The sequence below is a fragment of the Micromonospora sp. NPDC048907 genome (assembly GCF_055586885.1).
Genome location: NZ_JBVJHI010000002.1, coordinates 113681 through 786677 on the forward strand (window position 1 = coordinate 113681; position 672997 = coordinate 786677).

Here is a 672997-nt window from a genome sequence, read left to right on the forward strand (position 1 = left end):
CCGGGCTGGCTCGCCGCGCACGAACGCGACGAGGTGCGCGGCCGCACCCTCCGCGAGGCGCGCGCGACCGCCCGGCTCAGCCACCCCAACGTGGTCCGGGTCTACGACGTGGTCCGGGTCGACGGCGACCCGTGGCTGGTGATGGAGTACGTCCCGTCCCGGTCGCTGCAGGAGATCATCGACTCGGACGGGCCGGTGGACCCGCGCCGGGCCGCCGGCATCGGGCTGGCGGTGCTGGCCGCGCTGCGCGCCGCGCACGAGGCGGGCGTGCTGCACCGGGACGTTAAGCCCGCCAACGTGCTGCTGGCCCGCGACGGTCGGGTGCTGCTCACCGACTTCGGGCTGGCCGTCTTCGACGGCGGCGACGGGATGATGACCCGTCCCGGCCTGGTCCTCGGCTCACCCCAGTACGTGGCCCCGGAGCGGGCGGCCGAGGGGGTGTCCAGCGTCGAGGCCGACCTCTGGTCGCTGGGCGCCACCCTGCACGCGGCTGTGGAGGGCCGCTCCCCGTACGCCCGCAGCACCGCCATGGCCACGCTGGCCGCGCTGGCCAGCCAGCCACCGGACCCGGCGCCGCACGCCGGCCCGCTGGCGCCGGTGCTGGTCGGTCTGCTGCGCCGCGACCCGCGGCACCGGCTCGGCCACGACGAGGCGGCCCGCCTGCTGGCCGCCGCCACCGCGCCGACCGTCGACGTGCCCGGCTGGCCGGTCACCGGCGCCGCGCCCGCACCACCCGCCACCGGACCGGGCCCGGACGGCGACGGCACGTCACGCACGGCCACCGGGCCGGGCCGGGCCGGCGACGGCACGTCACGCACGGCCGGCGGGCCGGGCCGGGCCGGCGGTGGCCCGGCGGGCGCGGCCGGCGGGCCGGGCTGGGACAGCGGCGGCGCGACCGCCGTGCCACCGCCGGAGCGCGGCTACCCGGACGTGATGCCGCCGGCCGCCGCCGCCCGCGAGTGGAGCCGGGCCGCACGCCGGAGCGAGTGGGCCGCGCCGGCCGGACCGGGCGGCGACGACAGGCTGCCGCCGGCCGCGCGCCGTCCCGGGTCCCCGGACAGCCCCGCACGGCCCGGCACGGGCGCGCCCGGCGAGCCGGCGCACACCGGCGGGGCGGCCGGCACCCCCGCCGCGACCACCGGGTGGGCAGGCGCACCCCGCCCCACCAGCGGGGCGACCGGCGCCACCGACGGGACGACCGGCACGCCCGCCACCCCCGGCGGCGCGGCCGGCACGTCCGGTCCCACCGGCGCGACGGGCGGCACGCCCGCCGGCACGGTGGACGGCGCACCGGCCCCGGGCGGCAGCGCGGAGTGTCCGAGCCGGCGGCGCCGGGCGGCGATGCGACGCGGGGCGCTCGCGGCGGCCGCCGTGGTGCTCGCCGTGGCGGCGGGGATCGGCACCGCGCTCGCGGTCACCGACGACCACGGCGGGCCGCGGACCGGCGACGGCGACCCGCGCGGCGAGGCGCCGGGCGATCCGTGGAAGCACCCTCCCGGCCCGCCGCCGCCCGGCGTTCCCCCGCCGCCGTTCCCGTGCATCCGGCCCGACGCCGCGGGCAGCCCGGTGCGGGCCGGCTCGCCGCCCGCCGACGCGACGCGCACCCTCCCGGCCGGCTGGATCTGGTACGCCGACTCCGCCGGCTTCCGGCTCGCGGTGCCGGCGGGATGGCTGCACCTGCGCTCCGGCAGCACCACCTGCTTCCAGGACCCCACGACCCGCCGGATCCTCGGGGTCGAGCCCTATCCGGCCGGCGGCGACCCGGTGGACCAGTTGCGGGCGGCCGAACGCGAGCTGACCAGCGACGGCCGGCTGCCCGGCTACCAGCAGGTGCGGCTGACCGCCGTGGGCGGCGGCGCGGAGTGGGAGTGCCGGTGGACCGCCCCGTACGGGGAGCGGATGCACGCGCTGCGGGTGCTGCCCGGTGACTCCGGGGAGTGGACGCTGGGCTGGGCCACGTCCGACGCCGACTGGCCCGCCGCGGCCACCCAGCTGGCGCTGATCCGGGACAGCTTCCGGCCGGGCCGCTCCACCCACGCGGCCGGCTGACAACCCCGGCGTCTCATCACCGACAGATGTCCCGGCCCCGCGCGGCCGGAACGAGATACTTCCTGGTGATCCGGCGGCGCCCGCCGGCCGTCCCGGGACCCTCTCCCCAGTGGACCGTCCGGGTGATGCCCCGCGACCCGACGGCTAACTACAGTGGCGTAGTTTTGTCGATCAAGATCTCTGGGGAGGGCGAGCCGAGATGATGGGACCGTCCCACGCGCTGTCCGGCGCGGCGGTGTGGCTGACCGGCTCCTGGGCGCTGGACCAGTTCGCCGACTACCACCAGACGCCGCTCGCACTGGCGGTCGGCACCGCGGTCTGCGCGGGCGGGGCGCTCTTCCCCGACCTCGACCTGTCCGGGAAGGTGACCCGCAACCAGGGTGGCGCCACGGTGGCCCGGACCTTCGGCGTGTTCAGCCTCTTCATCGCCGAGGTGATGGAGAAGATCTCGCTGGGCGTCTACTACGCGACCAAGCTGAGCAGGGACCCGCGCCGCAACAACGGGCACCGGACGCTGACCCACACCATCCCGTTCACCCTGCTGGTCGGCTGGGGCACCACCGCGCTCTGCGCCGCGTACGGCAAGTGGGCGGTGGTCAGCATCCTCTTCTTCATGATCGGTCTGGCGCTGCGCGGGCTCTTCGACGAGTGGGCCGAGCGGGCCGGCTGGGTGGTCGTCACCCTGCTGTCGGCGGCCGCGGCCTGGTTCACCTTCGCCAACCTGCCCGGCGACCGTGGCTATCCGCTGATCGGCACCGCGGTGGGGGTGGGCTGCTTCGTCCACATCCTCGGTGACATGATCACCAAGGCGGGGGTGCCGATCCTCTGGCCCATCCCGATCAGGCGGCGGATGTGGACGATGGTCGGGCTGCCCAACGGCATCGCGCTGCGCACCGGGAGCAAGGCCGAGACCATCGTGCTGCGCGCGGCGCTGACCGTGCTCGCCGTGCTGGCCGCGGTGGGGCTGGTCGCGCCCTCGGTGCTGCACCGCTTCAACATCGAGGTATGACGCATCCGGACGACGCCGGCGCGGGGCCGGCGCGCCACACCCGGCCGCCGGTCGAGGACGCGGCGGTGCCGGAGTTCTGGCGGCGGCTCGGGCTGCCCGGGCTTGCCGACGTGCACACCCACTTCCTGCCGCCCCGGATGCTGCGCAAGGTGTGGGCGTACTTCGACGCGGCCGGGCCGCTGGTCGGCACCGAGTGGCCGATCCGGTACCGGTGGGACGACGAGGCGCGGGTGGCGCACCTGCGCCGGCTCGGCGTGCGAATGTTCAGCGCGCTGGCGTACCCGCACCGGCCCGGCATGGCCGAGGCGCTGAACACCTGGACGCTGGACTTCGCGGCGCGCACCCCGGGCTGCCTGCCCTCGGCGACCTTCTTCCCGGAGCCGGCGGCCGCGCGCTACGTGGCGGACGCCCTCGCGGCCGGCGCCCGGGTGTTCAAGGTGCACGTCCAGGTGGGCGGCTTCGCGCCGACCGACCCGGCGCTGGACGCCGTGTGGGGGCTGCTGGCCGAGGCCGGCGTGCCGGTGGTGGTGCACGCCGGGCACGCCCCGGTCGGCACGGCGCACACCGGTCCGGCGTCGTTCGCCGCGCTGCTGGCCCGGCACCCCGGGCTGCCCGCGGTGGTGGCCCACCTGGGCGCGCCCGACTACCCGGCCTTCCTGGCCCTGGCCGAGCGGTACCGGCACGTGCGGCTGGACACGACGATGGCGTTCACCTCGTTCTTCGACCGGTTCGTGCCGTTCCCGGCGGCGGAGCTGCCGCGGCTGCGCGAGCTGGGGCTGGCGGGCAAGGTGCTGCTCGGCAGCGACTTCCCGAACATCCCCTACCCGTACGCGGAGCAGCTCGACGCGCTGGCCCGGCTCGACCTGGGCGACGACTGGCTGCGGGCGGTCTGCTGGGGCAACGCGGCCACCCTGTTCGAGCTGGCCTGACCCCTCGACGGCGGCGGTCACGCCCCCCGCGCCGACGGCTGCCGGGCCGCCGCCCGCTCGGCGTCGATCACCGCACGGGGCCGCTCGGGTCGGCCCATGCCGCTGAGGCGCAGTACCGCCGGTGTCAGGAGGAACAGCCCGGCCGCGAGGCCCGCGACGGCGGCCATGGCGCCGCGCAGTCCCACCGCGTCGGCCCACAGGCCGACGTACCCGGGACCGACGAGGTACCCGAGGTAGGACACGGTCGTGACGACGGCCGTCGCGCGGCCCCGGTGGGACTCGTCGACGTGGCGCGACACGAGCCCGATGAGGGTCGGGAACAGCACCGCGGTCCCGGCGGCGGCTGACGCCAGCCCCAGCCCGGCGACGACCAGGGTGGGCGCGGCGGCGACGAGCGCGGTGCCGGCCGCGGCGGCCGAGGCGCCGACGAGGAGGACGACGGGAGCGTGGGCGGCCTTGAGGCCGCCGGCGGCGAACCGCGTGATCGCGACCGTGCCGGCGAAGAGGGCGGGTGCGACGGCGCTCAGCCCCACACCTGCCCCGAGTTCGTCGTGGGCGAAGACCGCGCTCCAACTCTGGTGCGCGTTCTCGCTGGCGAACGCGAGCGCGCCCAGCACCCCGATGAGCAGGAACGGCAGCACCCTCCACCGACCGCTCGGGGCGGCTTCCGGCGCCCCGACGGCATCGCGGGCGCCGGCGGTGGCCCCGGCGGGCAGCGTGGCGAACAGGGCGGCGCCGGCCGCCAGCGCGAGCGCGGCGACGGCGAGGAACGGGAGCCCGAGCGGCAGCGACGCGCCGGACGCCAGGCCGGTGGCCAGGCTGGCGAGGACCACCAGGCTGGAGAAGACGCCGTGGGCGCGGGTGATGACGGGCCGGCCCGCGGTCTTCTCGGCCCGACCGGCGACCGCGTTCATCGACACGTCGGCCGCTCCGCTGGTGGCGCCGACGAGGGCCAGCCCGGCGCACAGACTCGTCAGGTTCACCGCGGTCAGGGCCAATCCGGCACCGACACCGCCCAGGGCGCCGATGAGCACGGCCGCGACCCGCAGGCCCCATCGGTCGAGTGCCCTGCCCGCCAGCAGCATGGCCGGGAGGGCTCCGGCGCCCACGAACAGCAGCGCGAAGCCGAGCTGGCCCGCGCCGATGCCGGCCTGCTGCTGGACCCGCGGCACCGAGGCACCCCAGACCCCCCAGAACGAGCCGAAGGCGGCGAACGCCACGTACGCCGAGACGGTGAGACGTCGAGGCGGGGCGGCCGGGGTCCACGTCATGTGTGTAACGATACACGTGGCCGGTTAGGGTGGCATCGTGGAAGCGCCCGGCGGCTCGAAGCGGGTGACCCTCGCGCAGGTGGCCGAACTGGCCGGCGTGTCGGTCATGACCGCCTCCTACACGTACAACCGACCGGAGCGGGTGTCGCAGCGGGCCCGGTCCAAGGTGCTCGCCGCGGCGGACGCGCTCGGATACGCCGGACCCGACCCGAGCGCCCGGTCACTGCGCCGCGGCAGCACCCGCACGCTCGGTGTGGTGATGGGCGAGCACCTGAGTTACGCGTTCGAGGATCCGGAGGCGGCGTCCTTCCTGGCGGGTATCGCCGACGTCTGCGCGGACCGCGGTTACGGCATGACCATCCTGCCGGTCACGGGCGCCGCCGACGATCTTCCCCGCATCACAGACGCCGCCGTCGACGGCTTCATCGTCTGGACCACCGCCGACGACGATCCGATCCTGGCGGCCGTCCGCGCGACGAAGCGCCCCGCGGTGGTCCACGGTGGACCCGCGGTGCGCGGGTTGGGACTGGTGAGCATCGACAACCGCGCGGCCGCGCGTGCGGTGGGCGCTGTCGCGTTCGCGGGCGCGAGGCGTCCGGCGGTGGTGAGCTTCCCGCTGTCCAGGGAGCGGGTCAGCACGATCACCGGTGGTGACGGCATACGCGACGTCCTGTTTCCGGTGACCCGTGAGCGACTGGAAGGCTACCGGCAGGCGGCCGAGGACGCCGGCATCGCCTGGGGCGACGTCGTCGTCGGGGTGTGCGCCCGCAACGACGCGGCCGAGGCCGAGCGGATCGCCGCGAGCCTGCTGGCCTCCCCCGAGCCGCCCGACGCGATCGCGGCGATGAGCGACCAGCAGGCGGCCGGCGTGATCCGGGCGGCCCACGCGGCCGGTCGGGTCGTCCCGGACGAGGTGGCGGTGACCGGGTGGGATGACGCCGCGGTCGCGGCACAACTGCGGCTGACGACTGTCGCCCAGTCGCTGCGCGAGCAGGGCGCGGCGTGCGCGCAGGTGGCGCTCGGGCGGGAACCGGACCCCCGGCGGGCCTCGTGGTCCGTCGTCCGCCGGGACAGCACCCGCCGCTGACGACGCGTGCTCACCGACCGGCTCGGTCCCGAGCGGCCGTCCGGCGGCCGGCCCTAGGCGCGGCCCTCCTTCGCCGGCAGCGTCCCCACGAAGCGGACGCCGCGGTCGACCCACCGGGCCAGCTCGGCGTCGCCCGCGCAGGCCGAGGGGTCGACCGTGATCCAGCCCCGCATCGGCCGCCCCCGCATCACCGTCGCCTGTGCGCCGGGCTCCGCCTCCAGCCGTTCGGACTCCGCCGGGTCGACGCGGACCATGAGGCCGCCGGCACCGCGGACGACCACCGCCATGTTGCCCTTCACCAGCATCGCCAGGCCGCCGAACATGCGCTTCTCGGCGAGCCCGGGCTCCCGCCCGAGCAGTTCCCGTACCCGGTTCGCGAGGTCCTCGTCATACGGCATTCCCGCATCCTGGCACCCGGCGGCGCCTGGGTGGACCACCCGGACGGACAGATCGGGGCGAAGCGCCACCGGTGCACCGACCTGCCCCGGCCGGTCACGGCCGGGGCAGGTCGGCGCAGAGCTTCGGCGGGAAGGCCGGCTCGACCGTACGGACACGTCCGCAGCCGGCCTCCGTCGAGCCGGCGATCGTGGCCCAGCCGCGCGGCCCGGCCCAGCGCAGGAAGTAGCGGCGCACGCTGACCGAGGCGTCGCAGCCCGGCCGCGCCTCGGCGCCGCACGGCACCGGATCGAACGGCACCGTCATGACCAGCCACCTGCCGTCGCAGCGTTCCGGCGAGCCGACGGAGTGCCGGGACACGTCCATCCCCCGGACCACGACGCTGATCCAGGCCGGGTCACAGTGGTCCGTCGGCATCGGATCGCAGCCGAAGGTCGCGTCGCAGCGGCGGTACTCCGCGCCGTCGCGCTTCCACGGCTCCTGGTTCAGCACGACGATCCGGTCGGCGATCGGCCCCGGCGTCGTCAACGTCACCTCGCCCGGCGTGTGCGTGGGGCAGGCACCGACCACCCCCGACAGGCGCGAGTCCTGCACCACGTTGGCGTAGATGCGGTTGTTCTCCTCGGTCAGGTAGGTGATCCGCGGATTCCGGGAGCACCCGTCGGCGTCGGCGAGGAGCGCCACGGTCAGCGCGAGCGAGCGCGGGTCGGCACCGACCCGGACGGCGGTGACGTCAGCCTGGTAGGTGGTCCAGCCGGTGTCGGGGGCGGGGCCGCCGTCGGACGTGGGCAGCTGGCCCGGCCGGGCGCAGCCGATGAGCGCGGCCAGGCACAGCAGGGCGGTGGCGAGTCGACGCATGGCCCCGAGTCTGGTCGCGCCACCCGCGTGGCACATCCGTACGGGTACTCAGCCCACTTCCGACGCGACCCGCTGTTCCGGGATGTTGAGGCCGTAGAGGGCCATCAGTTCCGGGCTGTCGATCCGGCTGCCGTCGGCCACCGAGTCACAGGCGATGTCGACGATCTGGTCCTTGTGCGCCAGCAGGTACGGCCGGGCGCCCACGTCGGCGCTGGCCAGGGTGGCGATGCCGGACCAGTGCCGGCGGCCGAACAGCATGGGATAGCCGCGCAGCCCGTCGTAGGTGGCGCAGACCAGCACGTCCGGGTACGGCAGGGCGGCGACCCGGCGGACCGCCGCGGCCGTGAGCCCGGGCATGTCCACGGGCACCACGACGACGGCCTCGATGGTCTCGTCGGTCAGCGCGGCCAGCCCGGCCCGGATCGAGGAGCCGACCCCGGTCCCCCAGGCCCGGTTGACCACCACGGTGGCCGCGGCCAGGTCTGTGGTCTGCCGCACCTGGTCCGCCGCCGCGCCCAGCACGACGACGACCTCCACGCAGCCCGCCTCGGCCAGCGTGTCGATCATTCGGCTGACCAGAGGCTTCTCCCCCTGGTGCAGCAGCGCCTCGGGTCCGCCGATCCGGCGGCCCCCACCAGCGGCGATGATCATTCCTGCGATCCGGTTCAGCGGTGCCCCCTCGACCTGGGGGACGGACCGGAGGCAGCAGCGCCCGGTCCGTCCCGTCGTACGCACACCGGGCCCAACGAGCACGCCGGGGGCCGGGTAGCGGGGCAAATCGGAAAATTGCGTGACTATGCCGCGTCCGCGTAGCAGTCCACGACGGAGAGGTCGAGCGGGAAGCGGACCGGGGTCTCGCCGAAGAGCAGCCGGGTGGCCCGCGCACCGGCCTCGCTCACCGCCGCGACCACCGCCTCGGCCGTCTCGGCCGGGCAGTGCACGATCACCTCGTCGTGCTGAAAGAAGACCAGCTCGGCCCGGGTGCCGGCCAGCTCGGTGCGGAGCGTGGCCAGCAGCGTGGACGCCCACTCGGCGGCGGTGGCCTGGATGACGAAGTTGCGGGTGAACCGCCCCCGCGAGCGGGCCGCCCGGGCCCGTGGGCTCTGCGGATCCGCCCCGGCGTCGACCACCGCCTCGTCGCCGTCAACGAACCCGACCGACCCCGGCGGGGGGCAGGTGCGCCCCAACCACGACCGGACCAGCCCGCCCGCCTCACCGGTGCGGGCCGCCGCCTCCACGTGGCCGAACGCGGTCGGGTAGTTCTTCTTCAGCACCGCCAGGGCGGGCAGCGCGGCACCGCCGGTCTGCCCGTACATGGCGCCGAGCAGGGCCACCTTGGCCCGGGCCCGGTCGCCGGCGAACGCGTCCCGGGCGAGCGCCGCGTAGAGGTCACCGGCGCCGCCCGCGGCGGCCAGCCGCTCGTCGCCGGAGACCGCGGCGAGCACCCGCGGTTCGAGCTGGCCGGCGTCGGCCACCACGAACGTCCAGCCCGGGTCGGCCACCACGGCACGCCGGATCACCTTCGGGATCTGCAACGCCCCGCCGCCCCGCGTGGCCCAGCGGCCGGAGACCACGCCGCCGGGCACGTACTCCGGGTGGAAGCGGCCGCCGGCGACCCAGGCGTCGCGCCAGGCCCAGCCGTGCGCCGTCCAGATCCGGTAGAGCTCCTTGTATTCGAGGACCAGCGGCACCGCCGGGTGCTCCACCCCGCGCAGCGACCAGGCCCGGGTGTTGGGCAGCTCCACGCCGGCCCGCGCGAACGCCTTCAGCAACTCGGCCGGGGAGTCGGCGTGCAGCTGGCGGACGCCGAACGCCTCGGCGATCCGCGCCGCCAGCTCGGCCAGCCGGCGGGGTGGCCCGCCGACCGGGGACGCCTCGCCGAGCAGGTCGGCCAGGATCGCGTCGTGCACGTCGGCGCGCCAGGGCAGGCCGGCGACACCCATCTCGGCGGCGATCAGCGCGCCCGCCGACTCGGCGGCCACCAGCAGCCGGAACCGGCCGGGGTGCCCGGTCCGCGCGACCCGGTCGAGCTGGTCGGCGTACACCCTGGTCAACGCCGCGATGCCCGGACCGGGCGGGCCGGACGGCGCGTCGAAGAGCGCGCCCTGGCCGTGGCCGGGCGGCTCGGGCGGGCGGGGCGCCGGATCCGGCGGGACCGGCGCCCCGGTGAGCCGGGCCCAGGCCGCGGCGAGCGACCGCGGCTCGCCCCAGCGGCCGGCGTGGCCGAGCAGCAACGCCTCGGTCAGCTCGACGTCGTGGCACCGGTCCAGCCGGACGCCGGCGCGCAGCAGCGCCGGGTAGAGCGTCGCGCCGGTGGCCCAGACCCAGCGGGGCCGGTCGGCGGCCTCCCGGGCGGCCACCGCGGCGGCCAGGTCGGCCACCGGCTCGGCGGGGCCGGTCGGGCGCCCAGCGTCGTCGAGCGGTTGCAGCACGCCGCCGCCCCGCTCGTCCGCCACCACCGCCACCGGCACGGACGCGATTCTGCCCGGCCCCTCCGACAGGCGGCGGAGGGACCGGGCAGCGGGTCGCCGAGCTACTTGCTGACGCCGGCGGTCAGGCCGGACTGCACCTGGCGCTGGAACACGACGTACACGATCAGGACCGGCAGCATGGCCATGGTGACCCCGGCGAAGAGGCCGGACCAGTCGGACTTGTAGCCCTGGTTGACCGACAGCTCGATCAGCCCCTGGGCGATCACCTGGTGCTTCGGCTCGCCGGACACCGACTGCATGAGCAGGGTCGGCAGGTACCACTGGTTCCACTGGCCGAGCACGTTGAAGATGCCGATGCTGATCAGGCCGGGCTTGGCCATCGGCAGCATCACGCTGAAGAACGTCCGGGTGTGCGTGGCGCCGTCGACCATGGCCGCCTCGGCGATCGAATCGGGCAGCGTCCGGAAGAACGAGTGCATGAAGAAGACCGTGAACGACAGCGACCAGGCCACGTAGACCAGGATCAGCGTGAGGTGCTTGTTCGGGCCCAGCAGCGGGAACACCACGTTCATGTTGTAGACGCCCTTGAACAGCGGCACCGCGGCGAGGTAGATCGGCAGGGTCAGCCCCGACAGGAACATCCAGTAGATGAGCCGGTTGCCCCGGAACTCGTAACGGGCCAGCGCGTACGCCGCCATCGAGCCCAGCAGCATCGTCAGGGTCACGCTGAAGACGAGCACGAGCAGCGTGTTCAGGAAGAAGCTGTCGATCCCGGCCGACCAGGCCCGGGCGAAGTTGTCCCACTGCAGCGACTCGGGGATCAGCGACAGCGGCTCGCGGATCACCTCCGAGTCGGTCTTCAGCGCGGACATCACCACCCACAGCAGCGGGTAGATCACCATCACGGCCCACACCACCAGGAACAGGTGTGAGAAGCCGTTGAATATCCGGCCGCCGATGCCGCCCGCGGCTCGCTCCCGGCGGTCCGCCGGCGGGCCGGCCGGCGGCGCCGCGCCGGGTCGCCTCTGGTCGGAGGTGTGGGTCACCGTGCTCATCGTCCAGGCCTCCTCAGAACTCGATCCGCTCACGACGGGTGATCCTCAGCTGGACGGCGGCCAGCAGGATGGTGAAGATGGCCAGCGCCACGGCGATCGCGCAGGCGTAGCCGAACTGGCCCTTCTGGAACGCGTTGAACTGGATCACCGAAGCGAAGATCTCGCTCGCGTGGTTCGGGCCGCCCTGGCTCGGCGTCATGACGAAGACCAGCGCGTACATGTCCAGGGCGATGAAGCCCAGGTAGACCCAGGCCACCGAGATGGTGTCCCGCAGCAGCGGCAGGGTGACCCGGAAGAACGTGTGGAACCGGCCCGCCCCGTCCAGGATCGCGGCCTCGTAGATGTCCTTCGGGATCGACTGCATGGCCGCGGAGAAGAGCACCATGTAGAAGCCGGCGCCGCTCCACACCGCGATGAGCAGCAGCCACCACAGCACCGCGGGGATGCCCAGGAACGGCTCCGGGTCGGCGGTGAAGGCGATCGGGTTGTCGGCGTCGACCAGCCCGATCTTGATGAGCAGGCCGTTGATCAGGCCCTGGCTGTCGGTCCGGTAGATCTGCTGCCACATGACGGCGATGACCACCAGCGACAGCACCTGCGGGAAGAAGAAGATGACCTTGTAGAGGGCGGAGCCGAACACCCCGCGGATGCCGGCCCTGTCCTCGCGTCCGCCCACGTTGAGCAGGAACGCGAGGAACAGGGCCAGCGCGATGGTGAACAGCGGCACGGTGACCAGGAAGAAAACGTTGTGCCAGAACGCCTTCCGGATCAGCTCGTCGGAGAACAGCCGGACGTAGTTGTCCAGCCCGACGAAGCGCTGGGAGTCCGAGTACCCACCCCAGTCGGTCAGCGAATATCCCGCCGCCTGCACGAACGGCCACACCACGTAGAACAGGTACAGCGCGACGGGCAGGGCCAGGAAGCCCGTGACGAAACGCGCGACTCCGTGCCGCATAGGACTCACTCTCTCCGTCGGATCAGGCGGTGCGGGTCTGCTTCTTGATCGACGAGTCCTTGGCGACCTTGTCGGCGGCCGCCTGCATCTTGTCGACGAACTGCTGCGCGGTGAGCCGGCCGGCCATCAGCTCCTCGGAGAGGTTCTGGCTCTCCTTGTCCAGGTCGGCGTAGAAGTCCTGGAACTTGACGGAGATGAGCTCGGTGCCGCCGTTCTTCATCAGGCTGTTGGCGCTGGAGAGCGCCGTGTCCTGCACGTTGTCGCCGGAGCCCTTGGTGGAGGCCAGCGACTTGGTCAGCTCGGCGAACTTGGCCGAACCCGCCTTCGACAGGATCGCCCGCAGGAACTCCTTCGCGGCCTCCTTGTTGGGGGCCTTGCTCGGCACGACGAAGCCCTCACCGGACGCGGCGAACACGTCCTTCGGCGCCTTGTCGTCGGCGTTGTGCCAGTAGTCCGACAGGGTCAGCTCGAAGCCCGGCGGGATGGTCGCCGCCATCTCGTTCTTCAGCCAGGTGCCGACCTGGATGAACGCCGCCTTGCCGTCGAGCCAGGCCTGCTGCGACTGGGTGTGGTCGAGCTTGCCCGGGAGGAGCAGCTTGTCCTTGACCAGCTTCTCCCACGGCTCCAGCGCCTTGACCACGCCGTCGGCCTTCCAGGCGTTCTCCTTCAGGTTGTCGATGTCGACGATGACCTGCTTGCCGCAGGCCTTCCAGATGCTCGCCATGAGGCCCCAGCGCGGGTAGTAGCCGTGGAGCGCGTCGTGCACGTACGGAGCCATGCCCTTGGCCTTGATCTTCGGGGCCAGCGCGAAGAACTCGTCCCAGGTGGTCGGCGCCTGCCAACCCTCCTTCTTGAACAGCGCCGCGTTGTACCAGTTGCCCCACACCGTGTACGCCACGTTCACGACGTAGAACTTGCCGTTCTGGGTGCCGTCGCCGACCGTGCCCGGCAGCAGCGAGTCCGCGACCGTGCCCTCGCTGTCCCACGCGGGCGCGGTGAGCAGGTCGTCGAGCGGCTCGATGGCGCCCTCGTTGATCAGCGTGCTGCGGTCCATCATGTCGGCGCCCGAGTTCATGACCAGGTCACTCGGCTGCGTCGCCATCTTCGGCTGCTCTTCGGTCTTGATCTTCTGCGTCGAAGACATGTTGACCGTGACGTTCGGGTGCTTGGCGCTGAAGATGACCTTGTCTTCCTTGGCCCACTGGTCGCCCAGGCCGCCGTTGAAGATGACCACCTTGACGGCGCTGCCGTCCTTCACACCGAACGGGTTGTCCTTGCTCTTGGCCCCGCCGCCGCCGTTGTCGGACTTGCTCGGCTCGCTGCCGGCGCAGGCGCTGAGCAGGCCCATCGCCGGGGTGGCGAGGAGGCCGGCCGCGGCGGCCCGCTGGAGCAGGGTCCGACGACTGAGGTCACCGAGGTTCTCGGGGGAAACCGACATCTTTGTCTCTCCTTGTGGTGTCGGGTCAGGCGGTCCGCCGGAGGCGCCCGGCGTACCGCGACTCGAGGGCGAGGTTGTGCTCGTCCCCACCGGGGACGTTGGCGGAGAGGTAGATAGGGGGTACCTCCCCGGCCTGGTGGAACCGTCGTACGACCTCGGCGGTCAGCAGCTGCGCCAGCAGCGCCGCGGTGACCGACGAGACCGCACAGACCGCGCCGCCGCCCTCGAGCGGCAGCAGTGCGTCACCGTACGGCGCGCCGTTGTCCAGCACGACGTCGGCGAGGTCGGCGAGCCGTTGGCCGGACGGGTGCCGCGGGGCGACCCGTGCGGTGTGCTCGACCGAGGTGACCGCGATCAGGGGGTGGCCGTGCTCCCGGACCAGCGTCGCCAGCTCGACCACCGAGCCGTTGATGCCGGACTGGGAGGCGACCACGAACACGTCCTCCGGCTGCGGCGCCGCCAGGGCGTAGAGCTGGTGCGCCACGGCCGGGTCGCGTTCCAGCTTGGGGTCGGCGAGCACGTCGCGGGGCGCGTCGCCGTGCAGCACGAGGTCGTGCAGGGAGAGTCGGTTGGTCGGGACCAGGCCGCCGGCCCGGGCCACCAGTTCGGCGGCGAACGCCTCGGAGTGACCGGCGCCGAACGCCTGGAGCACCCCGCCGGCACGCAGGCCGCCGGCGATCACGTCGGCCGCCCGGTCGACCGCCTCCGCCTGGGTGTCGACGAGCCGGTCGAGCACCGGGCGGACGGCGTCCGCGTACCGCTGGGCACTGATCATGAGGTGGCCCCCTTCTCGGCCTTGTGCCCGTCGACGGCCTGGGCGGTACGCCGGAAGGCCGCGTGGGCGCGGTCGTGGGTGCGCTGCGCCACCGCGATGTAGAGCAGGTCGAGCACGACGAGCTGGGGGTGCCGCGCGGAGAGCGCGTCGGGCCGGAAGGTGGTGGCCTGGCTGGCGGTGACCAGCACGATGTCGGCCAGCTCGGCAAGCGGCGAGCGGGGGAAGCCGGTCAGCGCGACAGTGGTCGCCCCCCGGCTGCCCGCCTCGGCGAGCATCTCGATGGTCTCCCGGGTCTGCCCGGTGTGCGAGATGCCGAGCGCGACGTCGCCCACGCCGAGCAGCGCGGCGCTCGCCAGCCCCTCGTGCACGTCGCTCCAGGCCCAGGCGGCCACCCCGATGCGGTGCAGGCTGAACTGCATCTCCTCGCCGACCAGGGCGCTGCCGCTGGCGCCGAAGATGTTCACCCGGCTGGCCCCGGCGATGGCCACGGCCGCCCGCTCCACCTCGCCGAGGTCGAGCAGCGCGGCGGTGTCGTGCATGGCCCGGGTGTCGGCGGCCATGATCTGATCGAGCACCCGGGACAGCGGGTCGCTGGGCTGGATCTCCCGGCCGATGTCGACCGTCCACCCCGCCGAGCGGGCCCGGCCGGTCTCGGCGGCGATGCCGAGCCGCAGGTCGGCGTAACCCTCGAAGCCCATGGCCCGGCAGAACCGGGTGATCGTGGCCGGCGAGGTGCCGCTGCGCTCGGCCAACTCCACGATGGTGGCGCGGGCCGCTGCCTCCGGGTCGCTGAGCACGTGCTCGGCGACCCGGCGCAACGCCCCCGTCAGCTCCCCCGCCCCGGCCCGGACCCGGGCCAGCACGCCGTCGGAGGAGACGGCCACCGCACCCCGCCGGTCGACCGCGTCGGCGTCGACCACCGCGGTCCCCGCGGGGGTGTCCACCTCGTGATCAACCATGGGACGCCTTTCGGAAAAGAGTGTTAACTGTTAGTGGTAAAAGTTCTTACTGAAGGCCCCTCCGTGTCAAGGGCGTGGGCGAAGTTTTCAAACTGTTACCTGGCGCACAGACCGGATCTTGCGCCCGGGAGCCTGGCCGACCAGCATGAAGGGATGTCGGACACCGTCGTGGTCGGCCTCGACGTCGGGGGTACGTCCACCCGCGCCACTGCCCTGACCCTCGACGGGGCACGCCTCGGCGTGGGCCGCGCCGGCGGGGGCAATCCGACCAGCCACGGCGCCGAACGGGCCGCCGCCGAACTCCTCGCCGCGCTGCGCGCCGCGCTCGCCGACGTCGACCCGACCCGGGTCCGTGCCGGCGTCATCGGGCTCGCCGGGGCCGGCCGACTCCTCGCCGACCCGCAGGGCCGGGCCGCCTTCGACCGGGCCTGGGCCGACGCCGGCCTGCTCTGCCCCTACGCGGTCCACGGCGACGCCCTCGTGGCGTACGCCTCGGGCACGGCGGCCCCGGACGGCACCGTGCTCATCGCCGGCACCGGCGCGATCGCCGCCCAGGTACGCGGCCTGCGCCTGGACCGCACCGCCGACGGCCACGGCTGGCTGCTCGGCGACGCCGGCTCCGGGTTCTGGCTGGGCCGCGAGGCGGTCCGCCGCCTGCTCACCGACCTGGACCGGGCCCAGCCGCCCGGCGACCTGGCGCGCCAGGTCCTCGCCGAGCTGACCGGCACCACCGAGGTCGCCACCCGCCCCCGCGCGACCGCGGACGCGGTGGTGCAGGCGGTGACCCGGCGACCGCCGGTCGAGCTGGCCCGGCTCGCGCCGCTGGTCGCCACCGCGGCCAGGGACGGCGAACCGACCGGCCTGGCCCTCGTCACGGAGGCGGCCGCGCTGCTGGCCGAGAGCGTCTCCCGCATCCGGCCGCCCGGCGCGACCGACCCGGTGGTGCTCGGCGGCGGCCTGCTCACCGGCGACACCCCGCTGGCCGCCGCCGTCCGCGCCGAACTGGCCCGCCGGTGGCCCGACGCGCCGCTGCGCAGCGCCGGCGACGGGGCGGCGGCGGCAGCCTGGCTCGCCGCCCGCGACCTGCCCGAGGTCACCGACCCGGCGACCCTGCACGCCCTGCTCGTCCCGCCCACCTGACCCCTGGGCCCACCGCACCTGCCCCCTGGCGCTCCGCCCTGACCCCTTGGGCCGTGCCGCCGTGCCCCCTTGGCCCGCCGCACCTGCCCCCTGGCGCTCCGCCCTGACTCCCTGGGCGTGCCGCCGTGCCCTGGGCCCGACACCTGCACCTGGGCGCGCACCGCACCGGGCCCTGCACCTGCACCTGCTGGCCTGCGCCGCCACGCGGCAGCGGTGACACGCCTGGAGGGAACCCTCCGGCCGTCCCGCCGCGGCCGCGCGAGTGCGACCTGGATGCCGACCCGGCGGCCGGAGATCATTCCGTCGATGGTCCGGCACGAGGAAGGTCCCGCCGGGCGCGCCCGGCCAGCTCACTCGCGTTCCTGCCGATGTCGCCCCAACGGCACGTGGGAGGCACGTGCCGGTCGACCGCCTTCTGCTCAGCGCCTAGCAACTTGATGTCGTGGGTGACTCACCGCAGCGCCCCGTGGGCGAGCCCGGTGGGCGAGCCGGGTGGGCTAGCCCGGTGGGCGAGCCCTGTGCATCGTCCGCGTCATCAGGTCAGGTGAGTCACCCACGTCATCAAGTTCCTAGCGGCTCGTGAGGTATGCCCGACCCGCCTCGGCGCCGTGAATCGCGTGTCGGCGTTGAGGTCCGCCGGATCTTGGCGAGTTGCTGTTCGCTGCTGACGGTGAGTCTCGCGCTCCCCCGCCGTCGGCGATGCAGGCGCCGGCTCGCCGCGGTGGTCGCCGCCACGATCTGGTGGACGGCCGGGCGGGCGCTCCGCCGGCCCGTGTCGCGGCGGCGGCGGGGGCGCCGTCGGACGGGGGCATCACGAAGGACTCAGCTCGTCAGCGCGCGGCGCAGGGATCAGCGGCCGGAAAAGGGTGCGGGGCGCCTGGCCGAGATGAGGGAACGTGAGGCCCGCGACCGCGACGGGAACCTCTGCGAGATGGACGGTCAAAATCGGTCACGCGAGCCGGACCCGCCGACCTGCCCGCACTGGGCGGGAAGCCGGAACGAAACAGCGGGCCGGTCGACGGCGCGTCGACTGACCCGCTGCTGCGGTGCGGGAACTCAGGCGTTCGGGTAGCCCGGCTGCGCCTGGGGCTGGCCGTACTGACCCTGGGGTTGGCCGTACTGACCCTGGGGCTGGCCGTACTGAGCCTGGGGGGCCGGCTGGCCGTACTGACCCTGGGGGGCCGGCTGGCCGTAGGGCGCCTGCGGCGCCGGGTGGCCCGGCTGGTGCGGAGCTTGGCCGTAGTGGCCCTGCGGCGCCTGGCCGTAGGGGGCCGGCTGACCCTGCGGGGCCGGCCAACCCTGGCCCGGCTGGGCCGGGGCCGACGGGGCGAACTGGCCCGGGGCGGACGGGGCGAACTGGCCGGGCTGGGGCGCGCCGGCGAACTGGTGCGCCGCGGCCTGCTCGCGGGCCTCCTTGCGGGCCTTGACGGCGCGCACGATCAGCAGGATCGGCAGGATGAAGACGTAGATGAAGATCCGGTAGGAGCCGCCCTCGAAGAGGAACATCAGGTAGAAGCCGTAGGCGAAGAACGCCAGGCCGACGACCACGTTGAGGATCCGGGCCCCGGTGCCCTGCTCCTTGATGGCGATGCCGATGGCGACCATCGCGATGCCGCCGAGCAGCAGCAGGAGGTCGTAGATGAGGAAGAACATGTGATTCCTGTCGATCGGTGAAGGTGCCGGCCCACGATAGAGGAGCCCTCAGCGGTCGCGCTGCCCCGTTGCCTGTGGCAACGACCTCACTTGAGCTGCCCGGCGGTGAGGCCGGTCTGGATCTGCCGCTGGAACGCGACGTACACCGCCAGCACCGGCAGGGTGGCGATGGTCAGTCCGGCGAACAGGCCGCTGAAGTCGCCCTGGTAGCCCTGGCTGACCGCGAGCGCGGTGAGGCCCTGCGCCAGCACCCACTTGGAGTCGTCGCCCTGCATCAGCACCTGCGGCAGGATGAACTGGTTCCAGTGGCTGAGGAAGTTGAAGATCGCCACGCTGATCAATCCTGGTCGCGCCATCGGCAGCATCACCCGGAAGAAGAGCCGGAAGTGTCCGCAGCCGTCGATGAGCGCCGCCTCGGCGATGGACGTCGGGAGCGTCCGGAAGAAAGCGGTCAGGAAGAAGACCGTGAAGGGCAGCGAGTAGGCGGCGTAGACCAGGATCAGCCCGGTCCAACTGCCGAACAGGCCGGCGTTGCGCACCACGAAGAAGAGCGGCACGAGGGCGAGGAACACTGGGAACATCATCCCGCCGACGAACAGGTAGTAGACGACCTGCCGGCCCCGGAACTCGTACCGGGCGAAGACGTACGCCGCCGTGGCGCCGAGCAGCATGGTGAGGGTGAGCGAGCCGGCCACCACGATGCCGCTGTTCAGGAAGTACCGGCCGATGTGCGCCTCGGTCCAGGCCCGGGACCAGTTCTCGAAGCGCAGCGCCCCCGGCAGCCCCCAGGGGTCGGAGAGGATCTCGCCGTCGCTCTTGAACGAGCTGATGAACATCCACAGCAGCGGCAGCGCGGTCAGCGCCGCCCAGAGCAGCAGGAAACCGTGCGAGAAGAGGTTGGCGACGCCCAGTTCGCGGCGCAGCCGCCGATCCTCGCCGCGGGCGGCCCCGGGCTCCCCCGCCGCCGTCGTGGTGGGCCGATCCAGCGTGGTCACGAGTATTCGATCCGATCGCGACGGGCGGTACGCAGCGCCAGCACCGCGACCGACAGGGTCAGGAACAGCATCACCACGCCGATGGCCGAGGCGTACCCGAACTTGCTCTCGCTGCCGAACGCCGTCTCGTACATCCGCAGGCCGATCACGTCGGACGAGAAGTTGGGTCCGCCGTTGGTCATCTGCTGGACCAGGATGAAGCCGTCCAGCGCGGCGATGGCCAGATAGATCCAGGCGACCTGCACGGTGTCCCAGAGCAGCGGCACGGTGATCCGGCGCAGGGTGGTCCACCGGGACGCCCCGTCGAGCATCACCGCCTCGTAGATGTCCCGCGGGACGGCGGACATGGCGGCCCCGAAGAGCACCACGTAGAACCCGACGTTGCTCCAGACCATCACCGCCAGCACGCACCAGAACGCGGTACGCGGGTCACCCAGCCAGGTCGGCGCCGGCAGGCCCAACGCCCGTAACGCGCCGTTGAGCAGGCCGTTGTTGGGGTGGTAGACCTCCTTCCACAGGAGGGCGATGATCACCACCGAGAGCACCTGCGGGAAGAAGTAGACCATCCGGTAGACGGAGGTGCCCCGGACGCCGGTGACCCCGGCCCGTCCCTTCCGGCCGCCCATGTTGAGCATGGTGGCGAAGAACAGCCCGAGGCCGATGGTGAGCACCGGCACCACGGCGAGCATGATCGCGTTGTTCTTGATCGCGTTCCACACCTGGCCGTCGTGCAGCAGCGTCCGGAAGTTGGCCATCCCCACCGGGTCGGCGTGCGCGGAGTAGCCGAGCCAGTTGGTGGTGGAGATCTGGAACGCCTGCAGGTACGGCGACAGGACGAAGACGCCGTAGAGCAGCAGCGGCGGCACCAGGAACGTGATGATCAGCGGGTACTTGCCATGTTTCACGAGATGGACCTACTCCCCAGCGGCAGGCCGGTGGGGACGGACGGGCCGCCCCCACCGGCCGGATGTCACGCGGCCCGCTTGTACTTCTTGATCGAACTGTCCTGGGCGATCGAGTCGGCGCCCTTCTGGCACTGGTCGAGGAACTCGGCCGGCGTGCTCCGGCCGCTGAAGAACTCGCCGCACGCGGCGTCGACCAGCTCGCGCTCGAGCTTGCGGTAGTAGTTGTTGTAGACCCAGTTGAAGCCGTTGCTGCCGGACGCCTCCAGCGCCTTGACCACGGTGGTCAGGCCGAACGGCAGCTCGACCCCGTCGGTCGCGCCGGCCACCACGGTCAGGCTGGCGACCTTCTTGGTGAAGTCCTGCGCGCCCTTCTTGGAGAGCATCATCCGGAAGTACTCCAGGCCGCCGGCGACGTTCTTCGCCTTCGACGGCACCATGAACGGCTCGCCGGCGGTGCCCCGGATCGCCTCGAACGGCAGCTTGTCCCCGCTGCCCAGGCTCGGGGTCGGCGCGATGGTCATGTTGAAGCCGGCCGGGGTCACCTTCGCCTGCTCGTTCTCCAGCCACGAGCCGCAGGAGATGAAGGCGGCCTTGCCCTGGCACCAGGCGGTCTGCGACTGGATGTGGTCCAGGCCCGGCGAACCGTCCAGGATGTACTTGTCCTTGACGATCTGGTACCAGGCGTCCGCCGCCGCCTTCATGGCGTCGGACTTCCAGGCGTTGGGTTCGAGGTTGTCGATCGCCATCGCCACCGACGGCCCGCCGAGCTTGATCGCCGTGGCGATCAGCGGCCAGCTCATGTAGCGGGGGTGCTTGCCCGCGTACGTCCAGGGGGCGATCCCCGCGGCCTTGATCTGCTTGCAGAGCGCGATGTGCTCGTCCCAGGTCTTCGCGTACTGCCAGTTGCGCTCGGCGAAGGTCTTCGTGGAGTACCAGATGCCGTAGGCGGTGTACGTGTAGTTGAGGACCAGGAACTTGCCGTCGTACGAGCCGACCTCGACAGCGCCGGGGAGCAGCGTGTCCTTCACCGACTTGCCGGGGATGTCCAGGCTGGGCGCGGTGAGCAGGTCACCCAGGTCGGCGATGGCGCTCTGGCTGACCAGACCGTTGAAGTCGATCTGGCCGGCGCCGGAGTTGTTCACGACGTCCGGTGGGGTGCCGTCGACGAAGCGCGGCTGGAGAGTCTTGTTGATCTCCTGCGTGGCCGAGTGGTTGATCTTCGCCTTCGGGTACTTCTCCTTGTACATGGCCTCGTGGGCCTTGGCGTACTCCTCGCCGAAGCCGCCGTTGAAGATCACCACCTCGAGCGGGGCGTCCTCCTTGACGCCGAGCGGGTTCTGCTCGCTCTTGGTGCCCTTGTAGGCGCCGGAGTTGCCCTTGTCGTCGTCACCACCGGAGGTGGCGCAGCCGGCGAGCAGGCCGGCGGCGGGGGTGGCCAGCAGGCCGGCGGCGGCGGTGCGCTGGAGGATCTCACGCCTGTTCATCGCATCTCCTCGGTTCGGGTGCGCGCGGCCCGCCGGAGTCTGGGGGAACGGCGGCCGCGACGTCGAGGCTCTGGGTGTCAGCTGTCGCTTGTCTTCACTTAACTTGATGTTGCTGAAGAATTTCTACGGCAGCGCGGCGCGGATCACAAGACCTCAGGACCGAACCGTTATCCATACCGGTCGGTGGCCACTGGCATAGCCTGGGCCCATGCGCCGCCTGCGGCAGCTCGCCGAGCGCACGCCGGCCACCCGGGAACGCTACGTCGACCTGCTCCGGGCGCTCGCCATCACCATGGTCGTGCTCGGCCACTGGGGCGTGACCGTCATCGGGTACGACCGGGCCGGCCGCCCCACCGGCCACTCCGCCCTCGGTGACCTGCCCTGGGCCTGGCCGCTGACCTGGGTGGCCCAGGTGATGCCGGTGTTCTTCCTGGTCGGCGGCTACGCCAACGCCGCCTCCCTGGCCGCCCGCCGGCAGCGGGCGGGCACCGCCACGGGGTGGCTGGTCGACCGGAGCGCCCGGCTGGTCCGGCCGACCACCGCGCTGCTGGTGGTGCTGGCGGCCGGCGCCGCGGTGGCCACGCTGCGCGGCGCCGACCCCACGCAGGTCCGCACCGTCGTCTGGTTCGCCACCATCCCGCTGTGGTTCCTGGTGGCCTACCTCGTGGTGGTGCCGCTGACCCCGCCCCTGTACGCGCTGCACCGCCGCTTCGGGCTCGCCGTGCCCGTCGTGCTGGCCGGCCTGGTGGCGCTCGGCGACCTGGGCCGGATCTGGGGCCCGGCGGGCCTGGCGACGGGGAACTACCTGTTCGGCTGGCTGGCCGTCCACCAGCTCGGCTTCGCCTGGTACGACACCCGCGCCCGGGGGCGGGCCGGCGCCGGGCCGCGCGGCCTGCGGCGGCGCCGGCTGCCGCTCACCCGCACCGCCGGGACGGCGATGCTCGCCGGCGGGCTGGTCGCGCTGGTCCTGCTGACGGTGGTCGGGCCGTACCCGGTGGCGATGTTGAACGTGCCCGGCGAGCGCCTGGACAACCTGGCGCCCCCGAGCCTCGCGCTGCTGGCCGTGGCCACCGCCCAGCTCGGGCTGATCGTGCTGCTGCGGGAGCCCGCCGGGCGCTGGCTGCGCCGGCCCGGCCCCTGGAAGGCCGTGATCGCGGTGAACGCCGTGGTGCTCACCGTCTTCCTCTGGCACCTGACCGCGGCCGTGCTGCTGGTCGGGCTGCTCGACGCGCTCGGCGCGCTGCCCACTCCCCCGGTCGGCTCGGCCGCCTGGTGGGGCTGGCGGATCCCGTGGCTGCTCGCCCTCGCCGTGGTGCTGGCCGCGCTGGTCGCCGTGTTCGGCCCGGTCGAGGCCCGCACCCGCCGCCCGCCCGCGACCGGTCCGGCCCGGGAGGGCGCCCGCCGGCTCCGCACCGCGCTGGCCGTCCTCGGGTACGCGGGGCTCGTCGCCGGGCTGCTCCTGAACAGCCTCACCCGCAAGACGGCGCCGGAGCCGCTGGGGCTGCCCGCCCCGGCGCTGGTGGCGTACCTGGCCGGGGCGGGGCTGCTGCGGCTGCTCAGGTCTGGGTGGGGAAGCCGAGGTTGACGCCGCCGTGGCGCGGGTCGAGCCAGCGGCTGGTGACCACCTTGCCCCGGGTGAAGAAGGCGACGCCGTCGGCGCCGTGCGCGTGCAGGTCACCGAAGAGGGACGCCTTCCAGCCGCCGAAGGAGTAGTAGGCCATCGGCACCGGGATCGGCACGTTGACGCCGACCATGCCGACCTCCACCTCGTGCTGGTAGCGCCGGGCCGCCCCGCCGTCGTTGGTGAAGATCGCCGTGCCGTTGCCGTACGGGTTGGCGTTGACCAGCTCGACCGCCTCGTCGTACGAGCCGACCCGGACCACGCTGAGCACCGGGCCGAAGATCTCGTCGGTGTAGATCGACATCTCCGGGGTGACGTGGTCGAAGAGGGTCGGGCCCAGCCAGAACCCGTCGGCGTCCCCGTCCGGGGTGACCTCCCGCCCGTCCACCACCGGGACGGCGCCGGCCGCGACACCGGACTCCACGTAGGAGCGGACCCGCTGCGCGTGCGCGGCGGTGACCAGCGGGCCCATGTCGCAGCCGCGCCGGCCGTCCCCGGTGCGCAGCCGGCCCATCCGCTCGGCGATGCGGGCGACCAGGGCGTCGGCCACCGGCTCGACCGCCACCAGGGCGGAGATCGCCATGCACCGCTCCCCCGCCGAGCCGAACCCGGCGTTGACCGCCGCGTCGGCGGCCAGGTCCAGGTCGGCGTCGGGGAGCACCACCATGTGGTTCTTCGCCCCGCCCAGCGCCTGCACCCGCTTGCCGGCCAGCGAGCCGCGCTGGTGCACGTACCGGGCCACCGGGGTGGAGCCGACGAACGACACGGCCTTGACGCCGGGGTGGTCGAGCAGGGCGTCGACCGCCCCCTTGTCGCCGTTGACCACGTTCAACACGCCGTCCGGCAGCCCGGCCTCGGTGAACCACTCGGCCAGCAGCAGCGCCGCGCTCGGGTCCTTCTCGCTGGGCTTGAGCACCACGGCGTTGCCGCAGGCGACGGCGACCGGGACGAACCAGAGCGGCACCATCACCGGGAAGTTGAACGGGGAGATCACCGCCACCACGCCCAGCGGCTGCCGCAGGCTGTACGAGTCGACCTCGGTGGAGACGTTCTCGCTGAAGCCGCCGCGCAGCGCGGAGGGGATGCCGCAGGCGTACTCGATGACCTCCAGGCCGCGCTGCACCTCGCCCGCGGCGTCCGCGAGCACCTTGCCGTGCTCGGCGGTGATCACCTCGGCGAGCCGGTCGCGGCGGGCGTTGACCAGCTCGCGGAAGGCGAACATGACGGCCGTCCGCCTGGCCAGCGAGGCGTCCCGCCAGGTCCGGGCGGCCCGCTCGGCGGCCTCGACGGCGCCGGCCACGTCGGCGGCGGAGGCCAGCGCCACCTGCCCGGTACGCCGCCCGGTGGCCGGGTCGAAGACGTCCCCGCGCCGCGCGGAGTCACCCGTGATCCGCTTCCCGTCGACAAAGTGCCCGATGGTGGTCACTGAGTCTCCCTTCGTTCGCGACTGCGGGGCTCGCAGAACCGGCTCACTCCTCGCGCTCACCGTGCCACCGTCGCGGCGACGGACGAGCGGATGGCCTCGACCAGGATGGCCAGGCCCTCCCGGGCCTCGTCCTCGGTGAGGGTGAGCGGTGGGCCCATCCGCACCACGTTGCCGTGCAGGCCGCCCTTGCCGACGAGCAGGCCGCCCTCCCGGCAGGCCTCGAAGACCCGGGTGGTGAGCGCCGGGTCCGGCTCGGTGGTGCCCGGCCGGACGAACTCGACGCCGAGCATGAGGCCCTTGCCGCGGACCTCGGCGACGGCGTCGAGGTCGGCGGTGGCGGCGCGCAGGCCGTCGCCGAGGATCGCGCCGACCCGCGCCGCGTTGCCCTGGAGGTCGTGGTCGAGCAGGTAGTCGAGGACGGCGTTGCCGGCCGCCGTCGAGACCGGGTTGCCGCCGAAGGTGGAGAAGCTGATCGCCGGCACCGCCTCCAGCACGTCGGCCCGGCCGACCACGCCGGCCAGGGCGAACCCGTTGCCGATGCCCTTGGCGAAGGTGAGCAGGTCCGGGGTGACGCCGTGCGCCTCGTAGCCCCAGAAGTGCTCGCCGGTGCGGCCCCAGCCGGTCTGCACCTCGTCGGAGATGAGCAGGATGCCGTGCTCGTCGAGCACCTTCTTCCAGGCCGCGAAGAGCCCGTCCGGGCCGTGCACGAACCCGCCGACGCCCTGGATCGGCTCGGCGATGAGGCAGGCCACGTCCCCGGCGGTCTGGGTGGCGAGCACCTCGCGAAGGTCCTCCACCGCGGCGTCGATCCGGTCGCCCTCGTCGAGCCGGGCCAGCAGGCCGCGCAGCCGCTCGCCGGAGTGCAGCCAGGCCACCTGGAGCGGGTTGAGCGCGCTGGCCGACCAGGCCCGGTTGCCGGTGATCCCCATGGCCGCGTACGACCGGCCGTGGTAGCTGTTGCGCACGGCGAGGATCTGGTGCGAGCGGCGGTGGTTGGTGGCGACCAGCAGGGCCGCCTCGTTGGCCTCGGTGCCGGAGTTGGTGAAGAAGACCCGGGCGTCGGGGATGCCGGAGAGCCGGGCGACCTTCTCGGCCAGCTCGACCTGCTGCCGGATCAGGTAGAGCGTCGAGCTGTGCACGATGCCGGTGCGCAGCTGCCGTTCGACCGCCTCCCGGATCTCCGGGATGTCGTAGCCGATCATGTTGGTCAGTACGCCGCCGAAGAAGTCCAGGTAGCTGCGGCCGGCCGCGTCGGTCACCCGGCGGCCGGAGCCGGAGACCAGCTCCAGCGGTTCGGCGTAGTAGAGCGGCATCCAGGACGGGAGCACGGCCCGGTGCCGGGCCAGCAGGTCGTCGGAGGTCATCGGCGCACCCTTCAGCGGCGGTTGGTCCCCGCACGCTCTCATCACGCGGAGACAGGGACAACTGTCACTGTGTAGCGCAGCGGGGTTGTCCACCTGACACCACGTCAACCGTTCCGCTGCGGTTTCCGGAGCGAAATGCGGCCGTTGCCCGCCCTTCCGCTGGTCAGGAGGCTCTTCGGCCACTCGATCCGCAGTAGCGCACCCGGGCGGGGCAGGTGCAGGGCGGCGGCGACGAGCGCGAAGGCGGCCCAGCCGGCGGCCAGGGCGAGGGCCGGCGAGGTGTCCTGCAGGTAGTGGTGGGCGGCGAGGAAGCCGACCAGGGCCAGGCTGTTGCGGGCGAAGTGCCGGCTGAACTCGGCGAGCTGCCGGCGGACCTCGACGGCGACCAGCACCCCGGAGTACGGGAAGGTGACCACCATGCCGCGCAGCAGCCCGCCGAGCAGCCCGGTGAGCAGCGCGCCGACGAAGATCACCAGCAGCTTGACCGGCGCGGCGAGAGCGTCCCGCCGGACGTCGGCCGGCTCCGGGTCCGGCGCAACGGCGGCCCGGCGGCGCAGCAGCACCTGGGTCAGCGCCCAGAGCGCCACGGTGCCGGCGAGCGCCGCCTCGAACGGCACCGGCACCGCCAGCACACCGGCGCTGAGCGCCACGTAGACCCCGACGCCGGCCAGGTCGGCCGGGAGGATCGGCCAGCGCAGCCGGCGGTGGGTGACCGCCACCGTGACGAAGAAGAGGTTGAGGCCGACCACGCCGAGTAGCTGCGGCCCGTCCACCCGGTGCCCGGTGGTGACCAGGGCGAGGGTCATCGGCAGCGGCAGGCTGTAGACGAGGGCGCGTAGCCGGACCGAGCGGATCACGCTGACCGCCCAGACCACGGCGGTCACCAGCAGCACCGCGCTCCACGTCACGGCGGTCAGCCCGGGAAGGTGGCGCTGTCGGCGCAGAGCCGGAAGATCCGGGTCAGCCGCTGCACGTCCGCCGGGTGGACGGAGAACTCGTGCTCGCTGATCTCGCCGTGCGCCGTCATCTTCCCCTCCCAGCAGCTCGACCCGTCCCAGACCACGAGGTTGACGTGCAGGTGCGCGCCGACCCCGCCGAGCGGCAGGAGCCCCACCCGTACGCCGGCGCGCCGGTGCGTCTCGACCAGCTCGGACAGCTCGGGGGTGAGGGTGGCGTAGGTGAAGATCCGGGTGATCCGTACGCACCGGGCCAGGGCGGCAAGGTTGGCCTCCCAGTAGCGCCGGCCCACCTCACCGCGCCACCAGCTCAGCTCGCCGCTGACCCGGGGCATCACGTTGGTCAGCGCGACCAGTTCCCGGGCGCAGTCCCGGGTGGCGCCGATCAGGTCCTCGGCGTCGTCGCCGGGCCGGACGATGCGGCCGGCGGCGAGCTGCTCGGCCTCCCGGCGGAACTCTTCGAAGCGGCGCTGCGCCTCGGCCGCCACCCGGGTCCCGGCGTGCCGCTCGGCCGCCTCGCGCAGCGCGCCGGCGAGCTGCGGGGTGGCGCCGACCAGCCAGGGCGGCCCGTCCAGCAGCGTCCGCAGGTGGAACCGGCGCTCGGCCCGGGCCAGCGAGTCGAGCACCAGCGAGATGGTGATGCCCATCAGCCCGGCCAGCAGCGACTCGACCCCGGTGGCCGCGTTGGTCAGGTCGAGCGTCACGGAGAGCAGGATGGAGAGGGCGATGCCGACCAGGGCCACCGGGTCGGCGTGCGTGACCAGCCGCACCAGGTGCTCCGCCGAGCCGGCCCGCCCCCGCGCCCGTCGCGTCGCCTCACCGGCCATCGGCCACCCCCGGTTACTCGGTGCGCTCAGGGTAGCCACGATCCACAACGGTCGGTCGGCGCCCGCTCGCCGCCGGTAGCATCCGCCGGGTGCGGACGACGGAGGTGGCGCTGCCGGCCGGCGCGGCGGGGACGACCCGGGCGGAACTCGCGGCGGGGATCGACGCCTGGGTGGGCTCGCCGCCGATGCGGGCCCTGGTCGGGCACTTCGGCGGCGACTGGCCGGCCGGCGACCTGGGCGCGGTGCTGGCCGCACTGGACGACTTCTCCGCCCGGCACTGGGACTTCCGGGGCGGGCGGGAACGCCCCGACGCCCGGGAGCCGGCCTTCGACCCGGCCACGGTCGGGCTCGTGCACGGGGCGGCGACCGCGCTGGGCCTGGTCCGGTCCCTCCCGCCCACCCGGGCCCGGTACGCGCATCTGCTGGTCCTCGGCGGCCTGGCGCACGCCTGCCTGCGGCGCACCGCGTACGCCGCGCACCTGGCCCGGACGGCCGCCGGGGTGTCCGGCGAGGTGGCGGTGCTGGGCAGCTTCCGGGCCCTCTCCCCGGTCGAGTCGCGGCTGCTCGCCGACGTCGGGGTGCCCGGCTGCGCCACGGAGGTCGACGTGCTGGACGCCGGGGTGCGCCTGGCGTTCGGGGTGGACGCGCCGAGCGAGGAGACCGGCGAGGCCGCGGACCACCCGCACCGGGCCTGGTCCTCGCGCACGTACCGGCCGGTCGGGCTGCCTCCGGTCCGGGTGCTGGCGGCCCCCTCCGGCGAGCCGGACCTCCGCCGGGCGCACACCGCCGACACCCAGCGGTTCTGGGCCGAGCACGTCCGGCTGCGGGTCGGCGACCCGGTGCTCATGGTGACCGCACCGATCTACGTCCCGTTCCAGCACTGCGACGCGCTGCGCACCCTCGCCCTGCCGTTCGGCTGCGGGATCGACACGGTCGGGGTGGACCCGGCGCTCGCCGCGCCGGTCCCGGTGCCGGAGCCCACCCTCACGGCGGGGCGTTACCTCCAGGAGGTCCGCTCGGCGGTCCGGTCGATGCGCGCCCTGCACGCGGCGCTCGCGTCCGGCTGACCGGCGCGCGGCGGGCCGGTGCCCGGCGAACCGCCGCGCACCGGCCCGTGGACGGGTGGTCAGTTGACGTAGACGGCGGGGCTGCCGGTCCGGCTGGTGTCCCGCACCGGCGAGTACGTCGCGGAGAAGTACGCGGTGCCGAAGCAGAGGCTGGGCCCGGAGGACTTGGTCAGCACCTGGTTGGTGAAGGTGATCGAGTTGGTGGCGTTGGCCGCCGTGCCCGTGAGGGTGTTCGTGCCGGTCCGGTAGACGCAGGTGATCGGGCCGAGCAGGCTGTTCAGCACGACAGTGCTCTGGATCGGCGCGGTCGCCGTGCCGGAGATGGTGACCACGCCGCCGCTGGTGACCGACGTGGCGTACGGCAGGTTGTTGACCGTCACGCTCTGCACCCCGGTGGTGCCGAACACGTTGGTGGTGCAGCTCGTGAAGCTCTGCCCGGTGAGGCTCTCGGTGGCGGTGCCCGGGGCGGCCGGGTTGCTCAGCACCTTGGCACTGAAGCTGGACGCGGCGCACCGCACGCCGGTGGTGCCGGTGGCCGAGGAGTAGAAGGTGGCGTTGGTGCCGGTCTTCAGGCTGGCCTGGATGACGTCGTTGACGGCGACGGCGGTGCCGGCGGTGGTCGGGTAGGTGAGCACGGCGCTGGCGAGCGACGACGTGGGGGCGGCGACGGCGGGGGTGGCGCCGACGACACCGGTCAGCAGCGCCAGGGCGGCGAGGCCCGCGCCGATTCGTCCGTACCTGGACATGGTTCTTCCTTCCGGCGGTGGGACGGGGACGGTCGGACCGCACAGGCGGTCCCCACCCGGCGGGGAGGGCCGGGCGACGAGCGCGGCCGTCCGGGCGGGACGGACGCGGTGAAGGGCGCCGGGCGGCCCGTCGAGGGCCGGCGGCGGTGGCCGAGTTGCCGCGACGTCAGCGGCCGGGCCGGCGTGGTGCACTGCGGCGGAGCCGCGTCACCTGCGCCTTTCCGGTCTTGGGAGGGCACGCGCGCTCGGTGATAATGACAGCCATCGAGCCCTCCTTCGACGTGCCGGGTGACCATCCGGGGCGGTCACCAACGGTTACTGGTGCGTCAACTCAGGGTGCAGATAGTTGTAAACCCCGGAGGGTCGTAAAGTCAATGCATCCAGGGAGGTCGATAAGTTGACCACGCAGCACCGCCCGCAACCGGTGCCGGTTCCGCTGCCCGGCGCGCGCCCCGGCCGCGATCCGGACCGCGCCATCAAGCGCGGCCCGCGACAGGTCTCGGCCGAGGTGGTGGCGGCCACCCAGCGCGACCGCCTGTTCGACGGGCTGGTGCAGGAGGTGGCCACGAGGGGCTACGACAACGCCCGGGTCAGCGACATCTGCCACGCCGCCGGGGTGACCCGGCCGGCCTTCTACGCCCTGTTCACGGGCAAGGAGGACGCGTTCCTGGCCGCCTACCGGCACGGCATCGCCGTGGTGTCGCAACTGATGGAGAGCGCCTACCGCGACGCGGGGCCGGCCTGGCCGGACGCCGCCCGCGCCGCGCTGCGCACCCTGCTGGAGGTGCTCGCCAGCGTGCCGGCGTTCGCCCGGATGGCGCTGGTCGAGGTGGACGCGGCCGGCCCGGCCGCCCGCCGGGAGCGGGACGCGCTGCTGGGCAGCTTCCGCCGGTTCTTCGCCGACGCCGGCCCCGGGCCGGTCGCCGTCGGCGTGGACCGGGACGCGCTGGTGTCCACGGTGGTCGGCGGCCTCCACGCGACCATCCGCGCGCGGGTCGCACAGGGCCGGGCCGAGGACCTGCCCCTGCTGCTGCCGGTGCTCACCTACGCGGCCACCGCCCCGTTCCTGGGCACCGAGGGCGCGGCCCGGGCCACCCGGCCGGTGCATCCGGACGACGGCCCCAGCGCGGCCGCACCGTGCGCGCCGACCGTCCACTCCTGACCTGCGGCGGGTCGGAAACCGCAGCGGTTTTTCACTTTGGCCGCAATTCGCACATGCCGCTCAACGAACTGCTACGCGCTGTTGACCCGCTCTTTACCCAGCGGTAACTTCGGCCGTGCGCCCTCGGCGCGACACATTCTGCGAACCAATTCAGATCTCATCCCGCATCGTCGTCGATGAATTGATCTCGAAAAGGAGAGCCGCCATGTCGGAGCAGATCGCACCGCACGAGCCCGAGCAGCCGCGCAGCGGCGTGCGCTGGCGCCGGTTCGCCGTCACCATGGGCACCGTCGTGGCGGGCGCGGCCGGCATGGTCGTGCTGACCGCGCAGGGCGTGCTCGGCGCGCAGTTCGCCATCTCGGGCATGCCCTTCACCGTCACCGCCGACAAGCTCACCGGCACCGGGTTCGAGCAGTTCGCCACGCTCGACCAGATGATCCCGGACAGCCCCAACCAGGGCGACACCGGCGGGCAGGTCGTGGTGATCGTCTCGGCCATCGACAAGGCCGAGCTGACCAACCTCTGCCAGAGCATCAGCCTGGGCGGCATCAACCTGCGGATCACCGCCGGCGGCGCCGGCAAGCCGGTCACCGCCCGGACCCTGGTGGTCGACGGCGACGAGGTCGCCGGCAACGCGTCGTTCAGGAACATCAACGTCGGGCAGGACGCCAGCACCGTCGACCAGGTGCCCGGCGTACGCGGCAACCCGGGCGTCTTCGCCCAACAGGCCGACACGGTGACCATCACCAACCTGCGGCAGAACAACTACGCCACCACGGCCGCCGTCTTCACCCTGCCCAACCTGCACATGGCGTTCAGCTCCGACGGATGCTGAGATGACCGCCGGACGACACGAGGCGCCGGAGGCGGCGGAGGCCGTCCGCCGCCCAGGCGGGCGCTGGCGCCGCTGGCGGCGGGGCCGCCCGTTCACCGCCGGGGTGCTGGTCGCGCTCGGCGGCGCCGAGATGCTGGTGACGCTGCGGGCCCCGCTCGGCGTGCTGCTGCACGTCGGGCCGCAGGGGCTGGCCGCGTACCTGGTGCCGATCGTCCTGGTGCTCTGCGGGGTGCTGCTCATCGCCACCCCGCAGCAGCGGGTCTTCTACGCGCTGGTCACCCTCGTGCTGGGGCTGGTGTCCTGGCTGACCTCGAACCTGGGCGGCTTCCTGATCGGGATGCTGCTCGCCCTGGTCGGCGGGGCGCTCGCCTTCGCGTGGACCCCGGCCAAGCAGCCCCGGGCCGCACGACCGGCGCCGGCGGCGGGCCAGGAGGAGACGCCCGCGCCCGGGCCGGAGCCCGGTCCCCCGGCGCAGACCGGCCCGGCGGAGGCGGAGGCCCGGGTGGGCACGCCGGAGGCGGCGCCGGGCGACCGGCGCTAGGTCAGCGGACGGTGTCGGCGACCGCCTGCGCGAACACCTCGGAGCGGTGCTCGAAGTTGCGGAACCGGCCGTAGCTCGGCGCGGCCGGCGACAGCAGCACCACCCCGCCCGCCGGGGTCAGCTTGCGGGCCAGTCCCACCGCGGCGACCAGGTCCTCGGCGATCTCGGTGCGCACCGCGGGCAGCCCGGCCAGGGCCTCGACGATCCGGGGACCGCTGTCCGGGATGCCGATGACGGTGAGGTCCCGCTCGGCCAGATGGTCGCGCAGCGGGGTGTAGTCCAGCCCTCGGTCCGTCCCGCCGACGATGACGGTCAGCGGCCGCCCCTCGTACGCGTCGATGGCGTGCATGGCCGCGTACGGGCTGGTGGCCAGCGTGTCGTCGACGAAGGTGAGCCCGGACGGGTCGGGGATCTCGGTGAGCCGGTGGGCGAGGCCCTGGAACCCGGCGACCGCGACGGCGAGGCTGTCCTTGCGGGCCGCCACGTCGACGCCGAGCGCGTCGAGCACGGCGAGGGCGACGCAGAGGTTGCCCTCGTTGTGCCGGCCGACCAGGGGCAGCACGGCGCGCGGGAAGAGCGGGGTGTCCCGCAGGTGGAACCAGGGTGCGCCATCCGGGCCGCTGGCCACGTGGGTGGCGTCCGGCGAGCCGGCCCGGACCGCCGCCCGGTCGCCCAGTTCGAGCGCCAGGCGCGGGTCGGCGCCGTTGACCACCACGGTGTGCGGGCCGTGCGCCAGCAGGTTGAGCTTGTCCCGGTAGTACTCCCGCTCGCCGCCGTGCGCGTCGAGGTGCTCGGGGAACAGCGCGGTCACCACGGCCACCCGGGGCGAGTCGGTCAGGTCCGCGCACTGGTAGCTGGAGAGCTCCAGCACGTACAGCTCCGCCTCGGGCAGATCGAGCAGCGGCACCCCGATGTTGCCGCCGAACACGTTCGGCCGGTCCATCGCGGTGAGCAGGTGGCTGATCAGGCTGGAGGTCGTGCTCTTGCCCTTGCTGCCGGTCACCCCGACGGTCCGGTCCGCGTGGTCGGCCATCCAGAGCGCGCTGCCCTGGGTCACCGGCACGGCCCGGCGGCGCAGCTCGACCATCCACGGGTGGGTGTTCGGCACCCCGGGCGAGCGGACCACCACGTCGGCGGCGGCCAGCCGCGCGAAGCCGTCCTCCCCGGTGACCAGCGGCGCGGCCGCGGCGAGCGGGCCCTCCCAGGGCAGGGTGAGGAAGTTCGCGCTGTCGTCGACGGCCACCAGGTCGGCCGGGCCGTGCGCGGCGATCGCGATCACCGCGGCCCGGCCCTCACGGCCGGCGCCCCAGACGGCGACATGACGTCCGCGCAGATCAGACAGGCGCACAAGCTCTCCTCGTTGACGTCCTCCCCCTCACGAAGGATGAGGGCGATTGCAGCCTATACAGGCTGAGGTTCACGGGCGTTCGAACGGCCGGCGGCCGCTGTTGCCCCTCCCGGCACCGGCCGTTCGTCAGGGACAGGGACTTCCGCCCCATCCTGCCGCGACGCTGACTGTTGTGTCGTAGGTCGCAGGCATGCTGTGGGGCTGTGGGGAGGTTTACCGCGTTCCGGTTCACAGCTGACCCGTCACCGTCGCAGGTGGTGGTGTTGGTCCGTCATACGGGGGCGGCTCGGTTCGCGTTCAACCAGTGCCTGGCTCTGGTGAAGGACGCCCTGGATGCGAAGCACCGGGGCGGGTCGGTGGTGGTGCCGTGGTCGGGTTTCGACCTGATCAACGCGTTCAACTCGTGGAAGGTCTCGGCACAGGCGGGCCGCCGCTTCGTGGTCGACTCGGCCGGTTCGGCCGAGATCGCGGCGACGGGATTGTCGTGGCGCGCCCAGGTGTGTCAGCAGGTGTGTGAGGAAGCCGCTGTCGACCTGGGCCGCGCCCTGGCCGCCTGGGCCGACTCGCGACGGGGAAAGCGGCCGGGTCGCCGGGTGGGGTTCCCGACATTCAAACGCAAGAGCCGCACCCAGCCGTCGTTCCGGATCCGCTGCAAGACCAAGGCGGGTCGGGTGAGCATCCGGGTGGGGGATCCGACGGCGGGCCCTCGGAGTATCTGTCTGCCGAGGATCGGAGTCCTGAGGGTACGGGAGGACACCCGCCGACTACGGCGGATGATTCGCATGGGCCGAGCCCACATCCGGTGTGCCACCGTCTCCTGCCGGTCCGGCCGATGGACCGTCACCGTGACAGTGGAGGCGGCCGACCTACATCCCGCCCGGCAGCACCCGCCACGCCCCGACGCTGACAGCAGTGGTTGGGTAGGCATCGACCGCGGCCTCACTGCCCTCGTGGTGGCCGCCGACACCACCGGCCGACAGCGGCTGCGCGTCACTGATCCACCGCGCCCGCTGCGGGCCGCCCTGCCTCGGCTACGGCGGCTATCCCGCCAGGTCACCCGCAAACAGCGAGGCTCGCGCAATCGGGCCGAGGCTGTCACCCGGCTGGCTCGTGCCCACCATCGTGTCGCGCATGTGCGTCGCCACTTTCTGCACAAGGTCGCCAACCGGCTGGTCAAGACCCACGACCGGCTGGCTCTGGAAGACCTGTACACCGCCGGTCTGCTGCGCAACCGGCGTCTGGCCGCCGCCATCTCCGATGCGGGTTGGGCTGAACTGGCACGCATCATCGGCTACAAGCAACGTTGGCGGGGCGGGCAGGTCACCCGGGCACCCCGCTGGTACCCGTCCACCAGAATGTGCAGTGCCTGCCGCATCATCGGCCCCGCCCTACCCCTGTCCGTGCGCGTCTTCCGCTGCGACGAGTGCGGGCATACGGCGGACCGGGACGTCAACGCGGCGGTCAACCTCGCCGTCTGGGCCGAGCAACACCATGCCCAGACCCGGGACCCCGAAGCACGGGGCCCGGTCACCAACGCCTCCCGAGGGAACGGCTCTGGCCAGCGCCCACGCGCCGGTGCAACCAGCCCTGACGACGGAGGAACCCCACCGCCACGGACGCCCGTGACGGCAGGGACGCCCGAGAAGGGCGGTGTCTCATGACCCAACGGACTTTTGAGACACGCTGTAGTATGGCGTGTGCCCAACGAGCAGCTGCGGCGGATGGACGCCTTCACCTTCCCGTCCTACTCGATCGACTTCGCCACGGGCGAGGTGTTGTTCGACTACGCCCTGACCGGCCCCGACGGCGAGCAACGGTTCACCGAGGTGGTCACCCTGCCCCTGCCGGCGGAGCCGGTGTCCGACGAGACGGCGGCCACCCTCGCCCGCGTCCTCGAACTGCTGCACGTGGTCGCCGGGGTGAGCTACTACAAGACCGCCGCGCCGCCCCGGCTGGTGCTGCCGGCGCCGCTGGGCGCGGCCGCCGCCGACCTCGTCACCGCCGTCTACACGAAGGGCCTCGCCGAGTACGCGTACCGCAACCAGCTGCCGCACGTGCTGGAGTTGCGCCCCGAGGTGCCGGCCGGTGAGGTCGCGCCGCCCCGGGTGTACGACGACTCGGACCGCCGGCCGCTGTCGGCCGTCGGCGGCGGCAAGGACTCGATCGTCACGCTGGAGGCGCTGCGCCGGGCCGGTTTCGATCCGGTGCCCTTCTCGGTCAACCCGAACCATGTCATCGTCTCGGTCAACGAGGCGTCCGACCTGGTGCCGCTCGCCGCGCGCCGGCGGATCGACCCGGTGCTGTTCGACCTCAACGCGGCCGGCGCGCGGAACGGGCACATCCCGGTCACCGCGATCAACTCGCTGATCGCGGTCGCCACGGCGGTGCTGCACGGGCTCGGGCCGGTGGTGATGTCCAACGAGCGCTCGGCGTCCGACCCGAACCTCGTCTGGCAGGGCCACGAGATCAACCACCAGTGGTCCAAGGGCGTCGAGGCGGAGGGGCTGCTGCGGGCCGCGCTGGCCGAGCACGCCGGGCTCACCGAGCCGTACTTCTCGCTGCTGCGGTCGTTGTCCGAGCTGCACATCGCCCGGCTCTTCGCCGAGACCGACCGCTACGACGCCGTGGTGACCAGCTGCAACGCCGCGTTCAAGCTGCGGGATGCGAGCGAGCGCTGGTGCCGCGACTGCCCGAAGTGCCGGTTCGTCTTCCTGGCCATGGCCCCGTTCATGTCCCGGGAACGGATCACCGCGATCTTCGGTGGCGACCTGCTGGCCGACGAGTCGCAGATTCCCGGCTACCGGGAGCTGCTCGGCGTCGACGGGCACAAGCCGTTCGAGTGCGTCGGCGAGGTGGAGGAGTCGGTGGTCGCGCTGAGCCTGCTCGCCGAGCAGGAGCAGTGGCGCGACGCCCCGGTGGTCCGCGCGCTGGTCGACGCCGTGCCGCCGACGGCGTGGTCGACGGCCGCCACCTCGGACGTCTTCACCCCCGGCGGCCCGACCTACGTCCCGGCTCCCTACGCGAAGGCACTCACGGCCCTGACCTGAGACCGGCGGCGTCAGGGGGTGCGGACGGCGTCGAGGGCCAGCAGGGCCACGTGGAGCGAGAGGCAGGCCTCCACCGAGTCGAGGTCGACCTCGAGGATGCGGCCGATGCGGGCCAGCCGCTCGTAGAAGGCCGGCCGGGACAGGTGCGCCGCGGCGGCGGCCGCGGACTTGTTGCGGCCCTGTTCCAGGTACGCCCGGAGGGTGCCGAGCAGCTGCTCCCTCGGGTGCTGGGCGTCGTACGCCAGCAGGCCGCCCAGCTCGCGCTCGACGAAGGTCTGCAGGCGCGGCTCGTCCCGGAGCAGGTGCAGCAGGCCGGCCAGCCCGACGTGCGGCAGGCGGAAGTAGGGCAGGTCGCGCCGGTCCCGGCGGGCCGCCTCGGCGAGCTGCCGGGCCTCCACCAGCGAGCGGCGGGCCTCCCGCAGGCTGCCCACCCCGGAACCGGCTGCCACGATCAACGCCGGGCCGGCCGCGCGCGGGCGGGACGCCGGGTCGGCGGCGCGCACGGCGCCGGCGGCCACCGTCCGGGCGGCCGGGTCGCCGGGGCGGGCGGAACGGGGCGCCGGTGGGCGGGGCGGGTCGGCGTCGAGGCGTACCCGGCGCAGCGCGGCGGCGAACGCGGCGAGCGCCTTCTCCTCGGCGGCCGGGTCGGGCAGCGCCAGCAGCGCGCCCACCGCCTGGTCGTCGACGGCGCTGGTCAGCGCGGTGAGCTTGGCCTCGCGCAGCGCCTGGCCGACCGCCTCGGCGAGGTCGCGCAGCCGGGCCTGGCCGGCGTCCGGGCCGGTGTCGGGGCCCGGCCCGCCGCCCTCGCCCGGGTCGTCGGCCCGGTGCCGCACGACCACGCCGACCAGGTGCCGGCGGTCCAGGGTCACCCCGAGCGCCTTGGCGCGCAGGGCCACCTCGTCCACCGGACGGGAGTGGTCGATCAGGGCGGTGAGCAGGGTGCGGTGGATCTGCCGTTCCAGCCCCTCGGCGTCGCGCCGGATCAGCCGGCCCAGGGCCAGGGTGGAGGCGGCCCGCTCGATCAGGATGGTGAGCCGGGTGGGCGGCACGGCCTCGGTCGCGGGACGCTGATGCGGTGCCGGGTCGCCGTCGACGGGGGCGCTGTCGGTGAGGTCGGGCGCTGCGGCTCTCGCCACCGGATCCGGGTGCGCCCCGGCCCGCGCCGGGGCCGGGTCGCGGGTGGTCAGCTCGGCGCCGGCCGGCCAGCGCAGCAGCAGCCGTCCCCAGTCCTGGCCGCGGGCGCCGACGGTGGTCACCAGCCAGCCGCTGTCCGGGTCGTACGCGGTCCGCCCGGCCGGCCGGATCCGCCGGGAGTGCTGCTCCCAGCCGTCCAGCAGCAGCTCGGCGCTCTCCCCCGCCGGGTCGTACGCGAGCACCTGCCGGGACAGGTTCTCCAGCACGACCGGGCAGCCGGCCAGCTCGGCGGCCTGCCGGACCACCTCGGCCGGCTCGGCGCCCTCCACGGAGAGCTCGGTGAACCGCTGGTGGATCTCCTCGGTGGCGCGCAGCTCGGTGAGCTGGGCGTCCACGATCAGCGCGTGCACCGCCTCGGTGATCCGCACGAACGGGGTGGCCCGGCGCAGCTCGACCAGGGGCAGCCCGCGCCGCTCGGCGGCGGCCGCCATCACCCGGGGCACCGCGCTGACGTAGCGGCGGCCCAGCTCCACGACCAGCCCGGAGACGCCGACGTCGGCCAGGTCGCCGATGAACGCGCGCAGGCCGGCGTCGTCGGCGGGCAGCCCGATCCCGGTGGTGAGCACCAGCTCGCCGCCGCGGAGCAGGGTGGCGATGTCCGGCACCTCGGCCACGTGCACCCAGCGCACCGGCCGGTCCAGGCCCGCGTCCCCGGCGACCAGGCGTGGCGCGCCGTGGCGCACCGGCACCAGGGCGAGCACCTCACGGACGGTAGGGAACACGGGCGACACGCTACCCTGCGTCACCGCCGATTCCGAGGGTGCCGGGCGGCCCCCCGCTCCTCGATCGCCTCCAGTAGCGTGCCGATGATCGTGATCAATCGGAAGGGGAGGCATGGACGGGACGACGGTCAGCCGGCGGGCGTTCGCGAAACTGGTCACCGCCGCGGGGGCGGGGGCGCTCGGCGCGGGCGCGGTGACGGCGCCGGCAGCGGCCGCGGTGGACACCTGGACGACCACCGGCACCGCGGTGAGCGCGCTGAGCGCGTTCGACGACACGATGAAGAGCTTCATGCAGGCCCGGCACATCGACGCCGGCCAGCTCGCGGTGACCTACCAGGGCCGGCTCGTGCTGGCCCGGGGCTACGGCAACAACTCGCCGATGCTCATCCAGCCCACCTCGCTGTTCCGGGTGGCCAGCCTCTCCAAGTCGCTGACCGCGGCGGCGCTGGTCCGGCTGGCCCAGGACGGCAAGCTCAGCCTCGGTGACCCGATCACCAAGTTCCTCGACCTGACCCCGCCCGCCGGGCAGACCGCCGACCCCCGGCTCGCCAAGGTCACGCTGTGGCGGCTGCTCCAGCACACCGGCGGCTGGGACCGGGACCTCACCGCGTTCGACCCGGTGTTCAAGGACCGGATCATCGCCGACGCGCTGGGCGTGCCGATGGAGCTGACCCACGCCGACGTCATCCGGTTCATGTCCGGCCAGCCGCTGATGCACGACCCCGGCTCGACCGTGTCCTACAGCAACTACGGGTACCTGCTGGCCGGCCGGATCGTCGAGAAGGTCAGCGGCCTGCCCTACGAGACGTACGTGAAGCAGAAGCTGCTCGCGCCGCTCGGCATCACCCGGATGGGGCTGGGCTGGACGGTCAGCCGGCACCCCGGCGAGGTCGGCTACCGGTCGCAGTACACGGGCCCCACCGTGCTGGACAACTCCGGCGCCGTGGTCGACGCCCCGTACGGCACGTTCAGCATGCGCATCCACGACGCCAACGGCGGCTGGCTCGCCTCGGCGGTCGACCTGGTCCGCTGGGCGACCGCGTTCGACACCGGCAGCCCCGTCCTGAACAGCACCTCCATCGGCCGGGTGTTCGCGGTGCCCAACCCGACCGGGGTCAACGCCGACGGCTGGTACTACGGCCTCGGCTGGGCGGTCCGCCCGGTCACCGGCGGCACCGGCCGCAACACGTGGCACACCGGCAGCTTCGCCGGGACGTACAGCATCCTGGTGCGCACCTACCAGGGGATGAGCTGGGCGGCGGTGTTCAACCAGCGCGACGACGAGTCCGGGCTGAGCTACGCCCCGATCGACTCGGCGCTCTGGACCGCCTCCCGGGCGGTGAGCAGCTGGCCGACCCACAACCTCTGGTCGACGTACTTCGCCTGACCGGGCGCCGGGGGCGGCACGGGCCGCCCCCGGCGGTCACAGCGGGTCGTCGCGGCCCAGCTCCCAGCAGGCCACCGCGGTGGCGGCGGCCACGTTGAGCGAGTCCACCCCGCGCCGCATCGGGATCACCACCCGGACGTCGCTGGCGGCCATGGCGGCCCCGGTCAGGCCGGCGCCCTCGGCCCCCATGAGCAGGGCCGCGCGGGCCCGCTGGCCGGCGTCCAGCCGCTGGATCGGCACCGCGTCCGGGGCGGGCGTCATGGCCAGCACCGTGAAACCCGCCGCCCGGACCTGGTCGAGCGCGTCCGGCCAGGGCTCCAGCTTCGCGTACGGGATAGCGAAGACCTCGCCCATGCTGACCCGGACGCTGCGCCGGTAGAGCGGGTCGGCGCAGGTCGGCGAGAGCAGCACGGCGTCCACCCCGAGCGCCGCCACGGCCCGGAAGATCGCGCCCAGGTTGGTGTGGTTGTTGACGTCCTCCAGGATCACCACCCGGCGGGCGGTGGCCAGCACCTCGGCGGCGGCCGGCAGCGGCCTGCGGCGGAACGAGGCGAGCACGCCCCGGTGCACGTGGAAACCGGTGGCCCGCTGCAGCACCTCCTGGGTGGCCGCGTAGACGGGGGTGTCGCCCGTGTCCAGGTCGGCGAGCTGGTCCACCCGCTTGGCGTCGACCAGGTACGACCGGGCCGGGTAGCCGGCCCGCAGCGCCCGCCGCAGCACCAGCTCCCCCTCGGCGATGAACAGCCCGTGCGGGGGCTCCCAGCGGGTGCGCAGCTCCACGTCGGTCAGCGCGCGGTAGTCGGCGATCCGGTCGTCGTCGGGGTCGGTGATCTCGTGGACGGGCACCGGACGATTCTGCCTGGTCCGCCCGGTCGGTCCGGCACGGCCCGGGTTTCCACCGCCCCGGGCGGGGAACGGAGCCCGGGGAAAGCGGACAGCGACGAAGGGATCACCACGATGAGCGCGGACCCCACCGGCGACGGCCGGTTGCCCCGGGACGCCACGGTCGCCGACTACATCGTGGCCCGGCTGGCCGAGTGGGGCGTGCACCGCTACTACGGCTACCCCGGAGACGGCATCAACGGCATGACCTCGGCGCTGCAACGCGCCGCCGGGCGGGCCGAGTTCATCCAGGTGCGGCACGAGGAGACGGCCGGCTTCGCGGCCAGCGCCCACGTCAAGTACGGCGGCGGTCCGCTCGGGTGCGTGGTGGTGACCAGCGGCCCCGGGGCGATCCACGTGCTCAACGGCCTGTACGACGCCAAGCTCGACCACCAGCCGGTGGTGGCCCTGCTCGGGCACACGGCACTGCCCGCCGAGGGCGGCGGGTACTACCAGGAGGTCGACCTGCTCGCCCTCTACAAGGACGTGGCGTCGGCCTTCCTGGCCCAGCTCGACGACCCGTCGCAGGCGCGGCACCTGGTCGACCGGGCCTGCCGGACCGCCCTGGCCCGGCGCACGGTCACCGCCCTGGTGCTCCCCTCCGACGTGCAGGACGAGCCGGCGGTGCCGGAGCCGCCGCACGCGCACGGCTACTACCACACCAGCGCGGTGCCCAGCAGCATGCCGACCGTGCCGCCGGCGGAGGAGGTGCGCCGGGCGGCCGAGGTGCTGCGCGGCGGCGAGAAGGTCGCCATGCTGGTCGGGCAGGGTGCCCTCGGCGCGGAGGACGAGGTCCGCCGGGTCGCCGACCGGCTCGGCGCCGGGGTGGCCACCGCCCTGCTCGGCTTCGCCGCCGTCGACCACCGGGAGCCGTGGGTGACCGGCGCGATCGGCCTGCTGGGCAGCCGCCCGAGCTGGCAGCTCATGCAGGAGTGCGACCGGCTGCTGATCGTGGGCAGCAACATGCCGTACTCGGAGTTCTATCCGCCGCAGGGCACGGCCCGGGCCGTGCAGATCGACCTGGACGGCAGCCGGATGGGGCTGCGCTACCCGACCGAGGTGAACCTGACCGGGGACGCCGCGCCGACCCTGCGGGCGCTGCTGCGGGAACTGGGCACCGGGCCGGTGCCGACCGCCTGGCGGGCCACCCTGGCCGACGCCACCGCGAAGTGGCGGCAGTCCCAGCGGGAGGTCGCCGAGCAGGCGGCCAACCCGGTGAACCCCCAGCTGCTCTTCGCGACCCTGGACGACGCCCTGCCGGACGACGCCATGCTGGCGGTGGACTGCGGCACGGCGACCGCCTGGTACGCCCGGCACATCCGGGTCCGACCCGGCATGCTGGCCAGCCTCTCCGGCACCCTGCTCTCGATGGGTGGCGCGATGCCGTACGCCATCAGCGCGAAGTTCGCCCACCCGGACCGCCCGCTGGTCGCGCTGATCGGCGACGGCGCCATGCAGATGAACGGGGTCAACGAGCTGATCACCGTGGCGAAGTACTGGCGGGAGTGGGCGGACCCGCGGTTCGTGGTGCTGGTGCTCAACAACCGCGACCTGTCGTTCGTGAGCTGGGAGCAGCGCTCCGGCGAGGGGACGCCGATGTTCCCGGCGAGCCAGGACCTGCCGGACGTGGCGTACCACAGGTGGGCCGAGGTGCTGGGCCTCGACGGCATGCTTGTCGACTCCCCCGACCAGGTGCCCGACCTGTGGCAGCGGGCGCTGAGCGCCGACCGGCCGGTGGTGGTCAACGCGGTCGTCGACCCGGCGGAGCTGATGCTGCCCCCGCACTTCACCGCCGAGCAGGCCCGCAAGACGGCCGCCGCGGTGCTGCGCGGGGACAGCGACCGGACGGAGATCATCCGGCGCGGCCTGCCCTCGGTCCTCGCCACGTACCGTCCCCGCCGCCGGGGGCGGTGAGTCACGCCCGCTCGTAGCGCAGCAGCACCGACCGGCCGTCGAAGCCCCGGGTGCCGGTCAGCCGCAGGTCGAGGCGCTCCTTGCCGGGGAAGACGGGGCTGCCCCCGCCCAGCACGACCGGGTGCACCACCACCTGGTACTCGTCGACCAGGCCCAGCTCGGTCAAGGCCGCCGCCGCGCCGGCCCCGCCGGTGAGCAGCAGGTCCGCACCCGGCTGCGCCTTCAGCTCGGCGACCTCGGCGGCCAGGTCGCGGCCGATCACCCGGGCGCCGTACTCGGCGCTCTCCAGCGTCCGCGAGATGACGATCTTCGGGGTGCGGGCCCAGACCGGGGCGAACCGCAGGTCGTGCGGGTCCTGGGAGATCTGCTCGGCGCGGGGCCAGTACCAGGACATCAACTCCCACACCCTGCGGCCGTAGAGGAAGGCGTCGGCCCGGTCGGTCAGCTCGAAGGAGTACGCCGACAGCTCCGGCCCCATGGCCGGCCAGTCGAACTCCCCGTTCGGCCCCTCGATGAATCCGTCGACCGACTGGTGCACCCAGTAGACGAGCTTGCGCATGGTGTCCTCCGCTCCCGGTGGCGCCCGGCGGGCGCGCTTCACCCGTGGGTCGGAGCCGGCCGGCCGGATCCGACCGGTGGCGGAGAACTTTTTCGGGGAAAGTTGCCGGGGGCGGCTGGCTGCCCGACTTCCCGACGTTCGTGCTCCTCGACGGCTACGCCACCCCCGACGAGGTGGCCACGGCGCTGGACCACGCGGTCGCGCCGCTCCTTGCCGCCGCCGGGGTCGGCCGGGGCCCCCGGCCGTAGGGGGCCCCTCCTTCCCGGTCAGCCGCGGTCGCGGCCCTGGAGCCAGCGGAGCAGGTCCGACGGCAGGTCGCGGTCCTGGTCGCGCCGCTCGGGACGCGGGGTGGGACGCGGCTGCGGGCGCTGCGGGTCCCCGGCCAGCTCGCGGCTCGGCGCGGTGAAGTCCTTGACCGGCTTGCCGTCCACCGCGGTCCGGATCACCCGGGCGACCGCGTCGATGACCCTGGCCTGCACGGCCGACCCGACCAGGTCGGTGGCGTCGTCCGGGTTGGCCGCGATGCCGGCCACGGCCACCTGCGGGGTGAACCCCACGAACGTCTCGGTGGCGTTCTGCTCGGAGCTACCCGTCTTGCCGGCCACCGGGCGGTCGACGATCCCGTTCACCGAGGTGGCGGTGCCGCCGTTGCACTGCCCGTACGCCGACTGCTGGCCGACCGGGCACCGGGCCGCGTCGGTGGCCGCGCGGGCCACGTCGGCGTCGAGGACTCTCCGGCAGGACGGCTGGCCGACGTCGACCTTCTCGCCGTCGGCCGCGGTCACCGAGACCACCGGCAGCGGGGTGCAGTAGGTGCCCTCGGCGGCCACCGTGGCGTACGCGTTGGCCAGGTCGAGCGGAGTCGTGGCGGCGACGCCCAGGGTGAACGCGCCCCAGTTCTCCGCGTCGTCCTTGGCGAAGGCGGCGTCGGAGTCGGCCCGGAAGGTGATGCCGAGCCGCTGCGCCATCTCCACCACCTTGTCCTCGCCGACCTGCTCGGCCAGCCAGACGAAGTAGGTGTTCACGGAGCGGCCGAAGCCGTCCCACATCATCCGGTAGCCGTCCATCCACTCGGGGTTGGCGTTGGCCGGGCACCACGTGCCGGCGCAGTTGCCCTCGGCGTCGGATGCGTACCGGGTGGGCAGCTTGGCCGGGGCGTCGAAGCCGGTGGCCAGCGGCTTGCCGGCCTCCAGGGCGGCGAGCATGGTGAACAGCTTGAACGTCGAGCCGGCCTGGTAGCCGTCGACGCTGGCGCCGCCGGAGATCAGCGGGTTGACGGTGTTCGGGTGGTTGGCCTGCCCGGCCGGGTTGTCGGCGAGGCTGTAGTGCCGGTTGACCGCCATGGCGAGCACCCGGCCGGTGCCCGGCTCCACCGCGGCGATCGGCAGGGCGCGCTTGTTGCCGTAGCCGTAGACGGCGGTGGCCTGCTTCTGGGCGGTCTGCTGGATCTTCGGGTCGAGCGTGGTGACCACGCGGTAGCCGCCCCGGCGCAGCGCCTGCTCGCGCTCCTTGACGGTGTTCCCGAAGGCCGGCTGGGCGAGCCACCACTGGCGCAGGTAGTCGCAGAAGAAACCCCAGTCGTCGTGGCCCGCGGCGGTCGCGGTGCAGCCGTTGGGCTGGGCGGTCGGGTGCAGGGTCAGCGGCTCGGCCTGGGCCGCGGCGGCCTGCTGCGCGGTGATCGCGCCGGTCTCGGCCATCGAGTCGAGGACGTAGCCCCGCCGGGCGAGCGCCTGCTCCTTGTCGCCGTCGATCGGGCTGTACTCGTCGGGCGACTGGACCAGGCCGGCGAGCAGCGCCGCCTCGCCCAGGGTCAGGTCGGCCGGGGCCTTGCCGAAGTAGCGCTGGCTGGCCGCCGCGACGCCGTACGCGCCGGAGCCGAAGTACGCGATGTTGAGGTAGCGGTTGAGGATCTCGTCCTTGCTGAGCGTCTTCTCCAGCGCGTTCGCGTACCGGATCTCCTGGAGCTTGCGCCCGACGGTCTGCTCGGTGGCGGCCTGCCGCTCCTCGGCGGTGCGGGTCGGGTCGGTCTTGAGCACGTTCCGGACGTACTGCATGGTGAGCGTCGAGCCGCCCTGCTCGGTGCCGCCGCCCTTGACGTTGGCCACCAGGGCGCGGGCGATGCCGCGCAGGTCGGCGCCGCCGTGCGAGTAGAAGCGGCGGTCCTCGGCGGCGATGATCGCCTGCCGCATCACCGGGGCGATCTCGGCGAGGGGGACGTCGCTGCGGTTGACGTCGTAGAACGTGGTGATCAGGGTCTTGCCGTCGTTGGCGTAGAGGTAGGAGCGCTGCGGCTGCGCGGGGGTGCGCAGCGCGTCGGGCAGCTCCGCGTACGCGCCCAGGCCGGCCTGGGCCGCGAGCCCGCCGAGCAGCCCGCCGGGAAGTGCGGCGACCGCGAGGACGAGCCCGGCGAGCACGCCGGCGAGGAGCACGGTGAAGAGCCGCGACAGCGGCGACCGGGGAGACGGCATGGACACCAGGATTGCCGCGAATGCCACCAACCGGCCACCCCGCCAGGCAACTGTCAGTTACCTCACGGCTTCCTCCCAGCTCGCCGTGACCCGCTGATCATGAGGTTGACGGCGATGTGGATCTCCTTGAGTGCCGCCAACCTCATGATCGACCGCGCTGGGCGGTGGGCCCCTCAGCCGGCGGCCAGGGGGCCGTTGGGAGGTGGGGCGGGGGTGGCCGCGACGCTGGCCGCGACGGTGTCGCGGGCGATCGTGGCCGGGACGAGGCGGCCGGAACGGTAGCCGATGCCGATCCCGGCGATCAGCACGAAGATCGCGCCGAAGGTCTGCAGCGAGCCGATCAGCGCACCGCCCAGGCCGAGCAGCGGGGCGGCGATCATCAGCATGACGCCGTCGCCGTACGAGAACATCCCGGAGCGGGCGACCGACCAGCCGGTGAGGAACCAGCCCAGGCTGTAGAAGGTGGCGCCCACCAGGACCAGGGTGCGCGCGGTGGTGCCGAAGACCGGCGCCTGCTCGGCCAGCCCGGCGAAGGGCAGCATCAGGACCATCCCGCCGATGCTGGCCAGCAGCCCGACGAGGGCGATCCGCCGGCATCGGGTGGCGGCGAGCAGGCCGGCGAGCGCCAGCAGGGCGAGCAGGCCGAGCCAGACCGCGGCCACCCAGCCCACGAGGTAGAGCGGCTGGCCGTCCGCCGGGTACGGGTCGTTGCCCACCCCGCCGTCGCTGGCCATCGCCACCAGGCCGTAGAGGACCGCGTACGCGGGCAGCAGCCAGACCGCCGCGCGCGCGAACCGGCGGATCGACCACGCCCAGCTCGCGTCGGTGGCGGGGGCGGCCGGCCCGGGCTCGGAGACGAACGGCAGCACCCCGAACCCGCCCCCGGTACGCCGGCTGCCGAGCGGCCCGGCCGGATCGTGCGCGCCCGGGACGGGAGTCCTGGAGAACAGCCGGTTCGCCGGATCCTTCATGCGCCACCTCGCTCACTGTGCGGGCGGCGCGGGACGCGCAACGGCGCCCCGGTCCTGGTCACCACCCGTCCTCAGACCGATGGTGGCAGGCGCCGGGGCGCCGCATGAGGGATTCTCGGATTTGCCGGCGGCCCTCCGTCAGCCCCGTTCGCGCTGATCCGACGGGTCGTCGAGCAGGCTCTGCGGGGAGACCGGCTCGGGCGCCGGGAGCCCCTGCGGGGCGTTGCCGCCGGTGGCCTGAGCCTCGGCGACGCGTACCTCGTCGTGGATCTCCTGGGCCGCCGTGGCGGCGGCGTGCGCGGCCTCGGCGGCCTCGCGCTCCACCTCGCTGGCGCTCTTGGTGGCCTCCGGCGACGGGACGTCGCCGACCATGTTGGCCAGCCCGCCGAGCGCGCCGCCCATGCCCTCCAGGGCCTTGGTCAGCTCGGTCGGGACGATCCAGACCTTGTTGGCCGTGCCGTTGGCGATCTGCGGCAGGGCCTGGAGGTACTGGTAGGCGAGCACCTTCTGGCTCGGGTTGGCCTGGTGGATCGCGTCGAAGACCGTCCGGATCGCCTTGGCCTGGCCCTCCGCCTGGAGGATCCGGGCCTGCCGGTCACCGTCGGCGCGCAGCACGGCAGCCTGCTTCTCACCCTCGGCCGTGAGGATCTGCGACTGCTTGTGACCCTCGGCGTTCAGGATGGCGGCGCGGCGGTCCCGCTCGGCGCGCATCTGCTTCTCCATCGAGTCGCGGATGCTCGGCGGCGGCTCGATCGCCTTGATCTCGACCCGGGTCACCTTGATGCCCCACCGGCCGGTGGTCTCGTCCAGCACCCCGGAGAGGTGCCGGTTGATCTCCTCGCGACTGGTCAGCGCCCGCTCCAGGTCCAGCGAGCCGATCACGTTACGCAGGGTGGTGACGGTGAGCTGTTCGATGGCCTGGAGGAAGTTGGAGATCTCGTAGGTGGCGCGGACCGAGTCGACCACCTTGAAGTAGAGCACCGTGTCGATCGAGACGACGAGGTTGTCCGAGGTGATCACCGGCTGCGGCGGGAAGCTGACCACCTGCTCGCGCATGTCGACCTTGGTGCGCACCGCGTCGATGTACGGCACCAGCAGGTTGAGCCCCGGGTTCAAGGTCCGCTTGTACTTGCCCAGCCGCTCCACCACGTCCTGGCGCTGCTGCGGCACGATCCGCACCGCCTTCACCAGCGTCACCACGACGATCACGGCGACGGCGATCAACAGGATCGCTGCAAACTCCATATCTTCACCTTTTCCCTTCGGGCATTCCGCCCGGGGTGGAAATCTCGTCCTGCCAGACCAGGGCGGTCGCGCCCCGGACCTTTATCACCTGCACCCGCTCGCCCGCCGCGTAGCTGCGCGTCGCGTCGTACGCCCGGGCAGTCCACAGCTCACCGTCGATCTTGACAAGGCCCCGCTCGGCGTCGACCGGCTCCAGCACCACCGCGCTGGACCCCTCGATCGCCTCGACCCCGAACGGCTGGTCGCCGCTCTCCAGCGCCGGCATGGCGTGCCGCTTGATGACCGGCCGGACCAGGGCCACCGACAGCGCGGAGACCACCGCGAAGACCAGCGCCTGGAGCGCGACGGGCGCGCCCAGCGCGGCGGCCCCCGCGGCGGCGAAGGCCCCGGCCGCGAACATGATCAGGAAGAGGGTCGTCGTGAAGATCTCGGCGACCGCCAGCAGCACACCCAGCACGATCCAGAACACGGCGTCCACCCTTAGATCGTGACACGCCGACGCACACCACAACGACCCCGCATGATCACCTAAGCTCGGCAGCGCGCCGACGACCGCCGAGGAGGATCCCATGGCCCTGCTGCCCGAGACCGCCCGACAGGTCGACCTGCTGGTCGCGCGGGCCCAGTCGGAGGGGCGCGGGCCCTCGCTCGCCCTCGGCGTGGTCCGGGACGGCGCCCTGGCGCACGTCGCGCTCGCCGGCGAGCAGCCCCGCCCCGACGCGGACCTCCAGTACCGGATCGGCTCGATCAGCAAGACCATGACCGCCGTGCTGGTGCTGCAGCAGCGCGACGCCGGCCGGCTGGACCTGGACGACCCGCTGGACCGGCACCTGCCCGGCACCCCGGTCGGCGCGCTCACCGTGCGCCAACTGCTCGGGCACGCCAGCGGCCTCCAGCGGGAGCCGGACGGGCAGTGGTGGGAGCGGACCGCGGGCACCGACCTGGCGACCCTGCTCGCCGGGCTCACCCCGGCGAAGATCGCCCACCCGCCGCACCGCGTCTACCACTACTCGAACCTGGCGTACGGGCTGCTCGGCGGGGTGCTGGAGCGGCTCACCGGCACCCCTTGGGCCGACCTGCTGCGCGAGCGGCTGTTCGAACCGCTGGGCATGCGCCGCACCACCTACCACCCGACCGAGCCGTACGCCCGCGGCTACGTGGTCCACCCCTGGCACGACACGCTGCGGGAGGAGCCCCGCACCGACACCGGGGCGATGGCGCCGGCCGGCCAGCTCTGGTCGACCGTCGAGGACCTGGCCCGCTGGGCCGCCTTCCTGGCCGATCCGGCCCCGGACCTGCTCGCCCCGGCGACGCTCACCGAGATGTGCGCGCCGGTCGTGATCAGCGACCTGGACGCCTGGACCGGCGGGCACGGGCTGGGGGTGGAGCTCTACCGGGTCGGCGACCGCGTGTACGTGGGCCACGGCGGCTCGATGCCCGGCTACGTGGCCGGCCTGGCCGTGCACCGCCCCACCCGCACCGCCGTGGTCGACTTCGCCAACTCGTACGGCCTGCGCGCCGGCCACCACGTCGTCGGCCTGGCCCGCGACGTCCTCACCCTGGTGCTGGACGCCGAGCCGGCCGCGCCCGCCCCGTGGCGCCCGGCCGCTGCGCCGGCCGCCGACCTGGTGGAGCTGACCGGCCGCTGGTGGTGGATGGGCAACGAGTACGAGTTCCGCATCGACCCGGCCGGCGACCTCGTGGGCGGCCCGGTCGGTCGCCCGCTGCTCCGCTTCACCCCGGAGGCCCCCGACCGCTGGCGCGGCCGGTCCGGCTCCCAGGACGGCGAGCTCCTCACCGTCCTCCGCAACGACAGCGGCGACCCGGTGGCCCTGGACATCGCCACCTTCGTCTTCACGCGAACCCCCGACCAGGAACCGTGACCGACGCGGCCCACGCGCGACCGGCCGCGGCGACCGCTACTCGGGCGACGTGACGAAGTCGATCAACCGCTCCATCGCGTTGATCAGCGGCGTCTCCACGTCGGCGAAACTGTCCACCCGGGACAGGATGTGCCGCCACATGTCCGCCGGCTCGGCCACGCCGAGCGCCGCGCAGACGCCCTCCTTCCAGGGCCGCCCCGGCGGCACCACGGGCCACGCCGGGATGCCGAGCGCCCGGGGCTTCACCGCCTGCCACACGTCCACGTAGGGGTGCCCGGTGACCAGCACGTGCGGCGAGGTGACCCGCGCGACTATCCGGCTCTCCTTCGAGCCGGGCACCAGGTGGTCGACAAGCACACCGAGCCGGCGACCCGGGCCGGGGTCGAAGGCGCGCACCTCGGCGGCGAGTTCGTCGATGCCGTCGAGGGGTTCCACCACGACGCCCTCGATCCGCAGGTCGTCGCCCCAGATCCGCTCGACCAGCGCCGCGTCGTGCACGCCCTCGACCCAGATCCGGCTGGCCTTGGCGACCTGCGCCCGGACGTTGTCGACCGCGATCGAGCCCGAGGCGGTGCGCCGCCGGGCGGCGGGCACCGGGGCGCGGGCCGGGCGGCGCAGGGTGACCGGCCGGCCGTCGAGCAGGAACGCGGCGGGCAGCAGCGGGAAGTTCCGCCGGCGGCCGTGCCGGTCCTCCAGCACCACCGCGCCGGACTCGAACCCGACCACCGCGCCGCAGAAGCCGGAGTCGGCGTCCTCGACCACCAGGTCCGGTTCCGCGTCGACCTCCGGGATCACCTTCCGCCGCCGCCAGTCGCCCGCCAGCACGTCGCCGTCGTATCGCCCCGCCATGTGGATCACGCTAGCCACCGGCCCGGCGCGTCGCCCGGCGACGCGCCGACCAGGTGCCCCACCGGCGGCACAGAAAGGGGCGAAGGGGGTAGTTGGGGGCAGGTCACGCCGCCGGAGCGGCAGCCGAGACAGCGACGGCGGCGAGCACGTACCCTTTCGGCATGTCCTCCCCCGCAACGGGCGCGGCCACGCTGGCTCCGCGCCGGTCGAGCCGGTTCGTCGCCTGGGTACGCGCCTGGCGCGCCGGCCTGGTGCCCTTCGACGAGGTCGCCGACGAGATCGCCGGCGACGAGGAGCACCTGGTCGCCGACGCCCCCGGCACCTGGACCGACGTGTCCCTGCGGGAGGCGCTGCCCAGCCTGTCCAAGCTCTCCCCGGACGAGATCCGCCTGGTGCTGCCCGCGCCGGGCGACCCGCGCGGGCTGCCCGGCCCCGGTGACTTCGCGGGGGCGGCGCTGCTGGCCGGCGAGGCCGTGGTGGCCAGCGGGCTCGGGTTCGTCCCGGAGGTCCGCACGCACACCTCGGGCTCGGGGATGACCTGGGAGACGGTGCTGTGGCGGGTCTATCCGCTGCCGGCCGACGCGCCGAAGGCGTCCCTCATCACGCCCGGCGCGGCCGAGGCGGAGGCGGAACTGGCCGCGGCGCTGGCCGAGACGACCGCCGCGCTGACCCGGCTCGACGTGGCCCAGTGGCGGCCGGAGCTGGCCGGCGCGCTCGCCGCGTTGCGCCGCCCGGACGGCGGGACCGACCTGCCGCCCGGCTTCGACCCGCGGTCCCGCCGGCTGTTCGCCCGCGCGGCCGTGCTGGACCGGGTGCTGGCTCTGGCCGGGGAGAGCGCCCCGGGCGGGGCCGTGAACACCTTCGAGGCGCAGCAGCGGGACGCGGCGCTACGGCCGTTGACCACCGCCTGCCGGCAGGCACTGGTGGCCGCCTGCAACGCCCCGCTGCGCCCCTGAGCCGGGCTCAGACCTCGTCGATCAGGTCGGCCACCGAGCCGACGACCCGGGACGGCCGGTAGGGGTAGCGCTCGGCCTCGGCCCGGCTGCTGATCCCGGTGAGCACCAGGATCGTCTCCAGCCCGGCCTCCAGGCCGCAGAGGATGTCGGTGTCCATCCGGTCGCCGATCATGGCGGTCGACTCGGAGTGCGCGTCGATGGTGTTCAACGCCGAGCGCATCATCATCGGGTTCGGCTTGCCGACGAAGTACGGCTCCACCCCGGTCGCCTTGGAGATCATCGCAGCCACCGAGCCGGCGGCCGGCAGCGCGCCCTCCACCGACGGGCCGGTCGCGTCGGGGTTGGTGCAGATGAAGCGGGCCCCGTCGTTGATCAGCCGGATCGCCTTGGTGATCGCCTCGAAGCTGTAGGTGCGGGTCTCCCCCAGCACCACGTAGTCGGGGGCGAAGTCGCTGAGCACGTAGCCCACCGCGTGCAGGGCCGTGGTGAGACCGGCCTCGCCGATCACGTACGCGGTGCCGCCCGGCCGCTGGTCGGCCAGGAACTGGGCGGTGGCCAGCGCGGACGACCAGATCGCCTCCTCCGGCACGTCCAGCCCCATCCGGGCCAGCCGGGCCCGCAGGTCCCGCGGCGTGTAGATGGAGTTGTTGGTGAGCACCAGGAACGGCTTGCCGGAGGCGCGCAGCTTCTTGACGAACTCGGGCGCGCCGGGCACCGGCTGGCCCTCGTGCACCAGCACGCCGTCCATGTCGGTGAGCCAGCTCTGCACCGGCTTGCGGTCATGCATGTGTCGTCCCCACGGTTGTCGAAGGTGGCCGGGCTCAGGGCCGGCGGGAGGGAGGCACGCAGCACAGCGCCGGGCAGGTGTCCCAGGTGGGCAGTTCGCCGAGGCGGCGGAAGTACCGCTGGCCGTCCGGGGCGTTCCGTTCCCGCACCAGCTCGCGGACCATCGCCACGAACCGCGGGTCGGTGCCCGGCGTGCCGGCGCGGACGAAGTCCAGGCCGAGCTGCTTGGCCGTGTCGAGGGCCTCGGTGTCCAGGTCCCAGACCACCTCGAGGTGGTCGGAGACGAACCCGATCGGGCTGACCACCACGCCGGTGACGCCCTCGCCGGCCAGCGCGGCCAGGTGGTCGTTGATGTCCGGCTCCAGCCACGGCACCTGCGGCGGCCCGGAGCGGCTCTGCCAGACCAGGTCGTACGGCAGGTCGGGCGCGGCGGCGGCGTGCACCAGCCGGGCGGTCTCGGCGAGCTGGGCGGTGTACCGGCCCCCGTGCGGGCCGGCGGTGGCGGCCGCCGACACCGGCACCGAGTGCGCGGTGAACACGAGCCGGGTGCTGTCCCGCCGGGCGGGGTCGAGCTGCGCGAGCGCGGCCCGCACCGCGTCGGCGTGCGGCTCGACGAAGCCCGGATGGTCCCAGAACTGGCGCAGCTTCTCGATGAGCGGGGCGTCCGGGCCGACCGCGGCCCGGGCCGCGGCGATGTCCTCCTGGTACTGCCGGCAGGACGAGTAGCCGCCGTAGGCGCTGGTGACGAAGGCCAGGGCTCGCTGGACGCCGTCGTCGCGCATCTGCGCCACCGTGTCGGCGAGCATCGGGTCCCAGTTGCGGTTGCCCCAGTAGACCGGCAGGTCGACGCCGTTGGCGGCGAAGTCCTCGCGGATCGCCGCGAGCAGGTCGCGGCACTGCTGGTTGATCGGGGACACCCCGCCGAAGTGCAGGTAGTGCTCGGCGACCTCGGCGAGCCGTTCGGGCGGCACGCCCCGCCCCCGGGTCACGTTCTGCAGGAAGGGCAGCACGTCCTCGGGCCGCTCCGGGCCGCCGAAGGAGACCAGCACCAACGCGTCGTACGCCATGGCCCCATTCTCCCCCGACGGCCGGGACGGTCCGGCGGCTACCCCGGGACGTGCGGTCCGGGTCTCAGGAGCCGATCGCGTGGTAACCGCCGTCGACGTGGACGATCTCGCCGGTGGTGGCCGGGAACCAGTCGGACAGCAGCGCCAGGCAGGCCCGGGCGGCCGGCTCCTGGTCGGTGAGGTCCCAGCCCAGCGGGGCGCGCTCGGCCCAGGCGTCCTCGAACTGGTCGAAGCCGGGGATCGACTTGGCGGCGATGGTGCGCAACGGACCGGCGGCGACCAGGTTGCTGCGGATGCCCTGCTTGCCCAGGTGCAGGGCCAGGTAGCGGGAGGCGGACTCCAGCCCGGCCTTGGCCACGCCCATCCAGTCGTAGACCGGCCACGCCTTGCTGGCGTCGAAGGTGAGGCCCACCACGGCGCCGCCCGCCGACATGAGCGGCAGCGCCGCCATGGCCAGGGACTTGTACGAGTAGGTGGAGACGTGGAGCGCGGTCGCCACGTCCTCCCACGGCGCGTCGAGGAAGCCGCCGCCGAGGCAGCTCTGCGGGGCGAAGCCGATCGAGTGCACCACCCCGTCGAGGCCGTCGACGTGCTCGCGCACCCGGTCGGCCAGGCCGGCCAGGTGCTCGGTGCTGGTGACGTCCAGCTCGATCACCGGCGCGGGTTCGGGCAGCCGCTTGGCGATCCGCTCGACCAGGGAGAGCCGGCCGTAGCCGGTGAGCACGACCTGCGCGCCGTTCTCCTGGGCGAGCTTCGCCACCGAGAAGGCGATCGAGGCGTCGGTGATGACGCCGGTGACCAGCAGCCGCTTACCGGCCAGGAGTCCGGACATTGTGCAGTTCCCTCCGTACGTTCTCAGTGACCCATGCCCAGGCCGCCGTCGACCGGGATGACGGCGCCGGAGATGTACGCGGCCGCGTCCGAGGCGAGCCAGGTGACGGCCGCCGCGACCTCCTCCGGGCTGGCCATCCGGCCCGCCGGGATCGACTTGCGGATCTCCGCCTTGCGCTCCTCGGGGAGGCCGGCGGTCATGTCGGTGTCGATGAAGCCGGGCGCCACCACGTTCGCCGTGATGTTGCGGCTGCCCAGCTCGCGGGTGATCGACCGGGCCACGCCGACCAGGCCGGCCTTGCTGGCCGCGTAGTTGACCTGCCCCGCGCCGCCGGCGAGGCCGACGACCGAGGAGATGAAGATCATCCGGCCCCACCGGGCCCGGAGCATCTTCGTCGAGGCCCGCTTGGCGACCCGGAACGCGCCGGTCAGGTTGGTGTCGAGCACCCGGGTGAACTGTTCCTCGGACATGCGCAGGAGCAGCGTGTCGTCGGTGATGCCGGCGTTGGCCACCAGCACCTCGACCGGGCCGAGTTCGGCCTCGACGGCGGCGAACGCCGCCTCCACCGCCTCGGCGTCGGTCACGTCACACTTCACGCCGAACAGCCCCGCCGGGGCCTCGCCGCCGCGGTGGGTCACCGCCACCCGGTCGCCCTGCTTGGCGAAGGCCTGCGCGATGGCCAAGCCGATTCCCCGGTTTCCGCCGGTCACCAGCACGGTACGGGCCACGGGTTCCCCCTCTGCTCAGCTGATCTCCCAATCGCTGGCGAGCCTAGGGGTTACCGGGGGGTAAGCGCTAACCCGTGCCAGGTCGGCGGCCGGTCCGGCGGCCGGTCGGGGGAGCGCGTTGACCGGTCGGCCGAGTGCGTGCCGCCGGTGCCCCGGGTGTACGATGATCGACGTTTGCGGGCAGTGGATCGCCCGCACCGTCGAGCCCCGCCGACCGCAGGAGGTGATCGCTGTGCGAGATAGCGATCCTCCCAGTCGTGGCCGGGCCGACCGTCAGTCCCGCTGAGCCACGACTCAGTCGGCGCGGCTGACCCGCGCTCCCCCGCCCCGCCGCACCACCCCGTCTCCCCGGCCGTCCGCCGGGGCGCCGTGGCGCGCGGCCGGCGGAGCACCCCGGTCACGACTTCGTGTGCGTACGCCCTGATCCACCCCCGCGGTCCGGCCCGCCGGACCGTCCGTCGCCACGGAGCAGTCCCATGAGCCGTTACGTCGCCCCGCTGGGCTTCACCCTCGCCGCCGTCTGGGTGGCCGTCCTCTTCGTCCTGGCCGGCGGCGGTCACTGACCACCGCCGGCCGGGCACCGGCCGCCCGCCTCAGATCAGGCGGGACGACCAGAGCAGGCTCAGCCCTCCCGCGCAGAGCGCGAGGAGCAGCGCGACCCCCGCGTACCACTGGGTGATCTCCCGCGGCTCGGTCCGGAAACCGATCGAGCTGCCCATGTCCTGGTAGACCTGCTTCAGCTCGCTGACCGAGGCGGCCTCGTAGAAGTAGCCCTGGGTGGTCTCCGCGAGCTGCGACAGCGCCATGCGGTCCACCGGCACCCGCTGGAGCTGGCCGCCGATGTCCACCTGCCCGGAGTCGGTGCCGAACGCGATGGTCGACACCGGCACGTTGGCCGCCTGCGCCGCCGCGGCCGCCTCCTCCACCGAGCGGCCCGAGGTGCGGTAGCCGTCGGACAGCAGCACGATCCGGGCCGGCGGGATGCCGGCCGCGCCGTCCGCCGGCACCGAGCGGATCGCCTCCAGGCAGGTGAAGACGGCCTCGCCCGTGGCGGTCGCCTCGGCCAGCACCAGCCCGTCGATGGCCGTGGTCACCGCGCCCCGGTCCTTCGTGGGCGGCACCAGCACGTTCGCCGACTTGGCGAACGAGACCAGCCCGAGGTTGTAGCTCTCCGGCAGCTCGCCGACGAACTGCTTGGCCGCCTCCTGCGCCGCCTCCAGGCGGTTCGGCGCCACGTCGTCGGCCTGCATGGACAGCGACACGTCGATGGCGAGCATCACGGTCGCCCGTTCGAGGGGCTCCTTGGTGTCGATCGCGGGCCGGGCCAGCCCGGTGGCGAGCACCAGCAGGCAGAGCAGGAACGCGGTGGCGGCCGCGTGCCGCCGCCAGCCCAGCCCCTTGGGCGCCAGGGTGCGCAGCAGGTCCACATTGGTGAACCGCATCGCGTACTGCCGGCGGTGCAGCTGCCGCCAGACGTACGCGGCGGCCAGGGCGAGCACCGGCAGCACGGCCAGCAGCCACCACGGTTGCAGAAAACGGATCATCGAGTCGTCCCTCGGGTACGGGCGTGCCGCTGCGCGGCCACGAAACGCACCATGTCCAGCAGCCAGTCTCGGTCGGTACGCAGGCGCAGGTGGGCCGCGCCGGCACTGCGCAGCTCGGCGGCGATCGCCGCGCGCTGGGCGGCCGCCGACTCGGCGTACCGCCGGCGCAGACCCGGGTCGGCGGTCTGCACCTCGTGCAGCTCCCCGGTCTCCGGGTCGACCACCGGCAGCACCCCCACGTCGGGCAGTTCCAGCTCGCGCGGGTCGACCACCTCGACGGCCAGCACGTCGTGCCGGACCCGCAGCTTACGGACCGGCCGGCCCCACTGCTGGGGCGGCGCGAGGAAGTCGGAGATCACCACGGCGACGCCCCGCCGGCGCGGCGGGCGGTTGAGCATGTCGACGAGGGCGCCGAGATCACTGCGACCGGGCCGGATCTCGGTGTCGGCGATGGCCCGCAGCAGCCCCTGCGCCTCCTTGCGCCCGGCCCGGGCGGGCAGCCGCCGCAGCGTCCCCGGCCCGGCCGGCGGGGAGCCGCCCCGCCACCGGCCCGCCGGCGCCGGCGTGCCCGTGCCGACCACCGCGCCGATCCGGTTGCCGCCCCGGACGGTCAGGTGGGCCAGGGCGGCCGCCGCGACGACCACCACGTCCCGCTTGAGCCACTGCCCGGTGCCGAAGTCCAGGCTGGCCGACAGGTCGACCGCCAGCCAGGTCTCCAGCTCCCGGTCGGCCACCGTACGCCGGACGTGCGGCATGGTGGTGCGGGCGGTGACCGGCCAGTCCATGCGGCGCACGTCGTCGCCGGGGCGGTACTCGCGGGACTCCGCCGCCTCGCTGCCCGGGCCGGGCAGCAGCCCGGCGTAGTCGCCCTGGAGCAGCCCGTCGAGCTTGCGGGTGACCATGAGCTGCAACCGGGCGAGGACGGCGCCGGAACGCTCGCCGCTGGCCGGCAGCCGGGTGGGTGGGGTCACGGCCGCTGCCCGGGCCAGCCGCCGTGCGGGACGGCCGGTGGGGGCGGCGTGGCCTGCTGGCGGGGCGCGACCGCGGGCAGCGGGATGGTCGACATCACCCGGTGCACGATGTGGTCGGCCGGCACGTCGTCGGCGAGCGCGTCGTAGCTGAGCACGAGCCGGTGTCGCAGGATGTCCGGGGCGATGTCCTGCACGTCCTGCGGCAGGGCGTAGTCGCGGCCGCGCAGCAGGGCCAGCGCCCGGGTGGCCCGGACCAGGCCGAGGGAGGCGCGCGGGCTCGCGCCGTACTGGATGAGCTGTGCGACGTCCGGCATGCCGTGCTCGGCGGGGGCCCGGGTGGCCAGGACCAGCCGGACCGCGTAGTCGACAAGCGCGTTGTGCACGAACACCTGGTCGGCCTTGTGCTGGAGCGCGATCAGGTCCGGGGTGTCGAAGACCCGCGCCGGCTCGGGCGGGGCGACGCCCATCCGGTAGACGATCTCCCGCTCCTCGGCGTCGGTCGGGTAGCCCACCACGATCTTCATGAGGAACCGGTCCCGCTGCGCCTCCGGCAGCGGGTAGACGCCCTCCTGCTCGATCGGGTTCTGGGTGGCCATCACCAGGAACGGGTCGGGCACCCGGTGGGTCTCGCCGCCGATGGACACCTGCCGCTCGCTCATCACCTCCAGCAGAGCCGACTGCACCTTGGCCGGAGCGCGGTTGATCTCGTCGGCGAGCAGGAAGTTGACGAAGACGGGGCCCAGCTCGACGTCGAACTTCTCGCTGGACTGCCGGTAGATCCGGGTGCCCATGATGTCGGCCGGCACCAGGTCGGGAGTGAACTGGACCCGGGCGAAGGACCCGCCGACCACCTTGGCCAGGGTCTCCACGGCCAGCGTCTTGGCGACGCCGGGCACCCCCTCCAGCAGGCAGTGGCCCCGGGCGAGCAGGGCCACGAACATCCGCTCGACCATCCGGTCCTGACCGACGATCACCCGCTTGATCTCGAACAGCGCCCGCTCCAGCAGGGTGGCGTCCTGCGCCGGGGTGGTGGTCGCCGGGGGCGGCGCGTCCGGCGCGGCCTCGGTCGGGGTCGGGGCGTCGGGCGTGGTCGGCTGGGCCACCGGTCCTCCACAGCGTGGTCGTCGTCGGGCGTGGTGCGTATCAAGACTGTCATGCCTTGCTGAGAGGCGAGGGTGGGAGAGGGACGATTTTCGCCGCGCCGTCCCCCGGCACGGAAAACCCTGAACACGGGTGGACAACAAGGGGTCCGGCGTGTGTACGATTCACCCCGTCGCCGGGCGGCTCCCCCCGTGGCCGCCCGGCGCTAAAGCTCCCGGCGCGCGGCCCTAGACTCGCCCCGGTGACCACTCCCACTTCCCCCGACGACGCGCCCGTCTGCTCGGCGCGGGGGTGTCGCGCCCCCGCCGTGTGGGAGCTGCGCTGGAACAATCCCCGCCTGCACCCGCCCGAACGGCGCAAGACCTGGCTGGCCTGCCCCGCACATCGCGGGTCGCTGGGCGACTTCCTCGACGCACGCGGCTTCCTCCGCGAGGTCGTACCGGTGCCCGGATCGCCTACGCTCGGATCGTGAGCGAGCGCAGCGGGACCAGCCGGTGAACGGTGACGACCGTGCCGGCCGGCCGCCGGCCCCGACCGGACCTCTGGAGCCCTGGCCGGACACCGTCCGGTGGCAGCCGATCTCCCGCGACCTGATCTGGGTGGAGCTGATCCGGCTCGGCATCGGCCTGGCCGTGGCGCTGGTGGTGCTCGGCGTGGCGTGGGCGGTCGCCGGCCACTGGCTGCTCGGTGCCGCCCTGGGCCTGGCGCTGCTGCTGGCCGCCTGGCGGGCGGTCACGATCGTCCGCGCGGTGCGCGCCTGGGGCTACGCCGAGCGGGCCGACGACCTGCTGGTCCGGCACGGCCTGCTGGTGCGGCGGCTGTCCATCGTGCCGTACTCCCGGATGCAGTTCGTCGACGTGAGCGCGGGGCCGCTGGAGCGCGCCTTTGACCTGGCCACCGTGCAGCTGCACACCGCCGCGGCGGCGAGCGACGCCCGGGTGCCGGGCCTGCGACCGGCCGAGGCGTCCCGGCTGCGGGACCGGCTCACCGCGCTGGGCGAGGACCGGGCGGAGGGGCTGTGAGTGACGGCCCGGCCGAGCCGGAGCCCGGCTCCCCGCCGCACCGGCCCGCCGCCACACCGCCGCCGGCCGCCGCCGAGCCGCCCCGGAACGGACATCCCTGGCCCCCGCAACCGGGGTACGCCCACCCGGCGCCCCCACCCGGCCACGGGCCACCCGCACCGCCGCCCGGGTACGGGCCACCCGCATCGCCACCCGGCCACGGGCCGCCCGCGCCTCCACCCGGCCACGGGCCGCCCGCGCCGCCCTGGCCGGTCGCGGGCCATCCCGCGCCGCCGCCCGGCTACGGGCCGCCCGCGCCGCCCTGGCCGGGCGCGGGGCATCCCGGGCCGCCCGGGGCCGGCCCGTGGGGGCCGCACGCCACGAACCCGCCGGGAGGGCCGGGGGCGCCGCAGCCGACCGGGGAGGAGCCCCGGCAGCGGCTGCACCCGCTGAGCCCGGCGCTGCACGGGGCGAAGTCGCTGGTCGTGGTGATCGCCGGCCTCTCCTGGTCGACGCTGTCCCGGGTCGGCTTCGGCTGGTTCGCCGTGCTGGTCGCGGTCTTCGTCCTCGGGGCCACCGTGCTGTCGGTGATCAGCTGGTGGAACACCGGCTACCACGTGGTGGGGCGGGAGCTGCGGGTGCACGAGGGGCTGCTCTGGCGGCGTACCCGGGCGATCCCGCTGGAGCGGCTGCAGGCCGTGGAGGTGGTCCGGCCACTGCTCGCGCAGCTCACCGGGCTGGCCGAGCTGCGGCTGGAGGTGGTCGGCGGCGGCAAGACCGAGGCGCCGCTGGCGTACCTGAGCGTGGCCGAGGCGAGCGCCCTGCGGCACCGGCTGCTCGCGGTGGCCGGCCGCGCCCCCGAGGCCGCCCCGCCCGCCGCCGGCACGCCGCCCGCGCCCGCCGCCCCGGCCGGGCGGCTGCTGCACCACGTCCGCAACCGCGACCTGCTGGTGAGCCAGCTGCTCACCCCCCAGGCGTTCCTGCTGCCGTTCGGCGTGGCGTTCGTGGTGGCGCAGTTCGTCTCCGAGGGATCCTGGTCGTTCATCGCGGTGGCCAGCACGCTGACCGCCATGGCCGGCGTCCTGCTGCAACCGGTCCGCCGGGTGCTCGACGACTGGAGCTTCCGGCTCGACCGGGACGGCGACACGCTGCGGGTACGCAACGGGCTGCTGGAGACCCGGGTGCAGACCGTGCCGCTGCACCGGGTGCAGACCGTCGGGGTGACCTGGCCGCTGCTCTGGCGGATGAAGGGCTGGCTGCGGCTGCGGCTGGAGGTGGCCGGCTACTCGGGCGCCGAGCCGGACGACCGCAACCGCCCGGACCGGCTGCTGCCGGTCGGCGACGCGCCCACCGGCGAGCTGGTCGTCGCGGAGGTGCTCCCCGGCGTCCGGCTGGGGGCGCTGCCCGCCACGCTGCCGCCCCGGCGGGCCCGCTGGCTGCGCCCGCTGAGCCGGACGAGGGTCGGCGCCGGCCTCGACGAGCGGGTCTTCGTGGCCCGCTCCGGGCTGCTGACCCGCCGGTTGACGCTGGTGCCGTACGCCCGGATCCAGAGCGTGCGGGTGACCCAGGGCCCGGCGCAGCGGCGGCTGCGGCTGGCCACCGTGCACGCGGACACCGCCGGCGGCTCGGGCGCGGCGGCGCTGGACCGGGACGTGGCCGAGGCGTGGGAGCTGGCGGCGGAGCTGACCGCGCGGGCGCACGCCGCCCGGCGGGGCGGCCCGGGCCGGCCGGGCTGAGCCGGCCGCCCAGGGCTGCGCCGGCACCACGGCGCGGGCCGAGCCGGTCCGAGCCGGCGGACGGTCAGCGCTCCGCCGGCACCGTGGTCGGCTCGGCGTCCGCCGGCCGGGTCGGCTCGGCGTCGGCCGGCCGGGCCGGGTCGGCGGTGGGGGCCGCCTGCGTGGCCGGGGCGAGCGCGGCGCGGCGGGCCCGGCGGGCCGCCCACCAGCGCTCGGCCAGGCCGACCACCAGGAAGGTCAGGCCGACGTACGCCCAGCCGACCAGCACGTCGATCAGGTAGTGCTCGCCGCTGTAGATCAGGGTGAAGGTCATCGCCAGCGGATACGCCAGCAGCAGCGGCCACCAGCGCCTGCGGGTCGCGCGCAGGAAGAACAGGACCACGAACAGGGCGAACGCGGTGTGCAGCGACGGCATGGCGGCCACCGGGTTGGAGGCGATCTGGCCGGCGTTGAGCAGGTTGCCCGCGCCGTGCATGCCGATCTCCTTCCAGCCCCGGGTGGAGATCCGCGCGACGTCGGAGAGCAGCCCGTTCTGGGCCGCCCACCACGGCGGGGCGGCCGGGTAGAGGAAGTAGGTCGCCAGCCCGGCCGCGCAGAGGAAGCCCCACCGCCGCATGTACGCGCCCCAGCGCGTCCGGTCGCGCAGCCAGAGCACGGCGGCCGCGGCGAGCGTCGCCACGAAGTGCGAGAAGTAGATCCAGCTGACCGCCACGTCCCACCAGTGCACCTGGTCGGGCCGGTAGAGGTGCTGCTGGAGCCAGATCGTGGGCACCTCCCCGCCGGTGGCCCAGCCGGTCAGGAACCGGTCGGCGACGATCAGCTCCATGGCGTGCGGCGTCGCGCCGTTGTCGGCGAATCCCCGGGAGAGGTTGTACGCGGCCAGCAGCAGCACCACCGGGATCCAGTCCCGGGCGAAGCGCAGGTGGCTGCGCCACGGGCGGGACGAGTGCCAGGCGATGGTGCCCGCCCAGATCCAGAGGAACGCGTACGCCGGGTCGGTCGGCAGGCCGATGGCGAACCAGGCCGCCACGAAGGCGATTCCCCAGATCGCCATCGCCACCACGCGACGGCGCCCGCCGTCGGGGGACGCGGTCGGTCCGGCGGGGGCGGGGGGCGGGGGGTCAGTCAGCACGGCCATCGCGGACAAGGTTAACGGCGTGCGACGGACCCGCCGACGCCGACCGCCCGCCACCGGGGCCGGTCACCCCCGTCCGGGCTCCGGCGAGGGGGCCGGTGCGGCGGTCCGGACGCCGCCCGGGCCCCGGGGCCGCTGCACTAGGCTCGGCCCATGCAGGAGCAGCCGGAGTCGCCCTTCGCCCCGGGCCTGACCGCCCGGGTCGAGCTGACCGTCACGGACACGGACACCGCGCGGGCGGTGGGCTCGGGCGACGTGCCGGTGCTCGGCACGCCCCGGGTGCTCGCGCTGGCCGAGGCGGCCACCGTGGCGGCGGTCGCGACCCGGCTGCCGTCCGGGTCGACGACGGTCGGCACCCGCGTCGAGCTGGAACACCGCGCGGCCACGCCGGTCGGGCGGACGGTGGCCGCCCGGGCGGAGCTGGTCAAGGTCGACGGCCGGCGGCTGGCCTTCGAGGTGATCGTGACCGACGGCAACGAGGTGGTGGCCACCGGGCGGGTCGAGCGGGCCCTGGTCGACCGGCAGCGCTTCGTCGAGCGCGCCCTGCGGGCGTCATGACCGCCCGGTTCGTCGAGGTCGCCGACCGCGTGCACGTGCTGCGCGACCCGCTCCTGCACGTCAACGTGACGTTGGTGGTGGGCGACGGCGCGGCGCTGATCGTGGACACCCTCTCCACCGCCGGGCAGGCCCGGGAGCTGGCGGAGGCGGCCCGGGCGGTCACCCCGCACCCGTGGACGATCGTCAACACCCACCACCACTTCGACCACTGCTTCGGCAACGCCGCCCTGGCCGCCGACCCGCCCCGTCCGGTCTACGCGCACGCCCAAGCCGCCGCGGTGCTCCGCGACCATCCGGACGAGCTGCGCCGGGCCGCGGCCGAGGAGATGCGGGCGGAGCAGCCGGAGCTCGCCGCCGAGCTGGCCCGCACCGAGCTGCTGGCCCCGACCCACCCGGTGCACGGGGAGGCGGTGCTCGACGTGGGCGGCCGGCGGGTGCTGCTGCACCATCCCGGGCACGGTCACACCGACGCCGACCTGGTGGTGCACGTCCCGGACGCGGACGTGCTGGTCGCCGGCGACCTGGTGGAGCAGAGCGGCCCGCCGGCCTTCGAGGAGTCGTACCCGGTGCAGTGGCCGGACGCGGTGGCCGCGCTGCTCCGGCTGACCACGCCGGCCACGCTCGTGGTGCCAGGGCACGGCGAGCCGGTCGACGTGGAGTTCGTCCGGGCCCAGCACGCCGACCTCGCCCGACAGGCGTGGCTGATCCGGGCCGGCCACACCGGGTCTGCCCCGCCCGAGCGGGTGGCCGCCGAGTCGCCGTTCGGCGCCCGGCCGGGCCTCATCGCGGCCCGCCGGGGTTACGCCGAGCTCGACGGCGCCGCCTGACCGCCCGCGACGGGGTCAGGGGCGGGCGCGCAGGGCGCCGAGCAGGGCGTCGAGGTGCGGGGCGGCGGCGAGGATCGCCTCGCGGGCCGGCGGGTCGAGGGTGGCCAGGGCCTCGGTGAGCAGCGCGCTGCGGTGGGCCGCGTAGTCGGCCATCCGGGTGCGGGCGGCCTCGGTGAGGGTGAGCCGCACCACCCGGCGGTCCTCCGGGTCGCGGTCGCGCGCCAGCAGCCCGGCGTCGGTGAGGTCGCGGACCAGGGTGCTGACCGTGTTCGGCGCGGTGCCCAACCGCCGCGCGACCTCCTTGCCGCTGATCCCCGGCTCGGCCCGGACCAGGTGCAGCACCTCCACCTGCGCCTCGGGCAGGGCGTCCCGCTTGGCCCGGGCGACGACCTTGCGGCGGACCAGCCGGTGCAGTTCCCCCAGCACGGCCCCGAAGCGCGCGACGGCCTCGTCGCTCGGCACGGAGTCACCTTCTTCACATCGCAATAGTTCTGGATACAGAGCTAAGGTTACCCGGAATCGTCCATTCCAGGGGGAACCTCCGTGAGCCAGACCGTGCGGACCGTCGCGCGCCCGACCATCGACCCACGGGCCGCACGGGGCGGGGCCAGCCTGCTGGTGCTGCTCGGCACGCTCACCGCGATCGGCCCGCTCTCGCTGGACATGTACCTCCCGGCGTTCCCGGCGATGACCCGCGACCTCGGCGCCGACCAGGCCGGCATCCAACTCTCGCTGACCACCTGCCTGATCGGCCTCGCGGTCGGCCAGTTCGTCACCGGCCCGCTCAGCGACCGGTGGGGGCGGCGCCGCCCGGTGCTGATCGGCGTCGTCGCGTACGCCGTGCTCGCGCTCGTCTGCGCCCTGGCGCCGAATGCGCCGCTGCTGGCCGCCGCGCGGTTCGTCCAGGGCCTGGCCGGCGGCATGGGGGTCGTGGTCGCCCGGGCGGTGGTCCGCGACCTCTACTCCGGCCGCGAGGCCGCGAAGTACTTCTCCCGGCTCACCCTGGTCTTCGGCGTCGCGCCGGTGGCCGCGCCGAGCGTGGGCAGCCTGGTGCTGCGGTGGGGCGACTGGCGGGCGGTCTTCCTCACCCTGGCCGTCATCGGGCTGCTGCTGTCCGTCGCGGTGGCCCTGCGCCTGCCCGAGACGCTGCCGACCGAGCGCCGCAGCACCGGCGGCCTGGCCGCCACCGCCCGTACCATGCGGTCGCTGGTCGCCGACCGGGTCTACCTCGGGTACGCGCTGACCCAGGGCTTCGCCTTCGCCGGGCTGTTCGCGTACATCTCCGGGTCGTCGTTCGTGTTCCAGGACGTCTTCGGCGTCTCCGCCGTGGCGTTCAGCCTGATCTTCGGCCTCAACGCGCTCGCCCTGGTGGCCACCGGCCAGGTGAACGCGCGGCTGCTCGACCGGTTCAGCCCGCGCCGGCTGCTGGTCACCGCGCTCGTGGTCGGCGGGGTGGCCGCGGCCGGCGTGCTCACCGGGGCGCTCGCCGGCAGCGTCGCCGTGGTCGCGGTGGCGCTGTTCGCCTTCGTCGGCTCGCTGGGCATGGTGACGCCGAACAGCACCGCGCTGGCGCTGGACGCGCACGCCCGGCACGCCGGCACCGCCGCCGCGCTGATGGGCGGCGTGCAGTCGGTGATCGGCGCGCTCGCCGCACCCCTGGTCGGTCTGGGCGGCGAGGGCAGCGCCACGCCGATGGCGATCGTGCTGGCCGCCGCGGCCGCCCTCTCCCTCACCGCGGTGCTCGCCCTGGCCCGCCCCCGCTGATCCGCACGGCGGGTCAGCGGAACCGGTTGGCGACCGCCTCCCGGGTGGGCATGGCGGTGGCCCCGCCGGGCGACTCGCAGACCAGACCGGCCACCCGCAGGGCGAAGGCCACCCGGTCCCGCCAGCCGGTCGGGTCCACCGGCTCACCGGCGTGCAGCAGGTCGGCGACGAGCGCGCCCATCACCGAGTCGCCCGCGCCCGTGGCGTCCACCGCGTCGACCTTCGGCGCGGGGACGCGTACCACGTCGTCGGCGGCGGCGACCAGCGCGCCGTCCGCGCCGAGGGTGACCACCACGGTCCCCGCGCCCAGTTCCCGCAGGTACGCGGCGACGCCCTCGACCGGCTCACGCGGGTAGAGGTGGCGCGCGTCGGCGGCGCTCAGCTTGACCAGGTGGGCGCTCGCCGCGAACTCGGCGACCACGGCGCGCAGGTCGTCCAGCGCGCCCGGGCCGGTGAGCAGGCTCGGGCGCACGTTCGGATCGAACACCCGCAGCGCACCGGTCATCGTCCAGGCCCGGCGGGCGGCGGCCAGCACCGGCGGGTCGAGCAGCACGATCGACCCGCAGTAGAGCACCTGCGCGCCCTCGACCAGGGCGACGTCCAGGTCGTCGGCGGTGAGCAGCGCGTACGACCGGGGTTCGCCGTAGAAGCGGAAGTCCGGTTCCGGGCCGGCGAAGGTGGCCACCGCGAGCGCCGTGGGCGCCGGCACGGTGACCGCCCCGTCCAGCCCCACACCGGCGGCGCCCAGGAAGGCGCGGATCCGCCCGGCGAGCGGGTCGTCGCCGAGCGAGCCGACGAACTGGACGTCACCGCCGAGCCGGGCCACCGCCACGGCCACGTTCAACGGCCCCCCGCCGATCGCCTGCCGGAAGACGGGCTCCCCGTCGTGCTCGGCGTCGAGCAGGTCGACCAGCGCCTCGCCGAGCACCACCGCGTACCCCATCCTGGCTCCCTCCGTCGGTGTACCTCCGATCCTGGCGCATGGCGGGGTCCCGGCGCGACGAGACTCCCGCATCGACGGACGGCTATTGCGCGGGATGCCCGGACGTGATGGGATTGCGCGTGCCGGGAGGGCGCGGGGGCTGCCGCGCCGCCGGGTCGAGCCGACGCGAGGGCACTCACGGTCCGTGGCACGGACCGAGGCGGTGCGCGTCCCCCCGACGGCCCCGGCCGCACTCCGGCCGCCGGGCGTGGCACCGCGATCGTCGCATCCGCTCGTCGCAGCGGGGCCGGCCGTGCGGGTCGCGCCCCGCGAGTCAGGAGATCCCGTGCACCGATCCCGTACGGCCGCGCTGCTCACCGCGGCCGCCACCCTGGCCCTTGGCGCGTTCGCCCTGGCCACCGGCTCCGACCCGGCCGCCGCGCACGGCGCGGCGATGACCCCGGGCGCCCGGACCTACCTGTGCTGGAAGGACGGCCTCACCCCGACCGGGGAGATCAGGCCGAGCAACCCCGCCTGTTCGGCGGCGGTGGCCCAGAGCGGCGCCAACTCGCTCTACAACTGGTTCAGCGTGCTGCGCTCCGACGCGGGCGGCCGGACCGTCGGGTTCATCCCCGACGGCAAGCTGTGCAGCGGCGGCAACCCGAACTTCAGCGGCTACGACCTGGCCCGCACCGACTGGCCGGTCACCCACCTGACGGCGGGGCGGAGCATGGAGTTCCGCTACAGCAACTGGGCCCACCACCCGGGCACCTTCTACTTCTACGTCACGAAGGACAGCTGGAGCCCGACCCGGCCGCTGGCCTGGAGCGACCTGGAGGAGCAGCCGTTCCTCCAGGTGACCAACCCGCCGCAGCGCGGCTCGGTGGGCACGAACGACGGGCACTACTACTTCACCGGTTCGCTGCCGGCCAACAAGAGCGGCCGGCACATCATCTACTCCCGCTGGGTCCGCTCGGACAGCCAGGAGAACTTCTTCGGCTGCTCGGACGTGACCTTCGACGGCGGCAACGGCGAGGTGACCGGGATCGGCTCGGGCGGCACGCCGTCGCCGAACCCCACCACGCCGACCCCGGGCCCGACCAGCCCGACGCCCACCCCGACCTCGCCCAGCCCGACCCCGACGAGCCCGACCCCGACCCCGACCATGCCGTCCGGCACCTGCATGGCGGTGTACAAGGTGGTCAGCGCCTGGCAGGGCGGGTTCCAGGGCGAGGTCATGATCATGAACCACAGCACCCGGACCTACGCCGGCTGGACCGCGAACTGGACCTGGCCCAGCGGCCAGAGCATCACCCAGCTCTGGAACGGCACGGTGAGCAGCAGCGGGGCCGCGGTGACGGTCACCAACGCCGCGTACAACGGGAGCGTCCCACCGGAGGGCACCACCACGTTCGGCTTCACCGCGAACTACTCCGGCACGAACACCCTGCCCACGGTCACCTGCACGGGCCGCTGAACCGGAACTGAGAAGGGCCCCCGGGGACGCGTCCCCGGGGGCCCCTCCGTCGGACGAGGGTCAGCGGACCATGCTGCCGACCACCGGCTTGGTGAGCAGGGCGGACTGGTTGCGCTGGATGCCCGGGTCGAGGGTCTTCGCCACGAAGATCGCGTGCCAGATGCAGAAGATCAGCACGGTCCACACCTTGCGGGAGTGGTCCGCCTCCTCCCGCTTGTGCTCCTCCAGCAGCCGCATGGCGTACGACAGGTCGATGAGGTCGCCCGCGCCGGACGTGGCCAGCACGTGCCGGGCCCACTCGTACATCTCGCCGCGCAGCCACACCCGGGTCGGGGTCGGGAAGCCCAGCTTCTTGCGGTTGACGATGGCCGGCGGCACCACGCCCTGCAGGGCCTGGCGCATCGCGTACTTGGTCGCCTCGGAGCGCGGCGGCAGCTTCAGGTCGACCGGGACGCCCGCCGCCACGTTGAACACCTCGCGGTCGAGGAAGGGCACCCGGACCTCCAGCGAGTGCGCCATCGAGATCCGGTCGGCCTTGACCAGGATGTCGCCGCGCAGCCAGGTGTAGAGGTCGACATACTGCATCTTGGTGACGTCGTCCAGCTCGGTGGCCTCGGCGTAGATGGGCGCCGTGACGTCGGTGTAGCGGACCGAGGGGTCGTAGCGGCGCAGCAGGTGCTGCTTCTCCTCCTCGGTGAACATCCGGGCGTTGCCGTAGTAGCGCTCCTCGATCGGGGTGGTGCCCCGCTCCAGGAAGCTCTTGCCCTTCACACCCTGCGGGATGGCCTTGGAGACCGCCCGCAGGCCCTTCTGCACGCCGCCCGGCAGGCTGTTGACCGCGTTGAGCGACAGCGGCTCCCGGTAGATCGTGTAGCCGCCGAAGAACTCGTCCGCGCCCTCGCCGGAGAGCACCACGGTGACGTGCTCGGCGGCCTTCTTCGCCACGAAGTAGAGCGGCACCAGGGCCGGGTCGGCCACCGGGTCGTCCAGGTGCCAGACGATCTTCGGCAGCGCGTCGATCATGTCCTGCGGCCCGATCTTGGTCGGGATCGTGGTCACGTCGAGGTGCCGCGCCGAGTCCTGCGCCACGTCGATCTCCGAGTAGCCCGGCACGTCGTAGCCGACCGTGAAGGTGAGGATGTTCGGGTTGAACTCCCGGGCCAGGGCCACCACGGCGGTCGAGTCGATGCCGCTGGAGAGGAACGAGCCGACCGGCACGTCCGAGCGCATGTGCATCCGGACGCTCTCCCGCAGCGTCTCCCGGATCTCGTGGTAGAGCTTCTGCTCGTCGGAGACCGGGGCCGGCCGGAACACCGGCCGGTACCAGCGGCGTACCTCGATCCGGCCACCCGGCGTCCAGGTCAGGTACTCCCCCGACCCGATCCGGCTGATCCCCTTGTGCAGCGTGCCCGGCTCCGGGACGTACTGCAGGGTCAGGTAGTGGCTCAGGTTGGCGGCGTCGATGCCCGCGTCGCCCTGGTAGGCCGAGTGCGCGAAGGGCAGCAGCGCCTTCTTCTCCGAGGCCAGGTAGAGCCCGTCCTGGGTCTCCAGGTAGTGCAGCGGCTTGATGCCGAAGTAGTCCCGCGCGCCGAAGGCCCGCCGCTCCTGCCGGTCCCAGATCACGAAGGCGAACATGCCGCGCAGCCGGGTGAGCACCTGCTCACCCCAGTAGTGGTAGCCGGCGACGATCACCTCGCCGTCGCCGTTGGTGGCGAACTGCGCGCCGTGGTCGCGGATCAGCTCGTCCCGCAGCTCGATGTAGTTGTAGATCTCGCCGTTGAACGTGAGCAGGTAACGCTCGTTCGCGTAGGGCAGCGGCTCGTGGCTGAGCGCCACGTCGATGATCGCCAGCCGCTTGTGCGCGAACACCCCGTCCGCGTACCTCCCGGAGGCGTCGCCGACCACCTCGACCCCGGTCTCGTCCGGGCCGCGGTGGTGCAGGCACTCCAGTGCTCCGGCGATGTGGTCGCGGTGAGCGGCGGCGTCACCGCGCGCGCTGAAAAAGGCCAGGAGTCCGCACATGGTCGCCATCTTTCCACGCGCCGGAAGCCACCGTCGCGGCACCGCAGGCACTCCTCGTTCCCACCCGCGCGGTACGGTCTGGACCAGCGACGAGGCGCAAGGAGGCGAGCATGGCCGAGGAGCGGGCACAGCAGCAGGGCAAGCCGGCGGACGGCACCGAATCACACGACCCGGACTTCCCGGAGGCGTTCCTGTCCTTCATGCGGCAGGGCTGGCGGGACACGGAGCTGCCGGTCGGTCCCCGGCCGGAGGTGCCCAACCACGCCAAGCGGCGGGCCGCGCTGGCAGAGGCGTTCCCGGGCGAGACGCTCGTCATCCCGACCGGCACCGAGAAGGTACGCGCCAACGACACCGACCACCGGTTCCGGCCGGGCAGCGACTTCGCGTACCTGACCGGCGACCTGGAGCCGGACAGCGTGCTCGTGCTCCGGCCGGGCGGCGAGGCCACCCTGTTCATGCGGCCCCGGTCGTCCCGCGCGACCGACGAGTTCTTCCGCAGCCGGCACGGCGAGCTGTGGGTGGGCCGGCGGCCGACGCTGAAGGAGAAGTCGACCGAGCTGGGCCTGCCGACGGCCGACCTGACCGAGCTGGACGCGGCGCTGGCCGACCTGGCGCCGGGCCGCACCCGGGTGCTGCGCGGCTTCGACGCCCGGGTGGACGCCGCGGTGCGGCCGTACGACGGGGCGCGGGCCGAGGGGCAGCCGGGCCGCGACCGCGAGCTCGCCATCGCGATCTCCGAGCTGAAGCTGGTCAAGGACGAGTGGGAGATCGCCCAGCTCCAGGAGGCGTGCGACGCCACCGTCCGCGGCTTCGAGGACGTGGCCCGGGCGCTCCCGGCCGACCGGGCGGTCTCCGAGCGGCTCCTCGAGGGCGTCTTCGCGCTGCGCGCCCGCCACGACGGCAACGACGTGGGCTACGGCTCGATCGTCGGCGCCGGCGAGCACGCCACGATCCTGCACTGGGTGCACAACCACGGCGCGACCCGCCCCGGCGAGCTGCTGCTCATGGACATGGGCGTGGAGAACCGCAACCTCTACACCGCCGACGTCACCCGGGTGCTCCCGGTCGACGGCCGGTTCACCCCGCTCCAGCGCCAGGTCTACGACGCCGTCTACGCCGCCCAGCAGGCCGGCATCGACGTGATCAAGCCGGGCGTGGCGTTCCGCGAGGTGCACCTCACCGCCATGCGGGTGCTCGCCGAGGCGCTGAAGGACCTCGGCCTGCTGCCGGTGAGCGTCGACGAGGCCATGGACCCGGCGTCGACGGTCTACCGCCGCTGGACGCTGCACGGCACCAGCCACATGCTCGGCATCGACGTGCACGACTGCGCCAACGCCCGCAAGGAGACCTACCGGGACGGGCCGCTCGGCGAGGGCTACGTGCTCACCGTCGAGCCGGGGCTCTACTTCCAGCCCGAGGACGAGCTGGTCCCCGAGGAACTGCGCGGCATCGGCGTACGCATCGAGGACGACATCCTGGTCACCGCCGACGGCCCGGTGAACCTCTCGGCCGGCCTGCCGCGCCGCTCCGACGAGGTGGAGACCTGGCTGGCCGAGCAGCGCGAGGCCGGTCCCCGCCTGCCCGGCTGACCGACAGGCACGACCCCCGGCGGGCCCGCCGCCGGCGTCTGCGAGGTTTCTCGCGGTAACGACGCCGGTGCCGGGCCCGTCGTCGTCTGCGCCGCCCACGGCCGTCAGGTGCCGCTACGCCCCATGCTGACGCCGCCCGGCCGGATGCGAGCCAAATGCGCGATTTCTTCGGATCCGTCCGCGTCGCGAGGATCCTTCTCATACGGTGGCAATCAGAGGCTGCAACCGATTTGTAGCTGGTCGCTCGGCCTGGGGCGAGGCGACCCCTTTAGGTAGACCGAAAGGGCGGAAGGCTCTGATGTCCAACGACGTAACGAACAGCGACGGCGGGGCCCCGATGACCCCGTCGACGAGCAGGCGGCGGGCCCTCCTGGTCGCCACCGGCGTGGCCGGACTGACCGGCGTCGTCGGGCTGGCGGCACTCGGTGGCCTCGCGGCTCGCGACAACGACAAGGCCGGCACCCCGAACCGCGTGGCCGAGAACCGCGCGGCCGCGCCGCAGCACGCCTCCGACGCCGACAAGGGCGACCACGAGGACCGCAAGGACGGGGACAAGGACCGGTCGGACGAGGGCCGGGACCGTGGTGAGTGGGACGCGGACGGCGGGGACCACGGGAAGGTCCGTGAGGTGCGGTGTGACGACGACGAGCTGGTCGAGGCGCTCGACCTGGCGAACCGGGATCACGGCGGCACGTTGAAGCTGGCCGAGAACTGCACCTACGAGCTGGGCGAGAAGGACCGCAAGTTCGGCGCGGCGCTGCCGGAGATCCGGCAGGAGATCACGATCAAGGGCAACGGCTCGACGATCAAGCGCGACGCCGAGGACACCTTCCGGATCTTCCGGGTCGCCGACGGTGGTGACCTGACCCTGAAGGACCTGACGGTCAAGGGCGGCAACGCCACCGCCTTCAAGTACGGCGCCGGCGGCCCGCAGATCCCCGGCGGACCAAGCAACGGCGGACCCAGCAACGGCGGACCGAGCAACGGCGCCCCCGGCAACGGCGCCCCGATGGCACCCGCCGTCATGGGCGCCGCGCCGGTCCAGGCCGCGCCGGTCGCTGTGGGCTCCGGCTCGCAGGGCTCGGGGTCGCAGGGCTCCGGGTCGCAGGTTTCGGACTCGCAGGGCTCCCAGGACTACCAGGGCTCGCAGGGCTCCGGGTCGCAGGGCTCGGGCTCGGAGGGTGACAAGCGGGACGAGAAGAAGGGCGAGGGCGACGGCGGCGCCCTGCTGGTCGAGCGCGGCGGCAGCGCCAACCTGATCAAGGTGAAGCTGACCGACAACAACGCCGAGGAGAACGGCGGCGCCATCGCCAACTTCGGCCGCGTCCACCTCGAAGACAGCAAGGTCACCGACAACCACGCCCGCGAGGACGGCGGCGGCATCTTCAACCGCGGCGTGCTCAAGGTCGTCGAGTCCCACATCGACGACAACACCGCCGGGGGCAACGGCGGCGGCATCGCCAACGGCAACGGCGACAACGACAAGAACAGCCACGACCCGCACAACTACGGGTCGTCCGACAGCTACGGCCAGGACGGCAACGGCCAGAACAGCTACGGGCAGAACGGCTACGGGCAGAACAGCTACGGGCAGAACAGCTACGGGCAGAACAGCTACGACAAGAACGACAAGAACAAGGACTTCAAGCACGACGACGAAGCCGGCACCGTCGAGATCGTCGGCTCCGACCACGGCAAGGACGCCGTCAAGAGCACCCTGTCCAACAACAACGCCGGCAAGAACGGCGGCGGCCTGTTCAGCTCCGGCGGCTTCGTCACCATCACCTTCACCGCCATCACCGGCAACACCGCCTGCGAGAACGGCGGCGGCATCTACGCCGAGAACACCGCCCTCAAGCTGGAGAAGGTCCTCGTCGCCAAGAACCACGCCGACGGCAACGGCGGCGGCATCGTCAACACCGGCGGCAAGGACAAGGACAAGGACAAGGACTGGTCCTCCAACGGCGGCAACAACAAGGAGCGCGACAACAAGGAGCGCGACAACAAGGAGTCGGACGCCACCGCCACCATCTCCGACAGCACCATCGTCGAGAACACCGCCAACCGCTTCGGCGGCGGCATCTTCAACGGCGAATGGCTCGTCAAGGTCGAAGACGGCTTCACCGAACGCCACGACCAGAAGGACGACAACGCCACCCTCACCCTGCGCGACACCGAAATCAAGAAGAACACCGCCCTCAACGGCGGCGGCATCTTCAACAACAAGGGCAAGGTCACCCTGACCAAGACCCACGTCACCAAGAACACCGCCACCGACACCGCCAAGCTCCACCGCGTCGCCGGCGGCATCCTCAACAACGAGGGCAAGGTCAAGCTCGACGACAAGTCCACCGTCACCAACAACGACCCCACCAACTGCGCCAACACCGTCGAAGACTGCTTCAACTGAACCACCACATAACCCGGGGAGTCCCTTTCCGCCGCGCCACGGCGGGGAGGGACTCCCCGCCCCCCGCGTCACCGCCGGCCGGTCCCGCCCCGTTTCGGGTCCTCCGTGGCCACCGACGGCCTTACGCCTCCCCGGGCCCGCTTCGCCGGGCGGACGCCCTCACGCGCCTGTGGTTCCCTCTGCGTCCCGCCGCGCCACCCCACCCCGTATGCGGGTTTTTTTCGTATATGGGCACGAGGCGAAGAACCTTCTCATACGTTGGTCTTCAGCAGCTACAACCGATTTGTAGCGAAGGCCGCCTCGCCGTGGCGAAGCGACCTTGTCAGGTACAAGGAGAGGGCAGAGAGCTCCGATGTCCAACTACCTTCGCAATAACAATGACGCCACCCGTGAGACGATCTCCCCGCTCCGGCGCCGCCGGCTGTGGCTCGCCACCGGCGTCGTGGGCCTGACCGGAGCGGTCAGCCTCGCGGGCGTGGCCTACGCGACCACCGGGGTCACAGGCCCCCACCGGCTCGCCGACGTGAAGTGGTCGACCGCCCAGCTCACCAGTGACGACGCCGAGGGTTCGGACGCCCGGGACGACGAGCACGGCCGGGACGGCAAGGACAAGGACAAGGACGCCCGGGACCGTGGCGAGTGGGACGCGGACGGCGGGGACCACGGGAAGGTCCGTGAGGTGCGGTGTGACGACGACGAGCTGGTCGAGGCGCTCGACCTGGCCAACCGGGATCACGGCGGCACGTTGAAGCTGGCCAAGGACTGCACCTACGAGCTGGGCGAGAAGGACCGCAAGTTCGGCGCGGCGCTGCCGGAGATCCGGCAGGAGATCACGATCAAGGGCAACGGCTCGACGATCAAGCGCGACGCCGAGGACACCTTCCGGATCTTCCGGGTCGCCGACGGTGGTGACCTGACCCTGAAGGACCTGACGGTCAAGGGCGGCAACGCCACCGCCTTCAAGTACGGCGCCGGCGGCCCGCAGATCCCGGGCAACGGCGGACCCAGCAACGGCGGACCCAGCAACGGCGGCCCGAGCAACGGCGGACCGAGCAACGGCGCCCCCGGCAACGGCGCCCCGAGCAACGGCGCCCCCGGCAACGGGGCTCCCGGCAATGGCACGTCGACGGCGCCCGCCGCCCAGACCGCACCGGCCGGGCAGGGCATGCAGGCCGCGCCGGCCGTCATGGGCGCGCAGACCGCCACCACGGTGGCCGCGCCGGTGGCCGTGGGCTCCGGCTCGCAGGGTTCCGGGTCGCAGGTTTCGGACTCGCAGGGCTCCCAGGACTACCAGGGCTCGCAGGGCTCCGGGTCGCAGGGCTCGGGCTCGGAGGGTGACAAGCGGGACGAGAAGAAGGGCGAGGGCGACGGCGGCGCCCTGCTGGTCGAGCGCGGCGGCAGCGCCAACCTGATCAAGGTGAAGCTGACCGACAACAACGCCGAGGAGAACGGCGGCGCCATCGCCAACTTCGGCCGCGTCCACCTCGAAGACAGCAAGGTCACCAACAACCACGCCCGCGAGGACGGCGGCGGCATCTTCAACCGCGGCGTGCTCAAGGTCGTCGAGTCCCACATCGACAACAACACCGCCGGCGGCAACGGCGGCGGCATCGCCAACGGCAAGGGCGACAACACCAAGCACGACCAGTACGGCCCGAACACCATTGAGAACCCCTACGACAAGAACAAGGACGAGCACGACGAGGGCACCGTCGAGATCGTCGGCTCCGACCACGGCAAGGACGCCGTCAAGAGCACCCTGTCCAACAACAACGCCGGCAAGAACGGCGGCGGCCTGTTCAGCTCCGGCGGCTTCGTCACCATCACCTTCACCGCCATCACCGGCAACACCGCCTGCGAGAACGGCGGCGGCATCTACGCCGAGAACACCGCCCTCAAGCTGGAGAAGGTCCTCGTCGCCAAGAACCACGCCGACGGCAACGGCGGCGGCATCGTCAACACCGGCGGCAAGCACTGGGGCTACCAGAACGACAAGGAGGACGCCACCGCCACCATCTCCGACAGCACCATCGTCGAGAACACCGCCAACCGCTTCGGCGGCGGCATCTTCAACGGCGAATGGCTCGTCAAGGTCGAAGACGGCTTCACCGAACGCCACGACCAGAAGGACGACAACGCCACCCTCACCCTGCGCGACACCGAAATCAAGAAGAACACCGCCCTCAACGGCGGCGGCATCTTCAACAACAAGGGCAAGGTCACCCTGACCAAGACCCACGTCACCAAGAACACCGCCACCGACACCGCCAAGCTCCACCGCGTCGCCGGCGGCATCCTCAACAACGAGGGCAAGGTCAAGCTCGACGACAAGTCCACCGTCACCAACAACGACCCCACCAACTGCGCCAACACCGTCGAAGACTGCTTCAACTGAGCAACGGTCGGCGTACGGATCGACGCAACGGGTCCGGCCCCCTGCCACGTCGTGGCAGGGGGCCGGACCGTCGTCGGTGTCAGTTCTGGACGAAGACCGCCACGCTGCGGGCCGGCACGGTGAACGTGCCGCCGGCCCGGTCGAAGGACGCCGTCCGGAGCACCGGGTCGGCGGAGTTCTTCAGCACCGGGTGCAGCGTCACGTCCGCCCCGCGCAGGCCGGTGACGGTCTGCGTGGCCGTGTCCGGGGTGCCGTTGAAGACCACGGTGACCGACTTCCACGTGCCGCCGAGCCCGCGGGCGTCCAGGGTCATGGTGAGCACGCCCGGGGTCTCCTGGTCGCCGGAGAGCGGGAAGGCGACCCGCTTCTGCACCTGGTCGGCGCTGGTCAGCCCGAACACCGGGGAGGAGCGCCGGATGGTCAGCAGTTCCGCGTACCGGGCGTCGGCCAGGTCGATCGCGGCGCAGTCCGGCACCAGCTTCGGGTCGGCCAGCAGCGGCCTGGCGTACGGCCACTTGTCCTTGTTGTCCTGCTCGGTTGGCAGGCCGGCGCCGAAGCCGTTGCCCTGGGCGCAGTCCCAGCGGATCTGGTTGAACCAGTCACCGGAGTTGAACGAGTTGCGGTCCAGCGACTTGGAGCGCAGCCGCTCCGAGCCGGCCGTCACGAACCCGGTCCCCTGGCCCATCACCACGGTGCTCAGGGCGAGCACCTGCATCCGGGCCCGGTCCTGCGCCGAGGTCCCCTGCGGCAGCTTGTACGCCAGCGCGTCGTAGAGGATCTCGTTGTCGTGCGCGTCGACGTAGGTGACCGCCTCGCCCGGCGCCGCCGTGTAGCCGGCCGGCGAGCCGTTGTAGTCGACCTGCGCGCCGGTGACGGGCCGGCCGGACGAGTCGGTGAACCGGTAGCCGCGCAGGTTGCCGGTCAGCCCCACCTTGATCAGGTCCTGCTGGTGCAGCAGCCGGGCCTTCTGCTCGGCGGCCGTACCGTTGACGTCGTCGCCGTTCGGGTCGGTGAAGAGCCCGGACGCGAAGCCCTGGATCCGGGGGTTGCCGTCGAAGGGGCCACCGCCGCGCACGGCGTCGCGGAGCCGGTCGTTGAAGGTGCCGATGCCGGTGCCGGCCATGTTGGCCTGGGTGGCCTGCACGAACCGGGCGTCGTCGGCGACCTCGCCGAAGTTCCAGCCCTCGCCGTAGAGCAGGATCTTCTTGCCGTCCACCCCGTCGCGAGCCAGGGTCAGCCGGTCCAGCGCGGCACGGACGGCCAGGATGTTCGCCTTCGGGTGGTGGCCCATGAGGTCGAAGCGGAACCCGTCCACCTTGTACGCCTTCGCCCAGGTGACCAGGGAGTCCACGACGAGCTTGCCCATCATGGCGTGCTCCGGGGCGGTGTTGGCGCAGCAGGTCGAGTTGGCGACGGTGCCGTCGTCGAGCAGCCGCTGGTAGTAGCCCGGCACCACCTGGTCGAGCACCGACTTCGGGTCGGTGCCGGCGGCCGAGGTGTGGTTGTAGACGACGTCCATCACCACGCGCAGGCCGGCCTTGTTGATGCCGGCGACCATCTGCCGGAACTCGGTGGTCCGCTTCGCCCCGGTCGGGTCGACGGCGTAGCCGCCCTCGGGCACCGTGTAGTGCAGCGGGTCGTACCCCCAGTTGTAGCCGTCCTTCTCGGCCACCGCCGCGACGCACTTCTGCTGCTCGTCCGAGTCCGGTGGCAGCGCGGCCAGGTCGCAGGCGGGCTGCGCCTGGTCGGCCCGCTTCTCGGGGATGGTGGCGAAGTCGAACGCGGGCAGCAGGTGCAGGTAGTTGACCCCGGCGTCGCCGAGCGCCTTCAGGTGCTTCATGCCGGCCGTGTCCGGGTCGGTGAAGGCGAGGTAGGTGCCCCGCCGCTCGGCCGGCACGGTGGCGTCGGCGATGGAGAAGTCCCGGACCGACAGCTCCTGGATCTGCGCCTTGGCCGACGGCACGGCCGCGGGCTTGCGCAGGCCGGCCCAGCCGGCCGGGGCCAGCGCCGGGTCGGCCAGGTCGACGATCTGGCTGTGCGTCGAGTCCGGCGCGAGGGCCAGCGAGTACGGGTCGGTCACCGCGGCGGTGACCACCTTCTGCGCGGCCGGCTGCCACGCCTCGACCTGGTACCGGTAGTACTTCCCGGTCCAGCCCTTCGTGCCCCGGACCGACCAGACGCCGGTGCGGTCGTCGCGGCTCATCGCCACGGCCTTCGGCTCGGCAGTCGGCGAGTCGAAGAGCTGGAGCGACACCTTCCGGGCGGTCGGCGCCCAGACGGCCAGGGTGGGCACCGTGCCGGCGAACGTGGGGCCGAGCTTCGCGCCGGTCGCGGCCCGGTAGACGTCGTCGAGCACGCCGGGGATCTGCACCCCGGTGGCGCCGAGCAGGTGGCCCTCGGCGTCCCGCTCGGTCACCACGAGCTGGCCGCGCAGCGCCGCGGGCACCTTGGCCAGGTCGGCGCGGTCCAGCGTGAAGGCCCGGTGGGCCCAGAGCTGCGGGTACGCCTGCCGTTGGGCCTCGGTCAGCCCGTTGCGCGCCGCCCGCAGCGGCAGCGTGGTGTACGTCCCGGTCAGCTCGCCGTCGGTGACCGCGAGCCCGCCGGCCGGGGCGGCCACCAGGGCGTACCGCTTGCCGTCGGTCGGCCCGGTCTGCCAGGCCACGGTGGACCGGTCGATCCACTGCGCCTTCTGCTTCGTGATGTCGAGATCCTTGGCGACGCCGGACGAGGTCGGCGGCAGCAGCCGGCCCTTGACCCCGGCCAGCAGCCAGATCTCGTGGCCGGTGGTGGTGAGGTCCAGCCGCTGGTCGTCGGGCTGGTCCTTCACGTCGCCGGAGTGCACGATGTAGTTCAGCCCGGTGGCGCCGGCGGCGAGCGGCACCCGGAAGACCGCGCCGTACGCGTCGATCTTCTCCGGCTTCAGCGGGTTGCCCCAGTCGGTGGGGTTGGCGGCGCCGTCCCAGAGGTGCAGGCCCCAGCCGTCGTAGTTCCCGTCCGCCTTGCGCCAGTGGATGACCGCGGTGTTCTGGTCGACCGGCGGGTCGGGCTCGCCCGTGGCGGCCTGCCGGGTCGGGTAGAGGGCCGGGTCGCCCTGCTTGACCCAGACCTCACCGGTCTGCGTCACGTCGATGGTGCGGTCGTTGGCGACGTCCTTGTTCCCGTCCTTGTCGACCACGAGGAACCCGACCGACTTCGCGCCCGGCTTCAGCTTGACCCAGGCGAACCGGCCGTAGGAGTCCTCACCCGCGAACGGCTGCCCCTTGGGCCACTCGGTCTGGTACGCGGGGTCGATGTCGCCCCAGGCGTAGAGGCCCCAGTCGGCGTACCCGCCGGCGGGGCGCTGGTAGTGCACGACCGCCCAGTCCCGGGACGCGCTCTGCGCCGGGGTGCCGACCACGCCGGTGGTGCGCGCGGCGGCCACGCGGCCCTTGCCGTCGCGGACCACGGCCTTGTACTCGACGGTCGTCCCGCCGGCCAGGCCGGTCAGGTCGTGGTGGACGGTGTACGGAGCCTTGTGCGCGCTTCCCAGCAGGGTCCACCTGCCGCCCGGCACCCGGGCCGCGAAGGTGACCGTGGCCAGGGGGTCGCCGGTGACCTGCGCGGTGACGGTGGCCCGGGTGGCGACCGGGGCGTCGCCCGGCTCGGTGAGGGTGATCGTCGGGGCGCTTCCGGCGTGCGGGATCGCCCGGTCGGCCTTGAGCACCACGGCCGACATCGCCGGCACGGTGACGCCCAGCTTGCCGTCGGCGCCGGCCGCCGCCGTGGCCGCGCCGCCGTAGACGCCGGTGAAGGTGGCGCCGGCCGACCAGGTGTCCACGGTGACAGTCTGCGCGGTCGCGGCGTTGTTCACGGCCACGACGTACTCGGTGCGGTCCTTCGGCAGGACGCGGGAGAAGGCGAAGACGCCCGGGCCGTCCGCCGCGTGGCGGGTGACCTGGATGCCGTCCCGCAGCGCGGGGTGGGCCTGCCGCAGCCGGCCCAGCTCGGCGATGGTCCGGTAGAGCGGGTGGGTGGTGTCGTACTGGTCGCTCGCGTGGGTGCGGGTGGTGCCGATCAGGTCGTCGTCGAGGTAGTCCGCCGTCCGACTGGCGAACATGTCCTGCCGGGCGTCCTTGTCCCCGCCGGGGCCGGTGAAGCCCTGCTCGTCGCCGGAGTAGACGACCGGCTGGCCGCGGGTGAGGAACATCAGCTGGTGGGCGAGTTGGTCGCGGCGGAGCTGGCTGGCGTCGTCACCGCCGGCGGCCGCGACGAACGAGCCGATCCGGCCCATGTCGTGGTTGCCCAGGAAGGTGGTCAGCCGGTTGGCGTCGGTGTCCCGCGCGGCGTAGAGGTCGTCCTTGGCGTAGACGTCCGCCAGCGCGCGGGCCGAGCCGTCCGCGGCGGCGTAGCCCCGCGCGGCCTCCTGGAAGGAGAAGTCGAGGGTGGCGGGCAGGCCGCCCTGCCGCACGTAGGTCGACTCGATCTCCTGGTCGGCGCTGTAGACCTCGCCGAACATGAAGAAGTCCGGCTTGCCGGCCCTGGCGGCGGCGGCGTCGATGCCGCGGGTGAACTGCGGCCAGAAGTCGAGGTTGGTGTGCTTGACCGTGTCGAGGCGGAAGCCGTCGACGCCCGCCCTGCCGATCCACTGCGCGTAGATGTCGGTCATGCCGCGGACCACCTCGGGGCGCTCGGTCCAGAGGTCGTCGAGGCCGAAGAAGTCGCCGTACTCGCTGTTCTCACCGGTGAAGGTGGAGTCGCCCCGGTTGTGGTACATGGTCGGGTCGTTCAGCCAGGCCGGCACCTTGGCCCTGGCGTCGGCGGCGGTGGCGAAGGTCGGGGTGTACGGGAACGACGTGCTGTCGACCCGCGGGAACGCCCGGGTGCCGTCGGCGTAGTTGCGGTCCTCGAAGGCGTGGCCCTGCGCGTCGGTGTAGGGGGACGTCTTCTTGTCGACGTAGCCGTACCTGTCCTCGGCGTAGCGGATGACGTCGGCGGTGTGGTTGACGATGATGTCCAGGTAGACCTTGATGCCCCGCTGGTGGGCGAGGCCGACCAGCCTCGTCAGCTCGGCGTTGGTGCCGAAGTGCGGGTCGACCTGGGTGAAGTCGGTGATCCAGTAGCCGTGGTAGCCGGCGGAGGCGTCCGCGCCGGTGCCCTGCACGGGCCGGTTCTTGAAGATCGGGGCGAGCCAGATGGCCGTGGTGCCGAGGCCCTGGATGTAGTCCATCCGGTCGATGACCCCCTTGAGGTCACCGCCGTGGTAGAAGCCCTTGTCCGCCGGGTCGAGGCCGGTGCTGAGCCGGTCACCGGTGAGCCCGCCGGTGTCGTTGCGCTTGTCGCCGTTGGCGAAGCGGTCCGGCAGGACGAAGTAGAACTGCTCGGCCTTCGCGGCGGTGCTGCCGGCCTTGAGCAGCGCCTCGGCGGACGGCTCCCGGCTCCACTGCGCGGCGCCCAGCACGTCGGGGGTGGTGGGCCGCTCGCTGCCGTCGGCACCCACCTGGTGGAGGGCCACCGGCACGCCGACGAGGGTGAGCACGAGGGAGGTGGCCAGGGCGGCCAGTGCCTTGCGGGATATCGGCGGGGGTTTCATCGACGGCCTTTCTCTGGTCGCTGATTCGCCCGCACGCTAGCCCTCGTCGAAACATTCTGCAATACCTTGCAAACCAAGTCGCAACAAAGCAGCCGTCTTGCGAAACACGGCAGAGCAGATGCCGCCGCGCGGGCGGCCCGAGGTGGTGGATCAGACGCCGGAGCAGGCGGCGCCGTCGACCGTGCAGCTCGACGGCCGGGTCGTCTCCGTCCGCTCGACGTGGAACTGCAGCGCCACCGACGCCCCGGGCGCCAGGTCCACGCCGCTGCGGTAGGTGAAGACGCCGTCGCTGGAGCGTCCGCTGCCCTGCTCGGCGCCGCTCACCCAGGCGACCACGAGACGGCCCTGGGGGAAGGCGAGCCGCACCGTCCAGCCCCGCGCCGTGGCGGCGGTGTTGACCAGCCGCACCTCGCCGATGAAGCCGCCGTCGAAGCGGCTCACCACGCCGTACCGGCCGGTGACCGGGGACGGGGCGGGCGGCGGTGGCGCCGGCCGGCTGCTGGTGCCGCCCGCGCTGGGTGCCGGGCGTGGCGTCGGCCGGGCGGGGAGCACGGTGGACCGGGGCGACAGCCCGGGCACCACCGGCCCGGCGGCGGAGGCGGGCGGCCGGGTGGTCCCCACCGTCGCGCTGGGCGTGATGACCGGCGCCTGGGGCAGCGACATCGTCGGGTCCGGCGGCGGGGGCTCGGCGAACGTCCGCCGCCCGCGCACCGCACCCAGCGCCACGACGAGCAGCACCACCATGACGATCACGCCGATCGAGACGACGATCCAGGGCGACGAGGTGATGGCCGCGCCGGGTGACGGCCGTACGCGTCGCGTGCCGGGCATGGCCCCTCCCCCTGTCGGTCCCCGTCGGGGAGCGTAGCGGCAGGTGGAAGCGCCGGAAAGCGCGCGGTCCACAACGGCTGATCATGCCGAGCGGATCCCGCCCGTTGCCACGCCCCGCGCCCGGCGCGTCGCAGCGCGTTGTCGGCTACGCTGTCCGGGCTCGGCGACGGGAACTCCGGCACGGCTCGGATTGGGGCAGGGTCGCGCGACTCCGCCCGCACTGTCCACCATGGAGTGCGCTGGTCGACGGGCACGCCTCGCCGCCCCGGTCGGCGCCCGGCCGCCGCCCGCTCCGTCCCGCCCCGACAACCCCTCCCCCACTCGGAGCAACTCCATGCAGATTGCCAGCGCGCCAACCGGGCTCATCCGCAAGTCCCTCGGCACCGGCGCCCTGTTGGTGTTCAGCGCGACCGCCTCCTCCCCGATGGCCGTGCTCGCCGGGGCGATCGTCGCCACGTACGCCTCGACCGGCGTCACCGGCACCCCGCTCGGCTTCGTCGTCATCGCCGCCGCGTTGCTCTTCTTCTCCGTCGGCTACCTGGCCATGGCCCGGTACGTCTCCGGCGCCGGCGTCTTCTACGCGGCCCTGGCCGCGGGCTTCGGGCGGTTCTGGGGCGTGGTCGCCGCACCCGTCGTGCTGCTCGGCTACAACGCCATCCAGATCTGCCTGTACGGGCTGCTCGGCGCGGTCGTCGGCGACAGCCTCGGCGGCCCGTGGTGGGCCTGGGCGCTGGCCGCCTGGGCCGGAGTCGCCGTGGTGGGCGTGCTGAAGGCGCGGATCAGCGTCGGCCTGCTGGGCGCGGTGCTGGCCGTCGAGGTCGTGGTGATCCTGCTCTTCGTGCTCACCTCGTTCACCCATCCGGCCGGCGGGTCGGTGAGCTTCGCGCCGCTGGACCCCGGCAACCTGCTGGTGCCCGGCATCGGCGGTGTGGTGGCCTTCTGCGCGGCCTCGTTCGTGGGCTACGAGTCGGCCGCCGTCTACTCCGAGGAGGCACGGTCGCCGCGGGCGGTGTCCCGGGCGGCCTACTCGGCGCTGATCCTGCTGGGCGTCCTCTACGCGCTGGCCGCGTGGGCCATGGCCGTGGCCGTCGGGCCGGACCAGGTCGTCGACAGGTCCCGCGACCCGGGCGCGGGGCTGCCGTTCTCGATCCTGGAGGCGCACGTCAGTCCGGTGCTCGGCGGCGTCGCGACGATCATGGTGGTGACCAGCGTGTTCGCCGCGATGGTGAGCTTCCACAACTCGATCGCCCGGTACGCCTTCAGCCTCGGCCGGGAGCGGGTGCTGCCGGCGGTGTTCGAGCGGGTGGGCCGGGGCGGCGCGCCGGTCGCCGGATCGGTGCTCCAGTCGATGATCGCGCTGCCGGCCGTCCTGGTGTTCGCGCTGACCGGAGCCGACCCGGTCGCCACCATGTTCAGCTGGCTGTCCGGCGTCGCCGCCATCGCGGTACTGCTCATGATGGCGGTCACCTCCGTCGCCGCGATCGCCTTCTTCCACCGCGGCGGCGGTGGCACGGAGAGCGCGTGGCAGCGCACGGTCGCGCCGGCCATCGGGGCCGCACTGGTGGGCGCGGCCCTGCTCACCACGCTGGTGAACCTGTCGGCCGTGCTCGGGGCGCCCGCCGACTCCACGACGAAGTGGCTGGTCCCCGGCGCGGTGGCGGCCGCCGTGGCGGTCGGGCTCGTCTGGGCGGCGGTCATCCGGGCCACCCGCCCCGAGGTGCTGGAGAACGTCGGGCAGGGCCAACCGCGCCCGCTCGCGGTGATCGAGCAGGATCTGGTCGGCCGTTCCCTGTAGGACAGCCGGACGCGCCACGGCCCGCCCCGAGGTCCGGGGGCGGGCCGCACGGCGTCTCAGCGGCGGCGCCGGCCCCCGGTGGACGCGACCGCCGCGGCCTTGCGCTCCTGGCCGGCCAGCACCAGCCGGTTGAGGTGCCGCAACGCGCGCCAGGCCGGCTCGACCTGCTGCTCCGGGGTGAGCGGGAGCCAGTTGCGGACCTCCACGCCGCCGCCGCTGAAGTGCGGGCAGGTGGAGTACACCTCGACCTGCTCGTGCGCCCGCGCCGGCCGCTCGACCACCAGCAGGTTGTCGTCGGACATCACCACGAGGCTCCGGCCGGGGATGCCCATCCCACCGGCGCCCGGCGGCGCGGCGCCGGCCCCGCCGCCGTCGAGCAGGGTCGACACCGAGACGCCGACGTAGCGCGCCTCGGCGGGCATCGGCTCGCCGGCCTGGGTCATCTGTGCCACCGGGTCGAAGACCCCGCCCCCGGCCAGGTAGCCCTCGGCGATTTCGCACAGCTCGGCGAGCAGCGCCGGCAGGTCCTGCACCTCGGCGCCGTCCCGGAACAACCGGGAGGCCGCCTTGATCTCGTAGTAGGGCCGGCGCGGGTCGGCGAACCCGGGATCCAGGCTGGTGTAGAGGAAGACCAGTGCGTGCGGCCCGACCGGGCTGGTCCGGCGCAGGTCCCAGTGGTGCGAGGCGTGCAACGCGTTCGCGTACTGCACGCGGTGCACCACCGCCTGCCGGATCTGGTGGTGGACCGCCTGGTTCGCGTAACCGTCGAGGGTCGGCGCTGGCGCGTCGCCAGGGGACCAGCTCGCCGGGGCCGGTCCGGCGTGGGCGTACCTCGCGGTGTCCGGCGCGCGGTAGCCCTCCGACGGCGGGCGGGTCGGCGCGGAGGCGCCGCGGACCGGGGGCGCCGTGGCCCCCAGCCCGGAGATCCGGGCCGTTCCGCCGCGACCCGGGGCCTCCGGCGGGGCGAACCGGGCGGCGCGACCCGCACCGCCGGGACCGCCGGCGGTCGGGGCGGTGAAGCCGTCCGGGGTCGGGGCGCCGTAGCGGTGGGCCGCGGGCGGTCCGAAGCCGCCGGTCGTCGCGGGCGACGGGTGTCCGCTGCCGGGATCACCGGCGCCGCCGTAGCCGCGGAGCGGCGAGGTGGGCGGACCGTAGGCCGGGGGTGTCGGCGCGCCGCGGCCGGGCGCCTCCGGGGCCGCACCACCGGAGAGCCGGCGGCTTCCCCACCGTGCGGGCGGCCGGAGCGGCGGCGTCGGCGGGTACGCCGGCCGGTCGGTCGCGCCGTCGTTCCAGGTGCCCTCGTGGGACGGACGTGGCAGCGGTGACCGGTGATCCTGCGACACGTGGCAGCTCCTGGCTAGCGGGAATTCGCCCGGCCGATGATTTCACTCCGTGCACGGGTTATCAACTGTCCGCGAGCATTTCGGCATCCTGCCGGCTGACCGGTCACTCAGTCAGGAACCTGGTCCACAGTGGCCGCACACGTCGATTGTGGACGACTGGTGGCCGGGACGGTAACGCTTGCCCGCTCTCCGTGACTCATGGTCCACTCTGTGCGCTGTCCATCGGGACGACGAGGGAGCGCCGTGTTGTCAGCCGACCCAGGCCGTGACGGTTGCGTCGCGCGTCCCGAGGAGCTCCTCGCGGAACTCGCCGCGGTCCGCTCGGCCGCGGTCGCCGGGCGGCGGACGCACGTCGGCTTCCCGGTCGCCACCGACATCGACTACAGCCCGCTGGCGCCGCTGTTCGGCTCGTTGCTCAACAACATCGGCGACCCGTGGACCGACCCGGCGGGCGCCAGCCACACCAAGCGGTACGAACGGGAGGTGCTCGACTGGTTCGGCGACCTCTTCCAGGCCCCGCCCGACGACCGCTGGGGCTACCTCACCTCCGGCGGCACCGAGGGCAACCTCTACGGCCTCTACCTGGCCCGGGCCCGGCTGCCCGGGGCCCTGGTCTACCACTCCGCCGACGCCCACTACTCCCTGCCCAAGTGCGTCGACATCCTCGGCCTGGACCCGGTGGTGGTCCGCACCGACGAGCGCGGCGAGATGGACTACGACGACCTGGCCCGGATGGTCGACCGGCACCGGGACCGGCCGGCCATCGTGGTGGCCACCTGCGGCACCACGATGACCGAGGCCGCCGACGACGTGCCGCGGATCCGGCAACTGCTCGCCCGGACGCCCGTCCGCCACCACCTGCACGTCGACGGCGCGCTGGCCGGGGTCCCGCTGGCCCTGGCGGACGGGCGGGCCACGCTGCGGCTGGACACCACCGTCGACAGCATCTCCATCTCCGGCTACAAGTTCCTCGGCACCCCGGTGCCGTGCGGGGTGGTGCTGACCCGCCGCACCCTCCAGCAGCAGCTCGCCCGGTACGCCAACTACACCGGCACGATGGACACCACGATCAGCGGTTCGCGCAGCGGCCACCCGGCGCTGCTGCTCTGGTACGCGATCCGCAGCCTCGGCCACGACGGCCTGCGGGAGCGCGCCGAGCGGGCGCGCGAACTGGCCGCGTACGCGGTGGAGCGGCTCAACGAGGTGGGCTGGCCGGCCTGGCGGCACGAGCACGCCTTCACGGTCGTCTTCCCCACGCCGCCGCCGGCCGTGACGGCGAAGTGGGTGCTGGCGAGCAGCGCCGGCCGCAGCCACCTGATCTGCATGCCCGGCGTCACCCGGGAGGCCGTCGACGACTTCGTGTCCGACGTGGCGGCCGGTGGCACGCGGCTCGACGCGTCGCCCCGCCGCCGGGAGCTGGTCCGCTGAGCCACCCGGCCGGACCCCGGTGTCGTCGCGGGCCGGCCGTGACGGTGTCAGGCGGTGCGGATGACGGTGCAGATGGCCGGGCCGTCGTCGGTGGCCCGCAGCAGGTAGCGGTAGCGCTCGCCGGGCACCGACCGGCCCTGGCTGTCCAGGAACTCCCAGCGCACCGCCACCTCGGTGAGCAGGGCGGAGACCTGCTGAACGTCCTCGATCAGCGCGTGGGCGGCGACCAGTTCGCGCTCCTGGTAGTCGGGGGCCGCGCCGACGAAGCTGAGGGCCACGGCGGCCGGCGAGGTGAACGAGAAGCTGTAGGTGTCGGCGACCACCAGCCCCGGCAGCGCGTAGCAGCCGGCGATGGCGGGCACGTCGGCGGTGGTCAGCGCCACGCCGTACCGGTCGAAGAAGTCGGCGAGCGTGTCGAGGTCCGTGGAAGCCGTCACGCCGCTCTCTTTGCCGGACGGCGGGCCCGGCAAACCTGGTCAGCGGGGTGGGATGCGCACCTCGATCTCGGCCCCGAGCTGGGCGCCGCCGGCGAGGTCGAGGTCGTCGCCGCTCCAGAACCGCCCCGGGTCGTACCAGTTGGGCCGGCGACCGGCGGGCAGCAGGCCCATCGCCTCGTAGGTCACGGCCACCACCTCAGCGCAGTACGCCGTCTCCAGCGCCCGGTCGCGGACCGGCACGCCGCCACCGTCGGCCGTGGAGGGTCGGCTGCGGCGCAGGTTCGGCACCCGGCCGCGGGCCCAGCGCCAGGCGAGCTGCGCGGTGGACGGGAACGGGGTGCCGTCGAGGCGGGCCACGGTCCGCAGCACCGCCTCCTCCATCGCGGTGTCCACCGGCGGTTCGAGCTGGCGCAGCCAGCCCCGCTGGCCGTACCGGTTGGCCCACACGCAGACGGCGTCCCGCAGGTCGTGCAGCTGCACGCCGCGCTGGTGGGCGCCCGTCCACATGTCGGGCAGCGAGCGGCCCAGCTCGGCGTGCCACATCAGCGGCGGCATGTCGTCGAGCACCACGGCCATGCCGACGTGGTTGACTGGGCTGTTGGTAGTGAGCTGGATGGCGCGGTCCGGCACGCTGCGCCCGCGGAAGACCCACAGGTCGCCGGTGCGGGTCAGCTCCACCGCCTCGTCCAGGCTGATGCTCATGGAGGATCACCCTATGCCGAAGCGGCAACGGATGCGGTGGTGGAAGCTGCTCGGCCTGGCCGGCCTCGCCGGCGTGGCGGCGACCGGTGTGGTCGTGGCGCGGGCGGAGCGGCGGCGCCGGGCGTACACCCCGGAGGAGATCCGGGACCGGCTGCGCGAGCGGCACGCGAAGGCCGGCGACCGGGCCTCCTGACCCACCGCGGGCTCACCGGTCGCTGCGGCGCACGGCCTCGTCCAGGGCCTCCGGGGTACGACCGACCAGCGCGCCTCCGTCGTCCAGCAGCAGGATCGGGCGCTGGATCAGCTCGGGGTGCGCGACCATGGCGGCGATCCAGCGCGGCTCCGTCGCGTCGTCACGCGGCCAGTCCGCCATGCCCAGCGCGGTCGCGGCCGGCTCGCCGGTGCGGCAGATGTCCCACGCCCGGGCGTCCAGCCGGCGCAGCACCTCGGTCACCTCCTCCGCGCTCGGCGGCTCGGTGAGGTACGCCCGCAGCCGGTAGGGCACCCGCGCCTCGTCCAGGGAAGCGCGGGCGGCGGCGCACTTCGAGCAGGACGGGTTGTTCCAGATCTCCATGCCCGACATGGTGGCACGACCACTGTGGAACCCGACGAGAACATCGGCGCCCTCCCCTCGACCACCGGCAGGGGCACCTGACGCCGGCCCGGACCTTGACGATGTTCTGTCCGCGAGGCACGGCAAGTCTCCAAGATCCGATCGGGAGTGGAGCTGTGCGGCGCCGGGCCCGAGGCGCGCTTTGTCCGGTTTACGCCCTGCCCGGCACGGCGAGTGGACGTGGTCCGGCCACGGCGTGGCGACGGATTCGGGGCTCCGGGGAGCGGAGGTTGCGCTGGCATTCATGACCTGAGACATGTCCGGTTTGGTGAGGGGCCGGTGGGACCGATGTCCGGTTCATGCCCCGGCTGTCGGGTGGTCGGCGCCACCGTGGCGGCGGAATCATGCCGGGGGTGGGGTCGTTGTACATGGCAGACCGCGCAGCAGCCCGCCCCCCGGGCGACGGCGACCGCCGGTCGGAATGACCGGCCACCACCGGTCGTTACACAACCCGGACCGCGCACCACCGGTCCGCACCGGCCAGCCAGGGAATCATCCCCCGGCGCCGGTCGTTACATCCCCCGGGACATCGGGTCAGGGTCGAGGGAATCGCTTCCCCACCGCCGATGGTTACACCCCCGGACCGCCCGAGCAGGTCTGTGATCGCCGGGCACCTCTCAGACTTTCCCCCCCTTTTACAGCGGCATCCCGCATCCCCCTGCGTGTGCTGCTGACCCCCGAACGGAAGGCGCTGATTCCATCATGCGTACCAACACCATGCTGCGGAACACCGTTCTGACCGCTGCCGGCTTCGCCGCCACCGCCGGTGGGATCGCCGGCCCCGCCATCGCCGCCCACGCCGCCGAGGCCAAGCCCGCCTCGCAGGTGAGCACCGACCGTAAGGGTCACGGCGAGCGGGAGCTGGACGTCCGCTACGAGGCCCAGCCGAACTTCTACTACTGCGGCCCCGCCGCCGCCCGTAACGCCATCAGCGTGCTCGGCAAGAACATCGACGTCGACGCCATGGCCAAGGAGATGGGCACCACCGAGAACGGCACCAACAGCATCAACGACATCACCCCGGTGCTGAACAAGGAGACCGGCAAGCACTACCGGTCCGTGGAGATCCGCGACGGCAAGGCCGACGACAAGCAGACCGACACCCTGCGCGCCGACATCGTGCGCACCGTCGACGACGGCCGCGCCGTGGTCGCCAACATCGCCGGCACCGCCACCGACACCGACGGCAACACCCACTCCTTCGAAGGCGGCCACTACATCAGCGTCGTCGGCTACCAGAACGACGGCCACACCGTGACCATCGCCGACAGCGCCAACCCGAACACCGCCTCCTACCGGATCAGCGTGGACAACCTCGCCGACTGGATCGCCACCCGCGGCTACTCGGCCTCCTGACACACCGCACGCGAGAGGGCCCGACCCCACGAAGGGGCCGGGCCCTTTTCGCGCGTCTGGTGTCAGCGGTCGCCCGCGTGCACCGGCTCGTCGGCCTCGTCGGGTGCCTCGACCTGCTCCAGGTGCCGGGCGCGGCGGCGCAGCCACCAGGTGCTGGCCAGGCCGGCGAGCACCGCGAGGGCCAGGCCGGCCCAGGAGATGTCCTTGAGCCAGTGCTCGGCCGCGCGACCCACGGAGAAGAGCAGGTATGTCGTGCCGAAGGCCCAGACCAGGCCCCCGGCCGCGTTGGCCACCAGGAACCGGCGGTACGGCACGTGCAGCGCCCCGGCGAGGGGGCCGGCGAGGATGCGGAGCAGGGCGACGAACCGCCCGAAGAAGACCGCCCAGACACCGTGCCGGGCGAAGCTCTGCTCGGCGCGGGCGAGCTGCGCCGGGCCGAGGTGTTTCGGGAAGCGCCGGCCCAGCCGTTCGAGCAGCGGCCGCCCGCCGCGGCGGCCCACGGCGTAGCCGATGGAGTCCCCCACGATGGCGCCGACGGCGGCGGCGGTGGCCACCCACTCCGGCTCGACCACCCCGGCGGCGGCCAGCAGCGCGGAGCTGACCAGCACGATCTCGCCGGGAAGCGGGATGCCCATGCTCTCCACGCCGATCACCCCGGCGACGATCAGATAGAGCACGCCCGGGGGCAGCGCGGAGAGCCAGTGCTGGACGTCGACCACCCCCGAACCCTACCCGCGCGGGCTCAGCCGGCGGGCGCCAGGAACTCCAGCCGGTTGCCGTGCGGGTCGTACGTGTGGAACCGCCGCATGCCGGGAATCTCCTCGTCGCCCCAGGTCACGGGGTGGTTCGCGGCGGCGAGGCGGGCGGCGAGCCGGTCCAGGTCGGGGCGGAGCAGTGCCGGGTGCGCCTTGCGGGCGGGGCGGAAGTCGTCCTCGACGCCGAGGTGCAGCTCCACGCCGTACCCGGTGAACCAGCAACCGCCGCGGGCGGCGAGGGCCGGCGGTTTCGCCTTCTCGACCAGGCCGAGCAGGCCGGCGTAGAAGGACCGGGAGATTTCCTCGGAGCCGCGTGGGCAGGCGAGCAGGACGTGGTGGATCATGGTGGCACCTCCTCGTCCCGAACCCTGGCACGAGGTTGCGCGAATAGCAAGACGGACGTACGGTTTTGTTGAGACCGACGCAGGTAAGTGTCGCCTAAGCACGGCGGCGCCCCGGCCGGTGCGACAAACTGCTCAGGACTACTCACGGTCGCTGGTGTGAAGGAGTACGACGTGGCGAGCCTCGACACCTTCGGTGCGAAGACCCAGCTACGCGTCGGAGACGCGAGCTACGAGATTTTCAGGATCGACAAGGTGGAGGGCCACGACCGGCTGCCCTACAGCTTGAAGATCCTGCTGGAGAACCTGCTGCGGACCGAGGACGGCGCGAACATCACCGCCGACCACATCCAGCAGCTCGGCGCGTGGGACCCCACCGCCGACCCGAGCGTGGAGATCCAGTTCACCCCGGCCCGGGTGCTGATGCAGGACTTCACCGGCGTGCCCTGCGTCGTCGACCTGGCCACCATGCGTGAGGCCGTGCGCGACCTGGGCGGCGACGCCACCAAGGTGAACCCGCTCGCCCCGGCCGAGCTGGTCATCGACCACTCGGTCATCGCCGACCTGTTCGGTCGCGAGGACGCCTTCGAGCGCAACGTGGAGCTGGAGTACCAGCGCAACAGGGAGCGCTACCAGTTCCTGCGGTGGGGCCAGACCGCGTTCAACGAGTTCAAGGTCGTCCCGCCGGGCACCGGCATCGTGCACCAGGTGAACATCGAGTACCTGGCCCGCACGGTCATGGAGCGCAACGGCCAGGCGTACCCGGACACCGTGGTCGGCACCGACTCGCACACCACCATGGTCAACGGCCTGGGCGTGCTGGGCTGGGGCGTCGGCGGCATCGAGGCCGAGGCCGCGATGCTCGGCCAGCCGGTCAGCATGCTGATCCCCCGGGTCGTCGGCTTCAAGCTCTCCGGCGAGATGCCGGCCGGCACCACCGCCACCGACCTGGTGCTCACCATCACCGAGATGCTGCGCAAGCACGGCGTGGTCGGCAAGTTCGTCGAGTTCTACGGCCCCGGCGTCAGCGCGGTGCCGCTGGCCAACCGGGCCACCATCGGCAACATGTCCCCGGAGTACGGCTCCACCGTCGCGATCTTCCCGATCGACGGTGAGACCGTCCGCTACCTGGAGCTGACCGGCCGCGACCCGCAGCAGGTCGCGCTCGTCGAGGCGTACGCCAAGGAGCAGGGCCTCTGGCACGACCCGGAGCGCGAGCCGGAGTACTCGGAGCGCCTGGAGCTGGACCTCGGCACCATCGAGCCGTCCCTGGCCGGCCCGAAGCGCCCGCAGGACCGGGTGCCGCTGGGCAGCGCCAAGACGCTGTTCCGCTCCGCGCTGAGCGACTACGTGGCCGCCGACGAGACCGGCGGCGACCCGGGTCGCAAGCCGGGCGTGCCGCAGCTGGAGAAGCCGTTCGGCACCGACGGCCCGGCCGACGAGGCCAGCGCCGAGTCCTTCCCGGCCAGCGACTCCCCGGCCAACGGGGTCAACGACCCGGCCGACGCCCCGCGGGACCTGGAGACCGCCGCGGTGGGCGCGGGTGGCCGGGCCACCAACCCGGTCCGGGTGACCGGCGCGGACGGCGTCGAGTACGAGCTGGACCACGGCGCCGTGGTGATCGCCGCGATCACCTCCTGCACCAACACCTCCAACCCGCAGGTCATGATCGGCGCCGCGCTGCTGGCGCGGAACGCCGTGGAGAAGGGCCTGAACCGCAAGCCGTGGGTGAAGACCACCCTGGCTCCGGGCTCCAAGGTCGTCATGGACTACTACGACCGCGCCGGCCTCACGCCCTACCTGGAGAAGCTCGGCTTCAACCTGGTCGGCTACGGCTGCACCACCTGCATCGGCAACTCCGGCCCGCTGCCGGAGGAGGTCTCCGCCGCCGTCAACGAGGGCGACCTGGCCGTCGTCTCGGTGCTGTCCGGCAACCGCAACTTCGAGGGCCGGATCAACCCGGACGTCAAGATGAACTACCTGGCGTCCCCGCCGCTGGTGGTCGCGTACGCGCTCGCCGGCACCATGGACATCGACCTGGCGAACGAGCCGATCGGCGAGGACGCGCAGGGCAACCCGGTGTTCCTGCGGGAGATCTGGCCGAACAGCGCCGAGATCCAGGACGTCATCGCCTCGGCCATCGGCGCCACCGGCTTCAGCTCCGCGTACGCGGACGTGTTCGCCGGTGACGAGCGCTGGCAGTCGCTGCCCACCCCGACGGGCGACACCTTCGCCTGGGCCGGCGACTCGACCTACGTGCGCAAGCCCCCGTACTTCGAGGGCATGGAGCGCGACCCGCAGCCGGTGCAGGACATCGCCGGCGCCCGGGTGCTGGCCAAGCTGGGCGACTCGGTGACCACCGACCACATCTCCCCCGCCGGCTCGATCAAGGCGGACTCGCCCGCCGGGAAGTACCTCGCCGAGCACGGCGTGGCGCGGCACGAGTTCAACTCGTACGGCTCCCGCCGCGGCAACCACGAGGTGATGATCCGGGGCACCTTCGCCAACATCCGGCTGCGCAACCAGCTGGTGCCGGGTGTCGAGGGCGGCTTCACGGTCAACCACCTGACCGGCGAGCAGACGTCGATCTACGACGCCTCGATGGCGTACCAGGAGGCGGGCGTCCCGCTGGTCATCCTGGCCGGCAAGGAGTACGGCTCCGGCTCGTCCCGCGACTGGGCGGCCAAGGGCACCATGCTGCTCGGGGTCAAGGCCGTCATCGCCGAGTCGTACGAGCGGATCCACCGCTCGAACCTCATCGGCATGGGCGTCCTGCCGCTGCAGTTCCCGGTCGACGCCACCGCCGAGTCGCTGGGCCTGACCGGCACGGAGACCTTCTCGATCAGCGGCGTCACCGCCCTCAACGAGGGCGACACCCCGCGCACCGTGAAGGTCACCACCGACACCGGCGTGGAGTTCGACGCCGTGGTCCGCATCGACACCCCCGGTGAGGCCGACTACTACCGGCACGGCGGCATCCTGCAGTACGTGCTGCGCCGCATGATCGCCAGCTGACGTCGCACCCCGGTAAGGGCCCCTCCCCGCGATCGCGGGGAGGGGCCCTTATTCACGCGTCGGTTGAGCAAATTGCGGTTCGGGGGATTCCCTCGACCACCGATCGCACATCCGACACCGCAATAATCGACGTTCATAATTCATTGACATGCGCCGAGGCCCGTCGATACGTTGCCGATATCGCGATGAACCACGGGGGCGCTCCAGTTTTCGATACGGAAATCGAAACACTGGGAAGGACTTCATGAAAACGTCGATAAGACTTCTGGCGCTGCCGGCGCTGATCATGCCGGTGATCCTCGCCGGCGCTCCGGCGCAGGCCGCCACCGACACCACCTCCGGCACTGCCGCTCCGGCCGCGGTCACGTCGGTCGAGCGCCCGGCGGGGTCGTCGTCCTCGCAGGCCAGGGCCTACTGGACGGCCGCGCGGATGGCCGCGGCAATCCCCGCCGACGAGGTGGAGAAGGCCGCCGGCCCGGTCACCCGCAGCCCCGCGCCGGAGCAGGTGCGGCGCTTCGCGGAGGCAGTCGCGCCGAAGGACGGCAGCGGCTTCGGCGCCCAGCTGAACGAGTCGATCACGGTGGGGAAGATCTTCTACACCAGTTCCACCGACGGTCTCGGCCACTACTGCTCCGCGAGCGTGGTGAACAGCCCGGCACGCAACATGCTCTTCACGGCCGCGCACTGCGTGCACGACGGGCCGGGCCGGGACTGGCACACCGCGAACTGGATGTTCGTGCCGTCGTACCGCAACGGCGCGCAGCCGTACGGCACCTGGGACTGGTCCACCCTCGCGGTGCCGAGCGGCTGGATCAGCACCCGCGAGCGGCAGTACGACGTGGCGATCGCGCTCGTCTACGGCAGCCGGTCGATCGTGGACGCGGTCGGCGCCAACGGGCTGCTCACCGGTGGCGGCCGCGCGTACCACTACGACATCTTCGGCTATCCGAGCAACAAGGACAGCGGCGAGATCCAGTGGGTCTGCTCCGGCACGTCGCGGGACGCCGGCAGCAACCGGATCGAGATGAATTGCGGCTTCGGCGGCGGTTCCAGCGGCGGTCCGTGGTACTACAGCTATGACAACACCACCAGGCGTGGTGACGTGCACGGGGTGATGAGTTACTCGAGCGGCTCGGACACGAACGGCTCGCCGTACTTCTCCGCCGCAGTGGTGGGGACGCTCTACAACACGTACGCGAACGACACCTGGTGAACGACGGTCCGCCTGGTGTGCCGGCCGGCGCACCAGGCGGACCGGCACCCGACCCGCTGGTCCGAAGGAGGCGACATGTCACACCGCGTGCTGCTCGGCGGGGCCGCCGTCGCGGCGCTCGCAGTGGCCGCGGCCGTTGTGGTCGCCGCGGCGCGCGACGGTAGCTCGGCTCGGCCCGCGCCAGGCCCGGTGGTCGCGACTCACAACCCGAGTCCCGGCGCCACCGACCCATCCGAATACTGGACGAGGGAACGAATGCGGGACGCGATCGGCGACTGAATACGGAATTGTGTTCGCCGAATTCGCGCACCGACGCACAGATACTCTTGCCCGCGGCGCAATTCCCATTCGCGTCAGCCGGCCGCAGAGCCGCTGGGCCTGACCGGCACGGCCGCATCCTGCAGTACGTGGTGGCCGCATGATCGCCAGCCGACGTCGTACCCCGGAAAGGGCTCCTCCCCGCGATCGCGGGGAGGGGCCCTCGGCGTCTACCGGTGTCGCGGCGACCGGCCGCGTTCGCCCCGTTCGGGAGCCGGCGGGGTCACCCCCGTCGCCGCAGTCGTTCCGCGAACTTCCGCAGCCGCTGCCGGTTGTCGGGCTTGCCGACCTGCTCACGCGTCTGCCAGGTGAGCCGGTTCCCCTGCGGGTTGTGGAGGAACATGCGGATGCGCTCGGCCATGGTTGCCATGGCTGTTCCCTTCCGAACGTCGATGGTGCTGCCGGCGGCACGGGCGTCCGCCGGAGTCGAACGAGGGCGGGGGTCGGTGCGCGGCGAACCGGCGGTCGACTCCGACCCGGTCGGCTGCTTCCCTCGCTGCTGCCACCACTGTCCCGAATGCACGCGCCCACGATCGCGGACCGGGTCCGCCGGTGGGGTTCGGGGGTGACTGCCGGACATGACATCCCCTTGGGGGTAGGGCCGGTGTGGCTGGCACCTCAGAAGTGGGATGTCGTCGATTCCGGGATGACCCGATCGTACGCTTGTCCGGCCCGGCGCGCTTGGTGCTCGCCGCCGAGGCGGCGGCGGGCATCACCGGCCCGGACCTCGGAGTGCCGGCGGACCAGGGTACGACGAGGGTGAGTCACATGGGCGAGAGCCAGCTGGCGGACGTGTTCGTGGAACTGGCCGACACTCTCGTCGACGACTTCGACGTGATCGAGTTCCTGCACGGGTTGGCCGGGCGATGTGTCGAACTGCTGGGTGTGTCGGCGGCCGGACTGCTCCTGACGGACCAGCGGGACAGGCTGCGGGTGGTCGCCGCCTCCTCCGAACGCACCCGACTGCTGGAGCTGTTCCAGCTCCAGACCGACCAGGGTCCCTCCGTGGACTGCTTCCGTACCGGTCAGCCGGTGTCGGTCGCCGACCTGCCGACCGCCGGCCGCTGGCCGAGGTTCACCGCCGCCGCGGCCGAGGTCGGCTTCGCCGCGGTGCACGCCCTGCCGATGCGCCTGCGCTCCGAGGTCATCGGCACGCTGACCCTCTTCGACGCACAGCGAGAGGCCCTCGACGAGGGCAGGCTCCGCATCGGACAGGCGCTCGCCGACGTGGCCACCATCGGCCTGCTCCAGCACCGCGCCATCCACCGCCGCGACATCCTCACCGACCAGCTGCAGACCGCGCTCACCAGCCGGGTCCTGATCGAGCAGGCCAAGGGGATCCTCGCCGAGCGCCTCCAGGTGGACGTGGGTGAGGCCTTCGCGCTGCTGCGCGACGGTGCGCGCAGCAGCAACCGGCGACTGTCCGAACTGTCCCGGGCGATCGTCGACGGTTCCGAGCGGTTCGCGCCGGGACGGCCGCCGGCCGGCCCGACCGACGGCCCCGCTCCGGCCCGCTGACCAGCCGCTTCCCGGAGTGCCGCCGGCGGAGGTGCCGAGCCGCGGGATGAGGCGTACGGTGGGCATGTCGCCCGGGTCCCCGGTGGCCGCCACATCTCGCCGCCACCAGCCCGTAAGGGGCGTTGAACAATGGTCACCCCCATCGCGACAGCGACGGCAGTTCTCCCTCCTCCGCCTCACCATGCGGCAACCGGCCACAGCGAACAGCTGCTGCGTCGTCGTGCGAGCCTGACTGCCGACGATCCCGACCGCGCGCGACTGCGAGCCCGGATCATCGAGGCCAACCTGCCGCTGGCCGGTCGGCTGGCCCGCCGCTACACCGGTCGCGGAGAGCCCTACGAGGACCTGGCACAGGTGGGCGCGCTCGCCCTGATCAGGGCCGTCGACGGATACGACACCGAGCGCGGTACGCCGTTCGCCAGCTACGCCATCCCGACCATTCTCGGCGCCATGCGGCGGCACTTCCGGGACACCGCCTGGGCGATCCGGGTGCCGCGCGCGGCCCAGGAACTGACGCACCGGGTGCCCGCCGCCCGGAACGAGCTCGGGCAGCGACGCGGTCGCCTACCGACGGAGGGGGAACTCGCCGGCCACCTGAAGGTGACCGTCGCCGAACTCCTGGCCGCCCTCGCCGCCTCGGAGGTCTACCGGCTGCCGTCCCTGAACGAGCCGCAGCCCGGGAGCAACGCCGTCGAGCGCATCACGCTCATCGGCGCCGTCGATCCGGGGTACGCCGCCGTGGACGACCACATGACGCTCCGGCTGGTCCTCGCGGCGCTCCCCGCGCGAGAACGTCAGATCCTGGCCATGCGGTTCCACGGCGACCTGACCCAGGCGCAGATCGCCAGCCGCGTCGGGTTGTCACAGATGCACGTCTCCCGCCTGCTGAAGCGCTCTCTGGCCCAGCTCAGGGCCGAGATGCTCAGCTGACCGGCCATCCTCCCGGCCCGCTCGGGCAGCGGGGGCCGGGTCGTTGCGACCACCAGGAAGGGTGTCATGGCCGTTCGTCCGATCGCCGCGACCGGGCCTTCCGCGCCCGGTGCGGGAGGATCCGCCCTCTCGGCACTCGCCGCGCGGGCGCGGCGGGCCGTCGACGCCCGCGCGCTCCGTGTGCGGGTGTTCCTCCTGGCTACCGTCCTGTTCCTGCCTCTGGTGCTCGTCGCGGTGTTCGCTGACCGCTGACCCGTCCCGGCGGTCGCCTGAGCGACGCCCGGCAGGCCGGGCCGGACCGGCGTAGGCTGGGGTGGTCCGGGACTCGACGACGTTCCGCAGCTGAGGCGCCCGCCACGCCGGCTCCGCCCCTGGGGACACCAGCTCCGTACCGCACGATTCGTCGGTCACAGTGAGAACTCGGAGACCCGCCGCACACCTCGGCGTCCCGGTGATGAGGATCTGCCAGCACCTCCAACCGCTACCTGGTGACCATGACCGTCCGGAACGGCTACACGAGGGAGCAGACCATGAGGATCGCCAGGCACCGGATCGTTGCCGCCCTACGAGAGCGTGGCCAGCGGGCGAGGGCCGACTGGGTGGAGCGCGAGTTGCCGGAGCGGGTGGACTCCGAGAAGCACGTCGGGCTGCTCGCCACCCTGCGTCTTGATCCGAACGACCTCGCCGACGCGACATCCCCGTGAAGGTGGCCCTGCTCGGGCCGGTCGCCTGGCGGACACCCCCCTACCACTACGGTCCCTGGGAGCAGGTGACCGGCCTGCTCGCGGAGGGGCTGACCGCACGTGGCGTCGACGTGACACTCTTCGCGACGCTGGACTCGGTCACCTCCGCCACCCTCGACGGCGTGTGCCCCCGCGGGTACGCCGACGATCCGAGCATGGACGGCCGGGTGTGGGAGGCGCTGCACGTCTCGCACGCGATGGCCCGCTCGGCGCAGTTCGACCTGGTGCACAACCACCTCGACTGGCTGCCGCTGGCCTTCGCCGAGCACTGCGACGCTCCGCTGCTCACCACCGTGCACGGCTTCTCCGGCGCGGGAATCCTTCCCGCCTACACCAGGGCCCGCTCGTCCTACGTGTCGATCTCCGACGCCGACCGGACCGCCGGTCTCGACTACGCCGCCACGGTGCACCACGGCGTCGACCTCACCGGGCTGCCGTTCACCCGGGACGCCGGCCCGGGACTTGTCGCCTTCGGCCGGATCCATCCCGACAAGGGCACCCACACCGCCATCGAGATAGCGCGGCTCGCCGGCCGCCCCCTGACCATCTGCGGCATCGTGCAGGACGAGCGGTACTTCACCGAACAGGTGGCCCCGCACATCGACGGTGAACAGGTCGTCTTCCTCGGCGCGTTGGGTCCCCGCCGACGCGCTGAGATCCTGGGCGCCAGCACCGCGCTGCTGCACCCGATCGCCTTCGACGAGCCGTTCGGCCTGTCGGTGGTGGAGTCGATGGCCTGTGGCACGCCGGCCGTGGCGTACGCCCGGGGGTCCATGCCGGAGGTCGTCGACGAGGGCGTGACGGGATTTCTCGTGCACACCGTCGAGCAGGCCGCCGACGCGGTGACCCGGGCCACCGGCCTCGACCGGGCCGGCTGCCGGGCGCGGGCGCGGCAACGCTTCGGCGCCGACCGGATGGTCACCGACTACCTGGCCGTCTACGACGACCTCATCCACCGCCCGCAACGCCGGACCCGCTGACCATCCGACGAATCCCCCGCGGCCGACAACCGGAAGGCCCAACACCCATGCCCCACTACGGTTTCCTCAGCACCCACCCACCGACCCGGTGCGGGCTGGCCACCTTCAACTCCGCGCTGGCCGCCCACCTGACCGCCGACGGCACCCGCGGTGGCGTCGTGCGGGTCACCGACGGGAGCGACGACCAGCGCGCCCTGCCCGGGGTCGTGCACACCTGGTCGGCGCGCACGCCGACCGGCTGGCGGGACGCCGCCGCCGCCCTGAACGTCTTCGACGTGGCCATCGTCCAGCACGAGTACGGCATCTACCCCGGTAGGGACGGAGAGGACGTGCTTCCCTTGCTGCGCCGGCTCACCGTGCCGAGCATCGTGGTCCTGCACACCGTGCTCCGTCAGCCCTCCGCCCGGCAGAAGTCGCTGCTGGAGCAGATCGTCGCCGCCGCCGGGGCGGTGGTCACGATGACCGGCACGGCCCGCGACCGGCTGCTCGTGGGCTACACCGTGGACCCGGCGAAGGTCACGGTCATCCCGCACGGCGCCGCCGTCCACGCCGGCGCGGCCGTCCCGCGACGTACCCGCCCCCACCTGCTCACCTGGGGGCTGCTCGGCCCCGGCAAGGGCATCGAGTGGTCACTGCGGGCGCTGGCCCTGTTGCAGGACCTCGACCCCACACCCACCTACACCGTGGCCGGCCGGACCCACCCGAAGGTGATCGAGCACCAGGGCGAGACGTACCGGGCGGGTCTGCACCGGCTCGGTGCGCAGCTGGGCGTCGCGCACTCGGTGGACTACCAGGCGGTCTACCACGATCAGTCCGCGCTCGGCGCGCTGATCCGCTCCGCCGACGTGGTCGTGCTGCCGTACGACTCCCGCGAACAGGTCACCTCCGGCGTTCTCATCGAGGCGGTGGCCGCCGGGGTCCCGGTCGTGGCCACGCCGTTCCCGCACGCCGTCGAGCTGCTCACCAACGGCCCCGGTCTGGTCGTACCCCATCAGGATCCGGCGGCCCTGGCCACGGCGATCCGGCGGATCCTGACCGAACCAGGTCTGGCCGCCCGGTTGGCCGGCCATGTCCGGCCGCTGGCCGCGCAGCTGAACTGGCCGGCGGTGGCGGCCCGCTACGACGCCCTCGCGGGGCGGCTCCTCGCCGCTCGCTCGCCCGCGGTCAGTGCGGCCTCGGCGTGACCGCGACCGCCGACGGTTCCACCAGGACGGCCGGCAGCCCCACCAGCGGTCACCGCCGGAACGCCCCGGTGCCGAGTTTCGCCCACCTGGCCCGGTTGAGCGACGACACGGGCCTGTTCGAACACGCCCGGCACGCCATCGTCCGCCGGGAACACGGCTACTGCACCGACGACGTGGCCCGCGGTCTGGTCGTGACGAGCCGGGAACCGGAGCCGACCGAGGGGGTGCTCCGGCTCGCGGAGCGCTACCTCGCCTTCCTGACCCACGCGCAGGACGACCGCGGCGCCTTCCACAACAGGCTCGGCCACGACCGGCGCTGGGCCGACCGGCCCGGGCTCGGTGACTGGTGGGGCCGGGCACTGTGGGGCCTGGGCACCGCCGCCGGCCGCAGTCCCGCGCCCTGGATCCGGGAGGAGGCGCTGGTCGCCTTCGGCGCGGGTGCCGCGCGGCGCTCCCCGGCACCGCACGCGATGGCCTTCGCCGGGCTCGGCGCCGCCGAGGTGCTGCGCCGGCACCCGGGGCACGCCGCCGCGGCCGCGCTGCTCGCCGACGCCGCCGACGCCGTCGGCAGCCCCGATCCGGACCCGCGGTGGACCTGGCCGCACCCGAGCCTGACGTACGCGAGCGGCGCCCTGGCGGAGGTCGTCATAGCCGCCGGTCAGCTGCGTGACGACGGCCCGCTGCTCGGCACCGGTCTGCGGATGCTGGCCTGGCTGCGCCACGTCCAACTCCTCGACGGGCGGCTGTCGGTCATGCCGGCCGCCGGGTGGCGACGTGGCGCGGTGCGGCTGCGCCACGACCAGCAGCCGATCGAGGTGGCCGCCCTCGCCGACGCCTGCGCGACGGCCGCCACCGTGACCGGCGATCCCGTCTGGGACGTCGGGGTGCGTCAGGCGGTCGGGTGGTTCCTCGGCGACAACGACGTCGGTACCCCGATGTGGGATCCGGCGACCGGAGGTGGCTACGACGGCCTGACCCCGCACGGGCCCAACCTCAACCAGGGCGCCGAGTCGACCCTCGCGCTCATCTCCACGCTGCAGCATGCCCGGCGGTGGTCGTGACCCGGACCCTGGCCGTCCGGCAGGACCTCACCCTCGCCCCGGATCCACGCCGGGTCATCGTCAAGCTCTTCGTTCCCGGAGAGGACGCCGCCCTGGTACGCACCCGCGCGCACGCACTCATCGACCGCGTCGCGCACCTCGACGACGAGGAGACCGGCCGGCTGCTGCGGGACACCTTCGACCGCTTCGGTGGCCGGCACCGGGACCTGGACAGCACGTTCCAGCACCACTACGACCTCGTTCGGCACCGGGCGGACCCCGCCCGGGACCTGTCCCCCGTCACCCGTCTCCTGGTCGGCGCCTACTTCAGCCACGAGTACGCGGTCGAGGCCGCCGCGCTGTGCAATCCGTCGATGGTGGCCCACCCCGACCAGGCCGACCTGGAACCCGGGCAGCTGCGCGTCGCGGTCAGCCTGCGCCAGATCGGCGAGGGGCACGTGTCGTCCATCGGCTTCGCCACCGCGGTCCTCGGCCCGGGGCACCAGCTCGCCGTCGCCGACCGGTCCGGCCCCCTGGTGGTCGGTCGTCGGGTCGGCGTCCGGCACCGCCGGGACCTGCTCGCCGCCGGCCTGGCCGAGATCGACTGCGACAACGAGGTCGCCGCCACCGTGCTGGACGCCCTGCCCGAACGGTACGACGAGGCCACCTTCGAGCGGGTGCTCGGCACCCTGCCACCGGACCTGCTCTCCCGCAGCACCGGGTTGAGCACTCTCGAACACCTGCGTCGCACCAACGCCGCCAGCTACGCCACGACCTTCCCCGCCGACAGCGGCCTGCATCAACGGGTGCTCTGGCCGGCCATCCCGGCCGAGAGCAACGGCATGGAGGACGCCCGGTTCGTCCGGTTCGTCGACGAGGCGGGCCCGGTGTACCGGGCCACCTACACCGCCTACGACGGACGGCGCATCGCCACCCGCGCGCTGGCCAGCCGCGACCTGCGCCGCTTCCAGATCACGCCGATGCGCGGGCCGGGCGCCCGCAACAAGGGCGTCGCATTGTTCCCCCGTACCGTCGGCGGGCGCCACCTCGCCCTCTGCCGCTCCGACGGCGAGACGATCGGCCTGACCCGCCTGGACAGCGAGAACCGGTGGCAGGCCCCGGTGCCCCTGCGCACTCCGAGACAGAGCTGGGAACTGGTCCAGGTCGGCAACTGCGGCTCCCCCATCGAGACCGACGCCGGGTGGTTGGTGCTCACCCACGGCGTCGGCCCGATGCGCCGGTACGCCATCGGCGCGCTCCTGCTCGACCTGCACCGCCCGGAGCGGGTCATCGGTGAGCTGCCCGGCGCGCTCCTGGCACCCGACGAGGCCGAACGCGACGGGTACGTGCCGAACGTCGTCTACTCCTGCGGCGGGCTCGTGCACGCCGGCGAGCTGTGGCTGCCGTACGGGGCGAGCGATGCGCGGGTCGGCTTCGCCACCGCACCGGTGAGCGCGCTCATCGCGGCGATGGTCGCACCCGCACCCCCGATCGGCGGCTAGGAGGCGCAGACCTCGTCCCGCCGCTCATCGCAGCCTCAGCGCGACCGCCCTGGCCTCCTCGTCGGTGAGCGGCAGGAACCAGAGGAAGCGGCGGACGATGGCGACCGGGTCGGGGCCGCCGGGCCGGCCGCGCAGGTCCCGGATCGCGCGGCGGGTGATCCGGGAGAACTCCGGGATCAGGGTCGCGCGCCGCGCGGCGTCCGTCGGGATCGCGCGCAGCGCCGGGCAGGGCCAGTCCCGACCGCAGGCGTCGCACCGCCAGGACGGGCCGGTGGCGGTGTGCGCGACGGGCGGGCCGCCGCGGGTCCGCCAGCGCGTCTCGGGAACGACGTTGGTCACCCTGCCGAGGCCACGGTACGGAGAAACGGGCGGCCCGATCCGGCCCGGCATCGTCGGGCGGGGCGGCGGACCACCTGTCGGCTTCGGCTTGTTCTCGGGCATCGTCGTCCCCTCCTCGGCGTCGTCTCCACAGCAGCCTTCCGAGGGTTGCCGGACAATCACACAGCGCTATGTAATCTCCTTCGGACGGTTGTTTTGTTCCTGGGGGGACGGGCATGAACCACGCGTTTGTCGCCGCGCTGGCAGAGGCGGGCCACACGGCCGAGAGTCTGGCTGGTCAGCTCGGTGTGCACCCGAAGACCGTCGCCCGGTGGGCAAACCCTGGCCACATTCCTCAGGGGCGGCACCGCGCCACCGTCGCAAATCTCCTCGGCCGGCCTGTCGACGCACTCTGGCCGGACGTGGTCAAGCGCCGCGAGCCCGTGTGGTTCCGGCCCTGGGTCGACATCGAGCGCGAGGCCGTCGCGCTGCGCGCGTTCCAACTCTCCTGGGTGCCGGGGCTGCTCCAGACCGAGGCGTATGCCCGCGCCACGTTCCTCGGTCAGCCGCTCACGCCGGCCGAGGTCGCCGATCTGGTCGCGGCGCGGCTGGACCGGCAGGCGATCCTGACCCGGGAGCGCGGGCCGCTCTTCGTCGCCGTGATCGACGAGCAGGTCCTGTGCCGACCCGCGGGCGGCGACCGCCGGCTCATGGCCGCACAACTGGCCCATCTCGTCGCCTGCGCCGAGTTGCCCAGCGTCCAACTCCATGTGGTGCCGCGGGACACGCCGACATATCCCGGGCTCGACGGGCCGTTCACCCTCGCGGAGTTGCGGGACGGCACGCGGGTCGCGCACGTGGACAGCCAGGCCCGTGCGCAGATCATCGACCAGGCATCCGAGATTGCTACGCTGGAGCGCCGGTGGGAACGCATCCGGGGCGAGGCTCTTCCCCGCGGGCGGTCCCTGGACCTCCTGAAAGAAGCGGCGACAGCATGGACCTGATCGGTGCCCGGTGGCGCAAGAGCACCAAGAGCGGTGGCAACGGCGGTGACTGCGTCGAGGTCGCGGACAATCTCGCGGGCGTCGTCGGCGTGCGGGACTCCAAGGACCCGGCCGGGCCGGTGCTCACCTTCGACCCGAGCGCCTGGACGCGCTTCGTGGAGACGACCAAGCGCGGCTGAATCCCGTACCTCCTCTGAAGGCCCTCGGCGCTGCACCGGGGGCCTTCGGCCTCTCTTCGACGCTAGGCGAGCCCCACGCGTCGCTCTCCCCGGGGAAACCGCGCGGGGCGGGAACGGAGTGCCACGCGCTGCCGGCGCGGCGCGTCGTGGGGATCGCTGGGTAGCGTGGAGGGGTGGTTGATCAGCGCCAGGTGATGAACTTCCGCGTGCGGGCCCAGCAGCTCGACCGGGCCGAGGGCACGCTTGCAGACACCGCCGTGCTCGACATCGGGGTGCAGGACACCGGCACGGACGGCGGCCGGTGGGCGCTGGCCATCCGCGGGGTCGAGGTGGCCACGCTGTCCGCGGAGGAGCTGATCCTGCTGTGGACCGTGCGAGGTGCTCCCCACCTCTACCGCCGGGCGGACGTGGGGAAGGTGGCGGCCGCGGTCGAGCCCTTCTCCGACGCGGACGCGGGCAAGCGCATCTACGACGCCGCCAGGCCGTTGAAGGCCGCCGGGATCGGCAACCTCGCCGCCCTGGACGAGGTGGCCGCCCGGATGCGGGCCGTCGTCACCGGGCCGACGGTCAAGGGGGACGTCTCCGGCCGCCTGGCCGAGATGATGCCGGAGCCGTACCTGCGGTTCTGCCGGCCGTGCGACGCCACCCACCTCTACGAGATGCCGTTCCGGCTGGCCGCCGTGCGGGCCGGGCTGGAGCTGCAACTCGACACCTCGCCGCCGGTCCTGCACCGCATCCGGGGCTTCAGGAAGGCCGCCGCCGCGGGCGACCGGTTCGACCTCGTCCGCGCGTACCTCCGTCTGCTCGGCCCGGCCACCCCCAAGCACGTGGCGGACTACCTCGACGCCCCGGTCAGGGAGGTGAAGGCACGCTGGCCCGAAGACGTGATCGAGGTGACGGTCGACGGCGAGGCCCGGTCGCTCCTGGCCGCCGACGAGCAGGCGCTGGAATCCGCGGACGTCACGGCAACCCGCCTGCTCGGCCCGTTCGACCTCTTCCTCCAGGCCAAGGACCGGTCGACCCTGGTGCCGGACCCGGCCCGCGCCAAGGAGTTGTGGCCGGTGCTGGGCCGACCCGGCGCGGTCCTGGTCGACGGTCAACTGGTCGGCACCTGGCGTCCCCGCAAGTCCGGCCGGACACTGAAGCTCGCGATCCAGCCGTGGCAGAAGCTGCCCGTCGCCACCCGCGACGCCATCGCCGAACAGGCCGAACGCCTCGCCGCCCACCGCACGGTCTCGCTGGCCGGCGTCGAGTTCGCCGACTGACGGAGACCGGTCAGGAGCGCGTCCGGAACGGGGCGAGGGTGGCGCGGATCTGGTCGCCCGCGCCCCAGTCGTCGTCGAACTGGGCCAGCACGGCGAGGTGTTGCCGCAGTTGGACGATGGGCATGCGGGCCGGCCAGTCGCGGTCGAGGGAGGTCAGCTCCGCGTAGACCGCGAAGAACCGTTGCGCCTCGGGCGGCGGCGCGGTGGACCACACGTGGGCGAGGTCGACCTCGGCCCACATGTAGGACACGGCCGGGTCGATCAGCGCGGGCTGCCCGTCCGGGGTGGCCAGGACGTTCTGTGCCCACAGGTCACCGTGCGTCAGGCAGGCCGGCCGGTCGGGCAGCAGGTCGGGCAGCCGGTCGCACAGCCGCTCCAGGGCCGCCCGGTCTCCGGCGTCGAGTGCCGCCTCGACGCGGGGCTGCCCGAGCCACCGGAGCAGCCGGTGCTGCGCGAAGAAGGCGAATCCGTCGTCGTCCCAGGTGTTGACCTGCCGGCGACGGCCCAGCCAGTTGTCACGGTGCCAGCCGAAACGAGGATGGGTCGTGCTCGTGTGCAGGTGGGCGAGCGTGTGCGCGAACCGCTCCCAGAAGGTCGCGCTGCGCGGCCGGGGTCGCAGCACCGACAGCACGATCAGTTCCTGATCCGCCAGGATCACCTCGGGTGTCGCCACACCGCCGAGCTTCCGCAGGGCGGCCAGCCCCTCGGCCTCCGCGAGGAAGACATCGTCGGCCGGCGCGTCCGCGAAGGCCTTGACGAACACCGGCGGCGCGTCCCGGCGGGTGGCGATGCCCGCGACCGCCGCCAGCCCACCCGTCGCCGGCTCCACGGTGACGACGTCGCGCATCCCGGCCCGGAGCAGACACTCCCGCAGGAACGTCGTCGACCCTGTCACTGCGGCTCCTCGTGTCCGGGCTGCCGGTCCGCAAGATCCTAGATGAACGGTCGGCCACCTCGCGAGGACCGACCGCCGGGCCAGGATCGCGTGGCATGACAACCCGGGTGCGGGCGCCGGCGGACTCGTGTTCACTCTGGCGGTGGATCGTCAACGGCTCAGCAGCATCGCGCACTCGCACCACCCGATCGCGGCGCCGATCTCCGGTGTCAACGTCAACCGGCTCCTGCGCCGGGCGGGCCGCCAACCGGCGGCCCGTGTCCTCGACCTCGGCTGTGGAGAGGGATCCTGGGCGCTGCAGGCCCTCGCGCACTACCCCGACGGGCACGCGGACGGCGTGGACGTCAGCCCGTACGCGCTGGAGCGTGCCGCCGACGCCGCCGCCGAACGCGGCCTCGCCGACCGGCTCACGCTGCACGAGCGCGACGCACGGACGTACGTGCCGGACGGCGACTACGACCTGGTGCTGTGCGTCGGGTCGACACACGCGTTCGGCGGGTTCGGCGAGACGCTGAAGCTGGCCGGCCGGCATGTGAACGCCGACGGCGTGCTGATGGTCGGTGAGGGGTTCTGGCAGGTCCCGCCGACTCCGGAGGCCCTCGCGGCGCTCGACGCGAAGCCGGAGGAGTTCACCGACCTCGCCGGCCTGGTCGACGCCGCCGAGCGGGCCGGCTGGACGCCGGTGTACGCCCATGTCAGCGACGCCGCCGAGTGGGACGACTACGAATGGTCGTGGATCGGCTCGCTCACCGAGTGGGCGCTGGACAATCCCGGCCACCCGGACGCCGCCGAGGCGCTCACCGCCGCCCGGGAGCACCGCGACCAGTGGTTGCGCGGGTACCGCGAGGTGCTGGGCTTCGTGACGCTCGTGCTACGCCGGTGCTGATTCCAGCACCTTCTTGAGCAGGGCCAGGTCACCGCTGACCAGCCCGGCGTCCCGCGCGAACTCGGCGTCGGTCATGCCGGGCGAGCGGCGCAGCGTGAAGACCACCTCGCAGCCGTCGCCGTCGGCGATGGCCCGCAGCGGCACGTACACCGTCTCCCCGGAGGGCGTCACGACCTCGTGGTCGAGCACGCCGTACTCGTTGCGCGGGGCGAAGGTGAGCTGGGCGCGGCCCTCCGGGGTGTCGACGAACCAGACGCCGTCCTCGCGCGCCACGGACCCGCCCAGGCCGGGCGCCCAGCGGGGCAGGTTGCGGGGGTCGGCGGCGAACGCGTAGACCTCGGCGACCGGCCGGTCGATGTGCACGCTCAGGTGCCGGGATTCGGTGGCCATTGCCCCATCATGGCAGCCCGCGCCGCCGGAGCCGGTCAGTCCGCGGCGGCGCGTCGGCGCTCCTCGCGCAGCTTCATGGCGTACTCCAGCAGCGTGATCAGCACCTCCTTGACCGACTCCCGCTCCCGCGCGTCGCAGAGCACCACGGGCACCTCCGGGTCCAGGTCCAGTGCGCCCTGCACCTCGTCCAGCCGGTAGCGCTTGGCTCCCTCGAAGCAGTTCACCGCCACCACGAACGGCGTGCCGCGCCCCTCGAAGTAGTCGATCGACGGGAAGCAGTCGGCCAGCCGCCGGGTGTCGGCCAGCACCACCGCGCCGATCGCGCCCAGCGCCAGCTCGTCCCAGACGAACCAGAACCGGTCCTGCCCGGGGGTGCCGAACAGGTAGAGCACCAGATCGTCGCTGAGCGTGATGCGGCCGAAGTCCATCGCCACGGTGGTGGTGGTCTTCTCCTCCACACCGGACAGGTCGTCGATGCCGATCCCGGTCTCGGTCAGCACCTCCTCCGTCCGCAGCGGCCGGGTCTCGCTGACCGCGCCGACCAGGGTGGTCTTGCCCACGCCGAAACCACCGGCGATCAGGATCTTGATCGCGGTGGGCAGCGGCGCCGCTCCCGCCGGCCGCTCAGAGCGCCCGTAGTCCATTGATTACCGCCTCGAAAACACTGTCGTCGGGAAGGCCGGCGGGGGTCGCCCGCGGCTCACGGACCTGCACCAGGCTGCGGGCCGCCAGGTCACCCAGGAGGACCCGGACGGTGCCCACCGGCAGGTCGAGGTGGGCGGCGATCTCGGCCACGGACTGGATCCGCTGGCAGAGACCGACGATCGCCACGTGTTCCGGGCCGAGCCCGGACTCCGACGCCACCTCCGCCCGGGTCGCCGTGACCAGGGAGATCAGGTCGAACGTGCCGGTCACCGGGCGGGCCCGGCCGCCGGTCACCGCGTACGGGCGCACCACCGGGCCCGCGTGGTCGTCCACCCACTCGTGCTCCGCGGGGTCCCCCTGGCCGGTCATCGCGCCGGGTTCTCGCCGAGGGGCTGTTCCCGTGTCGGTGAGGCGACGAACCGGCCGACCCGGGTGACCAGCATGGCCATCTCGTACGCGATCAGGCCGACGTCGGCGTCCTCGGACGCCAGCACGGCCAGGCAGGCGTTGCGGCCGGCCGCGGTGACGAACAGGAACGACGACTGCATCTCGATGATGGTCTGCTGCACCTGACCACCGCCGAACCGCTTCCCCGCGCCCCGGGCCAGGCTCTGGATGCCCGCCGCCATCGCCGCGAGGTGCTCGCCGTCGTCCCGGCTCAACGCGCGGGACGAGGCCATCAGCAGTCCGTCGGTGGAGAGCGCTACGGCGTGTTCCGCCTGCTTGACCCGGCCGACCAGGTCATCCAGCAACCACGTCAGGTCCGCGCTCGAAGCCGTCTTCTGCGCCACTCGTCGTCCTCTTCTCCCCCGGCTGGTGTGCCGTGCTTCGTCCGGGATCGCCGGTTCGGCGGTCCCTAGGTCGCCTGACCGTCGCCGGTGTCCGGCGCGCCGGCTTCGTGCGCCCCGCCGAGCAGCCGGGCCGCGTCGGTCCGACCGCGTCGGGTGCCGCTCTGGTAGGAGCTCATCATCCGGCGCACCTGCTCGGGCGGGCGCACCGTGTCGTCGTCGTCGCTGCCGCCGTCGTCCACGGCGGACTGGTCGTGCCGCAGTTCCGGCGCCAGGTTGGCCTGGCGGACCCGGACGGGCAGCCCGCCGTCGGTGCGGGCCGCCGGCGAGCTGTCCGCCTCCGCCGCGCCGGCCGGTGCGGCGTCGGCGGGCCGGGGGTCCACCGGGGACAGCGCCGCGGTGGGCTCGGCGAGCGCGGGCTGCCGTTTCCGGGTACGCGCCGGCAGCCCGGACGGGGTGAGCCGAGGCTCGTCCGTGTCGGCCTCCGGCGCCGGGGCGGGTGACTCCGTGTCGTCCGCGACCGGCTCCGCCGGACCGGCGCCCTCGGCCAGCGCCACCGTGGTGGCCGGCCGGTCGCCGGCGGGCTCCGCCGCCGCGCTCTCCACGGCCGGGGAGGCGGGCACCGCCGGGGCGGGCTGCCCGGCGCCGACCGGGAAGCCGCCGGAGGTGCTCGGGTCCGGCCCGTCGTTCGTGACCAGTTCGAGCGGGATCAGCACCACGGCGGTCGTCCCGCCGTACGCCGATTCCTTGAGCTGCACCTTCACCCCGTGCCGCTCGGTGAGCCGGCTGACCACGAAGAGGCCGAGCCGGGCGGCGTTGGCCAGGTTCAGCTCGGACCGGTCCACGATGCGCCGGTTCGCGGCGGCCAGCTCCTCCGCGCCCATGCCGAGGCCGCGGTCCTCGATCTCGATGGCGAAGCCGTTGGACACCATCATGCCGCGCACCTCGACGGTGGTGTGCGGCGGCGAGAAGGAGAGGCCGTTCTCGATCAGCTCGGCCAGCAGGTGGATGACGTCGCCGACGGCCCGGCCGGTCAGCGACACCGGGCCCAGCGGCCGCACCGTGACCCGGGTGTAGTCCTCGACCTCGGCGACCGCGCCGCGCACCACGTCGACCATCGGCACGTTGCGCCGCCACGCCCGGCCCGGAGTGGAGCCGGAGAGGACGATCAGGTTCTCCGCGTTGCGCCGCATCCGGGTGGCCAGGTGGTCGACGCGGAACAGGTCCTCCAGTTCCTCGGCGTCGTGCTCCCGGCGTTCCATCGCGTCGAGCAGGGTGAGCTGGCGGTGCACCAGCGCCTGGGTGCGCCGGGCCAGGCTGAGGAAGACGTCGCGGACGTTGCGGCGCAGCTCGGCCTGCTCGACGGCGGTGCGGATGGCGGTCTCCTGCACGGCGTTGAACGCCTTGCCGACCTGCCCGATCTCGTCGTCACCGGTCTGCAACGGTGGCGCCTCGCGGGCGACGTCGACCTCCTCGCCGTGCCCCAGCCGCTCGACCACGCTGGGCAGCCGCTCGTTGGCCAGCCGGAACGCCGCCTCGCGCAGCCGTTCGAGCTGCCGGACCAGCGCCCGGGCGGTCGTGATGGAGACGACGATGGACGCCACGACCGCGATGAGGCCGAGGCCGGCGGCCAGCACCAGCCGGACGATGACGCCGACGGCGACCGGGGTGGCCCGGGCCACGATGTCGTCGCCGCCGGCGAGGATCACGCCGCGCAGGTCCTCCATCGACCGGCTCACGGCGGCCTGCCAGGCCGTGGCGGTGACCGGCGGGCGCACGTCACTGCCCTTGGCGGCGAGCACCCGGTCCTGGAGGGCGCGGAGCTGCCGGAACGCCTCCCCCTCGGTCATCTGCTGGTAGCGGGCCCGGTCGGTCGGGGCGAGGTCGCGGGCGGTGCGGTCGGAGAGGAACCACTGGGCGCCGACGAGCCGGGCGAAGGCGCTCTGCTCCGCCACGGTCATCCGGTTGGCCGCCACCGCGCCGGTCAGCAGGGCGTCCTGCTGGGAGAGCAGCTCCCGGGCCCGGTTCAGGTCGATGAGCGCGGCGGTGTCCCGGGCGATCTCGTCGTCGTCCAGGCCGCCGAGCGCGTCGAAGACGCCGAAGATGGCGTCGACCGCCTCGTTGTACGCGGCCAGCGTCGCGGTGCGGTCGATGGTCTTGCGGCCCACCTCGGCGCGGACCGCGCCGAGCTGCTCGACCTGGGTCTTCAGGTCGCTGATCCGCTGCTCCAGCTCGTCGCTGGCCGGGATCTCGGTGCGCCAGTCCTGCGCGGAGCGCCACAGCGCGGCGGCGCTGTCGTCGGTGCGCTGCCGCTGGGCGACGAGGTCCTGGAGCTGGTCCGGGTCGGACTGTCCGAGGTACAACAGCGACAGCCGCCGCTCGTTCTGAAGCTGGAGCAGCAGCGGGTCGGCCGGCTCGAAGACCCGCGCGTTGAGCGCCTGCACGCCGAGCAGGTTGAACCCGTCCCGGACCGTCACCCACGCCGCGAAGGCCCAGAGCGCGATCAGGGACGCCAGCAGGGCGATGATCTTCGTACGGAGATTCGTACTGCGGGAACGCATCACACCGTCCTGGCCCGGTATCCGATCAGTCGGAAATCCGATCGACTCCGGCGCACGCTAGCAGTCGTCGTGAACTCCATTCAAGCGATCCTGATCATGGTGTTGCCGGCCCGGTGGGAGTTGGGCCGGCCGACCCCGACGCGGCCAGCACCGCTGCGCGCACGATCAGGGTCGGACGGTAGAGATCCTTGTCGTGCCACAGGGCCGGCCCATCAGCGCGTCCGTCCCACTCGGACAGTCGCCGCCGCCCCCGCACCAGCGCCGCATCGACCCGCGTGTCTTCCGGGTGCCCGGCGCCGGACAGCGCGAGGACCGCGTACGCGGTTTCCTCGGCGGTGCCGCCCCAGCGCCCCCACGACCCGTCCGGCCGCTGGGTGTCCAGCAGCCAGCCGACACCCCGGTCGACGGCGGCCCGCGCCGGGGCGCCGGCGGCGTGGTCGGCGAGCGCGAGCAGCACGCAGTAGGTCGCGTAGTACGCCGACGCGTGCCACCGGTCGTCCCACGAGCCGTCCGGCTCCTGCCGCTCGACCAGCCAGCCGGCGACCCGGTCCACGGTGGCCGCCACCCCCGGGTGGCCGGGGTGCTGCCCGAGGGCGTCGAGGACGTGGGCGTTGGTGGTCACCGACGCCCCGTCCTCCCCCGGCCAGGTGCAGAAGTGCCGTCCGGTGTCGTACGCGTCGAGCCGGGACACGTCGAGCGGCCGGCCCAGCCGGGCGAGCGCGTACAGGGTCACCGAGGTGGTGTCGGCGTCGGCGGGCAGCCCCGGTCCGGTGGCCGCACCGGACACCCCGACGGCGGCCCGCAGCTCCGCCACGAGCGACCCGGGAACGGTCAGCGGCACGCCGGCCCGGGTCAGGATCCCGAGCACCCAGGCCCGCTCGAAGACGGTGATCGGGCTGGCACAGGGCACCGGACCGCGCCCGCCGACCGCCCGGAGGTAGTCCAGGGCGGGGCCCGGCTCGGGGCGGCCGAGCCAGGCGGCCGTCGCGGCGGGCGAGGCGCCGACCGCGCCCGCCCCGGCGGGCCGCACCCCGGCCGCCCGGCGGGCGCCGTCGCCGGCCACCTCCAGCGCGTGCGCCAGCTTCTCCGGCACGGGCCGCCCGGTGGCCAGCAGGCCGCGTACCCGGGTCAGCCGGTCCGGGTCGAGACCGGCCGGCAGCGGCAGGCGGGCCCCGGCCCAGTCGGCCAGCCCGGCCGGGGGTTGCGCGAGGTGCCGCTCGACGGCCTCGCGCAGCGCCGGCACGATCAGGTCGGTGGCGGGCAGGTCGGGCGGGGCGCCGGCGTCGAGGGCGCCGGCCAGGAAGGCCAGGCCCCGGTGGGCGGCGCCGGCCAGCGGCGCGGCCGGACCGTGCTCGCCCCGCCGCAGCACGGTCAGCAGCGCCTCGGTGGCGCTCAGGGTGGGCACCAGGGCGTACCCGCCGGGGCCGCCCCACCCGCCGTCGGCGCGCTGCCGGTCGAGCAGCCAGGAGACGCGGACGTCGTGGCCGGGCAACCACGGTGCCAGGCCCACCAGCCGGCCGGTCTCGTAGACCGACGCGGAGGTCTCCCCGGCCGGGTTGTCCACCATGGCCTCGACGAGTTTTCGGGCCTGCCCGGCGCGGGCGTCGCCGGCACGGGTGACCCGCGCGGGCCCCGCGGTGAGGCTCACCGGGCGCCCCAGAAGTCGGTGAACCGGTAGAACCCGCTGGTGAAGCCGAGCTGCCGGGCCAGGAAGTCGGCCTGCCGGGGGCAGGCCGGCGCCAGGTCGGCCAGCAGCCGCCGGCAGTGGTCGACCTGCTCCGCCAGGCGCCGCTCGATCTCCGCCGGGTCGTCCACCAGCAGGAGCGCGTTGAGGTCGCCCCACTCCCGGTCACGCCGGTGGGTGCCGAGATCGTTGACCAGGCGCAGAGCGCGCTGGACCTCGTCGCTCACCGCGATCAGCCGGGGCAGCTCGCGGTGGGTGGCGGCGTCCCCGGTGTGGATCCAGTGCGCCACGTTGACCACGGTGGCGGCCAGGTTGTCGGCGTTCGCCAGGTACGCGTCGAGGGTCGGATGGTCGGCCTGCTTCCACTCCCACTCGCGGGCCATCGCGTCGAGGGTGCGGGCCATCGCGTCCCGCCACGGCTCGCGCAGCTCGGCGTAGGCCGGGATGGCGGCCAGGTCGTCGCGTAGCTCGGCGAGGAACCGGCCCAGCGGGTCGTCGGGCGCGGCGCCGTCGACCACGGCGAGGCAGGACTTGACGATCCGGTCGACCTCCGACCGGGAGGCCGCCAGGTGGTCGACCTGCCAGTCGACCGCGAAGCCCCAGAGCACGGCGCGGTTGGTCAGCGCCAGCTCCTCGGCGGAACACCAGGGCGCGCTGAACGACATCGCGAGGGCGATGCTGCTGAACAGCGCCGCGTCGAACGGCCGGCCGGGGAACAGCTCGGCGTGCCGGGCCGCGCACCGCTGCAGGTCGCGCTGGCCCTTCGCGGCGTGCGCACAGATCCGCCCCTGCTCCGCCGCGGCGGCGATCGGATCCGGCACCTCCCGGCCGGTCATGCCGGCTCCGCCCGCCGCTCGGCGGCCAGCAGGGTCAGCTCGACCCGCTCGCGCGGCCGCAGCGCCGCGGCCAGCCGCAGGCCGGGTACGCCGGGACGGCGCAGCCGGAACCGGTAGCGGCTCAGCATCGTGGCGAGGATGAGCTGCGCCTCCAGGTAGAACAGATACATCCCCAGGCACTGGTGCGGGCCGCCGCCGAACGGGAAGTGGGCGTACCGGTGCCGGGCGCGGACCCGCTCGGGCCGGAACCGTTCCGGGTCGAACTCGTCCGGCCGGTCCCAGAACTGCCGCATGCGCTGGGTGATCAGCGGGCTGGCCACCATGGTCGCCCCGGCCTCGATCGGCACGCCGTCGATGACGTCGTCGGCCACCGCGCGGCGCGGGATGATCCAGCCGATCGGGTAGAGCCGAAGCAGCTCGTCCAGGACCATCCGGGTGTAGGTGAGGTCGGCGAGGTGCTCGCGGCGCACCGGTTCGTCGCCCACCACCCGGTCGATCTCGGCGTAGAGCCGCTCGGCCACGTCGGGCCGCTGCTCGAGGTGGGGCCAGGCCCAGGTGAGCACGTTGATGGTGGTCTCGGTGGTGGCCGCGAACATGGCCACGGTGTCGTTGCGGACCTGCCGCTCGTCGAGCTGCCGCCCGTCGTCGGTGCGGGCCTTCCAGAGCGTGGAGATGATGTCGTCGCCCTGGTCGGCCACGGCCCGGGTCTCCCGGACGATCGGCACGAGCACCTCGTCGACGATGCGGACCGCGCGGCGGAACGGGCGGTCCCCCGGCATCGGCAGGGAGAGCGGGGCGAACGGCACCACGATCCGGGGGATCACCGCGCTGGCGATGACGTCCTGCGCGTCGATCACCCGCAGCGCGTCCGGCACGGAGATCTTGTCGGCGAAGAGCACCCGCATGATCGCCCGGCTGACGATCCGCGCCTGCTCGGTGCCGATGTCGACGGGGCGCCCGGCCCGGAACGGCTCGTCCAGCTCGTCGACGGCGTCGCGGATGGCGTCGGCCATGCCGTCGATCAGCGCCTCCACCCGCTTCGCGGTGAACATCGGCTGGAGCATGCGGCGGCTGGCCGACCAGATCTGGCCCTCGCCGAGGATGCCCTCGCCGAACAACCGCTTGACCGGGCGCCAGAACAGCCCGTCGCCGGCCCGTTCGTAGTTGTCCGCCCGGTCCCGCAGCACGTGCTGGACGTGCCGGGGGTGGGTGGCCAGGTACGGGCGGAACGATCCCAGGTTGAGCCGGACGAGCGCGCCTCCGGTCCGGTTGCCCACGTCGATCAGCGCGCGGGCCGGGTCCCGGAGCATGCCGGGCAGGATCTGCCGCAGCGGGACGGAGTGGGGCCGGCCGGTGGGCCGGGGCGCGGTCTGCGACTCGTCCACGTGAATGGCTCCCCCAGTCCTACTCAGGGTCGCGACACCGTCATGACCCGTGACGTTGCCCGCGAGCATGCCATCCTGAACGACGGATAAAAAGGCGGACAGGAAAGTATCTCACTCCACAACAATCCCGATGTCGACAATGGAGCCGGTGGGATTTGCGTCACGCCGCAAGCCTTCCGGCCCGCCCGATCATCCACAGTGGAGTTTCCGGCCGGCTTCCGGCGCAGGTCCGCCCGGCCCCGCCCGCCACCCGCCGGCCGCCACCGGCCCGAGCCGTCCGCCGCCCGGCCGGTGGGCCGGGGCGGTCAACTCCTCCCGGCCGACTGGGGAGAACGCGGGCGCGTGCCCGCCCCCTGTGCCAAGCTTCGGGCATGGACGACAAGACCATCCTGAGCCGGATCTCCGAACTCGTCGACGAGGAGCACCGGCTGCGCGCGGCCGCGCAGGAGCACGAGGCCGGCACCGACGACGAGGCACGGGAGCGGCTGCGGGCCCTGGAGGAGTCCCTCGACCAGTGCTGGGACCTGCTCCGCCGGCGCCGGGCGGCGCGCCGGACGCACGGCGACCCGGACGCGCAGGGCCAGCGCCCCGTCGCGGAGGTCGAGCGCTACCTCCAGTGACGCCGGGCCGGCGGCGGACCGCAGCGCCGCGTCCCGGGCGGGCCGCCACCCGCCCGGGACGCGGCGCGCTCAGCGCAGGCCCGCCTCCCGCAACAGCACCTCGGTCAGCGCCTCCGGATCGGTCTCCGAGGCGGGCAGGCCGCGGGCGGTGAACCAGGTGCCCACCACCCGGACGTCCCGGCCCAGGAACTCGGCCCCCTGCGGGTTGGCCACCACGTCGACCACCTGCGGCAGGTCGATCATGACCAGCCGCCCGGCGTGCACCAGCAGGTTGTACGGGGACAGGTCGCCGTGGGCGTATCCGGCGCGGGCCAGCACCACCAGGGCGTCGACCAGTTGCTCCCACAGGTCGCGCAGCTCGGCCCCCTCGGGCCGGAGCTGGGCCAGCCGGGGCGCGGCCAGGCCCGCCTCGGCGTCACCGACGAACTCCAGCATCAGCTCGGTGCCGAGCAGCTGCACCGGGTAGGGCACGGCGATCCGCCCGGAGGCGGCGCCGATCTCCCAGAGCCGGGCGAGCGCGGCGAACTCGGCGGCCGCCCACTGCCCGGCGATCATCTGCCGGCCGAACGAGGTCCGGCCGGCCATGGCCCGCATCTCCCGGGAGCGGCGGACCCGGCGCCCCTCCAGGTAGCCGGCGTCGCGGTGGAAGAGGCGGTGCTGGGGATCCCGGTACCGCTTGGCCGCCAGCAGGCAGGTCCGGTCGGTGTCCGGCACGGCCCGGCGGACCAGGTGGACGTCCGCCTCCTTGCCGGTCTTCAGCACCCCCAGCTCGGTGTCCTTCGCGGCCAGCTCGGTGACCAGCCACTGCGGGTAGGGCTCCGGCCCGTGCACGGCCAGGTCCCAGGAGGACCAGCTGTCCTCCGCGTCCGGCTCGGCGTCGGGGTCGGTGAGGACCGGCTCGGTGTGCCGGCCCCGCTTCAGGAAGGTGGGTTCGTCGTCGTCAAAGCGGCTCTTGCCGCGGCTCCGGCGCTGCGGCGCCGGGAGGTCGTGATCGCGCACGGGTGGATCGGTCCTTCGATCGAGGCTGGTGGAGGCAGGTGGTGGGACCCCGCAAAGACGGCCATGACCGACCTCCTCTCCTCGACCGGGCACCGCCCGGCTGCGCCCTCGCGCCGCACCATGGTCGCGGGCGGCCCGGGGCGGGTCAACCGAATTTCCGCTCAGCCGGCCAGGACGGCGGCCACCGCGGCGATCAGTCCGTCCACCGTGCGGGTGGGCGCGAACCGGGTGTCCGACCAGCGGCGCCCCCGGTGCAGCCAGACGCTGGGCAGCCCGACCGCCGTCGCGCCGCCGATGTCCGCCTCCGGGCTGTCACCGATCACCCAGGCCCCGCGCAGCGGCATCCGGGCCCGCTGGGCGGCCAGCGCGAAGATCCGCGGGTTGGGCTTGCTGACCCCGGCCTCCTCGGAGATCACCCAGTCGGCGATGTAGCGGTCCAGCCCGGTCCGGCGGATCTTCGCGTCCTCCTGGCGGGACGTGCCGTTGGTGACCACCACCGGCACCCAGCCGGCGTCGTCGGCGATCCGCAGCGCGCAGGCCACCAGCGGGTCCAACCGGGTGAACGCCACCACGCCGTCGTGCAGCTCCTCGACCAGGTCGATCGAGGGGATGCGCACGTCGTAGCGGTCGCGGATCGCGTCGGCGACGTCCCAGCGGTCGGTCAGGCCGTCGGCGTCGACGGAGAGCAACCACTCGATGTCGCTGGGCGGAGCGCCGATGCTGTCCAGGAACCGCTCACCCCAGGCGCGGAACGGCCCCTCGCGGTCGAGCAGGGTGTTGTCCAGATCGAGCAGGAGCAACGGCACTCGGGAACCCTACGGGACGGGGTGCGCGACCGACAGGCCCGAGGGCACCACGGCGTCCGTCAGCCGACGAGCGTCGTTCGGGCGAGCCCCGGATCGGGCAGCCGGTCGGTGAGCATCGTGTGCGCGGCGCGGGTGGCGCCGAGGGCGGCCGGGTCGAGGGTCGCCACCAGCACGTCCTCGCCGGTGTCCGCGCCCCGGACCAGGGGCCGGCCCTCCGGCTCGTAGACGGCGGCGCCGCCGTTGAACCGCCACGGGTCCGCGCCGCCCACGGCGTTGGCGAAGACCACGAACATGGTGTTGTCCAGGGCGCGCGCGGCGTAGTAGAGGTCGCGGCGGTGCTCGGAGCCGGCCAGGTACCCGCTCGGGCAGAGGTAGCCGTGCGCGCCGGCGACCGCGGCGGCCCGGCCGTGCTCCGGGAAGCAGCCGTCGTAGCAGATGCCGAGGCCGAGCAGCCAGCCGTCGACCAGGAGCGAGGCGCCCCGCCGGCCGGCGTCGAACAGCTCCCGCTCGCCGCTCCAGAGCTGCTGCTTGTCGTACGCGGCGGTGACGGTGCCGGTCGGGTCGACCAGCAGGGAGGAGATGGTGCGCCGCCGGTCGGGGTGGCGGACGGCCGCGCCGATCACCACGCTGGCCCCGCCGTCGCGGGCGGCCGCGCGCAGCGGGTCCAGCCGCGCGTCGTCGACCCGGCCCTCGGCGTCGGCGGCCACGTCGGTGCCGGCCGGGTCGGCTCCCAGGGTCGGCGGGTGGTACGCGGGCAGGAACAGCTCGGGCAGCACCACGACCCGGGCGCCGGCGGCCCGGCCGACGAGGCGGGCGGCCAGGGCGGCGTTGCCGGCGACGTCACCCGGGACGGGCTCGGCCTGCACGGTGGCCACGGTCAGCGGGCGGGTGGGCAGGGGCACGGCCTCGGTCACCGGAGGATCGTAACCGGCGCGGCCGGCCGGGTCGATCATGCGAAACCGCATCTCAAGCCGTACGTACGGTTTGCATCGACCGGGTCCACCTGGAACGATCGTGACGTGCCCAGAGTAAGCCAGGACCAGCTCGACGCGCGCCGACAGGAGATCCTCGGCGCCGCCCGGGCATGTTTCGCCCGGCACGGCTACGAGGGTGCCACCGTCCGCCGGCTGGAGGAGGCCACCGGGCTCTCCCGGGGCGCGATCTTCCACCACTTCCGGGACAAGGACTCGCTCTTCCTCGCCGTGGCCGAGGACGACGCCGCGATCATGGTGGAGACCGTGGCCCGCAACGGCCTGGTCCAGGTGATGCGGGACCTGCTGGCCCGGGCGGTCTCCCCGGACACCACCGGCTGGCTCGGCAGCCAGCTCGAGGTCTCCCGGCGGCTGCGCACCGACCCCGCGTTCGCCCGGCGCTGGGCGGAACGCTCGGCCGCCATCGCCGAGGCCACCCGGGAGCGCCTGCTCCGCCAGCGGGAGGCCGGGGTGCTCCGCGACGACGTGCCGATCGACGTGCTGGCCCAGTTCCTGGAGCTGGCGTACGACGGGTTGGTGCTGCACCTGGCGATGGGTCGTCCCGCCGGTGACCTGGGGCGGGTGCTCGACCTGGTCGAGGAGGCCGTCCGCCGGCACTGACCGGCCGCGGATATCGGTCCGGTAACTCGGCCGCTCGGGGTGATCACCCCTGGCGGACCTGCTCCACAATGAGCCGCGACCCCTCGCGACAGGAGCAGAGCATGACAGTCCTCGCGGGCGACACCTGGGGCGTCCCCGGCCCCGTCTTCCTCCGCTGGTACCTCGTGGCGGCCGTCGTCCTGGTCGTCGGCGCCGTGGCGTACCGCTGGCGCGCGCTGGCCGGCACCCCGGTCCACGACGGTGGGCCGCTCGGCCCGCAGCAGGTCGCGTACCTCAACGGGGGCGACCAGCTCGCCGTCTGGACCGCGCTCGGCGGGCTGCGCCGCGCCGGCGCGGTCGGCGTACGCCCCGATCGGCGGCTCACCACCGGCGGCCCGCTGCCGGCCGGGGTCACCCCGCTGGACCAGGCCATCCACCACGCGGCCCACCGGGGGCTGCGCTCCCGGGAGCTGGGCCAGGACGAGTGGGTCCGGCGCGCCCTCGACGAGCTGCGCGACGGCCTCGTGCGCCGCGGCCTGGCACTGGACTCGGAACGGCGGGCCACGCTGCGCCGCGGCGCGCTGCTCGTCGGGGCCCTGCTCGCGCTCGGCTTCGTCCGGGCCTTCGTCGGCATGTCCAACAGCCGGCCCGTCGGCTGGCTGATGCTCACCCTGGTGCCGCTGTTCATCGCGTTCTTCCTGCTCAACCGGGTGCCGTGGCGCACCCGCGCGGCCGACCGTGCGCTGCGCGAGCTGCGCCGCCAGCACACCTGGCTGCGTCCCTCCGCCGCGCCCGCGTACGCCACCTACGGCCCGTCCGACGCGGCCATGGGCGTCGCGCTGTTCGGCACCGCCACCCTGTGGACCATGGACCCCGGCTTCTCCGAGCAGGCCGAGATCCAGCGCCAGGCCATGGGGTCCGGCGGCAGCTCGGGCAGTTCGTGCGGGGGCGGCAGCTCCTGCGGGGGCGGCAGCTCGTGCGGCGGGGGCAGCTCCTGCGGGGGCGGTGGCGGCTGCGGCGGCGGTGGCGGGTGCGGCGGATGACGGCCGGACCGTCCGGTGTGGGCATCGGGTGGCGGCCCGAGATCGCCGGCTTCGTGGCCGGCCTGCCCGGGCTGCGCTTCGTCGAGGTGGTCGCCGAGACGGTCGCCCCGGCCGGGCCGCTCCCCGACGGCCTCGCCGAGCTGCGCGGTCGGGGCGTCACGGTCGTACCCCACGGGGTGAAGCTCTCCCTCGGCGGCGCGGAGCCGGTCGACCCGGGCCGGGTGGCGCACCTGGCCGGTGTGGCCGCGGCGCTGGACGCGCCGCTGGTCAGCGAGCACATCGCGTTCGTCCGGGCCGGCGGCCTGGAGGCCGGTCACCTGCTGCCGCTGCCGCGCAGCCGGGAGGCGGTGGCCGCGGTGGTGGCCAACGTGCGCCGGGCGCAGGCGGAGCTGCCGGTGCCGCTCGCCCTGGAGCCAATCGCCGCCCTCTTCGACTGGCCGGACGACGAGCTGGACGAGGCGGACTTCCTCACCGAGATCCTCGACGCCACCGGGGCGCTGCTGCTGCTCGACGTCGCCAACGTGCACGCCAACGCCCGCAACCGGGGCGGCGACCCGGCCGCCCTGCTGGACCGGCTGCCGCTGGAGCGGATCGCCTACGTGCACGTGGCCGGCGGCGCCGAGCGGGGCGGCTTCTACCACGACACGCACACCGACCCCGTCCCCGCCGAGGTGCTCGACCTGGTCCGGGAACTGTGCGACCGCCGCCGACCCCCGGCGCTGCTGCTGGAACGCGACGGCCACTACCCGCCCGCCGCCGAGCTGCGCGGCGAGCTGGACGCCCTGGCCGCCGCCTCCGCGTACCCGGTGGTCACGTGACCGCCGGGAACCTGGCCGGGCCGGGCGGCCACCACGTCCAGGCACCCGGCGGCGAGGTGACCGGCGGGGACCTCGCCGGGCGGCAGGCGGCGCTGGTCGCGGCGCTGGTGGCCGGCGGGCCGCTGCCCCCCGGGTTCGCCGCCGCGCCGGTGGAGGCGGCCCGGCGGGCGCTGCTGCGCAAGCGGGCCGGCGACGTGGCCCGGCACTGGCCGCTGCTGGCCGCCGGCCTCGGCGACACCTGGCCGGCCACCTTCGCCGGCTGGGCGGCCGGCCGCCCGACCAACGGCTCGCTGCGCGACGGCTGGGACCTGGCCCGGGAGCTGCGCGACCGGGGCACGCTGCCGCCGCTGGGCGCGGAGGAGCTGGCCGCCCGCGAGGCGGCGAGCCGCTACGACGGCCGCACCGCGCCCCGGCCCCGCCGGCTGCCGGCCGTCGCCCGGGCCGGCGGCGCCGTCGCGGCCCAGCTCGCCGGCCGGGTACGCCTGCTGCGGCCCGCGCCGCGCTGAGAGCGGGTGGCAGGCGCTCCCGGGGTACGGCAGGATCGGCGGTATGGATCTCGGACTCGCCGACCGGGTGTACGTGCTGACCGGCGCCTCGGGCGGCCTCGGTTTCGCCACCGCCGAGCAGCTCGTGGCCGACGGCGCCCGCGTCGTGATCTCGTCCCGGGCCCCGGAGCGGGTCGCCGCCGCCGTCGAGGCGCTCGGCGGGCCGGAGCGGGCGATCGGGCTGACCGCCGACCTCACCGACCCGGGCACCCCGGAGCGGCTCGTCGCGGCGGCACGCGAGCAGTTCGGCCGCCTCGACGGGGCGCTGATCTCGGTCGGCGGCCCGCCCCGGGGCACCGCCGCCCAGATCACCGACGAGCAGTGGCGGGAGTCCTTCGAGACGGTCTTCCTGGGCAGCGTCCGCACCGCGCGGACGGTGGCCGCCGCCCTCACCGACGGGGGCGCCGTCGGGCTGGTGCTGTCCACCTCGGTCCGCGGCCCGCTGCCCGGGCTCGGCATCTCCAACGGCCTGCGCCCCGGCCTGGCCGGGGTCGCCAAGGACCTCGCCGACGAGCACGGACCCCGCGGCGTCCGCGTGGTCAGCCTGCTGCCGGGGCGGATCATGACCGACCGCAACCGGGAGCTCCTGGCCGCGAGCGGCGACGCGGAGCGGGCCCGCGCCGAGGCCGAGGCGTCGATCCCGCTGGGCCGGATCGGCGACCCCGCCGAGTTCGGCCGGGTGGCCGCCTTCCTGCTCTCCCCCGCCGCCGGCTACGTCACCGGCGTGACCGTGCCGGTCGACGGCGGCGCGCTGCGCGGCCTGTGACGGCGCACCGGTGAGCGACCGACGCCGCCCCGCCGGCGGCCGCCCGGACGCCGCCCCCGGATCATCGGCCCGGCGCTACCCCCGGCCCAGCCGGGAACAGCTCGCCGCGGCCGCCGACCGCACGCTCCCCGACCTGATCGCGCCGGGGCTGGACGTGCTGTTCGTGGGGATCAACCCCGGCCTGTGGTCGGCGGCCACCGGCTGGCACTTCGCCCGTCCGGGCAACCGGTTCTGGCCGGCGCTGCACCGGGGCGGCTTCACCCCGCGCCAGTTGCACCCCAGTGAGCAGGACGAGCTGCCCGGCCTCGGGCTCGGCATCACCAACATGGTGGCCCGGGCCAGCGCCCGCGCCGACGAGCTGACCGCCGAGGAGCTGGTCGAGGGCGCGCGGGAGCTGACCGCCAAGGTGGCGCGCTACCGGCCGCGCTGGGTCGCGGTGGTCGGCGTGACCGCGTACCGGATCGGGTTCGCCCGGCCGAAGGCGGGTTTCGGGCCGCAGCCGGAACCGCTCGCGGCGGCCCGCCTGTGGGTGCTGCCCAACCCGAGCGGCCTGAACGCGCACTTCACCCCGGAGACGCTCGGTGCCGCGTTCGGGGAGCTGCGGGCCGCGGTCGCCGGCTAGGCGCGGTCACTCGGGCCGCTCCGGCAGGCGCTCCAGCCGGTTCCAACCGGTCCAGCCACGGTCGCGCATCAGCTCCATGAGCCGCTCCGCCCGCGGGTCGGTCTCGACGGCCAGTGCGTCCAGCAGGTCGTGCGGCAGATCGTCGTGCGCCTCCTCGCCGCTGATGACCTCACCGGAGCGGTATGCCTGATCCGCCACGGCAGCCAGGATGTCGGCGGCTTCCACCAGGAGCGATTCGTCGCCCGCGTCGCTCTCGAATATCTCGGACAGCACCCGGTAGAGCCGGACGTGTTGCGGATCGTCGAGGTACGCGAGTTTCGCGGGCATCCACTCGCGGACCCGATCCGGCCAGCGGGCCGCGACCAGGATCCAGCCGTTCCGCTCGGCCTCCACCATCCGCTCCGACGCGCCGATCTCCCGGAGCCGATCGAGGTAGGCGACCACCTCCGGTGGGAGCGCCAGGCTGTGCCCGGCGCTGAGCTGCGCGATCTGCGTGCGGCTGGTCTCCAGCCGTTCGATCTCCTGGCACAGGTGGTCGTCGATCCGCCGGACCGCGTCGGCGAAGGCCGCCGGGTCGGCGTCGAGCATCCGGCTGATCCGGGACAGCGGAACGCCGGCGTCGGCGAGGGTACGGATCTTGATGAGCGACACGACCGCCGTCGCCCCGTACCGCCGGTAACCCGACGCGTCCCGCTCCGGCTCGGGCAGCAGCCCGATCTGGTGGTAGTGCCGCACCGCCCGCACCGTGACGCCGGCGTACGCCGCCAGTTGACCAATCGTCAGCATGCCGTGATCCTGCCCTCCGCCGCCCGGCGCCGGCTCAGGAGATCTTGCGCCGGTAGGAGATACCGGCGAACGCGTAGGCCACGACCAGGATGCCGACGCACCAGGCGAGGGCGATCCAGATGTCGCCACCGACCCGCTGCTCGGTGAACAGGTCCCGGATCGCGTTGACGATCGAGGTGACCGGCTGGTGCTCGGCGAACGCGCGCACCGGGCCGGGCATCGACCCGGTGGGCACGAAGGCGGAGCTGATGAACGGCAGGAAGACGAGCGGGTAGGAGAACGCGCTGGCGCCGTCCACCGACTTCGCGGTGAGGCCGGGGATCACGGCGATCCAGGTCAGCGCCAGGGTGAACAGGAGCAGGATGCCGGCGACCGCGAGCCACGCCAGCACGCCCGCCCCGGAGCGGAAGCCGATGAGCAGGGCGACGCCGACCACGACCACGAGCGAGATCAGGTTGGCGACCAGCGAGGTCAGGACGTGCGCCCACAGCACGGCGGACCGCGCGATCGGCATGGACTGGAACCGTTCGAAGATGCCGCCCTGCAGGTCCAGGAACAGCCGGTAGGCGGTGTAGGAGATGCCCGAGGCGATCGTGATGAGCAGGATGCCGGGCAGCAGGTAGTTCACGTACGAGTCGGACCCGGTCTCGATCGCGCCGCCGAAGACGTAGACGAACAGCAGCAGGAAGGCGATCGGCATGATCGCGGTCGTGATGATGGTGTCCGGGCTGCGGGCGATGTGGCGCAGCGAACGGCCCAGGAGGACGGCGGTGTCGCCGAGGAAGTGCTTGTTCATCGCGGTGCCTTGTCCTTTCCGGCGCCCACGAGGGTGAGGAAGACGTCCTCGAGGGTCGGCTGCTTCTCGACGTACTGGATCTCGGCGGGTGGGAGGAGCCGCTTCAGCTCGTCGAGGGTGCCGTTCACGATGATCCGGCCCTCGTGGAGGATGGCGATCCGGTCGGCGAGCTGCTCCGCCTCGTCGAGGTACTGGGTGGTGAGCAGCACGGTCGTGCCGCCCCGGGCCAGCTCCCGGACGGCCTCCCACACCTCGATGCGCGCCTCCGGGTCCAGCCCGGTCGTCGGCTCGTCGAGGAAGATGACCGGCGGGTTCCCGATGAGGCTCATGGCGATGTCCAGCCGGCGGCGCATGCCACCGGAGTACGTCGCCACCCTCCGGGCGCCCGCCTCGGTGAGCGAGAAGCGCCGCAGCAGGTCGTCCGCGATCGCGCCCGGGTCCCGGAGGTGCCTCAGCCGGGCGACCAGGACCAGGTTCTCCCGCCCGGTGAGGATCTGGTCGACCGCCGCGAACTGCCCGGTGAGACTGATGGACTCGCGTACCTCGGCGGGCTGCGTCGCGACGTCGAAGCCGTTGACCCGGGCGGTCCCGGCGTCGGCCTTGAGCAGTGTGGAGAGGATCCTCACCATCGTGGTCTTGCCCGCCCCGTTCGAGCCGAGCAGGGCGAAGATGGTGCCCCGTGCCACGTCGACGTCCACGCCGCGCAGCACCGTGAGCTGCTTGAACGACTTTTCCAGGCCCCGCACCTGTATCGCGGGCGGTTCGACCTGAGGTGTTGTCGGCTTGTTCATGGCAGCCAGCATGGAGGGTTGACGCTGCGTCAGGGTCAAGCCCGCGGCGCGGATTTTCTGGCGACGGTCAGTTGGCGGCTGCCGGCGGCAGCGCCTCCTGCGCCACGTAGGTCCCGACCGGCACGGTGGTGACCACCCGCTCCGGCTGCTCCGGCTCCTGGTAGGGGGCCGGCGAGTCGGTGACCGCGAACTGGGTGCGGTAGAGCTCGGCGTAGAGGCCGCCGACGGCGACCAGCTCGTCGTGCCGGCCGCGCTCGACGATCCGCCCCTCGTCGAGGACGAGGATCTGGTCGGCGTCGCGGACCGTGGAGAGCCGGTGCGCGATGACCAGGGCGGTGCGCCCGGTCAGCGCCACCGACAGCGCCCGCTGCACGGCCGCCTCGCTCTCCGAGTCGAGGTGCGCGGTGGCCTCGTCCAGGATCACGATCGACGGGGCCTTGAGCAGCAGCCGGGCGATGGCGATGCGCTGCTTCTCACCGCCGGAGAAGCGGTAGCCGCGCTCGCCGACCGTGGTGTCCAGCCCGTCGGGCAGGGCGCGGACGAGGTCGGCGACCTGCGCCCCGGCCAGCGCGGCCCAGATCTCGTCGTCGGTCGCGTCCGGCTTGGCGTAGCGCAGGTTCTCCCGGATGGTCTCGTGGAACAGGTGCGAATCCTGCGTGACCACGCCGATCTCGTCGCGGAGCGAGGCGAGCGTGGCGTCCCGCACGTCGACCCCGCCGACGAGCACCTGGCCGTCGCTCACGTCGTAGATCCGGGAGATCAGCATGGACAGCGTCGACTTGCCGGCGCCGGAGGGACCGACCAGGGCCACCATCTGGCCGGGCTCGACGGCGAACGAGACGCCCTTGAGCACCGGCTCGTTGACCGTGCGGTCGAGCGCGGCGACCTCCTCCAGGGAGGCCAGCGAGACCTCGGCGGCGCTCGGGTAGCGGAACCGGACGTCGCGGAACTCGACGCGGCCGTTGCCCCGGGGCACCGGCCGGGCGTCGGGCTTCTCCTCGATGCCGGGGCGCAGGTCGAGCACCTCGAAGACCCGGTCGAAGGAGACCAGCGCGCTCATCACGTCGACCCGGACGTTGGAGAGCGCGGTGAGCGGGCCGTAGAGGCGGGTGAGCAGCAGTGCCAGCTTGACCACCGTGCCGGCGCTGACCGCGCCGGTGACGGCGAGCCAGCCGCCGAGCCCGTAGGTGAGCGCCTGGGCGAGGGAGGCGACGAGGAGCATGGCCACGAAGAAGGTGCGCGAGTACATGGCCGACTGGATGCCGATGTCGCGGACCCGCTCGGCCCGGCCGGCGAACCGGGTCGCCTCCACCTCCGGCGAGCCGAAGAGCTTGACCAGCAGGGCGCCCGAGACGTTGAACCGCTCGGTCATGGTCGCGTTCATCTTGGCGTCGAGGTTGTACGACTCGCGCGTGATCTCGGCCAGCCGCCGGCCGACCCGGCGGGCCGGGATGATGAAGATGGGCAGCAGCACCAGCGCCAGCACGGTGATCTGCCAGGACAGGATGAGCATCGCCCCGGCGGTCAGCACGAGCTGGATGACGTTGCTGACCACGCCGGACAGCGTCGAGGTGAACGCCCGCTGGGCCCCCAGCACGTCGTTGTTGAGCCGGCTGACCAGCGCGCCGGTCTGGGTGCGGGTGAAGAACTGCAGCGGCATCCGCTGCACGTGGTCGTAGACCCGGGTGCGCAGGTCGAGGATGATGCCCTCGCCGATCCGCGCCGAATACCACCGCTGGGCGAGCGAGAAGAGCGCGTCGGCCACGGCCAGCACCGCGATGATCAGCGCGAGCCGGACCACGGTGGCGCCCGCGTCGGGGCCCCGGCCGGCGATCGCGTCGATGACGTCACCGGCGAGCAGCGGGGTGGCCACCCCGATCACCGCCGCGATCACCACGGTGACCAGGAAGACGAGGATGTCGCGCCGGTAGGGCTGGGCGAACGCGACGATCCGCCGCGCCGTGCCGCGCTTGAGCTGGTGGGTGGAGATCTCGTCGCGGCTGCGCATCGACCGGAGCATGCTCCAGCCGCCCATGCCGCCACCGCCCATGGGGTTGGACACTCGTCACCTCCGGGTTGTCGGCAGCCGTGGACCGTCGGAGTCAATTCTCCCGACGACTACGACAACCTCGCGAGTAACCCGGATCTTCCCGAACGGTCCTTACTATTCGCCCCGCCCGGCCAGATCGCGGATCCGCCGGGTCTGCGCCTCCCGCTCGGCTCGCTGCTGCTCGGCGTGGCTCCGCCCGCCCGCGCCGGCGAGCAGCGCCTTGATCTCCACGATCGCGTCGCGGTTGTTGGCCAGCAGGCCGGCCGTCAGGTCGCGCACCGCGCCGTCGAGGTCCCCGGTCGGCACGACGAGGGTGGCCAGGCCGATCCGGTCCGCCTCGGCGGCGTCCATCCGGCGGCCGGTGGCGCAGATCTCCAGCGCGCGGGAATAGCCGACCAGCTCGGCGAGGCGCTTCGTGCCGGCCAGGTCGGGGACCAGGCCGAGGGTCACCTCGGCCATGGAGAGCCGGGCGTCCTCGGCGAGGACCCGCAGGTCGCAGGCGAGGGCGAGCTGGAAGCCGGCACCGATGGCGTGGCCCTGCACGGCGGCGATCGAGATGACGTCGGGCCGGTGCAGCCAGGTGAAGCCGCCCTGGTACTCGGCGATCCGGTCGGCGCACTCCTGCTCGGGCAGGGTGGACAGCTCGGCGAAGGAGCCCGGGCCGGAGGAGCCGGCGACCGAGAGGTCGAGGCCGGCGGAGAAGGCCCGCCCCTCACCACGCACCACCACGACGCGGACGTCGCCGGGCAGCTCCCGGGAGAAGTCGCTCATCGCGCGCCACATGGCCGGGGTCTGGGCGTTGAGCACGTCGGGCCGGCACAACGTCACCGTCGCGACCGGCCCGTCGCAGTCGAGTCGCACTCCGGTCGTCTCGGCGGTCACCGGACCGCCCGGAGCACAGCGCTGATGGACGACGCTGGGGGGCGGGTCACGCCTTCTTGCGGCGCCGGGCGCCGCCACGCTGCCGCAGCTGCACCCCGGACTCGGTGAGCACCCGGTGGATGAACCCGTAGGAACGGCCGGTCGAGGCCGCGAGCGCACGGATGCTCTCACCCGAGGTGTACCGCTTTACCAGGTCCTTGGCGAGCGTCTGCCGCTCGGCCCCGACGATCCGGCGACCCTTCTCAGTGCTGGTGGCTGTGCCGGTGGCTGCCATGCTGATTCCTCACGTCCCAGACTGTGCGGTTCGGATACGGTCCCACCTATTAGACCGCCTCGGACGATCATGCGCCAGATATCAACTATTCGCCAACCGACACGCTATGCAATGTCAGCTTCCCGATAGAGTGATCCTTCTGACCGGCCCAGCCGGAGTCGGCCGGCCGGATCATGAGAGGCCGACCAGCCGGCCGAGCCGTACGCTCCTCGGGTGATCGACCTGCTGGCCGCGGCGGCCGCCGCCGCGGGCGTCTTCGCCGCCACCAACATCGACGACATCGTCGTGCTCACCGTGTTCTTCGTGGCCGCCCGCGGCACCGGGCAGCCCCGCCCCTGGCAGATCGTCGCCGGCCAGTACGCGGGCATCGGCGCGCTCGTCGGGGTCGCCGTGGTGGTCGCCGCCGGCCTACTGGTGGTGCCCGACCCGTGGACCGGCCTGCTCGGGCTGCTGCCGATCGCGCTGGGCGTCCGCGCCCTGCTGGCCCGCCGGGGCGACGGCGACGAGCCGCCGGCCGTGGTCGGCAGCCTGCTCGGCGTTGCCGGGGTGACGGTGGCCAACGGCGCCGACAACATCGCCGTCTACGTGCCGGTGTTCCGCGCGCTCGACCCGGCCACCGGCCTGGTCTGGCTGCTGGTCTTCGCCGCCCTGGTGGCCGTCTGGTGCGCGGCCGCCGCCCTGCTCGGCAACCACCCGCGGGTGGTGTCCCTGGTCGGCCGCGCCGGCCACTGGCTGGTGCCGGCCGTCTTCATCGCCCTCGGCGTGGTCATCCTGGCCACCTCCGGCGTCCTGCCCCACCTGCTCCCCTGACCGGGGCTCAGGCCAGTTCGACCAGTTCCAGGAGGTCGTCGGACCAGGCGTCCTCGTCGCCGTCGGGGAGCAGGATGGCGCGGTCGGGCTTCAGGGCCAGCACCGCGCCCGGGTCGTGGGTGACCAGCACGATGGCACCCGGGTAGCGGGCGATCGCGTCCAGCACCTGCTCGCGGCTGACCGGGTCGAGGTTGTTCGTCGGCTCGTCGAGCAGCAGCACGTTGGCGCCGGAGCAGACCAGGGTGGCCAGGGCCAGCCGGGTCTTCTCACCGCCGGAGAGCACCCCGGCCGGCTTGTCGACGTCCTCGCCGGAGAACAGGAACGCGCCCAGGATCCGGCGCAGGTCCGTGTCGGTCTGCTCCGGCGCGGCGCTGCGCATGTGCTCCAGGATCGTCCGCTCCACGTCCAGCGTCTCGTGCTCCTGCGCGTAGTAGCCGAGCCGCAGCCCGTGCCCCGGGCGCACCTCGCCGGTGTCGGGTTCGAGCAGGCCGCCGAGCATCCGCAGCAGGGTGGTCTTGCCGGCGCCGTTGAGGCCCAGGATCGCCACCCGGGAGCCACGGTCCACGGCCACGTTCACGTCGGTGAAGATCTCCAGCGACCCGTACGACTTGGACAGGCCGGAGGCGGTGAGCGGGGTCTTGCCGCACGGCGCCGGGGTGGGGAAGCGCACCTTCGCCACCTTGTCGGCGACCCGCACGTCCTCCAGGCCGGACAGCAGCTTCTCGGCCCGCCGGGCCATGTTCTGCGCGGCGACGGTCTTGGTGGCCTTGGCCCGCATCTTGTCCGCCTGGGCCATCAGCGCGCCGGCCTTCTTCTCCGCGTTGGCCCGCTCCCGGCGGCGGCGCCGCTCGTCGGTCTCCCGCGCCTCCAGGTACGCCTTCCAGCCCAGGTTGTAGACGTCGACCACGGAGCGGGTGGCGTCCAGGAACCAGACCTTGTTGACCACGGCCTCCAGCAGGGACGCGTCGTGGGAGATCACGATGAGGCCGCCCTTGTGGTTGCCGAGGAACCCGCGCAGCCAGGTGATCGAGTCGGCGTCGAGGTGGTTGGTCGGCTCGTCGAGCAGCAGGATGCCGCCGCCGTTCTCGCCGGCGTCGCGGAACAGGATCCGGGCCAGCTCGATGCGGCGGCGCTGGCCGCCGGAGAGGGTGCCGATGGTCTGCGCCAGGGCGCGGTCGGGCAGGCCGAGGTTCGCGCAGATCCGGGCCGCCTCGGCCTCGGCCGCGTAGCCGCCCAGGGAGGCGAACTGGTCCTCCAGCGCGCCGTAGCGGCGGACCAGCTTCTCGTCGTCGGCGCCCTCGGCGAGCTTCTCCTCCAGCTCCTTCATCTGCGCCATGAGCACGTCCAGCCCGCGGGCGGAGAGCACCCGGTCCCGCCCGGTGACCTCCAGGTCGCCGGTGCGCGGGTCCTGCGGCAGGTAGCCGATGGCGCTGCGCCGGTCGATCTGCCCGGCGTACGGCTGCCCCTCCCCCGCCAGCACCTTGAGGGTGGTGGTCTTGCCGGCTCCGTTGCGGCCGACCAGGCCGATCCGGTCACCCGGCTGCACCCGCAGCGTGGTGTCGGACAGCAGGATCCGGGAACCGGCGCGCAGCTCCAGGCCGGTGGCGTTGATCATGTCGAGGTACTCGCTCTCGGGGTTCGGCGAAGGGCTGACTCAGGGCACGCGAAAGCGCCGGCGGGTCATCAGTTCCCGTCGGCGCGGGGCCGTTCAGCCTTCGCAGCGCAGCACGCGCCAATTGTACCGGGCGCTCCCCGGCCGGCCCGCCGGATTACCGCGCAAGATCATCGGGTACCGAAAACCCCGTCCGGACCCGGTCCGGTACCGCAACCACCACATACGGACTAATCGGTGATCGGGGTCAACATGGAGCTGAACGAGAACGCGCGGGTCGACACCAGCCAGGTGGATGACCGGCGAGGGTCCGGCGGAGGCGGCGGGATGGGCATCCCGATCCCGATCGGCGGTGGCCGGGGCGGGATCGTGGGCATCATCATCGCCGTCCTGGTCGCCCTGGTGGGCGGCGGCTTCGGGCTGAACGCGGCCACCAACGGCGGCGGGTCCGAGCAGGGCGACAACACCTCGCTGGAGCAGAAGTGCTCCGCGGAGGACGCGCTGAAGCAGCTCGACTGCCGCAACACGCTGTATGTCAACTCGATCCAGGCGTACTGGCGGACCGCCCTGCCGGAGGTGTTCGGCGACCAGTACAAGCCGTCGAAGACCGTGTTCTTCAGCCAGAACGTGAACACCGGCTGCGGCGCGGCCGACTCCGGGGTCGGCCCGTTCTACTGCCCGGCCGACGACCTGGTCTACATCGACCTCACCTTCTACCGCCTCCTCGCCGAGCAGCTCGGCGCCGAGGGCGAGTTCGCCCAGCCGTACGTGCTGGCCCACGAGTACGGGCACCACGTGCAGGACCTGCTCGGCACCGAGGCGCAGATGCGCCGCCAGCAGCAGCGCGACCCGCAGAGCGCCAACACGCTGTCGGTGAAGCTGGAACTCCAGGCCGACTGCTACGCCGGCGCCTGGGCGAAGAACGCCACCGGCACCTCCGACGAGCAGGGCCAGAAGATCTTCAAGAGCATCACCGACCAGGACATCCAGCAGGCGATCGACACCGCCGAGAAGATCGGCGACGACGCGATCCAGCAGCGCTCCGGCCGGCCGGTGAACCCGGACGAGTTCACCCACGGCACCTCCGAGCAGCGCAAGCAGTGGTTCACCAGGGGCTTCTCCACCGGTGACCCGAAGGCCTGCGACACCTTCGGCTCCGCGCAGTAAGCCGGAGCGGTACGTCCTCGGGCCGTCGGCCTGCACCGCCGAGACATCCAACGGGGCAGGACGACGGCCCGATGTCGTGTTCCCGGCGGGTCAGGCCGGCAGGGTCACCTGGCCCGGGGTCGGCCGCGGGGTGGTGGTGCCGTCGCCCAGCTGGCCCCCACTGTTGTCGCCCCAGCACCACAGGCCGCCGTCGGTACGGATCGCGCAGCTGTGGTCGGCGACGGCGGGGCCGCCCGTCCAGGTGGTGGCGTCACCGACGCGGGTCGGCGCCGTCCGGTGGGTGGTGGTGCCGTCGCCCACCTGCCCCGTCGTGTTCTTGCCCCAGCACCAGAGGCTGCCGTCCGTGCGGGACGCGCACGTGGTGTCGCCGCTCGCCCCGACCCGGCTCCACGTGGTGGCCGTGCCGACCTGGACCGGCGCGGTCTGGAAGCTGCCGCTCGCGCCCAGTTGCCCGTACCCGTTCTCACCCCAGCACCAGAGGGTGCCGCCCCGGACCCCGCAGGTGTGGGCGTAGCCGGCCGTGACGCCGGTCCAGGTGGTCGCGGTTCCGACCTGTGCGGGCGTCGTCTGCGAGCCCAGGGTGCCGAGACCGAGCTGCCCGTCCGAGCTGTAGCCCCAGCACCACAGCGTGCCGTCGGTGCGGACGCCGCAGGTGTGCGCGAAGCCGGTCGAGACGCTCGCCCAGTTGGTCGCCGTGCCGACCTGCAGCGGGGTCGTCGCGACGTACGGCGAGCTGCCGACGCCCAGCTGCGAGGTCCGGTTGAAACCCCAGCACCACAGCGTGCCGTCGGTCCGCACGGCGCAGGTGTGCGCGGGGCCGGCGTCGACCCTGGCCCAGGAGTCGGCGCTGCCCACCTGGACCGGGGTGCGCCGGCTGGTGGTGGTCCCGTCACCGAGCTGACCCCGGGAGTTGGAGCCCCAGCACCACAGCGTCCCGTCCGTCCGGATCGCGCAGGTGTGCCCGGACCCGGCGTCGACGCCGGTCCAGGTGGCGGTGCCGACCCGTGCCGGAGTGCTCCGGTTGGTGGTGGTCCCGTCACCGAGCTGACCGCTGTAGTTCGAGCCCCAGCACAGCAGTCCCCCGTCGGTACGGATCGCGCACGTGTGTGCGGCGCCCGCGGTGACGCTGGTGACCGCCGGGGCGGCGAGCACGCCACGCTGGGGGGCGGGGCTCGCGGCCGCCGTGCCCGTCGTCAGCGCGGCGGTGAGCACGGCGCTTCCGATGGACATCGCCGCCGCAGCGGCGAGAAACCTTGTCGCACGGCGCCACCGGGCCCGCAGCCGTCCGTCCTGATGTCCGCTCATGGAGTTGTCGTCTCCCAACGATGTCGGTGCCTGATAGCGGAGACGAAGCTGCCCCGGCGGGTCGCCCGGAGACCCGCCACTTCGTGGCACCGACCCTATGCATCGCTCGGTTTCAATGCATCAACGGCGAGCCGGATTGCGCTGTCTTGATGGGATCTTTCCCATTCAGCGGACCAGGATGTGGACCGCCCGGGCCGCCGAGACGGCAGCGACCAGGACCGCCTGCCGAGGCTCGGGCACGTCGAGGAGGCGGCCGGCGCGCAGCGCCGTGAGCGGGGCCAGCCGACGGTCGGCCAGCACCGTGTCCACCGCCCGCCGGTCGCCGCCGCAGACCAGGGCCGTCAGGGTCGACGCCTCCGGCAGCAGCAGGCGTACGGCCAGCTCGGCCGCGTCGCCCAGCGCCGCCTTCGCCTGGTTGTCGCGGCGCCGGGCGAAGCGCTGCTGGGACCAGCCGCCGGCGGCGGTGCGGCCCTGCACGTACCGGGTGTCCACCTTGGAGACGACCAGCTCGGCGCCCTCGGCGACGCCGACCGCCACCGCGCCCTTGCGGGCCAGCAGCAGGCCGAGCCGGCGGGGCGCGCCGGCCGCGGCCACGAACCCGGGCACGTCGGCGGCGACCGGGGCGCCGGGCGGGGTGTGCAGTTCGGCGGTGGCGCCGTCGGGGGCGGTGAGCAGCAGGCCGTACCCCTCCACGGTCGTGGTGGGCGGGCCGTGCCGGTCGGCGAAGCCCTCGACCCAGCGGGCGACGCGGGCCGGGTCGACCTCGACCCACCGGCCGCCCCCGGCTGCGGGTCGGCTGGTCACCGCCCGACCGTACGGCACCAGCGGCTCAGTCGGGCAGCAGGGTGGCGACCGCCAGGGCGGCGATCAGGGCGCTGGAGACCAGGCCGGTGACCAGGCGGCCGCGCGGTCCGGCCAGCGCCCGGCCGACCATGGTGCCGCCACCGGCGACGACCAGTTGCCAGCTCGCCGAGGCCAGGAAGGCGCCGGCCACGAAGAACGCGGCCGTGGCCGCGTCCGGGTCGGCGGTGTCCTGGCGGCCGAGCACCAGCGCGGCGAAGTAGACGACCGTGGCCGGGTTCAGCAGCGTGAGGCCGAGCAGCGCCGCGTACGCGCGCCCGGGGCTGTTCAGCCCCCGCCCCACCGGCGCCTCCGCGACCTCCCGGGTCCGGCGGGCGGACCAGGTCCGCCACAGCCCGTGGCCGGCGAGGCCGAGCAGGACGAGCGCGGCCACCACCCGCAGCGGGCCCGCGACCGGCGCGACGATCCCGGCCAGGCCGGCGCCGCCGAGCGCGGCGGCCGCCGCGTAGAGCCCGTCGGCGGTGGCCACGGCGAGCGCCGCGGCCGCGCCGACCCGGAAGCCGGTGCGGGCGCTGAGCCCGAGGATGAGGATCGCGATCGCGCCGACCGGGACGGCGACGCCGTAGCCGGCCACCAGACCGGCGAGGAACGCCCCGGTCACGACGGCGGGCGGCGGGTCGAGGCGGCCGGCGGCAGGGTGCGCTGTCGGCGCGCGGCGGTGGCCGCACGGACAGGAACCTGCTTCGGGTACGCCTCGATCACGCGCCCATCGTGCCTGCCCCTCCCCCGAGCCGCCACCGGATTACCCACCCCGGTCCGCGTCGGGCGCGGAGGATGTCGTGGCGTGGACACCCGGCGGGTCGGGTGGGCGGCGCTCGACCATACTGGTCCGCCATGGACCTGGACGAGTATCAGCGCGGCGCCCTCCGTACGGCCGCTCCACGGGACAAGCGGAACGAGCTGCTCCACCTGGTGCTCGGGCTGGTCGGCGAGTCGGGTGAGATCGCGGAGAAGTTCAAGAAGTGGGTCCGGGACCTGGACAGCGACGAGTCGCGGCTCGACCGGGCCGACATCGCCCGGGAACTCGGCGACGTGCTCTGGTACCTGGCGGTGCTCGCCGACTACCTCGACCTGTCGCTGGACGACATCGCGGCGGCCAACCTGGCCAAGCTGGCCAGCCGCCGGGACCGTGGCGTGCTGGGCGGCAGCGGCGACGACCGCTGAGCCAGGGGGCGGTCGGGCCGCGTTCGGGGGTGGAACGGGTCGAGCGCGGCACCCGCGGGGGTGTCGCGCTCGACGGTGACCGGGGAACGGTCAGACGTTGAAGCCGAGGGAGCGGAGCTGGTCCCGGCCCTCGTCGGTGATCTTGTCGGGCCCCCACGGCGGCAGCCAGACCCAGTTGATCCGGATGTCGTCGACCAGGCCGCCGCCCGGGCCGGTGGTCAGCGCCTGCCGGGCCTGGTCCTCGATGACGTCGGTCAGCGGGCACGCCGCCGAGGTCAGCGTCATGTCCAGGGTGGCGACGTTCTGATCGTCGACGTGGATGCCGTACACCAGGCCGAGGTCGACCACGTTGATGCCCAGCTCGGGGTCGACGACGTCCTTCATCGCCTCTTCGATGGCGTCGATCGCGGCCTTGCCGCCGGCCGCCGCGCCGTCCGTCGCCACCGCGCCGGTCTCCGGCGTCGGGGCGGTCTCTTCGCTGCTCATGCCTTCACCTCCGGGCTCACGCCCACCCCGGCGCGTGCCGCGGCGTCCTTGAACGCCATCCACGACAGCAGCGCGCATTTCACCCGGGCCGGGTAGCGCGCGACACCCGCGAACGCCACCCCGTCTCCGAGCACGTCCTCGTCCGGCGTGACCTGGCCACGCCCGGACATCAACTCGACGAACGCCTCGTGCACCGCGGCGGCGTCGTCGGCGGCCCGGCCGCGCAGCAGCTCGTGCAGCACGCTGGCCGACGCCTGGCTGATCGAGCAGCCCATCCCGTCGTACGAGATGTCGGTGAACACCTTGCCGTCGGTCGTCACCCGCACGGTGATCTCGTCGCCGCAGGTCGGGTTGACGTGGTGCGCCTCGCCGACCGCGGCGGCCGGGTCGGTCGCGTCCCGCAGGCCGCGGCCGTGCGGATGCTTGTAGTGATCCAGGATGATCTCCTGGTAGAGCTGGTCGAGCCGCATCAGTCGAACACCTTCCGCACCTGCTCGAGACCGGCCACCAGCGCGTCGATCTCCTCGGTCGTGGTGTACAGGTAGAACGACGCCCGGGTCATGGCCGGCACGCCGAACCGGGTGCACACCGGCTTGGCGCAGTGGTGCCCCACCCGGACCTGCACGCCAAGCGAGTCGAGCACCTGCCCGACGTCGTGCGGGTGCACGTCGCCGAGCGCGAACGAGATCGTCCCGCCCCGGCCCACCGGCACGTTCGGGCCGAAGACGCGCAGCCCCGGCACGGTGGCGAGGGCGTCCAGCGCGTACGCCGTCAGCTCCTTCTCGTGCCACTGGATGGCCGGCATCCCGATCCCGGTGAGGTAGTCGACCGCCGCGCCGAGCGCGACCGCCTCGGCGATCGGCGGGGTGCCCGCCTCGAACCGGGCCGGCGGCGCGGCGAACGTGGAGCGGGCCATCGACACGGTCTCGATCATCGAGCCGCCACCGAACACCGGGGGCATCGCGGCGAGCAGCTCGCCCCGGCCCCACAGCACACCGATGCCGGTCGGGCCGCACATCTTGTGGCCGGTGAAGACGATGAAGTCCGCGTCGTAGTCGACCACGTCCATGGGCAGGTGCGGCACCGACTGCGAGCAGTCGAGCAGCAGCAGGGCACCCACCTCACGGACCCGCTGGGTGATCCGCGCGGTGGCGTTGACCGTGCCGAGGATGTTCGACATGTGCACCAGCGAGACGATCTTCGTCCGCTCGGTGACCAGGTCGTCCAGCCCGGACTCGTCGAGCCGGCCGTGGTCGGTCACCGGGAACCAGCGCAGGGTCGCGCCGGTGCGCTCCGCGAGGAGCTGCCACGGGACGATGTTCGAGTGGTGCTCCATCTCGGAGATGACGATCTCGTCACCCGGGCCGATGCGGAACCGCGGGTCGGCGTCCGGGCGCAGCGAGGCGTTCGAGAACGCGTACGCCACCAGGTTGATCGCCTCGGTGGAGTTCTTGGTGAAGACCACCTCGTCCGCGCTGGGCGCGTTGATGAACGCGGCGATCTTCGCCCGCGCCCCCTCGTACGCCTCGGTCGCCTCGGTGCCCAGCGTGTGCACCGAGCGCGACACGTTGGCGTTGTGCATCGCGTAGTGCTCGGCGAGCACGTCGAGCACCTGCCGCGGCTTGTGCGAGGTGTTGGCGCTGTCGAGGTAGACCAGCGGGTGCCCGTTGACCTCCCGGTCCAGGATCGGGAAGTCGGCCCGCACCCGCGCCACGTCGTAGCGGGGCACGTCGTCGTACTGCGGCATGCCCGACGGGATCGCGATGGAGGTCATCGGTGCTCAGGCCCGCGCCGAGCCGGCCCCGGCGACGTACCGCTCGTAGCCCTCTTCCTCGAGCTTGTCGGCCAGCTCCGGGCCGCCCTGCTCGACGATCCGGCCGGCCACGAAGACGTGCACGAAGTCGGGCTTGATGTAGCGCAGGATCCGCGTGTAGTGGGTGATCAGCAGCAGGCCGGTGTCGCCGGTGTCGCGCACCCGGTTGACGCCCTCGCTGACCACGCGCAGCGCGTCCACGTCGAGGCCGGAGTCGGTCTCGTCGAGGATGGCGATCCGCGGCTTGAGCAGCTCCAGCTGCATGATCTCGTGCCGCTTCTTCTCGCCGCCGGAGAAGCCCTCGTTGACGTTGCGCTGGGCGAACGCCGGGTCCATCTGGAGCTTCTCCATGGCGCCGCGCAGCTCGCCGGCCCAGGTGCGCAGCTTCGGCGCCTCGCCGTCGATGGCGGTCTTGGCGGTGCGCAGGAAGTTGGCCACCGAGACGCCGGGGACCTCGACCGGGTACTGCATGGCCAGGAAGAGGCCGGCGCGGGCCCGCTCGTCGACGGACATGGCCAGCACGTCCTCGCCGTCGAGGGTCACCGAGCCGCCGGTGATCTCGTACTTGGGGTGACCGGCGATCGAGTACGCCAGGGTCGACTTGCCGGAGCCGTTCGGGCCCATGATGGCGTGGGTCTCGCCCGACCGCACGGTCAGGTCGACACCGGAAAGGATCGGCTTGAGCTCACCCTCGGGCAGCTTGACCGACACCTTCAGGTCGCGGATCTCCAGGGTGCTCATCAGCGGGTCACTCCATTGCTCGGCGTCAGGCTGACGTAGATGTCGCCGTCGCGGACTTCGACGGGATAGACGGGAACGGGTTCGGTGGCGGGCAGCCCGGTGGGCTCACCCGTCCGTAGGTCGAAACGGGATCCGTGCAGCCAGCATTCCAGCGTGCACCCGTCGACCTCGCCCTCGGACAGGGCCACCGCGGCGTGCGAGCACTCGTCGTACACGGCGTAGAACGCGTCGTCCTCGCCGTGCACGATCGCGATCTGCGTGCCGTCGACGTCGGCGCTGATCGCGGTGCCCTTGGGCACGTCCTCGGTCGAGCAGATCTTGATCATCAGGCGCCGGCCTTGGCGAGGCGGGCCTCGATCGCGTCGCCGAGCCGCTCGCGCAGCTCCTCGACCGGGATCTTGTTGACCAGCTCGGCGAAGAAGCCGCGGACCACCAGGCGGCGGGCCTCGCCCTCCGGGATGCCCCGCGCCATCAGGTAGAAGAGCTGCTCGTCGTCGAAGCGGCCGGTCGCGCTGGCGTGCCCGGCGCCGGCGATCTCGCCGGTCTCGATCTCCAGGTTGGGCACCGAGTCGGCCCGGGCGCCGTCGGTGAGCAGCAGGTTCCGGTTGATCTCGTACGTGTCGGTGCCGGTCGCCTCGGCCCGGATCAGCACGTCACCGACCCAGACGGTGTGCGCGCTGTCGCCCTGCAGGGCGCCCCGGTAGCCGACGTAGCTGCGGCAGTCCGGCACGGTGTGGTCGACCAGCTGCCGGTGCTCCAGGTGCTGGCCGGAGTCGGCGAAGTAGACGCCGTACAGCTCGGCCTCGCCGCCGCGCTGCGTGTACTCCACCGAGGTGTACTGCCGGACCAGGTCGCCGCCGAGGCTCACCTGGACGTGGATCACCTTGGCGTCGCGGCCCAGCTTGACCTTGAGGTGCTGCGCCTGCACCGCGTCCTCGGCCCAGTCGGCGACGGTGACCAGGGTGAGCTTCGCGCCGTCGCCGACCGACACCTCGACGTTGTCGGCAAGGGTGGCCGACCCGACGTGCTCCAGCACCAGGGTCACCTCGGCGAACCGGCCCACCTCGACGAAGGTGTGGCCGAGGGCGAGCGCGTCCGCGCCTCCGCCGACCACCCGCAGGCTCACCGGCGCCTCGACCACGGCGTCCCGGGCGACCTGCACCAGCAGCGCCTCGTCGACCCCGCCGTACGCCAGCGCGCTGATCCGGTCGAACGGGGTGAGCACGCTGCCCACCCGCGGGTCGTCCCTGCCGATCCGGCCGACGGTGACGCCCTCCGGCAGGTCGCCGTGCTCGTGGCGGACCGTGCCGGTCGCGGCCTGCGCCTCGCCGGCGGCCAGCCCGCGCAGGCGCTTGAGCGGGGTGAAGCGCCACTCCTCCTCCAGGCCGGTGAGGGCCGGGAAGTCGGCGACGTCGTACGAGCGGAGCGCCTGCGACTTGGTCGCGGGCGGCGCGGAAGCCTGGGTAGTCATCTCTTCCTTGGTCTGTCTGTTCCGGGACGACGAGATCGGGGCCTGGTGTGGCGGACCGGGGTTGCCGGCCCGCCACGCGGGAGCGGCGGCGTCAGCCGACCGCGCCCTCCATCTGGAGCTCGATCAGGCGGTTGAGCTCCAGGGCGTACTCCATCGGGAGCTCCTTGGCGATCGGCTCGATGAAGCCGCGCACGATCATGGCCATCGCCTCGTCCTCGCTCAGGCCCCGGCTCATCAGGTAGAAGAGCTGGTCGTCGCTGATCTTGGAGACGGTCGCCTCGTGCCCCATCGACACGTCGTCCTCACGGATGTCGACGTAGGGGTAGGTGTCGGAGCGGGAGATGGTGTCGACCAGCAGCGCGTCGCACTTGACCGTGCTCCGGCTGCTGTGCGAGCCCTCCAGCACCTGCACCAGGCCCCGGTACGAGGTGCGGCCGCCGCCCCGGGCGATCGACTTCGACACGATGGTCGAGGAGGTGTGCGGCGCGGCGTGCACCATCTTGGCGCCCGCGTCCTGGTGCTGGCCCTCGCCGGCCATGGCCACCGAGAGCACCTCGCCCTTGGCGTGCTCACCGGTCATGTAGACCGCCGGGTACTTCATGGTGACCTTGGAGCCGATGTTGCCGTCGACCCACTCCATGGTCGCGCCCTCGTGGCAGACGGCGCGCTTGGTCACCAGGTTGTAGACGTTGTTCGACCAGTTCTGGATGGTCGTGTAGCGGCACCGGGCGTTCTTCTTGACGATGATCTCCACGACCGCGCTGTGCAGCGAGTCCGAGGAGTAGAGCGGCGCGGTGCAACCCTCGACGTAGTGCACGTACGCGCCCTCGTCGACGATGATCAGCGTCCGCTCGAACTGGCCCATGTTCTCCGTGTTGATCCGGAAGTAGGCCTGCAGCGGGATCTCCACGTGCACGCCCTTCGGCACGTAGATGAACGAGCCACCGGACCAGACGGAGGTGTTCAAGGCGGCGAACTTGTTGTCGCCGACCGGGATCACCGTGCCGAAGTACTCCTTGAAGATGTCCTCGTGCTCGCGCAGCGCCGTGTCGGTGTCCAGGAAGATGACACCCTGCTCCTCGAGGTCCTCACGGATCTTGTGGTAGACGACCTCGGACTCGTACTGCGCCGCGACGCCGGCGACCAGCCGCTGCTTCTCCGCCTCGGGGATGCCCAGCCGGTCGTAGGTGTTCTTGATGTCCTCGGGCAGGTCCTCCCAGCTGGTGGCCTGCTTCTCGGTGGACCGCACGAAGTACTTGATGTTGTCGAAGTCGATCCCGGTGAGGTCCGCGCCCCACGCCGGCATCGGCTTGCGGCCGAACAGCCGCAGGCCCTTGAGGCGCAGGTCGAGCATCCAGGCCGGCTCGTTCTTCTTGGCCGAGATGTCCCGCACCACCGCCTCGTTCAGGCCGCGCTGGGCAGCCGCCCCCGCGACATCGGGGTCGGCCCAGCCGTACTCGTAGCGACCGAGGGCGGCGAGCTGCTCCTCCTGGGTCAGGGGCTGGACGATCTGCTCGGTCATCTATCTGTCCTCACAGTGGTGACGGTGTTACCGGACTGGGCACGCGGCTGGGCGGGGATGTGCGTGGTGCACACCCCGTCGCCGTGCGCGATGGTGGCCAGGCGCTGCACGTGGGTGCCGACCAGACGGGAGATCACCGCGGTCTCGGCCTCGCACAGCTGGGGGAACTCGGCGGCCACGTGCGCCACCGGGCAGTGGTGCTGGCACAGCTGGCCGCCGGAGGCGATCGTGGACGCGTTGGCAGCGTAACCCTCGGCGGTCAGTGCCCCCGCGAGCGCCTCCGCCCGGGCCAGGGGGTCGTCGCCGGCGTCCTCCATGGCGGCGCGGCAGCGCTCCTCCAGCGCGGTCACCTGCTCGGCGGCGAACGCCTCGACGGCCCGCGAGCCGCCCGTGCGGGCGATCCAGCGCAGGGCGGCCGTGGCGATGTTGTCGTAGTGGTGGGTGCCGCAGCGCACCCGGGCCGCCTCGGTGAGCACGAAGACCCGGGCCGGTCGGCCCCGGCCCCGGCTGCCCCGCACGACCTGCTCGCGGGCCTCCACGTCGCCGTCGGCCAGCATGGCGTCGAGGTGCCGGCGGATCGCGGCCGGGCTGAGCCCGAGCGCCGAGCCGAGCTGGCCGGCGGTCGTCGCGCCCTGCTCCAGCAGCAGCTGGGTGACCCGGTCACGGGTGGAGAGATCGGCGGACGCGGCAGTGCTGGCGACCGGAGCGGTCGCCTGGTGGTGCCCGGAGAGCGCCGCCGCGTTTTTCACAACGCCAACGTTACGTAATTCGCCGGAGCCCCGCAAACCCGGGGTCCGGTGATCCCGACCACCGAGGTGACGGAGTCACCCGATCGAGCTCAACTACGGTGCGTAGGATTCGCTCCGTGAAGGCTTTCGCCCGGTTCCCGGTCTCCCCCACGCTCCTGCGCCGCCTCGCGTACACCTCGATCATCGCGAACGTGGCGATCGTGGTCACCGGCGGGGGGGTCCGGCTCACCCGCTCCGGGCTCGGCTGCCCCACCTGGCCCCGGTGCACCGACGAGTCGTACATCGCCACGCCGGAGATGGGCGTCAACGGGGCGATCGAGTTCGGCAACCGGCTGCTCACCTTCGCCGTGGGCATCATCGCGCTGGCCGTGGTGCTCGCCGTGCTGGCCCAGCGGACCCGGCCGCGCGGGCTGCTGCCGCTGGCGATCGGCGTGCTGTTCGGCATTCCCGCCCAGGCCGTGGTCGGCGGCATCACCGTGCTCACCAACCTCAACCCGTGGGTGGTCGGGCTGCACTTCCTCGCCTCGATGGCGGTGATCGCCGCCGCGTACGCGCTCTGGCGGCGCACCGTCGAGCCGGACGGGCCGGTCCGCCCGACCGTGCCGGCGCCGCTGCGTACCCTCGCCGGGCTCACCACCGTGGTCAGCGCGGCCGTGCTGGTGGTCGGCACCTGGGTGACCGGCAGCGGCCCCCACGCGGGCGACCAGGGCGCGGCCCGCAACGGCCTGGACCCGGAGGCGATCTCGCAGGTGCACGCCGACGCGGTGTTCCTGCTGATCGGCCTCTCGGTGGCGCTGCTCCTCGCGTTCCGCGCGGTGGGCGCCGCCCGGGCCGCCCGGGCCGCCGGGGTGCTGGTCGCGGTCGAGCTGGGCCAGGGCCTGATCGGCTTCGTCCAGTACTTCACCCACCTGCCCGCCGTGCTTGTCGCCGCGCACATGCTCGGCTCCTGCCTGGTGCTGCTGGCGACCCTGGGCGTGCTCTGGGCCACCCGGGAGCGGCGTCCGGCCGCCCCGCCGGCCACGGCCGCCGCCGCGCCGGCCGGCCAGCCGGTCACCGCCGCCGCCTGAGCCACTCCCCCCCGGCGTTACGCCCGGCGGGCAGCGGGAATGCGGTCCGCCACGGATCGTCCGCCCGAGGGGAGCCGCCGGTGTCGCGCAAGGGCCTGTCCACGACCGTCCCGCAGCGGCTGACGCCGGTGGCCGGCGCGCCGCTGTGGTGCGACGCCCTCGACTTCGGGCTCACCGGCGACGGCGTGACCAACGACCAGCCCGCGCTGGCCGCCCTGGTGGAGCGGCTCGGTGACGGGTACGCCGCGGACGGCCGGGCCCGGGTCATCTACTGCCCGCCGGGCATCTACTCGATCCGGGACGCCGGCACCGTGTGGCGCAGCGGGGTGTCGCTGATCGGCGCGGGGTCGGCCGCGACCCGGTTCCTGCTCAGCAACGAGGGCAACCGGAGCGATCCGGTCCCGCTGGCGTTCTGGACCACCGTGCAGCACGGCGCGGACCGGGACCGGCACATCGCCGACTGCACCTTCGCCGACTTCGAGATCGACGGCTCCGGCGTCGGCATGGCCCAGTACAACTACCTGGCCAAGGGCCTCGGGCTCCAGTACGTGGTGCGCGGCGTCTTCCGGAACCTCTACATCCACCACACCGGCGCGACCGGGCTGGGCTGCGACTTCCTCCAGGACAGCCTGATCGACGGCGTGGTCGTGGTGGGCTGCGGCCGGCTGGACAACGGCGAGCAGATGGGCGGCGCGGGCATCGGCGTCGGCATCGGCGGCTGGGGCGACGTGGAGCGGCTCACGATCGCCAACTGCACCACCCTGGGCAACGGGACCAACGGGATCTTCCTGGAGCTGCAGAAGGACTACTGGCCTCCCCCGCGCGGCTACCGCATCGTGGGGTGCCACAGCCAGGCGAACCGGTTCGGCATCTCCGACTGGGGGGCCGACGGGCTGATCGTCTCGGCCTGCACGCTGACGAACAACCTGGAGGCGGGCTTCGACGTGTCGGCCAACGGCACGGCCGGGATCGCCGGCCGCGGCGGGCTGCTGACCGACTGCGTGATCGACCGCAACGTCGGCGACGGGATCAGCATGGGCAACACCCCCGGCCCGTACGCGATCCGGGGCAACCGGATCAGCCGCAACGGCGGCTACGGCTACCACGAGCACGACCTGGGCCACGGCTACCGGGGCGCCGCGGAGGACGTGGTGATCCAGGGCAACCACATCTGGGACAACGCGCTGGACGGGATCCGGATCGACCGGCCGATGATCGACGCCGCGGTGGTGGACAACCGGATCCGGGACAACGGGCGCCGGTCCGCGCCCGCCTGCCGCGGCTCCGGTGCGACGGTGCGCTACGCCCAGCGCCAGGTGACCGACGGGACGGCGGACTGGCCGCCCGGCGGGCACCGGGGCAAGATCGTGCGGGTCGACTCGCGGACCGCGGTCGTCGCCGACAACACCGGCAACGAGCTGTCCCTGGCCGAGGTGCGGCCCGACGGGGCCAGCGGCTGGAACGAGGCCACCCCGGCGCCCGGCACGCCGTACGAGCTGCCCGCCGGCCCGCCGGAGCGCGCCGGGATCGCGATCAACGCCCCGTTCGACTCGGCCACCGTGCGGGGCAACCGGATCTGGCACCGGGACGAGCACACCCAGACCTACGGACTGTGGATCACCGAAGCGGGCAGTTGCGTGTCCTGCCGGGTGGAGGACAACGACGTCACCGGGAACGAGGCGGCGATCCGGCTGGACACCCCGCCGATCGGCGGCCGCTGGGAGCGCAACCACTGCGACGAGCAGTGACGGCCGCCCCGGCCCGCCGGGCGCGGGCCGGGGCGCGCGGTCAGGACCGCCGGTTCAGGTGGGTGGCGATCGCCGCGGCGAGCCGGTCCGGTGCGCCGTCGGCGTGGCCCACGAACAGGCTCGGCTCGGTGAGCTCCAGCTCGACCAGGACGGGCGAGGAGTCCGGGCCGGGGATCAGGTCCACCCGGGCGTAGAGCAGCCGCTCGGTGCCGCCGGGCACGACGGCGAGGGTCTTCTCCGCCGTGTCGAGCTGCTCCGGGGTGGCCGTGCGGGCGTCGATCCGCTCCTCCCGGTACAGCTCGGCCACGCCGCGGTCGGGGCCGGTCAGCATCGGCCCCTTGCGGATCGCGTGGCTGAACGCCAGGCCGTCGGGTCCGGCCAGGAAGAGCAGCGCGGTCTCCCCGGCGGTGTCGACGGCCGTCAGGTACGGCTGAACCATGGTGACCCGGCCGGCGGCGGAGAGCCGCCGCACGTGGGCCACGGCCAGCTCCCGGTGCTCCGGGTCGGCCAGGTCGTACCGGCCGGTGTCCTGGCTGCCGGCGCTGACCGCCGGCTTGATCACGTACTCCCCCGTGTCGGCCGGCGGGGCCCAGTCCGCCCCGGGCTCGACCCAGGCGGTCGGCACGGTGGGCACGCCGGCCGCGGACAGCTCGGCCAGGTAGCGCTTGTCGGTGTTCCAGGCGACCACGTCGGCCGGGTTGACCAGGGCGGGCACCGTGCGCGCCCAGGCGACGAACTCGTCGCGGCGCAGCGCGTAGTCCCAGGGCGAGCGGAGCACGACCAGGTCGTAGCGGGACCAGTCCACGGCCGGGTCGTCCCAGACGACCGCCTCGGCGGCGACGCCGCGGGCGGCGAGCGGGGCGAGCACGAGCCGGTCGTCCGGGTCGAGGTCGGGAAGGGCCGTGCAGGTGACGAGAGCGACCCGGGGTTTCCCCCGGGTCGACTGGTAGTGGTTGGTCAATTTATGTCAACGGGCCATCGTGCGCCGGGCCATCGACCGCCAGAGGTCGTTGCTCGGACGCATCTGGTCCATCAGCTCACGCTCCCAGGCGTTCTCGACGGTCACTCCTGCCTTGGCGCAGGCCTGCCGCGCGACGTCGGTGCCGTCGGCGAACTGGTCTGCCCACGCCCCGTCGGAACCCACGAGGACGATCCGTGCGCCGCGCTTGCCGACGTACTCGATGACCGCCTTCGCCCCGCCGTGTCCGGCGGCGAACGACTTGATGCCCGCGACCAGGCCGTTGGGGGCCTGCTCGGCGGTCTTGTCAGCCGTCAGCGTCGTATCGGAACCATCTGCCATGACGCGAAGCCTAAGCAGACATCCACTCGGATGTGCGAGAACGATGAACTGATTGTGATGCCAATTACCTCCGGGTTTAAGGAAGACCACAGGTAATTCGCCCGCACATGTCGCCTACGCCGGCTCAAAACGGGCGGCGGAGATCGTCCCAGTCTGTCCGGGTTGAGCCCGTCCGACTCACACCGAAAAAAATTCTGATGAAATCCGCGACACGGGGAACCCATCCACTCCGGTGAACGCGGGAAACAGCACTAGAGCAGCGCGTCGAGAGCGACGGCCGCGAACAGGATGGTGAGGTAGGTGGTGGACCAGTGGAACAGCCGCATGGGCTTGACCGCCTCGCCGCGCGCCGCGCGCCGGCAGAGCTTGTGCGCCTCGACGACGAAGATCCCGCCGACCACCAGCGCGGTGACGCCGTAGATCGGGCTCATCCCGAGCGGCCAGACCGCCAGCGAGGAGAGCAGGGTCAGCCAGGAGAAGAGAATGATCTCCACGTTGACCCGGCGGACCGAGGCCACCACCGGCAGCATCGGGATGCCGGCCCGCGCGTAGTCCGCCTTGTACTTGATCGCCAGGGCGTAGAAGTGCGGCATCTGCCAGAAGAACACCACCGCGAACAGGCCCCACGCCGCCGGCGCCAGGGAACCGGTGACCGCGGCCCAACCGATCAGCACCGGCGCCGCCCCGCAGGCGCCGCCCCAGAAGGTGTTGGCGGCCGTGGTGCGCTTCAGCCACAGCGTGTAGACCAGGTCGTAGTAGGCGATCGCCGCGAGGGTCAGCCCGGCGGCCAGCCAGTTCGTGGTGGCGGCCATCAGCGCGACCGAGATCACCGCGAGCACCAGGCCGAAGATCAGCGCGCTGCGCGGCGACACGGTGTGGGCGGGCAGCGGCCGGCGCTTGGTGCGCCGCATCAACTGGTCGATGTCGCGGTCGATGTAGCAGTTGAGCACGCTGGCCGCGCCCGCGGCGAGCGAGCCGCCGACCAGCACCACGGCCACCAGCCAGAGCGCCGGCATGCCGCCGTCGGCCAGCATCATTGCCGGCACGGTGGTGACCAGCAGCAGCTCGACGATCCGCGGCTTGGTGAGCGCCACGTACGCGGCCACCACGGCCCGCACGTCCCGCCGGCCGGTCGCCGGCGCCTCCGCCACCGTGGCCACCGGCGGCTGCCCGGCAGAGTCGCTGACGGGGCGCTCGGTGATCATGCTCACGGATTGCCACCTTCCGGCTTCGGCGGGGGAGGTCGGGATCGGCTCGGACCCCTCCGGGTCCACACACCGCCCCACACACTACGCGGCGTCGTTTTGGCTGCCCCGCAGACCCGGCAACGGTGCGGGCCGTCACATCCCGGGTTGAACGGCGGATCGGGTCGGAGACGTACAGACCAGCATGCAGAGATCCCCGGGCGGACGTTTAGGGCCGCTCGATAGGGTCATCAGTGAGGGTTCCGCCCATCTGCCGAGGAGCACAACCATCGTGGCTGCCAACCGACCCGAGCTTCCCGCTCTCAACTGGTCCGACCTCGACCGCAGGGCCGTCGACACGGTCCGCGTGCTGGCCATGGACGCCGTGGAGAAATCCGGCAACGGCCACCCGGGCACGGCCATGAGCCTCGCCCCGGCGGCGTACCTGCTCTTCAACCGGGTCATGCGGCACAACCCGGCCGACCCGAACTGGCCCGGCCGGGACCGGTTCGTGCTGTCCGCCGGGCACTCCAGCCTGACCCTCTACATCCAGCTCTTCCTCTCCGGCTACCCGCTGGCCCTGGACGACCTCAAGGCGCTGCGCCAGTGGGGTTCGCTCACCCCGGGCCACCCGGAGCACGGCCACACCCCGGGCGTCGAGACCACCACCGGCCCGCTCGGCCAGGGCCTCGGCAACGCGGTCGGCATGGCCATGGCGGCCCGCCGCGAGCGCGGCCTGTTCGACCCCGACCCGGACCGGGCCGACTCCCCGTTCCGCCACGACATCTGGTGCATCGCCTCGGACGGTGACATCGAGGAGGGCATCAGCCACGAGGTGAGCGCCCTCGCCGGCCACCAGCAGCTCGGCAACCTCTGCGTGATCTACGACGACAACGAGATCTCGATCGAGGACGACACCCGGATCGCCAAGAGCGAGGACGTGGCCGCCCGCTACGAGGCGTACGGCTGGCACGTCCAGACGGTCGACTGGCGCCGCGGCGACGCCGACCAGGGCGACTACCACGAGGACGTCGAGGCGCTCCACGAGGCGCTGCTGGCCGCGAAGGCGGAGACCGGCCGGCCCTCCTTCATCGCGCTGCGCACCATCATCGGCTGGCCCGCGCCCAACAAGCAGAACACCGGCAAGATCCACGGCTCGGCGCTGGGCGCCGACGAGGTGAAGGCCACCAAGCGGGTCCTCGGCTTCGACCCGGAGCGCACCTTCGAGGTCGACGAGGAGGTGCTCAAGCACGCCCGCCAGGTGCTGGAGCGGGGCGCCGAGGCGCAGGCCGCGTGGACCACCGAGTTCGACGCCTGGGCCGCGGCCAACCCGGAGCGCAAGGCGCTCTGGGAGCGGATGTCGACCCGTACGCTCCCGCAGGGCTGGGCCGACGCGCTGCCGACCTTCCCGGCCGACGCCAAGGGCGTGGCCACCCGGGCCGCCTCCGGCAAGATCCTGGAGGCCCTCGCCCCGGTGCTGCCCGAGCTGTGGGGCGGCTCCGCCGACCTGGCGGAGAGCAACAACACCACCATGAAGGGCGAGCCGTCCTTCGTCCCGGCCGAGCACGCCACCAAGGACTTCCCGGGCGACGAGTACGGCCGCACCCTGCACTTCGGCATCCGCGAGCACGCCATGGGCGCCATCCTCAACGGCATCGCCCTGCACGGCGGCACCCGCCCGTACGGCGGCACGTTCCTGGTGTTCAGCGACTACATGCGCCCCTCGGTGCGGCTCGCCGCGCTGATGAAGCTGCCGGTGACCTACGTCTGGACGCACGACTCGATCGGCCTCGGCGAGGACGGCCCGACCCACCAGCCGGTGGAGCACCTGACCGCGCTGCGGGCCATCCCGGGCCTCGACGTGGTCCGCCCGGCCGACGCCAACGAGACCGCCTGGGCCTGGCGGCAGGCCCTGGAGCACACCGACCGGCCCACCGCGCTGGCGCTCAGCCGGCAGGCCCTGCCGACCCTCGACCGCACCGAGCTGGGCGGCGCCGAGGGCGTGGCCAAGGGCGGCTACGTGCTGGCCGAGGCCTCCAACGGCAAGCCGCAGGTGATCATCGTGGGCACCGGCTCCGAGGTGCAGCTCTGCCTCACCGCCCGGGAGCGGCTGGAGGCCGACGGCACCCCCACCCGGGTCGTCTCGATGCCCTGCCAGGAATGGTTCTACGCGCAGGACGAGGCCTACCGGGAGTCGGTGCTCCCGCGCGGGGTAAAGGCACGGGTGAGCGTGGAGGCGGGCATCGCCATGTCCTGGCGGGCGATCGTCGGGGACAGCGGCGAGTGCGTGAGCCTGGAGCACTACGGGGCGAGCGCGCCGCACACCGTGCTCTTCGAACAGTTCGGGTTCACCCCCGACCGGATCGTGGCCGCCGCGCACGCGGCGCTGACCCGGGTGGGCGACATCACCGGTTTCACGACCGGCAACTGAGGGAGCGTGGACAGCATGACGGACAGGCTGAGCGAGCTTCAGGCCGCCGGTGTGGCGATCTGGCTCGACGATCTTTCCCGGGTACGACTGAGCTCCGGTGGGCTGGACAAGCTCCGCCGCGAGTCGCACGTGGCCGGGGTGACCACCAACCCGACGATCTTCGCGAAGGCACTCAGCGACGCCGACGAGTACAACTGGCAGCTGCGCGACCTCGCCACCCGCGGCATCGAGGTCGAGGAGGCGGTCCGCATGCTCACCACGTACGACGTGCGGTGGGCCTGCGACGTGATGCGCCCCTCCTACGACAAGAGCGACGGCGTCGACGGCCGGGTGTCGATCGAGGTCGACCCGCGGCTGGCCCACGAGTCCGACCGGACCGTCGCCGAGGCCAAGGCGCTCTGGTGGCTGGTCGACAGGCCGAACCTGTTCATCAAGATCCCGGCCACCGAGGCGGGCCTGCCGGCGATCACCGCGACCCTGGCCGAGGGGATCAGCGTGAACGTCACGCTGATCTTCGGCCTGGACCGGTACTCGCAGGTCATGGAGGCGTTCCTGGCCGGTCTGGAGCAGGCGAAGGCGAACGGTCACGACCTGTCGAAGATCGGGTCGGTCGCCTCGTTCTTCGTCTCCCGGGTCGACACCGAGGTGGACAAGCGGCTGGAGAAGATCGGTTCCGACGAGGCCAAGGCGCTGCGCGGCAAGGCGGCCATCGCCAACGCCCAGCTGGCGTACGAGCGCTACAGCGAGGTCTTCGGCTCCGACCGGTGGCGGAAGCTGGCCGACGCCGGCGCCCACCCGCAGCGCCCGCTGTGGGCCTCCACCTCGACCAAGAACCCCGACTACCGGGACGTCATCTACGTCGAGGAGCTGATCGCGCCCGGCACGGTCAACACCATGCCGGAAGCGGTCATCCACGCCTACGCCGACCACGGCGAGACCCGCGCCGACACCATCACCGGCGCGTACGACGCCGCCCGCACGGTCTTCACCGACCTGGAGGCGGTCGGCGTGGACATGGCCGACGTGATCGACACCCTCGAGCGGGAGGGCGTGGAGAAGTTCGAGACGAGCTGGATGGAACTGCTCGACGGGGTCAAGAAGTCCCTCGCCGAGGCGGCCAAGGGCATCAGCCAGCCGAACCGGGCCGCCAAGGGCAACGCGCGGGCCGCCGAGAAGGCCGGGGGCAACGCGTGACGGACGGCGCCGGACGCGTCCCGGGACCCGGGACGCGCCACGCCACGAGGACGGGGTGGTGAGGTGAGCGACCTGCTGGCCGGCCGGGCGGACATCGCCGCCGGGCTGGCCGTGCACGGCGCGGACGCGGTCGACGGGTCCGCGCCCGCGTCCGTGCGGGCCGCGCTGGTCGCCGCGGACCTCCCCGCCCGGCTCGCCGCCAAGGACCCGACCCTCTGGGGGCCGGCCGCCGAGGCGACGGCCCGGACGGCGCTGGGCTGGCTGGACACCCACGCGCGCGCCCGGGACCTGCTCCCCCAGCTCGCCGAGCTGGCCGAGGAGCTGGCCGACCTGGACCACGTGGTGCTGGCCGGGTCGGGCGGCTCCTCGCTCGCCCCGGAGGTGGTCGCCCGGACCCTCGGGCGGCCGCTGACCGTGCTGGACGGCACCGATCCCGGCGAGATCCGCGCGGCCCTGGCCGACCGGCTCGACCGCACCGTGGTGGTGGTCGCCGGCAGGTCCGGCGCCACGGTGGAGACCGACGGCATCCGGCGGGCGTACTGGCAGGCGTTCCTGGACGCCGGGCTGACCGACGCGGAGGCCGCCCGGCACTTCGTGGTGGTCACCGACCCCGGCTCCCCGCTGGAGGCGGTCGCCGACGAGCTGGGCGTGGTGGTCATCCAGTCCGACCCGGCGGTGGGCGCCCGGTACTCGGCGCTCACCGCGTTCGGGCTGGTCCCCGCGGCGCTGGCCGGGGCGCCGGTCGCCGACCTGCTGGACGACGCCGAGGCCCTCGCCGGCGCGCTCGACCGGGACCGGGACAACCCGGGCCTGGCCCTCGGGGCGGCGCTCGCCGCGGCGGCCACCACCGGCCGGGACACCGTCGCGCTGGTGTCCGACGGCACCGGGCTCGACGGGCTGGGCGACTGGGCCGAGCAACTGCTCGCCGAGTCCACCGGCAAGGCCGGCCAGGGCATCCTCCCGGTCGTGGCGGAATCCCCGGACGCCCCCGGCGCCACCGGGCCGGGCGTGCTGACCGTGGGCTACGGCGGGGCCCTCGGCCCGGGCGTCGCGCCCGGCCCCGCCGACGTGGCGGTCAACGGCCCGCTCGGCGCCCAGTTCCTCACCTGGGAGTACGCCACCGCGCTCGCCGCCGCCGTGCTCGACGTCGACCCGTTCGGCCAGCCGGACGTCGCCGAGAGCACGGAGCACACCGCGCGGCTGCTCGCCGCCGGCCCGCCGGCGGAGTCGCCCGCGGCCACCGAGGGCGCCATCGAGGTGTACGCCCCGGCCGGCGCCCCCGCCGATCTGGCCGGCGCGCTGACCTGGCTGCTCGCCGGGCTGGGCGACGACGGCTACCTGGCGGTGGCCGCCTACCTCGACCGGTGGGGCGACGCGGCGGTGGCCGGGCTGCGCCCGCTGCTGGCGCGGGCGACCGCGCGCCCGGTCACCTTCGGGTGGGGGCCGCGTTGCCTGCACTCCACCGGGCAGTACCACAGGGGCGGCCCGCGGGCCGGCAGTCACCTCCAGGTGACCGGCGCGGTCACCGACGACCTGCCGGTGCCCGGCCGCCCGTACACCTTCGGAGACCTTCAGGCGGCCCAGGCCGCCGGCGACCGGCGGGCCCTCGCCGGTCGCGGGCGGCCGGTGCTGCGCCTGCACCTGACCGAGCGGGCGGCGGGCGTCGCCCAGCTACTGGACGCGGCCGGACGGACATTGACGTGACGATGAATGACGTGACATCGGCGGAGCGAGGAGGCGGCATGAACCCGCTGCGCGATCCTCAGGACCGCCGGCTGCCACGGATCCCGGAGCCGTGCGCTCTGGTGATCTTCGGGGTGACCGGCGACCTGGCCAAGAAGAAGCTCCTGCCGGCGGTCTACGACCTGGCGAACCGGGGGCTGCTGCCGCCCGGTTTCGTGGTCCTGGGCTTCGCCCGGCGCGACTGGGGCGACGGCGACTTCGAGGGGCTGGCCCACGACGCGGCCAAGAAGCACGCCCGCACACCCTGGCGGGAGGAGGTCTGGGCCCGGCTCGCCGGCAACATCAAGTTCGTCGGCGGCTCGTTCGACGACGACGCCGCCTTCGACCACCTCGCCGCCACCCTCGACGAGCTGCGCGACACCCACGGCATCCCGGGCAACGCCGCCTTCTACTTCTCCATCCCCCCGGCGGCCTTCCCCGTGGTGCTCAAGCAGCTCGCCCGCACCGGCATGGCGGACAACGCCAAGTCCGGCGGCTGGCGCCGCGTGGTGGTGGAGAAGCCGTTCGGCAACGACCTGCCCTCGGCGAAGTCGCTCAACGACCTGGTCGACGACGTCTTCACCAGCCAGGACGTCTTCCGGATCGACCACTACCTGGGCAAGGAGACGGTCCAGAACATCCTGGCCCTGCGCTTCGCCAACAACCTGTTCGAGCCGCTCTGGAACTCCAAGTACGTCGACTCGGTGCAGATCACCATGGCCGAGGACGTCGGCATCGGCACCCGGGCGGCGTTCTACGACTCGGTTGGCACCGCCCGGGACGTGCTCCAGAACCACCTGCTCCAGCTGCTCGCCCTGGTGGCCATGGAGGAGCCGACCAGCTTCGACGCCGACGAGATCCGCACCGAGAAGCTCAAGGTGCTCAAGGCCATCACGGTGCCGAAGGACGTCTCCCGGGACACCGTCCGCGGCCAGTACCTGCCCGGCTGGGTGGGCGGCGAACGCGCCGTCGGCTACCTCGACGAGGAGGGCGTCCCGGCGGACTCCACCACCGAGACGTACGTGGCCGTGAAGCTGGGCATCCAGAACCGCCGCTGGGCCGGGGTGCCGTTCTACATCCGGGCCGGCAAGCGGCTGCCCCGGCGGGTCACCGAGGTGGCCATCGTGTTCAAGACGGCGCCGCACCTGCCGTTCAACCCCGCCGACATGGAGTCGCTCGGCCCCAACCAGCTCGTCATCCGGGTCCAGCCCGACGAGGGCGTGGTGCTGAAGTTCGGCTCCAAGGTGCCGGGCACGACCATGGAGGTCCGCGACATCGCGATGGACTTCCAGTACGGCGAGGCGTTCACCGAGTCCAGCCCCGAGGCGTACGAGCGGCTGGTGCTGGACGTGCTCATCGGTGACCGGACGCTGTTCCCGGACGCGGCCGAGGTGGAGCAGAGCTGGCAGGTCGTGGACCCGCTGGAGCACGCCTGGGCGGGCACCAGGCCGGAGCCGTACCGGGCCGGCGAGTGGGGCCCCCGGGCCGCCGACGAGATGCTGGCCCGCGAGGGCCGGTCCTGGCGGAGAGCGTGAGCGAGCACAGCGAGCGAACCAGGAGGTTCCGTTGATCGGCTTGTGGGACACCACCGGGAACGAGGTGGTCAAGGCGCTCGCCGCCGAGCGGCGCAGCGCGGGCGGGGTGGCCAGCGGCATGGCGCTCACGCTGATCGTGGTGGTCGACGAGAAGCGCGTCCGGGAGGCGGAGGCGGCGGCGACCATCGCGGCCGCCGCCCACCCGTGCCGGCTGCTCGTGGTGGTCCGCTCCGACGTCGAGCGGGACCGCAACCGGCTGGACGCGGAGATCGTCGTCGGCGGCCGGCTCGGCCCGTGCGAGGCGGTGGTGACCCGGATGTACGGCCGGCTCGCGCTGCACGCCGAGTCGGTGGTGATGCCGCTGCTGGTGCCGGACGTGCCGGTGGTGACGTGGTGGCACGGCGAGCCGCCGGACGAGATCGCCACCGACTTCCTCGGTGTCGTGGCCGACCGGCGGATCACCGACACGGCGCAGGCCGCCGACCCGATCGCCGCGCTGCGGCAGCGGGCCGCGGACTACGCCCCGGGCGACACCGACCTGGCCTGGACCCGGATCACCCCGTGGCGCACCCTCGTGGCCGGGGCGTTCGACACCACCCAGGCCCGGATCACCGAGGCGACCGTGGTGGCGCCGCGCACCGACCCGACGGCGGCGCTCATGCGCGGCTGGCTGACCGCCCGGCTCGGCATCGACCCGGTCTGGGAGCACACCGACAACTTCCCCCGGATGCGCGAGGTGCAGCTGCGCTGCGCCAACGGCGACGAGCTGATGCTGACCCGCGACGAGAACGTGGCCATCTTCCGGCGGAGCGGCCAGGAGGACCGGACCCTGCCGCTGGTCCGCCGGCCGCTCGGCGACGAGCTGGCCGAGGAACTGCGCCGGCTCGACGCCGACCAGGTCTACGCCGAGGCGCTCGGCGCGACAGCCGGCCTCACCGGGCTCGAGCAGCGGCCCGCCCACCGGGTGCACGTGTGGAAGGATCCGGCGACCGCCCAGCGGGCCGAGGCCGGGGTCACCGCACACGCCGGCGCGACAGCCCACGAGTGAGCGGCACCCACCGGCCGCGCGGCGGCCGGACCGCACAGGTGACCGCCACGGGGCGGTCGGAGGACGAAGGCACGATGGATGAGTGAGGCGAGTGTCGCCGTACACGCCGACCCCGACCTGCTGGCGCAGGCGGTCGCGGCCCGGTTGGTGGTGAAGCTGCTCGACGCGCAGGCCGAGCGCGGTCAGGCGTCGGTGGTGCTGACCGGCGGGCGGATCGCCGCGGCGGTGTACCGGGCGGTGGCGCAGCTGCCGGCCCGGGACGCCGTCGACTGGTCCCGGGTCGACGTCTGGTGGGGCGACGAGCGGTTCCTCCCGGCCGGCGACCCGGAGCGCAACGAGACCCAGGCCCGGGCGGCGCTGCTGGACGTGGTCCCGCTGGACCCGGCCCGCATCCACCCGATGCCGGCCTCGGACGGGCCGGCCGGCAACGACCCGGAGGCGGCCGCCGCCGGGTACGCGGAGGAACTGGCCCGGGCCGCCCGGCCGGGGACCGCCGCCCTCCCCCACTTCGACGTGCTCATGCTCGGCGTCGGCGAGGACGGGCACGTCGCCTCGGTCTTCCCCGAGCACCCGGTGCACCACGACAACCGCCCGGTCAGCGCCGTACGCGGCAGCCCCAAGCCGCCGCCGGTCCGCACCACGCTGACCCTCCCGACGATCAACACGGCCGAGGAGGTCTGGCTGGTGGCCGCCGGGGCGGACAAGGCCCGGGCGGTCGGGATGGCCCTGGCCGGGGCCGGGCCGGTGCAGCTGCCGGCGGCCGGCGTCCGCGGGGTGTCCCGGACGCTGTGGCTGCTGGACCGCTCCGCGGCGGCGAACGTGCCGCCCCGGCTGCGCAGCCTGCGCTGAACGACGGCGGAGCCCCGGCCCGGGCGGGTCGGGGCTCCCGCGTGCTCAGGTCCCGCCGCGCCGCCGGCGCAGCGTCTCCAGGGCCTCGGCGAGCAGCGCCTCACCCTGCTCCGGGGTGCGCCGCTCCTGCACGTACGCCAGGTGGGTCTTGTAGGGCTCGGCCTGGACCGGGCCGGGCGGGTTGCCCCGGTCGGGGCCGGCCGGCTCCCCGCACCGCGGGCAGTCCCAGGTCTCCGGGGCTTCCGCCTCGGCGGCGATGAGGAACCGGACGCGGTGGTCGTTCGCGCACCAGTAGGTGACCGGCCGGCGGGGCGCCGGCTCGATGCGCTGCTCGAACCGCTCGGGGGCGGACCCGATCCGGGTGCCGCGGATGACGTTGCCACTGGACACGGCTGCTCGCTCCTGTCGTCGGAGGGGACCGCCGCCTTCGGGGGTGGGCGGCGGGCGACGCGCGGAGAAACAAACTGCGCGCGGTCCGTAACGGACCGCGCGCAGATTGTACGACTCGGAGCGCTCGCTCAGGCGCCGCTGCCCGTCTGGAGCCGGAGCCAGAGCCCGATTCCGACGATGCACGCGAACCAGATGATCCCCACCAGAACGGTGTAGCGGTCGAGGTTCTTCTCGGCCACCGAGGAACCGGCCAGGCTGGAGCTGACGCCGCCGCCGAACATGCTCGACAACCCGCCGCCCTTACCACGGTGCAGGAGGATCAGCAGGGTGAGCAGGATGCTCGTGATGACCAGCAACACGATCATCGTGTAGGCGAACCAGATCGGCATGGCGGGGGTCAATCCTCTCGTTGCGATCACTGCCCGGTCCTGACGGGCACAGCGGCACCGACCGGTGGGCGGGCAGCGTCAAGGATAGCGAGCGATCAGCGGGCGATGTGCTCCGGGAACCGGCAGATCTGCGCGAATTCCTCGGCGTCCAGGCTGGCGCCCCCGACCAGGGCCCCGTCCACGTCCGGCTGGGCCATGGTCGCCGCCACGTTCGACGACTTCACCGACCCGCCGTAGAGGATCCGGACCTGGTCCGCGGTGTCCTGGCCGAAGGTCTCCACCAGGCGCTTGCGCACCTCCCCGCAGACCTCCTGGGCGTCCTCCGGGGTCGCCGTCTTGCCGGTGCCGATCGCCCAGACCGGCTCGTACGCCACGACGACCTTGGTGACCTGCTCCGCCGTGAGCCCCTTCAGCGCCCCGTCGAGCTGGTCGCAGCAGTGCGGCACGTGCCGGAGCTGCTCGCGGATCTCCAGCCCCTCGCCGATACACAGGATCGGGGTCAGCCCGTTCGCCAGCGCGGCGGCCACCTTGGCGTTGACCAGGGCGTCGTCCTCGTGGTGGTACTGCCGCCGCTCGGAGTGGCCGACCACCACGTAGGTGCAACCCAGCTTGGCGAGCATCGCCCCGGAGATGTCCCCGGTGTACGCGCCCGACTGGAACGGCGACAGGTCCTGCGCGCCGTAGCCGATCAGCAGCTTGTCGCCGTCCACCGCGGTCTGCACGGTGCGCAGGTCGGTGAAGGGCGGCAGGACCACCGTCTCGACCTCGGTGAGCTGCTTCTCGTTGAGGCTCGCGGCCAGCTTCTGCACCAGCAGGTTGGCCTCGAGGTGGTTCAAATTCATCTTCCAGTTGCCGGCCATCAGCGGCCGGCGGGGGGTGCTCGCCATTCAGCTCTCCAGGGCCGCGATGCCGGGGAGGGTCTTGCCCTCGAGGTATTCCAGGGAGGCGCCGCCGCCGGTGGAGATGTGCCCGAACGACGACTCGTCCAGCCCGAGCGCCCGCACCGCCGCGGCCGAGTCGCCGCCGCCGACCACGCTGAACGCGTCGGTCTTGGTGATCGCCTCGGCGATCCCCCGGGTGCCGCTCGCGAACGCGGCCATCTCGAACACACCCATCGGGCCGTTCCAGAAGATCGTCTTCGCCTGGGACAGCGCGGCGGTGAAGCCGGCCACCGTCTCGGGGCCGATGTCCAGCCCCAGCCGGTGGCTCGGGATGCCGTCGGCCGGCACGGTGTCGTGCGCGGCGTCGGGCGCGAACGCGTCCGCGGCCACCACGTCGACCGGAAGCATGATCTTGCCGCCGGACCGCTCCAGCAGGTTGCGGCAGGTCTCGACCATCTCCTCCTCCAGCAGCGAGGTGCCCACCTCGTGGCCCTGGGCCTTGAGGAAGGTGAAGCACATCCCGCCGCCGATGAGCAGCCGGTCGACCGTGGGCAGCAGCGCCTCGATCACCGCCAGCTTGTCGGAGACCTTGGAGCCGCCCAGCACCACCACGTACGGCCGCTCCGGGTCGCCGGTGAGCTTGCTGAGCACCTCCACCTCGCGCAGCACGAGGCGGCCGGCGACGTGCGGCAGCCGGGCCGGCACGTCGAAGACGCTCGCGTGCTTGCGGTGCACCGCGCCGAAGGCGTCGTCCACGTACGCCTCGCCGAAGGCGGCGAGCTGGTCGGCGAAGGCGCCCCGCTCGGCGTCGTCCTTGCTGGTCTCACCCTTGTTGAAACGCAGGTTCTCCAGCAGGGCTACCTGGCCGTCGGCCAGGCCGTCCACCGTGGAACGGGCCGAGTCGCCGACGGTGTCGTCGGCGAAGTGCACCGGCGCGCCGAGCAGCTCACCGAGCCGCCCGGCCACCGGGCGGAGGCTGAACTGCGGGTCCGGCGCGCCCTTCGGGCGGCCCAGGTGCGAGCAGACGACCACCTTGGCGCCGGCCTGGACCAGCGCGCTCAGGGTCGGCAGCACGGCCCGGATCCGGCCGTCGTCGGTGATCTCGCCGCTCTGCTTGTCGAGCGGGACGTTCAGGTCGGCGCGCACCAGCACGCGCCGACCCGACACCCCCTCGTCGAGCAGGTCGTCGAGGTTGCGGATGCTCACAGCGACGAACCCACCAGCTTGACCAGGTCGACCAGGCGGTTCGAGTAGCCCCACTCGTTGTCGTACCAGCCGACGACCTTGACCTGGTTGCCGATCACCTTGGTCAGCGGCGCGTCGAAGATGCACGACGCCGGATCGGTGACGATGTCCGAGGAGACGATCGGGTCCTCGTTGTAGAGCAGGATGCCCTTGAGCGGGCCGTCCGCGGCGGCCTTGAGCGCGGCGTTGACCTCGTCCACCGTGGTCTCCCGGCCGACCGTGACGGTCAGGTCGGTGACGGAGCCGGTCGGGATCGGCACGCGCAGCGCGTAGCCGTCCAGCTTGCCCTTGAGGTCCGGCAGGACCAGGCCGATCGCCTTCGCGGCGCCGGTCGAGGTGGGCACGATGTTGAGCGCGGCGGCCCGGGCGCGGCGCAGGTCCTTGTGCGGCGCGTCCTGCAGGTTCTGGTCCTGCGTGTACGCGTGGATGGTGGTCATCAGACCCTGCTGGATGCCGAACGTGTCGTGCAGCACCTTGGCCATCGGGGCGAGGCAGTTGGTGGTGCAGGAGGCGTTCGAAATGATCGTGTGCTTGGCCGGGTCGTACTGGTCCTGGTTGACGCCCATGACCACGGTGACGTCCTCGTTCTTCGCCGGGGCGGAGATGATGACCTTCTTGGCCCCGCCGTCGACGTGCGCCTTCGCCTTGGTGGCGTCGGTGAAGAAACCGGTGGACTCGATGACGACGTCGGCGCCGACCTCGCCCCACGGCAGCTTGGCCGGGTCCTTCTCGGCGTACGCCTTGATGGTCTTGCCACCCACGGTGATCTCGTCGGCGGTGGCCTTCACCTCGTGCGGGAGGCGACCCAGGATGCTGTCGTACTTGACAAGGTGGGCGAGCGTCGCGTTGTCGGTCAGGTCGTTGACCGCCACGACCTCGATGTCAGCGCCGGACGCCAGCACTGCCCGGAAGAAGTTGCGGCCGATCCGGCCGAAGCCGTTGATGCCAACCCGGATGGTCACAGGCCCATCTCCTCGCGTTCTGGTCCGCCGGCGTCGAACCCCGGCCGGCGGAGATTGTTCGCCGACCGGTGGAGCCGGCCGTTGACGGTTCATCTCGGCCACCCCGCCGCGGTCCCAGGGACCAGACCGCCCGAGGCGGTGAGCACGGTGAGGGGTGCCTTTTGCCGGCCCCCTTGCCGTACGCAGCGACCTTATCCGAGCGCGCGCCGCCGCGCTGCGGCGGGTGGTGACCCCCTCGCAACCCGACGCCTCACCGCTCCTATCAGACCACGAGCATGTCGGGCGTGACGGCCGCTTCGGTATCCGGGATGCCCAGGTCGCGCGCCCGCTTGTCGGCGAGCGCGAGCAGCCGGCGGATCCGGCCGGCGATCGCGTCCTTGGTCAGCGGCGGCTCGGCCAGCGCGCCCAGCTCCTCCAGGGAGGCCTGCCGGTGCTCCAGCCGCAGCCGGCCGGCCGAGGTCAGGTGGTTGGGGGCGTCGTCGGCGAGGATCTCCAGCGCGCGGGTGACCCGGGCGGCGGCGGCCACCGCGGCACGGGCCGAGCGGCGCAGGTTGGCGTCGTCGAAGTTGGCCAGCCGGTTGGCGGTCGCCCGCACCTCGCGGCGCACCCGCCGCTCCTCCCACGCCAGCACGCTGCTGTGGGCGCCGATCCGGGTGAGCAGCGCGGCGATCGCGTCGCCGTCCTTGACCACCACCCGGTCCACCCCGCGCACCTCGCGGTTCTTGGCGGTGATGCCGATCCGGCGGGCGGCGCCGACCAGGGCCAGCGCGGACTCCGGGCCGGGGCAGGTGATCTCCAGTGCGCTGGACCGGCCCGGCTCGGTGAGCGAGCCGTGCGCCATGAACGCGCCCCGCCAGGCGGAGACCGCGCAGCAGACGTTGGCGGCCACCACGTGCGGGGGCAGGCCCCGCACCGGACGGCCGCGGACGTCCAGCAGGCCGGTCTGCCGGGCGAGGGCCTCGCCGTCCTTCACCACCCGCACGATGAAGTGGCTGCCCTTGCGCAGGCCGCCGGAGGCCAGCACGTGGATCTCACTCGGGTAGCCGTAGACCTCGGCGATCTCCCGGCGGAGCCGCCGGGCCACCGCGCCGGTGTCCAGCTCCGCCTCGACCACGACGCGGCCCGACACGATGTGCAGCCCACCGGCGAACCGGAGCAGGGCCGCCATCTCCGCCCGCCGGCAGCAGGGCTTGGGCACGTCGACCCGACTCAGCTCGTCCTTGACCGCAGCCGTCATCGCCATGTTGCGCGCCCCCTCACGGACCGGGTTCCGGCGTGTCGCCGGTGATTACGTACGTGTCTAACGATCGGCGCCCAGGACAGGCACCAACGCGGCGCCCAGGGCGGCCGGATCATGACGGGGCGTGCCGTCGGTGACGGCGACGGGAGCGAGGACCAGCCGGGCACCCAGCGATTCTGCCGCACGTTCGACCGCCACGGGATCACCCACCGCCGTGGAATCGGCAAGCACCATGTCCACCTTCAACTCGGGCAGATAGCGCCGGAGAGTGTCCAGATGGTCGGGCAGGGAGAGGCCGAGGGTCTCCTTCTCGGCCACCAGGTTGAGGGTCACCAGCCGACGGGCCTGGCTGGAGACGATCGCGTCGGCCAGGCCGGGCACCAGCAGGTGCGGCAGCACGCTGGTGTACCAGCTGCCCGGCCCGAAGATCAACCAGTCGGCGGCGCGCACCGCGGTCACCGCCTCGGCGCAGGCGGCCGGCGCGGCCGGCGTCAGCCGCAGCGACTCGACCGTGCCGGAGGTGACCGCCACCTGGTGCTGGCCGCGCACCGTGCGGACCTCGTCGGGGCGGTCCGGGTCGGCGCCGCGCACCCGGGCCTCGATGCCGACCGGCTGCCGGGACATCGGCAGCACCCGGCCGACCGCGCCGAGCATCGCGCCCGCGTGGTCGAGGGCCACCACCGGGTCGCCGAGCAGCTCGGTCAGCCCGTGCAGCAGGAGGTTGCCGACCGCGTGGCCGGCGAGCGGGTCGGCGCCGCCGGGGCCGCCCCCGGCCGCGGCGAAGCGGTGCTGGAACAGCGCCGCGCTGCGCCGGGTGGCCGGGTGGTCGCCGGCCAGGGCCACGAGTGCCTGCCGCAGGTCGCCCGGCGGGAGGCCGCCGCGCTCCGCGCGCAGCCGCCCGCTGGAGCCGCCGTCGTCGCCGACCGTGACCACCGCGGTGATGTCCAGATCCAGTCCGGGTACGCAGTGCCGCAGCGCCCGCAGCGACGCCGACAGCCCGTGCCCGCCGCCGAAGGCGACCACCCTCGTCGGGTTCATTCCCGCCCCAGGTCCCGGTGCTGGGGGTTGGCGGCGATGCCGGAGCGACGCAGCCGGGCGGCCAGCTCCTCGGCGATCGCCACGCTGCGGTGCTTGCCGCCGGTGCAGCCCACGGCCACGGTCAGGTAGCGCTTGCCCTCCCGCTCGAAACCGGCGGTGGTGGCGTTGACCAGGTCCGCGTACCCGGCCACGAAGGCGTCCGCGCCCTCCTGGCCCAGCACGTACGCGCTGACCGCCTCCTCGCGCCCGGTGTGCTCGCGCAGCTCCGGCACCCAGTAGGGGTTCGGCAGGAACCGGGCGTCCATCACGAAGTCGGCGTCCGGCGGCAGGCCGTACTTGAAGCCGAAGGAGAGCACGGTGATCCGCAGCCGGCGCGAGTCCTCCCCGCCGAACAGTTCCTCGACGCGGCGGCGGAGCTGGTTCACGTTCAGGTGGCTGGTGTCGATGATCACGTCGGCCTGGTCCCGGGCCTCCTCCAGCAGCGCCCGCTCGACCGCGATCCCGTCGGCCAGCCGCCCGTCACCCTGGAGCGGGTGCGAGCGGCGGACGCTCTCGAAACGGCGGATCAGCACCTCGTCGTCGGCGTCGACGAAGACCACCCGGGGCTGGAAGCCGCGCTCGCGCAGCTCCCGGATCGCCCCGGCCAGGTCGGTGGAGAAGGCCCGGGAGCGGACGTCCAGCACCATCGCCGTACGCCGGGCCGCGCCGCCGGCCTTGAAGGCCAGCTCGGCCATGTCCAGCATGAGCGCCTGGGGCAGGTTGTCCACCACGTAGTAGCCGACGTTCTCCAACGCCCGGGCCACGGTGCTGCGGCCACCGCCGGACAGGCCGGTCACCACCACCAGGCTCGTGTCCGCCTCGGCCGGCGCCGGCCGCCCGAGGGCTGTCTCCCCGTTGGTCGGCACCAGGTCTCCCGCCGTCCGCGCCTCGCTCACCCGTACCCCCAGCCGTGGCGCCGCGGCCGGTCGGCCGCGCGTGGTCAGTCAGCGACTCTAACGGCTGCGACCCCGCCCGGGATTCCACGGGGTGACGACCGGAACAGGTGCTTGTCCGTTTTGTCAAGGTCCGGCTGCCGCCCGAGATGGGCCCGGTCGCCGCGTCGCGGAGGTCCGGTCGCCGCCGTCGGTTGCCGCCACACGCCCGTTCGGGGCGGGGCGGTGTCGGCGGACGCTCGTAGACTGCGCGGATGGTCTCCCCCACCGATCAGCGGACCGAGGACGCGCTGCGGGTGCTGCGCCGCGTCTTCGGCTACGACGCCTTCCGCGGCTTCCAGCACGAGGTCGTCGAGCACGTGGTGTCCGGCGGCGACGCGCTCGTCCTCATGCCGACCGGGGGCGGCAAGTCGCTCTGCTACCAGATCCCGGCGCTGGTCCGCGACGGCGTGGCGGTGGTCGTCTCGCCGCTGATCGCGCTCATGCAGGACCAGGTGGACGCGCTGACCGCCGTCGGCGTCCGGGCCGGGTTCCTCAACTCGACCCAGGATCTCGCCGAGCGGCGGCGGGTCGAGGCGGCGTTCCTCGCCGGCGAGCTCGACCTGCTCTACCTCGCCCCGGAGGCCCTCGCGACGCGCGCCACGCTCGCCCTGCTGGAGCGCGGGCGGATCGGGCTGTTCGCGATCGACGAGGCGCACTGCGTCTCCCAGTGGGGCCACGACTTCCGCCCCGACTACCTCAACCTGTCGATGCTGCACGAGCGCTGGCCGGGGGTGCCGCGGATCGCGCTGACCGCCACCGCCACCCAGGCCACCCGCGCGGAGATCGCCACCCGGCTCAAGCTCACCGACGCCCGGCACTTCGTGGCCAGCTTCGACCGGCCCAACATCCAGTACCGGATCGTGCCCAAGCGGGAGCCGCGCAAGCAGCTGCTCGCCCTGCTGCGCGACGAGCACCCGGGCGACGCCGGCATCGTCTACTGCCTGTCCCGCGCCTCGGTGGAGAAGACCGCCGAGTTCCTCGTCGCCAACGGGGTCGCGGCGCTGCCCTACCACGCCGGGCTCGACGCGGCGACCCGGGCGGCCAACCAGCAGCGGTTCCTGCGCGAGGACGGCCTCGTCATGGTCGCCACCATCGCCTTCGGCATGGGCATCGACAAGCCCGACGTCCGCTTCGTCGCCCACCTCGACCTGCCCAAGTCGGTGGAGGGCTACTACCAGGAGACCGGCCGCGCCGGGCGCGACGGGCTGCCGTCGACGGCCTGGCTGGCGTACGGGCTCCAGGACGTCGTGCAGCAACGCAAGATGATCGAGACCTCGGAGGGCGACCTGGCCCACCGGCGCAACCTCGCCGCCCACCTCGACGCCATGCTGGCGCTCTGCGAGACGGTGCGCTGCCGCCGCGCGCAACTCCTCGAATACTTCGGCGAGAGCGGCACGCCCAACTGCGGCAACTGCGACACCTGCCTGGAGCCGCCGGAGTCCTGGGACGGCACGGTCGCCGCGCAGAAGCTGCTCTCCACCGTCTACCGGCTCGACCGCGAACGCCACCAGCGGTTCGGCGCCGGCCACTGCGTGGACATCCTCCTCGGCAGGCACACCGACAAGATCGACCAGCACGGCCACGACTCGCTGAGCACCTTCGGCATCGGCACCGACCTGCGCGAGGCCGAGTGGCGGGGCGTGGTGCGGCAACTGCTGGCCGAGGGCCTGCTCGCCGTCGAGGGCGACTACGGCACGCTGGCCCTCACCGAGGCGAGCGCCGAGGTGCTGGGCCGCCGGCGCACGGTCACCATGCGGCGGGAGCCCGAGCGCCCCGCGACCGGCCGGTCCGCCAAGCCCCGGGGCGCGGCCACCGTGGTGGCCGACCTCGCACCGGCCGCCGTCCCGGTGTTCGAGCGACTCCGCGCCTGGCGGGCGGCCACCGCCAAGGAACAGGGCGTCCCGGCGTACGTCATCTTCCACGACGCCACCCTGCGGCAGATCGCCACCGAGGCGCCCACCTCGCTGGCCGAGCTGTCCCGGATCAGCGGCGTCGGCGACAACAAGCTGGCCAAGTACGGCGAGGGGATCCTCGGCGTGCTCGCCGAGTCCTGAGACACGGTCCGCAGGCACGACGAAGGGCCGGCCCCTTGTGGGGGCCGGCCCTCCGTGCTCGCTCCTGTCAGCGGATAGCCGGTCAGGAGGCCGAGTAGCCGCGGGTGGCGATCCAGTCGGCGAGGTTGTCCACGCTGATCCGGTAGGAGGCGGTGTTCGGGTTGGCGCTGTCGGCGATGGTCACGGTGTGGCCGTCGTTCTGGTAGCCGACGACGCTGATGTAGTGGCCGCCTTCGAAGGAGTGGGTGTTGCCGTCGGTGTCGGTGGCGGTGCCGGCGATGTTGGCGACCACGGCGCGGCCGTCGTCCACGGTCCGCACGATGTCAGCCCGCAGGGTGTCGGTCTGCTTGTCGTCGGCCTTGCCGTCGCGGATCTCCACCGACCGGTAGTGCTTGCCGGTCTCCTTGTTCAGCACCGGGGTGATGTCGTTGATGCTGTTGGTGCCGTTCTCGGTGGTGCCCATCTCCTTGGCCATGGCGTCGACGTCGATGTTCTTGCCGAGCACCGAGATGGCGTTACGGGCGGCGGCGGGGCCGCAGTAGTAGAAGTTCGGCTGGGCCTCGTAGCGGACGTCCAGCTCCCGCTCGCCGTGACCCTTACGGTCGGTGCTCACCTGCGAGGCGGGCTTGGCCTCGGCGGCGTGGGCGGCGATCGCGGGGCCGGCGATCCCACCGGCGGTGGCGGCGAAGCCGGCAGCGGTCAGAACGGTCTTACGCAGCAGATCGGTACGCATGATGAGTGCCTCTCTGTCGGGGGTGAGCAGCACACGCAGGGGGTGCGGGTGCCGCTGGAAAAGCTGTGGGTGCCCGGCGATCGGGGGTGACCTGCTCGGGCGGTCCGGGGGTGTAACCATCGGCGGTGGGGAAGCGATTCCCTCGACCCTGACCCGATGTCCCGGGGGGATGTAACCACCGGCGCCGGGGGATGATTCCCTGGCTGGCCGGTGCGGACCGGTGGTGCGCGGTCCGGGTGGTGTAACGACCGGGGGCCGCGGGTGATTCCCTGGCTCGCCGGCTCGGACCGGTGGTGCGGGGTCCGGGTATGTAACGACCGGGGCCGGGAGGTCATTCCCCGCGGCTCGCCGGCTCGGACCTGCGCGGTCCGGGGGATGTAACGACCGGTGGGGGCCGGTCATTCCGACCGGCGGTCGCCGTCGCCCGGGGGCGGGCTGCTGCGCGGTCTGCCATGTACAACGACCCCACCCCCGGCATGATTCCGCCGCCACGGTGGCGCCGACCACCCGACAGCCAGGCATGAACCGGACATCACGGCCCGAAGTCCGCCTCCAGAACCCGACATCCGCCCCAGCCGGCGCAGCCCGACGACCGAGGCGCGCGGGCGACGAGCCACCGCCAGGCCGACGGAAGCCCCCGTACCCGCACACACTCCCCTCCTGGCTCGGCCCCCAGCTTGACCCGGTGGCGCACCCTCCTCCACCGGACGTCCCCCACCTCACCGAACTGGCGCACTCCCTCTCTGAGCTGGCGTGGATCCTCTTGACCGGGCATGCGGGGCGCCCCGTGACTGCCCGGCGCCATTCGGGGCGCCGGTGGCTGCCCGGCGCCGGTCCGTCGGCATAGGCGGAACGGTGCGAGGCCGACATATGCCGCGCACGGTGCTTGGATGGTTGCCCGACTCCACCGACAGGGCATGGCGGGGCACGCCGGACCGCGCTCGCCGTCAGGTCGATCCCGACGTCGGCTCGACAGGCAACCGACCAGGACACGTCACCAAGCCACCGCGCCGATCCGTTCACGCCATCAAGTTCTCAGCCGCCCACACAACCGACGCCGGCCGCCACAGCCACAAGCCGACGCCCCCACACCGGCCCAGAACCTGCGGACGCCTCCGCACCCGGACCGACATCAACCGGACACCCGGATCTTGGCGAGTTACCGTTCGCACCGAACGGCAGGTCGCCAAGATCCGCGCGAGTGCCCCGCACCGGGCACCGCGCAGCGGTCGAACCGCCGAGGGTGGTGCCGGTGGCCCGAGCTGGCACAGAGCGGACCGGCGGGCGCGGACGGAAGGCCGACGGGTGGGGACACCCGCGAGCGGGTCAGGCGGTGGGGGTGTGTTGGGCGCCGTCGTCGAGGGCGGCCAGGATCGCCTCGGCGGTCCGCTTGCCCACCCCCGGCACCTCGGTGATCTCCTCGACCGTCGCCGCGCTGAGCCGCTTCAGCGAGCCGAAGTGCCGCAGCAGGGCCTTGCGGCGGACCTCGCCGAGGCCGGGCACGTTGTCCAGCGCCGACTCGGTCATCCGCTTCGAGCGCCGCTGGCGGTGGAACGTGATGGCGAAGCGGTGCGCCTCGTCGCGGACCCGCTGGAGCAGGTAGAGCGCCTCGGAGGTGCGCGGCAGGATGACCGGGAACTCGTCGTCGGGCAGCCAGACCTCCTCCAGCCGCTTGGCCAGCCCGCAGAGCGCCACGTCGTCGATGCCCAGCTCGGCGAGGGCCTGCGCGGCGGCCGCCACCTGCGGCGGGCCGCCGTCGACCACGACCAGCTGCGGCGGGTAGGCGAACTTGCGCGGCCGCCCGGTGGTCGGGTCGATGCCGGGCCGGTCCGGATCGCCGGCGGTCTCCTCGCCGATCTCCCCGGTCTCGGCGCGGGCGTCGAGGTAGCGGGCGAAGCGCCGCCGCAGCACCTCGGACATGGCGGAGAGGTCGTCGGTGGCCCCGCGCACGATGAACCGGCGGTACTCGCTCTTGCGGGGCAGGCCGTCCTCGAAGACGACCATGCTGGCCACCACGTCGGTGCCCTGGATCTGCGACACGTCGAAGCACTCGATGCGCAGCGGGGAGGTGCGCATGCCGAGCGATTCGGCGATCTCGTCGAGGGCCTGGCTGCGGGTGGTGAGGTCACCGGCCCGCTTGAGCTTGTGCCGGGCGAGCGCGTCCTTGGCGTTGCGCTCGACGGTCTCCAGCAGCGAGCGCTTGTCGCCGCGCTGCGGCACCCGCAGCGACACCCGGCTGCCCCGCCGGGTGGACAGCCAGTCGGCGAGCGCGTCGACGTCGCCGGGCAGCTCGGGGACGAGCAGCTCGCGTGGCACGTCGGCCTCGCCCTGCTCGCCGCCGTAGACCTGCGTGCAGAAGTGGTGCACCAGGTCGCCGGTGGTCAGCTCCTCGGTCTTCTCCACCACCCAGCCGCGCTGGCCGCGGACCCGGCCGTCGCGGACGTGGAAGACCTGGACCGCGGCTTCGAGGGGGTCGTCGGCGAAGGCCACCACGTCGGCGTCGGTGCCGTCGCCGAGCACCACTGTCTGCTTCTCCATGGCCCGGCGCAGCGCCGCCACGTCGTCGCGGAGTCGGGCGGCCCGCTCGAACTCGAGCTGTTCGCTGGCCTCCAGCATCTCCTTCTCCAGCCGCCGCACCATGGTGTCGGTGCGGCCTGCCATGAAGTCGCAGAAGCCGTTGACGATCTCCCGGTGCCCCTCGGCCGTGACGCTGCCGACGCAGGGCGCGGAGCACTTGCCGATGTAGCCGAGCAGGCACGGCCGCCCGACCTGGCCGGCGCGCTTGAACACCCCGGAGGAGCAGGTCCGCGCCGGGAAGACGCGGAGCAGCAGGTCCAGCGTCTCGCGGATGGCCCAGGCGTGCGAGTACGGCCCGAAGTAGCGCACCCCCTTGCGCTTGGCGCCGCGCATCACCTGCAACCGCGGGTATTCCTCGTCGAGGGTCACCGCCAGGTAGGGGTACGACTTGTCGTCGCGGTAGCGGACGTTGAACCGCGGGTCGTACTGCTTGATCCAGGTGTATTCCTGCTGGAGCGCCTCGACCTCGGTGGCCACCGTGATCCAGTCCACCGACTCGGCGGTGAAGACCATCTGCCGTGTGCGCTGGTGCAGGTTGACCGGGTCGGCGAAGTAGGAGTTGAGCCGGCTGCGCAGGTTGCGCGCCTTGCCGACATAGATCACCCGGCCGGTGCCGTCGCGGAAGCGGTAGACCCCTGGCGACTCCGGGATGGTGCCGGGTGCGGGACGGTAGGTCGAGGGGTCAGCCACGCGCCAAGCGTAGTCCGCGCCCCCGACAACCGGCCGTCGCCGCGCGTCCCCCGCCCCCGGTCGGGCGGGCGGGGGACGCGGCGGGACGATCAGGCCAGGGTGATCTGCTCGCCGGTGACCTTGATGTTCTTCGGCGCGAGCGGCTTGGTCGCCGGACCCTGCTTCACCGAGCCGTCGGTGATGGAGAACCGGCTGTTGTGGCAGGTGCAGTTGATGGTGCCGCCGTCGACGCTCGACACCGGGCAGCCCTGGTGGGTGCAGATCGGGTCGAAGGCCTTGAACTGGCCGGCCTCGGGCTGGGTGATCACGACACCCTGGCTGGCGAAGACCGCCCCGCCGCCGACCGGGATGTCGGTGGTCCGGGCGAGCGGGCCCTTGCTGTCCCGGTCGCCGCCCTCGGGGTCGCCGGCGTTGGTGGCGCCGGGAGGGCCGGCGCTGGTGGGGGCCGGGCCGCCGGCCGTGTCGCCGGCGTCGTCACCGCAGGCGGTCAGCACCACGGCCGCCCCGACCGCGCCGGCGCCCGCCAGCAGGGTCCGGCGAGTCTGCCTCCCCGGCCCGGTCAGCACCTCGTCGTCACTCATGTCCGGCCTCTCTCTCGGCTGCCGCCACCCGTCGTGATCCGATGGCCTCACTTCACGACACGGATCACTCTGGCGCACGGTTCATACTGACGCGTCACGAAATGGATATCCGAAACGGGCGGGCCGTGGCCGGCCCGCCCGTCGTACCCGTCACTCAGCGCGCCCCCGCCGGCACCCTGCGGGTGCGGGGCTTCGCCGCGGCGCCGTTGGCCTTGGCCGCCCGGGTGGTGGCCGCCTTGGCGCCCTTGGCCGCGCCGTCGAGCTTGAGGATCGGCCGCAGGAACTGGCCGGTGTGGCTCTCCGGCACCTCGGCGACCTCCTCCGGCGTGCCGGTGGCGAGCACCGTGCCGCCCCGGTGGCCGCCCTCCGGGCCCATGTCGATGATCCAGTCGGCGGACTTGATCACGTCGAGGTTGTGCTCGATCGTGATCACGGTGTTGCCCTTCTCGACCAGGCCCTCCAGCACCATGAGCAGCTTGCGGATGTCCTCGAAGTGCAGGCCGGTGGTGGGCTCGTCGAGCACGTAGACCGTGCGGCCGGTGGAGCGCTTCTGCAGCTCGGAGGCGAGCTTGACGCGCTGCGCCTCGCCGCCGGACAGCGTCGGCGCGGGCTGGCCGAGACGTACGTAGCCGAGGCCCACGTCGACAAGCGTCTTGAGGTGCCGGTGGATGGCCGGGATGGCGGAGAAGAACTCGGCCGCCTCCTCGATCGGCATGTCCAGGACCTCGGCGACCGTCCGGCCCTTGTAGTGCACCTCCAGGGTCTCCCGGTTGTAGCGGGCGCCCTTGCAGACCTCGCAGGGGACGTAGACGTCCGGGAGGAAGTTCATCTCGATCTTGATGGTGCCGTCGCCGGAGCACGCCTCGCAGCGGCCGCCCTTGACGTTGAACGAGAACCGGCCCGGGCCGTACCCCCGGACCTTGGCCTCCGTGGTCTCCGCGAAGAGCTTGCGGATGTGGTCCCAGACCCCGGTGTAGGTGGCCGGGTTGGAGCGCGGGGTGCGGCCGATCGGCGACTGGTCGACGCCGACGACCTTGTCGACGTGCTCCAGGCCGGTGATGCGGGTGTGCCGGCCGGGGACCAGCCGGGCGCCGTTGATCTGGTTGGCCAGCACCGCGTGCAGGATGTCGTTGACCAGCGTCGACTTGCCGGAGCCGCTGACCCCGGTGACCGCGATGAGCTGGCCGAGCGGGAAGCCCACGGTGAGGTTGCGCAGGTTGTGCTCGCGCGCCCCGTGCACCACCAGCTCGCGGCCCGGGGTCTGGGGCCGGCGGACGGCCGGCGTCGGGATCGCCTTGCGCCCCGACAGGTAGGCCCCGGTGATCGACTCCTCGTTCTCCAGCAGGGCCGGCACCGACCCGCTGTGCACGATCTTGCCGCCGTGCTCGCCGGCGCCCGGGCCGATGTCGACGATCCAGTCCGCGACCCGGATGGTGTCCTCGTCGTGCTCGACCACGATCAGCGTGTTGCCCAGCCCGCGCAGCCGCAGCAGCGTCTCGATGAGCCGGTGGTTGTCCCGCTGGTGCAGGCCGATGGAGGGCTCGTCCAGCACGTAGAGCACGCCGACCAGGCCGGAGCCGATCTGGGTGGCGAGCCGGATGCGCTGCGCCTCGCCGCCGGAGAGGGTGCCGGCCGGGCGATCCAGGGAGAGGTAGTCGAGCCCGACGTCGAGCAGGAACTTCAGCCGGGCGTTGATCTCCTTGAGCACCCGCTCGGCGATCATCTTCTGCCGGTCGGTGAGCTCGATGCCGGCGAGCAGGTCGGCGGCCTCGCCGACGGAGAGGTTGCAGACCTCGGCGATGCTCTTGCCGGCCAGGGTGACCGCGAGCACCTCGGGCTTGAGCCGGGTGCCGCCGCAGGCCGCGCAGGGCACGTCGCGCATGTAGCCCTCGTACTTGTCCCGCGACCACTCCGACTCGGTGTCGGTGTGCCGCCGCTCGATCCACTGCACCACGCCCTCGAAGCCGGTGTAGTAGGAGCGCTCGCGGCCGTACTTGTTGCGGTAGCGGACGTGCACCTGGTCGTCGGAGCCGTGCAGGATCGTCTTCTGCGCCCGGGACGGCAGCGCCCGCCACGGGGTGTCGACGTCGAAGTGCTCGGCCTCACCGAGCGCCTCCAGCAGGCGCAGGAAGTATTCCAGGTTGTGCCCGGTCGCCCAGGGCTGGATGGCGCCCTCGCGCAGGGTGCGCTCCGGGTCCGGGATGACCAGCTCCGGGTCGACCTCCTTCTTGGTGCCCAGGCCGGTGCACTCCGGGCAGGCGCCGTAGGGCGCGTTGAAGGAGAAGACCCGGGGCTCCAGGTCCTCGATCGCCAGGGGGTGGTCGTTGGGGCAGGCCAGGTGCTCGGAGTAGCGGCGCTCACGGGCCGGGTCGTCCTCGGCCAGGTCGACGAAGTCGAGCAGCACCAGGCCGCCGGAGAGGCCGAGCGCCGCCTCGACCGAGTCGGTCAGCCGCTGCTTGGCGCTGGGCTTGACGCTGAGCCGGTCGATGACCACCTCGATGGTGTGCTTCTCCTGCTTCTTGAGCTTCGGCGGCTCGGTCAGCGGGTGCACCACGCCGTCGACCCGGGCCCGGGCGTAGCCCTTGGCCTGGAGCTCGGCGAAGAGGTCGACGTATTCGCCCTTGCGGCCGCGCACGACCGGGGCGAGCACCATGAACCGGGTGCCCTCGGCCATGGCCAGCACCCGGTCGACGATCTGCTGCGGGCTCTGCTTGGAGATGCGCTCGCCGCAGATCGGGCAGTGCGGCTCGCCGATGCGGGCGAAGAGCAGGCGGAGGTAGTCGTAGACCTCGGTGATGGTGCCGACGGTGGAGCGCGGGTTGCGCGAGGTGGACTTCTGGTCGATGGAGACCGCGGGGCTGAGGCCCTCGATGAAGTCGACGTCGGGCTTGTCCATCTGGCCGAGGAACTGCCGGGCGTACGACGAGAGCGACTCGACGTAGCGGCGCTGGCCCTCGGCGAAGATGGTGTCGAACGCCAGGCTCGACTTGCCCGAACCGGAGAGCCCGGTGAAGACGATCAGGGCGTCCCGGGGCAGGTCGAGACTGACGTCACGCAGGTTGTGCTCGCGCGCGCCACGGATGATCAGTCGGTCGGCCACGGTGCGTGTGCTCCCGGAAGAAGATTGTGAGGCGGATCTGTCCGCCCGACGCGAGGTCTGGGCGGTTTTCGAGGGTTGTCGAGGCGCAGGGAAGACGCCTCGGCAACTCTAGCCCCGAGGTATGACAACTTCCGTCGCGCGGACATTCCCCCAGCTCAGCGCGGTCGGGCGGACACCGGCGCGGCCCGCCCCGGCCCGCCCCGGCACCCGCTAGAGTCCCCCGGGTCCGGGCGGGGTCGCCGGACGCCCGGTCCGCCGCCGGCCGCCGCGCCAGCCGCCCCGCCGCTCGGAGGCCAGCCGGACCTCCCGGCGCCGGCTCTCGTACGCCACCTCGCGCTGGAGCCGGCGCCAGTTCTCCCACCGCCGGACCGGCAGCTCGCCGGTCTCCAGGGCCGCCCGCACGGCGCAGGCCGGCTCGGCCTCGTGGGCGCAGTCGCCGTACCGGCAGCCGGCGGCCAGCTCGGCGATGTCGGCGAACGCCCGGTCCAGGCCGGCCGAGCCGTCCAGCAGGCCGACGGCCCGCACGCCCGGGGTGTCCAGCACCGCTCCCCCGCCCGGGATCGGCACCAGCGCCCGCCAGGTGGTGGTGTGCCGGCCCTTGCCGTCGGAGCGCCGGATCGCCTGCGTGCGCATGACGTCGGCCCCGGCCAGCGCGTTGACCAGGCTCGACTTGCCCGCGCCGGAGGGCCCGAGCAGGCCGAGCGTGCGCCCCGGCGCCACGTAGGGGCGCAGCGGGTCCAGCCCGGTGCCGCGCTCGGCGCTGACCGGCAGCACCGGCACCCCGGGCGCCAGGGCGGCGAGCTGCCGCGCCACGGCGGCCGGGTCGGGGGCCAGGTCGGCCTTGGTGAGCACGACGAGCGGCTCGGCGCCGGACTCGTGCGCCAGGGAGAGCAGCCGTTCGATGCGGGCGGCGTCCGGCGCCGGGTGCACCGGCTCGACCACCGCGGCGGCGTCGAGGTTGGCGGCCAGCACCTGGCCGCTGGCGTCCTTGCCGGCGGTGCGCCGGATCAGCGCGGTGCGGCGGGGCAGCACCGTCTCCACGGTGACCGGCCCGTCCGGCCAGGTGGCCAGCAGCACCCAGTCGCCGGCGCAGGGCAGCGCGGTCAGGTCGCGGGCCGCCGCGGCCAGCAGGCCGCCGCCCAGGCTGGCCCGGACGGGCCCCTCCGGGCGGAGCACGGTGCAGACGCCGCGGTCGACGCGGGCCACCCGGCCCGGTCGGCGGTCAGTGCGTCGATTCAGGTACGCCGCCCGGTCAGCATCCCAGCCGAGGGCGGTCAGGTCGATGGTCATGCGTCCTCATCGGTGTCGAGGGGGTTCCTGGCGGATCACGCGTGCTACGGCCGGCATGCTCACCACCACCTCCGCTCCGACTCCCGGTGCCGCGCTCTACGGCGACGTCAGCCCGGGCGCGGTCCGAACGCCGCGCCACGACCCGAAGCCGTCGGCCCCGACCGTAGAGGGAGCGGCGGCGCGCCGAAAGCTATTTCCCCGGCGACGCGACGGCGGCCTACCGCTAGGGTCGGTGCGTGAGCGCGACTGGGGTGACGGCATGACGAGCGATCCTCTCCTGCTGACCGGTGAGCTGGACGAGGCGACCGCCCGGCTGCTGCGCACCACGGCCGCGCTGGGCGCCGACGACATGGCCGCGCCGTCGCTGCTGCCGGGCTGGACGCGCGGGCACGTCCTGACCCACCTGGCCCGCAACGCCGACGGCTTCGTCAACCTGCTGACCTCGGCGCGCACCGGCGAGGCGATCCCGATGTACGCCAGTCCCGAGGCCCGGTCGGCCGACATCGAGGCCGGCGCGGGCCGCGGGCCGGCCGACCTCATGGACGACCTGCGCCGCAGCTCGCAGCGGTTCACCGCGGCGGTCGCCGAGATGCCGGTGGAGGCGTGGGGCGCCACCGTGCAGACCCGGCGCGGCCCGTGGCCGGCGGCGATGCTGGTCTGGGGTCGGCTGCGCGAGGTCGAGGTGCACCACGTCGACCTCGGGGCCGGCTACCGCCCGGCCGACTGGCCGGACGCGTTCGCCCAGCGGCTGCTGCACGAGGTGGTGGCCGGGCTCGCCGGCAACCCGGAGGCGCCGGCCATGGTGCTGCGGTTCGACGGCGTCCGCCAGGAACTCGTCGTGGGCGACCCCGAGGGGGCGCCCACCGTCACCGGCCCCGCGCCGGAACTCGCCGCCTGGCTGACCGGCCGCAGCGCGGGCGAGGTGCTCACCGTCACTCCCGCCGGTCCCCTGCCGACTCCACCGGAATGGATCTGAACACCGCCATGACCTACAACGGAGACGTCACGCCCGGCGGTGCGCCGGCCGTGCGCGAGCTCGACCGGCTCACCATCACGAAGCTGTCGGTGGGCCCGATGGACAACAACGCCTACCTGTTGCGCTGCCGGGAGACCGGCGAGCAGGTGCTGATCGACGCCGCGAACGAGGCGCCCCGCCTGCTCGACCTCGTCGGTGCCGGCGGGCTGGCCGCGGTGGTCACCACCCACCGGCACATGGACCACTGGGTCGCCCTGGAGGAGGTGGTCGCCAAGACCGGCGCCCGCCCGCTGGTGCACGCCGACGACGCCGAGGGGCTGCCGATCGACGCCGAGCCGGTGCGCGAGGGCGACACGGTCCCGGTCGGCGACTGCGCGCTGGAGGTGATCCACCTCAAGGGGCACACGCCCGGTTCGATCGCGCTGCTCTACCGCGACCCGTCCGGCGTGCCGCACCTGTTCACCGGGGACTCGCTCTTCCCCGGCGGGGTCGGCAACACCGAGCAGGACCCGGAGCGGTTCGGCCAGCTCATCGACGACGTGGAGCGGAAGCTCTTCAACCGGCTGCCGGACGAGACCTGGTTCTACCCGGGCCACGGCAAGGACAGCACGCTCGGCGCCGAGCGCCCCGCGCTGCCGCAGTGGCGGGCCCGCGGCTGGTGACCGCGGCGGGCCGGCCCGACGGGCCGGCTCAGCCCGCGTCGGCGGCGGTCAGCGCGCGGAGCCGGTGCCGGGTGCCGAGCAGCACCGGCCCGGCGAGCAGCAGGCCGACCGCCATGGTGAGCACTGTCGGGTTCGGCGCGCCGGGCAGCAGCCCGGTCAGCGTCCGCGCCGTGATGCCGAGGGCCACGTAGAGGCCGGCCCAGAGCGTCGCGCCGAGCGCCGCGCTGACCGCGAACCGCCGGTAGGACATGCGCAGGCCGCCGGCGGCGAGGGGCAGCAGCGCGTTGAACACCGGCAGGAACGGCGCCACCAGCACCATCCGCCCGCCGCCCCGGCGCAGCAGCGCCTCCGCGGCCGCCCAGCGCGGCTCGCCGATCCAGTCACCGAGCCGGCTGCGCCGCAGCCGCTCGCCCCAGCGCCGCCCGGCCAGGAAGCTCAACGACCAGCCGGCGAGGCACCCGGCCACCACGGCCACGACGGTCGCCAGGCCGGTCGCCGGCCGGCCCGCGCCGACCGCGGCGAGGACCGCGGCGTCGCCGGGGACCAGCACCCCGAGCAGGGGTACGGCGTCGGCGAGCATCACCATGCCCAGCATCCCCATGAGCAGGGTGGTGGGCAGCTCCCCGACCTGGGCCAGCAGATCCGTCATGCTCCGTACGCTAGGGCCCCGGGGCGACCCGGCACATCGGGTTTGCTCCCCACCGCTCCCCCGAGTCCGGCTCCGGATGATCCCTGAGGGGTCAGCGGGGGCGGAGCACCTGGACCCGGCGGACCGGGGAGTCGACCGAGGGTTCGGTGACCGGCACCGGATAGGCCGCCACCAGCTCCAGCCGGTCCGGCGGCAGGTGTCCCCGGTCGGGGTCGCCGACCAGCACCTGGACGCCGCGGTCGGCGGCCCGTTGCAGGTACGGCAGCATCCGCGCGGCCAGCGCCTCGTCGTAGAGGACGTCCCCGGCCAGCACGAGGTCGGCGGTGGCGGTGGTGTCCAGCAGGTCGTCCCCGGTGGCGGCGACGGTCACCCGGTTGGCCCGGGCGTTGACGGTCACGGCCGCCACCGCCCAGGGGTCGACGTCGTTGGCGACCACCCGGTCGGCGCCGGCGAGCGCCGCGGCGATGGCGACCAGCCCGGATCCGGCGGCCAGGTCGAGCACCCGCCGCCCGGCGGCCAGTTCGGGGTGGTCGAGCAGGTGCCGGGCGAGCGCCTGCCCCCCGGCCCAGACGGAGGCCCAGTAGGGCGGCGGCAGCGACCGGCCGGCCGCGGCCTCCATCCGGGCCCACCAGAGGATGGCGTCCTCGGCGAGGTGCAGGCGCACCTCCGGCACGAACGGCGCCGCGACCAGCCGGAGCCGGTCGAGGCCGTCGCCGGGCGCCGCGATCTCCCGTTCCAGGTCGGCCAGCGGCGTCGGTGTCCTCACCGGGGCAAGCATGCCCCTCGCCGCCCCGGGCCGGGGGGATTTTCGCGCTGGCGGCGTAATCGTGGGCCACGCCGGCACTTCCGCCAGCGGATCGCGGTTCGGGCGGTTACTGTCGGGAAGGTAAAGGGCGATCACCGGCGGCGACCGGTGCTCACCCGCATTGAACAGGGAGAGACGCATGGCAACCGGCACGGTCAAGTGGTTCAACTCGGAAAAGGGCTTCGGCTTCATCGAGCAGGACGGCGGGGGTCCGGACGTGTTCGTCCACTACTCGGCCATCCAATCCAGCGGCTACCGCGAGCTGAACGAGGGCCAGAAGGTCGAGTTCGAGGTGACCCAGGGGCAGAAGGGTCCGCAGGCGGACAACGTCCGTCCGATGTAGCTTCGTGCCGGTGGCGGCGGTCGGTTGTCCGACCGCCGCCGCAGCGCATCCTCAGGCGGGGGCCGCCGGCAGGTCACGGCGCCGCCGCAGCGGCCCGGCGAGCAGGATGAGCGGCGTCAGCGCGAGCCAGGCGGTCATCACGCGGATCGCCCCGGCCGGGCCCCACAGGGCGCCCAGCGTGCCGGCCACGAGGGCGGCGACTGGGATGGTGCCGTAGTTGAGCAGCTGCATGCTCACGGTCACCCGCCCGAGCAGCCCGTGCGGCGTGTACGTCTGCCGGAAGCTGCCCTTCACCACGTTGCCCACGGCGACGCCCAGGCTGACCAGCGCCCCGCCGAGCACCAGCCAGGCCACCCGGCCGCCCGGGCCGGCCAGCGGGATGAGCAGCGCAGGCGGTCCGGTGAGCGCGCCCGCGGCGAGCAGGGCGCGGGCCGAGCCGAGCCGCCGTGCGAGCCCGGTGGCCAGGGCGGCGCCGGCGAGCCCGCCCACACTGGCCAGTCCGATGAGGAGCCCCACCAGCCCGGCGGGCAGCCCGGCGGAGCGGACCAGGAAGACCACGAGCACCGCCTGGTAGCCGCTGAGCCCGATGTTGCTGGCCGCGCCGAAGACCGTCAGCACCCGCAGGTACGGATCGCGAACGACGAAGCGCAACCCGTCGGCCACCTCCCGGCGCAGCGAGGTCGGCCCGGCGGGACGGTCCGGGCGGGGCTCGACGGCCCGGATGCGGCTCAGGCACGCCGCGGAGACCAGGAAGCTGAGCGCGTCGAGCAGGACCGCGGTCACCGCGCCCGCGAGCTGGGCGATGAGGCCGGCCAGTCCCGGCCCGACGAGGTAGCTCGCCGTCTGTGTGGCGTGCAGCCTGGCGTTCCCCTCGGGCACCTGCTCGGGACGCAGCAGGGTGGGCAGGTAGACCTGGTCGGCGGTCTCGAAGAACACCCGGGCCAGGCCGGCGCCGAGGGCGACGACCAGGAGCTGGCCGACGGTGAGCAGGTCGAGCAGGGCGGCCACCGGGACGCTGGCGAACAGCGCCGCCGAGACCAGGTCGGCGGCGATCATCACGGGCCGCCGGCGGACGCGGTCGACCCAGGCGCCGGCGGGCAGGCCGGCCAGCAGCCACGGCAGCCAGGCCGCCGCCGTGAGCACCGCCACCTGGAACGTGGTCGCGTCTAGCACGGCCACCGCGACCAGGGGCAGGGCCACGGCGGTCACGTTGCTGCCCACGGCGCTGACCGTCTGCCCGGCCCAGAGCAGCCGGAAGTCGCGGTGCCGGAGCAGGCCGCCGCGGGGCCGGGGATCGGTGTCGGGTGCGGTCACCCGCGCGGGGGCGGTCACGGCTGGCCCGGCACGCCGTGGGCGAACAGGAAGACCGGCTCGCGTCGTTGCCCGTCGTCGGGGGCGGGGCGGTCGGCCCAGCGGGCGAGCAGCTCGTTGATCTCGTCGCTGAGCTGGGCCAGCTCCGCCGGGGTCAACCGCAGCCACTTGTCGGTGCTGAACGGGCCGTCGCCCCATGCGGCATGGTCCTCGTCGGATGCCGCGTGCCAGGCCCTGACCAGGGCGACGTGCCGGTCCAGGTTCAGTGAGCTGGCCGCGTCGGCCACCGCCCGGGCGGCGGGGTCGGCGTCGAAGTCGGTGTTGGACCACCGCACCCCCCGGTCGCGGAGCCGCCACCAGCGTTCGCGGCGGTCCCGGGCCAGTTCGGGCGCCTCGAGCACGAGGTCGGCGGCGCCGAGCACCTTGAGGTGGTGGCTGACGTTGGCGGGGGCCTGGCCGGTGCGCTCGGCGAGCTGGCCGACGGTGCACGGACCGTACACCTTGAGGACGTCCATGAGGCGGCGCCGCAGCGGGTGGGCGAGCGCGGCGAGGACGCGGGAATCGGTGACGTGCCGGACGGTGGGCTGCTCCATGGGGAAGAGCGTGACATCGGCAAGAGATGTTGCGCAATACCTGTTGCCGAACTTTCCGGTCGACCGGGCCCGAAACCGCGGCGCGGCACTCGCCGCGGGCCGGGCCGATCAGGCGGTCAGTCGCCGGGACAGCTCGTCGGCGACGTCCCGGGCGATCTGCGGCGGGATCGCCTCGGCGATCTTCTCCGGCGGCAGCCCGGCGAGGACCCCGGTGACGATCTGCTGCTCGTCGGTGAAGTCCCGGTTGGACAGCGCGGTGACCTGCGCCACGAGCGCCGGCCAGGCCCGCGCCATGGTCAGCATCTGCTGCAGCGGCGAGTTCGCCTGGGGCGGGGCGACCAGGCCGGTGGTGCCGACCGGGGAGATGAGCCAGTTGCGCAGGTTCTCCAGGTCGGCCAGGACGTTGCCGACGGTGCGGTTGGGGGATCCGGTGTCGTTGATGAGCTTGTCGGTCTGTTCCATGCCGGTCTCCGGTTTCACTGGGGCGATCAGGCCGATCGCGGTCAGGTAGCGACGGAACAGCGGGGTCTGGTCCCGGCCCGCCTTCGTGGAGTCGCGGAAGAAGCTGAAGTGGGTGTGGAACAGGTGGCTGTTGTCCCCGGTGGTGCGCTTGCCCAGCCGGTCCCACCGCTTCACGGTCCTGCCGTCCGGGGAGTAGATGATCTCCCGGATGTCCCGGGCGTCCGCGGCGCCCGCGGCACACTGCGACACGAACCAGGTGGAGAAGGTACGCAGGTTGTGCGTCGCGCCGCCGGACGAGACCGAGAACGCGCCCACGTCCAGCGCGGACGCGTGCAGGGTCAGGCCGGAGGAGTCCCGGGGTGACTCCACCACCGAGTAGTCCCGGACCACCACCCGGTCGGATCCGCAGTGGTATCCGCCCCGGTGGTTGGGGTCGCCCACGATGCCGACCTCGGCCGGCTCCAGGTCCTGACTGCGTACGGCGTGCTTGTCGACGTTGAGATAGGTGAGCAACAGGTTGCGGACGGCCAACAGGTTCGCCGGGGCCGACGTCATGGGATCTCCCCTCCGGATCGATGGCCGGCGGGCACGACGATCACTACGCGTGAACGCGCACGATCCGGGGACGCGCCCCGCCGGTTAACTGCACGGCACCGGGCACTTGCACCGAGGATATCCACACTTGCAGGTGAATGCCCAGCTCAGAGCACCATCTGGAACTATGGGGCGACTGTGGACGCCACCGGCACCATCGGCAGCACCAAGGCCGAAGGATGCTCGGAATCGTGAAACACGTCCCGCCAACCAGCACGAAGAGTGACGGCGGTGCCGAGCGGCTCGCCGGTGCCCGGGTTGCGTGCGTAGCGCGGGTGGGCGCCACCGGAGACCTGGACGCGCAGCCGGTGCCCCGACGCGAAGCGGTGCGCGGCCGGCCAGAGGGTGACCGGCACCCGGACCACACCGGACGCGTCGCGCGGGAAGCGCCCGGGCGCGACCCGGACCAGCCCGTCGCAGACGTTCCAGGACCGCCCCCGCCGGTCGACGTCGCAGAGCCGCACGAAGACGTCCAGGTAGGACAGCTCGCTGCGGACGTGGATCTCGGCGTGCACGGGGCCGACCACCTCGACCGGCCCGTCCAGGGGCGCGCTCGTGTAGGCCAGTACGTCCGGCCGGGCCTCCACCGGCCGGTTGTCCACGGCGCCGGCCCGCTGGGCGACCAGCAGCGGGCCGCCGAGCGACGGCGTGGGGTCGGCCGGGTCGTAGTGGAACCGGTCCGGTGCCGAGTCGGCGGGCGGCGCGGGGGCGAGCGCGCGGCCGGGGTGCAGGTGCCAGCGGGTCGGCTCGGCCGGCGGGGGCCAGTCGGGCAGGTCACGCCAGCCGCCGCCACCGCCGACGTGCACCCGGACGGGCGCACGGACCGGCGCCGGGCGCCCGGCCAGGTGCTCGTCGAGCCAGTCCAGGCCCTCCCGCAGTGCCGCCATCAGCAGGCCCGGGCTGCCGTGGGTCCACGGGCCGATCGTCAGCCGGGGCCGGGCGCCGGCCGCCCGGAGCCGGGCGTAGTCGTCGAGCTGGGCGGGAAGGAAGATGTCCTGCCAGCCGCTGACCATCGCCACGGGCGCCCGGACCTCGGCGATCCGGTCGCCGAAGATCCGGGTCCGCCAGTAGTCGGCGTCCGGCGTGTGGTGGCGCAGCCACTCCTGGAAGAACGGCACGGTCGCCCCGGTCGCGATCCGGTCCGCCTCGGCCAGCGGCAGGTGGGCCAGCGCCCGGGTGAGCCGCGGCTGCCCGCGCTTGAGCTCCCACTGCCGGGCCAGCCAGGGCACGGTCTGCGCCTGGAGCAGCTCCGCCCAGGTGAGCACCGTGTCCAGGGCGAACGACTCCCCCGCGTACGTCGAGTCGCGGGTGGCCGAGGCGGTGACCACGGCGACCATCGCGCGCAGTTCGTCGGCCGCCTCGGCGGCGAGCGCCCACTGCACGAACCCCTGGTAGCTGGCGCCGAACATGCCGAACGCGCCGGTCCACCAGGGCTGCCGGCGCAGCCAGTCGAGGGTGTCCAGGCCGTCGTCGCGCTCGTGCACCAGCGGGGCGAACTCGCCGCCGGAGCCGTACGTGCCCCGGCAGGACTGGATCACGACGTGGTAGCCGCGCTCGGCCAGGAGGCGGCCGAGCAGCCGGACGGGACCGCCCCGCCCGTACGGGGTCCGGATGAGCACGCACGCCACACCGGGCAGGTCCGGGGCGTAGTGGTCGGTGCGGAGCGTCACCCCGTCGCGGACCCGGACGGGGAGGTCCCGGGTGACCGTGATCCGCCGGGTCCGGGCGGCGGGCAGCCGCAGCGCGGCCGCGGCGAGCCGGGTGACGACGCCCTGCACGCTCAGTCCGCGGCGGGTTCCGGCGTGCCGCGCCCCGGCTCGCCCCGGGCCGCGCGCACGGCGTCGCGGTGCTCGCGCATCGAGACCACCATCTCGGCGAGGAACCGGTGCACGACGGCCAGCTCGTCGTCGCTGAACCGGGCCATCACCTCGTCGGTGCGCCGGCCGAGCGGGCCGAAGAAGCTGCGGGCCAGCGTGGCGCCCCGGTCGGCGTAGTGCAGGAGGACCTTGCGCCGGTCGGCGGTGTCGCGGTCGCGCCGGATGTGCCCGCCCCGCTCCAGCCGGTCGATGAGCGCGGTCACCGAGCCGGAGGAGAGGTCGAGCGCCTCACCCAGCCGGCCGGGGGTGATCGGGTCGCCGAGCAGCTCGGCGTCCATCACCGCGATGAGGGCGTGCAGGTCGGTGGCGTTGAGGCCGTGCAGGCCGGCGAACGCGTGCCCGATGTGCCGCGCGTCCACCGAGTAGCGGCGCAGGTCGTTGGTGATGTCGGCGATCATCCGCTCGCGCGGGTCGTCCCGCCGCCGGTACATGCTCTGCGCCACGTCTCGCCGCTACCCCCTGCCCGGACCGTCCGCTTGCAGCATAGGACCTCCGCCGATAATCTCGCCTATCAAGATACTTGGTAAACGAGAGTCGTTGCCGCAAACGATGACAAGAGGGCACCCCGATGTCACTGTTCACCCGCGTCGCCCGGGGCCGGCTGGCCGCCTGGCTCACCGTGGCCGCCGCGCTCGTCGTCGGCGCCGTCGTCTTCGGCCTTCCCCGCCCCGACAACCCCGATCCCGTCTCCGCCACCGGCCTCTCGGCGCAGTGGGAGTCGACCCAGGTCGATTGCCTCCAGGACCAGCTGCCGGACAGCGACGTGCAGCCCGCCGTCGTGGTGGTCAGCCGCGCCGACCGGGCCCCGCTGGCCGCGGCCGACCGGGCCGCGCTCGACGGCGCGTCCGCCGAGCTGGGCCGGCTCGCCGCCGGCGGGAAGGTCGTGCCGGCCCAGTTCTCCCCCGACGGCACCGTGGCGCTGGTCGCCGTGCCGCTGGCCACCGCCGGCGGCCAGGAGGCCGTGGTGGACGAGGTCGCGCAGCTCCGCGCGGCGCTGGCCGACCTGCCCGACGCACTGACCGTCGAGGTGACCGGCGCCCCGGCCTTCACCGCCGACCTCAGCAAGGTCTTCGACGGCGCCGACCTCACCCTGCTGGCGGTCACGGCCGGCGTCGTGGCGCTGCTGCTGCTGGTCACCTACCGCAGCCCGTTCCTGTGGATCGTGCCGCTGCTGGTCGTCGCCGCGACCGAGCAGCTCACCCTGCGCGCCGTCGACACGATCGTGCCCGCGTTCGGCATCCACCTCCAGGAGGGCCAGGTCACCGGCATCGCGAGCGTGCTCGTCTTCGGCGCCGCGACCGACTACGCGCTGCTGCTCATCGCCCGCTACCGGGAGGAACTGCACCGCGAGGAGAACCGGTTCACCGCCATGCGCGCGGCGCTGCGCCGCACCGCCGAGCCGATCCTGGCCAGCGGCTCCACAGTGGTCCTCGGCGTGCTCACCCTGCTGCTGTCCGAGCAGGAGACCAACCGCGCGCTCGCGGTGGCCTGCGCCACCGGCGTGGTCTTCGCCATGCTCTCCGCGCTCCTCGTGCTCCCCGCCACCCTGGTGCTCTTCGGACGGGGTCTGTTCTGGCCGTTCGTACCCCGGGTCGGCGACACGGCCCGGGAGGGCCGGCTCTGGGGCCGGCTCGGCCTCGCCGTCGCCCGTCGCCCGCTCCCGGTCGCCGCGCTGTCCGTCCTGCTCCTCGCCGCCCTCGCCCTCGGCGGCCTGGGCATCCGCACCGGCCTGTCCGAGACCGAGCAGTTCCGAGCGAAGCCGGAGGCGGTCGCCGGCGCCGAGACCCTGGCCCGGGCGTTCCCGGCCGGCGCCACCCAACCGGTCGCCGTGCTCACCAACCCGGGCGCGGCACCGGCCGTGCTGGCCGCCGCCGGCGCGGTCGACGGGGTCGCCTCCGCCCGCCCCGGCGCCGCCGGCGACCGGGTCGCCCAGGTCGACGTGGTGCTGGCGGCCGAACCGGGCACCGCCGCCTCCGACCGGACCGTGGAGGCGCTGCGTGACGCGGTCGCCGCCGTGCCGGACTCCGCGCCGCCCGCGGCCACCGGCGCCGACGCCCCGGACGGCGCGCTGGTCGGCGGCACGGTGGCCGCCACCTACGACTCGGACCGGGCGAACACGAAGGACCTCTGGCTGATCCTGCCGATCATCCTGCTGCTGGTCGGGGCGGTGCTGGTGCTGCTGCTGCGCGGGCTGCTCGCCCCGGTGCTGCTGGTGCTGACGGTCATCGCGTCGTTCTTCGCCAGCCTCGGCGCGGCCTGGCTGCTCTTCGACCGGGTGCTGGACTTCCCGGCGCTGGACAGCGGGGTGCTGCTGCTCGCCTTCGTGTTCCTCGTGGCGCTCGGTGTGGACTACAACATCTTCCTGGTCACCCGGGCCCGCGAGGACGCGCGCCGGACCGGCACCCGGGACGGGATGCGCTCCGCACTGCGGGTCACCGGCGGAGTCATCACCAGCGCGGGCGTGCTGCTGGCGGCGGTGTTCGCCGTGCTCGGCGTGCTGCCGCTGATCACCCTCACCCAGATCGGGATCATCGTCTGCGTCGGCGTCCTGCTGGACACGCTGCTGGTCCGCACCGTGCTGGTGCCGGCGCTGGCCTTCCTGCTCGGCGACCGGTTCTGGTGGCCGGGGCGGATCGCCCGCGAACCCGACGCCCCCGCGCGGGACGCCACGGCGGCGGTCACGCCGGCCGGCGCGCGGGACTGAGAGGGACGGGCCCCGGCGATCCTCCGCCGGGGCCCCGTTCTCGCCGGCTCAGTAGCTGAGGCAGACGCACTCGGTCATGAGCGCCCGCACGTTGTAGACGTACGTCTCGTTGGGAATCGTCAACGGCGGTGGCGGCCCGCACGGCGGGTTCTTGCCGGGCGCACAGTCCGGCGCGACGTTGCCCGGGCCCACGTTGTAGGCGGCGATCACCGCGTTGAGCAGGCAGGACGTCAGCTCGCTGGTGCACCGCGAGGTGTCGAGCCGGTAGTCCGAGCCGAAGTGGGAGTCGCCGATCTTCTTGGTCAGCCAGGCCAGGTAGTTGGCGCCGAGGACCGCGTTGTCCCGGTAGGCGTCGAGGTCGTAGCTCTTCTCGAACCGGTCGTTGACGAACTCCGCGGTCGGCGGCTGGACCTGCATGAGCCCGACGCCGCTGTCGCAGGCGTAGATGTTGGACTGCCAGCCGCTCTCCTGCCAAGCCGTCGCCTTCACCAGGTTGAGCGGCACCTTGATGTCCGGCGCGGACACCGGCCAGTAGGTCTTCGCGGCGGCGTCGGTCAGTGCCTGCTTGACCTGGCTGCGGCTGGCGGCGGTGCCCTTGTAGCTGGGCTTGCAGCCGGCCACCGGGGGCTTCGGGGCGGGCGGCGCCTTCGTCTCGGTCAACGGCTTCACCGTGGGCCGCGGCGCACCGGCCCGGCTGGTGGTCGGCTTCGCCGTCCGGGAGGCGCTCGGGCTCGGCCGGGCACCCATCGCCGCGACCGCCGGCGGTTCGTCGCTCGGCAGATCGGCGGGGCCGTCCGCCGGCGCGTCGACGGGCGCCTCGCTGGGCAGTTCCACCGCCACCTCGCGGGTCGGCCCGTCGCCGTCGCCGCACCCGGTGACCACGGTCGCCGCCAGCACCGCGGCGACCGCCGCCGTGGCCCAGCGGCCCACTCCTCGACGCATCAGACCTCCCCCGTGGTCGTCCGCCGCACCCTAGCAGGGATCAGCGGGCCGGCGGGGTACCCGCGACGCCGCCCCGGGAGGCCCGCGGGCGCGGCGGTCCGTCCCCTGTGGCCGGTCGGTCCGCGTCGGGTGGCGCGTCGTCCCCGCCGGCCGCGTGGTCCCGGGTGGCCCAGGCGACCACGAGCACGGTGACCCAGGCCGCACCGAGCAACACCGACGTCGCGGTGCCGCTGGCCGTGCTCCAGCCCAGGTAGAGCCGGGCGCCGGTGACGGCGACCACGCCGGCCAGCGCGCCCGTCCAGACCGCCACCGCCACCGGCCAGCGGGCGCCCCGGGACAGCAGCCACGCGAGGGTGCCGAAGCTCGCCGTGACCACCGCGTTCTGGGTGGGCAGCAGGTCCGGGGCACCGTCCGGGCCGCCCGGCCCGGTCAGGCCGGCGACCGCTACCAGCACCACCAGCGGCACGAACGCCCCCACCGTGCCGAGGACGCTGAGCAGGTCGGCCCGCCACGGCCGACTCCGCCAGGCCACCACCGCCGCCACGAGGGCCACCGCGGCGATCAGCACCCAGCCGCGCAGCACGGAGACCGCGGCCAGCGCCGTGTCGGCCACCCCGGGGGTACGTCGGGCGGCGAACCAGTCCGCGACGAGCCCGTCGAGCACGCCGAGCCCGCTGTGCCGGACCACGGCCTCCAGCACCGCCGCGACGGCCAGCCCGGCGGCGAACAGCAGCAGGAGGCCGGCCGCCAGGTTGATCAGCAGCGTCCCGGCCGGACCGAACCGCATGGCGAGCAGGAAGAACAGCACCCCGTAGCGGGCGCGCACCCAGCGCAGGGGTGGCAGGGCGGCGGCGCGCGCGGCCAGCGCCCGCGCCGGGTCCGGGTTGCGGCCCAGCCAGCGGCCGGCCAGCACCACCCCGATGAGGCAGACCAGCAGCACGAGCACCGCGCCGGTGGCCCGGCCCAGGAACCTCGACACCCGCTCGTAGGACTCGCCGGCGGCGTAGCCGACCAGCACGGACGCCCCCACCCAGCTCACCACGCCGGCCAGGTTCCACGGCGCGAACCGCCGGTACGGCAGGCCCGCCGCGCCGGCCAGCCGGGGCGCCAGGGTGCGGGCGAAGGCCACCCAGCGGGCCGCCAGCACGCCCCGCCCGCCGAGGCGGTCGAGCAGCGAGTCGGCGCGCCGCCACCGCTCCGGCCCGATCCGGGCACCGAGGCCGGAGGCACGCAGTTTCGGCCCGTACCGCCGGCCGGCCCGGTAGGCGAGTGTGTCTCCGATCACGGCGGCAGCGGTCATGGCCAGCAGCGTGGGGGCGAGGCGCAGCGTCCCCGCGTACGCTAGGAAGCCGACCAGCAGCAGGGTCGCCTCACCCGGCACCAGCAGCCCGAAGATCACCGCGGTCTCGCCCGCGACGATTGACGCGGCGACCAGGTAGATCAGCAGAGGCGGCAGCTCCTGCAGCCAGTTCAGCAGGTCAGGCATCCGGTCCCCCGCACGGGAGCCAGCATGCCAGTCCCTGGAACGGTCGGGACAGCACTTTCGGCAGAGATCCGGGCGATCTCGGGGTGACCCCGAGGCGTGCCCCGGCAACCGCAGACAGGAGTATGGAGGGTATGCAGCTACGCACCGACCTCCGCAACGTCGCCATCATCGCCCACGTCGACCACGGCAAGACGACCCTGGTCGACGCCATGTTGCGGCAGGCCGGCGCCTACGGCGCCCGTGGTGAGGACACCGAGCGGGTCATGGACTCGATGGACCTCGAGCGGGAAAAGGGCATCACCATCCTCGCCAAGAACACCGGCGTGCGCTACCTGCCGGCGGACGGCTCCGAGCCGGTGACGATCAACATCATCGACACCCCGGGGCACGCCGACTTCGGCGGCGAGGTGGAGCGCGGCCTGACCATGGTCGACGGCGTGGTGCTCCTCGTCGACGCCAGCGAGGGCCCGCTGCCGCAGACCCGGTTCGTGCTCCGCAAGGCGCTGCGCGCCCGGCTGCCGATCATCCTGGTGATCAACAAGGTGGACCGCCCCGACGCCCGGATCAAGGAGGTCGTGGACGACACCTACGAGCTCTTCCTCGACCTGGACGCCGACGAGGAGCAGATCGACTTCCCGATCGTCTACGCCTGCGCCCGCGACGGCATCGCCTCGCTGACCCAGCCGGCCGACGGCGCGGTGCCCGACGACAGCCACAGCCTGGAGCCGCTGTTCCGCACCCTGCTGGACACCATCCCGGCCCCCGCCTACGAGGAGGACGCGCCCCTGCAGGCGCACGTCACCAACCTCGACGCCTCGCCGTTCCTCGGCCGGCTGGCGCTGTGCCGGGTCCGCCAGGGCACCATCAGCAAGGGCCAGACGGTCACCTGGTGCCGCACCGACGGCAGCAGCCAGCGGGTCCGCATCTCGGAGCTGCTGATGACCGAGGGCCTGGAGCGCAAGCCGGCCGACAGCGCCGGCCCGGGCGACATCATCGCGGTCGCCGGCATCCCGGAGATCATGATCGGCGAGACCCTGGCCGACGCCGAGAACCCGATCCCGCTGCCGCTGATCACCGTCGACGAGCCGGCCATCTCGATGACCATCGGCACCAACACCTCGCCGCTGGTCGGCCGGGTCAAGGGCGCCAAGGTCACCGCCCGGATGGTCAAGGACCGGCTCGACAAGGAGCTGGTCGGCAACGTGTCGCTGCGGGTGCTGCCCACCGAGCGGCCGGACGCCTGGGAGGTGCAGGGCCGCGGTGAGCTGGCCCTGGCCATCCTGGTCGAGCAGATGCGCCGCGAGTCCTACGAGCTGACCGTCGGCAAGCCGCAGGTGGTCACCAAGGAGATCGACGGGAAGACCTGCGAGCCGGTCGAGCGGCTGACCATCGACGCTCCGGAGGAGTACCTGGGCGCGATCACCCAGCTCCTCGCCACCCGCAAGGGCCGGATGGAGCAGCTGGTCAACCACGGCACCGGCTGGATCCGGATGGAGTGGCTGGTCCCGGCGCGCGGCCTGATCGGCTTCCGCACCGAGTTCCTCACCGAGACCCGCGGCACCGGCATCCTGCACCACGTGTTCGAGTCGTACGAGCCGTGGTTCGGCGAGCTGCGCACCCGCCAGAACGGTTCGCTGGTCGCCGACCGCTCCGGCTCGGTCACCGCGTTCGCCATGACCAACCTGCAGGAGCGCGGCCAGCTCTTCGTCGAGCCGGGCACCGAGGTGTACGAGGGCATGATCGTCGGCGAGAACTCCCGCTCCGACGACATGGACGTCAACATCACCAAGGAGAAGAAGCTCACCAACATGCGGTCGTCGACCGCGGACGAGACCGAGAAGCTGATCCCGCCGCGCAAGCTGTCGCTGGAGCAGGCCCTCGAGTTCTGCCGCGAGGACGAGTGCGTCGAGGTGACCCCGGCCGCGGTGCGGATCCGCAAGGTGGTGCTGGACCAGACCCAGCGCGGCCGGATGGCCGCCCGGCGCAAGCACGCCGGCTGACCACACCTCACCCGGAGCCCGGCCCGCCCTCGGCGGACCGGGCTCCGCCCGTTCCCGCCCGTTCCCGCCCCCTGCCTCCCCCGCCGGCCCCCGCCCCGCCGCCCATCTCCGCCCCCCTCCACCCCGTTGATCATGAAGTTATTGCTGTTCGTCTCGGCGTGTCCTGGCAATAACTTCATGATCAACGGGAGCGGGCGGCCGGCGGGGCGGGGTGGGGTGGGGGTGGGTGGGGGGTCAGGGTTTGGTGGCCTGGAGGGCCAGGATGTCGGGGATCGGGCCGGGGCCGGACTCGCGGACGGCGGTCAGCGTCAGGCCGGCGGCGGTGACCGCGTTGAGCAGGTCGGCCAGGGGCAGGTGCCAGGCGCCGACCCGGGCGCGCACGCCGACGGTGTTCCAGGACCGGAAACTTCGCTCCCGCTCGGCGTACCCGCCGTCGATCACGGCCCGGCCCGGGTCGGAGCGGTCGGCGAACGCCCCGACGAAGCAGGGGTGCACGCCGACGTGGACCAGCCGCCCGCCGGGTGCCAGCACCCGGGCCGCCTCGGCGATCGCCGCCGGGTAGTCGGGCATGTCCGTGTGGGCGAGCACGCAGGCCACCGCCGGCACGGCGCCGGCCGGCAGGGGCAGCGCGGTCGCGTCGGCCCGGGCCACCGGGAGGCGCCCCCGGGCGTGGCGCAGCTGCCCGCCGGACAGGTCCACCCCAACCGGCCGCCACCCCAGCCGGCGCAGCTCGGCGGCGTGCGCCCCGGTGCCGCAGCACAGGTCCAGGCAGCGCCCGGCACCGTGACCGAGCAGCTCGGCCAGCACCGACCGGACCCGGTCGCTGTAGCCGGTGGCGGTGGTCGTGACGTAGTCGTCGTACCAGTCGGCGATGGCGTCGTACGCGGCGGTCGTCATCTGCGCACGCTAGACCCGGGCCGGGCCGGACCGCAGCCCCGCCCGCCGCGATGATCCGCTACGGTCACCGGCATGATCTGGGAGGAACTCGACGCGCACCTGGACAAGGTGCCCGGCACCGTCTCGGCGTACGTGGGGCGGCTCGACGCCCCGCCCACCTGGACCCGGCACGCCGACGCCACCCACTACGCGGCCAGCACCATGAAGGTCGCCGTGCTGGTGGCGCTGCACCGCGCCGCCGAGGCCGGCCGGCTGGATCTCGACCGGCCGGTGCCGGTGCGCAACAGCTTCGACTCCGCCCTGCCCGGCGCGCCCCGCTTCAGCAACGCCCAGCACTACGACAACGACGACGCGGTTTGGGCGCGGGTGGGCGGTGAGGCGCCGCTGCGCTGGCTCGCCGAACGGATGATCGTCCGCTCCAGCAACCTGGCCACCAACGTCTGCATCGGTCAGGTCGGGCTGCCCGCGGTGGCCGAGGCGTGGGCGCTGGCCGGGGCCCGGCACAGCGTCACGGGCCGGGGTATCGAGGACTTCGCGGCCCGCGACTCCGGCATCGACAACCTGGTCACCGCCGCCGACCTGGCCGCGCTGCTCGGGGGCCTGGCGCTCGGCGCCCGCCGGCCCGGCCCGCTGGCCTCGCCGGCCGGCTGCGCGGCCATGCTGGACGTGCTGTTCGCCCAGGAGCACCGCGAGGACCTCGCCGCCGGGCTGCCCGAGGGGACCCGGATCGCGCACAAGAACGGCTGGGTACGCGGCGTCCGGCACGGCGCCGGCGTGGTCTTCCCCGACGACGCCCCGCCGTACGCCGTCGTGGTCTGCACCACCACCGACCTGGCCGACGGCGGGCCGAGCGGCGAGGAGGTCGAGGACGACGCCTGCCGCCTGATCGCGCACGTCTCCGCGCGGGTCTGGGCGGCCCGGCACGACCTGGCCGGGTGACCGCTACTCCAGCAGGTTCGCCCGCAGCGCGGCCAGCGTCGCGTCGGTCAGCCCCAGCCCGTCGCGCAGGTACGCGTCGAACGTGCCGTGCACCCGGCGCACCTCGTCGTATGCGGCGTCCAGGTATTCCGGCCGTACCTCCAGCAGGGGCCGGGCGACGGCCGGGTCCAGGTGCGGCCGGCGGCGGGTCATGGCGGCCAGCAGCACCTCGCGCAGGCTCTCGGTCAGCTCGTTGTGCCGCAGGTAGTCCGCCCGGATCGCCGGCTCGTCCACCCCGAGCGCGGTGAGCAGCACCACCGACAGCCAGCCCGTGCGGTCCTTGCCGGCCGAACAGTGGAACAGCAGCGGCAGGTTCGCCTCGTCGGCGGCCAGCCGCACCGCCGCACCGAACCCCGCCCGGGCCGGCTCGCCGGTGACGAACCAGCGGTAGATGGCCGCCATCGCCCCCGGCATGCCGTCCCGGGCCAGCTCCTCGTACGCGTCGAGGTCGTGGCCGAGCAGCACCGCCGAGACGTAGGTGAACACCGGGTGGGCCGCGTCGTAGACCGGCAGGTGCACCACCCGCGGCTCGCCGGCCAGGCGGTCGGGCGGCGCGACCGCCTGCTCGGTGGCGTGCCGCAGGTCCACCACGCAGGCCGGGGCCAGCTTGCCCAGCACCGGCAGGTCCTCGTCGGTGAGCCGGCCGAGCGCCGCGGTGCGGAGCAGCCGGCCGGCGCGGACCCGCCGCCCGCCCCTGGTGGGCAGCCCGCCCAGGTCACGGGCGTTCGGCGCGCCCACCAGCTCCCAGTCCCGCCTCATCATCGGCCCTCCCCTGTTCGCCACCGGCTCCGTATAGGGTGCCGCACATGACGATCGCCGCGGTACGCACCCACCGGCTCTCGGCCCCCTTACACACCCCGTTCGTCACCGCGCTGCGCCGCACCACCACCGTGGACACCCTGGTCGTCGAGGTGGTGGACACCGACGGCCGGTCGGGTTTCGGCGAGGCGCCGCAGGTCTGGCAGGTGACCGGCGCGTCGATCGCCGGTGCCGAGGCGTGCGTCCGGCAACTGCTCGGGCCGCTGCTGACCGGGCGGGACGCCGACGACCTCCAGGCCCGCTGCGCCGAGGTGCGCCGCGCCGTGGTGGGCAACGAGTCGGCGCGGGCGGCCGTCGACGTCGCCCTGCACGACCTGGCCGCGCGGCGGCTCGGCGTACCCCTGGTGCGGCTGCTCGGCGGCACCACGCTGCGCGTCCCGACGGACGTCACGCTGGCCGCGGGCGACGCGGTGGACCTGGCGGCGGCGGCGACCCGGCGCCGGGCCGAGGGGTTCACCGTGCTGAAGCTGAAGGTCGGCACGGACGCGCGGGGCGACCTGGACCGGGTACGCGCGGTCCGCGCCGCGGTGGGCCCCGACGTGCGGATCCGGCTGGACGCCAACCAGGGCTGGACGCCGCGCGAGGCGGTCCGGGTGATCCGCGGGATCGAGGACGCCGGGCTGGACGTCGAGTTGGTCGAGCAGCCGGTGCACCGGCGGGACCTGGACGGGCTGGCCTGGGTCAGCGACCGGGTGGAGCTGCCGATCCTCGCCGACGAGTCGGTCTTCGACCTGCGCGACCTGGTCGAGGTGATCCGCCGGCGGGCCGCCGACATGGTCAACGTCAAGCTGGCCAAGTGCGGCGGTTTGCACACCGCGCGGACGCTGCTCGACCTGGCCGCCGCGCACGGCATGGGCACCATCGTGGGTTCCATGATGGAGAGCCAGGTGGGCCTCGGCGCGGCGGCGAGCCTGGTCGCCGCCTACGGCACCACGGCCGTGTCGGACCTCGACGCCGCCTGGTGGCTGGCCTGGTCGCCGGTCGCCGGCGGGATCCGCTACGACGGCGCGACGGTCGTGCTGCCGGACGCGCCCGGCCTCGGGATCGCCGACGTGAGTGAAGCAAAGGTTCAATCGCATGGTTGAGCGCCGTTGGAATTTTTCATAAGGTCGTGAGGTGGGGGTGGGCATGGAGCTTCAACCGGGCCGCGAGGCCGTCGTCCGGGTCCCGGTGGCGACCCTCTGGGCCAGCCCCGAGGCGGTCCGCCCCGTCGACCGCCCCGCGCTGGGCGATCCGCCGGACGTCGCCGCCTGGATCGCCGGCATGGACCGCGACCAGCAGGTCGGCGACTGCGTCCTGACCCAGCTGCTGCTCGGCGAGCGGGTGCTGGTCACCGAGCTGCGCGCGGACGGCTGGGCACGCGTCGTCGCCCTGGCCCAACCCGCCGCCAAGCTCGACGTACGCGGCTACCCGGGGTGGCTGCCCGCCGCCCAGCTCACCGCCCCGGCGGAGTCCGGCCCGCCGGCCACCCCGCTGGTCGTGGACGCCGTCCACACCGCGCTGCGCGCCGCGCCCGACGGCCCGCCGGTCCTGGCCGGCGTGGTCCTCGGCACCCGCCTGGCACCGGCCGGGCGGCCCGTGGACGGCTGGCGGCCGGTCCTCGCACCCGGTCGGGCCGACCCGCTCTGGGCCCCGGAGGGCGACCTGGTCCCGCTGCCCGCCGAGCGGCCGGAGGCCAAGGAGGTGCTCGCCCTCGCCGAGCGGCTGCGCGATCTGATCTACATCTGGGGCGGGCTGTCCACCGACGGCATCGACTGCTCGGGCCTGGTGCACCTGGCCTGGCGCCGGCACGGCGTGACCCTGCCCCGGGACGCCGACGACCAGGCCGAGGCGACCACGCCCCTGGCGCTGGGCGAGGAACGCCCCGGCGACCTCTACTTCTTCGCCCGGCCCGGCCGGCGGATCCACCACGTCGGCATCGTCAGCACCGGGCCGCAGGGTGAGGTGCGGCGGATGCTGCACGCCTGCTACGTGAAGCGCCTGGTCGTCGAGGAGCGGCTCCCCCCGGACCGGGAGGCCACCCTGGTCGGGGCGCACCGCGTCTGACCCCGTACGCCGAAAAGGGGCGCCCCCGACCGCGGGGGCGCCCCGTTCCGTGCGGTCCGGTCAGCGACGGGCCCCGGCCAGCTCGCGGCGCCGGTCCCGGGACGACTTGACCAGGCTGGCCACGGTGGCCGCGGCCAGGGTGCCCAGGATGACGGTGAGCGACAGCCAGATCGGGATGTGCGGGGCCCAGCCCACGTGCTCGCCGTCGTTGACGAACGGCAGGTTGTTGTCGGCGAGGGCCTCCAGGACCAGCTTGACCCCGATGAAACCGAGCACCACGGCCAGGCCGTAGCTCAGGTAGATCAGCCGGTCCAGCAGGCCGCCGAGCAGGAAGTAGAGCTGCCGCAGCCCCATCAGCGCGAACACGTTCGCGGTGAAGACCAGGTACGGCTCCTGGGTGATGCCGAAGATCGCCGGGATCGAGTCGAGGGCGAAGATCAGGTCGGTGGTGCCGATCGCGATCATCACGATCAGCATCGGGGTGAACAGCCGCCGCCCGTTCTCGTGGGTGGTCATTCGCGCCCCGTCGAAGTCACGGGACAGTGGCAGCGCCTTGCGGCTCCACCGGATCAGCACGTTCTCGCTGAACTCGTCCTCGTCCGGCTCCCCCTGGCGGGCCAGGTTGACCGCCGTGTAGATCAGGAACGCGCCGAAGATGTAGAACACCCAGGAGAACTGGGAGATCAGGGCCGCGCCGGCGGCGATGAAGCCACCCCGCATGACCAGCGCCAGCAGGATGCCGATGAGCAGCACCTTCTGCTGATACCGCCGGGGCACCCCGAAGCGCGCCATGATGATCACGAAGACGAAGAGGTTGTCCACGGAGAGGCTGTATTCCGTGAGCCACCCGGTGTAGAACTGGCCGGCCACGCTGGGGCCGGAGGTGAGCCACAGGCCCACCCCGAAGAGCAGGGCCAGCGCCACGTAGAAGCCGACCCACAGGCTCGACTCGCGGACGCTGGGCTCGTGCGGGCGGCGACCGATGATGAACAGGTCGACCAGCAGGACCGCGGTCAGCCCGACCAGCGTCCCCGCCCACACCATTCCGGACACGTTCAAATCCATCCTCCGGCAGACACACAGCGTCGGGCACACCGTACGCCGGGTGAGGGGTCGGGGTGCGTCGACGCTGACTCTGGTGACTGTCGGAGGTCTCTTCCGCCACCGGCCCCGAAGGGACGCTGACCGGCGGAGCCGGGTCGTGCCACCGGGGGTCCGGCGCGCTTCCGTGCTGACGACTCCGTCGCGGGGGAATACTCCCCTCCTCGGCCGCCATTGTTCACCATCGGCCCGGGTCGCCGCATCTCCGGGGGTCCCGTTTGCCAGGGTACGGGTCTTCCGGTGTGGGAGAGGTCTCGCCGCGCACGGCGTCCTAGGAGGCTAGGTGCCGGCTGGCCGGGCGCCCGGCGGCGCGGGAAGCAGCGGGTCGCTGAACGACCAGCCGGCGGCCAGCAGGGCGTCGCAGGCGGCCACGGCCGCCGCCAGCCGCTCCTCGTGCGGCCCGCGCAGCTCGACCACCGGCACCCCGCAGCCGACCAGCTCCTCCCGGAACCGCCCGGTCATCCAGGCCCGCAGGTGCTCACCGTCGCGCAGGCCGTCGTCGGCGAAGGGCACCCCCTCGTGGTCGGTCAGCAGGTACAGCGCCGGCCGGCGGGCGGCCGCCCGGACCGCCTCCGACGAGGACCCCAGGTAGCGCTCCTCCCAGACGGCGGTGGCCCGCGCGTCGGTGTCGCAGAACAGCAGCGGGCCGCCGGCGCGGGCCGCCTCGTCCTCGGCGGCCTGCTGCGCGCGGACCACCTCGACGAAGTCGGCCCGGTCCCAGGTGACGTCGAAGATCGTCGCCTCCGGCCGGACGCGCCGCAGCCCGGCGAGCTTGCGCTCGGTCAGCTCGCGGCCGTACTCGGGGACCCAGGCGGTGCCGTAGTGGGCGGCGAGCGCCGCCGCCATCGTCGTGGTGCCGGTCGACTCGGCGCCGACCACCACGACCCGGCGGACCAGCCACGCCCGCACCGGCGGGCTCAGGCGCCGCCAGTGCGCCACCGGGTCCGCGCGCACGGCGGTGCCGGAGACCGGCACCACCCGCCGGTCCAGGTCCACGCACACCGCGACCGCGTCGAAACGACGGGCCAGCTCCGTCCCGTACGCCTCCGAGGAGAAGACCGCGTCCACCGGCTCCCCGCCGAGCGCGTCGGCGAACACCGCGCAGTGCAGGTCCCAGATCGCCGGGTCGGCGTAGTCCACCGGATGGTCGTCGTACCGGCCGACGAACCGCACCCACGGCGTGGCGGCGTGCGCCTCGCGCAGCCAGGCGAGCCGCAGGTCGAGCGGGATCGACTCGCGCCGGGACGGCGCGACCACCACGGTGACCGCCGCGCACCGGGCCGCGGCCGCCTCGACGAGCGCGTGGTGCCCGGCGTGCGGCGGGTAGAACTTGCCCACTACCAGGCCGTGCCGGAACTCCCGACCCGGCCCGCTCCCCGCGCTCACGCGGCCACGGGGGCCGGGCCGGGCGGCACCGGGGTCGCCGCCGACCGCCGGCGCAGGTCCGCCCGCCACTCCCGCAGCCCGACCACGCAGAGCGCCAGGAAGATCAGGTAGAGGCCGCCGGTCAACCAGAGTCCCTTGTACGCGTACAGCGGGATGTAGATCAGATCGGCCGCTATCCACAGCCACCAGCTCTCCACCAGCTTGCGGGTCTGGCCGTAGGTCGCCAGCAGCGAGAGCGCGGTGGTGACCGCGTCGGCCAGCGGCACCGTGGAGTCGGTGGCCCGGTCCAGCAGCGCCCAGAGCCCGGCGGTGAGCAGCACCCCGGCCACCCCGAGCGCCCACCACTCCCGCCGGCCGGTGCGGGCCACGGTCAGCCGGCTGCGCCGCTCCCCGCCGAAGAGCCAGTGCCACCAGCCGTAGAGGCCGAGGACGACGTAGACGATCTGGAGGCCGGCGTCGGCGTACAGGCCGGCGGTCCAGAACAGCAGCATGAGCAGCAGCACGTTGGCGATGCCGATCGGCCAGTTGGCGATGTGCTGCCGGGCCACCAGCCAGACGTTGACCACACCGGTGGCGAAGCCGAGCAGCTCGGCCCAGGTGGTGCCGGCGCCCAGGACCGTGAACGCCGTGGCGGTGAGCCAGTCGAGCATCTGTTCCTCCCCGTTTCCCGAGCGAACACCCTAGAGGGGGTGTGGCGCGGGGAACAGCCCCCGGGGCGCACCCGCGGGCGGCCGGCGTGCGAGGCTTCGGGCATGGTTCTTGAGGTCGCGCTCATCGACGTGACGCCCGGACACGAGGACGACTTCGCCGCCGCGTACGCGACGGCGCGCCCGATCCTCGCCGGCACCGAGGGTTGCCGCTCGGTGCGGATGACCCGCGGCGTCGAGTCGCCGTCCCGGTTCGTGCTGCTGGTCGAGTGGGACTCGGTCGAGGCGCACGACGTCAACTTCCGGCAGAGCGAGCGCTTCGCGCAGTGGCGGGCGCTGATCGGCCCGCACTTCGCCAACCCGCCGCTGGTCGAGCACTTCGTCGACGTGCCCGCCTGACGCTGTCGTACCCCTGGCATAGCCTGCGCGCGACGCGCCGGCCGCCGGTACCGACGGGCATCGGGGGCGCCGGACCCGGCGGCCGCGCGCCCGACGCCGCGCGGGGTCGACCGGCCCGCTCAGTCGGCCTCGTGCGGCTCGCGGGGCCGGGGCACCGGCGCGGGGCCGAGCCGCCGGGTCAGCAGCTCCACCGTCTCGTCCTCCGGCAGCGCCGCCAGCAGCAGCCAGTCGACCAGCTGCTCGTAGCGGGCGACGTCCGCCTCGGTCACCAGCCGCAGGTCGGTGGTGAGCGTCTCCACGAGCACCGTGCGCGGGTCGGCCGGGTCCGGATACGCGTAGTAGGAGAACGGCGCGAGCGGATGCAGGTCGCCGTAGGGTGACACGTCGCGGGGCAGCAGCCGGACGGTCACGTGCGGCCACTCGGCGAGGACGGCCAGATGCCGGAGCTGGTCCCGCCAGACGTCGGCGGGAAGGCTGCCCGGGTCGCAGGCACGTTCGTCGATCAGCGCGGTGTAGTGCGGCGGGTCGGGCCGGCGCAGCACCTCCTGGCGCACCGCGCGGGCCCGGACGTCGGCCTCCACGTCGACGTCCTCGGCGAGCAGCGCGCCGGCCGCCACCCGCCGCCGGGCGTACTCGGGGGTCTGGAGCAGCCCGGGCACCAGCACCGGCTGGTAGTCCACGATGCGGACGGCGCCCGCCTCCAGCTCCGCGTACGCCCGCTGCCGCTCCCCCATCTCGCCCAGCGCCCTGGACCAGCCGCGGCCGGTGGCCGCGTCCCGGGCGATGACGATGAGCTCGTCCCGCTGGTGGGGTGGCACGCCGTAGACGTCGAGCAGGTCGAGCACGTCGGCCAGGTCCGGCCGGCTCTGCCCCAGCTCGATGCGGGACAGCTTCGATGTGGACGCCCAGCCGAGCCGACCGCACACCTGCTCCAGGGTGAGCGACTCCCGGCGGCGCAGCCGGCGCAGCTCAGCGCCGAGCCGCACCCGCCGGACCACAGGACTTGCTGACAACGGCATGTGCGCCTCCCCACCGAGGGAGAGTACGCATGACCGTCACGCAGGGCAATACCTTGCTCGCACAGAGCTATGGCCGGTTGTCAGGGGCGGTAGGTGCCGAAGGACCAGACCAGGCCGGCCAGATCGCGGGCGGCGTAGTCGCGGGAGCCGTAGTCGGTGTCGAACGGCGGCCGGACGATCTCCGCGCCGGCCGCCCGGGCCCGCTCGTGGTGCGCGTCGACGTCGTCGACGGCCACGTAGACGCGGTAGTCGTCGTCGGCCGGCCGGGTCGCCGGGGCGGGCCCCGGGCCGAGCATGACGAGGCTGCCACCGTAGCCGAGCTCGGCGTGCCGCACCTCGCCGTCGGGCCCCTCGTGCAGCTCGTGGACGGTGAGGTCGAACGCGGACCGGAGGAAGTCGACGGCGGCACGGGGGTCGGGATACCGGAGGACCGGATAGATGCTTCGCATGGGACCCAGTGTGCCGCCGGGGGCGTCAGGCCGGATTGGACGAATGTGATCCGGCCAGCGCCGCGGGCGTGCCCCCGGCGAACTCGCGGAACTCCCGGATCAGGTGCGACTGGTCGTAGTAGCCGAACCGCACCGCCAGCTCCGCCCACCCCGGCCCGGGCTCGCCGCCACCGACCGGCGTGGCGCCGACCATCGCGTACGCCCGCTGGAAGCGCAGCAGCCGGGCGACCGTCTTCGGCGGGAGCCCGAACTCCCGCCGGAACCGGACCGCCAGGTGGCGGCGGCTCCACCCGACCTCGTCGGCCAGCGCGCCGACGCCCAGGGCGCCGGCGCTGCCGGCGAGGAGCCGCCAGGCCCCCACCAGGCGCGGGTCGACCGGCCCGGTCACCGCCAGGCGGGCCGCGAACGCGGCGTCGAGCCGGGCGAACCGGGCCGCCCAGTCGGGCAGCTCGGCCAGCTCGTCGCGGAGCCGGGCCAGCCACCCGCCCAGCCGGTCGACCGGGAGGGCGCGGTTGGCCAGCTCGCCCAGCGGCAGCCCGAGCAGCCGGCGGGCGGCCGGGGCGGGCAGCAGCACCTGCACGCCCATGCCCTCACCGGCCGTACGCGTCGCGCACCAGCCGTCGAACGGCCCGGCCAGGAACGCGCTCGTCCCCCGCGCGCCCCGGTCGGCGGCGCGCGGGTCGGTGACGTCCAGCGGGGCGCCCCACCCGAGGATCAGCACCACGAAGGCGCCGGCCGCCTCCCGGCGCACCAGCGGGCCGGCCGCGTGCTCGCGGTAGCCGAGGTAGCGGTCCACGTAGGGCCGGAGCCGGGGGTCGGGAAGCCCCACCACGGCCTCGGTCAACACGGCGGCCTCCCCCGGCCCCGGACCGTCACTTCACCCCGGCGGCGTCCATCCCGCGGAGCTCCTTCTTCAGGTCGGCGACCTCGTCGCGAATCCGGGCGGCCAGCTCGAACTGCAGCTCCCGCGCGGCGGCGAGCATCTGGTCGTTGAGCTCCTGGATGAGGTCGGCCAGGTCGGCCCGGGCCATGCCCTCCCGGGACGGGGTCGCCGCGCCGCCGCGGCCGCGGCTGCGGGTCTCCTTGACCGGCGCCTTGCCCCGCGACAGTTGTCGGACGGCCCCGCCGACCCGGCTGTTCTCGGTGTCCTCCGCCTCGCGGTAGATGTCGTCGAGGATGTCGTGGATCTTCTTCCGCAGCGGCTCGGGGCTGATCCCGTTGGCCTCGTTGTGCGCGATCTGCTTGGCCCGACGCCGGTTCGTCTCCTCGATCGCCTGGGCCATCGACGGGGTGATCTTGTCGGCGTACATGTGGACCTGGCCCGACACGTTACGGGCCGCGCGGCCGATGGTCTGGATCAGCGACCGGCCGCTGCGCAGGAAGCCCTCCTTGTCGGCGTCGAGGATCGCCACCAGGGAGACCTCGGGCAGGTCGAGGCCCTCACGGAGCAGGTTGATGCCCACCAGCACGTCGTAGTCGCCCTTGCGCAGCTCACGCAGCAGCTCGACCCGGCGCAGCGTGTCGACCTCGGAGTGCAGGTAGCGCACCCGGATGCCGTTCTCCAACAGGTAGTCGGAGAGGTCCTCGGCCATCTTCTTGGTCAGCGTGGTGACCAGGACCCGCTCGTCGCGCTCGGTCCGCAGCTTGATCTCGTGCATGAGGTCGTCGATCTGGCCCTTGGTGGGCTTCACGATGACCTCGGGGTCGATCAGGCCGGTGGGGCGGATCACCTGCTCGACGAACTCGCCCTGGGCCTGCTCCAGCTCCCACGGGCCGGGGGTGGCGGAGAGGAAGACCATCTGGCCGACCCGCTCCAGGAACTCGTCGAAGCGCAGCGGCCGGTTGTCGGCCGCGCTGGGCAGCCGGAAGCCGTGGTCGATCAGCATCCGCTTGCGGGAGGCGTCGCCCTCGTACATGCCGCCGATCTGCGGGATGGTCACGTGCGACTCGTCGACCACGGTCAGGAAGTCGTCGGGGAAGTAGTCGAGCAGGCAGTGCGGCGGGCTGCCCGGCAGCCGGCCGTCGATGTGCATCGAGTAGTTCTCGATGCCGGAGCAGAAGCCGACCTGGCGCATCATCTCGATGTCGTAGGTGGTGCGCATCCGCAGCCGCTGCGCCTCCAGCAGCTTGCCCTGCCGCTCCAGCTCGGCCAGCCGCTCGGCCAGCTCGACCTCGATGTCGCGGATCGCCCGCTCCATCCGCTCCGGGCCGGCCGCGTAGTGCGTGGCCGGAAAGATCATCAGGCTGTCGACCTCGCGGACCACGTCGCCGGTCAGCGGGTTGAGGTAGTAGAGCTTCTCGATCTCGTCGCCGAACAGCTCGATCCGGACGGCCAGCTCCTCGTAGGCCGGGATGATCTCCAGCGTGTCGCCACGGACCCGGAAGGTGCCGCGCTGGAAGGCCATGTCGTTGCGCGTGTACTGGATGTCGACCAGCCGGCGCAGCAACTGGTCGCGGTCGAGCTCCTGCCCGACGGCGACCCGCACGGCCCGGTCGAGGTATTCCTCCGGGGTGCCCAGGCCGTAGATCGCCGACACCGTGGCCACCACGATCACGTCGCGGCGGGTGAGCAGCGACATGGTCGCCGAGTGCCGCAGCCGCTCGACCTCCTCGTTGATCGAGGAGTCCTTCTCGATGTAGGTGTCGGTCTGCGGGATGTAGGCCTCGGGCTGGTAGTAGTCGTAGTAGGAGACGAAGTATTCGACCGCGTTCTGCGGCAGCAGCTCGCTGAACTCCTTGGCGAGCTGCGCGGCGAGGGTCTTGTTGGGCGCGAGCACCAGGGTCGGCCGCTGCAGCCGCTCGACCAGCCACGCCGTGGTGGCGCTCTTGCCGGTGCCGGTCGCGCCGAGCAGCACCGTGTTGCGGTCGCCGCGTCGCACACGACGCTCAAGCTCGTCGATGGCTGCCGGCTGGTCACCGGCCGGCTGGAACTCGCTGACGACCTGGAAGCGGCCGTCGAGCCGGGGAATGTCGAGCGCCATGACCTCACGGTACGCCGGACGTCCGACACTTCCGGGCCGGGCGCGCACCGTCCCTCATCGGCTTCGATATTCCCATTGTGTGGCTCATCTCACCGGACTACCCTCGTACCGTAGGCCGCTCGCGGCGGCCGACCGGGCAAGGTGGCCGCCCCTCCGGGGCCCGGCCGTCCCCGGCACCGGGGGTCGCAGCACCCGAGAAACCGGCGTGCGCACCCGAGGTGGTCGCGCTCGACGCGCTGACCGGCCGCCGCGAGCGCCCCTGCGTCGTCACCGGAACCCGGCAGCCGCGTTGTGCACTCGTGGAGACCTCTCGCGGACGCCGGCCGCGACGCGCCCGCAGCCGCGGCGCCGGCCCCACCGGCGACCCCAGCGGCGACCTCAGCCCCGCCCCGCCCGCCGAGGCCACCGGAATCCCCGCGACCGGGCCCGGCGCGCCAGCCGTCCCCCGCGAGCCCGGCCGCGGCCACCGCCGCGCCACCACCGGCCGGCCCGCCGGCTCCCCCGGCGGCGATCCTCCCGCCGCTGCGGCGGTCACCCGACCGCTGCCCGCCGCTGTCGACCCCGGCGACCCGGAGGAGGACGGCAGCGCCGACCCCGCCGAGGAACCCAGCCGCCGCCGCGCCGTCCTGATCGCGCTCGCGGCCACCGCCGCGGCCTCGGCGGCCGCCCTGGTCGCCGGTCTGCTGAGCTGGTCGCCCGAGCCGGCCGGGCCCACCGAGTCGGCCCGCCCGCTCACCGCCGCCGAGGCCGACCGGCTGGCCGCCGTGCGGGTCACCAACCAGCGGGACGTCCGCGCCGGCGTCCGGGTCAGCGTGGGTGCCGGCGGTGGCCGTACCGAGCTGGTCGGCTGGGTCGACTGGGCCCGCCCCCTGGTCTACCTGGACGTCAGCGGCCCCGGCGCCGGCGCCGAACGGGGCCTCGTCCAGGCGACCACGTCGACGCTGCTGGTGCGGCCCGATCCCACCGCGACGCCCGCCCCGGCGCCGCCCCCGCTGGTGCCTCCGGGCGACCGGTGGCGGCTGCGGGAGCTGCCGGACGGGCAGGGCCTGCCGGCGGTGCGGGACCTGCTGCTCGGGCTCGCCGCGGCCCGGGTCGACCCGGCCGAACCCGCGGCCCGCCGGCTGCGCGGGGAGACCCTCGACGGGGTCCCGGTGGACGTCATCCAGGCCCCGCTCGCCCCACTCCGGCCGGCGGGCCGGGGCACCCCGCCACCGGACCGGCAGCCCCGCCTCTGGGTCGACCGGGACGCCCGACTGCACCGGCTGGAGGGCCGGCTGCCGGACGGTACCCCGGTGACCGTCGAGCTGGCCCGGGCCGACCGCCCCACGCTGCGCCCGGTGGACGCGCTCGGCGGGCGTCCCGGGCTGCCCCGGGCCCTCAGCGACGCCGAGGCCGACCGATTGGCCCGGCTGCCCGCCCGGCTGCGCGCGGCCGGCGGGGCCGGCCTGACCCTGGCCGCCCCGTCCGGCGACCTGCGCGGCTCCGGGTGGGTGAGCTGGGCGGGCTCCGCCGCGTACCTCTCGACGGTGGGCGGCGACGACCCGGGACACCGCAGCCTGCTGCGGGCGAGGCCGGGAAGCGTGGCCCGGCTCGTGATGCCGGCGGGCGGCCCGGCGGCCCCGCCGCTGCCGGCCCCGGCCGGGCTGGTCCGGGTGGGCGGGCGACCGCCCCGCGACGACGTGGAGCGGCTGCTCGACACCGCGCTGCGGGGCGGCGGCCCGGCCGCCGCGGCGGTCCGGATCCGCGACGACCGGGTGGCGGGCCGGACGGTGGACGTCATCGAGGTACGCCCCGGGCTGCGCTGGTGGATCGACCGGGGCGGGCTGCCACGCCGCCTGGAACTGCGGACCGGCCGGGGCATCTGGATCTGGCTGGACCTCGCACCCGGGCGGGTGCCGGCGCTGCCCGGCGCCCGGCGGGCGGTCAACCCGCCGGCGAAACGCCGCTGAGCCCTCTCAGGGCCGCCAGCCGGTCTGCGCCGCCCACTCCTCGGCCCGCAGGTGCTCCTCGTCGAACCAGGGATCCTTCAGCGTGCCGTAGGTGGCGCTGTCCGGCGCCGAGGCCGCCAGATCCCGCTTGAGCTGCAGGTACGCGGACCGCTGCCCCGGGTCGGCGCGCAGGTGGTCACGCGTCAGCAGCGCGTACCGCCAGCCGGGCGAGTCGGCCACCCGCAGGTGCAGGTGCACCGGGCGACCCGGGTCGGCGCTGCCGTGCAGCCGCTTCTCCCACCGCCGGCTGCCGGGCGGGCGGGGGTTGTCCCACCAGTCGCCGGGCAACCGGGGAAAGCCGGCGTCGGCGAGCCGGTCGGCGAGCGGTCCGTCCGCCTCCGCCAGCGACGGCACGGTGAGCTGGATGTCGATGACGTCCTTGGCGGCCAGCCCGGGTACGGCGGTGGAGCCGATGTGGTCGATCCGCAGCTCCGCCCCGGCGGCGTGCCGGATGCGGGCGGCCAGCCGGGCGTACTGCTGGGGCCAGGTCGGATCGGGCTCGGCGAGCACCACCTGCTCGGGCCGGACGGCGTGGCGTTCCCGCACGTTGCGCTCGTAGGGCAGCAGCCGCTCCCGCCAGAGGGCGTCCACCGCGGCGTGCAGGTCGGCCAGCGTGCCGTCGTTGCCGAGCAGCACGTCGGCCGCCGCCTGGCGGCGGGCGTCGTCGGCCTGGGCGGCGATCCGCCGCTCGGCCTCCGCACGATCCATGCCGCGGTCACGGGCCAGCCGCTCCAGCCGGGTGGTCACGGCCGCCTGCACGACGAGCACCAGGTGGTACGTGGGCGCGAGCCCCACCTCGACCAGCAGCGGCACGTCGTTGACGACGACGGCGTCGGGGGGCGCCGCGGCGACCAGCGCGGCGGTGCGGGCGCGGACCCGGGGATGGGTGATCGCCTCCAGCCGGCGGCGGGCGGCCTCGTCACCGAAGACCACGGCGCCCAGGGCGGCCCGGTCCAGCGCCCCTTCGGGGTCGAGGACCCGGTCGGAGAAGGTCGCCACGATCTCGGCGAGGCCCTCGCTACCCGGGGCGACGACCTCGCGGGCGATCCGGTCCGCGTCGACGATCACCGCGCCGAGCGCGGCCAGCCGGCTGGACACCGCACTCTTGCCGGACCCGATCCCGCCGGTCAACCCCACCCTCAGCACCGGAACAGTCAACCCGATGGCCGTTTCCGGTGCCAACCGACCCCGGACATGGCGAGGGCCCCGCCCCCGGCGACCCGGTGGAACCGGATCGGCGGGGACGGGGCCCGTCAGCGACTGCGCCGGCCTCGGACGTGCCGAGGCGGTGTCGTCACCGCGTCACTTGCCGCCGGCGAGCTTCTCCCGCAGCGCGGCGAGCGCCTCGTCGGTGGCCAGCGTGCCGGCCGGCTCCTCGGCCTGACGGCTCGGAGCCGAGGTCGAGGTCGAGGTGGTGCCGGTCACGGCCGGGGCCGGGTTGGCAGCGGCCTCGGCGTCGGCGGCACGGGAGGTCTGCACCTGCTTGGTGTGGGCCTCCCAGCGCTGGCGCGCCTCGGCGTACTGCTGCTCCCACGCCTCGCGCTGCTTGTCGTAGCCCTCGAGCCACTCGCCCGTCTCCGGGTCGAAGCCCTCCGGGTAGATGTAGTTGCCCTGCTCGTCGTAGGTCGCGGCCATGCCGTAGAGGGTCGGGTCGAAGTGCTCCTCGCCCTCGACGAAGCCCTCGTTGGCCTGCTTGAGCGACAGCGAGATCCGGCGACGCTCCAGGTCGATGTCGATGACCTTGACCATGACCTCGGAGCCGACCTGCACGACCTGCTCCGGGATCTCCACGTGGCGCTCGGCCAGCTCGGAGATGTGGACCAGGCCCTCGATGCCGTCGTCCACCCGGACGAAGGCGCCGAACGGCACGAGCTTGGTGACCTTACCCGGCACGATCTGCTGGATCGCGTGGGTGCGGGCGAACTGCCGCCACGGGTCCTCCTGGGTCGCCTTCAGCGACAGCGAGACCCGCTCGCGGTCCAGGTCGACGTCCAGGACCTCGACCTCGACCTCCTGGCCCACCTCGACGACCTCGGACGGGTGGTCGATGTGCTTCCAGGAGAGCTCGGAGACGTGCACCAGGCCGTCCACGCCGCCCAGGTCCACGAACGCGCCGAAGTTGACGATCGAGGACACGACGCCCTTGCGGACCTGGCCCTTCTGCAGCTTGTTGAGGAACTCGGTGCGCACCTCGGACTGCGTCTGCTCCAGCCAGGCCCGGCGGGACAGGACCACGTTGTTGCGGTTCTTGTCCAGCTCGATGATCTTGGCTTCGAGTTCGCGGCCGACGTACGGCTGCAGGTCACGGACCCGCCGCATCTCGACGAGCGAGGCGGGCAGGAAGCCGCGCAGGCCGATGTCGAGGATGAGGCCACCCTTGACAACCTCGATGACCGAGCCGCGGACGACGCCGTCCTCGTCCTTGATCTTCTCGATCGTGCCCCAGGCCCGCTCGTACTGCGCCCGCTTCTTGGAGAGGATCAGACGCCCCTCCTTGTCCTCCTTCTGGAGGACAAGGGCCTCGATGTGGTCACCGACCGAGACGACCTCGGCGGGGTCCACGTCGTGCTTGATCGACAACTCCCGAGAGGGGATGACGCCCTCGGTCTTGTAGCCGATGTCGAGCAGGACCTCGTCCCGATCGACCTTGACGACGGTGCCTTCGACAATGTCGCCGTCGTTGAAGTACTTGATGGTCTCGTCGATCGCGGCGAGGAAAGCCTCCTCGGAACCGAGATCGTCGTGCGTGACCTTGTTGGCGCTCGAGGGGGCCTCGATGCTGCTCGTCATGTGGGCGGTTGCTCCGGTCGGATGGGTTGTCACAGCAGGCGTGGCGTCGCAGTGACCTGTCCGCGCCAGCGGATCCGTCGCCGGGCACACCGAACGATCACCATGAGAAGATCATTAGTGGCTCCGGTGACCGCACACCTGCTCCCTGCCGAGGCACACGATCCGCGAGCGCATCGTCTAGCCTACCCGCTGCATTACCACAGCGTGCAAGCCCTCCCGGGTCTCCTCAAGCTCGTCAGCTGCGAAAGCGGAGATTTCGCGCGGTAAGGTGCCACTCTTGTCTCGTCCGTCACATCCGTCCCACCCGCCACGCCGCCGGGAGCGGCCCGCCCGCCCCGCAACGCGCCCCTGGGCCTAGCGTGGGCGGGTGGACGACGACAGGGTGGCCCGGCGCCGGGTGAGCGCCGTCGAGGTACGCCGCGCCAACCGGGGCTGGTGGGACGCCGACGCCGACGCCTACCAGGCCGAGCACGGCGCGTTCCTCGGCGAGGTGGACTTCGTCTGGTGCCCGGAGGGGCTGCGCGAGGCCGACGCCCGGCTGCTCGGCGAGGTGACCGGCCGGCGGATCCTGGAACTCGGCTGCGGCGCGGCCGCCGCCGCCCGCTGGCTCGCCGCGCAGGGCGCCCGGCCGGTCGCCCTGGACCTGTCCGCCGGCATGTTGCGGCACGCCGCCGAGGCCGCCGCCCGGACCGGGGTACGCGTGCCGCTCGTGCAGGCCGACGCCCTCGCCCTGCCGTTCGCCGACGCCGCCTTCGACACGGTCTGCACGGCGTTCGGCGCGATCCCGTTCGTGGACGACTCGGCGGCGGCGATGCGGGAGGTGGCGCGGGTGCTGCGCCCCGGCGGCCGGTGGGTCTTCTCGGTCACCCACCCGATGCGCTGGATCTTCCTGGACGACCCGGGCGAGGGCGGGCTGACCGCCGTGCACTCCTACTTCGACCGCTCCCCCTACGTCGAGCAGGACGAGCACGGCGTGGCCACCTACGTCGAGCAGCACCGCACGCTCGGCGACCGGATCCGGGAGCTGGTCGGCGCCGGCTTCCGCCTGCGGGACCTCGTGGAACCGGAGTGGCCGGCGGGACACGAGGGGATCTGGGGGCAGTGGAGCCCGCTGCGCGGCCGGCTCTTCCCCGGCACCGCCATCTTCGTGGCCGAGAAGCCGGCCGCCGGCTGAGCCGCCGTTTCCGCCCGCCGGCCCCGGGTAACCGGACGCCATGGCCGAGAAGGAGGAGTTCCGCCGGGGCGACCACGTCTCCTGGGCCAGCCACAGCGGCCGGGCGCACGGGGTCGTCAGGGAGAAGCTCACCGACCGCACGCACGTACGCGGGCACGCCGTGAACGCGTCGCCGGAGGAGCCGCAGTACCGGATCCGCAACGACGACTCGGGCCGCGACGTCGCCCACCGACCGGAGGTGCTGCGCCATGAGCCGAGGTGACGACCCGCAGCAGACCTACCGGGAGTTCACCGACGCGGTGAACATGAAGCCGGGCGAGCTCCAGAAGTGGCTGGAGACCGACGAGTCCAAGCACGTCGGCTGGCGGAAGGGCACCCGCGGCGGCGAGTCGGTGGGCCACGAGTCCGGCCGGCGGATCATCGACCTGCTGCGCCGCAAGCGCGACCAGCTCACCGCCGCCGACTACAAGCACATGCGCAAGGTCGTCGGGTACGTCCGGCGCCACATGGCCCAGCGACCCAGCGGCGACGTGCGCCGGACCCGGTGGCGGTACTCCCTCATGAACTGGGGCCACGACCCGGTCAAGGGGCCGCTCCCGCCGCCCGGCGGCCCGTCCCGCAAGGCCCTCGAACGGCACGGCGCCCCACCGAAGGAGCGCCGGGGGCCGGGTCGCTGAGGCCGGCCGCTTGACCCTGCCACTGACGGCAGGGTCGGACGATCGGCGGCATGAACGACGAACAGCAGCGGGTCGTGGTGGTCACCGGCGCGGGCACCGGCATCGGCCGGGCCACCGCCCGCGCCTTCGCCGGCGCGGGCGCCCGCGTCCTCGCCGTCGGCCGGCGCGCCGCGCCACTGACCGAGACGGCCGCCGGCCACCCCCTGATCACCCCGGTCACCGCCGACGTGACCGACGACGACGCGCCGGCCCGGGTGGTCGGCGCCGCCCTCGACCGGTACGGCCGGCTCGACGTGCTGGTCAACAACGCCGGGATCGCCGGCGGTGGCCCGCTCGCCGGGCTGGACGAGCCGGCGGCCCGTCGCCAGCTCGACACGAACCTGCTCGCGCCAGTCCGGCTGGCGCACGCGGCGGTCGAGCCGCTCACCGCGAGCCACGGCGTGATCGTCAACGTCACCACCACCGTCGGCCAACGCGCCTGGCCGGGCAGCTCCGTGTACGCGGCCGGCAAGGCCGCCCTCGACTCCCTGACGCGTAGCTGGGCCGTGGAGCTGGCCCCGCGCGGCGTGCGGGTGGTGGCGGTGGCGCCCGGCGCGATCGACACGCCCATCGGCGAACACCAGGGCCTCTCCCCGGACCAGCGCGCCGCGGTGCGCCGCTGGCAGCTCGACCACACGCCCCTGGGCCGGATCGGGCGGCCCGAGGACGTAGCCTGGGCCATCCTGCGGCTCAGCGAACCGGCGGCGGCCTTCGTCACCGGCGTGGTGCTGCCGGTGGACGGCGGCGCCCTGGTCGCCTGACGGGCGGGTGGGGACCGCTGGCGGCCGCGTGGCCGGAACGGGATCCGCGCCGGCTCGGCGCGGCGGCGGGGATCTCGGCCCAGGGCTTCCCCGGACGAGCGGGGTCGGTACGGGACGGAGGCGGGCGCGTGAGGATCGGCGAGTTGGCGACGGTCACCGGCTGCACCCCGCGGGCCCTGCGGCACTACGAGGAGCAGGGGCTGATCGCCGCGACGCGGGCGGCGAACGGCTACCGCGAGTACGACGACGCGACGGTCATCCGGGTGCGCAACATCCGGCACCTGCTCGGCGCCGGGCTGACCCTGGACGACGTCCGGGTGTTCCTGCCCTGCCTGGACGGGGACGTGGCCGCCGCGCCGCCCTCCCCGGCCGGGCTGCGGGTGGGGCGGGAGCGGCTGGCCGTGCTGGACGCCCGGATCGCCGCCCAGCTCGCGGTGCGGGACCGGCTCGCCGCCGCCCTCCGCGACGCGGCCGCGACCCTCGCCGCCGACGACCCGCCGCCGTGGGCGGTACCGGGGTCGCACCCGACCCTCGTCGACAGCTAGCCCGCACTCCGGGGCGAGCCCGGCCGCTTGCCGTCCGTCCGAACGGCAGCCGGCCGGGTTCCCGGGTCGCGCCGGTCAGTGGTCGGCGCTGTTCCAGTCGCGGCCCTCGCCCACGGAGACCTCCAGCGGCACGGACAGCGGGTACGCCTCGCCCATCTCCCGGCGCACCAGCGTCTCCAGGGTCTCCCGCTCGCCCGGGGCGACCTCGAAGACCAGCTCGTCGTGCACCTGGAGCAGCATCCGGGAGCGCAGCCCGGCGTCGCGCAGCGCGGTGTCGACGCGCAGCATGGCGACCTTGATGATGTCGGCCGCGGAGCCCTGGATGGGGGCGTTGAGCGCCATCCGCTCGGCCATCTCCCGGCGCTGCCGGTTGTCGCTGACCAGGTCCGGCAGGTAGCGGCGGCGGCCCAGGATGGTGGAGGTGTAGCCGTCCTGCCGGGCCCGCGCCACCACCTCCTGGAGGTAGTCGCGCACCCCGCCGAAGCCGGCGAAGTAGTTCTCCATCAGCCCGCGCGCCTCCTCGGCCGTGATCCCGAGCTGCTGGGACAGGCCGAACGCGCTCAACCCGTACGCCAGGCCGTAGTTCATGGCCTTGATCTTGCGGCGCTGGTCGGCGGTCACCTGGTCGACCTCGACGGTGAAGACCGAGGAGGCGGTGGCGGCGTGGAAGTCGTGCCCCGAGTTGAACGCCTCGATCAGCGCGTCGTCGGAGGACAGGTGCGCCATGATCCGCATCTCGATCTGGCTGTAGTCGGCGGTGAGCAGGCACTCGTAGCCCTCGCCGACCACGAAGGCGCGCCGGATCCGCCGCCCCTCCTCGGTGCGGATCGGGATGTTCTGCAGGTTGGGCTCGGTCGAGGAGAGCCGGCCGGTGGCCGCCACCGTCTGGTTGAAGGTGGTGTGGATCCGGCCGTCGTCGGAGACCGACTTGAGCAGCCCGTCGACTGTCATCTTGAGCTTGGCGACGTCGCGGTGGCGCAGCAGGTGCTCGAGCACCGGGTGCGGGTTCTGCGCGTAGAGCCACTGGAGGGCGTCGGCGTCGGTGGTGTAGCCGGTCTTGATCTTCTTGGTCTTGGGCAGGCCCAGCTCACCGAAGAGGATCTCCTGGAGCTGCTTGGGCGAGCCCAGGTTGAACTCCCGCCCGACCGCCGCGTAGGCGCCCTGGGCGGCGGCCTTCACCTCGGCGGCGAAGTGCGCCTCCAGCTCGGAGAGGTAGTGGGTGTCGGCCGCGATGCCGGTGCGCTCCATGGTGGCCAGCACCCGCATGAGCGGCAGCTCGACGCCGGCCATCAGCCGGGCGGACTGCTCGCCGTCGCGGGACAGCTCGGCGTCGATCGCGTCGGCCAGGTCGAGGGTGGCGCGGGCCTGGAGCATCAGGTTCTGCTCGGCCGCCTCGTCGTCGCCGAGCCCGTCGAGGGTGAGCTGGCCGCTCTCCGGCGCGTCGACGCGCAGCTCCCGGTGCAGGTAGCGCAGCGCCAGGTCGGTGAGGTCGTAGGAGCGCTGGTCGGGCCGGGCCAGGTAGGCGGCGATCTGGGTGTCGCGGGAGATGCCCTGCAGGTCCCAGCCGTGCGCGGCGAAGGCCAGCACGGCCGGCTTGCTGTCGTGCAGCACCTTGGGGCGGGCCCCGTCGGCGAGCCAGCCGGCCAGCGCGGCCTCGTCGTCGGCCGCCAGCAGGGCCGGGTCGAACCAGGCGCCCGCGCCGTCGGCGGTGGCCAGCGCCATGCCGGTCACCGCGGCGGTGTGCCGGCGGTTCGGGCCGGTGTCGAGCTTGACCGCCAGGCCGACCGGGGTGCCGGCCGGGGCGTGCGTGGCCAGCCAGCCGGCGAGCGCGCCGGGCTCGGTGAGCACCTGCCCGGCCAGCTCGAAGCCGGCCTCGGCCTCCGGCTCGACGGCCTCCAGGTACTGGTAGAGCCGGTCGCGCAGGATGCGGAACTGGAGGGTGTCGAACACCTGGTGCACGGCCTCCCGGTCCCAGCCCTGCCAGCGGGCGTCCTCCGGGCGCACCGGCAGCTCCAGGTCGGTGACCAGGCAGTTGATCTCGTAGTTGCGGATCACGTCGGCGAGCCGCTCGCGGAGGCTGTCGCCGGCCTTGCCCTTGATCTCGTCGGCCCGGGCCACCACGCCCTCGACCCCGTCGTAGAGGTTGATCCACTTGGCGGCGGTCTTCGGACCGACGCCGGGGACGCCCGGGAGGTTGTCGCTGGTCTCGCCGACCAGGGCGGCCAGGTCGCGGTAGCGGCCGGGGCCGACGCCGTACTTCGCCTCGACCGCGGCCGGGTCCATCCGGGCCAGGTCGGAGACGCCCTTGCGGGGGTAGAGCACGGTGACCCGGTCACCGACGAGCTGGAACGCGTCCCGGTCGCCGGTGGTGATCAGCACGTCCATGCCCTGGTCGCGGGCCTGGCAGGCGAGGGTGGCGATGACGTCGTCGGCCTCGTAGCCCTCCTTCTCCACCACCGGGATGCGCAGCGCCGCGAGGACCTCCTTGACCAGGCTGACCTGGCCCTTGAAGTCGGTCGGGGTCTCGCTGCGGCCGGCCTTGTACTCCGCGTACTTCTCGGTGCGGAAGGAGCGGCGGGAGACGTCGAAGGCGACCACGATGTGGCTGGGCTGCTCGTCGCGGAGCACGTTGATCAGCATCGAGGTGAAGCCGTAGACGGCGTTGGTCGGCTGCCCCGTGGTGGTGGAGAAGTTCTCGACCGGCAGGGCGAAGAAAGCCCGGTATGCCAGGGAGTGTCCGTCGACGAGGAGCAGGCGCGGCGTCGTAGCTGTCACGGCAGCGACTCTAGTCCGTACCGCCGACAACCCGACGTACGGCGCCGCCGCGGAAAAGCGGCGGCCGGCCGCCCCGAACAGGGACGGCCGGCCGCCGGCTTCGTGCGACCTCAGGCGACGCCGAGGTACGCCTCCTTGACCGCCGGGTCGTGCAGCAGGTCCCGGCCGGTGCCCTCCTTGACGATCCGGCCGGTCTCCAGCACGTAGCCCCGGTGGGCCCGGGAGAGCGCCTGCTGGGCGTTCTGCTCCACGAGCAGGATGGTGGTGCCCTGCTCGTTGATCCGGGTGATGATCTCGAAGATCTGCTGGATCAGCATCGGCGCGAGCCCCATCGACGGCTCGTCGAGCAGCAGCAGCTTCGGGCGGGCCATCAGGGCCCGGCCCACCGCCAGCATCTGCTGCTCGCCGCCGGAGAGCGTGCCACCGGCCTGCTTGCGCCGCTCGTGCAGCCGGGGGAAGAGGTCCATGACCATCTTCATGTCCTCGGCGATGCCCGACCGGTCCCGGCGGGTGTACGCGCCCATCTCCAGGTTCTCCACGACGGTCATCCCGGGGAACACGCCCCGGCCCTCGGGCGCCTGCCCGATGCCCCGGACCACCCGCAGGTCGGCCCGCATCCGGGTGACGTCGGTGCCGTCGAAGACGATCGAGCCGGAGGCCGCCGGGCGCAGCCCGGAGATCGCCCGCATGGTGGTGGTCTTGCCGGCGCCGTTCGCGCCGATCAGGGCCACCACCTCACCCTCGTCGACGTGCAGGCTGATCCCGTGCAGTGCCTGGATCCGCCCGTACAGCAGGGTCAGGTCGTTGATCTCAAGCAGCATCGGTCGGCACCCCCAGGTACGCGGCGATCACCTTCGGGTCCTCCCGGACCTCGGCCGGGAGGCCCTCGGCGATCTTCTTGCCGAACTCCAGCACCACGATCCGGTCGGTCACGCCCATGACGAGTCGCATGTCGTGCTCGATCAGCAGGATCGTCGTGCCATTGTCGCGGATCTTCCGGATCAGGCCGAGCAGTTCCTCCTTCTCCGCCGGGGTGAAGCCGGCGGCCGGCTCGTCCAGGCAGAGCAGTTTCGGCTCGGTGGCCAGGGCCCGGGCGATCTCCAGCCGGCGCTGCTCACCGTACGAGAGGTTGCGGGCCAGGTCCCCGGCGCGCCGCTCGATGCCGACGAAGCGCAACAGCTCGAGCGCCCGCTCGCGGCCCTCCCGCTCCTCCCGCCAGTGCCGCGGCAGCCGCAGCATCGCGGCGATCACGCTGGTCTTGTGGTGGGCGTCCGCGCCCACCATCACGTTCTCCAGCGCGGTCATCTCCGGGAAGAGCCGGATGTTCTGGAACGTCCGCGCGATGCCGGCCTTGGTGATCCAGCTCCGGCGCCTGCCGTTGACCCGCTGCCCGGCGAACCGGATCTCGCCCTCGGTGGGCCGGTAGACGCCGGTCATCGCGTTGAAGCAGGTCGTCTTGCCGGCGCCGTTCGGGCCGATCAGGCCGAGGATCTCGCCCTTGTACAGGGTGAAGGCGACGTCGTTGAGGGCCACCACACCGCCGAAGCGGAGGGTGACGTGGTCGACCTCCAGCAGCGGCTCCCGCCCGGCCGAGGGGGTCTCGCCCGGGGTGGGCTCGACCGGCGTGTCCGCGCCCTTCTCCGGCGGGGTGCCGACCGTGCTGCGACCGTCGTCGGCGATGTCCCGCTCGCTGGTCTCGTCGCGCTCGCTGTGCATCTGCGGCTCACTCATTGGGCACCGTCTCCTGGGGAACCGCTTCCTTGCGCCGGTCGGCGAACTCCGCCGCCCGCCGCCGGTTGGGCACGAGACCCTGCGGCCGGAAGATCATCATGACGATGACCACCAGGCCGAAGACCAGGATCCGGTACTCGGCGGCGTCGAACTCCACCCCGAGGAGGTCGCCGACGCCGCGCAGCCACTCCGGCAGGTACCAGGTGACCGCGCCGCCGACGATGGCGCCCTTGATGTTGCCGGCGCCGCCGAGGATCACCGCGGCCAGCACCAGGATGGAGCTCTCCAGCACGAACTGGTCGGAGTTGATGAACGTCTGCTTGCCGGCGAAGACCGCGCCGGTCAGGCCGGCCACGGCCGCGCCGATGGCGAACGCCCACAGCTTGTACTTGAACGTGGGCACGCCCATGATCTCGGCGGCGTCCTCGTCCTCGCGGATGGCCACCCAGGCCCGGCCGACCCGGCTGTTGGCCAGGTTCCGCACCAGCAGCAGCACGATGAGGATCAGCGTCAGCATCAGCCAGTAGTACGGCCGGGCGTCCACCACGCCGAACAGCGGCTTGCCGTCGGTGCCGGTGCCCGGCGGGTGCGGGATCGCCGGGATGCCCCGCTGCCCCTGGAGGATGCCCTCGTTGCGGGCCGCGTACAGGCGGATCATCTCGGCGAAGCCGAGGGTCACGATGGCCAGGTAGTCGCCGCGCAGGCGCAGCGTCGGGCCACCCAGGATCACGCCGGAGACCATCGCCACCATCACCGCCAGCGGCACCGCCGCCAGCCACGGCCAGTTCGTGCCGAACCGGCTCTCCGGCGAGGTGAGCAGCGCGACCGTGTACGCGCCGAGCGCGTAGAAGCCGAAGTAGCCCAGGTCGAGCAGGCCGGCGAAGCCGACCACCACGTTGAGCCCGACGGCCAGCAGGACGAACACCGCGGTGTCGAAGAGCACCCCGGCGAAGTCCGAGCGGGTCGTGTAGAAGGCGAAGTAGTCGCTGCCGATGGGGAAGCCGAGGTACTCGTAGAACCACTTGTTGGGCAGGATGTAGAGCAGGACGACCAGCGCGGCGATCGCCGCCCAGCGCACCTGCTTGGGCATGGCAGCCCAGCGGCTCTTGAAGCCCGCGGTCCGCTTCTTGTCCACGGTGGCGGTCATGCGCGCGCCCTCCCGAGAGATTCGCCGAGCAGACCGGTCGGCCGGAACATCAGCAGCACGATCAGCAGCACGAAGCCGGTGAAGTCCTTCCACTCGCCGCCGAAGAGGCCGGCGGCGTAGTTCTCCGCCACGCCGAGCAGCAGACCGCCGAGCAGCGCGCCGCGCAGGTTGCCGATGCCGCCGAGCACCGCGGCCGCGAAGGCCTTGAGCCCGATCAGGAAGCCGACGTTGAACTTGGTGTAGCCGAACCGGATGTCCCAGAGCAGGGCGCCCACGCCGGCCATCAGGCCGCCGAGCACGAACACCAGCAGGATGACCCGGTTCTTGTTGACACCCATCAGCGCGGCGGTGTCCGCGTCCTGGGCGACCGCCCGGATGCCGCGGCCCAGGCGGCTGCGGTTCACGAACTGGTCCAGCGCGATCATCATGATCAGCGTGACGCCGAGGATGAGCAGCTGGACGTTGGTCACCCCGGCACCGAAGAGGGTGAAGACGGTCTTCTGCGGGATCAGGTCCGGCATGCCGAACGGGGCCCGGCGGGTGCCGATGCCGAACGACTCGGCGAGCACGAACGACGCGCCGATCGCGGTGATGAGGAAGGCCAGCGGCGGCGCGTTGCGGCGGCGCAGCGGCCGGTAGGCGACCAGCTCGACCGTGACCGCCGTGACCGCCGAGGCGGCCATCGCCACCACGAGACCGGCGACCACCGCCAGGATCAGCGGGCCGAGGGCCGGGGCGGCCGAGTTCTGGTCGTAGCCAAGAGCCTGCCAGGTCCACAGGGCGGTGAAGGTACCGACCATGAAGACCTCGGAGTGAGCAAAGTTGATCAGGCGCAGAACGCCGTACACCAGGGTGTAGCCGAGGGCGATCAGCGCGTAGATCGCGCCCTGCTCCAGGCCGGTGATGGTCAGCGCCGGGAAATTCCCGAAGAGCTCATCGAAGTTCAAGTGGGGGCTCCAACTGTGCGGCCAAGCGGTGCGGCCGGGAGAAAGTACTCCCGGCCGCACGCCTGGTGTCCCGTGCCGGGACCGGACGAACCGGTCAGGCCTTGGGGATCTCGATGTCGGGGACGACCTTGCCCGCGTTCACCTTGAACGCCCAGACCTTCACCTGAGCCGGGTCCAGCTCGCCGGTGGACTCGAACTTGTAGGTGACGCCGGTGGCGCCGCCGGTGCCGTTGTAGGAGTTGATGAAGCTCAGCAGGTCGGCACGGGTGCCCTTGCCGGCCTTGATGCCCTCCAGCATGATCTTCGTGATGTCGTACGACACGTCGGCGTAGGTGCCCGGCTCGGCGTTGTCGAAGGCCGCCTTGTAGTCGGTCACGAAGGAGCCCTTGGCCGCGGTGGCCGGGGCGCAGGGGCAGGTCAGGATGGTGCCCTCGGCGACCTGCTCGCCGGCGACCTTGATGAAGTTGGCGTCGTTGACACCGTCACCGGCGATCATCGTGCCCTTCCAGCCCGCGCCCTTGAGCTGCTTGAGCAGCAGGCCGGCCTCGGTGTAGTAGCCACCGAAGAAGAGGACGTTCGCGCCGCTGCTCTGGATCTTGGTGACGACGGCGGAGAAGTTGGTCTGCTTGACCTGGATCTTGTCCTCGCCCGCGGTCGAGCCGATGACCTTCTTCACCTCGTCCACCAGGCCGGCGCCGTACGCCGACTGGTCGTCCACGACGTAGACCTTGTCGGCCTTCAGGACGTTCTTGATGTACCGGCCGGCGGCCGGGCCCTGCGAGGTGTCGTTACCGACGCCCCGGTGGAAGATCTTCCAGTTCTTGGTGCTCAGGCTCGGGCGGGTCGCCGACGGGGTGATGGCCGGCAGACCGGCCTCGTCGAAGATCGGGTTGCCCACCTCGGACTCACCCGAGAACGCCGGGCCGATGATGCCGACGACCTTGGCGTCGCCGACGGCCTGCTGCGCCAGGGCCGGGGCCTTGGCCGGGTCACCCTGCGAGTCGTACTCGGCGAGGTTGACCTTGCAGTCCGCGTTGTCCTTGTTGTACTGGTCGATGGCCAGCTTGGTGCCGTTGCGCATGTGGATGCCGAGACCCGCGGCGTCACCGGTCAGCGGGCCGAAGAAGCCGATCTTCAGGTCGCAGGCGGCCTTGCTGCCACCCGCGTCGCTACCACTGTCAGCCTTGCAGGCCGCGCCACTGAAAACGAGCGCACCGATGGCCACGCCACCCAGCACCCGTGCGAGCTTCTGCCTCACGGCTCGTACCCTCCTCCGTCCGAAGGCCCGGAGACCACCCGCCGCGAATTGGACCTTGCAGGGGGTCGCCGGACCGACCGCGATCCCGGTCTGGGCCGGGACGTTATCCCACCAGCGGGTCGTCAAGGTAGACCTGGGGAGCGGGGTTGACCTAACCGTTACGTTGAGTGGCCGGATTCACAGCAGTGCTGTAACACACCAGCCCGCCTGTCGAGAAAATCGGACATCCGACACCGACCGGAAACACGCTGGTGGGAGGCTCACGCGGGCGCCCACGGCCCCCGCGCCACCCACACCCCGGCCCGCACGCCGTCGTCCACCAGCAGCAGCGCCACCTCACCCGCTGCGGTCACGGCCACCGTCCGCTCGCTCCCCGCCGGCACCGCCACCGGAAGCGCCACGGGCGACCACCGCGCACCGTCCGTCGAGAACCGGCCCGCACGCTCCGCCGACCCGGCCACCACCGCCCACACGCCGTCGCCGCGCGCGGCCACCCCCCACACCCGGCCCGGCCGGTCCGTGCCCGCGCCACCCAGGTCTCCACCCGGCCGCCAGGCGTCCCCCGCACCCAGCCATGCGCCCAGGCCCTCGCCGCGCCGGCCGACCGCCACCATCCGGTCCCCCAGCCGCACCACCCGCTGCAGGTCCTCGTCCGCGCCACCACCCGGCAGCACCGCGCGCCGCCAGGCCGAACCGTCCGCCGAGGTCCACACCGCCGCCCGAGATCCGGTACGCCCCGACGCCCGCACCGAGCCCACCATGAGCCACCCCGACGCCGTCGCCGCGCCGTCGGCCACCCAGGGCCGGCCCGTCGCGTCCGCGGCAAGCCCCGGCACCGCGCTCACCAGCCGGAACTCCGACCCGTCCGGGGACACCCAGGCCGCGGCGCCGGTGGCCCGGTTGCCCGACAGCAGCCAACCGCGCGGCCCGCCGGCGATCCGGCCCACGTTCACCGCGTCCGGGCCACCGAACACCTCGAACTCGGCCGGCACCTCGACCAGCGAACCGTCCGCCACCTGCCGCCAGGTGCTGATCCGCGGATTGCCGTGCACCCCGCCGCTCTTGCCGCCCACCGCGCCCAGCCGGCCCTCCCTGCAGCCCGCCGCCGTCAACAGGTTCTCCACCCCGTACGGGCTGCGGGGCACCGACCGCAGCGGAGCCCAGGTGGCCGCGTCGGCGCTCGACCAGGCGGCCGGATGCGTCACCCCCGCGGCGTCCACCATCGCGCCCACCACGAACCAGCGGCCCGCGCAGGAGGCCACGTCGCGGAGCACCAACCGGACCGACGGGCCGGACGGCACCGGCAGGGTGACCGGCTGCCAGGCCGGCCGCAGCGGCTCGGGCTCGGGCGCGGGCTCAGCCCGGCCAGGCGAACGGCAGGCAGCAAGCAGCAGCACGAGCAGGCCGAGCACCGCGAGCGGACGCCGCATGGCGGCGATCGTATCGACCGGGCCCGAAACCGGGAACCCGGCCAGCGGCGTGCCGCGTGTCCCGGGCCGGGATCAGGAGGCGGGCTGCGCCACCTCGCCGCCGGCGGTCTCGGCCAGGATCCGCTCGGCGACCTCCCTCATGGTCATCCGGTGGTCCATCGCGGTGCGCTGGATCCACTTGAACGCCTGCGGCTCGGTCATCCCGTACGTCGTCATGAGCGCGCCCTTGGCCCGCTCGACGGTCTTGCGGATCTCCAGCCGGTCGGTGAGGCCGGCGACCTCCGCCTCCAGCGCCGCGATCTCCGAGTAGCGCGACAGCGCGATCTCCACGGCCGGCACCAGGTCGCTCTTCTGGAACGGCTTGACCAGGTAGGCCATCGCGCCCGCCGCGCGCGCCCGCTCGACCAGGTCGCGCTGGCTGAACGCGGTCAGGATGATCACCGGGGCGATCCGGGCGCCGGCGATCCGCTCGGCCGCGGCCAGCCCGTCCATGATCGGCATCTTGATGTCGAGGATGACGAGGTCGGGCTTCAGCTCCTCGGCGAGCTTGACGGCGGTCTCGCCGTCACCGGCCTCGCCGACCACCTCGTAGCCCTCTTCCACCAGCATCTCGGCCAGGTCCAGCCGGATGAGCGCCTCGTCCTCGGCGATCAGAACGCGCTTGCGCTCGGCATCCGCCTGCATTTCGGCCACGAGCCACTCCCACCAGTCTGAGCCCGACACCCGACCTGCCGGGTGTCGCCGTCCTTAGCGTAGTGGGTAACCTATGCCACGACGCGAGAGCGTCGGGCGAGCCTGTCCCCGTATTCCAATCGGTAGAGAAACGGAGCTCAAACCTCCGACAGTGTGGGTTCGAATCCCACCGGGGACACCGAAAATGTCGTACGGGCGTTCGAAGATGACACTGTGCACCCACCCGAGATACGCGCCCGAGCACGGCAGGCGTTCCTGTCCGGGGCCACCATCGCCGAGGCGGCCCGCAGCGTGGGCCTCAACTACCGCACCGTGTGGCACTGGTGCCGGGACCGCCCCTCTCCTGCGGTTCAGGGCACCGCGCTGCGATGTTTCCGCTGTCGCAAGGATGTCGATGTTCCGACAGATCCCGCCGCTTACGCCTACCTCCTCGGCCTTTACCTGGGCGACGGCCGTCTGGTGACCACCGCACGGGTGCCGGTGCTCCGCATCTCTTGCAGCAACAGCTGGCCTGGCCTGATCGGCGCCTGCGACGATGCCATGCGGGCGGTGCTGGCAGAGAAGGTGCAGCGCGTCCCGCAACGGGGCTGCGTCAATGTCCAGAGCTACGGCACCCACTGGCCGTGCCTGTTCCCTCAGCACGGGCCGGGCAAGAAGCACGAGCGCCCGATCGTCCTAGCCGACTGGCAACGGACCATCGTCGAGCGACACCCGGGCAACTTCCTGCGCGGTCTGTTCCACTCCGACGGCTGCCGGATCGCCAACCGGGTCGTGGTCCGCGGCAAGGAGTACGTCTACCCGCGCTACCTGTTCACCAACGAGTCGGCCGACATCATGGGCCTCTGCCGGTGGGGCCTCGACCTGCTCCGCATCGCCTGGCGGATGAACCGCCGCAACTCACTGTCGGTCGCCCGGCGGGACGCGGTGGCGGCGCTGGACCGCCACGTCGGCCCGAAGTCCTGACTTCGTCAGATGACGGCCAGCGCCTGCGCCAGGTCGGCGCGCAGGTCCTCCGGGTCCTCGAGCCCGACGGAGAGCCGCAGCAGCCCGCCGCACGGCTTGGCGTCGCCCTCGACCGGCCGGTGGGTGAGCGAGGCCGGGTGCTGGATGAGGGTGTCCACGCCACCGAGCGACACGGCGTGGGTGATGAGCCGGCAGGCGCCGGCGACGGCGGCCGCGGCGGGGGCGCCGCCGCGTACCTCGAAGGCGAGCAGGCTGCCGGGGCCGGCCATCTGCCGGCCGACGAGCCCGGCCGGGTCCGCGACGCTGGGGTGGTGCACCCGGGCGACGGCGGGGTGGTCGGAGAGCCAGGCGGCGAGTTTCTCGGCGCCGGCCTGCTGGGCGCGGACCCGCAGCGGCAGGGTCTGCAGGCCGCGGTGCAGGAGGTAGGCGCCGAGCGGGTGCAGGACGGCGCCGGTGACGGCGCGGACCTGGCGCAGCCGGGCGGCCCAGTCGGGAGCGCAGGCGACGACACCGGCGAGGACGTCGCCGTGGCCGCCGATGCTCTTGGTGGCGCTGTGCAGCACGAGGGCGGCGCCGTGCCGGGCGGGTTGCTGGAGCACCGGGGTGGCGACGGTGTTGTCGACGAGCAGCGGGATGTCGCCGGCGGCGGTGGCGAGGGCGGCGATGTCGACCAGGTCGAGGGTGGGGTTGGCCGGGGTCTCGACGACGACAAGGGCGGTGTCGGGGCGGATCGCGGCGGCGACCTCGTAGGGCCGGGCCCAGGTGACCTCGGTGCCGAGCAGGCCGGTCGCGAGCACGTGGTCGGTGCCGCCGTAGAGGGGGCGGACGGCGACGACGTGCCGTTTCCCGTCGCGGGTGGCGGCGAGCAGGGTGGCGGTGAGTGCGGCCATGCCGCTGGCGAAGGCGACGGCTTCGGCGGTGCCTTCGAGCTGGGCGAGGGCGGTCTCGAAGCGGGCGACGGTGGGGTTCCAGAGGCGCTGGTAGACGGCGCTGCCGCCGGCGGGGAGGGTGCCGCCGGTGGCGAGGGTCTCGTAGGCGTCGCCGCCGTCGGCCACCGAGGGCAGCGGGTTGGTGGTGGAGAAGTCGATGGGCGGTACGTGGACGCCGAGGCCGGCGAGGTCCTCGCGCCCGGCGTGCACGGCTGCGGTGTCCACGGTTGTCATGGCGGAAGCGTCGAACATGAGGCCGCCGCCAGGCAAGAGGAGCGAAGAAGATTCTGCCCTGAGCCTTTCCTCGGGAGAGAAGTTCGGGGAAGGATGTTCACATGCCTGTCGCACCGAATGATGTACGGCCGTTCGCGGCGCTGGACGACACGGACCGCGCCATCCTGGCCGAGCTGGCGGCGGACGGCCGGTTGCCGAACAACGCCCTCGCCGAGCGGGTGGGGGTGGCCCCGTCGACGTGCCTGACGCGGACGCGGGCGTTGCGCGAGTGCGGGGCGATCCGGGGGTTCCACGCCGAGGTGGATCCGGCGGCGGTGGGGTTGCCGTTGCAGGCGCTGGTGTCGGTGCGCCTGGCGGCGCACGAGCGGGCGGCGGTGGACGCGTTCCGGGCCCGGTCGGTGCGGTTGCCGGGGGTGGTGTCGGTGTTCCACGTGGCGGGCGCGGAGGACTACGTGCTGCACGTGCGGGCGGCGTCCGGTGACGCGCTGCGGGACTTCGTGCTGGACCACCTGGCGGTGGACCCGGCGGTGCAGCACACCCAGACCAGCCTGATCTTCGAGCAGGCGCGCGGGATGGGCTGACGCACCCGGGGAACAAATCCGGCGCCCGGCGGGTTGATCACAGGCGTGATCGACGTACCCCTGTCTGTTCTTGATCTTGCTCCGGTGGCCGCCAGCGGCAGCGCCGGTGAGGCCCTGCGGCACACCACCGAGCTGGCCCGCCGCACCGAGGAGCTGGGCTACCGCCGGTTCTGGGTGGCCGAGCACCACAACATGCCGGCGATCGCCAGTTCGGCGCCGGCGGTGCTGCTGGCGCACCTGGCGGCGCACACCTCGACGATCCGGCTGGGCTCCGGCGGGGTGATGCTGCCCAACCACGCGCCGCTGGTGGTGGCGGAGCAGTTCGGCACCCTGGAGGCGTTGCACCCGGGCCGGATCGACCTGGGCATCGGCCGCGCGCCGGGCACCGACCAGGTGACCGCGCTGGCGCTGCGCCGGAGCATGGAGGGGCTGTCGGCGGAGCACTTCCCCCGCGAGCTGGCCGACCTCATGAACTACTTCAGCGGGGCGGAGCCGGGTCCGATCACCGCGACCCCGGGCAAGGGGCAGTCGCCGGAGGTGTGGCTGCTCGGGTCGAGCGGGTTCAGCGCCCAACTGGCCGGGCTGCTCGGGCTGCCGTTCTCCTTCGCGCACCACTTCAGCGCGCAGAACACCATCCCCGCGCTCCAGCTCTACCGGCAGAGCTTCCGGCCGTCGCAGTGGCTGGAGCGGCCGTACGCGATGGTGGCCGTCAACGCGGTCTGCGCGGAGACCGACGAGCGGGCCGAGTGGCTGGCCGGTCCGGCCGGGTTGTCGTTCCTGAAGCTGCGGTCGGGGCGGCCGGAGCCCCTGGTCAGCCCGGAGGAGGCGGCGGCCTACCCGTACTCGGAGTTCGAGCGGGAGTTCGTGGTGCAGCGCCGGGAGGGTCAGGCGACCGGTTCGCCGGAGACGGTGGCCGGGCAGCTCGGCGCGCTGCTGGAGCGCACCGGCGCCGACGAGCTGATGCTGACCACGATGGTCTACGACGTGGCCGACCGGGTGCGCTCGTTCGAGCTGATCGCCGAGAAGGTGGCCGGTGGCCTGCGCCGGAAGGGCTGAAACACGCTCTTCATAGCCACGTCACCCCACCGTCGCGTGGACCGCATAGCTTTGGTGCCGGTGGTGGTACGGCATTCCCGGTCGGGACGGGTCGGGGGTGCTGCGGTGTGGTGCACCGGGTCGCCGGCTCAGCGGGTTCCGCGGCCGGCGGCCCGGTGCCTGCGCGTTCAGCGCAGGTAGATGTTCGGCGCGGGCGGGGCGCCCATGCCGTCGCCGAGGTGGAAGCCGGGGTGCGGCGGCTGGTTGTAGGCGGTGTTCTGCCAGGCGACGGCGACCCGGTACTGCGGGTCGTGCATGAGCGTCGGCAGGCGCAGGCCGGTCGGCGTGGGCGTGCCGTAGATGCGCAGCGCCGTGCTGTCGGCGGTCCGCCAGACCACCTCCTCCCGCCAGTCGCCGAGGATGTCCCCGGACAGCGCCGGGGTGGCCTTGGTGCCGTTGTTCGCCGCGACGCCGCTGCCGGTGAGCAGGCGGGTGTCGCCGCCGGTGCCGTACTTGTCGATCCGGGTGCCGTCGAGCAGTTCGCGCACCGGGTCGCCGTCCCACCAGGCGAGGAAGTTCGCCGAGGACGGCTTGCGGCCGACGTTCCGGCCCCGGGTGTCGAGCAGCCCGTCGACGGCGGAGGACCAGGACTCGGCGCCGGGGCTGCCGGCCCAGACGTCGTCGGAGACGCCGCGGCCGTTGTCGCCGCTCGGGGCGGTCTGCCAGAGCACCTGGCCGGTACGCGCGTCGGCCATCCAGGAGCTGGGCCTGCTGCCGTCCTCGTCGACCTTGAAGACCTCCAGCCCGGCGCGGGCCGGGTCGAGGTCGCCGACGTGCATCGCGTCCCCGTGGCCGTTGCCGGTGGACCAGAGCAGCCGGCCGTTGTCGTCGATGGCGGCCGCGCCGTACACGATCTCCTGGCGGCCGTCGCCGTCCACGTCGGCCACCGACAGGTTGTGGTTGCCCTGGCCGGCGGCGGCGCCGTTGCCGCTGGCGTTCGAGTCGAAGGTCCACCGCCTGCGGAGGGTGCCGTCGCGGAAGTCCCAGGCGGCGATCACCGCGCGGGTGTAGTAGCCGCGGGCCATGACCAGCGAGGGGCGCTGCCCGTCGAGGTAGGCGGTGGCGGCGAGGAACCGGTCCACCCGGTTGCCGTACGAGTCGCCCCAGGAGGAGACGGTGCCGCGCGGCGGGTCGTAGTCGACGGTGGACAGGGCCGCGCCGGTGCGGCCGTCGAACATGGTCAGGTACTCGGGCCCGGCGAGCACGTAGCCGCTGGAGTTGCGGTGGTCGGCCGACGACGAGCCGATCACCTGGCCGGTGCCGGAGCGGGTGCCGTCGGCGGTCTTCGCGGCCACCTCGGCGTCCCCGTCGCCGTCGTAGTCGTACACCTGGAACTGGGTGTAGTGGGCGCCGGCGCGGATGTTGCGGCCCAGGTCGACGCGCCACAGCCGGGCGCCGGCCAGGGTGTACGCGTCGAGGTAGACGGTGCCGGTGTAGCCGGACTGGGAGTTGTCCTTGCTGTTGGACGGGTCCCACTTGAGGACGAACTCGTAGCGGCCGTCGCCGTCGAGGTCGCCGACGCTGGCGTCGTTCGCGGAGTAGGTGTATGCCTCCCCGGTCGGCGTGGTGCCGCCGGGCGGGGCCTGGATCGGCACGTCCAGGTAGCCGTTCGGGAACTGCAGCGCCGGGGCGGAGGCCGCCTGCTCGGCGCCGTTCACCACGGCCCGCACGGTGTACGCCGACCCGGCGGCCGCGCCGCTGTCGAGCCAGCTGGTGGCGCCGGTGATCGGGGTGCCGTTGACCCGGGTGGCGCCCCGGTAGAGGTTGAACGACACCCCGGCGGTCTCGGTGCCGAGCAGCCGCCAGGAGACCAGGTTCCCGCTGCCCGAGCGCACGCTGACCAGCCCCCGGTCGAGCTTCTCCATCTGCTTCGCGCCGGCCGGCGGGGTGGTGGGCGTCGGGGTCGGGCTCGCCGAGGTGGGCGGCGGGCTGGTCGGCGGGGCGCTGGTGGGCGGGGCGCTGGTGGGCGCGGTCGCGCCCGTGCAGGTGGTGCCGTTGAGCGCGAAGGTGGCCGGTGCGGGGTTGCTGGCGTCGTTCCAGGAGCCGTTGAACCCGAAGGTGGCCGTGCCGCCGGTGCCGATCGCGGCGTTCCAGCCGGCGTCGCGGGCGGTGACCTGGGCGCCGGCCTGGCTGACCGTGGCGTTCCAGGCCTGGGTGACCTGCTGGCCGGCGGTGAAGCTCCAGGTGAGCGTCCAGCCGGTCACCGGGTCGCCGAGGTTGGTGACGGTGAGGTCGGCGCCGAAGCCGCCGCCCCACTGGTTGGTGATCCGGTAGTCGACGCGGCAGCCGGTGGCCGCCGCGGCGGCGTTCACCGTGCCGAGTGCGCCGGCCACGACGATGGCGGCCGAGGCCGCGGCGACCAGCGCGGTCCGGCGGCGCGGGATGAAGGGGTGCACGTGGGGATGCCTTTCGCGGAGGTCAGGCACGCGACGGACGCGCCGGCCTGCCCGGACCGGCGGAGTGGGTACGCCCGCGCTTGACGTGACGGGGGGCGTCTTCGATCGACGCCGGTGCTGAGGCTCCGCGCCCCGTCAGGGTAGGACAACGCTTTCCCACGACACAACCACGCGCTCGGGTACGGGTGCCAGGCGGCGCACCGACGCCGGGGGGGGCGTACCCGCGGGTGGGTCAGCCCTCGACGGCGGCGGCGAGCCGGCGGGGCTCCTCCGGCGCGCCGGCGGCGGCCTCGGCCACCGGGGTGACGGCCGGGGCGGGACGGTCGGTGGCCGGGTCGGCGGTCTGCGCGGCGAGGGCCGCCTCGGCGGTGGCCGGGGCCCGGCGGGCGCGGCGCAGCGCCCGCGCGGCCAGCACCAGGGCGACCAGCCAGCCGGCGCCGAGCACCGTGTAGGCCAGGGCGGGCACCGGGCCGCCCAGCTCGCCGGCGCGCAGCAGCGTGCGGGTGTTGGTCAGCACGATCACCCCGCCGATGACGGCACCGAGCAGTTGGGCCGGGACGATGCGGACCAGCCAGGCGGCGATCGGCGCGGCGATCAGGCCGCCGATCAGCAGCGCGGCCACGGTCGGCAGCAGGAAGCCCTCGGAGCCGAGGCCGATGAGGAAGCCGATGCTGGCCGCGCCGGCCACCAGGAACTCGGAGGTGTCGACGGAGCCGATCACCTTGCGCGGCTCCATCCGGCCGGAGACCAGCAGCGCCGGCGTGGCGACCGGGCCCCAGCCGCCCCCGCCGGTGGCGTCGACGAAGCCGGCGACCAGGCCCAGCGGGGCGAGGAAGCGGCTGCGCAGCCGGCCGGCGGCCCGGTTGGCGCGCAGCGGCCGGGAGAAGCGGACCAGCAGGTAGGCGCCGAGGCTGAACAGGATGGCGGCCATCCAGGGCGCGGCGGACTCGGTGGAGATGGAGCTGAGGAAGGTGGCGCCGGCGAACGCGCCGACCGCGCCGGGCAGCGCGATCCGGCCGACCACCCGCCAGTCGACGTTGCCGAACCGCCAGTGCGAGACGCCGGCGGCGAGGGTGGTGCCGATCTCGGCCAGGTGCACCGAGGCGGAGGCCGCGGCCGGGGCCACCCCGGCGAAGAGCAGCAGGGTCGAGGAGGTCAGCCCGTACGCCATGCCGAGCGCGCCGTCGACCAGTTGCGCGGCGAGCCCGACGAGGGCGAGGACCAGCAGCTTGCGCACGAGCGCCCCCTGACTTTTCGGTATCTCCTATCGACTTGGTCGACAATGCGGCACGGGGGCGCTCCGGTCAAGTCCCCCATCCGGTTGGTGGGAACGCGCCGGACGGCGCGGCGGGCGCGCGGGACGGCGGCGCCGGGGGCGCCGAGGGGTCGTCAGCTCCAGGCGCTGGGGTCGGCCGCGAGGTCGTTGATCCGGCCGGGCAGGCTGCCGCTGGCCACGTCGGCGATGGTCACCAGTTCGAGGATCTCCCGCTCGCTGGCCCGCAGGGCGATCCACACGTCCTGCAGGGCGCGCGCCGCGCCCTGGTAGCCGAGCTGTTCCGGGCGCTGGCCGCGGACGTGCGCCAGCGGGCCGTCGATGACCCGGATCACCTCGGCGAGGGAGATCTCCGCCGCCGGCCGGGCCAGCCAGTAGCCGCCCTCGGGGCCGCGCTGGGCGTGCACGATGCCGCTGCGGCGCAACTGGAGCAGGATGCTCTCCAGGAACTTCGGCGGGATGTCCTGGGCGCGGGCGATCTGCTCGGCCGTCACCGGCCGGCTCCGCCCGGCGGCCGCACCGTCGGCGACCGAGGCCAGCTCGGCGGCCGCGCGGAGGGCGTAGTCGACCCGAGCGGAGAGGCGCATGCCGGCAAGGTTAGTCCCCTGGTCAGCCGCCCGGTCTCCCGACCCTCGGCCGAACGGTCACGCTTACCGGTCAGGCGCCGACCCGGCGCAGCAGCCCCTCCTGCACGGCGCTGGCGATGTGCCGGCCGTCGGTGGTGAACATCCGGCCGGTGGCCAGGCCCCGGGCGCCGGACGCCGACGGGCTCCAGCAGTCGTAGAGGAACCACTCGTCGGCGCGGAACGACCTGTGGAACCAGAGCGCGTGGTCGAGGCTCGCGCCCACCACTCCCCCGGGCCCCCACACCTCGCCGTGCACCGACAGCACCGAGTCGAGCAGGGTCAGGTCGGAGGCGTAGGTGAGCGCGCAGGCGTGCAGCAGCGGGTCGTCGGGCAGCTTGCCGTCGAGGCGCATCCAGACCCGCTGGTGGGGTTCGGCGGGGCGGTCGCCGGGGCGTACCCAGCCGGGCTCGCCGACGTAGCGGACGTCGATGGGGCGGGGGATCTGGCCCCAGATGCCGAGCCGCTCCGGGTAGCGGGAGAGCCGGTCGGTCATGGTGGGCACGTCGTCCGGGGCGGGCACGTCGGGCGGGACCGGCGCGTGGTGGTCCAGCCCCTCCTCCTGCCGCTGGAACGAGGCCGACATGAAGAAGATCGGCTTGTCGTGCTGGAGCGCCACGGAGCGGCGCACCGAGAACGAGCGGCCGTCCCGGACGTTCTCCACCTGGTATTCGATCGGCTCGACGGGATCACCGGGGCGGACGAAGTAGCCGTGCAGGGAATGCACGAAACGCTCCGGGTCGACGGTGCGTCCCGCGGCGACCAGGGCCTGACCGGCGACCTGGCCGCCGTAGACCCGCTGCGGGCCCACCGGCGGGCTGATCCCGCGGAAGGTCATCCCGCCGGTCTGGTCGAGGTCCAGCACCTCCAGGAGCTGGTCCACCGCGGCCTGCCCGGTCGCCACCGGACTCCCGCTCATTGCAGAGCCCGGGCCGAGGCCGCGTCGACAAGCGACCCGAGCTGGTGCACGCGCAGCGTGTTGGTGGAGCCGGGGGTGCCGGGCGGGCTGCCCGCCACGATCACCACGTAGTCGCCGGGGTTGGCCCGGTTGAGCCCGAGCAGCGCCTGGTCGACCTGGCGGAACATGTCGTCGGTGTGCTCGACGAACGGCATGAGGAACGTCTCCACGCCCCAGGAGAGCGCGAGCTGGTTGCGCACCTCGGGCACCGGGGTGAAGGCCAGCAGCGGCAGGTCGCAGTGCAGCCGGGCGAGCCGCTTGACGGTGTCGCCGGTCTGCGAGAAGGCGACCATGGCCTTGGCGCCGATGGCCCGGGCGATCGAGGAGGCGGCCACGGTGAGCGCCCCGCCGTGCGTACGCGGGTCGTGCTGCAGCCGCGGCACGCCGATCGAGCCGGCCTCGGTGGTGGTGACGATCTTCGCCATGGTGCTGACCGTGAGCACCGGGTACTTGCCGACGCTGGTCTCGCCGGAGAGCATCACCGCGTCCGCGCCGTCGAGCACCGCGTTGGCCACGTCCGAGGCCTCGGCGCGGGTGGGGCGCGAATTCTCGATCATGGAGTCGAGCATCTGGGTGGCCACGATGACCGGCTTGGCGTTCTCCCGGCAGAGCTGCACGGCGCGCTTCTGCACCAGCGGCACCTGGTCGAGCGGCAGCTCGACGCCGAGGTCGCCGCGGGCCACCATGACGCCGTCGAAGGCGAGCACGATCGCCTCCAGGTGGTCGACCGCCTCGGGCTTCTCGACCTTGGCCAGCACCGGGCGGTGGACGCCCTCCTCGGCCATGATCGAGTGGACGAGCTTGATGTCCTCGGGCGAGCGGACGAAGGAGAGCGCGATCAGGTCGACGCCCAGGCCCAGGGCGAAGCGCAGGTCGTCGGCGTCCTTCTCCGACAGGGCCGGGACGCTGACCGCCACGTTCGGCAGGGAGACGCCCTTGTTGTTGGAGACCGGGCCGCCCTCGGTGACCAGGACGCGGATGTCGTTGCCGGTGACGTCGCTGACCTCGACGGCGACGCGCCCGTCGTCGATCAGCAGCCGGTCGCCCGGCTTCACCTCCTGCGGCAGCTTGCGGTAGGTGCAGGAGACCCGCTCCTTGGTGCCGAGGATCTCGTCGCCGGTGATGACCACCGAGTCGCCGGTGCGCCACTCGTGCGGGCCGTCGGCGAACTTACCCAGGCGGATCTTGGGACCCTGGAGGTCGGCGAGCACCGCGACCGGCTGCCCGGCCGCCTCGGCCGCCTCCCGGACCAGCCGGTAGACGGATTCGTGGTCCTCGTGACTGCCGTGGCTGAAGTTCAGCCTCGCCACGTTCATGCCCGCCTCGACCAGGCCCCGGATGCGCTCGGGGGACGAGGTGGCGGGGCCGAGTGTGCAGACGATTTTCGCGCGGCGTGTCACGCCCATCAGGCTAGTCTCTCCTCCGGGTCGACCTGCCGGCCGGCCCCTTTCGGACTGCGGAACAGTTGTCCAACGACGCGCGATACCCGCGCCGGCGGGCGGTGTGGCACCGCACCGGGACGTCGTGTGTGGCGGGCATCGGCGACCGCGCGGCGGACATCGTACCGCTCGCGTTCATCCCTCGGCGGAGCGCTCCCGGAGATCGACAGGCGCCGTCCCGTCGTCGTCCGGCCCGGCCCGGGGCGCGGGCGGCGCGGCCGGGGGCAGGGTCGGCACGGCGGAGAACGTGCCGCGCGGGTCGTAGCGGCGCTTGGCCCGGCGCAGCCGCTCCCAGTTCGGGCCGTACGCGAGGCGGACCCGGTCGGTCTCCTCGGGGGCCAGCAGGTTCGGGTAGCCGCCGGGCAGCGCGTGCGGGGCGAGCGCGGCGGAGGTCCGCTCGGCCCACGCCCGGTGCGGCGCGGGATCGGCGCCGGGCGCCCACACCGCGATGATCTCGGCGAGCAGGTGGGGGTCGCGGAGGCCGAAGGCCGTCTCCCCGATCCCGACCCGGGTCGCCGCGCCGTGGAAGTGGTGCAGGGCGATCGCCGAGTACGGCGAGGTGACCGCGCGGGCCGCCGCCACCAGCTCGGCCACCACCGCCCCGGACACCTCGGGCAGCCAGCGGGTGCGGAGCAGGTAGTGGTTGCCGTCGGCCATCCCGCCGTCGAACATCCGCAGCACGTCCTCGTAGGGCAGCGGGGCGACCTGGTCGACCAGCGGGGTGCCGAGCGCCCGCAGCCGGTCCACCGCGGCCCGGCCCGCGTCCGGGTCGTCGCCGCTGAAGATCGGGGCGAGGAAGACCACCGGCTCCCCCGCCGGGCCGGGCAGGAAGCCGGCCATCACGGTCAGCTCGTCCGGCGCGTCGCGTACCGCCGCGCCGTAGCCGCGCAGCACCGCCGCCGCCTGGTCGAGCGGGAACAGCAGCATGCCGGCGAGCGCGGCGGGCAGCGGGTGCGTGCGGTAGCGCAGCGCGGTGACCACGCCGAAGTTGCCGCCACCGCCGCGCAGCGCCCAGTACAGCTCGGGCTCGTGCGCCGGGTCGGCCGTGACCCGCCGCCCGTCGGCGAGCACCACCTCCGCACCGAGCAGGTTGTCCAGCGCCAGCCCGTGCCGGCCGCAGAGCGGGCCGTACCCGCCGGCCAGGGTCAGCCCGGCCAGCCCGACCGCGCGCACCACGCCGGTGGCCACCACCCGGTCGTACGGTCGCAGGGCGGCCAGCACGTCGGCGGCCGTCGCCCCGCCGCCCGCGGTGACCACCCCGGTGCCCGGGTCGACGTCGACCCGGCGCAGGGCGGTGAGGTCGACGACCAGCCCGCCGGCGCGCAGCGCCCGGCCGGCCCAGTCGTGGCCGCCGGCGCGGACCGACAGCGGGAGCCGGCAGCGCCCGGCGACGCGGACCGCCAGGGCGACCTCGTCGGCGTCCCGGACGCGCGCGACCAGCGCGGGTGTGCCGGCGGGTGCGCCGTTCCAGAGCCGGACGGCGGCGGGGAACCCGGCGTCGGCCGGGGTGAGCAGGCGGTCGCCCAGCGCCTCGCGGAGCAGGCCGGCGGCAAGGGGCAGGTCGGGGTCGGAGGTCATGGCGACTCCTCGTCGGCCCCGGGCCGGCGGCGCCGGACGCGCCGGGGTCCTCGCTTGCGCGGGACCGTAGCACCGCGCGGGGGGACCGCGCGGTCGCCCGGACGACAGTCAGCTCTGCGCCTTGACGAGGGGGAACTCCAGCGAGCCGGCCGGGCAGAGGAAGGTGAGCACCTCGACCCGGTAGAGCCCGGCCTGCACGGCCGGGTCGGCCTCCATGACGCTGCGCACGTCGTCGACCGAGCCGGTGCGGGCCAGGCCGAAGCCGATCGGCGGGTCCGGCTCGCGGGCCGGGCCGTCCACCGAGCCGTCGACCAGGACGATGCCCCGCCGTTGCAGCGCCTGCATGTGCTGGGTGTGCTCGGCCTGGAGGCGTTGCACGGTCTCGTCCGGCAGCGCCCGGCCCGACGGCCCCGGGTAGAGCACGATGCACTCGTACGTGTCGAGCGCGAAGTCGAGCCGTGGCGTCGCGGCCATGCGCACCTCCAGACCACCGTTGCGCCCAGCGTCGCACGGCGCTCCCCGCTCCCGGGGTCGCTCGGCGCAAACTGCCCGCCCCGCACCGGCGGCCGGCGGAAACACCGCCCCCGGACGTTGGCGACGGCGATTCGCGGGAAACACTCCCGGTCGGGGCGGCGAGCGCCGCCGACGACGACGCGCAGGAGGACCGCCATGGCGACCAGCACCGGGCCCGCGAAGGCCTCGGGCACCTACCGGATCGGTGGCGACCTCCAGGTCGACCGGCTGGGCTACGGGGCCATGCAGCTCACCGGTCCCGGGGTCTGGGGCGACCCGAAGGACCCGGCCGAGGCGGTGCGGGTGCTGCGCCGCGCGTACGAGCTGGGCGTCACCTTCATCGACACGGCCGACTCCTACGGCCCCTTCGTCAGCGAGCTGCTGATCCGGGAGGCGCTGCACCCGTACGCCGAGGACCTGGTCATCGCGACGAAGGCCGGGCTGACCCGGTCGGGTCCGGGCGACTGGCGGCCGGTGGGCCGCCCCGAGTACCTGCGCCAGCAGTGCGAGCTGAGCCTGCGCCACCTGGGCCTGGACTGCATCCCGCTCTACCAGCTGCACCGGATCGACGCGAAGGTGCCGCTGGAGGACCAGCTCGGCGAGCTGGACCTGCTGCGGCAGGAGGGGAAGGTGCGGCACATCGGGCTCTCCGAGGTGACCGTCGAGCAGATCGAGGCGGCCCGGCGGATCACCCCGATCGTGTCGGTCCAGAACCTCTACAACCTGGCCGACCGCAGCGCCGAGGACGTGCTGGACCACTGCGAGCGCAACGACCTGGCGTTCATCCCGTGGTTCCCGATCGCCACCGGCAACCTGGCCCGGCCGGGCGGCCCGCTGGACGCGATCTCCACCGACCACGGCGCGACGCCCGCGCAGCTCGCCCTCGCCTGGCTGTTGCGCCGCTCGCCGGTCATGGTTCCCATTCCGGGTACGTCCTCGGTGGCGCACCTGGAGGAGAACGTGGCCGCGGCCGAGGTGCGGCTCAGCGACGAGGAGTTCGAGGCGCTCGCCAAGGCCGCCTGACCGGCCCCTTTCCGAAGCGTGATCGAACCGCTACCGTCAGAAGGATTCTCACGCCCGGGACGAGCGGGGGTCCGGAGTGGACGGTTTCGACTACGTGATCGTCGGTGCCGGGGCGGCCGGGTGCGTGCTGGCCAACCGGCTCAGCGAGGACCCGGGCACCCGGGTGCTGCTCGTCGAGGCGGGCGGCTGGGACCGCAGCCCCCTCGTGCGCGTACCCAAGGCGTTCGCCCGGCTCATGGACGACAGGCGCACCGCCTGGCACTATCCGGCGGCCGTCGCACCGGGACGGCAGGAGACCTGGCAGCGCGGACGCCTGATCGGCGGCTCGACCGCGATCAACGGCATGGTCTGGAGCCGGGGCGCGGCGGCCGACTGGGACGCGCTGGCCCCTCTCGGCTGGGGTTGGTCGACCATGGAGCCGATCTTCGCGCGGCTGGAGGATCACCCGGCGCGCGACACCGACGGCGCGGTCCGGCTGTCCGTCGCCACCGACACCGACCCGCTCTGCGAGGAGATGCTGGAGACCGGGGCGGAGCTGGGCTGGCGCCGGGTCGACGACCTCGACGCCGGCGACGGCGAGCGGATCGGCTACGTCACGGCCACCATCCACGCCGGCCGCCGGGTCACCGCCGCCGACGCCTTCCTGCACCCGGTGCGGCGGCGGCCGAACCTGACCGTCGCCGTCGACACCGTCGCGCTGCGCGTACTGGTCGAGGGCGGCCGGGCGGTCGGCGTACGGGTCGCGCACCGGGGCCGGGAGGTCGACCACCGGGCGGCCGCCGAGGTGATCCTCGCCGCGGGCGCCCTGGCCACCCCGCAGCTGCTGCAGGTCTCCGGCATCGGGCCGGCCGACACCCTGCGCGCGGCCGGCGTCCCGGTGCTGCTCGACCGGCCCCGGGTGGGGGCGGGCCTGCGCGAGCACCGGCCGATCCCCCTGCAGTACCGGCTCGCCGAGCCCGGCGGCTACAACGCCCGGCTGGGCAGCCCGCTGGGCCAGGCCCGGGCCGCCCTGCGCTGGCTGGTCACCCGCGGTGGGCCGCTCGCCCTGCCGGTGCTGGACGTCGCGGCGCACGTCCGGTCCCGTCCGGAGCTGGACCGCCCCGACGTGCACCTGTTGATGGCGCCCTTCTCGGCCGCGCCACCGCGCCCCGGGCGGGCACTGGAGCTGGAGCGGGAGCCGGGCCTGCTGTGCCTGGCCACGGTGACCCGCCCCGACAGCGAGGGCAGCCTCGCCGTCACCGGCCCCGACCCCCGCACGCCGCCCGCGATCGTGGCGAACTACTTCGCCACCGCGCACGACCGGCGGGTCGCCGTGGACGCGGTGCGCCGGACGCGGGAGCTGTTCGCCACCGGGCCGATCGCCAAGCGGATCGCGGCGGAGACCCTGCCCGGGCCGGCGACCCAGACCGACGAGGAGATCGTCGAGGCCGGCCGGTCGCACGGCTACTGCGGCTACCACGCGATCGGCACGTGCGCCATGGGGACCGGCGACGACCACGTCGTCGACCCCCAGCTCCGGGTGCGCGGGGTGACCGGGCTGCGGGTCGTCGACGCGTCGGTGCTGCCCGTGATGGTGTCCGGCTGGACCAGCGCCCCGGTGACCGCGCTGGCCTGGCGGGCGGCCGACCTCGTCCTCGGCCGGACCACCGGCTGACCGGGGCCCGACGGCCGCCGCAGCGGCGACCGTCGGGCCGGGAACCGGGCTCAGAGCGCGAAACAGTTGGGGCGGATCGCGGCGCCGGCGAGCACCTGCCGCACGACGCTGTACGTGGTGCCGTCGAGGATCAGGCCCAGGTGGCCGACGATCCGCAGCGGACACCACGCCTGCACCAGGACGTTGGTGGCGCCGTCGGCCAGGGAGGCGTTGTCGACCGGCCGTACCAGCTCGTCCTGCCAGGTGCGGACGGTGGTCCAGCGGACCGCGCCCGGAGTGTCGTCGCCGCCGTTGAGGTCGGCCAGGAAGCTGGACCCGATGGACATCTGCTGACAGGCCACGATGCCCGCGCAGCTGCCCAGCCCCAGGAAGTTGATGATGTTGGCGACGTAGGTGCCCTGCTGCGGGCTGCCCAGGCTGATGAACTGGTCGACCTTGGCGGCACCGCCGAGGAACCTGACGTACCAGCGGGAGACCAGTCCGCCCTCGGAGTGGGTGACCAGGTCCACCTTGGCCGCCCCGGTGGCGGAGCGGACCTGGTCGACATAGGACGACAGCGCCCGGGCGGACTCGCGGATGTCGCCGAAGCCCAGGTTCGGCAACTGGTAGATGGAGACCCGGTAGCCGTCGGCGCGCAGCCGGGCGGCGATCGGCTCGTAGGCGATGGAGACGCCGATCAGGCCGCCGACCACGACGACCGGATCGGCGCCGGCGGCAGCGAGACCAGCGGCGTCGGCCTGGGTGGCCCCGGCGCTGCCGGCGGCGGTGGCCTCGGTGGTGGTGGCCGTTTCGGTGGTGGGCTCGGCGTGGGCGGCGGTGGCCGGGACGAGCAGGGCGGTGGCGGCGGCGGTGGCGGCCAGGATCGTTCGGAGCAGCATGGGCTGCACCTCCGGTGGGAGGCCCCGGATTTCCGGGAGGACGGGTGGGGGATCCGATCGATCGTGGAAACGATGATGCGTGTCCGATTTCACACACGTCAATGGAAAGTTACGCGCGGGTAACCCGTTGTTCCGCAGGGGGCACAAACCGGCCTATCCGGCGTCCGGCGGTCCCCCGGCCGGTCGGCCCGGATGGCATGCTGAGCGCCGTGTCCACCCCACCGCCGCCGGAGAAGCCGCTCCGGGTGATGCCGTGGTGGCTGGCGCTGCTCGGGCTGCTGCTGGCCGTCCTGCTCGGCTGGCTCGTCCTGGACTGGCTGCTCGGCGAGGCCGACCGCGCCGCCCAACCGGACACCCGGGCCACGCTGCGCGTCGACGCCATCCGCACCGGCCTCACCGTGGTCGCCGGCACCGGCGGCGGCCTGGCGCTGCTGCTCGCCGCCCGCCGACAGTGGATCAGCGAGCGCGGGCAGCGGCACCAGGAGGCCGTGGCCGCCCGGGACCAGGCGCACCGCGACCGGGTGCAGGCGCACGCCGAGGCGGTCGCCGACGCCGGGCAGCGGCACCAGGAACGGCAGGCCGCCGCCGTCGAACACGACGCCGCCGAGCGGCGGCTCACCGAGCTGTACGTCCGGGCCATCGAGCTGGTCGGCAGCGACAACCCCGCGGTACGCCTCGGCGGCCTGCACGCCCTCGAACGACTCGGTCAGGACAACCCGGAACAGCGGCCGACGATCGTGGCCGTGCTCTGCGCGTACCTCCGCATGCCGGCGCCCGACGACCCGCGCGAGACCGAGGTGCGCCGCACCGCGCAGCGGATGCTCGCCCGGCACCTGCGCGCCGACGGCGACGCCTGGTGGCCCGGCATCGCGCTGGACCTGACCGGCGCCCGGCTGCACGACTTCGACGCCGCCGGCTGCACCCTGGTGGACCTGGACCTCACCGGCGCGGTCTGCACCGGCACCACCACCTTCGCCGGTGCGGTCGTCCGCGGCCGGCTCCGGCTGACCGCGGAGTTCGCCGACGCCGTGTTCGACGACCTCACCGGCGACGCGGACCTCGTGCTGGACGACGCCCGCTTCGCGGGCCGGGTGAGCTTCGACCGGGCCGACCTCGGCGGCGCGCTGTCAGCCCGCGGGACGAGCTTCGGGCCGGCCTCCTTCCGCGGCGCCACGCTGCGGCAGCCCAGCAGCTTCGACCGGGCCCGGTTCGCGGGCAGCGCCACCTTCCGGGAGGCGGTGTTCCTGGCCGGACTGTCCATGGAGCACACCACCTTCGCGGCGTACGCGGGCTTCCGCCGGGCGCGGTTCGCCGACCTGGCGCTGTTCCGCTGGACCGAGTTCGGCGCGGAGGCGTGGTTCGAGGGGGCCCGCTTCGAGGGGGCCGCCAACTTCGGCCGGGCCGTGTTCCACGGCCGGGCCGGCTTCGCGGGAGCGGTATTCGCCCGCCGGCCGCTCGTCGACCAGGCCCGCGCGTCGGCGTCGGTGACCCACGACTGGCCGCCGGACACCACCGTCGGCCGGCGCGACGACGAGTGGCTCGTCCTCACCGACCCCTGACCACCCGGGGGCCGGGCGCGCTCAGCTGCCCAGGGCCTGGACCTTGGCGATCGTCTCCTGCACGTGCTGGCGGGCCGGCTCGCCGCCCTGCGCGGCCTGGCTGAGCGCCTGCCGGTAGGCGTCGATCATGTTGAGCAGCGGCCCGGCCGCCACGCCCTCCAGCGCGCCCGCCACCAGTGCGCGGGCCTCGGCGGCGTCCTGCGCCGCGGCGGCCGTCCGGGCCTTCGCCTCGTCCAGCTTCTGGGCCGCCGCCGCCAGCCTCGCCATGATGTCCGCTGCGCTCACGCGCCCTCCCCTGTCGCCCGCACCGCTCCAACCACCACAGAGGAGCCTACGAGAGCAGGCCGTGATCGTCCTCCGGGCGTCTGCGCGCCGGCTCAGCGGTCAGAGGGCGCATGTCGTGCACGTACCGTCACGAGCGTTCCGGCCCGGCCGGCACTCCGCTTCCGCCTTTGCTCTGCAGCCACGGACGCATCGCTTGCTCAGCGTAGTCATGCCGCTGGACGGCGAGGCGGAGGGCCGCGGCGGAAAGGCAGCTCAAGCCAGCGATGCGTGGATGGCTGCAGAGCAAAGGCGGGACGTCGGTTCCAGGCGCCTCGCCGGGGCCATCACGGTGTGTGAGTCGGCAGCCCCGGCACGGACAGTAATCTCCCCGCGTGCCGGCAGCCTTCGCGCGTCCGGCCCGCCTCCTGATCAGGTCAGCAGCCGGAACACGACCAGGTAGAGGCAGAACAGCGACGGGGCGACCAGCGCGCAGATCACGAAGCCGAGCGGCACGTACCGCCCGGGCGGGGTGTCGCCGCCGAGCACCGGGCGGCCCCAGCGCCCGAGCACGAGTTGTCCGGCCAGGAAGGACAGCAGCGGCACGCCCGCGCACGAGACGGCGGCCACCAGGTCCAGCCCGGTGGCCGGCAGCGGCGAGCCGATCAGCGCCACCAGCATGAGCAGGGAGCCGGCGAGCGCGCAGGCCGCGTACACGGCGACCGCCCGGGCCGGCGCCGACCAGGTGGGCAGCAGCACGGGCCGCCGCGCCAGGGCCTCGGCCTGCTGCCCGTGCCGGTCGGCCTCGTCGGCCAGCCGCGCGGCCGCGGCCAGCTCGGTCGCCGGGTCACCCGACCGCGGACCGGGCACCGTTCCCTCGGGATACGCCCCGACCCCCGGCCGCCCCGGCGCGGCGGCTGCGCCGCCGGTCACCCCACCCCCGGTTCCGGGCACCTCCGCGCCGGGCGGCACCGGCGCGGCCGGGCCCGCCGCGGGCAGGACCGTTCCCGCCGCGGGCCCGGCCGGACCCGCGCCCGGCGGGACGGGTCCCGCCGCACCCGCGGCCGGTGTCGCGGAGGGGTGGGCCGACGCGGCCGTGGACGGGGCGCCGGCCGGGACCGGTGACGCGTCCGGGGCCTCGGCGGGGACCGACCGCATCGGCAGGTTGATGGCCTGGCCGAGCTGGTCGAGGCGCTGCCCCTGGGCGGCGAGCCGCCGGCCGAGCTGGTCGACGGTGGACTGGAGGGCGCGCCGGCGTTCGGCCTCGGCGGCGATCGCCCGCTCGCCGCCGCGCTGCCGGGTGGAGAGTTCGCGGAGCAGGGCCGCGTATTCGTCGAACCCGGTCACGACTCGTCCCCGTCGTCGACGAAGGGCACGACCAGGGCGGTGCGGTGCTCGTGGCGGTCGACCAGCAGAGCCCGGCCGTCGCGCGGGGCGTAGCCGAGGTCGTGCGCGCCCAGGTGCAGCCCCAGGTCGGCGGCGGGCACGTTCAGCGCGACGAGGCAGGCCACGTCGTCGCGGTTCTGGCTGCCGCCGAGGTCCTCGGCGAGCCGGCGCAGCCCGCGCCACCAGCCGAGCAGGTGCACGCCGTGCGCGGGGCCCTGACGCAGCACCGTCCGCAGGTCGTCGTGACCGGAGCGGAACGTCCCCGGATCGGCCGCGGCGAGCGCACCGGCGGCGGCGTCCATCCCGAACACGACCAGGTAGGTCCGGCGGGGCTCGGGGGCGGGCGGGCCGGCCAGCTCGGCCAGGTGGGCGCGCAGCGCCGCCGCGTCGAGGCGGCGGACCGGGTGGCCGACGGCGGCCAGGGTCATGGCCAGGTCGTCGGCGGTGCCGGTGGTGCCGGGCGCCAGGGGGACGAACAGGAAGCGGGCCGTGCCGGGGGCGTGCTGCCGGGCCAGGCCGAGCGTGGCCGAGCGGAGCACGTCCGCGCCGGCGGCGGCGGTGCCGACCACGGCGAGGTGCCGGCCGGGCACCGGGTCGAGGCGGAACGCGGCGGTGCTGCCGGCCACGTCGACGGTGCGGCCGACCAGGGCGAGGGGCGGTTCGGCGCCGGGGGCCAGGCCGGCCCAGGTGGGGTCGTCGGCGAGCCGGGGTGTCTCGTACCCGCGGAAGACGGCGGGTGGGCGCGCGCCGGCCGGCCGGGCGGCGAACAGCTCGTGGCGCAGGGCGGCGAGGTCGGCCGCGGCGGCGTGCGCGTCGGGGAAGTGGACGTCGGTGTCCGCGCCGGCCGTGCCGCCGGCGGTGTTGACCACGGCCGTGCCGAGGGTCAGCGCCTTCGCCGCGTCGTTGAGCGGGTCGAGCACGCCGCCCCCGCCGGGCAGCGCGACCCGGAGCGGGAACTGACCGAAGATCGCCTCGGCCCGGCCGTAGAGCGCCTCGATGCCGGTGGTGCTCTGGCTGGCCAGCACCAGGTGCAGGCCGTACGAGCGGCCCTTGCGGGCGATCTCCTCGACGAGGTCGACGGCCTGCCGGGCGAGCGCATCGTTGCCGGCGAACAGGACCTGGAACTCGTCGACCACGGTCACGATCCGGGGCGGCCGGGCGTTCGGCGGCAGGTCGGCCAGCTTGCTGACGCCGTGCCGCTTGAGCAGGTCGGCCCGGCGGGTCAGCTCGGCGCGCAGCTCGCGGAGCACGGCCACGCCGTACTCGCGGTCGGACTCGATGCCGACCGCGCGGGCGTGCGGCAGCCAGGACGGGTCGCGCTCGGTGGGCACGAACTCGGTGAAGCTGACGCCCTCCTTGAAGTCGAGCAGGAAGAGCTGGAGTTCGGCCGGGGAGTAGCGGGCGGCCAGCCCGTAGAGCACGTCGAGCAGGAACACCGTCTTGCCGGCGCCGGTGCGCCCACCCACCAGCCAGTGCGGGGTGGCGTCGTCGAAGGCCACGGTGACCGGTTCCCGGGCGCGGCCGAGCACGGTACGCAGCCCGGTGGCGGACGACTCGGCCCAGCGACGCTCCGGCAGGAGGTCGGCGAAGGTGACAGTGGTGGCCCGCCGGACGGCCTCGGCGAGCCGCCGGGCCAGCGCGGTCACGGTGGCGTGGGACGGGTCCCCGTCGAGCAGGACCGGGGCGGCAAGGCCGCTGCCGTCGGCGCTGAACGGCCGGCCCGGCGGGTCACCGACCAGGGCGTACCGCTCGTTGAGCCGGAGCTGGGTGGTGGCGCCCAGCGGCGGGGCCTCGGCCGGTCCGGCCGCCGGGTGGCCGGCCAGCAGCACGCAGACCGCCGCGGCGGGCCCGGCGTGGGTGAGCGCGGCGAGCCGGGCCAGCTCGCGCGGCGGCGGGGCGGACGCGACGACGACCAGCAGCAGCTCCCGGTCCTCGGGTGCGGCCCGCTGGGCGGTCCGGGCGTGCCGTTCCGCCGCGTCCAGCAGGGCGGTCGTCTCCGCGACGGTGGTCGCGGCCGGGCCGAGCGCGCCGGCGTCGAGCAGCGGGCGCAGCGGCAGGAATGCGGCGCCGAACGCGGCCGGGTCGATGCCGGCCACCCGGACCGTGCCGGCCGGCGCGGCGGTGAGCAGCCGCACCACCAGGGCCCGCAGCAGCTCACCCACCCGGGGGTCCCGCGCGTCGGTGTCGACCGCGAGGTGGGCGCCCGCGCCCAGCGGCACCAGCACGGGGAAGCCGCCGTCCACGGTGGTCGCCTCGCCGAGGCGTACCGGAACGGGGTGGGTGGCGGCGCGGGCGGTGCCGGGCACGGGGCCGGCCAGCTCGCCGCCGAGCCGGGCCAGGCGGGCGACCAGCTCGGGGCTGCCGACGGGCGCCGGGCCGGCGGCGGCCAGCGCCCGCCGGGCGGTCTCCCAGCGGCGCAGGGCCTGCCGGTGCAGGGCGACCGCCTGCCGGTACGCCGTCGCGAGCCTGCCCACCGTCCGCCCTCCGACGCCGCCGTACCCGATCGGGGGAACCCTAACGGACGCGCGGCGGACCGGCACAGTACGCGGCGCGCACCCGACGTTGGTCGACTGTTCATCCCCCGGTGGCGGTTCCCGCCGGACGCCGTTCCCCCGGCCCGACTTGCCTCTGTTCCGAAGCAACGCTGTGAACAGGAAGGCGACGACGTGACCTCCTCCCCCATCTCCCGCAGGGCCGTGCTGCACGGTGGCGCGGCCGCCGGTCTCGGCATCGTGGTGGCCGGCAGCCTGGACGCCATCGCCGGTCCGGCGGCGGCCCGGGCGGCGTGCCGCCCGGCGGTCGGCTACGGCGACCTCGTGCCGGACCCGGCCGGCCTGCTGGCCCTGCCCCCGGGCTTCTCGTACACCATCGTGGCCCAGGCGGGCACGACCCTGCTGGAGTCCGGGCAGGCCACCCCGAGCGACGCGGACGGCACCGGCTGCTTCCGCGCCCCGAAGGGCTCGGTGCTGGTGAACAACCACGAGATCGGCGGCGACGAGCCCTACCCGGTGCCGGCGCTGGCCGGGCTGACCTACGACCCGGGCGCCCGGGGCGGCACCACCACCATCGAGGTGGACCAGCACGGCCGGCGGCTGCGCGAGTACGTCAGCGTGGCCGGCACCCACAACAACTGCGCCGGCGGCATCACCCCGTGGGGCACCTGGCTGACCTGCGAGGAGACCGAGCAGCGGGCCGGCGGGCAGTACCTGAAGGACCACGGGTACGTGTTCGAGGTGGACCCGCACGACCGGGCCGCCAACCAGAACCCGGTGGCGCTGAAGTTCCTCGGCCGCTACTCGCACGAGGCCGTGGCCGTGGACCCGTACACCCACGCCATCTACCTGACCGAGGACGCGGGCGGCCCCAACGGCCTCTACTTCCGCTGGACCCCGCCGGCCGGCTTCCGGGCCGGCAAGGGCGCGCTGCGCGCGCTCGCCCAGCGCCCGGACGGCGACACCGCCGGCAGCCTCCAGGCGATGAGCTGCTTCCGCGGCAGCAAGCACGTGGCCGACCTGTCCGAGGCCACCACGCCGGGCACCCGCTACAAGGTGCGGTGGGTGGACGTGCCGGACCGGGACGCCAAGACGGTCTCGGTGCGCAAGCAGTTCACCGACGACGAGGTGACCCGCAGCCGCAAGCTGGAGGGCGCCTGGTGGGCCGACGGCGGCGCGTACTTCGTGGCCAGCTTCGCCCGGCACGACGACGGCAGCGTCAACGAGCACGACGGCCAGGTCTGGTTCTACGACCCGCGCACCGAGACGGTGACGCTGAAGACCATCTTCGGCGTCAACACCGACCCGGACGCCGACAACGGCAACTTCGACGGGCCGGACAACATCACCGTCTCCCCGTACGGCGGGGTGATCCTGGCCGAGGACGGCGAGGGCGTGTCGCACCTGGTCGGGGTGACCGAGCAGGGCAAGGCGTACCCGCTGGCCCGCAACGAGCTCAACGACAGCGAGTTCACCGGCCCGACGTTCAGCGCGGACGGGAAGATCCTGTTCGCCAACATCCAGTCGCCGGGCTACGTCTTCGCGATCACCGGCCCGTGGGGCCGGCCGAGCAACGCGAACCACGGGTCCTGACCCGACGGTGACGGCCGGCGGCGCCTGGGGGCCGCCGGCCGTCACGCCGTCAGCCGGGGCGGCAGCCCCGGTCGGGGCCGCCGTCGGCCACCCCGCAGGCGAACACCTCGACCGGCGGCGTGGCCACGTCGGGCACCCGGGCAACGGTGAGCAGCGCCAGCCGCTTGGCGACCGGCTCGCCGGAGTCCGGTGCGTACCGGATCAGCCCGCCCACCCCCGGGTAGCCACCGGCGGCGTTCTGCCGCAGCACCTCGGCGTGCACCCCCACCGGGTTGACGGCGTGGGGGTCCCAGCGCCGGCCGGTGTCTGCGTGCCGCAGCCGGGCCGCGAGGCTCTCCAGGGCCCGCACCACCATCATCGAGGCGTCGTAGGCGAGGCTGACCCGCTCGCCGACGGGCGCGTTGGCGCCGTCGCGGCAGCGCGGCGGGTCGAGCAGGTCGTCCGCGCCGATCCAGGTGAGGAAGCTGCCCCGGGCGTCGTCGCGCCGGGCCTGCGCAGCCCGCAGCGCGGTGCAGGTCGCCAGGGCGGCCTTCGACACGTACGTGACCGGCAGGTTGCCCGGGGCGCTCGCCCGCAGCCCCGGGTTGGCCATGTAGCGGTTCACCGAGTCGTCGGCGACCAGGTGGCGGGGCGGGTCGGCGCCGCACTCCTTGAGCGCCCGCAGGAATCCGTCGAACTCCGACCAGCGCCCGGCGAAGAAGAGCATCCCGCGGTAGCCGCACTCCTGGGTCATCCGCCGCCCGCTGCGCCACTCGTCGAGCCGGGTGAGCCGGGGACCGAACCGCTCCCGCAGCCCGTCGACCAGGGTGGCCACGTAGAGGTCCTCGTCCAGGGAACTGCCCTCGCCGGTGGTCCAGTAGACGTGCGCCTCACCCACCCGCAGCACCTGCCGGGCGTACGTCTCGACCATCCGGGCCTGCTCCCGGTTGGGCGCCGACATGGCCAGGTAGAGGCTGGAGTTGGCGTCCATCCGGTCGGCCGAGAGGGTGGGGGCGAGCACCGGCAGGCCGACCCGGTTGAGTTCCCGCAGCGCCGACGCCGTGCTGGCGCGGCTGTCCACCAGCCCCACCACGCCGAGGACGGTGGGATCGTCCCGGGCCAGCCCCTCCAGCATCCGGACCGCGTCGCCGGCGTGCCGCATCTGCCGGCCGGCGTTGGCCACCACGATGTGCAGCAGCGCCGCGTCGTCCGCCGCCGCCGACTCCTTGAGCAGCGCGTACTGGGCGGTCGCCATGCCCTCCAGCTCCTCGCGCTCGGAGACGTACGACTCCTCGTCGGCCCGGGTGCGGTTGCCGGTGAGGCTGCCCAGGTAGACCAGGGTCAGGTAGGGCCGGCGGTGGTCGCTGCGCCGCCACACCTCCTCGGCGGCCCGGTTCTGCGCGAAGATCCGCCGCTGCACCGCGCGGAGGCGGTCCTGCCCGGGCTCGCTGTTGAAGACCTGGCCGGCGGTGTCGCTGTAGCCGACGCACTCGCCGTCGACCAGCCGCACGCTCACCCGGTCGGTCGGCCACGGGCGGCAGTCCGGCGCCCACCGCCCATCGGCCCACACGGCCATCCCGGCGAGCAGCACGAGGACCACCGCGGCCGGCAGGAACCGCCGCGACCACCAGGGCGGTTCCGGCGCGACCAGCCCGGGCGGGGCCACGCCCACCGGGGCGCCGACGTCGTCGCCGTCGATCCGCAGCACCACGAGCCAGGCGCCCGCGCGGCGCAGCCGCCGGATCTCCGGCAGCGCCTCGGCCCACTCCTCGTACGCCTCCTCGGCCTGGCCCACCGGCCGGGTGGCGGCCGCCTCCGGGGGCGGCCCGGTGGCGACGGCCACCACCAGCAACGGGTCGTTGCGGCCGGTCTCGTTGCGCACCTCGTCGAGCAGCCGGACCAGGGTGTGCCCGACGTTGTCCGGGCTCACCCCGTCGAGCAGCAGGACCGGGTACGCGGTGCGCCGCCAGTCACCCGGCCGCCAGAACCGCCTCCGGTACGCCTGCCGCAGGTCCTCCAGGAAGGCGTGCAGCAGCAGCTTCTGCACCTGCGCCGGGTGTTCGCCGTCGCGCCAGCCGGCGGTGAGCCGCTCGGCGAAGCCGAGGAACGTCACGGACTGCCGGGGCGCCAGGTACTGCTGGCGCATGAACCACCGGTACTGCCGCCCGAACACCGGCACCCGGCCGGAGACGGCGATCCGGAAGAGCACGCTCGGCATCGCCCGGCGCAGCAGCCAGAGCAGCACCTGCAGCGCGGTGCCGACGGCCGACCCGCCGCCCACCTGGGGGTCGTCGCCGGCCCGCCGGCCCCGCCAGTCGCGCAGCCGGTGGACCAGCGCGGCCCGGCCGCCGTCCGCGGCGTCCACGTCGACGGCCAGGGTCTGGTGCATCAGCCAGTCGGCGAGGAGGTAGTGCCGGAACCGCAGCCGGGCCGCGCCGAACGCCTCGACGGAGAGCTGCCGGTGCAGCTCCCGCAGCACTCCCGCGATGGTGTCGTCGGGCCCCGGTCGGGCGGTCAGGTCCAGCACGGCGTGCGGCACGCGGCGCCGGTCGCCCCGGCCGACGAAGCGGCGCAGCAGGGCGCCCACGACGCCGTCCTCCGCCGGGCGGACCAGCCAGAGCAGGGGCAGGCGGCGGTCGCCGCGGCGGGGTCGCCGGAGCAGCCGCGCCAGCAGGGAGAGCAGTTCGAGGCCGCCCGCGGGGAGCTTCTCCCGGGCCGGCCGGGGCCGGGTCGCCGGTTCGCGCATCGCCACCTCCGGGGCCACGACGGGTGTCGCACCATTGTCGACACCCTGCGCAACGCGCGGGAACCCGTGCGTCCCTCGTGGACCGTACGCCTCAGCGGGGCGCGGCGGGGTGGCGCAGGCCGTCCAGGGCGATGGCGAGCACCCGGTCACGCTGCGCCGGCTCCGGGAACTGGTACGCCATGATCCCGCTGACCAGCCGCACCACGTCGTCGAAGGTGGCGTCCGGCCGGGCCACCCCGGCCGCCTGGGCCCGGCGCAGCAGGGGCTCGCCGGCGGCGTAGATCTCGGTGCGGCAGCTGCGGAACACCTCGGAGTCGTGCACCAGCTCGTCGGCGAGGGCCCGCTTGGTGCCGACGTAGGCGACGAACCGGTGCAGCCAGGCGACCAGCGCGTCCCACGGGGGGCGGTCCGCCAGGTCGGCGGCGGAGGCGCTGAGCGCGCGCACCTCCTCGACGTAGACCGCCTCGAACAGGTCGACCCGCTTCGGGAAGTTCCGGTAGAGCGTGCCGATGCCGACCCCGGCCCGCCGGGCGATCTCCTCCAGGGACGCGCCGGCGCCGTACTCGCCGAACACCTCCTGGGCGGCGGCGATCAGGGCCTCGTAGTTCCGCCGGGCGTCGGCCCGCTTCGGGCGGCGGGCGAAGACCTCGCCCAGCTGGTCCGCGCTGGCCATGACGGGCGTCACCCCTCTCCCCTTGCAAACGGAGGCACCCCTCCGCTACGTTAGTGGAGGCACCCCTCCGGAACTGACCGGAGCCTTGCCTCCGGATAGCTTACTCCGGCTTTCCCGCCGATCCCACCCACCGCGACCGGCGAACCAGACGTCGGACCCCGGGAGGTCCCACCATGCCCGCAACCCGCTGAGACACCCCTGGGCCGCCACCGTCGCCCATCCGCGCGAGCGGCCCGCAAGGAACACCCTCGTCCCACGAACGGGAGCCATTTCCGTGATCGACACCGTCCGGCGCGACTCGCGCCGGTTGACCTTCCTCGTCCTCGCCGCCGGCGCCGGCTTCTTCGCGATGCTCCAGTCGCTGATCACCCCGGTGCTGCCCACCATCCAGCACGACCTGCACACCTCGCAGAACACCGTGACCTGGGTGCTGACCGCCTACCTGCTGTCCGCGTCGATCTTCACCCCGGTCCTCGGCCGGGTCGGCGACATGGTCGGCAAGGAGCGGACCCTTGTCGTCTCGCTCGCCGCCCTCGCGCTGGGTTGCCTGCTGGCGGCCGTCGCCCCCAACATCGGCATGCTGATCCTCGCCCGGGTCGTCCAGGGCATCGGTGGCGCGGTGTTCCCGCTCTCCTTCGGGATCATCCGCGACGAGTTCCCGGCCGCCCGGGTCAGCTCGGCCGTCGCGGCGATCTCGGCGATCGTCGCCGCCGGCGGCGGCCTCGGCGTCGTGCTGGCCGGACCGATCGTCGCCACCCTGGGCTACCGGTGGCTGTTCTGGATCCCGATGGTGGTCGTCGGCCTGACCGCGCTCGCGGCGCACCGGTTCGTGCCCGAGTCGCCGGTGCGCACCCCCGGTCGGATCAGCTGGTCGGGCACCCTGCTCCTCTCCGGCTGGCTCGTCGCGCTGCTGCTGCCGGTGAGCAAGGGCGCCGCCTGGGGCTGGACGTCCGGCCGGGTGATCGGCCTGCTGGCGCTCGCCGCCGTGCTCCTGGCCGGCTGGCTGGTGGCCGAGACCCGCGCGGCGAACCCGCTCATCGACATGCGGATGATGCGCCTGCCCGCGGTCTGGACGACCAACCTGGTCGCCCTGCTCTACGGCGCCTCGATGTTCGCCGTCTACGCCTTCCTGCCGCAGTTCGTGCAGATCCCCAGCAGCGCCGGGTACGGCTTCGGCGCGAGCATCACCCAGGCCGGGCTGCTCATGCTGCCGATGCTGGTCGGCATGTTCGTGGCCGGCCTCGTCGCCGGCCGGCTGGCTTCCCGGTTCAGCGCCAAGGCGCAGCTCACCACGGGCGCCGTGTTCAACGTGCTGGCCGCGGCGATGCTGACCGTCGCGCACGACACCCGCTGGGAGATCGGCGTGGCCGGCGGCCTGGTGGGCCTCGGCATCGGGCTGGCCTTCGCCTCGATGGCCAACCTCATCGTGGCCAGCGTGCCGGCCCGCCAGACCGGCGTGGCCACCGGCATGAACGCCAACATCCGCACCATCGGCGGCGCCATCGGCGCCGCGGTCGCCAGCAGCGTGATCACCGCCCACCCGCAGGCGAGCGGGCTGCCCCGCGAGGCCGGCTTCACCATGGGCTTCCTGCTGCTGACCGGCATCTCGCTGGCCGCCGCGCTGGCCGCCCTGGCGGTCCCCTCCGGTCGCCGGGCGATGCGGGGACGGCGCGGCCAGCAGTCGGCGCGGAGCACCGGTCCGGAGCTGACCGGCGAGCTCGTGACGGCGCGCTGAGCGGGCCGGAGACCATCCCGTACACCGGCGGCGGCCGGCGGTCCATCCGGACCGCCGGCCGCCGTCGCGTCGGATCAGCCGATCGCGGCGGTCAGTGCGGCCAGGTAGCCGCGGCGGTAGCCGTCGGCGTCCGGGTGGTACGCCTCGATGAGCCCGGACACGTCGTTGATCCACGGGTCGGCGGCGCAGACGCCGTGGCCGGCGAAGAACGCCCGGGCGTCGACGAACGTGGCCCCGGCCGCCCGGGCCCGGTCGGCGATGACCGTGGCGAGCAGGTCGGCGGCCTGGTTGAGGATGGTCCGCTTGTAGGTGCTCATGGCCAGCAGGCCGCAGTAGCCGGTCTCGAACAGCCGCGGGTAGCCGAGCACCACGAGCCGGGCGTTGGGCGCCCGGTTCCGGATGGCGGCGTAGGTGTTGTCGAGCCGGCCGGGCAGGGTGGTGGTGGCGAAGGCACGGCTGTCGTTGACGGCGCTCTCGCAGCTCGACGTGCTGCCGAAGCGACAGCTCGTGATGACGTCGGCGAAGCCGGCGTCGTTGCCGCCGATGGTCACGGTGACCAGGGTGGTGCCGGTGCTCAGCGAGTTCACCTGGCTGCCGATGACGTCCGCGGTGACCGCGCCGCCGCAGGCCGGGAACCTGAAGCTGGTGACCGCGTGCGCGGCGGCCCAGAGCGGGGCGTACGACTTCTGGCTGCGCAGGCAGGTGGACAGGTCGTACGGGCCGGCCCCGACGCCGGAGGAGTAGGAGTCGCCGAGGGCGACGTAGTTGACGGTGGCCGCCCGGGCGACGCCGGGGACGAGCACGGCGCCGAGGACGGCCGCGAGGAGCGCGGCCAGGGCGGTGCGGGCGCGACGGGACATGACAGGACCTCCACGGGACAGGGGTGGTGGAGCCCGTAGACCGCGCGCGTGGCCAGGGGGTCGGTGCTTGTTACTAGTCGGTAATGCTATCGAAACATCGGCATAAATTGAATAGCGCCGGAGGGCCTTCCGGGGGAGACGCGTTCATCGGCGTCGATTAGGTTGGGCGGTGCGTACACCCCCGACGGAGGGAGTCCACCTCGTGCGACGCGCTCTCACGGCGGCCATCGCCGCCCTGACCGTCACCACCGCCGGCACCATCGTGACCGGCGCCCCCGGCCATGCCGCCCTACCGGGCTGGGGCCGGCCGAAGCCCGCGGCGGCCGCCCCGACCCCGGGCAGCCCCGGGCTGGGCGACAGCTACTTCCCCGACTACGGCAACGGCGGCTACGACGTCGGCCACTACGACATCCGGCTGCGCTACGAACCGGCGACCGACCGGCTCAGCGGCACCACCACGATCCTGGCCACCGCCACCCAGGACCTGTCCCGGTTCAACCTCGACTTCGTCCTCGGCGTCGAGTCGGTCCGGGTCAACGGCTGGTCCGCCGCCTTCACCCGCCAGGGCGCGCACGAGCTGGTCGTCACGACGCCGCGGCCGGTCCTCAAGGGACAGCAACTCACCGTCGTGGTGAAATACGCCGGCATCCCGTCCGAGACGCTGGTCCAGGGCTACACGGGCTGGACCCGGGTCGCCGACGGCGCCCTCGCCGTCAACGAGCCCGAGTCGGCCTGGTGGTGGTTCCCCAGCAACGACCACCCGAAGGACAAGGCCACCTGGGACATCTCCGTCTCCGTGCCCGCCGGCCTCGAGGTGGTCAGCAACGGGGTGCAGCCGCGCGCCCCGCTGCCCGAGGCCGGCAACCGCACCCGGTGGAGCTGGCGCAGCGTGAAACCGGGCGCCACCTACCAGGCGTTCCTCGCCGTCGGGCAGTACGACATCGTCACCGACACCGCGCCGAACGGGCAGCCGGTGTCCAACGCGTACAGCACCACGCTGGGCGATCTCGGGCCGGCCGCCCGGGCCAGCATCGAACGCACCGCCGAGATCGTCGACTGGGAGAGCGGCGTGTTCGGGCCGTACCCGTTCGAGGCGCAGGGCGGTGTGGCCGGGCCGATCGACGGCATCGGCTTCGCCCTGGAGACGCAGAGCCGCCCGGTCTACGGCCCCAGCTTCTGGCGGCGCGGCGCCAACACCTCCGTGGTGGTGCACGAGAACGCCCACCAGTGGTTCGGCGACTCGGTCTCGGTCGCCGAGTGGCGCAACATCTGGCTGAACGAGGGCTTCGCCTCGTACGCCGAGTGGCTCTGGTCGGAGGAGCAGGGCGAGGGCACCGCCCAGGAGCTGTTCGACTTCACCTACGCCAGCTACCCGGCCGACTCGGAGTTCTGGCAGGTCCTTCCCGGTGACCCGGGGGCCGGCGCCATCTTCGACGACGCGGTCTACGACCGGGGCGCCATGGCCCTGCACCAGCTCCGGCTGGCCGTGGGCGACGCGGCGTTCTTCCGGATCCTGCCGGCCTGGACCGCCGAGCACCGCTACGGCAACGGCACCATCGCCCAGTTCCAGGCGCTCGCCGAGCGGATCTCCGGCCGGGACCTCGACGCGGTCTTCACGACCTGGCTGTTCACCGCCGGGCGCCCCGAGCTGGCCACCGCCGCCCGCGGCGCGCTCGCCGCCCCGGCGCAGCCGAAGTCGTGGGCGAAGATCCGGGAGGCCCACCGGCTGCTCAAGCACTGAGCGGCGCGGGGCCCGCTCCGTTGTCTTGAGCGGGCCCCGGCCGGTCAGGCGGGCACGGGCGTGACGGCCGTCGGTGCCGCTGCCTCGACCGCCCGGATGTGCCGGTAGGCGAACCAGAGCGGCGGGAACGCGCCGACCGCGAAGGAGAGGTCGACAAGCGTCCAGAACCAGGGGATGTCCCGCAGCGGCCCGCAGATCAGCGCGAGCGGCACGATCCCGGCGCAGGCGATCATGCCGAGCTGCACCACCCAGACGTTGCGTACCGGATCGCGCAGCGGCCCCCAGAACGCCACCGCGAGCACCAGGTGCGCGAAGGCGAGCCAGTCGGTGCCGTAGAGCAGGAACGGATAACGTTCGCCGGTCTCGACAAGTCCGGTGTGGACCCGCTCGATCCAGGCCACCAGCGCCGGAAACTGCCCGGCGAGCGGGTCCAGCGCCCGCAACAGCCAGCGCACCTCCGGTTCCAGCGGGAACGCGGTCACCCCGCTGAGGAACAGACCCACCACCACGACCCAGAGCCACCGGCGGATTCGCCGCAGGCGCACCTCGACGTCCATACCCGCAGCGTAGTGACGATCTTCGTGCCGCCGGGTCCCGCGCGGCATGACCTCGCTCACCGGACCCGTGCCGCGCCGGGTCAGGCAGCCGGGCAGCCGTCGCGGTGCGCGTACGGCGACCGCAGGTCGGTCCAGCGGGAGCGGCGCCGGCCCCGGTGGGGCGCGCAGGCCGCGCAGTCCTGGATGGCACGGGCGGACCGGCGGGACCGGACCCGGCCGTCGCCGGGACGCGCGCCCGCCGGGGCGCCGGGCAGCGCCACCGGGGAGACGCCGGCCAGCACCGTCGGCCGGGGCAGCGCCACCGCGGGAACGGCGCCCAGCCCCGCGCCGGCCGGGCGGGCCATCCGGGCCGCGGTGGCGGTGGCGGCGGCGAGGCCCGCGCCGGCCGGGCGGACGACCCGGGCGGCGGTGGCGGCGACCCGGCGGACCGGGCGGGCGGCCGGCGCGGCCAGCACCAGGGTGAGCCGGTGCACCAGCCGGCGCTCGCGCAGCCGGTCCAGGGCCACGCCGGCGGCAGCGGTGGCGACCGCCGTGATCGTGCCGGCCAGCACCAGGGTCTGCCGGGGGCCGGCGTGCTCGGCGAGCCAGCCGAGCAGCGGGGCGCCCACGGCCGCGGAGACCGAGCCGGTGACGGCCAGGGCGGCCAGCACCCGGCCGCGCATGGCGTAGTCCGTGTCGAGCTGGGCCCGGGCGCCGACCGTGGTGTCGATGACCACCGCCGCGGCGGCCACCGGCAGGATCACCGCGGCGAAGCTCAGCGTGCCCGGGGCAAGCCCGGCGACGATCTGCAGCCCGCTGGCGAGCAGGCCGGCCCCGACGAGCACCGCGTAGCCGAGGTCGGCGCGGCGCGCCGCGAACAGGGCGCCGAGCACCGTGCCGACGGCGAAGACGGTGGACAGCAGGCCGTAGCCGGACGCGCCGCCGTGCAGCGGCCCGTCGCTCATGGCGGCCATGGTGACCTGGTAGTTGCGGCCCAGGCTGCCGAGCACGAAGGAGAGCGCGAGCGCGACCAGCACGACCGGCTGGCGCCTCAGGTAGCGGAAACCGGCCCGGATGCCGCCGTCGGCCGGGGCCGCGTCGGCCGCTGCCGGCCCGCCCGCGTGCCGGTCGGCCTCGCGTACGGCGAACAGCGCCACGACGACCGCGACGAAGCTGACCGAGTTCGCGGCGAAGAGCAGCGCGGGGCCGACCGCGGCGACCACGACCGCGCCGAGGCTCATGCCGAGGATCCGCCCGGCGGAGTTGGTGAGCGAGCCGAGCGCGAGGGCGTTGCCGAGGCTCTCCCGGTCCACCAGGGTGGAGGCCCAGCGGCCCATCACCGGCCCCTCGATCGCGGACACCGCGCCGGTGGCCAGCGAGATCGCGAAGATCGCCGGGAGACCGCCGGCGCCGGTGACGGCCACCACGGCCAGCCCGGCGGCGAGCAGCGCGTGGGCGGCCTGGGCGCCGATCAGCAGCGGCTTGGCGGGCAGCCGGTCGGCCAGCGCGCCACCCCAGACGCTCAGCACCAGGGTGGGCAGCGCCTGGAGCAGGACGGTGAACCCCATCGACGTGGCCGACCCGGTCTCGGCCAGCACGTACCAGTTGACGCCGAGGACCTGCATCCAGGTGCCGATCACTGACACGAATCCGGCCGCGGCCCAGATCCGGTAGTTGCGGTGGCGCAGCGCGGCGAACGTGGCGCCGAGGGCCATGAGTGTTTCCCCGTCCAGACGGTGACACGACGAAGCCGGACCCCCGCGGGTCCGGCCAGCGCACAAGTCTGGCCGCGGTCAAACCTCCCGACGACAGTTGGTGAGCGGGTTCACCACCGGGGTCGGGCGGTCGGGGCACCCCGGGCACGAACCGGACCCGGACGCCACGACACCCCGGTCCGGGCGGGACCGGGGTGCCGGTGACGCGGCGGGTCAGCGGGCGGCGAGCGGCTGCCGGGCCGGGTCGACCAACGCGGGCAGCGTCCCGGCCCCGCCCAGGTAGGCGTGGATGGCCGCGGCGGCGGCCCGACCCTCGGCGATGGCCCAGACGATCAGCGAGGCGCCCCGGTGCATGTCCCCGGCGACGAACACGCCGTCGGCGCCGGTCTGCCAGTCGGGGCGGGCGTCGACCGCGCCCCGGCCGTTGCGGGTCACCCCGAGCTGGCCCAGCAGCGGCTGCTCCTCGGTGCCCTCGAACCCGATGGCGAGCAGCACCAGGTCGGCCGGGATCTCCCGCTCCGACCCGGGCAGCGCCGTGACGATCCGCCGGCCGTCCACCTTCTCGACGGTCACCTCGGCGATCCGGACCGCCCGGACCTGGCCGGTGCCGTCGTCGACGAACTCCTGCACCGCCACGGCGAAGACCCGCTCGCCGCCCTCCTCGTGCGCCGGGTAGCTGCGCAGCACCCACGGCCAGGTGGGCCACGGGTCGCGGGCGGCGTCCCGGTCGGCCGGGGGCTCCGGGTAGAGGTCGAGCTGGTGCACGCCGGCCGCGCCCTGCCGGTGGGCCACGCCCAGGCAGTCGGCGGCGGTGTCGCCACCACCGATGATCACCACATGCTTGCCGGCGGCGTCGATCGGCGTGCCGTCCGGGAGCGTGGCCGGGGCCGGCCCGCCCTCGCCCGCCGCCGCGACGACGCGGTTCGCCGCCACCAGGTGCGACATGGCCTGGTGTACGCCCCGCAGCGCCCGCCCCGGCGTCTGTGGGGTGTCCCGGCCCTGCAGCGCGCCGCAGGCGAGCAGCACGGCGTCGTGCTCGGCGCGCAACTGCCCGGCGGTGACGTCGACGCCGACGTTCACCCCGGTGCGGAAGCGCACCCCCTCGGCGGCGAGCTGGGCCAGCCGCCGGTCGATGTGCCGCTTCTCCAGCTTGAAGTCGGGGATGCCGTAGCGGAGCAGGCCGCCGAGCGCGTCGTCCCGCTCGTACACGGTGACGGCGTGGCCGGCGCGGGCGAGCTGCTGCGCGGCGGCGAGCCCGGCGGGGCCGGAGCCGACCACGGCGACGGACCTCCCGGTCGGGGCCGGCACCGGCTGCGGGCGCAGACCACCCCGCGCCACCGCGGCGTCGGCGATCTCCACCTCGACCTGCTTGATGGTGACCGGCTGCTGGCCGCCCAGGCCGAGCACGCAGGCCGCCTCGCAGGGCGCCGGGCAGAGCCGGCCGGTGAACTCGGGGAAGTTGTTGGTGGCGTGCAGCGACTCCACCGCGGCGTCCCAGTTGCCGGTGCGGACCAGGTCGTTCCAGTCCGGGATCCGGTTGCCGAGCGGGCAGCCGTCGTGGCAGAACGGGATGCCGCAGTCCATGCAGCGGGTGGCCTGCTCGCGGATCAGCTCCTCGCCGGCCGGCGGGTAGACCTCCCGCCAGTCCATGATCCGCACCGGGACCGGGCGGCGGGCGGGCAGCCGCCGGTCGTAGCGCAGGAAACCGTTCGGGTCAGGCACGAGCCACCTCCTGGGCGACCGTCCGCGGGGCGGGCGGCATGGACGCGGCGGAGGCCGCCGGCGGAGCCGCGGCGGCGGCTGTCGCCGCCAGAGCGCTCATCACCGCGTCGTCGACGTCGCGGCCGGCGGCTTCGGCGGCCCGCATGATCTCCAGCACCCGGCGGTAGTCCCGGGGCACCACGGCGGTGAACTCCTCCACCGCCTCCGGCCAGCGCTTGAGCAGCTCCTCGGCGACCGCCGAGTCGGTCTCGGCGAAGTGCCGCTGGACCAGCTCGTGCAGCCGCTCCCGCTCCTCGACGCCCAGCGGCGACAGGTCGACCAGCTCGGCGTTGACCAGGCGCCGGTCCAGCCGGTGCACGAAGGCCGTGCCGCCGGACATGCCGGCGGCGAAGTTGCGCCCGGTCGGCCCGAGCACCACCACCGTGCCGCCGGTCATGTACTCGCAGCCGTGGTCACCGACGCCCTCGACGACGGCCACCGCGCCGGAGTTGCGCACCGCGAACCGCTCGCCCACCCGGCCGCGCAGGAAGACCTCGCCGCCGGTGGCGCCGTACAGGATGGTGTTGCCGGCGATGATCTGGTCCTCGGCGCGCGCGCCGGGGTCGGCCTCCGCACCGGCGAACGGCGCGGCGGCGTCCGGGCGGACGACGAGCCGCCCGCCGGAGAGGCCCTTGCCGACGTAGTCGTTGGCGTCGCCGTGCAGCCGCAGGGTGACCCCGCGCGGCAGGAACGCGCCGAACGACTGGCCGGCGGTGCCGCGCAGCAGGAACTCGACGGTGTCGTCGGGCAGCCCGGCGCCGCCGAAGCGGCGGGTCACCTCGCCGCCGAGCATGGCGCCCACGCTGCGGTGCTCGTTGCGCACGGCCACCTCGACCCGGACCGGGGTGCCGTCGCGCAGCGCCGGCTCGGCCAGGGCGATGAGCTGGTTGTCCAGCGCCAGCTCCAGGCCGTGGTCCTGGGCCCGGATGCCGCGCCGCGCCACGCCCTCGGGAAGCTCGGGCAGGTGCAGCACCCGGCTCAGGTCGAGCCCGTGACCCTTCCAGTGGTCGATCGCGCCGACCACGTCGAGCAGCTCGGTGTGCCCGATCGCCTCGGCGATGCTGCGGAAGCCCAGCTCGGCCAGGTAGCCACGGACCTCCTCGGCGAGGAACAGGAAGAAGTTCTCGACGAACTCCGGCCGGCCGGTGAAGCGCTCGCGCAGCACCGGGTTCTGGGTGGCGATGCCGACCGGGCAGGTGTCGAGGTGGCAGACCCGCATCATCACGCAGCCCTCGACGATCAGCGGGGCGGTGGCGAAGCCGAACTCCTCGGCGCCCAGCAGCGCCGCGACCAGCACGTCCCGGCCGGTCTTGAGCTGGCCGTCGACCTGCACGGTGACCCGGTCGCGCAGCTTGTTGAGCAGCAGCGTCTGCTGCGCCTCGGCCAGGCCCAGCTCCCAGGGGGTGCCGGCGTGCTTGAGCGAGTTGAGTGGGGAGGCGCCGGTGCCGCCGTCGTGCCCGGAGATCAGGATGACGTCGGCCTTGAGCTTCGCCACACCGGCCGCCACGGTGCCCACCCCGACCTCGCTGACCAGCTTCACGTGCACCCGGGCGGCCGGGTTGACGCACTTCAGGTCGTGGACGAGCTGGGCCAGGTCCTCGATGGAGTAGATGTCGTGGTGCGGCGGCGGGGAGATCAGGCCGACGCCCGGGGTGGCGTGCCGGGTACGCGCGATCCACGGCCAGACCTTGTTGCCGGGCAGCTGGCCACCCTCGCCGGGCTTCGCGCCCTGGGCCATCTTGATCTGGAGGTCGTCGGCGTTGACCAGGTATTCGCTCGTGACGCCGAACCGGCCGCTGGCGATCTGCTTGACGGCCGAGCGGCGCCGCGGGTCGTGCAGCCGCTCGACGTCCTCGCCGCCCTCGCCCGTGTTCGACTTGCCGCCGAGGCGGTTCATGGCGACGGCCAGAGTCTCGTGCGCCTCCGCGGAGATCGACCCGTACGACATGGCGCCGGTGGCGAACCGCTTGACGATCTCGCTCGCCGGCTCGACCTCGTCGAGCGGCACGGGCGGGCGCACCCCGGTGCGCAGCGTGAACAGCCCGCGCAGCGAGCCCGCCCGGGCGGCCAGCTCGTCGACCTTGGCGGTGTACTGCCGGAACACGTCGTACTGGCGGCTGCGGGTGGCGTGCTGCAGCAGGAAGACCGTCTCCGGGTTGAACAGGTGCAGCTCACCCTCGCGGCGCCACTGGTACTCGCCGCCGACGTCCAGCCGGTCGCTGGTCTGGGCGCCCGCGGGCGGCCAGGCCAGCGCGTGCCGGGCGGCCACCTCGGCGTGGATCTCGGCGAGCCCGATGCCGCTGATCGTGCTCGGGGTGCCCCGGAAGTAGCGCTGCACGAGCCGGGTGTCCAGGCCGACCGCCTCGAAGACCTGCGCGCCGCAGTACGACGAGACCGTCGAGATGCCCATCTTCGACATGATCTTCAGGACGCCCTTGCCGAGCGCCTTGACGTAGTTGCGGATCGCCGTGGCCGGCTCCATGCCGACCAGCGCGCCCGTGGCGATCATGTCCTCGACCGACTCGAAGGCCAGGTACGGGTTGACCGCCGCCGCGCCGTAGCCGATCAGCACGGCCGCGTGGTGCACCTCGCGACAGTCGCCCGACTCGACGATCAGCGCCACCTGGGTGCGGGTCTGCTCCCGCACGAGGTGCTGGTGCACCGCCGCGGTGAGCAGCAGCGACGGGATCGGGGCCAGGTCGGCGTTGGAGTCCCGGTCGGAGAGCACCAGGATGCGTACCCCGTCCTCGATGGCCTCGGAGACGTGCCGGCAGATCTCGGTGAGCCGGGCCTTGATGCCGGCGCCGCCGTCGCGGACCCGGTAGAGCCCGGAGACCCGGACCGCCTTGAAGCCGGGCAGGTCGCCGTCCTCGTCGATGGAGAGGATCTTGGCCAGCTCGTCGTTGTCGATCACCGGGTACGGCAGCACGATCTGCCGGCAGCTCGCCGGGCCCGGGTCGAGCAGGTTGCCCTCCGGGCCGATGGTGGACGCCAGGCTGGTCACCAGCTCCTCCCGGATGGCGTCCAGCGGCGGGTTGGTGACCTGGGCGAAGAGCTGGTGGAAGTAGTCGTAGAGCAGCCGCGGCCGGGTGGACAGCGGGGAGATCGGGGTGTCCGTGCCCATCGAGCCGAGCGGCTCCGCGCCGTTGCGGGCCATCGGGCCGAGCAGGATCTTCAGCTCCTCCTCGGTGTAGCCGAAGGTCTGCTGCCGGCGGCGTACCGAGTCGTGGGTGTAGACGATGTGCTCGCGCGGGGGCAGGTCGTCCAGCTCGATGATGCCGGCGTGCAGCCACTCCCCGTACGGTCGGGCGGCGGCCAGCTCGGTCTTGATCTCGTCGTCCTGCACGATCCGGCCGTTGACCGTGTCGACCAGGAACATCCGGCCGGGCTGGAGCCGGCCCTTGGCGACCACGGTGGCCGGGTCGAGGTCGAGCACGCCCGCCTCGCTGCCCAGCACCACGAGGCCGTCGGCGGTCCGCCACCAGCGGCCCGGGCGCAGCCCGTTGCGGTCCAGGACCGCGCCGACGATCTCGCCGTCGGTGAACGCGACCGAGGCGGGGCCGTCCCACGGCTCCATGAGGCTGGCGTGGAACCGGTAGAAGGCGCGCTTGTCGGCGCGCATGTCGGGGTCGTTCTCCCAGGCCTCCGGGATCATCATGAGCACCGCGTGCGGCAGGCTCCGCCCGGCCAGGTGCAGAAGTTCGAGCACCTCGTCGAAGTTGGCCGAGTCGGAGGCCCCCGGGGTGCAGACCGGGAAGACCCGGCGGATGTTGCCGGGCAGGTGCGGGCTGCGCAGCAGCGCCTCCCGGGCCTGCATCCAGTTCCGGTTGCCGCGGATCGTGTTGATCTCGCCGTTGTGCGCGATGAACCGGTACGGGTGGGCCAGCGGCCAGGACGGGAACGTGTTGGTGGAGAACCGCGAGTGCACCAGCGCGATGGCGCTGACCACCCGCTCGTCGGTCAGCTCCGGGTAGAACGCCGGGAGCTGGTCCGGGGTCAGCATCCCCTTCCACACCATGGTCCGCCCGGACAGCGACGGGAAGTACGCCGGCACGCCCCGCTCGGCGGTCTCCCGCTCGACCTGCTTGCGCAGGCAGAACGCCACCCGGTCCAGGTCGAGCCCGCCCAGCGGGGAGCCGGCCGGGCCGGCGGGCCCGTCGGTGAGCCGGTGCGCGGCCAGGAAGAGCTGCCGGACCCGGGGCATCGCCGCCAGGGCGGTCTCGCCGAGGCCGGACGGGTCGGTCGGCACGTCCCGCCAGCCGAGGATGTCGGCGCCCTCGACCAGCGCGTACTTCTCCACCACCTGGCGGGCGCGCGCCTCGGCCGCGTCGTCGTCGGGCAGGAAGACCAGGCCGGTGGCGTACTCGCCGGCGGGCGGCAGCGGGAACTCGACGACCGCGCGCAGGAACGCGTCCGGCACCTGGATCATGATGCCCGCGCCGTCACCGGTGTTGTGCTCCGCGCCCCGGGCGCCCCGGTGGTCCAGCCGGCAGAGTGCCCCGAGACCGTTCGCGACGACCTCGTGCGAGCGCCGCCCGTGCAGGTCGGCCACGAAGGCCACACCGCAGGCGTCGTGCTCGTGCGCGGGGTCGTAGAGCCCCATGCTCGGCCGGGCCGGCTGGGGGCGGAGAGGGTACGGAAAGGCCACCGGGCCTCCTGTCGTCACTCAGGTTCAAACACGGTGGGGACGACGTCGGCCCTCGGGGGTTTTATTGAGTCTACGTTAGGGCGTCCGGCACAAGGCCAGTTCAGATTGATCACACTTCCAGCATCTGGGACATGTAGTCTCGCGCGGTGGATGTCGTACGCACTGACGTGCTCGACCGGTTGGAGCGTTTCTACGACGCGGTGCCCCGCGACGGGGCCCGGACGGAGGAACACGGCGGACTCGTGCTGTTCGTCCGCGACGGCGCCGGTTGGCCGTTCTACGCCCGCCCCCGGCTGGACGCCACCGAGCCGCCCGCGCTCGCCGACGTGACCGCCGTCCGGGCCCGGCAGCGCGAACTGGGCCTGCCGGAGGCGTTCGAGTGGGTGCACGAGGTCACCCCGGACCTGCTGGCGGTGGCCCGCTCGGCGGGGCTCAGCGTGCTCGAGGCGCCGCTCATGGTGCTGGAGCCCGACCGCCTGCCCGACCCGGCGACGTTCAGCGACGTACCGGTGCGGGTGCTCGACCCCCGCGACCCCGGCTTCGCGGCGGACGTGGCGCTGCGCCGGGCCGTCGCCGCGGTCGGCTTCTCGCACGGCGGCACCGCCCGGGGCGAGGCCGGCCCGGCCGAGCGGGACGCCGCGGTCTCCCGGCTGGACGTGGCCGCGCTGGACGAGGAGGCGGTCCGCATCGTCGACGGCCGGCGCATCTCGGTGCTCGCCGGCACGCCGGACGAAGGGGCGCTGGCCAGCGGGATGGCCATGCGGGTCGGCGACGTGGCGGAGATCGCCGGGGTGGCCACCCTGCCGGCGGCCCGCCGGCGCGGCCTGGGCGCGGCGGTGACCGCCACCCTGGCCCACCGGCTGCGCGCCGCCGGCACCGACCTGGTCTTCCTCTCCGCCGGCAGCGAGGAGATCGCCCGGGTCTACCTGCGGGTCGGCTTCCGCCGCGTCGGCACCGCCTGCATCGCCGAGCCGACCGCCGTGGTCGGCTGACGGCCGCTCCACGCGGACCGTTCCGGGCAGGCCCGTGCCGCACCCCGGGGCGTGGCGCGGTCAGGCCGGCGGGTGCCAGGAGGCGGCGGCGGTGGCGGCCGTGTTGCGCAGCCGCGGACTGATCGTGCCCAGCGCGGCGTCGCGGGCGCGCAGCGCCAGCCGGCCCCGGGTCTGGAGCACCGCCGACATGCGCCGGGTCTGCCGCACCATGGTGGCCGCGCGGGGCCGGCGCAGGCGGTCGTAGCCGGCCACCGCGTCGGGGAGCCGGGACTCCCGCAGCAGCGCCGACAGGGTGGCCGCGTCCTCGAAGGCGAGGCAGGCGCCCTGCCCCAGGTGCGGCGGCATGGCGTGCGCCGCGTCGCCGAGCAGCACCACACCGCCCGGCCCGGCCGGGAACCCGTACGCCCGGGGCAGCGGGCGCAGCTCCCGGATCTCCTGCTGCACCAGGTCGGCCGGGTCGGTGGCGTCGAGCAGGGTGGCGATCGGCGCGGGCCAGCCCGCGTACCAGCGCTTGAGCAGGGCGAGCTGCGTCTCCGGCGGCTCGGGGCGGGGCGCACCGGCGGCGGTGGCCACCCAGTAGATGCCGCCGCGGCGGGAGGCGCCCGCGGTGCCCCGGTCGCCGAGCGAGGCGGCCACGAAGCGGTAGCCCGCACCCAGCGTCTCGCCGTGCACCGGCTGGTCGGCGGGGAGCTGCGGAGCCCGGTACCAGGGGATGACGGCCCGCCACGCGGCGCAGCCGGAGCTGACCACGGCCGTCTCCGGGGCGAGCTGCCGGCGGATCTCGCTGTCGGTGCCGTCGGCCGCGACCACCAGGTCCGCCTCGACGGTGTGCCGGCCGTCGCCGACCGCGGGGCGCTCGCCGGGTGCCGCCCGCACCGTCCGCACGTGGACTCCGGTGCGCAGCTCCACCTGGTCGCCCAGGCCGGCGATGAGCGCGTCGTGCAGGTCCTCCCGGTGCACCACCACCGGCATCCGCTCCGCCGGTGTGGGGCGGGGCTGCACCAGCCAGTGCCCGTCGGGGCGGCGCACGCCGCCGTCGGGCAGCGGGGTGGCGATCGCGTCCAGCCCGGCGCCGAGGCCCAGGGCGCGCAGCGCGCGTACCCCGTTGGGCCAGAGCACCACGGCGGTCGTCTCCGGACGGACCCGGTCGGCCCGTTCGAGGAGGGTGACCCGCCAACCGGAGCGGGCCAGCGCACCGGCCGTCGCCAGCCCGCCGAGGCCGGCGCCGACCACCACCGCGCTCCGCATGGCTCCCCCGCTCAGCTGTCCCGCTCGGCGGGGCGGGAGCCGCCGGCGCCGGCCCGGTCCTCGTCGGCCCGGTCCTCGCCGGTCCGGTCCTCGCCGGTCCGGTCCTCGTCGGCCCCGTCCTCGTCGGTCCCGTCCTCGTCGGCCCGCTCGCGCTGCGCGCGCTCCGCGGTGGTGGCGGTCCCGTCGGCCTCGTCCCGGTCGGGCTCGTCCGTCGCCGCCGGCTCCTCGGCGGGGACCGCTCCGGTCTCCCGGTACGCGCGGAACTGCTCCTCGGTCACCACCCGGTAGCCCTCCGGCGCGACCGGCTGCGCCCCGGCCTCCCGCGCGGAGAGGTCGACCTGGGACACGTCGCCGCCCGCGGGCGGGACCGGGGTGGCCGGCGCGCCGACCGGGATCAGGTACTGGCGCGGCCCGCGCACCCGCAGGAAGTACACCAGCGCGCCGAGGAAGACCAGCGCCGCGGTCCACACGTTGAGCCGCACGCCGAGGATGTGGTTGGCCTCGTCGGTGCGCATCAGCTCGATCCAGAACCGGCCCGCCGTGTAGCCCATCACGTAGAGCGCGAAGGCCCGGCCACGGCCCAGCCGCAGCTTGCGGTCGAGGACCACGACCAGCGCGGCGACGCCGATGTTCCAGAGCGCCTCGTAGAGGAAGGCCGGGTGGTAGAGCCCCGGCTGGAGGACCGGGTTGCCGGCGTCGTCGCGCAGCGCGTGCCCCGGGTTGTCCGGGTCCATGACGTGGACCTCCAGACCCCAGGGCAGGCTCGTGCGCCCGCCGTAGAGCTCGTTGTTGAACCAGTTGCCGAACCGGCCGACGGCCTGGGCCAGCGGCATCCCCGGCGCCAGCGCGTCGGCCACCACGGCGAACGGGATGCCCAGCTGCCGGGCCGCGAACCAGGCGCCGACCGCGCCACCGGCCACCGCGCCCCAGATGCCGAGGCCGCCCTCCCAGATGGCGAACGCCTTGAGCGGCTGGCCGTCGGCGCCGAAGTATTTCTCCGGCGAGGTGATCACGTGGTAGATCCGGGCGCCGATGATGCCCGCGGGCACCGCCCAGACGGCGATGTCGAGCACGGCGCCCGGGGCGACGCCGCGGCGGCGCAGCCGGTACTCGGTGACCACGCAGGCCACCACGATGCCGACGATGATGCAGAGCGCGTACGCCCGGATCGGAACCGGACCGAGCTGCCAGACGGCGGTGCTGGGGCTGGGCAGGGCCGCCAGTGGGGTCATCGGGGCGAGGGTCACGGGTGCACACGGTACCGGTGCGGACCGTGCTCGCGGCACCCCGGTGGCCCGGGTTCGCGGGTCGGATGACTTCTGGTTTGCGCGGCCGTAGGCTCTTTGTCCATGAGCGCGCTCACCTGGGCGGTCGCCGCGGTCGTCACCGACCCCTCCGGCCGGGTGCTGCTCTGCCGGCAGTCCGGCGGCGGCCGGCGCTGGGCGCTGCCCGGCGGGCGGCTGCGCCGCGACGAGAGCCCGCCCGCCGCCGCGCGACGCGAGATCCGCGCCGAGACCGGCTGGGAGGTCGAGCTGGTCGACCTGGTCGGCCTCTACCGGCTCGGCGACCCCGCCGCTCCCCCGCCCGCCGCCGGCCACTGCGGCGCCCTGCCCGACGTGCTGGTGCACGTGTTCCGGGCCCGGACGCTCGCGGCGACGCCCGCCGGCGCCCCGGCGGGCGGCTGCCACCTCGACTGGCACCCGCCGGACGCGCTGCCCGAGGCGCTCACCCCGACCACCCGCGCCGCCGTCGCCGACGCCCTGGCCGGCCGCTCCGGCGTCCTCCGCGACGCGGTGCCCGGCCAGGCCGGTCCGGCGGGTGAGTCGGCGGCCCCGCCCGAACAGCGGTCCGGGGGCGAGCTGGGCACCACCCGGCGCGGACCGGGCCCGGGGTGACGGATCGACAGGCCAGGCGGGCCGGCCGTCAGCGGGCCGGGTTGCGGACGCCCTCGGCGAGTTCGGCGCTCAGGGCGCGCAGGGCGGTCAGGCCGGCCGCCTGGTCGGGGGCGTCGAGCACGCAGCGGACCAGGGCGCTGCCCACGATCACCGCGTCGGCGTACCCGGCGACGGTGGCGGCCTGGGCGCCGGTGCCCACGCCCAGCCCGACGCCGACCGGCAGGTCGGTGACCTCGCGCAGCCGGGAGACCAGGACCGGGGCCGCCTCGGACGTCTGCGACCGGGCACCTGTCACGCCCATGATGGCGGTGGCGTAGACGAAGCCGCGGCAGTGGCCGACGGTCATCTTCAGCCGGGCGTCGGTGGAGGACGGGGAGACCAGGAACGTCCGGTCCAGGCCGTGCGCCTCGGAGGCGGCCAGCCACTCGCCGGCCTCCTCGGGGATCAGGTCCGGCGTGATCAGGCCGGTGCCCCCGGCGGCGGCCAGGTCCCGGGCGAACGCGTCGACGCCGTACTGCTCGATCGGGTTCCAGTAGGTCATCGTGACCACCGGCGCGCCGGTCGCGGCCACCGCGTCGATGATGCGCAGCGCGTCGGCGGTGCGCACGCCGCCGGCCAGGGCGATGTCGCTGGCCTTCTGGATGACCGGGCCGTCCATCACCGGGTCGGAGTAGGGGATCTCCACCTCGATGACGTCGACGCCGGCCTCGACCATGGCGGTCATCGCGGCGATGCTGCCCTCGACGGTGGGGAAGCCGGCCGGCATGCAGCCGACCAGCACGGCCCGCCCGTCGGCCCGGGCCTTGTCGAAGGCGACCCCGATCCGGCTCACGCTCTCACTCCTTGTCGAGGATGCCGAAGTATGCGCCGGCGGTGTGCACGTCCTTGTCGCCCCGGCCGGAGAGGTTGACCACGATGACCGGCTCCCGGCCCAGCTCGGCGGCGAGCTGCGGGGCGATCTTCCGGGCGCCGGCGAGCGCGTGCGAGCTCTCGATCGCCGGGATGATGCCCTCGGTGCGGCAGAGCAGCTCGAAGGCGGCCATGGCCTCGTCGTCGTCGACGGGCAGGTAGGTGGCCCGGCCGCTGTCGTGCAGCCAGGCGTGCTCCGGCCCGACGCCCGGGTAGTCCAGGCCGGCCGAGATCGAGTGCGACTCGATCGTCTGGCCGTCGGCGTTCTGCAGGACGTAGGTCCGGGTGCCGTGCAGCACGCCGGCCGAGCCGCCGGTGATGCTGGCGGCGTGCCGGCCGGTCGCCACACCCTCGCCGCCGGCCTCGAAGCCGTAGAGGCGTACGCCGGTGTCGGGCACGAAGGCGTGGAAGATGCCGAGCGCGTTGGAGCCGCCGCCCACGCAGGCCGCGACGGCGTCCGGCAGCGCACCGGTGAGGTCGAGGCACTGCTGGCGGGCCTCGACGCCGATGCCGCGGACGAAGTCCCGGACCATCTCGGGGAACGGGTGCGGGCCCGCGGCGGTGCCGATCAGGTAGTGGGTGCTGTCGACGTTGGCGACCCAGTCCCGCATCGCCTCGTTCATCGCGTCCTTGAGCGTGCGCGAGCCGGTGGTGACCGGGACGACGGTCGCGCCGAGCATCCGCATCCGGGCCACGTTGAGCGCCTGCCGCTCGGTGTCCACCTCGCCCATGTAGACCACGCAGTCGAGGTCGAACAGGGCGGCGGCGGTGGCGGTGGCCACGCCGTGCTGGCCGGCGCCGGTCTCCGCGATCACCCGCCGCTTGCCCATCCGCTTCGTGAGCAGCGCCTGGCCGAGCACGTTGCGGACCTTGTGCGCGCCGGTGTGGTTGAGGTCCTCTCGCTTGAGCAGCACCCGGGCGCCGATCTCGGCGGAGAGCCGCCGGGCCTCGTAGAGCAGCGACGGGGTGCCGGCGTAGTCGCGCAGCAGGGCGTCGAACTCGGCGAGGAAGCTCTCGTCGGTCATCGCCTTCCGGTACGCCGCGTCCAGCTCGTCGAGCGCGGCGACCAGGGCCTCCGGGACGAATCGGCCACCGAACCGGCCGAAGTGACCGGCGGAGTCGGGAAGCTGGCCGGCCGGGGCCGCGGCGTCAGTGCTCATCGCGGGAGTCCTCTCGCTGCGTCTTCGGGCCCGGCGCGGGGGTCAGCGCACCGGGCGGGGCGTGGCCGGGTGGTTGCCGGCGTTGACCAGCTCGGCGACCGCCTCGCGGGGGCTCTTCTGGGTGACCAGGCCCTCGCCGACCAGGACCGCGTCGGCGCCGGCCGAGGCGTACCGGATGAGGTCGTGCGGGCCGCGCACGCCGGACTCGGCGATCTTGACGACCCTGCTCGGCAGGCCGGGCGCGATCCGCTCGAACACCGAGCGGTCGACCTCCAGGGTACGCAGGTCACGGGCGTTGACGCCGATCACCTGCGCGCCGGCCTCCATGGCGCGGTCGGCCTCCTCCTCGTTGTGCACCTCGACGAGCGCGCACATGCCCAGCGACTCGATCCGCTCCAGCAGCCCGACCAGGACGTTCTGCTCCAGCGCGGCGACGATCAGCAGCACCAGGTCGGCGCCGTGCGCGCGGGCCTCGTGCACCTGGTAGCTGGAGACCACGAAGTCCTTGCGCAGCACCGGCACGTTCACCGCGGCACGGACCGCGGCCAGGTCGTCCAGCGACCCGCCGAACCAGCGGCCCTCGGTGAGCACGCTGATCGCCCGGGCGCCACCGGCGGCGTAGTCGCCGGCCAGGTCGGCCGGGTCGGCGATCTCGGCCAGCCGCCCCTTGGACGGCGACGAGCGCTTCACCTCGGCGATCACGGCCACGCCCGGCCGGCGCAGCGCCGCGTACGCGTCCAGCGGTGGCGGCGCGGCGGCGGCCAGCTCGCGGATCCGCTCCAGCGGAACCTGTTCCTGCCGCCGGGCCACGTCCTCGCGCACGCCGGCCAGGATCTCGTCGAGCACGCTTACGGACGCCGCCGGACCGGCCTCGTCCCCCTCCGCGTGCGCATGCTCAGCAGTCACCAACGGACTCCCCTCTCCGGGTGTCATGGGCCGATGCTAGGGGGCGCCACCGGGAAGCAAGTGCCCGGGGGTATGGCGCTCCTCACGAAACGGGCTGTGGCATGATGACCGACTTCGGGTGAACGGGGTGTCACGCAGCGCCACCGGCCCATCGACCGGCGCCACCCGGGCGCGTCCCGCGCCCCGGCCGCCACATCGACCGTCGCCCATGACCCATCTCACCATGGCGGCCCGCGACGTGCAGGGCGGTGACGACCGTCGATGTTGTGAGCAAGCTCAAGGCCGAACGGCCCTGCCCAGGTCGGGCCGGTTGCCGCAGTGTTGACAGGCGTTTCACGGGGCCGAAACGTGAGCCCGGCAGCATCTTCCTCGGGCAGACTCGACGAGGCGGCTGCCGACCGTCGCCAACGATCTCGTGCGGGGTGACCATGAGCGCCAACGGGCCGAGCCAGAGCCTCGGATTCACGACCATCTCCCGGAACGTCGCGGCGCTCGCCGTCGGCGTGGTGCACACGCTCGAAGCCATGGCCGGCGACGGCCGGACGCGCACCGCCCGGGGCAACGCCTGGGAGGCGGTCTGCGCCGACCGGGCCCGGGCCGCGCAGCGCCGGGAACTGGAGCGCCTGGTGGCCGAGCTGGCCGCCGCCCGCGCCGCGGCCCGCGAGCGCCGGGACGCGCGCGACGCCCAGCCGGTGAGCTGACCGCGCGGGCGCCGGGCGGTCAGCGGACCGTCGGGTCCTCGCCCCGGTCCAGCGCGTCCCAGGCGTCCCGGGTGCCCCGCTCGACCGCCGGCCGGTCCTCGCCGGCGGGCTCCGCCGGCCGCGCGGCCCGCCGCTCGTAGCGGGCGCCCATCGCCGGCCAGCCGCCGCCGCGCAGCACCGTGAGCAGACCGCCGGCCACCAGGACCAGCCCGCCCGCCAGCACCAGGGCCGGCCACTGCCGGCTCACCCCGGACCCGGTCAGCCCGTAGCCGCCCCCGGCCGCCACGCCCAGCCCGAGCAGGGCCAGCAGGCCGCCCAGCAGCCGCCGGACCGGCCCCCGGGTGGCCAGCACCGCGCCGCCGCCGGCCAGCCCCACCAGGGCCAGCGCCGACACCCAGGGCAGCAGCTCCGCGCCGGTGCGGGTGTGCCGGGCGGGCGGCAGCGAGCCGCGCGCGGTCAGCTCGACCGACCACGTCCGGGTCACCGCCCAGAACGCCAGGCCCGCGCCGGCCAGGCAGAGCAGCACGGCGTACGTCAGCTCGCGCCGGCCCCGGGCGGCGGGCGCGCCGGTCGACGCGCTCATCGTGCGGCCCGCAGGGTCTCGGCGGCGGCGATCGCGGCGAGCACGGCCGCGGCCTTGTTGCGGGTCTCCTGGTCCTCGGCGGCCGGATCGGAATCGGCCACCACGCCCGCCCCGGCCTGCACGTAGGCCCGGCCCTCGCGGATCAGCGCGGTGCGGATGGCGATGGCCATGTCCAGGTCGCCGCCGAAGCCGAAGTAGCCGACCGTGCCGCCGTACAGGCCGCGCCGGGCCGGCTCCAACTCCTCGATGATCTCCATGGCCCGGACCTTGGGCGCGCCGGACAGGGTGCCGGCGGGGAAGCTCGCGGCGAGCGCGTCGAACGCCGTGCGGTCCTCACGCAGCTCGCCGACGACCGTGGAGACGATGTGCATGACGTGGCTGTACCGCTCGATGGTGGCGAACTCCGGCACCTCGACCGTGCCCGGCCGGCAGACCCGGCCCAGGTCGTTGCGGCCCAGGTCGACCAGCATGACGTGCTCGGCGCGCTCCTTCGGGTCGGCGAGCAGCTCGGCGGCGAGCCGGGCGTCCGCCTCGGGTGAGCCGCCGCGCGGCCGGGTGCCGGCGATCGGGTGCAGCAGCGCCCGGCGCCGCCCGTCCGCGCCGGTGCTCACCTTGAGGTGCGCCTCCGGCGAGGAGCCGACGATGTCGAAGCCGTCGAAGCGCAGCAGGTACATGTACGGGCTCGGGTTGGTGGTGCGCAGCACCCGGTAGACGTCCAGCGGATCGGCGTGGGTGGGCCGCTCGAAGCGCTGGCTCAGCACGATCTGGAAGCACTCGCCGGCCCGGATCGCCTCCTTGGCCGCCTCCACCGCCTTCGGGTAGCCGCCCTCCGGCGTGCGGCTGACCACCTCGCCGACGCCGGGCCGGGCGACCGTCGAGATCATGGGCGGGATCGGTCGGGACAGCGCGGTGGTCATGGCGTCCAGCCGGCCCACCGCGTGGTGGTACGCGGCCGCCACCAGTGACTCGCGGTCGGGCACGCCGAGCGGGGGCAGCACCGCGTTGGCGACCAGGATCGCCGAGCCGTCGTAGTGGTCGAGCACCACGAGGTCGGTGGCCAGCATCATGCCCAGCTCGGGCACGTCGAGTTCGTCCTCGGTCAGCTCGGGCAGCCGCTCGAAGCGGCGGACCAGGTCGTACCCGAGGTAGCCGACCATGCCGCCGGTGAGCGGCGGCATGCCGCTGGACGGATCCCAGGCCGGCCCGGCCAGCGCGGCGACGGTCTCCCGGAGGGCGGCCACCGGGTCGCCGCCGGCCGGCACCCCGGCGGGCGGCTCGCCGGCCCAGACCGCCGCGCCGCCCCGCTCGGTCAGCGTGGCGCTGCTGCGCACGCCGATGAAGGAGTAGCGCGACCAGGCCATCCCGGCCGAGCCGACGCCCTGCTCGGCGGATTCCAGCAGGAACGTGCCGGGGCCACCGGCCAGCTTGCGGTAGACGCCGACCGGGGTCTCCGCGTCGGCGAGCAGCCGCCGGGTGACCGGCACGACCCGCCAGCGGGCCGCCAGCTCGGCGAAGGCGGCCTGGTCCGGGCTGACCGTGCCGTCGGTCATGACGTCGCCTCCGGCGCGCTCACCGGCAGCTCGGTGAAGAAGCAGGTGCGGTGCCCGGTGTGGCAGGCCGCGCCGACCTGCTCGACGCTGACCAGCAGCGCGTCGCCGTCGCAGTCCACGGCGACCGAGCGGACGTACTGGTGGTGGCCGGAGGTGGCGCCCTTGACCCAGTACTCCTGGCGGCTGCGCGACCAGTAGGTGGCGCGGCCGGTGGTCAGGGTGCGGTGCAGCGCCTCGTCGTCCATCCAGGCGACCATCAGCACCTCACCCGAGTCGTGCGCGCGGACCACCGCGGCCACCAGGCCGTCGGGGGTGCGGCGCAGCCGGGCCGCGATGGCCGGGTCGAGCCGGGAGGGCCGGGCCGGGCCGGGGGCCGGGCCGGCACCGGAGCTGGCGGGGGCGCCGGTCACGGGCGCGTCAGAGGCGGGCACGGTTGACCATTCTCCCGCACGGGGCGCCGGCACCGCCGACGTGTCCCGTCGGGCGGTCGCGGGGCGGTCCAGCGCCCGGGTGAGCTGGCCGAGGTAGCGGTCCAGCCGGCCGTCGACCAGGGCCGCGGCCAGGTCCGCGCCGCCGACCGCGGCGATCTCCCCCGCGTACGGGCGGACCAGCGGGACGGTCCCGGTGACCAGCCGGCCGGCGGCGGCGGCCACCTCGGCGGTGCCGCCGGGGCGCAGCCCGAGGCAGAGCAGCATGTCGTCGCGGTAGCCGGCCGGCGCGACCGGCAGGTCCAGCGCGGCGGCCAGGGCGGCCCGGCGGGACACCACCCGGATCGACGGGTTGGCCAGGCGCAGCACCGACGGGCAGAGCCGGGCCAGGTCGGCGGCGGCGAGCCGGACGCCCACCCCGTCGTCGGCCCAGCGGGCGCCGGCCACCTTGCCCAGGGTGGCGATCAGCTCTTCGAGGCGGGGCTCGTCGGCGGGCTGGCAGAGCACCGGCAGGTCGATCCGGCGCCGCCACTCCGGCGCCGCCCAGAGCAACCGGGCCGGCGCGGCGACCGGCAGCCCGAACGCCCAGTCGGCGGGCTGGCCCAGCCGGTCCACCCAGGAGCGGACGTCCCGGGCGGCCACGGAGACGTGCACGAGCCGGCCGTCGAACTCGGCGAGGTACGCCCGGCGGGCCGCGTACGGGGTGGCGTTGAAGGCCGGCCCCGCCGCCACCGTTTCCGCGCCGCCGGCGCCGGGGCGGGCCGGACCCGCCGCCCCGGTCTCCGGGCCGGCGGGTCCCGACCGCTCGTCGTCGGCGGCGACCAGCACGTCGAGGTCGACGTCGCTGTGCTCGGTGGCGGCCCGCCGGGCGTGGCTGCCACGCAGCATGATCCCGACGACGGGACGGTCGGCGGCCTGCCGGAGGCGGGCGGCCCAGTCGTCGAGGAATTCCGGCAACCCCGGCTCGGCGCGTCGGGCGCCGCGCCGCGGCCTGGAGCCGCCACCGGTCACGGGCAACGGAGCGGGACCCACGGCGTCATGGTGCCGGACGCCCGATCTTGGCGCAATGACCGATGGCGGACCCGGTGTCCGCTGCGGGGGGCTAGTGCCCGACGGTTCGCATTCCTGCCGGCGTGTACCTTTCCCCGGCCACGGCGCCGACCGGCACCGCCCCGCCCAGCCGGTCCCGCTGCTCCGGGGTGAGCCGCACGTCGGCCGCGGCCGCGTTCTCCTCCAGGTAGCGGACCCGCTTGGTGCCCGGGATCGGGAGGACGTCCTCTCCCTGGGCGAGCAGCCAGGCCAGCGCCGCCTGGGCGGGTGTGCAGCCCAGCTCGGCGGCCACCGCGCGGACCGCCTCGGCCAGCTTCAGGTTGGCGTCGAGGTTCCCGTCGGCGAACCGGGGCACGGTGCGCCGCCAGTCGTCCTCGGCGAGCTGCTCGCGGCTCGTGATGGCCCCGGTGAGCAGGCCCCGCCCGACCGGCGAGTACGCGACCAGGGACACGCCCAGCTCCCGGCAGGTGGCGAGCATCTCGCCCTCGACGTCCCGGGTGAACAGCGAGTACTCCATCTGGACGGCCGAGATCGGGTGCACGGCGTGCGCCGCCCGCAGGGTGGCCGGGCTGACCTCGGAGAGGCCGATGAGCCGCACCTTGCCCGCCTGGACGAGCTCGGCCAGCGCCCCGACGGTCTCCTCGATCGGGGTGTCCGGGTTGCGCCGGTGCAGGTAGTAGAGGTCGATGGTGTCGATGCCGAGCCGGGCCAGCGACGCGTCGCACGCCTGCTTCGCCCAGGCGGCGCTGCTGTCCACGTAGGCGCCCGGGCTGCCGGTGCCGCCGAAGGTGTCGCCGCTGGTGCGGTTGCCGAACTTGGTGGCCAGGAAGACCTCGTCCCGCCGCGCCCGGACCACCGGGCCGAGCAGCCGCTCGTTCGCCCCGAAGCCGTACATGTCGGCGGTGTCGAGATGGTTGACCCCGAGGTCGAGGGCCCGGTGCAGGGTCCGCGTGGACTCGGCGTCGTCGGCGCCGCCGTAGGCGAAGCTCATGCCCATGCAGCCCAGCCCGATGGCCGAGACCTCGGGGCCGGTGGCGCCCACCCGTCGCTTGATCATGCCAGTTCCTCCTCCGCCCGGCGGTACGCGTCGATCTTGTAGTCGAGGACCTTGAGGTCCTCCTCCAGCTCGGCCATCCGGGCCAGCACCCGGCTCCGGTGCGCCTCGAACAGGGCCCGCCGGGCGCCGAGCGTGCGGTCGCCCTGCCGGGCCAGTTCGGCGTAGCGCCGCATGTCCCGCACCGGCATGCCGGTGCGCCGAAGCCGGGTGAGCAGGAACAGCCAGTTGACGTCGGACTCGGTGTAGCGCCGACGGCCGGCGGAGTCCCGGCCGACCGGGGCGACCAGGCCCTCCTGCTCGTACCAGCGCAGCGTGTAGGTGGTCAGGCCGACCCGTTCCGCCGCCTCACCGACGGTGAGGCTCATCTCCCGCGTGCTGATGTCCACGCACCCAGGCTTCCAGTTCGAGGGCACTCGAAGTCAACCTTGCGCCCGGGTGGATAACTCATCTAGCGTTGAGTTCAACGGTTGATGAGTTTTGGAGGCGGGCATGGACGACGCGGTGTCGGTCCGTGACCTGGTGGTCGAGCGGGGCCGGCGGCGGGTGCTCCAGGGCATCTCCTGCGCGGTGCCCCGGGGCACGGTCACCGGGCTGCTCGGGCCGAGCGGCAGTGGCAAGACCACCCTGATGCGCGCGGTCGTCGGGGTGCAGACGGTCGGCTCGGGCACGGTCACCGTGCTGGGCCGGCCCGCCGGGTCGGCCGAGCTGCGCCGCCGGGTCGGCTACCTGACCCAGGCGCCCAGTGTCTACGCCGACCTGACCGTCCGGGAGAACGCGCGCTACTTCGCCGCGCTCCAGGGGCGGGACCACGCGCACGCCGACCAGACGGTCGCCGACGTCGGGCTGGCCGGTGCGGCCACCCAACTGGTCGGCAACCTCTCCGGCGGCCAGCGCAGCCGCGCCTCGCTGGCCTGCGCCCTGGTCGGCGACCCCGAGCTGGTCATCCTCGACGAGCCCACCGTGGGTCAGGACCCGGTCCTCCGGGCCGACCTGTGGGCCCGGTTCCACGCCATGGCGGCCGCCGGCACCACGCTGCTGGTGTCCAGCCACGTCATGGACGAGGCCGGCCGGTGCGACCGGCTGCTGCTCATCCGGGACGGCCGGCTGGTCGCCGACGACACCCCGGACGCGGTCCGCGCCGCCACCGGGGTGGACGACCTGGAGGAGGCGTTCCTCCGGTTGATCAGGGCGAGCGAGCAGGAGGCCGACTCATGAACCCGCACATCCTGGCCGCCACCACCGGGCGGATCCTGCGCCAGCTCCGGCACGACCGGCGGACCGTGGCGCTGCTCGTCGTGGTCCCCACCGTGCTGCTCGCGCTTGTCTACTTCATGTACGTCGACCAGCCCACCCCGCCGGGGCAGCCCACGGTCTTCGACCGGGTGGCGCTGATCATGCTGGGCTTCTTCCCGTTCATCATCATGTTCCTGGTGACCAGCATCGCGATGCTGCGGGAGCGCACCACCGGCACCCTGGAGCGGCTGCTCACCACCCCGCTGGCCAAGCTCGACCTGCTCTTCGGCTACGGCATCGCGTTCGGCCTGGCCGGCGTGGTCCAGGCCACCGTCGCCTCGGCCGTGGCGTACTGGGTGTTCGACCTGACCACCGCCGGCAGCATCGGGATCGTGATCATGATCGCGGCGATCAACGCCGTGCTCGCGGTCGCGCTCGGCCTGTTCTGCAGCGCCTTCGCCCGCACGGAGTTCCAGGCCGTGCAGTTCATGCCGGTGGTGGTGGCCCCCCAGCTGCTGCTCTGCGGGCTGTTCGTGCCGCGCGGCGAGATGGCCGGCTGGCTCCAGGCGATCAGCGACGTGCTGCCCCTGTCGTACGCCGTCGAGGCGCTCCAGGAGGTCGGCGCGCACGCCGACCCGACCGGGACGATGTGGCGGGACGTGGCGATCGTGGCCGGCGCGGCCGTGGCGGCGCTCGTGCTGGCCGCCGCGACGCTGCGGCGGCGCAGCGGGTGATGGCCCGGCGCACCGGCCGGCGGCCCGGCAACCCGGACACCCGGGAGGCCATCCTCGCGGCGGCCCGGGCGGCGTTCGCCGAGCGCGGCTTCGACGCCGCCTCCATCCGGTCGATCGCCGCCGCCGCGGGGGTCGACCCGGCGCTGGTGCACCACTACTTCGGCACCAAGGAGGAGCTGTTCCGGGCCACCGTGGCGATCCCGGTCGACCCGGCGCAGCTGGTCCCGGCCGTGCTGGCCGGTGACCCGGATCGGGTGGGCGAGCGGCTGGTCCGCACGTTCCTGACCGTCTGGGACTCGCCCGTCGGCGGGGCGGCCGTGGCCCTGCTCCGCTCGGCGGTCAGCAGCGAGTGGACGGCCCGTCTGCTGCGCGAGTTCCTGGCCACCCAGGTGCTGCGGCGTGTCCTCGACCAGCTCGACGTCGACCCGGCGCAGCTGCCGCTGCGGGGCGCGCTGGTGGCGACGCAGGTCGCCGGCCTGGCCATGATGCGGTACGTGATCCGCCTCGAACCGGTCGCGTCCGCCGACCCGGAGACCCTGGTCGCCACGATCGGCCCGACCGTCCAGCGCTACCTCACGGGCGACCTGACCTGACTCAGGCCCGCTCGGCGGCCCGCGGGCAGAGCATCGGGTGCAGCAGCCGGGCCAGCTCGGCCGGGTCGGCGACCGGCCGGGCGAAGGCGAGCCGGGTACGGCGGCGGGCGCCGGGCCGGCCGTGGGAGACCAGCAGCCCGTACCTGTCGATGCGGACCACCCGGGGCGGGCCGCCGGCCTCCGGTCCGGTCAGGCCGAGCCGCCGCCGCAGGTAGGCGCCCACCTGGTCGCCGTGGTGGTCGGCGAGGTCGGCCAGCAGTTCCGCCTCGACCGGGTGCAGCGGGTCGGGCTCGGCCTCGGCGAAGGCGTCGGGGTCGATCCGGCGGGTGGCGCCGGCGCGTTCCCAGCGGGCCTCGACCACCTCGAAGCGGTGCAGGTGGAAGCGGGAGCCCACGTCGAGCAGGTCGCCGGTCGGCTGGACGGTGGCGAAGTCCACGGCGGCACGGCGCGCCTCGTCGCCGTCGAGCCGGGCCGCCCATCCGGAGACCCAGGCCCGGCCGAGCGAGGGCGCTCCGGCGGCCGGCGGGAGATCGAGCACGTCCAGCACGGTGGCCACCTCGGTGTCGCCGTCCGGCGGGACGAGCGCCGCGGCCAGGTCGCTGACCACGGGCACCAGCAGCAGGACCCGCCCGTCCGGGTCGGTGACGTGCCGGACCTGGTGCGGGCCCGGGCGCCGGGCCAGGTGGACGAGCGCGGGCAGCCGGCCCGCGACCAGGGTACGCACGATCTCCGCCGGGCTGGGCCGCATGATCCCGACCTCCGTTTCATAGGTTAGGCTTACCTAAGTAGCAGGCTAGACCATCCGAACGGAGACGTCGACGTGAACCACCCCCGGCCCAAGGCCCGGCTCTCCCGCTCCCTCGGCATCCCGCTGACCCGCAAGTGCGTGCGGTACTTCGAGCGGCGCCCCTACCCGCCGGGCGTGCACGGCCGATCGCGGCGCAGCACCTCCGACTACCAGGTGCGGCTGCTGGAGAAGCAGCGGCTGCGCCACCAGTACAACGTCAGCGAGGGCCAACTCCGCCGGGCGTTCGACGAGGCGGCCCGGGGCGCCGGGAAGACCGGCGACACCCTGGTCGCGCTCCTGGAGCGGCGGCTCGACGCGGTCGTGCTCCGGTCCGGGCTGGCCCGCAGCATCTACCAGGCCCGCCAGCTCGTCGCCCACGGCCACTTCACCGTCGACGGCCGCAAGGTGGACCGGCCCTCCTACCGGCTCCGCCCCGGCCAGGTGGTCGAGGTCCGCGAGCGCAGCCGCACGCTGCCGCCGTTCCAGCTCGCCGCCGCCGGCGCGCACGCCGACGAGAGCCCCCGGCCGTACCTGTCCGTGGAGCTGACCGGGCTGCGCGCCACCCTGCTGCGCGAGCCGGCCCGGCGCGAGGTCCCGGTGATCTGCGACGAGCAGCTCGTGGTCGAGTTCTACTCCCGCTGACCCGGCCGGCTCAGCGGGTCTGCTCCAGCCCCGGTGGACCCGCAGGATCAGCGGGTCTGCTCCAGCCCAGCCGGACCCGCGGGATCAGCGGGTCTGCTCCAGCCAGGAGGCGTAGAGCAGGGCGTAGACCGACTCCGGGTCCCGTACCAGCTCGTCGTGCGGGCCGCGCTGCACGATCCGGCCCCGGTCCACCACGATCACCTCGTCGGCGGCCTGGGCGGTGGACAGCCGGTGGGCGATGGCAAGCGTCGTCCGGCCCCGAGTGACCGCGTCCAGGGTGCGCTGGAGGCGTACCTCGGTGGCCGGGTCGACGGCGCTCGTCGCCTCGTCCAGCACGAGCAGGTCGGGGTCGGCCACGTACGCCCGGGCCAGCGCGACGAGCTGCCGCTCCCCGACGCTCAGCGCCTCGCCGCGCTCGCCCACCGGGGTGTCCAGGCCGGCCGGCAGCCCGTCCAGCCAGTCGGCCAGGCCCAGCTCGGAGAAGGCGGCGGTGAGCTGCCCGTCGGTCAGCTCCGGGCGGGCGAAGCGCACGTTCTCCCCGACGGTGGCGTCGAAGAGGAAGCCGTCCTGCGGCACCATCACCACCCGGGAACGCAGCGACTCGAAGCGCACCTCGCGCAGCGAGACGCCGGAGAGCAGCACGTCACCCTCGGTGGGGTCCATGAGCCGGGTGAGCAGCTTCGCGAAGGTCGTCTTGCCGCTGCCGGTCTCGCCGACCACGGCCACCCGGCTCTTCGCCGGGATCTCCAGCGCCACGTCGTGCAGCACGGGCGGCCCGCCCGGGTAGGCGAAGGTCACCCCGGCGAAGCGGATGTCCAGCGGGCCGTCCGGCAGCTCGCGGCCCTGCGCCCCCGGGTCGGCCACGTCCGGCGCGACGTCCAGCACGTCGAGCACCCGGCGCCAGCCCGCGATCGCGTTCTGCGCCTCGTTGAGCACCTCGGTGGCGATCTGCACCGGCTGGATGAAGAGCGTCACCAGGAACAGGAACGCGGTGAGCTGGCCGACGGACAGGGTGCGGTCGACACCGAGGTTGACACCGACCACCACCACGCCCGCGAGGGCCAGGCCGGCGGCCAGCTCACCGACCGAGCTGCCCACGATGCTGATCCGGATGGCCCGCTGCTGGGCCTGGCGCTGCCCCTCGATGGCCGCGTCCAGCCGCCGGGCGGTGCGCCCGGAGATCCCGTACGCCCGGATCACCGGGGCGCCCACCACGCTCTCGCCGATGGTGCCGAGCAGGGCGCCCATCCGCTGGCGGACCAGCCCGTAGGCGCCCGCGAGCCGGCGCTGGAGCAGCCGGATCACCAGCACGGCCGGCGCGAACGCGAGGAGCACCACCAGGGTCAGCTGCCAGGAGTAGGCCAGCATGACGGCCGTGGTCACCACGAGCTGGCCCAGGTTGACGATCAGGATCACGCCGCCCCACTGGAGGAACTGGGTGATCTGGTCGACGTCGCTGGTGACCCGGGAGACCAGCGAGCCGCGCCGCTCGGACTGCTGGTGCAGCATCGACAGGTCGTGCACGTGCCGGAACGCCCGGGTGCGCACCCCGGCCAGCGCGGTCTCGCTGACCGTGAACAGCCGGCGCATCATCAGGTAGCCGCAGGTGGTGGTGACCACCAGCACGGCCGCGGTGATCACCACGGTCACCGTGACCACGTCCAGGTCGAGGCCGCCGACGATGCCGTGGTCGATGCCGCGCTGCACGGCCACGGGCACGGCGACCCGGCCGACCATGTAGATCAGGGCCAGCGCCACGGTGCCGGCCAGCCCGGTCTTCAGCTCCGGCGAGAGCGCCAACCCGCGCCGCAGCGTCCGCCAGGTCGACTCGGTCCGCTGTTCGGCAGCCACACTGGTCACCGGTCAACCTCGACTTCCAGGCCGGAGGTCAGCGGGGTGACCTCGTCGTACGTGCGGGTCTGCTCGCGTTCGTGCTCGGCCTGTTCGTAGGCCGTGACCAGGTCGGCGTAGCCCGGGACGGTGGCGAGCAGCTCGGTGTGCGTGCCCCGGGCCACCACCCGGCCGTGCTCGACGTAGATCACCTCGTCGGCGAGCGCGATGGTGGCCCGCCGGTAGGCGACCACCAGGATCGAGGCGGGCGCGCCGCCCTCGGCCGGGGCGCGCAGCCCGGCCAGGATGGCGGCCTCCACCCGCGGGTCGACGGCGCTCGTGGCGTCGTCGAGCACCAGCAGGCGGGGCCGACCGGCGATCGCCCGGGCCAGCGTGAGCCGCTGCCGCTGCCCGCCGGAGAGCGAGGTGCCCCGCTCGCCGACCATGGTGTCCAGCCCGTCCGGCAGCGCGGCCACGAAGCCGTCCGCCTCGGCCAGCCGCAGCGCCGCCCAGACCTCGTCGTCCCCGATGCCGGCGCGGTCCAGGGTGATGTTGGCGCGCACGGTGTCGTCGAAGACGAACGGCACCTGGGCGACCAGGGCCACCGTCGAGGCCAGCGAGGCGGCGGTCAGATCCCGCACGTCGACGCCGTCCAGGGTGACCCTGCCTTCGCGCGGGTCGACCAGCCGCACGGCCAGCGAGGTGATGGTGGACTTGCCGGCGCCGGTCGGCCCGACCAGGGCCACCGTCTTCCCGGCCGGCACGGTGAAGGTGACCTCGCCGAGCACCTCGGTGCCGGGCAGGTGGGCCTCGGCCGGCTCGTACCCGAAGTGCACGTCGTGGAAGGCGAGGGTGGCCGGCGCCGGCGTGGCCGGGTCGAGCGTCACGTCGCCGTACGGCATCTCGCCGGTGGCGTCGAGGACCCGGCTGACCCGGTCCCAGCCGGCGACGCTGCGCGGCAGCTCGGCCAGCACCCAGCCGATGGCCCGGACCGGGAAGGCCAGCACCGTGAAGAGGAAGGCCACGCTGACCAGCTCGGTGACGGTGATCCCGCCCTGGCGGAGCCGGACCGCTCCGACCACCAGCACGGCGAGCGTGCCCAGGCTGGGCAGCGTCTCCAGCATCGGGTCGAAGACACCGCGCAGCTTGCCGACGGAGATCAGCGCGTCCCGCAGCTCCCCGGCCCGGGCGGCGAACCGGGCGGTCTCCTGGGCCTCCCGGCCCATCGTCTTGACCACCAGGGCGCCGTCGAAGCTCTCGTGCGCGATGCCGCTGACCTCCGCGCGCAGCCGCTGCGCGCGGGCCTGGCGGGGCGCCATCCGGCGGGAGTAGACCACGTTGAGCGCGAACAGGGCCGGGAAGACGGCGAGGCCGACCAGCGCGAGGGCCCAGTCGGTGAGGAAGAGCGAGACCACCGCGCCGACCAGCATCACCAGGGTGCCGACGGCGAAGGGCAGCGGCGCGATCGGGTACCAGGCGGCCTCGACGTCGGAGTTGGCGTTGGACAGCAGGGTGCCGGTGGCGTTGCGGTGGTGCCAGGCCAGCGGCAGGTCGAGGTAGCGGCGGGTGACCCGGCGACGGTAGGCGGCCTGGAGCCGGTACTGCATGTAGCCGGCGCCGAGCCGGCGGCCGAAGATGCCGACCACCCGCAGCACGCTGATCCCGAACAGCGCGGCGGCGGCGAGCGCCAGGGCGCCGCCGGTGACCGAGCCGCGGGCGACCGCCGGGACCACCACCTTGCCGACCACCGCGCCGACCACGTACGCGCTGGCGATCACCATGAGGCCGAAGAGCACGCTGCCGGCCACCGCGACCGCGAAGATGCGCGGCTGCTCCCGGATGGCCCGGCCGAGTACCCGTAGCCCTCTGCCGAGGACGTCCCGACTTGTCGCGCTCGCCACGCTCTCCCCCGCCGTAAGCCGCAGTTTTCTCCCTCATCCTTACCGGTCGGGGCCCACTCCGCCGACCCGGCCCCGATATGTCGGCCGTCACTCGGTCCCGCCGGACCCCGCCCAGCAGGGCGGACGCCCCCGCGTTGCGCCGCCCGCCCGGCGGGAGACGCCGGCGCCGCGCCGCGCCGGAAGCGCGAACCGGCCCACCGGCCTACGATCGGGCCATGCCGCGGTACGCCCGAACGGAGCGCGAGGCGCTCGCCGACCTGATGCTGGAGCTGGGACCGGACGCGCCGACGGTCAACGAGGGGTGGACCACCCGGGACCTGGCGGCGCACCTGCTGGTCCGGGAGCGCCGGCCGGACGCGGCGGGCGGCATCCTCCTGCCGCCGCTGCGCGGCTACGGCGAGGCGGTCCGCCGGCGGGTGGCCGCCGGGCCCTACGCGGAGCTGGTCGAGCGGTTGCGCCGCCCGCCGCGGTGGAGCCCGCTGAGCAACCCGCTCACCGACGAGCTGGTCAACGGCCTGGAGTTCTTCATCCACCACGAGGACGTGCGCCGGGCCCAGGGGGGCTGGCTCCCCCGCGACCTGCCGGCCCGGCAGCACGCCGCGCTCTGGAAGCGGGCCACCGTACTGGCCCGGATGGCGTTGCGGCGCTTCCCGGCGGACCTGCTGATCCAGGCGCCCGGCTACGGCGAGCGCGCCGTCGGCCGCGGCGGCGAGCGGCTGCGGGTGGTGGGCGCCCCGGGCGAGCTGGTGCTGTTCATCTCCGGCCGGCAGCGGGTGGCCCGGGTCCAGGTGGACGGCCCGACCGCGCCGGCGGAGCGGTTGCGCGCGGCCAACCTGGGCTTCTGACGGAGCGTGCCGGACCGGTCACCGAACCGCGTGGGACCGGCTCCGGCCCAGCGAAGGGGGCCGATCCGCGCTGCCGTACGCTCCTGACCCGCCGCCCAACCCTGGGCCGGCGGGACAAGGGGAGACGGATGCGAGGCTTCGCGCTCTCGGCACTGCACGAACCCCCCTTCCCGGCGCGCCGACACGCCGCCGTCGAGCTGGTCGCCGGGGAGAGCGGCGGATGGGTCGTCGACCTGGGCCTGGTCGACACCCCGGCCGGGTTGCGCCGGCTGGCCGGCGCCCACCCGGTCGAGCTGGCCGGCCGGGCCTGTCCCGACGCGTCGGTCGCCGACCTGCGGCTGCTCGCCGACCTGATCAGCTGGCTGTTCGTCATGGACGACGCGTGCGACGAGGACGGCCTGGGCGCCAGCCCGACCCGGCTCGCGCCGACCGTGGCGGCCCTGCTGGAGGTGCTCGACCGGCACGGCGACCCGGTCGCGCCGGCCCCGACCGGTGCCGGCCCGCTGGCCGTGGCGCTCGACGACCTGTGCCGGCGGGCCCGCGACCGGGGGCGGCCGGCGCTGCTGCTGCGCCTGGTCAGCCAGTTGCGCGAGTACCTGCTGGCCCTGCTCTGGGAGGCGGCCAACCGGGAGCACCACCGGGTGCCCGGGGTGGCCGAGTACGTGCAGATGCGCCGGCACACCGGGGGCGCCCGGCCCAGCTTCACGCTGACCGACCTGGCCCAACCGGACGTGCCCGGTCCGGACCGGCGGGCCGACCCGGCGCTGGCCGCCCTGGACGCGCTCGCCGCCGACCTGGTCTGCTGGTGCAACGACCTCTTCTCCTACGACAAGGAGCGGGCCACCGGCCCGGACGCGCACAACCTCGTCACCACGATCGCCTCCGAGGCCGGGCGGGGCGAGGAGGCGGCGCTGCGCGCGGCGGCCGCCCGGTTCAACGAGAGCCTGGCGGCGTACGCGGAGCGGGACGCGGCGCTGGCCGCGACGGGCGACGAGGGGGTGCGCGCCTTCCTCACCACCCGGCGGAACTGGATCCGGGCCACCTACGACTGGTCGCGCGCCGCCACCCGGTACGCCTGAGCCGCGCGGTCCACCGTCCGGGATGAGGTCGCCGCAGGCCACGGGGGCTAGCCGCTGCCCGGGTCCAGGCAATACTCTTCGGTAACCGCAGACTGGCGTGACCCCCGTCACGTCCCTCCACCCCTGAAGGCGGCTACAGCGATGGCTCTCGATGTACCGTACCGTTCCGTACCCGACATGTTCCTCAAGCGTGTGGCGGACTCCCCCGACCGCCACGCGTTCGCCCATCCCGCCCCGGACGACTCGGGCCCGGTCTGGCTGACGTGGGAGCAGGTCGGGCAGCGCGCCAAGGCCATCGCCGCCGGGTTGCACGGGCTCGGCGTCGGCCTGGAGGACCCGGTGGCGATCCTCGCCAACACGCGGCTGGAGTGGGTGCTCGCCGACTTCGGGATCATGTGTGCCGGTGGGGCCACCACCACGGTCTACCCGACCACCGAGCCGGAGGACGCGACGTACATCGTCGCCGACTCCGGGTCGAAGGTGCTCTTCGCCGAGAACCCGACCCAGGCGGCCAAGATCGCCGGCACCGCGGTCCCGGCCCTGACGCACGTGGTGCTCTTCGACGGGGCGCCCGACCCGGCCGCCACCGTCCCGCAGCTCACCCTGGCCGAGCTGGAGGAGCGGGGGGCCCGGGCGCTGGCCAACGAGCCCGACCTGATCGACATGCTGGTCGCCGGCATCGGTCCGGACCACCTGGCCACCCTCATCTACACCTCGGGCACGACGGGCCGGCCCAAGGGCGTGGAACTGCTGCACGGCGGGTGGTGCTGGGAGGGCGTGGCGCAGGCCGAGCTGGGCCTGCTGCACGTCGACGACCTGCAGTACCTGTGGCTGCCGCTGTCCCACTCGTTCGGCAAGACACTGCTCTGCGGCGCCACCCACGTCGGCCTGCCCACCTACGTGGACGGCCGGGTGGACAAGCTCGTCGACCTGCTCGGGGTGATCCGGCCGACGCTCATGTGCGGCGCGCCCCGGGTCTTCGAGAAGGTCTACAACAAGGCCGTCACCACGGCCCGCAGCGCCGGCGGCGCGAAGGCGAAGATCTTCGCCTGGGGCGTCGCCGTGGGCAAGGAGAAGGTCGCGCTGGAGCAGGCCGGCAAGCCGGTTCCGGCCGGGCTGAAGCTGAGGTACGCGCTGGCCGAGAAGCTGGTGTTCAGCAAGCTCCAGGCCCGGCTCGGCGGCCGGATGCGCGTGCTGGTCTCCGGCGCGGCGCCGCTCAGCAAGGAGATCGCCACCTTCTTCGCCGCGGCCAACCTGCCGATCTCCGAGGGGTACGGGCTCACCGAGACCAGCGCCGGCGCGTTCGTGAACCCGCCCGACGGGCTGAAGATCGGCAGCGTGGGCCGGGCCATGGGCGACCTGGAGTGCCGCATCGACAGCGACGGCGAGATCCTGGTGCGGGGCAAGCCGGTCATGCGCGGCTACCACAACCTCCCCGAGGAGACCGCGGCCGCGTTCACCGAGGACGGCTTCTTCCGCACCGGCGACATCGGCACCCTCGACGACGACGGCTACCTGCGCATCACCGACCGGAAGAAGGACCTGGTCAAGACCTCCGGCGGCAAGTACGTCGCGCCGTCGCACATCGAGGGCATGTTCAAGGCCGTCTGCCCGTACACCTCGCAGGCCGTGGTGATCGGGCAGGCACGCAACTACTGCACGATGCTCGTCACGCTCGACCCGGACGCGATCCAGGGCTGGGCGGCCGGCACGCCGCTGGAGGGCCGCGACTACACCGCGATCGTCACCTCGCCGGAGGCGCAGGCCATGGTCGAGGGCTACGTGGCCGAGCTGAACGGCAAGCTCAACCGCTGGGAGACGATCAAGAAGGTGACGATCCTCCCCCGGGACCTCACCATCGAGGACGGCGAGGTCACCCCGTCACTGAAGATCAAGCGCCGGAGCGTGGAGACCAACTTCGCCGACGAGATCGACAAGATGTACGCGGGCAGCCTCGCCGAGCTGTAGCGGCCCGTTCAGCGCCCGGCGGCCGCGCCCCTCCGTCCCGGGGCACGGCCGCCGCCGCGGTTCCCGCTCAGAGGTGCTCCTGGCGCCAGTGGCTCTGGTCCGCCTCCGCGGCGAGCTGCTCCTCCAGCGCGAGCTGCCGGATCCGGCGCCGCCGGCCGTCCTCCCGGAACGTCTCCACGGCCACCCCGGCGGTGACGAGCACCGCCAGCACGATGAGCGACGCCAGCTCCGGGATCGGGGCGACGACCGGGGCGACGACGACGAGCGCCACGACCGTGATCACCAGTGGCCAGTGCACCTCCCGCAAGGCCACCAGCGCGCAGGCGACGAGACTCAGCAGGTAGAGGCCCACCCCACCGAACAGGATCGTGACCCAGAAGCCGCCCAGCGGCGGGCCCCAGCTCGGGCTCTCCGGGCTGGCCGCGTCGGCCAGCAGGTCCTTGAGGCCCAGGGCGAAGAGGATGGTCCCGGCGATCAGCGGCAGGTGCAGGAACGTGTAGACGTCCCGGCAGAGCCGGAGCCGGGCGGCCGGGTCGCGGGCGTGGTGCAGCGCCTGCTCCAGCGCGTACGCCAGGGTGTCGAAGTACGCCCACCAGAGCACCGCCACCACCAGGACACCGAGCAGCGCGGCCACCGCCACCGGGCCGGTGAGCGGCAGCCCGGTCTTCGGGCCGAGCCCCAGCGCGATGATCGACTCGCCGAGCGCGATCAACACCATGAGCGCGTGCCGCTCCGCCCAGTGGCCGGCGGAGACCACCACCCACCACCGCGAGGCGAGGGTCACCCCACCGACGTACTCGACCAGCAGCGCGACGGTCCAGAGCACCAGTTGCAGCGCCACGGCGAACGGCCGGTCGGCGAGCCGCTGGGGGACCGTGCCCGCGACCACCAGCAGGACGGTGGCCACGGTCGGCAGCGCCGCACGCAGCAACAGCCGCCGGCGCCGGAGCGGATCCGACCGGTCCAGCCAGGCGAAGACCACGAGCTGGGCCATCCGGATCGTGAAGTAGCAGCCCGCGAAGACCAGCGGGCCGTTCAGCCCGCCGGGACGGTCGACGAACGCGCTCGGCACGCTGAGCACCAGCAGGAAGGTGGCGGCCACCGTGAGGATGCCGACCACCGGCAGCAGGCCCTGGTCGGCGCGGACCGCGTTGCCGAGCCGGGCGAAGCCGGTCCACGACCACCAGAGCAGCGCCAGCACCAGCAGACAGCGGTAGAGGTTGGCCGGGCTGAGCAAGCTGGCGGTCAGCGTGGTGACGTTGACGAACGCGAAGACGAAGACCAGGTCGTAGAAGAGTTCGAGGCGGGTGGTCCGGGAGCCGGGCGCGCCCGGCCACACGAGGCGGGACCACCGGGCACCACCGCCGTTCCTCACCCGGGCAGTCTGCGGGGCGCGCGCGGGCCGCAGACGCCGATCGGAGGATCCGTACCGGAACGGGGCCTACCGGCCGGGCACGCCGCCGGCGCCGTGCTCGGCGAGGAACTCGTCGCGCAGCGCGCGGCGGGCCTCCCCGAACAGCAGGGCGACGCAGGCGCTGCCCCCGGGACCGCCCGGCGCGCCGGCCGGATCAGGCGATGACGGAGGGCTCCCGCCACTGCGGGCGCCCGGCCCGGTCCAGGTCGTAGCGGACCGCGGCGAGCCGGCCGACGGCCTCCACCAGGTCCGCGGCGGGCAGGGTGAAGGGCAGCCGCAGGAACCGCTCCAGGGTGCCGTCCAGGCCGAACCGGGGTCCGGGCGCCAGGCGTACGCCGACCTCCTCGGCGGCCCGGGCCAGCGCGCTGGAGATGGGGCCGTCCAGCTCCACCCAGAGCGTCACGCCGCCGCGCGGCACGGTGACCCGCCAGTCGGGCAGTCGGTCGGCCATGGCCTTGACCAGGGCGTCCCGTTGGGCGGCGAGCTGGACCCGCCGGTCGGCCACGATGCCCGGCCCCTGGGCCAGCAGGTGCACCGCGACGAGCTGGTCGAGCACGGGGCTGGCCATGTCCACGCCGACGCGGGCGGCGGCCAGCCGCTGCACCTGCGGCGCGGACGCCCGGACCCAGCCAATCCGCAGGCCACCCCAGTACGGCTTGCTCATGCCGCCGATGCTGATCACCCGGGAGTGCCGGTCGAAGGTGGCCACCGGCGGCGGCAGCGGGGTGCCGTCCAGCGGCAGGTCCACGAAGGACTCGTCCACGATCAGGTCGGTGCCGGCGGCGTGCGCCGCGCCGACCAGCCGCTCCCGCAGGTCGGTAGCCATGAGGTGGCCGGTCGGGTTGTGGAACTCGGGGATCACGTACGCCAGCCGGGGCCGGGTCTGCCGGATGCTGCCCAGCAGCAGGTCGGCGTCCCAGCCGTCCCCGTCGGCGGCGAGCCCGTGGGTGGTGATCCGGGCCCGCCGGGCCGACAGCGCGGCGAGGGCGTTCGGGTAGGTGGGCGACTCCACCAGCACCCCGCCGCCGGGCGAGAGGGCCAGCCGCAGCACGAGGTCCAGCGCGTGCTGGGTGCCGCTGGTCACCATGATCTGTTCCGGGCTGGTCGGCAGCCCCCGCTCGGTGTACCCGCGGGCCACCGCCTCGCGCAACTCGATGATGCCGGTCGGGTGGTAGCCGGCCCCGCCGAGGTAGCGCGGCAGGTCCTCGGCGGCGGCCCGGGCCGCCGGCACGAGCTGCGCCGGGGCGGAGAGGGCGGCCACCCCCAGGTCGATCATGTCCCGGTCGTCCAGCGGGGTCCAGAGCCCGGTGCTGGCCACCCGGTGGGTGCCCGGCAGCATGGTCCAGCTTCCGGCGCCCCGCCGGCTGGCCAGGTGGCCGGTCTCCCGCAGCTCCCGGTAGGCGGCGGTGACCGTGGTGCGGCTGATCCGCAGCGCCTCGGCCAGATCCCGCTCGGCCGGCAGGCGTACCCCGAGGGGGAGCCGGCCGTCGGCGAGCAGCCCGCGGACCGCGGCGGCGAGCGCCGCGTAGTCGGGGCTGCGCCGGCGGCCCGGCAGGGCATGCCACTGCCCGAGGAGCCGCGCCAATTGGACGCCACGCACCTGACTGGTCATGGCCACCCCTCCCGAATTGGCTCTGTCCTGGGTCAGATTGGCCCCTAGGGTGGCATGCATGGCACAGATTGGCAATCTCCGGTACCGGCCGGCCCGGCGGCTCGTCCAGCTCTACGTCGGGCTCGCCCTCTACGGGATCAGCATGGCGCTGATGATCCGGTCCGGCCTCGGGCTCGACCCCTGGGACGTGTTCCACCAGGGGCTCGCCCGGCAGACCCACCTCTCCTTCGGCACGGTCACCATCGCGGTGGGCGCCGTGGTGCTGCTGCTGTGGATCCCGCTGCGGCAGCGCCCGGGCCTCGGCACCGTCAGCAACGTCGTGGTGATCGGGCTGGTCGTCGACGGCACCCTGGCCGTGCTGCCGCCCGGCGAGGGCCTGCCGCTGCGCGCCACCCTGCTGGTCGTCGGGATCGTCGCCAACGGCGCCGCCACCGGCCTCTACCTGGGCGCCGGGCTCGGCCCCGGCCCGCGCGACGGCCTCATGACCGGCTTCACCGCCCGCCGGCCCCGCTACTCCGTCCGGCTGGTCCGCACCGTCATCGAGGTGACCGTGCTGAGTCTCGGCTGGCTGCTCGGCGGCACCGTGGGTCTCGGCACCGTGGCGTACGCGCTGGCCATCGGGCCGCTCGCCCAGCTCTTCATCCCGATCTTCGCGGTGCCGGCCCCGCCGGTCGGCGAGCCGGCCGCCGAGCCGGCGGTCCCCTGCGCGCCGCGCCCGGCCGGCGAGGCCGCCTGACCCCGCCCCGCGATCACGCAGCGTCACCCCCGCCGCGCCGACCGCCACCTCCTGGGACAGCCCGCACGCCGCTGAGCTGCGGCGACGTCCGGCAGCGAAACCGGGTGTTTTCTCCGCCGTCGCGGCCGGGCATCATTCGTCCATGGGGGAGAACGGTTGGCGTTGGAGCGACGCCTGGATCTTCGTCTCACTTGTCATCGCGAGCGGCGCCGGTCGGCACCGCCGGGCCGCCGCCACCCGGCGCCCGGAGGGCGTGCGCCTCGCCGACGTCCTCTCCACCGCCGACCACCTCAACCAGGCCATCCCCGAGCGGCACGAGGTCGAGGGGGCGGTCCGCCGGCTGGTGAGCGCGGGCCTGGTGAGCGTCACCGACGGCTGGTTCCGGGTTACCCCGGACGGCGAGCGGCTCTGGCGCACCCGGCCGAGCGCCGGGCTGGGCACCACCGTGGACACGGTGCAGGGCGTGCTGAGCCGCCGCCCCGCCTCGGACGAGTTCGACTGGCAACTGGACGAGGACGACCACGCCGCCGCGGTGCAGGAGTACGCGGTCCGCTCGATCCCCATGCCGCGCCGCTCCCCCGAGGGCCACCCCGGCCGCCCCTGACCTCCGCGGCCGGCGCCCGGCGGCGCGCGGGGTCAGCGCACCGGGTGGCCGGCGCCGCGCAGGGCGTCCTTGACCTCGCCGACGGTCAGCTCGCCGAAGTGGAAGACGCTGGCCGCGAGCACCGCGTCGGCGCCCGCGCCGATGGCCGGCGGGAAGTCGGCCACCCGGCCCGCTCCGCCGCTGGCGATCACCGGCACGTCGACGACCGCACGGACCGCCTCGATCAGCGGGAGGTCGAAGCCCGCCTTGGTGCCGTCGGCGTCCATCGAGTTGAGCAGGATCTCCCCGGCGCCCAGTTCCGCGCCGCGCGCCGCCCACTCGACCGCGTCGAGGCCGGTGCCCCGCCGCCCGCCGTGGGTGGTCACCTCGAACCCGCTGGGCGTGGTGCCGGCCGGCGCCCGGCGGACGTCGAGGGAGAGCACCAGCACCTGGCGGCCGAACCGGTCGGCGATCTCGGCGATCAACTCGGGGCGGGCGATGGCCGCGGTGTTCACCCCGACCTTGTCCGCGCCGGCGCGCAGCAGGGTGTCGACGTCGGCCACCTGGCGGACGCCCCCGCCGACGGTGAGCGGGATGAAGACCGATTCGGCGGTGCGCCGCACCACGTCGAGCATGGTGCCGCGGTCGCTGCTGGATGCGGTGACGTCGAGAAAGGTCAGCTCGTCGGCGCCGGCCCGGTCGTACGCGGCCGCCAGCTCGACCGGGTCGCCGGCGTCACGCAGGTCGAGGAAGTTGACCCCCTTGACCACCCGCCCGGCGTCCACGTCCAGACACGGGATCACCCGCACCGCCACCGTCATGCCGCGAGCCTATCCAACCGGCACGCCGCGGCGGCCGGCCCGACCGGGCCGGCCGCCGCGAACGAGTGCGGTGTCACACCCGGACGAGCATCTTGCCGAGGTTCTCGCCGCGCAGCAGGCCGAGGAAGGCCTCCGGGGCCCGCTCGATGCCGTCGACCACCGTCTCGTCGTAGGAGATCCGGCCGTCCCGCAGCCAGCCGGCCATCTCCTGGACGAACTGCTCGCGCAGGTGCCCGTGGTCGCCGACCAGGAAGCCGCGCAGGGTGAGCCGCTTGCCGATGAGCAGCGCCAGGTTGCGCGGGGCGGCGGGCGGCTCGGTGGCGTTGTACTGCGCGATCATGCCGCAGATGGCGGCCCGGCCGTGCAGGTTCATCGCCCCGATGGCGGCCTCCAGGTGCTCGCCCCCGACGTTGTCGAAGTAGACGTCGACGCCGTCCGGTGCGGCGGCCCGGAGCTGGTCGCGGACCGGCCCGTCGTGGTAGTCGAACGCGGCGTCGAAGCCGAGCGCCTTCAGCCGCTCGACCTTGGCCGGCGAGCCGGCGCTGCCGACCACCCGGCCCGCGCCGCGCAGCTTGGCGATCTGCCCCACCATGCTGCCGACCGCGCCGGCCGCGCCGGAGACGAAGACCGTCTCGCCCGGCTTCATGGCCGCCACGTCGAGCAGGCCCGCGTACGCGGTCAGCCCGGTCATGCCGAGCACGCCCAGGTAGGCGGTGACCGGGGCCAGGCCCGGGTCGACCTTCCGCGCGCCCTTGGCGTCGACGAGCGCGTACTCCCGCCAGCCCAGCCCGTGGAGCACGACGTCGCCGGGCGCGAAGCCCTCGGCCTCGCTGGCCACCACCTCGCCGACCGCGCCGCCGTCGAGCGGGGCGTCGAGCCGGAACGGCGGCACGTACGACTTGACGTCGTTCATCCGCCCGCGCATGTACGGGTCGACCGACATGAACTGGTTGCGGACCACGAGCTGGCCCGGCCCCGGGGTGGGCACCTCGGTGGTGACCAGCCGGAAGTTGTCGGCGGTCGGCCAGCCCTGCGGCCGGGACGCCAGGTGGATCTCCCGGTTGGCCGTCATGCGGCGTCCCGGACGGTCAGGGTGACGTCGATGTTGCCCCGGGTCGCGTTGGAGTACGGGCAGACCTGGTGGGCGGCCTCGACGAGCTGCTGCGCGGCGGCCCGCTCGACGCCGGGCAGGTCGACGACCAGGGTGACCGCGAGGCCGAAGCCGCCGCTGCCGTTCGGGCCGATGCCGACCTCGGCCTCGACGACCGAGTTCGAGACGTCCGCCCGGGCCTTGCGGGCGACCAGGCGCAGCGCCGAGTGGAAGCAGGCCGCGTAGCCGGCCGCGAAGAGCTGCTCCGGGTTGGTCGCGCCGCCGGCGCCGCCCATCTCCTTCGGGATGGCCAGGTCCAGGTCGAGGCCGCCGTCGGAGGTGCGGACGTGGCCGTCCCGGCCGTCGCCGGTGGCCTGCGCGGACGCGGTGTAGAGCACCTGCATGGTGGTCACTGCTCCTTCTGTCGGTGGATCGTCTCGGTGACCCGGGTGAGGGTGTCGCGCAGGGCGACCAGCTCGGCCTCGGTGAGGCCGGTGGCGCGGGCGACCCGCCGCGGCACCTCGTCCATCCGCTCCCGCAGGGCCCGGCCCTGGGTGGTGAGGCCGACCTCGACCCGGCGCTCGTCGGCCGCCGAACGGGTGCGTACCACCAGCCCGGCCGCCTCCAGCCGCTTGAGCAGCGGGGAGAGCGTGCCGGAGTCGAGCCGGAGGCGCGCGCCGAGTTCGGAGACGGTGGGGGCGTCGTCATCGCGCTCCCAGAGCACCAGCAGCACCAGGTACTGCGGGTAGGTCAGGCCCTGCTCGTCGAGGATGGGCCGGTAGACGTCGGTGAGGGCGCGCGACGCCGCGTAGAGGGCGAAGCACACCTGCCGGCGCAGCACCAGATCATCGGTCACGCACCGAACGGTAGCCCGCAATTAGGTTGTGCACAACCTAATTGCCCGTGTGAACGCCGCCACAGCGGCGTCCGGCCACGCCCGGGTCAGCCCTCGGCGACCCACGCCTCCAGCTCGATCTCCACCAGCAGGTCGGGATCGATCAGGCCGGCCACCACCACCATCGTGGCGACCGGCCGGACCGCACCGAACACGGCGTTGTGCGCGCGCCCCACCTCGTCGGCGTACGTCCGGTCGGTCACGTACATCCGGGTGCGCACCACGTCGGCCGGCCCGGCACCCACCTCGGCGAGCGCGTCCAGGCCGATCCGGATCGCCTGGGCGGTCTGCGCGGCGGCGTCCCCGACGTGCGCCACCCGGCCGTCCACCGTGGAGGTGCAGCCCGCGGTGATCGCCAGCTGCCCGGCCCGGACCACCCGGCAGTAGCCGTACAGCGCCTCCCACGGGCCGCCCGAACCGAGCCGGGTCACGGCCCCGCCAACCGGCGGCTCCGGCGCCGGCCGGGGGCCCTCGCCCGCGACGGCCGTCACGCCCCGCCCCGCAGGGTGGCGAGCGCCTCGGCGACCGTGAACGCACCGGCGTAGAGCGCCTTGCCGGTGATCACACCCTCCACCCCCACCGGCTCCAGCGTGGCCAGCGCGCGCAGGTCGTCCAGCGTGGACACGCCGCCGGAGGCGACCACCGGCGCGTCGGTGCGGGCGCAGACCTCGCGCAGCAGGTCCAGGTTCGGCCCGCGCATGGTGCCGTCCTTGGTGATGTCGGTGACCACGTAACGGGTCGCGCCGGCCTTGTCCAGCCGGGCCAGCACCTCGAAGAGGTCACCGCCGTCGCGGGTCCAGCCCCGCGCCGAGAGGGTACGGCCGCGCACGTCCAGCCCGATGGCCACCCGGTCGCCGTACTCGCCGCAGACCCGGTCGCACCACTCCGGGTCCTCCAGCGCGGCGGTGCCGATGTTGACCCGGGCCGCGCCGGTGCCCAGCGCCGCCTGCAACGACTCGTCGTCCCGGATGCCGCCGGAGAGCTCGACATTCACGTCGAGCCGGCGGACCACCTCGGCGAGCAGGTGGGCGTTGGTGCCCCGCCCGAACGCGGCGTCCAGGTCGACCAGGTGGATCCACTCCGCCCCGTCGGCCTGCCAGGCGAGGGCGGCCTCCAGCGGGTCGCCGTACGTGGTCTCGCTGCCGGCGGCGCCCTGGACGAGCCGGACGGCCTGCCCGTCCGCGACGTCCACGGCGGGCAACAGGGTGAGGCTCAACGAAATTCTCCTCGCATCAGGTACGTCGGTCCAGCGCGATCACCACGACCGCGGGCAGGACCAGCAGCAACAACACGACCAACGCCAGCCGCAGCGCCAGGTCGTCGACGAAACTCCAGATGCCGGCCACGGCCGCGCCGGTGAGCAGCACGATCGCCGCCCGCTCGCCACGACTGTGCCGGCGCAGCCGGCCGGTGCGGCCGCGCCGCACAGCGGGCGTCAACCGGCGCACGACGGCCCGCCGCCGGTCCCGGCGCGCCAGCCGGCGGGCGCGTGCGGCGCGTTCCCGCTCCAACTCGGCCCGCCGCGCCTCCCGCCGCCGCGCCCGCTCCTTACTCAAGCTGCGCCGCCGGTCGTTCGCGACTGCGGGGCTCGCAAAACCGGCTCACTCCTCGCGCTCACAGCGCCGCCGGTCGTTCGCGACTGCGGGGCTCGCAAAACCGGCTCACTCCTCGCGCTCACAGCGCCACCGGTCGTTCGCGACTGCGGGGCTCGCAAAACCGGCTCACTCCTCGCGCTCACAGGGTGCCCAGCCAGTTGCGCAGCAGAGCAGCCCCCGTGTCGGCCGACTTCTCCGGGTGGAACTGGGCCGCCGACAGCGGGCCCCGCTCGATCCCGGCCACGAAGTCCGTGCCGTGGTGGGCGGTGGTGACGGTGGCCCCGGCGGCGGCCAGCGCGGCCGGCGCGAGCACCCCGTAGGAGTGGACGAAGTAGAACCGGGCATCGGCCGGCAGGCCGGCGAAGAGCACCGAGCCGGCCGGTGCCTGCACCGTGTTCCAGCCCATGTGCGGCAGCCGCGGCGCGGGCAGCCGGGTCACCCCACCGGGCAGCAGCCCGAGCCCCTTGGTGACCACGCCGTGCTCGTCACCGTGCTCGAAGAGCACCTGCATCCCCACGCAGATGCCGAGCACCGGGCGGCCGGCGGCGACCCGCTCGGCGATGACCGGGCCGGCGCCCAGCGCCTCGATCCCCGCCATGCACGCGGCGAACGCGCCCACGCCCGGCACCACCAGGCCCTCGGCCTCGGCGGCCGCGGTCAGGTCGGCGGTGACGGTGACGTCCGCCCCGACCCGCGCGAGGGCCCGCTCGGCCGACCGCAGGTTGCCCGACCCGTAGTCGAGCACCACCACCCGCCCGCTCATGACGGCATCCCGCTGCGCTCGCTCATCAGCTCTCCCCCGGCAGCAGCCAGAGCAGCCCGCCGGCCGTGGCCAGCACCGCCAGCAGGCCGGTGATCACCACCGCGCCGCGGGCGGCGCCCTGCTTGTAAAGCGACCAGGTCCCGCCGACCAGCAACCCGGCCAGGATCAACAGCAACGTCGGCAACGCCCGCCCCATCAGAGCCGCCCTTCGTTCGTGGCCGCGGTACTCCGCCGCGCCGCGTTCCTCGCGCTCATCAGAGGGCGCCCTTCGTGCTGGGGATCGCGCCCGCGGCACGCGGGTCGATCGAGGTGGCCTCCCGCAGCGCCCGGGAGACCGCCTTGAACTGGGCCTCGACCACGTGGTGGGCGTCCGGGTTGCCGCCCGGCCGGGCCGCGCGCAGCACGTCCACGTGCAGGGTGACCCGGGCGGCCTGGCCGAACGACTCCCAGATGTGCCGGGTCATGCTGGTCGGGTAGACCGGCCCGATGTACGGCGCGAGCGCCGGCTCGTCGTGCACCACGTACGGCCGGCCGGAGAGGTCGACGGCGGCCCGGACCAGCACCTCGTCCATGGGGACGGTGGCCGACCCGTACCGCCGGATGCCGGCCTTGTCCCCCAGCGCCTGGTCGAACGCGGCGCCCAGGGCGAGCGCGGTGTCCTCCATCGTGTGGTGGGCGTCGATCTCCAGGTCACCGACGGTGTGCACGGTCAGGTCGAAGCCGCCGTGCCGGGCGATCTGGTTGAGCATGTGGTCGTAGAAGCCGACGCCGGTCTCGATGTCGGCCTTGCCGGTGCCGTCGAGGTCGATCTCGACGAGGACCTTGGTCTCCTTGGTGATCCGCTCCACCCGGGCGGTCCGGCTCATTGCTCGCCTTTCGGTCGCGACTGCGGGGCGCGCAAGCTCACTCCTCGCGCTCCCACTACAACTTCTCCATTGCCGACAAAAAGGCGTCGGTCTCGGCGGGGGTGCCGGCGGTGACCCGCAGCCAGCCGGGCAGGCCGACGTCGCGGACCAGCACGCCGGCGGCGAGCAGTGTGCGCCAGGCGGCGGCCTGGTCGACGGCTCCGGGGCGGACCTCGAAGAGCACGAAGTTGGCGTCGCTGTCGGCCACCCGGTGCCCGCGGGCGCGCAGTTCGGCGACGATCCGGTCGCGCTGCCGCATGATCGCGGCCACCGTGCCGAGCAGGGCGTCGCGGTGGGCCAGCGCCGCGCGGGCGGCGGCCTGGGTGAGCGCCGAGAGGTGGTACGGCAACCGGACCAGCTGCACCGCCTGCACCACGGCCGGGTCGGCGGCCAGGTAGCCGAGCCGGCCGCCCGCGAAGCCGAACGCCTTGCTCATGGTGCGGGTGACCACCAGCCGGGGGTGCCCCGGCAGCACGGCGAGCGCGCTGACCGTGCCGGGCCGGGCGAACTCGGCGTACGCCTCGTCCACGACCACCATCCCCGGCGCCGCGGCGAGCACGGCGGCGACCACGGCCGGGTCGAGCGCCGTGCCGGTCGGGTTGTTCGGCGAGCAGAGGAAGACCACGTCGGGCCGGTGCGCCCGCACCTGGGCGACCGCGTCGGCCACGGTCAGCCCGAAGTCCGCGTCGCGGGCCGCCGGGATCCAGCCGGTGCCGGTGCCGAGCGCCAGCAGCGGGTGCATCGAGTACGCCGGGGTGAAGCCGAGCGCGGTGCGCCCGGGGCCGCCGAACGCCTGGAGCAGCTGCTGCTGGATCTCGTTGGAGCCGTTGGCCGCCCACACCTGGTCGGCGGTGAGCCCGTGGCCCAGGTACTCCGCGAGGTCGGCGCGCAGCGCCACGGCGTCCCGGTCCGGGTAGCGGTTGAGGTCGCGCAGCTCGGCGGAGAGGGCCTTGCCGATCGCCTCCACCACCGGCTCGGGCACCGGGTAGGAGTTCTCGTTGGTGTTCAGCCGCACCGGCACGTCGAGCTGCGGCGCCCCGTACGGCTTGAGGCCCCGCAGGTCGTCGCGGATCGGCAGGTCGTCGAGGGTGGTCACGGGGTCTCCCCCGGGAAGCGCGCGGTGACCGCCTGGCCGTGCGCCGGCAGGTCCTCGACGCCGGCCAGGGTGACCACGTGCGGGGCCACGTCGCGCAGCGCGTCCCGGGTGTACTCCACGAGGTGGACGCCGCGCAGGAAGGACTGCACCGACAGGCCGGAGGAGTGCCGGGCGCAGCCGCCGGTGGGCAGCACGTGGTTGGAGCCGGCGCAGTAGTCGCCGAGCGACACCGGCGACCAGGCGCCCACGAAGATCGCGCCGGCGTTGCGCACCCGCAGCGCCCACTCGCGGGCGTCGACGGTCTGGATCTCCAGGTGCTCGGCCGCGTACGCGTCGACCACCCGCAGCCCCGCCTCCAGGTCGTCGACGAGGACGACACCGCTCTGCTCGCCGCGCAGCGCGGTGCCGATCCGCTCGGCGTGCTTGGCGGCCGGCACCTGCCGGGCCAGCTCGGCGTCGACCGCGTCGGCGAGCGACGGCGACGGGGTGACCAGCACGCTGGCCGCGAGGGGGTCGTGCTCGGCCTGGCTGATCAGGTCGGCGGCGACGTGCGCCGGGTCGGCCGTGTCGTCGGCCAGGATGGCGATCTCGGTGGGCCCGGCCTCGGCGTCGATGCCGACCACGCCGCGCAGCAGCCGCTTCGCGGCGGTGACCCAGATGTTGCCCGGGCCGGTGATCATGTCGACCGGGTCGCAGCGCGCGGCGCCCGCCGGGTCGACCGTCGCGCCGTACGCCAGCATGGCCACGGCCTGGGCGCCGCCGACCGCGTAGACCTCGTCGACGCCGAGCAGCGCGCAGGCGGCGAGGACCCGCTGGTCGGGCAGGCCGCCGTTCTCCTTCTGCGGCGGGCTGACCACCACCAGCGAGCGGACCCCGGCCGCCTGGGCGGGGACCACGTTCATGACCACGGTCGACGGGTACATGGCCAGGCCGCCGGGGACGTAGAGCCCCACCCGGTCGACCGGCACCCAGCGCTCGGTGACCGTGCCGCCCGGCACGACCTGGGTGGTGTGGTCGGTGCGGCGCTGGTCGTCGTGGACCTTGCGGGCCCGGGTGATCGACTCCAGCAGCGCGGCCCGGACCTGCGGGTCGAGGGTGCCCTCGGCGGCGCGGATCACGTCGACCGGCACCCGCAGGTGCTCCGGGGAGACGCCGTCGAACCGTTCGCTCGCCTCGCGGATCGCCGGGTACCCATGCTCCCGGACCGCCTCCACGAGGGGGCGGATCCGCTCGACGGCCACGGAGACGTCGAGTTGGGCACGGGGCAGCAGGCGGCGCGGGTCACGGGCCCCGCCGCGCAGGTCGATCCGGTTCAACACCCTTGCGAGTCTAGGCTGCCGCCCCGCGGGCCGACCGGAGCCGCCCGTACGCCGGGACGGTGAGGCGGGACACGCCGCCGGGACGCGATCGGGATACTCTCGATCACGTGACCGCACGGCTGCCGGTTTTCCCGCTCGGGACGGTCCTCTTCCCGGGGCTGGTCCTCCCGCTGCACATCTTCGAGGAGCGTTACCGGGCGCTGGTGCGCCACCTGGTCGGGCTGCCCGAGGGTGCGCCACGCGAGTTCGGGGTGGTGGCGATCCAGAGCGGCTGGGAGGTCGCGGCCGCCGGGCCGCCGGGCCGGCCGGCCCCCACCGGCGGCGAGGTCACCCTGCACGAGGTGGGCTGCACCGCCGAGCTGCGGCAGGTCACCGAGCTGGCCGACGGCGGGTTCGACATCGTCACCGTGGGGCGGCGGCGGTTCCGCGTCGCCGAGGTCGACGACGCCGCGGCGCCCTACCTGACCGCCGAGGTCGAGTGGCTGCCCGAGCCGGCCGGCACGGACGAGGTCGCCGACCTGCTGGCCGCCCGGGTCATCTCGGTCTTCCGGCAGTATCTGGGCCTGGTCCGGCCGGACCCGCAGGAGATCTCCGAGCAGCTGCCCGAGGATCCCACGGTGCTGTCGCACCTGGTCGCCGCGACCGCGGCGCTGACCGTCGACGACCGGCAGCGGCTGCTCGCCATCGACGACACCGCCGGGCGGCTCCGGGCCGAGCTGCGGCTGCTCAACCGGGAGACCACCCTGCTGCGCGAGGTCCGGGCCGTCCCGGTGCCGCTCAGCGAGCTGGCTGGTCCCCCGGCGCCGAACTGATCCCCGGCCCGCCGGGCGCCCAGCCGCCGTCCCACTCCGGCTCCGGCCGCAGTGAGGGCCACCGCGACCAGCCGGCCAGCAGGGTGTACGTCACGGCGGCGCCGAACGCCGCCAGCAGCAGGTTGCCGTGCGGGACGGGCAGCGGCCCGTACCAGTCGACGCCGCCGGCCCGCAGGTCGGCCGGCTTGGTGAAGTCGGTCCCGGGCGGCGCGGTGTCCAGCAGCCGCTGGTAGGTGCCGAGCCCGATCCGGCGGCCGACCTGCCACGCCACGACCGCCGCGCCGAGCCCGCCGAGCGCCCCGGCGACCAGGCCGACCGGGCCACGCCGGCGGTGCAGCACCACCCAGAGGGCGATCGAGGCGAGCACCCCGAAGCCGAGCCCGAGCAGGCTGAACCAGCCGTCCGCGGCGATCGGCTGTTCCGGCTGGGGCGTGGCGTAGACGGCGCCGTCGGCGGTCATCTGCACCGGCGTGCCGGGGGCCACCAGCGCCCAGAGCAGGCCCAGGGGCGCGCCGAGCACGGTGAGCAGCAGCGCCGCGCCGAGGGCGACCGCGACGGCCCGACCCCCCGCCCGGCGGGTGGCGGACGGCGCACCGGGCACGGCTCCGACGACGCCCGGGTAGCCGGCGAGCGGGTCCGCGCCGGGCGCGGTGACCGGGGTGCCCGCGGGCACCGGCAGGCCGCCGGGCCAGGGGGGCGCCTCCCCCTCGACCGGGGCCCGGTCGGGCGCCTCACGCCCGGCCGGGGACGGGCCGGGCGGCGCACCCCCGCCGGAAGGCCCGTCGGGCGGGACGGAGCCGGTCGGCCGGTCGGGGCGCGGGGAGCTGTCCGCGCCGGCGGGCGGGCGGGCGGCGTCGCCGGGCGCGCCGGGACCCTCGGCGGCCCGCTCGGAATCAGGGGTGTCCGGACTCACCCGGTGATCCTCTCAGGCGGCGGGGCGGCGCGGGGCGGCGGTGGCGGTCAGCGGGCGAACGGTTCCAGCATCACCGAGGCCGCCTTGAGCCAGCCCTGCCGCGTCTCCGCCTGGAGCTGGTGATATTCGATCGAGGAGCCGGTCTCCAGCGCCGGGTCGTACGGCACCACGGCCACCGCCCGGGTCCGGGTGGCGAAGTGGCGTTCCAGGTCGTCCTGGAGCGCCGTGCGACCGGGGGTGGGGCAGGAGATGAGGGTGACCGCGTTGTCGGCCAGCTCGCCCATGCCCTCCTCGTGCAGCAGGTCGAGCATCCAGTCCGCGCTGAAGGCGGCGTCCTCCCGCGGCACGGTGGTCACCACGAGCTGGTCGGCGTCCTGCATGACGGTGCGCCAGTTGGGGCTCTCCACGTTGTTGCCGGTGTCCACGCAGACCACCTCGTGGGTGCGGCGCAGCAGCTCCAGCACCCGCTTGACGGTGAACTGGTCCAGCCGCTGGGCGAAGCGCGGGCTCTCCTCGCCGGCCAGCACGTCGTACGAGCCGTCGGAGGCGTGCCGCAGGTAGTCGTCGAGGTGTTCCAGGAGGGTGGCGCCCTCCAGGATCTCGATCTGCGCGAGGTCGTGGATCAGGTGCCGGATGGTGCGGGCGTGCCGGGCGCTGCCGGCGCGCAGGCCGAGGGTGCCCCGCAGCTCGTTGTCGTCCCAGGCGAGCACCCCGCGCCCGCGCACGCTGCCCACGGTGGCCGCGGCGAGCACCGTGGCGGTGGTCTTGTGCACCCCGCCCTTGGGATTGGCGAAGGCGAGCACCCGGGGCCCGCCCAGCTCGCGGCGGAGCACGGCGGCGGCCCGCTCCAGCTCGGCGTCCGGTGCCGGTGCGCGCCACTCCACGCGCGCCGGCTCAATCCGGGCGGGCTCGATCCGGGCCGGGTAACTCTCGGCCCGCGCCGGGTAGGCCTCGGGCTGGGCCGGGTAGGTGGGGGCCGGTGGGGCCGGCTCGGGGGCGGGGTGGATCTCCGGCCGGTAGCGGCCGCGGTCGAGCAGCGCGTAGCGGGACTCCGCCGGGGGCGGGTCGGGCTGGTAGCCGCTGTCGAGCAGGGAGTACCGGGACTCGACCGAGGCGGTGCCCCGGCCGCGCGCCTCCGGCTCGGGATAGCCCGGCTCCGGCGGGCGGACCGGCTCGGCGCGCCAGGACGGCTCGGCGCGCGGCTCGGGCTCGGCGCGGTACGCGGGCTCCGCCCGGTAGGCCGGCTCGCCGCCGTAGTGCGGGTCGGCCCGGTAGGCCGGCTCCACCCGGTAGGTCGCCTCGACGCGGTACGCCGGTTCGGCGCCGTACGACCCGTCGGCGGGGCGGGCGACGGCCTGCGCGCGGCCCGTCCAGCCGGTGCCGGCGGCGCGCCGGGGCAGCGGGTCCGGTGCGGGCGGCGGGGGGTCGTCGGGGTGGTCGTCCGGTTCGGGGTGCTCCGCGCCGCGTCCACCGAGCCGGGCCCGGTCGAGCAGCGCCCGCCACCGTGGTGCCGGCTCAGCCTGCCGACCCCAACCGGTTTCGCTGCCGTCCAAGGCCTCGCCCCTCCCCCAGCCCATCGATCTCCGCCTGACAGGCTACGAACGAAACCCTATTCGGACCACACCCCGGTGCGCACATCCCCCGGTGCCTCTCCTCGGCGCCCCGCCGGGTACGGGGCCGCCCACCTGCACGTCTCAGGAGGTGGGAGCGGGATTCGGCGGCCCCGCCCCGGCGGCGGGCCGGCCGGCGGCCGGTGAGGATCCGGTCACCGTCGGTGCGGATTCCGACGAATCGGCCATACCGGCGCTCGGCACGAGCCCGGTGTCGGCCGGCGGCCGCACCACGTCCCGCTGCTCCGGCAACGGCGGCGTGAACACCGTACGGTCCAGGCGGGTCACCTCCGGGGCCGGGTCGACCGCGCGGACGCCGGACCGGGCGGCCAGCGCCCGCAGGGCGTCCGGGGCGTCCCGGACCACGGCGGCGTAGACGCAGGCGCAGGCCGCCCGGTAGCCGGCCGCCTCCCGCGCCGCCACAACGGCCCCGGTGTCGTACACCCGGCGCAGCTCGGGATCGGCGGTGGCCGCCGGGGCGGCGGCGCGGGCCCGGTAGTCGGCGGCCTCCCGGTCCTTGCGCCCGGCCACCTCGGCCATCCCGGCGACCACGTCGTCCGGGACGCGCATCGCGGCGATCCGCACGATCTCGGTCTGCCGGCCGGGCACCGGCACGCGGGCCAGCACGGCGGAGACCGGGACGCCGCCCAGCGCCGTGGCCACCTGCGCCGGCGTCAGGTACGCGGCGAACGACACGAGGGCGTAGCCGCCGGGCGCCGGAGCCTCGAGCCGGGCGAGTTCGTCCCCGGCGGCCCGCAGGTAGGCCGGGACGGAGTCCCCGTCGGCCACCCCGACCCGGGTCACCTCGCCCACCGTGCGGTCCCCCACGGGCTCGTCCCGCCGCTGCGCGACGGCGACCACCAGCACCACCAGCGCGCAGGCCAGGGCGAGCCAGGTGAGCGTGGCGGAGCGCGACCGCCGCGGCGGCCGGGTGTCGGTGCTCATCGGCGGGTCAGTCGCGGAGGATCTCCAGCGCCCGGGCCAGGTCGTCCGGGTACTCGCTGACGAAGGTGACCTCGTCGCCGGTGCGCGGGTGCGCGAAGCTCAGCGAACGGGCGTGCAGCCACTGCCGGCTCAGCCCGAGCCGGGCGGACAGCGTCGGGTCGGCGCCGTAGGTGAGGTCGCCCACGCAGGGATGCCGCAGCGTGGAGAAGTGCACCCGGATCTGGTGGGTACGCCCGGTCTCCAGCCGCACGTCGAGCAGGCTGGCCGAGGGGAACGCCTCAAGGGTGTCGTAGTGGGTGATGCTGGGCTTGCCGCCGGAGACCACCGCCCAGCGGTAGTCGTGGTGCGGGTGCCTGTCGATCGGCGCGTCGATGGTGCCGCGCAGCGGGTCCGGGTGGCCCTGCACCACGGCGTGGTAGCGCTTCTCCACCTCGCGGTACTTGAACGCCCGCTTCAACGCCGTGTACGCCTGCTCGCTCTTGGCCACCACCATGACGCCGGTCGTGCCCACGTCGAGCCGATGCACCACGCCCTGCCGCTCGGCGGCGCCGCTCGTGGAGATCCGGTGGCCGATCCCGGCCAGCCCGCCGATCACGGTCGGGCCGGTCCAGCCGGGGCTGGGGTGGGCGGCCACCCCGACCGGCTTGTCCACGACCACGATGTCGTCGTCGGCGTAGACCACGGTGAGGCCGGGCACGGCCTGCGGCACCACGGTCGGCGGGGCGGCCGGCGCGGGCAGCGTGACCTCCAGCCAGGAGCCCGCCTTGACCTTGTGCGAGTTGGGCCGGGCGGCACCGTCGACAAGCGCGTCCCCGGCGTCGACCAGCGCGGCCGCGGCCGTCCGGGACAGCCCGAAGAGCCGGGAGACGGCCTGGTCCAGGCGCATGCCGTCGAGCCCGTCCGGGACGGGCAGGGAGCGGTGGTCGCCGCCGGCGGCGAAGGCGGAGGTCACGCGCGCTCCCGCTGCTCGGCGGGGGCCTCGTCGCCGGACCGCGCGGGGGTGGCCCGGGAGCCGTCCCGCTGCCGGCCGGTCAGCTCCAGGAAGACGGCCAGCAGCACGCCGCAGACCAGCGAGCTGTCGGCCAGGTTGAACACCGGCCAGACCTGCCCGTACGGGTCGAAGAGGCTGATCATGTCGACCACGTGGCCGACGAAGTGCCCGGGGGCGCGGAAGACGCGGTCGGTGAGGTTGCCCAGCGCCCCGCCCAGCACCAGCCCGAGCGACACGGCCCAGGGCAGCGACCGCAGCCGCAGCGCCATCCACCCGATCCAGGCGATCACGCCGATGGTGATCAGCGGGAAGACCCAGGTGTGGTCGGAGCCGATGCTCCACGCGGCGCCGCTGTTGCGGGTCAGGCTGAGGTAGACCGCCCCGCCGAGCAGCGACACCGGCCCGCGCCCGGTGAGCTCCGAGAGTGCGAGCTGCTTGGTGACCAGGTCGGCGACGAGGGAGGCCAGGGCCACACCGAGCAGCAGGCCGGTCGCCTTGCGGCGGGGCGTGCCGGCGCCCGACTCGGTGGTGCCGGACCCGGCGGGCGGTGCTGCGGTCATCTGCTCCCCATCGACGCTTGCGACGGTGGCGGTCACCGTCTGCCGTTCGGCCGCCGGGGAACGGACGTCAGCGCCGCTCCTCCAGCTGCTTGCAGCTCACGCAGAGGGTGGCCGACGGGAAGGCGGCGAGCCGCTCCACCGGGATCGGGTTGCCGCACCGCTCACACCAGCCGTAGCCACCCTCGTCGAGACGCTCCAGCGCGCGCTCGACCTGCGTGATCCGTTCCTTGATGCTGTTGGCGAGTGAGATCTCCTGCTCGCGCTCGAACGTCTTGGTGCCCGTGTCGGCCTGGTCGTCCCCGGCCGAGTCGGTCAGCCGGTCGCGCTGCAGCTCGGTGATCTCGCTCAGCGTCTGATCGTACTCGGCGTTGAGCTCGTCCCGCCGTGCCGCCAGGGCGGCCCGGATCTTCTCGGTCTCCGCGGCGCTGCGGGTGGCCTTCGCCACCGGCTTGCGACCGGCGGTCCTGGTGTCGGCTGGCTTCGCCATCGTCAGCTCCCTCAGCCGCGTGCCGCGGCGGTCAGCGTGCGTGGGCGGGGGTCGCCGGCAACGGGCGTCCCCCATGTACAGAACGGGCGCACGGCGACAGAGGCCGCGCACTCCGGAGGGTGGCAAGAATACGGAACGTACAGGCGTCCGACAACGTGCCGCACCGTCGCACCGTGATTCAGCCCCGAACTGCCACCAATCGGGGCAAAGGGAACGCTAGCAGATCAGCCGGTCCGGTCCTCGCCGTACTCGCCAAACCACCGGGCCAGCCGACCTCGCCGGCTCACCGCCCGCAGCCGCCGCTCCGCCTCGTCCCGCACCTCCGCGGTGGCAACGATGAGCAGGCTGTCGCCGACCTTCAAGCGGGTGTCCGGGCCGGGCACGAAGCCCACCCCGTCGCGCAGCACCAGCGTCACCGAGGCGCCCACCGGCAGCCGCAGCTCGTCCACGTGCACCCCGCCCAGCCGGGAGCCCGGCGGCACCTCCAGCTGCAGCAGGTCGGCCCGCATCCGCTCCAGCGGGGCCGTCTCCAGCAGGATCTCGGTGGCCTCGGCGGGCGCGGTCACCCCGAGCCGGCGGGCCGCCGGCGCCAGGGTCCCGGCCTGGAGCAGCGTGAAGATCACCACCAGTACGAAGACCGCGTCGAAGAGCCGGTCGGCGCCCGGCACCCGCAGCGAGAGCGGGATGGTGGCCAGCACGATCGGCACCGCGCCGCGCAGCCCGGCCCAGGAGAGGAAGAGCTGCTCGCGCAGCGCGAACCGGAACGGCAGCGCGGAGACCACCACCGACAGCGGCCGGGCCAGCAGCAGCAGCGCCAGCCCGGTGACCACCGCCGGCAGCACCGCCGCGTCCAGCCGGCTCGGCGACACCAGCAGGCCGAGCAGCACGAACAGCCCGATCTGGGCCAGCCAGGCCAGCCCGTCGGCGAAGCCCAGGATGGCCTGCCGGTGCGGCAGCCGCGCGTTGCCGAGCAGCACACCGGCCACGTAGACGGCCAGGAAGCCCGAGGCGTGCAGCACCGAGCCGGCCGCGTACGCCAGCACCGTGAAGCCGACCACCGCGATCGGGTAGAGACCGGCGGACGGCAGGGCGGCCCGGCGCAGCGCGTACCGGCCGGCGATCCCGGCGGCCACCCCGACCGCCGCGCCGACGCCCAGCTCGTAGCCGACCAGGAACACCTCGTACCACCACGGGTGGGCGGCCTCCACCCCGGCCCGGGACAGCAGCAGCACCAGGATGACGACCGGGGCGTCGTTGATCCCGGACTCGGCCTCCAGCGTGGCCACCAGGCGGGGCGGCAGGCGCAGCCGGCGCAGGGTCGCGAAGACGGCCGCCGCGTCGGTGGAGGAGAGCACCGCGCCGTAGAGCAGCGCCAGCCGCCAGTCCAGGCCGAGCAGCAGGTGCACCACCACGCCGACGACCAGGATGCTGACCGCCACGCCGACCGTGGAGAGCGCGGCGGCCAGGCCGAGCACCGGCCGCAGGGTGCTCCACCGGGCACTCAGGCCACCCTCCGCGATGATCACGATGAGCGCGCAGAAGCCGAGCACCCGGGTCAGCTCGACGTCGTCGAAGCGGATGCCCAGGCCGGCCTCGCCGATGGCCACCCCGAGCGCCAGGTACGCCAGGAGGCTCGGCACGCCGAGCCGGGTCGAGAAGCGCACCGCGCCCACCGCGACCAGCAGGACGGCGGCGCCGACCAGCAGCGCGACGTCGAGCCCCGGCGTCATCCGCGGCCGGTCCGCAGCCGCGTCACCCGGCCGATCCGTCGCGGAGCCGCCGGAGCATGTCGGGCAGCCCGGGGGCCGGGTGCTCGACCAGGAAGAGCTTGTCCCGGCTGGCCGCGCCGGACCGCAGCGAGACCGCCGCCGGCCGGACGCCGAGCGCCTCGGCCAGGGCGCGGCGGGCCGCCTCGGTGGCCCGGCCGTCCACCGCGGGCGCGTTCACCGCGACGACGAGGGCGGGACCGTGCGGCCCGTCGAACCGGCCGCCGACCCGGGCCCGCGAGACACCGGGCTTCACGCGTACGGCGACGGTGAGCGTGTCGTCCATGGTCACCATGATCAGCGCGGCCGGGCCTCGGCCAGCAGCGTGGTGGCCGGCGCGCAACGGCCGCACGGGGTGAAGCCCAGCCCGACCGCCTCGGCGACCGGCAGCGGTTCGTCGGCCCGGCCCACCACCTGGGGGCAGCCGGGCAGGTGGAAGCGGGGGTGGCCGTCGACCACCCGGACCTCGCCGTCGAGCCGGACCAGCCGGGCGACCTCACCGTCGGTGAGGAACTCGGCCGGCGGATCGCTCTCGAACGGGCCGTCCGGAGCCGGCGAGGTGGGCGTTGGCGCGTCGGCGGGCGCCTCGGCGCGGGACGGGCCGCGCGGCGCCGGCGGCGAGTAGGGCTCGGCCGGTGGATCGACCGGGCCGGGCTCGACGGGGCCCGGCTCGAACGGATCGGCCGGCGGGCCGTACGCGGCGGCCGGCGGGTCGCCCACGTCGGCCACCGGCGGCCCGGGTGGTTGCCGCCACCCGGGTCCACCGGCGCCGACCGGCGATGTGAGGTGCGGGACCGCGATCTCCGGCTCGTCCGGGGACGGGCCGGCCGGTGCGGTCCGGCGACGCGGTCCGGTCTCCCGGCCCACCGTGGCCCGGGCGGCGGCCGCCTGGCGGGCGAACGCGACGAGGGCTACGGCGGCCAGCAGGCTGACCGCGATCGAGGTGATCAGCAGCGGGCTGGACCCAGCGGCCAGCCCGGCCACCAGGAGCACGACCGCGACGAGGATGAGAAGGATGCTGGCTGCTATCACGGCTCACCCCCGGCCGCGTCGTGTCGGTCTGTGTCGCCGGTGGCCGCCGCGGGGACGGCCACCGACGCCGGGATCAGCGGCCGGACTCGAGCGAGCCCGTGCGGCCCCCGCCGTAGGAGCCGGCGAGGCCGGCGGTGGCGAGGCCGTTGCTGCCGCCGGCGGCACGGGCGCCCTCGGAGCGGTTCATCTCGACCTCGAGGCCCTGGCCGCGACCGTCGAGGTCACGCAGCTGGCTCTCCAGGTACGCCTTGAGGCGGGTGCGGTACTCGCGCTCGAACTGCTTGAGCTCCTCGATGTGCTTCTGGAGCGCGGTGCGCTTGGCGTCCAGGCCGCCCATGGCCTCCTGGTGCCGCTGGCGGGCGTCCCGCTCCAGCGCGTCGGCCTTGGCGCGGGCCTCGCGGGTGACCTCCTCGGCCTTGGAACGGGCCTCGGAGAGCAGCTGGTCGGCCTCGCGGCGGGCGTCGGACACGTGGTCGTCGGCGGTGCGCTGGGCCATCATGAGCACCCGCAGCGCCTGCTGCTCGCCGTCGGCCGCGGAGGTCGCCGGGCCACCCTGGGCGCGGACCTGCTCCAGCTCGGCCTGCATCGCCCGGGCCGCCTGCTCGGCGGCCGCCTTGTCGCGCTGCACCCGGTCGAGCTGGGCCTTGACGTCGTTGAGCTCCGCCGCGAGCCGGGCGTCGCCGCCGGGGCCGGCGGGAGCCCCGCCCCGACCGCCGCGCTCCACCTGGGCGCGCAGCTCGTTGTTCTCCTCGATCAGACGGGCGAGTTCGCGCTCGACCTCGTCCAGGAAGGCGTCGACCTCCTCCTCGTCATAGCCCCGCTTACCGATCGGCGGCTTTTTGAAGGCGACGTTGTGGACGTCGGCCGGGGTCAGCGGCATCGAAACTCCTCGGGTCAGTTGCGGCCGCGAAAGCGCTCTGGTCAGGCAAAGGCCAGGATCAGACGCCTAAACACGAACTCCATCAGCACGAACAGGATAACCAGGAGCACAAGGGAGGCCAGGTCGATGCTCACGGTACCAATTCGCAGTGGTGGGATCACACGCCTCAACGCGCGCAGGGGCGGATCAGTGACGCTCCACACGACTTCCAGTCCCGCGGATGCTCCACGGCCCGGTTGCCAGCGGCGTCCATAGGCCAGAACGGCGCTGAGGACAAATCGGGCCAACAACACAAGTAGGAAGAAATACAGGAGCAGATAGAGCACCTGGAACAGGATCGACAACACGGCAGGCGACGTCCCTCGGTCGTGCGGGCTAGCTCAGGCTGAAAAAGCCGCCCTCAGCGATCTTGGCCTTGTCCTCCGCGGTGACCTGGACGTTGGCCGGTGAGAGCAGGAACACCCGGTTGGTCACGCGCTCGATCGTACCGCGCAGGCCGAACGCGAGCCCGGCAGCGAAGTCGACCAGCCGGCGGGCATCCGCCTCGTCCATCTCGGTGAGGTTGATGATCACCGGCACGCCGTCGCGGAAGTGCTCACCGATGGTGCGCGCCTCCCGGTAGGTGGTCGGGTGCAGCGTGGTGATCTGGTAGCGCTGCTCGTCCTCGGGCGCCACGGCCCGCTCGCGCGGCTGGGCCTGCGGCGCCAGGGCGAGGTTGTCCCGGGTGTGGTAGGTCAGCGCGCCGGACGTCTCGCCCGCGCCGGAGCGGGTGATCGACCGGACGCTGGACCGCTCGGTCCGCTCCGGCCGCTCCACCTCGGCACGATCGGTGTCGACGGCGCGGCTCGACGCGCGCTCGGTCAGCCGGCCGCGGTCGCCGGACCGGCCCCGGCTCGCCGGCGGCTCCTCGGACTCGTCGTCCTCGTCGTCGGCGAACTCTTCCGCGTAGCGGCTCGACCGGTAGCGCGACTCGCGGTAGCCACCCTTGTCGTAGCCACCGTCCTCGTACGCCCGCTCCTCGTCCTCCTCGACGAGACCGAGCCAGACCCCCGCCTTGCGCAGTGCACCCATCCCCGCGCCCTTCCGTCCGCCGTGCGGCACGCGCCCCCGTGCCGTGTCGCTTGATCACGAGTGGACAACGATGCCCACCGGACCGGATCGGCAATCCCCTGGCGAGCGATTCGCGGTCCGCTCGCCACGGCCCCCGGCTACGGGAACGCCGTTCCTGAACAACACTGCTGTAATTTGCTTCTTTCGCGGTCAGGCTACCGCAGCGTGGGGCGCATTCCGAGCAACGCGCTGCCGACGCGGACATGTGTCGCGCCGTACCCGATCGCAATTTCCAGATCGCCGCTCATGCCCGCCGAGAGCACCGTCGCACCGGGATGGTCGGCGCGGAATCGCGCCGCCACCTCGGCGAGCCGGGCGAACGCCCGGTCCGGCTCCCAGCCGAGCGGAGCGACCGCCATCAGACCGGCGAGCCGCAACCCGCCGGACCCGGCCACCGCGGCGGCCACCGGACCGAGCCCCCGGTCCGGGTCGGCCGCGTCCGGCAGCGCCCCGCCCCGGGCGGGGTCGCCGTCGACGCTCACCTGCACCAGCACGTCCAGTGGCCGGTCCCGGGCGGCGGCCGCGGCGCCGTCCAGGGCGGCGGCGAGCCGCACGCTGTCGACCGACTGGACCACGTCGGCGTAGCGGACCACCGAGCGGGCCTTGTTGCGCTGGAGCTGGCCGATGAAGTGCCAGCGCGGCGCCGCCCCGGCGGCGGCCGCCTCGGCGGCCTTCGGTGCGGCCTCCTGGTCGCGGTTCTCCCCCACGTCGGTCACCCCGAGGCCGGCCAGCGCGACCACGTCGGCGGCCGGGTAGGTCTTGGTCACCGCGACCAGGGTGACCTCGCCCCGGTCCCGCCCGGCCGCCGCGCAGGCGTCGGCGATGCGGGACCGGACCCGGGCGAGGCCGGCCGCGAGCTCGGCACGACGGTCGGGTCGCACCGTGGTCGGTGAGTCGGTCATCGGTGCGGCTCAGGACCCGTTCTTGAGGAAGTCCGGCACGTCCACGTCGTCGAACAGCACCCGGCGCGGCGACTGCTGCGGGGCCGGCATGGTGGCCGGCGGGCTCACCGGCGGGTTCGCCTGGGTCGGCGGGTTCTGGTTGGACTTGCGGGACGGCTCGACCGCCTTGTAGGCCGGCGCGCCCCCGTCGAAGCCCGCCGCGATCACGGTCACCCGCACCTCGTCGCCGAGCGCGTCGTCGATGACCGCGCCGAAGATGATGTTGGCGTCCGGGTGGGCCGCGTCGGTGACCAGCTGGGCCGCGTCGTTGATCTCGAACAGGCCCAGGTCGGAGCCACCGGCGATGGAGAGCAGCACGCCCCGCGCGCCGTCCATGCTCTGCTCCAGCAGGGGGCTGGAGATGGCCGCCTCGGCCGCCTCCACGGCGCGGTTCTCGCCGCGGGCGCTGCCGATGCCCATGAGCGCGCTGCCCGCGCCGCTCATCACGCTCTTCACGTCGGCGAAGTCCAGGTTGATCAGACCCGGCGTGGTGATCAGGTCGGTGATGCCCTGGACACCGGAGAGGAGCACCTGGTCCGCCGTGCGGAACGCGTCCATCATGGAGATGTTGCGGTCACCGAGCGCGAGCAGCCGGTCGTTCGGGATCACGATGAGCGTGTCGCACTGGTTGCGCAGCTCCTCGATGCCGGACTCGGCCTGCACCTGGCGGCGCTTGCCCTCGAAGGAGAACGGCCGGGTGACCACGCCGATGGTGAGCGCGCCGAGCTTGCGGGCGATGTTGGCCACCACCGGCGCCCCGCCGGTGCCGGTGCCGCCGCCCTCACCGCAGGTCACGAAGACCATGTCGGCGCCCTTGAGCACCTCCTCGATCTCGTCGCGGTGGTCCTCGGCGGCGTTCTTGCCGACGTCCGGATTGGCGCCGGCCCCCAGGCCGCGGGTCAACTCCCGGCCGACGTCGAGCTTGACGTCGGCGTCGCTCATGAGCAACGCCTGCGCGTCGGTGTTGATCGCGATGAACTCGACGCCCTTGAGCCCAACCTCGATCATCCGGTTGACGGCGTTCACGCCACCGCCCCCGATGCCGACGACCTTGATGACCGCCAGGTAGTTGTGCGGAGGTGTCATCTCCGGTCCTTTCCCTTCGAGATTGGCATGGGCCGACCCCACACGGCTTGGCCAAGACCAGCGGCAGAGCATTCCCCGGCGATTCCGACGGCTGAAACCCTCACCCTCTACTAGAGGCTTAGAGCTATGTCAACCACTGATCTCTTCGGGGCAACGTATGCGCCGCCGCGCGCTGAGCCAAGGACCTTTCCGGCGTGTCGCCCGGGGAGCGGGCCGGCTCACGTCGGTCGACCGGCGGATCACTGGAAGGTGACCACGTCCGGAGCGCTGACGTCGATCGTGTCGGCCTTCCGACCCAGCAGGGCGGTGGCCACCTTGGACTTGTCCGCGCTGCGGGTCGCGTCACCCCAGACGACCTTGCGGTCCTCGCGCAGCAGCAGGGTGATCCGGGCCAGCCCGGCCACGTCCACCGCGACCAGCTCGGCACGCAGCTTCGGGCTGAGCGCGGCGAGCACGGCCAGCCCGGCGCGGGTGCCGGGATCGTCGGGAGCCGGCCTGCCGACCCTTACGACCGGCAGCCCGGCGGGCGCCTGGTCCAGGTTCTGGAAGACCACGCCGGCCCGGTCCACGACCGCCCAGCGCTCGCCCTGCGGCACCGCGGCCACCGGGGTCCGCTCCACCACCCGGACTACCAGGGCGCCCGGCCAGTCCCGCTCCACCGTGGCCCGCTCCACCGCGGCGAGCGTGCCCACCCGGCGGGCGGTCGCGGCCAGGTCCACCCGGGCCAGCGGAGCGTCGTCCGGCACGGCCGCGGCGTCGCGCACCTCGACCGGGGTGACCAGCGTCGCGCCGACCACCCGCACCTCCCGGACACCGAACAGGCCGGTGCCCAGCACGGTCCAGGCGACCAGCCCGGCGATCGCCAGCACGGCGGCGGCGACCGCCCAGGGCAGCGCCGCGCGCATCCGCCGCTGCCGGGCCCGGGCCATGAAACGCCGGGTGGACGGGGGTACGGCGTCCGCGCTCGCCCGGACCAGCTGCCACCGGCGGGCCGGGCTGCGCCGGCCGCCCCCGCCGTCCTGGCCGGGGGTGCGGCCACGGGCCGGGCCGGGGCTCATCCGGCCGTGGCCGCCGCGCCGTCCGGGTCGACGCCGGTGCCGATCGCCGCGGCGTCACCGCTCCGGGCCAGCAGGGCGTCGAGCAGCTGGTCGCCCATCAGCGAGATCGGCGGCGCGCCCATGGTCACCACCACGTCGCCCGGCCGGGCCCGGCGGGCCACCTCGGCCGGCACGTCGTCCCACGCCTCCACGAAGACCTTCCGGTCCGCCGGCAGCGGCACCACCGACAGCAGCGCGGCCGAGCCCTCTCCGGGCTGGCGCAGCTCGCCCGGGCCGAAGACCTCCAGCAGCACCAGCTCGTCGGCGATGCCGAGAGCGGCGGCGATCTCCGCCTGGAGATCGCGGGTGCGGTACAGCCGGTAGGGCTGGAACACCACGATGAGCCGGCCCTCGCCGGCCACCTCCCGCAGCGTCTGCAGGGCCAGCGTCATCGAGGTCGGGTGGTACGCGTACTCGTCGTAGACCAGCACGCCGTCGGCGACGCCCTTGCGCTCGAACCGCCGCCGCACGCCGGGGAACGCGCCGAGCGCGGCCTCCGCCGCCGTGATCGGCAGCTCCAGCAGGTACGCGGCGAGCACCGCGGAGGCGCTGTTGAGCCCCATGTGCCGGCCCGGCACCGGGAGCCGGATCTCGCCCAGCGAGCGGCCCTCGATCTCGGCCAGGTAGCGCACCCCCTGCGCCGACGAGGCCATCTCGCTGAGCTTCAGGTCGGCGTCGGCGGACTCACCGTACGTCCAGACCCGGCGCCCCTCGGCCCGCAGCGTCTCGGCCAGCCGCCGCCCGCCCGGGTCGTCGGCGCAGGTGACGATGAAGCCCTCCGGGTCGGTGAGCCGGGCGAACTCGGCGAAGGTCGCCTCCAGGTTGGCCAGGTCGCCGTAGGTGTTGAGGTGGTCCGCCTCGATGTTCGTGATGATCGACACGTACGGGCGGTAGATGAGGAACGAGCGGTCGCTCTCGTCCGCCTCGACCACGAAGTACTCACCCGTGCCGTGGTGCGCGCCCGAGCCGACCTCGGAGATCTCGCCACCGATCACGAAGGACGGATCGGCGCCGGCCTGCTGGAGCACCATGGTGACCATCGAGGTCGTGGTGGTCTTGCCGTGGGTGCCGGCGACCGCCACGGTCCGGCGGCCGGTCATCGCGGCGGCCAGGGCCTCGGAGCGGTGCAGCACCCGCAGCCCGCGCCGGCGCGCCTCGACCATCTCCAGGTGGTCCTGCGGGATGGCCGAGGAGTAGACGACCGTGTCCACGCCGTCGAGGTTCGTCGCCTCGTGGCTCATGTGGATGGTGCCGCCCAGCGCCCGCAGGCCGGCCAGGGAGGGCCACTCCCGCAGCTCGCTGCCGGAGACCGGCAGGCCCCGGGTGAGGAAGAGCCGGGCCAGGCCGCTCATGCCGACGCCGCCCACCCCGATGAGGTGGATCCGGCCCAGGTCCTCCGCGGTCATCGTGCCGGCGGGGGTGAACTGCGCGGTGTTCATGCGACGTACCTTCCGGTCGCGGTGGCCATCAGCGGGACACCGCCTCGTAGACGAAGTTCAGCAGGGCCACGTCGCCGTCGCGCCGGCCGTACGCGGCCGCGGCGGAGCCCATCGCGGCGAGCCGCTGCGGGTCCCGGATCAGCGGGATCACCGTGCGCTCCACCCAGGCCGGGGTCACCTCGGCGTCGTCGACGAGCAACCCGCCGCCGGCCTCCACCACGGGCAGGGCGTTGCGCTTCTGCTCCTGGTTGCTGTGCGGGTAGGGCACGTAGATGGTGGGCAGGCCGATGGCGGCCACCTCGGCGCAGGTCATGGCGCCGCCCCGGCCCAGCATCAGGTCGGCGGCCGCGTAGCCCAGCTCCATCTCGGACAGGTAGGGCAGGGTCACGTACGGCACCGGCAGGTCGGTGGGGACGGAGACCGGCTCGTTGCGGGCGCCGATCACGTGCAGCACCTGCACGCCGTTGCGCGCCAGCTCCTTGGCCGCCCCGGAGACCGCCAGGTTGATCGAGCGGGCGCCCTGCGAGCCGCCGGCCACGAAGAGCACCGGCAGGTCGGGGCGGAGCCCGAAGTGGGCGCGGGCGGCGTTGCGCACGGCGGCCCGGTCCAGCCCGGCGATGCCCCGGCGCAGCGGCACCCCGACCACCCGGGCGTCGCGCAGCGACTCGGCCTGCGCCGGCTGGTGCGGGAAGCCGACCGCGACGTTCTTGGTGAACTTCATCCCGAGCCGGTTGGCCACGCCCGGCGGCACGTTCACCTCGTGGATGACGATCGGCAGCTCGCGCCGCCAGGCGGCCAGGTAGCCGGGGACCGAGACGTACCCGCCGAAGCCGATCACGACGTCGGCCCGCACCTCGTCGAGGATCTTGCCCGCCGCGCGGGCCGCCTTCCACATCCGGTCCGGCGTGCGCACCAGGCTCATGTTGACCGAGCGGGGCAGCTGGTAGGCCGGGATCTGGCGCAGGTCGTAGCCGGCCGGCGGGATCAGCTCGTTCTCCAGCCCCTTGGGTGTGCCGAGGCAGGTGATCCGGACGCTCGGGTCGTGTCGGCGCAGGCAGTCGGCGAAGGCGAGCAGCGGGTAGATGTGCCCACCCGTACCGCCCCCGCAGAGCACCACCGAACGCAGCGGACCCATCAGCGTCTCCTCTCGCTCGCCGTGCCGGCGCGCGTCCGGTCGGACCGGACGCCGCGGGCCGCGGCCTGGTCGTCCTGCCGTCGCGGGCGGGAGCGGGGCACGGACCCTCGGTCCGCCGGTGGCGCCGCCGGGCGGCGGCGCCGGCCGGGAAGCGGCGGCAACGGGGCCCACACTAGTCGGACCCACCGGGCCGGCGGACGGGCATGCAGGGCCCGGGCCGCGTCCGGCTCGGCCCGGGCGAAGGAGGCGAGCATCCCGACCGCGGCCAGGGTCACCACGAGGGCGCTGCCGCCGTCGGAGATGAAGGGCAGGGGTACGCCGGTGAGCGGCAGCAGCCCGGTGACCCCGCCGATGTTGATGACGGCCTGGCCGACCAGCCAGGCGGTGACCCCGGCGGCGGCGAGCCGGCGGAACGGGTCCTCCACCCGGCGGGCGATCCGCAGCCCGGAGTACGCCAGCACGGCGAAGAGCACCAGCACCACGGTGCAGCCGACCACGCCCAGCTCCTCGGCGATCACGGCGAAGATGAAGTCGTTGTGCGCCTCGGGCAGCCAGCCGAACTTGGCGCTGCTCTTGCCGAGCCCGACGCCGAACCAGCCGCCGTTCTCCAGCGCGAAGCGGGCCTGGACGAGCTGGTAGCAGTTGGGCAGCTGCTCGTCGAAGCAGGTCTTCGGGTCGGGCGGGTCGAGGAACGAGGTGAGCCGCCCCAGCCGGTAGTTGTCGGCGTCCCGGGACCCGGAGCCGGCGCCGAGCGACGCGGCGGCGACCAGCAGGCCCACGCCGGCCAGGCCGACCGCGGAGAGGGCGGCGAACACCCGCATCCGCACCCCGGCCGCCCAGAGCATCCCGACCACCAGGGCGAGCAGGCAGAGCATGCTGCCCAGGTCGTTGTAGCCGACCAGCACGAAGAGCAGGCCGACCACCGGGAACAGCGGGGTCGCCAGCTCCTTCCACCAGCCGAGCGCGGCGCCCTTGCGGGCCAGCACGTGCGCGCCCCACAGCACCAGCGCGAACTTCGCCACCTCGACCGGCTGCACCGAGATCGGGCCGACGTAGAGCCAGAGCAGCTCGGCCTTGAGCGGGCCGAGCGACGTCACGCGGAACAGCGCCTCCAGCGCGACCAGCAGGTTGAGGACCAGCAGGAGCACCACGGCCACCCCGAGGAAGGGCCGGGCCACCGCCCGGAACGTCCGGCCGGGCAGCCGTTGGCAGGCCCAGAAGGCGACGATCCCGATCACCGCGAAGATCGTCTGCTTGACCAGGGACGCGGTGGCGTTCCCCTCCTCGGCGTAGTCCTTCACGCTTGTCGCCGAGAAGACCATGGTCAGGCCGATGAGCAGCAGCAGGCCGGCGCTGGAGAGCAGCAGGTAGTAGGAGGCCAGCGGCCGGGCCAGCAGGCCGCGCAGCGCGGCCAGCCCGCCGGCCGGATCCAGCCCGAACAGCGGCCCGGGCGGGTCGGCCGGGCGGGCCGCCGCGGGCGGCCGCCGGGCCTGCGTCTCGGTCGCGCCCTCGGTGTTCCTCGCCTCCCCCACCCGCCCATCATGGCGGCTCGACCCGCCCGCCCGTGGCGCAACCGCGCGGTCGGCGTGTCGGAACGCGAAACGGCGGGACCCCTGGTAACGCCCAGGGATCCCGCCGTGACGCAGGGGCAGCGGTCAGCTCATCGCGGCGAGGAACTCGCTGTAGAACAGGCCCAGCGCGATGGCCACGCCGATGCCCGCGATGATCCAGAACCGGACCACGATGTTGACCTCGCTCCAGCCGGCCAGCTCGAAGTGGTGCTGGAGCGGGGACATGCGGAACACCCGCTTGCCGGTGGTGCGGAACGAGATGATCTGGATCACCACCGACATCGTGATGATCACGAAGAGGCCGCCGATGATCGGCAGCAGCAGGATGGTCCGGGTGGACATCGCCATGCCGGCGATCAGCCCGCCCAGGCCCAGCGCGCCGGTGTCGCCCATGAAGATCCGGGCCGGCGAGGTGTTCCACCACAGGAAGCCGACGCAGGCCCCGGCCGCCGCACCCGCGATCAGGGCGATCTCCAGCGGGTCCCGGACGGTGTAGCAGTACGCGCCCGCGGGGTAGTTCGGGTCGGCGCACCAGTGCCGGTACTGCCAGAAGGCGATGAGCGCGTACGCGGCGAGGACCATCACCGAGGCGCCGGTGGCCAGGCCGTCGAGGCCGTCGGTGAGGTTCACCCCGTTGGTCGCCGCCATCACCACCAGGATGATCACGATGACCGCGCCGATCTTGCCGATCTCCAGGGCCGGGATGTCCCGGATGAAGCTCAGCATCGTGCTGCCGACGGTCTCGGTGTTGGTCGCGTTGCCGCGGACGTCGGTCATGCTGCTCGGGAAATAGAGCGCTACCACGCCGAAGATCGCGCCGACCAGGATCTGGCCGGCGAGCTTCCCGCGCTTGTTGAGGCCGCCGCTGTGCCGCTTGCGGACCTTCAGGAAGTCGTCGATGAAGCCGACCGCGCCGGAGAACACCATGAGCCCCAGCAGCACCAGCGCGGTGATGGTCGGCTCGACCTGGGCGATCTGCGCGTCCGGCAGGGTGGTCAGGGCCAGGTGGCCGGCCACGTACGCGATAACCGTGGCCAGGATGAAGACCACGCCGCCCATGGTGGGCGTGCCCTTCTTGCCCTCATTGCTGGCGAGCCCGAGGTTTGATCGGATCGGCTGGCCGGCCTTCAGCCGGGCGAACACCTTGATCGCGATCGGGGTGCAGAAGAGCGAGACCAGGAAGGCGACCCCGATGGCGACGATCACCGCCCTCATGCAGCCGACCCCTTCTCGGCGTCCGCGCGCAGCGCGTCGGCCACCTCCCAGGTGCGGTACCGGGAGCCCTTCACCAGCACCACGTCACCCGGACGTAGCTCGCTCCGCAGCACCTCGACGGCCGCCGCCTGATCGGTGAGCAGCACCGACTCTCCTCCCCAGTTGCTTACCGCTGTCGCGCCTTCGTGGATCGGCGCCGCCGACTCGCCCACCACGAGCAGCCGGTCGACCCCCAGTTCGGCCGCCAGGCGGCCGACCTGCTGATGCCCCTCCCGTTCGAAGTCGCCCAACTCGGCCATGTAGCCGAGCACCGCGACGGTACGCCCCGTACCCCGCATGCTCGCCAGCGCCCGCAGCGCCACGCCGGTGGAGGCCGGGTTGGCGTTGTACGAGTCGTCGATCACGGTCACCCCGTCGGGGCGCTCGAACACGTCCATCCGGCGGGTGGAGACCAGGCCCAGCTCGCCCAGGGCCACCGCCAGCTCGGCCAGCGGCAGGCCCAGCTCGCGGGCGACCGCCGCGGCGGCCAGCGAGTTGGACACCTGGTGCCGGCCGGTCAGCCCGAGCCGCACCGGCGCGCTCCCCTCGGGCGTGACGAGGGTGTACGACGCCCGGCCCCGCCCGTCCAGCGTCACGTCGACCGCCCGCACGTCGGCCCGCTCGGACTCCCCGTAGCGGACCACCCGCGCCGAGGTGCGGGCCGCCATGGCGTCGACCCGGGCGTCGTCGGCGTTGAGCACGGCCAGCCCGTCGGCGGGCAGCGCCTCCACCAGCTCGCCCTTGGCCAGCGCGATGGTCTCCACCGAGCCGAACTCGCCGATGTGCGCGACCCCGACGTTGAGGACCACCGAGATCCGCGGCGGCACCACCTCGCACAGGTAGCGGACGTGCCCCACCCCCCGGGCGCCCTTCTCCATCACGAGGTAGCGCGTCTCCGGGCCGGCCTGCAACGCCGTGTACGGGTGCCCCAGCTCGTTGTTGAACGAGCCGGCCGGCGCCACGGTCGGGCCGAGCCGCACGGTCAGCTGGGCGATCAGGTCCTTGGTGGTGGTCTTGCCGGAGGAACCGGTCAGCCCGATGACGGTCAGGCCGGGCAGCCGGTCGACCACCGCGCGGGCCAGCCGCCCCATGGCGTCGAGCGCGTCGCCGACCAGCACCATCGGCACGCCGGGCACCTCGCGGGTGCCGAGCACGGCCACCGCGCCGGAGGAGACCGCCCCGGCCGCGTAGTCGTGCCCGTCCACCTTCTCGCCCGGGAAGGCGACGAAGAGGCCGCCGGTGGTGACCTTGCGGGAGTCGAACTCCACCGAGCCGGTCACCCGGGCGTCCGGGTCGGCGGCGACGAGCCGGCCGTCGACCGCGGCCGCCACCTCGGCCAGGGTCAGCGGGATCATCGCTGCCCCACCAGGTCGCCGAAGCGGGCGCGCAGCGCCTCCGCCAGCTCCACCCGGTCGTCGAACGGCAGCACCTCGCCGTTGATCTCCTGGCCGCGTTCCTGGCCCTTGCCCAGCAGCGCCACGATGTCCCCCGGTTCCGCCACCCGGACCGCCTCCTCGATCGCGGCCCGCCGGCCGGGCGCCTCGATGATCCGCGCGCCGGTGCCCGCCTCGTACGCGCCGGCCAGCACCTCGGCCCGGATCGCGGCCGGGTCCTCAGTGCGCGGGTTGTCGTCGGTCACCAGCACCACGTCGGCGCCCCGGGCGGCGGTGGCGCCCATCACCGGCCGCTTGCCCCGGTCCCGGTCGCCGCCGGCACCCAGCACGCAGATCAGCCGGCCGCCGGTCAGGTCGCGCAGCGCCACGAGGACCGCCTCGATGGCGTTCGCCTTGTGCGCGTAGTCCACGACCCCCCGTACCGGGGCGTCCCCGCTGACCAGTTCCAGCCGGCCGGGCACCCCGCCGCAGGCGGCCACCCCGCGGGCCGCGGTGGCCGGGTCGACCCCGGCGGCCACCAGCGTGGCGACGGCCAGCAGCGCGTTGGCCACGTTGTGCCGGCCGGGCAGGGCCACGCCGGCGGGCAGGGCCAGCCCGTCCGGGCCGTGCACGGTGAAGTGCTGCGCGTAGCCCTCGCCGCCGACCCCGTCGGCCCACCAGGTGGCGGTGGGGTCGCCGGCCGCCGAGTAGGTCACGGTCGCCGGCTTGCGCAGCGGCCGCAGCGCCGGGTCGTCGTGGTTGAGCACCTCGACCCGGCAGCGCCCGTCGAACAGCTTCGCCTTGGCGGCGAAGTAGTCCGCCTCGTCGGCGTGGAAGTCCAGGTGGTCGGAGCCGAAGTTGGTGTAGCCGCCGACGTCGAACCGGACCCCGCCGACCCGGCCCATGGCCAGGGCGTGGCTGGAGACCTCCATGACCACGGTGTCCACCCCCCGCTCGCGGGCCACCGCCAGCATGGCGTGCAGGTCGGTCGCCTCGGGGGTGGTCCGGACGCTGTCGATCACCAGGTCGCCGAGCCGGGTCTCCACCGTGCCGATCAGGCCGGTGGTGTGCCCGGCGGCGCGCAGCCCGGACTCGATGAGGTAGCTCGTGGAGGTCTTGCCGGCGGTGCCGGTCACGCCGATCATGGTCAGCCCGGCGGTCGGCTCGCCGTAGACGGTGGCGGCGACCTCCCCGAGCACCTCCCGGGGGTCGTCGACGACAAGCACGGGCAGGCCCGCCCCGGCGGCCAGCGCGACGCCGGCCGGGTCGGTCAGCAGAGCCACCGCGCCGGCCCCCGCCGCGGCGGCGGCGAACTCCGCGCCGTGCCGGCGGGCACCGGGCAGGGCCGCGTACAGGTCGCCGGGGCGGACCTCCTGGCTGGCGTGGGTCACCCCGGTGACGGCCACCTCGGCGGCCCCCTCCGGTGGCGCGACGGCCAGCCGGGCGGCGAGGTCGCCGAGCCGGACGGGATTCACGGTGGCGGGTCGTGGATTGCCGGGCACGGCGTCAGACCCTACCCGGTCGTCCGGTTCCGACCGCACAGCCGCCCCGGTGGTTCGTCGCCACTCACCGATCATGTCCCGCCCCGCCGGTTCAGTGCGGAAAGACCTCGAACTTCGGGGACTTGTTGGTCGCCGAGGGCGGCACCCGGTAGTGCCGGAGAGTGAAGGACATCATCTCCCGGAAGGCCGGCGCGGCCACCGCCCCACCCTCGCCGCCCGGGCTCCAGACGAACACCGCCACCACGTACCTCGGCTTCTCGGCCGGGGCCATCCCGATGAACGAGCCCACCTCGCCGGGCTGGAGCTTGCCGTTGTCGTAGCGCAGGCCGGTGCCGGTCTTGCCGGCCACCCGGTAGCCGGGCACCGCGGCGGCCAGGCCGGTGGCCCGCCCGTCCGGGCCGTCGACCGTGGTGACCGCCTCGAGCATCCGGCGCAGCGCGGCGGCGTTGGCCGGGCTGAGCACCGAGCGGGTGACCGGGGCGGCGGCGGGCTTCTTCTTCCCGTCCGGGCCGATCACCTGCTTGATCAGGTGCGGCTGCACGTACGTGCCGTCGTTGGCGATGGCGGCGTACGCGGCGGCCATCTGCAACGGGGTGGCGTCCACGCTGTGCCCGATCGGCACCGATCCCTCCGACGAGTCGCTCCACTGGTCGGCCGGGAGCAGCCGGCCGCTGGCCTCCCCGGGCATGCCCTCACCGGTGGGCTGGCCCAGCCCGAACCGCTTCTGGTAGTCGATCAGCCGGTCCCGGCCCAGCCGGTCGGCGATCTCGATGGTGCCGACGTTCGACGAGAAGGCGAGCATCCCGGGGATGCTCATCGTCTGCCCGTTGGCGGGGTGGGTGTCCCGGAAGGTGGTGTCGCCCTTCCGGATGCTGTTGGCCACCGGGAAGGTGGTGTCCGGCGAGATCACGCCCTCCTGGAGGGCCGCGCCGTAGGTGATCGCCTTGTGGATCGAGCCCGGGTCGACGATGAAGCTGGTCGCCGCGTCCTCGCGGTCGGCCGGGGAGTTGACCTTGGTGGGGTCGGCCGCGTTGTAGGTGGGGTAGCTGGCCTGGGCCAGCACGTCGCCGGTGCCGACCTCGATGGTCACCGCGGCGGCGACGCTGCCCCGGGTCCGGGCCATCGCGTCGGACAGGATCCGCTGGGTCTTGAACTGGAGGTCGCGGTCGACGGTGAGTTCCAGCGAGCTGCCCGGTTGGGCCGGCGTGGTCTGGCTGTAGCCGCCCGGGATGGGCGCGGCCAGGTCGCCCTGCCCCACCTCGTACCGCTTCCGGCCGGGCTTGCCCTCGAGGACGTCGTCGTACTTCGCCTCCAGCCCCTCGAGGCCGGTCATGTCCTGGCTGACGAAGCCGATGAGGTTGGCGGCCAGGTCGCCGCCGGGCACCTCGCGCCGCTCGTCGCGGTGCACGCCGACGCCGGCCAGGTCCAACGCCATGATCTGCTTGGCCCGGTCGATGTCGACACCGCGCGCCAGGTACTCGAACTGCGACCAGCCGCCGCCGGGCAGCTTGCGGGGTTTCATCTTCTCGGCCAGCTCGGAGGCGGGCACGCCGAGCAGCGGGGACAGCAGCCTGGCGGTGGCGACCGGGTTCCTGACCTGGGTGGGGTCGGCGAAGACGTACCGCGCCTCGACGCTGTGCGCCAGCGGGGCGCCGGTGCGGTCGTAGATCGCCCCGCGCGGGGCCGGCAGCTCGACCACGGCGAGACGGCTGTCCAGCCCGCCGTCGGCGTACGCCGGGGTGCTGGCGGCCTGGAGGTAGACCAGCCGGATGCCGATGGTGGTGAAGAGCGCCAGCACGAGCAGCGTGCCGAGCCGCAGCCGGCGGCGCGGGTCGGCGAGCTTCGGCGGGCGGCGCGGCTTGCGGACCGGCCGCCGGGCGGCGGCCGGCCGGGCGGGGCGCCGGGGCCCGGTCCGGCGCCGCGGCGGCGCCGGCTCGTCGTCGTCGTCGAACGGCTCCCGCACCGGCCGGGCGGAGACGGTCCGCACCACCCCGCCCCGGCCGCCGGACGCGGTGTCCCGGCGGCCGGCGCGGGTCGCCCCGGTGCGGCCGCCGTCGAGCACCTGCAACGCGGGGCGGAACGGGTCGCCGGAGCGGCTGCTGCGCGGGGTACGCCGTTGCTCGCCGCCCCCACCGGCGCGGGCCGCGCCGCCGCCCTCCCGGATGGTCCGGCCCCGCGGTGTGTACGCCCGGGCGTCGGAGATCCCGCCCACGCCCGGCTCCCGGCGCTCGTCGCCCTGCGACGAGCCGCGCCGGGAGCCTGTGGCGTCCCGGCGCGGTTCATCCGATCTCGGCGGCACTGCTCAGCCTCCGTTGCCCTGCTGGCTGGTGATCGCCGGCGCGCCCTCCACCGGGTGCGGGACGCCGATCACCTTCCCGTCCGGCAGCCGGATGTAGGCCAGCTCGTCGGAGTCGACCAGGCCCAGCTTGCGGGCGTTGGCGGTCAAATTGCCGGGCGCCTTCTGGTCGGCGATCTCCTTCTCCAGCTGCTGCTGGTCGACGTCGAGCTTCGCCTGCTGCTGCTGGAGCTTCTCCAGCTTGAAGGCGTTCTCGTTGATCTTCGTATTGACCGCCAGGATGCCGAGCACCCCGCCGACCACGAGCACCAGGATCAGCCCGACGAACGGCGCCCGCGGCACGCGGACCGGCGGCGGCGGGGCGACCCGCAGCCGCGGCGAGGTGTCGCCGGTGGTCCGGGCGCGCTCGGCCGGCCGCAGCGCGGCGCTGCCCTGGGTGGGGAACTCGCGCGCCCCCCGGGCGCGAGTCTCCCCCCGGCGGTCCGGCCGGTCGGCCGCCGCCGTCGACGTGGTGCCGCGCGGGGCTCGCTGCGCCGCGGTCCGGCCCCCCGACCGCGGTGCGCGCTGCCCGATGCCGGTGTCCCGGCCGTCGCGCTGGTTGACGTTCATGTCCCCTCCCCCTCTTCGTCCGTCCCGTTCCCGTCCCCCGGCGCCGACCGCGGGTCCGTTCCGGACCCCGGCGACCCCGTCCCCGGTTGGTGCATCGCCCTCACCCGGCGGCGGTACCGTTCGCGGTCGGTACGCCCCTGCCGGGTCGCCTCCGGGTCGAGCCGTTCCGCGGCCCGCAGCCGCACCGAGGCGGCACGCGGGTTCGCCGCGACCTCGGCCTCCCCGGGCAGCTCCGCGCCCCGGCTGAGCAGCCGGAACGTCGGACCCGACCCGGGCAGTTCGACCGGGAGGTCGACCGGGCCCTTACTGCGGACCCGGTCGGCGAGCGCCTGCTTGGTGAGCCGGTCCTCCAGCGAGTGGTAGGACAGGACCACCATGCGGCCGCCCACGGTGAGCTTGTCCAGAGCGGCCGGCAGCGCCGTCTCCAGCGCTGCCAGTTCTCTGTTTACCTCGATCCGTAAAGCCTGAAACGTTCTCTTTGCCGGGTGTCCCCCGGTTCGTCGGGCTGGCGCCGGAATGCTCTCCCGGACCAGCTCGGCCAGTCGCGCCGACGACGTGATCGGCGCGCGCTCGCGCTCGCGGATGATCGCCGAGGCGATCCGGCCGGCGAACTTCTCCTCGCCGTACACCCGGAGCACCCGGGCCAGGTCCGGGTGGGCGTAGGTGTTGACCACCTCCTCGGCGGTCACCCCCCGGGTCTGGTCCATCCGCATGTCCAGCGGCGCGTCCTGCGCGTACGCGAACCCGCGGTCGGGCGCGTCCAGTTGCAGGGACGAGACGCCGAGATCGAACAGGATCCCGTCGATCGCCGGGTAGCCCAGCCGGTCGAGCACCTCGGGCAGCTCGTCGTAGACGGCGTGCTCCAGGTGGATCCGGTCGGCGAACCGGGCCAGCCGGACCCGCGCGTGGGCGAGGGCCTCGGTGTCCCGGTCCAGGCCGACGAGCACCGTGTCCGGGTGCGCCTCGAGCACCGCCTCGGCGTGCCCGGCCAGGCCGAGCGTGGCGTCGACGTGGACGGTGCGGCCGGGCCGGCCCAGCGCGGGGGCCAGCAACTCGAGACACCGCTCGAGCAGCACCGGCACGTGCGTGCCGCGTAGCTCCCCCATCTCGACCCCCACTGGTTGAATCCCGCTTCCGTCCCTGTGTCCGTCGTCGTCACGGCGCCTCGTCATACCGCCAGATCCCCATCCGCTCCCGCCCGCCGGAGGCCGCGGCCCTCCGTATCGGATCGTGCGCCTGGCACCGGGGAAGGGGTGCCAGGAACTCGAAAGCGGCTGGAGATCTCGCAGTACGTCGGGCGCCGTCACGCCCTACAGACCGCCGGGCAGCACCCCCTCCTCGATGTCGGCGAAGTCGTCTTCGCTCTCCGCGAGGTAGGCCTCCCAGGCCGCCCTGTCCCAGATCTCCACCCGGGTGCTCGCCCCGATCACGACCAGCTCGCGGTCGAGCGCGGCGTACGACCGGAGGTGCCCGGGGATGGTGACCCGTCCCTGCTTGTCCGGCACCTCGTCGTGCGCGCTCGCGAAGAAGACCCGGCTGTAGGCCCGGGCCGCCTTGCTCGTCATCGGCTGCGCGCGCAACTGGTCGGCGATGCGCTGGAACTCGGGCATCGGGAAGACGTAGAGGCAGCGCTCCTGCCCTTTGGTGATCACGACACCCCCCGCCAGCTCATCCCGGAACTTCGCCGGAAGGATCAACCGGCCTTTGTCGTCCAGGCGCGGAGTGTGGGTGCCGAGGAACATCGGCCCAACCCCCTCGCCCTGAGCGGCGTTCGCGGCGCCGCTGACCCCCCGGGCCGGTGCGGCCCTCCCGGCCTCACCATCGCGCCCCACTCTACTCCACTTCCCTCCACCCGCAACCAGAAACGCCCGCGTGGCGCGCCGTTTGCGCGCGCAAAACAGCACGTCAACGGGGGTGGGGCGGAGTGGAGGGCCCCGGCGCGCCCCGCGGGCGGTCCGCTTCCCGACATTGATCGACTCCGTCCGGCGGAGCGCGCGGTGGCCGTCCGCCGGAGCGCCCCGGCCGAACGGATCGCCGTCGGCGGCGATCTGGGGGGCCCGGTGGTCCGGTAACCTCGCTCGGGTGACGGACGCGAAGATGCCCCTGCGGGCAAAGGTGGCCAGCTCCGTGTCGCGGACCGCCGCGGCGCTGTCGCGGGCCGCGGGTCGTGGCGACGGCTCGGTCATCGGCGGGTGGATCGGCCTCAAGATCGACCCGGACCTGCTCGCCCACCTCTCGGCCGGGCGGGCCATCGCCCTGGTGTCCGGCACCAACGGCAAGACCACCACCACCCGGCTCACCACCGCCGCCGTCGGCGTGCTCGGCCGGGTCGCCACCAACTCCTTCGGCGCCAACATGCCCACCGGGCACACCTCGGCGCTCGCCAAGGCCGGCAGCACCCCCTACGCGGTGCTGGAGGTGGACGAGCACTACCTCGCCCAGGTGCTGGAGGCCACCGAGCCGCACGTGGTGGCGCTGCTCAACCTCTCCCGCGACCAGCTGGACCGGGCCAAGGAGGTCGCCATGATGGCGCAGCTCTGGCGCGCCGCGCTGGTCCGGCACACCGACGTGCGGGTGGTCGCCAACGCCGACGACCCGATGGTGGTGTGGGCCGCCACCCCGCCGGCCGACCCGGCCCAGGGCCACGTCCCGCCGCACGTCACCTGGTTCAGCGCCGGCCAGCGCTGGCACGACGACTCCTGGGTCTGCCCGGAGTGCGGCTCCACCATCCAGCGCTCCGGCGAGCAGTGGTGGTGCACCGGCTGCCCGCTGCGCCGCCCCCAGCCGCAGTGGACGGTCGAAGACGACGGGGTGCTCGACCCCACCGGCGCCTGGCACAAGGTGCAGCTGCAGCTTCCCGGCAAGGTCAACCTCGGCAACGCGGCCACCGCCCTGGCCGTCGCCGCCGAGTTCGGGGTACGCCCCGTGGACGCGGTCTCCCGGCTCGGCTCGGTCACCTCGGTGGCCGGCCGCTACGCCCAGGTCGACCGGGACGGGCGCAACATCCGGCTGCTGCTGGCCAAGAACCCGGCCAGCTGGCTGGAGGCGTTCGACATGGCCGACGTCGCGCCGACACTGCTCTCCATCAACGCGCGCGACCCCGACGGGATGGACACCTCCTGGCTGTTCGACGTCGACTTCTCCCCGCTGGCCGGCCGGCAGGTGCTGATCACCGGCGACCGGGCGTACGACCTGGCGGTCCGGCTTGACGTCAACGGCGTGCCGTTCCAGCACGTCCGGACCTTCGACGACGCGGTCCGGGCCGTGCCGCCGGGCCGGCTGGAGGTCATCGCCAACTACACCGCCTTCCAGGACATCCGAGCGGAGCTGGACCGTGTCAACTGAGAGCCTGCGCATCGTCTGGATCTATCCCGACCTGCTGTCCACCTACGGCGACCGGGGCAACGCGCTGATCCTGGCCCGCCGGGCCCAGCAGCGCGGCATGCCGGTCGAGGTGCTGGAGGTCCGCTCCGACCAGCGGCTGCCCGCCACCGCCGACATCTACCTGCTCGGCGGCGGCGAGGACGGCCCGCAGGCGCTGGGGGCGCAGCGGCTGATCGCCGACGGCGGCCTGCACCGGGCGGTGGCCCAGGGTTCGGTCGTGTTCGGCGTCTGCGCCGGCTACCAGCTGCTGGGCACCTCCTTCTTCGCCAAGGGCACCCGGTGCACCGGGCTGGAGCTGCTCGACATCTCCTCCGACCGGGGTCAGACCCGGGCGGTCGGCGAGCTGGCCGGCGAGGTCGACCCGCGGCTGGGCATCCCGTACCTGACCGGGTTCGAGAACCACGGCGGACGCACCCACCTCGGGCCCGGCGTGTCGCCGCTGGCCCGGGTGACCGCCGGGGTCGGCAACGACGGCACCACCGAGGGGGCCTGGCGCGGCAAGCTGCTCGGCACCTACTCGCACGGCCCGGCGCTGGCCCGCAACCCCGCCCTGGCCGACCTGCTGCTGCGCTGGGCGACCGGCGTCCACCAGCTCCCCCCGCTCGACGACACCTGGGCCGACCGGCTCCGGTCCGAGCGCCGCGCCGCGGTGGCCGCCGCCGCGAGGGCATGACGCGCACCGCCCGTCCGTGGCGGCGACGACCGACGGTCCGCGGGCTCGTCGGGTTGCTCCGGCAGCCGTCGGCGCGCCGGTTCGCGCTGCTGCTCCTGCTGCTCGCCGGGTGCGGGATCACGCTGCTGCTGGTCCCCCACCCGGACCCGGGCGACCTGCCCAGGCTCGCCCACTCGCTCGGCGCGTTCGCGCCGGTCGCCGCCGTGGTCGGCGGCGCGCTGCTGCTCGTGGCGCTGGTCCCGCGTACCTTCGTCACGCTGGCCGCCGGGGCGATCTTCGGCCCGGTGCAGGGCGCCGCGTACGCCCTCGGCGCGGCGCTGCTCGCGGCGGCCCTCGGCTTCGCGGTCGGCCGCCTGCTGGGACGGCAGTTCGTCGCCGAGCGGGTCCGCGGCCGGCTGGCCCGGCTGGACGGCTGGTTCGCCCGGCAGAGCGTGTTCGGCGTGATGACCGTCCGGCTGCTGCCGATCGCGGGGTTCGGGCTGGTCAGCTACGGCTACGGCACCACCGGGGCGCGGGTGCTGCCGTTCCTGGCCGGCAGCGTGATCGCCGCCGCCCCCACCGCCATCGGCTACGCGGCCATCGGCGCGGCGGTCAGCTCCCCCGACTCGATCAACTGGTACGCCGCCGCCCCGGCCAGCCTCGGCCTCATCGCCAGCGTGCTCATCATCCACCGCTGGTGGCGCGCGGAGCGGCACCGCCGCCTGGGCCCGAGCTGAGGTGGCCGCCGCGGAGGAGCGGCTGCCCGGCGGCTTCGTCACCGAGGTGATCCGGATCGGCGACACCGTACGCCGCTCTCCCCCGGCGCGGGCCGGGTTCGTGACCGCCCTGCTGCGGCACCTGGCCACGACCGTGCCCGGCCTGGCGCCGCGCCACCTCGGGGTGGACGAGCAGGGCCGACAGGTGCTCACCCACCTCGCCGGGCGGGTGCCCTGGCGCGACCGGGAGGATCCCACCTTCTTCGCCGACCCGGCCCTGACCCGGCTGGCCGAGCTGATCCGGGCGCTGCACGACGCCTGCGCCGGAACCCCGCTGGCCGGCGACGCGGAGACGGTCTGCCACCGGGACCTGTCGCCGAAGAACACCGTCTACCGGGACACGCCGGCCGGGCCGCTGCCGGTGGCCTTCCTGGACTGGGACCTGGCCGGGCCGGGCCGACGGATCGAGGACGTGGCCTTCGCCGGCTGGCACTGGGCCGCGCTGGGCGGCGACGCGGACCCGGCCGAGCTGGCCCGGCGCGGCCGGCTGCTGTGCGACGCCTACGAGGCGGCGGCCCCCGGGGTGTCCCTGCCCCGCGGCGAGCTGGTCGCCGTCATGCTCGACCAGCTCGACGGCACCTGGCGGGGCATCGACGCCGGCGCCGACCGGGACGAGCCGGGCATGCGCCGGCTGCGCGCCGCCGGCGCGGTCGATGCGGTACGGGGCTGGCACGAGTGGCTGGGCCGGCACCGCCCGGCGGTCGAGGCCGCCCTCGGCACCCGGTGACCGCTCGCTGGGTCCTCGGGGGCGGCGACCGGTCACAGGCACCGGAGGCGCGCCCGAGCAGGGACGCGCCTCCGACGATCGAAACGGTCAGGCGACGACCGAGACCATCCGGCCCTTCACCACGATGACCTTGCGCGGCTCCTTACCGGCCAGCGGGCCGGCGACCGCCTCCAGGGCGGCCGCGCGGACCACGTCCTCGGACGCGTCGGCGGCCACCTCGACCCGGCCCCGGACCTTGCCGTTGACCTGCACCGGGTAGGTCACCGTCTCGGCGACCAGCAGCGCCGGGTCCGCGGTCGGGAAGTCCGCGTACGCCAGCGAGGTGTCGTGGCCCAGCCGCCGCCACAGCTCCTCGGCGATGTGCGGGGCGAACGGTGCCACCATCAGCACCAGCGGCTCGGCCACCTCGCGCGGGGTCTCGGCCAGCCGGGTCAGCCCGTTGGTCAGCTCGATCAGCTTGGCGATCGCGGTGTTGAACCGGATCGCCTCCATGTCGCCGCGGACCCCGTCGACGACCTTGTGCAGCAGCCGCCGGGTGGCCTCGTCGGCCGGCGCGTCGGTGACCCGCAGCGCGCCGGTCTGCTCGTCGACCACCGCCCGCCAGACCCGCTGCAGGAACCGGTACGAGCCGACCACCGCCCGGGTCTCCCACGGGCGGGACACCTCCAGCGGACCCATCGACATCTCGTAGACCCGGAAGGTGTCCGCGCCGTACGCCGCGCACATCTCGTCCGGGGTGACCACGTTCTTCAGGGACTTGCCCATCTTGCCGTACTCGCGCCTGACCTCCGTCTCGCCGTGGAAGTACCGGCCGTCGACCTCGACGACCTCCTCGGCCGGCACGTAGGCGCCGCGCGGGTCGGTGAACGCGTACGCCTGGATGTAGCCCTGGTTGAACAGCCGGCGGAACGGCTCGAAGGACGAGACGTGGCCCAGGTCGTACAGCACCTTGTGCCAGAAGCGGGCGTACAGCAGGTGCAGCACGGCGTGCTCGGCGCCGCCAACGTACAGGTCGGTGCCCCCGCAGTCGCCCGCACCGCGCGGCCCCATCCAGTACGCCTCGTTCTCCGGCTCGGCGAAGCGCCGCGAGTCGGTCGGGTCCAGGTAGCGCAGCTCGTACCAGCAGGAGCCGGCCCACTGCGGCATCACGTTGGTCTCCCGGGTGTAGCGCTTCGGCCCGTCACCCAGGTCCAGTTCCACCTCCACCCAGTCGCGCCGCCGGGACAGCGGGGTCTCCGGGTTGCTGTCGGCGTCCTCCGGGTCGAACGTCTTCGGCGAGAAGTCGTCCACCTCGGGCAGCTCGACCGGCAGCATCGACTCGGGCAGCGCGATCGGCGCCCCGGTCTCGTCGTAGACGATCGGGAACGGCTCGCCCCAGTAGCGCTGCCGGGAGAACAGCCAGTCCCGCAGCCGCCAGGTCACCGCGCCGGCGCCGTGCCCGTTGGCCTCCAGCCACTCGATGATCCGCGCCTTGGCGTCGGCCACCCCCAGGCCGTTCAGGTCCAGGCCCCGCTCGGGGGCGGCGCTGTTGATCGCCGGGCCCTCGCCGGTCCACGCCTTGCCGTCGAAACCCTCCGCCGGCTGCACGGTGCGCACGATCGGCAGGTCGAAGACCTCGGCGAACTCCCAGTCCCGCTCGTCCTGCGCGGGCACCGCCATGATCGCGCCGGTGCCGTAGCCGGCCAGCACGTAGTCGGCGATGAAGATCGGGATCTGCCCGCCGGTGACCGGGTTGGTCGCCCAGGCACCCACGAAGACACCGGTCTTCTCCTTGGTCTCCGCCTGCCGCTCCACGTCCGTCTTGGCCGCGGCGGCCTTCCGGTACGCCTCGACGGCGGCCCGCGGGCTGGCGTGCCCGCCGGTCCAGGCGTCCCGGGTCCCCTCCGGCCAGGCGGCCGGCACCAGCACGTCGACCAGCTCGTGCTCGGGAGCCAGCACCATGTAGGTGGCGCCGAAGACGGTGTCCGGCCGGGTCGTGAACACCCGGACCGGGCCGCGCTCGGTCGGGAAGTCGATGTGCGCGCCGGTCGACCGGCCGATCCAGTTGCGCTGCTGCAGCTTGATCGGCTCGGGCCAGTCCAGCTTGTCCAGGTCCTCCAGCAGCCGGTCCCCGTACGCGGTGATCCGCATCATCCACTGCTTCAGGTTCCGCTTGAAGACCGGGAAGTTGCCCCGCTCGGAGCGGCCGTCGGCGGTGACCTCCTCGTTGGCCAGCACGGTGCCCAGGCCCGGGCACCAGTTCACCGGCGCCTCGGAGACGTACGCCAGCCGGTGGTCGTCGACGATCTTCCGCCGCTCACCCACGGTCAGCTCGGCCCACGGCCGGCCGTCGGGGGTGGGACGGGTGCCGCCCTCGAACTCGGCGATCAGCTCGGCGACCGGGCGGGCCCTGCGCGCGTCCGCGTCGTACCACGAGTTGAAGACCTGCAGGAAGATCCACTGGGTCCAGCGGTAGAAGTCGGTGTCGATGGTCGCCACGGACCGCCGCTCGTCGTGGCCCAGGCCCAGCCGGCGCAGCTGCTCCCTGTACCGCTCGATGTTGGCCTCGGTGGTCGTGCGGGGGTGGGTGCCGGTCTGCACCGCGTACTGCTCGGCGGGCAGGCCGAACGCGTCGAAGCCCATGGCGTGCAGCACGTTGCGCCCGGCCATCCGCTGGTAGCGGGCGTAGCAGTCGGTGCCGATGTAGCCCAGCGGGTGGCCGACGTGCAGGCCGGCGCCCGAGGGGTAGGGGAACATGTCCAGCACGTACAGCTTCTCGGCGCCCGCGCGCGGGTGGGTCGGGTCGGCCAGCGGACCGGCCGGGTTCGGCGCGTGGAAGGTGCCCTCCCGCTCCCAGGTGTCCTGCCAGCGGTGCTCGATCTCCGCGGCCAGGGCGGCGGTGTACCGGAACGGGGGAATGTCGGTCGCCGGTGCGGCTGCCTCACTCATGGCGTGTCTCCTCGGCGCGGGTCATGTCGGATGTGGGAGGTCTGCTGCGGGCACAAAAAAGCCCCTCGCGCAGGAGGGGCCGCCGTGCTGTCGCGCGCTCAGCGCATCAGCACGGCTCGGTAAGAAGCAGGAAGACTCCGGCCATGACCCGCAGTGTACCCCGTCGGCGGGTCGCGCCTCGCGCCCGTTGCCCGCCGCGTGGGACGGCGTGGCCCGTCGGGGTCCCCCGGCGGGTACGGCCGGTGCCGGGCGACCCACCCGGTGAACAGGAACCGGGACGGGGCTACCCGGGTGCGAGCCGGCCACACGTCCCCCGGTCCGGCGAATATTCCGGGCGTAACCGGCCGACCGCCTGCGGGGGTCGGCGACAACGAGAAACATGGTTAGCCTGAGAGACCAGTGAGATTTCTGCGGCAGAAGAGGCTCGGCGTCGCGAACCCAACGGCGGGTCCAGGTGCTCTATTCAGAGCTGCCGTCCGGCGACGAGGAGGAGGCCCGTGACACAACAGACCTGGGACGAGGTGGGCGGTCTGCTGCCGCACGACGAGTTCCGCGCCGCCAGCGAGGCCATCGTGGCCAACATCGAGCAGGTCATCGAGGGCAAGACGGCAACCGTCCGGCTCGCGCTGGCGGTGCTGCTCGCCGAGGGCCACCTCCTGATCGAGGACGTGCCGGGCGTCGGCAAGACCAAGCTGGCCAAGGCGCTGGCCCGGTCGATCGACTGCTCGGTGCGCCGGATCCAGTTCACCCCCGACCTGCTGCCCAGCGACGTCACCGGCGTCAGCGTCTACAACCAGGAGACGCACGACTTCGAGTTCCGCCCGGGCGCCGTCTTCGCCAACCTGGTCGTCGGCGACGAGATCAACCGGGCCTCGCCGAAGACCCAGTCGGCGCTGCTGGAGTGCATGGAGGAGCGGCAGGTCACCGTCGACGGCGTGACCTACCAGCTGCAGACCCCGTTCATGGTGGTCGCGACGCAGAACCCGATCGAGATGGAGGGGACCTACCCGCTGCCGGAGGCGCAGCGCGACCGGTTCACCGCCCGGATCGCGATGGGCTACCCGGACGCGGGCGCCGAGCTGGCCATGCTCGACGGTCACGGCGGCAACGACCCGCTGCACGAGCTGCGGCCGGTCTCCGACGCGGCGACCGTCCGCCGGCTGATCGGCCACGTCCGGCAGGTGCACGTCGCCGACGCCGTCAAGCAGTACGCCATCGACCTGGTCACCGCCACCCGCGAGGCGCCCGACCTGCGGCTCGGCGCGTCCCCGCGGGCCACCCTCCAGCTGCTGCGCACCGCCCGCGCGGTCGCCGCCCTGGAGGGCCGCGACTACGTCCTGCCCGACGACCTCCAGGCCCTCGCGGTGCCGGTGCTGGCGCACCGGATCATCCCGACCGCCGACGCGCAGCTGGCCCGGCGCACCACCGACGCGATCGTCGCCGAGCTGGTGCACCGCCTCCCGCTCCCGCACGACCGCAAGCGCTCCCCCTACGACACCCGGCCCGGCACCACGGGTCGCGGGCCGTACGAGCCGCGGAGGCCGTGAGGTGCGCGACGGCCTGCGAGGGCTGACCACCCGCGGCCGATCCTTCCTGGCGGCCGCGGTGGCCGCCGCGATCTCCGCCGCCATCCTGGGCGAGAAGGACCTGCTCCGGGTGGCCGTCCTGCTCGCCATCCTGCCGCTGCTCGCAGCGGCCTACGTCGGGCGCAGCCGCTACAAGCTCGCCTGCAACCGGTCCCTGGAGCCGCACCGGGTGCCGGTCGGGGCCAACTCGCGGGTGGTGCTGCGGCTGCAGAACCTGTCCCGGCTGCCCACCGGCACCCTGCTGCTGGAGGACCGGCTGCCCTACGCGCTCGGCAGCCGCCCCCGGGTGGTGCTGGAGCGCCTCGGCGCCCACCAGGCCAGCTCGGTGGCCTACACGGTCCGGGCCGACGTGCGCGGCCGCTACGAGGTCGGGCCGCTGGTGATCCGGCTGACCGACCCGTTCGGGCTCTGCGAGCTGAGCCGGGCCTTCCCCAGCACCGACCACCTCACCGTGATCCCGCAGGTCACCCCGCTGCCACCGGTCCGCCTCCCCGGCGAGTACGCGGGCAGCGGCGACAGCCGGGCCCGCTCGGTGGCCGTGCACGGCGAGGACGACGCGGCCACCCGGGAATACCGGATGGGCGACGACCTGCGCCGCGTGCACTGGAAGTCGACGGCCCGCACCGGCGAGCTGATGGTGCGCCGGGAGGAGCAGCCCTGGGAGAGCCGGGCCACCGTGGTGCTGGACACCCGCGCCGCCGGGCACCGGGGCGAGGGACCCACCGCGAGCTTCGAGTGGGCGGTCTCGACGGCCGCCAGCATCGCGGTGCACCTGCGCCAGGCCGGCTACAAGCTGCGGCTGGTCACCGGTTCCGGCGCGGACGTGGACGCCACCGAGGCCGGCGGCGAGGGCCTGCTCCTCGACCACCTCGCCGAGGTGCACCTGGACAAGCGCGGCGAGCTGACCTCGCTGGTGCAGCAGGTCCGGCAGCGGTCCGACGGCGGTCTGATCATCGCGCTGCTCGGCACGCTGAGCACCGCCGAGGCCGAGCTGCTGGCCGGGCTGCGCGGCAACGGCGCCACCTGTGTGGCGTTCCTGCTCGACAGCAACACGTGGTTGAACCTGCCGCCGAAGGCCCGGGCCGAGGCGGAGCACGCGCACGGCGCCGCCGCGCTCGCCCTGCTGCAGAGCGGCTGGCGGGTCATCGGCGTGGAGCACGGCAACCGGCTGCCGATGCTCTGGCCGCAGGCGGGCCGCGGGTCGCAGGGCTTCGCCCTGCGGGCGGCCCTCGCCGAGACGGTGGCCGGAGGCGTGCGATGACCGGAAGGGTGGACCCGTGACCGCGCACCGCAACCTCGGCTTCGTCGCCGCGGCGGCGACCGTGCTGGCGGCGGCCCCGCTGTCGGCGATCTTCGAGCGCTGGACCTGGCTCATCCAGGCCACCATCGTGGTCGCCGTGGTGGCCGGCTCGGCCGCGCTGAGCCGGCTGGCCCGGGCGCCGCTGTGGGGCCAGGTGCTGGCCATGCTGACCGGTCTCACACTCGGCCTGACCTGGGTCTTCCCGGGCGGCACCGAGTTCTTCGCGTTCGTGCCCACCCCGGCCACCTTCGCCCACTTCGGCGAGCTGCTGAGCGCCTCGCTGTCGGACATGCGCACCTACGGCGTGCAGGTGCCGGACGTGGACTCGCTGCTCTTCCTCGCCGTGCTCGGCATCGGCGCGGTGGCCGTGGTGGTCGACGTGCTCACCGTGGGGCTGCGCCGGCCGGCGCTGGCCGGGCTGCCCATGCTGGCCATCTACTCGGTGCCCGTGGCGGTCTACGTGGACAGCGTCCCCGCCACCCCGTTCGTGGTGGGCGCCTGCGGCTACCTGTGGCTGCTGGTCACCGACAACGTCGACCGGGTGCGCCGGTTCGGCCGCCGGTTCACCGGCGAGGGGCGCGACGTCGACGTCTGGGAGGCGTCGCCGCTGGCCGCGGCGGGCCGCCGGCTGGCCGTGGTCGGGGTCGTCCTGGCGGTGGCCCTGCCGCTGGCCGTGCCCGGGATGACCGGCGGGCTCATGAGCGCGGTCGGCAACGGCACCGGCACCGGCAACGGGCGTCCGGGCCAGGGCGGCAGCCCCGGCCGGATCGACCTCTTCGCCGCGCTCAGCGGCCAGCTCAACCAGAGCGAGGTGACCGAGCTGGTCAAGGTGACCACCAACGAACCGGCCCCGTTCTACCTGCGCTTCGGGGTGGCCGACGAGCTGCGGCCGGACGGCTTCCGGGTGCGGGTGCCCTCCGGGAAGCCGGCCAACCGGAACCTCTCCGACCCGCGCGGCGGCCGGGGCGTGCAGCAGCAGCGCTACCGGGCCAGCGTGGAGGTGACCAAGAACCTCAACATGCCGCTGCTGCCCGTGTACGCCGAGCCGGTGAAGACCGAGGACCTGAGCGGCAACTGGCTCTACGACGCGAATCTCCAGATCATCTTTTCCAACCGGGAGAACTCCCGGGGCAAGCGCTACTCGTTCGACTACGTCCGCTCGACGTTCAGCCCGGCGGCGCTGCGCGCGGCGCCGTCCCTGCCGGCCGACGACCCGGTGCTGGCGCAGCAGACCGTCACGCCGTCCGTCCGTGCGGTCGACCGGCTCGTCGACCAGCTGGTCAAGGGCCGCACGAACGACTACGACAAGGTCCGGGCGATCTACGACTACTTCTCGGTGGAGAACGGGTTCACCTACTCGCTGTCGACCCGCAGCGGCACCAGCGGGGAGGACATCACCGACTTCCTCGCCACCAAGGTGGGCTTCTGCCAGCAGTACGCCGCGGCGATGGCCTGGCTGGTCCGGTCGGCCGGCATCCCGGCCCGGGTGGCGTTCGGCTTCAGCAACGGCAGCAACTCCGGCGACGGCACGTACGTGCTGACCAACAAGAACCTGCACGCGTGGACCGAGGTCTTCCTCGGCGGGAACTGGGTGCCCTTCGACGCCACCCCGGCGGCGAGCGTCCAGGGGTCGGTCCGCTCGGCCTGGGCCCCGGACACCGACGCCCCCGAGGACGTCACGCCGGCGCCGGGCAGCACCACCGCGCCCGGGGGCGTCGACCCGTCGGCCGGCGCGGACGACCCGGATCGCCTCGACAAGGACGCCGACCAGGGCCTGGCCGTCGGCGACGGCGGGCCGACCCGGCAGAGCCCGGTGTGGCCGTGGTGGGTGGCCGGGGCGCTCGCCCTGCTGGTGCTGCTCGCGGTGCCGGCCCTGCGCCGCTCCGCGCTGCGCCGGCGGCGGCGCGCCCGGGCGGTCGTGCCCGCGGCCACCACCCTGGCCGCCGTGCCCGGGCAGCGGGGCGAGGCGCGCGAGATCGTGGTCGGCGTGGACGCCGACCGGGCCCGCGCGGACGCGCACGCCGCCTGGGACGAGCTGCTGGACACGCTTGTCGACTTCCACGTCCGGGTGGACCTCACGGAGACCCCCCGGACGACCGCCGAGCGGCTGGTTCGGGAGACGCTCGTCGAGGACGCCGCCGCGGTGACCGGGGTCCGGCTGCTGGGCCGGGCCGAGGAGCGGGCCCGCTACGCCCGCGACCCGCTGACCGGCGAGAGGCTGCAGCCGGCCCTGCGGTCGGTTCGCGGCGCCCTCGCCGGGCAGGCGGACCGGCGTACCCGGCTGCTGGCGGCCCTGCTGCCGCCGTCGGTGCTGCTGCGCTGGCGGACCGCCCTGACCGAACGCTCGACCCGACTGGTCACCACGACCGGGCAGGTGCGACAGCGGATGCTGCGCTGGGACCCGCGTCGTTTCCTGGCGGGCCGGCCGGCCCGCTGACCCGGTTCCGCCCGCCGGCGCTCCCCCGCCGGCGGGCCGGACCGGGTCCCCACCGCACGGGCACCGGCGCGTGGGTCAACGAGGAGGATCGGGGCGCGCGGAAGCGACAACGCTCGCCGGGCGTGCCGGCGATCCGCTGTCGCGAGGACCCGCCCGGTCAGGGGCGGGGCGTGCTCAGCGGTGGCCCTCCGGGCGCTGCCGCCAGCGGTCCTCCATCCGGTCGAGGAAGGAGCCCCGGCGGCCGCTGCGACCACGGGGGCGACGACGGCTCGTCGTGCCGCCGACCACGTGCAGGTCGGGCGACTGGGATCGGCGGTGCGACTGCACCGCGTAGCCCAACGAGGCCAGCATGACGACAAAGCCCGCCACGGCCAGCGGGGGCGTCTTGATCACGGCACCGTAGATCAACAGGGCCAGACCAGCGATGACCACGCCGGCAGCGACGAGCACGCGACGCCGCGCGTGGAAACGCGGGTCGCTGGCGCGCACGGCCGAGGCGAATTTGGGGTCCTCGGCAAGCGACCGCTCGATCTGCTCGAACAGCCGCTGCTCGTGCTCCGAGAGCGGCACGGCACTCCTCCCCGGTCACGTTGGTCGACCCGGGCGGGCCGACAGACCGTGGCAGCCAACCGGCTGCTTACCCGCAAGTCTACGAGGGGGCTCGCGCGTCGGAAAGCGGGACGACCTACGGCCGGGTCGGTTTTTCGACTCGCCGGGGATCACGCTTCCCGAGAAGACTCGCCGGACCTATGACGGACCGCCCGAATCGGGCGGCCGCGGCGTCGGCCGCCGCCTCCGCCTCCCGCCAGCCACGCTCGGGCGCACCCAGGGTGAGCTGCTGCGGCGTCTCCTCCGCGGCGGCCAGACCCTCCATCCGGACGCCGACGAGGCGGACCGGCTCGCCGGGGGCCAGGGCCGTCCACAGCGCCCAGGCAGTGTCGAACATCTCCCGGGCGGTGTCGGTGGGCACACCGAGCGTGCGGGAGCGGCTGACCGTGCGGAAGTCCGCCAGCCGCACCTTGAGCGACACGGTGCGCCCGACCTGGCCCGCCGCGCGCAGCCGGGCGCCGGCCTTCTCGGCGAGGGCCAGCAGCGCGCGCCGGATCTCCGCCGGGTCGGTGACGTCGGTGTCGAAGGTGACCTCCGCGCCGATCGACTTCTCCACGTGCTCCGGGGAGACCCGGCGCGGGTCGCGCCCCCAGGCCAGCTCGTGCAGGTGGCCGGCGGACGCCTCGCCCACCGCGCGGCGGAGCAGGCCCGGCGGCGCCTCGGCCAGGTCGCGCACGGTGCGCAGGCCGAGCCGGTGCAGCGCCTCGGCGGACCGCTCCCCCACCCCCCACAGCGCGGCCACCGGCAGCGGGTGCAGGAACTCCAGCACCCGGGCGGCGGGCACCACGAGCAGGCCGTCCGGCTTGGCCCGGGTGGAGCCGAGCTTCGCCACGAACTTGCTCGACGCCACACCGACCGAGCAGGTCAGCTCCTGCTCCTCGGACACCCGGCGCCGGATCAGCCGGGCGATCTCGGTGGGGGTGCCGAAGAGCCGCCGGGCGCCGGCCACGTCGAGGAACGCCTCGTCCAGCGAGAGCGGCTCGACCAGCGGGGTGACGTCGCGGAAGATCCGCATGACCGCCCGGGACGCGGCCGAGTAGGCGGCGAAGTCGGGCGGCAGGTAGACCGCCTGCGGGCAGAGCGCCCGGGCCCGCGCGGTGGGCATGGCGCTGCGGACGCCGAAGCGGCGGGCCTCGTAGCTGGCCGAGCTGACCACCCCGCGCGGCCCGATGCCGCCCACCACGACGGGGCGGCCGCGCAGCTCGGGGCGGCGGCGCACCTCGACCGAGGCGAAGAACGCGTCCATGTCGACGTGCAGGATCGGGCAGCCGGTGTCGTCGGCGTCCGGCCCGAAGCGCGGATCACCGCCCCGGGGCAACGACTGGCTGCGGCCCATCCCCGCAGGCTAGCCGCCCGGTCCGACAGTCCCGCCGGCCGATCGGCCCCCGTCGGGTCAGCCGCGGACCACGAGCAGCGGGATGGTCATCTCGGCCGCGGTGTCCGCGCCGTGGTACGCGACCAGCCGGGACTCGATCGGCTTCTCCGAGCGGGTGGCGACCACCGCGTACGTGCCGCGGCAGACCACCACCACGTCGCCGATCCGGCCCAGGTGCGCCTCCGGCACCGGGCCGAACCAGCCGGTGGCCACCGCCTCCGCCCGGGTGAGCACCCGGGCGGCGCCGTCCAGCACCGCCGACCAGGCGGCCACCACGTCGGCCGTGGCGCCCGGCTCGACGTGCAGGTAGCGGACCCGGGGCTCGCCGGCCACCACCCGGACGCCGGCCCGCAGCCGGGGGTCGGTGTCCAGGTCGATCCGGTGCTCGTCGGGCACGTCGAGCTGCCCGTGGTCGGCGGTGACCAGCAGCGCGGCGTCCGGCGGCAGCCCGTCGACCAGCCGGGCGAGCAGCCGGTCCACCTCGGCGGCGGCCAGCCGCCACGGCGCGGAGTCCACGCCGCTGAGGTGCCCGTGCCGGTCCAGGTCGGGGTGGTAGCCGGAGACCAGGGTCGGCCCGGAACCGGCCGACAGCGCGGCGAGCATCCGCTCGGCCACCGCGTCGGCGCCGGCCGCGCCCCGGTAGTCGCCGCCCCGGTTCGCGGCCAGGGTGAGGCCGCTGCCGCCGTACTCGGGGCGGCTCACCACGGTGACCGCCACCCCGGCCGCGCGGGCCCGCTCGTACCAGGTGGCGACGGGCTGCCAGCGCAGCGGCTCCGGGTCGCCGGCCCACTCGATGTGGCTGAGCACCCGGTCGGTGCCGGGCACCCGCACCTTGAAGCCGAGCACCCCGTGCGCGCCGGACGGGGTGCCGGTGCCGAGGCTGACCAGGCTCGTCGGGGTGGTCGAGGGGAAGCCGGCGGTGAGCGGGACGCCGACCGTGGCGGCCAGCCCGGCGAGCGTCAGCGCGTACGGGGCGGCGGTGGGGATCTGGTACCAGCCGAGCCCGTCGACCAGCAGCACGGCGATCCGGCGCACCCCGGCCAGCCGGGGCGCCAGGCCGAGCAGGTCGGCGGCGCCGGGCACACCGAGCAGCGCGAGCGCGCTGGGCAGCACGTCGGCCAGGCTGCCGCCGCCGTAGCGGGGCGCGACCCGGTCGAGCGGATCCACCGCCGGGCCGGTCATGCCGGGCGGCGGGCGAACAGGTGCAGCTGGGCGGCGAGGTCGCGGTACGGCGGTCGGGCCGCCAGGGCCCGTTCCAGCTCGACCAGCGCCGCGGGCTGGCCGTCCGCCACGGCGGCCGGGAGGAGGTCGGCGAACACGCGTACGCCGTGGATCTCCTCGACGGTGAGGCCGGCGGCGGCGAGCAGCGCGGTGGCCTCGTCGGCGTCGTAGCGGCGGCGCAGGGTGTCCCGGGGGCCGGCGGTGCCGGCCGGGTCGGCGGCGAGCGCGGCTGCCACGTCCAGGTGGCCGTTCATGGCCCGGGCCAGCACGGCGGCGGCCCGGCCGGCGACCAGCACGCTGGCCGCGCCACCGGGGCGCAGGGCGGCGGCCAGCGCGGCCACCACCGGGGCGGGGTCGTCCACGACCTCCAGCACCGAGTGGCAGAGCACCAGGTCGGCGGTGGCCGGCTCGACCAGCCCGGCGAGCGCGTCGCCGTCGCCCTGCACGGCGCGTACCCGCTCGGCGACCCCGGCCTCGGCGGCCCGGCGGGTCAGCGCGGCGAGCGCGTCGGGGCTGGCGTCGACGACGGTGACCTGGTGGCCGGCCTCGGCGAGCGGGACGGCGAAGCCGCCGGTCCCGCCGCCGACGTCGAGGACGGTGAGCCGCTCGCCGGCCCGCCGGTCCAGCTCGGCCCGGAGCACCGCCCAGATGACGGCGGTGCGGGGGGTCAGGGTTCGGGTCCGGTCCACGCCGCCGAGCCTAGTCACCCCCGGGCCCCGGGTCAGGACTCGCCACCTCCGGCGGGGTCCTCCTCGGCGCGGGACCGCTGGGCGTTGGCCACCGGCCCGTCGGTCACCTGGTATTCCCGCGGCTCCACCTCGTGGGTGGGCGCCCAGCCGGCGCCGAGCCGGGTCCGCCGGGCGTTCGCCACGCCACCGGGGTACGTGCTGTGAAAGGTCATCGGTTTCATCCCCCATACCCGGGTGGGCCACTCTGCCCACCCGTGCCGGGAGTCTCCCGCCTCGCGGGCCCGGAAACCGTAATGTGGATCACTCCACTCACCGGAAATCCCGGGACGCCGGCGTGACGGGCGGCTCGATCGCGTCCAGCCGGTCCGCGGTGAGGCTGGTGACACCCTCGTGCCGCTGCAACCGGCCCCGCACCACCAGCGCGCCGCTGGTGCGGGCGACTCGACGGTAGCGCTGCCAGAGCCCCGGGGAGCAAGTGACATTGAGCATGCCGGTCTCGTCCTCCAGGTTGAGGAACGTGACCCCGCCGGCGGTCGCCGGTCGCTGCCGGTGGGTGACGATCCCGCCGACCCGGATCCGCTGCCCGGGCTCCACCCGGCCCAGCCGGGCGATCGGCACCGCGCCGAGGGCGTCCAGCCGGTCCCGGATGAACCGGGCCGGGTGGCTCTCCGGGGACAGGCCGGTGGCCCAGACGTCGGCGACCAGGCGGTCCACCGCCTCCATCCCGGGCAGGGTGGGCGGGGCCGTGCCGGTCACCGTGCCGGGCAGCCGGCCCGGCCGGTCCTGCGCCGCCGCGCCGGCGGCCCAGAGGGCCTGCCGCCGGGTCAGCCCGAAACAGGCGAAGGCGTCCGCGGTGGCCAGCGCCTCCAGGTGCGCCGCCGTCAGGCCGACCCGGCGTGCCAGGTCCGGCATGTCCCGGTACGGCCCGTGGGCCGTCCGCTCCGCCTCGATCCGCTCGGCCACGTCGTCGCCGAGGGTACGCACGCCCGACAGCCCCAGCCGGACCGCCGGGCCGCCCAGCCCCCAGGCGTGCGGCGGCTCGCCCGGCTGGCTCCCCCACCGGGTCTCCGGGGTGGACTCCAGGACCGCCTTGGCGCCGCTGGCGTTGATGTCCGGCCGGCGGACCTCGACGCCGTGCCGGCGGGCGTCGTCGACCAGGGTCTGCGGCGAGTAGAAGCCCATCGGCTGGGCGTTGAGCAGCGCGGCCAGGAACGGGCCCGGGTGGTAGCGCTTCAGCCAGGAGCTGGCGTACACCAGGTAGGCGAAGCTCATGGCGTGGCTCTCCGGGAAGCCGTAGCTGGCGAACGCGGTGAGCTTGCGGTAGACGTCGTCGGCCAGCTCGCCGGTGATGCCCCGCTCGGCCATCCCGGCGTAGAGCCGGTCGGCGATCTGCGCCATCCGCTCCACCGAGCGCTTCGCCCCCATGGCCCGGCGCAGCTGGTCGGCCCCGGCCGCGTCGAAGCCGGCCAGGTCGATGGCGAGCTGCATGAGCTGCTCCTGGAACAGCGGGACGCCGAGGGTCTTCTCCAGCGCGTTGCGCATCAGCGGGTGCGCGAAGGTCACCGGCTCCTGGCCGTTCTTGCGCCGGATGAACGGGTGCACCGACCCGCCCTGGATCGGGCCCGGCCGGATCAGCGCCACCTCCACCACCAGGTCGTAGAACTCGCGGGGCTTGAGCCGGGGCAGGGTGGCCATCTGGGCGCGGCTCTCCACCTGGAACACCCCGACCGAGTCGGCCCGGCAGAGCATGTCGTAGACCTCGGGGTCGTCCAGGGTCATGTCGCCCAGGTCCAGGCTCATCCCGATCAGGTCGTAGCCGTAGTGCAGCGCGGAGAGCATGCCGAGGCCGAGCAGGTCGAACTTGACCAGGCCGACGGCGGCGCAGTCGTCCTTGTCCCACTGGAGCACGCTGCGGCCGGGCATCCGGCCCCACTCGACCGGGCATACCTCGATCACCGGCCGGTCGCAGATCACCATGCCGCCGGAGTGGATGCCCAGGTGCCGGGGGAACGTCTGCAGCTCGTTGGCGTACGCCACCACCTGCTCGGGGATGTCCTCCACGTCGACCGCCGCGACCGAGCCCCAGCGGTCGATCTGCTTGCTCCAGGCGTCCTGCTGCCCGGGCGAGAAACCGAACGCCTTGGCCACGTCCCGCACCGCCGACCTCGGCCGGTAGGAGATGACGTTGGCGACCTGGGCGGTGTGCTCCCGGCCGTACCGGGCGTAGACGTGCTGGATCACCTCCTCCCGGCGGTCGGACTCGATGTCCACGTCGATGTCGGGCGGGCCGTCCCGCTCGGGGGCGAGGAACCGCTCGAAGAGCAGCCGGTGCCGCACCGCGTCCACGTTGGTGATCCGCAGGGCGTAGCAGACCGCCGAGTTGGCCGCCGAGCCCCGGCCCTGGCAGTAGATGTCCTGCTCGCGGCAGAACGCGACGATGTCGTAGACCACCAGGAAGTAGCCGGGGAAGCCGAGGTCGTCGATCATCCGCAGCTCGTGCTCCAGCTGCGCGTACGCCTCCGGGTGCGCCTCGGGCGGGCCGTAGCGCTCCCGGGCGCCGGCCATGGTGAGGTGGCGCAGCCAGCTCATCTCGGTGTGCCCTGGCGGCACCGGGTACGCCGGCAGCTGCGGCGCGACCAGTTGCAGGTCGAAGGCGAGTTCCGCGCCGAACTCGGCGGCCCGGGCCACCGCACCCGGGTACGCGGCGAACCGCGCCGCCATCTCCGCGCCGCTGCGCAGGTGGGCGGTGGCGGCGGCGGGCAGCCAGCCGTCGATCTCGTCGAGGCTGCGCCGGGCCCGCACCGCCGCCACGGTGGTGGCCAGCCGGCGCCGCCCCGGGGTGGCGTAGTGCACGTTGTTGGTGGCCACCGTGGGCAGCCCCGCCGCGGCGGCCAGCTCGGCCAGCGCGTCGTTGCGGTCGGCGTCGAGCGGGTGGCCGTGGTCGGTCAGCTCCACCGCCACCGTCTCGGCGCCGAAGAGCGCGGTGAGCCGGTCCAGCTCCCGGGCCGCCGCGTCGACGCCCTCGGCGAGCAGCGCACCGGGCACGTGCCCCTTGCGGCAGCCGGTGAGCACCAGCACGTGGTCGCGCAGCTCGGCGGCGACCTCCTCCAGCTCGCCGTAGACCGGCCGGCCCTTCTCGCCGCCGCGGAGCTGGGCCCGGGCGATGGTGGCGGCGAGCCGGGCGTACCCCTCGTGGCCGTGGGCCAGCGCCAGCAGGTGCGCGCCGTGCGGGTCCGGCTCGCCGTTCTGCGGGCCGGGCAGCCCGAGGGAGAGCTCCGCGCCGAAGACCGTGGGCAGGTGCAGCGCGCGGGCCGCCTCGGCAAAACGCACCACGCCGTAGAAGCCGTCGTGGTCGGTGACGGCGAGCGCGGTGAGCCCCAGCCGGGCGGCCTCCTCGGCCAGTTCCTCGGGGTGGCTGGCGCCGTCGAGGAAGCTGAAGTTGGAGTGCGCGTGCAGCTCCGCGTAGGGCACCGCGTCGTCGGGGCGGGGCAGTTCGGGCGGCGCGTACTCCTGCCGCTTGCGGCTCCACGCCGGGGAGTCGCCGCCGTCGGCGTCGACCGCGAGCGGGTCCACCACGTGCAGGTGTCGCTCGCCCCGGGGCCGCCCCTTGCCGGACCACCCGTCGGACCGCCCGTCGGGCCGCCCGGAGAGCACCTGCTCCAGCTCCGACCAGGGCATCTTCGGGTTGTGGAAGCTCACCGGCCGGCTCCCGAGCGGTCCCGCGTCGACATCGTGACCGGTTGCGGCCTCGGCAGGGGCCGGATTCCTCCGGGATCTGGTGCCGCGGGACCTGGTGCCGCGGGACCTCGTGCCGCGGGATCTGGTGCCGCGGGATCTGGTTCTCTCCCCGCCGGGCAGCAGGTGACTGTTGGTTGACTACGAACTTGATGACGCAGATGAATCACGGAAGCAGGAGCAGGAGCGGGAGCCAATGGCGATCCGTTCACGTCATCAAGTTCGTAGCCTCCGACGGGTAGGAGCCGGCTCGGCACGTCGGCGCGCCACACGGCCGGAGCGCGCCACACGACCGGAGCACGCCGCACAGCCGGAGCACGCCACACAGCCAACACAGCCGGAGCACGCCATACGGCCGGGGCGCGCCGCACGGCCGGAGCACGCCACACGGCCGGAGCACGCCACACGGCCGGAGCGCGCCGCACGGCCGGGGCGCGGCCCGCGACCAAGGCACGCAGCACGGCCGAGGCACGCAGCACGGCCGAGGCACGGCCCGCGACCAAGGCACGCGCAGTCGAGGCACGGCGCTCAGTCATAGATCGCCTCCACCAGCCACTGGCCGCCCTCGACCGCGAGCAGCAGGGCAGCCCCGTCGGCCAGGCAGACCTGGAACCGGGCCCGGCGGCGGGCCTCGGCCGGCGCCCACCAGCGCTCGTCCACCGGCCACGGGCCGGCCCAGCCGGTGATCTCGGCAGGCCGGCCGGTGCCGACGGTCAGCCGGGCGGGCGCGGCGCTGACCGCCAGCCGGGCGCTGACCACCACGGGCTCGCCGTCGGCGTCGTGCACGGCGGCGAGCAGCGGGGTGGGCAGGACAACGGCCGGCGCGGGCGGCGGTATCCGCCCCGGCCACGGCGGCACCGGCGCCGCCCCACCGCTGCGGGCCGGGCGGCCCCCCGAGCGCCCCACCGCACCGGCCCGGTCCGGCCGCGCCACCGCACCCGTCCGGTCCGACCGCGCCATCACACCGGCCCGGGGCCGCCCGGTCGGCACCGCCGGCGCGACGGCCGGGACAGGCGCCGCAGCCGGCGCGGGTCCCGCAGCCGACCCAAGTCCCGCAGCCGACCCAGGCCCCGCAGCCGACCCAAGCCCCGCAGCCGGCGCAGGCCCGGCAGCCGGCGCAGGCCCCGCACTCGGCACAGGGCCGGCACTCGGCACAGGCCCCGCGGCCGGGGAGGGCTCGGCGGCCGGCAGGGGTGGCGGGCCGGGGCGGGCGGGCAGGCGCTCGTCGCCCCACGGGACCAGGCGCACCTGGTCGGCCGGGGAGCGCCCGCCGCCGAGCACGGCGGTGACCACCGCCTCGGGGCCGAGGATGCCCTGCACCCGGCTCAACGCGCGGTGCGCCCGCTCCCGCTCCTCGCCCGTCTCCCCCCACAGGCCGGGTTGCAGGCCGGCCTGCGCGAGAACCCCGGCCGGCACCAGCCGCAGCCGGATGATCCCGGCGGTGGGGCGGGCCGGGCGGGCGCCGCCCCGGCCGTTGCTGCCGGAGAGCCAGCCGTCGAGCTGCCAGCGGACCCGGTCGGCGATGGCCGCGGCGGTGAGCAGGCCGTCGTGCCGCCAGACCCGGTGCAGCTCCTGGCCGTGCGCGGTGACCGCCTCGATGCCGAGCCGGGTGCAGGCCAGCCCGTGCGCGGCCAGCCGCTCGTGCAGTTGTTCGGCCAGCGTCCGGGCGGCGAACGCCGCGGCGTCGACCCGGTCGATCGGCTCGTCGTGGTCGGCGGTGACGGTCAGGTCGGCGGGGGGCTGCCGGACCGCGAGCGGCCGGTGGTCCCGACCGGCGGCGAGCCGGTGGGCCAGCGCCCCGTCGAAGCCGAACCGGGCCAGCACGTCCCCGGCGGGCAGCGCGGCGAAGTCGCCGAGGGTGCGGACGCCCAGCCGACGCAGCAGGTCGGTCAGGGCGGGCCGGCCGAGCGCCTCGACGGGCAGGCCGGCCAGGAACTCCGGGGTCCCGCCGGGAGGCACGATCCGCCCGTCCCGGGCGGCCAGCCCGGCGGCGAAGACCCCGTCGGCGATGCCGACCTGGCTCTCCACCGCGCAGGTCTGGGCGACGTGCTCGACGATCCGTTCGGCCGCCGCCTCCTCGCCGCCCAGGTAGCGGCTGGGCCCCCGGGCGGCCAGCGCGCAGGCCCCGGGACGGATCACCTCGACCCCGGCGACGACCTCCTCGACGGCGGCCACCACCGGCTCGAACGCCCGGGCGTCCCGGGCGGGATCGTGGTCGACGACGGTGAGCTGGGGGCAGCGCCCCTGCGCCTCCCGCCGGCGCAGCCCGCGGCGGACGCCCTCGGCGCGGGCCCGCTCGGAGCAGGCCACCACCCGGTTGGCGTGCAGCACGGCGACCGGGTCGGTGGCGGGCACCCCGTCGACGATCTCGGCGGCGAGGACCGGCCAGTCCGGGCACCAGAGCAGCAGGGTCCGCGCCGGCGCACCGCTCATGCCGACCCGACCACGGTGAGCGGCCGGACGGCGGCAGCGGCGGCCGGGGCCACCACGCGGAACCGCCGGGGCGCGGCGGCGCGGACCGGGCCGCCGCCGGTCGACCGGGGGATCACCCGGGTCAGCTCGTCGCCGGGCAGCCAGACCTTGATCTCCTTGGGGCGGGCGGCCGCGCCCCGGCCGCGGGCCGAGACGGTCACCTCCCGGCGGCGCAGCCGGCCCCGGCCCGGCCCGAGCCCCTCCCAGACCCCGCGGACCACCTGGAGCGTCACGTCCGCGCCGTCCCACCGGCCGTACGGGACGAGGACGCTGCCGCGCTGCCGGGCCCGGGCGGCCAGCCGGTTGGCGACCGAGGAGGAGACCGTGGTCGGCACGGCGGTGACCACCACGTCGACCCCGTCGATGAGCGCGGCGACGACGGTGGGCCACTCCGGCCCGGGGTTCGGCACCAGGGCGAGCCGGTCCAGGGCGATGCCCGCCTCGGCCGCCGCGCCCGCCCCGAAGGTGGGCACGCCGACCACGGCGCACCACGAGCCGGCCCGGGACGCCTCGGCGAGCAGGGCGAGGATCAGGGAGGTGGCGCCGCTGCGTCGGGGCTGGCCGGTGCCGACCGCGATGGTGCTGCCGCGCCGCAGCCCGCGGTTGGGCAGCAGCCCGGTCAGCTCGGGACGGACGGGGAGCACCCGGTGGCCACCCGCCGGGTCGGGCGCGCTGGCCGGGCGTACCAGCTCGGCCAGGGCGGCGGAACCGACCACCATGCGGCCCGCCATCGGACCTACCCCCCGTCATCTGTTCACCACGGGCACCGGCCCGTGGATGGTGCTTGGATCGTGCGGTGCGGGACGCGCGTGCGACCCGGCGCGGCGTGCTCGCCGCCGCCGGGAGCGGCGCCCGGCCACCCGGGGTCCCGCCGGTGGTGGCCGGGCGCCGCGACTCAGGCGGCGGCTGCTCCGGGTCGCGGCAGGGCGTCAGGCACGCCGAGCCGGAGCGGCCGGTGCGGTTCGTCGAGCGCCGGTTGGTGTGCCAGGCCGAGCGCGGTCTCCACCACGGTCACGAACTCCTCGGCGGCGCGGAGCAGGTCGTCGGCCTCCCGGGCGGTGACCACCCGGGGGATGCCGGCCTCGGCGGCGGCCCGCTTGCTGGCCCCGGCGGCGAAGTAGGCGGCCCACTCGTCCAGCTCGGGGGCGACGGCGGCGAGCAGCACCCAGACGCTGGTGATCCGGTTGCGCCGGGTCGGTGCGGGGCGGGCGCGGGCGGCCAGCAGGGCGGCGGCGGCGCGCAGCGCGGCGAGGTGGGCGGCGGCGTACCGGAGGCCGTCGGGGCGGGTCCGGGCGGCCTCGGCCAGCCCGTGGCGGGCCACCACGAGCAGTTGGGCGGGGGTGCGGTGCGGCAGCACGTGCGCGGGCACCGTGGGCGCCTGGGCCGGACTGGTCGACATGGTCTCTCCTCCGCGTGGGCCGGGGCGGGGCGGCCGCGCGACGGGGAACCGTCGCCCGGGACGCCCGGAACGGGCGGTGCGGAGGAAGACGCACCAGGTGGGGGCCGGCCGGGTGTGGACGCTTCCCCACACCACACCCGGCCGGCGTACCGGCGGGTCCGTCGCCCGCCGCCCGGGGGTCGTGGGCGGCGGGCGACGATCCTGCCTTGACGGGTCCGGACTCGCGACTGTCCGGAGCCCGGTGCGGTCCGCGGAACCGCACCTCCCGGGAGCCGGAGCCGCGAAACACCGCTCCCGGACGTTGGAACGAGCGTACGACTGAATCGAACACTCGTTCTAACTGCTCTGACAGTACACCTCCCCTACGACGAAAACGCAACGTGTGGCGCGCCGGGAGACGACCGGATTCTCCGGGCGCGCACCCCGGCGGCTCAGACCCGCGCCGCGTAGTCGGGCAGGTCGGCCTCGGTGGCCAGCGAGTCGGTGCTGCGGACCAGCAGCGACCGGACCGGGCGGGTGGACAGCAGCCGGTCGCGCAGCCACAGCCCCCAGCCGGTGGCCGGGGCGAGGAAGTGGCCGGGGCTGGCGCCGCGCTGCCAGCGGCCGGCGTAGCCCCGCATCCGCCGCTCGTACGCGGGCAGCGCCACCCGGTGGTCACCGCCGGCCAGGGCCAGCTCACCGGCGAGCACGTACGCCCCGACGAGCCCGGTGCCCACCCCCATCCCGCCCAGGGTCACCCCCCAGGCCGCGTCGCCGAGCAGCACCGCCCGGCCGGTGTGCCAGCGGGGCACGCTGACCCGGGCGATCGCGTCGAAGTAGAGCTCGGGCGCGGCGCGCAGGCCGGCCAGCAGCCGGGGCACGTGCCAGCCCAGCCCGGCGAAGGCGTCGGTGATCAACGCCTTCTGCCGGTCGAGGTCGAGCCGGTCGTGGTCCTGCCGGGGCGAGGCGAACACGACGAGGGCGCCCGCCCGGCCCGGGGCGCGCTGGTCGGCGGCCACGCTGGCCATCCGGCCGGGCACGTTGTACTGCCGGGGGACGACGTCGTAGCCGTCGTCGGGCACGTCCCAGCCGGCCAGGTGGTAGCCGAGGTGGCGGACGTACGCCGACTCGGGCCCGAACGCCAGCCGCCGCACCCCGGAGTGCAGCCCGTCCGCCCCGATCACCAGGTCGACGGTGCGCGAGGCGCCCCGGGCGAGGTCGACCCGCACCCCGTCGGGGGTCTCGGTGAGCGCGGTGATCCGGTCGCCGAACACGTACCCGACCCGGTCGGCGCCGTGCTCGTGGAGGATCCGGGACAGGTCCCGGCGGAGGACCTCCAGCTCGCCGCCGGCGAACTCGGCCGGCAGCCGGAAGATCTCCCGGTCGTGCTCGTCCACCCGGCTCATGGCGCCGGCGTGGGTCTGCACCGCGCGCAACTCGTCGAGCACGCCCATGGCGGCGAGCACGCCCAGGTGGGTGGGTCCGCGGAAGTCGACCGCGAAGCCGCTGGTCCGCAGCGCGGGAGCGGCCTCGACGACGGTGACCTCGGCCCCGTGCCGGGTCAGCCACCAGGCCACCGCCGGGCCGGCGACCCCGGCGCCGGAGACGAGCACGCGGAAACCGCGAAGTGAGTTGGGCATGTCATTCCCCGTCCTAAACTGTGTCCCTCGGATACAGAGTACTCTAGACACAGTTTTGGAGCGAGGACAAGAGAGGTGATCGTGGAGACCGGTGGCGTCGACCAGGGCCGGCTGCGGGAGCTGCTGTGGGGGACCCCGACCGGTCCCCGGCGCGGGCCGCGCCCCACCCTCACCCTCGCCGCGATCGCCCGCGCCGGCATCACCATCGCCGACGCCGACGGGCTCGACGGGCTGACCATGCAGCGGGTCGCCGAGTCGCTGGACGTCACCAAGATGGCGCTCTACCGGTACGTGCCCGGCCGCGCCGAACTGGTGGCGCTCATGCTGGAGACGGCGGTCGGCGAGCCGCCCCCGCCCCCGGCCGGGGCCGACTGGCGCGGCCAGCTCGACGACTGGACCCGGCAGCTCTTCGACCGGTTCCGCCGGCACCCGTGGGCCCAGACGGCGACCGCCGGCCCCCGGCTGCCCGGCCCGAACGAGCTGGCCTGGCTGGAACGGGTGGTCGCCGCCCTCGCCGGCACCGGGCTGACCGGCGCCGAGCAGCTCGACGTCGCGGTGCTGCTGGTCGGGCACGCCCGCAACCTGGCCCAGCACGCGGCGCCGGACGACGCGCCCGGCGCGGGCCGGGAGGCCGCCTTCGGTGCCCTCATCCGCGGCCGGGAGGAGCGGTTCCCGGCGCTGGACGCCGCCCTGCGCGACACCGACCCGCAGGCCACCGACGCGGCCCTCGACTTCGGCCTGGCCCGGATCCTCGACGGCATCGAGGCGCTCGTCGCCGCCCGCGCACCCCGTCGATCATGACGTTGTTGTCGCGACACGCCGACGGCCGGCGCAACAACGTCATGATCGACGCGCCCGGGGTGGGACCGGGCGCGGCGGGGCGGGCGCGGTGGGGAGAATGAACGGCATGCAGCCACACCCGAACGTGCAGGCGGTGCAGCGGGCGCTCGACGACGCGGGCGCGCGGGACGGCTCCGGTGGCCCGAGCCAGGTCCGCCTGCTGCCCGAGGCCGTGCACACCGCCGCCGCGGCGGCCGAGGCGCTCGGCGTCGAGGTCGGCGCCATCGCCAACTCGCTCGTCTTCGACGCCGACGACGCGCCCCTGCTGGTGCTCACCTCGGGCGCGCACCGGGTGGACACCGCCGGGCTGGCCGCGTCCCTCGGGGTCACCCACCTGCGCCGGGCCACCCCCGAATTCGTCAAGCGGCACACCGGGCAGGTGATCGGCGGGGTCGCCCCGGTCGGTCACCCGCAGCCGCTGCGCACCATCGTGGACACCGCGCTGGCGGCGTACGACGAGGTGTGGGCGGCCGGTGGCGTGCCGCAGGCGGTCTTCCCCACCACGCACGCGGAGCTGCTGCGACTCACCGCCGGCACCCCGCACGAGGTGGCGTGACTCCCGAGCTCGTCACGCTGCACGTGTGGCGGATCCCCCGCACGGCCGTCCCCCGGGCGCTGGCCCGGATGGCGACCCACCCGGCGCGGCTGCGCCGGATGCCCGGCGTCCGCTTCGCCAAGCTGCTCGGCACCGGGACCGGCACCGGCTTCGGCCCCGGCGACACCGACCTGACCCGGTGGGCCGCCCTGGTGGTGTGGGACTCCCCCGCCGCGGCGGCCGGCTTCGACGCCTCCCCGGTCGGCCGCTCCTGGGCCCGGCTCGCCCGCGCCCGCGTACGGGTGGAGCTGCGCCCGCTGACCAGCCGGGGCGAGTGGTCCGGCCACCGGCCGTTCGGCGAGCCGTCCGGCGGGCGGGTCGCCGGGCCGGTGCTGGCGCTGACCCGGGCCCGGCTGCGGGCCCGCCGGGCGGTCACCTTCTGGCGGGCGATCCCGCCGGTCGCCGCCGCCCTGCACGCCGCGCCCGGGCTGCTCGCCCGGTTCGGCGTCGGCGAGGCCCCGCTCGGCTGGCAGGGCACGGTGAGCGTGTGGCGCGACGCGGCGGACCTCGTCGCGTTCGCGTACCGTCACCCGGAGCACCGGGCCGCGATCACCCGCACCCCCACCGAGGGCTGGTACGCGGAGGAACTGTTCGCGCGGTTCGCGGTGGCCGACGTGGTCGGCGACCGCGCGGTGCTGGGATGGGTCGCCACCGGGAGCGGCCCGGAAGCGGCGAGAGGGAACGCATGAGGTTGGTGCGGTGGACGCCGGACGATCTGGTCCGGCGGCTGGACGACGTGGTGGCCGTCTACGGCGAGGCGATGGGCTACCGCGCCGACCTGCTGGAGGCCCGGCGCGGCTACATCGCCACCCACGTCCGCCGTCCCGGCTTCCGCGCCGTCGCCAGCCTGACCTCCGAAGGCCACCTGGCCGGCTTCGGGTACGGCTACCTGGGCGCCGCCGGCCAGTGGTGGCACGACCAGGTGCACCGGGCGCTGGACGGCGAGGCCCGGCAGCGCTGGCTGACCCACTGCTTCGAGGTGGTCGAGCTGCACGTCCGCCCGCCCGCGCAGGGGCACGGCCTGGGCGCCGGCCAGCTGCGCGCGCTGCTCACCATGGCCGAGGGGAGCACCACCCTGCTCTCCACGCCGGAGGCCGACGAGCAGAAGTCCCGGGCCTGGCGGCTCTACCGCCGGTTCGGTTTCGTCGACATCCTGCGCCACTTCCACTTCCCCGGCGACGAGCGGCCGTTCGGCGTGCTGGGCCGGGACCTGCCGCTGCCCCCGCCCGGCCCGGGCGGCGCCCCCGCACCGGGCACGCCGTGAGCGCGAGGAGCGAACCGGGGTGGCGAGCCCCGCGGTCGCGGAACGAGGACCGTCCGTGATCCGGAACAGGCTGCCCTGGGCGCTGCTGGCCGTCCTGGTCCTGGCCCAGATCTGCTACCCGCTCACCGGCGGCGCGACCCGGGCCGGGCTGACCGTGGCCACCGTCGGGCTCGGCTGGCTGCTCTCCGTCGGGCACGCCCTGCTCACCAGGGGCACGCGCACCGCGCTCGCGCTGGTCGCCGTGGCCACCGGCGGCGGCTTCGCGATCGAGGCGCTCGGCGTGGCCACCGGCTTCCCGTTCGGCAGCTACGACTACTCCGGCGAACTGGGCCCGAAGCTGGCCGGGGTGCCGCTGGTCATCCCGCTGGCCTGGACCTGGATGGCCTGGCCGGCCTGGCTCACCGCGGTCCGGCTCACCCGCTCCCGCCCCGGCCGGATCGCCCTCGCCGCGGTCGGGCTGGCCGCCTGGGACCTCTTCCTCGACCCACAGATGGTGGCCGAGGGCTACTGGCGCTGGCGGGACGCCGTCCCGGCCCTGCCCGGCCTGCCCGGCATCCCGGTCAGCAACTACCTCGGCTGGCTGCTCTTCGCGGTGCTGCTGACGGCCGCGCTGCGCCCGCTCGCCGGGCCGGCCGTCGACCGCACCGACGGGCGGGACGCGCCGATGTTCGCGCTCTACCTGTGGACGTACGCCTCCAGCGTGCTGGCGCACGCGGTCTTCCTCCGGCTGCCCGCCTCGGCGGCCTGGGGCGCGGCCGGGATGGCGGTGGCCGCCGTGCCGCTGGCGGTCACGCTGCTGCGCGCCCGGCGCCGGGCCGGCGCCGGGGTGGCGGAACCAACCCCCCGCGTCGACGCGCCGGCATGATCCCCGCGCTGGTCCTGGCCGCGGCGGTCGCCGTGCTCACCGCGCACACCGTCGTCAACGCCACCGCCTGGCTGCGCCGCCCCGGCGCCGGCCCGGCCGAGGTCACCGAGGCGGTGGCGGTGCTGCTGCCGCTGCGCGACGAGGCCGACCGGGTCACCCCGTGCCTGCGCGCGCTGCTCGCCCAGCGCGGCGTGCCCGAGCTGCGGATCGTGGTGCTCGACGACGGCTCGACCGACGGCACCGCCGACGTGGTCCGCGCGGTGGCCGGCGACGACCCCCGGGTCACCCTGCTCACCGGGGTCGCCCCGCCGCCCGGCTGGCTGGGCAAGCCGCACGCCTGCTGGCAGCTCGCCACCCGCGCCGACCCGGCCCCGACCGTGCTGGCCTTCGTCGACGCCGACGTGGTTCTCACCCCGTACGCCGTCGCGGCGGCGGTGACCGAGTTGCGCGCGGCGGGCGCGACGCTGCTGTCGCCGTACCCCCGGATCGTGGTGCGGACGGCGGCCGATCGGCTCGTGCAGCCGCTGCTGCAGTGGTTGTGGCTGAGCTTCCTGCCGCTGCGCGCGATGGAACGCTCGCCGCGGCCGTCCCTGGCCGCGGCGGGCGGGCAGTTCCTGGTCGTGGACCGGGCCGGCTACCTGCGGGCCGGCGGGCACGCCGCGGTGGCCGACCGGGTCCTGGAGGACATCGAGCTGGCCCGGGCCGTGAAGCGGTCCGGCGGCCGGATCGCCCTGGCCGACGGGTCCCGGCTGGCCGCCTGCCGGATGTACGACAGCTGGCCGCAGCTGCGCGACGGCTACACCAAGTCGCTCTGGGCCTCCTTCGGGCACCCGGCCGCCGCCGCCGTGGTGGTGGCCCTGCTGCTCCTGCTCTACACCGCTCCCCCGCTGGTCGCGCTCGGGCTCGCCGCGACAGCTCCCCTGGTGTCGGTGGTGGCGCTCGTCGCATACCTGCTGGGGGTGATCGGGCGGGCGGTCAGCGCCCGCGCCACCGGCGGGCGGGCCTGGCCCGACGCGCTGGCACACCCCGTGTCGGTCGTGGTCCTCGGTTGGCTGACCCTCCGGTCGTACCATCTGCGGAAGCGACGCCGGCTCACCTGGCGGGGTCGCCCGATCAGCTAGGAGGCGGCGGCATGGCGCGGATCGTGGTCATCGGCGCCGGCGTGGGCGGCCTGGCCGCCGCCGCCCGGCTGGCGGTCACCGGGCACGAGGTCACCGTCCTCGAACGGGCCGGCACGGTCGGCGGCAAGCTCGGCCGGCACCGGCACGACACCCCCGAGGGGTCGTGGCACTTCGACACCGGGCCGAGCCTGGTCACCCTGCCGCAGGTGTTCCACGACCTGTTCGAGGCGACCGGCGCGAAGCTCGACGAATACCTGGACCTGGTGCCGCTGGACCCGATCGTCCGGCACGTCTTCCCCGACGGCGGCCCCACCCTGGACTCCTGCGCCGACCCGGCCGAGTTCACCGCCCGCGTCGGCGCGGCGTTCGGCGACCGCGCCGCCGCCGACTGGCAGCGGCTCTGGCGGCGGGCCGGCCGGGTGTGGGCGGCCTCGCACCGGGACGTGCTGCGCCGCACCGTCGACTCCCCCCGCGACCTGGCCGCGCTGGCCTGGCGGCTGGGTGACCTCGCCGCCATCGGCCCCGGCCGCACCCTGCGCGGGCTGGGCCGCCGGCACCTGGCCGACCCGCGGCTGCGGATGCTCCTGGACCGCTACGCCACCTACACCGGCGCCGACCCGCGCCGCGCCCCGGCCGCGCTGGTCGCCGTCCCCTACGCCGAACTGGCGTACGGCGGCTGGTACCTGCGCGGCGGGCTGGGCACCCTGGCCGACGCGCTGCTGTCGCGCTGCCTGGACCTCGGCGTCGTGGTGCGGACCGGCGCCACGGTCACCCGGATCGACGCGGCCGGCGGCCGGGTCCACGGCGTACGCCTCGCCGGGGTGGCCGCCCCCGTTCCCGCCGACGTCGTGGTGGCCAACGTCGACGCGCTGACCCTCTACCGGGACCTGCTGCCCACCCCGCGCCGGCTGGCCGCGCTCACCGACCGCAGCCTGGCCGGGTTCGTGCTGCTGCTGGGCGTCCGCGGCGACTCCGGGCTGGCCCACCACACCGTCTTCTTCCCCCGCGACCACGACGCCGAGTTCGACGCGGTCTTCGGCGACCCGGGGCGGGGCGTCCGGGCCCGGCCCGCGCCCGACCCCACCGTGTTCGTCACGGTGGCCGACGACCCGGCGGTCCGCCCGGGCGGGCACGAGGCGTGGTTCGTGCTGGTCAACGCGGCCCGCCACGGCACGGCCGCGGGCGCGGTCGACTGGCGGCGGCCGGGGCTGGCCGAGGCGTACGCCGACCGGATCCTCGACGTGCTCGCCGAGCGGGGCGTGGACGTGCGGGACCGGCTGGCGTTCCGGGAGATCCGCACCCCGGCCGACCTGGACGCGGCGACGGGCGCGCCGGGCGGGGCGATCTACGGCACCGCGGGCGGGCTGCTCCGCCCGGCCAACCGGGGCCCGGTGGCCGGGCTCTGGCTGGTCGGCGGCTCCAGCCACCCCGGCGGCGGCCTGCCCATGGTGGCGCTGTCCGCGGAGATCGTCGCCGACGCCGTCGGCCCGGCCTGGTAGGAGCCCGGCCGGGACGCGGGGTCAGTCGGCGTCGATCAGGGCGCGGCGGACGGCGGACAGCAGCTGGCCGAGGCCGAAGCCGGCCAGCAGCACCCAGACCGTGGTGGCCATGGTGATGGTGCCGGCGGTCAGGTCGGTGTCGATCAGCCCGGTGAGCCCCGCGACCACCAGCCCGACCAGGGCCACGCACACCCGGGTGGGCCGCTCCCCGACGGTCACCGCCCCGATCTCCCGCATGCCGGCCGAGACCGCGCGGGCCCGCACGTACTCGTGCAGCCAGGACAGCCCTCCGGCCGCCGCGACCAGCGCCCCGGGCGCGCCGAGCAGCCAGAACGCGGTCAGCCAGGCGGCCTCGCCGAGCCGGTCCGCCACCGAGTCGTAGACGTAGCCGAGCCGGGTGGTGCGGTTGGTCGCCACCGCCACCGCGCCGTCGACGCTGTCCGCCACCGCCGCGAGCAGCACGAACAGCGCGCCCAGGAACGGCCCGTCGCCGGCCCGCCCCACCAGCAGGGGTACGCAGAGGCAGAGCAGCACCCCGACCACGGTCACCGGGGTGGGGCCGACCCGCAGCCGGCCCAGGATGTAGCCCACGTGGTAGGCGAAGCGCAGCCAGGCGCGGACGACCGGCGCGGCCACCCGGGGGTCGAAGCCGCCGTGCAGCCGCGCCCACGCGGTCGCGTACTGGTCCCAGTTCAGCTGTGTGCCCACCACGGATCAACCGTAGAAGGGCGGCGGCGGTGGCGTGGGCCGGGTGCTCACACCCGCGCGTCGGCGCGCAGGCGCTGCCAGACCTCGCGGGTGGCGGTGGACCGGTTGAGGGTGATGAAGTGGATCCCCGGCACGCCCTCGTCCAGCAGCTTCGCGCACATCTCGCCGGCCTGCTCGACGCCGAGCCGGCGGACCGCCTCCGGGTCGTCGGCCACCGCGGCGAACCGCTCGGCGAGGGCGGGCGGGAAGGGCGCGCCGGAGAGCTGCACGGACCGCTCGATGGTGCCCAGCTGGGTCACCGGCATCACCCCGGCCAGGATCGGGGTGTCGCAGCCCGCGGCGGCCACCCGGTCGCGCAGCCGCAGGTAGTCGTCGGCGTCGAAGAACATCTGGGTGATCGCGAACTCGGCCCCGGCCCGGCACTTGCGGACGAAGTGCGCGGTGTCGCTGGCCACGTCGGGCGAGCGGGGGTGCTTGTAGGGGAACGCGGCCACCCCGACGCTGAAGTCGCCGGCGTCCCGCACCAGCCGGACCAGCTCCTCGGCGTACCGCACGCCCTCCGGGTGCTTGACCCACTCGCCGCCCGGGTTGCCGGGCGGGTCGCCGCGCACGGCCAGCACGTTGCGCACCCCCACCGAGGCCAGCCGGCCGATGACGTGCCGCAGCTCGGCGACCGAGTGGTCGACCGCGGTGAGGTGCGCCATCGGCAGCAGGGTGGTCTCGGTGGCGATCCGCTCGGTCACCGCGACCGTGGTGTCCCGGGTCGAACCGCCCGCGCCGTAGGTGATCGAGACGAACGAGGGGCGCAACGACTCCAGCTCGCGGATGGCCTGCCAGAGCAGGCGCTCCCCCTGCGGGGTCTTCGGGGGGAAGAACTCGAAGGAGAAGGTGGGTCGGCCGTGACGGATCAGCTCCCCGATGGCCGGCTGGGGATTGGGAAGGACCGAGGGAAGACCGAGCGCCACGGACCGACTGTAACCGGCGGGTCCGGGCCGACCCAGGATCTTCCCAGCCCGCGAGCACGAGGACGGCGGAGCGTCGTACCCCGGGGGTAGGAAGGGGGCAGCGCGGTGGGGCCGGCCGGTGGCCGGTCCCGGGGGGCCCGCGCGGGGGTCGCCACGATCGGCGACGCGCCGGTCCGGCACCGCCGGGCGTCCGCGCCGCCACCCGCGCCGTCGCCCCGGAGGACCCGATGACCCCGTCCCCGCCACCCGGCCCGCGCCAGCTCGGGCCGCTCCTGGCCGAGCTGCGGGCCGCTCGCGGTTGGAGCCAGCAGCGGGTCGCCGCCGAGCTGTGCGCGGCCTCCGGCGTGCCGACGTTGACCCGGCACGAGGTGTCCCGGTGGGAGCGGCAGCGCCGGCTCCCCGGCGGCTTCTGGTCCGGCTGGCTGGCGGTGGTCCTCGGGGTGCCGGGCGAGTTGCTCGCCGAGGCCGCGGCGCGCAGCCGCCGCCTCGCCCGGCCCGCGGGGGCCGCCGGTCCGGGTGGCCCGGGCCGGCCGGTCGCACGCCGCCGGGCCGGGGCCGGCCGGGGCCGCCCGGACCGGCGCCGCGGACCCGGGTCGCGCACCGCCCCCGCCTCCCGGTCGTCCCGGCGGGCGGTTCCCGGGCGCCGCCGGCACGCCGACCCGGCCCCACGCCGCGCGCGGCACGCCGGGACGGCGGTCCGGCGTCCGGGGCCGGGACCGGCTAGCGTCGTCGGCGTGACCCACGCTGCTCCCGTCTCCCCCGTCGACCGAGCCGGCCTGCGCCAGCGGATCGACAAGGCCCTCACCGAGTTCCTCGCCGGCCAGCGCGGTTGGCTGACCACCCTCGACGAGGGCCTGGTGCCCGTCGCCGAGACGATCGAGGCGTTCGTGCTGGGCGGCGGGAAGCGACTGCGACCGGCCTTCGGCTACTGGGGCTACCGGGGTGCCGGCGGGGTCGACTCCGACCAGGTGGTCGCGGCCCTGGCCGCGCTGGAGTTCGTGCAGGCCAGCGCGCTGATCCACGACGACCTGATGGACCGCTCGGACACCCGCCGGGGCGAGCCGGCGGTGCACCGGCGGTTCGCCGCCCGGCACCGCGCGGCCGGCTGGAGCGGCGACCCGGACGGGTTCGGCGACGCGGCGGCCATCCTGCTGGGCGACCTCTGCCTGGTCTGGTCCGACGAGGTGCTGCACTCCGCCGGGCTGGACCCGCGCACGGTGGCCCGGGCCCGGCCGGTCTTCGACGAGATGCGCACCGAGGTGACCGTCGGGCAGTACCTGGACGTGCTCACCCAGGCCACCGGGGACACCTCGCTGGAGCGGGCCGGCAAGGTGGCCCGCTACAAGTCGGCGAAGTACACGGTCGAGCGGCCGCTGCTGCTCGGCGCCGCGCTGGCCGACGCCCCGGCCGAGGTGCACGCGGCCTACTCGGCGTACGGGCTGCCGCTGGGCGAGGCGTTCCAGCTCCGCGACGACGTGCTCGGGGTGTTCGGCGATCCGGAGCGCACCGGCAAGCCGGCCGGCGACGACCTGCGCGAGGGCAAGCGGACCTACCTGGTGGCGGCGGCCCTCGAGGCGCTCGACGAGGCCGGCCGCGACCTGCTGCTCGGTGGCCTCGGCGACCCTGCGCTGGACGCCGCCGGGGTGACCCGCCTGCGCGAGCTGATCACGGTGAGCGGCGCCCTGGACCGCACCGAACGGCGCATCACCGCCCTCACCGAGAGCGCCCTGGCCGCCCTCACGACCGTCGACCTGGACACCGAGGCCCGCCAGTCCCTGGTCGACCTGGCCATAGCCGCCACCCGCCGCACCGACTGACCCCACCCCGACCCGCCCACACCCCCGCCCTCCTGGAAGCGATCATGAGGTTGGCGGCGAGGTCGATCTCCGATCGTGCCGCCAACCTCATGGTCGACGGGTCGGGGTGGCTCTCAGAAGCCCAGGGCCTGGGCGCGGCGCTTGACCTCGCGGGCCTGGTCGCCGGCGAGGGTGGCCGCCGGTGTGGTGCCGGCGAGGGTGGGGTCGGGCTGGTAGAGCCAGCCCAACGCCTCCTCGTCGTCGTACCCGGCGTCGGCGAGCAGGTTGAGCACGCCGGGCAGGTGCTTGAGCACGGTGCGGTTGGCCACCAGGTCGGCCGGGATCCGGCGGACGCCGTCGCGGCGCACCGCCAGCAGTTCCCGGTCGCGGATCATCTGGTGCACCTTGCTGATCGACAGGTCGAGGCGCTCGGCCACGTCCGGCAGGGTCAGCCAGCCGGCCGGGTCGGTCGGTCCGGGCAGGTCGGCCCCGGTGGTGGCGCTCTCGGCGGGTACGGAATCGGTCACCCGACCACCCTGCCACGTGCCCGGCGGGGCCGGTCGGCGGCACCCCGTACCGCGGCGGGAGCGCGCGCCGGTGCCGCCCGTCGCATGCCGGCTGTAGCATCCTGTTCAACCTTCACCCTCCCGACACATAGACTGCCTGCCGATGGACACACAGGTCGCCGACACGTTGCTGGGCTCGCTGATCGACGGGCGCTACCGCATTCGCGGTCGCGTGGCCCGTGGCGGCATGGCGACCGTGTACACCGCCACCGACGAGCGCCTGGAGCGCACCGTGGCGGTCAAGATCATTCACCCGACGCAGGCGCCCGAGGCCCGGGCCCGGATGGCCGGCTTCGTCGAGCGCTTCACCGACGAGGCCAAGACCATCGCCCGGCTCACCCACCCCAACGTGGTGGCGGTCTACGACCAGGGCAGCCACGCCGGCCTCCCCTACCTGGTGATGGAGTACGTGCGCGGGCGCACCCTGCGCGACGTGCTCGCCGAGCGGCGCCGGCTCAACCCGGACGAGGCGCTGGCCATCGCCGAGCAGATGCTCGCCGCGATCGCCGCCGCGCACCGGGCCGGCCTGGTCCACCGCGACGTCAAGCCGGAGAACGTGCTGGTCGCCGAGCCGCCCACCGGCGGCACCGCCAGCCTGGTGGACAGCGTGGTCAAGGTGGCCGACTTCGGGCTGGCCCGCGCGGTCGAGGCGAGCGCCGAGGAGGAGAACGGCAACCAGCTCATGGCCACCGTGGCCTACGTGGCGCCGGAGCTGGTCACCCAGGGCCACGCGGACCCGCGCACCGACGTCTACTCCGCCGGCATCGTGCTGTTCGAGATGCTCACCGGCCGGGTGCCCTACGACGGCGACCGCCCCGTGGAGGTCGCCTGGCAGCACGTCGACCGCGACGTGCCGGCCCCGTCGACCCTGGTGCCGGCGCTGCCCCCGGTCCTCGACCGGCTGGTCGCCCGGGCCACCCGGCGCGACCCCGCCGCCCGTCCGGCCGACGCCGGCGCGATGCTCACCGAGGTGCAGGCCGCACGGGACGAGCTGGGCAACGCGCACACCACGGTGCTGCGGCAGGTGGGTGACGAGACGAGCGTGTTCGCGCAGCCCACCATGGTGGTGGCGGCGGTCCAGCCCGCCGAGCGCCCCGCCTGGGCGCGGCTGCCCGAGGGCGGCCCCCCGCGCCCGCACCGCCGCCGCGCCGTCGAGGACGAGAGCCTGGGCGCCCGGCTGGCCGGGCTGCGCAGCCGGGTGATGGGCTCCCCGCGTGGCCGGCTGGCGGTCGCCGCGGCGGCCGTGGTGCTCGGCCTGGTGGCCGCCCTCGGCGGCTGGTGGTTCGGGGTGGGCCGCTACACGGTCGCCCCGCAGCTGGTGAGCCTGAGCAAGGCCGACGCGGAGGCACAGGCCACCCGGGGCGGCTTCACCCTGCGCTACACCGAGCCCCGCTACGACGAGAAGATCCCCAAGGACACGGTGCTGGGCCAGGACCCGGTCTCCGCCACCCGGATCGTCAAGGGCGGCACGATCACGCTGACCCTGTCGCTCGGTCCGGAGCGACTGCCGGTGCCGGACGTGGTGGGCAAGGACTTCGCGCTGGCCGAGATCGAGCTGACCGACGCCAAGCTGGTGCCGGTCAAGGGCGGTTCCCGCTACGACGACGCGCTGCCGGCCGGGGTGGTGCTGGACACCGACCCGAAGGTGGGCACGGTGGTCAAGCCGGGCGCGAAGGTGACGGTGGTCCTGAGCAAGGGCCGCGCGCCGGTGACCGTGCCGAACCTGGTGGGCAAGAACCTCGGCGAGGCCCGCGCCACCCTGGGCCGGCTGGGGCTGACCCCGGTCGAGACGTACAAGGACTCCGACAAGCCGAGGGACGAGGTCCTCGGCCAGAGCCCGGCCGACGGCACCGGCGTGGAGAAGGGCGCCCAGGTCAAGCTGGACGTCAGCAAGGGCCCCGCCCAGGTGCCCGTCCCCCGGGTGGTCGACCTGCCGTGCCAGCAGGCCAAGCAGGTGCTGGAGAGCCAGGGCTTCCCGGTCAACATCCAGCTCAACCCCAACGGGGTGGCGCGCTTCCAGAACCCGGGCGAGAACACCCCGGTGCCGCCGGGCACCCCGGTCACGGTGACCTGCCTGTGAGCACCCGGCGGCGGGTCGGCTCGCACACCCCCACCTCGGGCGGCCTGGCCAGGGCGGCGCTGCCCTACGCCGACGCGGCCGCGTCCGAGGTGGTGCAGGTCTACGTCTCGAACTCCCGGGGCTGGGCCCTGCCGGCGGGCGACCCGAAGCAGGACGTGCTGTTCCGGGACGGCTGCGGCGAGCGCGGCCTGCCGGTCTTCATCCACGCCTCGCTGCTGGTCAACCTCGGCTCCCCCACCCCGGCCACGGTCGAGCGGTCGGCGGAGACCCTGGCGCACGCCCTGCGCCGGGGCCGCGCCATCGGCGCCGAGGCCGTGGTGTTCCATGCCGGCAGTGCCGTCGACGCGGGCCACGCCGAGGCGGCCATGCGGCAGGTCCGCGACGCCCTGCTCCCGCTGCTCGACGAGAGCGCGGCCACCGGCGGGCCGATGCTGCTGGTCGAGCCGAGCGCCGGGGGCGGCCGGTCGCTGGCCTCCCGGGTCGAGCACCTGGGCCCCTACCTCGACGCGGTGGACCGCCACCCCATGCTGGGCGTCTGCTTCGACACCTGCCACGCCTGGGCGGCCGGGCACGACCTGGCCGCCGAGGGCGGGATGACCGCCACGCTGGACGCGCTTGTCGCGGCGGTGGGCGCGGACCGGCTGAAGCTGGTGCACGCGAACGACTCGAAGGACCTGTGCGGCTCCACCCGGGACCGGCACGAGAGCATCGGCAAGGGCACCATCGGCGAGCCCGCGTTCGCGGAGCTGATGCGCCACCCCGCCACCGCCGGCGTCCCCGTTCTGGTGGAGACCCCCACCGAGAAGCACGTGGGCCACGCCGCCGACATCGCGACCCTGAAGCGCCTGCACCCCTGACCCCGGCCGGGTCGATCAGGAGGCTCACGTCGCGGACGGCGCGAACCTCCTGATCAACAGGCGGGGACGCGCCAGGTCAGGCGCGGAGGAGCGTGGTCAGGATCTCGGCGGCCCGGTCGATCTGGTCGTCGGTGGCGTCCAGGTGCGTGACCAGGCGGGCGGTACGCGGCCCGAGCACCGAGATCAGCAGGCCCCGCTCCCGGGCGGCCGCCGCCAGGGCGGGCGCGTCGAGCGGGTGCTTGGCCAGGTCGAGCGGGACGATGTTGGTCCGCACCACGGTCGCGAGCACCCCGTACGGGGCGACCGCCTCGGCCAGCCGGGCGGCCTTGGCGTGGTCCTCGGCGAGCCGCTCGACGTGGTGGGCCAGCGCGTACCGGCCGGCGGCCGCGAGGATGCCGACCTGCCGCATGCCGCCACCCATCCGCTTGCGGACGAACCGCGCCCGGGCGATCTTCTCGGCGCTGCCGACCACCAGCGAGCCGACCGGCGCGCCGAGGCCCTTGGAGAGGCAGACCGAGAGGGTGTCGAACAGCGCGCCGTACTCGGCCAGCGGCACCCCGTCGGCGACGTGCGCGTGCCAGATCCGGGCGCCGTCGCAGTGCAGGGCGAGCCCGTGGCCGTCGGCGACCCGGCGCAGCTCCCGCAGGGTCGCCAGGGGGATCACCCCGCCGCCGCCCCGGTTGTGGGTCTGCTCGACGGCGATGGCCCGGGTCGGCACCGCGAAGTAGCCGTCCGGCCGGACCATCCCGGCCACCACCTCGGGGTCGACCTCCGCGCCCACCGCCGGCCAGGTCCGCGAGGAGATCCCGCCGTACGCCGCCGCGGCGCCGATCTCGTACGTGACCACGTGCGCGTCGGCGTCGCAGAGCAGCTCGTCCCCCGGCGGGACGACGAGCTGCAGGGCGATCTGGTTGGCCATCGAGCCGCTCGGGGCGAACAGCGCCGCCTCGTGCCCGAAGAGCGCCGCGACCTCGGCCTCCAGGGCGGCGACGGTCGGGTCCTCCCCGTAGACGTCGTCGCCGACCTCGGCGGTCGCCATCACCTCGCGCATCCCGGCGGTGGGCCGGGTCACGGTGTCGGACCGCAGATCGATGAATTCAGGCACTGTCATCCTTTCGGCTGCCGACTGCGGGGCTCGCAAGCTCACTCCTCGCGTCAGGCACTGTCATCCTTTCGGCTGCCGACTGCGGGGCTCGCAAGCTCACTCCTCGCGTCAGCCACGCAACATCTCCGCAACGAGGAAGGCCAGCTCCAGCGACTGCTGGGTGTTCAGTCGCGGGTCGCAGGCGGTTTCGTACCGGTCGGGCAGGTCGAGGTCCTCGATGCCCTGGGCGCCGCCCAGGCACTCGGTGACGTCCTCGCCGGTCAGCTCGACGTGCAGGCCGCCCGGGTGGGTGTCCAGGCCGCGGTGCACCTCGAAGTAGCCGAGCACCTCGTCGACGATCCGGTCGAAGTGCCGGGTCTTGTAGCCGTTCGAGGACTCGTGGGTGTTGCCGTGCATCGGGTCGCACTGCCAGACGACCTTGGCGCCGGCGGCGGTGACCTTGGCGACGATCGGGGGCAGGGCGTCCCGGACCCGGTGGTTGCCCATCCGGCTGATCAGGGTGAGCCGGCCGGGGATGTTGTCCGGGTTGAGCTTCTCGCACAGCTCGATGGCCTCGTCCGGGGTGGTGGTCGGGCCGAGCTTGACCCCGATCGGGTTGGCGATCCGGGAGATGAAGTCGAGGTGCGCCCCGTCGAGCTGCCGGGTCCGCTCGCCGACCCAGAGGAAGTGACCGGACAGCCCGTACGCCCGGTTGCCCGAGATCCGGGTGAGCGCCCGGTCGTACTCCAGCGCCAGCGCCTCGTGGGAGCAGTAGAGGGTGACGGTGCGCAGCGCCTCGTCGTCGGTCATCCCGCAGGCGCGGATGAAGGCCAGCGCGCGGTCGATCTCCCGGGCGATGGCCTCGTAGCGCTCGCCGGCCGGGGACTGCTTCACGAAGCCCTTGTTCCAGTCGTGCACCGCGTGCAGGTCGGCCAGCCCGCCGGCCAGGTACGCCCGGAGCATGTTCATGGCGGCGGCGGAGTTCGCGTACGCCCGGATCATGCGCTGCGGGTCGGCGACCCGCGCCTCCGGCGTGGCCTCCAGCGAGTTGATCATGTCACCGCGGTAGGCGGGGAGGCCGCGCGCGTCGGTGGGCAGCGACCGGGGCTTGGTGTACTGGCCGGCGACCCGGGCCACCTTGACCACCGGCAGGGACGCGCCGTAGGTCAGCACGATCGCCATCTGGAGCAGGGTGCGGGCGTTGGCCAGCAGGTGGCTCTCGGTGTTGTCGGCGAAGGTCTCCGCGCAGTCGCCGCCCTGGAGCAGGAACGCCTTGCCCTCGCAGACCAGCGCCAGCCGCTGCCGGAGCTGGTCGACCTCGTAGGGGGCGACCACGGACGGCACGGTGTCCAGCACCTTGCAGACCTCGGCGACCTGCTCCTGGTCCGGCCAGGGCGGGGTCTGCGCGCGCGGCAGCTCCCGCCAACGGTCCAGGCCGAGGGCCGCGTCCTCGGCGGAGTCGGCGGTCGGACGACTGGTCTGGAGCCCCGGGCTGCCCACCGCGGGGTGACTCAGCTGATGCCACTCATGGCGCATGGGAGAAAGCGTACGGCGACGGCCGGGACCGCCCGCCGCCGAGGGGGACGGTTCCGGTGGTTGGGAGATCAGCGACACATCCGGGGACCGCCGCAGGTCGGGGCGGGTGCGGGGTCAGGGGGTGACCCCGGGCTCCGGGGTGTTGCCGCCCAGCGCCTCGCCGGCGATGCACCAGTCGGCGCCCGTGCGGGTGACCGTGAACAGCAGCGAGCGGGTGGCCTTGCGGGACCCGACGGCAACGGTGACCGAGGTGCTCACCTCCTCGCCGTGCGGGCCGGACCGGACGTCGGTGATGGTGGCCTGCGGGACCGTGAAGTGGTCGGCGAAGTCGCCGTTCGGGCCGGTGGCGGCGGCGTCGAAGGCGGCCTGCATGGGCGCGCAGAGCTGGCTGCGGCCGGCGTCGACGTCCTTGGCCGCCATGGCGTCCAGGTACGCCTGGACCCGCTCCCGGCTCTTGGCCGCCGCCTCCTCGGCCGGCGCCCGCTGGGACTGGCTGGCCGGGCCGCCCGGAGCGCCGTCCCCGCCGCCGAGGCCGCAGCCGGCCAGCGTGACCGGCAGGAACGCGAGCAGGGCCGCGCCGGCCACCGCCCTCGGGTGCGTCAGGCGCATCGGTCCCCTTCCCTCGCCGCGGACATCGGGACATGCCGAGCGGCGAGTCTGTCACATCGACGTCGCCGGGTGCCGGCCCGCGGTGCGCCGATGGCCGGCGCCACCGGATCCTCGACGATCCTGCCATCCTCGCCCGGATCGCCCCGGCCGGCCAGAGCGGCACGCGGACCGACCTCGGGGGGGCCGTGGACGCCGGGGCGGCCGGCGCCGACAATGGCGTACCCCCAAGGAGGTGACGGTCATCCTCGCCGTGGCATCGGTCGACACCGCCTGGCTGCCCCCGGCCGAGCGGTTCGACTTCTGGCAGGACCTGGTGGCCCGCGAGTCGGCGGCCGCCCGGATCAGCACCGCGCACGCCGGCGACTTCGCCGCCTCGGCCCGGGCCGTCGACCTGGGCGTGGTCCGGCTCGGCGCCTGGCGGTACCCGTCGCTGGAGCTCGCCCGTACTCCGAGGCTGATCCGCAGCTCGGATCCCGAGCTCTACCAGCTCGTCCTGCCGCTGAACGGCCACGGCGTGGTGTCGCAGCAGCGGCGGTCGGGCCGGCTCGGCCCGTCCGGTTTCGCCTTCATCGACACCGTCCGCCCGCACGGCTCCCGTCAGGTGCCGGACCGGGCCGCCGACCGGCTGGAGACGCTGACCGTGCTGGTGCCGCACCGGGCGCTGCCGCTGCCGCCGCGCCGGGCGGCGGCGCTGCTCGCCGCCAAGATTCCCGCCGACACCGGGATGGGCGCCCTGTTGGCCACCTTCCTGCGCCGGCTGGTGGCCCACCCCGAGCAGTACGACGCCTCGGACGCGCCACGGCTCGACCGGATCGCCCTGGACCTGATCGCCGGGACCCTGGCCGGGCATCTGGAGGCCGAACGGGAACTCCCGGTGGAGGTGCGGGTCACCGGCCTGCGGGCCCGGGTGGAGGCGTGGATCCGGGAGCACCTGGCCGACCCCGGGCTCACGCCGACCGTGGTCGCGGAGGCGCACCACATCTCGGTGCGCGCACTGCACCGGCTCTTCGACGACACCGGCACGAGCGTGGCGGCCCTGATCCGCACGGCCCGGCTGGACGGCTGCTTCCGGGACCTGGCCGACCCGGGGCTGCGGCACCTCGCCGTCCACCAGGTCGCCGCCCGCTGGGGGTTCCGGGACCGGGCGCACTTCAGCCGGGCGTTCCGTGCCGCGTACGGGCTCTCGCCCCGCGCGCACCGGGACCGCAGCATCCGCACCTGACCGGACACCGTGCGGGGAGGGGCCGGTGCGGCCCCTCCCCGCCGGGTGGGTGGTGCGTCGGCGCTCGGCTCAGCCGAGACCGCCCTTGATGGCGCCGATGAGCTCACCGTTGCTGGTGTCTCCGGAGAGCTCCCAGAAGAACGCGCCACCGAGGCCCTGGTTCTTCCCGTAGGTCATCTTTCCGCCGATGGTCGCCGGGGTGTCGTAGCTCCACCAGTTGCTGCCGCACTTGGCGTAGGCGGTGCCGCCGACCGTGCCGGTGGCCGGGCAGGTGTTCTTGAGCACCTTGTAGTCGTCGATGCCCTGCTCGTAGGTGCCGGGCGCCGGGCCGGTGGCGGTGCCGCCCGGGGCGGTCTGGGTGACCCCGGTCCAGCCCCGGCCGTAGAAGCCGATGCCGAGCAGCAGCTTGTCCGACGGCACGCCCTTGGACTTGAGCTTCTGGATCGCCGCGTCGGACCAGAAGCCCTGCTGCGGGATGCCGGTGTAGGAGTAGAGCGGCGAGTGCGGCGCGGTCGGCCCCTGGGCGTTGAAGGCGCCGAAGTAGTCGTACGTCATCGGCATGAGCCAGTTGAGGTACGGCGTGGCGCCGGCGTAGTCGGTCGCGTCGATCTTGCCGCCGTTGCTGCCGTCGGCGGTGATCGCCGCGGTGACCAGGGCGCTGGAGCCGAACCTGCTCCGCAGCGCGCTGACCACGTTCTTGAACGCGTTCGGCCCGCTGGTGTCGCACTGGAGGCCGCAGGCGTTCGGGTACTCCCAGTCGACGTCGATGCCGTCGAAGACGTCCGCCCAGCGCGGGTCCTTGACCAGCGCGTAGCAGGAGTCGGCGAACGCGGCCGGGTTCTGCGCGGCCTGGGTGAAGCCGGCCGACCACGTCCAGCCGCCGAAGGACCAGATCACCTTGAGGTGCGGGTACATCTTCTTGAGCTTGCGCAGCTGGTTGAAGCTGCCGCGCAGCGGCTGGTCCCAGGTGTCGGCCACGCCGTCGACGCTGTCCGCGGCGGTGTACGCCTTGTCGTAGTCGGCGTAGCTGTCACCGATGCTGCACCGGCCGCCGGTGGTGTTGCCGAAGGCGTACAGGATGTGGGTGAGCTTGGCGGCGGAGCCGCTGGTGTGGATGTTCTTCACGTGGTAGTTGCGGCCGTAGACGCCCCACTCGGCGAAGTAGCCGACCACCTTCTTGCCCCCGGTCGGCGGGGTCGTGGTGGGCGGCGTCGTGGTGGGCGGGGTGGTCGTGGGCGGCGTCGTGGTGGGCGGGGTGGTGGTCGGCGGCGTCGTGGTGGGCGGGGCCGTCGTCGGAGGAGTGCCGCCGCCGGAGCAGGACGCGCCGTTGACCGTGCAGGTCAACGGCGCCTTGTACGCGCCGGTGCCGTTGTAGCCCCAGCTGAAGCTGGCGCCCGGGGCGAGCGCGCCGGCCCAGCTCTTCTTGACCGCCACGTAGTGGTTGCCGCTGCTGGTCACGTCGGCGTCCCAGGAGCTGCTGACGGTGGTGCCCGCGGGCAGGTCGAACTCGACGCGCCAGGTGGCGACGCTGGCGCTCGTGCCGTTGGTGATGGTCACCCTCGTCTCGTGACCGGTCCCCCAGTCCTGCACCTTGGTGAATGTGGCGGTGACGCTGCCCGCGGCGGAGGCGGTCGCCATCGGCACCGCCGCGACCGCGAGCGCGACCACGGCGCCGGTGGCCCACAGGGCCCGGCGGAGCGATCTCTTCATACGGCGTCTCCCCAAACAGTTAGGAAACTTTCCAGATTGGATGCTGAGACGCTACTCACGCGTCACCACTTCGTCAAGATGTAGATGCATCGATTCCTCGGGTCCGGTGTCGACCAGGCCCCGCGGCCCCGTAGCCTCGTGCCATGACCGTTTTCGACGTGCAGATCGACGCCCTCGCCGGCGGGCCGGCCGACCTCGGGCGCTACCGCGGCCGCGCCCTGCTGGTGGTCAACGTGGCCTCGCGGTGCGGCCTCACCCCGCAGTACGCCGGCCTCCAGGCCCTTGCCGACGAGTACGCGGACCGGGGCCTGACCGTGCTCGGCGTGCCGTGCAACCAGTTCGCCGGCCAGGAGCCGGGCAGCGCTGCCGAGATCGAGGAGTTCTGCCAGGTCAACTACGGCGTGACGTTCCCGCTGACGGAGAAGGTCGACGTCAACGGGCCGCACCGGCACCCGCTCTACGCCGAACTGGTGTCCACTCCGGACGCCGAGGGGCACACCGGCGACGTGCGGTGGAACTTCGAGAAGTTCCTCGTCGCGCCGGACGGCACGGTGGCGGCCCGGTTCGCCCCGACGGTGACCCCGGACGCCCCCGAGCTGCGCGCCGCCGTCGAGAAGGTGCTGCCGGTCGGCTGACGCCGCCTTGTAGGGAACCTTCCTTGACCGCCCATCGAGCTGTAGCTAAGTTTCAATGACCCCCCGGGACGAGGAGGTCATGATGGAGCGCAGAAGGTTCCTGGCCGGCGCGGGCGCGGTCACCGCGGGCGCGGTGGTCGCCACGGGCCCGGGCACGCCGGGGCAGGCCGTGCCCGGCATCCGCCGGGTGGCCACCGGCCTGGACGTGCTTGTCGATTCCGGATTCGCCGCACTGGCCGGCCAGCGGGTGGGGGTGGTGTCCAACCCCACGGGCGTGGACTCGGCCTACCGGCACCTGGTCGACCTCATGCACGAGTCGGGCGGCGTGCGGGTCGTCGCCGCGTTCGGCCCCGAACACGGCTTCCGCGGCTCCGCCCAGGCCGGCGGCAGCGAGGGCACCGGGACGGACGCCCGCACCGGCATCACGGTCTACGACGCGTACGGCGCCAGCCAGGCCAAGTGGGAGAGCCTGTTCACGACCGCCGGCGTCGACACGGTCGTCTTCGACATCCAGGACGTGGGCGCCCGCTTCTACACGTACATCTGGACGATGTACACGTCGATGGTCGCCGCGGCCCGGGTCGGCAAGCGGTACGTCGTGCTCGACCGGCCCAACCCGGTGGGCGGGCGGGCGCGCGGGCCCATGATGACGCCCGCCTTCACGTCCGGCGTGGGGCTGAAGGAGATCGTCCAGCAGCACGGCATGACCGTCGGCGAGCTGGCCCGGTTCTTCAACGCGGAGTTCCTGCCCGCCGACGCCGGCCGCCCGGTCGAACTGGAGGTGGTGCGGTGCCGGAACTGGAAGCGGGACCGGCTCGCCGCCGACACCGACCTGCCGTGGGTGATGCCCAGCCCGAACATGCCGACGCCGGACACCGCGCTGGTCTACCCCGGCACCTGCCTGTTCGAGGGCGTCGCCTCGATCACCGAGGGGCGGGGCACCTGCCGGCCGTTCGAGCTGATCGGCGGGCTCGTCGACGACTTCGACCACCACTGGGGAGACCGGCTCAACGCCCGGGACCTGCCGGGCGTCGAGTTCCGCGAGGCCTACTTCTCCCCGACGGCCGCGGGGCAGAAGCCGGCCCTGCTCAACAAGCTCTGCGCCGGCGTCGAGGTCAAGGTCGTCGACCGGTCCGCGTACGACCCGATCCGCACCGCGGTGGCCATGCTGGTGGAGGCGCGGAAGTACCAGGCGTTCGCGTGGCGGTTCGACTCGTACGACGCCGTCCGGCCGTACTGGGTGGACAAGCTGACCGGCTCGCCCCGGCTGCGCACGATGATCGACGCCGGGGCCGACGTGGACGACGTGGTCGGCGCCTGGGCCGACGAGCTGGCGGCCTTCGAGCGGCAGCGGCGCCCGTACCTGCTCTACTGAACCGGCGGAGGGGCCCGGGGTGTCCGCACCCCGGGCCCCACGCCGGCTCAGCCCGCGGCGGAGCGGAACACCGGGTAGTAGCCGCCGGACTGTCCCGCGGCCGTGGGGTGGTACGAGACGGTGAGGTTCAGGACGTTCAAAGCGTGCAGCCACTTCTCGCCGTAGCTGCACAGCTGGTGGCCCACGAAGATCGAGCGGACGTCGGCGAACGTGAAGCCGGCCGAGGTGGCCGCCGTGCGGGTGATGTCGTCGACCAGGTTGATCCCCTCGTTGATCTTCGCTCGGGAGGTGGCGCTGAGCCCGACGCAGACCGTGCCGAGCTGGTAGAAGACCGGGTAGCCCACGACCACGACCCGGGCGGAGGGCGCGCGGCTCCGGATGCCGTTGTAGACGGTCGCCAGCTTGCCGGGAAGCTGCGTGCGGGCCTTGTCCTCGGCGGCCTGGATCGCGGCCACGCACTGGGTCTCCCCCTGGAGCACGCAGGTGCTCATGATGGTGGAGAAGCCGACGTCGTTGCCGCCGATGGTGACGCTGACCAGCGTGGTGGTCGAGGAGAGCGCCGAGAGCTGGTTGTTGACGACGTCCGTGGTGGTCGCGCCGGAGCAGGCGACCGACCGGTACGAGGCCGGCCTGATGTTGGTGTTGTAGAGCGCCGGGTAGGCGTTGTTGCTGCGCAGGCAGGACCCGCTCTCGGAGGTGTAGCTGTCGGCGCCGACGCCGGAGGCGTACGAGTCGCCGAGAGCGACGTAGCGGTCGGCCGGGGCCGCCTGGGCGGGAGCGGCCAGGGTCAGCGTGATGCCGAACGAGGCGGCCAGGGTCAGGGCGAGGGTGGCAAGACGGGATCTCCGCACGTCGCACTCCTGGGGGTGGGAAGTGGTGGTGGGAGATAGATATCAATGAATCGGATGGCCGCGAAAGATCATCGTTTCGCGCCGGTTGCCGATAGACACTTATTGATACATATCGTTGACGTGACTGCGAACAACGCTGAAGGTTTTCGCCATCGCGCGGGGCGGGCTAGGCTCGGCGCGTGCGGTTGATCACCGGGGACGACATGACGGCGGCGGAACGACGCCTCGACGGGCGGGTGGTCCGCACCCCGCTGCTGGACGCGCCGGTCCTCGGCGCCGACCTGGGCCTCCGGCTGGCCGTGAAGGCCGAGAACCTCCAGCACACCGGCAGCTTCAAGGTGCGCGGCGCCACGAACGCCCTGCTCGCCCACGCCGAGCGCGCCGGCACACCGGCCGGGCTCGTGGCCTTCTCCGCCGGCAACCACGCGATCGCGGTGGCCCACGTGGCCCGCGCCGCCGGGCTGCCCGCGGTGGTCTGCATGCCGCCGCACGCGGTGCCCGCCAAGCTGGCCGCGGTGCGCCGGCTCGGCGCCGAGGCGGTGCTCACCGACGACCTGCTGGCCACCGCCGAGGCGATCACCGCCGACCGCGGCTTCCACCTCCTCGCGCCCTTCGACGACCCGGACGTGATCGCCGGTCAGGCCACCGTCGGGCGGGAGATCCTGGCCGACGGCCCGCCGCCGGACCTGGTGCTGGTGCCGGTGGGCGGCGGCGGGCTCATCAGCGGGGTGGCCGCGGCGATCCGGGCCGGGTCACCGGGCACCCGGATCGTCGGGGTGGAGCCGGACGGGGCCAACGCGATGTCCCACGCGCTGCGGACCGGCACGCACACCCTGCCGTCGCGCCCCGCCTCGGTCGCCGACGGCCTGGCCGCCCCGTTCGCCGGGCGGCACACCCTGGCGCACGTCCGGGCGCTGGTCGACGCCGTGGTGGAGGTGCCCGAGGCGGCCGTCCTGCCGGCCTGGGCCGAGCTGGTGCAGGCCACGAAGCTGCTGGTGGAGCCGGCCGCCGCGGTCACCCTGGCGGCGTTGCGGGGCGGGCTGGTCGACGTGACGCCCGGCGAGCGGACCGTCCTGGTGCTCAGCGGCGGCAACGTCGCGCCGGCCGTGCTGGCCACCCTGGCCTGACGGGTCGGACCGGGCCCGGCGGGTCGGATCGGACGGCGGCCGGCCGGTCAGACCGGGCGGCGACCGGCGAAGCCGCACTCCACCCGGTGGTACCAGCGGATGTCGGTGTCGCCCTCCAGCCAGCACCAGAGCACCGCCCGGCCGTCCCGCTCGCCGGGGAAGTCGAGCAGCACCGGAGCGATCCCCTTGACCTGGATGCCGTGCTGGTGGAACTCCTCCACGACGGCGTGCAGCCGGGCCTCCAGGGCCTTCACCTCGGCGAGCCCACCGAGGGCGCTGACCCCGTGGTCGGCCAGGTCGATCCGCAGTTCGGCCAGGTCGGCGCGGTGCCGGATCAGCTCGTCGACGCGCGGCCGCAGGGTGGCCACCAGGTGTCGCGCCTGGGCGAGAGTGAACACCGCGCCAGTATGGGGCACGCCACCGGCGATCGGCTCCCGGTCGCCCGCGGGCGGCTCAGTCGGCCTGGGCGGCGAGTTCGCGGGCGCGGTCGCGGGCCGCCTCCAGGGCGGCCAGCATGGCCGCCCGGACGCCGTGGTTCTCCAGCTCACGGATGGCGGAGATGGTGGTGCCGGCCGGGGAGGTGACCGCCTCGCGCAGCTTCACCGGGTGCTCGCCGGAGTCGCGCAGCATCACCGCCGAGCCGATGGCGGTCTGCACGATCAGCTCGTGCGCCACCTGGCGGGGCAGGCCGAGCAGGATGCCCGCGTCGATCATGGCCTCGACCAGCAGGTAGAAGTAGGCCGGACCGGAGCCGGAGAGCGCGGTCACCGCGTCCTGCTGGGACTCGGGCACCCGGAGGGTGGCGCCGAGCGGCTTGAACATCTCCTCGGCCAGGGCCAGGTGCGCGCCGGTGGCGTGCGCGCCGGGCGAGATGGCGCTCATCGCCTCGTCGACCAGGGCCGGGGTGTTGGTCATCACCCGGACCACCGGGGTGCCCTCGGGCAGCCGGCGGTTGAAGAAGGCGGTGGGCAGGCCGGCGCAGAGCGAGATGACCAGCTTGTCGGCCGGCACCTTCGGGCCGATCTCGTCCAGCAGGGCGGCCGCGTCCTGCGGCTTGACCGAGACGGCGAGCACCTCGGCCTCGTCCACCGCGGTCAGGTTGTCCACCACCCGGACGCCGTACCGGGCGGTCAGTTCCTCGGCGCGGGCCGGCCGCCGGGCGGTGGCGAGCAGCCGCTCGACCGGCCAGCCGGAGCGGAGCAGCCCGGAGAGCATCAGCTCGCCGATCTTGCCGGCGCCGATCACCGCGACCGTGTGCACCTCGGGTGCCATGAGCCGTACCCCTCTCGGTGGAGGCGCGGCGCGGCGGGGCCTCGCCGGAGGACCCGCCGCGCCGCCCGCCGTCGTCAGCTGCCGAAGAAGACCTCGGCCTCGGCGTACCGCTCCAGCGGCACGGTCTTCAGCTCCCGGGTGGCCTCGGCCAGGGGGACGCGGACGATGTCCGTGCTCTGCATCGCGACCATCTTGCCCCAGTCGCCCTCGTTGGCGGCGTCGATCGCGTGCAGGCCCAGCCGGGTGGCGAGCACCCGGTCGAACGCGGTCGGGGTGCCGCCGCGCTGGATGTGGCCGAGCACCACGGTGCGGGCCTCCTTGCCGGTCTTCGCCTCCAGCTGCTCGGCGAGCCACTGGCCGATGCCGCCGAGGCGGACGTGGCCGAACGCGTCGAGCTCCTGGTTGTGCAGCACCATCTGGCCGTCCAGCGGCTGGGCGCCCTCGGCGACCACGACGATCGGGGCGTACTGGTGCTGGAAGCGCTTCTCGACGTAGCCGGCGACCTGCTCGACGTCGAACTGCCGCTCCGGCAGCAGGATCACGTTGGCGCCGCCGGCGAGGCCGGCGTGCAGGGCGATCCAGCCGGCGTGCCGGCCCATCACCTCGACGACCAGGGTGCGGTGGTGGCTCTCCGCCGTGGTGTGCAGCCGGTCGATCGCCTCCATGGCGATGTTCACGGCGGTGTCGAAGCCGAAGGTGTAGTCGGTGGCGCCGAGGTCGTTGTCGATGGTCTTCGGCACGCCGATCACGTGGACGCCCAGCTCGTGCAGCTTGGTGGCGACCCCGAGGGTGTCCTCGCCGCCGATCGCGATCAACGCGTCCACGCCCTGCGCGGCGAGGTTGTCCTTGATCCGCTCCACGCCGCCGTCGATCTTGAACGGGTTGGTCCGGGACGAGCCGAGAATGGTGCCGCCGCGCGGCAGGATGCCACGGACGTCCGCGATGCCCAGCGGCCGGGACAGGCCCTCCAGCGGGCCCTTCCAGCCGTCCCGGAAGCCCACGAACTCGTGACCGTAGGTGGCGACGCCCTTGCGGACCACCGCCCGAATCACCGCATTGAGACCAGGGCAGTCGCCGCCGCCGGTGAGCACGCCGATACGCATGATCTGCTCATCCTCCTGGAGCATCAGGTGAAGCCCGGATAAGCCCCAGGATATGTGTCAGATCAGACCATCGGCGCCGTTGCCGGCCCGGGGCGGGCCGTCACTGCGCACTGTAGTCGGCGTGGCTGTGCGCCGGCACCGCGCCCCGGCCCGTCCCGCGCCCCGGGCCGGCTACCGATCAGTAGCTGACCTCGTGGTTCTCCCCCGCCTCCGGCGGCTGCCCGGTGACCGCCGCCCGGGCGAGGCCGAGCAGGTTCACCACCCTGTTGCCCGGCGCGTCCCAGTACTCGGCCGAGCCGGCGTGCACCCGGATCAGCGTGATGCCCGGGGTGTCCAGCCCGTCCGGGAACCACGCCTTCAACAGCGGGTTCCACAGCCGCTCGGCGCGGGCCCGTTCCCACTGCTCGACGGCCGTGCCGGCCACCGACACCCAGGTGTGGTGCCGCTGGTCGGAGAAGCCGACGTTGACCTGCGGGTTGACCCGGATCTGGCGGACCTTCGCGGAGTCCGCGTACGCGAAGAACCACAGGTCGCCGTCGAACTCCGCCTCCTGAAGGCCCATCGGGCGGCTGACCAGCCGCCCGTCGACTGCGGTGGTGGTCAGCAGGCAGATTCGCGCGTCGCGGATCAGCTCGGTGACCCGGCGGCGGCCCTCCTCGGCGCTGGTCGGCTGCTGGCTCATGCGCCCCTCCCTCGCGATCGGTTCGAGCCGAACCGTGCCCGGGACAGAAACGGTCAAACCTGCCGACAGGTCACCTGGTGGTCATGGCCCGCCAGCGGGCCAGGTTGTGCCGGGCGTCGACCAGCGCGTCGTGCCGGCCCGCCTCGGCCTCCGGCAGCCGCGGCCGGCCCCGGTCGTCCCAGAGCTGGCGCAGCTCCTTGGTGAACCGCGGGATCTCCCGGGGCAGCGCCGGCATCGCCCCCCAGAGCTGGGCCAGCACGACGTGGTCGTACGCCGCGTACCAGGCCCAGAGCTCCAGCTGCTCCCCCGGCCGGTCCCGGACCGGCTCCATCAGGAACTCGTAGAGGTCGTCGCGGATCCGCTCCCGGGACCGCCAGGCCCGGTCGGCCGGCGAGGGGAGCTTGTCCAGCACGTTGCGGCGCACCCAGGGCACCGCCCGGGAGTCGTCGAACTCGGTGGAGACCGCGTAGAACTCGCGGCCGTGCTCGTCGACGACGCCGATCGACACCAGGTCGACGATCCGGCCGTCCTCGATGAACTCGCAGTCGTAGAAGTAGCGGTAGGCCATCGGCACCATCCTCGCCCACCGCCGTCACCAGCCGGTCGCCGGGGCCGGCGCCGAACCGGCACGGCAGGCCACCGCAGCTGGGGACGGTCACGGAAGTGTCTCCAGGGGTGTACAGCACGCGACGGGACCGTCATGATCTGATGTGTACCGCTACCGGACGCCGAACCGGTTGAGATGCCTCGTGCCGGGGATGACAGGTTCACCCGGTGTGCGGGATGTGGTCCTTGACCGGGGAGGGGTTGGGCCGTGGAGATGCGCCTGCCGGAGCCGGGTGACGCGCTCACGGGCGTCGAGATGTTCGCCGGGCTGGAGCCGGAGGTGCGGCAGCGGGTCATCGCCGCGGCGGTGCCGCGCACCTACCGCAAGGGCCAGTTGCTGTTCGTCGAGAACGACCCCGGCGAGTCGCTGATCGTGCTGCGCCGCGGCGCGGTCGCGGTGTTCCGCACCGCCCCGACCGGCGAGCGCGCGGTGCTGTCGGTCATCCGACCGCCGGACGTGCTGGGCGAGGTCTCCCTGCTCGACGCCTCCACCCGGTCGGCCTCGGCCGAGGCGATCGAGGACTGCGCCGCGCTGGCGCTGTCCCGGCCGGCCTTCATGGAGCTGGTGCACTCCAACCCGCGCATCCTCGACGCGGTGATGCGCTCCCTCGGCCAGCTGATCCGGCGGCTCACCGAGCAGAACGCCGACCACGTCTTCCTCGACCTGCCCGGCCGGGTGGCCAAGACGCTGGTCCGGCTGGCCGGCGAGAGCCAGGCGCCGATGATCACCATCGAGCTCAACCAGAGCCAGCTCGCCGAGATGGCCGGCGGCTCGCGACAGAGCGTCAACCAGGCCATCGGCTCCTTCGCCAGCCGCGGTTGGCTGCGTACCGAGGGCCGCCGGATCGTGGTCACCGACGTGGCCGCGCTGCGGCGCCGCGCCGGCATGAACGACCGCTGACCGGCCCACCCGACCACTCGCCGGGCGACGCTCGCCTCAGTGGACAGCAGGTGGGGCCGGCGGCACCGCCGCCGGCCCCACCGCCCGTGTCACTTCCCCGAGGTGTCGGCCGGCGGCGAACTCGGGCCGGGACCGATCTTCTGGGGGTCGGTCTCCTTGGTCGTGGTGGTCGTCGTGGTCTTGGTCGACTCAGCGCCCGCGGGCTGCTCTACCATGCCTTTTTCCTCCAGTTCGGCGAGGGTGACCGCGTCGACGTCGACCGTGTCCCCCGGCGCCCACACCGTCCCTCGTGGATCGGTCCAGGAGGCGGACAGCCGGACGTGCACGGCACTCTCCCTGTCGACGGGACTTCCTGGTACGGAAGACTAGACCCGGCCGATCAGCCGTGACGTCCCGCCAACCCGTCGGGTACCCGACTGCGCGGTCGCGCGGGACGATGGGGACCTCACGCGTACGGAGCTGGACATCGACCTCACCTGTGGACACTGCTCCCGGACCGCCGGGCCGGACGACCGTTACTGCGGCGGCTGCGGCCGGCCCCTCGCGGCGACCTGCCCGGGCTGCGGTCACGCCAACAACGCCGAGGCGAACTTCTGCACCAACTGCGGGCAGCCGTTGCGCGACCACGCCGTCTCGGTGCAGGAGGACCGCCGGCAGGTCAGCGTGCTCTTCATCGACATCGTGGACTTCACCACCTACGCCGAACGGGCCGACCCGGAGCAGGCCCGCGGGCTCCAGCAGGCCTACTTCGGCACGGTGCGCCGGCTGGTGCACCAGTACGGCGGCGTGGTGGAGAAGTACATCGGCGACGCCGTGATGGCGCTGTTCGGGGCGCCGGTGGCGACGGACAACGACGCGCTGCGCTGCGTACGGGCGGCGCTGGAGCTGCAACGGAGCCTGGCCCGGCAGCCGACCGGCCCGCACCCGCCGCTCGGCTTCCGGGTCGGCATCGCCACCGGTGAGGCCCTGGTCGACCTCGCCGCCGCCCGCGACGGCGGCCAGGCTTTCGTCACCGGCGACGTGGTCAACACGGCCTCCCGGCTGCAGGGGCTGGCGCCCGCCGGCGGCGTCGTGGTCGACGAGAGCACCTGGGCGGCCACCCGGCACGAGATGGAGTACGCCGACCAGCCACCCGTCACGCTGCGGGGGCGGTCGGCGGTCAGCCGGATCTGGCTGGCCGTCCGCGCCCGGCCCCGGCGGGACGGGCAGACCGCCGAGCTGACCCCGATGGTCGACCGGGACCACGAGCGGGGCCTGCTGGTCAGCGCGCTGCACCGCACCGTCACCGAACGCACCTCCCAGCTGGTCACGGTCTTCGGGCCGGCGGGGGTGGGCAAGAGCCGGCTGCTGCGCGAGCTGGCCCGGCACGCGGCGAACCTGCCCGGCGCGCGGGTGACGTGGCTGATCGGGCACTGCCCGCCGTTCGGGGAGAACGTCACCTACGCCGCCCTGGCCGACATCGTCCGGAGCTGGATCGGGCTGCCCGACTCGGACGATCCCGCAGCCATGCGCGAGCGCCTGCGGGACCGGCTGGGCCGGCTGGCCGACCCGCACGCGGTGCGTCTGGCCGAGGCGCTGGGCCCGCTGGTCGGCGTGGCCGGCGAGCGGCTCACCTCCGCCGAGACCGAGGCGGCCTGGCGGCGGTTCCTGCTCAACCTGGCCGCGACCGGTCCCACGGTGCTCGTCTTCGAGGACATGCACTGGGCGGACGAGACGATGCTCTCCTTCGTCGAGCAGCTCGGCGCGGCCGCCCGCAACGTGCCGTTGCTGGTGATCGCGACCGCGCGCCCGGAGCTGCGGGAACGGCATCCGGCGTGGACGGGCACGATCAGCGGCGCGATGTCCATCTCGGTGCCGCCCATGCACGACGGGGACATCGACACCCTCTACTCGCTGCTGCTCGGCCACGCCACCCTCCCGGCGGAGGCCCGCGGGCCGCTGCTCGAGTTCGCCGACGGCAATCCGCTGTACGCCCAGGAGTACGCCCGGATGCTGCTCGACGGCGGGCTCGTCGACCGGACGACGGCCCTCCCACCGCTGGACCCGATGGGTGGGACGGGGATGCCGCGAACCGTCCAGGCGGTCATCGCGAACCGGCTGGACCTGCTCGACCCGGCCGACCGGGCGGTCCTCCAGGCCGCCTCGGTCGTGGGCGTGCAGTTCTGGGCGGCGCCGGTGGCGCTGGCCCTGGGCCGGCCCGCGGAGTGGGTGGAGCGGGCCCTGCACCGCCTCCAGCGCCGCGACCTCGTCTACGAGCTGCCCGCCTCGTCCATGCCGGGCCAGCCCGAGTACCGGTTCCGGCACATCCTGGTGCGGGACGTCTGCTACCAGCGGCTGCCCCGGGCGGAGCGGGTCACCCGGCACCAGCGCACCGCCGACTGGCTCGAGCAGCTGGCCGACGGGCGGCAGCAGGACCGGGCCGAGGTGCTGGCGAACCACCGGTGGGCGGCGCACGAGATCGCCCGCACGGTCGGCCTCGACCCGGCCCCGTACGCCCCGGCCACCCGGAGCGCGCTGCACCGGGCCGCCCGGCGGGCGTACGCGCTGCACGCGCTGGACACCGCTGCCACGCTTGTCGGCCGCGCGCTGGCGGTGGACTGCGGACCGGACCCGTCCCTCGAGCTGTTCGAGGCGGAGCTGGCGTTCTACCGGGACCGCGACGGGTTCCTGGTGGGCGGGGGCACCGACACGCTCACGTCGCTGGCCGACCGGCTGGCGGGGGCGGGCGACCTGCCGGGCGCGGCGAAGGCGTGGCGGTTGCTGGCCACCGCGGCGTGGGCCCGGGCGGACCGGTCGGAGACGCTGCGCTGCCTGGACCGGGCGATCCGGCTGCACGCCGAGCTGCCGGACAGCGAGGACAAGGTCGGCGCGCTGCTGGAGCTGGCCCGGATGCACATGCTCGACGCGGAGGCCGAGCCCGCGTGCGCCGCCGCCAAGGCCGCCGCCGAGCTGGCCGAGCGGCTGGAGCTGCGGGAGGCGCGGGCGAACGCCCGGATCACCCTGGCGGTGGCGCGCTACCAGGCCGGCGTCGAGGGGGCGTACGCCGAGCTGGCCGAGGTGACCGAGGAGTGCCGGGTGGAGCGGCTGACCAGCCGCCGGCGCGCGATGCACAACCTGGCCTGGGCGCTGCAGGAGGAGGGCGACCTGGCCGGCTCGGCCCGCCTGGTCGACGAGCAGCGCTCGCTGGACCTGGCCGGCGAGCACGGCCTCACGGTGAGCTTCGCCGACCAGTGGACCCGGTCGTACTACAGCGGGGACTGGACGGCGGCGCTGCGGATGGCCGAGGGGTCGATCCGGCGGCCCACCGACGAGTGGGACCTGCACATCGTGGCGGTCTCCGGCTGGATCCGCGCGCTCGGCGACGCGCCCGCCCGCGACGGCACGGACGAGGCGGGCGCCGACCTGGTGGACCAGGCGCTGGTCGCCGCCCGGCGCAGCGGCTTCCTGCGGGTGCTGCGGTCGACCGTGGCGCACGCCGCGTTGTGCCGCGCGGTGCAGGGCCGCCGGGACGAGGCGCTGGCGCTGCTCGCCGAACTCGACGCCGACTGGCGGCGGACCCGGATGATCCCGTTCGCGGAGTGGGTGCCGGCGGTCGGGCACGTGGCCGGGGTGCTCGGTGACGAGGCGGCGGTCCTGGTCCGGGACCTGCTGGCCCGCGCCCCCCGCACGACGCGCTGGGCGCAGGCGGCCGGCCGGTCCGCCGACGCGGCGCTCGCCCGGCGGGACGGCGACACCCGGCGGGCCGCCCGGCTGTTCACCGCGGCGGCGGAGAGCTACGCGGAGATGACCGACGTCACCGACCACGTCATCGCGTCGGCCCTCGCGGTGGGGCCGCTGGCCGAGGTGGATCCGGCGGCCGCGGCGGAGACGCTGGCCACGGTGCGCGCCTTCGCCGAACGGCACGCCGCCGCCGGCCTGCTCCGGATCGCCGGGGCCGGCTGACTCAGGCGGGCACCGGCTCGCGGGGCCGGGCCTTCGCCTTCTGCGCGTACACGTCCACGTACTCGCGGCCGGAGAGTTCCATGAGCTCGTACATGATCTCGTCGGTGACGGCGCGCTCGACGAACCGGTCGCCGGACATCCCGGCGTAGCGGGAGAAGTCGAGCGGGGCGCCGAAGCGGATCCGCACGCGGCCGAGGTTGGGGACGATCTGGCCGGTCGGCTGGATGTCGTCGGAGTTGAGCATGGCCATCGGCACGACCGGGGCGCCGCTCTCCAGGGCGAGCCGGGCCACCCCGGTCTTGCCCCGGTAGAGCCGGCCGTCCGGCGAGCGGGTGCCCTCCGGGTAGATGCCCGCGATGCCCCCGGCGCGCAGCACGCTGAGCTGGGTGTCCAGGGCGGCGCGGGCCGCCCGGCCGCCGGAGCGGTCCACCGGGATGGTGCCGGAGCCGACGAAGAACATCTTGGTCAGCCAGCCCTTGAGACCCTTGCCGGTGAAGTATTCGGCTTTCGCGATGAATGTCACTTTGCGCTTGACGATCAGCGGAGTGAAGATCGAGTCCGAGAACGAGAGGTGGTTGCTGGCCAGGATCACCGGGCCGTCCTCCGGGACGTTCTCCAGCCCCTCCACCTGCGGGCGGAAGATCAACCTCAGCAGCGGGCCGAGGATGATGTACTTCAGCAGCCAGTACAGCACCGGGGTCCTTCCAGGCGGGAGCGTGCGGGGCGACGGTCGCCGGGGCCGCCGGGACCGTGCCCGGGGCGCCGTCGGCGAGCGGGACTGTCGGGGAAGAGCGTACGAACAGGGAGCGGCACGCCACAACGCACTCCCGGAACCGGGTCCCGGCGTGTCAGGATTCAGGGCACGACGATGCGGCGAAGGGGGTGTCCGGTGTCAGGGGGTGGTCCCCGTCGGGGACGGCGGGACAACGGGCTCGACGCGGCCGAGTACGCGGTCGCGGGCGACGTCGATCCGCGCGTCGGTGAGCACCTGCTCGACGTGCTCGCCGCGGGTGGGATCGCCGCCTACCTCCAGCCCTCGGCCGACCTCAACCCGGTGACCCGCACCACCACCGTCCCGTCCCGCCCGGTCGACCGCCTCTACGTCGACCGCTCCCACCTGACCACCGCCCGCGACTACCTCACCCAGCTCACCGACGAGGAGGGCCGCGAGCCGGCCCGCGACGAGCCGGACATCGAGGCCGAGTGGGCGAAGATCGTCGCCGGTTTCCACACCGCGCCGAGCGCGGGGAGCCACCCCTGGCCGGCCGCCGAGGACGTCGACGAGCCGGTGGACCCGACCACCCCGGCCGGCGGCGCACCGGGCCGCGCCGAGGAGACCGCCGGCCCGACCGCCACCGACGTGCGCCGGCTGCCCTACGCGGCCGACGTCTCCGGCATCTCGCTGAGCCGGGGGCGGCAGGACGAGCCGTCGCTCCTGGACGGCCTGGACACCTTCGGCGCCGACCTGCCCGGCGACGAGGACGAGGAGCACTTCACCCCGCCACCGCCGCCCCCGCTGCCGCGCTTCTCGAAGTACGCGGTGCTGGGCGTGTTCTGCATCGTGTTGGGGTTCCTGCTGTTCCTGTCGCCCACCGTGCTGTCGGTGGTCGACCCGTCGGTGGTGACCCTGCTCGGCTTCACCGGCATCCTGGCCGGCTTCGTGATGCTGATCTGGCGGCTGCGCCCCGGCGACTCCGACGAGCACGACCCGGACGACGGCGCGGTCGTCTGACCCGGGCGGCACCCGGCGCCCGGATGGCGGGACACGCGCGTCCCGGGCCGATCAGGTAACAGGGGTGTAACTTACGGTCAGTAGGAATACCGCTGAACGTCACTTCCCGCACCGGCTGTCCGGGTTGTGCGCCTGCTCGGGTGGTCGGTCTCTGCAGATCGGAATGCCCGAGATGCGACAGAGTCCCCTCGTGGTGGTCGCCAACCGCCTCCCCATCGACGACAGTGTGGCGCCGGACGGCGCCTTCGAGTGGCGCCGCAGCCCCGGCGGCCTGATGAGCGCCCTGCACCCCCTGCTCCGGCACACGCCGGCGACCTGGGTGGGCTGGGCCGGCGGCACCGGCCCGGCCCCGCACCTGCCCGACGTCGACGGGGTGCGGATGCGCGCCGTCGCGCTCAGCGGCGAGGACTTCCGGGACCACTACGAGGGCTTCGCCAACGCCACCCTCTGGCCGCTCTACCACGACGCCGTCGAGCAGCCCGAGTACCACCGCCGCTGGTGGGAGGCGTACCAGCGGGTCAACCAGCGGTTCGCGGAGGCCGCCGCCGAGGTGGCCGAGCCGGGCGGGCTGGTCTGGGTGCAGGACTACCACCTCCAGCTCGTGCCGGGGCTGCTCCGCGACCTCCGCCCCGACCTGCGGATCGGCTTCTTCCTGCACGTGCCGTTCCCGCCGCCGGAGCTGTTCATGCAGCTCCCCCGCCGGGCCGAGCTGCTGCGCGGGATGCTCGGCGCCGACCTGATCGGCTTCCAGCGGGCCCAGGCCGCGCACAACTTCGCCCAGCTCGCCACGAGGGTGCTCGACCTGCCCGCCACCGACCGGCGGATCGGCGTCGGCGACCGGGTGGTCCGGATCGGCGCCTTCCCGGTCTCCATCGACGCCGCCGAGATGGGCGCGCTCGCCGCCCGGCCCGACGTCGCCGACCGGGCCCGGCGGCTGCGCCGGGATCTCGGCGACCCGGAACGGGTCGTGCTCAGCGTCGACCGGATGGACTACACCAAGGGCATCGAGCAGCGGCTCAAGGCCTACCACGAGCTGCTGACCAGCGGGGACGTCAAGGTCCGGGACACCGTGCTGGTGCAGGTGGTGGTGCCCAGCCGGGACCGGGTGACCCAGTACCAGGTCCTCCGCGACCGGGTCGAGCACCAGGTCGGCCGGATCAACGGCGAGTTCGGCCGGGTCGGCGAGCCGGCCATCCACTACCTCAGCCAGCCCTTCGACCGCACCGAGCTGGTCGCCCTCTACCGGGTCGCCGACGTGATGGCGGTGACGCCGCTGCGGGACGGGATGAACCTGGTGGCCAAGGAGTACGTGGCCGCCCGGGTCGACGGCACCGGCGCGCTGCTGCTCAGCGAGTTCGCCGGGGCGGCCGCCGAGCTGGCGCAGGCGTACCTGGTCAACCCGCACGACCTGGACGGGCTCAAGGCCGCGCTGCTGGCCGCCCTGCGGGCCGCGCCCGAGGACGTGGCGGCCCGGATGCGGGCCATGCGGGAGCACCTGGCCCGCAACGACATCCACGCCTGGGCCCGGTCCTACCTGCGCGCCCTGGACGAGAGCGGGTCGCTCGTCACCCGGCTCGCCGGCGCCGAGTGACCCGCGCCGGCGCTCAGCCGGCGGCGGGCGCCGGGTCCTTCTCCAGCCAGTCGAGGATCGCGTCGACCGGCTCCCGCCAGCGGGCGTCGAGCATCAGGTCGTGCCCCATGCCGGGGAACAGCAGCGGGGCCGAGGCGTAGCGGCGGGCCGCCCGGGTCAGCGCCGCCGGCGGCACCACCCGGTCGTCGGGGCTGCCCAGCACCAGCACCGGCGGCCGACCCACCGCCGGCTCCGGCTGCCGGCCGGTGAGCAGCTGCCACTGCGCCCGGCGGCCCGCCCGGCCCAGCCGGGCGAGGTGCCGGCGGGCGTCGGCGTCGGGCAGTTCCCGGCTGAACAGCTGCCGGCGGTTCAGGCGCAGGCCGGCGCCGAACACGGCGGGCACCGTGCCGGCCGGGTTGCGGCGCAGCGCCGTGCCGAGGGTGCCCCAGCCGCCGAGCACCGGCGCCACCAGCACCGCGGCCCGGGCCGGGTAGCGGGCCAGGGCGTGCGCGACCACCCGGGCGCCGGCGCCGTGCCCCACCAGCACCGCCTGCCGCGGCAGGCTCGCCGCCACCTGGACCACGTCATGGGTGTACGACCGCAGCGTCGCCCCCGGCGCCGGCTCGCTGCCGCCGTGCCCCCGCAGGCTCAGCGCGTACGCCGGGAAGCCGCGGCCGGCGGCGTGCCCCAGCCAGTGCTCGGCGAACGCCCACGCCCCGTGCCCGAAGCCGGGCACGAACAGCAGGGGCGGCTTCGCCTGGTCCAGTTCGGGCACCGCCGCGACGACCTCGCGGCGGGCCGGCCGCTCCGGGCGGGCCCACTCCCAGCCCCGGACGACCCGTACCCGCTCGGCGGTCACCGGGCCGGCCCGTCGCTCGCGACTGCGGGACGACGCCGCGCGGCGTTCCTCGCGCTCACTTGTCCTCCAGGTCGTGGAGCGCCCGCTGGAGCGCGCGCAGGTAGTCGGCGTGCCCGACCTCGAACCAGTGCCGGGTGCTGTCCTTCACCCGGCCCGCGTACCGCTCGCCCAGGCCGGCCGCGACCCGCCTGCCGAACGCGGCGGCCCGGTCCGGGCGGGTGGCGCGAAGGGTGAGCAGCCGGGCGAAGAGCACGCTCTGCCAGTGCGAGATGGGAAAGATGCCGGAGTCCGGCTGCACCAGGCCCACCACGGCCAGGGTGGGGTGGCCGGCGGCGAACGCGTTCAGCCAGAGCCGGGGCCGGCCCGAGCCGTCCGCGTCGCCGAGCACCCGGCCCTCCAGGAACTCGAAGCGCGGCAGGTAGCCGGTGGCGAAGACGACCAGCTCCGGGTCGATCTCGCGGCCGTCGGCCAGCACCGCCGTCCGGTCGCCGAACCGCGCGACGTCCGGCACCGGGCTGACCCTCCCGTGGCCCACGTAGTAGACGAGCTGGCTGTTGGCGATCGGGTGGGTCTCGTACACCCGGTGGTCGGGCCGGGGCAGGCCGAACCGGGTCAGGTCGCCGACGGTGAGCCGCAGCGTCCAGTGGTAGAGCCACTGCCGCACCCGCAGCGGCACCCGCATCGCGAGCAGGGTGTCGTTGACCTGGTCGGCGGGGCGGCCGAAGACGTACTTCGGGGCGTACCAGTAGCCGCGGCGGGTGGAGTGCCAGCAGCGGGACGCCTGCTGGGCCGCCTCGACCGCGATGTCGCAGCCGGTGTTGCCGGCGCCGACCACCAGCACCCGCTTGCCGCGCAGCTGCGCGGGGTCCTTGTAGGACGAGGCGTGCATGACCTCGCCGCGGAACTCCTCCAGCCCCTCGTAGCGGGGCAGCTTCGGCGACCAGTTGTGCCCGTTGGCCAGCACCACGGCGGCGTAGCGGGAGGTGCGCTCCGGGCCGTAGCCGCCGGTGCTGCGGGTGGTGACGTCCCAGCGGTCCCCCTCGACCGGCTCCACGCGGACCACCTCGGTGCCGAACCAGACGTGCTGGCGCAGGTCGAAGTGGTCGGCGTAGCGCTCGAAGTAGGACAGCAGCTGGGCGTGGTGCGGGTAGTCCGGCCAGTCGTCCGGCATCGGGAAGTCGGGGAACTGGGTGAACGGCCGGGACGAGATGAGGTGCGTGCTGGCGTAGACCGGGCTGCGGTCGTGCCGCCAGTTCCACGCCCCGCCGACGCCGGTCTCCCGCTCGTAGCAGTCCACGCCGAAGCCGGCCTCGCGGAGGTTCTTCACGGCGGTCAGGCCGCTGGCCCCGGCGCCGATGACGCAGACGGTGTCGCCGCGGTCGGAGACCGGGCGGCCGTCCCGGGTCGGGGCGACCGTCGGGTCCGGATCGGGACGGCCGAGGTCGGTGGAGGAGGACACCGGGGAATCTCCTTTTGTGCGGCACGAGTGCCGGGTCGGTGCGAAATCCTGCCGACAATGCCCGCCGTTGTCCAGCCCCCAGGGGCCGGCCGGGGCGGGCGGGGGCTCAGTCGCCGGCGGGCAGCAGCAGGTCGACCAGGACCGGGAAGTGGTCGCTGGCCCGGCGGGTACGCGGGGTGTCCACCACGTCGTAGTCGACCACGCTGATCCGCGGGTCGACGAAGAGGGCGTCGATGCGGCGGCGCGGGTCGGCGCAGGAGAAGGTGTGCCGGTCGGCCCGGTCGGCGGCCACTGCCGCGTCGGTCAGTCCCTCGGCGACGGTCCGCCAGGCCGCCCCGTCCGGCCCCTCGTTGAGGTCGGCGCCGGCCACCACGGGCAGCGTCGCGGCGGCCAGTTCCCGCTTGAACGCGGCCGCCTGGGCGGGCCGCTCCGCCGGGTCGGTGGAGAGGTGCGAGCCGGCCAGCAGGAACCGGGTGCCACCCACGAGGCACTCGGCGTACGCGGCGCCGCGCAGGTGCCGCCCCGGGGTCAGCGGGTAGCGCTGGCAGCGGGTGGCGGTCACCCGGACGCGCAGGCTGGTCAGCAGCACGTTGCCCAGCGCCGGCAGGCCGCCGGCCGCGAAGACCAGGCCGAACGAGTCGGCGAGCGTGGCGCACTTCTGCCGCCACCGGAACCGCCGCGGCCCCTCCTGGACGATCACCACGTCCGGCGCGGCCTCCCGGACCACCTCGGCCAGCGCCGCGGTGTCGTCACGCTGGCTGTGGATGTTGTAGGAGACCACCCGGAGCGGCACGCCTGCCACGGCCACGTCACATCCGCCGGGCGAGGTCGGCGGCGCCGATGACGCCCGCGGTGTTGCCGAGTTCGGCCGGGCGCACCTCGGCGACGGGCAGCCGGCTGCGCTGGGCCAGGGCGTCGGTGTACGACCGGCGGGTCGGGCCGAGCAGCAGGTCGCCGGCGTCGATCACGCCACCGCCGACCACCAGCACCTGCGGGTCGAGGATCTGCGCCATGTCGGCGAGGCTGGTGCCGAGCCAGCGGCCGACCTGGGCGAACGCCTCGGTGGAAACCGGGTCGCCGCCCTTCGCGGCGGCGGTCACCATCGGCCCGCTGATCCCCTCGGCCTCGCCGCCGGCCAGCTCCAGCAGGGCGGTGGCCCGGTGCGGCTCCTGGCGGGCGGCGGCGCGGGCGAAGCGGACCAGGGCGCTGCCGCTGGCGTACTGCTCGATGCAGCCGAGCCGGCCGCAGCCGCACTGGTGGCCGTCCGGCACGGTGAGCATGTGCCCCAGCTCGGCCGCGATGCCGTGGGCACCACGGACCAGCTCGCCGCCGAGCACGATCCCGCCGCCCACGCCGGTGCCGATGGTGAACATGACCATCGAGTCGTCGGCGTCCCGGGCCGCGCCGTAGCGGAACTCGGCCCAGGCCGCGACGTTGCCGTCGTTCTCCACGATCACCGGCAGGCCGGTGGCGTTGCTGACGTACTCGCGCAGCGGCTCGTCCCGCCAGGCGAGGTTGGGGGCGAAGAGCACGGTGGAGCGGGAGGCGTCGATCCACCCGGCCGCGCCGATGCCGACCGCGTCGACGGTCCGGCCGGTGGCCAGCTCGCTGACCAGCTCGGTGATGACGTCGCGGGTCTTGGCCACGTCGTCGGCGGGGGTGTCCCGTCGGGCCTGCACGAGTACCTTGCCGGTGTCGTCCACGACACCGCCGGCCACCTTCGTGCCACCGACGTCGACTCCGATGGTCAGCGTCACCGCTGCCACTCCCCTCTGCTGTGCTGCCCGGCCCGGCCGGACCGGCCGTGCGATCCCGGGATGTCCGGTGGTCAGGCCCCGTCGCCTGGTGCGTCCTCGGCCACCTCGACGGACGCCCGCGAGGCGGGCACCACGGGAGCGTCCGCCGGCGGCCGGCTCGGCGCCGGCACGTCCGGCCCGTCGGCGTCGGCCGCGCCCTCCCCCCGGGTGGCGGCGGACCACACGTCCTGCTCGGGTGCCGGCTGAGAATCATGCCCGGTACGGGTCGCCTCGCGCCACACGCGGTCCCCCGCCGGCGCCCCGGCGGCCGCACCGCCGGACCCGCCGGGCGCCGTGTGGCCACCCGGCCCGGCCGGCTCGGCCGGGGTGAACGCGCGCAGCAGGCTGGCCACCCCGGCGGCCAGATCACCGGCGCCGGTGGCGAGCCGCTCGGCGAATTCCGGACTCGGGTCGCGCAACGCCGCGATACCGCGACAGACCGGGCAGACACAGCATTCGGCCGAGCCGGTGGCGAAACCCGCACCGCCGCCGGCACCGGGCGCGGTGGACGATTCGCCGGGCGGGGTGTGACCGAGGACACCCGACAGGATCCCGCCCAGCGGGCCCCAGGGACCGGAGCCGGGCGCGGCGGCGGCCAGCTTCGCGCTGGCCAGCAGCATGGCGACGAGGCGCTCCGCCTCTTCCCGGGCCGAACCCGGATCAGTGGTGCCCATGGTTCGGCTCCTTCACCGTGACAACCGGGACGACGGTCGGGTCAGTGGGCCGCACCGAGTGCTTCTACCCGGCGCTTGAGCTGCTTCAACGCCGCGTCCATGATCATTTTCTCGGCCTTGCGGCGAAACATGCCGAGCATCCCCACGGACAGCTCCACCTCGAGGGTGTAGGTCACCGTGGTCGTTCCGTCCGGGTTGTCGACGAGGTCGTACGACCCGCGCTGGGACTTCTGCATCTTCGAGGGCGCCACCAGGTGCCACTCGATCCGGGAGATGTCCTCGGCGTACTCGTAGGCCAGCACGTACTCGTCGGCCATCACGCCCGCGTCGATGGTGAACCGGACCTGGCTGGCGTAGCCGTCCTCGTACTCCTCGATCACCTCGGCCCGCCGCACCGCCTCGGCCCACTCCGGGTACCGGGGGAAGTCGCAGATGACCGCCGCCACCCGGTCCGGTGACGCGCCGACGACGATCGACTGGGTGGAGGAGTCCGCCATGGGGGGAGGCTACCCGGCGGTGGGCCGACGCGTGCCGCTCCACCCCCGCCCGTCGCGGCCCGCCCGGCGGGCGGGTGTCCCACCAGCCGGGCGGGCAACCTCCCTCCCTCCTTCCCGGAGGCGGGCGGGTAGGTTTCGACAGAGCCGACCACGGCCGGCCCGGCCGGTGCGAGCACGAGGGAGTGCAGGTGCGCGAGTTCTCCGTTCCGCCGATCGTCACCGTCGGCGACGCGGCCAACCTGACCGACCCGGTCTGGACCAACGCCGAGGTCGCCCCCGACGCCGTGCAGTTCGTCCGGCGCGCCGCGGGCACCGGCGGCGCCTGGGTCGACGTGACCTGCCGGCAGTTCCGCGACGAGGTCGTCGCGGTGGCCCGCGGCCTGGTGGCGGCCGGTGTGACCCCCGGCGACCGGGTCGGGCTGATGAGCCGCACCCGCTACGAGTGGACCCTGTTCGACTACGCGATCTGGGCCGCCGGCGCGGTCACCGTGCCGATCTACGAGACGTCCAGCGCCGAGCAGGCCGCCTGGATCCTCTCCGACTCCGGCGCGGTCGCCGTCGTGGTCGAGAGCACCGCGCACGCCACCCTGGTCGCCGGGGTCCGCGACCGGCTGCCCGAGCTGCGCGAGGTCTGGCAGATCGAGCTGGGCGCGGTGGACGAGCTGGTCGCCGCCGGCGCGGCGGTCGACCAGGCCGACGTCGAGGTACGCCGCTCGACGCTGAAGGCCGACGACATCGCCACCATCATCTACACCAGCGGCACCACCGGCCGCCCCAAGGGCTGCGTGCTGACCCACCGCAACATCTACGCCGACATCGCCAACGCCGTGCCGGTGCTGCCGAACCTGTTCCGCCCGGGCGCCTCCACCCTGCTCTTCCTGCCGCTGGCGCACGCCTTCGCCCGGCTCATCCAGGTCGGCGTCGTGCAGGCCCGGGCCACCATGGCGCACTGCTCGGACACCAAGAACCTGGTCGGCGAGCTGCAGGAGTTCAAGCCGACCTTCGTGCTCTCCGTACCCCGGGTCTTCGAGAAGGTCTACAACGGCGCGCGGCAGAAGGCCGAGGCCGACGGCAAGGGCAAGATCTTCGACCGGGCCGAGAAGGTCGCGATCGCCTACAGCGAGGCGCTGGAGACCCCCGACGGGCCGGGCCTGGGGCTGCGCGCCCAGCACGCGCTCTTCGACAAGCTGGTCTACCGCAAGCTGCGCGCCGCGATGGGCGGCCGCTGCCGGGACGCCATCTCCGGCGGCGCCCCGCTCGGCTCCCGGCTCGGGCACTTCTTCCGCGGCATCGGGGTGACCATCTGCGAGGGCTACGGCCTCACCGAGACCGCGCCGGCCGCCGCCGCGAACCTGCCCGGGCACACCCGGATCGGCTCGGTCGGCCGGCCGCTGCCCGGCGTCACCATCCGCATCGACGACGACGGCGAGATCCTGATCTCCGGGGAGATCGTCTTCCAGGGCTACTGGCACAACGAGGCGGCCACCGCCGAGGCGCTGACCGCCGACGGCTGGTTCCGCACCGGCGACCTGGGGCAGCTCGACGAGGACGGCTACCTCTGCATCACCGGCCGCAAGAAGGAGATCATCGTGACCGCCGGCGGCAAGAACGTCGCCCCGGCGGTGCTGGAGGACCAGGTGCGGGCGCACCCGCTGATCAGCCAGTGCCTCGTGGTCGGCGACCGGCAGCCGTTCATCGCGGCGCTGGTCACCATCGACGAGGAGGCGCTGCCGAAGTGGCTGGCCGCGCACGGCCTCCCCGAGGACACCGGCGTCGCGGAGCTGCGCGGGAACGAGGCGCTGCGGGCCGAGGTGCAGGGCGCGGTCGACCAGGCCAACCAGTCGGTCTCCAAGGCCGAGGCCATCAAGGTGTTCCGGATCCTGCCGCAGGACTTCACCGAGGCGACCGGCGAGCTGACCCCCTCGCTCAAGGTCAAGCGGCAGGTCGTGCACAAGACGTACGCGGCGGAGATCGCGGACATCTACGGAGGCTGACTACCATCCGTCACGTGCCCGCCTCCACACCCGGTCCCCCGCAGACGCAGCCCCTCGCGGCCGCGGCGCGCGCGGTCCTCCTCGCGCTGGTCGCCGCCCTGACCCTGTTCGCCACCCGCGACGCCGCCCAGCTGTGGTGGATCGCCCTGCTCGGCGTCGCCGGGCTGCCCGCCGTGCTGGCGCCGCAGCACCGCCTGCTCGCCCCGATCAGCCGCTTCGCCGAGGTGGTGGTCCTCGGGCTGGCCGCCAGCCAGGTCGCCGCCGACACCCACCTCACCGGGGTCACCGGCGGGCTGGGCGCCTCGGCGGTCCTGCCGTACCTCGCCGTGCCGGTCACCGTGACCGCGCTGCGCCGCCGCTTCCGCGAGGGCGCGGCGCTGCTCGTGGTCTCGGCGGCCACCCTGCTGGTCAGCGCGGCCTTCACCGAGGTCGGCGGCGAGCCGCAGCTCGGCCAGCTCGGCTACCTGACGGTCTGCGCGCAGTGGCTGATCCTGGCCGGCCTCGGCCTCTACACGGCCGGCATGCTCCAGCGGGTGATGCGGGTCCGCGGCGAGGGCAAGCCCCAGCCGTACGCGGAGGCCACCCGGCTGCTCACCCAGCTGCGCACGGTCGCCCGCCAGCTTCCCGGCGCCACCCTGGACCCGGGCGGCATCTCCGAGCACCTGCTGGAGGAGCTGCGGGTGGTGGCGAAGACCGACCGGGGCGCGGTGCTGTCGGCCAGCGGGGGCGGCCGGCTCGTGGTGCTCGCCCAGATCGGCGCGGACCGGGTGGACTGGGAGACCACGCTCGACGCGGACTCGGCCATCGCCGACGCCTGGGCCAGCCAGCAGCCGACCACCTCGGCCCGCTCGCAGGCCCGCTCCCGGGCCGCCGGCGAGGTCTCGGCGCTGATCGTGCCGCTGGTCGCCGGCGTGCGCACGGTCGGCCTGGTGGTCGTCGAGGCGGACGCCGCGCACGCGTACCCGCCGCCGGTGGTGTCCCGGGTGACCGCGCTGACCGGCCCGGCGGCGCTGCGCCTGGAGGCCGCGCTGCTCTTCGACGAGGTGCGGTCGCTGGCCACCAACGAGGAACGGCAGCGGCTGGCCCGGGAGATCCACGACGGGGTCGCCCAGGAGCTGGTGATGGTCGGGTACGGCATCGACAACGCCCTCGCCACCGTGCACGACGACGCCGAGGAGACCGCCGACTCGCTGCGCACGCTGCGCCAGGAGGTCACCCGGGTGATCACCGAGCTGCGGCTCAGCCTGTTCGAGCTGCGCAGCGAGGTGGACCGGCACGGTGGCCTGGCCGCCGCCATCGCCGAGTACGCCCGCACCGTCGGCGCCTCCGGCGGCCTGCGGGTGCACCTGTCCCTGGACGAGTCCACCGCCCGGCTGCCCGCCGCCACCGAGGCCGAGCTGCTGCGCATCGCGCAGGAGGCGGTGACCAACGCGCGCAAGCACGCCGGGGCGGCGAACCTGTGGGTCACGTGTGAGGTGGACCCCCCGTACGCGCAGATCGAAGTGTCGGATGACGGTCACGGCATCGGTGACCAGCGCCCCGAGGGGCACTACGGTCTTGCGATCATGGCCGAGAGGGCGGAACGTATCCGGGGCCGGTTGGAGATCAGGCCGCGACAACCCAGCGGCACGACCGTGGCGGTGGTACTCGGCTCCTCGCCCCGGCGCGATAGTGTGCGCGGCAGCGCAGCAGCAGAAGGGGAGTAACCCGAGGATGACCACTAGCCCGACACCGGCCACCCGGACCAAGGTGCTCCTTGTCGACGATCACGATCTGATCCGCAAGGGTCTGCGGCACGCCTTCGAGCGGGACCGGCAGTTCGAGGTCGTGGGCGAGGCCGCCACGGCCGCGGAGGGCGTACGCCAGGCCGGCGCGCTCCAGCCGGACGTGGTGATCATGGATCTGCGGCTGCCCGACGGCAGCGGCCTGGAGGCCACCCGCGCCCTGCGCAAGTCCAGCGCGTCGATGGGCATCGTGGTGCTCACCATGTACGCCGGCGACGACCAGCTCTTCGGCGCCCTGGAGGCGGGGGCGAGCGCGTTCGTGCCGAAGACCGCCCCGGCCGACGAGGTGGTGGCCGCCGCCCGGCACGCCGCCTCCTCCCCCAGCGCGTTCACCGCGGCCGACCTGGCCGAGGCGATGAAGCGGCGGCTGGCGCCGTCCGGTCCGCAGCTCTCCCCCCGCGAGGGCCAGGTGCTGCGGCTGCTGGCCGACGGCATGAGCGTCGCCGGCATCGCCAAGCAGCTGTTCGTCAGCGAGTCGACCGCCAAGACGCACATCTCGAAGCTCTACGAGAAGCTCGGCGCCGCCAACCGCGCGCAGGCGCTGATGACCGCGCTGCGGCTGGGGCTGCTGGAGGCCCCGGACGCGCCGAAGTTCTGACGGCGTCCCGCCAGCTCGACGCCGGAGAGGCCCCGTCCGCACGCCGGACGCGGGCCTCTCCGGCATTCCGGGCACCGCGCGACCCCGTACGGTGAGCGGCCGGAAGCGGAGCGACGACGGTCTTTGCACCGCGACGGCGGGCGGGCAGAATACCCGGGTGATCCGCGCGGCGGTGACCCCCGCGCGTCGCCGACACAAAGGGGCAAGCGCATGCAGCGGCCGGACTGGGCACCCGAGACCATCGACATCGAGCGCCCCAGCGTGGCCCGCATGTACGACTACTACCTCGGCGGCTCGCACAACTTCGCGGCCGACCGGGCCGCCGCTCGGGCCATGGTCGAGGCGGTGCCGGAGGCCCCGCTGATGGCCCAGGCCAACCGGGCCTTCCTCCGCCGGGCGGTGCAGTTCCTGGCCGACGCGGGCGTCCGCCAGTTCCTCGACATCGGCTCCGGCATCCCGACCGTGGGCAACGTGCACGAGATCGCCCAGCGGATCGACCCGGAGTCCCGGGTGGTCTACGTCGACGTCGACCCGGTCGCGGTGGCGCACAGCCGGGAGATCCTGGCCGGCAACGAGCGGGCCGCGGTCGTCCAGGAGGACCTGCGCCGGCCGGAGGCCGTCCTCCGCCACCCCGACGTCCTCCGGCTGCTGGACTTCTCCCAGCCGGTCGCCGTGATGATCGTGGCGGTGCTGCACTTCATCCCCGACGAGGACCGCCCGGAGGAGTTCCTGCGGACGCTGCGCGCGGCACTGGCCCCGGGCAGCTACCTGGTCATGTCGCAGGCCAGCGACGACGGCCGGGCCGGCACCGGCGAGCGGGCCGAGGCCGAGCGGGTCTACCGGCGCACCGACAACCAGCTCTTCATCCGCAGCCGCGCCGAACTGACCGCGCTGTTCGCCGGCTTCGACCTGGTCGACCCGGGCGTGGTCTGGGTGCCGCAGTGGCGGCCGGACGCCCCGGAGCACGCGGAGAACGCCGCGCAGGCAGTCTTCATGGGTGGCGTCGGGCGGCTCGGTGGGTGACGACCGGGCCACCGCCACCACCCGCTCACGCCCCGGCGCCTTCGCCCGGGCCTGGGCCAAGGCGGTCTCCGGGACCAGCTACCTGCCGATGACGCAGGCCCAGCTCGAGGCGCTGCTCCAGCGGCTCACCGAGCGGCTGGCGCTGGCGCTGCGCGCCGACCCGTTCGACCTGCGGATCGGCCAGCAGGTCGGCGCCGAGCTGGTGCAGTCGCACATCGCCTCCGCGGAGGGGCTCGGCCGCACCATCGAGGTGATCCAGCTCCGCCTCGTGCGGGATCTCGACCTGGCCGTCGACGACGTCGAGGACCGGATGGCCCGGCTGCTGGCCACCGTCGCCACCGGCTACGCCCGCGCCCTGCGCGACCGGACGCTGGACGAGCAGGAGGCCATCCGGCGGGCCGCCATGACGGCCCGGGCGACGGCCGAACGGGCGCTGCGGGACAGCGAGGCCCGGTTCCGGCACCAGGCCACCCACGACCCGCTGACCGACCTGCCCAACCGCACGCTGTTCACCGAGCGGCTCACCGCCGCCATCACCGCGCCCGGGCGGGGCGCCGACCGGATCGGCGTGTGCTTCCTCGACCTGGACCGGTTCAAAGTGGTCAACGACTCCCTCGGCCACCAGGTCGGCGACTCGCTGCTGGTGGCGGTGGCCCGGCGGCTGCGCCGGGCGCTCGGCGAGCACCTGGTGGCCCGGCTGGGCGGCGACGAGTTCGTCATCCTGGTCGAGCGCACCGGCTGCACCGAGGACGTGGTGAAGGTGGCCGAGGCGGCGCTGGCCGCGGTGAGCGAGCCGGCGCTGGTCGACGGGCACGAGCTGACCGTGTCGGCCAGCATCGGCATCGTGGAGCGGCAGGTGGCCGGCACCTCGCCGCTGGAGCTGATGCGCGCCGCCGACAGCACCCTGCACTGGGCCAAGGCGGCCGGCGGGGCCCGCTGGTCGCTGTTCGACGCCGACCGCAACCGCCGGGACCTGGCCCGGTACGCCCTCTCCGCGGCGATCCCCGCCGCGCTGGACCGGGGCGAGTTCTACCTCGACTACCAGCCGCTGACCGGGCTGCGCGACGGCCGGGTGGTGGGCATGGAGGCGCTGGTCCGCTGGCGCCACCCGGAGCTGGGCGTGCTGCGGCCGGACAGCTTCATCCCGCTGGCCGAGGAGACCGGCCTCATCGTCCGGCTCGGCAGCTGGGTGCTGGCCGAGGCGTGCCGCGAGGCGTGCGGCTGGGCGGCCGGCCCGGACGGCGCGCCGTTCGTCAGCGTCAACCTCGCGGTCCGCCAACTGCACCGGCCCGGCCTCGTGCAGGAGGTGCGGGGGGTGCTGGGACGCACCGGCCTGCCCGCCGAGCGGCTGCAGCTGGAGATCACCGAGAGCACCATGATGAGCACCGTGGCCGAGCCGGTCCGCGCCCTGCGGGTGCTGGCCGACCTCGGCGTGCGGGTGGCCATCGACGACTTCGGCACCGGCTACTGCAACCTGGCGTACCTGCGGGACCTGCCGGTGAGCGAGCTGAAGGTGGCCGGCGAGTTCGTGGCCGGGCTGCGCGCCCCGGCCGGCGACCCGGGCAGCCGCACCGACGAACGCATCCTCGCCTCGCTGGTGTCCCTGGCGCACGCCCTCGGCCTGACCGTCACGGCCGAGGGGGTGGAGACGGCCGACCAGGCGGACCGGCTGCGCGCGATCGGCTGCGACGCCGGGCAGGGCTGGCACTTCGGCCGCCCCGGGCCGGCCGGGCCGCACCTGGACCGCTCCCCCGCGTTGACCGACACCGCCTCCTGAGCCGGGTCAGGCCGGGGTGCGCGACCGGCGGCCGTCCTCGCCGTGCAGGTAGGCCAGCACGGCCAGGACCCGCCGGTTGTCGTCGGTCGACGGCGGCATCCGCAGCTTGCTGAAGATGTTGTTGATGTGCTTGTTGACCGCCTTCTCGGTGACGAAGAGCCGCGCCGCGACCGCCGCGTTCGACCGGCCCTCGGCCATCAGGCCGAGCACCTCCCGCTCCCGGGGGGTCAGCTCGTCCAGCGGCCCCGCCCCGGACCGGCTGGCCAGCAGCTGCGCCACCACCTCCGGGTCCATCACCGTGCCGCCGGCCGCCACCCGGCGCACCGCGTCGACGAACTGGTCCACGTGGGACACCCGGTCCTTGAGCAGGTAGCCCACCCCACCGAGCCGGTCGGAGAGCAACTCCCGGGCGTAGAGCTGCTCGACGTGCTGGGACAGCACGAGGATCGGCAGCCCGGGAATCTCGGCGCGGGCCCGGATGGCGGCCTGCAGGCCCTCGTCGGTGAAGGTGGGCGGGAGCCGGACGTCGAGCACCGCGACGTCCGGGCGGTGCGCGATCAGCGCGGGCAGCACCGAGGGTCCGTTGTCGACGGCCCCGACGACCTGGCAGCCGAACGCCTCCAGGATGCGGGTCAGCCCGTCCCGGAGGAGGGCGAGATCCTCGGCGATGACAACTCGCACGGCAGCTCCATGCTGATGACGGTGGGCCCACCGGCCGGACTGGTCACCACCATCGTCCCATCGAACGCGGCCAGCCGGCGTCCCATCCCCGCCAGGCCGCCGCCCGCCGCCGGGTCGGCTCCGCCCCGCCCGTCGTCACCGACCACGATGGTCAACCGCCCGTCGGCGTGGCCGAGCTCGACCCACGCCCGGGACGCGCCGCTGTGCTTGCTGACGTTCGCCAGCCCCTCGGCCACCGCGAAGTACGCGGCGGACTCCACCGGGGCGGCCGGGCGGCCCGGCAGGTCGACGGTCACCACCACCGGCAGCGGCACGGCCAGCGCCAGCGCCCGGACCGCGCCCGCCAGGCCGCGCTCGGCGAGCACCGGCGGGTGGATGCCGCGCACCAGCCCGCGCAGCTCGGCCAGGGCCTGCCCGCTGGTCTCCCGGGCCTCGGCGAGCAGCCGCCGCACCGCCTCCGGGTCGTCGGCCAGGAGCTGCTCGGCCAGGCCGATGCTCATGCTCAGCGCGACGATCCGGGCCTGCGCCCCGTCGTGCAGGTCCCGCTCGATCCGGCGCAGCTCGGCCGCCTGCGCGTCCACCGTCTCGGCCCGCGTCACGGTGAGCTGGCGGACCCGCAGGGCCAGCTCGGCGCTGCGGGTCGGCGGCAGGAAGAACCTGGCGAAGGCCAGGTGCAGCCAGACCAGCCAGCGCCCGGCGGCCAGCCCGCCGACCAGGAACAGCGCGCCCAGCGGGACGCAGAGCAACGCCTCGAAGAGGTTGTCGATCGGCCAGAACGGGCCGTAGCCGAAGCCGACGGTCAGGTGCAGCACCAGGGGGACCCCGAGCACGCCCTCCAGGCCGTACAGCGGCAGGACGAAGGCGGCGAGGCAGACCGCGCCGGTGACCGCGCCGGGCAGCAGCCAGGACAGGTCGCGCCAGGTGGCCGGGTCGCTCACCACCCACCGGAACCGCCGCCAGGTGCCGAACTGCGCGCCCGCCGGGGCCGGCAGGTAGGGCGCGGCCAGCTCGACCCCGCCCCAGCGGGCCAGCCGGCGGTGCAGCCCGGCGCAGAGCCGGACCAGCGCGGTGACCACCGGGAACAGCGCGAACCCCACGCCGAACGCCGGGATCAGCACCAGCGACACCAGCGACAGCACGAAGAGCGCGACGTGCGTGGTCAACGACAGCAGGGCGATCAGCAGCCCCTGCGCGGCGGTGACCGCGCCGGGTCGGATCCAGGTGCGGAGCAGTCCGCGTACGCCGTCCACGGGCCTCATTCTGCGGCACCGGCCGGCCCGGATCGGTGGTGCTGGCACCACCCCGGCCGGCGCGCTGACACCCCTGACCCGCGCCCGGCCGGGCCGAAGGATCGGAAGCGGGGTCGCCGACCCCGCAACCGTGACGACGAAAGGGAACTCGGATGTCCCCGCAACGCCTGGCCGGCCTGCCCGCCGGCCGCCGCGGCAAGTACGCGGTCCTCCTCCTCTGGCTGGCGCTGCTCGTGGTGGCCGGCCCCCTCGCGCTGAAGCTCGGCGAGGTGCAGGACAACTCGACCCTCGGCGCGCTGCCGGCCGGCGCCGAGAGCAGCCGGGCCGCGGAACGCGCCGAAGCGGCCTTCCCCGGCTCGCGGCACCCCCTCGCGATCGCCGTCTACGTCCGCGACACCGGGCTCACCCCGGCCGACCGGGCCCGGGTCGAGGCCGACCGGGCCGCCTTCGCCCGGTACGCCGACGGCGGCGCGGTGTCCCCTCCGGTGGCCTCGGCCGACGGTCGGGCGTTGCTGCTCTCCCTGCCGGTCAGCCTCGACGACGAGCGGCGCGCCGAGACGGTCGACGCGCTCAAGGACCGGCTCGCCGACCGCGCGCCACCCGGCCTGCGGACCGCCCTGACCGGCGACGCTGCCGCCGAGCACGACGTCTTCGACGCCTTCGACGGGATGGACGGCGCGCTGCTGCTGGCCACCGCGCTCACCGTCGCCCTGCTCCTGCTGATCACCTACCGCAGCCCGGTGCTGTGGCTGATCCCGCTGGTCGGGGTGGCCGTCGCGAACCAGCTCGCCGGCGCGGTGGTCTACCTGCTGGCCCGGCACGCCGGGCTGGCCGTCGACTTCCAGAGCCAGACCATCCTCACCGTCCTGGTATTCGGCGTCGGGGTGGACTACGCCCTGCTGCTGATCGCCCGGTACCGGGAGGAGCTGCGCCGGCACGCCGACCGGCACGTGGCCATGGCGGCCGCCCTGCACCGCTCGGCCGGCGCGGTCTGCGCCTCGGCGGCGACCGTCGCGGTCGGACTGCTCTGCCTGCTCGCGGCCGACCTGCCGGCCACCCGCGGCCTGGGTCCGGTCGGCGCGGTCGGGATCGCCGCGGCGCTGCTGGCCATGACCACCCTGCTGCCGGCGGTGCTGGTGCTCTGCGGCCGGTGGCTGTTCTGGCCGTTCGTGCCCCGGTACACCCCCGGCGCCGACACCCGCGACCACACTGCCGACCACGGCGTGTGGCGCCGGGTCGCCGGCCTGGTCGCCGGCCGGCCCCGGGCGGTCTGGCTCGGCACCGCGGCCGCGCTGGCCGCGCTGACCCTGGGCATCGGCAACCTCGGCCTGGGCCTGCCCGACGAGGAGTCGTTCACCACCGAGGTCGGTTCGGTCGCCGGGCAGCGGCTGATCGCCGCCCACTACCCGGGCGGCTCGGCCGCGCCCGCCGAGATCCTGGCCGCCGCCGGGACGGCCGAGACGGTGGTGGCCGCCACCCGCGCGGTGCCGGGCGTCGCCGAGGTGGGCGCGCCGGAGCGCTCGGCGGACGGCCGGTGGGTCCGGGTGCCGGCGGTGCTCGCGGCCGCGCCGGACAGCGACGCCGCCCGGGACACGGTGACCCGGCTGCGGACCGCCGTGCACGCGGTGCCCGACGCGCGGGCCCTGGTGGGCGGGCGGACGGCCACCCTGCTCGACGAGGAGCACACGGTGAACCGGGACAACCGGGTGGTCATTCCGCTGGTGCTCGCGGTCGTCCTGGTCATCCTGGTGCTGCTGCTCCGGTCGCTGGTCGCGCCGCTGCTGCTGATGGTCAGCGTGGTGCTGTCGTACGCGGCCGCCATGGGGGCCGCCGGGCTGCTGCTCGACGCACTGGGCCACCCCCGGCTCTTCGTCGGGGTCCCGTTGCAGGCGTTCCTGTTCCTGGTGGCGCTCGGGGTGGACTACACGATCTTCCTGATGACCCGGGCCCGCGAGGAGGTCGCCCGGATCGGGCACCGGCCGGGCGTGCTGCGCGCGCTGACCGTCACCGGCGGTGTGATCACCAGCGCGGGCGTGGTCCTGGCCGCCACCTTCGGCGCGCTGCTGGTGCTGCCGCTGGTGCCGTCGGTGCAGATGGGCGTGATCGTGGCGGTCGGCATCCTGCTCGACACGCTGCTGGTGCGCAGCCTGCTGATCCCGGCGCTGACCCTGGACCTCGGCGTGCGCACCTGGTGGCCGGGCCGGCTGTCCCGCCGGTCGCCGCGGCCGGCCCCCGCGGAGCCCGCCCTGGCCCGCACCTGACCGGTTCGCTCTCCTGGCCCCGGCCCGGCTTCCGGGCCGGGGTCAGCCGGCGAGCAGGGCCGCCATCCGCTCGGCCTGGGTCTCCCAGCGCCACTCCCGCTCCACCCAGGCCCGGCCGGCCGCGCCGAGCTGGCGGGCCAGGTCCCGGTCGGCGAGCAGGGTCGCCACCCGGTCCGCGAGCTGCGGCACGTCCCGGCCGCGGACCACGTAGCCGGTCTCACCCTCGCGGACCGCGTCCGGCGCGCCACCGGAGTCGCCGGCCACCACCGGCAGCCCGGTCGCGCTGGCCTCCAGGTAGACGATCCCCAGGCCCTCGACGTCCAGGCCTCGGTTGCGGGTCCGGCAGGGCATCGCGTACACGTCCCCGGCGGCGTAGTGGGCGGGCAGCTCCGCCGAGGGCACCGAGCCGGTGAACACCACGTCGCGTTCCACCCCGGTCTGCCGGGCCAGCCTCTGCAGCGCCGCCCGGTAGGGGCCGCCACCGACGACAAGCAACGCGGCGTCCGGCACCCGGCGGCGGATCTCCGGCATCGCCCGGATGAGCATGTCCTGACCCTTGCGCGGGACCAGGCGCGAGACACACACCACGACCGGCCGGTCGGCGAGCCCCAGCCGCAGCCGCACCCGTTCCCCGTCGACGCCGGGGTGGTAGGTGTCCACGTCGACGCCCGGGGCGAGCCGGCGCAGCTCGGTCACCCCGTCGAGCACCCGGGCCAACCGGACCCGGGTGTACTCGCCGAGGTAGGTGGTGACGTCCACGCCCCGGCCGATCCGGCGCAGCGCCGCCCGGGCGCCGGGCAGCGTGGCCCAGCCGGCCTCGTGACCGTGGGTCAGCGCCACCGCCCGGCGGATCCCGGCCCGCCGGCGCAGCCCGGCCGCGAGCAGGCCCAGCGGGGCCGCCGCGCCGAACCACACGGTGTCGCAGTCGTACGCCCGGGCCAGCCGCGCCGCGCGGCGGGCCACCAGCGGGGTGGGCAGCAGCACCTTGGTCCGCTCCCGGACCACCTCGAACGGCTGGTCGGCGTCGAACTTGGCCGCGCCCCGCCAGCTCGACGCGTAGACCACCACGGAACCCGGGGGCTGGCGCACCGCCAGGTGGTGCACGAACGACTGGATGCCGCCGGGGCGGGGCGGGAAGTCGTTGGTGATCAGCAAGGTGCGGCTCATCGGCCGGGCTCCCTGGCGTAGGCGCGGGCGGCGGCCATCCGCTCCACGGTGGACGGGTGGGACGCCGACCAGAGGTATTCCCAGCGGGGCGGGTCGGGATCGGCCAGGTTCACCCCGGCCAGGCGGCGCTGCATCGCCTCGAACGTGCCCGGGTCGCCGGTGAGTGCCAGCGCGTGCGCGTCGGCGCGGGCCTCGACCCGCCGGGAGACCAGCGCCTGCGCCGGCGTGGCCACCAGGCCGGCCACCGTGACGAGCGCGAGCAGCAGCGGGAACGCCCGCGGCTGGGCGATCGAGTCGACGCCGGCCAGCCGCAGCAGGGGCGTCCACGAGCCGATCAGGAAGAGGGCCACCACCGCGGCGGCGGCGCCGAGCGCGCCGATCAGGGTGCCGGTCCAGACGTCCCGGTCCTTGGCGTGCCCCAGCTCGTGGGCGACCACGCTGGTCACCTCCGCCGGGTCCGCCTCGCGCAGCAGGGTGTCGTAGACGACCACCCGCCGGGTCGGTCCCAGCCCCGAGACGTACGCGTTGACCGCCCGGGTCCGCCGCGACGCGTCGGCGACCAGCACGTCGCGCACGGGCACCCCGTCCCGGGCCGCCAGGCTTGTCAGCTCGGTGCGCAGCGGGCCGGGCTCCATCGGGGTGAACCGGTTGAACACCGGCTCGACCAGCACGGGCAGCACGAACGACAGCAGCACCACCAGGGCGGCGGCCCCGGCCGCGCCGAACGCCCACCACCAGCGCGGGGAGAGCCGGACCACCGTGTAGAAGCCGAGCAGGACGAGCGCGCCGATGACCGCGCTGACCGCGTACGACTTGAGCAGGTCGACGGCCCAGCCGCCCCAGCCCTGGGTGCTCAGCCCGTAGCGGGTCAGCACGGTCTGCCGCCAGGCGGCGAAGGGCAGGGTGAGCAGGTCGGCGAGGAACATCACGGCCAGCCCGCCGAGCACCGCCTGGGCGGCCCAGTGCCCGCCGAAGGGCCGGCCGGCCAGCTCGACCAGACGGCCGCCGAGCGGGGTGAGCCCGAGCAGCAGGGCCACCACGAGACCGACGGCGAGCGCCGACCAGCCGGCCGGGCGCAGCGCGCCGTGGAAGGCGCGGCCCCGGGCCACCTGGTCGACGGGGAGCGCGCGCAGCGCCGCGAGCTGGTCGGCGCGGGGCGCCGGCGGCCGGGTCCACGGCACCAGCAGCGCCCCGGCGACGAGCAGCGCGACGGCCAGCCCCGCCAGGGTCAGCACCGCCCAGCCGCGCGGGGTCACCGCCCCACCCCGTCGCGCCCCACCCGGTTCATGCCCCGCTCCCCTCCCGCCGTGAGCGCTCATCCTAAGGCCCGGGGGCGGCGCGGTGGCCGTGGTGGCCGAGCGGGATCAGGCCACCCGGCGGCCGGACCGACGCCGGGGAGCGGGCGGGGCGGGCAGCACCTGCACCTCGAAGCCGGCCCGGGCGAACACCTCGATCGCCCGGTGCTCGGCGGGGCCCAGGTCGGCCGCCGCGGCACCGGTGTCGAGCAGCGCGGTCACCAGGCAGCCGGAGCACCCGGCGCCCCGGATGCCGCAGGTGTCGCAGTCGATGAGCATCAACGCCTCCTGACGCGTGGCCGGTGGCGGACCGGAGAGGAGCCCGCCACCGTCGGTCACCACGAGGCTAGGCCGGGGGTGTGACAGAACCGGACAACGAGGCAGCACCCACCCCGAACCCGATCATCGGCGTCAGGACCGGGCGAGCCGCCGCAGCAGCGAGTCGGCACCGAGCGGGTAGGCGCCGTGCCGGCGCACCCCGTCGGCAACCTCGCGGTCGGAGGAGATCACCACCACCGGCCGCCCGGCCGGCTCGGCGCGGACCAGCCGGCGGATGAGCTCGTCCGCCGTCTCCCCCTTGTGGGAGAAGAGCACCCGCACCCCGCGCGGCGCGGGCGGCAGCCCGTGGATCCGTTCGGCGCCGTCGAAGACCACGGTGACCTCGTCGCCGGTCTGCGCGGCGATCCCGCCCAGCCCGGTGATCAGCCGCTTGCGCTGCTGCTCGAGCGACATCTCGCCGAAGCCCCGCTTGGTGACGTTGTAGCCGTCCACCACCAGGTGCGCCTTGGGCAGGGCGAGCAGCTGGTCGAGGCGGGCCGGGTCGTCGGTGTCCCGGGCCCGGGTGGCGGCCCCGGCCGGGGTGGCCCCGGGCTGGTCGGCGAACGCGTCGGCGACGAAGTCGGCGGGCAGCCTGTCCACCGGGTCCAGGGCCAGCTCGCGGCGGAGCCCGACGGCGGCCTGCCCGATCGTCTCCAGCAGCAGCCACAGCCTGGCCTCGTCGACCGAGCGGGCCTCCTTGGCGCTGACCCGGGCCACCCCGGCCGCGGCCTCCGCCTCGGCCAGCCGGGCCCGGGCCCGGCGCAGCTCGGCGTCCGCGTCGGCGGCCGCGCGGGCGGCCCGGCCGCGCTCGGTGGCCAGCATCTCGGTGGCCTTGCGCTCCCGGGCCTGGGTCTCCCGGAGGGTACGGGCGAGCTGCCGGGCCTCCTCGCGGAGCTGGCCCAGCTCCTCCCGGACCCGGGCGAGCTCGTCGCGGAGCTTCTCCGCCTCGACCCGGGCCACCGCCCGGTCGTGCTCGGCGCGGGTGGCGCGCTGCTCGGCCTCGCGGACCAGCTCGGCGACCACGGCGCTGTCCGCCTCGGCGCGCACCGCGGCGCCGCTGGCCTCGATCAGCTCCCGCCAGCCCCGGGGCCGGGCCAGGTACGCCAGGGCGGCCACCTCGACCGGGTCGGCCGCCGCCGGGGCGGTGCCCTCCACCACGGCCGTGCCCAGGTCGCCGGCGTCGGCGAGCACCCGCGCGGTGACCCGCTGCCGGAAGAGCGGATCGGCGGTGAGCTGGGCGGCGATGGCCGGGGCGCCGAGCCGGGCGCGCCGGTTGGGGGCGAACTTGGCCACCCGGCGCAGCGGCACCGGCACCTCGTCGGCGGCCAGCCCGGGCAGCACGGCGGCGGTGAGCGACACGATCCGCTGCCGGACCGGCTCGGGCAGGGTGGGCTCCGGCTCGGGCGGCGTGGCGGGGGTCTCACCGGGGTCCTGCGCGCCGACCACCGGCTCCTCCACGGAGGAGTGGTCGTCGTGCGGCTCGGTGAGGGGCATGTGGCAAGTCTCCCACCCCGACCGGGCCCACCGCCCGGTGAGTGAGCCGATCTCTCATCCTACCCCCGTGGTAACTCCTGAGGCTGCCGGGACGGGAGTGTCGGACCCCGCCGCTAGCGTGCCGCGGGTGACGCGAGCGGACTACGTCCAGGAGGCCCTGGCCGGCCTGGACCGGGTGGCGGGCACGGGTGTCGACCTCGCGCTGCCGCTCTACGCGACCACCTTCGTGGTGGTCGACCTGGAGACCACCGGCGGCGCGCCGGACGGCGGCGGGATCACCGAGATCGGCGCCGTCAAGGTGCGCGGCGGCGAGGAGCTGGGTGTGCTGGCCACCCTGGTCAACCCGGGGGTGCCGATTCCGCCGTTCATCACCGTGCTGACCGGGATCACCCAGGCCATGCTGCTGCCCGCGCCGCCCATCGAGCAGGTCCTCCCGAGCTTCCTGGAGTTCGTCACCGACGCCGTCCTGGTCGCCCACAACGCCCCCTACGACGTGGGCTTCCTCAAGGCCGCCTGCGCGAAGCACGGCTACCGCTGGCCCAACCCGCGGGTGCTGGACACCGCCGCGCTGGCCCGCCGGGTGCTCACCCGCGACGAGGTCCCCAACCGCAAGCTGGGCACCCTGGCGGCCTACTTCCGCACCGCCACCCAGCCCACCCACCGGGCGCTCGACGACGCCAAGGCCACCGTCGACGTGCTGCACGGGCTGATCGGCCGGCTCGGCGGGCACCGGGTGGACACGATCGGCGAGGCCATCGAGTTCGCCCGGGCGGTCACCCCGACCCAGCGCCGCAAGCGCCACCTCGCCGAGGGGCTGCCGAAGGTGCCCGGCGTCTACATCTTCCGGGCCGCCGACGACCGTCCGCTCTACGTCGGCACCTCCGGCGACATCGCCACCCGGGTGCGCAGCTACTTCACGGCCGCCGAGAAGCGGGCCCGGATCTCGGAGATGCTGGCCGCCGCCGAGCGGGTCGAGGCGGTCGAGTGCGCCCACTCGCTGGAGGCCGAGGTGCGTGAGCTGCGGCTGATCGCCGCGCACGCCCCGCCGTACAACCGGCGGTCGAAGTACCCGGAGCGCCAGGTCTGGCTGAAGCTGACCGACGAGGCGTACCCGCGGTTGTCGATCGTGCGCGACCTGGCCCCCACCGACTCGGCCTACCTCGGCCCGTTCCGCTCCAAGCAGGCGGCCGAGCTGGCCGCCGCCGGGTTCCACGACGCGGTGCCGCTGCGCCAGTGCACCCACCGGCTGTCCCGGCGCACCACGATGCCGGCCTGCGCGCTGGCCGAGCTGGGTCGCTGCCCGGCGCCCTGCGAGCACCGGATCACCCCGGAGGAGTACGACCTCCGCGCCGCCGTGCCGTTCCGCACGGCCACCCGCGACGACCCGCAGGTGGTGGTGGACGCCCTGCTGGCCCGGATCGAGGTGCTCTCCGCCGCCCAGCGCTACGAGGAGGCAGCCGTGGTGCGCAGCCGGCTCGCCGCGGTGCTGCGCGCGGCGGTCCGGATGCAGCGCCTGGCCGCGCTGACCGGCATCGCCGAGCTGGCCGCCGCCCGCCCCGCCGCCGGGGGCGGCTGGGAGCTGGCCCTGGTGCGCCACGGCCGGCTGGCCGGGGCCGGGGTGTCCCCGCCGGGTGTCCACCCGCGACCGACCATCACCGCGATCCGGGCCACGGCCGAGACGGTCCTGCCCGGGCACGGCCCGGTGCCGGCGGCCACCGCCGAGGAGACCGAGCGGATCCTGTCCTGGTTGGAGCGACCGGAGACCCGGCTGGTCGAGACGTCGGCCGGCTGGGCGTCGCCGGTCGCCGGCGCGGGCCGGTTCCGGGACCTGCTGACCAAGGCGGAGAACGGCGCGTCCCACCAACTCTCGACCGAACGCTCATGACCAAGTGTCCGATCGGACTACGTCAACTCCCTTAGGCTGTTGGAGAAGTGCAGTCCTGCCCGATTCGCGGGCCTGCCTCCGGTCGCCGGCCCCGGCGTCCCGGGGGCCGGGGTGAGGAGGTGTCCCAGGTGGACGTCGACGCCGGACACGGCGCCGCCCTGGGCGGCGCCCTTCCGACCCAGCCCGGCGACCTGCCACTCTCCCGGCGCCTGCGCTCACTGCTCACCTGGCCCACCACCGACAACGACCCGGTCACGGCGCTGGTCCGCGCCCATCGCGGCATCCATCCCAGCGCCGACGCGTCGGTGCTGCGGCGGGCCTACACGATCGCCGAGAACATGCACCGCGGTCAGTTCCGCAAGAGCGGCGAGCCCTACATCACCCATCCGCTGGCGGTCGCCCAGATCTGCGCGGACCTCGGCATGGACACGACCACCCTGGTCGCCGCGCTGCTGCACGACACGGTGGAGGACACCCGCTACACCCTGCAGGCCCTCCAGGAGGACTTCGGGCGCCAGGTGGCCCACCTGGTCGACGGGGTGACCAAGTTCGACAAGGCGTTCTACGGCAAGGCCGCCGAGGCGGAGACCGTCCGCAAGATGATCGTCGCGGCCGGCAAGGACGTCCGGGTGCTGATCATCAAGCTGGCCGACCGGCTGCACAACATGCGCACCCTCGGGGTCCGCTCGGCCGCCTCCCGCGAGCGGATCGCCAGCAAGACCCAGGAGGTGCTCGTCCCGCTCTGCGACCGGCTGGGCATCCAGACCCTCAAACGCGAGCTGGACGACGTGGTGCTGCTGCACCTGCATCCGGAGGAGCACGCGCGGATCGCCCGGTTCGTGCACGACCGGCCGGGCTGGGACGCCTACCTCGACGACGTGGTCGCGAAGACCCGGGCGGCCCTGCGCCGCAGCCGGGTCGACGCCGAGGTCGGTCCCCGCCCCCGGCACCTCTACTCGATCTGGAAGGACACGGTGGCCGGCGAGCACACCGCGCCCTACGACCTGCCCCGCATCGCCATCGTGGTGGACGGTCCGGCCACCGACTGCTACGCCGCGCTCGGCGCGGTGCACGGGCTCTGGCGGCCGGTGCCGGGCCGCTTCAAGGACTTCATCGCCTCCCCGAAGAACAACCTCTACCGGTCCCTGCACACCAGCGTCTGCGGGCCGCAGGACCGGACCGTCGAGGTGCTGATCCGCACCGAGGAGATGCACCACTCCGCGGAGTACGGCGTGGCCGCCCACTACCGCTTCCCCCGCGCCGCCGGCCGCGCCGACGAGCGGACGGACGAGCTGGCCTGGCTGCGCCGGGTGCTCGACTGGGAGCAGGAGACGGTCGATCCCACCCAGTTCATGGAGTCGCTGCGCTGCGACCTCGCCGAGGCGCAGATCCAGGTCGTCGCCGACGGCCGGCAGGTGGTGCTGCCGGCCGGGGCCACCCCGGTCGACCTCGCCTACGAGCTGGGCACCGAGCGGGGCGACCACTGCCTCGCCGCGCGGATCAACGGCCGGCTGGCGCCGCTCTCCTCCGAGCTGGAGGAGGGCGACGTGGTGGAGATCTTCACCGAGAGCGACGCGGAGAGCGGCTTCGAGGTCGACGTGGCGCCGCGCGGGCCGCGCCGGGAGTGGCTGGGCTTCGTGAAGTCCCCGCACGCGCAGATGCAGATCAACCGCTGGTTCGCCGAGCACACCGAGCCGGGCATCTCGATCGCCGACAAGGTCCGCCTCGGCCGGGCCACCATCGGCCTGGCGCTGCGCAAGCACGACCGGGGCCTGGCCAGCGACCTGCCGCTGCTGCGGCTCTCCGAGGAACTGGGCTACCCCGACCTGGAAACCCTGCTGGTGGCGGTGTTCGACCGCACCGTCGAGCCCGACACGGTGGTCCGGCAGCTGATCGATCTGGTCGACCACCGGCAGTAGCGAGCTCCGCTCATCCGCCGGCGCCGCCCGGCCACTAGCCTTACAGGCATGATCCCCCGCGCACGTGCCACCGGACGGGCCCTCGGCTACCAGATCTTCTACCGGCTTCCCGTCCCGCTGCGGCGGCGGCTGGTCCGGCTCGCCGTGCCGAAGTACATCGTCGGCGCGGTCACCCTGGTCCGGGACTCCGAGGCCGGCGGGGCGGGGCGCATCCTGCTGCTGCGCCAGCCGCCCGGCCACAGCTGGACCCTCCCGGCCGGGCTCCTGCAGCGCGGCGAGGCGCCGGTGGTGGGCGCGGCCCGCGAGCTGCACGAGGAGTCCGGCATCAAGCTGGCCCCCGAGCGGCTGCGCCCCGCCGTGCCGAACGCCGTGGTGCACGCCAAGGGCTGGGTGGACGTGGTCTTCGAGACCGAGGTGCCGGCTTCCAGCACGGAGCTGGCGGTGGACGGCGCCGAGGTCTTCGAGGCCGCCTGGCATCCGCTGGACGAGCTGCCCCGGCTGAGCCGGGCCACCGCCAACCTGCTCCGGTACTACGGGATCGGCCCGCGCGCGGACGAGGCCCCGCCGGCGGCACCCCCCGCCGCGTGACCGGCCCCGGCGCGCCCGCGGCCGGGCCGGGGTGGCGGGCCGCCGTCGACATCTGCGCGGTCGTGCTCGCCGCCGGCGAGGGCACCCGGCTGCGCCCGCTCACCGCGCACCTGCCCAAGGCGCTCTGCCCGGTCGGCAACGTGCCGCTGCTCGACCGGGCGCTGGACCGGCTGGCCGGGCTGGGCCTCACCGGGCCGGACCGGGTCGCGGTGAACGCCTGCTACCTGGGCGGGCAGGTGGTGGCGCACGTGGGCGCGCGGGCGCACCTGTCGGTCGAGCCGGGCGACCCGCTCGGCACCGCCGGCGGGCTGGGCAACCTGCGGGACTGGATCGCCGGGCGGGGCGTGCTGGTCGGCAACGCCGACGCGTACCTGGCCGACCCGGACGCCCCGCCGGGACCGGACGTGGCGGCGCTGCTGGACGGCTGGGACGGGCGGAGCGTACGCCTGCTCGGCCAGCCGGCCGACGACCCGGCGGCCCCCGGCACCTTCGCCGGCCACCGGTTCGTGGGGTTCTCGCTGCTGCCGTGGCGGCTGGTCCGGGAGCTGCCGCCGGCCTTCGGCGACCTGGTCCGGGCGGTCTGGCGGCCGGCCGAGGCGGCCGGCGCGCTCAGCGTGGTCCCCTACCGGGGCACCTTCTACGACACCGGCACCCCGGCCGACTACCTGGCGGCCAACCTGCACGCGGCCGGCCCGGGCGGCCTGGTCGACCCGTCCGCCACGGTCGACGGGCGGGTGACCCGCTCGGTGGTCGGCGCGGGCGCCGTGGTGCGCGGTGCGGTGGACCGCTCGGTCGTCTGGCCCGGCGCCACGGTCGCCGCGGGGGAACGCCTCAGCGGGGTGGTCCGGGCGGGCGCCGACCTGACCGTCCCGGCGGCCCGGTGAGCCGCCCAGCCTCTAGCATGGGCGTCGACGCCGACGAACGGAGAAATGTCCCGTGATCACCGCGATCGTGCTGATCGACTGCGCCACCGACTCCATTCCCGAGGTGGCCGAGACGCTGGCCAACCTGCCCGGCGTCAGCGAGGTCTACTCGGTGGCCGGGCACGTCGACCTGATCGCCATGGTGCGGGTCCGCGAGTTCGAGCAGATCGCCCAGGTCATCGCCGGCCGCATCTCCAAGGTGCCCGGCGTGCTCAACACCGAGTCCCACATCGCGTTCCGCGCCTACTCACAGCACGACCTGGAGGAGGCGTTCGCGATCGGGCTGGCCAGCGCCGACTGACCCGCACGCCGGTGGCCGGCCCACCCCGCGGGGCGGACCGGCCACCGTCGGTCGTACGCGTCAGCTCTGGCCGGGCGCCGGGGTCTCCGTGGTGCCCGGAGCGGGCTCCTCGGTGCCGGTGCCGCCCGGAGCCGGCGACTCGGTTCCGCCCGGAGCCGTCGACGTGGTGCCGCCCGGGCTGGGCGTGCCGCTGGCGCTGGTCTGCGGGACCGGGACGCCCAGGGTCTGGGCGAGGGCCACCAGTTCGTCGTAGTGCGCCTGCAGGATCGGCAGGGCGTCCTGGGCGAGCTGGATCACCGACTGCTCGGAACCCTGCGAGATCTCGGTCTGGGTGGCCTGGATGGCCTGGACGTGACCGGCCAACTGGGCGGTCACCCACGCCTTGTCGAACTCGGCGCCGCTGAGGTTGTTCAGCCGGTCGAGGACCTTCTGCTGGTCGGCGGTCGGATCGGCCGGCAGCTGGACGTTGAGCTGCTGGGCGGTGGACTGCACCGTCTGGTCCAGCTGGGTGTGGTCCGTCACGAACATCTTGCCCAGGTCCTTGACCTGCTGGTTCTGGCCCTTCTGCTGCGCCAGGTTACCCGCGGTGATCTCGAACAGGTTCACCTGGTGCACCGCCTGCAGGTACTGGGTGTCCTGCGTCGACGGCTGCGCCGCGGCCTGGGCCGCGGCGGCGGGTGCAAGTCCCACGAGCACCAGCGCGGCCAGCAGGCCCAGACGTTTGATTCCCAACATGCTTTCCCCCCCTTGAGACGTTGGACCGCACGGATACCCGGCTGACCGGGGTTATTCCTGCGATTCCACCCGTCCGTGTCGGGGGGTGGCGGGACACCGGAGCGGGGCCGACCGGCGTCTCCCGGCGGGAACGGGACGGCGGGGCCGCAAACGGCCGTGGCGCCCGCCGGTGATCCGGCGGGCGCCACGGTCAGTCGTACCCGGGTGGGTCAGCGACGGCTCTCGCCGCTGCCGATCTCCTCCCGCTCCGGTCGGGGCTCGACCGGCGGGTGCCCCGGCGAGACCGGCGCCTCGGCCGGCTTCTCGATCGGGTAGAAGAAGCCCCGGATGGCCGGGCCGAGGGCGCCGAGCCGGTTCATCTTCTTCGGGACCACCCAGCCGACGTAGTCGAGCGCCGGGCCGTGACCGTCGTGACCATCGACCGGGGTCAGCGGCTGGTGGACCTCGACGAACCGACCGTCGGGCAGCCGCTTGATGATGCCGGTCTCCACGCCGTGGGCCAGCACCTCCCGGTCGTGCTGCTGGAGACCCAGGCAGAGCCGGTAGGCGATGTAGTAGGCCAGCGGCGGGACGACCAGCAGACCGATCCGGCCGGCCCAGGTCATCGCGTTCAAGCTGATGTGGAACTTGTCGGCGATGACGTCGTTGCCGCCGGAGAGGGTCAGCACGACGTAGAAGGAGACCGCCATGGCGCCCACCGCGGTCCGGGCCGGAACGTCCCGGGGCCGCTGGAGCAGGTTGTGGTGCTTGTAGTCCTTGAGGCGGCGCGCCTCCAGGAACGGGTACATCGTCGACAGGCCCACCAGGATGCCGGGGAGCACAACCGTCGGCCAGAACAGCGGCGGGATGACGTACCCGTCGCCGATCGGGATGGAGATCTCCCAGGCCGGCATGAGTCGGGTCGAGCCGTCGAGGAACATGACGTACCAGTCGGGCTGGCTGGCGGCCGAGACCACCCACGCCTCGTACGGGCCGAAGTACCAGATCGGGTTGATCTGGAAGAGGCCACCCATCAGCGCGATCACGCCGAAGACGACCATGAAGAAGCCGCCCTGCTTGAGCGCGTAACGCGGGAACATGCGCTCGCCGACCACGTTCTCGTTGGTCCGGCCGGGGCCGGGCCACTGGGTGTGCTTCTGCTTGAAGACCAGGCCCAGGTGGACGCTGATCAACGCCACCAGCAGACCCGGGATGAGCAGGACGTGGGCGATGAAGAACCGGCTGATGATGATGGTGCCCGGGAACTCCCCGCCGAAGATCGACGAGCTGACCCAGGAGCCGATCACCGGGATCGACAGGATGATGCCGGAGGCGATCCGCAGGCCGGTGCCGGACAGGCCGTCGTCCGGCAGCGAGTAGCCGGTGAAGCCGGCCAGGAAGCCGACCCAGAACAGCAGCGAGCCGATGATCCAGTTGGTCTCACGCGGCTTGCGGAACGCGCCGGTGAAGAAGACCCGGAGCATGTGCACCACGATCGCGGCCATGAACAGCAGAGCCGCCCAGTGGTGCATCTGCCGCATGATCAGACCGCCCCGGACGTCGAACGACAGGTCCAGGCTGGAGGCGTACGCGGTCGACATCGGGGTGCCCCGCAGCGGGGCGTAGCTGCCGTCGTAGACCACCTCGGTCATCGCCGGCTCGTAGAAGAAGGTCAGGAAGACACCGGTCAGCAGCAGGACGATGAACGAGAACAGCGCGATCTCGCCCAGCAGGAAGGACCAGTGGTCGGGGAAGACCTTGTTCAGCAGTTTGCGCAGCGGGGTGGCCACCTGGAAGCGGTCGTCCACCGCCCCGGCGGTCTTGGCCGGCAGCGCGGCCGCATCGAACTTTCGGCGCTTCATGGCCGCTCCCAGAAGTCGGGACCGATGGTTTCGGTGTAGTCGGACCTCGCCACGAAGAAGCCCTCCTCGTCCACCTCGATCGGCAGCTGGGGCAGCGGCCGGTTCGCCGGGCCGAAGACCGGCATGGCGTTGTCGGTGATGAGGAACTGCGACTGGTGGCAGGGGCAGAGCAGCCGGTTGGTCTGCTGCTCGTAGAGGCTGGCCGGGCAACCGGCGTGCGTGCAGATCTTGGAGAACGCGACGTAGTTGCCCCACATGTAGTCGCCGTGGCCCTTGCGCTCGTTGGCGGCGCGCGACTTCTGCGCGTCGTCCTCGCGCAGGTGGATCAGCAGGGTCGGCGAGTCGGCGTGCTTGTTGCTGACGCCGCCCTCGATACCGGGGAACACGGTGAGCTGGCCGCCGACGCTGACGTCCGCCGGGCGGATCGGCCGGCCGTCCTCGCGGATCAGCCGGATCCGCTTGCCGTCCGAGGCCGGCTTGAAGCCGGTGGTGAACATCTGGTTGTTCTTGTGCGGGTTCGAGATCAGGCCACCGACCAGCGGCGCCGCGACGACCGCGCCGACCGGCACCAGGCCGGCGAGCAGCGAGACGCCGAGCAGCGGCCGGCGCTTCACACCGAGCTCGTCGGCCATGTACACCATGGTCTCGCCGGTGATCTTGCGATCCTCCGGAGAACCGGGCTGGTCGTGCCGGTCCTGGATCGAGACCTCCTTCGGCAGCAGCTTCTTGCCCCAGGTGAGGATGCCGAAGCCGATGCCGAGCAGGGCGATGCCCAGGGTCACGCCGAGCAGCGGGGTGTAGTACTTGTCACCGCCGCGGCCGGCCTCCCACTTCCACGGCCACCAGATGTAGATGATCAGGAAGGCGGTGGCCGCGGCGCCGGTCAGCAGGAACATCGAGGCGACCGTGCGGGTCAGCCGACGCTCCGCCTTGCTGCCCGGGACCACCTGCGGCTCGTAGTGGACGATCTCGATGTCGTCGCGCCGCGCGCCCTCCTGGACGATCTCGAACCGGGAGATCCGGGGGTCGTTCACGTCGAGCGGCTCCGGGCCCCGCTGGGCCGGGTGCTCGGTGTGGGTGCTCATGCCGTCACCTCGCTACGGGTGGCGCCGGGGGTCGGCGTCACAGCACTGAAACCAATGATCCGCTCGGTCACGACTTGCCCGCAATCCACAGGCTCGCGAAGACCAGCGCGACGATGCCGACCAGGAAGATCGCGAGACCCTCGGTCGACGGGCCGTAGCGGCCCAGGTTGAAGCCGCCCTGGTCCTGGTCGTGCTTCAGGGTCTCCTGGATGTAGGCGATGATGTCCGCCTTCTGCTCCGGAGTGATCTGGTTGTCGCCGAACACCGGCATGTTCTGCGGGCCGCTCAGCATGGCGGCGTAGATCTGCCGGTCGCTGGCCGGGCGCAGGCTCGGCGCGTACTTGCCCGACGACAGGGCGCCGCCGCCACCACCGAACGCGTGGCACTGCGAGCAGTTGATCCGGAACAGCTCGCCACCGGCGGCCATGTCGGCGTTCTCGTGCAGGTTGTTGCCCTGCGGCACCTGCGGGCCGCCGCCGAGCTCCTGGATGTACTGGCCGAGCTGGCGCACCTGCTCGTCGGTGAACACCGGGGGCTTGCGCATGGCCTGGGCTTCCTGCCGGGCCATCGGCATGCGACCGCTGCTGACCTGGAACTCGACCGAGGCCGACCCGACGCCGATCAGGCTCGGACCGCGTCCCTCGACGCCCTGGGCGTTGCGACCGTGACAGGTCACACAGCTCACGTCGAACAGCGCCTTGCCCTCGTTGGCGGCGGCGCTCAGGGGCGGGTTGTCCTGCGCCTGCACGCCGGGGGCGAAGACGGTGTAGGCGCCGCCGGCCAGCATCAGCGCGGCGGCCAGCCGGACCGCGGCACCCAGCCGGCGGCGGCCCCTGCTGCGCGCTACGGGCCGCCCGCGCAGGCGCGCGAGCAGACCGCGTCGGCGGTCGTTGTCAGAAGTCATGACCTGTGTCCTTAACCGGTTGGACCTTGTCTCAGGGGACGGAGCAGCGGCGCGATACGTGACGCGCCAAGATCACTGAAGCCAGTAGATCATGGCGTAGAGCCCGATCCACACGACGTCGACGAAGTGCCAGTAGTAGGACACGACGATCGCCGAGGTCGCCTGCGCCGGCGTGAACCGGCCCATGGTGGTGCGGACCATGAAGATGATGAACGCGACGAGACCGCCGGTCACGTGCAGGCCGTGGAAGCCGGTCGTCAGGTAGAACATCGACCCGTAACCGTCTTCGTTGATCTTGACGCCCTCGTGCACCAGGTTGCGGTACTCGTTCGCCTGGCCGAGCACGAAGATCAGACCCATCACGAAGGTGATCGTGAACCACCGGCGCAGGGCGTGGACGTCGCCCTTCTCGGCCGCGAAGACACCGAGCTGGCAGGTCACCGAGGACAACACCAGGATCACCGTGAAGGTGGTCGCGTAGGGGATGTTGAGGATCTCGGTGTGCTTCTCCCACTGCTCCGGCGCCGCCGCGCGGATCGAGAAGTACATCGCGAACAGCGCCGCGAAGAACATGAGTTCGCTGGAGAGCCACACGATCGTTCCGACGCTGACCATGTTGGGTCGCGTCAGGGAGTGGATCCGGCTCTTGTCAATGGCTGGGGCCGCAGTCACGCGGTCATTATTGCCCTTGACCGGGACCGACGATCAGCGGGGTGGCAAACCTGTGCCATCAGTGGCCCGATCGTGGTCGTCCGCTTCGCCTGACCTACCCTGAAAAGCGTGCTGCACGTCGATCCGATCTTCGCCGCCACCTCGGTGGCCCCGGCGACACTCGCCGCGGAGAGCGAGGCCGTCCCGCCGCCGTTCACCGTGGCCCGGGTCCTGACCGAGACCCGGCTGGAGAGCTGGCTCACCCTCGGTCTCGTGCTCGCCGCCGGCCTCTACCTCTACGGGGTGTACCGGCTGCGGCTGCGCGGCGACCGCTGGCCGGTCGTGCGTACCGTCAGTTTCCTCTTCCCGGGCCTCGGCGGCATCGCCGCGGTCACGGTCAGCGGGCTCGGCGCCTACGACACCGCCCTGCTGTCGGTGCACATGATCCAGCACATGGTGCTGTCCATGATCGCGCCGATCTTCCTGGCGCTCGGCGCCCCGGTGACGCTCGCCCTGCGCACGCTGCCGCTGCGCCCGCGCAAGCGGCTCCTGGCGATCGTGCACAGCCGGGTCGCCCGGGTCTACAGCTTCCCGCTGGTGGCGTTCGCCATCTTCGTGGTGAACCCGTTCGCCCTCTACTTCACCGGGCTCTACGAGATCACCCTCCGGCACGAGTGGGCGCACGAACTCGTACACGCGCACTTCATCATGACCGGCTGCGTGTTCTTCTGGCCGCTGCTCGGTCTGGACCCGCTGCCCGGGCGCTGGCCGTACCCGGCGCGGGCGCTGCTCATGCTGCTCTCCGTGCCGTTCCACACCGTGCTCGGGCTCACCATCATGCAGAGCACCACCCTGCTGGGCGGCGACTGGTACCCGTCGCTGCACCTGAGCTGGTCCGACCCGTGGAACGACCAGGTGGTCGCCGGCGGCGTGCTGTGGGCCGGCGGCGAGTTCGTCAGCGTCACCATGCTGGCCGTGCTGGTCGTGCAGTGGATCAAGCAGTCCGAGCGCGAGGCCCGCCGGCTGGACCGCGAGCTGGACCGCGAGGAGGCCCGCCAGCGCGCCGCGGAGGCGAGCGCCTGACCCCGGCTCGGTGCGTCCGACGCCACGCCGGGGCCGGGAGGCGTCGCCCAGGGCGGGGCGACAGGCCGGATGTGACGCCCGCTACGATCGGCGGGCAGCTACGAGGTGGGAGCCACGTCACGATGAGCGATCGTCTTTGCACCGTCCTGCTCTACAGCGACGACCCGAAGGTCCGTGACCGGATGCGACTCGCCGTCGGCACCCGGCCCGCCCCCGGGCTCGAGATCGAGTTCGTCGAGGCCGCCGACTACGAGGCGTGCGTGCGGCTGGTCGACGACTACGAGATCGACCTGCTGCTGCTCGACGGCGAGGCGAGCCCCGGCGGCGGCCTCGGCATCGCCCGCCAGATCAAGGACGACCGGGACGACGCCCCGCCGACCTGCGTCGTGCTGGCCCGCGCCGCCGACCGATGGCTGGCCGCGTACGCCGAGGTCGACGCCACGCTGACCCACCCGCTCGACCCGGTGACCGCCGGCACCACCGTCGCCGAACTGCTGCGGCGCACCCACGCCGCGGCCTGAGCCACCCCACGACGACTCCAGCCCCGCCCGGAGCCGTCGTCCCGGCGCCCCGGCGACGCGGCCGTGGCGCCGGCTCCCGGCCCTGATCCGGCCGCTGCGCCGCCCCGGCGGTGCTCCGGTCGGGTGACGGCCGCCGGCCCTGATCCGGCCCCGCACCGCCCGGCGGCGCGGACCGGCCACACCCCCTTCTCACGCCCGCTCGGGAGGCCCGCCATGGGCGAACGGACCTGGCCGCTTCTGCTCAACGCGCTGCTGCGCGGCGAGGAACTCTCCACCGCCGACACCGCCTGGGCGATGGGCGAGATCATGGCCGGCTCGGCCACGCCGGCCCAGATCGCCGGCTTCGCCGTGGCCCTGCGGACCAAGGGCGAGACCCCCGCCGAGCTGGGCGGCCTGGTCGAGGCGATGCTGACCCGGGCGGTCCCGGTGGCGCTGCCCGAGGAGGTCCGGGCCACCGCGCTGGACGTGGTGGGCACCGGCGGCGACCTCGCCCACACGGTGAACATCTCCACCATGGCCGCGCTGGTGGTCGCCGGGGCCGGCGTCCGGGTCGTCAAGCACGGCAACCGGGCCGCCTCCTCCTCGTGCGGCACCGCCGACGTGCTGGAGTACCTGGGCGTCCCGCTGGACCTCGGCCCGGAGCAGGTGGCGCGCTGCGTCACCGAGGCCGGCATCGGCTTCTGCTTCGCCGCCCGGTTCCACCCCGGGATGCGGCACACCGGCCCGGTGCGCCGCGAGATCGGCGTGCCCACGGCGTTCAACTTCCTCGGACCGCTGACCAACCCGGCCCGCCCCCGGGCCGGCGCGGTGGGCTGCTTCGACCCGCGGATGGCCCCGGTGATGGCGGCCGTCTTCGCCGCTCGGGGCGACTCGGTGATCGTGATGCGCGGCGAGGACGGGCTGGACGAGTTCAGCACCGGCGCGCCGACCCGCGTCTGGGTGGCCCAGCAAGGAGCCATCAGGGAGGCGCTGCTGGACGCGACGGAGCTCGGGGTGCCCCGGGCCACCCTGGCCGACCTGCGGGGCGGTGACGCGGCGTACAACGCCGGGGTCGTCCGGCGGCTGCTGGCCGGCGAGACCGGCCCGGTCCGCGACGCGGTGCTGGTGAACGCCGCGGTCGCGCTGGCCACCCAGGGCCCGCTCGACGGTGACCTCCACGAGGCGCTGCGCGCCGGCCTGGTCCGGGCGACCGAGTCGGTCGACTCGGGCGCGGCCGCCGCCACCCTGGAGCGCTGGCTCGAGGTGGCCGGCACGCTCTGACGGGTTTTGTCGGACCTGCGTGCCAAACTACACGGGAGTAATCTTCCGTTTTCCGCCGATGCGCCGCCGCCAACCGGCGACCACCGGAACGAGAGGAGACGCCCGTGTCGGACCGCGAGCTCTACTGCGACAGCTGCGAGGGCGTCGTGCTGTTCGAGGCGCCCCCCTGCGTCGACGGGCACGGCGCCGACTGCCCCGAGCTGATCTGCACGGGCTGCGGAGCGGCCGTGCTCATCGCCACGTTCGCCTTCCGCGCCCCGCGCCTGGGCAACCGCCGCGCGACCACCAGCGGCAGCACCCGCCGCGCCCACCGCCGCGCCGCCTGATCCGCTCCCGCCTGGCGGACCGGCCCGGACGGGCCGCGATCGGAGGCGGCAGGACCGCCCCGACGGGCAGACCGAACGGAAGCGGCGAGACCCGCGCCGGAGGGGACGGAGGCGGCAAGGGCCAGGCCGAAAAGTCGGGGGCTCCCGCCGACGAGATCCGCTCACCGTCTCACCGTGAGCGGCCGCAGCCCACCGCCCAGCTCGGCCGTAGCCCTCCGGCATGCACGGCCCGGCCTCCGCTCGTCGACGCCGCACCACACCGCCACGCACCACATCGGGCCGCCGCACCAGGCACCACGAGCCGGCCACACCGCCGCCGTCCACACCACGCCCGCCGCACCACGTCGGCGCACCGCGCCGCCACAGGCAGGACCGCACCGCCGCATCGCATCACCGCACGCCCGGGCCGGGCCACACCGCCGCGCCGCGCCGCCACAGGCAGGACCACACCGCCGCGCCGCGCCGCTGCAGGCCACACCCCCAGACCGCCGTCGCCCGCGGCCGCACGCCGCGCATCGCTTGCTCACAGCGGCAGCCGCACCGCCCGACGGGCGCCCACACGCCACACCGCGCCGCCGGCGCGTCCCACTGCGCGCCGCCCTACACCCTCGCCGCCGTGGGCGGCGCAATCTTGGACACTTACCGTTCGCACGGAACGGCAACTGTCCAAGATCCGGCCAGCCACCGCGGCGATCATGAGGTTAGCCGCGGCATAAAAGGGGCGGAACGAGCGGTCAACTTCATGATCGACGCAGGAACGCGCCCGGCGAAGGAGCACGGCCGTCGCAGGAACGCGGCCAGCGCAGGAGCGGCCAGCGCAGGAGCACGGCCGTCGCAGGAGCACGGCCGTCGCAGGAGCACGGCCGACGCAGGAGAAGGGCAGACGCGAGAACGGCCCGATGACCCCAGAGGGGCCCACGCCAGAGAAGGGCCCACGCGCGCGAGAACCGCGGGAAAGCAGCGGAGAGAAATGCGGAAGGCCCGCGGCCCCCGGGAGGGGACGCGGGCCTTGCCGGTGGTTCGGGTCAGTGCTCGGCGGTGCGCCGGGTGCCGGAATAGTACTCGAAGAGCAGGCCGCAGGCGCCGAAGACGACCGCCACCATGCCCAGGCCGATCAGCCAGAACTGCCAGAAGACCAGGCCGAGACCGGCGACCGCGGCGGCCAGGGCCAGGCCGAAGGGCCAGTAGCTGCCCGGGCTGAAGAAGCCGATCTCGCCCGCGCCGTCGGCGATCTCGCCGTCCGCCCGGTCCTCGGGCCGCAGGTCGATGCGGCGCGAGACGAACCAGAAGAAGCCGCCGCACATCGAGCAGAGCAGGAAGGACAGCAGCAGCGCCACGGTGCCGACCCACTCGACCCGGCCGCCGTCGCCGTACGTCCAGGCGCCGTAGAGGATCGTCGCGCCGAAGAGGAACGTCGCGATGATCAGGAAGATCTTCCACTCGGTCTTCATGCCGGACCCCTCAGCTTCCCGCGCCGGCCGTCGCGTCGGACGGGTTGAAGTTGGCCGTGTTGCGCCGCGTCTTGAACGGCACGGTTTCGGTGGCGTACGGGTCCTCGCCGATCGCCGAGAGCGCGTCCTGGGTCGACTTGCCGGCCTTCTTGGCCGCCAGGAACTGGTCGTACTTCTCGGGCGAGACGACCCGCAGCTCGAAGTTCATGAAGGCGTGGTAGCTGCCGCACAGCTCGGCGCAGCGGCCGACGAAGTGGCCTTCCTGGTCGATGCTGGAGACCTCGAAGGTGTTGCGGATGCTGCCCGGCATGACGTCGCGCTTGAACAGCAGCTCCGGCACCCAGAAGGAGTGGATGACGTCGCGGCTCTGCTCCTCGAACCGGATCGACTTGCCGCTGGGCAGGACCAGCACCGGGATGACCTCGCTGGTGCCCAGGACCGAGGCGACGGTGTTGGCGTCGCGGCCCTGGCCGTCGCGGTAGTTGAACTGCCAGTTCCACTTGAAGGCGACGACCTCGACGGTGACGTCGGGGTTCTTCGACTCCTTCACCACGTCGGTCTGCACCACCGCGGTGTAGTAGAAGAGCACGGAGACCACGAGGATCGGCGCGATGGTGTAGAGGAACTCCATCGGCAGGTTGTAGCGGGTCTGCACCGGCAGCTCGTTGCCGCGCTTGCGGTAGCGGATCACGCACCAGAAGATCAGGCCCCAGACGAACACGCCGACCGCGAGGGCCGCGATGCAGGACGCGATCCACAGGTCGTACATGCGGTGCGACTCGGGCGTGATGCCGCCCTGCGGCCATCCGAAGCCGCCGAACGTCTTGCCGACGTCGCAGCCGGTGAGCAGAACCAGCAGCGCGGCTCCACCGAGACCGAGCCCGGCGAGTCGACCAGCACCACGCCGCCGGCCCCCGCCGGCCCCCGAGGAAGCGCTGTGCCGTACGGCCGACGGCCGTACCTCCGAACTCCTTGCGACCACCTGGTCCTGCCTCCCTAGCGCGCCGCGGTGATTGTTTCGCTCGACACCGACGGCAAAGGCGTCACCGACGGTCGCAGATTACTCGACCATGGCGGGCCTGACCGTCTTGGGGTCACTGTCCGCCCCCATCGGGGGGATCTTGGGCGTACCGGGGCGATAGCGTGGACCTTCGTGAGCGCAAACCCGGTCTACCTGGACGCGGCCACCGCCGCCCCCCTGCATCCGGTCGCGCGGCAGGCGCTGCTCGCCGCGCTGGACGACGGCTGGGCCGACCCGGCCAAGCTCTACGGCCAGGCCCGCCGGGCCCGCCAGCTCCTCGACGCGGCCCGCGAGGCCGCCGCGCAGACCCTCGGCGTCCGCGCCGACGAGCTCTCCTTCACCCCCAGCGGTACGGCGGCCGCGCACGCCGCCGTACTCGGGGGCCTGTCGGGGCGGCGCCGGACCGGGGCGGCCCTGGTGCACTCGGCGATCGAGCACTCGGCCGTGCTGCACGCCGCGGAGCGGCACGTGGCGGGCGGGGGCGACGCGGTGTGCGTACCCGTGGACCGGCTCGGCCGGGTGGACCTGGACGCCTGGGCGGCGGCGGTGGCCGCCCCCGGGGTGGCCCTGGCCGCCCTGATCGGGGCGAGTCACGAGGTGGGCACGGTGCAGCCGGTGCCCGCGGCGGCGGAGCTGTGCGCCGAGGCGGGGGTGCCGCTGTACGTCGACGCGGCGCAGCTGGCCGGCCGGGCGCCGCTGCCGGCCGGGTGGTCGGTGCTGAGCGCCAGCGCGCACAAGTGGGGCGGACCGCCCGGCGTGGGGCTGCTCGTGGTGCGCAAGGGCACCCGCTGGGAGTCGCCGTTCCCGGCCGACGAGCGGGAGTCGGGGCGTACCCCGGGGGTGGTGAACCTGCCGGCGGTGGTGGCGGCGGCGGCGAGCCTGCGCGCGGCGGCGGCCGACGCGGCGGCGGAGGCGGCCCGGCTCGGTCCGCTGGTCGACCGGATCCGGGCCCGGGTGGCGGCCGAGGTGCCGGACGTGGAGGTGGTGGGCGACCCGGTGGACCGGCTCCCCCACCTGGTCACGTTCTCCTGCCTGTACGTGGACGGGGAGGCGCTGCTGCACGCGCTGGACCGGCGGGGCTTCGCGGTCTCGTCCGGCTCCTCGTGCACCTCGTCGACGCTGCGGCCGTCGCACGTGCTGGAGGCGATGGGGGTGCTGTCGCACGGCAACGTCCGGGTGTCGCTGCACCGGGAGACCACGGAGGCCGACGTCGACCGGTTCCTGGCCGAGCTGCCCGGGATCGTCGCCGGCCTGCGCGCCGAGGCGGGGGTGACCGGCCTGTGAGCGAGCCGGACGAGGTGCTCGACTGCCGGGGCCAGCGCTGCCCCCTGCCCGTGATCAATCTCGCCCGGCGGCTGCCGGAGCTGCCGGTGGGCGCGGTGGTCCGGGTGCTGGCCGACGACCCCGCCGCGGCCGTGGACATCCCGGCCTGGTGCCGGATGCGCGGGCAGGAGTTCGTGGCCGCCCACCCGGACGGGCCGGGCTACGACGTGCGACGCACCCACTGACCCCGCGGGTCAGCGGGGTCGGTCACTGCAGGTGCGGCCGGACGTCCTCGGCGGCCGCGTCGCCGTACGACTCGGCGAGCCGCTTGACGAACAGGTCGCGGCGGACCTCGTACTCCTGGCCGCCGAAGTTCTCCAGCACCAGCGTGGCGAGCAGGCAGCCGACCTGGGCGGCGCGCTCCAGGCCGACCCCCCAGTTGAGCGCGGCGAAGAAGCCGGCCCGGAAGCCGTCGCCGACGCCGGTCGGGTCGACCGCCTGGATCTCCCGGGCGATCGGCACGTGGATGGTGCCGACGTCCCGGCCGGCGATCTCCACGCCCTGCTTGCCCAGCGTGGTGACCCGGACCTTCACCCGCTCCAGCAGCTGGGCGTCGGTCAGCCCGGCCTTGCTCTGCAGCAGCGACTTCTCGTACTCGTTGGTCATCAGGTAGTCGGCGCCGTCGACCAGGCCGAGCACGTCCGCGCCGTCCATCCGGGCGAGCTGCTGCGACGGGTCGGCCACGAAGGCGTAGCCGCGCTCCCGGCACTCGGCGGAGTGCCGGATCATCGCGGCCGGGTCGTTGGCGCTGACCAGCACCAGGTCGAGGCCGCCGAGCCGCTGCGCCACCGGGGCCAGCTCGATGTTGCGGGCCTCGCTCATCGCGCCCGCGTAGAACGAGGCGATCTGGCACATGTCGGTGTCGGTGGTGCAGACGAAACGGGCCGTGTGGGCGATCTCGCTCACGTGCACCGAGTCGCAGTCGACGCCGTGCCGCTCCAGCCAGGACCGGTAGTCGGCGAAGTCCGCGCCCACCGCGCCGAGCAGCACCGGGCGCAGCCCGAGCTGCGCCATGCCGAAGGCGATGTTGGCGGCGGTGCCGCCGCGCCGGAGGACCAGCTCGTCGACGAGGAAGGACAGCGAGACCTTGTCCAGCTGGTCGGCGATGAGCTGGTCGGCGAAGCGGCCGGGGAAGCTCATCAGGTGGTCGGTCGCGATCGAGCCGGTCACGGCGATCTTCATGTCAACCCTCGCGGTCGGGAGCACGGCGCGGGTCAGCCTACCGGTCGCCCCGGCCGGCGGGACGGGGGTCGGTCGACAACCGGCCGCCTCCCGTGCCTCCGGGCCTCACCTCCCGGACACCCGCCGGAGAAGACGGAACGGCGGGGCCACCCCGTGAGGGATCGCCCCGCCGTCCGGCAGGCGTCGTCGGCCCCGTCGACTCAGCTGAACGAGTCGCCGCAGGCGCAGGAGTTGCCGGCGTTCGGGTTGTCGATGGTGAAGCCCTGGGCGTCGATCCGGTCGGCGAAGTCGATGGTGGCGCCGGCCAGGTAGGGGGCGCTCATCCGGTCGACGACGACCTCGACACCGCCGAAGTCGGTGACGACGTCACCGTCGAGCGACCGCTCGTCGAAGAACAGCTGGTACCGCAGGCCGGAGCAGCCGCCCGGCTGCACGGCGACCCGGAGCCGCAGGTCGTCACGGCCTTCCTGCTCGATCAGGGCCTTGACCTTCTGCGCCGCGACGTCGGTGAGGACGACGGTGCTGGGGGCCTTGGCCTCGGTCGACTCGGTCTGCGCTGGCGTGGTCACGTGGAAGTCTCCCTGCGCGGTATGGGGTCCGGACGCACTGGCCAACGCCGCACGTCCGCCAATGATTCCCGGTGTGGTCCAGATCCGATCGTACGCCGCTCCCACCGAGGTCACCCGGCGGCGTGACGACTGACTCGCCCCGATCGGGCCCGGCCGCCGGGCCGCCGGCGGGCGTCCGGGTCGGCTCAGCGGCTCCACTGGCCGGCGAGCCGGGCGCCGAGCGCCCGCAGCCCCTCGGCCGGGCGGCTCATCGCCGCCTCCACTCCCCCGCGCTCCTCGCCGCCGAAGTGCTCGACCAGGCTGTGCGCCTCGGTCACGCCGGCCGCGGCGGCCTCCCGCCGCCCGGTGCTCACCCGGCCGGCCAGCACCACGCACGGCACCCCCCGGTCCCGGGCGGCCCCGGCCACCCCGGCGACCACCTTGCCGCGCAGCGACTGGTGGTCGAAGGAGCCCTCGCCGGTGATCACCAGGTCGGCGGCGTCCAGCGCGGCGTCCAGGCCGATGGCCCGGGTGACCAGGCCGATGCCGGACTCGCACCGGCCGCCGAGCGCGAGGACCGCCGCGCCGAGGCCGCCGGCCGCGCCGCCGCCGGGCAGCGCGCCGAGCCCCGTCGGGCACCCCGGCAGGTCCCTCTCCAGCACCGCCGCCCAGCGCTCCAGCGCGGCGTCGAGCAGCAGCACGTCCGCCCGGGTGGCGCCCTTCTGCGGGCCGTACACGTTGCTGGCGCCGTGCAGCCCGAGCAGCGGGTTGTCCACGTCGGTGGCGGCGACCAGCGCCGCGCCGCGCAGCCGCGGCGCGCCGTCCAGCCCGGTCACGGCGGCGAGGGCCGCCCCGCCGTACGGCAGGGCCCGGCCGGCCTCGTCCAGCGGGGTGACCCCGAGCGGGGTGAGCATGCCGGCGCCGCCGTCGTTGGTGGCCGAGCCGCCCAGCCCGACCACCACGGTCCGCGCTCCCGCCTCGACCGCCGCGGCGACCAGCAGGCCCAGCCCGTAGGAGGTGGTCGCCTTCGGGTCCCGCTCGGCGGCGGAGAGCAGGTGCAGCCCGCACGCCTGGGCGCTCTCCAGGTACGCCACGCCGTCGTCGGTGAGGAGGATCTCACCGGCGGCGGGCCGGCCGAGCGGGTCGACGGTGGGCACCGGCAGCAGCCGGCCGCCGAGCGCCTCGGCGAGCACGGCCACGAAGCCGGGTCCGCCGTCGGCCAGCGGCCGGACCAGCAGTTCGTCGGCGGGGGCGACCTCCCGCCAGCCCTCGGCCACCGCGGCGGCCACCTTCTGGGCCGGCAGCGTGCCGGCGAACTTGTCCGGGCAGAGCAGCACGCGCATGCCGAGCAGTGTGGCAGGCCACATCCGTGGCGGCCGCGCGGCCGTCGGGCTGTGGGACCATGGGGGGCGTGACTTCGACCTGGGTTGAGCCCTCCAACACCGCCACTGCGCTGCTGCTCCTCGGCCGCGGCAGCGACCCCGCCACCGAGCGTGGCGTGGAGTGTCCGGGTGACCTCCCCGCGCCGAGTGACCCGGACCTGGTGGCCCGGGCGGCCGCGGCGAAGGCCGCGCTCGGCACGAAGGTCTTCGTGCTGGGCCACCACTACCAGCGCGACGAGGTGATCCAGTTCGCCGACGTGACAGGCGACTCGTTCAAGCTGGCCCGGGAGGCCGCGGCCCGCCCCGAGGCGGAGTACATCGTCTTCTGCGGCGTGCACTTCATGGCCGAGAGCGCGGACATCCTCACCTCGGACCGCCAGAAGGTGATCCTCCCCGACCTCGCCGCCGGCTGCTCGATGGCCGACATGGCGGTGCTGTCGCAGGTCGAGACCGCCTGGGACGTGCTGACCGAGCTGGGCATCGCGGCGGACACCGTCCCGGTGACGTACATGAACTCCTCGGCGGACATCAAGGGCTTCGTCGGCCGCAACGGCGGTGTGGTCTGCACCTCGTCCAACGCGAAGCGGGCGCTGGACTGGGCGTTCGAGCAGGGGCAGAAGGTGCTCTTCCTCCCCGACCAGCACCTGGGTCGCAACACCGCCGTCCTGGAGATGGGCTTCTCGCTGGACGACTGCGTGCTCTACGACCCGCACAAGCCGAACGGCGGGCTGACCCCGGAGCAGCTGCGCGACGCGAAGATGATCCTCTGGCGCGGGCACTGCTCGGTGCACGGCCGCTTCACCCTCGACAGCGTCAACGACGTGCGCGAGCGGGTGCCGGGGGTCAACGTGCTGGTCCACCCGGAGTGCCGGCACGAGGTCGTCAACGCCGCCGACCAGGTGGGCTCGACCGAATACATCATCAAGACCATCGAGGCGGCCCCGGCCGGCTCGGCGTGGGCGGTCGGCACCGAGCTGAACCTGGTCCGCCGGCTGGCGCTGGCGCACCCGGACAAGCAGATCATGTTCCTCGACCGGGCGGTCTGCTACTGCTCGACGATGAACCGGATCGACCTGCCGCACCTGGTCTGGGCCCTGGAGGAGCTGGTCGCCGGGCGGGTGGTCAACCAGATCACCGTCGACCCGGACACCGCCGGCCACGCCCGGGCCGCACTGGACCAGATGCTCGCCCTTCCCGGCGCCTGATCACCCTCGGTCACATCACTGGTACGGAAACGCACCGGAATCCCCGGTTCGTGCCCTCACTGGTGATGTGACCGATTCCATTCTCGTCACGGAGGGCTATGCTGCCGGGGCGACGACTCACGCGGTCCGTTTTGACCGGGCCGTCATCCGGGTAGCGATGCAGATCGTGCACCTGACTCATCTACACGGCAGCACCAACGCGCTGGAGGTTGCGTTGACCGACGACGTCCTGGTCGTACACGGAGGCACTCCGCTCGAAGGGCGGATCCGCGTGCGCGGCGCGAAGAACCTCGTGTCCAAGGCGATGGTGGCCGCCCTGCTGGGCGACACCCCCAGCCGACTGTTCGACGTGCCCCGGATCCGGGACGTGGAGGTCGTCCGCGGCCTGCTCGGCCTGCACGGCGTCAAGGTCAGCGACGGCGAGGAGGACGGTGAGCTGGTCTTCGACCCGTCCAACGTCGAGAGCGCCAGCACCGACCAGATCAACGTGCACGCCGGCTCCAGCCGGATCCCGATCCTGTTCTGCGGCCCGCTGCTGCACCGGCTCGGTCACGCCTTCATCCCCGACCTGGGCGGCTGCCACATCGGCCCGCGCCCGATCGACTTCCACCTCCAGGCGCTGCGCGAGTTCGGCGCGACCGTGGACAAGACGCCGGAGGGGCTGCACCTGTCGGCGCCCAACGGGCTGCACGGCACCAAGTTCGCCCTGCCCTACCCGAGCGTGGGCGCCACCGAGCAGGTGCTGCTGACCGCGGTGATGGCCGAGGGCGTCACCGAACTGCGCAACGCGGCCGTGGAGCCCGAGATCATCGACCTGATCTGCGTGCTGCAGAAGATGGGCGCGATCATCAAGGTGCACACCGACCGGGTCATCGAGATCCAGGGTGTGAAGCGGCTCAGCGGCTACACCCACCGGCCGATCCCGGACCGGATCGAGGCCGCGAGCTGGGCGGCGGCCGCGCTGGCCACCCGCGGGCACGTCGAGGTGCTCGGCGCCCAGCAGGCCGACATGATGACCTTCCTGAACATCTTCCGCTCGGTCGGCGGCGAGTACGAGGTCACCGACCTCCGCCCGCCGCGCGGCGGCGGGCCGGGCCAGGAGGGCGGCATCCGGTTCTGGCACCCGGGCGGCGAGTTGAACGCCGTGGCGCTGGAGACCGACGTCCACCCCGGGTTCATGACCGACTGGCAGCAGCCCCTCGTCGTGGCGCTCACCCAGGCCCGTGGCCTGTCGATCGTCCACGAGACGGTCTACGAGCAGCGGCTCGGCTACACCGAGGCGTTGAACACGATGGGCGCCAACATCCAGGTCTACCGGGACTGCCTGGGCGGCACCCCCTGCCGCTTCGGCCGCCGCAACTTCAAGCACTCCGCGGTGATCGCCGGCCCGAGCAAGCTGCACGCGGCCGACCTGGTGATCCCCGACCTGCGGGCCGGTTTCAGCCACCTGATCGCGGCGCTGGCCGCCGAGGGCACCTCCCGGGTCTACGGCGTCGACCTGATCAACCGGGGCTACGAGGACTTCGAGGCCAAGCTGGCCGACCTCGGCGCGCACGTCGAGCGTCCCTGACGTCACACCCGCTACGACCACTCCGGCTCGGCGCGCCTTTCGCCACGCCGCGACCCGGAGCAGCCGCGCCCGGTGCACCCGCGATGTGCACCGGGCGCGGCTGTTTGGCTACCCTTGCCGCGTGCCGTCGCTGTTTCGCCGCAAGCCCACCGACCTCGTCGAGGAGTCCGTCACCCCGGTGACGACCGACGAGGCGTCCGCCGCCGCCCAGCCCCGGGGTTACACCCCGAGCAAGAAGGAGCTGGGGTTGACCACCCCGAAGCGGCCGGCCGCGGGTCGCCGCCCGGCCGCCCCGGCCCGCCCGCTGACCAAGGAGGAGGCCCGGGAGCAGCGCCGCGCGGCGCGCGCCGAGTCCGCGGCCGAGTTCCGGCGTGAGGGCGGCCCGCGCGACCGGGGCCCGGAGCGGCTGCTGGCCCGCAACGTGGTCGACTCCCGGCGCACGGTGGGCACCTGGTTCTTCGGCGGCGCGCTGATCGTGCTGCTCGGCTCCAACCAGGCCATGCCGCCGATCGTCCGGCTGCTGTCGAACGTGCTGTGGGGCGCGCTGGCGCTCGGCGTGGTGATCGACTCGGTGCTGATCACCCGGAAGATCAAGAAGCTGGTCCGGGAGCGCTTCCCCAAGAGCACCGAGCGGCTCGGCTCGCTCTACTTCTACGCGATCATGCGGTCGATCACGTTCCGCAAGATGCGCGCCCCCGCGCCCCGGGTGAACATCGGCGACAAGATCTGACCGGGCCCGCTCAGCCCACCTCGGCCGGGGCGCGGTAGAGCCGGGCCACGACCTCCTCGATGTCCGGCTCCACGATCGAGATGTCCCGCAGCGTGGCCAGGCCGGCCAGCCCGGCCACCACCTCGGCGACGCTCGCCGACTCCAGCGCGAAGACCAGCCGGCGTCCGTCCGCCTCCACCCGCTGCACCGGCGCGCCCGGCAGCACCGGCGGCGCGGGCAGCGCGGCGTCCAGCTCGGCGACCACCATCCGGCGGGAGCCGTACCGGCTGTGCAGGGCGGCGATCGAGCCGTCGTGCACCACCCGCCCGCGGTCGATCACCACGAGGCGCCGGCACAGCCGCTCGATGTCGGCGAGGTCGTGGGTGGTGAGCACCAGGGTGGTGTCGCCGGCCCGGCCCAGCTCCGCCAGGAAGCCCCGGACCGCCTGCTTGCTGACCACGTCCAGCCCGATGGTCGGCTCGTCCAGGAAGAGCACCTCGGGACCGTGCAGCAGCGCGGCGGTCAACTCGCCGCGCATCCGCTGGCCCAGGGAGAGCTGCCGGACCGGGGTGTCCAGGAACTCGTCCAGGTCGAGCAGGCTCCGGCAGCGGGCCAGCCGGGCCGCGTGCTCGCCGGACGGCACCCGGTAGACGTGCCGCAGCAGCGCGAACGAGTCCCGCAGCGGCAGGTCCCACCAGAGCTGCGAGCGCTGCCCGAAGACCACGCCGATGCGCAACGCCAGCCGGGTCCGGTCGGGCACCGGCCGCAGCCCGCAGACCCGGGCCCGTCCCGCCGAGGGCATCAGCACCCCGGTGAGCATCTTCAGCGTCGTGGACTTGCCGGCGCCGTTCGGGCCGATGTAGCCGAGCATCTCGCCCCGCTCCACCCGCAGGTCCACCCCGTCGACAGCGGCGACCGTCCGCTTCTCCCGGCGCAGCCGCCCGGTCCGCACCCGGACGGTGAACTCCTTGCGCAGCCCGTCCATCTCGATGACGTTCATGACCCCGTACTCCGGTAGTGGCGGATCCCGACGCGCCAGGCCAGGGCGGCGACCGTCGCGGCGACCAGCGCGACGCCGGGCGAGGCCCAGCCGACCCAGGCCGGCAGCCCCAGCGGGTCGGGCCGGCCCAGCAGCGCCAGCGCCGGGTGGTAGCTGACGAAGGCGAAGCCCATCCCGTACGCGAACAGCGCACGGAACCAGCCGCCGTAGACGGTGACCGGGTACGAGGTGAAGTCGCGCCCGCCGTAGGTGACCGAGTTGGCCAGCTCCCCCGAGTCGATCCAGTAGAACGACACCGTCGCCGTGGTGACGAAGACCGCGGCGAAGAAGACCACGGCGGCCGGCGGGGCGACCAGCGCCAGCGCCACCCGGCCCGGCGTCCAGTCGATGCCGGCCGAGGCGAGCGCGAACACCAGCACGGCCAGCCCGAAGACCGCCCGGGAGACCTTCCGCAGCGGCAGGTCCATCAGGAGCAGCTGGGGCAGCGCGGCCAGCGGCCGGACCAGCACGGCGTCGAAGAGGCCGGTACGCACGTACCGGGGCAGCCGCTCGATGTTGCCGACCAGCAGGTCGGCGGTGGCGAACGAGAACGACGACAGGCCGACGACCACCAGGGTCTCGCGGAGCGTGAACCCGCCCAGCTCCCGGGTGACCCCGAAGAGCACCAGCACGGTCATCACGTCGAACACGGTGGCGCCCATGTTGCCGACGAGGTCGACGGCGAACGAGGTCCGGTACGACGCCTGCGACCGGGCCTGCGCACCGAGCAGCGCCCGGTACGCCCGCAGCGCGCCCGGCTCAGCCACCCTGCACCACCAGCCGGTGCTCGGCCCGGCGCTGCACGAGCCGGCAGAGCGCCAGCAGCAGCACCGCCCAGCCGACCTGGAGCCCGACCAGACGCAGCTCGGTCGGCATCGGCTCCCGCTCGACCAGCACGTCCAGCGGGACCTGCAACAGGCTGGGGAACGGGGTGGCGTACCGCAGCGTGGCCTCCAGCCAGCCCGGGAGGAAGCCGAGCGGGAAGTAGAGGCCGGCGAGCACGCCGGAGCCCAGCGTCCAGAGGATCATCGGCCCGCGGACGTCCTCCAGCCAGTACGCGGTGGCGTTGACCAGGTAGCGGCAGGCGAAGCAGACCACGACGGCGAGCAGCACGGAGAGCCCGAACAGCGGCAGGGTGGCCCAGTGCCGGGGCAGGTAGACCGCGAAGAAGAACGGGCCGATCACCACCGGCGGGAGCAGCCGGGCCAGCGAGGCGAACCCGGCCCGGCCCAGGTCGGTGGCGAGGTAGCTGGTCACCGGGTGCACCGGGCGGAGCAGGTCGGCCGCGACCTCCCCGGTCCGGATCCGGTCGGCCAGGTCGGTCCAGCCCCAGATCGCGATCACCGCGAGCAGCCCCTGCCCGGCCCAGACGAAGGTGCCGAGCTGGGCGCGGTCGTAGCCGGCCACCGTGCCGGCCGCGCCGGCCACCGCGAGGAAGATGTAGCAGCGCAGGAAGCCGAAGACGGTGTTGGTGACGACCCCCGCCACGGCGGCCTGCCGGTAGGTGGCATGACGCCGAAAACCGGAGGCGGCTATCGCGCCGAATGTCCGAAACCATCGGGTAACGTTTGGATCCGTGGGCGGTGCCACAGTGGCGGTGACAGAGCCCACGCCGCTACCCTCCTTCCGCAGCCACGACGTGCTGGACCGGGCGACTCTACCGGCACGAAGGGCGCCCGGCGCGACAATTTCCAACGAGGTGACATCGCCGTGAGCGAGCGACGCGAGCCGGCCCCGGGGCCGCGCCGCGCGGGCGGCGACAGGGTGCCCCGATGAGCGGCTGGGACCGCTGGCGCGAGCTGGCCGAGCCCTCCTGGGCGGCCGAACCCACCCACGAGTGGCGCCCGCAGTTCCCCGGCCAGCGCTATCCGGGCGACATCGGCCTCGAGTACCTGACCCCGCCCGCACCGCGCGGCCGGGCCTCGGCGGTCGGCCGGGCGGAGGTGCACCCGGTCAGCCCCGCGCCGGCCGGCGAGGACGCGTACCCGGTCAGCCCGGCGGGGCCCGACGACCTCGACCGGCGCCGCGGCACATACCCCGTCAGCCCCGCCGGCCCTGGTGGCCCCGACGGGCGGCGCGGCACGTATCCCGTCAGCCCCGCCGGCCCGGAGGACCTCGACCGGCGCCGCGGCAGCTACCCCGTCAGCCCGGCCGGACCCGACGACCTCGACCGGCGCCGCGGCACGTACCCCGTCAGCCCGGCCGCACCGGACGACCTCGACGGTCGGCGCGGTGGGCGGCCGGCCGCGAACGGGCGGCGACCCGAGGACGGTCCGCGGCGCGGGGCGCCGGGTGACCGGTTCGACCAGCGGTGGGTGCGCCCGGAGTCGGCGCGCGGGGCGGCGCCGCACCGGCCGGTCTCCCCCGCCGCGGAGCCCGGCTGGGTGCCGGAGCCGGAGGAGTACCCGCACCACGCGCCGCGATCGGGCCGACCGGAGCAGCGCCGCGCGCCGGCGGACGGCCGGACCGGCCCGCCGCCGGACGGCCCGGTGGACCGGCGGGAGCCGGCGTTCGACGGCCGCCGGGCGTTCGACGGCCGGCGCGAGCCGGGACTCGACGATCGCCGGGAGGCGGCCTTCGACGCCCGGCGGGATCCGGCGTTCGACGCCCGGCGGGATCCGGCGTTCGACGCCCGGCGGGATCCGGCGTTCGACGCCCGGCGGGATCCGGCGTTCGACGGCCGGCGGGATCCGGCGTTCGACGGGCGGACGGGTCGGCGGGAGGGTGACCCCGGGCGGCGCGACCAGGACGTGCCCGGCCGGGGGGACCCGGACTTCCCCGGCCGCCGCGACGCCGGGGTTGCCCGCCCGAGCGGGCGGAGCCCGGACTTCCGCCAGCCGGGCGAGCCACGTTTCGACGGGCCGCTCCGTGGCGAGCCGGGCCGGGGCTACGACGGGCCGCCGCCTGGCGAGCCGGATCGCGGGTTCGCCGGACCGCGCCGGGAGCCGGCCCGGGGTCACGACGGGCCGCCCCGTGGCGAGCCGGGCCGCGGTTTCGACGGGCCGCGCCGGGAACCGGACCGGGGTCACGACGGACCGCCGCGCCGGGACGCGGCCGCGCGGGCCGAGACGTACCGGGAGGCACCCGAGAGCGGCCGCCGGCCGGCGGACCCGTACCGCCCCGAGCCGGGCCGGTACGGCGAGTCGCGTCCCGCCGCGTTCCGGCCCGAGGAGCGCCGGGAGGGTCAGCGCCCGCCGGGCGACCGCGCGCGACCCCACCCCGGGGAGTGGCCGGTCGTCGAGCGGCGACCGCACATCGAGCCGGCCGCGTACCGGCCCGACGAACGGCACCGCCCGACGGTCGACCGGCCGGGCCCGGACGCCCGCCCCGGCCGCCCGGTGGACGAGGCGGCCCGCTACGACGGCCGCCGCCCCGAGTCGGGCGCCCCGCGGCCGGACGTCGTCGGCCCACCACCGGAGCCGATCCGTCGTCGCCCCGAACCGGTGAACGGCCGGCCCGAGCCGGTCCGCCCCCGGCCCGAGTTCGACGGCCCGCGCCCCGAGTCGGTCGGGCCGCGTCCGGAGTCGGTCGGGCCCCGTCCGGAATCCACGGGTCCGCGTCCTGCCCCGGTCGGGCCCCGGCCGGAGTCGGTCGGGCCGCGCCCGGAGTCCACCGGTCCGCGTCCCGGCGTTGTCGGGCCCCGGCCGGACTCGGACGGTCCCCGGCCCGAGTACCGGCCGCAGCCGGACGGATGGCAGGGGCGGCCGGGCGAGCCCGGGCCGGCCCGCCCGGGCGACGGCTGGCGACCGCCGGTCGAGCCGGCCGCGCGGGCCCGTCCGGACGACCTGCGGGACCGGCCGGTACGCCCCGACGAGGTCAGGCCGCAGCCCCAGCCCGCTGCGCGCCCGGACCAGCGAGGCGAGGCGGCCATGCCGGCCGCCCCGGCCCGACCCGGGGAGCGGCCGGACCGGCCGGTCGCGCCGCCCCCGCCACGCCCCGACGACGCGCGCCAGCGGCCCGTGCCGCCGGCGCGGCCGGACGAGTGGCGTCAGCCCGCCATGCCGACCCGGCCCGACGACGGCCGGCGGCCACCGGCGGAGCCGGCGGGTCGACCGGATCCGCGCCGGGCGGAGCCCATCCCGGGCGCACCGCTGCCGGCCATGCCGGTGTCCGGCGCGCCGCTGCCGGCAACGCCCGTGTCGAACGCGCCGCTGCCGGTCACGCCCGTGTCGAGCCCACCGCTGCCGGTCACGCCCGTGTCGGGCGCGCCGCTACCGGCCACGCCCGTGCCGAGCGCACCGACCGCGAACGCGCCCGTCTCCGGCGTGCCCGTGTCGGCGGCACCCGTCTCCGCACCGCCGGCCGTCGAGGCGCCCGTGTCCGGGCGGCCGGTGTCCGGCCCGCCCGCCTCTCCCACCGCCCAGCCGGCTGCGGACGGCGGCCGGACAGCACAGCCGCCACAGGCCCGACCCGTCCACGGGCCGGCAGCGGCCGAAGCGGCCCGCGCCGCACCACCCGCCTACCCCGGGCCCGGAGTCGCCCGGCCGGAGCACACCGTCAGCCCGACCGTGCCCGCCGAGGACACCCGGTCGGGCGAGGCCGCCGGTCCGCGCACGCCCGCCGGGGCCGCCGGGCCGACGGACGACCGCCGGGCGACCACGCCGGCCGGCCCGGGCTCGCCGCGCGCGGGTGGCCCGGCGTCCGCGCCGGTCAGCGACGACGGAAACGCCCGGTTGGGCGAGGTCGCCGACCGGCCGCAGGACGCGGCGGCGGCGCGGCCGGTCGAACCGGCGGACGGTCCCGCGGAGACCTGGTTCCGGGCCAACGAGCCGGTGTCGCCGGCCGCTCCGACGGAGACCCCCGGCCCCGCGCACGCGGGGGCACCGGCGGCCGGTTCCGCCGAGCCGTCGGCCGTACGGCCGACGGTGGAGCTGTCCGACCCCGCGCCCGAGGCCCGCGTGGCGCTCCGTCCGGACGCCGCCGCACCGGACGGGGAGCGGTCGACCCCCGCCCTCGAAGTCCGGGCCGGGTCGGATCCGGCATCCGCGCGCCCGACGGAACCCGCACCCGCACCGGCCGGCCCGGGCACCGCCAGCCCCGCGGCCGACGCCCGGCCCGTCTCCGGCCCGCCCGAGCCGGCGACCGACGTCCCGGCGCAGCCGGCCCCCGCCGGGCCCCGGTCCGACGTGCCCGGGCCCACCGCCCCGACCGCGGCGTCGTCCACGGCCGCCGCGCCGGACCGACCCGCTCCGGCGCCGTGGACGCCACCGGTCGGCGGCCCGTCCGGCGGCACCGCACCACCCGACGCCGGATCCCCGCCGGCCCCGGACCCGGCCGCGCCCGTCCCGGCGGCGCCTGCGCCGAGCACCGCCGCGCCGGTCTCCGCGCCGCCCGCGGCGAGCCCCGACGCGCCCGCCCCGGCAACGCCCGCCCCGGACCCGGCCACCTCCGGCCGATCCGCCCGAGGGCCGGCCGCCCCGGTGTCCGGGGCGCCCGCGCCGAGCCTCGCCGGATCCCTCGCCGCCGGTGCCGTGGTGCCGGTCTCCGGTTCGCCCGGCCCCGACGGCCCGCCGCACCCCTCCGAGCCGGCCACGCGGGAGCCGGCCGGACAGGCCCCCGACGCCGCTGGCCCGACCGGGACCGCCACCGGCACGCCGGCGGACCAGTACCCGCACCCGCCGACCGAGGCCGCCGTGCCGGCGGGGGCCGCCCAGGACGCCACGCCGTCCGGCACCGCCCCGGCTCCCGCACCGCGCACCCCGGACCAGGCCGGGATGTCGGCAGGGACGGCGCCCGCGCCTGCGCAGACCACGGTGCCGGCCCAGACGGGCGTGCCGGACCGGAGCGGGGTGCCGGACCGGAGCGGGGTGCCGGACCAGGTGGCACCCGCGCCGCGCACGCCGGAGCAGGCCGAGGTGCCGGCACCGGCGGAACCGGCACGGGACGATGCCGCGCCGGCAGCCGCGCGGCAGGAGACCGCCGCGACACCCCACGAGCCGGCCGCCGCCGACCAACCGGATCCCGTCCCGGATCCGCCGGCCGTGCCGGACGCGCAGCCACCGGCACCGACCACCCCGGCCGAGGCCTCCGCCGAACCCACCCCGGCCGGGGCCTCCGCCGAACCCACCCCGGCCGGGGCTGTCCCGTCCGCGCACACCGACGAACCGGCCGACGAGGCAGCCGCCGACCAGGAGGCGACCGACCGGGAACCTGCCGGCGAGGAGGCCGACACCGAGCCGCGGGAGGCCCGCCCGGCCGACCCGGAGCAGGCGCTGGCCGCCGTCCGCTGGCGGCTGCACCCGGAGACCCTCCGCGAGGAGGCGCCCGACCCGGCGGCGCTGCGGGAGATCCGGGACGGGCTCACCACCAAGCTGGGCACCGCGCTGGACAACCGCAGCCGCGCCCGGCTGCTCAGCCTGCGCTCGGTGGCGTCGCGGATCCTCGGCGAGCTGGACGACGCCGTGGCCGACGGGCGGCTCGCCCTCACGTACGCGGATGCCACCGGTGAGTTGCGGCGGACCGCGCTGGCCCGCGCCCGGCTGGCCGAGGTGCTGCGCTGGCGTGGCGAGTACGCGGAGGCGGACCGGCTCTTCGCGGAGGCCAACTCGCCGGAGCTCCCGGACCGGCTGCGTGCCGTGCTGCACGAGCACGCGGGCCGTTCCTGCTACGACCAGGGCCGGCTGACCGAGGCGTGCCTGCACTTCGAGCGGGCGCTGGACCTGCGCCAGGGTGAGGACGCGGAGCTGAACGCGCGGACCACGCTGGCGCTGGACGCGGTCGCCGAGCGGGCCGCGACGGACGGGTTCGGGCCGAAGCCGCGCAGCCGGGAGACGCTGCTGGGCGGCGAGCGGCACCCGGTGCCGACGTTCGACGAGGACCAGGAGCTCTGGGGGTACGCGGACGCCGAGGGCGAGCTGGTGATCGCCCACGGGTACGCCGAGGTGCAGCCGTTCCGTGAGGGCCTGGCGTGGGTACGCCGCCCGGAGGCGTCCCGCTGGGCGCTGATCGACACGGCCGGCGCGGCGCTGATCGAGGCGAACAACGGCTACCGGGCGGTGGGGTCGTTCTCGGAGGGGCTGTCCTGGGTGTCGATGGACGGCAAGGGCCGGTGGATGGCGGTCGACCGGACCAACATCGTGAAGATCCCGCCGGGCTACGAGGACGTCCGGCCGTTCCGGGGCGGCCTCGCGGCGGTACGGCAGAACGGCGGTTGGGGCGCCGTGGACCGGACCGGCCAGGTGGTGGTGCCGACCCGCTACCACGGTCTGAGCACGGCGCTGGCCGACGGCCGGCACGTGGACGGGTTCACCGAGGACGGCCTGGCCGGGGTGGAGCTGGCCGGTCGCCGGGGTGTGGTGGACCGGACCGGGCGGGTGCTGGTCCCGCCGGCGTACCCGTCGCTGGTGGTGCACCCGGTGGCGTTCCTGGTGGCCGACGAGTCGGGCCGGTGGGGTGCGCTGGACCGGCGGGGTGATCTGCTGATCGACCTGGTGCACCCGGGGCGGGCCGCCGTGGTCGCGGAGATCGACCGGCTGCTCGCCGACACCAGCCCGGTGCTCTGACGCTCCGGCGTCAGCACCGGCGGGCAGACGCCCTGCTGCCCGGTGCGGCGTCACACCCCGCCGCGCCGCACGGCGACCATGATCGGGCAGGACTAGGGTCGGGGCATGGAATTCCGACACCTAGGCCGCTCGGGCCTGCTGGTCAGTGAGATCTCGTACGGCAACTGGATCACCCACGGGTCGCAGGTCGAGGAGGAGGCCGCCACCGCCTGTGTGCGGGCCGCCCTGGACACCGGCATCACCACCTTCGACACCGCCGACGTCTACGCCGGCACGAAGGCCGAGGAGGTGCTCGGCCGCGCGCTCAAGGGCGAGCGGCGCGAGGGGCTGGAGATCTTCACCAAGGTGTTCTGGCCGACCGGGCCGGGCCGCAACGACCGGGGCCTGTCCCGCAAGCACATCATGGAGTCGATCAACGGCTCGCTGCGCCGCCTGCAGACCGACTACGTCGACCTCTACCAGGCCCACCGCTACGACTACAGCACCCCGCTGGAGGAGACGATGGAGGCGTTCGCCGACATCGTGCACTCCGGCAAGGCGCACTACATCGGCGTCTCCGAGTGGAAGGCGTCGCAGATCCGGGAGGCGCACGGGCTCGCCCGCGAGCTGCGCATCCCGCTGGTCTCCAACCAGCCGCAGTACTCGATGCTGTGGCGGGTCATCGAGGCCGAGGTCATTCCCACGAGCGAGGAGCTGGGCGTAGGCCAGATCGTCTGGTCGCCGATGGCCCAGGGCGTGCTCTCCGGCAAGTACCTGCCGGGCCAGCCGCCGCCGGCCGGTTCCCGCGCCACCGACGAGAAGTCCGGCGCGGGCTTCATCGCCCGGTTCATGACCGACGAGGTGCTCACCCGGGTGCAGCGGCTCAAGCCCCTGGCCGAGCAGGCCGGGCTCACCATGCCGCAGCTCGCCGTCGCGTGGGTGCTCCAGAACCCGAACGTCTCCTCGGCGATCGTCGGGGCGTCCCGGCCGGAGCAGGTGCACGACAACGTGAAGGCGGCGGGCGTGAAGCTCGACGCCGACCTGCTCAAGGCCATCGACGAGATCGTCGAGCCGGTCACCGAGCGGGACCCCGCGAAGACCGAGAGCCCGGCGCAGCGTCCGTGACGCTCTCCCCGGGCCGGCGCGGCCTCCGCGCCGGCCCGGGACCCCTCGGGGGTACGCGCGGCGGGAGGCGCCCCGCCGCTGCGCGGCGGCTCCCGGCTCCGGAGGTCAGCCCTCCCAGAAGCGGATCAGGTGCCAGCCGAGCGCGTAGAGCTGGGGCGGCAGGCCGAGCAGGTCACCGACGGAGAAGACCGCGCTGAAGAACCAGTTGTTGATCCGCGGGCTCCACAGCAGCGCGAACAGCAGGATGAAGCCGTACGGGGCGAACAGCCCGTACATCCGCCGGTACGCCGGGGACAGCCACGGCTCGATCATGTTGCCGCCGTCCAGGCCCGGCACCGGCAGCAGGTTGAGCACGCTGGCGGTGAGCTGGAGGAACGCCAGCAGCCCCACCCCGGCCCAGAACTCCAGCGGGCCGCCGCCGACCTCCCGGCCGATCCGCACGGCCAGCACCAGCAGCAGGGTGAACAGCACGTTGGTGGCCGGCCCGGCCAGGCTGACCAGGGTGTGCCGCAGCCGGCCCGGGATGGCGTGCCGGTCGACCCAGACCGCGCCGCCGGGCAGGCCGATGCCGCCGAGCAGCACCACGACCACCGGCAGCACGATGGACAGCAGCGGGTGGGTGTACTTCAGCGGGTTCAACGTCAGGTAACCGCGGTGCGCGATGTCCCGGTCCCCGGCCCGGTACGCGACCACGGCGTGCGCGTACTCGTGCAGGCAGAGCGAGACCAGCCAGCCGGAGACCACGAAGAGGAAGACGTCGAACCGGACGCTGCCGAACCCGTTCCAGGCCATCACGCCGCTGGCCACGAAGATCGCGACCAGGGCGAGGAAGATCGGGCTGGGCCGGAACGCCGCCCGGGGCACCCCGAGCACCAGCGGGTCGCGGGGGCGGTCGTAGCCCGTCATTCGGCCGGGGGCAGCAGGCTCATCCGGTATTCCACCCGGTCGTCCTCCACGAGCGCGACGGAGGTGACGCCGGACGCCGCGAGCTCCCGCCAGGCCTGGCCGATCCACGACTCGGCGTCCGCCTGGCTGGGGAACGACTCACCCGGCCCGTCGACCGATGCGCCGTTCGTGCCCTCGTACCGCCAGCTCCACGCCATGCCGCGTCTCCCCTCGCCGCCGTCGCCCTGGGACGGAAACCCCCGCAAGCCTAGTCGGCCGGACGCGGGACGGCCCGGCCGCCACGTGGATCATGCCGGCGGCCCGGACCGGTACGGTGGCTCGGTGCTGACTCAAGGAGTGGTGCTCAGCGATCGCTACCGGCTGGGCGAACGCATCGCGACGGGCGGCATGGGTGCGGTCTGGAAGTGCACCGACACCCTGCTGGGCCGCGAGGTCGCCGTGAAGGTCCTGCTGCCGTCGCTGGTCGCCGATCCCGAGTTCACCACCCGGTTCCACGCCGAGGCCCGGATGCTGGCGGCGCTGCGGCACCCCGGCATCGTGCAGGTCCACGACTTCGGCTCCGCGACCCTCGCCGACGGCAGCCAGGTCAGCTACCTCGTGATGGAGTACGTCGACGGCGAGCCGCTGGTCACCTGGATCCGGCGCGCCGGCCGGCTCGACCCGGCGTCCACCATGTCGGTGGTGGGGCAGGCCGCGCACGCCCTGCACGCCGCCCACCTCGCCGGGATCGTGCACCGCGACGTGAAGCCCGGGAACCTGCTGGTCAAGCGGGACGGCACGGTCGTGCTGGTGGACTTCGGCATCGCCCGGGCCAGCACCATGGCCGGCATCACGGCCGCGCACATGGTGCTCGGCACCGCCTCGTACATGTCGCCGGAGCAGGCGGCCGGACAGCCGGTGTCTCCGGTCACCGACGTCTACGCGCTCGGCGCCGTCGCCTACTACTGCCTGGCCGGGCGGCCGCCCTTCGAGGGCGACAACCCGCTCCAGGTGGCCATGCGGCACGTCCAGGACGAGCCGCCGCCGCTGGTGGGCACGCCGCCCGCGGTGGTCGAGGTGGTCGGCCGCGCGCTGGCGAAGCGTCCGGCGGACCGGTTCCCGACCGCGCTCGCCCTGGCCGAGGCCGCCCAGGACGCCCGGGACGCCACCCTGGCCCGGCTCCCGGCACCGCCCCGCCCGCCGTGGGCGGTCGCGGGTCCCGCCGTGCCCGGCCCGGCGGTCCTCCCGGCGCCGACCCCGGACCCACCCGCGACGACGCCACCGGCCGGCCAGCCGTCGACCGGTCAGGCGCCCGCCGGCCAGTCCCCTGCCGGCCAGCCGCGGTCCGCCGCCGGCCCCGCCCCGGCCGCCCGCACCACGCCGCCCGGTCCCGTCTTCGCTCCCGGGCACGCCTCCGCCGTCGCCGGGCCCGCCCCCGGCGCTCCCGGGCCGGATTCCGCCCCGGCGCCGGCCTGGGCGGCCGGGTTCGGGCAGGCGGGCGGGGAGCCCGGACACGGCTCGCTGCGGGACCGGCACGCCGGTTCCGGCGTACCGCCGACGCTGGAGGAGCCGGCGGAGCGCCGGGGCCGCGGCCGGGCACTGGCGCTGGCCGGTGCGGCCGGCGTGGTGCTGGTCGCCGTGCTGACCGCCGTGGTCGTGGCGGTGCTGAACTCCCCCGACGACCCGGATCCCGGCCGCGGCCCGGCCGCGCTGGCCGGGGAGTCCGCGGTCGCCGACCCCGCGCAGCCGGAGGCGTCGGCCGGCGCCAGTGTGGGCGCCGGTTCCGGCGCGTCGCCGACGCCGAGCCGCAGCGGGCGGCCGGGCCGGTCGCCGTCGGCAACGCCGAGCCGTCCCGCCGCGGATGCCGGCACCCCGTCGGCCGGGGACCCCGCGCCGACCGGCGGCGCGCCCGCCCCGACCGGGAGCAAGGCCAGCCCGAAGCAGCCGTACACGGCGGCGCAGGCGTGCGGCAGCGGCTACCAGGTGATCGACTCGGCGACCCTGACCGCCGGCGGGGTCCGCACGGGGCGCGTCTACCTGCTCTACAGCACCGCGGGCGGCACCAACTGCGTGGTCACCCTCAAGGACACCGACGTCGGGCAGGCCACCACGGTGACCGCGTACCTGGAGGTGCGGGGCAAGGCGCGGCAGACCGAGAGCGGCGCCTACCGCTACTACGCCGGGCCGGTGCGGGCGAGCGCCGCCGGGGCCTGCGTGAAGTGGGGCGGGTCGGCGGGCGGGGCCAGCTACGGCAGCGCGTTCGAGCACTGCGACTGAGCCCCCGGGCCGGCGGGCGGCGACCCGCCGGGCGGCCTTAAGGTACGGGCATGTCCGTAGACGGGTGGAACACCCTCCTGGTGCTCGGCGGTATCCGCTCGGGCAAGTCGGAGTTCGCCGAGTCGGTGGTCGCCGACGCGCCCACGGTCCGGTACGTGGCCACCGCCCCCGAGGGGGATCCGGAGGACACCGAGTGGGCGACCCGCCTCGCGGCGCACCGCGCCCGCCGGCCCGGCAGCTGGACCACCGAGGAGACCGCCGCCGACCCCGGCCGCCTGGCCGAGGTGATCGCGACGGCCGGGCCGAACGAGACGCTGCTCGTCGACGACCTGGGCGGCTGGGTGACCGTGCTGCTCGATCCGGCGCACCAGCCGGCCGACGACACGGCCACCATCGCGGAGCTGGCCGCGGCCGTCCGGGCCAGCGCCGCCCGGCTGGTGCTGGTCAGCCCCGAGGTGGGCCTGTCGCTGGTGCCGACCACGCCGCTGGGCCGGGCGTTCACCGACGCGCTGGGCGCGACCAACCGGGCGGTCGCCGAGGCCTGCGACGCGGTCGCCCTGGTGGTGGCCGGGCAGACCGCCTGGCTGAAGCCGGCACCCGCCCCCGCGCTGGCCGGGCCCGCACGGGCGGGCGCCGCACAGGCCGGTCCCGCGCAGGCGGCCGCAGAAGCCGTTTCCGCGCCGGCCGCCCCGGCACCGGCCGCCGCGCCCGACGAGGCGCTGCCCGAGGTGCTCACCCCCGCCGTTCCGCCGGCCCCGGCACCGGCACCGGCCGCCGCGGCCGGTCCCGCCGACTGGGCCGCGCCGACCATGGCGCTGCCGATGGTCGCCACCGGCCTGGTCATCCAGCCCGGCATGGAACTGCCGATGCCCGACGACTACACCGGGCCGCAGGCGGTCGACCGGCTGGCCACGCTGGACATCCCCGGCGCCGGCCTCGGCGTCCTGGAACGTGTGGTCGGCTTCGCCGCCGCCACCCAGGGCACCGCCACCCCGACGCCGTGGGGCTCGGTCCGGGTGCTGCTGCTGCACGGCGACCACGAGGGCGGCGCGTCGGCCGGCGCGGTGCCCGGCGAGTCGGCCCGCCGCGCCCGGCAGGCGCGCGCCGGCAAGGGACCCCTCGCCCGGCTGGCCGCCGAGAGCGGCGCGAGCCTCCAGGTGGTGGAGGCGCCCACCTCCGCCCCCATCGAGGAAGGGCCGGCGCTCGGCGGCGAGGAGGTCGAGGCCGCCCTGCGCTACGGCTGGCGGCTCGCCGAGCAGGCCGCCGACGCGGGCGTACAGCTGCTGGTGCTCGCGGCGTGCGGGGCCGGCACCGAGACGGCCGCCGCGGCCGTGCTGGCTGCGACGGCCGGCGCGGAACCCCCGGCGGTGCTGGGCCGGGTGGTGACCGAGCACGGCGAGTTCGACGACGCCGCCTGGATGGTCCGCTGCGCCGCCGTCCGCGACGCGCTGCACCGCACCCGGCGCTCCGCCCGCGAGGCCAAGGACGTGCTCGCCGAGCTGGGCGGCGGCGACGTGGCGGTGGCCACCGGCGTGCTGCTCGGCGCGACCGCCCGGCGCGTCCCGGTGCTGCTGGACGGGCCGGTCGGGGTGGCCGCCGGCATGGTCAGCCGCGACCTGGCCGGGCAGGCCCGGCACTGGTGCCTGCTGCCCGACCACGGCGGCCGGCCCGGGGTGCGGCTCGCCGCCGACGTGCTGGGCCTGACCCCGCTGCTGGACCTCCGGCTCGACCTGGGCGAGGGCGCGACCGCGCTGGCCGCCCTGCCCCTGCTGCGCTCGGCCCTGTCGCTCGCCGCCGGCCTGCCGGTGCACCCGGCGCTCGGCGGCGGGGACGACGAGGACTTCACCGAGCCCGAGCCGGCCGGCCCCGGACCCGCCAGCACCGGACCCGAGCCGGACTTCGCCGGGACCGAACCCGCCGGGCCGGGACCCGAACCGGACTTCACCGAGCCCGAGCCCGCCGGCCCGGGGCCCACCACGGTCGAGCCGGACGAGCCGGTCGCCCCCGGCCGACGTGCCGACTGAGTTCCGGCTCGGCGACGGGATCCGGCTGGCGCTCACCACGTTCACCACGGCACCGGTCCGCGCGGGCCGGGTCGACCGGGCCGCGGCCGGCGCCGCCATGGCGCTGGCCCCGGCGGTCGGCGCGCTGCTCGGCGCGGTCCTCGGGGCGGTGCTGCTGCTCGCCGCGGCGGTCGCGCCGCCGCTGGTCGCCGCCGGGGTGGTCGTCGCGCTGGGCGCGCTGCTCACCCGGGGGCTGCACCTGGACGGGCTGGCCGACACGGTGGACGCGCTCGGCTCCTACCGGCGCGGGCCGGCGGCGCTGGAGATCATGAAGAAGCCCGATGTCGGGCCGTTCGGCGTGGTCGCGCTGGTGGTCGTACTCCTGCTCCAGGTGGCGGTGCTCGCCGAGCTGGCCGGGCGGTCGCGGCCGGCGGCGGTCGCGGCGGTCGTCGCGGCGACGGCGGCCGGCCGGCTGGCTGTCGCGCTGGCCTGCCGGCGCGGGGTGCCCGCCGCCCGGCCGGAGGGGCTGGGGGCGCTGGTGGCCGGCACGGTGGGGCCGGTCGCGCTGGTGGCCGGCACGGCCGCCGTGGCGCTGCTGGCCGTGCCGGCGGTGCCCGGCCGCCCCTGGCAGGGGCCGCTCGCCGTGCTGGCCGCGCTCGCCGTCGCGGCCGGGCTGCTGCGGCACCTGGTACGCCGGCTCGGCGGGATCACCGGCGACGTGCTCGGCGCCCTCGTGGAGCTCGTCACCACGCTGTCCTACCTGGGACTGGTGCTGTCCGCCTGAGCCTCACCCGTCCGGGCGGGTAGCGTTCTCAGGCGAGGTGCACCGGCGCGGTCGAGGGGGACGGCATGCTCATCACGGACGACTTCCTGCCCGTACCGGTGCCCGAGTCGCTGGACGCGACCTATCTGGTGCCGCTCGTCGGCCTGCCGAAGGTGAGCCCGAAGACCGCCGTGGAGCGGCTGGCCGGCCGGCTCGCCGAGCCGGTGCACGGGCTGGCCCGGCAGATGCTGGACAGCCCGCTCATGACCGTGGACACCCGCCCGGTCAGCGAGTTCCCGGAGCTGCCGCCGGACCTGCTCACCGCGTTCGGGGCGACCGAGCCGCAGCTGGCCCGGCTGGCCGCCGCCACGCACCTCGTGGTGGTGCAGGCCGAGTACCGGCCGGGCTGGCCCCCGGCGCACGAGTGGGCGGCCCGGGCGGTGGCCGCGGCGGTCGCCGAAACGGTCGACGGGGACGTGGTGGACGTCTTCGGGCTCCAGTTCCTCGACCCGGCCACGGCGCTGCGGTCCCTCCCCGACGAACACGGCCGGATCCGGCTGGTCGACTGGGTGCTGGTGCCCTACTCGTCGGACGCCGACGGGCTCTGGTTCACCACGAAGGGGCTGCGCCGCTTCGGCCTGCTGGAGCTTCAGGCGCAGGGCGTGCCGGACCACCTCACCCGGGCCTGGGGCGCGGTGATGACCGGGGCGGCCCGGCGCCTGCTGCGGGACTGGACCGACGGGCTGTCCGGCGAGGAGGTGCCGGCGTTCGTGCAGCTCCCGGTGCTGGCCACGGTGACCGGGCACGACATCGCGGTGGCCTACGGCAATCCGGAGCAGCACGGCGCGACGGCGCCCGTGCTGCTGCGGCTGGAACTGGACCCGGCGACCGACCCGGACGCCGACTCGTTCCTCACCCTGAACCCGCCGCCCGGGCACCCGGGCCCGCCCGGCCGCTACTTCGCCGCCGCCTGCGCGACCCTGTTCAACGGCATCCAGCCCGACGTCCGGTACGCCCGCTCCGGCGACGCGATGAGCCGGGCCGTCGCCACCGCCCGGGCCGCGCTCGACGACATCCGGTCCCGCTTCCTGGCCGGCCTGCTCCCCGCCGAGAGCCAGCTCGTGGTCAAGTACGGGCTGCCCGGCGACGACGGCCCCGAGTACGTGTGGGCCGGGGTGACCTCCTGGGACACCCCGGAGCGGATCGTCGGCGCGAGCGCCAGCGACGCCGCCGGCGACCCCACGGTCCGGATCGGCGCCCCGGTCGTGGTGGAGGCCGCCGACGTCGTCGACTGGGCGGTGCTGGACGCCACCGGCGTCATCGAGGGCGGCTGGACCCAGGCCGTCCTGGACGCCGGCGAACCCCCGACGGACTCCTAGCCCCCTCCCACCCGATCGATCATGAAGTTGGCGGCACCCGGGGAGATCGAGACCGCCGCCAACCTCATGATCGACGCGACATGGCGGGTGGGGTGGGGTGGGGTCAGCGGACCGAGGGCTGGACGAAGGGTGGGCGGGTCAGGCGCATCTGGGCGCGGCGGCCGCGGATGTCGACCTCCAGGATCTCGCCGTCGGGGAGCTTCGGGTCGGTGTCGACCAGGGCCAGGGCGATGCCCTGCTTCTTCGTCGGGCTGAAGGTGCCGCTGGTGATCGTGCCGACCTGCTTGTCGCCGGCGTAGACGGCCATCCCGGGCCGCGGGATGGCCCGGTCGACCGCCTCCAGGCCGCGCAGCGTGCGGGCGGGGCCGGCCGCCTTCTCGGCCCGCAGCACGTCGCGGCCCCAAAAGGCCGGCTTGTCCCAGCCGACCGCCCAGCCCGAGCGGGCCTGCACCGGCGTGATGTCCAGCGAGAGGTCCTGCCCGTGCAGCGGGTACCCCATCTCGGTGCGCAGCGTGTCCCGCGCGGCCAGGCCGCAGGCGCGCAGCTCCTCGGCCTCGCCGGCGGCGAACAGCGCGTCCCAGACGGCGAGCGCGTCGCCGGCCGGCACGACCAGCTCGTAGCCGAGTTCACCGGTGTAGCCGGTGCGGCAGACGGTCAGGTCGACGCCGTTCAGCGCGGCGGCCGAGAAGCTCATGTAGTCGTGGCCGGTGGGCAGGCCGAGCGCGCCCAGCAGCTCCGCCGAGCGCGGCCCCTGGACGGCGAGCACCGCGTACGCCTCGTGCTCGTCGGTGACGATCACGCCCTCGGGCGCGGCGGCGCGCAACCGGCCGACCACCTCGGCGGTGTTCGCCGCGTTCGGCACCAGGAAGACGTGGTCGTCGGCGTACAGGTAGGCGATGATGTCGTCCACCACGCCGCCGGTGGCGTCGTCGCAGCAGAGCGTGTACTGGGCCTTGCCGGGGGCGATCCGGCCGAGGTCGTTGGACAGGCAGGAGTTGACGAAGTCCGCGGCACCCGGCCCGGTGATGCGGGCCTTGCCGAGGTGCGAGACGTCGAAGACGCCCACCCCGGTACGCACGGCGGTGTGCTCCTTGAGCACGCCGCCCCCGGCGTACTCCAGCGGCATCTCCCATCCCCCGAAGGGGGCGAACTTGGCGCCGAGCGCGGTGTGCCGCTCGTGCAACGGGGAACGGCGCAGCCGGGTCGCGGCGGCGTCGGAGGTCACCTCGGTCATGGGTGCGAACTTACCGGCCCGTGACCGGCTGGTTAGCATCGCGGGAGGTCCCGCCCGCACCGATCGGCGGGACAGCCACGCGTCCGGCGGGTAGGTTCGCCGCCGGAGACCTTCATCGCCGGCACGCGACGCAGCGGCCGGCCCGGCCCGCCCGGAGTAGCTTTCGTGACATCGCCCCGCACCACCCTCAGCCTGGTCGACACCGACCCCGCCGAACTCGCCGTCGACGCGATCGTGATCGGCGTGCACAGCCAGACGACCGAGCAGGAGGCCGGCTCACCCGCCGGCGCCCTGCTGCTGGCCAGCGGCGCGGAGAGCATCGCCGCCGCGTTCGACGGCAAGCTGACCGAGACGCTGGCCCTGCTCGGCGCCACCGGCGGCCCCGGCGAGGTGATCAAGCTGGCCACGCTGGGCACGGTCACCGCCCCGGTGGTGGTCGCCGTCGGCCTCGGCCCCGAGCCGTCCGGCGCCGCTCCGGCCCCGGAGACCCTGCGCCGGGCCGCCGGCGCGGCCGTCCGGGCCCTGGCCGGCGCGTCCCGCGTCGCGCTCGCCCTGCCGCTGCCCGACGACGCCGACGCCCCGGCCGCGCTGCGCGCGGTCGGCGAGGGCGCGCTGCTCGGCGGCTACCGGTTCGCCGGCTACAAGACCAAGCCGCAGCCGGCCCGGCGCGAGCCGGTGGCCGAGGTGCTGGTCGCGGTGCCGGACGCGGCCGACGCGACCGCCCAGGCCGAGGTCACCCGCGCCCAGGCGGTGGCCGGCGCGGTGCGGACCAGCCGGGACTGGGTCAACACCGCACCGAACGAGCTGCGCCCGCCGTCGTTCGCCGAGGCCGTGGCGGCCGCCGCCCGGGAGGTCGGGCTCGGCGTCGAGGTGCTCGACGAGGCGGCGCTGGCCGCCGGCGGCTACGGCGGGATCCTGGCCGTCGGCCAGGGCTCGGAGGCCCCGCCGCGGCTGGTCAAGCTGACCTACACCCCGGAGGGCGGCGGCAACGGCAAGCGGGTGGCGCTGGTCGGCAAGGGCATCACCTTCGACACCGGCGGCATCTCGATCAAGCCGGCCCAGGGCATGTGGGAGATGAAGTCCGACATGGCGGGCGCGGCTGCGGTCGGCGCGGCCATGCTGGCCGTCGCGGCGCTCAAGCCGTCGATCGCGGTCACCGGCTACCTGCCGATGGCGGAGAACATGCCGTCGGGCACCAGCTACCGGCCGGGCGACGTGATCACCATGTACAGCGGCAAGCGGGTCGAGGTGCTCAACACCGACGCCGAGGGCCGGATGATCCTGGCCGACGCCATGGCCCGGGCCTGCGAGGACGGCGCCGACTACCTGTTCGAGACCTCGACGCTGACCGGCGGCCAGGTGATCGCGCTGGGCAAGCGGATCGCCGGCGTGATGGGCACCCCGGAGCTGTGCGAGCGGGTCCGGGCCGCGGGTGACGCGACGGGCGAGCCGGCCTGGCCGATGCCGCTGCCGGACGACGTGCGCAAGGGCATGGACTCCGAGGTCGCGGACATCTCGCAGGTCAACGCCGGCATGGACCGGGCGGGCCACATGCTCCAGGGTGGTGTCTTCCTGCGCGAGTTCGTCACCGACGACGTCGCCTGGGCGCACATCGACATCGCCGGCCCCGGCTACCACTCGGGCGAGGCCACCGGCTACTGGACCAAGGGCGGCACCGGCGTCCCGGTGCGCACCCTGCTGCACCTGGTCGACGACGTCGCCGCCAACGGCTGACGCGTCCGCCACGCCGCGACGGGGCGCTCCCTCACCGGGGGGCGCCCCGTCCGCGTGTCCGGGTCAGAACAGTTCGGGGCGGCGCTTGCGGCGCTCGTTGTAGTCGCGCATCCGCTGCGGGTAGCCCATCAGCCGGACGTCGTAGATCGGGATGGCCAGCCGGTGGGCGAACCGGCGGGCCTCCTCCGGCCCGCCGACCCGCCGCCGGGTCCACTCGCCGTCGTCGGCGATCAGCATGATCGTGGTCTCGGTGACCGTGGTCCGGGGTTCCAGGAACGCCTCGACGCCCCGCCGGGTGCGGACGAAACTTTCAAGATGGTCCAGATCGGCGCGGTCGGCGACCCGGTCGCGACTCACCGCGCCCGCCTGCTTGCGTCGTCGGAACAGCCCCACCGAACCCACTCCTCCCCCGTCCGTCATCGAAGACGGTGCCAAGCGTACGTGTCACCGACGTGTCGTTGGGCACCTCACTACGCGCCCCGTCCCCGGTGGTGACAAGATGACCGAGGTGGGGTGTGCCTGTTACTCCGCCGTAACCCCCGATGCAGCGACGCGACCTGGGAGTTGGACGTGAGCGAGCCGAACGACGCAACCTTCGACATCGTCATCCTCGGAGGTGGTAGCGGCGGCTACGCGGCGGCGCTGCGTGCCGCCCAGCTGGACCTGTCCGTCGCCCTGATCGAGAAGGGCAAGCTCGGGGGCACCTGCCTGCACAACGGCTGCATCCCCACCAAGGCGCTCCTGCACGCCGCCGAGATCGCCGACCAGACCCGCGAGTCGGAGCAGTTCGGCGTAAAGGCCGAGCTGGTCGGCATCGACATGGCGGCGGTCAACTCGTACAAGGACGGCGTGATCTCCCGCCTCTACAAGGGCCTCCAGGGCCTGGTGGGCGGCGCCAAGAAGATCACCTTCGTGGCGGGCGCCGGCAAGCTGGTAGGGCCGAACGTCGTCGAGGTCGACGGCAAGCGCTACACCGGCCGCAACATCGTCCTGGCCTCCGGCTCGTACGCGAAGAGCCTGCCCGGCCTGGAGGTCGACGGCGAGCGGATCATCACCAGCGACCACGCGCTGACCCTGGACCGCGTCCCCTCCTCGGCGATCGTGCTGGGCGGCGGCGTGATCGGCGTCGAGTTCGCCAGCGTCTGGAAGTCCTTCGGCGTGGACGTGACGATCGTCGAGGCGCTGCCGCGGCTGGTCGCGGCCGAGGACGAGGAGTCCTCGAAGGCGCTGGAGCGGGCGTTCCGCAAGCGGAAGATCAACTTCAAGGTCGGCAAGCCGTTCGAGAAGGTCGAGAAGACCGAGAACGGCGTGAAGCTGACCATCCAGGGCGGCGACACCGTCGAGGCGGAGCTGCTGCTGGTCGCCGTCGGCCGCGGCCCGACCACCGCCAACCTCGGCTACGAGGAGCAGGGCGTCAAGATGGACCGCGGCTACGTGCTGACCGACGAGCGGCTGCGCACCAGCGTGCCGAACGTCTACGCGGTCGGCGACATCGTGCCCGGCCTCCAGCTCGCCCACCGCGGCTTCCAGCAGGGCATCTTCGTCGCCGAGGAGATCGCCGGCAAGAACCCGGCCGTGATCGACGAGGCCGGCATCCCGCGGGTCACCTACTGCGACCCGGAGCTGGCCTCGGTCGGCCTAACCGAGGCGAAGGCCAAGGAGCAGTACGGCGCTGACAAGATCAAGACCTACAACTACAACCTGGGCGGCAACGGCAAGAGCCAGATCCTCAAGACCGCCGGCCACGTGAAGCTGGTACGGGTCGAGGACGGCCCGGTGGTCGGCGTCCACATGGTCGGCGCCCGGGTGGGCGAGCTGATCGGCGAGGCGCAGCTCATCTACAACTGGGAGGCCTACCCGGCCGAGGTGGCGCAGCTCGTGCACGCCCACCCGACGCAGAACGAGGCCCTGGGCGAGGCACACCTGGCCCTGGCCGGCAAGCCGCTGCACGCGCACGCCTGACACGACAACCGCGGCGTCCGGCGACGGGCGATGATCCCACCAGGGGAATGAAGGAGTCTGGAGAACATGCCGGTATCGGTCACCATGCCCCGGCTCGGCGAGAGCGTCACCGAGGGCACCGTCACGCGCTGGCTCAAGCAGGAGGGCGACACCGTCGAGGCCGACGAGCCGCTGCTCGAGGTGTCCACGGACAAGGTGGACACCGAGATCCCGTCGCCCGCGGCGGGCGTGCTGAGCCGGATCGTGGTCGGCGAGGACGAGACCGCCGAGGTCGGCAGCGAGCTGGCGATCATCGCCGGTGAGGGCGAGGAGGCCGGCGGGGCCGCCCCGCAGCAGGAGGCCCCGGCGGAGGAGGCCGAGCAGGCCGCCGCCGAGCCGCAGGCCGAGGCGGAGCAGCCGGCCGTCGAGGAGCCCGCCCCGGCCGCCGCGCCGTCGGGCGAGGGCACCGAGGTCAAGATGCCGGCCCTGGGTGAGAGCGTCACCGAGGGCACGGTGACCCGCTGGCTCAAGCAGGTCGGCGACACCGTCGAGGTGGACGAGCCGCTGCTGGAGGTCTCCACCGACAAGGTCGACACCGAGATCCCGTCGCCGGTCGCCGGCACGCTGCTGGAGATCAAGGTCCCCGAGGACGAGACCGCCGAGGTCGGCGGTGTCCTGGCGATCGTGGGCGCGGCCGGCGCCGCGCCGAAGGCGGAGCCGAAGCCGGAGCCGAAGCCGGAGCCCCAGGCCGAGGCGAAGCCGAAGCCCGAGCCCAAGGCCGAGCCGAAGCCGGAGCCCACGGTCGAGGAGCCGACCCCGGGCATGTCCTACAACGAGCCGGCCGCCGAGGCGGAGCAGGCCGCGCAGCCGGCCAAGGCCGAGCAGGCCGCGACCCCGCCCGCGGCGGCCACCACGCCGCAGCGGCCGACCGTCCCGGCGCAGGCCGGTGGCGAGGAGGGCGCCGGCTACGTGACCCCGCTGGTCCGCAAGCTGGCCGCCGAGCACGGGGTGAACCTCTCCTCGGTCAACGGCACCGGCGTCGGCGGGCGGATCCGCAAGCAGGACGTGCTGGAGGCGGCCGAGAAGGCGAAGGCCGCCCAGGCCGCGCCTGCCGCGCAGCCGGCACCGGCCGCCGCGGCCCCGGCCAAGCCGGCCGCGAAGCCGCAGCCGAGCGGCAAGCGGGGCACCGTGGAGAAGCTGCCCCGGATCCGCAAGGCCATCGCCAACCGGATGCACGAGTCGCTGCACGAGATGGCGCAGCTCACCACGGTGATCGAGGTGGACGTCACCCGGATCGCCAAGCTGCGGGCCCAGGCCAAGGACTCCTTCCAGCAGCGGCACGGCGTGAAGCTGTCCTTCCTGCCGTTCTTCGCCCTCGCCGCCATCGAGGCGCTGCAGACATACCCGATCCTGAACGCCCAGCTGGACCTGGAGGGCGGGACGATCACCTACCCGGACGCCGAGCACCTCGGCATCGCCGTGGACACCGAGCGGGGCCTGCTCGTGCCGGTCATCCACAACGCCGGTGACCTCAACCTGGGTGGGATCGCCAAGCGGGTCGCCGACCTGGCCGAGCGGACCCGGACCAACAAGATCAGCCCGGACGAGATCGCCGGCGCGACCTTCACGCTGACGAACACCGGCAGCCGGGGCGCGCTCTTCGACACCCCGATCGTGCCGTCGCCGCAGTCGGCGATGCTCGGCACGGGTGCCGTGGTGAAGCGCCCGGTCGTGGTCAACGACCCGGACCTGGGCGAGGTCGTGGCGGTCCGGTCGATGGTCTACCTGGCCCTGTCGTACGACCACCGGCTGATCGACGGCGCGGACGCGGCCCGCTTCCTCGTCGCGGTCAAGGAGCGGCTGGAGGCCGGCAACTTCGAGGCCGAACTGGGGCTCTGACCTCCTGACGGCGGAGGGGCGCGCGGCGGAAGCCGCGCGCCCCTCCCGTCGTTTCCGGGTCAGCCGCGCAGGTGCTCCTCGGAGACCTCCCAGAGCCGCTCGGCGGCCTCGGGGTCCCGCGCGTACGGGGCGTAGCCGGTGCGGGTGCCCGGCTGGTTCGGCCCGGCCTCCTGGCAGTCCTCGAAGTACCGGCCGCCGACGCCGGCGACCAGCGGCGAGGCGGCGACCAGCACCGACGTGGCCGCGCCCTGCTCGGTGTCCTTCCAGCTCGGGGAGTCCCCGCCACCGCTCTCGGCGCGCAACCGGGCCAGGTCCTCGTCGCTCACGTAGCGCTGGAGGTTCGTCCGGATCGCGCCCGGCATGAGCGCGTTGGCGGAGATCCCGTCGCCGGCCCAGCGCCGGGTGGCGTCCACCGCGAAGAGCACGTTCGCCGTCTTCGACTGCCCGTACGCCGCCCACGGGTCGTACGGCCGCTGGCGGAAGTGGATGTCCTCGAAGACCACCGGTGACCGGAGGTGCGCCGAGGAACTGACCGAGACGATCCGGGCGCCGCCCGCGGCGGCCAGGGACCGGTACAGCCCGGTGGCCAGCGCGAAGTGTCCGAGGTGGTTGGTCGCGAACTGCATTTCCCAGCCCTGCTCGGTGCGCATCTCGGGCGAGGCCATGATGCCGGCGTTGTTGACCAGCATGTGCAGCGGCCCGTCCCAGGTGCGGACGAAGGTGGCCACCGAGCCGAGGTCGGCCAGGTCGAGCGGGGCGACCAGGATCCGGTCGTTGCCGGTGGTGCCGGTGATGTCGGCGGCGGCGCGCTGCCCGGCCTCGGTGTTGCGGACCGCGAGGGTGACGTCGGCCCCGGCGGCGGCGAGCGCGCGGGCGGTCTCGACGCCGATGCCGGAGGCGCCGCCGGTGACGACGGCCCGCCGGCCGGTCAGGTCGAGGTCACGGACCACCTCCAGGGCGGTGGTCTCGCGGGAGAACGGGGTGCTGACGGGTGTGCTGGTGGTCATGATCCATCCTTGTCGGCGGCGGCACGGACCGGTCGTCCGAGCGCTACGATGAGAAGCGGAGGATCCTCCGTTACTCCGACACTAACCGGAGGTTCCTCCGGTTGCCAAACCCGGCCGGGCCCACGCCCCGGTCGAGCCGAGGAGGGGACGTGCCCGACCGCCCGCTGCGCGCCGACGCGCTGCGCAACCGGCAGCGACTGCTGGACGCCGCGGTCCACACGTTTTCCCAGGCCGGCGGCGAGGTAACGCTGGACCGCATCGCCAAGGAGGCCGGGGTCGGCATCGGCACCCTCTACCGCCACTTCCCCACCCGCGAGGCGCTGATCGAGGCGGCCTACCGCAACGAGCTGGCCAAGCTCTGCGACGCCGTCCCGGAGTTGCTCGCCGCACTGCCCGCCGAGGCGGCCGTCCGGGCCTGGATGGACCGGTTCGTCGACTACCTCGCCACCAAGCGAGGAATGGCCGACGCGCTGCGGCTCGCCATCGCCTCCGGCGCCAACCCGTACGCGCACAGCCGGGACCGGCTGCTCGCGGCGCTGGGCGACCTGCTGGCGGCCGGCGCCGCCGCGGGCACCGTCCGCGCCGACGTAGCTCCCGCCGACGTGCTCGCCGGGCTGAGCGGCGTCTCCCTGGTGGCCGGCGAACCGGAGCAGCGCGCCCAGGCCGGCCGCCTGCTCGACCTGCTCATGGACGGGCTGCGCCACCGCCCGGACTGAGCCCAATCCGACCCGCCGCCGACCCGGCGCTGACAGACTCGGTCGGTGAGCGGCTTCGGGTGGCGGGGACGCCTCGGACCGGCGGTGCCGGTGGCACCCGGGGCCCGGGTGGACCGGTTCGAGGTCTTCTTCGACCTGGTCTTCGTCTTCTCGTTCTTCATCATCACCCGGGCCACCGCGCTCCAGGTCAACGGCGGCGCGCTGCTGCACGCGCTGCTGGTCCTCGCCGTGCTGTGGTGGACGTGGGTCGTGCACAGCATCGTGGCCACCCGGATCCGGCTCGGCGAGGGCTTCGTCCCCGTCCTCATGACGGTCGGCATGGCGGCCCTGTTCACCTTCGCCCTGTCCCTGCCGAACGCGTTCCGGGACCCGCGCGGCAACGCGGCCGGGCCGATCGTCGCGGCGATCAGCTACACCGTCATCCGGGGCGTGCACCTGCTGCTCTACCTGCACGCCGTGCGCGACAGCCCGGCCGAGCGCCGCCAGCTCCTCCGGTTCACCCCCGAGCTGGTGGGCAGCACCCTGCTGCTGGGGGTCGCCGCGCTGATCCCGCCGAAGATCGACGACCTCTTCTCGGCGGCGGCGGTCCGGGACGGGCTGTGGGCGCTCGTCGTGCTGCTCCAGTACGCCACGGGCCTCGTCGCCGGCACCTGGGGCTGGGGCGTCGCCTCCGCCGAGCACTGGACCGAGCGGTACGACCTCATCCTGATCATCGCGCTGGGCGAGTCGGTCATCTCCGTGGGCGTCGGCAGCAACCTGCTCGGCCAGCCGCCGACCTGGCCGGCCGTGGCGGCGGCCGTGCTCGGCATCTTCTTCACCGCCGCGCTCTGGTGGGCGCACTACGACATGATCGGGCCGGCCGCCCGGATCGCCCTGCACGCCGCCGAGGACGGCCCCCGCGTCGCCATGGCCCGGGACGCCTACGGCTACCTGTTCCTGCCGATGATCGCGGGCATCATCCTGTTCGCGCTCGGCGCGGAGATGATCGTGCACCAGATCGCCGACCCGCACGTGGCGCAGCACCTGCCGGCCCTCGGCCCCGGCGTGCCGCTGCTCTTCGGCGGGGTGATCTGCTACGTCTGCGGCAACATGCTCTTCCAGCTCCGCACCCTGCGCACGCTGAGCTGGACGCGGGTCGTCGCCGTACTGCTGCTGGCCGTGGGCATCCCGGTGGCCGTGCACCTGCCCGCGCTGGCCGCCCTGACGCTGCTGACCGCCATCACCGTCGGCATGGTGGCCGCCGAGGTGGTGGTCTTCGACGAGGGCCGGCGGGCGCTGCGGAGGCTGGTCTTCGAGGAGCGCACCAGCCACGAGGCCCACGAGGCGGCCTACCGGGCACGCTGGCACGAGCCCCACGAACGCGACGAGGGCGAGTGAGGACGTGCGTGTTCTAGACTGGCGCGCAGCGTCGCGGTGCACCCGGCACGGAGGCCGCCGTGGGCATGGAGGCGCGGGACAGCAGGGGACCATGTGCACCCATCCCACCCGTCGAGCGGCCGGCTGACCGCCCTCGGCACCCAGTTGATAGAGATCCACCACTGGCTCCGCGAGGAGCTGGCCCGGCTCCGCGCGAGCCTCGACTCCCCCACCGGCGGCGACGCCACCCTGAGCCGGGAGCTGCGCGCGCACTGCGTCGGCTTCTGCGCCGCGCTGGACCGGCACCACACCGGCGAGGACGTCGGCGCGTTCCAGGCCCTGGCCGAGCGGGCGCCCGAGCTGCGTCCCGTGCTCGCCGAACTGAGCGCCGACCACCGGGTGGTCGCCGACCTGCTGCGCCGGATCGACGTCCTGCTCGCCGGCGCGGCCGACGTCCGGACCGTCCGGGCCGAGCTGGACGGGCTGGCGGCGCTGCTGGAGTCGCACTTCAGCTACGAGGAGCGGAAACTGGTCGCCGCGTTGAACCGGCTGGCCGGCGACCCCGTGGAACTGCTCGGCGTCACGCCACCCGGAGACGGGACCATCCTCGAACGGACGGAGACCGCATGACCATCGACACCGTCAACGCCGCCGCGGCGGGCACCTGGCAGCTCGGCGACCGCATCGTCAACCGGATCGGCTTCGGCGCGATGCGGTTGACCGCGAACGCAGACGGCAGCCCCGGTGACCGGGACCGGGCGGTGACGGTGCTGCGCCGCGCGGTCGAGCTGGGCGTCAACCACATCGACACGGCGGCGTTCTACTTCTCGCCGCTGCGCTCGGCCAACGAGCTGATCAACCGGGCGCTGTCGCCGTACCCGGAGGACCTGGTCATCGTCACGAAGGTGGGGCCGGGCCGGGACCCGTCCGGCCAGTGGCTGCCGATGGCCCGACCCGACCAGCTCCGCGGCCAGGTCGAGGAGAACCTGCGCCAGCTCGGCCGGGACCACCTCGACGTGGTCAACCTCCGGGTGTACGGCCCGGAGCCGCTGGCCGAGCACTTCGGCGCGCTCGCCGAGCTGCGCGACGCCGGCCTGATCCGCCACCTCGGCGTCTCCGCCGTGAAGCCGGAGCAGGTCGCCGAGGCGCGCGCCATCGCCCCGGTGGTCTGCGTGCAGAACTCGTGGGGCCTGGGCTACCGCCGGAGCAACGACGCGCTCATCCGGGACTGCGCCGCGCACGGGACCGCGTTCGTGCCGTTCTTCTCGCTCGCCACGAGCGGGCGGGAGGCCGGGGCGAGCGGCGAGGAGCACGGCGAGGTGCACGCGGTGGCCCGGGCACACGGGGTGACCCCGCCGCAGGTCCGGCTGGCCTGGACGCTGCGCCAGGGGCCGAACGTGCTCGCCATCCCGGGCACCGGCAACCCGGCGCACCTGGAGCAGAACGTCGCCGCGGCGGCGCTCCGCCTCACCGACGACGACCTGTCCCGCCTCGACGCCGTCCACCGGGCCGCCTGACCGGGCGGGGCCCCTTCGTGACCCCCGGCGTCGGGAAGGGGCCCCGCCGGTGCGACTCCCGCGGATTCGCCGGTCAGCAGAATCGGCGGGTCCGGGCTGGCCGGGACCGGCGTACCCGGGGAATGCTGGGCCGATGGTGATCTTCTCCGTGCAGTCCGGCCCGACCGACGCGGCGAGCTGGACCGACCTGGCCCGGCGGGTCGAGGCGGCCGGCTTCGACGCGCTGCTGGCCGCCGACCACCCCGGCCACGGCCCGTCGCCGTTCGTGGCGCTCGCGGCCGCGGCGGCGGTGACCTCGACGCTCGGCCTCGGCTCGTACGTCTCGAACGCCGGGCTGCGGGAGCCGATCCTGCTCGCCACGGACGTGGCCACGCTCGACGTGGTCTCCGGCGGCCGGGCCCGGCTCGGCCTGGGCGCCGGACACACCCCGGCCGAGTGGCGGGCCGTCGGGCGCGAGCGCCCCGACGTCGCCGGGCGGGTCCGCCGCTGCGTCGCGGTCGCCGAGGCCGTGCGGGACCTGTTGGCCGGGAACGAGGTCACCGTGGAGACCCCCGAGCTGGCCGCGTACGCCGCCCGGCTGACCGAGCTGCGACCGGTGCGGGACCGGGTCCCGCTCACCATGGGTACGGCCAACTCGACGCTGCTGCGTTGGGCCGGCGCACACGCCGACGTGGTCGGGCTGACCGGCTTCGGGCGTACCCTGGCCGACGGCCACGCCCACGACGTGCGGTGGCGGGCCGACCAGATCGAGGCGCAGCTCGCGCACGTGGCGGCCGGGGCGGCCGGGCGGGACGCGCCGCCCGCGCTGGAGGCCCTGGTCCAGCAGGTGACCGTGACCGACGACGCGGAGGCCGCGGCCGCCGCGATCGCCGCGGACACCGGGCTGTCCGTCGCCGATCTGCTGGCCACCCCGTTCGTGCTGATCGGCACCGCGGACGAGATCGTGGCGGCCGTCGCCGAGCACCGGCGCCGCTGGGGGATCAGCCGCTTCGTGGTCCGCGCCGGCGCCGTCGACGCCCTGGCGCCGCTGCTCCCCCGCCTGGCCGCCATCGCCTGACCAGCCCCGGCCCGCCGGCATTCCGGGCCGGTCGCCGCGACACCCGGGCGCTCAGGCGTCGAGATCCGCGAGCGTCTCCCGCAGCCACGCCAGCTCGGTGCGGGTTGTCGCGGTCGCGATGGTGAACAGACCCCGCCGGAACGGGTCGTCGAAGTCGGCGGCGCGCAGCGGCCGGTCGCCGTCCCAGAAGAAGCTGGCCGGTTGGGTGAGGAAGGTCAGGCGCCGCCGCAGGACCGCCGCCTGGGCCGCCGGGTCGTCGAGGTGACGCAGGAACGCGAGCAGGGTGAACCACCGGTTCTCGTCGGTGATGAACAGGTCCTCGGGCTCACGCAGCCGGTCGAGCAGGGCCTGGCGGCCGGCGGTGGTCAGCGACAGCACCTGTCGCGGCGCGGCCACCTGACCGGGTTGGAGCTCGCGGGTCAGCAGCCCGGCCGCCTCCAGGCGCTTGAGCAGCGGGTAGAGCGTGCCGTCGGCGATCGGGCGCACGTGCCCGGTCAGGACGGCGATGCGCTTTCGCAGGTCGTAGCCGTGCAGCTGGTCGTCGTAGAGGAAGCCGAGAACCGCGAGTTCCAACATGATCCAGATCATACCCCCCTTCCGATATACCCTCTTGCCTGGATACCTCGTGTAAGAGGTATCTTCCTGGCCATGCATAGCGCGACAGTCACCCCGGACGGTTCCCGGATCCGCTGGGCCGAGATCCCCGGCACCGAACCCACCCGCGTCTACCTGCACGGGCTCGGCGCCAGCTCCGCCCCCTACTACGCCGAAGCCGTCGCGCACCCCGCCCTGGCCGGGCACCGCTCACTGCTCATGGACCTGCTGGGCTTCGGCATCAGCGACCGGCCGGCGCACGCGGCGTACACCCTGGACCTGCACGCGGACCTGCTGGCCCACGCGCTGGACCGGGCCGCGGTGACGGACGCCGACGTGATCGCGCACAGCATGGGCGGCGCCGTAGCGGTCCTGCTGGCGGCGCGCCACCCCCGGTTGGTACGCCGCCTCGTGCTCGTCGATCCCGCCCTCGACGCACCGGAGACGCTGCCGACGACCAAGCGGCCGGGCAGCTCGGGCATCGGCGTCTACCACACCGAGCAGGACTTCCTGGACCACGGCTGGGACGAGACGATGGCGTTCGTCGGGCCGGAGTGGGCGGCCACGATGCGGCTGGCCGGACGGGAGGCGCTCTACCGCACGGCCATGAGCCTGCTGCGCGGCACGACCCCGGGCGTGCGCGAGGAACTGGAACGGCTGGCCGTGCCGCGCACGGTGCTGTATCCGGCGGCCGACGGGCCGCGGTCCGACGCGAACCGGCTGGCCGCCGCGGGTGTCGACGCGGTGGCGATTCCGGACTGCGGCCACAACATCATGGTCGACAACCCGGCGCGGTTCGCCCTGGCCGTGGCGGCCGCACTGGCCGGCCGGGACTGACCGGCACCGGCGGTTGCCGCACGGCGCGGCCGGGCCGCCGCGGCCGCCCCCCAGCGACGGTCGAACGCGCGTACGATCCGGCCAATGATCGATGAACGGTTCGCGCTGCCGGCCACCGTGGACGAACGCACCCTGCTGGAGACCTTCCTGGACTTCCAGCGGGACGCGCTGGTCCGCAAGTGCGCCGACCTCACCGACGCGCAGCTGCGCCTGCGGCCGGTGCCCTCGTCCGGCCTGTCCCTGATCGGCCTGGTCCGGCACCTGGCCACCGTGGAGCGGTGGTATTTCCAGGCGGTGCTCGCCGAGGCCTCCCCCGGCGACCTCTACGACCTCACCGACGATCCGGACGCCCCGTTCACCGCCGTCGCGGAGGCCACCGGCGCGGAGACCTTCGCGCTCTGGCGGGCGGAGGTGGCCGCCTCGCGGCGGATCACCGCCGAGCGCCCGCTGGACGCGGTCGGCCGCAACCCCGGCACCGGGAAAGTGCACTCCCTGCGCTGGGTTCTCGCGCACATGGTCGACGAGTACGCCCGCCACCTGGGGCACGCCGACATCCTGCGGGAGGCGATCGACGGCCGGACCGGGGAGTGAGGCGGATTCACCCACGAGAGCCGCCGCGAGGTCGGCGGGCGGGAGTCGGGAACGACGAGTGAGTGATTCCGCTCAACGCATCCGGGCCGGCGTCCGTATCCGAAGATATGCCCATGCGGATCCTCATGGCCGGAGTCTCCGGTTTCCTCGGCACCCGACTGGTCGACCGACTCACCGCGGACGGGCACCAGGTCACCCGCCTGGTCCGCCGCGCGCCGCGCACGCCTGACGAGCGGCGCTGGAACCCGTCCGCCGCGCAGCTCGACCCGCAGGTGGTGGCCGACGCCGACGCGGTGGTGAACCTGGCCGGCGCGGGGGTGGGCGACAAGCGCTGGAACGACGCGTACAAGGGCCTGATCCGGTCCAGCCGGGTGGACAGCACCACCACGCTGGCGATCACCATCGCCGGGCTGCCCGCCGCCGACCGGCCCGCCGTGCTGCTCAACTCCTCCGCCGTCGGCTGGTACGGCAACACCGGCGACCGGACGGTCGAGGAGGACTCGCCGGCCGGCGAGGGCTTCCTGGCCGACGTCTGCCGGGTGTGGGAGGCGGCCACCCGCCCGGCCGAGGACGCCGGCGCCCGGGTGGTGCGGCTGCGCACCGGGCTGCCGCTGCACCGCGACGGCGGAGCGCTCAAACCGCAGCTGCTGCCGTTCCGGCTGGGCGTCGGCGGCAAGCTGGGCAACGGCCGGCAGTGGCTGCCGTGGATCTCGCTGCGGGACTGGCTGGACGCGGTGACCTTCCTGCTGGCCCGCGACGACCTCGCCGGCCCGGTCAACGTGGTCGGTCCGGCTCCGGTCACCAACGCCGAGTTCACCCGGGAACTGGCCCGCCAGCTGCACCGGCCGGCGATCATGCCGATCCCGGCGGTGGCCCTGAAGGTCGCCCTGGGCGGTTTCGCCCACGAGGCGCTCACCAGCACCCGGGTGCTGCCCGGCGTGCTCGGCAAGGCCGGCTTCGCCTGGACCCACCCGGACCTGGCGGGCGCGCTGCACGCCGCCCTCACCGACTGAGCCGGTGAGGGCGGCGGCTCCGGTCAGCAGCCGATGACCCAGTAGGCGGGGCCGGTCTGCTTGAGGGTGCTGGTGTAGAAGGTGTTGTAGAGGCCCATCCGCTGGTTGCTGCCCAGCGCGTAGGCGTAGCCGCCGGACTGGTAGGCGCGGCCGGCCGTGACGTGCGCGTAGTTGCTCGCGGTGACGCAGACCGGGGCGGTGGTCGGGGTCGGGGTCGGCGACGCGGTCGCCGTCGGGGTCGGGCTGGGCGTGCCGCCCCCGCCGTTCAGGCCGAAGAAGAGCGCGTCGCGGTAGGTCGAGCAGATGGTGTCCAGGAAGTACGCCCCGGCGGTGCCGCACTGGTCGGCCGCCGAGCCCGGGTCGACCGGGGTGCCGTGGCCCATGCCGGAGACCCGGTAGAGCCGCACCTGGTCGCTGCCGTAGACCTCCATGCTCGTGCCCGCCGGCAGCGAGGCGGTGCTGCTCGGGGTCTGCGGGACGCCCAGCACGTTGGTCCACTGGTCCCGCGACTCGGCGGCGTTCAGTGGCGCGACGGTGGTGTCCGAGGTGCCGTGCCAGATGGCCACCCGGGGGCGCTTGCCGGTGTAGCCGGGGTAGGCGTTGCGGACCAGGTCGCCCCACTGTGCCGGGGTCTTGTCCACGCCGGGGTTCATGCAGGTGAAGGCGTTGGTCATGCTGGTGGCGCAGCGGTAGGGCAGGCCGGCGACGACCGAGCCGGCGGCGAACACGTCCGGGTAGGTGGCGAGCATGACGGCGCTCATCGCCCCGCCGCCGGACAGGCCGCTGACGAAGACCCGGCTCCCGTCGGTGCCGTAGGTGGACCGGGCGTAGTCCACCATCTGCTTGATCGAGAGCGCCTCGCCCTGGCCCCGGGCGGTGTCCCCGGTCTCGAACCAGTTGAAGCAGGAGTTCGCGTTGTTCGCCGAGGGCTGCTGCGGCACGATCAGCGCAAACTTCCACTGGTCGGCGTACTTCTGCCAGCCGGAGTTGGTGAAGTAGGTCGAGGCGTTCTGGGTGCAGCCGTGCAGCAGCACGACGGCCGGGGCGTTGGCCGGCAGGCCGTCCGGGCGGTAGGCGTACATGGCCAGGTTGCCGGGGTTCGAGCCGAAGCCGGTGACCTGGGTGAGCGTGGCGGCCTGTGCGGGCAGCGCGGCGGCGAGAACGGCGGCCGCGGCCAGCACGACCCCGGCCGCCACCCCGGCCAGGCGGGTGAGAAGGGATGAGGAACGGCGCACGGCGACCTCCTGACGACGAATTGTGAACTGGGTCACCTTCGAGTTGCCGCGACGTTACGTCCGTGTTTCGCGCCGCCGGAATGGCCGCGGTTCACACATTCACGGACGCCGAAGTGTGCGGACGAGGCCGTCCCCACCGGGTTTCGTGTCTGACCGGCGGGTCCAGGTCCGGTTGGTAACGTCCGCTGCGTGCCGTCCTCCCCGTCCCTGGCCACCGGCCCGTCGACCGCGCCCGCCACCCGGAACCGGCGCGCCGACCTGGTGCTGGTGCTCGCCGCGGTGGCCCTGGCCCTCTGGGTGACCAGCGGGATGTGGCGGGACCCGAACACCCGCACGATCACCGTGAACTCCAGCGACCAGGCGCTCTTCGAGTGGCTGCTGGCCTTCGGCGGGCACGCCGTGACCCACGGGGAGAACCCGCTCTTCACCCACCTGATCAACGTGCCGGACGGGGTGAACCTCGCGGTCAACACCTCGATCACCGCGTACGCGGTGGTCTTCGCGCCGCTGACGTACCTGATCGGGCCGCCCGCGACGTTCCTGGTGATCCTCACGCTCAACCTGGCCGCCACCGCGGTGGCCTGGTACTGGCTGCTCAGCCGGCAGCTGGTCGCCAGCCGGCTGGCCGCCGGGGTGGGCGCGCTCTTCATCGCCTACTGCCCGGCCATGGTGTCGCACGCCAACGCGCACCTGAACTGGACCGCCGGCTGGCTGGTGCCGCTGCTGATCTGGGGCGTGCTCCGGCTGCGCCGCCCCGGGCGCGCGGTCGCCGGCGGCGTCGTGCTCGGCGTGCTGGTGGCGGTCGCCTTCTCGATCGCCGCCGAGGGGCTCTTCTTCACGGCGCTGGCGCTCGCCCTGTTCCTGCTGGTGTGGGCGCTGCACCCGGCACGCCGGGCCGAGGCGCGGGCCGCGCTGCCGAACTTCCTGCGCGGGCTCGGCGTGACCGCGCTCGTCTCCGCGGTGCTGCTGGCGTACCCGCTGTGGCTGCACTTCGCCGGGCCGCAGCGGTTCCACGGCACCGGCTTCGACCCGCTCATCCACTCCGAGGACATCGCCGCCTTCGGGTCGTATCCCCGCCGGTCGCTGGCCGGCTGGGCCGGACTGGGCACCTCGCTGGCGCCCAACCCGACCGAGGAGAACTCCTTCTTCGGCATCCCGCTGCTGCTGCTCGCCGTGGCCTGCTTCGTCCTGCTCCGGCGCCGCGCCGACCGGGCGTTCCGGGCCACGCTCACCGCGCTCGCCGTGACCGCGCTGGTCTTCGCCGTGCTCTCCTGGGGCCCCACGGCCAAGTGGAACGGCCACCGCACCGACCAGCTGCTGCCGTTCGGGGTGCTGGACAACCTGCCGGTGATCAACGCGGCGCTGCCGTCCCGGCTCGCCCTGGTGGTGGCCCCGGTGATCGGGCTGCTGCTGGCGTACGCGGTCGACTCGCTGCGCGCCCGGCCGCCCCGGCACCGCTCCACCGAGCTGGCCTGGGCGCTCGGCTTCGCCGCCGCGCTGCTGCCGCTGCTGCCCACCCCGCTGCTGACCAGCGTCCGGGAGCCGGTGCCGGCGTTCATCACCACCGGCGCCTGGCAGCGCTACGTCTCCCCCGGTGGGGTGCTCACCCCGCTGCCGCTGACCGTGGACATCTATCCCGACGGCCAGCGCTGGCAGGCGTACGCCCTGGCGCACCGGCAGGGCGAGTTCCGCATCCCGGCCGGCTTCTTCCTCGGCCCGGGCGGGCCGGACGGCCGGGGCCGGATCGGGCCCGTCCCGCGCACCTTCAGCGCGCTCATGGACCAGGCCGGCCGGACCGGGCTGGTGCCGATCATCACCGACGGCAGCATCCGGGAGGCCCGGGCCGACCTGCGTTACTGGCGGGTCGAGACGGTGGTGCTGGCCGACCGGGTGCACGGGGCGAAGTTCGACGTCGACGAGGAGGCGGTGCGGCGTACCGCCACGGCCCTGCTCGGCCCGCCCGAACGGGTCGAGGACGTCTGGGTCTGGCGGGTGCCGCCGGCCTGACGGCGACCGGTCACTCCGGCGCCCGCAACCGCGGGCCGCGCTCGTCGCGCTCGCGACGAGGCTCACACGGTGCCGCCCGGCACGGCGGGACTAGGCTGGACAGGTGAGCGTGACGACTTCCGGGCTGACCGCCGTCCGTGCCGGCCTGATCGACTACCGGGCCGCCTGGGACGAGCAGCGCCGGGTGCACGAGGCCGTGGTGGCCGGCGAGCAGGGCGACACCGTGCTGCTGCTGGAGCACCCCAGCGTCTACACCGCCGGCAAGCGGACCGAGCCGTGGGACCGGCCCATGGACGGCACCCCGGTGGTCGACGTGGACCGCGGCGGCAAGATCACCTGGCACGGCCCCGGGCAGCTGGTCGGCTACCCGATCGTCCGGCTGCCCGACCCGGTCGACGTGGTCGCGTACGTCCGGCGCACCGAGCAGCTGCTGATCGACGTCTGCGCCGAGTTCGGGCTGGCCGCCGGCCGGGTCGAGGGGCGCAGCGGCGTCTGGGTGCCGGAGGACGACCGGGGGCCGGCCCGCAAGGTCGCCGCCATCGGCATCCGGGTGGCCCGGGGCGTGACCCTGCACGGCTTCGCGATCAACTGCGACTGCGACCTCAGCCACTACGACCGGATCGTGCCGTGCGGCATCCGCGACGCCGGGGTCACCTCGCTCACCGCCGAACTGGGCCGCCCCGTCACGGTCGCCGACGTGCTGCCGGTGGTCGAGCGGCACCTGCCGACCCTGGTCGCGGTCCAGGACTGACCGGGTGCGGATCGACCTCGTCACCCTCGTCGTCGCCGAGTACGACCCGGCGATCACCTTCTTCACCGAGGTACTCGGTTTCGAGCTGGTGGAGGACAAGCCCTCGCTGACCAACGACGGCCGGCCGAAGCGCTGGGTGGTCGTCCGCCCGCCGGGCGGCGGGACCGGGCTGCTGCTGGCCCGCGCCGACGGTGAGCGGCAGGCGGCCGCGGTGGGCGACCAGACCCACGGCCGGGTCGGCTTCTTCCTCCAGGTCGACGACTTCGACGCCACGTACCGGCGGATGGTCGAGGCGAAGGTCGAGTTCGTCAAGCCCCCGCGCACCGAGCCGTACGGGCGGGTCGCCGTGTTCCGCGACCTCGCCGGCAACCCCTGGGACCTGCTCGGTCCCGCCTGACGAGGAGAGGACCCCACCCCCGATGACCGACGTGATGTCGACCCAGCAACGGATCGCCGAGGAGTTGCGGGTGCCGGCGACCTTCGACGCCGCCGAGGAGATCGAGCGCCGCGTCGTCTTCCTCGCCGACCGCCTGGTCGACACCGGCCTCACCACGCTGGTCCTGGGCATCAGCGGCGGCGTCGACTCGACCACCGCCGGCCGGCTCTGCCAGCTCGCCGCGGAACGGGCCCGCGCCGCCGGCCACCCGGCCGTCTTCGTCGCCATGCGGCTGCCCTACGGCGTGCAGGCCGACGAGCACCACGCCCAGACCGCGCTGGAGTTCATCCGTCCCGACCGGGTGCTCACGGTCGACGTCAAGCCGGCCGCCGACGCCGCCCTGGCCGCGCTGGTCGCCGGCGGCCTGACCTTCCGCGACGCCGCGCAGCAGGACTTCGTGCTCGGCAACGTCAAGGCCCGGCAGCGCATGATCGCCCAGTACGCGGTGGCCGGCGCGGAGGGCGGGCTGGTGGTCGGCACCGACCACGCCGCCGAGGCGGTCACCGGCTTCTTCACCAAGCACGGCGACGGCGCGGCGGACCTGGTCCCGCTGACCGGGCTCACCAAGCGGCGGGTGCGGGCGCTGGCCGCGGCGCTCGGCGCCCCCGCCGAGCTGGTCGGCAAGGCGCCCACGGCCGACCTGGAGACCCTGGCGCCGGGCAAGCTCGACGAGGACGCGCTCGGCCTGGCGTACGAGCACATCGACGACTACCTGGAGGGCCGGCCGGTCCCCGCGGAGGTGGAGGCGGCGCTGGTGGCCCGCTACCGCGCCACCGAGCACAAGCGCCAGCTTCCGATCGCGCCCTGACCGGGTCGAGGGGCGGGGACGGCCCCGCCCCTCGGCTGGTCACGGCGTCAGACGGTGCAGGTCGCGCGGGAAGGCGGTCACCTCCCGCACGTTGGCCGCGCCGGTGAGCCGGGCGACGAAGCGCTCCAGCCCGATGGCGAAGCCCCCGTGCGGCGGCATGCCGTGGCGGAACGCGTCCACGTAGCCGGCGTACGGCTCGACCGGCTCGCCGCGGGCGGCCAGGGCGGCGAGGTAGTCCTCGTACCGGTGCAGCCGCTGCCCGCCGGTGACCAGCTCCATCCCCCGGAACAGCAGGTCGAAGCCGTTGGAGTGGGCCGGCCGCGCCGGGTCCGGGTGGGTGTAGAACGGCCGCTTCGCCATCGGGTACCCGGTGACGAAGAGGAAGTCCGAGCCGTGCTCGCGGAGCGCCCACTCCCCCAGCGCCCGCTCGTGCGCGGGGGCGAGGTCCGGCTCGTCGGCCGGCGCGCCGGCGATCTTCAGCGCCTCGGTGAAGTGCACGTCGGGGACCTCGGCGGGCACCTCGGGCAGGGTGAGCCCGAGGGTGGCGACGGCCGCGCCGGCCCGCGCCGCGACCGCGGCCAGCATCCCGGCCACGGTGTCCCGCAGCGCGGCCATCACGTCCCGGTGGTCGGCCACGAAGCCCAGCTCGACGTCGAGCGACGTGTACTGGGCGAGGTGCCGGACGGTGTCGTGCGGCTCGGCGCGGAACACCGGCCCGACCTCGTAGACCCGCTCGAAGACGCCGACCATGAGCTGCTTGTAGAACTGCGGCGACTGGGCCAGGTACGCGGGCCGGCCGAACCAGTCCAGCGCGAACACGTTCGCCCCGCTCTCGGTGGACGAGGCGACCACCTTCGGCGTGTGGACCTCCACGAACCCGCGGGCGTCCAGGCTGGCCCGGAAGCCGGCGACCGCCGCCGCCGAGATCCGCAGCGCGGCGGAGCGGGTCGGGTGGCGCAGCGCGGTCGGCGCGTGGTCGAGCTGGGTGGGCAGGGTGGCGGTGAGCGCCGGCCGGTACAGGTCGAACGGCGGCGGGACGGCGGGCGGGCCGAGCGGGCGTACCGTCGGCTCGGCCAGCTCGACCCCGGCGGGCGCGGTGGCGTTCGCGACCACCGTGCCGGTGACCTCGACGACGGTCTCCTCGGGGAGCGACTCGACGGCCGCGCGCACGGCGGGGTCGGTGACCACCACCTGGGCCAGGCCGGCGGCGTCCCGGACGATCAGGAAGGCCACCGACTTGAGCAGCCGGCGGCGGTGCACCCAGCCGGCGATCCGCACGGTCGCGCCGACATGGGGGCTGAGCTGGGAGGACAGGATGCGTTGCACGGCGGTTACCTCCTTGGTCAATCGCAACGCGATCCCCGGGAGGTGTGGGCGAGCGGGAGCCTCGCGGTGCCACCACACCTTCGCTCCCGCGAAGCGGGAGCCTCGTTCGTCGCCTTTTCACCGGGGCCAGCCGGGCGGGTTCTACTGGGCGCGGACGCCGTTCTTCCCACAGCTCGGGAGGGTCTTCGCGGGCCGGCGCCAGACCGCCTTCCAGCATTTCGGCGGCTCTCTGCGCTGGCGGATCGGCTCGCTACTCGGCTCCGTCGCAGCTCTGCCGGGCACGCTAGCACCCTTCCCCGGCCCGGTGTGACGGGGTTTTCTGGTCGCTCGTGTCCGGTGTCACAACGTTCGGGGCGTGACGCCCGTCGCCCGACGTTCATCGACCGCCGCCGACCGGCGTAGGCTCGGTTTCGTGACGATCGAGCACTCCGCGCCGACGACCGAGCAGGCAGCGCCAACCGCGACTGTTGCACCTGAGGGGCGGCGCATGCTGCGGATCGAGGCGCGCAACGCCGAGACGCCGATCGAGCGCAAGCCGCCGTGGATCAAGGTCAAGGCCAAGATGGGCCCGGAGTACACCCAGCTGCGCGGGCTCGTCTCGCGCGAGGGGCTGCACACCGTCTGCCAGGAGGCCGGCTGCCCCAACATCTACGAGTGCTGGGAGGACCGGGAGGCCACCTTCCTCATCGGCGGCGACCAGTGCACCCGGCGCTGCGACTTTTGCCAGATCGACACCGGCAAGCCCGCCGAGTTCGACGCCGACGAGCCCCGCCGCGTCGCCGAGTCGGTGGCCGCGATGGGCCTGCGCTACGCCACCATCACCGGCGTGGCCCGCGACGACCTGCCCGACGGCGGCGCCTGGCTCTACGCCGAGACGGTCCGGCAGATCCACGCCCTCCAGTCCGGCTGCGGCGTCGAGCTGCTGATCCCCGACTTCAACGCGGTGCCCGAGCAGCTCGCCGAGGTGTTCGGCGCCCGGCCCGAGGTGCTGGCGCACAACGTGGAGACCGTGCCGCGGATCTTCAAGCGGATCCGCCCCGCGTTCCGCTACGAGCGCTCCCTCGATGTGATCCGCCAGGCCCGCGCCGCCGGCCTGGTCACCAAGAGCAATCTGATCCTCGGCATGGGCGAGGAGCGGGCCGAGGTCTCCCAGGCGCTGCGCGACCTGCACGAGGCCGGCTGCGAGCTGATCACCATCACCCAGTACCTGCGCCCCTCCCCCCGGCACCACCCGGTCACCCGCTGGGTCAAGCCGGAGGAGTTCGTCGAGCTGCGCGAGGAGGCCGAGGAGATCGGCTTCGCCGGCGTGATGAGCGGTCCGCTGGTCCGCTCGTCGTACCGGGCCGGGCGGCTCTACCAGCAGGCGCTCGCCGCCCGCGACGAGGTCGTCGCCGCCGGCTGAGGCCGGCCGTCCACCGCGTCACCCACCGCCGGCACCCGCCGGATGCCATGATCCCAGGGATGACCGCCGGGGTACGCCAGGAGCCGCGCGAGGCCACCCGCCCGCGCACGCCCCGGCGTCCCCGGCTGCCGGCACTGCTCGCCCTGCTCGCCCTGCTGGTCGGGCTGGCCGGGGTCGGCTACCGGCTGGCGCTGCTGCTCGCCGACGCGCCGCCCAGCAACAGCGACGAGGCGACCATGGGGCTGGCCGCCCTGCACATCGCCCGCGGCGCGGACTTCCCGGTCTGGTTCTACGGCCAGGCGTACATGGGCACGCTGGAGGCGTACCTGGCCGCGCCGCTGGTCGCCCTGGCCGGGCCCTCGGTGCTGGCCCTGCGGCTGCCCACCCTGGCGCTCTACGCCCTATTCCTCGCCCTGTCCTGGCGGCTCACCCGCCGGCTCGGCGGCGACCGCTGGTACGCCCTGCTGGTCGTCGGCTTCCTCGCGCTCGGCTCGGACCGGGTGGTGAAGAACCAGCTCATCGCCGGGGGCGGCTACCCGGAGCTGAACCCGGCCGGAGTGGCGCTGGCGCTGCTCACCGTGGGGCTGTGCGCCGGCGGGTCGGGCGCGCGGCGGCCCGGTCGGCCAGCCGCGAGCCGGCCGGCCGCGCGGCTGTCCCGCTGGGCGGGCTGGGGGTTCGTCTCCGGGCTGCTGCTCTGGGTCGACCCGCTCATCCTGCCGTTCGTGCTGGCCCTCGGCGCGGTGCTGGTCGGGCGGCGCCGGCGCGAGCTGGCCGGGCGGGCCGGGGCGGCCCTGGCCGGCGGACTGCTGCTGGGCGCGGCGCCCATGCTGCTCGACAGCCTCCGGCACGGCCGCAACCCGCTCGCCGCCGTGCTGGCCGCCGGCGGCGCCGACGCGCCGGCGAGCTGGGCCGAACGCCTGCACGGCGGACTGGTGCTCGGGCCGCCGCTGGCCATGGGCTTCTGCTCCCCCGGCCGCTGCGCCGGATGGCAGCTGTGGTGGGCCCCGGCCTTCCTCATCCTGCTCGCCCTCGCCACGGGCGCCGCCTGGCGCGCCCTCCGCCGGCCCCGCCCACCCGCGGATCTTGGACACTTCCTGTTCGCTGCGAACGACAGCTGTCCAAGATCCGGCGACGATCCCGCCGGCGCGACGGAGCGGCGAGTCTCGGCGGCCGTGCGGCTCGCGCTGCTCGCCGGGGCGGCGGCGGTGCTGGCGGCCTACACGGCGAGCAGCGCGGCCGGGCGGACTCCGATCGAGAGCGCCCGGTACCTGTCGGTTCTGGCGGTCGCCACGCCCGCACTGCTCTGGCCGCTCTGGTCCGCCGCCCGCCGGGCCGGCCTCTGGCCCCCACCCGCCGAGCCACCCCACCGGCCCGGGCACCACCTCGGCAAGCCGGCGGGGCTCGGGCCGCCCGCTGTGCGCCAGGTCGGTGAACTGGGGTCGGTCGGCTGTGGCGCAGGCGGCCGCATGCGGACCCGGGCGGCCGGGGTGGCGGCGGTCGCGGTGCTGGCCGGGATGCTGGGCACCGGGGCGGTCACGACGGCGGGTGCGATCGGCACCGTACCGGCCACCCACGCGGAGGCCGACCGGCACCGGATGCTCGTCGACGCCCTCGGCGACCTGAACCTGCGCCACGTCCGCGCCGGCTACTGGACCTGCAACCGGCTCGCCTTCGCCTCCGGCGAGGAGGTGCGCTGCGCGGTGGTCGACGACGACCTGCGCCCCGGATTCGACCGGCTGCCCGGATACCGGCGGGCGGTGGACGACGATCCGGGCGCGGCCTGGGTGGCCCCGGCCGGATCGCCGCTGGCGGCCCGGCTGGACGGGCGGCTCGGACCCGGCCCGGACGGGCTCCGGGTGGTCGACGTCCCCGGCTGGCGGATCTACCTGCCCCGCCGCTGAGTCGGCGTGGCGGGTGGCGCCGGGTCGAGCAGCCCGAGGCGGTGGGCCAGCGCGGCGGCCTCCACCCGGTTGGTCACGTCCAGCTTCGCGATGATCCGGGACACGTGCACGCTCGCCGTCTTCGGCGAGATGAACAGCCGCTCGGCGATCCGGCTGTTGCTGTGCCCCTCGGCGACCAGCCGGAGCACCTCCTGCTCCCGGCTGGTCAGCAGGTCCGGGCCGGGCCGGCCGGCGCCCCGCAGCCCGACCCGCCGGGCCAGGGTGGCCGCCTGCTCCCCCAGCGGAGCGGCGCCGAGCGCGGTGGCGATGTCCGCGGCCTCGCGGACGGCGGCGGCCACCTCGTCCCGCTCGCCGGCCGCCGCGGCGGCCTCGGCCAGCGCGAGCAGCGCCCGGCCCAGCGGGTACGGCTGCCCCACCGCCCGCCACTCCGCCACGGCCGCCCGCCAGGCCGGCAGCACCCCGCCCGGCCGCCCGTCCGGTGCGAGGGGCGGGCCGACACCGCCGTCGGCGGCGGGGGTGACACCGGTGAGGATCGCGGTGACCTGGGCGGCGTGCGCCTGCTCCGCCGGGAAGCGGGCGGGCAGCGCGGCGGCCACCGCGGCCACCGCGGCGGCAAGCTCGGCGTCACCGACGAGCGCCGCGGCGCGGGCCGCCGCGCTGAGCACCGGCCAGCCCTCCCGGGGCAGGTCGACCAGGCGCTCGTCGGCCAGGGCGGCCCGGCTCGCGGCGAGCGCGGCCACCTTGTCGTCCGCCGCCAGGGCCGCCTCGACGCGCAGTTCGTGCAGCGGCAGCCGGTGGTTCGGCCACAGGTAGGGCCGGGCCAGGAACGCCAGCGCCCGGCCGACCACCTCGTCGGCGGCGGGATGCGCGCGGGCCAGCCGCAGACCGGCCCGGAGCTGGAGCCAGTGCAGCCCGGAGACACCCGGCGGGTCGATCCGGGCCGCCTCGGCGCAGGCCGCGTCGGCCTCGTCCCAGCGGCCCAGCGCGATCAGCGCCTCGGCCCGGTTCGACAGCAGGTACGCCCCGGTGGAGCGGCTGATCCCCACCCGCCGCGCCTCGCTCACGCCGGCCGCGGCGGCCTCCTCGCTCTCGGCGTAGCGGCCCAGCTCGTAGAGCACGTCGGAGAGGTACACCAGCGCGCTGACCAGCGCCGGCGCGTTGCCGGTGGCCCGGGCGAGGGCCTCGGCCCGGCGCAGCTCGGCCAGGCCCAGGTCGGGGACCCGGTCGGTGCGGCAGAGCAGGGCGATCCGGGTGGGCAGCAGGGCCACGTCCTCGCCGATCGCCTCGGCCGCGGCCATCGCCTCGTCGGCCACCGAGGCGGCCTGCGCAGGGTCGATCTTGACCAGGTGCGCCGCGATGTCGGCGAGCAGCCGCACCCGCTCCGGCGCGTCCGCGAGCCCGCCCGCCAGCCGGTACGCCTCGCGCACCTCGGCGGTGCCGTCGCTCTTGCCGAGCAGGGCGAGCAGCCGGCCCCGCCGGTGGAGCAGGCGGGCGGCGCGCAGCGGCTCGGCGGTGGTGTCGACCTCGGCCAGCCCGGCCCGGGTCAGGGTCAGCGCCCGGCTGTAGTCGCCGGCCGTGGTCGCCGCCGCCAGGGTCTCCTCCAGCACCCGCAGGTGGTCCATGCCGAGGCGGTCGGCGGCGTCGGGCACCAGCTCCCACAGTTCGAGGACCCGTTCCAGCAGCCGGCTCTGCTCGGCGTACGCGTACCGGTCGCCCGCCGCGCCGGCGGCCTCCCGGGCGGCGAGCAGCGCGCGCGGGTGGTCGTGCGCCGCGTACCAGTGGTGGGCGATCTCGGCCGGGGCACGGCCGGCGGCCACCAGGTGCGGCTGCGCCTCGATGGCCGCGGCGTACCGGGCGTGCAGCCGGGCGTGCTCGCCGGGGAGCAGGTCGTCGTGGACGGCCTCGCGCACGAGCGCGTGCCGGAACTCGTAGTCGCCGTCCGGGTCGGCCACCACGAGCTGGCCGGCCACGGCGGCGCGCAGCGCGTCCTCCAGCTCGTTCTCCGGCAGGCCGGCCACCTCGGCGAGCAGCTGGTGGGCGAAGCGGGTGCCACCGGCCGCGGCGATCCGCAGCACCCGCTGGGCCGGCTCGGGCAGCCGGTCCACCCGGGCCAGCAGCAGGTCGCGCAGCGTCTCCGGGAGCACCGCGCAGCCGACCGGGTCACCGGCCGCGGCCAGCTCCTCGATGAAGAACGGATTGCCCTGGGTACGCCCGTGCACGTCGTCGACGGCGCGCGGCGCCGGCTCGACGCCGAGCAGGTCGGCGAGGACGGCGGCGGTGCCGTCCCGGTCCAGCCGGCCCACCTCGACCCGGCTCACGCCCCGGGCCCGGTCCAGCTCGGCGAGGAAGGGGCGCAGCGGGTGGCCGCGGTGCAGCTCGTCGGTGCGGTAGGTGCAGACCAGCAGCAGACGGGTGGACCGGGCGGCCCGGACCAGGAAGTCGATCAGGTCCCGGGTGGACCGGTCGGCCCAGTGCAGGTCCTCGATGAGCAGCACCAGCGGCCGCTCCTCGGCGAGCCGCCGGAACAGGTCGGCGACCAGGTCGAACAGGTACCCGCGCGGGGTGTCGGAGACGGGCAGCCCGATCGGCGCGGCGGCCCCGGCCGGCACCCGGGCCAGCTCGGGCAGCAGCCGGGCGAACTCCGCCTCGTAGCCGGCGAAGGCGGCCGGGCCGTCGTTACGCAGCACGTCGCGCAGGGCGGCGGCGAACGGCGCGAAGGGCAGGCCGGCCTCGCCGAGTTCCAGGCACTGGCCGATGAGCAGCCGCGCCCCGGTCGAGGTGGCGTGCGCCCCGAACTCCTCCAGCAGCCGGGTCTTGCCGACCCCGGCCTCGCCGCCCACCAGGACGGTCGCCGGGTCCCCGGCCCGGGCCCGGCCGAGCGCCTCGCGCAGCCCGGTCAGCTCGGACTGGCGGCCGACGAGGACGGTGCTGGCGGCGCGTGGGGTCACGCCGTCGAGCATGCCATGGCGTACGCCGGCGCCGTCCCGGCCGACCGGCCGGTTCCCCGCCGGCCCGGCCGCCCCCGTGACGGCCGGACCGGCGTGCGCGGAATTCGCCCCGGCCGCACCACTCCGGTCGGGAACGGCCGGACCGGCGTGCGCGGAACCCGCCCCGGGCGCACCGGGTGGCCCGGTCCGGTCCGGGGCGGGCGGTGCGGCGCTCGGGTGCGCCGGCAGCGCCGGGGCGGTCACCGGCGGGCGTCGGAGACGCGGGCGTTGTGCTGCCGGCGGCCCAGCCAACCGCGCGGGTGGCGGCGGGGCAGGGACCGGGCGAGCCGGTCGCGGGCCGCGTCGGCCTGCAGCTCGGAGGCGTGGCTGCGGTGGATGGTGAGGAGCAGGTCTGCGTCGTTGCCGAACATCTCGGTTCTCCTTGGTGCGGTGTCTGTCGCTGTCGACACTGACTTTCCGCGCGAAGGTGCCCCCGGGGCATGGGTGCGCTGCCTGATCTTCGGCCGTTCCCCCTCCTTACCCGGGGGCCTCAGCGGCCCGGCAGCGACGTAAGGTACTCAGCCGCGGCGGAGAGGCGGCCACGGATCAACCGGCTGCGCGGCGACCACTAGACTCTGCGGCATGGCAAAGCCCCAGGAGAAGGTCTCGTTCGGCCAGCGGCTGAAGCAGATCGGGATGGTGTTCCAGTTCACCGCCAAGCAGGACCGGTGGTTCGCGCCGCTGACCGCGGCGGCGGTGCTGATCCCGCTCGCGCTCACCGTGGTGGCGGTGCTCCTCTGGGGCTGGATCTGGCTGCCGATCGGCATCCTGTTCATCCTGCTCGCCGTGCTGATCGTGCTCAACCTGCGGTCCAACAAGGCGATGATGAACGCGGCCGAGGGGCAGCCCGGCGCGGCGGCCCAGATCATGGAGAGCATGCGCGGCGACTGGCGGGTCACGCCGGCGGTCAGCTCCACCACCCAGATGGACATGGTGCACCTGGTGATCGGCCGGCCGGGCGTGATCCTGCTGGCCGAGGGGAACCCGCAGCGGGTGCGCGGCCTGCTCGGGCAGGAGAAGCGCCGGCTGGCCAAGGTGATCGGCTCCGCGCCGCTGCACGACTACGTGATCGGCCAGGGCGAGGGCGAGCTGCCGATCCGCAAGCTGCGGATGACGCTGATGCGGCTGCCCCGCAGCCTCGCCCCGAAGGACGTCAACGCCCTCGACAAGCGGCTCAAGGCGCTCACCGCCCGCCCGCAGATGCCCAAGGGCGCGATCCCGAAGAACATGCGGCCGCCGCGGGGCGCGTTCCGCCAGACCCGGGGTCGCTGACCCCCGTCGTACGCGAGAAGGAGCCGGTCCCGCGCGGGGCCGGCTCCTTCGTCGTGCGGGCCGGGGTCAGCGGCGGGCGGCGCGCGGGGCGTCGGCGATGACCGACCCGGTGAGCCGGTCGTGCAGGCCGCGCCGCTTCTCGTCCATGATCAGAGCGGGCACCACGACGGCCAGCAGCACGCCGCGCAGCAGCGCCCGGACCAGCCCGATCCGGCCCCCGTCGGCCCAGGACAGGCAGCGGATCCGGGTGAGGTACATGCCGGGGGTCTGGGCGAAGAGGCCGAGGAAGAAGCCGTACTCCAGGATCAGCACCAGGACCGGGGCCCAGCCGTCCCGGACCGGGTTGGCGAAGATGTTGGCGATCAGCAGGCAGAGCAGCCAGTCGACGAGCAGCGCGCCGAAGCGGCGGCCGAGGGTCGGGGGCGTGAAGGTCGGGTCCGTGGCGGGCGGCACCGGCACGGCGGCGGTATCGGTCACAGCGGCCAGGGTAGCCAGCGGCCCGCGTGGTGGCGGGAGCGCCGCGGCGGGCAGGGGTGGGGGTCACTGCCCGGTACGGCGGTTCGGCGCCCAGCGGGGAACAGGACCAAACCGCGCAGACGGCGACAGACCGGCGCAGCGGGGAGGGTCGGAGCCGCGTGCCGGAGGCGGCTGAGCGGCCCGGATGACGCTCCGCGAGGGACGTAACACGGCGGAAACAGACGAGACACGGCCGGGCAACCCCGCGGCCATAGCGTCGCCAGGAAGACAGCGACCGGAGTGGACCCGCCAGGAGGACCTGTGTTCGCCAATCCCGAGGAACTGCTGCGTTACCTCGCCAACGAGGACGTGAAGTTCGTCGACGTACGTTTCTGTGACCTGCCCGGCGTGATGCAGCACTTCAACCTGCCGGTGGAGTCCGTCGACGACAGCCTGTTCACCGACGGCCTCGCGTTCGACGGCTCGTCGATCCGCGGCTTCCAGGCGATTCATGAGTCGGACATGCTGTTGCTGCCCGATGTCGCGACCGCGTTCATCGACCCGTTCCGGGCGCAGAAGACCCTGGCGTTGAACTTCTTCATCCACGACCCGTTCACCCGTGAGGCGTACTCGCGGGACCCGCGCAACGTGGCGAAGAAGGCCGAGGCGTTCCTCGCCGCCAGCGGGATCGCCGACACCGCCTACTTCGGCGCCGAGGCGGAGTTCTACATCTTCGACTCCATCCGCCACGAAACCTCCGCCCACCAGTCGTTCTACTACATCGACTCGATCGAGGGCGCCTGGAACTCCGGCCGCGACGAGCCCGGCGGCAACCGGGGCTACAAGACCGCCTACAAGGGCGGCTACTTCCCCGTCCCGCCGGTGGACCACTACGCCGACCTGCGCGACAGCATCGTGCGTCGCCTGGTCGACACCGGCTTCACCGTCGAGCGTTCCCACCACGAGGTCGGCACCGCCGGCCAATCGGAGATCAACTACAAGTTCTCCACCCTGCTGCACTCCGCCGACCAACTCCAGCTGTTCAAGTACATCGTCAAGAACGAAACCTGGGCCAACGGCAAAACCGCCACCTTCATGCCCAAGCCCCTGTTCGGCGACAACGGCTCCGGCATGCACACCCACCAGAGCCTCTGGCTCAACGGCGAACCCCTGTTCTACGACGAGACCGGCTACGCCGGCCTGTCCGACACCGCCCGCTGGTACATCGGCGGCCTGCTGCACCACGCCCCCTCGCTGCTGGCCTTCACCAACCCGACGGTCAACTCCTACCGCCGGCTCGTGCCCGGCTTCGAAGCCCCGGTCAACCTGGTGTACTCGCAGCGCAACCGCTCCGCCTGCACCCGCATCCCGGTCACCGGCAGCAACCCCAAGGCCAAGCGCGTCGAGTTCCGCGTCCCGGATCCGTCGAGCAACCCGTACCTGGCGTTCTCGGCGATGATGATGGCCGGCCTCGACGGCATCAAGAACAAGACCGAACCGCCGGCGCCGATCGACAAGGACCTGTACGACCTGCCGCCGGAGGAATGGGGCGACGTCAAGCAGGTGCCGGGCTCGCTGCCGGAGGTGCTCGACGCCCTGGAGGCCGACCACGACTACCTGCTCGACGGCGGCGTGTTCACCCCCGACCTGATCTCCACCTGGGTGTCGTGGAAGCGGGCCAACGAGGTCGACCCCGTCCGCCTGCGCCCGACCCCGCACGAGTTCGCCATGTACTTCGACTGCTGAGTTCCACACGACGCGACACGCTCCACAGCACCGGCCGGGCCGGCTCCGCGACAGCGGGGCCGGCCCGGCCGGTTCGCGTGGGCACCGGCTCAGCGGGTGCGGCGGGTTCGGAGCACGGTCATCACCACGACCGCCACCACCAGCGCGGTCATGAGGATCGCCCCGGGCGCCTTGGTGAACCGGGCCAGGTTGGTGCCGTCGGGCAGCGCGAGCAGGGAGGCCACCGCGCAGGGCGCCACGAACCACACCGTCCGGGCCACGGCGGTCGTCGCCACCGCGAGCAGGGCGAGCGGCCACGTCGCGTACCAGGGGTGGAAGACCGGAGCGAGCAGCACGGTGGCGGCCAGCGCCAGTCCGGCGCCGGTCAGGGCCACCCGGGGCCGGGCGGCGGCCAGGCGCGCCGCCCGCTGCTGGACGTCGCCCAGCCGGCGCAAGTCCGTCCAGGCCCGCCACCAGAAAATCACCAGCAGCACGGCGAGCACGGCGAGCGCGACCGCGCGCACCACCGGTACGGCCTGCGGATCCCGGCCGGCCAGGCCGCCCGCGTAGTCGACCACCAGACCGACCGCGGTTGGTGGGGACGTCCACTGCTCGGAGTCGCCGCTGTGGGCCAGACCCCGCACCCAGCCGAGACCCAGGCCCGTGGCCAGGCTGGTGATCGCCAGCGTGGCCAGCACGCCCCCGGCCAGCCACCCGCCGTCGCGCAGCAGCGCGCGCCAGGTGTAGCGGCCCGGCACGGCGGCCAGCACCGCGAACGGCAGCACCACCACGGCGACCGCCTTCACGGCCACGGCCAGCCCGAACAGCACCCCGGCGAGGACCAGCGCCCGCGGCCGGCCGGGCCGGCGGACCAGCACCAGCAGGCCGAACAGCAGCAGCCCGAGGCCCACGGCGTCGTTGTGCGCGCCGGCCACCAGGTGCACCCCGACCAGCGGGCAGGCCAGCGCCAGCCACGCCGCCCGCCGGGTGGGCACCCCGACGGCCCGGGCCAGCCCGGGCAGGCAGAGCGCCGCCAGCAGCACCCCGGCCAGGGCCACCACGCGCAGCAGCACGATCGCGCCGACCAGGCCGCCCCCGAGCAGCACGGCCAGGCCGGCGAGCAGCACGAAGAACGGCCCGTACGGGGCCGGAGTGTCCCGCCAGATCGGCGACACGCTCCCCGCCCACGGGCAGCCGGCCGCCGCCACACCGACCCGGTACGGATCGGCGCCGTGCGTCCAGGACCAGCCCTGGCAGGCGTACGAGTAGACGTCCCGGCTGCCGAGCGGCGGCGCGGCCAGCAGCGGGAGCAGCCAGAGCCCGGCGGTCACGTACGCCCACCGGCCCGACGGGGCGCCCCAGCGCAGCGACCACCAGGCCCCGACCAGCAGCACCGTGCCGACCAGCCAGCAGCCGAGCACCGCCGGCCCGTGCGGGGCGCGCCAGGCGTCGCCGAGGCTGGTCACGGCGGGGGTGTCGGGCAGCGCGCCGCCGAGCCAGCCGGCGACGGTCAGCAGCACGGCGCCGGCGAGTCCGGCGTACCGGGCGACCGCGGCGGCCACCGGCCGGACCGGTCCGTCGGGCAGCGCGCCGGGCTCGCTCACCGGCACCTCTCTCAGTCGGCTCCTCGGTCGGCGGGGACCGGCCGGCGGGCCGCCCGAGCCGAACGTACCAACCGGACCACCACCACGATCACCAACAGCGTCATGAGGGGCGCGCCCGGCATCTTGCTCCACCGGGGCAGGCCGGTGCCGTCGGCCAGGACCAGGAACGACGAGACCAGCGCCACCAGCGCGAACCAGCCGGTCCGGCGGGCGGTGGCGGCGAGCACGGTGAGCGGCCACATCCAGTACCAGGGGTGGAACAGCGGTGACAGCGCGACCGTCGCGGTCAGCGCCAGGCCGGCGTGCCAGAACGGCTCCCCCCGGCGCAGCGCCCGGAACCAGAGCCAGACCAGCACCCCCACCAGGACCACCACGGCGATCCCCCGGGTGACCGGCAGCGCGTCGATGTGCGCGCCGAAGATCGCCGCGACGTACCCGGCGGTCTGCCCGACCGCGGTGGGCGGCGAGGTCCAGGCCACCACGAGCCCGCCCTGTTCGAGGCCGCTGACGAAGCCGAAGTCGAGGCCCGCGGCCAGGGTCACGGCGACCACGGTGGCCACGGCCGCGCCGACCACCCACGCGCCGTCGCGGACCAGCGCCCGGATCCGGTACGGCCCGACGATCGCGGCCAGCGCGGCGAACGGCACCACGACCAACGCGGTGACCTTGACGGCGGCGGCCAGGCCGAGCAGCAGCCCACCGGCGAGCAGCGGCAGCGGCCGGCCCGGCCGGGCCGCCACCACGGCCAGTCCGGCGACGAGCAGGCCCACCATGAGCGCGTCGTTGTGCGCCCCGGAGATGAGGTGCACGGGCACCAGCGGGCAGGCCAGCGCCAGCCAGAGCGCCCGCTGCGGCGGCACCCCGCAGCGGCGGGCCAGCACCGGCAGCGCCCATGCGGTCAGCCCCACGCCGGCGACCGCGAGCAGCCGGAACAGCGCCACGCTGCCGGCCAGCGACCCGGCCGCCGACACCACGGCCCCGGAGAGCAGCACGAACAGCGGCCCGTACGGTGCCGGGGTGTCCCGCCAGATGTAGGAGATGGTGTCCAGCCACGGGCAGGGCAGCGCCGACACGCCCTGCTCGTACGGGTTGATCCCCGCCGCGTAGCTGGCACCCTGGCAGGCGTAGGCGTACGCGTCCCGGCTGCCCAGCGGCGGGGTGAACAGCATCGGCAGCAGCCAGAGGGCGACCGTGACGAGCACCCAGCGGGTCGACGGGGCCCGGTCGCGCAGCGACCACCAGGCCCCGGCCAGCAGGGCGGTGCCGACCAACCAGAGAGCGATGATCAGGGGCCCGTCCGGGCCCTGCCAGATGCTGACCGGGGTGGGGCGCAGGTCACCGTGCGGCAGCGCGCCGCCGAGGTAGGCGGCCACGGCGAGCAGCACCGAGCCCGCCAGGCCGATCCAGCGCGAGAGGTGGTGAGGCACGCCGGACATGCTGCCAGTACGGTGGGTCGCGATCAGGAGGTGGGCATGCGGGGCGGTCGGGTGGTGGCGGTGTCCGCCGCGTCCGCGCTGGTCCTCGCCGTGCTGTATCTCACCCTGCCGGCCACCGGCTCGGACCTGTCCGCCCAGGTGGCCCGGGCCGGCTTCTTCGCCGAGCACGGGCCCGCCCTGGTCGACCTGCGCTGGTACGGCGGCGTGCACCCGTGGGGCTACAGCCTGGTCTCACCGCCGCTCATGGCCCTGCTCGGGGTCCGCCCCACCGGTGCGCTCACCCTGCTCGCCTCGGCCACCGCGTTCGCGGCCCTGCTGGTCCGGACCCGGGTGCCCCGGCCCCTGCTGGGCAGCCTCGTCGGGGCGCTCACCATCGCCGGCAACCTGGTCTCCGGCCGGGTGACGTACGCCCTCGGGGTCACCTTCGGCCTTGTCGCGCTGCTCGCCCTGACCCTGCCCACCGGAGCCGCCGGCCGCGCCCGGTGGTGGCGTCCGGTGCTGGCCGCCGTGGCCGCCCTGCTCGCCTCGGCGACCAGCCCGGTGGCCGGGCTCTTCGTCGGCCTGGCCGGGGTCGCGCTGCTGCTCACCCGCCGGTACGCCGACGGCCTGCTGCTCGCGGTGCCGGCCGCCGCGCCACTCGCCGTGACCGGACTGCTCTTCGGCGAGGGCGGCTGGATGAACATCAGCCGCACCGACACCCTGCACGCCGTGGTGACGAGCCTGCTGGTGGCCGCGCTGGTGGCCCACCGGCCGGTACGGGTCGGCGCGCTGCTGTCGGCGGCCGGGGTGCTGGCCGCCGCGCTGCTGCACACCCCGGTCGGCTTGAACGCCACCCGCCTCGTGGTGATGTTCGCGCTGCCCGTGCTGGCCGCGTCCGCGACGCTCCCCCGCCGCCTGACCGCCCGGCGGGCCGGACGCGACACCGCCGTTCCGGCGGGCGGGCCGGAGCCGGCGGTGGCGGCACGACGGCGGCGGACGGCGGCGGGGGTGGCGCTGGCCGCGCTGCTGGCGGCGGTCTGCGTGTGGCAGCCGCCCGTGGTCACCGCGGACCTGGCCAGCGCGGACGACCCCACGGCCGGTGCCGCGTACTTCGCGCCGCTGCGGGCGGAGCTGCACCGGCGGGGGCTCACCGGGCGGGTGGAGGTGCCACCGACCCGCAACTACTGGGAGGCCGCCCATCTCGGCGAGGTGCCGCTGGCACGGGGCTGGCTGCGCCAGGCCGACATCGCCCGCAACCCGCTCTTCTTCACGACCGTTCCCGGCGCGCCCGGCACCGGGGTCCCGCTGACCGCCGACACCTACCGCACCTGGCTTGCCGAGAACGCGGTGCAGTACGTCGCCGTACCCGACGTCGAGCTGTCCTGGGTGGGGCGGCCCGAGGCGGACCTGGTCCGGGCCGGCCTGCCCTATCTCACCGAAATCTGGTCGGACCCGCACTGGCGGCTCTACGCGGTGGCCGACCCGACCCCGCTGGTCGGCGCCCCGGGCGAGCTGATCCGTCAGGACGCCGCCACGGTGACCTTCCGTACGCCCGGCCCCGGCCCGGTGCCGCTGCGGGTACGCCACGACCGCTGGCTGACCGCCTCCGGCGGCGCCACGCTCACCCCCTCCGGCGAGTGGACGACCGTGACGGTCCCGCACGCCGGCACGTACACCGTCGGCGGCTGACCCGGCTCGGGTCCGTGCGCCGCTGCGACCGTGATGACGTGGACGACCCGGCCGCGCCGCACGCCACCACGCACACCCACACCGGCCGACCGGGCGAAGGGCCGCGAGCCGCTACAACCTTGATGACGTGGACGACTCAGTCCGGGCAGCCACCCGACCCGGGCGCGACTGATCCACCTGCGTCATCAGCTGTAGGCGCCAGCGGAGAAGCGGACGACCCGCCCAGGTTGGGGAGAGCGCCGTTCGAGCTGACGTCGCCGGCAACTCACCGCTGACCGACCGACGCCGAAGGCCTGGGCCGACACGGCCACTCTCGCCGACGGTAGGCCGGCGGGTCAGGACGGGGCGTCGAGGACCCGTTCCATGGCGGTCCGGGCGCGGCGGCCGGTCCGCAGGTATTCGTCGAGGAACTCGCCCGGGTCGTCGCCGCCGAGCAGCCGCACGACGCCGGCCAGCTCCACCCCGTGCCGGGGCAGTTGGTCACCGGCCCGGCCGCGGACCAGCATCAGCGCGTTGCGGACCTGGGCGGCGAGCGTCCAGCCGGCCGCCATCTCGGCCGCGTCCTCGGGATCGACAAGACCGGCGTCACGGGCCGCGCCCAGCGCGCCGAGGGTGCTCGTGCCCCGCAGCGCGGGCAGCCGGCCGGCGTGCCGGAGCTGGAGCAGCTGCACGGCCCACTCCACGTCGGCGAGCCCGCCCCGCCCCAGCTTGGTGTGGGTGGCCGGGTCGGCGCCCCGGGGCAGCCGCTCGGTCTCCACCCGGGCCTTGATCCGGCGGATCTCCACCACCTGCTCGCGGGTCAGGCCGTCGGCCGGGTAGCGCACCGGGTCGACCATCGCCTCGAACTCGGCGCCCAGGTCGGCGTCGCCGCAGACGAACCGGGCCCGCAGCAGCGCCTGCGCCTCCCACACCTTGGACCAGCGGGCGTAGTACTGGGCGTACGCGGCGAGGCTGCGTACCAGTGGGCCCTGCCGGCCCTCGGGGCGCAGGTCGGCGTCGACCCCGAGCGGCGGGTCGGGGGCGGGCGCGGAGAGCAGGCGGCGCAGTTCCTCGGCGACGGCGTGGGCGGCGGCCGCCGCGGCCCGCTCGTCCCCGCCCTGGGGCGGGTCGTAGACGAACAGCACGTCGGCGTCGGAGAGGTAGTTCGACTCGCGACCGCCGAGCCGGCCCATGCCGATGACGGCGAAGCGCAGGCCGGGCGGGCCCGGCTGGGCGGCCCGGGCGGTGCGCAGCGCGGCGGCCAGGGTGGCGTCGGCGACGTCGGAGAGGGCGGCCCCGACCGCCGTGACGTCCGCCAGGGTGGGCATCCGCCCGCCGCCGTCCGGCGACCGTGGGGTGAGCGGGGCGAGCGTGCCGGCCCGGCTGAGCACGTCGGCGCAGGCCAGCCGGACCAGCTCCCGGCGGCGTAGCGCGCGGACGGCGCGGGTGGCCTCGACCGGGTCGTCGTGCCGGGTCGCGGCGGCCGTGAAGCCCTCGCCGAGCACCTCGCGGGGGCGCGGGGTCAGCTCGGTGTCCTCGGCCAGCAGCCGCAGCGCCTCGGGCTCCCGGGCCAGCAGGTCGGCGGCGTACCGGGAGGAGGAGAGCACCCGGGCCAGCCGGCGGGCCACCGGCCCGGAGTCACGCAGCAGGCGCAGGTACCAGGGGGTGCTGCCGAGCTTGTCGGAGACCTGCCGGTAGTTCAGCAGCCCCCGGTCCGGCTCGGGCGCGTCGGCGAACTCGCTGAGCAGCACCGGCAGCAGGGTGCGCTGGATGGCGGCGGTGCGGCTCACCCCGCCGGTGAGCGCCTGGAGGTGCCGCAGCGCTCCGGCCGGGTCGGCGAAGCCGAGGATCTCCAGCCGGTGCCGCGCCGCCTCCGGGGTGAGCCGCAGCCCCTCGGCGGGCACCCGGGCGACCGACTCCAGCAGCGGCCGGTAGAGCAGTTTGGCGTGCAGCCGGCGTACCTCGGTGGCGTGGGTGACCCACTCGGCGCGGAACTCCTCGACGGCGCTGCGGCCCGGGGTGGCGGCGTAGCCGAGCGCGGCGGCCAGCCAGCGCAGCGCGGCCGGCTCGGTCGGCACGGTGTGGGTGCGGCGCAGGCCCTGGAGCTGGAGGCGGTGCTCGACGCCGCGCAGGAAGCGGTAGCCGCGCAGCAGCGCCTCCCCGTCGGCGCGGCCCACGTAGCCGCCGGCGACCAGGGCGCGCAGCGCCGGGATGGTGCCGGGCGCGCGCAGCGACTCGTCGACGCGGCCGTGCACGAGCTGGAGCAGCTGGACGGCGAACTCGATGTCGCGCAGCCCGCCCGGGCCGCGCTTGATCTCGCGTTCCAGCTCCTTCGGCGGGACGTGGTCGATGATCTTGCGGCGCATCGCCCGGACGTCCTCGACGGCCTCCGGCCGCTCGGCGGCGGTCCAGACCAGCGGGGCGAGCGCGTCGATCCACTCGCGGGCCAGCGCCAGGTCACCGGCCGCCGGCCGGGCCTTGAGCAGCGCCTGGAACTCCCAGGTGCGGGCCCAGCGGCGGTAGTAGGCCAGGTGGCTGGCGAGGGTGCGGACCAGCGGGCCCCGATTGCCCTCGGGACGCAGCGCGGCGTCGACCGGCCAGGCGACCAGCCCGCAGATGTGGATCAGCCGGGTGGCGACCTGGGTCGCGGCGGCCAGGTCGTCGTCGGTGGCGGCCACGAAGATGACGTCGACGTCGGAGACGTAGTTCAGCTCGTCGCCCCCGCACTTGCCCATCGCCACCACGGCCAGCCGGGGCCGGGGCGTGCCCTCCGGCAGCTCGTCGGCGGCGATGTCGTAGGCGGCGGCCAGGGTGGCGTCGGCGAGCCGGGACAGCGCCGCCATGGTCTGCTCCAGGCCGCGGCCGCCGGTCAGGTCGGCCGCCGCGATCCGCAGCAGCGCCAACCGGTACGCCTGCCGCAGCGCCGGGACCGGGCCCGTGGCGGCGGTCAGCCGGGCGGCCGTGGCCAGGTCGAGCCGGCCGTCGGCGGAGGGCGCCAGCCCGTCCGCCTCGGTGGCCAGCACGGGCCACTGGTCGGGGTTGGCCACGAGATGGTCGCCGAGCGCCGAGGAGGCACCGAGGACCGCGACCAGGCGGCGGCGCAGCCCCGGGTCGGCGGCGAGGGCATCCAGCACCGCCGGCTTCTCCCCGGTACGCCGTTCCGCCTCCACGACGCGGTGCAGCTGGCGCAGCGCCAGGTCCGGGTCGGCGGCCCGGGACAGGGCGGCGAGCAGCTCACCGGCCGCCTCGTCGGCGGGTTCCTGCTCCTCGACGCGCCACAACCCGAGCCCGTCCGGCCCGAGCAGGTCGGCGGCGCACGCCGAGCCGTCGCCCTCGGCGAACCCGTAGCGGGCCAGGCGACCCCGGGCCGGTCGGGTCATCTCAGTGCCCGAGCAGCGGCAGGGTGGGACGGATCGTGGCGGCGTCCAGCTCGCCGAGCGCGAGGGCGGCGAACCGGACGGCGAACGGCTGCCAGACCTCCTCCACGTCGGCCATCACCCGGTCGCAGGCGGCCACCACCAGCTCCGGGTCGTAGCCCAGCTCGGCCAGCAGCTCCGAGTCGCGGGCCCAGTCGGCGATCATCGCGGTGTCGCACTCGATGTGGAACTGGAGCCCCCAGGCCCGGTCGCCGAGGCGGAACGCCTGGTTCGGGTAGCGAGTCGAGGCGGCCAGCAGGGTGGCCCCGTGCGGCAGCGCGGTGATCTCGTCGCTGTGCCACTGGAGCACGTCCGGCATCAGCGGCACGTACCGGAAGAGCGGGTCGGTCTCGGCGGCGTCCCGCTTGCCCACCACCGCGGGCCCGACCTCCGGCCCGGACGGGCTGCGCTCGACCTGCCCGGCGTGGGCGGTGGCCAGCAGCTGCCCGCCGAGGCAGACCCCGAGGGTGGGGATCCGCTGCCGGACCGCCTTGCGCAGCAGCCCTTCGAGGGCCGGGAACCAGGGCGCACCCGGCGTGCCGTCCGGCAGCGGGTAGGCCTGCTGCTCGCCGCCGAGCACCACGAGCGCGACGTAGCCGTCGAGGTCGGCGGGGAGCGCGTCACCGGCGTGCGGGCGCAGCACCCACAGGTCCAGGCCTCCCTCGGTGAGCCACTCCCCCAGGCGGCGGAGGTCGTCGGTCGGGTCGTTCTCGATCACCAGCGCGGTCGCCACGACGTCGAGGCTATCCGGTACGCCCGGCGAGGGCCGGTCCGGCTCGGCCGCACTAGGCTCCCGTCGTGCCCACCGACGACTGCCTGCGCCCACCGGTCCTGCGCCCCGGCGACCAGGTGATGCTTGTCTCGCCCTCCGGCCCGACCCGTCCGGAGCGGGTGGCCCGCGGCATCGAGCTGCTCACCGGCTGGGGGCTGCGCCCCGTGCCCGCGCCGCACGCGTACGCCCGCCAGGGCTACCTGGCCGGCGCCGACGAGCTGCGGGCCGCCGATCTGAACGCCGCGTTCGCCGACCCGGAGATCCGCGGGGTGATCTGCACCCGGGGCGGCTACGGCGCGCAGCGGGTGGTGGACCTCATCGACATGGCGGCGGTCCGCCGCGACCCGAAGGTGGTGGCGGGCTTCTCCGACATCACCGCGCTGCAGTTCGCGCTGTGGCGGGGCGCCCGGCTGGCCGGCGTCCACGGCCCCGGCGCGGCGTGGCGGGACGAGCGCACCCCGCTGCGCTCGGCGGAGTCGCTGCACGCCGCGCTGATGACCACCGAACCGGTGACGGTCGAGGCGGTGAAGGAGGAGGAGACGTACACGGTCCGGGTGCCCGGGCGGGCCGAGGGGCGGCTGCTCGGCGGCAACCTGTGCCTGATCACGGCGTCGATCGGCACCCCGGACATGCCCGACCTGACCGGGGCGGTGCTGCTGGTCGAGGAGGTGGAGGAGCCGCCGTACAAGGTCGACCGGATGCTCACCCACCTGCGCCGCTGCGGCGCCCTGGACGGGATCGCCGGGGTGGCGGTGGGCCAGTTCACCGACTGCGCCGACGGCTGGGACACCACGATCACGGACGTGCTCACCGAGCGCCTGGGCGACCTCGGCGTCCCGATCCTCGGCGGCCTCCCCATCGGCCACGGCCCCCACCAGCTGACGGTCCCGGTAGGCACCCCCGCGGTCCTCGACGCGACAACCGGCACCCTGACAGTCACCCCCGCCGTCCACTGACCCCGGGGTTTCCCGGTCAGGGGGTCAGGTGGGCGACCGCGCCGGTTTCCAGGGCGATCCAGACCGTGCCGTCCGGGGTCAGCGTCAGGCCGTGGGGTTCTGAGGACGGGGTGGGCAGGTCGTGGCCGGTGATGCGGCCGGCCCTGTCGATGTGGCCGATGCGGTTGGCGGCCCACTCGGTGAACCAGCAGCCGCCGGCCGGGTCGGCCACGATGGCGTGCGGGCGGGCCGCGCGGTCCGGCAGCGGGAACTCGTCGATCCGGCCGTCGGGGGTGATCCGGCCGAGCTGCCCGGCGGCGATCTCGACGAACCAGAGCGCGCCGTCGCCGCCCAGGGTGATGCCGACCGGTCCGGCGGCCTCGGTCGGCAGGGCGTGCAGCGTCACCTGGCCGTCCAGCGCGACCCGGGCGATCGCGTTCGCCTGGTTGAGGGTGAGCCAGAGTGCGCCGTCCGGCCCGGCCGCCAGCATCGAGGGGAAGCCCCTGGCGGCGGGCAGCGGGAAGGTGGTGACCGCACCGTCGACGGTGACCCGGCCGACCGTGTCGTCGCCCATGCCGGCGTACCAGAGGGCGTCGTCCGGGCCGACGGCGAGGCCGCACGGCGCGGTCCCCGGCGGGAGCGCGACGGAGCCGGTCTCCCCGTCGACGGTGATCCGGCCCAGCCGGTCGTCGCCGGAGCGGGTGTACCAGAGCGCGCCGTCCGGGCCGGCGGTGATGATCAGCGGGCGGCTTCCCGCCGGGTCCGCGAGGTACGTCCGCACCTCGCCGTCGCGCCCCACCCGGGCGACGCCGCCCGTCCCGGCGAGCGTCAGCCAGAGCGCGCCGTCCGGGCCGGCGGTGATCCCGTACGGTCCCGAGCCCGGTTCCGCGAGCGTGATCTCCCGGATGGAGGGGTTCGTCATGCGGCCTCGCCTTCCGTCGGTGACCGGCCCACCCTCCCGGCCGGCGCAGCCCGTCGCAACTGGTTTGTCCCCGTTCGCCGATGCGATTGCCAGCGCGCTGACAGGTTCGCCACGGGTGGCGCCCAGCTCCGCCGGTCACTGTCGGTGACGTCATCGCACCACCACCGAACAGGAGAATCGCATGATCCGCAGGATGTCGAGGAAGCACCTGCTGGCCGGCGTGGCCGCCGCCGGCGTGCTCGGCGTCGGGATCGCCGCCCCGACGGTGGCGCTCGCCGACGACAAGAGCCCCAGCCCGAGCGCCAGCACGAGCACCGACCAGCAGCAGCAGCGGACCGATCGGCGGGCCGACTTCGCCGAGGCGCTCGCCAAGGAACTGGGCGTCCCGACCGACAAGGTGACCGCCGCGCTGGAGAAGCTGCGCGAGCAGCGCCAGGACGACCGGCCCGAGCGGCCGTCGACCGAGGACCGGCAGGCCGCGCTGAAGGAGCGGCTGGACCAGGCCGTCAAGGACGGCAAGCTCACCCAGGAGCAGGCCGACGCGGTGCTGAAGGCGACCGAGGCCGGTGTCTTCCCGGGCCCGGGCGGTCACGGCCCTCGCGGCGGGGACGGCCGCTGGGGTAGGTGACCCGGCTGGCCCCGCCGTCTCCTCACCGGCCGCACCTCCCTCCGCGGCCGGGACCCGCTCCGCGGCGGGGCCACCGGGCCGACCGCCCGCGATTCGGGTGCGTCTGGTGTCGCTCCGGCGGCATCAGACGCACCCGGAGCGGTCATCCCTCGGCGGGCGGGGTGAAGACGCCGACGCGGTTGCCGGACGGGTCGAGCAGCTGGGCGAGGCTCAGGCCGCTCGGCGTGGTTCGCGGCGGCACCAGCACCTTGCCGCCGGCCGCCTCGGCGCGCCGGCAGGTCTCCGCCACGTCGGCGACCTCCGCATAGAAGATCGCGTAGTTCGGCGAGTCGCCGTCGACGGCTCGGATGGCGCCTCCGATCCCGTGCTCCCCGCCGGCGGTCGTCTGCCGGTACGACGCGCCCGGGCCGCCCTGCTCCTCGAAGGTCCAGCCGAACAGGTCGCCGTAGAAGCGCTCGGCCTCCTCCGGGCGGTCCGAGCCGATCTCGAACCAGGTCACGGGCATGCTGGACATGTTTCCTCCTGCTCCGCGCCGGCACGGTCGGCCGGCGTCAGAAAGCAAGCCTCGCCCCCGTCCGCGACAGCGTCCTGTCGGTGTTTCCGGATCACTCCACCCGGTCGGGGTCCGCGAGCGGTCGCAGGCGTTCGACCAGGTCGGGTCGGCGGCGACCGCACCGCTGCCGGAAGCTCTCCGCCTCCGCGGCCGACACCGGCTCACGACGGAGCGCGAGCTCGTGCAGGCGCACCAGCACGTCGGCGCCGGCCTCGTCCAGCCAGTCCGCGGGGCGGCCACGGCTCGCGGCGAACCCGCGGGCGCCCCGCACCAGGTCGGCGGCGAGCGCGACGAACCGGAGGTCCGCCTGGTCGTCCCGGCCGAGGAACGCGAGCAGGCAGCGGAAGGCGGGAGCGCGGGATTCCCCGGTCAGCGACAGCTCCTCCAGGCGACGGAGCGCGTCGGCCACGAAGCCCGGCGCCAGGCCCTCGTCGACGGCCATGCGCTCCAGCACGAGAGCGGCCACCGCTCGTTCGGCACGGTTCTCCGGGGAGCCGAACGTGGCGAACAGCCGTTCGTAGATCCGCGCCCGCTCGCCGGCGGTGGCCGTCGACAGCGGCAGGAGGGCCACGTCGAGCAGCAGGCGGGCCTCCGAGCGGTCCCCGTCCGGGAAGGCGTAGAACCCGTCCACCAGGTCGGAGCGGAGCGTGGCCCGGACCGGCGCCCGGCCGGAGGGGCGGAGGCCGAGCGGTTCCAGCGCGTGCAGCACCGCCTCGACGGTCGGGTCGCACTCGAAGTACGCGGTGCGCTGCAGCAGTTCCACATCCGTGTCGGTCGTCCCGTACCGGGAACCGGCATCCACCACGGACGGTTCGTCGGTACGCCCGCCGAACTGCCAGCGAGGGTCACCGGGCACCTCGTCCGGCTCGTCGTCGCGCCGGATCGACAGCAGCAGCTCGCGGCTGCCGTCGGTCCACGTCCGTGTCGGCCGCACCACGGTCAACAGGCTCAGGTACTCCCCCTCGGGCAGCTGCGCCCGCCACTGCAGCGCCTGCCGTCGCCAGCGGTACGCCGACGCCGCACCGTTCCCGTACAGGGCGGCGGACGGCAGGTCGGTGACGCAGAGAGCCAGCACCAGCAGGTTCGCCGAGTACACCGCGCAGCGCGCCGGTACGGTCGCCGGTCGAGGCTGGTAGGACCGGTGGCGCCCGGTGGGGCGCGGGTCCGACGCGGTGCGGAACAGGCGCGACAGGATGCTCACGACGGCGGAGCGGCGGCCCGGCGTCCAGGCGGCCAGCCGTTCGGCCACGAAGGTGACGACCGGCGCCCGACTGGTCAGCACGGCGAAGGACAGCAACGCGTGCAGCCGGTCGTCGTCGACGGACGCCTCGCCCAGCAGGCTCGCCGCCTCACGTTCCACCAGCTCCTGAAGGACCAGCGTGACCGACCGGGCGATCAGGTACTCGCCGAAGGTCGCGTGGAGGAACTCGTAGGTCCGGGCCAGCCCACCGCCGAGCACCGCCTCCGACCGGTGCACGAAGAAGAAGCGGCCCAGCACGATCTCGGAACGCCGCAGCGCCCCCCGCATGCTCCCGCGGGCCGGCACCGGAAGCGGTGGCCGGTGCCCCAGGAACGGCAGGGCGTCCAGATCCGCCTCGAGATCGTCCTCGGTCAACCACTGGGCGCCACGGTTGAACATGCCGAAGGCGACCACCGACAGCCGGCGGAGTTCGTCCTCGGTCGCCCGGGCGACCTCGTCCTCCGGCAGCCACGGGTCCTGCTTGGCGACCTCCCGCCGGGCGAAGCTCGTCAGCAGCTTCTCGTACAGGTCGCCCCGTCCCAGCCCGCCGACGTCGCGCAGGTCGTGCCCGCCCGCGGCGTAGAGCGCGAGCATGAGCAGCAGCAGCGGCTGCTCCGCGAGTTCCTTGTGCGCCCGGACGGCGTGGGCGTCCAGCGGGCTCACGCCGAGCGTCCCGAACGAGAAGCTGTTGGTCCGGTTCCAGGTGTCGACCCAGGTGTCGATGCGGGTCTCGTCGAACGGTTCCAGCCGGAGGACGACCGTGCCGGGTGGCGGCAGGGCCCGGTCGGCGACGCTGGACCTGGTGGTGACCAGCACGGCGACGGGACGCCCCTGATCCGCCTCGCGGCGCTGGAAGACGGCCACCCGCCGCAGGTAGTCGCTCTGGCTGACGCCGGTGGCCTGCAGCAGCTCGTCGAAGCCGTCGAGCAGCACGACCGGCATCGCGTCACCGGCCGAGCGGACCAGGTCGGGCCAGGTGAGCGCCTCGCCGGTGGCGTTGCGCACGGCCTGTTCGATCTGATCCTGGAGGTCGCCCACGGCCTGCACGGCGCGCAGCTCGACCCGGATCACCAGGAAGTCGGCGGCCGGCAACTGGGCGGCGAGGACGCGGGTCAGCACGGACTTGCCCGAGCCCGGTTGGCCGAGCACGAGAAGCGGCGCCGTCGACGCCTCCGCCGTCGTCAGGTGCACCAGCAACGACTGCCACAGGTCGTCCCGGAGCGGATACCGGCTCCACCAGGTCTCGTCGGTCGGCCGCGCGGAGGGTGACAGCTTCACGATCCGGCACAGCGGCGGCACGTACGCCTCACCCAGGGTCGGGACCTGCAACCCCGCCGGCACCTCCCCCGACGGAAGGATCGGCCGTCGCAGCTCGGCGGCGTGCGCGGCGGCGAGGCCGGCCCGCCGCCGGTCGGGCACGTGGCCCGTGGAGATGTCGGTCAGCACCTGGCGCATCGCCGCCAACCCGACCGAGAGCGACCGGACCTCCTGCCGGGTCGCCTCGTGCTCCTGGAGCCCCAGCCAGAAGTCGACCTCGGGGAAGTCCTGAGCCAGCTGGGTGAGCAGCTCCCGGTGCCGGCCGACAGCCACCCGGGAGACGGCCAGCAGCGCCGACTCGGCCGCGTCGCGCCGGTGCTGGTCCGCCTGCTCCCAGACCGCCAGCCCCGCGCAGAACCGGAGCAGCCGGTTGGCCAGGTCGTCGTAGTACCTGGTCAGGGCGGCGGACAGGTCCGAGTAGGGCAGGTGCGCGCCCGGCACCGGCGCGGCGGTGCCGAAGAACGCCTCGGTCACCGTCGTGCCGGTGACCGGCCCGGCTCCCGCGAGGGCGAGCTGCTCCCCCTTGTCGAGGGCGAGGTCCGCGGGCGTGAACGGCAGGTCGACCTCGGCCAGCGCCTCGTAGAACGCGGTCACGGCGATGACGGCGTGCGCCGCCTGGAGGCGCTGTGTCCGCCCGTACCGGGACAGCCCGGACCTCTGCTCGGACACCGTGCGCACCAGTTCGTGCCCCAGCCGGACGAATCCCCTGGCGTCGAGGATGCCGAGCAGCGGAGGCACCGGCACCGCCGACGTCAGCTTGTCGAACCAGTCGACGAACCTGCTCTGCTCCCCGCCGAGCAGGCGGACGGCGTCGGCGTAGCTGAGCGTGTCGGGCACCCCGCGCTCCTCCCCCAGGCACGGCCGGACCCCTCAGGGTCCCGCATCCGCCGGCCGGGCGCTGTCGGGTATCAGACCAGACTCAGTGGACGGAGCCGCCCGGCGGGGATGTCCAGGTCCTCGGGACGCAGCTCCCGGGTCACCGGCTCGGCCAGCGGCCGCACCGCCACGATCCGGTCGGTGCGGAAGCAGCGCAGCCCGGCGCGCAGCCGGCACCAACCCACCAGGTACCAGTGCGTCGCGTTGCCCAGGTAGGCCAGCGGCTCCACGTCCCGGGCCGAGGTCGCGCCCGCGCGGTCGGCGTAGCGCAGGCGGAGCACGCGCCGGGCGGCGACCGCGTCGGCCACGGCGGCCGGGACGGGCGTCGCCGGCCCACCGCCGATCAGGTGCACCCGGCCGGCGAGGCGGTGCGCCTCGGCGGCGTCGGCGGGCGGCATCACCGCGACCAGCTTGCGCAGCGCCGCGCCGGCGGCCGGGGCGAACGGCGTGCCGCCCAACCGGTGCAGCGCGACGGCCATGGCCACCGCCTCGCCCGGCGTCAGGTTGACCGGGGGCAGGGTGCGGGCGCGGTCGACCACGTAGCCGCCGGTGCGGCCCGGCTCGGCCCAGATCGGCACCCCGGCGCCCTGCAACGCGGTGATGTCCCGCTCGATGGTGCGGGTGCTGACCTCGAAGCGCCCGGCCAGCCACCGCGCGCTGCGCGGTCGCGGCGACACCGCCCGCAGCTCCTCCACCAGGGCGTAGAGACGGTCGGTGCGGTTCACGCCCGGAGGCTATGCCCCGGGTACGACACGCCTCAGGCGATGCAGGCGCAGACGATCAGCGCGGCGCCGAAGTGGGTGGCGGCGCTGACCCGGGCCGCCGGGTGCGCCTCGTCCGCGCAGATGATCTCGCCGAGCCGGCCGGGGGTGAGCAGGTCGAGCACGAGGAAGGCGAGCGCCATGACGAGCAGGCCGACCAGGCCGAAGACCACCGTGGACGCCAGCCCCTTGCCGAAGGAGCTGTAGCTGGTGAGGATCGCGGTGAAGACGATGCCGGCGATGCCGAGCTGGTTGGCGGCGAGCAGCAGCGCCGCGTTGCCGTTGCGGCGCACCCAGATCAGCTCCCGCAGTTTCCCCGGCGTGAGCAGGTCGACCAGCAGGAAGCCGGCGGCCATCAGCGCCACCCCGACGACCCCGAACACGATGCTCTGCCAGGCCCCGCTGAGCAGATCCTCCAGCACCGAACGCCTCCCCGGCCTCCGCGCCGCCCGGCGGGGTGCCGGGGGCGGTGCCGCAGACGATAGCGGCACCGCACCACCGTGATCTAGAGCGACAGGTAGCGCTGCCGCTCGTAGGGGGTGACCTCGCGGCGGTACTGCTCCCACTCGGCCCGCTTGTTGCGCAGGAAGAAGTCGAAGACGTGCTCGCCGAGCACCTCGGCGACCAGCTCGGAACCGGCCATCACGTCGATCGCCTCGGCCAGGTTCTCCGGCAGCGCCTGGTAGCCCATGGCGCGACGCTCCGCGGTGCTCAGCGACCAGACGTCGTCCTCGGCGCCCGGCGGCAGCTCGTAGCCCTCCTCGATGCCCTTGAGGCCGGCGCCGAGCATGACCGCGAACGCCAGGTAGGGGTTCGTCGCCGAGTCCAGCGAGCGGACCTCGACCCGGGCCGAGTTCGGCTTGCCGTAGGCGGGCACCCGGACCAGCGCGGACCGGTTCAGGTGACCCCAGCAGACGTACGCCGGGCTCTCCGTGATCCGGTCCGGCAGCGCCTGCGGGAACAGCCGCTTGTAGGAGTTGACCCACTGGTTGGTGACGGCGGTGTACTCCCGGGCGTGGGTGAGCAGCCCGGCGATGAACGACTTGGCCACCTTGGAGAGCTTCATCGGGTCGCCGGCGTCGTGGAAGGCGTTGCGCTCGCCCTCGAACAGCGACAGGTGGGTGTGCATGCCGCTGCCCGGCTGGTCGGTGAAGGGCTTCGGCATGAAGCTGGCCTGCACCCCGGTGGAGAGGGCGACCTCCTTCACCACGTGCCGGAAGGTCATGATGTTGTCGGCGGTGGTGAGCGCGTCGGCGTAGCGCAGGTCGATCTCCTGCTGGCCGGGGGCCACCTCGTGGTGGCTGAACTCCACCGAGATGCCGATCCGCTCCAGCGCCAGCACCGCCTGGCGGCGGAAGTCGCGGGCCACCGCGTGGGTGGTGTGCTCGAAGTAGCCGCCGGTGTCCACCGGGACCGGCAGCGAGCCGTCCTGCGGGCCGTTCTCCAGCAGGAAGAACTCGATCTCCGGGTGGGTGTAGAAGGTGAAGCCCTTCTCGGCGGCCCGGGAGAGCGCCCGGCGCAGCACGTGCCGCGGGTCGGCCCAGGACGGGCTGCCGTCGGGGAGCAGGATGTCGCAGAACATCCGGGCGCTCTCGCCGCTGACGCCGCCCTCGAAGGGGAAGACCTGGAAGGTGGTCGGATCGGGCATGGCGACCATGTCCGACTCGAAGACGCGGGCGAAGCCCTCGATGGCCGAGCCGTCGAAGCCGATGCCCTCCTCGAAGGCCGCCTCCAGCTCCGCGGGGGCCACCGACACGCTCTTGAGCGTGCCGAGCACGTCGGTGAACCACAGCCGGACGAACCGGATGTCCCGCTCTTCCAGCGTACGGAGGACGAACTCCTGCTGACGGTCCACTTCCACCCCTCGTGACACGTACGTCCGCACCGGCCGGGCCGGCCCGGCCTGACCGCCCAGTCTCCACCGGGCTCGTTACGCCGACGTTACGCCTCCGGCGTCTGCGGCGTCCGGCCGGATTCGGCCCCTCCGGCTGGGGCAAGATGAGGTCATGCCCACCCTGCGTCTCGCCCTGTGCCAGGTCGACCCGACGGTCGGCGACATCGCCGGCAACGCCGACATGGTCCGCGGCTGGGCCCGCAAGGCCGCCGACGCCGGCGCCCAGCTCGCCCTCTTCCCCGAGCTGATGCTGACCGGCTACCCGGTCGAGGACCTGGTCTTCCGCCGGTCGTTCGTCGCCGCCTCCCGGGCCGCGCTGCGCCGCCTCGCCGCCGACCTGGCCGCCGACGGCCTCGGTGACCTGCCGGTCCTGGTCGGCTATCTCGACGCGGACGGCCCGCCGCAGGTGAGCGCCGACGCCGAGCCGGGCAGGGGGGCGCGCAACGCGGCGGCGCTGCTGCACCGCGGGTCGGTGGCGGCCGTCTACTTCAAGCACCACCTGCCCAACTACGGCGTGTTCGACGAGGACCGCTACTTCGTCCCCGGCGACGCGCTGACCGTGGTCCGGATCGGCGGGGTGGACGTCGCGCTCACCATCTGCGAGGACCTGTGGCAGGCGGGCGGCCCGTTCGCGGTGGCCCGGCAGGCGGGCGTCGGGCTCGTGCTCAACATCAACGGCTCGCCCTACGAGCTGAACAAGGACGACATCCGGCTGCCGCTGGTCCGCCGCCGGGCCGCCGAGGCGGGCGCCACCATCGCGTACGTGAACATGGTCGGCGGCCAGGACGAGCTGGTCTACGACGGCGACTCGATGATCGTCGACGCGAACGGCACGCTGCTCGCCCGGGCGCCCCAGTTCGTCGAGCACCTGCTGGTGCACGACGTGGAGCTGCCGGCGGCCAGGGAGCCGGTCGACGACGAGGAGGTCGCCGACGACATGCGGATCGTCCGCACCAAGGTCAGCGACACCCTCCCGCCGAGGCACGGGGACGGTGTCGCGGTCGGCGGGATCATCGCGCCGGTCGCCGACGAGGCGGAGGTCTGGCAGGCGCTGGTGCTGGGCCTGCGCGACTATGTGAACAAGAACCGGTTCCCGTCGGTGGTGCTCGGCCTGTCCGGCGGCATCGACTCGGCGGTGGTGGCGGCGCTGGCCGTCGACGCGCTCGGCGCGAAGCGGGTGGTCGGGGTGTCGCTGCCCAGCCAGCACTCCTCCGAGCACTCCCGCGCCGACGCCGAGGAGCTGGCCAAGCGCACCGGCCTCGACTTCCGCATCGAGCCGATCCAGCCCATGGTGGACGCCTTCCTGGCCAACCTGTCGCTCTCCGGCGTGGCCGTGGAGAACCTCCAGGCCCGGGTCCGCGGCGTGATCCTCATGGCGCTGTCGAACCAGGAGGGGCACCTGGTCCTCACCACCGGCAACAAGAGCGAGCTGGCGGTCGGCTACTCCACCCTGTACGGCGACTCGGTGGGCGGCTACAACCCGGTCAAGGACGTCTGGAAGACGCTGATCTGGCGGCTGGCCAAGTGGCGCAACGCCGACGCGGAGCGGCGCGGCGAGACACCGCCGATCCCGGAGAACTCGATCGGCAAGCCGCCGTCGGCCGAGCTGAGCCCCGGGCAGCTCGACAGCGACAGCCTGCCGGAGTACGACGTGCTCGACCCGATCCTGATCGGCTACGTCGACGGCGACCTGGGGCGGGAGGGCCTGATCGCGTCCGGCCACGATCCGGCGGTCGTCGACCGGGTGCTGCGGATGGTGGATACCGCCGAGTACAAGCGCCGGCAGTCGGCCCCCGGCACCAAGATCTCCATGAAGGCGTTCGGCCGGGACCGGCGGCTGCCGGTCACCAACCGCTGGCGCGAGGACGGCTGACCCGCGCCCGGCGCCCCGCCGACGGGAGTGAAATCCTCCACTCCGCCCTGCCCGCGGCCGGTGCCCCGGTGCGACGATCGCGGCGGAACCCGGGGACCGCGAACGCGGCCTCGAGGAAGGAGAGAGTCATGGTGGAGTCCACCCCGACCGAGGTGACCGCCCTCTACGGCGGGCCGGCCACCCGACGGGTCCGCACCCGCGACCTGATCGCCGCCAAGGAGCGCGGCGAGCGCTGGGCGATGCTCACCTCGTACGACCAGTACACCGCCTCGATCTTCGACCAGGCGGGGATCCCGGTGCTGCTGGTCGGCGACTCGGCGGCGAACAACGTCTTCGGCTACGAGACCACCCTGCCGGTGACCGCCGAGGAGCTGCTCCCCCTGGTCCGCGCGGTGGTGCGGGCGACCCGGCAGTCGCTGATCGTCGGTGACCTGCCGTTCGGCTCGTACGAGGAGGGGCCGACGCAGGCGCTGCGGACCGCGGTGCGGTTCATGAAGGAGGGCGGCTGCCACGCGGTGAAGCTGGAGGGCGGCCGGCGCTGCGCCGCCCAGATCGAGGCGATCGTCGGTGCGGGCATCCCGGTGATGGCGCACATCGGTTTCACCCCCCAGAGCGAGCACACCCTGGGCGGCTACCGGGTGCAGGGCCGGGGCGACACCGCCGAGGAGGTCGTCGCCGACGCCCGCGCGGTGGCCGAGGCGGGCGCTTTCGCGGTGGTGCTGGAGATGGTGCCCGGCGAGGTGGCGAAGCGGATCACCGCCGAGCTGCGCATCCCGACGGTGGGCATCGGCGCCGGTCCGGACACCGACGGGCAGGTGCTGGTCTGGCAGGACATGGCCGGGCTGCGCACCGGCCGGGCCCCGCGCTTCGTGAAGCGCTACGCCGACCTGGCCGGCGCGCTGACCGACGCCACCCGCCGCTATGCCGAGGAGGTGCGCGGCGGCCAGTTCCCGGCCGCCGAGCACACCTTCTGACCGTACGCCGGGCGGTGCGGCTCCCGGCCGCGCCGCCCGGCCGGTCAGACCACGCAGAACTCGTTGCCCTCCGGGTCGGCGAGCTGCGCGGAGTAGTAGCCGTTGTCGGGGTCGTCCATCGAACCGAGCACCCGCGCGCCCAGGGCGGTCAGCCGGGTCACCTCGGCGTCGACGCGGGAGCGCCGTTCGGCCACCGGCACCCCACGCCCGCCGCCGACCTTCAGGTCGATGTGCAGCCGGTTCTTGATTGTCTTGGCCTCCGGGACCGGCTGGAACCAGATCCGCGGGCCGGCGCCGGTCGGGTCCTCCAGGCGGTCGGCGCAGTCGCCCTCGCCGAGCTCCTCGGGCGGGATGCCGACCGACAGGTACCAGTCCCGCCAGGTCGGCTGCCCGTCGGGCGGCGGCTGCGGCCGGTAGCGCAGCGCCTGCGCCCAGAACGCGACGAGCCGCGACGGCTCCCGACAGTCGATCACCAGTTGCCATTCCATGCGGCGATGGTGCCGCACGGGTACGACGTCACAGGTCGGTGACGCGGATGCCGGCGTGCGCCTTGTAGCGCTTGTTGATCGCGATCAGGTTGGCGGTGAACGCCTCGATCTGGTGGGCGTTGCGCAGCCGGCCGGCGTAGATGCCCCGCATCCCGGGGATCCGGGCGGCGAGCGCGGCAACCACTCCGACCAGCTCCCGGTCCTCGGTGCAGATCAGCACGTCGAGGTCGATCCGGTCGACCTCCGGGTCGGCCAGCAGCGGCGCGCTGACGTGGTTGAAGGCGGCGCAGACCCGGGAGTCGGGCAGCAGCCCGGCGGCCTGCTGCACGGCGCTGCCCTCGGCCACGGTCAGCGCGTACGGGCCCTGCTTGTCGAAGCCCAGCGGGTTGACACAGTCGATGACGATCTTGCCGGCGAGTGGGCCGGCCAGCGCACCGACGACGGCGGCGTGCCCGTCCCACGGCACCGCGATGATGACCACGTCGCTGCGGCGGGCTACCTCGTCGTTGTCCGCGCCCGCGACGGTGGCGCCGGCCGGCACGCCGGGCAGGGCGGCGATCTCGGCGGCGGCCTGGGCGGCCCGGTCGGCGGCGCGGGAGCCGATGAGCACGGCCTGCCCGGCCCGGGCGAACCGGTAGGCGAGACCCCGCCCCTGGTCGCCGGTGCCACCGATGATGCCGACGGTCAGCCCGGAGACGTCGGGCAGGGTGGTCGCGTCGTAAGCCATACGGGTCATCCTCGCAAAGGTCACCGCACGGCGGCGCGGCCGGGCGCTGTGACAATCCCCGCCCTCCGCCGCCTCACGCCTTCTCGAAGGCGACCTTGCGCTCGGCCGGGTCGGCGACGGTCAGGCGGACCCGGACCCGCTCGCCGAGCGGCAGGTCGCCGGTGCAGCGGGCGCGCACCGGCGGCTCGTCCAGCGCGACGGTGCCGCCGGGCGGGCGCCCCGGACGGCCGTTGCCCGCCGGGCGCGGCTCGTCGACGTCCACCACCGCCGCCTCGAAGGTCTCGCCCACGCGATGTGCCAGCAGCACCGCCTCGGCCAGTTCGACCGCGCCCCGGGTGGCCGCGGACGCGGTCCGGTCGGTGGTGGCCATCACCTCGGGCAGCTTCGGCAGCGCGACGCGGACGTGCTCGGGGACCTCCCGGCCCTCGTGCAGGGCCAGGCAGACCTCGGTGGCGTACCGGTCGGCGAGCCGGCGCAGCGGCGCCGTCACGTGGGCGTACGCGGCGGCCACCCCGCCGTGCTCCGGCTGCTCGGGCGGCTCCCCGTCGAACGCCGTGTACGCGGCGCCGCGCATCAGCTCGGCGGCCTGGTCGACGAAGGCCGCCGCCCGGGGCTGCGAGGCGTCCAGCGCGGCGAGCACCGTGCCGACCGTGGCGCCGGCCGGCCAGGGCACGCCGAGCGGCCCGGCGGCCAGCCGCAGCCGGTCGACCGCCTCGGGCCGGGGCGGCGGCATCGTGCGCAGCAGCCCGATCCGGCCGGCCAGCATGATGTCGGCGGCGGCCATCCCGGTCAGCAGGGAGATCTGGGCGTTGTGCTCCTCCATGGGGCCGGGCCCGCGCAGCACCAGCCGCCAGCCGTCGCCGTCCGGCTCGACGTCCTGCTCGGGCAGCGGCAGGTTGATCGCGCCCCGGCGCAGCCCGCGCGCGGTGAGCAGGGCGCCGATCTCGGGCAGCAGGGCGATCGGCTCGGGCAGCCGGCCGGCGTCGGCGTCGCGCTGCACGCCGGAGTAGTCGAGCTTGGCCCGGCTGCGCACCCGGGCCCGTTCGAGGGTGACGGCGACCGTGCCGCCGTCGGCGTCGATGTCGATGGTCCACAGCACCGCCGCCCGGTCGGCGTCGGGCAGCAGGCTGGCCGCCCCCTCGCTCAGCGTGTGCGGGTGCAGCGGCACGTTCCCGTCGGGCAGGTAGACGGTCTGCCCCCGGCGCCAGGTCTCCGCCTCGAGCGTCCCGCCGGGCCGGACGTGGGTGAACACGTCGGCGATCGCGTACCGGATGCGGAAGCCGCCACCGGGACGGCGGGCGAGGTGCATGGCCTGGTCGAGGTCGCGCGAGGTCGCCGGGTCGACGGTGACGAACGGGATGTCGGTCCGGTCGGCGACGGCCGGCAGCGGCGCGGTGGCGGCCGCGTCGGCCTCGCGCTGCGCCGCGGGCGGGAAGTCTTCGGGAAGTCCCAGCTCGCGGCGCAGCGCGCCGAAGTCGATGCGGGGCGCCAGTACGCGTCGGATCACCACGGGGTCAATCCTGACAGCGCCCCGCGTGATCCGCTCACCGGCACGCGCCGGTCAGCGGCGGGCGGACCCCGTCAGGCGGTGGCCTTGCGTGCCGGCGCCTTGCGCGCGGTGGTCTTCTTGGCGGCCGTCGTCTTCTTGGCCGGGGCCTTCTTCGCCGCGGTGGTCTTCTTCGCGGTGGTGGCCTTCTTGGCGGGTGCCTTCTTCGCCGCCGTCGTCCGCTTCGCCGCGGGACGGGTCGAGGCGGTGGTCTTCTTGGCCGGGGCCTTCTTCGCGGCGGTGGTCTTCTTGGCCGGGGCCTTCTTGGCGGCCGTGGTCTTCTTGGCCGGGGCCTTCTTCGCGGTCGTCGTCCGCGTCGCCGCGGTCGTCGTCTTCCGCGCCGGGGTGGTCGTCTTCCGCGCCGCGGTGGTCTTCTTCGCCGCCGTCGTCTTCTTGGCGGCCGCCTTCTGCGCGGTGGTGGTCTTCTTCGCGGTGGTCTTCTTGGCAGGCGCCTTCTTGGCGGTGGTCTTCGTGGCCGGCGCCTTCTTCGCGGGCGCCTTCCGGGCCGCCGACACGGCCTTCCTGGCTGTCGCCTTCTTCGCTGCGGCCTTCTTCGCCGGCACCCGGCCGGCGCCGGCGCCGGAGGCGTTCGGGGACGCCTTGGTGGCCGTCGTCCTGCCCGCGGTGGTCCTCTTCGCGGTCGTCCGTTTCGCGGCCGGGCGGGTGGCCTGCTGTGCTTCGGCCATCTCGGTTCCCTTTCCTGGGACGTGCTCTCGCCCTCGCGGAGCACGGATCACCTCGACGCGGGCCGTCCCGCGCCGTCTACCTGTTCTCCCCGGCCCAACGGGCGTCCTCCGCCTCCCACGCTTCGTTGCGCTCCCGCACCTGCTGCAGGGCGTTCTCCGCGTCGGCGGCTGAGGCGTACGGTCCGAGAACGTGCTTCGCGGGACACACGTCGGCATCGGTCTCGACCCGGTGGTGACGGGTGCACCAGTAGTAGTGCCCGCCACCACGTCCGTCGTCGCTCATGCGATCACTGTGCACCGCCAACCGCCCGGCCGCCACCGGAACGCCGGAAATAGTCCCCGATGTCCTCCACAGTAGACCTGGTCAGAGCGGTTCCGGGCCGTAACGGCGAAAGACGGGGCAGCCGGCTGCCGGGTCGAGGGCGCACAATCCCGGGGTGCGCTTCGGGGGAGGACGGTCGGCACGCCGGCGACGCGGGCTGCTGGCCGGCACGGCGCTGGCGGTGCTCGTGGCGGTCGGGCTGACGCTGGGGGTTCCGCTGCTGCGCGACCGGTCCCAGCACCGGCTGGAACGCCGGGCCGACCGGGAGGTGACGGCCACCGCCCAACGCACCCGGTCCCTCCTGCTGGCCGAGCCGGCGGCGCGGGAGGCCGACCTGCGGTTCGCCGCCGACACCGTGGACGGCGTCGAGGTCCTGTCGGCGGCGGCGGGTGTCGCCGAGGTCCGGCTGGTCTTCCGGGTACGCGTGGTGAAGACCGCCGCGTCGGTGTTCGGCTGGCAGCGGGCCGAGTCCAGCGCCTGTTTCGCCCAGTCGGTGCGCCCGGGCGCCACCCCCGCCCCGCTGGAGCGGCTGCCCTGCCCGCGCTGACCCGCCCCTCCCCCGAACGGCCGGTACCAGCGCCGGCCGGTTCCCGACAGGATCACCCCTCATGATCACCACGTTGGCGGGCGCGGGAACGTGTCCGGAGTGCGGGGCGGCGACCGTGTCGATCCGCGAGGCGCTGCCCTGGTGCGCCGGTTGCGAGTGGAACCTCGACGGCTACGACCGGGCCCGCCAGGCGCCCGAGCTGGGCTGGTCCTGGATCGACCGGCGGACCTACCGGCTGGCCGCCCGGCTGACCCGCCAGCAGTACGCGGACCTGGTCGGCCGGCCGCTGGAGTCGACCGGGTGGAGCGTGGCCGGCGCGCTGACCGTGGGCATCTCCGTCCTGCTCCTGGTCGGGGTGCTGGCCCTCGCGGTGACCGGGGTGTGGCTGCTGTTCGCGTACCCGTTCCCGAACTTCGCGGTCGTCCTGGGGGTGGCGCTCATCGCGCTGGCGCTGGCCCTGCGCCCGCGTTTCGGCCGCGTCCCGCCGGAGGTGGACGTGCTCACCCGCGCCGAGGCACCCGAGCTGCACGCCCTGGTCGAGGAGGTGGCGAAGCGGATCGGCGCGCCGGTGCCGCACGTGCTGGGGGTCGACAGCGACCTCAACGCGTACGCGACCGCGGTGGGACTGCGCCGGCGCCGGCTGCTCTGCCTCGGGCTGCCGCTGTGGGGCGCTCTGGACGGGCCGGCGCGGGTGGCGCTGCTCGGTCACGAGCTGGGCCACTTCGTCAACGGCGACGTGCGGCGCGGGCCGCTCACCCAGCCGGCGCTGACGATGCTCGGCACGGCCGCCGACCTGTTCCGGCCGGCGCCCGGCACGCACGGCGCGGGGCTGATCGTGCTGATCGGCGAGTGGCTGGGCCGGATGGTGTCGTGGGCGCTGTCCCGGCTGCTCTTCGTCGGTCACCTGGCGCTGGCCGCCACCGCGCTGCGCGGCAGCCAGCGGGCCGAGTACCTGGCCGACGAGATGGCCGCCCGGGCGGCCGGCACGGCGGGCGCCACCCGCCTGCTCGACGTGCTGCTCAGCACCGAGTCGGTGGCGCTGGTGGTGCGGCAGGCGGCCCGGGGCGGGCACGGGGCGGCGGCCTGGCGGGCCGGGACGGCCCGCTCGCTGGACGCGGCGGTCGACCGGCTGCCGCTGGTGCGCCAGCTCTCCGTCCGGGAGGGCATGTCGCTGTTCGCCACCCACCCCCCGGCCGGCCTGCGCCACCGGATGCTCACCGCGCGGTCCTGGCAGGACCCGGCCGTGGTGCTCACCGAGGCCCGGGCCGAGCGGATCGACGCGGAGCTGGCCCGGCACTACGAGCGGGCCGGCCGGATGGCCGCCTGGGAGAGCTGACGCCGCGTCGCGGGCCGCCGCGTCAGGTGGGTGTCGGCACGGGCTCCGGCACGGGTTCGGCGGCCGGCGCCGGCCGGGCGGCGGCGACGGTGTAGGCCACCGCGTACGGGGTGCAGGCCAGGTAGAAGACGGGCTCGACGAGCACCAGGTCGGTGATGAGGAACCGTTCCCAGGCGGTGGGGCGGGGCAGCCCGAACGACGAGTCGGTCCAGCAGGTGAGCAGCCACAGCGGGGCGGAGATCCGGTCCACCGTGTCCGGGGGCAGGCCGTCGGCGACCGGCCCGACGGGGGTCGCCGGGATGGTGGACACCACCGCCAGGACGACCGCGGCGTCGGCCGCGACCAGCGCGCCGAGCACCCCGACGACCCAGGCCAGCCGGGTCCGTCCCCGGCGGGCGAGGATCCCTGCGCCCCAGAGGACCGGCACCAGGAGAGCGAGCCAGAGCAGGAGCCCGGGCACGGTGCCCGGCAGGCGCCGATCGTCCCGGCCTGCGAGCGCGGCGAGCACCACCGTCACGGTCAGCCCGATCGGCAGCACGACGCCGAGCGCGGTGGCCAGGGGTCCGGTGCGTACGGTCCGCCGCGCGGCCCGGGTGACGAGGAGGGCGAGCAGCGTGCCCGCCACCGCGGTGAGGCCGGACCAGAGCGGCAGCTGCACCGCGGTCGCCCAGGCGAGGTGGACGTCGAGCCAGGCGTACGCCACGTTCATCACCACGGCGGCGAGCACCACGACGGCGACGCACGCCGGCGGGGCGAGCAGCAGCACCCTGGCGGTACGCCGCAGCCGCCCGTGCAGCAGGGCCCGGTCGACCATCGGCGCACCGGCCCGGCTGGCGGCGAGGCTGGCCGCGAAGCGCAGCATCCGCCACCGTTGCCCGTGTCCGGCCAGGACGTGCAGCTCCGCGTCCCACTCCCGGACCAGCTCGGCGCGCAGCTCCGCGGGCCAGCGCCGCGCCGCCGCCCGGAGCAGGAGACCGGCCAGCCGCCGGGTCACCACGCCGGGGCTCCCGTCGGCTCGGCGCCGCCCCGGACGGTCCCGCTGTCGGGGGTGAGGGCACGCAGTTCGGCCAGCGCCAGCCGGGCGGCACCCACCCCCTCGCCGGTGAGCCGGTAGTAGCGGCGGGCGGGCCGGCCGGCGGCGACCGGATCCACCTCCTCCCAGTCGGCGGCGAGCCAGCCGGCCGCCTGGAGCCGGTGCAGGACCGGATAGAGGGTGCCGCTGGCCAGGCCGGTCAGCTTCATCAGGTCGAGCCCGTAGCGCGGGGCCTCGGGGTCGGCGAGGAGCGCGGAGAGCACCTTGGCCACCGGGATCGTCAACCGCATGGGCGGGACTATATCGCGACTCTACATAGATTCGCGCGGCACGCCGGGCAGGAACGCCCGCCTACTCGACGACCCGCTGGAGGAAGGCGGCGAGGTTGGCCGTGGTCCGGTCGATCTTGTCGGCCAGCGTGAGGGACTCGTCGAGGCGCCGGCCGGCGTTCTTCTTCCCCCGCAGGTAGAGGGAGCAGGCCAGGTCGGCGCAGAGGTAGCTGCCGACCGAGTTTCCGGCCCGGCCGGCCGGGCCCGCCTTGCGGGCGGTCATCAGCGTGACGCCGTCCCCGGTGTGCGTGGTCAGGCAGAGCGAGCACATGCTGCGCCGGCCCCGCCCGGCCTGCGAGGCCACCCGCAGGGCCACGCCGAGCAGCCCGGCGCCGGACTCGGCGACCAGGTAGGCCCGCTCGGTCGCGGCGGAGTCGCGCCAGCCCAGGAAGTCGAGGTCCGCCCAGGGGCGCTCGGCCAGATCCCGGGGCAGGGCCAGGCGCTTGGCCTCGCCCTTGGTGCAATTGACGAAGGAAGCCCGGATGGCGGGCTCGGACAGGGGTGTCATAGGCGCTAGTCTAGGCCTCCTAGGTAAAAGGCTAGAGAATCTAGACGTGGGGTGGGACACATGGCCCGTACGGGGTTGACGGTCGAGCGCCTGACCCTGGCGGCGGCGGAGATGGCCGACGAGGTCGGCTTCGAGAACGTCACCGTCTCGGCGCTGGCCCGCCGGTTCGGGGTCAAGGACGCGAGTTTGTACTTCCACCTCAGGAACGCCCAGGAGCTGCGGGTCCGGGTGGCCATGCTGGCCCTGGCGGAGATGGCCGACCGGGCCGCCGACGCGCTCGCCGGCCGGGCGGGTAAGGACGCGCTGGTCGCCTTCGCCGACGCCTACCGCGACTACGCCCTCCAGCACCCCGGCCGGTACGCCGCGGCGCAGCTGCAACTCGACCGGGAGACCGCCGAGGCGAGCGCGGCACGGCGGCACGCCGACATGACCCGCGCGATCCTGCGCGGTTACCGGCTGGCCGAACCCGACCAGACCGACGCCGTACGCCTGCTGCACAGCACCTTCCACGGCTACGTGTCGCTGGAGCGGGCCGGTGGCTTCCGGCACACGCCGCGGACGACCGACGCCACCTGGTCGCGCACCCTCGACGCGCTGGACGCCCTGCTGCGGAACTGGCCGCCGGGCTGACGCGGGGCTACTGGGGCAGCCGGCGGACGGCCAGCAGGGCGATGTCGTCCGTGGGGTGCTCGGTGTCCAGGGTGGCCATGACGGTGGCGGCCACCGTGTCGACAGGAGCCAGCGGGACGGCCGCGGTCAACCGGGCCATGCCGGCGTCGAACAGCTCCCCACGACGCTCGACCAGCCCGTCGGTGTAGGCGACCAGGACCGAGCCCGGCGGGAAGTCGGCCGTCATGCTGCGCCGCTTCCGACTCCGGCCCGCGCCGAGCGGCGGATCGATGTACGCGTCGAGCACGGTGTTCGCGCGGCCGGGCGCGGCCAGCACCGGGCGCGGATGGCCCGCCACGGAGACGCGCAGGGTCTCCCGGTCGGGGGAGATCATCAGATACAGCGCGGTGGTCAGGCTGCCGGCCTCGAAGTGGACCACCTTCCGGTCGAGCAGGGTGAGCACCTCCGCCGGGTCGTCGGAGACCAGCGAGTAGGCGCGCAGCGCGCTGCGGACCCGGCCCATCACGACGGCGGACGCGAGCCCGTGCCCGGAGACGTCGCCGACGACCACGCCCAGCCAGCCCGACGGCAGGGTGAAGACGTCGTACCAGTCGCCGCCGACGCCGGAGGCGTGGCCCGGGATGTACCGGCCGGCCAGCTCCAGGTCGGGCAGACGGGGCAGCTCGGTGGGGATGAGGCTCCGTTGCAGGGCCAGGGCCGCGGTCTGGTCCAGGGTGTTCGCCCGGGCGCTGCTGGCCAGGCTGACCCGGTCGGCGGCCAGTTCGAGCAGGCGGACGTCGTCGAGGGTGAACTGTCGCGGGGCCAGGGTGCCCACGTGCAGCACGCCGACGAGTTCGCCCCGGGCCATGATCGGCACGCCCAGGAGGGACCGCACCCCGGTCTGGATGAGCACCGGGTTCACGACGTTGTCGCGGGTCACCGTCTGGATGATGACCGGCTGGCGGGTGAGCGCGACCTGGCCGGCGAACCCGCGGCCCACGGAGACCCGGAAGCCCTGCCGGACCTCCTCCTCCAGCCCCCGGGCGGCGGTGGCCACCAGCTGCTGGGCGCGGACGTCGAGCAGGAGGATCGCGGCCGTGTCGACCCGCAGCAGGTCACGCACCCGGTCGAGCAGCTCGTCGAAGAGATCGGCGACATCGAGTCGGGACAGCGTCGCGTCGGTTACCGCCTCGATGCGGCGTAACCACTGCTCGTCCCCGAGGACCTCCGCCTGAACCACCCCACGATCCTAGTTGCGCCCCGGCAAGTTCCGCTTCCGGCGACCCCTCGGACGGCCGTCCCGCCGGTTGGTCGGATCGGACATCCGGCGCGCGGGGTGACGGACGAGTAGACGGTACGCCGGATTCGCGAGGTGATTCGCCCCCGTGGGATCGCCGAGGGAGTCCCGCGTCACGCCGGCTACCGCTCAGATCGTGCGTCGCAGCGCCGTCTCCACGGCGTCGACCAGCGGGTCGCCCTCGTTCCGGGGGTGCCGGGCGAGACCGAACTCGACGTCCGGCAGGGCGGGCAGGGCGTTCGAGTCGTGGCAGGCCATGACCGGTTCGAGGTTCGCGGGCATGAGCGCGGCGACGCCGAGCCCGGCCCGTACCGCGGCGAGCACACCGAGCAGGCTGTTGCTCTCGAACGTCACCCGCCAGCGCCGATCGGTCCGTTTCAAGGTCTCCAGCACCGACGTACGCCAGGAGCACGGGTTCGAGAACAGCACCACCGGCAGCGGATCGGCGGCCACGTCCACTCCCTGGCCGACGGCCCAGACCAGCGGGCGGCGCACCGTCCAGCGGGGCGGCCCGGGAAGGTCCGGCAGCGCGTCGAGAACGAGTTGGACGCGGCCCGCGTCGTAGGCCTCCCGCATCGCGGCGCTGGAGATGCTGAGCACCTCCAGCGTGGCGCCGGGGTGCAGCCGGGCGAGGTCGGCGAGGGCCTGCGGAAGTTGCGACGCGGCGAGGTCCTCGAGCAGCCCGACGACGCAGTGCCCGGTGAGCGCACGTCCGGTTTCGGTGAGCGCCTGCGCGGAGAGCGACAGGATGCGTTCGGCGTACGGCAGCAGTTCCTCACCCGCCCGGGTGGGCGAGACGCCGGCCGGCGACCGGTTGAGCACCGGACGGCCGACAACCCTCTCGAGCTTGCGCAACTGCTGGCTGAGCGCGGGCTGGGTCTGGCCGAGCGCGGTGGCGGCCCGACTGATGCTGCCCGCCCGGACGGCGGTCACGAACGACCGCAGCAACGCGGTCTCCAGATCCTTGGCCATAACCAATCATTATGGCCGAGCCCGCAAAATCGCCACTTCCTATGGTCCGGTGGCGGACCTAGCGTCGGAAGGGTGACCGGATACCGACAGGTGCTCGCCGTGCCGGGGATGGCAGCGCTGCTGGGCGTCTCGCTGCTCGCCCGCGTCGCGATCACCGCCGACGTGATGGCGCTGACCCTGTACGTCGTGCTGGGCCTGGACCTCGGCTACGCGGCCGCGGGTGGTGTCGCGGCGGCCCTGACCGCCGGCGTGGCGCTGGGCGGGCCGCTGCTCGGCCGCACGATCGACCGGCGGGGCGCGCGTGTCGTGCTGGCGACCACCGTCGGCCTGCAGATCGTGTTCTGGCTGAGCGTGCCGCTGCTGCCGTACGGGATCCTGGTGGGCGCGGCCTTCGCCGCCGGTCTGCTGATGGTTCCGGCCCAGCTGGTGACCAGGCAGGCGATCGCCGCCATGACGACGGCGGAACTGCGGCGGGCGGCGTTCGCACTGGAATCGGTGCAGGGCGAACTGTCGTACGTGGTGGGCCCGCCGATCGTGATCTTCCTGGCGGCGCAGGTCTCCCCGGGCGCGGTGGCCTGGGGCGTCGGCGCCGCCATCGTGGCGGGTGGCGCGGGGCTCGCCCTGCTCAACCCGCCGCTGCGTGCCGACGGCGAGGCGGACGCCGACACGGTCGACCGCCCCCGTCGCCGGGAGTGGCTGGGCCCCCGCATGATCGCCGTGCTGGTGATGGCGTTCGGCGCCACGATGGTGCTCAGCGGCACCGACCTGGCCATCGTCGCCACCCTCGAAGAAGCCGGCCAGGTGCCCTGGGCCGCCGTGGTCGTGGCCACCTACGGCGTGGCCTCCGTCGCCGGCGGGCTGGCGTACGGCGTGCTGCCCCGGCCACTGCCCACCTGGCTGTTGCTCGGCCTGCTCGGGCTGGCGACCGTTCCCGCCGGCCTGGCCCACACCTGGCCCTGGTTGTGCGTGGCCGGCGCCGCGGCGGGGCTGCTCGCCGCGCCGACCCTCTCCGCGGTGGCCCACGCGGTGAGCCGGCTGGCGCCGGCCGGCGTGCGGGGCGAGGCGACCGGCCTGCAGTCCTCGGCGCTGAGCGCCGGGTTCGCGCTCGGATCCCCCGTGGTCGGGGTGGCGATCAGCGCCTCGGTGCCGGCGGGCGGTTTCGCGGCGGCCGGGCTGGCCGGGGTTGCCGCCGCGCTGACCGGATACCTGCTGTCCCGCCGCTCGCCCGCCCGGCCCCCGGCCCCGCAGGGGCTGGCGGCCGCCGCTCAGGACGGCGGCGGCCGCCACTCCCGCCTGATCAGCCCGTAGACCCACGAGTCGGAGACCTCGCCGTTCACCACGCAGTCCTCCCGCAATGTCCCTTCCCGCCGGAACCCGAGCTTCTCCAGCACCCGGGCGGACGCCACGTTGCGGGTGTCGGTCTCGGCCTGGACGCGATTCAGGTCCAGCGTGTCGAACGCCCAGAGCAGCAGGGCGCCCGCGGCCTCCGTCGCGTAGCCGTGGCCCCACGCGGCTTCGTGGAAGCAGTAGCCCAGCGATGCGCTGCGGTAGTCCGGATTCCACCGGCTCAGGCCGCACCAGCCGAGGAACGTCCCGTCGGAGTCACGATCCACGGCCAGCCGCGCCCCGGTGCCCGCCTCGGCCATCTGCCGGCAGGCCGCGATGAACCGCTCGGCGCGCACGGGATCGCTCCACGGGGGCGCGTCCCAGTAGCGCAGCACGTAGGGGCTGCTGTGCAGCGCGAAGAGGTCCTCCGCATCCGCGTCGTCGAACGGACGCAGCCTCAGGCGGGTGGTGTGCAGCGTGGGGGCGGGCAGCGACATGGCACGTTCCCTCCGGTACCGGCGGCCGATCAACCAGACATCCGGCGCCGGTCACGCGCAACGGTTTTTCCGGGCGTGGCAGGACCAGCCGGCGAGGGCAGTGCGATGGCAGCCGTCTCCTGACGGATCCGCGGCAGACCGTCCGGCGCGGATCCGCGGGAGTAGGAGACCGTCGTCACCGCGAGCAGCACCGCGCCCACGAAGAAATAGGTGTTGATCCCGATCCCGGCCCAGAACTCAGCCGTGGAGATGTCGTCCGTCCCCACGAAGCCGCCGCGGTCGCCCGCGGCCATCAGCAGGTTCTCGACCATCCCGGGAACCCCGCGGACGACGAGCAGCGCGCTGCCGAACCACAGCGGCGCGAGCAGCATCCATCGGGGTACGCGTCGCCCCCACGGCCGGACGGTGGCGACGACGACAGCCGCCCCGACGGCCGACATGAGGATGAGAACGATGTTGAAGATCACGTACGTCCGCAGACTCCAGGGTCCGTCACCGGTCGGATCGTCACCGGGCAGGAACACCGCCACCACGTGGGACACGACGAAAAGCATCAGCCACGCGAACGTGCCGTAGGCCCAACGAGGGCCGGCGTGAACTCTCATACCACCAAGATCATTGATTCGGCGACACCACGCCTCCCCTCCTGAGGGGATTCCGCTCCCCCGCCGGAGGGGCTCGGATTCGCGGGCGTACCCCCGGCGGCGCGACCGCGACATGCGCTGGATGGCCTGCGTCCGGCGTGCGTGCTCGGCAGGCCACCTGTCGGTGCTGCACCTTTCCCCGGGACAAGGCTCAGCATCGTCCGTGCCGGGCACAGCCGGCACGAGCCGACGGGGGCAGGGGTTCAGACCGCGGACGGCGGCCGCGGGAACCAGCAGCGCCGGCATCGGAACCGGCGGTGTGGCACGGCGATGAGTTTCGCTACGGTGTCCAGTCTGTATTCCTGCACACCCGATCTCGCGACTCTCGACTCCCGACTCTCGAGGAGAGCGTCATGAGCGCTACGTACAGGAGGCAAGCGTGAAGCTTCTTCTCACGTCCGCGGGCGTCACGAACCCGAGCATCCGCGATGCGCTGGTCGACCTGCTGGGCAAGCCGATCGCCGAATCCAGTGCCCTCTGCATCCCTACGGCGGCCTACCCCATGGGCGGGCCGGCCTCGGCCTGGCGCTTCATCACCGGTGAGACGCCGCTACCCATGTGCGGCCTGGGCTGGAAGTCGCTGGGCGTCCTCGAGCTGTCAGCGCTGCCCAGCATCGGCGAGCAGCGGTGGGTCTCCTGGGTCCGGGAGGCTGACGTCATCCTCGTGGCGGGCGGCGATGCGACGTACCTGTGCCACTGGATGCGGCAGTCCGGGCTGGCGGACCTCCTGCCGTCGCTGCGGGACACGGTCTGGGTGGGGTTGAGTGCGGGGAGCATGGTGCTGACTCCCCGGATCGGTGCGGACTTCGTCGAGTGGAAGTTCGCGCCCGACGACCGCACACTGGGGGTCGTCGACTTCTCGATCTTCCCGCATCTGGGTCTCGAGCCGGACAACACCATGGCTGGTGCCGAGAAGTGGGTGGCCGAGATCGCGGGTCCGGCGTACGCGATCGACGACCAGACGGCCATCAAGGTGATCGACGGCAGCGTCGAGGTCGTCTCCGAGGGGCACTGGAAGCAGCTTTCCTCGTAGCCGCAGCCAACAGTGATCGGCGTGGCGGCCGGCCTGGTGGGCGACGGACGAGTCGACCTGTACGCCGGATTCTGTGACCGGCACGCCCCGAAGGGCGGCCGGCGGCGGCCATCCATCTCGGCCTACCGTCGCCGGCAGGCTCCAGCGGCCTACCCGCAGACATCGGGCGGGCCGCCCTCAAGCGTCTGCGCGGGCCGCCATCTTGCGGTGACGACCCTTTCTTGGCCTTGCTCCGGGTGGGGTTTACCGAGCCATCCCGGTCACCCGGGATGCTGGTGGGCTCTTACCCCACCGTTTCACCCTTACCGTCCCGTGTCGGGCCGGCGGTCTGTTTTCTGTGGCACTGTCCCGCGGGTCACCCCGGGTTGCCGTTAGCAACCACCCTGCCCTGTGGAGTCCGGACGTTCCTCGGCGGCGGGCCTCAGCCCGCCGACGCGACCGCCCGGTCGACTCGTCCGTCGCGCACTCATCCTAACGACGGCGCCCCCGCGCCCATTTCCACCCCGGCCCGCCGCGCGGTGCGCGCAGGGTGGTCCTGCGTGCGGGGCTCGGGCGGGCTAGCCTGCGGGATCATGAACCTCTCCGACGTCGCGCTGCTGGTTGCCGCCGGTCTCGCCGCGGGCACGGTCAACGCGGTGGCCGGGGGCGGCTCCCTGATCACCTTCCCGGCCCTCATCGCGATCGGCCTGCCCCCGGTCCCCGCGAACGTCAGCAATTCGGTGTCGGTCTTCCCCGGCTACGTGGCCAGCGTGGCGGGCAGCCGGGCGGACCTGCCCCGGGGGCGGGCGCTCTGGCCGCTGCTGCCGACGGCGGTGGGCGGCACGATCGTCGGTTGCGTGCTGCTGCTGGCCACCCCGGCGCGCGCGTTCGAACTGGTGGTGCCGTTCCTGGTGCTGGGCGCGACCGCCGTGCTGGCCTTCCAGGACCCGCTGCGCCGGCTGGTCGGCCATCCGGCCGACATCGGCCCGCGCCGCCGCACCCTCACGGTGCAGGTCATGGTCGCGCTGGGCACGGTGTACGGCGGCTATTTCGGCGCGGCGCTCGGGGTGATGCTGGTGGCCGGTCTGGCCCTCGTGCTGGATGCCACGCTGGCCCGGGTGTCGGCCATCAAGAACCTGCTCTCGGCCGTGGTGGGGCTGACCACGCTCGTGGTGTTCGCGCTCTTCGGTCCGGTCGACTGGGCCGCGGTCGCGGTGGTCGCGCCGGCGACGCTTGTCGGCGGGTACGTGGGTGCCCGGCTGGTCCGCCGGCTCCCGCCGGTGGTGCTGCGGACCGTCATCGTGGTCTTCGGCACGGTGATCGGCCTCTACCTGCTCTACCGCGCCCTCGGCTGACCGGGTGGGAAGGGGCCCCGGCGCGAGGGGCCCCTTCCCAACTCAGTACGCCTCGCCGACCGGCTCCTCGGGGGCGTGCTCGTTGCGGCGGGCGGCGGAGTTCCACCGGGACCAGAGCACCCGCTCGCCGTAGCCGGCGGCCATCAGGTGCGCGAAGGCGAGGTAGACCAGCACGCCGACGGCGAGGACCCCGAAGCCGACCCAGAACGGCAGGGCGAGCGAGTGCTCGGCGAGCTTGCCGGAGATGATCGGGGCCGGCGCGGCGGCACCCCAGCGGACCAGGTTGAAGGCGCCGGTGGCGACCCGCCGGTCGCTGGAGCCGAGGCCCAGGGCGAGGTCGGTGAGGTTGGCGTTGGCGAGGCCCATGAACAGGCCGGCGAGGACCAGCACCACAAGCGACATGGCGGTGCCGGTCGAGGTGGCGAAGAGGACCATGCAGACCAGCAGGCCGGCGATGGCGATGCCGACGGTCTGCACGGCGCCGATGCGGTGCGCCAGCCGGTGGCCGATCAGCAGGATGCCGGCGGCCAGGCCGAGGCCCCAGCCGGTGAAGGCCAGGCCCAGCGGGATGACGTCGAGGTGCAGGTAGAGCGGCGTGTAGCCGAGCACCACGAAGAAGACGAAGTTGTAGGCGGCGGTGACCACGCAGAGGGTGACGAACGCCGGCTTGCGGTAGGTCGAGAAGATCGCGCCGAGGCGTACGGGGGCCTGCTTGTTGGCCGGTTCGCGGAGCTTGCGCGAGGCCACGGCCAGGGCCAGCACCATGAACACGCCGCAGACGAAGAAGGGCAGCCGCCAGCTCACCTCGCCGAGCAGGCCGCCGATCAGCGGGCCGACGGCGAAGCCCAGACCGAGCGCGGTCTCGAAGAGGCCGACGACCCATTCCCGGTCGTTGGCCAGGTTGACCAGCACCACCATGGCGGTGGCGAAGAACATCGCGTTGCCCAGGCCCCACACGCCGCGCAGCACGGAGAGCTGCACGATGTCGTTGCTGAACGACGCGAGGATGGCGGCCAGGCCGACCACCGAGACGCCGGTGATCAGCACCGGCTTGAAGCCGAACTTCCCGCTGGCGAGGGTCGCCGGGATCATGCCCACCGCCATCACCGCGATGTACGCGGTGAAGAGCAGCTCGACCTGCCAGGCGGTCACCCCGATCGCCTCGCCGATGGCGGGCAGGATCGGGTCCACCACGGCGATGCCGGCGATGGCGAGGAAGGCCACCAGGGTGGTGGCGTAGATGGCACTGCGGTTGGGTTCGGATCGCCGATCCACTCCGCCTCCAGACAGATAGCTGTATCTTACAGGTAAATCAGTTGTATCATACAGCTATGAGGGACGACGAGACGACGGGAACCGCTGCGGACGAGGCCACCCTCGGCCGGATCGAGACCGAGGTGGCGATGCTCCTGCGGCTCGGCGAGGCGACCCGCCGGGCCACCGGCACGGCCGAGCACCGGGTGCTGGACCGGGCGGCGTACGTGATCCTGCGGCACCTGGCCGGCGCCGGCCCGCAGAACGTCTCCGCGCTGGCCACGAGGCTGAACCTGGACGGCTCCACGGTCACCCGCCAGGTGTCGGCCATGCAGCGGGACGGGCTGATCGCGCGTACCCCGGATCCGGCCGACGGGCGCGGCACGGTGATCTCACCCACCCCGGCTGGCCTCCAGCGGATGGCCGCGGTGCGGGCCGCCCGGACCCGGCTCTACGGCGACATCCTGGCCGCCTGGTCCCCCGACGACCGGGAGAGCCTCGCGGACCTGCTGCACCGGCTCAACGAGGCCCTCGAATCGCGCACCCGCCGCCGCTGAGCGCGCGGCGAGGCCCCGGCCGCCGTCGTGGCGACCGGGGCCCCGGAGCAGCTCAGGCGACCGGTTCGGGGGCGGCGTCCGCGTCGCGCTCCGTACCGGGGGTGACCCGCGGGTCGCCCTCGTCGGCGAAGTAGTCGTCCGCGGTGGTGCCGTCCACCCCGTCGGCCACCTTCGCGGCCCGCAGCACCAGGGTGAGCAGCGCGGCCACCGCCAGGTTGACCAGCACCGCCACGATGCCCACGTAGATCGTCTTCTGCGTGTCGAAGCCGAACTTCTCCAGCGGGAAGGCCGAGCCGGCGAAGTGCTTCTTCCCGGTCGCCGGGTTCCCGATCTGGTAGAGCATCCACATGCCCAGCCCCATGCCGGCCACCCAGCCGGCGATCAGCGCGCCCCGGTGGAACCAGCGGGTGTAGAGGCCCAGCGCCACCGCCGGCAGCGTCTGGAGGATGATCACGCCGCCGATGAGCTGGAGGTCGATGGAGAACTGCGGGTCGAGGAAGACGATGCAGGCCACCGCACCGACCTTCACCACCAGCGAGGTGATCTTCGAGACGTTGGCCTCCTGCGCCGGGCTGGCGTCCCGCTTCAGGTACTCCTTGTAGATGTTGCGGGTGAACAGGTTCGCCGCCGCGATCGACATGATCGCCGCCGGCACCAGCGCGCCGATGCCGATGGCCGCGTACGCCACGCCCGCGAACCAGTCCGGGAACTGGCTGTCGAAGAGCAGCGGCACCACGGTGTTGCCGTCGACGCTGCCGGCCTTGGCGCCGGGCAGCGGCTTCACGCCCGCCGCGATGGCCATGTAGCCGAGCAGCGCGATCAACCCGAGCAGCAGGCTGTACGCCGGCAGCGCGGACATGTTCCGCTTGATCACGTCGCGGTTCCGGCTGGCCAGCACGCCGGTGATGCTGTGCGGGTAGAGGAACAGCGCCAGCGCCGAGCCGAACGCGAGCGTGACGTACTGGAGCTGGTTGTTGGCGTTGAGCAGGATGCCGTCGCCGGGCGCGGGTGACGCCTTGAACTTCGCGTCGGCCGCGTCGAAGATGTCGCCCCAGCCGCCCAGCTTGTACGGCAGGTAGACGACCGCCACCAGGATCACGATGTAGATCAGCGAGTCCTTGACGAAGGCGATCAGCGCCGGCGCGCGCAGCCCGGACTGGTAGGTGTACGCCGCCAGGATGGCGAAGGCGATGATGATCGGCAGGTGCCGGGCCAGCGCGCTGTCCCCGGTCACGCCCATCGTCTTGAGCACCGCCTCGATGCCGACCAGTTGCAGCGCGATGTACGGCATGGTCGCCACGATGCCGGTGATCGCGATCAGCAGCGCGAGGATCGGCGAGTCGAACCGGTTGCGGACGAAGTCCGCCGGGGTGACGAAGCCGTGCCGGTGCGAGACCGACCAGAGCCGGCAGAGCACCAGGAACACCATCGGGTAGATGACGATCGTGTACGGCACGGCGAAGAAGCCCGCCGCCCCGGCCCCGAAGATCAGCGCCGGCACCGCCACGAAGGTGTACGCCGTGTAGAGGTCACCGCCGACCAGGAACCAGGTGATCCAGCCGCCGAAGCTGCGCCCGCCCAGGCCCCACTCGTCCAGGTGGGCCATGTCGCGCGGCGCCCGCCACCGGGCCGCCACGAAACCCATGGCGCTGACCAGCAGGAAGAGGAAGCTGAAGACGATGATCTCGGTGAGGTGGTCGCGCCACATCAGCGGTCACCCCGCTTCTTCGTCATCTGGTAGACCAGCGTCGTGGTGGCCACGCCGAGGATGATCCAGGCCAGTTGCAGCCAGTAGAAGCGCGGGAAGCCGAACAGCCGGGGCGAGTCGGCGTTGAAGAAGGCCGGGATCAGCGGCACCACGATCGGTATGAAGAGCAACCAGTTCCAGGGGCTGTGGTCCTTCGCCCTGGATCGCGCCGTTGTCGGCGCCTCCGGTTCTGGTGCTGCCATGTGACACACCTCCGGGAACTCGTAACTAGCCATGTGACGGCCGGAGGCTACGACCCTGTGAGCGCGGTCACGTTCAACCGGAGGACGGCGATGCGCCGAGCGGCCGCCCGCGTGCGCCGAACGGCCGCGGCTCCCGGTCGCGGCGCGGCGCCGGACGCGCCGAGCGGGAGCCGCCGCCGGCGCGGGCGGCCGGACGGCGCCGGAAGAAATCAGACGTCGGCGAGGTGGGAGGTGTCGTTGACCGAGCGGACCGCGACGCCGCCGTCCGGGTAGAGGTCGAGCACCGAGATCCCCGCGGTGTCCAGGTAGAGCCGGTGCAGGAAGGCGTCGCCGGCCGCGAGGGCGTCGCGCAGCACCAGCTTGATCGGCGAGACGTGGGAGACCACCACGACGGTCTCCCCCGGGTACGCCTTCCGGAGCCGGTCGACGGCCCGGCCGGTCCGCTCGGCCACCGCGACGAACGACTCGCCCTCCGGCGGGGCGATGCTGGTGGAGGCCAGCCAGGCGTCCAGCTCCCCGGGCCAGCCCTCGCGCACCTCCGCGAAGGTGCACCCCTCCCAGACCCCGAAGTCGCACTCGATGAGGTCGTCGTCGGGGCGTACCGGCGGGTTGCCGACCAGTGCGGCGACCGCCTCGGCGGTGGCCACGCACCGCGCGAGCGGCGAGCTGACCACGGCCGCGACCGACGGGGCGAGGGCCGCCACCCGGGCGGCCGTGGCCCGGGCCTGGGCCCGGCCCCGGTCGGTCAGCGGCACGTCGCCGCGCCCCGAGTAGCGCTTCTGCACGGTCCGCTCGGTCTCCCCGTGCCGGACCAGGATCAGCCGGGTGGCCTCCTCGGTCGGGCGCGGCTCCCAGGAGGCCGGCGTGGTGGCCGGGTCGGTGCCGGTGGCCCGGCCGGTCGCGGCCCGGGCGGCCACCTCGCGCACCGCCGGGTCGGGGGTGGCGGCCTCGCGCGGCGCCTCCACCGGGCGGGTCGGGGCCAGGCCGGCCGCCGCGTCCATCGCCGCGTTCGCCAGCGCGTCGGCGTGCTTGTTGCGCTCCCGGGGCACCCAGCTGAACCGCACGCTGTCGAAGCGGCCGACCAGCCCGGCGGCCTGCGCGGCGAGCGGCCGCAGTCCGGGGTTCTTGATCTGCCAGCGGCCGCACATCTGCTCGACCACCAGCTTGGAGTCCATCCGGGCCTCCACCTCGGCCGCGCCCAGCTCGGCGGCGGCCTCCAGCCCGGCGATCAGGCCCCGGTACTCGGCCACGTTGTTGGTGGCCGTGCCGATCGCCTCGGCCCGCTCGACCAGCACCTCGCCGGTCGCCGGGTCCCGGACCACCGCGCCGTAGCCGGCCGGACCCGGGTTGCCCCGGGACCCGCCGTCGGCCTCGATCACGACCGCGCGCACCGCCATGACGGCTACAGCCCGGACTCGTTGGTCCGAACCATGATCCGCCGGCACTCCTCGCAGCGGACCACGTCGTCCGGGTCGGCCTTGCGGATCCGGGCCAGGTCGGCGCCGGAGAGCTCCAGCCGGCAGCCTCCGCAGCGGGCGCCGGTGAGCAGCGCCGCGCCGAGGCCGGTGTCCGTGCGGATCTTGTCGTAGAGGGCGACCAGGTCGGCGGGCAGGTCGCCGGCCAGCGGCTGGCGGGCGCCGCGCTTGAACTCCTCCTCCTTGGCGATCTCGGCGAGGCTGTCGTCACGGCGCTGCTCGGCGGCGACGCGCCGGTCCCGGGCCTCGGCGATCCGCCGCTCGACACCGTCCAGCACGCCCTGCGCGGTCTCCCGCTGCTCCATCAGCTCCAGCTCGGCGTCCTCCAGGTCGCTCTGCCGGCGGTTGAGCGAGGCCAGCTCGTGCTGGAGCGCCTCCAGCTCACGGGCCGGGCCGGTGCCCGCGGCGAGGCGGTTCTCGTCCTTGGTCTTGCGGGCCCGGACCTGGTCGACGTCCTTCTCCAGCCGGGCGATGTCCCGGTCCAGGTCGTCCACGGCCACCTGGGCGCGGACCCGCTCGTCCTCCAGCGCGGAGAGCTCGCGCGCCAGGGCCTCCAGCTCGGCCAGCTCCGGCAGTGTCCGGCGGCGGTGGGCGAGCTGGGCGAGCGTGGTGTCGATCGCCTGCAGGTCGAGCAGGCGGCGCTGCACCTTCGGGTCAGCCTTCACGGTCGGGGCTCCTTGTCGTCCGGTCGGGGTGCGGCGGCGTGCACGGTCCACGGGTCGGTGTCCAGGTCGGACACCGTGGTCTCGACGCCCAGCTCGTCCCGCAGGTGGGCGGCCAGGTCGTCCAGCCAGGGTCGCTCGGTCGCCCAGTGGGCGGCGTCCAGCAGGGCGGGGCCGCCGGCGGCGAGGTGCTCACCGGCGGGATGGTGCCGCAGGTCGGCGGTGAGGAACGCGTCCACCCCGGCCGCGGTCGCCTCGGCGAGGAAGCTGTCCCCCGAGCCGCCGCTGACGGCGAGGGTACGAACCATACGCCCGGGATCCCCGGCGGCGCGAACTCCCCAGGCGGTGACGGGGAGCACGGCGGCGGCGTGCCGGGTCAGCTCGGCCAGCGTGAGCGGGGTGGGCAGCTCGCCGATCCGGCCGATGCCCCGGCCGGGGCCGGCGGCGGGCGAACCGGGGCGGGGCGGGTGCAGCGGGCGCAGCCCGGTCAGCCCGAACCGGGTGGCCAGGGCGTCGGACACCCCGGGATCGGCCACGTCGGCGTTGGTGTGGGCGACATACAGCGCCACGTCGGCCTTGATCAGCCGGTGCACGATCCGCCCCTTGTACGTGGTGGCGGCCACCGACGAGACGCCGCGCAGCAGCAGCGGATGGTGCGCGACGATCATGTCGGCCCCGGCCGCGAGCGCCTCGGCCACCGTCTCCGGGACCACGTCGACCACGCAGGCGACCCGCCGGACGGGGGTCTCGGGCTCACCGAGCACCAGCCCGACCCGGTCCCACTCCTCGGCCCAGGCGGGCGGGTAGCGCCGGTCGAGCGCGGCCACCACGTCGGCGACCGTGGGCGGCGATCCGGTTGTGCTCACGGCCGGCCAGCTTACCGGCGTCGGGCCCCGTCGCGGGCCGGCTGGCCCGGACCGGGCCGGCGGGGCGGATCCCGCCGGCCGGTGCGGCGGCGGTCAGCCGACCGGGGCGGCCGGGCGTGGCGCGGCGCGCAGGGCGGCCAGGCCGGCCGCCCACGGGAAGGCGTCCAGGTGCCGCTCACCGGTGCCCGGCGGGTGCAGCGGCACCACGTGGTCGCCGAAGACCACCCGGATCCCCCACTCGCGCAGCCGGGCCAGGCTGGCCCGGAACGCGGGGTGCGCGGCCATCGCCACGTTGGTGTAGGGCACGGCCGCGATCGGCACCCCCATCCCCTGCCCCTCGACCAGCAGGCCGAGGGCGAGGGTGTCGGCGATGCCGACCGCCCACTTGTTGACGGTGTTGACCGTCGCCGGGCAGACCAGCATGGCGTCCGCCGGGGGCAGCACGTCCGGGTCGCCCGGGTTCTTGTAGTGGGTGCGGACGGGGTGGCCGGTCTGCCGGGCCAACGCCGTCCGGTCGACGAACTTCGCGCCGTCCGGCGTGGTCACCACGCAGACCTGCCAGCCGTCCTGCTGGGCGAGGTCGACCAGCCGGCCGACGTGACGGGCCAGCGGCGAACCGCAGGCGATGACGTAGAGCACCCGACGGTGCCCGTTGCTGGTGTGCGAACCGGTCATAGGACCCGACCGGCGCTCATACTCCGACTCCCATGTGCTCAGCCAACTCCGCGATCGGCGAAGGCGGCGCACCCCGTGTGCGACGGAGCACGTCCGACATCACCTCGTGGGCGATGGGCCGGCAGCGGATCTCGGAGGGCGCGAGCCGGTCGCCGCGGAGCAGCATGTCCCCGGCGTTGGCGACGTCGCCGATCTGGGCGAAGCCGCGGGCGATGTCCAGCAGGTGGTGCGCGCGCCGCTCGGGCAGCAGCGCGTTGAACGCGGGCTCGGCCAGCCGGTGGTGGGTCTCCACCGCCCGGCCGCCGTCGCCCAGCTCGACGGCGGCGGCGGCCCGGTGCAGCTCCAGGTTGGTCGGGCCGAACGAGGTCCAGTAGTGGTTGTGGTCCCCGCCGAGCAGGGTGGCCGCCTCGGCCGCCCCGGTCAGCAGGTCGTCCACCGTCGCCGAGTCGCCGATGCGGGCGGCGGCCATGGCGCCCTGGAGCAGCAGCATCCCGTAGACCGAGAGGCGTTCGGGCCGGACGTCGTTCTCGCCGCCGGGGGCCAGCCGGTTGGCGATCCGCACGTTGAGTTCGAGCGCGGGGCGGGGGCGGCCCATCGCGACGAGGGCGTTGCAGACCCGGGTGGTGGCGATGCCGGCGAGCAGGGGGTCGTCGGCCCGCTGGGCGACCGCCATCGAGCGGTCGGCGGCCAGCCAGGACAGGTCGCACTCACCGAGCTTGCGCAGCACCGAGGAGGCGATCTGGTAGACCTGCCCGAGCAGGTGGGCGGCCTCCCGGGCCTGGTCGCCGCCGTAGCCGGCGTCGGCGGCCTGGGCGTCGCGCAGCAGCTTGGGCAGGGCCCGGGTGAGCATGCCGTAGCGGCCGTACTGGTAGGTGAGCCAGGCGTGGTTGACCGCCTTGCGCATGTCGGTCAGCGGCGGGGGGTAGGGCGCCGCGTCGAAGTACGCGCTCATCGAGTCGTAGCGCTCCAGCGCGGCGCGGATCTCCTCGACCTCGACCTGGTCGATGCAGTTGAGGGCGTCGGTACGCCGCTCCGGGTCCTTGCCGAGGAGCAGTTGCACGTCGACCTGGAGGATGTCGGCGATCTCGTAGAGCACGGAGAACTTGTCCAGCCGCCGGACGCCGCGCTCCACCTTGTCCACCCAGCTCTTGGACTTGCCGAGCCGGTCGGCGAAGACCTGTTGGGACATCTTGCGCCGGCTCCGCCAGTACGCGACCCGCCGGCCTATGGGTAGCTCGTCCATCTCCCCATCCCTCCCCCTGCCCGCGTCCGGCTGATCTCCCCCGGTCGACCTTCGCAACGGCCCGTCGGTTCTCAGGTTTTCGCTGGTCGCACAGTCTGTACGTCGACCGTACAGCCAGTTCTCGTAGTTTTCGTGCAAGTTGCATCAGCCGTTCGTCAGATCAACGAGCGTGGGTTACGGCAGTGACGGCGTTCGACGTGTGGTGTGTGGACAGTTCCGGGCGGGCGAGAGGGGATGGGACACATGTGGGGGAATGTCGGACCGCGCGTGGCTCACCTGTCGCCGCTGGAACGGGTCCGGCTCCGCCGGGTCGCCGTCCGGTACGCCGCGCACGGCTGGCCGGTGACCCCCGGCGCCTGCCTGGCGAACAGCCGCTTCGTCTGCGGCCGGGCCGGCTGCCCCACGGTCGGCTGCCACCCCGCCCTGGAGAACTGGGAGCACGCGGCGAGCGCCGACCCGGCCCGGGTGGCCACCTGGTGGCGCAGCCGCCCGCACGGGGTGCTGCTGCCCACCGGGCACGCGTTCGACGTGCTGGAGGTGGCGGCCCACCTGGGCCGGCGGGTGCTGGACACGCTCGCCACCCATCCGGCCGGCTTCGGCGTACGCGGGCCGGTGCTGGTCACCCCCACCGGCCGCTGGATGTTCCTGGTGCGCCCCGGCGACCCGCTGCGCCCGGAACTGGACCACTGTTTCCACGTGGTCCGGCACGGTCCCGGCTCGTGGATCCCGGCCCCGCCGACCCGGCTGCCGGAGGGGACGGTCCGCTGGGCGGTCGCCCCCGAACAGGCCCGCTGGCGGCTGCCCGACTCGTACCTGGTGCAGAACGCGTTGATCGCGGCGTTACGGGCGGCCGGGATCACGCTGGCCCCGGAACTGCTCCCCGGCCAGCTCCCCCTCCCCCGGCGCGGCTGCTGACCGGCGGCTCCCGGGCAGCGACCTCACCGGCGTCGCACTCGTTGTGCCTCCCGGAGGCGCAGAAGCGCCGGAGCGGGGGTGGAACATGTCCGAGGACGACGCGGCCCGCCACAGCGGCGGCACCGAGCCACCGCCGCACCGGCGCCGCCCGTACCGCTGGGCCTTCACCCGCCCGTGGGGCACCCGGCCCCGCGGCTCGCGCCCGCGCGGCTCCCGCCCCGCCACCACGCACCGCCCGCTCCGCTGACCCCCGTCCCGCGCCCTCAGGCGCTCGACGGGAGGTCGCGGGAGTGCCGGAGGCGGCCGTCGTCCGTCACCACCGCGTGCCGCCAGGGCGCGGGCAGGCGGTCCAGCCAGCCGATGCCGGGCTCCCCCATGGCCACGGCGGCGGTGGCGTAGGCGTCGGCGACGCCGAGGTCGGGGCCCACCACGGTGACCGAGCGCAGGCCCACGGCCGGGGCGCCCCGGCGGGGGTCGACGACGTGGTGACCGCGCTCGTAGACGCCGGAGGTGGCGACCGCCAGGTCGGTGCCGGTCAGCACGAGGCAGGTGGCGGCCGGGTCCCAGGGATGCCGGACGCCGATGCGCCACGGGCCGCCGGTGACCGGGTTGCCGCGGACCCGGACGTCACCGCCGGCGTTCACGCAGTGGTTCGGGGCGCCGGCCTCGACCAGCCGGTCCGAGGCCACCTGCGCCGCCCAGCCCTTGACGTAGCCCGACGGGTCGAGCCGCCCGGTGGCGTACGCGTCGAAGAAGCCGTCGGTGCCGGTCCACAGGTCGGCGCAGCGTTCGAGGACCGCCCGCAGGTCGGCCGACGCCTCGGCCGGCGGCAGCTCGCCCCGGTCCAGGCGGCACACCTCGCTGTCCGTCCGGTAGGTGCTGAACCGCGCGTCCACCTCGCGCAGCCAGGCGAAGGTGCCCTCGGCCAGCTCGTGAAGGGTGGCGGCGGGCAGGTCGTCGGCCAGCTCGAGGCTGATCGCCGTACCCATGATCTGTTCGACCCGGCGCAGACCCGGCCGGACCGCGGCCCCCACGCTCACGCCTTGTCCAGCGCGGCCTGGAGCGACTGTTTGTAGGCGGTGCTGGTGTAGGTGGCCCCCGAGACGGTGTTCAGGTTGGCGCTCTGCTTGGCGACCACCTCGCCCGAGCTGCCGCTGTAGCGGGCCTGCACGTCGTCGGCGCGCAGGCCCTCCTGACCGCCGACCGGCATGTCGAGGCCGGTGGCGTCGACGATCCGGCTGCCGCTCAGGGTGATCTGCACCCGCAGGGAGCCGTACCGGTAGGCGACCGTCGGGCCGGTCACCGTGCGGGTGGTGACCGTCGGCGCCTTGGTGGTGGCCCGCGGCGCGGCGGTGGTGGCCCGGGCCGTGGTGCCGCCCCGGGCGGCCGGGGTGCGGCTGGGGCCGGGCTTCGCGGTGGGCTTCGCCGACGCGCTCGGCCGGGCGGAGGGGGTGGCGGCACCCGGGGTCGGCTCGGGGGCCGCCGACCCGCCGGGGGCGACGGGGGCCGCGGCGACGGGCCGGTCCTGGGCTGCCTGGCCGGTGCCGGGGGCGCCCTTGAGCACCACCAGCGCGGTGGTGCCGGCGGCCAGGCCGGTGATCGCGAGGAGCGCGCGACGCATGGGCGGGCCTCTCTACAGCTCGAAGGTGGCGAGGTGGATCTGCCGGCGCGGCACGCCGGCCCGGCGCAGCGCCCGGACCGCCTCCTCGACCAGGCCACCCGGGCCGCACAGGTAGACGTCGCGCCTGTTCAGGTCGGGCACCAGCCGGCGCAGCCCCTCCGGACTCATCACCTGCCGGGGGCCGGGGTCGTCGCGGGAGCCGACCACGTACCAGACCGAGGTGTGCCGGGCCTGGGCGAGCCAGTCCAGCTCGTTGTGCAGCAGCACGTCGGCCGGGGTGCGGGCGCGGTAGATGAGCGCCGCCCCGGGCGGCAGCTCCTCCAGCATGGCCCGCAGCGGGCCGATGCCGCTGCCGCCGGCGATCAGCAGGGCGCGCTCCCGGGTGCGGTGCGCGGCCGTGAAGGTGCCGGACGGGCCCTCCGCCCAGACCCGGGTGCCGGGGGTGAGATCCCGCAGGTCGGCGGTGTGCCGGCCGACGACCTTCACGGTGAGCCGCAGCCAGCGGCCGTTGCCCGCCGCGGAGAGCGAGAACGGGTGCGACTGCCACCAGCCGCCGGGGTTGAGGAAGCGCCAGCGGAAGTACTGGCCGCCGAGCAGGTCGATCTGGTTGAGCCGGTGCCCGGTCAGGTAGATCGAGACGGTGTCCGGGCTCTCCGCCACCACGTCGGCGACCCGCAGCCGGTGCCGCAGGTTGAAGCGCAGCGGGGCGACCAGCCGCCCCCACACCAGCGCGGCCACCACCAGCAGGTACGCGGCGATCCAGCCGGTGCGCACCGGGCCCGGCTCGTAGAGCTGGGCGCCGTTGCTGAACTGGTGGCCGTAGCCGAGCAGCAGGGCGAGGTAGCTGGTCAGGTGCAGGTGGTACCAGAGCTCGTAGGGCATCCGCCGGCGGACGCCCCGGACCGCGGTGAGCCCGACCGCCACCATGATGCCGGTCGCCACGAAGGCGGAGACCATGTCCTCGTAGTGGGTCAGCAGGGCGCCGACCTGGCCGAGGATCGAGTTGCGTTCCAGCCGGGCGTACCCGACGACCAGCAGCGCCAGGTGGGCGAGGACCGCCACCAGCAGGGTGGCGCCGAGGTCCCGGTGCACCCGGGACAGCCGCTCGCCGCCCAGCCAGCGCTCCAGGATCCCGAGCCGGCTCATCATGAGCACCTGGACCAGCAGCAGGTAGCCGGCGACCAGGCCGGTGATCCGGCCGGCCGCGGTCAGCACGTGGGTGGTGTCGGCCAGCGAGCCGGGCGGGGTGGCGAGCCACCAGGGCAGGACCGCGGCGACCAGGCCGAGCCAGAGGGCGGCGGCCAGCGCCCGCCGTCCACCCGGCCCGCGACGCGGCCGACCCGGGGGTACGGGGGCAGCCGGACGGCCGCCGTACGGGGCGGATGCCCCGCTGCGGCGGCCGGCGGCGAAGGTGTCCTGATAGGTCACGCGTACAACTTCACGGGGGTGTATTTCTGCCGGGGGAAGACCTTGTCCACCTGCGCGGTCGTCAGTCCGAACCGTCCCTGCGCGACCGACCCGTAGACGTTGAACATGTTGTTGTACTCGGGTACGTCTCCGCTGTCGAGATCGTTCAACCCGTTCCAGGTGCCCAGGAGCGAGCCGGCGAGCTTGCGCCCGGACAGGATGGTGACCACCCCGCCGTGCCCGTGGTCGGTGCCGCCCTGGTTCGAGGCGACCCGCCGGCCGAACTCGCTGGACACCATGACCGTCACGTCGGCGGCCCGGTCGCCGAGGTCGGTGAAGAACGCCGCCATCGCGTTGGCCAGCTCGTTGAGCCGGCGCCAGAGCTGGCCGCCCTCCCGGGTGCCCTGGTTCTCGTGGGTGTCGTAGCCGCCCATGCCGACCGTCGCCACCCGGACGTTCGCCCCGCCCTTGATGAGCTGGGCGAGCTGCTGGAACGCGTACCCGACGCCCTCGTACTTCACCCCGGCGGCGGCCGCGTACGGCTTCGCGGCCAGCTTCTGCGCGGTGGCCAGCGCGCCCATGCCCTCGATGACCGCCTCCTCGACCGGGTGGTTGATCCCGGTGAACAGGCCGCGGATGGCCTTCTCGGTCGCCGCGCGGTACTTGTCGTCGCCGTTGAGCCGCAGCTCCCCGACGTTGTTGAGGGAGATCGCGCCGTTCACGCCGACCAGCGAGCGGGGCAGGGTGCTGCCGATGCCGACGCTGCGGAACGCGGTGCCCTTGCCGAGGGTGTCGACAAGGCTGTCCAGCCAGCCCCGGCCGCCGGTCTCGCCGGGCAGGCCGCCCAGGTTGCAGGCGTCGGCGGCCTGGAAGTGGCTGCGGGACAGCCGCGGGTCGGACACCGCCGGCACGAAGCCGAGCTGGCCGGCCTTCAGCCACTTGTCCAGCGGGGCGAACGCGCTGGTCAGCTTGAAGCCGCGGCCGAGGGCCAGCGAGTCGTTGCCGAGCAGCAGGTCGGGGCGGGCCTTGCCGAGCACCGGGTCGTCGGCCGGGGCGACCAGGCTCAGCCCGTCCAGCCCGCCGTAGAGGAAGACGTGGATCAGGGTGCCGGTCTTGGTCGCCGCGAAGGACGCCGAGGTGGTGACGAACTGGGCGGTGGCCAGGGCGGTCGCGGTGGCCGCGGCGCCGGCGACGAAGGTACGCCGGGTGACGCCCCGGCCGTCCTGCTGGGCCTCCTCCAGCTCCTCCAGCCGGCGGTACCGGTCCGCCTCGGCGGCGTTCTCGGCCGCGACGATGTCGGCCTCCGCGCGCAGCAACGCCTCGGCCGGGTTGTCGGCCAGCCGGCGCAGGTCGGGGCATTCGGGGTGCAGGGGGTACGGGTTCACGGTCATCTCCATCGAATGCCTCACCGGAGGTGGTGCTGGGGGGACGCGAGGATCGTCCGCGCGACCGCGGCGATGGCCCCGTTGAAGGTGGCGTCGACCTTGGTGCCGGCCGACACCCCGGCGACAGCGAGCACGAGGGCCTTCTCCTTGGCGCTCAGCTTCTGGTGCACCAGCCGCTGGGCCAGCGCGTCCACGTACGCCCCGGCGGTCGTCGGCGGCTTCGCCACCAGCTTCTCCGGCCGGACGTAGGTGAACTGCTTGCGGTAGGCGCCGATCAGGTCGCCGGCCTCGTTCCAGCCGTCGACCATGGTGCCGGCGGAGGTCCAGGCCACGTAGACGTCGGCGTAGCCGTCCGGGGTGGGCTTGCCCATCGGGTACTGGCCCAGCTCGCGCAGCTTGTCCTGGATCTGCCGCAGCCCCTGGGCGAACGGGGTGCGCCGCTTGTCGCCCTCGAAGCCCGCGGACGCCTCCGGCCCCACGCCCAGCGACCGGTAGGTGGCCACCAGGTACTCCATCGGGCGGCGGACCTTCTGCCCCACCGAGGCCCAGAACTCCGACGAGCTGAACAGCGTGGCCAGCACCGGCCGGATCTGCCCCTTGTTCGTCGTGTACGCCTTGGCCAGCCGGTCCACGAGGGACTTCGGCGGGGTGTCCGAGACGAACCGGGTGGCGAGGCTGCTCGCCACGTACCGGGCGGTCGAGGCGTGCAGCGCGATGTAGGTGATGTACTGGTCGATCACCTTGTCGGCGACCTTCGGGTCGGTCGAGTTGTTCGCGTGGCTGAACCCGAGGATCTTGACCTTGCCGACGTAGTGCCGCTCCGGGAAGAACCGGTACCTGCCGTCGGCGACACCCCGTCCGGTCTGCAGCATGGCGGCCTGGCGGACGTCCTTCTCGGTGTAGCCGCCGTCGACGCCGACCGAGTAGAGCTCCAGGTTCTCCCGGGCCAGGTTCTCGTTGACCGCGTCCTTGCGCGAGTCGGTCTGGTTCAGGTAGATGAGCAGCGCCGGGTGCTTGTTGGCGGCCACCAGCATCTCCGGGTAGCTGCCCAGCGCGTGCTTGCGGATGACGTCCTGGTCGAAGGAGTTGCGGTAGATCTCGCCGCCGTCGAAGTCGGCCGCCACGTGCAGGAAGTCGTTCCAGAAGTCGACCATCACCTCGAAGAGCTGGCGGTCCGACCAGATCTGCCGGGCGATGGTGGCGTCCACCGTCTCCCGCTCCGGCTGGGCGCCCCGCTCGTTGAGCTGGTCCCGCTGGTCGCGCAGCTGGGTCGGGGTCAGCTTGAGGGTCGGCAGCTCGGCCAGCTTCAGCTCGGCCTTCGTGGGCGCGATCTTCTCCGGCTGGAGCTGCAGGCGCAGCCAGTCGTCGATGCCGAGCCGCTTGATGTCGGCGAGCACCTTCGGCGTCGGCCCGAACGTGGTCCGGCTGGCCAGGTGGCGGATCGGGTCCTTGGCGAGCACGGTCTTGACGGTCACCTCGGTCGCCGCCGCGGCGGCCGCCGGGCTGGCGAAGACCCGGCCGCCGGCGGGCGCGTTGCGCTTGAGCGCCGCGCCGGCCCGGGAGCCCATGTAGCTCTCGTTCTGCTCGGTGTAGGTGCGCACCGTGCTGGGCTGCTGGCCGCTCGGGCGGGCGGCGGTGCCGTCGGTGACCACGGTGCCGGTCGCGTCGCCCGCCACCGGGTCGTCCGAGAACAGGCCCCGGATCTGCGGGGACAGGAGGGCCGCGCCACCGGCGACGACCGCCGCGCCACCGATCGCGGCGAGTGCCCGCCGCCGGCCGCGGCGCGGCTCGTCGTCGTCGTCCAGGTTGGGCAGTCCCGGTGCGGGCGGCGGGGCGTACCCGCCGGACGGCTGGGGGTGGTGGCCACTGGCGAAGCCGTCGGGCCCGACCCACTGCGGGCCGGACGCGGGCGCCGCGGAGGTGGGGTAACCGCCGGGACCGGCGTACGGCATGGCGTTGTCGCGGTACCCGTCCGGATGGGGGTGCTGGTATCCGTCCCAACCGCGATCGTCCCGGGGTCGACGCGGTGGCACGTTCAGGTCGGCCATGTAGCTTCCCGTTTTCTTCGAGCGCCGGCACGCCTGCGACCCGGGGGTGGGCGGAGGGGCGGCGACGGTTGCCGGAGGAGTTGCTACGGGAAAGTAACCACGCGTCTCCGGGCGCTCAAGGCGCGCCGACGGCGGCCGCGAGGGCACTTAAGACGGTGCTCAGGCCGGCCGGCGGAACCCCGGGGCGACCGTCGATGCCCGGCGGCCTCCGGAGCAGGGGCGACCCGGGCGGTCCCCGCCCGGACGTGACGTTTCCGCCCCTCGCGACGCTGCTGGCGGCGTTCAACCGCTGAGGGAAACTTAAGGCACGGATAAGCCTGCGCTGAGGTGTCCGGCCGGTGCGTGCGCACCTGTCCGGCCCCGCCGAAAGTAGCGGTGGGAGCAGCGCGTGACCCGCCTCCGTTCCGGGTATGCCGCCGAACCGCTGAAGCCGTGAGGGGAAGGCACCGCCATGCTCAGCAAAGAGGATCAGCGCAGGTTCGAACAGATCACCCGCCAACTGCGGGAGAGTGACCCGCAGTTCTTCGCCCGGCTCGACCACCGGGCCCGGGGCCGCCGAGGCCGGTACCTGATGCTGTTGACGATCGTGCTGTGGGCCTCGCTGCCGGCGATGACCGTACTGGCCGGGCGAATGGCCGGCGCGATCTGCGCCGTGGTGCTGCTCGCCAACGCCTGCCTCATGTGGCGGTTCCGCCGACGCTGGCTATGACGGCGGCGCCGCCGGCGACGGTCAGCCCGGGTCCGGCCCGGCCTCACCGCGGCCGAACTCCCGGTACGCCCGGCGGAGCCGCTCGACGAGGCCGGGGCCGCCGATCGCGGCCCCCGGCGGGCCGAGCTGGCGCAGCAGCAGCTCCGGCCCGGTGGCCAGGGTGGGCGGCCGGTCCGGCAGCGCCACCGGGGACACCCAGAACCGGTCGACCTCGTCGTCCGGCGGGACGGCCGGCAGCCCCGCCAGCACCCGTCCCGCACCGGCCACGGGCCGCGCCGGCCCGGAGTCCGCGTCCGCCGGCACGACCGGCCCGTCCGGGGCCACCGCCGGGGCGGCCGGCGCGCCGCCGGGGTCGGCGGCGCCGCGCAGCGTACGCAGCCGGTCGAGCAGCGCGCCCCGGGACCGCCCACGCCAGTGCAGGAGCTGGAACGGGTCGGCGTCGAACGCCTCCGCGAGCAGGTAGAAGGTCGCCGCGAGGTGCTTGCACGGCACCGCGAAGTCGGGGCAGCCGCAGTGCTGGTCCAGCTCACCGATCGTGGCCGGGAAGAGCGGCGCGTCCGCCGCGGCGAACAACTCCTCCAGTTCGGCCGGCAGGTCACCGGAGAGCAGCCGGGCGCTGAAGAACGCCTGCCCGGCCAGCTCCGCCTCGATCCGCTCCCACACGCCGTCCGGGTATGCGGCCAGCCCGATCCGCACCGGATAGGGATCCGGCCGGGACCCCTGCACGGCGGCGGTGACCAGCCCCGGCGCGACGTCGAGCCGGAGCACCTGCCCCCGGCGCGCGTACGCCCGGCCCCGGGTGAGCCGGGTGCCGAGCGCGAAGGACTCCAGCACCTCCAGGAAGCGGCGGGACCACCACGAACGCCCGATCGCCCCCTTGGTGCTGCGCGCCTTGAGCCCGCCCTCCACCCGCCGGGGCGGGCCGAACCCGGCGAAGCGCGACCCTCCGTCCGGTGTGGTCACTCGACCACCGCCCCGGACTCCAGCGCGAACAGCTCCCGCAGCGTGTCGGTGGACAGCTCGGTCACCCACTGCTCGCCGCTGCCCACCACCCGCCGGGCCAGGCTCCGCTTGTCGGCGATCATCGCGGCCACCTTCTCCTCGACCGTGCCGGCGCAGACGAACTTGCGGACCTGCACCCGGCGGCGCTGGCCGATGCGGAACGCCCGGTCGGTCGCCTGGTCCTCGACGGCCGGGTTCCACCAGCGGTCCACGTGCACCACGTGGTTCGCCGCCGTCAGGGTGAGCCCGGTGCCGCCGGCCTTGAGGGAGAGCACGAAGAGCGGCGGGCCCGCCGGGGACTGGAAGCGGGTCACCATGGCGTCGCGCTCGGCCTTGCCCACCCCGCCGTGCAGGAGCAGCACCTCCCGCCCGGTACGCGCCGACAGGTGGCCGCGCAGCATCCCGCCGAACTCGGCGTACTGGGTGAAGAGCAGGGCCTTCTCCCCCGCCGCGAGGACCTCGTCGACGATCTCCTCCAGCCGTTCCAGCTTGCCGGAGCGGCCGGGCAGGGCGGAACCGTCGTGCAGCAGCTGGGCGGGGTGGTTGCAGACCTGCTTGAGCCGGGTCATGGTGGCCAGCACCAGCCCGCGCCGTTCGATGCCGTCGCTGGACTCGATCTTCGCCATCATGTCGTCGACGACGGCCCGGTAGAGCGCGGCCTGCTCGGCGGTGAGGTTGCAGAGCACCTCCATCTCCAGCTTCTCCGGCAGGTCCGTGATGATCGTCGGATCGGTCTTGAGCCGGCGCAGCACGAACGGGCCGGTGATCCGGCGCAGCCGCTCGGCCACCTCGGCGTCGCCGTGCCGCTCGATCGGCTCGGCGAACTTCTTCCGGAAGGTGGCGGCCGGACCGAGCAGGCCCGGATTGGTGAACTGCATGATCGACCAGAGGTCGGCGAGCCGGTTCTCCACCGGCGTGCCGGTGACCGCGACCCGGTGCCGCGCGGGCAGCGACCGCACCGCCTCGGCCTGGCGGGTGGAGGCGTTCTTGATCGCCTGCGCCTCGTCCACCACCACCCGGTGCCAGTCGATCCCGGCCAGCTCGTACGCGTCCCGCGCGGCCACCGAGTAGGTGGTCAGCACCAGGTCGGCGGCGTGCACGGCGGCGGCGAACGCCTCGCCCCGCACCCGTTCGGCGCCGTGGTGCACGTGGACCCGCAGGTCCGGGGCGAACTTCGCCGCCTCCCGCTGCCAGTTGCCGACCAGCGACATCGGACAGACCAGCAGCGTGGGCCCGGCCTCCGGCGGGTCGCCGGCGAGCAGCGCGAGCAGCTGGACGGTCTTGCCCAGCCCCATGTCGTCGGCCAGGATCCCGCCCAGACCGAGCGACTGGAGGAAGGCCAGCCAGGCGAGCCCCCGCCGCTGGTACGGCCGCAGCGTCCCGACGAAGCCGGGCGGCGGGTCGGCCGGGGTGAGCCGCCGCTCCGCCTCCCCGGCCAGCAGTTCGCCCAGCGCGCCGTCCGCGGCCACCTCCAGCACCGGCAGCTCGCCGGGCCGGTCGGCCCCGGCCAGCCCCATCCGCAGCAGGTCGGCCACGGTCAGCTCGCCCGAGGAGCGGAGCAGCCGCAACCCGGCTTCGAGCCGCTGCGGGTCCAGCTCGACCCAGCGGCCGCGCAGCCGGACCAGCGGCGACTTCAGCTCCGCGAGCGAGGCCAGCTCCTCGGCGGTCAGCGGCTGGTCGCCGAGGGCCACCTCCCAGCGGTAGTCGACCAGGGCGTCCATGCCGAGCCCGGCGGCGGCGACGGCGACCGTGCCGGGCGCGGTCCGGCTGCGTGCTCGCAGCCGCGCCCCGAGGCGGGAGGAGGAGCGCCGCCACCAGGAGGGCAGCAGCACCCCGAAGCCCGCCGCGTGCAGCACGGGCGCGCCCTCCCGGAGAAACCGGTGCGCGCCGTCGGCGTCCAGCTCCATCCCCTCCGGCGTGGCGGTGCGCAGCGCGGCGTCCAGCTCGGGCCAGAGGCGGCTGGCCCGGCCCAGCTCGGCCAGCAGGGTCTCCTGGGGGTCGACGCCACGGGCGGCGAGCGCGGGCGCCGGTCGCTGCCAGATGTGCGCGGCGTCGACCACCAGCCCCGGCTCGTCGGTCGGGTGCAGGCCGAACTCGACCCGCCAGGCGCCGCCCTCGACCAGCTCGGCCACCGGGTCCGCGACCGGCTCGACCAGGCGGAACGCCGCCCGTACCGGACCGCCGGCGGCGTCGCGCTGCCAGGCGTCCAGCTCGGCCCGGAGGGTGTCCAGGGCGGCCGGCTCGGCGGCGAAGGCACGCTCCGGGCCGGTGAGCGCGGCCAGCCAGGGCGGCACCGGTCCGCCCGGGCGCATGCCCCGGGGTAGCCGGGTGTCGCCGAGCGCGGCCCGGGCGGCCGCGTCGACAAGCACGTCCAGCCCCTCGGCCACCAGCTCTCCGGGTTCGACGCCGCCCGCCGCTGTGGGTGCGTCTGTTGGCGCCGGAGCGACAACAGACGCACCCGCATCCGGGGCGACGGGGTGCCAGTCGCGGGCGGCGCGGGCGGCCGGGGGCAGGGCGAGCGCCAGCGAGCGGGCCCACGCGGCGTCCGTGCCGGTGAGCAGCGGCCGCCAGACGGCCGACGCGGTCACCACGTCCGAGCCGTCGACCACACGCAGGCCCCGTCGGCCACCGTCGAGAGGGGTGGCCGGATCTGCCGGGTCAGCTTCCGCAGCCGGTTCGGTGCGGGTGGAGACCGGGGCCGGGTTCGTACCGGCGAGTCCCGGCAGGACGCGGCCGCGGGTGACCAGGTCGGCGGCGAAGCCGGCCAGCTCGGCCAGGTGCCGGAGGCTCGCCCCGGGCACCGCCTCCGCCGGCTCCAGCGCCCGGAGCAGGGCGAACGCGGCGTCCGGCGCGTACACCAGGGCGGGAACCCGCCAGCCGGCGCGGGTGACCGGGCCGCGGACCGGTTCCCCGGCGGCGGTCCGGACCAGCTCGGGCGAGTCCAGCGGCGAGCCGGCCCGGGTGGGCAGGTCGAGCAGCACGGAGGCGGGCGCGCCCGGCGGGCCGCCGAGCGCGGCGGCCAGGGTGGCGTGGTCGGCGGCGAAGGGGTGCGGCCGCTCGCGCGGGGCGCGGCCCGGCCGGCGGGACGCGCGGGCCGGGCGGGTGCTGTCCTCGGCCCAGACGGCGAGCCCGCGCCCGGACAGCCACAAGCCGTGGATGACCAGCACGCACTCCCCCTCGACGACGCCCGGGGCCAGGATAGGCGGCCGGCGCGGACTACTGTCGGCGCCATGGTCGATCTGCTCGTGATCGGCGGGTTGGGCGTGGACATCCGCGCCCGGGTGCCCGCCCTGCCGCTGCCGGCCGCCGACTCGCTGGCGGTGCCCCCGATCGAGCTGCGGGTCGGCAACACCGGGGCCGGGGTGGCGCTTGCCGCGCACGCGCTCGGCCTGCGGGTGGCCCTGGTCGACGTGCTCGGCGCCGACCCGGCGGGCGACGTGGTCCGGGCGGCGCTGGCCCGCACCTCGGTGCGCGCCGTGCTGGCCGACGCCCCGGCCGGCACCCGCCGCTCGGTGAACATGGTCGACCCGGCCGGCCGGAGGATGTCGCTCTACGACCCGCGCCCGTGGTCCGGCCCGGCGCCGTTCGCCGAGGCGGAGCTGGCCGGGCTGGTGCGCGAGGCGGCGCACGTCCACGTATCGATCATGGACTGGGCCCGGGACGCGCTGCCCACCCTGCGGGCCGCTCTCGGCGCCGGGGTGTCCCTCTCCACCGACCTGCACGACTGGGACGGCGAGAACGACTACCACCGGCCCTTCGCCGACGCGGCCGACCTGGTCTTCGTCAGCGACGTCCGGCTGGGCGACCGGGCCGGGAAGGTGGCGGCCGGGCTGGCGCCGCGGACGGTGCTGGTGACCGGCGGCGCGGCCGGCGCCACCCTGCACGGCCCGGACACGCCGCCCGTCCACGTGCCCGCGACCACCCCGCCGGCGGCCGTGGTCGACACCAACGGCGCGGGCGACGCGTTCGCCGCCGGCCTGATCGCGGCCCGGCTGCGCGGCGCCACCCCGCTCGACGCGGCCCGCTACGCCGCCCGGGTGGCCGCGGCCGCCTGCACCCACGACGGCATGGAGTATCCCGCCGGCCTGCTCCCCCGGGCCTGAGCCCGGTCAGATCGCCCCGGTCTCGCCGTCGGTCAGCTCGCGCAGGATGTCGGCGTGCCCGGCGTGCCGCGCGGTCTCCTCGACGAGGTGCACGAGCACCCAGCGCAGCGACACCTCGCCGAGCTGCGGGTGCGGCACCACGTGGTCGAGCTCGAACCGGGCGGCGACGGCCCGGGACCGGGCGCAGGCGGCCCGGTAGGCGTCGGCTAGCCCGTCCACCGTCTCCCCCGGGTCGAGCGTGAAGCTCGCCTCGGCGTCGGCCTCGCTGGTGAGGTAGACGTCGCCCGGCTCGGGGGCGAAGAGGCAGGGCAGCCAGTTCCGCTCCACCAGGGCGAGGTGTTTGAGCAGCCCGGCCAGGGTGGTGCGGGACGGCACGAGACGGCGGGCCGCCTCGGCGTCGGAGAGGCCGCGTGCCTTGCGCAGCACCGTGGCCCGGTGGAAGTCGAGGAACGATTCGAGGATCGCCCGTTCGTCGCCCGTGCGGGCGAGGACCGGACCGAGGGTGGGGTCGATCGTCGGTTCCGCCATCCCCGGAACCTAGTCGCCCGGCCCGCCGGCGCGCTGCCCCGCATCCCGCTGCGGGCCGACGATCCGCGGGGCAGGATGGGCGCATGGCATCCACGGTGCAGATCCCCCTGATGGGCGGCACGGCCGATGGCGAGGTGGTCACCGTCGAGCTGGACAGCAACGGCCGCCCGCCACTGACCCACCACCACCTCGGGCCGGAGGGGCTCGCGCACGCCCAGATCTACGAGCTCCAGTCGGACGACGAGCAGGACCGCTCGTGGGTCTACACGTTCCGGGGGCCGGCGGCCTGACGGCGGCTCAGGCCGTGACCCGGGTCAGGGCCCGCGACCGGATGCTCTCCAGCACGCCGCGGGTGACCTGCGAGGTGCCGTGGGCCTGCTCGCACACGGCGGCCACCCGCCGGGCGGTCTCGTCGGCCCGCGCGTCGCGCTCGTCCCACAACCGGTCCACCTCGGCCAGCAGCGGGCCCTCCACCTCGCGCTCCACGCCGCGCAGCGCCGGCACCCCGAGCCGCTGGGCCAGGTCGAAGACCTTCCCGGCGTACGGCAGGGGCAGGAACGGGGTGCCCATCATGGCCGCGAAGATCAGGAAGTGCAGGCGCATACCGACCGCGAGGTCGAAGTGCTTCATGAGGCCGAGGACCTGCCGGGGCGAGTAGTCGTTGTGCAGGATCCGGCCCCGCTCGGCGGCGATCATGTGCGACATCACCCCGTGCGAGTGCCGGATGTCGTCGCGTTCCATCGGCACGAAGAGCACGTACGCGTCGATCCGGTGCACCAGGAAGTCACTGATCTGGGCGAGCAGCCGGTGGTAGCCGTCGACGTCGAGGCGTTCCGCCGCCCGGCCGGGCTCGCGGACGCTCAGCCCGACCAGCTGCTTGCCGGCCGGCACGCCCTCCTCGCGCAGCCAGCTCTCCGGGAAATCCTCCGGTGTGAGCAGGAACGCCGGGTCGGCGGTGACGGTGATCGGGTTCAGCAGCCCGGCCTCCTCCAGCACCATGCGGGACTCCTGGTCGCGCACGGTCACCTCGGTGGCCTGGCCGAGGGTCTCCCGCACCATCCCGGTGTCCACCCCTTCGCTGAGCGGGCCGACCCCGACCGCGTACGTGAGCAGCGGCAGGCCACGCTCCTGGGCCACCCGCACCACCCGCAGGTAGCGCCGGGCCTCCTTGTCGTAGAGGATCCCGCCGCCGCCGAGGACGAGCAGGTCGAGCTGGGCCAGGACGGCCGACGAGTCGACCCGGCTGACGCCCTCCCAGGGCACCGCCTCCACGTCGGGGTGGGCCAGCGCGGTGTGCGCCGGGTTCCGGGAGAAGACGATGATCCGGGCATTCGGCTCCTGCTCCCGCAGGTCGGCCAGGAGCCCGGTGAGGATCGCCTCGTCGCCGAGGTTGCGACCGCCGTACGAGCCGAGCACACCGATGGTCAGTCCGGCGCCATCCGTCATCGTCGCTCCTCCCCAGGTGCGTCCCGGACGGCGTTCCCCGTCGGCTGGGGTACATGCCTGGGGCGACCCGTGCTGAAACCGGACAGCCGGTCGGCAAGTTCTCCGCTAGCCTTTGCGCCCGCGGCGGAGGGTTCGCGGCGGAACAGGAGTGCGGGATGGCGAGGCTCTCAGCCGCCAGGCTGCGCCAGGCGCGACTCTGGCTGCTGCTGGTGGGGGTCCGTAGCCGGTGGCAGCTGCGCTTCGCGCTGGCCCCGCGTCGGTGGACCTGGTATGCGGGCGTGGTCAGTCTCCTGCTCGGCCTGGTGGGCCTGGTGTCGACTCCGCTCGGATCGGTGCCGGCGTTGCTGGTCGGGCTGGCCGGGGTGCTGCTGTCCGTGATCCTGCTGGCACCGGAGTGGGCGGCCCAGCGCCGCGGCAGTGTGGCGCTCGTGCGGAGCCGGACGACCCCCACACCGCCGGCGGTGGCCCCGGCCGACCTGGTCCGGCTTCCGACCGACCGGAGCGAGGTGGCGTGGTGCAGGCCGGACGTCGACGAGGCCCTGCGCGGCGCGGACGCGGGCTATCTCTGGTCGGCCGACCGCCACGTGTTGCCGAAGCGGGTGGCCGCCCACAGCGCGGCGATACTGGCCGCCCGGGTCCGCCGCGGGACGATGTTCAACGGGCGGCTGATACGCCAGGACGACGAGCTGACGCCGGAGCTGCTCCGGAGCGGCGAGGTCCGGTTGAGCGGCACCGACTACTACTCCCTGATCTGCTCCAACTACCTCTTCGGGTGGCGGGTGGTGGATCGCCGGACCGGCACGGTCCATCTGGACGGCAGCCGCCTGCCCTACGCCGAGGACGGGCGGCTGTTGACGCTCACCGAGAGCAGGCTGGCGAACGTCATCGGGGTTTCCACGCTCGCGGTGACCAGTGACCGGAAGCTCGTGCTGTGCTGGCAGCAGCCCAAGGCCACGGTCAGCGGGGGCGGCCTCGCCGCGCCGGCGGGCTCGGGTTCGGTGGACCTGGTCGACGTGCGCGACCGGCCCCCGGGGGAAACCTTCGTCGAGTTCCTGGCCGCCGCCATGCGCCGGGAGCTGATGGAGGAGAGCCATCTCGCCCCGCACCAGCTGGGACGGACGTGGGTGCTGGGTTACTTCCGGTGGCTCAACCGGGGCGCCAAGCCCGAGTACGTGGGCCTCACCATGCTCGACGTCTCCTCGGACGACCTCCACGACACCGACGTGCGGCTGGTGGAGACGCCGTACGTCCAGCGGCTGACCGTGGACTGCCCCATCGACCTGGAACGGCTGCGCCGTGACCCGGACTCGCTGGACTGCCTGCCCGAGGACGTGGCGGCCTGCGCCTCCATGCCGCTCTACCTGGGTCTGCGCGCCCTCGGCGTGGCGCTCGGCCGGGACGACGAGTTGGCCCGGCACCTGCGCGGGCCGTCGGCCGGGTGGCGCACCGCCGAGCCCTCCCACGACGCGGGGTAGCTCGGACGCCCGCTCCTCGACGGGTCCCGGCCGGCCGGGACCGGTGCCGCAACCTGGACGCGGACCGGGTCAGGCGTCCCGCCCGCCGACCAGGCGGGAGACCAGGGCGGAGACGACCTGGTCGGCGTCGAACCCGGCGTCGATCGACGTGGTGAGCAGGTCGAGCAGCAGCCCGTCGACCGCGTAGTGCAGCAGGGCGATCTCGAAGGCGCCGCCGGGCAGCCCGGCGGCGACGTGGAAGGCGACGTCGTCGGCGTACCCCCGGCGCAGCACGTCGCCGAGCGCGGCCCGCAGCTCGGGGCGGCGGGAGGCCTCCAGCCGCAGCTCGAACAGGGCCCGGGTGAGGTCGGGCTCGCGGGTGGTGCGCTCGACGATGTAGCGCAGGTAGTCGGTGACCAGCGCGAGCGAGGGCTCGCGCGCGCCGAGGTCGGCCAGCACGGCCGGGTCGGGCGCCATCCGGTCGAAGATCCGTTGGGCCAGCGCGGCGAGCAGCGCCGCGCGGGACGGGAAGTAGTTGGAGGCGGTGCCGGTGGGCACGCCCGCCTCGGCGTCCACGGCGCGGTGAGTCAGCCCTCGGGCGCCGGCGGCGGCGAGCACCCGCAGCCCGGCGTCGGCGAGCAGGGTACGGCGTTCCGGATTCCTGGCCATGCGAGCACCCTAGCAATAACCACGACAGGTGTTGTACATTCTCTCTCGACCACGACATCCGTCGTGGTTCAGTCCGGACATCGGAGTCGGTTTGCGCAAGCTCGTGTACTACGTCGCCAGCACCCTCGACGGCTTCATCGCCGCCCCCGACGGGTCCTACGACTTCCTCCCGCTGGAGCCGGACGTGGCGGCCCACCTCGTCGCCGAGTGGCCCCAGACCTTCCCCACGTTCGCCCACGCCCAGTTCGGCATCGCCTCGCCGCCGGCCGGCCGCTTCGACGCCCTGCTCATGGGCCGGGGCACCTACGACCCGGCGCTGAAGTTCGGCATCACCAGCCCCTACGCCCACCTCAAGCAGTACGTCTTCTCCCGCTCGCTGCCCCCGTCCGAGGACCCGCAGGTCGAGATCGTCGCCGGCGACCCGGTGGCCTTCGTCCGCGAGCTGAAGGCGCAGCCCGGCGGCGACATCTGGCTCTGCGGCGGCGGCCAGCTCGCCGGCCAGCTCCTCGACGAGGTCGACGAGCTGGTGGTCAAGCTGCACCCGATCGTGGCCGGCAGCGGCATCCCGCTGGCCGACCGGGGCTTCACGCCCACCCGGTTCACCCTTGTCGACACCCGGCCGTTCGACAGCGGTCTGGTGGTGCTCCGCTACACCGCCGGGGCGCGGTAATCGGGTTGCCGCGGCCGGGCCGGGTCGCGCACGGTGGGGCGGTGACCAGCCTGACGAAGAGCCGGATCCGCTGGGCCGACCTGCCCGCGCCCGTCCGCGCCGCGGTCGAGGAGATCCTCGGCGATCGGGTGGCGGCCGCCGAGTCGCAGCACGGCGGCTTCTCGCCCGGCACCGCCGACCGCGTGCGCACCGCCGGTGGCCGGCGGGCCTTCGTCAAGGCGGTCAGCCCGGCGCAGAACGACCGCAGCCCCACCCTGCACCGGGCGGAGGCGCGGATCGCCGCCGCACTGCCGCCGGCCGCGCCGGCGCCCCGGCTGCTCGACAGCTACGACGACGGCGACTGGATCGCGCTGGTCTTCGACGACGTCGAGGGCCGGCACCCGGCCACCCCGTGGGAGGCCGGAGAGCTGGCCGCCGTGCTGTCCACGCTGGAGTCGATGGCCGGGGTGCTCACCCCGGCACCCGCCGCGGTGGTCACCACCGCGACCGAACAACTCGGGTACGACTTCGGCGGCTGGCGGCGGCTCGCCGACGACCCGCCGGCCGACCTGGACCCGTGGGCGCGGGCCCGGCTGCCCGAGCTGTGCGCGGCCGCCGACCGGGGGCTGGCCGCGCTGGCCGGCGACACCCTCTGCCACCTGGACGTCCGGGCCGACAACCTGCTCATCGGCCCGGACGGCACGGTCACCGTGGTCGACTGGCCGTGGGCCTGCCGCGGCCCGGCCTGGCTGGACAGCCTGCTGGTCCTGGTCAACGTGCAGGTGTACGGCGGTCACGACCCGGAGGCGCTGCTGGCCGCCCTGCCGTTGGCCGCCGGGGTGGACCCGGCCGACCTGACCGGCGTGCTGGCCGGGTTCACCGGCTTCTTCCTGGACGGCGCCCGCCAGCCGCCCCCGCCGGGCATCCCCACCGTCCGGGCGTTCCAGCGGTTGCAGGGCGACGCCCTGCTGCCCTGGCTCGCCCGCCGGCTGGGCTGACGATCAGGGCGGATTCAGGCCCGACCCGGGAGCTTCTCCTGCCGGGTCCAGCTCGTCCAGCCCCGCTCACGCATCAGGTCGCGCATCATCCGGGCCCCGGGATGGGCCTCGTCGGCGAGCGCGTCGAGCAGGTCGTACGGCAGGTCGTCCGCGGGATCACCCTGGCCGGCGGTCTCGCCGGCGGCGTAGGCCTCCTCGGACAGCTCCGCCATGATGTCGGCGGCCTCCGCCATGAGGTGGTGGGCGGCCTCGTCCGTCAGGCGCTCGCCGGCCAGGTCGCCGTCCACCAACGTGGACAAAACCCGATAGAGCCGGACCATCCGCGGGTCCTCCAGCTGCGCGAACTTGAACGGCATCCAGCGGCGGACCTGGTCCGGCCAGCGGGCGGAAATGAGGATCCACCCGTCCCGCTCGGCCTCCACGACGCGCTCGGACACCCCGATCTCCCGGAGCCGGTCGAGATAGGCGAGGACCTCCGGCGGGAGGCCGCCGCTGTTCCCGGCGGCCAGCTGGGCAATCTGTCTGCGGCTGGTCTCCAGCCGGCTGATCTCGTCGAACAGGCGGCCGTCGATGCGGCGGATCGCCGCGGTGAAATCCGCCTCGTCCGCCCGCAGCAGCGCGGTGATCTCGGCGAGTGGCACCCCGGCGTCGGCCAAGGTGTGGATCTTCAGGAGGGCGACGACGGCGCTCGCGCCGTACCGCCGGTAGCCGGAGACGTCGCGCTCCGGCTCCGGCAGCAGGCCGATCTGGTGGTAGTGCCGCACCGCCCGCACCGTGACACCGGCGTACGACGCCAGTTGCCCGATCGTCAGCATGCCCCTGATCCTGCCCTGCTCGGGAGAGCGTGCGTCTCGGGACGATGGAGGCGGACCGGCCGGCGGCGACCACGACGACCGCCACCGCTGGAAGCACATCCAGGTCGTCGACGTGCGGGTGCCGCGCCGGCCGCCGGTGGAGAGTCCATGCCGCCAGCATGCCGGGTTGACGCTGCGTCAGGGTCAAGCCGCCGATCCCCCCGATGCCGAGGGGCGGCCCCGACCCCGGTTGCGCGACGAAGGAAAACCGCCTCAACCATCCGGGGGGCGCGCGGCGTTCCTAGAGGGCGAGGGGGGTGGGCATGTCCGAGACGTTCCACGACTTCGTGGTGCAGCGCTCGCCCGCGTTGTCCCGGACCGCGTACCTGCTGACCGGGGACCACCAGCACGCCGAGGACCTGTTGCAGAGCGCGCTGGCCCGGACGTACCGGCACTGGCGGCGGATCCGCGACGGGGACCCGGAGGCGTACGTGCGCCGGGTCATGTACCACCAGCAGGTCTCGTGGTGGCGCCGGCGGCGGGTCGCGGAACGGCTGGACGCGACGCCGGTCGAGCGGGGCGGCGGCGACCACAGCGAGGACACCGCTCTGCGGCTCAGTGTGGTGGCCGCGCTGCGCCGGCTCACCGCCCGGCAGCGGGCCGTGGTGGTGCTCCGCTACTACGAGGACCTGACCGAGGCGCAGGTGGCCGAGGTGCTCGGCTGCTCGGTGGGCACGGTGAAACGGCACGGGCACGACGCCGTGCGCCGGCTCCGCGCCCTCGTCCCCGACCTGTGGGAGGCGACGCCGGAGAGGAGCGGGCGATGAGCGTACGGCTGCGGGAGGCGCTGCGGGAGGCGGCGGCCGAGGTGCCCGCGTACCCGGTGCACGACCGGGCGGTGCGGACCGCGCGGCGCACCCGGCGGCGGACGGCGGCGGCGGTCGCGGCGGTCCTGGTGCTGGTGGCGCTCGTGCCGCTGGCGGTAGGCGGCGGGCCGGTGGCCGTCGCGCCGGCGGGCGTGGACGATCCCGCGCTGCCCGACCGGATCGGGCTGCCCGGGTTCGGCACGCTGCGGGCCACCGACCGGCCGCGGCTCGGGCCGGCGTCGGTCGTGTTCAGCGGGCAGGCGCGCGGGCTCACCGGGCTGCTCGACGAGAACGGCACCGTCGGCATCGTCGGCGCCGACGCCGACCGCTACCGGACCTGGACCGTCGGCCACGAGGCGCCGGCCGGTGAGCAGGTGCTGCTCTCCCCCGACGGGCGGCGGATCGCCGTGCCGGCCGGGTCGGGCGACCGCCCCCGGATCGACGTGGTGGACCTCGTGGACGGGACGGTCCGGCGGCTGCCCAGCCCGAGGCCGGGCAGCACGCTGACCGAGCCGGCCGGCTGGGCGCCGGACGGTTCCGCGCTGGTGGTCCGGGACACCACGCCGACGAACCCGGAGGGCAGCGCCTACGCCAACACGCTCAGCCTGGTCCGGCTCGACACCGGCCGGGCGGTACGCCTGCTCGAAACCGACCAGGTGCCGGTCTTCGGCGCCCCGGTCGCGTTCGCGGCCGACGGGTCCCGGCTGGCCTACCAGGTGGGCGACAAGGTGCTCGTCGCCGGCGTGGACGGGAGGAGCATCACCTCGTTCCCGCTGCCGGCGGAGAGCGGGCTGGCCGGCAAGGGGGCGTGGCTGCCGGACGGGACGCTGGCCCTGGTCAGCCACGACCCGGGCAGCGACAGGTGGCGGCTGCGCCGGGTCGACACCAGCGGGAAGGACCTCGGCGCGCCGGCGCTGCCCGCCGTCGCGGGCGTCACCACGATCCGGCTGCTCGGCTGGCAGACGGACGGGACCGCGATGGTGGTGGCGTACCGGCCCGAGCCGAACTCCCCGACCGCCGTCGAGGGGCCGCTGGAGATGGACCAGCGGACCGCGTACGGGAACGTGCGGACGGTCCGGGTGCTGGGGCTGGCCCCGGGGGCCGCCGCGCCGGCCACCCTGCTCACCGCCCCCGACCAGGTGCTCGCCATCGACGTGGCGGACGCCGTGGTGCGCACCGGCCGGGTCCGCGCGGCGGATCCACCCGCGGGACCGGGCGGCCGGGTCTGGTGGGCGGCCGGGGCGGTGGCGCTGGTGGGCGGCGGCCTGCTCGCCGCTCGGCTGCTCCGGCGGCGACGCGGGCGTGGGGTCACCCGGGGGCGCGCACCGCGTGGGTGAGGAAGGGCAGCACCGCCGCCGGCAGGGCGGGTGAGCCGACGATGTCGTGGTGGGTCAGCCCGGGCAGCACGGCCAGCCGGGACGCGGGCCGGCCGGTGCCGTCCCCGCCGGCGTCCCGGTGGCCGCCGCCGAGCAGCCCGAAGAACTCGGCCGCGTGGCGGACCGGGATCGAGTCGGCGTCGGCGAAGACCAGCAGCACCGGCATCGGCAGGGCGGCCACCTCGGCCGACCAGTCGTACTCGTGGCGCAGCAGCTCGCCGGTCTTCGCCCAGAGGGCCGGCCAGTCCCGGGGGCGGGGTGCCACCCGCTCGTAGCGTTCGTGCGACGGGGTGCCGCGCATCCGCTCGGCGACCCGCTCGTCCTGGGCGGCCATGGCGGCCAGCACCTCCGGGTACCAGCCCCGCCGCCGGCACGGCGTGGAGACCAGCACGAGGCGGCGGACCAGGGCCGGGTGCTGGATGGCGGCGCGCAGGGCCACCCCGCCGCCGAGCGAGTAGCCCAGCACGTCGGCCGGCGGCAGGTCGAGGTGCCGCGACAGTGCGGCGATGTCGTCGGCCATCGACTCGTAGCGCAGCGGCCGGTCCACGTCGGCGGTGCGGCCGTGGCCCTGAAGGTCGACCGCGACGACCTGCCGGCGCGCGGTCAGCTCGGGCAGGATCGGCGCGAACATCTCCGTCGACCCGTACCCGCCGTGGAGCAGCACGAGTGGCCGGCCGGTCCCGTGGATCTCGTACCAGAGGCGCAGCCCGTTGACCTCGGCGTAGCTCACGAACGGTTCAACGAGGGCGGGCCCGGCGGCGGGTCGCCCCACCGCCGGGCCGCTCGGTGCGGCGTTACTCGGCGACGTACCGGTGCAGCAGGCCTTCGTCGCTGTCGACGGTGCCGTCGCGGCGCAGGCCGGCCTTCTCCAGCACCCGCACGGACGCCACGTTGGCCGGGTCGACGGTGGCGTACACCAGCGTCACCCCGGGCAGGGTGCGGGCGTGGGCCACCAGGGCGCGGACCGCCTCGGTGGTGTAGCCCCGGCAGCGCCGGGACGGGACGATGCCGTAGCCGAACTCGACCGCCCCGTCGGTGGGCGGCAGTTTCAGCCCGATGCCGCCCACGGTGAGGCCGGTCTCCCGCTCGATGATGAGCCGGTGGCCGTGCGGCCGGTCCGGGTTGCCGGCGATGATTCCGCCGATCACCCGCTCGCCGTCTGCCGGAAAGTCCGGCGCCCAGTGCGGGCGCCGCTCGCCGGCGACGACGGCGGCGGCCTCCTCGGCCGGCCAGGGGCGCAGCACGAGACGGTCGGTGGTCAGGTCAGGAGTGGACAACGCGATTCTCCAGGGTCGTGGAGTGACCCGGGTCGCGGTGAGGCTCAGTCAGAAGGCGCGACCCGGAAGAGGGCATGGCAGGGGAAGCTCATGGCGATCCATGGCCTCATCCCCCTGCGCCCACGACGGTCGCGTGTCCGCGCCCCGGCACTCTAACCCATGATCGGAATACGCCGCGCCCCCGTTGCCTCGGGCCAACGGGCAACGGGGGCGCGGCGGGAAACCGGTCAGCTGACGCCGGTGACGGCCTTGACCAGGTTGATGCCGAAGTAGACCACGAACGCGGCGGCCACCGCCCACATCAGCGGGTGGATCTGCCGGGCCCTGCCCTGCGCGACCCGGATCGCCACCCAGCTCACGAAGCCGGCGCCGATGCCGTTGGTGATCGAGTAGGTGAACGGCATGAGCGTCATGGTCAGGAACGCCGGGACGGCGATGCCCACGTCGGTGAAGTCGATGTCCCTGACCTGACGGATCATCAGCGCGCCGACCACCACCAGCGCCGGGCCGGCGGCCTCGCTGGGCACCAGCGACACCAGCGGGGTGAGCAGCAGCGCGCCCAGGAAGAGCACGCCGGTGACCACGCTGGTCAGGCCGGTCCGCCCGCCGTCCGCGATGCCCGAGGAGGACTCGACGTACGTGGTGGCCGACGAGGCGCTGCCCGCGCCGCCCGCGACCGCGGCGACGCCGTCCACGAAGAGCACCTTGCCCAGTCGCGGCATGTCGGTGCCGTCCTCGGTGGTCAGGTTGGCCTGCTTGGCCAGGCCGACCGTGGTGCCCATGACGTCGAAGAAGTCGGCCAGCACCAGGGTGAACACCAGCAGCAGCGCGGTCACCAGGCCGACGTGGGCGAACGCGCCGAACGACACGTTGCCGACCAGGTGCAGGTCGGGCGTCTGGAACAGCGGGTCCGGCAGGGTCGGCACGTTGAGCCGCCAGCCGTCCGGGTTGGGCTTGCCGTCGACGAGGGCCGGGCCGGGCTTGGCGAACGCGTTGACGATCACCGCGACGACAGTGGTGACCACGATGCCGATCAGGACGCCGGCCTTCACCTTGCGGGCGACCAGGATGCCGGTGACCAGCAGGCCGACCAGGAAGACGACCGTGGGCCAGCCGTGCAGCGTGCCGTTGCTGCCCGAGCCGAGCTGCAGCGGCACGCCGCTGCCGGCCCGGACCAGACCGCCGTCGACGAAGCCGATCAGCGCGATGAACAGGCCGATGCCGGCCGCGATGGCCGCCTTCAGCTCGGCCGGGATGGCCCGGAAGACGGCCTTCCGGAAGCCGGTCAGCACCAGCACGGTGATGATCAGACCCTCGACGACGACCAGGCCCATGGCCTCGGCCCAGCTCATCTGGGACGCCACCGCGTACGCCACGAAGGCGTTCAGCCCGAGGCCGGTGGCGACCGCGAACGGCACCCGGCCGACGATCCCCATCATGATCGTCATGACCGCCGCGACCAGGGCGGTGACCCCGGCGACCGGCGCGATGCCGAGCAGGTTGCCGTCCTTGTCCGGCGCGGTGCCGATGATCAGCGGGTTGAGCACGACGATGTAGGCCATCGTCGCGAAGGTGGTGATGCCGGCGAGCACCTCGCGCCGCACGGACGAGCCCCGGCGGGTGATCTCGAAGAAGCGGTCGAGGCGGCTCTGGCCGGCGGGTTCCGCCGGCTCGACCGGGACAGCAGGATCCTGCGTAGACACGCTCATGGCGTGGCCTTACTCCGTTCCGGGTTGGCCCAGCCGGTCACGCCGGCCGGGCGGTGGGGGTGCAGCCGTCCCGTTGCGGTTGGCCCGGAGAACGTCGGAGCGGCTGGGCTCCACGGATGCCCGTGAAGCACTACGAAGCCGCACCCCGGGTCCGGGGAAGCGACTTCGCGACGCCCACCCTAACCGCCGGGTAACGGCGGATGACCTGCCCCTACGCGCGGGGGCGGCGCGGAGGTGGGCAAGGTCACGTCCGGGACCGGTGCCGGCCAGCCATTCGGCGTTGCGCGCCTCGTGCCGGGCCTGCGGGTCAGGCGCGGTCCGCGGCGCGGGGGCGGGCGCGGAGGTGGGCGCGTTCGCCCTGGGCGCCGAAGAGGCTGAGGAACTCGACCGCCTCGTCGTCGGCCCGGCCGAACCAGTGCGGCACCCGGGTGTCGAACTCGGCCGCCTCGCCGGGCGCGAGCACCAGGTCGTGCTCGCCGAGGACCAGCCGCAGCCGCCCGTTGAGCACGTAGACCCACTCGTACCCCTCGTGGGTCTGCGGGGTGGGCTCGGCGGGCCGCCCGCCGGCCGGGATGACCAGCTTGTACGCCTGGATGCCGCCGGCCCGGCGGGTGAGCGGCAGCATGGTCATGCCGTGCCGGGTGACCGGCCGCAGGTGGATGCGGGGGTCGCCGGTGGGCGGGGCGCCGACCAGCTCGTCGAGCGTGACGCCGTGCGCCCGGGCCAGGGGCAGCAGCAGTTCGAGGGTGGGGCGGCGGCTGCCGGATTCGAGGCGGGACAGGGTGCTCACCGAGACGCCGGTGGCGGCCGACAGGTCGGCCAGGGTGGTCTCCCGCTCGCGGCGCAGCGCGCGCAGCCGGGGGCCCACCGCGTCGAGCGCCCGGTCGAGGTCGTCGTCCATTCCCCCAGTTTGCCAGATCAGCAACAAGGTTTGCAGGTTCGGTCAGCGCCGCCGCATCGTTGCCGCAGGAGGTGGTCAGGATGACCGAAGGGTACGAGGTGGTGGTGATCGGCGGCGGCGCCGCCGGCCTGAGCGGAGGGCTCATGCTGGCCCGGGCGCGCCGGTCGGTCCTGGTGATCGACGGGGGCAGCCCGCGCAACGCCCCGGCCGACGGGGTGCACGGGCTGCTGGCCCGCGACGGCATGCCCCCGGCCGAGCTGCTGGCGCGCGGCCGGGACGAGGTGCGCCGGTACGGCGGGCACCTGCTGGACGGCCAGGTCGACACGGTGACCCGGGACGGGGAGGGGTTCGTCGTGGCGCTGGCCGGGGGCCGCCGGGTCCGGGCGGCCCGGCTGCTGGTGGCCACCGGCCTGGTCGACGAGCTGCCCGACGTGCCCGGACTGCGCGAGCGCTGGGGCCGGGACGTGGTGCACTGCCCGTACTGCCACGGGTGGGAGGTGCGCGACCGGCCGATCGGGGTGCTGGCCACCGGGCCGATGTCGGTGCACCAGGCGCTGCTGTTCCGCCAGTGGAGCGACGACGTCGTCGTCCTCCGCCACACCGCGCCGCCGCTCAGCGACGAGCAGGCCGAACAGCTGGCCGCCCGGAGCGTCGCCGTGGTCGAGGGCGAGGTCGCGTCGGTCGAGGTCGTCGCGGACCGGCTGGTCGGGGTACGCCTGCGCGACGGCCGGCTGGTCGCGCGCGAGGCGCTGGTCGCCGGCCCCCGGATGGTGGCGCGGGCCGGGTTCCTGGCGGCGCTCGGGTTGCGGGCGGTGGAGCATCCGTCCGGGGCCGGCGAGCACGTCCCCGCCGACCCGACGGGGCGTACCGAGGTGCCCGGGGTGTGGGTCGCGGGCAATGTGACCGACCCGGCCGCGCAGGTCGGCGCGGCAGCGGCGGCGGGTGCGCTGGCGGCCGCCGCGATCAACGGCGACCTGGTCGCGGAGGAGACCCGCCGGGCGGTCGAGGCACGGCGGCGGGACGTGTTCTCGGCGGGGTCCGAGGCGCGGGTGGCCGAGCTGGTGGCGGGCGACCGTCGCCACGGCCTCTGAGCCGGGCACGCGGAGGGGTGGCATTCACGAATCCGACTTACATGGACAATATTGCCCTTTAGGTTACTGCGGGGAGGGTGCAGTCGAGACGGGGGGCGACGTGAGCGAGTATCCGCCGATCGAGGATCACGGGCTCATCGGTGATCTTCAAACCGCCGCCCTGGTGACCTGCGACGGGACGATCGACTGGTTCTGCGCGCCCCGCTTCGACTCCCCCAGCATCTTCGCCAGCATTCTCGACCGGGAGCGCGGCGGCTTCTTCCGGATCGCCCCCCACGAGACCACCTACGTCACCAAACAGCTCTACCTGCCCGGCACGCCCATCCTGATCACGCGGTTCATCAGCGCCGACGGTGTCGCCGAGGTCCAGGACTTCATGCCGGTCACCGGCGAGCGGGCCACCGACGTGCACCGCCTGGTCCGCATGGTCACCATGGTCCGGGGCAGCATGCGGTTCCGGCTGGAGTGCCGGCCCCGGTTCGACTACGGGCGCGAGCGGCCCCAACTGGAGCGGCACCGCAACGGGTACGTCTTCCGCGGCGCGTCGGCGTCGCTGACCTTCAACCCGGTCCAACCGGTCCGCCAGCTCATCGCCCGGGAGGACATGCACCTGGAGGACGGCGACCTGATCGGGTTCGGCACCCTGAACCAGGGCGACACCGGCGGCGTCGTGCTGGAGACGAACTCCGAGATGGAACCCCGGGCCGTCCCCCTCGAAGAGGTGCAGGGGATGTTCGAGTGGACCCGGGACTACTGGCGACGGTGGGTCGAGCGGTCCCGGTACAGCGGCCGGTGGCGGGAGATGGTCGAGCGGTCGGCCATCACCCTGAAGCTGATGACGTACGCGCCCACCGGCGCGATGATCGCCGCGCCGACGGCCGCGCTGCCCGAACTGGTCGGCGGCACGCGCAACTGGGACTACCGCTACACCTGGGTCCGGGACACGTCCTTCTCCGTCCACGCGCTGCTCGGCCTCGGCTTCACCGAGGAGGTCAGCCGGTACATGGACTGGCTCGACGAGCGGATCCGCGAGGCCGGCGACCACCAGGCCCCACTGAAGATCATGTACCGGGTCGACGGCTCGTCCGACCTGCACGAGGAGGTGCTCGACCACCTGGAGGGCTACCGCGGCTCCCGGCCCGTCCGGATCGGCAACGGCGCCGCCGACCAGCTCCAGCTCGACATCCACGGCGAGGCGCTCTACGCCATGCATGTCGCCGACGAACAGGGCATCCGCGTCTCCCACCAGGTGTGGAAGAGCACCGTCCGGCTCGTCGACTGGCTGTGCCACAACTGGGACCAGCGGGACGCCGGCATCTGGGAGAGCCGGCACCACCCCCGCGACTACACCTTCGGCCGGGTGATGTCGTGGGTGGCCCTGGACCGGGCCATCCGGCTCGCCGTCCGCACCGGCCGCCCCGGGGACGTGGGCTGCTGGACCACCCAGCGGAACCTGATCTACGACCAGGTGATGGCGCGCGGGTACCACCGGGGCCGGGGATCCTTCGTCCAGGCCTACGACGAGAACGTCCTGGACGCCGCGCTGCTCGCCATGCCGGCGGTCGGCTTCGTGACGCCGTCGGACCCGATGTGGCGCCGCACGCTGGACGCCATCGAGCGGGAGCTGGTCTCCGACAGCCTGGTCCACCGGTACGACCCGGTCCACTCCCCCGACGGGCTGCCCGGCCACGAGGGCACCTTCAACATGTGCACCTTCTGGTACGCCGAGGCGCTCGCCCGCTCCGGTCGCCTCGACGACGCCCGGCTCACCTTCGAGAAGATGTTCACCTTCAGCAACCACCTGGGCCTCTACGCCGAGGAGATCGCCGCGACCGGCGAGCAGATCGGCAACTACCCGCAGGCCTTCAGCCACCTCGCCCTGATCAACACCGCCCTGACGCTCAACGACATGCTCGAGGTCGAGGCGGAGGCCCGGCGCAGGCAGTGACACGTCCGGACCGGGGGCGGGGTTAGCCGACGGCAGGCCGGGTAGCCACTCGCGCTGCCTGTGCAGCGTGTCGAACCGGCCTTCGTGCCGACGACCCCAGCCGAGAGGAACGACGGTGTCACCCGAGTACCGGAAGAACCCGGAGGCAGTGTCCCGGTTGTCGCCCGAGCAGTACCGGGTGACCCAGGAGGGCGGAACCGAGCCGGCCTTCGACAACCCGTACTGGAACAGCAAGGAGGAGGGCATCTACGTCGATGTCGTCTCCGGCGAACCCTTGTTCGCGTCCGCGGACAAGTACGACAGCGGCACCGGCTGGCCCTCCTTCACCCGGCCGATCGAGCCGAAGAACGTGGTCGAGGTGCGGGACTCCACCTTCGGCATGGTCCGCACCGAGGTCCGGTCGGCGCACGGCGACAGCCACCTCGGGCACGTGTTCGACGACGGCCCGCCGGCGACCGGCGGGTTGCGTTACTGCATGAACTCCGCCGCGCTCCGGTTCATCCGGCGCGAGGACCTGGAACGGGAAGGGTACGGCGAGTACCGCGCACTGTTCGAGCACCCGGACGGGGGGCGAAGCGATGACCGACACGACTGAGAAGGCCATCCTGGCCGGCGGTTGCTTCTGGGGGATGCAGGACCTCATCCGGAAGCGCCCCGGCGTGGTCTCCACCCGGGTCGGCTACACCGGCGGGGACGTGCCCAACGCGACGTACTACAACCACGAGGGCCACGCCGAGGCGATCGAGATCGTCTACGACCCGAGCAAGCTCTCGTACCGGGATCTCCTCGAATTCTTCTTCCAGGTCCACGACCCGACCACGCTGAACCGCCAGGGCGGTGACGTCGGCACCAGCTACCGGTCCGCGATCTTCTACTGCAACGACCAGCAGCGGCAGGTCGCTGAGGACACGATCGCCGACGTCGACGCCTCCGGCCTGTGGCCGGGCAAGGTGGTCACCGAGGTCACCCCGGCGGGTCCCTTCTGGGAGGCCGAGCCGGAGCACCAGGACTACCTGGAGAAACACCCCGGCGGCTACACCTGCCACTTCCCCCGGCCCGACTGGAAGCTGCCCCGACGGGGCGAGAACCAGAGCTGACCGCACCGCTTCCGACGAGACACATCCGAGGAAAAGGAGCCCGACGTGGCCGTCAAGACCCAGACGCTGGCCCGCGCCACCGACATCCGGCCGTTCACCGTGGAGATTCCGGAGGCCGATCTCCAGGACATGCGGCGGCGCATCGCGGCCACCCGCTGGCCGGAGAAGCAGACCGTCGAGGACCAGTCACAGGGTGTGCCGCTGGAGACCAGCCAGGCGCTCGCCCGCTACTGGGAGAAGGAGTACGACTGGCGCAAGGTCGAGGCCAGGTTGAACTCGCTGCCGAACTTCATCACGGAGATCGACGGCCTGGACATCCACTTCATCCACGTCCGGTCCAGGCACGACGACGCGCTGCCGCTCATCGTCACGCACGGCTGGCCCGGCTCGGTCATCGAACAGCTGAAGATCATCGAGCCGCTGACCGATCCCACGGCCCACGGCGGGTCCGCGTCGGACGCCTTCCACCTGGTGATCCCGTCGATGCCGGGCTACGGCTTCTCCGGCAAGCCGACCGAGCCCGGCTGGGGCCCGGAGCACATCGCGCGCGCCTGGACGGAGCTGATGAAACGCCTCGGCTACGACCGGTTCGTCGCCCAGGGCGGCGACTGGGGCGCGCTGATCACCAACATGATGGGTGTGCAGGCCCCGCCGGAACTGGCCGGCATCCACACCAACATGCCCAGCACCGTGCCGCCCGAGCTCGACGCGCTGGTCCAGTCGGACATCACCGGCATCAACAACGCGAAGGGCAAGTTGCCGGCCAACCTGTCCGAGGAGGAGCGGCGGGCCTTCGCGCAGCAGGACTTCTTCTGGAAGCATTCCGCCTACGCGCTGATCATGGCCACCCGCCCGGAGACACTGATCGGCCTCGCGGACTCGCCCGTCGCGCTGGCGACCTTCATGTGCGACCACGACGCGGCCAGCCTGGAGTTGATCTGCCGGGCCTTCGCCGGGCAACCCGGCGGCCTCACCCGCGACGACATCCTCGACAACATCACGCTCACCTGGCTGACCAACACGGGCGTCTCGTCCGCGCGCCTCTACTGGGAGAACAAGCTCTCCTTCCTCGGCGCCAAGAACGTCACCGTCCCGGCCGCCGTCAGCGTCTTCCCGGACGAGCTCTACGAGGCGCCGCGGAGCTGGGCCGAGCAGGCGTACCCGAACCTCATCCACTACAACAAGCTGGACCGGGGCGGGCACTTCGCGGCCTGGGAGCAGCCGCAACTCCTGTGCGACGAGCTTCGCACCGCCTTCCGGTCGCTGCGCTAGATGGCTGTCTCCGAGCGGCTGCACCTGCCCGCGCTCGACGGGGCGACCGGGTGGCTCAACACCGGGCCACTCGGTCCCGCCGAGCTGCGCGGACGCCCCGTCGTGGTGAACTTCTGGACGCTGACGTGCATCAACTGGCTGCGCCAGGAGCCGTACGTCCGGGCGTGGTCGCAGGCCTACCGGGACGACGGGCTCGTCGTCATCGGCGTGCACACGCCGGAGTTCGCGTTCGAGCACGACATCGACGCGGTGCGCCGGGCGGTGGCGGCGCGAGGGATCGACTACCCGGTCGCCGTCGACAGCGACTACGCCGTCTGGAGCGCGTTCGACAACCACTACTGGCCGGCGCTCTACTTCGTCGACGCGGACGGCGTGATCCGCGACCGCCACTTCGGCGAGGGCCGCTACGAGCAGTCGGAGCGCGTCATCCAGCGGCTGCTCGGCGTCGACCGCGATCCCGTCCCGGTGCGGGGGCGCGGTGTGGAGGCGGACGCCGACTGGGAGCACCTGCGGACGCCCGAGACCTATCTCGGCTACGCCCGCTCCGAGCAGTTCGCGTCGCCGGACCACGCCACGTACGACGCCACCAGCGCCTACCAGCTCCCCGCGAGCCTGCCCGCCGACCACTGGGCGCTCGGCGGCGAGTGGAGGATCGGCTCGGAGAACATCGTGCTCGACCGGGCCGGCGGCACCCTCGCCTTCCGGTTCCAGGCACGCGACGCGCATCTCGTGCTGTCGCCCGGCACGCGGGACCCGATCCCCTTCCGCCTGCTCCTCGACGGCGCGGCACCGGGCCCGGCACACGGTGACGACGTGGACGAGGACGGCAACGGCCTGCTCCGGGAGGGCAGGCTGTACCAGCTCGTCCGCCAGCGGGACACCGTGCGGGAGCGGACCCTGGAGATCACGTTCCTCGCGCCCGGGGCCGAGGCGTACGTCTTCACCTTCGGCTAGGGCCGCCGTGCGGACCAGCCGATGAGGACGGCGAGCGGCACCAAGCTGCTGCGCATGCCCGAGGGACCGCACCGGGCGAACTTCCTGGAGCTGTTCTTCGACCTGGTCTTCGTGGTCGCGCTCATCCAGCTCTCGCACGAGCTGATGCAGGACCTCACCTGGGCGGGCGCCTTCCGGACGCTGGTGCTGCTGCTGGCCGTCTGGTGGGTCTGGAGCATCACCACCTGGACCACCAACCTGTACGACCCGCAGCAGATGTCGATACAGCTGGTGGTCACCGGGACCATGCTCGGCAGCCTGGTGATGGTCGTGGCGCTGCCCGACGCGTTCGGCGCGCGGGGCCTGGCGTTCGCCGGCGCGTACGTCGCCATCCATGTCGGCCGGCAGCTCTTCCTCGTCCTGGCCCTGCGCGGCCAGGAGTTGCAGCGCCGCAGCGTCCGGGTGTTGACCTGGTTCGCCGGGTCGGCGGTGCCGTGGATCGCCGGGGCACTGGCGCCGGCGCCGGCCCGCGTCGTCCTGTGGACACTGGCGGTCGCGCTGGATTTCACGGGCACCGTCCTGCGGTTCCCGACGCCGTGGCTGGGGCGCTCACCCGACGCCGAGTACCCGATCGTGGCCGAGCACCTGGCCGAGCGGTACCAGCAGCTCTTCATCATCGCGCTCGGCGAGCTGATCCTGGTCGGCGCGTTGACCCTGAGTGGCAGCGGCTTCGCCGCCGACCGGACGACGGCGTTCGTGGTGTCGTTCGTCGCCACGGTGCTGTTCTGGCGGATCTACCTGCACCGGGCCGGGGAGCTGCTGCCCGCCGCCATCGCGGCGGCCCGCCGGCCGGATCCGCTGGCCCGGTCGGCGGCGATCGCCCATCTGGTCATGCTCGCCGGCATCGTCGCCACCGCGGTGGGCGACGAACTCGCCATCGCGCATCCACTCGGGCACATGCCACGCGCCTGGGTCGCCGTCATCCTCGGCGGGCCCGCGCTGTTCCTGGCCGGTCGCGCCGCCTTCGAGTACGCCGTCTTCGCCCGGGTGTCCCCGGACCGCCCGATCGGAATCCTCGCGCTGCTCGCGCTGGCGCCCCCGGTGCTCCTGGCCCCGCCGCTGGTGGCTGCCGTGGCCGCCACCGCGGTCCTGCTCGGGGTCGCCGCCGCCGACACGGTCCGCGCGCACCGACGCCCACCCGAGCCGCCGTCGCCCCCGGGGTGACCTCCGCATGACCGTCGCGGCGCGGAGGCGCGCCGCCGACGACGAAGCCCGCGGTGGACGCGAGACCTGCGCGGCTGACTCAGGTCGTAGGCTGCATCTCGCACCTGACAGGCGGGAGGCTGAGGTGGCCGAGACGATGCTGGCCGGGGTGATGGCCGAGCTGGCCGAGCTGGAGGACCCGAAGGCACGCGCGGTGAACGAGCGGCACGGTGACGATCACGGCGTGAACCTGGGCAGGCTGCGCGCGCTCGCGAAGCGGCTGAAGACGCAGCAGGAACTCGCGTGCCAGCTCTGGGCGACCGACGACAGCGCCGCGCGCCTGCTGGCCATCCTGATCTGCCGCCCGAAGGCGTTCGCGCGCGACGAGTTGGACGCCATGCTGCGCGAGGCCCGCACACCGAAGGTGCACGACTGGCTCGTGAACTACGTGGTGAAGAAGAGCCCGCACGCGGAGGAGCTGCGGGTGGCCTGGTTCGCCGATCCGGATCCCGTGGTCGCGAGCGCCGGCTGGGCGCTTACCACGGAACGCGTGGCGAAGAAGCCCGAGGGTCTCGACCTGGCCGGGCTGCTCGACGTCATCGAGGCGGAACTGAAGGACGCCCCGGCTCGGCTGCAGTGGGCGATGAACCACTGCCTGGCGCAGATCGGGATCGAGGACGCCGCGCTGCGCGCCCGCGCCATCAACATCGGTGAGCGCCTGGAGGTGCTCAAGGACTACCCGACTCCCCCGGGCTGCACGTCGCCCTACGCGCCGATCTGGATCGCCGAGATGGTGCGCCGACAGCACGACAGGTAGGCGTGACCCAGGGGTGCAGACCGCGGCAGACAAGGATTCCTCATGGACGGCACGGAACAACGGCCTCGGCCCGTCGCCCTGGTGACCGGTGCGGGCCGCAGCGCCGGCATCGCCGCCTCGGTGGTGCTGACGCTGGCTCAGCGCGGCTGGGACGTCGGGTTCACCTACTGGACCCCGTACGACGAGCGGATGCCGTGGGGCGCCGACCCCGAGGCGGTGACGCGACTCGGCGACCAGGCCGGCACGCACGGGGCGACCACCGCCGCGATCGAGGCGGACCTCAGTGATCCGGGGGCCACGGCTGCGGTCTTCGAGGCCGTGGAGCGGGAGCTGGGTCCGGTCACCGCGCTCGTCCTCGCCCACTGCGAGAGTGTCGACTCGGGCCTGCTCGACACCAGTATCGAGAGCTTCGACCGGCACTTCGCGGTCAACGCCCGGGCGAGCTGGCTCCTGATCCGCGAGTACGCCCGACGGTTCCGAGGGACGCACGGCACCGGACGCGTCATCAGCCTGACCAGTGACGCCACCGTCGGGAACCTGCCCTACGGAGCCAGCAAGGGTGCTCTCGACCGGATCACCCTGGCCGCCGCCCAGGAACTGGCCCACCTCGGCGTGACCGCCAACGCCATCAATCCGGGGCCCACCGACACCGGCTGGATGACGGCTGAGGTCAAGGATGCCGTCCTGCGGTCCACGCCGCTCGGCCGCCTGGGGAGTCCGCAGGACTGCGCGAACCTCGTCGCGTTCCTGTGCTCACCCGACGGCGGCTGGATCAACGGTCAACTCCTGCACAGCGACGGCGGCTTCGCCTGACCGGGCTCGCGCCCGAGGGCGTCACGCTCGGACGCGCAGCACGCCGGTCAGCATCGGGAGGGTGAACTCGCCGAGGGCGGTTTCGGGCCGGCTCCCGAGGAAGGCGCGGATCCGGCCGAGCGTGGCCTCCCGGTCCGGTTCCGGCATGACCAGCATTCCGGCGCGCGTCGCGAGGGTCGCGACGAGGGAGTCGGCGGTGCGGCGCTGCCCGTGCGCGAACTCGGCCTGCTCCGGCGAGCCGAACCGGGAGACCAGGCCGCTGCCGGGTGAGCACAGGTCGGCCGTTGCGGCGCGCCAGGTGCCCAGCGTGTCACGCGGGCCGATGGCCGCGCTCCCGCTGACCCGTTCCAGTCCGGCGATCCAGTCGACCCGGTCGTCCATGACGTTCCACAGGCCGGCCAGGATGCCCCCGGGTGCGAGGACCCTGGCGATCTCCGGCCCGGCCACCGCCATGTCGAACCAGTGCAGGGCGTTGCCGGCCAGCACGGCGTCGACGGACGCGTCCGGCAGCGGGATCGCCTCGGCGCTGCCCGGCAGGGCACGGACGGTCGGCAGCGCACGGCGCAGCTCGGCCAGCATCCCCGGGTCGGGTTCGACCGCGACGACGTCGGCACCGGACGCGACAAGCGTGGCGGTCAGCTTGCCGGTCCCGGCGCCGAGGTCGAGCACCCGCCGGCCGGGCGCGGGCTCCAGCGCCCAACGCACGGCGGCCTGCGCGTAGTCCGGGCGGTGCTCGGCGTAGGCGGCGGCCGCCGCACCGAACGACGAGCTGAGAAGCAGCCGATCCTCCACCCGGTCACCCTAGCCGCCGCACCCCATCCGACGAAGCGACGAAGGCGCCGTCCCGGTGGTGCGACCCGGGTTCGGGGGCGCCCCGGATCGGGCGCTGCCGAGGGCCGGAAACAACAAGGGCAAGGAGGAGAACTCCTTGCCACTGTCAACATATATCGCACCCCCGGGCTTGCGGCAAGACCCCGGTCGTGGCGCACAGTGGTCGGCCGGGCACACCAATGGGGGGAAGCATGTTCGATGTGGTCATCGTCGGCGGCGGGCCGACCGGCATGATGCTGGCGAGCGAGCTGCGTCTGCGGGATGTCGGCGTCCTCGTGCTGGAGAAGGAGGCCGAGCCGCCGCCGTTCGTGCGGTCGCTCGGGCTGCACGTGCGCAGCATCGAGGTGCTGGACCAGCGGGGGCTGTTGGAGCGGTTCCTCGAGAACGGCAGGCGGCACCCGATCCGCGGATTCTTCGCGGGCATCGACAAGCCCGCCCCCACCGGGCTGGACACCGCACACGGATACGTGCTCGGCATTCCGCAGACGCTCACCGACCGGCTGCTCGCCGAGCACGCGGCCGACGTCGGCGCCGAGATCCGGCGCGGCGGTGCGGTGGTCGGGCTGGAGCAGGACGACGACGGCGTCACCGTCCACTGCGGGCCGCAAGCCGCACCGCCGCTGCGGGCGCGGTTCGTCGTCGGCTGCGACGGTGGGCGCAGCACGGTACGGAAGCTGCTCGGGGTCGGATTCCCCGGCGAGCCGTCGAGGATCGACACGCTGCTGGGCGAGATGGAGGTGACGGCGTCCCCGGACGACATCACCGCGGTGATGACCGAGGTGCGCAAGACCGAGAAGCGGTTCGGGATCGGGCCGTCGGACAAGCCGGGCGTGTTCCGGGCGGTCGTGCCGGCGGAGGGCGTGGTCGAGGACCGTTCGGCGCCGCCGACGTTCGAGGAGTTCACGCGACAGCTGCGCCGGTACGCGGGCACCGACTTCGGGGTGCACTCCCCCCGCTGGCTGTCGCGCTTCGGCGACGCGACCCGCCAGGCCGAGCGCTACCGGGTCGGACGGGTGTTCCTGGCCGGGGACGCCGCCCACGTCCACCCGCCGATGGGCGGGCAGGGGCTCAATCTCGGCATCCAGGACTCGTTCAACCTGGGTTGGAAGCTGGCGGCGGCCGTCAACGGCTGGGCGCCGGACGACCTGCTGGACAGCTACGAGTCCGAGCGGCATCCGGTCGCCGCCGACGTGCTGACCAACACCCGTGCACAGATGCAGCTGACGACCAACGAGCCCGGGCCGCAGGCGGTGCGGCGGTTGTTGACGCAGCTCATGGACTTCGACGACGTCAACCGGTTCCTGATCGAGAAGATCACGGCGATCAGCGTCCGGTACGACGTCGGTGCGGGCCATGACCTGCTCGGGCGGCGGCTGCGCGACGTCCACCTCAAGCGTGGGCGCCTGTTCGAGCTGATGCGGACCGGCAACGGGCTGCTGCTCGACCGGACAGGGCGGCTCACGGTGGACGGCTGGGCCGACCGGGTCGACCACGTCGCCGACACCGGCGACGTGCCGGACGTGCCGGCGGTCCTGCTTCGGCCCGACGGGCACGTCGCGTGGGTCGGCGAGGATCAGCGGTCGCTCGACGTCGCGCTCGCCAGGTGGTTCGGCGCGCAGTCGGCACGTCTCTCCACAGTCCAGTCGCCAATGTGAGGCTTACGTATTGTCTGGTTTCTACCTCTTACAGCACTCCAAGGTGGTTTGGTAGTCAGCGCGCCGCTTTGCGCTATATCTACCGCTTTAGGCAGGACGCGGCTTTGCGCGGCGCCTCCTGCACGTAGTACCCACGGAGGGTGTACCTGTGAAAGTCAACTCCATTCACCGCCTGAGACGGGCACTCCCGCCAGCGCTCGCGGCTTCCGCCGCTGCCGCTGTGGCCGTCACGTTGCTGGTCTTCAACTCGACCGGGGCCAGCGCGCAGGAGGCGCCGGTGGGCCTCGGCACGGCTGCCAGCTTCTCCGTACTGGCCGGGGCCGAGCCCACCAACACCGGGCCGAGCTTCCTGGCTCAGAACCTGGGAAGGCACCCAGGGAACACCGCGTCGGGCTTCGACACGGCAACCATCGGTGGTGAGGTCCATCTGGGCGATGCGGTCGCCCTACAGGCCCAGAGCGACCTGACCACGGCCTTCAACGACGCCGCCGGCCGGACCCCGTTCACCATCCTGCCCCCGGAACTCGGCGGCAACACCCTCAACCCCGGCGTCTACCGGATCCCGGCGGCGCAACTGACCGGGACGCTGACGCTCAACGCCCATGGCGACCCCCGGGCCGTGTTCATCCTCCAGGTCAACGAGGCGCTGACGACAGCGTCGAACAGCAGTGTGGTCCTGATCAACGGCGCTTCGGCCTGCAACGTGTTCTGGAAGATCGGCAGCTCGGCGACGATCGGCACAGGCACCACCTTCGTGGGCACCATCATGGCGCAGGCGTCGATCACGATGGCCACGGGCGCGACCCTCCAGGGCCGCGCGCTGGCTCGAACCGCCGCCGTCACCCTGGACACCAACACCATCACCGCCCCGCTGTGCCCCGGCCCGACCAGCGGCCCCTCCGGCCCGTCCGGCCCGCCCGGACCGTCCGGCCCACCCGGCAGTCCGGGCCCGTCCGGCCCAGCTGGCCCGCCCGGCAGTCCTGGCGCCCCCGGCAGCCCTGGCGCCCCCGGTAGCCCCGGTGCGCCCGGCAGTCCTGGCGCCCCCGGCAGTCCCGGCGCGCCCGGCGCTCCTGGCGCGCCCGGCGCTCCTGGCGCCCCCGGCGCTCCCGGTAGTCCCGGCGCTCCCGGTGGGACCGGCAGTCCTGGTGGGCCTGGTGGGCCCGGCAATCGGGGCAACGACTCCGGGATGCTGCCGGTAACCGGTAGCGGCCTGGTCCCGGCCCTGACGGGCACAGGAGGCGCCATGGTCGCCCTGGGCGGGGTCATGTTCCTCCTCGCCCGGCGTCGCCGAGCGCAGCAGTCCTGATCGGAGGGCCCGGCCGGCGACCTGCCGGCCGGGCCCCCACCCGCCTGCGTGGCAGGTGCGACCGGAAACTCCGTCGCCACCTCGTGCCCGCTTCGGCGACACTGCTCGCCGACGACGACTGGTCGAAGGGGTGCTGCGGGAGTGGGCCAACGGTTGCGCGGACGTAGGTGGCCGGTGCTGGTCAGCACGGTCCAGCTCGGCTGCCACCGGTACCGGGTCGTGCGGCCGGCGAGGACGCCGAGGTTCGCCGGTCTCTACGAAGGCCGTCTCGGCGCCCAGTTCTGCCTCGACCAGGAGACCGCGGTGCTGTTCGCCCAGGCGTGGGGGCTGGCCGCCCGGTCCCCGCACACGATCGTCCACCTCCCGCTGCGCCGCACGGAACTGCCCGCCCAGCACGTGTGGGGACGCCCGCTCGACCTGGTGCTGCTGCACCACCGCCTCGCGTTCCCGTCGTCCCGGTGGAAGCAGGTGCGTTCCCGGTTGGGCACCGGCAGGCCACACACGGTGGTCCTGCCCGGCGAGGCGTGGCCAGCCCGGTCGACCGCCGACCGCGCGCGGTTCCGGTACCGGGAGTTCCGCGATCATCTCCGGTGGGACGTCGCCGCCGACACGTTGGTGCTCACCGGCAGCCGCGAGGCGTTCGAGCGGGAAGCCGACCAGGTCCGCGGCCTGGCCGAGGAGTGTCCGGCTCACCGTGCCCGCGTGCCGGACACGCACTGCTGCGCGGAGATCGGCATGGGCCGGCCCCGGCACCACCCGATCGGCGCCGGCCGCACGTCCTACTGCACGCCGAATACTCGCGGTGACACCTGGCGTCGGTCGGCACAGACGAAGGCTGGGCCGACCGCTGCTCATCTGCCGGCGTCGGCGCGCAGTCGGGTGGCCAGGGCGCGTACCTCGTCCTTGAGATCGTCCGGCCGGTCGATCGTGAACGGCCAGCCGAGCCCGGCGAGCATCTGCGCGGCGCCGTCGAGCCGTTCGACCCGGGCGGTGAGGCGCACCCCGTCGGGCACCTCGGTGAGCGTGCCGGCCGACGGGGGAATCCGGCGCTGCGCCTGCGCCAGGCTGGTGTGCAGCACCACGGAGATGTCGTGCGTGTACGGCACGGCGGCCAGACCGGCCAGCACCTGCGCGGTGGGGTCGAAGCCGGCCGGGACGTCGAACCCGCCCGGGACGGGGCGGGCCGTCCCGATCCGGTCGAGCCGGAACGTTCGTACGGCCCCGCGGTGGTGGTCGTGACCGGTGACGTACCACCGGCCGGCGTGGAAGACCAGCCCGTACGGGTCGATCCGGCGCTCGCCGGACCGGCCGTGCCAGCTGGTGTAGGCGATGCTCACCGGTCGCTGATGTCGGGCCGCCTCGGCGAGCGCCAGCAGCACCTCGATGTCGGGCGAGGCGGGCCGACGGACCTGCGCGGTGAAGTCCACGGTGGCCAGCAGCGAGTCGATCCGCCGGGCGAGGACGGCCGGCAGTACCCGGCGGATCTTCGCGGTCGCGCTCTCGGTGGCCGCGCCACCGGCGGTGGCCAGGCCGGCCCGGTTGGCCGCGACCAGACCGAGCATGACGGCGACCGCCTCCTCGTCGGTGAGCATGAGCGGCGGCAGCTTGTAGCCGGGTGCGAGCCGGTAACCGCCGTAGCGACCGCGCCGGACCTCGACCGGGATGCCCAGGTCGGCGAGGTGGGCGGCGTAGCGGCGGACGGTGCGCTCGTCGACGCCGAGCCGACCCGCCAGGTCGGCGACGGTGAAGCCGCCACCGGCTTGGAGGATCTCCAGCAGCGCCAGTACGCGCGCGGTGGGCCGGACCAACAGTCTCGTTCCTCATCCGGGCGGAATATGTCCGGTATTGATCGTAGCGTGTGGTGCATGACGACATTCGTACTGGTTCCCGGGTTCTGGCTGGGCGCGTGGGCCTGGCGCCCGGTCACCGCCGCGCTGCGCGGGCTCGGCCACGAGGTGTACCCGCTGAGCCTCACCGGCCTGGGCGAACGCGCCCACCTCGCCCGCCCGGACACCGACCTCGACGTCCACGTCACGGACGTCGTGAACCTGCTCCGCTACGAGGACCTGCGTGACGTGGTCCTCGTCGGGCACAGCTATGCCGGCGCGGTCGTGACCACCGCCGCCGCCGACCGCCTGACCGACCGCATCGCCCAGCTGGTCTTCGTCGACACCGGCCCGCTGCCCGACGGGGTGGCGAACGACGAGTTCAGCCCACCCCAGGACCGTGAACGCAACGCGGCGGCGGTCGCCGAACACGGCGACGGCTGGCGGCTGCCGCCCCCACCGTGGGCCGAACTGGCCGCCGGAGCGGCAGACGTCGACGAGTCGGTCGTCGCGCTGCTCGACGAGCGGTCGGTGGCCCAACCGTGGGCGACCGCCACCGCCCCGGTGCGGCTCACCGGGACGTGGGAGAAGCTGCCCCGCCTCGGCGTCCTGTCGAGCTTCACCGCCGAGCAGGTACGCCAGATGGCCGCCACCGTGCCGCTGTGCCGCCACATGGCCGGCGACTCGTGGCGGTACGAGGAACTGCCGACGTGGCACTGGCCCATGCTCAGCCGACCGGCCGAGCTGGCCCGGATCCTGCACCACGCCCGGCCGACGACATGACCTGCGGCGCCTGGATGAGGTGACGGTGTTCAGACGAGAACCAGGGGCAGGCCTCGGGAGCAGGGAGTGGTCGACCGCCAGTGCCGTCCGGTCAATCGGAGGCAGCGCTCGGGGAAGCCTGCCGCTGCACGACGGTCCGCCTCCAGCAGCCGGCCGGAGAGCCGGCCCGCCTCGTGGATTTCGTCGGCCGTCATTCGCGGCACGATCGCGTGTGCCTCGTGGATGCCGTCGCCGCTGCCGGCGTCGAGCATGGCGAGGTACCACCGAAGTGCCTGCACGAGGTCGACCGCCGCGCCGAATCCGTCGCGGTACCAGCAGGCCGCCGCGAGCCCTACCCTCCACGACGGCGTCGGATAGCCTGCACCGACCGCGACGACCACGGAGCCCGACCATGACGTTGCCGCCCGGAGCCACCGGCTTCAACCCGCCACCCGGCGTCCGAGCGGATCCGAGGGCCTTCACCGCCGCCTGTCACCGCGCCGCCCGCACTGTTGACGCCGCCGTCACCGGCGTCAGTCCCGCCGCCGTCACGCCGAGCTTCCACACTGTCGAAATCGCCGACACGCAGCACCACATTGCGGTGCTACGGCACACCACCCTGCCGTTCATCGCCTTCGCCCGCCCCCATGCCAACGGCGACGTCATGGTGACGTTCGTCGACCACCCCGACCTCGCCGCCATCCTCACCAACCTGACCGACGCCCGGGCCCTCACCGTCGAGCAGCTACAGACCCCCCTGTCACAGGTCGACCTGAGCGCCCTCAACCCGCACGAACACGACCAGATCAACTACTGGAAACCGACCACAGTCGGCGAACTCCTGTTCAACTTCTGGGACTGAGCACCAGTGGCCTGAGCCCCCCCCCAAAAAAAACATCAAGATCGTCTAGCCGGACCAACAGTCACGAGACGTGGGTCCCCGACGACATGACCAACGCACACCTTGGCGAACTCCTCGCCACACTGCCACCCTGTCGGAGGCATAAGAACTGGTGATCGATGGTGGCGCTCTACGCAACTCGCCATCCGTCTGTTCCACGGATGGACCGGCGGTCAGCCGCGCCGCACCGGCGTCATGACCTGGGGCCGGAACGGCCAGATTTGCTGAGCAAGTGACAGCACTCGCCCAGGTCAGTCGTGGCGGTGACGCACGATGTGGTCGATGGAGCGGATGGTGTCCTCGCGGTCGTGCTCGCTGATCGAGTCCCACAGGTCCGCCAGCCAGTAGAGCGAGCCCGACAGCATCCAGGCCCATCCGCGCACCCAGGTCGCCTCGTCGAACCCGAGCGCCTCCCGGTAGGCGGCCCGCGCGCGGGCGTCGAACAGGCTCCAGCCCGGCCGCACCTCCACCGCCGGATCGCCGCGGCCGAGACCGCCGAAGTCGATCACCCCGGTGAGCCGGCCCCGGTCGACCAGCAGGTTGCCAGCCAGGAGGTCACCGTGCAGCCATACCGGCGGGCCGGGCCACTCGTCGGCCGTCATCGCCTCGTCCCACGCCGCGGTCACCGCCCGCCCGTCGATCCGGTCGCCCAGCGCCGCGATCGACCGGCGGGTCAGCTCGTCCCGCTGCACCAGCGGTACGCCGCGCTGGATCCCCTCCTTGACCGGCCCGCCCATCGGGTCGATCGCGATCATCGCGCGCACGAAGCCGGCGAGGTCGACGGCGAGGTCGACGAGGTCCTGCCCGGCTTCCGGATTGCGTCCGTCCAGCCACGGGACGACCGTCCACGGCCACGGATAGTTCCCTCCCGGCCGGCCGACCGCGACGGGCACCGGTACCGGCACCGGAAGGTGTGGCGCCAGCCGCGGCAGCCAGGTCGCGTCGGTCGCCACCTGGTCGACCGCCCACTGCGCCCGCGGCAGCCGTGCCGTCAGGCAATCACCCAGCCGAAACAGCGCGTTGTCGGTGCCGTTCAACGGCTGCGCGACGATCGGCAGGTCCGACCATTCGGGGAACTGCTCGTCGATCAGGGCGCGTACCTGCTCGGTGGCGACGACGATCTCTCCAGGGCGCATCGGCGCGACCGTAGAGCCGCTCGATCATCCCGTCAACCGGATTCGGACCAGGCCGCACCGGGCGCCGGATCGACAGATCGGTATCAGGACCTGCGTGACGCTCAGGAGTCTGCCGGTACACCGGCCTCGAGCTGGCCGATCATCGGGGCGAGGAGTTCGTTGAGTTCCCGAGCCAGCACGATTACGGCTCTACGCGCTGCGGGCGCTACGGAACGATCCGGACCATCGGGAGCCGGAGGCAGATCATCGAGGGGGACCGGGGCTTCCACCTGCAGCATCGCGCGTAGATGTGGGCTACGCGTCAGGTCCTGCTCCGAGGGTGTCGTGTACTGGCCAAACAACTGCGGCCAGTCACGCCAACCACGGTCACGCTGCCACTGCTTGGTCCAAGTGAGTTCGGCTGGCCACCGCGAGATCACCGATACGGCGCAGGTCATACTCCCGTCCCACCGGCTCGGCGTACAGGTCGCCGAGATGATCCGCCTGTGCCACCGGACGTAGCCAGGTGACAGCTCAATAGCCAGTCGCCACGCTGTGGAAGCGAAGGCTACGGGCGCAATGTCGCCCCACGTGTCGGCAAACTCATCTGTACGCCTCAGCACCTCGGCCTCGAAGCGACCGCGCCCGTCTGCGCCGTGCTCACGGTCGAAGTGCTCATCGAGCCAGAAGGCGCGGGGTTCAGGCATCTTCATCTCCGTCCGAGGCCGTGGTTCATCACGTCTTCCTCACCATGGCGGTCTATCACGAACCCGCACGGCTGTCGGTCCCGCTCGCGAGACGTCATCTAGCCGGACGTGTCACCCACGTCCCGAGACTGATCTGTCACGTAGGTCCTGAGACCGGACATCGCCGGCGGCCGGCCTGTGCTCCGTCGGGTGAGGCCCGACACTCGTCCGCCAGGCAGTCGATGGCGCGGATCGCGGCACAATGGGTGTCAGCGGCCACCTTCGGTCGGCCGCCAACGGTGCCGCTCGGGGATCCAGGCTAGGGCGTCGGCAGTGGTCGGCTCCGTCAGAGCGACTACGGACTCGTCGAACAGGTGCCACTCGTGCCGGGAATACGCTTCGGCGGCGATGAGCAACGTCGACGCGTGGTCGCCGTGCAGCAAGACCTCGCTCACGAGCCCAGCATCGTGACGGCCCTCGACAACGGTGTCGTAGACGACTTCCACCTGGTTGATTGGGCCGCGTACGAGTGGAATCCCTCGGCGGGACCGCAGTGAGCCGGAGTCGAACTCCGGCAGTCGGAGTTCCACGGTCGGAATGAAGCAGAGGCCGAAGAGCGCGTCATCCTGGTAGATGCTGACCTCTGCCGATGCGTCGACGCCGATGGCGCGTAGCCAGGCGTAGGGCGTTCGCGCGGCGTCGGGTTCAGTCCACGCAATCGCGACATCGTCAGGACCAGACTCAAGGGCCCGTTCCACTCCCTCCCAGGACTCGACACTCATGGAGGCCAGCAGAAGTGCGGCCGAGATGTTCTCCGTGATCCAGCCGTGTCGGTCAGCCAGTCCAGCGGCAGCCAAGAGGTCTGCCACAGCCTCGCGCGTCATGGCGGCTAGGTCGTCCGCCGAAGGCATGATGTGCCCGCGTGCTGCGGAGAAGACCGGGAACGGGCCACCGTCCTCGCGGAAGACCGCCCAGGCCGGTTCACCGCTCCGGCTGATGAACTCCCAGCCAAGGCCGTCTCGGGCGCTCACATCGCTGGCGACAACCGCATCCCACAGAGAGCGCCAGTCGGTCATCAGTCAGCTCCTTTCGCGTGTGACGGGCCTGTCGCCAGCCCCATTCGCACGGTAGCGACCGTGCGAATGGGGCTGGCGGTGTGCGGCTCGACTCTTGGCAGATGCGTGCGCAGACCGTCCGTCACGTGCGTCGGCAGACTTCTAGACCTTGTCGCGCATCAGCTGGCGGAGATGTGCCGCGCATCTGCTGGCGGATCAGACGCCGGCGGCCGGCCTGTGCAACCGACGGTGATCGTTTACGCCGGGGTCGTTGTCTTCCGCATGAGGCGTTCGTAGAAGTTCGGCCGCCGAGACCGCAGGGATTGGGCGGCTGGTTGCGGTGGAGGACGGCTCTCGTAACCGCTACTGCTGTCACCGCCCCGGGGAGTGATCTTCTCGGGGAGGTTTTCGCTGATGGTGTGTGGTGGGCGCGGCAGGTTTCGAACCTGCGACCCCTCGCTTGTAAGGCGAGTGCTCTCCCGCTGAGCTACGCGCCCGGAACGCCCGTACGGCGGGCCGGAGCGGCAAGCTTACCTGCCGGCCTCCGGCCCGGTCGACCGACGGGCCCGGGGTGGGATCAGGCGGCGACGGCCTCGGCGAGGGCCTTGCGCCAGCCCTGCTGGTCCCGCGCCTCGCCGGGCATGTTCATCTCGGCGAACCGGACCACGCCGGCCTTGTCGATGACGAAGGTGCCCCGGTTGGCGATGCCCGCGACGTCGTTGAAGACGCCGTACGCCTGGGCGACCGCGCCGTGCGGCCAGAAGTCGGCCAGCAGCGGGAACTGGTAGCCCTCCCGGTCGGCCCAGATCTTGTGGGCGTAGACCGAGTCGACGCTGACCGTCAGCACCTGGACGTCGTCGTTGACGTACTCGTTGAGGTTGTCCCGCACCTCGCACAGCTCGCCCTGGCAGATGCCGGTGAAGGCGAGCGGGTAGAAGACCAGCAGGACGGTGCGCCGGCCGCGGAAATCGGCGAGCCGGACCTCCTGGTTGTTCTGGTCCTTGAGCACGAAGTCCGGCGCCTCGGCGCCAACCTCGATGGGCATGGGAGCTCCTTGGATCGGGTCTGGAGATGATCAGCCTGCCACACCCGGCGACACCGGCCGCCGGGTGCCGAGCCCGGCCTACTTCTTGCTCTTCGACCCGCGTCGGAGCACGAGGCGGGCGCCGCTCCAGTCGCGGCCCGCGTTGACGGTGGAGGTCTGCTGGAGGCCGGCGGTCTGCGCGCTCTCCGCGACCTCGCTCGGCTCGACGTGGCCGTCCCGGCCGGCCTTGGGCGTCAGGAGCCAGACCACACCGTTGTCGGCCAGCGGTCCGAGGGCGTCGACGAGGAGCTCGAAGAGGTCGCCGTCGCCGTCGCGGTACCAGACGAGAACCGAGTCGACCACCTCGTCGGTGTCCTCGTCGACGAGATCTCCACAGCGGTCGGTCAGGGCGTCCCGGAGATCCTGGTCGACGTCGTCGTCGTACCCCATCTCCATGACGACCATCCCCGGCTCGATCCCGAACCGGTCCGCCAGGCTGCGTACCCCGTCGGCGGCCTGACCAGCGGTCGCGCTCACTGTCGCGTGCCTCCTCATCTCATGCCTGCTCGTGGCGTCGTCCGACGCCGTCGCGCCCAGTCCACACAGTTGTGGCTCCCCGCGCAAGTGGCGCACCGGGTGGAACGGAATTTACCGTGCCAGCAGCGTGCGGGCACCCTCGGTAATGGCTTCCTCGGAGACCAGGACCTGACGCGCCGCCGGACCTAATGGTACAAACGAGTCAAGTCCGGCCACCCGGCGCGCCGTGCCGACGTACCCGGCGTCCACCAGCGCGGCGATCACGCCCTCGCCCACCCCGCCCGAGCGGCGGGTCTCGTCCACGACCAGCACCCGGCCGGTGGCCGAGGCCTCCCGGATGATGTCCGCCACCGGCAGCGGCGCCAGCCAGCGCAGGTCCACCACCCGGCTGCCGACCCCCTCGTCGGCCAGGGTGGCCGCCGCCCGCAGCGACATCCGGACGCCGTTACCGAAGGTGATGATGGTGAGGTCCTCGGCCGAGCCGACCCCGTACACGCGGGCACGGCCGATCGGCACGTGGCGGGCCGCCCAGGCGCCCGGCTCGGCGTACTCCGCGAGCCACTCGCCGTCGCCCTCGGTGTAGAGGTCGCGGGTGTGGTAGAGCGCGATCGGCTCCAGGAAGACGCTGACGGCGCCGTCCACGGCGGCGGCGGCCAGGCAGGTACGCAGCATCGGCGCGGCGTCGTCCGGGCGGGCCGGCACCGCGATGACCAGCCCCGGCACGTCGCGGAGCACGGCCACCGAGTTGTCGTTGTGGAAGTGCCCGCCGAACCCCTCCTGGTACGCCAGGCCGGCCACCCGCACCACCATGGGGTTGCGGAACGCCCCGCGGGAGAAGAACCGCATGGTCGCCGCCTCGCCCCGGAGCTGGTCCTCGGCGTTGTGCAGGTACGCCAGGTACTGGATCTCCGGCACCGGCAGCATCCCGGCCACCCCCGCGCCCAGCGCCAGCCCGAGGATCGAGGTCTCGTCGAGCAGGGTGTCGAACACCCGCGCCGCCCCGAACCGGTCCCGCAGCCCCTTCGTCACCCCGTACACCCCGCCCTTGGCGGCCACGTCCTCGCCGAAGACGGCCGCCCCGGGGTGGTCGAGCATCCCGTCGGCCAGGGCCGCGTTGATGCTCTGCGCCAGGGTGAGCGGCCCGGCCAGCTCCGGCAGTCTGCCGCCGAACGCGTCGGCCCGGGCGCCGGCGTCCGGCCCGGCCGCCCGGGCCGCCGCGTCGGCGACCGCCCGGGAGATGCGGACCGGGCGCCGCGGGGCCAGCTCGGCCACCACGTCGACCGGGGAGGTCAGCTTCGGCTCGTCCAGCACCTCCTCGGCGAGCCGGCGGATCTGCCAGCCGCGCTCGTCGTACCGGGCCAGCAGTTCCTCGCCGGAGGCGTAGCCGGCCTCGACCAGCCGCCGGGCGGTGGCCAGCAGCGGGTCCCGCGCCAGGTCCGCGGCGATCTCGGCCGGGCTCCGGTACGCGGTCTCCGCGTCCGCCCCGGCGTGCCCCATGAGCCGCACGGTGGCCAGGTGCAGCACGGCCGGCCGCCGGTGCCGGCGCACCCAGGCCGCCGCCTCCGCCGCCACCCGGTACGCCTCGGCCACGTCGGTGCCGTCGGCCGAGAAGTAGCGGATTCCCGGCCGGGACCGCAGGGTCGCGGCCACCCAGCCCTGCGGTGAGCGCACGCTGATGCCGAGCCCGTTGTCCTCGCAGACGAACAGGACGGGGATGCGCAGCCCGGTGTGGTCGTACCAGCCGGCGGTGTTGAACGCCGCCGTCGCGGTGGCGTGGTTGACCGAGGCGTCCCCGAACGAGCAGACCACGATGGCGTCCGGCGGCCAGGTCACCGCGCCGGGTTCCCCGTCGGCCGGCCGGCCGCCGCGGCGCAGCCGTTCCAGGGCCAGGCCCAGGCCGACGGCCCGGGGCAGGTGCGAGGCGATGGTGGAGGTGGTCGGGACGACAGCGAGGTCGGCCCGGCCGAAGACCTTGTGCCGGCCCCCGGCGATCGGCTCCTCGGCGGAGGCGACCATTCCGCGCAGCACGTCGCGGGCCGCGTCCGCGTAGGCGTCGTCGGGCTCGGGCAGGGGCAGCTCGGGTACGCCGACCGTCGCGGCGCCGACCGTGTCGACGGCCACCCCCGCCCCGGCGGGGAGGCTCGCCGCCACGTCGCCGGCCGCCGGCGACCCGCCACCCGGGCCCGCCCCGTCACCAGCCGCTCCGGCCCCGCCGGACGGGCTCGTGGCGCCGGCCCGCGCGGACCCGCCGGGCGTCACCGGGGCGTCCGGTGCGGCCGCCTCCGCCGGCCCGTCCGGCGCGCCGGAATCCGCGTCCGCGTCGCCGTCGCCGGGGGTGCGCGGGTCGGGGATCCGCGCCGCCGCCCCGGTCGGCTCCGGCGCGTCGGCGTCCGGCACCTGCGCACCGGCCGGGAAGCCGCCCGCCGCCTGGGCGGCCCGCAGGCAGTAGAAGGCCCCGGAGCGGTAGTGGAGCAGGGCGGGGTCGGTCGGCCGCAGCGCGGCGGCCACGGCCGCGTTGCCCTCGTGGCCGGCGGAGCCGATCGTGTAGTACCCCTCGCCGAAGCTGCGCAGCCAGCGCCCGGCGAGGTCGAGCAGCCGGCTGGTCAGCTGGGCGTCGAACAGGGCCAGCGCCTGCGCCCCGGTCAGCGACCCGGCACCGGGCAGCGGTTCACCCAGGTGACGCCGCTGGGCGGGGGCGCCGAGCGCGGTCAGGGCCGCCCGGAACCGGTCGTCGAGATCTTGCGGGGTGGTCACGTCGGACAGCATTACCGACCGGAGGGCACCTCGCCCAGTCGGACACGTTCCGCCCGGCCCCGGTCAGGCCTCCCCGCACCGCTCCGGGCAGCCGCCGTCGGAGACCTTCCAGACCAGCTCACGCAGGGTGGTCAGCTCGGGGGTGGTGAGCCCGCCGAGGAGTCGGGAGTCGGACATCACGAGCCGGACCCGGTCCCGGACCCGCCGGCCCTCCGCGGTCACCACCAGCGTCTTCTGCCGCCGGTCGGCCGGGTCGACCCGCCGCTCCACCAGCCCCGCCTGCTCCAGCTTGTCGACCAGCCCGGTGACGTTGGAGCGGTCGCAGCCCAGCCGCACGGCGAGGTCCCGGGCGGGCAGCGGTCGGTCGGGGTCCAGCTCGTCCAGGGCGCGGGCGGCGGCCGGGGTGAGGCCCAGCGCGGCGATCTCCACGTCCTGGTAGTGGCGCATGGCCGAGGCGATGTGCATGATCCGGCGCACGGCGTCCCCGGCCAGGCCGGAGCGGTCGGGGACGGTGGACTGCGCCATGTCCCCATCCTACGTGCGCAGCTCACGCACCCCGGACCACGACTGTTCGGCAGGCGGTGCCGGGCGCGGTCGCCTGCCGGCCACCTGCCGGACATCGACGGTCGCGAAGCTGCCCGGAGTCGAGGAACCGGACTCCGGGGAGGAAAACGATGGCACTGTCCCGACGTACCGTCCTGGTCAGCGGCGCGGCGCTCGGCGCTGCCGGCGCGGTGGCCGGGCTGCCGGTGGCGGCCGGCGCGGCGGCGGCCGGCCCGCTGCGCCGCGACCCGTTCACGCTCGGGGTGGCCTCCGGCGACCCGGACCACGAGGGCTTCGTGCTCTGGACGCGGCTGGCCCCCGACCCGCTCGCCGAGGACGGCCTGGGCGGGATGCCGTCCCGCGCCGTGCCGGTGCACTGGGAGCTGGCCGCCGACGAGAACTTCCGGCACGTGGTCCGCCGGGGCGCCGTGACGGCCCGACCCGAGTCGGCGCACAGCGTGCACGTCGAGCTGGACGGGCTGCTCCCCGGCCGGGAGTACTTCTACCGGTTCCGGGCCGAGCGGTGGATCTCCCCGGTCGGGCGCACCCGCACCGCGCCGCCGCCGTGGCAGCTGCCGGCCGCCCTGGCCATGGGCTTCGTCTCCTGCTCCCAGTACGAGCACGGGTACTTCACCGCGTACCGGCGGCTGGCCGAGACCGAGCCGGAGCTGATCCTGCACCTCGGCGACTACCAGTACGAGTACGCGCCGGACACCTACACCGTGCCGGGCGGCAACCCGCGTGACCACGAGGGGCCGGAGACCCGGACGCTGGCCAACTACCGGCAGCGGCACGCCCAGTACAAGACCGACACCGACCTCCAGGCGGCGCACGCGGTCGCGCCCTGGGTGGTGGTCTTCGACGACCACGAGGTGGAGAACAACTGGGCCGACGAGACGCCCGAGGCGCCGGACCCGGACTTCCCGGCCCGCCGGGCGGCGGCGTTCCAGGCGTACTACGAGAACATGCCGCTGCGCCGCACCTCGATCCCCCGCGGCATCGACATGCAGCTCTACCGGCGGGTGCGCTGGGGGCGGCTGGCCACCTTCCACATGCTCGACACCCGGCAGTACCGGGACGACCAGGGCTGCGGGGACGGCTACAAGGACTGCGCGGCGGCGTACGACCCGGCCCGGTCGATCACCGGGGCCGAGCAGGAGGCGTGGCTGCTGGACGGGTTCCGCCGCTCGGAGGCCCGCTGGGACATCCTCGGCCAGCAGGTCTTCTTCGCGCAGCGGGACAACGACTCCGGTCCGCTGACGGTGACCAGCATGGACGCCTGGGACGGGTACGTGGCCTCCCGGGACCGGATCACCCGGGGCTGGGTGGCCGCTGGGGTGCGCAACCCGGTGGTGCTCACCGGCGACGTGCACGCGCACTGGGCCAGCGACCTCAAGCTGGACTACGCCGACCCGACCTCCCGCACGGTCGGCAGCGAGCTGGTCTGCTCGTCGATCACCTCGACCGGCGACGGCGCCGACTCGGCCACCGGCTCGCACCCGTGGCTGACGTTCAACCCGCACCTGCGCTTCCAGAACAACCTGCGCGGCTACGTCCGCACCACGATCACCCCGGCCCAGCTCGCCGCGAACTTCGACGTGCTGCCGTACGTGAGCCGGCCGGACGCGCCCGCGTACACCCGGGCCACCTTCGTCATCGAGGACCGGGTGCCGGGTTTGAACCTGACGTACGACCGGCCGCCGGCGGCCGCCCGGAGCCTGGCCCCGGAGGCCGACCTGGGCCGGCAGACGGTGGAGTCGGAGACCGTCCGCCCCTGACCGGGGCGGTACGCGGGGTGGCCACCCGGACAGGGGCCACCCCGCGCCCGCGTCGGGCTCAGCCGGGGAGGAAGGAGAAGCGGACCTGCCGGTCGGGGTTGTCACCGTTGGTGTCGACCAGGCAGATCGACTGCCAGGTGCCGAGCTGCAGCCGCCCGCCGAGCACGGGCAGGGTGGCGTACGGGGGCACGAAGGCGGGCAGCACGTGGTCCCGGCCGTGGCCGGGCGAGCCGTGCCGGTGCCGCCAGCGGTCGTCGGTGGGGAGCAGGTCGTCGATCGCCCGCAGCAGGTCGTCGTCCGAGCCGGCGCCGGTCTCGATGATCGCCAGGCCGGCGGTGGCGTGCGGCACGAAGACGTGCAGCAGGCCGTCGCCCTGGCCGGCGACGAACCGCTCGGCCTCGCTGGTGATGTCGCGGACGGTCGGCCGGGACCCGGTCCGGACGGTGATCACCTCACTACGCATACGGCGCATTCTGCCGCAGCCGGGCGCGCGACCGCCGCCGGTGTCGGCGGCCCGTCCCGGCACGGCCGCGTGATCGCACAAAGTTACCGGCGAGTACCTGTGTTCAGCGTCGCGTCTGGGGGAGGGAGACGTGACGACGAGCGCCACCAGGGGGCAGGATGGCGCTAGAGACCTATCCCACACAGAACCGAGGGAACGCCTGTGGCTACGGAACGCAAGCGCCCGGTGATCACCGCTGGTCTGCCGAGCCAGCTTCCGGACATCGACCCTGAAGAGACCAGCGAATGGGTCGAGTCGCTTGACGGTGTCATCGACGAGCGCGGAACCAAGCGCGCCCGCTACGTCATGCTGAGCCTGCTGGAGCGGGCCCGCGAGCGCCAGGTCGGGGTGCCGTCCCTGACCACCACCGACTACATCAACACCATCCCGCCGGAGCGCGAGCCGTGGTTCCCGGGTGACGAGCACGTCGAGCGGCGGCTCCGGGCCTACATCCGGTGGAACGCCGCCATGCTGGTGCACCGGGCGCAGCGGCCGGAGATCGGTGTGGGTGGCCACATCTCCACCTTCGCCAGCTCCGCGTCCCTCTACGAGGTGGGCTTCAACCACTTCTTCCGGGGCAAGGACCACCCGGGCGGCGGCGACCACATCTTCTACCAGGGCCACGCCTCCCCCGGCATGTACGCCCGGGCGTTCCTGGAGGGCCGGCTCAGCGCCGACCAGCTCGACGGCTTCCGGCAGGAGCTGTCGCACCCGGGTGGCGCGCTGCCGTCGTACCCGCACCCGCGGCTCATGCCGGACTTCTGGGAGTTCCCCACGGTGTCGATGGGCCTGGGCCCGCTGAACGCCATCTACCAGGCCCGGTTCAACCGCTACCTGCACCACCGGGGCATCAAGGACACCTCGCAGCAGCACGTCTGGGCGTTCCTGGGCGACGGCGAGATGGACGAGGTGGAGTCGCTCGGCGCGATCGGCGTGGCCGCCCGCGAGGAGCTGGACAACCTCACCTTCGTGATCAACTGCAACCTGCAGCGGCTGGACGGCCCGGTCCGCGGCAACGGCAAGGTCATGCAGGAGCTGGAGGCGTTCTTCCGGGGCGCCGGCTGGAATGTCATCAAGGTGGTCTGGGGCCGCGAGTGGGACCCGCTGCTGGCGGCGGACACCGACGGCGCGCTGGTCAACCTCATGAACACCACGCCCGACGGTGACTACCAGACCTACAAGGCCGAGTCCGGGGCGTACGTCCGGGAGCACTTCTTCGGGCGCGACCCGCGCACCCGCAAAATGGTCGAGCACCTGAGCGACGACGAGATCTGGAACCTCAAGCGGGGTGGCCACGACTACCGGAAGCTCTACGCGGCCTACAAGGCGGCGATGGAGCACACCGGCCAGCCGACGGTGATCCTGGCCAAGACGATCAAGGGTTGGACGCTCGGCTCGCACTTCGAGGGCCGCAACGCCACGCACCAGATGAAGAAGCTGACGCTGGAGGATTTGAAGCTCTTCCGCGACCGGCTCTACCTGGACATCCCGGACAAGCAGCTGGAGGAGAACCCCTACCTCCCGCCGTACTTCCACCCGGGTGAGAAGTCCGACGAGATCGAGTACCTGCACGAGCGGCGCAAGCAGCTCGGCGGCTACCTGCCCTCCCGGCGGACCAGCCACAAGACGCTGCAGATCCCGGGCCCCGAGCGGTTCGCCGACGTCAAGCGCGGCTCGGGCAAGCAGAAGGTGGCCACCACCATGGCCTTCGTCCGCCTGCTCAAGGACGTGATGAAGGACAAGGAGTTCGGGAAGCGCTGGGTGCCGATCATCCCGGACGAGGCCCGCACCTTCGGCATGGACTCGCTCTTCCCGACGGCGAAGATCTACTCGCCGCACGGCCAGCGGTACACCTCGGTGGACCGGGAGCTGTTCCTGTCCTACAAGGAGGCCACCACCGGCCAGATCCTGCACGAGGGGATCAACGAGGCCGGCTCGGTCGCCTCGTTCACGGCGGCGGGCACGTCGTACGCCACCCACGGCGAGCCGATGATCCCGATGTACATCTTCTACTCGATGTTCGGGTTCCAGCGGACGGCCGACGAGTTCTGGGCGGCGGCCGACCAGATGGCGCGGGGCTTCCTGCTCGGCGCGACCGCCGGCCGGACGACGCTCAACGGTGAGGGCCTCCAGCACGAGGACGGCCACTCGCTGCTGATCGCCGCCACCAACCCGGCGGTGGTCGCCTACGACCCGGCGTTCGCCTTCGAGATGGCGCACATCCTGGAGAGCGGCCTGCACCGGATGTACGGCGAGGCGCAGGAGAACATCTTCTACTACCTCACCGTCTACAACGAGCCGATCTTCCAGCCGGCCGAGCCGCAGGGCGTGGACGTCGAGGGCATCGTCAAGGGCATCTACCGCTACTCGCCGGCTCCGCAGGTCGACGGGGACGCGCCGAAGGCGAACGTCCTGGCCTCCGGCACCGGCATGCAGTGGGCGCTCAAGGCCCAGCAGCTGCTCGCCGAGGACTGGGGTGTGGCCGCCGACGTCTGGTCGGTGACGTCCTGGACCGAGCTGCGCCGGGACGCGGTCGAGTGCGAGGAGCACAACCTGCTCAACCCGGGCGGCGAGCAGCGGGTGCCGTACATCCAGCGGAAGCTGGCCGACGCCGACGGGCCGAAGGTCGCGGTGAGCGACTGGATGCGGGCGGTGCCGGACCTGATCGCCCGCTGGGTACCGGGCGACTACACCTCGCTCGGCACCGACGGCTTCGGTATGTCGGACACCCGGCACGCGCTGCGGCGACACTTCCACGTGGACGCCGAGTCGGTGGCCGTCGCGACGCTGCGCCAGCTCGCGCTGCGCGGCGCGGTGCCGGCCCACGTGCCGGCCGAGGCCGCCAAGAAGTACGCGCTGGACGACGTCAACGCCGCCCCGGTCGGGGAGACCGGCGGCGACAGCTGACCTGTCCCACGCGAAGGGCCCGGCGCACCCGCGCCGGGCCCTTCGTCATGTGCGGGTGACGGCGGCCGGCGCGACGATGGTCCGGCGTCCCTGGCGGGGACGCCGGACCATCACCATCGCGGGCGACGCCGGGACGGGCTCGGTCAGCCGACGGCGGCCAGGTCGGTCAGCCGGGCCAGCGAGTCCTCCAGATCGGCGCCCACCCTGCGCAGGCCGAGCCGGAGCAGGGCGGCCTTGACCGGCCCGGCGGGCCACCGCACGACGATGAGCCGCACGACCGTCCCGCCCTCCTCCTCGTCCGGGGTCAGCTGCACGTAGATCTCGGTGCGGGCCTCGGCCCGCGCGCCGGCGCCCCGGGCCCGTTCGCGCCACCCGATCAGGGTCGGCTCCTGGTAGGCGATCACCTCGGCCTCGTGCGCCGCGCCCCGCCCGGCCTGGACCAGTTGTCGCCGGCCGAACCCCTCCCCCGAGAGGACCTCGGCCGCGCGGACCCCCGCCAGCCAGGCCGGCAACTGCTCGGCCCGCTGGACGACGTCCCAGACCGCTTCCACCGGCGCCACCACGTGCGCACTGCGCTCCACGAGGATCATGTCTATCTTTCCCCCACTTAAAACACATCCGCGATATTCGGCACTCTATGTGTAAATCGGACTTAAGCGGACGGGTTCGGAAAAGACACGCCGAAAACCCTTGCCCCGCCTGCCCTTGCTGGCCTATGGCGCGGCGACCCCCGGAGCCCTAGAGTCGCGAGCACGCTTCGCGTTTCTGGGAGGGCGAATGACGAGCGCGCCGATGCCCGAGTTCCCCGCCGGCTTCCGGTGGGGCGTGTCCACGTCCGCGTACCAGATCGAGGGGGCGGTCACCGCCGGCGGCCGGGGACCGTCCATCTGGGACACCTTCGCCCACTCCCCCGGCCGGATCGTCGACGGCAGCACCGGCGACGAGGCGTGCGACCACTACCACCGGTACGCCGAGGACGTCGGGCTGCTGGCCGGGCTGGGCGTGTCGGCGTACCGGTTCTCGATCGCCTGGCCCCGGGTCCAGCCCACCGGCGCGGGCCCGGCCAACGCGGCCGGGCTGGACTTCTACGACCGGCTGGTGGACGCCCTGCTCGCCGCCGGCGTGGACCCCGTGGCCACCCTCTTCCACTGGGACCTGCCGCAGGCCCTGGAGGACGCCGGCGGCTGGCTGAACCGGGATACCGCCCACCGCTTCGCCGAGTACGCCGACCTGGTCGCCGCCCGCCTCGGCGACCGGGTGAAGCTCTGGATCACCCTGAACGAGCCGTTCGTCCACATGAGCCTCGGCCACGGCACGGGCGCGCACGCCCCCGGCCGGATGCTGCTCTTCGACGCCTTCCCGGTGGCCCACCACCAGCTCCTCGGGCACGGCCTCGCCGTCTCCGCGCTGCGCGCCCGCAGCACCAGCCCGGTGGCCATCGCCAACAACTACTCGCCCGTGCGGCTGGCCGGTTCGACCGACGCCGACCGGGCCGCCGGGGCCGCGTACGACGCGCTGCACAACCGGCTCTTCACCGACCCGCTGCTCGGCCTCGGTTACCCCGAGGAGCCGGGCCTCGACCCGGCCGTGGTGCGGGCCGGGGACCTCGACGTGATCGCCGCACCGATCGACGTGCTCGGGGTCAACTACTACAACCCGACCGGCATCCGCGCCCCGGCCGACGAGGACTCGCCGCTGCCGTTCGAGATGGTGCCGCTGGAGGGCTACCCGCGGACCGCCTTCGACTGGCCGGTGGTCCCGGACGGGCTGCGCGAGCTGCTCCTCCAGCTCCACCAGCGCTACGGCGACGCGCTGCCGCCGATCCAGGTCACCGAGAGCGGCTGCGCGTACGACGACGTCCCGGACGCCGACGGCCGGGTGGCCGACCCGGAGCGCATCGCGTACCTGGACGGGCACCTGCGCGCCGTGCACGAGGCGCTGACCGCCGGCGTGCCGGTGACCGGGTACTTCGTCTGGTCGCTGCTGGACAACTGGGAGTGGGCCGAGGGCTTCACCAAGCGGTTCGGCCTGGTGCACGTCGACTACCCCACCCAGCGGCGCACCCCGAAGTCGTCGTACGCCTGGTTCCGCGACCTGGTCCGGCGATGACCACCGTCAACCCGACGCCGACCTCGCTGCCGGCGGCGCTCGCCGAGCCGACCCTGCCGGTGCGGCGGACCTGGATCGCGCTGATCTTCGCCGCCAACCTGGGCGTCTGGATGGCCTTCTTCACCCCGATCCAGGTGCTGCTGCCACAGCAGGTGGAGCGGATCGCGCCGGGCGACAAGGAGGCCATGCTGGCGGTGGTCACCGGCCTCGGCGCGCTCGCCGCCGTGCTGGCGAACCCGCTCGCCGGGGCGCTGTCCGACCGGACCTCGCTGCGCCTGGCGAACCGGCACTTCGGTCGCCGGCACGTCTGGACCGCCACCGGCGCGGTGGTCGGCGCGCTCTTCCTGCTGGTGCTGGCCCGGCAGGACAGCATCGCCGGTGTGGCGGTGGCCTGGGTCGCCGCCCAGGTCTGCTTCAACGCCATGCTGGCCAGCCTGACCGCCGCCATCCCGGACCGGGTGCCGGTGGCGCAGCGCGGCGGCGTCTCCGGCTGGGTGGGCATCCCGCAGGCGCTCGGCCTGGTGGTCGGCGCGGTGCTGGTCACCGCCGTGGTCACCGGCAACGCCGCCGGCTACGCCGCCGTCGCGCTCGCTGTGCTGCTGCTGTCCCTGCCGTTCGCGCTGCTCACCCAGGACGACCCGCTGCCCCGGGAGCACCGGTCGCCGCTGCGGCCGCGCGCGCTGCTCGCCTCGATGTGGATCAGCCCGCGCCGGCACCCCGACTTCGCGTGGGCCTGGTTCACCCGGTTCCTGGTGCAGACCGGCAACGCGCTGGGCACGCTCTACCTGCTCTACTTCCTGACCGACGGGGTGCGGGTGGCCGACCCCGAGGGCGACCTGCTGGTGCTGATCCTGCTCTACACGCTGGGCATGATGCTCACCGCCGTGGTGGCCGGGCGGATCTCCGACCGCTCGGGCCGGCGCAAGGTCTTCGTGATCGTCTCCGGGCTGATCATGGCGGTGGCGGCCACGCTCCTCGCGGTCGCCCCGACCTGGCCCATGGCGATCGTCGCCGCGCTGCTGCTCGGCGCCGGCTACGGGGTCTACCTGGCGGTCGACGCCGCGCTGATCACCCAGGTGCTGCCGGCCGCCACCGACCGGGCCAAGGACCTCGGCGTGATCAACATCGCCAACTCGGCGCCGCAGGTGCTCGGCCCGGCGCTCTCCGCCCCGATCGTGGTGCACCTGGGCGGCTACCCCACCCTGTACGCGGTCACCGCGGCGGTCACCCTGGTCGGCAGCGCCCTGGTCGTGAAGATCAAGGCGGTGCCCTGAACCGGCCCCCTGCCGGAAAGCGGTCGCGGCCCGCCGTAGGCTGGGGGCGTGACGGTACGTGTACGCTTCGCCCCCTCCCCGACCGGAATGTTCCACGTCGGCGGCGCCCGCTCGGCCCTGCAGAACTGGATCTACGCCAAGCAGCAGGGCGGGGTGTTCGTGCTCCGCATCGAGGACACCGACGCGGCCCGCAACAAGCCCGAGTGGACCGAGGGCATCCTCTCCGCTCTCGACTGGATCGGCATCGCCCGCGGCAGCTACGAGGGCCCCTACTTCCAGTCCTCCTACGCGGCTGAGCACCGGGCCGCCGCGCAGCGGCTCTACGAGGGCGGCCGGGCGTACTACTGCGACTGCACCCGCGAGGACGTGCAGGCGCGCACCGGCTCGCAGTACCAGGGCTACGACGGCTACCACCGCGACAAGGGCCTCGGCCCCGGCGAGGGCCGGGCGCTGCGCTTCCGCACCCCCGACGAGGGCGAGACCGTGGTGGTCGACCTGATCCGCGGCGAGCCGACCTTCGAGAACAAGCTGATCGAGGACTTCGTCATCGCCCGCGGCGACGGCTCGCCGGTCTTCCTGCTCGCCAACGTGGTCGACGACATGACCATGGGCATCACCCACGTGATCCGGGCCGAGGAGCACCTGCCCAACACGCCGAAGCAGCAGCTGCTCTGGGACGCGCTCGGGGTCAAGCCGCCGGTCTGGGCGCACGTGCCGGTGGTGGTCAACGAGAAGCGGCAGAAGCTGTCCAAGCGGCGGGACAAGGTCGCCCTGGAGGCGTACCGGGACGAGGGCTACCTCGCCGAGGCGATGCGCAACTACCTCATGCTGCTCGGCTGGGCCCCCTCCGGTGACCGGGAGATCGTGCCCTGGTCGGTGATCGAGGAGGAGTTCCGGCTGGAGGAGGTGAACCCCTCCCCCGCCTTCTTCGACGAGAAGAAGCTGCGCGCGTTCAACGGCGACTACATCCGGGCGCTGCCGGTCGAGGAGTTCGTCGCGGCCTGCCAGCCGTGGCTGACCGGCACCGACACGATCGCCCCGCCGCCGTGGCAGCCGGAGGAGTTCGACCCCGCCGCGTTCGCCGCGGTCGCGCCGCTGGCGCAGACCCGGATCGCGGTGCTCAGCGAGATCGTGCCGAACGTCGACTTCCTCTTCCTGGCCGACCCGCTGATCGACGAGGGGGCCTGGGCCAAGGCCATGAAGGAGGGGGCGGCCGACCTGCTGGACGCGGCGATCGCCGCGTTCGAGACGCTGGAGTCCTGGGACGCCGGGTCGCTCAAGTCCACGTTGGAGGCGGTCGGCGCGGAGCGCGGCCTGAAGCTGGGCAAGGCACAGGCGCCGGTCCGCGTCGCGGTCACCGGCCGCACCGTCGGCCTGCCGCTGTTCGAGTCGCTGGAGGTGCTCGGCCGCGACCGCACCCTGACCCGACTGCGGGCCGCCCGGGTGCGCCTGTTCTGACCCCGGATCGCCGAGGGGCCCGCCGGTCGTCCGGCGGGCCCCTCGCGTACCCGGGTCAGCCGCGGGCGGACCGGCGGCGCAACAGCAGGCCGGCGCCCAGCGCGACCAGCACCACGGCCGCGCCGGCCGCCCACAGCCACCCCGTACCCCCGTCGTCCTCCGCCTCGTCGGCGGCGGGCGTGGGGCTCACGGCGGACGTCGTGGGTGGGGTGCTCGGGGCGGCGCTCGTCGCGGCGGGAGTGGCCGACGGCGGTGCGGCGGCCGTGCCGGTGGTGAGGGTGAAGCGGATCTCCCCGCTGATCGGGTGGCCGTCGGCCGAGCCGACCCGGTAGGCCACGATGTAGAGACCGGCCGCGCCCGGGGCGAACGGCACGCTCACCCGGTTGCCGGCGAACGCCGGCGCGCCACCCGCGGCCGGCACGTTGTCCGGCCCGGTGATTGTGATCTTCGTCGTGGCGGGCGCCGGTGCGGCGAGGAACCGGAGCTCGACCCGCTTCGGCGCGGTGGCCAGCCGGGCCCCGTTCTTCGGGTCGCTGCCGGTCAGCGAGTTGTGCGCGGCCGCCGGCGCGGCCGGCAGCAGCACCGACACCGCGGCCACCACCCCGAGCACCACCGACCAGCCCCGCGCCACACGAACGACCCTGCCCCCCATGAACTCCTCCATCCGGGTACGATCCGGCCGCTGATCATCGTCCGCTGTGTTGGTCGGTCGCAGATCACACATAGTTCCAAATACTCTTCCAGCTCGTGCAACCTAGCGCCGTTCTGCGGAGTCTTTGAGGTGGACGCCGGTCCGCGCCCGGCGACCACCCCTCGGCCGATCCAGCGCGACCTGCAGCGGAAGCCACCCATCGAACGGGGCGAGGAGGCGGCGATGGTCCGAAAGGTGAGGCGGCTGCTGGCGGCCGTGGCCGGGATGGTGGTGGCGACGGCGTGCTCGCTGGCCCTCGTCGGCGCGACCCCGGCGCAGGCGGCACCCAAGCCGAAGCTCGCACCGGCCGGTGTGGACATCACCGGCCACCGGCTCGACCAGCCGCTGCAACTGCGCGCGGACACCCGGCCCGCCGAGGTGAACATGGTCGTCGACCAGGTCAAGTGGCTGGGCGTCAGCGGCCAGCAGCGCGGCCCGGCGGCCAAGGACCTCGGCCCGAAGTACACGGTCGTGCTGCTCGTCGCGGGCACGGCCACGAAGACGTACGACCTCTACCCGCTCGCCAAGGGCGGTCCCCGCGTCTACCGGCCCGCCAAGCAACCCGACCTGAGCAAGACCCGGGCCGGCTGGTTCTTCGGCCGGCTCAACATGTCCGAGACGCTGCGCACCGTGGGAGTGCCGCTGGAGCGGCAGTTCGACACGCTCAGCGGCGGCATCGGCGGCGGCGAGCGGGTCATCCCGGAGGAGGCGCTCGACCCGGTGCAGGACATCGACAGCGCGCTCGGCGAGCTGCAGCGGCTGCTGCTGCTCAACGTCGGGGTGATGGTGGTCATCACCGCCGGGCTGGCCGGCATCGCGCTGCTGGTGCGCCGCCGCACCCGCTGACCTCCGGCCTCAGACCTCCAGCACGACCTTGCCCCGGACGTGTCCCGCCGCCACCAGGCGCTGCGCCTCGGCCGCCTCGGCCAGCGGGAACGTCCGGGCCACGTGCACGGCGAGCCGGCCGGCGTCGACCAGCCCGGCCAGCACGCTCAGGTCGGCCGTGGACGGCTTCACGAAGACGTAGCTGCCGCCGAGCCGGGTGACGTGCTCCGGGTCGGCCGTGGAGATCAGCCGCGCGGGCCGGGTCAGCAGCTCGGCGGAGACGTCCAGCGCGTCGCCGCCGAACAGGTCCAGCGCCACGTCCACCCCGTCGGGCGCGATCGCGCGGACCCGGTCCAGCAGGCCATCGCCGTAGCTGACCGGCTCGGCGCCCAGCGACCGGACGAAGTCGTGGTTGGCCTCGCTCGCCGTGCCGATCACCCGGTGGGCGCCGAGCGCCCGGGCCAGCTGCACCGCCAGGTGCCCCACCCCGCCGGACGCGCCGTGCACCAGCACCGTGTCGCCCGCGCCGGTGCGGGCCAGCTGCAACGCCTGGTACGCGGTGAGCCCGGCCAGCGGCAGCCCGCCCGCCTCGGCCCAGGACGCCTGGACCGGCTTGGCGGCCAGGCACCGCTCCGGGGCCGGAACCAGCTCCGCGTACGTGCCGTGCTGCACGTCGTCGCGCCGGACGTACCCGATCACCTCGTCACCGACGGCGAACCCGGCGACCGCCGGCCCGACCGCCTCGACCACCCCGGCGGCGTCCCAGCCCGGCACCAGCGGGAAGTGGGTCGGCATCAGGGCGGCCAGGTTCCCCTCGCGGATCTTCCCGTCGACCGGGTTCACCCCGGCGGCGCGCACCCGCACCAGGACCGTGTCCGGCCCGACCGGCGGGGTGGGCAACTCGCGCAGGGTGAGCCGGTCGACCGGGCCGTACGCGTCGATCGCGATCGCCTTCACCCCGCCCACGCTAGCCGCCGGACGGCGGCCGCGAGGTCAGCACCAGCGGCGCGGGGGCCGCTCCCGGCGCACCGCCCGGCTGCGCGGCCGGACCGGGCCGTGCCGGTGGGCGCCCGCCCAGCCGGGCAGGTCGCTGCGGCAGGCCCGGGCCGGCTCGGCCTCGGGCCCGGCCGGCGGCACCGGCTCGGCGGCCCGCTGGCGGGGCACCCGCGGCTCGTCGTCGGCCCGCTCGGGCGCCCAGCCGGCGACCGGCTCCGGATGGGTCAGACCCGTCCGGCGCGGGTGCTTGGCGGGCGCCGGCTGCTCGTGGTGGCCCGGCCGGCAGGGCTCGCCCTGGGCGCAGCCGTGCTCGGCCTCCCCGTGCGCCATCCCGGTCTCCTCACGTTCGCCTTCGCCCGTCGGGCGGTCGTCACCCCGACGTGCCCTGACACCGTACTGGCCGGGCCCGACGGGCCGTTCAGCGCTACCCGTGGAGATCGCCGGCGGACCGGAACGGGTCAGGCTCGGCGGGCGGCGTCCAGGTCGACGCGGGTGAGCAGGGCGCGCAGCGCGATGCCGTGCCCGGCGAGCGCCTCCGTGCCGCCCTCGCCCCGGTCGATCACGCAGAGCGCGTCCGCGACGGTGGCGCCCAGTTCCCGGAGCTGGCCCGTGGAGAGCACCACCTGACCGCCCGAGGTCACCACGTCCTCGACCACCAGCACCCGCCGCCCGGCGACGTCCGCGCCCTCCGCCAGCCGGGCGGTCCCGTACGCCTTGGCGGTCTTGCGGACGAACGCGCACGGCAGCCCGACGTGCCGGGCCAGCGCGGTGACCATCGGGATGCCGCCCAGCTCCAGGCCGGCCAGCACCTCGGTGCCGGGCGGGACCAGCCGGGCCAGGCCGGCGGCGACCCGGTCCAGCAGGACCGGATCGGCCTCGAACCGGTACTTGTCGAAGTACTCGTCGGCGATCCGGCCGGAGCGGAGCACGAACCGGCCGGCGAGCCGGCAGGTGGCGTCGATGTCGCGGGCGAGTTCGGCGAGGGCGCGCGGGTTGTCGGTCACGGGAGATCATTGTCACCGCCGGCCGGCGGCGCCCGGCCGGCGGGCGGGCCTCGGAGTGGAGCCGCTGGTCAGGGCGTGTCAGGCTGGTGCCGTGAGCGCGAGGAGCGAGCCGGGGTTGCGAGCCCCGCAGTCGCGAGCCGAGGGGACGCCGTGAGCGCGAGGAGCGAGCCGGGGTTGCGAGCCCCGCAGTCGCGAGCCGAGGGGACGCCGTGAGCGAACCGGGCGGGACCGAACTGTCGGCGACGCTGCGCCGCATCGAGCGGGCGGCGGGTGCGCTGTCGACCGCCAGCGTGGCGCGGATGGACGAGACTCTGCCCTGGTTCCGGGAACTGCCGGCCGACCAGCGCTCCTGGGTCATGCTGGTCGCCCAGGCCGGCGTCCGGTCGCTGGTGCAGTGGCTGCACCAGGGCGGTGGCGCGACCGACAGCACGCAGGAGGTGTCGGACGAGGTCTTCGCCGCCGCGCCGCAGGCCCTCGCGCGCTCGATCACCCTCCAGCAGACCGTGGCGCTGATCAAGGTGACCATCGAGGTGGTCGAGGAGCAGGTGTCCCACCTCGCCGTGAAGGGCGAGGAGCAGCTGCTGCGGGAGGCGGTGCTGCGCTTCTCCCGGGAGATCGCCTTCGCCGCCGCCCGGGTCTACGCCCGCGCCGCCGAGACCCGCGGCTCGTGGGACGCCCGGTTGCAGGCGTTGCTCGTGGACGCGCTCCTGCGCGGCGACTCCCCGGACGTGCTGGCCAGCCGGGCGGCGGCGCTGGGCTGGTCGGACGCCCCACCGGTGGCGGTGGCGGTGGGCCGCTCCCCCGGCGGTGAGGTGGCCGCCGTGCTGCACACCGTCTACCGGCAGGCCCGCCGGATCGGGGTCGAGGTGATCGGCGGCGTGCACGGCGACCGGCTGGTCATCGTGCTCGGTGGTGCGGCCGACCCGGTGGCGGCCACGGAGAAGCTGCTCACCGCGTTCGGGGAGGGCCCCGTGGTGGTCGGCCCGGCCGTGCCCAGCCTGGACGAGGCGACCGACTCGGCGCGGGCCGCCCTGGCCGGCTTCCGGGCCGCGCCGGCCTGGCCGACCGCGCCCCGGCCGGTCTCCGCCGCCGACCTGCTGCCCGAGCGGGCCCTGGCCGGGGACGCCGAGGCCCGCCGCCGGCTGCGCCGCGACGTGTACGCCCCGCTCGCCCGCGCCGGCGGCGAGCTGCTGGAGACGCTGGACGCCTTCTTCGCCGCCGGCGGCACCCTGGAGAGCGCGGCCCGGGCGCTCTTCGTGCACCCGAACACGGTGCGGTACCGGCTCAAGCGGGTCGCCGAGGTGGCCGGCTTCTCACCGCTCACGCCGCGGGACGCGTTCACCCTCCAGGTGGCGCTGACGGTGGGCCGGCTCGACCCGGTGGTACCGGGCGTCGCACCGGTCCCGAGCCAGACAATGAGCCCAGGTGCCGGCAAAACGCCGCAGACTGGTGATGATCGGCGCCGATCTTTGTAGGTATCCTCCAAACCTTCTAGTGCGGTTTGGTGCCGTGCGTTACAGCGCGACCCGCGAGTATCCGTCAGAGTCGTAGACGTGCTCGCCGTACTCTCACCCGGACAGGGTTCGCAGAAGCCCGGTTTCCTGACCCCCTGGCTCGACCTGCCCGGCGCCGAGGCGCGCCTGAGCTCCTGGTCGGCGCTGGCCGGGGTCGATCTGCTCCACCTGGGCACCCGGGCGGACGCGGACGAGATCAAGGACACCGCCCGCACCCAGCCGCTGCTCGTCGCCGCCGCGCTGCTCGCCGCCGAGCACCTCCCCATGCAGGACGTCGGGCTGGTCGCCGGCCACAGCGTCGGCGAGCTGGGCGCCGCGGCCCTGGCCGGGGTGCTGACCGCCGAGACGGCCGTGAGCCTGGCCGGCGTACGCGGCCGCGAGATGGCCGCCGCCTGCGCGCTGGAGCCGACCGGGATGGCCGCCGTGCTCGGCGGCGACCCGGACGAGGTGCTCGCCGCCCTGGCGGCACACGGGCTGCACCCCGCCAACCGCAACGGCGCCGGCCAGATCGTCGCCGCCGGCGCGGTGGCCGGGCTGGAGAAGCTCGCCGCCGAACCGCCGGCCCGGGCCCGGGTCATCATGCTCAAGGTGGCCGGCGCCTTCCACACCCCGTACATGGCCCCGGCCGAGGCCGCGCTGGCCGAGGTGGCCGCCGGCATCACCCCCGCCGACCCGGCCCGCATCCTGCTCTCCAACCTGGACGGCGCGCCGGTCGAGCACGGCCAGGAGCTGGTGCGGCGGCTGGTCCGCCAGGTGACCGCCCCGGTCCGCTGGGACCTGTGCATGCGCACGCTGGCCGACCTCGGCGTCACCGGCGTCATCGAGCTGCCGCCGGCCGGCACCCTGGCCGGCCTGGTCAAGCGCGAACTCAAGGGCGAGGGCGCGCCGGAGATCGTCACCCTCAACACCCCCGACGACCTGCCCGCCGCGCGGGACCTGATCGCCCGGCACCGCGCATGAGCCCGCACCACGAGCCGATCCTGCGGGTCCCGCAGTCGCTAACGGAAGGTATCCACTGATGGCCGGCAGCCGGATCGTCGCGATGGGCCACTACCAGCCCTCCCGCGTGGTCACCAACGACGACCTCGCCCAGATGGTCGACACCAACGACGAGTGGATCCGCGACCGGGTCGGCATCGTCACCCGCCGGATCGCCGGGGACGAGACGGTGGCCGACATGGCCGCCGCGGCCGCCGGCAAGGCGCTGGCCAACTCGGGCCTCACGGCCGCCGACATCGACCTCGTCGTGGTCGCCACCTGCACCTCGGTGGACCGCAGCCCGAACGTGGCCTGCCGGGTCGCGGCCAAGCTGGGCATCAGCGCCCCGGGCGCGTACGACATCAACACCGCCTGCTCCGGCTTCGCCTACGCGCTGGGCACCGTCGACCACGCCATCCGGGCCGGGGCGGCGCGTAACGCGATCGTCATCGGCGCCGAGAAGCTCTCCGACTTCACCGACTGGACCGACCGCTCGACCTGCATCATCTTCGGCGACGGCGCGGGCGCGGCCGTGGTCACCGCGACCGCCGAGGGCGAGCCGGCCGGGGTCGGCCCCGTGGTGTGGGGTTCGGTGCCGGAGAAGAGCGACGCGGTCCGGATCGAGGGCTGGCGGCCGTACATCGCGCAGGAGGGGCAGGCGGTCTTCCGCTGGGCCACCACGGCGCTGGCCCCGCTCGCGCTCCAGGCCTGCGAGAAGGCCGGGGTGGCCCCGTCGGAGCTGGCCGCGTTCGTGCCGCACCAGGCCAACGCCCGGATCATCGACGGCATCGTCAAGCGGCTGGACATCCCGAACGCGATCATCGCGAAGGACATCGTCGAGTCCGGAAACACGTCGGCGGCGAGCGTGCCGCTGGCCCTGTCGAAGATGGTCGAGCGGCGGGAGGTGCCCTCCGGCGCCCCGGTGCTGCTGTTCGGCTTCGGCGGTGGCCTGACCTACGCCGGTCAGGTCGTCCGCTGCCCATGAAGACCCCCTCGGGCGCGAGCGCCGAGGTGTGACGGCCGGCGTCGCCGGCCGTCGAGTGAACCCCCGATGAGAGGAACCAACCGCAATGACCCGTGACGAGATCACCGCCGGCCTCGCCGAGATCCTCGAAGAGGTTGCCGGGGTGAACCCGGACGACGTGGCCGAGGGGAAGTCCTTCACCGACGACCTCGACGTCGACTCGCTCTCCATGGTGGAGGTCGTGGTGGCCGCCGAGGAGAAGTTCGGCGTCAAGATCCCGGACAACGAGGTGCAGAACCTCAAGACCGTGGGCGACGCCGTCAGCTACATCGCGGCGCAGTCCTGATCATGAGTCGTCCCGACGTCGTCGTCACCGGGCTCGGCGCGACGACCCCGCTCGGCGGGGACGTCGCGTCGACCTGGGACGCCATGCTCGCCGGCCGCTCCGGGGTGAGTGCGCTCACCCAGGAGTGGGCCGAGCAACTGCCCGTCCGGATCGCCGCGCAGCTCGCCGTCGAACCGTCGACGGTGCTGGACCGGGTCAAGCTCCGTCGGCTGGACCGGTCCGAGGCGATCGCCATCGTGGCGGCGCAGCAGGCCTGGGCGGACGCCGGCCTGGCCGGCTCCGGGCTCGACCCGGAGCGGCTGGCGGTCAGCGTCGGCTCCGGCATCGGCGGCGCCACGACCCTGCTCGCCCAGGACGACATCCTGGAGGCGTCCGGCCCGCGGCGGGTCTCCCCGCACACCATCCCGATGCTGATGCCGAACGGCCCGGCCGCCTGGGTCGGGCTGGAGCTCGGCGCCAAGGCCGGCGTGCACTCGGTGGCCAGCGCCTGCGCCACCGGCGCGGAGGCGATCGCGCTGGGCCTGGACATCATCCGTGCCGGCCGGGCCGACGTGGTGGTGGCCGGTGGCACCGAGGCGGTCATCCACGCGTTGCCGATCGCCGGGTTCAGCTCGATGCGGGCCATGTCGACCCGCAACGACGAGCCGGAGAAGGCGTCCCGCCCGTGGGACAAGGGCCGTGACGGCTTCGTCCTCGGCGAGGGCGCGGGCGTGGTGGTCCTGGAGCGCGCCGACCACGCCGCCGCCCGCGGCGCCCGGGTCTACGCGCGCCTGGCCGGCGCCGGGATCACCTCCGACGCGTACGACATCGTGCAGCCGCACGCCGAGGGCGAGGGCGCCATCCGGGCCATCGCCAAGGCGGTCGCGGACGCGGGTGTCGCGAAGACGGACATCAAGCACGTCAACGCGCACGCCACCTCCACCCCGGTCGGCGACATGCTGGAGATCGGCGCCCTGCACAAGGCGGTGGGCGACCATGTGCTGCTGTCGGCCACCAAGTCGATGACCGGGCACCTGCTCGGCGCGGCCGGTGCGCTGGAGTCGATCGCCACCATCCTGGCCATCCGGGACGGTGTCGTGCCGCCGACGATCAACCTGGACGACCCGGACGAGGGCCTCACTCTCGAGGTGGCCGCGCACAAGGCGCGCCACCTGGAGGTCCCGGCGGCGCTGAACAACGCGTTCGGCTTCGGCGGGCACAACGTGGCCCTGGTCTTCACCCGGGTCTGAGCACGGCCTGCCCGCTCGGGGCCCGCGTCCGCACCGGACGCGGGCCCCGAGCGCGTCTCAGCCCCGGTTGCGGGGATGCTGCTGCGCGGTCCGCTCGTTGCCCCCGGCCCGCGCCCGCGTCCGGCCGCACCCGGATCTGCCGGCGGCCCGGTTCCGGCCCGCCGGGGCGGTTACGGTGAGGACCGCCGAGCCGTCGAGGAGCACCACCCGTGGACGCGACCGAGATCCGCAAGCTCGCCGCGCTGGAGGACACCCACTGGTGGTACCGGGAGCGGCGCGTCCTGCTGGGCCGGACGCTGCGCCGGTTGGCGGCGGCGGGCACCCGGCCGGGGCGGGCGCTGGACATCGGCGCGGCCGGCGGCGGGAACACCCGGGTGCTGCGGGCGCACGGCTGGCGGCCGGTCGCGCTGGAATACAGCGCCGAGGGCGCCGGGGTGGCCCGGGGCCGGGGCCTGGACGTGATCCGGGCCGACGCCCGGCAGCTGCCGGTCCCCTCGGCCGGCCTCGGTCTGGTGGTCGCCCTCGACGTCCTGGAGCACGTCGACGAGGACCACCTCGCGGCCGCCGAGTTCCGGCGGGCGCTGCGCCCCGGCGGGACGGCCCTGGTCACGGTGCCGGCCGACATGCGGCTCTGGTCGGCGCACGACGTGGCGGTCGGGCACGTCCGGCGCTACGACCGCGCCGGGCTGCGGGCCGTGGTGGAGAAGGCCGGGCTGGTGGTGGATGAGCTGTGGAGCTGGAACGTGCTGCTCCGCCCGGTGGCGGCCTGGCGGCGCCGCCGGTGCACCGGCTCGGACCTGGACGAGCCGCACCCGCTGGTGAACCTCGGCCTGCGGACGGTGGTCGCGGTCGAGCGGCACCTGCCCGTGCGGGCGCTGCCCGGGGTCTCGCTGATGCTGCGGGCGCACCGCCCGTCCTGAGCCCGGGACGGCCGGCTCACCGGAGCCGGTAGACGGCCGTCCGGGCGTTCTCGAAGCGCAGGTCGGCGAGGCGCCGCAGGGCCGGCGCCTCGGGGCCGACCTGGCGGTCGACCACCAGCCAGCGCACCCCGTACCGGTCGCGCAGGGCGGCCAGGCCGGCGGCCGTGGGTGCGGTGAAGGCGACGTCGTTGGCGCGCTGCCGGTCGGCGTCCCAGAACGGTGCGTACGGGCCGTCGGGCCGGCCGACCATCCGGGGCGCGAACGCCCACCCCTCGACCAGCACCGACCGCTCGGCGTAGCCGCTCAGCCAGAACGACCGGGCGTCGCACCACCCGTCCACCACCTCCCGGCAGTGGGCGTTGGTGGCGAGCACGTCGTCCGGCGCGCTGTGCGCCCGCACCCAGCGGGCCGCCTCGACCCGGGAGGCGGGCATCGCCACGACCGGGTACGCCCCGCCGTTCGGGTAGTCCCGGGTCGCGGCGGCGTCCAGCACCAGCCCCGGCGACCCGGCGGCCAGCACGGCGGTGAGCAGCACGAGCCCGCCCCGGCCGGCCAGCCCGGGCCAGCGCCCGACCAGCGCGGGCCAGCACAGGGCCACCAGCACCGCCGGCACGGCCAGCACGGCCGCCCAGCGCAGCAGCGGCAGCACCGGGGCGTACGCGGGGACGGCCGGCGAGCTGGTCGCGGAGTGGAGCTGCGCCGCGGTGAGCAGCGCGGCGAACCCGGCCGCGCCGGCACCGAGCAGCCACCGGCCCCGGGCGGGCAGGGCGGCCCGCTCGGCCACCTCGGCCCAGCCCCACCCGGAGAGCAGCACCCCGAAGGCGAAGCCGGTCCGGGTGAAGTACTGGTTGCTGCTGCCGGGATGCCCGACGAGCAGGTAGATCGCCGGGCCGGCCAGCGCGCCGCCGAGCAGGAACACCTGCACCGGCTCCAGCCGCCACCGGCGCGGCGGGAGCAGGGCCACGGCGCCGGCCACCCGGAGCTGGAGGTTGAGCAGGAACGCCACCGTCACCAGCACCCACCACAGCGCGGTGACGCCGGCGGGCCGGCCGGTCGGCACGTACGGGCGCAGCCCCGAGAACGGGTCCAGGACCACCCCGTGACTCTCGAAGGCGAACAGCACGGCGGTGGCGAACACCTGCGCGGCCAGGGCCAGGCCGGCGGCGCCCAGCACGGCCCGGGGCAGCCGGCGGCGGGCCACCAGCGTCACGGCGGCGGTGAGACCGAGCGCGGCCAGCACCACCGGCAGCGAACTGGCCTTGGCGCCGGTCGACGCGGCCAGGAAGAGGACCGCCAGCGCCCAGGCGCCGCGGCCCAGCGGGGGCACGGTCACCCCGCGGGCGCGGCCGGCGAGCTCACCGAGCGCGGCGACCAGCGGCAGCAGCAGCACCCAGCTGTACGTCATCGACGGGCTGCCCCAGACGATGAAGGTGGCCTGGCTGCCGAAGAGCTGCCGCCAGCCGTTCTCGAAGCCGAACTCGCCCACGGTGAACAGCAGCGCGGCGGCCACCACCCCGGCGTACGGCCGGCCGCTGACCCGCCAGCCGACCACGGCCACCAGCACGGCGGCGAGCCCGCAGAGCGCGGGCACGGCGAGCCGGAACAGCACCGTCGGCAGGTCCACCCCGCTGACCAGGCTGGCGGCGGCCAGGTGGGCGAAGCCGAACCAGTGGTAGTGCAGCGGCTCACCGGCGACCTGCGGCACCTCGGGCGGCACCTGGTGGGTGGCCGCCCCGGCGAGGGAGAGCTGGAAGGCCAGGTCGAGGTACTGGGCCTGCCCCTCGTCGGTGGGCAGCACCGGGTTGACGGCGAGGAACGAGCCGTACAGGTAGAGGGTGAAGCCGGCCACCACCCCCGCCAGCGACCAGGCCCACCCCGCCGGCACCGCGGTCGGGTACCGGACCCGCCAGTGCCGGCGCAGCCGGGGCACGGCGGCGAAGGGCACCACCACGGCGAGCGGCCAGAGCCGCAGCCAGCCGGGCAGCCCGGCCGCGGTGAACCCGGCCCACGCGACCAGCTCCAGCACCAGGCCGACGGCGGCGCCCATGGCCAGGTCCTCGACCAGGGTGTGCGGCCGGCGGCGCAGCGCGCGGAACACCAGCGTGCCGGGGAGCAGCACGGCCAGCGCCGCGTACGCGGTCCACCGGGCGATCGCGCCGCCCGGTGTGCCGGCGGCGAGCAGCACGGCGACGGCGGCGGCGTACCCGGCGACGGCCGGTGCCCAGCGCAGGGCGGCCGGACGGCGGCGCGGGTCGACGGCCGCCGGGGCGGCGCCGGCGGCGACGGCGGTCACCGCAGGCTGTCGGCCAGCTCGGCGGGGTCCGGGTGGGCCGGCCCGGCGGCGGCGCTGTCGCCGGCCACCAGGTACGCGGGCCGGCCCTGCACGGCCGTGTAGATCCGGGCCACGTACTCGCCGAGCAGGCCGAGGCAGAGCAGCTGCACGGCGCCGAGGAAGAGGATCGCCACGTAGAGCGAGGGCCAGCCGGTGACCGTGGCGCCGGCGAACCAGGCCAGCAGCGCCGCCATGACCAGCACCCCGCAGACCGCCACGCCCGCCAGGCCCAGCCAGGTGGCCACCCGCAGCGGCGCGGCCGAGAAGCTGGTGACGCTCTCGGCGGCCAGCCCGGCCATCCGGGACAGCGGGTACTTCGTGCGGCCGGCGGCGCGTTCCTGCCGCTCGTAGGTCACCTCGGCGCTCGGGAAGCCGAGCCAGGGCACCACCAGCCGGAGCACCGGGCTGCGCTCGGGCAGCTCCCGCAGCGCCTCCACGGCGGCCCGGCCCAGCAGCCGGAAGTCGCCGGCCTGGGCGGGGACCTGCTCGCCGACCAGCCGCCGGATCAGGCGGTAGTAGCCGCCCGCGCTCCACCGCTTGAACCGGGTGTCCCGGCTGCGGTCGGCCCGTACGGCGTAGACCACGTCCACGCCCTCGGCGCGGGCCCGGCGCAGCAGCTCGACGATCACCTCGGGCGGGTCCTGGAGGTCGGCGTCGATGCTGACCACGTACGCGCCCCGGGCGCGGAGCAGGCCGGCGTGCAGGGCGGCCTGGTGCCCGCTGTTGCGGCGCAGCCGGAGCACCCGCAGCTCGGGCCAGCCGACCCGCAGCGCGGCCAGCGCCGCAGGGGTGGCGTCGGTGCTGCCGTCGTCGACGGCCACCACCTCGTACGCCTCACCGAGCCCGTCGAGCACGCCGCGCAGCCGGACGGCGAGCAGCGGGAGGACGGCCTCCTCGTTGAACATCGGCACCACGACGGACAGGGCCGGCTGCGGCGCGGTCACGGCACTCGACCCCCCGGACTCCCTGGCGGCGGACCCGGCCGACGCTACCAGTCGGGCAGGTCAGGGCCGGGTCGGTCGCGGGGCAGCCACCCCGATCAGGTGCCGCAGGTGGTGGCGGGCAGGCCGGACACCTTCACCGGCGAGTGGCCGGTCGGGCGGGCCTTGCCGGCGAGCACCGCGGCCAGCGCGGTCATCGACGCCCGGGTGGACGAGTAGGTGGCCAGCAGGGTCGGTGACTTCGCCCCGGCCAGCACGTACGGGGTGTCCATGGCCACCGTCACGTCCGCGTCGGCGCGCAGGTCCGCGCTCCCGTCGCCGTACCCGACGAGGTGCACGACGGTGCCGCCGCTGGGCACCACCTTCACCCCGGCGGCGGTGAGCGCCGCGGTCAGCGCGGCCCGGGTCCCGTCCCGTCCCTTGGCGGAGGTGACCGTGACCGGGCCGGCCACCGGGCTGCCGCACCGGCCGCGCAGCATGGTCACCGCGGCGGCGGCCAGGTCGGCGGCGGCCTTCCGGTGCGCGGGGCTGTCCAGCGTCGACAGCGCCGGCGCCGGCCGGTCGGCCAGCTTGAACTTCATGGTCAGCACCCGGGTGACCGCCTCCACGAGCCGGGTCCGGGGCAGCGAGCCGTCCTTGAGCGCGGCGCGCAGCCCGTCGTACGCCTGGCCCACGTTCGGGGTCATGAGGATGAGGTCGTTGCCGGCGTTCAGCGCGCGGACCGCGGCCTCCCCGGGCGACCACCGCTTGGCCGGCGCCATGTTCATCCCGTCGGTGATCACCACGCCCTGGAAGCCGAGCTGGCCGCGGAGCACGTCGGTGAGGACCTTGTGGGAGAAGGTGGCCGGGGTGCCCGGGTCGATCGCCTTGACGTCCAGGTGGGCGGACATCACCGCCATGGCGCCGGCGTCGATCCCGGCGTGGAACGGCGGGAACGCGGTGCGGTCCAGCACGGCGCGGGACTGCCCGACCACCGGGAGGTCGGTGTGCGAGTCGGCGGCGGTCAGCCCGTGCCCGGGGAAGTGCTTGACGGCGGCGCCGACCCCCTCGGCCTGCAACCCGCGGACCGCGCCGGCCACCTGGCCCGAGGCGGTCGCCGGGTCGGCGCCGAAGGAGCGGGAGCCGATCACCGTGCTGCGGGTGGCCAGCACGTCGGCGACCGGGGCGAAGTCCAGGTTGACGCCCATGGCGGCCAGCTCGGCGCCGGCGGCCTGCCAGGCGGCCTCGGTGAGCGCCGGGTTGCCGGCGGCGCCGGCGGCGAGCGGGCTGGGCAGCAGGGTCACGCCGTCGGTGATGCGGGTGACCACGCCGTACTCCTGGTCGGTGCCGATCAGGAACGGGGCGGGGCCGGCGGGCAGCCGCCCGGCGGCCGCGCGCAGCCCGTCGGTCAGCGCGCGGACCTGCTTCGGGTTGTCGACGTTGGTGGTCGCCTGGTTGCCCGAGGTGGGGTCGTCGGCGCTGAAGCCGACCAGGATGAGCCCGCCGAGGCGGTACTTCGCGACCATCTCCGCGGGGGTGTCGACCCCGGCCAGGGCCCGGTTGCCGGCCGCCGACCCGGGCGAGACCTTCGTCGCCGAGCTGCCGTACGCGTAGGGCATCAGCACCTGACCGACGAGATCCTCGTCGGAGAGCGTCGCCACCAGGGCGGCCGCCCGGGCGGCCGGGTCGGCGCCGGTCGGGGCCGGGGCGGCCGACGACGGGACCGGCGCCGGGCTCGACGGGGTCGGTCGGGGCCGTTCAGGCTCACCCGAGCACCCGGAGACGAGCAGCGCGGTCAGTGCGGCGAGCGCGACGCAGGTGCGGCGCGGGGGAATCGACACGCGCCCCACCGTATCGGGGCAACTTGGCCTTCCGTCAGCCCACCCGGGTGAGCAGTGTCACCGGCGCGCCGTCCCCGGCGTACCGGTAGGGCTCCAGTTCGGCGTCCCAGGCGGTGCCGAGGGCCTTGTCCAGGGCGTGCGCGAGCGCCTCCGGGGCCCGGGCGGCGGCCATGATGCCGCGCAGCCGGTCCTCGCCGAGCTGGATGTCACCGGCCGCGCCCACGGTGGCCCGGAACAGGCCGCGCCCCGGGACGTACATGAAGCGCTCGCCGTCGACCCCCGGACTGGGCTCCTCGGTGACCTCGAAACGGATCATCGGCCACTGCCGGAGGGCAGCAGCCAGTTCGGCGCCCGTCCCCGGGCTGCCGGTCCACCCGCACTCGGCGCGCCGCGCCGCGGGATCGACGGGCTGGGCCGTCCAGTGCAGGTTGACCGGCGCGGCGAGGACGCGCGCGATCGCCCACTCGACGTGCGAGCACACGGCGAGCGGGGTCGAGTGGACGTATACGACGCCACGCGTTGGCACGGTGACCTCCCGGTGAGCCGAGGTGCGTCTTCCCCTACGACCTCGTCCACGCGAGTGGCCTCTGGAACACATGATGACCTGTGTGACGGATGGTGCGCCAGCGAATCGGAAAATTCGCCGGTGCCGGTGACCGGGAAATACCCGGGCGGCTGACCCGGTTGTGCTCCCTGACGGCGCGACGACCAGCCAGGCGTCGGGGTCGTGTACAGTTCTCTGGGCGGTTCTGTGCCGCCGCACGTCTTCGCGGGCTGACGCTCACCCCGGGCGTCAAACCGCACATCAGCCCCCGGACGGTTTCCGTCCTCCCGTACGTCTGCAAGGAGTACCTCCGTGGCGAGCAACACCTCTAAGACCGCGCGCGCGTCAGTCCGGGCCGGCCAGGCTGGCCAGGGTGGCGCCCTCAGCGTGCTGGGCGAGTTCAAGTACCTGATCCCGCTCAACGGCGGCAAGCACGCCTACGTGCGCAACCTGACCAACGGCAAGACCGCGCACCTGCGCACCGACTCGGACGCCTTCGTCGAGGAGATCCGGGTGCTGGCCGCCGCCGGCCACGCCGCCAAGGTCCGCGCCGAGATCAACGCTCTCGCCGCCACCCACCCGGACCACGGCTGGGACAAGACCGAGAAGCGTCTCGTCGAGGCCGGCGTCTTCGAGGGCTGAGCGCCCTCACCCGCGACACCACGAACCGCCCGCCGGGGTCACCCCGGCGGGCGGTTCTGTCTCTCCTCACTCTTCGGACAGCAGCGCCACCGCGCCGGTGGCCAGGTCGTAGAGGGCGCCGACCACGGCCACCTCGCCGGCCGCCACCGGGCCGGCCAGCAGGTCGTCGGCGCGCAGGGCGGCCACCGTGCGCCGGACGTGCCGGCGGACGGCCAGCGGGTGGACGTCCGGGTCGTCCACGCCGACCTCGTGGACCGCCGGCGTGATCCGGTCCACCACGTAGCCCAGCGCGCCGCCCGGCCGGTGCCCGCTGCGCAGCGCCTCGACCGCCGAGCCCACCGCGCCGCAGCGCTCGTGGCCGAGCACCATCACCAGCCGCACGCCGAGTTGCCCCACCACGTACTCGATCGAGCCGCGGACCGCCCGGTCGAGCACGTGCGCGCCGGTGCGGATCACGCAGATCGAGCCGAACGTCTGGTCGAAGATCGCCTCCAGCGGCACCCGCGAGTCGATGCAGCCCAGCACCACGGCGTACGGCTGCTGGTCGCCGGAGGCCACCGCGGCGGCGGCCGTGACGTCGTGGCCGTGCACCGGCTGGCCGCTGACGAAACGCCGGTTGCCGGAGAGCAGCTCGGCCAGGGCGCCCCGGGGCGTCCGGGCGGCGGGGGTGGGCGGCATGCCCTCCAGCCTGGTCACCGATCCGGCGCCGCGAGGCGGGGTTGGGAATCTTCTCACCACCCTGGTTGCCGTGCTGTCATGAGGGGTACGCCGGTGTCAACACCGGGTCACTCCGGTGCGCGGTCACCGGTCGGCCCGGGGAGGTGGAACATGCCGGAGCGCCTGGAGGTGCGACTTCCCGACGGCGTACGCCTGCACGTGACGGCGACCGGGCCGGTCGACGCCGAGGTCACCGCGGTCCTGCTGCACGGCTGGACGCTTGACGGTCGCAGCTGGCACCGCCAGGTCGCCGGCCTGCGCGAGCGGTGGGGCGACCGGGTCCGGGTGCTCACCTACGACGCCCGGGGGCACGGCCGGTCGAGCTGCATGGCGCTGCGCACCGCCACCCTGGCCCAGCTCGGCGACGACCTGGCCGCGGTGGTCGACCAGCTCGTCCCGTCCGGCCCGATCGTGCTCATCGGGCACTCGATGGGCGGGATGACCGTCATGGAGTACGCGCACCGCCACCCCGACCGCTTCGCGGCCCGCGTCGCCGGCCTGGTCTTCGTCTCGACCACCGCCGAGGGGCACACCCACACCGCCTACGGGCTCTCGCCCCGCATCGCCCGGCTGATCCGGCTCGCCGAGACCACCGGCGCCGGGGTGCTGGCCCGGTGCGGCGCCTGGCGCCCGCCGCACGCGCTGCTGCGCGCGCTGCGCCCCAGCATCCGCTGGATGCTCTTCGGCGACCGCTGCGACCCGGCCGACATCCGGCTGGTCACCTCGGCGGTGGCGCACGCCTCGCTGCGCTCGATCGGCGGGTTCCGCGCCTCGATCGGGGCCCAGCACCGCCTGGACACCCTCGCGGCGCTCGGCCGGCTGCCGGCCGCCGCGCTGGTCGGCGACCGGGACCGGCTCACCCCGCCGCCGTGCGCCGAGTCGATCGCCGCGGCCCTGCCGACCACCGAGCTGACCGTCTGCCCCGGCGCCGGCCACATGCTGATGATGGAACGCCCTGACGAGGTGACCGCGGCCGTCGCCGGGGTGCTGCACCAGGTGCTCTCGGGGACGGACGCGGGAACGGCCGGACAGCGGGTGGGAACGCCCGGATAACGGGCAACCCGGACGGGCGGCGGTGGGCAGCGGCATGGCCCCGACACGGGCCGGGTCGGCGGCCCGTACCCTCATTCAGCCGCGCCGTCTGACCACAGGAGCCCCCGCGTTGAGCGACCAGACCACCCTGGAACGGGAGATCGCCGTCGAACAACGGCATCTCGACCGGGTGTACGCCCGGCTGGCCGAACTGCGTCGGTCGGCCGCCGACGCCGAGCGGGAGGGCTACCGGCTGGCCCGGGTCGGCAACTTCGGCGCGCTGGTCGAGCGGGACGCGATGGTCTTCCACGCCGCGCAGCGCCGGCACGTGCTGGACGCCGAGCACGAGGGGCTGGTCTTCGGCCGGCTGGACCTGCGTACCGGGCAGATGCTGCACGTGGGTCGGCTCGGCGTGCGCGGGGAGAACGCCGAGACGCTGGTGGTGGACTGGCGGGCGCCGGCCGCCGCCGCGTTCTACCAGGCCACTCCCGCCGAACCGCAGGGCGTGGTGCGGCGGCGCACGATCCAGTCGTCCGCGGAGCAGGTCACCCGGATCGAGGACGACCTGCTGGACCCGGAGTCGGCGCCGCCGGAGATGGCCGTGGTCGGCGACGGCGCGCTGCTGGCGACCCTGTCCCGGGCCACCGGCCACGGCATGCGGGACATCGTCGCCACCATCCAGCGGGAGCAGGACGAGGCGATCCGCTCCCCCGCCGGCGGGGTCACGATCGTCTCCGGCGGCCCGGGCACCGGCAAGACGGCGGTGGCCCTGCACCGGGCCGCGTACCTGCTCTATTCCGACCGCGCCCGGTACGCCGGCGGCGGCATCCTGGTGGTCGGCCCGTCGAGCGTGTTCGTCCAGTACATCGCCTCGGTGCTCCCCTCGCTCGGCGAGGAGACGGCCACCCTGCACTCGCTGGGTTCCCTCTTCCCCGGCGTGTCGGCGAACCGGACGGACCCGCCCGAGGTGGCGGCCGTGAAGGGGTCGCTGCGGATGCGCCGGGTGCTGGAGCGGGCGGTCCGGGACGCGGTGCCCGACTCCCCCGGCGAGCTGCGCCTGCTCTACCGGGGTGAGCTGCTCCGGCTGGAGCGGGCCGAGCTGGACGCCGTCCGGGACCGGACGCTGTCGCGCGGCGCGCGCCGCAACGAGGTGCGCCGGGCGGCCTTCGACGCGGTCCTGGCCGCGCTGTGGGCGCAGGCCCGCCGCCTGCGGATCGGCCGGCTGCCCGAGCAGCCCGCGTTCGAGGACGAGATCATCGAGCGGCCGGAGTTCCGGGAGTTCCTCAAGGCCTGGTGGCCACGGTTGCACCCGCGCCACGTGCTGGGCTGGCTGGCCCGCCCGGAGCGGCTGCGCCGGTACGCCGGGGGCGTCCTGTCCGGGGCCGAGATCCGGCTGCTGACCGAGGCGTACCGGAGCCTGGACGGCGAGGGGCTGACGATCGCCGACGTGGCGCTGCTGGACGAGCTGGACGCGTTGCTCGGCCGGCCGGTGCAGCGGGCGAGGCCGAAGCGGGACCCGTTCCAGCTGGCCGGCGGCGTCCGCGAGCTGAGCACGGCCGCCGACCGACAGCGCGCCGCCCGGGCCGCCGCGCGGGAGCGCCCAGAGGACTACCGCGACTACGCCCACGTGGTCGTCGACGAGTCGCAGGACGTCTCGCCGATGCAGTGGCGGATGGTCGGCCGGCGCGGCCGGCTGGCCTCCTGGACGGTGGTGGGCGACCCGGCGCAGACCGCCTGGACCGGCGACCCGCAGGAGCTGGCCCGGGCCCGGGACCAGGCGCTGGGCCGGCGCCGCCGCCACCGGTACGAGCTGACCACCAACTACCGCAACTCGGCGGAGATCTTCGCGGTGGCGGCCGCGGAGATCCACCGCGTACACCCGGATCTGGCGTTGCCCACCGCGGTCCGTTCCACCGGGGTGGCCCCCGTCGAGCGGACGGTGCCCGCCGCCGACCTGCCGGCCGCCACCGCGGCGGCGGCGCGCGCGCTGCTGGCGGAGGTCGAGGGCACGGTGGGCGTGATCACGCCGGTGCCGCGCCGGGACGAGGTGGCCGGGTGGCTGGGCGACCTGGGCGGCCGGCTCCAGGTGGTGACCAGCCTCCAGGCCAAGGGCATGGAGTACGACGGGGTGGTGCTGGTGGCCCCGAGCGAGATCCGGGCCGATCCGGGGTCGGGCGTCCGCACCCTGTACGTGGCGCTCTCCCGGGCCACCCAGCGGCTCACCACGCTCGACCCGGTCGGCTGACGACGGCGCCCCGTCCGGCGTTCACTTGCACACATAGCGATGTGAGCATAGATTGAGCCCGGCCGGGGCGGCGGACGAGAGGGTGTGGGCGTGGGCGCAGGTCATGACCACAGCGGCGCGGTGGCCAACGCGGCGCAGCGTCACCGTGGTCGGCTCTGGGGCGCCTTCGCGCTGCTCACCGCCCTGATGGTGGTCGAGGCGGTGGCCGCCTTCGCCACCGGCTCGCTGGCCCTGCTCTCCGACGCCGGGCACATGTTCACCGACGTCCTCGGTATCGGCATGGCGCTCGCCGCGATCACCGCCACGCGGCACGCCGACACCGACCCGCAGCGCACCTTCGGGCTCTACCGGCTGGAGGTCCTGGCCGCGCTGGCCAACGCGGTGCTGCTCGGCGCCGTGGCGGTCTACGTCCTGGTCGAGGCGGTACGCCGGTTCGACGAGCCGCCGGAGGTGCTCGCCGGGCCGATGCTCGCCGTGGCGGTGCTCGGCCTGCTCGCCAACATCGGCGCGTTCGCGCTGCTGCGGGCCGGCGCCGAGGAGAGCATCAACCTGCGCGGGGCGTACCTGGAGGTGCTGGGCGACCTGCTCGGCTCGCTCGGCGTGATCGGCGCCGCCCTGGTCATCGCGGTCACCGACTGGTGGTGGGCCGACCCGCTGGTCGCCGTGGCGATCGGGCTGTTCATCCTGCCGCGCACCTGGCGGCTCGGCCGGGCCGCGGTCCGGATCCTGGTGCAGGCCGCCCCGGAGCACCTCCAGGTGACCGCCGTGCACGACCGGCTGGCCGCGGTGCCCGGCGTCGCCGAGGTGCACGACCTGCACGTCTGGACGCTCACCTCGGGCATGGAGGTGGCCTCGGCGCACCTGACCATGACGCCGGGCGCCGAGGTCGGCGAGGTACTGACGGCCGCCCGTACGGCCCTGCACGAGGACTTCTCCATCGATCACGCCACGTTGCAGATCGAACCCGGAGCGTCTCCCGGCGCGTGCGGCGCGGTCGAGTGGTAATTAGGGCAATCTTAAATCCAAGTGGTTATTGTGCATCTATGCCGGTTTTGTCCGGGACACCGGCTCCCACCAGCGGAGCCGCCCCGGCACAGCGCCGGTAGGCTCGACCGCGGCCCCCGCCGGGCGGCGCCCACCGGCGCCCGCGGTGGCCAGCGCCTAATCGCCCGCACGGGCGAGCCGGGGAACCACGTTCGTGGGGTGCATCCGCGTCAGCGGTAGGGATCTTCCGTCCCGAACCCGTCAGCTAACCCGGTCGGCGGTTGACGGAAGGACACGTGAATGCCCCCAGTGGCACCTGTACGACGGACGGTCGCCCGGTTGGCGGCCCTGCTCGTCGCGACGCTCGCCCTCGGCGTCGTGACCGCGCCGGTCTCCCCCGCCTCTGCGGGTGCGGCAGCTTCCCCGACCGGCCTGCTCGCCGCCGCGCCCGGCGACGACGAGGGCGGCACCCCCGCCCTGCGCGCCCAGCTCGACGCGGCCAGCAAGGGCTGGCTCGACGCACGCACCGCGCTGAACCGCTCGGTGACCCGGCAGCAGCAGCTCACCGCCCAGCTCAAGACGATCAACGCCGAGCTGACCGTGCGCGACGCCAAGGTCGGCGAGATCGCCGGGGTGGCGTACCGGTCCGGGCGGCTGGGCACGGCCGCGGCGCTGCTCGGCAGCACCAGCCCGGAGGGCTTCATGGATCGCGCGGCGGCGCTGGAGCAGGTGGCCGCCCACGAGGACCGGGTGCTCCGCGACCTCCTCGACAGCCGGGACGAGGCGACCCGCACGCAGACCGCCCTCACCGGTGAGATCCAGGAGCAGCGCAAGCAGGTCGCGGTGATGGCCAAGCGCAAGCAGCAGGCCGAACGCGCCCTGGAGCTGGCGAACGACCGGGCGTCCAGCAGCGGCGGCGGCAGCGTGCAGGGCACCTCCACGGCGAACGCGAAGCCGGCCCCGCGCCGGGCCGACGGCTCCTGGCCGCCGGAGTCGTGCAGCGTCAACGACCCGACCCCGGCCGACGGCTGCATCACCCCGCGTACGCTGCACGCGCTCCAGCAGGCCAAGGCCGCGGGCTTCACCCGCTACGTCTCCTGCCACCGGCCCAGCGGATCCGGCGAGCACCCGAAGGGGCGGGCCTGCGACTTCGCCGCGCAGAAGAGCGGCTTCGGCGGCGTGGCCACCGGCGGCGACAAGACCTACGGCAACAACCTGGCCGCCTACTTCATCCGCAACGCCGACGCGCTCGCCGTGCTCTACGTGATCTGGTTCAAGCAGATCTGGCTGCCCAGCAGCGGCTGGAAGTCGTACAGCGGGGGCAACGGCGACCCGTCCAGCGACCACACCAACCACGTGCACCTGTCGGTGTACTGATCGCCGCTCCGCCGGCGCCCGGCCTACGCCCCACGACGTAGGCCGGGTGTCGCCGCGCGGCCCACGACGCCACGCCCGCCAGGGCCGAGCATCGAGGGCATGACTCGACTCTCGCCCGCCGGACGCAAGGCCCTGCTCACCCTGCACCTGGTCACCTCGCTGGGATGGCTCGGCGCCGACCTGGTGCTGCTGGCCCTCGGCGTGGCCGGGCTGCGCGGGGCCGACCCCGAGGTGGTCTACCCGGCCGCCGCGCTGCTGGTCACCTGGCTGTTCGCCCCGCTCAGCGTGCTCGTCTGGCTGGTCGGGCTCGCCAGCGCGCTGCTCACCCCGTGGGGGCTGCTGCGCTGGCGCTGGGTGCTGGTGAAGTTCGCCGTCACCACCGTGGTGGTCGTGCTCGTGCTGTTCCTGCTCACCCCGACGGTCCGGCACCTCGGTGCGCTGGCCGGGGCGGCCGACACCCGTCAGCGCGTCGACCTCGTGATCCCGCCCACCGTCTCCAGCACGCTGCTGCTCGTCGTGACGGTGCTGTCCACCTACAAGCCGTGGGGGCGGCTGCGGCCGGCCCGCCCCGCGGTGCGGCGACCGGTGTCCGCGGGGCGGCGCGGCTGAGCCGGCGACCGGGTCAGGACGCCTGCCCCTCCAGGGTGGCGCCGAGCCGGCTGGCCAGGCCGAGGTGGGCCGCACGGGCCTGCCGGAAGGCGTAGCCGAACAGCGGCGCCGGGGCGGAGAGGGTGATCTCCACGTCGATGCGCACCACCCCGTCGGGCTCGTCGCGCAGCCGGGTGTGGTTGCGCACCGTGGTGGCCGGCTGCTGCCGGGCCACGGTCACGACCTCGTCCTCGTTGGCGACCAGCACGTCCGCCTGGTAGGTGACCGGGAAGTGCAGCGGGCCCAGCGCCAGCCGGTCGGTGATCGCATAGCTGGCCAGCGCCCCGGGGCGGGCCGGCAGTTGGCGGACCCGGACGATCAGCGGATGCAGCTCACCCTGCCGGCTCAGGTCACCGAGCAGGGCCACCGCGTGGGCCCTCGTGCACCGGGCCTGCACGGTGTAGCTGAAGCTGTCGCTGCTGAGCAAGCGGCACCCCCTCGCCGTCGTGGGTCCGCACGATCGTCCCGTACCGGAGCCGGGCTGGCAACGGGTCGAAAGTCCCCGGCCCGCGACAGGTCGGCGAGCGGGACTCGGTCAGGGAGGGGTGGGTCGATCAGGCGCCGGGGAGCACCTGGGGGGTGCTGTCGGCGAACCAGGGCTCGGGCGCGCCGAAGAGGCCGAGCAGGCCGGTCACCCAGAGCTGCCGGTGCACGAACCGGCTCGGCTCGGTGACCACCAGCTTGACGCCGCTGACCTCGCAGGTCTGGAAGCCGGCGACCATGGCGCTGATGCCGACCGAGTCGATGAAGGTGACGAGCCGCATGTTGAGCTCGATCCGGGAGGGCCGGCCCTTGGCGAGCACCTCGGCGATCGCTTCCCGCACCTCGTACGCGGTGTCGACGTCGATCTCCCCTCGCGGGGCGATCTGGACGACACCACCCGGCAGCACCGACTTCACGATCGACAGGCTCACGCGAGCACCTCCACTCGCCCGTACGGGCGCCTCATCAGTACGCGGGCCGCGACCGAGAGTATTCCTCCGACGGCCTCGGTCGCCACCCCTCGGGATGAGCAATTCGCGTACTGGGCACACCTGGGCATCCCAATCCGGACCTTCGGGCTCCTGTTTCCCCGCGGCGCGGGGTCCCAACCGGTCGATCGGCCGGGGTGGCCCCGGCCGATCCGCCGACCCAGGGTAGCGGGCGGGCGCACGTCCGGCTGGCACCCGCCCCCGGCGCGTTCGCGTGGTTCGTCCGGTCCCGCGCCGATCGGGCGCGACCCGGCCCGCCCCGGTGGGTTTGCGCCGGCTCCGGTACGGGCACTGGCCCCGGTGAGCGAACCGTCACGCGCCGGATGACACCCGGAGTCCGATCTGGCCGCCGGACTTCGGCACCCCGAGGAGGTAACACCATGTTCGGATCCACCCTGCTGGACCGCCGCAGCAAGACCGAGCGGGTCGCCGACCAGGCGTGGCAGCACCTGCTCTCCGCCGCCGGCTCCGCCGGGGACAGCGTGCGGGACGCCGCCCGGTCGGCCCGCCGCAACTCCTCCGGCCTCGCCGACGACGCCACCGACCTGGTCGGCTCCGCCGCCGAGGAGGCCCGCCGCCGGGCCACCCTCGCCTTCGACGCGCTGGCCGGCCGCCGGCCGGCGCTGCCCTGGACGCTGCTGATCGCCGCGGCGCTGGCCGGCGCGGCGATCGGCTGGGCCGCCGGCACCGCCGCGCGGGCCGCCGGCAGCCGCGAGCGGGACGTCGACGAGATCGAGTTCGTCGACGTCGACCGCCCCAACTCCCCCGCCGGCCTGGACGGCTGAGTTCCGGACGCGACGGTGGCCGCCCCCGGTGACGGGGGCGGCCACGCGCTGTTCGCGGTCCGGTCAGCGGGCGGTGCAGGAGAGCGCCGGCGCGCGGTTGCCGCCGGTGTACGTGCCGGTGAAGCCCGCCGTGGTGACCCCACCCACGCCGAGGCTGCCGTTCCAGCCGGCGTCCCGCAGCGTCACCGCCGACCCGGTCTGCGTGTACGACCCGTTCCAGACCTGGGTAATCGTCTGGCCGTCCGGGAACGTCCAGGCCACGGTCCACCCGGCGATCGGGGCGGCGCCGGAGTTGCGCACCGTGACCTCGCCCTGGAAGCCCCCGGGCCAGGAGTTCGTCACCGCGTAGGTCGCCGCGCAGCCGGCGCTGGTCGGCGACGGGCCGGGCGAGCTGGGCGACGGGCTCGGGGAGGTGGGCGTCGGACCCGGCGTGGTCGGGGACGGGCCCGGGGTGGTCGGAGAGGGACCGGGGGTGGTCGGCGTCGGGCCCGGCGTGGCGCCGAGCCGGTCCGCCACGAGGATGCCCCGGCCGTTGGTGCCCAGGTAGACCCGGCCGTAGACGCGCGGGTCGCCGGTGAGGGCCTCGCCCGCGTTGCCGTACTGGTGCTGGTCGTCGTTGATCCGCACCCAGGTCGCGCCGGCGTTGTCCGACCGGTAGACGCCGTGGGTGCCGTCGACGGTGCCGACCGTGAACAGCGCGGGATAGGTCTGCCCCGGGGCGGCCTTCCCGAAGCCCACGTTGACCGCCGAGGTGACCCCGGCCAGCTTCGTGAAGCTCGCGCCGGAGTCGGTCGAGTGCCACAGCCCGCCCTCGCCGGCCAGCCAGACGTCACCCTGACGGCCGGGCACCGCCTTGACCTTGACCCCCGTCGTGGGCAGGCCGACCGCGGCGGTGGCGGTGAAGCTCGCGCCGCCGTTGGTGCTGACGTGGAACCGCCCGCCGCTGACGCCGTAGAACCTGTTCGGGTCGACCCGGTCGGACTCGACGACCGCGTTGGCCGGGATGCCGGTGGCGGCGGCCCACGAGGTGCCGAAGCCGACCGACCGGACCACCGGCTGACCGGCGTCGCCCGGCGCCCAGACGAACTGGCTGCCGTCGGCGGAGGCGGCCACCGTGCCGCCGCTGTTGATCCCCGACGGCTCGCCGCCCTGGAACCAGTTCGCCCCGCCGTCGGTGGAGAACGCGACGTGGCTGTCGCCGGGCCGGTCCGCGTCGGTGAAGTTGCCGGCCCGGACCAGCACCGCCGGCCTGGTCTCGGCGTAGTCGAGGCTCGTGGTGCTCGTGAAGATCGGCTGGGTGAACATCGTCGGCGGCACCGCGGCCAGGTCGGTGTGGCGGAAGCCGCCGATGTCACCGAGCGCGCTGACCAGCGGCGCGCCCGAGGGCGGGCTGACCAGGTCGAGCACCGCCGTCTCCTCCAGACCCCTGGCCATCGGCCGGATGGTGACCTGGCCGCCGGTGTCCCACTTCGTCAGGTCGGTGGTGCCGTAGACGGTGGCGCCGGTGCCGTACATCATCCGGTTGCTGTCGAACGGGTCGATCTCCAGCGACTCGTTCATCCAGCCCAGCTTCGGGCTCTCCTCCGGCGGGGACGGGTTGGTGCCGAAGGTCAGCCAGGGCACCGCGGAGATGTCCATCGTGTACTTCTTGGTGCGGTTCGGATAGCTGGCGAAGTCCCAGATCCGGGTCCAGGTGGCGCCGCCGTCGGTGCTGCGCCAGAAGATGGCGTCCGGCCACCAGGAGACCTGGGTGGCGACCATCAGGGTGTTCGGGTGCTGCCGGTCGATGGTCAGCCCCGAGTAGCCGAAGTAGGCGTCGGCGCTGGACGACGGGACCGGGCTGATCTGCGTCCAGGCGCCGGTGGCCCGGTTGAACTTCCACACGTCGCCCTTGCCGCCGTCGTACGGGCCGCCGGTGTCGCTGGTGGCGATGTAGAGGTAGCCGCCGACCGGGTCCACCACGCCCTTGTGGGCCAGGTAGCCGGTGGGCTGGCCGGGGATCCGCTGCCAGGTGGCGCCGCCGTCGGTGCTCCGGTAGACCGGGTTCTGCTTGTCGGCCACGCCCACGTAGACGGTCTGGGTGGCGCTGCCGGCCGTACCCGTGCTCTTGTCGAAGCTGACCCAGGTCAGGCCCTGGTTCTGGCTCTGGTAGCCGCTGCTGTCGTTCGGGTCGGCCCGGTAGTTGCCGACGTTGGGGAAGCTTGTCACCTTCGCCCAGGTGACGCCGTAGTCGGTGCTGCGCCACAGGCCGTTGCCGCCCTCGGCGCCGTAGTAGACGACGCTGTTCCGGTTGGGGTCCACGGCGAGGCGCTCCCCCATGCCCCGGCCGGGCATGTTGCCGCCGTTCTTGAACGGCAGCGCGGTGGCCTGCCAGGTGGCGCCCTTGTCGGTGGAGCGCAGGATCGCCCCGTTGTTCGGGTCCCAGTCGTTGGTGTACATGCCCACCGCGGCGTACACCCGGTTGGTCTGCACCGGGTCGGTGGCGAGGCTGACCACGCCGTTCCAGCCCCACCGGTCGGCGCCGACCCAGTCCAGCAGCGGCGTCCAGGACTGGGTCGACTGCTCCCAGCGGTAGGCCCCGCCGATGTCGGTACGCGCATAGACGAGGTTCTTCTCGGTCGGGTTGAAGACGATGCCGGGGACGAAGCCGCCGCCGTCGATCCGGACGTTCCGCCAGCTGTACGGCTCGGCCGACGAGGCGGCGGCCGGGGTGACGGGTGCGGCGGCGAGCGGCACGACGACGGCCGCCGCGGTGGCGGCCAGCGCGGCGGCGGCCACGCCGGCGAGACTTCTGCGCATGGGCGGTTTCCTCTCGGTTGCCCGTGGTGGAAGGGGAGCGACGTGTGCCCTGACGACGTCGACCGTGCGTGGGGAGCTGCCCGGGCTCCCCGTCGGCGTGCTGGCTCCCACAGCCGAGGGACATTCACCTTAACCGCTGCGCCGTCGATTATGGAAGCGCTCCCAACGCCGGGACACCCGGATCGGGTGAGGGCGGGTCACCCGGGGTGGACGCAGGATCGGGGTTGCGGGACTCCGTGCCGGCGGGGCCCGCCGCACCGCGAACCGATCCCCGGGAGGAAGCCAGCATGGCCACCGCCACGACCATCCGCACCGACCAGGAGATCCAGTCCGCCGTCCTCGACGAGCTCACCTGGGAGCCCCGGGTACGCCCCACCGAGATCGGGGTGACCGTCACCGAGGGGGTGGTGACGCTGGCCGGGTCGGTGGACAGCTACGCCAGGAAGTGGGCCGCCGAGCGGGCCGCGCACCGGGTGCCCCGGGTGCGGGCGGTGGCCAACGACATCGCCGTCCGGATCGCCACCTCGGCCGAGAAGAGCGACCCGGAGATCGCCGTCGCGGCGAGCCGCGCGCTGGAATGGGACGCCTTCGTGCCGATCGAGGCGCTCGACGTGACCGTCGCCGACGGCTGGGTCACCCTGCACGGCGAGGTCGAGTGGGAGTACCAGCGCCGGGCCGCCGAGCGCTCGGTCGCCCGGCTCACCGGCGTACGCGGGGTGAGCAACGGCATCACCGTCCGGCCGAGCGCCCGCCCCGACGGACGCGACCTGGCCGAGCGGATCGTGGACGCCCTGGCCCGCAACGGCGCCACCGAGGCGGAGGGGATCAGCGTGCGGGTGCACGGCGACACGGTGCTCCTGGAGGGGCTGGTCCACTCGGCCGGCGAACGCGAGGAGATCGAGCGGGTGGTGTGGAACGCGCCCGGCATCCGGGAGGTGCGGAACGAGGTGACCGTAGGCCGCTGAGGCGGCCCACCCCGGCCGGGTGATCCCGGCTCACCCCGGCGTGCGCGAGGCTGGGAACCATGACTGATCCGAACGCCACGCCGGATCGGCGGGTGATGGCCCGATGACCACGCCACTGCAGGTCACCACCGCCCGGCTGCAGCTACCGGTGACCGGGACGGACCACACCCGCGGGCCGGCCGAGGCGCCGGTCACCCTCGTCGAGTACGGCGACTTCCAGTGCCGGTTCTGCGGGGCCGCCCACGCCAACCTGGCCGAGGTGCTGCGCCAGCGCGCCGACACCGTCCGGCTGGTCTACCGGCACTTCCCCATCGCCAACGTCCACCCGTACGCGGAGAGCGCCGCCGAGACGGCCGAGGCGGCCGGCCGGCGGGGCCGGTTCTGGGAGATGCACGACTGGCTCTACGAGCACCAGGACCAGCTCGACCCGGTGCACCTGTCGCTCGGCGTGGAGCAGCTCGGCCTGCCGCCCGACGAGGTCGGCGCGGAGGTGGGGCGCCACGCCCACGCCGACCGGGTCCGGCAGGACTTCGTGGGCGGCATCCGCAGCGGGGTCGACGGCACCCCGACGCTGTTCGTCAACGAGGTGCGGTACGACGGCGGGTACGACCTGGCGGAGCTGCTGGCCGCCGTGGACGCGGCCGCGAACGCCTGAACCCCGTCGCGGTCAGATCAGCCGCAGCTCGCGCGCCCGCCGGACGGCCTCCCGCCGGCGGGTCGCGTCGAGCTTGCGGTAGATGTTGCGCACGTGGGTCTTCACCGTGTTGACCGACAGTGACAGCTCGCCCGCGATCTCCACGTTGGACAGGATGCTCTGCAGGTAGCGCAGGATCGTCAGCTCCCGCTCGGTGAGCGGCTCGTCCAGGGTCCGCTCCGGTCCGGCCGGGCGCTCCGGCGCCTCGTCGGCCCGCCGCTCGTCGGCCCCGCGGACCAGGTCGCTCACCGTCGCCCAGTGCGCCGTGCCGGCGTCGAGGTGCGCGGCGAGCAGGTCGCGGACCGCCGGCTCGGCGCGGGTGAAGACCCGCCGGTAGCCCTCCGGCTCGGCCAGGTCGAGCACCCGCTCCAGGATTCGCCCGGCGCCGCGGTCGTCGCCGGCGGCGCCGGTCAGCACCGCGTCGAGCAGCCCGGCGGTCAGCCGCACGGGCAGCGGCCAGGAGTCCGCGTCCGGGCCGGTCCAGTCGGGCAGCGCCCGGTCGGCCGCGCGCGCGTCGCCGGCCTCCAGTCGCAGCCGGGCCAGGGCCACGTCCAGGGCGGCCCGGCCGCGGCCGACCGCGCCGTCCGGCTCCCCGGTGACCGGCCCGCCCGCCCGGGCCGCGCCGGCCGGGGCCGCGCCGACCGGGCCCGTGCCGGGCGGCTCGGGTGGGGTCGGGGTGTCCGGCTGGCCCGCTCCCGCGTCGGCGAGCAGGGCGCGCGCGCTCTCCAGGTCCCCCACGGCGGCCCGCAGCTGGGCCTCGTCGGCAAGCAGCCAGGCAGCCAGATCGGGGCCGGGCGCCGTCTCCCGGGCCGCGGCCAGCGCGCGCAGCGCCGCGGCCGGCTCACCGCCGGCGGCCAGCAGCCCGGCCCGGCAGAGCGCGGCCAGCGCCGCCCCGCCCGGCTCCGCGGTCGCCGGGCCGGCCAGGGTGAGGTTCGCCGCGGCCTCCGCCGGCTCGTCGCGGTCCCACGCCACCAGGGCCAGCGCCAGGTACGCGTAACCGCAGTCCAGCCGCGAGGACCAGCCCTCGCAGGGCGCCATGGCCAGCGCCTCCCGGGCGGTGCGTTCGGCGGACCGGAGCGCGCCGTGCGCCGCGTCCAGCAGCGCCGACCGGCTCGCGCAGACCAGCTCGGTACGCGGCCGGCCCGCCCGCCGCGCCGCCGCCAGCGCGGCGGAGAAGTGCCCGGCGGCCTCGGCCAGGTCCCCCTCGGCCAGCGCCACCAGCCCGAGCGCGGTGCCCGCGACCGCCCGCACGTCCGCGTCCTCCGTGGCGCCGGCCCGCGGGTCGTCCCCCGGCGCGGTCGGGGCGGCGGTGGCGAGCAACCGCCCGGCCGTCCGGCGTACCTCGTCGTGGTCCCCGTCGAGCCGGGCCAGGCTCAGCTCGACCGCGGTGGCCAGCCGCCGGAACCGGTCCCGGCGCGGGGTGGGCAGGTCGCGGGCGTGCTCGACGGCCGCCCGCAGCCGTCCCGCGGCCGCCCTGGCGTCCCCGGCGTACGCCCGTTCGGCCGCCCCGGCCAGCGCCAGCTCGGGATCGCGGCGCACCGCCTCGACCGGCGGCTCGGGCGGGGCCGGCGCGGCACGCCCGTCCCGCTCGTACGGCGCCAGCTCGGGCCAGCGGGCGATCAGCAGCTCGGTGGCGCTGTCCCACTCGCCGCCGGCCAGCGCGTGCCGCAGCGCCTCGGCCGGCCGGTCGTGGCCCGCGTACCAGCCGGCGGCGCGCCGGTGCAGCTCGCGCAGCTCGTCGGCAGGGAGCCGGTCCAGCTCGTCGCGGAGCAGGTCGGCCAGGAGCGGGTGGCACCGGTACCAGGGCGGGGTGCCCCCGTCCTGCTGGACGAAGCCGCCCTCCCGGGCCAGGTCGGCCAGCACCTGACCGGCGTCGGGCCGCCCGGTCACGGCGTCGGCCAGGTCGGCGCAGACGGCGGCGGCCACCGCGCTGCGACGGAGCACCTCCCGGGCGGCCGGGTCCAGCGGCGCGAGCACCTCGTCGCGCAGGTACCCGGCGACGTCCGCCTGGTCGCCCGCGAACCCGTCGACCGCGCGGGCCGGGTCGGCCTGGGCGCGCAGCGCGAGCGCGGCGAAGCGCAGGCCGGCGGGCCAGCCCCCGGTCCGGTCGGCCAGCCGGGGCACCGCCGCGGCCGGCAGCGGCACGCCGTGCGCGACCAGCAGGTCGGCCACCTCGTCGGGGGTGAACGCCAGCTCCCCCGGGCCCACCTCGGTCAGCTCGCCGGCCAGCCGCCACCGGTGCAGGGCCAGCGGCGGGTCGGTCCGCGCGGCGGCCACCAGCCGCAGCCGTCCCTCGGTGTGCCGGAGCAGGAACTCCAACCCGGTCAGCGCGGCCGGATCGGACACCCGGTGCAGGTCGTCCAGGACCAGCAGCACCGGACGCTCCCGGGCCGCGAGCGCCGCGGCGAGCAGTTCGAGCTGGTCCGGCCGGGGCGGGCCGTCCGGCACCGGCGGCCGGGGGCCCTCGTCCGGGACCCCCTCGGCGGCCGCCCGCAGCGCCGCCGCCAGGTAGGCCCAGAGCCGCTCGCCGGTGTCGCCCTCCTCCACCGTCACCCAGGCCGGCGGCGGCTCGGCCCGCACGGCCCGGGCCCAGCCGGCGAGGAGCGTGGTCTTGCCCCAGCCGGCCGGCGCGAGGACCAGGGTGACCGGCCCGGCGGCGCCCTGGTCGAGCCGGTCCAGCAGCCGGGGCCGGACCAGCACCGGCTCGGGCAGCGCGGCCGGCGCCAGCCGGGACGCCAGCAGTGGCAGGCCCGCGGTCCCGAGGCCACCCGCCGACCCGCCTCCGCCCGGCACCCCGCCGACCCCCACCGCGCCGGCGCCCCCGCCCGGCGCGAGCGGCGGGTCGGCGACGTCCGTCGCCCCCGCCACGTCGGTCGGTGTCGCGGCGACCTCGACGCGGTCAGCCTCCTGCGGCATGCGGCCCCTCCCCCGGTCGGTGCGGCCAGCGGTTACCCGGCCCGGGCCGGTTCACCCCTTCCGGGCGAACCGGTGTCACCCGATCCGGCCGCAGGGTGGAGGCACGCGGGCGGCCGGCAACGCGACGCCGGCCGCCCGGGACCCCGAGGACGGGAGGGGACGGGTGGCGCGGATGGGACGCCTGGCCGGCGGCGGGCTGGCCGCCGTGGTCGCCGTGGCCCTCGTACGACGGCACCGGCGCCGGCCGCACACGGCCGCTCCCGGGCGCTGGGAGGTGGTGACGGTGGCCGGCCGGCCCGAGGAGGTGCTGCCACCCGGGCGCCCGCCGGAACCGCTGCACCGGCTCGGCGGCGCGGTCGAGTTGTGCGCGCGCGCCGCCCCCGGCGGGCGCGGCACCGAACTGGCCGCCCGCCTGCCCGCCGGTGGGCCGGCGGCGCTGCCGGGGCTGGCCGCCCACCTGGTCGGCGACGACCCCGGCCGGTTTGTGCGCCAGGCGCTGCGGGAGACGCAGCAGCTCGTGGAGACCGGGGAGGTGCTGCGGGCGGACCGCTCGCCGCTGGAGCGGCCGGCCGCGGGCTGAGGGCGGGCGCCGCACCCGTGATCCGGGCGGCCGCGGGTGGCACACTCGGCGGATGCGCGACGACCGCACGTACGACCTCGTCCTCTTCGGCGCCACCGGTTTCACCGGCGGCCTCACCGCCGAGTATCTCGCGCGGCACGCCCCGGACGGGCTGCGCTGGGCGCTGGCCGGCCGCAACCCGGGCAAGCTGGCCGGGGTGCGCGACCGGCTGGCCGCCATCGAGCCGGGCCTGGCCGAGCTGCCGCTGCTCACCGCCGACGTCACCGACCCGGCGTCGCTGCGTGCCGTGGCGGGAAGCGCGCGGGTGGTCGCCAGCACCGTCGGCCCGTACGTCCACCACGGCGAACCGCTGGTCGCGGCCTGCGCCGCGGCCGGCACCGACTACCTCGACATCACCGGCGAGCCGGAGTTCGTCGACCTCATGTACGTGCGGCACCACGCCGAGGCGGTGCGCACCGGGGCGCGGCTGGTGCACGCCTGCGGCTTCGACTCGATCCCGCACGACCTGGGCGCCTGGTTCACCGTCAAGCAGCTTCCGACCGACGGGCCGGTCACGGTGGACGGTTACGTCCGGGCCGGCGGCCGGTTCTCCGCCGGCACCTACCACTCGGCGCTCACCGCGTTCTCCCGCACGGGCGAGATGAGCCGGGCGGCGAAGGCCCGCCGGGCGGTCGAGCCACGGCCGGAGGGCCGCCGGGTCCGGGCGGTGCCCGGCCGGGTCGGCCGGGTGCGGGAGTTCGGCCAGTGGGCGGTGCCGCTGCCCACCATCGACCCGCAGGTGGTCCGCCGGTCGGCGGCGGCCCGCCCGGAGTACGGCCCGGACTTCACCTACCGCCACTTCGCCGCGGTGAAGCGGCTGCCCACCGTGCTGGCCGCCGGCGTGGGCCTGGCCGGCGTGGTCGGGCTGGTGAAGCTGCCGCCGACCCGGCGCTGGCTGCTCGGCCGGCTCTCCTCCGGCCAGGGGCCGAGCGCCGCCCAGCGGGCGAAGTCGTGGTTCCGGGTCCGGTTCGTCGGCACCGGCGGCGGCCGGACCGTACGCACCGAGGTGGCCGGCGGCGACCCCGGCTACGACGAGACCGCCAAGATGCTCGCCGAGTCCGCGCTCTGCCTGGCCCTCGACGACCTGCCCCCGACCGCCGGGCAGGTGACCCCGGTGACCGCGATGGGCGACGCCCTGCTGGACCGGCTGGTCCGGGCCGGGATCACGTTCCGGGTGCTGGACGCTTGACCCTCGACCGGGTCGAGGGCCCAGGATCCGGCGTCGTGGAGAGCGAACTGCGCAGCATCGGCGAGCTGGCCCGGGCCAGCGGGCTGACGGTGAGCGCGCTGCGGTTCTACGACCGGTCCGGCGTGCTCGTGCCGGCGCTCGTCGACCCGGTGACCGGCTACCGCTGGTACACCGACGACCAGGTGGCACCGGCCCGCCTCGTCGCCGGGCTGCGCCGGGTCGGCATGCCGCTGGCCGGGATCGCCGAGGCGCTGCGGCACCGGCACCAGCCGGCCCTGGTGCACCGGCTGCTGGACGCGCACCTGCGCCGGCTGGAGGACGGCCTCGCCGACGCCCGCCGTGAGCTCTCCCGGATCCGCACCCTGGTCGATCCGGAGGAGACCGCCATGACCACCACCCGACTCGTCCTGTCCCGTGCCGGCCTGGCCGCCGCCGTGGACGCCGTCCGCTTCGCCGTCGGCACCGACCCCGAGCTGCCGGTGCTCTCCGGCGTGCTGCTGGAGGTCGAGCCGGAGGGCGTCCGGCTGGTCGCCACCGACCGGCACCGGCTCGCCGTGGGGTGGGCCGGCGGGCGGGTCGACGGCCCACCCGTGCGCGCGCTGCTGCCCGTGGACGCCGTCGACGCGCTGCGTGCCCTGCTCGACACCGGCGCGGGGAGCACCCCGGAGGCGTACGTCCTCGTGGCCCCGGACCGGGTCGAGGTCTCGGTGGCCGGCCGGCCGGTGACCGCCGACGCGCTCCCGTACGACTTCCCGGACTACCGCCGGCTGCTGCACGGGCAGGTCGGCGACGCGCCCACCCACCGGATCCCGGTCGACGTGGCGGCGCTGCGGCGGGCGCTCACCGCCGAGGGCGTCCCGGTGCTGCTGCGGGAGTACGCGGGGGTCGACCACGAGGTGGTCGTGCTCGGCCTGGACGACCGGGACGGGCTGCGTGTGGTGGGACCGGACACCCCGGACGGCCTGCGGGTGGCGGTGAACCGGGAGTACCTGCTCGACGCCCTCGACGCCGGTGGGCGGGGCCAGCTCGTGCTGGAGCTGGACGGGCCGATCGCCCCGCTGGCCGTGCGCCGCCCCGACGACGGCGACGCGTTCTCCATCCTCATGCCGGTCCGCCTCTGAGGCGCTGACCGGCACCGCCGGCCGGGGTCGCTGATCGCCGCACCCGGCCGGTGGCCGCTGCGTACCCGGCCGTGGCCGGCGGCCGCCGGGCGCGCGGGCCGGGCCGATCCGCTGCTCAGGGTGCCTGTGTCGAGTGTCGGGTACTCCCGCGCCGTGCGACAGTGGCCCTGAGGTCGGCCGTGCGCGGGCACCGACCGGGGCGGACAGGCGCGGGAGGAACCGTCAGTGGGCACGACGAGCAGGGCCGACGTGGCGCGGCAGCAGGAGATCAACGGGCGGGTCAGCACCCTGCTCCAGCACGCGGCGTCGGTGATGGTCGTCCGGAAGGCGGACTGCCTGGCGCCGTTCGACCTCACCGTCACGCAGTACACCGCGATGCTGATGCTGCGCTGCAACCCCGGGTCGTCGAGCGCGCAACTCGCTCGCCTGTGCCGGGTCACGCCCCAGTCGATGAGCGTGGTGACCGCCGCCCTCGAGAAGCGCGGGCTGGCCCAGCGGACTCCCGCGGCGATCCACCCCCGGGTCCTGGCGCTGACCCTGACCCGTCGGGGCGCCGCCCTGCTGGCCCGGGCCGACCTCGCCGCGCGGGAGGTCGACGCCCGCTACGAGGAGGAGTTCACGGCGGACGAACTGGCCGCCCTGCGGCACCTGCTGGAGCGGGCCCGGCGGGTGCTCGACGACCCGGAGAAGTCGGCCCGGGCGGCCTCCGGCGAGTGACTTCCGGCGGTCCGGGCTGGTGCGGCGGGAAATGTTAGGCGCGTCACTCGACCGGGTCCGGAAGTCGTGAAATCAGCAGATTCATAAGTTTGTCCGTTAGCCGGCGATGGCAGTGAAATGCCTCCGCGCCGGGAGCCCCCGTCCTGTCACATCCACGCAACATCGTTGACTGATTCGACGGCGCGGAATAGCGTCCGGCTCCCCCACCCCGCCGCCTGCCGGCGTCCGCCGCAGCCCGCCGACCTGCCGATCCTTCCTCTTGTTCCGGCCCTCGGCCGGGGCGGCGGCCCGAGGATGACACCGGCTGGGAAATTTGACTCGTCAGTCGTCCCAGGGGCTGGAAACGCGCTCGCAATATCGCCGGGCGCGTTGCTCCACCGCATATGTGTGCTTCGTTCAATCATTCACCGCCGAGATGTCGACGACCTGACATTGCTTTTCGCCGTCCTTCCCGAGCAATTGATGTAGTGTGATTCGCGATCAGGATCCTGAGCGTGATCAGTTGACTGAGACGGGGGAGGACCTGTGTCGATGGACAAGGTCGCCATGGTGACGGACGACGAGGGCCGCTCGTGGCCCGTCAGGCGGGCGGGGCGCGCGGCTCTCGTGCTGACCGACGACGACCGCGAGTGCCTGCGGACGGTGGCGCGGGGGATCGCCGCCCGGCATGCGGGCAGACCATCCGGTCTGCACCTGGACGACGACGACCTGATGGTCGACTGCAAGTTGCGGATGCTGCGCGAGGGGCCGGAAACACTGGTGCGCGCCCTGACCCAGTTCCGCTACCGCAGCAACCCGGACGGGATGCTGCTGCTGCGCAACGTGCCGATCGACGACGTGCTGCCGCCCACGCCCGAGCAGGGCAACTACGACGGTGACTGGCAACGGCTCGAGGTCGCGACGATGACCCAGCTGGCGGTCATGAACATCCTCGGCGACGTGATCTCGTACGCCGACGAGAAGGCGGGCCGGATCATCCAGGACGTCGCGCCCGTGCTCGGCGCCGAGAAGCGGCAGGAGAACACCGGCAGCTGCTTCCTGGAGCTGCACACCGAGGACGGGTTCCACCCGCAGCGGCCGCGGTTCATCAGCCTGCTCGCCCTCCGGCCGGACCACGAGCGGGTGGCGCTCACGCTGGCCAGCGGCATCCGCCGCGCGCTGGCGGGGTTGGACGGCGGGACCCGGGAGGTGCTCACCCAGTCGATCTACCGGATCCGGCTGGCCAGCTCCTTCGTGGGCGATCGGGAAGACGTCTACGCCGGGCCGGTCCCGGTGCTCAGCGGGTCACCCTTCGATCCGGAGCTGTGCGTCGACTTCCACGCGATGACGACCGAGGACCCGGAGGGCCGGCGGGCCCTGGCCAGCCTGCGCCGGGCGATGCTGACCAACCTGGTCGGCCACGTCCTCGAGGCCGGGGACCTGCTCATCGTCGACAACGACAAGGCGGTGCACGGCCGCACCGGCTTCGCCGCCCGGCACGACGGCCAGGACCGGTGGCTGCGCCGCTCCTTCGCCGTGCCCGACCTCCGCCGGTCGACCGCGGATCGGATGCCGCGCTCGCACGTGCACCGGCGGATCTTCAAGTCCGGGACCGATCTGTCGCGCGTCGACCGGCGCCCCGCCTACAGCAACGACTAGACAAGGAACACATCTCAATGACGACGAGATCGGAACGCCAGGGCCTGCTGCTCGTGGTCGTCGGCGCCTGCTTCCTCATGGTGATGATGGACAACACCATCCTCAACGTGGCGCTGCAGGCCATCCAACGGGACCTGCGGGCCGACAACTCCCAGCTCCAGTGGGCGGTCGACTCCTACATCCTGGTCTATGCCTCGCTGATGTTCACCGCCGGCGTGATCGCCGACCGGTGGGGGCGGCGGCGCACCCTCGCGGTCGGCCTTGCCGTGTTCGCCGTCGCGTCGGCGTTCTCGGCCTTCGCCGACAGCCCGGACGCCCTGATCCTGTGGCGTGCCGTGATGGGCGTCGGCGGCGCGGTCGTGCCGCCGGCCACCCTGGCCATCATCAAGCACGCGGTGCCCGAGGAGGAGCACGGCAAGGCCATGGGGATCTGGGCGGCGCTCGGCGGGCTGTCCGTGGCGTTCGGCCCCATCCTCGGCGGCGCCCTGCTGGAGCGGTTCTGGTGGGGCTCGGTCTTCCTGATCAACGTGCCGGTGGCGGCCGTCTGCCTGGCGCTGCTGTTCGTCGTGGCCCGGGAATCCCGATCCACCGCCCGGTTCCACCTCGATCTGCCGGGTCTGCTGCTGTCCACCGCCGCGATCGCGGCCATCGTCTACGGGGTGATCCGGGCCGGCGAGGACAACGACTGGTTCGCCCCGGCCTCCGCCGGGATGGTGGCGCTCGGTCTCGTGCTGACGGTCGTGCTGATCCTGGTGGAACGGCGCACCGCGCACCCGGTGCTCGACGTGAGCCTGTTCCGCAGCGCGCCGTTCGCGGGCGGCACCACCGCCGTGTCGCTCGCGTTCTTCGCCCTCACCGGCGGGACGTTCCTGCTGGTCTTCTACGTGCAGCTGGTTCTCGGCCACACTCCGCTGGAGCTGGGTCTGATCCTGCTGCCGGTCGCGGTGGGCAGCGTGCTGTCGGCCGTCACCAGCGCCGGAATGGTGCGGCGCTACGGTTTCCGGCTCACCGTGAGCGGGGGCCTGGTGCTGTTGGCGGTGTCGTTCGCCGGCCTGCTCCTCGCCACCGCCACGTCGCCGCTGTGGCGCCTGGAGGCGAGCCTCCTGGTGGCCGGCCTCGGCATGGGCTTCGTCATGGGCGCCACGACCACGCTGGCGATGTCCGCCGTGCCCACCCAGAAGGCCGGGGTGGGCGGCGCGGTGAACAACACGGTCCGGCAGGTCGGCGCCGCGCTCGGTGTCGCCGTGATGGGCTCGGTGCTGTCGATGGCCTACCGCGACCGCGCCGCCACGGTGCTCGACGCGCTGCCGCCGGGGCAACGGGAGCGGGCCGGGGATTCCCTCGGGGCGACGCTGTTCGCCCTCGGCGGCCGGCCCCCGGCGGGTGCGGCCGGCCCCGAGACGCTGGCGCTGGCGGACCGCGCACGGGACGCCTTCGTGGGCGCGATGCACGTGACCCTGGGGGTGGGCATCGGGGTGCTGCTCGTCGGCGCGCTGCTGGTGCTCGTCTGGGTTCCCTCGCGGCTCACGCCGCGGGCGGCGGCGCACGACCTGCCGATGGACTCCGCGCTGACCGGGGAGACGCGATGACCGGGGCGCTGATCGACCAGGACGTCAGCTCGCCGCAGGCGGCGCGGGCCCTGCCGCCCGACGAGTTCCAGCGCATCTTCGTCGACCGCAACCGGGGCGTCGTGGAGGCGGAGGATCAGGCCCGGATCTCCGCCGCCCGGATCCTCGTGGCCGGCTGCGGGTCGATCGGTGGCGCCGCCGTGGAGCCGTTGGTACGGCTCGGCTTCCGGTCCCTGGCGCTGGCCGACCCGGGCACCTACGAGCTGACGAACCTCAACCGGCAGAACGCCACGGTCGACGACCTGGGCCGGAACAAGGCCGCCGTGGCGGCCGACCGGGCCCGGGCGATCAACCCGCACGTGGCGGTCGAGGTGGCCACGGACGGGGTCACCGAGGAGACGGTGGACGCGCTGCTCGCCGGCGTCGACGTGGTCATCGACGGCGTGGACGTCACCACCCGTTCCGGGCTCGCGGCGAAGGGCCTGCTGCACGAGCGGGTCCGGGACCGCGGGCTGCCGTTGATGACCGGCTGGGACATGTCGGGCACGCAACACGTGCGGGTCTACGACTACCGCCGGGAGCAGCGGCTCTTCGGCGGGGCGGTGACCCGGCGGCAGCTCGACGAGATGCCGTTGTGGGAGCTGCTCGCCCGGCTGGTGCCCGCGCGCAAGGTGCCGCGGGACCTGGTCGGCCTCATCCGGCGTGGGCTGCATCGGGACGAGTTCACCTTCCCGCAGCTGGTGCAGGCGGCCGACATGTTCGGCGTCCTGGCGGCGACGCTCACGGTCCGCCTGGTGACCGGGCGGCCGGTGCCCTCGTCGGCGACGGTCGACGTCCACCGTCTCGCCATGCCGCCCGGGGAGCGGCTGTGGGACCGGCTCCGCCAACCGGTCGAGGTGGCCGGCCTGCTGCTCGCCATGACCCGCGGAGCCCGTCGCCACCGCTGAGCCGCCCGGACGCCCGTCCAGTGCCCCCCTCCGGGGCAAGTACATCGAAGTTTATCGATTTCTAGGGGAGGAATCGCCATGTCCGTCTACCCAGACTCGTCCACCGCCTACGCGGTCTTCGGCGAGCTGTTCACCATTCTCGCCGCCGACGAGGAGTTCACCGCGCGGCTGCGTGACGCCGACCTGACCCTCCGTCTGGTGCACACCAAGCCGGACTGCATCATCCACGTCACGCCGGACCAGGTCCGTTTCGGCGACGACGCGCCGCAGGACGCGTCCGTGACCATCAAGATGAGCTGCGACACCGCCCACCGGCTGTGGTCGGGCACCCTGCTGATGCCCGCGGCCGTCGCCCTCGGCAAGGTCCGCATCAAGGGCAAGGTGGCCAAGGTCCTCGAACTGGTGCCGATCCTGCAGCCCGCCTTCGACCGCTACCCGCAGCTCGTCGCGGCGCAGGGCCTGGTGGACGGGGCCGCGAAGTGACGGCGACCACCGTACGCGCGGAGTCCCCCGCCGAGACGGACCTGAACTTCGACCAGGTCCCCCGGTCGGTCCAGCGATTCGTGGACGAGGTCCGCGAGTTCGCCCAGGACGTTCTCGCGCCGCGTGCCGTGCGGCTCGACCAGCAGGCCGCCGAGGAGTTCGACTGGGAGGTCATCCAGGCCGGGCACGACATCGGGCTGACCCGCGCGCTGCTCCCCCGCGAGTTGGGCGGGCTGGGGGTCGGCGTGCTCGGCCTGGCCATGGCGATGGAGGAGTTGGCCGCCGCCGACCCGGGCATCGCGCTGGCGTTCGGCGCCACCATGCTCGGTCAGACCCCCGTCCTGCTCACCGGCGACCCCGACCTGCAGCAGCGCTACCTGTCCGACTTCGCCGGGCCCCGGGCGATCCTGGCCTGCAACGCGGTCGCCGAGGAGGAGGCGGGCAGCGACCTCGTCATCCCGCAGCACTTCCCGGACGCCCGGATGCGTACGACGCTGCGCCGCGTCGGGGACGGCTACCGGCTCAACGGGCACAAGCGGTTCATCACCAACGGCGCCGTCGCGACGTTCTCGGCCGTCTACGCCAACCTTGAGGGTCACCCCGGCGCCACCGGCCTGACCTGCGTCATCGTGCCGCTCGACGCGCCCGGGGTGCGCCGCGGCGACGTGCTGGACAAGATGGGCTACCGCAACTGCCTCGGCAGCGAGCTCTGGTTCGACGACGTCCACGTGCCGGCCCGCGACGTGGTGGGCGGCGAGTGCCAGGGCGCCGCCATCAACGTGGCGCAGGGGAACATGGCCCGGTCCTCCGTCGCGGCGATCTCCACGGGCATCGCCCGGCACGCCCTCGACATGGCGGTGCACTGGGCCGGTGAGCGCGTGCAGGGCGGCAAGCTGCTGCGCGACCACCAGATGACCGCGCGCCGCCTGGCCGACATGGCCGTCAACGTGGACGCCGCGCGGCTGCTCTACCAGCGTGCCGCCGTCAAGGTCGACACCCAGCTGCCCGCTCCCGAGCGGGAGCCGGCGATGGCGAAGCTCTTCGCCGACCGGGTGGCCGTCGAGACGGCGAGCACGGCCGTCGCGCTCATGGGCTCCCGCGGCTACATGCGCTCCTACGGCCTGGAGAAGGTTCTCCGCGACTCGTTCGGCACCCGGATCTTCGAGGGCACGCCCGAGGCGCTGGCGCTGGCGATCACCGACTGTCTCTACCGGGACGACGACGATGACGACTTCTAATCTCACCGCGGTCCCCGGCGACCAGCACCGGGACGGGCCACTGGACCTCACGTACGCGCGGGCGCTGGTCGCCCTGCACCGCTCCCTGCGTTATCCGGATCTGCCGACCACGGTCGGCGCGGCGGCGCTCAGCCGGATCGAGCAGCTGGGTGACGGGCTCACCACTGTCGCGTTCAGCTCCGACGCCGTGGAGGAGCGCCACCTGCAGGCCGTGTTCGGGTTCCGGCTGGCCGAGTTCATCGACCTGTCGATGATGAGTTCGCGGACCGCGCGGGAGACGGCGTTGCTGGCGGAGCCGCCGGACTCGACGGTCGTCCACACCGTGTGCCTGGACGCCGACGGCCGGATCCTCGGCTACGTGGGCCTGCTCGGCTCGCGGGACGTGCTGCCGCGCCGGCTGGACGACCCGGCGCGGAGCCGCTTCCCGGTCGAGGCCGCGCACGGCGTGGACCTGCTCGCCCCGTTCGCCGACCGGGGGCTCACCACGCAGCAGGTCTTCGAGATCAAGCGGTTCGTGCGGGCCGGGGACGTGCCCGCCGGCCAGACGCGGGACCGGGTGCCCTGGCACCTCATCCTCGCGTTGGGCCGGTCGGTGCTGGCGATGGGGCGACCGCTGCTCGTCGGCGACAGCCGTGAGAACGGCGCCCTGCGCCACCTCCGGCTCATCGGGTTCGATCCGCTGGTCATCCCGGACACGAGGCCGGCGTTGCCGCGCACGTCGCTGATGTGGTCGAGCTACCTGGTGCCGGTGCCGGCGGTGCCGTTCGCCAGCCTGGTGCCGGAGGACCTCGCGCACTCTCTCGACGCCATCGAGGACGGGCTGGCCGGCGCCCACGACGAGTCCTGGCAACGACGGCTGGTGGCGCGGCTGTCCGCCAACCGGCGCGGCCGCCGCCAGGCCGGGTCGGGGGAGGTCGTCTCATGACCGCGCTGCACGAGCTGTCCGCGCTCGAGTGCGCCCGGCTGATCCGGGCCGGGTCGGTGACGTCGGTCGAGGTGACCGCGCACCACCTGGACCGGATCCGGCGGCTGGATCCCGAGCTGGGCGCCTTCGTGACGGTCACCGAGGACCTCGCGCTCCGCCAGGCGGAGGAGGCCGACGCGGTGCTCCGCACGGTGGGTCCGGGCGACGTCGGCGCCCTGCACGGGGTGCCGATCGCGCTGAAGGACAACCTCGACGTCGAGGACGTGCTCACCGGGTGGGGCTCGGCGGACCGGGACGACGAGGCGGTCGGCGACGACAACGTGGTGACCCGGCTGCGACGGGCACACCTGCCCATCCTGGGCAAGACGCACCTGCCCGAGTTCGCCCTGCCCTGCTACACGGAGAATCTCGTGGGCGGGGACACGGCGAACCCCTGGCGGTCCAGCTTCTCCCCCGGGGGCTCCAGCGGCGGTTCGGCCGCGGCGGTCAGCGCGGGACTGGCGCCGCTGGCCCTCGGCACCGACGCGGGCGGCTCGGTCCGCATCCCGGCCTCGTGCTGCGGGCTCGTGGGGGTGCGCCCCAGCAACGGCGCCGTGAGCAACGGGCCCTCGGACCCCGCGCCCACCGGCCTGTCCGTGCCGGGGGTGCTGGCCCGGGACGCGCTCGACGCGTCCGCGCTGCTGGACGTGGTCGCCGGCACCATGGCCGGGGACCTGACCGCGGCGCGCGCGTGGCCCGACCCGGGGCGACGTCTGCGGATCGGGTTGACCACCGACCCGATGGTTCCGGACCTGGTGGTGGCCGAGGAGTGCGCGGCGGCCGCCGAGAAGCTGGCCGTGAGCCTGCAGGAGTCGGGGCACGAGCTGGTCCGGGTGGACCTGGGCCAGGACGTGGCGGTGGCCGCGGCCTTCCGGGACGTGTGGTCGGTGGTCGCCGCCTCCTTCGAGGTCGACGACGAGGACAACCTCACCCCGTTCACCCGCTGGCTGCGGGAGCAGGGGCGGATGGTGAGCGGCGCACGCCTGCACGAGTGCCTGACCATGTTCCGCGGCGTGGCCCGGATGCTGGAGGACATGGTCTTCGGCACGGTGGACCTGCTGGTCACGCCGACGCTCGGCCGGCCACCGCAGGCCCGCGGGGCGTTCCGCCGGGCCGGCGACGAGGAGGAGAACTTCCAGGCCATGACGCGGTTCATGCCGTTCACGCCGATGTACAACATCGCCGGGATGCCGGCGGTCAGCGTGCCGGTCAGCGTGGTGGACGGGCTGCCCGTCGGCGCGATGCTCGGCGGCCCGCACGGCAGCGAGCGGCGGATCCTGCGCGAGGTCGCCGAGGTGCAGGCCCGGGTTGGCGCCACGACCGGGCTCGCACCGGGGTGGGCGTGACGGCGCCGGTGGCCGGCGGGGCCGTGCTGCTGCACGGCTTCGCCGGCTCCCCGTCGAGCATGCGCCCCTTCGCCCAAGCGCTGGCGCCGCACCTGGGCCGGGTGGCGGTGCCGGTGCTCCGGGGCCACGACACCCGGTGGTCGGATCTGCGGGCGGTGAGCTGGCGGGACTGGTGCGACGACGCGGGTGCCGCCGTCGACGACGTGGCGGCGGCCGGCCCGGTGGCCGTCGTCGGTCTCTCCATGGGCGGGGCGTTGGCGCTCCGGCTGGCGGCCACGCATCCCGCCGTCAGTCACGTCGTCCTGGTCAATCCGTCGATCACGATGAAGAATCCCCTGCTGCCGTTGCTGCCGGTGCTCAGGCACGTGGTGCCCAGCATCGCCAACGAGGGGCCGCAGGTGCGGCACCCGTCGGCGCGGTACGCGGGTTACCGGCGCATCCCCCTGGCCGCGGTGCAGCAGATGACCCGGCTCTGGCCGGACGTGCGGCCGCGGCTTCCGGCGGTCACGCAGCCGATCCGGGTGTTCCGTTCCCTGGCGGACGGGCCGGCCGGGCTGCGGTCGGTGGAGGTGATCCGGCGCGGGGTGCGCTCGGCGGATCTGGTGGAGGTGCCGCTCACCCGGAGCGGGCACGTGGCGACCCTGGACTACGACGCCGACCTGATCTTCGCGCACACCACGGCGTTCCTCACCGGCCGCCCGGCTCCGCCCGTCGGCACGTAGGGCGACCCGTCGGGAGGGGCATCCGCCGCCCGGCCCGGGCGCGACGGGCCGCGACGGTAGCATCTGGGGGTCCTACCTGACTGCCTGGACGGAGGCGTACGGAGCAGCATGCTCGACATGGAGTTGATCCGGAAGGATCGCGAGGCGGTGGCGACCGCGCTGGCGAAGCGTCTGGATCCCGCCGAGGCCAACCGGGCGCTGGACGACATCCAGCGGCTCGACCAGGAACGCCGCGCCCTCATCACGGAGATCGACGCCGAGCGGCAGCGGCGCAAGGCCGAGGCCCGGGCGTACGCGGAGGCGAAGCGGTCCGGCGTCACGCCGGAGCCGGTCGCGCCGGAGGCCGAGCGCAAGCAGCTCGCCGAGCTGGAGTCCCAGCTGGACGAGGTGCAGTCCCGGCTGCGCACCACCATGAGCGAGCTGCCCAACCTGCCCGCCGACGACGTGGTCGCCGGTGGCAAGGAGGCCAACCGGGTGGTCCGCACCTTCGGCGAGCCGCCGGCCGTCGAGAAGGTCCGGGACCACGTGGAGCTGAGCCGGGCGCTCGGTCTGGTCGACCACGAGCGCGGGGTGAAGCTCGGCGGCTCCGGTTTCTGGATGTACACGGGCCTCGGCGCCCGGCTGGAGTGGGCGCTGGTCAACTGGCTGATCGAGCGGAACATCCAGGCCGGCTACGAGTTCCTGCTCCCGCCGCACCTGCTGCTGGACAGCGCCGGCTTCGCGGCCGGCCAGTTCCCGAAGTTCTACGACGACGTCTACCACCTGGACAAGCAGTCCGCCCCGCGCGGCCAGTTCCTGCTGCCCACCGCGGAGACGGCGATCCTCGGCGCGTTCCAGGACGAGATCCTGGAGACCGCGAAGCTGCCGCTGAAGGCGTTCGCCTACACCCCCTGCTACCGGCGGGAGGCGGCCGGCTCGCACTCCGACGAGCGCGGCACGGTGCGCGGCCACCAGTTCAACAAGGTGGAGATCTTCCAGTTCACCCTGCCCGAGCAGGCGGGCGCCGCGCTGGAGGCCATGGTCGGTCACGTGGAGGGTCTGGTCGAGAAGCTGGGCCTGCACTTCCAGACCAGCCTGCTCGCGGCCGGCGACTCCAGCGCCGCCATGAAGAAAACCCTCGACGTCGAGGTGTGGATGCCGAGCACCGGCAAGTACAAGGAGGTGTCGTCGGTCTCCTGGGGCGGCGACTACCAGGCCCGCCGGGCGGCCATCCGCTACCGGGAGCCGGGCGGCAAGCAGACCCGCTTCGTGCACACCCTCAACGGGTCGGCGCTGGCCACCAGCCGGCTGTTCCCGGCCATCCTGGAGCAGTTCCAGCAGCCCGACGGCTCGGTCGTGGTGCCGGAGGTGCTCCGCGACAAGCTCGGCACGGACCTGCTCACCCCGGTCCGCTGACCGCCTGACGCGCGGCGGGGGCCGGCTCGTCCGGGCCCCGCCGGCGTCGCCACCGCAGGCCGGCCGCCAGCAGCAGCACCAGCACGGCCGCGAGCAGGGCCGGGCCTGCCGTGTCCACCGCGCGGACCAGGGCCTGCTGCACGCGGGCGGCGGCCAGCACGACCGGGTCGCCGAAGGCGTCGTGGCGGCCCCGGGCGAGGCGCACCTCGTACCAGCCGTACCAGGCGACGTAGCCGCCGGCGACCAGCAGCACCAGGCCGCTGAGGCGGGGCACCCAGGCGCCCGCGCCGCGCAGCCCGGCCACCAGCCGGCCGCGCAGCAGCGCCACGCCGAGCGCGGCCACGCCGACCACCAGGCCCATCCCGATCGCGTACGCGCCGAAGAGCGCCAGCCCGCGCAGCGGCGAGCCGGCCCGCAGGCTGGTCACCACGATCGCCAGGAACGGCGCGATGGAGCAGGTCAGCGAGGTCAGCGCGTACGCCGCCCCGAACAGGACCATGGCCGGCCAGGTGCGGGTGAGCCGGGGCGCCCGGGCGAAGGGGCGGGGGGCGGGCAGCCGCCGGCCGGCGAGCAGCCAGCAGCCGGCCAGCGCCAGCAGCACGCCGAGGGTCACGGTCAGCCACGGCAGCCGGGGGCGCAGCCAGTCGGCGAGGGGCGCGACCGCCAGGCCGAAGGCGCCGAAGACCAGCGCGTACCCGAGGGTCAGCCCGGCCGTGGCGGTGAGCGCGCGGCCGACCGCGCCGCGACCGTCGGCGGGGCCGGCGACCAGCAGCGACAGGTACGCGGGCAGCATGGCGAAGCCGCACGGGTTGACCGCGGCGAGCATGCCCGCGGTCAGCGCGAGCAGCACACCGCCGGTCATCCCCGGGCCAGCGCGTCGACCTGCCGGGTGAGTGACTCGCCGTCGAGGAAGCCCTGGTGGACGACCCGCCCGTCGCGGTCCACGACCACGAAGGTGCTCTGCTCGACCACCTCGAACCGGCGCCACAGCGCGCCGGACCGGTCGTCGAGCTGCGGGGTGCCGGCCAGCTCGAACTCGCTGACGAACTCCTTCATGGCCTTCTGCTCGCCCAGCCCGGCGACGCCGACGATCGGCACGGTGTCCCGGTACTTCGGGGCGATCTCGGCGACCGTCCAGGCCTGGCTGGCGCAGGTGGCGCACCAGGGCGCCCAGAACCAGAGCACCACCGGCTTCCCGGCCAGGGCGGCGGCGGAGAACGCCGTACCGTCGAGGGTCCTCGCGGTGAACGACAGCGTCTCCGGGACCCGGGCCGGGACCACCGCGGCGGTCGGCGACGCGGGCCCGGCCGGTGCGGGTGCCACCGCGCCCACCGGGGTGGCCCGCTCCGGCCCGACCGCGCAGGACGCCGCGCCGGGCAGGGCGGCGGCCAGCACGGCGGCGGTGACCAGTCGACGGGCGGTACGTGGGCGCATCCGCGTCTCCTCCGGTTGGGCTACTCGGCCTTGACCAGCCGGAGCGCGAGTTCGGGACAGACCTTGACGGCCTTGAGGGCGCCCTCCCGCAGCCAGGTCGGCACGGGGGTGGCGGGGAAGGCGGGGTAGCCGTTGCCGTCGAGCCGGATGAAGTCCGGCACCACGTGGGCGCAGAGGCCGTGCCCGTCGCAGCGGGACCAGTCGAGGGTGAGCTTCCGGGGGTTGGCGTCGGGCGCGCCGGGCAGCCCCATGACGCCCTTGACCCGCTTGCCGCAGCCCTCGCCGGTGGCGTGCAGCCGCAGGTCCTCGGCGAACACCTCCATGGCGGAGAGCGCGAACCGGGCGGTGCCGTCGGGGTGGCTGCACGCCCCGCGCCCCTTCACGTCGCCGGCCGCCGCGCGGACCACCTCGATCGGGGCGCTGCCGGAGACGGCCAGGTCGACGGCGCGGGCCAGGTCGGGCAGACCCATCTTGCACGGGCCGCACTGCCCGGCGGACTCGCCGGCCAGGTAGCGGACCACCTGGGCGGCCTCGCCGAGGGGGCAGGTGTCCCGGGCCAGCGGCACGATGATGCCGGCGCCCAGGGTGCCGCCGACCGCGGCGAGCCCCTTGCGGGAGACCTCGGCCCGGTCCGCCGCCTCCGGGGTGATCCACTTGCCGTGGTAGCCGCCCATGAGGATGCCCGGCCCGTCGGGCACCTCGCAGAGCTCCAGGATCTCCCGCAGCGGCGTGCCGGCCGCGCACTCCACGACGGCGGGCCGCTTGGCCGCCCCGGTGACGGTGAGCAGCACGGTGCCCGGCTCGTCGTCGGTGCCGAGCGCGGCGTACTCGTACGGGCCGATCCGGGCGGCGACCGCGAGCTGGGCGTACGTCTCGGCGTTGGAGAGCAGGGTGGGCAGGCCGTTCACCCCCGAGTCGCTGGAGCGCTTCTTGGTGCCCGGGGGGATGTGCGGCAGCCCGTTGATCCCGTTGACCAGGGCGCCGCCCTCGCCGGAGATGAACCGGTGCGGCACGGTGACGATGGTGGTCGGCACCGGCATCCGCCGCTCCTGCAACGCCTCCGTGAGCGAGGGCCGGCCCACGTCGTCGTCGGCCACGCCGATCACGATCTCCTCGGCGTCCAGCGCGTACGCGGCCAGCGCGGCGCCGTCCAGGATGAGGTGCGGGGCCCGGGTGAGCAGCACCTTGTCCTTCCAGCTCGCCGGCTCCCCCTCGGTGGCGTTGACCACCACCACGGCGGCGAGGTCCTGCCGCTCGCAGGACTCCAGCACCGCGCGCAGCTTGCGGGCGAACGGGAAGCCGGCCCCGCCCTTGCCCTTGAGGTCGATGGCCTCCGCCAGCCGGAGCAGGGCGGCCGGCTCCACGGGCCCGATCGGGCCGTGCACCTCCTCATGGGCGAGCAGGTCGAGCCGGCCGAACTCGGCGAAGCCGGCGGTGAGCCGGGGCTCGCCGACGCAGGCCACCGGGGGCACGGTCGTGCGCATCACTTGGCCTCACCCCGCAGCCCGGCCCAGTACGCGCCGTCCACCACGTCCGCGTTCGCGTTCGCCCGCTTGCGCCGGCTCGACCGGCTCTCGCCGGACGCCTTCCGGGCCCGCCGGGAGGCGAGGTCGACGAGGGTCGGTGTGTCGTCGACGAAGGCGTCGTCGGGGGCGTAGCGGGCCGGCGGGCGCCAGTAGTCCGGCTCCTCCGGCAGGTCCTCCTCGACGCTGTGCCGGCCGCTGCCGCTGCGCGGCGCCGACGAGATCGGGCTGCCCGAGATCGGGCCGGCCGAGATGGGCTCGCCGGAGACCGGCCGGCTCTCCCAGCGGCGCGGGCTGTCCCACGGCTCCTCCGGCTCGTCGGCGCGGCGCGGCGGAGCCGAGTAGCGGGCGGCGTCGGGTGGGGTGGAGTAGCGGCTGCCGGTGTCCGGCGGGGCCGAGTGACGACCGCCGCTCTCCGGCGGCGCCGAGTAGCGGGCGTCGGCGTCGACGCGGGAGCGGCGGGCGGTCCGCTCCTCCTCGTCCCGGTAGCGGCGGGCGGTCCGCTCGTCGTCGCGGCGCCGGGCCACCGGCTCGCGCTCCTCCCGCCGGACCACCGGCTCGCGCTCCTCGCGGCGGCGGGCGGCCGGCGCGGGCTCCGCGTCGCGGCGGCGGGCCGGGGAGACGGGCGCCTCGGCGCGCCGCCGGCTGGCCCCCGCGCGGACCGGCTCGCGCAGCGTCCCGGGCTCCGGCACCACGGGTACGGCGAACCGCTCGGGGTCGCGGCGCCGGGCGGTGCCGGCCGGCGCGGTCCAGGTGGCGGTGGCCTCGGCCCAGCCGCCCTCGCGGCTGCGGCTGGACCGGCTCTCCTCCTTGCCGGCGCCCCGGCGCCGGGCCAGCCCGGCGAACAGGCCGGTGCGCTCCTCCCCCTTGCCGGCCATGGCCTGGTTCAGCGCGGCGGCCTGGTGCTGCTCCCGGCTGCGCTTGCCGAGGTGGACGGAGAGGCGGACCAGCAGCGCCATCACCACGAGCAGCACGCAGACCAGGTAGCTCAACACCACCCAGGTCTTCGCCGCCCGACCGGCGTTGAGCCCGTGCAGCAGCGCGAACGGCCAGGACACGTACGCCATGGAGTGCAGCGCGCGCCACATCCACTTGGGACCGACGCCGGCGAACCGGACCCGGACGATGCCGGTCCAGAGCACGCCGACCATCATGAGCGCGGCCACGGTGCCCAGCCCGACGTAGAGGCCCCGGCCGGCGACGAACGGGACCAGCGCGTCGGTGGGCCCGGCCCGGCCGATCGCGACCTTGGTGATCACGTGGCAGACCAGCCCGGCCACACCGAGGATGCCGGTGGCCCGGTGCGCCGACTGGAGCAGCACCCGGTGCCGGATGAGCAGCACCAGGCGGTCGGTGGCGAGCAGCCCCAGCATCACGGTGAGGCTGAGCGAGACCAGGGCGACCACCCCGGCGAAGAACTCGGTGAAGAAGAATCCGTACGAGTACATGACGCCGCCGGCGCCGGCCAGTTCGAGGCCGGCCCACGCGACGGCGAGCGCGGACGCGGTGAGCGCCACCATCGCGGATCTCGACATCGTCCGGGCACCACGGCTGGTGGTGGCGGTCCGGACGGTCGTCGCCTTCTCGTTCTGCTGTGCCCGGGCCATCTGCTCCTCGATCGTCTCGCGGCGGCGCCCCACCGGCCGACCCTGCTCCCCTCTCCAGTACGGACGGACGGCACGGGCGGATCACCTCCGGTGGCGAATTTCTCGGCCGGTCCGTCGAACCGTCCCGCCCCGGCGCGCGTGTAGCGCCTGACGCAACGACACATGTCCATGCGTTGACATTTCTTGCAACACGCTTGTAACCTTGCCGAAAATTTCACGCCCGCTTGCAACGGGCCGGCACCGAAGTCTCCCCCGCGCCGCACACCCCCTCAGGAGTCCCGATGCATCGACGTCGATGCCGCGCGGCTGCCCTCGCCCTGGGCCTGGCCGCCAGCCTGCTCGTCCCCACCACCGTGGCGGCTCCCCCGGCCGCCGCGGCCACCCCCGGCAGCAAGAAGGTCATCGTCCAGCTCTTCGAGTGGAACTGGACCTCGGTGGCCAGCGAGTGCACCAGCACCCTCGGCCCGAAGGGCTACGGCTACGTCCAGGTCTCCCCACCCCAGGAGCACGTCCGGGGCAACCAGTGGTGGGTGGCCTACCAGCCGGTCAGCTACCGGATCGAGTCCCGCAAGGGCACCCGCGCCCAGTTCCAGGCAATGGTGAACACCTGCCACAACGCCGGCGTGAAGGTCATCGTCGACGCCGTGGTCAACCACATGTCCGGTCAGGACAGCGGCGGCACCGGGTGGGCCGGCAGCGGCTTCGGCCACTACGACTACCCCGGCACCTACTCCAGCCAGGACTTCCACTACTGCGGCCGCAACGGCAACAACGACATCGCCAACTACGGCGACCGGTACGAGGTGCAGAACTGCGAGCTGGTCAACCTCGCCGACCTGAAGACCGAGTCGGACTACGTGCGCACCCGGCTGGCCGCGTACCTCAACGACCTGCTCTCGCTCGGCGTCGACGGCTTCCGGCTGGACGCCAGCAAGCACATGCCGGCCGCGGACATCGCGGCGATCAGGGGGAAGCTGTCCCGCTCGGCGTACCTGGTGCAGGAGGTCATCTACGGCGCCGGCGAGCCGATCCAGCCGACCGAGTACACCGGCAACGGCGACGTGCACGAGTTCCGGTACGGCAAGGACCTGGCCCGGATGTTCACCAGCGAGCGGCTGGCGTACCTGAGGAACTTCGGCGAGTCCTGGGGCTACCTGCCCGGCGGCTCCGCGGTGGTCTTCACCGACAACCACGACACCCAGCGCGACGGCGGTGTGCTGACCTACCGCGACCGCGGCGAGTACGCCCTCGCGAACGCCTTCATGCTCGCCTGGCCGTACGGCACCCCGGCGGTGATGTCGAGCTACACGTTCAGCAACAAGGACCAGGGCCCGCCCTCGGACGCCAGCAACAAGACGTCGAACACCACCTGCTACTCGGGCTGGGAGTGTGAGCACCGCTGGCGGGTGATCGCCAACATGGTCGGCTTCGCCAACGCCACCCAGGGCGCCGCGGTCGCCAACTGGTACGACAACGGCTGGCAGCACATCGCGTTCAGCCGGGCCGGGAAGGGCTACCTGACCATCAACGACGAGGACGCCGCGATCAGCGGCCGCTCCTACTACACCGGCCTGCCGGCCGGCCGCTACTGCGACGTCATCCACGGCGACTTCAGCAACGGCTCGTGCAGCGGCCCGGTGATCACCGTGGACGCCAACGGCTGGTTCCCCGCCACCGTCAACGCCCACGACGCGGTGGCCATCCACGTCGGGGCGAAGTTGTCCTGACGTCGCCGTCCGGCACCCGGCCGAACCCGGAGCCCCCCGCGCCGTCGTTTCGCGGCACGGGGGGCTTCCGCCCGATTACAGTATTGATCGTGCTGTTTGACCGATTGTTCTCGCGCTGGACGCTCGGCTGGCTGCTCGCCGCGGTCGGCGTACCGGTGCTGCTGGCGGCCGCGCTGCTGGTCGGGCGAAGCCTCACCGGCGGTCCGGCCCCGGCGCCGGTCGCCGGCGCACCCACCGCGGCGCTGCCACCGGCCCCGGACGAGCCGAGCCCGTCCCCCGATGAGTCCGTGCCGGCCGCCGCGCCCGCACCGGACGACCTGCCGGTGGTCACCTACGACCCGGCGCCCGGCGGGTTCCCCGCCGACCCCGGTCCGGCCGACACCCGCCCGCTGGCCGAGGGGGTCACGCCGACCCGCGAGGTGGCCGCCTACGACGCGCCGGGCGGCCGGCCGCTGGCCTTCCTCGCCCCCACCATCAGCGGCGTCGAGCTGACCATGCCGATCGTCGAGCGGCGGGTGGGCTGGACCGCCGTCCTGCTCCCCTCGGCCAACCGGCGGATCGCCTGGCTGCCGGCCGGCGGCTGGAGCACCGTGGCGCTGCGCGACCAGATCGTGGTGGAACGCCGCCCGCACCGGCTCACCTGGTACCGGGACGGCCGCGCCGTACGCTCCTGGGAGGTGAGCCTCGGCATGTCCGGCCAGCTCACCCCGCTCGGCCGTACCTTCGTGCTGGGCCGGACCCCGCCCCCGCAGGACGTCTACGGCGGGGTGGACATCTTCGCCCTCGGCGCGATCCCCGACGACCCGGACGCGGTGCCCACCGGGCTGCGCGGCGCGCACATCGGGCTGCACAGCTGGTACACCGACGCGACGCTCGGCAAGAACGTCACCAACGGCTGCATCCGGCTCACCCGCAGCGGCCAGCGGCAGCTCCTCGCGGAGCTGCGCCCCGGCACCTCGGTCGTGGTGGTGGATGAGCTGCCCGCCCCGCCGGCCACCGCCTGAGCCGGCTCAGTCGCCGAGCAGCCAGCCGTTCTCCTCGGCCACCCGGACCGCGTCGGCCCGGTTCCGGGCACCGGTCTTGCCGATCGCCGCGGACAGGTGGTTGCGCACCGTCCCCTCGGAGAGGTGCAGCGTCGCCGCCAGCTCCGCCACCGTGCCGCCGCCCCGCGCGGTGCGCAGCACCTCGGTCTCCCGGTCGGTGAGCGGGCTCGGCCCGGTGGCCAGGGTCTCCGCGGCGAGCGACGGGTCGACCACCCGCAGCCCGGCGTGCACCCGGCGGACCGCGTCGGCGAGCTGCCGGGCCGGGGTGTCCTTGACCACGAAGCCGTTCGCGCCCGCCTCCATCGCCCGGCGCAGGTAGCCGGGCCGCCCGAAGGTGGTCACCACCAGCACCCGGCAGCCGGGCAGCGCCGCCCGAAGGGCCGCGGCCGCCGCGACCCCGTCCAGGCCGGGCATCTCCACGTCCAGCAGGGCCACGTCCGGCCGGGTACGCAACGCCTCCGGCACCACCTCGTCGCCCCGGCCCACCTCGGCCACCACGGTCAGGTCCGGTTCCAGCGAGAGCAGCGCGGCGAGCGCGCCCCGGACCAGCGCCTGGTCGTCCGCGAGCAGCAGCCGGATCGGCTCGGTCATCCGGTCGTCCCCCGTCCGTCGGGCAGCGTCACCCGGAGCAGGAAGCCGCGCCCGTCGCGCGGGCGGCCGACGGTGACCGTGGCGTCCAGCCGCCGGGCCCGCTCGCGGAGCCCGACCAGGCCGTGGCCGGCCGCGTCCGGCTCGCCGGCCGGCCCCCGGCCGTCGTCGCGGATCTCCACGGCCGTCGGGTCGATCCGGATCTGGCAGCGCCGGGCCCCGCTGTGCCGGACCACGTTGGTCACCCCCTCGCGGACCGTCCAGCCGAACAGCTCGTCCCGCTCCGCCGGCAGCTCCGGCGCCGTCTCCGGCAGATCCGCCGCGACGCCCGCGGCGGCCAGCGCCGAGCGGGCGCCGGCCAGCTCCGTCGCGAGGTTCACCCCGCGGTACGCCCCGACGGTGCCCCGCACGTCGGCCAGGGCCTGCCGGGCCAGCCGCTCGATGTCGGCGACCTCGGTGGCCGCCCGGGCCGGGTCCAGCTCCAGCAGCCGCCCGGCCAGCTCCGCCTTGACCGCCACCACGGTCAGCGAGTGCCCGAGGATGTCGTGCAGGTCCCGCGCCGTGCGGGCCCGCTCCTCGGCCACCGCCAGCCGGCGGATCTCCTGCTGGGCGCCCTGGAGCTCGGCGTTGCGCTGCGCCAGCCGGGTGACGCCGAACATGGCGAACGAGGCGAGCACGACGGCGAAGACCACGGTCCCCTCGGCCTCCCAGCCGGGCACCAGCGCCGCCGTGACCGGCGGGGTCAGCGCGGCCAGCACGACCACCAGCAGGGACTCCCAGATCGGCAGCAGGAAGACCGCCGCGGCCGCCACGAAGACCAGTGTGGTCAGCCAGTCTCCCTCGGTGCCCGGAATGCCCGCGAGGCCGAGCCCGAGCAGCACCGCCAGGAGCGTCCACGCCCGACCGCGCGGGATGTTCCGGTGCGCCTGCCGCCGGCCGCGCGCCCACTCGAACACCCAGACGTAGAGCACGCCGAAGGCGACCAGGGTGACCGCGCCCAGCACCCGGCGCCACACCTCGGGTTGGTGCAGGGCGGTGAGCAGCGGGATGTTGAGGAAGAACAGCCAGACCGCGGCCAGGAGCCAGCCGGTGATCCGCCAACGGCGGCTCATCGGCTGGCTCGGCTGGTGCGGCAGGCCCACGGTGAACACGCTAGCCTCCGCCGCCGCGCGTCAGACGCGGGTGGTGTCGCGGCGGAACAGCCGGGCCGCGCCGAGGCCGAAGAAGGCGGTCCAGGCGGCCACGTTGCCGACCGCCGCCCAGTCCACACCGGCCCCGGTCAGCGGTGAACGGGCCAGCTCGCCGACCCCGTACACCGGGGTGAACTTGGCGATCTGCTGCATGGCGTGGGGCAGGATCTCGAGCGGGACGAACAGTCCGCCGAGCATGGCCAGGATGGCCAGCACGGGGCCCATGAACTGCATGACGTTCTCGGCCGGGGCCAGGTAGCCGACGAAGAGGCCGAGGGCGGCGAAGACGAGCGAGCCGATCCAGGCGGTCAGACCGGACTCGATCCAGACGTGCGCCGGCATCCGGACGCCGGAGGCGGCGCCCACGGCGAACTCGACGAGCACGCCGAGCAGGCCGAGCACCATGGCGGTGGCCACCTTGGTGGCCACGTACGCGGCCGGGCGCAGCGGGGTGAGCCGCAACTGCCGGCTCCAGCCCAGCGCCCGCTCGGTGGCGACCGCCGCGCCGGCGCTCGTGGTGGCGACCATGGCCGCGTAGACGGCCAGGCTGATCATGATCCAGGCGGTGACGGGCAGGCCGTTGTCCAGGTTCTGCCCCCGCTGCGGCAGGCCGAACAGCAGGAAGAACACCGCCGGCATGACCAGGATGAACACCAGCGTGCGGCGGTTGCGCAGCACCCGGCGGATCTCGATGCCGAGCACGGGGACGGAGAAGCCGCCCAGTGCGGGGGGCCGGCGGGTCCCGGCCCGGTCGGGCGTGGTGGTGGCGGACGAGGCGGTGACGGTCATCTCAGGCTCCGGGTTCGGCGCGGTCGGCGGTCAGGCGGCGGCGGTCAGGGCGAGGAAGGCGTCCTCGAGGTTGCGTGAGGTGATCTCCAGGTCGCGGGCGTCGGTCCGGGTCAGCAGGTGCCGGGCGACGACGTCGGAGTCCTCGGTGTGGACCAGCACGGCGTCGCCGCGCACCTCGACGGACTGCACGCCGGGCAGCGCCGCGAGCGCGGTCTGGTCGGCGCCCGGGAGGGTGGCCCGCACCACCCGGCCGGCGGCCAGGTTCTTGATCTCGGCGGTGGTGCCGTCGGCGACCACCCGCCCCTGGCGGACCAGCACGATCCGGTCCGCGTACGCGTCGGCCTCGTCCAGGTAGTGGGTGGCGAACAGGACGGTCCGGCCCGAGCGGGCGTCGGCCCGGATGGCCTGCCAGAAGTCCCGCCGCCCCTCGACGTCCATCCCCGTGGTCGGCTCGTCGAGCACCATGAGGTCGGGGTCGGGCAGCAGCGCCAGGGCGAAACGCAGCCGCTGCTGCTGGCCGCCCGAGCACTTGCCCACGGGACGGTCGCCGATGTCGGCGATGCCGGCCCGCTCCAGCACCTCGGCCGCCGGACGGGACTGGCCGTAGAAGTGCGCGGTCATCCGTACCGTCTCGGCGACGGTGAGGTCCTTGAGCAGGCCGCCGGTCTGCATCACGGCGGCGACCCGGCCGAGCCGGACGGCGTCGCCGGGCGTGCCGCCGAACAGCCGGACCGTGCCGGCGTCGGGGCGGGCCAGCCCGAGCAGCATGTCCACGGTGGTGGTCTTGCCGGCGCCGTTGGGGCCGAGGAAGGCCACCACCTCGCCGGGTTCGATCCGGAGGCTGAGCCCGTCGACGGCGGTCACCGGGCCGAAGGTCTTGGTGAGTCCGGCCAGCTCGACGGCCGGTGGGGTGTCGGTCATGACAACGATGCTCCGGGGAACGGCGTCCCGGTCCCCGGAGCGGTCGTCACCTTCCGACCGTGACATTTGTCAGGAGGCCGGCGGTCAGTGGCCGCCACCGGCCCCCTCCCGGGCCCGGCGGGGCAGCAGGAACGCGCCGGCCACGGTGACCAGCAGCAGGCCCAGCTCGGCCAGGAGGGTGACCCGCACGGCGTGCGACACCGACTCGGTCAGCCCGTCGAAGAAGACAGTGCCGAGCAGCGCCACGCCGAGCGCGCCGCCGAGCTGCTGCACGGCGGTGAGCGTGCCGGACGCCGAGCCGGTCTCCGCCTCCTCGACCCCGGAGAGCACGATGTCGAAGAACGGCGCCATCACGAGGCCCATGCCGAAGCCGACGGCCAGCAGCGCGGGCGTCATCCGCCACGGTGTGACGTCGGCGCCGGCCACGGTGAGGGTGAGCAGCATCCCGGCGACGCCGGCCAGCACCACCCCGAGTCCGAGGTGGATGAGCCGCCGGCCGAGCCGCTGGGCCAGGCCGGCGCCCGCGAGCACGAAGGCGGCCACCATGCCGAGCGCCTGGGGCACGCCGGCCAGGCCCGCACGCAGCGGGGACCAGCCGAGCCCGAGCTGGAGGTAGAGGCTGAACACCAGCGAGAAGCCGGCCAGCGCCGTGAAGAAGGCCAGCCCCGCGACCAGCCCGCCGGTGAAGGCGCGGCGGCGGAACAGGGCGGGCACCACGAGCGGGTCCCGGCCGGCCCGCTGCCGGCGCTGCTCGTAGCGGGCGAAGATCGCCAGCACGACGACCGCGCCGGCCAGCATGGCGAAACTCCAGGCCGGCCAGCCCAGCTCGCGGCCCTGCACGAGCGGGTGGACCAGCAGGAACACCGCGACCGACAGGAGCACGACGCCGGGCAGGTCGAGCCGGGTGGCGTGGCCGGGGCGGGAGGCCGGGAGGAAGCGGGCCGCGCCGAGGGCGGCGAGCAGGCCGAGCGGCACGTTGATGAGGAAGATCGCGCGCCAGCCGGTGCCGCCGAGGTCGGCGTCGACCAGCCAGCCGGCCAGGATCGGCCCGCCGACGGCGGAGATCCCCATCACCGGCCCGAACGCGCCGAAGGCGGCGGCGAGTTGCTCCGGCGGGAACATCTCCTTGATGAGGCCGAGCCCCTGCGGGAGCAGCAGCGCGCCGAGCAGGCCCTGGGCCACCCGGGCGGCGATCAGCGTGCCGGGGCTGCCGGCGAGGGCGCAGGCGGCCGAGGCGGCGGTGAAGCCGAGCACGCCGACGAGGAACATCCGGCGCCGCCCGTAGAGGTCGCCGAGGCGGCCGCCGGTGACCAGGCCGACGGCCATGGCGAGGGTGTAGCCGGCGCCGATCCACTGGATGACGGTGGGCGAGCCGCCGAGGTCGGCCCGGATCGCCGGGCCGGCGAGGTTGGTGACGAGCACGTCGAGCAGGTCCATCACCTCGGCGGTGAGGATCACCGCGAGGGCGATCCAGCGCCAGCGGTGGCCGCTGGCCGGTGGCGCCGCGATCAGTTGGGTGGTCATGGGGTCCCCGATTCAGAGCGAACAGTGTTCGTTGACGAACACTGTTCTATCAACGAACCACGTTCGCGGCAAGTACTATGTTCGAGTCCCTGAGCCGGAGGTCGTCCGTGAGCGAACAGCCCGCCCCGCCGTGGCGCACCCGGCCCCGCAGCCGGGCGCCCCGACAGCCGCTGAGCCAGCAGGCGGTGGTCGACGCCGCCCTCGCCGTGCTCGGCCGGGAAGGGCTGGGCGGGCTCAGCATGCGGCGGGTGGCCCAGGAGCTGGGCACCGGACCGGCCTCCCTCTACGCCCACGTCTCCGGGCGCGAAGAGCTGCTCGAACTGCTCGTCGACCGGGTCAGCGCGGACATCACCGTGCCCGAGCCCGACCCGGGTCGCTGGACGGAGCAGGTCCGCGAGGTGGCCCGGCAGGCGTACCGGGTCTACGCCGCGCACACCGAGCTGGCGCTGGCCTCACTGGCCACCATTCCCACCGGTCCGAACGCCCTGCGGGTCACCGACGGGCTGCTCGCCGTTCTCCGCAGCGGCGGCGTGCCGGCCCAGCAGGCAGCCTGGTTCCTCGACCGGCTCTTCCTCTACATCGCCGGCGACGCCTACGAGGGCGCCCTGTACGCCGAGAAGGTCCGGGCCGCCGGCCAGGACCAGCCGACCTGGTGGGCGCGGATGCGCGAGCAGCTCAGCACGTACTACCGGAACCTGCCGGCGGGGCGGTACCCGCACCTGCGGGAGCATGTGGACGTGCTGCTCGCCGGCGACGGCGACACCCGCTTCGATTTCGGCCTCGACCTGCTGATCCAGGGCATCGCCACCCACGTCCCGGACGGGAGTGACCACGGCCGCGCCGGGTAACCAGCGCCGACGTCAGTCGTCGAGGCACCGGGAGGTCAGGGCATGAGCGCACCGACGGCACGGGTCGACACCATCGTGCTGATCCACGGGCTCTGGATGACCTCGCGCAGCTGGGAGCACTGGGCCGACCGCTACGCGGCGCGCGGCTTCCAGGTGCTCACCCCCGCCTGGCCCGGGATGGACCAGGACGTCGAGCGCCTGCGGGAGGACCCGACGCCGATCGCCGCGCAGCGGATCACCGGCATCGTCGACCACTACACGGCGGTCATCCGGGACCTGCCCCGACCGCCGATCGTCATGGGGCACTCGTTCGGCGGCCTCATCGCGCAACTGCTGCTGGACCGGGGCCTCGGCGCCGCCGTCGTCGGCCTGCACCCCGCGCCGGTCAAGGGCGTGCTGAAGCTCCCCCTTAGCACGCTGCGCTCCGGGTTCCCGATCCTGCGCAACCCGGCGAACCGGCACCGCGCCGTGCCGTTCACCCCCGAGGACTTCCGGTACACCTTCGGCAACACGATCAGCCCGGAGGACTCCGACGCCGCGTGGGAGCGGTACGCGGTGCCCGCCGCGGGCCACGTCTTCTTCGAGGGGGCGTTCGCCAACCTCGACCCGAACTCGGCGACGGCGGCGGACACCACCCGGTCCGACCGGGCGCCGCTGCTGGTGACGGCCGGCGGCGAGGACCACGTGGTGCCGGCCTCGCTGGCGTCCTCCGTGGCCAACCTCTACCGGGGCACGACGGCGATCACCAGCTACCGGGAGTTCCCGGGCCGGTCGCACTTCGTCGGCGGCGAGCCCGGCTGGGAGGAGGAGGCCGACTTCGCGCTGGAGTGGGCCGTGGAGGCGGCGAACGACTACTCGCCGACCGTGGTCAGCACGGCCCCCGGGCGGCGCTGAACCGGGCCCCACGCCGCCCGGGTGTGGTTCCGGTCCGGACGGGTATGACGGGGTCATGAGGGCGAGCTTCCGGCTTGGCCGGATCGCGGGGGTACCCGTCGGGGTCAACTGGAGCGTCCTGGTCATCTTCCTGCTGATCGCGTGGGCGCTGTCCGCCAGCCAGTTCCCGCGCGCGTACCCGGGCCACTCGGCCGTGGCGTACGTCGCCGCCGGGCTGGCCGCCGCGGCGGTCTTCTTCCTCGGCCTGCTCGCTCACGAGGTGGCGCACGCGGTGGTCGCCAAGCGCAACGGCATCGAGGTCGAGGGGATCACGCTCTGGCTCTTCGGCGGCGTCTCGGAGCTGAAGGGCGAGGCCCGCGACCCGGGCGCCGAGCTGCGCATCGCCGGGGTGGGACCACTGGTCAGCCTGATCATCGGGCTCTTCTTCGGGGCGATAGCGGTGCTGCTCGCCCTGGCCGGCTCCCACGGCCTGCTGCTCGGCGCGCTGTCCTGGCTGGCCGGCATCAACGTGCTGCTGGCCATCTTCAACGTCCTGCCGGCCGCCCCGCTGGACGGCGGCCGGCTGCTGCGCGCGGCGGTCTGGAAGGCCACCGGCGACCGGACGAAGGCCTCCGTGGTGGCGTCCCGGGCCGGCTGGGTCCTCGGCGCCCTGCTGATCGGGCTGGGGCTCTGGCAGTTCCTGGCCGGCAGCGGCGTGGGCGGGCTCTGGCTCGCGCTCATCGGCTGGTTCCTGATCGGTGCCGCCGGCGCGGAGGAGCGCCAGGCCCGGATGGGCACCGCGCTGCGCGGCATCCGGGTCGCCGACGTGATGACCCCGCAGCCGCAGACCGCCTCCGGGGAGATGACCGTCGCCGATTTCGTCGACCACTACCTCTTCGCGTACCGGCACTCGGCGCTGCCGCTCGCCGACGAGGGGCGGCCGATCGGGCTGGTCACCCTGGACCGGGTCCGCGGCGTCCCGGCCGACCGGCGCGCCGCGACCACCCTGGCCGAGGTCTCCTGCCGGGCCGACGAGCTGGTGCTCGCCAGCCCGGACGAGCAGCTCAACGACCTGCTCCCCCGGCTCAGCCAGTGCGCCGACGGCCGGGCGCTCGTGGTCACCGACCACCGGCTGGTCGGGATCGTCTCGCCCAGCGACATCAGCCGGGCCGTCCAGCGCGGCAGCATGCGCGAGCAGACGGCGGCCGGCCGCTCCTAGCCGTCGGCCAGCAGGCCGCGCAGGTGCGCCCGGGTCCAGGCCGCGATGGTGAACGAGTCGGTGAGGACCCCGTCCCGGATGAGCGCGCCGACCTCGGCCGGTGGGCAGCGCCGCAGGGCCCGGATGCCCTCGCGCGCGTCGGGCTCCCCGACCGCCGCCACCTCCGCCAGGAAGAGCCGGACCTCGTCGGTGGAGGTGCCGGTGTCCGGGTGCAGCACCCCCAGGTCGACCAGGCGGACGACCTCCGCACCGATCTCCTCGCGCAGCTCCCGGGCGGCCTGCTCCTCGGCCGGCACGCCGGGCTCGCCGAACCCGCGCGGCGCCTCCAGGTGCCAGCGCCGGGTCGCGTGCCGGAAGTGCTCGATCAGCACCACCGCGCCGTCGAGCACCGGCAGGAGCACGACCCCGTACGTGCCGCCCATCGAGATCGCGCGGAGGTAGGTGCCGAGCGCGCCCCCGGTAAACCGGACCGGGTCCCGCAGCAGGGTGAGCCACTCGTCCTGGTACGCGACCCCGCTCCGGCCCCACTCCTCGGGCAGGCCCCGCGCGCGCAGCGCCTCGACCTTCGCCCGTTCCGCGGCGGCCACCTCGGCGGGGTCGACCAGGATCTCCACCGCGGCGCCCGGCGGGTTGACGAACAGGTCCGGCAGCCGGTCGCGCAGCTCCCGGTAGCGGAGGTCGTCGGGAGCCTCACTCATTCGCCCTCCCGGGGCCGGTCGATGTTCGGTTCGGTGTCGCGTTCGACGTCGCCGTCGACCACCGGGAAGCCGCCCTCCCGCAGCCGGGCGACGAGTTCCCGCCAGTCCTCGCGGGCCCGCTCGAGCCGCACCCGCATCACGTCGATGCCGGTGGCCAGCTCGTTCTCGGCACGGCGCTGGTCGCGGCCCACGACGGCGAAGCGGAGCACCGCGTCGGTGCCCCGGGACGCGACCTCGGTGGCCACGTCGCCGATGACCTCCAGCCGGGGGTCGCCGTCGTAGATGACCGAGGCGGAGGCGCCGAGGACCTCGATGGTGATCCGGACGACCGGCTGCCAGATCCGCATCCGGCTGCGCCGCCGTTCGCCGACGATGTCCGCGAGCCGGCCGGCGAGGGCGAGGTAGCGGTCGTAGACCAGCTGGCCACGGGCCACGAAGTCGGTCGGGTCGTCGAGCAGCGACTCCAGCGCGGTCAGGTAGCGGCGCCACTCGTCGGTGTCCCGCGCCTGCCGCACGTGGGCCAGTTCCAGCCCGGTCAGGTCGATCCGCAGCGGAAACTGGGCCAGGTCGAAGGCCTGCGGCCGGAGCGTCCGGAGCAGCTCCACGAGCTGCGCCAGGTCGGCCCGCGGCGCGCCCTCCTCGCTGGGCCGGGCCGCCCGCACGGGCGGCCGCTCCTGAAGGGCGGTGCGCCGCAGCGAGTCGGTGGGGATCAGCGCGAAACGCTCCACCGCGTCGGGCACGGTGGTGTTGTACCGCAGGTCGATGAGCTGCTTGAGCTCCGCCACGAGCGGCGCCGACCGGAAGCGGCCCTGCGCGGGATCGCTGCCCGGCTCGACGAGGAACTGCCGGTAGAACCCCTCCCGGTCGGCCCGGTCGGTGTCCGCGGCCCACAGGGTCACCTCCCGCAGCCGCTCCCGCAGCGCCGGGATGCTCTCCCCGTCGAGACCGAGGTCGCGGCGCAGGGCGTCGAGGTTGAAGCCGCGCACCTGCAGCAGGAAGCGGTGGAACTCCTCGAACATCAGTCGCTGGGTGCACTCCTCGTTCTCGGCGTCGTCCCAGCTCAGCCGGAGGCACCGGATGTGGTCGAGGTCGCCGAGCAGGCTCCGCCAGGCGTCCCAGCCGACCCGGTCGACGGTGAACCGCGGCTCGTCCGCGGGCGAGCCCTCGCGGAGCAGGAAGGGGACCAGCACGCTCTCGTCGAGCAGGGCCCGGACCGCGTCGCGTTGCGGGCCGCGGACCGCGAAGTCCTGGTAGACGACCGGGTTGTTGAAGAAGTACGCCCGGTTGACGATGACCTGCTCGGCGTTGAGGATCGAGCGGAGGTACTCGGCCCGCGCGTCCTGCCGGCGCCGGCGCTCCACCTCGGCGTAGGAGAGCCGCCGGCTCACCATGTGCTCCAGCAGGTCCCGGGTGACCCACTGGTTGTCCAGGCACTGGGCGACGACGCTGATCCGGGACAGCGCCCGGTTGTCGACGCGGACCAGCCCGCCCGGCCCGGAGGTCTCCTGCACCGTCTTCTCCCTCGCCGCCGTCCACTGTGAATGGTCGGCCCATAGGCTACGGGTGACCCGCGGGTAGGTCAGTATCGCGGGAAGTAACGGTCCAGCAACGCTGTGCGGAACTTGCCGGCCGGGTCGAACTCGCGCAGCAGGGCGCGGAAGTCGCCGTGGCGCGGATAGGCGGCGGCCGGGTCGCGGGCGAACAACTTGCCCCAGTGCGGGCGCGCGGCGAACGGGGCCAGCCGCTCCTCCACCTCGGCCAGCACCGGGGCCACCGCCGCCGGGTCGCCGATCCAGGTGAAGTGGACGGCCAGGCTGTCCCGCCCGTGGTTCGGGCTGAGCCACAACCCGTCGGCGGCCACCGTACGCAGCTCGCAGACCTGGAGCACGGCGGCGATCCGCTCCGCCGCCGGGTCGAGCGCGGCCAGCGCCGCGGCGGCGTCGGAGCGGGCCACGTGCCACTCGGACTGGAGCTCGTCGCCGCTGCTCGGGGTGAAGCCGAGCCGGAAGTGCGGCAGCCGCTCGTGCCACGGCCCGGGCGCCCCGAACTGGGCGGTGCAGACCTCCCCCGGCATCCCGGGCACCGGGTGCTGGGGCGTGTCGGCCGCGCGGGTGTCGAGCCAGTCCGGCGGTGGCGGCGGCTGGTCGGCGCGCTGCTTGACCCACACCTGGTCGAAGCGCGGCGACCGCCAGCCGGTGAAGACGCTCACGCTGTACGCCGCGTCGAGGGCGGCGTCGAGCGCCGCGCGGGGCAGGCCGAGCCGGACGTACTGCCGCACCGTGAAGGTGGGCACCACGTCGAGGGTGAGCCGGGTGACCACGCCCAGCGCGCCGAGGTGGACCACCATCCCGGCGAACCGGGGGTCGGCGCGGTCCACCGTGAGCAGGTCGCCGTCGGCGGTGACCAGTTCCAGCGCGGCCACGGCGGTGGCCAGGTTGCCGTTGGTCGGCCCGGAGCCGTGGGTGGCGGTGGCGACCGCCCCGGCCACCGAGATGTGGGGCAGCGACGCGAGGTTCGCCAGGGCGTACCCCTCGGCGTGCAGCGCGGTGGCCAGGTCGCCGTAGCGCAGCCCGGCGGCGACGGTGACGGTGCCCCGGTCGCGGTCGAGCGCGACGGTCGGCGGCAGCCCGGCCACCGACACCTGCTCGCCGGTGGTGTCGCCGAGCCGGTTGAACGAGTGCCCGGTGCCCACCGCCCGGACCCGGTCCGTGCCGGCCACCAGCCGGCGCAGCTCGTCCAGCGTGGCGGGCTCGTGGCGGGCCCGGGCCGACCAGGTGACGTTGCCCGCCCAGTTGGTGCCGGTCATGCCGCGGCCCTGCCGGCGTGCGGGGTGCGGGCGTCGGTGAACCGCTCGCCCGCGTAGCGGACCAGAGCCGCGGTCACCTCGTCGGGGTTCTCCCGCACCTGCCGGAGGTCGAGCAGCTCGACGGCGGGACGGCCGTCGCGCGGGTGCCGGGCGGCGACCCGCGGGCCCGGCGGCAGCCCGGCCGCGGGCACGCCGACGAGGCGGCCGGCGTCGTCGAGGGCGAGCGCCGCGAACTGCTCCCAGCGGTACGTCCCGCGCAGGCCCGGCCGGCGCACCTCCAGCCCTTCCGGCCCGAGCACGCAGCGGAACGGCCGCAGCGCGCCGACCAGCACCGCCACGCCGACCGCCACGACGCCCAGGGCGACAAGCATCCGCAGCACCGGCCCGTCGCCGGCGACGGCGAGCACCATCACCCCGCCCGCCACACAGACGAGGGCCAGCGGCAGGGCCCCTCGGTTCCGGTGCAGCTCCATGTCGTTCCTCCCCGGTTCCGGTCGCCGGTGTCCGCGTGCATCATCCGCCAATCGCGCAAGCCGCGGTTGCCCCGCACTCCGGTAGGGCACCCTGTGGACATGAGCAGCTACCGCGACCCGAGCCTCCGCGGCGACGTGTATCCGTCGGAGGAGGAGATCGACCCGACCGGCGTGGGTCCCGACCCGGCCGGGGCGGCGTACGACACGGCCCCGGCGCCGCCGCCGATGCCGGAACCCGAGCCCGACCCGATCCCTCATCCGGGCCCACCGCCCCGGACCGCCGGGGGACGGTCGATCGTCACCCGGCACCTGGACGGTTCGGTCGAGGTGGTGACCGACCTCGACGGCGACGGGGTGGCCGACGTGGTGCAGGTCGACCTGGACGGCGACGGCGTCCCCGACGTGACGTACCTGGACAGCGACCGGGACGGCCGGCTCGACACGGTGCGCCGCGGCCCGGCCGGCTGAGCGGTACCGCTCACGCGCCGCGCCGGCGTCGTCCACGACCGCGTGTCACACCTGCCGCATCACCTCGGCGGCGACCAGCTCCAGGTGGTCCAGGTCGGCCAGGTCGAGCACCTGGAGGTAGACCCGCTCGCTGCCGATCTCCGCGTACCGGCCGAGCTTGTCGACGACCTCGGCGGGCGTGCCGGCCGCGCCGTTCTCCCGCAGTTCCGCGGGGTCCCGCCCGATGGCCGCGGCGCGCCGGGCCACCTCGGCGTCGTCCCGCCCGCAGCAGAGCACCAGCGCGTTGGACCAGGTCATGCTCGACGCGTCCCGGCCGGCCTCGGCGCAGGCCTCCCGGACCCGCTGGAACTGCGCGGCCGAGTCCTCGACCGAGGCGAACGGCAGGTTGAACTCGTCGGCGTACCGGGCGGCGAGGCGGGGCGTCCGCTTCGGGCCCATGCCGCCGAGCAGGATCGGCGGGCGGGGCTGCTGGACCGGCTTGGGCAGCGCCGGGGAGTCGCTGACCGGGTAGTACTTGCCGGGGAAGTCGAAGGTCGCGCCGGCCGGCGTCGCCCAGAGCCCGGTGATGACCGCGAGCTGCTCCTCCAGCCGGTCGAACCGCTCGCCCAGCGGCGGGAACGGGATGCCGTACGCGGTGTGCTCCTCGGCGAACCAGCCGGTGCCGATGCCCAGCTCGACCCGGCCGCCGCTCATCTGGTCGACCTGGGCGACGGTGATGGCGAGCGGGCCGGGCAGCCGGAAGGTGGCCGCCGTCATCAGGGTGCCGAGGCGGATCGTCTTGGTGTCCCGGGCCAGGCCGGCGAGGGTGGTCCAGGCGTCGGTCGGACCGGGGTCGCCGCTCACCGAGCCCATCTTGAGGTAGTGGTCGGAGCGGAAGAAGGCGCCGAAGCCGGTCTCCTCGGCGCGGCGCGCCACGGCGAGCAGCTGGTCGTAACTGGCGCCCTGCTGGGGTTCGGTGAAGATCCGCAGTTCCATGCCCCGAGCATAGAAAGCGGGCGGACCCGCCGCGTGCGCGCCTCGTATTCCTTGACAGGCATATGAGCGTCGGGGCATATTGTGGGGGTGTCCGGGGATGCCTTCGCCGTGCTGGCCGAGCCCACCCGACGCCGCATCCTCGACCGGCTGCGCCGGGCGGAGAGCAGCGTCGGCGACCTCGTGGCCGCGCTCGGCATGAGCCAACCGGCCGTCTCCAAGCACCTGAAGGTGCTGCGGGAGGCCGGCCTGGTGAGCTGCCGCACCGCAGCCCAGCAGCGGATCTACCGGCTCGACGTGCGCCCGCTGCGCGCCGTCGACGACTGGCTCGGGCCGTACCGGCGGATGTGGTCCGACCACCTCGACGCCCTGGAACGCCATCTCGACAGTGAGGAGTGACCATGGACCGCGACAGCTTCCGGCCCGGCCCGCTCGCCGACGTCTCCTGGGCGCCGGCCGGCGACCGGTGGGACCTGGTCCTCGTCCGCGACCTGCGGCACCCGCCGGCCAGGGTGTGGGCGGCGCTCACCGAGCCGGACCGGCTCGCCCAGTGGGCGCCCTTCCTCGCCGACCGTGACCTGGCCGCACCCGGGGCGGTCACGCTGACCACCGTCGACGGCGACCGGCGCTGGCCCGCCCCGGCCACCGTGCGGCGCGCCGAGCCGCCCACCCTGCTCGAGTACACCTGGGGCGACGGCCTGCTCCGCTGGGAGCTGGCCGGCACGGAGGACGGCACCCGGCTGACGCTGCGGCACCGCTTCGATGACCGCGCGCTGGGCGCCAGCATGGCCGCCGGCTGGCACCTCTGCCTCGACGTGGCCGGCCACCTGCTCGACGGCGACCCGGTCGGCCCGATCCGGGGCACCGAGGCCACGGAGTTCGGCTGGAACGAGCTGCGGGCCGCGTACGACGAGCGCCTGGCGGACTGACGGGTCAGCGGGTGGCGGCCGGGGCGTCCGGCAGGGTGATCGCGGTGGCCGCCCGGCGGATCGGCTCGGTGACCCGGCGGATCATGCGGTCCCGGCCGGGCAGGCGCGGCACGAGCCGCAGCATGAGCGTCTGGAACCGGATCTGCGCGGCCGAGGTGAGCACCATCCCCCTGAGGTTGCGCTCGGCCAGCAGCTGGTTCGCCGTCACGAACGGGCGCATCCGCCGCTCGTACCCGGCGAAGCCGGCCACCGGGTCCCCACCGGCCTCGGCCAGCGAGGCGGCCAGCACGTACGCCCCGACCAGCCCGAGGCTGGTGCCCTGCCCGGAGGCGGGCGACGGGCCGTAACCGGCGTCGCCGACGAGCCCGACCCGGCCGGTGGACCAGCCGTCCATCCGCACCTGGCTCATGGGCGCGAGGTAGAGATCCGGCGCGTCGGCGGCCGCGGCGAGCAGCTCGGGCACCCGCCACCCGGCCCCCGCGTACGCCCGGGCCAGCACGGCCCGCTGGGCGGGCAGGTCCCGGTGATCGGGCTCCTCGGGGGGCGACGGGAAGAGGAACAGCGCCCGGGCGTCCGGCGCCCCGGCGGTGCGGTAGACCCCGACGGTCCGGCCCGGCGCCGGGTACATCAGCTCGATCCGCTCCTCGCCGAACTCGGCCGGGACGGTGCAGATCGCGATGTGGTGCCCGAGCGGGCGCAGGTGCGCGGCGGCGGGACCGAACGCGAGCCGGCGTACCGTCGAGTGCAGCCCGTCGGCGCCGACCACCAGGTCGAAGCGGCGGCGCCCGCCCCCGGCGAAGGTCACGTCCACGCCGCCGGCGGCCGGATCCAGCGTGGCGATCGAGTCGCCGAAGAGGTATTCCACGTCGCCGGTCGCCTCGACGAGCAGCCGGGCCAGATCCCCGCGCATCACCTCGGCGTCGTCCCCCTCCCGGCCGCCGAAGAGCGCGGCGTCCATGGTGGCCAGCTGCGCGCCGGACGCGTCCACGAAGCGGGCGGACCGCATCCCGGTGTCGCGCCGGCGCACCTGCTCCAGCAGGCCCATCCGGTCCAGCACGGTCAGCGCCGCGCCCCGGACGTCCACCTTGTAGCCCCCGTCGCGCAGCGCCGGGGCGCGCTCGACGACTGTCGGCCGGAAGCCGTGGCGGCGCAGCCACCAGGCGAGCGCGGGGCCGGCGACACCGGCGCCGGAGATCAGCACATCAGTCATGCCACTGACGGTACAAGCGTGTTAGACGTTTGTGCAAGACGTTTGTTCCAGGAATCGGTTAGGCTGCTCGGCATGGGAAATCGGGAGGACCTGCTGGCCGGGGCGAAGCGCTGCCTCATGGAGAAGGGCTACGCGGCCACCACGGCCCGGGACGTGGCCGGCGCCGCCGGCACCAGCCTGGCCGCCATCGGCTACCACTTCCGCACCACGAAGGCGCTGCTCAACGAGGCGCTCGTGGAGGCCATGGCCGAGTGGGGCGAGGAGCTGGGACGCGCCCTCGCCGAGGACGCCGGGCCGGACGCCACGCCCGAGCAGCGCTTCGAGGCGGCGTGGGAGCGGATCATCGAGTCGTTCACCCGGCTACGGCCGCTGTGGGCCGTCCAGTTCGAGCTGATCCCGCAGCTCGACCGGGCGCCCGAGCTGCGGGAGGCGTTCACCGGGGTCACCCGCCAGGCCCGGCTCGGGCTGGCCGAGGTCTTCCACCGGCTCGACCCGGGCCTCGACGAGTCGACCGCGCTCGCCCTCGGCGCCTTCCACCAGGCGCTGATCGGCGGCGTCGCGGCCCAGTGGCTGGTCGACCCGGCGGCGGCTCCCTCGGCGCGGGAACTGACCCGGGCGCTGCGGGTCCTGGCCGCCGACTTCCGCGACGGTCAGGGCTGAGGCGACCCCGAGCAGCCGGACCGGCCCGCCGGCGAGGGTGCTGTCATCCCGCGCGCCGCCGGCGCAGCAACGCCGCGCCGCCGCCGACCACGGTCGCGCCGATGGCGGTGCCGATGGCGACGAGGGCCGCACCCACGGCCCAGAGCCCGGTGTCGTCCGTCGACGCGGCCCGGACCGCCCAGGCCGCGGTGAAGGCCACCGTCATCACCGGCGCCACCAGCCACGGACTCCGGAACCAGCCGCCCACGGCGGCGATCACGAGCAGGGTGAGCACGGCGGCGGCCACCTGCCAGACGGCGTACGGGCCGCTGGTCGCGCCGGTCTCCGGATCGACCGTGTAGCCCGACTCCCAGCCCAGCCAGGCCCACCAGGCGCCGACGGTGGCGGCCGCCAGGAGCAGGCCGCCGAGCAGGGTACGCGTCGTCTTCGTCACGGCCCGATCCTGCCGGCTCGCGGAGCCGCGCGGATGAGCATGCGTACTCGGTCGGGCGCGGCACCTCAACCGTGCGGTGCTGGCTCAGCCGCTCTCGCGACCGGTCACCCGAGGGTCCAGCGCACCTGGGGCGGCCGGACCCGGGCACAGATCGGCCCGCCCCGGGCGTCCGTCAGCCCGAGCCGGCCCACCAGCGCACCGGCACCGTCGTGGCCGGCCCGGAGCAGCTCGGGCGGGACGTCACCGAACAGCAGCTTCGCCCGGCGGAACATCTCGAAGCGGTCGCCGGTCACCGCACCCCAGCTCAGGTAGAGGAAGCGCGCCCCGGGACGGCCGTGCACCCACGGCCCGCCCACGTCGAGCAGTCCGTCCACCTCGCGGCTGGTGACCTCGACCTGCCAGGCCGCTTCCTCCGCGTCGACCGCGACCCGGTCGACCACCTCGGCCCGGCACTGCATCCCCACCTGCACGTTGCGCAGCCGGAGCAGGTCCGCCTCGGCGCCGGCGCGCCGCCCCGGCAGGTCGGTGCCCTCGATCCGGATCAGCATGCTCCGACTGTAGGGCGGGTCCGACGCGGCGTCCGGGCCGGGATGTCCACGTCGGCCTCCGGCGCACCGACACGTCAGCCGACCGCTCGTACCCGTGAGTCGCCCCCGGATGACGACGGTCTGGAATGCTGCGCCCATGCCGTCCTTTCCACCCACCTTCGCCGACCAGGTCATCGCACAGCCCGCACACGCCCAGTTCGAGGCGTTCCTCGACGAGCACCGCGGCACGCTCAACGGTTGCCTGGAGGGGCTGACCGAGGAACAGGCGCGCCGGTCGTTGGTGGCCTCCCGGACGACGCTGCTGGGTCTGGTGAAGCACGCGACCTTCGTGGAGAAGGTCTGGTTCGACCAGGCCGTGACGGGCCGGTCGCGCGCGGAGATCGGCATCCCGGCAAGGTCGGAAGATTCGTTCGTCCTCGATGACGGCGACACGATCGCCACCGTCCAGCGCGCGCACCGCGAAGCCTGCGAGGCAGCACGCCGGGCGACGTCATCCCTGGGTCTGGACGACATCCTTCGCGGGCACCCGCGGGGCCCGCTTCCGCTGCGGTGGGTCTATCTGCACGTGCTGCGCGAGCTCGCCCAGCACTGCGGGCACGCGGACATCCTCCGCGAGCAGATCGTCAACGAGTAGCGCGTCCCCTGCCGCTGGAAGGCGGGGTCACGAATGCGGTGGTGACCGTCGGCCTGTCGATGTTCGGCGATTCGGCTCCTGCCGGGAACCTGCCGGATGACCAAGACTGAAGCGATGTCTTCCGATATCCGGGCCGCACCGCGTACCCAGGTGACCGTCGCCGCCGCGCTCGTCGTCGCCGGCGTGCTCGTCCTCCTCGTCCCCGCCGGCGACGAGGGCCGGGTCCTCGTGCCGGTCAGCGACGGTCACGGGCTGTCCGCCGTCGACGGGGTCGGCGCCGCGCTGCTGACGGTGGGCGGCACCTGGCTGGAGGTGCTCGTGGTGCGGCGCCTGCCGTACCTCGCCCTGCCCCCGCGGGGCATGTTCGGCCTCGGCCTGCTCGCCGGCCTCGGCGTGGGGCTCCTGATCGCCTCGGTCTTCTCCGGATTCTTCTGGTGGTGGGCGGTCGGCGCCGCCGCGCTGGGCGTCGCCGTCCTCGTCCTCGCCCCCCTCACCGCGCGCCGGTGAGGTAGCCGACCCTCCGCCCGCGCGCCGGATCGGCCGACCCGGCCGGCCCCCGGTGATGAGTTGTCGCGCCCGCACCCGTCATACCTATGACGGGACCGGACGAGGCGGAAGGATGACGCGATGAGTGCGGACACGCGGCTGGAGGAGCTGGGCGTGAGCGGGCTGGACGAGATCGACGAGCCGGCGTTCGCGGGCCTGGCGGAGCGGCACCGGCGGGAGCTGCACGTGCACTGCTACCGGATGCTCGGGTCGTTCGAGGACGCCGAGGACGCCGTGCAGGAGACGCTCCTGCGTGCCTGGCGGCGGCGGGAGACCTTCGCGGGCCGGTCGACGTTCCGGGCCTGGCTGTACCGGATCGCCACGAACGCCTGCCTGGACCTGCTCGCCAGGCGCCGCCCGGAGCCGGCGACCGGCGGCGAGGTGCCCTGGTTGCAGCCCTACCCGGACCGGCTGCTCGACGAACTGCCCGCGGGCGACGCGGACGAGCCGGAGGCCGTCGCCGTCGCGCGGGAGACGATCGAGCTGGCGTACCTCGTCGCGGTCCAGCACCTCGCGCCGCGCCCACGGGCCGCGCTGATCCTGCGGGACGTGCTGGGCTGGCCGGCGAGGGACGTCGCGGAACTCCTCGGGGACTCGGTCAACTCCGTGAACAGCGCGCTGCAGCGGGCCCGCGCCGGCATGCGGGAGCACCTGCCCGCCGAGCGGCAGGACTGGACCGGCGGCGAGGAGGACGCCGGGACGCGCGCGCTGGTGCGCCGGTTCACCGACGCCAGCGTCGCCAAGGACCTCGACGCTCTCGCGGCCATGCTGCGGGACGACGTCCGCTGCTCGATGCCGCCCACGCCCGGCCTGCACGTCGGCCGCGAGGCCGTGCTGACCGACTGGGTCGAGGACGGTTTCCCGGAGCTGGGGCGGCTGCGCTGCGTCCGCACGTCCGTGAACCGGCAACCCGCCGCCGCCTTCTACCTCTGGCGGGAGCAGGAGGGCGCGTACCTGCCGCTGACGATCGACGTCCTGCGCATCACCGGCGGGGCGATCACCGAGATCACCACCTTCCACGACGACCAGTTCCCGCGGCTCGGGCTGCCGGAGTGCCTGCTGGCGGACGGCACCGAGTAGCCCCGGGTGGATCCCGGCGCGGACGCCCACCGTCCCGGCCAGGCCGTCACACGGTCATCGACAGATGGAGGAACGACATGAGCAGCATGGATGACACCGGGGTCGCCGCCGGTCCGGCACCGGGCCGGACCAGCCGCCGACTCCGCGGGCTCGCCGTCACCGGCCTCGGTGCCACGCTCGCGGCGATGGCGGCCACCACCCTCGCCGCCGCGCTGGCCCGGGCCGCCGGGGTCGACTTCGAGATCCCCGACGGTGGCGAGACGATCCCGTTGGCCGGGTTCGCCGTGGTGACCGGCTTCTTCTGCGTCGTGGGCATCGTCATCGCCGCGGCGCTGCTTCGGTGGAGCGCCCGCCCCGCACCGCGATTCGTGTGGACGGCGGTGGCGCTGACCGCGCTCTCGGTGGTCCCGCCCCTCGTCTCCGGGGCGGACACCGCCACCATCACCGCCCTCATCGGGCTGCATCTCGTCCCCGCCACGGTGATGATCTCCACCCTGGCGCGCGGCCTCCGCACGCGGACGTGGTGAGCACGCGGCTGACAAAGGAGTGGACGGGATGCTGGCCGGGCTTGTAACTTGCAGCTGGCCGTGACACCGCCCGAGGAGGTGAGACCCATGAACGTTGTACCGATGTGGGTGCTCCCCCTCTCCGTCGTGGCCGGCGACTGACGTAGGTGTCGCCGGGAGCGCCTCGCCACCAGGGCACTCCCGAAAGGCATCACCTGTGCGCTCTCCTCAGTCCACCGCCACGCCGTCGCCGACCGATGCGGTCCGGCGCGACGCCACCGCGAACGACGTCCCCACGCTCCCCGCACCCGCACCCGCACCCGCGTCCGGCACCGAACCCGCGTCCCCCATGTTCGACGTCGTCATCGCCGGGTGCGGGCCGACCGGTGCCATGCTGGCCGCCGAACTGCGGCTGCACGATGTGCGGGTGCTCGTCCTGGAGAAGGAGACCGAGCCCCCGTCGTACGTCCGCATCGTCGGCCTGCACATCCGCAGCATCGAGCTGATGGCGATGCGCGGGCTGCTGGAGCGCATCCGCGACCGCGCCAGGCGGCGCCCGGCCGCCGGCTTCTTCGCCGCCATCGACAAACCCGCTCCCGCGGGCCTCGACTCCGCGTACGCCTACCTGCTGGGCATTCCGCAGCCGGTCATCGTCCACCTGCTCGAAGACCATGCGGTCGGACTGGGTGCGCAGGTCCGGCACGGTTGCGCGGTGGCCGGTCTCACGCAGGACGACGACGGTGTGACCGTCGAGCTGGCCGGCGGCGAACAGCTGCGTACGCGCTATCTGGTCGGCTGTGACGGCGCGCGCAGCACGGTGCGCAAACTCCTCGGCGTCGGCTTCCCCGGCGAGCCGTCGCGGACCGAGACGCTGATGGGCGAGATGGAAGTGGGTGTGCCGCCGGAGGAGATCGCCGCCAGGGTGACCGAGGTCCGCGCGACCGACAAGCGGTTCAGCTTCGGCCCCGCCGGCGTCGGGGTCTACCGCGTCGTGGTCCCCACCGCGGGAGTCAGCGGTCGCGCGGAGCCGCCCACCCTGGCCGATTTCCAGCACCAGCTGCGCGCCATCGCCGGGACCGATTTCGGCGTGCACTCCCCGCGCTGGTTGTCCCGCTTCGGGGATGCCACCCGCCTGGCCGAACGGTACCGGGTCGGGCGGGTGCTGCTGGCCGGCGACGCGGCGCACATCCATCCGCCCATCGGCGGGCAGGGCCTCAACCTGGGTGTTCAGGACGCGTTCAACCTCGGCTGGAAGCTGGCCGCGCAGGTGCGGGGCTGGGCGCCGGACACGCTGCTGGACACCTACCAGGCCGAACGCCAGCCGGTCGCCGAGGACGTGCTGGACAACACCCGCGCCCAGCTGGAACTGCTGTCCGCCGGACCGGGCCCGCAGGCCGTGCGCAGGCTGCTCACCGAGCTGATGGACTTCGACGAGGTGAACCGCTTCCTGCTGGAGAAGATCACCGCGACCGGCATCCGCTACGACTTCGGCCCGGGCCCGGACCTGCTCGGCCGCCGCCTGCCCGACATCGAGGTGAAACAGGGCCACCTCTACGGCCTGCTGCATCGCGGCCGCGGCCTGCTGCTGGACCGCACCGAACGCCTGACCGTGGGCGGCTGGGCGGACCGGGTCGACCACCTCGCGGACCCCACCGCGGCACTGGACGTTCCGGGCGTCCTGCTCCGCCCCGACGGCCACGTCGCCTGGATCGGCGACGACCAGCAGGACCTGGACGACCACCTCACCCGCTGGTTCGGCACGCCCACCATCTGATTCCGTCGATCCTCGCCGTCACCTGCTGCGTACCCGACCCGATCCGCTCACTCCCGCCGGGTGGTCCGGCTCCGAGGCGCGGGGGTGGCCCGATCAGCCGGGCCGCCCCCGCGGCCGGTCCTGTGCAGGTCCAGTGGCCACGGCACCGTCCGGTGCGGCTGCGACCATCCGGTGCGGAACCGCAAACTCGTCGGCCGCGAGGTCCGGCTCGATGCCGGACCCGGACCAGACGAAGGCGCGCCAGGAACGCTGCCACGTCCAGCAGAGGGAGACCCGTGAACGAGGACGAATGCCTTCGCCGCTACGGCCTCCAGCCGTCCTCCGCCGACCTGCCGCACATCCGGGAGATACTCCGAGCCCAGGCGTACCTTGCGCAGCATGACCAGGACACCGAGCTCATGAAGCTGTGCTGCCTGCAACTGTTCAACGCCGGCCACCTAAGCGACGTGCTCGTCATCTGGCACGCCAAGGAGTCGAGCTGGGACGCCCACTGCTCGATCGACGTCCAACTGCTCTGCGGAGCAGGACTGGACGCGACCAGGGCACACCTGGCGGCCGACGGCTCCGAGGAGGCGGCAGAAGCCCTCCGCTACCTGCGGGAATGCGAAGCCGCCGGCGACTTCGACACCTTCTCGGTAGCCGAGGAAGCCCGCTGGAGAGCCGACTACTACCTGGACTGACCACGAGACCCGGACCGAACGTCAGGCGTGCGGCGGGACCAGACAGGCCTCGAGCTCAGGAAGCCGGCCGAACAGTTCGGGGAGGCCGCGCACCCCGTTGCGCACCGACTCGTGCGACAGGGCAAGGTCAGGGCCGGTGCTCGCCTCGACCCCGGCGAGGCAGCGGAGGATGTTCCACCTCGTGAACCCCAGCCAGCCACCGACCGTGAACACGAACCAGCTTGGACCCGGCGGCGGCAGCACTCCGCCTCCGGCGACGTAGCCGTCGAGAACCGAGCGGAAGATGGCCGGCTCAAGATCGTCGAAGCCGGGTCCCTTCGCGAGGCTCAGCGCGGTCGAGCCGAGCTCACCGGACAGGTCGAGCATCCCCGAGAGTTCCCAGTCGAGCACCACCGGCCGGCCCCCGCGAGCGAGCAGGTTCCACGGATGGATGTCCCGGTGGGTCAGCACGACGGGGCCTGGCCGCTCGCAGGTGTCGACGAAGTGGGCGATCGCGAGAAACGTCTCGACCTGGGCAGTGAGTTCGCCGGCCCACGGCTGTCCGGTCGCCACCGCCCGCTCGGCGAGTTCGGGCCAGTCCCAGGGCGTCGGCTCCTCGATCGACACGTGGGTCCACGCGACGTCGAGCGCGTGGAGCCGCGCGAGGATCTCACCGATCTCGAACGCGTACGCCGGCGACACGGGCGCTTCGGGCATCTTCTCGCCCTCCACCCACCGGTGCACGAGCGTCCGGTGATCGGCCGAGATCGGCTCCGGCATCGGGATGCCGGCGGCGAAGGCCGCCCGCTCGAACCTGAACACGTCCTCGGCGCGGTAGGTCCAGCGGCGATCGAGGAGGTTCAGCTCCTTCACCGCGAAAGACCCCTGGTCGGTGTCGAGCCGGTACAGCCGGTTGGCGAACCCACCGTGCACCCGGATCATCGGACCGATCGGTACGCCGAGATGGGAAAGGTCCACCCCGCGCAACCTAGGGCTGGCAGCTCGCCGACGCACCCGCTTTACCCGGATCCCGGTGAGGGCCCCGGACCCGACTGCGACGGCGGTGCCATGCCGGATGCTGCCACCCCGCCACGCTTCGGTGGCGGACCTACGCGGACGACAGCGCCGCATCCGTGCGGGATGCGGCGCTGTCTTCTGGCGATCGGTCAGCTGATCTTCTTGCGGTAGATCGCTGTCGCGGCGACGTAGGCGGCCACGAGCAGGCCGGCGCACCAGGCGAGGGCTATCCAGATGTCGGCGCCGACGGGTTGCTGCGCGAACAGCGCGCGGAGCGTGTTCACGATGGACGTCACCGGCTGGTTCTCGGCGAACCACGCGACCGGGCCAGGCATCGAGTCGGTGGGGACGAACGCCGAGCTGATGAAGGGCAGGAAGATCAGCGGGTAGCTGAAAGCGCTCGCGCCGTCGACGGTCTTGGCGGACAGGCCCGCTATCACGGCGATCCAGGTGAGGGCGAGCGTGAACAGGATCAGGATGCCCGCGACGGCGAGCCAGTCGGCTACGGATGCGCCGGTGCGGAAACCCATGATCAGCGCAACGCCGGTGACGATCACGATCGAGGCCAGGTTGGCGACGAGTGAGGTCAGGACATGCGCCCAGAGCACCGAAGGCCGCGGGATCGGCATCGACTGGAAGCGCTCGAAGATGCCGCCCTGCATGTCGAGGAACAGGCGGTACGCCGTGTAGGCGATGCCGGACGCGATCGTGATGAGCAGGATGCCCGGGAGCATGTAGTTGATGTACGACTCGTCGGATCCGATGTTGATGGCTCCGCCCAGCACGTACACGAAGAGCAGCATCAGCGCGACGGGGGTGACCGCTGTGGTGATGATGGTGTCCGGGCTGCGGAGGATGTGGCGCAGCGAGCGGCCGGTGAGGGTTCCGGTGTCGCTGAGGACGTGGGCGGTCATCGGGATTCCTCCCCTACGGACACGGCTGCCGTGCCGGCGGTGTCACTGGTGTCGCCGACGAGGGCGAGGAAGACGTCCTCGAGGGTCGGCTGCTTCTCGACGTACTCGGCCTTGGCGGACGGGAGGAGTTGCTTCAGCTCGGCGAGAGTGCCGTTCTGGATGATCGTGCCCTTGTGCAGGATGGCGATCCGGTCGGCGAGTTGCTCGGCCTCGTCGAGGTACTGGGTGGTCAGCAGGATGGTCGTGCCATCCTTGGCGAGCTGCTTCACCGTCTGCCAGACCTCGATGCGGGCCTGCGGGTCGAGGCCGGTGGTCGGCTCGTCGAGGAAGACGACCGGCGGGTTGCCGACAAGGCTCATCGCGATGTCCAGCCGCCGGCGCATGCCGCCCGAGTACGTCGCCGCCCGGCGATTCCCGGCATCGGTGAGCGAGAAACGGGCGAGCATGTCGTCGGCGATCGCACCCGGGTTCTTCAGGTGGCGCAGCTTCGCGACCAGGACCAGATTCTCCCGGCCGGTGAGCACCCCGTCGACTGCGGCGAACTGGCCGGTCAGGCTGATCGACTTGCGTACGTCGCCCGGGGCCGAGGAGACGTCGAAGCCGTGGACGGTCGCGGTGCCGGTGTTCGCCTTCAGCAACGTCGCCAGGATCCGCACCAGCGTGGTCTTCCCGGCGCCGTTCGAGCCGAGCAGAGCGAAGATGCTCCCGGCCGCCACGTCGAAGTCGACGCCCCGCAGCACCTGCAGGTCCTTGTAGGACTTGGTGATGGCCCGCACCCTGATCGCGGGTTCGCGCGTCCTGGTGGTCATGCGCTCTTCTCCTCGCCGGTGTCGCCGGCGGCGGCGTCGATCGCGTTCCGCAGGCGAGCGCGTTCCTTGTCGATCCACTGCTTGCCGGAGTACGCCTGCACGAACGTCTCGGCGAACTCGACCGGGTCGTCGCCGACGATCGCGCGGACCGGCGTTCCGTCGGCGACCGCACGCTCCCAGAGGTCGACGAAGTCGCCGAGCATCGTGATGAGGCTGTCCCCGTCGATGACCCCTCCCTGGTACATGAAGTACCGCTGAAGAGCCTTGGCCGCGCTGCGATAGGGCTCCGGCAGGGCCTCCATGCGAGCCATGTGGTGCTTGTACTGCTTCTTCTGCTCGAGCGACCCGACGAGCGTCTCGATCCACTTCGCGGCCATGCTCATGCTCCTTCGTGGTGCTGGTTGTCGTTGTGGTGGAGTTGCTCGATGCGTTCCGCGAGGATGCTCCACGTCCTCCAGAACTCGGCGAGTTGCTCCCGCCCCTTCGCGTTGAGCGAATACACCTTCCGCGGGGGTCCCTTTTCGGACGGAACCTTCTGCACGTCCACGAACCCGCGCTGCTCGACGCGGACGAGCAGCGCGTAGATCGTGCCTTCCGCGATGTCCGAGAAGCCGCGGTCGCGCAGCCACGCGGTGATCTCGTAGCCGTACGCGGATCTGCGGGCCAGGATCGCCAGGACGATGCCTTCGAGAGTGCCCTTGAGCATCTCGGTCATCTGGTTGCCCATGCCGTCTTCCCCTCGCTACCAAGCGACGCTGACTACCGGTAGACCGTAACACTAGGTACCGGTAGATAGCAACGCTGAATACCGAGGGATCTCAGAACGTTCCAGTCGGCGGGCGCGTGAACCCTCGTCGCCACTGGTAGGAGCCCAGAACGCCGTCCAACCCGGCGATGAGAACGTAGGAAACGGGTCTCCTCGCGTGGTCATCGGCCGCTCCTCGTGGCGGCCCCGGGCGGCTCAGCCCTTGCGGAACGCCTTCGGGCTCACGCCGAGGATCCGGAAATAGCTCTCGACAGCTCTCACCACTCCCCCGCCGTCCCTCGACCTCTTGCGGACTAGATGCGGACCGCCGCGCAGAGGCCGTCACCTCGGAGCGCTGGGAACCTTCCGCCCTTGCGCTTCTGGTGGGCGGGCCAAACAATCTTGCCGTGCCCGATGGCCTAGGTCCGTTTGTATGCATCCTGACCCTGCTGTGCGGGTGGTCAAGCGCGATCAGCGCACTGCTCGGCCGCCTGAACTCGTGGGAGGCAGCACCAGGGGCATCGCCATGGCGGTTCTGGGGACCGGGCATCCTGGCGTGGTCATGGCCCATCGTCGTGGTCGCGTGCTTCCTCCTGGGGTTCATCACGCCGTGGGCCGTCTACCTCCTAGTCCTCTCCCCACTGACGCTCTTGGCCGCAACCGCACTGACGGTGGTGGAGTTCCGACGTCGGCATGCTGAGGACCTGGTGGCGGAGACGCCGCGGCGCGTGAAGGAATGACACCAGCTTCGGCAACTCGTACCATTCCCCCGCCGTCCGTCGACCTTTTGCGAGCTGGATGCGGACTCCACGGCCAGGCGGCGGCCGGTGTGATGAGAAGTAGGTCGAAGCGGGCTGCCCAAGGAGCGGTGTCCCTGCTCCGCGCGTCCGTCAGCGTGGGGGAAATGTCGGCGGCGGCTGGCCGTCTTGGCTGTACGGATGGCTCTGTACAGAACGGACTAGAGAAATTCTCTCCAGAAGGCGACGGTGGCCTGTGGCTCCTGGTCTCGGTTCGGCGCCGGTCCACCGAACTCCGAATGGATGTAGTCCTCCAGGTCGTCGCCGTAGTAGATGATGTCGGTCTGGTACATCGACAGGATCGGGTGCCCGTACGAGCCGCGGCCCGCGGGCAGGAAGCGGTGGCCGAACACGGGCACCATCTGCGGCACTTTGCGGAGGTGCGGCTCGGCGGCCGCGACCGCCTCCCGGCGGTTGCTCGGCCGGTCTCCCCAGATTTCATGCCAGTAGCCGTTGTGCTCGACATCGAACAACACGCCATGGATGGGCCACGCAAGGCGATCGCGGAGGGCAGCCTGGGTCTCCTCGTCGCCAGTCAGGCCAAGAAGGGCCGGTCGGTAGCCCGGCGGCCAGGAACGCGCGGTGGTCGTCGGCGAACTGGAAGCCGAAGGTGTCCTCCACGCGAGCAAGCTCCGCTTCGGTCAGACCGCGCTGAATCTTGACGTTTCCGAGTTCCCTCAGCCGGCGGGCCGCTGCGAGACCAAGGGCAGCGCCTTCCGGGTTGAGGCCCGAAGCAGGCGCGCCTCGGTCGACCTTGCGAAGGCGGGCTAGGAACTTGCCCACGGATTCCTCCCTTCCGGGTCGCGAAGCGTAGCAACCAGGAGAGGAAGCGGATCTCCTCGTGGGGCGGTCGTAGACCGTTCAGCCTGCCCGGACGTGGCCAAGGTGGGGCCCTCGACGCGGTTCGTCCGGGTCATCGACAGCATGACTGACCAGGGAAAGCGGCTGGCGGGGCGGACGGGACCCGAACCCGCGACCGAGGGACATGAGATCGAGTTGCCGGCTCCGTTGACCTGGGCAGATCGGGGTCCAGCAGCGGACACGCCTCTCGACATCTCCACCACCTTCCCATCATCCGTCGACCTCTTGCGGATTGGATGCGGCTGCGCGTCCCTGAGCGGCCGTGATCGAATAGCCGGCGATGGGGTGGGATGAGTGCCTGGCGGAGTTGCTGGCCCAGCTCGGCGATCGTGGCCTGGTCGCCATGATCAAGATGGACGGCGAACGCCAACGGGGCCGCTGGACGGTGCTGGTGTCAGGCAACCCGCTGGGCGGGGACTTCGTGCGGTGGGACGGCGACGACTTGAACGCCGGGCTGTCGCGGGTGACAGCTCAGCTTCAGGAGCGGGTTCCAGGATTGCTCGACTGAGCTAGGCCGCGGGGTCTAGAACAAGAGGGATGGGTGGCCAGGTGACAGCCCGCCTAATCAGCGCGTCTGCCGTTGTCGGGCAGGGTCGCCGCTGGTCGGCGGTCTTTGCTGTCCGGTTAGCTGCGCAGCCAGAGGCGCAAGGATGATCGAATAGGCTGCCCTCGTGAGGCGACACCTCCGTGACGCACCGTCCAGCCTGAGTGCTCGGGCTCACCGCTTCGTGGCGGTCCATGGAGTTTGGCTCGACGTGCCCTCTGTCAGTGACCGGCGCGAGCAGTGGGAGGCCAACGGCATCCCGTCGGAAGTCGTTGACCAGGCGGAGAGCCATCAGGCTCGCTGGGGCGGGCTCTCCCTACCTCCATCGTTCAGTTACGACGGGGGGCCGCGAATGCTGTGCGCCGATACACCGGAGTGGGAGAACCACTTTCCCGAGCCGGGCTGGTGGTTCGAGGCAGGACCGCAACGGACGGCGGTGCCGTACTCCTTCCTGATCGGGCCTCGCGGAAGCTTCGGCATCGCCATGGATAGTTGGGTGCCTCTGCACGCCCGAATCGAAGGCTGGGTCGAGTCGCTGGCACTCGCCCAGTCGGCAGAGCACATCGCAGAGACGGTAACCAAGCTTTCTGGCGATGCGGTTGCCGACCTTGACCTCTCCGGTATGCGACCCGTGCCAGTGACTGCCGGCATTGTCGACACCTGGTGGCATGGGGCAGGCTCCCTCATTGCGATCTACAACGGCGAAGCGGAGCTGTTCGGACGCCCTGACTATCGCGTTGCGCGCGTCTACTCCGGCAACATCGACATGGAGTGGCTGTAGCCGTTCAAGCGGATCTCCCGGACCTCGACGCGGTCCGTCCCGGTCGTCGCAGCATGGCTGACCAGGGCAAACGGTTGGTGGGGCGGGCGGGACTCGAACCCGCGACCGAGGGATTATGAGATCAAACTGCCCGTCCCACCGACCTGGCCAAATGGCGGTCTAGCAGCGGAAACGCCTCTCGACACCCTCACACTGCTCCCCCGCCGTCCGCCGACCTCTTGCGGACTAGATGCGGATCGTTACGTGCCACGCCTCGCTCGCGGCATCACGTCCTGTCGCAGGGTCTTCATCAGGGCTGCGTGTCGGTTGGTGCCACCCCGTGGCATGAGCCGACGGGTGTACAGAGTCGCTAGCCCTACCCATATCCCGGCCACCCCGACAAACACTGTCCCAAACGTGATGGCGATCGGCACCCAGACCAGTGGTGGCTTCAGGGACCAGAGTGCAATCGCCCCGATGGTCAGACCCATCATGAGCGGCCCGAGGAGAAGGCAGCGGTAGCCGACGACCAGCAGCCGGTATGCCCACGTCGCCCGGATCCGCTCGACCGCCTTGTCGACCTCTGCCATGTCGGTAACCTCCCCAGAGTCGCCGTGACTGTACCGACGCCCCGCTCTCCTCCCGTCCCGTCAGGACGAGGCGGACATCGCCGGGCCTGGGGGCTAGAAGAAGATCAGGGATGGCTGGTCAGGTGGTTGCGCTCCTGGTCAGCCCGTCCGCTGCTGTCGGGCAGCGTCGGCGTCTGTGGAGGGTCTTGGCTGTACGGATGGCTGTACGGCCGGTCCGTGCTGACCATCTAATCCGTAGGAGCGTCCCGCATCCGCCGTTACCCGCTTCGCCTGCCTGCTGGCTCGTGGCCGGCGTTCATCTGGTGGCGGCTGTTGGCGTCCTGCTGGGGTCAGGCTGGGGTCAGAGACTGGCAGCTTGGGAATTGTCGATGTCCGGCAGGCCAACGGCGTGGCCGCCTGGTGGCGGCGGTCGCTGGTGGCCTCGGCTGGCCCCTGCTGGCCTCGCTCAATGGCACGCTAATGGCACGCCCGCTGGCCGCTTGGCCGCCGCCCCTAAGACGGAGCCTGTATCCGCTGCTCGAGGACGACCTGGACCAGGTCGCGGACCGCTTGGACCGGGCAGCGGGTCGTGCTGCTGCGGACTCAGTGCGGACTGAGGGTGTCGGACCGGACCTTGACGCGGTCCGTCCGGGTCGCCGGCAGCATGGCTGAGCAGGGCAAACGGTTGGTGGGGCGGGCGGGACTCGAACCCGCGACCGAGGGATTATGAGTCCCCTGCTCTAACCCGCTGAGCTACCGCCCCGCTACCGCGCCGGATCGTAACCCGCTCAACGGATCACCGGCCATCACCCGTCGGGCCGGTTGATGATCTGGCCGGCACGATGGGCAACGCGAGGATAACAGCGTGCAGCGTCCCTTTCGGTGCCACCGGTGCAGGCCCGAGCGGGCATCGCCGGGGATCGGTCAGGGTGCGGGTGGTCCCGCTGCGTCCGTGCCGCGCAGCTCGGCGAGCACCGCGCCGGCGGCCCGCCAGCCGCTCGCCAGCGCCCCCTGGATGGAGGGGGTGTCCCGGTGGTCGCCGGCGACGTAGAGCCCGTCGCCGAGCGCGACCGGCTTGCGCAGCCGGCCCTGCGGTGGCGGCGCGGCGGGCAGCGCGTGCGGCACCGGCACGGTCGCCAGGTGGGTCCAGTCGGCGGTGGAGCGCCCGTAGAGGCGGTCCAGCTCGCGGCGGACCAGCGGCTCGGGCGGGGCCTGCGGGCCGACCACCGAGGTGGCCACCAGGTGCTTCCCGGCCGGCGCGTAGGTGGGTGCCGCGTTGCTGACCACCACCGTGTTGGCGACCAGCTCGCGCCGCTCGCCGTCGAGCAGCAGGATCGGCTCGGCAAGCGGCGGGGTGTCGGTGCTGTGGTAGTAGGTCGTGTAGCTGTGCATGCGTACCCGTTGGAGCCGGGGCAGCAGCGTGGCGGCCGCCGGCGGGTCCGCGGCGACCAGGACGGCGCGGCAGGCGATGTCGCCGGCGGGGGTGCGGACCCGGCCGGGCGCGACCTCGGCGACCGGGGTGTGCAGGTCGATCAGCTCGGCGGGCAGCGGGCCGGCGACGGCGTGGGGCAGCGCGGCCATGCCGCGGGCGGGCAGCCCGATCCGGCCCCGGGCGAACGCGCGCAGGAGGACGGCCAGCACGTGGCTGGAGGTGGCCAGCTCGCGGTCGAGCAGTACGCCGGAGAGGAAGGGCCGGACCAGTTCCTCGATGAACGCGGCGGAGAGCCCGGCCCGGCGCAGCGCGGCCTCGCTGGTGGTCTCGGGCGCGTTGAGCAGCCGGCCCACCGGCAGGGTGGCGCAGCCGGTGGCGAGCGCGGCGAAGCGCAGCCGGTCGACAAGCGACCCGACGCCCGCGGCCACCGTGCCGGGCGCGCCGGCGGGGTCGCGCAGCGGGTTGACCAGGCGGTCCAGCCGGTCGCCGCGGCGCACCAGCACGCCGGAGGTGAACCAGCCCAGGTCGAGGGCGCCGAGGTCGACCAGGCCGCCGAGGCGCGGGTACGCCGTGTTGAGCACCTGGAAGCCCCGGTCCAGCAGGTAGCCGTCGACCTCGTCGGTGGCGACGCGGCCGCCGAGCCGGTCGGCGGCTTCCAGCAGCCGCCAGGGCACGCCGGCGCGGTGCAGCCGGCGGGCGGCGGCGAGGCCGGCCAGGCCACCGCCGACGATGACGACGTCCGTCTCCTCAGGCACGGTCCGCCTCCGTCCCGGCCCGGTCGCCGTTGCGGTTCGTCCGGGACAGCCGGCCCGGCCACCAGATCTTCGGCCCGATGTCGTACGCGAGCGCGGGCACCAGCAGCGAGCGGACCACGATGGTGTCGAGCAGCACCCCGGCGGCGACCGCCACGCCCAACTCGACGAGCACCACGAGCGGCAGCACGGCGAGCGCGGAGAAGGTGGCGGCGAGCACGATGCCGGCGGAGGTGATCACGCCGCCGGTGACGGCCAGGCCGGTGAGCACGCCGGCCCGGGTGCCGCGCCGGACCGATTCCTCGCGGACCCGGCTCATCAGGAAGATGTTGTAGTCGATGCCGAGCGCGACCAGGAAGACGAACGCGAACAGCGGGAAGGACTGGTCCACCCCGGGGAAGTCGAGGACGTACCGGAAGATCAGCGCGCAGAGGCCGAGCGTCGCGAGGAACGACAGCACGACCGTGGCGATCAGCAGCACCGGGGCGAGCAGGGCCCGCAGCAGCAGCGCCAGGATGACCGCGATGACGAGCAGCACCACCGGGATGATGACGTTGCGGTCCCGGGTGGACGCGTCGGCGGTGTCCACGTTGATGGCCGTGAAGCCGCCGACGACGGCGTCCGCGCCGGGCACCCGGTGCACCGCCACGCGCAGCTCGCGGACGGCGCGTTCGGCGCCGTTGCTGTCCGGCGGGTCGGCGAGGGTGGCCTCCAGCTGCACCCGCCCGTCGACGACCGTGGGCGTCCCGGTCGGCCCCTGACGGCTGAACGGCCGGACCGAGGACACCCCCGGCACGCCCTGCGCCACCCGGGCGACCTGCTCGGCGGCGGCCTGGTCGGTGAAGATGGTGGCCGGGCTGCCGGTGCCGGCCGGGTAGTGGCGGGCGATCACCTCCTGGCCGGCCACCGAGTCGGTGCGCTGGGTGAACAGGTCGGACTGGCCGAGGGTGGTGGCGCCGAGCTGGGTCACCCCGAGGGCGAGCGCGGCGAGGACCACCGCGGTGACGATCCAGACGGTACGGGCGCGGCGCGCCACGAAGCCCGCGATCCGCCCCCAGATGCCGTGTTCGGTCCGTGGGTCGGCGTGGTCGAAGCGGGGTCGCCGGGGCCAGAACGCCCACCGCCCGCCGAGCATCAGCAGGGCGGGGAGGAAGGTCAGCATCACCAGCAGGGTGGCGGCGATGCCGACGGCGCTCACCGGGCCGAGTGCCCGGTTGGAGTTGAGGCTGGACAGCAGCAGGCAGAGGAGGCTGACGATGACCGTGGCGCCGGAGGCGATGATGGCCGGGGCGGCGCCCTTCCAGGCGGCCCGCATGGCCTCCCAGGGTCGCTCGTGCCGGTGCAGCTCCTCCCGGTAGCGGGCGATGAGCAGCAGGGCGTAGTCGGTGCCGGCGCCGAAGACGAGGACCGTGAGGATGCCCTGGGCCTGCCCGTTGAGCTTCACGACGTCGTTCTTCGCCAGGAGGTAGACGACGAGCGAGGCCAGCGAGTACGACATCCCGGCGGCGAGCAGCGGGAAGACCCAGAGCACCGGGCTGCGGTAGACGATCAGCAGGATGACCAGCACCACGACCAGGGTGACGAGCAGCAGCGGCCCGTCGATGGCGGTGAACACCTCGATCAGGTCGGCGAGCAGGCCGGCCGGGCCGGCCACGTCGACGGTGAGCCCGTCCCGGTCGGCGCCGGCGATGTCCCGCAGCTGGTCGACCACCGCGCCGATCTGTTCGCCCTCGGCCGCGTCGATCGGGACGATCACCTGCACGGCCTGCCGGTCCTGGCTGACGATCGGCGGCGGCAGCGGGCCGACGACGCCCGGCAGGTGGGCGAAGCGGGCCGCCTCGTTCCGGATCCGTTCCTGGTCGGCGGGGGTGATGCCGGAGGCGCGCTCGTAGACGACGAGCGCCGGGGTGGTCTCCCGCTCCACGAAGCCGGCGGCGAGGTCCTGGGCCCGGGTGGCCTCGGCGTCGGCGGGGAGGAAGGCGGCGTTGTCGTTGGTGGCGACGTCGCCGAGCTTCCCCGAGTAGGGGCCGGCGAGGCCGCCGACGACCAGCCAGCCCAGCACGATGACGGCCGCGACCAGCGTCGCGGTCCAGCGGCTCCGCCTTCCGGCCATCCCATCCACCCCTGAATCGACGCAGCGATCGACGCAGCGCGAGTCTAAGTCGACATCGACCATCCTGCCGGGCGAGGCGGCACCGGCGGGCGGAAACCACCCGACCGGCGGGCGGGAGCGGCACCACGGGAAACGCCCGCCGGCTGGGCCGACGGGCGTTGCGTGAGTGGAGCTCCCCCGTTTGGACTCGAACCAAAAACCTGCCGGTTAACAGCCGGCTGCTCTGCCAATTGAGCTACGGGGGACCGTAGATCACCCGGCTGCGGATCTCTCCGTGCCGTGCGACGGGGACAAGAGTACAGGACATCGGGGGGTGGTGCGCCAGGGGGTTACCCGACTTCCGCCGCCCGGTGGCCCACCCCGGAGCCCGCTCAGAATACCGGACAAATCGCCATCTCGGCACAGGGAGGCATGAGCGGAGAGCAGGATGGGTAGTTAGCCGCCGACAGAGAATGCAGGCGCGAGAAGGTCGCTCCCGCCGGGACCTCCCGGTCGGGATCGGCGGCGCGTCAGGTACGGAAGGAGCCGCCATGCGCGGAAAGATCATGTTTCTTGGCGGGCTGGCTGCGGGATTCGTCCTGGGCGCCCGTGCCGGCCGAGAGAAGTACGAGGAGCTGGTGGTCCGGGGTCGCAAGGTGCTCGACCACCCGACCGTCCAGGAGGCGGCGGGGGTCGCGCAGGCCCAGGCGACCCGGCTCTACTCGGAGGGCAAGGACAAGCTGGGGCAGACGAAGCTCGGCGAGAAGCTGGGCACCGGCAACGGCAACGGCTCCAGCAGCAAGCCGGGGCTGACCGACGCCGACAAGCCGTTCGCGGGCACGCCGGCCGCCGTCGGCGCCAAGTCCGGCTCGACCGGCACGGGCTCGACCAGTGCGACCGGCTCGTCGACCACCAGGTCGTCGGGCACGAGCACCAACCTCTGACCCGAGCGGGAGCGGGGGGGGGGGCGGGGGGGGCCCCGCCCGCGCCCCGCAGGCGCAAAACCAACACAAGCACAAATAGCGGAGACGGTACACAAAGGTAGGGGGGTTTGTTTGTTAATAG

The 672997-nt window shown here is 74.2% G+C and carries 610 protein-coding genes, 4 tRNA genes, 1 other RNA gene, 5 pseudogenes and 1 riboswitch (1 of these 621 only partly in view); of the genes and pseudogenes, 261 read left to right on the forward strand and 359 right to left on the reverse strand.

Annotated elements, in window-relative coordinates:
• From ACZ6PY_RS05670 to ACZ6PY_RS05680, 3 genes are all read left to right on the forward strand, one after another.
• Window positions 1–2049, forward strand: the 3' portion of a protein-coding gene (locus tag ACZ6PY_RS05670; RefSeq protein WP_466069600.1) for a serine/threonine-protein kinase. The gene continues 129 nt to the left of window position 1, outside the view; the window shows 2049 of its 2178 coding nt (coding positions 130–2178); the start codon falls outside the window, past its left edge; the stop codon is at window positions 2047–2049.
• Window positions 2050–2248: 199 nt separating this feature from the next.
• Window positions 2249–3058, forward strand: a complete 810-nt coding sequence (locus ACZ6PY_RS05675; protein ID WP_466069602.1) for a metal-dependent hydrolase — start codon at window positions 2249–2251, stop codon at window positions 3056–3058.
• The gene (locus ACZ6PY_RS05680; RefSeq protein ID WP_466069604.1) at window positions 3055–3987 is read left to right on the forward strand and encodes an amidohydrolase family protein; all 933 of its coding nucleotides are present in this window, start codon (window positions 3055–3057) and stop codon (window positions 3985–3987) included. Before ACZ6PY_RS05675 ends, ACZ6PY_RS05680 begins: the two co-directional genes overlap by 4 nt.
• Window positions 3988–4004: 17 nt before the next feature.
• Here ACZ6PY_RS05680 and ACZ6PY_RS05685 read toward each other — a convergent pair whose 3' ends face one another.
• Window positions 4005–5258: an MFS transporter gene (locus tag ACZ6PY_RS05685; RefSeq protein ID WP_466069605.1), complete on the reverse strand. Its 1254-nt coding sequence runs from the start codon at window positions 5256–5258 to the stop codon at window positions 4005–4007.
• Window positions 5259–5295: 37 nt separating this feature from the next.
• Between ACZ6PY_RS05685 and ACZ6PY_RS05690 the strand changes: the two genes are divergently transcribed.
• Window positions 5296–6345, forward strand: coding sequence for a LacI family DNA-binding transcriptional regulator (locus ACZ6PY_RS05690; RefSeq protein WP_466069607.1), 1050 nt, complete (start codon window positions 5296–5298; stop codon window positions 6343–6345).
• 53 nt (window positions 6346–6398) lie between these two features.
• Here the strand turns inward: ACZ6PY_RS05690 and ACZ6PY_RS05695 are convergent, their stop codons facing one another.
• From ACZ6PY_RS05695 to ACZ6PY_RS05735, 9 genes are all read right to left on the reverse strand, one after another.
• Window positions 6399–6743, reverse strand: coding sequence for a TfoX/Sxy family protein (locus tag ACZ6PY_RS05695; RefSeq protein WP_466069609.1), 345 nt, complete (start codon window positions 6741–6743; stop codon window positions 6399–6401).
• Between the two features lie 94 nt (window positions 6744–6837).
• Window positions 6838–7599 (reverse strand): hypothetical protein, encoded by a 762-nt coding sequence (locus ACZ6PY_RS05700; protein WP_466069611.1) that lies wholly within the window; start codon window positions 7597–7599, stop codon window positions 6838–6840.
• Window positions 7600–7647: 48 nt separating this feature from the next.
• On the reverse strand, window positions 7648–8250 hold the full coding sequence (locus ACZ6PY_RS05705; RefSeq protein WP_313719476.1) for a nucleotidyltransferase family protein: 603 nt from the start codon (window positions 8248–8250) through the stop codon (window positions 7648–7650).
• Between the two features lie 143 nt (window positions 8251–8393).
• A complete protein-coding gene (locus ACZ6PY_RS05710) occupies window positions 8394–10100 on the reverse strand; it encodes a bifunctional 3'-5' exonuclease/DNA polymerase (RefSeq protein ID WP_466070747.1) in 1707 nt (568 codons plus the stop codon).
• A gap of 32 nt (window positions 10101–10132) precedes the next feature.
• Window positions 10133–10933 carry a carbohydrate ABC transporter permease gene (locus ACZ6PY_RS05715; RefSeq protein WP_466070749.1) on the reverse strand — a complete coding sequence of 267 codons (801 nt, stop codon included), beginning with the start codon at window positions 10931–10933 and terminating at the stop codon, window positions 10133–10135.
• Window positions 10934–11099: 166 nt separating this feature from the next.
• On the reverse strand, window positions 11100–12041 hold the full coding sequence (locus ACZ6PY_RS05720) for a carbohydrate ABC transporter permease (RefSeq protein WP_262286015.1): 942 nt from the start codon (window positions 12039–12041) through the stop codon (window positions 11100–11102).
• Window positions 12042–12063: 22 nt separating this feature from the next.
• Window positions 12064–13479 (reverse strand): N-acetylglucosamine/diacetylchitobiose ABC transporter substrate-binding protein, encoded by a 1416-nt coding sequence (gene ngcE, locus ACZ6PY_RS05725; RefSeq protein WP_466069613.1) that lies wholly within the window; start codon window positions 13477–13479, stop codon window positions 12064–12066.
• Between the two features lie 25 nt (window positions 13480–13504).
• On the reverse strand, window positions 13505–14254 hold the full coding sequence (locus ACZ6PY_RS05730; RefSeq protein WP_466069615.1) for a sugar isomerase domain-containing protein: 750 nt from the start codon (window positions 14252–14254) through the stop codon (window positions 13505–13507).
• Complete coding sequence (locus ACZ6PY_RS05735) at window positions 14251–15213, reverse strand: MurR/RpiR family transcriptional regulator (protein WP_262286018.1); 963 nt, start codon at window positions 15211–15213, stop codon at window positions 14251–14253. The genes ACZ6PY_RS05730 and ACZ6PY_RS05735 overlap by 4 nt, the downstream gene beginning before the upstream one ends.
• Before the next feature lie 153 nt (window positions 15214–15366).
• Here ACZ6PY_RS05735 and ACZ6PY_RS05740 point away from each other — a divergent pair, with 153 nt between their 5' ends.
• A complete protein-coding gene (locus ACZ6PY_RS05740; RefSeq protein ID WP_466069617.1) occupies window positions 15367–16353 on the forward strand; it encodes an N-acetylglucosamine kinase in 987 nt (328 codons plus the stop codon).
• 1056 nt (window positions 16354–17409) lie between these two features.
• On the opposite strand, the gene ACZ6PY_RS05745 is transcribed toward ACZ6PY_RS05740, so the two are convergent.
• From ACZ6PY_RS05745 to ngcE (ACZ6PY_RS05760), 4 genes are all read right to left on the reverse strand, one after another.
• Window positions 17410–18006, reverse strand: coding sequence for a hypothetical protein (locus ACZ6PY_RS05745; RefSeq protein WP_466069618.1), 597 nt, complete (start codon window positions 18004–18006; stop codon window positions 17410–17412).
• Window positions 18007–18092: 86 nt separating this feature from the next.
• Window positions 18093–19001 carry a carbohydrate ABC transporter permease gene (locus ACZ6PY_RS05750; RefSeq protein ID WP_466069620.1) on the reverse strand — a complete coding sequence of 303 codons (909 nt, stop codon included), beginning with the start codon at window positions 18999–19001 and terminating at the stop codon, window positions 18093–18095.
• The gene (locus ACZ6PY_RS05755) at window positions 18998–19906 is read right to left on the reverse strand and encodes a carbohydrate ABC transporter permease (protein WP_313719463.1); all 909 of its coding nucleotides are present in this window, start codon (window positions 19904–19906) and stop codon (window positions 18998–19000) included. The genes ACZ6PY_RS05750 and ACZ6PY_RS05755 overlap by 4 nt, the downstream gene beginning before the upstream one ends.
• Before the next feature lie 65 nt (window positions 19907–19971).
• Window positions 19972–21390, reverse strand: a complete 1419-nt coding sequence (gene ngcE / locus ACZ6PY_RS05760; RefSeq protein WP_466069622.1) for an N-acetylglucosamine/diacetylchitobiose ABC transporter substrate-binding protein — start codon at window positions 21388–21390, stop codon at window positions 19972–19974.
• A 208-nt stretch (window positions 21391–21598) separates the two neighbouring features.
• On the opposite strand from ngcE (ACZ6PY_RS05760), the gene ACZ6PY_RS05765 reads away from it, so the two are divergent.
• Window positions 21599–22975 carry an acyltransferase family protein gene (locus tag ACZ6PY_RS05765; protein WP_466069624.1) on the forward strand — a complete coding sequence of 459 codons (1377 nt, stop codon included), beginning with the start codon at window positions 21599–21601 and terminating at the stop codon, window positions 22973–22975.
• Here ACZ6PY_RS05765 and ACZ6PY_RS05770 read toward each other — a convergent pair.
• The 4 genes from ACZ6PY_RS05770 to ACZ6PY_RS05785 all read right to left on the reverse strand — a co-directional run bounded on the left by ACZ6PY_RS05770 (window position 22947) and on the right by ACZ6PY_RS05785 (window position 27584).
• Complete coding sequence (locus ACZ6PY_RS05770; protein WP_466069626.1) at window positions 22947–24437, reverse strand: CoA-acylating methylmalonate-semialdehyde dehydrogenase; 1491 nt, start codon at window positions 24435–24437, stop codon at window positions 22947–22949. The two genes, ACZ6PY_RS05765 and ACZ6PY_RS05770, sit on opposite strands and share 29 nt — an antisense overlap.
• A 56-nt stretch (window positions 24438–24493) precedes the next feature.
• A complete protein-coding gene (locus ACZ6PY_RS05775; protein WP_466069628.1) occupies window positions 24494–25801 on the reverse strand; it encodes an aspartate aminotransferase family protein in 1308 nt (435 codons plus the stop codon).
• Between the two features lie 104 nt (window positions 25802–25905).
• On the reverse strand, window positions 25906–26709 hold the full coding sequence (locus tag ACZ6PY_RS05780; protein WP_466069630.1) for a hypothetical protein: 804 nt from the start codon (window positions 26707–26709) through the stop codon (window positions 25906–25908).
• A gap of 5 nt (window positions 26710–26714) precedes the next feature.
• Window positions 26715–27584, reverse strand: coding sequence for a hypothetical protein (locus ACZ6PY_RS05785; protein WP_466069632.1), 870 nt, complete (start codon window positions 27582–27584; stop codon window positions 26715–26717).
• An 89-nt stretch (window positions 27585–27673) separates the two neighbouring features.
• Here ACZ6PY_RS05785 and ACZ6PY_RS05790 point away from each other — a divergent pair, with 89 nt between their 5' ends.
• Entirely contained in the window at window positions 27674–28651 is a 978-nt protein-coding gene (locus ACZ6PY_RS05790; RefSeq protein WP_466069633.1) for a hypothetical protein, read from the forward strand.
• 59 nt (window positions 28652–28710) lie between these two features.
• Here the strand turns inward: ACZ6PY_RS05790 and ACZ6PY_RS05795 are convergent, their stop codons facing one another.
• Window positions 28711–29397 carry a Tat pathway signal sequence domain protein gene (locus ACZ6PY_RS05795; protein WP_466069635.1) on the reverse strand — a complete coding sequence of 229 codons (687 nt, stop codon included), beginning with the start codon at window positions 29395–29397 and terminating at the stop codon, window positions 28711–28713.
• A gap of 397 nt (window positions 29398–29794) precedes the next feature.
• On the opposite strand from ACZ6PY_RS05795, the gene ACZ6PY_RS05800 reads away from it, so the two are divergent.
• The 3 genes from ACZ6PY_RS05800 (at window position 29795) to ACZ6PY_RS05810 (ending at window position 31935) form a co-directional block, all read left to right on the forward strand.
• Window positions 29795–30559 (forward strand): TetR/AcrR family transcriptional regulator, encoded by a 765-nt coding sequence (locus tag ACZ6PY_RS05800; protein ID WP_466069637.1) that lies wholly within the window; start codon window positions 29795–29797, stop codon window positions 30557–30559.
• Window positions 30560–30764: 205 nt separating this feature from the next.
• A complete protein-coding gene (locus ACZ6PY_RS05805) occupies window positions 30765–31394 on the forward strand; it encodes a DUF6230 family protein (protein WP_466069639.1) in 630 nt (209 codons plus the stop codon).
• Between the two features lies 1 nt (window position 31395).
• Window positions 31396–31935: a DUF6114 domain-containing protein gene (locus tag ACZ6PY_RS05810; protein WP_466069641.1), complete on the forward strand. Its 540-nt coding sequence runs from the start codon at window positions 31396–31398 to the stop codon at window positions 31933–31935.
• Window position 31936: 1 nt separating this feature from the next.
• On the opposite strand, the gene murD is transcribed toward ACZ6PY_RS05810, so the two are convergent.
• A complete protein-coding gene (gene murD / locus ACZ6PY_RS05815; RefSeq protein ID WP_466069643.1) occupies window positions 31937–33283 on the reverse strand; it encodes a UDP-N-acetylmuramoyl-L-alanine--D-glutamate ligase in 1347 nt (448 codons plus the stop codon).
• 203 nt (window positions 33284–33486) lie between these two features.
• Between murD and ACZ6PY_RS05820 the strand changes: the two genes are divergently transcribed.
• Together ACZ6PY_RS05820 and ACZ6PY_RS05825 are read left to right on the forward strand one after the other, a co-directional pair.
• Complete coding sequence (locus ACZ6PY_RS05820; protein ID WP_466069644.1) at window positions 33487–34944, forward strand: RNA-guided endonuclease InsQ/TnpB family protein; 1458 nt, start codon at window positions 33487–33489, stop codon at window positions 34942–34944.
• A gap of 36 nt (window positions 34945–34980) precedes the next feature.
• Entirely contained in the window at window positions 34981–36330 is a 1350-nt protein-coding gene (locus ACZ6PY_RS05825) for a MurL-like N-terminal domain-containing (protein WP_466069646.1), read from the forward strand.
• Window positions 36331–36341: 11 nt separating this feature from the next.
• On the opposite strand, the pseudogene ACZ6PY_RS05830 reads toward ACZ6PY_RS05825, so the two are convergent.
• Together ACZ6PY_RS05830 and ACZ6PY_RS05835 are read right to left on the reverse strand one after the other, a co-directional pair.
• A pseudogene (locus ACZ6PY_RS05830) lies at window positions 36342–37385 on the reverse strand (PucR family transcriptional regulator); the annotation flags it as partial.
• 141 nt (window positions 37386–37526) lie between these two features.
• A pseudogene (locus ACZ6PY_RS05835) lies at window positions 37527–38246 on the reverse strand (PucR family transcriptional regulator ligand-binding domain-containing protein); the annotation flags it as partial.
• 112 nt (window positions 38247–38358) lie between these two features.
• Here ACZ6PY_RS05835 and ACZ6PY_RS05840 point away from each other — a divergent pair.
• A complete protein-coding gene (locus tag ACZ6PY_RS05840; protein WP_466069648.1) occupies window positions 38359–39633 on the forward strand; it encodes a serine hydrolase domain-containing protein in 1275 nt (424 codons plus the stop codon).
• 36 nt (window positions 39634–39669) lie between these two features.
• Here the strand turns inward: ACZ6PY_RS05840 and ACZ6PY_RS05845 are convergent, their stop codons facing one another.
• Window positions 39670–40479 (reverse strand): TrmH family RNA methyltransferase, encoded by an 810-nt coding sequence (locus ACZ6PY_RS05845; RefSeq protein ID WP_466069650.1) that lies wholly within the window; start codon window positions 40477–40479, stop codon window positions 39670–39672.
• A 111-nt stretch (window positions 40480–40590) separates the two neighbouring features.
• Here ACZ6PY_RS05845 and ACZ6PY_RS05850 point away from each other — a divergent pair, with 111 nt between their 5' ends.
• Window positions 40591–42429 carry a thiamine pyrophosphate-requiring protein gene (locus ACZ6PY_RS05850; protein ID WP_466069651.1) on the forward strand — a complete coding sequence of 613 codons (1839 nt, stop codon included), beginning with the start codon at window positions 40591–40593 and terminating at the stop codon, window positions 42427–42429.
• 1 nt (window position 42430) lies between these two features.
• Here the strand turns inward: ACZ6PY_RS05850 and ACZ6PY_RS05855 are convergent, their stop codons facing one another.
• Window positions 42431–42988, reverse strand: coding sequence for a dihydrofolate reductase family protein (locus ACZ6PY_RS05855; RefSeq protein ID WP_466069653.1), 558 nt, complete (start codon window positions 42986–42988; stop codon window positions 42431–42433).
• 44 nt (window positions 42989–43032) lie between these two features.
• On the opposite strand from ACZ6PY_RS05855, the gene ACZ6PY_RS05860 reads away from it, so the two are divergent.
• Window positions 43033–43236, forward strand: a complete 204-nt coding sequence (locus tag ACZ6PY_RS05860; protein WP_466069654.1) for a hypothetical protein — start codon at window positions 43033–43035, stop codon at window positions 43234–43236.
• Window positions 43237–43254: 18 nt separating this feature from the next.
• On the opposite strand, the gene ACZ6PY_RS05865 is transcribed toward ACZ6PY_RS05860, so the two are convergent.
• The 4 genes from ACZ6PY_RS05865 to ACZ6PY_RS05880 form a co-directional block, all read right to left on the reverse strand.
• On the reverse strand, window positions 43255–45456 hold the full coding sequence (locus ACZ6PY_RS05865; RefSeq protein WP_466069656.1) for a transglycosylase domain-containing protein: 2202 nt from the start codon (window positions 45454–45456) through the stop codon (window positions 43255–43257).
• A 173-nt stretch (window positions 45457–45629) separates the two neighbouring features.
• A complete protein-coding gene (locus ACZ6PY_RS05870) occupies window positions 45630–46427 on the reverse strand; it encodes a hypothetical protein (RefSeq protein WP_466069658.1) in 798 nt (265 codons plus the stop codon).
• A gap of 138 nt (window positions 46428–46565) precedes the next feature.
• Window positions 46566–47672 (reverse strand): SPFH domain-containing protein, encoded by a 1107-nt coding sequence (locus tag ACZ6PY_RS05875; protein WP_466069660.1) that lies wholly within the window; start codon window positions 47670–47672, stop codon window positions 46566–46568.
• Window positions 47673–47676: 4 nt separating this feature from the next.
• Entirely contained in the window at window positions 47677–48150 is a 474-nt protein-coding gene (locus tag ACZ6PY_RS05880; RefSeq protein ID WP_466069662.1) for an NfeD family protein, read from the reverse strand.
• Between the two features lie 91 nt (window positions 48151–48241).
• Here ACZ6PY_RS05880 and ACZ6PY_RS05885 point away from each other — a divergent pair, with 91 nt between their 5' ends.
• On the forward strand, window positions 48242–49555 hold the full coding sequence (locus tag ACZ6PY_RS05885) for a serine hydrolase domain-containing protein (protein WP_466069664.1): 1314 nt from the start codon (window positions 48242–48244) through the stop codon (window positions 49553–49555).
• A gap of 36 nt (window positions 49556–49591) precedes the next feature.
• On the opposite strand, the gene ACZ6PY_RS05890 is transcribed toward ACZ6PY_RS05885, so the two are convergent.
• A complete protein-coding gene (locus ACZ6PY_RS05890; RefSeq protein WP_466069665.1) occupies window positions 49592–50404 on the reverse strand; it encodes a DUF3097 domain-containing protein in 813 nt (270 codons plus the stop codon).
• A 161-nt stretch (window positions 50405–50565) separates the two neighbouring features.
• On the opposite strand from ACZ6PY_RS05890, the gene ACZ6PY_RS05895 reads away from it, so the two are divergent.
• Window positions 50566–51360, forward strand: a complete 795-nt coding sequence (locus tag ACZ6PY_RS05895) for a hypothetical protein (RefSeq protein WP_466069667.1) — start codon at window positions 50566–50568, stop codon at window positions 51358–51360.
• 7 nt (window positions 51361–51367) lie between these two features.
• On the opposite strand, the gene ACZ6PY_RS05900 is transcribed toward ACZ6PY_RS05895, so the two are convergent.
• From ACZ6PY_RS05900 to ACZ6PY_RS05930, 7 genes are all read right to left on the reverse strand, one after another.
• Window positions 51368–52147, reverse strand: a complete 780-nt coding sequence (locus ACZ6PY_RS05900; protein ID WP_466069669.1) for an HAD-IIA family hydrolase — start codon at window positions 52145–52147, stop codon at window positions 51368–51370.
• Window positions 52148–52181: 34 nt separating this feature from the next.
• Window positions 52182–53213 (reverse strand): ferrochelatase, encoded by a 1032-nt coding sequence (locus tag ACZ6PY_RS05905; protein WP_466069671.1) that lies wholly within the window; start codon window positions 53211–53213, stop codon window positions 52182–52184.
• Window positions 53214–53277: 64 nt separating this feature from the next.
• Window positions 53278–54045, reverse strand: coding sequence for an enoyl-ACP reductase FabI (gene fabI, locus ACZ6PY_RS05910; protein WP_466069673.1), 768 nt, complete (start codon window positions 54043–54045; stop codon window positions 53278–53280).
• Between the two features lie 23 nt (window positions 54046–54068).
• Window positions 54069–54773 carry a 3-oxoacyl-ACP reductase FabG gene (gene fabG, locus ACZ6PY_RS05915; RefSeq protein WP_466069675.1) on the reverse strand — a complete coding sequence of 235 codons (705 nt, stop codon included), beginning with the start codon at window positions 54771–54773 and terminating at the stop codon, window positions 54069–54071.
• 593 nt (window positions 54774–55366) lie between these two features.
• Window positions 55367–56317, reverse strand: a complete 951-nt coding sequence (locus ACZ6PY_RS05920) for a VWA domain-containing protein (RefSeq protein ID WP_466069677.1) — start codon at window positions 56315–56317, stop codon at window positions 55367–55369.
• The gene (locus ACZ6PY_RS05925) at window positions 56314–57306 is read right to left on the reverse strand and encodes a DUF58 domain-containing protein (RefSeq protein WP_466070751.1); all 993 of its coding nucleotides are present in this window, start codon (window positions 57304–57306) and stop codon (window positions 56314–56316) included. The genes ACZ6PY_RS05920 and ACZ6PY_RS05925 overlap by 4 nt, the downstream gene beginning before the upstream one ends.
• On the reverse strand, window positions 57285–58391 hold the full coding sequence (locus ACZ6PY_RS05930; protein WP_262286194.1) for an AAA family ATPase: 1107 nt from the start codon (window positions 58389–58391) through the stop codon (window positions 57285–57287). The genes ACZ6PY_RS05925 and ACZ6PY_RS05930 overlap by 22 nt, the downstream gene beginning before the upstream one ends.
• 239 nt (window positions 58392–58630) lie before the next feature.
• Between ACZ6PY_RS05930 and ACZ6PY_RS05935 the strand changes: the two genes are divergently transcribed.
• The 3 genes from ACZ6PY_RS05935 to ACZ6PY_RS05945 all read left to right on the forward strand — a co-directional run bounded on the left by ACZ6PY_RS05935 (window position 58631) and on the right by ACZ6PY_RS05945 (window position 61126).
• Window positions 58631–58861, forward strand: coding sequence for a hypothetical protein (locus ACZ6PY_RS05935; protein ID WP_466069680.1), 231 nt, complete (start codon window positions 58631–58633; stop codon window positions 58859–58861).
• Between the two features lie 22 nt (window positions 58862–58883).
• Window positions 58884–59411 carry a PH domain-containing protein gene (locus ACZ6PY_RS05940; protein WP_466069682.1) on the forward strand — a complete coding sequence of 176 codons (528 nt, stop codon included), beginning with the start codon at window positions 58884–58886 and terminating at the stop codon, window positions 59409–59411.
• A 419-nt stretch (window positions 59412–59830) separates the two neighbouring features.
• On the forward strand, window positions 59831–61126 hold the full coding sequence (locus tag ACZ6PY_RS05945) for a PH domain-containing protein (protein WP_466070753.1): 1296 nt from the start codon (window positions 59831–59833) through the stop codon (window positions 61124–61126).
• Window positions 61127–61190: 64 nt separating this feature from the next.
• Here the strand turns inward: ACZ6PY_RS05945 and ACZ6PY_RS05950 are convergent, their stop codons facing one another.
• The gene (locus ACZ6PY_RS05950; RefSeq protein WP_466069683.1) at window positions 61191–62264 is read right to left on the reverse strand and encodes a phosphatase PAP2 family protein; all 1074 of its coding nucleotides are present in this window, start codon (window positions 62262–62264) and stop codon (window positions 61191–61193) included.
• Window positions 62265–62414: 150 nt separating this feature from the next.
• Here ACZ6PY_RS05950 and ACZ6PY_RS05955 point away from each other — a divergent pair, with 150 nt between their 5' ends.
• The gene (locus ACZ6PY_RS05955) at window positions 62415–62819 is read left to right on the forward strand and encodes a thioesterase family protein (RefSeq protein WP_466069685.1); all 405 of its coding nucleotides are present in this window, start codon (window positions 62415–62417) and stop codon (window positions 62817–62819) included.
• The gene (locus ACZ6PY_RS05960) at window positions 62816–63646 is read left to right on the forward strand and encodes an MBL fold metallo-hydrolase (RefSeq protein ID WP_466069687.1); all 831 of its coding nucleotides are present in this window, start codon (window positions 62816–62818) and stop codon (window positions 63644–63646) included. The genes ACZ6PY_RS05955 and ACZ6PY_RS05960 overlap by 4 nt, the downstream gene beginning before the upstream one ends.
• Window positions 63647–63661: 15 nt before the next feature.
• Here ACZ6PY_RS05960 and ACZ6PY_RS05965 read toward each other — a convergent pair whose 3' ends face one another.
• Window positions 63662–64108, reverse strand: coding sequence for a MarR family winged helix-turn-helix transcriptional regulator (locus tag ACZ6PY_RS05965; protein ID WP_466069688.1), 447 nt, complete (start codon window positions 64106–64108; stop codon window positions 63662–63664).
• Window positions 64109–64189: 81 nt separating this feature from the next.
• Between ACZ6PY_RS05965 and ACZ6PY_RS05970 the strand changes: the two genes are divergently transcribed.
• Window positions 64190–65410, forward strand: coding sequence for a multidrug effflux MFS transporter (locus ACZ6PY_RS05970; RefSeq protein WP_466069689.1), 1221 nt, complete (start codon window positions 64190–64192; stop codon window positions 65408–65410).
• A 13-nt stretch (window positions 65411–65423) separates the two neighbouring features.
• On the opposite strand, the gene ACZ6PY_RS05975 is transcribed toward ACZ6PY_RS05970, so the two are convergent.
• Window positions 65424–66353, reverse strand: a complete 930-nt coding sequence (locus tag ACZ6PY_RS05975; RefSeq protein ID WP_466069690.1) for a carbohydrate kinase family protein — start codon at window positions 66351–66353, stop codon at window positions 65424–65426.
• 325 nt (window positions 66354–66678) lie between these two features.
• On the opposite strand from ACZ6PY_RS05975, the gene ACZ6PY_RS05980 reads away from it, so the two are divergent.
• On the forward strand, window positions 66679–67809 hold the full coding sequence (locus ACZ6PY_RS05980; RefSeq protein WP_466069692.1) for a lytic polysaccharide monooxygenase auxiliary activity family 9 protein: 1131 nt from the start codon (window positions 66679–66681) through the stop codon (window positions 67807–67809).
• A 60-nt stretch (window positions 67810–67869) separates the two neighbouring features.
• On the opposite strand, the gene asnB is transcribed toward ACZ6PY_RS05980, so the two are convergent.
• The gene (asnB, locus tag ACZ6PY_RS05985) at window positions 67870–69831 is read right to left on the reverse strand and encodes an asparagine synthase (glutamine-hydrolyzing) (RefSeq protein WP_466069694.1); all 1962 of its coding nucleotides are present in this window, start codon (window positions 69829–69831) and stop codon (window positions 67870–67872) included.
• 110 nt (window positions 69832–69941) lie between these two features.
• Between asnB and ACZ6PY_RS05990 the strand changes: the two genes are divergently transcribed.
• The 3 genes from ACZ6PY_RS05990 to ACZ6PY_RS06000 all read left to right on the forward strand — a co-directional run bounded on the left by ACZ6PY_RS05990 (window position 69942) and on the right by ACZ6PY_RS06000 (window position 76225).
• The gene (locus ACZ6PY_RS05990) at window positions 69942–71420 is read left to right on the forward strand and encodes an aminopeptidase P family protein (RefSeq protein ID WP_466069695.1); all 1479 of its coding nucleotides are present in this window, start codon (window positions 69942–69944) and stop codon (window positions 71418–71420) included.
• A 298-nt stretch (window positions 71421–71718) separates the two neighbouring features.
• Window positions 71719–73830, forward strand: coding sequence for a hypothetical protein (locus tag ACZ6PY_RS05995; RefSeq protein ID WP_466069697.1), 2112 nt, complete (start codon window positions 71719–71721; stop codon window positions 73828–73830).
• 352 nt (window positions 73831–74182) lie between these two features.
• Window positions 74183–76225 carry a hypothetical protein gene (locus tag ACZ6PY_RS06000; protein WP_466069698.1) on the forward strand — a complete coding sequence of 681 codons (2043 nt, stop codon included), beginning with the start codon at window positions 74183–74185 and terminating at the stop codon, window positions 76223–76225.
• Between the two features lie 79 nt (window positions 76226–76304).
• On the opposite strand, the gene pulA is transcribed toward ACZ6PY_RS06000, so the two are convergent.
• On the reverse strand, window positions 76305–81794 hold the full coding sequence (gene pulA, locus ACZ6PY_RS06005; protein ID WP_466069700.1) for a pullulanase-type alpha-1,6-glucosidase: 5490 nt from the start codon (window positions 81792–81794) through the stop codon (window positions 76305–76307).
• A gap of 150 nt (window positions 81795–81944) precedes the next feature.
• A complete protein-coding gene (locus ACZ6PY_RS06010; protein ID WP_466069702.1) occupies window positions 81945–82625 on the reverse strand; it encodes a cellulose binding domain-containing protein in 681 nt (226 codons plus the stop codon).
• Between the two features lie 334 nt (window positions 82626–82959).
• Between ACZ6PY_RS06010 and ACZ6PY_RS06015 the strand changes: the two genes are divergently transcribed.
• On the forward strand, window positions 82960–84420 hold the full coding sequence (locus ACZ6PY_RS06015) for an APC family permease (RefSeq protein ID WP_466069704.1): 1461 nt from the start codon (window positions 82960–82962) through the stop codon (window positions 84418–84420).
• Window positions 84421–84476: 56 nt separating this feature from the next.
• Here the strand turns inward: ACZ6PY_RS06015 and ACZ6PY_RS06020 are convergent, their stop codons facing one another.
• A complete protein-coding gene (locus ACZ6PY_RS06020) occupies window positions 84477–85763 on the reverse strand; it encodes a hypothetical protein (RefSeq protein ID WP_466069706.1) in 1287 nt (428 codons plus the stop codon).
• Window positions 85764–86009: 246 nt separating this feature from the next.
• On the opposite strand from ACZ6PY_RS06020, the gene ACZ6PY_RS06025 reads away from it, so the two are divergent.
• On the forward strand, window positions 86010–87191 hold the full coding sequence (locus ACZ6PY_RS06025) for a histidine decarboxylase (RefSeq protein ID WP_466069708.1): 1182 nt from the start codon (window positions 86010–86012) through the stop codon (window positions 87189–87191).
• A 47-nt stretch (window positions 87192–87238) separates the two neighbouring features.
• On the opposite strand, the gene ACZ6PY_RS06030 is transcribed toward ACZ6PY_RS06025, so the two are convergent.
• The gene (locus ACZ6PY_RS06030) at window positions 87239–87628 is read right to left on the reverse strand and encodes a hypothetical protein (protein ID WP_466069709.1); all 390 of its coding nucleotides are present in this window, start codon (window positions 87626–87628) and stop codon (window positions 87239–87241) included.
• Between the two features lie 39 nt (window positions 87629–87667).
• Window positions 87668–88330, reverse strand: coding sequence for a hypothetical protein (locus ACZ6PY_RS06035; RefSeq protein WP_466069710.1), 663 nt, complete (start codon window positions 88328–88330; stop codon window positions 87668–87670).
• A 13-nt stretch (window positions 88331–88343) separates the two neighbouring features.
• On the opposite strand from ACZ6PY_RS06035, the gene ACZ6PY_RS06040 reads away from it, so the two are divergent.
• Window positions 88344–88523, forward strand: coding sequence for a hypothetical protein (locus tag ACZ6PY_RS06040; protein WP_357951151.1), 180 nt, complete (start codon window positions 88344–88346; stop codon window positions 88521–88523).
• 12 nt (window positions 88524–88535) lie between these two features.
• Here the strand turns inward: ACZ6PY_RS06040 and ACZ6PY_RS06045 are convergent, their stop codons facing one another.
• Complete coding sequence (locus ACZ6PY_RS06045; protein ID WP_466069712.1) at window positions 88536–88904, reverse strand: ArsC/Spx/MgsR family protein; 369 nt, start codon at window positions 88902–88904, stop codon at window positions 88536–88538.
• A gap of 741 nt (window positions 88905–89645) precedes the next feature.
• Between ACZ6PY_RS06045 and ACZ6PY_RS06050 the strand changes: the two genes are divergently transcribed.
• Entirely contained in the window at window positions 89646–90299 is a 654-nt protein-coding gene (locus ACZ6PY_RS06050) for a C39 family peptidase (RefSeq protein ID WP_466069714.1), read from the forward strand.
• Window positions 90300–90361: 62 nt separating this feature from the next.
• On the opposite strand, the gene ACZ6PY_RS06055 is transcribed toward ACZ6PY_RS06050, so the two are convergent.
• Both ACZ6PY_RS06055 and ACZ6PY_RS06060 read right to left on the reverse strand, forming a co-directional pair.
• On the reverse strand, window positions 90362–91018 hold the full coding sequence (locus ACZ6PY_RS06055; protein WP_466069715.1) for a DedA family protein: 657 nt from the start codon (window positions 91016–91018) through the stop codon (window positions 90362–90364).
• Between the two features lie 23 nt (window positions 91019–91041).
• Window positions 91042–91398 (reverse strand): VOC family protein, encoded by a 357-nt coding sequence (locus tag ACZ6PY_RS06060; RefSeq protein WP_466069717.1) that lies wholly within the window; start codon window positions 91396–91398, stop codon window positions 91042–91044.
• A gap of 156 nt (window positions 91399–91554) precedes the next feature.
• Between ACZ6PY_RS06060 and ACZ6PY_RS06065 the strand changes: the two genes are divergently transcribed.
• The 3 genes from ACZ6PY_RS06065 (at window position 91555) to ACZ6PY_RS06075 (ending at window position 95902) form a co-directional block, all read left to right on the forward strand.
• A complete protein-coding gene (locus ACZ6PY_RS06065; RefSeq protein WP_466069719.1) occupies window positions 91555–94410 on the forward strand; it encodes an aconitate hydratase in 2856 nt (951 codons plus the stop codon).
• A gap of 244 nt (window positions 94411–94654) precedes the next feature.
• A complete protein-coding gene (locus ACZ6PY_RS06070; protein WP_466069721.1) occupies window positions 94655–95623 on the forward strand; it encodes a trypsin-like serine peptidase in 969 nt (322 codons plus the stop codon).
• Between the two features lie 75 nt (window positions 95624–95698).
• Window positions 95699–95902: a hypothetical protein gene (locus ACZ6PY_RS06075; RefSeq protein ID WP_466069723.1), complete on the forward strand. Its 204-nt coding sequence runs from the start codon at window positions 95699–95701 to the stop codon at window positions 95900–95902.
• A 262-nt stretch (window positions 95903–96164) separates the two neighbouring features.
• On the opposite strand, the gene ACZ6PY_RS06080 is transcribed toward ACZ6PY_RS06075, so the two are convergent.
• Entirely contained in the window at window positions 96165–96311 is a 147-nt protein-coding gene (locus tag ACZ6PY_RS06080) for a hypothetical protein (protein ID WP_466069725.1), read from the reverse strand.
• Window positions 96312–96709: 398 nt separating this feature from the next.
• On the opposite strand from ACZ6PY_RS06080, the gene ACZ6PY_RS06085 reads away from it, so the two are divergent.
• The 8 genes from ACZ6PY_RS06085 to ACZ6PY_RS06120 all read left to right on the forward strand — a co-directional run bounded on the left by ACZ6PY_RS06085 (window position 96710) and on the right by ACZ6PY_RS06120 (window position 103838).
• The gene (locus ACZ6PY_RS06085; protein WP_466069727.1) at window positions 96710–97459 is read left to right on the forward strand and encodes a GAF and ANTAR domain-containing protein; all 750 of its coding nucleotides are present in this window, start codon (window positions 96710–96712) and stop codon (window positions 97457–97459) included.
• A gap of 129 nt (window positions 97460–97588) precedes the next feature.
• Window positions 97589–98389, forward strand: a complete 801-nt coding sequence (locus ACZ6PY_RS06090) for a SigB/SigF/SigG family RNA polymerase sigma factor (RefSeq protein ID WP_466069728.1) — start codon at window positions 97589–97591, stop codon at window positions 98387–98389.
• Window positions 98390–98455: 66 nt separating this feature from the next.
• Window positions 98456–98641, forward strand: coding sequence for a hypothetical protein (locus ACZ6PY_RS06095; protein ID WP_466069730.1), 186 nt, complete (start codon window positions 98456–98458; stop codon window positions 98639–98641).
• Between the two features lie 278 nt (window positions 98642–98919).
• Complete coding sequence (locus ACZ6PY_RS06100) at window positions 98920–99093, forward strand: hypothetical protein (protein WP_466069732.1); 174 nt, start codon at window positions 98920–98922, stop codon at window positions 99091–99093.
• Complete coding sequence (locus tag ACZ6PY_RS06105; RefSeq protein ID WP_466069734.1) at window positions 99090–100112, forward strand: glycosyltransferase family 4 protein; 1023 nt, start codon at window positions 99090–99092, stop codon at window positions 100110–100112. The genes ACZ6PY_RS06100 and ACZ6PY_RS06105 overlap by 4 nt, the downstream gene beginning before the upstream one ends.
• Window positions 100113–100159: 47 nt before the next feature.
• Window positions 100160–101296 (forward strand): glycosyltransferase, encoded by a 1137-nt coding sequence (locus ACZ6PY_RS06110; protein ID WP_466069736.1) that lies wholly within the window; start codon window positions 100160–100162, stop codon window positions 101294–101296.
• Entirely contained in the window at window positions 101293–102357 is a 1065-nt protein-coding gene (locus tag ACZ6PY_RS06115; RefSeq protein WP_466069737.1) for a glycosyltransferase, read from the forward strand. Before ACZ6PY_RS06110 ends, ACZ6PY_RS06115 begins: the two co-directional genes overlap by 4 nt.
• Window positions 102348–103838, forward strand: a complete 1491-nt coding sequence (locus ACZ6PY_RS06120) for a glycoside hydrolase family 130 protein (RefSeq protein ID WP_466069738.1) — start codon at window positions 102348–102350, stop codon at window positions 103836–103838. The genes ACZ6PY_RS06115 and ACZ6PY_RS06120 overlap by 10 nt, the downstream gene beginning before the upstream one ends.
• 24 nt (window positions 103839–103862) lie before the next feature.
• On the opposite strand, the gene ACZ6PY_RS06125 is transcribed toward ACZ6PY_RS06120, so the two are convergent.
• Window positions 103863–104177, reverse strand: a complete 315-nt coding sequence (locus tag ACZ6PY_RS06125; protein ID WP_466069740.1) for a hypothetical protein — start codon at window positions 104175–104177, stop codon at window positions 103863–103865.
• A 215-nt stretch (window positions 104178–104392) separates the two neighbouring features.
• On the opposite strand from ACZ6PY_RS06125, the gene ACZ6PY_RS06130 reads away from it, so the two are divergent.
• The 3 genes from ACZ6PY_RS06130 to ACZ6PY_RS06140 all read left to right on the forward strand — a co-directional run bounded on the left by ACZ6PY_RS06130 (window position 104393) and on the right by ACZ6PY_RS06140 (window position 106604).
• Window positions 104393–105160, forward strand: coding sequence for a DUF5753 domain-containing protein (locus tag ACZ6PY_RS06130; protein ID WP_466069741.1), 768 nt, complete (start codon window positions 104393–104395; stop codon window positions 105158–105160).
• Complete coding sequence (locus ACZ6PY_RS06135; protein ID WP_466069743.1) at window positions 105151–105339, forward strand: DUF397 domain-containing protein; 189 nt, start codon at window positions 105151–105153, stop codon at window positions 105337–105339. The genes ACZ6PY_RS06130 and ACZ6PY_RS06135 overlap by 10 nt, the downstream gene beginning before the upstream one ends.
• A 173-nt stretch (window positions 105340–105512) precedes the next feature.
• Window positions 105513–106604, forward strand: coding sequence for a winged helix DNA-binding domain-containing protein (locus ACZ6PY_RS06140; protein WP_466069745.1), 1092 nt, complete (start codon window positions 105513–105515; stop codon window positions 106602–106604).
• A 10-nt stretch (window positions 106605–106614) separates the two neighbouring features.
• Here the strand turns inward: ACZ6PY_RS06140 and ACZ6PY_RS06145 are convergent, their stop codons facing one another.
• Complete coding sequence (locus tag ACZ6PY_RS06145; RefSeq protein ID WP_466069747.1) at window positions 106615–107499, reverse strand: fructosamine kinase family protein; 885 nt, start codon at window positions 107497–107499, stop codon at window positions 106615–106617.
• 142 nt (window positions 107500–107641) lie between these two features.
• On the opposite strand from ACZ6PY_RS06145, the gene ACZ6PY_RS06150 reads away from it, so the two are divergent.
• Window positions 107642–108385: an SAM-dependent methyltransferase gene (locus ACZ6PY_RS06150; RefSeq protein WP_466069749.1), complete on the forward strand. Its 744-nt coding sequence runs from the start codon at window positions 107642–107644 to the stop codon at window positions 108383–108385.
• Here ACZ6PY_RS06150 and ACZ6PY_RS06155 read toward each other — a convergent pair.
• From ACZ6PY_RS06155 to ACZ6PY_RS06190, 8 genes are all read right to left on the reverse strand, one after another.
• Entirely contained in the window at window positions 108371–108775 is a 405-nt protein-coding gene (locus ACZ6PY_RS06155; protein ID WP_466069751.1) for an SRPBCC family protein, read from the reverse strand. The genes ACZ6PY_RS06150 and ACZ6PY_RS06155 overlap by 15 nt on opposite strands.
• A 35-nt stretch (window positions 108776–108810) precedes the next feature.
• Window positions 108811–109419 (reverse strand): GTP-binding protein, encoded by a 609-nt coding sequence (locus ACZ6PY_RS06160; protein ID WP_466069753.1) that lies wholly within the window; start codon window positions 109417–109419, stop codon window positions 108811–108813.
• Complete coding sequence (locus tag ACZ6PY_RS06165) at window positions 109400–109789, reverse strand: DUF742 domain-containing protein (protein WP_262286237.1); 390 nt, start codon at window positions 109787–109789, stop codon at window positions 109400–109402. Before ACZ6PY_RS06165 ends, ACZ6PY_RS06160 begins: the two co-directional genes overlap by 20 nt.
• Window positions 109786–110211, reverse strand: a complete 426-nt coding sequence (locus ACZ6PY_RS06170) for a roadblock/LC7 domain-containing protein (protein WP_466069754.1) — start codon at window positions 110209–110211, stop codon at window positions 109786–109788. The genes ACZ6PY_RS06165 and ACZ6PY_RS06170 overlap by 4 nt, the downstream gene beginning before the upstream one ends.
• 65 nt (window positions 110212–110276) lie before the next feature.
• Window positions 110277–112769 (reverse strand): sensor histidine kinase, encoded by a 2493-nt coding sequence (locus tag ACZ6PY_RS06175; protein WP_466069755.1) that lies wholly within the window; start codon window positions 112767–112769, stop codon window positions 110277–110279.
• A 94-nt stretch (window positions 112770–112863) separates the two neighbouring features.
• Entirely contained in the window at window positions 112864–114417 is a 1554-nt protein-coding gene (locus ACZ6PY_RS06180; RefSeq protein ID WP_466069756.1) for a prenyltransferase/squalene oxidase repeat-containing protein, read from the reverse strand.
• Window positions 114414–115289, reverse strand: a complete 876-nt coding sequence (locus ACZ6PY_RS06185; RefSeq protein WP_466069757.1) for a terpene synthase family protein — start codon at window positions 115287–115289, stop codon at window positions 114414–114416. The genes ACZ6PY_RS06180 and ACZ6PY_RS06185 overlap by 4 nt, the downstream gene beginning before the upstream one ends.
• The gene (locus ACZ6PY_RS06190) at window positions 115286–116599 is read right to left on the reverse strand and encodes a cytochrome P450 (RefSeq protein ID WP_262286284.1); all 1314 of its coding nucleotides are present in this window, start codon (window positions 116597–116599) and stop codon (window positions 115286–115288) included. The genes ACZ6PY_RS06185 and ACZ6PY_RS06190 overlap by 4 nt, the downstream gene beginning before the upstream one ends.
• Before the next feature lie 446 nt (window positions 116600–117045).
• Between ACZ6PY_RS06190 and ACZ6PY_RS06195 the strand changes: the two genes are divergently transcribed.
• The gene (locus ACZ6PY_RS06195) at window positions 117046–117294 is read left to right on the forward strand and encodes a DUF2630 family protein (protein ID WP_466069758.1); all 249 of its coding nucleotides are present in this window, start codon (window positions 117046–117048) and stop codon (window positions 117292–117294) included.
• Between the two features lie 69 nt (window positions 117295–117363).
• On the opposite strand, the gene ACZ6PY_RS06200 is transcribed toward ACZ6PY_RS06195, so the two are convergent.
• From ACZ6PY_RS06200 to ACZ6PY_RS06210, 3 genes are all read right to left on the reverse strand, one after another.
• On the reverse strand, window positions 117364–118293 hold the full coding sequence (locus ACZ6PY_RS06200; RefSeq protein WP_466069759.1) for an RIO1 family regulatory kinase/ATPase domain-containing protein: 930 nt from the start codon (window positions 118291–118293) through the stop codon (window positions 117364–117366).
• A gap of 161 nt (window positions 118294–118454) precedes the next feature.
• A complete protein-coding gene (locus tag ACZ6PY_RS06205) occupies window positions 118455–119099 on the reverse strand; it encodes an HAD family hydrolase (RefSeq protein WP_466069761.1) in 645 nt (214 codons plus the stop codon).
• Window positions 119100–119158: 59 nt separating this feature from the next.
• Window positions 119159–120013, reverse strand: a complete 855-nt coding sequence (locus ACZ6PY_RS06210; RefSeq protein ID WP_466069763.1) for a carbon-nitrogen hydrolase family protein — start codon at window positions 120011–120013, stop codon at window positions 119159–119161.
• A gap of 105 nt (window positions 120014–120118) precedes the next feature.
• On the opposite strand from ACZ6PY_RS06210, the gene ACZ6PY_RS06215 reads away from it, so the two are divergent.
• The 6 genes from ACZ6PY_RS06215 (at window position 120119) to mug (ending at window position 124464) form a co-directional block, all read left to right on the forward strand.
• The gene (locus tag ACZ6PY_RS06215; protein WP_313719384.1) at window positions 120119–120691 is read left to right on the forward strand and encodes a TetR/AcrR family transcriptional regulator; all 573 of its coding nucleotides are present in this window, start codon (window positions 120119–120121) and stop codon (window positions 120689–120691) included.
• 101 nt (window positions 120692–120792) lie between these two features.
• Window positions 120793–121713: a TIGR04222 domain-containing membrane protein gene (locus ACZ6PY_RS06220; RefSeq protein ID WP_466069765.1), complete on the forward strand. Its 921-nt coding sequence runs from the start codon at window positions 120793–120795 to the stop codon at window positions 121711–121713.
• On the forward strand, window positions 121710–122531 hold the full coding sequence (locus ACZ6PY_RS06225; RefSeq protein ID WP_466069767.1) for an MbnB/TglH/ChrH family RiPP precursor modification enzyme: 822 nt from the start codon (window positions 121710–121712) through the stop codon (window positions 122529–122531). The genes ACZ6PY_RS06220 and ACZ6PY_RS06225 overlap by 4 nt, the downstream gene beginning before the upstream one ends.
• Window positions 122532–122542: 11 nt before the next feature.
• Window positions 122543–123037 (forward strand): SCO6045 C-terminal-like domain-containing protein, encoded by a 495-nt coding sequence (locus ACZ6PY_RS06230; RefSeq protein ID WP_466070756.1) that lies wholly within the window; start codon window positions 122543–122545, stop codon window positions 123035–123037.
• A gap of 43 nt (window positions 123038–123080) precedes the next feature.
• Window positions 123081–123842, forward strand: coding sequence for an SDR family oxidoreductase (locus tag ACZ6PY_RS06235; RefSeq protein ID WP_466069769.1), 762 nt, complete (start codon window positions 123081–123083; stop codon window positions 123840–123842).
• Between the two features lie 10 nt (window positions 123843–123852).
• Window positions 123853–124464: a G/U mismatch-specific DNA glycosylase gene (gene mug, locus ACZ6PY_RS06240; protein ID WP_466069771.1), complete on the forward strand. Its 612-nt coding sequence runs from the start codon at window positions 123853–123855 to the stop codon at window positions 124462–124464.
• A gap of 6 nt (window positions 124465–124470) precedes the next feature.
• Here the strand turns inward: mug and ACZ6PY_RS06245 are convergent, their stop codons facing one another.
• The 6 genes from ACZ6PY_RS06245 to ACZ6PY_RS06270 all read right to left on the reverse strand — a co-directional run bounded on the left by ACZ6PY_RS06245 (window position 124471) and on the right by ACZ6PY_RS06270 (window position 130043).
• A complete protein-coding gene (locus ACZ6PY_RS06245; protein ID WP_466069772.1) occupies window positions 124471–125250 on the reverse strand; it encodes a MerR family transcriptional regulator in 780 nt (259 codons plus the stop codon).
• 34 nt (window positions 125251–125284) lie between these two features.
• Entirely contained in the window at window positions 125285–126046 is a 762-nt protein-coding gene (locus tag ACZ6PY_RS06250; protein ID WP_466069773.1) for an ABC transporter permease, read from the reverse strand.
• A complete protein-coding gene (locus ACZ6PY_RS06255; RefSeq protein ID WP_466069775.1) occupies window positions 126043–126837 on the reverse strand; it encodes an ABC transporter ATP-binding protein in 795 nt (264 codons plus the stop codon). Before ACZ6PY_RS06255 ends, ACZ6PY_RS06250 begins: the two co-directional genes overlap by 4 nt.
• 67 nt (window positions 126838–126904) lie before the next feature.
• Window positions 126905–128887, reverse strand: coding sequence for an ABC transporter ATP-binding protein (locus tag ACZ6PY_RS06260; RefSeq protein ID WP_466070758.1), 1983 nt, complete (start codon window positions 128885–128887; stop codon window positions 126905–126907).
• Window positions 128888–129001: 114 nt separating this feature from the next.
• Complete coding sequence (locus ACZ6PY_RS06265; protein WP_262286253.1) at window positions 129002–129769, reverse strand: enoyl-CoA hydratase/isomerase family protein; 768 nt, start codon at window positions 129767–129769, stop codon at window positions 129002–129004.
• A 46-nt stretch (window positions 129770–129815) separates the two neighbouring features.
• On the reverse strand, window positions 129816–130043 hold the full coding sequence (locus ACZ6PY_RS06270; RefSeq protein WP_007462679.1) for a helix-turn-helix domain-containing protein: 228 nt from the start codon (window positions 130041–130043) through the stop codon (window positions 129816–129818).
• Window positions 130044–130256: 213 nt separating this feature from the next.
• Between ACZ6PY_RS06270 and ACZ6PY_RS06275 the strand changes: the two genes are divergently transcribed.
• On the forward strand, window positions 130257–130853 hold the full coding sequence (locus tag ACZ6PY_RS06275; protein WP_466069777.1) for a cadmium resistance transporter: 597 nt from the start codon (window positions 130257–130259) through the stop codon (window positions 130851–130853).
• A gap of 7 nt (window positions 130854–130860) precedes the next feature.
• Here the strand turns inward: ACZ6PY_RS06275 and ACZ6PY_RS06280 are convergent, their stop codons facing one another.
• Entirely contained in the window at window positions 130861–132468 is a 1608-nt protein-coding gene (locus ACZ6PY_RS06280) for an ABC-F family ATP-binding cassette domain-containing protein (RefSeq protein WP_313719375.1), read from the reverse strand.
• Between the two features lie 249 nt (window positions 132469–132717).
• Between ACZ6PY_RS06280 and ypfJ the strand changes: the two genes are divergently transcribed.
• Entirely contained in the window at window positions 132718–133632 is a 915-nt protein-coding gene (gene ypfJ, locus ACZ6PY_RS06285; protein WP_466070760.1) for a KPN_02809 family neutral zinc metallopeptidase, read from the forward strand.
• 90 nt (window positions 133633–133722) lie between these two features.
• Here the strand turns inward: ypfJ and ACZ6PY_RS06290 are convergent, their stop codons facing one another.
• The 3 genes from ACZ6PY_RS06290 to ACZ6PY_RS06300 form a co-directional block, all read right to left on the reverse strand.
• The gene (locus tag ACZ6PY_RS06290) at window positions 133723–134937 is read right to left on the reverse strand and encodes an RCC1 domain-containing protein (protein ID WP_466069779.1); all 1215 of its coding nucleotides are present in this window, start codon (window positions 134935–134937) and stop codon (window positions 133723–133725) included.
• Between the two features lie 165 nt (window positions 134938–135102).
• Complete coding sequence (locus tag ACZ6PY_RS06295) at window positions 135103–135741, reverse strand: acVLRF1 family peptidyl-tRNA hydrolase (protein ID WP_466069781.1); 639 nt, start codon at window positions 135739–135741, stop codon at window positions 135103–135105.
• A 25-nt stretch (window positions 135742–135766) separates the two neighbouring features.
• Entirely contained in the window at window positions 135767–136399 is a 633-nt protein-coding gene (locus ACZ6PY_RS06300; RefSeq protein ID WP_466069782.1) for a LysE family transporter, read from the reverse strand.
• 233 nt (window positions 136400–136632) lie between these two features.
• Between ACZ6PY_RS06300 and ACZ6PY_RS06305 the strand changes: the two genes are divergently transcribed.
• Window positions 136633–136962, forward strand: a complete 330-nt coding sequence (locus tag ACZ6PY_RS06305) for a nucleoside triphosphate pyrophosphohydrolase family protein (RefSeq protein ID WP_466069784.1) — start codon at window positions 136633–136635, stop codon at window positions 136960–136962.
• Window positions 136963–137052: 90 nt separating this feature from the next.
• Here the strand turns inward: ACZ6PY_RS06305 and ACZ6PY_RS06310 are convergent, their stop codons facing one another.
• The 8 genes from ACZ6PY_RS06310 to ACZ6PY_RS06345 all read right to left on the reverse strand — a co-directional run bounded on the left by ACZ6PY_RS06310 (window position 137053) and on the right by ACZ6PY_RS06345 (window position 143744).
• On the reverse strand, window positions 137053–137448 hold the full coding sequence (locus ACZ6PY_RS06310; protein ID WP_466069786.1) for a metal-sulfur cluster assembly factor: 396 nt from the start codon (window positions 137446–137448) through the stop codon (window positions 137053–137055).
• Window positions 137445–137918, reverse strand: coding sequence for a Fe-S cluster assembly sulfur transfer protein SufU (sufU, locus tag ACZ6PY_RS06315; RefSeq protein WP_466069788.1), 474 nt, complete (start codon window positions 137916–137918; stop codon window positions 137445–137447). The genes ACZ6PY_RS06310 and sufU overlap by 4 nt, the downstream gene beginning before the upstream one ends.
• Window positions 137918–139222 carry a cysteine desulfurase gene (locus tag ACZ6PY_RS06320; protein ID WP_466069790.1) on the reverse strand — a complete coding sequence of 435 codons (1305 nt, stop codon included), beginning with the start codon at window positions 139220–139222 and terminating at the stop codon, window positions 137918–137920. Before ACZ6PY_RS06320 ends, sufU begins: the two co-directional genes overlap by 1 nt.
• Before the next feature lie 6 nt (window positions 139223–139228).
• Window positions 139229–140002, reverse strand: a complete 774-nt coding sequence (gene sufC, locus ACZ6PY_RS06325) for a Fe-S cluster assembly ATPase SufC (RefSeq protein WP_466069792.1) — start codon at window positions 140000–140002, stop codon at window positions 139229–139231.
• On the reverse strand, window positions 140002–140328 hold the full coding sequence (locus ACZ6PY_RS06330; protein ID WP_091270089.1) for a non-heme iron oxygenase ferredoxin subunit: 327 nt from the start codon (window positions 140326–140328) through the stop codon (window positions 140002–140004). Before ACZ6PY_RS06330 ends, sufC begins: the two co-directional genes overlap by 1 nt.
• A complete protein-coding gene (gene sufD / locus ACZ6PY_RS06335) occupies window positions 140328–141473 on the reverse strand; it encodes a Fe-S cluster assembly protein SufD (protein ID WP_466069795.1) in 1146 nt (381 codons plus the stop codon). Before sufD ends, ACZ6PY_RS06330 begins: the two co-directional genes overlap by 1 nt.
• A 91-nt stretch (window positions 141474–141564) precedes the next feature.
• Window positions 141565–142995, reverse strand: coding sequence for a Fe-S cluster assembly protein SufB (gene sufB, locus ACZ6PY_RS06340; protein WP_107075697.1), 1431 nt, complete (start codon window positions 142993–142995; stop codon window positions 141565–141567).
• Entirely contained in the window at window positions 142992–143744 is a 753-nt protein-coding gene (locus ACZ6PY_RS06345) for a helix-turn-helix transcriptional regulator (RefSeq protein WP_466069797.1), read from the reverse strand. The genes sufB and ACZ6PY_RS06345 overlap by 4 nt, the downstream gene beginning before the upstream one ends.
• 98 nt (window positions 143745–143842) lie before the next feature.
• Between ACZ6PY_RS06345 and ACZ6PY_RS06350 the strand changes: the two genes are divergently transcribed.
• The gene (locus ACZ6PY_RS06350) at window positions 143843–144811 is read left to right on the forward strand and encodes a COX15/CtaA family protein (RefSeq protein WP_466069799.1); all 969 of its coding nucleotides are present in this window, start codon (window positions 143843–143845) and stop codon (window positions 144809–144811) included.
• Between the two features lie 80 nt (window positions 144812–144891).
• Window positions 144892–146559 (forward strand): right-handed parallel beta-helix repeat-containing protein, encoded by a 1668-nt coding sequence (locus ACZ6PY_RS06355; protein ID WP_466069801.1) that lies wholly within the window; start codon window positions 144892–144894, stop codon window positions 146557–146559.
• A gap of 40 nt (window positions 146560–146599) precedes the next feature.
• On the opposite strand, the gene ACZ6PY_RS06360 is transcribed toward ACZ6PY_RS06355, so the two are convergent.
• The 3 genes from ACZ6PY_RS06360 to ACZ6PY_RS06370 all read right to left on the reverse strand — a co-directional run bounded on the left by ACZ6PY_RS06360 (window position 146600) and on the right by ACZ6PY_RS06370 (window position 149070).
• On the reverse strand, window positions 146600–147520 hold the full coding sequence (locus ACZ6PY_RS06360; protein WP_466069802.1) for an ATP-grasp domain-containing protein: 921 nt from the start codon (window positions 147518–147520) through the stop codon (window positions 146600–146602).
• A gap of 6 nt (window positions 147521–147526) precedes the next feature.
• On the reverse strand, window positions 147527–147859 hold the full coding sequence (locus tag ACZ6PY_RS06365; protein WP_151461964.1) for a hypothetical protein: 333 nt from the start codon (window positions 147857–147859) through the stop codon (window positions 147527–147529).
• A gap of 251 nt (window positions 147860–148110) precedes the next feature.
• Window positions 148111–149070, reverse strand: coding sequence for a heme o synthase (locus ACZ6PY_RS06370; RefSeq protein ID WP_466069804.1), 960 nt, complete (start codon window positions 149068–149070; stop codon window positions 148111–148113).
• Window positions 149071–149335: 265 nt separating this feature from the next.
• On the opposite strand from ACZ6PY_RS06370, the gene tkt reads away from it, so the two are divergent.
• The 6 genes from tkt (at window position 149336) to pgl (ending at window position 157822) form a co-directional block, all read left to right on the forward strand.
• A complete protein-coding gene (gene tkt / locus ACZ6PY_RS06375; RefSeq protein ID WP_466069806.1) occupies window positions 149336–151474 on the forward strand; it encodes a transketolase in 2139 nt (712 codons plus the stop codon).
• Between the two features lie 15 nt (window positions 151475–151489).
• Entirely contained in the window at window positions 151490–152668 is a 1179-nt protein-coding gene (tal, locus tag ACZ6PY_RS06380; protein WP_466069808.1) for a transaldolase, read from the forward strand.
• A 63-nt stretch (window positions 152669–152731) separates the two neighbouring features.
• Entirely contained in the window at window positions 152732–154372 is a 1641-nt protein-coding gene (locus tag ACZ6PY_RS06385) for a glucose-6-phosphate isomerase (RefSeq protein WP_466069810.1), read from the forward strand.
• A 38-nt stretch (window positions 154373–154410) separates the two neighbouring features.
• Window positions 154411–155925 (forward strand): glucose-6-phosphate dehydrogenase, encoded by a 1515-nt coding sequence (gene zwf, locus ACZ6PY_RS06390; protein WP_466069812.1) that lies wholly within the window; start codon window positions 154411–154413, stop codon window positions 155923–155925.
• 31 nt (window positions 155926–155956) lie between these two features.
• Window positions 155957–156973: a glucose-6-phosphate dehydrogenase assembly protein OpcA gene (locus ACZ6PY_RS06395; protein WP_466069814.1), complete on the forward strand. Its 1017-nt coding sequence runs from the start codon at window positions 155957–155959 to the stop codon at window positions 156971–156973.
• A 78-nt stretch (window positions 156974–157051) separates the two neighbouring features.
• Window positions 157052–157822: a 6-phosphogluconolactonase gene (gene pgl / locus ACZ6PY_RS06400; protein ID WP_466069815.1), complete on the forward strand. Its 771-nt coding sequence runs from the start codon at window positions 157052–157054 to the stop codon at window positions 157820–157822.
• A gap of 45 nt (window positions 157823–157867) precedes the next feature.
• Here the strand turns inward: pgl and ACZ6PY_RS06405 are convergent, their stop codons facing one another.
• The 8 genes from ACZ6PY_RS06405 to rapZ form a co-directional block, all read right to left on the reverse strand.
• Window positions 157868–158212 carry an RNA polymerase-binding protein RbpA gene (locus ACZ6PY_RS06405; RefSeq protein ID WP_466069817.1) on the reverse strand — a complete coding sequence of 115 codons (345 nt, stop codon included), beginning with the start codon at window positions 158210–158212 and terminating at the stop codon, window positions 157868–157870.
• A gap of 128 nt (window positions 158213–158340) precedes the next feature.
• On the reverse strand, window positions 158341–158601 hold the full coding sequence (secG, locus tag ACZ6PY_RS06410; protein WP_151461972.1) for a preprotein translocase subunit SecG: 261 nt from the start codon (window positions 158599–158601) through the stop codon (window positions 158341–158343).
• 95 nt (window positions 158602–158696) lie between these two features.
• Window positions 158697–159488, reverse strand: coding sequence for a triose-phosphate isomerase (gene tpiA / locus ACZ6PY_RS06415; protein ID WP_466069819.1), 792 nt, complete (start codon window positions 159486–159488; stop codon window positions 158697–158699).
• Window positions 159489–160688: a phosphoglycerate kinase gene (locus ACZ6PY_RS06420; protein WP_466069821.1), complete on the reverse strand. Its 1200-nt coding sequence runs from the start codon at window positions 160686–160688 to the stop codon at window positions 159489–159491.
• Window positions 160685–161689 (reverse strand): type I glyceraldehyde-3-phosphate dehydrogenase, encoded by a 1005-nt coding sequence (gap, locus tag ACZ6PY_RS06425; protein ID WP_466069823.1) that lies wholly within the window; start codon window positions 161687–161689, stop codon window positions 160685–160687. Before gap ends, ACZ6PY_RS06420 begins: the two co-directional genes overlap by 4 nt.
• Before the next feature lie 262 nt (window positions 161690–161951).
• The gene (whiA, locus tag ACZ6PY_RS06430) at window positions 161952–162932 is read right to left on the reverse strand and encodes a DNA-binding protein WhiA (RefSeq protein ID WP_018788213.1); all 981 of its coding nucleotides are present in this window, start codon (window positions 162930–162932) and stop codon (window positions 161952–161954) included.
• A 57-nt stretch (window positions 162933–162989) separates the two neighbouring features.
• Window positions 162990–163967, reverse strand: coding sequence for a gluconeogenesis factor YvcK family protein (locus tag ACZ6PY_RS06435; protein WP_466069824.1), 978 nt, complete (start codon window positions 163965–163967; stop codon window positions 162990–162992).
• Window positions 163964–164872 carry an RNase adapter RapZ gene (gene rapZ / locus ACZ6PY_RS06440; protein WP_466070762.1) on the reverse strand — a complete coding sequence of 303 codons (909 nt, stop codon included), beginning with the start codon at window positions 164870–164872 and terminating at the stop codon, window positions 163964–163966. Before rapZ ends, ACZ6PY_RS06435 begins: the two co-directional genes overlap by 4 nt.
• Window positions 164873–165153: 281 nt before the next feature.
• Between rapZ and recQ the strand changes: the two genes are divergently transcribed.
• Entirely contained in the window at window positions 165154–166995 is a 1842-nt protein-coding gene (recQ, locus tag ACZ6PY_RS06445) for a DNA helicase RecQ (RefSeq protein ID WP_466069826.1), read from the forward strand.
• A gap of 82 nt (window positions 166996–167077) precedes the next feature.
• On the opposite strand, the gene ACZ6PY_RS06450 is transcribed toward recQ, so the two are convergent.
• The 5 genes from ACZ6PY_RS06450 to rsgA all read right to left on the reverse strand — a co-directional run bounded on the left by ACZ6PY_RS06450 (window position 167078) and on the right by rsgA (window position 175966).
• On the reverse strand, window positions 167078–167728 hold the full coding sequence (locus ACZ6PY_RS06450; protein ID WP_466069828.1) for a C39 family peptidase: 651 nt from the start codon (window positions 167726–167728) through the stop codon (window positions 167078–167080).
• A gap of 1326 nt (window positions 167729–169054) precedes the next feature.
• A complete protein-coding gene (uvrC, locus tag ACZ6PY_RS06455; RefSeq protein WP_466069830.1) occupies window positions 169055–170995 on the reverse strand; it encodes an excinuclease ABC subunit UvrC in 1941 nt (646 codons plus the stop codon).
• A gap of 89 nt (window positions 170996–171084) precedes the next feature.
• The gene (locus ACZ6PY_RS06460; protein ID WP_466069832.1) at window positions 171085–171576 is read right to left on the reverse strand and encodes a Rieske (2Fe-2S) protein; all 492 of its coding nucleotides are present in this window, start codon (window positions 171574–171576) and stop codon (window positions 171085–171087) included.
• A gap of 154 nt (window positions 171577–171730) precedes the next feature.
• Window positions 171731–174676, reverse strand: a complete 2946-nt coding sequence (gene uvrA, locus ACZ6PY_RS06465; protein WP_466069834.1) for an excinuclease ABC subunit UvrA — start codon at window positions 174674–174676, stop codon at window positions 171731–171733.
• 210 nt (window positions 174677–174886) lie between these two features.
• Window positions 174887–175966 carry a ribosome small subunit-dependent GTPase A gene (gene rsgA / locus ACZ6PY_RS06470; protein WP_466069837.1) on the reverse strand — a complete coding sequence of 360 codons (1080 nt, stop codon included), beginning with the start codon at window positions 175964–175966 and terminating at the stop codon, window positions 174887–174889.
• Between the two features lie 259 nt (window positions 175967–176225).
• Between rsgA and ACZ6PY_RS06475 the strand changes: the two genes are divergently transcribed.
• Both ACZ6PY_RS06475 and ACZ6PY_RS06480 read left to right on the forward strand, forming a co-directional pair.
• Window positions 176226–176942, forward strand: coding sequence for a maleylpyruvate isomerase family mycothiol-dependent enzyme (locus ACZ6PY_RS06475; protein WP_466069838.1), 717 nt, complete (start codon window positions 176226–176228; stop codon window positions 176940–176942).
• Window positions 176943–176950: 8 nt separating this feature from the next.
• Complete coding sequence (locus tag ACZ6PY_RS06480) at window positions 176951–177604, forward strand: MBL fold metallo-hydrolase (protein ID WP_466069840.1); 654 nt, start codon at window positions 176951–176953, stop codon at window positions 177602–177604.
• A gap of 28 nt (window positions 177605–177632) precedes the next feature.
• Here the strand turns inward: ACZ6PY_RS06480 and ACZ6PY_RS06485 are convergent, their stop codons facing one another.
• Window positions 177633–178253 (reverse strand): DedA family protein, encoded by a 621-nt coding sequence (locus tag ACZ6PY_RS06485; protein ID WP_466069842.1) that lies wholly within the window; start codon window positions 178251–178253, stop codon window positions 177633–177635.
• A 91-nt stretch (window positions 178254–178344) separates the two neighbouring features.
• A complete protein-coding gene (locus ACZ6PY_RS06490) occupies window positions 178345–179031 on the reverse strand; it encodes a class I SAM-dependent methyltransferase (protein ID WP_466069844.1) in 687 nt (228 codons plus the stop codon).
• A gap of 166 nt (window positions 179032–179197) precedes the next feature.
• On the opposite strand from ACZ6PY_RS06490, the gene ACZ6PY_RS06495 reads away from it, so the two are divergent.
• Window positions 179198–179401, forward strand: a complete 204-nt coding sequence (locus tag ACZ6PY_RS06495) for a cold-shock protein (RefSeq protein ID WP_013287480.1) — start codon at window positions 179198–179200, stop codon at window positions 179399–179401.
• 51 nt (window positions 179402–179452) lie between these two features.
• Here ACZ6PY_RS06495 and ACZ6PY_RS06500 read toward each other — a convergent pair whose 3' ends face one another.
• The 5 genes from ACZ6PY_RS06500 to ACZ6PY_RS06520 form a co-directional block, all read right to left on the reverse strand.
• Entirely contained in the window at window positions 179453–180733 is a 1281-nt protein-coding gene (locus ACZ6PY_RS06500; RefSeq protein ID WP_466069845.1) for an MFS transporter, read from the reverse strand.
• The gene (locus tag ACZ6PY_RS06505; protein WP_466069846.1) at window positions 180730–181305 is read right to left on the reverse strand and encodes an ArsR/SmtB family transcription factor; all 576 of its coding nucleotides are present in this window, start codon (window positions 181303–181305) and stop codon (window positions 180730–180732) included. Before ACZ6PY_RS06505 ends, ACZ6PY_RS06500 begins: the two co-directional genes overlap by 4 nt.
• A gap of 108 nt (window positions 181306–181413) precedes the next feature.
• Complete coding sequence (locus ACZ6PY_RS06510; protein WP_466069847.1) at window positions 181414–182322, reverse strand: hypothetical protein; 909 nt, start codon at window positions 182320–182322, stop codon at window positions 181414–181416.
• A 164-nt stretch (window positions 182323–182486) separates the two neighbouring features.
• The gene (locus ACZ6PY_RS06515) at window positions 182487–184139 is read right to left on the reverse strand and encodes a CocE/NonD family hydrolase (RefSeq protein WP_466069849.1); all 1653 of its coding nucleotides are present in this window, start codon (window positions 184137–184139) and stop codon (window positions 182487–182489) included.
• Between the two features lie 2 nt (window positions 184140–184141).
• Entirely contained in the window at window positions 184142–184669 is a 528-nt protein-coding gene (locus ACZ6PY_RS06520; RefSeq protein WP_466070764.1) for a MarR family winged helix-turn-helix transcriptional regulator, read from the reverse strand.
• Window positions 184670–184806: 137 nt separating this feature from the next.
• Between ACZ6PY_RS06520 and ACZ6PY_RS06525 the strand changes: the two genes are divergently transcribed.
• A complete protein-coding gene (locus ACZ6PY_RS06525) occupies window positions 184807–186942 on the forward strand; it encodes an MMPL family transporter (protein WP_466069851.1) in 2136 nt (711 codons plus the stop codon).
• 48 nt (window positions 186943–186990) lie between these two features.
• Here the strand turns inward: ACZ6PY_RS06525 and ACZ6PY_RS06530 are convergent, their stop codons facing one another.
• Together ACZ6PY_RS06530 and ACZ6PY_RS06535 are read right to left on the reverse strand one after the other, a co-directional pair.
• Window positions 186991–187884, reverse strand: coding sequence for a transglycosylase SLT domain-containing protein (locus ACZ6PY_RS06530; protein ID WP_466069852.1), 894 nt, complete (start codon window positions 187882–187884; stop codon window positions 186991–186993).
• 40 nt (window positions 187885–187924) lie between these two features.
• On the reverse strand, window positions 187925–189370 hold the full coding sequence (locus ACZ6PY_RS06535; RefSeq protein ID WP_466069854.1) for a DedA family protein: 1446 nt from the start codon (window positions 189368–189370) through the stop codon (window positions 187925–187927).
• A gap of 131 nt (window positions 189371–189501) precedes the next feature.
• On the opposite strand from ACZ6PY_RS06535, the gene typA reads away from it, so the two are divergent.
• Window positions 189502–191370 carry a translational GTPase TypA gene (gene typA, locus ACZ6PY_RS06540; protein ID WP_466069856.1) on the forward strand — a complete coding sequence of 623 codons (1869 nt, stop codon included), beginning with the start codon at window positions 189502–189504 and terminating at the stop codon, window positions 191368–191370.
• 234 nt (window positions 191371–191604) lie between these two features.
• Here the strand turns inward: typA and ACZ6PY_RS06545 are convergent, their stop codons facing one another.
• A complete protein-coding gene (locus ACZ6PY_RS06545; RefSeq protein WP_466069858.1) occupies window positions 191605–192267 on the reverse strand; it encodes a class I SAM-dependent methyltransferase in 663 nt (220 codons plus the stop codon).
• Between the two features lie 72 nt (window positions 192268–192339).
• Here ACZ6PY_RS06545 and ACZ6PY_RS06550 point away from each other — a divergent pair, with 72 nt between their 5' ends.
• The gene (locus ACZ6PY_RS06550) at window positions 192340–193206 is read left to right on the forward strand and encodes a serine hydrolase (RefSeq protein ID WP_466069860.1); all 867 of its coding nucleotides are present in this window, start codon (window positions 192340–192342) and stop codon (window positions 193204–193206) included.
• Window positions 193207–193209: 3 nt separating this feature from the next.
• Here ACZ6PY_RS06550 and ACZ6PY_RS06555 read toward each other — a convergent pair whose 3' ends face one another.
• Entirely contained in the window at window positions 193210–194007 is a 798-nt protein-coding gene (locus ACZ6PY_RS06555; RefSeq protein ID WP_466069861.1) for a tyrosine-protein phosphatase, read from the reverse strand.
• 44 nt (window positions 194008–194051) lie between these two features.
• Between ACZ6PY_RS06555 and ACZ6PY_RS06560 the strand changes: the two genes are divergently transcribed.
• Both ACZ6PY_RS06560 and ACZ6PY_RS06565 read left to right on the forward strand, forming a co-directional pair.
• The gene (locus tag ACZ6PY_RS06560) at window positions 194052–195149 is read left to right on the forward strand and encodes a mandelate racemase/muconate lactonizing enzyme family protein (RefSeq protein WP_466069863.1); all 1098 of its coding nucleotides are present in this window, start codon (window positions 194052–194054) and stop codon (window positions 195147–195149) included.
• A gap of 43 nt (window positions 195150–195192) precedes the next feature.
• Entirely contained in the window at window positions 195193–196110 is a 918-nt protein-coding gene (locus tag ACZ6PY_RS06565; protein WP_466069865.1) for a C40 family peptidase, read from the forward strand.
• Window positions 196111–196170: 60 nt separating this feature from the next.
• Here ACZ6PY_RS06565 and ACZ6PY_RS06570 read toward each other — a convergent pair whose 3' ends face one another.
• The 3 genes from ACZ6PY_RS06570 to pnuC form a co-directional block, all read right to left on the reverse strand.
• On the reverse strand, window positions 196171–197169 hold the full coding sequence (locus ACZ6PY_RS06570) for a TerC family protein (RefSeq protein WP_466069867.1): 999 nt from the start codon (window positions 197167–197169) through the stop codon (window positions 196171–196173).
• 321 nt (window positions 197170–197490) lie between these two features.
• The gene (locus ACZ6PY_RS06575; RefSeq protein ID WP_466069869.1) at window positions 197491–198597 is read right to left on the reverse strand and encodes an AAA family ATPase; all 1107 of its coding nucleotides are present in this window, start codon (window positions 198595–198597) and stop codon (window positions 197491–197493) included.
• Window positions 198594–199247 carry a nicotinamide riboside transporter PnuC gene (gene pnuC, locus ACZ6PY_RS06580; protein WP_387117454.1) on the reverse strand — a complete coding sequence of 218 codons (654 nt, stop codon included), beginning with the start codon at window positions 199245–199247 and terminating at the stop codon, window positions 198594–198596. The genes ACZ6PY_RS06575 and pnuC overlap by 4 nt, the downstream gene beginning before the upstream one ends.
• Before the next feature lie 102 nt (window positions 199248–199349).
• On the opposite strand from pnuC, the gene ACZ6PY_RS06585 reads away from it, so the two are divergent.
• Window positions 199350–199643 (forward strand): antibiotic biosynthesis monooxygenase family protein, encoded by a 294-nt coding sequence (locus ACZ6PY_RS06585; RefSeq protein WP_466069871.1) that lies wholly within the window; start codon window positions 199350–199352, stop codon window positions 199641–199643.
• A gap of 119 nt (window positions 199644–199762) precedes the next feature.
• Here the strand turns inward: ACZ6PY_RS06585 and ACZ6PY_RS06590 are convergent, their stop codons facing one another.
• The 4 genes from ACZ6PY_RS06590 to uvrB all read right to left on the reverse strand — a co-directional run bounded on the left by ACZ6PY_RS06590 (window position 199763) and on the right by uvrB (window position 204092).
• A complete protein-coding gene (locus ACZ6PY_RS06590; RefSeq protein WP_466069873.1) occupies window positions 199763–200662 on the reverse strand; it encodes a DUF5753 domain-containing protein in 900 nt (299 codons plus the stop codon).
• A gap of 80 nt (window positions 200663–200742) precedes the next feature.
• Window positions 200743–201111 (reverse strand): VOC family protein, encoded by a 369-nt coding sequence (locus ACZ6PY_RS06595; RefSeq protein ID WP_466069875.1) that lies wholly within the window; start codon window positions 201109–201111, stop codon window positions 200743–200745.
• Between the two features lie 25 nt (window positions 201112–201136).
• Complete coding sequence (locus ACZ6PY_RS06600; protein WP_466069877.1) at window positions 201137–201958, reverse strand: helix-turn-helix domain-containing protein; 822 nt, start codon at window positions 201956–201958, stop codon at window positions 201137–201139.
• A 25-nt stretch (window positions 201959–201983) separates the two neighbouring features.
• Window positions 201984–204092, reverse strand: coding sequence for an excinuclease ABC subunit UvrB (gene uvrB, locus ACZ6PY_RS06605; protein ID WP_466069879.1), 2109 nt, complete (start codon window positions 204090–204092; stop codon window positions 201984–201986).
• 299 nt (window positions 204093–204391) lie between these two features.
• On the opposite strand from uvrB, the gene ACZ6PY_RS06610 reads away from it, so the two are divergent.
• Window positions 204392–206041, forward strand: coding sequence for a LolA-like protein (locus tag ACZ6PY_RS06610; protein WP_466069881.1), 1650 nt, complete (start codon window positions 204392–204394; stop codon window positions 206039–206041).
• Window positions 206042–206047: 6 nt separating this feature from the next.
• Here ACZ6PY_RS06610 and coaE read toward each other — a convergent pair whose 3' ends face one another.
• Window positions 206048–207226, reverse strand: coding sequence for a dephospho-CoA kinase (gene coaE / locus ACZ6PY_RS06615; RefSeq protein ID WP_466069883.1), 1179 nt, complete (start codon window positions 207224–207226; stop codon window positions 206048–206050).
• 156 nt (window positions 207227–207382) lie between these two features.
• Window positions 207383–208870 carry a 30S ribosomal protein S1 gene (gene rpsA, locus ACZ6PY_RS06620; protein WP_466069885.1) on the reverse strand — a complete coding sequence of 496 codons (1488 nt, stop codon included), beginning with the start codon at window positions 208868–208870 and terminating at the stop codon, window positions 207383–207385.
• Between the two features lie 367 nt (window positions 208871–209237).
• Between rpsA and ACZ6PY_RS06625 the strand changes: the two genes are divergently transcribed.
• The 5 genes from ACZ6PY_RS06625 (at window position 209238) to ACZ6PY_RS06645 (ending at window position 212066) form a co-directional block, all read left to right on the forward strand.
• Entirely contained in the window at window positions 209238–210044 is an 807-nt protein-coding gene (locus tag ACZ6PY_RS06625; protein WP_466069887.1) for a class I SAM-dependent methyltransferase, read from the forward strand.
• Window positions 210045–210084: 40 nt separating this feature from the next.
• Window positions 210085–210306 carry a hypervirulence associated TUDOR domain-containing protein gene (locus ACZ6PY_RS06630; protein WP_466069889.1) on the forward strand — a complete coding sequence of 74 codons (222 nt, stop codon included), beginning with the start codon at window positions 210085–210087 and terminating at the stop codon, window positions 210304–210306.
• Complete coding sequence (locus tag ACZ6PY_RS06635; protein ID WP_091267806.1) at window positions 210293–210721, forward strand: DUF3140 domain-containing protein; 429 nt, start codon at window positions 210293–210295, stop codon at window positions 210719–210721. The genes ACZ6PY_RS06630 and ACZ6PY_RS06635 overlap by 14 nt, the downstream gene beginning before the upstream one ends.
• Window positions 210722–210771: 50 nt before the next feature.
• Window positions 210772–211521 carry an SDR family NAD(P)-dependent oxidoreductase gene (locus tag ACZ6PY_RS06640; protein ID WP_466069891.1) on the forward strand — a complete coding sequence of 250 codons (750 nt, stop codon included), beginning with the start codon at window positions 210772–210774 and terminating at the stop codon, window positions 211519–211521.
• Between the two features lie 128 nt (window positions 211522–211649).
• A complete protein-coding gene (locus ACZ6PY_RS06645) occupies window positions 211650–212066 on the forward strand; it encodes a MerR family transcriptional regulator (protein ID WP_466069893.1) in 417 nt (138 codons plus the stop codon).
• Between the two features lie 75 nt (window positions 212067–212141).
• Here ACZ6PY_RS06645 and polA read toward each other — a convergent pair whose 3' ends face one another.
• From polA to ACZ6PY_RS06685, 8 genes are all read right to left on the reverse strand, one after another.
• Window positions 212142–214841, reverse strand: coding sequence for a DNA polymerase I (gene polA, locus ACZ6PY_RS06650; RefSeq protein WP_466069895.1), 2700 nt, complete (start codon window positions 214839–214841; stop codon window positions 212142–212144).
• Window positions 214842–214951: 110 nt separating this feature from the next.
• Window positions 214952–215662, reverse strand: a complete 711-nt coding sequence (locus tag ACZ6PY_RS06655) for an ABC transporter ATP-binding protein (RefSeq protein ID WP_466069896.1) — start codon at window positions 215660–215662, stop codon at window positions 214952–214954.
• Complete coding sequence (locus tag ACZ6PY_RS06660) at window positions 215652–216572, reverse strand: ABC transporter ATP-binding protein (RefSeq protein WP_466069897.1); 921 nt, start codon at window positions 216570–216572, stop codon at window positions 215652–215654. The genes ACZ6PY_RS06655 and ACZ6PY_RS06660 overlap by 11 nt, the downstream gene beginning before the upstream one ends.
• Entirely contained in the window at window positions 216565–217719 is a 1155-nt protein-coding gene (locus tag ACZ6PY_RS06665; protein WP_466069898.1) for a branched-chain amino acid ABC transporter permease, read from the reverse strand. The genes ACZ6PY_RS06660 and ACZ6PY_RS06665 overlap by 8 nt, the downstream gene beginning before the upstream one ends.
• On the reverse strand, window positions 217716–218666 hold the full coding sequence (locus ACZ6PY_RS06670) for a branched-chain amino acid ABC transporter permease (RefSeq protein ID WP_466069899.1): 951 nt from the start codon (window positions 218664–218666) through the stop codon (window positions 217716–217718). Before ACZ6PY_RS06670 ends, ACZ6PY_RS06665 begins: the two co-directional genes overlap by 4 nt.
• A gap of 94 nt (window positions 218667–218760) precedes the next feature.
• Window positions 218761–219924, reverse strand: a complete 1164-nt coding sequence (locus ACZ6PY_RS06675) for a branched-chain amino acid ABC transporter substrate-binding protein (RefSeq protein WP_466069901.1) — start codon at window positions 219922–219924, stop codon at window positions 218761–218763.
• Window positions 219925–220184: 260 nt separating this feature from the next.
• On the reverse strand, window positions 220185–221354 hold the full coding sequence (locus ACZ6PY_RS06680) for a hypothetical protein (protein WP_466069903.1): 1170 nt from the start codon (window positions 221352–221354) through the stop codon (window positions 220185–220187).
• Window positions 221355–221426: 72 nt separating this feature from the next.
• A complete protein-coding gene (locus ACZ6PY_RS06685) occupies window positions 221427–222047 on the reverse strand; it encodes an ANTAR domain-containing response regulator (protein ID WP_357950049.1) in 621 nt (206 codons plus the stop codon).
• Between the two features lie 104 nt (window positions 222048–222151).
• On the opposite strand from ACZ6PY_RS06685, the gene ACZ6PY_RS06690 reads away from it, so the two are divergent.
• Window positions 222152–222225: transfer RNA gene (locus ACZ6PY_RS06690), tRNA-Leu, on the forward strand.
• A gap of 35 nt (window positions 222226–222260) precedes the next feature.
• Window positions 222261–223010, forward strand: a complete 750-nt coding sequence (locus tag ACZ6PY_RS06695; protein WP_466069905.1) for a transcriptional regulator — start codon at window positions 222261–222263, stop codon at window positions 223008–223010.
• Between the two features lie 5 nt (window positions 223011–223015).
• Here ACZ6PY_RS06695 and ACZ6PY_RS06700 read toward each other — a convergent pair whose 3' ends face one another.
• On the reverse strand, window positions 223016–224191 hold the full coding sequence (locus ACZ6PY_RS06700) for a trans-sulfuration enzyme family protein (protein WP_466069907.1): 1176 nt from the start codon (window positions 224189–224191) through the stop codon (window positions 223016–223018).
• Window positions 224192–224274: 83 nt separating this feature from the next.
• On the opposite strand from ACZ6PY_RS06700, the gene ACZ6PY_RS06705 reads away from it, so the two are divergent.
• Entirely contained in the window at window positions 224275–224754 is a 480-nt protein-coding gene (locus tag ACZ6PY_RS06705; RefSeq protein ID WP_091320593.1) for an Lrp/AsnC family transcriptional regulator, read from the forward strand.
• A 45-nt stretch (window positions 224755–224799) separates the two neighbouring features.
• A complete protein-coding gene (locus ACZ6PY_RS06710) occupies window positions 224800–225810 on the forward strand; it encodes an LLM class flavin-dependent oxidoreductase (protein ID WP_466069908.1) in 1011 nt (336 codons plus the stop codon).
• A 167-nt stretch (window positions 225811–225977) separates the two neighbouring features.
• Here ACZ6PY_RS06710 and ACZ6PY_RS06715 read toward each other — a convergent pair whose 3' ends face one another.
• From ACZ6PY_RS06715 to ACZ6PY_RS06745, 7 genes are all read right to left on the reverse strand, one after another.
• A complete protein-coding gene (locus ACZ6PY_RS06715; protein WP_466069910.1) occupies window positions 225978–228245 on the reverse strand; it encodes a rhamnogalacturonan lyase family protein in 2268 nt (755 codons plus the stop codon).
• A 232-nt stretch (window positions 228246–228477) separates the two neighbouring features.
• Window positions 228478–229482: a sulfite exporter TauE/SafE family protein gene (locus ACZ6PY_RS06720; RefSeq protein ID WP_466069912.1), complete on the reverse strand. Its 1005-nt coding sequence runs from the start codon at window positions 229480–229482 to the stop codon at window positions 228478–228480.
• 152 nt (window positions 229483–229634) lie between these two features.
• Window positions 229635–230105 carry an RrF2 family transcriptional regulator gene (locus ACZ6PY_RS06725; RefSeq protein ID WP_466069913.1) on the reverse strand — a complete coding sequence of 157 codons (471 nt, stop codon included), beginning with the start codon at window positions 230103–230105 and terminating at the stop codon, window positions 229635–229637.
• Window positions 230106–230175: 70 nt separating this feature from the next.
• Window positions 230176–231060: an acyl-CoA thioesterase gene (locus ACZ6PY_RS06730; protein ID WP_313719284.1), complete on the reverse strand. Its 885-nt coding sequence runs from the start codon at window positions 231058–231060 to the stop codon at window positions 230176–230178.
• Window positions 231057–232505 (reverse strand): pyruvate kinase, encoded by a 1449-nt coding sequence (gene pyk, locus ACZ6PY_RS06735; RefSeq protein ID WP_466069915.1) that lies wholly within the window; start codon window positions 232503–232505, stop codon window positions 231057–231059. The genes ACZ6PY_RS06730 and pyk overlap by 4 nt, the downstream gene beginning before the upstream one ends.
• Window positions 232506–232673: 168 nt before the next feature.
• Window positions 232674–234116 carry an FAD-binding oxidoreductase gene (locus ACZ6PY_RS06740; RefSeq protein WP_466069917.1) on the reverse strand — a complete coding sequence of 481 codons (1443 nt, stop codon included), beginning with the start codon at window positions 234114–234116 and terminating at the stop codon, window positions 232674–232676.
• Window positions 234117–234224: 108 nt separating this feature from the next.
• Window positions 234225–234590 carry a YciI family protein gene (locus tag ACZ6PY_RS06745; protein WP_466069918.1) on the reverse strand — a complete coding sequence of 122 codons (366 nt, stop codon included), beginning with the start codon at window positions 234588–234590 and terminating at the stop codon, window positions 234225–234227.
• Window positions 234591–234785: 195 nt separating this feature from the next.
• On the opposite strand from ACZ6PY_RS06745, the gene ACZ6PY_RS06750 reads away from it, so the two are divergent.
• Together ACZ6PY_RS06750 and ACZ6PY_RS06755 are read left to right on the forward strand one after the other, a co-directional pair.
• Window positions 234786–235652 (forward strand): aldo/keto reductase, encoded by an 867-nt coding sequence (locus tag ACZ6PY_RS06750; protein ID WP_466069920.1) that lies wholly within the window; start codon window positions 234786–234788, stop codon window positions 235650–235652.
• A gap of 76 nt (window positions 235653–235728) precedes the next feature.
• Window positions 235729–237306 (forward strand): GMC family oxidoreductase, encoded by a 1578-nt coding sequence (locus ACZ6PY_RS06755; RefSeq protein WP_466069922.1) that lies wholly within the window; start codon window positions 235729–235731, stop codon window positions 237304–237306.
• Window positions 237307–237356: 50 nt separating this feature from the next.
• On the opposite strand, the gene ACZ6PY_RS06760 is transcribed toward ACZ6PY_RS06755, so the two are convergent.
• Window positions 237357–238184, reverse strand: a complete 828-nt coding sequence (locus ACZ6PY_RS06760; protein ID WP_466069924.1) for a lipase family alpha/beta hydrolase — start codon at window positions 238182–238184, stop codon at window positions 237357–237359.
• A 209-nt stretch (window positions 238185–238393) separates the two neighbouring features.
• On the opposite strand from ACZ6PY_RS06760, the gene ACZ6PY_RS06765 reads away from it, so the two are divergent.
• A complete protein-coding gene (locus ACZ6PY_RS06765) occupies window positions 238394–239743 on the forward strand; it encodes a pentapeptide repeat-containing protein (RefSeq protein WP_466069926.1) in 1350 nt (449 codons plus the stop codon).
• 21 nt (window positions 239744–239764) lie between these two features.
• On the opposite strand, the gene ACZ6PY_RS06770 is transcribed toward ACZ6PY_RS06765, so the two are convergent.
• From ACZ6PY_RS06770 to ACZ6PY_RS06780, 3 genes are all read right to left on the reverse strand, one after another.
• Window positions 239765–240028 (reverse strand): DUF6244 family protein, encoded by a 264-nt coding sequence (locus tag ACZ6PY_RS06770; RefSeq protein ID WP_466069928.1) that lies wholly within the window; start codon window positions 240026–240028, stop codon window positions 239765–239767.
• A 408-nt stretch (window positions 240029–240436) separates the two neighbouring features.
• Window positions 240437–241351, reverse strand: coding sequence for a hypothetical protein (locus ACZ6PY_RS06775; RefSeq protein WP_466069929.1), 915 nt, complete (start codon window positions 241349–241351; stop codon window positions 240437–240439).
• Complete coding sequence (locus ACZ6PY_RS06780) at window positions 241348–243864, reverse strand: FtsK/SpoIIIE domain-containing protein (RefSeq protein ID WP_466069931.1); 2517 nt, start codon at window positions 243862–243864, stop codon at window positions 241348–241350. Before ACZ6PY_RS06780 ends, ACZ6PY_RS06775 begins: the two co-directional genes overlap by 4 nt.
• A gap of 192 nt (window positions 243865–244056) precedes the next feature.
• Here ACZ6PY_RS06780 and ACZ6PY_RS06785 point away from each other — a divergent pair, with 192 nt between their 5' ends.
• Complete coding sequence (locus ACZ6PY_RS06785; protein ID WP_466069933.1) at window positions 244057–245475, forward strand: alkaline phosphatase PhoX; 1419 nt, start codon at window positions 244057–244059, stop codon at window positions 245473–245475.
• 49 nt (window positions 245476–245524) lie between these two features.
• Here ACZ6PY_RS06785 and ACZ6PY_RS06790 read toward each other — a convergent pair whose 3' ends face one another.
• Window positions 245525–248200, reverse strand: a complete 2676-nt coding sequence (locus ACZ6PY_RS06790) for a hypothetical protein (RefSeq protein WP_466069935.1) — start codon at window positions 248198–248200, stop codon at window positions 245525–245527.
• Between the two features lie 91 nt (window positions 248201–248291).
• Window positions 248292–248885, reverse strand: coding sequence for a TetR/AcrR family transcriptional regulator (locus ACZ6PY_RS06795; protein ID WP_466069936.1), 594 nt, complete (start codon window positions 248883–248885; stop codon window positions 248292–248294).
• 262 nt (window positions 248886–249147) lie between these two features.
• On the opposite strand from ACZ6PY_RS06795, the gene ACZ6PY_RS06800 reads away from it, so the two are divergent.
• Window positions 249148–250608 carry an MFS transporter gene (locus ACZ6PY_RS06800; protein WP_466069938.1) on the forward strand — a complete coding sequence of 487 codons (1461 nt, stop codon included), beginning with the start codon at window positions 249148–249150 and terminating at the stop codon, window positions 250606–250608.
• Window positions 250609–250682: 74 nt separating this feature from the next.
• On the opposite strand, the gene ACZ6PY_RS06805 is transcribed toward ACZ6PY_RS06800, so the two are convergent.
• Window positions 250683–251468 carry an SGNH/GDSL hydrolase family protein gene (locus tag ACZ6PY_RS06805; RefSeq protein WP_466069939.1) on the reverse strand — a complete coding sequence of 262 codons (786 nt, stop codon included), beginning with the start codon at window positions 251466–251468 and terminating at the stop codon, window positions 250683–250685.
• Window positions 251469–251670: 202 nt separating this feature from the next.
• Here ACZ6PY_RS06805 and ACZ6PY_RS06810 point away from each other — a divergent pair, with 202 nt between their 5' ends.
• Window positions 251671–253209, forward strand: a complete 1539-nt coding sequence (locus ACZ6PY_RS06810; protein WP_466069940.1) for a M1 family metallopeptidase — start codon at window positions 251671–251673, stop codon at window positions 253207–253209.
• Window positions 253210–253253: 44 nt separating this feature from the next.
• On the opposite strand, the gene ACZ6PY_RS06815 is transcribed toward ACZ6PY_RS06810, so the two are convergent.
• The 4 genes from ACZ6PY_RS06815 to gltB all read right to left on the reverse strand — a co-directional run bounded on the left by ACZ6PY_RS06815 (window position 253254) and on the right by gltB (window position 261869).
• On the reverse strand, window positions 253254–253766 hold the full coding sequence (locus ACZ6PY_RS06815) for a hypothetical protein (RefSeq protein ID WP_466069941.1): 513 nt from the start codon (window positions 253764–253766) through the stop codon (window positions 253254–253256).
• Between the two features lie 80 nt (window positions 253767–253846).
• Window positions 253847–255460 (reverse strand): MFS transporter, encoded by a 1614-nt coding sequence (locus tag ACZ6PY_RS06820; protein ID WP_466069943.1) that lies wholly within the window; start codon window positions 255458–255460, stop codon window positions 253847–253849.
• A 213-nt stretch (window positions 255461–255673) separates the two neighbouring features.
• On the reverse strand, window positions 255674–257182 hold the full coding sequence (locus tag ACZ6PY_RS06825; protein WP_466069944.1) for a glutamate synthase subunit beta: 1509 nt from the start codon (window positions 257180–257182) through the stop codon (window positions 255674–255676).
• Complete coding sequence (gene gltB, locus ACZ6PY_RS06830) at window positions 257175–261869, reverse strand: glutamate synthase large subunit (protein WP_466069946.1); 4695 nt, start codon at window positions 261867–261869, stop codon at window positions 257175–257177. The genes ACZ6PY_RS06825 and gltB overlap by 8 nt, the downstream gene beginning before the upstream one ends.
• Before the next feature lie 146 nt (window positions 261870–262015).
• Here gltB and ACZ6PY_RS06835 point away from each other — a divergent pair, with 146 nt between their 5' ends.
• On the forward strand, window positions 262016–262861 hold the full coding sequence (locus ACZ6PY_RS06835) for a GNAT family N-acetyltransferase (RefSeq protein ID WP_466069948.1): 846 nt from the start codon (window positions 262016–262018) through the stop codon (window positions 262859–262861).
• A 60-nt stretch (window positions 262862–262921) separates the two neighbouring features.
• On the opposite strand, the gene ACZ6PY_RS06840 is transcribed toward ACZ6PY_RS06835, so the two are convergent.
• Window positions 262922–264109 (reverse strand): FAD-dependent oxidoreductase, encoded by a 1188-nt coding sequence (locus ACZ6PY_RS06840; RefSeq protein ID WP_466069950.1) that lies wholly within the window; start codon window positions 264107–264109, stop codon window positions 262922–262924.
• Between the two features lie 11 nt (window positions 264110–264120).
• Entirely contained in the window at window positions 264121–265356 is a 1236-nt protein-coding gene (lgt, locus tag ACZ6PY_RS06845; protein WP_466069951.1) for a prolipoprotein diacylglyceryl transferase, read from the reverse strand.
• Between the two features lie 102 nt (window positions 265357–265458).
• Between lgt and ACZ6PY_RS06850 the strand changes: the two genes are divergently transcribed.
• Window positions 265459–266004, forward strand: coding sequence for an NUDIX hydrolase (locus ACZ6PY_RS06850; protein ID WP_466069953.1), 546 nt, complete (start codon window positions 265459–265461; stop codon window positions 266002–266004).
• Window positions 266005–266032: 28 nt separating this feature from the next.
• Here the strand turns inward: ACZ6PY_RS06850 and trpA are convergent, their stop codons facing one another.
• From trpA to trpC, 3 genes are read right to left on the reverse strand one after another with little or no spacing between them, the layout of a single operon-like run.
• Window positions 266033–266836, reverse strand: a complete 804-nt coding sequence (gene trpA / locus ACZ6PY_RS06855) for a tryptophan synthase subunit alpha (RefSeq protein ID WP_262282493.1) — start codon at window positions 266834–266836, stop codon at window positions 266033–266035.
• 4 nt (window positions 266837–266840) lie between these two features.
• Window positions 266841–268073, reverse strand: a complete 1233-nt coding sequence (gene trpB / locus ACZ6PY_RS06860; RefSeq protein WP_466069955.1) for a tryptophan synthase subunit beta — start codon at window positions 268071–268073, stop codon at window positions 266841–266843.
• Between the two features lie 42 nt (window positions 268074–268115).
• Window positions 268116–268919: an indole-3-glycerol phosphate synthase TrpC gene (trpC, locus tag ACZ6PY_RS06865; protein WP_466070766.1), complete on the reverse strand. Its 804-nt coding sequence runs from the start codon at window positions 268917–268919 to the stop codon at window positions 268116–268118.
• Between the two features lie 488 nt (window positions 268920–269407).
• On the opposite strand from trpC, the gene ACZ6PY_RS06870 reads away from it, so the two are divergent.
• Entirely contained in the window at window positions 269408–269680 is a 273-nt protein-coding gene (locus tag ACZ6PY_RS06870) for a hypothetical protein (RefSeq protein WP_466069957.1), read from the forward strand.
• A 19-nt stretch (window positions 269681–269699) separates the two neighbouring features.
• Here ACZ6PY_RS06870 and ACZ6PY_RS06875 read toward each other — a convergent pair whose 3' ends face one another.
• From ACZ6PY_RS06875 to ACZ6PY_RS06900, 6 genes and pseudogenes are all read right to left on the reverse strand, one after another.
• Window positions 269700–270263 carry a Trp biosynthesis-associated membrane protein gene (locus ACZ6PY_RS06875; RefSeq protein ID WP_466069958.1) on the reverse strand — a complete coding sequence of 188 codons (564 nt, stop codon included), beginning with the start codon at window positions 270261–270263 and terminating at the stop codon, window positions 269700–269702.
• Window positions 270260–271813 (reverse strand): anthranilate synthase component I, encoded by a 1554-nt coding sequence (locus ACZ6PY_RS06880; protein WP_466069959.1) that lies wholly within the window; start codon window positions 271811–271813, stop codon window positions 270260–270262. Before ACZ6PY_RS06880 ends, ACZ6PY_RS06875 begins: the two co-directional genes overlap by 4 nt.
• Window positions 271810–272244, reverse strand: a complete 435-nt coding sequence (gene hisI / locus ACZ6PY_RS06885) for a phosphoribosyl-AMP cyclohydrolase (protein WP_466070768.1) — start codon at window positions 272242–272244, stop codon at window positions 271810–271812. The genes ACZ6PY_RS06880 and hisI overlap by 4 nt, the downstream gene beginning before the upstream one ends.
• A gap of 186 nt (window positions 272245–272430) precedes the next feature.
• Window positions 272431–273129: pseudogene (locus ACZ6PY_RS06890) on the reverse strand (phosphoribosyl-AMP cyclohydrolase); the annotation flags it as partial.
• A 214-nt stretch (window positions 273130–273343) separates the two neighbouring features.
• On the reverse strand, window positions 273344–274348 hold the full coding sequence (locus ACZ6PY_RS06895; RefSeq protein WP_466069961.1) for an aldo/keto reductase: 1005 nt from the start codon (window positions 274346–274348) through the stop codon (window positions 273344–273346).
• The gene (locus tag ACZ6PY_RS06900; protein ID WP_262282487.1) at window positions 274345–274734 is read right to left on the reverse strand and encodes a MerR family transcriptional regulator; all 390 of its coding nucleotides are present in this window, start codon (window positions 274732–274734) and stop codon (window positions 274345–274347) included. Before ACZ6PY_RS06900 ends, ACZ6PY_RS06895 begins: the two co-directional genes overlap by 4 nt.
• A gap of 103 nt (window positions 274735–274837) precedes the next feature.
• Here ACZ6PY_RS06900 and ACZ6PY_RS06905 point away from each other — a divergent pair, with 103 nt between their 5' ends.
• The 3 genes from ACZ6PY_RS06905 to ACZ6PY_RS06915 are packed head-to-tail and all read left to right on the forward strand — an operon-like array spanning window position 274838 to window position 276908.
• A complete protein-coding gene (locus ACZ6PY_RS06905; RefSeq protein ID WP_466069963.1) occupies window positions 274838–275563 on the forward strand; it encodes an ABC transporter ATP-binding protein in 726 nt (241 codons plus the stop codon).
• A complete protein-coding gene (locus ACZ6PY_RS06910; protein ID WP_466069964.1) occupies window positions 275560–276315 on the forward strand; it encodes an ABC transporter permease in 756 nt (251 codons plus the stop codon). The genes ACZ6PY_RS06905 and ACZ6PY_RS06910 overlap by 4 nt, the downstream gene beginning before the upstream one ends.
• Window positions 276315–276908, forward strand: a complete 594-nt coding sequence (locus tag ACZ6PY_RS06915; RefSeq protein ID WP_313719246.1) for a TetR/AcrR family transcriptional regulator — start codon at window positions 276315–276317, stop codon at window positions 276906–276908. The genes ACZ6PY_RS06910 and ACZ6PY_RS06915 overlap by 1 nt, the downstream gene beginning before the upstream one ends.
• A 1-nt stretch (window position 276909) precedes the next feature.
• Here the strand turns inward: ACZ6PY_RS06915 and ACZ6PY_RS06920 are convergent, their stop codons facing one another.
• Entirely contained in the window at window positions 276910–277656 is a 747-nt protein-coding gene (locus tag ACZ6PY_RS06920) for a DUF2470 domain-containing protein (protein ID WP_466069967.1), read from the reverse strand.
• A 72-nt stretch (window positions 277657–277728) separates the two neighbouring features.
• Here ACZ6PY_RS06920 and rpsD point away from each other — a divergent pair, with 72 nt between their 5' ends.
• Window positions 277729–278337, forward strand: coding sequence for a 30S ribosomal protein S4 (gene rpsD / locus ACZ6PY_RS06925; protein WP_466069969.1), 609 nt, complete (start codon window positions 277729–277731; stop codon window positions 278335–278337).
• Window positions 278338–278421: 84 nt separating this feature from the next.
• Here rpsD and ACZ6PY_RS06930 read toward each other — a convergent pair whose 3' ends face one another.
• Both ACZ6PY_RS06930 and ACZ6PY_RS06935 read right to left on the reverse strand, forming a co-directional pair.
• A complete protein-coding gene (locus ACZ6PY_RS06930) occupies window positions 278422–280197 on the reverse strand; it encodes an ABC transporter ATP-binding protein (protein ID WP_466069971.1) in 1776 nt (591 codons plus the stop codon).
• Entirely contained in the window at window positions 280194–282068 is a 1875-nt protein-coding gene (locus ACZ6PY_RS06935; RefSeq protein WP_466069973.1) for an ABC transporter ATP-binding protein, read from the reverse strand. The genes ACZ6PY_RS06930 and ACZ6PY_RS06935 overlap by 4 nt, the downstream gene beginning before the upstream one ends.
• A 215-nt stretch (window positions 282069–282283) precedes the next feature.
• On the opposite strand from ACZ6PY_RS06935, the gene ACZ6PY_RS06940 reads away from it, so the two are divergent.
• The 3 genes from ACZ6PY_RS06940 to ACZ6PY_RS06950 all read left to right on the forward strand — a co-directional run bounded on the left by ACZ6PY_RS06940 (window position 282284) and on the right by ACZ6PY_RS06950 (window position 285960).
• Window positions 282284–282913, forward strand: a complete 630-nt coding sequence (locus ACZ6PY_RS06940; RefSeq protein ID WP_466069974.1) for a TIGR03085 family metal-binding protein — start codon at window positions 282284–282286, stop codon at window positions 282911–282913.
• A 128-nt stretch (window positions 282914–283041) separates the two neighbouring features.
• Window positions 283042–283992 carry a terpene synthase family protein gene (locus ACZ6PY_RS06945; protein WP_466069976.1) on the forward strand — a complete coding sequence of 317 codons (951 nt, stop codon included), beginning with the start codon at window positions 283042–283044 and terminating at the stop codon, window positions 283990–283992.
• Between the two features lie 141 nt (window positions 283993–284133).
• On the forward strand, window positions 284134–285960 hold the full coding sequence (locus ACZ6PY_RS06950; protein ID WP_466069978.1) for an AMP-dependent synthetase/ligase: 1827 nt from the start codon (window positions 284134–284136) through the stop codon (window positions 285958–285960).
• A gap of 67 nt (window positions 285961–286027) precedes the next feature.
• On the opposite strand, the gene ACZ6PY_RS06955 is transcribed toward ACZ6PY_RS06950, so the two are convergent.
• Complete coding sequence (locus ACZ6PY_RS06955) at window positions 286028–287335, reverse strand: low temperature requirement protein A (protein ID WP_466069980.1); 1308 nt, start codon at window positions 287333–287335, stop codon at window positions 286028–286030.
• 193 nt (window positions 287336–287528) lie between these two features.
• Window positions 287529–288986 carry a MocR-like transcription factor YczR gene (yczR, locus tag ACZ6PY_RS06960; RefSeq protein ID WP_466069982.1) on the reverse strand — a complete coding sequence of 486 codons (1458 nt, stop codon included), beginning with the start codon at window positions 288984–288986 and terminating at the stop codon, window positions 287529–287531.
• A 58-nt stretch (window positions 288987–289044) separates the two neighbouring features.
• Here yczR and yczE point away from each other — a divergent pair, with 58 nt between their 5' ends.
• Complete coding sequence (gene yczE / locus ACZ6PY_RS06965; RefSeq protein ID WP_466069984.1) at window positions 289045–289722, forward strand: membrane protein YczE; 678 nt, start codon at window positions 289045–289047, stop codon at window positions 289720–289722.
• A gap of 142 nt (window positions 289723–289864) precedes the next feature.
• The gene (locus ACZ6PY_RS06970) at window positions 289865–290326 is read left to right on the forward strand and encodes a hypothetical protein (RefSeq protein ID WP_466069986.1); all 462 of its coding nucleotides are present in this window, start codon (window positions 289865–289867) and stop codon (window positions 290324–290326) included.
• Between the two features lie 32 nt (window positions 290327–290358).
• Here the strand turns inward: ACZ6PY_RS06970 and hisF are convergent, their stop codons facing one another.
• The 12 genes from hisF to hisD form a co-directional block, all read right to left on the reverse strand.
• Window positions 290359–291126: an imidazole glycerol phosphate synthase subunit HisF gene (gene hisF / locus ACZ6PY_RS06975; protein ID WP_466069988.1), complete on the reverse strand. Its 768-nt coding sequence runs from the start codon at window positions 291124–291126 to the stop codon at window positions 290359–290361.
• A gap of 73 nt (window positions 291127–291199) precedes the next feature.
• A complete protein-coding gene (locus ACZ6PY_RS06980) occupies window positions 291200–292198 on the reverse strand; it encodes an NADP-dependent oxidoreductase (RefSeq protein ID WP_466069989.1) in 999 nt (332 codons plus the stop codon).
• Entirely contained in the window at window positions 292195–292620 is a 426-nt protein-coding gene (locus ACZ6PY_RS06985; protein ID WP_466070769.1) for an organic hydroperoxide resistance protein, read from the reverse strand. The genes ACZ6PY_RS06980 and ACZ6PY_RS06985 overlap by 4 nt, the downstream gene beginning before the upstream one ends.
• Window positions 292621–292625: 5 nt before the next feature.
• Window positions 292626–293072 carry a MarR family winged helix-turn-helix transcriptional regulator gene (locus ACZ6PY_RS06990; RefSeq protein ID WP_466069990.1) on the reverse strand — a complete coding sequence of 149 codons (447 nt, stop codon included), beginning with the start codon at window positions 293070–293072 and terminating at the stop codon, window positions 292626–292628.
• A gap of 86 nt (window positions 293073–293158) precedes the next feature.
• The gene (locus ACZ6PY_RS06995; RefSeq protein WP_466069991.1) at window positions 293159–293602 is read right to left on the reverse strand and encodes a RidA family protein; all 444 of its coding nucleotides are present in this window, start codon (window positions 293600–293602) and stop codon (window positions 293159–293161) included.
• Complete coding sequence (priA, locus tag ACZ6PY_RS07000) at window positions 293599–294327, reverse strand: bifunctional 1-(5-phosphoribosyl)-5-((5-phosphoribosylamino)methylideneamino)imidazole-4-carboxamide isomerase/phosphoribosylanthranilate isomerase PriA (protein WP_466069993.1); 729 nt, start codon at window positions 294325–294327, stop codon at window positions 293599–293601. The genes ACZ6PY_RS06995 and priA overlap by 4 nt, the downstream gene beginning before the upstream one ends.
• 16 nt (window positions 294328–294343) lie before the next feature.
• Window positions 294344–294667: a hypothetical protein gene (locus tag ACZ6PY_RS07005; RefSeq protein ID WP_466069995.1), complete on the reverse strand. Its 324-nt coding sequence runs from the start codon at window positions 294665–294667 to the stop codon at window positions 294344–294346.
• A 178-nt stretch (window positions 294668–294845) separates the two neighbouring features.
• The gene (hisH, locus tag ACZ6PY_RS07010) at window positions 294846–295469 is read right to left on the reverse strand and encodes an imidazole glycerol phosphate synthase subunit HisH (protein ID WP_466069996.1); all 624 of its coding nucleotides are present in this window, start codon (window positions 295467–295469) and stop codon (window positions 294846–294848) included.
• Between the two features lie 25 nt (window positions 295470–295494).
• Window positions 295495–295665 (reverse strand): hypothetical protein, encoded by a 171-nt coding sequence (locus tag ACZ6PY_RS07015; protein ID WP_466069998.1) that lies wholly within the window; start codon window positions 295663–295665, stop codon window positions 295495–295497.
• A gap of 58 nt (window positions 295666–295723) precedes the next feature.
• Window positions 295724–296335 (reverse strand): imidazoleglycerol-phosphate dehydratase HisB, encoded by a 612-nt coding sequence (gene hisB, locus ACZ6PY_RS07020; protein WP_148429530.1) that lies wholly within the window; start codon window positions 296333–296335, stop codon window positions 295724–295726.
• Between the two features lie 55 nt (window positions 296336–296390).
• Window positions 296391–297470, reverse strand: coding sequence for a histidinol-phosphate transaminase (locus ACZ6PY_RS07025; RefSeq protein WP_466070000.1), 1080 nt, complete (start codon window positions 297468–297470; stop codon window positions 296391–296393).
• Complete coding sequence (gene hisD, locus ACZ6PY_RS07030) at window positions 297467–298789, reverse strand: histidinol dehydrogenase (protein ID WP_466070002.1); 1323 nt, start codon at window positions 298787–298789, stop codon at window positions 297467–297469. Before hisD ends, ACZ6PY_RS07025 begins: the two co-directional genes overlap by 4 nt.
• A 107-nt stretch (window positions 298790–298896) precedes the next feature.
• Here hisD and ACZ6PY_RS07035 point away from each other — a divergent pair, with 107 nt between their 5' ends.
• Window positions 298897–299601: an LON peptidase substrate-binding domain-containing protein gene (locus ACZ6PY_RS07035; protein ID WP_262282461.1), complete on the forward strand. Its 705-nt coding sequence runs from the start codon at window positions 298897–298899 to the stop codon at window positions 299599–299601.
• Here ACZ6PY_RS07035 and ACZ6PY_RS07040 read toward each other — a convergent pair.
• From ACZ6PY_RS07040 to mraZ, 25 genes are all read right to left on the reverse strand, one after another.
• Entirely contained in the window at window positions 299567–300514 is a 948-nt protein-coding gene (locus tag ACZ6PY_RS07040) for a DUF2567 domain-containing protein (protein WP_466070003.1), read from the reverse strand. The genes ACZ6PY_RS07035 and ACZ6PY_RS07040 overlap by 35 nt on opposite strands.
• A 47-nt stretch (window positions 300515–300561) precedes the next feature.
• Window positions 300562–302091 (reverse strand): MinD/ParA family ATP-binding protein, encoded by a 1530-nt coding sequence (locus tag ACZ6PY_RS07045; RefSeq protein WP_466070004.1) that lies wholly within the window; start codon window positions 302089–302091, stop codon window positions 300562–300564.
• Window positions 302092–302208: 117 nt separating this feature from the next.
• Window positions 302209–303069, reverse strand: a complete 861-nt coding sequence (locus ACZ6PY_RS07050) for a hypothetical protein (protein WP_466070006.1) — start codon at window positions 303067–303069, stop codon at window positions 302209–302211.
• Between the two features lie 7 nt (window positions 303070–303076).
• Window positions 303077–304021 carry an RluA family pseudouridine synthase gene (locus tag ACZ6PY_RS07055; protein ID WP_466070008.1) on the reverse strand — a complete coding sequence of 315 codons (945 nt, stop codon included), beginning with the start codon at window positions 304019–304021 and terminating at the stop codon, window positions 303077–303079.
• The gene (lspA, locus tag ACZ6PY_RS07060) at window positions 304018–304620 is read right to left on the reverse strand and encodes a signal peptidase II (protein WP_466070009.1); all 603 of its coding nucleotides are present in this window, start codon (window positions 304618–304620) and stop codon (window positions 304018–304020) included. The genes ACZ6PY_RS07055 and lspA overlap by 4 nt, the downstream gene beginning before the upstream one ends.
• 67 nt (window positions 304621–304687) lie before the next feature.
• On the reverse strand, window positions 304688–305107 hold the full coding sequence (locus tag ACZ6PY_RS07065) for a TraR/DksA family transcriptional regulator (protein ID WP_091268039.1): 420 nt from the start codon (window positions 305105–305107) through the stop codon (window positions 304688–304690).
• Window positions 305108–305331: 224 nt separating this feature from the next.
• Window positions 305332–306837, reverse strand: coding sequence for a potassium/proton antiporter (locus ACZ6PY_RS07070; RefSeq protein WP_466070011.1), 1506 nt, complete (start codon window positions 306835–306837; stop codon window positions 305332–305334).
• Between the two features lie 22 nt (window positions 306838–306859).
• A complete protein-coding gene (locus ACZ6PY_RS07075; RefSeq protein WP_466070013.1) occupies window positions 306860–307168 on the reverse strand; it encodes a DUF167 domain-containing protein in 309 nt (102 codons plus the stop codon).
• 2 nt (window positions 307169–307170) lie between these two features.
• Complete coding sequence (locus ACZ6PY_RS07080) at window positions 307171–307905, reverse strand: hypothetical protein (protein ID WP_466070014.1); 735 nt, start codon at window positions 307903–307905, stop codon at window positions 307171–307173.
• A gap of 73 nt (window positions 307906–307978) precedes the next feature.
• Window positions 307979–308785 (reverse strand): DivIVA domain-containing protein, encoded by an 807-nt coding sequence (locus ACZ6PY_RS07085; protein WP_466070015.1) that lies wholly within the window; start codon window positions 308783–308785, stop codon window positions 307979–307981.
• A 41-nt stretch (window positions 308786–308826) separates the two neighbouring features.
• Window positions 308827–309132, reverse strand: coding sequence for a YggT family protein (locus tag ACZ6PY_RS07090; protein WP_262282451.1), 306 nt, complete (start codon window positions 309130–309132; stop codon window positions 308827–308829).
• A 28-nt stretch (window positions 309133–309160) separates the two neighbouring features.
• Window positions 309161–309856: a cell division protein SepF gene (locus tag ACZ6PY_RS07095; protein ID WP_313719209.1), complete on the reverse strand. Its 696-nt coding sequence runs from the start codon at window positions 309854–309856 to the stop codon at window positions 309161–309163.
• Between the two features lie 194 nt (window positions 309857–310050).
• On the reverse strand, window positions 310051–310797 hold the full coding sequence (locus tag ACZ6PY_RS07100; protein ID WP_466070017.1) for a YggS family pyridoxal phosphate-dependent enzyme: 747 nt from the start codon (window positions 310795–310797) through the stop codon (window positions 310051–310053).
• A 9-nt stretch (window positions 310798–310806) separates the two neighbouring features.
• On the reverse strand, window positions 310807–311922 hold the full coding sequence (gene ftsZ / locus ACZ6PY_RS07105; protein WP_466070019.1) for a cell division protein FtsZ: 1116 nt from the start codon (window positions 311920–311922) through the stop codon (window positions 310807–310809).
• Between the two features lie 239 nt (window positions 311923–312161).
• The gene (locus ACZ6PY_RS07110) at window positions 312162–312980 is read right to left on the reverse strand and encodes a cell division protein FtsQ/DivIB (protein ID WP_466070021.1); all 819 of its coding nucleotides are present in this window, start codon (window positions 312978–312980) and stop codon (window positions 312162–312164) included.
• A complete protein-coding gene (murC, locus tag ACZ6PY_RS07115; protein ID WP_466070022.1) occupies window positions 312977–314458 on the reverse strand; it encodes a UDP-N-acetylmuramate--L-alanine ligase in 1482 nt (493 codons plus the stop codon). Before murC ends, ACZ6PY_RS07110 begins: the two co-directional genes overlap by 4 nt.
• 28 nt (window positions 314459–314486) lie before the next feature.
• Window positions 314487–315593: an undecaprenyldiphospho-muramoylpentapeptide beta-N-acetylglucosaminyltransferase gene (gene murG / locus ACZ6PY_RS07120; protein ID WP_466070024.1), complete on the reverse strand. Its 1107-nt coding sequence runs from the start codon at window positions 315591–315593 to the stop codon at window positions 314487–314489.
• On the reverse strand, window positions 315593–317035 hold the full coding sequence (locus ACZ6PY_RS07125) for an FtsW/RodA/SpoVE family cell cycle protein (RefSeq protein WP_466070771.1): 1443 nt from the start codon (window positions 317033–317035) through the stop codon (window positions 315593–315595). Before ACZ6PY_RS07125 ends, murG begins: the two co-directional genes overlap by 1 nt.
• 213 nt (window positions 317036–317248) lie before the next feature.
• Window positions 317249–318379: a phospho-N-acetylmuramoyl-pentapeptide-transferase gene (gene mraY / locus ACZ6PY_RS07130; protein ID WP_466070026.1), complete on the reverse strand. Its 1131-nt coding sequence runs from the start codon at window positions 318377–318379 to the stop codon at window positions 317249–317251.
• Window positions 318376–319773: a UDP-N-acetylmuramoyl-tripeptide--D-alanyl-D-alanine ligase gene (locus ACZ6PY_RS07135; RefSeq protein ID WP_466070027.1), complete on the reverse strand. Its 1398-nt coding sequence runs from the start codon at window positions 319771–319773 to the stop codon at window positions 318376–318378. The genes mraY and ACZ6PY_RS07135 overlap by 4 nt, the downstream gene beginning before the upstream one ends.
• On the reverse strand, window positions 319770–321332 hold the full coding sequence (locus tag ACZ6PY_RS07140; RefSeq protein ID WP_466070029.1) for a UDP-N-acetylmuramoyl-L-alanyl-D-glutamate--2,6-diaminopimelate ligase: 1563 nt from the start codon (window positions 321330–321332) through the stop codon (window positions 319770–319772). The genes ACZ6PY_RS07135 and ACZ6PY_RS07140 overlap by 4 nt, the downstream gene beginning before the upstream one ends.
• A gap of 52 nt (window positions 321333–321384) precedes the next feature.
• A complete protein-coding gene (locus ACZ6PY_RS07145) occupies window positions 321385–323592 on the reverse strand; it encodes a peptidoglycan D,D-transpeptidase FtsI family protein (RefSeq protein ID WP_466070030.1) in 2208 nt (735 codons plus the stop codon).
• A gap of 3 nt (window positions 323593–323595) precedes the next feature.
• Window positions 323596–324198 (reverse strand): cell division protein FtsL, encoded by a 603-nt coding sequence (gene ftsL, locus ACZ6PY_RS07150; RefSeq protein WP_466070031.1) that lies wholly within the window; start codon window positions 324196–324198, stop codon window positions 323596–323598.
• On the reverse strand, window positions 324195–325304 hold the full coding sequence (gene rsmH / locus ACZ6PY_RS07155) for a 16S rRNA (cytosine(1402)-N(4))-methyltransferase RsmH (protein ID WP_466070033.1): 1110 nt from the start codon (window positions 325302–325304) through the stop codon (window positions 324195–324197). Before rsmH ends, ftsL begins: the two co-directional genes overlap by 4 nt.
• Before the next feature lie 204 nt (window positions 325305–325508).
• The gene (gene mraZ, locus ACZ6PY_RS07160) at window positions 325509–325940 is read right to left on the reverse strand and encodes a division/cell wall cluster transcriptional repressor MraZ (protein WP_091060154.1); all 432 of its coding nucleotides are present in this window, start codon (window positions 325938–325940) and stop codon (window positions 325509–325511) included.
• 355 nt (window positions 325941–326295) lie between these two features.
• Here mraZ and ACZ6PY_RS07165 point away from each other — a divergent pair, with 355 nt between their 5' ends.
• The 4 genes from ACZ6PY_RS07165 to ACZ6PY_RS07180 are packed head-to-tail and all read left to right on the forward strand — an operon-like array spanning window position 326296 to window position 329737.
• A complete protein-coding gene (locus ACZ6PY_RS07165; protein ID WP_466070773.1) occupies window positions 326296–327543 on the forward strand; it encodes a MurT ligase domain-containing protein in 1248 nt (415 codons plus the stop codon).
• On the forward strand, window positions 327533–328255 hold the full coding sequence (locus tag ACZ6PY_RS07170; protein ID WP_466070035.1) for a type 1 glutamine amidotransferase: 723 nt from the start codon (window positions 327533–327535) through the stop codon (window positions 328253–328255). Before ACZ6PY_RS07165 ends, ACZ6PY_RS07170 begins: the two co-directional genes overlap by 11 nt.
• On the forward strand, window positions 328252–328971 hold the full coding sequence (locus ACZ6PY_RS07175) for a TVP38/TMEM64 family protein (protein WP_466070036.1): 720 nt from the start codon (window positions 328252–328254) through the stop codon (window positions 328969–328971). The genes ACZ6PY_RS07170 and ACZ6PY_RS07175 overlap by 4 nt, the downstream gene beginning before the upstream one ends.
• A 1-nt stretch (window position 328972) precedes the next feature.
• Window positions 328973–329737 (forward strand): phosphotransferase, encoded by a 765-nt coding sequence (locus ACZ6PY_RS07180; RefSeq protein ID WP_466070038.1) that lies wholly within the window; start codon window positions 328973–328975, stop codon window positions 329735–329737.
• A gap of 87 nt (window positions 329738–329824) precedes the next feature.
• On the opposite strand, the gene leuS is transcribed toward ACZ6PY_RS07180, so the two are convergent.
• Window positions 329825–332665, reverse strand: a complete 2841-nt coding sequence (gene leuS, locus ACZ6PY_RS07185) for a leucine--tRNA ligase (RefSeq protein ID WP_466070040.1) — start codon at window positions 332663–332665, stop codon at window positions 329825–329827.
• A 497-nt stretch (window positions 332666–333162) separates the two neighbouring features.
• Here leuS and ACZ6PY_RS07190 point away from each other — a divergent pair, with 497 nt between their 5' ends.
• The 3 genes from ACZ6PY_RS07190 to ACZ6PY_RS07200 are packed head-to-tail and all read left to right on the forward strand — an operon-like array spanning window position 333163 to window position 337988.
• Window positions 333163–334212 carry an AAA family ATPase gene (locus ACZ6PY_RS07190; protein ID WP_466070042.1) on the forward strand — a complete coding sequence of 350 codons (1050 nt, stop codon included), beginning with the start codon at window positions 333163–333165 and terminating at the stop codon, window positions 334210–334212.
• A gap of 1 nt (window position 334213) precedes the next feature.
• On the forward strand, window positions 334214–335512 hold the full coding sequence (locus tag ACZ6PY_RS07195; protein ID WP_466070044.1) for a DUF58 domain-containing protein: 1299 nt from the start codon (window positions 334214–334216) through the stop codon (window positions 335510–335512).
• A 16-nt stretch (window positions 335513–335528) separates the two neighbouring features.
• The gene (locus ACZ6PY_RS07200) at window positions 335529–337988 is read left to right on the forward strand and encodes a transglutaminase TgpA family protein (RefSeq protein WP_466070046.1); all 2460 of its coding nucleotides are present in this window, start codon (window positions 335529–335531) and stop codon (window positions 337986–337988) included.
• Between the two features lie 174 nt (window positions 337989–338162).
• Here ACZ6PY_RS07200 and ACZ6PY_RS07205 read toward each other — a convergent pair whose 3' ends face one another.
• The 11 genes and pseudogenes from ACZ6PY_RS07205 to ACZ6PY_RS07255 form a co-directional block, all read right to left on the reverse strand.
• Window positions 338163–338558 carry a DUF3040 domain-containing protein gene (locus ACZ6PY_RS07205; protein ID WP_091268111.1) on the reverse strand — a complete coding sequence of 132 codons (396 nt, stop codon included), beginning with the start codon at window positions 338556–338558 and terminating at the stop codon, window positions 338163–338165.
• 115 nt (window positions 338559–338673) lie between these two features.
• Entirely contained in the window at window positions 338674–339933 is a 1260-nt protein-coding gene (locus tag ACZ6PY_RS07210; protein WP_466070048.1) for a DNA polymerase IV, read from the reverse strand.
• 57 nt (window positions 339934–339990) lie between these two features.
• Window positions 339991–341154, reverse strand: a complete 1164-nt coding sequence (locus ACZ6PY_RS07215) for an alkaline phosphatase family protein (RefSeq protein ID WP_466070049.1) — start codon at window positions 341152–341154, stop codon at window positions 339991–339993.
• The gene (locus ACZ6PY_RS07220; protein WP_466070051.1) at window positions 341151–341900 is read right to left on the reverse strand and encodes a methyltransferase domain-containing protein; all 750 of its coding nucleotides are present in this window, start codon (window positions 341898–341900) and stop codon (window positions 341151–341153) included. Before ACZ6PY_RS07220 ends, ACZ6PY_RS07215 begins: the two co-directional genes overlap by 4 nt.
• A 14-nt stretch (window positions 341901–341914) precedes the next feature.
• The gene (locus tag ACZ6PY_RS07225; protein ID WP_091268414.1) at window positions 341915–342094 is read right to left on the reverse strand and encodes a hypothetical protein; all 180 of its coding nucleotides are present in this window, start codon (window positions 342092–342094) and stop codon (window positions 341915–341917) included.
• Between the two features lie 97 nt (window positions 342095–342191).
• Window positions 342192–345581 carry an error-prone DNA polymerase gene (locus ACZ6PY_RS07230; RefSeq protein ID WP_466070053.1) on the reverse strand — a complete coding sequence of 1130 codons (3390 nt, stop codon included), beginning with the start codon at window positions 345579–345581 and terminating at the stop codon, window positions 342192–342194.
• Between the two features lie 564 nt (window positions 345582–346145).
• Window positions 346146–346505, reverse strand: a pseudogene (locus ACZ6PY_RS07235) (DNA polymerase Y family protein); the annotation flags it as partial.
• 302 nt (window positions 346506–346807) lie between these two features.
• Window positions 346808–348050: pseudogene (locus tag ACZ6PY_RS07240) on the reverse strand (DNA polymerase Y family protein); the annotation flags it as partial.
• On the reverse strand, window positions 348047–348820 hold the full coding sequence (locus ACZ6PY_RS07245; RefSeq protein WP_466070775.1) for a hypothetical protein: 774 nt from the start codon (window positions 348818–348820) through the stop codon (window positions 348047–348049). The gene ACZ6PY_RS07245 and the pseudogene ACZ6PY_RS07240, both read right to left, overlap by 4 nt.
• A gap of 164 nt (window positions 348821–348984) precedes the next feature.
• Window positions 348985–349488 (reverse strand): SAV_6107 family HEPN domain-containing protein, encoded by a 504-nt coding sequence (locus ACZ6PY_RS07250; protein ID WP_466070054.1) that lies wholly within the window; start codon window positions 349486–349488, stop codon window positions 348985–348987.
• Window positions 349489–349919: 431 nt separating this feature from the next.
• Entirely contained in the window at window positions 349920–351107 is a 1188-nt protein-coding gene (locus tag ACZ6PY_RS07255; protein ID WP_466070056.1) for an FAD-dependent monooxygenase, read from the reverse strand.
• Window positions 351108–351182: 75 nt separating this feature from the next.
• Between ACZ6PY_RS07255 and ACZ6PY_RS07260 the strand changes: the two genes are divergently transcribed.
• From ACZ6PY_RS07260 to ACZ6PY_RS07290, 7 genes are all read left to right on the forward strand, one after another.
• On the forward strand, window positions 351183–351908 hold the full coding sequence (locus tag ACZ6PY_RS07260; RefSeq protein WP_466070058.1) for a TetR/AcrR family transcriptional regulator: 726 nt from the start codon (window positions 351183–351185) through the stop codon (window positions 351906–351908).
• A 106-nt stretch (window positions 351909–352014) separates the two neighbouring features.
• Window positions 352015–352503 (forward strand): YbaK/EbsC family protein, encoded by a 489-nt coding sequence (locus ACZ6PY_RS07265; protein WP_466070060.1) that lies wholly within the window; start codon window positions 352015–352017, stop codon window positions 352501–352503.
• A complete protein-coding gene (locus tag ACZ6PY_RS07270) occupies window positions 352500–353231 on the forward strand; it encodes a monooxygenase (RefSeq protein WP_466070062.1) in 732 nt (243 codons plus the stop codon). The genes ACZ6PY_RS07265 and ACZ6PY_RS07270 overlap by 4 nt, the downstream gene beginning before the upstream one ends.
• Window positions 353228–353806, forward strand: coding sequence for a GNAT family N-acetyltransferase (locus ACZ6PY_RS07275; RefSeq protein ID WP_466070063.1), 579 nt, complete (start codon window positions 353228–353230; stop codon window positions 353804–353806). The genes ACZ6PY_RS07270 and ACZ6PY_RS07275 overlap by 4 nt, the downstream gene beginning before the upstream one ends.
• A gap of 58 nt (window positions 353807–353864) precedes the next feature.
• Complete coding sequence (locus ACZ6PY_RS07280; protein WP_466070776.1) at window positions 353865–354671, forward strand: carotenoid biosynthesis protein; 807 nt, start codon at window positions 353865–353867, stop codon at window positions 354669–354671.
• Window positions 354668–355792, forward strand: a complete 1125-nt coding sequence (locus ACZ6PY_RS07285; protein ID WP_466070065.1) for a glycosyltransferase family 2 protein — start codon at window positions 354668–354670, stop codon at window positions 355790–355792. The genes ACZ6PY_RS07280 and ACZ6PY_RS07285 overlap by 4 nt, the downstream gene beginning before the upstream one ends.
• 11 nt (window positions 355793–355803) lie before the next feature.
• The gene (locus tag ACZ6PY_RS07290; RefSeq protein ID WP_466070067.1) at window positions 355804–357291 is read left to right on the forward strand and encodes a phytoene desaturase family protein; all 1488 of its coding nucleotides are present in this window, start codon (window positions 355804–355806) and stop codon (window positions 357289–357291) included.
• Between the two features lie 21 nt (window positions 357292–357312).
• Here ACZ6PY_RS07290 and ACZ6PY_RS07295 read toward each other — a convergent pair whose 3' ends face one another.
• Together ACZ6PY_RS07295 and metF are read right to left on the reverse strand one after the other, a co-directional pair.
• Entirely contained in the window at window positions 357313–358002 is a 690-nt protein-coding gene (locus ACZ6PY_RS07295) for a CDP-alcohol phosphatidyltransferase family protein (RefSeq protein ID WP_466070069.1), read from the reverse strand.
• 44 nt (window positions 358003–358046) lie between these two features.
• Complete coding sequence (metF, locus tag ACZ6PY_RS07300) at window positions 358047–358964, reverse strand: methylenetetrahydrofolate reductase [NAD(P)H] (RefSeq protein WP_466070071.1); 918 nt, start codon at window positions 358962–358964, stop codon at window positions 358047–358049.
• Between the two features lie 734 nt (window positions 358965–359698).
• Between metF and ACZ6PY_RS07305 the strand changes: the two genes are divergently transcribed.
• On the forward strand, window positions 359699–360781 hold the full coding sequence (locus ACZ6PY_RS07305; protein WP_466070778.1) for a polyprenyl synthetase family protein: 1083 nt from the start codon (window positions 359699–359701) through the stop codon (window positions 360779–360781).
• Window positions 360782–360894: 113 nt separating this feature from the next.
• Here the strand turns inward: ACZ6PY_RS07305 and ACZ6PY_RS07310 are convergent, their stop codons facing one another.
• Complete coding sequence (locus ACZ6PY_RS07310; RefSeq protein ID WP_466070073.1) at window positions 360895–361287, reverse strand: Rv2175c family DNA-binding protein; 393 nt, start codon at window positions 361285–361287, stop codon at window positions 360895–360897.
• A gap of 142 nt (window positions 361288–361429) precedes the next feature.
• On the opposite strand from ACZ6PY_RS07310, the gene pknB reads away from it, so the two are divergent.
• Together pknB and ACZ6PY_RS07320 are read left to right on the forward strand one after the other, a co-directional pair.
• The gene (pknB, locus tag ACZ6PY_RS07315; protein ID WP_466070074.1) at window positions 361430–363406 is read left to right on the forward strand and encodes a Stk1 family PASTA domain-containing Ser/Thr kinase; all 1977 of its coding nucleotides are present in this window, start codon (window positions 361430–361432) and stop codon (window positions 363404–363406) included.
• Window positions 363403–364263: a deoxyribonuclease IV gene (locus ACZ6PY_RS07320; RefSeq protein ID WP_466070076.1), complete on the forward strand. Its 861-nt coding sequence runs from the start codon at window positions 363403–363405 to the stop codon at window positions 364261–364263. Before pknB ends, ACZ6PY_RS07320 begins: the two co-directional genes overlap by 4 nt.
• Before the next feature lie 76 nt (window positions 364264–364339).
• On the opposite strand, the gene ACZ6PY_RS07325 is transcribed toward ACZ6PY_RS07320, so the two are convergent.
• The 3 genes from ACZ6PY_RS07325 to ACZ6PY_RS07335 form a co-directional block, all read right to left on the reverse strand.
• Window positions 364340–365368 carry a threonine aldolase family protein gene (locus ACZ6PY_RS07325; RefSeq protein WP_466070078.1) on the reverse strand — a complete coding sequence of 343 codons (1029 nt, stop codon included), beginning with the start codon at window positions 365366–365368 and terminating at the stop codon, window positions 364340–364342.
• A gap of 108 nt (window positions 365369–365476) precedes the next feature.
• Window positions 365477–366883, reverse strand: coding sequence for a class II 3-deoxy-7-phosphoheptulonate synthase (locus ACZ6PY_RS07330; RefSeq protein WP_466070079.1), 1407 nt, complete (start codon window positions 366881–366883; stop codon window positions 365477–365479).
• A gap of 114 nt (window positions 366884–366997) precedes the next feature.
• Window positions 366998–367492, reverse strand: a complete 495-nt coding sequence (locus ACZ6PY_RS07335) for a hypothetical protein (protein ID WP_466070080.1) — start codon at window positions 367490–367492, stop codon at window positions 366998–367000.
• Window positions 367493–367724: 232 nt separating this feature from the next.
• On the opposite strand from ACZ6PY_RS07335, the gene ACZ6PY_RS07340 reads away from it, so the two are divergent.
• Window positions 367725–368714 (forward strand): AraC-like ligand-binding domain-containing protein, encoded by a 990-nt coding sequence (locus ACZ6PY_RS07340; protein ID WP_466070082.1) that lies wholly within the window; start codon window positions 367725–367727, stop codon window positions 368712–368714.
• A gap of 69 nt (window positions 368715–368783) precedes the next feature.
• On the opposite strand, the gene ACZ6PY_RS07345 is transcribed toward ACZ6PY_RS07340, so the two are convergent.
• Window positions 368784–370424 (reverse strand): glycosyl hydrolase family 18 protein, encoded by a 1641-nt coding sequence (locus ACZ6PY_RS07345; protein ID WP_466070084.1) that lies wholly within the window; start codon window positions 370422–370424, stop codon window positions 368784–368786.
• A gap of 143 nt (window positions 370425–370567) precedes the next feature.
• Between ACZ6PY_RS07345 and ACZ6PY_RS07350 the strand changes: the two genes are divergently transcribed.
• Complete coding sequence (locus ACZ6PY_RS07350; RefSeq protein WP_313719121.1) at window positions 370568–371059, forward strand: glutathione peroxidase; 492 nt, start codon at window positions 370568–370570, stop codon at window positions 371057–371059.
• A gap of 82 nt (window positions 371060–371141) precedes the next feature.
• Window positions 371142–372434 carry an exo-beta-N-acetylmuramidase NamZ family protein gene (locus ACZ6PY_RS07355; RefSeq protein WP_466070086.1) on the forward strand — a complete coding sequence of 431 codons (1293 nt, stop codon included), beginning with the start codon at window positions 371142–371144 and terminating at the stop codon, window positions 372432–372434.
• Between the two features lie 47 nt (window positions 372435–372481).
• Here ACZ6PY_RS07355 and ACZ6PY_RS07360 read toward each other — a convergent pair whose 3' ends face one another.
• Complete coding sequence (locus ACZ6PY_RS07360; RefSeq protein WP_466070087.1) at window positions 372482–373285, reverse strand: SGNH/GDSL hydrolase family protein; 804 nt, start codon at window positions 373283–373285, stop codon at window positions 372482–372484.
• Window positions 373286–373464: 179 nt separating this feature from the next.
• On the opposite strand from ACZ6PY_RS07360, the gene ACZ6PY_RS07365 reads away from it, so the two are divergent.
• Window positions 373465–374412, forward strand: coding sequence for a threonine ammonia-lyase (locus tag ACZ6PY_RS07365; protein WP_466070089.1), 948 nt, complete (start codon window positions 373465–373467; stop codon window positions 374410–374412).
• 47 nt (window positions 374413–374459) lie between these two features.
• Here the strand turns inward: ACZ6PY_RS07365 and ACZ6PY_RS07370 are convergent, their stop codons facing one another.
• From ACZ6PY_RS07370 to ACZ6PY_RS07390, 5 genes are all read right to left on the reverse strand, one after another.
• The gene (locus ACZ6PY_RS07370) at window positions 374460–374810 is read right to left on the reverse strand and encodes a DUF2203 family protein (RefSeq protein WP_466070090.1); all 351 of its coding nucleotides are present in this window, start codon (window positions 374808–374810) and stop codon (window positions 374460–374462) included.
• Window positions 374811–374865: 55 nt separating this feature from the next.
• Entirely contained in the window at window positions 374866–375684 is an 819-nt protein-coding gene (gene proC / locus ACZ6PY_RS07375) for a pyrroline-5-carboxylate reductase (protein WP_107076605.1), read from the reverse strand.
• Window positions 375685–375758: 74 nt separating this feature from the next.
• Window positions 375759–376787 carry a 6-phosphofructokinase gene (locus ACZ6PY_RS07380; RefSeq protein ID WP_151461234.1) on the reverse strand — a complete coding sequence of 343 codons (1029 nt, stop codon included), beginning with the start codon at window positions 376785–376787 and terminating at the stop codon, window positions 375759–375761.
• A gap of 178 nt (window positions 376788–376965) precedes the next feature.
• Window positions 376966–377469, reverse strand: a complete 504-nt coding sequence (locus tag ACZ6PY_RS07385) for a pyridoxamine 5'-phosphate oxidase family protein (RefSeq protein ID WP_466070092.1) — start codon at window positions 377467–377469, stop codon at window positions 376966–376968.
• Between the two features lie 70 nt (window positions 377470–377539).
• Window positions 377540–378037 carry a polyadenylate-specific 3'-exoribonuclease AS gene (locus ACZ6PY_RS07390; RefSeq protein ID WP_357196527.1) on the reverse strand — a complete coding sequence of 166 codons (498 nt, stop codon included), beginning with the start codon at window positions 378035–378037 and terminating at the stop codon, window positions 377540–377542.
• A gap of 246 nt (window positions 378038–378283) precedes the next feature.
• Here ACZ6PY_RS07390 and ACZ6PY_RS07395 point away from each other — a divergent pair, with 246 nt between their 5' ends.
• The gene (locus tag ACZ6PY_RS07395) at window positions 378284–378976 is read left to right on the forward strand and encodes a Crp/Fnr family transcriptional regulator (protein WP_091268212.1); all 693 of its coding nucleotides are present in this window, start codon (window positions 378284–378286) and stop codon (window positions 378974–378976) included.
• Window positions 378977–379065: 89 nt separating this feature from the next.
• On the opposite strand, the gene ACZ6PY_RS07400 is transcribed toward ACZ6PY_RS07395, so the two are convergent.
• Complete coding sequence (locus tag ACZ6PY_RS07400; RefSeq protein ID WP_262282392.1) at window positions 379066–379302, reverse strand: hypothetical protein; 237 nt, start codon at window positions 379300–379302, stop codon at window positions 379066–379068.
• Between the two features lie 139 nt (window positions 379303–379441).
• Between ACZ6PY_RS07400 and ACZ6PY_RS07405 the strand changes: the two genes are divergently transcribed.
• Window positions 379442–382918 carry an ATP-binding protein gene (locus ACZ6PY_RS07405; protein WP_466070781.1) on the forward strand — a complete coding sequence of 1159 codons (3477 nt, stop codon included), beginning with the start codon at window positions 379442–379444 and terminating at the stop codon, window positions 382916–382918.
• Window position 382919: 1 nt separating this feature from the next.
• Here ACZ6PY_RS07405 and ACZ6PY_RS07410 read toward each other — a convergent pair whose 3' ends face one another.
• Window positions 382920–383612, reverse strand: coding sequence for a lysophospholipid acyltransferase family protein (locus ACZ6PY_RS07410; protein ID WP_466070094.1), 693 nt, complete (start codon window positions 383610–383612; stop codon window positions 382920–382922).
• 195 nt (window positions 383613–383807) lie between these two features.
• On the opposite strand from ACZ6PY_RS07410, the gene ACZ6PY_RS07415 reads away from it, so the two are divergent.
• Entirely contained in the window at window positions 383808–384650 is an 843-nt protein-coding gene (locus tag ACZ6PY_RS07415; RefSeq protein WP_466070096.1) for a DUF308 domain-containing protein, read from the forward strand.
• Window positions 384651–384822: 172 nt separating this feature from the next.
• Window positions 384823–386241: an alpha,alpha-trehalose-phosphate synthase (UDP-forming) gene (locus ACZ6PY_RS07420; protein WP_466070097.1), complete on the forward strand. Its 1419-nt coding sequence runs from the start codon at window positions 384823–384825 to the stop codon at window positions 386239–386241.
• A 13-nt stretch (window positions 386242–386254) separates the two neighbouring features.
• Here ACZ6PY_RS07420 and ACZ6PY_RS07425 read toward each other — a convergent pair whose 3' ends face one another.
• The 6 genes from ACZ6PY_RS07425 to ACZ6PY_RS07450 form a co-directional block, all read right to left on the reverse strand.
• A complete protein-coding gene (locus tag ACZ6PY_RS07425; RefSeq protein ID WP_262282388.1) occupies window positions 386255–387079 on the reverse strand; it encodes an alpha/beta hydrolase in 825 nt (274 codons plus the stop codon).
• A gap of 55 nt (window positions 387080–387134) precedes the next feature.
• Entirely contained in the window at window positions 387135–388538 is a 1404-nt protein-coding gene (locus ACZ6PY_RS07430; RefSeq protein ID WP_466070098.1) for a flavin-containing monooxygenase, read from the reverse strand.
• A gap of 106 nt (window positions 388539–388644) precedes the next feature.
• The gene (locus tag ACZ6PY_RS07435) at window positions 388645–389346 is read right to left on the reverse strand and encodes an endonuclease/exonuclease/phosphatase family protein (protein WP_466070100.1); all 702 of its coding nucleotides are present in this window, start codon (window positions 389344–389346) and stop codon (window positions 388645–388647) included.
• A gap of 1 nt (window position 389347) precedes the next feature.
• Window positions 389348–390295, reverse strand: a complete 948-nt coding sequence (locus ACZ6PY_RS07440) for an ROK family glucokinase (protein ID WP_466070101.1) — start codon at window positions 390293–390295, stop codon at window positions 389348–389350.
• Between the two features lie 71 nt (window positions 390296–390366).
• Window positions 390367–391008, reverse strand: a complete 642-nt coding sequence (locus ACZ6PY_RS07445; protein ID WP_466070102.1) for a hypothetical protein — start codon at window positions 391006–391008, stop codon at window positions 390367–390369.
• 41 nt (window positions 391009–391049) lie between these two features.
• Window positions 391050–391505, reverse strand: coding sequence for an SRPBCC family protein (locus tag ACZ6PY_RS07450; RefSeq protein WP_262282383.1), 456 nt, complete (start codon window positions 391503–391505; stop codon window positions 391050–391052).
• Between the two features lie 188 nt (window positions 391506–391693).
• Between ACZ6PY_RS07450 and ACZ6PY_RS07455 the strand changes: the two genes are divergently transcribed.
• The 5 genes from ACZ6PY_RS07455 to ACZ6PY_RS07475 all read left to right on the forward strand — a co-directional run bounded on the left by ACZ6PY_RS07455 (window position 391694) and on the right by ACZ6PY_RS07475 (window position 398681).
• Entirely contained in the window at window positions 391694–393499 is a 1806-nt protein-coding gene (locus tag ACZ6PY_RS07455; RefSeq protein ID WP_466070104.1) for an AMP-dependent synthetase/ligase, read from the forward strand.
• Window positions 393500–393513: 14 nt separating this feature from the next.
• The gene (locus ACZ6PY_RS07460; RefSeq protein WP_466070106.1) at window positions 393514–395205 is read left to right on the forward strand and encodes a GAF domain-containing sensor histidine kinase; all 1692 of its coding nucleotides are present in this window, start codon (window positions 393514–393516) and stop codon (window positions 395203–395205) included.
• Between the two features lie 7 nt (window positions 395206–395212).
• The gene (locus ACZ6PY_RS07465) at window positions 395213–395881 is read left to right on the forward strand and encodes a response regulator transcription factor (protein WP_007072219.1); all 669 of its coding nucleotides are present in this window, start codon (window positions 395213–395215) and stop codon (window positions 395879–395881) included.
• A gap of 210 nt (window positions 395882–396091) precedes the next feature.
• A complete protein-coding gene (locus ACZ6PY_RS07470; RefSeq protein WP_466070107.1) occupies window positions 396092–396904 on the forward strand; it encodes an SAM-dependent methyltransferase in 813 nt (270 codons plus the stop codon).
• Between the two features lie 88 nt (window positions 396905–396992).
• Window positions 396993–398681, forward strand: coding sequence for a putative bifunctional diguanylate cyclase/phosphodiesterase (locus tag ACZ6PY_RS07475; RefSeq protein ID WP_466070783.1), 1689 nt, complete (start codon window positions 396993–396995; stop codon window positions 398679–398681).
• 6 nt (window positions 398682–398687) lie between these two features.
• Here ACZ6PY_RS07475 and ACZ6PY_RS07480 read toward each other — a convergent pair whose 3' ends face one another.
• Window positions 398688–399362: a LuxR C-terminal-related transcriptional regulator gene (locus ACZ6PY_RS07480; protein WP_466070109.1), complete on the reverse strand. Its 675-nt coding sequence runs from the start codon at window positions 399360–399362 to the stop codon at window positions 398688–398690.
• Window positions 399314–400612 carry a sensor histidine kinase gene (locus ACZ6PY_RS07485; protein ID WP_466070111.1) on the reverse strand — a complete coding sequence of 433 codons (1299 nt, stop codon included), beginning with the start codon at window positions 400610–400612 and terminating at the stop codon, window positions 399314–399316. Before ACZ6PY_RS07485 ends, ACZ6PY_RS07480 begins: the two co-directional genes overlap by 49 nt.
• 152 nt (window positions 400613–400764) lie before the next feature.
• Between ACZ6PY_RS07485 and ACZ6PY_RS07490 the strand changes: the two genes are divergently transcribed.
• Window positions 400765–402873, forward strand: a complete 2109-nt coding sequence (locus tag ACZ6PY_RS07490) for an MMPL family transporter (RefSeq protein WP_466070112.1) — start codon at window positions 400765–400767, stop codon at window positions 402871–402873.
• Between the two features lie 42 nt (window positions 402874–402915).
• Here ACZ6PY_RS07490 and ACZ6PY_RS07495 read toward each other — a convergent pair whose 3' ends face one another.
• The 4 genes from ACZ6PY_RS07495 to ACZ6PY_RS07510 form a co-directional block, all read right to left on the reverse strand.
• Entirely contained in the window at window positions 402916–404040 is a 1125-nt protein-coding gene (locus tag ACZ6PY_RS07495) for a glycosyltransferase family 4 protein (RefSeq protein ID WP_466070114.1), read from the reverse strand.
• A complete protein-coding gene (locus tag ACZ6PY_RS07500) occupies window positions 404037–405296 on the reverse strand; it encodes a M48 family metallopeptidase (RefSeq protein WP_466070115.1) in 1260 nt (419 codons plus the stop codon). The genes ACZ6PY_RS07495 and ACZ6PY_RS07500 overlap by 4 nt, the downstream gene beginning before the upstream one ends.
• A 108-nt stretch (window positions 405297–405404) precedes the next feature.
• Window positions 405405–405614, reverse strand: a complete 210-nt coding sequence (locus ACZ6PY_RS07505; RefSeq protein WP_262282588.1) for a hypothetical protein — start codon at window positions 405612–405614, stop codon at window positions 405405–405407.
• 132 nt (window positions 405615–405746) lie between these two features.
• Window positions 405747–407147, reverse strand: coding sequence for an NYN domain-containing protein (locus ACZ6PY_RS07510; protein ID WP_466070117.1), 1401 nt, complete (start codon window positions 407145–407147; stop codon window positions 405747–405749).
• Between the two features lie 127 nt (window positions 407148–407274).
• Here ACZ6PY_RS07510 and ACZ6PY_RS07515 point away from each other — a divergent pair, with 127 nt between their 5' ends.
• The 5 genes from ACZ6PY_RS07515 (at window position 407275) to ACZ6PY_RS07535 (ending at window position 412763) form a co-directional block, all read left to right on the forward strand.
• Window positions 407275–409032 carry a DEDD exonuclease domain-containing protein gene (locus tag ACZ6PY_RS07515; RefSeq protein WP_466070119.1) on the forward strand — a complete coding sequence of 586 codons (1758 nt, stop codon included), beginning with the start codon at window positions 407275–407277 and terminating at the stop codon, window positions 409030–409032.
• A gap of 128 nt (window positions 409033–409160) precedes the next feature.
• On the forward strand, window positions 409161–410951 hold the full coding sequence (locus ACZ6PY_RS07520) for a RelA/SpoT family protein (protein ID WP_466070785.1): 1791 nt from the start codon (window positions 409161–409163) through the stop codon (window positions 410949–410951).
• Between the two features lie 48 nt (window positions 410952–410999).
• Window positions 411000–411539: an NUDIX hydrolase gene (locus ACZ6PY_RS07525; RefSeq protein WP_262282372.1), complete on the forward strand. Its 540-nt coding sequence runs from the start codon at window positions 411000–411002 to the stop codon at window positions 411537–411539.
• Window positions 411536–412423 (forward strand): nucleotidyltransferase family protein, encoded by an 888-nt coding sequence (locus tag ACZ6PY_RS07530; RefSeq protein WP_466070121.1) that lies wholly within the window; start codon window positions 411536–411538, stop codon window positions 412421–412423. The genes ACZ6PY_RS07525 and ACZ6PY_RS07530 overlap by 4 nt, the downstream gene beginning before the upstream one ends.
• A gap of 52 nt (window positions 412424–412475) precedes the next feature.
• A complete protein-coding gene (locus ACZ6PY_RS07535; RefSeq protein ID WP_262282370.1) occupies window positions 412476–412763 on the forward strand; it encodes an Lrp/AsnC family transcriptional regulator in 288 nt (95 codons plus the stop codon).
• A gap of 60 nt (window positions 412764–412823) precedes the next feature.
• Here the strand turns inward: ACZ6PY_RS07535 and ACZ6PY_RS07540 are convergent, their stop codons facing one another.
• The 5 genes from ACZ6PY_RS07540 to ctaE all read right to left on the reverse strand — a co-directional run bounded on the left by ACZ6PY_RS07540 (window position 412824) and on the right by ctaE (window position 418000).
• Window positions 412824–413498 (reverse strand): DUF4142 domain-containing protein, encoded by a 675-nt coding sequence (locus ACZ6PY_RS07540; RefSeq protein ID WP_433282442.1) that lies wholly within the window; start codon window positions 413496–413498, stop codon window positions 412824–412826.
• A gap of 209 nt (window positions 413499–413707) precedes the next feature.
• Window positions 413708–415339 carry a cytochrome bc1 complex cytochrome b subunit gene (gene qcrB, locus ACZ6PY_RS07545; RefSeq protein WP_466070124.1) on the reverse strand — a complete coding sequence of 544 codons (1632 nt, stop codon included), beginning with the start codon at window positions 415337–415339 and terminating at the stop codon, window positions 413708–413710.
• Complete coding sequence (gene qcrA / locus ACZ6PY_RS07550; RefSeq protein WP_466070125.1) at window positions 415336–416424, reverse strand: cytochrome bc1 complex Rieske iron-sulfur subunit; 1089 nt, start codon at window positions 416422–416424, stop codon at window positions 415336–415338. The genes qcrB and qcrA overlap by 4 nt, the downstream gene beginning before the upstream one ends.
• Before the next feature lie 67 nt (window positions 416425–416491).
• A complete protein-coding gene (qcrC, locus tag ACZ6PY_RS07555; RefSeq protein ID WP_466070127.1) occupies window positions 416492–417328 on the reverse strand; it encodes a cytochrome bc1 complex diheme cytochrome c subunit in 837 nt (278 codons plus the stop codon).
• Window positions 417329–417400: 72 nt separating this feature from the next.
• Window positions 417401–418000, reverse strand: a complete 600-nt coding sequence (ctaE, locus tag ACZ6PY_RS07560; protein WP_357335535.1) for an aa3-type cytochrome oxidase subunit III — start codon at window positions 417998–418000, stop codon at window positions 417401–417403.
• Window positions 418001–418108: 108 nt separating this feature from the next.
• Here ctaE and ACZ6PY_RS07565 point away from each other — a divergent pair, with 108 nt between their 5' ends.
• The 4 genes from ACZ6PY_RS07565 (at window position 418109) to ACZ6PY_RS07580 (ending at window position 421169) form a co-directional block, all read left to right on the forward strand.
• On the forward strand, window positions 418109–419062 hold the full coding sequence (locus ACZ6PY_RS07565) for a cytochrome c oxidase assembly protein (protein WP_466070128.1): 954 nt from the start codon (window positions 418109–418111) through the stop codon (window positions 419060–419062).
• A gap of 122 nt (window positions 419063–419184) precedes the next feature.
• Window positions 419185–419583, forward strand: a complete 399-nt coding sequence (locus ACZ6PY_RS07570) for a response regulator (protein WP_466070130.1) — start codon at window positions 419185–419187, stop codon at window positions 419581–419583.
• A gap of 213 nt (window positions 419584–419796) precedes the next feature.
• Window positions 419797–420843, forward strand: a complete 1047-nt coding sequence (gene trpD, locus ACZ6PY_RS07575; protein WP_466070132.1) for an anthranilate phosphoribosyltransferase — start codon at window positions 419797–419799, stop codon at window positions 420841–420843.
• Window positions 420844–420947: 104 nt separating this feature from the next.
• Complete coding sequence (locus tag ACZ6PY_RS07580; RefSeq protein ID WP_466070134.1) at window positions 420948–421169, forward strand: hypothetical protein; 222 nt, start codon at window positions 420948–420950, stop codon at window positions 421167–421169.
• Between the two features lie 1025 nt (window positions 421170–422194).
• On the opposite strand, the gene ACZ6PY_RS07585 is transcribed toward ACZ6PY_RS07580, so the two are convergent.
• Together ACZ6PY_RS07585 and ctaC are read right to left on the reverse strand one after the other, a co-directional pair.
• A complete protein-coding gene (locus ACZ6PY_RS07585) occupies window positions 422195–422620 on the reverse strand; it encodes a cytochrome c oxidase subunit 4 (protein ID WP_466070136.1) in 426 nt (141 codons plus the stop codon).
• 10 nt (window positions 422621–422630) lie between these two features.
• The gene (ctaC, locus tag ACZ6PY_RS07590) at window positions 422631–423602 is read right to left on the reverse strand and encodes an aa3-type cytochrome oxidase subunit II (RefSeq protein WP_466070138.1); all 972 of its coding nucleotides are present in this window, start codon (window positions 423600–423602) and stop codon (window positions 422631–422633) included.
• Between the two features lie 171 nt (window positions 423603–423773).
• Here ctaC and ACZ6PY_RS07595 point away from each other — a divergent pair, with 171 nt between their 5' ends.
• Both ACZ6PY_RS07595 and ACZ6PY_RS07600 read left to right on the forward strand, forming a co-directional pair.
• Entirely contained in the window at window positions 423774–424925 is a 1152-nt protein-coding gene (locus ACZ6PY_RS07595; protein WP_466070139.1) for a cysteine desulfurase family protein, read from the forward strand.
• Entirely contained in the window at window positions 424922–425149 is a 228-nt protein-coding gene (locus ACZ6PY_RS07600; protein ID WP_387117973.1) for a sulfurtransferase TusA family protein, read from the forward strand. Before ACZ6PY_RS07595 ends, ACZ6PY_RS07600 begins: the two co-directional genes overlap by 4 nt.
• A 22-nt stretch (window positions 425150–425171) precedes the next feature.
• On the opposite strand, the gene ACZ6PY_RS07605 is transcribed toward ACZ6PY_RS07600, so the two are convergent.
• The 3 genes from ACZ6PY_RS07605 to ACZ6PY_RS07615 form a co-directional block, all read right to left on the reverse strand.
• Window positions 425172–426146, reverse strand: coding sequence for a carbohydrate kinase family protein (locus tag ACZ6PY_RS07605; protein WP_262282358.1), 975 nt, complete (start codon window positions 426144–426146; stop codon window positions 425172–425174).
• 200 nt (window positions 426147–426346) lie between these two features.
• Entirely contained in the window at window positions 426347–426715 is a 369-nt protein-coding gene (erpA, locus tag ACZ6PY_RS07610) for an iron-sulfur cluster insertion protein ErpA (protein WP_091320045.1), read from the reverse strand.
• A 185-nt stretch (window positions 426716–426900) separates the two neighbouring features.
• A complete protein-coding gene (locus ACZ6PY_RS07615; protein ID WP_466070140.1) occupies window positions 426901–428061 on the reverse strand; it encodes a glycerate kinase family protein in 1161 nt (386 codons plus the stop codon).
• A gap of 44 nt (window positions 428062–428105) precedes the next feature.
• On the opposite strand from ACZ6PY_RS07615, the gene nadA reads away from it, so the two are divergent.
• From nadA to ACZ6PY_RS07630, 3 genes are all read left to right on the forward strand, one after another.
• The gene (gene nadA, locus ACZ6PY_RS07620) at window positions 428106–429281 is read left to right on the forward strand and encodes a quinolinate synthase NadA (protein ID WP_466070142.1); all 1176 of its coding nucleotides are present in this window, start codon (window positions 428106–428108) and stop codon (window positions 429279–429281) included.
• Between the two features lie 157 nt (window positions 429282–429438).
• Window positions 429439–430851 carry a UDP-N-acetylglucosamine 1-carboxyvinyltransferase gene (gene murA / locus ACZ6PY_RS07625; protein WP_262282353.1) on the forward strand — a complete coding sequence of 471 codons (1413 nt, stop codon included), beginning with the start codon at window positions 429439–429441 and terminating at the stop codon, window positions 430849–430851.
• Window positions 430852–430972: 121 nt separating this feature from the next.
• Complete coding sequence (locus ACZ6PY_RS07630; protein ID WP_466070144.1) at window positions 430973–431581, forward strand: DUF3043 domain-containing protein; 609 nt, start codon at window positions 430973–430975, stop codon at window positions 431579–431581.
• Between the two features lie 10 nt (window positions 431582–431591).
• Here the strand turns inward: ACZ6PY_RS07630 and ACZ6PY_RS07635 are convergent, their stop codons facing one another.
• From ACZ6PY_RS07635 to ACZ6PY_RS07645, 3 genes are read right to left on the reverse strand one after another with little or no spacing between them, the layout of a single operon-like run.
• Window positions 431592–432560: an ABC transporter ATP-binding protein gene (locus tag ACZ6PY_RS07635; RefSeq protein WP_466070146.1), complete on the reverse strand. Its 969-nt coding sequence runs from the start codon at window positions 432558–432560 to the stop codon at window positions 431592–431594.
• On the reverse strand, window positions 432557–433366 hold the full coding sequence (locus ACZ6PY_RS07640; protein WP_466070148.1) for an ABC transporter permease: 810 nt from the start codon (window positions 433364–433366) through the stop codon (window positions 432557–432559). Before ACZ6PY_RS07640 ends, ACZ6PY_RS07635 begins: the two co-directional genes overlap by 4 nt.
• A complete protein-coding gene (locus ACZ6PY_RS07645; RefSeq protein ID WP_466070149.1) occupies window positions 433359–434210 on the reverse strand; it encodes an ABC transporter permease in 852 nt (283 codons plus the stop codon). Before ACZ6PY_RS07645 ends, ACZ6PY_RS07640 begins: the two co-directional genes overlap by 8 nt.
• Before the next feature lie 161 nt (window positions 434211–434371).
• Here ACZ6PY_RS07645 and ACZ6PY_RS07650 point away from each other — a divergent pair, with 161 nt between their 5' ends.
• Window positions 434372–440101, forward strand: coding sequence for a WG repeat-containing protein (locus tag ACZ6PY_RS07650; protein ID WP_466070150.1), 5730 nt, complete (start codon window positions 434372–434374; stop codon window positions 440099–440101).
• A gap of 105 nt (window positions 440102–440206) precedes the next feature.
• The gene (locus tag ACZ6PY_RS07655; RefSeq protein ID WP_262282347.1) at window positions 440207–441205 is read left to right on the forward strand and encodes an aldo/keto reductase family protein; all 999 of its coding nucleotides are present in this window, start codon (window positions 440207–440209) and stop codon (window positions 441203–441205) included.
• A 105-nt stretch (window positions 441206–441310) separates the two neighbouring features.
• On the opposite strand, the gene ACZ6PY_RS07660 is transcribed toward ACZ6PY_RS07655, so the two are convergent.
• Window positions 441311–442111 carry a site-2 protease family protein gene (locus ACZ6PY_RS07660; RefSeq protein WP_466070152.1) on the reverse strand — a complete coding sequence of 267 codons (801 nt, stop codon included), beginning with the start codon at window positions 442109–442111 and terminating at the stop codon, window positions 441311–441313.
• Window positions 442108–442308 (reverse strand): hypothetical protein, encoded by a 201-nt coding sequence (locus tag ACZ6PY_RS07665; protein ID WP_091320006.1) that lies wholly within the window; start codon window positions 442306–442308, stop codon window positions 442108–442110. Before ACZ6PY_RS07665 ends, ACZ6PY_RS07660 begins: the two co-directional genes overlap by 4 nt.
• A 124-nt stretch (window positions 442309–442432) precedes the next feature.
• On the opposite strand from ACZ6PY_RS07665, the gene ACZ6PY_RS07670 reads away from it, so the two are divergent.
• The 4 genes from ACZ6PY_RS07670 (at window position 442433) to ACZ6PY_RS07685 (ending at window position 448512) form a co-directional block, all read left to right on the forward strand.
• Complete coding sequence (locus ACZ6PY_RS07670) at window positions 442433–444367, forward strand: serine/threonine-protein kinase (RefSeq protein ID WP_466070154.1); 1935 nt, start codon at window positions 442433–442435, stop codon at window positions 444365–444367.
• Window positions 444368–444417: 50 nt separating this feature from the next.
• Window positions 444418–446391: a bifunctional adenosylcobinamide kinase/adenosylcobinamide-phosphate guanylyltransferase gene (locus ACZ6PY_RS07675; protein ID WP_466070156.1), complete on the forward strand. Its 1974-nt coding sequence runs from the start codon at window positions 444418–444420 to the stop codon at window positions 446389–446391.
• Window positions 446381–447154, forward strand: a complete 774-nt coding sequence (locus ACZ6PY_RS07680; RefSeq protein ID WP_466070158.1) for an adenosylcobinamide-GDP ribazoletransferase — start codon at window positions 446381–446383, stop codon at window positions 447152–447154. Before ACZ6PY_RS07675 ends, ACZ6PY_RS07680 begins: the two co-directional genes overlap by 11 nt.
• 65 nt (window positions 447155–447219) lie before the next feature.
• Window positions 447220–448512 carry a DUF2314 domain-containing protein gene (locus ACZ6PY_RS07685; RefSeq protein ID WP_466070160.1) on the forward strand — a complete coding sequence of 431 codons (1293 nt, stop codon included), beginning with the start codon at window positions 447220–447222 and terminating at the stop codon, window positions 448510–448512.
• A gap of 103 nt (window positions 448513–448615) precedes the next feature.
• Here ACZ6PY_RS07685 and gcvT read toward each other — a convergent pair whose 3' ends face one another.
• Complete coding sequence (gene gcvT / locus ACZ6PY_RS07690; protein WP_466070161.1) at window positions 448616–449746, reverse strand: glycine cleavage system aminomethyltransferase GcvT; 1131 nt, start codon at window positions 449744–449746, stop codon at window positions 448616–448618.
• A gap of 165 nt (window positions 449747–449911) precedes the next feature.
• Between gcvT and ACZ6PY_RS07695 the strand changes: the two genes are divergently transcribed.
• The gene (locus ACZ6PY_RS07695; protein ID WP_466070163.1) at window positions 449912–451480 is read left to right on the forward strand and encodes a leucyl aminopeptidase; all 1569 of its coding nucleotides are present in this window, start codon (window positions 449912–449914) and stop codon (window positions 451478–451480) included.
• A gap of 63 nt (window positions 451481–451543) precedes the next feature.
• On the opposite strand, the gene ACZ6PY_RS07700 is transcribed toward ACZ6PY_RS07695, so the two are convergent.
• Entirely contained in the window at window positions 451544–451873 is a 330-nt protein-coding gene (locus tag ACZ6PY_RS07700; protein ID WP_466070165.1) for a hypothetical protein, read from the reverse strand.
• Window positions 451874–452050: 177 nt separating this feature from the next.
• On the opposite strand from ACZ6PY_RS07700, the gene lpdA reads away from it, so the two are divergent.
• Both lpdA and sucB read left to right on the forward strand, forming a co-directional pair.
• Window positions 452051–453442 (forward strand): dihydrolipoyl dehydrogenase, encoded by a 1392-nt coding sequence (lpdA, locus tag ACZ6PY_RS07705; protein WP_466070167.1) that lies wholly within the window; start codon window positions 452051–452053, stop codon window positions 453440–453442.
• Window positions 453443–453508: 66 nt separating this feature from the next.
• Window positions 453509–455320, forward strand: coding sequence for a 2-oxoglutarate dehydrogenase, E2 component, dihydrolipoamide succinyltransferase (gene sucB, locus ACZ6PY_RS07710; RefSeq protein WP_466070169.1), 1812 nt, complete (start codon window positions 453509–453511; stop codon window positions 455318–455320).
• Between the two features lie 59 nt (window positions 455321–455379).
• Here the strand turns inward: sucB and ACZ6PY_RS07715 are convergent, their stop codons facing one another.
• On the reverse strand, window positions 455380–456327 hold the full coding sequence (locus tag ACZ6PY_RS07715) for an SDR family NAD(P)-dependent oxidoreductase (protein ID WP_466070171.1): 948 nt from the start codon (window positions 456325–456327) through the stop codon (window positions 455380–455382).
• A 149-nt stretch (window positions 456328–456476) separates the two neighbouring features.
• On the opposite strand from ACZ6PY_RS07715, the gene ACZ6PY_RS07720 reads away from it, so the two are divergent.
• From ACZ6PY_RS07720 to ACZ6PY_RS07740, 5 genes are all read left to right on the forward strand, one after another.
• On the forward strand, window positions 456477–457043 hold the full coding sequence (locus ACZ6PY_RS07720; protein ID WP_466070173.1) for a TetR/AcrR family transcriptional regulator: 567 nt from the start codon (window positions 456477–456479) through the stop codon (window positions 457041–457043).
• 45 nt (window positions 457044–457088) lie between these two features.
• Window positions 457089–458420, forward strand: coding sequence for a low temperature requirement protein A (locus ACZ6PY_RS07725; protein ID WP_466070175.1), 1332 nt, complete (start codon window positions 457089–457091; stop codon window positions 458418–458420).
• A gap of 93 nt (window positions 458421–458513) precedes the next feature.
• Window positions 458514–459029, forward strand: coding sequence for a hemerythrin domain-containing protein (locus ACZ6PY_RS07730; RefSeq protein WP_466070177.1), 516 nt, complete (start codon window positions 458514–458516; stop codon window positions 459027–459029).
• The gene (locus ACZ6PY_RS07735) at window positions 459026–459916 is read left to right on the forward strand and encodes an oxidoreductase (protein WP_466070179.1); all 891 of its coding nucleotides are present in this window, start codon (window positions 459026–459028) and stop codon (window positions 459914–459916) included. Before ACZ6PY_RS07730 ends, ACZ6PY_RS07735 begins: the two co-directional genes overlap by 4 nt.
• A 133-nt stretch (window positions 459917–460049) precedes the next feature.
• Window positions 460050–460973 carry an LLM class flavin-dependent oxidoreductase gene (locus ACZ6PY_RS07740; protein WP_466070181.1) on the forward strand — a complete coding sequence of 308 codons (924 nt, stop codon included), beginning with the start codon at window positions 460050–460052 and terminating at the stop codon, window positions 460971–460973.
• Window positions 460974–461024: 51 nt separating this feature from the next.
• Here the strand turns inward: ACZ6PY_RS07740 and ACZ6PY_RS07745 are convergent, their stop codons facing one another.
• Window positions 461025–461549: a PadR family transcriptional regulator gene (locus tag ACZ6PY_RS07745; RefSeq protein ID WP_466070182.1), complete on the reverse strand. Its 525-nt coding sequence runs from the start codon at window positions 461547–461549 to the stop codon at window positions 461025–461027.
• Between the two features lie 72 nt (window positions 461550–461621).
• On the opposite strand from ACZ6PY_RS07745, the gene ACZ6PY_RS07750 reads away from it, so the two are divergent.
• The 3 genes from ACZ6PY_RS07750 (at window position 461622) to ACZ6PY_RS07760 (ending at window position 464008) form a co-directional block, all read left to right on the forward strand.
• Window positions 461622–462404: an alpha/beta fold hydrolase gene (locus tag ACZ6PY_RS07750; protein ID WP_466070184.1), complete on the forward strand. Its 783-nt coding sequence runs from the start codon at window positions 461622–461624 to the stop codon at window positions 462402–462404.
• An 84-nt stretch (window positions 462405–462488) separates the two neighbouring features.
• Window positions 462489–462995, forward strand: a complete 507-nt coding sequence (locus tag ACZ6PY_RS07755; RefSeq protein WP_466070185.1) for a DinB family protein — start codon at window positions 462489–462491, stop codon at window positions 462993–462995.
• Between the two features lie 113 nt (window positions 462996–463108).
• On the forward strand, window positions 463109–464008 hold the full coding sequence (locus ACZ6PY_RS07760) for a TIGR01777 family oxidoreductase (RefSeq protein ID WP_466070187.1): 900 nt from the start codon (window positions 463109–463111) through the stop codon (window positions 464006–464008).
• Window positions 464009–464031: 23 nt separating this feature from the next.
• On the opposite strand, the gene ACZ6PY_RS07765 is transcribed toward ACZ6PY_RS07760, so the two are convergent.
• The gene (locus tag ACZ6PY_RS07765) at window positions 464032–465243 is read right to left on the reverse strand and encodes an extracellular catalytic domain type 1 short-chain-length polyhydroxyalkanoate depolymerase (RefSeq protein ID WP_466070188.1); all 1212 of its coding nucleotides are present in this window, start codon (window positions 465241–465243) and stop codon (window positions 464032–464034) included.
• A gap of 189 nt (window positions 465244–465432) precedes the next feature.
• On the opposite strand from ACZ6PY_RS07765, the gene ACZ6PY_RS07770 reads away from it, so the two are divergent.
• From ACZ6PY_RS07770 to nadE, 4 genes are all read left to right on the forward strand, one after another.
• Complete coding sequence (locus tag ACZ6PY_RS07770; RefSeq protein ID WP_466070189.1) at window positions 465433–467250, forward strand: DUF6311 domain-containing protein; 1818 nt, start codon at window positions 465433–465435, stop codon at window positions 467248–467250.
• 103 nt (window positions 467251–467353) lie between these two features.
• Window positions 467354–468001 (forward strand): lipoyl(octanoyl) transferase LipB, encoded by a 648-nt coding sequence (lipB, locus tag ACZ6PY_RS07775; RefSeq protein WP_466070191.1) that lies wholly within the window; start codon window positions 467354–467356, stop codon window positions 467999–468001.
• 4 nt (window positions 468002–468005) lie between these two features.
• Complete coding sequence (locus ACZ6PY_RS07780; protein ID WP_466070193.1) at window positions 468006–468398, forward strand: VOC family protein; 393 nt, start codon at window positions 468006–468008, stop codon at window positions 468396–468398.
• Window positions 468399–468420: 22 nt separating this feature from the next.
• On the forward strand, window positions 468421–469245 hold the full coding sequence (gene nadE, locus ACZ6PY_RS07785) for an ammonia-dependent NAD(+) synthetase (RefSeq protein WP_466070195.1): 825 nt from the start codon (window positions 468421–468423) through the stop codon (window positions 469243–469245).
• 39 nt (window positions 469246–469284) lie between these two features.
• On the opposite strand, the gene aspS is transcribed toward nadE, so the two are convergent.
• A complete protein-coding gene (aspS, locus tag ACZ6PY_RS07790) occupies window positions 469285–470571 on the reverse strand; it encodes an aspartate--tRNA(Asn) ligase (RefSeq protein WP_466070197.1) in 1287 nt (428 codons plus the stop codon).
• 355 nt (window positions 470572–470926) lie between these two features.
• Here aspS and lipA point away from each other — a divergent pair, with 355 nt between their 5' ends.
• Window positions 470927–471973, forward strand: a complete 1047-nt coding sequence (gene lipA, locus ACZ6PY_RS07795; RefSeq protein ID WP_262282322.1) for a lipoyl synthase — start codon at window positions 470927–470929, stop codon at window positions 471971–471973.
• 59 nt (window positions 471974–472032) lie between these two features.
• Entirely contained in the window at window positions 472033–473874 is a 1842-nt protein-coding gene (locus ACZ6PY_RS07800; RefSeq protein WP_466070199.1) for a DUF423 domain-containing protein, read from the forward strand.
• Here the strand turns inward: ACZ6PY_RS07800 and ACZ6PY_RS07805 are convergent.
• Together ACZ6PY_RS07805 and ACZ6PY_RS07810 are read right to left on the reverse strand one after the other, a co-directional pair.
• A complete protein-coding gene (locus tag ACZ6PY_RS07805; protein ID WP_466070200.1) occupies window positions 473856–476822 on the reverse strand; it encodes a helix-turn-helix transcriptional regulator in 2967 nt (988 codons plus the stop codon). The two genes, ACZ6PY_RS07800 and ACZ6PY_RS07805, sit on opposite strands and share 19 nt — an antisense overlap.
• Window positions 476823–477061: 239 nt before the next feature.
• Window positions 477062–477232, reverse strand: a complete 171-nt coding sequence (locus tag ACZ6PY_RS07810) for a hypothetical protein (RefSeq protein ID WP_466070202.1) — start codon at window positions 477230–477232, stop codon at window positions 477062–477064.
• A gap of 211 nt (window positions 477233–477443) precedes the next feature.
• Here ACZ6PY_RS07810 and ACZ6PY_RS07815 point away from each other — a divergent pair, with 211 nt between their 5' ends.
• Window positions 477444–478133 (forward strand): DUF4191 domain-containing protein, encoded by a 690-nt coding sequence (locus ACZ6PY_RS07815; RefSeq protein WP_091268389.1) that lies wholly within the window; start codon window positions 477444–477446, stop codon window positions 478131–478133.
• A gap of 66 nt (window positions 478134–478199) precedes the next feature.
• Here the strand turns inward: ACZ6PY_RS07815 and ACZ6PY_RS07820 are convergent, their stop codons facing one another.
• A complete protein-coding gene (locus ACZ6PY_RS07820) occupies window positions 478200–478610 on the reverse strand; it encodes an RDD family protein (protein WP_466070204.1) in 411 nt (136 codons plus the stop codon).
• A gap of 300 nt (window positions 478611–478910) precedes the next feature.
• Between ACZ6PY_RS07820 and glnA (ACZ6PY_RS07825) the strand changes: the two genes are divergently transcribed.
• Window positions 478911–480335 carry a type I glutamate--ammonia ligase gene (gene glnA / locus ACZ6PY_RS07825; protein ID WP_466070205.1) on the forward strand — a complete coding sequence of 475 codons (1425 nt, stop codon included), beginning with the start codon at window positions 478911–478913 and terminating at the stop codon, window positions 480333–480335.
• Between the two features lie 89 nt (window positions 480336–480424).
• On the opposite strand, the gene mptB (ACZ6PY_RS07830) is transcribed toward glnA (ACZ6PY_RS07825), so the two are convergent.
• Window positions 480425–481918, reverse strand: coding sequence for a polyprenol phosphomannose-dependent alpha 1,6 mannosyltransferase MptB (gene mptB / locus ACZ6PY_RS07830; protein WP_466070207.1), 1494 nt, complete (start codon window positions 481916–481918; stop codon window positions 480425–480427).
• An 11-nt stretch (window positions 481919–481929) separates the two neighbouring features.
• On the reverse strand, window positions 481930–483345 hold the full coding sequence (gene mptB / locus ACZ6PY_RS07835) for a polyprenol phosphomannose-dependent alpha 1,6 mannosyltransferase MptB (protein ID WP_466070209.1): 1416 nt from the start codon (window positions 483343–483345) through the stop codon (window positions 481930–481932).
• 45 nt (window positions 483346–483390) lie between these two features.
• Between mptB (ACZ6PY_RS07835) and ACZ6PY_RS07840 the strand changes: the two genes are divergently transcribed.
• Entirely contained in the window at window positions 483391–485022 is a 1632-nt protein-coding gene (locus tag ACZ6PY_RS07840) for a hypothetical protein (protein ID WP_466070211.1), read from the forward strand.
• Between the two features lie 335 nt (window positions 485023–485357).
• Here the strand turns inward: ACZ6PY_RS07840 and ACZ6PY_RS07845 are convergent, their stop codons facing one another.
• Together ACZ6PY_RS07845 and ACZ6PY_RS07850 are read right to left on the reverse strand one after the other, a co-directional pair.
• Complete coding sequence (locus ACZ6PY_RS07845) at window positions 485358–488381, reverse strand: bifunctional [glutamine synthetase] adenylyltransferase/[glutamine synthetase]-adenylyl-L-tyrosine phosphorylase (protein WP_466070213.1); 3024 nt, start codon at window positions 488379–488381, stop codon at window positions 485358–485360.
• 1 nt (window position 488382) lies between these two features.
• Complete coding sequence (locus ACZ6PY_RS07850) at window positions 488383–489150, reverse strand: type 1 glutamine amidotransferase (protein WP_313719007.1); 768 nt, start codon at window positions 489148–489150, stop codon at window positions 488383–488385.
• Between the two features lie 65 nt (window positions 489151–489215).
• On the opposite strand from ACZ6PY_RS07850, the gene ACZ6PY_RS07855 reads away from it, so the two are divergent.
• Window positions 489216–490145, forward strand: a complete 930-nt coding sequence (locus ACZ6PY_RS07855; RefSeq protein ID WP_466070215.1) for a S66 peptidase family protein — start codon at window positions 489216–489218, stop codon at window positions 490143–490145.
• Window positions 490146–490161: 16 nt separating this feature from the next.
• Here ACZ6PY_RS07855 and ACZ6PY_RS07860 read toward each other — a convergent pair whose 3' ends face one another.
• Window positions 490162–491046, reverse strand: a complete 885-nt coding sequence (locus ACZ6PY_RS07860; RefSeq protein WP_466070216.1) for a Vgb family protein — start codon at window positions 491044–491046, stop codon at window positions 490162–490164.
• A gap of 181 nt (window positions 491047–491227) precedes the next feature.
• Here ACZ6PY_RS07860 and ACZ6PY_RS07865 point away from each other — a divergent pair, with 181 nt between their 5' ends.
• A complete protein-coding gene (locus ACZ6PY_RS07865; RefSeq protein ID WP_466070218.1) occupies window positions 491228–491674 on the forward strand; it encodes a hypothetical protein in 447 nt (148 codons plus the stop codon).
• Window positions 491675–491816: 142 nt separating this feature from the next.
• Here the strand turns inward: ACZ6PY_RS07865 and ACZ6PY_RS07870 are convergent, their stop codons facing one another.
• From ACZ6PY_RS07870 to glnA (ACZ6PY_RS07890), 5 genes are all read right to left on the reverse strand, one after another.
• On the reverse strand, window positions 491817–492188 hold the full coding sequence (locus tag ACZ6PY_RS07870; protein ID WP_466070220.1) for a VOC family protein: 372 nt from the start codon (window positions 492186–492188) through the stop codon (window positions 491817–491819).
• A 91-nt stretch (window positions 492189–492279) separates the two neighbouring features.
• The gene (locus ACZ6PY_RS07875; RefSeq protein WP_466070222.1) at window positions 492280–495621 is read right to left on the reverse strand and encodes an NACHT domain-containing protein; all 3342 of its coding nucleotides are present in this window, start codon (window positions 495619–495621) and stop codon (window positions 492280–492282) included.
• Window positions 495622–495692: 71 nt separating this feature from the next.
• A complete protein-coding gene (locus ACZ6PY_RS07880; protein WP_466070224.1) occupies window positions 495693–496385 on the reverse strand; it encodes a helix-turn-helix transcriptional regulator in 693 nt (230 codons plus the stop codon).
• A 32-nt stretch (window positions 496386–496417) separates the two neighbouring features.
• Complete coding sequence (locus ACZ6PY_RS07885; protein WP_466070225.1) at window positions 496418–496843, reverse strand: DUF350 domain-containing protein; 426 nt, start codon at window positions 496841–496843, stop codon at window positions 496418–496420.
• A gap of 83 nt (window positions 496844–496926) precedes the next feature.
• The gene (gene glnA, locus ACZ6PY_RS07890) at window positions 496927–498276 is read right to left on the reverse strand and encodes a type I glutamate--ammonia ligase (protein ID WP_262282305.1); all 1350 of its coding nucleotides are present in this window, start codon (window positions 498274–498276) and stop codon (window positions 496927–496929) included.
• A 151-nt stretch (window positions 498277–498427) separates the two neighbouring features.
• Here glnA (ACZ6PY_RS07890) and ACZ6PY_RS07895 point away from each other — a divergent pair, with 151 nt between their 5' ends.
• A complete protein-coding gene (locus ACZ6PY_RS07895) occupies window positions 498428–500188 on the forward strand; it encodes an NAD+ synthase (RefSeq protein ID WP_466070227.1) in 1761 nt (586 codons plus the stop codon).
• A gap of 128 nt (window positions 500189–500316) precedes the next feature.
• Complete coding sequence (gene panB, locus ACZ6PY_RS07900; protein ID WP_466070229.1) at window positions 500317–501162, forward strand: 3-methyl-2-oxobutanoate hydroxymethyltransferase; 846 nt, start codon at window positions 500317–500319, stop codon at window positions 501160–501162.
• Window positions 501163–501206: 44 nt separating this feature from the next.
• On the opposite strand, the gene ACZ6PY_RS07905 is transcribed toward panB, so the two are convergent.
• The 5 genes from ACZ6PY_RS07905 to ACZ6PY_RS07925 form a co-directional block, all read right to left on the reverse strand.
• Window positions 501207–501650 carry a VOC family protein gene (locus tag ACZ6PY_RS07905; RefSeq protein WP_466070231.1) on the reverse strand — a complete coding sequence of 148 codons (444 nt, stop codon included), beginning with the start codon at window positions 501648–501650 and terminating at the stop codon, window positions 501207–501209.
• Between the two features lie 28 nt (window positions 501651–501678).
• Window positions 501679–502377 (reverse strand): NADPH-dependent F420 reductase, encoded by a 699-nt coding sequence (npdG, locus tag ACZ6PY_RS07910; protein ID WP_466070233.1) that lies wholly within the window; start codon window positions 502375–502377, stop codon window positions 501679–501681.
• Between the two features lie 73 nt (window positions 502378–502450).
• A complete protein-coding gene (locus ACZ6PY_RS07915; RefSeq protein WP_466070235.1) occupies window positions 502451–503887 on the reverse strand; it encodes an RNB domain-containing ribonuclease in 1437 nt (478 codons plus the stop codon).
• A 71-nt stretch (window positions 503888–503958) separates the two neighbouring features.
• A complete protein-coding gene (locus ACZ6PY_RS07920) occupies window positions 503959–504609 on the reverse strand; it encodes a histone (RefSeq protein ID WP_466070237.1) in 651 nt (216 codons plus the stop codon).
• Between the two features lie 76 nt (window positions 504610–504685).
• Window positions 504686–504892, reverse strand: coding sequence for a hypothetical protein (locus tag ACZ6PY_RS07925; protein WP_466070239.1), 207 nt, complete (start codon window positions 504890–504892; stop codon window positions 504686–504688).
• A 154-nt stretch (window positions 504893–505046) separates the two neighbouring features.
• Here ACZ6PY_RS07925 and ACZ6PY_RS07930 point away from each other — a divergent pair, with 154 nt between their 5' ends.
• Window positions 505047–505478, forward strand: coding sequence for a hypothetical protein (locus ACZ6PY_RS07930; protein WP_466070241.1), 432 nt, complete (start codon window positions 505047–505049; stop codon window positions 505476–505478).
• 61 nt (window positions 505479–505539) lie between these two features.
• Window positions 505540–506814, forward strand: coding sequence for a M48 family metallopeptidase (locus ACZ6PY_RS07935; protein ID WP_466070243.1), 1275 nt, complete (start codon window positions 505540–505542; stop codon window positions 506812–506814).
• A gap of 22 nt (window positions 506815–506836) precedes the next feature.
• Here the strand turns inward: ACZ6PY_RS07935 and ACZ6PY_RS07940 are convergent, their stop codons facing one another.
• The 3 genes from ACZ6PY_RS07940 to ACZ6PY_RS07950 all read right to left on the reverse strand — a co-directional run bounded on the left by ACZ6PY_RS07940 (window position 506837) and on the right by ACZ6PY_RS07950 (window position 508684).
• Window positions 506837–507811, reverse strand: a complete 975-nt coding sequence (locus ACZ6PY_RS07940) for a hypothetical protein (RefSeq protein WP_466070245.1) — start codon at window positions 507809–507811, stop codon at window positions 506837–506839.
• Window positions 507805–508137, reverse strand: a complete 333-nt coding sequence (locus ACZ6PY_RS07945) for a PadR family transcriptional regulator (RefSeq protein ID WP_466070247.1) — start codon at window positions 508135–508137, stop codon at window positions 507805–507807. Before ACZ6PY_RS07945 ends, ACZ6PY_RS07940 begins: the two co-directional genes overlap by 7 nt.
• Before the next feature lie 61 nt (window positions 508138–508198).
• A complete protein-coding gene (locus tag ACZ6PY_RS07950) occupies window positions 508199–508684 on the reverse strand; it encodes an FBP domain-containing protein (protein WP_466070249.1) in 486 nt (161 codons plus the stop codon).
• A 60-nt stretch (window positions 508685–508744) separates the two neighbouring features.
• Here ACZ6PY_RS07950 and ACZ6PY_RS07955 point away from each other — a divergent pair, with 60 nt between their 5' ends.
• Window positions 508745–509314 carry a TetR/AcrR family transcriptional regulator gene (locus ACZ6PY_RS07955; RefSeq protein ID WP_262282292.1) on the forward strand — a complete coding sequence of 190 codons (570 nt, stop codon included), beginning with the start codon at window positions 508745–508747 and terminating at the stop codon, window positions 509312–509314.
• 7 nt (window positions 509315–509321) lie between these two features.
• Here the strand turns inward: ACZ6PY_RS07955 and ACZ6PY_RS07960 are convergent, their stop codons facing one another.
• Together ACZ6PY_RS07960 and ACZ6PY_RS07965 are read right to left on the reverse strand one after the other, a co-directional pair.
• On the reverse strand, window positions 509322–510533 hold the full coding sequence (locus ACZ6PY_RS07960) for a PP2C family protein-serine/threonine phosphatase (protein ID WP_466070251.1): 1212 nt from the start codon (window positions 510531–510533) through the stop codon (window positions 509322–509324).
• 186 nt (window positions 510534–510719) lie between these two features.
• The gene (locus ACZ6PY_RS07965; protein ID WP_466070253.1) at window positions 510720–511562 is read right to left on the reverse strand and encodes a LysR family transcriptional regulator; all 843 of its coding nucleotides are present in this window, start codon (window positions 511560–511562) and stop codon (window positions 510720–510722) included.
• A gap of 72 nt (window positions 511563–511634) precedes the next feature.
• On the opposite strand from ACZ6PY_RS07965, the gene ACZ6PY_RS07970 reads away from it, so the two are divergent.
• Window positions 511635–512870: an MFS transporter gene (locus ACZ6PY_RS07970; protein ID WP_466070255.1), complete on the forward strand. Its 1236-nt coding sequence runs from the start codon at window positions 511635–511637 to the stop codon at window positions 512868–512870.
• Here ACZ6PY_RS07970 and ACZ6PY_RS07975 read toward each other — a convergent pair.
• Window positions 512828–513385: a GNAT family N-acetyltransferase gene (locus ACZ6PY_RS07975; RefSeq protein ID WP_466070257.1), complete on the reverse strand. Its 558-nt coding sequence runs from the start codon at window positions 513383–513385 to the stop codon at window positions 512828–512830. The genes ACZ6PY_RS07970 and ACZ6PY_RS07975 overlap by 43 nt on opposite strands.
• A gap of 29 nt (window positions 513386–513414) precedes the next feature.
• Complete coding sequence (locus tag ACZ6PY_RS07980; protein WP_466070259.1) at window positions 513415–513927, reverse strand: hypothetical protein; 513 nt, start codon at window positions 513925–513927, stop codon at window positions 513415–513417.
• A gap of 481 nt (window positions 513928–514408) precedes the next feature.
• Here ACZ6PY_RS07980 and ACZ6PY_RS07985 point away from each other — a divergent pair, with 481 nt between their 5' ends.
• The gene (locus ACZ6PY_RS07985; protein WP_466070261.1) at window positions 514409–515062 is read left to right on the forward strand and encodes a Type 1 glutamine amidotransferase-like domain-containing protein; all 654 of its coding nucleotides are present in this window, start codon (window positions 514409–514411) and stop codon (window positions 515060–515062) included.
• A gap of 44 nt (window positions 515063–515106) precedes the next feature.
• On the opposite strand, the gene rnpB is transcribed toward ACZ6PY_RS07985, so the two are convergent.
• An RNA gene (rnpB, locus tag ACZ6PY_RS07990) (RNase P RNA component class A) lies at window positions 515107–515516 on the reverse strand.
• Between the two features lie 118 nt (window positions 515517–515634).
• On the opposite strand from rnpB, the gene ACZ6PY_RS07995 reads away from it, so the two are divergent.
• Entirely contained in the window at window positions 515635–516396 is a 762-nt protein-coding gene (locus ACZ6PY_RS07995; RefSeq protein ID WP_466070263.1) for a sulfite exporter TauE/SafE family protein, read from the forward strand.
• Between the two features lie 42 nt (window positions 516397–516438).
• Here ACZ6PY_RS07995 and ACZ6PY_RS08000 read toward each other — a convergent pair whose 3' ends face one another.
• Window positions 516439–517671 (reverse strand): MFS transporter, encoded by a 1233-nt coding sequence (locus tag ACZ6PY_RS08000; protein WP_466070265.1) that lies wholly within the window; start codon window positions 517669–517671, stop codon window positions 516439–516441.
• Between the two features lie 56 nt (window positions 517672–517727).
• Between ACZ6PY_RS08000 and ACZ6PY_RS08005 the strand changes: the two genes are divergently transcribed.
• Window positions 517728–518207, forward strand: a complete 480-nt coding sequence (locus ACZ6PY_RS08005) for a MarR family winged helix-turn-helix transcriptional regulator (protein WP_466070267.1) — start codon at window positions 517728–517730, stop codon at window positions 518205–518207.
• Between the two features lie 52 nt (window positions 518208–518259).
• On the opposite strand, the gene mctP is transcribed toward ACZ6PY_RS08005, so the two are convergent.
• From mctP to ACZ6PY_RS08040, 7 genes are all read right to left on the reverse strand, one after another.
• Complete coding sequence (gene mctP, locus ACZ6PY_RS08010) at window positions 518260–519915, reverse strand: monocarboxylate uptake permease MctP (protein WP_466070269.1); 1656 nt, start codon at window positions 519913–519915, stop codon at window positions 518260–518262.
• Window positions 519915–520157, reverse strand: a complete 243-nt coding sequence (locus ACZ6PY_RS08015) for a DUF3311 domain-containing protein (RefSeq protein WP_262282281.1) — start codon at window positions 520155–520157, stop codon at window positions 519915–519917. Before ACZ6PY_RS08015 ends, mctP begins: the two co-directional genes overlap by 1 nt.
• A 209-nt stretch (window positions 520158–520366) precedes the next feature.
• On the reverse strand, window positions 520367–521554 hold the full coding sequence (locus tag ACZ6PY_RS08020) for a bifunctional RNase H/acid phosphatase (protein WP_466070271.1): 1188 nt from the start codon (window positions 521552–521554) through the stop codon (window positions 520367–520369).
• A 5-nt stretch (window positions 521555–521559) separates the two neighbouring features.
• Window positions 521560–522297 carry a zinc ribbon domain-containing protein gene (locus ACZ6PY_RS08025; RefSeq protein WP_466070273.1) on the reverse strand — a complete coding sequence of 246 codons (738 nt, stop codon included), beginning with the start codon at window positions 522295–522297 and terminating at the stop codon, window positions 521560–521562.
• Window positions 522294–523160 (reverse strand): Nif3-like dinuclear metal center hexameric protein, encoded by an 867-nt coding sequence (locus ACZ6PY_RS08030; RefSeq protein WP_466070275.1) that lies wholly within the window; start codon window positions 523158–523160, stop codon window positions 522294–522296. The genes ACZ6PY_RS08025 and ACZ6PY_RS08030 overlap by 4 nt, the downstream gene beginning before the upstream one ends.
• Before the next feature lie 93 nt (window positions 523161–523253).
• Entirely contained in the window at window positions 523254–523835 is a 582-nt protein-coding gene (locus ACZ6PY_RS08035; RefSeq protein WP_466070277.1) for a flavoprotein, read from the reverse strand.
• Window positions 523836–523851: 16 nt separating this feature from the next.
• Window positions 523852–525078, reverse strand: coding sequence for a helix-turn-helix domain-containing protein (locus ACZ6PY_RS08040; protein ID WP_466070279.1), 1227 nt, complete (start codon window positions 525076–525078; stop codon window positions 523852–523854).
• A gap of 234 nt (window positions 525079–525312) precedes the next feature.
• Here ACZ6PY_RS08040 and ACZ6PY_RS08045 point away from each other — a divergent pair, with 234 nt between their 5' ends.
• Both ACZ6PY_RS08045 and ACZ6PY_RS08050 read left to right on the forward strand, forming a co-directional pair.
• Complete coding sequence (locus ACZ6PY_RS08045; RefSeq protein ID WP_466070281.1) at window positions 525313–525993, forward strand: bifunctional DNA primase/polymerase; 681 nt, start codon at window positions 525313–525315, stop codon at window positions 525991–525993.
• Window positions 525994–526078: 85 nt separating this feature from the next.
• A complete protein-coding gene (locus ACZ6PY_RS08050) occupies window positions 526079–526240 on the forward strand; it encodes a hypothetical protein (protein WP_262282274.1) in 162 nt (53 codons plus the stop codon).
• 16 nt (window positions 526241–526256) lie between these two features.
• Here the strand turns inward: ACZ6PY_RS08050 and ACZ6PY_RS08055 are convergent, their stop codons facing one another.
• The 5 genes from ACZ6PY_RS08055 to ACZ6PY_RS08075 are packed head-to-tail and all read right to left on the reverse strand — an operon-like array spanning window position 526257 to window position 532454.
• The gene (locus tag ACZ6PY_RS08055; RefSeq protein ID WP_466070787.1) at window positions 526257–526982 is read right to left on the reverse strand and encodes an FAD:protein FMN transferase; all 726 of its coding nucleotides are present in this window, start codon (window positions 526980–526982) and stop codon (window positions 526257–526259) included.
• Between the two features lie 47 nt (window positions 526983–527029).
• Window positions 527030–527614: an FMN-binding protein gene (locus ACZ6PY_RS08060; protein ID WP_466070282.1), complete on the reverse strand. Its 585-nt coding sequence runs from the start codon at window positions 527612–527614 to the stop codon at window positions 527030–527032.
• Between the two features lie 12 nt (window positions 527615–527626).
• Entirely contained in the window at window positions 527627–529042 is a 1416-nt protein-coding gene (locus ACZ6PY_RS08065; protein ID WP_466070283.1) for a ferredoxin reductase family protein, read from the reverse strand.
• The gene (locus tag ACZ6PY_RS08070; protein ID WP_466070789.1) at window positions 529039–530412 is read right to left on the reverse strand and encodes a DUF1501 domain-containing protein; all 1374 of its coding nucleotides are present in this window, start codon (window positions 530410–530412) and stop codon (window positions 529039–529041) included. Before ACZ6PY_RS08070 ends, ACZ6PY_RS08065 begins: the two co-directional genes overlap by 4 nt.
• A 14-nt stretch (window positions 530413–530426) precedes the next feature.
• Window positions 530427–532454 (reverse strand): DUF1800 domain-containing protein, encoded by a 2028-nt coding sequence (locus tag ACZ6PY_RS08075; RefSeq protein ID WP_466070285.1) that lies wholly within the window; start codon window positions 532452–532454, stop codon window positions 530427–530429.
• Window positions 532455–532905: 451 nt separating this feature from the next.
• Between ACZ6PY_RS08075 and ACZ6PY_RS08080 the strand changes: the two genes are divergently transcribed.
• Entirely contained in the window at window positions 532906–533163 is a 258-nt protein-coding gene (locus ACZ6PY_RS08080; RefSeq protein WP_262282270.1) for a DUF3040 domain-containing protein, read from the forward strand.
• A gap of 21 nt (window positions 533164–533184) precedes the next feature.
• On the opposite strand, the gene ACZ6PY_RS08085 is transcribed toward ACZ6PY_RS08080, so the two are convergent.
• Entirely contained in the window at window positions 533185–534126 is a 942-nt protein-coding gene (locus ACZ6PY_RS08085; RefSeq protein ID WP_466070287.1) for an SWIM zinc finger family protein, read from the reverse strand.
• Window positions 534123–537332 carry a DEAD/DEAH box helicase gene (locus ACZ6PY_RS08090; RefSeq protein WP_466070289.1) on the reverse strand — a complete coding sequence of 1070 codons (3210 nt, stop codon included), beginning with the start codon at window positions 537330–537332 and terminating at the stop codon, window positions 534123–534125. The genes ACZ6PY_RS08085 and ACZ6PY_RS08090 overlap by 4 nt, the downstream gene beginning before the upstream one ends.
• A 63-nt stretch (window positions 537333–537395) precedes the next feature.
• On the opposite strand from ACZ6PY_RS08090, the gene ACZ6PY_RS08095 reads away from it, so the two are divergent.
• The gene (locus ACZ6PY_RS08095; RefSeq protein ID WP_466070291.1) at window positions 537396–538268 is read left to right on the forward strand and encodes a carbohydrate kinase family protein; all 873 of its coding nucleotides are present in this window, start codon (window positions 537396–537398) and stop codon (window positions 538266–538268) included.
• A 6-nt stretch (window positions 538269–538274) separates the two neighbouring features.
• Here the strand turns inward: ACZ6PY_RS08095 and ACZ6PY_RS08100 are convergent, their stop codons facing one another.
• Window positions 538275–538796, reverse strand: a complete 522-nt coding sequence (locus tag ACZ6PY_RS08100) for a DinB family protein (RefSeq protein ID WP_466070293.1) — start codon at window positions 538794–538796, stop codon at window positions 538275–538277.
• Between the two features lie 83 nt (window positions 538797–538879).
• Between ACZ6PY_RS08100 and ACZ6PY_RS08105 the strand changes: the two genes are divergently transcribed.
• Window positions 538880–539086 (forward strand): hypothetical protein, encoded by a 207-nt coding sequence (locus ACZ6PY_RS08105; protein ID WP_466070295.1) that lies wholly within the window; start codon window positions 538880–538882, stop codon window positions 539084–539086.
• Window positions 539087–539093: 7 nt separating this feature from the next.
• Here ACZ6PY_RS08105 and ACZ6PY_RS08110 read toward each other — a convergent pair whose 3' ends face one another.
• A complete protein-coding gene (locus ACZ6PY_RS08110; protein WP_466070297.1) occupies window positions 539094–540242 on the reverse strand; it encodes a polysaccharide pyruvyl transferase family protein in 1149 nt (382 codons plus the stop codon).
• Between the two features lie 155 nt (window positions 540243–540397).
• Between ACZ6PY_RS08110 and ACZ6PY_RS08115 the strand changes: the two genes are divergently transcribed.
• Window positions 540398–541717: a hypothetical protein gene (locus tag ACZ6PY_RS08115; protein WP_466070299.1), complete on the forward strand. Its 1320-nt coding sequence runs from the start codon at window positions 540398–540400 to the stop codon at window positions 541715–541717.
• Window positions 541718–541786: 69 nt separating this feature from the next.
• Here the strand turns inward: ACZ6PY_RS08115 and ACZ6PY_RS08120 are convergent, their stop codons facing one another.
• Window positions 541787–542365, reverse strand: coding sequence for a TetR/AcrR family transcriptional regulator (locus ACZ6PY_RS08120; protein WP_466070301.1), 579 nt, complete (start codon window positions 542363–542365; stop codon window positions 541787–541789).
• A gap of 91 nt (window positions 542366–542456) precedes the next feature.
• Between ACZ6PY_RS08120 and ACZ6PY_RS08125 the strand changes: the two genes are divergently transcribed.
• Entirely contained in the window at window positions 542457–543035 is a 579-nt protein-coding gene (locus ACZ6PY_RS08125; protein WP_466070303.1) for a dihydrofolate reductase family protein, read from the forward strand.
• Between the two features lie 41 nt (window positions 543036–543076).
• Window positions 543077–544012 (forward strand): phosphotransferase family protein, encoded by a 936-nt coding sequence (locus ACZ6PY_RS08130; RefSeq protein WP_466070305.1) that lies wholly within the window; start codon window positions 543077–543079, stop codon window positions 544010–544012.
• A 14-nt stretch (window positions 544013–544026) separates the two neighbouring features.
• On the opposite strand, the gene ACZ6PY_RS08135 is transcribed toward ACZ6PY_RS08130, so the two are convergent.
• Complete coding sequence (locus ACZ6PY_RS08135) at window positions 544027–544827, reverse strand: MerR family transcriptional regulator (RefSeq protein ID WP_466070307.1); 801 nt, start codon at window positions 544825–544827, stop codon at window positions 544027–544029.
• A gap of 302 nt (window positions 544828–545129) precedes the next feature.
• On the opposite strand from ACZ6PY_RS08135, the gene ACZ6PY_RS08140 reads away from it, so the two are divergent.
• A complete protein-coding gene (locus ACZ6PY_RS08140) occupies window positions 545130–545633 on the forward strand; it encodes a SigE family RNA polymerase sigma factor (RefSeq protein WP_466070309.1) in 504 nt (167 codons plus the stop codon).
• Window positions 545630–547009 (forward strand): hypothetical protein, encoded by a 1380-nt coding sequence (locus tag ACZ6PY_RS08145; RefSeq protein WP_466070311.1) that lies wholly within the window; start codon window positions 545630–545632, stop codon window positions 547007–547009. Before ACZ6PY_RS08140 ends, ACZ6PY_RS08145 begins: the two co-directional genes overlap by 4 nt.
• On the opposite strand, the gene ACZ6PY_RS08150 is transcribed toward ACZ6PY_RS08145, so the two are convergent.
• The 4 genes from ACZ6PY_RS08150 to ACZ6PY_RS08165 form a co-directional block, all read right to left on the reverse strand.
• A complete protein-coding gene (locus tag ACZ6PY_RS08150) occupies window positions 546981–547778 on the reverse strand; it encodes an alpha/beta fold hydrolase (RefSeq protein WP_466070313.1) in 798 nt (265 codons plus the stop codon). The genes ACZ6PY_RS08145 and ACZ6PY_RS08150 overlap by 29 nt on opposite strands.
• Before the next feature lie 64 nt (window positions 547779–547842).
• Window positions 547843–548325 carry a GNAT family N-acetyltransferase gene (locus ACZ6PY_RS08155; RefSeq protein ID WP_466070315.1) on the reverse strand — a complete coding sequence of 161 codons (483 nt, stop codon included), beginning with the start codon at window positions 548323–548325 and terminating at the stop codon, window positions 547843–547845.
• 227 nt (window positions 548326–548552) lie between these two features.
• On the reverse strand, window positions 548553–550034 hold the full coding sequence (locus ACZ6PY_RS08160; RefSeq protein ID WP_466070317.1) for an NCS2 family permease: 1482 nt from the start codon (window positions 550032–550034) through the stop codon (window positions 548553–548555).
• A gap of 307 nt (window positions 550035–550341) precedes the next feature.
• A complete protein-coding gene (locus tag ACZ6PY_RS08165) occupies window positions 550342–550935 on the reverse strand; it encodes a helix-turn-helix domain-containing protein (protein ID WP_313718929.1) in 594 nt (197 codons plus the stop codon).
• A gap of 80 nt (window positions 550936–551015) precedes the next feature.
• Here ACZ6PY_RS08165 and ACZ6PY_RS08170 point away from each other — a divergent pair, with 80 nt between their 5' ends.
• From ACZ6PY_RS08170 to ACZ6PY_RS08210, 9 genes are all read left to right on the forward strand, one after another.
• The gene (locus tag ACZ6PY_RS08170; protein WP_466070319.1) at window positions 551016–552026 is read left to right on the forward strand and encodes an NAD(P)/FAD-dependent oxidoreductase; all 1011 of its coding nucleotides are present in this window, start codon (window positions 551016–551018) and stop codon (window positions 552024–552026) included.
• Between the two features lie 100 nt (window positions 552027–552126).
• Window positions 552127–553974, forward strand: coding sequence for a glycoside hydrolase family 15 protein (locus ACZ6PY_RS08175; RefSeq protein WP_466070321.1), 1848 nt, complete (start codon window positions 552127–552129; stop codon window positions 553972–553974).
• Between the two features lie 115 nt (window positions 553975–554089).
• Window positions 554090–554569, forward strand: coding sequence for a peptide-methionine (R)-S-oxide reductase MsrB (gene msrB / locus ACZ6PY_RS08180; protein ID WP_466070323.1), 480 nt, complete (start codon window positions 554090–554092; stop codon window positions 554567–554569).
• Window positions 554553–555071: a peptide-methionine (S)-S-oxide reductase MsrA gene (msrA, locus tag ACZ6PY_RS08185; RefSeq protein ID WP_466070325.1), complete on the forward strand. Its 519-nt coding sequence runs from the start codon at window positions 554553–554555 to the stop codon at window positions 555069–555071. Before msrB ends, msrA begins: the two co-directional genes overlap by 17 nt.
• Before the next feature lie 45 nt (window positions 555072–555116).
• Window positions 555117–556343: an epoxide hydrolase family protein gene (locus ACZ6PY_RS08190; protein ID WP_466070327.1), complete on the forward strand. Its 1227-nt coding sequence runs from the start codon at window positions 555117–555119 to the stop codon at window positions 556341–556343.
• Window positions 556344–557297, forward strand: coding sequence for a redoxin family protein (locus ACZ6PY_RS08195; RefSeq protein ID WP_466070329.1), 954 nt, complete (start codon window positions 556344–556346; stop codon window positions 557295–557297).
• A 21-nt stretch (window positions 557298–557318) separates the two neighbouring features.
• The gene (locus ACZ6PY_RS08200) at window positions 557319–558500 is read left to right on the forward strand and encodes a low temperature requirement protein A (protein ID WP_466070331.1); all 1182 of its coding nucleotides are present in this window, start codon (window positions 557319–557321) and stop codon (window positions 558498–558500) included.
• A 124-nt stretch (window positions 558501–558624) separates the two neighbouring features.
• On the forward strand, window positions 558625–559296 hold the full coding sequence (locus ACZ6PY_RS08205) for a DNA alkylation repair protein (protein ID WP_466070333.1): 672 nt from the start codon (window positions 558625–558627) through the stop codon (window positions 559294–559296).
• A gap of 42 nt (window positions 559297–559338) precedes the next feature.
• Window positions 559339–560109, forward strand: coding sequence for an SDR family oxidoreductase (locus tag ACZ6PY_RS08210; protein WP_466070335.1), 771 nt, complete (start codon window positions 559339–559341; stop codon window positions 560107–560109).
• 21 nt (window positions 560110–560130) lie between these two features.
• Here the strand turns inward: ACZ6PY_RS08210 and ACZ6PY_RS08215 are convergent, their stop codons facing one another.
• The gene (locus ACZ6PY_RS08215) at window positions 560131–560901 is read right to left on the reverse strand and encodes a class I SAM-dependent methyltransferase (protein ID WP_466070337.1); all 771 of its coding nucleotides are present in this window, start codon (window positions 560899–560901) and stop codon (window positions 560131–560133) included.
• A 230-nt stretch (window positions 560902–561131) separates the two neighbouring features.
• Between ACZ6PY_RS08215 and rox (ACZ6PY_RS08220) the strand changes: the two genes are divergently transcribed.
• Both rox (ACZ6PY_RS08220) and ACZ6PY_RS08225 read left to right on the forward strand, forming a co-directional pair.
• On the forward strand, window positions 561132–562595 hold the full coding sequence (gene rox / locus ACZ6PY_RS08220; RefSeq protein ID WP_466070339.1) for a rifampin monooxygenase: 1464 nt from the start codon (window positions 561132–561134) through the stop codon (window positions 562593–562595).
• Between the two features lie 148 nt (window positions 562596–562743).
• The gene (locus tag ACZ6PY_RS08225; protein WP_466070341.1) at window positions 562744–563901 is read left to right on the forward strand and encodes an ice-binding family protein; all 1158 of its coding nucleotides are present in this window, start codon (window positions 562744–562746) and stop codon (window positions 563899–563901) included.
• Between the two features lie 851 nt (window positions 563902–564752).
• On the opposite strand, the gene ACZ6PY_RS08230 is transcribed toward ACZ6PY_RS08225, so the two are convergent.
• Complete coding sequence (locus tag ACZ6PY_RS08230; protein WP_466070343.1) at window positions 564753–565709, reverse strand: helix-turn-helix transcriptional regulator; 957 nt, start codon at window positions 565707–565709, stop codon at window positions 564753–564755.
• Window positions 565710–565766: 57 nt separating this feature from the next.
• Between ACZ6PY_RS08230 and ACZ6PY_RS08235 the strand changes: the two genes are divergently transcribed.
• The gene (locus tag ACZ6PY_RS08235; RefSeq protein WP_466070345.1) at window positions 565767–566510 is read left to right on the forward strand and encodes an alpha/beta fold hydrolase; all 744 of its coding nucleotides are present in this window, start codon (window positions 565767–565769) and stop codon (window positions 566508–566510) included.
• 29 nt (window positions 566511–566539) lie between these two features.
• Here ACZ6PY_RS08235 and ACZ6PY_RS08240 read toward each other — a convergent pair whose 3' ends face one another.
• Window positions 566540–566890 carry a hypothetical protein gene (locus ACZ6PY_RS08240; RefSeq protein ID WP_466070347.1) on the reverse strand — a complete coding sequence of 117 codons (351 nt, stop codon included), beginning with the start codon at window positions 566888–566890 and terminating at the stop codon, window positions 566540–566542.
• Between the two features lie 11 nt (window positions 566891–566901).
• Between ACZ6PY_RS08240 and ACZ6PY_RS08245 the strand changes: the two genes are divergently transcribed.
• Entirely contained in the window at window positions 566902–567351 is a 450-nt protein-coding gene (locus ACZ6PY_RS08245) for a hypothetical protein (protein ID WP_466070349.1), read from the forward strand.
• 290 nt (window positions 567352–567641) lie between these two features.
• On the opposite strand, the gene ACZ6PY_RS08250 is transcribed toward ACZ6PY_RS08245, so the two are convergent.
• The 8 genes from ACZ6PY_RS08250 to ACZ6PY_RS08285 form a co-directional block, all read right to left on the reverse strand.
• Window positions 567642–568526, reverse strand: a complete 885-nt coding sequence (locus ACZ6PY_RS08250; RefSeq protein WP_466070351.1) for an aminoglycoside phosphotransferase family protein — start codon at window positions 568524–568526, stop codon at window positions 567642–567644.
• 101 nt (window positions 568527–568627) lie between these two features.
• Window positions 568628–569212: a hypothetical protein gene (locus ACZ6PY_RS08255; RefSeq protein WP_466070353.1), complete on the reverse strand. Its 585-nt coding sequence runs from the start codon at window positions 569210–569212 to the stop codon at window positions 568628–568630.
• Between the two features lie 248 nt (window positions 569213–569460).
• Complete coding sequence (locus ACZ6PY_RS08260) at window positions 569461–570267, reverse strand: hypothetical protein (protein WP_466070355.1); 807 nt, start codon at window positions 570265–570267, stop codon at window positions 569461–569463.
• Between the two features lie 401 nt (window positions 570268–570668).
• Window positions 570669–570743: transfer RNA gene (locus ACZ6PY_RS08265), tRNA-Val, on the reverse strand.
• An 80-nt stretch (window positions 570744–570823) separates the two neighbouring features.
• Window positions 570824–571291, reverse strand: a complete 468-nt coding sequence (locus ACZ6PY_RS08270) for a peroxiredoxin (protein WP_091269137.1) — start codon at window positions 571289–571291, stop codon at window positions 570824–570826.
• 78 nt (window positions 571292–571369) lie between these two features.
• Window positions 571370–571807, reverse strand: coding sequence for a DUF3052 domain-containing protein (locus tag ACZ6PY_RS08275; RefSeq protein ID WP_262282225.1), 438 nt, complete (start codon window positions 571805–571807; stop codon window positions 571370–571372).
• A gap of 111 nt (window positions 571808–571918) precedes the next feature.
• Window positions 571919–574573, reverse strand: coding sequence for a thiamine pyrophosphate-dependent enzyme (locus tag ACZ6PY_RS08280; RefSeq protein ID WP_466070357.1), 2655 nt, complete (start codon window positions 574571–574573; stop codon window positions 571919–571921).
• A gap of 51 nt (window positions 574574–574624) precedes the next feature.
• On the reverse strand, window positions 574625–575086 hold the full coding sequence (locus tag ACZ6PY_RS08285) for a MarR family winged helix-turn-helix transcriptional regulator (RefSeq protein ID WP_466070359.1): 462 nt from the start codon (window positions 575084–575086) through the stop codon (window positions 574625–574627).
• A 149-nt stretch (window positions 575087–575235) separates the two neighbouring features.
• Here ACZ6PY_RS08285 and ACZ6PY_RS08290 point away from each other — a divergent pair, with 149 nt between their 5' ends.
• Window positions 575236–576882: an alkaline phosphatase D family protein gene (locus ACZ6PY_RS08290; RefSeq protein WP_466070361.1), complete on the forward strand. Its 1647-nt coding sequence runs from the start codon at window positions 575236–575238 to the stop codon at window positions 576880–576882.
• A 58-nt stretch (window positions 576883–576940) separates the two neighbouring features.
• Here ACZ6PY_RS08290 and ACZ6PY_RS08295 read toward each other — a convergent pair whose 3' ends face one another.
• Window positions 576941–577345 (reverse strand): YjbQ family protein, encoded by a 405-nt coding sequence (locus tag ACZ6PY_RS08295; protein ID WP_262282221.1) that lies wholly within the window; start codon window positions 577343–577345, stop codon window positions 576941–576943.
• Window positions 577346–577546: 201 nt separating this feature from the next.
• On the opposite strand from ACZ6PY_RS08295, the gene aceE reads away from it, so the two are divergent.
• On the forward strand, window positions 577547–580291 hold the full coding sequence (aceE, locus tag ACZ6PY_RS08300) for a pyruvate dehydrogenase (acetyl-transferring), homodimeric type (protein WP_466070363.1): 2745 nt from the start codon (window positions 577547–577549) through the stop codon (window positions 580289–580291).
• 143 nt (window positions 580292–580434) lie between these two features.
• On the opposite strand, the gene ACZ6PY_RS08305 is transcribed toward aceE, so the two are convergent.
• Entirely contained in the window at window positions 580435–580881 is a 447-nt protein-coding gene (locus ACZ6PY_RS08305) for an SRPBCC family protein (RefSeq protein ID WP_091319671.1), read from the reverse strand.
• A gap of 187 nt (window positions 580882–581068) precedes the next feature.
• Between ACZ6PY_RS08305 and ACZ6PY_RS08310 the strand changes: the two genes are divergently transcribed.
• Genes ACZ6PY_RS08310 through gltX form a run of 3 tightly spaced genes read left to right on the forward strand, consistent with a single transcriptional unit; the run spans window position 581069 to window position 585132 of the window.
• Window positions 581069–582400, forward strand: a complete 1332-nt coding sequence (locus ACZ6PY_RS08310; RefSeq protein ID WP_466070365.1) for a GH1 family beta-glucosidase — start codon at window positions 581069–581071, stop codon at window positions 582398–582400.
• On the forward strand, window positions 582397–583674 hold the full coding sequence (locus ACZ6PY_RS08315) for an MFS transporter (RefSeq protein WP_466070367.1): 1278 nt from the start codon (window positions 582397–582399) through the stop codon (window positions 583672–583674). The genes ACZ6PY_RS08310 and ACZ6PY_RS08315 overlap by 4 nt, the downstream gene beginning before the upstream one ends.
• A gap of 48 nt (window positions 583675–583722) precedes the next feature.
• Complete coding sequence (gene gltX / locus ACZ6PY_RS08320; RefSeq protein WP_466070369.1) at window positions 583723–585132, forward strand: glutamate--tRNA ligase; 1410 nt, start codon at window positions 583723–583725, stop codon at window positions 585130–585132.
• Window positions 585133–585187: 55 nt separating this feature from the next.
• Here the strand turns inward: gltX and ACZ6PY_RS08325 are convergent, their stop codons facing one another.
• Entirely contained in the window at window positions 585188–585784 is a 597-nt protein-coding gene (locus tag ACZ6PY_RS08325) for a copper resistance CopC family protein (RefSeq protein WP_466070370.1), read from the reverse strand.
• A gap of 222 nt (window positions 585785–586006) precedes the next feature.
• Here ACZ6PY_RS08325 and ACZ6PY_RS08330 point away from each other — a divergent pair, with 222 nt between their 5' ends.
• The gene (locus tag ACZ6PY_RS08330; RefSeq protein ID WP_466070372.1) at window positions 586007–586669 is read left to right on the forward strand and encodes a hypothetical protein; all 663 of its coding nucleotides are present in this window, start codon (window positions 586007–586009) and stop codon (window positions 586667–586669) included.
• A gap of 9 nt (window positions 586670–586678) precedes the next feature.
• Here the strand turns inward: ACZ6PY_RS08330 and ACZ6PY_RS08335 are convergent, their stop codons facing one another.
• From ACZ6PY_RS08335 to pyrE, 3 genes are all read right to left on the reverse strand, one after another.
• A complete protein-coding gene (locus ACZ6PY_RS08335) occupies window positions 586679–587605 on the reverse strand; it encodes an NADP-dependent oxidoreductase (RefSeq protein WP_466070374.1) in 927 nt (308 codons plus the stop codon).
• 36 nt (window positions 587606–587641) lie between these two features.
• Entirely contained in the window at window positions 587642–587974 is a 333-nt protein-coding gene (locus ACZ6PY_RS08340) for a hypothetical protein (protein WP_466070376.1), read from the reverse strand.
• A gap of 128 nt (window positions 587975–588102) precedes the next feature.
• Complete coding sequence (pyrE, locus tag ACZ6PY_RS08345) at window positions 588103–588648, reverse strand: orotate phosphoribosyltransferase (RefSeq protein ID WP_466070378.1); 546 nt, start codon at window positions 588646–588648, stop codon at window positions 588103–588105.
• A 209-nt stretch (window positions 588649–588857) separates the two neighbouring features.
• Here pyrE and ACZ6PY_RS08350 point away from each other — a divergent pair, with 209 nt between their 5' ends.
• From ACZ6PY_RS08350 to ACZ6PY_RS08375, 6 genes are all read left to right on the forward strand, one after another.
• A complete protein-coding gene (locus ACZ6PY_RS08350) occupies window positions 588858–590123 on the forward strand; it encodes a PucR family transcriptional regulator (RefSeq protein WP_466070380.1) in 1266 nt (421 codons plus the stop codon).
• A gap of 78 nt (window positions 590124–590201) precedes the next feature.
• Window positions 590202–591122, forward strand: a complete 921-nt coding sequence (locus tag ACZ6PY_RS08355) for an ACP S-malonyltransferase (protein ID WP_466070382.1) — start codon at window positions 590202–590204, stop codon at window positions 591120–591122.
• A 58-nt stretch (window positions 591123–591180) separates the two neighbouring features.
• Window positions 591181–592125: a beta-ketoacyl-ACP synthase III gene (locus ACZ6PY_RS08360; RefSeq protein ID WP_357939445.1), complete on the forward strand. Its 945-nt coding sequence runs from the start codon at window positions 591181–591183 to the stop codon at window positions 592123–592125.
• 85 nt (window positions 592126–592210) lie between these two features.
• Window positions 592211–592450: an acyl carrier protein gene (locus tag ACZ6PY_RS08365; RefSeq protein ID WP_088972559.1), complete on the forward strand. Its 240-nt coding sequence runs from the start codon at window positions 592211–592213 to the stop codon at window positions 592448–592450.
• A gap of 2 nt (window positions 592451–592452) precedes the next feature.
• Complete coding sequence (gene fabF, locus ACZ6PY_RS08370; RefSeq protein ID WP_466070385.1) at window positions 592453–593679, forward strand: beta-ketoacyl-ACP synthase II; 1227 nt, start codon at window positions 592453–592455, stop codon at window positions 593677–593679.
• A gap of 209 nt (window positions 593680–593888) precedes the next feature.
• Window positions 593889–594599: a class I SAM-dependent methyltransferase gene (locus ACZ6PY_RS08375; RefSeq protein ID WP_466070386.1), complete on the forward strand. Its 711-nt coding sequence runs from the start codon at window positions 593889–593891 to the stop codon at window positions 594597–594599.
• 16 nt (window positions 594600–594615) lie between these two features.
• Here ACZ6PY_RS08375 and ACZ6PY_RS08380 read toward each other — a convergent pair whose 3' ends face one another.
• From ACZ6PY_RS08380 to ACZ6PY_RS08395, 4 genes are all read right to left on the reverse strand, one after another.
• A complete protein-coding gene (locus ACZ6PY_RS08380; RefSeq protein WP_466070387.1) occupies window positions 594616–596892 on the reverse strand; it encodes a hypothetical protein in 2277 nt (758 codons plus the stop codon).
• Window positions 596889–597875 carry a glycosyltransferase family 2 protein gene (locus ACZ6PY_RS08385; RefSeq protein WP_466070389.1) on the reverse strand — a complete coding sequence of 329 codons (987 nt, stop codon included), beginning with the start codon at window positions 597873–597875 and terminating at the stop codon, window positions 596889–596891. Before ACZ6PY_RS08385 ends, ACZ6PY_RS08380 begins: the two co-directional genes overlap by 4 nt.
• A 95-nt stretch (window positions 597876–597970) precedes the next feature.
• Window positions 597971–599701, reverse strand: a complete 1731-nt coding sequence (locus ACZ6PY_RS08390) for a glycoside hydrolase family 3 protein (RefSeq protein ID WP_466070391.1) — start codon at window positions 599699–599701, stop codon at window positions 597971–597973.
• 25 nt (window positions 599702–599726) lie between these two features.
• Window positions 599727–600218, reverse strand: coding sequence for a DUF3145 domain-containing protein (locus ACZ6PY_RS08395; protein ID WP_466070394.1), 492 nt, complete (start codon window positions 600216–600218; stop codon window positions 599727–599729).
• A gap of 330 nt (window positions 600219–600548) precedes the next feature.
• Between ACZ6PY_RS08395 and ACZ6PY_RS08400 the strand changes: the two genes are divergently transcribed.
• Window positions 600549–600878: a hypothetical protein gene (locus ACZ6PY_RS08400; protein WP_154228052.1), complete on the forward strand. Its 330-nt coding sequence runs from the start codon at window positions 600549–600551 to the stop codon at window positions 600876–600878.
• A 66-nt stretch (window positions 600879–600944) separates the two neighbouring features.
• Here the strand turns inward: ACZ6PY_RS08400 and ACZ6PY_RS08405 are convergent, their stop codons facing one another.
• Window positions 600945–601556 (reverse strand): carbonic anhydrase, encoded by a 612-nt coding sequence (locus tag ACZ6PY_RS08405; protein ID WP_466070396.1) that lies wholly within the window; start codon window positions 601554–601556, stop codon window positions 600945–600947.
• Between the two features lie 150 nt (window positions 601557–601706).
• Here ACZ6PY_RS08405 and ACZ6PY_RS08410 point away from each other — a divergent pair, with 150 nt between their 5' ends.
• The 5 genes from ACZ6PY_RS08410 to ACZ6PY_RS08430 all read left to right on the forward strand — a co-directional run bounded on the left by ACZ6PY_RS08410 (window position 601707) and on the right by ACZ6PY_RS08430 (window position 607842).
• A complete protein-coding gene (locus ACZ6PY_RS08410) occupies window positions 601707–602648 on the forward strand; it encodes an alpha/beta fold hydrolase (protein WP_466070398.1) in 942 nt (313 codons plus the stop codon).
• 109 nt (window positions 602649–602757) lie between these two features.
• Window positions 602758–604872 (forward strand): HelD family protein, encoded by a 2115-nt coding sequence (locus ACZ6PY_RS08415; protein WP_466070400.1) that lies wholly within the window; start codon window positions 602758–602760, stop codon window positions 604870–604872.
• A 90-nt stretch (window positions 604873–604962) separates the two neighbouring features.
• On the forward strand, window positions 604963–605877 hold the full coding sequence (locus ACZ6PY_RS08420; protein WP_466070402.1) for a cation diffusion facilitator family transporter: 915 nt from the start codon (window positions 604963–604965) through the stop codon (window positions 605875–605877).
• Between the two features lie 143 nt (window positions 605878–606020).
• Window positions 606021–606151: riboswitch (cyclic di-AMP (ydaO/yuaA leader) on the forward strand.
• 5 nt (window positions 606152–606156) lie between these two features.
• Window positions 606157–607233: a coiled-coil domain-containing protein gene (locus ACZ6PY_RS08425; protein ID WP_466070404.1), complete on the forward strand. Its 1077-nt coding sequence runs from the start codon at window positions 606157–606159 to the stop codon at window positions 607231–607233.
• Window positions 607234–607332: 99 nt separating this feature from the next.
• Window positions 607333–607842: a hypothetical protein gene (locus tag ACZ6PY_RS08430; protein WP_466070406.1), complete on the forward strand. Its 510-nt coding sequence runs from the start codon at window positions 607333–607335 to the stop codon at window positions 607840–607842.
• A gap of 13 nt (window positions 607843–607855) precedes the next feature.
• Here the strand turns inward: ACZ6PY_RS08430 and ACZ6PY_RS08435 are convergent, their stop codons facing one another.
• Window positions 607856–608308 carry an SRPBCC family protein gene (locus tag ACZ6PY_RS08435; protein WP_262282193.1) on the reverse strand — a complete coding sequence of 151 codons (453 nt, stop codon included), beginning with the start codon at window positions 608306–608308 and terminating at the stop codon, window positions 607856–607858.
• Window positions 608309–608435: 127 nt separating this feature from the next.
• Window positions 608436–608795: an STAS domain-containing protein gene (locus ACZ6PY_RS08440; RefSeq protein WP_313718855.1), complete on the reverse strand. Its 360-nt coding sequence runs from the start codon at window positions 608793–608795 to the stop codon at window positions 608436–608438.
• Window positions 608796–609232: 437 nt separating this feature from the next.
• On the opposite strand from ACZ6PY_RS08440, the gene ACZ6PY_RS08445 reads away from it, so the two are divergent.
• Entirely contained in the window at window positions 609233–609637 is a 405-nt protein-coding gene (locus ACZ6PY_RS08445) for a hypothetical protein (RefSeq protein ID WP_262282191.1), read from the forward strand.
• A gap of 63 nt (window positions 609638–609700) precedes the next feature.
• Here ACZ6PY_RS08445 and ACZ6PY_RS08450 read toward each other — a convergent pair whose 3' ends face one another.
• Window positions 609701–612436: a cellulose binding domain-containing protein gene (locus tag ACZ6PY_RS08450; RefSeq protein WP_466070409.1), complete on the reverse strand. Its 2736-nt coding sequence runs from the start codon at window positions 612434–612436 to the stop codon at window positions 609701–609703.
• A 287-nt stretch (window positions 612437–612723) separates the two neighbouring features.
• Here ACZ6PY_RS08450 and ACZ6PY_RS08455 point away from each other — a divergent pair, with 287 nt between their 5' ends.
• Window positions 612724–613401, forward strand: coding sequence for a BON domain-containing protein (locus ACZ6PY_RS08455; RefSeq protein WP_466070411.1), 678 nt, complete (start codon window positions 612724–612726; stop codon window positions 613399–613401).
• Between the two features lie 103 nt (window positions 613402–613504).
• On the forward strand, window positions 613505–614056 hold the full coding sequence (locus ACZ6PY_RS08460) for a DsbA family protein (RefSeq protein WP_466070412.1): 552 nt from the start codon (window positions 613505–613507) through the stop codon (window positions 614054–614056).
• A gap of 12 nt (window positions 614057–614068) precedes the next feature.
• Here ACZ6PY_RS08460 and ACZ6PY_RS08465 read toward each other — a convergent pair whose 3' ends face one another.
• Complete coding sequence (locus ACZ6PY_RS08465; protein WP_466070414.1) at window positions 614069–617011, reverse strand: winged helix-turn-helix domain-containing protein; 2943 nt, start codon at window positions 617009–617011, stop codon at window positions 614069–614071.
• Between the two features lie 172 nt (window positions 617012–617183).
• Between ACZ6PY_RS08465 and ACZ6PY_RS08470 the strand changes: the two genes are divergently transcribed.
• The 13 genes from ACZ6PY_RS08470 (at window position 617184) to serS (ending at window position 630958) form a co-directional block, all read left to right on the forward strand.
• A complete protein-coding gene (locus ACZ6PY_RS08470; RefSeq protein WP_466070416.1) occupies window positions 617184–617591 on the forward strand; it encodes a hypothetical protein in 408 nt (135 codons plus the stop codon).
• Between the two features lie 52 nt (window positions 617592–617643).
• Entirely contained in the window at window positions 617644–618819 is a 1176-nt protein-coding gene (locus tag ACZ6PY_RS08475; RefSeq protein WP_466070418.1) for a saccharopine dehydrogenase family protein, read from the forward strand.
• Between the two features lie 47 nt (window positions 618820–618866).
• A complete protein-coding gene (locus tag ACZ6PY_RS08480; protein WP_466070791.1) occupies window positions 618867–619940 on the forward strand; it encodes a DNA polymerase III subunit beta family protein in 1074 nt (357 codons plus the stop codon).
• Between the two features lie 225 nt (window positions 619941–620165).
• A complete protein-coding gene (locus ACZ6PY_RS08485) occupies window positions 620166–620657 on the forward strand; it encodes a MarR family winged helix-turn-helix transcriptional regulator (protein ID WP_466070420.1) in 492 nt (163 codons plus the stop codon).
• Between the two features lie 531 nt (window positions 620658–621188).
• Window positions 621189–622295 (forward strand): TauD/TfdA family dioxygenase, encoded by a 1107-nt coding sequence (locus tag ACZ6PY_RS08490; protein WP_466070793.1) that lies wholly within the window; start codon window positions 621189–621191, stop codon window positions 622293–622295.
• Window positions 622296–622312: 17 nt separating this feature from the next.
• Complete coding sequence (locus tag ACZ6PY_RS08495) at window positions 622313–623884, forward strand: MFS transporter (protein WP_466070422.1); 1572 nt, start codon at window positions 622313–622315, stop codon at window positions 623882–623884.
• Window positions 623881–624810: a ThiF family adenylyltransferase gene (locus ACZ6PY_RS08500; protein WP_466070424.1), complete on the forward strand. Its 930-nt coding sequence runs from the start codon at window positions 623881–623883 to the stop codon at window positions 624808–624810. The genes ACZ6PY_RS08495 and ACZ6PY_RS08500 overlap by 4 nt, the downstream gene beginning before the upstream one ends.
• 78 nt (window positions 624811–624888) lie before the next feature.
• Window positions 624889–625293 (forward strand): SCP2 sterol-binding domain-containing protein, encoded by a 405-nt coding sequence (locus tag ACZ6PY_RS08505; protein WP_466070426.1) that lies wholly within the window; start codon window positions 624889–624891, stop codon window positions 625291–625293.
• A complete protein-coding gene (locus tag ACZ6PY_RS08510) occupies window positions 625290–626531 on the forward strand; it encodes an acyl-CoA dehydrogenase family protein (protein ID WP_466070427.1) in 1242 nt (413 codons plus the stop codon). Before ACZ6PY_RS08505 ends, ACZ6PY_RS08510 begins: the two co-directional genes overlap by 4 nt.
• On the forward strand, window positions 626518–627456 hold the full coding sequence (locus ACZ6PY_RS08515; RefSeq protein WP_466070429.1) for a hypothetical protein: 939 nt from the start codon (window positions 626518–626520) through the stop codon (window positions 627454–627456). Before ACZ6PY_RS08510 ends, ACZ6PY_RS08515 begins: the two co-directional genes overlap by 14 nt.
• On the forward strand, window positions 627453–628841 hold the full coding sequence (locus tag ACZ6PY_RS08520; RefSeq protein WP_466070431.1) for an amidase: 1389 nt from the start codon (window positions 627453–627455) through the stop codon (window positions 628839–628841). The genes ACZ6PY_RS08515 and ACZ6PY_RS08520 overlap by 4 nt, the downstream gene beginning before the upstream one ends.
• Window positions 628838–629563, forward strand: a complete 726-nt coding sequence (locus ACZ6PY_RS08525; protein ID WP_466070433.1) for an alpha/beta hydrolase — start codon at window positions 628838–628840, stop codon at window positions 629561–629563. The genes ACZ6PY_RS08520 and ACZ6PY_RS08525 overlap by 4 nt, the downstream gene beginning before the upstream one ends.
• A 108-nt stretch (window positions 629564–629671) precedes the next feature.
• Window positions 629672–630958, forward strand: a complete 1287-nt coding sequence (gene serS, locus ACZ6PY_RS08530; protein ID WP_466070435.1) for a serine--tRNA ligase — start codon at window positions 629672–629674, stop codon at window positions 630956–630958.
• On the opposite strand, the gene ACZ6PY_RS08535 is transcribed toward serS, so the two are convergent.
• From ACZ6PY_RS08535 to ACZ6PY_RS08550, 4 genes are read right to left on the reverse strand one after another with little or no spacing between them, the layout of a single operon-like run.
• Window positions 630942–631820, reverse strand: a complete 879-nt coding sequence (locus ACZ6PY_RS08535; RefSeq protein WP_466070437.1) for a cytochrome c biogenesis CcdA family protein — start codon at window positions 631818–631820, stop codon at window positions 630942–630944. The two genes, serS and ACZ6PY_RS08535, sit on opposite strands and share 17 nt — an antisense overlap.
• Complete coding sequence (locus ACZ6PY_RS08540) at window positions 631817–632392, reverse strand: redoxin domain-containing protein (protein ID WP_466070439.1); 576 nt, start codon at window positions 632390–632392, stop codon at window positions 631817–631819. Before ACZ6PY_RS08540 ends, ACZ6PY_RS08535 begins: the two co-directional genes overlap by 4 nt.
• 20 nt (window positions 632393–632412) lie before the next feature.
• A complete protein-coding gene (locus tag ACZ6PY_RS08545) occupies window positions 632413–633879 on the reverse strand; it encodes an NADH-ubiquinone oxidoreductase-F iron-sulfur binding region domain-containing protein (protein ID WP_466070441.1) in 1467 nt (488 codons plus the stop codon).
• Window positions 633876–635555 (reverse strand): ferric reductase-like transmembrane domain-containing protein, encoded by a 1680-nt coding sequence (locus ACZ6PY_RS08550; RefSeq protein WP_466070443.1) that lies wholly within the window; start codon window positions 635553–635555, stop codon window positions 633876–633878. The genes ACZ6PY_RS08545 and ACZ6PY_RS08550 overlap by 4 nt, the downstream gene beginning before the upstream one ends.
• A 248-nt stretch (window positions 635556–635803) precedes the next feature.
• Here ACZ6PY_RS08550 and ACZ6PY_RS08555 point away from each other — a divergent pair, with 248 nt between their 5' ends.
• Entirely contained in the window at window positions 635804–637249 is a 1446-nt protein-coding gene (locus ACZ6PY_RS08555; RefSeq protein ID WP_466070445.1) for an alpha-amylase, read from the forward strand.
• Window positions 637250–637338: 89 nt separating this feature from the next.
• Window positions 637339–638253 (forward strand): L,D-transpeptidase, encoded by a 915-nt coding sequence (locus ACZ6PY_RS08560; RefSeq protein WP_466070447.1) that lies wholly within the window; start codon window positions 637339–637341, stop codon window positions 638251–638253.
• A gap of 6 nt (window positions 638254–638259) precedes the next feature.
• Here the strand turns inward: ACZ6PY_RS08560 and ACZ6PY_RS08565 are convergent, their stop codons facing one another.
• The 5 genes from ACZ6PY_RS08565 to ACZ6PY_RS08585 all read right to left on the reverse strand — a co-directional run bounded on the left by ACZ6PY_RS08565 (window position 638260) and on the right by ACZ6PY_RS08585 (window position 643304).
• Window positions 638260–638883 carry a response regulator transcription factor gene (locus ACZ6PY_RS08565; protein ID WP_466070449.1) on the reverse strand — a complete coding sequence of 208 codons (624 nt, stop codon included), beginning with the start codon at window positions 638881–638883 and terminating at the stop codon, window positions 638260–638262.
• Entirely contained in the window at window positions 638880–640031 is a 1152-nt protein-coding gene (locus tag ACZ6PY_RS08570) for a sensor histidine kinase (RefSeq protein ID WP_466070451.1), read from the reverse strand. Before ACZ6PY_RS08570 ends, ACZ6PY_RS08565 begins: the two co-directional genes overlap by 4 nt.
• 21 nt (window positions 640032–640052) lie before the next feature.
• The gene (locus ACZ6PY_RS08575; RefSeq protein WP_466070453.1) at window positions 640053–640859 is read right to left on the reverse strand and encodes an ABC transporter permease; all 807 of its coding nucleotides are present in this window, start codon (window positions 640857–640859) and stop codon (window positions 640053–640055) included.
• Window positions 640860–640889: 30 nt separating this feature from the next.
• The gene (locus ACZ6PY_RS08580) at window positions 640890–641780 is read right to left on the reverse strand and encodes an ABC transporter ATP-binding protein (RefSeq protein ID WP_466070455.1); all 891 of its coding nucleotides are present in this window, start codon (window positions 641778–641780) and stop codon (window positions 640890–640892) included.
• A gap of 84 nt (window positions 641781–641864) precedes the next feature.
• Window positions 641865–643304, reverse strand: a complete 1440-nt coding sequence (locus ACZ6PY_RS08585; RefSeq protein ID WP_466070457.1) for a DHA2 family efflux MFS transporter permease subunit — start codon at window positions 643302–643304, stop codon at window positions 641865–641867.
• A 107-nt stretch (window positions 643305–643411) separates the two neighbouring features.
• Here ACZ6PY_RS08585 and ACZ6PY_RS08590 point away from each other — a divergent pair, with 107 nt between their 5' ends.
• Genes ACZ6PY_RS08590 through ACZ6PY_RS08600 form a run of 3 tightly spaced genes read left to right on the forward strand, consistent with a single transcriptional unit; the run spans window position 643412 to window position 646244 of the window.
• Window positions 643412–644152: a TetR/AcrR family transcriptional regulator C-terminal domain-containing protein gene (locus ACZ6PY_RS08590; RefSeq protein WP_466070459.1), complete on the forward strand. Its 741-nt coding sequence runs from the start codon at window positions 643412–643414 to the stop codon at window positions 644150–644152.
• A 42-nt stretch (window positions 644153–644194) separates the two neighbouring features.
• On the forward strand, window positions 644195–645046 hold the full coding sequence (locus tag ACZ6PY_RS08595; protein WP_466070461.1) for an alpha/beta hydrolase: 852 nt from the start codon (window positions 644195–644197) through the stop codon (window positions 645044–645046).
• Between the two features lie 55 nt (window positions 645047–645101).
• The gene (locus tag ACZ6PY_RS08600) at window positions 645102–646244 is read left to right on the forward strand and encodes a site-2 protease family protein (RefSeq protein ID WP_466070463.1); all 1143 of its coding nucleotides are present in this window, start codon (window positions 645102–645104) and stop codon (window positions 646242–646244) included.
• On the opposite strand, the gene ACZ6PY_RS08605 is transcribed toward ACZ6PY_RS08600, so the two are convergent.
• The 4 genes from ACZ6PY_RS08605 to ACZ6PY_RS08620 all read right to left on the reverse strand — a co-directional run bounded on the left by ACZ6PY_RS08605 (window position 646241) and on the right by ACZ6PY_RS08620 (window position 650221).
• On the reverse strand, window positions 646241–646942 hold the full coding sequence (locus ACZ6PY_RS08605) for an NUDIX hydrolase (RefSeq protein ID WP_466070465.1): 702 nt from the start codon (window positions 646940–646942) through the stop codon (window positions 646241–646243). The two genes, ACZ6PY_RS08600 and ACZ6PY_RS08605, sit on opposite strands and share 4 nt — an antisense overlap.
• On the reverse strand, window positions 646939–648453 hold the full coding sequence (locus ACZ6PY_RS08610) for a hypothetical protein (protein ID WP_466070467.1): 1515 nt from the start codon (window positions 648451–648453) through the stop codon (window positions 646939–646941). Before ACZ6PY_RS08610 ends, ACZ6PY_RS08605 begins: the two co-directional genes overlap by 4 nt.
• A gap of 68 nt (window positions 648454–648521) precedes the next feature.
• Complete coding sequence (locus ACZ6PY_RS08615; protein WP_466070469.1) at window positions 648522–649748, reverse strand: FAD-binding protein; 1227 nt, start codon at window positions 649746–649748, stop codon at window positions 648522–648524.
• Window positions 649745–650221: a hypothetical protein gene (locus ACZ6PY_RS08620; protein WP_466070470.1), complete on the reverse strand. Its 477-nt coding sequence runs from the start codon at window positions 650219–650221 to the stop codon at window positions 649745–649747. The genes ACZ6PY_RS08615 and ACZ6PY_RS08620 overlap by 4 nt, the downstream gene beginning before the upstream one ends.
• Window positions 650222–650320: 99 nt before the next feature.
• On the opposite strand from ACZ6PY_RS08620, the gene ACZ6PY_RS08625 reads away from it, so the two are divergent.
• Entirely contained in the window at window positions 650321–650689 is a 369-nt protein-coding gene (locus ACZ6PY_RS08625) for a hypothetical protein (protein ID WP_466070472.1), read from the forward strand.
• A 45-nt stretch (window positions 650690–650734) separates the two neighbouring features.
• Here ACZ6PY_RS08625 and ACZ6PY_RS08630 read toward each other — a convergent pair whose 3' ends face one another.
• Window positions 650735–651664, reverse strand: a complete 930-nt coding sequence (locus tag ACZ6PY_RS08630; RefSeq protein ID WP_466070474.1) for an LLM class F420-dependent oxidoreductase — start codon at window positions 651662–651664, stop codon at window positions 650735–650737.
• A gap of 87 nt (window positions 651665–651751) precedes the next feature.
• On the opposite strand from ACZ6PY_RS08630, the gene ACZ6PY_RS08635 reads away from it, so the two are divergent.
• The gene (locus ACZ6PY_RS08635) at window positions 651752–652060 is read left to right on the forward strand and encodes an ArsR/SmtB family transcription factor (RefSeq protein WP_466070476.1); all 309 of its coding nucleotides are present in this window, start codon (window positions 651752–651754) and stop codon (window positions 652058–652060) included.
• Window positions 652061–652062: 2 nt separating this feature from the next.
• On the forward strand, window positions 652063–652590 hold the full coding sequence (locus ACZ6PY_RS08640) for an SRPBCC family protein (RefSeq protein ID WP_466070478.1): 528 nt from the start codon (window positions 652063–652065) through the stop codon (window positions 652588–652590).
• Window positions 652591–652594: 4 nt separating this feature from the next.
• Here ACZ6PY_RS08640 and ACZ6PY_RS08645 read toward each other — a convergent pair whose 3' ends face one another.
• Window positions 652595–653800 carry an FAD-dependent monooxygenase gene (locus ACZ6PY_RS08645; RefSeq protein ID WP_466070480.1) on the reverse strand — a complete coding sequence of 402 codons (1206 nt, stop codon included), beginning with the start codon at window positions 653798–653800 and terminating at the stop codon, window positions 652595–652597.
• A gap of 72 nt (window positions 653801–653872) precedes the next feature.
• Here ACZ6PY_RS08645 and ACZ6PY_RS08650 point away from each other — a divergent pair, with 72 nt between their 5' ends.
• Complete coding sequence (locus ACZ6PY_RS08650; protein WP_466070482.1) at window positions 653873–654460, forward strand: TetR/AcrR family transcriptional regulator; 588 nt, start codon at window positions 653873–653875, stop codon at window positions 654458–654460.
• Window positions 654461–654503: 43 nt separating this feature from the next.
• Here the strand turns inward: ACZ6PY_RS08650 and ACZ6PY_RS08655 are convergent, their stop codons facing one another.
• Both ACZ6PY_RS08655 and ACZ6PY_RS08660 read right to left on the reverse strand, forming a co-directional pair.
• On the reverse strand, window positions 654504–654893 hold the full coding sequence (locus tag ACZ6PY_RS08655; protein ID WP_466070484.1) for a hypothetical protein: 390 nt from the start codon (window positions 654891–654893) through the stop codon (window positions 654504–654506).
• Window positions 654894–654997: 104 nt separating this feature from the next.
• Window positions 654998–655441, reverse strand: coding sequence for a DUF5990 family protein (locus ACZ6PY_RS08660; RefSeq protein ID WP_466070486.1), 444 nt, complete (start codon window positions 655439–655441; stop codon window positions 654998–655000).
• A 109-nt stretch (window positions 655442–655550) separates the two neighbouring features.
• Between ACZ6PY_RS08660 and ACZ6PY_RS08665 the strand changes: the two genes are divergently transcribed.
• The 6 genes from ACZ6PY_RS08665 to ACZ6PY_RS08690 all read left to right on the forward strand — a co-directional run bounded on the left by ACZ6PY_RS08665 (window position 655551) and on the right by ACZ6PY_RS08690 (window position 660661).
• Window positions 655551–656075: a DinB family protein gene (locus ACZ6PY_RS08665; RefSeq protein WP_466070488.1), complete on the forward strand. Its 525-nt coding sequence runs from the start codon at window positions 655551–655553 to the stop codon at window positions 656073–656075.
• Between the two features lie 114 nt (window positions 656076–656189).
• Window positions 656190–656582, forward strand: coding sequence for a hypothetical protein (locus tag ACZ6PY_RS08670; RefSeq protein WP_466070490.1), 393 nt, complete (start codon window positions 656190–656192; stop codon window positions 656580–656582).
• Between the two features lie 120 nt (window positions 656583–656702).
• Window positions 656703–657701, forward strand: a complete 999-nt coding sequence (locus ACZ6PY_RS08675) for an RNA polymerase subunit sigma-70 (protein ID WP_466070492.1) — start codon at window positions 656703–656705, stop codon at window positions 657699–657701.
• 77 nt (window positions 657702–657778) lie between these two features.
• Window positions 657779–658228: a DUF6069 family protein gene (locus tag ACZ6PY_RS08680; protein ID WP_466070494.1), complete on the forward strand. Its 450-nt coding sequence runs from the start codon at window positions 657779–657781 to the stop codon at window positions 658226–658228.
• 328 nt (window positions 658229–658556) lie between these two features.
• Window positions 658557–659981: a rifampin monooxygenase gene (gene rox / locus ACZ6PY_RS08685; protein ID WP_466070794.1), complete on the forward strand. Its 1425-nt coding sequence runs from the start codon at window positions 658557–658559 to the stop codon at window positions 659979–659981.
• Window positions 659982–660256: 275 nt separating this feature from the next.
• Entirely contained in the window at window positions 660257–660661 is a 405-nt protein-coding gene (locus tag ACZ6PY_RS08690; RefSeq protein ID WP_466070496.1) for a hypothetical protein, read from the forward strand.
• A 21-nt stretch (window positions 660662–660682) separates the two neighbouring features.
• Here ACZ6PY_RS08690 and ACZ6PY_RS08695 read toward each other — a convergent pair whose 3' ends face one another.
• The 6 genes from ACZ6PY_RS08695 to ACZ6PY_RS08720 form a co-directional block, all read right to left on the reverse strand.
• Window positions 660683–661582, reverse strand: a complete 900-nt coding sequence (locus ACZ6PY_RS08695; protein ID WP_466070498.1) for a phosphotransferase family protein — start codon at window positions 661580–661582, stop codon at window positions 660683–660685.
• Between the two features lie 224 nt (window positions 661583–661806).
• Window positions 661807–662571, reverse strand: coding sequence for an ABC transporter permease (locus tag ACZ6PY_RS08700; protein ID WP_466070500.1), 765 nt, complete (start codon window positions 662569–662571; stop codon window positions 661807–661809).
• A complete protein-coding gene (locus tag ACZ6PY_RS08705; protein WP_466070502.1) occupies window positions 662568–663380 on the reverse strand; it encodes an ABC transporter ATP-binding protein in 813 nt (270 codons plus the stop codon). Before ACZ6PY_RS08705 ends, ACZ6PY_RS08700 begins: the two co-directional genes overlap by 4 nt.
• Window positions 663377–663757 (reverse strand): DUF1048 domain-containing protein, encoded by a 381-nt coding sequence (locus tag ACZ6PY_RS08710; protein ID WP_466070504.1) that lies wholly within the window; start codon window positions 663755–663757, stop codon window positions 663377–663379. Before ACZ6PY_RS08710 ends, ACZ6PY_RS08705 begins: the two co-directional genes overlap by 4 nt.
• A gap of 2 nt (window positions 663758–663759) precedes the next feature.
• Entirely contained in the window at window positions 663760–664107 is a 348-nt protein-coding gene (locus ACZ6PY_RS08715) for a PadR family transcriptional regulator (protein ID WP_466070506.1), read from the reverse strand.
• A gap of 976 nt (window positions 664108–665083) precedes the next feature.
• The gene (locus ACZ6PY_RS08720; protein WP_466070508.1) at window positions 665084–665395 is read right to left on the reverse strand and encodes a hypothetical protein; all 312 of its coding nucleotides are present in this window, start codon (window positions 665393–665395) and stop codon (window positions 665084–665086) included.
• Window positions 665396–665504: 109 nt separating this feature from the next.
• Here ACZ6PY_RS08720 and ACZ6PY_RS08725 point away from each other — a divergent pair, with 109 nt between their 5' ends.
• The 3 genes from ACZ6PY_RS08725 to ACZ6PY_RS08735 all read left to right on the forward strand — a co-directional run bounded on the left by ACZ6PY_RS08725 (window position 665505) and on the right by ACZ6PY_RS08735 (window position 667108).
• Window positions 665505–665693, forward strand: a complete 189-nt coding sequence (locus ACZ6PY_RS08725; RefSeq protein ID WP_466070510.1) for a hypothetical protein — start codon at window positions 665505–665507, stop codon at window positions 665691–665693.
• A 370-nt stretch (window positions 665694–666063) separates the two neighbouring features.
• Window positions 666064–666291 (forward strand): hypothetical protein, encoded by a 228-nt coding sequence (locus ACZ6PY_RS08730; RefSeq protein WP_466070512.1) that lies wholly within the window; start codon window positions 666064–666066, stop codon window positions 666289–666291.
• Between the two features lie 247 nt (window positions 666292–666538).
• The gene (locus tag ACZ6PY_RS08735; protein ID WP_466070514.1) at window positions 666539–667108 is read left to right on the forward strand and encodes a hypothetical protein; all 570 of its coding nucleotides are present in this window, start codon (window positions 666539–666541) and stop codon (window positions 667106–667108) included.
• A gap of 239 nt (window positions 667109–667347) precedes the next feature.
• Here ACZ6PY_RS08735 and ACZ6PY_RS08740 read toward each other — a convergent pair whose 3' ends face one another.
• From ACZ6PY_RS08740 to ACZ6PY_RS08760, 5 genes are all read right to left on the reverse strand, one after another.
• Window positions 667348–667677 carry a hypothetical protein gene (locus ACZ6PY_RS08740; RefSeq protein WP_466070516.1) on the reverse strand — a complete coding sequence of 110 codons (330 nt, stop codon included), beginning with the start codon at window positions 667675–667677 and terminating at the stop codon, window positions 667348–667350.
• Window positions 667678–668342: 665 nt separating this feature from the next.
• A tRNA-Ile gene (locus ACZ6PY_RS08745) sits at window positions 668343–668419 on the reverse strand.
• Window positions 668420–668580: 161 nt separating this feature from the next.
• The gene (locus ACZ6PY_RS08750; RefSeq protein WP_466070518.1) at window positions 668581–669843 is read right to left on the reverse strand and encodes an NAD(P)/FAD-dependent oxidoreductase; all 1263 of its coding nucleotides are present in this window, start codon (window positions 669841–669843) and stop codon (window positions 668581–668583) included.
• Entirely contained in the window at window positions 669836–671953 is a 2118-nt protein-coding gene (locus tag ACZ6PY_RS08755) for an MMPL family transporter (RefSeq protein WP_466070520.1), read from the reverse strand. Before ACZ6PY_RS08755 ends, ACZ6PY_RS08750 begins: the two co-directional genes overlap by 8 nt.
• A 172-nt stretch (window positions 671954–672125) precedes the next feature.
• Window positions 672126–672198, reverse strand: a tRNA-Asn gene (locus ACZ6PY_RS08760).
• A 285-nt stretch (window positions 672199–672483) separates the two neighbouring features.
• Here ACZ6PY_RS08760 and ACZ6PY_RS08765 point away from each other — a divergent pair.
• Window positions 672484–672876, forward strand: coding sequence for a hypothetical protein (locus tag ACZ6PY_RS08765; protein WP_466070522.1), 393 nt, complete (start codon window positions 672484–672486; stop codon window positions 672874–672876).
• Window positions 672877–672997 lie beyond the last annotated feature (121 nt).

Excerpts from the sequence above, each read along its gene's own strand:
- ACZ6PY_RS05675 (WP_466069602.1), top strand. The coding sequence starts at position 2,249 with ATGATGGGACCGTCCCACGCGCTGTCCGGCGCGGCGGTGTGGCTGACC.
- ACZ6PY_RS05680 (WP_466069604.1), top strand. The coding sequence starts at position 3,055 with ATGACGCATCCGGACGACGCCGGCGCGGGGCCGGCGCGCCACACCCGG.
- ACZ6PY_RS05685 (WP_466069605.1), bottom strand. The coding sequence starts at position 5,258 with ATGACGTGGACCCCGGCCGCCCCGCCTCGACGTCTCACCGTCTCGGCG.
- ACZ6PY_RS05695 (WP_466069609.1), bottom strand. The coding sequence starts at position 6,743 with ATGCCGTATGACGAGGACCTCGCGAACCGGGTACGGGAACTGCTCGGG.
- ACZ6PY_RS05700 (WP_466069611.1), bottom strand. The coding sequence starts at position 7,599 with ATGCGTCGACTCGCCACCGCCCTGCTGTGCCTGGCCGCGCTCATCGGC.
- ACZ6PY_RS05705 (WP_313719476.1), bottom strand. The coding sequence starts at position 8,250 with ATGATCATCGCCGCTGGTGGGGGCCGCCGGATCGGCGGACCCGAGGCG.
- ACZ6PY_RS05715 (WP_466070749.1), bottom strand. The coding sequence starts at position 10,933 with ATGGTGATCTACCCGCTGCTGTGGGTGGTGATGTCCGCGCTGAAGACC.
- ACZ6PY_RS05720 (WP_262286015.1), bottom strand. The coding sequence starts at position 12,041 with ATGCGGCACGGAGTCGCGCGTTTCGTCACGGGCTTCCTGGCCCTGCCC.
- ngcE (WP_466069613.1), bottom strand. The coding sequence starts at position 13,479 with ATGTCGGTTTCCCCCGAGAACCTCGGTGACCTCAGTCGTCGGACCCTG.
- ACZ6PY_RS05730 (WP_466069615.1), bottom strand. The coding sequence starts at position 14,254 with ATGATCAGTGCCCAGCGGTACGCGGACGCCGTCCGCCCGGTGCTCGAC.
- ACZ6PY_RS05735 (WP_262286018.1), bottom strand. The coding sequence starts at position 15,213 with ATGGTTGATCACGAGGTGGACACCCCCGCGGGGACCGCGGTGGTCGAC.
- ACZ6PY_RS05740 (WP_466069617.1), top strand. The coding sequence starts at position 15,367 with ATGTCGGACACCGTCGTGGTCGGCCTCGACGTCGGGGGTACGTCCACC.
- ACZ6PY_RS05745 (WP_466069618.1), bottom strand. The coding sequence starts at position 18,006 with ATGTTCTTCCTCATCTACGACCTCCTGCTGCTGCTCGGCGGCATCGCG.
- ngcE (WP_466069622.1), bottom strand. The coding sequence starts at position 21,390 with ATGAACAGGCGTGAGATCCTCCAGCGCACCGCCGCCGCCGGCCTGCTG.
- ACZ6PY_RS05765 (WP_466069624.1), top strand. The coding sequence starts at position 21,599 with ATGCGCCGCCTGCGGCAGCTCGCCGAGCGCACGCCGGCCACCCGGGAA.
- ACZ6PY_RS05775 (WP_466069628.1), bottom strand. The coding sequence starts at position 25,801 with ATGACCTCCGACGACCTGCTGGCCCGGCACCGGGCCGTGCTCCCGTCC.
- ACZ6PY_RS05785 (WP_466069632.1), bottom strand. The coding sequence starts at position 27,584 with ATGGCCGGTGAGGCGACGCGACGGGCGCGGGGGCGGGCCGGCTCGGCG.
- ACZ6PY_RS05795 (WP_466069635.1), bottom strand. The coding sequence starts at position 29,397 with ATGTCCAGGTACGGACGAATCGGCGCGGGCCTCGCCGCCCTGGCGCTG.
- ACZ6PY_RS05805 (WP_466069639.1), top strand. The coding sequence starts at position 30,765 with ATGTCGGAGCAGATCGCACCGCACGAGCCCGAGCAGCCGCGCAGCGGC.
- ACZ6PY_RS05810 (WP_466069641.1), top strand. The coding sequence starts at position 31,396 with ATGACCGCCGGACGACACGAGGCGCCGGAGGCGGCGGAGGCCGTCCGC.
- ACZ6PY_RS05840 (WP_466069648.1), top strand. The coding sequence starts at position 38,359 with ATGGACGGGACGACGGTCAGCCGGCGGGCGTTCGCGAAACTGGTCACC.
- ACZ6PY_RS05850 (WP_466069651.1), top strand. The coding sequence starts at position 40,591 with ATGAGCGCGGACCCCACCGGCGACGGCCGGTTGCCCCGGGACGCCACG.
- ACZ6PY_RS05855 (WP_466069653.1), bottom strand. The coding sequence starts at position 42,988 with ATGCGCAAGCTCGTCTACTGGGTGCACCAGTCGGTCGACGGATTCATC.
- ACZ6PY_RS05865 (WP_466069656.1), bottom strand. The coding sequence starts at position 45,456 with ATGCCGTCTCCCCGGTCGCCGCTGTCGCGGCTCTTCACCGTGCTCCTC.
- ACZ6PY_RS05870 (WP_466069658.1), bottom strand. The coding sequence starts at position 46,427 with ATGAAGGATCCGGCGAACCGGCTGTTCTCCAGGACTCCCGTCCCGGGC.
- ACZ6PY_RS05875 (WP_466069660.1), bottom strand. The coding sequence starts at position 47,672 with ATGGAGTTTGCAGCGATCCTGTTGATCGCCGTCGCCGTGATCGTCGTG.
- ACZ6PY_RS05885 (WP_466069664.1), top strand. The coding sequence starts at position 48,242 with ATGGCCCTGCTGCCCGAGACCGCCCGACAGGTCGACCTGCTGGTCGCG.
- ACZ6PY_RS05890 (WP_466069665.1), bottom strand. The coding sequence starts at position 50,404 with ATGGCGGGGCGATACGACGGCGACGTGCTGGCGGGCGACTGGCGGCGG.
- ACZ6PY_RS05895 (WP_466069667.1), top strand. The coding sequence starts at position 50,566 with ATGTCCTCCCCCGCAACGGGCGCGGCCACGCTGGCTCCGCGCCGGTCG.
- ACZ6PY_RS05900 (WP_466069669.1), bottom strand. The coding sequence starts at position 52,147 with ATGCATGACCGCAAGCCGGTGCAGAGCTGGCTCACCGACATGGACGGC.
- ACZ6PY_RS05905 (WP_466069671.1), bottom strand. The coding sequence starts at position 53,213 with ATGGCGTACGACGCGTTGGTGCTGGTCTCCTTCGGCGGCCCGGAGCGG.
- fabI (WP_466069673.1), bottom strand. The coding sequence starts at position 54,045 with ATGTCCGGACTCCTGGCCGGTAAGCGGCTGCTGGTCACCGGCGTCATC.
- ACZ6PY_RS05920 (WP_466069677.1), bottom strand. The coding sequence starts at position 56,317 with ATGATCCGTTTTCTGCAACCGTGGTGGCTGCTGGCCGTGCTGCCGGTG.
- ACZ6PY_RS05950 (WP_466069683.1), bottom strand. The coding sequence starts at position 62,264 with ATGGCCGTGCTGACTGACCCCCCGCCCCCCGCCCCCGCCGGACCGACC.
- ACZ6PY_RS05955 (WP_466069685.1), top strand. The coding sequence starts at position 62,415 with ATGCAGGAGCAGCCGGAGTCGCCCTTCGCCCCGGGCCTGACCGCCCGG.
- ACZ6PY_RS05960 (WP_466069687.1), top strand. The coding sequence starts at position 62,816 with ATGACCGCCCGGTTCGTCGAGGTCGCCGACCGCGTGCACGTGCTGCGC.
- ACZ6PY_RS05975 (WP_466069690.1), bottom strand. The coding sequence starts at position 66,353 with ATGGGGTACGCGGTGGTGCTCGGCGAGGCGCTGGTCGACCTGCTCGAC.
- asnB (WP_466069694.1), bottom strand. The coding sequence starts at position 69,831 with ATGTGCGGACTCCTGGCCTTTTTCAGCGCGCGCGGTGACGCCGCCGCT.
- ACZ6PY_RS05990 (WP_466069695.1), top strand. The coding sequence starts at position 69,942 with ATGGCCGAGGAGCGGGCACAGCAGCAGGGCAAGCCGGCGGACGGCACC.
- ACZ6PY_RS05995 (WP_466069697.1), top strand. The coding sequence starts at position 71,719 with ATGTCCAACGACGTAACGAACAGCGACGGCGGGGCCCCGATGACCCCG.
- ACZ6PY_RS06000 (WP_466069698.1), top strand. The coding sequence starts at position 74,183 with ATGTCCAACTACCTTCGCAATAACAATGACGCCACCCGTGAGACGATC.
- pulA (WP_466069700.1), bottom strand. The coding sequence starts at position 81,794 with ATGAAACCCCCGCCGATATCCCGCAAGGCACTGGCCGCCCTGGCCACC.
- ACZ6PY_RS06010 (WP_466069702.1), bottom strand. The coding sequence starts at position 82,625 with ATGCCCGGCACGCGACGCGTACGGCCGTCACCCGGCGCGGCCATCACC.
- ACZ6PY_RS06015 (WP_466069704.1), top strand. The coding sequence starts at position 82,960 with ATGCAGATTGCCAGCGCGCCAACCGGGCTCATCCGCAAGTCCCTCGGC.
- ACZ6PY_RS06035 (WP_466069710.1), bottom strand. The coding sequence starts at position 88,330 with ATGAGCATCAGCCTGGACGAGGCGGTGGAGCTGACCCGCACCGGCGAC.
- ACZ6PY_RS06040 (WP_357951151.1), top strand. The coding sequence starts at position 88,344 with ATGCCGAAGCGGCAACGGATGCGGTGGTGGAAGCTGCTCGGCCTGGCC.
- ACZ6PY_RS06045 (WP_466069712.1), bottom strand. The coding sequence starts at position 88,904 with ATGGAGATCTGGAACAACCCGTCCTGCTCGAAGTGCGCCGCCGCCCGC.
- ACZ6PY_RS06050 (WP_466069714.1), top strand. The coding sequence starts at position 89,646 with ATGCGTACCAACACCATGCTGCGGAACACCGTTCTGACCGCTGCCGGC.
- ACZ6PY_RS06060 (WP_466069717.1), bottom strand. The coding sequence starts at position 91,398 with ATGATCCACCACGTCCTGCTCGCCTGCCCACGCGGCTCCGAGGAAATC.
- ACZ6PY_RS06070 (WP_466069721.1), top strand. The coding sequence starts at position 94,655 with ATGAAAACGTCGATAAGACTTCTGGCGCTGCCGGCGCTGATCATGCCG.
- ACZ6PY_RS06075 (WP_466069723.1), top strand. The coding sequence starts at position 95,699 with ATGTCACACCGCGTGCTGCTCGGCGGGGCCGCCGTCGCGGCGCTCGCA.
- ACZ6PY_RS06080 (WP_466069725.1), bottom strand. The coding sequence starts at position 96,311 with ATGGCAACCATGGCCGAGCGCATCCGCATGTTCCTCCACAACCCGCAG.
- ACZ6PY_RS06085 (WP_466069727.1), top strand. The coding sequence starts at position 96,710 with ATGGGCGAGAGCCAGCTGGCGGACGTGTTCGTGGAACTGGCCGACACT.
- ACZ6PY_RS06090 (WP_466069728.1), top strand. The coding sequence starts at position 97,589 with ATGGTCACCCCCATCGCGACAGCGACGGCAGTTCTCCCTCCTCCGCCT.
- ACZ6PY_RS06095 (WP_466069730.1), top strand. The coding sequence starts at position 98,456 with ATGGCCGTTCGTCCGATCGCCGCGACCGGGCCTTCCGCGCCCGGTGCG.
- ACZ6PY_RS06100 (WP_466069732.1), top strand. The coding sequence starts at position 98,920 with ATGAGGATCGCCAGGCACCGGATCGTTGCCGCCCTACGAGAGCGTGGC.
- ACZ6PY_RS06110 (WP_466069736.1), top strand. The coding sequence starts at position 100,160 with ATGCCCCACTACGGTTTCCTCAGCACCCACCCACCGACCCGGTGCGGG.
- ACZ6PY_RS06130 (WP_466069741.1), top strand. The coding sequence starts at position 104,393 with ATGAACCACGCGTTTGTCGCCGCGCTGGCAGAGGCGGGCCACACGGCC.
- ACZ6PY_RS06135 (WP_466069743.1), top strand. The coding sequence starts at position 105,151 with ATGGACCTGATCGGTGCCCGGTGGCGCAAGAGCACCAAGAGCGGTGGC.
- ACZ6PY_RS06155 (WP_466069751.1), bottom strand. The coding sequence starts at position 108,775 with ATGGCCACCGAATCCCGGCACCTGAGCGTGCACATCGACCGGCCGGTC.
- ACZ6PY_RS06160 (WP_466069753.1), bottom strand. The coding sequence starts at position 109,419 with ATGGACTACGGGCGCTCTGAGCGGCCGGCGGGAGCGGCGCCGCTGCCC.
- ACZ6PY_RS06165 (WP_262286237.1), bottom strand. The coding sequence starts at position 109,789 with ATGACCGGCCAGGGGGACCCCGCGGAGCACGAGTGGGTGGACGACCAC.
- ACZ6PY_RS06175 (WP_466069755.1), bottom strand. The coding sequence starts at position 112,769 with ATGCGTTCCCGCAGTACGAATCTCCGTACGAAGATCATCGCCCTGCTG.
- ACZ6PY_RS06185 (WP_466069757.1), bottom strand. The coding sequence starts at position 115,289 with ATGACCGGCCGGGAGGTGCCGGATCCGATCGCCGCCGCGGCGGAGCAG.
- ACZ6PY_RS06190 (WP_262286284.1), bottom strand. The coding sequence starts at position 116,599 with ATGCTCCGGGACCCGGCCCGCGCGCTGATCGACGTGGGCAACCGGACC.
- ACZ6PY_RS06195 (WP_466069758.1), top strand. The coding sequence starts at position 117,046 with ATGGACGACAAGACCATCCTGAGCCGGATCTCCGAACTCGTCGACGAG.
- ACZ6PY_RS06220 (WP_466069765.1), top strand. The coding sequence starts at position 120,793 with ATGACAGTCCTCGCGGGCGACACCTGGGGCGTCCCCGGCCCCGTCTTC.
- ACZ6PY_RS06225 (WP_466069767.1), top strand. The coding sequence starts at position 121,710 with ATGACGGCCGGACCGTCCGGTGTGGGCATCGGGTGGCGGCCCGAGATC.
- ACZ6PY_RS06235 (WP_466069769.1), top strand. The coding sequence starts at position 123,081 with ATGGATCTCGGACTCGCCGACCGGGTGTACGTGCTGACCGGCGCCTCG.
- ACZ6PY_RS06245 (WP_466069772.1), bottom strand. The coding sequence starts at position 125,250 with ATGCTGACGATTGGTCAACTGGCGGCGTACGCCGGCGTCACGGTGCGG.
- ACZ6PY_RS06250 (WP_466069773.1), bottom strand. The coding sequence starts at position 126,046 with ATGAACAAGCACTTCCTCGGCGACACCGCCGTCCTCCTGGGCCGTTCG.
- ACZ6PY_RS06255 (WP_466069775.1), bottom strand. The coding sequence starts at position 126,837 with ATGAACAAGCCGACAACACCTCAGGTCGAACCGCCCGCGATACAGGTG.
- ACZ6PY_RS06260 (WP_466070758.1), bottom strand. The coding sequence starts at position 128,887 with ATGGGCGGTGGCGGCATGGGCGGCTGGAGCATGCTCCGGTCGATGCGC.
- ACZ6PY_RS06270 (WP_007462679.1), bottom strand. The coding sequence starts at position 130,043 with ATGGCAGCCACCGGCACAGCCACCAGCACTGAGAAGGGTCGCCGGATC.
- ACZ6PY_RS06280 (WP_313719375.1), bottom strand. The coding sequence starts at position 132,468 with ATGATCAACGCCACCGGCCTGGAGCTGCGCGCCGGTTCCCGGATCCTG.
- ypfJ (WP_466070760.1), top strand. The coding sequence starts at position 132,718 with ATGGAGCTGAACGAGAACGCGCGGGTCGACACCAGCCAGGTGGATGAC.
- ACZ6PY_RS06290 (WP_466069779.1), bottom strand. The coding sequence starts at position 134,937 with ATGAGCGGACATCAGGACGGACGGCTGCGGGCCCGGTGGCGCCGTGCG.
- ACZ6PY_RS06305 (WP_466069784.1), top strand. The coding sequence starts at position 136,633 with ATGGACCTGGACGAGTATCAGCGCGGCGCCCTCCGTACGGCCGCTCCA.
- ACZ6PY_RS06310 (WP_466069786.1), bottom strand. The coding sequence starts at position 137,448 with ATGAGCAGCGAAGAGACCGCCCCGACGCCGGAGACCGGCGCGGTGGCG.
- sufU (WP_466069788.1), bottom strand. The coding sequence starts at position 137,918 with ATGCGGCTCGACCAGCTCTACCAGGAGATCATCCTGGATCACTACAAG.
- ACZ6PY_RS06320 (WP_466069790.1), bottom strand. The coding sequence starts at position 139,222 with ATGACCTCCATCGCGATCCCGTCGGGCATGCCGCAGTACGACGACGTG.
- sufC (WP_466069792.1), bottom strand. The coding sequence starts at position 140,002 with ATGAGCACCCTGGAGATCCGCGACCTGAAGGTGTCGGTCAAGCTGCCC.
- ACZ6PY_RS06330 (WP_091270089.1), bottom strand. The coding sequence starts at position 140,328 with ATGATCAAGATCTGCTCGACCGAGGACGTGCCCAAGGGCACCGCGATC.
- sufD (WP_466069795.1), bottom strand. The coding sequence starts at position 141,473 with ATGACTACCCAGGCTTCCGCGCCGCCCGCGACCAAGTCGCAGGCGCTC.
- sufB (WP_107075697.1), bottom strand. The coding sequence starts at position 142,995 with ATGACCGAGCAGATCGTCCAGCCCCTGACCCAGGAGGAGCAGCTCGCC.
- ACZ6PY_RS06365 (WP_151461964.1), bottom strand. The coding sequence starts at position 147,859 with ATGGCAGATGGTTCCGATACGACGCTGACGGCTGACAAGACCGCCGAG.
- tal (WP_466069808.1), top strand. The coding sequence starts at position 151,490 with ATGACGGACAGGCTGAGCGAGCTTCAGGCCGCCGGTGTGGCGATCTGG.
- zwf (WP_466069812.1), top strand. The coding sequence starts at position 154,411 with ATGAACCCGCTGCGCGATCCTCAGGACCGCCGGCTGCCACGGATCCCG.
- pgl (WP_466069815.1), top strand. The coding sequence starts at position 157,052 with ATGAGTGAGGCGAGTGTCGCCGTACACGCCGACCCCGACCTGCTGGCG.
- secG (WP_151461972.1), bottom strand. The coding sequence starts at position 158,601 with ATGCCGATCTGGTTCGCCTACACGATGATCGTGTTGCTGGTCATCACG.
- tpiA (WP_466069819.1), bottom strand. The coding sequence starts at position 159,488 with ATGGCGAGCACCCCCCGCCGGCCGCTGATGGCCGGCAACTGGAAGATG.
- whiA (WP_018788213.1), bottom strand. The coding sequence starts at position 162,932 with ATGGCGATGACGGCTGCGGTCAAGGACGAGCTGAGTCGGGTCGACGTG.
- ACZ6PY_RS06435 (WP_466069824.1), bottom strand. The coding sequence starts at position 163,967 with ATGAACCCGACGAGGGTGGTCGCCTTCGGCGGCGGGCACGGGCTGTCG.
- recQ (WP_466069826.1), top strand. The coding sequence starts at position 165,154 with ATGGTCTCCCCCACCGATCAGCGGACCGAGGACGCGCTGCGGGTGCTG.
- ACZ6PY_RS06450 (WP_466069828.1), bottom strand. The coding sequence starts at position 167,728 with ATGCGTACCGATCTGCTGCGTAAGACCGTTCTGACCGCTGCCGGCTTC.
- ACZ6PY_RS06460 (WP_466069832.1), bottom strand. The coding sequence starts at position 171,576 with ATGAGTGACGACGAGGTGCTGACCGGGCCGGGGAGGCAGACTCGCCGG.
- rsgA (WP_466069837.1), bottom strand. The coding sequence starts at position 175,966 with ATGACCATCGACCTGACCGCCCTCGGCTGGGATGCTGACCGGGCGGCG.
- ACZ6PY_RS06475 (WP_466069838.1), top strand. The coding sequence starts at position 176,226 with ATGACGAGCGATCCTCTCCTGCTGACCGGTGAGCTGGACGAGGCGACC.
- ACZ6PY_RS06480 (WP_466069840.1), top strand. The coding sequence starts at position 176,951 with ATGACCTACAACGGAGACGTCACGCCCGGCGGTGCGCCGGCCGTGCGC.
- ACZ6PY_RS06485 (WP_466069842.1), bottom strand. The coding sequence starts at position 178,253 with ATGACGGATCTGCTGGCCCAGGTCGGGGAGCTGCCCACCACCCTGCTC.
- ACZ6PY_RS06490 (WP_466069844.1), bottom strand. The coding sequence starts at position 179,031 with ATGCTTGCCCCGGTGAGGACACCGACGCCGCTGGCCGACCTGGAACGG.
- ACZ6PY_RS06495 (WP_013287480.1), top strand. The coding sequence starts at position 179,198 with ATGGCAACCGGCACGGTCAAGTGGTTCAACTCGGAAAAGGGCTTCGGC.
- ACZ6PY_RS06505 (WP_466069846.1), bottom strand. The coding sequence starts at position 181,305 with ATGGAGCAGCCCACCGTCCGGCACGTCACCGATTCCCGCGTCCTCGCC.
- ACZ6PY_RS06510 (WP_466069847.1), bottom strand. The coding sequence starts at position 182,322 with ATGACGTCGGCCCCGGCGAACCTGTTGGCCGTCCGCAACCTGTTGCTC.
- ACZ6PY_RS06520 (WP_466070764.1), bottom strand. The coding sequence starts at position 184,669 with ATGTACCGGCGGCGGGACGACCCGCGCGAGCGGATGATCGCCGACATC.
- ACZ6PY_RS06525 (WP_466069851.1), top strand. The coding sequence starts at position 184,807 with ATGTCACTGTTCACCCGCGTCGCCCGGGGCCGGCTGGCCGCCTGGCTC.
- ACZ6PY_RS06530 (WP_466069852.1), bottom strand. The coding sequence starts at position 187,884 with ATGCGTCGAGGAGTGGGCCGCTGGGCCACGGCGGCGGTCGCCGCGGTG.
- ACZ6PY_RS06535 (WP_466069854.1), bottom strand. The coding sequence starts at position 189,370 with ATGCCTGACCTGCTGAACTGGCTGCAGGAGCTGCCGCCTCTGCTGATC.
- typA (WP_466069856.1), top strand. The coding sequence starts at position 189,502 with ATGCAGCTACGCACCGACCTCCGCAACGTCGCCATCATCGCCCACGTC.
- ACZ6PY_RS06545 (WP_466069858.1), bottom strand. The coding sequence starts at position 192,267 with ATGACGACCGCCGCGTACGACGCCATCGCCGACTGGTACGACGACTAC.
- ACZ6PY_RS06550 (WP_466069860.1), top strand. The coding sequence starts at position 192,340 with ATGATCTGGGAGGAACTCGACGCGCACCTGGACAAGGTGCCCGGCACC.
- ACZ6PY_RS06555 (WP_466069861.1), bottom strand. The coding sequence starts at position 194,007 with ATGATGAGGCGGGACTGGGAGCTGGTGGGCGCGCCGAACGCCCGTGAC.
- ACZ6PY_RS06560 (WP_466069863.1), top strand. The coding sequence starts at position 194,052 with ATGACGATCGCCGCGGTACGCACCCACCGGCTCTCGGCCCCCTTACAC.
- ACZ6PY_RS06565 (WP_466069865.1), top strand. The coding sequence starts at position 195,193 with ATGGAGCTTCAACCGGGCCGCGAGGCCGTCGTCCGGGTCCCGGTGGCG.
- pnuC (WP_387117454.1), bottom strand. The coding sequence starts at position 199,247 with ATGCTCGACTGGCTCACCGCCACGGCGTTCACGGTCCTGGGCGCCGGC.
- ACZ6PY_RS06585 (WP_466069871.1), top strand. The coding sequence starts at position 199,350 with ATGGTTCTTGAGGTCGCGCTCATCGACGTGACGCCCGGACACGAGGAC.
- ACZ6PY_RS06590 (WP_466069873.1), bottom strand. The coding sequence starts at position 200,662 with ATGCCGTTGTCAGCAAGTCCTGTGGTCCGGCGGGTGCGGCTCGGCGCT.
- ACZ6PY_RS06595 (WP_466069875.1), bottom strand. The coding sequence starts at position 201,111 with ATGCGAAGCATCTATCCGGTCCTCCGGTATCCCGACCCCCGTGCCGCC.
- uvrB (WP_466069879.1), bottom strand. The coding sequence starts at position 204,092 with ATGGCGCTCGACATTCCCCGGCTCGACGGCCGCTTCCAGGTCGTCAGC.
- rpsA (WP_466069885.1), bottom strand. The coding sequence starts at position 208,870 with ATGACGAGCAGCATCGAGGCCCCCTCGAGCGCCAACAAGGTCACGCAC.
- ACZ6PY_RS06630 (WP_466069889.1), top strand. The coding sequence starts at position 210,085 with ATGGCCGAGAAGGAGGAGTTCCGCCGGGGCGACCACGTCTCCTGGGCC.
- ACZ6PY_RS06635 (WP_091267806.1), top strand. The coding sequence starts at position 210,293 with ATGAGCCGAGGTGACGACCCGCAGCAGACCTACCGGGAGTTCACCGAC.
- ACZ6PY_RS06640 (WP_466069891.1), top strand. The coding sequence starts at position 210,772 with ATGAACGACGAACAGCAGCGGGTCGTGGTGGTCACCGGCGCGGGCACC.
- ACZ6PY_RS06655 (WP_466069896.1), bottom strand. The coding sequence starts at position 215,662 with ATGCTGCTTGAGATCAACGACCTGACCCTGCTGTACGGGCGGATCCAG.
- ACZ6PY_RS06660 (WP_466069897.1), bottom strand. The coding sequence starts at position 216,572 with ATGAGTGAGCCGCAGATGCACAGCGAGCGCGACGAGACCAGCGAGCGG.
- ACZ6PY_RS06665 (WP_466069898.1), bottom strand. The coding sequence starts at position 217,719 with ATGACCGCCACCGTGGACAAGAAGCGGACCGCGGGCTTCAAGAGCCGC.
- ACZ6PY_RS06680 (WP_466069903.1), bottom strand. The coding sequence starts at position 221,354 with ATGCGGCGTCCGCTCGCGGTGCTCGGCCTGCTCGTGCTGCTGCTTGCT.
- ACZ6PY_RS06700 (WP_466069907.1), bottom strand. The coding sequence starts at position 224,191 with ATGTTCGACGCTTCCGCCATGACAACCGTGGACACCGCAGCCGTGCAC.
- ACZ6PY_RS06705 (WP_091320593.1), top strand. The coding sequence starts at position 224,275 with ATGCCTGTCGCACCGAATGATGTACGGCCGTTCGCGGCGCTGGACGAC.
- ACZ6PY_RS06725 (WP_466069913.1), bottom strand. The coding sequence starts at position 230,105 with ATGCGCCTCTCCGCTCGGGTCGACTACGCCCTCCGCGCGGCCGCCGAG.
- ACZ6PY_RS06730 (WP_313719284.1), bottom strand. The coding sequence starts at position 231,060 with ATGAGCGGGAGTCCGGTGGCGACCGGGCAGGCCGCGGTGGACCAGCTC.
- pyk (WP_466069915.1), bottom strand. The coding sequence starts at position 232,505 with ATGGGCGTGACACGCCGCGCGAAAATCGTCTGCACACTCGGCCCCGCC.
- ACZ6PY_RS06740 (WP_466069917.1), bottom strand. The coding sequence starts at position 234,116 with ATGACCTCCGACCCCGACCTGCCCCTTGCCGCCGGCCTGCTCCGCGAG.
- ACZ6PY_RS06745 (WP_466069918.1), bottom strand. The coding sequence starts at position 234,590 with ATGGCCGCGACGCCACGGCTCGACTTCGCGCTCGACACGTACGAGTGC.
- ACZ6PY_RS06750 (WP_466069920.1), top strand. The coding sequence starts at position 234,786 with ATGGCGACCAGCACCGGGCCCGCGAAGGCCTCGGGCACCTACCGGATC.
- ACZ6PY_RS06760 (WP_466069924.1), bottom strand. The coding sequence starts at position 238,184 with ATGCTGCTCCGAACGATCCTGGCCGCCACCGCCGCCGCCACCGCCCTG.
- ACZ6PY_RS06790 (WP_466069935.1), bottom strand. The coding sequence starts at position 248,200 with ATGCGCGAACCGGCGACCCGGCCCCGGCCGGCCCGGGAGAAGCTCCCC.
- ACZ6PY_RS06805 (WP_466069939.1), bottom strand. The coding sequence starts at position 251,468 with ATGTCCCGTCGCGCCCGCACCGCCCTGGCCGCGCTCCTCGCGGCCGTC.
- ACZ6PY_RS06815 (WP_466069941.1), bottom strand. The coding sequence starts at position 253,766 with ATGGACGTCGAGGTGCGCCTGCGGCGAATCCGCCGGTGGCTCTGGGTC.
- ACZ6PY_RS06820 (WP_466069943.1), bottom strand. The coding sequence starts at position 255,460 with ATGGCCCTCGGCGCCACGTTCGCCGCGCTGCGCCACCGCAACTACCGG.
- ACZ6PY_RS06840 (WP_466069950.1), bottom strand. The coding sequence starts at position 264,109 with ATGCGGAGCGCGGTGGTGGTCGGCGCCGGCCTCGGCGGGCTGGCGACG.
- ACZ6PY_RS06850 (WP_466069953.1), top strand. The coding sequence starts at position 265,459 with ATGAGCGCGCTCACCTGGGCGGTCGCCGCGGTCGTCACCGACCCCTCC.
- trpB (WP_466069955.1), bottom strand. The coding sequence starts at position 268,073 with ATGAGCACTGACGCCGCGGCCCCGGCCGGCCAGCTTCCCGACTCCGCC.
- ACZ6PY_RS06870 (WP_466069957.1), top strand. The coding sequence starts at position 269,408 with ATGAGCGCCAACGGGCCGAGCCAGAGCCTCGGATTCACGACCATCTCC.
- ACZ6PY_RS06875 (WP_466069958.1), bottom strand. The coding sequence starts at position 270,263 with ATGAGCGCGTCGACCGGCGCGCCCGCCGCCCGGGGCCGGCGCGAGCTG.
- ACZ6PY_RS06880 (WP_466069959.1), bottom strand. The coding sequence starts at position 271,813 with ATGACCGACGGCACGGTCAGCCCGGACCAGGCCGCCTTCGCCGAGCTG.
- ACZ6PY_RS06895 (WP_466069961.1), bottom strand. The coding sequence starts at position 274,348 with ATGATCAAGCGACGGGTGGGCGCCACCGGCCCCGAGGTCTCGGCCATC.
- ACZ6PY_RS06905 (WP_466069963.1), top strand. The coding sequence starts at position 274,838 with ATGGACGACGCGGTGTCGGTCCGTGACCTGGTGGTCGAGCGGGGCCGG.
- ACZ6PY_RS06910 (WP_466069964.1), top strand. The coding sequence starts at position 275,560 with ATGAACCCGCACATCCTGGCCGCCACCACCGGGCGGATCCTGCGCCAG.
- ACZ6PY_RS06915 (WP_313719246.1), top strand. The coding sequence starts at position 276,315 with ATGGCCCGGCGCACCGGCCGGCGGCCCGGCAACCCGGACACCCGGGAG.
- ACZ6PY_RS06920 (WP_466069967.1), bottom strand. The coding sequence starts at position 277,656 with ATGCGGCCCAGCCCGGCGGAGATCGTGCGTACCCTGGTCGCGGGCCGG.
- ACZ6PY_RS06940 (WP_466069974.1), top strand. The coding sequence starts at position 282,284 with ATGCCGCGGTACGCCCGAACGGAGCGCGAGGCGCTCGCCGACCTGATG.
- ACZ6PY_RS06945 (WP_466069976.1), top strand. The coding sequence starts at position 283,042 with ATGCGAGGCTTCGCGCTCTCGGCACTGCACGAACCCCCCTTCCCGGCG.
- ACZ6PY_RS06950 (WP_466069978.1), top strand. The coding sequence starts at position 284,134 with ATGGCTCTCGATGTACCGTACCGTTCCGTACCCGACATGTTCCTCAAG.
- yczR (WP_466069982.1), bottom strand. The coding sequence starts at position 288,986 with ATGACCAGTCAGGTGCGTGGCGTCCAATTGGCGCGGCTCCTCGGGCAG.
- yczE (WP_466069984.1), top strand. The coding sequence starts at position 289,045 with ATGGCACAGATTGGCAATCTCCGGTACCGGCCGGCCCGGCGGCTCGTC.
- ACZ6PY_RS06970 (WP_466069986.1), top strand. The coding sequence starts at position 289,865 with ATGGGGGAGAACGGTTGGCGTTGGAGCGACGCCTGGATCTTCGTCTCA.
- hisF (WP_466069988.1), bottom strand. The coding sequence starts at position 291,126 with ATGACGGTGGCGGTGCGGGTGATCCCGTGTCTGGACGTGGACGCCGGG.
- ACZ6PY_RS06980 (WP_466069989.1), bottom strand. The coding sequence starts at position 292,198 with ATGACGGCCAACCGGGAGATCCACCTGGCGTCCCGGCCGCAGGGCTGG.
- ACZ6PY_RS06985 (WP_466070769.1), bottom strand. The coding sequence starts at position 292,620 with ATGCAGGTGCTCTACACCGCGTCCGCGCAGGCCACCGGCGACGGCCGG.
- hisH (WP_466069996.1), bottom strand. The coding sequence starts at position 295,469 with ATGAGCGGGCGGGTGGTGGTGCTCGACTACGGGTCGGGCAACCTGCGG.
- ACZ6PY_RS07015 (WP_466069998.1), bottom strand. The coding sequence starts at position 295,665 with ATGGGGCGGGCGTTGCCGACGTTGCTGTTGATCCTGGCCGGGTTGCTG.
- hisB (WP_148429530.1), bottom strand. The coding sequence starts at position 296,335 with ATGAGCCGGACCGCCCGGGTGGAGCGGATCACCAAGGAGACCAAGGTC.
- ACZ6PY_RS07045 (WP_466070004.1), bottom strand. The coding sequence starts at position 302,091 with ATGGGCTGGGGGAGGGGCGAGGCCTTGGACGGCAGCGAAACCGGTTGG.
- ACZ6PY_RS07050 (WP_466070006.1), bottom strand. The coding sequence starts at position 303,069 with ATGAGCACCGACACCCGGCCGCCGCGGCGGTCGCGCTCCGCCACGCTC.
- lspA (WP_466070009.1), bottom strand. The coding sequence starts at position 304,620 with ATGACCGCAGCACCGCCCGCCGGGTCCGGCACCACCGAGTCGGGCGCC.
- ACZ6PY_RS07065 (WP_091268039.1), bottom strand. The coding sequence starts at position 305,107 with ATGGCGAAGCCAGCCGACACCAGGACCGCCGGTCGCAAGCCGGTGGCG.
- ACZ6PY_RS07070 (WP_466070011.1), bottom strand. The coding sequence starts at position 306,837 with ATGACGCCGGGGCTCGACGTCGCGCTGCTGGTCGGCGCCGCCGTCCTG.
- ACZ6PY_RS07075 (WP_466070013.1), bottom strand. The coding sequence starts at position 307,168 with ATGGTGACCATGGACGACACGCTCACCGTCGCCGTACGCGTGAAGCCC.
- ACZ6PY_RS07085 (WP_466070015.1), bottom strand. The coding sequence starts at position 308,785 with ATGCCGCTGACCCCGGCCGACGTCCACAACGTCGCCTTCAAAAAGCCG.
- ACZ6PY_RS07095 (WP_313719209.1), bottom strand. The coding sequence starts at position 309,856 with ATGGGTGCACTGCGCAAGGCGGGGGTCTGGCTCGGTCTCGTCGAGGAG.
- ACZ6PY_RS07100 (WP_466070017.1), bottom strand. The coding sequence starts at position 310,797 with ATGACCGACTCACCGACCACGGTGCGACCCGACCGTCGTGCCGAGCTC.
- ftsZ (WP_466070019.1), bottom strand. The coding sequence starts at position 311,922 with ATGACACCTCCGCACAACTACCTGGCGGTCATCAAGGTCGTCGGCATC.
- ACZ6PY_RS07110 (WP_466070021.1), bottom strand. The coding sequence starts at position 312,980 with ATGAGCCCCGGCCCGGCCCGTGGCCGCACCCCCGGCCAGGACGGCGGG.
- murC (WP_466070022.1), bottom strand. The coding sequence starts at position 314,458 with ATGAACACCGCGCAGTTCACCCCCGCCGGCACGATGACCGCGGAGGAC.
- murG (WP_466070024.1), bottom strand. The coding sequence starts at position 315,593 with ATGGGTCCGCTGCGTTCGGTGGTGCTCTGCGGGGGCGGTACGGGTGGG.
- mraY (WP_466070026.1), bottom strand. The coding sequence starts at position 318,379 with ATGAGGGCGGTGATCGTCGCCATCGGGGTCGCCTTCCTGGTCTCGCTC.
- ACZ6PY_RS07135 (WP_466070027.1), bottom strand. The coding sequence starts at position 319,773 with ATGATCCCGCTGACCCTGGCCGAGGTGGCGGCCGCGGTCGACGGCCGG.
- ftsL (WP_466070031.1), bottom strand. The coding sequence starts at position 324,198 with ATGAACGTCAACCAGCGCGACGGCCGGGACACCGGCATCGGGCAGCGC.
- rsmH (WP_466070033.1), bottom strand. The coding sequence starts at position 325,304 with ATGGGGGAGCTACGCGGCACGCACGTGCCGGTGCTGCTCGAGCGGTGT.
- mraZ (WP_091060154.1), bottom strand. The coding sequence starts at position 325,940 with ATGTTCCTCGGCACCCACACTCCGCGCCTGGACGACAAAGGCCGGTTG.
- ACZ6PY_RS07165 (WP_466070773.1), top strand. The coding sequence starts at position 326,296 with ATGCCCCTGCGGGCAAAGGTGGCCAGCTCCGTGTCGCGGACCGCCGCG.
- ACZ6PY_RS07175 (WP_466070036.1), top strand. The coding sequence starts at position 328,252 with ATGACGCGCACCGCCCGTCCGTGGCGGCGACGACCGACGGTCCGCGGG.
- leuS (WP_466070040.1), bottom strand. The coding sequence starts at position 332,665 with ATGAGTGAGGCAGCCGCACCGGCGACCGACATTCCCCCGTTCCGGTAC.
- ACZ6PY_RS07210 (WP_466070048.1), bottom strand. The coding sequence starts at position 339,933 with ATGGGCCGCAGCCAGTCGTTGCCCCGGGGCGGTGATCCGCGCTTCGGG.
- ACZ6PY_RS07215 (WP_466070049.1), bottom strand. The coding sequence starts at position 341,154 with ATGACCGGCCCGGCGGTGGATCCGCTCGACCGGGTCGCGCCCCGCTAC.
- ACZ6PY_RS07225 (WP_091268414.1), bottom strand. The coding sequence starts at position 342,094 with ATGACCTTTCACAGCACGTACCCCGGTGGCGTGGCGAACGCCCGGCGG.
- ACZ6PY_RS07245 (WP_466070775.1), bottom strand. The coding sequence starts at position 348,820 with ATGGCGGGCCGCATGGTGGTCGGTTCCGCCGCCCTGGCCGAGCTGGTA.
- ACZ6PY_RS07250 (WP_466070054.1), bottom strand. The coding sequence starts at position 349,488 with ATGTCGACCAGTCCGGCCCAGGCGCCCACGGTGCCCGCGCACGTGCTG.
- ACZ6PY_RS07255 (WP_466070056.1), bottom strand. The coding sequence starts at position 351,107 with ATGCCCAACTCACTTCGCGGTTTCCGCGTGCTCGTCTCCGGCGCCGGG.
- ACZ6PY_RS07265 (WP_466070060.1), top strand. The coding sequence starts at position 352,015 with ATGCAGCCACACCCGAACGTGCAGGCGGTGCAGCGGGCGCTCGACGAC.
- ACZ6PY_RS07275 (WP_466070063.1), top strand. The coding sequence starts at position 353,228 with ATGAGGTTGGTGCGGTGGACGCCGGACGATCTGGTCCGGCGGCTGGAC.
- ACZ6PY_RS07285 (WP_466070065.1), top strand. The coding sequence starts at position 354,668 with ATGATCCCCGCGCTGGTCCTGGCCGCGGCGGTCGCCGTGCTCACCGCG.
- ACZ6PY_RS07290 (WP_466070067.1), top strand. The coding sequence starts at position 355,804 with ATGGCGCGGATCGTGGTCATCGGCGCCGGCGTGGGCGGCCTGGCCGCC.
- pknB (WP_466070074.1), top strand. The coding sequence starts at position 361,430 with ATGGACACACAGGTCGCCGACACGTTGCTGGGCTCGCTGATCGACGGG.
- ACZ6PY_RS07330 (WP_466070079.1), bottom strand. The coding sequence starts at position 366,883 with ATGCGCCATGAGTGGCATCAGCTGAGTCACCCCGCGGTGGGCAGCCCG.
- ACZ6PY_RS07335 (WP_466070080.1), bottom strand. The coding sequence starts at position 367,492 with ATGCGCCTGACGCACCCGAGGGCGGTGGCCGGCGCGGCCCTGCTCGCG.
- ACZ6PY_RS07345 (WP_466070084.1), bottom strand. The coding sequence starts at position 370,424 with ATGAAGAGATCGCTCCGCCGGGCCCTGTGGGCCACCGGCGCCGTGGTC.
- ACZ6PY_RS07350 (WP_313719121.1), top strand. The coding sequence starts at position 370,568 with ATGACCGTTTTCGACGTGCAGATCGACGCCCTCGCCGGCGGGCCGGCC.
- ACZ6PY_RS07355 (WP_466070086.1), top strand. The coding sequence starts at position 371,142 with ATGGAGCGCAGAAGGTTCCTGGCCGGCGCGGGCGCGGTCACCGCGGGC.
- proC (WP_107076605.1), bottom strand. The coding sequence starts at position 375,684 with ATGGCACCCGAGGTGCACACGGTCGCGGTGATCGGCGCCGGCAAGATC.
- ACZ6PY_RS07380 (WP_151461234.1), bottom strand. The coding sequence starts at position 376,787 with ATGCGTATCGGCGTGCTCACCGGCGGCGGCGACTGCCCTGGTCTCAAT.
- ACZ6PY_RS07385 (WP_466070092.1), bottom strand. The coding sequence starts at position 377,469 with ATGAGCCAGCAGCCGACCAGCGCCGAGGAGGGCCGCCGCCGGGTCACC.
- ACZ6PY_RS07390 (WP_357196527.1), bottom strand. The coding sequence starts at position 378,037 with ATGGCCTACCGCTACTTCTACGACTGCGAGTTCATCGAGGACGGCCGG.
- ACZ6PY_RS07420 (WP_466070097.1), top strand. The coding sequence starts at position 384,823 with ATGCGACAGAGTCCCCTCGTGGTGGTCGCCAACCGCCTCCCCATCGAC.
- ACZ6PY_RS07445 (WP_466070102.1), bottom strand. The coding sequence starts at position 391,008 with ATGGGCACCACTGATCCGGGTTCGGCCCGGGAAGAGGCGGAGCGCCTC.
- ACZ6PY_RS07450 (WP_262282383.1), bottom strand. The coding sequence starts at position 391,505 with ATGGCGGACTCCTCCACCCAGTCGATCGTCGTCGGCGCGTCACCGGAC.
- ACZ6PY_RS07465 (WP_007072219.1), top strand. The coding sequence starts at position 395,213 with ATGACCACTAGCCCGACACCGGCCACCCGGACCAAGGTGCTCCTTGTC.
- ACZ6PY_RS07470 (WP_466070107.1), top strand. The coding sequence starts at position 396,092 with ATGCAGCGGCCGGACTGGGCACCCGAGACCATCGACATCGAGCGCCCC.
- ACZ6PY_RS07475 (WP_466070783.1), top strand. The coding sequence starts at position 396,993 with ATGACGCAGGCCCAGCTCGAGGCGCTGCTCCAGCGGCTCACCGAGCGG.
- ACZ6PY_RS07490 (WP_466070112.1), top strand. The coding sequence starts at position 400,765 with ATGTCCCCGCAACGCCTGGCCGGCCTGCCCGCCGGCCGCCGCGGCAAG.
- ACZ6PY_RS07495 (WP_466070114.1), bottom strand. The coding sequence starts at position 404,040 with ATGAGCCGCACCTTGCTGATCACCAACGACTTCCCGCCCCGCCCCGGC.
- ACZ6PY_RS07505 (WP_262282588.1), bottom strand. The coding sequence starts at position 405,614 with ATGCTCATCGACTGCGACACCTGCGGCATCCGGGGCGCCGGGTGCTCC.
- ACZ6PY_RS07510 (WP_466070117.1), bottom strand. The coding sequence starts at position 407,147 with ATGCCCCTCACCGAGCCGCACGACGACCACTCCTCCGTGGAGGAGCCG.
- ACZ6PY_RS07525 (WP_262282372.1), top strand. The coding sequence starts at position 411,000 with ATGATCCCCCGCGCACGTGCCACCGGACGGGCCCTCGGCTACCAGATC.
- ACZ6PY_RS07540 (WP_433282442.1), bottom strand. The coding sequence starts at position 413,498 with ATGTTGGGAATCAAACGTCTGGGCCTGCTGGCCGCGCTGGTGCTCGTG.
- qcrB (WP_466070124.1), bottom strand. The coding sequence starts at position 415,339 with ATGAAGCGCCGAAAGTTCGATGCGGCCGCGCTGCCGGCCAAGACCGCC.
- qcrA (WP_466070125.1), bottom strand. The coding sequence starts at position 416,424 with ATGAGCACCCACACCGAGCACCCGGCCCAGCGGGGCCCGGAGCCGCTC.
- qcrC (WP_466070127.1), bottom strand. The coding sequence starts at position 417,328 with ATGACTTCTGACAACGACCGCCGACGCGGTCTGCTCGCGCGCCTGCGC.
- ACZ6PY_RS07570 (WP_466070130.1), top strand. The coding sequence starts at position 419,185 with ATGAGCGATCGTCTTTGCACCGTCCTGCTCTACAGCGACGACCCGAAG.
- trpD (WP_466070132.1), top strand. The coding sequence starts at position 419,797 with ATGGGCGAACGGACCTGGCCGCTTCTGCTCAACGCGCTGCTGCGCGGC.
- ACZ6PY_RS07585 (WP_466070136.1), bottom strand. The coding sequence starts at position 422,620 with ATGAAGACCGAGTGGAAGATCTTCCTGATCATCGCGACGTTCCTCTTC.
- ACZ6PY_RS07605 (WP_262282358.1), bottom strand. The coding sequence starts at position 426,146 with ATGAAGATCGCCGTGACCGGCTCGATCGCGACCGACCACCTGATGAGC.
- ACZ6PY_RS07615 (WP_466070140.1), bottom strand. The coding sequence starts at position 428,061 with ATGTGGCCTGCCACACTGCTCGGCATGCGCGTGCTGCTCTGCCCGGAC.
- murA (WP_262282353.1), top strand. The coding sequence starts at position 429,439 with ATGCAGATCGTGCACCTGACTCATCTACACGGCAGCACCAACGCGCTG.
- ACZ6PY_RS07635 (WP_466070146.1), bottom strand. The coding sequence starts at position 432,560 with ATGAACGTCATCGAGATGGACGGGCTGCGCAAGGAGTTCACCGTCCGG.
- ACZ6PY_RS07650 (WP_466070150.1), top strand. The coding sequence starts at position 434,372 with ATGAGCGGCTGGGACCGCTGGCGCGAGCTGGCCGAGCCCTCCTGGGCG.
- ACZ6PY_RS07655 (WP_262282347.1), top strand. The coding sequence starts at position 440,207 with ATGGAATTCCGACACCTAGGCCGCTCGGGCCTGCTGGTCAGTGAGATC.
- ACZ6PY_RS07660 (WP_466070152.1), bottom strand. The coding sequence starts at position 442,111 with ATGACGGGCTACGACCGCCCCCGCGACCCGCTGGTGCTCGGGGTGCCC.
- ACZ6PY_RS07665 (WP_091320006.1), bottom strand. The coding sequence starts at position 442,308 with ATGGCGTGGAGCTGGCGGTACGAGGGCACGAACGGCGCATCGGTCGAC.
- ACZ6PY_RS07675 (WP_466070156.1), top strand. The coding sequence starts at position 444,418 with ATGTCCGTAGACGGGTGGAACACCCTCCTGGTGCTCGGCGGTATCCGC.
- ACZ6PY_RS07685 (WP_466070160.1), top strand. The coding sequence starts at position 447,220 with ATGCTCATCACGGACGACTTCCTGCCCGTACCGGTGCCCGAGTCGCTG.
- gcvT (WP_466070161.1), bottom strand. The coding sequence starts at position 449,746 with ATGACCGAGGTGACCTCCGACGCCGCCGCGACCCGGCTGCGCCGTTCC.
- sucB (WP_466070169.1), top strand. The coding sequence starts at position 453,509 with ATGCCGGTATCGGTCACCATGCCCCGGCTCGGCGAGAGCGTCACCGAG.
- ACZ6PY_RS07715 (WP_466070171.1), bottom strand. The coding sequence starts at position 456,327 with ATGACCACCAGCACACCCGTCAGCACCCCGTTCTCCCGCGAGACCACC.
- ACZ6PY_RS07735 (WP_466070179.1), top strand. The coding sequence starts at position 459,026 with ATGACCATCGACACCGTCAACGCCGCCGCGGCGGGCACCTGGCAGCTC.
- ACZ6PY_RS07740 (WP_466070181.1), top strand. The coding sequence starts at position 460,050 with ATGGTGATCTTCTCCGTGCAGTCCGGCCCGACCGACGCGGCGAGCTGG.
- ACZ6PY_RS07745 (WP_466070182.1), bottom strand. The coding sequence starts at position 461,549 with ATGTTGGAACTCGCGGTTCTCGGCTTCCTCTACGACGACCAGCTGCAC.
- ACZ6PY_RS07750 (WP_466070184.1), top strand. The coding sequence starts at position 461,622 with ATGCATAGCGCGACAGTCACCCCGGACGGTTCCCGGATCCGCTGGGCC.
- ACZ6PY_RS07755 (WP_466070185.1), top strand. The coding sequence starts at position 462,489 with ATGATCGATGAACGGTTCGCGCTGCCGGCCACCGTGGACGAACGCACC.
- ACZ6PY_RS07760 (WP_466070187.1), top strand. The coding sequence starts at position 463,109 with ATGCGGATCCTCATGGCCGGAGTCTCCGGTTTCCTCGGCACCCGACTG.
- nadE (WP_466070195.1), top strand. The coding sequence starts at position 468,421 with ATGACCGACGTGATGTCGACCCAGCAACGGATCGCCGAGGAGTTGCGG.
- ACZ6PY_RS07800 (WP_466070199.1), top strand. The coding sequence starts at position 472,033 with ATGACCGCCGGGGTACGCCAGGAGCCGCGCGAGGCCACCCGCCCGCGC.
- ACZ6PY_RS07810 (WP_466070202.1), bottom strand. The coding sequence starts at position 477,232 with ATGTTCGGCAACGACGCAGACCTGCTCCTCACCATCCACCGCAGCCAC.
- ACZ6PY_RS07815 (WP_091268389.1), top strand. The coding sequence starts at position 477,444 with ATGGCAAAGCCCCAGGAGAAGGTCTCGTTCGGCCAGCGGCTGAAGCAG.
- ACZ6PY_RS07840 (WP_466070211.1), top strand. The coding sequence starts at position 483,391 with ATGCGGGGCGGTCGGGTGGTGGCGGTGTCCGCCGCGTCCGCGCTGGTC.
- ACZ6PY_RS07845 (WP_466070213.1), bottom strand. The coding sequence starts at position 488,381 with ATGACCCGACCGGCCCGGGGTCGCCTGGCCCGCTACGGGTTCGCCGAG.
- ACZ6PY_RS07860 (WP_466070216.1), bottom strand. The coding sequence starts at position 491,046 with ATGACGAACCCCTCCATCCGGGAGATCACGCTCGCGGAACCGGGCTCG.
- ACZ6PY_RS07865 (WP_466070218.1), top strand. The coding sequence starts at position 491,228 with ATGATCCGCAGGATGTCGAGGAAGCACCTGCTGGCCGGCGTGGCCGCC.
- ACZ6PY_RS07870 (WP_466070220.1), bottom strand. The coding sequence starts at position 492,188 with ATGTCCAGCATGCCCGTGACCTGGTTCGAGATCGGCTCGGACCGCCCG.
- ACZ6PY_RS07895 (WP_466070227.1), top strand. The coding sequence starts at position 498,428 with ATGCCCACCCTGCGTCTCGCCCTGTGCCAGGTCGACCCGACGGTCGGC.
- panB (WP_466070229.1), top strand. The coding sequence starts at position 500,317 with ATGGTGGAGTCCACCCCGACCGAGGTGACCGCCCTCTACGGCGGGCCG.
- ACZ6PY_RS07905 (WP_466070231.1), bottom strand. The coding sequence starts at position 501,650 with ATGGAATGGCAACTGGTGATCGACTGTCGGGAGCCGTCGCGGCTCGTC.
- npdG (WP_466070233.1), bottom strand. The coding sequence starts at position 502,377 with ATGGCTTACGACGCGACCACCCTGCCCGACGTCTCCGGGCTGACCGTC.
- ACZ6PY_RS07920 (WP_466070237.1), bottom strand. The coding sequence starts at position 504,609 with ATGGCCGAAGCACAGCAGGCCACCCGCCCGGCCGCGAAACGGACGACC.
- ACZ6PY_RS07925 (WP_466070239.1), bottom strand. The coding sequence starts at position 504,892 with ATGAGCGACGACGGACGTGGTGGCGGGCACTACTACTGGTGCACCCGT.
- ACZ6PY_RS07935 (WP_466070243.1), top strand. The coding sequence starts at position 505,540 with ATGATCACCACGTTGGCGGGCGCGGGAACGTGTCCGGAGTGCGGGGCG.
- ACZ6PY_RS07945 (WP_466070247.1), bottom strand. The coding sequence starts at position 508,137 with ATGCGGTTGACGATCCCGGTGGCCAAGGTGCTCTCCGCGCTCCTCGCC.
- ACZ6PY_RS07950 (WP_466070249.1), bottom strand. The coding sequence starts at position 508,684 with ATGACACCCCTGTCCGAGCCCGCCATCCGGGCTTCCTTCGTCAATTGC.
- ACZ6PY_RS07955 (WP_262282292.1), top strand. The coding sequence starts at position 508,745 with ATGGCCCGTACGGGGTTGACGGTCGAGCGCCTGACCCTGGCGGCGGCG.
- ACZ6PY_RS07965 (WP_466070253.1), bottom strand. The coding sequence starts at position 511,562 with ATGGCCAAGGATCTGGAGACCGCGTTGCTGCGGTCGTTCGTGACCGCC.
- ACZ6PY_RS07975 (WP_466070257.1), bottom strand. The coding sequence starts at position 513,385 with ATGTCGCTGCCCGCCCCCACGCTGCACACCACCCGCCTGAGGCTGCGT.
- ACZ6PY_RS07995 (WP_466070263.1), top strand. The coding sequence starts at position 515,635 with ATGAACCTCTCCGACGTCGCGCTGCTGGTTGCCGCCGGTCTCGCCGCG.
- ACZ6PY_RS08005 (WP_466070267.1), top strand. The coding sequence starts at position 517,728 with ATGAGGGACGACGAGACGACGGGAACCGCTGCGGACGAGGCCACCCTC.
- mctP (WP_466070269.1), bottom strand. The coding sequence starts at position 519,915 with ATGTGGCGCGACCACCTCACCGAGATCATCGTCTTCAGCTTCCTCTTC.
- ACZ6PY_RS08015 (WP_262282281.1), bottom strand. The coding sequence starts at position 520,157 with ATGGCAGCACCAGAACCGGAGGCGCCGACAACGGCGCGATCCAGGGCG.
- ACZ6PY_RS08020 (WP_466070271.1), bottom strand. The coding sequence starts at position 521,554 with ATGGCGGTGCGCGCGGTCGTGATCGAGGCCGACGGCGGGTCCCGGGGC.
- ACZ6PY_RS08035 (WP_466070277.1), bottom strand. The coding sequence starts at position 523,835 with ATGACCGGTTCGCACACCAGCAACGGGCACCGTCGGGTGCTCTACGTC.
- ACZ6PY_RS08040 (WP_466070279.1), bottom strand. The coding sequence starts at position 525,078 with ATGGACGAGCTACCCATAGGCCGGCGGGTCGCGTACTGGCGGAGCCGG.
- ACZ6PY_RS08045 (WP_466070281.1), top strand. The coding sequence starts at position 525,313 with ATGGGACACATGTGGGGGAATGTCGGACCGCGCGTGGCTCACCTGTCG.
- ACZ6PY_RS08050 (WP_262282274.1), top strand. The coding sequence starts at position 526,079 with ATGTCCGAGGACGACGCGGCCCGCCACAGCGGCGGCACCGAGCCACCG.
- ACZ6PY_RS08055 (WP_466070787.1), bottom strand. The coding sequence starts at position 526,982 with ATGGGTACGGCGATCAGCCTCGAGCTGGCCGACGACCTGCCCGCCGCC.
- ACZ6PY_RS08060 (WP_466070282.1), bottom strand. The coding sequence starts at position 527,614 with ATGCGTCGCGCGCTCCTCGCGATCACCGGCCTGGCCGCCGGCACCACC.
- ACZ6PY_RS08070 (WP_466070789.1), bottom strand. The coding sequence starts at position 530,412 with ATGACCGTGAACCCGTACCCCCTGCACCCCGAATGCCCCGACCTGCGC.
- ACZ6PY_RS08075 (WP_466070285.1), bottom strand. The coding sequence starts at position 532,454 with ATGGCCGACCTGAACGTGCCACCGCGTCGACCCCGGGACGATCGCGGT.
- ACZ6PY_RS08080 (WP_262282270.1), top strand. The coding sequence starts at position 532,906 with ATGCTCAGCAAAGAGGATCAGCGCAGGTTCGAACAGATCACCCGCCAA.
- ACZ6PY_RS08095 (WP_466070291.1), top strand. The coding sequence starts at position 537,396 with ATGGTCGATCTGCTCGTGATCGGCGGGTTGGGCGTGGACATCCGCGCC.
- ACZ6PY_RS08100 (WP_466070293.1), bottom strand. The coding sequence starts at position 538,796 with ATGGCGGAACCGACGATCGACCCCACCCTCGGTCCGGTCCTCGCCCGC.
- ACZ6PY_RS08105 (WP_466070295.1), top strand. The coding sequence starts at position 538,880 with ATGGCATCCACGGTGCAGATCCCCCTGATGGGCGGCACGGCCGATGGC.
- ACZ6PY_RS08110 (WP_466070297.1), bottom strand. The coding sequence starts at position 540,242 with ATGACGGATGGCGCCGGACTGACCATCGGTGTGCTCGGCTCGTACGGC.
- ACZ6PY_RS08115 (WP_466070299.1), top strand. The coding sequence starts at position 540,398 with ATGGCGAGGCTCTCAGCCGCCAGGCTGCGCCAGGCGCGACTCTGGCTG.
- ACZ6PY_RS08120 (WP_466070301.1), bottom strand. The coding sequence starts at position 542,365 with ATGGCCAGGAATCCGGAACGCCGTACCCTGCTCGCCGACGCCGGGCTG.
- ACZ6PY_RS08135 (WP_466070307.1), bottom strand. The coding sequence starts at position 544,827 with ATGCTGACGATCGGGCAACTGGCGTCGTACGCCGGTGTCACGGTGCGG.
- ACZ6PY_RS08140 (WP_466070309.1), top strand. The coding sequence starts at position 545,130 with ATGTCCGAGACGTTCCACGACTTCGTGGTGCAGCGCTCGCCCGCGTTG.
- ACZ6PY_RS08145 (WP_466070311.1), top strand. The coding sequence starts at position 545,630 with ATGAGCGTACGGCTGCGGGAGGCGCTGCGGGAGGCGGCGGCCGAGGTG.
- ACZ6PY_RS08160 (WP_466070317.1), bottom strand. The coding sequence starts at position 550,034 with ATGAGCGTGTCTACGCAGGATCCTGCTGTCCCGGTCGAGCCGGCGGAA.
- ACZ6PY_RS08165 (WP_313718929.1), bottom strand. The coding sequence starts at position 550,935 with ATGGACGACGACCTCGACCGGGCGCTCGACGCGGTGGGCCCCCGGCTG.
- ACZ6PY_RS08170 (WP_466070319.1), top strand. The coding sequence starts at position 551,016 with ATGACCGAAGGGTACGAGGTGGTGGTGATCGGCGGCGGCGCCGCCGGC.
- msrA (WP_466070325.1), top strand. The coding sequence starts at position 554,553 with ATGACCGACACGACTGAGAAGGCCATCCTGGCCGGCGGTTGCTTCTGG.
- ACZ6PY_RS08195 (WP_466070329.1), top strand. The coding sequence starts at position 556,344 with ATGGCTGTCTCCGAGCGGCTGCACCTGCCCGCGCTCGACGGGGCGACC.
- ACZ6PY_RS08200 (WP_466070331.1), top strand. The coding sequence starts at position 557,319 with ATGAGGACGGCGAGCGGCACCAAGCTGCTGCGCATGCCCGAGGGACCG.
- ACZ6PY_RS08210 (WP_466070335.1), top strand. The coding sequence starts at position 559,339 with ATGGACGGCACGGAACAACGGCCTCGGCCCGTCGCCCTGGTGACCGGT.
- rox (WP_466070339.1), top strand. The coding sequence starts at position 561,132 with ATGTTCGATGTGGTCATCGTCGGCGGCGGGCCGACCGGCATGATGCTG.
- ACZ6PY_RS08235 (WP_466070345.1), top strand. The coding sequence starts at position 565,767 with ATGACGACATTCGTACTGGTTCCCGGGTTCTGGCTGGGCGCGTGGGCC.
- ACZ6PY_RS08245 (WP_466070349.1), top strand. The coding sequence starts at position 566,902 with ATGACGTTGCCGCCCGGAGCCACCGGCTTCAACCCGCCACCCGGCGTC.
- ACZ6PY_RS08250 (WP_466070351.1), bottom strand. The coding sequence starts at position 568,526 with ATGCGCCCTGGAGAGATCGTCGTCGCCACCGAGCAGGTACGCGCCCTG.
- ACZ6PY_RS08255 (WP_466070353.1), bottom strand. The coding sequence starts at position 569,212 with ATGCCTGAACCCCGCGCCTTCTGGCTCGATGAGCACTTCGACCGTGAG.
- ACZ6PY_RS08260 (WP_466070355.1), bottom strand. The coding sequence starts at position 570,267 with ATGACCGACTGGCGCTCTCTGTGGGATGCGGTTGTCGCCAGCGATGTG.
- ACZ6PY_RS08270 (WP_091269137.1), bottom strand. The coding sequence starts at position 571,291 with ATGCCCATCGAGGTTGGCGCCGAGGCGCCGGACTTCGTGCTCAAGGAC.
- ACZ6PY_RS08280 (WP_466070357.1), bottom strand. The coding sequence starts at position 574,573 with ATGCTGTCCGACGTGACCACCCCGCAAGATCTCGACGACCGGTTCCGG.
- ACZ6PY_RS08285 (WP_466070359.1), bottom strand. The coding sequence starts at position 575,086 with ATGGCGCAGTCCACCGTCCCCGACCGCTCCGGCCTGGCCGGGGACGCC.
- ACZ6PY_RS08290 (WP_466070361.1), top strand. The coding sequence starts at position 575,236 with ATGGCACTGTCCCGACGTACCGTCCTGGTCAGCGGCGCGGCGCTCGGC.
- ACZ6PY_RS08295 (WP_262282221.1), bottom strand. The coding sequence starts at position 577,345 with ATGCGTAGTGAGGTGATCACCGTCCGGACCGGGTCCCGGCCGACCGTC.
- ACZ6PY_RS08305 (WP_091319671.1), bottom strand. The coding sequence starts at position 580,881 with ATGATCCTCGTGGAGCGCAGTGCGCACGTGGTGGCGCCGGTGGAAGCG.
- ACZ6PY_RS08310 (WP_466070365.1), top strand. The coding sequence starts at position 581,069 with ATGACGAGCGCGCCGATGCCCGAGTTCCCCGCCGGCTTCCGGTGGGGC.
- ACZ6PY_RS08315 (WP_466070367.1), top strand. The coding sequence starts at position 582,397 with ATGACCACCGTCAACCCGACGCCGACCTCGCTGCCGGCGGCGCTCGCC.
- ACZ6PY_RS08325 (WP_466070370.1), bottom strand. The coding sequence starts at position 585,784 with ATGGGGGGCAGGGTCGTTCGTGTGGCGCGGGGCTGGTCGGTGGTGCTC.
- ACZ6PY_RS08330 (WP_466070372.1), top strand. The coding sequence starts at position 586,007 with ATGGTCCGAAAGGTGAGGCGGCTGCTGGCGGCCGTGGCCGGGATGGTG.
- ACZ6PY_RS08340 (WP_466070376.1), bottom strand. The coding sequence starts at position 587,974 with ATGGCGCACGGGGAGGCCGAGCACGGCTGCGCCCAGGGCGAGCCCTGC.
- ACZ6PY_RS08360 (WP_357939445.1), top strand. The coding sequence starts at position 591,181 with ATGGCCGGCAGCCGGATCGTCGCGATGGGCCACTACCAGCCCTCCCGC.
- ACZ6PY_RS08365 (WP_088972559.1), top strand. The coding sequence starts at position 592,211 with ATGACCCGTGACGAGATCACCGCCGGCCTCGCCGAGATCCTCGAAGAG.
- fabF (WP_466070385.1), top strand. The coding sequence starts at position 592,453 with ATGAGTCGTCCCGACGTCGTCGTCACCGGGCTCGGCGCGACGACCCCG.
- ACZ6PY_RS08405 (WP_466070396.1), bottom strand. The coding sequence starts at position 601,556 with ATGCCGCCCACCCCCGCCGCCCGGACGCCCCGGGGCGCCCTGGCCGAG.
- ACZ6PY_RS08410 (WP_466070398.1), top strand. The coding sequence starts at position 601,707 with ATGCCGGAGCGCCTGGAGGTGCGACTTCCCGACGGCGTACGCCTGCAC.
- ACZ6PY_RS08425 (WP_466070404.1), top strand. The coding sequence starts at position 606,157 with ATGCCCCCAGTGGCACCTGTACGACGGACGGTCGCCCGGTTGGCGGCC.
- ACZ6PY_RS08430 (WP_466070406.1), top strand. The coding sequence starts at position 607,333 with ATGACTCGACTCTCGCCCGCCGGACGCAAGGCCCTGCTCACCCTGCAC.
- ACZ6PY_RS08445 (WP_262282191.1), top strand. The coding sequence starts at position 609,233 with ATGTTCGGATCCACCCTGCTGGACCGCCGCAGCAAGACCGAGCGGGTC.
- ACZ6PY_RS08450 (WP_466070409.1), bottom strand. The coding sequence starts at position 612,436 with ATGCGCAGAAGTCTCGCCGGCGTGGCCGCCGCCGCGCTGGCCGCCACC.
- ACZ6PY_RS08455 (WP_466070411.1), top strand. The coding sequence starts at position 612,724 with ATGGCCACCGCCACGACCATCCGCACCGACCAGGAGATCCAGTCCGCC.
- ACZ6PY_RS08460 (WP_466070412.1), top strand. The coding sequence starts at position 613,505 with ATGACCACGCCACTGCAGGTCACCACCGCCCGGCTGCAGCTACCGGTG.
- ACZ6PY_RS08465 (WP_466070414.1), bottom strand. The coding sequence starts at position 617,011 with ATGCCGCAGGAGGCTGACCGCGTCGAGGTCGCCGCGACACCGACCGAC.
- ACZ6PY_RS08470 (WP_466070416.1), top strand. The coding sequence starts at position 617,184 with ATGGGACGCCTGGCCGGCGGCGGGCTGGCCGCCGTGGTCGCCGTGGCC.
- ACZ6PY_RS08475 (WP_466070418.1), top strand. The coding sequence starts at position 617,644 with ATGCGCGACGACCGCACGTACGACCTCGTCCTCTTCGGCGCCACCGGT.
- ACZ6PY_RS08490 (WP_466070793.1), top strand. The coding sequence starts at position 621,189 with ATGGACAAGGTCGCCATGGTGACGGACGACGAGGGCCGCTCGTGGCCC.
- ACZ6PY_RS08495 (WP_466070422.1), top strand. The coding sequence starts at position 622,313 with ATGACGACGAGATCGGAACGCCAGGGCCTGCTGCTCGTGGTCGTCGGC.
- ACZ6PY_RS08500 (WP_466070424.1), top strand. The coding sequence starts at position 623,881 with ATGACCGGGGCGCTGATCGACCAGGACGTCAGCTCGCCGCAGGCGGCG.
- ACZ6PY_RS08505 (WP_466070426.1), top strand. The coding sequence starts at position 624,889 with ATGTCCGTCTACCCAGACTCGTCCACCGCCTACGCGGTCTTCGGCGAG.
- ACZ6PY_RS08515 (WP_466070429.1), top strand. The coding sequence starts at position 626,518 with ATGACGACTTCTAATCTCACCGCGGTCCCCGGCGACCAGCACCGGGAC.
- ACZ6PY_RS08520 (WP_466070431.1), top strand. The coding sequence starts at position 627,453 with ATGACCGCGCTGCACGAGCTGTCCGCGCTCGAGTGCGCCCGGCTGATC.
- serS (WP_466070435.1), top strand. The coding sequence starts at position 629,672 with ATGCTCGACATGGAGTTGATCCGGAAGGATCGCGAGGCGGTGGCGACC.
- ACZ6PY_RS08535 (WP_466070437.1), bottom strand. The coding sequence starts at position 631,820 with ATGACCGGCGGTGTGCTGCTCGCGCTGACCGCGGGCATGCTCGCCGCG.
- ACZ6PY_RS08540 (WP_466070439.1), bottom strand. The coding sequence starts at position 632,392 with ATGCGCCCACGTACCGCCCGTCGACTGGTCACCGCCGCCGTGCTGGCC.
- ACZ6PY_RS08555 (WP_466070445.1), top strand. The coding sequence starts at position 635,804 with ATGCATCGACGTCGATGCCGCGCGGCTGCCCTCGCCCTGGGCCTGGCC.
- ACZ6PY_RS08565 (WP_466070449.1), bottom strand. The coding sequence starts at position 638,883 with ATGACCGAGCCGATCCGGCTGCTGCTCGCGGACGACCAGGCGCTGGTC.
- ACZ6PY_RS08575 (WP_466070453.1), bottom strand. The coding sequence starts at position 640,859 with ATGACCGTCACCGCCTCGTCCGCCACCACCACGCCCGACCGGGCCGGG.
- ACZ6PY_RS08580 (WP_466070455.1), bottom strand. The coding sequence starts at position 641,780 with ATGACCGACACCCCACCGGCCGTCGAGCTGGCCGGACTCACCAAGACC.
- ACZ6PY_RS08585 (WP_466070457.1), bottom strand. The coding sequence starts at position 643,304 with ATGACCACCCAACTGATCGCGGCGCCACCGGCCAGCGGCCACCGCTGG.
- ACZ6PY_RS08595 (WP_466070461.1), top strand. The coding sequence starts at position 644,195 with ATGAGCGCACCGACGGCACGGGTCGACACCATCGTGCTGATCCACGGG.
- ACZ6PY_RS08600 (WP_466070463.1), top strand. The coding sequence starts at position 645,102 with ATGAGGGCGAGCTTCCGGCTTGGCCGGATCGCGGGGGTACCCGTCGGG.
- ACZ6PY_RS08605 (WP_466070465.1), bottom strand. The coding sequence starts at position 646,942 with ATGAGTGAGGCTCCCGACGACCTCCGCTACCGGGAGCTGCGCGACCGG.
- ACZ6PY_RS08615 (WP_466070469.1), bottom strand. The coding sequence starts at position 649,748 with ATGACCGGCACCAACTGGGCGGGCAACGTCACCTGGTCGGCCCGGGCC.
- ACZ6PY_RS08620 (WP_466070470.1), bottom strand. The coding sequence starts at position 650,221 with ATGGAGCTGCACCGGAACCGAGGGGCCCTGCCGCTGGCCCTCGTCTGT.
- ACZ6PY_RS08625 (WP_466070472.1), top strand. The coding sequence starts at position 650,321 with ATGAGCAGCTACCGCGACCCGAGCCTCCGCGGCGACGTGTATCCGTCG.
- ACZ6PY_RS08630 (WP_466070474.1), bottom strand. The coding sequence starts at position 651,664 with ATGGAACTGCGGATCTTCACCGAACCCCAGCAGGGCGCCAGTTACGAC.
- ACZ6PY_RS08640 (WP_466070478.1), top strand. The coding sequence starts at position 652,063 with ATGGACCGCGACAGCTTCCGGCCCGGCCCGCTCGCCGACGTCTCCTGG.
- ACZ6PY_RS08645 (WP_466070480.1), bottom strand. The coding sequence starts at position 653,800 with ATGACTGATGTGCTGATCTCCGGCGCCGGTGTCGCCGGCCCCGCGCTC.
- ACZ6PY_RS08650 (WP_466070482.1), top strand. The coding sequence starts at position 653,873 with ATGGGAAATCGGGAGGACCTGCTGGCCGGGGCGAAGCGCTGCCTCATG.
- ACZ6PY_RS08660 (WP_466070486.1), bottom strand. The coding sequence starts at position 655,441 with ATGCTGATCCGGATCGAGGGCACCGACCTGCCGGGGCGGCGCGCCGGC.
- ACZ6PY_RS08665 (WP_466070488.1), top strand. The coding sequence starts at position 655,551 with ATGACGACGGTCTGGAATGCTGCGCCCATGCCGTCCTTTCCACCCACC.
- ACZ6PY_RS08670 (WP_466070490.1), top strand. The coding sequence starts at position 656,190 with ATGTCTTCCGATATCCGGGCCGCACCGCGTACCCAGGTGACCGTCGCC.
- ACZ6PY_RS08675 (WP_466070492.1), top strand. The coding sequence starts at position 656,703 with ATGAGTGCGGACACGCGGCTGGAGGAGCTGGGCGTGAGCGGGCTGGAC.
- ACZ6PY_RS08680 (WP_466070494.1), top strand. The coding sequence starts at position 657,779 with ATGAGCAGCATGGATGACACCGGGGTCGCCGCCGGTCCGGCACCGGGC.
- rox (WP_466070794.1), top strand. The coding sequence starts at position 658,557 with ATGTTCGACGTCGTCATCGCCGGGTGCGGGCCGACCGGTGCCATGCTG.
- ACZ6PY_RS08695 (WP_466070498.1), bottom strand. The coding sequence starts at position 661,582 with ATGATCCGGGTGCACGGTGGGTTCGCCAACCGGCTGTACCGGCTCGAC.
- ACZ6PY_RS08700 (WP_466070500.1), bottom strand. The coding sequence starts at position 662,571 with ATGACCGCCCACGTCCTCAGCGACACCGGAACCCTCACCGGCCGCTCG.
- ACZ6PY_RS08705 (WP_466070502.1), bottom strand. The coding sequence starts at position 663,380 with ATGACCACCAGGACGCGCGAACCCGCGATCAGGGTGCGGGCCATCACC.
- ACZ6PY_RS08710 (WP_466070504.1), bottom strand. The coding sequence starts at position 663,757 with ATGGCCGCGAAGTGGATCGAGACGCTCGTCGGGTCGCTCGAGCAGAAG.
- ACZ6PY_RS08715 (WP_466070506.1), bottom strand. The coding sequence starts at position 664,107 with ATGGGCAACCAGATGACCGAGATGCTCAAGGGCACTCTCGAAGGCATC.
- ACZ6PY_RS08730 (WP_466070512.1), top strand. The coding sequence starts at position 666,064 with ATGGGGTGGGATGAGTGCCTGGCGGAGTTGCTGGCCCAGCTCGGCGAT.
- ACZ6PY_RS08740 (WP_466070516.1), bottom strand. The coding sequence starts at position 667,677 with ATGGCAGAGGTCGACAAGGCGGTCGAGCGGATCCGGGCGACGTGGGCA.
- ACZ6PY_RS08755 (WP_466070520.1), bottom strand. The coding sequence starts at position 671,953 with ATGGCCGGAAGGCGGAGCCGCTGGACCGCGACGCTGGTCGCGGCCGTC.
- ACZ6PY_RS08765 (WP_466070522.1), top strand. The coding sequence starts at position 672,484 with ATGCGCGGAAAGATCATGTTTCTTGGCGGGCTGGCTGCGGGATTCGTC.